Below are 922,746 nucleotides of genomic sequence, written 5' to 3' on the forward strand. Positions count from 1 at the left end.
CCCGACGAACCCGCACCGCCGGCCGACCCGTGGCGCGATCCGGAGAGCCCGGCGACGCTGGCCCGGCCTGCGGTCGCCGAATCCGCACCCGCGAATCCCAGCGCCCCCGGCCCCAAGCTGGGCATCCGCGAGGTCCTGCTCGGCCGTCGGATCGCGTGGCACGCGCTGGCGGCGCTGGCCGTGATCGCGCTGCTGATCGGCGTCGTCGGTGGACTGATGGGCAGGTTCACCGCGGAGGTCGCGGCCCCGCTCAACAGCAATACCGTCGAACTGTCGACCCAGGGTGACGACAACGGCGACGCACCGCGGTCGTCGGTGGCCCGGGTGGCGCAGGCCGTGGAGAAGTCGGTCGTCGCCGTCGACGTGCGACTGTCCAATGGATCGGCCACCGGGTCGGGCTTCGTCATCGATCGCAACGGCTACATCCTCACCAACAACCACGTCATCTCACTCGCCGCGTCCGACCGGACCGCCAAACTCGAGGTCGTCTTCTCCGACCGCAACCGGGTGCCCGCCCGCATCGTCGGACGTGACCCGAAGACCGATGTGGCCGTGCTCAAGGTCGACAACGTCGACAACCTCACCGTCGCCCAACTCGGCGATTCCAACGACCTCCAGATCGGCGAGGAGGTCGTGGCCTTCGGCTCCCCGCTGGGCCTGGATCGCACCGTGACCAGCGGCATCGTCAGCGCCCTGCATCGCGCGGTGCCGCTGCGCCCGGATTCGGAGTCCGACACCGACGCCGTCATCGACGCCATCCAGACCGACGCGGCGATCAACCCCGGCAACTCCGGTGGTCCGCTGGTCGACGCGCAGGCCAAGGTGGTGGGTATCAACACCGCCGGGCTCGTCCCGGGCGGTGGCTCGATCGGACTCGGGTTCGCCATCCCGATCGGTGAGGCGGTGCCCATCGCGCAGGCCCTGATCCGCGACGGCAAGGTCAACCACCCGCAGATCGGTGTGAACGCCAGCGACGTCCGCAACGACAGGGTGCTCGGCGCCCAGATCCGCAACGTGGTGGCCGGGGGTCCGGCGGCCCAGGCCGGGCTGCGGGAGAACGACGTGATCGTCTCCTTCAACGGCCGCACCATCGAAAGTGCCGACGAATTGACCGTCGCCGTGCGTACCGCGAAGATCGGGGAGCCGGTCAAGTTCACCTACTGGCGTGACGGGCGTACCTTCGAGGGCACGATGACGCCCGCGAGTGACTGAGAACGTCCACCACCAGCGGACGCGCGAGAGCGGGGAAGTGCCATGTTCGACAGTGTGGGTTGGGGAGAGATCTTCATCCTGATCGTCGCCGGACTCGTCATCCTGGGACCGGAACGGTTGCCCGGTGCGATCTCGTGGACGATGCAGTCGCTGCGCAAGGTTCGCGAGTATGCGACCGGCGCGACCGATCAGCTCAAGAACGACTTCGGTACGGACTTCGACGACCTCCGCAAACCGCTCGCCGAGCTCAACGAGCTACGCGGTATGACACCGAAGTCGATGATCACCAAGCATCTGCTCGACGGCGATGACTCCGTCTTCAAGACCTTCACCGATGCCGGTTCGGTACTCAAGTCGGCCACCGACACCCCGCCGATCAAGCCGGTGTCCAAGCCCATGCCCGACGGCCCCGTCGGTGAGCCCGGGCCGTCGCTGAGGAAGCCGAGTGCCGCGGACCCGTCCGAACACCGGCCCGCACGCGGTCATCACGACGTCTCCGATTGGGACGCAACGTGATTCGCTGATCGACGAAGTATCGGCGAGCGAACGTCAGTGCCGAGTGGTGTCGATGCCCAGGCTCATGCCGGCCAGGCCGCGACGACGGACCGCGAGTTTGTCGGCGATCGCGCGCAGCGCCGATCCGGACGCGGAGTCGGGCGCGGCGAGCACGACCGGTGTGCCCGCATCACCGCCCTCCCGCAACGCCGGTTCGAGTGGCACCTGGCCGAGGAGATCGACCTGCGCGCCGACCATCCGGGTCAGCCGGTCGGCGACCGTCTGGCCGCCACCGGAACCGAAGGGCTCCATCCGTGTGCCGTCGGGCAGTTCCATCCACGACATGTTCTCCACGACGCCGAGGATCTTCTGCCGGGTCTGCAGGGCGATCGCGCCGGCACGTTCGGCGACCTCGGCGGCCGCCTGCTGTGGGGTGGTGACCACCAGGATCTCCGCACCGGGGATCAGCTGGGCGATCGAGATCGCGACGTCGCCGGTGCCGGGCGGCAGATCGAGCAGCAGCACATCGAGGTCACCCCAGTACACGTCGGCCAGGAACTGCTGCAGTGCCCGGTGCAGCATCGGTCCGCGCCAGGTGACCGGGGTGTTGCCGCTGGTGAACTGGCCGATCGAGATGAACCGCACGTCGTGGGAGATCGGCGGCATGATCATCTTCTCGACCTGGGTGGGCTTGGCGTCGCTGCCGAGCATCCGAGGCACCGAGTGGCCGTAGATATCGGCGTCGAGCACCCCGACAGACAATCCGCGCTCGGCGAGCGCGCAGGCGAGATTGACGGTGACCGACGACTTGCCGACGCCGCCCTTGCCCGAGGCGACGGCATAGACACGGGTCAGCGATCCCGGTTGGGCGAACGGGATCACCGGTTCGGCGGAGTCACCCCGCAGCTTCTTGCGGAGCTCGGAGCGTTGCTCGTCGTCCATCACGTCGAGGGTCACGCGTACCTCGCCAACCCCTGGCACGTCGGAGACCGCGGTCTGCACCCGGCCGCTGATCTCGCCGCGCATCGGGCAGCCCGAGGTCGTCAGGTACACCGCGACGTCGACACTGGCGTCGTCGTTGACGGCCACCGATTTCACCATGCCGAGATCGGTGATGGGTTTGCCGATCTCCGGGTCCCGCACCTTGGACAAGGCGGCGCGGACCGCGGATTCGTTGGGCGTCACTGCTGTAGTCATCACCTGCCAGCTTAACCGCCGGTGATGACGTGGCCGTCGGAGTGACCCCTCGGCGCACCCGTGGTCGGTCTCTCGCCGCCAGTCCGATCAGCGAGCCGGGGTGGTCTGCGGGGTGACCCGAGGTGTGGGTGCCGGTGCCGGCGGCGGCTGACCGGGCAACGTGATCCCCGGTGGCAGACAGATCATGCCGAGACACTGCTGGCTCGGGGTGGTCGTCGTCGGGGCCGAGGGGCCCGACGAGGGGGCGCCGCTCGACGGGGAGGACGGCCGGGACGGTGAACTCGACGACGAACTCGACGGCGGGCGCATCTCCGGGATCGGGGTCGTCGGCATCACTCCGGTGGCATACGCCGCCGCCCAGGCCAGCACGTTCTGCGCGTACGCCAGGGAGTGGTTGTACCGCATGACCGCGGCGACCTTGTTGCTGTCGGCCATGATGTCGGACACGCCCGCGCACAGATAGCGCGCCGCCGAATAGGTGGCGTCGAAGATGTTGTTGGGATCGGCCTTGCCATCTCCGTTGCCGTCGCTACCCCAGGCGGCCCAGGTGCTCGGGATGAACTGCATCGGTCCCATCGCCCGCGCATGCGATCCGTCCGCGTTGCGGATGACCTCGTTGCCCGCCAGTGAACCGTCGAGCACCGGCCCCTCGATGGGGACGAGGGTGGTTCCGTACTGGTCGACATCGCCGTTGTCGGCGTGATTGGACTCGATCCGTCCGATGCCGGCGAGCAGGAACCACGGGATCTTGCAGGCCGCGTTCTCCGAGGCCTCTCGGTCGGCGGCGAGTTTGTACGCCTGCAGCACGATTCCCGGAATGCCGAGCGGCCCGGACGGCAGATCCGCCGACAACCGGAATTGCGGCGCCACGTCGGGATCGGCCGGACGGGCCGCCGGAGGGGCGAAGCCCAGCAATGAAACAGGTTGTGCGGCAGCGACTCCCGCCACATCGATCGGGGCGTTCGCGGCGAGTGGGACGCCACCGCCGTCGTGGGCGCTCGAGGTGGCCGCACCCAAGACCATCGCGCCGACGAGGAGACTGCCCGCGCCGACCGACAGCGTGCGTCGGGTCAGCATCGAACCGCGATGCGGGCCGCGGGACCGACGAAAGGGATGGGGCACCCTCATTGTGGGTCCCCGTGGTCGTGGGTCGGCCCCGTGCGCACTGTGCGCGCCATCGATCCGCGCCGCGCCGCGCCCCTGGTCCCCGTACGCGCTGTCTGCCCTGTCACGTCGTTCACTCCGTTGTCAACGTCCACCCGTCGTCGCCCCCCGAGAGAGCGGATGCGGTCGGGCCGGGTCTCGTGGGTGACACGAGCGGCAGCCGACCGGCACTGTGGTCCACCATACATATGGGTCGGATGTCCCAGTCGGTGAACTCAGGGATTGGAATCCGGGGATGGGAACCCTGGGAACGCCTGACACGGGGAGACGACCGATCCGAAGGTGTAGTCGGTGATCTCGGGTGCGGTGTTACGCCCGGTCGGGGCTACCTCGACGGGAGACGTGATCCGACGGTTGGTCGAGGTCGCGGTTGGCCAGCCGGTCGGCGAGGTCGTCGAGCAGGTCGTCGAGTTCCTTGCGCAGGTAGTCGCGGGTGACGGTGTCACCGACGGCCAGGCGCACCGCCGCCAGCTCGCGGGCGAGGAACTCGGTATCGGACTTGGTCTGCGCGGCGCGGGTGCGATCCTCCTCGAGCGCGACCTTGTCGCGGTTCTCCTGACGGTTCTGCGCGAGCAGGATCAGCGGCGCCGCGTACGCGGCCTGGGTGGAGAAGGCGAGATTGAGCAGGATGAACGGGTAGGGATCCCATCGCAGCGACACCGCGAACAGGTTGATGGCGATCCACACCACCACGATCACGGTCTGGATCGCGAGGTAGCGGCCGGTTCCGAGGAAACGGGCGATGCGTTCGCTGTAGACGCCGACGACGTCGGAGTCGAGGTTGAAGGCCGGACGCCGACGCTCGCGAGGGGTATCCAGCCTGCGGCCCCGGGGTTCGCTCACGACCGCACCTCTTCGGCCGAGTCGATCGGCTCGGTCTCGCGCCAGTCACGCGGCAGCAGTTGGTCGAGGAGGTCGTCGACGCTCACCGCGCCGAGCAGGTGGTGCTGGTCGTCGACGACCGGCCCGCACACCAGGTTGTAGGTCGCGAAGTAGCGGGTCACGGTCTCCAGGGAGTCCTCCGGTCGAAGATGGGCCAGATCGGTGTCGAGGATGCCACCCACGATGTTGGCGGGCGGCTCTCGCAGCAGCGCCTGTACATGCACGCAGCCGAGGTATTTCCCGGTGGGCGTGGAGGTCGGGGGGCGGACGACGAAGACCAGACTTGCAGCGGCCGGGTTGATGTCGGGGTTGCGGATCCGCGCGAGTGCCTCGGCGACCGTGGTCGCCGGGGTGACGATGATCGGCTCGGAGGTCATCAGTCCGCCCGCGGTGTCGGGGGAGTGGGTGAGCAGTCGGCGCACCGGTTCGGAATCCTCCGGGTCCATGCGCGCCAGGAACGACTCGGCCTCGGTGTCGGAGAGCTCGCCGAGCAGGTCGGCGGCGTCATCGGGATCCATCGCCTCGAGCACATCGACGGCGCGGTCGAGCTCCAGATGCGACAACAAGTTCTTCTGATCATCGGGCGGCAACTCCTGCAAGACGTCTGCCAGACGTTCGTCGTCGAGAGCCGAGGCGATCTCGTCGCGACGCTTGACCGGCAACTCGCGTAACGCGTTGGCGACGTCGGCGGCACGCATGCCCTCGAACTGCAGGAGGGCCTGAGCCACCCCCTGCCCGGGCAGGTCGAGGCTGCTCTGTGTCATACCGCGCACATTGGACCACTCCACGACGTGGGTTTCGCCGCGGCGCAGTCCCCGTCGGCCGGTGCGCACCGCGACGCGGGCCACCACCCAGTCGCGGGTGCGGGTGCGTTCGATGCCGAGATCGACCACGGGCACGTCGATTCCGGCGAGATCGGGCAGATCCGGGTCGACGACGCGGACCCGGGTGTCGAGGATCTGCCCGATCGCCAGCGCCTCGCCCGGACGCAAATGCAGCCGGCGCAGGCTGACCGTTCCGGTGTTGAGTGTCACCGCGTTGGGTTCGATCGAGGTCACCCGGAGCATGGGGACGAAGATGCGGCGCCGCGTGGTCAATTCCACCGCGAGTCCGAGTGCGCGCGGCTGCTGGCCGGGCAACCGCACCGAGATCACCGCGTCGCGCACACGCCCGATCGATTCGCCGTCCGGGCCAAGGACGGCCAATCCGACTAACCTGGCCACGAACACCTTGCTCACCGCCGACATGGGAGTAAGGGTAGTGGCATCGCACCCGGGGACGTAGACATGCCGGCGGCGGGTCGAGGACCCGAGGCCGGTCGCGGACCCGACTGACCCGCAAGGAGTGAGAAATGACCAATCCCATGCAGCCGTCGCGGCAGACGCCGGGTCTGCCGACGCCGCCCAAGGGTTGGCCGATCGGCTCGTATTCGACCTACGCCGAGGCCCAGCGGGCGGTGGACTATCTGTCCGACGAGCACTTCACCGTCGAGGACGTCACGATCGTCGGCGTCGACCTGATGCAGGTCGAGCGCGTCATCGGACGGCTGACGTGGGGCAAGGTCATCGGTGGCGGCATCGTGTCGGGAGCGTGGCTGGGTCTGTTCTTCGGCTTGCTGGTCTCGATCGTCGTCTCCGGAAATCCGCTGGTGCCGATCCTCTTCGGTCTCGTCGGCGGTGTCATCTTCGGTCTGATCTCGGCGACCATTCCCTATGCGGCGACCCGCGGTCAACGCGATTTCGCCTCGACCATGCAACTGGTGGCAGGACGTTACGACGTGCTGTGTGATCCCAAGAGCGCGGAGAAGGCGCGGAACATGCTGGCCCGACTGAACCCCTGAGACAGCTCACACGATCCCGGGCCTGATCGGCTCGCCGTGATCCACCCCGCTCTGATCAACACGGTCTCGAATTGGCACGGCCGCACACATTGTGTTGCCCGTCACATACATGTCGGGATAGCGTAACCTCCGAGACGGCCATGATCGCGTCGCGCACAACGCGTCGGCGTCGTCATGTGCACGACATGGAGGAGGCCGCGTGCGGCGCAGGATGGGCGGTGCGAGTCGAGACCCCGGTGACGGGTCGCGAAACCGGAAGTCGTCTTTGGGGATCCGCGGCAAGGTGGTCATCGCCGCCGCCGCGCTGGCCACGCTGGCGCCGATCGTGACGGCCTGTGGGTCCGGGTACGAGGCGGGCGTGCTGAATCTGTATCCGCCTGCTGACGGCGCGGATTCGGTGAAGGTCCAGGCGGACAAGTGCTCCAAGGAGTCCGGCGGCGAATACCGGATCGTCACCACCGCGCTGCCCAAGGCCGCCGACGATCAGCGGCTGCAACTGGCCCGACGTCTGTCGGGCAATGATCACAGCCTCGACCTGATGGGCATGGACGTGGTGTGGACGGCCGAGTTCGCCGACGCCGGTTGGCTTGTCCCGGTGCCCGACGATCTCGTCGCGCAGGTCACCGCGCGCACGCTCGGGGGTCCGCTGGAGACAGCGCAGTGGAAGACGCCCGGTGATGCCGCCGAGCGCCTCTACGCCATCCCGATCTGGACCAACACCCAGCTGCTCTGGTATCGCAAGGACGTTCTCGCCGATACGGTCCGCCAGCCCGCTGCGACCAACTGGGAGCGGATGCTCGAACAGGCCCAGGTCAGTCTCGGCAAGGGCGGTCCCGGCCAGATCATGGTGCAGGGCAAGCAGTATGAAGGTCTGATGGTGTGGTTCAACTCCGTGTTGGCCAGTGCCGGCGGTCAGATCGTCGACCCCGACAACCCCAGCAAGGTGACGCTGAACGACACCCCGGCCCACCGTGCCGCGACGGTCAAGGCCCTGCAGATCCTCAAGGCGGTGGCGACCGCGCCGGGCCACGATCCGTCGCTGACCAACGGTGACGAGACCAGCTCGCGCCTCGGCATGGAGAACGGATCGGCGCTCTACGAGGTGAATTGGCCGTTCGTGCTCGCCTCGATGAGAGAGAATGCATCGGCGGGCAGTGTCCCGTATCTGACGGATCTGCAGAAGTACAAGAATCTGTTCGCCGACCCGAACAACTCGCCCACCGACGCGCAGTTGGCGCCGGTGACCAAGGCTGTACGTCAGAAGTTCGACTTCGGACCGTATCCGGGGGTCGGTGATCTGCCCGCCAAGAGCACGCTCGGCGGACTCAACATCGCCGTCGCCAGCACCTCGCAGCAGAAGGATCTCGCGTTCAAGGCGGCGATGTGCCTGACGAGCGCCGACGCGCAGAAGTACTACAGCCTCAACGCGGGTACGCCGCCGGTGATCTCGTCGCTCTACTCCGACCCGGAGTTCCGGGCGGCTTATCCCATGGCCGACGACATCAAGCTGCAGCTCGAACCCGACCACGCGGCGCTGCGTCCGAAATCGCCCCAATACCAGTCCATCTCGACGCTGGTCCAGGCCAAACTGTCACCGGTCGGGGCGTGGGACCCACAGAATCTGGTCGATCAGCTCGCCGATGCGGTACAGAAGGCGATCAACGGGGAGGGCATCATCCCATGACCAACGACGACAACGAGGCCTCACGACGCGGCCGGCACGCGATGCCGGAGGGTGAACAGCCCACGGCCCCAGCCGAACCCGGTCTCGACGTGACCGCTCCGCACACCTTCGGGCCCACCGTGCATTCCCCGGTGTGGGAAGCGCCTGCGGAATCATCGGCGGCAGGCCGGGTTCCGGATGCCGATGCAGCCGGCCCGACGCGGGCCGCACCGGCCACCGCGGTGATCGATCGCCCTGCGCCGCCGGTAGCCGCTCCGAAGCGGAGTGAGGGTAAGAAGGCCGAGCGTCGGTTGGCGTTTTGGTTGGTGTTGCCTGCGGTGGTGATGATGGCGGTGGTGACGGGGTATCCGATCATCTATGCGGTGTGGCTGTCGTTGAACAAGGCGAGTTTGTCGGCGCCGGGTAAGCGTGAGTTCGTGTGGTTCGCCAATTACGGGACGGTGCTCTCGGATGGGTATTGGTGGACGGCGTTCGGGGTGACGTTGGGCATCACGGTGGTGTCGGTGGTCATCGAGTTCGTGTTGGGGTTGGCGATCGCGTTGGTGATGCATCGGACGTTGTTCGGGCGGGGCACGATTCGCACCGTGGTGTTGATTCCGTACGGGATTGTGACGGTCGCGGCGGCGTTCTCTTGGTATTACGCGTGGACGCCGGGGACGGGGTATCTGGCGAATCTGTTGCCGGATGGGAGTGCCCCGTTGACCCAGCAGTGGCCGTCGTTGGCGATCATCGTGTTGGCCGAGGTCTGGAAGACGACCCCGTTCATGGCGTTGTTGTTGCTGGCCGGGTTGGCGTTGGTGCCCGATGATTTGTTGAAGGCCGCCCAGGTCGACGGGGCGGGGGCGTGGACGCGGTTGTGGCGCATCATTTTGCCGTTGATGAAACCGGCGATCCTGGTGGCGTTGCTGTTCCGTACTCTGGACGCGTTCCGGGTGTTCGACAACATTTATGTGTTGACCGCCGGGTCGAACAACACGTATTCGGTGTCGATGCTCGGTTACGACAATCTGTTCAAGGGTTTCAATCTTGGTGTGGGGTCGGCGATCTCGATCCTGATCTTCGTGTGTGTGGCGATCATCGCGTTCATCTTCATCAAGGGGTTCGGTACTGCGGCACCGGGCTCGGACAACGAGGGGAGGTAAGGGGCGGTGAAGACCGGAGCCAAACCGAAATTCTGGTGGGCGATCGCCAATATCCTGGTGATCCTGTATGCGATCATCCCCTTGTTGTGGATCGTGAGTTTGTCATTCAAACCCGCCTCGAGTGTCACCGACGGCTCGTTCATCCCGAAGGAGTGGACGTGGGAGAACTATTCGTCGATCTTTTCCACGAGCGCGTTCACCTCGGCGTTGATCAACTCGATCGGGATCGGGTTGATCACCACGGTGATCGCGGTGGTGTTGGGCACGATGGCCGCCTATGCGGTGGCCCGTTTGGACTTTCCGGGTAAACGCCTGTTGATCGGGGCGGCCCTGTTGATCGCGATGTTCCCGCAGATCTCGCTGGTCACCCCGCTGTTCAATATCGAACGCACCCTGGGGTTGTTCGACACGTGGCCGGGGTTGATCCTGCCTTACATCACCTTCGCGTTGCCGTTGGCGATCTACACGCTCTCGGCGTTCTTCCGGGAGATCCCGTGGGAGTTGGAGAAGGCCGCGAAAATGGATGGCGCGACCCCGTTCCAGGCGTTCCGGAAGGTGATCGCCCCGTTGGCCGCGCCGGGGGTGGTGACCGCGGCGATCCTGGTGTTCATCTTCGCGTGGAACGACCTGCTGCTGGCGTTGTCATTGACCTCGACCGAACGGGCGATCACCGCGCCGGTCGCGATCGCGAATTTCACCGGGAGTTCCCAGTTCGAGGAACCCACCGGGTCGATCGCCGCGGCCGCGGTCGTGATCACCATTCCGATCATCATCTTCGTGTTGTTCTTCCAACGTCGAATCGTGGCCGGGTTGACCTCCGGCGCGGTGAAGGGATAAACCCATGGCAGACATCGTTTTGGACCACGTCAGCAAAACCTATCCCGACGGCTCGACCGCGGTGCATGAGGTGAGTATCGATATCGCCGACGGCGAGTTCATCATCCTCGTCGGCCCGTCCGGGTGCGGGAAATCGACCACCCTGAACATGATCGCCGGCCTCGAGGACATCACCAGCGGGGAGCTACGGATCGCCGGGCAACGCGTCAACGAACGCGCCCCCAAAGACCGCGACATCGCCATGGTGTTCCAGTCCTATGCCCTGTATCCGCACATGTCGGTGCGGGAGAACATCGCGTTCCCACTGACCCTGGCGAAACTGTCGAAAGCCGAGGTCGCCGCGAAGGTCGACGAAGCCGCCCGCATCCTCGACCTGGGGCCCTACCTGGATCGGAAACCGGCGAATCTATCCGGTGGGCAACGCCAGCGCGTCGCGATGGGCCGGGCGATCGTGCGTTCCCCGAAGGCGTTCCTGATGGATGAACCGCTGTCGAATCTGGATGCGAAACTGCGGGTGCAGATGCGCGCGGAGATCTCCCGGCTGCAACAACGCCTGGGTACCACCACCGTGTATGTCACCCACGACCAAACCGAAGCCATGACCCTCGGTGACCGGGTCGTGGTCATGCGCTCGGGGTATGTCCAGCAAATCGGTTCCCCCCAAGAGCTCTACACCAACCCCGCCAACATCTTCGTCGCCGGCTTCATCGGCTCACCCGCCATGAATTTCCTGCCCGGACGACTCGGCGCCGACGGGGTGTCGACCCCGATCGGCACGATTGCGCTGCACGATCAGCAACAGGTCACCGATGCGGCAGCCCGGGTCAACAGCAACGGGGAGGTCCTCGTCGGTATCCGCCCCGAACACCTTGAGGACGCCCACCTCATCGATGCCGACACCTTGTCGCGGGGAAGGACGTTCACGGTCGGGATCGACGTCCTCGAATCCATGGGATCGGACAACTACGCCTATTTCCGTATCGACTCCCAGGGTCCGGCGAATGACGCACTCGCCGAACTGTCCGCCGACTCCGGTGCCACCCTCGGCGGCGGCGAAATGATCGCCCGACTCTCCCCCGAATCACAGATCCGCCGCGGCAGTACCGCCGAACTCTACTTCGACCCCACCAAGATCACCGTCTTCGACCAGCAATCCGGCGCGAGTCTGCGTGGTGCACCAGCGAATTCGGTTGCAGGCGGGCCGGCACTGTCGAAGGGATGAGCGCCGCGGTCGTCGACAGGTGATCATCGGCGCCGACGCCGAGGCTGTTCGCGGAGTTCGTCGATGATCTCGTCGTCCCAGATGTGCTTGCGCACCAGGCGATAGCGCTCGCACGCGAGCCACAGGTAGAGTTCGGCGTCGCTGTCGAGGTCGGACCGGACATCGGCGCGTCGGGCCATACGGATGACCGGCAGGAATTCCTCACCGAACCACCGCCGTGCCACCTCGGTACGGCCGAGAAATTCGCCCACCTCTTGGCTGAGACGGAAGCCCCAGGCCTCCACCGCCTCTGCGAGTTCGGCGTAGTCGAAGGGGTCGGCGAACCGGATGGTGTCGGCCTGTGCACCCGACAGCGGCACCCGTGAGAGGAACAGGCGGCGGTGGTCCTTGAGGAGGAGGTCGCCGGGCACATTGATGCCCTCGGGGGAGATGCGGGTGTGGATCTCGGTGACGTAGGCCTCGATGGTGTCGAGGTGTCGTGCGATGGCGATCGAGATGCGGTGGTGTCCGTCGATGACGAAATGCATCCCACCGATCCGGTACAGCCGCACCGGGGGCATCGATTCACCGCGCCGCTGCGCGGCCGCGAGTCGCTGCCACCGGCTGCGAATCCGGGCTGACGTCGGGCGGAAGTAGCGGTCGAAATCCTTGGTGCGGTCCACACTTCCGACGATCGAGGCCACCTCGACCGTCTGCAGTCCCAGGTAGGTCTCGCCGGTGCGGCCCAATGCGGCGACGACCTCGTCGAAGGGGAGGATCGCATTGACGTCGGCGGGTTGTCGGGTGAACCACTGTGTCAGCCGGGCGAGTTCGGCGTGCCGGCGCATCCGCTGGAAGTCATTCTCGGCGTCGGCGTCCGGGAATCCGGTGTCACGAGCCATATCTGCGCCTCACGATCCTGAAATCTCCGGTGTCGGTGTCGAAATCGAACTGGCAGTAGCCGACGACGTTCATCGACACGGTATCGGTCCCGATGATCAGGTCACGCGGATGCGCACCGTAGGGATGGATGTGCCCGTGCACCATGATCTTCGGTCGGAGTCGGTCGACCAGTGGGTGGAAACACGAGAACCCGCGGTGCGGCCGGTCCTCGGCGTCGCCCACGCCGCGTGCCGGCGAATGGGTGAGCAGGATGTGCGGGCGGGTGGCACGCACACCGCCTCGGGCGCGCAACAACCACGACCGCAACCGTTGCTGCGCCTCGGTGTACTGATTGGGACCGGAGTTGTAGCGGATACTGCCCCCGAGGCCGCTGATCCGGACGCCGGCCGCCGTCACCGTCCGACCGTCGGCGTTGACCGCGCACTCGGGCCCGGGATAGCTGGTCGGCAATCCCGCGCGGGTCCAGCCGGCACGCGAGGACCGGTAACCGCGCAGATCACCGTCATGGTTGCCCGGAACGAATACACATGGCGCATCGCACAGGCTCGACAGCACGTCGAGATACTTGTAGGGAAGATCGCCCGCGCCCAGGATGAGGTCGGGTTTGGTCTCGATGCCCACCCCGAAGGTGAGTGACTCCACCACCTCGTCGGCGACCGCCAGGATGTTCACCACATGCACACCGTAATCGACCGTCGCCCCGGTGTGGAACGTCCGGATCGGGCGAGGAGTCGATGCGTCAGGCGGTCAGTTCGGTGATCACGTCGAACGCGAGGTGGTCGGCTTGCGCGAGGTACACCGGCTGACGGGTGTGCCGGCCACAGAGCTCGACCTCGCCCCGCGGTCCGCGGTAGGTCACGCCGCGCGTCGTCCGGCCGATCGTGGCGGTGTCGAGCGAGCCCGCGGCCCGGGCGAGCGCCGCAAGCAGCATCAGCCCCTCGTAACAGGATTCGCCGATGTTGTTCAATGCCGGTGCCGAGCGGCCGAATCGGCGCTCGTACCGGGACCCGAACTCGAGACCTTCGGGGGTGACCACACTTTCGAAGTATCCGCACGCCGTGTAGAGGTCGTGGGTGGCCTCGGCGCCGCAGCCGCACAGCACGTCCTCACCGATCATCATCGACAGCCGGATGTGCTGTTCGTCGAGACCCGCCGCGGCGAACGCACGGTGGAATGCGGCGGCGTCGGCGCCGACCATGAGGACGAGCACCCCGTCGGGGCGGGTGTCGGCAATCATCTGCAATGCAGACCCGAAATCCCGGCCGCGCAGCGGGACGAAGTGATCGCCGAGGAAGTCCATGTGCGCGCCATGGAGGAAGTCGCGGGTACGTGCAGAGGTCGCGCGAGGCCACACGTAGTCGTTGCCGATCACGCACCAGCGTCGGATTCCTCGGTTCTCGCGCAGCCATCGGATGGCCGGGAACAACTGCTGATCGGGGGTCTCACCCACCATGTACACGCCGTCGGCGTCCTCGCCACCCTCGTAGAACGTCGTGTACACGTATGGCACCCGCCCGGCCGTGTGCGGGGTGATCACGTTGCGCGCGTTGGACAGGTGCCACCCGATCACACTCTCCACGCGTCCGGTGGTGACGAGGCGGTCGACGGTGCCCGACAACCGGTTCAGGGGTGCGCCCGCATCGACGAGATGCACCCGAACCGGGCGGTCGAGGATGCCGCCGGCCGCGTTGACATCGGCGACGGCCAGTTCGGCACTCGCCTCGCACGAGGGACCGAACATGCCGGCCGGACCGCTCAGCGGTACTGCGAGAGCGACGTCGAGGGTGGCGTCGTCGCCTCTGAGAACCACTGGTGAGGCCACAACCGACTCCCGGGGTGGATACGTGCTGACCTGCACAGTGTCCCACGAATCGACGGTTGCGCAACGCCGGCTGCGCTGTCGCACCGGAGGGGTTCACGATACGATGGCTCATCATGTCCAGTGCCCCGAATGCGCGTGCCGCTGCCGTCGAGGAGCTGTCACGTCTGCTGAATATCGCTGCGGCGCATCTTGACTCAGCGGTCGCAGCCGAGCTGGACGGTCTCACGACGGCGCAGTGGCACGTTCTGGCGGCGCTGGAGGGCGGAACGGGCAGGTCGATGTCGGAACTGGCTGCGGTCACCTTGTTGCCCGGGCCGAGCCTGACCCGCCTGATCGACGGGATGATCGACGAGAACCTCGTGCACCGGCGGCCCGACGAGACCGACCGACGTCGGGTGGTGGTCTTCGCCACCCGACGGGGCGCCATGCTCCATTCGCGGTCGAAGGCGCGCATCGCGCGCTCGTCCGCGGTTGCCGGGGTGATCGACGACGCCGACGGGCCGGGGGCCCGACTGGCGAGTGCGCTTGGCGCCCTTGGGGCGATGGATCTGACCGGCTGAGCGGAGTCGGGTCCGGTCGGAGTTCCTATGTCCGCCGGTCGAGGTGTGACGAAGGCAGCGAGGAGCTCGAGACCGCTTGTGCTGGTTCGGGTTCCGGTCTGCCGTCGATCGGCACCGTCGATATTCACGTCCGATCCACCGACTGGACTGAGCGGACGCGCCTAGAACGCCGAATGCGGCGCGCCCATCCCCGGGTCGATCTGCACCGGCCCCGATGTCGACGGGGCCACCGGGAAGTCGAAGATCGCGGTCGGGATGTACACCGTCGCACACGAATTCGGTATGTCCACCACTCCCGAGAGGCGTCCCTCGATCGGTGCCGAGCCCAGCAGCAGGTAAGCCTGCTCGGGGCTGTACCCGAACTTGGTCAGATAGTTGATGGCGTGCAGACATGCACGCTGGTAGGACAGGTCCGAGTCGAGATACCGCTGTTCACCGTCGAGGGTGACCGACGTGCCCGAGAAGGCAATCCACTGCGAATACTGCGGATCGGTGTTGCCGGGCATGAAGATCGCGTTCTCGCTGACGCCGTAGGTCTCCATCCCGCCCTTGATGAGGTCGACGTGGAGATCCATGAAGCCACCCATCTCGATGGCACCGCAGAAGGTGATCTCGCCGTCGCCCTGGGAGAAGTGCAGATCGCCGAAGGACAGGTTGGCGCCGGGCACGAAGACCGGGTAGAAGACGCGGGTGCCCTTGGTGAGGTTCTTGATGTCCTGGTTACCGCCGTTCTCGCGAGGGGGAGCGGTGCGCGCTCCTTCGCCCGCGACCCGTGTGAACTCGTCGCCGGTCAGCGATCCGAGGATTGCGCCGTCGGGCTCCGGCGGAAGTGCCAGCGGGGGCACGCGGTTCGGATCGGTGGCGATGAGCGCGGCCTCGCGCGCATTCCACCGGCCGAGCAACTCCGCCGACGGAGCCGTGCCCATCAGCCCCGGATGAACGATGCCCGTGTACTTCACATGCGGCACATGGCGACTCGTCGCCGACTGGCCGGCGAAGTCCCAGATCGCCTTGTAGGCGTCGGGGAACTGTTCGGTGAGGAAGCCGCCGCCGTTGAGCTTTGCGAAGATGCCGGTGTACCCCCAGCCCTGGCCTGCCAGCGGTCCCGAATCCTCTTGCGGGATGGGCCCGACGTCGAGGATGTCGACGATCAGCAGGTCACCCGGCTCGGCGCCCTCGATCGCGAACGGCCCCGACAAGGTGTGGACGTTGTTGAGTGGGGCGTTGAGGATGTCGTCGGCGGAGTCGTCGTTGTGGATCGCGCCGTCGAACCATTCCCGGCAATGTGCGCGAAAGGTGTCCCCGGGCTTGACGGTCACCGCGGGCGGGATGTCGGGATGCCAACGGTTGTGCCCGATGTGACGCTGCTCGGTGAAGGGCTTCGCGGAATCGAGGGGAAAGAGGAGCTCGGGCATCGACAGAACCTCCGTGAGACGTGGTTGTTTCCGGGTGGAACTATTCAACTACGTTCGTATCGGTTTCGCAGCCAATGCGCGTTACGAGCGTATGACGTTGTCTGAGTTCGCAGCTCAATCCGAGGCGGGATGACACCGATCGGGCTAGGGTGGCCGACATGCCGACCTATGTGTTCCGGTGTGACCGGCGGTGCGCGATAGTCGAACGACACTATTCGATGGCTGCGGTCCCCGACGCGATCACTTGTCCCGACTGCGGACATGCGGCGCCGCGGCGGGTGCGGGCACCTGCGCTCGGTGCCGGCTCGAGTACCGCCATGCGGCTGCAGGACGCGACGCGCTCGAGCGCCGAAGCGCCCGCGGTGGTCTCAACCGTCCCGTCCACGGCACGCGCGCGGACACCTGTGAGCACTAATCCGCTGCACCGACGCCTCCCACGTCCATGACGGCGCGTTGCCATTACCGTGGGGGTCGTGAGCGACTCCACCACCGATGCCATCAACCGATACCTCGTCGACTCTCTCGGCGGGGCGCCGCAGCGCGCCTCGGTGACCTTCCTCGGGGTTGAGCCGATCGACGTGGTGCGCGTTGTTCTCGGCACCGAGGTCGTCTACGTCACGGTCGGTTGTGCGCGGCATCCGATGACCGATCCGTCCGACCTGAATCCGGACCCGGTGCGCGGCCCGCGGGCCGAACTGGTCGTTCGTATGCACGCCGGTACTGCGCTGCCGGGCCTGCATCGACGGCTGGCGACACTGGCCGCGGCCCCGGCCGTCGAGGGCTTGGTGCTGGTGGCCGACGCGCTCCTCGATCTCGGCGAACCACTCTGGGACGGTGCGCCTTTCACCGCAGTCATGGTCTCCGACGATGATCTCGGTACGCTGGGGTTACCGGCCCCGATGGACCCGGTGCGCTTCCTGCGGGCGATCCCGATCACCGCGAACGAAGCGGCATGGCTGCGCCTCAAGGGTGTCGAGGCGCTGCGTGAGGCGTGGGCCGAGGCCGATATCGACCTTGCCGATCCGGCGCGGTCACCGGCCACCATGTGAGGGGGAGTGGTTCAGCGACTCGATGCCCGGAACTCGCCGGGGGTCAGGCCGGTCGATCGTTTGAAGACCTTCGTGAAGTTCGAATGGTCGTCGAAACCGAGTGAGCGTGCCACGGTCGAGATCGAACCGGACTCGTGTACCAACATTCGTTTGGCTTCCAACACCATTCGATCCTCGATCACCCGGCGCGGAGTCACCCCGAGATGAGCGAGCACCACTCGGTGCAGTGTTCGCTCCGAGTAGCCGAGACGACGTGCGTACCACCGGGTGGATCGTCGCTGCGCATGGTGACGATCGACTTCGGCGCGGAACCGCCACAGCAGTTCGTGCCCGCCGCATTCGGACGTCGCGTCGCCGAGGTCATGTGACGCCAACATCATCAGTACACCCGAGGTCAGCAGGACCATCGCGGCGTCGTAGGCCTCGGCGTCGTGGCCGACGAGATCTCGGGAACGCCGATAGTGGGACAGGAGCATCGCGAAGTCCTGTGCAGCGCCCGGACCGTCGGCGGGCCAGTGCGACCGTGCCCATCCGCCGATCCGGTCCAGCCGATCGGTGAGCGCGGTGTCGAGCGCGGTGGCGGGCATCATGCACACGATCCCGTCGACGGCCGCGATGTCACCCCATCGCTGAACCTGGCCGGTATGTACCCACAAGACGTCACCGGGACCCAATTCGTACCGGGCGAAATCGACTTCATGAGTGATGGTCCCACGCTCGATCCACACGATGAGCTCGAAGTTGATCCGTTGTGGCCCAGTGAATTCCGACTCGCGTGCACCCTGCCGGAGTGCCTCGATCGTCGTGATCTCGAGCGAGTCGACGGGGCGGGGAAGTCGCCGATACCGGATCTCACGGATCTCGGGTGTCTGTTTTCTACCAATACCCGACACTCTACTACCGGGACATCGGCAGCTGCTGTTCCTACGCTCGTCGATGGGTTGATCACAACCCGCAGTGACACGATCCCGGGCCACACGGTCGCGGTACACGTCTTGGAGGCGATGAAGATGACGGGGATCAGGATGACGGGGACGGCCACGGCATGGACGGTTCGTCGACGCGTTGCGAGTGCGATGGTGGCCGCATTGTCCGGCCTGCTGGTGCTGGCGGCCTGCGCCGGTTCAGGTGACGCGGACACCCGGGACGACGGGGGACGCAACCTCGGTGCCGAAGAGGCGAATCGTGCACTGGTCGTCGATTTCTACGACAACTTCTTCAACCGCCACGACGTCTCGGCAGCCTCGGTGGTGGCCGATACGTACAAACAACACAACCCGCTGGTGCCCGACGGCAAGAAGCCGTTCGTCGACTTCTTCGCCGGGTCGTTCGCGCAGAACCCGCAGTCGCGCAGCACGATCGTGCGGAGCGCGACCGACGGGGACCTCGTCTATCTGCACGTCCACTCGGTGAACGGTCCCGGCGATCGCGGTCAGGCGGTCGTCGACATCTTCCGTGTGGCCGACGGCACGATCGTCGAGCATTGGGACGTCATCCAGGACGTTCCCTCGACCTCGGCGAACCCGAATTCCATGTTCTGAAACTGGTTGCCGTACAACGCTTCACAGCCAGTGTCTTCACAGCCAGTGATTGCGCCGCAACGCCCCCCACAGTGCGCCGCAGACCACCACCAGGAACAGGCAGACCAGACCGAAGCCCTGCGCATCATGCATGCCTGGCAGGATGTCGAAGTTCATGCCGTAGAGGCCCGCGACCATCGTCGGGATGGCGCCGATCGCCACCCACGCGGAGATCTTGCGCATATCGCTGTTCTGCTGGATGCCGACCTTGGCCGCGGCGGCGTCGAGAAGCGACGACAAGACCTCGTCGTACTCCACTACGCGGTCGACGACGGTCGTGAGGTGATCGGCGACGTCGCGCAGATAGCGTCGGATCTCCTTGGGCACCAAGGGATTATTCGAGGTCAGCCGCGACAGTGGATTGGTCAGCGGGGTCACCGCGCGGCGAAGTTCGAGCACCTCGCGTTTGAGCAGATACACCGGTTCGATGTCGAGCCAACGCTTCTTGTTGCCGAACACCGAACTCTCGATGGCGAGAAGGTCGGTCTCCATCTTCTCGCTGACCGCGAGGTAGCTGTCGACGACGAGGTCGGCGATGGCGTGCATGACCGCGGTCGGGCCCAGGGCGAGGCGTTCGGGACGAGCCTCCATGCGTCGGCGCAATCCCGACAGGTGGGTGTGATCGCCGTGGCGCACCGTGATCACGAAGTCGGGGCCGGTGAAGATCATGATCTCGCCGGTCTCGACGACCTCACTGGCCTGCTCGATCGATTCGTGTTCGACGTACTTGACCGTGCGCAGTACCAAGAACTGGGTGTTGTCGTAGATCTCGAGTTTGGGGCGTTGGTGGGCGTGCACCGCGTCCTCGACGACGAGCTCGTGCAGCCCGAAGACCTCCGCGACACCGGTCATCTGCTCGTCGTCGGGTGAATGCAGACCGAGCCAGACGAAACCCTCACCCGTACTGCGCACCTGCTCGAGGGCCTCGGAGTAGCCGATCCGTCCCGGCTGCCGATGCCCGTCGATATAGACCGCGCAGTCCACGATCGCCCGGGCGATGGGTACCGGGATCTTCGGCAGCGGCCGTCGCTCGCGACGGCCGGTGGTGAATCCGAGGCCGGGGCGTAGATGGGGCATCGATGGCACGCCTGGGATGGTACGCGCCGCCCGTAAGATCAGCGCGTGTCCTTCGACGTCACGGTCTACACGACGACCCTGATCACCCTGTTGGTCATCATGGACCCACCCGGGCAGATCCCCCTGTTCCTGTCACTGGTCGGTCACCGGACGCCGGAGTACCGGCGCCGTGCCGCCTGGCAGGCCCCGCTGGTGAGTCTGCTGGTGATCAGCATCTTCGCCATCGGCGGCAAGGCGATCCTGAACTACCTGCACATCGGTATCCCCGCACTGCAGGGCGCCGGCGGTCTGCTTCTGCTGCTGGTGGCGCTGCAGCTGCTGACGGGGCTGGGCAGCGCCGGGTCGCCCCAGGCCTCCGAGGACGTCAACGTCGCGCTGGTGCCGCTGGGCACACCGCTGCTCGCGGGACCGGGTGCGATCGCCGCGGTCATCGTCGGGGTCAGCGGGGTCTCCGGTGACGCGGGCGGCTACCTCGCCATCGCGGCCGCCATCGTCAGCGTGCACATCGTCGTCGCGATCGTGCTGCGGTACTCGACGGTGCTCATCCGCATCCTCGGCGTCGGCGGCATCACGCTGCTGGCCAAGATCGCGGGTCTGCTTCTCGCGGCCATCGCCGTGCAACTCATCGCCGACTCGGTGGCCGGGTTCATCGCCGCCGGCGGGTGACCGGCACGCTACGGTGAGTGCCGTGCGACAACGAGTGCGCCGCGGCGCGGCCCCGGCGATCCTGTCAGCCGTTCTGGTGCTGGTCGCGGCGCTTGCCGGATGCGGCAGCGGCGGCGGAGACGATGCGGGCCCGGACGAGAACAGGCCGTTGGTGATGGGCTCCTCCGGAACCCCGGAGTCGCTCGTGATGGCACAGATCTATGCGGGCGCGTTGCGCACCGCGGGTGCGCACGTCGCGGTCGACCCGAGAATCGGCGGCGACACCGCGCAACTCGACGCGATGCAGCGGGGCGACGTCGATCTCTTCCCGGCATTCACCGGTCGGTTGCTGACCGAACTCGCGCCCTCGCTGGCGCAGGCGGCGACCTCGCCCGTATCGCCGGCACCGTCCACGCAGCCCGCCGCGGATGGTGCCGCCGCTGGTGATCCCAACTCCGACGCCCTGTATGTCGATCTGAATCATTCTCTGCCGCAAGGTGTCTCGGTCGGCGACGCGACGCCGGTGAGTGCCACCCCGCAGTTGTTCGTCGCGACCTCGCTGGCCACGACGGCCGGGGTGAGCGACCTCTCGGGTTGCGGGAGACTGCCCGCCGACCTGCCGGTGGTCACGACCGGCGAGCCCGATCCGGCGACCCTGCAGGCGTTCGCCGACGCCGGATGCCGGATGGGGCCGGTACAACGGGTTGCCGATGTACACACCGTGCTCGAGCGGACGGCATCGGGCACCGCGCTCGGGTTGCTCACGCCGCTGCAGATCGGTGGCGACTCGGCCTCCGGGCCGGCCGGCCTCGTCGAGGCGCTACCCGCCCTGGCCGGCTCGGCCGGCCGGGGCGTCGGACCGCAGCCCGAGACACTCGTGCCGGTGTATCGGACTGCGGCGCTGACCCGCGATCAGGTGAAGGCCGTGAATCGGGTGGCCGGCGAGATCACCACCGCCGACCTCGCGACACTCGCCGGCAAGGTCCGGGCCGGCGCGCATCCGGCGGATCTGGCCGCAGATTGGCTCAATGAGCACCAGATCTGACGTGCACCAGATCTGAGCGTGCCTACTTGGCCCGCGTCAACGCCAGTGCGGTGCCCTTGGCCATGACCCACTGGTACTTCGAGGCGACCAGGCGCACCCACAGATCGAGGAACTTGGCATCGGTGCCGACCAGGATGCGCGTCTTGTTCTTGCGGACGCCGTTGATGATGACGTCGGCAGCATCCTCGGAGGTCATGCGGGCGAGGTAGCGATCGAAGAAGTTCGCTGTCGCGGTGGCGTCGTGATCGCCGGAAACGGTGGCGTTGCGGGCGATCGCGGTCTTGATGCCACCCGGGTGCACACACGACACCTTGACCGGGTGCTTGGCGACGATCATCTCCTGATTGAGCGCTTCGGTGAATCCCCGGACGGCGAACTTCGCAGCGTTGTAGGCGGCCTGGCCGGGCTCGGAGAGGAGGCCGAACAGCGACGAGGTGTTGACGATGTGACCGTCGCCGGAGGCGATGATGTGCGGCAGGAAAGCCTTGGTGCCGTTGACCACTCCCCAGAAGTCGACGTCGACGACGCGCTCGATGTCCTTGAACTCGGTGCGTTCGATCTCGCCGTGGTGAGCGATCCCGGCATTGTTGAAGATGACGTTGACCCGGCCGTAATGGGCGACGACGGTCTCGGCATAGTCGAGGACGGCCTCGCGCTCGGCGACGTTGAGGATCTGCGTGTGCACCTCGCCGCCGGCCTCGGTGATCAGCCTCTCGGTAACCGCGAGTCCGTCCGGATTCACATCGGAGATGGCCAGTTTCGCGCCGAGACGGGAGAGCTTGACCGCGAGGTCGCGGCCCATACCCGAGCCCGCGCCGGTGACGACGACGACCTTGTCGCGAAAGTCCTTCATGAGTGCCTTCTTTCGTGTGGTGGGAGTGTTCAGGCGCCGACGCCGGCGGTGGGAGCGGAGGTGAGTTGCGCGGGCACGGTGCTCGCGGCATGGCTGATGTCGTAGGCGGCCACGTCGAATTTTCTTGTCTCGCGCCGGAAGTCGAAGGTGAACCCCGGCCACAGCGTGGTGATGTTGCCGTGGACGTCCTTGTACCAGGAGGCGCATCCGCCGTTGACCCAGACGCTGTTGCGGAGTTTGTGGGCGATGCCGGCGTTGTAGCGGCGCTGTGCGGCCTCGGTCACCTCCACGCGCGTCGCCCCGCGGGCGCGCACGGTGGCGATGTAGTCGACCAGATAGTTCAGCTGGGACTCGATCATGTACACCATCGAGGTGTGGCCCAGACCGGTCGACGGACCGATCATCAGCATCATGTTCGGGAAACCGTGGACGAATGAGCCCTTGTACCCCTGCATCCCGATCTCGTCCCATACATTCGCCAGGCTGCGTCCACCGACGCCGACGATGTGGGAGAAGACCGGGGAGTCGGTGACGTGGAAGCCGGTCGCCACCACCAGGATGTCGATGTCGTGGGCCGTGCCGTCGGCGGTGACGATGCCGGTCTCGGTGACCCGCGTGATCGGATCGGTGACCAGATCGACGTTCGCGCGATCGAGGGCGGGGTACCAGGTGTTGGATCGCAGAATGCGCTTGCAGCCGATCTGGAAGTCGGGGGTGACGGCCTTGCGCAGTTGCGGGTCGCGGATTCCGCGGAAGATGTTGGCGCGGGCCAGCATTTCGACCGGCTTGAGTGCCTTCGGCGAATACGTCATGCCGAAGGCGATGAACTCGTTGAAGGTGTAGATGCCGGCCCGTGAGGCGGTTTGAACGGCCGGAATGTGCGTGAAGGCCCAGTGCTCGACCGGGGTGTAGGGACGCTCGGTGCGCGGAACGATCCACGGCGCGGTGCGCTGATAGACGTCGAGATGTCCGGCGACCTTGGCCAATTCGGGAACGATCTGGATCGCCGAGGCGCCGGTGCCGATCACCGCGACGCGCTTGCCGGCGAAGTCCACCGAGTCGTCCCAGCGGGCCGAGTGCATGATGGTGCCGCCGAACGAGTCGATGCCGTCGATGTCGGGAAGGTTCGGCTCGCACAGCGGGCCGACCGCACCGACGAGATGACGTGCGCGATAGGTGTTCTCGGCGCCGTCGGTGACCGTCGAGACGATCCAGTGGGCGGTGTCCTCATCCCAGCGGGCTTCGGTGACCTCGGTGCCGAATCGTGCCTTCGCGCGTACGCCGTGCTCGTCGGCGACGGCGTTGATGTAGCGGTGGATCTCCGGCTGATGGGAGTAGGAGCGCGACCACTCGGGATTCGGTGCGAACGAGTACGAGTACAGGTTCGACGCCACGTCGCAGGCGGCGCCGGGGTAGGTGTTGTCGCGCCAGGTGCCGCCGAAGTCGCTGCCGCGGTCGAGGATGACGTAATCGTCGATGCCGCGCTGCGCGAGTTTGATGGCCGCGCCGAGGCCGGAGAACCCGGCTCCGACGATGGCGATCTCTACATCATGCGTTGTCATGGTGACTGAGCTTAGTGAGCTATTGAACGAACGTCAATAGCTATTGAACAAGAATCAATAAGCTACGATGTACCCCGTGAGCACGTCGAAGACCAGCATCTCGAGTCCGGGTACCTCGGGTTCCGGTACTTCCGGCCGTCGTACCCGCATGAGTCCGTCGGCGCGACGTGACCAGTTGATCGCACTCGGTCTCGAGATGGTCGGCAACCGACCCCTGGAGCAGGTGTCCATCGACGCCATCGCCGAGGTGGCCGGGGTGTCGCGCGCCCTGCTGTTCCATTATTTCGAGTCCAAACAGGACTTTCATGTGGCGATCGCGCGCGCCCAGGCGCAGGAGATGCTCGATTGCACAGCACCCGATGACTCCCTGGGGGATCCGCTGCTGATCTTGGGAGCGTCGATGTCGGCGTTCGTCGACTACGTCACCGAGAACCGAACCGCGTACATGGCGTTGATCCGCGGATCGGCCAGCGCCGACCCGGCGATGCGAGCCGTCACCGACCAGACTCGGACGGTCATGGTCGAGCGGATTCTCGAGCGCGCGGGCGGGCTCGGCATCGAGAGCACCGCGTCGGTGCGGTTGGCGGTCGCCGGGTGGATTGCCTTCGTCGAGGAGGTGACGATCAATTGGCTCGCCGACGCACCGATTTCCCGGGCTGAGCTCCTCACCCTGATCACCACCTCCCTTCCCGCGCTCGCTGTGCGTGCCGACGGATGAGATCGTTGCGCGGCACAGGTCAGGAGGGGGCCGACTCGCGCGAGAGAGTGATCGCCGTACCCAGCAGCCGGCGTGCGTTGGTCAACCGCCGCCGGTAGGTGGGTCTGGCGAGAAGTGCCAGCCCGCCGGCGAGGACGGGGACGCACAGGCCCCAGTGCGGGTTGATCGCGATCAGCGTCACCGCGACCACGAGCAGTGCTGCCGCCGCGAGCATGATCGACAACCTGATTCTGCGTAACTCGTTGGCGCCGTTGATAACCGCCTGTACTCCGTCGGCGTGCCAACCCGTGGCGCAGTCGGGACAGGACCATCGTGGCGATGCGGAGCTCATCAACTGTGCGGTACTGGTTCCGCAGGAGCATCGTACGGTCAGCCCGACGGTCGCGGTCATGCCGTTTCCCCTGTGGTCCTCGACACCGTCGCGCCTGCAACTGCGGCCTGTGTGACGACCGGGATGTCCATCGTCTGGTCCCGCACGGTGAACCGGGCGCGGTCCTGCACCACACGGCGGTAGATGTAGAGGGCGCAGCCGAGCACCAACAGTGCCAGGCCCACGATGAACTCCCGGATTCCGCCGTATCCGGTCATCGAGAACGAGGTTGCGCCGACCGCGAGCAGCAGGCAGTTGAAGAGGGCCAGTGCGGCGGCCACCCACAGCCAGGGGGTTGACAGCCGCATGGGGCGGGGCAGGTCGGGGCGGTCCCTGCGTAGCAGCAGGACCGCCGACAGCGCGAAGACGTGGCAGAGTACGTAGCCCATGTTGCTCGCCGCGAGCACCGCAACCGTTGTCGGGAGCAGCAGCACGGCGCAGATGTTGAGGACGACGTCGACATACATTCCGCGATTGGGCACATTGTGTTTGTTGACGTGGTCGAACCACGTGATCGTCATGCCACTGCGAGCCATGCCGTAAAGGGTGCGGGCGCCGCCGGCACTCGCCGCGTTCATCCCGAGCAGGAAGCTGCCGATCATGAAGATGATGACGACATTCGATGCGGCACCACCGATTTCGCGATGGAGGAGATCGGCGTAGAAGCCCATGGGTGCATCGGCCATCGCTTGCTGGCTCACCACGCCGCCGAGTGCCACGGGCAGGAGCGCATAGACGCCGAGGCAGAACATGGCCGAGCGGATCAGCGCCTTGTGGGTGTCGCGTTCGGTGTCGTGGTATTCCGGGGCGAATGTCGCACACACCTCGATCCCGTAGGCCGACCACGCGTTGAGGTAGAGCCAGACGAGTCCGAGTTGTACTGCACCCCAAGGACTGCCCGCAGCGCCGAGCAGCCCCCAGGAGAGGTGTGAGAACGAGAAGTCGGACAGGAAGAACGGGACGATCATGAACAGGATCAGCGGAACGAACAGGAGTGTGCCGGTGAGGTAGCCCATCAGCTTCATCGGTTTGACGCCCAGCGAATTGATGATCCACAACGCGATGATCAGGCCCACCGCGATCAGTCGGGGCAGATCGAGGTGGACGATGTGGGTGACACTCCAGGTCTGGCTTGGAAACCATTGGGCCTGAACGAGACTACCGGTGGTGAGCCCGAAGATCGCCAGGACCGACGACCACCCGGCCCAGTAACCGATGGCCGACATGGGACCGGCGAGGCTGAACCGTGACCGCCATCCCTCGAAGGCGTACATCGCGATACCGCCGGAGTGCTCGGGGAACATCGTTGCCGGTTCGGTGTAGATCTTGTTCTGCAACACGGCGATGACCATCGACCCGAGCCAGAAGGCGAGCGCACCGAGGGCGCCGATCTGGCCGGTCGTGTAGCCGATCCCGGCAATGATGAAACCGGGGTTGGACAGCGTCATCACGAAGCCGTCGTACCAATGCATGGTCTTGAGCAGTCGGCGCTCGTCGACGACTGCGACGGCGGTTTCGGTGGAGTGGTGGTCGGCGGTCAGAGCGGCTGTCACGGACGGCGCCGCGTCCGGGTGATCGGAAGAGAGAGACATGGGGTGGAGTCCTTCGGAGAGGAGAGCTGCGATCCTGGCAGAGCCATGCCGTCGAGGAATCCACTGGCGGGGTGCTCTGTCAACCAATAGGAAACGCGCGCAGTGTTGCGCCAGTGTCACCCGCCTGTTTCTTCTTACGATACAAGTCTACCAAGGGTAGACGATTCGTCCCGTTTGTTCGATTTCAACGGCCCTCTCCGGTCTGGTCGCGGCCCGCAACCCGACGGCAGTGACAAAGACGGCAGCGATGACAAAGAGGCCGTACCCGGGAAATTCCCGGATACGGCCTCTCGCGGTTCGAAGAACGTCAGGCGAAAGCCCCGTCGATGATCTCGGCCTGCTCGACGGCATGAACCTTGCTCGACCCCGACGACGGCGCCGACATCGGACGCCGCGACAGCCGGCGCAGACCCTTGAGCAGGTCCGGCAGCAACTCGGGCAACCACAGACCCAGGAACGGCCACGGGCCCTGGTTGGCCGGCTCCTCCTGCACCCATGCGAAGTCCTCGGCGTTCGGGTAGCGCTCGAGGGTGTCGCGCAGCCGGCGATGTGGCACCGGGTAGAGCTGCTCGACGCGCACGATGGCGATGTCGTCCCGCTCGTCCTTCTCACGGCGCGCGGCGAGCTCGTAATACAGCTTGCCGCTGACCAGCAGCACGCGCTTGACCTTGTCGCGGTCGGCGTCGGAACCCTTGGCGGCGAAGTGCGGGTCGTCGATCACCGAGCGGAACTTGTCCTCGGTGAAGTCCTCGACCGGCGACACCGCAGCCTTGTTGCGCAGCATCGACTTCGGGGTGAAGACGATCAGCGGGCGGCTGATGCCGTCGAGGACGTGACGACGCAGCAGGTGGAAGTAGCTCGCCGGCGTCGACGGCAGCGCCACGGTCATCGATCCCTCGGCGCACAGCTGCAGGAAACGCTCGATACGACCGGAGGTGTGGTCGGGGCCCTGGCCCTCATGGCCGTGGGGGAGTAGCAGCACCACGTCGGAGCGCTGGCCCCACTTGGCCTCGCCGGAGCTGATGAATTCGTCGATGATCGACTGCGCGCCGTTGACGAAGTCGCCGAACTGCGCCTCCCACAGGACCAGTGCGTCCGGGTTGCCCACCGAGTAGCCGTACTCGAAACCGACGACCGCGAACTCCGACAACGGCGAATCGTAGACCATGAAGCGGCCGAGGGACTCACCGTCGCGCGGTGTCAGATGGTTCAGCGGGGTGTACTCCGACCCGTTCTCCCGGTCGATCAGCACCGAGTGGCGCTGGGTGAAGGTGCCGCGACGCGAGTCCTGGCCGGACAGGCGCACCGTACGGCCCTCGATGACCAGCGATCCGAAGGCGAGCAACTCCGCGAACGCCCAGTCGATGCCACCCTCGGTGGACATCTCATGACGACGCTTGAGCACCGGCTTGACACGCGGATGCGGATCGAAGCCCTCGGGCACGTTGAAGAACGCGTCACCGATCTCGGCGAGCACCGACTTGTCGACGGCGGTCACCAACTTCTGCGGCAGCGGCTGATCGGCCTCGACCGACTCCGACGGTTCGGGACGGAACTTCTCGAGCTCCTTGACCTCGTTGAACACCCGCTCCAGCTGACCCTGGTAGTCGCGCAGGGCGTCCTCGGCCTCCTTGGTGGAGATGTCACCACGACCGATGAGGGCCTCGGTGTAGGACTTGCGGACCCCGCGCTTGGTGTCGATCACGTCGTACATCGCCGGCTGGGTCATCGACGGGTCGTCGCCCTCATTGTGGCCGCGACGGCGGAAGCAGACGAGGTCGATCACCACGTCCTTGTGGTAGGTCTCGCGGTAGTCCACGGCCAGCTTGGCGGCCCACACGCAGGCCTCCGGGTCGTCGCCGTTGACGTGGAAGATCGGCGCACCGATCATCTTCGCGACGTCGGTGCAGTACTCCGAGGACCGTGAGTGCTCGGGCGCGGTGGTGAAGCCCACCTGATTGTTGACCACGATGTGCACGGTGCCACCGGTGCGGTAGCCGGGCAGCATCGCCAGGTTCAGCGTCTCGGGCACGACGCCCTGGCCGGCGAATGCGGCGTCGCCGTGCAGCATCAGCGGCAGGATCGAGAACTGCTGGTCCTCGTCGAGCTGATCCTGCTTGGCGCGCACGAGACCCTCGAGTACCGGGTCGACCGCCTCGAGATGACTGGGGTTGGCCGTCAGCGAGACGTTGATCTCGTTGTCGCCGAACATCTGGTAGTACTTGCCCTCGGCACCGAGGTGATACTTCACATCGCCCGAACCGTGGGCCTGCGACGGATTCAGATTGCCCTCGAACTCGGTGAAGATCTTCGAGTACGGCTTGCCGACGATGTTGGCCAGCACATTGAGGCGACCACGGTGCGGCATGCCGATGACGACCTCACCGAGACCGTGCTCGGCGCTCTGGTCGATCACCGCGTCCATCATCGGGATCACCGACTCCGCGCCCTCGAGCGAGAAGCGTTTCTGCCCGACGTACTTGGTCTGCAGGAACGTCTCGAAGGCCTCGGCCGCGTTGAGCTTGGACAGGATGTACTTCTGCTCGGCCACCGGGGGCTTGACGTGCTTGATCTCGACCCGCTCCTGCAGCCAGCGCTGCTGATCGGGTTCGAGGATGTGGGTGTACTCGACACCGACGTGGCGACAGTAGGCGTCACGCAGGATCGACAGCACATCGCGCAACTTCATCTTCTGCTGCCCGTGGAAGCCGCCGACGTTGAACGTGCGGTCGAGGTCCCACAGCGTCAGGCCGTAGGTGAGGATGTCGAGGTCGGGATGGCTGGTCCGCGCATCGCTGTCCATCATCAACGGGTCGATGTCGGCCATCAGATGGCCGCGATTGCGGTATGCCGCGATCAGCTCGAGCACACGGGTGTTCTTGTCGACCGCACCCGCAGGGATGTCCCGACGCCACCGGATCGGCTCGTAGGGGATGTGGAAGGCGGTGAAGATCTCGTCGTAGAACGCGTCGTCGAGGAGCAACTCGTGGATGCGGCGCAGGAAATCGCCGGACTCCGCGCCCTGGATGATGCGGTGATCGTAGGTGGACGTCAGCGTCATCAGCTTGCCGACGCCGAGCTCGGCGATCTGTTCGTCACTGGCGCCCTGGAACTCCGCCGGATACTCCATCGCGCCGGCGCCGATGATCGCGCCCTGCCCCTTCATCAGCCGCGGCACCGAGTGCACGGTGCCGATGGTGCCGGGGTTGGTGAGCGAAACCGTCACGCCCGCAAAGTCTTCCGCGCCGAGCTTGCCGTCGCGGGCGCGCCGCACGATGTCCTGGTAGCCGGTGTAGAACTCGGCGAACCCCATCGTCTCGCACTTCTTGATGGCGGCGACCACCAACGTGCGGTTGCCGTCCTTGCCGACGAGGTCGATGGCCAGGCCGAGGTTGGTGTGGGCCGGGGTGACGACGTTCGGCTTGCCGTCGACCTCGGCGAAATGTCGATTCATGTTCGGGAACGACTTGATCGCCTGCACGATCGCGTAGCCGAGGATGTGGGTGAAGCTGATCTTGCCGCCACGGGTGCGGGCGAGATGGTTGTTGATGACGATGCGGTTGTCGATCATCAGCTTCGCCGGAACGGCGCGAACACTGGTGGCCGTGGGGATCTGCAGCGACGCCGCCATGTTCTTGGCGATGGCGGCGGCCGGTCCGCGCAACACCTTGGTCTCGTCCTCGGTGGCCGCGGGCGCCGACGCCGCGGGCTTGGCCACCGGCTCCTTGGCGGGGCGATCCTTCTGCGACTGCGACGACCCGTCGCGGCTGGCGACGCTGCGGCCGGAGGCGGCCTTGGTCGCCGACGCCTCGCGGGCGGGGGTCTTGCGGGTGCTCGTCGCACGCGGCTCGGGACCCTGATCGAGGGTCACGCCCTGCTTGCGCTGCGGGGCGGGCTGGGAGTCGGTCGACGTGGCTGGGCTGGGCTTGGCAGTGCTGGGCTTGGTCGGGCTGGGCTTGGTGGGGCTGGGCTGGGCCGGGGCGGACGCCGAGCCGTTGCCGGCGGCGCCGTTCGCGGATGCGGCGCGGGCACCGGTCCCGTTCGACGACCCGCTCGCGCCGGTGTCGCCACCGTTCGGTGTGTAGTTCTTCAGAAGGTCGTGCCAACTCGGGTCCACCGAGTTCGGATCCTTCTGGTACTGCTGGTACATTTCCTCGACCAGCCATTCGTTCTGTCCGAAGTCGGTTTCGGATGTCGAACTGCTCACAGCGGTTTCTCGCCTCAATTCCCTGAAGGTGTCGGGTCGCCACGTCACGACGAAAGTCTCTTGTGAAGATCGTCGTGAACCACCTGCCGATGGTACGCGCCCACCACGCTGTGGACGTCGTGAGTCCCACCTCACCGAGGGCGCACGTCGTCGGGTCGCCGCCGGGCGCCGGTGAACTCAGCGGATGAGTTCGTCGGCAGGTTCGATACCGTCGGCGTCCGGGTCGACACCGGCATCCCAGAACGCGCGGTACCTACCGGCCAACGTGAGCAGATCGTCGTGTGTTCCCATCTCCACGATCCGGCCGCCGTCGACCACCGCGATCACATCGGCGCGCGCCGCGGTCGCGAGGCGATGCGCGACGATCACCGACGTCCGGCTGCGGGTCACCGCGTCGCCGGCGGCGAGCACCATCGCCTCGGTCGCCTGGTCGAGGGTGGCCGTCGCCTCGTCGAGCAGGAGTAGGTCGGGTTCGACGAGCTCGGCTCGCGCGAGCGCGATGAGCTGTCGCTGCCCGGACGACAGTCCGGCCCCGCGCTCGCCGATCGGGTGCCGCATGCCGCCCGGCAGACCGGCGATCATCGTCGTGGCACCGACCGCGGCGGCGGCGGCGGCGATCTGTTCGCGGTCGGCGTCGGGCCGCCCGTAGGCGATGTTGTCGGCGACGGTGCCGGTGAACAGGTGCGGTTCCTGCGGCACGATGCCGATGTGGCGGCGATAGCCGCGCAGCGTGAACCGGCGGATGTCGGTGCCGTCCATCCGCACGACACCGTCGGTGGGGTCGTAGAACCGGGCGAGCAGTTTCACGATCGTGGACTTGCCGGCGCCGGTACGGCCCACCAATGCCAGGGAGGTGCCGGCGGGGATGTGCAGGTCGATGCCGCCGAGCGCGTCGACGCTCGCCCCCGAATACCGGAACGCGACGTCGTCGAGGCGCGCGTCACCGGTGAACCGTGCACCCCCGGGATCGATGGCATCGCTGCGTTCGGCGACGGTCGTCTCGGTACGCAAGAGGTCGGCGATGCGCCGCAGACCGACGACCGCCTGCTGATAACCGTCGAAAACCTGTGAAAGTTGTTGTACAGGACCGAACAACAGCGACAAGTAGAGGATGAAGGCGACCAGGGTGCCCGCCGACAACGCGCCCGTCGTGATCTGGTGCGCGCCGACCGCGATCGTCGCCGCGGTCGCCAGATCGCTGCACAACGTGATGAACGGGAAGTAGACCGAGATCGCCCGCTGCGAGGTCATTCGCGCGCGTACCCAGTCCAACGTCAGCCCAGTGAAGCGGCGGGTGGCCGGGGCGGTGTTGCGGTAGGCCTGGGTGGTCTTGATGCCGGCGATGTTCTCCTGGAAGTCGGCGTTGACCGCACTGACCAGTTCTCGGGAGCGCGTGTAGGCGCGTGAGGCGATCCGACGGAAGACCACGGTCGCCACGATCAGGACCGGCAGCACCGGCAGGATCAGCGCGCCGAGTTCGAGGTCGGTGAACAGCATCGCCACGGTGACCCCGACCAGCGTCAGCACCGCCACGATCGCGGTCGACAGGCCGGTCTGCAAAAACGTCGAGAGGGCGTCGACGTCGGTGGTCATCCGCGTCATGATGCGCCCGGACAACTCGCGCTCGTAGTAGTCGAGGCCGAGTCGCTGCAGGTGCGCGTAGCTGCGCACACGCAAGCCGAACAGCACTCGTTCACCCGCGCGGGTCGAGTACAGCGTCATGCCCGCGGCGGCGAACCAGCCGAGCACGACGGTGCCCACGCCGATCCCGGTCGCGATGAGCAGGGTGCGTTCGTCGGTGTGGGTGGCCGCGTCGATGACGGTGCGTGCCAACGACGGGAAGACCAGCCCGGTGAGGGTGTCCACGCCGATCGCCACGATGGCCAGGGCCAGCAGCCAGCGCACCGGCGCCAGGATCTGCCACAGCGAGAAATGCGGATTCTCCACCCGCATCGCGTCGACGTCGACCCGCGGATCCTCGTCGGCGGGCCGCAATCGTGCGACGGAGGCGAGCAGGGCCGGGGTGGCGGGCATGGCACCCAATGCGCCGGCGATCCCCGCGCCCCGACCGCCGCGGCCCCCGGTTCCACCGGCCGGCGCGGCGCTCCCGGCGCGGGTGGTCGAATCCTCTTCCGGCGCAGGCGCATCGGCGGGCCACAGGTCCTCGGTGTGTTGCGGCGGCGCCGGGGTGAACGTGGCGGCGGCGTCGTCGGCGATCGACTGGATCGGCGACATCAGCGCACGGAAACGCGGGCTGCGCTCTTCGAGCTCGGCGACGGTGCCCACGTCGACGATACGGCCCTCGTCGAGGACGGCGACACGATCGGCGAGCATGAGGGTCGACCGCCGGTGCGCGAGCACCAGCATGGTGGGCCGGTCGGTGGAGCGGTCACGCAGACGGTGCAGGATGCGTGACTCGGTGGAGGCGTCGACCGCCGAGGTCGCATCGTCGAGGACGAGCAAGCGGGGGTCGGCGTAGAGCGCACGTGCCAGGGCCACCCGCTGGCGTTGCCCGCCGGACAGGGTGAGGCCGCGCTCGCCGACGACGGTGTCGAATCCGTCGGGCAGTGCGGTGATGAAGTCGAGGGCGTCGGCGTCCCGGGCGGCGGCGAGCAGGCGCGGCGCCACCGGCCCGGAGCCGGGGGTGGGGGACTGCTCGGGACGATCGCCGAGGGTGATGTTGGTGGCAATGGTGTCCGAGTACAGGAACGGCTCGTCGAAGACGACGCCCACCGCCGAGTGCAGGGCATCCGCAGAGAGTTCGGAGAGCGGATGACGCGTCGAGGAATCCGGTCCGGACAGCAGCGCGATGGTCCCGCGGTCGGGGCGTCGGTGGCGGCTGACGAGATCGGCGAGGGTCGACTTGCCCGATCCGGGCGGACCGACGACGGCGACGCATTCGCCCGGCGCGATCTGCAGATCGATGCCGTCGAGGACGGTGCGGTCGTCGTGGCCGAACACCACACCGGACAACTCCAGTCCCAGCGGGCCGTCGGGCAGACCGGCGGTGTTCGCGTCGTCGGGGTCGGTGGGTGCGTCGACGACGTCGTAGACCCGCTCCACCGCGGCGCGGGCGAGTTGACCGCTGACCACCACGTTGGTCAGCAGTCGCGCGAGGGTGGTCATGGTCGTGACGTAGGTCGCGAACGCGAGGAAGGTGCCCGCGGTGATCGACCCGTTGAGGGTGAGGTAGCCACCGACACCGATGACCGCGACCAGGCCGAGTTGCGGGATCGCCGACATGGTCGGGGTGAAGTATGAGTTGATCTTGCCCGCACGCAGCCGCTTGGCGAAGAGATCGCGTCCGAGTCCGACGAGTTCATCGACGGCGCGCGTCTCCTGCCCGAACCCCTTGACGACGCGGACGCCGGTGACCGTCTCCTCGACGTGTTGTGCCACATCGGCGGCGGCCTGCTGCGCCGACCAGGTGGCCGCGAACAATCGGCGGCGGGTGGTGAGCACGACCACGGCCACCATCGGCAGGATCGCCAGCGAGATCACGGTGAGCAGTGGCGAGAGATAGAGCATGATGCCCAGCGCGATCACCACCTGGACCGCGGCGCCGGCGGAGAGCGGCACCATCGCCAGCAGTCCCTGCACGATCTGCAGATCCGAGATCGACCGCGAAACGACCTGGCCGGTACGGATGTCGGTCTGGGTGGCGCCGTCGAGATGAAGTAAGGTACGTAAGAGCTTGAGCCGCAACGCATTCTGCACCGAAATCGACAGCTGACCCGCGGTCAGCCGGCGACCGAACTGGCAGAAATACCGCACGATCGCGAGGCCGATCATCGCGACCACGATCGTCGGGATGGTCCACGAACCGGGGATGCCGGTGGCGCGGTCGAGGGCCGCGCGCGCGAGCAATGGCGCGACCAGGTCGACGCCGACCGCCACCAGGGTGACCGTCAACGTCACCATCACGAGCCGGCGGTACTGCAGGCATTCGGCGGTCAGACGGCGCACCCAGCCGCGTCCACCGTCGTCGAGTGAGCCGGCTTCCGGAACGACCGGCCCGGTGGCGGGTGGATCGACCTGGGGCCGGCGGGTCGAGGCGGTCACGGGTTGCCGCGGGGCAACCAGGGGTCGGAGACAACGGTGCCGTCGAGCGTCCAGTGCTGTGGTGGGGGACCGAAGGCCTCGCGCGCATTGGCGATCACCCGCCTGCCCAGCACCCGGTTACCCGCTCCGCCGATGACCGCCCCGATACCCGCGGGGAGGAGGCGGCCGATCACCAACGGAGCGCGTTTGAGCGCGTACTTCTTGGCGATCCGGTTCATCAGGTTCTTGTTGAGTTTCGCGAAGGCGCCACTCGGGGCCGAGGCGCGCCCGAGTCGGCGTAGGGCGCCACCCTGCGTTCCGACGACACGGCCGAGGATGCTCAGGCCCTCCTCGCCGAGGGCGACGGTCAGGACCAGCGTCTTACGACGTTCGCTCTCATGCACCCCGATGCCGTGCACCTCGGCGATCGCGAGTGCCAGCAGCGCCGACGCCTCGAGGAACAGCGCTGTCTCGCCGGTCATCGCGCCCAGTGCGGTGAACGTGCCGACGCCGGGGACCGCGGCGGTCGCGCCGACCGCCGACCCGGACCCGGTGACCGCGGTGAGATAGCGCTTCTCCAGGCGGGTGATGATCTGGGCGGGGGAGTCGTCGGGATGCTTCTCCCGAAGCGCCCGAACATATTTGGCGACAGCGGGTGCCTGCAGCCGCTGCGCCTTGTCGAGCATGTTGCCGGTGAACTCCACCGACCGCCCGGACGCGGGAGTCGTCTTCTCGCTCATGACGTCGGCACCCAGTGCTCGGCGGGGACGACCTCGGCGGGACGCGGGGGTGGTGGCGGGGTGCCGTCGCCGAACGGGGCGCCGCCGAGCTCCTCGCGGTGGTGCGGGGTCAGCCAATTGCGCAGGTCGGGGCCCTGCGGGACGATCCCGGTGGGATTGATGTCGCGGTGGACGATGTAGTAGTGCTGCTTGATCTGGGTGAAATCGGTGGTGTCGCCGAAGCCCGGGGTCTGGAAGAGGTCGCGGGCGTAGGCCCACAGCACGGGCATCTCGGCGAGTTTGGTGCGATTGCACTTGAAGTGGCCGTGATAGACGGCGTCGAACCGCGCCAAGGTGGTGAACAGTCGCACGTCGGCTTCGGTGATGGTGTCGCCCACCAGGTATCGCTGTGTCGCGAGTCGTTCGGAGAGCTCGTCGAGCTTGGTGAACAGCCGTGCGTAGGCCTTGTCGTAGGAGTCCTGACTACCGGCGAAACCGCATCGGTAGACGCCGTTGTTGACCTCGGTGTACACCCCTTTGTTCACGGCGTCGATCTCGTCGCGCAGATGCTCGGGGTAGAGCTGCGGTGCGCCGTCGCGGTGGTGATCGGTCCACTCGAGTTCGAAGTCGATGGTGATCTGCGGGAAGTCGTTGGTGACGACCTCGCCGGTCGGGATGTCCACGATCGCGGGCACGGTGATGCCCTTGGGGTAGCCGGGGAAACGCTTGTCGTAGGCGTCCTTGAGGCGGGGGATGCCGAGCACCGGATCGACACCGCCGGGGTCGAGATCGAAGGTCCACGAGTCGGCGTCGTGGGTGGGTCCGCACAGGCCGAGGGAGATGGCGTCCTCGAGTCCGAGGAGCCGGCGCACGATCAGCGTGCGGTTCGCCCACGGGCACGCGCGGGCGGCGACGAGCCGGTAGCGGCCGGCCTCGACGGGATAGCCGTCCCGGCCGTCCCGGGTGATGCGGGTCTCGATGTATTTGGTGTCGCGGACGAACTCCTGGCCGCCGGTGACGTACGAACCCTGCGTACCGGACGTTGACGAGCCGGATGAGCCCGCTGCTGCGGGGGTGGTGTCGGTGTCCATGACGACCACACTAATCAGCGCTCACGACATTGGCACCGAACACTCCAGGGTGTATATTCCACGTGGAATATTTGGTGTGGGTCGAAAGGTGGGCGTCGTGGGTGCCGGTCGCGGTGGGGGTGAGCATGTGTTGGCTCCGTTGGCGGTGCTGGTGCTCGGGCTGCTCGCCGAACAACCGTTGCACCCGTACGAGATGGTGCAGATCACGCTCGAGCGACGTGAGGATCGCCTGGTGAAGTTTCGGCCGGGCACGCTCTACCACACGGTCGACCGGCTTCTCGGGAACGGACTGATCGAGGTCCACGACGTCCGACGCGAGGGCAACCGGCCCGAACGCACCGTCTATGCGATCACCGAGGCCGGACAGGAGGCGCTCGTGGTCAATCTCGAGCGCATCCTCGCCCAGCACTCACCCGAGTATCCCGAGCTCTACCTCGCGCTGTCGGAAGCCCATGCCCTTCCCCGGCCGCGGGTGATCGAGTTGCTCTCGGCCCGCATCGAGGCGATGCGCGCCGATCTCGCGCAGTTCGTCGACGCCGCCGAGTGGGCGTCGGGCAAGGGCATCCCGGAGATGTTCTTCCTCGACGCCGGCTGTCGGATCGTCACCCTGCGGACCCAGATCGAGTGGCTCGCCGGTCTTCTCGGCCGTCTGGAGTCCGGAGAGATCGAATGGCTCGACGACCCGGATTCGCCCTATGCCGCCATGCAGCACATGTTCTCCTCCCCAGAGTCTCCACAGAAAGTGACCCCGCAATGAGTACGTCCACCTCCCCGGCGGCGGTGACCAACCGCCCCTGGCTGTCCCTGATGGCGCTGTGCGTCGGGTTCTTCATGATCCTCGTCGACATGACGATCGTCGCCGTCGCCCAACCCGAGATCCAGGTCGCCCTGCGCACCGACGTCAACGGCATCGTGTGGGTCACCAGCGCCTACCTGCTCACCTACGCCGTACCGCTGCTGATCACCGGACGGCTCGGTGACAAATACGGCCCCAAACTCGTCTACCAGGTCGGGCTGGTCGTCTTCACCGCCGCGAGTGTGTGGTGCGGTTTCGCCGGTTCGATCGGTGAACTGATCGCCGCACGCGCCCTCCAGGGCATAGGTGCCGCGCTGATCACCCCGCAGACCATGGCGCTCATCACCCGGATCTTCCCGCCCGAGAAGCGCGGCGCGGCCATGGGCGTGTGGGGCACCGTCGCCGGTGTCGCCACCCTGGTCGGCCCGCTGCTCGGTGGGATCCTCACCGACCAATTCGGTTGGGAGTGGATCTTCTTCGTGAACCTGCCGGTCGGCATCGTCGGGCTGATCCTCGCCGCCACCCTGGTGCCCTCGGTCGACACCCACGACCATTCCTTCGACTGGATCGGCGTGGTGCTGTCGGCGGTCGGTCTGTCGGCGCTCGTCTTCGGCATCCAGGATGGCGAGAAGTACGACTGGGCGGCCTGGATCTGGGTGCTGATCATCGGCGGCATCGCGGTGATGGCCGTCTTCATCTACTGGCAGTCGCGCATCCGCACCGAACCACTCGTGCCGCTCTCGCTGTTCAAGGACCGCAACTTCACCCTCTCCAACATCGGTATCGCGTCGATGGGTTTCGCGATCTCCGGCCTGATGATCCCCGTGATGTTCTTCCTGCAGCTCGTCGGCGGGATGTCGCCGACCCGCTCGGCGGTGATGATGGTGCCGATGGCGGTGCTCACCGGCATCCTCGCGCCGATCGTCGGTCGGGTCCTCGACAAGGTCCATCCCAGCGCGATCATCGCCACCGCGTTGCTGCTGCAGGCGATCGCCGTCGGCTGGGTCGGCGTGATCGCCCGCCCGTCGACACCGGTGTGGCAGTTGATCATTCCGATGTGTCTGATGGGCATCGCCTCGGCGGGCATCTGGGCGCCGCTGGCGGCGACGGCGACACGCAACCTGCCATGGCAACAGGCCGGCGCGGGAGCGGGGGTCTACAACACCACCCGGATGATCGGTTCGGTGATCGGCTCGGCGGCCGTCGGCGCCATCATGCAGACCCGACTGGCCGCCGAACTGCCCGGGGTGAACACCACCGAGCAGAGCAGTGCGGTCAGTCAGCTGCCCGCGTTCGTGCGTGAGCCGTTCGCCACCGCCATGGGCCAGTCGCTGTACCTGCCGGCCGGGGTGCTGCTGATCGGTGTTCTCGCCACGTTGTTCCTGACGCGGCCCAAGCACCAGGCGTCGCCGTTCACCGCGGCGGCCGCGGTCTCCAAGGGCGAGGTCGAGGGAGCCGGCGCGGCGTAGCCCGGTTCGCCGAGTCCGTCCCAGGTCGGGGGAGGTGCTGCGGGATGTCCCCGCGGCGCCTCCCCCGATCTGTCGGTGGCCGATCGTACGGTGTTGGACATGCGGATTCTGCACACCTCGGACTGGCACCTCGGCCGGACGTTCCACGGTGTCGAGCTCCTCTCCGATCAACGTCGGATGCTCGCCGACATTGCTGCGATCGTCGCCGCCGAGTCGGTCGACGTCGTCGTGGTGGCGGGCGATGTGTACGACCGTTCGGTTCCCTCGGCGGATGCGGTGTCCGTCTACGACGCCGGCCTGGGTGACATCGCCGCCGCCGGGGCGCAGATCGTCGTCACCTCCGGCAACCACGATTCACCGACCCGACTCGGTGCCGCATCGGCATTCGCGGCCGCGGGCGGACTGCACCTGCGCACGAGTGTGGCTGCCATCGACACACCGGTCCTGCTCGACGACGAGTTCGGCCCGGTGGCGTTCTACGGGATTCCCTACCTCGAACCCGACGCCGTCCGAAAGGCTTTCGACATCGATGCCCCGTGCGGTCATCAGGGCGTCCTGGGCGCGGCAATGGACCGGGTGCGCGCCGACGCCACCGCACGCGGCGCGCGTACCGTCGTCGCCGCCCACGCGTTCGTCAGCGGGGCCGTCAGTACCGGATCGGAGCGGTCCATCAGCGTCGGTGGGGTGGAAACGGTTGCCGCCGATACGTTCTCAGGGATCGATTACGTTGCGCTCGGTCACCTGCACTCACCGCAGGAGATCACCCCGGCGGTGCGCTACAGCGGCTCGCCGATGCCGTACTCCTTTGGTGAGAACAGTCATCGCAAGGGCGTGTGGCTCGTCGATCTCGATGCCGACGGCGTGACCGACGTTCGCCTGCACGAGCTGCCCGCCCTGCGTGGGTTGTCCTCCCTGCGAGGCACTCTCGATGAGCTCCTCGGTGACGAGAAGTACGCCGACGCGCATGAGCACTACATCGAGGCGACGCTCACCGACACCATCCGGCCGCTCGACGCGATGCGCCGACTGCGCGAGCGATTCCCCTACGCGGTGCACGTGCACTGGGAGCGACCGGAGGCCCTCGGTCGTCTCGATTACCGGTCGCGCATACGCGGACGCACCGACGCAGAGATCATCGCTGCCTTCGTCGGTGACGTCCGTGACGAGCCGTCCGCGGCCGAGCGGGACCTGATCGAGCGTGCGCTGCGTGAGGTCGTCGGCGAACCGGAAGTGGTCGAGGCCGGTGCTGCCGAGGTCGGTGCTGCTGACATCGAGGCCATCGAGGCCGATCAAGGGCAGTGGGCGCTGTTCGCCCTCGACACCGAACCGAAGTCGGCGTGAGGCGCCGCCGATGAGACTGCATCGTTTACGGATGACGGCGTTCGGGCCGTTCGCCGCGGACACCGAGATCGATTTCGACGCCCTCGGTGCCGACGGCCTGTTCCTGCTGCACGGGCAGACCGGAGCCGGAAAGACCTCGGTGCTCGACGCCGTGGCCTTCGCGCTGTTCGGCAGGGTGCCCGGCTCGCGGCAGGAGGGACGCCGACTGCACTCCGATCATGCTGATGCACAGCAGGTTCCGGAAGTGGAGCTCGAGGCCACCATCGGTGGCCGACGGATGCGCATCGTGCGCGCACCGGAATACCATCGACCCAAGAAGCGCGGAACCGGCACCACCAAGGTCCAGGCAAAGGCCACGATGACCTGGCTCGACGACTCGGGCCCGGCACTGACCCGGCTACCGGAGATCGGTGAGTCGATCACGCGACTGCTCGGGATGAGTGCCGATCAGTTCTTCCAGGTCGTGCTCCTCCCGCAGGGCGACTTCGCGCGATTCCTGCGCGCGAGCTCCGAGGATCGAGAAGCGTTGCTGGAGCGGCTGTTCGACACCGAGCGGTTCGGTGGGGTCGAGGAGTGGCTCAAGGACCGTGCCCGGCAGGCCGAAGCAGCTCTCGGTGAGAAGGCGGCGGCGGTCGAACGCATCGCCGGTCAGATGGCAGCAGTGCTCGACTGCGAACCACCGGCGGAGGCGGAGATCGACTGGGCGCAAGGGTGTCTGGCCAACGCCCGGGAGGCCGTCGAGTCCGCCCACCGGCGACTCGCCGCGGCGCAGGCCGAGCTCGACGGTGCGCAGACAACACTCGCGAACGGAAATCGGCTGGCGGAGTTACGGCGTCGAGGCCTCGAGGCGCAGGCGCGATTGACTCAGCTCGATGCCGGAGCTGCCGATCTCGAGCAGGCACGCGTCGCGGCGCGGGCAGCTCGCGCCGCGGCACCGATCATTCCGCTCGCCGACGACCACGACGCCGCAGCGTCGGCTGCGGCCGCCGCGAGCCGCGCATACGACTCTGCCGCAGCGGGATTCGCCGACCTACCCGAGGGAGCCGCGCTCGCGGGCTCCGACGCTGATCTCGATGCGGCGATCGAACGGTGGACCGGGGAGTCGGCGCGGTGGGAGCCGCTCGCGCGACGCGTCGAACAGCGTCCCACGCTGCTGACCGACCTTCGTCGGCTCGACGCCGAAGTGGCTGCCGCACAAGCCCGTACCGCCGAGCTGACCGGCATGCTGGAGGCCGCGCCGGACCGCCGTCAGGTTGCGGTGACCGCGTTGGGGGCCGCATCCGAGGCGAGATCCGACGTGCAACGGCTCGCCGCCGACCGCGAACGATGCGAGGAGCTGGTCGCAGCGTTCGTCGCGCGGCAAGCGCTGGACGCCGAGCTCACGCAGGCTCGGACGGAGGTGCTCGCCGCACGTGAATCACACACCGCCGCGCGCGAACACCACCTCGATCTGCGGGAGCGTCGGATCGCCGGCATGGCCGCCGAGCTCGCCTCGACGCTCACCCCGGGAGAGCCGTGCATGGTGTGCGGATCAACCGAGCACCCGGCGCCCGCCGACGCCGGCGAGCAGACCGACGTCGCGAAGACCGCGGAGGCCGCGGCGGCGGCCGCCGAAGATCGTGCGGCCGAGCGCCGGAGGCGAGCCGAGACGGCGCTGGCCACGCTCGAGGCGCGCCGTGTGCACCTCGAGGAGGAGATCGGTGAGGAGTCCGCGGATGTGGTGCGATCGCGTCGACAGGCACTCGACCGTGAGCTCGCCGACGCCCGGACCCGGGTGGCGTCGATCCCGACCCTCGAACGCGCCGTCAACGCCATCGATGCCGAGATCGAGACCTGGCGCACCGAACTCGGCCGTCTCGCGGCGTCGACGTCCGCGCGCGCGGAACGCCGCTCGACGCTGCGTCGCGAGATCGACGATCTCGATGACGAGGTCGCACAGGCCACCGGCGGGCGGATCGGTGTCGATGAGCGACGTGCCGAGCTGGCCGAGCTGTGTCGTCGGGCTCGGGCCCTGCGCGATGCGCGAGCCGACCTGCACCGCGCGGTCCGACACCGTGACGACCTCGCCGGTCGACTCGAATTGCGGTTGTCCGAAGCCGGATTCAGTGATGTGGGGGCGCTGCGCGACGCGGCGGCGACGCCCGCGCAGCTCGATGCCTGGGAGACGATGATCTCTCGGGCGGCGGAGCTGCGCGCCGGCGCCCAGGAAACGATGGCAGACGCCGATGTCGCTGCGGCGCTGTCGACCGAGCCGGTCGACACCGGCGTTTTGTCGGAGGCGCTGGCGCAGGCCCAACGGCGGCAGGAGGCGGCGGCGCGTGAGCACGCCCTGGCCGCCCGAACGGTGACGCGACTCGAGGAGCTCGTCGCCGAGTTCTGGTCGGCGCTCGACGTGCTGGCACCGGCCCGGGAGCGGCACGCTCGCGTGCAGGGTCTGGCCGATCTGGTCGCCGGGCGCGGCCAGAACGCGCGCAAGATGTCGCTGCACTCCTATGTGCTGGCCTCGCGTCTCGAGGAGGTCTTGGTGGCGGCGTCGGTTCGGCTGCATCAGATGTCCTCGGGCCGTTACGAATTCGTCCACTCCGATGCGGCCGGTCCGCGCGGTCGCCGCGGTGGTCTGGGCATCGAGGTGCACGACGAGTACACCGGCGCCGTTCGTGCGGCCACCACGCTGTCCGGTGGAGAGACCTTCTTCGCCTCGCTGGCCCTGGCCCTCGGACTGGCCGATGTCGTGTCCGCGGAATCCGGTGGCCGCGTCCTCGACACCATCTTCATCGACGAGGGCTTCGGTTCCCTGGACCCCGAGGCGCTCGACCTCGTCATGGGCGTCCTCGACGAGTTGCGTTCGGGCGGACGGGTGGTCGGCGTCGTCAGCCACGTCGACGAGATGCGCGCGAGGATTCCGGCGCAACTGCACGTGGTGCGGGGGACCAACGGGTCCTCGGTGCGCATGGACGGCGTGGTGGGCGTGTCGTGACCTGCCGGATTGGGTTGCCGGACCGGAGTGCGCTACTCTGAGTGCCGCCCGTTGAGCCCCCGTAGCTCAGGGGATAGAGCGTCTGCCTCCGGAGCAGAAGGCCGCAGGTTCGAATCCTGCCGGGGGCACCGTGACATCCCTTCCGGCCTCCGGCCGGTGTGCGCCTGCTGTGTTTGAAAGAGATCCACGGAGGCGCACCGTGACTTCCCCAGCCGCTACACCCCCTCTGTTCGTGCGAGACGGCGCGACATCCTGCACGCGCAACGTCTACCGTGCCACCGCACCCACCTGTAACGTCGGCAGCGCACCCTGGACAACAGCGTGCAGTCGTGACGTCCGACCCCCGGGAGATCGGTATCAGTATGAGCGAGCACAGAATCCGCCTCGACGTCGACGCTGACGGCGTCGCCACGGTGACGCTGGATCGCGCCGAGAAGCACAACGCTCTCGATGCTGCGATGTTCGAGGCGCTCGTGGACGTCACCGAGAAGCTGGCCGCCGATCGCACCGTGCGCGCCGTCGTACTCCACGGCGACGGCAAGAGTTTCTGTTCGGGCCTCGACATCACGAGCCTGGGCGACAGCGAGGGCAGCGGTCCGATGGATCTCATGGCACGCGAGGACGGCCGCGCCGCCAATCTGGCCCAGCGCGTGTCCTACGACTGGTCGCGCATCGCCGCGCCGGTGATCGCCGCTGTGCACGGCAACTGCTTCGGCGGCGGCATGCAGATCGCGCTCGGTGCCGACATTCGGTATGCGGCACCGGATGCCCGACTGTCGATCATGGAGGTCAAGTGGGGTCTGGTGCCCGACATGGGTATCACCCAGACCCTGCCGCGGCTCGTCGGCATCGACGTCGCCAAGGAGTTGACGTTCACCGGACGCATCCTGAGCGGAACCGAAGCCGATGCGCTCGGCCTCGTCACCCGTGTCGCCGACGACCCGCTCGCCGAGGCATTGGCGCTGGCTCACGAGATCGCCGGCAAATCCCCGCATGCGGTTCAGGCCGCCAAGCGTCTCTACGACGACACTTGGACGAGCTCCGACCCGGCGTCGGCGCTGCTGCTGGAGAGCGAACTGCAGGTCGGTCTGATGGGTTCGCCGAATCAGTTGGAGGCGGTCGCGGCGGGGATGAGCCGCCGCACTCCCGTGTTCGCCGATCCGGAGGATCAACAATGAACGGGCGCAACACAATTCCCCTAGAAGGCGGTCACGAATGACGATCCGGATGAACAACGTCGGCATCGTCGTCGAGGATCTCTCGGCGGTGATCGACTTCTTCGTCGAACTCGGGCTCGAGCTCGAGGGTCGCGCGATGGCCGAGGGGGAGTGGGCCGGTCGGGTGACCGGGCTGGCCGATCAGCGCGTCGAGGTCGCGATGATGCGCACGCCCGACGGACACGGTCGGCTCGAACTCTCACGGTTCCTCGCACCCGAGGTGATCGACGACCATCGCAACGCGCCGGTGAACGCGCTCGGATATCTGCGAGTCATGTTCGAGGTCGACGACCTCGACGACACCCTCGCCCGAGCCGTCGCCAAAGGCGCGCGTCTCGTCGGCCCCGAAGTGGTGCAGTACGAGAACGTCTATCGCCTCTGTTACATCCGCGGGCCCGAGAACATCCTGGTGGGACTCGCCCAGAACATCGGCTGAGAACTCGCTCGACGAGAGCGCGCTCGCCAGAACCTCAGGCGTCGGGGACAAACCCGCTGTCGGCGCCCTCGGCGAGCCCCACGTAGAGGCGGCGCCACGGGTCGTGGCCCACGAGATGCCACCGATGTCCGGTGCCGACGGTGTCCTCGGCCACCAGCACCATCCCCGGCTCGAGCCGGAACTGCTCCCCGTCGCGGGTCACGAAGTCCAGAACACCCGCGAGGGTGATCACGTACTGCCGTCGCGGCGCGGTGTGCCAATCGAGTGACCCGCCGCTCTCGGTTTCCTGGAACGCCGAGGTCGTCGTGGCCGCCGCGGCCGAGCGCACCGCGTTCTCCACCAGATCGATGTGTCCGTGCCGGACGTGCGAACGTCCGTTCTCGTCGTTGTGCAGGCGGATGGCTCGGATCATGGGGTCACCCTATCGATTCGCCGAGGTCTGCCGGTGCCGAGCCGCTGCGGTTGGGCATTGCGCGGTGCGGGTGATTGCTACGGTCGGTCCATGTGTCGCTGGCTGGCCTACACCGGTTCCCCGATTCATCTCGAGGACCTGCTGACCAGGCCGTCGCACTCGCTGGTCGACCAGAGCTTCGAGGCGCGTCAGCTCTATCTCCCGGGCTCGCCGATGACGACGATGATTCGGCATCACGACTGGCCGACCAACGGCGACGGCTTCGGATTCGGGTGGTACGGCGATCGCGATTTTCCCGGCCAATACCGCGACACCCGGCCCGCCTGGAGCGACCACAACCTGCAGCGACTCGCCGAGCAGATCCGGTCACCGATGTTCCTCGCGCATGTGCGCGCGGCGCTCGGCGGCACCACCGAACGTGTGAACTGCCATCCGTTCGTGCACGGGCGCTGGCTGTTTCAGCACAACGGGGAGATTCCGCGGTTCTCGGATCTCAAGCGGGACCTGACCTTCGACATCGATCCCGAGCTGTACCCGTTCGTGGAGGGCAACGCCGACACCGAGGTGTGCTTCTTCCTCGCCCTGACCTACGGACTGGCGAGCGACCCGAAGGGCGCGTTCGCGCGGATGGTGGCCCGTATCGAGCGGGCGCGCGCCGACCACGGCGTCGTCGAACCCTTTGTCGGTACCTTCTGCGCCGCCGACGGCGACGCGCTCTACGCGCTGAGGTACTCGAGCGACCGGTCCTCGCGCACGCTGTATCACTCGACGGGACACATGCGGTTGTCGGCGGCCGATCCGGGAGCGCATATCGAGCTGCCCGCCGACGGCCGGATTCTGGTGTCCGAGCCGCTCGAACTGGAGTACCGGGACACGCATTGGACGGCGGTGCCGGAATGGTCGTTCGTCACCCTGCGGGCCGGGACCGAACCCGTCGTCGAGGAGTTCGACCCGACGCCGGCCGCCTGACGTGTCCCGCGGAGCGGCCGGGCAGCGCGGGCCCGGTCGAGCCGATTGTTCCCGGCCTGCGGCGGGACCATAGGATGGTGTGTTGTGACTCCCGCCGATCTCGCCGCGCTGCTGAGCTCTGTCACCCGCACCGTCGTGGCAGACCATGACCTCGATACGTCATTGGTCCCCGACGCCGTGGTCATCGAGCGACCGCGCCATGCCGACCACGGTGATTACGCCACCAACGTCGCACTACAACTGGGCAAGAAGCTCGGGGTGAATCCGCGTGAGCTCGCCGGATGGCTGGCCGACGCCTTCGCTGCCGCCGCTGGGATCGCCAAGGCCGAGGTCGCGGGCCCCGGATTCGTCAACATCTGGTTGGCGGCGGCCGCGCAGAACACCGTCGTCGCGACGGTCCTCGACCGGGGCACGCAGTACGGTCGCGGCGACGAATTCGCCGACAAGGTGATCAACCTCGAATTCGTCTCGGCCAACCCGACCGGGCCGATCCATCTCGGTGGCACCCGGTGGGCCGCGGTCGGCGATGCACTCGGACGTGTGCTCGCCGCACGAGGAGCGGCGGTGACGCGCGAGTACTACTTCAACGACCACGGCGCCCAGATCGACCGATTCGCGCGGTCGCTGGAGGCCGCGGCACTCGGCGAGCCGACGCCCGAGGACGGGTACGCGGGCGAGTACATCGTCGACATCGCGCGTCAGGTCACCGAGCATGTTCCCGATGTCCTCGACCAGCCGGAGGCGCAGCGGGTCGAGACCTTCCGTGCCGTGGGCGTCGATTTGATGTTCGACCACATCAAGAAGAGCCTGCACGAGTTCGGCACCGACTTCGACGTCTTCACCCACGAGAACAAGATGTTCGAGACCGGGCTCGTCGACGAGTGCATCGCCGAGCTCAAGGCCAACGGCAACCTGTACGAGTCCGACGGCGCCTGGTGGCTGCGCACCGAACAGTACGGCGACGACAAGGATCGCGTCGTCATCAAGAGTGACGGCGAGGCCGCCTACATCGCCGGCGACATCGCCTACTACCGCGACAAACGCAACCGGGGCTTCAACCTGTGCATCTACATGCTCGGCGCCGACCACCACGGATACATCAAGCGGCTCAAGGCGGCCGCGGCCTCCCTCGGTGACGACCCGGAGACCGTCGAGGTGCTGATCGGGCAGATGGTGAACCTCGTGCGCGACGGCAAGCCGGTGCGGATGAGCAAGCGTGCCGGCACGGTCATCACCCTCGACGACCTCGTCGACGCGGTCGGTGTGGACGCCGCTCGGTACGCGCTGATCCGCTCGTCGATCGACGTCAACATCGACATCGACCTCGATCTGCTCGCCAAGCAGTCCAACGACAACCCGGTGTACTACGTGCAGTACGCGCATGCCCGCCTCGCCGCACTCGGACGCAACGCCGACGACCTCGGGCTCTCGGCGAGCACCGAGCACCTCGACCTGCTCGACACCGCCGAAGAGGGCGACCTCATCAAGACCCTCGGTGATTTCGACGAGGTGGTCGCGACCGCCGCGACTCTGCGTGAGCCGCACCGTATCTGCCGCTACCTCGAGAGCCTCGCCGGGACCTATCACCGCTTCTACGCGCACTGCCGCGTGTTGCCGCAGGGCGACGAAGAGGCCGGCGACATCCACCGCGCCCGGCTGGCCCTGTGTGCGGCGAGCCGTCAGGTCCTGGCCAACGGATTGGCCCTGGTCGGCGTCGGCGCACCGGAGCGGATGTGAACGCCCACCCCGCCGGGCCTCGGCACGCCGACCTCGTGGCTGCCCCGCATCTGGCGCAGAAACCCAACGATCCCGCGGTGCTCGCCGAGATCCCGGCCCAGGTGTGGCCGCGCAACGCCGTTCGCGACTCCTCGGGTGAACTGCAGATCGCCGGGGTCGGGGTGAGCGAACTCGCCGAGACCTTCGACACGCCGTTGTTCGTCATCGACGAGTCCGATTTCCGGTCGCGCTGCGCGGACATGATCGACGCCTTCGGGCCCTACGGTCGCGTGCACTACGCGTCAAAAGCCTTCCTGTGCACCGAGATCGCGAAGTGGGTCGATCAGGAGGGCTTGTCGATCGACGTGTGCTCCGGTGGTGAGCTGGCGATCGCGTTGCACGCCGGGTTCCCGCCCGAGCGAATCGCCTTCCACGGCAACAACAAAAGTGTTGCCGAGCTCGCCGCGGCACTCGATGCGGGAGTCGGGCACATCGTCTGCGACTCGATGACCGAGATCGAGCGACTCGACGCACTCGCCGGCGAACGGGGACTCGTCGCCGACGTGCTGATCCGGGTCACCGTCGGCGTCGAGGCCCACACCCACGAATTCATCGCGACCGCGCACGAGGACCAGAAGTTCGGTTTCGCGTTGACCGGCGGGGTCGCCATGGAAGCGGTCCGCCGTGTCTTCGCGACCGACAACCTGCGGCTGGTCGGCCTCCACAGTCACATCGGGTCGCAGATCTTCGACATGGACGGCTTCGAGCTCGCCGCACACCGTGTCCTCGGCCTGCTGCACGACGTGGTCGCCGAGTTCGGCGTGGACAAGACCTCGCAGATGTCGATCGTGGATCTCGGTGGGGGACTGGGTATCTCCTATGTTCCGGAGGATCGGCCGTTGCCGGTCGTCGCGGTGGCACAAACTCTGGCCGAGATCGTCAAGCGCGAATCGGCGGCGGTCGGGCTGCCGATGCCGACGCTCGCGGTCGAGCCCGGCCGCGCGATCGCCGGCCCCGGCACCATCACCCTCTACCGCGTCGGCACCATCAAGGACGTCGAACTCGGTGGGGGAGCGATTCGACGGTACGTGTCGGTCGACGGCGGCATGAGCGACAACATCCGCACGGTGCTCTATCAGGCCGAGTACGACGTGCGGTTGGTCTCGCGGGTGTCCGACGCCCCCGCGGTGGTCAGTCGCGTCGTCGGAAAGCATTGTGAGAGCGGCGATATCGTCATCAAGGACTGCTGGCTGCCGGAGGATCTGGCGCCCGGTGACCTGATCGCGGTGGCTGCGACCGGGGCTTACTGTTATTCGATGTCCTCGCGGTACAACATGGTCACCCGCCCGGCCGTCGTCGGTGTTGCCGACGGGACGGCCCGGGTGATCCTGCGGCGAGAGACGATCGACGATTTCCTGAGGCTGGAGGTGACCTAGGTGAGCCAGACACAAGACCCCACCGGAGCGGGTACACAGACACGATCCATCGGAGTCGCGGTGCTCGGTATGGGCAACGTCGGCACCGAGGTCGTGCGCATTCTCGAGGAGAGTGCCGACGATCTGCGCGCCCGGGTGGGCGCGCGACTCGAGGTGCGTGGCGTGGCGGTGCGCGATCTCGCCAAACCCCGCAAGATCGACTCCGAGCTGCTCACCGACGACCCGGGGTCGTTGGTCGCCCGTGACGACGTCGACGTCGTGGTCGAGCTGATGGGCGGAATCGACCCGGCCCGCAGCCTGATCCGTCATGCGCTCGAGAGCGGCAAGTCGGTCGTCACGGCCAACAAGGCACTGCTGGCCGAATACACCGGCGAACTCGCGACCGCGGCCGCGACCGCCCGCGCCGACCTGTACTTCGAGGCGGCGGTGGCCGGTGCCATCCCGGTGATCCGTCCGCTGACGCAGTCGCTGGCCGGCGACACCGTCGAGCGGGTGGCCGGAATCGTCAACGGCACCACCAATTTCATCCTGTCGGCGATGGATGCCGACGGTGACGATTACGACGTGGTGCTCGCCGAGGCCGGTCGGCTCGGTTACGCCGAGGCCGATCCCACGGCCGACGTCGAGGGATACGACGCGGCGGCGAAGGCGGCGATCCTCGCGTCCATCGCCTTCCACACCCGGGTCACCGCCGCGGATGTGTACCGCGAGGGCATCACCGCGGTGACCTCCGCCGATCTGCTCGCCGCCCGCAAGTTCGACTGCACCATCAAGCTGCTCTCGATCTGCGAACGTGTGCGCGATACCGATGGCACGCAACGTGTTTCCGCTCGTGTCTATCCGGCGCTGATCCCGTTGAGCCATCCGCTCGCGACGGTCGGCGGTGCATTCAACGCCGTCGTCGTCGAGGCACAGAACGCTGGGAGATTGATGTTCTACGGACAAGGCGCCGGCGGGGCACCGACCGCCTCGGCGGTCCTCGGCGACCTGGTGATGGCCGCCCGCAACAAGGTGCACGGAGGTCGTGGACCGTTGGAGTCCACCTACGCCAAACTGCCCATCGCGTCGATCGGCGACGTGCCCACCCGCTACTACGTGTCGATGCGGGTCGCCGACCGCCCCGGAGTGCTCGCGCAGATCGCCAGTGAGTTCTCCAAGCGTTCGGTCAGTCTGGCCGCCGTACGGCAGGAAGGCGCGGGAGAGGATGCCCGGCTGATCGTCGTGACCCACCGCGCTCCCGACCGTGCTCAGTCCGAATGCGTTGCGGCACTGGAAGACATGGACGAAGTACTCAAGGTGTCGAGTGTTCTGCGATTGGAAGGTACCGATGACTGACGCCCCGTCGACCCCGCTCGCCCCCGTGCATTCGGGGTGGCCCGGACTCATCGAGGCCTACCGGTCGCGGTTGCCGGTCGCCGACGACTGGAAGGTGATCACCCTGCTCGAGGGCGCGACCCCGCTCGTTGCGGCGCCGTATCTCTCGGAGCTCACCGGCTGCGAGGTGTACCTCAAGGTGGAGGGTCTGAATCCGACCGGGTCGTTCAAGGACCGCGGTATGACCATGGCCGTCTCCAACGCGGTCAACAACGGCAAGACCGCGGTGCTGTGCGCGTCCACCGGCAACACCTCGGCGTCGGCGGCCGCCTACGCCACCCGCGCCGGGATCACCTGTGCGGTGCTGATCCCGCAGGGCAAGATCGCGATGGGCAAGCTCGCGCAGGCGGTCATGCACGGCGCCAAGATCATTCAGGTGCAGGGCAACTTCGACGACTGTCTGGAGCTCGCCCGCAAGGCGACCGCCGAATTCACCGAGATCGAGCTCGTCAACTCGGTCAACCCGGCCCGCATCGAGGGGCAGAAGACCGCGGCCTTCGAGATCGTCGACGTCCTCGGCCGCGCTCCTGATGTCCATGCGTTGCCGGTCGGCAACGCCGGCAACATCACCGCCTACTGGAAGGGCTACTCGGAGTACCACACCGACGGGATCGCCTCGTCGCGTCCGCGCATGCTCGGTGTCCAGGCGGCCGGCGCGGCGCCGCTGGTCAGCGGGGAGCCCGTGGCCGACCCGGAGACCATCGCCACCGCGATCCGGATCGGTAACCCGGCCAGCTGGCATCAGGCCGTGGCCGCCAAGGACGAATCCGGCGGGCAGTTCCGCGCCGCCACCGACGAGAAGTTGCTCGAGGCCTACCGTCTCGTCGCGGGCCGCGAGGGTGTCTTCGTCGAACCCGCGTCGGCGGCCAGTGTCGCGGGCCTGCTCGCCGCGCGTGAGGAGGGCTGGGTGCGTGCCGGGGAAACCGTCGTGTGCACCGTGACCGGCAACGGACTCAAGGATCCCGACACCGCGTTGTCGGGGATGCCCGAGGTGGAAGCGATCGACGTCGACCCGGTGGCGGTGGCCCATGCCCTCGGCGTCGCCTGAATCGCTCATGGTCACCCCGGACACGGTGTATCGGCAACTGCCCGAAGGTATTTCAACTCGGGTTCGGGTTCCGGCGTCGAGTGCGAACCTGGGGCCGGGATTCGACTGCCTCGGTATCGCGCTCGGCATCCACGACGAGGTGACGGTCACGACCACCGACACCGGGCTCACGGTCGAGGTGATCGGTGAGGCGGCCGAGCAGGTTCCTCTCGACGCGAACCATCTCGTCGTGCGCGCCATCCTGAGCGGTCTGGCGCACGCCGGCTTCTCGGTGTCCGGCATGCACCTGCGCTGCGTCAACGTCATCCCGCACTCGCGCGGTCTGGGATCGTCGGCGGCCGCCTCGGTCTCCGGCCTGGCCGCCGCGTCGGGACTACTGGCGGCGTCGGGGGTCGCCGCACCGCTGACCACCGACGAACTCGTGCAACTCTCCAGCGAGTTCGAAGGTCACCCGGACAACGCCGCCGCATCGGTACTCGGCTCGGCCGTGGTGACCTGGACCGAACGCACCGACGACCGCGACCGCTACCAGGCTCGTGGTCTTCGGGTGCACCCCGACATCAGCGCCACCGTGTTCGTGCCGTCCACCGAGTCGTCGACCGCCTTCACGCGCGGACTGCTGCCCGACGAGGTGCCACGCGCCGACGCCGTGCACAACCTGAGCCGTGCGGCCCTGGCGGTGGTTGCGCTGACCAGCGACCCTAGTTGCCTGCTCGCGGCCACCGAGGATCGTCTGCACCAGCCATACCGGGCAGCCGCGATGGGACCGACCGCAGAGCTCGTCGCCGCGCTGCGCAAGCGGGGACATGCGGCCACGGTCTCCGGCGCGGGACCGAGCGTACTGGTCCTCGGCGGTGCACCGCTCCCATCCGACGCCCGTGACCTCGGAATCGAGTACGGATTCGTTCCGCAGACCGTCGAAATCGCGGGCGGAGTCGAGATAGGCTGACGCCCGAGGCCGGCACGGGCAACGACCCATTCGCCGAGGTCGAGCCGGTGGGGGTCGGGATGTGATGACGTCGGGGAGGACGAGCGGGGAATGCACACGCCGAATGCGGCACGGAGTACCTCAGGGACACGGAGTACCGCAGGGACACGGAATACGGCGGGGACACGGCGTGTTGCCCCATCTGGGACGACGCGTTATCATATCCTCGTCTAGCCGCGAAGGCTCGTTCAGCCATGTTCTCGGGTAATCAGCTTGGTGGTCCACTCCGTGGAGGAGCCGCCTCCACAGCGGAACGAACGGTTCACCGATACCGACCCGACAATCACCTCCTCGAGCCGGCACCCAACTGGCGCACCCGAGTACAGGAGTGACACTCGCAGCCGGAGACCACGATCTCTCACCCGTCCACCGAGGGCGGGCATGCCCGACGAACCTCGGCATCTGACAACCGAGGGCGACGGCGGAATGAAGCCCCTTGCGGCACACGGTTTGCAAGGGAATGAAAGGACATCCGTGACCGATACGGACCTGATCACCGCACCCGCTTCCGCAGACACGACCACCGAAGCGGCGGCGCCGAAGACCCGCGCCCGCAGCGCCCGAACCGGACTGTCCGGCATGGTGCTGAGCGAACTCCGTGCGCTCGCCGGGGAACTGGGCATCAAGGGCACCTCAGGCATGCGCAAGGGTGACCTCATCGCTGCGATCAAGGAGCGCCAGTCCGGCGGATCGCCGAAAACCGGCGAGCAGGCCAAGGCCGGTTCCCCCGAACAGATGACGATCACCGCCGACGAGCCCACCGGCCGTCCGGCGCGTGGACGCGCGAGCAAGAACGGCGCCGCCGAGACCGGCGCAGGCGAGACCAGCGCACGCGAGAACGGCACCTCCCGGACGTCTGCCGCGGACTCCGACGCCGCAGCCGGCGCCGAGAAGACCGACGCGGCACCGAAGAAGCGCTCCGAGCGCGAGTCCACCGACACTTCCGGCGAGTCGACGAGCGGTGGCGGCGAGGCCCGCACCGAGCGGCGCGACAATCGCGCCGACGCCGAGGGCGACGACGCGTCGGGCAACCAGCGCAACCGCAATCGCAACCGCAACAACCAGAACCGTGAGGGTGGCCAGAACCGCGAGTCGGGCCAGAATCGCGAGGGCAACCGGAACGGCGGTAACAACCAGGGCGGTAACAACCAGGGCGGTAACAACCAGGGCGGGCAGGGCCAGAACGGCAACCGCGACAACAACCGCGACGACGACGACGACCAGGGCGGCCGACGCCGCGGACGTCGGTTCCGCGAGCGGCGTCGTGGGCGCGACCGCGAGAACACCTCGGGCGAGCCGCAGATCTCCGAGGACGACGTCATCGCTCCCGTCGCGGGCATTCTCGATGTGCTCGACAACTACGCGTTCGTCCGCACCTCGGGGTACCTCGCCGGCCCCAACGACGTATACGTCTCGATGAATCTCGTGCGCAAGAACGGCTTACGCCGCGGTGACGCCATCACCGGTGCGGTGAAGGTGCCCCGCGAGGGTGAGCAGCCCAATCAGCGGCAGAAGTTCAATCCGCTGGTGCGACTCGACACCGTCAACGGTGCCGAGGTCGAGGCCGCCAGAAAGCGCCCGGAGTTCGGCAAGCTGACACCGCTCTATCCGAATCAGCGCCTGCGCCTGGAGACGACCCCTGATCGCCTGTCGACCCGCGTGATCGATCTGATCATGCCGATCGGCAAGGGGCAGCGAGCATTGATCGTGTCGCCGCCGAAGGCCGGTAAGACCACGATCATCCAGGACATCGCGAACGCAATCACCACCAACAACCCGGAATGCCATCTCATGGTGGTGCTCGTCGACGAGCGCCCCGAAGAGGTGACCGATATGCAGCGCTCGGTCAAGGGTGAGGTCATCGCCTCGACGTTCGACCGTCCGCCGTCAGATCACACCTCCGTCGCCGAGCTGGCCATCGAGCGCGCCAAGCGTCTGGTCGAGGGTGGCAAGGATGTCGTGGTGTTGCTCGACTCCATCACCCGTCTCGGTCGCGCCTACAACAACGCCTCGCCGGCGTCGGGTCGCATCCTCTCCGGTGGTGTCGACTCGACCGCGCTGTATCCGCCGAAGCGTTTCCTCGGCGCCGCGCGCAATATCGAGAACGGCGGGTCGCTGACGATCATCGCCTCCGCGCTGGTCGAGACGGGCTCCACCGGCGACACGGTGATCTTCGAGGAATTCAAGGGCACCGGTAACGCCGAACTCAAACTCGACCGCAAGATCGCCGACCGCCGGGTGTTCCCGGCCGTCGACGTCAATCAGTCGAGCACACGTAAGGACGAGCTGTTGATGTCGCCCGAGGAATTCGGGATCGTCTACAAACTCCGTCGTGTGCTGAGCGGCCTCGATTCGCAGCAGGCGATCGACCTGTTGATCAGCCAGCTCAAGAAGACCAAGACCAACGTCGAGTTCCTGATGCAGGTGCAGACCAATGCGCCAGGCGCGATGAAGGACGACTGAGACAGGTCTCGCCACAGGGCATTTGGCCCGCTGGGCCTTGACCACCTCAAGCCGCCCTCGACCATCCAGCGATGGTCGAGGGCGGCTCGATTCGTCCGGTGGCCTGCCTGTTGCGGGCGCGGGCGGCTCAGGCGACCAGGTCGGTCAGTAGATGATCCCAGGCAGCGAAGACCGGTGCGGGAACCGGGCCGGTCTGGGTGAGCACGAGGCTGCAGGCGCCGTGCCGGTCGTACAGCTCGATCGAGCCGGTGCGTCCCCACACTCCGTCCGACCAGGTGATCCAGGACTCGGCGACCAGACCGAAATTGATCATCGCCCGCGCGCGCCCGGAGGCCACGACCATCTGGCCGCGGTGCTCGCGGGCGCCGTCGAGCTGGTCGTGGCGCATCTGGATACACCCGGGTGCACAGGTGGCCGTCGTCATCGCCATGCCCAGGAGTGCAGCGTGTTCGAGCGCGGCGATCACCTGCCGGTCGTCGACCCTGCGGAAACCGGCATCGGAAAGACCCGGGAGTTCGGTGCGTCGCGCGACACCGCCGTCGGCAAGGATGGAATCGAATTGGGTGATCTGGTCGTCGTCGGCGCGGACAGGTGTCGGCGTCGACCAGCTCGCAGGGGCGTCGGGACCGTATGAGTCGAGGCCGGCGGCGTCGGCGAAGCTCGGATCGGCGCGCCCGAGTCCGATCGACTCGAAGGCCAGCCGGTCACTGAGCTCGGTGAGATACGTGGCATGAGCGGTGTTCCCGTCGACGTCGAAGAACCGCAGGGTCGGCGGGACATGCGCGGCGGGTTCGGTGATCAGCGCCGACCCCAGACGAGCGGGGTTGAGCCGCAACGTGATACGCGAGGCATCGCACCGGATCGGTCCACCCGGATGCACCGGCGGCTCGTGGGCGCCGACGTCATTGCACACCACCGGCCCCGCCACGGTGACGCCGACCACCTGGTCGAGATGTGGAAGATGCGCTCCGACGACGGCGGGCTCGACGCCGAGTACAGTGCCGGTGAAACCCGGGGAGGCCATCAGCGTCGCGAGATCGCTGGTACCCGAACTCCCTGGCGCACAACCACATCCCTGGTCGCGCCGACAGCCCCGCGACAGGGACGTGCCGGAGCCGTCGGGGGCGTCTTCATGGCCGGGAGTGGACTCGGGGTTGGTGGGCATGACGCCCTTCCTTTCCTAGTAGACGTCGCGCAGGTAGCGCTTGTCCTTCTTCAGTTGATCGAGGTAGTCACCGGCCTGATCGGCAGAGCGGGAACCGTGCTCGGCGATGATCTCGGTGAGTGTGGTCTCCACGTCGCGCGCCATCCGGGTGGCGTCGCCGCACACATACAGGTGCGCACCGGATTCCAGCCACGCGAAGAGTTCCGCCCCCTGCTCACGCATCCGGTCCTGTACATAGACCTTGCGATCCTGATCACGGGAGAACGCGAGATCCACACGGGTGAGCACACCGTCGGCGCGGAATTGGTCGATCTCATCGGCGTAGAGATAGTCGGTGGCGTGATGCCGGTCGCCGAAGAACAGCCAGTTCCGTCCCGAACAGCCGCGGGCCTGCCGCTCGTGCAGGAACGCACGGAACGGTGCGATTCCGGTACCCGGCCCGATCATGATCGTCGCGGCGTCGTCGGCCGGCAGCCGGAACGACTTGTTGGGGGTGATGAAGACGTCGACGGTGTCGCCGTCGTGGCGGCGATCGGCGAGGAACGTCGAACACACCCCACCACGTTCGCGTTCGCCGGAGCGGTAGCGGACGGTGGCCATGGTGATGTGCACGGTGCCCTGGTGTGCACGGGGACTCGACGAGATGGAGTACACCCGGTGCGCCAACGGACGCAGTTCGGCGAGCAACTCCTCGGGGGTGATCGTCAGGGACGGGTCGACTTCGAGGAGGTCGAGCACGTCCTTGCCCCACAGCCACGCGTCGAGTGCCTCCTTGTCGCCGGTGGACACCAGGTGCAGCAACTCCGGATCCTGACTGCGCGAGGCGATGTAGTCGACGAGATACTTCGACGGCGTCGCGATCTCGTACTGACGTGTCAGGGCATCACGCAACGTGCGGGTGGACTTGCGATCGGTGATCGGCTCGTCGCCGGTCGCTCCGAGACGGCTGATCACGCGTTCCACCAGAGCAGCGTCGTTGACCGGGGCGATGCTGATACCGTCGCCCGGCTCGTAGGTGATTCCGCTGTCGCCCAACGAGATCACCAGATGACGAACTTCCTTGTCCGATCCCGGGCCGGACAACACCGTGTTGGCGACGATGGTCGCCGGATACGGATTCTTGCGCCCCCACTTCGCCGGCGTACGGGGCCTGGTTGCCGGGACGGGGGCAACGGTTTCGGCCGCAGCGGGGACCGAAGGCTGGGTGGCCGGTGCCGAGGAGTCATATGCCGAGGAGTCGGGGGCGGTGGAATCGGAGGTGTCGGTGTCGACGGTGGCCAGCGCGGTGATCGCGCCCGAGATCCACTCGCGGGCGGGTTCCTCGTAGTCGACGTCGCAGTCGACCCGGTCGATCACCCGGGTGGCGCCGAGTTCGGCCAGTCGGGCGTCGATGTTCTTCCCGGCCTGACAGAACCCGTCGTAGATCGAATCACCCAGCGCCAGAACGCCGTAGAACAACCCGTCCAGGCGGGGTGCGTCGGGTGCGGCGAGTGCTTGCCAGAACAGTTCACCGTTGTCGGGCATGTCGCCCTCGCCGTAGGTGGAGGTGATCACCACCAGTCGTCGCACCGCAGTCAGGTCGCCGAGTTCGAGGGCGTCGAGACCGCAGAACTGGGGGACGAATCCCTGCGCGCCGGCCTGTTCGACGAGTTGCTCGGCGAGGTATTCGGCGGTCCCGGTCTGGGAGCCGAACACGACCTGCAGGGCGATCCCGGTCGGCGCGGCCGCCTGGACCGCGCCGATGGGCTGCGCGGTGGCCGATCCGGCCATCGCGATCTTGGTGTTCAATCCCGCGAGAAATCCCGCCAGCCAAGCCTTCTGATCGCCGGTGAACGGGACGTCGGAGGGAATGTAGGGCAATTGCATCTCAGGAGACCTCCGGTAGGACTGCGGCGGCCGAACGCGCGAGGGACTCGGCGACGTCGGGGATCGCCCGCATGGCGAACAGTTCGTCGAAACTCGGTAGCCGACCGAGTCGTTCTCGATTGCGGCGGTCCTGGTGGAGAATCCAGCCGTAGGTGCCGGGGGCATCCATCGAGCGCACGTTGCGGCGTTCGAGTGCCGCCTTGTAGTCGTCGACGCGTTTGGCGGAGATGAGCGCGGCGATCTGCTCGGAGTCGTACTGCGCCAGAATGTCTCGCACGTAACGGGATACCCGGGCGATGAGATCGTGATCCTCGGTCAGGATCAGATTGCGTGCCGAACGCGCGAGGAACTCCTCACTCGGCGAACCCGTTGCCGCCCTGGCGCCCCGGTGGTTCAGTCGCGCGCCGGCGACCTCGCGGGCGAGTCCGAAAACCGTGAAAGCACCCAGCAAGCGGTACATGTCGGCATCGTCGGTGTGGCCGTACTCGGGCACCACACCCTCGACGACGGGTGTCCCGGAGCGCAGATCGGTCTTGAGGGTTCGGATCTGGCCGAGTGCCATCGCCCCGACGAGTTCATCGCGTAGCGCTCGCGGGCTCAGCGTCGCCATGAGGGTGTCGGCGTCCTGGTGGGCAAGCAACGCCCGGGGTAACGCATAGCTGACGTAATGCCTTTCGGTCTCCCAATTCTCGAGCAGCCGTGTGGCCAACGCCGAGCCGGTGGCCTCGGCGTGCATCTGCAGCAGGGTGAACGCGGCATGGTGATGGATCGGGGCGAGTGGATCGCCGACGCCGGTGATCGCACCGACGAGCACCGAGTCGTTGCTGATCCGTTCGGCAAGTTCGCATCCGGGATCGTATTGATAGAGAAAGCCGCCGCTCATCCCGTTTCCCAGGCCGTTGCCGTAGCCGCCGAGGTTGAACACGGCACCGCCTGTCATGTACTCACAACCGAATTCGCCGAGCCCCTCCACGACGGCGGTGGCACCGGAGTTGCGGACCGCGAAGCGATCTCCGGCCTCACCCTCGACGAACAGGCGCCCGCCGGTGGCCCCGAACAGGGCGAAGTTCCCGATGAGGACGTTGCCACCGAGCGCGGGGGAGCCGCCTCCGGGGGACCGCACCACGACGGTGCCGCCGCACATGGACTTGCCCACTCCGTCGTTACAGGTTCCGTGGTGTTCCAGCCGCATCCCGTCGTTGCAGAATGCGGCATAGGACAATCCGGCCGAACCGGAGGTGGCGACGACCACGGTATCGGCGTCGAGGTGGCATCGGCCGCGATCGTCGCGGATCGCGGCGGCCACCTCGGGGACGGTCCCGTGATTGAGCCGCCGCTCGATGTCGACGGCGAGTTGTGCACCGACACTTCGGTTGCGGTTGGTCAGCACCACCGGTGTGGTGTGGACCCTGTCGCGGGACTCATCGACAAGCGCGCGCCAGACCTGTTCGCCGAGCGCGTCATCGACGCGGTAATCCCGTTCGAGATACACCGGATCGGTGATCTCGGGTGCCTCGATCCGCGCGAGCAGGGCTTGCGGGCGCAGACCGGAGACCAGTGCGGGATGATCGATCAGCCGGAGCAGATCGGTGCGTCCCCGGGCGGCGCGCAGATCCGGCAACCCGAGATCGGCGAGGAGTTCGCGGACCTCGTGGGCGACATTGAGCAGATACTGCGCCATCGCCCGTGGATCGCCGTCGAACACCTCCGGATTGGTGGTGAGTCCGGCCGGGCACTTGATGTTGCAGTTCTTGGCCATCACGCAACCGATCATCATCAGTGCGGCGGTGCCGAATTCGAAGCTGTCGGCACCGAGGAGAGCAGAGACGAGCACGTCGCGTCCGGTCTGGTGGGCGCCGGAGGTCCGCAGCACCACCTTCTGGCGCAGCCCGTGCACCGACAACGCCTGATGGACCTCGGCGAGCCCGATCTCGGCGGCTCGGCCCGCATACCGCAGGCTCGTCACCGACGCCGCGCCTGTTCCGCCGGTGTTGCCCGCCACGTTGATGACGTCGGCGCCGGCCTTGGCGACACCGACCGCGATGGTGCCGATGCCCTCGGAACTGACGAGTTTGACGATCACCCGAACACGCGCGGCCTTGCAGTCGTGGATGAGCTGGGCGAGATCCTCGATGGAGTAGGTGTCGTGGTGCGGCGGTGGGCTGACGAGTTCGACCCCGGGCGTACCGCCACGGGCGGCGGCGATCTCGACGGTCACCTTGGGTGCCGGGAGTTGGCCGCCCTCACCGGGTTTGGCTCCCTGGCCGATCTTGATCTCGAGCTCGGTGAGCATCGGGTCGGCGAGGTATCCGGCCCAGATCCCGAATCGTCCGGAGGCGAATTGCTTGATCCGCGAGGCGCGCAACGTCCCATAGCGCGAGAGATGTTCGCCCCCCTCGCCGCAATTGGACAGGCCACCGACCATGTTGGTGCCGTGGGCGACCGCCTCATGGGCGGGTGCGACGAGTGCGCCGTGACTCATTGCGCCGGAGGCGAAGGTCGCCGTGATCTCATGTGCGGGTTGCACGTCGGTGAGCGCGATCGGTGGGGTGTCGGCCACCGGCTCCAGGATGTCGCGCAACGCGCTCGGGCGGCGGGCCCGCGTGGCCGCCAGATCAGCGACGAAACCGCGATAGGCGTCGGTGACGGTGAACCGATCGATCTCGGCGGGACTCAATGCCGCAAAGCTGCTGTCCTCGTAGACCTCGTCACCCAGACCGAACGCGTCGGCGAGGGTGGCCAGGGTGAGCAGGCGGACCGTGTCACCGAGCCCCTCGGCCTCTGCTTTCGTCGATTCGCCTCGCGCCGAGGAGAAATGGATCTTCTCGTCGACGAGGGCGCCGTATCCGCGGACGGCCGCGGCGCCGAACGAGTGTCCCGCGCCCTCGGCACGTTCCTTGAACAGGCCGAGCAGGGGTAGGTCGGCGTCGGCAGCCGGTACCGGGGCGTTCATCGCCGCGCTGTGTGCGGCTCCGAGGGCCTCGACGATCGGTTGCAGGCCCACGCCGCCGACCGGTGCCCGTAGATTCGGGAACCAGCGGTGCAGATCCTGCTCGGCGGTGTCGAGGAAGGCCGGTTCGAAGAACTCACCGCCGATGTAGCTTTCGACCGTGCAGAGCCCGACCCGGCCCATGGTCTTGCACAGCGATTTCTCGGCGCCCTTGCGCCACCGGGCGAACCCCTCCTCGTCGGGTGCCCGCCGGGCCACCGTGTGTGGATGCACCGCGGCGGCACCGAACCCGAGGATCGCCGCGAGATGATGCGACGATTCGACCTGGCCGGTGTCGACGACGACCGAGATCCGCAGGCACACCCCGGCGGAGATGAGTTGCTGATTGACCGCCGACACCGTGAAGATCATCGGCAGCGCCGCCCGTTCGGGACCGATCCCGCGGTCGCTGAGGACGGCGATACCGCCGGTGGCCGAAGCGAACTCGACGATTCGAGCGCCGAGACGGTCGATCGATTCGACGAGGTGGATGCGATCGGCGTCGGCGTCGACTCCCCGCTCGAATGTCGCGTCGAAGAGCTGCACCGGTGATTCCGACTGTGCCATCAGCAGTCCGAGTTCGCCGGCGGTGAGAATCGGTGTGCCGAGTACGATCTGGCGTCCTTCGGACGGGTCCGGCTCGGCGTTGATGTCCGGGCGCCGGCCGAGTGCGACCCGCAGGCTCATCCCGTCGGCCTCCCGGATGGAGTCCAGTGGCGGATTGGTCACCTGCGCAAAACGCTGCGAAAAGAACCGTGACACATTGGGTTCGACGTTGGTCAGCGGATTGATGGCGTTGCCGAAGCCCATCGCGGAGACCCGCTCGACGCCGTCGGCGAGCATCGGGTCGATGAAGTACCGGAAGCTCTCCTGATCCAGATTGTAGGCGCGGTAGCGCTGATGATCGGTGAGATCGTGCTCGGCGGCCGTGGCCGGGATGCCGTTCGACGAGGACTCGGCCGAGGTGTGCGCTGCGGCGATATCGGCGAGATCGACCTTCGCCGCGCGCAGCAAGGCGGGGTAATCCCGTGCGGTGGAGAGCTTTTCGTAGGCGTCGGCGGTGGTGTAGACGCGATGCTCGCGATGGTCGTAGTAGATCATCCCGCCCGCGGAGACGCGGCCGCGGGCGATCACGGTGTCGGGATCGAAGTCGACCTGCCCGGCTTCGGAAAAGGCGCACAGGTATTCGGTGGTCTCGACGGTGCGCAGCGGCCGCAAGCCGAGACGGTCCAGTCGCGCGCCGATGATCGTACCGTCACCGAAGACGACCGCGGCGGGTCCGTCGTTCTTCTCCTCGTAGAGCGAGAAGTACTCGAACATCGCCCGGACGCGGTCCGACAGCGTCGGATCGTTCTCCCATGCCGGCGGCATCATCGACACGATCGTCGTGACCAGGTCGGTCTGGTCGTTGATCACCCGAGCGGCCACGGTCTGGTCGAGGCGGCTGGAGTCGGACTGGCCGGGTGGACGCACGATGGGCCGTCGGGCTGCCGCGGCAGCGGAGACCTGGGCGATGCGGTTCTTTTTGTCGGTGTTGAGTTCGCCGTTGTGCGCGAGGAACCGGAACGGCTGCGCCATCGTGGGATGCGGGTCGGTGTTGGTGGAGAAGCGCGTGTGGAAGAACAGGGTGTGCACGCGATGATCGGGATCGGCGAGGTCGAGGAAGTAGTCGATGACCTCCGGGGAGGACAGTCGTCCTTTGAGGACCTGTGTGCGTGCCGACAGTGAGAGCGGATAGAGCCCGGCAAGCGCGGGCGCCGTGTAGCCGATCGCCTCGATGTGCAGAAGCGCCTGCTCGACGAGACGGTCGAGGGCCACCGGCTCGGGGCACGGTTGCGGTGCTGCGAAGATCCACTGGCGGATCGGGAGCTGGAAGTCGACGGCGGCCTCGCGGAGAACGTCGTCGTCGACCGGCACGTCGCGCACACACAACACGGTGAATCCGCGGTCGGCCATCGTGCGCTCGATCAACCGGGTGGCCTTGGCGGCCGACTCCTCGGTGGTCGGCAAGAAGAAGTTGCCGACGCAGAACTGGCCAAGGCGCAGGTCGGGGCGGCCGGTGAGTTTGCGGAAGAACCGTTGGGACAGGTCGATGCAGATGCCGCCGCCGTCGCCGACGCCCAACGCGGACATGCCGCCGCGGTGGGGTACCGAACACAGTGCGGCACGCGCCTTGTCGATCACGCTGTGCTTCTGGACGCCGTCTTTACGGGTGATGAAGCCCACCCCACAACTGCTCTTCTCGTCGCTGGGGTCGACCAGCAGCTGCTGGTGACCGTGCCGATCGGCCTGCATTCGTCTCCTCGTGTGCCCGCGTATCCACTCGATGTGCCGGCCTCGGCGGTGACGTCCGAGTGAGCCGGTCGGCGATGTCCGCTGCGACGATGAAGCGAACATCAGAGGCACTATAACTTAGCCAAGCCTTACCAACATGAGCGTGCCCTAAATATGTCGCCGATGGCGGGAATGAACCCGTGGGTGGGTCTGTTGAGGCCGGTGAACCCTTCGGTGGGGCACGTCGTCACCGGTCACCGACGATTTCGGTCCGGTGCGGTACGCGTGGCATACTGATCGGTCGAGTCCGGTTCCGGTTCACACCGACGATCCGCGTCGGTGACCCGGCGACCACGAGAAAGGGACACCAGAGATGAAGCAGGGAATCCATCCCGATTACCACGCGACCACCGTCGTGTGCGGCTGCGGCAACACGTTCGAGACCCGCAGCACCGCTGCCAACGGTCGCATCAACGTGGAAGTCTGCTCGCAGTGCCACCCGTTCTACACGGGCAAGCAGAAGATCCTCGATACCGGCGGTCGCGTCGCGAAGTTCGAGGCTCGCTACGGCAAGCGCAAGAAGGCCGACGCCGCCAAGTAGACCCGTCGACGACGCCCGCCCGGTTCAGCAAGAACCGGCCGGGCGTCGTTTGTCTTTGCACGGCCCGCGGCGGTGATCGCTGAGCCAGCGGCACTGCGCCGCGCCGCGATGCAGGACGAAGAACGAGGAGCGCAGCGACGACGTGATGAGGACGAAGAGCGGTGACTGAAGGCGCGAGTGCACGCACAGGCGGAGCCGGTGCCAATGGTGCTAGCGGAGCGACAAGGCGATGACGACGAAGAGCGGCGCATCAGGGCGCGAACACCGCACCGGCGGAGCCGGTGCCAAAGGCACTGCGCCGCGCCGCGATGCAGGACGAAGAACGAGGAGCGCAGCGACGACGTGATGAGGACGAAGAGCGGTGAGTAAAGGCGCAGGTGCACGCGCGGACGGAGTCCGCGCCAAAGGAACCGCCATCGACGACATCCTCGCCGAGCATGCGGGTTTGGAGACCCAGCTCGCCGATCCGTCGTTGCATGACGATCCGGCGATGGCGCGTCGCGTGGGTAAGAGGTTCGCCGAGTTGGCTCCGATCATGGCAACGCATGCCCGTTTGCAGTCTGCGCGTGACGATCTCGCGGCGGCACGGGAGCTCGCCGCCGACGATGCCGGTTTTGCCGAGGAGATCCCGGCGCTCGAGGAGACGGTGGCAGAACTCGATGCGACGCTGACCGATCTGCTCGCCCCGCGTGACCCGCACGACGCCGACGACGTGGTGCTCGAGATCAAATCCGGTGCGGGCGGCGAGGAGTCGGCGTTGTTCGCCGCGGATCTGGCACGTATGTACCTGAAGTACTGCGAGCGACACGGGTGGAAGGCCGAAATGCTGGGTATCACCGAGTCCGATCTCGGCGGCTACAAGGAAGCCACGATGTCGATTCGCTCGCGTGAGGTGTCGCGGGACGGGGTGTGGTCGCGATTGAAGTTCGAGGGCGGTGTGCACCGCGTGCAGCGGGTGCCGGTCACCGAGTCGCAGGGGCGCATTCACACGTCGGCGGCCGGGGTGCTCATCTACCCGGAACCCGATGAGGTGGAGCAGGTCGCGATCGACGAGTCGGATCTGCGGATCGACGTGTATCGCTCGTCGGGTAAGGGTGGGCAGGGCGTCAACACCACCGACTCGGCGGTGCGCATCACCCACCTTCCGACCGGGATCGTGGTGACCTGCCAGAACGAGCGTTCGCAGCTGCAGAACAAGGCGCGTGCGATGCAGGTGCTCGCCGCCCGATTGCAGTCCGCGGCAGAGGAAGAGGCGCAGGCCGCGGCTGCGGAGGGACGGGCGGCACAGATCCGCACCGTCGATCGGTCCGAACGGATCCGCACCTACAACTTCCCGGAGAACCGGATCACCGATCACCGCATCGGTTACAAGGCGAACAATCTCGATGCCGTGCTGAGTGGTGACATGGACGCGTTGCTCGATGCGCTCGTCGCGGCCGACCGGCAGGCGCGCCTCGAGGCGCAGTGACCCGATCGGTCCGGGACGTGATCGCTTCGGCGACCACGGTTCTCGCATCTGTGGGGGTCGACTCCCCGGCCGCTGACGCGCGATGGCTGCTCGCCCACGTGCTCGGCGTCTCGCAGGGTCGGCTGTTGCTGGTCGACGATATCAGCGACGCCGTGGCGAAGGATTACGACGATCTCGTCGCCGCGCGTGCCCGTCGGGTTCCGCTGCAGCATCTCACCGGATCGGCATCGTTCGGGCCGGTCGAGCTCGCCGTCGGGCCGGGGGTGTTCGTCCCGCGTCCGGAGACCGAGCTGCTCTACGCGTGGGCGCTCGAGGTGGCAGAAGGGGACAGTCCCACGATCGTCGACCTCTGCAGTGGCAGTGGGGCGCTGGCGATCGCGCTGGCCGTGTCGCTGCCGAGGGCGCGGGTGCACGCCGTGGAGCGCTCCCCGATCGCGGCACAGTGGTTGCGCCGCAACGTCGATGACGCCGGGGTCACCGACCGCGTCCACGTTCATCTCGGCGATGCGACCGATTCCGCCGCGGTGTCGGCGTTCGTCGGCGGCCCGGTGGACCTCGTGGTGAGCAATCCTCCTTATGTGCCCACGGGTGTGCCGGTGTCGCAGGAGGTGCAGGCCGACCCGGCCGAAGCGGTGTTCGGTGGTGGCGACGGCATGTCGGTGATCACCCCGATGGTCGGGGTGATCGCCGAGATCTTGCGGTCCGGTGGCCGGGTCGGGATCGAACACGACGACACGACGTCGGCGTCGGTGGTTGCGGTGATGACGGGGTCGGGCGCCTTCGACGAGGTGCAGGAACATCGGGATCTCGCCGGCCGTCCGAGGTTCGTCACGGCCCGTGCGAGGATGGACCGGTGAGCTCACTTTTCGACTGTGCAGATCCCGACCAGCGAGCCACCGGAATCCGGGCGGCGGTCGGTGCCGCCAAGTCCGGCCGGCTGATCGTCATGCCCACCGACACGCTGTACGGAATCGGTTGCGACGCATTTGATTCCGAAGCTGTTGCGGAGCTGTTGGCGGCCAAGGGTCGGGGCCGCGACATGCCGGTTCCGGTGCTCGTCGGCTCCTGGCATACCGTCGACGGACTCGTTCTCGGCGTCAGCTCCGCGACGCGCGCGCTCGTGGAGGCGTTCTGGCCGGGTGGGTTGTCGCTGGTGGTGCAGCAGGCGCCGTCACTCGCCTGGGATCTCGGCGACACCGACGGCACTGTGATGCTGCGGATGCCGCTGCATCCGGTGGCCATCGAGATCCTGCGTGAGGTCGGGCCGATGGCGGTGTCGAGCGCCAATGTCTCGGGCCAGTCGCCGTCGACGACCGCGCAGGAGGCCCGCACGCAACTCGGTGATTCGGTGTCGGTCTATCTCGACGGCGGACCGTCGCCGAAGGCACAGGCCTCGACGATCGTCGATCTGACCGGCCGGGCGCCGCGCATCCTGCGTCAGGGGGCGGTGAGCGCCGACGACATCGCAGCGGTCCTCGACATCGACCCGGCGAGCCTGGTGCAGCAGTGACGGGTCCGATCCGGTGATGGGTGCCGGCGACGATGCGATCGACGCCGAGCTCGCCACGCTGATCGACCGCGAAACCCGGCGTCGCGCGCAGACATTGCAGTTGGTCGCGGGGGAGACGGTCGCGAGCCCGGCGGTTCGGCGCATTCTCGCGACACCGCTGGCCGACACCTATGCCGAGGGATATCCGGGCGCGCGCTACCACGGCGGGTGCGAGGTTGTCGACGAGATCGAGGAGCTGGCGATCGCCCGTGCCGCCTCGTTGTTCGGCGCCGAGTATGTCAACGTGCAGCCGGTGTCGGGAACGGCGGCGGCGTCGGCGGTCTATGCGGCATTCGCCCAGCCGGGCGACCCGGTGTTGTCGCTGCGACTCGATCACGGGGGCCATCAGACGCACGGTTCGCGCGCGAATTTCTCCGGTCGCTGGTTCACCACCATCCGGTACGCCGTCGGTGAGGTCGACGAACTCGTCGACTACGACCAGATTCGTGATCTCGCGCTGCTGCACCGTCCGCGGTTGCTGGTCGCCGGGTCGGCAACCTATTCACGGCTGTTCCATTTTCCGACTCTTCGCCAGATCGCCGATGAGGCCGAATGCATCCTGTGGGTCGACGCCGCACACCTGGGCGGGTTGGTCGCCGGTGGGGTGGCGCCGAGTCCGGTGCCCCATGCCGACGTCGTGACGATGGTCACGCACAAGGTGCTGCGTGGTCCACGCGGTGGGCTGCTGCTGGGCGCCGACCGTCATCGTGCAGCGCTGCAGAAAGCGGTGTTCCCGTTCACCCAGGGCGCTCCGTCGATGCATGTGATCGCGGCCAAGGCCGCAACGTTCGCCGAGGCGGCGACGGCTACCCACGCGCATTACGTCTCGAGGACCGTCGAGAACGCGAGGGCCCTCGCCGCTGCGCTGACCGAGCGCGGGCTACGCATCGTCAGCGGTGGCACCGACACCCATCTCGCGGTCGTTGACGTCTCGGCGACCGGGCTCAGCGGAGTCCAGGCGCAGCAGCGCCTCCACGATGCCGGGATCGTCGTCGACAAGGCGGTGCTTCCGTTCGAGCACCGGCCGGTCGCCGAGGGGTCGGCCATTCGCATCGGCACCCCGATCGCGACCCTCGCCGGCGCGGACGCCGCCGCGATGACGCAGATCGCCGACTGGATGGTCGCCGCATTGTCCGATCCGTCCCAACACGCACGAATCCGCGGCTCGGTTGCCGAGTTGCTCGGCGGGTAGCCTGTTCGCGTGCCGGAACCCCTCTCGACCTTGCGCGCCACCGAGCGAGGTCCTCGATGAGCGTGGTCGAGCCCGGCGTGGCGCACACAGTCGCGGCACTGGCCGCGCCCGGGGTGGGTGAGGGGCTCGGTGTGCCGTTCCGCGAGCTGCTGCTCGTCGGATTGAGTGCGGCCGCGGTCACCTACCTGCTCACCTCTGCGGTACGGGTCCTCGCGATCAAGATCGGGGCGGTGGCCGTGCCACGGGCACGTGACGTGCACGTCATCCCGACCCCACGTCTCGGTGGCCTCGGGATGTTCGCCGGGATGGTCGCGGCGGTCGCCCTGGCCGCGAATCTGCCCGCGCTGAACCGGGGTTTCGCCTACACCAATGACATCGGGGCGGTGATCTCGGCGGGCGCGGTGATCGTCATCGTCGGTGCGATCGACGACCGATGGGGTCTGGACGCGCTGACCAAGTTCGTCGGTCAGCTCACCGCCGCCGGTGTGATGGTGGTGATGGGGGTCAGCTGGATCCAGTTCCCGGTGCCCTTCGGCGATATCGGCACGGTGGTCCTCGACCCGTTCCAGTCCGGGTTGCTGACCGTCGTGATCACCGTCGCCACCATCAATGCGGTCAACTTCGTCGACGGGCTCGACGGTCTCGCCGCAGGTCTGGGGTTCATCGCGGCGTCGGCGATCTGCCTGTTCTCGTTGGGACTGCTGCGTGACCAGGGCGGCGACGTCAGCTACTACCCGCCCGCGCTGATCTCGGTGGTTCTGGCCGGTGCGTGCCTGGGCTTCCTGCCGCACAACTTCTCGCCCGCGCGTATCTTCATGGGCGACTCCGGGGCCATGCTGATCGGGCTGATGCTCGCGGCCGCGTCGACCAGCGCCTCCGGTCGTATCGCGGTCTATGCCTACGGGCCGGCGGACGTGTTCACGCTGCTGTTGCCGCTGATCCTGGTCGCTGCGATCGTGTTCGTCCCGATGCTCGACATGCTGATGGCGATCGTTCGCCGCACCCGCGCCGGAGTCGGGTTCTATACGCCGGACAAGATGCACCTGCATCACCGGTTGCTCGAACTCGGGCATTCACAGCGACGGGTCGCGGTGATCATCTATCTGTGGGTCGCGATCCTGGCGTTCTCGGCGGCGGCGAGCACCCTGTTCCCGATGGCGGTGGTCGCGCCCGCCTTCGCCGGTGGTCTGGTGCTGGCGATGTTGGTGACCATGGCCCCGCGCCTGTCCCGTCGGATCGCGCAGATGCGCACCGCGCACGCGGGACCGATGGTCGGCGGTCGCGGCGGCCGCTGAGACGCACCTGTCCATGGGGCCAGGTAACCCGATGGTAAAGACCATGTACTATGAGCCGTAGTAGTTCGGCGGTGGGCACGGTGCCGTCGGCAACGGATCGGCTGTTCGACGCCGGTTCACCTACCTGCTCCGCGGTCCCGCACCCCCTGGTGGTGGCGGTCACGGCGCTTGGTAGGGTCTCAGCAATGCGGAGCGTACGCTCGGTGGCTCTCGGCTGCCAGTGAGTACGCCCGATCCCGTGTGCCGTCCTGTGTTTACCGCACGGAGGGTTCCGACGAGAGGTGAGGAGAGGCGATGACGACATCTGCCCCTGACTCCGCTCCCGTGTATTACCCGGCCGCTCCCACCGGCCTGGTGCGACCGGGGATCATCGCCGGCGCGTTCACGCTGATCGTGGCGGGCGTATCGATCTATGTGGGGCACTTCCTGTTTGCGATCTTCTTCGCGGTGGGTGTGGTGGCGGTTCTGGTCAACGCGAAGATGGTGACGATGGCCGTCTCGCGTGTGGCTGCCGAAGCCGACCCCCGTAAGAAACTGTTGGCCGTCAATTCCGCGCTGCGGCTCGGTGTGATCACCGTGCTGGCATTGGCCGCAGCCATTCTGGTCCGGCCCGAGGGGCTGGGCGTGATGTTCGGACTCGCCCTTGGCCAGGTTGTCCTGGTCCTCAACACGGTGATTCCGGTGATGAAAGGACTTCGTAAGCAGCTATGACCGCACCGTCTGACGCGCTGTACCTGGCTGAGGCCAAGATCGAGGTCGGCCACCACCAAGAGGTGGAATGGCTGGGCATGACCTGGAATCTCGACACGATCATCGCCGCGGCCATTGCCGCGCTGATCGTGATCGCGCTCGCGTTCTTCGTCAAGGCCAAGATGACCTCGCGCCGGCCGAACACCGTGCAGCTGTATTTCGAGGTCATCACCGTGCAGATGCGCAGTCAGATCGAGAGTGCGATCGGTATGAAGATCGCCCCGTTCGTGCTGCCGCTCGCGGTCACCTTGTTCACCTACATCCTGATCGTCAACTGGTTCTCGGTACTGCCGGTGCAGTACGGCGTCGACAGCGGCGCAACCCATGAGCTCATCAAACCGGCCTCGGGTGACGCCAACTTCACCTACGCGCTCGCGATCTTCGTCTTCGTCTGGTATCACGCCGCCGGCATGCGTCGGCGCGGTCCGCTGCGCCACCTGGGCAAGCTGGTCAAGGGACACGCGGCGGGCCTGGCACCGATCAACATCATCGAAGAGATCGCCAAGCCGCTCTCGCTGTCTCTCCGACTTTTCGGCAACCTCTTCGCCGGTGGCGTCATGGTCGCCCTGATCGCACTGTTCCCCGCGTACATCCTGTGGGCACCGAACGCGATCTGGAAAGCCTTCGACATGTTCATCGGCCTCATCCAGGCCTTCATCTTCGCCCTGTTGACGATCCTCTACTTCAGCCAGGCGATGGAAGACGAGCACCACTAGAACCACCGTCCGACGCCCACCGACGGTGAGCGTCGGACGCTGCAGGACAACCGTACGAACCACACCCCAATAGAAAAGGTCGGCCCGGCCGACCGGACCCACAGACCTGGCAACCAAGAGTGCCAGTTCCACCCGAAAGGAAAGATCTCAATGGATCCGAATCTGGTTAGCATGGGCGCGTTGATCGGCGGCGGCCTCATCATGGGCGGCGGCGCGATCGGTGCGGGCATCGGCGACGGTATCGCCGGTTCGCAGCTCATCGCCGGTATCGCCCGGCAGCCGGAGGCCCAGGGACGCCTGTTCACCCCGTTCTTCATCACCGTGGGTCTGGTCGAGGCGGCCTACTTCATCAACCTGGCGTTCATGGCCCTGTTCGTGTTCGCCAACCCGGCTCAGACCTACGGCGCATCCTGAGTCGAAGCGCCGTCCGTTCAGCTGCTCGTAGTTCGCAATCCCGATAGGGGACATCCAACATGATGAGTCTCGCCGCAGAAGAAGCCGGGGAGAAGACGTCCAACTTCCTCATCCCGAACGCCACTCTGATCGCGTGCCTGCTGATCTTCATTGTCGTCCTGGTCGTCATCCGTACCTTCGTCGTCCCTCCGATCCTCGAGGTGCTCGACGAACGTGACGCACGGGTGGCCAAGACGGTCGAGGACAACAAGGCTGCGGCGGCGAGCTATGCGGACGCCGACCGGGAGTACGCGGCACGTCTGAAGGAAGCTCGTGGCGACGCCACCGGCATCCGTGACGAGGCCCGCGCCCGTGGTAACGAGCATGTGTCGGCGGCCAAGCACAAGGCCACCGAGGAGGCCGATGCCGCACTCGCCAAGATCTCCGCGGATCTGAAGGTCGAGGCGGACAAGGCGGTCACCACCGCCAAGCAGGACGTGAGCCGGCTGTCGGAGGCACTGGCCGGCCGCGTTCTGGGAACCGACGTCGCCTCGGCCGGTGCCGGGGCCCAGCAGAGTGGGACGGTGAAGTAACCCGTGGACATTTTCATCGGGCAGCTCGTCGGCTTCCTCGTGATCGTGGCGATCTTCGTCAAGTGGGTGTTGCCGCCGCTGCGCAAGGCAGTGCTCGCCCAGAAGGACGCGATCAGTCAGCAGATCGTCGAGAGCGAAGAGGCCAAGAGCCGCGCCGAGGACGCGCGGGTCGCCCACGACCGCGCGGTCGAGAAGGCCGAGGCGGAGGCCAAAGAGCTCCACGCGGGTGCACTCGAGGATGCGAAGTCGATCGAAGAGGACCTCAAGGCACTCGCCGACGCGGAGGTCCGGCGCATCAGCGAGCACGGCAAGTCGCAGGCCGAACTGGCCCGTACGAGCCTTGTCCGCCAACTGCGGCTCGAGCTCGGACTCAACGCCGTCGACGGCGCGGGCGAGATCGTCCGACGACATCTCTCGTCGGCCGACAACCAGTCGGCGGCCATCGATCGGGCGATCAACGAACTCGACGGCATGGCCGCCGGGCAGGCCGATTCGTCGGTCCCGGCCAGCTCGGAACTGATCGGCCTGCACTCGCTGCACGCCACCAGCCGGGATGCGGCGCGTGCGGTTGGCGCCGAATTCGAGTCGGCGGCCAAGGATCTCGACGCGCAGGCACTGACCTCGGCGTCCGAGGAGATGGCCTCGGTCATCAAGTTCCTGCTCGACAACCCGGTCCTGCGCAAAAAGCTGACCGAGGACGAGGACAACGACGCGGGCAAGAAGCAGATGGTGCACACCCTGCTCGACGGCAAGGTCGCACCGATCGTCGTGGACACGGTGGCCTCGGCCGCCGCCCAGCGGTGGTCGCAGAGCCTCGACTTCGTGACCGCGCTGCGTCGCCAGAACGCGCTGATCGTGCTGACCGCCGCCGAACGCGACGGGACCATCGAGCAGACCGAGGATGAGCTGTTCCGCGTCGGCCGGTTACTCGACGCCAACCCCGAATTCGCTTCGCTGCTGGCCGATTTCCAGCGTCCGGCGGACGGTCGCGTGGAGTTGCTGCGTTCACTCATCGGCGATCAGGTCGGTCCGCACACCTGGTATCTGCTCTCGCACACCGTTGCGCTGTTGCACGGACAGCCGTCCGAGACCGCAGTGGCGCATCTGGCCGAGCTGGCCGCCGCCCGTCGCGGGGAGATCGTCGCGCACGTGGTGTCCGCGGTCGAGTTGACCGACGAGCAGCGCACCCGCCTGGCACAGGTGCTGGGCAACATCTACCACCGCACGATCTCGGTCCAGACCGAGGTCGACGAGTCGATCATCGGCGGCCTACGCATCGGCGTCGGCGACGAGGTGATCGAGGCCGACATCGCCACCAGACTGGCGAAGGCGACCGAGACGCTGCCGCGTTGATCGCGAGCCGGTCGGTGGGAACCACCCCGGCCGACCGGCGCCGACGCACCACCCACCACGAACCACTGCACGGACTGAGCAAGGAAGACGAGAACCCATGGCGGAGTTGACGATCTCAGCAGACGAGATTAAGGGAGCGATCGAGCAGTACGTCTCGTCGTTCGACGCCGAAGCCTCGCGCGACGAGGTCGGCATCATCACCGATACCGCGGACGGCATCGCCCACGTCAGCGGCCTGCCGAGCGCAATGGCCAACGAGCTGCTGCAGTTCCCCGGCGGCGTGCTCGGCGTGGCCCTGAACCTCGACGAGGACGAGATCGGTGCGGTCATCCTCGGTGACTACGAGACCCTGGAAGAGGGCGCACAGGTCAGCCGGACCGGCGAGGTGCTCTCGGTTCCCGTCGGCGACAAGTTCCTCGGTCGTGTCGTCGACCCGCTCGGCGCGCCGATCGACGGACTCGGCGACATCGAGGCCGAAGAGCAGCGCGTGCTCGAGCTGCAGGCTGCCTCGGTGCTCGAGCGTCAGCCGGTCGAGGAGTCGCTGGCCACCGGCATCAAGGCCATCGACGCGATGACCGCCATCGGCCGCGGACAGCGTCAGCTCATCATCGGTGACCGCAAGACCGGCAAAACCGCCGTCTGCGTCGACGCCATCCTGAACCAGAAGGCCAACTGGGAGTCGGGCGACGAGAACAAGCAGGTTCGCTGCATCTACGTCGCGATCGGCCAGAAGGGCTCGACCATCGCCGGCGTCAAGACGGCTCTCGAAGAGGCTGGCGCGATGGAGTACACCACCATCGTCGCCGCCCCCGCCTCGGATTCGGCGGGCTTCAAGTGGCTGGCCCCCTACACCGGTTCGGCCATCGGTCAGCACTGGATGTACCAGGGCAAGCACGTTCTGATCGTGTTCGACGACCTGACCAAGCAGGCCGAGGCCTACCGTGCGATCTCGCTGTTGCTGCGCCGTCCGCCGGGCCGCGAGGCCTACCCGGGCGACGTCTTCTACCTGCACTCGCGTCTGCTGGAGCGTTGCGCGAAGCTCTCCGACGAGCTCGGCGGGGGCTCGATGACCGGTCTGCCGATCATCGAGACCAAGGCCAACGACGTGTCGGCGTTCATCCCGACCAACGTCATCTCGATCACCGACGGCCAGGTCTTCCTCGAATCCGACCTGTTCAACAAGGGCGTCCGCCCGGCCATCAACGTCGGTACCTCGGTGTCGCGTGTCGGTGGTGCCGCCCAGACCAAGGGTCTGAAGAAGGTGTCGGGGTCGCTGCGTCTGGAGCTCGCCCAGTTCCGTGAGCTCGAGGCCTTCTCGGCGTTCGCCTCCGACCTCGACGACGCGTCGAAGGCGCAGCTCGAGCGTGGTGCCCGCTGGGTCGAGATGCTCAAGCAGGATCAGTACAGCCCGTACTCGGTCGAGGACGAGATCGTCTCGATCTACCTGTGCGGCGAGGGACATTACGACTCGGTGCCCGTCGACGACGTGCGCAACTTCGAGACTCAGTTGCTCTCGCACCTGCATCACAATGCCAAGGGTGTCTACGACTCGATCGCCGGTGGCAAGGTGCTCTCCGACGACGAGGCCGAGGCGTTGGTCGCCGAGACCAACAAGTTCAAGAACAGCTACCTCACCCACGACGGCAAGCGCGTGGTCAACGAGGCCGAGGCGACCCCGATGGACTCCGAGGATGTCGCTCAAGAAGAGATCAAGATCCGCAAGTGATCGACTCGGGGCAGCACCGCCGTGGCCTTCGTCGCATTGATGGCCGCCGGAGCCTGCGAGGCACACTGATGGCCCGGCGAGGCACACTGATGGCAAGGAAGGGGTGAGGGCTCGTGGCAAGCATCCGTGAGCTGCGCTCACGCATCCGGTCGGTTCAGTCGACCAAGAAGATCACCAAGGCCCAGGAACTGATCGCGACCTCGCGCATCACCAAGGCGCAGGCGCGCGTGGCGGCTGCCAAGCCCTACGCGACGGAGATGACCAAGGTGCTCTCCGAACTCGCGAGCAGCGCCGGGACGTTGGATCACCCATTGCTCCAGGAGCGGGAGAATCCCAAGCGGGCGGGCGTGCTGGTGATCACCAGTGACCGCGGCATGTGCGGTGGCTACAACGCCAACGTCCTGCGGGCCACCCGGGAACTCCTCGCGTTGCTGCGTGAGGAGGGCAAGGAGCCGGTCATCTTCGTGATGGGGCAGAAGGGCGTCGGGTACTTCACGTTCCGCGGTGCCGATTACGCCCAGTCGTGGACCGGTTTCTCGCAGGCACCGGAGTACTCCGATGCCTCGGCTGCCAGCAAGTTCCTGGTGGATCTGTTCGTCGCCGGTAGCGGTGTGGAGGTCGAGAATCCCGACGGTGAGGGCACTCTGGAGGGTGTCGACGAACTGCACCTGGTCTACACCCGGTTCGTCTCGATGCTGACGCAGGTCCCCGAGGTTCGACGGATGGCACCGCTGGTCGTCACCGAGGAGGACGAGGCAGACCAGAGCGACGGAGAGGTCGACAAGGCCGACACCGAATCGCGCAACTACACCTTCGAGCCGAGCGCGGAGTCCTTGCTCGAGGCGCTCCTCCCGCGTTACGTGGCCACCCGCGTCTACGCGGCGCTGCTGGACTCGTCGGCGTCGGAGTCGGCAGCCCGGCGGACCGCGATGAAGGCGGCCACCGACAACGCCGAGGAACTGTCGACCTCGCTGTCACGCGAGGCCAACCAGCTCCGCCAGGCCCAGATCACCCAGGAGATCAGCGAGATCGTCGGCGGCTCGAGCGCCCTGGCGAACTAGCCCGAACCCCGCCGGACACAATCTTTCGACAAGAGGAAGTATCCAACCACCATGACCGCAGCAGTAGAAACCCCAGCCTCGCAGTCGTCGGGGTCGGCCGACGGCCGGATCGTCCGCATCATCGGCCCCGTGGTCGACGTCGAATTCCCGCGGGGATCGATCCCAGATCTGTTCAACGCCCTGCACGCCGAGATCAAGCTCGAGTCGGTCGCCAAGACGCTGACCCTCGAGGTCGCGCAGCACCTCGGCGACAACCTCGTTCGCACCATCTCGATGCAGCCGACCGACGGGTTGATCCGCGGTGCCCAGGTCACCGACACCGGCCACTCGATCCAGGTGCCCGTCGGCGACGTGGTCAAGGGTCACGTGTTCAACGCCCTCGGTGACTGCCTCGACAGCCCGGGCCTCGGCCGCGACGGCGAGCAGTGGAGCATCCACCGCAAGCCGCCGGCCTTCGACGAGCTCGAGGGCAAGACCGAGATCCTCGAGACCGGTATCAAGGTCATCGACCTGCTGACCCCGTACGTCAAGGGCGGCAAGATCGGCCTGTTCGGCGGCGCCGGCGTGGGCAAGACCGTCCTCATCCAGGAGATGATCACCCGTATCGCCCGTGAGTTCTCCGGTACCTCGGTGTTCGCCGGCGTCGGCGAGCGCACCCGTGAGGGCACCGACCTCCACCTCGAGATGGAGGAGATGGGCGTCCTGCAGGACACCGCGTTGGTGTTCGGTCAGATGGACGAGCCGCCGGGCACGCGTATGCGCGTGGCACTGTCGGCGCTGACGATGGCGGAGTACTTCCGCGACGTCAAGCACCAGGACGTGCTGCTGTTCATCGACAACATCTTCCGGTTCACCCAGGCCGGTTCCGAGGTGTCCACGCTGCTCGGCCGTATGCCGTCCGCGGTGGGTTACCAGCCCACGCTGGCCGACGAGATGGGTGAGCTGCAGGAGCGAATCACCTCGACGAAGGGTCGCTCGATCACCTCGCTGCAGGCGATCTACGTGCCCGCCGACGACTACACCGACCCGGCGCCGGCCACCACCTTCGCGCACCTCGATGCGACCACCGAGCTCTCACGTCCGATCTCGCAGCTGGGTATCTACCCGGCCGTGGACCCGCTGACCTCGACCTCGCGCATCCTGGAGGCCTCGATCGTCGGCGACGAGCACTTCCGCGTCGCCAACGAGGTCAAGCGCATCCTGCAGAAGTACAAGGAACTGCAGGACATCATCGCCATCCTCGGTATGGACGAGCTCTCCGAAGAGGACAAGGTGACCGTGCAGCGCGCGCGTCGCATCCAGAAGTTCCTCGGCCAGAACTTCCTGGTCGCCGAGAAGTTCACCGGACAGAAGGGTTCGGTCGTCCCGCTCGCCGACACCATCGAGGCCTTCGACCGGGTCTGCAAGGGCGAGTTCGATCATTACCCCGAGCAGGCGTTCAACAGCTGCGGTGGACTCGACGACGTGGAGGCTGCTGCCGAGAAGATCGCCGGAAAGTAGCGGGTCGACATGGCAGACAAAGCGTTCCACGTCGAGGTCGTCTCGGCCGACGCCGAACTCTACTCCGGTGAGGCGACCTTCGTGATCGCCCGCACCACCGTGGGTGAACTCGGTGTGATGGCCAACCACGAGCCACTGCTGGGCCAGCTGGTGCCCGGCGGATACGTGGTGATCGTCGAGGAGAGCGGTGAGCGAAAGGCGGCCGCGATCGAGGGCGGATTCCTGTCGATCACCGGGCAGTCGGTGACGATCCTCGCCGAGTCGGCCGAGTGGGCCGACGACGTCGACGTCGCCGCCGAACGCTCGGCTCTCGAGTCGGCCGAGCCCGGTTCCGACGAGTACAACCACGCGCAGGCTCGTCTGTCCGCGGCCGAGCAACTGGCCTCGTAGACCGCCGAACACGTCAACAGTGATGACACGACCGGCCACCCCAGTGCGGGTGGCCGGTCGTGTGCTGTTCCGGGGTGGCATCCTGGAGGAGACCCACGCACGACCACGGCCACGTCATGACCGGACGGCATCGATGCGCTCCGGGCGGCAACGAGGAGGTGCACCAGGGTGTCCGAACTCGTGATCACGCTGAGCGTCCTGCTCCTCATCGCCCTGTGCGTGTGCGGTCTGCTCGCCTACCGGGTGGGCCAGCTGCGGCGCGGTGGTACACCGGTGCTGCTGCGGACCCTGCCGGCCGATGTCGACGAGGGCTGGCGGCACGGGACTGTCCACTACAGTGACGAAGCACTGCGATATTTCCGGCTGAGTTCTCTGCGCGCGGGTCCGTCACACACCCTGCCCCGGCGTTCGATCGAGATCTCCGGACGCCGACGCGCCGTCGGCAGCGAACGCGACATCCTCGAGGGCTTGATCATCCTGCACGTGCACCAGTCCGTCGGCTCGGGTGCCGGCAAGGACTACGAGATCGCCTTCGACGCCGGTGGGGTCACCGCATTCCAGTCCTGGTTGGAGTCCCGGCGGTCGGCTCGCGCCGAACGCCGCAGCGCCTGAGCGTTCGAGAATCAGATCACGCGGTGATCACTCGGACGCCGTCTTATCCGGCCGGTGACGTTGACCGCCCGGTACCCAGGTGATGTCGCCGTCGCCGTGGGGTGGTCGGTTGGCCACGCGCGAGAGGATGAACAGCAGATCCGAGAGCCGATTCAGGTAGCGCGCCGGGAGCACCGAGGTGGCGTCGGGGTCGGCGTCGACGGCCGCCCACGCCGATCGCTCGGCGCGCCGGGTGACGGTTCTGGCCTGGTGGAGCAGAGCCGAGAGGGGACTGCCGCCGGGCAGGATGAAGGAATCGAGTGACGGCAGGGGCTCGCCGAACGCATCACACCAGTGTTCGAGTGCATCGATGTAGTCCTGCTCGATGCGCAGCGGCGGGTACTTCGGGTCCTCGACCACCGGTGTGGACAGGTCGGCGCCGGCATCGAACAGGTCGTTCTGGACCGTCCGCAATACCGCCGCGATGTCGTCGGGAACCGGTCCGCCGAGCGATAGCGCCGCCCCGATCGCCGCATTGGCCTCATCGCAGTCGGCGTAGGCGACCACTCGCGGATCGGTCTTGGATACGCGCGAGAAGTCACTGAGCCCGGTGCTCCCGTCGTCGCCGGTGCGCGTGTAGATGCGGGTGAGATGTACGGCCATAGGTCCCGAATCTAGCGCCTCGCCAGGGTGGCGGTGGCGGGCGGATAAGCTGTCTGGCGTGACTGATCGCTATCTGGTGACCGGGGGAGCCCGTCTGCAGGGTGAGGTCTCGGTGGGCGGCGCCAAGAACAGCGTCCTGAAGTTGATGGCCGCCGCATTGCTCGCCGAGGGCACGACCACATTGACCAATTCGCCGGAGATCGCCGACGTACCGCTGATGGCCGACGTGCTGCGGGGGTTGGGTGCGACGGTCTCCATCGACGGCGACACCGTCGTGATCGATGCGCCCGCCGAGCCGAAGTACCACGCCGACTTCGACGCGGTGAAACAGTTCCGCGCGTCGGTGTGTGTGCTGGGGCCGTTGATGGCTCGCTGCCGCCGGGCGGTCGTCGCACTCCCCGGTGGGGACGCGATCGGGTCCCGGCCGCTCGACATGCATCAGGCCGGTCTGCGCGCGCTCGGTGCGCACAGCGCGATCGAGCACGGCTGTGTGGTCGCCGAGGCGGACGCCCTGGTCGGTGCACCGGTCGCGCTGGAATTCCCGTCGGTCGGCGCGACCGAGAACATCCTGATGGCCGCGGTGCTCGCGGACGGGCAGACCACGATCGACAACGCCGCCCGCGAGCCGGAGATCGTCGACCTGTGCGTGATGCTCTCGCAGATGGGTGCACGGATCGACGGTGCCGGCACCTCGACGCTGACGGTGACCGGTGTCGATCGACTCCATCCCACCGAGCATCGGGTGATCGGCGACCGGATCGTCGGTGCCACCTGGGGGATCGCCGCGGCGATGACCCGTGGCGACGTGACGGTGCGCGGCGTCGCGCCCGCGCACCTGCAGCTCGTCCTCAACAAACTGGTCGACACCGGCGCCCGGGTGGATACCCTGCCCGACGGTTTCCGGGTACGCCACGACGGCAGGCCCACCGCGGTCAACGTGTCGACCCTGCCGTTTCCCGGGTTCCCGACGGACCTGCAGCCGATGGCGATCGGACTCGCGGCGGTCGCCGACGGCATGTCGGTGATCACCGAGAACGTGTTCGAGGCGCGCTTCCGCTTCGTCGAGGAGATGGTGCGTCTGGGAGCCGACGCCCGCACCGACGGCCATCACGCCGTCGTCCGCGGTATCGAGCGACTCTCGAGTGCCCCGGTGTGGTGTTCGGACATCCGTGCGGGCGCCGGGTTGGTCCTGGCCGGCCTCGTCGCCGACGGGGTCACCGAGGTGCACGACATCGAGCACATCGACCGCGGCTACCCGAACTTCGAGGAGAACCTCACCCGGCTCGGTGGCGGCATCGAGCGGGTCCGGGGATGAGCGCCCACCCGACCGGCGAGGTCGACATCGCCGCGTGGGCGAGTCGCTTCGACCTGTTGTCCGATCCCCACCGCCTCGAGATCCTGCTGGTACTGCACCGGACGCCGGGCATCATCGTCGGCGACCTCGCCACCGAGGTTGGGCGAACCGAGACCGCGGTCTCGCAGGCCCTGCGCGTGCTGCGACATCAGGGATGGGTCACCTCCACCCGCCAGGGCCGCTCGGTCAGCTACCGACTCGAGGACGAGACCGTTCATCAACTCCTGCACTGGATCGGGGCCGGCCACCACCACTAGGTGGATGAGGTCATGACGACCTTTACGCCCAGGTGCACTATGTGCAGGCGCGGTGTGGAGGTACGGCATTGCTCGATCAGCCGTCGTCTACCTTCGACGGTGAGCGGTGCACTGCGGTGTCATCGGGTGCCGCCCGCTCCGGGCTCGCGTTCGATCCGTTCCCGGGAACGTCGATGCTCGAGGCGGTGACGTGCGGCCTCGTGCGCCTGACGAAGGAGGCGGACAGCCAGCATGCTGGTGCGAGCACCCGGGTTGACGATCGATACCCACCCCTGGTGGCGATACAGGGGGTGCGGAAAGACAACGTCGGGCGCTGCGAAGTCCCACTGATCATCAGTAGGCACAGCCGTTTTGTCGGTCAGTTCACGAGCCGTGGTGGTGCCGACGTGAATGTTCAGTCGCCACCGGCCGGGCTTGTCAAGGTCGGACAGGGAGTCGTCGGGGTAGTTCTTTGTGACGATGGTGGCGTAGGGCTGCTGACGTTTCGGCACCTGGCCGTCGGGGGCGTAGTAGAAGAAGTGATCGCCCCAAGCGGTTGGCGGGAACTCGTCACCCTCGGTAGGTGCGAACTCGAGCAGCCCATCAAACGATCGGATTGTTTGCAACAGTTGGTCCATGTTCATACTTCAAGCATGTACTTGAAGCGTTTATGGAGGGTTGCATGCGCACGGAGGGACTATCGCCGACGATGACGACTGCCGATGTAGCAGCGGCAGCGGGGTACTCGGTTCAGCAAGTGCGTGACCTGGAAGCACTCGGCGTGATTCCGCCGGCGCCGAGAACCCGCAGCGGCTACCGACAGTTCTCGCCAGAGCACGTGCACAGCTTGTGTGCCTACCGCGACCTGGCGTACGCCGTCCGACCGGTCGTGGCGTGCCGCACGATGCGGCAAATCCGCAGTGCTCCAAGCGATTACGCTGCAGCCATGATCAGCGAGCTCCACACCAGGCTCAACAGGGAACGCGAACACACACTGGCCGCGCGATCGGCACTGACGTCCATCAGTTCCGAGGAAACCGCCGACGTCGCGCCCACCGAAGACGACTGCATGACCATAACCGAGCTCGCGCAAGCCCTCGAAGTGAAGGCGTCCACGCTTCGCTTCTGGGAAAGTGTCGGCCTGATCACGCCTCAAAGAGTCTCCACGCCGGCCGGAAGTGTACGACGCTACCCGGGTGTCGCGATCCGCGACGCCCGCATCGTCGCTGCCCTTCGCGCGGGCGGCTACCGCATCCCCGAAGTACAGAAGGCGATCAGCGCAGTCCGTGAACTCACGGATCACACCACCCCACTCACCGCGCTCGACTCCCGACTCCCGTCCATCGCCCAGCGCACATTCGCACTACTCCGCTCCGGAGCGATCCTGGCAGATCCCATCGAACAGCCTCGCTCAGCGGGACTGTTCGCCGCAGCGCCAACAACGTCCTGACCCGCTCCAACAGGGCGTGCCGATCCGACCCGACAATGCGTCGTCGAATTGTGGTCAGGGCCACACCTGACCGGTCGGACAGTCTGAGCACCTCAACATCTGAATAAGTGGACAGATGTGATGTCCGGTTTTAGTGTTTCCCGTATCGCGCCGTCCGGGCGTGTACCTCCAGGGATCTCGAAGGGCACTGCTCATGTCCACCACCCCAGTCGCCATGCATATGAGCGACGGCATCATCAACGCACCGACCTCGCTCCTGTTCGGCGCCATCGCCGTGGTCGGACTGGCCTTCTGTGCCTGGCGTGCGCGCCGCGACCTCGACGAGAAGACCGTGCCGATGGCCGGCCTCGTGGCCGCTTTCATCTTCGCCGTCCAGATGATCAATTTCCCCGTCCTCCCCGGTGTGAGCGGGCATCTGCTCGGAGGTGCACTCGCCGCAATCCTGGTGGGGCCCTACACCGGCGCGTTGTGCATCGCGATCGTGTTGATCGTGCAGTGCCTGCTGTTCGCCGACGGCGGCATCACCGCCCTCGGGGCCAACCTCACCAACATGGCTCTCCTCTCGACGTTCGTCGGCTACGGCGTCGCGGTGGTCGCGTCGCGACTGCTGCGTGTTGGTCGCCGGGGCCGGTCGGATCACCCGCTCGCCGGTCTGGGGGTGGTGGCCTTCGTCTCGGCGCTCTGCGGGACCATGTGCGCGGCAACCGGATTCGTCGTCGAATACGCCATCGGTGGAGCGGCGGCGACGTCGATGACCGCGGTCGCGAGCTACATGTGGGGCACGCACCTGTTGATCGGGGTCGGCGAAGGGCTGATCACCGCGGCGACCGTGGTGGCGGTCGCCCGGGCCCGCCCCGATCTCGTCTACCTGTTGCGTCGCACCGACTCTCCCGCCACGCTGATCGGAGCGACGGCATGACCGCCACCGGAACCTCCGGCGATCGCCGCGACCGCTCGCCCCGGGTCCATCGCAGGACCTTCCTCATCGCGTTCGGTGTGGTGGCCTTGCTCATCGCAGGTCTGGTGTCCTATCTGGCCAGTTCGTCACCGGACGGTCTGGACTCGACCACGCTGCGGGGGTGCGAGACGACCGAGGTCGACGGTGCCGAGCAACTCACCGGAGACTGCATCGCGCAGCATGCCACCGACCACGCCATGGCCTCATCGCCGCTGGCCGACTACAGCTTTCGCGGAATCGGCTACACCAACGGGATCGCCGGGGTGATCGGCGTGGTGATCACCCTCGTGATCGCCGCGGGCCTGTTCTGGATCATCGGCGGGGCTCGACGTGCCCGTACCGGTGTCGCCCGGTCGGGGACCGGATCGGGAGACTGAGTCGATGGGAGCCGGACACCCGCACCCGGTCTACCGCGCCGGCGACTCCGCGGTTCACCGCGCGCCCGCCGAGGTGAAGATCGTCTGCCTGGTCTTCTTCGTCTTCGCGGTGGTCGCCACCCCGCGTGAGATGTTCTGGCCCTACGCGGGTTTCGCGATCGTCCTGGCCGCGGTGTGGGTCGTCGCCCGGATCTCACCGGCATGGATTGCTCCACGCATGCTGATCGAGGTCCCGTTCGTGATTCTTGCGGTGTTGCTGCCCTTCGCCGAAGGTGGCGAGCGGGTCGCCGTCGCCGGGCTCTCGTTGTCGGTGCCCGGGCTGTACGCCGGGTGGGGGATCGTCATCAAGGGCACGCTCGGAGTCGCGGCATCGCTGACCTTCGCTGCCACCACGCCGGCGCGTGAGCTGCCGGTGGCGCTCACCCGACTCGGCGTGCCCGCGTCGATCACCCCGATCTTCGTCATGATGCTGCGTTACGTCGATCTGTTGACCGCCGAGATCCGACGCATGCAGATCGCCCGCGTCGCCCGCGGGGACTCACCGCGAGCGATCCACCAGATCGGTGCGATCGCCAAAGGTGTTGGCGCACTGTTCCTCCGTTCGTACGAGCGCGGCGAGCGGGTCCATCTGGCGATGATGTCGCGGGGTTTCACCGGCACGATCCCGGAGATGCCCGGGGTGGTGACCTCCGCCCGTGCGAGCGCCGGCCAGTGGTTGGTGATCGTGACACCCGCGCTGGCCGCGACCGCGATCGCCGCGGCCGCCTGGGTGTTGCGATGACTCCCGCCATCGAGATCGCCGGACTGCGCTACGCCTACCCCGACGGACACCTCGCCATCGACCACCTCGATCTCGTCGTCGAACCGGGCGAGCGGATCGCGTTGCTCGGCCCCAACGGCGCGGGCAAGACGACACTGATGCTGCAGCTCAACGGAGTCCTTCTGCCGAGTGCCGGGTCGGTGACCGTCCACGGCTCCCGCGTGGGCAAGGACACCCTGCGCGAGGTCCGACGCCGCGTGGGCCTGGTCTTCCAGGACCCCGACGACCAGTTGTTCATGCCCACGCTCGCCGAGGACGTGGCATTCGGGCCCGCCAATTTCGGGGTGCGCGGTGACGAACTCGCCGACCGTGTGCAGGAGGCGCTGGCGGCGGTCTCGATGACCGAGCATGCGAGGCGAAGTCCGCACCACCTGTCCGGAGGGCAGCGCCGCCGTGGTGCACTCGCGAGCGTATTGGCTTGCCGCCCAGACATTCTGGTTCTCGACGAGCCGTCGGCGAACCTCGACCCGCAGGCGCGGCGCGAACTTGCCGACACTCTGCTGACGCTGCGGACGACGATGCTCGTGGTCACCCACGACCTGCTGTATGCGGCGCAGTTGTGTGACCGCGCGGTGGTCCTCGACGCCGGACGAGTGGTCGCCGACGGCGACGTCGACGACATCCTGTCGGATTCGGAATTGCTTGCCGCGCATCGTCTCGAGATGCCCTGGGGTTTCGACATCGATGCAGTGCGCCGGGCGCGTTCCGCTCAGGTGTCGGCCCGGTGACTGACCCTCCGGATGGCATCACCCTGACCACTCGGGCAGGGGGCGCACTGCCCTTCGGTTGGCACTCGGTGCAATAGGGACGGTTTGGCCTCACAACACTTCTGACACATGGTGTGACGCGCGTAACGTCGCCGGTGCTCAAGTCGGCGTCACGCGGTGTGCGTCGGATGAAGGAGGACAGGTCAGATGCAGGTAGACGAACTACTCAAACCGTTTCCCATCAAGGAGTTTCACCCGTTCCCGCGCGCGATGATGGGCCCGGGCGCGCACGAGATGATCGGCCCCGAGGCTCTCAAACTCGGGTTCAAGAAGACCCTCGTGATGACCACCGGTCTGCGGGGTAGCGATACCGTCCACAAGATCGTCGAGTCGTGCAAGTACCACGGCCTCGAGGTCGTCGTGTACGACCAGGTCGAGTCCAACCCCAAGGACTACAACGTCATGGATGCCGTGTCGTTGTACAACTCGGAGAAGTGCGACTCGTTCATCTCCATCGGCGGCGGTTCGGCGCACGACGCCTGCAAGGGTGCGCGCATCTCGGTCGCGCACGACGGCCGCAACGTCAACGAGTTCGAGGGCTTCAACAAGAGCGAGAACCCCAAGAACCCGCCGCACATCGCGGTGTCGACGACCGCGGGTACCGGGTCGGAGACCTCGTGGGCCTACGTGATCACCGACACCACAACCGATCCCGACAAGCCGCACAAGTATGTCGCCTTCGACGACGCGGCGGTGACCACCCTGGCGATCGACGACCCGGTGCTCTACTACGACTGCCCGGTCGCCTTCACCGCCCAGTGTGGTTTCGACGTGCTCGCCCACGCCTCGGAACCGTATGTGTCGCGCCTGAACTTCCCGCCGTCGATGGGCAACGCCCTGCACGCGGTGCGGATGACGGCTCGTCATCTGCGTGAGGCCACCTGGAACCCGACCGAACTCGCCGGCCGCGAGGGCATGATGTACGCGCAGTACATCGCCGCGCAGGCGTTCAATTCCGGTGGTCTCGGCATCATCCACTCGATCAGCCATGCGGTTTCGGCGTTCTTCGACACCCACCACGGACTCAACAACGCGATTGCGTTGCCGCGCGTGTGGGCCTTCAACATGCCGGTCATGTACGAGCGCTTCGCCGACATGGCCGACGCGATGGGCGTCGACACCCACGGTATGACCAAGGTCCAGGCCGCCGATGCCGCGCTCGAAGCGGCGATCCGGTTGCTGCGCGACGTGGGCATCGTCGAGAAGTTCGCCGACGTCAAGCAGAACACCTACCCGAAGAACCGTCTCGGTGAGGGGCCGACGAAGTACTACGAGAACCGCAAGGAGATCACCACCGACGCGGCCACCATCGACGCGCTGACCAACCACGTGCTCGGTGACGCGTGCACCCCGGGTAACCCCAAGGAGTGCACCTTCGAGACCGTTCGCCCGGTCGTCGAGCACTGCGTCAACGGCGATCTGGACGAATTGCTCCCGTAAGAGGTGCGTCGCCGATGAAGACCGATGTGGGGATGTGTCTGCCCCGAATAGCGTGTCCCCACATCACCACACGCCGGTGGTCACCCGAACGCCCCCAATTCGGGTGACCACCGGCGTGGCCACCGGCCGCCGGCCCACATCCACCAGACCTCAGGAGAGATCGATGCCCACCTCCACCGTCACCACCGACGACACCGTCGCCCCGCACGTCGAAGATGCTGCGAGCCAACCCGATCCGGGCGGATTCCGTGATGTCGACGACGTGGTCGCCCGGTTCGCCGAGGCGGGTTACCTGGCCGATCAACGTCTGGCGACCACCGTCTTCCTGCAGAGCCGGCTCGGCAAACCGGTCCTGCTCGAGGGTCCGGCAGGCGTTGGCAAGACGCAACTCGCCAAGACCCTGGCAGAGGTGACGGGCCGAGATCTGTTGCGGCTGCAGTGTTATGAGGGTCAGGACGAGACCACCGCGCTCTACGAGTGGGATTACGGCAAGCAGTTGCTCTACACCCAGGTGTTGCGGGAGAAGATCTCTGCGGTCGTCGCCGACGCCGACTCACTGTCGGAGGCGGTCGACCGCATCGGTGCCGAGGAGAGCGTGTTCTTCTCCGAGCGCTTTCTCGCCCCCCGGCCGCTGCTCGAGGCGGTGCGCAGCGAACGCCCGGTCGTCCTGCTGATCGATGAGGTCGATCGTGCCGACGAGGCGCTCGAGGCGGTGCTGCTCGAACTCCTCGCCGAATACCAGGTGTCGGTGCCCGAGATCGGTACCTTCGTCGCCAAGCACCAGCCGATGATCGTGTTGACCTCCAACAACACTCGCGATCTGTCGGCGGCACTCAAACGCCGGTGCCTGCATCTGTCGCTCGATTACCCGGATGCCACACGGGAATTGGAGATCATCAAGTCCAAGAACACGGGCCTGGCCGAGACGCTCGCGGCCAAACTCGTGGAGATCGTGCGCGGTCTGCGCGAACTCGACCTGCGCAAGGCGCCGAGTATCTCCGAGGCGATCGATTGGGCGCGCACCCTCGCGGTGCTCGGCGCCGACGAACTCTCCGCCGACATCCTCGGTCAGACCGCCAACGTGGTCGTCAAGTACGACCGCGACCTCACCCGCGCACTCGACGCCCTGTGAGGTTCCCCCCGAACCGTAGAGGCATCGATAATGAGGAGCACGATGCCAGAGAAGCGGAAGAAGTACGACCGGGAGTTTCGTGATGGGGCGGTCCGGATCGTCGAGGAGACAGGTAAGCCGATCGCCCAGGTCGCTCGAGACCTGGGGGTCAACGAGGGCACCTTGGGTAACTGGGTCAACCGGGCGCGCGCCGAGCGGGAGGGCCGCGGCGAGCTGACCGTTGATGACGCTGCTGAGCTCAAACGGTTGCGTGACGAGGTCGCCGAGCTGCGCATGGAGCGTGATGTCCTCAAGCGATCAGTGGTCCTGTGGGTGAAGGAGGCGACGAAGTGAGCGTGGCACGCTTTATCGCCGACCAGAGGACCAACTATCGGGTGCCACACGCGGTGTCCTGCCGGCTGCTCGGGGTCAGCGAGGCGTGGTTCTACAAATGGCATAAGCGGACCCAATCGCCGGGTGCGGCAACGGGTTTGCACACCACCCGCGACTATCGCCGGGACACCATCGACCGGGCCGTGGCGGTGGCGTTCGACAAGGCCCGCGGCCTGCACGGGTCACCGCGCCTGCATGCGGATCTGCGTGCTGACGGGTGGACGGTGACCGAGAAGACTGTCGCTGATTCGATGTGTCGTCAGGGCCTGGTCGCGCGGCGGATCCGCCGGCGCAACGGGCTGACCCGTCAGGACAAGACCGCCCCGAAGTTCCCCGATTTGTTGGGTCGCGATTTCACCGCACAGTGCCCCGATCAGCGGTGGGTCGGCGACATCACCGAGATCCCGACCGCGGCGGGCAAGCTGTATCTGGCCACGGTCATCGACCTCTACAGTCGCCGCCTGCTGGGGGCGGCCACCAGTCGTCACCCGGATGCAGCGTTGGCGTGTGCGGCGATCGAGATGGGGGTCGCCACGCGGGGCGGTATGCAGGCGATATGGCGTGATGACGATGCGCAGAAGCTGATTTTCCACACCGATCGTGGGTCGACGTACACCGCGAGACGGTTCACCAGGCTGTGCCAGAAGATGGGTATCCGGCAGTCGATGGGCCGGGTCGGATCGTGTTTCGACAACGCCGCAGCGGAGGCATTCTTCTCTTCTTTGGAGTGGGAAGTGTTGTCACGCAACGAGTTCCATACTATCATGGAGGCGCAGGCGGTCGTGTTGGAGTGGTGCTACGGCTTCTACAATCACCAGCGTCGCCACAGCGCGATCGGGATGATGAGTCCGGTCGACTACGAGAACACCGCAGTCACCGAGCCCGAAGCCGCATAGAGGAGTCCTCCACGATTCCGGGGGAACCACACTGCCCCGGCTGGTGGATCCGAACGCGCAGGTGCCCGATCACCTGCACACCCACGGACATTCCCACGATCAGGGCCATTCCCATTCGCACGACGGGCATTCCCACACCCACGACGACGCCCACGACGGCGAACACACGCATGACGACCCGCACGGTGGTCGCGCCAAACGTGCCGAGAAGGACAAGCCCGGGCGCCACGGCGACGACTACTACGGCTCGCCCGGGGCCAAGAGCGATGCCGGTACCCGGGCGGTGAGTGCCACGCAGGGCAGTCGCTCATTCGGCGACACCGGCCGTTCCCGCTCGGGTTCGGGTACCCGCCGCAAGCGTCCGTTCTAGGGAGCGGCGTCATGGAAGGAGCGGTCCACCGGTTCGTCCGGCTACTGCGTTTGCACGGCGTGCGCATCGGCGTCTCGGAGGCGATGGACGCGATTGCGGCCGTGGGTACCGCCGAGATCCTCGCCGACCGTGAACTCATGCGCTCGGCGCTGCAGGCGTGTCTGGTCAAGGACCGACGCGACGAGCAGACCTTCGACGAGGTCTTCGACAAGTACTTCTCGTTGCGTCCGGTGCTCGACACCGATGACGGACACGGACATTCGCACAGTCACGACGATCTTTCCGACACCGGTGAGCTCGCCGAGTACACCCTGTCCGACGAGGTGAGTAACACCCCGCAGCAAGGTCACAGTCACGGCCCGCCGTCGAACATCCGCGACTACTTCGACCCCGAGGACCTCGCCGAGCAGTACAACCTGCATCAGGAGGCCAACAAACTCGACATGGCGTCGCTGACCGACGAGATCGTGCTGTCGGCGGATTCGGTGCCGAACTCCGAGCAGGCCGCCCGTGTGCAACTGACGGTGTCCCGCCTGCACAACCCGGGTCGGCCGGGTGAGCTCGTCACCGGCAATCCGACCCAGCTCGACGCCGAGTTGTCGGTGGCGCAGGAGATGGCGCTGCTCGACTGGCTCGACGACGCCGGGGGACTGTCCGGTCCGCAGCCCGACCGCGAGGAGATCGCCCGGTTGCGCAGCGCACTGGCGGGATTGCTCGACGGTTTGCCCGAGAAGCTGCGTGATCACCTCGAGGCGCTCATGGCGACCGACCACGAGATCGAGGATCGTGAGGTGAAGGCATCGGTGCGCGATGCCATTCACGAGCACGAGCGGGCCAGCCTGGAGGAGTCGATCCGCAGGCTCATCCGATCGCTGCACGGCGCGCCGCGTGCCCGACGCAAACTGGCCGCCCGCGGCACTGTCGACGCGGCCCGCACGATGCGCGCGAACCTGCGATTCGACGGGGTGCCGTTCCGGCCCATCACCGTTGCCAAGGTCGAGGACCGCCCGTCGCTGCTGATCCTCGCCGATGTGTCGTTGTCGGTGCGCAGCGCAGCCCGTTTCACCCTGCAACTCGTGCACGGACTGCAGAGCATGGTGGCCCACGTCCGGTCGTTCGCCTTCGTGTCCGACCTCGTCGAGATCACCGATCTCTTCGCCGAACACCCGGCCGAGGAGGCGCTGTCCCTGGTCGTTTCGGGCCTGCCGGCCGGCGGTGTCCTCGACACCGACGCCGACTCCGATTACGGGAACGCTCTGCAGTGTTTCCTCGACGAGTTCGGCGGCGCGATCACCCGGCGCACCACCGTGATCGTGCTCGGCGACGGTCGCAACAACGGCCGCGACCCGAACCTCGACGCGTTGGAGGAGATCAGCCGCCGGGCCCGGGAGACCATCTGGATCACCCCCGAACCCAGCTACTCGTGGGGTCTCGGGTCGTGCGACCTGCCGGCCTACGCCACGCTGTGCGACCGTGTGCACGTCGTCCACGACCTCGCGGCGCTCGAGCAGGTCTCGGTCAGCGCATACGGCGCGTGAACCGCAGGCGGCCGCGTAGGATTTCGGCAACGACTGGTGGGGCGACGAGGTGGGTGAACGGGATGCACGCCGATATCGGTGAGGCCCGACCCGAGGTGGATTCGGAACGGCCGCAACCCCGAGCGCGGGCGACGCGGATCCCGGTCGTCAAGTTCCATACCCCCGAGGTGATCGTCGGTCCCGGGGCTCTGGATGAGATCCCCACGGCCGCAGCAGGTCTGGGGATGCGTCGGCTGATGATCGTCTCGGACCGCAATCTGGTGGCCACCCCGTGGTATCCGCGCCTCGCGCAACGGTTGCGGGCGGCAGACCTCAAGGTGGCCTCCTTCACCGATGTCTCACCGAATCCCCGGGCGCCGGAAATCGCCCTGGGCTTCGAACACTACGAGCAGACACGCTCGGACGGGATCGTGGCGCTCGGCGGGGGATCGGTGATCGACGCCGCCAAGGGGGTGGCCATCCTCGCGGCCAACGGGGGCCACATCCTGTCCTACGAGGGCATCGATCGCGCCCGCATCCCGTTACCGCCGTTGGTCGCTGCGCCGACCACTGCGGGCAGTGGGTCGGACGTGTCGCAGTTCTGCATCGTCAACGACGTGGATCGCATGACGAAGGTGACGATCATCGGACGCGGATTGGTGCCGAATGTATCGGTGATCGATCCCCACGCACTGGCCACGCTGCCACCCGAGGTGGCCGCGCAGTCGGGGATGGACGCGATCACGCACTGCATCGAGGCCTATGCATCGCTGGCGCACACCAGGCTCACCGATCGTTCGGCCCTGTCGGCCATCGGGACCGCATGGCGGTCGATCGAGCGATTCGTTGACGCTCCCGGTGACCCCGACGCCGGACTCGACATGGCCTACGCCGCGCTCGAGGCCGGGATGGCGTTCACCAATGCCATTCTCGGCGCCACCCACGCGATGAGCCATCCGGTCGGCGGACTGTGCGACGCCGCGCACGGAGCGATCAATTCGGTTCTGCTCCCGCACGTCATCCGGTTCAACGCCGAGACCGACCCGACCCCCTTCGTCGATCTGGCCCCGGCCGTCGGTGTGCCGACGTCGTCGTCGGCGTTCGTGACCGCCGAGCGATTCGCCGATGCGGTGTGCGAGCTCTCACGACGGATCGGGATGCCGGCTCGCCTGTCGCAGCTCGGAGTCTCCGCCGCACACATCAACGCGCTGACCGCCAACGCGTTGGTCGATGCCTGCATGCGGACGAACCCGCGCCAGCCGACCCCGGCCGATGTCGCCCGTCTCTATCGCGAGGCACTATGAGCGTCTCCTCGAGGTTCGGCGACCGCGACCTGACGCCCGGCGGGGACGAGGTCGGCGGAACGGACTTCGATTCGCTGATCGGGTTGCACTCGGTGAAGGGCTCGCATTACGCGCAGTTCCGTGGGGTCGAGGAGCGCCTCGGTCGTGTGGTCGGCGCACTGGACCGCATCTCGCGAGCCCTCGTGCAGACCGCGGAGGGGCCGGAGACACTCGTGCTCTCGGTGGTGCGTGCGGTGGCCGAACACCTCGAGGCCGATTGGGTGGTGTTCGCCCTGTGCGACGGCGAACTCGATCGCACGGGTCCGCGCCACCTGATGATGGACGGCGACGGCACCATCTACGCCTTCGAGGGCGTGCAGGTCGCGCGCACGCCGAGCCACCTGCCCGACGAGGTGCTCAACCGCCTCAACGACATCCTGCGCAACCAGCTTGGCGAGCTCGTCCGACCGGTCGTCGCCGATCACCATCTGCATGTGCCGGTGCACCTCGACGGCCGGGTGGTCGGCGGGCTGTCGGCGTGGACGCCACCGCGCCACGTCGTCGACTCCGCCGACCTGGTGGTGATGCGCATCCTCGCCCGACAAGCGGTGGTGGCCCTGCTCAATGCGGCGCTGCTCGAGGAGAGTCGCCATCAACTCGCCCGCGCCGAGGATGCCTACGCCAAGGCCCGCGAGCAGGCCACCGATCTGGCGGTGCAGAACGTGGAATTGCAACGCACACAACGTGAGTTGTCGGCGGTGATGCGACAACGGCTGGTCACCGAGGAGCGTGAACGCATCGCCCGGGAGTTGCACGACTCGGTGACGCAGTCGGTGCTGTCGGCGGGTGTGCAGATCGAGGTATGCCGGATGGAGTGCGACCCGGAGACCGCCGAGCGACTCGAGGTCGCAGGAACGCTGACCCGCAACGCGGTCGAACAACTGCGCTCGGTGATCTACGCCCTGAACCAGTCCCCGTCCGTGGAGGGGCTGAGCCTGGGTGAGGTTCTCGACGAACTGTGCTCGATGCACATGCCGGCCGATCTGGAGACCGAGGTCCGGGTGGTGGGCCGGCCCCGTGACCTGCCCGATGACGTGCAACACGCCATTCTGCGCATCGCCGGTGAGGCGCTGTTCAACACCGCGGTGCACGCCGAGGCGACACTGGCGCGGGTGGTGCTCACCTACGGCGATCACGACGTGAGTCTGACCGTCGACGACAACGGCGTCGGCGACCCGGGACACATGCGTCGCGTGCTGCGTGCGGCGACGCTGGGCGACCTGGCCGGGCGACATCGGGGCCTGGCGAACATGTCGGCTCGAGCGCGCGAACTCGGTGGTGAGTTCCGGATCCGCCGATCCCGGATCGGCGGCGTGCGGGTCGGGGTGGAGATCCCGGCCGGCACCGTCACCGAATCCACGTCGTTGCCGCGCGCCACCACCGAATCGGTCCGGCGTTCCGCCGGAACACGATCGTCACTGCATCAGGAGGTCAGCAGATGAACAACCCCGATATCGCGACGACGGCGGTGCGCACCATGCTGGTCGACGACCATGCACTCCTGCGTGCAGGCATTCGCTCCCTCCTCGAACGGGAGGAGACGATCTCGGTTGTGGGCGAGGCGGATTCGTTCGACCATGCATTGGCCGAGGTCGAGCGGTCACGGCCGGATGTGGTCGTCGTCGACCTGAAACTGACGGCGGGCACCGAGTACGAGGGGTTACGACTGATCACCGAGATCGCGGCCCGGCATCCCGAGGTGGCCAGTCTGGTGTTGACGACATTCCTCGACGACGACCTCGTGGTGCGGGCGGTGAAGGCGGGGGCACGTGGCTACGTCGTCAAGGACGTCGACACCACCGAGTTGGTGCGTGCCATCCAGTCGGTCTCCGGGGGCGGCAGCGCATTCGACCCGCGTAGCGCTGCGATCGTGTTGCGCACGGTGTCCGGCGACGGCGGTGGATCGGAGACCCTGACCGAACGTGAACGCGAGGTGCTGCGGCTACTCGCCGACGGGATGAGCAACAAGCGCATCGGTACGACCTTGTTCATCTCCGAGTCGACCGTGAAGTTCCACATCCGCAACATCATTCGCAAGCTCGGCGTGACCAAACGGACCGACGCGGTCTACATCGCGAGCAAGCGCGGGCTGATCTGATGAGGCTCAGCTGCGCGGGGTGAGCACCAACCAGCCGCCGTGATCGGTGAGGAATTCGGCCCCGGCGTGATCGGCTGCGTCCGCCCAGGCGTGCAGGTTCTCGGGCCCCAACCGAACGAGATGGCCGAAGTGTTCGCTCGGACGGTCCTCATAAGGGATCGCGATCACCACCCGCCGACGCGCGACCCGCAATGCCTCGATGATGGCGGCACGCGCCTGGTCCGCGGGGAGATGCTCGAGCAGGTGGATCAACGTGACGGTGTCGACCGAGGAGTCGGCGTGGTCGAGGTCGGTGGCGTCTCCGACAGTCGCCAGCACGGGGGTGTCACGGCGACGTGCGGCCTGAGTCAGCAGGTCGACCGCACCGACGGAGATGTCACACGCAGCGACATCGAGACCGTCCTCGGCGCATCGGAGCGCGAAGAAGCCGAAGCAACAACCCACTTCGAGCACACTCGAACCGCTGATCAGGGAGCGCGCCCGTCGGTGTACCGGGGCGAACGACGCCGTCCCGTCGCGCAGCGCGCGCAGCGAGTTGTCGTAGAACCCGGCCCACGCGTCGTCGGCGCGCTCGCTGCACGACCGGATCAGACCGACCGCGGCTTCCTCGAACTCCCACTGGCCACACAACGCGCCGGCATCGATCACGCCTTCGAGCGCGAGGACCATTGCGTCATCCGAGATCTCGGCGACGGTGAAGGTGTGGACGAGTTCGACCCGACCTCCATCCCGGTCGATGGACCAGGCAACCCGTCCGGCATGGGGAAGATCGGCAGGCAGCGCATCAACGTGCCGCACCGTGATGCGGCGAGTGGTCGGTAGTCCGGCACTCATCGTCGTGACGCTCATGACCACAACGCTATGACCTGGACTTTTGCCGCGAAACTGCCCGAACGGGTGCATCTGCTGACCGAACGGAGAGGCGATCGCCGCGCCCGCATGGCCCAGATCACAATTATCGCGAGCGGCCGGAACGGCCGGATGCACGACCTCCGACGGCTGGGGCTGGCCCGCTGACCAGGGCTGATGTGCGACCAGTCAGAACCCACCTGGCGATTTGATTCGCGGGGGCTCTGTGCGTAACTTATTCGAAGTCAGCGCGCCGCGGCGCCGCCCCGGAGGGCTCCGAGAGGAGTTCGGTAGGGGAGAGGAAACCGGGTAGACGTTGACCGCCCCCGAGAAATCGATCCGGGCACAGTCATGTGCCAGGACGAGGACCCGGGGTTGCCGGATGCGGATCTGGCCGCCAACCGAGAGGGTTGCGGACGGGTGAAGTGCCTGGTACTCTGGAAGAGTTGCTCCGGAAGGGGTTAACACTTCAGAAACAGAACAAGCTCATCGAAGTTCGCCCTGTGGGGTGGTGTTGGTGGGTGTGTGTTCTTTGAGAACTCGATAGTGTATTGGTGGATTGTTTGATGCCATTTGTTTTGTGGCATTAGAGTTTTGTGCATCGCGCCCTGTTGTGGGGTGTGGTGTGGATTTTTTTGCCAGTTTTTTGGATTGTTTTTGTCAGGTTTTGCTTTCCTGGTTTGTGTTGAAACTGTTTGGTTTCGATGTTTTTTCATGGAGAGTTTGATCCTGGCTCAGGACGAACGCTGGCGGCGTGCTTAACACATGCAAGTCGAACGGAAAGGCCCTGCTTGCAGGGTGCTCGAGTGGCGAACGGGTGAGTAACACGTGGGTGATCTGCCCCTGACTTTGGGATAAGCCTGGGAAACTGGGTCTAATACCGGATATGACCAAGGATTGCATGGTTCTTGGTGGAAAGCTTTTGCGGTTGGGGATGGGCCCGCGGCCTATCAGCTTGTTGGTGGGGTAATGGCCTACCAAGGCGACGACGGGTAGCCGACCTGAGAGGGTGATCGGCCACACTGGGACTGAGACACGGCCCAGACTCCTACGGGAGGCAGCAGTGGGGAATATTGCACAATGGGCGCAAGCCTGATGCAGCGACGCCGCGTGAGGGATGACGGCCTTCGGGTTGTAAACCTCTTTCAGCAGGGACGAAGCGCGAGTGACGGTACCTGCAGAAGAAGCACCGGCCAACTACGTGCCAGCAGCCGCGGTAATACGTAGGGTGCGAGCGTTGTCCGGAATTACTGGGCGTAAAGAGCTCGTAGGCGGTTTGTCGCGTCGTCTGTGAAATTCTGCAGCTTAACTGCAGGCGTGCAGGCGATACGGGCAGACTTGAGTACTACAGGGGAGACTGGAATTCCTGGTGTAGCGGTGAAATGCGCAGATATCAGGAGGAACACCGGTGGCGAAGGCGGGTCTCTGGGTAGTAACTGACGCTGAGGAGCGAAAGCGTGGGTAGCGAACAGGATTAGATACCCTGGTAGTCCACGCCGTAAACGGTGGGTACTAGGTGTGGGTTCCATTTCACGGGATCCGTGCCGTAGCTAACGCATTAAGTACCCCGCCTGGGGAGTACGGCCGCAAGGCTAAAACTCAAAGGAATTGACGGGGGCCCGCACAAGCGGCGGAGCATGTGGATTAATTCGATGCAACGCGAAGAACCTTACCTGGGTTTGACATACACCAGACGCCAGCAGAGATGTTGGTTCCCTTGTGGTTGGTGTACAGGTGGTGCATGGCTGTCGTCAGCTCGTGTCGTGAGATGTTGGGTTAAGTCCCGCAACGAGCGCAACCCTTGTCCTGTATTGCCAGCGGGTTATGCCGGGGACTTGCAGGAGACTGCCGGGGTCAACTCGGAGGAAGGTGGGGATGACGTCAAGTCATCATGCCCCTTATGTCCAGGGCTTCACACATGCTACAATGGCCGGTACAGAGGGCTGCGATACCGTGAGGTGGAGCGAATCCCTTAAAGCCGGTCTCAGTTCGGATCGGGGTCTGCAACTCGACCCCGTGAAGTCGGAGTCGCTAGTAATCGCAGATCAGCAACGCTGCGGTGAATACGTTCCCGGGCCTTGTACACACCGCCCGTCACGTCATGAAAGTCGGTAACACCCGAAGCCGGTGGCCTAACCCCTTGTGGGAGGGAGCTGTCGAAGGTGGGATCGGCGATTGGGACGAAGTCGTAACAAGGTAGCCGTACCGGAAGGTGCGGCTGGATCACCTCCTTTCTAAGGAGCATGCAACATTCCCAGGCCGGCGGCGTCTGTCCGTTGGGTGGGTGTGTGTTCATAGGGTGAAACATCAAACACGCCGTTGTGCTGTCGCTGGCCTGATGCTGGTGGTGGCTGGGTGATCTTTCCGGGTGACTGGTTGGATGCTGCTAATACACTGTCGGGGTTCTGAGGGAACACACTCGTGTGTGTTGTCTTGGTGCTTGCAATGCGGGTTGGTCTGGTGATGCCTGTTGTGATGGCGGGTGGAGGGTTGGCCGGTTGTGGGTGTGTGTTGTTTGAGAAGTGCATAGTGGATGCGAGCATCTTTATTTTTGCAATGCATATCGAATCAATGTTTTTGGTTTGTGTGTTTTGTTCGAGTTGAAAGAAATGTTTGTAAGGCGAATGGCTAAACTGGTGGGCGGCTCCGTTGTTTTGGGGGCGTCTGTGGGTTTAGGTGTTGTTGTAAGTGTTTGAGGGCGTTCGGTGGATGCCTTGGCACCAGGGGCCGATGAAGGACGTGGTAGGCCGCGATAGTCCTCGGGGAGTTGTCAAACGAGCTGTGATCCGAGGGTGTCCGAATGGGGAAACCCAGCACGAGTGATGTCGTGTTACCACCAGCTGAATGTATAGGCTGTGTGGGGGGAACGTGGGGAAGTGAAACATCTCAGTACCCATAGGAAGAGAAAACAATTGTGATTCCGTGAGTAGTGGCGAGCGAAAGCGGAGGATGGCTAAACCATGCGCATGTGATACCGGGTAGGGGTTGTGTGTGTGGTGTTGTGGGGTCTGTCTTCCTCGATCTACCTGTCGGGGCGTGAGTGAGAAAACCATGCGTTAGGTGAAGTGGCCTGGAATGGTCTGCCGTAGGCGGTGAGAGTCCGGTAGCTGAAAGCGTGTGGTCTTGCGTGATGGTGTCCCCAAGTAGCAGCGGGCTCGTGGAATCTGCTGTGAATCTGCCGGGACCACCCGGTAAGCCTGAATACTTCCTGGTGACCGATAGCGGACTAGTACCGTGAGGGAAAGGTGAAAAGTACCCCGGGAGGGGAGTGAAAGAGTACCTGAAACCGGACGCTTACAATCCGTCAAAGCCTTTGAGTCGTTTGGTCGGCTGGGGGTGATGGCGTGCCTTTTGAAGAATGAGCCTGCGAGTTAGTGCTCGGTGGCGAGGTTAACCCGTGTGGGGTAGCCGTAGCGAAAGCGAGTCTGAATAGGGCGTTGATAGTCGCCGGGTCTAGACCCGAAGCGGAGTGATCTACCCATGGCCAGGGTGAAGCGCGGGTAAGACCGCGTGGAGGCCCGAACCCACTTCAGTTGAAAATGGAGGGGATGAGTTGTGGGTAGGGGTGAAAGGCCAATCAAACTCCGTGATAGCTGGTTCTCCCCGAAATGCATTTAGGTGCAGCGTGGTGTGTTTCTTGCCGGAGGTAGAGCTACTGGATGGCCGATGGGCCCTACCTGGTTACTGACGTCAGCCAAACTCCGAATGCCGGTAAGTGAGAGCACTGCAGTGAGACTGCGGGCGATAAGGTTCGTAGTCGAGAGGGAAACAGCCCAGATCGCCGGCTAAGGCCCCTAAGCGTGTACTAAGTGGAAAAGGATGTGGGGTCGCGAAGACAACCAGGAGGTTGGCTTAGAAGCAGCCACCCTTGAAAGAGTGCGTAATAGCTCACTGGTCAAGTGATCCTGCGCCGACAATGTAGCGGGGCTCAAGTACACCGCCGAAGCCGCGGCACTCACACAATGATCTGGCTTCCTTCTGCGGAGGGTGGTCTAGGTGTGTGGGTGGGTAGGGGAGCGTCCTGCATCCGTGGAAGCGCCGGAGTGATCTAGGTGTGGAGGGTGTGGGAGTGAGAATGCAGGCATGAGTAGCGAAAGCAGAGTGAGAAACTCTGCCGCCGGATGACCAAGGGTTCCTGGGCCAGGCTAATCCGCCCAGGGTGAGTCGGGACCTAAGGCGAGGCCGACAGGCGTAGTCGATGGACAACGGGTTGATATTCCCGTACCCGTGTATCCGCGCCCATGCTGAATCATCTGTACTAACCATCCAAATCCCAATGGACTGCCTTCGGGTAGCCGGCGGGGGCTGCATGGGACCTCGGGTGGTAGTAGGCAAGCGATGGGGTGACGCAGGAAGGTAGTGGGGCCAGGCGATGGTTGTCCTGGTGTAAGCCTGTAGGACGAGGCATTGGTAAATCCGTGCTTCAGGTGTCTGAGAGGTGATGCGTAACCGTTGTGGTGAATTCCATGATCCTATGCTGCCGAGAAAAGCCTCTAGTGAGTTGGTACACGGCCCGTACCCCAAACCAACACAGGTGGTCAGGTAGAGAATACTAAGGCGATCGAGAGAACTGTGGTTAAGGAACTCGGCAAAATGCCCCCGTAACTTCGGGAGAAGGGGGACCCATTCTGGTGACGACATTGACTGTTTGAGCTGGTGTGGGTCGCAGAGACCAGAGAGAAGCGACTGTTTACTAAAAACACAGGTCCGTGCGAAGTCGTAAGACGATGTATACGGACTGACGCCTGCCCGGTGCTGGAAGGTTAAGAGGACCGGTTAATGCCCTTCGGGGTGTGAAGCTGAGAATTTAAGCCCCAGTAAACGGCGGTGGTAACTATAACCATCCTAAGGTAGCGAAATTCCTTGTCGGGTAAGTTCCGACCTGCACGAATGGCGTAACGACTTCTCTGCTGTCTCAACCACAGACTCGGCGAAATTGCAGTACGAGTAAAGATGCTCGTTACGCGCGGCAGGACGAAAAGACCCCGGGACCTTCACTATAGCTTGGTATTGGTGTTCGGTTCGGTTTGTGTAGGATAGGTGGGAGACTGTGAAGTGGCCACGCCAGTGGTTGTGGAGTCGTTGTTGAAATACCACTCTGATCGTATTGGACTTCTAACCTCGGACCCTGATCGGGTTCAGGGACAGTGCCTGGTGGGTAGTTTAACTGGGGCGGTTGCCTCCTAAAAGGTAACGGAGGCGCCCAAAGGTTCCCTCAGCCTGGTTGGCAATCAGGTGGTGAGTGTAAGTGCACAAGGGAGCTTGACTGTGAGACGTACATGTCGAGCAGGGACGAAAGTCGGGACTAGTGATCCGGCACCAACGTGTGGAAGTGGTGTCGCTCAACGGATAAAAGGTACCCCGGGGATAACAGGCTGATCTTCCCCAAGAGTCCATATCGACGGGATGGTTTGGCACCTCGATGTCGGCTCGTCGCATCCTGGGGCTGGAGTAGGTCCCAAGGGTTGGGCTGTTCGCCCATTAAAGCGGCACGCGAGCTGGGTTTAGAACGTCGTGAGACAGTTCGGTCTCTATCCGCCGCGCGCGTTAGAAACTTGAGGAAACCTGTCCCTAGTACGAGAGGACCGGGACGGACGAACCTCTGGTGTGCCAGTTGTTCCGCCAGGAGCATTGCTGGTTGGCTACGTTCGGAAGGGATAACCGCTGAAAGCATCTAAGCGGGAAGCCTGTTCCAAGATGAGGTTTCTCACCACCATTGAGTGGTTAAGGCCCCCCACAGACCATGGGGTTGATAGGCCAGAACTGGAAGCCCAGTAATGGGTGTAGGTGACTGGTACTAATCGGCCGAGGACTTACAACAACATCCTTATTCTTTTATATTCTCAAAGAATAAAAGATGTGTCGCATCCACTATGTACTTCTGAAACAACACCAGGAGATAAACAAACTCGTCTGGTGCGAGTTTCAGAGAGTTTCGGCGGCTATAGCGGTGGGGAAACGCCCGGTCCCATTCCGAACCCGGAAGCTAAGCCCACCAGCGCCAATGGTACTGCACCCTAATCAGTGTGGGAGAGTAGGACACCGCCGAACACTAATTTCCGGGGATGCCCCGCAACACACACCGTGTTGCGGGGCATCCCCCATTCAACCCTTATTACTCGAGGCCCGGTCGCACACAGCTCGACCACACATGTATGTGTGCCGGCTCCGACGTTGTGTGCCCTGCAGGACACACAACGCCGAAGTCGACACACAAACTCCCACCGACTTACTGCGCTGGTACCGATTCCTCGGGCGTCGTGCGTGGCAGTGTCTCACCGCGGAAGAACGCAGGATGGCGTGCGCGAAGATAGATCATCACCACAGCACCGACGGCGAGCAGTCCGAATCCGATGTAGAAGACCAGGCCGATACCGAAAATGGACGCGCCACTGCCATTGTCGGGATTCATGCTCTCGCCGACCGAGATGACGAACACGACGATGAGAGCGAGTCCACCGAGAAACGGGAACAGCAAGCGGTAGACGAAGTTCCGTGCGGACGAGAACAGCGTGCGCCGGAAGTACCACACGCAGGCGAATGCGGTGATGCTGTAGTACCAGCAGATCATGATGCCCAGGGCGGCGATCGTGTCGATCAATGTGCGTTCGGACAGCACCGTCACCACCGTGTAGAACACTGCCGTCACGATCCCGGCCACCAGTGCGGCGAACGCCGGCGACAGGAATCGCGGATGGATCTCGGCGACCTTCTTCGGGAATGCGCCGTACGTGCCCATCGCGAGCATGGTGCGGGCGACGGGGAGAAACGTCGTTTGCAAGCTCGCGATCGATGACACCAGGATCGCGGCGAAGAGCAACAATCCGCCCCATCGACCGAGGATCGGTGTGGCCAGGGCACCGAAGACGTTCTCGGCGTTGGCCTCCGAACCCAGACCGACCCCGTCGGTGCCGACGCCGGCGTACATCATCACCGCGACCGCGACCAGCAGATAGGTGAGCAGGATCGACAGGACACAGAGGATTCCGGCGCGCCCCGGGGTGCGTTGCGGGTCCTTGCACTCCTCACCGAGGGTGAGACAGGTGTCCCACCCCCAGAACGCAAAGATCGAGCCGGTGAGTCCGACGGCGAATGCCGAGATCGTCAAACCGGTGAACGGGTTGAACCAATCGATGTCGAAGGACATGCCGGCGGGGGCGTCGCCGGCGCCGACCTTGACGAAAGCGATGATCGCGAAGGCAAACAGCACGATGATCTGAAAGCCCACGAGCACGTACTGGATACGTTCGCTGGTGGTGATCCCGTGCATCGACACCCAGGTGGCGATTGCCAGGAGAACAAGCGTGGTGAGGATGTTGACGAGCTTGTTCGTTCCGAGATCGGCGATCGAGGGGCGGTCGGCGATCTGGGCGATGATCAGGTAGAAGAATTGCACGCCGATCGCCGCCAGATTCGAGAGCACGATGATCGTCGCCACCACCATGCCCCATCCACACATCCAGCCGACGTAGGGCCCGAAGGCCTTGGTCGACCAGGTGAACGAGGCGCCACAGTCCGGGGTGTCGGAGTTGAGCTCACGGTAGGCGTAGGCGGTCAGGAACATCGGGATGAACCCGGCGATGAAGATCGCCGGCATCTTCAGACCGACCGCTGCGACGATCAAACCGATGCTGGCGGTGAGGGTGTAGCCGGGAGCCACCGTCGAGATCCCGAGGATCGCCCCGGAGAGCACACCCACCTTGCCGGTGGCGAGTCCCTTCTCGTTGGCGAGGTGGGAGTCGGGAATCGTCGGGGTGGCAGCGGGGCGAGACACGGCGGGATCGTTGGGTTTCATCAGGCGTCCTTCGGAACGACGATCATCGGAACCGACAACGCGCGCAACATCTTTGCTGCAGTCGAGCCGAGGAACAGGTGGCGGGGCTGGGCGAGTCGGCTCGAACCGACGAAGATCAGGTCGCCGTCCTCCCAGTGCAGCGAGGTGATGGCGTCCTCGGTGGTGCGGGCGGGTACGACGGCCGAGGTGATCGGATGGTCGTCACCGAGCTCGGCGCGTGCCTGGGCGAGGACGTCGGCGAGGTGGGCAGCTGCGGCAGCGCGCGCGGCATCGTCGTCGGCGTCGCGGCGCCAGGGGGTCACGTGGTCGTCATCGGTGACCAGGGAGACCAGTCGCAACGGCAATCCGGTACGGGCGCACGCGTCGACGGCGGCACGCACCAATGGTGCGGTACCCGGCCGTCGGCCGATGGCACAGGTGATCCGACGCGGTGCGCACGCCATGTCCCGGCTACCGCGTGGCGTCAGCACCACCGGTGTCGTCGACGCGTGCAAGACGTCGTTGACGACCGACCCGAGTGAGTGGCGTCCGACCAGTCCGCCTCCGGAGCCGCCCACCACGATCGCCGCGCAGTCGGTCGCCTGTGCTTCGGCCACCAGTCCTTCGGCGGCATTGTCGTGGAAGGCGACCCGGGTGGTGGCGGTGACGTCGTCGGGAACCCGGTCGGTGGCTTCAGTGAGCCATCGTGTTGCCTGTTCGTCGAGGATCTCCGCGAAGTCGGCGTTGCCGGTGGCTGCGATCTGTGCCGTCGCAGACGGCGGCGGCAAGACCATGCAGACGTCGAGGTCGGCGTGCAGGGATCGTGCGAGGACGACGCCGAGTGCCAGTGCGTCCTGTCCGCCCGGCGTGGACAGGTAGGCGACCAGCAGTGTGCGGCCGGTGGTCATGATGTGGGCTCCCATCGGTCAGGGTTCGTTACGTCGGATCCGCCCGTTTCGGATCACGAACCCCACTGTGCGCCGCATCACGTCCGGAACGCACCAGCCACCGTGTCGAATCGACGCCCCTGCCGCTGGACATCATGGTGAAGCCACTCGGGAGGGTGTCCGCTCAGTCGGGATCCTTGGGTACCACGACCATGGGAATGGCCAACGCACGCAGCATCTTCGACGCCGTCGCCCCGAAGAACAGTTGCTGTGGGCGAGCGAGGCGGCTGGAGCCGACGAAAATGATGTCCTCGGCGGTCCACTCCAGCGATGCGACGGCATCCTCGATGGTGTCGCCCGTGATCACCTCGGAGGTGATCTCCTGACCGTCGGGCAGTTGTGCGCCGATGGTCGCCACATGCTCGGCGAGCTGTTCGGTGGCGTGGGCCACTGCTTGTTTCTCGTCATCTCCTGTCTTGTCACCGTCGCGATGGGCCGTGGCATCGTCGCTGGTGACCAACGAGACCAGACGCAAAGGGAGACCGGACCGCGAACACGCGTCGACCGCGGCGCGCAGCAGTGGTGTCGCCCCGGGCCGGCGGCCGATGGCACAGGTGATCCGACGCGGCGGGCGGGCGGTTTCCTGTGCCCCGAGCGGCGTGATCACCACCGGCTTCGTCGAGATGTGCAGCAGGTCGTTGACCACCGATCCGAGTGCGTGACGTCCTCGGATGCCCCCTCCCGAACCGCCGACGATGATGGCCGCGCTTCCGGTCGACTCGGCCTCGGCCACCAGGCCCTCGGCGGCGTTCTCGTGAAAGGCGATGTGCCCCTCGGCGACCACCTCGTCGGGAATGCGGCCGACCGCCTCCGACAACCAGTCGGCGGCTTGGGCGTCCAACATCTCCGTGGTCTTCCGGACCGGGTCGGCGTCGGCGCCGCCGTCGCCGCCCTGCGGTGGTGGGGGCAGGACCATGCAGACGTCGAGTGCTGCATGGAACGGACCGGCGAGAGCGATCCCGAGGGCCAGCGCGTCCTCGCCGCCCGGCGTCGGGAGATAGGCGGCGAGCAGTTTGCGGGAGGGCATGGCGGCTCCGATCGGCGGTGTTCGGGGTGTGCGCTTCGATGCTCTCACTCTCGCGCGCCCGGCACACGCGTCTGGCACACGCGTGTGGGTTCGGAAACCGGACACGACGCGAGCCGGGCCGCCGCGGGGATTCCCGAAGCGACCCGGCTCGGCGTCGGCGGCAACTCAGCTCAGATGATGGACCTCTTGCAAGCCGTACACCGGGGTGGGAATTCCCTCATACCGCGCCTTGAGCTGCAGCGCCAGATACAGCGAATAGTGCCGCGACTGATGCAGATTGCCGCCGTGGAACCACAGACCGGGCTGCTGCGTCGGCTTCCACATGTTGCGCTGTTCGCCTTCCCACGGCCCGGGATCCTTGGTGGTCTCGGACCCCAGTCCCCACACCTTGCCGACCTTGTCGGCGATCTCCTGGCCCATCAGGTCCGCGGCCCACCCGTTCATCGAGCCGTAGCCGGTCGCGTAGACCACGACGTCGGCCGGCAACTCGGTGCCGTCGGCGAGAACGACACTGTTCTCGGTGAGATGGTCGACGTCGCCGTGCTCGAGTTTGATGGTGCCGTCGGCAACGAGTTCGCAGGCGCCGACGTCGATGTAGTAGCCCGAGCCGCGCCGCAGGTACTTCATGAACAGGCCCGAGTCGTCGTCACCGAAGTCCAGGTCGAAGCCAGCCGCCTCGAGGCGAGCGTAGAAATCCTTGTCGCGTTCGCGGATCTGGTCGTACAGCGGGATCTGGAACTCGTGCATGATCCGGTAGGGCAACGAGGCGAAGGTCAGGTCGGCCTTCTTGGTGGTCATCCCGCCCGCCACCGCCTGCTCGCTGTACAGGGCGCCGAGACCGATCTCCATCAGCGAGTCGGATTTCACGATGTGCGTCGAGGATCGCTGCACCATGGTCGTATCGATGCCGTTGTCCACCAAAGCTTTACAGATGTCGTGCGCGGAGTTGTTGGAGCCGATCACCACCACCTTCTTGCCGACGTAGCCGTCGGGCCCGGGGTGTTGACTGGAATGGTGCTGCTCACCGGTGAACACGTCCTGGCCGGGGAAGGTGGGCACGTTGGCCTTGCCCGACATACCGGTCGCCAGGACCAGCTGATCGGGGTGCAGGGTCAGATGCTCGCCGTCGCGATCGATCTCGACGGTCCAGCGGCCCTCGTCCTCGTCGTAGGTCGCCGATTCGCACGTCGTCTTCGACCAGTAGGGCACTTCCATGACCCGCGTGTAGAACTCGAGCCAGTCGCCGATCTTGTCCTTGGGTGCGAAGACCGGCCAGTTCTCCGGGAAGGGGAGATACGGCAGGTGGTCGTACCAGACCGGATCGTGCAGGCACAGCGACTTGTAGCGGTTGCGCCACTGATCGCCGGGGCGATCATGACGGTCGATGACGATCGACGGAACGCCGAGCTGGCGTAGTCGGGCGCCGAGTGCGATGCCGCCCTGACCGCCACCGACGACGAGGACATACGGCTGACGCGTGCGCCCCAACTCGGCCTCCTCGTCGGCCTTGCGCTCCGCCCAGGATCGGGTGTCGGGGTTGGATCCGTGAACCGCTCCCATGACCCGGGTCGGGCCGCTGTGTTCCTCGTGGCCCTTGAGTTCCTGCAGGGTCGTCAGCAGGGTCCACGCCTGGTCCTCGCCGGAGTCGGCGTCGGGTCGTAGACGCAGATGCCCGACGCCCCGGCCGGTCGCCGTCTCGAACTCGATGAACGCCGAGACCACCCCCTCGTCGTCGGTGGCCGGTTCGCTGGTGGCAAAGCCCGACGGGGCGGTGTCGGAAAGGCGCTCGCCGAGCATGTCGGCAATCTGCTCGCGGCCTTCGACCGTCTTCAGATTCCAGGTGAACGACACCAGGTCGCGCCAGAACGAGTCCGTGGCGAACATCGAGGTCACTGCCGGGATGTCGCGTGCGGCGAGTGCGGTCTCGAATCGATCGAGCCACCGGGTGGCGCGCTGTTGTGGTGTGGGCGGTTGGTCTGCGGCGGTCGCCACATCGGGTTCGAGTGTCTGGGTCATGCCAGCTCCCTTCGGTCATCTCTGATGTGACTCACAGCACACGCGCCGTCGATGCGTGACGGCAAGGGTTGCATCCCGTTGCGACGTGCGGGGCAGTTGCGACGTGCGGGGCACGGGACTGCAACCCGATGCAACCCCGGTGGTGTCTTTGCGAATCGGCTGTGACCGAGCGCACAATCGTGAGGTGTCGACACTGCCAGCCGGACTCGAGCCCGCCGTCGCCGCCGGCGACGATCCGCGCCAGTTCGCGGCTGTCCTCTCGGCGGTGTACGACGCAGCGATGGCCGGCGACAAGCCGCCGGCCCGTCCCCGCCAGGTCATCAGCGAATCGTGGGGACGTGTCCTCGGCGCCGGGGTCGACCCAGACCACGGTCCAGATGCGGCAACTCTCGACGTGGCCGAGATCGAGGTGCGTCGAAACGAGTCGGGACTGCACGAGGTCCTCGACGACCTGACCTTCGGCCTCGATGCGGTGATCTCCGACGGCCACAACATTCTCGTCGTCGCCGACGCGGCCGGGCATGTGCTCTGGCGCAGCGGTGCCAACCAGGTGCTGCATCGGGCCGACCGGCTCGGTTTCGTCGAGGGTGCGTGCTGGGCGGAATCGTCGGTGGGTACCAACGCAATCGGCACCGCCCTCGAGTCGGGGCGGGCGGTTCAGGTGTTCTCCGCGGAGCACTTCGTGCGCACCCATCACACATGGACCTGTGCGGGTGCGCCCATCCGCAATCCACGCAGCGGCGACGTGCTCGGGGTGGTCGACGTCAGTGGTCCGGCGGCCACGATCCACCCGACCACGCTGGCCCTGGTCGACACCGTTGCCCGGCTCGCCGAATCCCGGCTGCGCGAACACCATCGACGCGTTCTCGACCAGCTCCGGGCGGTCGCCGCGCCCATACTCGCGCGGACCGAGGGTCCGGCCATGGCCGTCGACCGCGACGGCTGGGTGGCCGCAGTGGGATCGGTGGCACCGCGGGCGCGACTGAGCATCCCGACGGGACTCGCACCCGGCCGCACGGCCGTACCCGACCTCGGCCTGTGCGAGATCGAACCACTGCCGGGAGGATGGCTACTCCGGACGGTTGAGGCCACCGATCCGAGTCGGCCCACCGAGGTGGTGATCGGCGCCGACGGCACCGGCGTGGTGGTGCGCGTCGAGGGATTCGCCGGCAGCTGGACCCAACGCCTCTCGCCTCGGCATGCGCAGATTCTCGGTATGCTCGCCGCCGCGCAACCCGGTGGGCTTCGTGCGGCCGAACTGTCGCAGAACCTCTTCGGCGTCGCCGACCGCACGATTACCGTGAGAGCCGAGATCTCCCGTCTCCGTAAGCATTTCGGTGGTCTGCTGTGTGCCAACCCGTACCGCTTCGCTGACGGTGTGGTGGTGCGTGACACGCGTTTCGCCCCGAACTGATGGGCGGCGCCCGCCGTCGATGTCAGCGGTCCGCCTCGCCGCGGGATCGGCGCGGGATGACTGCCGCACCGGATAGATTGGTGCCGTGCCGATCTCCCATGTCCACGGATACCTGCGCCACATCATGGATGAATGCGCGCCCGATCGTTCCGGAGCGGTTGCCGACTACATCCCCGAACTCGCCGCCGTCGACGCCGATGGCTACGCCCTGTCGATGTGCATGCACGACGGCAACACCTATTCGCTCGGTGACGTCGGCGTCGAGTTCACCATCCAATCGGTGTCCAAGCCGCTCACCTATGCGCTCGCGCTGACCCGCCTCGATGTGGCGGAGGTGGATGCGAAGATCGGCGTCGAGCCGTCGGGTGAGGCGTTCAACGAGATCAGCGTGGACGAGCGGCGCCGTCCGCGTAATCCGATGATCAATGCCGGCGCGATCCTGGCGTCGTCGATGCTGTTGCCGCCGGTCCGGTCGCTGCCGGCCGGTGCCGTGGACAAGGCGTTCGACGAACTCGTCGAGTTCTACTCCGGTTGCGCCGGGCGACATCTGACGATCGATGAGCAGGTCTACGCCTCCGAGGCCGCCACCGGTTCCCGTAATCGCGCCATCGTCTACATGCTCGACAGTTTCGGCGCGGTCGACACCGACCCCGAGGCGGCCCTCGACCTCTACTTCCGTCAATGTTCGCTGCGGGTGACCAGCGACGACCTCGCCGCGATCGCCGCGACGATCGCCGCGGGCGGGGTCAATCCGCGCACCGGTCGGCGGGTGCTGAGCAACGAGGTGGCCCAGCGGCTGTTGAGTGTGATGACCACCTGCGGCATGTACGACGGCGCAGGGGACTGGGTCACCTCGGTGGGTCTGCCGGCCAAGAGCGGGGTCGGTGGCGGCATTCTGGCGGTGCTCCCCGGCCAACTCGGGATCGGTGTGTACTCACCGCGCCTCGATCAGCACGGCAACAGCGTCCGTGGTGTCGATACCTGTCGCCGGTTGTCCCGCGACCTGGGCCTGCACATGTTCAATGTGACGCGCGAGAGCCGGGTGTCCATCCGGTCGGTGTACTCGATCGGTGAGTTCGAGGTCGGCGCGGACTGGGACGAACTGCAGCGCAGTTACCTGCGAACCTGTCGCGACCGGGTACGGGTATATGAACTGCAGGGGGATCTGACCTTCGCCGGCGCCGAGCGTGCCCTGCGTCGCATCGAGTCCGATCTCGACGACCTCGATGTCGCAATCGTCGAGATCTCGCGCGTCGGGGTGATCGATCCGGTCGCCCGGACGATGCTGCTCGGTATCAAACACACCACCGATGTGCGCGGGCAGCGCGCCATGCTCGTCGATCCCGATGGCGTGGTACGGGAGAGCGTGGACAGTCATCGCTCCGACTTCGTGGTGCCGAATCTGAATGCGCCCGAACAACTCCGGGGTCTCGATCCCACCCTGCCGCACGTGCACTCGACGATGGAGGCCGCGGTCCGCGACGCCGAGGAATTCCAGCTGGAGTCCTTTCGGCGCCCGTGACGTGTGCGTGTTTCGGCCGCGGATCACCGGACGGGATTTCCGCCGCCGCACTCGGAGTGGGGTTCTTCGAGACGTGGGGCGAGCAGTTAAGCTGCCGACTGTGCGTCTGGTGATCGCGGAATGCCAAGTGGACTATGTCGGACGGCTCACGGCCCATCTGCCGATGGCGCGTCGGTTGCTGCTCATCAAGTCCGACGGGTCGGTGAGCGTGCACGCCGACGACCGCGCATACAAGCCGCTGAACTGGATGAGCCCGCCCTGCTGGCTGGCCGAGGAGCCGGTGCCCGAAGAGGTCGCCTGCGCGCACGACGAGGTGGTCGCCTACTGGGTGGTGACCAACAAGGCCGGTGAGGAGTTGCGGATCACCATCACCTCGATCGAACACGATTCGACCCACGAACTCGGCGTCGATCCGGGACTGGTGAAGGACGGCGTCGAGGCCCATCTGCAGGAGTTGCTCGCCGAACACGTCGAGACCCTGGGCCCCGGCCACACCCTCATCCGCCGGGAGTACATGACGGCGATCGGCCCGGTCGACATCCTTGCGCGCGACGCCGACGGCGCGACCGTCGCAGTGGAGATCAAGCGGCGCGGCGAGATCGATGGTGTCGAGCAGCTCACGCGGTATCTCGAATTGCTGAACCGCGATCCGCTCCTCGCCCCGGTGAGCGGGGTCTTCGCCGCGCAGCAGATCAAGCCGCAGGCGCGCACCCTGGCCCAGGACCGCGGAATCCGTTGTCTCGTACTCGATTACGACGCACTCCGCGGGGCCGAGAGCACGGAGTTCCGACTGTTCTGATCGGTTGTGCTCAGCCGATCAGTTCTGCTCGACCTCGAGTGGGGCGGTATGGATCGGTGCGGTATCGGCGCGCTTGCCTGCGTGGCGGCCGTTGTGGCCGGTGGCCTTCTGGAACGGCTCGGTGTCGATTTGCGCGTCGCGTGACAACAGGGTGTTGAGCAGTTCGGCGTCGCTGTGTTCGGACGCGGTGGTCAGCTCGGCATCGACCTCGGTGTTCAACAACGCCGGGAGTTCGGCGAGACGCTCGGAGATCCGCGAGAACTCGGAGACGATCTCGTCGCGTGCCTTCGTGACGCGGTCGCCGAGTTCGCGCGAGCGCGCCACCCGTTCGGTGGCGATGGCCCGCGCGGTGCTCTCGATGTCGGCGGCGAGGGCGTTCGCCTCGGATCGCTGGGCGGACAGTTCCGCGTCGTGTTGAGTCCGCGCGTCCTGCAACTCCTGTGCCGTGCGGCGCCGGAGTTCCTCGGTCTCGGTGCGCGCCTTGGTGAGGATCCGTTGCGCCTCGGCCTTGGCTGCGGCCATCGTCTTCTCGTGTTCGGACTCCATTGCGGCGGCGCGGTCGGCGCGTTCGGCGGCGGCGCGTTCGGCGTCCGCGGCGGCCTCGGCCTTGATGGCGTCGGCCTCGTTGCGCGTCTTCGCCGAGTACTCGTCGGCGTCACCGACGATCTTGCTCGCCCGGGCGCGCGCGTCGGCGACGATCCGCTGGGCCTCCTCGGCGGCGTTGCGCTGGGTGTCCTCGGCCTCCTGGCGAGCCACGGACACCGTCTCGGCCGCTTCGGCACTCGCCTCGGCACGCATCTCCGAGGCCTCGTCGGAGGCCAGCTGCAACATCCGTGAGAGCCGTTCACTCATGCCGGTGACCGACGTCGGCGGCACCGACAGCTTGTCGACCTCGCGGCGCAACTCCTCGATCTCGTCGCGGGCATCGGCCAGGTGCGCCGCGAGTTCGCGGGCATGCGCGGTGGCCGCGTCGCGATCCGCGGCCAGCACCCGCATGTCGGCGTCGATGCGCCGGAGGCGGTCGGCGACCTGTTCTCGGTCGTACCCGCGCATCACGATCGCGAACGGTAACTGCTGCTTGGGTGCAGGGGCTGACATGCGGGCCAGTCTAATCGCAGCACCCGCACGTGCCGAGGAGGACGAAGGTCCCTCCCCGGCCACGCAGACGACCCGGTGGTCTCAGTGGGCGGACGCCGCGGGCTCGACCAGTTCGAGGAGCACCCCGCCGGCGTCCTTGGGGTGTACGAAGTTGATCCGGGAGCCGGCGGTGCCGCGACGCGGCTGTGGGTACAGCACGCGGACGCCGTTCGCGGTCAAGCGGTCCATCACCGCCGCGACGTCGGTGACCCGTACCGCGAGCTGCTGCAGGCCGGGGCCGTTGCGATCGAGGAATTTCGCGATGGTCGACTCCGGGGTCAGCGGCGCGAGGAGTTGGATGACGGCACCGTCACCTCCTTGCGGGCCGATCATCGCCTCACGCACGCCCTGCTCGTCGTTGGTCTCCTCGTGGAGCTCGACGAATCCCAGATTGTCGGCGTACCACTGCTTGGCGGCGTCGAGATCGGGCACGGCGATGCCGACGTGATCGATCGCGAGGACGAGATCGGAGATCAGTGCGGCCGGGGATTGGGCGGTGGTGGCGGGGTCAGCTGCGGAAGTACTCATGGCCTAACGGTAGCGTTAGAGGCGACAAAATACAGAGCGACCGCTCGGTTGGTGCCGCGGTCAGAGTCGTGGAGGTCCTCATGTCCCCAGATCAGACGACGTCGGTGATCGTCGCCGGCGCACGCACGCCGTTCGGCCGGATGCTCGGCTCTCTCAAGGGTTTCAGTGCCGTCGACCTCGGTGCCATCGCCATCAAGGGTGCGCTCGAGCGCTCGGGGGTGGCCGCCTCGGAGGTTCAGTACGTGATCATGGGTCAGGTCCTGACCGCCGGTGCCGGACAGATGCCGGCACGCCAGACCTCGGTCAAGGCCGGCATCGGGTGGGACGTACCCGCGCTGACGATCAACAAGATGTGCCTGTCGGGAATCGACTCGATTGCACTCGCCGACCAGCTGATCCGCGCCGGGGAGTTCGACGTGGTGGTCGCCGGCGGTCAGGAATCGATGACCCAGGCGCCGCACCTACTGCCGGGCAGCCGTAGCGGCTTCAAGTACGGCAACACCGAACTCGTCGACCACATGGCCTACGACGGCCTGTTCGACGCGTTCACCGACCAGCCGATGGGTGCGCTGACCGAGCAGGGCAACGACCTCGGGGCGAGCGGAGCGACGGGGAATGAATATCGTGGGTTCTCCCGCGCCGAGCAGGACGAGTTCGCTGCGCGCAGCCATCAGCTCGCCGCCACGGCCTGGAAGAACGGTGTCTTCGCCGACGAGGTGGTTCCGGTGTCGATCCCGCAGCGCAAGGGCGATCCGATCGAGTTCGCCGAGGACGAGGGCATCCGTGCCGACACCACCGCCGATTCGCTGGCCGGTCTGCGGCCTGCCTTCCGCAAGGACGGCACCATCACCGCGGGCAACTCCTCGCAGATCTCCGACGGGGCGGCCGCGGTCGTCGTGATGAGCAAGGCCAAGGCCACCGAACTCGGCGTCGACTGGCTCGCCGAGATCGGTCCGCACGGCGTCGTCGCCGGTCCGGATTCGTCGCTGCAGCAGCAGCCCGCGAATGCCATCCGCAAGGCCTGTGACCGCGCCGGGATCGCGCCGACCGACCTCGACCTCATCGAGATCAACGAGGCGTTCGCGGCCGTCGGGCTGGCCTCGACGAAGTCCCTGGGCGTCGATGAGTCGATCGTCAACGTCAACGGCGGGGCGATCGCCGTCGGCCACCCGATCGGCACCTCCGGAGCACGCATCACCCTGCACCTGGCGCTGGAACTGCAACGGCGCGGTGGCGGCGTCGGCGCCGCGGCGCTCTGTGGCGCCGGTGGACAGGGCGATGCGCTGATCGTCCGGGTTCCCAAGGCCTGATCTCCAGAGCCTGATCGCCAGAGCCTGAGCGCCGGAGGTCTGAGCGCCGGAGTCTGATCTCCCCAGGTCTGACCTCCAGGGCCTGATCGACACCGCAACCATCCCGTGGTGCCCGTGATGTGGGTCACGTCGGATCGCGTACGGCTACTACGGGATGTCGTAGGTTGTCCGCGGCTCCGGCACAATGGAGCGCATGAGGCAATTCTTCGACCTGTCCACGCCCGCCAAACGATTCCGCTTCGTCGCCGTGCTCGAAGCCATCACGTGGGCGGCGCTGCTCGTGGCGATGTTCTTCAAATGGGTGCTCGGCCACGACGAGGCCGTGCAGATCCCCGGCATGACGCATGGGATCGTGTTCATGGTGTTCGTCGTGGTCTCGCTGCTGACCGCGTTCTCCCTGCGCTGGAGCGTGAAGGTCACCGGGCTGGCCCTGTTCTCGAGTATCCCGCCGTTCGGGACCCTGGTCTTCGAGTGGTGGGCCCGGCGCAACGGACACCTCGCCGAGCTGTCGGTGTCGGAGTCGACGAGCAACGCAGCGGCCGCTGCCTGAGATACTCGGCTGCCTGAGATACTCCGCTGATGGGGACGCAACGATGATCGTCGCATTCAGCATCACGCCGTCGGGCGGCGACGCGGTCGAGGACGACGGCGGCATGAGCGCCGCGGTGGCGCAGGCGGTGCGCGTGGTTCGCCACTCCGGACTGCCGCACCAGACGACCGCGATGTTCACCTACATCGAGGGTGAGTGGGACGAGGTGATGGCCGTGGTCAAGCAGGCCACCGAAGCTGTCGCGGCGCTCGCCCCGCGCGTCGGGCTCGTACTCAAGGCCGACATCCGGCCGGGGCACACCGGCGAATTGGCGGGCAAGGTCGCCCGGGTCGACGCCCATCTGGAGAATTGACCGATTCCGGGCGGTCGACGGCGCCCGAGCATCTGGGTCGATCTCGTGCCGGTGTGACCGCGATCTTCTGCCTCAACGGCTTTCTGGCCGCGCTCTGGGTGGCCCACATCCCGGTCATCACCGAACGCACCGGCACCTCGCACGAGTTGTTGGGCGGGTTGCTGTTGCTCGTGGGCGCGGCGGCCTTCGTCGGGATGCAGGTGTGCGGGCATCTGATCGACCGCGTCGGCTCGCGACCCACCACGATCGCCGCAGCGGTCGTCCTGTGCCCGGCCATGCTGGGTCCGGTCCTGGCCACCGACCCGGTCGGCCTCGCCTGCGCGCTCGCCCTCTTCGGGTTCGCCAACGGTTCTCTCGACGTGTCGATGAACGCGCAGGCCGTCGTCGTCGAACGGATCTATCGACGCCCGATCATGTCGGCGTTTCACGGTTTCTTCTCCGTCGGTGGACTTCTCGGTTCCGGTGCGGTGGCCCTGGGGCTGTGGATGCAATGGCCGGTGGTGGCGACGGTGGCGGTGCTCGCCGGCATCGGGCTGGTCGTGGTTGCCGTCGCGGCACGGGGAATCGTCGCCCGGGGTGGTGCCCCGGTCTCGGTTTCGGCGCAGGGCGCCCCCGGCGGTGACGCCGACACGGAGTCGCCCCAACCAGGGGTCCCGGCCTCGCCGGATGCCCCACGCGCCCGGTGGTGGCGCGAGGTGGACCTGCGACGCCTGTCGGTGATGGCGGCATTGGCGTTCGTGCTGATGCTCGCCGAGGGCACGTCGTACGACTGGAGTGCGTTGCACATCGTCGAGACCTTCGGCACCCGGGAGGCGGTCGGCGCCATCGCCTTCGCGAGTTTCAGCGCGGCGATGATGGTCGCCCGGTTCGTCGTCGATCCCATCGCGGCACGTGTGGGACCGGTGTCGGTGGTGCGCGGGGGTGCGGTCATCGGAGCCGTCGGGATGGTCATCGTGCTCGTCCCGTCGACGCCGACCACCTCCTCGGCGATCGCCGCGATCATCGGATGGACGATCTTCGGGATCGGACTGGCCGGGCTCATCCCGCAGATCTTCACCGCCGCGGGCAATCTCACCGAGCACTCGAGCGGGCGGGCGATCTCGATGGTGGTGGGCTGTGGCTATCTCGGCATGCTCGCCGGGCCGGCGATCGTCGGCGTGATCAGCGGCCACTCGAGTCTGCGTCTCGGCCTCACACCGGTGTTGATCGCCCTCGCGTTCGCGGTCGTGGCCGCCGGGGTGGTCGCCGCGCCCGACAGAGGTGAGCGCACCTCACGCGCGTGAGCGCGACGCGCGGTCATGACACACTGTAGGGGTGAGCAGACCTTCCAACAGGGCACAGGCAGCCGCAGCCCAGCAGGCGGCCGCAGCTGTCGCGATGTCCGGTGCAGTCGACCTGTCCGCACTGAAGGAACGCGCGGAAGCCCAACGCGCGCAACCACAGCGTTCCGCAGCTCCCGGCGGACCGCCGGCATCCGGCCCGAGCTCGCCGGGTTCCGCCTCCCCCGGATCGGTGTTGGACGTGACCGAGGAGACCTTCGAGACCGACGTGCTCGCCCGGTCGACACGGCAACTCGTCGTCGTCGACCTGTGGGCCACCTGGTGTGAGCCCTGCAAGCAGCTCTCGCCGGTGCTCGAGCGCATGGCGGCCTCGGCCGGCGGGCAGTGGGTGCTCGCCAAGGTCGACGTCGACGCCAATCCCCGTATCGCCCAGGCCTTCCGCGTGCAGTCGATCCCGATGGTCGTGGCGATCGCCGCGGGCCAACCGGTCGCCGCGTTCAACGGGGTACGCAGCGAGCAGGAGATCACCGCGTGGATCGATGAGATCCTCTCCCAGGTCGGCGGTCACCTCACCGGGGTGCCCGACGCCGACGAGCCGGAGCCCGAGGCCTCAGATCCACGGATGGACGCCGCCGAGGAGTTGCTCGACTCCGGGGACTTCGACGGCGCACTCGGCGCGTACCGGGCCATCGTGGAGGCCGAGCCCGACAACGTCGAGGCCGCCTCGGCTGCACGCAACCTCGAGTTCGTGCTACGGGCCCAGGCCCACGATCCGGCCATCGTGGAGACCGCCGCGGCCGCAGATGTCGACGCGCAACTGGCGGCGGCCGACGTGCTTCTGCTCGCCCAGCAGCCCGAGGCGGCATTCGATCGGATCATCGAGGTGGTGCGCGCGACCGCCGGTGACGACCGCACCCGCGCCCGCACCCGGCTGCTCGAGCTCTTCGAGTTGTTCGATCCGGCCGAGCCGTTCGTCGTCGCCGCCCGGCGCAAGCTCGCGAGTGCCCTGTTCTGAGTCCGACCCGCGCTGAACCGATAGCGGTTCGACCAGAGCCGTGCCGGAGCGCGGGTCATGGAGTTCACGACACCTTGCGTCGGTAGACGACCATCGCGGCGGCGTAGGCGATCACCAGGATGCCGACGCACCATCCCAGGGCGATCCAGAGGTCGCCGCCGACCGGCTGCCCGGCGAACAGTGCGCGAATGCTGTTCACGATCGAGGTCACCGGCTGATGCTCGGCGAATGCCCGCACCGGTCCGGGCATCGACTCGGTCGGCACGAATGCGGAGCTGATGAACGGCAGGAAGATCAGCGGGTAGGAGAATGCACTCGCGCCGTCGACGCTCTTCGCGGTGAGCCCGGGGATGACCGCGACCCAGGTCAGCGCGAGGGTGAAGACGACGAGGATGCCGGCCACCGCGAGCCACCCGAGGACGCCGGCACTCGACCGGAACCCCATTGCCACCGCGACCAGCACCACGATGGCCACGGCCACCATGTTGGCCAGCAACGAGGTCAGCACATGCGCCCACAGGGTCACCGAGCGTGCAATCGGCATGGATTGGAAGCGCTCGACCATCCCACCGGCCATGTCCGAGTACAGCCGAAACGCGGTGTAGGAGATCCCCGACGCCACCGTGATCAGCAGGATGCCCGGCAACAGGTAGTCGATGTAGGGGCCCGAACCGGTCTGGATCGCACCGCCGAGGACGTAGACGAACAGCAGCAGGAAGGCGATCGGCATGACCGCGGTGGTGATGATCGTGTCCGGGCTGCGCGTCACATGCCGCAGGGTGCGGCCGAGTAGGGCAGTGGTGTCGGTGGCGAAATGTGTGGCCATCACGGCTCCTTGGTCGTACGGGTGGTGTCCTCGCCGATCACCGCGAGGAAGACGTCTTCGAGCGAGGGCTGCTTGACGACGTACTCGACCTCGGCGGGCGGGAGGAGCGCGGTGAGCTGGGCGAGGGTGCCGTTCTGGATGATGCGCCCCTGATGGAGGATCGCGATTCGGTCGGCGAGGTGTTCGGCCTCCTCGAGGTACTGGGTGGTCAGCAGCACCGTGGTACCGCGTCGGGCGAGGTCGGTGATCGACTCCCAGACCTCCAGGCGCGCTTGCGGATCCAGTCCGGTGGTGGGTTCGTCGAGAAAGATGACCGGTGGTTCGCCGATCAGGCTCATGGCGATGTCGAGTCGTCGTCGCATCCCGCCGGAGAACGTGGCGACCCGACGGTCGGCGGCGTCGATCAACGAGAACCGGTCCAGCAGGTGCTCGGCCACGGCGTCGGCGTCGGGTAGATGGCGCAACCGGGCGACGAGGACGAGGTTCTCGCGGGCGGTGAGGATGTCGTCGACCGCCGCGAATTGTCCGGTCAGGCTGATGGATTCGCGTACCAGTTGTGGCTGCCGGGTGACATCGTGACCCAGGACCCGGATGGTGCCGGCGTCGGGCCGGGCAAGCGTGGTGAGGATCTTGACCGTGGTGGTCTTGCCCGACCCGTTGGAGCCGAGCAGGGCAAAGATGCTGCCGGGCGCCACCTCGAAGTCGACCCCGCGCAGGACCTCGAGTTCCTTGAACGACTTACGCAGTCCGGCAACGGAGATGGCGGGCTCGGCGGTCATTTCTCACGCTCCGGGGTGTCTGTGTCGGGGTTGCTCGCCTCGGCGGCGATCGCCTGATCGAGCGCCGTGGTCAATCGCTTGCGTTCCTTGCTGATCCACGACGCCTCCGGGTAATTGCGCAGGAATCCCTCGGCGAACTCGATCGGGTCGTCGCCGACGAGGTCGGCGACCGGGGTCCGGTCGGCGGCGGCCTGCTCGAAGAGGTCGGCGAGGTCGGTGAGCAACGACATCAGGGCATCGGTCTCCGAGGAGGCGAAGTAATAGATGTAGTGCTCGACGGCCTCGAGGACGGTGCGCAGATGGTCCGGTAATGCGTCCCTCCGCGCTTTGTATGCGCGCCAACGTTTCTTGTCGCCGATGATCTTGGTGAGCATCACGGTTGTTCCTTTCGGTGGTGAAGTGTGTCGAGCCGGTCGGTGAGGAAATCCCAGGTGCGCCAGAACTCGTCGAGGTACTCGTGACCGGAGGCGTTGAGGGAGTACACCTTTCGGGGCGGACCCTTCTCCGACGGCACCTTCTCCACGTCGACCAGTCCGCGCTTCTCGATGCGCAACAGCAACGCGTAGACGGTTCCCTCGGCGATGTCGGTGAAACCCTGCTCGCGCAGTGCCGCGGTGATCTCGTACCCGTAGGCCGCGCGCAGGCTCAGGATCGCCAGGACGATGCCCTCCAGCGTGCCCTTGAGCATCTCGGTCATTTGTTTGCCCAACGCGTCCTCCGATACTCGGGGTGTGAAGTACTACTCAGTGTTGCTGACTACTAGTACATAGTAACGCTGAATAGTGAAAGCGCAAGGCGTCTCGCAGGCCACACAGACGACGGCGCCGGGTCGAGGATCTCGACCCGGCGCCGTCGGGGGTATCAACCGACGTGGGCGATCACGGCGATGTCGGAGCGGAATCGGTCGGGGAGTCGACCGGGACCGGGGCCAGCCAGATCGCCGAGTTCGCCGGGAGCATCACCGTCGCCGAGACGGGACGGGCGTGCCACGGTTGGTCGTCGGTGACGACGCTGCCCAGATTTCCCTGACCGGAACCCGAATACGCCGACGAGTCGGTGTTGAGGACCTCGGCCCAGGTGCCCGCCACCGGAAGCCCGACGCGGTAGTTGCTGCGATCGGAGCCGGAGAAGTTGAACAGACATGCGAGAACCGAACCGTCGGCTCCGTATCGAAGGAAGCTGATGACGTTGTTGGCGGTGTCGTTGGCGTCGATCCACTCGTAACCCGCCGGGTCGGTGTCCGCGCTGAACAAGGCCGGCGTCTGTCGGTAGACCCGGTTGAGATCGGTCACGAGAGCCGAGATGCCCGAATGCAATTCGCCTTCCCAGCCCGACATCTGTGACCAATCCAGGCTGCGGTCCTCGGCCCACTCGCCGGTCTGACCGAATTCCTGTCCCATGAACAGCAATTGCTTGCCCGGATGCGCCCACTGATATGCCAGGAACACGCGGACCCCGGCGGCCTTGGTGAACGAGTCGCCGGGCATCCGGGTCCACAGTGTGCCCTTGCCGTGGACGACCTCGTCGTGGGAGAGCGGCAGGACGAAGTTCTCGCTCCACGCGTACATCATCGAGAAGGTGATCTCGTGGTGGTGGAAGCTGCGGTGAACCTGATCACGCCCGAGGTAGCCGAGCGTGTCGTGCATCCAGCCCATGTTCCACTTGAAGCTGAAGCCCAGCCCGCCCAGATCGGTCATGCGGGTCACGCCCGGCCATGCCGTCGATTCCTCGGCGATCGTGACCACGCCCGGGAAATGCTTGTGCACAGTGGCATTGGTCTCCTGTAGGAACTGCACCGCCTCGAGGTTCTCGCGCCCACCGTAGATGTTGGGACGCCAGCCGCCGGCCGGGCGCGAGTAGTCGAGGTAGAGCATCGAGGCGACCGCGTCGACGCGCAGGCCATCGATGTGGAATTCGTCGAACCAGAACAGCGCGTTGGCGACCAGGAAGTTGCGTACCTCGTGGCGGCCGAAGTCGAAGACGTATGTGCCCCAGTCGAGTTGCTCGCCGCGCATCGGGTCGGCGTGTTCGTACAGGGCGGTGCCGTCGAAACGCGCCAATGCCCATTCGTCCTTGGGGAAGTGGGCGGGCACCCAGTCGACGAGTACGCCGATCCCGAGCGAATGCAGGTGGTCGACGAGATACCGGAAGTCGTCGGGGTGGCCGAACCGGGCCGAGGGCGCGTAATAGCTGGTGACCTGATATCCCCACGAGCCGCCGAAGGGGTGCTCGGCGACCGGCAGGAATTCGACGTGGGTGAAGCCCTTTTCGACGAGGTAGTCGCCGAGTTGCTCGGCGATCTCCCGGTAGGACAACCCCATTCGCCACGACCCGAGGTGCACCTCGTAGATGCTCATCGGTTCGGTGGCCGGTGCGGAGGCGGCACGGGTGGCGATCCACGCGTCGTCGGACCACTCGTGCGCCGAGGTGGTCACCACCGACGCGGTCGCCGGGGGCAGGTTGGTGCCCAACGCCATCGGGTCGGCCTTCTCCCGGATCACCCCGTCGGCGCCGTGCACCTTGAACTTGTACTGGGTGCCCGCGCCGATGTCGGGCAGGAAGACCTCCCAGATGCCGCTGGAGCCCAGCGATCTCATCGGCGCGGTGCGCCCGGTCCAGTCGAAATCGCCGATCACCGCCACGCCGTGGGCGTTCGGAGCCCACACCGAGAACGCGGTCCCCGACACCTCGCCGTCGGGAGTGGTGTAGCTGACCGGCCGCGCCCCGAGGATTTCCCACAAACGCTCGTGGCGGCCCTCGCCGAACAGGTAGCGGTCGGTCTCGCCGACGCTCGGCAGGAAGCGATAACCGTCGGCGACGACGTAGGACTCGTGGCCGCCCGCGCCGTCGGGATACTCCACGCGGTAGCGGTAGTCGATGAGACCCTCGATCGGGACCGCGACGACGAACAGATCGTCGGTCTGGGCGGTCATCGGATAGTCGACGCCGCCGATGACCGCGGTGACCGACGTCGCGGTGGGACGCAGCGTCCGCAGCACGGTGAAACCGGTCCCGGTGTCGTGAGCGCCGAGGAAGGCATGCGGGTCGGGATGGGTCAGGGCATCGATCCGTCGCAGATCGTGGCCGGAGGCGTTCGGGTCGGGCTCGCCGCACGCCGGCGAGGCCGTGGGCCGGGGATCGTCGGGGGTGGGGAATTGCGGGGGATTGGTCACGTCGTCGTCCTCTCCTCGTTCCTCACCGGATGCGGTAGGAAAGCTGTTGCGCGAGCGCCGGATCGAGGGGCGGCAGGGCCAGGATATGGGCCACCGCGCGCCACGGTTCGAGTTGGATGTAGTTCGCCTGACCCCAGGTGTACTCCTCTCCGGTGACCTCGTCGCGGACCCCGAAGTGGTCCTGCCAGTCGAAACCGAGGGCGGGCATGTCGAGCCACAGGGTCGCGGTCTCGGTGCCGAATGGATTGAGGTTGATGACGACCAGTACCCGGTCCCCGGAGGCGGGGTCGATCTTGGAGTAGGCGATCAGCGCCGGGTTCTCGATGTGGTGAAAGGTGATGTTGCGCAACTGCTGCAGAGCCGGATGACGACGCCGGATCGCGTTGAGCGAGGTGATCCACGGTTCCAGGGATTCCCCTCGGGACGCGGCCGCCTTGTAATCGCGTGGGCGCAGTTGGTACTTCTCCGAATCGAGGTACTCCTCGCTGCCCTCCCGGACCGGCAGGTGTTCGTAGAGTTCGTATCCCGAATACACACCCCAGGTCGGGGAGAGGGTCGCCGCCAGCGCCGCCCGCAATGCGAACATGCCCGGGCCACCATGCTGCAGGCTCTCGTGGAGGATGTCCGGGGTGTTGACGAAGAGATTCGGCCGGGCCTCGTCGGCGTGTGCGGCGAGTTCGTTGCCGAACTCCTCGAGCTCCCAGCGCGCGGTCTTCCACGTGAAATAGGTGTAGGACTGCGTGAACCCGAGGCGCGCCAGTCCGTAGAGTCGTGCGGGGCGGGTGAATGCCTCGGCCAGGAACAACACGTCGGGATGGCGTTTCTTGATCTCGGTGATCAGCCATTCCCAGAAGTTCGGCGGCTTGGTGTGCGGATTGTCGACGCGAAAGATGTTGACGCCCAAATTGATCCAGTGCAGCACCACGCGTAGCACACCTGCATAGATGCCGGCGCGGTCGTTGTCGAAATTGAGCGGATAGATGTCCTGGTACTTCTTGGGTGGGTTCTCCGCGTAGGCGATGGTGCCGTCCGGCAGGATCGTGAACCAGTCGGGATGCTCGGTGGCCCACGGGTGGTCCGGGGCGCATTGCAATGCGAGGTCGAGTGCGATCTCCATGCCGAGTTCGCGCGCCCGTCCGACGAAGTAGGTGAAATCCTCCTCGCTGCCCAGGCGCGGGTGGATGGCGTCGTGGCCACCGTCGCGGGACCCGATCGCCCAGGGCGAGCCGACGTCCTCGGCTCCGGCGATCAGGGTGTTGTTGGGGCCCTTGCGGTTGACCTCGCCGATCGGATGGATCGGCGGCAGGTAGACGACGTCGAATCCCATGTCGGCGATGCGGGGCAGATCCTGCGCCGCGGTGAGGAAGGTGCCGTGCACCGGGCGCCCCTCGTTGTCCCATCCGCCGGTCGAGCGCGGAAACATCTCGTACCACGAGCCGAACAGCGCGCGTCGGCGATCCACCCAGACGCGGTGGTTGCGGCTCTTGGTGACCATCTCGCGGACCGGGTGTTGGTGCAGCAGTGAGGTGACGGCGTCGGCGATGGCGGGGGCGACCCGCGTCGACAGGGACATGTCCTCGGCGCGCAGCAGGCGGATCGCGTCGGAGAGGACCCCGCGTTCGGTGGGGGCGATCTGGTCGCGGGCCCGGGAGAGCACGCGCGCGCCGATCTCGAGGTCGTTGGCCAGGTCCGCAGCGGACTGACCGGCCTCGATCTTCTTGACGATCGCCGACCGCCAGGTCGTGTACGGGTCGCTCCAGGCCTCGACGCGGAACGTCCAGTAGCCCTCGGTGTCGGGGACGAAGACGGCGTTGAACTGGTCGGGCTCGATCGACGGCGTCATGGTGATCTCGTAGACGCGTCGGCGCGGGGCCTCGATCCGCACAGTGACCCCGAGTGCGTCGTGGCCCTCGCGCCACGCGGTCGCACTGATCGGGATCGTTTCTCCGACAACGGCTTTGGCTGGATACTGGCCCGCCGAAACCAAGGGTTGGATGTCGTCGATGCCCATCCGGCCGATCACAGACGGTCTCCCTTCTCACCCCGACCGCGTGTCGGTGCGAGGATGCGTCGTTGCTCACCGCGGCCTCTGCGCCGGGGCGTGGTACCCATTCTTGTCGCTCGGAGCGCTCCGCGCGCCAGGATCAGCGTACGGGCACCCCTGTCAGCCTGCTCAGTGCCGACCGGACCACGGTGGGGTCGGTGGTCCGCCAGAAGGGTGGTAGCGACGCCGCGAGGTAGCCGCCGTATCCGGCGGTCGCCAGACGCGAATCGAGCACCGCGACCACACCACGGTCGTCGACCGAACGCAGCAGCCGACCGGCGCCCTGCGCGAGCAGCAGGGCGGCATGGTTGGCGGCGACCGACAGAAAACCGTTGCCGCCGCGGGCGTCGACGGCGCGCTGACGGGCGGTGAGCAGCGGATCGTCCGGCCGGGGGAACGGAATCCGGTCGATGAGCACCAGACTCAACGACGGCCCGGGCACATCGACGCCCTGCCACAGCGACAACGTGCCGAACAGGCAGGTCTCCGGGTCCTCGGCGAATTGCTTGACCAACGTCGAGGTGGTGTCGTCACCCTGGCACAGGATCGGCACCGACACGCGGTCGGCCAATGCATCGGCGGCCGCGCGCGCCGCCCGCATCGACGAGAACAAACCGAGGGTGCGTCCGTTGGCGGCACCGATCAGCGACTCGATCTCGTCGAGGGTCGCCGGGGCCAGTCCGTCGCGCCCGGGCCGTGGGAGGTGGCGGGCGACATAAAGGATCGCCGAGCGCGGATAGTCGAACGGTGAGCCGGCGTCGAGACCGGTCCAGCGGACCGTACCCTCGTCCGACGGGGCGGCCTTGCCCGTCGCGGTCGCCGTCCGCGCGGCCACCGCGGATCGCCCAGACCTGTCTCGCCCAGACCTGTCTCGCCCAGACCCGTCCCGTGATGACCCGTCCGGTCCCGGGTCATCGACCTCGTCGGCGGCCGGGGTGTCTGCACCGCGCCCCGAAGCCGGCAACCCCCAGGTGGCGGCCAGCGCGTCGAACGAACCGCCGATGGTCAGCGTCGCCGAGGTCAGGATCACCGTGGAGGTGGAGAACAGGGTGCTGCGCAGCAACCCGCCGACCGACAGCGGTGCGATGTGTAGCACCGGGCGGGTGCTCGCCGATGGCCCGCGGCCCACCCGCTCGTGGCCCACCCAGACCACGTCACGACGCTTGGCCACCTCCGGCTCGGAGAACGCCCCGAGCAGCCGCACGATCGTGTCGTGGAGATCCTCGAGTCCGGTGAGCGCGGCCGAGCGGGCCGCGGCGGCACCCTCGTCGCCGCTCGCCCCGAGGCCGCGGACCGGCCCGATGGCACCACGCGTGGCCCACAGGCGGTCGCGCAGCACCGTCAGCGTGGCGCCGGCCGCAGGCGGCATGGCCGTCCACTCGCCGGGCGGACAGTCATCGAGGAGCTCACCGAGGTGCTCACCGGCACCGATGAGCGCATCGACGGTTTCTTCGTCGACGAGTTTGCCGACCCGCTTGGACAGGTTGGCCACCGCTGCCGCCGAGACCTCCGCGGTGCTGACCGAGGTGATGCGGTCGACGAGCTCGTGCGCCTCGTCGATGATCACCACGTCGTGATCGGGCAGGACGTTGGCCGGGCTGAGCGCGTCGATGGCCAGCATCGCGTGATTGGTGACGACGACGTCGACCTGGGCGCTGGCTCGGCGCGCGCGTTCGGCGAAACAGTCCTCGGAGTAGGAGCAGTTGGTTGCTCCCAGACACTCCCGCGCCGACACGCTGACCTGTCGCCAGGAGCGGTCGGCGACCCCGGGGGACAGGTCATCGCGGTCACCGGTCTCGGTGTCGGAGGTCCACTCCCGCAGCCGGGTGACCTCGCGGCCGGTCCGGGACAGCTCGAAGGCATCGAAGAGCTCGGTATCGGGTTCCTCGACGGCGCCCGCGTGGATCTTGTGCAGGCACAGGTAATTCGAGCGGCCCTTGAGGATCGCGAAGGTCGGCTTGCGCCCGAGCGGGCCGGCCAGGGCATCGGCGAGCCGTGGCAGATCCCGCTCGACGAGCTGGCGCTGCAGCGCGATCGTCGCCGTCGACACCACCACCGTGTCGCCGGAGGCCACGGCATGCCGGATCGCGGGCACCAGGTAGGCCAGTGACTTACCGGTGCCGGTGCCCGCCTGGACGGCGAGATGCTCGCCGACGTCGATGGCGTGATCGACGGCGTTGGCCATGCGCAGCTGGCCGTCGCGACGACGGCCGGACAATGCGGTGACCGCCGCGTCGAGCAGCTCGGTCACCGAGGGAAGATCGGTCATGGGTGCGGCTCAGGACTCCTCGGATGCGCCACTGTACAGCAGATCGCCGTCGAGAGTTATTCCCGCCGAACGCATCTCGTCGAGCGCGGCCTTGGCCGTCGATGTGTCGACGGCGGCGGTGAAGTTGAGCAGCACGCGGGTACGCAGACCGGCGCGCGCGGCGTCGAGGGCAGTGGCACGCACGCAGTGGTCGGTGGCGATCCCGACGACGTCCACCGAGTTCACCCCGGCCACGCGCAGCCACCGTTCGAGGGATACCCCGTCGTCGTCGGCGCCCTCGAAACCCGAATAGGCGGCGCTGTACTCGCCTTTGGAGAAGACATCGGCGACCGTCGAGGTGTCCAGCGCGGGCGAGAACGCCACACCATCGGTGCCGACCCGACAGTGCGGCGGCCACGAGTCGACGTAGTCGGGGTCGTCGGAGAAGTGCGCACCCGGATCGATGTGATAGTCGCGTGTGGCCACCACGGTCCGGTAGTCGCCCAGGATGCTGTTGATCGCACCCGCCACGGCGTTACCCCCGCGGACGCCCAGCGCACCGCCCTCGCAGAAGTCGTTCTGGACGTCGACGATGACCAGGGCGTCGGCCGGGCCGGACCATTCGCCGGACTGCGGGCTGCTCATGATTCTCCTCGGGGGCGGTGGACAGGGCGGCTGGTGACGGGCGACGGGAAGGCGGTGGCCCGGAATGCTCAACCCAGAACGTAGCGCGTCGGCACCGCCGGATCACCGTGCGACAGGCCGAGTCCCTCCCACGGCAGGCTCACGAGGCCGCGGCCGAGGTGGTCGCGCGCGTCGGACAGGTTCGGCAGATCGTCGACGGGCTCGCCGGAACGGACGAGCGGGATCTGCAGGTCGCGGGTGACGAGCCCGTGGGTGTCCGGCAGCGGATCGCCCGTGCGGTGGATGATCTCCTCGACGATGGTGCCGCTGGGTCGGGCCGCGCGGACGGCGGTCTTGGCACCACCCCGCGATTCCTTGTGGCTGGCCCGTTTGGCGACGGGGGTGCCGTCGACCTCGACGAGCTTGTAGACCATGCCGGCGGTGGGCGCACCGCTACCGGTGACCAAGGAGGTGCCCACCCCGTAGGTGTCGACGGGTTCGGCGCGCAGCGAGGCGATGGCGTACTCGTCGAGATCGCCGGACACGACGATCTTGGTGCCGGTGGCGCCGAGGGAGTCGAGCTGATCGCGGACCTGTCGGGCGAGCACGCCGAGGTCGCCGGAGTCGATGCGCACCGCCCCGAGTTCGGGTCCGGCGACCTCGATGGCGTTGCGGACCCCGGCGGTGATGTCGTAGGTGTCGACGAGCAGCGTGGTGCCGACACCGAGCGCCTCGATCTGCGCGGCGAAGGCCGCCTTCTCGTCGGGGCCGTCGGGTCCGGCGAAGCCGAGGGTGAACGCGTGCGCGGCGGTGCCGGCACTCGGCACCCCGTAGGTGCGGGCCGCCTCCAGGTTGGAGGTGGCCGCGACGCCCGCGATGTAGGCCGCCCGCGACGAGGAGACCGCGGCCCGCTCGTGGGTGCGGCGCGACCCCATCTCGATGATCGGCCGGTTGCCGGCAGCGCTGACCATCCGCGCCGCCGCCGACGCGATCGCACTGTCGTGGTTGAGGATCGACAGGATCAGGGTCTCGAGCAGTACCCCCTCGGCGAAACTCGCGCGCACGGTCAGGATCGGGGATCCGGGAAAGTACAGCTCACCCTCGCGGTAGCCGTCGATGTCACCGGAGAACCGGTAGTCACGCAGCCAGGCGATCGTCTCGGCGTCGCAGAAGCGTTCGAGGACCGCGATCTCCTCGTCGCCGAATCGGAAGCGTGCCAGCTCGTCGATGACCCGTCCGGTACCGGCGACCACACCGTAGCGGCGGCCGTCGGGTAGGCGCCGCGCGAACACTTCGAAGACGCACCGGCGGTGCGCGATCGGGTGGCGCAGCGCTGCGCGGACCATGGTGACCTCGTAGTGATCGGTCAGCAGGGCGGTGTTGTCCACGTTGTTGATCCCTTACCCTTGGACGTATGGCGCCTGACGGAATGCGTGCGCATGAGGCTACTCCCGGTGGTGCGGCCGTCGCCGAACCCACCGTCGCCGAGGGCGCATCGGACCTCGACCGCCCGTGGATGACGGTCGTGTGGGACGACCCGGTCAACCTGATGCGGTATGTCACCTTCGTCTTCCAGAAGATCTTCGGCTACTCCGAGGCCCGGGCGAACGAGCTGATGATGCAGGTGCACACCGAGGGGCGCGCGGTGGTGTCCAGCGGTGGCCGCGACAAGGTGGAGTCCGACGTCCGAAAGCTGCATGCCGCGGGATTGTGGGCGACGATGCAGCGGGATTGCTGAGCGCGCGTGCGCACCTGGAAAAGGCAGGGTCGGGGTTCGCGGATGCGGATCTGCTCCAACCTCGAACGCCATGAGGTCGAGCTGCTCGCGTCGATGGTGACCTCGATGACCGACCTCCTCACCGAACGGGAATCGAGCGCGCCCACCGACGAACTCGCTGCGATGACCGGCATCCGCACGGGCCACTCGTCGCCGCCGACCGATCTCACCCTTGGCCGGTTGCTGCCCGATTTCCATCGTCCCGACCAGGAGCGCGACCTGGAAGCGGAGATGATCAATGGCGACCTCAACGCCGCGATGCGCAGCCTGAACGAGCCGAAGATCATCGACGCCAAACTCGGGGCCGCCCGGACCTTGCTGGATTCGTTGCCCGCCGGCGGTGGCGACATCGCCCTGACCGAGGCACAGGCTCTCGACTGGCTGACCGCGCTCAACGACGTCCGGCTGGCTCTCGGCGCGATGCTCGGTATCTCCGAGGACACCCCCGACCAGCTGCCCGAGGGTCATCCGCATGCCGCCCATCTCGACGTCTACCACTGGCTGACGGTGATGCAGGAACTCCTCGTCGAGGCCTTGATGTGAGCGGAGAATGATGTGAGCGAGGCCTCTTGGTGAGCAAGGGCGTTGATGTGACGGGGGAGTCGGACGCCCGAATGGCGCAGGCGGGCAACCGCATCACCGATATCGACGGGATCACCGTCGGCCATCACCACCGCATCGATGCCGAGGTGACCGTCGGCGGTGGCGGCCCCGACGACCCGCCGGGGACCGGCTGGTGCAGCGGCACCACGGTGACCCGGATCGACGGGCCGCGCCCGTGCGCGGCCGTCGACGTACGCGGTGGTGGTCCGGGTACCCGCGAAACCGATCTGCTCGATCCCTCGAACACCGTCACCACCGCCCATGCCGTGGTCCTGACCGGTGGCAGCGCCTACGGGCTGGCCGCCGCGGACGGCGTGATGAGCGAACTCGAGCGCCACGGCGTGGGCCTGCCGATGGACGCGCACGGGCACGTTGTCCCGATCGTTCCCGCCGCGGTGATCTTCGACCTCCCGGTCGGGGCCTGGGAGAACCGTCCGGACGCGGGGTTCGGTACCGCGGCGGTGCGCTCGGCGGGTCGCGAGTTTGCGGTGGGCAGCGTCGGTGCCGGTGCGGGCGCGCGGGCCGGTGCCCTCAAGGGCGGTGTCGGCACGACGAGTAGACGGATCGAGGAGGGCCCGGCCGCCGGGATCCTCGTGGGCGCGCTCATCGTCGCCAACCCGGTCGGTGCGGTGATCGACCCGGATACCGGATTGCCTTGGGGCGTCGGCCAATCCGAGCTGGCTCGACTGGGTCTGCAGCAGCCGGCGCCGGCCGAGGTGGCCGCGCTGGCAGACGTCGGCGCCAAGCCGACCGTCCTCAACACCACGATCGGCGTCGTCGCGACCGACGCGGCGTTCGCCCCGGCGTCGTTGCGGCGGGTGGCGATGTCGGCGCACGACGGGCTCGCCCTGGCGATCCGTCCGGTGCACTCGCCGCTCGACGGCGACACCATCTTCGCCGTGGCCACCGGGGCGCACCCGGTGGCGCCGACCCCGGCGATCCCGCCCGGCATGAACCCCGACACCGCGGTGCTGGCACAGGTGTGTGCGGTCGCCACCGAGGTCACCCGGGACGCGGTGATCGCGGCGATCGTCGCCGCCGAACCGGTCGCAGGCATCCCCGCCTACCGACGCGTGATGGCGTCAGCGATTCGCTGACGCCATCACGGTCTCCGGTGGCCCGCCGGTGAGAGCGGGCGGTGACTATTCGTGGCCCGAGGTGCAGACCCAGGTGTAGATGTCGCCGCCGCCTGCGGCGTAGAGCGCGTTCGACTGGGCGCTGTAGAGGCTCGGGCCGCGACCGTAACCCCAGTACGACGGTGACGAGGCGACCGCGCCGCAACCGTTGACGAACTGGACCACGACCTTGCAGCCGTAGCCGCAGGAGTCGAGTGCCGCGTCGGCGGCCCCGGCGGAGGAGTCGTAGTCCCACGCTCGTCCGGCGTCCCCGGTCGAGGTGTTCAGCGCGATCGCGCCGTAGTAGTTGCCGTAGGCGTGGGCAGCGGGGGCGGTGTCGAGGGCGGCGGGAGCGACGAGCGCTGCACCCACCGCGCCCACGGCGACGGCCGAGGCAACCAGACGCTTGCGAATACTCATGAGCTGTCTCCTTGCGTGAGCGGGTGATCAGGCCGGCGCGCGCGAGGCGTCGGACGGGTTGGGGGTTCCGGAGGGGGACGGGGTGGCGATCGTCGCCGGTTTGGTGACCTCGACGGTGTTGTTCCAGTTCGACAGGTTCATCGTCATCGTGGAGTTGGTCGCCGGTATGAGGACCACTCGGGCGAGCTGGTTGTCGGGAGTGATCCAGACGTTCACCGGAACCTGGGCGTCCTGGTTCTTGGTGATGTTGGTCCCGGTCAGCGCGGCGAGTTGCTTGGCGGCGACGGTCCCGGTGACGCGGGTGGCCTTGACGCCGCCGATGTCCTCGGTGCCGGAGGTCTTGGGGTCCTGCATGTTCCGCAGCAGATTCGCCAGGCCCTTCTCGGGGTTGAGAACGACCGAGACGTCGTAGACGGAGCGGCCGTCGCCGTAGTCGACGTAGCCCTTGTTGCCGATGTCGGCGTAGAGGTGCTGATCGACGTAGACGAACGGTGCGGCGCTGTCGGTGGTGCCCAGCATCACCGTCGCGGTGCCCTTGGCCGCGGTCTTGGGCTTGGTCACCAGATCGGCGTCGACCTTCTTGACGGTCACGTTGGGAACCTTGCCGTCGACGGTGAGGTCCAGATGGGCGCCGGTGAGGGCGGCGGTCTTGTCGGCGGCGGCGTTGATGAGGGCGGCCGGATCGTTCATCGACGACGAGGCGGTGGTGTTGTTGCCACCCGAGCCGCTGTCGGAATCCGACGAGCAGCCGGTGAGTGTGATGGCAGCGGCGATACCCGTGGCGATGGCGGCCGTGGCAACACGGTGGGCACGGTGCATGTGGTGAGCTCCTGATTCTCTGAGGTTCCCCCGGGGCCGATGTCGGTTGTCGAAGTCGGCACCGCAGATCGTGAACTGTGGCGAAACGCTACAGCGCCGGACGACGGTGTGAAAACAGCTGTAGTTCGCACGGATGACGGGTGTGTGGCGCGGGCGCGAGCCGCCCGGGCGCAGCTCTGACCTGCGAGAGCATGCGATCGGACAGGCGACCGGAATAGCGTCGCCGAGCCGGACGTTGGGTAGCCACGATGTGCGGAGTGCACCCGTGACGGTGAGAGCGAGGAGTGGCAGTGCTGCGGATCAGCCGCGAGCTGGTGGACCAGATGATCGCGCATGCACGTGCCGATCATCCTGACGAGGCGTGCGGGGTGATCGCCGGTCCCGAGGGCTCCGACGAGCCACAGCGGTTCATCCCGATGGTCAACGCCGAACGGTCACCGACCTTCTACCGATTCGACTCGCTCGAACAACTCAAGGTGTGGCGGGAGATGGACCGCCGGGACGAGGAGCCGGTGGTGATCTACCACTCGCACACCGCAACCGAGCCCTACCCCAGCCGTACCGACGTGTCGTACGCGAGTGAGCCGGGCGCCCATTACGTCCTGGTGTCCACCCGCGAGCCCGACACCGACGAGGTCCGCAGTTACCGGATCCTCGACGGGGTGGTCACCGAAGAAGAGATCGAGATCAGGAGCTGAGCAACCATGGCGGTAACCGTGTCCATCCCGACGATCCTGCGTACCCACACCGGTGGTGAAAAGCGGGTCGACGCAACGGGATCGACGTTGAGTGAACTCATCGACAACCTGGAGTCGGCGAACCCGGGGCTACGCGAACGGCTGGTCGCCGACGGCAAGTTGCATCGTTTCGTCAACATCTACGTCAACGACGAGGATGTGCGCTTCTCCGGTGGTCTGGACACCACCATCGACGACGGGGACGAGGTCACCATCCTGCCCGCGGTGGCCGGCGGTAGCGCCACGTCGTGACCCGCTACGACTCGCTGATCGCCTCGGTCGGCAACACTCCGCTGATCGGTCTGCAGCGGCTCTCGCCGCGCTGGGACGACGATCCGACGCAGGGTCCGCACGTGCGGCTGTGGGCCAAACTCGAGGACCGTAACCCGACCGGCTCCATCAAGGACCGCCCCGCATTGGCGATGATCGAGGCGGCCGAACGCGACGGCACCCTGAGGCCCGGGGCGACGATCCTGGAACCCACGAGCGGCAACACCGGGATCTCGTTGGCGATGGCCGCCAAGCTCAAGGGATATCACCTGATTTGCGTGATGCCGGAGAACACCTCCGAGGAACGCCGATCGCTGCTGAAAATGTATGGCGCCGAAGTCATCTCGTCGCCCGCCGCCGGAGGTTCGAACACCGCGGTGCGGGTGGCCAAGGAACTCGCCGCCGAGCACGACGACTGGGTGATGCTCTACCAGTACGGCAACGAGGCCAACTGGCGAGCGCACTACGCGGGCACCGGTCCCGAGCTCTACGCCGACCTGCCCGAGATCACGCACTTCGTCGCCGGGCTCGGCACCACCGGCACCCTGATGGGGGTGGGACGCTATCTGCGTGAGCGCGACCCCGACATCGAGATCGTGGCCGCCGAGCCGCGGTACGGCGACGAGGTGTACGGCCTGCGCAACATCGACGAGGGCTTCGTGCCCGAGCTCTACGACGACTCGGTGCTGACCCGCCGATTCTCGGTGACCGGGATCGACGCCGTCGCCCGGGTGCGTGAACTCATCGACACCGAGGGCATCTTCGCCGGGATCTCCACCGGCGCGATCCTGCAGGCCGCGCGAGGGATCGGACGCAAGGCGCTCAAGGCGGGCCGGCGCGCCGACATCGGTTTCGTCGTGCCCGACGCGGGATGGAAGTATCTGTCGACCGGGGCCTACGACGGTAGCCTGGAAGAAGCAGAGCAGGCCCTGGAGGGACAGCTCTGGGCCTGAGGGCCCGATCCGCCCCGACTGCACCTGACCGACACCGCATCTGACCGACCGAACCCGACCGACAAGGCACCGGCACCGGCGCCGAGGAGAACACCATCAACGCGACCCAGACACCGGGAGCGCCGCCGACGCGGCGCCCGTTGTGGCAGCGCTCGGCGCTGGTCATGGTGTTCATCGTCATCGGCCTGATCATCGTCGAGGCCATCGATGCCGCGACCCATTACGACCTCGATTCGGCCGGCATCGAGCCGCGTCGTATCGACGGACTCGACGGCATCGTGTGGTCGCCCTTCCTGCACGCCAACTGGGACCATTTGTGGACCAACCTCGCGGTCGGGGTGGTCCTCGGATTCCTGTTGCTGCTCGCCCGGCGATTCCTGTTCGTCACCGCGGTCGTCTGGATCACCTCCGGACTGGGCGTGTGGCTGTTCGCGCCGAGCGGATCGGTGACCGTCGGGGCCTCCGGGGTGATCTTCGGCTGGCTCGCCTATCTGCTGGTTCGTGGATTGTTCAATCGCAACCTCTGGCAGATCCTCGGTGGCCTGGTCTTGCTGCTCGTCTACGGGTCGGTGCTGTGGGGCGTGCTGCCGACCGACCCGACCGTCTCGTGGCAGGGACATCTGTTCGGGGCCATCGGCGGCCTTCTTGCCGCCTGGTTCCTCACCGACCGCGACCGGCGTCGTCGATCTCCGGGTAACGCGGCCGCAGGCGGTCCGCCGATGCCGGGGGTGTCGCAATAGTCGCCCCCGGACCCGACGCCCCGATCGGCATCTTCGATTCCGGCGTCGGCGGGCTCACCGTGGCCCGCGCGATCATCGACCTGCTCCCCGACGAGGACATCGTCTACATCGGCGACACCGCCAACGGCCCCTACGGGCCGCTGACCATCCCGCAGATCCGCAAGCACGCGTTGGCCATCGGCGACGAGCTCGCCGAGCGCGGGGTGAAGGCCATCGTCATCGCGTGCAACACCGCGTCGGCGGCATGTCTGCGCGACGCCCGCGAGCGGTACGCGCCGATCCCGGTGATCGAGGTGGTCCTGCCGGCTGTGCGGCGTGCGGTGGTGGCCACCAAGACCGGTCGTATCGGGGTCATCGGGACCGAGGCCACCATCGCCTCGCAGGCCTATCAGGACTCCTTCGCCGCCGCCCGGGACGCGGAGATCACCGCGGTCGCCTGCCCTCGGTTCGTCGACTTCGTCGAGCGCGGCATCACCAGCGGACGCCAGATCCTCGGCTTGGCGCAGGGCTACCTCGAGCCGCTGCAGGACGCGGGCGTCGACACCGTGGTGCTCGGCTGCACCCACTACCCGCTGCTCTCGGGCGTCATCGCCCTCGCCATGGGCGACGAGGTCACACTCGTCTCCAGCGCCGAGGAAACCGCCAAGGACCTCTTTGCCGTATTGACCCGCTCCGACATGTTGCACCCGCACACCGATCGCGCCGCCGAACGAGTGTTTCAGGCCACGGGAAATCCGGAATCGTTCGCGCGCTTGTCAACTCGGTTCCTCGGCCCGACGGTCGGCTCGGTGGCCCGCATCTGAGGTGACCGGCGGGAGTCGTTCACACACCGACTTGTGATCGGATACCCGGCCACCATGACGCCCACGCATGGCAAGGTAGGGCTATGCGTGTCACGGTGCTCGGTTGCTCGGGAAGTGTGGGTGGACCGGGTGCAGCCTGTTCGGGCTACCTGTTCTCGGTGCCCGGCGAGCAACCCGTGCTGATGGACTGCGGACCCGGCGTCTTCGGCGAGCTGATGCGGGTGTCCGATCCCGACAACATCGCGGTCGTGCTCTCCCACATGCACGCCGACCACTGCCTCGATCTGCCGGCGATGATGGTCTGGCGCCGCTATGCCCCGCCCGGACCGGCACCGGAGAAGGCCCCGCTCTACGGCCCGTCGGGGGTGGCGATGCGAATCGGCGCGGCGTCCTCGGAATTCCCCGGCGAGATCGACGACATCAGCGACACCTTCGACGTGCACGAGTGGGCCGACGGGATGGAGATCACGCTGGGCGGGATGAACATCCACGCGATCAAGCTCGATCACCCGCCGGAGACCTACGGGCTGCGCGTCACCGGTCCGGAGGGTCACGTGATCGCTTTCAGCGGAGATACCGGGCCGTGTGACGAACTCATCGATCTCGCCGCCGACGCCGACCTGTTCCTGTGTGAGGCGTCGTGGACCCATGATCCCGGCAACCGCCCCGAGCATCTTCACCTGTCGGGTATCGAGGCCGGTGAGGCCGCTGCGAAGGCCAACGCGAAGGCCTTGGCCATCACCCATGTCGCGCCGTGGTGTGACGCGTCGGTGATCATGGCCGAGGCACGCAGCACATTCTCCGGTCCGGTCGAACTCGTCCGGCAAGGACAGATCTTCCACTTCTGACGCCCCGACGGCGTCACCGCGCTCGGTGTCTACAGTTGATCGGGTGACGACACGCGCTGACGGCAGGGCCGACGACGAACTCCGACCGATCACCTTCACCCGCGGATTCACCTCCCATCCGGCCGGATCCGTACTGGTGGAATTCGGACAGACCCGGGTGCTGTGCACCGCCAGCGTGACCGAGGGTGTACCGCCGTGGCGTCGGGGATCGGGCCTGGGGTGGCTGACCGCCGAATATGCGATGCTGCCCGCCGCCACCCATGAGCGGTCTCGCCGCGAATCGGTCGCCGGCAAGGTCGGAGGCCGCACCCACGAGATCAGCCGACTCATCGGACGCTCGCTGCGTGCCTGCATCGACCTCGCCGCGCTGGGGGAGAACACCATCGCGCTGGACTGCGACGTGTTGCAGGCCGACGGCGGCACCCGGACCGCCGCGATCACCGGTGCGTACGTCGCGCTCGCCGACGCGGTGACCTGGCTGGGTGCCGCGGGCAAACTCTCCGACCCGCAGCCGTTGTCGTGCATGATCGCCGCGGTCAGCGTGGGCGTGGTCGACGGCCGGGTCCGGCTGGATCTGCCCTACGAGGAGGATTCGCGGGCCGAGGTCGACATGAACGTCGTGACCACCGACGCCGGCACCCTGGTGGAGGTGCAGGGCACCGGTGAGGGCGCGACCTTCCCGCGCGCCACCCTGGAGAAGCTGCTCGATCTCGCCGAGATCGGCACCGCCAAGCTCTTCGAGGCGCAACGCGCGGTGCTCGACGAGCCGTACCCGGGCGAGTTGCCGACCGCATGAACGCTCCTGATTCGACACCCCGCCGCGTACTGTTGGCCAGCCGTAACGCCAAGAAGCTGGCGGAGCTGCGACGCGTCGTCGACGCCGCGGGCATCGTGGGACTCGACGTCGTGGGACTCGACGCGGTCCCGGAGTACCCCGAGGAACCGGAGACCGGTGCAACCTTCGAGGAGAACGCGCTCATCAAGGCGCGCTCGGGAGCGCGTGCGACCGGACTGCCTTGTCTGGCCGACGATTCCGGGTTGTCGGTGGACGCTCTCAACGGTATGCCGGGAGTGCTCTCGGCTCGCTGGAGCGGACGCCACGGCGACGACGCGGCGAACAACGAGCTGTTGTTGAGTCAGATCGCCGACGTTCCCGACGAACGTCGCGGGGCTGCATTCGTCTCGGCCTGTGCACTCGTGGTGCCCGACGGTACCGAGACGGTCGTGCGCGGCGAGTGGCGCGGGACAATCCTGCGAGAAGGTCTCGGCGCCAACGGTTTCGGCTACGATCCGTTGTTCGTCCCGGACGACGCCGCGGCGGCCGGGCGCACCTCGGCGGAACTGTCGGCGCAGGAGAAGGATTCGCTGAGTCACCGCGGGAAGGCGTTGGCGCAGTTGGTGCCTGCGCTGGCGGCACTCGCCGTATCCGACTGAGTCCGCCGTGGTTTATGTCGAGGCGTCGGAACGGAGCCGTCGGTCGGTCGCCGCGGCCCGGGCGGTGATGGCGCGAGAGGGCGTGGCCGCCACGACACTTCGCGCCGTCGCGGCCGAGGCCGGTGTACCTCTCGGAACCCTGCAATATGTCTTCCCCACCAAGGAAAAGCTGGTCAAGGCCGTCATCGAGGATGTGGTGGAGGAGATCGCCGCGTTGCTCGCCGAGTCCCTGCCGGTGAAGGGCGGGCTCGCGAGGGCGATCCGCGACGGCGTCGCACTGTTCTGGTCGACTCTCGTGACACCCGATGTGCGACTGCAGATCGTGCAGGGTGAGCTACTCAACCACAGCCTCCGCAAGCCGGGGTGGGAGCACCTCGCCGCGTGGCAGTACGAACGCTATTGCAGCGTGCTCGTGCAGTGGTGTGAGCGGGCGGCGCAGGGGGCCGGCGAGACCACCGCGGTGCCGATCGAGCGGCTGGCGCGCCTTCTGCTCGCCGGAATCGACGGCATGACCCTGCAATACGTCTGCGACCCCGACGACGAACGCGCCGAGAGCGATCTGGCGTTCTTCGTCGAGACGATGATCACCGCAGCCGGCATCCAACCCGCACGCTGAGAAACGCCATTGCCTTTCGCGCCCGTCCGGCCCTAAAGTCAGTCATACGACTGACTGAGGAGTTCGATGAGCAACGATGTCGATGTAGTGGTGGTGGGCGCGGGGCTGTCGGGGCTGATCGCGGCCCGCGCACTTCGGCGATCACGGGCCGCCGTCCTGGTAGTCGAGGCCAGCGACAGATGCGGTGGCCGGGCGTATTCGGTGACGTCGAGTCTCGGCTCGCGACTGGACCTCGGAGGTCAGTGGGTGGGGCACGATCACCACCGGCTGATGGCTCTGGCCGACGAACTCGGTGCAACCCGATTCACGATGCACACCCCGACGATGCCGAGCATCGCCGACGGCTCTCGACGTATTCGGGTGACCTCGCCGTCGGTGCTCGCCGCCGTCTTCGGTCTCGCCGCAGTGAGTGCGGTGCGACGCGTGCGACGTCGGCAGACGTGGGCGACGACGAGCGTGCAGAGCTGGCTCGACCGGGTTCCCGGGGGCGCCCGACGACTGCTCGAGGTCGTCGCCGCGATCTCGTGGACCGCCGACCCGCAACGGTTCTCGGTGCGGACCATGATGAGCCTCATCGACGTACAGGGTGGTCTGGTGACCATGCTCTCGACGAAGGGTGGTGCCCAGGACGGGCTGGTCGTCGAAGGGATCGGATATCTCGTCGACCGACTCGTCGACGATCTCGGCTCGGCGGTACGCACGAACTGCGTCGTCACCGGGATCGAGCGGTCCGACGACCGCGTCGTCGTTCGCACCGCCTCGGGCGACATCGGCGCGCGCGAGGTCATCGTGGCCGTACCGCCGCCGGTCGCGGCGCGGATCACCCACCACCCGCCACTGCCGGCCGGGCGGATCTCGATGGAGCACGGCACATTCATGGGCTCGGTGTACAAGGCGATCGCGGTGTACCCGACCCCGTTCTGGCGGGAGTCGGGCGACGCCGAGATGATCCTCATCGACCGCCCCGGTGTCGCCGTCTTCGACACCTCACCCCCGGGCGGCCCAGGCCATCTGTGCCTACTCGTCGGCGGTGCCGAGGCGCATGACCTCGATGATCTCGATCCGGAGGGACGACGGCGACTTCTGTTGGGCAGGATCGCCGGTCATCTCGGAGACGCCATCCGCGAGCCGGTCGACTGGCACGAGAAGGCGTGGCACCTCGATGATCACGTCGGCGGCGGCTACATTGCCGTGCCGCAACTCGGCGCCGGTCACGATGAGCTGCCGATGTCGGCGCAGGCAATCGGGCGCGTCCACTGGGCCGGAGCGGAGACCGCGAGTGAGCACCCCGGGTACCTCGACGGCGCAATCGGTGCCGGTGAACGAGCGGCCGAGGAAGTGACACGCGCGCTGCGAACACGGGCCTGACCGGCTCGCGGGATGGTTGCCGACGGGGCGCGACCGCCGGCGTCGTCAGGGCCTACAGCGACTTGCCGCCGAGGCCGTACTCCTGCTTCACCTCACGGGTGCGGATGTGCTCGAAGTAGAACGACAGGAACGGGATCGTGCCCGCGATCGCCGTCAGCACGATCTTGCCCAGCGGCCAGCGCACCTTGATGGCCAGATCCACGGTCATGATCAGGTACACGAAGTACACCCAGCCGTGCACGATCGGGACGAAGTCCAACGAGTCGACGCCGAAGCCGTACTTGACGATCAGCTCGATCACCAGCAGCAGCAGCCACAAGCCGGTGACCCACGCGAGGATGCGATATCGCAGGAGTGCTCCCTTGACCTTCTCGACGGGAGTGGCGGTGGGCTGGGCGGTCTGGGTCACTTGCGGCGGTCCTCACTGACAGATGAATCGGGTGTGGCGGTGGCCAGGTGTCCGTCGCCGTGTGCACGATCAGCGGCACTGAGTTCGGCCAGGTACCTGTTGTACTCGCGGAGTCCGGCGTCGTCATCCGCGACGGTCGATTCGCGCAGCGACGAGGCGCTCGGGGTGCTCGCGCGCTCGGGGAGCAGATCCTCGGGGATTTCCGTCATCCCCTTGGCCGCGGTCGCCCTCTGCAGTTCCTCGGGGTCGCTCTCCAAGACGACGAACCGTCGGTAGGCCCAAAGGAACGCGAAACCGAAAGCAGGCCACTGCAACGCGTAACCCAGGTTCTGGCCGGTCCCGCCGGCCTCATAGGTGTCCCACTGCCACCACGCCAGGCCGAGACAGACAATCGCGGCAACCACCACCAGCACCAGGAGTGCGGGGCGGTGCCGTCGACGGCCGGGCTGCGCGGACATACCTACGACGGTACCTGGCCTGCGCCGATGAGCTGCCGGGCGGTCCGGGTGATCTCTGTCTACATCGCCTTCTGTGCGGGTCACTGCCCGGTCAACAGGAGGACCTTCCCGACGGAGTCCGCCGATTCGAGCAGCGCCTGCCCACGCTCGGCATCGGCGAGCGGAATCCGTGCGGAGATCACCGGCGCGACGAGGCCTTGTTCGACGAGCGGCCATTCGTCGGCCGCCACCGCCGCCACGATCTCGGCCTTCGATCCCGGACCGGTCAGGGGACGGTTGCGGACGTTGAGTCCGATGATCCGGGCCCGCTTGCCGATCAGTGCGGCGACGTTGACCTCGCCGGTGAAGCCGCCCTGCATCCCGATGATCACCAGTCGTCCGCCCACGGCGAGGGCGTCGATGTTGCGCGACAGGTAGCTGCCGCCCATGATGTCGAGGATCACATCGGCGCGGCCGGCCAGCTCGGCGGCGAAATCCTGTTCGCGGTAATTGATCACGAGGTCGGCACCGAGCGCTCGGCAGCGCTGGGCCTTGTACTCGGAGCCGACGGTCACCGCGACGCGAGCTCCGAGCGCCTTGGCCACCTGGATCGCGTGGGTGCCGATGCCGCTGCCACCGCCGTGCACGAGCAACAGCTCGCCCGCGCGGAGCCCGGCGTCGGCGACAACCGTGGACCAGACCGTGCTCGCCACCTCGGGCAGCGCCGCGGCGTCGATGAGCGACACCGCCGACGGCACGGAAAGCACCTGGGTCACCGGGACGACGGCGTAGTCGGCGTACCCGCCACCGGCGATGAGGGCGCACACCTGCTGCCCGAGCGCGGGGGAGTCGGGGCCGACGTCTCGACCGAGCGCGACGACGGTGCCGGAGATCTCCATGCCCATGACGTCGGTGATGCCGGGCGGTGGTGGATACAGCCCCTGGCGCTGCATCAGGTCGGCGCGGTTGATCCCGGCGGCGGCGACGCGGACGAGTACCTCGTCGGGTCCTGGTGTGGGAGTGGGGATGTCGGCGACGGTGAGGTTCTTTTCAGCGTTGACGACGATGGCTCGCATGGTGGACGGAACCGAGCTCGTCGGAGTGGGGCTCGTCGGAGTGCGGCTCATCGGGCCGACCCGACCGAGAAGGGGACCGGCATGTGCAGCGCGGCCTGCGCCGACGTCGTGGCGTCGAAGCGGATGGTCCGCAGTGGCTTGAGGGAACGCAGAGCGTCGGCCATCCGGCCCTCGCCGACGGTCAACTCGAAACCCCGTGGAAACAATGATGTCCCGGTCGTCAGGAGGTTGGTCTGATTGAGCGTGGAGTGCCACGCTCCGTCGCGCCGGGTGTAGGAGGTGAGGGTCGAGACCCGCGCACCACTGGTGAAGTTCTTTTGTGCCGGAGTCGGTGCCGTGAACGCGACGTCGGTGCCACCGGCGTCATTGGCGATGTGCGCCGAGGTCCGGGTCGAGTCGATGCTGACCTGAAGGTCGGTGACCCACTTGGGAAATCCGTATCCGTCGTGGCCACGCACCTGCGCGATCTCGGTGTTGACCGGTAGCGAGAGCACATACGAGTGCAGGTGATCGTTGGCGAGGGCCGACGCGAGGTCGGCAATGCCACGCCCACCGTGGCGGGCCGGACGCACCGCGACCCCGACAGCCGCCTCGGTGTAGAAATCGATGTCGCACACGTCATATCGGAAGAACATCACCGACACCAGTCCGAGGCCGGGTGCGATCTCCAGGGGTGCGAGCTCGCTGGGGATGCGAGCGCGGATCGCGCGACTCGGGGCGAGCATCGTGAGCCGAGCCGAGGCCATCGCGTAGTAGAAGTTCGGCGTGCGAGTGGTGCCGATCGGTGACTGCACCTGCGTTTTCGGGAGAGTCCGGAAGAAGTCGACGCCGGGCACGCCGGGCATGGCCGCCACCTCGTCGAGTGGCGCGTCCATCCGGTAGCGGTCGAACATGCCGCCTCGCGGCACCGAGACCAGGCGTCCGCCCAGGTCGACGTCGACGGTGTCCTCGGTGGTGCTGGGGCTGGTCATCGAGTTACTCCTCGTGCGTATGTATGCATTGCTCACATGAGGGTAGAGCGATGAAGTGAACGCTGTCAACATTGACGAACTGGCTGCGGATTGAGCGAGGTCAGTGACGCAAAGACGCCAGCACGACGGAGCGGATGGTCGAGTCGATCGTGTCCGGCGTCGACGAATCGAGCTTGCCGTCGAGGAAGAGGAATGCGAGGCCATGCACCAGCGCCCACGCGCCGGTGGCCGTGGCATCCGGTGTGTCCGAGGGGATTGCGCGCTTCACGACGTCGCGGAGATAGGCGTGGATGGCCTCGACCGCCTCGACCCGCTCGGTGTTGTCGGTGTCGCAGACGCCGCCGAACATGATCCGGAACAGGCCAGGTCGGTCGATGGCGAAATGCACGTAGGCCACCGCGATATCGGCGAGATCTTGAGTCGAACTCGGATTCCGTTGCGCTGCTTGCAGAGTGGTGGCCAGTTCGCGATAGCCCACCGCAGCCACCGCGGACAACAGCGCGTTGCGGTCGGCGAAGTGGCGATAAGGGGCGCCGGTGGAGACCCCGGCCCGGCGCGCCACGGCTCGCAGCGACAGATCGGCGTCTGCGCCCTCGGCGTCGACGAGTTCGATCGCGGCACGGACCAGCGTGGCGGGCAGATCGCCGTGATGGTAAGCCGAACGAGGGGGCATGAAGCGAAGTGTATCCAGATCGATTCGCGAAGCGCCTCGCCGCCCGCGGGTGCGAGCGTCGGTTGACGTAGGGGAGCGCGAACGCCTAATGTATGCACCGTCTACATTGCGCCCGCAGAACGCGGACGCACGAAACCGAACCCACAGGAGCGTGTCTCATGGCGACTCGCATTCTCAACGTCGTCACCAACGTCGGGCATTACGACGACCCGTCCCACCCGACCGGCCTGTGGCTGTCGGAACTCACGCACGCGTGGCAGGTTTTCGACGACCGCGGCTTCGAGCAGACGATCGTCAGCCCGCGCGGCGGCCATGTCCCATTGGAGCCGCGATCACTGAAGTTCCCCAACTACGACAAGACCGCGAAGACCTGGCATGCCGATCCCGCGCGCATGCAACTGCTCGAGACCACCGCGTCACCCGACGAGATCGACTCCGCCAACTACGATGCCATCTACTTCACCGGCGGCCACGCGGTGATGTACGACTTTCCCGAAAGCGAAGGGCTACAGCGGATCACGCGTGAAATCTTCGAGCGGGGAGGGGTGGTCTCCTCGGTCTGCCACGGCTACTGCGGTCTGCTCAACACCACCCTGTCCGACGGCACCCTCCTCGTCGCCGGCCGCAAGGTCACCGGCTTTGCCTGGCAGGAAGAGGTGCTCGCGCGAGTGAACAAGCTGGTGCCCTACAACGCCGAGGCGGAGATGAAGAAGCGCGGCGCCCTGTACGAGAAAGGCCGACTGCCGTTCGTCTCGTACGCGGTGGTCGACGGAAACCTCGTCACCGGCCAGAACCCCGGATCGGCCAAGGAGACGGCTCTCAAGGTTGCGGCGCTGCTCTGATCGCAGTCGATTCCGTCGATCGCCGACGTGGGCGGTAGTCTGGTTCGGCACGCGCGAGTGGCGGAATTGGCAGACGCGCTGGATTTAGGTTCCAGTGTCCTAGGACGTGGGGGTTCAAGTCCCCCCTCGCGCACCATATGTCATGAGTCGCGACATCGTTGACGCACGATGTCGCGACTCATTGCGTTTCAGCGTTTGCGTGGGTCAGAGGGCGCCGTACTTGTCGATGATCGGTTCAAGCAGTTCGGCCGCGCGCACCCCGGTGATCACCTCGTCGTTTTGGACCTTGGTGACCACCTTGGATTCGGCGTCCTCGTAGACGTGTTCGCCGATGAGCAGACCCTCCTCGGTGTAGGGCCACACGAATGCCAGCGTGCGACGCACGAGGTAGTAGGCATCGGCGTCGTACTGGGATTCCGGCGCAGTATCGCTACCGACCGCCGCGAAGACGTTGTCGCCGAGGAGCGCTCCGGGAACGAACTGATTGAACTGGGCTTCGCCGCTGAAGCCCCAATCGTTCACCGCCATTTTCTGCTTCCCCGTCCACATGACCAGCATGTCCATCTCCGCGAGCTGCTGATAGAACGTGCGTACCGCGTCCATGCCGTCGAGGATCACGCCCTGCCCGCCCTCGAACAGCCGATAGTGCGGGTGACGGACGGTCATCGAGGGCGCCAGTAGATCCTCGTAGCGGCCGGACACCTCGAGGAGTCCGTGGCGTCGGTAATTGATCAGGATCTTGCGGTGCAGCGGGTTGTCGAGGCTCTCGATGAGTTCATCGACGTCGTCCATCATGTGGACGAACTCTTCTTCGTACGGGGTCTGAGCCGTGATGTTGCTGCTTGCCTGAATTGCGGTCATTCGATTCTCCTCATTCTGATTCCGTGCGTCACGCGGCCGACAACGCGCGCATTTCGAAACGCTTCGACGACGTGGCGTCGGCGTGTTGGGCGACGTGGCCCGCGAGCGGTTGTGCGGGCTGAACGGGCTGAGCACCCCGCCACAATCGCTGATCTGAGTGAAGCGCCCAGCGCAGCGCGAAGCCATGTCCAGTTCGACGAGTTTGTTCATCGATCGCTTAACGGTCCAGGTCACACCGCTGCCCCGGAAGTGAGGCGAGTCACAATTCGTTTAGACTGACTGATCGTGGACCTCAATTTGCGTCTGGTTCGGCGCCTCATCGCCGTCGTCGACGAAGGACATTTCGGACGGGCGGCCGATCGGAGCTTCATCAGCACACCCGCGCTGAGCCAGCAGATCCGAAAACTCGAACAGTCCCTCGGAGTCGATCTGGTCGATCGCACCTCCCACCCCGTGGTCCCGACAGAAGCGGGTCGCGCCTTTCTGACCGACGCCCGACTGGCCTTGAACGCCGCGGACCGAGCCGTCGCCTCGGCGGAGGCCTTTCGGCGGCGGGCCGCAAGCTCGGCACGTCTGGGATTCATGACCGCGAGCACCGGTATCCACCTGCGCGAGGTCCTCGACGAACTACAGCGGACGATGCCCTCGGCGACAGTGCAATTGCTCGAGCTCCCTTGGCCCCGACAGATTTCGGCGGTTCGTGAGCGTCAGGTCGACGCTGCACTGGTACGTCCGCCGGTCACCGACACGAGTGGCTTGCGCTTTGACGTGGTGGTGCAGGAAGGGCGGGTTGCTGCGCTGCCCACCGGCCACCCGCTCGCGGCTCGAACGTCGATCGGCATAGGCGAACTCGACGATGAGCTGCATGTCGCCGACGATGAGGCGGATCCCGCATGGGTCCGCTGGTGGGCATGCGATCCCCGTCCCGGTGGGAAGCCCGTGCGGTACGGGCCATCGGTCCAGACGATGGACGAGCTGCTGGAGGTGGTTGCCGCCAGGCAAGCGATGGCGATCACCGGACAGTTTGTCGCCGATGCGTACCGCAATCCCGGGGTGGTCTTCGTGCCGATCGAAGACATCGATCCATGTCCACTGTCGCTGTGCACGCGCGCCGATGATTTCTCGCCGCTCGTGAACGCACTTCGGCGCGCGGTTGCGTCGGTCCGCACCGGACGCCGCGAAGCTCGCTGACCTGGAAGGGGCCGGTTCCTCGGTGGACCGGTCGGTGGTACCTGGGTCGTTTCTCATCTGCTTAACGCCGAATGGGCAATGCGACATGGACATTCCGCGCTTCCGATCAGAAGGTGGTGATCGTCACACGACGCTGTGTGATTCATCCAAAGGAGTTCATTCGATGACGAACCATCTGTGTAGGGAGCGACGCGCATGACAACTCGCGTAGCCATTGTCACCGGCGCCGCCCGCGGCCTCGGAGCCGAGATCGCACTGCGCCTGGCCGCCGATTACGACGTGCTCGTTCTCGCCGACCTCTCGGCGGAACACCCTGAGCGGGAATCAGATCCACGCTGGCAGGAGGTCGACGCCGATGTGGTGCCGATCGCCTGTGACGTTCGCGATGCGGCCGCGGTGTCGGCGATGTTCGATACGGCCGCAGAGGCCGGGACCCTGTGCGGCCTGGTGAACACAGCGGGCACCGGACTGTTCACACCGCTGGTCGAGATCGATCAACAATTGTGGGACAACACGTTTGCCGTCAATGCTCGCGGTACCTTCCTCACCTGCCAGGAGTTGGTGAAACGGGCCGACGGGCCCGCCGCGATCGTCAATATCGCCTCCATCGGCGCCCGGCTCGGCAATGAGATGCTCACGCACTACGGGGCGTCGAAGGCCGCTGTCATCGAACTCGGCCACAGTGTCGCGCGGTCGGGAGCGCTGCGCGAAATACGTTGCAACACGGTGCTCCCCGGCCTGATTCTCACCGATATGTGGCGACAGACCATTGCGTGGCTGCGCGGTCGCGACAGTTCTCTGGAGGGAGTATCTGACGACGACGTGTTCGCCGGTTTCGTTCAGCAGATGGTGCCCATGGGTCGGCCCCAATCTGCTGGTGACATCGCCGAGATGGTGGCCTTCCTGCTCAGCGACAAGGCACGCAACGTCACCGGGCAGTCGATCGCCGTCGACGGTGGGGCGGTCATGAGCTGATGGCTCATGATGTCCTGGGCTGACGGAGCTCACCTACCAGGAACGAGGTGAGTCGGCAGTCTCACTGCCGTCGATGCCGCGACCGGCGAGACCGCTTCTGACCCAGTGGCATTCCCGGGTCGCCGTGTCGGTCAACGAGCGGCGGGGCGTGGACCGATACGGCGACCTCGGGGCAAGTTGGCGAGGAGTGAGTTGGAGCGTGAAAGTTGACGAGGCGTCAACCGTTGTGGCCGGGAACATCTGGTGAGCTGGCCCGCGGTTGGCCGCGGACACTTTGTCGAGTGCGGTGACGGTGAGGGCCTCTGAACAGCTTTCGTCCTCGGCTGCGGGGCAGTTCCAGCTGCTCGATTGACCGACGTTCATGTAGAGGATCGTCGGGGGCGTCCAGAGTGCTCGCCGCGACAGTCGGGGTCGACGTCGAGTGAGTGTCGGCTTCGGAGCTGCAGTCTGCCGCGCTGCCGACGATCAGGATGCTGACGGCTGTATAAACGGCATTCTTTCAGTCGACATGTTGTATTCTGCTCGTCGGTTCTTACGCGATGGGCATTCGTGGATTTCCCTCCATCCGACGGCAAAGCTCCAACGGCGCTCGCGGCCATCGACTGGAGTTCGCACTGAGGGTGAATCGCTGTCGTGGTGTGAATCGGGTACCTGCTTCTGGAGCAGTCGGCCGCGTGCGGGTGCTCATCGTAGGCAGGTCCAGTGACGGGCGATTCACCGCTGGCACTCAGCGCGGTGTGCTCTACCCATTGGCCACCTCCGCGACGCATTCGTCTGGCCGGACTACAGTCGTAACGAAACGGCCGTCCGGTCCGACTCGTATGTCAAGATGCGACAGTGCAGTGGGATCGATTGAAGGTGTGTGATGGCGGAGCTTAGTCCGAAGATCAAGGCGAAGAATGCGGAAAAGTGGCTGCAGGCTCTCGCTCCTGTCCTGCTACCCGGAGAGACGGTCTGGGCGGTGTTCGGCCGAGGCCGCATGAAGCCGCTCACGAACGCAACCGCTGTTACGAATGCCCGCGTCATTGGCTTCTATGCCGCCGATCGGGACCCTGAGAAGCGCGTGCCTTTGTCGCTCTACGCGAATGAAATTCGAGGCCTGAATTTTCCGGTCAAGATGGGTAATACGAGTCTCGTCGTAAACACTGCGATGACTGAAGTCAACTTTGGGAATCTGGATCAGAGTGAAGTGGATTTCGCCCGCCACTACATCGACTACCTTGCCAGGAATGGTATCGATCCGGCAATGGCCGAGGCGGTGAATCGACGCAATCAGGAGTACGCGGCCTCGCAGGCTGCAGAGGCAGACCGCATTCAACGGCGTGATCATGTTGAGGTCTTCGGATCGCCGATGAAGGACAAGTGGTGGGAGGCAGTCGATCGCCATGCGCACGATGATGAGCTTCCTTGGTTCATCATCAATGGGGGCACAGACGGTCGGCTGTTCGCCTTCGAGGATCGCCTGGTGATTTCCAAGACGGGAGGAATGACCGGTTTCATGGCCGGTGCGACAGGCGGTGGACGGGAGACCGTGTTTCATTACACCGATATCACCAACATCGAGTACAACAGCGGCTTTGTGAACGGCGTGCTGGAAGTGCTTACTCCGAGTTACCAGGGAACTGCAAATCATGACTTCTGGAACTCGAGCAAGAACGGCTCGCGGAACCCTCACGAACTCTCGAACTGCCTTCCACTTCCAAAGGCTCTCTACCAACAGGTTCAGCCGAAACTGAAAGAACTGCAGCGCAAGGTAGCAGAGGCAAAGCGGCCACAAGTGATCGTTCAGCAGGCCGCGCCGGTATCCGGATATCCCGGAGGCGGATTGGCAGATGAACTGGCCAAGCTTGCTGATATGCACGAACGAGGATTGCTTGATGACGACGAGTTCAGATCGGCGAAGCAGGCAGCCATCGCGAAGCTGTCGTAGGACCTTGTTACGTAAGGACTGTCCCAAGTGCGCCGCGTCCCGCCGAACCCTGGAGGGCCGGCTGAAACGACCCTTGGATCTTGAACCGTCTTCGGGTTCGCCTCAGGCTCGTTGAGTTTGTTCGGACACCTGCCGACCGCCAGCCGATCGAGCACAATCGAGCCATGCGCGCCGATGACCCCTGGACCCTGCTCGGGTCTACGATCACCTACGAGAATCCGTGGATGCGTGTCCGTGAGGATCGGGTGATCACACCTCTGGGCACCGAGGGCATCTATGGCGTGGTGGAGTCCAACGATTCGGTCATGATCGCGGCACTCGACGATGCCGACAGGCTCTACCTCGTGCGGACATTCTCCTATCCGTCACAGCAGTGGCACTGGGAACTGCCCGGGGGTGGCGGTGACGGTCAGGAGGCACTGACAGCCGCGGCGCGAGAGCTCCACGAAGAGACCGGGATTCGTGCCTCGGCGTGGGAAGTACTCGGCCGGACACGCGTCTGCAACGGGCTCATGACCGAACGGATGGCCACCTGCCTGGCCCGTGACCTCACCTTCGACGGAGAGCGGGAGGTCTCCGACGAGCAGTTCGACACCGCTGAGTTCTTCACAATGGCCGAAGTCGACGAGATGGTGGCCACAGGTGGGATCGACGACGGACAGAGCATCACGGCAATTCACCTGGTGCAGAAGTGGATCGACCACGCTCGCCGATGAGCGCGGTCGACCGGTTCTAATTGATGCCCGGGATCCGGATCGGTAGACCCGGGATGACCGGCGCCGGCGTCGACGTCGGTGAGGACGCGCCGCGCCGTGGCGCGCTCGACGGTGCGGAACTCGACGGTCGGCCCGGCCGGGCGACGGTCGGCGTGGTCGTACTCGCCGACGGCAAGACCGCATTGTCGCGATTGACCTGTGCGCCGCGGCCGGTCCCGGTGGTGTCGTCCTCACTCAGGCACATCGATCGGATCACGTTGTGGTAGTTGACGAGCCCGTAGGTCAGAGGTAGCGCCGCCACGGCGCCGATGGCCCGCGTGGGGGAGAGGAAGCCGACGGTCGGGCTTCCCAGGATCTGACCTTCGGCCAAGCCGCCGACCGTGGTGAACAGGTAGAGCGACAGATAGTACGAGTAGTAGGCGGCGGTGAGCGACTTGGTGACGGTCAGGTCGGCGACGCTCACGGTCTCGAACGGATTGTCTCCCTGATCGAGGTTGTGCTTGAGGCCGATCGTGATGTCGAGCGGGGCGCCGCCGACGTAGGGGATCAGACTGCCGACGAGCGAGGCGAAGGACTCGAGTTGTGTGAAGTCGGCTGGATCGGCGGGAATCAGGTTGTGCGGCACCTGGGTTGCCCGCATCTTCGCCAGAATCGCGTTGGTCTCGCTCGCGATCTTCTGCTTCTGTGCGTCGGTGGTGACCAGTTGTTGCGCATACTCACCGGTGCGGGTGACGATGCGGCTGAGCGGCAGCGTGCCGATCTGCCGGCAGTTGTCATTGTCGGCGAGCGCGAGCTGTCCTGCGGCGGCGCGCACCGCGGCGGGGATGTCGATGTGGTAGGTGACGTCGTCGCTGGGGCGCCCGGCCTGCTCTCGCTGATCTTCGGTGACCCGGGCGACGCACTGGTTCATCACCATGTTGGAGATCCCCTGATACAGGTACTGCGACCCCAGGACGCCGCCCTGTACGGCGAGTTGCAGGATGGTGTTGTACGTGAAATACCCCTGGTAGCTGTCGAGAGCCGTGCCGGTCAACGGACTACCCAAGAACGGGGTGAGCTGAACGGCGAGTTTCACCGGCGCGACGACGGTGACGAACAGATACAGCCACACCGTCTCCACCGCCTGGGTCAGGGTGATGTTGCCGAGCGGAATCGCCTCGTTCTCCTGGCCATCGCGAATCTTCAACAGCTGCGTGACAATCCACTGGGACACCGGGCCGCGATAGGTCATCGACGGATCGGCGGAGTCGGCGCCGAGTGCCATCGGGTTGTCGGATATCGCCAGCGTCGAGACGTTCAGGCGCTTCATGTCCCGATGCGCGGCATCGCGTGCGGCGTAGGCGTTCTGGCGCAGTTGCGGGGGCAGCGAAGGCAACAGAGATTCAAACAGCGAGTCATACACCACCGACAAACTGGTGAACTCACCACTGACGCAGACCGTCGCCTTGCCCTGGTTCTCCTGCAGAGGCGCGAGCAACGAGCGCGGGCTCTGCGCGATACGGTCGATCCGCTCCTGATAGGTCTCGGGCTCAGGAGCCTTTGGGGACTTCGGGGCCGCCTTCTCCGCGACCGGTGCGGGAGCAGGGACCAACGCCGGATTGATCACCGCCGCAGTGCCGTTGGAAGTGAACGCGCTTGCCGAGAACGCCGTGAGCGTCGCCACCGCCGACACCCGTACGGCCCACGTGCGAGCACGTCGCGAGCGTCGATTCCCCACCGCACCAACAGTCTTCACGCGCACTCCTCCGACCCCAGAACAGACATCCGGCCTCGGTTCTCCGACATCGGCCAGGGGCCTCGAGGAGAAGTCCTCGTGCGGGAAACCGAAAGTAAAGTTAGCATAACCTTTGCATTACGAGCGGATCGTGACCGCAATCACGACCGGGGCGGGGCTGCGTCGAGGACGGGCCTGGTCAACGAGTAGGTCGTCAACCAAGGTTGACCCGCGGCGAGCTCCGGTGAATGATGATGCCATGCGCACAAGCCTCGGACCAGATGAATCGGGTGACCCCGACAACCCGGTGACCGCCTTGACCGCCGTCGCCCGGCGTCGTGCCGAGATCGCCCGTGACGAGGAGGTCGCCGTCCGACGAGCCCGCGCGGCCGGCCTTTCCTGGGCCGAAATCGGTGTGTTGCTTGGCGTTTCCAAACAGGCCATGCACAAGAAGTATCGGAGCGTCGGTTGATGACGACGCTGCCTCTGCAGTCGCGCCCGGTGGTGCTCGCCCTCGGAGCCGACCTACGCGCCGCCGGCTACACCGCGGACGGGGTGGCGGCGGCGCTCGGCGACGACGCCAACGATGCCTTGGTGCGCGGGGTCTGGTGGCCCGCATTGCGCGCAGCGCGTCCCGGCGGTGCCCGGGAGTCGCTGTCGACATTGATCAGGCTGTTCCTGCTCGGCTCCGACGAGGACGAGCCGACGCTGGCGGCGGCCTTCCCGAGCACCGGCGTGCAGGCGCTGATCGCCGAAGGCGTCGTCGAACAGCGCCCCGACGGCCGATACCGCGCGATCCTCGATATCCGACCCCACGCCGACGATGCCAACGACTTTCTCGTGATCTCCGATCAGGACGCGGCGATGCGCAGCGGACCCGTGGCCCACGACCACGTGCTCGGCATCGGTGGAGCGTCGATCTCGTTGGCGCGCGCGGTGATCCGCGACCGCGTCGACACGGCCCTGGATCTCGGCACGGGGTGTGGCATCCAAGCATTGCATCTCGACGCCCACTGCGGGTCCATCGTGGCCACCGACACCAATCCACGAGCTCTGGCCCTGGCCGCGGCCACCGCGACGCTCAACGACATGACCTGGGATCTGCGGGCGGGCAGTCTGTTCGAGCCGGTCGCCGGGGAACGGTTCGACCTGATCGTGTCCAACCCGCCGTTCGTGGTCGGGGCCGGCGCACAGGACTACATCTACCGTGACTCCGGGCGGGCCGGCGACGCCCTGTGCGCCGAGCTGATCGCCGGGTTGCCGGACCACCTGACCGACGGTGGTACCGCCCAGTTGCTCGCCAACTGGATGGTGCGCGACGGCGCCGACTGGCGACAACGCGTCGGCGGCTGGTTGGCCGGCACCGGACTCGACGCCTGGGTGGTGCAACGAGAGCTTGCCGATCCGATCAGCTACATCTCGCTGTGGCTCTCCGATGCCGGCGAGGATCCCGACCAGGTCGCCCGACGCGGCTCCGACTGGTTCGATTGGTTCGCCGAGGAGAAGATCACCGGAATCGGCATGGGCGTCATGACCGTTCGCAAGCGCGCCGGCTCGCGATCAACCGATGGCGAGCACATCCTCGAAGAGATCACCGCTGCGGGGGAGGAGGTGACCGGTCCCGAGGCCAAAGCCTTCCTGGACCGGCGCGCCTACCTGCGTGCCCACGACGACGACCACCTGCTGACGGCTCGGTTGGCCTGTGCGCCGGTGTTCTGCGAGACACAATCCTTACCCGGCGACGACGGTTGGCAGGAGATCGGGTCGGCGGTGCGGCGCCCCGGCGGACCGGGCGCTGTCCTCGGCGTCGACGAGGTATCGCGAGCGCTGCTTGCCGGATGTCGCGGAGCGGTCGAACTGGGCACCCTGATCGATTTGCTTGCCGCGCACCACGGTGTCGACGCCGACGCATTGGCACAGGCAGCACTTCCCGTGGTCCGCGAGGCGATCGGCCGCGGAATCCTCTTCGAGGTTCGGTGAATGTCCGATCCCGCACGACTCTTCACCGACTGTTCACCTGGTGTGAAACCGGTCGATGCCGTGTGATCCGGTGACCTCCGTGAGGTGAGACACCGAGATGTGTGGTGCCGGCGTTGCCGGCCGGACCCGGAGGAGACCATGAGGCGTCGGACAGTGAACTCGATGGTGGCAGCGATCCTGGCTGCCGCAGCATTGGTGCTCCCCACCGCGGTGGCGCAATCGCCGGCCACTGCCGCCCCGGCATGCGCGTTCGCGCCGACGCAGGTGCCCGCATCCGCAGGTTTCGCTGCAGGGCAAACCGATCAGGCATTCGCGACCCCCGCGCCGCGCGATCACATCGCCATCCTGGACGGCTTCTCGTCGATCTCCCCGCTGGTGCGTCAACAGAACCTCGCCGAGGCGGTCGCCATCAACAACACCGCAAGCCCGGCGACCGCCCGCGCCGCGGTGAACGACAACTATGCGATCGAGGGCCCGGCGATCTTCGACGCACTGGGTTCCCGTCTGGCTCCGGCGTTCTACGCGGCGCTGCGTGCCGGACAGTTGCCGAAGACCGCCGCGCTGCTACTCGGCGACGAGTCGCCGGCCGGCGAGCGGACCGGAACCAGCAAGGAGAAGAAGTACTTCCAGTACCCGCGGCCGTTCGAGGTTGCGCCGCAACTGATCCGCCACTACGGCGACGGCCGCCCCGATCTGTACGCGGCGGTGCGCGGTAGCGGCTCCTACCCGTCGGGTCACACCACCTGGGGCTACACCCAGGCCTTCCTGATCGCGGCGATGTTGCCCGAGGAGGGCCCGCAGATTCTCGCGCGCGGCGCCGACTACGGGTACCACCGCGTTGTGCTCGGGGTGCACTATCCGCTCGACGTCATCGGTGGTCGGATGCTCGCGCAGGCCGTGACCTCCGAGATGCTCGGTGACCCGCGGTTCGCCGGGTTGTTCGCGCAGGCGCGTACCGAGCTGCGGGCGGTGCTGCAAGCACGCGTGGGCGCCCCGATTGGGGCGATCGTCGCCTGCCAGCAGGCCGCCCAGCCCACCGCGACGGCGCTGACGACCTACCGGCAGCGTGCGACCTTCTCCTTCCTGCCGTCCGGGGCGGCCCAGGCGGAGAACGTCCCCGCAGGAGCCGAAAACCTCATCCGCGCCGCACATCCCGGACTCAGCACGGCCCAGCTGCGCGACATCCTGGCCCGGACCGCGTTGCCCGCCGGCTACCCCCTGGACAAGAGCGGGCTGTCCGGCGGATGGCAGCGGCTCGACATCGCACGCGCATGGGTGACCCGCTGAGAGTGCCCTCGAGCGCGTGCCGTCGCGGCCGATGGTCAGCCGAAGGTGGTGTCGAGGGCGCGGGTGAGATCGTCGACGAGATCGTCCGCGTCCTCCAGCCCGACCGAGAACCGCAAGTGCCCAAAGGTGCGAAAGGGCTTGGGATAGGCGGCGACCCGTGGTCCGTCGGTGCCGACGTGCACGATGAGCGACTCGTCGTGACCCAGCGAGACCGCCGAGGTGATCACTCGCAGGTGCGACACGAACCGATTCTGGGTCGCCGGATCACCGTCGACGGCGAAGGCCATCATTGCGCCGAACCCGCGCCCGCCGAATTGCCGTGCGGCGAGGTCGTGTTGTGGATGGGTGGCCAGCCCCGGATAGGCCACGTACGCGATTCGCGGATCGCCGGCGAGGAGTTCGGCGAGTCGCTGCGCGGTCGTCTGATGCTGACGCAGCCGCAGCGGCAGGGTGATGGACCCGCGGTCGATCAGCCACGCGTTGAACGGTGAGATGACCCCGCCGACGTCGACCATCGCCTCGGACTTGATCCGTGCGATGAGATGCTGCGCGCCGATCACCGCGCCACCCATGGCATCTCCGTGTCCGTTGATGTACTTGGTGAGCGAGTGCACGACGAGATCGGCGCCGTCGGTCAACGGCCGATACAGCGGCGGGGGAGTGAAGGTCGAGTCGACCATCAACAGCGCATCGGCGCGGTGCGCGATCTCGGCGAGTGCGCCGATGTCGGCGACCTTGGTGGTCGGGTTCGCGATGGCCTCGGTGACGAGCATCCGGGTGGTGGGCCGGACAGCTGCGACGACGGCGTCGAGATCGGTGACGTCGACGAAGCTTGCCTCGATGCCATACTTGCGCGGCATCAGTTCGGTCCACAGTTTGAACGTCGCCTCATAGGTCGTGTCGGAGACCACCACGTGGTCGCCGGTGGCGAGGAACGTGAAGAACACCGCGTGCAGGGCAGCGACGCCGGAGGCGAGTGCGACGGAGTCGTCGCCGTGGTCGAGTAGTGCCAGTTTTCGCTGCAGCGCAGCCTGATTGGCGCCGGTGTTGCGGGTGTAGAAGAGTTGATCGGTGCCCGACCAGTCGGCGGTCTCCGGATTCGGTGGCAGGTGATACGAGTTGGCCATGGTGATCGGGGTACGGATCGAGGGCCCGCTCGTGTCATTGCCCGCGTGCACACACGCCGTCATGTCGCCGCTCGCGCGCAGTAAGTCGTCGGTGTGCTCATCCATGTCGCTTCCACTCCGCTCGGACGTCGGTCATATCGTGTCTCATGCTGCCCGGTCGTCGGCGGATACCTCTCGCCGGCCCGTCCACCCGCGCGGAGAGGGCGCAACGTCGGCGACGGGTGCCGACGCAAGGGCGGGCGATGAGCTCGCGGTGGTCGGGCATGCCGGCCCCGCAGCGTCCGCTCGTGTCATGGTGAGCCGGGCGAGGACGGGAGCGCCGAGAATGACGGGCAACCGGTGCAGCTTGTCGATCCCGAGCGCGAGCCGGACCTCGGCCCACGCCCAGCACGTCCCGAACACGCCGATCGCGAAGGCGGTCATGAGCAGGGGTGACCACGGTCGATCGACGACGAGGATCGGTACCGCGACGAGTGCCAGCGCCTGGATCACATACGAGTCGAGGCTGCGGGTCCCCGACATCAGCAGTGGCCGCAACCATTCTCGTGACCACAACGACAAGAAGATCCGGCACAGCCCGTAGACCGCCGGCACGAGCACCCAGGCGCCGACGGCTCGTGCCGGTCCGAACTCGAGTTTGTCGCCCAGGAAGGACTCGGCCGTGTGCCACGGACCGGCGGTCACCAGATAATGCGTGCACACTGCGATACCCGCTGCCACCAACACCACAGCCGGGAGGTGTCGCTCGATCCGCCCGGCGAGATCCCAACGACGCCACTGCCATCCGACGATGAGAGCAGGAACGAACATGATCTGCCAGCCCGCCCAGTTCTGGATGCGGGCGCCCGACGGTTGTGCAACCAGATAGAACCAGTCGGGTGCGGCGAATTGCGAAACCGCGTACAGCGCCACGGACGCGGCGAGGACCGGCCGCCACCACCCGCGCACCAGAAGCGGAAAGACGGCGAACGCCGAGCCCATCAACACCATGTAGAGCAACAAGATGTTGCCGCCGCTGGGCAGATAGCTCATCGTCACCGCCATCACCAGGCCCTGACCCCACCCGTCGACCGGACGGAGCCAGGTCAGGTGCCCGAACCCGGCCATCCCGGCCGCGACCGCAGCCAGCGACAGCGTGAGCTGGCAGACGTAAAGTGCGGCAAGCCGTTTGGCCAGGCGCGTATAGGTGAATCGCAGACCGCGGGTCTCGATCCACCGATGGTGCACCAACCCCAGGACGAACCCCGAGAGCAGGACGAACACGCTCATCCCATCGACGTACGGGAACACGTGGGTGGGCATGGCGATTTTCGCGCCGTCGGCGAAATGGGCGGTGATCATGCTCCAGATCGCCAGGCCGCGTGTCACGTCGATCGCGAGGTCCCGGTTCATCGGTCCCGACAGTAGGACCGGGTCGCCTCCTCCCCGAGTGCGACGCGCGATCGAGTCCCAATCGTCACATTTGCCACATTGGAAACTTTGGTCACAGGTCGGTCATCGGTGCGACGCAACGACGAGGGGCCTCCCGGACATCGCCCGGGAGACCCCTCGTCGGAGCTCGGTGCTCAGGTGTACAGGTCGGCGATCGCCTGCTTGTAGGTGTCGCTGATGACGTTGCGCTTGAGTTTCATCGTCGGAGTGAGTTCTCCCGATTCGATGGTGAAGTCGGTGTCGAGAATCTCGAACTTCTTGATCGCCTCGGCCTTGGACACCTTCGAGTTGGCCTCGTCGACGGCCTCGGCGATCTCGGCGCGCAATTCGGCGTTTCTGGCCAGGTCGGCCAGCGAGGTGTCGGCCGGCAGATTGTGACGCTCGAGCCAGCCCGGAGTCGCCTCGGGGTCGATCGTGATGAGCGCGCCGATGAATGGCTTGTTGTCGCCGACCACGAGGCACTGGCTCACCATCGGGTGCGCACGGATGGCGTCCTCGAGCTGCGCCGGCGACACGTTCTTACCGCCTGCGGTGACGATCAGTTCCTTCTTCCGGCCGGTGATGTAGAGATAGCCGTCCTCGAGGCGGCCGATGTCGCCGGTGTGGAACCAGTCATCGTGGATCGCCTCGGCGGTGGCCTCCGGGTTGTGCCAATAGCCGGTGAACACCACCGGTCCCTTCAGCAGCACCTCGCCATCCTCGGCGATGGCCACCGACACCCCCGGGACTGGGCGACCGACCGATCCCACACGCTGGTGGTCCTCGTTGTTCGCGGTGACCGCCGCGGTCGTCTCGGACAGGCCGTATCCCTCGTAGACGGGGATGCCGACACCCCGGAAGAAGTGGCCGAGGCGGGCTCCGAGCGGGGCGCCGCCGGAGATGGCCCCCTCGCAATTGCCGCCGAGTGCGGCGCGCAGCTTGTTGTAGACCAGCGCATCAAAGATCTTGTGCTTGATCGTCAACACCAGTCCGACCGAGCCTTTTTCGGTGGCCTTGCTGTACTCGATGGCGGTGTCGGCGGCCTTGTCGAAGATCGAGCCCTTGCCGCCGTCATAGGCCTTCTGCTTGGCGGAGTTGTAGACCTTCTCGAACACGCGCGGTACCGAGAGCACGTAGTTCGGCTTGAAGACCGCGAGATCGTCGATGAGGTTCGGGATGTCGTTGGTGTGGCCGAGGATCACGCCGTTCTCGACGCAGCCGACCGCGACGACACGGGCGAAGACGTGGGCCAGCGGGAGGAAGAGCAGGGTCGACTTGCCCTCGGCGAGGCCGGCGCCGACCGCATCCCGCGTCGCCGCGCACTCGGCGAGGAAGTTGGCGTGGGTCAGCACGACGCCCTTCGGCCGGCCGGTGGTGCCCGAGGTGTAGATGAGGGTCGCCGCGTCGGAGGACAGTTGATTGGCGTGCCGCTCGTCGAGTTGCTCGTCGCCGATCTGCTCGCCGCGCTTGGTCAGTTCGTTCACCGCGCCGCGCTCGATCACCAGGGTCTCGCGCAGCGGATCGCCGGCCTCGACGACCTCGGCATGCTTGGTGAACTGCGCCTCGGACTCCACGATCAGAAGGGACGTTCCCGAGTTCTCGACGATGTACTTGACCTGATCGGTCGCCGAGGTCTCGTAGATGGCGACGGTCACCGCCCCAGCGCGCCAGATCGCGTAATCGAGAACCGTCCACTCGTAGCGGGTGGAGGACAGGATCGCGACCCGGTCGCCGGGCGCGACCCCCGAAGCGATCAGGCCCTTGGCGACGGCGTCGACCTCGTCGGCGAAGTGCTTGGCGGTCACGGTGATCCACGTGCCGCTACTGCGCCGCTTGAACAACGGCATCGTCGGGCGCTCGGCGCGATACCGCAGGATCGCGTCGACGGTGGTCGCCTTGTCGTCGACGGAGAGATCGGACGGTGTCGTGTACTCCTGCATGCTGCTCCTGATGAAGAACCCGACATAGCGGACAACCCGCTGGTCGGCGCGGCGATTTTATGTGCGACCGAGGGTACCAGGATTCATGAGAGGCCCGTCACACCAGGCGGTGGTGGTGGGTGACGTCGGCGGTCGCGTGCTCGAAGCCTCTTCCACGTTGGTCTGTGGACAGATGCGCCTCGAGATGCGGTCTCTTCGGTCCTCGCGCATTACAGTTGACTCGATGAACGGGATACGCAGACCATGACCGAGACCCCAGCCGCCGACCGCCCCGACGCCGACGCGATCACCTTCGACGACCTCGACATCGACGACCGTGTGCGCAGTGCGATCGCCGAGGTCGGATACGAGACACCCTCGCCGATCCAGGCTGCGACGATTCCGCCGTTGATGGCGGGCCGCGATGTCGTCGGCCTGGCCCAGACCGGTACCGGTAAGACCGCGGCCTTCGCGATCCCGATCCTGTCCCGCATCGACCCGGCGGTTCGTCGTCCGCAGGCGCTGATCCTCGCGCCCACGAGAGAACTCGCCCTGCAGGTGTCCGAGGCCTTCAGCCGGTACTCGGCGCACATGCCCGAGGTGCGGGTGCTGCCCATCTACGGTGGGCAGAGTTATGGCGTGCAGCTGGCCGGGTTGCGGCGCGGTGCGCAGGTCATCGTCGGAACCCCGGGCCGTGTCATCGATCACCTCGACAAGGGCACCCTCGACATCTCCGAACTCGAATACCTCGTCCTCGACGAGGCCGACGAGATGTTGACGATGGGTTTCGCCGAGGACGTCGAGCGCATCCTGGCCGAGACGCCCGACTCCAAGCAGGTGGCGCTGTTCTCCGCGACCATGCCCAGTGCGATTCGCCGACTCGCGCAGAAGTACCTGCACGATCCGCAGGAGATCACGGTCAAGTCCAAGACCGCGACCGCTCAGAACATCACGCAGCGCTATCTGCAGGTGTCGCATCAGCGCAAGCTCGACGCGTTGACCCGGTTCCTGGAGGTCGAAACCTTCGACGCGATGATCGTGTTCGTGCGCACCAAGCAGGCGACCGAAGAACTCGCCGAGCGGCTTCGGGCGCGCGGATTCTCGGCGGTCGCCATCAACGGCGACATGGTGCAGGCCCAGCGAGAGCGGACCATCAACCAGCTCAAGGACGGTGGGATCGACATCCTCGTCGCCACCGACGTCGCCGCTCGCGGACTCGACGTCGACCGCATCTCGCATGTGGTCAACTACGACATCCCGCATGACACCGAGTCCTATGTGCACCGCATCGGGCGGACCGGCCGGGCCGGCCGGTCGGGTAACGCGCTGCTGTTCGTCTCGCCGCGGGAACGCCACCTGCTCCGGGCCATCGAACGCGCCACCCGCCAGCCGCTGACCGAGATCGGGCTGCCGTCGGTGGAGGACGTCAACGCCCAGCGTGTGGCCCGCTTCGCTGACTCGATCACCGAGAACCTGACCTCCGATCACCTCGACATGTTCCGCAAGCTCGTCGAGGACTACGCACGCGACAAGGACGTCGCCATGGCCGACATCGCCGCGGCGCTGGCCCTCGAGACGCGCGACGGTGGCTTCCTGATGGCTCCCGACCCGCCCGAGAGCGAGCGGCCGGCCCGCCGTGAACGGGAACCGCGCAAGGGGGGCGGCTCGTATGCCACCTATCGCATCGCGGTGGGCCGCAAACACAAGGTGTCACCCGGCGCGATCGTCGGTGCGATCGCCAACGAGGGCGGCCTCACCCGGGGTGATTTCGGCAACATCAGCATCCGCGACGACTTCTCCCTCGTCGAATTGCCGGACAACCTCGACCGCGACACCCTCGACCGGCTCCGCGACACCAGAATCGGCAAGCACCCGATCGATCTGCGTCGCGACCAGGGCCCACCCCGCGCCCGGGGCGGCAACAAACGCGCTGGTCAAGGTCAGCGCGGTCGAGACGGTCACCACTCGCGCGGTGACAGCTGGGGCAAACGCGGCTCGCGTCATGTCGCCGGTCGCGGACGTAGCTGAGGCGACTCCCCAGGGCGGTCGGGACACCCGATGCGTAGGTGACACTGTTGGGCGTTTCGAGATTGTTCCGTAACCTTGGTGGCGGATCGAACGATGATCCATGTGGACACCGTCCGACCCGACCGTCAGATTTACGCGAGCATTTTCAGGAGTAGTCACCAGTGTCAGTGGTGGATTCGATCTCAGCAGCCGAAGCCTTGTCCCACACCCGCGAGGGCGACGCCGTCGTCGTCGACGCCCGCCCCCAAGTGGTCCGCCACCAGGGTTCCTTGCCCGGTGCGGTCGTCGTGGACCCGACCGACGTCCGGTCGCGATTGGCCCCGACGCCGTCGGGAACGTTCCCGGTCATCGGGCATCGCGACACGGAGATCAACGTCGTATCCGTGTCGTCGCAGGCACCGCGCATCGCCGAGCAGATCGCCGACCTCGGCTACACGAATGTGCACTACGTCGACGGTGGTTTCCCGGCACTTCGGCGTACCACCCCGTGATCGTGTGGCCTGCCACCGGCGCGTCGACTTGATAGCGTGATGGGTCAGCCCGACCGTGGGCCGGTGCCGTCCGGCCAGGTCGGGGGATCTGCGCAGGAGGAAGCCGGGCTGATGGCCGAGCAGGAGACTCTCGACGACCGTCGTGACCAGGTCGTGCGTCTGCTCGAATTCCTCTCCGACCTCCTGGCCACCCGCGCCGGTCGTCGGCGCCATGTCGACGCCCATCGCGCCCGGCTCGACGTCGGTCCGGGTACCGCGGTCACGGTGCGTTCGGGTGCCGCGGCCGGCCAGGTCGTCGTGGAGCTCGACCCCGGCTACGTCGGCTACGACGAGCTCGACGCGATGATCACCGAGCTGTACGACCATCCGGAATCCCGCGAACTCGTGGTGGCCGGTGGCCTGGTGGTGGTGACCTCGGTGATCGGGGCCGGCTCTCCGGACGACGGCGCATCCGAACTGGTACGGGAGTACCTGCTGACCCAAGAGGTTGTCGCGCAGCGCGATCCGGACACGGGCGCGTTGCGGATCTCGCTCGGCGCAGGGTCTGCGCCGAGTGTCCAGGACGCCCGACTGCTCGCGGGGATCGAGGGAATCGACCTCTCCCGGACGGTCAAGCTCCACTCCCGTTTCGAGGCTCTGCCCAGTGTGGTGAGTCCCAAGGCCACCGATCTGCTCGACGAGTGGATTCCGCGTGTCGACACCGACCCCGACCAGGTCACCGTGGTGGTCGATCCGTCGGCTACGGCGTTGGTCCTTCGCGAGCGGTCGACCACTGCTCTGGCGGCGTTCTACGACACCGTCGCCGACCGGCTGCGTGAGTCCACCGAGGACGTGCCGATCGGGTTGGCGCAGCTGGTGGCGCCGATCGAGGTCGACGAGCGCGTCGAGGCGCTCGCGGCCTCGGGAGCCCTGCCCGCCGGCGAACTCATCACCGACGCGCTCTATCCGTTGCCGTCCAATGTCGAACAGCGTGATGTGCTGTCGCGTCTGGGCGCCGACAGCGGTGTCGTGGTCGAAGGGCCGCCGGGCACCGGGAAGACCCAGACCATCGCCAATGTGGTTGCCGCCCTTCTATCCAAGGGCCAGCGGGTGCTGGTGACCAGCGAGAAGGCCGGCGCGCTCGCGGTGCTGCGGGACATCCTGCCGCCGGAGTTGCGCGCGCTGACCGTCTCCACCGCCGACCTGTCCCGCGATCGCTTCGAGTCGGTGGTCTCCGGTGTCGAGGAGATCGCCGAACGCAAGGCGACCTACGTCGACAGCGTCGGCAGCGCCGAGATCGACGATCTCTCTGCGCGTCGGCAGCAAGCGGTCGAGCGGCGCGAACGCGCGCTGCGGGGGCTGTGGGAACTGCGCCGCTCCGAAACCGAGGTGCACGAATGGGTGGCCGGTGACTTCTCCGGGACGGCCGCGGCGATCGTCCGGCAGACCAACGCCGACGCTGACCGGTTGGACTGGCTCCCGGGCCCGATCGACGGGGCATTCGCGCCACTCGATGCGAGCGAGTTCCGGCGTCTCCTCGAATTACTGAGGGCCACGAGAGGACAGACGCCGCGACTGTCCCAGCGTTTCGTCGATCTCGATGATCACCTTCCGGATCCCGCGACCATGGACCAGATCTGTGCGCGGATCGCGCGGCGGCCGGCCGAGCCTATGGTCGGCAGCGGATCGCTGATGTCGATCCTCGGCGATGTCGCCAGCCCGCGATTGCTCCATATCAAGGAGATCTGCGATCACCTCGGCGTCGCCGCCCACGAGGTCGGTACCTTTCCGCCGACCATGATCGACATGGCCGATCGGCTTCTCGCCGGACAGGCCGCGCACCTGTGGTCTCGGGTCACCGCCCTCTCGCCGGTGATCGCCGACGCCGCGCGCCGCGATCGCGAGCTCGGCGCGCACAGTGTCGTCGTGGACGGTGCGCGGCCGGGGGACGGTGAGCTGTTCGCCGCGGCAGCGGCCCACCTGCGCGACGGCGGACGCTGGCGCGGCCGTTTGCGCCGATCCGAGGAGCAGCGTGCGGTCGAGGAATCCGGTGTGGTCGTCACCGTCGACGGCCGGCCGGCCACCGACGAGCGGTCGTTGCAGGCGGTGGCCGATCATCTGGCCGTCTTCGACGCCGTGCATCAGGCGCAGCGCGTCCTCGGCGACCTGCACGTCCCCATCGACACCTCGGGCTCGCGGTCGTCGCAGCTGAACCGGCTGGTCCTCCTCGACGGGCAACTCGGCTGGATCTCGGCCCTGGTCACCGCGCGCGACGACCTCGTTCGTGAACTCGAGGTGATCAGTCCGGGCGGCCCGCGACCGCGCAGTGTCACCGAAGCCGCGCGCGTGGCCCGCGAGGCCGGCGCGATCGCCGCGGCCAACGATGCCCTGCTCGCCGAGGAAGAGCTCGCCGAGCACGCCTACAGTCTGGCTGCGCAACTGGAGAAGGGGCCCTCACCGGAGGGCGATGCCCTGGTCTCCGCACTGGCCAACGCCGATGCCGAGGCCATCCGCGCCGCCCGGCGCGCGGCAACGGTCGCCCGGACGGAATGGGAGGACCAGACCGCCCTGGACCTCCTCATGCTGCGGTTACGCAGCAAGGCACCGGATTTCGCGGATCTGTTGGCGTCCACGGCCGACGACCCGCGATGGGACGCGAGACTGCGCGATGTCTCCGACGCATGGGCGTGGCGACGTGCACGGACGTGGGCCGCCGAACGCAGCGATCCCAAGGGGGAGCAGCGGTGGTCGGCTGCCCTCGACGAGGCCGAGGCCGACATCGCGCAGTTGACCACACAACTCGCCGCGGCCCGCGCGTGGCGGGCGTGCCTGTCGCGCGTGACCGTGGCCCAGGTCCAGGCGTTGCAGTCCTATCGCGACCACATGATCAACCTCGGCAAGGGGTCGGGTAAGCATGCTTCGAGGTTCCGCGCTGCAGCCCGGGAGGCGATGGAGCAGGCATCAGCCGCGGTGCCGGCATGGGTGATGCCGATGTCGCAGGTGGTGGACATGATTGCGCCCGAACAGAATTCGTTCGACGTGGTGATCGTCGACGAAGCCAGTCAGTCCGACATCACCAGCGTGTTCCTGCTCTGGCTCGCTCCGCGGGTGATTGTGGTCGGCGACGACCGGCAGTGCGCCCCGACGGGGCTGGCGGGCACCACCCTCGACGACGCCTTCGCCGCACTCGACGCCCGGTTGCCCGACCTGCCGCACTATCTTCGTGACGGTCTCACGCCGAGATCGAGTCTGTTCTCGTTGCTGCGCAGCCGATTCGGCCACGTCATCCGACTACGGGAGCATTTCCGCTCGATGCCCGAGATCATCGGCTACTCGTCGGCGCAGTTCTACGCCGACGCCCCGCTGATCCCGGTCCGTCAGCACGGCGCGGACCGACTCGATCCGCTACGGACCGTGCGGGTATCGGGAATTGCTCAGGGGCAAGGTAATTCGATCGTCAACACCAGCGAGGTCGACGAGTTGGTGTCGACACTGGTCGAGTGCCTGGCCGACACTGCCTACGACGGACTCGATTTCGGTGTCATCGCCTTGCAGGGCACCAAGCAGATCGACCTCCTGACCCGTGCGTTGCGCGAGGCGGTCGACGACGAGACGTGGCGTGCCCGGCGGATTCGGGTGGGGTCACCGCCTGACTTCCAGGGTGATGAGCGGCGGGTGATCTTCTTGTCGATGGTGGTTTCCGACCCCTCGTCGATCGCCGCCCTGACGCGCGCCGAGTCGCAGCGCCGCATCAATGTCGCTGCGTCTCGCGCGATGGATCAGATGTGGCTGTTCCACTCCATCGATCTCGCCGACCTGGGGGAGGGTGACCTGCGGCGGTCGCTGCTGGGCTATATGCAGGCCAATGCCGGACCGGTCATCGACGCCATGCCGGTCGACGTCCCCGATGACCGCAGGGTCGAACCGTTCGAGAGTCTCTTCGAGCAGAAGATTTTCAATTGCCTTGCCGCGCACGGTTATCACGTCACGCCCAAGGTTTCGGTCAACAACATGTGCATCGATCTGGTGGTCACCGGCGCCGACGGCCGTTTGGCGGTCGAATGCGACGGTGATGAATTCACCACGACCGGTGCGCAAGCCCGTTCCGACATGGAGCGTGAGCGCGAACTGCGGCGATGTGGTTGGGAGTTCTGGCGGGTGCGGGAGTCGGAGTTCGAACTCGACGCCGACGCCGCGCTGGCGCCGCTATGGGAGGCTCTCGATCGCCGTGGTGTGAAGCCCGGATCGGTGGCCGGCCCGCATGTCGGTATCGCGGGAACCGCTGTCTCGGAAGGCTCGTCGGCGGAACTCGCCGCGGTGTGGGAGCCGGTGGATCTCAGCGCAGGCGAGTAGGCGGCACCTCCAGCGCCTGCACCAGTGCGGGTAGCGCCACCGCCGCGCCGACCGGAATACGTTGCTGCACAGACGGTGTCAGCGCCGAGGGCTCGGGATTGATCTCGATGACCGGAATCCCGGCGGCCGCGGCGCGTTCGGGTAGCGACGCTGCCGGGTACACGATCCCGCTCGTGCCGATCACGAGGACGACGTCGGTCGCGCGGAAGGCTGCATCGGCGCGTTGCCACTCCTGCGCGGGCAGTGGTTCACCGAACCACACCACGCCCGGACGCACCAGCTCGCCACAGACCGGGCACCGCGGAGGCTCTACCCTCGGCAGCTCGCCGGTGACCTCCGGGTCGGCGACGTCGATGGGGTCGGTCTCGGTGAACCGATGCCCACAACGGGAGCAACGCGGCGCGAACAGGCTGCCGTGCAGATGACTGGTCACCGGCGTGCCCCCACGTTCGTGCAGGTCGTCGACGTTCTGGGTCACCACCATCACCGCGCGCGGATCGTCTCCCGCCGCGCGCCCGGCATGCCGGAGCTCGGCGAGTGCGCGGTGCCCGGCGTTCGGCTCGCGGCGTCGGACCTGTCCGGCACGCCACTGATACCAACCCCACACCAGCGCCGGATCGTCACGCCAAGCCTGCGGCGTGGCCAGAGTTGTCGGATCGAAGTTCTCCCACAGACCGGTGCGGACGTCTCGGAAGGTGGGGATGCCGCTCTCGGCGCTCATTCCCGCGCCGCTGAAGACCGTGACCCACTCGGCCGCGCGAACGATCTCGGTGACCTCGGGCGGGATCAGTGGCTCGCCCCGGTGCTCGTCGGTCATCGCACCTCACGATTCCCTGGTGCCTCGAGGGCCGCACGCAGCAGCATCGCTGTGGAGTCCGGATCGGGATCGCGACGAACGATCATTCCGCGGACGAAGCGCAGGCGATCACCGTCGTGTCGTGGCACGACGTGCAGATGGGTGTGGAAGACGGTCTGAAAGGCCGCCCGACCGTCGTTGATCGCGAGGTTGACGCCGTCGGCGGCCAGCGGCGAGCGCTTCATGGCCGCGGCCACGGACTGGCCCGCGCGCAGCATGCGCGCGCCGAGTTCGGGTGCGAGGTCGGCCAGCCCGGTCGAATGTGTCCGGGGCACCAACAGCGTGTGGCCGCGGGTGATCGGCCGGATGTCGAGAAAGCCCAGGACATCGGGGTCGGAGTAGACGACGCGGGCTGGGGCCGCGCCCGACACGATGTCGCAGAAGACACAGTCGGTCATGGTCGATCACCCTACGTCGTCGGCGTGCCCACCCGACATCGGCGGGTGTGGTGCGGGACACGCCGCCAAAGGTGTTCCAGTTCACATAACGATTGAATAACGAACGCGGGCTGACCTGCGGAGCGCTCGTTCGGTCCGCGAAAAGCTGGCGTGAACTGGCGCAACCCTGGCGGTCCTCAAAACGGGTTGAGTGCACGTGTGTGTTACCCGCGGGATTACCGACGGGTATACCGCGGGGTCAGTTCCGAACATGAGGAATCCCTCACTTTCGTGTGTCATGATGAGTGCCACGAACACGTCGGCGATATCTCACTGCTGAGAACGCCACACCAAAGACGGTGTCACACAGGCGTGTTCAGAAACATCGCGACCACTCTACCGGCCCGGCCCACGTCGGGCACCGGTGGCGATGACGCGTGCCCGTCAGCGGGTGCGGTCACGGGTCGTACGACAACCGGACACAACCACAGGAGTTCATGTGACCGTCGATCACCATCGCACCGGAGCAGACCGGACCACCACCGGCCGCCCCACCCAGGCGCTCATCGATCGCCTCCTCGCCGGCGAGCCCTACGCGGTCAGCTTCGGCGGTCAGGGAGCAGCCTGGCTGCCGACCCTGGCAGAGCTGGTGATCGACGCCGACCTCGAGCATCGGGTGGCCGGCGTCGTCGACGCGGCCGAACGCCTCGTCGAGCCGGTCGCCGAGCAGATCACGATCGCCCGGCCGGACGGATTTCACCCGATGGCGTGGGCCCACGCCCTCGACGCCGGCGAGCCCGCACCGTCGGACGCCGACCTCGCCGACTTCACGCTGTCCGGCCCCGGCGTGCTGCTCACCCAACTCGCCGCGATCGAGTCGCTGCGCAAGCAGGGCCTCGACACCGCTCAGGCCGCGCCGCGGGCCGTCATCGGACATTCCCAGGGCTCGCTGGCCACCGGCGCCATCGGGGCCGAAGGTCACGTGGCCGAGTCGGGTCAGGGTCTGCTGCTGGCGATTGCTCATCTCATCGGTGCCGCGGGCACGATCGTCGCGCGTCGTCGCGGGCTGGCCACGACCAGTGAGGGCTCGCCGATGCTCGCGGTGACCGGCGTCCGGCCCGAGCGCATCGAAACGCTTCTCGCGCAGTACCGTTCCGAGCTCGCCGCCGCCGAGCAGGACAACGCCCCGGTCATCGCGATCCGCAACAGCCGCACCGCGGTCGTGCTGTCCGGCGCGCCGCGCCACCTGCGTGCCTTCACCGCACTGTGCGAGAAGGTCGCCGCGGCAGAGGCCGATGAGCGCAAGCGCAAGGTCACCGGCGGCGCGCCGTTCGCCCCCTCCTTCGATCATCTGTCGGTCAGTGTCGCCTTCCACCATCCGGCCATGGCCGGTGCGGTCGAACTCGTCGGGCAGTGGGCCGAGCAGTGTGGGATCGACGTCGATCTCGCCGTGCGGCACGCCCACGACATCCTTGTCGCCACCGTGGACTGGGTGGGCACCGTCGAGGAGACCCTCGGCACCGGTGTCGGGTGGATTCTCGACTTCGGTCCCGGTGACCTCGCCACCCGGCTCTCGGCCCCGCTCGTTCGCGGCCAGGGTGTCGGTCTGGTCGCCGCCGCATCGCGCGGTGGACAACGAAACCTGTTCAGCCCCGGCGGTATCCCCGAGGTTGCCCGCCCGTGGAGCGAGTTCGCGCCGACCCTCGCCGAACTCCCCGACGGTCGCAAGGTCGTCGAGACCGCGTTCACCAAGCTCACCGGGCGTTCGCCGATGCTGCTCGCCGGCATGACCCCGACCACCGTGGATCCGGCCATCGTCGCCGCCGCTGCCAACGCCGGACACTGGGCCGAGCTCGCCGGTGGTGGGCAGGTGACCGAGCAGATCCTCGCCGACAACGTCGCGACCCTGACCGACCTGCTCGAGCCGGGACGGCAGGCGCAGTTCAATGCGCTGTTCCTCGACCCGTACCTGTGGAAGCTACAGCTCGGTGGTAAGCGCCTCGTGCAGAAGGCTCGCGCCCAGGGTGCCCCGATCGACGGCGTCATCGTCTCGGCCGGGATCCCCGAACTGGACGAGGCCGTGGCGCTCGTCGACGAATTCGTCGAGGCCGGACTGCGTTTCGTTGCCTTCAAGCCCGGAACCGTCGAGCAGATCCGCTCGGTGATCCGCATCGCCGCCGAGGTGCCCCACCACCCGGTGATCGTCCAGATCGAGGGTGGCCGCGCCGGTGGTCACCACTCGTGGGAAGACCTCGACGATCTGCTGCTGGCCACCTACGGCGAGCTGCGTGCCCGACCCAATGTCGTGGTCTGCGTCGGCGGCGGCATCGGCACCCCCGAACGTGCCAGCGCGTATCTGACCGGGCACTGGGCCGCCGAGCACGGTTACCCGCTGATGCCGCTCGACGGCATCCTCGTCGGCACCGCTGCGATGGCGGCCAAGGAGGCCACCACGGCTCCCGAGGTCAAGCAACTGCTGGTCGACACAGTCGGCTGCGACGAGTGGATCGGCGCCGGCGGTGCCACCGCCGGAATGGCTTCGGGCCGTAGCCAACTCGGTGCCGACATCCACGAGATCGACAATGCCGCCTCCGCGTGCGGACGCCTGCTCGACGAGGTCGCCGGCGACGCCGACGCGGTCGCGGCGCGGCGCGACGAGATCATCGCCGCGATGGCCCCCACCGCCAAGCCCTACTTCGGCGACGTCGCCGAGATGACCTATCGGGCCTGGCTCGAGCGCTATGCCACCCTGGCCGTGGGTGCGCCCGACGACGAGCAACTGCCGTGGGCCGACATCACCTGGAAGCAGCGTTTCATCGAGATGCTGCGCCGCACCGAGGCCCGGATGAACCCGGTGGATTCGGGTGAGATCCCGACCATGTTCACCGATGTCACCACCGTCGAGGACGCGCACGCCGCGATCGACGCCCTCATCGGCGTGTACCCCGAGGTCGAGGTCGACGTCCTGCACCCCGCCGACGTCGCGTTCTTCCTCGATCAGTGCCGCACCCCGGGCAAGCCGGTCAACTTCGTGCCCGTCATCGACAAGGATGTCCGCCGGTGGTGGCGCAGCGACTCGCTGTGGCAGGCCCACGATGCCCGCTACCCGGCCGAGGCCGTGTGCATCATCCCGGGGCCGGTGGCCGTCGCCGGCATCACCCGTGTCGACGAGCCCATCGGTGACCTGCTGGACCGTTTCGAGGCGCAGGTCGTCACCGACCTCGGCGCAACCGGCGTGCAGCCGAGCGTCATCGACTCCCGCAAGCAGGCCGGACTGGCCGCCGACGCCGGTCGTCTGACCAGCGTCCTGGAAGCCGACGACGTCTGCTGGGCGAGCCGCATGGTTCCGAGTCCGATTGCGCGGCTGGGTGATCGGGACAAGTGGTCGGTGCTCTCGGATGTCCGCGCCGAGCACGAGCCGACCGGTTCGGTGCTGGAGCGGATCGACGACGAGCGCTTCGACCTCGTCATCCCGATCTCGAGCGCGTCGGTGCGCATCCCGTTGCACGTCGACGCCTCGCTCGCCGACGGTGGCGCCCCGCTGGTCCTCGCCGACGATGCCTCGACCGCGATGCGGGAGATCCTCACCGTCGCCGCCGGCGGATCGCTGGCCGAGGTCGCCGACGGCGTCTCGCGCACCACGGTCACCTGGGCGCCGGAGTCGGTCGCCGACCACGCCGCGGTCACCGGTTACACCCTGCCCCCGCATCTGCATCCGACCACCCCGGCCGAGCCCTTCGGCTTCGCCGTTCCCGACACCCTCGTCGGTGCCTGCTGGCCGAGCGTGTTCAGTGTCATCGGCGCAGCCACCACCGAGGATGGCCGAGCGGTCGTCGAGGGTCTACTCGACCTGGTTCACCTCGATCACGCGGTGCACCTGGTGGGTGAGATCCCCACGGAGGCAACTCAACTCACCGTGATCGCGACCGGTGGCCCGGTCTCCGACACCGAGGTCGGTCGCGTCGTGCAGGTGCAGGTCGAGGTGATCGACGGACAGAAGCAGGTCGCCGTGATGACCGAGCGCTTCGCGATCCGCGGACGACTCGGCTCGGCCGAACTCGCCGACCCGGCACGCGCCGGGGGAGCGCTCGACGACGAGGGCTCGGCGACCCGCAAGACCCTGCGCACCGCGACCATCACCGCACCGGAGCGGATGACCGGCTTCGCCGCGGTCTCCGGCGACCGCAACCCGATCCACACCGACTCCGCCGCCGCGCGGCTGGCCGGCCTCGGTGACCCGATCGTGCACGGCATGTGGCTGTCGGCGGCGGCGCAGCAGGTGCTCACCGCCACCGATGCCAAGAACCCGATTCCATCACCGCGACCGCTGATCGGTTGGACCGCACGGTATCTGGGCATGGTGCGAACCGGCGACGAGATCACCGTCCGCGCCGACCGGGTCGGAATGGACGCCGGCCGCGAGATCGTCGAGGTCACCGCCAAGGTCGGCGACAACCTCGTGATGAGCGCCACCGGTCTGCTGGCCGCGCCGCGTACCGTCTACGCCTTCCCCGGGCAGGGCATCCAGAGTAAGGGCATGGGTCTCGACGCCCGCTCACGCTCGAAGGCCGCACGCAAGATCTGGGACCGCGCCGACAAGCACACCCGTGCCGCACTGGGCTTCTCGATCCTCGCGGTGGTCCGTGACAACCCGACCACCCTGATCGCCAACGGGACGACCTACAACCATCCCGACGGTGTGCTGTTCCTGACCCAGTTCACCCAGGTCGCCATGGCGACCCTCGGTGTGGCACAGATCGCCGAGCTCAAGGAATCCGGCGGCTTCGTCGAGGGTGCGATCACCTGCGGTCACTCCGTCGGCGAGTACAACGCGCTCGCGGCCTGCGCGGGAGTGTTGCCGCTCGAGGCGGTGCTCGAGGTCGTCTTCCAGCGTGGCGAGGCCATGCATCACCTGGTGCCCCGAGATGATCAGGGCCGCAGTGACTATCGGATGGCCGCCATCCGGCCCAGCCAGTTCGGGCTCGACGACGCCGAGGTCACCGACTTCGTCGCGCAGATCGGCGCCGAGTCCGGTGAGTTCCTCGAGGTCGTGAACCTCAATCTGCTCGGTTCGCAGTACGCGATCGCCGGCACCGTGCGCGGCCTCGAGCGACTCGAGGAGGAGATCGAGCGTCGCCGCATCGAATTCGGCGGCAAGCGCTCGTTCATCATCGTGCCCGGCATCGACGTGCCGTTCCACTCGACGGTGCTGCGTGCCGGCGTGCCGGAATTCCGCGGCAAGCTCGACGCGCTGCTTCCCGAGGAATTCGATCCGTCGATCCTCATCGGGCACTACATCCCGAACCTGGTGCCGCGGATGTTCAATCTCGGCCGCGACTTCGTCGCCGAGATCGCCGATCTGGTTCCGTCCGACCCGCTGAACGAGGTTCTCGCGGACTGGGATTCGTGGGCCGCGCAGCCGGCGAAACTGGCACGCGTGGTGCTCATCGAGTTGCTGGCGTGGCAGTTCGCCAGCCCGGTGCGCTGGATCGAAACCCAGGAGCTGCTGTTCTCCGGCGCCGACCGCGACGGGCTCGGTGTGCAACGCTTCGTCGAGATCGGCCTGAAGGGCGCCCCGACCCTCGCGGGTCTGGCGACCAATACCCTCAAACTCGATCGATACGACTCGGCGACCACCGAGGTGTGCAACCTCGAGCGCGACTCGGATGTGATCCTGGCCAAGGACTCCGGACCCGAGCCCGAGGACGACGAACCCGCCGAGTCGGCACCGAGCGAGGCCCCGGCGGCCGAGGCCGCCGCCGCTCCTGCACCTGCAGCGCCGGCTGCCGCCCCCGCTGCGGCGAGCGGCCCGCGGCCCGACGACATCTCGTTCGGCCCGGCCGACGCGGTCAAGTCCGTCATCGCGCTGTGGACCAAGATGCGGACCGATCAGATCGGTGCCGCCGACACCATCGAGGCGCTGTGCGACGGCGTGTCGTCGCGTCGTAACCAGTTGCTCCTCGACATCGGCGGAGAGCTCGGTCTCGGCGCCATCGACGGTGCCGCCGAAGCCGACATGGCTGCACTGGCCTCGACGGTGGAGAGCCTGGCCCGCGGGTACCGCCCGCTGGGCACCGTGCTGACCGACGCGGTCGGCGATCAGATCCGCAAGGTGATCGGCCCGACCGGCAAGCGTCAGTCCTACATCACCGACCGGGTGACCGGCGTGTGGCAACTGGGCCCGGGCTGGGGTCTGCACACCCAGGTCGCGCTCGCATTGGGCACCCGTGAGGGCGCCAGCGTCCGCGGTGGCGATCTGGGCGACCTCCTCGACGGTGCCGTCGCGAACGCTGACGGTCTCGACGCGCTGATCGACCGTGCAGTCGCGGCGGTCGGCGCCTCCCGCGGTATCGCCGTGGCCAAGCCGGCAGCCGAGTCCGGTGGCGGCGCAACGGTCGATGCGGCTGCGCTCGGTGAGTTCACCGAGCAGATCACCGGTCGCACAGGTGCGCTGGCGTCGGCCGCTTACACCATGCTCTCCAAACTCGGTCTCACCGAGGAGGTCTCGACCCCCGAGACCGCCGACGACCCCAATGCGGTTCTGGCGCAGCGGGTCAGCGACGAGCTGGGTTCGGACTGGGCGCGCACCGTCGCACCGGCCTTCGACGAGGCCAAGGTCGTCCTCATCGACGACCGCTGGGCGACCACGCGTGAGGATCTGGTGCGGATCTGGCTCACCGACGCCGATGAGCTGGACGCCGACTTCGACGCGCTCACCGCACGCTTCGCCGGTTCCGGGCACACCGTCGCCCAGCACGCCACCTGGTGGCAGGGCAAGGCGCTGGCCGCGGGAAACCTGGTGCACGAGCGCGCTTTCGGGACCATCGCGCATGTCGCCGAAGAGCCCGGACAGGGCCGGTGGGCCGATCAGGTCGCTGTGGTGACCGGTGCCAGCAAGGGGTCGATCGCCGCGTCGGTCGTCGCCGGGCTGTTGGCCGGCGGCGCCACGGTGGTGGCGACCACCTCGCGACTGGACTCGCAGCGACTGGCCTTCTACAAGAAGCTCTATCGCGAGAACGCCCGGTACGACGCCGCGCTGTGGGTCGCCCCGGCGAACATGGCCGCCTACACCGACGTCGACGAGCTGGTGTCGTGGCTGGGTAGCGAACAGACCGAGAACCTCGGCGGGACCACCGCCGTGGTGAAGCCGGCGATCAAGCCGACGTTGCTGTTCCCGTTCGCCGCGCCCCGCGTCGCCGGTGACCTCACCGACGCCGGCGGTCGCGCCGAGCTGGAGATGAAGGTGCTGCTGTGGTCGGTGGAGCGGTTGATCGCCGGTCTGTCCGAGATCGGTGCCGACCACGACATCGCCGCTCGTCTGCACGTGGTGCTGCCCGGCTCGCCCAACCGTGGCATGTTCGGCGGCGACGGCGCCTACGGCGAGAGCAAGGCAGCGCTCGACGCCCTCGTGACCCGTTGGGCTGCAGAGGAATCGTGGGGCTCGAAGACCACCCTGGCGCATGCGCTGATCGGGTGGGTCAAGGGCACCGGACTCATGGGCCACAACGACGGAATGGTCACCGCGGTGGAAGCCGCGGGCGTGCGAACCTGGACCACCGACGAGATGGCCGACAATCTGCTGGGCCTCTGCGATCCGGCCACCCGGGCCGCGGCGCGGGAGGCTGCGGTGACCGCCGACTTCACCGGTGGACTCGATCCGTCGATCGACCTCAAGGCACTGGCCGCACAGGCCGCCGACGAGGACGAGACCGGTGAGTCGGCCGAGGACGAGGCACCGGTGACCGTCGCGGCCCTGCCCGCCCCGGCACGCGCGGCGAGCGGCGTGAGCCCGGTGTGGCCGAAGATCGACTCGCGTCCGGAGGACATGGTCGTCATCGTCGGTGCCGGCGAGCTCGGCCCGTACGGGTCGGCACGCACGCGCTTCGAGATGGAGGTCGACGAGAAGCTGAGTGCCGCGGGCGTTCTCGAACTCGCCTGGAACACCGGGCTGATCACCTGGGATACCGCGCCCAAGCCGGGCTGGTATGACACCGAATCCGGTGATCCGGTGGCCGAGGCCGACATCGCCGAGCGCTACCACGACGCGGTCGTCGAGCGATGCGGCATCCGCCGCTACGCCGACGAGGGCGCCATGGTCGAGGGCACCTCGCCGCTGCTCACGTCGGTGTTCCTCGACGAGGATCTGACCTTCACGGTGTCCTCGGAAGCAGAGGCGCGCGCGTTCGCCTCCGCCGATCCCGAGCGCACCCGGGTCGTCGCCGACGAGGAATCCGGCGAATGGCAGGTGACCCGTCTGGCGGGCACCGAGATCCGCGTCCCGCGTCGATTCGCCCTGACCCGCACCGTCGGAGGACAGATCCCGACCGGGTTCGACCCGACCCGCTGGGGCGTCTCGGCCGACATGGCCGAGTCGATCGACCGGGTGGCGTTGTGGAACCTCGTGGCCACCGTCGACGCGTTCCTCTCCTCGGGCTTCACCCCGAGCGAGCTGATGCGGTGGGTGCATCCGGGTCTGGTGGCCAATACCCAGGGCACCGGCATGGGCGGTATGACCTCGATGCGCGAGCTCTACATCAACACCCTGCTCGGCGAGGCCAAGGCCAACGACATCCTGCAGGAGGCGCTGCCGAACATCGTTGCCGCGCACGTCGTCCAGTCCTACGTCGGTAGCTACGGTGCGATGATCCACCCGGTCGCCGCCTGTGCGACCGCTGCGGTCTCGGTCGAGGAGGGCGTCGACAAGATCCGCCTCGGCAAGGCGCTGTTCGCGGTGGCCGGCGGCTTCGACGATCTCGGTATCGAGGGCATCGTCGGATTCGGTGACATGTCGGCGACCGCGGAATCGGCGAAGATGGCCGCGCGGGGGATCGACGAGCGCCGCTACTCGCGGGCCAACGATCGCCGACGCGTTGGATTCGTCGAATCCCAAGGTGGCGGAACGATTCTGCTGGCCCGCGGCGACGTCGCGGCGCAGATGGGCCTGCCGGTCCTCGGTGTGGTGGCGTGGGCGCAGAGCTTCGGCGACGGCGTGCACACCTCGATCCCGGCCCCGGGCCTCGGTGCGCTGGGTGCCGCACGGGGTGCGCTGAGCTCGCCACTGGCCAACGCGCTGGCGGCGCTGGGTGTCAGTGCCGACGACGTCGCCGTCGTCTCCAAGCACGACACCTCCACCCGCGCCAACGATCCCAACGAGTCCGAGCTGCACGAGCGGCTGGCCGCGGCGATCGGCCGTGGTGACGGTGCACCACTGTTCGTGGTGTCGCAGAAGTCGCTGACCGGTCACGCCAAGGGCGGTGCCGCCGCCTTCCAGCTGATCGGACTGTGCCAGGTGTTGCGTGAGGGCGTCATCCCACCGAACCGCAGTCTCGATTGCGTCGACGAGCAGATGAAGGACTACCCGCATCTGGTCTGGGCGCGGGAGACACTGCGACTCGGGGATCGCTTCCCGCTCAAGGCCGGTCTGCTGACCAGCCTCGGATTCGGCCACGTGTCGGGCCTGATCGCGGTCGTACATCCGGAGGCGTTCATCGCCTCGCTGGACCCGGCCGAGCGCGAGGACTATCGCCGTCGTGCCGCCGAGCGTGAGCGCAAGGGCAGCCAGCGGTTGCTCGAGGCGATGTGCGGTGGCGAGGCCGCCTACCGTCGTCCGGCCAACCGTCGCTTCGACGAGACCCGCGACGAGCACGACGCCGAGGCTCAGGTGCTCCTCGATCCGGCGATTCGTCTGGGCGAGTCGGGTGCGTATGCCGATGCGGCGCAAGACGTGTCGTCCTCCAGCAGCGCGGCCACGATCTGATGGCGGTGTTGGGAGTCGGGATCGACGTCGTGTCGATCCCGGAATTCGCCGAGCAATTGGCCCAGCCGGGAACGACCTTCGGCGACCGCTTCACCGTCGGCGAGCGCCGCGACGCGGCGTCGGGTACCGGTGAGGACGCACGTCACCTCGCGGCACGGTGGGCTGCCAAGGAGGCCGTCGTCAAGGCGTGGTCGGTCAGCCGGTTCGCCCGGTCGCCGTTGCTGCCGTTGATCCGGCACAGCGACATCGAGGTGGTCACCGACAACTGGGGGCGTCCGGCCATCCGGCTGGCCGGGGAGATCGCCGAACACCTGCGTGACACCCAGGTGCACATCTCGCTGACCCATGACGGCCCGTCGGCCGCCGCGGTCGCGATCCTGGAGGGCACGGGCTGAGCCCGGCGTTCCACGCGAGGCACGGGACGAGCAGACGACGGCGGTCGGGCCGATGCCGACCGCCGTCGTTTCTCGTCGAGCACCGGTGGATCAGTGCACCGGTGGATCAGAGCACCGGTGGATCAGACCGAACTGGTGCTCTCCTCGAGCAGCAGGTAGCCGGCCAGCATGCGTTTGAGCTCGGTCACCGTCTCGGGATGGTCGTGGCCGTCCTGCACCGAGAAACTCAGCAGCGAGTACGCCGTGTGCACCAGTACCTGCGACATCATCTCGCGCCGAGCCCGCTGTGACGGGGTCAGCGGGGCGATCAGCCGCGAGACCTGGTCGGCCAGAACGCGTTCGTTCTGCGAGGCGGTGGCCCGGGTGGCCGGGGTCGACTGCACCGCCAACCACACCGCCCGCCGGGACGGGTCGTCGCGCCACAACGCGGCGAGGTGGTCGAGGAACTTCTCGAGGAGCACCGGCCATTCGAGCGAGGGCACCTCGGAGGCGAACGCGGTGAGCTCCTCGCGGACCGCGACCGTGTCGAGTCGGTCGAGTTCGCACACGATCACGTACTTGTTGGCGAAGTACTGATAGAGCGTCCCGATGGGAACCTCGGCGCGCGAGGCGATCTCCTCACACGTCAGCGACTCGAACCCGACCTCGGTGAGCAACTCGCGAGCAGCCGCGAGCATCGCGGAGAACTTGCGTTTGCTGCGCTCCTGCGTGGGCCGTTTGCGGGGGACGAGAGGCTGGGTGGTCATCGGTCCGGGTGCGGTGTCGGGGTGGGCTCAGTCGAGCGCGAGGTCGCGGCGCAGCTTGGCGACATGCCCGGTCGCGCGGACGTTGTACTGGGCCAGGGCGATCGTGCCCTGCTCGTCGACCAGGAAGGTCGAGCGGATCACACCGGTGACGACCTTGCCGTAGAGCTTCTTCTCACCGAACGCACCCCACTGCGTCAGCACCGTCTTGTCCGGGTCGCTGAGCAGGGGGAAGTCCAGTCCTTCGGCGTCGGCGAACTTCGCGAGTTTGGCCGGCTTGTCGGGTGAGATTCCGATCACATCGATGCCGGATTCTCCGAGGTCGGCGAGGTTGTCCCGGAAGTCGCAGGCCTGCTTGGTGCATCCGGGCGTCGACGCCGCCGGATAGAAGTAGACGATCACCTTTCGGCCTGCGTAGTCGGCCAGCGACACCGGGTTGCCCTGCGCGTCGGGGAGGGTGAAGGCCGGTGCCGGGTCTCCGACGGCAAGGCGTTGTGTGTCTGACATGACGCTCAGGCTAGTCGATGATGTCCGATGTCCGACCGACGATGTGCAGTGGCGCCGACGGGCATGGCGTAACCTTGTGTGGCCGCTCGCACCGCATCCGCTCCGCGCCGGGAACTCCTCCTCGCGCGGTCGTGTTGCGTCGGGGGAGAAGTGTGGTCCGCCGGGCCACATGAGCTGATCTTTCTTGACCATTCCTGGGAGGACCACGTGGCCGGGGATACCGACCGTATCGAGCAGGACATCGCGAAAGCCCGCGAGGACCTGGCCCACACACTCGACGCGCTGGCCGAGCGGGCCAACCCGCAGCGCCTGGCCGGAGACGCCAAGAGCGCCGCACTCGCGTTCTTGAACACGCCCGCCGTCAAGTACACGCTTGCCGGCGTGGGGACTGTCGTCGTCGTTCTCGTCATTCGCAAGGTCGTACGGTGACCCGTGCGCGGGGCTCATACGCCCGAAACGCGCTCCTCGTACTCACCGCCGGCGCCGTCGCGACCGTTTTGCCCGGTTGCACGGCGTCGTCGTCGTATCCCGATGCCACCGGGAACGCGCCTGCGTTGAGTTCGTTGGGGCAGCCGAGTATCTCCGTCACCGGGTGGGCCGACCGGCCCCTGAAGGACAACGCGGTGGGCGTGATGCCGGGCGCACCGCTGACCGTGACCGCCCATGACGGCAATCTGCGATCGGTCGTCGTCACCGGATCGGACGGGCCGGTGCCCGGCACCGTCTCCGCCGACGGGTCCACCTGGACCGCCAAGGGCCCATTGGACTTCGACGACCAGTACACGCTGACCGCAGCGGCGCAGGGCGTCGACGGCGCGGGTGCGAAGAAGCTGACCTTCAGCACCGCCTCCGCCGAATCGACCGCCACCGCCTCGACGGTGACCGCCGAGAACGAGACCGTGGGTATCGGTCAGCCGGTGATGATCAATTTCGATCAGCCGGTCACCAACAAGCTCAACGCACAGCGCGCCATCCAGGTCACCACCAACCCTCCGGTCGAGGGTGCGTTCTACTGGGTCAACGACTCGATGGTGCGTTGGCGTCCCGAACACTTCTGGACGCCGGGTACCAAGGTCAACGTCAAGGTCAACACCAAGGGCATCGACCTCGGTGGCGGCGTCTACGGCGACAACAACCTCACCACCGACTTCACCGTCGGTCGTGCGCTCGTCGCCTCCGCCGATGACAAGACCCACATGATCACCGTGTCCATCAATGGCAAGGTCGTGCGGACGATGCCGACCTCGATGGGCAAGGATTCGAGCCCCACCAACAACGGCATCTACATCGTGGCCGAGCGCGATCCGAGCGTCATCATGGACTCCTCGACCTACGGCGTGCCGGTCAGCTCGCCGGGCGGCTACCGCGAGACCGTCTACGATGCGACGCGAATCTCCTTCAGCGGCATCTACATTCACTCGGCTCCGTGGTCGCTCGGCGATCAGGGCGTCGATGACGTGAGCAACGGCTGCCTCAATGTCAGTCCCGCCAATGCCGAGTGGTTCCTCAACACCGCCTTGCGTGGCGACATCGTGACGGTGAAGAACGCTGTGGGACCGATCCTTCCGGGTGACGACGGCCTCGGTGACTGGAACATTCCGTGGTCGGTGTGGAAGAAGGGCAACGCCACCGACGGATGATGCGACCACCGAGCGGAAACCGCTTCTGACCAGCCGATTTCATGGATCGGGTACCGGTCATGTAATGTTTCCTCTCGGTTCGCCAAGCGCCATTAGCTCAATTGGCAGAGCAGCTGACTCTTAATCAGCGGGTTCGGGGTTCGAGTCCCTGATGGCGCACAGCACAGCCCCCGTGACCGGTATTGACCAGTCGCGGGGGCTTTTTCGTGGCTCGGGTCAGGTGTTCGAGCCGGGGCGACGCGTATCGAAGCGGTCACGGTCTCGCGGGTTGAACTTGGCAATCGCGACACCGGGCGCAACGATGTCTCCATGAGTGACAACCCTTCGACCGTGGTGCCCGACGACAAGCGCCAGGGTGGACTCCCGTCGTGGGCGGTCAAAACCATCGCCATCGCCGTGGTCGTCGTGCTGGCGGTCATCGCATATTTCATCCTGGCGGCGTTCCTGCCGCGCTGGTGGTCGCAGAAGATCGGTTCCGCGGTCGGCCAGAGCATCACCACCGGCAGCTTCTACGGCATCGCGTTCGGGGTGGTGTGCACGCTCGTCTCACTCCTGTTGCTGGCGCTCGCCTGGCGCGCCCGGCGCTGGGGTCAGACCCGGTACTGGGCGCTGGCGTTCGTCGTGCTTGCCGTCGTCGCGTCGACACCGAATCTGCTCACCCTGACCGTCGTTGCCGGCGGGGGGAGTGGGGCGCATGCCGGTGAGCGCATCCTCGACGTCGAGGCTCCGGGATTCCGTGGGGGCACCCTGGTCGGCGTGATCATCGCCGCGGTGATCTTCGCCGTCGGCGCATTTCTGTGGATTCGACTCCGCCGTCGCCGCCGCGCGGCCACCACGACCGCTGCGACGACGACGCAACCGCCCGCCTGACACCACCATCGGCAAGGCGCGTGCCGTCCAGGCGCGGTCGATAGGTGTCATTCGGTCGGGCGGGCTCGCGGGCGCGACAACTCGGGCATATCCGAGATCTCGTACACTTGGTGCAGAATTCGCCGACTCCCTGATGTGTGTGGGTCGGCATCGGCGTCAGGTGGGAGTGAGATGGGGAACGGTCGGACTCGGCTGCGGTCATCGTTGATGATCGGTGGGCTTCTGGTGGCGGTCATCGCGCTGGTGACCTCGTGCTCGCAGAAGCCGCAATACTCCAACGCCGTCGGCAGTTCGGTGCTCTACGACGACCTCCTCAAGCCAGGGGTGGAGATCACCGAATGGAACGAGCAGACGCTCGCCGACAACGCGGTCGGTATCCAGCCGGGCGCGCCGATCAGGGTTCGGGCGAGCGAGGGCGCGCTGACCGGTGTCCGCATCGGGAAGGCGGACGGCTCCACCGTTCGCGGGACCCTGTCGGAAGACGGCACGGAGTGGGTCAGCGGAGAACCGCTGGGCTACAACCGGACCTACACATTGACCGCCGACGCGGCCGGGGTCGGCGGCTCCACCTCCAAAGAGGTCTCGTTCACCACGCGGGCGCCGAGCAACCTCACACAGGCCTATCTGACCCCCAACAACGGGGAGACCGTGGGCGTCGGCCAACCCGTCGCGGTGAAGTTCGACGAGGCGATCACCAACCGCCACGCTGCGCAGAACGCGATCCGGATCACCACGAATCCGCCGGTGCAAGGCGCCTTCTACTGGATCAGCGACACCGAGGTGCGCTGGCGTCCGGCCGAGTACTGGAAGCCCGGCACCTCCGTGGACGTCGCGGTGAACACCTACGGCATCGACCTCGGTGGCGGGCTCTTCGGCCAGGAGAATCTCAAGTCCTCGTTCAAGATCGGCCGGTCGATGATCATCACCGCTGACGACAACACCAAACAGGTCACCTTTGTCCAGGACGGCAAGGTTGTCCGCAGCATGCCCACGTCGATGGGCAAGGAGTCCACCCCCACCGACAACGGGGTGTATCTCGTCTCGGACAAGCACGACAACATCATCATGGACTCGTCGACCTACGGTGTCCCGGTCGGCTCGGCCGACGGCTATCGCACGCCCGTGGACTACGCGACCCGAATGTCCTACAGCGGCATCTTCTTTCACTCCGCTCCCTGGTCGGTGTGGGCCCAGGGCAACACCAACACCAGTCACGGCTGCCTGAACCTGAGCCCGGACAACGCCCTGTGGGTCATGAACAACACGCTGCGCGGTGATCCGGTCATCGTGAAGAACACCGTGGGCGGAACGCTCTCGGGCACCGACGGACTCGGGGACTGGAACATCCCCTGGGCGGTGTGGTCGAAGGGCAATGCCTGAACTCAGCGCCCCGAAACGACAATGCCATTGGTGATTGTTACGCTCATCTGTGACACGATTCTCGACGACGATGGGATTCCACCACCATGGGCGAACGCTCTTCCTGGGAAAACGACGACCTGACCGCCTTGCGTGACCTTGCTCGCAGCTTCTGCGAAAAGGAGGTCAAGCCGAATATCGACAAGTTCATCGACCAGCACCACGTCGACCGCGACCTCTGGAACAAGGCCGGCGAACTCGGTCTGTTGTGCATGTCGATTCCCGAGGAATACGGGGGCGGTGGCGGCACCTTCGCCCACGAAGCGGTACTCATCGAAGAGCAGGCGCGCATCGCCGACTCCTCGTGGGGCGTCAGTCTGCACAACGGCATCGTCGCCCACTACCTGCTTCAGTACGGGTCGGAGGAGCAGAAGACGACGTGGCTGCCCAAGATGGCCAGCGGTGAAGTCGTCGGTGCCATCGCCATGACCGAGCCCGGCACGGGATCCGACCTGCAGAACGTCAAGACCAAGGCGATCGCGCAGGGTGACGAGTACGTCATCGACGGGTCGAAGACCTTCATCACCAACGGTGCCCAAGCTGATCTGATCATCGTCGTGGCCAAGACCGACGCGAGCGAGGGCGCCAAGGGGATCTCCCTGATCCTCGTCGAGGCCGACCGTGAGGGCTTCCGCCGAGGACGCGTGCTCGACAAGGTCGGGCAGCGCGGCCAGGACACCTCGGAACTGTTCTTCGACGGTGTGCGCGTGCCCACGAGCAACCTCCTCGGCAGCGAGGAGGGGCAGGGGTTCATCCAGCTCATGCAGCAGCTGCCGCAGGAGCGCCTCATCATCGCCGTCGCGTCGGTCGCCGGCATGGAGACCGCACTGCAGCACACGCTGGCCTACACGAAGGACCGAACGGCGTTCGGGCGCCCCATCTTCGGCTTCCAGAACACAAAGTTCAAACTCGCCGAGGTGGCGACCGAGTCCCGGATCGCACGCGTCTTCGTCGATGACTGCATCACCAAACACATCGACGGCAAGCTCGACATCCCGACCGTGGCGATGGCCAAATGGTGGACCAGCGACCGTGCGATGGTCGTCGCCGACGAATGTCTGCAGTTGTTCGGGGGCTACGGCTACATGAACGAGTACCCCATAGCCCGGATGTGGGCCGATCAGCGCGTCCAGAAGATCTACGCCGGAACCAACGAGATCATGAAGGAGATCATCGCGCGGACGCTCTGACGAGCGCCTGGCAGCGGGCGCGATGTGCGGAGGTGGGGTTCACAGCACGCCGCTGATGTCCCCGGCGCTCAGCAGGGCGACCAGGATCGGGACGACGTGTGTGGCAGCGATGCCGTACTCGTTTCGTCCCGCTTTCACCACCAGTGACGCCGCGGTGAGGATCTTCAGGTGATGATAGAGCTGCCCTGAGGTCCCGAAGTCTCCGGCTGCCTGGAGTTCGGTCACTGATGCGTTACGGCGCAACAGGATTCGGAGGATCTCCAAGCGGCTGGGGTGCCCCATCGCCGCGAACACCTCCGCCGTGGTGGCGGCGGGGAGATCGAGGATCGCGGGTGCGTCGTAGCCGATCTGCCACCGGATGGATCCTGCGAGGTCGACGCTGCCCTGATAAGAAACCGTGTTCTCGTGCAGCGCTTCGTCGGAGGTGGGCGGGCTCCCGACCGACGCGGTGGTGCCGGCCCCCGTCGTCGGGTCGGTGCCGCCGACGTCCGGGCCCCGACGTTCGTCGACGAGGGCTTCGAGGCGGTCGACACGTTCGGCCAACGCCTGCACCACGGATTCGAGGTCGTCGCTCACACCACGCACCGTAGCGCGGTGGAGATGTCGGGATCGGTCAGGGCGTCGAGGAGCAGGCGTTGGTGGGTGAAGCGATCGTGGTCCCGCGCGGCGCGAGACATGTTGCGTACCATCATCGTTCCGACCGCGATCCGGCCATCGGGGGCGTGATACTCGAAGACCTCGGTGAGCACTCCCGGCAGGCTGCCGCCCTTGAAGCCCAGGATCGACCCGTCGGGTCGGCGTCCCTGGAACTCGAGAACGCCGCGGGTGAGCGCCGACCCGGGTCCGAAGCTGCCGTCGGCGATGGCCGACGCCAACGAGGTCAATGACGACGCCGTCGCGGTGATCGACGACGCAGCCCGAGTGGTGCCGGATCGGTCGACGGAGGCCAGCCGTGCCCAATACGACGCGGCGATCGCCGGGTCGTCGTGAAACCGACGCGCGGCCCGGTCCTGGTCGGCCGGGGTCCGCAGCTCCGGGTCGACGATGCCGAGGTACAGGCCGAGCAGGCTGGGCACGGGCCCGTCGATGCCATACCGATCCATCACCGACCGCAGTGCGTCGTCACCGAGGTGTGCGCGCAGCAGATCCGGTGCCGCGGAGTCGGAGAAGCGGATCATCACGTCGGCCAGTTGCGCATAGGTCACCCGCCGGCTCCGATCGAGGGCGAATCCGTTGTCGGTGTGCGGGATTCCCAGGTAGCGCAACGCCTCTCGGTGTGCGCCACCGTCGAGGGGAAAGTACCACCGTTGCCACTGACCGACGTCGATGGTGTCCTGCGGGTTCACGCGATGCGCATCGACCGCCGCGGCGTAGGCGGCGAGGTGCACGATCTTGATCGCCGAGGCGGTCGGGAACCGGATGTCGGGGTTGAGCGCGATGCGCTCGCCGGTGAGGGTCTGCAGATCGAGGGCCACATCGTTGCGGTGCCGCGCGATGTAGCCGAGCCAGCCGGCAACGGTGGAGGTGTCCGACGTGGTGGTGCTCGGGCAGCCGGTGAGCGGGATGTCGGCGTGCGCGAGCGGCCGATCGGTGGTGGCCGTCAGTTCGGTCAGTAGAACCGTGACGATCGTGACGACGGTGATGATGATCGCGCTCTTCATGACACCCCTTCGACGACGAATCTCGCAATTACGATATTACGTGATTACGAACTATCGAGGAAGTGTCGAGGGCAAAGCCCTACTTGCGGTCCTTGATCAGTGCCTTGACCTCATCGGGGCTGATGTTCTTCGCCACGAGCTTGCCGTTCTTGACCTTTCGCACCGAGTAGAGGTCCTTCTTCTTACCGGGGGCGACACTGAGGCCGACCTTCTTGGCCGCCTTGTTCAAGTCCTCGAGCATGCGCCGCAGATTAGGGCATGAAAGTGAACAACAACGAATCGGCGTTGATCGGTCCGGATGCGGACGGTGTGGTCGGAGCCGGGCGGCGGTTCGTGAGGCGCCGTCGTCACCTCCCCTCCAGGTGACGACGGCGTGGTTGTTCGTCACGAACAACGGTCGTCAGTGCAGAGCCTCGCTGCTGAACTGACTGTCAGGCACAGTACCGCACCATGGTGTTATCGCAAACCGGTTCATCAAAGCCGTGTAGCGCGAAGAATGGAACTCCCGTTCAGGAGTGACGTGTACTGACGGAGAGGCTAGTTGTTTCGCGCTTAGCAATGAACTGAGTGTCACCAATTGGTGATTGTGCGTTGGTCCACACTCGTCCACATCAACGTCGGAGAATGATAGATGTATTCACATGAAGTGCGGTGCGAGACATCTGACACAGGTGCCGGGCGGCGGAGCGGCCCGGTGAGCGACTCTGCAGGGCGCCTGCGGCGGGCCAACAGTCTCGGGCGAATGATGGTCGGCCACACGGTGCGAACCACGACGACGCGTGCCACGGCACCGTTGCGGAGTGCCGATGCGAATGTCCGCAAGCGTGATGAGGCCATACTGTCGCTGGCCGATGATCTGGTGCGAGTGCTCGGCCCGATGAAGGGAGCCGCGCTCAAGATCGGACAGATCATCGCCCTGTTCGATTTCGGTCTGTCCAACCGGGCGACACGCGACGAGTTCGCGGCCCGTCTGGCGCCGCTGTTCGACGGGGTGGTGCCGATGGAGTGGTCGGCCATCGAGAAGGTGCTTGCCCGCGAGCTCGGCCGCAGCCTGCGCCGACTGGACATCGACCCCGAACCGCTTGCGGCCGCCTCGCTCGGCCAGGTCCATTTCGCGATGCTCGACGGCACGATGCCGGTCGTGGTGAAGGTGCAATACCCCGGGATCGATTCGGCGGTCCGTGCCGACCTCAAGAACCTCAAGCTGTTCGCGAAGGTGGGCGGCCCGGTCATGCCGGGTTTGAATCTCGACGCGATCATCGACGAGATCGCCGCCGAGGTCGCGCGTGAGTGCGACTACATCGCCGAGGCCGGCAACCAGGCGAGGGCGTGGTCGCTGTGCGTCGATCATCCGTGCTGGAAGGTGCCGCGTGTGTTCCCCGAGATGAGTACGGCGCGGGTGATGGTGAGTGAGTTCTTCGACGGTGTGCAGTTCGCCGACATCGTCGCCGGTGACCGGGACCGTGCAGAGTACGCGGCCGAAGCGATCTATCGCTTCTACGGTGGCGGGGTCTACGAGGCGGGCGAGTTCTGTGCCGATCCCCACCCGGGAAACGTGCTCGGTCTGCCCGACGGCCGGCTGGGTTTCATCGACTTCGGGCTCTACGTTCGGATGTCGGCCGAATCGCTCGCCGACCAGACACGAGTACTTCGCGCGCTGATCGAGGGGCGATACCATGATGCGTACCGCGATTGCCGGGATCTGGGTATGGCCACTGCCGGATCGGTCGGTGAGGCGGACATCGTCTCGATGATGAGCGACATCGGATTTTGGTTTCTGACGGAGGATCAGGTGACGATCACGAAAGACGTTGCGCGCCGTGCCGTCACGTCGTTGTTCGTCCCGGGTGCCGCGCATCTGAGCACTACCCGCCACACCGCGTTGCCCACCGACCACATTTTCTCGCGTCGTACCGACCTGGCCGTGTGTGGTCTTCTCGGACAGCTCGACGCGACCAATCGCTGGGGCGCAATCATCCGGGAGTGGATCGATGGCCGTCAGCCCGCAACCGAGATGGGTGCCGAGATCCAGCGGTGGCGTCAGGGTCGATGACCGCACACACGAAGGCGGACAAGACTCATCGGGATTCACGGCCCGCGCGTGAGCGCATCTCTGCGGCCGCCTTCGACATTCTGTGCGAGGACGGGTACGACGCGGCGAGTGTCTCGGCGATAGCCCGGCGTGCCGGCATCAGTACCGGTGCTGTCTACCAGCACTTCGCCGACAAGCAGGAGATCTTCGATACCGCCTTCGACGAAGCGGTGGTCACTCTCGTGTCGGCGATCGATCCGGACTCGCTCGCGCAGCTCCCCGAGGATCGCGCGCAGACGGTGGATCTGGTCCAGATCATCGTGCAGCGTGGGTTCGACCTGGTCGACACGCAGCCGCGTGTCCTGAAGTTCATTGTCGCCCAATGTAGTTCGAATGATGTGGAGATCCGTCACCGTATTCTCGGACTCGAGGCGATGGCGGTCGGCCGGATCGGTGAGGGCATCCGGCGAGCGGTCGAACATGGCTGGATCGTCGCGGACCCGGACTCGGTCGACCTCGTCGCCCGAACCCTGCTGGTCGTGTTGGTGGCGATGGTCACCGCGTCGCCGCGCTCGGCGCCGACCCCGAACCGCACCACCCGGGACGCGTTTGCCGCGACCTGCGACGCTGTGCTGCGTCGAGGGCTGATTCCCGATTTCGGCGAACCCGAAATCGAGTCGCTGGAAACGGCTTTGGCGGAGCTCACGAACGAACAACGCCGTGTGGACCTGGCCGTGTACCACCCGCACGACCGTCGGTCACGCCTGCTCGACGCGGCGCTCGAACTGTACGCCGTGCAGGGGTACCGACGGGTCCGCCCCGCCGATGTGGCTGCCACCGCGGGGCTGGGATACGGCACCTTCTACAACTACTTCGACAATCGCCGCGAATGCCTGCAGCAGGTGCTCGACCGCGAACTGCTGATCGTCGGGGGACTGGTCGCCATGGTGACGCCGATCCCTTCCTCGCATGCGGGTATGGTCGCCGATCTCACCCATCTGGTCGCGCGGGTGGCGATGTATGCCGAGGAACGGGGCGCACGACTCGCAAGCGTCATCCTCGACACCTCCGGGATCGATTCGGCTGCACTGCAGTTCATCACCGGAGCGTTCTCCCGTCTCGCGCAGATTCTCGCCGACTACCTCTTTCGCTGCCGTAATGCGGGGTTACTGGACGATCGTGTCGATCCGGAGGCCGCCGGAGCGTTGCTGATGGCCGCACTGGTCGCGATCTGCCTCCACTACGTGCAGGAGAGCCCGCAGGTGCCCTCGGTCAAGATGGTCACCGACACCATCGTGCGGACCATCGGCTGGGGGGCCGAGCACACCTTCTGAACGTGCCGTTCAGCTGCGGGTCGGGTCGAGGCCGAGGCCGCACGCCAACGTGGAGATGGCGAACGAGACGGCGGCGTCCCAGTCGACCGTGACGAATTCTGCTCTGGCGGTGGCGTAGTGATTGGCCAGTCCGCTGACCGACGCCCACAGCAGGGTCATCGCGCGATCGGGGTCACCGGTATAGCCGAACCGGGTGAGCGTGTCGTGCAGGGCTCGCAGGATACGGGCGATGGCCGCACGGAGATCGTCGACGAGTTCTGCGGGAACCCGGGCGTCGTCGTTGATCACGTTCTGCGCGTCGAAGTCGCGGCCGAAGGCGAGGAAGCCGGTGCGGTAGGCGGCGGCGAAATAGGTGAAGGCCTCGACGAATCCCGTTGATTGCCGCAGCTGTTCGTCGAGGTCGTCCATCATCGCCGCAAGGTGGCGAGTATGCAGCGCGACGAAGAGGCTCTCCTTGTTGGGGTAGTACCGGTAGACGGCACCGAGGGATATCCCGGCGCCCTTGGCCACCTCACGCATACGCAACGCGGAGTATCCGCCGCCGTCCAACAGGCGACGACCGGCGGTGAGGATGTCGGCGCGCCGTTGGTCACGATCGCCCCAGCGCGTCGGAGACGAAGGACGCGGGGCAGCCGGAGAGGAGGGTCCGGACGGGGTGGTGGCGCGCAGCGTGGGTACAGACGCCGTCTCGGTCACGGCATCCATTGTGCCCTGCTCTTCTCGGTGCGGACACGGCGAGAGCCGGAGTTGGCAGGCAACTCCGGCTCTCGTTTCGGGGTGGATGACGGGACTCGAACCCGCGACAGCCAGGATCACAACCTGGTGCTCTACCAACTGAACTACATCCACCATCGGCGTCGGGAACCAAGGATCGCTCGCCGGGTTCCAGAGCCAGGGTCATACTCTAGCGAATCGACGGCGCCGAGACCAATCGCTTTCTCACCTGGGCATTCGGGTGGGTGGCAGTCAGGCCGGGCCGAGATCGGCGACGATCTGGTGGAGTCGATCGGTGTCGGGGCCGGGGGCCGCGACGAAGGCTGCGGCTCGGTAATACGCGAGTTCGCGGATCGATTCACGGATGTCTGCCAGGGCGCGGTGGGCGAGGCCCTTCTCCGGTTGGCCGAAGTAGATCTTCGGGTACCAGCGACGGCACAGTTCCTTGATCGAGCTGACGTCGACCATCCGGTAGTGCAGAAAGCTGTCCAGGTCGGGCATGTCACGGGCGATGAACCCGCGGTCGGTGGCGATCGAGTTGCCGGCGAGGGGGACCGCACCGGATGCGGAGATCTGGGTCCGCAGGTAATCGAGCACCAGCTTCTCGGCTTCGGCCAGCGTGACGGTGGAGCGCCGGACCTCCTCGGTGAGGCCGGAGGCGGCGTGCATCTTCTGCACCACCTCGGGCATCGCGGCGAGAGCGTCGTCGTCGGCGTGAATCACGACGTCGACGCCGTCGCCGAGGATGTTGAGGTCACCGTCGGTGACCAGCGCCGCGATCTCGATCAACTTGTCCGATCCGAGTTCGAGTCCGGTCATTTCGCAATCGATCCACACCAATTTGTCCTGCACCCGTCAACCTTAGCCAACCGCAGATGCCGACCACCCGGAACCGAGGCGACTATCGTGATCGGTGCATTTGTGATGGTCTGCGGCCCCGGCTCTCACCGGAGCGTCGGAGAACCCCCGTTGTGTACCCGAGAGGACCCGACAGTGACCGATCCCGCCCAGTCCGCCGTATCCATCGCCGCAGGTTATGCGTTTTCCGGCGCAGCGCTCGAACTCGGAACGGTCAGCGTCGACGGCACCGTCGTCAGTGACGCGCACGTGCGTATCCCGCTGTCGATGATGAACCGCCACGGATTGGTCGCCGGCGCCACCGGGACCGGTAAGACCAAGACGTTGCAGCTGATCGCCGAGCAACTGTCGGCCAACGGGGTGCCGGTGGTGATGGCCGACATCAAGGGCGACCTCTCCGGACTGAGCAATCCGGGTAGCGCCAACGAGAAGATCACCGCCCGCGCCGCGCAAACCGGCGACGACTGGCAGCCGTCGGGTTGTCCGGTCGAATTCACCTCGCTCGGCTCGACCGGGATCGGGGTCCCGGTGCGTGCCACCATCACCTCCTTCGGCCCGATCCTGCTGAGCAAGGTGCTCGGACTCAACGACACCCAGGAGTCGGTGCTGGGCTTGATCTTCCACTGGGCCGACGGCAAGGGTCTGCCGCTGCTCGATCTGAAGGACCTGCGCGCGGTGATCGCCTATCTGACCAGCGACGAGGGCAAGCCGGAGCTGAAAGCGATCGGCGGGGTGTCCACGCAGACCGCGGGCGTCATCCTGCGCGCCCTGAGCAACCTCGAAGCCGACGGCGGGGACACCTTTTTCGGGGAACCCGAAATCGAGCCGGCCGATCTGCTGCGCACCGCACCGGACGGTCGCGGGATCGTGACCCTGTTCGAACTCGGCGCCCAGGCCGCCCGCCCGGCCTTGTTCTCGACCTTCCTGATGTGGATCCTCGCCGATCTCTTCGAATTCCTGCCCGAGGTCGGCGATCTGGACAAACCGAAGCTCGTCTTCATCTTCGACGAGTCCCATCTGCTGTTCGACGATGCCTCCAAGGCGTTCAAGGATCAGGTGGTGCAGACGGTGAAACTCATCCGTTCCAAGGGCGTCGGCGTCTTCTTCTGCTCGCAGCTGCCCACCGACATCCCCAACGAGGTGCTCTCACAGCTCGGTGCGCGCATACAGCATGCGTTGCGCGCGTTCACCCCCGACGATCAGAAGGCACTGACCAAGACGGTCAAGACCTATCCGGTCTCGGAGGTGTACAAGCTCGACCAGGCCCTGACGTCGCTCGGTACCGGTGAGGCGATCGTCACCGTCCTGTCCGAGAAGGGTGCACCCACACCGGTCGCCTGGACCGTCATCCGCGCGCCGCGCTCGTCGATGGATGCCGTTGGTGCCGAAGGCATCACGGCCGCGGCCAAGGCGAGTCCGCTGTACGCCAAGTACGGTCAATCGATCGATCGTGAATCCGCCTACGAGAAACTGACCGCCAAGACGCTCGCGCCGGGTGAATCGCCGGATGCCCCGGCGCCGGTGCCTGCCCCGGCACCCTCGCCCGCTCCGGCGCCGGTGCCGGCTCCGCAGCCCGAGGAGCCGGGCATCCTCACCGAGGTGCTGACCAGCAAGCCGATGCAGAGCTTCCTGCGATCCGCGGCCACCGCGGCCGGTCGCGAGTTCAGTCGTGCGATCTTCGGTACCGGGCGGCGTCGGCGATAGCGGACCTCTACGGTCTCCCCGGCGGCGCGATCAGCCCTCGCCGAGCTTGCGGTAGAACGTGCCCACGATCGGTGCGACGACAGCGCGCGGGGTATAGCCCCCGGCCACCGACATGGCCTTCGACAACGTGCCCGGGACGACACGCATCTTGTTGTTTTCCAGCGCATTCAGGCTCATCTCGGCGACCTTGTCGCTGGAGTGCCAGAGAAAACCGGGAACCAATCGGTCGACCACGGATGCGTCCTCGGGTGAGGGGATCTCGGTCCGCACCGGGCCGGGAGCGAGGAGCGTGACATGCACGCCGTGGATGGAGACCTCACCGCGCAGTGATTCGCTGAAGGTATTCACGAATGCCTTGGTCGCCGCGTAGGTCGCGTTGTTCGGGATCGGCATGTTGCCGGCGGCGGAACCGACCATCAGGATGCCGCCGGCGCGGCGTGCCACCATGCCGGGCAGGACGGCCAGGGTCAGGTCGTGGACGGCATTGACGTTCAAGCGAACCTGGGCGCGTTCGTAGGCGGCATCGAGTTCGGCGACCGGCCCGAAGGTCGCGATGCCCGCGTTGTTGGCCAGGATCGAGATCTCCCGGTCGGCGAGCTCGGCGGCGAGGATCGCCACCGCGGTCGGATCGGAGAGATCGGTGGGGCGCACCTCGGCGGTCACCCCGTGATCGGCGCGGAGCTCCTCGGCGAGTTCCTCGAGGACCTCGCCGCGCCGTGCCACCAGGATCGGCGCGTGACCGCGTCGTGCCAGGGCACGGGCAAGAGCCATCCCGATACCGGACGAGGCGCCCGTCACGACGGCGCGGGCGGATTCGGACGGCACAGGTACTCCCATGCCGTCGATCGTATCCAGATGCCCCGTACCGACGGCGTCGGGCGCCGTCGGTACGGGTACGGGCCTTGGGCAGCCGGAGTCGCTCGGCCGGCGCGGTCAGCCGATGCCGGCGGCCACCTCGGTGCCCTGCCTGATGGCTCGTTTCGCGTCGAGTTCCGCGGCGACGTCGGCGCCACCGATGACGTGGGTCCGCACGCCGGCCACCGTCAACGGATCGACGAGGTCGCGGACCGATTCCTGTCCGGCGCAGATGACGACGTTGTCGACTTCGAGCAGGCGTGTCTCGCGGACGGTGCCGTCTTCTTCCCGGAAGCTCAGGTGCAGGCCCGCATCATCGATACGGTCATAGGTGGCACCCGAGATCTGTTCGACGCCTTTCATTTTCACCGTCGCGCGGTGTACCCAACCGGTGGTCTTCCCCAGTGTCTTGCCCTGTCGGCCGGGTTTGCGCTGCACCAGGTAGACCTCGCGCACCGCGGGCAGCGGACGCGGCTTGGTGACGAAGCCCGGCTTGCTCAGATCCTCGCTGACACCCCACTCCTGCTCCCATTCCTTGAGATTCAAGGTGGGTGACTCATCGACCGTGAGGAACTCGGTGACGTCGAATCCGATTCCGCCGGCACCGATCACGGCCACGCGCTTGCCGATCTCACGGTGTCCGAGCACGGCATCGGCGTAGGAGACGACCATCGGGTGGTCGACGCCGGGGATGGCGGGCATGCGTGGGGTGACACCGGTGGCGATGATCACCTCGTCGAAGCCCTTGGCGATGATGTCCTGCGCGGACACCCGAGTGTTGAGATGCACTGTCACATTGTTGATCTCGAGTTCACGGGTGAAGTAGCGCAACGTCTCGTTGAACTCCTCCTTGCCGGGAATGCGCGCCGCGATCGAGAACTGGCCTCCGACCGATTCACCGGCCTCGAACAGTTCGACCCGATGGCCACGCTTGGCCGCCGACACCGCAGCCGACAGGCCGGCCGGACCCGCGCCGATCACCGCGATGCGCTGGGCGAGTCGGGTGGCCCCGAGAGTCAGCGTCGTCTCGCGGCCGGCGCGGGGATTGAGTAGGCATGACACCTTCTTGCCGACGAAGGCGTGATCCAGACATGCCTGATTGCAGCCGATGCAGGTGTTGATCTCGTCGGCCCGGCCGGTGCGCGCCTTGTCGGCGAAGTCCGGGTCGGACAGCATCGGTCGTGCCATCGAGATCGCGTCCACCCGGCCGCGTTCGAGGATCTCCTCGGCCAGTTCGGGCGTGTTGATGCGGTTACTGGCGATGAGCGGGATGCTCACCTCGTCGCGCAGGCGCTCGGTGAACTTGACGAAGGCACCGCGCGGTACCGAGGTCACGATCGTCGGGACTCCGGCCTCATGCCAGCCGATGTCGGTGTTGATCGCGTCGACTCCGAGTTGTTCGGCCTTGCGGGCCATCAGCGCGATCTCGTCCCACGTCTGTCCACCCTTGACGAAGTCGGCGATGGACTGGCGCAGGATGATCGGGAAGTCACGGGGGACCTGGCGACGCATCTCGGTGATGATCTCGACGAGGAAACGCTGTCGGTTCTCGGTGGTGCCACCCCACCGGTCGGTGCGATCGTTGGTGTGCGGGCACAGGAACTGATTGATCAGATACCCCTCACCGCCCATGATCTCGACGGCGTCATATCCCGCGCGGCGGGCCAGCTTGGCCGACGCACCGAACGTGCGGATGACGTGTTTGATGATCGGTTCGGTCATCTTGAGGTGTTTGAAGGGGTGGATCGGTGAGGGCTCGGAGCCCGCGGCCACCTTCAATGGCGTGTATCCGTAGCGCCCGGCATGAATGAGCTGCATCGCGATCTTGCCGCCCTCGCGATGAACCGCACCGGTGATGCGTCGGTGCCGGGCGACGTCGGCGTAGTTGGTCATCTTGCCGGCGAAGGGAAGCAGCAGACCGGTGCGCGACGTACCGAACCCGCCGGTGATGATCAGTCCCACACCGCCTTTGGCGCGCTCGGCGTAGTAGGCGGCCAATTTGTCGGTGTCCCACAGGCGGTCCTCGAGCCCGGTGTGCATCGAGCCCATGATCAGACGGTTGGTCAGGGTGACGCCGCCGAGTTGCAGTGGTTCGAACAGGCGCGGGTAATGGGGATTGGGCTGTGCGGATGGGGCTGACATCGCGTCACCTTTCGGTCGGTGCCGGCGGGCCGGCAGTGGGGCACGGTTCTTGTGGTCTTCGTGATCTGGGGGATGCCCGGTCAGGACGAGGCGTCGAGTTCTCGTTTCAGTGCGGTGAGGACCTCGTCGCACCAGTCGATGAATCCTTCTTCGATCCGCACGCCACCCCGGAGCACGAGGTATTGGTGCAACTTTCGGCCGGTCAGGCGATCGGGGGCGGGGTAGTCGTCCTTCTCGAAGGACTGGAACAGGTGCAGTCGCGCCACATGGAGTTCGCGGTGGCGTTCGAGTTCGGTGATGAGATCGGGCAGGCCGGGCACGTCGGCGGCGCGGATCTTCAGGCCGAGATCGTCTCGCAGTTTCTGGATCGGGGTCGGGGTGGCGACCCACTCGCGCAACGCCGATCGACCGGCGTCGGACAACGAATAGACCTTCTTGTCAGGCCTGCCGTCCTGCACGATCGGCTCGTAACTCACCAGCCCGTCCGCGTGCAGTTTGCGCAGCGTGCGATAGATCTGCTGGTGGGTGGCCGACCAGAAATGACCGATCGACCGGTCGAACTGGCGGCTGATCTCGTAGCCGGTGCCGGGCCGTTCGGACAACGACACCATGATCGCGTGTTCCAGAGCCACATGTGCACGGTAGCAGTGCAACAACGCGCTATGCAACAAGGTGAGTATGTGCGTGAGTGCATATCATCGAACGGCGCCAAGTATCGCGGTGGCACCCTGGTGGCATGGGCCAGAACACCGACCGCGCCCCGCGGGCAGCCGCCGACGTCGAGCACACCGCGGACGGCCGCTACATCGTGGTGAACGGCCGCCGATGGCGCGCAACGGATCCGTTGATCCCCGCAGGTCGGCGGGAAGAACTTCAGCACATCCTCATGGCGTGGCGACGCGAGGTACGACGAACCCGCGGAGCCGATGATGCGCGAGCCGGGGTCCAGGCGGCGAAAGTTGCTCTGGGCGAGCGCGGTACGCCGTGGTGGGAGCAGACCGATGCCCAGCGCCGGCAGCGTTGGGAGACCGCCGTCGGCGAGCCGTGACGCGGGCAGGTCAGTGTCGACGCCCGCCGAGCGCCGGCACATAGAGACGGGTGCCCTCGGCGAGTGAACCGGCGAACGGCGCGATCGCCAGGTTCTCGGTCCGTTCCGCACTCACGGCCGAGTCGTCGATCCTGTCCTCGGGGGCGATCCAGGGGGAACGATCGCGCAGGTGGCCGTCGCGGAGTTCGACGACTCGGTCGGCGATTGCGGTGACCCGGCGGTCGTGGGTGATCAACAACGTGGTGCGGCCCTGCGCAATACGCCGTAGCGGCGTCAGTATTCGCGACACGCTGGCGTCGTCGAGCCCCGACGTCGGTTCGTCGAGGATGAGTACCGGGGTGTCCCGGACCATCGCTCGTGCCATCGCGATGCGCTGGCGTTGACCACCGGACAGCGTGAGGCCGCCGTCGTCGATCCGGGTGTCGTAGCCATCGGGGAGATCGCGGATGAAGGCGTCGGCGTCGGCGGCGACGGCCGCGCGCACAATCTGTGCGCGATCGGCGTTCGGGGCGCCGTAGGCGATGTTGTCGGCGACGCTGGCGCCCTTGATGATCGGGGTCTGGGGGAGCAGGGTCACCAGGCTGCGGATGTGGGTACCGGTCAGCGTGTCGTAGTCGTCGTCGCCGAGACAGATCGTTCCGGAGTCAGGGTGCTCGAAGCGGCACAGCAGTGAGGCGAGACTGGTTTTGCCCACCCCGCTCGGGCCGATGAGGGCCATAATCCGGCCCGGCCGCAGATCGAGCGATACCTCGTCGAGGACGGTGGTCTCACCGCGCTGCAGCGAGACCGAGCGCAATGACACGGGCAGTGCGGCGCCCGGTGTGGGGGAACTGTCCCGCGCGTCGGATGCGTCGTGCTCGGCGGGTTCGAGGTCGAGGATCTCCGCGACGCGTTCGGCACTGACCACGGCCGAGGCGATCGCGAGCCGGGCATCGGCGATCTCTTGCATCTTCGGATAGAGCAGACCGAGGTAACCGGTCAGCGCCAGCAGCTGGCCGACGCTCAGATGTCCGTGGCGAACCTGCCACACGCCGGCGACGGCGATGGCCAGGGTGACCACCACCTGGCCGAAGCCCATCACCGCGCCGAACCCCGCCTCGACCCGGGTCTGCGCGAGACGTGCTGCGCGCCAAGCCAGTCCGTGCGCATGCAGGACTTGGTGTTCGCGCTTCTGCTGGTTGTAGGCGACGGCGGTCTCGTGGCCGGCCAGCGCGGTTTCGACGGCGTCGGAGATGTCGCTGTTGGCGCCCCGCTCGTCGCGGGTGACCGCCATCTGGCGGCGGGCGAAGACCGAGGACACACCCCACAACATCGGGACGGCGGCCAGCGCGACCACCGCGACCTGCCAGCTCATGAGGAACGCGGCGATCACCAGGCCGACGGTGTTGAAGATCGCGATGATGATCTGCATCACCCCGGACCCGACGAGATATTCGACGGCCTCGAGGTCGCTGGAGTGACGACTGACGAGGTTGCCGAGACCGAGTCGACGATGCAGCACCGGGTGGAGCCGCTGGACGTGGGCGAAGAGCCGGTCACGCAGCCGAAGGACCACCTGCTCGGAGACGCTCACCGCGACGACCTGGCCGAAGTAGTCGCCGGCCGTGGACACCGCGGTCAGTCCGAGCCACAGACCGGCAAGACGAGCGAAGTCCCACACACTGTGCGAATCGAGGGCTCCATCGATGACGTCGGCGAGGACGAAGACCGAGACGATCTCGCAGAGTGCGGCGACCCCGAGGAGACTGCCGGCGAACGCGAATCGCGTGCCCTGGCCGCGCATGGCGGGCAGGAATCGTCGAATGGCAGTGAGGGTGTTCATCGGACTCCGCAACCTGGTCGTCGAGTGTGTCGTGGAAGAAGTGCGTTCGGGCGCGCGTCGACGATTCATGCGCGTCGACGCGTCGGAACCCGGCGCGAGGTAAGCGGTTCGCGCCGGGTTTCCGATCGGGAGTGATCAGGCGGTGCGGGTCACTGCCACACCCAGATCCACCGGAAGGTCCGCCAGTCCCAGATGCGGACGCGGCGGCGGCGTGGCTGGGGCTCGAAGCGGCGCTGCGGACCGAACTGACGGGGCTGTCCTGGCATGAGTTGTCTCCTTCGATCATGGTCGGCGTCGATGCCGACAGAGATGAAACTAGGAGCCGTTGCTGCGTCCGCGCTGCCTCGTCGCTGAGAGCCCGCTGTCAGTGAAACCTGTACAGCAGCTGTGTGTTTCGCCAACGGAGAGGGAGCGTCGCAGGCCGGCCCGAGTCACCACATGCGCAGCGGTACATCGGGGATCAGGGGAGTGGGGAGCGAGGGAGGTGTGCCCGGTGGCCCCGCGTGCCCGCCATTGCCGGGCAGCGGCGGCACCGGACCGATTGTCGGTTGTGACGCGTCACGGATCCTGTCGAGGATCTCCGCGAGCGTCTCAGTGCTGGTGTGGTGTGTCCCGGTGATCACCCCGACCATCGCCGCGAAGGCGTCCGACTCGGGGTCGTTGAAGTACGACCCGTGCGCCGACAGTCCGAACAGCCACTCCCCGTTGCCATCTCGTCCGGTGAACAAAGGTTGGTAGCCCGCCAGGTCGGGGCTGTCGCCGAGCGGGTTGTCGGGTATGAGGCGCGACATCATGATGGGGTCGAAGGGTGCGGTGATGGTGTACCGGTGCACACCGGGACTGGTCGCCGCCGGCCCAAGTACGCCGGTTCCGGCCGACGACGCGTGAATGACGTTGTCGGCGCGCAATCCGAGCTGATCGGCGGTTCCCACGATGGTCCCGCCATAGGAGTGCCCGAGGTAGGTCGTCGTAGCCGACGGCGCGATCGTGGCGATCTCGGCGTCGAGGGCATGGCCGAAATCGACCAGCCGCGGCGCCATCTCGAGTGCGAACTGCGGATCGACGGCGGAGTCGTCGATGACCGATGCCAAGGCCTTGACCTGGTCGAGGGGATTGGTCGAGATCGGCAACCGCGGTGGGTTGACCACGTTTTGCGGAAAGTCGCCGTCGAGATAGATGAACACCGGACCACGCGTCTGCTCCGCCAGGTTGTAGGCCGCTGTCCAGTTGCCACCGCCGTAGCCGCGCGCATTGGTGCCGGTACCGGGTACGTAGACGGTGGCGTTGCGGGTGGTGGGTGTGAGCGCGCCGACCATCTCGACCAGCCGCGGGTTGTCACCGTCGGTGAAGGAGACGAACACGCGCTCGGTGTGCGCCGTCAGTGGGGCGTTGGGTGCGTCGCCCTGGATCGACGAATACGGCGCCTTGCGCTGCTCGAGAAAGGACTGCAGCATTCGTGCGCGGTCGGTGTCGACGCCGTGCGTGCGGATCTCGCCGGCCAGCGCGTTGCGGATGCTGATCTCGTTGGCGGCACCGCGCATCTCGAAGGGAACGCCGTTCAGGTTTCCCATGGTTTCGGGGTCGGCCTGGATCAGCCGCCGCAGATCGTCGGCATCGGTCTGGGCGAGCAGAGTGCGCCGCCGGTCGAAGTCGAGCGAGTTCAGGGTCCGAACCATCGCATCCGGGTCCATGGTGCCCAGACCTGGCACCGTCACGTCCGGCTGGCCCAGGATCATCGAGGCGAGATCGGCGCGCAGATCGTCGAGTCTGGTGCCGTAGAGTTCGTCGACCTCGTCGAGAACCCGAAGACCCTGCTGTATCCGGGCCTCGAACGCCGCGGCGTCCGCCGATCTCGTCGCCAGCGAATGGGAGACCGCGCCCTCGTCGGTGACGGTGAAACCGAGCCGCCTCGCCTCGTCGACGGCGGCGAGTAGGTCACGGCGTGCCTGCTCCAGGTCTGTCCGGGCATCGGCGGCTTCATCGGCGATCTGCTGCAACACATTTCGCACCTCGTAGGCGTGATCGTGTTCCTGGCGCAGGCGGGCGAGGGCCGCGTCATGTGTCTTGCCGTGCCACTCGCTTGGCCGAAGTGCGCTGCCGAGCGCGACGTCGAGTCCCTGCTCGAGAACACCCGCGGCAGTGGTGGCTGCGTCTGCGGCCGCAGAGATGTCGGCCACCGGCCAAGCGCGGGCAGCGGAGATGGACAGGCGCATCAGCGTTGCGGCAACAGGTCGAAGGCGCGTCCGGCCGCGGCGTCACTCGCCTGCGCATCGGCGCTGAACTGCTGCAGCGCAACGCTCATCGCCAGCAAGCGATCGGCGATCGAGTCGGCGGCCGCGCGGCTGGGTTCGGCCAGCGAGCGCAGGGCTGTGGTGACCCGGGTCGGTGGTCCGTCGACTTGCAACCCGGCGAACGGAATGCCGGCTACGAATCGGGCGCGTTCTCGCCAACCCGCGCAGATTCCGGCGAGTTCGTCCGGGTCTATGCCGAACAGTGTGTCGTCGTCGTCACCGAAAACGCGCTCGATGGTGTCGGGCAGCATCGTCAGCAGGTGTGAGAGCGGTGTCATGGGTACCCTCCGGCGTCGTGGTTCGGTCGAGTCGGTCGACCTGATGCATTGGACGCGGCGAGGGGGCCGATCGGTTCCATGCTTCACGGTGGTTGTGCACACGTGATGGGGCGGTGCGCCGATGGCCGTCGAAGGAACTTGCTGCTGGATCAACCCGGTGTGCTGGTGCGTCAGTCGTACTGGATGTACTCGACAACAGCTCCATCGGGATGTCTGGCGATCAGTCGTGGACCGTTGGGTGCGGATGCGGGCCCCTCGAGGACAGTGCCTCCGAGGTCGGCGACGGTGCGTTCCACCACCGCGATGTCGCGGACGATGACGGTCGCGGTCCGTGAGCGCACCTGCTCATCGCCGCCCTCGATCAGCAGGAACGCGCCGACCGTGGCGAGGCGGATGTCCCGAAACCCGAAAGTGTGTGGCTCGTCGCCGGTGAGTTCGCGATACAACGGCAGCGCTGCGTCAAGATCGTCGACGTGGACGCGGGCAAGGGCGGCAACGATGTTGGAGGGGGCGTCGGTCATGTCGGGGTAACGCGGACGGGGCCGACGCTGTTCCGCTCCCGCGGGCGCACACCCGGCCGGAGGCCGGCGAGGATGTCACAGTGCGCCTCCGTGGATCTCTTTCAAACACAGCAGGCGCACACCGGCCGGAGGCCGGAAGGGATGTCACAGTGCCCCCGGCAGGATTCGAACCTGCGACCAGCTGATTAGAAGGCAGCTGCTCTATCCCCTGAGCTACGGAGGCGTGCCTCGGCCGCGAGCGGCTGAAAGGCCTGGGAAGTATATCCCGGTCGGATGTGAGGACGGCGACCGTCCCCTCGGCGGTCGCCGTCCTTGCCCGATCAGCATGCCCGACCATCGGGCTCTGTGGCGCACGCCGGAGCGTCCCTGTGGACAACTCCTTCCCGCCGGTCGGCGATCGGGTCAGGCGACGCAGCGGAAGCCGAGGTGTGAGGTGGCGGAGTCGTCGGATTGCGGTGAGCGTGCGGCAGGTCGGTATCGACGACAGTACTGGGGTGAACACAGGTGTGAGCCACCCTTGGTGACGCGAAGAACAGTGGGAGAAGTGCTGGGCGCCAACAGGTTCTGCCGTCCGCCGGCGGTGACCGTCGACATGTCGGGCGGGACGTGGCGGGGTGTGAACACCTCGGCGGTGCGTTCCCACACGTTGCCGATCATGTCGAACAGACCGAACGGATTCGGTGGGTAATACCCGACCGGGCTGGTCCCGCCCCAGCCCTCGTTGCGGTAGGGGAATCGCCCGATCCACGTGTTGGCCATGACCGCGCCATCCGGGTGGAGCTCGTCGCCCCACGCGTAGTCGTGGCCGTCGAGCCCGCCCCGGGCCGCGCATTCCCACTCGGCCTCGGTGGGCAGGCGGCGCCCGGCCCACCGGGCGTACGCGTCGGCATCGGCGTAAGCGATCTGGGTGACCGGGTGGTCGAGCCGGTCGTCGACCCCGGAGTCGGGGCCGAGGGGATGGCGCCACGATGCACCGGGCACGTAGCGCCACCATGCGCGCCAGTCGGTGAGGTCCACGGGGCCGTCGGTCGGGGTGAACACCACTGCGCCGGGAACGAGCTCGGCGGGGTCGGCACCCGGGAAGTCTGCCGGGTCGAGTGGCCGCTCGGCGACGGTGCGGTAGCCGGTGTCGGCGACGAACGTCGCGAACTGTGCATTGGTCACCGGGTGAACCTCGACGGAAAAGGACTCCACGTGGCGAATGTGGGCAGGTCGCTCCTCGGCGTAGAAGCGGTCCGAGCCCATCTCGAAGTCGGCCGTAGGGATGGCGACGAGCTCGGTCAGTCCGCATGCCGACCCGGCGCGATGGGCGCACCGGCCGGGAAGGGAAGTGTCGCCGTGCACTCATCGATGGTGCCACCGGTGGCGCGGTCGTGCCTGCGCCGCACGCGCCGACGCGGGAGAACCGCCGGTGCGATTAGACTGGTTCACCGTTGTGTCAGGGCCCGGCTCCCTCCGCGCCCGGGGATCGCCCGCCGCAGATGAGACCGCGAGTAGTTCGTCGGCCCCACGACCCGAAAACCACTGGTAGAGAGGCTCACGCGTGGCAGAGTTCATTTACACCATGAAGAAGGTGCGCAAGGCGCACGGCGACAAGGTCATCCTCGATGACGTCACGATGTCGTTCTTCCCGGGCGCCAAGATCGGCGTCGTCGGTCCGAACGGCGCGGGTAAGTCGTCGATCCTGAAGATCATGGCCGGCATCGACCAGCCGTCGAACGGCGAGGCCTTCCTCGACCCCGATGCGACCGTCGGCATCCTGCAGCAGGAGCCTCCCCTCAACGAGGAGAAGACGGTCAAGCAGAACGTCGAGGAGGGGATGGGCGAGATCAAGGTCAAGCTCGACCGCTACAACGAGATCGCCGAGCTCCTCGCGACCGACTACTCCGACGAGCTCATGGAGGAGATGGGCAAGCTTCAGGAGGACCTCGACAACGGTGACGCCTGGGATCTCGACTCCCAGCTGGAGCAGGCGATGGACGCCCTTCGCTGCCCGCCCGGGGACTCGCCGGTCACCCATCTCTCCGGCGGTGAGCGGCGTCGCGTCGCGCTGTGCAAACTGCTGCTGAGCAAGCCCGATCTGCTGCTGCTCGACGAGCCGACCAACCACCTCGACGCCGAGAGCGTGCTGTGGCTCGAGCAGTTCCTGGCGAGCTACCCGGGTGCGGTGCTGGCCGTCACCCACGACCGCTACTTCCTCGATCACGTGGCAGAGTGGATCTGCGAGGTCGATCGCGGCAAGTTGATCCCGTATCAGGGCAACTACTCGACCTATCTGGAGAAGAAGGCCGAGCGTCTGGAGGTCCAGGGCAAGAAAGACCAGAAACTGCAGAAGCGCCTCAAGGAGGAGCTGGCCTGGGTCCGCTCGGGTGCCAAGGCCCGCCAGACCAAGAACAAGGCACGTCTGGCGCGCTACGAGGAAATGGCGGCCGAGGCGGAGAAGACGCGCAAGCTCGACTTCGAGGAGATCCAGATCCCCACCCCGCCCCGGCTGGGTGACGTCGTCGTGGAGGTCTCGCATCTGGACAAGGGCTTCGACGGTCGGGTGCTGATCAAGGATCTGTCGTTCACGTTGCCCCGCAACGGTATCGTCGGTGTGATCGGCCCAAACGGTGTTGGTAAGACGACGCTGTTCAAGACGATCGTCGGGTTGGAGAAGCCGGATTCGGGCACCGTCAAGGTCGGCGAGACGGTCAAGCTCAGCTACGTCGATCAGAATCGCGCGAACATCGACCCCAAGAAGTCGGTGTGGGAGGTCGTCTCCGACGGTCTGGACTACATCGAGGTCGGCCAGAACGAGATGCCGTCGAGGGCGTACGTGTCGGCATTCGGATTCAAGGGCCCCGATCAGCAGAAGCGGTCGGAGGTCCTCTCCGGTGGTGAGCGTAACCGCCTCAACCTGGCGTTGACCCTCAAGGAGGGCGGCAACCTGATCCTGCTGGACGAGCCGACCAACGACCTCGACGTCGAGACCCTCTCGTCGCTGGAGAACGCGCTCGAGCAATTCCCGGGTTGCGCGGTCGTCATCAGCCACGACCGCTGGTTCCTCGACCGCACCTGCACCCACATCCTCGCGTGGGAGGGCAACGTCGAAGAGGGCACCTGGTTCTGGTTCGAGGGCAACTTCGAGGCCTACGAGGCCAACAAGGTCGATCGCCTCGGCGCCGACGCCGCGCGCCCCCACCGGGTCACGCATCGCAAGCTCACGCGCGACTGATCGCCGGGCGGAGCCGCAGGCGCTAGGCTCGCCATGGAGCCAACGGCGGCGCCTCCGTCACCCCTGCGCCGCGCACGAGAGGGTGATTGTCGTTGTCGGATGTGACTTCGCTTCTGCCGCAAGTCATTCCCAGCTATCTGGCGACCTCGGTGGGTGTCACCGGAGGTGCGGCGGGAACCGATCGGTCGAGCATCGATCCGGGCACTCTCGACCCGGCCGTCCTCGACCGCATCCGGGCGCACATGGAGATCGCCGCGATCCGTCGACCCGGTGAATCGGTGGTCGAGGTCACCACCGACGGAGCGGGCGGCACAGATGTGGTGGTGGTGACCGACGACATGCCCCTGCTGGTGGAGTCGGTGCTCGCCGCGCTCGAGGGGCGAGGGATGACGGTCACCCGCATCGATCACCCGATCATGGCGGTCACCCGTGACCGGACCGGCACCCTCACCGACATCTGCGGCCCCCACGCAGGCCTGGCCGAGTCGTGGATCTCGGTGACGGCGTTGTCGAGTCGGGAGACGGTCGACGATGCGCAGCTGCGGGCCGACATCCGGCGGGGGATCGATGTGGTCGCCGTCATCGACGGTGACGCCACCGCGATGCGGGAGCGTTTGACCGGATGTTCGGCGGAGTGCGCCGGCGCGCATCTCGGCGACGAATCGGGTGTGTCCGCCGACGTGCAGCGCGAGTACGCCCGGCTGCTCGAGTGGTTCGCCGGCAACCACTTCGTGCCACTCGGATATGCACGGCTCGACGCCTCCGGTGCGGTGACCGACCGGCTCGGTCTCAACCGCGCCGAGTCCGTCGACTTGGACTTCCCGAGAATCGATTCCTCGCCCCTGACGCCCCGCGTGTCGCGGGTGTTCCTCGATACCGGAATCCAGCGCTCGAAGTTCCCGATCCTCATCGCGGTGCCGGCTTTCGACGCTGCGGGAGAGCACGTCGGCGAGCACCGTTTCCTCGGTGTCTTCACCTCCTCGGGCCTGCATCAGACGGTGCTCGACGTCCCTGTTCTACGCGGCAAGGTGCACGACGTGGTCGCCCTCGCGGGCGTCGACGAGGACTCGTTTGCCGGACGCACGATGGTCGAACTCCTCCAGAACTACCCGCTGGTCGAGATGTTCCAGGACACGACCGCGGAACTGCATCGGCGAATCGACGAGATGCTCGACGCCGTCGCGACGCGATCGCTGCGGGTGTTTCTGCGCGTGCACCCCGCAGGCGGAGCCGCCACCGCGCTCATCTACCTACCGCGCGACCGGTACAACACCCCGTCACGAACTGCGCTGGGGAGGGCCGTCACCGAAATGCTCGAGGGCAGCGACCTCGAGTACTCGGCGCGGGTCAGTGAGCGCCCGCTCGCGTTGCTGCAGGTGATGGTTCGGGTGGACCCCGACGTCGCGCGCTCGTGGGGGTCGGTCGACATCGGCACCGATGTACAGCGCCGGATGCAGATCACCCTGTCCGAGGCAATCCGGAGTTGGGACGAGCGGGTGCGTGAACTGATCACCACCACCGCCTCGGAGCGGGCCCTGCCGCCCGGTGGCGCCGACGCCATGCTGCGGCTGATCAACACGTTGCCGGCCGACTACAAGGACCAGCGTGCGCCCGCCGACGCGGTCGGCGACCTCGCGCACGTGGCCGCACTCGAGCCCGGGCATCTGGCCGTCACGTTCGCCAAGCATTCGGGTGCGCAGAGCCGAACCGACCGGGATCATTGGGACTTCACCCTGTACCTGTGTGACGAGTCGGCCACCCTGACCGACGTGCTGCCCGTCCTGCACAGTCTGGGCCTCGACGTCATCGACGAACACCCGTATGCCTTGCGCGGCATCGGCGACAAGGACTGTCACGTCTACGAATTCGCCGTGGTCCTGACCGCCGGGATGGATGTCGACGTCGATCACGCCGACGACCTCCCCGAGCGGTTCACCGAGGCATTCGCCCAGATCTGGCGGCAACACGCGCAGATCGATGCGTACAACGAGCTGATCATCCGATGTGGGCTGGACTGGCGGGCCGCGGCGATGCTCCGTGCCTACGGCCGCTATCTCAAGCAGTGCGGATTCTCTTACAGCACAAGTCATGTCGCATCCACATTGGGCCGCTACCGTGAGGTCACGCGCGGGTTGGTCGCCTTGTTCGAGGCGTCGTTCGACCCGGCGGTCGCCGACGCGGACCGTCGTGCCGATGTACTCGAGCAACTGCGTTCGGACGTGGGGGCAGTGCTGAGCCTCGACGCCGACCGCATCGTGTCGGCGTTCCTCGCGGTCATCGCCGCCACCGATCGGACCAATTTCTATGTGCTCGGCGCGCCGGGCAACTCCGGCGACACGACGGACAGCGACACGACGGACAGCGACACGACGAACAGCGACGACGAGCACCGACCGGTGATGTCGTTCAAGCTGCGTCCGCGCGACATCCCGCAAACCCCGGAACCCCGTCCGTTGCACGAGATCTTCGTGTACTCGCCACGTGTGGAGGGGGTGCATCTGCGATTCGGTGCCGTCGCCCGAGGTGGGCTGCGGTGGTCGGATCGGCGCGAGGACTTCCGCACCGAGATCCTCGGTCTGGTCAAGGCGCAAGCGGTCAAGAATGCGGTGATTGTGCCGGTCGGGGCCAAGGGCGGATTCGTCCTGACCCGGCCGCCGGCCCCGACCGGAGATGCCGCCGCCGACCGAGAGGCATTGCGGGCGGAGGGAATCGACTGTTATCGCATGTTCATCTCCGGTCTGCTCGACGTCACCGACAACATCGACCGTGCGACCGGCGAGGTGATCCCGGCCCGATCAGTGGTCCGGCGCGACGGTGACGATCCGTATCTGGTTGTCGCCGCCGACAAGGGCACTGCGGCGTTCTCCGACATCGCCAACGACGTGGCGGGGCGGTACGGCTTCTGGCTCGGTGATGCCTTCGCGTCCGGGGGCTCGGCCGGCTACGACCACAAGGCCATGGGCATCACGGCGCGCGGTGCGTGGGAATCGGTGAAGCGCCACTTCCGGGAAATGGGAATCGACACCCAGACACAGGATTTCACGGTCGTGGGTATCGGCGACATGAGCGGTGACGTGTTCGGCAACGGCATGCTGCTCAGCGAGCACATCCGACTCGTCGCCGCCTTCGATCATCGCCACATCTTCATCGACCCCACCCCCGACGCCGCATCCTCGTATGCCGAGCGGGCGCGGATGTTCGCGCTGCCGCGCTCGTCGTGGGCCGACTACGACGAGCGACTGATCAGTCCCGGCGGAGGTGTCTGGTCGCGCGAACGCAAGTCGATCCCGATCAGTCCCGAGATGCGCGCGGCCCTCGGGCTTCCCGACGATGTGACCACCCTGTCGCCGCCCGAGCTGATCCGGGCCGTGCTGCTCGCGCCGGTCGACCTGCTGTGGAACGGAGGCATCGGCACCTACATCCGAGCCTCGACCGAATCCGACGCCGACGTCGGTGACAAGGCCAATGACGCGATCCGAGTCACCGGAGACGAGTTGCGCTGCAAGGTGATCGGCGAGGGAGGCAATCTCGGGGTGACCGAGCGTGGCCGCATCGAGTTCGACCTCGCGGGCGGACGGGTCAACACCGACGCCATGGACAACTCGGCAGGTGTGGACTGCTCCGACCACGAGGTCAACATCAAGATCCTGCTCGATGCCGCGGTGTCCTCGGGGGGCTTGGCGCAGGCCGATCGCAACCCGCTGCTCGAGTCGATGACCGACGAGGTCGCGCGACTGGTGTTGGCCGACAACATCTCCCAGAACTCCGAACTGGGATTCTGTCGCGCCTACTCCCGTGACCGGGTGGACGTGCACGTACGACTGCTGACCGCCCTCGCCGCCCGTGGGGTGAATTTGACACTCGAGGCGCTGCCCAGCCCGGTCGCGTTGCGCAAGCGATTCGACTCCGATACCCACCGCGGCCTCACCTCGCCAGAACTCGCCACGCTGATGGCGCATGTGAAGCTGGTCGCCAAGGACGACCTGCTCGCCGGTGACCTCCCGGACAACGACGTGTTCGACCATCGGCTCACCCACTATTTCCCGGTGCCGTTGCAGGAACGATTCGCCGCCGAGATCCACGACCATCGCCTGCGTCGGGAGATCGTGACCACGGTGCTTGTCAACGACGTCGTCGACCGCGCGGGCATCACCCATCTGTTCCGACTCGGTGAGGCGACCGGTGCGACCACCGAGGAGCTCGTCCGCGCATTCGTGGTGGCCGAGCAGGTCTTCGGGATGGCCGGTCTGCTCGACCGCATCCAGAGCGCGTCGGCCTCCATCGACGCGGTCGACGAGATGATGCTCTACGCGCGGCGATTGCTGTTCCGTGCGTCGCGCTGGTTCCTGGCATTCCGGCCGCAACCGTTGCCGATGGCTTCGGACATCACCCGCTACCGCGAGCGGGTCGCCGACCTGACCGCGCGCCTCGACGGCTGGTTCGGTGCGGCGTCGGCCGCCGACGTCGACGCGCGGGTGCGCCGATATCACTCCCTCGGCGTGGCACCGGATCTCGCTCACGATGTGGCGGTCAGTCTGCATCGATTCTGCCTGCTCGACATCATCGACGCGGCCGAGATCGCCGACCGTGAGCCGGTCGAGGTGGGTGAGCTGTACTTCGCTGTGATGGAGCACTTCGGTCTCGAGGAATTGCTCACCGCGGTGTCGAATCTCGAATACGGCGACCGATGGCATGCGTTGGCGCGCTTGGCGTTGCGTGACGACATGCACGGTGCGCTGCGGGCGTTGACGCTGACGATCCTCGAGGGCAGCGAGCCCGACGAACCGTGCGCGGAGAAGATCAGCGAGTGGGAGAGCGCGCACTCGTCTCGTCTGGCGCGGGTGCGGTCGATGCTGGCCGAGATCGAGGCGGCCGGCAACATCGACCTCGCCACACTGTCGGTGGCCGCGCGGCAACTCCGCAGTGTCATCCGGTGAGTGGGATCCGATGAGCCGCAACGCCGTCGGACCGCACGCGGTACGCGAAGAGGGGAGTCGTAGTGCTCTACGAGGATGAGGGAACCGCCACCGACAAGGGATATGTCGTGCGGGTCCCGGTGCGTTGGTCCGACATGGACGTCTTCCAGCACATCAACCACGCACGGATGGTGACCCTCCTGGAGGAGGCCCGAATCCCGTGGCTGTTCTACGACGGACGGCCCACCGCCGATCTGCGGCGCGGCTGTCTGGTCGCCGACCTGCACGTGAAGTACGCAGCGCAGATCCGCCACGACGAGGGTCCGATCGTGGTCACCATGTTCGTCGAGAAGGTACGGGCGGTGGACTTCGTCGTCGGTTACGAGGTGCGCCCCGACGGTGCTCAGCCCGACGACGCACCGGCCGTCATCGCCTCCACCCAACTCGTCGCGTTCGACGTGGATGCACAGCGTCTGCGGCGCCTCACCGCCGACGAACGCGCGTACCTGGAGAGCTTCCGGTTGCCGGACACCACCGAGCAGACCGCGCCGCATCATGGAGGGTGAGCGGCATCTGACGTTGCAGCGCGCCGACGACCTCTCCGACGCGCTGGCCTTCCTCGGCCGTGCCCACCGGCTCGACGACGCTGCCGTTGTCCGCCTGGCGGTACGCGGCGACGGCCTGATCGGGATGTGGTCACACACCGGATTCGACGTCCTGGTCACCCGGGCCGTATTCGGCCGGATGGCGCCCAAGGATCTGGTGGCCGACGTGACCTCCTTGCGCGCAGCGCTTTCCGGCGCGACGCCCGGAACCCCCGTCGACCCCGGTATGCCCTTCGATTCGGCGTGGCGTGGCGCACTGCCGCTGCTCACCGGTTTTCGCCACGTCGACGACGTGCCCGCGCGCACGGTGGTGGGGCTCGTTCGGGACGGTGCTCGCGTCGCACGCGAGGAGGGCAGCGCGCACGGCCCGGCGACCGGCGTACTCGATCAGGACGTGCTGGAGGTCACCTCGACCGACGGCGGTCTACGGACCGCAGTCTCCCTGCGCGCGCTGTTCGCGCTCACCGGAATGGGTTTCGTCCGTGACGCGCAGGGCCGCGCGATCACCGAGGACTCCGATGTCGAGGCGATCGATGCCGATGAGCCGATCCGAATCCGGATGTCGGCGGCCTGGATTCGGATCGACGCAAGGTTCGGTGCGGTCTACCTGCGCCGCCATCGCGACCTCGGCGTCACCGTGCTGTGACCACCTCTCGGTGGTCCTTCGGTGCGCAGCCTCACACCAGCCAGGCGGCGGAATTCGGTGCGAGATGACCGTCGACGAGAGGGGCGCTGAGCAGCAGGACCTCTCCAGGGGGGAGCGGTACCGGCTCGTCGCCGGCGTTGAGGGCGCAGATCAGGCCGCCACCGGCTCTGCGGAATGCCAGGCAGTCGTCGGGTGCGCCGTACCATTCGACCGTGTCTCCACTGAATTCACTTCGGCTGACCCGCAATTCGATGGCCTGCCGATACAACGAGAGGGTCGAGGAGATGTCCTCGAGCTGCTTCTCGACGGTGTAGGGCGCCCAATCGTCGGGCATCGGCAACCACGTCTGCGCCGAGGTGCTGAAACCATAGGGCGGCTGTGAACCCTCCCACGGTATGGGCACCCGGCAACCGTCGCGCCCGCGTTCGGTGTGATCCGAGCGCTCCCATACCGGATCCTGCAATGCCTCGTCCGGGAGATCCACATTGGGGAGTCCGAGCTCGGCGCCGTTGTAGATGAAGACCGTTCCGGGGAGGGCGAATTCGACCAGCGCCATCGCGCGCGCCCGGGCCCGGCCGACGTCGAGGTCGACCTCGGAGTCCGGGTCGTGCTGATCGAGGCGACCGTAGCGCGAGACCTCCCTGTCGACATCATGATTGGACAGTGTCCACGTCGGCGTCCCCGAGACCCGAAGTACCGCATCGAGAGAGTTCTCGATCGCGGCGCGGATCTCGTCGGGATCGAACGCGGCCTTGGCAAGTCGGAAATTGAACCCGAGATGCAGCTCGTCCGGCCGCAGGTACTCGGCGAAGCGTTCGTTGTCCTCCACCCAGATCTCGCCGACGTTGGCCGCGCCCGGATACTCGTCGAGCACCTTGCGGATCTTTCGGTGGATGTCGTGCACCGCATAGTTGTTGAAGCGCGGATCGTCGTCACTGTTGGTCAACAGCCCGACCGAGTCGAGGTCCATGTCCGGCAGGTCCTCGGGCTTGGCCATGCCGTGCGCGACGTCGATGCGGAAGCCGTCGACGCCACGGTCGAGCCAGAACCGAAGGGAGCGTTCGAGATCCTCGAACACCTCGGGGTTCTCCCAGTTCAGATCCGGTTGCTCGGCGGCGAAGATGTGCAGATACCACTGACCGGGTGAGCCGTCGGACTCGGTGACCCGTGTCCATGCGGGTCCGCCGAACACGCTGTGCCAGTTGTTGGGTGGCTCGTCGCCGCCCTCACCGAGGCCGTCGCGGAAGATGTAGCGGGCGCGTTCGGGGCTGCCGGGTTCGGCGGCGAGCGCGGCCCGGAACCACTCGTGTTGGTCGCTGGTGTGATTGGGGACGAGGTCCATCGTCACGCGCATTCCGCGGTCGTGTGCCTCGGCGACGAGTTCGTCGAAGTCCTCGAGATCGCCGAAGAGGGGGTCGATGTCGCGTGGGTCGGACACGTCGTAACCGTGATCGGCCATGGGGGAGCACATGATCGGGCTCAGCCAGAGGGCGTCGATCCCGAGGAGTTCGAGATATCCGAGTTTGTCGATGACCCCGGCGAGATCGCCGACACCGTCTCCGTCGAGGTCGGAGAAGGATCGCGGGTAGATCTGGTAGAAGATCGCCGATCGCCACCACGTGGTGTCGGACGGGTCGAGTTGCGGCACAACCGAACCTGGCGCCGCCGCGTCGGTCAGTTCACCGGCGGGGTCCGTCTCGGAGGTCGCCTCGTCCTCGCCGGTCCCGTGGCTTTCCTCGCCCGCGTCGGCGGGATCCGGTCCGATGTCGCTCGGGCCGGAAACCTGCTCGTCGGTGAGCGCTTCCTCGGAGCCGGTGTCCTCCGAACCCATGGGCACAGCGCTCGATGTCTCATCGCTCACGTCGCAATTGTGCCTCACCTGATAATTCGGTGACCCATGCAGGTCCGCGCGGCGAGTCGCCGATGCGCGCGCCGAGGTGGAGGCCGTTGGTCAGAACGGCGAATTCATCATCGACTGTGCAGCCATTTCCATGTAATCGGTGAGCGCACGGCGATGTTCGTCGTCGAGGGTCTGTGAGTCGATCTCCGCGATCGCGGTGTGCATGCAGCGCAGCCAGGCATCGCGTTCGATCGGCCCGATCTTGTAGGGGTGGTGCCGCATCCGCAAGCGCGGATGACCGCGTTCCTCGGAATAGGTTCGCGGCCCACCCCAGTACTGCTCGAGGAACATGCGGAGTCGGCGTTCGGCCGGACCGAGGTCTTCTTCGGGATAGAGCGGCCGGAGTATCTCGTCCTTGGCGACCTCGGAGTAGAAGGTGTGGGTCAGGCGGGCGAAGGTGTCGGCGCCGCCGACCTCGTCATAGAACGATCGGCTCTCGGGTGCGGGAACGGGCTGGGAGGCACTCACCCGACCAGTGTCCTCCACCGGCGCCGAAGGTCTCAAACCTCACGCGTGCCCACCGTCGGTGGACGCCGCGGGTATCGGCGGTCGGCGGGTGCACCGACATCCGTTGTTCACACAAGTGACCTGCGTCGACACCCGAGATTTGTCGTGCACGACCGCGCTCGGCGTGTTCCACTTGACGCGTCCGGTGCGCGCACACGGGAGGCGGGATGACACGCAGAAGCCAACGGCAGGTTCGCGATGTGACGGTGTTGCGTGGCGAGCGGTCGCTGCGCCGCGCGCACGAGAGCCCCGTGTCCACCAACCCGGAACTGACCGAGAAGCCTGATGCTGCCGACGAGTCCCGTCCGTCTGCGGGGCTTCCGGCTGCGGGACTGTGGGGACGACGCCGCGTCCTGCTGCTCAACGCGACCTACGAGCCGCTCACCGCGATCTCCCTGCGCCGGGCGATCGTCCTCGTCCTGCGTGAACGCGCCGACGTCGTCCACGCAGTGGCCCCGGGGATGGCCGTGCATTCCGCCGCGCGAACGGTCCCGATCCCGTCGGTGATCAGGCTGCGGACCTACGTCCGCGTGCCCTATCGTGCGGTCACCCCGATGACCAGGGCGGCATTGATGCATCGAGACCGCTCCCGCTGCGGTTACTGCGGGGCCAAGGCGACCACGATCGACCATGTGCTGCCCCGAAGTCGTGGCGGTGGGCACTCCTGGGAGAACTGCGTGGCCTGCTGCGCGAGCTGCAATCACCGCAAGGCCGACCGCCTGCTCAGCGAACTCGGCTGGACCCTGCACACGCCGCTCACCGCTCCCAAGGGGCGGCACTGGCGACTGTTGGCCACGATCAAGGAGATCGATCCGGCGTGGGTCCAGTACATCGACGCCGGGGCGGCCTGACAAGCCGGTCGTTTCCGGTGGTCGGTGTCCGCTCGAGGCCCCGCGGAGTCCTCCGATTCGTCCCGGACGGAGTGCGCTGATCGTTCCGGACGGAGTGCACCGAATCATCCCGGACGGAGTCCGCCAAATCGTCTACGACACGTTGTAGGCCCCACTGGGACGCACCCGCGCCGGTGGGCTAGATTGATCACACAACCTGGTGGTGCGGGCGGTTTCGTGCCGTTCGAGGAACACCGATCGAAAGGATGTCATGGATAGCGCCATGGTCGGTATCGGAGTCGTGGTCACGGTCATCTGCGTCGTGATGGTCGTGCTCTGCGTCGTCTCGATGATGTTCTCGTCCGGCCTGAAATACCCGAAGGTGCAGGAGTACACGCTCGATCAGGAGTGGACGCGCCAGCCGTTGCTGTTCAGCGCCACCGAGATCGAGCCGATGGCGCTGCCGCATCACGCGGGACCGACCGATGTGGATGGAGGCTCGGCCAGTGGCAAGTGGTGAAGTGACTCAGGCCGGCACACCCGGCGCCGCGCAGGGCGGCAACGTCAAGCTGTCGCCGACCACCGCGCTCCCGATGGGAACGGTGATCACCAACAGCGGTCGCGTCTCGGCGACCCGGTTTCCCGGCCAGGCACCGAGCACCCCGCCGTTCTCGCAGCGGGATCTGATCGATCTCGACGACGCACTCAAGGCTGCCAGCGAGAAGGCCCTCGTGCGTTTCTCGGTCTACATCGGTGAACTCGGTGAGGACGCCGTCGCCGACGCGCGCGCGGTCCTCGCACAGGCTCCCGAGCCTGCCAACGGCGCGCTGATCGCCGTGTCGCCCAACACCCACGACGTCGTTGTCGTCTCCGGTGCGCGGGTGGCCGACCGGGTCAACGATCGGGTCGCCCAACTCGGTGTGACCGCCGCGATCGGCAGCTTCCGGTCCGGTCAGCTCATCGACGGGCTGATCGCCGCACTGCACGTCGTCGCGACCGCTGCCGCACCTTCCTGATCACCGGATCTCGTTTCTTCGCGCCGATGCGGGGCTCTCCACCGAGAGCCCCGCATCGGCGTTTCGGTGGGTGCCCGGCCGAGCGTGCACGCCCGCAGGGCCCCCTACAACCGACCACTGCGTGCAGATGCCGGCGCCGGTCACTCCTGGTGGGAGTGACCGCGCCGGCGTCTCGTGGCACCCGATGATGTGCCAATCGGCGTTCAGCGTGCGGCGAGTTCCTTTTCCGTGACGATCGTGTCGTCGTGGGTGCGTGGCCGGTCGAGCGGTTCCTCGTCGACCATGTCCTGTTCGTTGAACGGGTCCCGGCCGGCGAGCACCTCCTCGACACGCGCTTTGTCGACGGTTCCGGTCCACGAGCCGACGAGCAGAGTGGCCACGGCGTTACCGGAGAAGTTGGTGACCGCACGCGCCTCCGACATGAAGCGGTCGATCCCGACGATGAGGCCGACGCCGTCGAGCATCTCCGGTCGGTGGGCCTGCAGCCCGCCGGCGAGCGTGGCCAGGCCGGCGCCGCTGACGCCGGCGGCGCCCTTGGAGGCGATGATCATGAATGCCAGGAGACCGATCTGCTCCGGGATCGACAGCGGATCACCCATGGCGTCGGCGATGAACAGCGAGGCCATGGTCAGGTAGATCGCGGTGCCGTCGAGATTGAACGAGTAGCCGGTCGGCACGACGACACCGACGGTCGTCTTCTCGACACCGAGGTGTTCCATCTTGGCGATCAGCCGGGGCAGCGCGGACTCCGACGACGAGGTCGCGAAGATCAGGATGTACTCGCGGGCCAGGTACCGGACCAGCTTGAAGATCGACACCCCGGCGGAGGTCTTGAGCAGCACTCCCAGCACACCGAACACGAACACCAGGCAGGTCAGATAGAACGCGACCATGAGCACCAGTAGCTGGCCCACCGCAGCCCAGCCGGTCTGGCCGACGACGTTGGCGATCGCACCGAAGGCGCCGATCGGGGCGACCCACAGGATCATGGTGAGGACCTTGAAGACCAGCTTCTGGAAGTAGGCCACGGCGTTGAGGATGGGTTCGCCGGTGCGCCCCATGGCCTGGATGGCGAAGCCGACGAGCAACGCCACGAACAGGGCCTGCAGCACGCTGCCCTCGGTGAGCGACGACAGCAGCGAGGTGGGGATGATGCCCTCGATGAACTCCATCGTTCCGCCCGATTCGTGCGCCTTCTCCGCCAGCGCGGCGCCCTGACCGGCCACCGCAGAGATGTTGAGACCGGTGCCGGGCTTGATGAGGTTGCCCACGACCAGGCCGATGGCCAGGGCGACGGTCGACATCACGAGGAAGTAGACGAAGGCCAGGCCGCCGACCTTGCCGACGGTGGCGGCCTTGCGGACCGATCCGATGCCCAGGACGATGGTGCAGAAGATCACCGGCGCGATCATCATCTTGATGAGGGCGACGAACATCGTGCCCAGCACGCCGATGTCCTTGCCCACCTCCGGCCAGATCAACCCGACGGCCACGCCGGCGACCACCGCGATGATCACCGAGATGTAGAGCCAATGGGTGCGGTCCCGCTTCTTGCGCGGGGTGGCCGGGAAATCGGCGGTGCCCGCCGTGTTCGACCTGATGTTCATCAGTGAGTCCTTTCTCGTCCCGCCCTCGCGTACGGCGATGGGAGGTGCTGACTGAGAATTCTTCGGCGTTACGGTGACCCCGGTCACCATTGAGTTCATTTCGTTCAGTGGCGTGGACCACCTCGATCGGGCAGTGTGAGTGCGCCGGACCGGCACGATGTGTGAGGTTGGGCCGGTGGCGGAGAACGAGGGAGGCGCACGGGTGAGGGCACGGTTGCTGCCGCGGTCGCTGGCCGGGCAGGCGGTCGCATTGCAGGTCGCGGTGGTCATCGCGATCGTCGTGGTGGGCAGCCTGCTCGCGGTCGTCGATGCCCGTGCCGACGCGAATCGTGCCGCGCGGGAGCAGGTGACCGCGGTGGCGGTGAGTATCGCCGACGCCCCGTCGACCGCCGCGGCGATCACCTCACCGGACCCGACGACGCAACTGCAGCCGGTCACCGAACACATCCGGCAGGCCACCGGCATCGCGTTCATCACCATCATGAACACCCACGGCATCCGCTACACCCACACCGATCCCCGGTTCATCGGCGGCCACTACCTGGGCACCATCGAACCGGCGCTGCGGGGGCAGACGTTCACCGAGATCTACACCGGCACACTCGGTCCGTCGGTCCGCACCATCGCTCCGGTCCGCGCCGGCGACGGCACCATCGTCGGCGCGGTGGCCGCGGGCATCACCCAGTCGACGTTGACCGAGGACTGGGTGTCACAACTGCCGCTCATCGGCGCCATCGGCGGCGTCGCCCTGGTGATCGCGTTGGTCGGCTTGTGGGCGATCCGTCGGCGTCTGCTCCGTCATACCGGTGGGCTCACGCCGACGGAGTTGCGGGTGATGTACGACCATCACGATGCGGTCCTGCACGCGGTTCGTGAGGGACTCGTCGTCGTCGATTCGTCGCGCCCGGTACTCGTCAACGACGAGGCGCGCCGCCTGCTGGGAACCGATGAGCCGCTTCATATCCCGGAGTTCATGACGTCGGGCACCGAACCGTTGCGCGACGTTCTCGTCGCCGAGGGAGGGCGAGTACTGATGGTGAATCGGTCACCGGTGCCCGGTCGGGATGCCGCGGTGATCACCATCCGCGACCGCACCGAGGTGGCCGAGGCGATGGGTGAACTCGACTCGATGACACGCTTCGCCGAGGCGCTGCGGTCGCAGGCGCATGAGTCGGCGAACCGCCTGCACACGATCGTGGCGTTGATCGAGATGGGACGGTCGGGCGACGCCGTGCGCATGGCCACCGAGAATCTCGAACTCTCCCAGAAACTCGTCGACCGGGTCGGCGACGCGGTGGTCGAGCCGACGCTGGCGGCATTGTTGCTCGGTAAGACGGCACAGGCCGCCGAACGCGGTGTCGAACTGACACTCACCGAGGACTCGATGGTCGATGACCATGCGACGCAGATCCTTTCGGCCGGCGAGATGATCACCGTGGTGGGCAATCTGATCGACAACGCGCTCGACGCCGTCGACCCGGACGATCCCTGGGTCGAGGTGACCGTCATCGGCGACGCTGCCCACGTACACGTGGTGGTCGCCGATTCCGGACCCGGCATGACTCCCGACGAGTTCGCTCGAGCGCGACGCCGCGGTTACTCGACGAAAGCCGGTGGTGACACGGCCGGACGCGGACTCGGTCTCGCGTTGGTCGCGCAGGTCGTGCACCTGCACGGCGGTACGATCCGAGCGGAGAACACCTACGGTTCGGTGGTCGGCGTCGAGATCACGGCCGGCGCGCAGGCGTCGACACCGACCGAACCGGACGCCGGGAGGCTCAGATGATGCGAGCAGAGCCGCGATGATCCGGGTGCTCGTCGTCGAGGACGACCAGGTGATCGCCGCCGCACACGTCGACTTCCTTTCCCGGATCGGTGGATTCGACGTCGTCGCCCATGCGGCCACCGCGCAGGAGGCGCTGCGCAGGGCCACCGCGGCCGCCGACGGCGCCCACCCCGTCGACCTCGTCCTGCTCGACCTCGGCCTGCCCGACGCGAGCGGCATCTCGCTGGCCTCGGCATTGTCGGGCATCGTCCCGTCCCCCGACATCATCGCGATCACCGCGCAACGAGACCTGGACTCGGTTCGTAGCGCGATGGCCCACGGTGTGCTGCTCTATCTCATCAAGCCGTTCACCTTCGCGGCATTCGGTGAGAAGATCCGGCAGTATCTGAGCTACCGCGAGGCGCTGACCGGTGGGGGAGACGCGGTGAGTCAACGCGACATCGATCGTGCGTTGGCGAATCTGCGCACCGCCGACACCCGGCGTACCGCCGCGAAGGGGCGCTCCCCGGACACCGAGGACGCCGTCGGACGTGCCATCCGCGACAGCACCGACGGTCTGACCGCCTCGGAGGTCGCCGGCGCGATCGGTAGCTCCCGGGTGACGGCCTGGCGCTACCTCGAGCGCCTCGCCGACGACGGTACGGTCGACCGGGTCACCGAGTACGGCAACACCGGTCGACCGCAGATCCGCTACGTGTGGCGGGCACGCTGAGCGGTCGGCCGCCGGCCACGGCGGTCAGCGAGTGGCGTCGAACGCCCGGGCGCGCAGTGAACGTTCCACTCCCGCACGGCCTTCGGCGATGAGGCGCTTGAGCGCGGCGGGATGGTCGGCGGCCAGGAACTCATCGGCGGCGGCGAGACCGGCCTCACTGATCTCCCACGACGGGTAGAGCCCGACCACCACCGTCTGGGCGACCTCGCTCGAACGCCGCGACCACACACCGGGCACGGCGTCGAAGAACTTCGCGACGTACTCGCCCAGCAGCGCACCCTGACCGGGTCGGGCGAAGCCGGCGACGACCGATCGGGTGAAGATGTTCGAGGCCGAATCGTCGTCGACGGCCTGGGCCCAGGCGTCGGCTTTCGCCTGCGCGAGCGGGCGGGCGGCACGGGCCGTTGCGGCCTGCCGGGCACCGGCGGCGGTGTTGTCGCGCTCGGCCTCGGCATCGATGACCGGGGTCGAGTCGGGGTCGGTGTCGATGGCGCCCGCGGTGGCCAGCGCGATCACCAGCCGCCACCGCAGATCGGTGTCGACGGTGAGCCCGGACAGTCCGTGCGACGCTGGGTCGTCACCATCGAGCAGACCTTTGGCCACGCCGACCTGACCCTCATCGAGGGCACCTGCCAACAGGGTGTTGACGAAGGCCAACTGGTGATCCGAGCCGGGCTCGGCGGCGCGGGCGAGTTCGAGCAGCCGCGCCGAGAAACTCCGACGCCCGGTCTGCTCGGCCCACGTGGGGTCGGCGTAGGACTCGATGGCGGTGGTGGCCTGCAACAGGACTCGCTGGACCACCCCGATCTCGGTTTCGGCGACGATCCCGCGCTCGACCAACTCGACGAAGTCGCGGGCGGCCATCTCGGCCTGACGGGTCATCTCCCACGCCGCCGACCACACCAAGGTGCGCGGCATCGAATCGCTGATGTCGCCGATCCGGGTGGTCGCGGTCGACAACGAATCCGGGTCGAGCCGCACCGAGGCGTAGGTGAGGTCGTCGTCGTTGATCAGGATCAGCTTGCCGCGGTGGACGCCGAGCAGATCGGCGACGTCGGTGCGTTCGCCCTCGACGTCGAGTTCGATGCTGTGCGTACGGGTCAACGCGCCCGAGTCGCCGTCGTCATAGATGCCGACCCGCAGCCGGTGCACCCTCGTCGCGCCCACCGCCGACGAATTGTCCGCGCCACCCGCGCCCGGGACCGCACCGTCCTGCACGATCGTGAACCGGGTGAAAGCGCCCGAGTCGTCGAGCTCGAAGTCCGGGCGCAACACGTTGATGCCGGTGGTCTTGAGCCACTGCCCACCCCAGTCGGACAAATCGCGGCCCGACGATTTCTCCAGTGCGGCAAGGAGATCGGAGAAGGTTGCGTTGCCGAAGCGGTGCGCGGAGAAGTAGTCGCGCAGACCGGCGAGGAAGTCCTCGAGTCCGACGTAGGCGACGAGCTGTTTGAGTACCGACGCGCCCTTGGCGTAGGTGATGCCGTCGAAGTTCACCTCGACCGCGGCGATGTCGGGGATGTCGGCGGCCACCGGATGCGTTGAGGGCAACTGGTCCTGACGGTAGGCCCACGACTTCTCGACGTTGGCGAAGGTGGTCCAGGCGCTGGTGTACTCGGTTGCCTCCGCCTGGCACAGCACCGAGGCGAAGGTGGCGAAGGATTCGTTGAGCCACAGGTCATCCCACCATTTCATGGTGACGAGGTCGCCGAACCACATGTGGGCCATCTCGTGCAGGACGGTCTCGGCCCGGCGCTCATAGAGATAGTTGGTGACGCGGGAGCGGAAGACGTAGTCCTCCAGGAAGGTCACCGCCCCGGCATTCTCCATGGCGCCCGCGTTGAACTCCGGAACGAAGAGCTGGTCGTACTTGCCGAAGGCGTAGGGGATACCGAAGTTCTTGTGGTAGAAGGCGAATCCCTGCTTGGTCTCGGTGAACAACCGGTCGGCGTCCATGAACTCCGCCAGTGAGGCCCGGCAATAGATCCCCAGGGGGATGGTGCCGTGCTCGTCGGTGTAGGAATCGGTCCATTCGGCGTAGGGTCCGGCGATCAGGGCCACGAGGTAGGTGCTCATCGTCGGCGTCTCCCGGAAGCGGTGCACTCCGGGTTCGGCGGCGGCGGTGGCGACCTCGGGCGCGTTGGAGATCACCTTCCAGTCGGTGGGTGCGGTGACCGTCAGCGTGTAGGTGGCCTTCAGGTCGGGCTGATCGAAACATGCGAACATCCGCTTGGCATCGGCGGTTTCGAACTGCGAGTACAGGTACACCGAGTCGTCGGTGGGGTCGACGAAGCGGTGGAGCCCCTCGCCGGTGTTCGAGTATGCGCAGTCGGCCACCACGGTCAGGGTGTTCTCGGCGGCCAGCCCGGGCAACTCGATGCCGACGGACTCGTCGAAGCCGGTGACGTCGAGTTCGGTGCCGTTGAGCGTCGCCGAGCGCAGGGTCGGCGCAACGAGATCGATGACGGTCGATGCGCCCTGAGTGGCGGTGAAGGTCACCGTCGTGGTGGAGGCGAAGGTGGTGGCGCCCGGCGCGCCGTTGCCGTCGGTGAGATCGAGGTCGATGGCGTAGTGGGACACGTCGACGGTGGCGGCGCGCTCGCGGGCCTGATCACGGGTGAGATTCGGGGCAGTCACAGCGGCCAGCTTAGTGCTCGGCGGCGATCGGGGGTGCCGACGCGACGCCGGAGGAGCAGGATCGGATGGAATGGGCTCGGCCGCGCGCGGGTTGAGTGGGCCGAGTTCGCCGCGCACCCGGTGTGAGCAGAAGGGTGTCCGGGAATCGTCGAGAAGAAGGGAAGACGTATGTCGAAGGATCGTGTGGATTTCTGGTTCGACCCGCTGTGCCCATGGTGCTGGATCACCTCGCGGTGGATCCTCGAGGTCGAGAAGGTGCGCGACATCGAAGTCAATTTCCACATCATGAGCCTGGCCGTGCTCAACGAGGGGCGCGACATCCCCGACAGCTACCGCGAGGGCCTCAAACAGGCATGGAAGCCGGTCCGCGTGATCGCCGCAGCGGCCGCGGCGAAGGGTGAGTCGATCCTCGCCCCCCTCTACACCGCGATGGGTACCCGTATCCACAACGGACAGAACAAGGATTTCGACGTGGTGATCGCCGAGTCGCTCGCCGAACTCGATCTCGATCCGACGCTGGCCGAAGCCGCCGACTCCACCGAGTTCGACGAGGCGATTCGGGAGAGCCATCACCGTGGGATGGACAAGGTCGGCGACGACGTCGGCACGCCGACCATCCACATCAATGATGTGGCCTTCTTCGGTCCCGTGCTCTCGCGCATCCCGCGCGGGGAGACCGCGGGCACGGTGTGGGACGGTGCGGTGGCACTGGCGTCCTACCCACACTTCTTCGAGCTCAAGCGCTCTCGCAACGAGGACCCCGAATTCGACTGACCGCCCCGGCGTGTACTCCGCCCCGACGACTCTCCTCCGGTCGCCGGGGCGGAGTCGTCCGGGGGTAACCCCATGGTCTCGGGGGTGACGACCACTGTCGGGTCGTCACCCGGCACCGGAATCGCGGGTGGGCGGGATCTATAGTGAGGCGCATGCGCGTATACGTGGGTGGAGATCATGCCGGCTTCGAACTCAAGGGGGCCATCGCCGAGCATCTGCGGTCCAACGGTCATGAGGTGATCGACTGCGGGGCACACGTCTACGACGCCGCCGATGATTACCCGGCATTCTGCATCGCCGCAGCGGAGAAGGTGGTGGCCGATCCGGGCAGCCTCGGAATCGTACTCGGCGGCAGTGGAAACGGCGAACAGATCGCCGCGAACAAGGTGCCCGGTGCGCGGTGCGCCCTGGCGTGGAGCGTCGAGACGGCCCAGCTCGCTCGCCAGCACAACAATGCGCAGTTGATGGGGATCGGTGGACGGATGCACACCACCGAGGAGGCGCTGGCGATCGTCGACGCCTTCTTGGCGGCGAAGTGGTCGGAGGAACCGCGTCACCAGCGTCGCATCGACATCCTCTCGGAGTTCGAGAAGACCGGTGTGGCGCCGGCCGTCCCCGAGTCCTGAGGGCAGCGCACTCGGTGACGGTGGCGACATCGGCGAGTTCGGCGACGGTGGTCGTCGATGCCTGAGGGGCATACCCTGCATCGCCTCGCCCGGCGTCAACAGAAGCTCTTCGGTGGGCAGCGGGTGCGGGTGTCGAGCCCGCAGGGGCGTTTTGCCGAGGGCGCCGCGGTGGTCGACGGCATGGAGTTCCATCGCGCGCAGGCGTGGGGTAAGCACCTCATTCAGCGCTACCGCGACGGCAAGCGGACCCAACTGCTGCACGTCCACCTCGGGCTCTACGGCTCGTTCTCCGAACTCGCGGTGCCGATGGGGGAGCCCGTCGGACAGGTCCGGATGCGGATCGTCGGAGACGAGGTGGGCACCGACCTGCGCGGGCCGACCGCCTGCGAGTTGTACACGCCTGCCGACCTCGAGGACCTCGTCGCGCGGCTCGGCCCGGATCCACTACGGTCCGACGCCGACCCGGAGCGTGCGTGGCAGGCGATCCACCGGTCGTCACGACCGATCGGCGCCCTGCTGATGGATCAGAAGGTGATGGCCGGCGTGGGTAACGTCTATCGTGCCGAGGTCCTTTTTCGTGCACGTCTCGACCCGATGCGGGCCGGGCGCACCGTCGATCGGGAGGCCTTCGACGACATGTGGGCCGACCTCGTCGCCCTCATGCGAATCGGTGTGCGGCGCGGGCGAATTCACGTGATTCGGCCGGAGGACGATCACGGGCCGGGGTCGTACGCACCGGATCGGCCACGCACCTATGTGTACCGGCGCACCGGAGAACCCTGTCGGATCTGCCGAACCCCGATCGCGACCACCGAACTCGTGGGCCGAAACCTGTACTGGTGTCCCCACTGTCAGCGGTGACGGCCATACCAGTGGCTGCGTCAGCATGGGAAGTGCTTCAGGGTCAGCGACTTTCGTGACGCTGTGCCATGACGAGCAGCTCGTCGCGCTGGGCTCCGGACGACATCAGGGCGATGCGCTCGTAGAGCCGACGGTGGTTGTGGCCGGAGGGGAGGAAACGTTCACGCAGACGTGCGAACGACATGGGTACCGCTTCTTTCGTACTTCTCGGGGGATGGTGATCGTCGACGGTTCGCGACCGTGTTCGACCCCGTCCATTGTTCGCGTTACGAATGTGTTACGCAACCGGAATCCAGGTGATCCTGGGCACCCTCGGCACGTCGGTGACCAGGCATCACAGCGCGATGGTCCAACTCTCATCCGGCCCTCAGCCGACTGTCCGGTCCCTCTCATCGACCATCGCGACGATGGAGTCATGACAGCCCACACCGACCCGGTGCACGCGGTGACGGTTCTGGTGGTCGGCGGAACCGGAGAGTCCTACGACGGTGACATGCGCACCGAGGTCACCGGACTGCTCTCGGGCGTCACCGATGCCCTCGACGACCGGTTCGACACCCGATGGGTGGGCTACCCGGCGAGTTACGGTCCGGCACCTCATCTTTCGGGTATCAGCTACGCCGACAGCGTCGCCGCCGGGCAACGCGCACTGGCCGCGGCGCTGCACGCGGTCGTCGGACCGGTGATGATCATCGGCTATTCACAGGGCGCGGTGGTGATCCGACGCCTGCTGGCCGATCTCGACGCACGTGCCGACATGCGCGCGCTGAGCCGTGTCGTGGCGGTCGGATTCGTCGCCGACCCCCATCAGCCGCCCGGCGTCGTTGCGGGATGCGACGGGTGGGGAGTGGCCGGGCCGGGTCCGGCGATCCCCGAGCCCATCCCGGTCTGGTGGGTCGGCGCCCCCGAGGACATGATCTGCAACGCCTCGCGGGATTCGTTCGTCCGCGATATCGCCGATCTCACCGACACCCTCACCTTCGCCGCCCCCCGACGCTGGCTGTCACAGACGTGGAAAGTGTTGCGCAGCAACTCCTTCCAGAATGCGCGGGCAACCTCGGTGCGACCGGCGCAGTGGTTGCGCGACGTCGAACGGCTGGGTTCGGCATGGCGGGAGGTTCGCGGCTACCTGCCCGGTGTGATCGCCTGGCGCGGCATGGTCATCCGCAATCGGGCGGGCGGCAGACACACCGCCTACCACGACGAGCCGTACCGCCGGGACTCGGTGACCGATCCGCTGACCACCGGCTGTGAGGCGCTGGCCCAATGGATGCAGGTGCAGGCCACCTTCACCATGGGCCCGGCCGACCTGGCGGCCTGAGGACTCCCGCTCGAGTCGTGGGATCTGTCGACCTGGGTGACACTTGTCCGGGCGGTACCGATCACCTGCGGTGATCGATACACCGCCGAGCCACGGACACATCGAGCGAAGGATCCACGGTGGATCATTACGACATCGTCGTCATCGGGTCAGGACCGGCAGGTCAGAAAGCGGCGATTGCGGCGGCCAAACTCGGCAAACGCGCCGCGATCGTCGAACGCAAACACATGATGGGCGGCGTGTGCATCAACACCGGCACCATCCCATCGAAAACCCTCCGAGAGGCCGTGCTCTATCTGACCGGCCTGAACCAGCGAGAGCTCTACGGACAGTCGTACCGACTCAAGACCGACATCACCGTGGCCGACCTCACCGCGCGGACGATGCACGTCGTCGGCAAGGAGATCGACGTCATCCAGAGTCAGCTGGCCCGCAACGGCGTTGTGACGCTCATCGGCAGCGCGACCTTCACCGGCCCGCACGAGATCGCGATCGAGGACGCCACCGGAGACCTCAAACACGTATCCGCCGACCACTTCGTCGTCGCGGTCGGCACCCGCCCGGCGCGCCCGTCGTCGGTCGACTTCGACGGGGAGACCGTCGTCGACTCCGATCAGATCCTCGAACTCGACCGCGTTCCGGGATCGATGGTGGTGGTCGGCGCCGGGGTGATCGGCATCGAGTACGCGTCGATGTTCGCGGCGCTGGGCACCAAGGTCACCGTCATCGAGCAGCGGCCGGCGATGCTCGATTTCTGTGACCGGGAGATCGTCGAGGCCCTGCAGTATCAGCTCCGGGAACGTGGCGTCACCTTCCGTTTCGGCGAGCACGTCCGCACCGTCGAGACCCACCCCTCGGGAACCCTGACCATCCTGGAATCGGGAAAGCAGATCCCCGCCGACACCGTTCTGTATTCCGCAGGGCGTCAAGGTGTTTCCGATGAGCTCGCGGTCGAGGCCGCGGGGCTCACCGCCGACAACCGTGGGCGCCTCAAGGTCGACGAGCATTTCCGCACCGAGGTCGAGCACATCTATGCGGTCGGCGACATCATCGGATTCCCGGCGCTGGCGGCCACCTCGATGGAGCAGGGACGCCGCGCGGCATATCACGCCTTCGGCGAGCCGGTCGGACACACCCCGACCGACCTGCAACCCATTGGGATCTACGCGATCCCCGAGATCAGCTTCGTCGGCCGGACCGAGGATCAACTGACCACCGACAACATCCCGTTCGAGGTGGGTGTGGCCCGGTATCGCGAGCTCGCACGCGGAGCGATCATGGGGGACTCCTACGGATTGCTCAAGCTTCTCGTGCACGCCGAGGACCGCACGCTGCTCGGCGTCCATGCCTTCGGGTCGAACGCTGCCGAACTGGTCCACATCGGCCAGACCGTGATGGGTCTCGGCGGCACCGTCGACTACCTGGTCGACGCGGTGTTCAACTACCCGACGCTGGCCGAGGGGTACAAGGTGGCCGCACTCGATGCGTCGAACAAGATGCGGGCGATCGCGCGGGTGCGCGCGGAGGGGCGATCGCTCGATCTCGATGTGTCGGCGCCGGTGGCCTGACCGGTGCCCTGAGCCGATCAAGCCCCTGACGACGACGAAGGGCCGGCCCAGGTTGGGCCGGCCCTTCGTCGGTACGAGGAGGGTGGGGATCAGTCGCCGGTGTACTGGCCGCCGACGGTGCCGCGAACGACGATCGGGGTGCCGCGACCGATGGTGTCGTAGACCCACTTGCCGTTCTCGGTGCTCACGTTGATGCAACCGTGGCTCACATTGCTGTGACCCTGCTGCTCGACCGACCACGGAGCGGCGTGAATGAAGATGCCGTCCCAGGACATGCGGGTCGCGTACTCGACGTAGGTGCGGTACCCACCGGGCGAATCGACGGGAACACCGTAGGTGGAGGAGTCCATGTACATGTCACGGTACTTCTCCTTGGTGTGGTACACGCCGTTCGGAGTCGGGTGGGCATCGGAGCCCATCGAGATCGGCATCGACTTGACGAAGGTGCCGTCCTTCCACCAGTAGATGGTGTGCGTCGAATCCTGGGCGAGGGCAACCCAACCGGTCGGGGTCGAGACGTTCGGCTCCGCGGGCACTCCGGGGGTTTCCGGGGTGGTGGACGTCGGAGGCGGCGTGGTCGTCGACGGCGGTGCGGCCGGCGGGGTCGGCAGACCCGGGATCGACGGGATCTCGACCGGCGGTAGTCCGGGGATGACCGTGACGGGGGCGGCCTGCGCCATGCCCGGCAGCGCAAGGGCCACAGCGATCACGCCGAGGACGATGGCCACGAGGCGGCTCATGCCGCGACGACGGCGAGGTGAGTTTGTGGTGTTCAGCACGGAAGTGGAAACCTTTGCTTGTGGGACATCCGGGCGCACCCCCGGGGCGCAGGCACCATCGTTACACAACTGTTGCCATGGGGCCAAAGGACATTGGGCGATCAGGCTACGTCACCGTCGTGTAGTCGCGATGCGGCATCTGGAAACCGGAGGTGAGGGCGCCGGAAACGGAGGGTGTGATTGCAGTCACATCAACCGGCGCGTGTCCCCACCTCGTGCGACCTCAGCAGGTGCTGGGAGCCGGCAATCCGGCGAACCGGTCACCGAGATAGTCGAACGCGGGGAGCAGTCCGATCACCGCCGCCGACATGTGATCGGGCGACGGCGTGGAGAACTGCTGCACACGAGTCCCGGCCCGGCAGTATCGCCGCATCGTCTGATCGATCGAGGCCACCGGGATCAATACGTCGGTCGGACTGTGCCACTCGAAGATCGGGGTCTTGGCCACACCCGGATAGAAGGCGAGGCTGTTGTCCTGGACGACGCGTCGTGCAGTCGGGTCCTCGAAGATCTGCTCACCGCCCACCGAGACCTGCTTGGCCGAGTGACCCGCGCCGAGGCGCAGGATGTCGTTGGTGCACGCGTTGCGCATCTCGGAGTACATCTGCTTCCCGAGCGGTGAAAGGAATTTCATCATCGGGATCTGCTGCGGATACTCGCGGGAGAGGCCGATCGCCGCGGCGAAGGCCAGGCCGAAGGCGGGATGCGGATTGTTGTACCCCAGGCCCTCGGCCATCTTGATCAGATCCATCGGGACACCGCCGTACGCTGCGCCGACGATGTTCAGCTCCGGCGCGTAGGTCGGCGCGAGCGCAGCGGCCCACGCGGTTGCCATGCCGCCGCCGGAGTAGCCCGCCATCGCGACCTTGCTCCTGGCGACCTGGGCGGGGGCGAAGCGTTGGACGGCGCGGGTGGCGTCGAGGGCGATCTGGCCGCCCAGCCGCGCAGCCCCGTAGGCGCTGCGCGGGCCCAGATGATCGGGGATCGAGACCGTCCACCCGCGTTGAAGGGCGCCGTTGAGGCCCGGTGCCTCTCGGATGGTCAGGTTCGGGTCGGTGGTCCACAGGGCCTGCGACGGCGCGCATTCGAGTCCCACCGCGTTGATGATGTGCTGAAACGACAACAGTGGTCCGTTGACCTGCTTGTGGATCGGGACCAGCAGGGTGGTGACCGCGGCGATCGGCTTGCCCTGGCTGTCGGACGACCGGAACTTCAGCTGATAGGTCCGTACGTCGAAGAAGCCGGGCGGAGTGGTCCGCGGGCGCACCGCGAGAATGTCGCCGTCGCGATGTGTGGCGATGTCGGCGGGCTGGGAATAGAAGGAGTCGGGCAACGCGGTGGGGAGCGCGACGTCGTCGGCGTGGGCGGGGCCGACGCCGAGCCAACCACTCGACACCGTCGCGGTGGTCACGGTGGCCGCCACGGCTGCGAGGGCCAGACGGCGTACCCGTGCGGGCGGGGTCTCACCGGTGTGCGGCACGCTCGATCGGCGAGATCCGAACAGTGGGTTGGGGAGAGTGGCCGCACGCGCGCGACCACCACCGAGAGAGAAGAGCACGAATCCCCCATCGAGGTCCTGGTACGAAGACCTGTGGCGCCGACGGCCACACCGGTCATGTCCCCCGACAGGATTCACAATGTGAATGGGGTGGCATGCGGTGTCAACTGGAACGAATGACCAGGTGTGACGGGGGTTACCCGCGAGCTCGCGGGCGGTTGCTCAGGCGGGCTGGAGATGTTCTGTGTGCAGGTGACGGGCCGGCTCGGAGCAGGCTTCGTCACGGCACACGAGCATGGTGTCGACCCGCCGATTTCCGCCGGTGGTCTCGGTGACGTCCTTGCGGACATGGAGATTCGCCCCGCATGACGGGCACTTGCGCTGACTCTTGACGTGACTGGAAGACATGTCCCCAGGCTACGCGCGATGTGGCGAAGATCACATGTCTGTGAGGTGCGGGTTGCGGTGGCGAGATCAGTCGACCGAGAGTGCCCGGACGGTTCCGCCACGGGCGGGGATCATCGTGACGTTGCGGTAGCGGGGGCGTTCCGCGGGGCGGTCGTGGGTCTCCAGTTCGACCCGCCGCAGGATGTCGCCCACGACGATCTGGAGCTCGGTCATCGCCAGGTGGGCGCCGAGGCAACGACGGTTTCCGCCGCCGAAGGGCAGCAGCGTCATCGGGTCGGTCCGGGTGCCGATGAACCGGTCCGGCCGGAAATCGAAGGGATGGGGATAGAGGTCGTCGCGATGGTGCAGGAGCAGGGTGCTCACCACGGCGATGTCTCCGGACTCGCAGCGGTGGGTGCCGAATCGCCACGGGCGCTGCAGTTCCCGCGCGACCGACGGCACCACCGGGCGGCACCGCATCGTCTCGGTGATCACCGCGCCCACGAACTCGTCGTCGCCCTCGGCGGCGGCCGAGCGAGCCTGCGCATACACCTCGGGGTGACGGGTGAGGCGTTCGAAGGCCCAGGCGATCGTGGTGGCCGTGGTTTCGTGACCGGCGAGCAGCAGTGACACGAGCTCGTCGCGGATCTCGCTGTCGGACAACGGGAGTCCGTCGGTGGCACGCGCCGCCAGCAATGCCGACATCACATCGTCGTCACTGGCGTGGCCGTCGGCGCGACGTTCGGCGATCACCCCTGCGATCGCCGCATCCAGGTGCCGAACACCCCACGCGAGCAGGCCGACGGGCTCCGGATGCGAGGCGTTGAGCAATTGCGCGACGGTACCGACCGCCGACGACGACCAGCGCAGGAAGCGCCGGGTGGCGTCGCGGAGGTGCCGCTCGGCAGTGGTCGCCACGTCGGGAACATCGTCGGTGAGGACGCCGTCGGCGGCGTGGATGCCGAAGATCACGGCCATGATGACGTCGAGGGTGATCGCCTGGGCGATGCGGTCGACCCGGACCCGGCGGTTTGTCGGCCAGCGATCGAGATGCGCCGCCGAAGCCTGTTCGATCACATCTGTGCACCGCGCGACCGAGGTGCGATGGAATGACGGCAGCAGTGCCGTCCGTTGCCTGCGGTGCTGCTCGGCGAGGGTGGTGAGCACCGAGTCGGGACCGACGATCGGTCGCAACGGTGACAGCCGCGTCGCCGAGGGGGCGATCGCCGGATCGGCCGTCAGTACCGAGCGGACGTGAGCGGGATCGGAGATCACCACCAACCGTCCGGGCGCGCCGGGCAGATCGTAGGTGAGCACGTCGCCACATCGCGCCGCGTCGGCGAACACCACATCCCCCTCGCGACGGGCGAATCGCAGCGCGTTGCGGACCGTTGCGCGACGGGGCGTCGGCGGTGCCGGTAGGGCGTCGGCGTCCGACGCGCTCAGCGGTCCCGCCTCGGCGCACGTCGATACCAACCCCGACGCTGCGTCCGGGCCGGCGTCGAACCACCGCCCGGTCAGTGCGGGGTGGTGCTCGGTCGATGCCGTCATGCACAGACCCTCGCCGGTCGGGTCGCACCCGGCAGCCGCGGCATCGACGACCGGGGTGCCGTGCGCACCCGCGACGGTCGGGGTCGGCGTGCCGAACGTGCGCGGTTCTCCAGTGCCGCATAGGCGATGTCGGTTTCACGGCCACGGAAGTTCATGTCATCAGGGCTGTGCAAGAGCCAGAAGAGGGTCATGAGGGTGGCGGCGGCGATCAGCAGGATCAACATGGGTGCTCCTCGTCCGATGAACCCGGTCAATCCGGGTACCACTCACGCTATGGAGATCGAACTCCCTGGTCAGCGCCCCGCAGACGGATCTTTGTCGACCTACTCGGGGTGGAGGCGACCTCCGACCGTGGGTGGATGTGCAAACGCGGTGGCGGCGATACGCTGGGCGAATGCGCTGGTTGGAGGCCCACTACCGGCACGCCCTGGTGATCTTCGGGTTCGATTACCCGACGAGTTACATGCTGATCTCCGACCTCGGTGTATTCACGCTCACCGTCGCGGCGGTCGTGCAGCGCGTGGTCGTCGGCCCGTCCGGCACGCAGTGGATTCCGATCGCGGCGGCCGTGGTGCTGGCCCTCGGACCGCACCTCGCGTGCCTCTACCGCGGGTGGCAGCCCAGCATTCTCCGCTGGAAGCCGTGGATTCTCGGGCTGCCCGCATTCACGCTCGCGGCGGTGGTGTGCTTCTGGCAGGTTCCCGTCGAGGTCGATGTGGCCACACTGTTGCTTCCACTGTGTGCGACGATCACCGCCGCGGTGGCCACCCGACGGGAGGCGATCATTTCGACGATCGCCCTGTCGGCGACCGCGATCGGTGGCGGCCTGGCCGGTGTCATCGCCCAGGCGTGGTTGTTCGTCCTCATGGTCGGCTTCGGCGGCGTGGTCGGCTATCTGCTGCAGAAACAGCTACTCCTGCTGACTGCGGAACGGCGCGCCCAGGAACAGCAGATGGCACTCGATCGCGCCGAGATCGCCGGCGAGGTGCACGACGTTCTCGCGCACTCGTTGAGCATCATGATGCTCAACGTCACCGCCGCCCGACGGGCGTTGCAGGAACACGACGACGTCGCCGAAGCTGTCGATGCACTCGTCGACGCCGAACAGGTGGGCCGCGCGACGATGCAGGACGTGCGACGCACGGTGGAGTTGCTACGCACCTCCGACGCCGAGTCGTCCACCCCGCAGCCGGGCTTCGCCGACCTGGCCGACCTCGTCGACGGATTCCGCAGGGCCGGAGTCGATCTCGACGCCGAGATCGTCGGAGATCCCGAAACGATCACCGGCGGAACCGGATTGGCCGTCTATCGCGTCGTCCAAGAATCATTGTCGAACGCGGCACGGCACGCGCCCCATGGCACCGTCACCGTTCGGGTCGGGCCGGAGCCCGGTGGCGCTCTCGTCGTGCGCGTGCGCAACCCGGTGACCGCCGACGCGCGCCGGGCGCGCGGTGGCTCCGGGCTCTCGGGGATGGCCTCTCGGGTCGAGAACTGCGGAGGCATCTTCGTGGCGAGAGTGGTCGACGGACACTGGTGTGTGGATGCCCGATTTCCGATGGCGGCGGTCGCAAGCTCCGATACCGGCCTTGTCGCTGCCGCTGATGGTCGGCAGGGGCCCGGCGAGATACCGCCTCCACCAATGACTTTCGCGTCAGTGCCGGTGACCCGAACGGACGGCTCACCGGTGACCGGGCCGCTGTGATGACCCGGGTTGCCCTGGTCGACGACCAGGACCTGGTGCGGGCGGGACTACGACGCATCCTGCGGCCGCGGGACGGCTTCGAGGTGGTTGCCGAATGCTCCGATGGCGACGAGGTGCCCGACATGGTCGTCCGGCACCGACCCGACGTCGTCGTGATGGATCTCCGGATGCGCAGGATCGGGGGAGTGGAGGCAACGCGACGACTCCGCGACGATCTCGGAAGCGGTCACGTGTCGCCGCCGGTGCTGGTTCTCACCACCTTCCGCGACGAGCAACTGCTGTCCGGGGCATTGCGGGCCGGTGCGACGGGATTCGTGCTCAAGGATTCGCCGGCCGAGGAGCTCATCCGGGCGGTGCGTCTCGTGGCGCAGGGTGAGGCCGTCCTCGACCCCGCGGTGACCGCGCATGTCCTCGACACCTATCGCAGTGCGCCCGGACCTACCGCACCGCAGGCGGCCCCCGACGGTCTGACCTCGCGGGAGCTGACCGTTCTCGGCCTAATCGGTCGGGGGCTCACCAACGATGAGATCGCCGCGGAACTCGTGATCTCGGTGGTGACCGTGAAGAGCCACATCGGCAAGATCTTCACCAAACTCGGCGTCCGTGACCGAGCCGCTGCTGTGGTCTACGCCTTCGACCACGGGATCGTCGAGCCCCGTCGGTGACGTGGGAGACCAGGCAGGCAAGAGGCCGGTGAGGCGAACGCCGAGAGCCCGACACGTGCGGCGTGCCGGGCTCTCGTGATCGCGAGCGGGTGACGGGAATCGAACCCGCGTAGCTAGTTTGGAAGACTAGGGCTCTACCATTGAGCTACACCCGCGTGCCCCGTCAGCGGTGCTTGCCGGTGTTGCCGGAACCCGCTGTGGTGCGCAAGAGACTGTACCTGCTCGGTGTACCCGAACCGAAATCGCCCCTCTGCGGCGTATCCGAGAGATCAATGCGCAGGGCGATCCGGGTGGCCGGGTTTCGTCTCATGGAGGGTGACCCGTAAGATCATCGGTCGGTCCTGTCCGCGCATCCCCACCCCGGTGGCGTTGCCGCGATGCGGGCGCCGGGATGTGGCGCAGCTTGGTAGCGCATCCGCTTTGGGAGCGGAGGGTCGCAGGTTCAAATCCTGTCATCCCGACTCTGTACCGACCGAACGACAGCAACGGCCTGGCCCGTCAGAACGGGCCACGACGCACATGACGTCCGCAACGCGAGAAATAGGAGCATTCCAAGCGTGAAGAGCACCGTCGAGCAGCTGAGCCCCACCCGGGTGAAGCTCAACGTGGAAGTACCGTTCGAGGAGCTCTCGGGCGATTTCGATCGGGCGTTCAAGTCCCTGGCCCAGCAGATCCGCATCCCCGGATTCCGTCCGGGCAAGGCGCCCGCCAAGTTGATCGAGGCCCGCGTCGGCCGCGACTCGATCCTCGCGCAGGTCGTCAACGATGCGCTGCCGGGCAAGTACAGCCAGGCGGTCGCCGAGACCGACACCAAGGCGATCGGCCAGCCCGAGATCGATCTCGAGGAACTCAAGTACGGCGAGACGATCACCTTCTCGGCTGAGGTCGACGTCCGTCCCGAGCTCGAGCTCCCGGACTTCTCGACCCTCTCGGTCGAGGTGCCCGCCGTCGTCGACGACGAGAACGCCGTGGACGAGCAGATCGAGCAACTGCGGAGCCGCTTCGGCACCCTCGCCGGTGTCGACCGCGCCGCGCAGAACGGCGACATGGTGTCCATCGACCTGGCGGCCAGTGTGAACGGCGAGGCCGTCGAGGAAGCCTCCACCGAGGGCCTCTCGCACGAGGTGGGTTCCGGTGACCTCGTCGACGGACTCGACGAAGCCCTCGTCGGGCTCAAGGCCGGAGAGTCGAAGGTCTTCACCACCAAGCTCGTCGCCGGCGACCATGCCGGGGAAGAAGCCCAGGTGACGGTGACGGTCAACTCCGTCAAAGAGCGTGAGCTGCCGGAACTCGACGACGAGTTCGCGCAGATGGCCAGCGAGTTCGACACCGTCGACGAACTGCGCGCCTCGCTCGCCGAGCGCGTCGATCAGTCCAAGAAGCTCGAGCAGGCCAACCAGATCCGCGACGCCGTGGTCGACGAGCTGCTCGCCAAGGTCGACGTCCCCTTGCCGGAGAAGGTCGTCGAGTCACAGGTCGAGTCGCAGCTCGAGCAGGTGTTGCACAGCATCGGCCACGACGAGGCGGTGTTCGCCCAGCTACTCGAGGCCCAGGGCACCACACGCGAGGCCTTCGAAGCCGAGGCCCGCGAGAGCGCGGAGAAGTCGGTGCGCACCGAGCTGCTGCTCGACGCGATCGCCGATCAGCTCGAGACCGTCGTCGGCCAGGACGAGCTGACCCAGCAGATCCTGTTCTCCGCACAGCGCTACGGGATCGCGCCGCAGGACTTCATCCAGCAACTGACGCAGGCCAACCAGCTCGGTGCGGTCTACGCCGATGTTCGCCGCAACAAGGCGCTCGGTGACGTCATCCGGAAGTTCAGCGTCACCGACTCCGATGGCAACTCGATCGACCTCGCAGAGTTCTATGGTGAGGACGAGGTGGACGATTCGGCCGCAGCCGACGATGCTGCCGGCGACACCGAGAGCTCGGACGCCGACAACACCGACGCCAAGAGCGCAGACGCCAAGGGCGACGACTCCTGATCTCGTCCCCACGAACAGCCGGATTCCAGCGATGGACTCCGGCTGTTCGCGTCTGACACGCCGACGTGTGCCGTGTTCTGCTGTGAGCGAAGTACGGCGCCACCGGGAGTGCCGGACGCAATGCATTGGTTAGTGTCGGTGACAACGCCGGAACGAAAACGCCGGAACGAATACGCCGAACGACAGATTCCGGGATGGGACCAACAACAGCCGACGCGGCAGACGGCACCGGACAAACGAGTAGCAAGTAACGAGCATCAACGTAACGCGTGCGGGTCGAGTAGACCCGCACGACGCCGGTCGGGTTGCCCCCGACCCGGCACCACACCGACAGGTAAAGGTAGGAATCGTGAGCAAGCCGACTGATGACATCCCTTCGATGAGCCGCACTCCTTCGATGAGCTCGGGAGTCGCCGGGCTCAATCTCACCGATTCGGTGTTCGAGCGACTGCTGCGTGAGCGCATCATCTTCCTCGGTACGCAGGTCGACGACGACATCGCCAACCGGCTGTGCGCGCAGATCCTGCTGCTCGCCGCCGAGGATCCGACCAAGGACATCCACCTCTACATCAACTCACCCGGTGGGTCGGTGACCGCGGGTATGGCGATCTTCGACACCATGCAGCTCGCCGAATGCGACGTCGCCACCTACGCGATGGGGATGGCCGCGTCGATGGGCCAGTTCCTGCTGGCCGCGGGCGCGCCCGGTAAGCGCCACGCGCTCCCGCACTCGCGGATCATGATGCACCAGCCGTCGGCGGGTATCGGTGGTACCGCGGCCGACATCGCCATCCAGGCCGAGCAGTTCGCGGCGACGAAGAAAGAGATGAACCGGCTCAACGCCGAGTTCAGTGGGCAGCCGCTGGAGAAGATCGAGGCCGACGCCGACCGCGACAAGTGGTTCACCGCCGAGGAGGCCAAGGCGTACGGACTGGTCGACCACGTGATCACGCGCGCGGTGCCGGTCAACTGACGCGCCGGACCCTCCACAGACCATTCGTCGTATCCCAACCTCACGGAGCAGAAATGACCCACAATCTGACCACCGACGCCCTGCCTGCCGACGTGGCCGCCGGAATCCCGGCCTCGGCGCTGGCGCTGAAGGCGATCGAGGCGCGCTACATCCTTCCGCAGTTCATCGAGCACACTCCCAACGGCCAGCGTCAGTACGACCCGTACGCCAAGCTCTTCGAGGAGCGGATCGTCTTCGTCGGCACGCCGATCGACCAGACCGTTGCCAATGACGTGATGGCGCAGCTGCTGGTCCTCGAGTCGCAGGACCCCGACCGCGACATCACGATGTACATCAATTCACCCGGTGGCAGTGTGCCCGACATGCTCGCCATCTACGACACGATGCAGTACGTGCACTGCGACATCGTGACCGTGTGCCTCGGCGAGGCGGCATCGGCGGCGGCGATCCTGCTCGCCGGCGGCACGCCCGGTAAGCGCGCGGCCCTGCCGAACGCGACGATCCTGATCCATCAGCCACGCACCGGTGGTGCCTACCAGGGGCAGGTCTCCGACCTCGAGATCCAGGCGGCCGAGATCGAGCGCATCCGCAACCGGCTCGACGAGATCCTGGCCTCGCACACCGGCCAGCCGGCCGAGAAGATCCGCAAGGACACCGATCGGGACAACATCCTCACCGCCGACGCCGCGAAGGAGTACGGCATCGTGGACGAGGTGTTCGAGTACCGCAAGAAGTCCATGAAGAAGTAGCCGGCGTCCATCACCGGCACCCATGTGGTGCGGTCGAGCCGTCGGGGGTGTCCCGGGCGGCCGACCGGACGACATTCTCGCGACATTTGGCCCAAGCGGTCGAAGTAACGGGCGTGCGCGGGTACCGTCGGGAGGGCGAACACTCGTGGCGAGTCCGTTCGAGCACGGTATTGGTCGCACGCCATGATCGTCCGCGCCGCGACTGCCCCATCGTCGCCGATCCGGTGGCGGCGACGACCCCCGGCAGCCAGGCAACATCGAGGAAGTAGGTACAGCACACGATGGCACGAATCGGAGACGGTGGCGATCTGCTGAAGTGCTCCTTCTGCGGAAAGAGTCAGAAGCAGGTCAAAAAGCTCATCGCCGGTCCCGGCGTGTACATCTGCGACGAGTGCATCGACCTGTGCAACGAGATCATCGAGGAAGAACTCGCCGAGAACGGCGACGTGAAACTCGACGAGCTGCCCAAGCCCGCCGAGATCAAGGAATTCCTCGAGAACTATGTGATCGGTCAGGACACGGCCAAGCGCACGCTCGCAGTGGCCGTCTACAACCATTACAAGCGCATCCAGGCCGGGGAGAAGAAAGAGGCTCGTGGCGGTGAGACCGTCGAGCTGATGAAGTCCAACATCCTCATGCTCGGCCCGACCGGTTGCGGCAAGACCTACCTCGCGCAGACGCTCGCCAAGATGCTCAACGTCCCGTTCGCGATCGCCGACGCCACGGCGCTCACCGAGGCCGGGTACGTCGGGGAGGACGTCGAGAACATCCTCCTCAAGCTCATCCAGGCCGCCGACTACGACGTCAAGCGCGCCGAGACCGGCATCATCTACATCGACGAGGTCGACAAGATCGCCCGCAAGAGCGAGAACCCGTCGATCACGCGCGACGTCTCCGGTGAGGGCGTGCAGCAGGCGTTGCTGAAGATCCTCGAGGGGACACAGGCATCGGTGCCGCCGCAGGGTGGACGCAAGCATCCGCATCAGGAGTTCATCCAGATCGACACCACCAACGTGTTGTTCATCGTGGCGGGCGCCTTCGCCGGCCTGGAAAAGGTGATCTCCGAGCGAATCGGCAAGCGCGGCATCGGTTTCGGCAACGAGGTGGCCTCCAAGAACGATGTGGACGTCACCGATCACTTCGCCGAGGTGATGCCCGAGGACCTCATCAAGTTCGGGCTGATCCCGGAGTTCATCGGTCGTCTGCCGATCATCGCGTCGGTGACCAATCTGGACAAGGAATCGCTCGTGTCGATTCTGTCCGAACCGAAAAACGCGCTGGTCAAGCAGTACACCAAGCTTTTCGAGATGGACAACGTCGAACTCGAGTTCAGCGCCGATGCACTCGAGGCGATCGCCGATCAGGCCATCCATCGGGGCACCGGGGCGCGCGGTCTTCGCGCGATCATGGAAGAGGTGCTGCTCCCGGTGATGTACGACATCCCGAGCCGCACCGACGTCGAGAAGGTCGTCGTCACCGCCGAGACGGTGAACGACAACGTGCTCCCGACGATCGTTCCGCGTGCCGAGAGCGACGACGAACGGCGCGACAAGAGCGCCTGACACGCACACCACTCCCTCTGACGCCGACGCTCCCGTCCGGAATCTTCCGGACGGGAGCGTCGGCGTGTGGGGATGCGGCCAAATCCCACTGGGCTGAACTCCACCGGGTTCAATTCCGTTGGGCTCAATTCCCGTTGGGCGACACCGGTATCGCGATCTCGACACCAGGCGCGGTGGTCATCGCCCAGACTGGACCCATGACAGCGCAGACGAACGATCGACATCTGGCCGGACTGGTCCTGGCCGGCGGACGCTCCAGGCGAATGGGCCACAACAAGGCGGCGATGGATTGGGAAGGACAGCCGATGCTGGCAAGCATCGTCGAGGTCCTCAACGGCTGCTGCGACTGCGGGGTGTTCGTCGCCGCGTCCACCGGCTCCCCGGCGTATCAGGAACTGCATGGCACGGGTGGTCCGCCGGCCCAGTGGGTCACCGGTGAGCAGCAGGGGGCAGGACCGCTCGGCGGTCTTGCGGCCGGGTTGGCGACCGCCGGTGAGCACGGTGCCGAGATGGCCTTCGTGTGCGCCACCGACATGCCGATGATCGCACCGGGGCTGGTGGCCGAACTGTCGGCGGCCATGACCGAATCGACCGAGGCGGTCGTCGCCCACGACGCCGACCGTGATCACCCCATGGCGGCCATCTATCGGGTGGGCGCCGCAAGCACGGTGGCCGCTCTGGTCGAGTCCGGCGAGCGTCGGATGACCGCAGCGCTCGATGCCCTGGTGACCCGCCGGATCACGGTGAGCGACCCGTCATGGCTGATCAACGTCAACGCTCCCGAGGACCTGCACCGCCTGCGCGCGCTCGCGCCGTAGCGACCACGCGGTGGCGCCACGGCGGTGCGCACCCGCCGCGGCGGGCAGGGGGCGCGGGAGCGTCGGCAGCATTCCCTAAGATTGGGGGGTGACCACACCCGATTCCTCCCGCGAGCTGCCGAAGTCCTGGGACCCCGCCGAACATGAGGCAGCGCTGTACCAGCGATGGGTGGACGCAGGCTATTTCACCGCGGACGCGGCCGGTGAGAAGCCACCGTTCTCGATCGTCATCCCGCCGCCCAACGTCAACGGCTCCCTGCACATGGGGCACGCCTACGAGCACGTCCTGATGGATGCGCTCTCGCGGCGCCGTCGGATGCAGGGCTACGAGGTGCTCTGGCTGCCCGGAATGGACCACGCGGCGATCGCCATGCAGACCATGGTCGAGCGCAAACTCGCCGGTGAGGGTCTGACCCGCGACGACCTCGGCCGCGAGGCGTTCATCGATCGCGTGTGGACCGAGAAGGCCGCGATCGGCGGCAACATCGGCGAGCAGATGCGCCGGCTCGGTGACAGCGTCGACTGGAGCCGGGAACGCTTCACCATGGACGACGGACTGTCCCGCGCGGTGCAGACGATGTTCAAGAAGATGTACGACGACGGGCTCATCTACCAGGCCGAACGCCTGGTGAACTGGTCGCCGGTCCTCAAGACCGCCGTCAGCGACATCGAGGTCAGCTACGCCGACGTCGAGGGCGAACTGGTCAGCTTCCGCTACGGCTCGCTCGACGACGCCGAGCCCCACATCGTGGTGGCCACCACGCGCCTGGAGACGATGCTCGGCGACACCGCGATCGCGGTGCACCCCGACGACGAACGCTATGCGCACCTGATCGGGACCGAACTGGCCCACCCCTTCGTCGAGCGCACCATCCCGGTCATCGCCGACGACTACGTGGACCCGGAGTTCGGCAGTGGCGCGGTCAAGATCACCCCCGCCCACGACCCCAACGACTTCGCGATCGGCCAGCGCCACGACCTCCCGATGCCGACCATCCTCGATGAGGAAGCCCGGATATACGGCACCGGAACGCAATTCGACGGCATGGACCGCTTCGAAGCGCGGGTCAAGGTGCGCGAGGCCCTCGCCGAGCAGGGACGCATCGTCAAGGAGGTCCGGCCCTACCTGCACAGCGTCGGACATTCCGAGCGCACCGGTGAGCCGATCGAGCCGCGGTTGTCGATGCAGTGGTGGGTCAAGGTCGAACCCCTGGCCAAGGCCGCCGGCGATGCCGTCCGCGACGGGTCGACGGTGATCCACCCGTCGTCGATGGAGCCGCGCTGGTTCGGCTGGGTCGACAACATGCACGACTGGTGCATCTCTCGGCAGCTGTGGTGGGGCCACCGGATCCCGATCTGGTACGGCCCCGACGGCGAGGTGGTGTGCGTCGGACCCGACGAGGCACCGCCCGCCGGATACACCCAGGAGACCGACGTCCTCGACACCTGGTTCTCCTCGGGGCTGTGGCCGTTCTCCACCCTGGGCTGGCCCGAGCAGACCGCCGACCTCGAGAAGTTCTATCCCACTTCGGTTCTCGTCACCGGATACGACATCCTGTTCTTCTGGGTGGCGCGGATGATGATGTTCGGCACCTACGTCGGTGCCGACCTCGGGCCGCAGCGCCGCGTGCCGTTCCACAATCTGTTCCTGCACGGCCTCGTGCGCGATGAGCACGGCCGCAAGATGAGCAAGTCCAAGGGCAACGGCATCGATCCGCTGGACTGGGTCGAGAGGTTCGGCGCCGATGCGTTGCGTTTCACGCTGGCGCGCGGGGCGAATCCGGGCAGCGACATCTCCGTCGGCGAGGACCACGCGCAGTCCTCGCGCAACTTCGCGACCAAGCTGTTCAACGCCACCAAGTTCGCGCTGATGAACGGGGCCGAGCTCGGCGAACTGCCGGCCCCGGCGGATCTGACGATCGCCGACCGGTGGATCCTGTCGCGCCTCGACGAGGTGCTCGCCGAGGTCGACGCGGGCTTCGAGTCGTACGAGTTCTCCAAGGCCTGTGAGGCGCTCTATCACTTCGCCTGGGACGAGTTCTGCGACTGGTATCTGGAACTGGCCAAGGTGCAGTTCGCAGATAACGACGAGAAGCGTTCGCAGACAACACGTCTGGTCCTCGGCGCGGTACTCGACCCGTTGTTGCGCGCACTCTCGCCGGTGATGCCGTTCGTCACCGAGGTCCTGTGGACGTCGTTGACCGGCGGCGAGTCGTTGGTGATCGCGCCGTGGCCGACGGCTTCGGGCCGACCGACCGACACCGAGGCGGCGACCGCAGTGGAGGATCTGCAGAAGCTGATCACCGAGGTCCGACGCTTCCGCAGCGATCAGGGGCTCAAACCGGGGCAGAAGGTTCCGGTGCGGTTCGCCCACCTCGACGACGCCGGATTGGCCGGACTCACCGGATACATGGCCGCGCTGGCCCGGCTGGAGGAGCCGGGAGCGGAGTTCGCCGCGACCGCCGACCTCGAGGTGCGCCTGAGTGCGGCAACGGTCAAGGTCGAGATCGACACGTCGGGCACCGTCGACGTGGAGGCCGAGCGGAAGCGTGCGGAGAAGGATCTCGCCGCCGCGGAGAAAGAACTGGCTCAGACCACCGCGAAGTTGGGCAACGAGCAGTTCCTCGCGAAGGCGCCGGAGGCAGTGGTGGAAAAGATCCGCGCGCGCCAACAGATCGCCGGCGAAGAGGTGCAGCGGCTCACCGCCAAACTGGCATCACTGGGCGGATCGTGACCCGCCACAACGGGTCCGACCCCGACCACGACGATGCGGCCGACGGCTCCGACGACGAACCGATCTTCACCGCCGCCGACTTCGCCGGGTGGGAGGATGCGGGTGACATCGAGCCCGACGACCCCGGACCCGACGACCCCGGACCCGACGACTTCGGACCCGACGACGTCGCTCCCGACCGGATGGATCTCGCCTCCCTGCTGACCGACGACGAGGAAACCGCCGCCGACGCCCGCGATCGTGCGCCGCTGACCGCGGGGGACAGTGCGGCCGACCTCGCCGAACTCGCCGAGGTGGAGGCCGACCTCGATACGCGCTGGCCCGAGACGAAGATCGAGCCGTCGCTGACGCGCATCGCGGCGTTGATGGACCTACTGGGTTCGCCGCAGTACGCCTACCCGGCGATCCACGTCGCCGGGACCAACGGCAAGACGTCGGTGACCCGGATGATCGACGCGCTGCTCGTCGCGTTGCACCGGCGCACCGGACGCATCACCAGCCCGCATCTGCAGCGGGTGACCGAGCGGATCGCCGTTGACGGACAACCCATCTCGGCGCGCGCCTACATCGACACCTACCGCGATCTCGAGCCGTACATCACCATGGTCGACGACTCGTCGACCGCCGCCGAGGGTCCACGGATGAGTAAGTTCGAGGTGCTCACCGCGATCGCCTACGCCTACTTCGCCGAGGCTCCCATCGATGTGGCCGTCGTCGAGACCGGAATGGGTGGCCGCTGGGATGCGACCAACGTCGTCGACGGTGCGGTCGCGGTGATCACCCCGATCGCGATGGATCACGCCGATTACCTCGGTGACTCGCTGGCAGCGATCGCAGGGGAGAAGGCCGGGATCATCAAGCGCGCCAAGGACGATCTCGTCGTGACCGATCCGGTGACCGTCATCGCCCCACAGCAGCCGGAGGTGATGGACGTGCTGCTGCGCGAGAGTGTGGACAAGGGCACGATCGTCGCCCGGCAGAACTCCGAATTCGCGGTCCTCGACGCGGTCACCGCCGTCGGTGGGCAGATGCTGCGCATCCAGGGGCTCGGCGGTGTCTACGAAGAAATCTTCTTGCCGCTGCACGGCGAGCATCAGGCCGCCAACGCCGCGCTCGCACTCGCCGCGGTCGAGGCGTTCTTCGGTGCCGGGCCCGACCGCCAGCTCGACATCGACGCCGTCCGTGCGGGTTTCGCCTCCGTCAGCAGCCCGGGACGGCTCGAGCGGGTGCGCAGCGCGCCGAGCGTGTTCGTCGACGCCGCGCACAATCCGCATGGCGCGGCGGCGCTCGCGCACGCGTTGACCGACGAATTCGATTTCCGGCGGCTCGTCGGGGTCGTCGGTGTGCTCGGGGACAAGGACGCCGAAGGGGTACTGGCCGCGCTCGAGCCCGTCCTCGATCACGTCGTCGTCACCAACAACGGCTCACCGCGGGCGCTCGACGCCGAGGATCTGGCCGAGATCGCCCGCGAGGTCTTCGGCGAGGACCGTGTCACCGTCGAGCCGTTCCTGCCCGACGCGGTGGCCGCGGCCATCGCGCTCGCCGAGGAATCCGACGGCGAGCCGGTGTCCGGGGCGGGTGTGATCATCACCGGTTCGGTGGTCACCGCAGGCGCCGGGCGAACCCTTTTCGGCAAGGAGCCCGCATGAGTGAGCATCCCGGCTTCACCGCGCCGGCCACCGATCCCTGGCGCGGCCTGCGCGGCGTCATGGCCGGCACGCTGGTCCTCGAGGTCATCGTCATGGTCCTCACCTTTCCGATCGTCGCGAAGATCGGTCCGGGACTGACCTGGGTGTCCGGGATCTACCTCGGCGTGGTCACGCTCCTGATGATCCTCGCCTGCGGGATGCAGGGGCGACGGCGGGCTCTCGAGATCGACACCGGCCTGCAGATCCTGGTGATCATCGGTGGGGTATTCCACTGGTCGATCGCCATCGTCGGGCTGTTGTTCCTGTTCGTATGGCTCTACATCCGCTATGTCCGCGCCGATGTCGCCCGACGTATGCGGGAGGGGCGGTTGGCCGGTCAGGAGCCGATCGACTCGTGACGGTCGCCGCGTCACCCCGGCCGATCTGCCAGAAATGTCCGTAATTCTCTGTGGCGCAACGTGTTTCGTCGGTCGCCGTTGGGTACTGTTGGCGCGTCGAGATGACGAGAGGATGAGCCAACGGTGAGCGATCTGACCTATCCCCAGGCCATTGTGATGGGTCTGTTGCAAGGTGTGACCGAGTTGTTCCCGGTGTCGAGCCTGGGGCATTCGATCCTGGTTCCCGCCTGGCTCGGGGGTGATTGGGAGAAGTTGGTCACCGAATCCGACAGCGCCGGACACACTCCGTTCCTGGCGTTCGTCGTGGCGCTGCACGTCGCGACCGCCGTGGCGCTCGTTCTGTTCTATTGGCGCGACTGGGTCCGAATCGTGGGTGGGTTCATCTCGTCGCTGCGGCACCGTTCCATCGAGGGTGACGACGCGCGCCTGGCGTGGCTGATCATCGTCGGCACGATCCCGGTGGGGATCGTCGGTCTGATCGCCGAGAAACCGCTGCGGGTGGTGTTCGCCACCCCGCTCGCCGCGTCGATCTTCTTGTTCCTCAACGGTCTCGTGCTGCTGACGGCCGAACTGCTGCGGCGTCGCACAGCCGCCGGACGCCACGCCGCGCAGCCCTCCGGCAATGATCGGGCGATGACGTCGCTGACGATGTGGGAGGCCGTCGGCATCGGCGCATGCCAGATCCTGGCGCTGCTCCCGGGCATCTCCCGATCCGGTGTGACGATCTCCGGTGGTCTCCTGCGCCGCCTGGTGCACGAGGACGCGGCGAAGTTCGCGTTCCTGCTGGCCACCCCCGTCATCTTGGCGGCCGGCCTGCTGAAGATCCCGGAGTTGTTCGGGCCCGAGGGACACGGCATCGGTGGGCAGGTCCTCGTGGGTTCGCTCTGCGCGTTCGTCGCGGCGCTCGCGGCCGTGGCCTTTCTCGCCCGCTGGTTCCACACCCGCACGCTGTACCCGTTCGTGGTCTATTGCGTTCTGGCCGGCGCGATCAGCATCGTTCACTTCGCCTGACCGCGCCCTCGGGCGCGTGTCGTCCGTTCGGCCGACGATCGGTGCCCAATCGTGACCTCGATGGGGTGTTCTTGCGCTCAGTCCTCTTGCAGAATTACGCGAAGTCGCGCCGGGGCCCGCGATTCCCTTATCGATCACTCACCAGACCCTGTCGGGTCGAGACCGTCGAGTGGTCGGCGATATCCTCGACGACTCCGGCCGACCTGCATCCGGCGGCGGCGGCGCCTCGTCTCCGCCGCACCACAACACAACCCAGAAGGAGCCGCGTGATCATCGACCGCGCCTGTCACCGCACCACCAACGAGACCCGGGCACGGTCGGTCGCCAGACACGGCGCCCTCGCACTCCTGGCGGTGGCGGCAGCCGGTACCGCGGTCATGACCACAGCGGCTCCGTCGTCGGCGGCGCCCACACCGGCCCAGCCGGCTCCCAACACGCAGGTACTCCTCGTCGACGTCCCCGAGGCCGGACCGCCGATGCCTGTGCCCACCGGTTCCTTCGGTTACCTCGCCACCCACGACCTCACCAAGCGCATGGCGTCGATGAAGACCGCCGAGGCGATCGCCGCTCTGCCGGTTCCGGAGCAGTACCGTCCGGCGAACATGGCGCTGGCCAAGAACCTCGATCTGGCCGTCAAGGGTGCGCTGGCCGACCCGAAGGGATGCGTGCAGGTGATCGTCGATCCGCGATCGACCTCGGGTGGGTTGTTCGATTACGGCTTCTACGCCGTGTCGGGGCAGTACTGCCCGTAGGAGTGCGACCGTCGCGCCGATAAGGTGTGCTCGTGACTGAACGGACACTGGTACTGATCAAGCCCGACGGTGTTGCCCGCGCCCTGGTGGGCGACATCCTCGCCCGTATCGAACGCAAGGGCCTGACCCTCGTGGCGCTCGAACTCAAGACGGTCGACGACGAGCTGGCCCGCCGGCACTACGCCGAACACGAGGGCAAGCCCTTCTTCCCGGCACTGCTGGAGTTCATCACCTCGGCGCCGCTCGTTGCCGCCGTCGTCGAGGGACCGCGCGCGGTTGCGGCCTGGCGGCAGATCGCCGGCGGCACCGACCCCGTCGAGAAGGCGGTACCGGGGACCATCCGCGGGGATTTCGCGCTGAGCACCCAGAACAATCTCGTCCACGGCTCGGATTCTCCCGAATCGGCCGAGCGGGAGATCGCGATCTGGTTCCCCGACCTCGACGCCTGACCCTCGCAACCTCCCGGGCCGACGCGCGTGCACCCACATGAGTGCCGGCGTCGGCCCGCGGTGTGGGATACTTGTGGGGTTATCACGGACACACTTTGTCCATGACAACGCCGATGACGTTCGGAAACGGGTCGGACCAGCACGAAAGTCCCGGTCGAGATGACCGGGGCGGTGAGTGCCCGCCCACCCGCCCTCCCCATTGCGGTGGGTCGCCGACGGCGATCCGCCGGCAGGCCACAGCCTTCGTGATGGCGTGGAGGGTGGACCGCCGTAACCCATCGACCCAGCAAGAGCGCCCCGCAGCTCCGATCGAGCCGAGGGGGCGCGCAGACCACACAACACCGGCCGAAGGCCGGGACACACAGCAGAGGCCCTCGCGTGGCCGCGTCGTATGGACGCGCCCGGGGGTTCGAGGAGACACGAGTGACCGACAACGGGTCACCGGCTGACGCGAACGCAGCGTCGGATCCGGTGGAAGATTTTCCCAGCAAGCTTCGTGTGCACGCACTCGCCCGAGTGCTCGGCCTGACCAGTCGCCAGGTGCTCGCGCACCTCGCCGAGTTGGGCTGGCACACCCGTAGCCCGCAATCGAGCGTCGAGCGGGAGATGGCCCAGGCGGTCGCGCAACGCGTGCGCGAGACCGAGCCGCCCGCCGACGCGGCCACACCGCCGGCCGAGGCAACCCAGGTCGAGACCCCGCACGTGGAGCCGACCGTGGCCGCGGTGGAGGAGCCGGTGGCCTCTGTCACCGAGTCCGATGTCACCGAGTCCGATGTGGCCGAGACCGCTGTGGCCGAGACCGCTGTCGCCGACACCGAGGTGGCGGAAGCCCCCGCCGAAGAGACACCGGCCGAAGACACGCCTGCCGAAGAGACTCCGGCGGGTGAGGCAGCGACATCCGAGTCGCCGGCCGATGACACTGCAGCGCCCGACACTGCAGCGCCCGACACTGCAGCGCCCGACACAGCAGCGCCGCCGCAGTCGGACGTGCCGATGTTGTTCTCCGCGGCCGACGTCGACAGTCATGCGCCCGTCCAGGCGACCGGTGAGGTCGCGGCGGGCCCCTTGTTCCTGCAGCCGGACACCTCGACTCCCGCGCCGTCCCGATCGGCACGCACTTCGAGCCCAGACTCCACGAAGACCGACTCCACGAAGACCGAATCGGCGAAGACCGAATCGACGAACCGGGCGGATACCGCCACCGATACCGATGATCAGTCCGACGACGACGGTTCCGAGGACGATTCGTCGGGTGAAGGCGGGCGTAACCGCAGGCGCCGGCGTGGACGTCGCGGTCGCGGTCGCGGTCGCGGCGATCAGGTCGATCGTACGGACTCGCCGGAGGACTCCGGATCGCAGGACGACGACTCCGATTCCACCGATCTGTCGTCGCGTGAGGGCGACTCCGCCGATTCGTCCGACGACTCCGGTGCGACCGGTACATCGTCGGCCGACAAGCAGCAGTCGGGATCCGGCAAGAAATCGGGGAAGAAGTCCGGCAAGAAGGACGGCACCAAGGCCGACGGATCGAAAGCCGACGGCTCCGGAAGCGACGGATCGGGGCCTGACCGGGGCGGAGCCGACAAGGCCAGGGGCAAGGGTGACGACAAGAACCCTACCGACGATGACACGGCGGAGTCCGCCGAGGACGCCGATACCGACGACGAGTCGGATGATGGCGACGACTCCACGGTGCCGACCTCCAAGCGGCGCCGTCGCCGGCGTCGACGCAAGGGTGGCGGCGAGGCCGAGGATGTGGCAGCCGACGATCCGCCGAACACCGTGGTGCACGAGCGTGAGCCGCGCAGCAAGCGGGTCCGCGACGAGGTGCAGGGCATCTCCGGGTCGACGCGGCTCGAGGCCAAGCGTCAGCGTCGTCGGGACGGCCGCGACGCCGGTCGCCGTCGGCCACCGATCCTGAGTGAGTCGGAGTTCCTCGCGCGCCGCGAGGCCGTCGAGCGGGTCATGGTGGTGCGTGAACGCAGCGCCAACAGTTCGCTGCACACCACCGATTACGCCGATCCCGCGGCGATCGAGGACTACACGCAGGTCGCGGTGCTCGAGGACGGCGTCCTCGTCGAACATTTCGTCACCACCGAGACGTCGTCGTCGATGGTCGGCAACATCTATCTCGGACGCGTACAGAATGTGCTCCCCGGCATGGAGGCCGCGTTCGTCGACATCGGACGCGGACGCAACGGTGTCCTCTACGCCGGTGAGGTCAACTGGGATGCCGCGGGCCTCGACGGCGGGTCCCGCAAGATCGAGCAGGCACTGTCACCCGGTGACAATGTGGTCGTGCAGGTCAGCAAGGACCCGGTGGGTCACAAGGGTGCTCGTCTGACGACGCAGATCTCGCTGGCCGGGCGTTATCTGGTGTACGTGCCGGGCGGTTCGTCGACCGGCATCAGCCGCAAGCTGCCCGACGTCGAGCGCAAGCGTCTCAAGCAGATCCTCGCCAAACTCGTCCCCGACGACGCCGGCGTGATCATCCGCACCGCATCGGAGGGGGTCAGCGCCGACGATCTCGCCGCCGACATCGAACGTCTCGAGTCCAAGTGGAAGGCGATCGAGTCCGCGGTCTCCGACGCGAAGTCCGACGGCAAGAAGAACAACGGCTCGCAGAATCCGCGGGCACTGTACGAGGAACCCGACCTACTGGTGCGGGTCGTCCGTGACCTGTTCAACGAGGACTTCCGCAAGCTCGTCATCGAGGGTGACAAGGCGTGGAACCTCGTGGAGGGCTACGTCAGTTCGGTCGCTCCCGACCTGCTCGAGCGGGTCGAGAAGTTCGAGCGCTCCCACGCCGACGCGCCGGACTCCTTCGTGGTGCACCGGATCGACGAGCAACTCGCCAAGGCGCTCGACCGCAAGATCTGGCTGCCCTCGGGTGGCACGCTGATCATCGAGCACACCGAGGCCATGACGGTCATCGACGTCAACACCGGCAAGTTCACCGGCGCAGGCGGCAACCTCGAGGAGACGGTGACCCGTAACAACCTCGAGGCGGCCGAGGAGATCGTGCGGCAGATGCGGCTTCGCGACATCGGCGGCATGATCATCGTCGACTTCATCGACATGGTCCTCGAATCCAACCGCGATCTGGTGTTGCGCCGTCTCACCGAGGCCCTGGCGCGTGATCGCACCCGTCACCAGGTGTCCGAGGTGACCTCGCTCGGCCTGGTGCAGATGACTCGCAAACGACTGGGAACCGGTCTGCTGGAAGCGTTTTCGACCACCTGCACCGCCTGTGGTGGCCGCGGTGTGATCGTGCATTCCGCGCCGGTGGAGGTCCGGACCGACGACGCGGGGCGTGCCGACGCCGGGTCGAAGAAGTCGCGTCGCGGCAAGCGCAAGCCCGAGCAGCCCGCCGAGCAACACAAACCCGCCCACAATCCGGCCGAACACCCGATGTTCCGAGCGATGGCGGCGCACGCCCACGACGGCGACGAGGATCATGACGGTCTGGTCCACGAGGATCATGACGGTCACGAGGCCGCGACGACCTCTCGACACCGACCGCAGAATGCTCCGGAGAGAACCGACACACCGGAACCGGAGGAGGCCGACGTCGCGGCTTCGGAGGGAACCGACACCGCGGCCGAGAGTGCCACCGACACAGACGATGCCACCGACACCGTGTCGTCGACCGACGCCACCGGGCGCGCATCGACCAACGGCGAGGTCACGGTGAGTGCTGAACCCGAGAATGTGGCGCAACCCGCGTCGGCCCGTCGGGGCAGGCGACGCGCCGCACGTCGCGCCGCATCGCCGACGACGACGTCGGAGGCGCCGGCGATGGTCGTCGCGGACGCCTCGGTCAAGCCCCCGGCCAAGCCCCTGACCACGTTCGGCCCGATCACCGAGACGGCCGAGACCGCTGTCGCGGTCCGGCAGCGGCCGCGGCGTCGGGCTGCGGGTCGTCCGGCCGGTCCGCCCGCCGACGAGTAGGCCCGGCGGCGGGTACCGGACCCGGTGAGGCGAGTTTGACCTGACCGGACCGGCTCCCGTAACCTTGATTGGTCGCCTCTGGCGGAGGGTTCGAGCTGTGCCGAGTCCCGAAGGGATCACCATCCCGGACGGGGTGGCACCGGCCGGGAACTCCCTCCACGGCAGGCCCTTCGGAGTGATCTGATGCAATCCCGGTGTAGCCGCTGGGTTTCGCACGGCCCACGCCGGATGCACACACCCACACACCCGTGGACGCACATGCGTAACACGGCCCGAGATGATGAACAAGAGGACAGCTTCGATGGCAACGTACGCGATCGTCAAGACCGGCGGTAAGCAGTACAAGGTCGCTCAGGGCGACATTGTGAAGGTCGAGAAGATCGACAGCGAGCCGGGCACCACCGTGAACCTGCCGGTGGCGCTGGTCGTCGACGGCTCCGAGCTCACCACCGATGCCGACAAGCTCGCGAAGATCTCGGTCACCGGTGAGATCGTCGAGCACGTCAAGGGCCCGAAGATCCGCATCCACAAGTTCAAGAACAAGACCGGCTACCACAAGCGCCAGGGTCACCGTCAGAAGCTGACGGTCCTCAAGGTCACCGGCATCAAGTAATTCTCGTCTCAGCGTTACCCAGGAGGACTGACACATGGCACACAAGAAGGGCGCGTCCAGCTCGCGCAACGGTCGCGATTCCAACGCCCAGCGGCTCGGCGTCAAGCGCTTCGGCGGCCAGCAGGTCAGCGCCGGCGAGATCCTGATCCGTCAGCGTGGCACCAAGTTCCACCCCGGCGTCAATGTCGGCCGTGGCGGCGACGACACCCTGTTCGCGCTCGCGTCGGGTGCGGTCGAGTTCGGCACCAAGCGGGGCCGCAAGACCGTGAACATCGTTCCGGAGACCGCTCAGGCCTGACCCGAGCGGTTCACGAGAACCACCAGAGCTCTTCGACAGGGCGGGCAGGGGCATCACGCACCCGGCCCGCCCTTGTTGTTTGTCACCGTTGTTTGTCACCGGGCGTCGACCCCTCGTCGCGCCCGAGAAGGAAGGAACGTCATGTCGCGGTTCGTCGACCGGGTGACCATCCACGTCGCCGCCGGTAACGGCGGCCACGGCTGCTCCTCGGTGCATCGGGAGAAGTTCAAGCCGCTCGGCGGTCCCGACGGTGGTGACGGCGGTAACGGCGGCTCGGTGCGCCTGGTCGTCGATCCCCAGGTCCACACCCTGCTGGATTTCCATTTCCGTCCGCATGCCAAGGCCGGCAACGGGAAACCGGGGATGGGTGACAACCGCGACGGCGCGAACGGTGAGGACCTCGTGCTCGCCGTTCCCGACGGCACCGTCGTCCTCGATGCGGCGGGCACGATCCTGGCCGATCTCGTCGGTGCGGGCACCACCTTCGACGCCGCCCAGGGCGGTCGGGGCGGACTCGGTAACGCCGCGTTGGCATCCCGGGCGCGCAAGGCGCCGGGGTTCGCGCTGCTCGGCGAGGAGGGGCAACACCGCGACCTGGTATTGGAGCTCAAGTCGGTCGCCGACGTCGGGCTGGTCGGGTTCCCGTCCGCGGGCAAATCGTCACTGGTGTCGGTACTCTCGGCCGCCAAACCGAAGATCGCCGACTACCCGTTCACCACGCTGCAGCCCAATCTGGGTGTGGTGCAGGCCGCCGGTGACGTGTTCACCATCGCCGACGTCCCCGGTCTGATCCCCGGCGCCTCCACCGGACGCGGCCTGGGTCTGGACTTCTTGCGTCATCTCGAGCGGTGTGCGGTCCTCGCGCATGTGGTCGACTGCGCCACCCTCGAACCCGGGCGTGACCCGGTGTCCGACATCGACGCCCTCGAAGCCGAACTCGCCGCCTACCAGCCGGCCCTCGACACCGACCACGGGCTCGGAGACCTCGCCGAGCGGCCGCGGGTGGTCATCCTGAACAAAATCGACGTCCCCGATGCCGCAGAGCTCGCCGATCTCGTCGAACCCGAACTGGCACAGCGCGGTTGGCCGGTATACCGAATTTCCGCGGTCACCCACCAGGGGCTACGTGAGTTGACCAACGCGCTCGCGCGCATGGTGGCGCAGTATCGCGAAGCCCATCCGAAGCCCGCCGCCCGCCGAACGGTGATCCGCCCCAAGGCGATCGACGAGGCACAGTTCGCGGTGACGCCGGACCCGGCGATCGACGGTGGATTCGTCGTCACCGGTGCCCGCCCGGAACGTTGGATCGCGCAGACACAGTTCGACAACGACGAGGCCGTCGGCTACCTCGCCGATCGCCTCAATCGCCTCGGGGTGGAGGACGAGCTGATGCGCCTCGGTGCGCGGCCCGGCGCGCCGGTCACCATCGGCGACATGACCTTCGACTGGGAGCCGACCACCCCGATGGGCGACGATGTCCCGATCACCGGGCGCGGCACCGACATTCGGCTCGACCGATCCGAACGGATGGGTGCGGCCGAACGCAAGCAGGCACGACGCGTGCGGCGCGGTCTGGCCGACGACACGGAGGCCGACGAGTAATGAGCGACGTGCGTGAACGGATCGCCCACGCGCGCAGCATCGTCGTCAAAATCGGATCGTCGGCGCTGACCGACCTCGGTACCGGTCTCGACATGGATCGACTCGACCGGCTCACCGACGCACTCGAGGCGCGTATGCGGGCCGGGTCGGATGTGATCGTGGTGTCGTCGGGAGCGATCGGTGCGGGCATCGCCCCGTTGGGGCTCAAGAAGCGTCCCACCGATCTGGCGACCAAACAGGCTGCGGCGAGCGTCGGACAGCTTGCGCTGGCACACGCGTGGGGTACGAGCTTCGCCCGATACGGGCGGACCGTAGGACAAGTGCTCCTGACCGCCGACGACATCTCCAACCGCGCCCACCATGCCAACGCGCAACGCACGCTGGACCGGCTGCGCTCACTGGGGGCGGTCGGTGTCGTCAACGAGAACGACACGGTGGCCACCAACGAGATCCGGTTCGGCGACAACGATCGGCTCGCGGCGCTGGTGGCACACCTCGCCGGTGCCGACGCGCTCGTGCTGCTCTCGGATGTGGACGGCCTCTACGACGGCGATCCCCGCAAGCCGGGACCGGACGGCCGCGTCGCACAATTCCTTTCGGAGGTCAACGGGCCCGAGGATCTCGACGGGGTGATCGCCGGATCCGGTGGGGCGCTGGGGACCGGTGGGATGGCATCCAAGCTGGCCGCGGCCCGTCTGGCCGCCGATGGCGGGGTGCCGGTGCTGCTCGCCGCGGCCGCCGACGCCGCGCAGGCGTTGGGCTCGGCGTCGGTCGGCACGGTCTTCGCCGCACGCCCCGACCGGCTGTCGTCGCGGCGATTCTGGGTGCGCCACGCCGCCGACGCCCGCGGACAGATCGCCATCGACGACGGCGCGGTCGCGGCGGTGGTGAAGCGCAGGCGCTCACTGCTGGCGGCCGGGGTGATCGGGGTGCGCGGCGGGTTCTCCGAGGGCGACGTCGTCGAACTGGTCGACGCCGCCGGTTCCGTGTACGCACGGGGGGTCTCGTCCTATGCGGCCGACGACGTCGCCCGGATGGTGGGTCGCTCGACCTCAGAACTACCGGAACAGTTGCGGCGCCCGGTGATCCACGCCGACGACCTGGTGCCCGTCTGACGGTTCGGTGAGCCGGTCTGCTCGTCCCCGGTCTGCTCGTCCCCACTGTGCGAGGGCAGGCAGGACGACGCCGCAGAAGTGGTCGATCTTCAGATCGGCGATGTGGTCTGCACGGGTGGCACCGCGATTGACCACCACCAGCGTCTTGGAGGTGCGGTGGGCGTACCGCGCGAACCGCAATCCGCTCATCACGGTCAGCGACGACCCGGCGACCAGCAGCGCATCGCTCTCGTCGATCATCGCGAACGATTGTGCGACAAGTTCTTTCGAAGCGTTCTCGCCGAAGTACACGATGTCGGGTTTGAGGATGCCACCGCATCGCGGGCAGGGTGCGACAACGAAATCGGCGGTGTCGTCGAGTGCTACGTCGGCGTCGGGGGCCACCTCGATCGCACCGCGGCCGGACACCCGGGCCGCGAAGTCCGGGTTGAGGTCCTCGAGCATCTCCGCGAGCCGGTGACGCGACAGGGTCGCATCGCAGTCCAGGCAGCGCACTCGCCCGTAACAACCGTGCAACTCGACCACCCGGCGGGTTCGCGCCTTGGTGTGCAGCATGTCGACATTCTGGGTGATGACACCGGTGAGGCGTCCCTGGCGTCCGAGTTCGGCGAGCGCATGATGACCGGCGTTGGGAGTCGCGGCGTCCATGTGGCGCCAACCGAGGTGATTGCGTGCCCAATAGTGGCGGCGGAATTCCGGGGAGGACAAGAACATCTGCACGGTCATCGGTGTGCGGGCCGGCGCGCCGGGACTGCGGTAGTCGGGGATGCCGGAGTCGGTGGAGAGGCCTGCGCCGGTCAGGGCGGTGATCCGGGCCCCGTCGAGCAGTGCCGAGAGCCGATCGAGGGCGACATCGAGGCGCTCCTCGAGCGGGGTCGGTTCGGCGGGGGTCCAGCCGATCTGCAGACGGGTACGCACCTCATCCAGGATAGGTCCACCACGCGAGTTGCCCGCGCACTCCGCATGCTCACTCGGTGAGCGGCAGGGGAGTGCACGGGCAACTCGTGGACGACCGGTGACGGCCGGTGTGTCAGACGTCGGCGGTCTCGGCGTGCTTGCCGGACGGCTGTTCGGGCACGGTGACCAGCGGGTAAACGCCGTCCTCGTCGTGCACCTCGGTACCGACCACCGGCGGATTGAACACGCACAGCATGCGCATCTGCGTCTGCGCGGTGACGGTGTGCCGCTCGTGACCGTTGAGCAGATACATCGTGCCCGGAGCCAGGGGATAGGTCTCGCCGGTCTCCCGGTCGAGCAGGGTGCCGGTGCCCTCGACGAGCCATACGGCCTCGATGTGGTTGGCGTAGTGGAATTCGTTGACACTGCCGGCGTTGATGGTGGTCTCGTGGAACGAGAACCCGACCCGGTCTCCGCCGAGCACGATGCGCTTGGACACCCAATTGCCCTTGGGGTCGGCGACGTCTCGGTCGGTTCCGGTGATCTCGTCTGTGGTGCGGACGATCATGCGAGCACCTCCTCGGTGGCATCGGCGAGGATCCCCAACCCGTGGTCGAGATCCTCGGTGGAAATGGTCAGCGGCGGAAGGAGTTTGACGACCTCGTCGGACGGACCGGAGGTCTCGGCGAGCAGGCCGGCGCCGAAGGCGGCGGCGCACACCTTGCCGGCGTCGGCGGGCTCGGCGAACACCAGTCCGCGTGCCATGCCGCGGCCGCGGGTCGAGACGCCCTCGTGCCGGGCGGCGAGCGTGGAGAGCACCTCGTTGATCTGGCGGCCCTTCATGTGGACGTCACGGGAGAGCGAATCGTCGGACCAGTAGTGCTCGATCGCCTTGGCCGCGGTGACGAACGCGGGATTGTTGCCGCGGAAGGTGCCGTTGTGCTCGCCCGGCGACCACACGTCGAGGTCGCGGCGGATGAGCACGAGTGCCAGCGGCAACCCGTATCCGCTGATCGACTTGGACAGCGTGACGATGTCGGGCTTGATCCCGGCCTCTTCGAAGGAGAAGAACTCACCGGTGCGGCCGCAGCCCATCTGCACGTCGTCGACGATCAGCAGGATGTCGCGACGCCGGCAGAGCTCGGAGAGCGCACGCAACCACTCCGCGCGCGCGACGTTGACCCCACCCTCGCCCTGCACGGTCTCGACGATGACCGCCGCGGGCAGGTTGAGTCCGCTGCCGGAGTCGTCGAGCACCCGCTCGAACCAGCTGAAGTCCTCGACGGCCCCGCCGAGGTAGTTGTCGAACGGCATCGGGGTCGCGTGCACGAGCGGGATACCCGCGCCGGCGCGCTTCATCGAGTTGCCGGTCACCGACAGCGAGCCGAGGGTCATGCCGTGGAAAGCGTTGGTGAAACTCACGATCGATTCACGGCCGGTGACCTTGCGGGCCAGCTTCAGTGCCGACTCGACGGCGTTGGTGCCGGTCGGTCCCGGGAACTGGATCTTGTAGTCCAGATCGCGCGGCGCGAGGATCTTGGAGGTGAACTCCTCGATCAGCCGACCCTTGGCCACGGTGGCCATGTCGAGACCGTGGGTGATGCCGTCGGATTCGATGTATTCGAGCAACGCGGACTTGAGGACCGGGTTGTTGTGGCCGTAGTTGAGCGCACCGGCCCCGGCGAAGAAGTCCAGGTAGCGGTCGCCGTTGGTGTCGGTCAGCCACGACCCACGAGCCTGGCCGAACACCGTCGGCCAGCTACGGCAGTAACTGCGGACCTCGGATTCGTGTTGGGTGAAGACCGAATCATCGATCGAGGTCTTCTTGGCGGTGGGTTGGTCGTTCATGGTTATTCCTCCAATGTGGGAAATCTGTGAGGCCGTCGCCCGGGGCGCGCGTCGCGCCGCCACCGCAGGTGAGATCCGCACAGAGCGGATCGGCGTGGCCCGCGCGGGGATACCGGTGCGCACCAACATGTACGGAGCAACCTGATCGACACATGTTGTGCGGACCCATCTTTGACCGTGTGGCTGGTGGATCAGGACCGGCTCGGGAGCCGACTCCTGTTGCCCGGGATCAGGGTTCGGGAACCTCGGGCTCGAGCAGATAGAGGTCCTCGGGCTCGTGTGCGTCCGGGAAGTCGCCGGCGGCGAAAAGGTCGCGCCGGGCGAATCGGAGTCCGCGAGCGGCAGCCACCGATGCGAACAATCGTTGCGAGGCAACGTTGTCGGGGCTGATGGTGGTGTGCATGGCCACCACCCCGCGTCGTGCGGCACGATCGATGAGTCGATGCAGCATCGTTGCTGCGATCCCGTGACCGCGATACGCGTCGTCGACCGCGACCTGCCAGACCATGAGGGTCGACGGGTCGGACGGACGTCGATATCCGGTGACGAATCCTGCAGTGCGGCCGTCGACCTCGGCGACGATGGACGTCTCGGCGAAGTCTCGGCACCACAGTACGTAGGCGTAGCTGGAATTCACGTCGAGCACCTGGGAGTCCTTGGCAATCTCCCAGAGTCGGGTACCGTCGGCCACCGAGGGAACCCGGTAGTCGAGAGTGAGAAGGGGTGATGGGGCCGTTCTTGTGTGGGACGGGCTCATAACGTATTCGACGTTAACAACGTGTGTCGACGAATTCACCTGCCTGCGTAAATCGGTGGGGAAATGCCCCCTCAATGCCCAGTTCATCCGGTATTTGTGATGCGGGACACAAACGCTTGCGACGACTCGCTGCGGGTGGGCGAATTGTCCGGCGGCGACCGCGGTGACGACCCCGGTGGCGCCGCCCGTCGAGGGGGACGGCTCAACCGAATCGGCAATGGGAGAATGGTTCGGTGACCCGGATCATCGCCGGCCGCCACGGCGGACGACCACTGAAGGTTCCCGACGCCGGGACCCGGCCCACCTCCGATCGGGTGCGCGAGGCGGTGTTCAACATTCTCGACGCCCGGATCGATCTGGAGGGTGCCGCCATCCTCGACCTCTATGCCGGGTCTGGTGCGCTGGGCCTCGAAGCACTCTCCCGTGGCGCGTCCTCGGCCGTGTTCGTCGACAACCGTCGTCGCGCCACCGCTGTCGTCACCGCCAACCTGAGGGCGCTCGGCGTCGCCGAGGTGGGCCGGGTGATCACCGCACCGGTGTCGGCGTTCCTGGCCGGCCCGGCCCGAGCGGACGTCCCGGCCCGAGTAGGTGTGACGGGCCGCTTCGATGTGATCTTCTCCGACCCGCCCTATGCATTCACCGACGACGAGGTGCACGGCGACCTCGCGGCGCTCGGCGCGGGCGGTTGGCTCGCCGACGGTGGCCTACTGGTCCTTGAGCGGGGCCGCCGGGCCACGACGAGATGGCCAGTCGGCTGGGAGGTCGTCACCGACAAGTCCTACGGCGACACCACGGTGCAGGTCGCGCGAGTCACCGGCGGGGAGGCCGGGTAGGTTCTGGAGAGTATGACCAGTGCGGTGATCCCCGGCTCCTTCGATCCCTTCACGCGCGGCCACCGTTACGTCGTCGAGCGGGCTGCCGCGTGTTTCGACGAGCTGGTGGTCACCGTTGTCGTCAATCCCAACAAGCGCGGCCTGTTCTCGGTCCCGGAGCGGCTCGAACTGATCCGGGAGGACTGCGCCGATCTGCCCAATGTGCGGGTGGATCAGTGGACCGGCCTGCTCGTCGACTATCTCAGAGAGAACGCGATCCACTCCATCGTCAAGGGTCTGCGCTCGTCGGTGGACTTCGACTACGAGCTTCCGATGGCGCAGATGAATCGTGAGCTGGCCGACGTCGAGACCGTGTTCCTGCTGACCGATCCGCGCTTCGCGCACGTCTCGAGTTCGCTGGTGAAAGAGGTCGCCAAGCTCGGCGGCGACGTGACACCCTTTCTCTCCCCGCACATCCACCGGCGCCTCGAGGCGATCCTGGCCGGTGAACGCAGCGTCTGACGAACGCAGGTCTGAGGAACGCAGCGTCAGACGAATAACGCAGCGTCAGACGACTATGGTGTCCGACGCCGACGCCACGAGACTTTCACTCATCGACGAATGTAAATACTGACCGCTGCGGCGTGCGGTATTAGCGTGAACGAGACGGTCATGAGCGTCAACGACAAGCCCTGGCTGGTTGACCGGCAACCCTCGCATCGCGGTGGGGTGCCCCAGGTGACGACCGGATCGGGAATGTCCCGATAAGCGTGATGGAAACGGCCACAACGATTTCGTGAGGAGTCGTCGTGCCGTCGTGGTCGTCGGTACCCGCGGGATACGCCCGGGGTGTCGTCGGGCACGCCTCTCCTCGCGTGCCCCGTTCCCCGGTTGGAGGAGAGTGCCGCCATGTCCGCCCCATCGCCGTCCACGAGTGCCGATCCACACCCGGCGCCGTCGGGGGACTCGCACCCGTCGTCGGCGGGCACGACTACGCCGCCGGTCGCCGAACGCGTTGCGCCCCTGCGTCATCCCGGCCGGTGGGTTCTCGCCGCGATCGTGCTCATCGTCGGTGCGCAGTTGGTCCACGGCCTGGCCACCAACGCGTTCTTCCAATGGGATCGGTTCGGGTACTGGTTCTTTCGCCCTGTCATTCTCGAAGGCCTCGGGGTCACCTTGGAGGTCGCAGCGTACAGTGCGGTGCTCGCCCTGGCCGTGGGCATCGTCCTGGCGCTGATGCGGCTGTCGAACAATCCCGTGCTCGCGGCGGTCAGCTGGGGTTACGTCTGGTTCTTTCGATCGATCCCGCTGATCGTACTGCTCCTCATCCTGTTCAACTTCGGGGCGCTCTACCAGAGTCTGAGTATCGGTGTTCCGTTCGGCCCGGGACTGTTTCATTTCTCCGAGGCCGATCTCGCCACCCCGTTCCTGATCGCCGTCATCGGTATCACCGTCCACGAGGCGGCGTTCGCCGCCGAGATCGTGCGCGGCGGCATCCTGTCGGTTGACGCGGGCCAACACGAAGCCGCTGCCGCACTGGGCATTCCACGTCGTTATCACTTTCTGCGCATCACATTGCCGCAGGCTCTGCGGTCCATCGTGCCGTCGTATGTGAATCTGCTGATCGGGCTGATCAAGTCGACATCGCTGGTCTACTACGTGTCGCTACTCGATCTGTTCGGCGTGGTCTCGACCCAGTCGAGCACCTATTCCGGTGACATCATCCCACTGCTGATGGTGGCGACGGTCTGGTACGTGATCCTCACCAGCGCCGTCTCGATCGTCCAGTTCTACATCGAGCGCTACTTCGCGCGAGGGGCGGTCCGCACCCTGCCCCCCACGCCGATACAGCGATTGCGGTTCGCTGTTGCCGGCGTTCGCCGGAGCATCGCCCTGCGTCCCTGGGAGCGTGCCGCATGACGCGCGCCGCCATCACACCGGACACGACGCCGGCCGGTGCCGAGGTGCAGATCGTGGGCGCCCACCGCTTCTACGCCGACCATCACGTCCTCAAGGGCATCGACCTCACGATCCGCCCGGGAGAGGTGACGGTGATCCTCGGACCCTCGGGCTCGGGCAAGTCGACCCTGCTCCGTGCCGTGAACCATCTCGAACGGCTCGACGCAGGCCACGTCAGCGTGGGCGGCGAACTGATCGGCGTCCGCCGTACCGGCGGCCGTCTCCGGGAATTGCCCGAACGCGAGATCCTGCGACAGCGGCGCCGCATCGGCTACGTCTTCCAGTCATTCAACCTGTTCTCCAACCTCACCGCCGGCCAGAATGTCGCGGCACCATTGGTCTCGACCGGCCGGATCACCCGCGCGGACGCCGAGCGCGCTGCCCGCGCACTCCTTGCGCGCGTGGGACTCTCGGACAAGTACGACGCATATCCGCGCCAGCTCTCCGGCGGTCAGCAACAGCGGGTCGCCATCGCCCGGGCGTTGGCCGTCGAGCCGGGGGTGCTGCTCTTCGACGAGCCGACCTCGGCGCTCGATCCCGAGCTCGTGGGCGACGTCCTCGCGGTGATCCGTGATCTCGCCGCCACCGGCACCACCTTGATCGTGGTGACCCACGAGATCGGCTTCGCCCGCGAGGTCGCCGACACCATCGTCTTCCTCGACGACGGCCGCATCGTCGAGCAGGGCACCCCGGAGCAGGTCCTCGATCATCCGACACACCAGCGCACCAAGGACTTCCTGCTCCGAGTGCTCTGACCGCGACACATCGACCACCACACACCGACCACCACACACCGACCACCACTCACCGACCGCCACCACCGTCGGCGACCCCGCCGGGGCACGTCGTCATCCTCCCTGCCGTCACACCCCAGAAACGGAGTAACTCCATGTCACCAACGCGTTCCGCCGATCGCGTCACCCCCCGAACGCGCGCTCGTCGCCGGGCCGCGACGCGGCTCGGTGCCGTCACCGTGGCACTCGGCCTCGTCGGCAGTCTGCTCACCGCGTGCTCGGGCGGTTCCACCGACGCCGCGCAACCATCCGGAAAGCCGGGCGGTGTCGTCATCGGCGCGGTCTCCAACGGCGCCGCCAACCAAATCGATGTGACTGTGCCGCAGGTCGATTCGATTCGCAACGCGCTGCCGGCGGCGGTGCGTGACTCCGGGGAGCTGTCGATCGGGATCGGGGCACTGCCCTCGGGGTATCCGCCTCTGGCGTTCATCGGGTCCGATCAGCACACGCTGACCGGCGCCGAACCCGACCTCGGCCGCCTCGTCGCGGCCGTCCTCGGGCTCACACCGGTGATCACCAACGCCACGTGGGAGAACCTCTTCGTCGGAATCGACAGCGGGCGAACAGATGTCGGATTCTCCAACATCACCGTCACCGAAGAGCGCAAGGAAAAATACGACTTCGCGACCTACCGCAAGGACGAAATCGCCTTCGAAGTGCTCAAGGCGAGCTCCTGGAACTTCGACGGCAACTACGAGAGCCTTGCGGGCAAGAAGGTGGCCGTCGGGTCGGGCACCAACCAGGAACGCCTACTGCTGGAGTGGCGGGACAAGCTCACCGCCGAGGGCAAGACCCTCGACGTCGTCTACTTCCCGGACGCCAACTCGATCAACCTGGCCCTTGCCTCGGGCAAGATCGACGCCTACCTCGCGCCGAATCCGAGCATCTCCTATCACGTCCGGCAGACCGCGGGCACCCCGAAAGCCACCCGTGTCGCCGGCACGTATTCCGGGGCCGGGTCGACGCTGCAGGGATTGATCGCGGCCACGACGAAGAAGGGTGACGAACTCGTCGGGCCGCTCGCCGACGCGATCAACCACCTGATCACCACGGGTGTGTACGCGAAGTGGCTGGCCGCGTGGAACCTCTCCGCCGAGGCCGTACCGACGTCACAGGTGAATCCGCCCGGACTGCCGCGCAACGACAGCTGAGGTGGCCGGGATGAAGACGGGTGGGACAGAGAGGGACGGGATGGAAAAGGAGTCGTGCCGATGGGACATCATCGAGTCATGAGTGAGCGCACGGCTGATGCTTCGCCGACGGCCCGATCGGGTGTCGACGTCCTCGACGATCCGGTCCGATCGTCGCTGAGCGGTCACCACCGGCATCTCGCGCAACGACGCGGACGGGTGTTGCGCTACCGACGCGACGTGTCGGTGTTCGCGGCGTTCCCACTCGATCCCGGCCCCGCGGATTGGTCGGACGCCGTCGAGCTCTTCGGTCCCGGTGGCACACTGCCGATCTCGGGGTCGATGCCGACGCCGCCGCCCGGCTGGGCGACGACGATGGCCCTGCCCGGTGTGCAGATGATCGCCCGTGCCGTCGAGTCCGCACCGGATCCGGCGGCGGTGATCCTCACCGACGACGACGTCCCCGAGATGCTCGACCTCGTCGCCCGCACCCGACCCGGGCCGTTCCTGCCGCGCACCATCGAGATGGGCACCTATCTCGGACTCAGGCACGGTGGCGCGTTGATCGCGATGGCAGGGGAGCGACTACATCCGGCCGGCGCCACCGAGATCAGTGCCGTGTGCACCGATCCGGCACACCGGAGTCGGGGGCTGGCGTCGCGTCTGGTCCTGGCTGTCGCCGACGGGATCGTTCGGCGCGGTGAGATCCCGTTCCTGCACACCGCGGCCGAGAACGTCACGGCGATCCGCCTCTACGAATCACTGGGCTTCGAACTGCGCAAGGAGCTGGTCTTCGGGTCGTTCCGGATACCCGACTGACCGCACACCCTGTTGCGTTCGCGTACCACGCGACACGCCGATCACTGTGACCTCCGTAGTCACACACATCCCATTCGGCACAATAGTCACAGACGTTTCACCAGATGACCATTGGCGTGAGCCGGATTGGGGTGGCTGTGTACCGGGTATTTGAAGCGCTCGACGAACTCGTTGCGATCGTCGAGGAGGCGCGGAGTGTCCCCATGACCGCCGGATGTGTGGTCCCGCGGGGAGATGTGCTCGAACTGCTCGACGACATCAAGGACTCGATCCCGGGTGAGCTCGACGACGCCCAGGACGTTCTCGACAGCCGTGACTCGATGCTCGAGGACGCGCGTTCGCACGCCGACACCGTGATCGGCAACGCCGATTCCGAGTCGGAAGCGGTGCTCGCCCACGCCCGTGCCGAGGCCGACCGCATCCTCGCCGACGCCAAGTCGCAGGCCGACCGCATGGTCGACGAGGCAAGCAATCACGGCAAGTCCCTCGTCGAGGACGCGACCGAAGAGGCTCGGCGGCTCTCGTCCAGCGCGGCCCGCGAATTCGAGGCCGTCACCGGGCGGGCACGCGCCGAGGCGCAGCGCACCATCGACGCCGCGAACAACACCTACGACAAGTCGGTCGCCGACGGCATTGCCGAACAGCAGCGTCTGGTGTCCGAGGCCGAGGTCGTCGCCGCCGCGAAATCCGAGGCCGAGCGCATCATCGACGCGGCACACGCCGAGGCCGACCGGTTGCGCGGTGACTGCGACGTCTACGTCGACGAGAAGCTGGCGCAATTCGAGGAAACCCTCACCAACACCCTGCGGTCGGTGAACCGCGGTCGCCATCAGCTGCGTACCGGCGCGGGCATGCACGATTACGTCGAATATCCCCGCAGCGTCGACCACGATCCGGCCCGCGGTCGGGCCCGGTCCGAGGCCGCCGACGACGTTTCGCCGCTCGCGGTCTGAGTCCGCGAAGCGGTGCCGACACGGGCCGGGCGAGCTCATTCGAGGATTCGCTGACCCGGGCGTATGGTGCATCTGTGGCCGAAAACGCAGTGACCCCAGGTGTGAGCACGGGTGAGGCATCCGCGCACGCCCGTGATCCCTTCGTGCTCGACATCCGCTCTCTCGGACGTCGTCCGGGGACGATGACCGAGGTGCACCGGACCGCCGTGACACCCGAACGGCTCGGGCTGGAGATGATCGGTATCCCCGCCGCGTCCGAGGTGGATCTCGACCTGCGACTCGAGTCGGTGAGCGAGGGAGTTCTCGTCAGCGGCACGGTCTGCGGCGAAACCGAGGGCCAGTGTTCGCGGTGTCTCGAACCCGTCGACGGGACCGTCACCGTCTTCCTGACCGAGCTCTTCGCCTATCCCGACAGTGAGACCGAGCAGACCACCGACGCCGACGAGATCCACCGCATCAACGACGACCGGATCGACCTCGAGCAGTCCATCATCGACGCCGTCGCGCTCGAACTGCCGATGTCGCCGTTGTGTACCGAGGACTGTGAGGGCCTGTGCAGTGTGTGCGGTGTGCGCATGGCCACCGCAGAACCCGGCCACGGACACGAGATCATCGACCCGCGCTGGGCCGGTCTCGCCCAGAAGTTCGCCGATGTCGATGAGGAGTCGTCCGACACCGATCCCGAGCAGTCCCAGGGTCCGCAGTGAGCGAAGGCAGACGTCGGGGGAAACAACCCCCGTCGTGCGTTCCTCTGCTGTCCGCACTCGGCGCCGAGATCTCCGACGAGCTGCTGACCCTGGCTCTGACACATCGTTCCTACGCCTACGAACACGGGGGCCTGCCGACCAACGAGCGCCTGGAGTTCCTGGGCGACTCGGTACTCGGCGTGGTCATCACCGAACGGCTGTATCTGCGTTTCCCCGACCGGCCCGAGGGCGAGCTGGCCAAGATCCGGGCGAGTGTGGTGAACATGCACGCGCTCGCCGGTGTGGCCCGCGGCCTCTCCGACGACGGGCTCGGGGCCTACCTGTACCTGGGCCGAGGTGAGGAGCTCACCGGCGGTCGCGACAAGGACTCGATCCTCGCCGACGGTCTCGAATCATTGTTCGGTGCGGTCTATCTCGAACACGGCCTCGAGGTGTCGCAACGCGTCATCGGTGATCTCTTCGACGAGATCATCGACCGTGCAGGCGATCTCGGTGCCGGACTGGACTGGAAGACCTCACTTCAGGAGCTCACCGCCGAGCACGGTTTCGGGCCGCCGCAGTATCAGGTCTCCTCGACCGGGCCGGACCACAACAAGGAGTTCACCGCGGTTGCGGTGGTGGCCGGCGAGAGCGTCGGAGAAGGTGTCGGCCGGACCAAGAAAGAAGCCGAGCAAAAGGCGGCGGCACTGGCCTGGCAGACCCTGACCGACCGCGCCGGGGCGTCGTGACCACCCCGCGCCGGAGCGTCGATGCCTGAATTACCCGAGGTCGAGACCGTGCGCCTGGGCTTGGCCGATCACGTCGTCGGGCAACGGATCACCACGGTCGAGGTACTCCACCCCCGCGCGGTACGCCGCCACGCGGGCGAATCCGCCGATCTCGCGTCGCGGCTCGCGGGGAAGACCGTCACCGCTGCGCGCCGTCGTGGCAAATACCTCTGGCTCGACGTCGCCGACGACACCGACGACGCCGCGCTGGTCGTCCACCTCGGGATGAGCGGCCAGATGCTCATCGCACGGGCGGGAGCACCCGACCACACCCACCTGCGTATCCGCGCACACCTTGCCGACGGCAACGAGCTGCGCTTCGTCGATCAGCGTACCTTCGGTGGCTGGCACGTCGACGAGCATGTGCCCGACCCGTTCACGCCCGAGAATGCGTCTGCTGCAATGGATTCGGACGACGGTGTGTTGCCCCGCGTGCCCGCGTCGATCGCACACATCGCGCCGGACCCGTTCGATCCGGGCTTCGACACCTCGGCCGTCGTCGCGAGGATCCGTGCGCGACACACAGAGATCAAAAGAGCACTGCTCGATCAGACGATCATCTCCGGGGTCGGCAACATCTACGCCGACGAGGCCCTCTGGCTCGCCCGGCTGCACGGCACCAGGGTCACCGACACGTTGGCGCCCAAGAAGATTCGCGAACTGATCGACGCCGCCACCGACGTCATGGCACAAGCGCTGAAGGTCGGCGGTACATCTTTCGACGCGCTCTACGTCAACGTCAACGGACAGTCCGGCTACTTCGAGCGGTCGCTCAACGCCTATGGTCGCGAGGGTCAGCCGTGCCGGCGGTGCGGACGGATCATGCGTCGTGAGCACTTCATGAACCGCAGTTCGTTCTCCTGTCCGCAGTGTCAGCGCCGACCACGGATGTGACCCGCGCCGCCGGTTGCCGGTACCCCGGAAGCATCAGCCCGCCCGCGACGTTGGGTGCCACGAGGATCATGGACGAAGGAGCGATCTCAGGATGACCGTCGAGAATCACGCCGACCGGCACGGCACGGCCGACAAGGGCAACGCGGCCGCCGCGCCGCATCAGCACACCGAGCTGTGGGTGGAGCGCACCGGAACGCGTCGCTACACCGGTCGTTCCTCGCGGGGAGCCGAGGTACTCGTCGGTTCCGAGGACGTCGAAGGCGTCTTCACGCCCGGTGAGCTCCTGAAAATCGCGCTGGCCGCATGCACCGGCATGTCGTCGGACAGGCCGCTGTCGCGACGACTCGGCGACGACTACGACGCGACGATCCGGGTGAGCGGCACCGCCGACCGGGACGACGAGGTGTACCCGCGTCTCGACGAGGTGCTCGAAGTGGATCTGTCCGAACTCGACCCTGAGGCCGCGCAACGCCTACTCGTCGTCGTCGAGCGCGCGATCGACGCGGTGTGCACCGTCGGGCGGACCATCAAAGCCGGAGCCGAGGTCGGCCTGCGCATCGACACCGAGTGAGACAGGACGAGACCACGATGACCGACGACGCCGATAGCGCCGATGCGATCCGGCTGACCGCCTACGTCCACGGACACGTGCAAGGAGTCGGGTTCCGATGGTGGACACGTTCCCGCGCACTGGAACTCGGCCTCGTCGGATACGCCGCCAACCAACCCGACGGTCGGGTGCGCGTCGTCGCCCAGGGACCGGCCGAGGCGGTGCGCGCGCTCGTCGCGCTCCTGCGTTCCGACACGACGCCGGGGCACGTGGATCTCGTCGTCGACTCCTACGACGCACCGCGCGCCGGTGTGACCGGATTCGTCGAGAAGTAGGCCCGGGGGCGGGCCCCGCCTCGTCCGAGATGAGTAGGCTGTACCGTCGTGCACCTCAAGTCGCTCACCCTCAAGGGCTTCAAGTCCTTCGCGTCGGCGACCACCCTGCGCTTCGAGCCCGGGATCACCTGCGTGGTCGGGCCCAACGGGTCCGGCAAGTCCAACGTCGTCGACGCGCTGACCTGGGTGATGGGGGAGCAGGGCGCCAAGGCACTGCGCGGCGGAAAGATGGAGGACGTCATCTTCGCCGGAACCTCGGGCCGCCCACCGCTGGGCCGCGCCGAGGTCACCCTCACCATCGACAACTCCGACGGCGCGCTCCCCATCGAATACTCCGAGGTGTCGATCACCCGCCGCATGTTCCGCGACGGGGCGGGCGAATACGAGATCAACGGCAACTCGTGCCGACTGATGGACGTCCAGGAGCTGCTGTCGGACTCCGGAATCGGCCGGGAAATGCACGTCATCGTCGGGCAGGGGCGCCTCGCGGCCATCCTCGAATCCCGGCCGGAAGATCGCCGCGCCTTCATCGAGGAGGCCGCAGGCGTCCTCAAACACCGCAAACGCAAGGAGAAAGCGGTCCGCAAACTGCAGTCGATGCAGGCCAACCTGGACCGCCTGTCCGACCTGACCGCCGAACTGCGCCGCCAGCTCAAACCACTCGGACGCCAGGCCGAGGTGGCACGCCGCGCGCAGACCATCCAGGCCGACCTCCGCGACGCCCGGCTACGGCTGGCCGCCGACGACCTGGTGACCCGCCGCGCCGAGATGGCCGAGCACACCGCCGTCGAGGACAACATCCGTCGCGAGCAGGACGAGGTCTCCGCCGAACTCGATGCCGTGTCGGGTGAACTCGCCGATCACGAAGAGCATCTCGCACAGGTGGTGCCCGCCGCAGAGGCCGCCGGTCAGGCATGGTTCACGCTCTCGGCATTGGCCGAGCGGGTCGACGCCACCGCCCGCGTCGCCACCGAACGCAGCCGCTATCTCGACGAACCGGTCACCGCGTCCAGCGGTCCCGACCCCGAGGACCTCGAACGCCAGGCCGACGAGGCCGCCGAGACCGAGGCGGAGATGACGGCCGCGGTGGAAAGCGCCGCCGAGTTCCTTGAAGGCGCCAAAGACGAACTGGCGCAACGCGAACGGGCTGCCGCAGCGGCAGAGCAGGCGCATCTGGCCGCGGTGCGGGCGATCGCCGACCGTCGGGAGGGCCTCGCCCGCCTCGAAGGGCAGGTCGACAATCTGCGGACCAAGGCCGATTCGGTCGACGCCGAGACCACACGTCTGACCGAGGCCATCGCCGCCGCGGTCGAGCGTTCGCAGATCGCGCAAACCCAGCAGGACGAGGTGGCCGAGTCGTTGGGTGAACTCGAAGCCTCGGAGAAGGGCCTCGACGAACACCACGAGCGCTGTGTCAGCGCGCTCAACCTGTCGAACGAGCGTGTCGCGACACTGCAGGCCGAGGAACGCGAGGCCGAACAGCGGATCGCGTCGTTGACCGCGCGCATCGAAGCCCTGTCGGTGGGCCTCGAGCGAGGCGACGGCGGTGCCTGGCTGATGGAGAATGTGGCCGACGGACTCCTCGGTACCATGTCGGAGCTGTTGACCGTCGACGCCGGTTACGAGACCGCGATCGCCGGTGCGCTCGGCGGTGCGGTCGATGCGATCGCCGCCGCCGATCCGTCGTCGGCGCTGCGCGCCCTCGAGTTGCTCAAAGCCGGTGACGGTGGCCGGGCGTCGATGATCGTCGGCGGCCTGACCCACACTCCCTCACCACGCACCGACCCGCTTCCCGACGGAGCGGTGTGGGCGTCGTCGGTGGTGACCTGCGCGCCGTCCATCCGGCCCGCGATCGAGCTGATCCTCGCCGACACCGTCCTGGTGGACAGCACCGAGGCCGCCGTCGAGGTGGCCGGAGCGCTCGGCGTGCGCGCGGTCACCGGCGACGGCGACCGGGTGTCCCGCGCGACCATCGAAGGCGGATCATCACACCGGCCGTCGACGTTGGAGGTCCAGTCGGCGATCGACACCGCGACCACCGACCTCGCCGCCACCCGCCGGCGGGTCGAAGAACTTGCCGCTGCCCTGCAGGGTGCGTTGGCCGAACAGCAACAGCGCCGGGAAGCCGCCGAACAGGCACTCGCTGCGCTGCACGAGTCCGACAGCGCCGTGGGCGGGGCATACGAACATCTCGCCCGGCTCGGGCAGGAGATCCGCGCGGCGCAGGCCGAGGCCGACCGGCTCACCCGGCAGCGCAACTTCGTCGAGACCGGCCGCGCCGAGACGGTCGCGAAACTCGACGAACTCGAACAACGTCTTGCACTCGCCCAGGGTGAGGGCACCGAAGAACCGACCGGCGAGGTCGATTCGGGGGAACGCACACTGGCAGCCGAGGCGGTGGCCGCGGCCCGCAGCGCCGAGATGGAGGCACGGCTGGCGATGCGCACCGCCGAAGAGCGCCTCGCGTCGGTGCGCGGTCGCGCGGAATCGTTGCGGCGCGCGGCGCAGCGTGAACGCGACTCGCGGGAGCGCGTGCGCCGTCAGAACGAGGCCCGACGGCAGGCCGCCACGGTCGCCGCCGCCGTCGCCGCGTCGGCTGCGGAGGTGTCCGAGCGGGTCGCCGCCGCCGTCGCCACCGCGCAGGCCGGGCGCGACGAACTCGAGCAGGTGCGCGCCACCCGCACCGCGGCCGTCGACGAACTCAAGAGCCGCGTCAACACCCTCTCGCAGCGGTTGAGCACGCTCAAGGACGCCGTGCACCGCGATGAGGTGGCCCGCGCGCAGGCCACCTTGCGGATCGAACAACTCGAGGAGCAGGTACTCGAGCAGTTCGCGATGGCGCCCGACGACCTCGTCGCGGAATATGGGCCGGACGTGCCGATGCCGCCGTCGGCGCTCGAAATGGCCGAGTACGAGGCCGCCAAGGCACGTGGTGATCAGGTGGTGGCCCCGGCGCCGATGCCCTTCGACCGCGCCACCCAGGAGTCACGGGCCAAGAAGGCACAGAAAGACCTCAACACGTTGGGACGGGTGAACCCCCTCGCGCTCGAGGAATTCGCCGCACTCGAGGAGCGCTACACGTTCCTCTCTGCGCAACTCGAGGACGTCAAGGCCGCCCGCAAGGACCTGATGTCGGTGGTCGAGGAGGTCGACGCCCGCATCCTGCAGGTGTTCACCGAGGCCTACGCCGACGTGGAACGCGAATTCGCACAGGTGTTTTCGACACTGTTCCCCGGCGGTGAGGGCCGACTGATCCTCACCGAACCCGGCGACATGCTCACCACCGGAGTCGAGGTCGAGGCCCGGCCGCCGGGGAAGAAGGTCAAACGCCTGTCTCTGCTGTCCGGCGGCGAGAAGTCGTTGACCGCGGTCGCCATGCTGGTCGCCATCTTCCGTGCGCGGCCGTCGCCGTTCTACGTGATGGACGAGGTCGAGGCAGCACTCGACGACACCAACCTGCGACGCCTGATCAGTCTGTTCGAGCAACTGCGGGAACGGTCACAGCTGATCGTGATCACCCACCAGAAGCCGACGATGCAGGTCGCCGACGCGCTCTACGGCGTCAGCATGCGCGGCGACGGGATCACCACGGTGATCTCCCAACGGTTGCGGGGGGTCGACGTCCCGGTCGCCGCGACCCCAGAACTCGCGACCCCGGAACCCGCGACCGACTGACACATCCCGACGGACACCCCCGACCGCAAGACCGACGGAGAACAGGACCTGTGCACCAGTGAACACCGACATCATCATCGGCATCGTCATCGCGGTGGTCGTGATCCTCGCGCTCATCGTGGTGGGCATCGTGCTCGCCCGGCGGCGGCGGATCTCGCTCACCGACCAGCCCGACAGCCAGGTCACCGACGGCAGCAAGCCCCAGGTCGACAGATCGGGTGGATACCAGGCCGGGTCGGGTTTCAGTTTCAGCCAGGGCGGGGCGGGTACCGCCACCGCGCCGCCACCGGCACCTGGCCCGACGCCGACCGTCGAGCCGGTGCTGCCGTCGCAGGAGCGCACCGAGACCGACGGCCAGCCCGCCGTCGGCGACGATGCCTCCATCCCACGTGACTCGGTCAAGCGTGGAATCTCCGAGGTCAGCCTCCCCGACGCCACCGACGACGGCGCCCCGGCTGTCGCCGACAGCGCTCCCGATGTCGTCGACAGCGCTCCCGACGTCACCGACAGCGCTCCCGCCGACACCGACAGCGCTCCCGCCGACACCGACAGCGCTCCCGCCGACGCCGACAGCGCTCCCGCCGACAGCGCTCTCGATACCGAGGCGGCCGCCCCGGCGGATGCCTCCGGCGCCACCCAGGCGCCTGCTCGCGAGGAGATCGCGCCGACCGCCGGGCGTCTCGGTCGGCTCCGCGGCCGCCTGTCGCGCTCGCAGGGCGCGATCGGCAAGAGCATGCTCGGGCTGCTCGGCGCCGGCGACCTCGACGAGGACAGCTGGGAAGAGATCGAGGACACCCTCGTGATGGCCGATCTCGGTACCGCGTCGACGACTGCCGTCGTGGAGCGGTTGCGTACCGACCTGGCCACCAACCCGGTACGCACCGCCGACGACGCCCGGGCGCTGCTCAAGCGCGTCCTCGTCGACCAGCTCCACCCGGAGATGGACCGATCCGTGCGCGCCCTACCGCACGCCGACAAGCCGGCCGTGATCCTGGTCGTCGGCGTCAACGGCACCGGAAAGACCACCACCACCGGCAAACTCGCGAGAGTGCTCGTCGCCGACGGGCGGCGGGTGCTACTCGGCGCCGCCGACACCTTCCGCGCGGCCGCCGCCGATCAGCTCCAGACCTGGGGCGAGCGGGTGGGCGCCGACATCGTGCGCGGCAAGGAACAGGCAGATCCGGCGTCGGTGGCCTTCGACGCCGTCGCGAAGGGCATCGACTCCGGTGTCGACGTGGTCATGATCGACACCGCGGGCCGGCTGCACACCAAGACCGGACTCATGGACGAGCTGGGCAAGGTCAAGCGCGTCGTGGAGAAGAAGGCACCCGTCGACGAGGTATTGCTCGTTCTCGACGCCACGGTGGGGCAGAACGGTCTCACCCAGGCCCGGGTGTTCGCCGAGGTTGTCGACATCACCGGAGTTGTCCTGACCAAGCTGGACGGTACCGCCAAGGGCGGCATCGTGTTCCACGTCCAGGAGGAACTCGGTGTCCCGGTCAAGCTCGTGGGTCTCGGCGAAGGCGCCGACGATCTCGCGCCCTTCGAGCCCGAGGCATTCGTCGACGCGCTTCTGTGAGCGGGGCCGGTGACGGACACCCTTGCGCACCGGCACCTCGCCACCGGAACCTCTGCGGAGCCCCTCGGCACCGACGGATTCGAGGCTTTGACAACTCCTGGTACCGACAACTCTCGGCTCCCACAACGCAGCCGTGACAGCCGAGTGCACCAGAGCCGGTGCGTCCTCATCGGCTCTCGCCGATGTGTGAACGTGTGGTTTTGCACTGCACAATCATGCGCACCGCTGCATACCGACCAGGGATTTAACCCCGGTGAAATATAAAGTGCCCTCTGGTTCACATGGCGGAAACGACGAATAGCTCTCGCCGAAACAAACACCAAGCAATCTTCTCTCCAGGTCAAAACCGCGGCCTGTAAGCGGTGGGATGAGGAGGATACTAGTGGCTTTCCCCACTATGGGTGTGCCGGATTCGGGCGACACAGCCTGGATGCTGGCCAGTTCGGCGCTCGTCTTGTGTATGACGCTGCCCGGTCTGGCGTTCTTCTACGGCGGCATGGTCCGCGCGAAGAACGTCCTGAACATCATGATGATGAGTGCGATGTCGGCCGGCATCGTCACGGTGCTCTGGTCGATCTACGGGTTCTCGATGGCGTTCGGCAACGACATCCTCGGAACGAGTAATGGCGGCCTGCTCGGTGATCCGGGCGAATACTTCGGACTGAAGAACCTGCTCGCGGGTGTCAACGGTGCCGCAGCGGTGGCCGCCGACCCCGCAACGCAGACCGCGGCGGCGCCTGCGGTCGACATTCCGATCTTCGGCACGATCCCGGCGATGGTCTTCGTGGCGTTCCAGTTGATGTTCGCCATCATCACCGTCGCCCTGGTCTCCGGTGCGGTGGCCGATCGCATGAAGTTCGGTGCGTGGACCGCCTTCACCGTGCTCTGGTCGACGATCGTCTACTTCCCGGTGGCCCACTGGGTCTTCGCCTTCAACGGCGTCACCGCCGAGAAGGGCGGCTGGATCGCCAACAACCTCAAGGCGATCGACTTCGCAGGTGGTACGGCCGTCCACATCAACTCCGGTGTCGCCGGTCTGGTTCTGGTGTTGTTCCTCGGCAAGCGCAAGGGCTGGCCGAAGTCCCCGATGCGGCCGCACAACCTGCCGTTCACGATGCTCGGCGCCGGATTGCTGTGGTTCGGTTGGTACGGCTTCAACGCCGGTTCGGCGACCTCGGCCAACGGCGTCGCCGGTTCGACCTTCATCACCACCACTGTCGCGACCGCGGCGGCGATGCTCGGCTGGCTGCTCACCGAGCGAATTCGCGACGGTCACGCGACCAGCCTGGGTGCCGCGTCGGGCATTGTCGCAGGACTCGTGGCGATCACGCCGTCCTGTTCGTCGGTCGACATCTGGGGTGCACTGATCATCGGCGTGCTCGCCGGCATCATCTGTGCGCTGGCCGTGGGTCTGAAGTACAAGCTCGGATATGACGACGCGCTCGATGTCGTCGGCGTTCACATGGTCGGCGGTATCCTCGGTACCGTGCTGATCGGCTTCCTGGCCACCAAGAAGGCCCCGGCCGCCGTCGACGGCCTCTTCTACGGTGGTGGTTGGGATCAGCTGTGGCGTCAGGTGCTCGGCGCAGGCTCCGTATTGGTCTATTCGGCCATCGTCACTGCAATAATTGCAGCCGTGATCAAGTTCACCATCGGTCTTCGTGCGGACGAGGCCGATGAGGCTCAGGGTCTCGACGAATCGCAGCACGCAGAATCCGCATATGATTTCACGCCGATCGGCGGGGGCTCGGCCCTCGCTCAGGCAGGCGTCATTGGTGCCGGCAAGGAGGCATGATCCACAGTGAAACTGATCACCGCAATCGTGAAGCCGTTCACGCTCGAGGACGTCAAGGCAGGTCTCGAGCAGGCCGGAATCCTGGGCATGACCGTCAGTGAGGTCCAGGGCTACGGCCGTCAGAAGGGCCACACGGAGGTCTACCGCGGCGCCGAGTACTCGGTTGATTTCGTCCCGAAGGTGCGGGTCGAGGTCGTCGTGGACGATGCCGCCGTGGACAAGGTCGTCGATGTCATCGTCGAGGCCGCCCGCACCGGCAAGATCGGCGATGGGAAGGTCTGGGTCTCGCCGGTGGAGTCGGTCGTGCGCGTCCGAACCGGCGAGCGCGGCGCCGACGCACTGTAGCGAGAGGGCCCGATGCCCTTCGTGAGCACTGGTCACGGCCCCGCGTCCGATGATGATTCGGGCGCGGGGCCGCGTCCTTCCCAGACACCGGTTGCCGCAACGGATCTCGCGGCAACCCGACGCCAGCTGACCGAGGCGTCCGGACCCAATCGACTCGACGCCCCCGGCCTGCGCCAGGTACTCGTCGACCTGCACGAGTTCTGGTTGACCAGCAAGGGTGCCGAACTCGGGATCAAACCCGGTAGTGGACTGGCGATTGTCGCCGTCGGCGGGCTCGGACGCGGTGAACTGCTGCCGCACTCGGATCTCGACCTGATCCTGCTCTACGAGGACCAGTCACCCGAGCGGGTCTCCGAGGTCGCCGACGGCCTCTGGTATCCGTTGTGGGACGCCAACATCGCGCTCGATCACAGCGTGCGCACGGTTCCGCAGGCGCTGCAGGTGGCCTCCGAGGACGTCACCGCCGCACTCGGTCTGCTCGAGGCCCGGCACATCGCCGGCGACGAGGACCTGTCGTCGCTGCTGATCGGTGGGGTGCGCCAGCAATGGCGTTCGGAGATCCGCACCCGGTTCCCGGCGGTGGTCGAACATGCCCGGGATCGGTGGCGACGCAGCGGCGACATCGCACACCGCGCCGAACCGGACCTCAAGAACGGTCGCGGCGGACTCCGAGACGTGCAGTTGCTCGGTGCGTTGTCGATCGCCCAACTGACCGACGGCATGGCCAATTTGCGGCCCGATTCTCCCGGTGCCGGACCGCAGGTCGCCTATCACCGACTCCTGGACATCCGTACCGAATTGCATCGGATCGCCGGGCGCCCACGCGAACAGGTGCGCGCCCAGGATGCCGACGAGATCGGCGCGGCACTGCGCCTCGGGGATCGTTTCGACCTCGCACGGGTCATCAGCGACGCCGCGCGCACCATCGGGTACTCCACCGATGTCGGTTTGCGGACCGCGGGTAATGCGCTGCCACGACGCGGGTTGGCCAAACTGCGCCGCTCACCGATCCGGCGACCGCTCGACGAGGGCGTCGTCGAGCACAACGGTGAAATCGTGTTGGCGCGCAACGCCATTCCCAGCAAGGACCCGGGACTGATTCTGCGGGTGGCGGCGTCGTCGGCGCGGACCGGCCTGCCGATCAGCGCGTCGACCCTGTCGCGGTTGGCCGACTACGCCCCGGAGCTGCGCGAGCCGTGGCCGAGCGAGGCGCTCGGTGATCTGCTGGTGCTGCTCGGTTCGGGGCCCCACATGGTCGCCCCGATCGAGGCTCTCGATCGGACCGGCCTGTGGGGTCGGCTCCTGCCCGAGTGGGGTGCGGTGCGCGACCTGCCTCCTCGCGATGCGGTGCACACGTGGACCGTCGACCGGCATCTGGTCGAGACCGCCGTCAACGCCGGCGCGATGACGACCCGGGTCACCCGACCGGATCTGTTGTTGCTCGGCGCTCTGATCCACGATCTCGGAAAGGGTCGCGGCGCAGACCATTCCATCGTCGGTGCAGAACTCGCCATCCAGGTCGGCAACCGAATCGGGTTGTGGCCGCAGGACGTGACGATCCTGTCGCAGATGGTCCGACACCACCTGTTGTTGCCCACGGTGGCCACCCGCCGTGACCTCGACGACCCGGCCACCGCCGAGGAGGTCGTCGACAAGCTCGGACACAACCGATTACTGCTCGAACTGCTCGCGGCACTCGCGGAGGCGGATTCGCTGGCGACGGGCCCGGGCGTGTGGGGTGACTGGAAGGCCTCACTCATCAACGATCTGGTGCGGCGCGCGACCCGCCTGCTCGACGGTGAGGAACTGCCGACCCCCGAACCGCTGACCGACGAGATGATCGCGCTCGCGCGCAGCGACGACTTCGCGGTCCGCATCACACCGACGGACGGCTTGCACACCTACTCCGTACTGATGGTCGCCCCGGACCATCCGGGCATGCTGTCGAAGATGGCCGGTGTGTTGGCGCTCAACGGATTGCGCTCGCTGTCGGCGACGGTCCAGAGCCACGAGAATCGCGCGATCAACAGCTTCGTGGTGGTGCCCGTGTTCGGGACACCGCCCGAGGCCGGGTTGCTGCGACAGCAGCTCATGGCGACCGTCGACGGCAAGTTCAGCGTGCTCGAGCGGCTCGACAAACGCGAACGCGAGTCGCCGACCCCGACGATCGGCACGATCGTCGCGACCCCCGGGGCGGTGGCCGTCGCGCAGGGCGCACCCGACGATCCCGCCACGGTGGCCGCCAACGCGGTGCCCGCATTGTTCGCGGTAGCCCCGTCGCGTGTGTTGTGGACGTCCTCCGATCTCGACGGAGGGGTGCTCATGGAGTTGCGCACCGACGACCGGCTCGGTCTGTTGAGCCGGGTCAGCGACGTGATCGAGCACGCCGGCGTCGTGGTGCGTTGGGCCAAGGTCGCCACCCTGGGCAACACGGTCGTCGACACATTCTGTCTCGTGCTGGGGGAGGACACCCCCGAGCGTCGGACGGAGCTGGCCGACGCGGTGCTCGCGGTCTGTCCGCCACCGCGGCCACGCACCGAAACCGACGACGATCCGGGGCCGGCGAGTTTCGGCGGCAGCGGCCGATCGGGAGTACCCATCAGCTGACGCCTCGCGGGATCGAGCGGTCGGCGGCGCCTGCCGTGTCGCCGTGCTGCGCCCGACGCGCACCCGCGTCGGGCGCAGCACGAGCCGGTCATGGAAAGATGGTGGAATGTTCGACTCCCTCTCCGATCGGTTGACCGGTGCGCTGAAGGATTTGCGCGGCAAGGGCCGCCTCTCCGACGCCGACATCGACCGCACCTGCCGTGAGATCCGCCTCGCGCTGCTCGAAGCCGACGTGTCGCTGCCGGTGGTGCGTGCGTTCATCGCGCGCATCAAGGAACGCGCCAAGGGTGCCGAGGTCTCCGCGGCGCTGAACCCGGCTCAGCAGGTCGTCAAGATCGTCAACGAGGAACTCGTCGGCATCCTCGGCGGCGAGACGCGGCGCGTCCGGTTCGCCAAGACCCCGCCGACGGTGATCATGCTCGCCGGCCTGCAGGGTGCCGGTAAGACGACGCTCGCGGGCAAGCTCGGCGCCTGGCTCAAGAAGCAGGGCCACACCCCGCTGCTGGTCGCCTGCGATCTCCAGCGTCCCGGCGCGGTCTCACAGCTCAAGATCGTCGGTGAACGCGCAGGCGTCCCGGTGTTCGCGCCGCACCCGGGTACCAGCATCAGCGGTGAGGCAGCCCCCGTCGGGATCAACCCGCTCGGCGTGACCGCCGGAGACCCGGTGTCGGTGGCGACCGGTGGTGTCGCCGAGGCCCGCGCCAAGCACCACGACGTCGTCATCATCGACACCGCGGGTCGTCTCGGAATCGACGCCGAGCTGATGAAGCAGGCCTCCGACATCCGCGACGCGACCCGTCCCGACGAGGTGCTGTTCGTCGTGGACGCGATGATCGGTCAGGACGCGGTCACCACCGCCGAGGCGTTCGCCGAGGGCGTCGGCTTCACCGGTGTGGTGCTGACCAAACTCGACGGTGATGCCCGCGGTGGTGCAGCCCTGTCGGTGCGTGAGGTGACCGGGCAGCCGATCATGTTCGCCTCCTCGGGTGAGAAGCTCGAGGACTTCGACGTCTTCCATCCCGACCGGATGGCCAGCCGCATCCTCGGCATGGGCGATGTGCTCTCGCTCATCGAACAGGCCGAGGAACACTGGGACGCCCAGCAGGCCGAAGAGGCCGCCGCCAAGATCACCCAGGGTGAACTGACCCTCGAGGACTTCCTCGAGCAGATGCAGATGATCCGCAAGATGGGCCCGATCGGCAACATCCTCGGCATGCTGCCCGGAGCCGGGCAGATGAAGGACGCGTTGTCGCAGGTCGACGACAAGCAGCTCGACCGCGTGCAGGCGATCATCCGCGGCATGACGCCGGCCGAGCGGGACAACCCCAAGATCATCAACGCCTCTCGGCGTCTGCGTATCGCCAACGGCTCGGGTGTCACCGTCAGCGAGGTCAATCAGCTCGTCGACCGCTTCTTCGAGGCCCGCAAGATGATGGCGCAGATGTCCGGACGGATGATGGGCCCGGGCCGCAAGACCAATCGCAAGAAGGGCAAGGGGAAGAAGGGCAAGAGCAAGGGCCGCGGACCCACGCCACCGAAGGTGCGCGGCGGATTCCCCGGGATGCCGGGTGGTTTCCCGGATCTGTCGAACATGCCCGCCGGACTCGACCAGCTCCCACCCGGACTCGAGGGCATCGACATCTCCCAGTTCCAGCAGCCGAAGAAGAAGTAACGGGTCGATGCCCGGAGACGTTGCAGCAGAACGGGACTCGATCCGGTATTCACCGATCGACCACGGCGAGCCGCGGCATTACCGGGGTCGTGACCCGCTCACCGACGAGCCGATCGAGTTCTGGGTGCGCGGCGGGCGCATCCGGACCGAACCCATTCCCGATGCGCAGACCGCAGCCGACGACGTGTGGATCCTGCCGGGACTCGTCGATGCCCACAATCATGTCGGCATCGCCCCCGGGCTCGGGGTGACGATCGATCAGGCACGTGCGTTCGCGCGTCAGGACGTGGCCGCGGGCACCCTGTTGATCCGTGAGGTCGGCTCGCCCCTGGACACCCATCCGCTCGACGACGACCCATTGGCGCCGCGATTCATTCGCTCGGGCAAGCACATTGCGCGGCCCAAACGGTACCTGCGTGACTACGGCGTCGATCTCGACGATCCGGACGATCTCGCCGGCGAGGTGACGCGGCAGGCGGCCGCGGGGGACGGCTGGGTCAAGATCGTCGGCGACTGGATCGACCGTGAGGTCGGTGATCTCGCGCCGCTGTGGGACCGTGCACAACTCGACGCCGCGGTTCGTGCTGCCCACGATGCCGGGGCACGCATCACCGCGCATGTCTTCGGTACCGATGCGCTCGGTGACCTCATCGCTGCGGGAGTCGACTGCATCGAACACGGAACCGGGGCGACCGCCGACCACATCGATGCCATGGTCGAGCGCTCTATTGCCCTGGTGCCCACCATGATTCAGGTTGACAATTTCCCGGGTATCGCCGACGGAGCCGACCGGTTCCCGACATATGCGGCCAACATGCGCGCCCTGCACGCGCGCGCCGCGGACACCTTCGCCGCCGCGCGCGAGGCGGGTGTGAGAATCTTCGCCGGCACGGATGCCGGTGGTTTCGTCGAGCACGGGCGGATCGTCGACGAGGTCGAACGTCTCGCCGGCATCGGTCTCGGTGCGCGCGGCGCGATCGCGGCGGCGAGTGCCGAACCGCGTCGGTGGCTGGGGGCCGATCTCCTCGACAACGGTGATCGCGCCGACTTCTTGGTCTTCGACGAGAATCCGGTCTCCGATCTCGGTGTGCTCCGGCATCCGCGAGCGGTCGTCTGCTCCGGTATCCACGTCTGATCACATCTGACACACGGGTCTCTGCGCAGGGGACATTTGTGATCCAAATCACCCGTCGACCATTGGTGCGTTTTATTACTGTTCGGTAGGGTCACAGATGCATTGCAGGCGTGATCAGTCCGCAACTGCATCCGGGCCGTCTGGGCGGCCCGGCCACGGGGCGAGTCCGATCGACGTGAACGCGCGAGACGGACCGACATGAGGCCGGACATGCGGTTATCTTTCGCGGGGTGGATAACCGCATGTCCGCACTCCCGGCAGGGGTCGCCCGGCCGGGTATGGCTCTCTCGATTTCTCCCTCGCTCACCCGGTCTGGCACAATGATCTGCTGGTTCGTCGGACCCGGTCACGCACCGCCCGACGGTCACACCGAGACAGATCGCAAAACCGGGCCCCACAACCGGTGGGGTCGCTGAATTGCGCAGTGACCACACGAAAGATGAAGACATGGCTGTCAAGATCAAACTCACGCGGCTCGGCAAGATCCGCAACCCCCAGTACCGCATCGTCGTCGCCGACGCGCGCACCCGCCGTAACGGCCGCGCGATCGAGACGATCGGCAAGTACCACCCGAAGGAAGAGCCGAGCCTCATCGAGGTCGACTCCGAGCGCGCCCAGTACTGGCTCGGCGTCGGCGCGCAACCGACCGAGCCCGTGACCGCCATCCTCAAGGTCACCGGTGACTGGCACAAGTTCAAGGGCCTCCCGGGCGCCGAGGGCACTCTGAAGGTCGCCGAGTCCAAGACCTCCAAGCTCGACCTGTTCAACGCTGCGCTCGCCGCCGCCGACAGCGAGCCCGTCGCCGAGGCGACCACCCCGAAGAAGAAGGCCGCCAAGAAGGACGACGCACCGGCCGAAACCGCTGACGACGCATCCGGCGCCGAGGACAAGGCTCAGGCGTGAGCGCTGTCGTCGCCGATGCGGTGGAGCATCTGGTCCGCGGCATCGTCACCAACCCCGATGACGTCCGCGTCGAGCTGATCACCGGCCGACGTGGCCGTCTGGTCGAGGTTCACGTGAACCCCGAGGATCTCGGCAAGGTCATCGGCCGCAACGGCCGCACCGCGACCGCGCTGCGCACTCTCGTCTCGGGTATCGGTGGTCGTGGGATGCGTGTCGACATCGTCGACACCGATCGCTGATCTCCCGGAGTCCGATGGAGCTCGTGGTGGGCCGTGTGGCCAAGTCGCACGGTATTCGCGGCGAACTCGTCGTCGACGTCCGTACCGATGAACCGCAGGAGCGGTTCGCGCGTGGGACGACCCTGCTCGGCCGACTGCCGCGAGGCGCGGGCGAGCGCACTTTCACGGTGACAGCCGCCCGGGAACATTCCGGGCGGCTGTTGCTGTCGCTGGGCGAGGTGACCGATCGGTCGGCCGCCGACGCCCTGCGCGGCACGCTGTTCCTCATCGACAGCTCGGAGGTCGATTCGGGTGACGACCCCGACGCCTTCTACGACCACGAACTCGAGGGCGTTGCGGTCTCGACGATCGACGGTGTGGCCGTGGGCGTCGTCGGTTCCGTCCTGCACCTGCCTGCCAACGACATCCTGGTCGTGCGCACCGACGCCGATCGGGAGGTTCTCGTACCGTTCGTCCGGGAGATCGTGCCGACGGTGACCCTCGACGGCATCGAGATCGATCCGCCGCCCGGCCTCATCGACGACGCGGCCGCCGACGCCGGTGGTGACGACGACGCCAACGGTTCGGCGCAGTGACCGGGGAATCGCCCCACGTGCGCATCGACGTCGTCAGCATCTTTCCCGAGTACCTCGAGCCGCTTCGGGTTGCGTTGTTGGGCAAGGCAATCGAGCGTGGAGTCGTCGAGCTCGGGGTGCACGACCTGCGTGCGTGGACCCACGACGTCCACCGCAGTGTCGACGACTCGCCCTATGGCGGGGGCCCCGGCATGGTGATGAAACCCGAGGTGTGGGGTCCGTGTCTGGACGAGGTGTGCCCCGACGACGCGCTGCTCGTCGTCCCCACCCCAGCCGGTGTGCCGTTCGATCAGGCCACGGCGCATCGCTGGAGCGAGCACCCACATCTGGTGTTCGCATGCGGACGTTACGAGGGCATCGACCAGCGGGTCTTCGACGATGCCGCACGACGGGTGCGCGTCGAGGAGGTCTCACTCGGCGATTTCGTGCTGATCGGTGGCGAGGTCGCCGCGATGGCGATGATCGAGGCCACCGTCCGGCTGATACCCGGTGTCCTCGGCAATCCCCGCTCCCACCAGGAGGATTCGTTCTCCGACGGCCTGCTCGAGGGCCCCAGCTACACGCGGCCCGAGATCTGGCGGGATCTCCCGGTGCCGCCGATCCTGCTCTCCGGCGATCACGCCAAGATCGCCGCGTGGCGTCACGAGCAGTCGATGCAACGCACCCGTGAGCGTCGCCCCGACCTGTTACCGGGCGTCGATCACCCCGATCACTGACCGGTCCAATCCCTGTGGATTCCCACCCAACCGATGTCGGATTCGGGGGATATGATCGACCGATCCGTGTGAGTGGGGAGGCGACGGTGGGGGACTCCGGCAACAGTCGAGTGATCGGTGCGCGCTGGGCGGACATGCTCGACGAGGTCGAGCGGCAGCGTGGCGAGGTGCGGCGGGTGGCCGACGCCGTCGCCGGTCTCACCGCCACGGCGACCAGCCCGGATCGCGCGGTGTCGGTGACCGTCGATGCGCGTGGCGTGCTGGTCGGCCTCGACATCACCGCGTCGGCCATGCGGCGCTATCGGGGAGAGCAACTCGCGCAACTGATCGTCGGACTCGTCGCCGATGCCGACGGCATGTTGCGCACCCAACGTGCGCAACTGCTCACCGCCGCGAGCACGGTCACGCCGGCGCTCACCGACATCGAGCCGTCCGCCCGATGACCGCCGATCCGCAAAGGGTCGACGTCGACACCGACGCCACCGGCACACTGCATGCCGCGCTCACCACCGCGGCCCGCCACCTCGACGACCTCGGAGCCGATCTCGAAGTGGTTCTGGCACAGCTCGATTCGGCACTCGGAGACGATCCCGGAGCGCTGCGGTTCCGCACCGGATTCGCCGGCGTCGTGAGCTCTCTCGCCGGTGCGATGGCGAGCGCCGTCCGCGACGTCACCACCCACGCGGCGTCGATCGACGCCGGGACCCGCGATCTCGTCGACACCGATGGTCGTGCGGCAGGCGGTTTCGACCATCGTGGGCGGCTGCGATGACGGCACGATGAGCGGGCAGCCGTGGAGCGGCGACACCCGTGCGCTGGCCGAGAGCCTCGTCCCGGGATGCTGGCCCACCACCGACGACGCGACCCTCCGTCAGGTCGCGACCGCACTGGCCGCCCTGCGCGAGCGACTCGAACACATCGCGGCCGACCTCGCCTCCGCATATCGCGACGTCGAGGGTGGGGACGGCCGTTTCACCCGGGCGATCCTCGCCGGACGCGAGCACCTCGTCGGCGGCGAGGACGCCGCGTTGCCCGCGACTGCACGAGCGGTGGCCGCCGCCGCGGACACCGTCGAGGCGTTCGCCGATCTGACCGCCGCGGCGCGTCTGCGAGTCGAGTTGGTCACGGCGATCACCGACCGTGACCAGATGCTCGGTGCGCTTGCCGCGGCACTCGGCGACGACACGTCTGCCGTGCGGGCCGCGAGTGCGGGCCGGATGGCACTGACGGCCGCCGGCGACGAGTACACCGAACAGTCCAGCGCGCTTGTGCAGGCCGACCCGTTAGCTGCGGGTGGCGGTGAGCACACCGATGATCGGACCGGAAGCTCCGCGGGCGCCACGAGTGGGATGATGCCGATGGGTGGCTTCGCCGGTCTCGGCGCGGCCGCGGCCGGCGCAGGTGTGGGTGCGGCGGCGCGGCGTGTTCCGGCCGGCCCCCGAACCGGTCCCGACGCGGAGTCCGACGAGCCGCCTGAACTGACCCGCGCCGAGTACGACGCGCTTGCCCGTCGGGCAGCCGCCCTGCACATGTCACTGCCCGGTGCCGTCGGATCGTGGGTGCAGGTCGCCGTCGGAGTGGGGGAGCACCCGCAGACCGGTCGGACGGTGGTGATCGCGACCAGCGACCCGGTGCCCTACCTGCGCCGGGGCATGTCGATACGGTCCGGTGAGGAACTCGTCGGTGACGGCCGTGCCCCGGAGATCGCGCTGCTGCACCATATGCAGAGCTCCGGCGTCACACCGTTGGCGGTCGCCTCCGCGTCACCGCCGTCGGCGCAGGCGCGAGCGGCGATCGCGGCGTCCGGCGCAGCGCTGGTCGCCGCCGCGTCACGGTCGTCGCGCGGTGTCGCCGGACCGTGACCGGCGATTTCGTCGGGCCGGGGGTCGTCTGGCACAATAGTCGGGTTGCCTGATGCCGGCGTCCCCTGCGGACGTCCATCCCGGTACACACCATGACTCGGAGCACGAACCGGTCGAACCACACTCCTGACCTCGGGTGATCCCCGGGGATCAGGGCGGGCCGCCAGGTTCCTCTGTTCACGCCACGCCAGAATAAGGACCACGACACATGAACATCCTGGACACCATCGACAAGCAGTCGTTGCGCGACGACATCCCCGAATTCGGTCCCGGTGACACCCTTGACGTCCACGTCAAGGTCATCGAGGGCAGCAAGGAACGCGTCCAGGTCTTCAAGGGTGTCGTCATCCGCCGCCAGGGCGGCGGCATCCGCGAGACCTTCACCGTCCGCAAGGTCTCCTTCGGCGTCGGCGTGGAGCGTACCTTCCCGGTGCACAGCCCGAACATCGCCAAGATCGACGTCCTCACCCGCGGCGACGTGCGTCGCGCGAAGCTGTACTACCTGCGCGATCTGCGCGGCAAGGCGGCCAAGATCAAGGAAAAGCGCTGACGCGTCTACCCTGACGACGTGGCTGACACCTATCGCGACGGCGACGGCGCCGGGGACGACCGCGCCTACGCCGCCGGCGGCACCGATCCCTCCGGCAGCACCGATCCCGCCGACGACGGTCCGCGAGCATCGCGGCCGTGGCGGACCAAGAGCGACAAGCCCGAGAAGAAGAAGGGTTCGCTGCTGCGGGAGACGATCATCATCGTCGCCTGTGTCCTGCTGATCAGCTGGATTCTGCAGACCTTCATCGGTCGTCAGTACGTCATTCCCTCCGAGTCGATGGAGCCCACCCTCATCGGGTGCACCGGGTGCTCCAACGACCGGATCTTCGTGGACAAACTCTCCTACACGTTCGGGGACCCCAAACCCGGCGACGTCGTCGTGTTCAAGGTTCCCGATTCGTGGGGTGAGGACGGCTGGGTGTCACCGCGATCCTCGAACCCGGTGGTACACCATCTGCAGGATGCGTTGTCCTGGTTCGGATTCGCTCCTCCCGACGAGAACGACTACGTCAAACGCATCATTGCTGTCGGGGGGCAGACAGTCGAATGCCGCAACAGCGAGGGCGTCGGTGTGAAGGTCAACGGCAAGGCGCTCAAGGAGCCCTACGTCAACATGGCGCTGCAGCAGCAGAACCTCGCCAACGGCACCGCCACGCCAAGTGCGATCGGTGACGACGGCAAGCTCAACAGCTGCCTGGGCAAGGATTTCGGTCCGATCACCGTGCCCAAGAACAGCGTGTTCGTCATGGGCGACAACCGCACCCGATCCTCGGACTCGCGCTACCACATCACCGCGAGCAGCGACGGCACCGTTCCGGTCGACGACATCCGCGGCAAAACGCAGTTCATCATCTACCCGTTCTCCCGGATGGGCGGTGTGGGCTCGGTCGACCCGCAGCAGTGAGCGGCACGCCATGACCATCGATGTACTCGCCTGCGCGGTGTCACCCGCTCCGGCGTCGGCCGGCGAGGTGGCGTGATGAGCCGGTGGCCACCACGATTCCCGGTTCGCCGTGCCGCGGCTCTGCGGACCTACGAGTTCACCCTGCACCGCAGCGGGCTCGGGCCGGTCGCCGGTGTCGACGAGGCCGGGCGCGGCGCATGTGCCGGTCCGCTGGTCGTCGCCGCATGCGTGTTGCGGCCCACCCAACTCGCCTCACTGGCCGAGCTCGACGACTCCAAGAAGCTGAGCGAGGCGGCGCGCGAGAAGCTCTATCGTGCGGTCACCCGCTACGCCGAATCGTGGTCGGTGGTGGTCATCGAGGCCGAGGAGATCGACCGCATCGGCATTCACGTCGCGAACATCGAGGGCATGCGCCGCGCGGTCGCCGGGCTCGACGTCGTGCCGGGATATGTACTCTCCGACGGCTTCCCGGTGCCCGGTTTGACGGTACCGTCGCTGCCGGTCATCGGCGGCGACGGTGCGGCCGCATGTATCGCTGCGGCCAGCATCCTGGCGAAGGTGACGCGTGACCGCATCATGGTCGCGATGGACGGCGAGGTGCCCGGCTACTCGTTCGCCGTCCACAAGGGCTACAGCACCGCGTTGCACATGTCCTGTCTGGACCGACTCGGACCTTCTGCGCAACACCGGATGTCCTACCGCAACGTCGCGTCGCGGCGGCTGCTCGCCACCGCGGAGCCCGGTGTCGGCGCGGCCGCGCCCGACGCCGGCGACCACGGTTCCCGCGATAGGCTTACAGGATGAGCGCTGAGGATCTCGAGAAGTATGAAACCGAGATGGAGTTGTCCCTGTATCGCGAGTACAAGGACATCGTCGGCCAGTTCACCTACGTGGTCGAGACCGAGCGCCGTTTCTATCTCGCGAACGCCGTCGAGTTGGTGCCCCGCAACGCCGAGGGCGAGGTCTACTTCGAACTCCGCATGAGCGATGCCTGGGTATGGGACATGTACCGCCCGGCCCGGTTCGTCAAACAGGTGCGTGTGCTCACCTTCAAGGACGTCAACATCGAGGAGCTCGAGAAGCCCGAGTTGCGGCTGCCCGACGAGCCCTGAGCCCGGCTGTGACCACAGTCTGGGAGTCGACGCTTCTCCTGACGTCGCTTCGTGGTGGGTTTTTTCGTACCTGATTTCTCCACAGTTTTCACCGTGTGCACGATGGTGGGGGTGTTGTGGGTCGTGGGGGTCGGTGGTGTGGGTGTGAGGGGCGATCGTTGTCGTCATGACAGCGGAACCTGTGAGAGCCCGGGGTGGTCGTCTGGGGCGGGCGGAGGTGGCCCGGCTCGGTGAGGATCGGGCGGCCGAGTTCGTGACCGAGCTGGGTTGGTCGATCCTGGAACGCAATTGGCGTAATCGTTACGGCGAGTTGGATTTGATCGCCTTTGACGGACGTCGGTTGGTGGTGGTGGAGGTCAAGACGCGGGCGTCGCGGGTCTTCGCCGACCCGGTGGCGGCGGTGACGGCCGACAAGTTGGCGCGGATGCGCAAGTTGACGCGGATGTGGTTGGCGCAGCAGAAGATCTGGTGGCCGGGCATTCGGTTTGATGTCATCTCGGTGCAGTTGGATCGGTCGAATCCGTCGGCGATGGAGCGGGCGGAGGTGCGCCATCATGTCGGTATCACCGAGTGAGGATCTGGTGCCGGCGCGTATGTCGTTGGGGCGCACGCATTCGGTGGGTTTGAATGCGTTCGAGGCCAAGCCGGTCGAGGTGCAGGCCAATGTGGGCCAGGGGCTTCCGTCGTTTGCGATCGGCGGTAACGTCGATGCGTCGTTGCGGGAGGGCCGGGATCGGATTCGGGCGGCGATCAGCAACTCGGGGTTCACGTTTCCTGATCTGAAGGTGACGGTCAATCTGTCGCCGGCGACGATGCCCAAGCGTGGTTCGGCGCATGATCTGGCGATCGCGGTGGCGATTCTGGCTGCGCGTGACCAGGTTTCGCCGGTGAAGTTGTCCTCGACGGTGATGTTGGGGGAGTTGGCGCTCGACGGTGGTATTAGGCCGGTGGCCGGGGTGTTGCCTGCGGTGATCGAGGCGCGGAATGCGGGGTTTGCGCGGGCGGTGGTGCCGTTGGCGACGGTGGCCGAGGCGTCGTTGGTGTCGGGGATCGAGGTCGGTGGGGCGCGCACGTTGGGGGAGGTGGTGCGGTGGCTGGCGGGGTCGTTCGTGCTCGACACGGTCGATGAGAATGCGGTGCCGCCGCCGGCGGCCGCGGTTGCCGACATGGTCGACGTGGTGGGCCAGGCGCAGGCGCGGCATGCGCTCGAGATCGCTGCTGCCGGAAGCCATCACGTGTTGATGACGGGGCCGCCCGGGATCGGGAAGACGATGCTGGCGCGGCGGTTGCCGGGAATTCTGCCGCCACTGGACGACGAGGAGTCGCTGGAGGTGACGGCGATCCATTCGATCGCGGGGGTGCTCTCACCGGGGTCGCCGTTGGTCAGTGCGCCTCCGTTCATCGATCCGCATCACACGACGACGACCACCGCGCTGCTCGGTGGCGGTACCGGGATGGCACGGCCGGGGGCGGTGTCGTTGGCCCACCGCGGAGTGCTGTTCCTCGACGAGTGCGCCGAGATGGGCCCGAAAGTCCTCGACTCCCTGCGCCAACCGGTCGAGGAGGGGGTGGTCAAGGTGCCGCGGCGCGACGGGGTGGCCGTCTATCCCGCGCGTTTCCAATTGATCCTGGCCGCCAATCCGTGTCCGTGCGCACCGACCCGGGATGTGCAGTGCATTTGTAGTGCGGTGGTCCGGCGGCGCTATCTCGGCAAACTGTCGGGACCGCTGATGGATCGCGTCGACATCCGGGTGCGGATGGATCCGCCCGGCAACGTCGCGCTGGCCACCGAGACCGGCGAGTCGAGCGCCGACATCCGCGCGCGGGTCACCGCGGCGCGCAGCGCTGCTGCCGAGCGATGGCGCGAATTCGGTTGGCGCACCAATGCCGAGGTACCCGGCCCGGCGTTGCGCAGGCGTTTCCGGCTGCCGCCCAAGGTCGTTCGGCCGGTGGACCTGAGCCTGCGCGAGGGGCGCCTCACCGCGCGCGGCGCAGATCGCGCGCTGCGGCTGGCCTGGACGCTGACCGACCTGGCCGGGGGCACGGTGCCCACCGAAACCGAAGTGGCCCAAGCACTTCTCTACCGCGATCGGGGGAGCTATCGATGACGACGACCGAATCCGAACGACGCGCGTGGGCCTATCTGGCCCGCGTCGCCGAACCGCCGTGTGTGCCGTTGACAGCACTGGTCTCCGAGATCGGCGTCCTCGAGGCCGCGGCGGCCATCGCGCGCGGGCAGGTGCCGCGCGGGCACGAGGCCGTGCTCAAGGCGACGCAGGCGCGTGCCGGCGACGACCGCTCGGAGTCGGACCTGGCGGTCGCCGAGAAATGTGGTGCGCGGCTGGTGACCCCCGACGACGACGAATGGCCGGGGTTTTCGCTGCTGGCACTGGCGAACGCCGACACCGGTGAGCGCGGTGGGATGCCGCTGGCGCTGTGGGCGCGCGGCCCGGCCCGGCTGGACGATCTGGCGGCGGCCTCGATCGCCCTCGTGGGATCGCGTGCCGCCTCGTCGTACGGCGAGCACGTCACCGGCCTGCTCGCGGAGGAACTCGTCGACCACGGGTGGGGCATCGTCTCCGGTGCCGCGTTCGGGATCGACGGGGTCGCCCATCGCGCGGCGCTCGCCAGTGGCGGAGCGACGATGGCGGTCCTGGCATGCGGTATCGACCGCGACTATCCCGCTGCGCACTCCCGTCTGCTCGCCGAGATCGCCGAGCGCGGTGTCATCGTCTCCGAGTACCCGCCGCACACCACCGCGGCGCGCCACCGATTCCTCACCCGCAACCGTCTCGTCGCCACCCTGTCGAACGCCGTGGTGGTGGTCGAGGCGGGCGCCCGCTCCGGTGCGGTGAGCACCGCCGCGTGGGCGGTGAAACTCGGGCGACCGCTCGGTGCGGTGCCGGGGCCGGTCACCTCGGCGACGTCGGTCGGCTGTCACGAGCTGATTGCCGACGGACGCGCCGCACTCGTGGCCGATGGCGCCGCCGTGCGGACGATGGCGGCCCCCGACGGCGGGGGAGTCGCCGACCGGGGAACGCCCCGCAGCACCGATGGACTCACGCCGATTCAACAGCGCGTCCACGATGCGCTGCCGGGTCGCGGCGCAGTCACGGTCGAGGAGGTGGTGTTCTCGGCCGGCGTCGAGATCGGCGAGGTCCGGGCGGCACTTGCCGTGTTGGAACTCGGTGGTCTGGTGGCCATGGAGGGCAGCGGATGGCGCCTGGCCTGACGCCTTCACCCGGACCCGCAGGTTAGGTTGACCTAACCCGGCGTACTGTGGTTCGGGTGAAGGAGGTCCCATGGCCAAGCGAGTGAACACGATGACGGTCCTGCGGCGTGAACAGATCACCCCGCACATGGTGCGACTGTTTCTCGGGGGCGACGGATTCGACGACTTCGTGCCCGCCGTCGGCAGGGACGGACGTGCCGAAACGGACATGTACGTCAAGCTGATCTTCATGCCCGAGGGGGTGGAGTTCCCCGACGACTTCGACCCACGGGCATCGAGATCGCTTCCGCCCGAACAACAACCGACGCTGCGCACCTATACGGTGCGTAAGGTCGACGCCGAGCGTCGAGAACTGCTCATCGACTTCGTCGTGCATGGCGACGAGGGGCTCGCCGGGCCCTGGGCGGCGAGTGTCGAACCTGGTACCACCGTGCACTTCCTCGGCCCGGGTAGCGGATATCACCCCGATCCGGCCGCACCGTGGCACCTGCTCGCCTGCGACGAGGCAGGTCTGCCCGCCGTCGCCGCGGCCCTCGAGGCACTGCCCCCCGATGCCGTGGCCAAGGTCTTCATCGAGGTTGCCGGCCCCGACGACGAACTCGAGTTGAGCGCACCCGCCGGCGCCGAGATCACCTGGCTGCATCGCGGTGGCGGGGCAGGCGAGGTCGGCGAGGACAAGGCCGGCGACAACGCACCGCTCGTCGCTGCGGTCCGGGAGGCAGCCTGGCTCGAGGGAGAGCCGCAGGTGTTCATCCACGGTGAGGCGCAGGCCGTCATGCACAACCTGCGCGCCTACGTCCGCAAGGAGCGCGGGGTGGGTGCGGCCAACGCATCGATCTCCGGGTACTGGCGCCGAGGCCGTACCGAGGAGGGATTCCGGCAGTGGAAGGCCGAACTCCGCGAGACCGAGGAAGGCGCCGAGAAGCCAGGGCTCGGACAACGGGTGCGCAACCTCGTTCGTTGAGGCCACCTCGACCCGTCACGATCGGGTCCGGGCTGTACCGATCCGGCAACGACACGGCGTGTGTGGTTGCCGGATCGGCGGTCGAGCGATGTGCTCACCGCATGACCGATGCAGACCGGGCCGACCGGCCGGGCTCCGTCGACGGCGTGGGCGCCGACGTCGGACGCGGATCCACGGTGCTGGCCGACTTCGCCGAGTATCTGCGATTCGAGAAGGGGCACAGCGAGCACACGATCCGCGCCTACTCCGGTGACGTTCGCGGACTGATCAGTTTCGCCGGAGCACGTGGCGCGGCGATCTCGGCGATCGATCTCGGCCTGCTGCGCGCGTGGCTGGCCGAACACACGCGCCGTGGCGCCGCCCGCACCACCGTTGCCCGCCAGGTGTCCTCGGCGAAGACCTTCTGCGCGTGGGCCGTTCGGGAAGGTCTGCTCGCGAGTGATCCGTCGACCCGGCTGCAGGCGCCCCGGGCGCATCGCACCCTGCCTGCGGTGCTGACCGCCGAGCAGGCCGCTGCCGCGGTGTCCGCCGCGTCGTCGGCACACACCGGCGATTCCACCGCCGAGGACGACGTCGGCCCGATCGCCCTCCGCGACCGGGTCATCCTGGAGTTGTTGTACGGCAGTGGGATTCGCGTCGGCGAGCTGTGCGGACTCGATCTCGACGACGTCGACACCGGTCGCCGGGTCCTGCGGGTGATCGGCAAGGGCGACAAGCAGCGGACCGTTCCGTTCGGGGCACCCGCCGACCACGCCCTACAGGCCTGGCTGTCCCACGGTCGCCCCCGCCTGGCCACCGACGGCTCCGGCGCTGCGCTGTTGCTCGGGGCGAGGGGTGGACGCCTGAACCAGCGCACGGCCCGGACGGTGGTGGCCACGGCTGTGGCCGCGATCGACGGACCGCGCATGGGACCGCACGGACTGCGCCACAGCGCCGCAACGCATCTGCTCGAGGGTGGCGCCGACCTGCGGGTGGTGCAGGAGCTGCTGGGCCACTCCTCGCTCGCCACCACCCAGCTCTACACCCATGTCAGCGTCGAACGCCTGCGCGCAGCTCATCAGCAGGCCCACCCCCGTGCGTGAATCACTCACGGTGACACCGGACCGTCGAGCGGTTTCAGTCGCACCCGCACCGCGCCGAGGAGGGCCAGCGGGTTGAGATAGTCCGCCGCGCGGCCGCTCCCACGCCGTGCTCCCCAATGCAGGCACGCCGCCGCCGTGCATCCGGGGTGGCCCGCCTCGATCGTCCCGATCGCCTGTCCACGACGCACCCGGACACCCCGACGCACGCCGGCGCGCACCGGCTCGTAGGTGGTGATCACCCCGTCGTCGTGCTCGATCGACACCGTCGGTTTGCCCGCCACGATCCCGGCGAAGCGGACGATCCCGTCACCGGCGGCCAGGACCGCGGTGCCGGAGGTGGTGGCGAGGTCGATTCCACGGTGCCCCGGCTGCCAGCGCCGGGTCGGTTCGTCGAACCCGCGGACCACCGTCGGCCGGGGCGACAGCGGCACCGAGTATCGCGAACCCGGTGGCGCGCTGACATTCGCCGCGGAGGACGGCTGCGCGCCGACGAATGCGGGTACCGCCAGCAGCAACGACACCACGACGACGAGTTCTGCCACGCCGATGACAAGGGCGCGCCGAAGGCGCAGGGGAATGGTCATGACAGATCAGACGCAGCGCACCGACGATCGGCTCCCTTTGTGTCGAACGAATTCCGCGGCCGCAGGGTCGTCGGCCGCGATCCACCGAGCTGTGCAGGGCAGATTTTGGAGCTGTGCAGGGCATACGCGTAGACTGATCGGGCACCTCGCCGACGGCGGGGTGACTTCGCGCGCTCGTCACCAGATCGCCTCCCGTCGTGGAGGAGGTCGACAACCCTCCGCGTGGGCGGTCCCGGTACATCCGGGTTCCGCGCGGACACGGGCGCCAGGGTTCGGACCACCCGGTACCGAACATCAACCGACACAAAGGAATGAGACCTCATGGCTGTCGTGACCATGAAGCAGCTGCTGGACAGCGGCGCACACTTCGGGCATCAGACCCGCCGTTGGAACCCGAAGATGAAGCGATTCATCTTCACCGACCGCAACGGCATCTACATCATCGACCTGCAGCAGACGCTGACCTACATCGACAAGGCCTACGAATTCGTCAAGGAGACCGTCGCCCACGGTGGCACCATCCTGTTCGTCGGCACCAAGAAGCAGGCGCAGGAGTCGATCGCCGGAGAGGCGACCCGCGTCGGCATGCCGTACGTGAACCAGCGCTGGCTCGGTGGCATGCTCACCAACTTCCAGACCGTCCACAAGCGTCTGCAGCGTCTCAAGGAACTCGAGACCATGGAGCAGACCGGTGGCTTCGAGGGTCGCACCAAGAAAGAAATCCTGATGCTGACCCGCGAGAAGAACAAGCTCGAGCGGACCCTCGGTGGTATCCGCGATATGGCCAAGGTGCCATCCGCCATTTGGGTGGTGGACACCAACAAGGAGCACATTGCTGTCGGTGAGGCACGCAAGCTCAACATCCCGGTCATCGCGATCCTCGACACCAACTGCGACCCCGACGTCGTCGACTACCCGATCCCGGGCAACGACGACGCCATCCGCAGCGCCGCGCTGCTCACCCGCGTCATCGCCTCGGCGGTTGCCGAGGGCGTGCAGGCCCGCGCCGGTGCGGCGTCGGACGACTCCAAGCCGGAGGCCGGCAGCGGCGAACCCCTCGCCGAGTGGGAGCAGGAACTGCTCACCCAGGCCACCGCGCCCGCCGAGGGCGACGCCACCCCGGCGTCCTGACCCCCGGCGTACCCACGGGACGCGCCGAGTAACCGATCACTCTCTCTAAGGAGGCTCGCCAACGATGGCGAACTACACCGCAGCCGATGTGAAGCGTCTCCGCGAGCTCACCGGCTCTGGAATGCTGGACTGCAAGAAGGCGCTCGAGAACAACGACGGCGACTTCGACAAGGCCGTCGAGGAACTGCGCATCAAGGGCGCCAAGGACGTCGGCAAGCGCGCCGAGCGGTCCACCGCCGAGGGTCTCGTCGCCGCCAAGGACGGCGCGATGATCGAGCTCAACTCCGAGACCGACTTCGTCGCCAAGAACGCCGAGTTCCAGCAACTCGCCGACCAGGTGCTCGATGCCGCGCTGGCCGCCAAGACCAGTGACGTCGAGGAGCTCAAGGCAGCCAAGCTCGGTGACGGAACCGTCGCCGACGCCGTGCAGGCACTCTCGGCCAAGATCGGCGAGAAGCTCGAACTGCGTCGCGTCGTGTTCTACGACGGTCCCGTCGCGATCTACCTGCACAAGCGTGCGTCGGATCTGCCGCCGGCCGTCGGCGTGCTGGTGTCCTACACCGGTGAGGGCGACGCCGCAGCCGAGGCCGCGCGCAACGCCGCGCAGCAGGTTGCCGCGCTCAAGGCCCGTTACGCCAGCGAGGACGAGGTCCCCGAGGACGTCAAGGCCGACGAGCGTCGTATCGCCGAGGAGACCGCCAAGGCCGAGGGCAAGCCCGAACAGGCTCTGCCGAAGATCGTCGAGGGTCGGCTCAAGGGCTTCCTCAAGGACGCGGTCCTGGTGAACCAGCCGTTCGTCAAGGACTCGAAGAAGACCGTCAAGGACGTTCTCGACGAGGCCGGCGCGACCGTCAAGGGCTTCACCCGCTTCGAGGTCGGCCAGGCCTGACCGACCCGTCACGAGGCCATCCGAGAGGGCCCCGATCCACCACGGTGGGTCGGGGCCCTCTCGCGTGTCGCGCCGCTCAGTAGTGCCGGTGGTTCATAACGGCCTGTGGTTTTCGGTCACCGCGGGACCGTGGTCATCGTGTGGTCCGGCTCCGGTGCAGTCCGAGGCACAACCCGGCCACGACGACGGCAGCGGCGGCCAACACCCACAGCGTGGAGCGGAACGCGCCGACGAAGGTCCGTGCGGCCACCTCGCGGCTCGCGGCATGGATCTGCGGGCCGGTCTGGGCGGCGAGCCGCCCGGCGAGCCCGGGCCGGTCGCCGTGCGTCGCGCACCCGGGAGCGGGGCGATCGGGATGCGGCGAGGTCAGCTGGGCGGAGGCGCACCGCGTGAAGCGGTCGACGACGAGGCCGCGGAACACCGGGTCGATCGAGGTCGTCTCGAGTGAGGCGGCGAGATTCGAGCCGGCGGCCGGGACGGCCGTTGCCGACTGGCTCGCGACCTGGGCGAAGAAGAAGATCGTGACCACCGCCAGGCCGATGGACGCGCCGATCTGCTGGACGGTCGGTACGCATCCCGATGCCGAGCCGACCGTCTCGGGTGCGGTGTCGGCCAGGATGGTGGTCTGCAGCGGAGCGACGAACAAGCCGGTGCCCGCGCCCCCGATCAGCAGCGGGGCGATCACCGCCGGTACGGACAGGGTTGCGCTGTCCGGCGCGAGCCAGCCGAAGCCGATGGCCACCACCATCGCACCACAGCTCAACACCGTTGGTGCGCCCAGACGTTCGGCGAGCGCACCCGAGGACACCGAGCCCACGATTGCGCCGATCGCGAACGGCAGAGCCAGCATCCCGGTGCGCAGCGGCGAGTACCCCAAACCGAATTGGGTCGACACCGACACGGTGAAGAAGAATCCCGCGAACACGCTGAAGAACAGCAACGACAGCAGGAGGCCGACGGTGAATCGGCGCGCCGCGAACAGATCGGTGCGCAGCAGCGGGCGGCCACCCGTACGGGTCAGTCGCCGCTCGTGAAAGGCGAAGGCGATCAACAGGACTGCCGAGCCGGCCAGCATTGCCCACAGCTGCGGTGGCCACCCCTGCTCGCGTCCGACGGCGAGCGGGTAGAGCAGACCAAACAGTCCAGTACTCGACAGGACAACCCCGACGACGTCGGGTCGGCCGCGCACACCGTCGTGCATCTGGGGGAGGCGTCTGGCAGCCAGCAGACATCCGACGATGCCGATCGGTACGTTGACGAAGAAGATCGTGCGCCAGCCCCACCCGGCGATGTCGGCACTGATCAGCACGCCGCCGATGACCGGGCCCAGCATCGCGGCCACCCCCGCGACCGCGCCATAGATGCCGAAGATCCGCGGATGCAGCGGCTTGGCGAACAATGCGGTGATCAACGCCAGGGTCTGTGCCGACATCAGCGCCGCGCTGACCCCCTGTACGCCGCGGAACACGATGAGCTCGGTCGGGGTACGGGCGACGCCGCACAGTACCGATGTCACGGTGAAGGCGATCAGTGCCGACACGAACAACCGTCGCCGCCCGTACCGACCGCCCAGCGTCGCCGCGGTCAACAACGTGCACGCGAACGCGAGCGTGTACACGCTCAGGACGAACAACTGCTGGGCCGTCGAGGCGCCGAGCTCGACGGTCAGATCCGGCAGGGCGATGTTGACGATCGTGGTGTCGAGCATCTGCATGAACACCCCGAGCAGGGCACCGGCGAGGGCCAACCACGAGCTGCGCGGCGGCACCGGGGCGGGCGCGTCACACGCGGAACTGTTCTGTGAAGCTGGGTGATTCGCGTGCTCGGTACCGGTCATCGGTCGGATCAGGTGAGCGCGAGCACCGTCGGACGGTAGTCACCGGAGCGGGCGATGGTGGCCATGATCGTGCGCAGCGCGTCGGTGTATCGCGGGAGCGCCGCATGCGCCTCGTCGGTGTCGGGGAACAGCAAGGTCATCGACGTCTGGTCGCGGAATCGGTTGATCCACATGAACACCTCCTCGCTGCTGCCCCGATTGCCGTACAGGCAACCGTTGATGGCGTCGAAGACGTCCACGCCGGGGAGTTTGCGCACGTCGACGTAGGACACCATCGGTACCGACCATCCGGGTGCCACGTCGATGCCGTCGTCGGGCTCGACCAACTCGAGTACCCGATGCAACGACACATCGGTGAGTTCCTTACCCGCGGCATAACTCTCGGCTGCCGGGCCGACGATCGAGGTGAACGTCGCGTCGGCACCGACGGTGATCGGCACCGGGATCAGGCTGGTGAACCAGCCGACCGAATTCAGTGCCGGACCCGGCGCACGGGTGCTCTTCGGTGTCATACCGAGATACTCTGTGCACCCGCTGAATTCGTAGCTCGCCAGGGCGGCCACCGCCATCAGCCCCGCGGTCATGTTGGAATCATGTGCGCGACAGACGTCCTCGAAACGCTGCGCGTCGTCCTCGGAGAAGACCGACATCGTCAGGAGTGCGCTGCGCGTGTGATCCTCGCTCTCGCCACCGAGCGGTAACGGGAATCCGGGCAGCACACCGCCATTGGCCTGGAGGAGTTCCACCCAACGACATACCTGTGGTGCCTGCCGCGTCAGGGCGGCCGAGACGGTGCGCTCATGGTCGCAGTACTCGATGTAGCTGCCCACCTCGGGTAGTCCGGTGTCGAGTCCGAACGCCTCGTTCATGTACAGGGTGATCAGTTCGGTGCACGTGAGTGCCTGCGAGATGCCATCGGTATCAAGGTGATCGATGGCACCGTACAGGGTGAAGCCACCTTCCCATTCGATGGCTCCGAAGGTGAAGCAGTCCCACGAGAACGGCCCCGGTGTCTCGTTCTGGATGTGTTCACGAATCGCTGAGGCCGAGTCCATGTCCCCGTGTGTCGTGGGGGTCATCGAGATGATCGCCGGGTCGACGACGTGGCGTGCGATGGAGCCGTCGGGCTCCTCGGAGAACCAACAACGAAAGGTGTCATGACGACGCAAGAAGGCGTCGATGGTACGGGTCAGTGCATCGGCATCGAGTGGTGAGTGGAAGTCGAAGGCCTGTAGGCACAATCGGGAGAAGCGGAAGCCTGCGGACTGATTACGTTGTGCGGCACGAAGGTAGGCCTCCTGCTGATGCGACGGCGGGACCGGATGGATGGGGGCGCCGGCGGCGGCGGTCACCGCGGTCTGCGACATCGTCCAGCTCGTCAGCCGACCGATGCGGGGCTCCCATTCGTCGATGAGGCCGAAACTGACCACGACAACCTCGATTCTCGAGAAGTAGATTTCGTGCGGCGCACGCAATAGCCCGTATCGGGCGGCTTGTCGAAAAGTGCTGCAGGACACACACGTTGTGGGGTGACAGTACAGCCGTCCCACGACGTTGGCAACCAGTGACAGTTGAGTAATCCGACCAAACCGACTGTAGAACAGTGCATTTGATCGCAGTTGGTCAGATGACTCAGTTGGTTTTCGGGCAAGCTGTGGACAAGTGTTCACACCATCGGGCAGACTTCCGAGCGTCGACTCACCAGGTCGGCACCAGTCTTCGACGCCCGCGTTCTCTGGTTCCGTGTTGTCCGGTTCAGCGGGACCCCGTCACCGGAGGAATCACCATGCCGTCGCCCTTGCCCCGCACCCGCGCACTCGATCGGCCTCGGGTGAAATCGACTGTGGTCGTGCTGTTCTTGGTTCTCGCAGCTGTCATCGTGTCGACCGTCGGAACCGCACGTGCGGATCCGGGCGGCGCGAGCATCGTCTACCGCCACGACATCGCGCCCCGAGAGATTGCGGTGGGTGTGTACTCGCCGGCCATGCGACGCACCATCGACGTCCGGATGATCCCCGCGCGCAGTGCACACGCGCCGACGCTGTACCTGCTCAATGGTGCCGCCGGAGGCGACGGCGGCAGCAGTTGGTTCGATCAAACCGACATCCGCAGCTTCTTCGCCGACGACGACGTCAACGTGGTGGTGCCGATGGGAGGTGCGGCGAGCTACTTCACCGATTGGCGTCGCGACGATCCGGTCCTCGGCCGCCAGAAATGGGCCACCTTCCTGACATCCGAACTGCCCACCGTCATCGACCGCGACCTCGGCGGCGACGGACGCAACGCCATCGCAGGGATCTCGATGGCCGGGACGTCGGTGTTCCAGCTGGCTCTGCGCGCCCCGAACCTGTATCGGGCGCTGGGCTCGTTCAGTGGGTGCGCGCAGACGAGCGATCCTGCGGGGCAGGCCGCGGTGCGCATGGTCGTCGAGGGCAGGGGCCACGGCGACACCGTCAACATGTGGGGCCCTCCCACCGACCCCGAATGGCGGGCCAACGACCCCTACGTCCACGCCGACCGATTCCGCGGCAAGTCGATCTACATCTCCAACGGATCGGGTACACCCGGCCGCTACGACACGCTCAACGGGCCGGGTATCGACGGCGATGCGACCAAGCTGTCCGAGCAATTGGCCGTCGGCGCGGTCATCGAGACGGCCACCGATGCCTGCACCCACAACCTGCAGCGGCGGATGACGCAGCTGGGTGTCGCGGCGACGTTCCACTTCTATCAGGGCGGCACGCACGCCTGGCCCTACTGGCAGGACGAATTGCACCGCGCATGGCCGCAATTCGCGCAGGCGCTCGCGAGGTGACGATCGCGACCGGTCAGAACGCCGCGACCTGGTGGGAATCGAACACCTGGCATCTCGCTCGGCCCGACGGGACCCAACCTCTCGGGGATCGCCGCCTTGACGAACTCGTCGCAGCCAAGGCCGGCCGATCCATCTCCGTGGTGGTGCCCGTGGTCGCCGATGGGGCGGCGGCGGTGGACGTGGTGCTCGGCGCATTCGCGTCGGCCTGCCGGTCCCTGGTCGATGAGGTGGTGGTGACCACCGACGGCGCCGGCGACGCACAGGCGTGCGAGGCACGCGGCGTCCGCGTGGTCCCCACGACGTCGGCGCTGCCGGGGCTCGCGACTCTGCCGGGCCGGGGCGAGGTGCTGTGGCGCTCGGTGGCCGCGTCCACCGGTGACTTCGTCGTGGTCCTTGACGGCGCGCGACCGGAGCCCGCCGACGTGGCGCGACTCATCGAACCCCTGCTGACCGTCGACGAGTTGCGACTGGTCAAGGGCTACCGCCACAGTCATGTCGCCGATGACGCCGACCTGGTCGGCGGCGGTCGGGTCACCGAGTTGATGGTCCGTCAGCTGATCGCAGCGCTGCGACCCGAGTTGTCCGGGGTGATCGAGCCCCTCGCCGGTGAGTTCGCCGCCGGCCGGGACTTGCTGACGTCGATTCCGTTCGCACCCGGCGACGGCGTCGACATCGGGATTCTGCTCGACACACTCCATCGCGACGGGATCGACGCCATCGGTCAGGTGGAGCTCGCGTCACGACCTCCCCATGAGCCACGATCTCCCCATGAGCATGGACTGCATGAGGTCGGCGTCATGTCACGACAGATCGTCGCGACATTTCTCCGGCGTGTCGGGATCGACGATTCGGCGGCTCCGTTGACGCAGTTCGTTCCCGACGGGCAGGGTGGTTTCGATCCGGTCCGCAACTATCCGGTGATGCAGGATCGGCCGCCGCTGTGCGGGATCGACGTCACCGAGCGCTGCTGAGGTATCCGCCCGGACCGTCATCGTGCCTGTTCGGCGGCGGTGTGACGGGGGTTCTGCTCGGCCGATCGAGGCGCTCGGGCGCACCTTCTCGCTGCCCGTCGGTGGCGCCGCGCTCCGATTCGGACGGACGGGACCATAAGATGGTGAGTCGAACCGACGAGTGAGGATGTTGATGAGCGAAACCCCCGACACCCGACAGTCCGAACGCACCGGCTTCGGCCGCGTGCTCCTCAAGCTCGGTGGCGAAATGTTCGGCGGGGGAGAGGTCGGTCTCGATCCCGACGTCGTAGCCACGGTCGCCGACCAAATCGCCGAGGTCGTCGAGTCCGGTGCACAGGTGGCCGTGGTCATCGGTGGCGGCAACTTCTTCCGCGGCGCCGAACTTCAACAACGCGGCCTCGACCGGGCGCGCTCGGACTACATGGGCATGCTCGGAACTGTCATGAATTGTCTTGCGTTGCAGGACTTCCTGGAAAAGCGGGGAATCACGACGCGGGTGCAGACCGCCATCACGATGGGGCAGGTGGCCGAGCCGTACCTCCCGTTGCGTGCGCAGCGGCATCTCGAGAAGGGCCGGGTGGTCATCTTCGGCGCCGGCATGGGTATGCCCTACTTCTCCACCGACACCACCGCCGCGCAGCGTGCGCTGGAGATCAAGGCCGAGGTCGTGTTGATGGCCAAAGCCGTCGACGGCGTCTACAGTGCCGATCCCCGCATCGATCCCGATGCCACGCTGTTCCGCGAGATCACCCACCGCGAGGTCCTCGACCGGGAACTGAAGGTGGCCGACGCGACCGCCTTCAGCCTCTGCATGGACAACAAGATGCCGATGTTGGTGTTCAATCTGCTGGAACGCGGGAACATCGCGCGTGCCATCGCCGGAGAACGCATCGGCACGCTGGTGAGGACCTGACCGGCGGCGAGGCGACTCACCACCGATCCCGACGAACCGGCGAGCCGAATCCAGCCCGACCCGCCACGACGAAACAGGAACACACAATGATCGACGACACGCTGCTCGACGCCGAGGAAAAGATGGAGAAGGCGGTGAACGTCGCGCGTGAGGACATGGGTTCGATCCGTACCGGTCGGGCCAACCCGGCGATGTTCAACAAGGTGGTCATCGAGTACTACGGCGCCATGACACCGATCACCCAGGTCGCCAGTATCAACACCCCGGAACCCCGGCTGGTGGTGATCAAGCCCTACGAGGCGTCGACCCTGCGCGACATCGAGACCGCCATCCGCAACTCCGATCTCGGAGTGAACCCGACCAACGACGGGACCCTGATCCGCGTGGCCGTGCCGCAGCTGACCGAGGAGCGTCGCAAGGACCTCGTCAAGCAGGCCAAGGGCAAGGGAGAGGACGCGAAGGTCTCCATCCGCAACGTCCGCCGTAAGGCGGTCGAAGAACTCAAACGCATCCAGAAGGACGGCGAGGCCGGTGAGGACGACGTGGTCCGCGCCGAGAAGGATCTCGACAAGACCACCGCCGGTTACGTGGCACAGGTCGACGAACTCGTCAAGCACAAGGAATCCGAGCTTCTCGAGGTGTGAGTGACGCCCGCGGTGTGCGTATCACCGAGGACGACGACCGAGATGAGGCAAGACGGACGAGTCGAGACGACAGGCGGAAACGACAACGATGTCACACGAATCGTCGGGGACCGGCGGCACACCCGGCGACCCCGAGTCGCCCGACTCCGCCACGTCCGGCCCCGCCACACCTGATACCGCACCCCCCGGCGAGCCCGACGCCGCCGCGCCGCGGAAGTCGCGCGCCGGCCGTGACCTCCCGGCCGCGATCGGGGTCGGGTTGACCCTCGGCGTCAGCATCATCCTGATTCTGCTGTTCGCGCCGTGGGTCTGGTACATCGTCGTGTCGGTGGCGTTCGCGATCGCCACCTGGGAGGTCACCAAACGACTGCGCGGCGGCGGCCACGATGTGGCGTTCTGGCCGCTGCTCGTCGGCGGTCAGGCGATCATCTGGTGTAGCTGGCCGTGGGGGACAACCGGGGTCCTGGTGGCGTTCGTGGCCACGGTACTCGTCATCATGGTGTGGAAGCTGTTGGCGCAGGGCATCACTCGTGCGCCCGAGAACTATCTGCGCAACCTGTCCGCGTCGGTGTTCGTGCTCGCCTGGCTTCCGCTGTTGGCTTCGTTCGGTGTGCTGATGGTGCATCAGGATCACGGGGCCGCGCGCGTGGCGACCCTGATGATCGTCGTCGTGTGTTCCGACGTCGGCGGCTACGCGGCCGGTGTGCTGTTCGGCAAACACCCGATGGCGCCGGCCATCAGCCCGAAGAAATCATGGGAAGGTCTGGCGGGCTCGCTGGTGGTGGGTACCGCGGGTGCGGTGTGCACCACGATGTTCCTGCTCGACACCCAGTGGTGGGTCGGCGTGATCCTCGGACCGGTCCTCGTGGTGTGCGCGACGCTGGGTGATCTCGTCGAATCACAGGTCAAGCGGGACCTCGATATCAAGGACATGGGGACCCTGCTGCCCGGTCACGGCGGCATCATGGACCGACTCGACTCGCTGTTGCCGTCGGCGTTCATCGTCTGGGCGGTGCTGACCGCGCTGCTGTGAGTGGGCTACCGCCGCCTCGACGGCGCGCCCGCCACAGCCCCGTCAGTTGGCCTTTCGGGCCTTCTTCAGGGCGCGGTTCAGCTGGAAGGTGCGGGCACCGCCGATCATCGCGGTGATCAGGGCGCCGGCGATCGCGGCGATCAGCAGACTGACGCCGACCGGCAGGTTGACCTTCGCGAACAAGAAGTTGATCTGCTGGGAACCCAGATTCGCGAGGATGAAGATCAACAGCAGGATGGTGATGATCGCGCCGACGACCCAGCCGATGAAGGTGGCGCGGGTGCGTGTGTGTTTGACGTCGTCGATCGCGGTTTGGGCGGCGACGTGGGAGTCATCGAGCGGCGCCGGATTGCGGGCGCGGGTCGACGAGTCGGTGGCCGGGCGCTCGGAGGACGAATCCGGTGTGCTCATGCACCCATCATGACATGCGACAATGGGAACATGACGTCTTTGCCGCTCGTGTTCGACGCGCCCAAACGCGGACGTCCGCCGACACACTTCGCCGACCTCGATCAGGCGGCCAGGGTCGCCGCGGTCGGCGATCTCGGGCTTCCGAGGTTCCGCGCCGACCAGCTCGCACGCCAGTACTACGGGCGGCTCACCGCCGACGTCGAGGAGATGACCGACCTTCCGGCCGGGGCACGCGACAAGGTCGGTGCCGCGTTGTTCCCGCAGTTGCTCACCCCGGTGCGCCACATCTCCTGCGACGACGGCAGCACCCGCAAGACGCTGTGGCGTCTGCACGACGGGACGCTGCTGGAGAGCGTGCTGATGCGCTACACCGACCGTAATACGCTGTGCATCTCCAGCCAGGCCGGGTGCGGGATGGCGTGCCCGTTCTGCGCGACCGGGCAGGGCGGACTCGACCGAAATCTGTCGACCGGGGAGATCGTCGACCAGGTGCGCGCGGCCGCGCGGGCATTGCGCGACGGGGAGTTCGGGGATGCGGGGCGCCTGTCGAACGTCGTGTTCATGGGAATGGGTGAGCCGCTCGCCAACTACAAGCGGGTGGTCTCGGCGGTCCGGCAGATCACCTCGCCGGCGCCCGAGGGTCTGGGGATCTCGGCGCGTTCGGTGACGGTCTCCACCGTCGGTCTGGCGCCGTCGATCCGGAGACTGGCCGACGAAAATCTCTCGGTCACGCTCGCGGTCTCCTTGCACACCCCCGACGACGAATTGCGCGACACGCTGGTCCCGGTGAACAACCGCTGGTCGGTTGCCGAGGTGCTCGACGCGGCGCGGTACTACGCCGATTCCACCGGCCGGCGTGTCTCCATCGAGTACGCACTGATCCGCGACGTCAACGACCAGCCGTGGCGCGCGGACATGCTCGGCCAGAAGCTGCATCGGGCACTCGGGTCCCTGGTGCATGTGAATCTCATCCCGCTCAATCCCACGCCGGGTTCCGAGTGGGATGCGAGCCCGAAAGACGTTGAGCGGGAGTTCGTCCGGCGTGTCCGGGCCCAGGGTGTGTCGTGCACGGTCCGCGACACCCGTGGCCAGGAGATCGCCGCGGCGTGCGGGCAACTCGCCGCCGAGGAGACCGACGGCTGAGCCGCCGACCACCGGACCCCACACGGCAGCGCCCACACAACAGCGCACCCCGGCGAAAAGTAATCGCCGGGGTGCGTGTGGGTTTCACAGGTCGTGCGGTCAACTCCACTTTTTCTTCGTGAGCATGCCGCGCAGCAGGAAGGCGGCGACGATGACGCCGAACGCGGCCAGCCAGATGTCCTCGACGTGCCCGACGTGGTTTCCGTAGAACATCGCGAACAGCAACACGACCACCACCCAGCCCGCGATGTAGAACGTGCGGGTCGCCACGCCGTGCCAGCCGAAACGCGCCGATGGCGCGTCGGCGGGCTCGCGCACCCACTCGGTGTCGATCTCGTCGCTGTGCTCCACGTCGGTGCTTGCCGCGTGCTCCACGTCGGTGCCTGCCACGTTGACTCCTCGCTGCGCACGTCAGAAGTGGTCTCTGACGATCGGTAGTAGTACTTCCAGAAGAGCATAGCGGGCACGGTGGCGCCGTGTCTCACTCCCCATGCCGCGTCTCGCGTGGCGTCGAAAGGCGGGGGTATCGCCCGACGGGACGACGTCGGAGATCGGTGCAAGAATGCGCCCATGCATCCGCCGACCCGATCGCTTGCCGACTATCGCTCCGAGGACTACCCCCGCGACATGGTGGGTTACGGTGCCACACCGCCGGATCCGCAGTGGCCGTCGAACGCGAAGATCGCGGTGCAGTTCGTGCTGAACTACGAGGAGGGCAGTGAGAACAACGTCCTCGAAAACGACCGCGGGAGCGAAACATTCCTGTCGGAGATGATCGGCGCGCAGTCATTCCCGAACCGCCACATGAGCATGGAATCGCTCTACGAGTACGGCTCCCGTGCCGGGGTGTGGCGAGTGCTGCGGGCCTTCGAGCGTCGCGGTTGGCCGTTGACGATCTTCGCGGTGGCGCAGGCGATGGCGCGTAACCCGGAGGTGGTGGCGGCCTTCCTCGAACGCGGTGACGAGATCGCCTGCCACGGGTACCGGTGGCTGAGCTATCAGATGGTCGACGAGCACGTCGAACGCGAACACATGCGCGCTGCCGTGGAGCTGCTGACCGAGATCACCGGGTCCCGTCCGCTGGGTTGGTACACCGGCCGCGATTCGCCGAACACGCGGTCGCTCGTCGTGGAGCAGGGCGGTTTCGTCTACGACTCGGACAGTTACGCCGATGATCTGCCCTATTGGGTCAAGGTCGGCCGGACCACCGACGGAATTCGCACCGAGGTCGATCACCTCGTGGTGCCCTACACGCTCGACACCAATGACATGCGCTTCGCGTCGCCGGGTGGATTCCCTTCCGGTGAACAGTTTTTCGCGCATCTGCGAGATGCGTTCGACGTGCTCTACCGCGAGGGTGAACAGGGTTCGCCGAAGATGCTCTCGGTGGGATTGCACTGTCGTCTGGTGGGCCGGCCGGCGCGGGTGGCGGCGCTCGAGCGCTTTCTCGATCACGTCGCGGCCCACGACGACGTGTGGGTCGCACGGCGGATCGACATTGCCGAGCACTGGCGCGCTGTGAACCCGGCGCCGGGAGCGTAGCGAGCGGGCCGAAGTGAACCCGGCGCCGGGAGCGTAGCGAGCGGGCCGAGTGGGACGGGCGCCGGGAGCGTAGCGAGCGGTGGCGGTTTGCCGTGGTGCGCGGTGGGCGACAATGGTCGTCGTGACGACACGTGTGCTGATTCTCGGTTCGACCGGTTCGATCGGGGTGCAGGCCCTCGAGGTGATCTCCGAGCATCCGGAGTTGTTCTCGGTGGTCGGCGTCGGTGCCGGGGGCGGCAACCCGGACTTGTTGGGCCGGCAGGCCCGCGAGTTCGGTGTGCCTGCGCACCGGGTGGCCGTCGCGGATGCGGCGGTGGCCGAGAAACTCGTGGCCGAGTTGGGCGATGGGGTCCTGGGCGGTCCGGACGCGATGTGTCGGCTGATCGAGTCGGTCGAGGCCGACGTGGTGCTGAATGCCGTCGTCGGTTCGATCGGTTTGCGGCCGAGTCTGGCGGCGTTGCGGTCGGGTGCGCGACTGGCCTTGGCGAACAAGGAGTCGTTGGTGGCCGGGGGAGCGCTGGTGCTGGCGGCTGCGGCACCGGGGCAGATCGTGCCGGTCGATTCGGAGCATTCGGCGATCGCGCAGTGTTTGCGTGGCGGTAGCGCCGACGAGGTCGACCGGCTCGTGCTGACGGCGTCGGGCGGTCCGTTCCGGGGGTTCACCGCCGGCCAGCTCGAGAATGTGACGCCCGAACAGGCGGGACGTCATCCGACGTGGTCGATGGGCCCGATGATCACGCTGAATTCGGCGACCCTGGTGAACAAGGCGCTCGAGGTGATCGAGGCGCATCTGCTGTTCGACGTGCCCTACGACCGCATCGATGTGACGGTGCACCCGCAGTCGATCGTGCACTCAATGGTCACCTTCGTCGACGGTGCGACGATCGCCAAGGCGTCACCGCCGTCGATGAAGCTGCCGATCGCACTGGCGTTGGGCTGGCCGCACCGGGTGCCCGGATCGTCGACGGCATGTGATTTCTCGACGGCGTCGTCGTGGACGTTCGAGCCGGTCGACAACGTGGTGTTCCCGGCGATCGACCTGGCGCGCCGGGCGGGGACCGCAGGCGGCAGCCTGACCGCGGTGTACAACGCCGCGAACGAGGCTGCCGCGGAGGGATTCTTCGACGGCCGCATCGCCTTTCCGCGGATCGTGGAGATCATCGGTCGTGTGCTCGACGATGCAGATCAGTGGCGTAAAACCCCGGGTACTGTGGAGGAGATCTTCGACGCTGATGCGTGGGCACGGGCCCGCGCCGCAGAGTTGGTGGCCACGATGCAGCGGTGAGGACGCGCCGTGGGGTTAAGAGCCGTGGGGTGAAGTAGCGGTGGCGTGAGGAAACGGAGAGTCGAGAGAAGTGGTATTCGCGATCGGCGTCGTGCTGTTCGCCTTGTCGTTGTTGGCCTCGATCGCCTGGCACGAGTGCGGGCACATGTGGGCGGCACAGGCGACGGGGATGAAGGTTCGGCGCTACTTCGTCGGCTTCGGTCCGACGCTGTGGTCGACGCGACGGGGTGAGACCGAGTACGGCGTGAAGGCGTTGCCGTTCGGTGGCTTCTGCGACATCGCCGGTATGACCCCGCATGAGGAGCTGACCGCCGATGAGCTGGGTCGGGCGATGTACCGGCAGAAGGCATGGAAGCGTCTGGTGGTGCTGTTCGCAGGCCCGGCCCAGAACTTCATCCTCGGCTTCGTGCTGATCATCGTGGCCGGTCTGATCTGGGGACTGCCCGACCTGTCGCCGCCCGCGGTCGGCACCACGGTGGACAAGGTGAGTTGTCTCACCTCGACGGTCACCGTCGACGCCGACGGCAACGTGGCGGAGCCGCGCTGCACCGGTTCGGGGCCGGCCGGTGCGGCCGGAATCCGCCCCGGCGACAAGATCATCGCGGTCGACGGGGTCGCCGGAACCACCGCGAGTGCGATCACCCCGCTCATCCAGAAGAGCAACGGTCCGGTGCAGTTGCTCGTCGAGCGCGACGGCAGCCGGGTGACCCTGACGATGACCCCGCAGCCGGTGACCACCACCGTCACCGACAAGTCGGGCAAGGTGACCTCGCAGACGGTCAACAAGGTCGGAATCCAGTTCCAGCAGCCGCCGCTGTGGAAGCACTACAACCCGGTGACGATCCTGCCCGGTGCGGCGGTCTTCACCGCCGAACTCGCGCATCAGACCTGGGATGCGCTGCTGTCGATGCCGACCAAGGTCCACAATCTGTGGATCGCGGTGACCGGTGGTGTGCGCTCGGCGGACACCCCGGTGAGCGTGTACGGCGCCACCGTCCTGGGCGGGCAGGCGGCCGAACGCGGACTGTGGGACACCTTCCTTCTGCTGCTGATCAGCATCAACTTCTTCCTGGGCCTGTTCAATCTCGTACCGCTACTACCCTTGGATGGTGGACACATGGCCATCGTCGGGTACGAGAAGGGACGTGACACGGTGCGTCGATGGTTCGGCCGGGCTCCCGGCGGACCGATCGACTACTACAAGTTGCTTCCCCTGACCTACGCCGTGGTGGTGGTCATGGCCGCGTTCATGGTGCTGACCCTCACCGCCGACATCGTGAACCCGATCACGATCCCGAATTGATGGCCGCCACCAGCCCCGGCTCGACCGGCCCGCGCCCAGCCCTCGCGAGTTCCCGCTCGCGCACACCGAACTCCTCAGGAGAACGAGATGTCCGCATCTGACCCGACTCCGGCCGGCTCGACGGTCACCGACCCGATCTCGATCGGGCTCGGCATGCCCGCCGCACCGCCACCGGTGCTCGCACCGCGACGCAAGACCCGCCAGATCCAGGTCGGATCGGTCGGCGTCGGCAGCGATCACCCCATCTCGGTGCAGTCGATGACCACCACCAAGACCCACGACATCAATGCGACCCTGCAGCAGATCGCGCAGTTGACCGCGTCGGGCTGCGACATCGTGCGCGTGGCGTGCCCGCGCAACGAGGACGCCGAGGCGCTGCCGATCATCGCGAAGAAGTCGAAGATCCCGGTGATCGCCGACATCCACTTCCAACCGAAGTACATCTTCGCCGCGATCGACGCCGGCTGTGCGGCGGTCCGGGTCAATCCGGGCAACATCAAGGAGTTCGACGGCCGGGTCAAGGAGGTCGCGAAGGCCGCCGGTGACGCCGGCATCCCGATCCGGATCGGCGTCAACGCGGGATCGCTCGACAAGCGGATCATGAGCAAGTACGGCAAGGCCACCCCGGAGGCGCTGGTCGAGTCGGCGTTGTGGGAGGCGGGCCTGTTCGAGGAACACGGCTTCGGCGACATCAAGATCTCGGTGAAGCACAACGATCCGGTGGTCATGGTCGAGGCCTACCGGCAGCTCGCCGCCCAGTGCGACTACCCGTTGCATCTCGGGGTGACCGAGGCCGGGCCGGCGTTCCAGGGCACCATCAAGTCGTCGGTCGCGTTCGGTGCGCTGCTCTCCCAGGGCATCGGTGACACGATCCGCGTGTCGCTTTCGGCGCCGCCGGCCGAGGAGGTCAAGGTCGGCGACCAGATCCTGCAGTCACTGAACCTGCGGCCCCGCAAGCTCGAGATCGTCTCGTGTCCGTCGTGCGGACGCGCCCAGGTCGACGTGTACAAGCTCGCCGACGCGGTGACCGCCGGGCTCGAGGGCATGGAGGTACCGCTGCGGGTGGCGGTGATGGGATGTGTCGTCAACGGTCCCGGCGAGGCGCGTGAGGCCGATCTCGGTGTCGCCTCGGGCAACGGCAAGGGACAGATCTTCGTCAAGGGTGAGGTCATCAAGACCGTGCCGGAGGCCGAGATCGTCGAGACCTTGATCGAGGAAGCGCTGCGAATTGCGGGCGAATCGGGAGAAACTGGAGAAGGCGCGCCCGCGGGGCCGCCAGTCGTGACCGTGTCCTGAGTTCCTCACGCGTGGTGAACTGATATCGGGCTACGCTCACACCGCAGGATCACATGGGACGAAGGAGCAGCGCGGTGCTGAAGCTGCTGGGCGACAAGCCGCTCGGGGCGCGGGATGCACCCGCGGTGGGTCGTGTCCTCAACTCGGACCCGGTCCCGATGTGCATGGTCGCCGCACGGTTCGAGTCCCACGGAATCGAGCCGCGGATGCTGGGCGGGGAGATGTGGACCGCGGGCCGGCCCGAGACCTCCCTGTGTTTCTCGGGCGCCAACCTGATCCCGTTGCGTGGCACGGCCGCCGACATGGAGTACTTCGCCGACCGCGCGGCAGCGGGCGCCAGGGTGTGCTCCTCCATCGTCGGTGACGCCGACCTGGCCCTGACCCTGTGGGACCGTATCGGGGCCACCTGGGGCCCGGCGCGCGAGGTCCGACCGGTACAACCGCTGATGGCGCTGCACGGCGCGCCCCACGTCGAACCCGACCCGCACGTGCGATTGGTCACCCACGACGATCTCGAGGCGTACCTGCCCGCGGCCGTCGACATGTTCATCGGTGAGGTCGGTGTCGACCCATGTGCCGGGGACGGCGGCCGGTCGTATCGCCGCAGGCTGGCGTCGCTGATCGCCGCACGTCGGGTGTTCGCCCGATTCGAGCACGGCGAGGTCGTGTTCAAGGCCGAGATCGGGTCGATGTCGCGGGCGGTCGGGCAGATCCAGGGGGTGTGGGTCGACCCACGCATGCGGGGGCGCGGCTACGGCGGCGCCGGAACGGCGGCCGTGGCCACCGCGATCACCGCACTCGGACGCATTCCCAGCCTGTACGTCAACAGCTTCAATCTGCCGGCCCAGGCCGCCTACCGCCGAATCGGTTTCACCCAGGTCGGGACCTTCGCGACGATTCTCATCGACTGACGTCGTACCCCCGGGTCTCGCCATCCGACACCGGCCGGCGTCGGAGGGTAGCGCCACTTGCCAACACCGCGGAGGAACACCGCGGCGATCATGCCGCGTGGCAACCGTATTCGATGTCGTGCGGGTCCTAGTATCGGCACTCGATGGACTTTCCGACGCGTCGCGCCGCCGGTGTGGTGGCTGTGCTGATCAGTGCCGTGCTCGCGCTGTGCGCGGTGAGCGCATGCTCGTCCGACGACGATGGTCCTCGACAGGCCGTCCAGGCGTTTCTCGATGCCTACGCGCACGGTGACGCCGCGAAAGCGGCGGCGCTGACCGACAATCCGCAGGCGGCGCAGACCGCACTGCAGTCGGCGTGGACCGGGTTGTCGGCCGAATCGATGTCGGGCACCACCGGCAAGGCCTCGATCGACCAGGACACCGCCGACATCGACGTGAACTATTCCTGGCGGCTCGGTCACGGCCGGCAGTGGAGCTATCCGGGCACCGTCAAGGCGATCCGCTCCGATGCCAGCGGATGGCAGGTGCGCTGGACGACCACCGACATCCACCCCAATCTCGGTGGCGATCAACGTCTCTCGTTGCGCATCACCGAGGCGCCGCGGGCCACGGTCAACGAGGCCGACGGGTCGGAGGTGATGGACAACGGCACCGTGATCGGCATCAACTTCGATGCCAAGGCGGCCACCGCCGCCGGGACCTCGGTCGGTGATGCCGTCACCCAATTGGTGAGTGTCCTCGCGCCGTTCGCGCCGAATCTCGATCCACAACGGATCGCCGAGGAGTCGACGTCGTCGGGACAGCAGTATCCGATCACCCGGCTCTCCGAGGCCGACTTCAACCGGCTGCGCGATCAACTCGCGATCCCGGGTGTGGTGTACAACGAGCAGTCCGAACTCGTCCCCACCGATCCGACCTTCGCGCCGGTACTGCTCAATGGTGTGCGCGGCGTGGTCGACGACGAGGTCGTCGGCCGGGCCGGCTGGCGCGTGGTCACCGTGAACCCCAATGGTCTCGACGCCGACGTCCTCGCCGACCATGCGCCCGAGCCGGCGGCGGCGGTGCCGCTGAGCCTGTCGCGGCAGGTGCAGAACGCCGCGCAGCGAGCGGTGAACGCCACCAACACCTTTCAGATTGCGATGGTGGTCATCCAACCCTCCACCGGGCGGATCCTCGCGGTCGCGCAGAACCCGGCCGCCGACACCCAGGGCCCGATCGCGACCACCGGCCTCTACCCGCCGGGGTCGACGTTCAAGATGGTGACGTCGTCGGCGGCGTTCAATGCGTCGATGGTGCATCCGGATTCGATCGTCGGGTGCCCGGGCGAGATCACCATCGGTCCACGCACCATCCCCAACTACGATCAGTTCGCGCTCGGTTCGGTCACCCTGCAGCGCGCGTTCGCGCAGTCCTGCAACACCACCTTCGCGAAACTGGCCAGTGAGATGGGGCCCTCGGATCTGGCGCACGCCGCGGCGGCCATGGGGATCGGCCGCACCTTCGACATCCCCGGTCTGGCGACCTCGACCGGATCGGTGCCGATCGAGAACGATCTGGTCGCCCGCACAGAGGATGGCTTCGGGCAGGGCAAGGACCTGGTCAGTCCGTTCAGCATGGCGCTCGTCGCCGCGACCGTGGCCAACAACGGGAAGATGCCCGTGCCGCAACTCATCCTGGATCGCCCGACGACGGTCGGCGGCCCGTCGGCGACGCTGAACCCCGACGTCGTCGGACAGCTGCGGCCGATGATGCGCGAGGTGGTGCTCACCGGTACCGGCACCGCCATCGCCGGGCAGGGCGAGGTCTACGGCAAGACCGGTGAGGCCGAGTTCGACGGCGGCTCGCACGCCTGGTTCGCCGGTTATCGCGGAGATCTGGCCTTTGCGACGCTCGTTGTGCGAGGCGGGGATTCGAACAACGCGGTCGGTGTCACCCGCGACTTCTTCTCTTTCCTGCCGCCCGGCTTCGGGGTGTGATCCTCGGTCGTTCGATGCCAGGCGATCCGGCGTGCCCGACGATCGGGCCTGTCGGCTGCTACCGCCGCAACGGCATCACGATGAGCCTGCCGTCCCGCTCGAAGATGTCGACCGGGTGATCGTAGGTCTCCGAGAGCAATTCGCTCGTCATCACCTCTCGGGTCGGGCCGAATGCGAGGAGTCGGCCGTCCTTCATCAACGCGACACGGTCGGCGTAGGCCGCGGCCAGGGTGAGATCGTGTACCACCAGCAGGATCGCGGCCCCGGAATCGCGGTGCTCGCACAGGATCTGCAGGACCTGCTCCTGGTGGCGGATGTCGAGGGCGGCGGTCGGCTCGTCGAGCATCATCACCGGCGTGTTCTGCGCCAACGCCCGCGCCAGTGACACCCGGGCCTGTTGGCCGCCGGAGAGCTGCGGAAAGGGTTGGTGGACAAGTGAATCGAGGTCACAGCGGGTGATCGCGTCGGCGATGAGCTCCGGTGAGCGGGCAGCGTGCGGGGTTCGTAACCACGGGTACCGTCCCATCTCCACGACCTCGCCGACGGTGAACGGGGTGTCGACACGATTGTGTTGGGTGACCATCGACCGGCGTCGCGCCAGATCACGGTGGGAAGTGTGTGCGACATCGTGTCCGTCGATGATCGCCGTGCCGTGCTGTGGGGTCCGCACCCCGGACAACGCCGACAGCAGAGTCGATTTGCCGCAACCGTTGGGACCGACGAGAGCCACCAACTCGCCGGCAGTCACCTCCAGGGACACGTGGTCGACGACGTCGCGACCGCCGAGCGTCACCACGATGTTCTCGGCCCGGATGCCCGAATGGCGTTGCGATCCCTCACGTGGCTGCGGCACCGTCACCACCCCGCTCCGGCGTGGCGACTGCGACGCAGCAGGATGAAGAACGCCGGTCCGCCGACCAGCGAGGTGAACACCCCGAGGGGGAGATCGGCACCGCCGAGAACGGTTCGTGAGGCGAGGTCGGCCGCGGCCAGGACGAGAGCACCACCGATGACGCTGGCCGGCAACAGGATCGCGTGCCGCGGGCCGACGATGAGACGCATCACGTGCGGCACGACGAGCCCGACGAACATCACGATGCCGGTGAAGGCGACGGCCGCCGCGGTGAGGATCGCGACCAGCACGACCACCTGCCGGCGGACGGTCTCGACGTTGACGCCCAGTGACGCCGCCTGGATCTCACCGAGGGCCAGCAGGTCGAGCTTGTGCACCAGCAGCATGGCCGCGGCGACACCGGCGACCACCAGCGGCAGCGTCACCCACACGGCGTTCCAGTTCGCGCCCGCGAGCGAGCCCAACTGCCAGAACACGATCTGTTCGCGGGCCGCCGTGGTCGCGATGAACGTCAGATACGAGATGATCCCGAGGGCGAAGGCGTTGATCGCGATGCCGGTGAGCACCAGCATGATCGCCGACGAGGAGCCATCCCGCAGCGAGAGCACGTAGACCGCGGCGGTGGTGATCAGCGCCGCGACGAACGCCGCACCGGCCAGCGCCCACCCGTTGATGCCGACCCCGCCGATGACGATCATCAGGCACGCACCGACGGCGGCACCCGAGGAGACGCCGATGACACCGGGCTCGGCGAGCGGGTTCGCGAGCACCCCCTGCAGCAGGCAGCCGCCGGCGCCGAGGGCGGCGCCGACGATCAGCCCCAACACGATTCGCGGGAACCGCACCACCCACAGCGCGTGCTCACCCTGCGGATGGGTGGGCATCGTGCCGATGTCGAGGCCGAAATGGTGTGCGAGACTGCCGAGTACCTGGGCGGGCGGCACCGGGATCTGGCCGATGGCCGCCGAGGTGATCGCTACGGCGATCGTCGCGACCACCAGGACGACGAGCACGAGCGGGGCCGAGACCCGCCCGGACGTACCGGGGGGCGAGCGTCGGGTGGTCGGGGCCCTCATGTGTAGATCGCGTGACCGAGCGCGCCGATGACCTTGCCGACGTCCGGTCCGAACGACAGCACCTCGGTTTCGTCCATCTGCACCACTCGTCGGGCACGTCCGGCGTTCGTGTCGGAGACACCGGGCAGCGCGAGCACCCCGTCGAGACCGCCGACGGAATCGGCGCCCTGCGTCATCACCAGGATCACGTCGGGATTCGCGCGCAGCAGCGCCTCGGCGGTCACGGCGGTGAACTCGGCGGTGAGGCCTGCGGCGGTACCCGCATCGGTGCCGCCGAGAGCGGAGACGAGATCGTCGGCACCGGAGTTCGGTCCGGCCAACAGCACCAGGTGCGGTCCGCGGATGTAGAGGAAGGCGATCTTCGGGTCGCCGGTGGGGTGCGGGAGCGTGGCCTTGGCCGCGGTGATCTCCGATTCCGTGCGCTTGACGAGCTGTTCGCCGGCCGGCTTCACGCCGAGGGCGGCCGCCACCGACCGGATGAGATCGGCGGTGGTGGCGATGGTGCGGGTCGAGCTGAACGTCACCACCGGGATCTGCGACGCACGGATCGCGTCGACCGCCTGCGGTGGTGTGGTGGCGGCGTCGACGAGGACGACGGTCGGGTTCAGCGCCAGCACCGATTCGGAGTTGAGCTGGTGACCATTGCCGGTGACCACCGGGAGCTTGGCCGCCGACGGGAAGGTCGTCGACTGATCACGCCCCACCACGCGGCTGCCCAGGCCGAGGGCGAACACGATGTTGCCGAGTGTGCCATTGCGGTCGACGGCGATGATGCGACTGGTGTCGGTGACCGTCACCTTGCCGCCGCCGTCGGAATCGACGGTCACCGGCAGGGTGGTCGTGGGAGAGGTGGTCACCGGCGTCACATCCGAGCCCGGCAGCGTCGCGGTCTGCGGGCCACTGCGCAGATGCGAGTCGGCGGTCTGGGAGGACGAGGACTGGTCCATCGGCGCGGTACTGCACGCCCCGACAAGCAGTCCGACGACCGCGAACACCGCGAGCACCAGGATCGCTGTCGTGTTCGTCCGGTCCTGGTGCCGGTGGGGAATGAGATGCTGCTGCCGCACCGATGTCTCCGTTCTCCGGTGGTCGCGCCGCTCGTCACTCGAGCCCGCGCCATTGCCCAGGCTCACCTTAGTCGCGGGCGCGCGGGTGCCGGCGGACCCCGTGGTCAGGGGGTGCTCGGGGTCGGCGTCCTATGGTGGAAGCCATGACTGTGCGTGCCCCACTGCGTCCCGGCAAGCTCTCGCCGATCCGGACCGTTCCCGACTCCATCGAACGTCCGGAGTACGTGTGGAAGCCGAAGGTCAACGAGGGGCACGAACCCTGGGTGCAGACCCCAGAGGTCATCGAGAAGGTGCGCGTGGCGAGCAAGATCGCGGCCAACGCGCTCGCCGAGGCCGGTAAGGCCGTCGCGCCGGGCGTCACCACCGACGAACTCGACCGCATCGCCCACGAGTACATGATCGATCACGGCGCCTATCCATCGACCTTGGGCTACAAGGACTTTCCCAAGTCGTGCTGCACCTCGTTGAACGAGGTGATCTGCCACGGCATCCCCGACTCCACCGTCATCGCCGACGGCGACATCGTCAACATCGACGTCACCGCCTACATCGGCGGCGCGCACGGCGACACCAACGCCACCTTCCTCGCCGGAGACGTCTCACAGGAGGCACGCGACCTCGTCGAACGCACCCGCATCGCCACCGAACGCGCCATCAAGGCGGTCAAACCCGGACGCGAACTCAACGTCATCGGTCGCGTCATCGAGGCGTACGCGAATCGCTTCGGCTACACCGTCGTTCGCGATTTCACCGGTCACGGCATCGGCGAGACCTTCCACAACGGGCTCGTCGTGCTGCACTACGACCAGCCGAACGTCGACACCATCCTCGAACCCGGCATGGTGTTCACGATCGAGCCGATGATCAACCTCGGCGGGCTGCCGTGGGAGATGTGGGACGACGGCTGGACGGTGGTCACCGTCGACAAGAAGTGGACCGCCCAGTTCGAGCACACCCTCGTCGTCACCGAGGACGGCGCGGAGATCCTCACCATCCCCGACAACTGATCCACCCGCTCTCCGCCCGAGGCACGGGGACGCGTCACACGCTGCGGGCACCGCCCTCGACGTGGATGGTCTCGCCCGAGACGAAACCCGCGGTGAGCAGCCATTGTGCGGCGTCGACGATGTCGTCCACGGTTCCCACCCGCCGCGCCGGGATGCCTTCGGCGACACCGGAGAAGAACGCGTCACGATCGGCCTCGGGCATGCCGTCCCAGGTGCCGGAGTCGACGATGCCCGGCGAGATCGCGTTGACCCGCACCGGTGCGAGTTCGGCAGCGAGATGACTGACGGCGAATGCGACAGCGCCGTTGGTGATCCCCATCACCGTGTATTCCGGTGCCGGCTTCCACGCCGCGACACCGGAGAACAGCGTGATCGAGCCGGTCGCGGGCATTCTCGGCCCGAAGTGTTTGGCCACCAGCAGCGGGCCGATCACCTTGGCCTCGAAGGCGGTCACCGTCGCGTCGTGGTCGAGATCGCGGACCGCCACGTTGTGATGGGCGGCGGCTGTCGACACGATGTGATCGACGGCGCCCAGTTCTGCCGCGGCAGCAGCGATGGACGCCTCGTCGGTGACATCGATCGCCACTGCCCGGCCGTTGTCGAGGTCGGCGGCCGCCGACTGCGCCGCGGTGAGATCGCGGGCCCCGATGACCACCGAGGCCCCTGCGGCGTCGGCTCGCCGGGCGATCGCGAGTCCGAGGTGCTTGGCACCGCCGATGACGAGAACAGTGGTACCGGACAGGGATTGGTTCATCACATACTCCTTGGACGTGGGTAGGCTGGACGGGATTCACGGTATGGATTTGATACCGGTATCTTCAACGAAACCGCCGACGACCAGCGCGATCCCCGGCGGTGTCCCGAGGAGAAGGGGGCGTGGGTGTCCAAGGCCTACAACGTGATGGCCCCGACCTGCCCGAGCCGGGTGGTCTTGCACCGGATCGGCGCGCGCTGGACGGTCTTCGTGGTCACCGCACTCGCCGACGGTCCGATGCGATTCAGCGCGCTCAAGGCGCATATCGCGGGGATCACTCCCAAGGTGCTCACCGAAACCCTGCGTGCGCTGGAGTTCGACGGACTCGTCGCACGCACCGATCACGGCGGTCAGCCGCCGCGCGTGGAGTACTCGCTGACCGAGCTCGGCCGCTCGCTGCTGGTCCCGTTGGCCGCGGTGCGTGCGTGGGCCGAAGAACACGTCCCCGAGGTCGAGGCGGCCAACGCCCGGGCGGCGGCGCCGGAAGCACCGCGATGACCGGGGTGCCGGGGATGAGTGGGCTGGCAGGGGCCGTGCTGATCGGCGGCACCAGCTCGGATGCGGGTAAGAGCTTGCTCGTGGCGGGTCTGTGTCGGGCGCTGGCACGCCAGGGTGTGCGGGTCGCGCCGTTCAAGGCCCAGAACATGTCGAACAACTCGGTGGTCACCCTCGACGGGGGCGAGATCGGTCGGGCGCAAGCACTGCAGGCCTACGCCTGCGGGTTGGAGCCGTCGACGCGGTTCAACCCGGTCCTGCTCAAACCCGGGGGGGATCGCCGGTCGCACGTCATCGTGCGTGGCCGGCCCGCCGGTGACGTCGGCGCCGCCGACTACTTCACCCGGCGTACCCGGCTACTCGAAGTGGTGACCGACGAATTGCGGTCCCTCCGCGAAGAATTCGACGTCGTCATCTGCGAGGGGGCGGGGTCGGTCGCCGAGATCAACCTGCGCGACACCGACATCGCGAACATGGGCTTGGCGCAGGCCGCCGACCTCCCGGTGTTGCTGGTCACCGACATCGACCGCGGCGGATCGCTGGCGCACCTGTTCGGCACGACCGCGATCCTCGGCGCCGACGACCAGTCGCGGATCGCCGGGTATGTGATCAACAAGTTCCGTGGGGATCCGGCGATCCTCGCGCCCGGCGTCGAGCAGGTGAAACAGATCACCGGACGCCCGACGCTGGGTGTGCTGCCCTTCGATCCGGACCTGTGGATCGACGCCGAGGACTCGCTGGCGAGCCCGGTCGGCCGACGGGTCGGTCCGCCCGAGACAGCCCCGGTGAGCGCCGTCGAGGGCGCTCTCGGGTCGCGCCTGCGGGTCGCGGCGATCCGCTTGCCGCGCATCTCCAATTCCACCGACGTCGAGGCGCTGGCCTGTGAACCGGGCGTCGAGGTGACCTGGGTCGACGACGCGGCATCGGTCGCCGGCGCCGATCTGGCCGTCCTCCCGGGAACCCGGGCGACGCTCGCCGACCTGGCCTGGCTGCGCTCGCGGGGCATCGATGCCGCGCTGATCGCCCGGGCCGCCGCCGACCGCCCGACGCTCGCCATCTGCGGTGGATTCCAGATGCTCGCGCATCGCATCGTCGACGGGATCGAATCCACCTCGGATCCTTCGGCGGTCGACGGTCTGCAGATCTTCGACATCGACGTCACCTTCGGTACCGAGAAGGTGGTGCGGCGGGTGTCCGGATCGGCGGCCGGGCACCGAATCGAGGGCTATGAGATTCATCACGGGCGGGTGGTGCGCTCGGCAGAGACAGGGTGGCTCGTCGACGACGTCGACGGTCCGGAGGGAGCGCGACGCGGCGCGACGTACGGCACACACTGGCACGGACTTCTGGCCTCCGACGGGTTCCGCCGGGATTTCCTCCGCGAGGTGGCGGCGAGGTCGGGGGTACCCGATTTCACACCCGCCGCCGATATCAGCGTCGATGCGATACGCAGCGCCCAGGTCGACCGGATCGCCGATCTGGTGTCGGCTCATCTGGACCTCGACGAGCTCGTCGAGATCGTGCGGTGCGGCGCCGACCCGGGACTGCCGACGATCAGACACTCCCTCCAACAGAGGACGCGTTGAGCCACGCGCGACGTGGGCGATCACCTAGGCTGAGCCGGTGGAGACTGAACAGCGCACGGTGGACGTCGGCGAGTTGACCTTCGACGTCACCGTGGGAGGACCCGACCGGGGGCCGTGGGTGCTGCTGCTGCACGGATTCCCGGTGAACGGACAGTGTTACGACGCTGTCGTGCCCCGCCTGCACGAGGCGGGTTTGCGGACGATCGTGCCGAATCAGCGCGGCTACAGCCCCGGTGCGCGTCCGAGCGAGGTCGCCGCCTACCGCATCGATCACCTCGTCGCCGACGCCATCGGAATCCTCGACGCGATGAACGTGCACTACGCACTGCTCGTCGGCCACGACTGGGGCGGGCTGGTCGCCTGGCATCTGGCATCGCGCTATCCCGACCGCTTCACCGGTTTCGTCGCGGTCTCCACCGGTCATCCCTCGGCCACCCGGGACTCCCTGGCAAGCAGTGACCAGCGTGAGAGATCCTCCTACATCAAGGATTTCATCGCCGACGGTGCCGAGGAGAAACTCCTGGCCCGTGGCGGCGTGCTGCTGCGTCGCGCCGGGGTGACCGCCGAGGAACTCGAACCGCTCAAGGAACCGGGAGCGCTGACCGCCGGACTCAATTGGTACCGCGCGAACTTCACCGGCGACATCGCCAAGACCATGTCGTGCGGGCCGGTCGAGATCCCGACGACCATGGTCTGGAGCGACGGCGATCCGGTTCTGGGTCGTGAGCAGGCCGAGCGCAGCGGACGATATGCCTACTCCGACTTCAGATTCTGCGTCCTGCCGGGCATCGACCACTGGATTCCGCAGAAGGCGCCGGCCGAACTCGCCAGCGAGATCAGCCTGCGCTCGGCGGTGTTCTGAGGTCCGGGCACCGGTCGGTGCCCGGCCGTCGGTTGGTCACGAGCGTCGGTTGGTCACGAGCGCCGCTTCACCAGTCGAGGTCGAGGCCGAGCAGTGCGTTCTCCAGGACCTCGGGCATCGCCGGATGAATCCAGTACTGGCCGCGCGCCATCTCGGCTGCACCCAGCCCGAAGGACATCGCCTGGATCACCGGCTGGATCACCGTGGGGGCCTGCGGGCCGATGATGTGGGCGCCCAACAGTTTTCCGGTACCCCGTTCAGCGATCAGTTTGCAGAACCCGGTGGTGTCCTCCATCGCCCAGCCGTAGGCCACGTCGCCGTAGGCCTGGACCTTGACGGTCACGTCCCAGCCGGCCTCGCGGGCCTGTGCCTCGGTGAGTCCGACCGCGGCGATCTGCGGGTGGGTGAATACCGCGGCGGGCACGTAGCGGTGATCGAAGGACACCAGATCGCTTGCCTGCCAACCCTTCAGGAGATTGGCCTGCACGACGCGTTCTTCGTGGTTGGCGACGTGCTTGAGTTGATAGGGCGAGCTCACGTCGCCCAACGCCCAGACCTTCGCCGCGTCGGTGCGGCCGTGCTCGTCGACGACGACGCGGCCGTCGTCGGACAACTCGAGTCCGATCGTCGCAAGTCCCAACCGATCTCCGTTGGGCTCGCGGCCCACGGCCACCAGCAACACGTCGGCGTCCAGGGACGGGCCGTCGGCGGTGTGCACCCGCACGCCGCCGTCGGGTAGGTTCTCCGCGCCGGTGATGGCGGTGTCGAGGTGCACATCCCAACGGTCCCCGGCGATTTCGGTGAATCGCTCGGAGACCGAAGCGTCGAGTTTGCGCAGCAGCCGTGGTCCACGCGCAACGATCGTCACGTCGGTGCCCAATGCCCCGAAGACATGGGCGAACTCGGCGGCGATATAGCCGCTGCCCAGGATGATCATGCGCCGAGGCAACTCTTCGAGGCGCATGACGTCGTTGTTGGTGAAGTAGCGCACCCCGGAGGCGGCGATGACGTCGGGAATCGTCGCTCGCGACCCGGCGGCGATGACCACCTCGTCGGCGAGTACCACCGCGTCGTCGGTCACCAGACGGTAGCGGCCGGCGTCGTCGCGGCCGTCGAACTCGACGTGCGCGTCGTAGACCGTGATGTTGTCGCAGTCCTCCACGCGATAACGCTTGCCGCCCTGGGAGATCGGATCGATCCGCCCGAACACCCGCGAGACGATCGCGGGCCAGTCGACCCCGGCGACGCGCGAGTCGACGCCGTACTTGCCGCCATGCGCGGCGATCTCGGCGACCTCGGAGGAGTAGACGAACATCTTGGTCGGGATGCATCCGACGTTCAGGCAAGTGCCCCCGTAGACGCCCTCCTCGAAAATGGCGATGCTCCGGGCGGCGAATCGCTCGTCGGGCAACGAGTTCCCGCTGCCCGACCCGATGATCGCGAGATCGACATGCGCGGTGGTGATGGAGTCGGTGGTGGTGTCGGGCACGCGCCGGTCACCGTCCTTTCGTGGTCGTGGCAACGTTGAGTGTCCTCGCGAGCCAGGTGTCGACCTCCCGGTAGGCCTGCTCGCGCGAGTGGGCGACCGACAGGAAGACGTCGTGTCGGGCGTCGGTGATGGGGATGGTCGTCACCCGGTTGCCCAGTGATCCGCTCCATGCGGCGATCTGGGTGACGTCGAGGACGGCGTCGGCGGCATCGATCGCCGTCGAGTAGCTACGACTGAAATGCGTTTTGTCCGAACGTAGGACGAGCGTCGGTACGCCGACGTCGATGCCGTGGTGCAGCCGGCGCTGCGCGGTGCGTACCGCGTTGAGGAAACCGAAGGTGACCGGGAAGCCGCCCATGGGCTTGCGCTCGAGGTCGTAACTCCACTCACCGTTGGCACTGTCGTGCAGGCTCTCGCCGTACGCGGCCGAGAGTTCTTGCGGAATCACGGTTTTCGGCCGGACGGCGGCGACGGCCTTGATCAGCATGCTCACCGGATATGTGCGCAGTAGTGCCTCGCCCTGCAGATCCAGCCACGGGCTGTTCAACATCAGTCCGGCGATGCGACGGTGGCGCGCTGAGTCGTTGCGCCGCAATCGATCCAGCCACATCGCGGCGATCAGTCCGCCGGTGGAATGCGCGCCGATGATGATCGGTGTGTCGGCGCCGAGCTCGGCGACGATGAGGTCGATCGCCGCATTGAGTTCCTCGTCGTAGACCCGCAGATCGGTGGCGTAGTGCGGTGTGTGGTGCGACTCGAGCGACCGGCCGCACTTGCGCAGATCGATCGCATGGAACGCATAACCGAGGTTGGCGAAGTGGTCGGCGAGCGGCTCGTGGAAGAAGTAGTCGGTGAACCCGTGGATGTAGAGCACCGCGCCGTGCTCGGCGTGGCGCTCGGCAGCAGGGCGTCGCACGAGCGTCGCGGTGATCGGATCCTCGTCGTCGGGATCGGGCCCCAGCGCGATGGTCGCCACCTCGTACCGGTCGAGGAACCGGTCGGGCTGCCACTCGGGGGCTTCGGTGGTGGTGGACTTCGGCGGGGTGGACCTGGGTGGGGCCGACTTCTGGGGAGTGGACTGCGGTGCGGTGAGCTGATCGGCGCTGTCGGTGCGGGCGCGGGAAGACGTCACGAATCCACTCTAGGCCGCTGGTGGGAGGTGCTCGTCGATGTCGCCCAGCCCACAGTTGCGCGGAGTGCTTGTGGCGGGGCGTCACCGATGGGGGACAATGGCTGTCACGAGAGAGGGCGAGGGTCGTCCCGGCTGCGTGAATTGGGGTCCAGGTGTCTCAAACGGTGATCAAGACGGATGTGGCGTTGGTGGGCGCGGGCATCATGAGTGCGACGCTCGGCGCGCTGTTGCGCCAGCTCGAACCCAGTTGGTCGATCAGTCTGTTCGAGCGGCTCGACGCCGCTGCCGCGGAGAGCAGCGACCCGTGGAACAACGCGGGCACCGGCCACTCGGCGCTGTGCGAGTTGAACTACACCCCCAAGACCGCCGACGGCGATGTCAACATCGACAAGGCGCTCAACATCAACGAGCAGTTCCAGGTCTCCCGCCAGTTCTGGTCGCACGCCGTCGACAACGGCATCCTCACCTCGCCCGACGAGTTCATCAATCCCATCCCGCATGTGAGCTTCGCCCATGGCCAGGCCGGTGTGGACTACCTGCGCAAGCGTCACGAGCGGCTCTCGAGCCAGGTGCTGTTCGAGGGAATGGAGTTCATCGACGACCCCAGCGAATTCACCAAACGGCTGCCGCTGATGTCCATCGGGCGCGATTTCTCCGATCCGGTCGCACTCAACTGGTTCACCGACGGCACCGACGTCGACTTCGGCGCGCTGACCCAGCAGTTGCTGAACTTCGTGAGTCAGGGCGGGGACATCCACTTCGGGCACGCGGTGACCAACCTCGACAAGCAGTCCGACGGCAGCTGGATCGTCAAGCTCAAGAACCGCCGCACCGGCGAGAAGTGGTCGGTGCATGCGAAGTTCGTGTTCGTCGGGGCCGGCGGCGGGGCGCTGCACCTGCTGCAGAAGTCGGGGATCGCCGAGGCCAAGGGATTCGGCGGCTTCCCGGTCTCGGGTGAGTTCTTCCGGTGCACCAACCCGGATCTCATCGACCAGCACCAGGCCAAGGTGTACGGCCAGGCGGCGGTCGGTGCACCCCCGATGTCGGTGCCGCACCTCGACACCCGCGTCATCAACCACAAGAAGGGGCTGTTGTTCGGCCCGTACGCGGGATGGTCGCCCAAGTTCCTCAAGAGCGGCAAGATCACCGATCTGCCCGCGTCGGTCAAGCCGGGCAACCTGATCCCGATGATGTCCATCGCGCCCAAGGAGTTCGGGCTGCTCAAGTACCTGATCAGCGAACTGGCTGCGAGCCCGGCCGATCGGGTCAAGACGCTGCAGGAGTTCGTCCCGCGCGCGCTCGGATCGGACTGGGAGCTGATCACCGCCGGTCAGCGCGTCCAGGTGATCCGCAAGACGGGTGCGGGAGGCTCGCTGGAGTTCGGCACGGCCGTCGTCGCCGCCGGTGACGGCACGATCGCGGGTCTGCTCGGTGCGTCGCCCGGTGCGTCGACCGCGGTGCCCGCGATGCTCAACGTCCTCGAGCAGTGCTTCCCGACCGAGTACCGGTCGTGGACACCGAAGCTCACCGAGATGATCCCGTCGTTCGGCCAGAAGCTCTCCGACAACCGTGACCTGTTCCGGCAGGTGTGGGACTGGACCAGCGCGAGCCTGCAACTGTCCGGCAACGCACCGCTGATCACCGGCGACGACCCGGTGGCCACCACTGCGGGGTGACCGACCCCACGGCGGTCTGAGATAGTTGGCGACATCATGACGTCATCGAGCCCGCGTACCTACCGCCTGCAGTCCCGATCGGCCGCCGACCTCGACGCCGCCACGCTCTACCGCATCCTGAGATTGCGGGTCGACGTGTTCGTGGTCGAGCAGGCATGCCCGTATCCGGAACTCGACGGTCGTGACCTCGAGCCGTCGACACGCCACTTCTGGTGTGTCCCCGATGACGAGGCGAGCGCCGACACGGTGGCCGCGACGCTGCGGCTGATGCAGGACGGGTCCGACGCCGACGGTCGGCCGGAGTTCCGGATCGGCCGGGTCTGCACCGAGCGATCCCATCGGGGGGAGGGACTGGCCGCACGCCTGTTGTCGGTGGCCCTCGAGGAGGTCGGCGATCACGTGTGCCGCATCGAGGCCCAGACCTATCTGGCCCAGATGTACGCGGCGTTCGGCTTCCGCGCCGACAGCGACGAGTACCTCGAGGACGGCATCCCGCACGTGTCGATGATCCGGGTCACCGGGAGCAATCGGTGAGTGCGGAGACGGTGAGCCCGGAGTCCCTCGTCGCCGCCGATCCGTCGTCCGGTCCGGTGATCCGCTACCCCTTCACCGCGGTGGTGGGGCAGGAGCGGCTCAAACTGGCACTCATCCTCAGTGCCGTCTCGCCGGGCATCGGGGGTGTGCTGATCCGCGGGGAGAAGGGCACCGCGAAATCCACCATCGTGCGCGGACTCGGACCCCTGATCGGCGAGGGACGGGCCGATTCGGCGGGTCGGGTCGTCGAGTTGCCGATCGGGGCCACCGAGGACAGGGTGATCGGGTCGCTGGATCTGACGCGGGTGCTGCGCGACGGCCAGGCCGAGTTCACGCCAGGGCTGCTCGCACGTGCCGACGGCGGTGTGCTCTACATCGACGAGGTCAACCTGCTTGCCGATCATCTCGTCGACGTGTTGCTCGACGCGGCTGCGAGTGGTCGGGTCACGATCGAGCGCGACGGCGTCTCGCACACCCAGTCCGCCGACTTCGTCCTCGTGGGCACGATGAACCCCGAGGAGGGCGAACTCCGCCCGCAGTTGCTGGACCGGTTCGGACTTGCGGTCGACGTGAGCGCGGGTCGTGATGTGGACGAACGGGTCGAGATCGTTCGTCGGCGGATGGCGTTCGACGCCGACCCCACTGCATTCGCGGCCGCCTATTCAGATGCCGAAGGCGAACTGGCACAACAGATCTCCCACGCCCGACGCCTGGTCGACGACGTGGAGCTGCCGACCGCACAGCTGCGGCGGATCGCCGGCATCTGTGCGCACCTGCAGGTCGACGGACTACGCGGCGACATCGTGGTTGCGCGCACGGCAACGGCCCACGCCGCGTTGCGCGGCGCATCCGAGGTCGACGCCGAGGATGTCCGTGTGGCGGTCGAACTCGCACTCCCGCACCGGCGTCGGCGTAACCCGTTCGACGAGTCGGGCCTGGGCGATCAGGAGCTCGCCGACGCACTCGCGGCCGGTGACGAAGCGGCAGGCCCCGACGAGCCCCCGGAACCCCCGGATGGGGGTGGGTTGGACGGGGCCGGGCCGAATGCCGATGGACCGGACGGGTCGACACCCGACCCCGGCGAATCATCTGCGTCGAGTGACGATTCGGCACCCGGTGATTCGGGGCCCGACGCTTCGGCGGCCGGTGATTCGGGGCCCGACGGTTCCGCCCCCGGCGAGCCTGAATCCGACGCCTCGGGTCCGCCCGCCCCGGGGCCGCGGCCGGGCGGTGTCTTCGGAGCGCCGACCGACTCGACGACCACGCCGCGCATGCGCAGACTCACCGTCGACGGGATCGGCGACGGCGAGCCGGGCCGGCGCTCGGCGGCCCGTAGCCGCCGCGGATACACCGTCGCCGCAACGGAATTCGGTGCCGAGACGCCGGTCCACCTGTTCGGCACGGTCCTGAGTGCCGCCGGGCGGGGGGCCGAGGAGGACGGACGTGTGCGAGTGCGTCGAGAGGACCTGCGCGGTGCCCATCGGATCGGGCAGGAGAGCAACCTCGTCGTCTTCGTCGTCGACCTCAGTGGGTCGATGACCGCTCGCCGCAGGCTCGGCTTGGTCAGCGAGTTGTGTGTGGATCTGCTGCGCGACTCCTACACCCGACGGGATCGGGTGGCGGTGATCGTCGCCCGCGGTGCCCGCGCCGAACTGGTCGTCCCGCCGACCAAGTCGGTCGACATCGCCGTGCGCCGTTTGTCGTCGGTCCGGACCGGAGGACGGACCCCGCTGGCCGAGGGTTTGCTGGCCGCCGAGGAGCTGATCGCCCGAGGCCGTCGCATCGAACCCCAGCGCCGTCCGCTGCTCGTGGTCCTGACCGACGGGCGCGCCACCGCCGGGCCGGACGCCGCGGCACGCGCGCGTGCCGCGGCCGCGTCGATCGGACGGCGGGGGATCGACGGTGTCGTCGTCGACTGCGAGCAGGGAATGGTGCGACTGGGCCTGGCCGCCGATCTCGCCGCCCACCTGCGCGCCGATCTGATCCCGATGGACGAGCTGGGTGTGGCGGCCCTCGGCCGATCGGTGCGCCCGAACACGGCATCGGCGGCGCGGATCGGTCCGCCCGCCGCCTGACCGCCCGCCGCCTGACCGCACGGCCACATCGCCGCGCCGGACGTGACACCCTGGACGGACAACCGGATTCGATCGGCGAACAAGGAGGAAGCACGTGCCGCAAGGCGTCCCCACCGCGATACCCGACGACGGGCTCACCACCCGGCAGCGACGGAACATGCCGGTCCTGGCCGTGCACACCGGCGATGGCAAGGGCAAGTCGACGGCGGCATTCGGGATGGCGATGCGCGCATGGAATGCCGGCATGCGGGTGGCGGTGTTCCAGTTCGTCAAGAGTGCCAAATGGCGGGTCGGCGAGGAGTCGGCGCTGACCGCGCTCGGCGACATCCATGAGTCCACCGGGCAGGGCGGGCCCGTCGAGTGGCACAAGATGGGCCAGGGGTGGTCGTGGCTGCGCGCCAACACCGACGCCGCCGAGGATCACGCCGAGGCCGCCCGCGCGGGGTGGGCGGAGATCGCACGCCGACTCGCCGCTGCCGAACACGACTTCTACGTCCTCGACGAGTTCACCTACCCGTTGCACTGGGGGTGGATCGACACCGACGACGTCGTGACGGCGCTGAGGGAGCGGCCCGGCCGCCAGCACGTCGTGATCACCGGCCGCCGCGCGCCACAAGCGCTCATCGACTCCGCCGACCTGGTCACCGAGATGCACAAGATCGCCCACCCCATGGATGCCGGACGCAAGGGGCAGAAGGGCATCGAATGGTGACCGGTCCATCCTCGATCCCCACCGTGGTGATCGCCGCGCCCGCCTCGGGTAGCGGCAAGACCACGGTGACCACCGGCCTGATCGGGGCGCTGCGGGCCGCCGGGCACCGCGTCGCGCCGTTCAAGGTCGGCCCCGACTACATCGACCCCGGCTACCATGCCGTGGCCGCCGGCCGAACCGGACGCAACCTCGACCCAAACCTCGTCGGCGCCGACCTCATCGCACCGCTGTTCTCCTGGGGTACCCGGGGTGCCGACATCGCCGTCGTCGAGGGGGTGATGGGCCTGTTCGACGGCCGCATCACCGGCATCGGTGCCGACGGAACCCACGACCCCGACGGTGGTGACCGTGTCGGGGGTGATCCCGATGGCGCCGACCCGAACGGCATCGGCTCCACCGCGCATGTCGCCGCACTGATCGGCGCCCCGATCATCCTGGTGGTCGACGCCGCCGGACACAGCCAGTCGCTGGCCGCACTGTTACACGGCTTCCTCGGCTTCTCGCCGACAGCCCGGATTGCCGGGGTCATCCTCAATCGGGTCGGCTCTCCCCGGCACGAGGCGGTGCTCCGCCAGGCGTGTCGTCGCGTGGGACTTCCGGTCTTCGGTGTGCTGCACCGTGATCCGAGCCTCACGGTGCCCTCACGGCATCTCGGCCTCATCCCGGCCGCCGAACGCAGCGCCGACGCGGTCGCCGCGGTGGCGGCGATGACCGCGACCGTGTCGGCGGGTCTGGACGTTCCCGCGATCGTCGCCGCCGCACGTACCCGCACCGCACAGTCGGCGCCGGCGTGGTCACCCGACGACACGCTCGCCGAGGTCCGCGGCCCCACCGATCCGCCCGCGGCCAAGCCGATCATCGCGGTCGCCGCCGGTGCGGCATTCACCTTCGGCTACGCCGAACACGCGGAGATGCTGCGGGCCGCAGGCGCCGAGACCATCGACATCGACCCACTGATCGACCGGCTCCCCGACGGAACCGCCGGCGTCGTCCTCGGCGGTGGATTCCCCGAGGAACACGCCGCAGAGTTGTCGTCGAACGCACCTCTGCGCGAGGACATCAATGAGCTCGCCCGGTCCGGTGCGCCGATCCACGCCGAATGCGCCGGACTGCTCTATCTGTGTCGCGAACTCGATGGACATCCGATGGCCGGGGTGATCGACGGTGTCGGGCGGTTCGGTCCGCGCCTTACCCTCGGCTACCGTGACGCTGTCGCCGTCGCCGACTCGGTGTTGTACCCGGCGGGCAGTCGGGTGACCGGCCACGAGTTCCATCGATCGACTGTCGAACTCGTTGCGGCACAACCTGCCTGGGCGTGGCGTGACGGCACGGCGCGGCCGGCCACCGACGGCATCGGGGCGGGTTCGGTCCACGCGTCGTATCTACACGTGCATCCGGTGGCGGTGCCGCGCGCGATCCTCCGGTTCGTTCGGGCCGCCGAACGTCGCGCAACACAGCGGGTCTCGCCGAACACACCTGCGGCAATCCGGCCCCGTGAGCCGCACATCGCGACCCGACGACGAGAGGAGAGCAGCCATGCCGGCCCATGAGGTGACCAAGGCCCTCGACGCACTCGCGTCGCACGGCGTCGACAACCCCGACATCCTGCGGGATCTGCTCGAGGCGGTGCTCCTCGTCGGGCAGGGGCTCGAACTCGACCATGCGCTGCAACGGATCGTCGAGGTCGCCGTGGGCGTGGTCGACGCCCAATACGGTGCCCTCGGTGTCCGGGGCCCCGACGGCGGCCTCAGCGAGTTCGTCTGGACCGGGATCACGCCGCAACAACGGGCGCTGATGGGGGCGTTGCCGGTCGGCCGCGGCGTGCTCGGGGTGCTGATGGACGATCCGCACGTGCTGCGAGTCCCCGACCTCGCCAAACACCCTGCGTCGGTGGGATTCCCGCCGCACCATCCGCCGATGACCACCTTCCTCGGCGCCCCGGTGATCATCCGCGGGTCCATCTACGGTCGGATCTATCTGACCGAGAAACGAGGCGGCGCAGGGTTCTCCGAACTCGACGAGACACTCGTCGCGGTCCTCGCGGTGGCAGCCGGGATCGCCGTCGACAACGCGCAACTGTTCGAGCGCGCCCGCACCCGACACCGGTGGATGCAGATCCTGGTGCGACGCGGATCCGAGCCGCTCGCCGGAATCGCGTTGTCGGACACCCTGTCCCGGATGTGCTCGGATGTGCGTGAACTCGTCGGTGCCGTCGACGTGTACCTGATCACCGACGAGGAAGGCGAACTGGCGGTGGAGGGCGCCACCCGCACCGGACTCGATCCGAGCGTGCTGAAGGTGCCGTCCTCGTCGGAGATGACGGTGCTACCCGCCGACGAGGTGGGCCCGGACCTGGCCGCCCGGGGTGCTCGATGGGTGACGCTGCAGCCGTTGCACCGGGCCTCGGGGACCTTCGGGTGGGTGGTCATCACCTCCGAACGCAAGCCGTTCTGGGAGGAAGAGGAGATCTCGGGTCTCGCCGGTGTCGCCGAGATCGTCTCCCTGGCCGTCGTGTACGCCGAACAGCAGCAGATGGCACGCGACCTCGAGGTTCTCGAAGACCGCCACCGGATCGCACGCGACCTCCACGATCACGTCATCCAGCGGCTCTTCGCCATCGGCATGTCCGTGCAGACCCTGCAGGCAGCCCGGGAGAACGGGGCCTGCTCCGTCGACGACTCGGTCAGCAACCGCCTCGAGCAGGTGATGACCGACCTCGACCGGACCATCGCGCAGATCCGCACGTCGATCTTCGACCTGCAGACCGTCTCCGGTCACCACGACACCTCGACGCTGCGCCGGCGCGTACTCGACATCGTCTCCGAGTTGTCGGCCCATGCGCCGATCGCCCCGAGTGTGCAATTCGTCGGACCGGTCGACACCGTCGTGCCCGACACGCTTGGTCCGCACATCGACGCGGTGCTGCGTGAGGGATTGTCGAATGCGTTGCGGCACTCCGGCGCCGAACACATCTCGGTGTCGGTCAGCGCCGACGACGTCCTGCGCGTGGAGATCAGCGACGACGGTGTGGGCATCGACAAGTCGGTCACCTATCGCGGACTGGCCAATCTCACCCGTCGCGCCGAGGAATGTGACGGGACCTTCGACATCGACACCCGGGGCGGAACCTCCCACGGCCACGGTGGCACGACACTGACCTGGTCGGTGCCGCTGACCCCGGCCTGAGGCGGCTGCGGGCGCCTCAGGCCTTGCCGTCGCGGATCTTGGTGGCCATCACCGCGACCTGGGTGCGGCGCTGCATGTCGAGCTTGGCCAGGATGCGCGAGACGTAGTTCTTGATCGTCTTCTCCGCGAGGAACATCTTCTGCGCGATCTGCCGGTTGGTCAGGCCGTCGCCGATCAGATTGAAGACCTCGCGTTCCTGATGGGTCAACTCCGCGAGCGGGTCGGCCTGCGACTTGCCGTCCCGGAGCTTGGCCAGCAGGGCGGCGGTGCTGCGGTCGTCGAGCAGCGACCCGCCGCGACCGACGGTGCGAACCGCGGCCACCAGGTTGCGGCCGAGGATCTGTTTGAGAACGAAACCCGATGCGCCGGCGAGCACCGCCGCGAGCAACGCGTCGTCGTCGGCGTAGCTCGTCAGCATCAGACAACGCACCGACGGATCGACTGCGCGCACATCACGACAGAGCTCCACCCCGTTGCCGTCGGGCAGCCGGACGTCGAGGACGGCGACGTCGGGTCGGGCGGCGAGGATGCCGACCCGCGCCTCGGCGACCGTCGCCGCCTCACCGACCACCTCGATGTCCTCGGCGGTGCCGAGGAGATCGCGCAGTCCGCGCCGGACGAGCTCGTGGTCGTCGACGAGGAACACCCGCACGGGGTGTTCGGGACCGGCCTCGGATGGCTCCGCGGCGGTCGGGGTCTGGGGTGTCGGCGTCGGTGTCGGTGGCGCGGCCGGCGGTGCGGCGGGGGTGGCCTGGGATGGGCGCGGGTCTGTGGCCATGACTCGAAATTACCGCAACCGACGCCGCAGAACGCGACGTCGGTCCCCACTCATCCGGGACCTTCGGCTCAGGTGGGACTGGTGAGGTTTCGCAAGAGTGGAACCCACGGGTACGCAAATCGCCAACTTAGGAGCTGCGAAGTGACAACCCTGATCGGATCCGCGAGCGACACCGGGATGACCGGGTCGGACCTGCTGCGCGAACTGCTGCCGGTCTGTGAGGCAGAGGTCGAGCGTCATATGAAGATGACCAAGGACTGGCATCCGCACGACTACGTGCCGTGGGACGACGGTCGCAACTTCGCCGCCCTCGGTGGCCTCGACTGGGACCCCGAACAGTCCAAGCTGTCCGAGGTGGCCAAGGCCGCGATGATCACCAACCTGCTCACCGAGGACAACCTGCCGTCCTATCACCGGGTGATCGCCGAGAACTTCACCCTCGACGATGCGTGGGGTTTCTGGGTGGGGCGTTGGACCGCCGAGGAGATGCGGCATTCAACGGTGATGCGTGACTATCTCGTCGTCACGCGCGGCGTGGATCCCGTGGAACTCGAAGAGACCCGCATGCAGCACATGACGCACGGATTCAATCCGCTGCCCGAGGACGACGGTCAGCGCGACCACAGCTTCGACATGCTCTTCGCGGTCAGCTACGTCAGCTTCCAGGAACTCGCGACCCGGGTGAGCCATCGCAACACCGGCAAGGCCTGCGGTGACCCGATCGCCGATCGCATGCTGGCGCGCGTGGCCGCCGACGAGAACCTGCACATGCTCTTCTACCGCAACATCGTCGCCGGCGCGCTCGACCTCGTCCCCGATCAGGCGATGTGTGCGATCTACGGCATCGTGTCGAACTTCCAGATGCCCGGCGCCACCATGCCGAACTTCCGACGCAACGCCGTCCTGATCGCCAAGGGCGGTATCTACGATCTCCCGCAACACCTTTCGGAGGTGGTGATGCCGGTGCTGCGCAAGTGGCGCATCTTCGAGCGCGACGACTTCGGCCCACTCGGCCAGATGTATCGCGACAAGCTCGCCGACTATCTCCAGGAGATGAACGTCAAGGTCGAGAAGTTCGAGCGCGCCCGCGAACGAGCGCTCGAACGCGAGGAGCGCAAGGCCAGGGCCGGCGCATGACGGTGATCGACAACCCGCGGAACCTGTTGGCCGACACCGGCGATGGCTGCGGACAGTGTTGCGGCTCGTGCGACTCGGCGCCGTCGGCGCCCGACGTACCCGACGGCTTCGAGGCGGCCATCGCGATGGCCGAGGCCGCCGCGAGCCACAATCCGACGTGGTGGAACGAGATCCGGGCCCATGCCGCCGATCCGGCGGCGGGGGAGTACTGCAGTTCGGTGTTGCTCGGAGCGCTGCTCGAGGCGTCGGCGCACCGACTCGGTGTGCCGGCCGCCGATGTGTGGGCACACATTCGTCGAACCGGCGAACTTCCCCTGTGACCGATCCCACCGGGTGATCGGCGAGTCCGACGGCGCCGGGCGAGTACTTCTCGCGCACGGAGCGGTCTGAGCGCTGCCGATCGCCGCGCAGTCGGTACGGTTCTTCTCATGTCAGCCGCCGCGCACCCCGGATCGGGCCATCCGCACTATCTGTCGGGCCTGGACCTGATGGGCCGCAAGGTCGTCGTGGTCGGCGGGGGATCGGTCGCCCAGCGACGCCTACCGAACCTGGTGGCGGCGGGGGCGCAGGTGCACGTGGTGGCTCTCGAGCCGACACCCGCCGTCGAATCCTTCGGTGGCATCACCCTGCACCATCGCGCCTATGCCGACGGTGACCTCGACGGCGCCTGGTATGCGATGGCCTGCACCGATGACCCCGAGGTGAACGCCGCGGTGGTCGCCGAGGCGGAGCGTCGGCACACGTTCTGCGTGCGCGCCGACGACGCCCGGTTCGGCACCGCGGTGACCCCGGCTTCCGGGCGGCACCGGGACATCCAGTTCGGGGTTCTCGCCGGCGGCGACCACAAGTTGTCGGCGGCACTGCGAGCGGCGATCAGTACGGCGCTGGCCGACGGTGATCTCCGGGTCGAGGAGCCACCGCACCCGCCCGGTGTGGCACTGGTTGGTGGCGGGCCCGGCGACCCCGACCTCATCACGGTCCGCGGACTGCGGTTGTTGATGGCCGCCGACGTCGTGGTCGCAGATCGACTCGCACCGCCGGAACTGCTTGCGGCACTGGGGCCGCAGGTCGAGATCATCGACGCCGCGAAGGTTCCGTACGGACGGGCGATGAAGCAGGAAGCCATCAACGACGTCCTCATCGCCAAGGCCAAGGAGGGCAAGTTCGTCGTCCGGTTCAAAGGCGGCGATCCCTACGTCTACGGTCGCGGCTTCGAGGAATTGCAGGCGTGTGTGGCCGCAGGTGTCCCGGTGACGGTGGTCCCGGGCATCGCGAGTCCCATCTCGGTGCCGTCGGCCGCGGGTATCCCGGTGACCCATCGCGGTGTGACGCACGAGGTGGTCATCGTGTCGGGGCATGTGGCACCCGATCACCCCGACTCGCTGACCGATTGGTCGGCGCTGGCACGACTGCGCGGCACGCTCGTGCTGATGATGGCGGTGGAGCGGGTGGAGAAATTCGCGCAGGCGCTGCTGTCCGGTGGACGTCCCGCCGACACCCCGGTTGCGATGATCGAGAACGGTTCGCTGCCCACCCAACGCGTGCTCCGCACCGATCTCGCGCACGCCGCGCAGACCGCGCAGAGTGAGGGTCTACGCCCGCCGGCGATCGTCGTCATCGGCGACGTCGCGGGCTTCACCGACGCCGATGATGTGCTCGGGTTCGCCTGACATACCGCCACCGGGTACGTCCCTGTGCCACCCGGCAGACACCGATACGTCAACGGGGATTGGCATAGTCGAGCCCGTCAGCGGTAGCGTCGACCGGTATGTCGACATTCTCGGCGTCGAGCGATGCCACCATGGCGCCGTCGGATCAGTACCGGCCGGTGTTCGGTCTGGCGATCCTGGTGCTGTCGGGGATGCAGTTGTTGATGGTGCTCGACGGCACCGTCGCCGCGCTTGCCCTGCCGCGCATCCGCGACAGCCTCTCCCTGAGCGAGTCGTCGGCGAACTGGGTCATCACCAGCTACGTGCTGGCCTTCGGCGGGCTGATGCTGCTCGGTGGCCGTCTCGGCGACGCCTTCGGCCGCAAACGGATGTTCATCCTGGGCGTGGCCGCGTTCACCGCGACCTCCCTGCTGTGCGGGTTGGCCTGGAACGAGGAGAGCCTGGTCATCGGCCGCGCGCTGCAGGGGGCCTCGGCGGCCATCGCCGCACCGACCGCCATGGCGTTGGTCGCCACGACCTTCGCACCCGGGAAGCCGCGGAGCCAGGCCTTTGCCATCTACGCCGCGATGACCGGCGTGGGGTCGGTCGCCGGACTCATCCTGGGCGGTGTACTGACCCAGATCTCCTGGCGCCTGGTGTTCCTGATCAATGTGCCGATCGGACTCGCGGTGGTGGTGGGCGCGCTGTTCGCCCTGCGTGAGTCGCAGGGGGAGCGGATGCCCCTCGACGTTCCCGGTGCGGTGTTGGCCACGCTGGGCTGCACCTTGCTGGTGCTCGCGGTCAGCGACGGCCCGAACGGGTGGGACAGGCCCATCGTGGTCGGGTCGTTCATCCTGGGTGGGCTGGCGTTGGTCGCCTTCATCGTCTGGGAGCGCCGCGCGGCGAATCCGATTCTGCCGCTGCGACTGTTCGACAACCGCAGTCGGGTCGCGGCGCTCGGTGCGATCCTGCTGGCCAGCATGATCATGATGTGCATGGCGGTGTTCATCTCGCTGTACCTGCAGGGAATCCTCAAGTACACGCCCATCCAGAGCGGTCTGGCGGTGGTGCCGTTCGCGGTGGGCCTCGGGGTGGCCGCGGCGATCGCCTCCAAACTCGCCCTGATGGTCCAGCCGCGCTGGCTGGTGCTCGTCGGTGGCGCCATCATCCTCGCCGGTTGCCTGTACGCGTCGTCGATCGCCACCGAGATGCCCGGCTACTTCCCGAGCATCGCGATTCCGGTCGTGGTGATCGGCTTCGGTGTCGGCCTCGCCGTCATCCCGCTGACCCTGTCGGTGATCGCCGGGGTCGAGCCGACCGAGATCGGCCCGCTCACCGCACTCGCGCAGGTCGCCCAGAATCTCGGCGGTGCCGTCGGGCTCGTGGTGGTCGGTGCGATGGTCACCTCGCGCGCGCTCTCGCAGGGCGGCACCACCGCACCGGTGGAAACGATGAACGCCACCCAACTCGCCGCTCAGGCCGACGGCTACGGGCTGGGATTCGCGTGCTGCGCGGGGATAGCGGTCATTGCGGCCGTCGTCGTGCTGTTCATGCGGTTCACCCCCGAGGAGGTCGCCGAGGGGCAGGCGGCGCAGGAAGCCGCCAACGCCACCCTCGACGTCAACGACGTGAGTTCGAGGCAGTCGTAGCGGTGTTCGTCAGTGCGCCGGGCGCACCGAGATCTTTTGCGGTCCGGTGACGATCAGTTCGACCCCGTGACCGACCAGGCGCAATCGCGACAGTTCGGGGTGCATCACCCACCCGTCGGCGGCGTAGGTCAGGCCGGCCCGCAACTCGGTCGGGGACGCACCCCAGCGTGCGGTCCTCGTGCGCACACCATCGACGTCGTGCAGCGCGCCTCCGGTGAAGATCTGTGGCGTCGTCTCGAACCATCGGCCCGCGACGTGAACGTGCTCCCCGTCGATCCTGAGGAAGACATTGCCGCCCAGCGCGGTCGCGACGTGCTCGTCGGACCATCGACGCACCATCCGCAGGCTCGAGCGCGGGCCGTCGTAGATGCCCGGATGCACCGCGTCCATCGTCAACGCGTCGCGGATCTCGTCGGCATCGCGGACCAGGACGAGGGTGGTCATGGGCGGATGATCGGCACCCAGCCACGCGCGATCGCAACTGATCGCCGTGGGCAGATGTGCGCCGAGAGCGGTCCCACCCACGGTGGTCAACACGTCGAGGACGGTCTCTGCGCATTCCGGACCCGGGGTCGGGTCGAAGGTGACGGTATCGGGGGACACGGCGACGTCGATACCCGGCCACCGCTGCACGAAGGCGTCGAGGTTCTCGTGCGCGAACGGTTCGTCGCGCATGTCGCGGGTGCGCGGATCGATATTGCACACGAACATCGGCTCGGACATGACCGCCACTATAGTTAACATGGCAAACGTTAACGCAAATGTGGGCCCTGGTCCGTGATCACCACGATCTCGTCGGCTCGCGCGATCTCCACACGCTGCCCCGCGTCGGCGAGAACCGCGGCGAGCGCATTGACGTCACGCACCGTGCGACGCGTGCGCACCAATTCGCGGGCGATCAGGCCTTTGTAGTGTTTGTTGAAGTGGCTCACCACTTTTCGGCTGCCATCAGCGGCCTCGGTCATCACCGTCGCGGTGATCGCCCCGGACACCGGGCCGAGTTGCTGATAAATCCCCGATCGTAGGTCGACGACGAGGTCGTCGACGGTGTCGAGGGCGCGGGAGAGCTCCGGCTTCCACACTGACGCCAACGTCGGGAGTCCGGGGAGCTTCGAGCCCCCGGAGAGTCGGTAGGCCGGGATCGGATCGGTCGAGCGCACGACGCCGAACAGTGCCGAACCGATCGCGAGCCGGTCGGCGGCCTTGGCCTTGCCCGCGCGCGTCAGCCCACGGTGATCGAGTGCGTCGTAGAGGACGCCGGTGTAGCGCTCGATGGCCGGGCGCGTCGGCGAGTGCCACAGATCGGCGTTGCGGTCGACCTCGGAGAGCTGGGTCTTACCCAGGCCTAGGGCGTCGCGGCTCGCGTCGAGGTCGGCGGACAGCTCGACGAGAATGTCCGCGAGGCGCTTGCGGATGGGGGTGAGCTCGGTGAACCACAGGGCGTCGAGGTTCAGCGGTGGACCGTCGCCACCATCGGATTTCGTCTCGGAGGGCGGCAGGAGGACAAGCACCGCAACACTGTATCGACCGTGCCGGACGGGCCGGGGAAACCGGGTCGCGGGCCCGACTAGACTTTTCCCCCGTGATCACTCGCATGTCGAATCTGTTCCTGCGGACGCTGCGCGACGACCCGGCCGACGCCGAGGTCCCCAGCCACAAGCTGCTGGTCCGCGCCGGCTACGTGCGGCGCGCAGCACCCGGCGTCTACAGCTGGCTGCCGCTGGGACTCCGGGTGCTCAAAGCCGTCGAGCAGGTGGTGCGCGACGAGATGAACAACATCGGTGCGCAGGAGATCCTGCTGCCCGCGCTGCTGCCGCGTGACCCCTACGAGGAGACCGGCCGCTGGACCGAGTACGGCGACGCGCTGTTCCGCCTCAAGGACCGCAAGGGCGCCGACATGCTGCTCGGGCCGACCCACGAGGAACTCTTCACCCAGCTGGTCAAGGGGGAGTACTCCTCCTACAAGGATCTGCCGGTCATCCTCTATCAGATCCAGACCAAATACCGCGACGAGGAGCGGCCGCGTGCGGGGATTCTCCGCGGCCGCGAGTTCGTGATGAAGGACTCCTACTCGTTCGACCTCGACGACGACGGGCTCAAGACCAGCTATCACGCCCACCGTGAGGCCTATCAGAAGATCTTCGCGCGTCTCGGGGTGCGCTATGTGATCGTCGCCGCCACCTCCGGCGCGATGGGCGGCAGCGCGTCCGAGGAGTTCCTCGCCGAGAGCGAGGTCGGTGAGGACACCTTCGTCCGATGCCTGGAATCGGGCTACGCCGCCAATGTCGAGGCAGTCATCACGCCTGCGGCGCAACCTATCCCGTTCGACGGGCTGCCACCGGCAAAGGTGTACCGCACGCCCGACACCCCGACCATCGACACCCTGGTGGCGTGGGCCAACGCCAACCTCGAGGGCGCCTTCACCGCCGCGGACACCCTCAAGAACGTGATGGTCAAGGTCCGCGAACCCGGGGGCGACTGGGAGCTTCTCGGTGTGGGGGTTCCCGGGGATCGGGAGGTCGACTTCAAGCGCCTCGAGGCCTCGCTGGAGCCCGCCGAGGTCGAGTTGCTCACCGATGCCGACTTCGCCGCCAACCCGTTCCTCACCAAGGGATACATCGGGCCGAAGGGATTGGCGGCCAACGGGGTTCGCTTCCTCGTCGATCCGCGCATCGGCGACGGATCGTCGTGGATCACCGGAGCCGACGAACCGAACCATCATGTGGTGGGCTTGGTGGCCGGTCGAGATTTCACGCCGGACGGAACCATCGAGGCCGCCGAGGTGCGTGACGGTGATCCGTCGCCGGACGGCAAGGGCGAGCTGGTGAGTGCCAAGGGTATCGAGATCGGCCACATCTTCCAGCTCGGCCAGAAGTACACCAATGCCTTCGAGGTCGACGTCCTCGGCGAGAACGGCAAGCCCGTACGCCTGACGATGGGGTCCTACGGTGTCGGTGTGTCACGGCTCGTCGCGGTGCTCGCCGAGCAATGGCATGACGACAAGGGGTTGCGGTGGCCGCGGGCGGTCACACCGTTCGACGTGCACCTGGTCATCGCGAACAAGGATCAGGCGGCGATCGACGGTGCACAGGCACTGGCCGCCGAGCTCGACGCCGCGGGCCTCGAAGTGTTGCTCGACGATCGCAAGGCCTCACCGGGGGTCAAGTTCAAGGACGCCGAATTGTTGGGGATGCCGACGGTCGTCGTCGTCGGACGCGGGTACACCAACGGGGTCGTCGAGGTACGTGACCGCTTCTCCGGGGAGTCCGTCGAGGTGGCGGTGGCCGACGCGGCCGACGCCATCACCGCCACCGTCCGCGGCTGAGAGCGCCGGCCCGCCCGCGCGCGTGCGGTGGGTGAGTCCGCGTCGGACGCGGGTCAGCGCTGCCCGGGGAAGGCCACGGTGGTGGGCTTGTCGCCCAAGGCGATTCGCCAATCGGCGGCGCGTAACGCCGACCCGGTGAGCTGGTCGACACCGAGGGTGCGGGCAGAACCGGATTCGGCCTTCTCGAGCACCGAGCGATAGGCGACGGTGCAGTCGACCTCGGCGGCCAGCGCCGCCTTGGCGGCACTCACCGGATCGTTCACGGTCAGCGGCAGGGTGTAGCCCGCAGCCGGTTCCGGTGGCGTACCACCGGCTTTGGTGATGGCGTCGTTGACGGCGTCGCGGGCGGCGCGGTGTGCGGTGAGATTGTCCTCGACCGTCGAGCGGCGGGTCGCCGAGACGAACGCGGTGAGGACGCCGTAGGTGAAGATCGCCGCGTTCTCGGCGTCTGCGGCGTCGGTCAGGGAGTCGGTGGTGGGACTCATGCCAGTTGGACCTCCACGAGAGTTGTCGTCGAGGCGCCGACGGCCCCGGCGAGGCCGGCCGAATACCCCGACAGCGCGATGGCCGCCGCTCGTGCCGCCTTCGCCGAGGAGTTCAGTGACGAGCGCAGCCCTTCCAGCGAGTTCGCCGCCTGGGTGGGCGTCCCGGGCGGTGCGGCACTCGACGTGGCGGTACCCGACGGTTCGATCTGGTCCGTGAGTGTCTGATCGAGTCGGGTGATCTCCTCGCGTAACGCCTGGGCGTGTTGGGCCCGCTGCTCGGCGATTACGCCGAGGGCCGCCGAATAGTCGGTCACCTGCGGGGCGAGGGCCCGCGCCGCGGCCGCGTCGGCCAGCGCCGAGCGTGCGAGAGGCAGCAGTGCCTGTGCGGTGGTCTCGGCGGGATCCGGTCCGCGATCGCACCCCGCGGCCACGGTGACCGTGACCATCCCGATGCCGGCGACGGCGCTGCCCCGCAGCAGAGTTCGACGGGATACGCCGGCGGACCGGCCGGCCGGTTCACCGGGGTGCGGGAGACTCACCCGACACATGATGCCAGTCGGGTGCGGTGGGACGGCGATCACGGCACGCCCGTCCGCGCGCACTTCGTCGGGCCCGGAGGCGTCCTCTACGATGGACGGGCGCCGACGCAGCCACACGGGCTGCGTGCCACGGGTGAACCGGACAACTGAAGACGAGGGAGACCACGGTGACCATCGACCGGACGAGGGTCCGCGAACTCGTCGGTGAGTTCGTCACCGATCGCGGACTCGACCTCGAGGACGTGATCGTCTCGACCTCCGCGGGCACCGACGAGATCCGGGTGATCGTGGACTCCGACGACGGCACCGACCTCGACCTGCTCGGTGAGTTGACCCGTGACATCTCCGACGCGCTCGACACCCATGACGATCTCTCCGACGCCCCGTACACGCTCGAGGTCACCTCGCCCGGCGTCGGCCGGCCGCTCACCCTGCCGCGGCACTGGCGGCGCGCGCGTGGCCGCAAGGTCGCGATCAGAGGCGTCGACGGCGCGTCGATCGTCGGCCGCATCGGCGCCGTCGACGGCGAGACCGTCGAGATCGTCGTCAATCACCGCGGACGGATCGCCGTGGAGTCCGTCCGGCTCGACGCCGTCGACCGTGCCGTCGTCGAGGTCGACTTCTCCCGTCCGAGCGTCGCCGAACTGACCCGGTGCGGACTCGACGACGCGGAGATCGCGCGCCGTCGCGACCCCGGTACCGCAGAATTGTGAGAGATGCGCACGACGGTGAGATGCGCCGACCCGTGCAGGGCCGGGCATCGAGAACGACCATGCGACAAGTGAATACGCCGACAAGTGAATAGGAGTCCACGAGCAATGAACATCGACATCAACGCCCTGCGGATGATCGAGTCCGACAAGGGCATCCCGATCGACACGGTGATCACCGCGATCGAGACGGCACTGTTGACCGCCTACCGCCACACCGACGGGTTCGCCCCGCACGCGCGGATCGACGTGAACCGCAAGACCGGCGCGGTCCGGGTGATGGCGCAAGAACTCGACGAGCACGGTGAGGTCGTCCACGAATACGACGACACCCCGGAGGGGTTCGGGCGAATCGCGGCGACCACCGCCCGGCAGGTGATCCTGCAACGGCTGCGTGACGCGGAGAACGAGAAGAGCTTCGGCGATCTCGTCGCCCACGAGGGTGAGATCGTCGGTGGCGTCGTGCAGCAGGATGCCCGCGCGAACGCCCGCGGCATGGTCGTGGTGCAGATCGGCAACGAGGCCAATGCCACCGAGGGCATCATCCCGTCGGCCGAGCAGGTCCCCGGCGAGACCTACACCCACGGCGACCGCATCAAGTGCTACGTGGTCGGCGTCAGCCGTGGACAGCGCGGACCGCAGATCACCCTGTCGCGCACCCATCCCAATCTCGTGCGCAAGCTGTTCTCCCTGGAGGTCCCGGAGATCGAGGACGGATCGGTGGAGATCGTGGCGGTGGCCCGGGAGGCCGGACACCGATCGAAGATCGCCGTGCACACCGGTGTCAGCGGCCTCAATGCCAAGGGGGCGTGCATCGGGCCGATGGGTCAGCGGGTCCGCAACGTGATGAGTGAGCTCGCGGGGGAGAAGATCGACATCATCGACTTCGACACCGACCCGGCGGTGTTCGTCGGGAATGCGTTGTCACCGGCGAAGGTTGTGTCCGTCGAGGTCGTCGACCTCGCCGCCAAGGCGGCCCGGGTCGTGGTGCCGGATTACCAGTTGTCGCTGGCCATCGGCAAAGAAGGACAGAATGCCCGACTCGCCGCACGGCTGACCGGATGGCGGATCGACATCCGGTCCGATGCAGACGACGCCCGTGCTGCAGGCCCGGGCACGCCCGGCAGCAGCCGATTGTCCTAGTCGCGGCCACTAGCGCTAGACTGAGCGATGGTTCAGCGAAAGCCGTCGACCTCGTCACCCGACGATGGCCGTCGGGGTCGTCCGATTCGGATGTGCATCGGATGTCGGTCTCGTACCGACATCACCGCACTGGTCCGCGTCGTCGCCCGAGAGGGTGCCGACGGACCCACGATCGTCGTCGATCTCGCGAAGACCATGCCGGGACGGGGTGCGTGGTTGCATCCGCGGGAGGACTGTGTGTCCGCCGCGGTGCGGCGGCGAGCGTTCGCCCCGGCGCTGAGGGCGTCGCGTCTCGTCGTGAACCCCGACGACCTCGTAGAAGTGTTCGATGCAGAAGTGATCGGTGCAGCTGCACCATCACCGACCACGGACGACAGCAGGCCCGATACCGGGCCGGAACAGGTAGCAGAAGACATGAGCACACCGTGAAGTCACCACGATGAGCACGTATCGGACGTAATCCGAGGCCGTAGCGGGCAGCCCGCTCGGCCTCCAAGTGAGGAGAGCAGTGGCAGGCAAGGCCCGCGTGCACGAACTGGCCAAGGAACTGGGCGTGACGAGCAAACAGGTGCTCGAGCGACTCAAGGAACAGGGCGAGTTCGTCAAATCCGCGTCGTCGACCGTCGAGGCCCCGGTGGCCCGTCGACTCCGCGAATCATTCCCGAACAAAGACGGCGGTTCGTCGGCGCCCAAGCCCGGCACCAACGGTTCCGCCCCCAAGCCCGGCGCAGGTCCGCGTCCGGGCCCCAAGCCCGGCGGTCCCAAGCCGGCACCGGCAGCGGAGCAGAAGCCCCCGAGCCGTACCGAGCAGACTCGCCCGGCCCCGCAGCCGGCCGCATCATCCCCGGCACCGGCGGCCCCGGCTCCGGCAGCTCCGACGCCCGCCGCCGCTCAGGCACCGGCGACGCCCGCTGCCCCGAAGCCGGCAGCCCCGGCGCCTGCGGCCGCCGAGCGCTCCGCGCCCGCACAGCAGCCCGCACCGGCCCAGAAGCCGGGCGGACCGACACCGGGACCGCGTCCCGGTGGCCCGAAGCCGGGCCCGCGTGCACCGCGCGTCGGCAACAACCCGTACTCGTCGGCGCCCGCGCCGGCACCCCGACCCCCGGCCGGTCGTCCCGGCCCGGGCCAGGGCGGACCCCGCCCCGGTGGCGGTCGCCCCGGTGCCCAGGGTGGCCGACCCGGTCAGGGTGGTCCGCGTCCGGCTCCCGGCCAGGGCGGACCCCGTCCGAGCCCGGGTAACATGCCCCCGCGCCCGAATCCGGGTGCGATGCCCAGTCGCGCCGCCCGTCCCGACGCCCGTCCGGGTGGTCGTAGTGGCGGTCCCGGTGGAAACCGGGGTGGCGGCGGCGGTGGATACCGCGGCGGCGGCGGCGCTCCCGGTGGTGCTCCCGCCGGTGGTGGCGGTTTCCGCGGTCGTCCCGGTGGCGGCGGTCGTGGCCGCGGCGGTGCCGCGGGTGCGTTCGGTCGTCCCGGTGGTGCCCCACGCAAGGGCCGCAAGTCGAAGCGGCAGAAGCGTCAGGAATACGACTCGATGCAGGCGCCGGCCGTCGGAGGCGTCCGGCTGCCGCGCGGCAACGGTGAGACCATCCGGCTCGCCCGCGGCGCATCGTTGTCGGACTTCGCCGACAAGATCGACGCCAACCCGGCCTCGCTGGTCCAGGCGCTGTTCAATCTCGGTGAGATGGTCACCGCGACCGAGTCGGTCAACGACGAGACGCTCGAGCTGCTCGGCTCGGAGATGAACTACACCGTCCAGGTGGTCAGCCCCGAGGACGAGGATCGCGAACTCCTCGAGAGCTTCGACCTCAGCTACGGCGAGGACGAGGGCGACGAGGAAGATCTCGAGCAGCGTCCGCCGGTGGTGACCGTCATGGGTCACGTCGATCACGGTAAGACCCGACTGCTCGACACGATCCGTAATGCCAGCGTCCGCGAGGGCGAGGCCGGTGGCATCACCCAGCACATCGGTGCCTACCAGGTCAACACGCACCTCAACGGTGACGACCGGTTGATCACCTTCATCGACACCCCCGGTCACGAGGCGTTCACCGCCATGCGTGCCCGCGGTGCGAAGGCCACCGACATCGCGATCCTGGTGGTCGCGGCCGACGACGGCGTCATGCCGCAGACGGTGGAGGCCATCAACCACGCGCAGGCGGCCGATGTGCCGATCGTGGTGGCGGTCAACAAGATCGACAAGGAAGGCGCCGACCCGCAGAAGATCCGGGGTCAGCTCACCGAGTACGGTCTGATCCCCGAGGAGTACGGCGGCGAGGCGATGTTCGTCGACATCTCTGCCAAGCAGGGCACCAACATCGACGAACTGCTCGAAGCGGTGCTGTTGACCGCGGACGCGTCGCTCGACCTGCGGGCCAACCCCGACATGGACGCACAGGGTGTGGCCATCGAGGCCCACCTCGACCGCGGACGTGGACCGGTGGCGACCGTGCTCATTCAGCGCGGCACGCTGCACGTCGGCGATTCGATCGTTGCCGGTGACGCCTACGGTCGTGTGCGTCGCATGGTCGACGAGCACGGTGACGACATCGAGGCGGCGCTGCCGTCGCGGCCGGTGCAGGTCATCGGCTTCACCTCGGTGCCCGGTGCCGGTGACAACCTGCTCGTCGTCGAGGAAGACCGCATCGCGCGTCAGATCGCCGACCGCCGCAATGCGCGCAAGCGCAACGCGCTGGCCGCACGCAGCCGCAAGCGGATCAGCCTCGAGGATCTCGATTCGGCGCTGAAGGAAACCAGCCAGCTGAACCTGATCCTCAAGGGTGACAACTCCGGTACCGTCGAGGCCCTCGAAGAGGCGCTGCTCGGGATCGACATGGGCGACGAGGTCTCGTTGCGGGTCATCGACCGCGGTGTCGGTGGCGTCACCGAGACCAACGTGAACCTGGCGGCCGCCTCGGACGCGATCATCATCGGATTCAACGTCCGAGCGGAGGGCAAGGCGACCGAGCTGGCCAACCGCGAGGGTGTCGACATCCGGTACTACTCGGTGATCTACCAGGCGATCGACGAGATCGAGAGCGCGCTCAAGGGCATGCTCAAGCCGATCTACGAAGAGGTGGAGCTCGGCCGCGCCGAGATCCGCGCGATCTTCAAGTCGTCGAAGGTCGGCAACATCGCCGGCTGTCTGGTGCAGTCGGGCATCGTGCGTCGCAACGCCAAGGCACGTCTGCTGCGTGACAACGTGGTCGTCGCGGAGAACCTCACCATCGCCTCGCTCAAGCGGGAGAAGGACGATGCCACCGAGGTTCGCGAAGGCTACGAATGCGGTCTCACACTGACGTACAGCGACATCAAGGTCGATGACGTCATCGAGTCCTACGAGTTGCAGGAGAAGCCGCGCGACTGACGCGTATCACTCTCGAGTGCTCCCCTTCCGCGAGTGTGCCGCGCAGGCACCGCGCGGGAGGGGAGCGCCTTTCGATCCCTTCGGGAAGGACAATCATGGCCGATCCGGCACGAGCACAACGGCTGGCCAAGCGGATCTCGTCGATCGTCGCCTCGGCGATCGCCCACGACATCAAGGACCCACGGCTGGCCCATGTGACGATCACCGACGCGCGCGTCACCGGCGACCTTCACGACGCGACGCTCTTCTACACGGTGATGGGCGAGACCCTGGACACCGAGCCGGACTACGAGGCGGCCGCGGCCGGTCTGGCGAAGGCGACCGGAGTCCTGCGGTCCAAGGTCGGTGCGGGCACCGGGGTGCGTTTCACCCCGACGCTCACCTTCGTCCTCGACACCGTCCCCGACGCCGCCCGGCACATGGAGGAGTTGGTGGCGCGAGCGCGGGCGAGTGATGAACTCGTTGCGCGGCGTGCCGCCGAGGCCAGACCGGCCGGTGAGGCCGACCCGTACCGTGCGCCCGGTCACGACGACCCCGACGATGGTGACCCCGACGATGGTGATCCCGACCGTGATGATGAGGACGGCGATCAGGCGTGACCGCAGCGTCGAGTGCGGCGATCGCGCAGACCATCCGACGGGTCGCCGACGACGAGGGCCCGGTGACCATCCTGTGTCACGTCCGACCCGACGCCGACACCATCGGCAGCGGGTTGGCGCTCGGGTTGGCGCTCGACCGGCTCGGGGTGGACGTGGAGGTCGCTCATCCCGGTCCGGAGTCACTCCCGGTGGCTTTCGCCGATCTGCCCGGGCACAAGTTGCTCGTCGACTCGGCAGCCCTGCGAGGCAGTCGGCTGGTGGTGTCGGTTGACGCCGCGAGCCGCACGCGGCTTGGTGAGCTCGAGTCGCTCTTCGCCGACGCCGAGACCACGGTTGTCATCGATCACCACGCGTCGAACCCCGGTTTCGGCGACCTCGACTTCGTCGACCCGCACGCCGACTGCACCGCGGTGCTCGTCCTGCGTGTGCTCGACGACCTCGGCGTCGACCTCGACGAGGACATCGCGACCTGTCTCTATGCGGGTTTGATCACCGACACCGGCTCGTTCCGCTGGGCACGGCCGGAGTCGTTCCGGGTGGCTGCCCGGCTCGCCGACGCCGGCGTGGACTCCCGGACCTGGAGTCGCCGGCTGCTCGACACGCATCCGTTCGGCTGGCTGGGCATGGTCTCGGAGATCCTCGCCACCGCGACGCTCGACCGAACTGCCTGTGGCGGTGAGGGATTGGTGTACGCCGTGGTGAACCATCGGGCGTTGGCCGGGATGAGCTGGGAAGAATCGGAGAGCGTCATCGACATCGTCCGGACCACTGCCGAAGCCGAGGTCGCCGCGGTGTTCAAGGAGATCGACGCCGGTGAGTGGACGGTGTCGTTGCGTTCCAAGAGCACCGTCGACCTGGTTCCCATCGCCCGTACCCATGGCGGCGGCGGACATCGCCACGCCTCGGGCTACAGCGACTCGGGTACGGCCGACGAGGTGATCGGTCGCCTCAGGCAATCCCTGTGACCGAACGCAACGCCCCCGAGCCCGCAAACCCCGAGGGGTCGGAACCGGATGCCGGCGGGCTCGATGCCGGTGTGCGTCGGGTCGGCATCCTGACCGTCTCGGCTCTCGCGGTACTGATCGCGCCCCCGCTGTATCTGCTGTTGGATCTCGCAGTGGTCGGTCGGCTGGGCGGCGACGAGCTGGCCGCGCTCGCGGTGGCGACCCTGGTGCTGTCGATCATCAGCACCCAACTGACGTTCTTGTCCTATGGCACCACCGCCCGCTCGGCGCGCAGGTACGGTGCCGGTGATCGGCCGGGCGCGATTGCCGAGGGCGTACAGGCGAGTTGGATAGCGCTGGCCGTGGGACTGGTGATCATCGCCGTCGCCTGGCCGGTCGCGCCGTACGTGATGTCGGCGCTGGTGGGCGACGCCTCGGCGTCGTCGGCGGTCGTGGCCACCGATGCGACGCAGTGGGTGCGGGTCGCGGTGTTCGGTGTGCCCCTCATCCTGTTGTCGATGGCCGGCAACGGCTGGATGCGCGGGGTTCAGGAGACACGTCGACCCATCATCTATGTGGTTGTCGGGCTGGCGATCTCGGCAGTGCTCGTCGTCGGTCTCGTCCACGGACTGTGGTTCTTCCCGCGACTGGGCATCGTCGGCAGCGCGGTCGCCAACGTGATCGGACAATCGATCACCGGGCTGCTGTTCGCCGCGCGCGTGGTGCGTGAGCAACTGGTGAGCGTGCGGTCTTCGGCTGCCGAGGAGTCGGGCAGTGTGTTCGCGGCCTTCGCACCGAATCGCCCGATGATCGCAGCGCAGCTGGTGATGGCCCGCGACCTCATCGTGCGCAGTCTGTCGTTCCAGATCTGTTTCATCTCCGCGGCGGCGGTGGCCGCCCGATTCGGTGTCGCGCAGGTGGCCGCACACCAATTGGTGCTTCAGCTCTGGGAATTCATGTCGCTGTTCCTCGATTCGGTGGCCATTGCCGCCCAGGCCCTCGTCGGGGCAGCACTGGGCGCGGGATCGGTGACCATTGCGCGCTCGGTCGCCCGGCGGGTGACCTTGGTCTCGGTGATCGCCGCCGCGGTGATGGCCGCGGTGTTCGCGGCGGGCGCGACGACGCTACCCAAGGTGTTCACCTCCGACTCGGCGGTGCTCGACGCGATCGGGGTGCCCTGGTGGTTCTTCGTGGCGATGCTGCCGATCGCCGGCGTGGTGTTCGCCCTCGACGGTGTACTGCTCGGCAGCGGCGACGCCGCCTTCTTGCGCACGGCAACCCTGGTCGCCGCACTCGTCGGCTTCCTCCCGTTGATCTGGATGTCGCTGATCTTCGACTGGGGTCTGGCCGGCGTGTGGAGTGGGCTGGTGGTGTTCATGATCGCCCGGCTGATCGCGGTGTGCCTGCGGATCGCCTCGGGACGCTGGCATCGGGTGGGCGCGACGACACCGGTGGGCAGCCGGGCCGATCAGGTGCCCGCCGGAGGCTGACTGGGCGGCTGACCTGGCCACGCCTGCGGTGGCGGGGTGGGCCAGGCCGGCGGTGGCTGAGAGGGCCATACAGGCTGCTGCCCGGCAGGCCACGATGGCTGCCCGGATGTGGCCGGTGACGAGGGTGGCCACGGTGCCGGGCCGCCCTGGGTTCCCCACGCGGCGGTCGAGCCGCCGGAGGTCGGGGTAGGCCGATCACGTCGAAGGGCGAGACCGATGGCGTCGCACGCCCACACAACGAGGACCCCCGCGATGACGAACGCTGCCTGGATCGACACGTTGGCAAACCACCACCACGTCAGGGAATCGATGTGGACGTTGAGCCACCTGATATTCGCCATGTGATTGGCGAGCACCCATGTCCCGATGCACACGACCCCGGCCACCGGGATCACACCGATCCACGCATACGGCGTGGATCGGCGGGCGATGCTCCACCCGCCGATGGTGCCGATCAAGAACGTTGCGGCGACGATGTTCCATATCACGCTGTACCAATCGTGCGTGTTGATCCAGATGCCGTAGGGCGGTGCGGTCAGTGCGTGACTGATGGCCAGCAGGACGAAGGCGAACACGGCGCCGAGTATGCCGCGTACGAGGGTCCGTCCCCAGGGCACGAGTATGACGACGAAGAGCAGGTAGATCACCGTCCACGCGATGAAGTTCGCCCAAGAACCGGTGAAATTGCGGTGGGTGACGATGAGGATCACCAGCGACAGCCCCCACAGGAGGACGGTGATCGCCGCACTGACCATCACTCGCACCCACCACGGGCCGCGTCCGCCGGGTATGCGCGAACCGCCGGCCGGAACCGGCGCGGGCGGGTAGGGGTAATTCATAGTCGGCATCATGGCATGTCGTCGCCGCATCCGCGCGTGCCGGGCGCCGCCGGACATGACAGCGCATGGCACGATGGATCCTCGTGGCTACTCTCTGGGCGATCAGCGATCTGCACGTCGCACATCGGGGCAACGAGCACATCCTCGACCAGATCCGGCCGAAGACGTCGGACGACTGGTTGATCGTGGCCGGTGATGTCTCCGAACGCACCGATGACATCGTCGAGACCCTGCGCCGGCTGCGCGCTCGTTTCCACACCGTCGTGTGGGTTCCGGGCAACCACGAGCTCTACACGACGGCCAAGGATCCGCTGCAGGTGTTCGGGGTGGCTCGCTACGACTATCTCGTGCAAGCGTGCCGGGACATGGGGATCGTGACGCCCGAGGACATCTATCCGTTGTTCGATCCCGGTGACGGCTCTGCGCCGGTACGGGTGGTCCCGATGTTCCTGCTCTACGACTACACCTTTCGGCCCGAGGGCACCTCGACCGCCTTGGCGGCATTGGCACTGGCACGGGAACGCAATGTGGTCGCCACGGACGAATTCTTGCTGTCCCCGGAGCCTTTCCCGACCCGCGACGCGTGGGGGCGTGCCCGCGTGGCGGCCACCCGGGCACGGCTGGAGGCGCTCGACCCGACCGAGCGGACGATCCTGATCAATCACTGGCCGTTGCGGCGGGAACCGACCGACACCCTGATGTATCCGGAGTTCGCGCTGTGGTGTGGCACCACCGAGACCGCTGACTGGCACACCCGGTTCAACGCTGCCTGTTGCGTGTACGGGCATCTGCACATCCCGCGGACCACCTTCTACGACCTCGTGCGGTTCGAGGAGGTGTCGGTCGGCTACCCGCGCGAATGGAAACGCCGCGGGCTGCCCGAACCGTTGCTGCGCCAGATCGCACCGGATCCCGGTCTGCGCGAGGAGGATCTGCCGCCGCACGGCGCGCGATTCGAGCTGCCGCCCGACTACGAGCGTCGCGCCGAGGAGTTCGCCCGGCGGCTCGAACAGCGTCGCGCCGAACAGGCCGCCCGTCGTGCCGAACGGTCGACGAACGACACCCGGAGGGACCAACCGTGATCGAGAAGTTGTTGCCCAGTGGGGTGGCCTCGGCGGAATCCTTCGGTGACCCACCGGATCTCACCCCGCTGCCGGGGGAGGAGTCACTGATCTCGCGGGCCGTGGAGAAGCGCCGACGCGAATTCACCACCGCACGCCACTGCGCTCGTCAGGCGTTGGGACAGCTCGGTATCGAGCCGGTCGCGATCATGCGGGGCGAACGCGGAATGCCGCTGTGGCCCGAGCAGGTGGTCGGTAGCCTCACCCACTGCGACGGGTACCGGGCGGCGACGGTCGCCTACGCGATGGCGGTGCGCTCACTCGGCATCGACGCCGAACCGCACGACGCCTTGCCCGACGGCGTCCTCGACCACACCAGCCTCCCCGCCGAACGTCAGGTGCTCGCCGACCGTCCCGACACACTGCACTGGGACCGACTGTTGTTCTGCGCCAAGGAGGCAACCTACAAGGCGTGGTTCCCGCTGACCCAGCGGTGGCTGGGTTTCGAGGACGCGCACATCACCGTCGAGCAGGACCGAGGTGCCGAGGTCCCCATGGGCACCTTCATCTCTCGCATCCTGATCGACGGCCGGACCGTCGACGGTGGCAGTCCGCTCTCGGAGTTCCACGGCCGGTGGATGGTCGATCGCGGCCTCATCGTCACCGTGATCGCGGTGCTCTGATGGCCGACGCCTCCATCGAGAACGCCGGCCTCGTCATCGTCGACAAGGCGGCCGGCATCACCAGCCACGACGTGGTCTCGCGGTGCCGCAAGATCTTCAACACGCGCCGCGTCGGACACGCAGGCACTCTGGACCCGATGGCGACCGGCGTTCTCGTCATCGGCGTGGAACGGGCCACCAAACTCCTGGGACTGTTGTCGCTGACCACCAAGTCGTACACGGCGACGATCCGTCTCGGGGCGGCCACCGACACCGATGACCGCGAGGGTCGGATCATCAGTCGCGGGGCGGTGTCGGCGATCTGCGATGACGAGATCACCCGTGCGGTCGCCGATCTCACCGGCGACATCTCGCAGGTCCCGGCCAAGGTCAGTGCGATCAAGGTCGACGGGCGACGCGCGCATGCGTTGGCCCGCACAGGTGCCGAGTTCGATCTCGCCGCGCGTCCGGTGAGGGTCTCACGATTCGAGATCAGGGCGATCCGGCGTCCCGGGGACGACGGCGGCGAGTCCGGCTTCCTCGATCTCGACGTCGAGGTCGACTGTTCGGCCGGCACCTACATCCGTTCCCTGGCACGTGATCTCGGCGATGCCCTCGGATCCGGCGGTCATCTGACCGCTCTACGGCGCACCGCGGTGGGGCCGTTCACCCTCGACCATGCCCGAACCCTCGACGTCCTCGCCGAGACCCCCGAGTTGTCACTGACGATCGACCAGGCGGCACTGTTGTCGTTCCCACGTCGCGACATCGACGACGACGAAGCCGAGTCGATCAGTCAGGGACGGTGGCTCGTTCCGTTGGGTCTCAAAGGAATTCACGTCGGCGTCGATCCACGCGGGCAGGCCATCGCACTGATCGAGGAGAAGGGCAGGCGCGCCAGCTCGGTGATGGTGGTACGACCGGCGACGCTGCGCTGATACCGGCACCGTGGGCGAGTTCAGCTGCGCCGCAACTCAGCTCGCGGTCACCAGGAAAATCGCGCGTGCGGCGATGTCGCCGAGATCGATCGGCGTGCCGTCGTTGACGCTGATCGCAATGGTGCCGGCGAACGGCCGCTTCTCGACGACGGTCACCGTGCAATCGAGTGCCACACCCATCTGATCGAAGTAGCGCAACATCTCCGGATCGGTGTCGGAGATCCGCGCGACGGTTCCGGAGTCGCCGACGTCGAGGTCGGCGAGTGAATCGGCGTCCGGGGTGGGTACCGCACCGTCGACCGAGGGGATGGGGTCGCCGTGCGGATCCCGGCTCGGGTAACCGAGTTTGGCGTCCAGGCGTGCCATCAGACGGTCGGACACGGCGTGTTCGAGGACTTCGGCCTCGTCGTGCACCTCGTCCCAGCCGTAACCGAGTTCACGCACCAGGAACGTCTCGAGCAGCCGGTGTCGGCGCACCATCAGGATCGCCGCGGTGCGGCCCTCATCGGTGAGAGTGACCGCGCCGTAACGCTCGTGGGAGACAAGACCCTGATCGGCGAGCTTGCGGATCGATTCCGAGGCGGTGGAGGCCGACACCCCCATCTTGTCGGCGAGCAGTTTGGTGGTGACCTTCACATCTGCCCACTCCTGCGAGGTCCAGATGACCTTCAGATAGTCCTGGGTCACGGTCGACAGCGTGGTCACCGCAGGCGGCGATTCGCTGTCCCCGGCGGCGGGGGACAGTCCTCTGTTGGGCATGGTGCTCAGCTTATGTGTCGATCCCCCCCGACGCGAAGAAGCGCGGTCGCCGGCACGGGTGGCGGGTGCGAAGTCCGGTGGCGACACCCGAGGTTCACGGTGTTCGTGGACGGCGGTCACCGGAGGTTCACACAGCCCGGGCGGTGCTGGTACGGCGCGGCCGGTGGCCGTAGTGTTGTCGGCGTGTTGCGTTGGAGAGGTCTGGAGGACGTCCCCGCGGATTGGGGTCGGTGTGTGGTCACGATCGGTGTCTTCGACGGCGTTCACCGCGGCCACGCGGAGTTGATCGGCGCCGCGACGAAGGCCGCCCGCGAACGTGGCGTACCCGCGGTGCTGATGACGTTCGACCCGCATCCCGCCGAGGTCGTGCGTGCGGGCACCCATCCGCCGCAACTGACCACCCTGACGCGGCGGGCCGAACTCGCCGAGCAACTGGGTATCGACGTGTTCTGTGTGATGCCGTTCACCCCCGAACTCGCCGCGCGGACCCCGAAGGACTTCGCCCACGACGTGCTCGTGGAACGCCTGCACGCCGCCGACGTCGTCGTCGGAGCCAACTTCACGTTCGGCAAGAAGGCCGCCGGCGACGTCGCCAAACTCACCGAGCTCGGCGCCAAGTTCGGGTTCGAGGTGCAGGCGGTGTCACTGTTCGGCGAACATGCCGTCACCTACTCCTCGACCTACATCCGGTCGTGTGTGGCCGCCGGGGACGTCGAGCGGGCGACGGAGGCGCTCGGCCGCCCGCACCGGGTGGAGGGAGTGGTCGTCCGCGGCGACGGGCGGGGGCGTGAATTGGGTTATCCCACAGCCAATGTCGCACCGCCGATGCATGCGGCGATCCCGGCCGACGGGGTGTATGCCGCGTGGTTCACCGTGCTCGGGGCCGGTCCGGTGGTCGGCCAGGTGATCCCCGGCGAGCGGTACGAGGCCGCGGTGTCGGTGGGCACCAACCCCACCTTCTCCGGGCGGACCCGCACGGTCGAGGCCTTCGTCCTCGACACCAGCGCCGACCTGTACGGTCAGCACGTCGCCGTCGACTTCGTCAGCCACATCCGCCCGATGGAGCAGTTCGACAGCATCGACGGACTGCTCGAGGCGATGGCCGACGACGTGGAGAAGACGCGCGCCATTCTCGCCGCGTCCGATCAGTGAGCGACGTGCGCGGCGATTTGGGTGCCGGGGTTGCCCGCTGGTAAATTGGCGGATCGGCGTTGCTGCAGTCCGCGGTGGCGCGCCGCCCCGCACCGGCCCCGGTGGGCTCGGTCGGGAAATGACATTGTCGCGGTACTGAGAAACAGGAGTATCTCCATGGCACTGACTGCTGCCGAGAAGAAAGAAATCCTCGGCCAGTACGGTCTGCACGAGACCGATACCGGTTCGCCCGAGGCGCAGGTCGCGCTGCTGACCAAGCGCATCACCGACCTCACCGAGCACCTCAAGGAGCACAAGCACGATCACCACAGCCGCCGTGGGCTGCTGTTGCTGGTCGGCCGCCGCCGTCGTCTCCTGAAGTACGTCGCCAAGGTCGACATCGAGCGCTACCGCTCGCTCATCGAGCGCCTCGGCCTGCGTCGCTGACCTCCCCGTCGCGTCGAGGTCATCAGACATCACGAGAACCGGTCACCCTCGTTGGGGGTGGCCGGTTCTTGTCGTGTCAATGGTCGTCGTGTCAATGGACTTTGTCGTGTCAATGATAAGGTGGCCTCGGAACGCCGCCGTGACGTGCGAGTCCACGGAAGTGATGAAGAGTCAGATCGGTCCTCGGTAGTGGCCGCCGGAACACGAGGTTCCGGCCGCTTCGATCGAAGGCCGTCTGAGCAACAACGGGTGCGCATACGAGCGCGCCGGTCACCTCCCGCCGACGATCTCACCCACGCGTGTTCCGGGCTTGCCGCCCACGCGGACACCGACACGTGCAGCCGAGCATGATCGCCGTGTCGTCGCGCCGCGGGCAGCCCCTATCCGCATAGAGAAGGCCGCCGGAAATCGCGGCCACCCACGGCCGCCGGATGCGGCCGCAACGAAGGGATCAACACCCCACATGTCCGATGTGACCACCACCGAGGATTTCGCCGACTACGACGAAACCATCACCGAGGCCACCGCCGTCATCGACAACGGCAGCTTCGGTACCCGCACCATCCGCTTCGAGACCGGACGCCTCGCCCTGCAGGCCGCCGGCTCGGTGACCGCCTACCTCGACGACGAGACCATGCTCCTGTCGACCACCGCGGCGTCCAAACACCCCAAGGAACACTTCGACTTCTTCCCGCTCACCGTCGACGTCGAGGAGCGGATGTACGCCGCCGGGCGTATCCCCGGCTCGTTCTTCCGCCGCGAGGGCCGTCCGTCCACCGATGCGATCCTGACCTGCCGGCTGATCGACCGTCCGCTGCGCCCGTCTTTCGTCGACGGTCTGCGTAACGAGATCCAGGTCGTGGTGACCGTGCTCTCGCTCGATCCCAAGGACCTCTACGACGTCGTCGCGATCAACGCCGCGTCGGCCTCCACCCAGCTCGCCGGGCTGCCCTTCTCCGGTCCCGTCGGCGGCGTGCGCGTCGCCCTCGTCCCGACCGAGGAGAACAAGGCAGGCCAGTGGGTCGCGTTCCCGACCGCCGAGCAGCTCGAGGGCGCGGTGTTCGACATGGTCGTCGCCGGTCGCATCGTTTCCGGCGAGGGTGATTCCGCCGACGTCGCGATCATGATGGTCGAGGCCGAGGCCACCGAGAACGTCATCGAGATCATCGCCGGTGGCGCTCAGGCGCCGACCGAGGCGATCGTCGCCGAGGGCCTCGAGGCCGCCAAGCCGTTCATCGCTCGCCTCTGTGAGGCGCAGAAGTCCCTCGCGGCGGCCGCCGCCAAGGAGACCGGCCAATTCCCGCTGTTCCCGCCGTACGAGTCCGACGTCTTCGACGCCGTGTCGGCCGCCGCGAGCGAGAAGCTCGCTGCGGTCCTCTCGATCGCCGGCAAGCAGGAGCGTGACGACAAGACCGACGAGCTCAAGGAACAGATCCTCACCCAGCTCGCCGAGCAGTTCGAGGGCCGGGAGAAGGAGATCGGCGCGGCGTTCCGTTCGGTGACCAAAAAGCTTGTGCGCCAGCGTATCCTGACCGATCACTTCCGTATCGACGGACGCGGCATCACCGACATCCGCTCGCTCTCGGCCGAGGTCGCGGTGATCCCGCGGGCCCACGGCAGCGCCCTGTTCGAGCGCGGCGAGACCCAGATCCTGGGCGTCACCACCCTCGACATGGTCAAGATGGCCCAGCAGATCGACTCGCTGACCCCCGAGACCTCCAAGCGCTACATGCACCACTACAATTTCCCGCCGTACTCGACCGGTGAGACCGGTCGCGTCGGGTCGCCGAAGCGTCGCGAGATCGGCCACGGTGCGCTCGCCGAACGTGCGCTGGTGCCGGTGATCCCGAGCGTCGAGGAATTCCCGTACGCGATCCGCCAGGTCTCCGAGGCATTGAGCTCCAACGGCTCGACCTCGATGGGCTCGGTGTGTGCCTCCACCATGTCGTTGCTCAATGCCGGTGTGCCGCTGCGCGCCCCGGTCGCCGGCATCGCCATGGGTCTGGTGTCCGACACCATCGACGGCGAAACCCGTTACGTTGCACTGACCGACATCCTCGGCGCCGAGGATGCCTTCGGCGACATGGACTTCAAGGTCGCGGGCACCAAGGACTTCGTGACCGCGCTGCAGCTCGACACCAAGCTCGACGGCATCCCCAGCCAGGTTCTCGCCGGTGCGTTGACCCAGGCCAAGGACGCCCGGTTGACCATCCTCGACGTGATGGCCGAGGCGATCGACGAGCCCGATGAGATGAGCCCGTACGCGCCGCGGATCACCACCATCAAGATCCCGATGGACAAGATCGGTGAACTGATCGGCCCCAAGGGCAAGACGATCAACACCATCACCGAGGAGACCGGCGCCAACATCTCCATCGAGGACGACGGCACCGTGTTCATCGGTGCGTCCGACGGCGAGTCGGCACAGGCTGCGATCGACCGCGTCAACGCGATCGCCAATCCGCAGCTGCCCAAGGTGGGCGAGCGGTTCCTCGGCACCGTGGTCAAGACCACCGCGTTCGGTGCCTTCGTGTCGCTGCTGCCCGGCCGCGACGGCCTCGTGCACATCTCCAAGCTCGGTAAGGGCAAGCGCATCAACAAGGTCGAGGACGTGGTGAACGTCGGCTCCAAGTTGCAGGTGGAGATCGCCGACATCGACGAGCGCGGCAAGATCAGCCTCATCCCCGTCGACGACGACGCCAAGGCCGCACCGGCCGAGGAGAAGGCCTCCGCCGACGCCTGATCGTCGACTCGGTTCCCCGGCCCGTTCCCGCTTCGGCGGGGGCGGGCCGGTGTCGTCGGTGCTGGTATGTCGTGGATGCCACTCACAGGCTCTACGAGTGTGTCAGTAGCCTGGCGGGCGTGTGCTTGATCCTGTTCGCCCTCGAGGTCGACCCGAATTATCGCCTCGTCCTCGCCGCCAACCGTGACGAGTTCCATCGTCGGCGCAGCGCCGCGGTACACCGGTGGGACGATCTGCCGGTGATCGGTGGACGTGACCTCGAGGCGGGTGGTACCTGGCTCGGCCTCGCTCCCGACAAGTACCGGTTGGCCGCGGTGACCAACGTGCGTGAGGGGATCGCACAACCGCAGCCGGACAAGCGATCTCGCGGTGGACTACCCGTCGACTTCGTGACCGGCACGGGCAGTGCCGCCGACGCTGCGGCAGCCCTCGTGGAGACCGCCGACCGGTATGCCCCGGTGAACCTACTCGTCGACGACGGAGCCGAGATGTGGTGGGCCACCAACCATCTCGAACCCCGTGCCGTGCGGGTGGAGCCGGGAATCCACGGATTGTCCAACGGCGCACTCGACGAGCCGTGGCCGAAGGTGACGGCCGGGATCGCAAAGCTGACCGGCGCGCTGACGTCATCGGTCCCGTCGTCGTCCGACCCCGAAGCACTGCTCGACGCCCTGCACGACACCACCGTCGCCGAGGACGCTGCGCTCCCGCACACGGGTGTTCCGCTCGACAACGAGCGCGCCCTGTCGGCCATGTTCGTCGACATGGGGGAGTACGGCACCCGGGCCGGCACAGTGGTTCGGATCGACTCCGCCGGCCACGGCGACATCACCGAACGTCGCTACGCCCCCGACCAAGGTCCCTCCACCGTGGCCATCAGCGTCTGATCGTCCACCGCATTGTGCCGTGCTCGCCATCACCAGGGGCAGGGAGGCCATTGGAGGCGTTGTGACGCAGCCGGTTTCCCTGGATTCGGCTATCGTCGTGGAGGTGGGTGACGAGAGACACCGTGCAGCGGCCGCGGAGGAGCAACCGCTGCCCCTGTTCGTCCTCATCCGGGGGTAGCGGGCAGGGGCGTTGATCCCCTGGAGGCTCAGCCTTGTCCCGTACCGATGCTCACGCGCCGCTCGCCGTCCGCCTGCATCGCGGCGAACTCGCCGCCTTTGCCGAGCATGACCATTCGAGCGCGGAGTGTGACCTGCCTGCTCGTCCGCCCGTCGATCCCGTGTCGGCCCGCACCGCGTGCCAGTGGGTGTGGCGCTACTGCGGTGTCCACGTCTGCTCGTGTTCTCTGTGCCACGCCGGCGACCACGCACGTCGTCGCAATCGTGTGGTGCGCAGGCAGAGTCGGCGTCGTCTCGATGAAGCGCTCAAGGAATGGCGCGCTGGGGGGAGTGTCAGCGTCGACGATGTCACCGCACCGAGATGGCGGCGCGAGTAGCGTTCGGTCGCACCTGGTCTCACGCCGACGCCTGCGCCCCATCGAGGGAGCGCAGGCGTCGGTGTGCCGAGACCGGGTGGTGATCTCCTCAGTGCGCGGCGAACGGATTCGCGGTGACCGGGATGTCCAGGGCGGCACCGACTTCCGGGGTGAAGAGGTGTCCGTCGTGGGTCGACAGTCCGGCGGCCAGCGAGGCGTCGTCGCGGCAGGCCGCCTCCCATCCCTTGTCGGCCAGGCGCAGCACGTAGGGCAGGGTGGCGCCGGTGAGGGCCTGGGTCGAGGTGCGCGCAACCGTGCCGGGCATGTTGGCCACGCAGTAGAAGACGCTGTCGTGCACGGTGAAGGTCGGATCGTCGTGGGTGGTGGGGCGTGAATCCTCGAAGCAGCCGCCCTGATCGATCGCGATGTCGACCAGCACCGAGCCCGGCTTCATCTGTGCGACAAGGCTGTTGGGTACCAGGACCGGCGCCTTGGCGCCCGGGACGAGAACCGCGCCGATGACCAGATCGGCCTGCTTGATCGCCTCGGCCAGGGCCAGAGACGTCGAGTAACGAGTGTGCACCCGACCACCGAAGCGTGCGTCGATCGCGCGCAGCTTGGTGATGTCGAGATCGAAGACGGTGACCTGAGCGCCCATGCCCATGGCGATGGTCGCCGCGTTGACGCCGCTGACCCCACCGCCGATGACGACGACGTCGGCCGGTTCGGTTCCGGGAACGCCGCCCATGAGAACTCCGCGGCCACCTTCGGACCGCATCAGATGGTAGGCGCCGACCTGCGGGGCGAGCCGGCCCGCGACCTCACTCATCGGGGCCAGCAACGGGAGCGAGCCGTCGGCGGCGCGAACGGTCTCGTAGGCGATCGAGGTGGTCTTCGACGCGAGCAGCGCATCGGTGCACGGACGGCTGGCGGCGAGGTGCAGGTAGGTGAACAGGGTCTGCCCGGCACGCATTCGCGGGTATTCGGCGGCGATGGGCTCCTTGACCTTGAGGATCATCTCGGCCTGATCCCAGACCTGGTCGGCGGTCGAGAGGATCTGCGCCCCGGCCTCCTTGAAGTCGTTGTCGGCGATCGCCGAACCGAGTCCGGCACCGGCCTCGACGACCACCTCGTGGCCGCGATGGGTCAGCTCGGCGACCCCGGCCGGGGTGGCCGCGACGCGGTACTCGTTGTTCTTGATCTCGGTGGGGATGCCGATACGCATGACGGGGTCTCCTTGACGGTGGTGGTCTGTGGCGCCGACGGTGATGAACGTCGACCAGGAATGCTCATGGCTGAATGTTCCTCGATGAACTAGCCTCAAGAGTGAAGTAACTTCGGAATCGACACAAGAGACATGAATATGATTCTCGAACTCGTCGGTATGGCGAAGATCCATCGACCAGGAGGTATCTGATGCCCGGCTCGCCGAAGGATGTTCGGCCACAGCTCGACGAGGTCGATCGTCAATTGCTGCGGCACCTGCAGACCGATGCCCGGGTGACCAACAGCGACCTCGCCGCGCGCGTCGGGATCGCCGCATCGACCTGTCACGGTCGGGTCCGTCGACTGCGGGATCTCGGCGTCATCCGCGGGTTCTTCGCCGATGTCGATCCCGCGGCGGTGGGTCGTCCGCTGCGTGCGATGGTCGCGGTCAGCCTGCAATCGGATGCCCGCGGTCAGATCCGGAAGTTCGTCGGTGAGATCACCGGCCACGACGAGGTGATCGACGTGTTCTTCCTCGCCGGCTCCGACGACTACCTGCTGCACGTCGCGACCGCCGACACCGAGGAACTGCGTCGCTTCGTGGAGATGCTCAACGCCCGCCGAGAGGTCGCGGGCACGACGACGTCGCTGGTGTTCGACCACCGACGCGGCGACGCGCCGATCTACTGACCTGGTCTGCGCACCGGCGATTCGACGTCCACGTCCACCGGCCGTGGCGCCTGCGGGCGGGCACGTCGACGCGTCCCCATAGACTTGGTGCGGGACCAATCGGGTCGTACGCGGCAACCCGTCGAGGAAAGGCTGACATGGCGCAGGGCATCAGGGTTGGGGTCTTCGGCTCCAACGGCAAGGTCGGCAGGGCGATCGTGTCGGGCATCGAGGCGGCCGACGACCTCACCTATACCGCCGGCGTCGACAAGGGCGACGCCCCGGAGTTCTTCACCGACACCGACACCCAGGTCGTTGTCGACTTCACCCACCCCGATGTGGTGATGGACAACCTGAAGTTCCTCATCGGCAACGGGATTCACGCCGTGGTCGGAACGACCGGCTTCACCGACGAGCGCCTCGCACAGGTACGCGAATGGCTCGCCGAGGCACCCGGTGTGGGGGTGCTCATCGCGCCGAACTTCGCTATCGGTGCGGTCCTGTGCATGCGCTTCGCCCAACAGGCGGCCCGCTTCTACGACTCCGTCGAGGTGATCGAACTGCATCACGCGGCCAAGGCCGACGCGCCCTCGGGCACCGCCTATCGCACCGCGTCGTTGATCGCCGAGGCCCGTGCGGCCGCCGGCGTCGGCCCCAGTCCCGACGCCACGACCGCCGAACTCGACGGCGCGCGCGGTGCCGAGGTCGACGGTGTGCGCGTGCACTCGGTGCGCCTCGCCGGCCTCGTCGCCCATCAGGAGGTCCTGCTCGGCACCGAGGGCGAGACCCTGACCATTCGCCACGACTCGCTGGATCGCACGTCGTTCGTCCCGGGTGTGCTGCTCGGCGTCCGCAGCATCGGCGAGCGGCCGGGTCTGACCGTCGGTCTCGACGACCTCATGGACCTGTAGGGGCGCCGCTCATGGCTCCCGACCCCGATCCGTCCCGTCCCGATCCGACCGGATCGGATGCGGACCAGTCGTCCGCCCGGTCGAAGAAGGTCCGCGAGCGCGACGCCCGTCCAATCGTGTGGATGATCGCCTTCCTGGTCATCGCGATGTGCGTGTACTTCGTGCTGCTCGGGCAGCGTGGCGTCGACCTGATCACCAGCGGGACCGCGGCCGGCATCGGCATCGGGATCGGCGTGCTGATCCTGCCGTTCCTGGGGATCTGGATGATCGTGGCCACCTTACGGGCCGGTATCGAGCATCAGCGATTGGCGCGCGCGATCGCCGAGGAGGGGCGGGAGCTCGACGTCTCCGACATGCCGCGCCGACCGTCCGGCCGCATCGAACGCGATGCGGCCGACGCGCTGTTCGCGCAGGTTCGTCAGGAGTGGGAGGCCGACCCGAATGACTGGCGCAACACCTACCGCATCGCCCGCGCCTATGACTACGCCGGGGACCGGAGTCGCGCCCGGGAAATGATGAAACGTGCTGTCGCGCAGTACCGTGGGCGGGCGTGATGGCGACACTGCTGATCGTGCACCACACCCCGTCGCCGCACTGTCAGGCGATGTTCGAGGCGGTCGTGTCCGGCGCCACCGACCCCGAGATCACCGGTGTCGAGGTGGTGCGCCGCGCCGCGCTGTCGGTGTCGGCCAGCGACTTTCTCGACGCGGACGGTTACGTATTGGGGAGCCCGGCGAACCTCGGCTCGATCTCGGGTGCCCTCAAGCACGCCTTCGACGGTTCGTACTACCAGATCCTCGATTCGACGCGAGGCCGACCATTCGGGCTGTACCTGCACGGCAACGAGGGCACCGAGGGAGCGCAAGCCGCTGTCGACCGGATCACCGCCGGACTGGGCTGGACCAAGGCCGCCGAGTACGTCATCGCGTCGAACAAGCCGGACAAGGCGGTGCTTCAGGCGTGCTGGGAACTCGGGGCCACAGTGGCCGCCCGGATCATGGAGGACTGAGCGGCCCTCGCTGCGCCGTCTTATGTAGGTATGCCTAAGCTAATGTCCGTGTCGAGAACTTTGCGTGGTTCGTGGCTGGGTCGAGTGGCCACGTCGATGGTGTGTCTTGGGGCGGTCGTCATGGGTTCCGGCGCGGTCGCCGGCGACGCACGGGCGGTGCCCGCGCCGGATCTGGCTGTCGAGACGGTCACCGGTGGTCTGCGGATTCCGTGGGAGGTCGTGGCGGCTCCGGACGGAACCATCCTCACCAACGAACGGTCGGGAAGGTTCGTGGCCGTCGCGCCCGACGACCGCGCACACACGGTGCGGGCAGACCTGTCGACCCTGTTCGTCACCGGCGAGGCCGGACTGATGGGAATGGCGCTGGATCCGGGCTTCGCCACCAACCGACGCCTCTACACCTGCCAGTCGGAGGTGACCGCACCGACCGGGCGGATCACCGCTCCGCCGTCACTCATCCGGTCGCCACTGCCCTGGCCCAACACCGGTCAGGTGAACAGCGTCGTCGCCTGGCGCGTGGCGCCCGACTGGTCGGCGCTGACGCGGGAACGCACCGTGCTGTCCGGCATCCCGCTCACGATGGCCGGGCGCGAAGCCGGGTGCGGTGTCACCGCAGCCCCCGACGGCACACTCTGGATCGGCACCGGCGACACCGGACTGCCGACCATCTCCCAGGATCGATCCTCGTTGGGCGGCAAGGTCTTGCACATCAACGCCGACGGCAGCCCGGCAGCCGGCAATCCCGACGCCGCCAGCCCGATCTTCACCCTCGGCCATCGCAACGTTCAGAACATCGCCCTGGGTCCGGCGGGGCGCGTGTACTCCATCGAGCAGGGCACGCATGTCGACGACGAGCTCAATCTCCTCACCGCCGGCGGCAACTACGGTTTCCGCCCCGACAAGCGAATTCCCCTCAACGACGAGGACGCGGTGATGACCGATCCCCGCGTACCGGGTGCCATCGGTCCGGTGTGGAAGTCGGGTGCGCCGACGGTCGCGCCGCCCGCCATCACCTTTCTCCCCGATTCCGGTTGGGGACAGTGGAACGGTGCCCTGGTGATCTCCGCGCTCAAGGGCAAGCGACTGATCCTCGTGCAGCTCTCCGACGATGGACGGCGGGTCGTGCGCACCGCCGACGCACTCGACGGTGAGTACGGCAGGCTACGCGGGACGACGATCGCCGCCGACGGGTCGTTGCTGCTGCTCACCAACAACGGCACGGACGACAAGATCCTGCGGGTTCGGCCGAGCTGATCGGCGCGCCGGGACAGGTTCACCCATGCCGGGTTCACCTACACTGGCTCCCGTGAGCACGGCGATCCACGGCAGCGCGCCGACCGGCACGATCCCCACCCCGTACGAGGACCTGTTGCGGTTGGTGCTCGACACCGGCACCCCCAAGGCCGACCGCACCGGAACCGGTACGCGCAGCCTGTTCGGCCATCAGTTGCGCTACGACCTCGCCGCGGGATTCCCGCTGATCACCACCAAGAAGGTGCATCTCAAGTCGATCGTCTACGAGTTGCTCTGGTTCTTGCGCGGAGACTCCAACGTGCGATGGCTGCAGGACCGCGGGGTCAGCATCTGGGATGAATGGGCCGACGCCAACGGTGATCTCGGCCCTGTCTACGGAGTCCAGTGGCGCAGCTGGCCGACACCGTCGGGGGAGCACATCGACCAGATCTCGGCCGCGCTGGACATGCTGCGGACCAACCCGGACTCGCGCCGTAACATCGTCTCGGCCTGGAACGTCGGGGAGATCCCGCAGATGGCGCTACCGCCCTGCCACGCGTTCTTCCAGTTCTACGTCGCCGACGGCAAGCTCTCGTGCCAGCTGTATCAGCGCAGCGCCGACCTGTTCCTCGGCGTGCCGTTCAACATCGCGTCCTACGCCCTGCTGACCCACATGATGGCCCAGCAGGCCGACCTCGACGTCGGCGAATTCGTCTGGACCGGCGGCGACTGCCACATCTATGACAACCACGTCGAGCAGGTGACCCGCCAGCTGTCGCGGGAGCCCTACCCATACCCGACACTCGCGTTGCGCAAAGCGGATTCGATCTTCGACTACGACTTCGACGATGTCGCCGTCGTCGGCTACCGGTCGCACCCCGGCATCAAGGCGCCGGTGGCGGTCTGACCTGTCGTGGCCTGAGGTGCCGCGAACGGCAATGTCGGAGGTGGCCATTATCCTGGGTTCATGGGCGGCATCACACTCATCTGGGCGCAGGATCGGGTCGGCGCGATCGGCCGCGACAACACCATTCCGTGGCGTGTGCCCGAGGACATGGCACGGTTTCGCGAGGTCACCGGCTCGCACGCGGTCGTGATGGGACGCAAGACCTGGGAGTCACTGCCCGAGCGTTTCCGGCCACTGCCCGGTCGGCGCAACATCGTGATCACCCGCTCGCAGACCTATCGCCCCGAAGGCGCCGAGGTGGTCCACACGGTGACCGAAGCGCTGCAGCTCGCCGGCTCCGACGCGGTGGTGATGGGCGGCGGAGAGATCTACACGGCCGCAATGGACTACGCGACGCACCTGCGCGTGACCGAGATCGACGTGCTGGTCACCGGTGCCGATGCGTTCGCCCCGGTGATCGACGAGAGGTGGCACGCGACGACCGAGACCGACTGGGCGCAGTCGAGCACCGGGACGTTCTATCGGTTCGTCGACTACGTGCGGCACACGTCCTGACGTGGCCGCCGCCCTCACCACGGCTCAGGCCCGCCGCATCGCGCTGACGGCACAGGGATTTTCCGACCGGCCGCCGACTGGTGCCGTCACCATGCGGCTTGTCGAACGAGTCGTGGCGCGCACCAAGCTGTTTCAGATGGATTCGGTCAACATCGCAGTGCGGGCGCATTATCTGCCGCTTTTCAGTCGGCTCGGCCCCTACGATCAGGCACTGCTCGATCGGGCCGCCTGGCGGCCCGGGCGTGGGCGCCGTTTGTTGACCGAATACTGGGCGCACGAGGCCGCGCTCATCCCCGTCGACGATTGGCCGCTGTTCGGGTTCCGGATGGCCGAGTACCGCGACGGACGCTACCGTCACACGCGAGACACCATGCGTCGCAACCGTGAACTCGCCGACGACGTGCGCGCCGTGATCGCCGAGGCCGGGCCGGTGACCCCGCGGCGGATCGAAGAAGTCCTCGGAATCGAGCGCGCACCACAGGCCGCGGGCGGCTGGTGGAACCGCGGTGAGGTCAAACACCTCTGCGAGGCGATGTTCGCCTCCGGTGAGTTCGCCGCGACCCGCGACGACGTCTTCGGACGTCACTACGACCTTGCCGAGCGGGTCGTCGGCGCCGATCGAGTGGACCGTCGTGTCGAGCGGGACGACGCGCACCGCGAACTCGTGAGGCGTGCAGCATCGGCCTTGGGGGTGGCCACCGTCGCCGACCTCGCCGACTACTACCGGCTCAAGACCGCAGACGTGCGGCCCGCTATCGCCGACCTGATCGACTCCGGTGTCCTGCAACCGGTTTCGGTGGACGGGTGGCGCGATGGTGCGTACCTCCACACCGCTGCAACGGTTCCCGCCCGGGTTCGCACAGCCAATCGTGAACGGGGAGCCATTCTGTCCCCGTTCGATCCGCTGGTGTTCTTCCGGCCTCGCACCGAACGAATCTTTGGTTTTCACTATCGAATCGAGATCTACGTTCCCGAACACAAACGCGTGCACGGGTATTACGTCCACCCGTACCTGCTCGGCGACGAGATCGTGGCGCGCGTCGATCTCAAGGCCGATCGGCAGCGCGGGGTGCTGATGGTTCCGGGAGTATTTTCCGAGGCTGGGCAACGTCTTTCGGAGATCGCGTCGGCATTGCGACGCGACCTGCAGGTGTTGGCCGACTGGCTCGGGATGGAGTCGGTCGAGATCGGTTCCCGCGGGGACCTTGCCGACACGCTACGTCATCTCTTCGACTGACAAGCCAGAACTGCGCAAAGTAACGCCTCGACAGGGTTCCCGATAACCACCACAAGTCGCGCTCATCGGCGAGGACGGCGAAAAAACGTCGCTCGTGGCACTCATTCGCGAGCGTTGATGAGTTGGTGCGGATCGTCGCAGGGTTGCGATGCCGTCCGTTCAGGCACAGGGTGACGACAGGCCCAACCCGACAGAGGAGCTGGTGTGGAGCCATTGGATCGGACGGCAGCGGATCAGACAGCAGGGGATCGGCCGCCAACGCATCGACCGGCATTGCATCGACCGGGCGATACGCAGATGGTCGCCGGAGACCCCGGCGGGAAAGCGCGTGGGCTGGCATTGCTGGCCGAGGTCGGCGTGGCTGTACCGGAATGGGTGGTGCTCGGCGCTGATCTATTCGAAAAGTATGTGCAGGAAACAGGTCTCACCGATCTGAGGCATCTGGTGAACTCGGCCGAGGATGAACGCACCGCCCAGCGGTACGCGGCAGAATTGCGCGAGCGCGTCCTGTCGTCGTCGACGCCCGACGACATCGACGACACGATCGACGCGGCATGGTCGCGACTCGGCCGCGGACCGGTGGCGGTGCGGTCGTCGGTGGCGGCCGAGGACGGCGCGGACCTCTCCTACGCCGGCCAGTTCGAAACATATCTCAATATCACTGGAACACAGGATATCTCGCTCCGGGTGCGTCAATGTTGGGCGTCGGCGTACGCGCCGCGGGTGCTCACTTACAGGTGGGCACACGGGGTCCGCGAAGCGGATGCGATCGCCGTGGTGCTGCAGCGACAGCTCGATCCATTGACCAGTGGAGTCGTGTTCACCGCCAACCCCACGACCGGTGCCCGCGACGAGATGGTCGTCAGCGCGGTGTACGGACTCGGGGAGGGACTCGTCTCCGGCGCCGTCGACGCCGACACCGTCATCGTCGACGCCGACGGCTCGGTGCGCGCCACGACCATCGGGGACAAGGACTCCCGGGTCGTCACCGTGCCCGGCGGTGGCATCGCGACCATCGGCGTCGACGACGCCGACCGACGACGCGCGGCCCTGACCACCGGCCAGATACAGGAACTCGTCGCGAACGCCGAGCGGATCGAGGAGGCCATCGGCGCGCCCCAGGACATCGAATGGGCCCTCGACGGTGGGGGCCTGTGGTTCCTGCAGGCCCGCCCGATCACCACCGTGGCCACCGCCGCGCCTTCGTCGAGACCGGCGTCGGACTGGCTGATCCGCGGTGCGGGCGAGTGCGTGGCCGACGACGATCTGCGAATCTGGGACAACTCCAACATCATCGAGAGCTTCAACGGGATCACCTCGCCCCTGACCTACACCACCGCCGCCGACATCTACGGTCGCGTCTACCGCGGCTACGCCGAATCGATGCGCCTGCCGCGGGCGGCCCTCGCCCAGATCGACACCTGGACGCCGGTGATGCTGGGCAGTTTTCACGGACGTGTGTATTACAACCTGCTCCACTGGTACCGCATGGTCGGCATCGCGCCGGGGCACGCCCTCAACCGCAAGGTCCTCGAGGCCGCGCTCGGAGTCGCCCAACCACTCGACAAGGACCTGGCGCGAACGCTCAAGCCGTACTCCCTGGCCAACCCGATCCGGCGGCTCGTCGTGCGAGCGGTCACCACGGCGGTGTACCTCCGTCGGATGCGCGACATCGACGACCTCGTCGAGGACTTCCTCACGGAGTTCTATCGCGTCTACGACCGCTTCGAGAACCTCGATGTGGACACCATGACCGGTGAACAGGCCTATCGCACCTACCGCGAGGTGGAGGGCGATCTGGTTCGCCGATGGGGCCCGCTGATGGTTCTCGACGCGATCCTGCTCACCCTGACCGGTGCGATGTATCTGTTGACCAAGATCTTCCTGCCCAGGGCACCCGAATGGTTCCTCTACGCCGTCGTCGGACCAGGTGCCGATGTCGAGTCCGCCGAACCGGCCCGGGCGATGACCGCACTCGCCGAAGTGGTGTCCGCGGACCCCGACGTCCGCGAACTCGTCACCACCACCCACCCCGCATCGATTCGCCGCGCCCTGCACGAGGGCGGCCACGATGTGATCGCCGCAGCGGTGGAGAACTACCTGCAGCGCTACGGGTACCGGAGCCTCGACGAACTGAAGCTCGAGGTCCCCGATCTGCGTGAGGATCCGTCGTCGTTGTTCGTCATGCTGCGCAGCGCACTCGCGCGCGGCACGGAATCGGCCGCACCTCCCGACCCGGCCATGCATTCGGATCCGGCCACGCGTTCCGCTACCGCGCCGCCGGAGTCGGCCCAGCAGTACCTCGATGCCCATCTACACGGACTACGTCGGCGCACATATGACGCGCTGCGCGGCAAGCTGTCCCGGTGCGCCGCGCATCGTGAGCGTCTGCGATTCGCTCGCACAAGGGCTTTCGGCATGGTCAAACGGTTGATTCGCGTGATGGGGCGCGATCTCGCCGAGCGCGGCGTGCTCAGCGACTTCACCGAGGTCTTCGAGCTGACCGTCACCGAACTCCGCGAATGTTACGAATCGGGCCCACCCGACGATGTATCGGCCATGGTGTGCGCACGCAGAGCGGCCCGCCACGCCGACTCGACCCTGATCGCGCCGGAACGCTTCGAGACCCTCGGACAGCATCTCGACGACGCGGCACTTGCCGCGCAGGGCTGGACGCCCGTGGCCGAGATCGCTGCTGCGCCTGCGGGATCGGTGCTCGTGGGCACACCGTCGTGTGCGGGTACCGCCGAGGCGACCGCCCATGTGGTGACCGAGCCGATCGGCGTCGACGGAGGCATTCTCGTCGCCTATCGCACCGACCCCGGGTGGGTGGCCGCATTGCCGTCCGCCTCGGCGCTGGTCATCGAACGCGGCAGTCCGCTGACCCACGTGGCCATCGTCGCCCGCGAACTCGGCATTCCGACCGTGGTGCAACTTCGTGACGCGACGGCGTTGCTGCGCAGCGGGATGCACGTACGCGTCGACGGCACCGCGGGAACCGTGACGGTCGTGACGGATGCGCCGCAATCGACCGATACCGCACCCGACGACCCGCCATCGTCGGCCACCGCCACCCCGGACGGGGCGCGACTCGAGAGGACCCCCGACCATGCGTGATCGAACCGGCCGCGACGCACCCGAGATCATCCGAGGATGGCTGCGCGACCCCGCACCGGACAAGGGCATCCACCTCGCCGATGAGGACGGCGGGTGGATCTTCCACTCCTACACCGACATCGCCGGGCGAGCGTTACGCATCGCCGGTGCCATGCGCGAGCACGCGGTACGCCCCGGTGACGGAGTGTGCGTGATCCTGCCCACCGATGTCACCTGCGCGGCAGCGTTCTACGCGGTCTGGGCGTGCGGCGCGGTCTTCACACCGATCACCCCGCCGACCTTTGCCGACCTCGACGAGTACACCGCGCACGCCGCGGCCATCCTCGCCCAGGCCGCTCCCGCTCTCGTCGTGACCGCACCCGGTCTCACACCACTGGTGACCGACGCCGTGTCCGCGGCGGGACTCGACGTCCCGGTCATGGAGGTGGGCGCCGCCGGCTCGGACGCCACGCCGCTCGACGACCTCGCGCCGACGACCGAATTCGCTCTGCTGCAGTTCACCTCCGGATCCACCGGCATACCGCGCGGGGTCGAGATCTCCTGGCCCAATCTCGCGACCAACACCGCGATGATCACCGACCTGCTGTGCTGGCGTGCCGACGAACCGATGGCGTCGTGGCTTCCCCTCTACCACGACATGGGACTGGTCGGTGGCTTCCTCACCACGGTCACCAATCAGGAAGATCTGTACCTGATGCGACCCGACCAGTTCGTGCGTGATCCGGCGCGCTGGCTGCGCGCGATGGAGATCGCCCGCCACACACCGTCCCCGTCGTTCTCCTTGGGTTACCTGGCCCACCGTATTCGCCCCGACGACATCGACCGTCTCGACCTATCGGGATGGCGCACCCTCGCGGTCGGTTCGGAGCCGGTGGAACTGTCGGATCTGCAATCCTTTTGCCGCCTTGTCGCCCCACAGGGCTTCGACCCGGCCGCGATCACCCTGGCCTACGGACTCGCCGAATCGACGTTGATGGTCAGTTCCTCGAGGCGCGACCGGCCGATCACCCTGCTCCGGCCGGCCTCGCCACTTCGGTTCGGGGAGCCGGTCGACATGGGCAGATGTGCGGTGTTCGACGTCGATGCCGAGTATCCGGGATCGGGATGGATTGCCGGCCTGGGGTGTTCGACCCCTGACTCCGAGGTCGCCGTCGTCGACGACGACGGTCGGCCGGTGCCCGACGGGGTGCTCGGTGAGGTGACGGTCCGCGGTGGCTCCGTCGCCCGCGGCTATCTCGCCGGGTCACCGGCCGGTTCGACCCACATCACCGACGGTGTGCTCCACACCGGCGATGCCGGATTCCTGCACAACGCAGAGCTCTATGTCCTCGGTCGGATGGGATCGAGCCTGAAGGTGCGGGGCCGCTCGGTGTTCATGGAGGATGTCGAATCGACGGTGTCGGTCGAATGCGGGATCACCAAGGGCAAACTGGCGGCGGTGGCGATCACCGATGCCGGGTCGCAAGGCGTCGCACTGTTCGCCGAGACCGCGCCGGGAGAATGGATCTCCCACGCCCGCAACGTCATTCGCGGGCAACTCGGGCCCGCTCAGACGGTCACCGTCATCACCGGCGGGCGCGGCCTGATCCGGCGCACCTCGAGCGGAAAGCCGCGCCGGCGCCGCATGTGGCAGATGTTCACCGCCGGGGAGATGACCGACGCCGTGGTGCATGAGGTCGACGGCACCGCGAGTGCCGCCTCTGCGAGCACCGTCGCGTCGGCCCGGGAGACCGCCGACGACCGGGCCGTTCCGACGCTGCCCGCGCAGCGCGTGGCCCAACTCCTCGATACCGCACTCGACTCGGTCGTCGTCCCCGACAACTGTGCGATCGTGTTCGAGGGGTCACTCGCCGAGGGATTCGGCAACGAAGGCTCCGACGTCGATTTCCTCGTCGTGGCGGGCGGCGACGAAGAATTGCCGACGCTGCCGACGGTCCTGTTCGGTGACGGCCGCCGCCTCGAGGTGCGCACCCGTTCGCTCGCCCAGCTGCGCCACCACTTGGAGACGATCGCCGATCATCTGGCCACCGGCACCGTCTCCGAGCTCGACGAGGATCTACTCAACCGGTGTCAACGATTCCTGCGCTCGACCACGATTCGTACGAGCGCCCTCGTCGACCTCGACGAGCTGCGGGCGATCATCGACCACCGCCGTTTCGGTGAGGTGATGGCGCGATGGTGGCGCCATCGCGCGGTGGCGGTGCTGCGGCACGTCACCACTCTGCGGACCCTCGGTGCCGACGACGAAGCGATCGGGTGGATGCGTGATGCACTCGTTCAGGCGGCCAAGGCATGGTGCGCCGAGCGCGGCGAAACCTACGTGGAGACCAAATGGCTTCCCCGACAGCTCGATCGGATCGACGACGAGAGGATGACCGAACGGTGGACCGCTGCGACGACACCGCCCACGCCTGACGCCGACTCGACCGGCTCCTGGTGGGTGGCGGCCACCGACCTGCTCGCGGAGATCGGAATCGACGCGAACGAGTGGACGGATGCGCGGCAGCTTCGGCTCGCACGAGTTCCCGGTGTGACGACGTGGACCATCGGTTCGCGTGTGCACGTGGTGCGTGGTGTGCGGGACGTCTTCGTGCTCTCCGACCCCGCGGCACAAGCGTGGCGGCAGATGGTATTCCGTCGTCCGGTGCTCGAGATCTGCGACCGCGGTGACCGTGCCGGGCGGGCGGAGCACCGCCCGGTCGCGGAGTACCTTGCCGAGTTCCTTCGACTCGGTGTCGTCGGAGTGGACTGGGCAGGCGCCGGGCCCATCCGGCCGGCGATCGCGATGTGCGAGGTCTCCGAACCGTACACACCACCGCCGGCCACGAGCGGTCCGATCGTCGGACTGGGTGGGGCGGTCGCCCCGCCGAGGGAGGGCGTTGCCGTGCTCTCGCCGTTGCCCGCAGAGCGATTCGCCTCGGCCGGCCTACAACTCACCTGGGCCAACATCGTCGCCGAGAACGCGCGGGAGGACCTCGTCGGCGCCCTCAAGAGCGGGCAGGGCGGTGTGGCCGATGTTGCAGCGCCACGCCTGATCGCAATGATCGCCCGAATGGTGCTCTCGGCGTGGGGAGTTCATCCTCTTCCTCCCGATGTCACTCCGGCAGCCACGCTCCGCAGGATCCTGCCGAGCCCGATGATCGAACCCTCGACACTCACCGTCATCGAGCGGGCCGCCCATTTCCGATTCGACGACATCTTGTCCTCGGGCGGCGACGGACTCGCCGAACTCGAGGTACTCGACGGACTCCTCGGCGCGGTCCGGGCGCTCGTCGGCAGTGACTTCCCGGCCTCCTTCGACTCCCGCGACCAATGGCGCCGCACCCTCGAGATCGCCTACGACTGGGTTCGCCTGGGCACTCACCTGGAGGTTCGGTTGCCGCTGGCCGAGGCCGCCGACCTGATGAACAGCGGAGGCGGACAACCACATCCGGTCGCCGACGCCCCGCCGGCACCGTCCACACCGATCGGGGGTGATGCCCGATGAGCGTCGATGAGCAGCACAACGCGGGCCCGGACCACCAGGTCCGACGGATCGTGGTCGCGATGGCGCCGAACCCGCCCGCGGATGCGCCGGCGGCAACCGATCGCCTCCGCGAGGACCTCGGATACGAATCCGTCCGGCTCATCGAGCTCACCATCGCCCTGGAGAGAGCGTTCGGCCTGCCGCCCCTACCGCCCGCCGAACTCGCCGGCGTGCGCCGGGTAGGCGATGTCGAGGCCCTCATCCGCCGCCAGATCGGCCCCGACGATAGTCGCCGGATCAGCCCCGACGATAGTCGCCGGATCAGCACCGACGATAGTCGCCGGATCAGCACCGACGACAGTCGCCGGATCAGCACTGACGGTAGAGGAGAAGGCCGATGACCCCGTCACATGATCGGCGCCGGCGTGATCACATCCTGGTGACCGGCGCTGCGGGCCTGGTCGGTACCGAGGTGTGCCGCAGACTCGAGGCGTCGGGCCGGCCGGTGATCGGCGTGACCCATCGCAACGACTCACTGATCGCCAACGACGGTGCACCCGTGACCATTTCCGACACGATCACCGGTGACGTGCGACTCGGTGGATTCGGTCCCGCGGTGACCGCCCGGGCCGATTCGCTGGCCGGTCGGGTATCGACGATCGTGCACTGCGCGGCGACCACCGCCTTCGATGCCGCCGACGAGGACTACGCGCAACTCAATGTGGGTGGCACCGCGCACGCCGTCGACCTTGCCCGCGCCTGGGACGTCCCGTTGGTGCACGTGTCGACCGCCTATGTCTGCGGCATGCGGGGCGGCACGATCGCCGAGGACGAGCTCGACGTCGGTCAGGTGTTCGGAACCCGCTACGAGAAGAGCAAATTCGATGCCGAGAAGCTCGTCGAACGGGCCCGCGCCGATGGGTTGCGCGCGGTGACGGTCCGGCCCGGGATCGTGACCGGCGTGAGTACCGACGGTGCCATCCGGGACCACAAGAACCTCTACACCGTCGTCAAACTCATGGTCGAGGGCAAACTGCGCACGCTGCCGGGACGCTACGACGCCACACTGTCGCTCGCGCCGGTCGATCACGTCGCCGACATCGTCACCGCCGCCACGTGCCACGCCGCCGATCTCGACGGAAAGGTACTGCACGCGTTGAGCTCTCGGCCGGTGACCCTGCGGGAGCTCTCCGACGTCCTGGCCGAGTATCCCTCCTTCCATGTGGCCACCTTTGTCCCGGATGCCACCTTCGATCCCGATGCGCTCGAGGTGATCGAACGCGAGTACTTCCGCCGGGTCGGCTCGCTCTACACCAGCTACTTCCAACGGCGGCAGACCTTTTCGACCGGCATCGCCGAGACTGTCCTGGGGCGGCCGGCACCGGAATGTGGACCCGACTACTTGCGATTGCTTCTCGACCATTGCCTCGACATCGGCTACCTCGGTGCGCCACTGCCAGACGTGGAGACCGTCCTCGCCGGCCTCGGTGGTGCTCGATGACCGTGAAGACCGAACGCGCGCACCACGCGACGACCCCCATGACCGCCGATCTGCTCACCCGGATCGGCGTCGACGGCGCCGACCTGTCGACCCACCTCGGCGACACCTACGTGCTCGAGGCGATCGAGCATCTCGATCGGATGGGTGTGGAGGCAGACTGGTTTGCCACCCGATGCTCACTGCTGCTCCTCAAACCCGACGCCGTGGTGGCCCGTGGCGTCGCGCCGACGCTCGATTGGCTGGCCGCGCATCGGTGGCGAATCCTGCACGCCGCACGGGTCGAGTCGGGACGCCACCTCGCGAGGGCGTTGTGGCAGACCTCGTGGGCGCGGGCGTCGGTCGAGCGTCGCCGACTGGCCGACCTCCTGGTCGAGATGTGCGACTCCATGGTCCTTCTCGTCACCGACGACCACAGCGCTGTCGGTGCCGCGGACGGCGCTGTCGGCGTTTCTGCGGGCGCTGTCGGCGGAGAATCGGCGACGGTGCGGCTGACGCGGGAGAAGGGTCCCACCGATCCGACGGCGGGTGCTCCGGGTGAGCTGCGGCATGCGCTCGGGCACCGCAGCTACCTGCTGAACCTCGTGCACACCCCCGATACCCCGGTCGAGGTGTTGCGGGAATGGGCGATCATGCTCGACGAATCCGGTCGCGAGGCCTGCCTGCAGGATGTGATCGACGGTGGTGTCGGCGTCGCCGAGCGGGTGGCGGCGTTGGCTGGGGAACTGTATTCGCAGACACCGGTGCGTGAGTTCGGGCGGGCAGTGGCCGCCGAGCGGGTCGCCGCCCAGATGAATGCTGCTGCTGCTGCACGCCCCGCGTCCCCGTGGCCCGACCTCACCGATGACCGGGTCTGTGCCGACATGCTGCGCAGCGCCAGGGCGAACGGGATCGACCTGGACCCGTGGTCGGTGATCGTGCTCGGCTCCCACGTTCTGCCCATGACATCCGACCCGACCCGACGGGAGTGCAGATGACCACCCATATGACACCGACCCCGGACCATCTCACCGTGGCGCCTACCTTCCACAGTCAGACGATTCCGCGCGAACTCGTTCATCGGTGTTCCGTCTCGGAGGTGTTCGTCACGTCGTTGTCGCGCGCGCAGCCGGATCTCGGCGACGACGAATTCCGCGTCGGTGCGCAGCTTCCGCGGATGCACGCCTACTTCGGGGATCACCGTGGGCCGCAGGCGGGTCGGCACGACCCGTTGTTGGTGATGGAAACCGCGCGGCAGGCCGCGATCGCGGTGACCCACCAGTTCTTCGACGTGCCGCTCGACAGCGCCTTCCTGGTCCGTACCTTCAACGGCGTCGCCGACGCACCCCTCGCCGACGGGGCGTGGCGGCCGGGATCCCGGCCCGCAGACGTCGACATCGCCGTCGGCATCGGTGCCCGCCATGTCGTCGCCGACCGGCTGATCGGACTTGACATGGTGCTGGCGATCTCGGCCGACGGTGCGCCACTGATGACCGTGGACGGGTCGTTCTCCTGGACGACCCGTGCGCAGTGGTCGGCCCTGCGCGCGCAGGCGCGCGGCGGTGCGGAACGCGGGCGCGTCCACGTGGCCGAGCCGGCACATCCACACGTCGTCGGCCGCTTCGACCCGCGCAACGTCGTGGTCGGGGTGTGCGCGCGGGATGGCCACGAGACGCGGGGCGAACTCGTCGTCGACACCGCCCACCCGGGCTTGTTCGATCACGAACTCGACCACGTGCCGGGCACCCTGCTGCTGGAAGCGGCGCGACAGATCGCGCTTGCTCATGTCGGTACGGACGTGCGGATCGCGGCGGTCCGGAGTTCGTTCGGCCGGTTCGTCGAACTCGATCGGCCGGCGAGGTGCATCGCACGTACAGACCATGCATGTACAGATCATGGGCACGACCCGGCCGACCCCGGAGCGGCAATCTCGGTGCTGGTGACGATCGAGCAGGGCGGCACCGCGTGCGCCGAGGTCCGGCTGGGTGTGGTGATCGGGACGTGATGGTGACCGAAACCCTTCGGGCGTCGTCGGTCTCGGTTGCGCGCATCGCCCGATTCACCGCGGTGATGTTCAAGCCGCAATATCTGCTCTTCGGGGTCCTGTGGGTGCTCGCGGCCGAAGGGACTGCGGCCCGGCTCAGCGGTGTGCGTTGGGAGCCCGGAGCGGCAACGGTCGTGCGCGTGGTGGTCGTGGTGCTCGTTCTGCTGTTCCTGCGGATGGTCGACGAACAGAAGGACCTCGACTACGACCGTGTGTACCACCCGGACCGGCCGCTGGTGACCGGTGCGGTCACCGCCACCGACCTGCGCGTTGCGATGCTCGTGCTCGGGGTGGTCGTGGTGGTGCTGTCCGGGACGGCGGGTGTGGGCTCGGCGATCGCGATCGCAGCGGTGCTCGCCTACGGCCTCGGTCTGTGGGCCGCCGAGACGGTGTGGCCTGCGCTGCGGCGGTCGGTGCTCGGCAATCTCGCCGTCACCTACCCGGTGCAACTGGTGTTGGCGGCGTATGTGATCGCCTCGGCGGTCGACACCGGACAGGTGGACGCAGCATGGTCGACGGCGTGGGTCGCGGTGCTGATGGCCGGGTCGTTCCTGCAGTTCGAGTTCGCGCGGAAAATATCTCGCCGGCCGCGACCAGGTGAGATGTACTACTCGAATCCGCTCGGTGCCGCCGGCGCGGTCGGTGTCTCGATGGGCTTCGTCGCCCTGACGACCGTCGCGGTCCTGGCCATCTGGACGCCGTGGCGATTCGATGGCGTCGGCGCCCTTTTCGGTTGGGCGGCAGTGGTTCTCGCCGTCGTCCCGGTCGGGGCCGCGGTGGTGTGGCTGCGTTCGCGCCACGACGGATATCCGCCCGTACCCGCCGCGGTGTACGTCCTGACCGTCTACCTCGCGGTCATCGGCGCGGCGCTGGCCACCCCGACGGGATGAGGTGACTCACCGATGACCAGCGCTCGCTCATCGCCTCGGCTCGAGGCGCACCCGGACCTGCGAGGGGGCGGCGACGAAATCGGTGGTCGATGGCCTGACCCGGCGGCGTCCGGCCGGCCGGACGATCCAGCGCGAGTACAGGGCTGCCGAGCACAACAGGATCGTCGAGATCGCGAACGTGTTTCCCGGGCAATGGCGTTCTCCCACACCGAAGGCAAGATCGGCTTTCCGGTCGAGATACTCGGCTCGGTCCGGCTGCCATCGGTCCGGGTCGAAGGTCTCCGGATCGGTGTAGAACCGTGGGTCGTGCAGGACGAGGTACGGGCTGTAGATCACCGTCGAACCGTCCGGCAGGGTGAGTCGACCGGTCTCGTCGTCGCCGAGGGTCACCGGCCCGTCGGCGGTCTGACTGCTGATCCACGGCCCCCACATCCGCAGTGTCTCGGCCACGACCCGACGCAGGTAGGTGAGCTGTTCGAGGTGGTCGGGGTGTACCGGTCCCTCGCCGACGACGCGTTCGACCTCTTGTGCAACAAGGGAACTCACGTGCGGGTTGCGGGCGACCTCGTACCACACCCAGGCCAGGATCGATGCCGTCGAACCGACGCCGGCGGCCACCATCAGCAGCAGTTCGTCGATGATCTCGTCGTCGGACAGGCCGATTCCGGTGTCCTCGTCGGTGTGTCCGACGAGGACCGACAGGACGTCGCCGTGATCGACGCCTTGGCTTCGGTAGCGGCGAACGACGGCGCCGATGGCCTCGCGCAGCATCGCCGAATCCCGCGCGAAACGCCGGTTCGCGTGCATCCGCATCCGGCGGACGGGGGCGGGCAGTGCGCCGCGGATGATCACCTCGCCGAGCAACCAGGGCACGGTTTCGCGAACCCGATCGAGCGCGTCGGCGCCGAAGTCGGCACGAAACAGCGTCGAGGTGACGGTCTGCAGGATCAGACCGTGCGCCTCGGTCCGCAGGTCCACCGGACGCTCATAGGGCAGACCGCGCGACCAGTCGTCGGCGATGGCGGCCGTGGTGACCGCATACCGCGCCAGCCGACGCGCCCGCAACGCCGGTGCCATCTGACGCCTGCGCATCTCGTGGCGTCGGCCACTGAGGACATTGGAGGCCTCCCGGATCGCCTCGTGCATCGCCTCCTGCAGATCTGCGCGGTGGAACTCGCCTGCGGTCCGAAAACCGATCTGCCGGATCAGTTCCGGAGTCGTGACCAGATAGGCGGGCCGGGTCCCGAGGTCCACGCGCACCACCGGGCCGATACGGCCCAGGCCGACGATGAAATACAGTCCCTGTCGCAGGGCGACGACGCTGTGGCCGAGCCCGGGTACGCGCCCGGGCGCGCTCGGGGCGTCCTCGGGCCGCACAGGCATACTTCCTCGGCGCAGTCGCTCGGTACCGACGAGTTCCCGGTAGATCCCGATGGTCTGCCGGGTCATGCGGGACTGGGGGACTGCCTTGTCGGACAACGCATCTCGTGGAGCAGCGAGTCGTTCCGGGTCGGCGATCACCGCTGCGATGACCGCGGCGACGGAATCGGCCGACGGATCGGCGGCGCGCAGCCCGCCGCCGGTGGGCACCGTCTCGTCGAGGTCGGGATCGCAGTAGATCACCGGGAGACCGGCAGCGGCGGCCTCGAGCAGGACCAGTCCCTGGGTGTCGAAACCGGCCGAGGTGAACAACAGCGCGTCGGCGTCGGCCATCGCGGCCAGTACTCCGGCCCGGTCGGTCGAACCGAGCAACCGAATACGTTGTCGCAGCCCGAATTCGTCGACGAGGGTACGGATGTGGTGCTCCTGATCGCCGCTGCCCAGGATGTCGAGGGTGCATCCCGGGGTCGACGCGACCGCCTCGACGGCCACCATCGGACGCTTCTCCGCGGAGATCCGGCCGCACCACAGCAATCTGAGCGGATCGTCGTGGCTGTGAGTCGACCGTTGCGGCAGTGTGGCCAGGAGATCGTCGTCGACACCGCCGGAGACGACCCGGATGTCACCCGAGAGACCATGGCGGCGCAATCGGTCGGCGAAGTGCTGGGTCGGTGCGATCACCACGTCGGCGGTACGCGCCTGCGCAAGCATCATGTGCCACACCTGCCGTGCGGTGCGGGACTCGGCAACCCGCGCGACCCCTCCGCCGTGGGTCAACAGGCGGGGGGAGACGAAGCAACGGTGCAGGATTCGCATTCCCACCGCGGACGCCCAGGGCGCGGGAGAGGTGCGTTCGACGAACACGTCGTCGCGACTGTGCATCGTCTGGACGAGCGGAATGTGGTGCCGCCGGGCGATTTTGGCGCCGAGGATCGCAACGCCATAGGTGGTGTGCACGTGCACGACGTCGATCGGGGCGCGTCGGATCAGTTCATTCTCGACCGCCGCGAGGACTCCGCGGGTGGGTACGACGAACGGAAATCCGTTGACCGACAGCGCCCGCGGTGCGGGGACGGGCACGAGCCAGGTGGGCACGGCGGCCTCCGGATCGGTCGGCGCAGGAGCGAACACGGTCACCCGATGGCCGAGGCGTTCGAGTGCCCGACGCTGGTCGTCCACCGCGGTCGAGATGCCACCGAGCGATCCCGGCGGGAAGTCGGTGAACATGGCGATGTGCAGCCGGTCGTGGGGCATACCGCCGGGCTCAGGCGCCGTTGGCTCGCCGGGCTCGGGCGCCGTTGGCTCGCCGGGCTCGGGCGCCGTCGGCTCGCCGGGCTCGGGCGCCGTCGGCTCGCCGGGCTCGGGCGTCGCACTGTCGGGTCGCATTGTCTGCAGGGTAATCCACACCGCAATCGAAAGGAGTCACATGAGGATCGCGATCCCGTTGACGGGAACACGCGGAGACGTCCAGCCGGCCGTGGCGCTGGGCGTGGAACTGCGCCGGCGCGGGCATGACGTCCTCGTCGGTGCGCCACCGAATCTCCTCGACTTCACCCGTCGTGCCGGTCTCGACGCGGTGAGTTGCGGACCCGATGTGGCACAACTGTATTCCTCCGATGAGGGTCAACGGGCGTTGGCCGCGGGCAGCAGCCTGGCATTGATGCGACTGGTCGGTGCGCAGATGGCCGACTATGCGTCTCGGATGAACACGGAGGTGATCGAGGTCTGTCGCGGTGCCGACGTGGTGGTCGCGACGCTGCTGACCGAGGATCGTGCGGCGTCGGTGACCGAGGCCTTCGGCATCCCGATGGTGACGATGCACGGATTCCCGGGGCGGCCGAGCCGCAGCTATCCGTTCCCGGGCGCGCTGCCACCGACGATGACACCGCCCGCGGCGGTGAATCGCGCGACATGGCTGCTCGCCGACAACGTCCGTCGGCTCGTCTTCCTGCGATACCTGACTGCGTTGCGCGCGGAATTGGGGCTACGTCGGAGTCTGGCGATTCCCGCCCAGATGTGTGCTCGCCGAGGGATTCCGGAGATCCAGATCTACGATCGCGCACTGGTGCCCGGCCTGGCCGAGGAATGGGGGCACCGACGACCGCTCGTCGGGTTCCTGCCGCTGGAACCCGACACACGTGCCGCGGTCGGCGACCTCGACGGTGACCATGCCGAGGTGACCAAGTGGATCGGGGCCGGGAGCCGGCCGGTGTACTGCGGCTTCGGCAGCATGCCGATCCGTGACGCATCGGCCACCGTCGCCATGATGCGGACGGTCGCCGCACGGCTCGGCGTGCGCATCCTCGTCAGCGCGGGGTGGAGTGATCTCGATCCGGGCTCTCGCGGCGTCGCCGACAGCGACGTGATGGTCACCGGTGCGCTTGCACACGATCTGATCTTTCCCCGATGTGCGGCAGCGGTGCATCACGGGGGGATCGGCACGACCTTCGAGAGTCTGCGCGCGGGCATTCCGACACTGATCTGTTCGGTGTCGTTCGACCAGCCGATGTGGGGTGGGCAGGTGACCCGGCTCGGGGTGGGCGGGCACCTCCCGTTCGCCGACCTCGACGCCGATTCGCTGACCGATGCTCTCCGCGCCATCCTGCGCCCCGAGACCGTCGATCGCGCGGCCCGGTTCGCGGCACGACTGACCGAGCACTCCGACGCCACCGCACGCACGGCCGACATCGTCGAGACCGCCGCGTGAGGCGGAATGGCGGCAGCCGGTCAGCGATGACATGCTTGTGCACCGACCACGCGAATACATCCACACAACAGAGGTGAGACACGACGATGACGGTGACCTTCGGCGATCACGACTATGCGCTGGTGATGTTCGACCTCGACGACACGCTCGCGCCGTCGAAGAGTCCGCTCGACGATGCGATGGTCGAGGTGTTGCGGCGGCTGCTGCAGCGGTCACTGGTGTGCATCATCTCCGGGGGGCGCTACGAGCAGTTCCGCGCCCAGGTCCTCGACCGGATCGGTGGCGTCGAGGAAGTCGCCAACCTGCACCTGATGCCCACCTGCGGCACCCAGTACGTCCGGTACTCCGCCGGACAGTGGGAGACCGTGTACGCCGAGGACCTCACCGACGACGAGAAACAGCGCACCCTCGACGCCCTGGAGACCGGCGCGAAGGAACTCGGGCTCTGGGAGACCGAGACCTGGGGCCCGATCCTGGAGGACCGCGGCAGCCAGATCACCTACTCGGCGCTGGGACAGTCGGCGCCGGTGGACGCCAAGAAAGCCTGGGACCCCGACGGCGCGAAGAAGGAATCGCTGCGGGCCTATGCCGCCGAACGACTTCCGGATCTGGAGGTCCGCAGCGGCGGGTCGACATCGGTGGACGTGACCCGCAAGGGCATCGACAAGGCCTACGGCGCACGCAAACTCATGGAGATGCTCGACCTGGGCCTCGACGACATCCTGTTCTTCGGGGATCGGCTCGACGAGGGTGGCAACGACCGCCCCGTCCAGGACATCGGCATCACCTCCGTCGCGGTCGAGGGCTGGGAGGACACCCACGCCAAACTGGTTGCGCTGCTCGACAACTGAGCCACCGACCCCGATCGGGACACGAATCGAGGGGACTCAGTCCAGGGGCGACGCGGCCGGTTGCACGCGTGGTGATCCGGCGGTCACCCGGTACGAGCGGCCGTGATACCGACCGGTCCGCGCATCGGTCTTGTCGGTGACGAACCACCAGTCCATCTGTGCCGCAGACGGCGTCACGGTCAGCACGGCATATCCGTGGGCGTCGAAGTCGTTCCACCGGACGTGCCGGTTGGCCGCCATCAGTGCCGGCGAGACCGCGGCACCCGCGGTGTGCTCGGGTACGCCGAGGATGTCGTCGATGTTGCTGGAGGTGACCGAGGTGACGACGAGTTCGGTTGCCACCGAACCGCTTCCCGGATAGTCGGCGGCATCGACCGGGATGTCACACGCCCATGACGAGTGGATGTCGCCGGTGATGAAGACCACGTTGGTCACCTTGTTCGACCGGATCGAGTCGAGCAGGCGCCGACGATCGGCGGTGTAGCCGTCCCACTGATCGGGATTGTAGGGCAATCCCTCGGCGGGCAGCCCGAGGGATTCGGTGAGGGCGGCGGTGGTGCGTGTGTCGAGCGGAGGCAGCAACACCGGTGCGATCATCACGGGATTGCCCACGATCTTCCATCGCGCCGCCGAGGACGCGAGACCGTCGGTGAGCCAACGCATCTGGGCGGCTCCGGTGATGGACCGGGCCGGGTCGTCGATGCGATTCGACGACATCGACACCTGCCGGTCGCGGTAGGTGCGCAGGTCGAGCATCGACAGTTCGAGCAACCGGCCGAAGCGCAACCGGCGATAGAGGTGGGTGCCCGAGTCGTCAGCGGCTGCGCGTACCGGCATCCACTCGTGGTACGCGCGTTCGGCGGCGGCCTTACGCGTCGCCCACGCGCCCTCGTCGGGCGAGTGGTTCTCGGCGCCCTCGGCCCACGCGTCGTTGGCGGATTCGTGATCGTCCCAGGTGCAGATCCAGGGCAGAACACGATGGAGCTCCGCGAGGTCCGGGTCGGTCTTGTACTGCGCGTGGCGGATTCGGTAATCGGCGAGGGTGACGATCTCGTGCCGCGGTGAATGTGTGCGCACCGCACCGGTTTTGCCGGTGTACTCACCGGTGCCGTACTCGTAGAGATAGTCACCGAGCGCGACGATGGCGTGCAGGTCTTGGTGGGAGCGCAGATGCCGGTACGCGCCGAAGTACCCGGCCTCCCAATTCGCGCACGAGACCACCCCGAAGCGCACCCGCGACACATCGGCGTCGGATGGCGGTGCGGTGCGGGTGCGGCCCACCGGCGACACCGCCCCGGTGGCCGGACCGGAGGTCACCCGAAACCGGTAGTGGTACTCGGTGGCAGGCGTGAGGCCTGCTGCATCGACCTTGACGGTGAAGTCGCGCTCGGCGAGGGCGTTCACCGATCCCGACGCGGCGACGGTCGCGAACCGCTCGTCGTGGGCGATCTCCCACCGCACGGTCGAACCTGCGCCGCGTCCCGAGCCCGGCAGCGCGTCGGAGGTCGCGGTGATCCGGGTCCACAGGATGACCCGGTCCGGCAGCGGATCACCCGAGGCGACGCCGTGGGCGAAGACGGCCGACGCCGCCGGCGTGGTCACCGGGGCGGCGACCGCGTGCGTTGCCCACGGGCCCGCGAGGGGGCTCGCCACGCACAGCGCGGCACCGGTCTGCAGGAGTCGTCGTCGCCCGAGCGGCCCAGAGGGGTTCGCGACAGAAGGGTTCGCGAGAGTCGGGTTGGCGGCAGTCGGGTTCGCGGGGGTCTGCGTCACGGGGGTCTGCGTCACGGGGCATCATTGTGCGGCATATCCGACATATCGCCACGGTCGATGCCGCGTGGCGCTCGCGTCGGCGCTGGTCGATGCGGCGATGACACCGACGCGACGTCGAGAATTCACCTGCTGCTCACCGGCTTGGCCGTCTCGCGTGCGGGGTGTGAGTCCGGTACGGGGTGCGCGGAATCGCCGAGGGCGCCGGTGGGAGAATCGATGACTGCGTTCCCCTCCTGCCGGGGGAGAGGCGATGACGGCGCGAGTCGTGTGGAGAGGAGGCGACGTGTCCGAGATGGTTCCGTTGCGGGTGCAGATGGTGGCCGCCACCGAGTTCACCGCGCCGTCGGACGTGCCCTGGACCACCGACGCCGACGGCGGCGAGGCCCTGGTCGAGTTTGCCGGTCGAGCCTGCTACCAGAGCTGGGACAAACCGAATCCGCGGACCGCGACCAATGCCGGCTACCTGCGCCACATCCTCGAGGTCGGGCACCTCTCGCTGCTCGAGCACGCCACGGTGACCTTCTACATCACCGGCATCTCCCGGTCGTGCACCCACGAACTCATCCGCCATCGGCACTTCTCGTACTCCCAACTGTCCCAGCGGTTCGTCCCCGAGCACGACTCGAACGTGTTGGCACCCCCGGCCATCAGCGGCGATGCGGAACTGGAGCGCTTGTTCATCGAGGCCACCGACGCCAGCCGCGCCGCCTACACCGAACTCCTCGCCGCACTCGAGGCCAAGTTCGCCGACGTGCCCAATGCGATCCTGCGTCGGAAACAGGCCCGGCAGGCCGCGCGGTCGGTATTGCCCAACGCCACCGAAACCAAGATCGTCGTCACCGGCAACTATCGTGCGTGGCGCCACTTCGTCGGGATGCGCGCCACCGAGCACGCCGACGTCGAGATCCGCCAGCTCGCCGTCGAATGCCTGCGCCAGTTGATGCAGGTCGCGCCGACGGTCTTCGGTGACTTCGAGATCGGCACGCTCGCCGACGGCACCGAGGTCGCGACCTCACCGTTCGTGCTCGAGGGCTGAGGTCCTCCCGTACAGCACCGGCGGCCCACAAAGTGCTGGTGGCGTGCCTTTCTGCGACACGTAGTGCCCATTGGCCGCGGGCCACGGCGCCCCGGTAATCTTGACCACCATGAGCGCAACCGAGTCGCAGCCACAGGCGCACCCGTTCGGGACCAACGTCGTGGCGATGGTCACCCCTTTCCGTCCCGACGGTTCGCTCGATCTGGACAAGGCCGCCGAGCTGGCCGACCACCTGGTCGGCAAGGGTTGTGACGGACTCGTGGTCAGTGGCACCACCGGTGAGTCGCCGACCACCACACCCGACGAGAAGATCGAGCTGCTGCGCACCGTTCTGGACGCGGTGGGCGACCGCGCCCGCATCACCCAGGGCGCGGGTAGCTACGACACCGCAGAGAGCATCCGCTTCGCGCAGGCCTCGGAGAAAGCCGGCGCGCATGGTCTGCTCGTCGTCACGCCGTACTACTCGAAGCCGCCCCAAGCGGGTCTGCTCGCGCATTTTCGCGCCGTCGCGGACGCGACCAGCCTGCCCGTCCTGATCTACGACATCCCGCCCCGCTCGGTGGTGCCGGTCGCCAACGAAACGATGCTCGCACTCGCCGAACACCCCCGGATCAAGGGCGTCAAGGACGCCAAGGGTGATCTGCATTCGGCCGCGGGACTGATCGCCTCCACCGACCTCGAGTACCTCTCGGGTGAGGACGCGCTCAATTTGCCGTGGCTGTCGATCGGCGCGACCGGCTTCGTCAGCGTGATCGGCCATCTCGTCGCAGATCGCTTGCGCGACATGCAGATCGCCGTGGAGAAGGGTGATCTGCAGACCGCCAGATCGATCAACATCACCATGCTCCCGCTCGTCAACGCGATGGGACGGCTGGGAGGGGTGACCATGGTCAAGGCGTCGTTGCGCATCCTCGGACTCGACGTCGGGGACCCACGCCTCCCGCAGGTACCCGCCGACGGTCCGCAGATCGAATCGCTCATCGCCGATCTGCGCACGGCCGGATTGCTGGACCGATGACCGGCCCCCAGCGCCGCCGCAGCGCCCGACGCCAGGCCGGACCGCCCGAGCCCGCACCCGCCACCGATACCGCCGCCTCACCGGCCCCCGCCTCGTCTGCCCCCGGCTTGCCCGCCGTGGATGCCCCGATGGCCTCAGCGTCTGGCGGAGGGCCCGAAAGTGCGGCTGCGCAGCAGGATTCGGCCCGCCACGCCGCGTCGGCGCCGGCGGAGAACCGAGGTGGGGGTGAACCCCGCCGGTCTGGCCGGCACGAGCGCCGCGACAACGCGCGAGGTGCACGAGGCGGTGGTGGTGGCCGGGATCGCGGCACCCCCACGCCGCCGGCACCAGTCGATCGACTCGGTACGCCGCGTCGTCTACCGAAGGGCGCGTTGCGTGTGGTCGCCCTCGGTGGCATCGGTGAGATCGGCCGCAACATGACGGTGTTCGAGTACAACGGCAAACTGCTGATCGTCGACTGCGGGGTGCTGTTCCCCGAGGACGCGCAGCCCGGCGTCGACCTCATCCTCCCGGACTTCCGCTACATCGAGGACCGGATGGACGACGTCGAGGCGGTCGTCCTGACCCACGGGCACGAGGATCACATCGGTGCGGTCCCGTTCCTGCTGCGTCTGCGTGGCGACATCCCCGTCGTCGGATCCAAGTTCACGCTGGCACTCGTCGCGGCCAAGTGCCGCGAACATCGGTTGCGTCCCAAGCTCATCGAGGTCCGCGAAGGCGAGCGGACCACGCACGGCCCCTTCGAGTGCGAGTACTTCGCGGTGAACCACTCCATCCCGGATGCGATCGCCGTCGCGATCCGGACCCCGGCCGGACTGGCCCTGCACACCGGCGACATCAAGCTCGACCAGCTGCCGCTCGACGGCCGACTCACCGACCTCGCCGGATTCAGCAGACTCGGCGATGAAGGCGTCGATCTGTTCCTCGTCGACTCCACCAACGCCGAGGTGCCGGGATTCGTCACCCCCGAGCGGCAGATCGGGGGAGTGCTCGACCAGGTGATCGGCAAGGCGCGTGGCCGGGTCATCGTCGCCTCCTTTGCCAGCCACGTGCACCGCATCCAACAGATCATCGACGTCGCGCACACCCACAACCGCCGGGTCACCTTCGTCGGCCGCTCGATGGTCCGCAACATGCAGATCGCCCAGGACCTCGGTTATCTGCACGTGCCCGACGGTGTCGAGGTCGACATGGACACCGCGGCAACCCTGCCCGACCACCGGGTGGTGCTGATCTCCACCGGATCGCAGGGTGAGCCGCTCTCGGCGCTGTCGCGGATGGCCCGCGGAGAGCACCGGCAGATCAACATCCGCTCCGCCGACCTGGTTGTCCTCGCGTCGTCGCTCATCCCCGGCAACGAGAACTCGGTCTTCGCGGTCGTCAACGGCCTCGCGAAGCTGGGCGCCACGGTCATCACCCAGCAGAGCGCCAAAGTGCACGTCTCCGGCCATGCGTCGGCCGGCGAACTGCTCTATCTCTACAACGCGGTCCGGCCGAGCAATGCCATGCCGGTGCACGGCGAGTGGCGTCACCTCCGCGCGAACGCCGCGCTCGCCGAGGCCACCGGGGTGAACCCGGATCGGGTCATGCTCGCCGAGGACGGCGTCGTCGTCGACCTCGTGGACGGGCAGGCGCAGATCGTCGGCCGCGTCCCGGTCGGCCATGTCTACGTCGACGGTCTGTCCGTCGGTGACGTCGGTGAATCGACGCTGTCGGAACGACTCGTTCTCGGCGAGGGCGGGTTCATCGCGATCACCGTCGCCGTCGACTCCACCACCGGGCGTGCGGTGAGCACCCCCGAGGTTTCCGGTCGCGGTTTCTCCGACGATCCGGACGCCCTCAAGTCCGCCGCCGACCTCGTCGATCAGGTGCTCGACACGCTGGCCGCCGAGGGCGTCTCCGACACCCACCGCATCGCGCAGGGCATCCGCCGGACGGTGGGCCGGTGGGTGGCCGACACCTATCGGCGCCGACCGATGATCGTGCCGACGGTGCTCGCCGTGGGCGACTGACCGCGACTGACCCGAACGCGTCGATCTGTCGAGACTCCTTGCGTGTCAACGACTCCGGAATGTCCGACATGTCCGACGCGCGACCATCCGGACGTCCCCCCCGGTTCATCCGGCGCTCTCCTCACCGTTCACGCGCCGGTGGTAGCCTCCCGCGTGATCGCCGCCGGACGGGCGGCGGCCGGACGGGCAGGAGTGGCGTGGTGACGGTGATCGGCGAGCGGTATCGGTGGCACGTGCGTGCCGTGGCGGTGGCTTGTACGGTGTTCGGGATCTTCGCCCCGGCGGCGACCATCGCGGCCCCCGTCGGCGCCGCCCCGCCCGCGGTGTCGACGCCAGCGACCCCGCAACCGCAGGCAGTCGACCTCGGCGGGGTCACCAACGCCCGAACGTTGCACGACTACCGCACCGCCGACGGCGCGGGCATCACCGACAAGGTCATCCGCAGCGCGAACCTCTCCACGATCGACGACCGCGGGATCACCGAGCTCCGGCGGCGCGGAGTCCGCACGATCATCGATCTGCGTACCGCGTTCGAGACCCGGCTGCAGCCCGACAAGTCCGTGCCCGGCACCGCGGTCGAGTCGTTCGACGTCCTGCGGACAGCACCGACCACCGACCTCATCGACATCGGTTCCGCGTATCGCCAGTTCGTGGTGAACCCCGTGGCGCGGCAGGCGTTTCGCGATTCACTGCTGTCCATCCAGCGCACGGTCGCCGACGGTGGCGCCGTGCTCTTCCACTGCACCGCCGGCAAGGACCGGACCGGTTGGCTCGCCGCAGTGCTGTTGACCATCCTCGGGGTGGACCGCTCGGTCGTCGACGCCGACTACCTCGCCAGCAACCGGTTCCGGCACGCGTCCGCCACGGACCCGCTCAACGGCGTGAACCTCGGACTGCTCGACACCGCCTTCGGTGCGGTGCGCACGACCTACGGAAGCTTCGACAACTACGTGCATCACGGGCTGGACCTGAGCGACGCCGATGTCGACGCGCTGCGCCACACACTGCTGATCCCGGCTCGCTGACACCGGCCCCGCCGCGATATCGGGGCGCGGTGACCGACGGTCGCCGGCCGCAGCCAGTAGCGTTGGGGAGTGAGCTTCGCACAGGATGAACGCCGTGCCCTTGTCGACTCGATGCGTGAGGTGGGGCCGGACGCGCCGACCCTCTGCGCCGGATGGACCACGCGCGATCTCGCCGCGCATCTCGTGGTCCGGGAACGCAGGCTCGACGCCGCACCGGGAATTCTGATCAAACCCCTCGCCGGATACACCGAGAAGGTGCAGGCGTCGGTGGCCGCCGACACCGACTGGGACAAACTGCTTGCCGACCTCGCCTCCGGTCCACCGATCTTCTCACCCATGCGCCCACTGGACCGGTGGGCGAATCTGGCCGAGATGTTCATCCACCACGAGGACGTGCTGCGCGGTGCCGCCGACCCCGACAGTGAGTGGGTTCCGCGCGTCCTCGACCCCGGACTCCAGGACGCTCTGCGCATGCCGTTGCGGTCGATGAGCAAGATGACGCTGCGCTCGATGCCCGCTCGGGTCACGCTGCGCAGCACCGACGGCGCTGACCTCGCCTCGGGCGGTAGCGGAGAGCCGGTGACGGTCACGGGTACGCCCGGGGAGTTGCTGCTGTTCGCCACGGGGCGGACACCGGTGGCGGTGACCTTCGACGGCGATCCCGGACGGATCGATGCGGTGAAGGCGGCGGCCCACGGCTTCTGATCGCCGCACTGTGCTGTTCTCCCTCTGAGTGGCTGTTCTCCCTCTGAGTGCGGCGGCTTCCGGAACGGGACGGTACCGAAACCGCCACGTCGCGGGTCACGAATTCGACACGCGCCGGTGTTGCCGGTGTTGCCCGTGTGACTGAGGTGATCATTGCCGACTAGTCTGTCGGCATGGCTTCGAGAGCGAGCACTGGCACGCGCACGTCCGCATCCCGTGCGTCGGGGGGGTCCTCGTCCGCACGGTCAGGGACATCGGCGCGGTCACGTACGTCGGCGTCGGCTTCCCGGTCGAAGAACGGCGCGAGCGCCAAGGCGACCTCCAAGTCCGGGAAGGCGAGTTCGGCCGGCACGCGTTCGACCCGGTCGGGTGCGCGCAGCGCCACCGCGGGCAAGACACGCACGTCGGGCACCTCTCGTGGGACGTCGCGGTCGAGTGCGGCCGCGTCGGCCGACATCTCGCGGCGAAGCTCGGGTGCGGGCGCGGTGGGTGCTGTGGGCAAGGGTGTCGGCAAGGGCATCGGAGCCGGTTGGGGACTCCTGGCACGCGGAGTCGGTGGTGTCGCCCGTGCGGGCTCGGGGCGCCGGGGACCGTCGAACCGGGATACCGATCTCGATGACTTCCACGACGACGACCTCCACAACGACGACCTCCACAACGATGACTTCTACGACGACGACGTTGAGGCAGCCGCAGAGTACGACGATCCCGATCTCGGCGCCGGCCCCCGTGGCGGACGACGCGCAGGCGACCGGCGTGCACAGCGCGACCGCGCGTCGGCCACCGGCGACGTCGGCGGCCACACACACCGGCGCGATGGTGTGGCCCTCGGGTTGCTGGCGCTCGCCGTGCTCATCGCGGCGGGAGTGTGGTTCGGCGCCGCCGGTCCTGCCGGTGCCTTCATCAATGCGCTGATACGTGCGATCGTCGGGTCGTTGGCGGTCCTGATCCCGGTTGCACTGGTCGCTGCGGCGATCATCCTGATGCGACGACCGCCGAACCCGGTGCGTCGGGGCCGCTACATCGGTGCCGCGCTGCTCATCGTGTTGCCGTTGCTGGGACTCATCCATCTGGTGGCGGGGTCGCCGACCGATCTCGACGGTCGATCGAGTGCCGGCGGGTTCCTCGGGTTTGCCGTCGGCACGCCGCTCACCGCCGGCGCCACCGCGTGGGTGTCGGTGCCGATTCTGTTGTTGTGCATGGCCTTTGGTGTTCTCGTCATCAGTGGTCGGACGGTGCGTGACGTGCTCGACGCAGTGCGCACCTACCTCGGCCTGACCGCAGGTGTCGACGACTGGGACACCGACGACGAACTGCCATGGGACGCCGACGTCGATCTGGCCGACGACCCCAGCTCCTATGACCCAGACGCCTATGACCCCGACGCCTACGATCGTGACGACTTCGGGTCCGACGATCGGTTCGGAGGGGCGTCCGCACGACGCGGTCGTCCCGTGGGCGACCCGGGTTACTCGCCCGATCCCTACGACAACTACCCACCGGATCCGAACGCCGAGAGCCCGCGGCGCGCACGTCGATCTCGTCGTCCGGCACCGGTCAGTGCCGGCGACGTACTGGCGTCGGCGACGACGGAGAGTTTTGGCGACGACGCCACCACCGATCCGTTCGTCGACGAGGTCACCGAACCGCTCGGTGAGCCATCGGCGCCGCGGCGCGCGCGCAACCGGTCCACCGCCCGGGCAACCTCGGATACCGCCAAGCCCACACGTGCCACGCCGCCCGCGGCGACTCCGCCTGCCCCGGCGCCGACCCCCGTCGACGACGACGCGGACGAGCCGTTCACCGTCGAGCCCGCCGACGGCGACTATCGGCTGCCGCCGACCACGCTGCTGATCGAGGGCGACCCGCCGAAGCAGGGGAGCAGCTCGAACGAGGACATGATCGACCGTGTCACCGGTGTTCTCGAGCAGTTCAAGATCGACGCCGCGGTCACCGGTTACACGCGTGGGCCGACGGTCACCCGCTACGAGGTCGAACTCGGTCCGGGGGTCAAGGTCGAGAAGATCACCGCCCTGCAACGCAACATCGCCTATGCGGTGGCCACCGACAACGTGCGACTCCTCGCGCCGATCCCGGGCAAATCGGCGGTCGGTATCGAGGTACCCAACTCCGACCGCGAGATGGTGCGTCTTGCCGACGTCCTCACCGCGCCGTCCACCCGCAAAGACGGCCATCCGCTGGTGATCGGCCTCGGCAAGGACATCGAGGGTGACTTCGTCAGTGCGAATCTCGCGAAGATGCCGCACCTGTTGGTCGCCGGCTCGACCGGGTCGGGTAAGTCGAGCTTCGTCAACTCCATGCTGGTGTCGCTGCTCACCCGGGCCACCCCCGAACAGGTGCGGATGATCCTCATCGACCCGAAGATGGTCGAGTTGACGCCGTACGAGGGTATTCCGCACCTGATCACCCCGATCATCACCCAACCGAAGAAGGCTGCGGCCGCATTGGCGTGGCTGGTGGAGGAGATGGAGCAGCGCTACCAGGACATGAAGGCGTCCCGGGTGCGTCACATCGACGACTTCAACGCGAAGGTGCGTTCCGGTGAGATCACCACGCCACTCGGTTCCGAGCGCGTGTACAAGCCGTATCCCTACATCGTGGCGATCGTCGACGAGCTCGCCGACCTGATGATGACCGCCCCACGTGATGTCGAGGACGCGATCGTGCGTATCACCCAGAAGGCCCGCGCCGCGGGTATTCATCTGGTGCTGGCCACCCAGCGTCCGTCGGTGGACGTGGTGACGGGCCTGATCAAGACCAACGTGCCCTCCCGGCTGGCCTTCGCGACGTCGTCACTGACCGATTCGCGCGTCATCCTCGACCAACCGGGCGCGGAGAAGCTCATCGGCATGGGCGACGGACTGTTCCTGCCGATGGGGGCGAACAAACCGATCCGCATGCAGGGCGCGTTCATCACCGACGAGGAGATCAGTGCCGTCGTCGACTACGCCAAGGAGCAGGCCGAGCCCGAATACACCGAGGGCGTCACCGCAGCCAAGGCCGGCGACAAGAAGGACATCGATTCCGACATCGGCAACGATCTCGACGACCTGCTCCAGGCGATCGAGTTGGTCGTCAGCAGCCAGTTCGGTTCGACCTCGATGCTGCAGCGAAAACTGCGTGTCGGCTTCGCCAAGGCCGGACGACTCATGGATCTGATGGAGACCCGAGGGGTCGTCGGTCCGAGTGAGGGATCCAAGGCCCGTGAGGTGCTGGTGAAACCGGAGGATCTGGCCGGTGTCATCGCGTCGATCAACGGCGGTGGGGATCAGGACGGCGACACCGCGCCCGAGTAGAACCGGGCCTGCGTCTCAGGAGTCGCCGTGCGCGGCGAGCCAGTCGCGTGCGCGTCGCGCCGAGGCCCGTGACAGCCAGGCATCGGTGACGATCTCGGTCAGCTCGTCGACCGAGATCTCACCGATCCGTGACGTCCGCAGCAGCACCGACGGGTGACCGTCGAAGTGCGCCGTCGTGAAGAACGGCGACCTCGGGTCCTGCACCAGCGCCTGCTTGTCGGCCTCCGAGGGCACCCATAGCACGACGACGTCGTCGTATCGGTGGCCCGACTCGTCCACCGCGTCCGGGCGCGGCGTACGGAAGAACACGAAACTCTTGCCGCCGACCTGATAGATCGGACGATCGGGATCGTCGTTCGCCTCGGTGACGTGCGGCATCGACCGGGCCGCGGTGTGAAGGTCATCCACGGTGGCCGCGCGGGACCGGTGTCGCGCCATGACCGCCATCGTAGGGTGCCGTCGGATCGGTCGCCGCTGTGATTCACACTTTCGGTTCCGCGCCAGCCGAACCGGTCGAAACGGACATCGTGTAGGGTGGTCGCAGATCGAAGAGGGGAGTATCCCCATCTCGCGGCGGGTCCGTCAATACGGTCGCGGATTCCGAAGGTGCCGATCACCTTCGGACCGTGGCCCGGATCCCCGGTCGTCCATCGGCGGGAGAGACCTCTGGCATCGCAACCATCTTTGTGCTGCGCGCTGGAGGTAGATCGCTCATGCAAGTCTCGACCACGATGTGGATCATCACGTGTCTGGTGATCCTGGGTCTGTTCGTCTTCGATTTCTTCGCCCACGTCCGGGTTCCGCATGCTCCCTCCCTCAAGGAGTCGGGCATGTGGTCGGCCATCTACATCACGATCGCCGTCATCTTCGGCGGATTCGTGTGGTGGAAATGGGGATCGACCTACGGCGGTGAGTATTTCGCCGGGTACGTCACCGAGAAGGCACTGTCGGTCGACAACCTGTTCGTCTTCGTCATCATCATGTCGAAGTTCGCCGTGCCGAAGGAATACCAGCAGAAGGTGCTACTGCTCGGCATCGTCATGGCGCTGGTGCTGCGCGGTCTGTTCATCGCCGTCGGTGCCGCCGCGATCAACGCCTACAGCTGGGTGTTCTACCTGTTCGGTGCGTTCCTGATCTTCACCGCCATCAAGTTGCTGCGGGAGAGCGACGATCCGGTTGAGCACGAGGAGCAACGCGAATCGCGTCTGGAACGGTTCGTCAAGCGTGTCCTGCGCACCTCGGACACCTACGATGGCGACCGCCTGTTCACCCGGATCTCGGGCAAGCGGATGGCCACCCCGATGCTGTTGGTGCTCATCGTCATCGGCTTCACCGACATCCTCTTCGCCCTCGACTCCATCCCGGCGATCTACGGACTGACCCAGCAGCCCTACCTGGTGTTCACCGCCAACGCGTTCGCCCTGATGGGTCTGCGTCAGCTGTACTTCCTGCTCGGCGGCTTGCTCGACCGCCTGGTGTACCTGTCCTTCGGCCTGTCGTTCATCCTTGCCTTCATCGGCGTCAAGTTGGTGCTGCACGCATTGCACGAGAACACCCTGCCGTTCATCAACGGTGGCGAACACCTGTCGGTCCCGGAGATCTCCACCCCGCTCTCGCTGGGCATCATCGTCGGCACCCTGGTGATCACGACGATCGCGAGTCTGGTGAGTTCGCGACGACAAAAGGCGGTTCCGCCGGCGTGATGGGGACGGTGCGGTGCGGACCGCCATCGGTCCGCACCGCTTTCCACCTCATTGCGAGAGATGGTGTGCCACGGCGGCATCCAAGATCTCGGTCGTGAGGCTGCAGGTCGGACTGTAGGTCTCGTACGCCTCGACCATGTACTCAATGGTCTCGACCCGCTCGGGTGGCTTGCCGGGGTCGAGGATGTCGGTGCGATAGGAGACCTCGCGTCGCGCGACCGGATGCTCCAGGTCGACGAAGGTCCACCCCTTGCATCCGGTGGCGCCGTCGTCGCGAAGCTGTGCGCGGAAGCCACGCACCATGATGTCGCGGATCTCGCTGCGGCCGAATCGGATCACCGGATCGGGTGGACCCGGACGATGTGTCGAGACGGCGTCGACGAAGATCCCGTGATCGAAGTCTGCCGACGGTTCGAGGTCGATCCGGCACGTCGACCACCACCGCCCCTCCGGGATCTGCGCACGCGGATGGCGTGGACGCAGAAACCGTGCGGCACCGCACATGTCGATGCCCGAGAGACGTGAGGTGACCGGAAACGGCGATGCCGTGCGCAGCCGGAGGTCACGAGCCCGGGGTACCGCCGCGCGCACGATGTCGGTCAGCGCGTCGCAGACATCTCGCGGATCGGTCCCGGCGGACCGGTACGCGGAGAAGAAGACACCGAGTTTCGGGCTGTGGGTCACCGCGATCGAGCAATGCAGGCCGTCGCCACCGAGGCCGAAGCCGCCGTGAATCCGGGCGTCGACCCCCTCGATCGGCAACCGTGTGAAGGAATCCCCGCCGTACATGCGGGTGGGCGTCGGGGAGACCGACAGATGCGTGATCCTCGAGGTGGACTCGTCGAACCGCAGTTCGCAATCCTCCAAACTGCTGTCGAGGCCGACATCGTAGGGGCGATCGCCAACGATACGGGTGGTTGCCTCGACATCGAGGAATCCGCACGGGTCCAGCGCGGCGAAGTCCTTGAGGCGCGCGGTCTCGGCAGGGTCCCGCAGATCCAGTGCCCATGGTGGGTCGACGACGGCGACCGGCGACCCGGTGAGCGTCAGGGTGCAACCCGTGAGCGACACACCGATCGCGGTCACGGCGACGGCGATCCTCGCCGCGGCAGGCCATTCCCGGCGTCTGGGCGCACATCTCCACATGGGCGTCGATTCTCCACAGTGCGAGCCGGTGTGCGACCCGCCCGATCAGATCTGTGGACAACTCTCGGTGAGCAACTCGCCGGCGGTGCTGCGAACCGCTCGTGGTGCGGTCGGTCGCGCGAGTCAGTCGTCGAACGGTCCGTACACCTGGGTGAACTCGACGATGCGTACCGAGTCGACGGCCTGGTGTGCGTTGAAAGGGTCGTTGGCCATGAATGCCTCGGCAGCATCGATGTCGCCGGCGACCCGGATCATGATCAATGCTCCGGTGCCGTCGGGGTATGGACCGCTGAGGAGCACGTTGCCGGCCTGGTGCTCCTCCGACAGCCATTGACGATGGACGGCACGGTGGGCGTCGCGGATGGCCGCCTTGGCCGGCTCGTAGCCGTAATGCACCGCATAGATGGTCACGAAAGAATCTCCTCGCTCTGGTGAATGTGGTTCGACACGTTGGGGTTTCGGCTCATCATGTCGATTGCTCGGCGGCCGGCGCGTCGAGGTGTACCAGCATCCTGGTGTTGCCCAGCGTATTCGGCTTGACGTAGCTCAGGTCGAGGAACTCCGCGACACCCGTGTCATAGGAGCGGCACATCTCCTCGAACACCTCTCGGGTGACCGGTGTGCCCTCGATCTCACGGAATCCGTGCCGACCGAAGAACTCGGTCTCGAAGGTCAGCACGAAGACGCGTGCGAGCTGCAACTCTCGCGCCACATCGAGCAATCGCGCGACGAGCCGGTGGCCGATACCGCGCCCGGAGCACTGCTGATCGACGGCGACCGTACGAACCTCACCGAGATCGGCCCAGAGCACGTGCAGTGCACCACAACCCACGACGAGCCCGTCGAGTTCGGCCACCCAGAACTCCTGCACGGCCTCGTAGAGTGTGACGAGGTTCTTCTCCAACAGGATTCGCCCGGCGTACTGGTCGATGAGTTCCTTGATGCGGGGGACGTCGGAGGTCCGGGCACGACGGACGACGACCTCGCCAGGGGAGTTCATGGGTTCATCTTGCCCCCAGGACCGCCGGGCGCGTCACCGGGAGGCACGCTCTCCGACCGGTGGCGCGACGGGGCACCGGTGAGCGTGGCCCGCCCGCGCACGGATCCGCCGGTCGCCGAGCTCGCATCGGTCGATACCCTGGTGATCGTGCGAATGAACGACACGCGTCCGACGCCGAGTGCAGGAGTCGGCGCCCGGGACGCGGTCTCATGACCGATCGGATGCGCCGGGCGGTCAACGAACGCGGTCTCGCCGACGTCGGGCGGGGACCCGATCACATCACCGATCCCGTCGACCCGGTGCCCGTCGTCAACATCGCCAATGCGCTGACCGTCTTCCGGATCGTCCTGGTGCCGGTCTTCCTGGTCGTGCTGTTCATCGACGGTGGACATGACACCTGGTGGCGGGTCGGTGCCGCGGTGATCTTCGGCGTCGCCGCGATCACCGACCACATCGACGGCCGCCTGGCCCGTGGACGAAATCTGGTCACCGACTTCGGCAAACTCGCCGACCCCATCGCCGACAAGGCATTGATCGGTTCGGCGCTGATCGGATTGTCACTCCTCGGTGATCTGTCGTGGTGGATCACCGCGATCATCCTGGTCCGCGAACTCGGGGTCACCGCATTGCGGTTCTGGGTGCTGCGGCACGGGGTCATCCCGGCCAGCCGGGGCGGCAAGCTCAAGACGTTGTTGCAGGCCATCGGTATCGGGTTGTTGCTCTTCCCGTTGAGCGGGCCGTTACATCTGGTGGCGGTCATCATCATGTGGGTGGCCGTCGTGATCACGGTGGTCACCGGATTCGACTACGTATGGCAGGCGCTGCGCATGCGTCGTTCCGCCCGTCATCGGGCCCGCCGGACCGCATCGCAACGTGGCGCCCCGATCACCGAATCGGGTACGGAGCGTCACTGACCCGCCGCAGGTCCGTCATCGGCGCCAGCGGCCGGGCGGACATGCCCCGGCTCGCCTCCGGACAGACGCGGCGACGGCCACGGAATTCGACTACTGTCGTCCACACGCGCACCCAATGGTTTGCCCGCGCGTGAGCTTCGGGAACGACACACCCCCGTCGGGCGTTGAACAGCACGATGTTGGTTGACCAACACGATGTGGAGCCCTATCACGGGCGGTTCATCGGGCCGGTGGCGATGTTCGGATGTGCGAGACAGACAGGGAGGAAGCCCGATGGCAATGCTTTTGCGAGAGGCGCTCGGCGACAGCCTGCGTCGCGTTCGCACCCAGCAGGGCCGGACGCTGCGTGAGGTGTCCACCGATGCGCGGGTGAGTCTGGGTTACCTGTCCGAGGTCGAGCGGGGCCAAAAAGAGGCATCCAGCGAACTACTGGCCGCCATCTGCGATGCGCTCGAGGTGGAGATCGCCGATCTGCTCCTCGACGTCGGCACGGCCATGCGTCCCGACCATGCCGCGGCGCCGGCGGCCGAGGGTGCCGACCGGGAGGCGGCCATCGCGTCCAAGGTGGTCATCGCCGCACCCGAGGTGCGCGCCCACGCGACCGCGCTGGCCGCGGCCTGACGTCGCATCGTCGACAAACGCCTACTCGTCCACCCCGGGAGCGTGCGCGATCTGGCTCTTCGGCGCAGGTTGTGAGATGGCGTCGGCGCCAGATGTCCGGGTGGCCGAGCGACGTGAGGTGCGCGTGGCCCGCGACATCCGGGTATCCCCTGGGTAATCCCCCAACTGAATGCCGGACTGCCTCGCCCCACCGACCGAGACGCTAGATTGGTGTGCAGACCGACGCGAAACCGTTCTGAATGGAGCTGACGACAAGCATGGCGAACCCGTTCGTGAAGATGTGGCGCTATCTGATGGCCCTCGGCAACGCGAAGATCGACGAGAATGCCGACCCGAAGATCCAGATCCAACAGGCGATCGAGGATGCGCAACGGCAACACCAGGCTCTCTCACAGCAGGCGGCGTCGGTGATCGGCAACCAGCGTCAGCTCGAGATGAAGCTCAACCGCCAACTCGAAGAGGTCGAGCGGCTGCAAGCCAACACCCGGCAGGCGCTGACCCTGGCAGATCAGGCCAACGCCGCAGGCGATGCCCAGAAGGCGCAGGAGTACACCAACGCCGCCGAGGCCTTCGCCGCTCAGCTCGTCACCGCCGAACAGGGCGTCGAAGACCTCAAATCGCTGCACGATCAGTCCCTGCAAGCCGCGCAACAGGCCAAGCAGGCCGTCGAGCGCAACGCAATGATCCTGCAGCAGAAGCTCGCCGAACGCTCCAAGCTGCTCAGCCAGCTCGAGCAGGCCAAGATGCAGGAGCAGGTCAGCGCCTCCCTCAATCAGATGAGTGAGCTCTCGGTGCCGGGCAACACCCCGAGCCTCGACCAGGTGCGCGAGAAGATCGAGCGCCGCTATGCCAACGCGCTCGGTTCCGCCGAACTGGCGAAGAATTCGGTGCAGGGCCGGATGGCCGAGGTCGAGCAGGCCGGCGTGCAGATGGCCGGGCATGCGCGTCTCGAGCAGATCCGTGCCAGCATGTCCGGCGGTTCGCTGCCGACCGGGGGAGCGGCGTCCCCGGCGGCTCAGCCGGCACCGGGCCTGACGAAGCCGACCACCGAACCGCCGCAGACGGGCAACTGACGTCACCGTTGCCGCCGACGTCGTCCCCGGCGGCTCCACGGAAGGTCGCCATTGTCGCCGGTCCGGACGCCGGACATGCTTTTCCTGCCTTTGCTCTGGCAGAAAAGCTTGCCGCGCAAGGTATCTCATCCACGGTGTGGACAGGTGTCGTCTGGCACGAGGTGGCGCGTTCGCGAGGACTCGACGTCGCGGAGTTGCCGGGTCTGCGTGCACTTGCCACCGACGACGACTCCGACGCCGGTGCCAAGCTCGCCGCGCGTGCCGCGCGGATGGCCGTCGCGCTCGCTCCGGTGTTGGCCGCGCGGGGTACCGATCTGGTGATTTCCGACGTCATCACCGTCGGCGGCCTGTGGGCCGCGGAGTTGTGCGGGCTCCCCGCGATCGAAATGTCGCCACATCCGCTCTACCTGCCGTCGCGGGGACTGCCACCGATCGGCGCCGGGCTGAGCCCCGGTGACGGGGTGGGTGGACGGCTCCGCGACATCGCGCTGCGCACGGCGAGCAACGTCTCCGTCCGGGCCGGTGAGCGTCAGCGCGCGGCCGCACGGCGGGGGATCGGTTTGGCCGGGACACGGTCCGGCACAGCACGATTGATCGCGACCCTCCCCGCCCTCGAGGTGCCCCGACCGGATTGGCCGCCGCAGGCCCACATCGTCGGACCACTGCTGTGGGAACCCACCGACGTGATCGTCGAACCACCGTCGGGCACGGGCCCGTTGGTGGTGGTGGCGCCGTCGACCGCGGTGATCGGTGCGGCCGACATGCTCGCCGAAACGCTTGCAGGATTGTCTGAGCTGGCGTCGAGAAGTCCAGTGCGCGTGGTGATCTCGGCGCTCGACCCGCCAGGTGCCGCTGCGTTCGGGGCGCCCGGGCTGTCGGTGACCGCCGGCCTGGGACGGCAGGATCAGCTCGTCGCCCGAGCCGACGTGGTGGTGTGCGGTGGGGGGCACGGGATGCTGGCGAAGTCGTTGTCGGCAGGGGTCCCGGTGGTCACGGTGCCGGGCGGCGGTGATCAGTGGGAGTTGGCCAACCGTGTGGCCCGGCAGGGCGGTGGGCTGGTGGTGCGGCCGGTCGAGGGGCACGCGATCGCCGATGCGGTCGCCACGGTGCTCGGCGATCCGAGGTATGCGCGTGCCGCGGCGGCCGCCGCCGCGTCGATGTCGGATGTGGTGGACCCGGTTCGCGTGGCGTGTGATGTGTATCGTCGGTCGGTCGCCGGGAGCGCGCTCGGACGCGGCGATGGGTACCGGACGGACGGAGGGGAAGTGCCGCGATGCGATTGACCGAGTTCACCGAGTTGATCACCGAGGAATTCGGCACGATGTCGGCGGATTCGATCCTGTCCGATCATGTGCTCACCGAGCTCGGTGGGCGGACGGGCGCGCAGGCGATCGAGGCCGGCGTGGATCCGCGCGATGTGTGGGTGGCGATCTGCCGGGACTTCGACGTGCCACGCCACCGCTGGTAGAAGTCGCGCTGGTAGAAGTCGCCCGGCACCCGCGTGTCGGACTTGCCATCGAACACATGTTCACGCAATTCTGTAGGGGTGTGGAACCAACTCGGCACCGCGTGCGTCCAAAGCTCTCGTGAGGACGTGAACGGTTTTGTCGGACCCCGTCGCTAACGTCCTTCACGAATCACACCGATACCGACGACCCACCCGATGACCGCCGGAGTCCCCGGCGCACAGACACGAGGAGACAGCCATGGCAGCAGCGCCCCAGGACCGTGAGAAGGCCCTTGATCTCGCACTCGCGCAGATCGACAAGAACTTCGGCAAGGGCTCGGTCATGCGACTCGGCGAGGAGACCCGGCAGCCGATCGAGGTGATCCCGACCGGCTCGATCGCCCTCGACGTCGCGCTGGGTATCGGCGGACTGCCGCGCGGCCGTGTCGTCGAGATCTACGGCCCGGAATCGTCGGGTAAGACCACGGTCGCCCTGCATGCGGTCGCCAACGCGCAGGCCCAGGGTGGCATCGCGGCGTTCATCGACGCCGAGCACGCACTGGATCCGGATTACGCGGCCAAGCTCGGCGTGGACGTCGACGCCTTGCTGGTGTCGCAGCCGGATACCGGTGAGCAGGCGTTGGAGATCGCCGACATGCTGATCCGCTCCGGTGCCCTCGACATCCTGGTCATCGACTCGGTTGCCGCACTGGTCCCCAAGGCCGAGATCGAGGGCGAGATGGGCGATTCGCACGTCGGTCTGCAGGCCCGCCTGATGAGCCAGGCATTGCGCAAGATGACCTCGGCGTTGAGCAATTCCAACACCACCGCGATCTTCATCAACCAGCTGCGCGAGAAGATCGGCGTGATGTTCGGTTCACCGGAGACCACGACGGGCGGTAAGGCACTGAAGTTCTACTCGTCGGTGCGTCTGGACGTCCGTCGCATCGAGACCCTGAAGGACGGCACCGACGCCGTCGGTAACCGCACCCGCGTCAAGGTCGTCAAGAACAAGGTGGCACCGCCGTTCAAGCAGGCCGAGTTCGACATCCTCTACGGACAGGGCATCTCCAAGGAGGGATCGCTGATCGACATGGGTGTGGCCGAGGGCTTCATCCGCAAGTCCGGCTCGTGGTTCACCTACGAGGGCGATCAGCTCGGTCAGGGCAAGGAGAACGCCCGGAAGTTCCTGCTCGAGAACGACGACATCCGCGACGAGATCGAGAAGAAGATCAAGGAGAAGCTGGGCATCGGCGCGGTGGTCGACGCCGATGACGTCGCTCCGGCACCGGTGGAATTCTGACCGGCGCCGACGAACCCAGCGGCGCAACCGGCTCCAGCGGCGCAACCGGCTCCAGCGGCGCAACCGGCCCCACGGCGTGGGATGTGGCGCTGCGTCTGCTGGGTGTCCGGGCGCGGTCACGCGGCGAGATGCAGGAGCGACTGGTTCGGCGTGGCTTCGACGCCGACACGGTCGCCGATGTGATGCGGCGCCTGGATTCGGCGGGTCTGCTCGACGATGAGGACTTCGCCTCCGAGTGGGTGCGGTCACGCCACACCCACTCGGGACGCGGACGCGTGGCCCTACGTCACGAGCTCAAGGCCAAGGGCGTGGATGCGGCGACGATCGAGAATGCGTTGTCCGACATCGATCCCGAGGACGAGCGCGCCGTGGCCGGCCGCCTGGTCGCCAAGAAGCTGACTCCGCGGGTGCTCGAGCAGGTGGCCGATCGCGCCGAGCGGGACAAGCACTTTCGTCGGCTCGTGGGCATGCTGGTCCGCCGCGGATATCCGCAGTCCCTGGCGATCGACGTCGTCGGCGAGCACCTCGACGCCGCGGCGGAATGAACTCGGCGGAATGAACGCGATGTGCCGAGTCGGTAGAACAGCTCGATCAGTATGACGTTTCACCCGGAATCCGGGCGAAACGTCATACTGATCGGCAATGGCACCTGATCGGCAACGTCAACTGATCTGCGCTGAACCGGGTTGGGTTATCGCGGACCGAAGTTCGGCATGTTCTCCATCGCGCCGAGGTCCACGTCCTCGCCGTGGGGGACGTCGGTTCTGCGGCGTCCCCGGCGCAATGTCTTCTCGATGAAGGTCGCCAGCGACGACAGACCGAAGTTGATGACGATCATCACCACGGCCACCACGACGAGTACGGGCAGGTAGTTGCCGTAGTACGACGCCGACTGGATGCCCGACCGGACCACCTCGACGTAACCGATGGCGTAGCCCAGTGCCGAGTCCTTCAGTGCGATGACCATCTGCGAGATCAGTGCGGGCAGCATCGCGGTGATCGCCTGCGGAAGCAGCACGATGCGCATCATCTGGGACTTGCGCAGTCCCAACGCCATCGACGCCTCGGTCTGGCCCTTCGGTAAGGAGTTGATGCCCGAACGCAGGATCTCGGCGATCACCGACCCGTTGTAGAGCGTCAGACCCGTGACGACCGCCGCGAACGCCAACTGCGACGACGGGAACACCGCGTAATCGGCGAACAGGTAGTAGGCGAAGATCATCAGGATCAGCACCGGGATGGCGCGGAAGATCTCGACGAACAAGCCCGCCAGCGTCCGCACCCACAGGTGATCGGACAGTCGACCGATACCGAGCACCGAGCCCAGGACCATGGCGAAGATGATCGACAGGAACGCCGCTTTCAGCGTGCCCCACAGACCCGGCAGGATGTAGGTCGTCCAGGTGGTCCCGGTGACGAAGGGATTCCATTTCTCGCCGGTGAGCTGATCGTTGTCGCTGAGGACGACGAGCACGTACACGACGACGGCGACGATCACCGCGAGGAAGATCGCGGCGATGATCGCATTGCGAATCCGCGCCTTGGGTCCGGGTGCGTCGTAGAGAACCGTTGCGCCGCTCATCGTTTCACCGCCAGTCGTTTGGCGAGGTAGCCGAAGACGGCGCCCTCGATCAGGGTGATGATCATGAAGCCGATGGCGATGATCACGAAGATCGCGATGATCTCATTGGCGTGGTCCTCGATCTGCTCCTTCATCAGCAGCGAGGCCTCGGCGACCCCGATCACCGAGGCGATCGTGGTGTTCTTGGTCAGAGCGATCAACACGCTGCCCAGCGGCCCGATCACCGCACGCAATGCCTGTGGCAGCACGATGATCCCGAAGACCTGCGTGAAACCCAGGCCGAGGGAGCGGGCTGCCTCGGCCTGTCCGATGGGAACGGTGTTGAAACCCGATCGCAGTGTCTCGCAGACGAAGGTGGCCGTGTAGAGGATGAAGGCCAGCACCGCCAGGCGGAAGTTGTTGTTCTCGATGAAGGTGTTGTTGTCGGGAGCCAACGCCAGACCGAGGTTCTGATAGAGGCCCACCGAGCAGAAGATGATGATCAGCGTCAGCGGGGTGTTGCGCACGACGTTGACGTAGGTGGCGCCGAACCAGCGCATCACCGGGACGGGGGAGACCCGCATCCCGGCCAGGATGATGCCCCAGATGAGCGCGCCGAGCGCCGACCAGAAGGTCAGTTCCAGGGTCACCTTGAACGCGGGCCACAGCTGCGGCCCCATATCCGACCAGAGTTCATTCATGGTTGTTCACCTGCCTTCCTCAGCTCAGTCCCGGCGGGCACGGGGTGGACGTGGAGTTGACGATCTTGTCGACGGCCTGCGGTCCGGGGTCGGGCAGGAACTTGTAGCTCGATCCGGGAGCTGCGGCGCGGGCCATCATCTCGTCGACATACTGGTTGCCGATCGCCTTGCGCAGCGCTGCTTCCCATGCGGATTCGCCCCCGCCCGGTCCCGGCTGCAGCATGGCGTCGAGTGCCTCGTCCACGGCCGTGATCGCCTCGGGGTAGTTCTTGGCCATGCCGATGCCGTAGTTCTCGGTGGAGAACGGCGCACCCTGTTTCTTGAGGACCTTCTTGCCGCTGCTGGTGACGCATGCGTCCTTGGGGTAGGTCATCCCGACGAGCTTGAACTCGTCGGGGAAGAAGTCGGCGTAACCGGCGAGGATGACCTCGTCGGTGGTCAGCGCGTCGACCTTGCCGCGACGCACGGCCTCCACACACGACGAGTACGAGTCGTACTCCTGCAGTTGCACTCCGGGCAGCTGCGCCTTGACGTTCTGCGCCGACGTCGATCCGGTGACCGAGCAGAGTCTCTTGCCCTTGTTCAGATCGGTGAGTGAGGTGATCGAGTTGTCGTCCTTGCGGACGAGCAGAGCTTGATAGTTGATCAGGTAGGGGCCGGCGAAGCTGACCTGCTTGGCACGGGAGGCGTTGATCGAGTAGGTGGCCGCGATCATGTCGACCTCACCGTTGTTGATGAGCGTTTCGCGCTGGGCCGACGGCGTCTCACGCCAGGTGATCTCGGGATGGGCCACCCTGAGCTGGTCGGCGATGTGATTGACCACGTAGGTCGACACCGACGGGTCGAACCCGGTGACGCTCTTGTCGGGGTTGCGGATACCCAGGCCGGGCTGGTCGTATTTGGTGCCCAGCACCACTTTTCCGTTGCGGATGGAGTCGAGTAGGTTGCGGGGTTCGGAACTGCCGCAGGCGCTCAGGCAGGCGGCGAGCACCGCGGCAACGAGTACTGCGACGCCCAGAGCGGCGGCGCGGCCACGTCGCCGATGACCGGAGGTCTGTGGAAAACGTTGTCGCATATGTCTTGTCGAGGATCCCGGAGTGTTGGTGGGGTTGGTCATCTCAGTGACCCAGGATCTTCGACAGGAAGTCCTTGGCGCGGTCGGACTGCGGGTTGTCGAAGAAGGACTCGGGGTCGGAGTCCTCGACGACGGCGCCGTCGGCCATGAAGATGACGCGGTCTGCGGCCTTGCGGGCGAAGCCCATCTCGTGGGTGACCACGAGCATCGTCATGCCCTCCTTGGCCAGCGAGACCATCACGTCGAGGACCTCGTTGACCATCTCCGGGTCGAGTGCCGAGGTGGGCTCGTCGAACAGCATGATCTTGGGGTTCATGGCCAGGGACCGGGCGATCGCCACGCGTTGTTGCTGCCCGCCGGACAACTGCGCCGGATACTTGTCCTTCTGGCTGGCGATACCCACGCGCTCGAGGAGTTGCAGCGCGTGTTTCTCGGCCTCGGCCTTGTTCTGTTTGCGGACCTTCGTCGGCGCGAGGGTGACGTTCTGCAGGATCGTCTTGTGTGCGAACAGGTTGAACGACTGGAAGACCATGCCGACATCGGCGCGCAGCCTGGCGAGGTCTTTGCCCTCGGCGGGTAGCAATTCGCCCTCGATGCGGATCTCGCCGCTGTCGATCGGTTCGAGGCGATTGATCGTGCGGCACAGCGTGGACTTGCCCGATCCCGAGGGGCCCAGCACGACCACGACCTGCCCGCGCGGGACGTCGAGGTTGATGTCCTTGAGGACATGGAGCTCACCGAAGTGCTTCTGCACATTCGTCATCGCGATCATCGGCGGTGAATCGGCGGCGGTCGCCGCACCCGGCGCCGCGTTCGGAGATTCGGTCATACGTAGCAACCCTAATGGGGACAAGTCCGAACGGCGCGGCAAATGCGACACCTGCGTGTCCGGTTCGGGAGGAAACAGGAAGTCACGTGCACTTTTCCGTCCAGGCGCCCTGCATGCCCCCGGGCGATGACCCGACAGCCGATTTGCCCCCGCCCCGTACTCTGGACCGAGTGAGTATCGACCTCTCCGAATCCGCAGCGACCTCGCCGAATGCCGGTGTGGGCGGCGACGCCGTGCGTCGCTATCAGGTTCGCACGTACGGCTGCCAGATGAACGTCCACGACTCCGAGCGGATCTCGGGTCTGCTCGAGGAGGCGGGCTATATACCTGCCGACTCCGACGACGACGCCGACCTCGTGGTTTTCAACACGTGCGCGATCCGTGAGAACGCCGACAACAAGCTCTACGGCAATCTGTCGCATCTGGCACCGGTGAAGGCCGCTCGGCCGGGTATGCAGATCGCCGTGGGCGGTTGTCTGGCGCAGAAGGACAAGGACGCGGTCTTGGGTCGGGCGCCCTGGGTCGACGTCGTCTTCGGCACCCACAACATCGGGTCGTTGCCGGTGCTGCTCGAACGCGCACGACACAACGAGACCGCCCAGGTCGAGATCCGTGACTCCCTCGAAGCATTTCCCTCCACGCTGCCGGCCAAACGCGAATCCGCTTATGCCGGTTGGGTTTCGGTGTCGGTGGGCTGTAACAATACCTGCACGTTCTGCATTGTTCCGTCGTTGCGCGGCAAGGAGGTCGATCGCCGGCCCGGCGATGTGCTCGCCGAGGTGACCGCTCTCGTCGATGCAGGTGTGCTCGAGGTGACCCTGCTCGGGCAGAACGTCAACGCCTACGGCATGTCCTTCGCCGACCCGGGCACCCCGCGTAACCGCGGTGCGTTCGCCGAACTGCTGCGTGCCTGTGGTGACATCGACGGGCTCGAACGTGTGCGGTTCACCTCGCCCCATCCGGCGGAGTTCACCGACGACGTCATCGAGGCGATGGCTCAGACGCCGAATGTGTGCCCGCAGCTGCACATGCCGCTGCAGTCCGGGTCGGACCGGATCCTGAAGTCGATGCGACGCAGCTATCGGCGGACCCGCTTCTTGGGCATCCTCGACAAGGTGCGCGCGGCGATGCCGCACGCCGCCATCACCACCGACATCATCGTCGGCTTCCCCGGCGAGACCGAGGAGGACTTCGCCCAGACCCTCGAGGTGGTCGAACAGGCCCGCTTCGCCAGCGCGTTCACCTTCCAGTACTCGCCGCGACCGGGAACACCCGCGGCCACGATGGACGACCAGGTGCCGCCTGCGGTGGTCTCCGAGCGGTACCGGCGACTGATCGAACTCCAGGAGCGGATCTGTCTGTCGGAGAACCGGGCGATCATCGGCCGGCAGGTCGAGTTGCTCGTGGTCGCCGACGAGGGTCGCAAGAGCGCACACTCGCACCGCATGACCGGTCGCGCGCGAGACGGCCGGCTGGTCCATTTCCGTCCCGGGGATCTCGCCGCGGCGATCCGCCCCGGTGACATCGTGACCACCGAGGTCACCGAGGCGGCGCCGCACCACCTCATCGCCGACGCAGGGGTGGCGGGGCATCGGCGCACCCGAGCCGGTGACGCGCACGAACAGAGCCGGACCCCGACGACCCCGCCGGTCGGTGTCGGCCTCGGCATCCCCGGCATCGGTCCCGCGCCGGTGGTCGCGGACGACAGCGGCTGTGGTGCCGGAGCCTGCGGGGCCGGCACCACAGCACCCGGTTCCGCGGGTCCCGGGCGCGTGATGGCGACGGCAGGACAGTGAGGGACGACGACGTGAGTATCGAGGGCCAGAACCCGAAGGATCCCGACCACCGCGACGGCGACGACGCCGCGAGTGCGGCCGACACCGACGCGGCGGCCGCGCGCGAGCGACGAGAGAACCTGCGGGGTGACAAGGCGCTGTCGGAACTTCTCGGTCGCGACGTCCGGCGGCCGGCGGGATCGTCGGAGAGTCTCGCCGATCTGGCAGCCTACGAGAACGACCTGCGCAAGGCCGAACGCAAGGTGGCCGGTGAGATCGATCCGGGTGCGCGCGCCATCGTGGTGGCGGTCGCGGTGCTACTGGCAATGGTGTCGCTGGTGTTGCCGCACACCGGGTCGGCCAGCGGGATCGACGTCCTGACGATGTCGGCGAATGCGGTGACCGAACGGGTGGCGGTGACCTCCCGGGTCTTCGTCTACCTGCTGTTGATCTTCGGGATCGGCGCATCGATGCTCGCACTGCTCACCCGGCGCTGGATCATCGCGTGGGTCGCATTGTGCGGATCGGCGGTCGCATGCGTGGCCGGGTTGCTGGCCTGGTGGACCCGCAACACCCCGGGCGTGGGCGGGATCGAGCCGCCGTCCGGCGTCGGAATCGGGCTGATCCTCGGCTGGATCGCGGTCTTCGTGCTCACTTTCCACTGGGCGCGGGTCGTGTGGGCACGCAGCACCTATCACCTCGCCATCGCCGAGCAGCGCCGGGTGGAGGCCGCCAAACGCGAGGAGGCGACCCGTCGCATCCGCGGGCGGACCGACTTCCGGCCACCGACCGGCGGGGACTCCGGGGCCTGACCGGCAGGAACTCCGGGGCCTGACCGGCCGGGACCGCGAGCGGGCTCAGCGCTCGTCGATCGCCGTCTGGGCGGCCTGTGCCCACTCGTGCCACTGCGCCGCCTGCTCGCGCAGCTTGGCTGCGTCCCGTGCCTTGCCGCGCTCCTCGGCCTTGCGGGCCTGCTCTTCCAATTGCGCTGCGCGGTCGGCGAATTGGGCGGCACGTGCCTGCGCCTCCGGATCGGTGCGCTGCCATTGTGCGTCCTCGGCGTCGCGAATCCGCTTCTCCAGAGCTCGTGCCCGGCTCTCGAGGCTGTGCATCTGCTCCCGAGGAACCTTGCCGATCTCGTCCCACTTGTCCCGGAAGGCCCGGAACTCGCGGCGGGCCGCCTCGAGGTCGGCCGCGGGATCGATGGCGGCCTCGGCGGTGGCGAGCAACTCGAGTTTTGCCTGACCGTTGGCGGCGAACTCGGCGTCGCGTTCGGAGGCGATCGCATTGCGTGCGGCGAAGAACACGTCCTGCGCCGCCTTGAACCGCTGCCACAGGGCTTCGTCGGCGTCGCGCGGGGCGCGGCCCGCGGCTTTCCATTCGCCCAGCAACTCCCGGAAGCGGGCCGAGGTGGGACCCCAGTCGGTCGACGACGACAATTCCTCGGCCTGCGCGATCAGCTCCTCCTTGCGTGCCTTGGCGCCGGCACGCACCCGGTCGAGCTCGGCGAAATGAGCGCCCCGGCGTCGGTTGAACGCGTCGCGAGCCTTCGCATAACGCTTCCACAGCACATCGTCGGTTTTGCGGTCGATCCCCTTGATCGACTTCCATTCGTCGAGGATCGCGCGCAGCCGGTCTCCCGACGTCTTCCACTGGGTGGACTCCGCGCCGATGGTCTCGGCCTCGGCGGCCAGTTCTTCCTTGCGGGCGATCGCGGCGGCGCGGGTGGCCTCCCGCTCGGCCTTGAGTGAGTCGGCGACCTCGTCGGCGGTGCCGACGATCGCCGACAACCGCGCGGCGAGCGCATCGACGTCACCGATCACCGCGGCGTCGGGGAGGGTCTCCAGCAGATGCTTGGCCGCGGCCTGTGCCTTGCGCGGATCGCCGGAACGCGCGGCGAGGCGTTCCTCGAGGATCTCGACCTCGGTGGCCAGGTCGTCGAACCGGCGCCCGAAGTGTTCGAGCCCGTCCTCGACGGACCCGGCCTGCCACGATCCGATCTGCCGCTCGCCTGACGAGGTCTTCAGCCACACGACGCCGTCGGCGTCGATCCGTCCGAACCGGTGGGGATCGGTATGTGGCAACGGGTTCGGGGTGACGACCGGGATCGGGGCGGACGCTGCCGGCCCCGGTTGGGGGCGGGGCCGCGGGCCGGGGCGGGGGCCCGGGCGCGGACCGGGTTTGGGGATCGGGGGCCGGGCTGCCGGTCCCGTGGTGGGTTCGGTGGTGTCGGTGTCGCCGCCGGTGGCCTCGTGCCCGCCGGTTTCCGGTGTCCCGTCTGGTCCGCTCATGTGCAGGTGCCCCTTCCCGCCTTGTGGTGCCGCGCGTCACGGCTGCCGTTTCACTTCGATCCCCGGCCGCGTTGGCCGCCGGGCTGGAGTCCATTCAAGCAGCTCAGAGTTCATCGCGTGTGGGCTGCGGAACAATGGGTACCGCTCGTCGCCCGATCGGCGGGTCGGGCCGCGAACGCCCGCCCGGGGTGCCCACGGTGGCGCTGCGCCGTCGACTAGCGTCGAGCACGTGTTCAGCTGCGCGGTATTCGTCCCGAGTGCGCCCCTGCTGGTACCCGAACTCGCCGGTCCCGACGCCGTCGACACGCGGCCGGTACGTGAGGCGACGCGTTCGGCGGTGCGGGCGCTGGCGGCCTCGGCCACCCGATGGGTTGCCCTCGGCGCCGACGACGCGCCGGCCGTTCCGGCGAGCGGGCCCGCCGCAGCCGTGCTCACCGACCGGCCGCGATGCGGCACCGATGTGGCCGTCACCGGGACCTTTGCGCGCTTCGGTGTCGACCTACCGGTGACCCTGGATCCCGCCGTGGAGGAGGCTTGCGCGCAGGCCGACGCCGAGCCGGTGCGACCGCGATTGCCGCTGTCGATGCTGATCGCCGCCTGGCTGCGGGAACAGGCGGGCGCCGACCGCGTGACGCCGGTGGTGCTCGACCCGTCGGCGAGCCCCGCACGGTGCGCGGCGGTGGGGGACGAGATTGCGGCGGCGCTGTCGGCGGTGTCCGAATCGGTGGGTCTGCTCGTGGTGGGCGACGGCGCGACCGCGTTGTCCCCGAAAGCTCCGGGCGGTGGCGAACGCGCATCGGCGGTGCGGTTGCAGAAGCGGATCGACACCGCCCTCGAATGTGGGGATCTGGACACTCTGGCCGACCTCGACGCGCAGGAGTGCGATGCCGAGGGTGTCGGTGGACGAGTCGCCTGGCAGGTCGCAGCGGCGGTGGCCCGGGCGTCGGGCGCGCACACCGATGTGGACCCCGCCCGGTTGGACCCCGCCCGGTTGGACTCCGCCCGGTTGGACCCCGCCCGGTTGGACCCTGCCCGATTGGACACCGAATGCCTGTATGCCGCAGCACCGTTCGGCGTGGGGTACGTCGTCGCTCGCTGGACCCCGCTCCCAGCCGGACCCCGAACAGGAGCCGATCATGACCGGCGGTGACCTCGGGGCGCCCGTTCCGGTTGCGGTGGTGGGTCCCACGGCGGTCGGCAAATCCGATCTCGCGCTCGATCTCGCCGAGGCCCTCGACGGGGAGATCGTGAACATCGACGCGATGCAGCAGTACCGCGGAATGGACATCGGCACCGCGAAACTCACCGTCGCACAGCGTCGTGGTATCACCCATCACCAGATCGACGTCCTCGACGTGACCGAGATCGCCACGGTCGCGCGATACCAGGCCGCGGCCACGCGCGACATCGAGGAGCTGCTCGCGGCCGGCCGGACCCCGGTGATCGTCGGCGGATCGATGCTCTACATCCAGGGACTGCTCGACGACTGGAAGTTTCCGGCGACCGACCCGCAGGTGCGTGCGCGCTATGAGGATATGCTGGCGCAGATCGGCGTCGCCGCCCTACATCGCAGGCTCGCCGAGGTCGACCCCGCCGCGGCCGAATCGATCCTCGACACCGACGGCCGCCGGATCGTCCGGGCACTCGAGGTCGTCGAAATCACCGGAGAGCCGTTCGCCGCGTCGGCTCCCAAGATCGGTGAAGCGCGCTGGGGTACAAGGATTCTCGCTCTCGACAGAGAAACCGCTGACCTTGACGAGCGGATTGCCGCGCGCACCGCGGAGATGTTCGCCAACGGCCTGGTCGACGAGGTGGCCAGGCTGGCCGAGAACGGGCTGCGTGAGGGACGCACCGCGCGCCGGGCGATCGGATACGCCCAGACCCTGGCCGCCCTCGACGGCGAGTACGACCTCGACCGGGCCGTCGAGCTGACCGTCATCGGCACCCGGCGCTATGTTCGCCGGCAACGGTCCTGGTTCCGACGTGATCATCGGATCGTGTGGCTCGACGCCGCGGCCACCGACCTCACCGATCGGGCACTGGCTACCCTGGACCGGTGACGACCAGCGCCTCGACCACCGCCGCCGAATCGAAGAGTGGCCTGCCGTTCGTGAAGGGCCACGGCACCCAGAACGACTTCGTCATCCTCAACGATCCCGCGGTCGAGATCGCGCTGGGTGCCGACCTCGTCGCCGCCCTGTGCGATCGGCAACGTGGTATCGGCTCCGACGGACTGTTGCGGGTCGCACGATCGGGTGCGCTGGTCGCGGCGGGGGTGCTCGAGGCCCTGCCGGACCAGGTGAACCCCGACGACTGGTTCATGGACTATCGCAACGCCGATGGCTCGATCGCCGAGATGTGCGGCAACGGGGTCCGTGTCTTCGCCCATCACCTGCGCGCGTCGGGACTCGTGGGCGCCGACGAATTCACCGTGGGCTCGCGCGCCGGCGCGCGTCCGGTCGTCGTGCATTCCTTCGACCGGCTGCACGCCGACGTCAGTGTGCAGATGGGGCCGGCGAGCGTGGGGGAGCCCTCGACGGTCCGCATCGGCGACGACCTGTACCCCGGGGTGGCGGTCGACGTCGGCAATCCGCATCTGGCCTGTGTCGTTCCCGAACTCGATGCCGCCGGCCTGGCCGCCGTCGACTTCTCCCGGGGTGTCGTGATCGACCCCGAGGTCTTCGCCCACGGAGCCAACGTCGAACTGCTGACCGTCCCGGAGACCGTCGATGGACGCCTGCACGCCCGGATGCGGGTGTTCGAACGTGGGGTCGGCGAAACCCGAAGCTGTGGAACGGGTTTGGTCGCCGCCGCGGCGGCCGCGCTACGTCATCGCGGTGAGCGGGTCGGAGAACTGGTGATCGACGTGCCGGGCGGGCGGGTCGAGGTGCGCATCCTCGCCGACGACGCGTGGCTGCGCGGCCCGTCGGAACTGGTCGCCGACGGTGCGTTGCGCGCGGGATGGGACGGATTCTGACACGACCGGCGAACGCGTCCGCCGACAGCCGGGGGGGGCGACAGCCGGGCGGTACGGTCCGAGCCGAGGAGTCGTCGCCGGGTCCGCGAAATATTGGTGTGCGCTGCAACGTTGCCGCATGCGACCATGGAAGGCGTATGAGCAACACGACACACACCGCATATCCCATCCCGACCCCTGATCTCCCCGAGGACATCGGTGTCCAAGACGGCACCGACTTCACCGACGACCAGGGCATCACCGGGAGTCACCGGACCGACGAGCCGACCACCGGCGAACTCCAACTGTCCGAGCGTGCCTCCCTGCAGCGCGTGGCCGGTCTGTCGACCGAGCTCACCGACATCACCGAGGTCGAGTACCGGCAGCTCCGACTCGAACGCGTCGTGCTGGTCGGCGTCTGGACCGAGGGCACCTCGGCGCAGGCGCGGGCGGCGATGACCGAGCTCGCCGCGCTGGCCGAGACCGCCGGGTCGGCGGTTCTCGACGCCGTCATCCAGCGACGCAACGCCCCCGACCCCGGCACCTACATCGGGTCGGGCAAGGCCGAGGAACTACGCGAGATCGTGCTGGCCACCGGCGCCGACACCGTCATCTGCGACGGTGAGCTCACCCCCGGTCAGCTCACCGCGCTGGAGAAGGTCGTCAAGGTCAAGGTCATCGACCGGACCGCATTGATCCTCGACATCTTCGCCCAGCACGCCACCTCACGTGAGGGCAAGGCACAGGTGTCGCTGGCCCAGATGGAGTACATGATGCCCCGCCTGCGCGGCTGGGGTGAGTCGATGTCCCGGCAGGCCGGTGGCCGCGCCGGCAGCAACGGTGGCGTCGGCCTGCGCGGTCCCGGTGAGACCAAGATCGAGACCGATCGTCGCCGGATTCGTGAGCGCATGGCCAAGTTGCGACGCGAGATCCGGGACATGAAGAAGGCGCGCGTGACCAAGCGATCGGCTCGCAGCCGCAGCGCGGTACCGTCGCTGACGGTCGCCGGCTACACCAATGCCGGAAAGTCGTCGCTGGTCAACGCGATGACGGGCTCGGGCATGCTGGTGCAGGACGCCCTGTTCGCGACCCTGGACCCGACGACCCGCCGAGCCACCCTCGACGACGGTCGCGAGGTGGTCTTCACCGACACCGTCGGCTTCGTCCGACACCTGCCGACCCAGCTCGTCGAAGCCTTTCGCTCCACCCTCGAGGAGGTCGTCGACGCCGACCTGCTGTTGCACGTCGTCGACGGCAGTGACGAATTCCCCGCCGAGCAGATCGCCGCGGTCCGCCGGGTGATCAACGAGGTCGTCGCCGAGGAGGGGGTGTCGGCGCCGCCAGAGCTGTTGGTGATCAACAAGATCGACGCGATCGACCACACCCGGATGACCGAGTTGCGGGCGATGGCCCCCGACGCGGTGTTCGTCTCGGCGCGCACCGGTGAGGGGTTGCCGGCGCTGTTCGATCGGGTTCGGGACTTCGTCGGCCGCACCGACGTCGAACTGACACTCGCCGTGCCCTACACCCGGGGTGACCTGATCTCCCGCATCCATGAGGAGGGGGAGGTGCTCGCGAGCGACCACACCGCCGACGGCACCCGCATGACGGTACGGGTGCCGCAGGCCTTCGCCGGTCAGCTCGCCGACCTCGTGGTCGCCCGGTCCTGACTGTCACCGGTGCCGATCGGGTCACGCTGATGATGGGTCGGTCCGGACGGCCTCGGGTGCGGGTGTCGGTTCGCGCAACCCGCTCGACAGGGCGAGTGCGAGGACCGGGATGCAGCCGAGCACGACGAACACGGCCTGCGTGCCCCACCGGTCGGCGACCATGCCCAACAACGGCATGAACAGACCGCCGGCGCTGACCGCGAGCCCCAGGGTGACACCGGCCGCGGTGCCGGGGCGGTTGGGCAGATAGTCCTGGCCCAGCTTCACCAGCACGGCGAACGGGATGTTGGTCACCAGGCCGACCACGAAGACCAGGGGCAGGGCCGCGATCTGATGGCCGCAGGCCAGCATGGCGAACAAGGCCGGGATCAGCGCGATGTTGCCGATCTGCACGGTGCGCACCATCCCGACGCGGTCGCCGAGCCGGCCGCCGGCCAACGTGCCGAACACGCCGCCCACCAACTGCAGCGTGAGGGCAAGTCCCGCAATCGAACTCGATGCACCGAGGTGTCGGATCCAATACAGCGCGATGAAGGTGTTGATGCCGAAGGAGATCGTCGAGCGGACCACTTCGACGGCGGTCAGGGTGCCGAACATGCCCCAGCGGTCGACGCCGCCGTGGGCGACCCGCGCGGCGGGATGCACCACCGTCCGGCGTTGATGGCGCCAGAGGATGTATCCCATCAGCACGGCCGGTCCGATGAACACCGCGGTCGCCCCGACGCCCCACGCATCGAGCGCCGGGGTGGCCAGGGCGGGTGCCAGGAAGAACCCGACGCTGCCGCCGGCGGCGAACAGGCTCATCGCGCTCGCGCTGTCGCCCGCTGCGCGTCGGGCGTCACGCCCGGCGGGTGGATGGAACATCGCCACACCGAAACCGGAGATCAGCAGCAGCGTCCAGACCAGGGCATACGAGCCGGCGAGACCGGCGAGTCCGGCACCCAGCCCGGCCACGACCAGTCCGACCGGCGACATCCACCGCAGCCGATGGCGGTCGGCCAGCAGCCCGACGAGAACCTGTGGCAGTGCACTGCCGAGCGTCGCGGCAAGCGCGAGACCTGAGGCGCCGACGTAGGAGTAGTGCCGCTCCAGCACGAAGAACGGTACGGCGGCCGGTACCAGGCCCTGGTAGAAGTCGTCGACGGCATGGGCGGTGGCCCAGATCCGCATGCGCTGCCATGACGACCCGGCGGGTCGGCGAGATCCCGGCGGAGTCGACTCGACGGCGGTGTCCTCGATGCTCATGATTCCATCGTGGTTTGTCGCCATCGTGCAGTCTTCCGATATTCTGTCGGTTCATGTCGGAAAACAGCCTGCATGAGCATGTGGTGACCCAGTCGTCGTCACGTGCGGCCGGGGAGATCGTCGAACGCCATCGGCACACCGACGACCAGCTCATCTACGTCAGCCGCGGGGTGATCGCCGTCGCCACCGATGCCGGGGGATGGGTGGCGTCGTCGAATCGTGCGGTGTGGATTCCCGCCGAGACCTGGCACCAGCACCGATTCCACGGGTCCAGCCGATTTCACACCGTGGGTTTCGCCGCCGTCGAACGAGTCCTCGACGCGGACGGTCCCGCGGTGATCTCGGTGACGCCGTTGGTGCGGGAACTGGTGATCGCCGTCGCCACCGATGCCCTCGGCCTCGCCGAACTGTCCCGGATCCGCGCCGTGCTGCGCGATCAGTTGCGCCGCGTGCCGCAGGAGCCGGTCTCGTTGCCCGCACCCCGCGACGATCGCCTCGCACGTGCCTGCGACCTGGTGCTCGCCGACCTCTCCGTCCCTCGCCCGCTGAGTGAGCTCGCGGCGGTTGCCGGTGCAGGCGAACGCACCCTGGCACGCCTGTTCCGCGACGAGATGGGGATGACCTATCCACAGTGGCGCACCAACATCCGGGTGTATCAGGCCATGATCGCGCTCGCCGAGGGACGCTCGATCACCGCGACCGCGCACGATTGCGGGTGGGCCACCCCGAGTGCCTTCATCTCGGCCTTCCGGCAGGTGACCGGCCGGACCCCGCGCGCCTACCAGATCGAGACGGTCCCGGTGCGTTCCTGACCGGCCGGGGTTCTCCCACCGCCGCAATCCCTCGGTCACAATCCCTGTGGGACAAGTGTTGCGGCGACAACGCCATCGGCCACCGACCCGCTGGGGTCGGTGGCCGATGGCGTTGTCGGAGTCCGGTTACCCGGTCACTCGGCGTCGAGGTCGGTGGCGACCAACTTGGCGATCGCGTCGACGGTGGCCGGGTCCTCGGCGGTCACGACCACGTTGGTGCCCTTCTCGGCGCCGAGCGTCATGATCATCAGCGCCGATCCGGCGTCGACCGGCTCGCCGCCCTCGACGGCCAGGGTGATCAGGCCGCCGGCGTCGGCTGCGGCCTCGGCGATGATCGTCGCGGGGCGGGCGTGCAGTCCGACGGCGGAGCCGACGGCGACGGTGGTGCTGGGCATGATGGATTCTCCTTGACCTGTTCGGATGGGATGTACGCGGATGGGATCGAATCGGATGGGATCGGTGGTGAGGGACGGACCGTTCGCGGGCGGGATCTTCGATTGTGCCCGCGGCGGTCGGTCGAGGTGGGCGAACCGCGCCATCAGGCGGGGACGGCCTCCCGCGGGGTCGTCGCGACGGCGGTGCGGTCACGGTTGCGGCCCCACTGCTTGGCGGCGATGACGCACAGCGCGGAGAGAACGGTGCCCGCGGCGAGAGCGACGAGGAACCACCACCAGGCGTTCATGGCGAAGAAGACGAACACACCGCCGTGCGGGGCGCGCAGTTCGACACCGAGCGCCATGATCAGCGCGCCGGACAGAGCCCCACCGGCCATCATCGACGGGATCACCCGCAGCGGATCGGTCGCGGCGAACGGGATGGCACCCTCGGAGATGAACGAGGCGCCGAGAAGCCAAGCGGCCTTGCCGTTCTCACGCTCGGGTTCGGTGAACAGCTGCGGACGCAGGACCGTGGACGCCAGGGCCATCGCCAGCGGCGGGACCATGCCGGCACACATGACCGCGGCCATGATCTCCAGCTGCGCCGAGCCGCCGACAGCGAGGCCGGTGGTGGCGAACAGGTAGGCCGCCTTGTTCACCGGGCCGCCGAGGTCGAAGCACATCATCAGGCCCAGCACGATGCCCAGGATGATCGCCGAGCCACCGGTCATGCTGCTGAGGCCGTTGTTCATCTCGGTGGTGAGCCACGCCAGCGGCCTGCCGAGGAACATGAACATCACCGCACCGATGACAAGGCTGCCGAAGAGCGGGATGATCACCACCGGCATCAGGCCACGCGCCCACTGCGGCAACGGAAGTCGCGAGATCGCCAGGCAGACGACGCCGGCCGCGAGGCCGCCGATCAGGCCGCCGATGAAGCTGGCGCCGACGGCCACCGACACCAGGCCGGCGACGAAGCCGGGCGCGATACCGGGCCGGTCGGCGATCGCGAACGAGATGTAGCCGGCCAACGCCGGGACCAGCATGCTCATCGCCAGGGAACCGATCGCGAAGCTCACCGCGCCCAGGTAGGTGCCGAGTCCTCCTGCCGGGAGATTCCAGAGAGTGTTGTGCAGCGCGATGTAGGCACCGTCGCTCATCGTCTTGTCGATGTTCTTGTTGGCGATCTGGTAGCCGGCCAGCAGGAATCCGAGAGCGATCAGCAGACCGCCCGCAGCGACGAACGGGATCATGTAGCTGACGCCGGTCATCAGGGCCTGCTGAACCTGCTTGCCCAGGCTGAGCCCACCCTTCTCCGTGGCAGCGGCGCCGGCACTGTCGCCGTCGCCGGCGCGCACCACCGCCGCGTGCGGATTCTTCGCTGCCGCAAGCGCTTCGGCGATCATCGCGTCGGGCTCGTTGATGGCGCGCTTGACACCGGACTCGATGACCGGCTTGCCGTGGAACCGGCTCTTGCCCTTGACACCGACGTCGGTGGCGAAGATGACGGCGTCGGCGCCGGCAATGACGTCCGGGGTGAACGGGGTGGTTCCCGAGGACCCCTGGGGCTCGACGTGGAAGTCGACACCGGCGCGCTCGGCGGCGTACTTCAGTGCGTCGGCGGCCATGTAGGTGTGGGCGATCCCGGTGGGGCACGCGGTGATCGCGACGATCGACATCGGCTTGTCGCTCGTCGGTGCGGCCGGGGTCGATGAGTCGACCGGCGCGGTCTTCTGGGTGGTCACCGTGTCGGTGGCCACCTTCTGCGGTGCCGCCTTCTCGGTGCTCGCGGCCGCGGTGGTGCTCGAGCCGGCCGCGGGCGGATTGATCGCACCGTCGACGAGGTCGACGATCTCGTCGTCGGTGCGCGCTGCCCGCAGCGAGGCGACGAAGTCGGGACGGACCAGCGCACGAGCGAGCGAGCTGAGCAGCTTCATGTGCTCGGAGGCACCGCCCTCGGGGGCGGCGATGAGGAAGACGATGTCGGCCGGACCGTCGGGGGCGCCGAAGTCGACCTTCTTCGACAGCCGCGCCATCGCCAGGCTCGCCTGCGACACCGATGCGGCGCGGGCGTGCGGGATGGCGATCCCGCCGGGTAGACCGGTGGCGGACTTGGCCTCTCGGGCGAGCGCGGCGCGCGCGAGGTCGGCGGGATCGCTGGTGCGACCGGCTTCGCCGAGGTTCTCGGCGAGGTGATTGATCACCGCCGACGGGTCGTCGCCTGCGTCGACGTCGAGATTCACCGTGGCTGCGGTGATGATCTGCTCGGACATGGGTTTCCTTACTGGTGTGTCGCTGGTTGGGTGCTGATGGTGGATCTGGTTCTGAAGTTGTTCGGGGTCACGGGTTGTTTGTCATGGGGTTGGGGCGGCTCCGGCGAGATCGGTGATCACGACACGGTCGGGATCGAGGTGGTCGGGGCGGGGAGGCTGGGTGCCGGCGAGTGCGGCCGCCGCGGCACCATAGGCGACCGCGCTGCGCAACCGTCCGGGCTCGTCGGCGCCCCGGGTTTCGGCGATCAGGTAACCGGCCAGCGAGGAGTCGCCTGCGCCGACGGTGCTGCGCGGGACGATCGGCGGCGGCGTGGCGAACCAGCTGCCGGACTCGGTGGTCAGCAGTGCGCCGGCCGCACCGAGGGTGGCCAGCACGGCGCCGCCGATGCGGTGCGCCATGTCGGCCGACGCCGAGACGATGGGCGACAGATCGCCCTCGGCGGCGGCGTGACGCAGGATCTCCGGATCGGCACCGCTGACCTCGGCGAGTTCATACTCGTTCGGCTTGATCAGGTCGACGCGTCCGGTCACCGCTGCCGTCAGGGGAGCACCCGAGGTGTCGATGGCGACGCGGTGTCCGCGCGCGATGAGCTGGTCGGCGAGTACGCGATACCAGTCGTCGGCGACACCCGGTGGCAGCGATCCGCACAGGGCCACCCAGTCGGCACCGGCCGCGCGGGCCAAGACGAGGTCGGTCAACGCACGCACCTGACGGGCGTCTAGGAACTGGCCGGAGGCGTTGATCTTGGTCGTGGTGCCGTCGGGTTCGGCGATGGTGATGTTCGACCGCACCTCGCCGGGCACGGCGAGGGCCTCGTGGCGAAGTCCGACCTGGTCCAACGCGGTCAGCAGCGGATCGCCGTTGCGCGCCGGTAGGACCGCGAGGGTGGTCAGACCCGCCTCGGCGATGACGCGGGAAACATTGACGCCCTTGCCGCCCGGCTCGGCGCGGACACCGACGGTGCGTTGCACCTCCCCGCGCTGGAGGGGGCCGGCGATCTCCAGGGTGCGATCGAGACTCGGGTTGGCGGTGACGGTGAGGATCATGCGATCACGACCTCGATGCCGCGGGCGGAGAGCACCGCGGAGAAGGTGGGATCGATACCGGCGTCGGTGATGAGGACATCGACGTCGTCGAGGTCGGCGAAACCGGCGAAGTCCTCGCGATTCATCTTCGAGGAGTCGGCGAGCACGATCACGCGTTGCGCCGAGCGCACCAGCGCCGACTTCACCGCCGCCTCCTCGGGGTCCGGCGTGGACAGTCCAAGCCCCTCGCTGACCCCGTTGGTGCCGATGAAGGCGACCGTGGAGCGAAACTGCCGCAGTCGGGACACGGTGTCGGCGCCGACTGCGGCCTGCGTCAGACTGCGAACTCGCCCTCCCACCAGATGCAGTGTGGCGCTGGGATGTTCGGCAAGAAGCGTGGCCAGGGGCAGGCTGCTGGTGACCACGCTCAGGCGTCGGTCGGTGGGGATGTTGAGTGCGGCCTGGTAGGTGGTGGTGCCGGCGTCGAGCGCGAGCGAGCCGCCGTCGGGCGGCAGGAAACGCATCGCCGCACGGCCGATCGCCACCTTCTGATCGGCATGGCTGGCCTCGCGCTCGCCGATGCCCTGCTCGTCGACGATCTGGACCAGGCCGGGCCGAACCGCGCCACCGTGTACGCGCTGCAGATGGCCGGCGCGTTCCAGGCTCGCCAGATCGCGTCGCACCGTCTCGCTGGTGACCTCGAAGCGCTCGGCGAGCGCGCTCACCGAGGCGCGGCCCTTCGAGCGGACCAGCTCGGCGATCGCCTGCTGTCGTTCTTCCGCGTACACGTCTCTCCGATCTCTTTCCGACCACCGACCCCATGTGGGTTTCTGTGGGACCCGGTGTTGATATATCTGTGTTTACGCCTGTTTGTGTTGACAAGTCAAGGATTTCTTGTAACTTCGATCACAAGAGGTGGTGACGTACCGGTGTTTCACATCCATCGGAAGCCTGGTCGGATCACACAGAACGACCGCTTGACCAGTACGACCCGCATCACCGAAACGCCCGCACCACCGAACGACCGCATCATTGAAGGACGAGGAAAGGCCGGAACCGTGGATCAACAGGTTCGCCCCCAGCACACGCAGACCGAAAGCAGTGCGTCGGATGCCGACACCACGCTGCACGGGACGCCCGTCGTCGGCGGCAAGGCCTACGGGCCGGTCGTCCGTCCGGGCGAGCGGGTGAGGGCCGAGCCCGCCGATCCGGGCTCACATGTGGTGGACGAGGCCGACCGTGAGGCCGAAAAGGCCCGCTTCGTCGATGCCGCGGCCGTGGTCGCCGCGCGACTGCGTGAGCGCGCCTCGCACGCCTCGGGTGCCGCCGCAGAGGTGTTGATCGCCACCGCGGGCCTCGCCGAGGACCGCGGGTGGATCGGCACGGTCACCAAGCTGATCGCCGACGGGACCCCGGCCCCGGCCGCGGCCGCCGCGGCCACCGAACAGTTCGCCGCGATGTTCGCCAAGCTCGGCGGGATCATGGCCGAGCGCATCACCGACCTCAACGACGTCCGTGATCGGGTGGTGGCCGAGGTACTCGGCGAGCCCGAGCCCGGGGTCCCCGTGCCCGACGAGCCGTCGGTGCTCCTCGCCGACGACCTCGCGCCGGCCGACACCGCCGGACTCGATCCGAAACTGATCACCGCGTTGGCCACCCGGCTCGGTGGGCCGACCAGCCACACCGCGATCATCGCCCGCCAACTGGGGATTCCGTGCGTGGTGGCGGTCGCCGGCCTCGACGACGTACCCGCGGGCACGCCCGTTCTCGTCGACGGAACCGCGGGAACCGTTGTCGTTCACCCCGATCCGGCGCGGGCCGGGGACGAGGTGGAGCAGAGTCGTCGGGAGGCGGAGGCGATCGCGGGATGGACCGGGCCCGGGCGCACCGCCGATGGTGTGGAGGTGGCCATCCTGGCGAACGTCGCCGACGGCTTCTCGGCGCGGGCGGCGACGGCGTACCCCGTCGAGGGGGTTGGTCTGTTCCGCACCGAACTCGCCTTCCTCGATCGGGCCGACGAACCGTCGGTGGACGAGCAGGCTGCGCTCTACCGCGAGGTCATCGAGGCCTTCGACGGCAAGAAGGTCGTGGTCCGGACGCTCGATGCCGGCTCGGACAAGCCGCTGAAGTTCGTCGATCACGGCACCGAGGCGAATCCCGCACTGGGCGTACGAGGCAACCGGATCGCCGCGACACATCCCGAGATCCGTGCCGGTCAACTCGACGCGATCGCCCGCGCCGCGCAGGCGACCGGCACCACGCCCTGGGTGATGGCGCCGATGATCGCCTCGGCCGCTGAAGCCGCCGAATTCGCTGCCGAGGTCCGCGGTCGCGGGCTGGTGGCGGGGGTGATGATCGAGATCCCCTCGGCGGCGATCCTCGCTCCGGCGATCCTCGCCGAGGTCGACTTCGTCTCGATCGGCACCAACGATCTGACGCAGTACACAATGGCCGCCGACCGGATGTCGGCCGAGCTCGCCGGGCTCACCGACCCGTGGCAGCCTGCGGTGCTCTCGCTGATCGCCACCGTCGCCGAGGCGGGCACCCGCAGTGCGACACCGGTCGGGGTGTGCGGCGAGGCCGCCGCCGATCCGCTGCTCGCGTGTGTCCTGGTCGGGCTCGGCGTCACCTCGCTGTCGAGCGCCCCGGCCGCGGCGCCCGCGGTGGGAGCGAAGCTCGCCGAGGTCGACCGCGAGGCGTGCCGCTCCGCCGCGCAGGCTGCACTGGCGACCGCCTCACCGGCCGATGCGCGTGCCGCGGCCGCGGAAGCGTTGCGCAGCTGAGCCGTTCGGCTGAGCGGGCCGGCGGGTGTGACTCCGCTCAGATGCGGCGCATCACCGTCACGACCTTGCCCAGCACCGCGGCGTCGTCGCCGGGGATGGGCTCGAACAGGTCGTTGTGCGGCATCAGCCACACATGGCCGTCCTTGCGCTTGAAGGTCTTGACCGTCGCCTCGCCGTCGATCATCGCCGCGACGATGTCGCCGTTGTCGGCGACGTTCTGTTGACGAACGACCACCCAGTCGCCGTCGCAGATGGCCGCGTCGATCATCGATTCACCGACGACGCGCAGCAGGAACAGTGACCCGTCGCCAACGAGTTCACGCGGCAGCGGGAAGACATCCTCGACGGCCTCCTCGGCCAGGATCGGCCCGCCGGCCGCGATACGTCCCAGAACCGGCACGAACGTCGGCGTGGGGAGGTTCGACGCATTCGGGTTGTCGTCGGTGGGCGTGGGATCGCCGTCCTGGACGTTCACCGCGCGGGGTCGGTTGTGATCGCGTTTGAGCAGACCCTTGCGCTCGAGGGTTCGCAGCTGATGCGCGACCGATGAGGTCGACGCCAGGCCGACGGCGTCGCCGATCTCGCGGATGCTCGGCGGATACCCGCGTTCGCGCACGGACTTGCGGATCACATCGAGCACGCCCTTCTGGCGCGGGGTGAGCGCGGCCTCGACGGCCGCGGGATCGATCGGGCCGGTCGCGACGGCGTCGTCCGGATCGGTGACGGTCGCCGCGTCGGGGTCACCCGAGCGGCCCTTCTTCTCACTCATGGGGTTCGCATCCTTTCGGTCGGTGCGCACATCCTCGCGGGGTACGCCCTGGTTGACGGGCCCTGTGGAGAGCTGAACACCGGCCAGGGTAGCCGAGGCGACAGGCAACCTCAAACATGTGTTCGACGTGTCGCGAGAAATTGTCGGTGCCCCGTGGTAGAACTCGAACATCCGTTCTTCGAATGCATGATCGAGATAGGGAGACGCCATGCCGACCGTACTTCTGCCCACCGCGCCGGGCACCAACGACCTGCCCGTTCGGTCCCGCCGGACGGCTCACCGCGCCGCCGCCGTTCGCCGCGGGGCGTCGATGCCGGCCCGCGCAACCGTCGAGCACCGGGCGCTCGAACACCGGGTGCTCGAACACCGCGCGCCCGAACACCGGTCGTCCGACCGTCGCCTCCCAGAGCGGCGCACGCTCGAGCGCGACCCGGCCCGCCGACGACCGGCATATGCGGGCCCGGCCCGGACCGGTGCGCGCCGCCTTCCGGCGGTTGCGGGCACCCGTTGCGCAACTCCGGTCGGCCCGCGGGTCACCGCGCACCGCACCGCTCGCCGTACCGGTGCGATGGTGGCCGTGCTGACCGGTGTCGCCCTGGCGCTGCTGGTGTGGCTGGTGGCCGTGGCCGGTAGCGACTACCAGCAGTCGACCACGCCGACGCCCGCGGCCACCGAGGTCGTGCACGTACGTGCCGGGGAATCGCTGAACTCGGTTGCCGCACGGGTCGCGCCCGACCTGCCCCGGCAGGCCGTCATCGACGAGATCGCGCGGATGAACGAGATGTCCGGCAGCGGGCTCCAGGTCGGTCAGGCACTGCTGGTACCCGCCTACCGGTGACGACCGGGGTAGGCGATCACACGGCTGTTCCACCGCGGTGGGGCGGTATTGTCGGTGTATGCGCTGCCCGTTCTGCAGGAATGATGACACCAAGGTCATCGACTCCCGAGTTGCCGACGAGGGGCAGGCGATCCGTCGGCGCCGCTCCTGCAGCGCATGCGGTCGCCGGTTCTCGACGGTGGAGACCGCTGTCCTGGCCGTCGTCAAACGCAATGGCGTCACCGAGCCCTTCAGCCGCGAGAAAGTGATGCGTGGGGTCCGACGCGCGTGTCAGGGACGCCAGGTCGACGAGGACGATCTCGCGCAGCTCGCCCAACAGGTCGAGGAGACCGTTCGGGCCTCCGGAGTCGCCGAGATCCCCAGCAACGAGGTCGGATTGGCGATCCTCAAACCCTTGCGCGACCTCGATGAGGTCGCCTACCTGCGATTCGCGTCGGTGTACCGCTCGTTCGATTCCCTCGAGGACTTCCAACGCGAGATCGACGACCTGCAGGGCAATCTGACCCACGGCCGGACGACGCCCGCAGCCGGCGTCGTGTCAGCCGAGTCGGTCCAGGGTCCGTAGCGCCCGTTTCTCCGAGATCGGATAACGCGTGCCCAGTCGCTGCGCGAACAGACCGACCCGCAATTCCTCGACGAGCCAATGCGCCTGTTCGTTGACCGCGTCTCGCCTGCCGTCGGGCACCTGCGCGAGCCGCTGGTTCCAGCGCTCCACCACCCGATCCAATGCCTCCATGCCGGCGCGATCCCGCGCGGCGGATGCCGGCAGATGCTCCAGGCGCTCACGGGCAGCGCGCAGATAGCGGGGCACCTCCGCCAGGTGCTCCCGTGGGGTGGCGGCGACGAAGCCGTCGAACACCAGATGGCCGAGCTGTTCGGCGACGTCGTCGGCGGCGAGTTGCCCCGAATGGGTGTCGATCACACCGCGCAGTGCCACCAACTCCCGCAGGACGTCGACCGCGAGGCGTAGATACTCCGGAGCGGCGTCGGTCACCGCTGGCCGCAGCCGTTGGGCGAGCGCGGCGAACGCCTGGGGCGAACGTACGACGCGCAGTTCGTCGGGCTCCACGAGATCACGGATCGCTCGGCGTGTGCAATCGCCGAACAACCGCGCCGGCTCCCGATAGGGGCTCTGGCTCAACGCGATCCGTCCGGCAGGGTCCAGTCCGGAGGCGGCTTTCGGACTCAATGCGGGGATCGTGTTCTCCAACAACACGATCACGCCGCCGGCCAGGGCGGTGCTCGCCTCGGTGGTGGTCGCCGCCCGGACAATCGAGACCCCGTCGGGATGGCCGGCGCGGTGGGTCACGTGCAGAGTCGGGTAACGGGTGATGGTCTGCCCGGCGACGTCGGCGGTCTCGCTCGGCGCGAGTGTTCCGATGCCCTCGTCGGTCCACGTGGTGTACACCGGTGTGGCCGTCTGTGTGGTGGCGGCGGGTATCGGTTCCGACAGTTCGGCGAACGATGAAGTACGGGTGAGGATCTCGCCCTTGTCGTCGACGACCGCGAAGTGGATGCGCAGATGAGTCGGGAGTCGGTCGGGGTCGAAGTCGGCGGGCGAGACCGAGTGACGGGTGACGGTCGACAACTCCCGGGCCAGACCGCGGATCAGCGGTTCCGAGCGTGGGGTCAGCCGAGAGAGCGCCAGATCGGCGAAACGTTGGGCCGGTGCCATCGTCTTGCGCAGCGACTTCGGCAGGGTCTTGACGAGTTCGGTCGCCAACTCCGAGCGCATCCCCGGGACCAGCCAATCGAAGCCGGCGTTGCGTACATGGGGCAGAAGATCTTTCGGGATGACGACGGTGACGCCGTCGTCGGGCGCGCCGGGCTCGAAACGATACCGCAGCTCCAGACGGGTCTGGCCCTGCTGCCAGAACCCCGGATAGTCGGTGTCGGCGACGGCGACGTCAGCCGCCACATCGGCCGCGGTCAGGTCGAGCAGATGCGGTTGCGCCGACCGCGTCTTCTTCCACCAGGAGTCGAAATGTCGCGCCGAGGTCACCTCGGCAGGGATGCGCTGATCGTAGAACTCGAACAGTTGCTCCTCGGAGATCACCACATCGCGCCGTCGGGCGCGGTGCTCGACATCGGCGGCGTCGCTGAGCAGTTGCCGATTCCGGTGGAAGAACTCGTGGTCGGTCTTCCAGTCGCCCTCGACCAGGGCGTGCCGGAGGAACAACTCCCGGGAGACCTCGGGGTCGATGGGGCCATAGGTCACCCGGCGTCGTGCGACGAGGGTGACCCCGTAGAGGGTGACGCGTTCGTAGGCCATCGCCGCGCCCCGCCGCGACGACCAGTGCGGCTCGCTGTAGGTGCGTTTGACCAGGTCGCCGGCCAACCGTTCCACCCACAACGGGTCCACCCCGGCCACGGTGTGCGCGAACAACCGTGACGTCTCGATGATCTCGGCCGCCATCAGGAACGCGGGCGGCTTCTTGGCGACCGACGACCCGGGGAAGATCATCAGCGTGGTGTTGCGGGCTCCGGTGTATTCGCGGCCCTCGGCATTGCGTGCGGCGATGTTGCCGAGCAGCCCGGCGAGGATCGCGCGATGGATCGCATCGGCATCGATCTCGGTGCGTGGAGTCTCCCAGTCGAGGTCGGAGACGATGCCGCGCAACTGCCGATGCAGGTCCTGCCATTCCCGGATGCGCAGATAGTGCAGGAACTCGCGCTCGCACATCCGCCGGAATTGATTGCCCGACAGCTCTTTGCGCTTCTCCTGCAGATACGCCCACAGCGCCGGGTAGGCGAGGAAATCCGAGCCCGGGACCGCAAAGCGACGATGCGCGGCGTCGGCGGCCTCCCGATGTTCGGCCGGTCGCTCACGGACATCGGGCAGCGACAATGCCGCAGCAATGACGAGCACGTGCTCCAGACATCCCTCGTCGCGGGCGCCGACGAGCATGCGAGCGATCCGCGGATCGACCGGAATGCGCGCCATCGTCGCGCCGACCGGCGTCAGCCGGGGCGCCGTGCCGGAGTCCGACCGGGCAGTGCCGGAGTCCGACCGCGCTGTGCCGCGCGTCTTCTGGCCGCCGGTGGTGATCGCGCCCAGTTCACCCAGGACTGCCATGCCGTCGCGGATCGCCCGGGCGTCGGGTGGCTGCACGAACGGGAAGTGGGCGATGTCGCCGAGGCGCAGCGCGGTCATCTGCAGGATCACCGACGCCAGGTTGGTGCGCAGGATCTCCGGATCGGTGAAGGCGGGCCGGGCGTCGAAGTCCGCCTCGGAGTACAGCCGGATACACACGCCGGGCGCGACGCGCCCGCAGCGCCCGGCACGCTGGCGGGCGCTGGCCTGCGAGATGGGTTCGATCGGCAGCCGGAGCACCTTCGTGCGCGTCGAATAGCGGGAGATGCGTGCGGTCCCCGAATCGATGACGTAGCGAATGCCCGGAACCGTCAGCGATGTCTCGGCCACGTTGGTGGCCAACACGATTCGACGGCCGTCCGACGGCGAGAACACCTTCTGTTGGTCGGCGATGGACAACCGCGCGAACAGCGGAACCACCTCCGCGCCCGCGGCGACACGACGCGACAGCACTGCCGCGGCCTCTCTGATGTCGCGTTCGGTGGGCAGGAACACCAGGATGTCCCCGCGACCATTCGCGCCCCACAACTCGCCGATTGCGGCGTCGATCCCCTCGAACAGATCGAGATCGGCGTGCTCGCCGCCACCGGCGTCGTCGCCGGAATCAGGGTCTTCCCGCAGTGACAGCGGGCGATACCGCACCTCGACCGGATACGTGCGCCCCGACACCTCGAGGATCGGCACCTCGGTATCGGCGGTGGCGAAATGCCGTGCGAATCGGTCGGGTTCGATGGTCGCCGAGGTGATGATGACCTTGAGGTCGGGCCGGCGGGGCAGCAGGCGGCGCAGATAACCGAGGATGAAATCGATGTTGAGACTGCGTTCGTGGGCCTCGTCGACGATGATCGTGTCGTAGTGCCGCAGCATTTGGTCCGAGGAGATCTCCCGCAGCAGGATGCCGTCGGTCATCACCTTCACCAGCGTGTCGGCACCCGAACGATCGGAGAACCGCACGGAGTAACCGATGGCGTCGCCGATGTGGGTGCCCGTCTCGTCGGCGATCCGGCGCGCCACCGAACTGGCCGCGATCCGACGGGGTTGGGTGTGACCGATCGCCCCCCGCACACCGCGGCCGAGCTCGAGGCAGATCTTCGGCAACTGGGTGGTCTTGCCCGACCCGGTCTCCCCGGCGACGACGACCACCTGATGCTCGGCGATCGCCGCGGCGATCTCCGCACGCGCCGCCGACACCGGGAGCTCCGCCGGATACTCGATGACCGGGATCGCAGCACGTCGAGCAGCGATCCGTTTCTCGGCGCCCTCGATCGCACGGAGCAGGCCGTCCAGACGTTCGGGCGAGGGAGCTGCTCCGCGTTCGTCCGGTCCGCGCTTGTCGAGTCCGAGTTTGTCGAGTCTGCGGCCCAACGAGTGCTCGTCGACGATGCTCAGCCGAGCGATGCGCTCGCGCAGTTCGTGAGGATCGACGTCCTCCGGATGAGCGGTGGAGCGGGCGGGGGAGGAGGACATGATGCGTTCCAGGATATGGGGTCGGGCGGGGGTGGGCTGGATCGCACCGGCTCCTGCCCGCCCCCGCGACGCACGTGCACGGCGGCGACCGGCATCATGGTGACCATGGCTGGTTCGCTGTGGCATGGCTTCGCCGACATGGGTTCGGTGAGTACCAACGGTCCGTTCGTCGTCACCCGCGGTGAGGGGGCGCGCATCTGGGATGCGCAGGGCAACTCCTACCTCGACGCCACGGCGGGACTGTGGTTCACCAACGTCGGTCACGGTCGCACCGAGATCGCCGACGCCGTGCGCACACAATTGGCGACGTTGGCCCATTACTCCGGATTCGGTGACCTCACCGCCGATGTCACCGACACCCTCGCCGACCGGCTCGCCGCGCTGGCACCGGTACCCGGCAGCAAGATCTTCTTCACCTCCGGCGGTAGCGATTCCGTCGACACCGCGGCCAAGCTGGCGCGACGGTACTGGACCGAGGTCGGCAAGCCGGAGAAGACCTTGCTCGTCGGCCGCACCAAGGCCTACCACGGCATGCATGTCGCGGGTACCTCGCTGGCCGGTATCCCGGCAAACCACGACGGCTACGGACAACTCATGCCCGACGCGGAGTCGGTCGGCTGGGACGACGCCAAGAGTCTGCTCGGGCTCATCGAACGGGTCGGCGCCGATCGGGTGGCCGCCTTCTTCTGCGAACCGATCATCGGCGCCGGCGGGGTGTACCTGCCGCCCGAGGGGTATCTCGCCGAGGTGCGCCAGATCTGCCGTGACCACGACGTGCTGTTCGTCGCCGACGAGGTGGTCACCGGTTTCGGTCGCATCGGTGGCGACAGCTGGTTCGCGTCGTCCCGGTTCGATCTGCAACCGGATCTGATGACCACCGCCAAGGGACTGACGTCGGGGTACGTGCCGATGGGCGCGGTGTTCATCGCACCACGGATCGCCGAGCCGTTCTACGCCGGCGGCGTCTGGTGGCGACACGGCTACACCTATGGCGGTCACGCCGGTGCCGCCGCGGCGGCGATGGCCAATCTCGACATCATCGAACGCGAGGGCCTGCTCGCCGAGGCGACGCGTCTGGAGACCGATCTGGCGACGGCGCTACGCCCGCTCGCCGATCTCGACGCCGTGAGCGAGGTCCGCACCGGGTTGGGCGCGGTCAGCGCCGTCCAGCTCGCCGATCCCGCACGTGCCCAGGACGCGGTGGCGGCCATGCGCAGGCACGGGGTGAGCGGACGTGCCGCCGGGCAGGGCGCCCTGCAGATCTCCCCGGCCTTCGTGATGAGCACCGCAGAGGTCGGCGACCTCGCGAGCCGCATCGGCGACGCACTGAGCTGAGGCGGAGCCCGCACGTCGGAGCGCGCACGCCGTTGACGACTCGGGCCGGTGCCTGCGCTCACGCAGACACCGGGCCCGACATCTTCTGTCACAGAGGGGCTGTCACACGCCGATCAGACGCCGCTCAGCACCTCGGTGGTGGCGATCGCCTGGCCGACGCCGGCCACGATCGAGGCGACCTTGAGTGCCTCGAAGATCGCCTCGCGGTCGACGCCCGCCTCACGCAGGGTGGCCTCGTGCGCGCCCACGCAGTGCTCGCAGCCGTTGATCGAGCTGACCGCGAACGACCACAACTCGAAGTTGGCCTTGTCGACGCCGGGGTTGCCGATGATGTTCATCCGCAGACCGGGACGCAGGTCGTCGTACTTGCCGCCGAGGAATCCGCGGCCGCGATAGAAGACGTTGTTCATCCCCATGATCGACGCGGCGCCCAGGGCGGCGTTGTAGGCCTCCGCGGACAGCGTGTCGGCGGCTTCCTCGCCGATCTCGGCCAGCACCTTGGCATTTCGCGTCGCCGCAGCGGTCGCGAGCAGGGTGCCCCACAGCTGCTCCTCGTTCAGCGCGGTGGTGCGGCTGATCGAACCGAGGTTGAGCTTGAGGTCCTTGGCGTACTCGGGGAGGGCTTCCTTGAGATTGTCGATGCTCATGAGTGCTCCTCTCAGACGCTGGCGGTCAGCAGTTCGCCCGCGTTGATGGTGGGATCGCCCTTGCGCCAGTTGCAGGCGCACAGTTCGTCGGACTGCAGCGCGTCGAGGACGCGGAGCACCTCGTCGACGTTGCGTCCCACCGAACCCGCGGTGACCGAGACGAACTGGATCTCGTTGTTCGGGTCGACGATGAAGGTGGCGCGGTCGGCGACGCCGTCGGCGTTGAGAACACCTGCCGCGGTGGCCAGTTCGCGCTTGAGGTCGCTCAGCATCGGGAAGGGGAGGGTCTTGAGGTCCTCGTGCTGGGCGCGCCACTGGAAGTGGACGAACTCGTTGTCCACCGAGGCGCCGAGCACCTGGGCGTCGCGGTCGGCGAACTCGTCGTTGAGCTTGCCGAAGGCGGCGATCTCGGTCGGGCACACGAAGGTGAAGTCCTTGGGCCAGAAGAAGATGATCCGCCACTTGCCGGGATGATCATCGCTGGAGATCTGGGTGAAGTAGTCGTCGGGCTGCTGGGCGTCGACCTTCGACAGGTCGCCGCCGATCACAGCGGTGAGGTTGTAGGCGGGGAACTGATCGCCGATCGTGAGCAGAGCCATGGTGTGCAATCTCTCCTTCTAGTCGCGCGGGCGCCGGCGATCCGGACGGATCGGCACGGCAGTACCGATAATGCTTCGCACCGACCATTGTGCTCGGGAATCGGTGAAAGTGAAACGTGATGATTAGCACTACACTGATAGGTATGCCCGATAAAACTTATCAGCCGTCGGTGGCCGGCCTGCGTGCCTTCGTCACGCTGGCACGCAAACATCATTTCGGTTCTGCGGCAACCGAATTGGGGATCAGTCAGCCGTCGCTGTCACAGGCGCTGGCCGCCCTGGAGGCGGGTCTCGGACGCAAACTCATCGAGCGCACCACACGGCGTGTCTTCTTGACTCCGGAGGGCCAGGCCCTGCTCCCCAAGGCGATCGCGGTGACCGACGCCGCCGACGACTTCTTGTCCGCGGCGGCCGGTGCCGACGATCCGCTCTCCGGCGCGGTGCGCCTCGGGGTGATCCCCACGGTTGCGCCGTACATCCTGCCGCGGATGCTGCGCGGGTTGCCGGCCCGGTTACCCGGCCTCGAACTGCGGGTGGTCGAGGATCAGACCGCCCGTCTGCTCACCGCGCTGCGCGAGGGCTCGCTGGACGTGGCTGTCCTGGCCCTGCCGGCAGAGGCCGGCGGTATTGCCGAAATCCCGATGTACGACGAGGATTTCGTGCTCGCCCTGCCCGTCGGCCATCCGCTCGCCGGCCGCAAACGCGTCGATCCGAGCACCCTCGCCGATCTTCCGCTGCTCCTGCTCGACGAGGGGCATTGTCTGCGCGATCAGGCACTCGAGGTCTGTCGACTGGCCGGGGTCTCACCCGACCTCGGGCACACCCGCGCGGCATCGCTGGCCACCGCGGTGCAATGTGTCGAAGGTGGGCTGGGGGTCACGCTGATCCCCGAGACCGCGGTCGACTCCGAAACGGCGGCAGGCGAATTGGCGATCGCGCGATTCACCGCGCCGCGTCCGGGACGGCGGATCGGGTTGGTCTATCGGGCCTCGTCGGGCCGCGACGAACCGTATCGGCGGCTGGCCGCCGTGATTGCCGGACTGGTCGAGGAGATCGCGCCGGTGCGGGTCGCCACGCCGGCGATCCCGGTCTGACCGCGTCGGCGATCAGGCCCGGTTCGTCGCCACGGCGTGGGCGAGTTCTTCCCATTCGTCGAGCAGGCTGGAGTCCACGTCGCGGATCATCGCGCCGACGCGGTCGGTGATGTCCTCGATCTCCTCGGTCGCCACGGCGAGCGGAAGTCCTTGTCGCAGAGCTCGATAACAGTCCGAGAGGTAGCGCAGCACGATGCCCTCGCTGCGGGCGAGGCCATAAGCGGAGATCAGCTCGGTGAAGGTCATCGCCCGCTCGAGCATCTCGCGCAGGACCGACTTCGGTTTCGGGGGGAACGACGACACCCACGGATGGCCCCGGCGGTAGACGTCGAAGGCATAGGAGATCTCCTCGGCGAGGGGCCGGGGCCAGCTGATCTCCTCCAGCCGCGACATCCGCTCCTCGTATTCGATGCCGTCGGCCTTCATCTCCGCGATCGCGGCGTCGCGGGCGACCTTGCGCTGCGCGAGCAACAACGGCCGCGGATCCTCGAGCGTCGACTCGAGGATCGACACCACGTCGAGGGCGTACGTCGACGAGTCCGGGTCGAGGAGTTCGAACGCGGCGAGCGCGAACGCCGACAACGGATTGGTCAGCGCGAAGTTCTCCGGCATGTCCACCGACAGCGCCACGTGTCTGCCCTCGGCGTCCGGCCGGTCGAGCTGGACGACGATGCCGGCGTTGCGCAGATCGCGGTAGAGGGCGATGGTGTGCCGGATATGACGCAGTTGTCGATCGCGGGGCTCGTGGTTGTCCTCGAGGAGGTGCCGGGTGGCCGCGAAACAGTCGCCGGGCCGGCCGAGGACCTCCATGAGCATCGCGGTGGTCATCTGCAAGTGCGAACGCAGCGGCTCGTCGGGGGCCTCGGCGAGTTGCAGGAAGGTTTTCTCGCCCCAGGAGACGAATCCCTCCGGGGGCTTCTTGCGGACGATCTTGCGGAGCTTCTTCGGGTCGTCACCGGCCTTGCTGACCGCTCGCGCGTTCTCCACGTCGTGTTCGGGTGCCTGGGCGACGACGTAACCGATCGTATCGAATCCGGCGCGACCGGCACGTCCGGCGATCTGGTGGAATTCCCTGGCCCGCAATCGCCGCACCCGGGTGCCGTCGTATTTGCTGAGTCCGGCGAACAACACGGTCCGGATCGGGACATTGATCCCGACCCCGAGCGTGTCGGTGCCCGCGACGACCTTGAGCAGACCACGCTGGGCCAGACGTTCGACGAGGCGCCGGTATCTGGGCAGCATGCCCGCGTGATGTACCCCGATCCCGGCCCGCAGCAGCTTCGACAAGGTGGAGCCGAATCCGGTGGAGAACCGGAAATCGCCGATGGCGTCCGCGATCTCGGCGCGCTCGGCTTTGTCACAGATCCGCGCCGACAACAGTGCCTGCGCGCGCTCGACCGCCGCGGCCTGGGTGAAGTGCACGACGTAGATCGGGGACCGTCCGCGATCGATGAGGTCCTCGATGGTCTCGTGGATCGGCGTCATCGCATACGCGTACTCCAGCGGTACCGGGCGTTGTGTCCCGGTGATGGCGACGGTGTCCCGGCCCGTGCGGCGGCGCAGATCGTCGACGAAGAAGGTGACATCGCCCAGCGTCGCCGACATCAGCAGGAACTGCGTGTGGGGGAGCTCGATGAGCGGTACCTGCCAAGCCCACCCCCGGTCGCGTTCGCCGTAGAAGTGGAACTCGTCGGCGACGAGCACCCCGATGTCGCTGTCGGGGCCGTCGCGCAGCGCGAGATTGGCGACGATCTCGGCGGTCGCGCAGATGATGGGGGCGTTGGCGTTGACCGCGGCGTCGCCGGTCAGCAACCCGACGTGCTCGGCGCCGAACTGCTCACACAGGTCGAAGAACTTCTCGCTCACCAGCGCCTTGATCGGGGCGGTGTAGAAGGCACGCCGGCCACGACAGCGAGCGAAATGGATCGCGCCGGAGGCCACCAGCGACTTCCCCGACCCGGTCGGTGTGGCGAGGATGACGTTGTTGCCCGACACCAACTCGAGCAGGGCGTCCTCCTGATGCGGGTAGAACGCGATGCCGCGTCCCGCCCACCAGTTGGTGAACTCCTCGAAGGCGGTGTCCTCATCGGCGGTGGGGGACAGGGGTGCTGGGGGCAGCGGTGCAGAGGACGGTGCGGACACATCCGGGTCGCCGATCCGGGCGGCGTCGCCCGGATCGGGTCGGCTCAGATCGGAAATGGTCGGCCACCGCTGCCGTCGTCGGGATGGTCGCCGCTGCCGTTCTGATCGCCGCTGCCGTACTGATTACCGCCGTCCGGCTGATCGCCGCCACCCTGATGCAGGTCTGCGAGGAAGCGTTCGAGCTCGGCGCCGAGTTCGTCCCCACTGGGCAGGGATTCCTCGGTGGCGAGAAGCGACGACCGTTCGGTCTGCGCCTGCTGGAATGCGTCGTATTGCTGCTCGAGCGCCGTCACCACCGTCTCGATCTCGGCGTTGCCCGAGACCTCTGTGTCGACTTGTTCGCGGACCCGCTCGGCCGCGGTGTCGAGGGCGGCGACGGGCAGGTCGAGGCCGGTGATCGCCGTCACTGCCGTCAGCAGTCGGGATGCGGCAGCGGGGTAGTCGGTCTGCGACAGATAATGCGGCACGTGCACCGATAGCCCCGAGGCGCGACGTCCACCCTGTCCCAGCCGCAGTTCGAGCAGCATCGAGGCGCTGGCCGGCAGTTTCATCGCGGTACCCCATCGTGGCAGGTCGCCGAGGATGTCGGGATCGCTGCCGTGGGCGGTGATCGATGCCGGTCGGGTGTGTGGAACGGCCATCGGGATGGCATTGAGCCCGACGACGTCGGTGACTCCGAAACGGTCGGCCAAGCGCCGCACGGCCTCGGTGAACTTCTCCCACCGCAGGTCCGGCTCCGAGCCGGACAGCAGCAAGAACGGTCGATCGTTCGCGTCGCGGACAGCATGCAGGGTCAGCGTCGGCATCGCCACACCGGTGAAGGTCTCTCCGCTGAAGTCGACCATCGGACGGCGGGAGCGGTAGTCCATCAGCTCATCGGTGTCGAAGGTCGCGACCAGATCGGACTCCAGACTGTTGCGCAGATGAGCTGCGGCCAGCGCCACCGCATGGCCCGCGTCGGCGAAGCCGTCGAGAGCGTGGATCAGCACCGGACCCGTGTCGTGGCGTCCCATGGCGGGCGCGGGAAAGGCCAGCTCGTACAGCGAGCCGTCACCGCGCGAGGCATCGTCGCGCGAGCCGTCGTCGGCGGTCCGCTCGTCCATGTCAATCCTCCTCGATGTGGCCCGTCGCCCCAGGTGAGCGTGGGCGTGAACCACCATTGTCTCGCATCTGCGCCGCTGCAGACCAATTCCGCAGCTCGGCGCCGTATCGCAGACGGTTCTCGCACCGTCTCCGCCACTGCAACCATTGTCGCCGGGCGGCGATTCCCGCCGTGTGTGCGCTGTGCTCCGGTCGACGAGTGGCACAGTGATTCCCATGATGACGATTCCCATGACGACCCATCGCGGGAACCCATGACACCTCATCGCCGAGCGTGCCGTTCGTCACGGCGCCGGCATGTCGCTGTGGTCGGTGTTCTGCCCCGACTTACGGGTATGTCAGTCTGTGCGGCCCTGCTCTTCGCCGGTTGTACGACGGATGGTCAGGCGGTGGGCAACTCGGCCGCGGACCTCTCCGATCGTGCGGTGCTCCCTGCCGACTTCCCGGTTCCGGGTGCGACTCGGGTCCCCGAGACGGCGGTGCCGTTCGCCCTGGCCGGAGTGAGCGGTAACGATCCGGCGGTGGCCTATCCGGTCGATTGCGCACCCCCGGCTCCATCGGCCGCCGGTGCCGTCGTCACCTCGGTGATCGTGGCCTCGGGATCGACGTCGTACACCTCCGCGATCGCCCGCGTGCACGACGGGCTCGCCGCACTACTCGCCCAAGCCGGTCGGTGCCCGGAGACCCGTACCGGTGGGCAGCGGGCCGGCAGCATCGTGGCGACCCGAATACCACCGGCTCCGCCGGCACCGGCCGGGGTTGCCACCGCCGCGTTGCAGCGCACCGTGTTCACCGGTGACATCTCCCACTCCACCGCCACGAGCAGTCTGACGTTGCTCGGACAACGCGGTGACGTCCGCGTGTACGCGCAGTACCGATGGGCCGGTGACGGCGCCATCGACCCCGCGGCCGCCGGGAATCTCGACGCGCTGTTCACCAAAGCGGTGGCTGCTGCCTTCTGACCTCGGTGCGTGCCGATGGTTGTGGACGAGCGGAGATCGGGGGATCACCGGTCCGTAGCGGTCTCGACCGACGGGGACCGGACGGCGCCGACGACCACGATCAGCGCATGACGCCACAGACACCGCCCTCACCCATCGATGCGACCACATTGCTCAGTGCGGTCCCCGCGCTCCTCGGATTCATCCCGAGCCGCTCGCTGATCGTCGTCGTTCTCCAGTCCCCGAACAGTGTGCGGGTTGCCATGCGCTACGACCTGTCGCTGACGCCGGACGGGCGCGCCACCGACGAACTGCTCGTCGTCGCCGAGAGTTTCGGGCACATCGTCCGCCGACACGGCGGGGGACCGGTGCTCGCGGTGATCGCCGACGACCGATATTCGCCCCACGATGACCGCTACCGTCAGGTGTTCTCCCTGGCCGACGACTGCCTCGCCGATTCCGGTGGTCTCGCACAGGGTTTCGTCGTCACCGCCTTCGAGCGGCATGCGCCCTGGCAACTGATCTGGAGACGCTGCGCCGGTCCGACAGCAGCCGGGGTGGGCGGCCGACCGGCCAGTGGAACCATGGCCGATCCCTACACCTCGCCGACCGCCGTCGCCGAGGCGGTGTCGACAGGTCGACGGATATTGGCTGATCGCGGCGAGATGGCCGCGATGCTCACCCCGCTGCCGCACTGTGACTCCCCGAACTGTGACTCCCTGAACTGCGAATTCCCGAGCAGCGATTCCCCGATCCGCACCGAATCCATTGCGGTGCAGCCGGTCTCGGCGCGAACCGAGCTGCGGTTGGCACCACCGCGAGGGGAGCGGGCGACCCGTCCGGCTCTGGCCGGTATCGAATCCGACGGTGGTATCGAATCCCACGTTGGTATCGAACCCCACGGTGGTATCGAACCCCGAGAAGGGCGAAACGCCGAGTTGTTGCGCGCCGTTCTCCGCGCGATGCAGGCGCCGGGCGTCCCCGACTGCGCGACCATGACGGTGCTGCACCGCGCGATCACCACACTCCCGGTGCGCGACGCCGCACTCGCCTGCGCGGTCACCGACCTGAGATCAGATGCGGAAAACCTGTGGCGCACCCTCACGCGCCGATTGCGAGGTACCGGACGTGCCAGTGCCGCAACACTTCTCGCACACCTGCATTACATCGGCGGGGAAGGGGCGTTCGCGGGTATCGCGCTCGACTGCGCGTTGGCCGCCGACCCCGGGTGGAAACTGGCGACCCTGCTCGACCAGGCGTTGCGCGGCGGCGCGACACCCTCACTGCTCTGGGAGATGATCGACGAGTCCTATGGCATCGCCACCGATCTCGGGGTGGTGATCCCCCGAGCAACACTGCGTGCCGTCGGCTGACCGGCCGTGTCGCCGAACCGTGGCCCAGCCAGTGTCGCCCGCGCAGCGTGGTGGTGCGCGTCGCCGGCCGGTCAGAACCGGTCGGCTAGACCTTCTCGACGAAGATCGAGTGCGCCATCTCCGCGGAGAGGACCAGACCCTCGTGACCCGGGGTGTCGACCTCGACGCGCTGCGGGGTACAGGTCACCGTCACCCGGGCGTTGGGGACGACCCCGGCCTCACGGAGATCGGAGATCAACTCGCGATCGGACTGGGCGTGCTCGGCGACGCGGCGAACGATCACCGCGACCGGGTCGCCCTGCGGGAGATCGGAGAGCCGGGTCGCGGTGTCGATGGGGGTCGCGGCCTCGGCGCCGAGCGCCTCGAGGCCGGGAATCGGGTTCCCGTAGGGCGAGGTGGTGGGGTTGTCGAGCACCGCCAGCAGACGTCGTTCGACGTTCTCGCTCATCACGTGCTCCCAGCGGCAGGCCTCGTCGTGCACCTGGTCCCAGGGCATCCCGATGACATCGACGAGCAGTCGTTCGGCCAGCCGGTGCTTACGCATGACGGCGATCGCGAGACCGCGGCCCTTGTCGGTGAGTTCGAGGTGGCGGTCCCCCGCGACCCGCAACAGCCCGTCGCGTTCCATGCGCGCCACCGTCTGTGACACCGTCGGTCCGCTCTGATCGAGACGCTCGGCGATACGAGCACGCAGTGGGACGATCCCCTCTTCTTCGAGGTCGTAGATCGTCCGCAGGTACATCTCGGTGGTGTCAACCAGATCGTTCACTGTCCGCAGTCCCTTCGTCGTCACCAAGGGTACCTTGACCAGCACCGGCATCGGCGAAGTCGTCGAGCGCCCCGGAACACCCGCGTGGCGTCGTCGGCTCCTCGGTGAGTGTCGTCGGTGTGAGCGTCGTCGCCCCCGTGCCGATCCGCACCGGGCGGGCGTCGGACCCACTAGCCTGAAATCCGTGCCGAGTCAGTGGAGTCCTCGATGAGTGCAGCGGTGATCTGGAGTGAGGACTTCCTGTCCTACCGGTGGGCGCACTCCCACCCGATGAACCCCGTGCGTCTGGCGTTGACGATGTCGTTGGCGCGCAGTCTCGGGGTACTCGACGACGTCGACCTCGCCGACCCGTTGCAGATCGACGACGACGCGCTGATCCCGGTGCACTCCCGCGACTACATCGATGCCGTGCGGGCCGTCGGATCGGGCACCGCGTCGTTGTCCGGGCCGTTGCTGGCGCGGCTGTTCGGACTCGGTGACGCCGACAATCCCGTCTTCGACGGGATGCACGAAGCCGCTCGGCTGCTCGTCGGTGGGACGCTCGCCGCCGCGCAGGCCGTCGCATCGGGATCGGTGCGCCGGGCGGTCAACATCGGCGGCGGCATGCACCATGCCATGCGATCGCGGGCCGCGGGGTTCTGTATCTACAACGACTGTTCGGTCGCCATCCGGTGGTTGCTCGACCACGGCTACGACCGCATCGCCTACATCGACATCGACGCCCACCACGGTGACGGGGTGCAGGCCGAGTTCGTCGCCGACCCGCGTGTCATGACCATCTCGCTGCACCAGCATCCGGCCACCCTGTGGCCCGGCACCGGTTGGCCGACCGAGATCGGTGAGGAGGATGCACACGGCACCGCGGTGAATCTGCCGTTCATGCCGAACACCCCGGACCGGTTGTGGCTGAGAGGGTTTCATGCGGTGGTGCCATCGATGATCGCCGAGTTCGCACCACAGATCCTGATCAGCCAGTGCGGTGCGGACAGTCACCGCGCCGACCCGCTGACCGATCTGGCACTGACCGTCGACGGGCAACGCGCGGCGATGATCGCCATGCGTGACCTCGCCGAAAAGTACTGTGAGGGACGGTGGATCGCGGTCGGTGGCGGGGGCTACGGCGTGGTCAACGTGGTACCGCGCAGTTGGACGCACCTGCTCGGCGTGGTCCTCGACCGCGACATCCCCGTCGAGACCACCATCGGTGAGCAATGGTGTGAGACCGCCACCGAGGTCGCGGGCACGATCTACTCGGAGTATTCGGCGGCACCGGTGGGCACGATGAGCGACGACGGCGACGTCGGTTATGTCGCCTGGGACGGCGACACCGGTCAGCAAGCACCGCCCGGTATCGACGACTCGGCGCTGCGACAGACCGATCGCGCCATCATGGCCACCCGCAAGGCGGTGTTCCCGCTGCACGGACTCGACCCGGAGGATCCGCGTGACTGAGCAACCCACCTCGGACGGCGCAGGACAGTCGGACGTCGATACCGACACCACCGCGGGAGCGCGCGCGGTGGAGGGGCCGGTCCCGCGTGGGCCCTGGGATTACCCGCGGCACTGGATCGCCGACGTCCTGGCCTCCGACGGTGGCGTGGTTCATCTTCGGCCGATCGTCCCCGACGACGCCGATCGCGTCGTCCGGTTCCATGCCGGGCTGAGCGAACGCACCCGCTACATGCGGTACTTCGGCCCCACCCCGACGCTGCCGCCGCGCGAGGTGGTGCGGATGACCACGGTCGATCACCAGCAGCGGGTGGCGCTGGTCGCCGTGCTCGGTGGTGAGTTCATCGCGATCGGCATCTACGAGGGCCTCGCCGCCGACGGCAAACCCGAATCGGCCGAGGTTGCCTTCGTCGTCGCCGACGCGCATCAGGGTCGCGGATTGGGGCCGATCCTTCTCGAACACCTCGCCGGCGCCGCCGCGGAGAACGGCTTCACCCGATTCGAGGCGGAGGTGCTCAGCGAGAACCCGAACATGGTCGCGGTGTTCCGCGATGCGGGATATCAGATCTCGCGCGCCTTCGACGGTGCGACGGTGCACGTCGAGTTCACCATCGACCCGACCGAGGCGTTGCTGTCGGTGCGCAACGCCCGCGAACGTGCGTCCGAGGCGCGCAGCGTCGCCAATCTGCTGCGACCCATGTCGGTGGCGGTGATCGGTGCATCGACCGATCCGAAGAAGGTCGGCAACGCCCTGTTGGCCAACATCATCGCCGGCGGATTCGCCGGACCGGTGTTCCCGGTCAACGGGCCCGGACATCGTGGCGAGGACCCCGACGAACAGGTGCACGCCGGTGGCGCGGCCGGTCACCACGCGGTGGGACATCCGGTGGCGCATGGCAATCCGCGTCTGCGTGACCGGCAGCGCCCGCCGTCGGTGCGGGGTATCCGTGCCTACGAGACGGTGCGTGACATCCCCGATCCCGTGGATCTGGCGGTCGTGGCCGTGCCCGCCGCGGTCGTCGACGACGTCCTCGACGACTGCCTCGTCAAGGGCGTACGCACCCTGGTCATCGTGTCGTCGGGGTTCGGCGAGGCCGGTGAGGAAGGTTTGGCGAGTGAGCGCCGCCTGCTCGAGCAGGTGCGCGAACACGGCATGCGTCTGGTCGGACCCAACGCCCTCGGCGTCGCCAACAACGACCCACAGGTCGCGCTCAACGCGACATTGGCACCACGAATCCCCGCGGCCGGGCGGGTCGGCTTCTTCTGTCAGTCCGGTGCGCTGGGCATCGCCATCCTCGACACCGCCGCGCGGCGTCAGATCGGTTTGTCGACCTTCGTCTCGGCGGGTAACCGCGCCGACGTCTCCGGCAACGATCTGTTGCAATACTGGGACACCGACACCGCGACCGATGTGGTGCTGCTCTATCTGGAGAGTTTCGGTAACCCGCGGAAATTCTCGCGCATTGCGCGTCGCGTCTCGCGGACCAAACCCATCGTGGCGGTCAAGTCCGGCAAAGGGGCGCTGACCGCGGTGCGTGCCGCCCGATCGGCCGCGGCCACCCTCGACGACCGCATCGCGCAGATGGTGCTAGAGCAGGCCGGCGTGATCCAGGTCGACACCATCCCGGAGTTGTTCGACTGCGCAACGATATTCGCCTATCAGCCGCTGCCGCGCGGGCCGCGCACCCGGATCATCGGCAACTCCTCGGTACTCGGCAGCCTCGCCGCCGACACCGCCCGCAACGGTGGTCTGGACGTGATCGGCACCGTCGACATCGGGGCCGGCGCGTCGGAGGAGGAGTTCGAGTCGGCAGTGGCCGCGGCGATGGCCGACGACCAGGTCGACGCGATCATCGTGGTGTTCGTGCCGCCGGTGGCGGTTGACGCCGACTGGCACGCGCGCGCACTGATGGCCGCGGCCAACACCCCGGACGCCGATGCGGCCAAGCCCATCGTGACGACGTTCCTGGCGGTCGAGGGCATCCCGCCCGGACTCATGCGTCCCGGCCCGAACGGCCTGCCGGAGCGGGGATCGATACCGTCCTACGGCAGCCCCGAACGCGCGGCGTCCGCGCTGGCCAACGCGTGGCAGTATGCGCGCTGGCGCGCCCGGCCCGAGCCGACCGTCATCCGGCCCGCCGACGTCGATCCCGAAGCCGCCCGCATGTTCGTCCGGGAGGAGATGGCTGGCCTCGAGACCACCGACGGGGAGCGCACCTCACCGGACGAGAACACCCCCGATATCGAGCCGACCGGTCGGCTGCTGAACGAGGTCGCCGCGGCCCGGCTGCTGACCTGGTACGGCATAGATGTCGTGGCATTCCGCGAGGTACGGACCATGCACGAGGCCAGTGCCGCCGCCCGCGAGCTGGGTTTTCCGGTGGCGGTCAAGGCCACCTCACCGGGCTGGCGGGGCCGTCTCGACCGCGAGGGAGCGCGGCTGGATCTCCCCGATCCCACCGCCGTGGTGACGGCGTTCGCCGAACTGACCGAACTGACCGGCGATGGCGTCCTGCACGTGCAGAAGATGGCGCCCAAGGGGGTGGGGACCGTCATCACCATGCGCGATGACCCGTCATTCGGGCCGCTGATCTCCTTCGGCTTGTCCGGCAGCACCTTTGAACTTCTGGGCGATCGTGCGTACCGGGCGGTGCCACTGTCGGATCGAGACGCCGCCGATCTCATCGATGCGCCTCGCTCGGCGCCGCTGCTCGACGGATTCCGCGGTGAGCGCCCCGCCGACAAATCCGCTCTCGTCGACATCCTGCAACGCATCTCGACCCTCGTCGAGGACATCCCGGAGATCCGGGAGGTCACCTGTGATCCGATCCTGGTCTCGCCCGACGGCGCTGCGATTCTCAATGCCCGGATACGCATCGGTCCGGTGCCCTCGAGGAGGGACACCGGACCGAGGAGGCTCAGCTAGGCCGAAATGAGCTGACCGGGACTGCCGCGAGTCAGCTGGCGTAGGCGCGCAGGCGTTCGGCGCGATCGCCCTGACGCAGCTTGCCCATCACCTCGCGCTCGATCTGCCGGACACGCTCACGGGAGAGTCCGAACATCCGGCCGATCTGGTCGAGCGTGCGCGGTTGACCGTCGTCGAGGCCGTAGCGCATGCGGATGACCTGCTGTTCACGCTCATCGAGCGTGGCGAGAACGGCGCGCACGTCCGAGTGCAGCAGACCCGCGATGACTGCGTTCTCGGCCGAGGTCGCCTCGGCATCCTCGATGAAGTCGCCCAGCGGGGCCTCTTCGTCGCTGCCGACCGGCATGTCCAGACTCACCGGATCGCGGCTGTGGTCGAGGAGATCGGCGATCTTCTCGGCGGGAATGCCCGACTCGTTGGCCAGCTCGTCGTCGGTCGCCTCGCGGCCGAGCTGCTGATGCAACTCGCGCTTGATGCGGGCGATCTTGTTGACCTGCTCCACGAGATGGACGGGCAGCCGGATGGTGCGGCTCTGATCGGCCATACCGCGGGTGATGGCCTGACGAATCCACCAGGTGGCATACGTCGAGAACTTGAATCCCTTGGCGTAGTCGAACTTCTCCATGGCGCGGATCAGGCCGAGGTTGCCCTCCTGGATGAGGTCGAGCAACGGCATGCCGCGACCGGTGTAGCGCTTGGCCAGCGAGACCACCAGACGCAGGTTGGCCTCGAGGAGATGGGCACGCGCTGCCTCGCCCTCACGGACGACGGTGTTGAGGTCGCGCTTCTTGGCGGCACTCAAACGCTTACGGGTGGCCAGGACATGCTTTGCGTACAGGCCCGCCTCGATCTGCTTGGCGAGCTCGACCTCCTGTTCGGCATTGAGCAGCGCGGTGCGGCCGATGCCGTTGAGATAGACCCGGACGAGGTCGGCGGCGGGCGATTGGGCGTCGAGATCCTGCTCTGTCATGGCAGGACGTGTGGAGGTGGTGGGCTCGGCGGAGTATTCGGTGGTGGGGGTGGTGGAGCGAGCAACGGTGGAGCGTGACATTCCGGCCTCCTGACTTGAGTGCATTCAGAAGGTCCAACGCCGCACCGACGCCGATAGTTCCCGACGCCGGAGTTCCTTACCTTTCGGTCACCATGCTGACCTGCTGATATCCCCACCTCGCCGGCCGTGGTTCTGAGAAGTTGCTGAGATCGGTGAATCCGTGGAACACGATTCAGGTCCCGGGCGGTGTCTCCGAAGAGGTCGAATCGATCGTCCGGGCAGTGGTTCCGAGGGGAGCCGGGCCGACGACGGAGTGATCGGATCCGTACAGGTAATGCGGAGCCTCCCCGCGCTTGCGCGGAGGCCGGTCGTTGGCGATCAGCACCGCCACCCACGGCAGCGGGATCGATGCGGCGATGATGGCCAGCGCCCACCAGCCCGAACCGGTCGACGAGTACACGATGCCCGCGATGATCAGAGCCGGGACACGGAACGCCATCAGTGTCAGGTATTTGCGGACACGGGCGCGATGCTGCTCGTCGTACGGCGTCGGGGCGCCGGTGATGAGGAACGCATCTGCTTTCGATCGATCCGTCCCGGACCGCTCGCCGTTGTCGTCCCGCTCACCCATGACTCCACTGTCCCACTTTCCCCGAACGGTCGCACTGTCGGTTATGTCGGATTACTCGATTCTGGTGCGTTCTCGCCTGCCTTGGGTTCGGCAGGGGTGACCGGGTCCAGCCCGGGTGGCGCACAATGGTGGGCATGCCCACCGAAACCATTGAGCGTCCCGACATCGACGAACGCATCGACACCGATGTGCGGACCGACACCACCACCGACGAACGTCCCGACGCCGACGCCACCGATCGCGGTGACGACGACCGGCCCAAGTTCTTCCACTACGTCAAGAAGGACAAGATCGCCGAGAGCGCGGTCATGGGTACTCATGTCGTGGCCCTCTGCGGGGAGACCTTCCCGGTGACCCGATCGGCCAAGCCGGGCTCGCCCGTCTGCCCGAAGTGCAAGAAGATCTACAAGCGGATGCGCAAGGAATGATCGCCTGATCGCCTGATCGGCGACAATGTACTGATCTCAGAGATGGGTCCTGATCTCACAGATCGTCGGCAGAATGCCCACTCGGCCGGTTTCGTCGGCTGATCGGACCGGTCGACAGGCGCTCGGGCAGCGTCTTGAGCTGTCCGGTGACCTCTGCGGTCTGGTGGTGGACCCAATCCCGGACCTGCGCGGTCACCGCGGGCCGCGCAGGCCACAGGGACTGCACCGCGGCGTTGAACTCGGCGCCGACCACGATCGCGAACCCGAGGAAGAACGTGAAGAGCAGGAACGCGATCGGGGTGGCCAGCGCGCCATAGGTGTAGCCCGCCCGCGTGATCGCGGCCAGATAGAGCCGCAGGAAGTAGCTGGCCACCCAGAAGACGATTCCCGCGACGATCGCGCCTCCCACCAGGCGATGCCAGGGCAGTGGATTGGGCAGCGCCAGATGATAGAGCGTGGTCAGCACCAGCATGAGCAGCAACGCCACGAACGGGAAGTACCCGAAATCGATCGCGTTGGTGACGATCGGGTCCCAGGATTCCGGCACGATCTCTCGGAGATAGTTGGGGCCGAGCGCGACCAGGGGGAGCAGCGGGACCGCGACGGTGAGAAACCCGAGGTAGAGCAGCAGCGCGAAGATCCTCTGCCACACCGGATTTCGGACCTCGTGTTGGTCGTGGGCACGCACGATCGAGGCGACGAAGCACGACACCGCCGATGACCCCGCCCACAACGACAGGATGAAGCCGACCGAGATGACACCGACACGTCCGCGGCCCAGGACGTTGTCGACGGTCGGCTTGATCAGGTCGTTGACCACATTGGGTGAGAAGGTGCGGTTCGCGAACGCCAGGATGCGATCGGAGATCACGTCGACGGTGTCGGGACCGAACCAGCCCGAGAGATAGCCGACGCTGCCGAGCAGTCCGAGGAGCAGGGGAGGCAGCGACAGCGCCTGCCAGAACGCGGCCTGCGCGGCCCAGCCCACGATCCCGTCATCCCAGGACTTCACGATCGTCCGCCAGATCAGGATCGGGACGTTGCGTACCACCGGACGCCGCGGGGTCTCGGGCGGTTCGACCGTCGGGTCGTCGCGCCCGAGTTCCTTGTCCGTCCGCGGGTCGGCGCCCGGTGGGGGTGAGCCGGGGTGGGCCGTCTCGGGCGGCCCCGGGTCGGCGAGCGCCCGGTGGTTGGGGTCGGGTGCGTCGAGTTCGACCGACGACGGTGCCGGGCGGCGCGCCGAGTGCAGCGGTGCGGTCGGGATCTCACCGCGGTCGGGGTGCGGTGCGCGAGGGGGTCGGGGGAGCAGAGCACCCGGCGGCGGATCGGCACCCGGGCGTCCGGCCGCCTCGGGGACCGGGCCACGACGTGCGCCCGACGACGTGACGTCGTCGGGAGTCATCGGAGCGGGGTTGCGTCGTCGGGTGCTGATGGTTACAGCATCCACGATCGGCGAAGGTGATGTGCGCCACCATGGCCGCGACGTGCCCAATGCGCGTGTCGCACGCGGAGTCCTCGGCGTTTCCCGCACACCTCGACTGCACGGCCCCCGCGCCTCGGCACAGTGGTGCCCGACGCCTCGACGGCACGTTGTGTCCCACACCGTGTCGCCCACGCGGGTGTCGGAACCGCTCGGTAGCATTGGCCCGTCCGTGAGGTGTGCCGGCCGATCGCCCGGCATGCTGTGTCGCCCGGGTTCGACCGGGAACACCGACGGATTCCCCGTCCACCGACCCCCGGAGTCAGCTGCCAGTGACCGCTGCCGAAGACCTTGCCGCCGCCGCCATTTCGGGCCCCCCGCTCCGCGCCTGGCAGCGGCGTGCGCTGACCCGATACCTCGCGCGGGGGCCGAAGGACTTCCTGGCGGTCGCGACCCCCGGTGCGGGTAAGACCACCTTCGGTCTGCGCGTGGCGCGGGAACTCCTCGACGACCGGACGGTGGAGCAGATCACCGTGGTGACGCCGACCGAGCACCTCAAGCATCAGTGGGCCCAGGCCGCCGCTCGCGTGGGCATCTCGCTGGACTCCCGGTTCCGCAACGCGACCGGTCAGACCAGCTCCGACTATCACGGCGTCGCGCTGACCTATGCGCAGGTCGCCGCGCACCCGTCCCGGCACCGGGTGCGCACCGAGAACCGGCGCACACTGGTGATCCTCGACGAGATCCACCACGGCGGCGACGCGAAGTCGTGGGGTGAGGCGATCCGTGAGGCCTTCGACGACGCCGAGCGCCGACTCGCCCTGACCGGTACGCCGTTCCGATCCGACGACTCGCCGATCCCGTTCGTCACCTACGAACCCGAAGAGGGTGGGGTGCTGCGCTCCCGCGCCGACCACACCTACGGATACTCCGACGCCCTCGCCGACGGCGTCGTGCGACCGGTGGTGTTCCTGGCCTATTCGGGTCAGGCGAGTTGGCGCACGAGCGCGGGCGAGGAGTTCACCGCACGGTTGGGTGAGCCCCTGTCGGCCGAGCACACCGCGCGCGCGTGGCGGACCGCCCTGGACCCGCACGGGGACTGGATTCCGTCGGTGCTGCAGGCCGCCCACACCCGGCTGGGACAGATCCGGGCCGGCGGTATGCCCGATGCGGGCGGCCTTGTCATCGCCACCGATCAGACCGTCGCCCGTGACTACGCCGAACTGTTGCAGGCGATCACCGGAAGGATGCCGTCGGTCGTGCTCTCCGACGATCCGAAGGCATCGTCGCGGATCGCGGAATTCGCCGAGTCCGACGACGAGTGGATGGTGGCGGTCCGCATGGTCTCCGAAGGTGTCGACGTTCCGCGGCTGGCCGTCGGCGTCTATGCGACGAGTTCGTCGACGCCGTTGTTCTTCGCGCAGGCCATCGGCCGATTCGTCCGGTCGCGCCGACCGGGTGAGACGGCGAGCGTGTTCCTGCCGTCGGTGCCGGTGTTGCTGAACCTCGCCAGCCAGATGGAAGCCGAGCGCGATCACGTGCTCGGCAAGCCGCATCGGGACAGCGACGGCCTCGACGACGCCCTGCTGACCGACGCCAACAAGCAGAAGGACGAGCCGGGCGAGGAGGAGAAGGGTTTCCAATCCCTACACGCCGACGCCGAACTCGATCAGGTGATCTTCGACGGCTCCTCATTCGGCACGGCGACGTTCTCCGGCAGCGACGAGGAGTCGGACTACCTGGGTCTACCCGGCCTGCTCGACGCCGATCAGGTGCGCGCACTCCTGCGTCAGCGGCAGGCCGACCAGGTCCAGACGCGTTCGGCCGCCCCGGTCACCACCCCGACCGCCGACGCGGTCAAGCCCGCCGGCGAGAATCTGCACGCCTTGCGCAAGGAACTGAACACGCTCGTCGCTATGCACCACCATCGCACCGGGAAACCGCACGGGGTCGTGCACAGCGAACTGCGGAGCAAACTCGGTGGCCCACCGACCGCGATGGCCTCGGCGGATCAACTGCGCGAGCGGATCGCCGCCCTGCGTGAATGGCGCTGAGCGCCCACAGACGACGAGAGGGCCCGGCGGGAAACGTTTCCCGCCGGCCCTCTCGTGGTGTTGGGTCGGTCAGACGAGCTCGCCGGCCGACTGGTCCACGGTGGCCTGCATTTCCACGAGGCGAGCCTCGTGCTCGTTGAAGTGGTGCCGGCAGAAGAGGAGTTCGCCGCCGTTGGGGAGTACGGCGCGCACCTTGGCCGCGGCGCCACAGCGATCGCAGCGATCCGATGCGGTCAGTGGCAGGGAGATCGGGGGTGTGGTCGCGATGTCTGGCATGGTTTCCTCCGTCCCGGTCCGGCACCTCTCGTGCCATTCCTTCGTGAGCCGGCACATCCGGGCGATGCGCCAACCTCACTGTGTCAGACGTTTTCGGCTTTCGTATTGTTCCGCAGCCCCGGCGAGTTGTGTCGTCACTCACCCGTTACACGGGTGGCGGCACCCGCAACACGGGATCCACAGACTGTTACCGGCAGTGCGACGCGGCTCACATCGCGGCGCAGGTGCGGACCCGGGTGAACCCCGGTATCAGCGTGTCGGCGTCGCCACCGCGCCCGTCGTCGTGTCGCGTTCCTGTTCCTCGCGCAGGGAGCTGATGGCGTCGGAGGACTCCACCTCGCGGTCGCGCAGGTACTCGCGCAGCGAGTAGGCGAATGCCGCGGCCCACGCGAGCACCACCACGGTGTAGATCGCCGTCTGGACCGGACGAGCGATGTCGACCAGGTCTGCCCGCAGCAGGCTGCGCACGTTGGTGAGCACGATCAGCCCGCCGACGGACGCGCCGAGCAGACGCGGCGGGACGTGGCGGACCAGCCAGGCCGCCAGCGGTGCGGCGAGCACACCGCCGACGAGGATCGCACCGACCCACGCGAAGTTGATGCCCTGCGATCCCAGACTGAACAGGAATCCGAGGCTCGCGGCAACGGCGATGATGAACTCGCTGGTGTCGATCGAGCCGATCACCTTCCGTGGCTCGAGACGCCCGCTGGCCAGGATGGCCGGTGTGCCAACCGGTCCCCATCCGCCGCCGCCGGTGGCGTCGACGAATCCGGCGATCAGGCCGAGTGGGGACAGGAACCGTTTGCGCAGCGGCTTCCCGAGGTGCTGCCGGGGAATGCCACTGAAGGTGAATCGCACGAGGATGTAGAGACCCAGGGCCAACAGAATCGCGGCCATCACGGGCGCTGCGGCCTCGGTCGACAGATTCGACAGGATCGTCGCACCCAGGAATGCGCCGATTGCACCTGGAATTGCGATGCGGCGCACCACCTTCCAGTCGACATTGCCGAATCGCCAATGCGAGACGCCCGAGACCAGGGTGGTGCCGATCTCGGCGAGATGGACGGTCGCCGACGCGGCGGCGGGATTGGTGCCGATGGCCAGTAGCAGCGTCGTCGTGGTGACGCCGTAGGCCATGCCGAGACTGCCGTCGACCAGTTGGGCGGCAAAGCCGACGAGGCCGATGAGAACGATGGTGCGCATCAGGAGAGTCTTTCGATGAAGGTGTCGGGGCTGAATCAGAGTCGGAGGTGAATCAGAGTCGGGGCTGAACCGGATCTGTGTGGATCAACCAGACGTCGGATCAGCGAGACGCCGGATCAGAGAGACCGCGGATCAGAGCGGCATCGGATCAGGCGGCGGCGAGCCCGACCGGACACAGCATCGACGCGACCCGCACCAGGTCGACGACACGGCGACGCACCAGGGGAGTTCCGGGTACATCGCGCGAACGCGGCATGTCCGACATCGTAGGGGTGCTGCCGTCACCCCCTCGCATCCGCGAGTGCGTCCCGATCAGCGGGCCCGAAACCCTTGACAGAGCTGAGGAATCGGCGCGCAGACGCCGACTGCCCCGGCCGTCGGGCCGGGGCAGCAGGTGGATCGTGAGGGTGTCGGTCAGTCCAGGTAGTCGCGCAGGACCTGGGAGCGGCTGGGGTGGCGCAGTTTCGACATCGTCTTCGACTCGATCTGGCGGATGCGTTCGCGCGTGACGCCGTACACCTGGCCGATCTCGTCGAGAGTGCGCGGCTGGCCGTCGGTGAGGCCGAAACGCAGACGGACCACGCCGGCCTCGCGCTCCGAGAGCGTCTCCAGGACCGATTGCAGCTGGTCCTGCAGCAGGGTGAAGCTCACCGCATCGACCGCGACGACGGCCTCGGAGTCCTCGATGAAGTCGCCGAGTTGCGAGTCACCTTCATCGCCGATGGTCTGGTCCAGCGAGATCGGCTCACGCGCGTACTGCTGGATCTCCAGAACCTTCTCCGGCGTGATGTCCATTTCCTTGGCCAGTTCCTCCGGCGTGGGCTCACGGCCCAGGTCCTGGAGCAACTCGCGCTGGATGCGACCGAGTTTGTTGATGACCTCGACCATGTGCACCGGGATGCGGATGGTGCGGGCCTGATCAGCCATGGCGCGGGTGATCGCCTGCCGGATCCACCAGGTGGCGTAGGTCGAGAACTTGTAACCCTTGGTGTAGTCGAACTTCTCGACGGCACGGATGAGGCCCAGGTTGCCTTCCTGGATCAGGTCGAGGAAGGCCATACCGCGACCGGTGTAGCGCTTGGCCAGCGACACAACCAGACGCAGGTTCGCCTCGAGAAGATGATTCTTCGCGCGGTTGCCGTCGCGTGAGATCCAGTTGAGATCGCGCTTCTGTGCGGTGCTGATCTTCTCGCCGGACTCCATGATCCGGCGGAGTCGCTCGGTCGCGAACAGTCCGGCCTCGATGCGCTTGGCGAGTTCGACCTCCTCCTCGGCGTTGAGCAGGGCGACCTTGCCGATCTGCTTGAGGTAGGCGCGCACCGAGTCGGCCGACGCGGTGAGTTCGGCGTCCTTGCGGGCCTGGCGCAGGGCTTCGGATTCCTCTTCGTCCCAGACGAAGTCGCCGGCGGTCTTGGCGTCGTCGGAGGACTTGGCGGCCGCGGCGGTGGCTGGTTTGGCCGCCGCAGGAGCTGCGGGGGTGCCTTCGGACTCCTCGTCGTCCTCGTCGTCGGCGGAGTCCTCGGCGTCTTCCTCGTCGTCGTCGGCGGTCAGATCGTCGGCGTCGATCTCGACGTCGTCGAGTACGGCGTCGGGGCCATCGAGTTCTTCGATCGAGGTGGGCTCGGTATCGGTGTCGTCGGGGGAGTCCGCGTCACCGGCGGCCTTCGGGGCGACCTTCTTCGCGGCGGTCTTGCGGGCAGGAGCCTTCTTTGCGGTCTTGCGAGCGGTGGCCTTCTTGGCCGCCTTCTTGGCGGTCTTCTTCGCGGGTGCCTTGTCAGCCGTGGGAGCGGTCGACGTCGTCGGGTCGGAGACCGTGGTCGGGTCGGAGACCTCTGCGTCGTTCTGGCGGGTCTGGGTGGCTGCCACGTACAACCTTTCGGATGCGAATCTTGACTGTCCTCGCGGCAGCGTCGGCCGTCGCGGATGAGGGCTTGGTGCGGCGCACATGGCACCGGTGCGGACCATTGTAACGACACCACCCCCACCGATGTGACAAAGGCCAGGTCAACGGCAGTGTTGGAAGGTCACGATCTACACGCGGAGGCCCTGATCGACGGCCATGGCCGCCCCGACGATGCCCGCGGTGTTGAGCAGGGCCGCGGCCTCGACGGGGGTGGAGTTGGTCAGCAGCGGAATCCATTTCGCCGACTTGCGACTGATCCCGCCACCGACGATGAACAGTCGCGGCCAGAACAGCGCCTCATAGGTTTTGAGGACCTCGGAGACCTTCTCGGTCCACTTCTCATACGACCAGCCCTTGTCTTCCTTGACCTTCGACGACGCCTGGTGCTCGGCTTCCTTCTTGCCCACCTGGAGGTGGCCGAGTTCGGTGTTGGGCACCAGTTTTCCGTCGTTGAGGATCGCCGAGCCGATACCGGTTCCGAAGGTCAGCAGCATCACGACGCCATTGACGCCCTTGCCCGCCCCGTAGGCGTCCTCGGCCATACCGGCGGCGTCGGCGTCATTGAGGACCGAGACCTTCCGGCCGTCGAGATTCTTGCTGAACAGTTCGTAGACGTCGGTGCCGATCCAGCCCTTGTCGATGTTGGCCGCGGTGCGCATGATCCCGCCGGTGATGACCCCCGGCAGGGTGATGCCGACCGGTCCCTGCCAGTCGAAGTGCGCGACGACCTCGGCGACCCCGCCGGCGACCGCGTCGGGGGTGGCCGGCTGCGGGGTGAGCACCTTGAACCGTTCACCTATCAGGGCACCCGTGTCGAGATCGACGATGCCGCCCTTGATACCGGAGCCGCCGACGTCCACGCCGAAGGCGAGATTGGTTGCCGTCGAAGTCTTTTCGTCCGGGGCCCGATCTCCTTCGCGTGCGGAGGCGGTGGGGGAGCCGGGCGTGCCGGACTCGGTCATGGCGGGTCCTCTCGATACGGATCGATGGTGATCGGGTATGACGCGTCTCCAGGCTATCCAGGCGGGCATCGTGGTGCAGCGAGGATGGCCAATCCGTCCCGGGAGGTGTCGGTCAGTGCGGTGAGCCCCGTCTCACCGGATGCCCGAACGCCCGCTCGCGGCGCCGGATGTGCTCACATGGACAGGTGGAGCAACGAGGCAGTGATCCCGTCGGCCGGAACGTCGCACCCGAGGATGTGCCGTCGGCGAATGTGACAGTCGAGAGTCCTGCCGTGCTGGCCGAGCTCGCCGTCGACATCGCGGAGGCCGCGGCCGACCATGTTCGCCGCCGACGTCCGGAACTCTTCGGCGGTCCGGGTCCGCAGGCCGCCGAAGACGGCGTCGAGGCGGTGACCACCAAGTCGACGCCGACCGACCCGGTCACCTTGGCGGACACCGAAACCGAGCAACTGATTCGGGATCGCCTCCGCACGGCCCGACCGGCCGACGAGATCCTGGGCGAGGAGTCCGGCGGCGCCGTCGATGTGCCGACCGGGGTGCGCTGGGTCGTCGATCCCATCGACGGGACCGTCAACTTCATGTACGGCATCCCGGCCTATGCGGTGTCGGTGGCCGCGCAGGTCGACGGTCGTTCGGTGGCGGGCGCGGTGGTCGACGTCGCGCGAGCGGTCACCTATCACGCGGCCGAGGGCGGCGGCGCCTTCCTGCGCGCCGGCGGTGAGACGGTGCCGTTGCGCTGCAACGACATCGAGCGGGTCGAGCTCGCCCTCGTCGCCACCGGATTCGGATACGACGCGGAGCGCCGGCGGGAGCAGGGGGCGATCGTGGCGCAATTGCTGCCCCGGGTACGCGACCTCCGTCGCATCGGCGCGGCGGCACTCGATCTGTGCATGGTCGCCAGCGGGGCGGTCGATGCCCACATCGAGCACGGGCTCAGCCCCTGGGATTGGGCGGCGGGCGGATTGATCGCCGCCGAGGCCGGAGCGGTCGTCCATCTGCCACCGGCCGATTCGCGGTCCTGCGACGGCCACGCGACGATCGCGGTGGCTCCCGGGATCGCCGGCGCCTTCGTCGCGCTGCTCGAGGATCTCGGTGCGCGTCGGGCACTTCCGGCTCGCGACTGACGCTCCCCACCGACCGCGGGCGTCGCTCAGCAGGGTTGGGCGTGCACCGCTTTCACCAGCCCCGGATCAACTCCGGCCTGCGGGTTCTTGGGGTCGGCCGAACGCAGCGCCTCGAGTGCGGCCTGCGCGTCCTGTGACTGCTCGCGCGGCTTGTAGTACTCACCGAGTGCGACGTCGACGTCGGTACCCCGGCGGCCGTCGTTGATCAGCTGGGCGCACGGGATCGCCAGCCACACCGACGCGGCGGCGGCCTGTCCGGCGGGGCCGAACCGGATCTGGGCGACGCAGTCCAGGTCGTGATTCGGGTAGATCGGGTCGTCACCGAATGCGGTGTCGCTGGCCGGGGTGAACCCCTGGGCGGTGAGGTCGTTGGACACCGACTGGGCCTCGCCGCGTTGGGTGGACGCGTTGAGGACACGCACCTGGAAGGTCGACAGCGCAGCCGGTGCGACCGACAGCATCTGATCCCGGTTCACGACGGTCCGGGAGGGGGTTGCGCTCGCGCCCGCGGGTGCGGGGGGCTGTGCGGCGGTGGTGGTCGGCGACGCCGAAGCGCTCGCCGGCGTCGGCTCGTTGCAGGCGGTGGGGGTGGTGTCGGAATCCGAACCGGCCAGGGCGACCGACCACGCGATGATGCCGAGAACCACCAGGACGGCCAGGAGGATGAGGATCGCGCGCGCGTTCCGACGCTTGTAGGGCCGACCGTTGTGGTCGGTGGGATAGCCGGTCGTAATCTGCGAGACCACCGTGAACTGCGCTCCTTCACCAGGAAGGGTCGGGCGCGCCGGCGATGAATGCCGGGCCCGACCGCCGATTCTGGCCCAACTGTAGAGGGTGGCCACCGCGACGGAGCGCAGGCGGCGCCGAGTAGGGCGATGGCGGTGGTCGGCGCCTCACGCGCCGGTTTCATCCGGCGTGCACGCACTGTTGACTCTGTGATGGCCGTGCACTAGGCTTCGGGCGCCCGCACTCCCGAGTCCGCTGGAGTTCTGGCAACCAACTGTGATCAACATCACAACTGTCTGGTCGATGATCGGTAACGAATCACACCGGTCATGACGTTGTAGTGACGCCGGCAAGACAATCCCGGCGACTTAGCGCCCCAGCGGTCCAGGTCACGAGCCGACGACCCCAGGTCGCGCTCCTTCAACCAGGTAAGGCACACAATGGCTACTGATTACGACGCCCCACGGCGCACGGAGTCCGAGGACCTGAACGAGGACTCGCTCGAGGAGCTGAAGGCACGGCGCAGTGAGGCGCAGTCGGCTGCTGTCGACGTCGACGAAAGCGATACCGCCGAGTCGTTCGAACTGCCCGGCGCCGACCTCTCCGGAGAAGAACTCTCGGTTCGGGTCATCCCGAAGCAGGCCGACGAATTCACTTGCACCAGTTGTTTCCTCGTCTACCACCGCAGTCGTCTGGCCCGTGAGAACGGCGCCAGCATGATCTGCGTGGACTGCGCCTGATCGACCCCACCTGACGGATCCGCCCGCCGGGCGGATCGTGGTGGGGCCCAGGGTGACACCCCATCACCGGTTGCTGGTGGGGATGTTCACCCGTTGCCGGCGGCTGCGTCGGCAACACCCAACGCGCTCAACAGTTCTGCGGGCCTGCGCGTCGACACCAACCAGTACGGTGTCGGATCGTCCGGGTCGTCCAGGACGAGCAACACCATCGTCTTCACCCATGCGTGATGGATGAGGAACGCCGCGGGGTCGAGCTGCCGGCCCAGGGCGGCACTCTTCGCCGATGCCGGCACCGATGCCCCACGTGCGATGACCGACCGTGGCAGCCGCGCCTTCCCGGCGTGCAGCTCACCGTCGGCGGTCACCCGAATTCGGGTGTGTCCCATCGACACCAGAACCAACGCACACACGATCGCCGCGCCGAGGTAACCGAGCAGACCCCACGGCGAATCATGCGCCGACAGCTGGATCTCATGACCCACCACGCCGGTCACCACCACGGCGGCCAGCCACCACCACCACGGCACCGACAGTCGCTCGGCGTACCGATCACCGTCGCCTGCGTCACCGTTGCCACCGTCACCGGCACGATCCGTCCCCGACTCAGGGTTCGAGGAGACCACGGAGTCGGACTCGTCGGTAGGCCTCGTCTGGGATTCGTCCGTGCGGGGTTCGTGGGTGCCGGGTTCGGCGGCACTGCGGGGTTCCGGGTCACTCACACCCCTCAGCGTAGTCTTCCCCCGTGGCCTCAGAATTCCCCCCTGTGACCGGGTCCGACCCGTCCGATTCGTCCTCGTCCGATTCGATCCCACCGGTCCGGATTCAACGACTCGACCCCGACATCGCACTGCCCGTGCGCGCCCATCCCGGTGATGCCGGGGTCGATCTGTGCTCCACCATCGATCTCGAACTCGGGGCCGGGCGTCGACAACTCGTGGGCACCGGGATCGCGATCGCACTGCCGTACGGCACCGTCGGCCTGGTCCACCCCAGATCCGGACTCGCCGCGCGCGCCGGTCTGTCGATCGTCAACGCTCCCGGCACGATCGACGCCGGGTACCGCGGTGAGATCAAGGTGTGTCTGATCAACCTCGATCCGACCGAGACCATCCACATCTCGCGCGGTGACCGCATCGCGCAGCTGGTGATCCAACGAGTCGAACTGCCCGAGTTCGTCGAGGTCACCGAACTGGACGAGACGAGCCGTGGCTCGGGCGGATACGGGTCCAGCGGCGGTCACGCGATCCTGTGAGGCGTGCGCCCGGTCCTGGACTACCCTGCAGTGGCGAGGGTGACGCGGTACCAACCGTGAAAACGGCGATGGGAGACACGAACTGATGGCTGACGAGGAGCGGGGGGTCGGGGACTCGGGCGACGGGGAGTTGCGGGTCGGCCAGGCCCGCGGGCCCTACGACATGGAACTGCTCGACACCCCGGCCGAGGAACTCGCCAATTCGCACCTGGATCTCGGGTCGGTGCTGGTCCCGGTCGTCGAGGGCGGACAGGTCACCGTCGAGATGTCGCCCGACCATCAACCCGAAGCCGTGTATCTGGTGACCCCGCACGGCCGGATCAGCGTGACCGCCTTCGCCGCGCCGCGCTCTCCGGGACTGTGGCGTGAGGTCGTGCGTGAACTCGCGGCCTCCCTGCGGGACGAAGGCGCGACCACCAGCGTCGAGGACGGGCATTGGGGGCGAGAGGTACTCGCCGAGGTGCCCGGTGGCGCACACCGGTTCATCGGGGTCGACGGTCCACGGTGGATGGTGCGGTGTGTTGCCAGTGGCCCGGCCGAATCCGCGGGCCCACTCGCACAACTCGCGCGTGCTGTCCTCGCCGAGTCGGTGGTGCGACGCGGCAAGGATCCGGTGCCGCCCCGCGAAATGCTGCCGATCGTCCTGCCTCCCGTCCTCGCCGAGCAGGTCGCCGCCGCCCAGCAGCAGATGTTCGCCGACGACCCGGCCGCCGGTGCACCGACCGGTTCCGTCGACAACACCCCCGACAACCTTGCCGCCGACAATCTCGCCGTGTCGAACGCTCCGGGCGAAACCCCCGCCCCCGCACAGGTCCCCGAGCAGCCGACACCCGAGACCGAGCGCATCGCCGGCGGTGCGCTCGATCAGATCGAGCAGGCCACCGTCATCCGCGAGGTGCCTCCCGCCGACGACAGTGGGACACCGGAGGGCGCACCCGACGCCGATGACGCGCCCCCGCCGTCGGCGGGTTCGGCGATGCAACGCTTCCGCCGTCGCCGCGGCAAGCGCTGACCACCCACTTACCCCGTACCGAGCGGGCTCACCGCTCGGTTGTTGCGGCACTCTCGTCGACCAGGGACTGCCATCCGGTGGCGCACGCGCGCCCCAACACCGCCGGATCGGTACCCCACTGCGTCAGGTGAACCCGTTGCAGTTGCGCGCGAGGTGCTGCGCGACACCACGACTGCGCGACGGCCCACGGATGGAGCGGGTCGTCGTCGGCGGCCACCACCGCCAGCGGCACGGACAGAGTGGCGATCCGGTCGAGGTCCGGGGCGCGATATGCCGCCGCCCGTTCGAGCTGGGTGACGAGTCCGGGATACAGGGCCCGCCACGACCGGGCGAGCTCATTCGCCAACCATGCCGGGCTCGTCGACGACATCGCATCGATCGTCGCGTCCAGGCCGTCGGTACGCAGGGCTGCCGCGGTCATCGCCGCGCCGGTCGCGGCAAGTGCGGTACTCGGCTCGCCACTCCACGCCGGCATCGCCGCCCACACCCCGACGCAACGATGCCGGCCCGGCCCGAGCGCCCACTCCAGCGCCAGGGCGGCACCGATGGAGAACCCGCCCACCAACACCCGGGCGTGGTCTGCAGTGAACTGCCGCAGCGCGTCACGGTGTCCGCCGATGAGATCGTCGGTCGGGTCGAGGGCGATCAGGTCGACGCCGATCTCGCGGGCCGCGGGACCGAACGCGCGGCGGACGAAGTCGGCGTCCGAACCCGTCCCCGGCATCACGATGAGGACGTCCGCCGGGTGACATTCGGCCCGCTCGCCACCGCTCCCGGCGCCGGCACATTCGGCCCGCTCGCCACCGCTCCCGGCGCCGGTCAACCTGCGGGTGTGGATTCGGTTGTCATTCGCGGGCATGCACAGATCATGCCGCGCGTTGTACGCGATGAGGACATGGGTCTACGCTGAGCCGAAAGTACCCGCGTCGGAAGACGAGAAGGCCGAGAACCACAGCCCAGCAGGCTCGTGCCCTCCGAGCGGAAACGAAGTCTCTTCTGGAGGTTGTGATGCCGACGGCCGGTTATCTCAAGCGGCTGACGAAACGGTTGACCGAAGATCTCGGCAATGCGGATGCGGAGCAGATCGCCGCCGAGTCCGAGGCAACCGGAGCGCAGCGCGCCGTCGAATGTTGTCGAGGCGACGAGGTCACCATGCACGGCGAGTTGCGTGCGGTGGAGACGTGTTCGCGTGCCGCCAAGAGCGGGGTCAAAGCCGAGTTCTTCGACGGGACTGACACGGTCATCCTGAAATGGTTGGGGCGTAACCGCATTCCCGGCATCGAGCCAGGGCGCAAACTCACCGTGCGTGGCCGCCTCGCCGAGCACGACGGATTCAAGGTGGTCTACAACCCCTACTATGAGCTGTACGGCTCGGAGGAAGGGTAAATCCACCGATCCGATCCGCCCGGCACGGCAGCGGTCACTGCGGGACCCGCATCGCCTCGTGCAACGCCGGTTCGGTTTCGGCAGGCGCGATGAACACCAGTTCGTCGCCACCTTCGATCGAATCGTCACGCTCGGGCACGATCACCCGACCACCCCGCAGGATCGCCACCAGAGCGGCATCGCGCGGCAGGCTCAGCCTGTGGACCGGCCGGCCGGCCAGCGGAGTGTTGGCGGGCAGTGTCAGCTCCACGAGATTCGCTTGACCCTGCCGAAATGTCATGAGCCGTACCAGATCTCCGACCGACACGGCCTCCTCGACGAGGGAGGCGAGCAGTCGTGGCGTCGAGACGGCGACGTCGACACCCCATTCCTCGCCGAACAGCCATTCGTTGCGGGGATCATTCACCCGCGCGACCACCCGATTGACCGCGAACTCGGTCTTCGCGAGCAAACTGACGACGAGATTGGCCTTGTCGTCACCGGTGGCCGCGATCATGACGTCGAAGGACTGAAGCTCCGCCGACTCCAGATTCGACAACTCGCACGCGTCGGCGAGCAGCCACTGCGCACCGGGCACCGCGTCGGTGTCGATGTGCTCGGCATTGCGCTCGAAGAGGGTGACCTCGTGGGAGTTGACGAGGAGTTCGCGGGCGATGGAACGGCCGACCGCACCGGCCCCGGCGATGGCGACTTTCATTCTGGTACCCCTCAGTCGGCGTCGATCGGCGACGCGGCGATCGTACGAGTCTCGGCGAGGCGCTCGAGCAGCACCGCGGCGAATACCACGTCGTCCTGCTGCAAGACCGTCTTCGCTTCCGGCAGAACGGGATTGCCGACCCGATTGATGAATGAGATGCGTGCTCCGGTCAGTTCCTGGAACTTCACCACGGTCGTCCCGATCCACGACTCGTCGATCTCGAGCTGGGCGATCGCGAGCGTGCCCGACGGGTCGCGCCACTCGGTCGTGGTGGAGACCTCGCCGAGTGCGGAGACGAACCGCTCGGTCGTCCACGGCACGGTGGCCACGGTCGGAATGCCCAACCGCTCGTAGACCGCGGCACGTTTGGCGTCATAGATACGCGCGACCACCCGCTCCACGTCGAAGGTCTCGCGGGCCACGCGCGCGGAGATGATGTTGGAGTTGTCGCCGGAGGACACCGCGGCGAAGGCATCGGCCTGCTCGATCCCGGCCTTGATCAACACATCACGATCGAATCCGACCCCGACGATGCGCTGACCGGTGAACCCGTCGCCGAGCCGGGTGAACGCCGAGGGGTTGCGGTCGATGACCGCTACCTCGTGACCGCGCTTGACCATCGCCCGAGCCAACGACGAGCCCACCCGGCCGCAGCCCATGATGACTACCCGCAAGAAAATCGATCCTTCCTTCCCGGCGCATGCCACCGGGAGGCGACGCGTCGCCGGGGAGCCGGCCGTGCACCGGTGTCGGTCCACGCAGAGATGAACCTACCCGTAGGGGCCGTGCCGTGATGCGGGTCCTGGTGGCCTTCATCTGACCGAGGTCTTAGTGTTGCGTGGTGCCCACCGTGTCAAAGGTGCCCGTTGCGACAAAACGCCTGCTTCTGGGTCGACCGTTTCGCAGCGACAGTCTCGGCCACACGCTGTTACCCAAACGCATCGCGCTACCCGTGTTCGCCTCCGACGCCATGTCATCGGTCGCCTACGCGCCCCAGGAGATCTTCCTGGTGCTCTCCGTTGCCGGGCTCTCGGCGCTGGCCTACACACCCTGGGTGGCGATCGCGGTCGCGATCGTGATGGCGGTGGTCGTCGCCAGCTACCGGCAGAACGTGCACGCCTATCCCTCCGGCGGCGGCGACTACGAGGTCGCCACGGTCAACCTCGGCCCCACGGCCGGACTGACCGTCGGCAGTGCGCTGCTGGTCGACTACGTCCTGACCGTCGCGGTGTCGATCTCGTCAGCGGCGGAGAACATCGGGTCGGCCATCCCGTTCGTGTCCGAACATCGCGTGTGGTTCTGCGTGGCCGCGATCATCATCCTGGCCGCGGTGAACCTGCGCGGGCTCAAGGAATCGGGCACCGTACTGGCCATTCCGACCTACGCGTTCATCGTCGGCGTGCTCGGCATGCTCATCTGGGGGTTCACCGAGATCTTCATCCTCGGACGCGAGGTCCGTTCGGAGACCGCGGGATTCGAGATCCGAGCCGAGCACAGCCACCTGATGGGCATCGCCTTCGTCTTCCTGATCGCGCGGGCCTTCTCCTCGGGATGCGCGGCGCTGACCGGGGTCGAAGCCATCAGCAACGGCGTGCCGGCGTTCCGGAAACCCAAGTCCCGCAACGCGGCGACCACCCTGCTGTTGCTCGGGTCGATCGCGATCGTCTTGCTGCTGGGCATCGTCTTCCTCGCCGAGCGGATCGGCGCCAAATACGTGATGAACCCGGCGGAGGACCTCATCGGCGCACCCCCCGGCTACCAGCAGAAGGCGATGATCGCCCAACTCGCGCACGCGGTGTTCGACACCTTCCCGGCCGGTTTCTACTTCGTCGCGACCGTCACCGCGCTGATCCTGATGCTGGCGGCCAACACCGCCTTCAACGGATTCCCGGTGCTCGGTTCGGTCCTCGCCCAGGATCGCTACCTGCCCCGGCAGTTGCACACCCGCGGCGACCGGCTGGCGTTCAGCAACGGCATCCTGTTCCTCGCGGTCGCCGCGATCGCATTCGTGGTCGCCTTCGGCGGTGAGGTGACCTCCCTGATCCAGCTCTACATCGTGGGCGTGTTCGTGTCGTTCACGCTGAGCCAGACCGGCATGGTGCGCCACTGGACCCGGTTGTTGCGCACCGAGACCGACCCGAAGGCGCGCCGCCGGATGATGCAGTCGCGGGTGATCAACACCGTCGGCCTGGTGATGACGGCGACCGTGCTGGTGGTCGTGCTCATCACCAAGTTCACCGCCGGTGCCTGGATCGCGATCCTGGCCATGGTCATCCTGTTCGTGCTGATGAAGGCGATCCACCATCACTATGCGACCGTGCAGCGCGAACTCGAGCGCACCCCCTCCGACGACGAGGCGGTACTACCGAGCCGCACCCACTCGATCGTGCTGGTCTCGACGCTGCACCTGGCGACCAAACGTGCGTTGCTGTTCGCCCGGGCCACCCGCCCCGACGTGCTCGAGGCGGTCACCGTCAACGTCGACGACCGCGACACCCGCCGACTGGTCTCCGAATGGGAGGACAGCGATCTGCGGGTGCCGCTCAAGGTGATCGCGTCGCCCTACCGCGAGATCACCCGCCCGATCATCGACTACGTGCGTCGCGTGCGTCGGGAATCGCCGCGCGACGTGATCACCGTGTTCATCCCCGAATACGTGGTGGGCCATTGGTGGGAACAGATCCTGCACAACCAGTCGGCGTTGCGGTTGAAGACACGTCTGCTCTTCGAACCCGGGGTGATGGTGACCTCGGTGCCCTGGCAGCTCACGTCGTCCGATCGCCGCAAGGCCGACCTCGACTACCACGCACCCGGTGACACCCGCCGGGCACTCGGTGGCGGCCCCGAGTGACGGGCGACCCCTCCGACGCGCTGACGCTGCGGGTATGCCGACCCGCCAACGGTGGGTCCGCCATCGCCCACGCCGACGACGGCCGGGTCGTGTTCGTGCGCGGCGCGATCCCGGGCGAACTGGTCACCGTGACCATCGTCGAGGACAGGTCGGGATTCCTCGTCGCCGAGGTGACCGAGGTACTCGAGCCGTCGACACATCGACGCGACCCGCTCTGCTCCGCCGCCGCACACGGCGCCGGCTGCTGCGATCTCGCGCATGTCGCCGTCGAGCACGCCCGCACCCTGAAGACCGAGATCCTCACCGACGTCCTGCGGCGGATCGGCGGGTTCACCGACGACGCCCTGTCCGCGCTCGATGGCGGGGCGCCGACGGTCGCCGCGCTCGATGACGCCGAAACCGGCTGGCGAATCCGGACACGCATGGGCGTCGATGCCCACGGGCGTGCCGGTCTGCACCGGCGCGGCGCGGCCGGACTCGTCGTCGGCCACCCCTGCGCCCAACCCGATTCGCGGCTGACCGACCTCACGGCGCTCGACGGCCGGTTCACCCCGCACGCCGACCTCGCGCTCGTACTCGACGACGACGGCGCGCGGCACCTCACCGAGATAGCGCCCGCCGACGACACGGCCACCCGTGGTCGCGGTGATCGTCGATCCGGTGGTGGTCGTCGCGCCGCACAGCAGCGTCGTCGGCGCCACGAGCGGGCGCGGACGACACGAGTGATCGAGGGGCACCCCGCCGCGCGCCACCGGGTGGGCGAGCGGACCTGGGACATCCCGGTGACCGGATTCTGGCAGGGTCACCGGGCCGCCGCGGAAGTGTATGCGCAGACCGTCGCCGACCTCGTCGCGCGCCACGCCGACTCGGTCGGGACGTGCTGGGACCTGTACGGCGGCGCCGGGATCTTCGCCGCCACCCTGACCGACACCCTTCATGCGCAGGCGGTGCACATCGTCGATTCCGACACCGGGGCACTGGCCGCCGCCGAAGCGACCTTCGCCGACGACGACGGCATCGAGGTGCACCGAGGAGAGGTTGCCGCCGCCATCGGCGGACTCCCCGCCGCCGGGGTCGTCGTGCTCGATCCACCCCGGACGGGGGCCGGTGCTCGGGTGATCGGACAACTCGCCGCGGCCGGCCCGGACGTGGTGGTGCACGTCGGTTGTGATGTCGCGAGGTTCGCCCGCGACCTCGGTTTCTTCGCCGAGAATGGGTATCAGACCCGCGAGATCCGCGGATTCGACGCATTTCCGCTGACCCATCACATCGAGGCGATCGCCGTGCTCGTGCGGTCGAACTCACGCCCGCTGTCGCGCTCGGCGGACCGGGGTGCGCCGGCGGCGACCGTAGACTGACTCACATGCTCCCGCGCGCACCTGTCGGTGTGCCGGGTAGCCCGCCGGGTACGCACCACGTCGCCGGGGAGCGAGACGATCAGTGATGGAGGATCAGATGGGCCTGCTGGAGCGCATCAACTCACCAGCCGACCTGCGGACGCTGTCGGACGCAGAGGTCACCGCGCTGACGGGCGAGATCCGCGAGTTCCTGATCCAGAAGGTGTCGGCGGTCGGCGGTCACCTCGGGCCCAATCTCGGTGTCGTCGAGCTGACCCTGGCCATTCATCGTGTGTTCGATTCGCCCATCGACCCGGTGATCTTCGACACAGGCCACCAGTGCTACGTCCACAAGATCGTCACCGGGCGACGCGAGGGCTTCGATTCGCTCCGGCAGCGCGGCGGGTTGACCGGCTATCAGGAGCGGTCCGAGAGCCCGCACGACTGGGTGGAGTCCTCGCATGCCTCGGCGGCACTGTCCTATGCCGACGGGCTCGCGAAATCGTTCGCGCTGACCGGTCAGGGCGACCGGACGGTCGTCGCGGTGGTCGGCGACGGGGCGTTGACCGGCGGGATGTGCTGGGAGGCGATCAACAACATCGCCGCCGCAGATCGTCGCGTGGTGATCGTCGTCAACGACAACGGCCGGTCCTATGCGCCGACGATCGGCGGGCTGGCCCGGCATCTGTCCGGGCTGCGGCTGCAACCCGGTTACGAGCGGGTCCTCGACGAAGGCCGGCGCGTGGTCAAACGGTTGCCGGTGGTCGGCGACCCGGCCTACGCCGTTCTGCACGGGGTCAAGAGCGGTCTGAAAGACCTTCTCGCGCCGCAGGAGATGTTCACCGACCTCGGCCTCAAGTACGTCGGCCCGGTCGACGGCCACGACGTCGAGGCGCTCGAATCGGCGTTCACGCAGGCCCGTTCATTCGGTGGACCGGTCATCGTGCACACCGTCACGCGCAAGGGCATGGGCTACGCGCACGCCGAGAACCACGAGGCCGACCAGATGCACTCCACCGGCGTCATCGATCCGGTGACCGGCCGGGCGAAGTCCGTGGCACCGCAGGACTGGACGTCGGTGTTCTCCGCGGCACTCGTCGAGGCGGGAGCCGCCCGCGAGGACGTCGTGGCGATCACGGCCGCGATGCCCGGTCCAACGGGACTGACACCGTTCGGTGAGAAGTATCCCGACCGGATGTTCGACGTCGGGATCGCCGAGCAGCATGCCATGACCTCGGCGGCCGGCCTGGCGCTCGGTGGTCTGCATCCGGTGCTCGCGATCTACTCCACGTTCCTCAACCGTGCATTCGATCAACTGCTCATGGACGTCGCGCTGCTCGAGCTGCCGGTCACGCTGGTCCTCGACCGATCGGGGATCACCGGTCCCGATGGGCCGAGTCATCACGGGATGTGGGATCTCTCGCTGCTCGCGATGGTCCCCGGGATGCGGGTTGCGGCCCCCCGCGACGCCGTGCGGCTCCGCGAAGAACTCGACGAGGCGCTCTCCGTCGACGACGGGCCCACTGCACTGCGATTCTCCAAAGGTGCTGTGCCCGAAGATATCCGCGCTGTTATGCGTCTCGACGACGGAGTCGATGTGTTGCGTCGGGGCACCCCGTCGGCCGAACCGATCGGTGGTGACGTACTCATCGTCGCGGTCGGGGCGTTCTGCTCGCTGGCCCTCGACACCGCCGAACGGCTGCGCAGTCAGGGCATCGAGGCCACCGTCGTCGATCCCCGGTGGGTGCTCCCGATTCCGGCGTCGATCACCGAGATCGCCGGCCGGCACCGGTTGGTGGTCACCCTCGAGGACAGTGGTGTCCACGGAGGGGTGGGGTCGGCGGTGGCGACCGCGCTCGGTATCGCCGAGGTCACCGTTCCGGTGCAGAACCGCGGTATCCCACAGCAATTCATCGCCCACGCCTCACGCGGGGAGATCCTCGCCGAGCTGGGATTGACCGCGCAGGATCTGGCGCGATCGATCACCGCGACCGTCTCCGGGATGCACGTGACCCCGGGGCTCGACCGTCACGAGTTCGCCGACACCGGACTCGACGCGTCGCGTGCGGATCGTTCGCTGCGTGAGGTCGACGGCCCCGACCCGGAGTAGACCGCGCCGGAGTAGTTTGGCCGGCAGTGGTTCGGCCGGCGGTGGTTCGGGATCGCCTCCGCCACGGCGACAAGCGCTGTGGCACGCGTTCTTTGGTGCGAGATCGGTTTCGCGGGTCAGCTGTGGTCCGGCGACGGCGAGGTGGTCGACGTGGCCTCGTTCAGCGCTGCGGTGATCGGGCCAACTGTCAGCGCACGCTGCCAGTCGCGGGCGTCGCCGGCCGCCAGTCGGGCGTCGACCGCCGCCTCGGTGATCGGCGGATCGATTCCCTCCCAACATAATTGGCGCACAAGGTCGGGTGTCAGCAGGTTTTCCGGCGGTAGAGTGTGTTCCTCGGCGATCTGTTTGACCAGCGGCCGGACCGCGCTCGCGCGTGCCGCGGCCTCCGGGTTGCGTTGATCCCATCGGCTGATCGGCGGGGCACCGGTGGTCGGTGTCTTGCGTGGCGGGAGTTCGGCGTCGGGCAGGTCGCGTGCCCGTAGCAGGGCCGAGAGCCAGATCCCGGCCTGTCGTCGTTGCCGCGGCCCGCCGAAGACCGGCAGGCGGGTCAGCTCCTCGGTGGTCGACGGTGCGGCAGCGGCGGCGGTGATGATCGCCGAGTCCGGCAGCACCCGACCGGGCGCGACGTCGCGTCGCTGCGCGATGTCCTCACGTGCCGACCACAATTCGCGGACCGCGGCCAGCCCCCGGGCGGTCTTGACGGTGTGGATGTTGGCGGTCCGCCGCCAGCGATCGGTGCGCGGCGGCGACGGTGGACGGCGCAGCACATACGCGAATTCCTCGGCCGCCCAGTCGCTTTTGCCCGCGTCGCGCAGTGCCGCGTCCATCGCGTCGCGTAACTCGATGAGTACCTCGACGTCGAGTGCGGCGTAGTTGAGCCAGTCCGCGGGCAGTGGTCGCTTCGACCAGTCGGCGGCCCCGTGGCCCTTCTGCAATCCGAGTCCGAGGAACTGCTCGACCATCGCGGCCAGATTGACCTTGGTCAGCCCTAGCAGCCGGCCGGCGAGTTCGGTGTCGAAGAGTGTGGTGGCGTCGAATCCGAGTTCGCGTAGGCAGGGCAGATCCTGGTCGGCGGCATGCAGAATCCATTCGGGTTCGGCGAGTGCGTCGATCACCGGCCGCAGTGCCTCGGGTTCTTCGATCGGGTCGAGCAAGAAGCTGCCCGCACCGGTGCGGCGGATCTGGATCAGATAGGCGCGTTGCGAGTAGCGGTAGCCCGATGCCCGCTCGGTGTCGAGCGCGACCGGACCAGTGCCCGCCGCCAATCGTTGTGCCGCATCGGCGAAGTGGGCGGCCGACGACAGGACCGGCGGCACCCCCTCACGCGGTGCCAACAGGGGGGTGACGGGCGGGGAGTCCGTCTCGGGCTCCTCCGCGGCTCCGGTCGGGTCCGCGTCGCTCACGCCGACCCGAGTTCGGTGACCCCGACCGGCGGCAGACCCGCCGCCGACGACAACACCTCGCAGAATCCCTCGAGGTGACCGCCGAGGCCGTCGGCGGTCGGCGCGGTCCAGGAGGCGCGCAACTCGAGTTGATGAGCCCGTGGGGGGCCGGCGATGTCGCCGTAGCGGACCGACGTCGTCGAGGTGACGGTGCCGCCGAGTGCGGTCACCTCCACCCGGCCGCCGGAACTGGCGTGCACATTGCCGTCCGAGGCGGTCTGGCCGGCCGGGACGCCGAGCGCGTCGGACAACCAACTCCACGCGACCTCGGGTAGCAACGGGTCCATCGCGAGCGCCGCCTCGACCTCGGCCTGGATGTAGGCGACGAGCCGCATCGTCCCGTTCCAGGCGTCCTGGCCGTCGGGATCGTAGAGCAGGATCAGCCGTCCGAACGCGCTGCCCTGGCCGTCGGCGTCGATGTCGAGGTCGTCGGGTGAGTCCGGTGGGCGCACCTCGGCGCCGACGGCGTAGCTGTAGGGGGCGAGGCGCTGCGGGGGACGGATCGGCCCGACCTCGATCTCGCGCCGGATGCGCGCGGAATGCAGCGACTCGACCGCGGTGCGGAAGTCAGCAGGCTCCATCGGAGCTCCGGAGGAGGTCACGCCCCCGACGGTATGACGGAGACCACGTCGGGCGTCGGAGGCGCGCCGTGGTGATGGTCACCACCGGGCGGCCCGCGAGCACGCCCGACCGCGCGATTGCCGACGGGCCACCGCATGGCAGAGTGATCGGTGATGTCGCACGCACCTGGTACCCGCCGCAGTCACTCCCGTATGCCGCTCGTTGCCGCCGCACGGGGGGAGTCGCCCGCCCGCCGGCCGGTCTGGTTCATGCGGCAGGCCGGGCGATCGCTGCCCGAATACCGGGCGATCCGCTCCGAGATCGGGATGCTCGAGTCGTGCTTCGACCCCGATCTCGTCTGCGAGATCACCCTGCAGCCGGTGCGCCGTCACGATGTCGACGCGGCGATCCTGTTCTCCGACATCGTGGTGCCGCTGAAGGCGGCGGGGGTCGATCTCGACATCGTCGCCGGTACCGGACCGGTCATCGCCGCGCCGATCCGCAGCACCGCCGACGTCGAGTCGTTGCCGCGGCTGGATCCGGCCGCGGTGGGTGCGGTCGCGCGCGCGGTGACCAAGATCCTCGATCAGCTCGACGAGGCCACCGCGCTGATCGGTTTCGCCGGTGCTCCGTTCACCCTGGCTTCCTATCTCATCGAGGGTGGCCCGAGTCGCAACTACGTCCACACCAAGGCACTGATGCGCGGCGATCCCGACACCTGGCATGCGCTGATGGCCCGGCTCGCCGACATCACGATCACCTTCCTGCAGGTGCAACTCGACGCCGGGGTCGATGCCGTCCAGGTCTTCGATTCGTGGGCCGGTGCGCTCTCGGAGGCCGACTACCGCACCTTCGTCGCCCCGCACGTCGATCGCGTCTTCGCCGAGCTCGCCGAATATGGCGTTCCCCGAATCCATTTCGGTGTCGGCACCGGTGAGTTGCTCGCGGCGATGGCCGAGCCCGCCGATGTCATCGGCGTCGACTGGCGGGTCCCGCTGGAGGAGGCGGTACACCGCGTCGGGCCGGGTAAGGCCGTGCAGGGCAACCTCGATCCCACCGTGCTGTTCGCCGGCCCCGCCGTCGTCGAACAGGAAATCCGACGCGTCCTCGACGACGGCCGCCGGGCCGTGGCCGCGGGTGCGATCGGCCACATCGTGAACCTCGGTCACGGCGTGCTCCCCGACACCGATCCCGACGTGCTCACCCGCGCCGTCGAGCTGATCCACACCCTCTGATGCCGGCGCGGGTCGCGATCGTCGGCGGGGGAGTCTCCGGCCTGGTCGCGGCCTACCGGTTGCGTCGCGCACTCGGCGACGACGCCACGATCGACCTCTACGAACAGCGCGAGCGGCTCGGCGGCGTGCTGCACACCGTAGACGTCGCCGGGCAGGCCACCGACGTCGGAGCCGAAGCGTTCATCGTGCGCCGGCCGGAGGCTGTTGCGCTGGTCGACGAGCTCGGTCTGGCCGATCGGGTCGTCTCGCCGACGCCCCGCCGCCCGGCGATCTGGGCCGGCGGCCGGCTGCATCCGATGCCCGCCCCCGCCCTGATGGGTATCCCGGCCACGGCAGAGGTGATGGCGGGCCTGGCCGATCCCGCCGACCTCGCCCGCATCGCCGCCGAACCCGACCGCGCCCTGGCGTGGCGGCCCGGCGACGACGTGGCGGTCGGTGATCTGGTGGCCGACCGGTTCGGCGCATCGGTCGTCGCGCGCAGCGTCGATCCCATGCTCGGTGGCGTGTACTCGTCGCTGGCCGCCGACATCGGTGTGCGCGAAGCGATCCCGGCGCTGACCGCGCGACTCGACGCGGGCGCGCCGAACCTGTCGGCGGCCGTCGGTGGGCTACTCAATCCGGTCGGTACCGGTGGCCCGGTGTTCGGGACACTCGTCGGTGGCTATCGGGTGCTCGTCGACGCGCTCACCGCTGCCGCGCGGCCGGCCTTGTGCACCGATCGACAGGTCGTCGCCGTCCACGCCGACGGCGATCGGTGGCGGGTGGGCACCGAGTCCGGAACCGACGCCGACTACGACGGCCTCGTTCTCGCTGTGCCCGCATGGACGGCGGCCCGCCTGCTCGCCGGGATCGGCGATGAGTTCGTCGCGACCCTCGCGGCGGTCGAGCCGGCGTCGTCGGTGGTGGTCTCGATCGCGTTGGCGCCGGGCACGGCACTGCCCGACCACTCCGGCGTGCTGGTGGCGACCGGAGAAGACCTGCGGCCCAAGGCATTCACGCTGTCCTCCCAGAAGTGGGCGCACGTCGGCGGTGACGGTGCGGCGGTGTCGGTGCGCGCCTCGTTCGGCCGTTATGGCGACCCGGTGGCCGACCCCGCCGACGATCCCCGTATCGACGAGTCCCTGCGGTCGTGGGCGCTGACCGATCTGGATCGGATCTGTGTCGCCGCCGGGGTGAGCGCCCCCTCGGAGCACGTGCTCGAGGTCCGCGTCCAGCGATGGGACGGCGGGCTGCCCCGTTACGCACCCGGACACCTGGACCGGATGGCCGGGGTGCTCGACGCACTGCCGCCGCGACTGGCGCTGGCCGGCTCCTCGTATGCCGGGGTCGGCGTGCCGGCGTGTATCGCAACGGCCGGTCGGGCCGCCGAGGTGATCCTCGCCGCTCTCGGCTGAGGGCCCGGATGGGCCTTGCGACCTGGGTGTCGGCGGTCCCGCCTGCGGTGGCACCATGGGGTGCATGAGCCGCTTGGACTATGCCGCACTGAATTCGACGATCCGCTATCTGATGTTCTCGGTGTTCGCCGTGCGCCCGGGTGAGCTCGGCGACGACCGCGACTCGGTCAAGTCCGAGGTGACGGACTTCTTCAAGTCCCTCGACGACTCCGCCGTCGTCGTGCGCGGTGTGTACGAGGTGTCGGGGATGCGCGCCGACGCCGACTACATGATCTGGTGGCATGCGGAGAAGCTCGAGGATCTGCAGGCCGCCTACAACCGATTCCGACGCGAGACGCCGTTGGGCCGGGCGAGTGATCCGGTGTGGAGCAACGTCGCTTTGCACCGTCCGGCCGAGTTCAACAAGAGTCACGTCCCGGCCTTCCTGGCCGGTGAGGAACCGGGCAACTACATCTGCGTCTACCCGTTCGTCCGGTCCTACGAGTGGTATCTGCTGCCCGACGAGGAACGCCGCAAGATGCTCGCCGACCACGGCATGGCCGCCCGCGGCTACAAGGACGTCCGCGCCAACACCGTCGCGTCGTTCGCGCTCGGTGACTACGAATGGCTGCTCGCCTTCGAGGCACCGGAGTTGCACCGCATCGTCGACTTGATGCGCGACCTGCGCGCCACCGAGGCCCGCATGCACGTGCGTGAGGAGACGCCGTTCTTCACCGGGCCCCGCGTCGAGCCGGGTGCCCTCGTCGACGCGCTGCCCTGAGCGCGTACGCACCCGACGAGGTAGTCCGAGCTCATGTACGTTCCACCCGGTTTCGCGCTCTCCGACGAGCAGATCGCCGAGATTCTCGACGGCCCCGGACTGGCCCAGCTCGTGTCGGTGGGGGCCTCAGGTCTCGTCGTGACGCCGCTGCCGCTGATCTACGACCGGCCCAACGCCCGGCTGCTCGGGCACATGGCCAAGGCCAACCCGCACTGGCGCGAGGCCACCACACAGACGGAGTCCGTGGCGATCTTCCCGATCTCCGACGGTTACATCTCACCGTCGCTGTACGCCACCAAGGCCGAGACCGGCCGGGTGGTGCCGACCTGGAACTACGAGACCGTGCATGTGCACGGGCGACTTCGTTTCCACACCGAGCACGACTGGCTGCACCGACAGGTGTCGGCTTTGACCGAGCTGCATGAGCGTTCGCGGGACCAACCGTGGGCGGTCACCGATGCCCCCGCCGAGTTCATCGACAGGCAGCTGTCGGCCATCGTCGGCGTCGAACTGTCGATCACTCGGTGGGCGGGCAAGGCGAAGATGTCGCAGAATCAGCCCGAACGCAATCGGCGCAGCGTCGTCGAGCACCTGTCACGCTCGCCGATCGCGGCCGATCAGGCCATGGCACGCCGGATTGCGCGCCGGTCCGCCGACCGGCGGGACGGTTAGGCCCCGTCGTCCTCCGGTTCGAGGGTCAGGCTGATGGAGTTGATGCAATATCGCAGGTCGGTGGGGGTGTCATAGCCCTCTCCGGCGAACACATGCCCGAGGTGGCTGCCGCAATTGGCGCAGAGCACCTCGGTGCGGCGCATGCCCAGCGAGTCGTCGGAACGCTCGATGATCGCGTCGCCGGCCAGCGGTGAGAAGAACGACGGCCAGCCGCAGTGCGACTCGAATTTCTGCTCGCTGCGGAACAATTCGTGTCCGCAGGCCCGGCAGCGGTAGACCCCGATGCTCGTGGTGTCGGTGTATTCGCCGGTGAACGGCGCCTCGGTACCTGCTTGGCGCAGCACCCGGTACTCGGCGGGGGTGAGGCGTTCGCGCCACTGGTCATCGGTGAGATCGGCCAGTTCGGCCGGGTCCTGCACGTCCTTGCGGGCGGGGGTGTCGGTCATGATTCCACCGTACGAGGTGCGGCCATCGCCCGCCAGGACGGTCTATCGGGCAGCGGACGGGGCCGGCGCACCGACCGGTTCGCCCTGATCGTCGGCAGGCGGCTCCGGCGCGGAGAAGTCCCGCCAGCTACCGGCCACGCCGTCGCGGCGCATGTCCAGATATCGGAACAGCAGCGAGCAGAACACCGCGATCATCAGCAACGACCACCCCCAGGTGACCTTGTTGTATTCGAGCTGTCTGCCGAGGGCATCCCAACGCACCGAATAGAACGCGTCGAAGGTGAAGCAGCCGTAGACACCGAGCCAGGCCGGCCAGTTGCGCATCGGTGAGCCCGGGATGAACACGGTCATCAGCAGCGGGAACAACAGCATCGAGTAGTAGCCCTGCCCGAGTGAGCTCACCAGGAACGTGGTGCACAGCAACACCCCGGAAGAGGTTGCGAGCCAGAGCAATTCGTTGGTGCGACGGTAGTAGCGGTAGAGGAACCACAGTGCGAACACGGCCATCGCCGTGAATGCGATGCGCAGGAGCAGCACGAGCCAGTCGGCGACACCGAAATACGCGCCGTTTCCGCCGATCGAGCTGTTGTAGTAGTCGCGGGTCTCGCCGAGGTACGGCACCGTGCGCGTGAGGAACGACGTCGGATCCGCCGACACCGGCCATGCGACCAGATTCAGCACCAACGGAATCCCGATGGCGGTCACCAGGATTCGCCATCGACCCACCAGCAGCGGCAGCAACAGCAGGGGAGCGAGCACCGGTTTGACCGCCAGCGTCAGCCCGATGGGTACGCCGGCCCACCAGTCCTGTCGGCGCAACATCAGCATCAGGAAACCGAGGAGGCCCAGCAGGACGAAGGCGTTGAAGTTGGTGAAGATCAGTGTGTGCGCGACGGTTTCGGTGCTGAAGAAGAAGAACAGCACGGTGGGCATCACCCAGGTTCGGGCGCCGAAGCCGAACAGCCGGGTGATGAGGTAGGCGCACACGATCAGCACGACGACGCTGACCGCGATGAACAGCCACCGTGAGCGTTCCGGGTCGATGACCGCCAGCGGGGACATCAGCAGGGTGCCCGACGGCGGATACAGGTAGTGCGGATCGACCGTGTTGAGGTTCTCGCCGTAGACCGCCCGGCGGTTCAGGAATGCCAGGGCGGCGTTGTAGACGGGTTTGAAGTCGTCGGTGCGGTCACCGTTGACCCCGAGGATCACCGACCGCTGGAAGATCATCATCAAGGTGATCGGCCACAGCACCATCGGGATGATGCGCTGAGCCGGCATCTGTGGGTAGAGATACCTGTCGAGAATGGCCACCCGCGAACCGTACTACGTGCATGGTGCCGGTCTCGACCGGCCGGTGGTGGTGCCGGTTCCGGCACGTGCGTGCCGACGACTGCGTCAGCTCGGGCAGCCCCGTTCCGACGGGCCGCCCAGCGGTGCGGAGGCGACGTAGTCGGCAACGGTATCGGCGACGCAGCTGCTACGGGCGAGTGCGGAATAGCCCAGACCGTTCCAACTGACCGTGACCGGTGAGGTGGATGCGCGGGTGAACAGTGCGCCGAGGGCGTCGGCGCCGGTTCCGCCGTTGATCGGGTCACCCGGATTGTCGAGAATCAGCGGTGCGACCGGGAAACTGCTCGGCGGGGTCACCGCCTCGCCCGCGGACCAGCCGTTGCAGCGCATGAGCGACAGCGCGGCATCGGTGCCGGTGAGCGGATTGTCCTTGGACCAGGTGCTGATCAGGCCGCCGATCTCGTTCTGGCTGACCGGTCCGGTCACGTCGTTGCAGTCGCCGACGATCTGGCCGTCGGTCAGGCGTAGCGACTGTGCCTGATCGGCGAGGTCGGACAGTGCGTCGGTGTCGCCACGATCGGCGGCGGCGATCGCCGAGGCGACGCCACCGATGCCGTCGGGTGAATCCGCGGCCAGTGCGAGACCGGTGGTGATCCCGGCGAGCGCCTGGGTGTCCGACAGAGCCCCGAGGTCGCCGGTGCGCCCTTTGCTCAGGACGTCGGCGATCGTGGCGGCGCCGCCCGAGCCCAGGGCGCACGCGCTGCCCAGGGCGGCGCAGCGCTGGGTGAAGGTGGTGAGCGCGGCCTGGACGCCGGTCGCCGCGGCGGCGGCGGTGTCGCGGGCGTTGGCGCCGAACGGGGTGGGAGTGTCGAGGATGATGCGCCCCGACCGGCCGCCGTAGAGCGCGGTGTAGCCGATGACGACGTCGGAGCCCTCGCCGACCCCGATCAGACCGAGCTGGGGAACGCCCCATCGCTTGCGGAGGGTCTCCAGGTCGGAGGCGGCCGCGCCGACACCGAACGCCAGCTGGTCGGGGGCGAGGGTCTCGGTGCACGCGTCGGCGGCGTCGGAGGCCGCCGACGCCAGGTCGCCGATACGGCGATCCTCAGATGCTCCGCGGGTCAGGCCGTTGTCGGCGTACGCGGCGCGATCGGCGCGGGTCAGACAGTCCAACGGTGTGCTCTGCGGGATTCCGCGCCGGTCCACGGCCACCACCGGGTGTTTGTCGAGCAGGCTGCGGCCCGCGCCGGAGGCCAGCAGCAACAGCGCGCGGGACGACGGCATGTCGGTCCCGGAGGTGAGGACCAGGGGTGCGGCGTCCGCGGGCGTCGTGGGCGAGGTGATGCGGGTCAGGGCGAGCGAGAGCGTCGTTTGCGACCGGTCCGGGTCGACCGGGGAGGCCAGCGTGGCGCATTGCACCCTCAGCCCGTTCGGTGCGGGGGCCCCGTAATCGCCGGAGACCTTGGCCGCACAGTCCTGCCACGGCAGGTCGTTGGCCGGGGCGCGCAGCTCCGGTGCCTTCGCCGGGGCACTCGACGACGCGGGCGCGGTCTGACCACCGTTGCCGCCACCGCCTGGCACGAGGGCCGGACCGGGATCGGGGCCGATGGCGCACGCGGAGATGCCGATCGTCACCGCGGCCACGAGAGCCGCGACGGAGACGCCGGACCGTCGCCACGACCGGCCGGCGCGTCCCGATCTCGCTCGTGCCGGTGCGGTGTGCGACCGTCCCCGGAACACCGGGCCACGTCTTGCCAAGGCCATGACGGCGAGCGTAGCCAATCGGTCAGCTCGCCCGGGTCCACCGGGTGTAGACGTACCCGTCGTCGTCGGAGAGGAGATGGCCCGGACGCATCTGCGCGAGCTCGGGCAGGGCGGGGCCGGTGACGATTCGCGCGGTGTCGCCGGCGACGATCGTCGGGCTCGTCGTCAGGCACAGTTCGTCGAGCAGGTCCTCGGCGACGACCGCCCCGAGGAGGGTGGGTCCGCCCTCGCAGAGCACGCGGGGCCGTCCGAGGATCGCAAGGTGATCGAGCACCCGACCGATGCGGACGGCCTCGCTGCCACAGTCGACCACCGTCGCCCCGCGATCGGTCAGTGTGCGACGACGCTGCGCCGGCGCGTCGGAGCAGGTCAGCACCACGGTCGCGGGATCGGCCAACGGCGGATAGTCAGGGTCGATCGACAGTGAATTGCTGATCAGAGCCAGCATCGGGGCGGGCGATTGGCCCTGGTCGGCGCGTATCGCGCCGAACGCCTCGTCGGGTGTGGGTTGCCGATAACCCTCGGCCAGGGCGGTGCGGGCGCCGACCACCACGACGTCGGCGAGCCCGCGCAGGAGGCGGAAGATCGCGCGGTCACCGGGGCCGCCCAGCCCGCCCGAACGGCCCTGCACCGAGGAGGCGCCGTCGACGGAGGCAACCATGTTGGCGCGCACGAACGGACGATCGAGCGAGTCGGGGTAGGGGTAGAAGCGCGCGAGTTCGCGCAGATTCTGGGTCTCGTCGGGCGCTCCGGATGTGACCTGGGTCGCTTTATGCTGGTAGAGCATCATTCCTCATGGTCGGCAGTGACTAGGCTGCCCACCATGGTGGCACGTCTATCCGACCGGAATCCGGTGGTCTCTCCCGAGCAGCTGATCGAGGAGATGGTTCCGCCGTCCACCTTCGACTCGGTGAGCTTCGACTCCTACATCCCCGACCCCAACGAACCGTCGCAGGCCGAGGCGGTCGCCAAGGCCCGTGACTTCGTCGAGCGGGCGAAGAAGTCGCGCAGCGGCAAGAAGGGGTTGTTCTCCCGCAAGCAGACCTCGCAGGGGGTGGGCCTCTACCTCGACGGCGGGTTCGGCGTCGGCAAGACCCACCTGCTGGCGTCGATCTATCACGCCATGCCCGCGCCGAAATCGTTCGCCACGTTCGTCGAACTCACCCACCTCGTCGGAGCCCTGGGCTTCATGAACGCCGTCGAGCGCCTCTCGGAGCAGAACGTGTTGTGCATCGACGAATTCGAGCTCGACGATCCCGGCGACACGATGATCGTCTCGCGTCTGCTCACCGAGCTCACCGCCAAGGGTGTCTCGATCGCCGCGACGTCGAACACGTTGCCCGGCCAGCTCGGCGAGGGCCGATTCGCCGCGCAGGACTTCCTGCGGGAGATCAAGAAGCTGTCCGCGATCTTCGAGACCATCCGTGTCGACGGCCCCGACTACCGACACCGTGACCTGCCGCCCGCACCGGAGCCGCGCTCAACCGAGGATCTCACCGCGCTGGCCGAGTCCACCGAGGGGGCGACCCTCGACGATTTCGACGAGCTGTGCGCGCACCTGGCCAAGCTGCATCCGTCGAAGTACAAGGAACTCGTCGACGGCGTCTCACTGGTGTGCATCAGTGGGGTGCATCCGGCCAAGGATCAGTCGGTGGCGCTGCGGATCGTGGTGCTCGCCGACCGCCTCTACGACGCGAACATCCCGGTGACGGTGTCCGGCGCCAAGCTCGACGAGATCTTCACCGATGAAATGCTGGCCGGTGGCTACCGCAAGAAGTACCTGCGTGCGACGTCGCGTCTGTTGGCGCTGTCGCGATTCGCCGAGTCGGCGGTGTGACAGAAGGGTCTGACACAGGCCGTGGGGGCAACGGCATCGGAACATTTCTCCGGATTTGTTCCAGTGTGTCGTTGACCACACCCCGTCGACGTGGCTAGCATGGCAAGGGCCTGAGTCCACCGACGGGGAAGAGGTCGAAGGCGTTGCAGAACAAGGATTTCGAGCACGCCGAGGCCGCAGTGGCCACGTCCGGTGACTCGTCGTCGGGTGCGGCGTCCGGCGACGACTTCTACGACCTGCCCACCATGACCGAGCTCCTCGAGTCGGTGCGGGAGTTCCTGCACGGACAGGTGATGGCCGAGACCTCGGGCAGTACCCGATTCCACGCTCGTGTCGCCGGCAACGTGGTGGCCATCGTCGAACGTCAACTCGCGGCCGGTGCCGAGCCGGCGCAACGCTTCCACGCCGACCTCGCCACGCTCGGGTGCGCCGACGCCACCGAACTCGTCGCAGGGCTACGCGAAGGACGATTCGTCCCGGAGGACCCGCGGATTCCCGCCGTACTGCGCGCTGCAGTGGAAGCCAAACTGCGCGTGGACAATCCCTCTCTGATCGGAGATGCATGACCTTCGAAGTGCCGGAACACGTACGGCCGCTGCGCGATGCGGTGTACGAGTTCATGGTCGAACTCGTCGAGCCGCGTGAGCCCGAACTCGACGCAGGCGGTCCCGACGCGGACGCGATCATGGCCGAGCTCCGCGCCGAGGCCAAGCGCCGAAACCTCTGGGCGCTGGGACATCCCACCGAGATCGGCGGTGGTGGTCTGCCATTCCTCGACTACGTCTACGTCAACGAGGTCCAGGGCCGCAGTGAGTACGGACAACTGGCGCTGGGGACCTGGACATTGCAGGACTCGATCATGCTCAACCGCCATGCATCCGCCCGATGGCGTGATGCCTACCTCGAACCGCTTGTGCGGGGCGAGATCTCGCCGAGCTTCGGGATGACCGAACCCGACGTCGCAGGATCGGACCCGACCGGACTGCGCACCACCGCGGTCCTCGACGGCGACGAGTGGGTCATCAACGGCCGCAAGTGGTTCACCACCGGCGCCGCCCAGGCCGCCTACACCACCGTGATGTGCCGTACCGAGCCCGACGCCCCCGGCCATCGGGCGTTCTCCATGATCATCGTCCCGACCGATCACCCGCGTTACCGGATCGTGCGTGACACACCGGTTCTCGGGTTCTCCGGGCATCACTTCGAAGTCGACTACGACGACGTGCGGGTGCCTGCGGAGAATCTGCTCGGCGAGCGTGGCAATGGTTTCGTCATCGCGCAGGAAAGGCTCGGGCCCGGCCGCATTTTCCATGCGATGCGCTGGCTCGGACAGGCACAACGGGCCTTCGACCTCATGTGCCGCAGGCTGATCGGACGCAGCGCCTTCGGCGAACCGCTCGCCGACAAACAACTGATGCAGAAGCACGTGTTCGACTCCTACACCGAGATCCAGGCAAGCCGTTTGCTGACCCTCAAGGCGGCCGAGCAGATCGATCGCGGGGAGCAGGCCCGCGTGGACATCGGGGCGGTCAAGGTCTTCGGTGCGCACATGTTGCACAACGTGATCGACCGTGCCGTGCAGGTGTACGGGGCCGCGGGCGTCACCGACGACACCCCGCTGGGCAAGATGTATCGCAACGCCCGCTTCGCGCGGATCTACGACGGCGCCGACGAGGTGCACATCTCGACGGTGGGGCGGCGCATCCTCACCGAGTACCGCAACGGCGGGAACTGGGAGTTCGGGCTGCGCTGAGGAGGCCTGCCCTTTCGCCTCATCCGATGAGCGACAACAATTCCCACTCGTTCTCCGACACCCGGCGGCCGATGGCGGCCAGTTCCACCGAGCGGCTGGTGCGCGTGCGGTGCCGCTGGGTCTGGTGCAGGCAGATGATGCCCCAGCGCAGCGTGCCGTAGACCTGCCACCAGAACAATGCTTCCCGGTCGACGGGCGCTCCGCCGGCGGCCTCGTAGGCGCCGATGAACTCGTCGAGTCCGCCGAGCCCGCCGACCATCCCCGCGCCGCCGAATCGCCAGGCCTTCACGCACATCCAGCCGAGATCCTCGAGCGGGTCACCGATGTGGGCGAGCTCCCAATCCAGAACCGCGGCAAGCCCGTTGCCGTCGACGATCACGTTGCCGATGCGGAAGTCGCCGTGGGTGACGGTGCGTCCGGCGGTCGGGGGTCGGTGGCGTTCGAGCCAGGACAGCGCGAACTCGAAGGTCGGGAAGACCCGGTCGGCGGCGTCGAGTTCGGGACGCCAAGCGGCCAGCGGATCGTCCTCGGGTAGCCCGGGAACCACGTCGACGTCGATCGAGTGCACCGCCGCCAACGCCGCACCGAGCTGGCCGGTGAGTGCAGCGCGTGCGTCGGCGAATTCGGGGTCGCGCAGGATCTTTCGCGGAATGGTCGCGCCGTCGATGTGATTCATCACGACGAAATCGCCGCCGATGTCGGGGTGGTCGAGGCCCTCGGCGATCACCGTGGGCGACGGCACCCCGACGGCACCCGCGGCGCGCATGAGTGCTGCCTCGCGCAGCAGTGACGATGCGTCGCGTCCGCCGGGTGGATCGAGCCGCAGGACCAGCCGTCGTGCTTCGCCGTCGATCGTCGCGACGAACGACCACGTCTGCCGGGAGGCCCCGGCCGGAATGCGCACGAGATCACCGATCTCGATCGCTCCCGCGCCGGTGCACTCCCGGAGAACGTCGGCCAGGCCTGCGGCGACCCGAGCATCGGCGTGTCCCGGGTCGGGGTCGGGAGTCGTTGCGGCAGAGGAAGACATTGGTTGAGTGTAGAGTCCGGTGCGACACGACGGCGGTTATCGGGGGATCAGTGCGTCTGACCGGTCCGGCTCACACGTCCAGTGGACGGCTCAGCACGGGTCGGCTCAGCACGTAATCGTGTTCGACGCTGCCATTGAGGTCGAAGGTCTTCACCCCGGCACGGGTGAACCCCATCTTGGCGTAGAACCGTTGTGCCCGAGCGTTTTCCTGATTCACGCCCAGCCAGATCGACGCCGCGCCGCGGGCCCGGGCACGTTCGATCGCCGTCTCCATCAACAACCTCGACGGCGACTGCGTGCGTCCACGCGCATGATGATCGGGCAGCACGTAGATCTTGGAGACCTCCGAGGACGGTCGATCGGTGATGACGGCGGCGACGTCGGCATCAGTGGGTTCGCGATGATGCACAAGGGCGTAGCCGACCGGAATATCGTCGTCGGTTCGCGCGAGCAGTACGTCGGACTCGGGAGCATCGATGTACTCGGCGAAGTCGGCGGGGGCGAGGTTGTCGCGGATGAATGCGTCGATGTTCGCCGGGGCCGAGTGCGGGGGACAGGCCAGCGGAAAGGTCGCGGCAGCGACGGCTGCCACCTCGTCGGCGAATCGTGGATCGGTGACCACCTGCACGGTCACCGTCATGGGCTCAGGTTGGGCAGACACCGGCCGACTTCTCCTCTCGGGCGCCAGGATGTACCGAACGCTACCGGGTCCGGGCAGCGCGCAACCCCTTGCGCGGCTTCTGCGTGCAAGGGGTCGACTGCAAGCGCTACTTCTTTCCGCAGGTGCAGTTCTCACCGCACTTGCAGTCCGGGCCACAGGTGCAATCGGGGTTGTCACAGGTGGGGGCACTCATATTGCTCATCATGCATACAACCCTAGACCGCGGTACGAGCTGCGACTAGGGACTTCGGTCGGGCGGGACGGCCACCACGAGGTGCACCTCAGGGAACCGGTGTCCGGGTCCAGGGCGGGAGACGGTGCGCCACAACTCGACGAATCCGGCGTCGACGAGTGTGCCGGCCAGTGTGTCGGGGTGCCAGCGCCACGCTCGTGCCACCGCGTGGTCGAACTCGTGTGCACCGCGTTCATCGGAGCTCTGCGTGGCGACGAGGATCAGCGCGCCCGGGGCGAGCCGACGCCGCCAGGAGGTGAGGACCTCACCGACGTCGTCGGGTGAGAGATGGATCAGGCTGAAACGCGCAACCAACGCGTCGACCTCCGACAGGTCGACGTCGGCGAGGAGCGCATCACCGTGCCGGAAGTCGATGTGGGGGTGGGTGTCCCGCGCGATCCGCAGCATCGCCGAACTGGGGTCGACGGCGCTGACCAGACAACCTGAGGCCGCGAGATGCGCTGCCACGTGGCCGATTCCGCATCCGACGTCGACGACCCGCGGATACTCGGCGCTTGTGCGCGCGGTGTCGATGAAGGCGTCGACGACCTGCTTTTCCAGTGCAGTGGTGAAGGCCGTCGGGAACGTCGTTGCATACAGCGATGCCAACGCGTCATAGCCGGGTTGTTCGGTCACCGCGTGGTTCAGTTCTTGACGAGCCCGCCGTCGACGACCAGGTTCTGCCCGGTCACCGCACGCGACCATGGTGAGAGGAAGAAGAGCACCGCGTCGGCGAACTCGCGAGGTGTGGTCACCGACCGCAGCGGAGTGGAAGCGGCAATCGCGTCGAAGACCTCCGCGGGTGTGGCGGCGCTGGCGTCGGTGGTGCGCAGCAGGCCGCCGGAGACCATGTTGACCGAGATACCGTCGGGGCCGAGATCGTGCGAGAGCGTGCGCGTCAGGGCCAGCAGCGCAGCCTTGGCGGCGGTGTAGTCGTGGTAGGGGACCACCGGGTTCTGCACCAGATTGGTTCCGATGGTCACGATGCGACCCGCCCCGCAGGCACGCAAACCGGGTAGAGCGGCTTGCACTGTGGTGAGCGCGCCGCCCACGATGCCGCGGAACTGTGCATCGAGCTCGGCCCAGGTGAGGTCGTCGGCGTGGGATCGCGCGTCGCCGTCGAACGAGTAGTCGGGCAGCGCGTTGGTGACCACCGCCGTGATGGGATGATCGAAATGGTGTGTGGCGGAATCGATCATGGAGTCGACGGCAGCTCTGTCGGTGACGTCGGCGGCGATCGCCACCGCCCGGTCACCGATCTCGTCGGCCAGCGCCCGCGCGGCGTCGGCGCTGTTGCGGTAGTTGATGACGACCCGTGCGCCCTGCCCAGCGACCGCGCGGACGATCTCGGCACCGAGGCCGCGACCGCCGCCAGTCACCACGACCACGTGATCGGAGATCGGAAGTGCGCCAGACATGATCATCCCTTCGCCAGTGCGAACTGGGGCAGGTTCGACGGGTCTGATCTCAGCCGACCGACTGCCGGCACCCCGTGTCCGAATGACATCAGATCGTATGCGCGCTCATGAGGCAAGGGCCGGGGCCGTCGACGGCTCGCGTCGGGAGGAAAGAAACGACCCGCTGTGTGCAGCGGGTCGTCACATCGGGCTTGTGGTGGTGCGCGATACAAGGATTGAACTTGTGACCTCTTCCGTGTCAGGGAAGCGCTCTCCCACTGAGCTAATCGCGCGGGATATGAAATTGGTGGTGGAGGTGGCGACGGGAATCGAACCCGTGTGCACGGCTTTGCAGGCCGTTGCCTCACCACTCGGCCACGCCACCCTATGCGAGTTGCCCCGCGCCGAGCGGATGACGGGATTCGAACCCGCGACCCTCACCTTGGCAAGGTGATGCGCTACCAGCTGCGCTACATCCGCATGCTCGTCGAGTGGACCAGGCCACTCGCGACGTGCTGCGCAACCATATTCGATCGTTCGCCGATACGCCAAATGCGCAGGCGAAAAGAGTCGTGACGAAGAAAACCCGCCGGGGTTCCGGCGGGCTTCTCGTGGTGCGCGATACAAGGATTGAACTTGTGACCTCTTCCGTGTCAGGGAAGCGCTCTCCCACTGAGCTAATCGCGCGGGATATGAAATTGGTGGTGGAGGTGGCGACGGGAATCGAACCCGTGTGCACGGCTTTGCAGGCCGTTGCCTCACCACTCGGCCACACCACCAGAGCGAGTCGACTCGCACCGAGCGGATGACGGGATTCGAACCCGCGACCCTCACCTTGGCAAGGTGATGCGCTACCAGCTGCGCTACATCCGCACGCTTCGCGAGCGATCTTGTGGACCTTGTGCTCGCGATGCGGGACAGAACATTATCCGAACGTTACGGAGATACCAAATCGCCTGGTCGGGGACGTGGGCGTGTATGGCCGGTGGGGTTCTCGGTCGGGCGCGGGTGCGCGGACGGGTTCCGCGGATTGGGCATGGGACGCGCGGTGGGTGCGATTTTGGCAACCGGGTCACCGGCGTGTAATCTTCTGCCTCGTGCACCGGCGCCCCGAGCGCCGGAAACACGGTCCCGTGGCTCAGTGGAAGAGCGTCCCGTTCACACCGGGGAGGTCGCTGGTTCGATCCCAGCCGGGACCACCAGGTCAGAACGTTATCCGGTGTCTTGCACAACATCGACCCGGAATCGCGGTCGTGGTGAAGGGATTCATCGCCAGTGAGCCGCGAGCACAACATCCTCTTCACCGGTCTGATTCACCCGCAAGCGGGTAGCTGGTGTCTGGACCATCCCGTCACCGTGGATAGCGGTGATTGTCGGGTGGAAGTGTTCTTCTACCGTTCCGCGCTGAACGTGCGCGTCACCTTCGAGGACGACTACGAGATCGGCAAGGGCGATGCGGACAGTGACGCCATCTGGCTCAATCCGATCTGGTACCAGGTCGAAGCGTCGGTCAGGTCAGTGCTTGACTCGCTCGGTTTTGTTCTGGCGGCGTCGCTGGAGGTCGAGATGACCACGGGTAGAGCTGACGAGATTGCCGTCGTCGGTAGCCACACTTCCCTTACTGCATTCGCGCGGGTCAAAGGTGAGCGGGTCGAAGGTGAACTACTAGGGAAGTACCTCGCCGCCGTGGGCCAGAACGCGAACGTGAGGCACGCGCTCGCCGACATGCGGATGGCTCTGAGGCTCTCGATCGATACCGCCTTCTACTGTTACCGCGCCATCGAATGCCTGCGCCATGAGTTTCTGCAACCTGAGGATGGCGATAAGACGGGACCGTCGTGGAGCCGGATGCACGCCGCCCTTGGCACGTCGAAGGCTAGGATGGACCCGCTCACGAAGCTGGCGACGGCGCGTCGCCACGGAGAGAGTCTTGTCCTCTCGCACGACGACCGAATCATGTGGCTCCGCTGGACTCGGGACGTGATCGCCAAGTACATCGAGGACTACTTACCCAACCTCCGCGCCGTTGAGGCCGGCCAGAGCTAAGACGACAACACCGCCGCCGCTGTTTCGATCGGCCTCGAAGTGGGCGGCCGTGCTGGTGCCAGTTGCGTGGTTCAGCCTCGAACACCCCGGCCGCGCCCACCGTGCCGATGACACACCATGCTCGCTGCAGCCAACCCTGTTCTTTCGCAGTCAGTTTCGCGATTGCACTCTGCGCAACCGCTGCAGCTGGCGGTGGCAGGGGTGGAATCTTTACCAACCTGCCATGTGTGTTGGTCCCTTTTGTCTCGTGTGCCATTGGATTTGTTCGGTCCAAACGTTCGTGAAAGTAGGCGACGTTGGCCTCGGTCGATCTGTGGTCGTCGGGGCATCAGTTCGGCACACGGGGGCGGTCACGCGGTACTCGGTTCATGCGGATAGTGGTGTACGCAGCTCGTCGATCGCGGCTTCGTTCAGGCCGCCCCATCCGAGTCGAATAACAAAGCTCAGATAGCCCTCGAAACGACGGCCAGACACTTCTCGACTGCAGCCACCTCGAGCTTTATGAGGGTCGGGCGGTGGGCCCGGGGGACCTTGACGATGTCGGAATGCCGGTCCTCACACTCGGCGTAGACCGTCCGACGACCCTATGCCTGATCTGTGTGTTTTGCGGTCCGCTCTCCGAATGACGACAGTCCGGCATCTCCGGCGCGCCCTCTGACATCGCGGAGACCACGACATAAGCTGACCGACCTGAACGGGGGTGTTCGGACCGGGGTGGCTCGATGCGTGGAAGTCCGATCATCAGATGTCTGAACATCTTTCGTCGTTCACGACGCGAAGTTTCCGGAAAGATTGAGGTCAGCGCATGCTCGTCAATGAAACCCTATGGCAGGATCTGCCCAACGAGGTGGCTGCGGCGGTGTTCGCGCCGTGGCCGAATGTTGTTCGCTGGGGGCGTCGTAGGGCTCAAGAAGCCGATGCGCCCGCAACCATCGACGAAGGCTGGGACAAGTTCGCCTACATCGTCAGCTGCCTCGCCCCGGGCAGCCGTTCCATGAGCGCGAACATCCGTGTCGACGGTGAATGGAAGAGTCCCGATGTCGAACTACCGCAGGTGGTCGACGATGTTGTCGACGAGGCGCATGCAGGCATCGACGCGGAGAATTTCCCGGCAGCAATCATCGTGTGCGCGGACAGGGCCACCGGCACAGCTCGCTGCGCCGTCGTCACCGGACCCGCCGTCTGGCGATGGTGTGTGTGGTTGAGTGACGGACGTGACGCCTACCTGGCCGATCTGTTCGGAGAAGTTGTGGCGCAACCGGATTCCCGGTGGGAGCCGCTGACCGTCGAGCATGTGGTGCGGCCCGGTGCGCTCGCACGATTGCGCACGTCCGCGGTGACCGCGGAGGGAATCGAGGTCACCGTTGCCCCGAGTGTCACGCCGTGGGGTAACAACCGTTATCTGATCCTCGACAACGGACCGGGTGTCGCCGGCGACATCCGGATTTGGCCCGAAGGGGCCGGCAACGACGTCCAACCGGTACGTGTCAGGGTCGAATGCTTGGAAGCGCAGGAGGTGTATCCACCTTCGCACAGCACTGGCGAGTCGACCCAGGATCTCGTCGGACGATGGCGCCTGCAGACCGTCGAAGCACTCGAACTCGACTGGAACGATGACCTTGCCGAGGACGCGAACGATCAATGGCTCGACGGACGGCCCGATCCCGACAGCGCGGTGCGCAGTTCGACAGCTCCCATCGAGGCGCCGTTCGCCGTCGAGCTGACGATTCGGCCCGACGGTTCGTTCTACGAACTCGCCGACGGCACCGACCCCAAGATCCCCTTCTGGTCCGTAGAGGGGGCGCTCGAAGGACTGGGCTACACGTTTCATGGCTTTATCGGGACGGAGGACGGCCGCGACTACATGCTGGACTACGAGGAATCCGGGTACCCGCCGACGGCCCGCCGATGCGATGGGGACACCGAGATCGTCGAAGAACTCGTTCGCGAAGGCGCCACTCTGACCCGCATTCAGAACGTGATCGTCGATGGCATGTATCGGTATCGGGTGATCTTGCGGTACACGCTTGCTTCGTGACGGTTCCGCGGCCGGTGTGCAACTCAGCGCCGCGGATGCCGACTGTAACCGTATAGCGCTGCGCGATAACCGCGTTCGTAGCTTTGCGTGATCTGGGGGATCTCACCGGCGGCCAAAGCCGCCGTCGCGTGGTTGGCGGCCCAGGCACGCGGCAAGGACGCGAGGTAGTCCGATGCCTCGTCGTATCCGCGCTGGAATTCCGCCTCGTCGAGGGTCGGGTCGCTGATCGCCGACTCCGGCGGAATGGCGGTCGGGAAGGCGAGTACGCGGGAGTTGCTGGTGGTCATCGAGTGGTCCTCTTCTCGGCGAGAGTTCGGTACAGGGTGGCGCGGCTGACCCCGAGGGTCGTGGCAATGGTCGGAACGGGATCCCCGTTGTCCCGCATGCGTTGTGCGAGTTCGACCTGTTCGTCGGTCAGCACACGGGGGCGTCCGAGCGGGGAGCTGCCGCTGTGTCGGGTCGGCCTGGGTTGGGTTCGTTGGCGTGTTCGGGCGGCCTCGTCGTTCACCACCGCCAGTGAGGCGAGGACGCCGACGAGTGTCGCTCCGACGTCGTCGTCGGTACGCAATCGCTCGCGAATCGAGCGAACCCCGATGTTGCGATCGTCGAGGGTGCGCACGGTCGACAGCAACTCGGGTGTGCTGCGTCCGAGCCGATCCATCCCGACGACCACGACGGTGTCACCGGGGCGGGCGTAGCCGAGCAGCGCGTCGAGCCCCGGGCGGTGTGCGGTGGGGGAGTCGTGGCGCGAATGGTCGGAGTACACGCGCTCCGGGTCGACGCCGTTGTCGATGAGCAGATCGATCTGCTCATCGAGTGCAGGGGAATCCGAACTCTCCCGCGCGTAACCGAGGAGCATCCCGGGTTGCGCTCCCGGATCGGTGGTGGGCATGCCGACGAGGCTATCTCAAAAGACGAGTTACCGAGACGAGACACGCAGTGAGATATGAGACCGCAGAGGCGTCAGCTGGTTCTACGCCGGATCGGTCTTCTAAGACAATGTTTTACGGACACGGCCCAGCATGACGCGCACCGGTAGATTATGAGACTTACGAGATTCGATACCCGGAGTTATGAGACGGGCGTGACGGAGATGGTCTGCCACATGGAGTGGGTGGCCCCGGCGGGAACCTCGACGACGTCGGGGCCGGCATTGGCCGTCTCGACGCACACGAACTCGCGCCAGTGCGGACCGACATCGGCCATGCCCGCGGCGACGTTCGCACCGGGATTCCAGACGACGGCCGTGCGCGCCCGGCGTCCACGGATCTCGATCACCCGACCGAAGCCGGGGTCGACGATCCGGTAGGTGCCGCCCGCCCCCGGGTACAGGCGGTCGCTGCGCGCAGGGGAACTCGGCAACGTCCATTCGCCGTGCTGCGGATGGATCGCGCCGCCGTCGAACTTGTCGGCATAGGTCAGCCCGGCCAACCCCTCGACGCGGACATCAGCGACATCGGAGACGCGAAAGTAGTTGTGCAGAGCCTCGGTGAGCCGCGCAGGCGCCGTGCCCGGGTTGTGGGTGTGAATACCCTGCTCCAACGTAGCGCCGACCCGCACGGTCATCGACAGGCGCAACTCGAGCTGGTCGAGTCCCTCTGGTGCCAACGAGATCTCGACTTCGCCGGTCTCGGTGACCACCGCTCCGGTGATGGCCCATCGTGCGGTGCGCGCGTAACCGTGCGAGGGAACGTCGCCGGTCTGGCCCTCGCGAGCGAAGTAGGGCCAGCAGACCGGGATTCCGCCGCGGATGGGCGTCGGCAGATCGGCCAACACCGGGGACACCCACACCGCGTCGTGAGCCGACCCGTAAGGCCGGAACGACACGACCTGCCCGCCGAACACCGAGATCGCCGCCTGCGCGTGCGGCGTCTCGATGAGGTGGGCGTCGAGCCCGTGAACGGTGCCCCTGCGGACCCCGTGGGAGTGCTGCATTGCGTCGTCACCCGATGTCGTCACCGGATCAGCGTCGCACGCCTGTCACCATGGCGCCCGTTGCTCGGTGCACGATCACAGACCCGAGACCGCGCCGCACCTCGTCACGGCCCCGGTTCATCCGCCCGCGCCGCATGCGCCCGTGATGCGCGCACATCCGCGGCGACGGCATGTCCCATCAACTGGCCACCACTGGTGAGAAGCGCACGCCGCCAAGGCAACACGCCCTCGATCTCGATCTGGATCGACATCGACAGGATCGTCCGGATCAGCACCACGATGCCGAGGATCAGGGCGTCGATGATCGACGGCTTGGACGTGATGGTGCGGATCAGATCGGCGGCCACGAGGATCTCGAGGCCGAGCAGGATCGCCGAACCGAGGGTATTGCGCAGGGTGGCGAACGCGGCGGCACCACCCTCGTCGCGCCGCAACGATCGGACACTGAGGACCACCGCCACCACGAACCCGGCGATCATCGCCACCGCGCCGATCACCTCGAGGGTGACCGCGACTCCCGAGAAGACCCTCTCGATGTCCATTTCTGGAGAGTAGTGCCAGCGTCCGGGCACTCACCAGCGCATCGGTATCGCGAATGCGGTTCTGCCGAGCCGACCCCGGACATGGGCGTAGCGTCGGCGGGTATGACCCGCGCTGATGTTCACGCCCCCGTCGTCTCGATCGCCGGCGGCGCAGTCTCCGGCAGCACCACCGATGGGATCTCCGCATTCCTCGGAATCCCTTACGCCGCACCGCCGGTCGGGCCCGATGCGTTTGCCGCACCCAAGCCTGCACCGTCGTGGGACGGCGTTCGGGACGCCACCGCCTACGGCCCGACCGCACCGCAGGCACCGTACCCCGCACCGATCGCCGCGCTCCTCGACAACGTCATCGTCGACGGCGACGACTACCTGAACCTCAACGTCTGGACCCCGGACCCGGGCGGGGCCGGGCTGCCGGTGATGGTGTGGATTCATGGGGGTGCTTTCACCCGTGGTTCCAACCGGATCACGATGTACGCCGGGGACACCTTCGCCCGCGATGGCGTCGTCTGCGTCGGCATCAATTACCGGCTCGGCACACCGGGATTCGCCTCGGTCGCGGGCGCTCCGGAGAACCGCGGGCTGCTCGATCAGATCGCCGCGCTGCGGTGGGTGCGCGAGAACATCTCCGCATTCGGCGGCGACCCCGACAACATCACCGTCTTCGGCGAGTCCGCCGGCGCCATGAGCGTCGCCTCGCTGCTGTCCTCGCCACGGGCGGACGGATTGTTCGGACGGGCGATCATGGAGAGCGGCAACGGCAATGCGGCCGCCGACCCCGCCGATGCGCGCAAGGTCACCGACCGGCTCGCGGCGCTGCTGCGCGTGGACGCCACCGCCGACGCGCTCGGTCAGGTCTCCGGCGACGAACTGCTGAAAGCGCAGACCCAGGTCGCACTCGAACTCATGCTGGCCCCCGATCCGCAGGTGTGGGGTGAGTCGATCGTGAAGGTCGGCCTCGGCATCATGTCGCAGTTCCCGGTGATCGACGGCGACGTGCTCACCGCGCGGCCGGTCGACGCCATCGGGGCCGGCGCAGGCGCCTCGGTGCCGTTGCTGGCCGGCTGGAACGCCGACGAGTTCCGGTTCTTCATGGTGGCCACCGGTGGGGCGTCTGCGGTCACGGAGGAGGGGGCGGCGGCGATGCTCAGCTCGACCGACGGTGGTGCCGAGTTCCTGCGGAACCGACTCGACGCGGGTGTCAGCCCCGGCGACGCGCTGAGCGAGGCCCTGAGCCGCGCCGCGTTCTCCGGGCCGACCACCACGATCGCCGAGGTGCGCGGTAGTGCTCAGGGAGAGCGGGCCGCCACCCATCTCTACGAGTTCGGATACGAGAGCCCGCAGGGGGACATCCGCGCCGGGCATGCGGTCGAGATCCCATTCGTCTTCGATCACCTCGACGAGGCGCACGCGCTCGTGGGCCCCGAACCCGACCAGCGGATCGCCGACGACATGCACGCCACGTGGGTACGGTTCGCCACCTCGGGCGATCCCGGATGGTCCCCGTACGCCGCCGGCGGCGAGATCCGCCGTTTCGACTGACCACGTAACCCGCCCACATCCTCGGCGTGTCGGCCACGCAGTCCTCTGATCGGCCCAGGATCGTCGTACGGTGTTACCCATGCCGAGCAGCGCGACCCTCGTCGGGCGGCAACCCCGCTCCGTCGGGTGGGGACTGGTCGGTCTTGCCGCGATTGCGGCCATCGCGGTGTTCGTCTGGCAGATCACCGTCATCCCGATGCACAATCCGTTCTACGGCTTGTTGCACAACGGCGTGGACCTGCGGGTCTATCGCGCGGGCGGCCACACCGTGCTCACCGCGGCGCCGCTGTATCACCACTCGCTGATCGCCGACCTGGACTTCACCTATCCGCCGTTCGCCGCGGTGCTCTTCGCGCCGCTGTCCCTCGTCGGATTCGTCACCGCAAAACTGTTGTGGTGGGCGGCAATCGGCGTCGTGCTGGTGATCACCGTGCTCCTCGGGTTCCGCAGTCTCGGCTACCGTGCCGACGCACGACTGTGGACGTTGTCGGTGCTGCTGGCCATCGCCGTCACCGCGCTCGAGCCGGTCCGCACGACGATCTGGCTCGGCCAGATCAACGTGTTCCTGATGTTCCTGATCCTCGCCGACCTCGTCTTCTGTGACCTGAACCGCCCGAACTCTCGCGTCCGGGGGTTCTGGGTCGGCATCGCCGCGGGGATCAAGCTCACCCCTGGGTTCTTCGTTCTCTATCTGCTCGCTCTGCGTCGCTGGCGCGCCGCGATCGGGGTGGTCGTGGGCTTCCTGGTGACCATCGTCGTTGCCTTCGTCGTCATTCCGGGCGACTCCCGCGACTACTGGACCACCTACCTCGGGGCGGCCGACCGGGTGGGTCGGGTCGATTCACCGGCCAACCAGTCGATCAACGGCTTCATCTCGCAGTTGCTCGCCTATTTCGGTGCGACCTCCTTCCGTCACCCGTATGCCGACGGCGGGACCGTGTTCGAGGCACCCACGTGGATGTGGGTGCCGGTCGCCGCGGTGGTCGTGGTGGCGGGCCTGTGCGCAGCGGTCATCGCCTATCGCCGGGGCTGGCGGTTGTTGTCGGTGACAATCACCGGCATGACCGCGGCGGCGGCATCGCCGTTCTCGTGGGGCCACCACTGGGTGTGGTTCGTGCCGTTGCTGATCGTCGCGATCGATGTGGCCTACCGCGGCACGCTCGCCGACCGCCGGCGGCTGTGGTGGTGGGTCCTGCCGGTCGCATTGGTTCTCGCCACGTTCGCCTGGTCGTACAACTGGTGGACCAGCGGGCGCTATCAGAGTTCCGATCACGCCATCGCGATCGGCGTGTTCATGATGCCGCGCTGGCCGAACGTGCACTGGTATGACGGTGCGGCCGTCGTCTTCTATTCGGGTGCCTACGTCGCGGTGCTGCTCGTCACCATTGCGATGACGCTTGTCGTCGGCCTCTCCCGACGCTCGGTATCCGACGAACCCGACATCGATCGGTATCCTGGCGGCACGCCGGACGACGACGAGTCCGGCGATCACACGGATCGAACCGACAACCGGGATCGACCAGAGCAGGACGGGAGCCGACAGTGCGGGCGTGGGAACGACTTCGCATCTGGGGACGGCAACGCCGCTACATCGTCCGGAGCGACCCCCGACTGAATCTGACCTACCGGATCGGCGTCGGCGTCCTCGGCGCGATCGTTCTCGCCGGCGGCATCGTCGCCATCCCGTACCCCGGACCCGGTTGGCTCATCGTTTTCCTCGGTCTGGGCATCCTCGCATCGGAGTTCGAGTGGGCGCACCGGCTGCTGCGCTTCGCCCGCGGGCGCTACGACGCGTGGATGGAATGGATGAAGCGCCGGCACTGGTCGGTGCAGGGGATGTTCGGGTTGGCCACGTGCGTGGTGGTACTCGCCTCACTGTGGGTGCTCGGCGTGTTCGGAACGGTCGCGGGATGGTTCGACGTCCACGCCGACTGGGCCCAGAGCCCGATCCTGTGACGCGCGACCCGACCTGTGGCACTCCTGTGGCACTCCTGTGGCACTCCCGCGTACCCGGCGCGGATACGATCGACCACGAAATCGAAAATTCGGCGGCACCGGCGACCGGTGCCGCCACATGTGTGAGGAGCGTTCGCCGTGCCCGACGATCTCAAGGTGAGTCACCCAGCCACGATCCGTGTGCCTGCTGGGACCACCGCGGGCACCGCGCTGCGTGAGCACGATCTGCCCAACAAGGGGCCGCAGGCGATCGTCGTCGTCCGCGATGCGGCCGGCGACCTGCGCGATCTGTCCTGGACCCCGGAACTCGACACCGACGTCGAGCCCGTGGCCGCCGACACCGAGGCCGGTCGCAGCGTGATCCGGCACTCGACCGCCCACGTCCTCGCGCAGGCCGTGCAGGAACTGTTCCCCGACGCCAAGCTCGGCATCGGCCCGCCCATCAAGGACGGCTTCTACTACGACTTCGACGTCACCGAGCCGTTCACCCCCGAGGATCTCGCCGCCCTCGAGAAGAAGATGAAGCAGATCATCAAGTCGGGCCAACGGTTTTCGCGTCGGGTCTATGCCTCCAAGGACGAGGCCCGGATGGAGCTGGCGAATGAGCCGTTCAAGCTCGAACTCATCGATGACAAGGGCGCGGCCGCCGACAGCGAGGTGATGGAGGTCGGCGGCGCCGAACTCACCGCCTACGACAACCTCAATCCCCGCACCGGAGAACGCATCTGGTGCGACCTGTGCCGTGGTCCGCACGTGCCGACCACCAAGTACATCGCGGCGTTCAAGCTCACCCGCAGCTCGGCGGCCTACTGGCGCGGCGATCAGGACAACGCCGATCTGCAGCGCATCTACGGCACCGCCTGGGAATCGGCGGAGGCGCAGGACGCGTACCTGGAGTTGCTCGCCGAGGCCGAGAAGCGCGATCACCGCAAGCTCGGCGCCGAACTCGACCTGTTCAGTTTCCCCGACGAACTCGGTTCCGGCCTGCCCGTCTTCCACCCCAAGGGCGGGATCATCCGCAAGGAACTCGAGGACTATTCACGCAAGCGCCACACCGAAGAGGGCTACGAGTTCGTCAACACCCCGCACATCACCAAATCGCATCTCTACGAGGTGTCCGGGCACCTCGAGTGGTACGCCGACGGCATGTTCCCGCCGATGCAACTCGACGCCGAGTTCAACGACGACGGCACGGTGCGCAAACCGGCGCAGGACTACTACCTCAAGCCGATGAACTGCCCGATGCACAACCTGATCTTCCGGTCCCGCGGCCGCTCGTATCGCGAATTGCCGTTGCGGCTCTTCGAATTCGGCTCGGTCTACCGATACGAGAAGTCCGGCGTGGTGCACGGGCTCACCCGTGTGCGCGGGATGACGCAGGACGATGCGCACATCTACTGCACGCGCGAGCAGATGCGCGACGAGCTGCGGTCGCTGCTGACCTTCGTCCTGGACCTGTTGGCCGACTACGGGCTCGACGACTACTACCTCGAGCTCTCGACCAAGGACCCCAAGAAGTACGTGGGCGACGACGAATCGTGGGAGATCGCGACCAACACCCTCGCCGAGGTGGCGCGCGAGTCCGGGCTGGACCTCGTACCCGACCCGGGCGGCGCCGCGTTCTACGGCCCGAAGATCTCCGTGCAGGTCAAGGACGCGCTGGGCCGCAACTGGCAGATGTCGACCATCCAGCTCGACTTCAACCAGCCAGCCCGGTTCGACCTCGAATTCACCGGCGGCGACGGCGCCAAACACCAGCCCGTGATGATCCACCGGGCGTTGTTCGGCTCGATCGAACGCTTCTTCGGCGTACTGACCGAGCACTACGCCGGTGCGTTCCCGGCGTGGTTGTCGCCGGTACAGGTGGTCGGCATCCCGGTCGCCGACACCTTCGCCGACCATCTACAGGGCGTCGTCGACGACCTCAAGAAACGCGGAATCCGCGCGGAGGTCGACTATTCTGACGACCGCATGCAGAAGAAGATCCGCACCCACACCACCGGAAAGGTGCCGTTCATGCTGCTCGCGGGCGAACGCGACGTCGCCGCAGGCGCGGTGAGCTTCCGCTTCCGCGACGGAACCCAGGTCAACGGGGTACCCACGGCACAGGCGGTCGAGACGATCGCCGAGTGGATCGCCGCCCGCCGCAACGATTCGCCGACCAGTGAGCTCATCGCCGCCGGGGCGGGTGGGGACCACGATGGCTGACGAGCAGGGCGCCGGCGAGCAGGGCGCCGACGAGCAGATCCGGGACTGCGGCACCGGTGATCCGGATCGGTTGCAGCGGTTGTGGAGTCCGCACCGGATGACCTACATCACCGCCGACCCGCCCGCGACCAAATCCACCGGGCATCCCTTCCTCGACATCCCGACCATGACCGACGAGGACGGGTTGATCGTCGCCCGCGGTGAGCACGTGTACGCGGTGCTCAACCTGTACCCGTATAACCCCGGTCACACAATGGTCGTGCCGTATCGGCAGGTCGCCGATCTGGAGGCGTTGACGCCGGGGGAGTCGGCCGAGCTGATGGCCTTCACGCAGCGGATGATTCGCACCATCAAGTCGGTCTCGAATCCCAACGCGTTCAATGTCGGTTTGAATCTCGGTTACGCCGCGGGGGGATCGTTGGCCGAACACCTGCACCAGCACATCGTTCCGCGCTGGGTCGGTGACGCGAACTTCATCACGGTGGTCGGCGGCGCGAAGGTGATGCCGCAGTTGTTGCGAGACACCCGTAACCTCCTCGCGGAGGCGTGGGAACGGTTCGGTGCAGATCAAGGGCTCGGCGAGGGGCGGGGCGAGCGGTGAATCCCGATCGGGGAGAAGGAGCGCATCGGTGCTGAGCATCCGGGGCCGCGCGTCGGTGTCGAAGGTGACGCTGCCCATCGGGCGCGCGTTGCTGCGCACCGGACTCAGCCCCGACATGATGACGCTCATCGGCACCGTGGCCTCGGTGGCCGCGGCGCTGACGCTGTTCCCGATGGGGCAGTTGTTCTGGGGCACGATGGTCATCTGGCTGTTCGTGATGTTCGACATGCTCGACGGTGCGATGGCGCGCGCCCGTGGCGGTGGCACCCGGTTCGGGTCGGTGCTCGACGCGACCTGCGACCGGATCGCCGACGGCGCGATCTTCGCCGGACTGGCCTGGTGGTGTGCCTGGACCCACCCGCATCAACTGCTCTTCGTCGCCACCCTGATCTGTTTGGTGACCTCGCAGGTCATCTCGTATGCGAAGGCTCGTGCCGAAGCCGCAGGCCTCAACGGCGACGGCGGTCTCATCGAACGACCCGACCGGCTGATCATCGTGCTCGTCGGAGCCGGGTTGACCGGCTTGGGCCTGTGGTGGGCCATCCACGTCGCGATGTGGTTGCTCGCGGTCGGCTCGGTCATCACCGTCGGCCAGCGCATGTGGTCGATCGCGGCGTCACCCGGTGCGCGTGAACTCATCCCGATGGCCGCGGCGGCCGCCGATGCCGACGGGCCGGACGGGGCAGGAACCGAACCCGGCGCGGACGCGCGGTGAGCGGGTCGACGAGGGTGGGGTCAGCGCTCGAGCGGCTGAGCGCGGGTGCCGCCGACCTCGGCTATCGGGCCGGGTGGGCCGGTGTCCGCCATGCTCCGGACGGACCGGCGCGCGCCGCCTTCGACCGGGCCGGTGCCTTCGCCGGACGCCGCAACGGCGGACCGGAGCAGTTGCGCCGCAATCTCGCCCGGGTCCTCGGCACCACCGGCGCCCAGGTCCCCGACGACCTCGTCGCCGATGCCATGCGCTCCTATGCGCGGTACTGGTACGAGGCCTTTCGTCTGCCCGCACAGGATCTGGCGGCCACCGCCGAGACCGTCGTCGTCCCACCCCCGGATCAGGCACGACTCGATGCGGCCCTCGACCGCGGCAAGGGTGTGGTGCTGGCGCTGCCGCACTCGGGCAACTGGGACATGGCAGGCGTCTGGCTGGTGCAGAACCGCGGGAGTTTTGCCACCGTCGCCGAACGACTCAAACCGGAATCGCTGTTCCGTCGGTTCGTCGACTACCGGGAGTCGTTGGGATTCGAGATCTTTCCGCTCTCCGGCGGCGAGCAACCACCGTTCGGTCTGTTGGCCGAGCGCCTTCGCGCCGGCGGAATCGTGTGCCTGCTCGGCGAACGCGACATCGCGCGCCACGGCGTCCCGGTCACCTTCTTCGGCGAACGCACCCGCATGCCTGCGGGCTCGGCGCGGCTGGCCATCGAGACCGGGGCCGGCTTGTTGCCGGTGCACCACTGGTTCACCGACGCGCCCGGCTCGCAGATCACCGTCAGCAACGAGATCGACGTATCCGTCGGCGTCGAGGCCGCGACACAGGCGCTCGCCGACACCTTTGCCGAGAACATCGCCGCACACCCCGCCGACTGGCACATGCTGCAGCCCTTGTGGGAGGCCGACTGGTCGGCGCGCCAACGTGATCGGGTGCACGGGACCGGGGAGAGCACATGAGGATCGGCATGGTGTGCCCGTATTCGTTCTCGGTCCCCGGCGGAGTGCAGGCACACGTCGCCGAACTCGCCGCGGTGTTCATCGACCGCGGACACCATGTCAGTGTGATCGCCCCGGCCGACGGTGACACGGACCTACCCGACTACGTCGTCTCCGGCGGCCCGGCGCTCGCGATCCCCTACAACGGCTCGGTGTCGCGGGTGAACTTCAGTCCCAACGGGTATCGCCGACTGCGACGCTGGATCGCCGACAACCACTTCGACGTGTTGCACGTCCACGAACCGAATTCGCCGAGCCTATCGATGATGGCGCTGATGGTGGCGTCCGGCCCGATCGTCACGACGTTCCACACGTCGACGTCGAAATCGTTGTGGCTCAGCACTTTCCAAGGAATGCTGCGGCCCTATCACGAGCGCATCTCGGGCAAGATCGCGGTCAGTGAACTGGCACGACGATGGCAGATGGAGTCGCTGGGTTCCGACGCGGTGGAGATCCCCAACGGCATCAACGTCGGATCGTTCGCCGACGCCGAGCCCCTCGACGGTTATCCGTGGCCGGGGCGGACGGTGCTGTTCCTCGGTCGCTACGACGAGCCGCGCAAGGGCATCGACATCCTCATGCGCGCACTGCCCACGGTGGTCGAGCGATTCGGTGACCTGCGGGTCCTCGTGGTCGGCGGCGGCAATCAGAAAGCGCTGCGGCGTCGCGCCGGGGATCTCGCCGACCACCTGGTGTTCCTCGGTCAGGTCGACGACGCCACCAAGGCCCGCGCGCTGGCGTCGGCCGACGTCTACTGCGCGCCGAACCTCGGCGGCGAGAGCTTCGGCATCGTGCTCGTCGAGGCCATGGCCGCCGGTGCGGCGGTGATCGCCAGCAAACTCGACGCGTTCCGGCGGGTGCTCGACGACGGTCGGGCGGGGCGGCTGTTCGCGGTCGGTGCGGCCGACGAGCTCGCGTCGGGTTTGATCGAGCTACTCGCCGATGACGAGGCCCGCGCCGACCTGGTGCGGGCCGCACGTGCTCGCGCGGCCCGCTATGACTGGTCACGGGTCGCCGATCAGATCATGCGCGTGTACGAGACCGTCACCGTCGGTGCCGGTCCGGTCGTGGTGTCGGACTGAGGTCATGCGGCGCGAATCGAGGGGATGGGGCAAATGTCGGCGTTGATGACGGTAGTGGTCGTGATCATCGTGGCGATCCTGGTGATCATCGGTGCCTGGGCCTACAGTCGCGCGAATCGGCTCGACCGGCTCAACGTCCGCGTCGACCTCGCGTGGCAGGCGCTGGAAGCGGCCCTGGAGCGCCGAACCGTGGTGGTGCGGGTGCTCACCGCATGGATGGAGGACTCCGGTGATCCGGAGATCGCCACCGCCGCACGGCACCTCGCCGCTTGCGCCGACGCCGCCGAACACGCTCCGCGCGCCTCGCGTGAGGATGCCGAGAACGCGTTGTCCACGGCGCTGAGCCGGATCGATCCGTCGGTCCGCCCGCCCGGACTGATCGCCGAACTGGCCGACGCCGAGACCCGGGTGATGATGGCCCGCCGGTTCTACAACGACGCCGTCCGCGACACCCGCAGTCTCGCCGACCGGTTCCTGGTGCGGCTGCTGCGACTCGGTGGACGTGCACAGCGACCCGAGTACTTCGAGATCGTCGAGCGGGTGACCCCCGGCACCGCCGACTGACCGGAGTCGGCCAAACCGAGGTGTGTGGCGAGTGCGCCGGACACCTCACCTATCCTGGTGGGACGCGTTGCGCAGCCCGATGGGCTGCGCCATCGCCGAGCCTCGAAGAACCGCGAATCAGGAGACCTCCAGTGAGCCAACCCCAGTCCGGGACCACCCCCGGGTCTGATGCGACGTCCGCGATCAACGGACACCACGGCACCCCCGAGTCCGGTCAGGGGACCGCACGGGTGAAGCGGGGCATGGCCGAGATGCTCAAGGGCGGGGTGATCATGGACGTGGTCACCCCCGATCAGGCCAAGATCGCCGAGGATGCCGGCGCGGTCGCGGTGATGGCGCTCGAGCGTGTGCCCGCCGACATCCGCGCCCAGGGTGGCGTCTCGCGGATGAGTGATCCGGACATGATCGACGGCATCATCGCCGCGGTCTCGATCCCGGTGATGGCCAAGGCCCGTATCGGTCATTTCGTCGAGGCCCAGATCCTGCAGAGCCTCGGCGTCGACTACGTCGACGAGTCGGAGGTGCTGACCCCGGCCGACTACGCCAACCACATCGACAAGTGGGCGTTCACGGTGCCGTTCGTCTGCGGTGCCACCAATCTCGGCGAGGCGCTGCGTCGTATCACCGAGGGAGCGGCGATGATCCGGTCCAAGGGTGAAGCCGGGACCGGTGACGTCTCGAACGCGACGACGCACATGCGCAGGATCCGCGACGAGATCCGCAGGCTCACCTCGCTGCCGAAAGATGAGCTGTACGTGGCCGCCAAGGAGCTGCAGGCGCCCTACGAGCTGGTCGTCGAGGTGGCGCAGGCGGGCAAGCTGCCCGTCACGTTGTTCACCGCCGGTGGCATCGCGACCCCGGCGGATGCGGCGATGATGATGCAACTCGGCGCCGAGGGCGTGTTCGTCGGATCGGGCATCTTCAAGTCCGGTAACCCGGCGCAGCGAGCGGCCGCGATCGTGCAGGCGACGACTTTCCACGACGACCCAGACGTGCTGGCGAAGGTCTCGCGCGGACTCGGTGAGGCGATGGTCGGGATCAACGTCGACGACATCCCGGCGCCGCACCGCCTCGCCGAACGAGGTTGGTGACCGTCCTGACCGCGAGTATCCGTCGACCAAACGGCTGTTTTCCGGTGTGGTCAGACGCTGTCTGGCGAGGTCTCGCCGGTAGGATCTGCTGACCATGGATTCGGTGAGCATCGTCCGCGACGAGGCGACCTCGGGCACCCACTTCGTGGAGGATCTGCGTCTGGAGTGGGCGGTGCGATGCAGCGTCGGCCGGGTGCGCGAGACCAACGAGGACGCCGCACTGGCCATGCCGGGCAAGTACCTGCTCGCCGACGGCATGGGCGGACACGACAGCGGAGAACTCGCCAGTGAGGCAGCGCTGCTGACCCTCTCGGCGGCGACGAGTGCCGGCGAGCTGATCGAGACGCAGAAGGCCCTCATCGACCTCCTCGACGAGGCACAGGCCCGGATCTCCGACATCGAGACCTCCTCGGAACGCCGCGCGGGAACCACGACCACCGGTGCGGTGCTGGTCACCGTCGAGGGCGAGCCGCACTGGCTGATCCTCAACATCGGCGACTCGCGCACCTACCGGTTCCAGCACGGCACCCTGCAGCAGCTGACCCGCGATCACTCGCAGGTCCAGGACTTCATCGACGCCGGGTTCCTCACCCCCGAGGACGCCCGCACCGATCCGCGCCGCAACGTGATCACCCGAGCGCTCGGCGCGGGCATGATCGAGCCCGTAGCCGACTACTTCAGCACCGTCGCGTTGCCGGGCGACATCCTGCTCATGTGCTCGGACGGTTTGACCGGAGAACTACCCGACGACGAGATCGCCCGTATCCTCGGTGACGCCGACGGTGTCGTCGACGCCGCGGACGAACTCGTCGACGCCGCACTGGAACTCGGCGCTCACGACAACGTGACCGTCATCGTCGTCGAGGTCCACGAATCGGTCCCGACCATCCGGATGCCCGCCGTGAACGGCGACGCGGACGGTGCTGAGGTCGAGGGTGCTGATGTCGAGGGTGCTGAAGCGGACGACGCGGGGGTCGATGGCACCGCCATCGACGGGCCGGCTGTCGAGGAGACAGGAACCCAAGACGCAGAAGCCCAGGACGCAGAAGCCCAGGGCACAGGGACCGAACAAGCCGAAGAAACGGTGGCCTCGGAAACAAGGGCCGACGGGACCGCAACCGACGGGGGCGACGCGGAGCCCACGCCGGAGAAGTGATCGGGGTCGGATGAATGATTCCTGAACCGGACCATCCGGGGTCGGAGCATTCGGGGAGTACTCCGGTGCCCCCGGGGATGACCTACGTCGAATACTGCGGTGAGCGCTATCCGTTGATGGGCGACCGACGGTTCACCGTCGGGCGCGAAGCCGACCTCTCGGTCGACGACAACCCCTACCTTCATCGCCGATTCCTGGTGCTGCACAACGAAAACGGACTGTGGTGGCTCACCAACCTGGGTACCCACCTGTCGGCGAGCGTGTCGGCCGGCGACGTCGGGTTCTCGGCGACCCTCGGCCCGGGTGCGCGTATGCCGCTGGTCTTCGGCGAGACCACGATCGTGTTCACCGCGGGCCCGACCACCTACGAACTCAGTGTCTACGCGACGGCCCCACAGGTGCGCCCGGTGACCGAGCAGTCCTTCGCCGGGGGCCGGACCACTCAGGGCGTCCCGATGCTCACCGAGAGCCAGAAACTGCTCATCGTCGTGCTCGCGGAGGAGATCCTGCGCCGCGAGGGCACCGGGGCCAGCGCGATCCCGTCGTCGGCGAAGGCGGCCGCCCGGTTGGGGTGGCCGCTGACGAAGTTCAACCGCAAACTCGACAACGTCTGCGACAAGCTCGATCAACTCGGGGTCAGCGGGATGCGCGCCGGGGGCGGCAAGCTCGCCAGCAACCGCCGCGCCCGTCTGGTCGAGTACGCGGTCGCCTCCCGCATCGTCACCCGCGACGATCTCCCGCTGATCGACGCCGAAGCCGCGCGCAACGCCGCGAGCTGATGTCGGGGCCCGTTCCCCCTTCCTGGGGAACGACGCATGGGTAGTCGTGGCAACAACTCCTCACCGGCTCGAAATTACCCCTTCTGACCTGCGCTTATCCCATGGGTAGTTCTACCCATGGGCAGGGGAGTTCTCCCCATCGACCTCCCGTCGGATCGCTCATAACGTCTTCTGCATCGGGGCAACGGAGCCCAACGCATGACGCGAATCCAGGAGGACACCATGACCGCAGTCGTTTCCCACATCCCCGCCAATCAGCTCGCCCAGGCCGCTCGTCGCCGGGCCGAGGCCGACCGCCGGCGCACCGAGGCACTCGCGCGGCTCGCCGCCCGCCGGATGCCGCTGCCCGGTCAGCAGCCGATGCCGGCCAACCCGCTCATGCGACTGGTGCCCGAGGCGCCGCGGCCCGTCGAGGAAGCCGCCGCTCCCGAACTGCCGCGGCCGAGCCTGACCAACCGCGAGATCGAGGTGCTGCGCACCTGGCTGATGGTGGACTCGAAACCCGCTGTGGCCCAAGAACTCTTCATCTCCCTCGGCACCGTCAACACCCACCTGACGCGCATCCGCGCCAAGTACGCCGAGATCGGCCGCACCGCGCCGACCAAGGCGGCCCTCGTCGCGCGCGCCGTGCAGGACGGTCTGGTTCGTCTCGACGAGCTGTGACGCATCCGGGCATGCAGCGCCCGGGGCGCCACGCCGAGCCGTCTGCACAGGCCCTTTCGAGTGGCAACCGAACCCATACGGGATACTGGTCCGGTGGCAGAGATCGAGGACGTCCTCAGGGTCGAGCGCATCGAGACCGACATCTATCGGGGCGGGGCCTTCGAGAGTCAGCTCCAACGCACCTTCGGCGGACAGGTTGCCGGCCAGGCGCTGGTGTCGGCGACACGGACCGTCTCCGACGAGTTCTCGGTGCATTCGTTGCACGGGTACTTCCTGCGGCCCGGCAACCCCGACATTCCCGCGGTCTTCCTCGTCGACCGCATCCGTGACGGCCGTTCCTTCGTCACCCGTCGGGTGACCGGAATACAGAACGGCGAGGCCATCTTCACGATGTCGGCGTCGTTCCACGTCACCACCGACGAGGGCATCGAACACCAGGACCCGATTCCGCCCGCACCGGCGCCCGAGGATCTGCCCGACCGGCACGCCGAAGCCGGCGACGACGAGAAGGCGGTGTTCAAGGAGTGGGACAACTTCGACATCCGCATCGTCCCGGCGGACAAGCTGGTCACCTCACCGTTCTTCGTCGCCCAGCAACGGGTGTGGTTTCGCTACCGCAAACCGCTGCCGGATGATCAGACGATCCACGTGTGCACGTTGGCCTACATGAGCGACATGACCCTGCTCGGGTCGTCGAAGGTGCCCCATCCCGGCGTCGAACCCCAATCGGCGTCCCTCGACCACGCGATGTGGTTCATGCGGAGCTTCCGCGCCGACGAATGGCTGCTCTACGACCAGACCTCGCCGTCGGCCGGTGCCGGGCGCGCCCTGACGCAGGGCCGCATCTTCGACCGGGCCGGACGGATGGTCGCCGCAGTGACCCAGGAGGGTCTGAGCCGGACCGGACGCGTGATGCCCGCCGATCAGCACGCCCGGCAACAGCGGTGAGCGGCACCCGACCTCGGATCGGGGTGCTGGCACTCCAAGGTGATGTCCGCGAGCACCTCGCCGCCCTGACCGGTGCCGGTGCGCACGCGTCCGCGGTCCGCCGCCCGACCGAACTCGACCGGGTCGACGGGTTGGTGATCCCCGGTGGCGAGTCGACCACGATGAGCAAACTCCTCGGGATCTTCGAGTTGTTCGAACCGCTGCGCGAGCGGCTCGCCGAGGGCATGCCCGCCTACGGTTCATGCGCCGGGATGATCCTGCTCGCCTCCCGCATCCTCGACACGCGACCCGACGCCCGGCATCTCGATGCGCTGGATATCACGGTGCGCCGCAATGCTTTCGGGCGTCAGGTGGAGTCCTTCGAGACCGATCTCGACGTCGAGCACATCACCGACGACGGGCCGTCGATGCGTGCGGTGTTCATCCGCGCGCCCTGGGTGGAGAAGGTCGGGGCCGACGTGGAAGTGCTCGCCCGGGTGCCTGGTGGTCCGGCCGCCGAGCGGATCGTCGCGGTGCGGCAGGGCAACGTGCTGGCCACCTCGTTCCACCCCGAGGTGACCGGTGATCGGCGGGTGCACGCGCACTTCGTCGACATGGTGCGCCATTGACGCCGGTGGCGCGTCGGTAGAATCGATCTCCGACGTGTTCGACAGGTAGTGACGTGTTCCACAGAAGTCTTGCCCGGATCACCCCGTCAGGGGCTCCTCCGGTGCACGGGAAGGATCGGAAGAGCGTATGAGCGGCCATTCAAAATGGGCGACCACCAAGCACAAGAAGGCCGTCATCGATGCCAAGCGCGGCAAGATGTTCGCCAAGCTGATCAAGAACATCGAGGTCGCCGCGCGCACCGGTGGCGGTGACCCCGCCGGTAACCCGACTCTCTACGACGCGATCCAGAAGGCCAAGAAGTCGTCGGTGCCCAACGACAACATCGAGCGGGCCCGCAAACGGGGCGGCGGCGAAGAGGCCGGTGGCGCCGACTGGCAGACCATCACCTACGAGGGCTACGGCCCCAACGGTGTTGCGATCCTGATCGAGTGCCTCACCGACAACCGCAATCGCGCCGCCGGCGAGGTGCGGACCGCGATGACCCGTAACGGCGGCAACATGGCCGATCCCGGGTCGGTGGCCTACCTGTTCACCCGCAAGGGTGTGGTGACGCTGGAGAAGAACGGTCAGAGTGAGGACGACATCCTGATGGCCGTACTCGACGCCGGCGCCGAGGAGGTCAACGACCTCGGCGAGACGTTCGAGGTGGTCAGCGAGCCGACCGATCTCGTCGCGGTGCGTACCGCCCTGCAGGAGGCCGGCATCGACTACGAATCGGCCGAGGCCGACTTCCGTGCGTCGGTGGAGGTGCCCGTCGACGCCGAGGGGGCGCGCAAGGTGTTCAAGCTGATCGACGCGCTCGAGGACTCCGACGACGTCCAGAACGTGTACAGCAATGTCGACGTCAGCGACGAGGTGCTCGCCGAACTCGACAGCTGAGCCCCCGACACCGCAGCCGGCATCGGTTCAGCTGTGTCAACCGCTCAGCCCTCAACCCCGCAGCGCCGGCCGGTCCGGATGGTCGTAGCGGACCTCGACGTCGGGGTCGGGTGCGTCGCGTTGATGGTCGAGCAAAGGGTCGATCGTCCACTGCCGGTCGGACGGCGTCCTGCGTAACAGTGCCGCGCGACTCATCCGCAGCGCGATCGTCAGGTCCAGGTCGAGGTCGTCGCGCACTACCATCTCACCGGCGATCAGAGTGATCTGGCCGGAGGCGGCATCGAGCCGTTGATCGCGAAATGACCTGTCGGAGAGTTCATCCCAGAGCCGCGGCAACCATCGTCGGTGGTCGCGGATACCGTCGAGTACCTCCCGGCGCAGCGCCGCGAAGTCGTACCACGAGGTGGTGAACGCCTCGGGGTCGTGCGGTCCCCATTCGAGCCGCAGCGAGGCCGGGCGGACGTAGTCGCCGACCCGGACGACCTCCGCCGCACGTCCGCGGGAGCGCAGCACCTCGATGACCCGCAGCGCCAACAGGTCCGGCCGGGCCGCCACCGCACCGTCGATCCCGACCACCGGTTGACCGGGCAGGGCCGCGCACCTCTCGGCGCACGTGACGACCAGGCCCTCGGGGTCGATCGGGCGGTAGGCGGGCACGGCCGTATTCTCCACGGTTCGGCCGTGTTCGTTCGCCACGGGTTGCCGTGTCGATCCCACTCTCTGTCGGTCGGCGTCGCTAGAATCTCGAACAACTGTTCGTTGTCGGTGGAGGAGTGTCGAGTGCGGGTGATGGGCGTCGACCCGGGGCTGACCCGGTGCGGGATCGCGCTGGTCGAGTCGGGGAGTGGTCGCAGTGTGACCGCCCTCGACGTCGATGTGGTCCGCACACCCACCGACATGGAACTCGCCCAACGCCTACTCGCGGTGTACACCGCGGCCAGCCACTGGCTCGACATCCACCAGCCCGATGTGGTGGCGATCGAGCGTGTCTTCGCCCAGAACCAGGTGTCGACGGCGATGGGCACCGCGCAGGCCGGCGGGGTCATCGCGCTGGCCGCAGGTCAACGCGACGTGCCGGTGCGTTTTCACACCCCATCGGAGGTGAAAGCCGCGGTCACCGGCAGCGGCCGCGCCGACAAGGCGCAGGTCACCGCCATGGTGACCCGTATCCTCGGAATGCAGACCAAACCCCGCCCGGCCGATGCCGCCGACGCCCTCGCGCTCGCGATCTGCCATTGCTGGCGGGGACCGATGATCGAACGGATGGCACAGGCACAGCAGCGCGCCGAACAGATGGCCCGGGTACACCGGCAACGGGTCGCCGCGGCGCGCGCGGCGACGGTGCCGGCCGGGCGGAAGGGGACGAGCTCATGATCGCGTCGGTACGCGGACCGGTGGTCGAGGTCGCCCTCGACCACGTCGTCATCGACTGCGCCGGGGTGGGCTACCGGGTGTTGGCGACCCCCGACACACTCTCGCGGATGCGACGCGGCGACGAGATGACGCTGCTGACCTCGATGATCGTGCGCGAGGACTCGATGACCCTGTACGGGTTCACCGAACCCGACGCCCGTGCGTTGTTCGCCCTGCTGCAGACGGTCACCGGTGTCGGGCCACGTCTGGCGATGGCGACGCTGGCGGTACTCGAGCCCGATGCGTTGCGGCGGGCGCTGGCGGATTCCGACGTGAAGGCGTTGACGAGCGTGCCGGGTATCGGGAAGCGGGTCGCCGAGCGGCTCGTCGTCGAACTGCGTGACAAGGTCGACCGACCGGTCGCCGACGCCGCCGGCGGTGCGGGAGCGCGGCCGGTCGGGGTGGCCGGTCAGGTCGCCGAGGCGCTCGTCGGACTCGGCTTCACCGCGGCGCCGGCGGAGAAGGCGGTCGCCGCGGTGCTCGCCGAGCAACCGGATGCGGACGCGTCGATGGCGCTGCGCCGGTCGCTGGCCCTGCTCGGGAAGTCCGCATGAACCCCGACGACCGCCTCGCCGACGACCGCCTCGCCGACGACCGCATCACCGACGATGGACTCGAGGAGGAGCGGGAGGTCAGTGCGACCCCGGTGCGCTCCGACGGTGACTTCGACGCCGGGCTGCGTCCGCGATCGCTCGCCGAGTTCATCGGCCAACCGCGGGTGTGTGAACAGCTCGAGCTGGTGCTGCACGGCGCGAAGAAACGTGGCAGCACTCCCGACCACATCCTGCTGTCGGGGCCACCCGGTCTGGGCAAGACGTCGCTGGCGATGATCATCGCCGGGGAGATGGGTGCGGCCATCCGGGTCACCTCCGGGCCCGCTCTCGAACGCGCCGGGGACCTCGCGGCGATGCTGTCCAACCTGGTCGAGGGTGACGTGCTGTTCATCGACGAGATCCATCGGATCGCCCGGCCCGCCGAGGAGATGCTGTATCTGGCGATGGAGGATTTCCGGGTCGACGTGGTCGTCGGCAAGGGACCCGGCGCGACCTCGATTCCGCTCGACGTGGCACCGTTCACCCTGGTCGGGGCCACCACCCGATCCGGATCGCTGACCGGCCCGCTGCGTGACCGCTTCGGGTTCACCGCACACATGGAGTTCTACGAGACGGGCGAGCTGGTCCGGGTGCTGCGCCGATCGGCGGGGATCCTGGGCATCGACCTGCAGGCCGACGCCGCCTCGGAGATCGCGAGCCGCTCCCGGGGCACGCCCCGCATCGCCAACCGGTTGTTGCGGCGCGTTCGTGACTACGCCGAGGTCCGCGGGGACGGGGTGATCACCGTCGACATCTCACGTGCGGCGCTGGCCGTCTACGACGTCGACGAACTGGGGTTCGACCGCCTCGACCGCGCCGTCCTGGATGCATTGATCCGGGCATTCGGTGGCGGGCCGGTCGGGGTGTCGACACTGGCGGTGGCCGTCGGCGAGGAACCGGCGACCGTCGAGGAGGTGTGCGAACCGTTCCTGGTGCGCGCCGGGATGGTCGCACGCACACCGAGAGGACGCGTGGCGACCGCAGCGGCGTGGCACCACCTCGGACTCACACCGCCCGCCGGTGCACTCAACGCGACCTTCGGGGTCCGCCCGCGCGAGATGGGCAGCCCGTCGCTGTTCGACGACATCTGAGCGCCCGAGGAAGGTCCGACCCTCTCATCGCGCCATTGCGGCATATATGCGACAAAGCCGACATTCTCGGCGTTGGGAGCGACTTGCCCCGCATGGCACACTGGAGGGAGTGCGTGCGCTCGGCGCCGACGTCACCGGTGGTCATCATCATCACCCCGTGGCGACGGGTCGCGGGCGCGTGACTTCGCCGGAGCCCCTCACCGGCGACCCGCCGAGCGTGGCATCAGCGCCGCGCCGCGGGTGACGATCTCGATACGACAAGGACGACGACACCTCGATGGAATCTCTGTTTCTCCCACTTCTGCTGGTCCTGATGGTCGGCTTCATGTTCTTCTCGGTGCGCAAGCAGAAGAAGCGTGCCGCCGAGACGCAGGAAATGCAGAACTCCGTCCAGACCGGTACCCGCATCCAGCTGTCGAGCGGACTTTTCGGCACCGTGATCGACGCGACCTCGTCGGAGTACATCGACGTCGAGATCGCGACCGGCCTGGTCACCCGATGGAACCGGCTGGCCGTCATGCGCGTGATACCCACCGACGAGGCCGCCGCGACCTACCCCGGCTACACCCCGCCGTTCGCCGCGGCCGACGCCGAGGCGATCGACGAGGCGCCCGAGACGATCACCCCCACCGACGTCACCACCGATCGGCCGAACCTCGACAAGTCCGGCGGCGACACGTCCGCCGACTCGGACAAGTAGGAACACCCGACACCGACCGCAGGCCGCTTGACCGACCCGTCGGGCCCACCGGGGGGAGGGCTGTCGCCCGTGACGCCGGGCCGTCGGGGGCGGTGGCGTGCCGTTCTGCGCGGGCGGGGCAGTAGAGTGGCCACTCGATCGCGCGATCGAGGCCCTCGGGCTGTTCGCGCCGCGTAGTCCGCGTCGACGAGTGTGCCCAGGTGCGCCGGTCGACGCTCATCAAAGGAGATCGAGTACGTGAGTTTTTCGCGTGGGGCCGAATCGAAGGGAGCCGCCGCCGATTCGACCGGGACGGCGGGTCCCGGCGGTCGGAAGGCGCCGGGCCAATCGACCCGATCGCGGTCGGCGGGGGGATCGAAGAAGGGCACCCGGCGCCGTCCGCCGGGCCGCTCGTCGTCGATCGAGATCCCGCCGTGGCAGCCGCTGACGGCGTTCGTCGCGCTCCTCGCCCTCGTCTATCTCCTCGTCTTCCTCACCGGTGGCGGCTCGCCCGAACCGAAGCTGGGCATCGACCTGCAGGGCGGGACCCGCGTGACGCTGACCGCCCGCACCGACAACGGCCAGGCGCCGACCCGCGACCAGTTGAACCAGGCGAAGCAGATCATCGAGCAGCGCGTCAACGGGCTCGGCGTGAGCGGCTCGGAGGTCGTGGTCAGCGGGAACAACCTGGTCATCACCGTGCCCGGCCAGGACGGCTCCCAGGCGAAATCGCTGGGTCAGACCGCCCGGCTGTACGTGCGTCCGGTCGAGACCTCGGCACCGGCGACGCCGCAGCCGCCCAACACCACGCGCACCCAGGACTCCAACGAACTCCCCGCCGACCAGGTGGCCGCGCAGATCGCCCAGGAGAAGAAGAACCGGCAGGCTCCCGCCGGCGCCAACACCCAGGCGCTGCAGGGCTACATGTCGAAGATGAACTGCGCCAACGGCGCCAACGACCCACTGCTGGGCAACGACGACCCGAAGGAATACCTGGTCGCCTGCTCCACCGACGGCAAGACCGTGTACCTGCTCGGGCCGGAGATCATCGATGGGCGGGATGTGAAATCGGCCAGTGCGGGCACCGACCCACAGACCGGTGAGTGGATCGTCAGCCTCGAATACAAGGGCGCCGCCGCGACGACCTGGCCGGAGTACACCGCCAACAACATCGGCAAGCAGACCGCGTTCACCCTCGACACCCGCGTGGTGTCGGCGCCGGTGATCAACCAGGCGATCAGCGGGGCCACCCAGATCACCGGCTCGCCGTTCACCGAAGCCGAGGCCACCGATCTCGCCAACGTGCTCAAGTACGGTTCACTGCCGTTGTCGTTCTCCACCTCCGACGCCGAAACCGTCTCGGCCACACTGGGTCTGTCCTCGTTGCGGGCCGGCCTCCTGGCCGGTGCGATCGGGTTGATCGCGGTGCTGATCTACGCGCTGGCCTATTACCGCATGCTCGGCTTCCTCACCGTGGCGTCGTTGCTGCTGTCGCTGGTGATGGTCTACGGCATCATCGTGCTGCTCGGTCGCTGGATCGGGTTCACCCTGGATCTGGCCGGTATCGCCGGTCTGATCATCGGTATCGGTATGACCGCAGACTCCTTCGTCGTGTACTTCGAACGCATCAAGGACGAGATGCGTGAGGGACGAAGTTTCCGGTCCGCGGTCCCGCGCGGCTGGGCGAGCGCGCGACGCACGATCTGGTCGGGTAACGCCGTCAGCTTCCTGGCCGCGGCGGTCATCTACATTCTCGCCGTCGGCGAGGTGCGCGGATTCGCCTTCACCCTCGGCCTGACCACCATCCTCGACATCGTGGTTGTGTTCCTGGTCACGCACCCGCTCGTCGTGCTCGCCAGCCGCTCGGAGTTCCTGTCGCGACCGCGGGTCAACGGACTCGGTGCGGTCAGCGAGGTCGCGCGAGCGCGCAGAACTTCACGGGCCGAACGGGTGTCGAACCTCAGTCCGTCCAAGACGCCGGCATCAAGCGCGGCAGCGACAGGCGCGGCCTCGACATCGACCGACTCGACCCCCTCTGGTCCGACGAAGGGATCGGCGAAATGACCGGCAGCAATCGGAGCACCGGTGCACCGACCGGCAGCACGACGACGGGCGAGGAGTCGGGTACCGCGACCGCGACGGCGGTGACGATCGCCGGCAGTGATGCCGACTTCCGCGCCGACACCTCCCGGTCGTTCCTCTCGCGCCTCTATACCGGCACCGGCGCCTTCGAGGTCATCGGTAAACGCCGTATGTGGTACCTCGTGACCGCGCTGATCCTCGCGGTCGGCATCATCTCGATCGGCGTGCGCCAGTTCACCTTCGGTATCGATTTCGAGGGCGGCACGCAGATCTCGATCCCGGTGTCGCAGGGCATCACCAGCCAGTCCGTCGAGGACATCGTCGGCAAGGCGCTCGGCAGTGCCCCGGATTCGGTACAGACCGCCGGGTCGGGGTCGAGCGAAACGGTGCAGGTGCGCACCGATGCGCTCAGTGCCGAGCAGGCACGCGCAGTGACGGTCGCCCTCACCGACGCGTATGCGCCGACACTCAAGGCCGCCGACGTCAGCATCTCCGAGGTGAGTTCCACGTGGGGACGTGAGATCACCGAGAAGATGTTGCTCGCCCTCGCCGTGTTCCTGGTGATCGTCTTCGTCTACATCGCGGTGCGCTTCGACCGGGAGATGTCGATCGCCGCGCTGGCGACCCTGTTCTTCGACATCATCTGCACGGCCGGGGTGTATTCGCTGGTCGGTTTCGAGGTCACCCCGGCCACCGTCATCGGTTTGCTGACCATCCTCGGTTTCTCGCTCTACGACACCGTCGTCGTGTTCGACAAGGTCTCGGAGAACACCCGTTCGGTACTACAGACGACGCGTCGCACCTACGCCGAGCAGGCCAACCTCGCGGTGAACCAGACCCTGATGCGCTCGATCAACACCACGATCATCTCGGTGCTGCCGATCATCGCGCTGATGGTCATCGCCGTGTGGCTGCTCGGGGTCGGCACGTTGAAGGATCTGGCGCTGATCCAGCTCGTCGGCGTCGTGGTCGGCACCTACTCGTCGATCTTCCTCGCGACCCCGCTGCTGGTGACGCTCAAGGAACGGCGTCGTGAGATCGCCCGCCACACCGCCCGCGTACTGGATCGACGCGCGGCCATCGCCGCCGGGCAGGACCCGGACGTCGGCAACACACCGCCGCGTCGCCGTCCGTCCCGGGCGGCGACCGGTCGGGGAGCCGCCGAGGACGACACCCCGACGGCACCGAGCGGGAAACGGCGTCGCGCGCGATAGTCTCGGCAGTCGTGGCATCCAGAGGTCGGCAATCCAGGTGTTGGCATGGCACGACCACACCGGTGATGAGGTCCGCAGTCCTGGTGGTGATCCTGGTGGTGGGTGCCGGGCTGATCGCCGGTTGCTCCCGGGACGATGCGCCTCCGACGATCAACTACGTCGTCGACGCCGACATCCGCAGCTACAACGCGAACACCGAGAACGGCAACGCCGACGGCGTGCTGATGGCGTTCACGCGCGTGCTCCCCGGGTTCAGCTATCTCGGCGACGCCGGACAGGTCACCCCCGACCGTGATGTCGGCACGGTCACCCGCGAGCCCGGTACCCGGCTGACCCTGAAGTACCAATTCAACCCGCGCGCAACGTATTCCGACGGCACGGCGATGGATTGCGACGACCTCGTGCTGGCCTGGGCGGCGATGAGCGGGCGATTCGGCCAGTTCACCCCGGCGACCACCGCGGGCTATCGCGACATCGACTCCGTCGACTGCGCGCCCGGAGACAAGACGGCAACCGTCACCTTCGCCGCCGGACGTGACCCCTCCGACTGGGCCTCGCTGTTCGGCGCCGGCACGTTGCTGCCGGCGCAGGTGGTGGCCCGCGCCGCCGGGGTCCCCGACGTGGCCGACCCGATCCGCACCGGCAACCGCGCCGCGATCGCGCGCATCGCCACGGCCTGGAACACAGGCTTCGACCTCGCCCCGGGAGACCTCGACCCCGAGCGCTTCCCGTCCGCCGGACCGTACAAGATCGCGAGCTACTCGACATCCGGCGGAGTGGTGCTGGTGGCCAACGACAAGTGGTGGGGTGATCCGCCGGCCACCTCACGGATCGCGATCTTCGGCCGCAGCAGCGACGCCGCCGGACGCATCGCCGACGGCGACTACGACGTCGCCGACGTCACCGGGGGTCTCGTCGCCGGCGCCGACGAGATGCGGTCGGGCGCCACGTCGGCCGCGGCCACCGCCGGTGCCGGACTACGGGTCGGGGCGCCCGGTCAGGCGCTCGGCGTCGAGGGGCTCGTGCTGTCCGGGCGCGGGGTGTTCGCCGACGCCCGGGTGCGACGGGCCTTCGCCTCATGTGTGCCACGCGATGCGCTCGCCCGGCAATTCGGATACGGGGCCCAGATGTGGAATATGCGGGTACTCGCGCCGGGCGACGAGTTGGCCGCATCGCTGAACGGCGAGTTCGGCACGCAATACGCACGTCCCGATCTCCCGCGCGCCCGTGACCTGCTGGCCCAGGCGGCCGATGATGCCGGGGGTCGACCGGCCAAGACGGTGCGTATCGGCTATGCCGCACCGACCGAGCGCTGGAAACAGATGGTCGCGGCCATCGCCACCGCGTGTGCCCCCGCAGGAATCACCGTCACCGATGCCGGTGCCGACACCCACGGGGTCGGAACACTCGGTTCCTCGGCCGACGCGCTGTTGGTGGCCAACGGCGCAGCCTTCGCCGCCGCGGGGGCCGCGGACGAGGCCCGCGATGCCTACCAACTGCGTGGAGACGACCCACTCGACCTGGCGAACTTCTCGAACCCGCAGGTCAATGACGCGATCGACGCGCTGGCGGTCACCGATCTCGAATCCGAGCGACTCGCGCTCGTCCGGACCATCGAGAACGCGGCGTGGGCTCAAGTGCCCTCGATCCCGCTGTTCGCCGCCCCCCGCGCGCATGGCTGGAATGATCGGATCACCAACGTCGTCGCAGGTGCGGGGCGAAACGGAACGGGATGGAACATGGACCGATGGGTACGCAGCCAGTGAGCAAGGACAGTGATAGCCCGACCCCCGACACCCCGACTGTCGACGCCCCGACTGTCGACGCCCTGGCCCGGGCGCGAACCGCGATCGCCGAACACGGCCGCATGGTGGCCGATTTCCCGGCGCCGGGAATCGATTTCAAGGATCTGACGCCGGTGCTCGCCGACCCCGACGGGTTGTCGGCGATCGTGACGGCGCTGACCCATGGCTGCGGGTCGGTCGATCTGGTGGCGGGCATCGACGCCCGCGGCTTCCTGCTCGGTGGAGCCGTCGCGCGGGAACTGGGGGTCGGAATCCTCGCCGTCCGCAAGGGCGGGAAACTCCCGCCACCGGTGTACTCGATCGACTACGACCTCGAATACGGCAGTGCGCGACTGGAGATCCCGGCGAGCGGAATCGACATCACCGGATCGCGGGTACTGCTCGTCGACGACGTCCTTGCCACCGGCGGCACCGTGGTGGCGGCGGCCGAACTGCTCCGTCGCGCCGGCGCCGAGGTGATCGGGGTCGCGGTGATCATGGAGATCGCGGCGCTCGGCGGTCGGGCCCACATCGCCGACGGATTCGCCGGCATTCCGGTGCACGCGGTCACCTCCGACTGATCGACCGATGAGAATCGTTGGCGGGCATGGGTGTTGAGGAGTATCGACGCGAACTCGCCGCCTTGGGCGACGCGCCGGCGCGGTGGTTGGCCTATCTGGATGCGCACTCGGGTCTGCCCGGGCCACGGGCGAACCTGACCTTGCTGGCCGCCTTCGTGGAGGAGGCGTCCGCCACGACGATCTGGCAGGCCGTCGATGACGCCGACGAATACCGGGCCACCTGCGGGGCCGCTGGGATCGGACGTCTGCTCCGTGCGGCCGAGGACCGCTCGAAAGGTCTTGTCCGGCTGCGTGAACTCGCCGCCGACGAGCGGTGGCGGATACGGGAGGGCGTGGCCATGGCGCTGCAACGGTGGGGTGACGACGATCCCGACTCGATGGCCGCGGTGGCACGGGAGTGGGCGGACGGACCCGGCCCCCTGCTCGCCCGCGCCGCGGTCGCCGCGATCTGCGAACCGAGGCTGCTGCGGACCCCCGAGATGGCCGCCCACGCGATCGACGTGTGCGAACGGGCCACCGACGTATTGCGTGCCGTCCCCGACGCACGCCGGCGCGCACCGGACACCCGTACCTTGCGTAAGGGATTGGGATACGGGTGGAGCGTCGCGGTCGCCGCCGACCCGGACGCCGGATTGCCGGTGTTCGACGCGCTGTCACAGGATCCGGACCCCGACGTCGCCTGGGTGGTGCGCTCCAATCTCGGCAAGGCGCGGCTCAAGCGGATACGTGGCGATCGCTGAGCCGTGATGCCGCCACGGGCTGCCCGGCTCGTCACATTCCGGCCGGACCGCCGGTGCTCCCGAATGCGCGGATTAGACTTGCGACATGTGTGGTGGGACCGACCTGTGGTGTGAGGCAACGATCCGATGCGCCCGCCGCGTCCACCGCCGAAGCCGAGGGAGGGTCTGATGGCCGACGAGCCGAACACCGCGGGCCCGATCACCGACGCCGGACCCGCCGAGGTGGAGTCGGCATCGGTCGAGTCCGCAGTGACCAAGTCCGCAGTGGCAGAGTCCGCAGTGGCCGAGTCCGCAGCAGCGGGCGACCCCAACGATGCGTTGCCACAACATTCGTCCGCGTCGCGGCGGGTGCGTGCCCGCCTCGCGCGCCGGATGACCGCGACCCGCAGCCCGGTTCGTCCGGTGCTCGAACCGCTGGTCACCCTGCACCGGGAGATCTACCCGAAAGCCGACGTCGCGTTGCTGCAACGCGCCTACGACGTCGCCGACGAACGTCATCAGGGGCAGAACCGCAAGTCCGGTGACCCCTACATCACCCATCCGCTCGCTGTGGCCACGATCCTCGCCGACCTCGGTATGGACACCATCACCCTGGTCGCCGCGCTGTTGCACGACACCGTCGAGGACACCGGATACAGCCTCGAGCAACTGGAATCGGAGTTCGGGGCGGAGGTCGCCCACCTCGTCGACGGGGTGACCAAGCTCGACAAGGTGGCCCTCGGCAGCGCCGCGGAGGCCGAGACGATCCGCAAGATGATCATCGCGATGGCCCGTGACCCACGCGTGTTGGTGATCAAGGTCGCCGACCGGTTGCACAACATGCGCACGATGCGCTTCCTGCCCCCGGAGAAGCAGGCCCGCAAGGCGCGAGAGACGCTGGAAGTCATTGCGCCCCTTGCCCATCGGCTCGGTATGGCGACGGTCAAGTGGGAGCTCGAGGACCTCTCCTTCGCGATCCTGCACCCCAAACGGTACGAGGAGATCGTGCGGCTGGTCGCCGACCGCGCACCCTCACGCGACACCTATCTTGCGCGGGTGCGCGCCGACATCAACAACGCGCTGTCCTCGGCCCGGATCACCGCGACGGTCGAGGGCCGGCCCAAGCACTACTGGTCGATCTATCAGAAGATGATCGTCAAGGGCCGCGAATTCGACGACATCCATGATCTCGTCGGCATGCGCATCCTGTGTGACGAGGTGCGCGACTGTTACGCCGCGGTCGGCGTGGTGCACTCGCTGTGGCAGCCGATGGCGGGCCGGTTCAAGGACTACATCGCCCAGCCACGGTTCGGGGTCTACCAGTCCTTGCACACCACGGTGATCGGCCCCGAGGGCAAACCCCTCGAGGTGCAGATCCGCACCTACGACATGCACCGCACCGCCGAGTTCGGCATCGCCGCGCACTGGCGATACAAGGAGAGTGGCTACAAGGATCGCAAGGGTCGCAAATCCGACGTCGCCGAGGTCGACGACATGGCGTGGATGCGCCAACTCCTCGACTGGCAGCGAGAAGCCGCCGACCCGGGGGAGTTCCTGGAGTCGCTGCGCTACGACCTCGCGGTCAAGGAGATCTTCGTGTTCACCCCGAAGGGTGATGTGATCACGCTGCCCGCCGGGTCGACACCGGTCGATTTCGCTTACGCGGTGCACACCGAGGTCGGTCACCGCTGTATCGGCGCACGTGTCAACGGCCGGCTCGTCGCCCTCGAACGGACCCTCGAGAACGGTGAGGTCGTCGAGGTGTTCACCTCGAAGGCGCCCACGGCCGGGCCCAGCAAGGACTGGCAGAACTTCGTCGTCTCACCACGTGCGAAGGCCAAGATCCGGCAGTGGTTTGCCAAGGAGCGGCGCGAGGAGGCGCTCGAGCACGGCAAGGACGCCATCGCCAAGGAGGTCCGCCGCGGGGGACTGCCGCTGCAGCGATTGATGAGTGCGGACTCGATGGCCGCGGTCGCAAAGGAATTGCGGTACACCGATGTCAGCGCGCTCTACACCGCGGTCGGGGAGAACCACGTCTCGGCTCGGCATGTGGTGAACCGTCTCGTCGCCGCTCTCGGTGGCATCGACGAGGCCGCCGAGCAGATCGCCGAGCGCTCCACCCCGTCGACCATGCCCAGCCGTTCCCGTCAGGGCGGTGATGCCGGCGTGGTCGTCGAGGGCGTCGACAATGTGCTGATCAAGCTCGCCAAGTGCTGCACCCCGGTACCCGGTGACGAGATCATGGGCTTCGTGACCCGCGGTGGCGGGATCAGCGTGCACCGCACCGACTGCACCAACGCCACCGCCTTGCGCGATCAGTCCGAACGGATCATCGACGTCTCCTGGGCGCCGTCACCCGAATCGATCTTCCTCGTCGCCATCCAGGTCGAGGCGCTCGACCGTCACCGGCTGCTCTCCGACGTGACCAAGGTGCTCGCCGACGAACGGGTGAACATCCTCTCGGCATCGGTCACCACCAGCCGCGATCGCGTCGCGATCAGCAAATTCACCTTCGAGATGGGCGACCCGAAGCACCTCGGACACGTCTTGAACGTCGTCCGCAATGTCGAAGGCGTCTACGACGTGTACCGCGTCACCTCGGCTGCCTGAGAAGTCGGCGGCCTGATGGGTCTCGCCACGGCCGGGCCGTGGCGAGATCGGCGTCAGGAGACCTTGGCGGTCTCGATGGTGATCGGCAGCTTCGGTGAGCCGTCGTCGGCGGTGCGCTCGTACGCGCCGGTCGTCTGGTTGGGTCCGATGCCGGGGTTCACGCCACCGGCGAACACCTTGTCGATGACCTTCATACCGTCAGGTGCGACGGTGCCGACCACCGCGTAACTCGCTGGCAGGGTGCCGTCCTGGATGAGGATGAAGAATTGCGCCGACCCACCGGAATTCGCCTCACCCTGCTGGGCGCTACCGCTGTTGGCGATCGCGACGGTCCCGCGCGGGTAGGTGACGGCCTGCTGGCCGGTCATCGGGTTGGCCTGACCGGACGGCTTGAGATCGGTCGGCGGCTCGTCGGGGCTCGTCCAGCCGGGCTGGCCGAGACCGGTGCCGGTCGGGTCACCGCACTGCAGGACCTTCAGCGCCGCGGTCGTCATCCGATGGCACGGGCTGTTGTCGTAGTAGCCGTGATCGGCGAGCGAGATGACCGCGCCGGTGTTACACGGAGCACCGGTGCGATTGAGATCGACCGGCACGACACCCTGCGTGGTGGTCAGGGTGAGCGTGGACGTGCCGTCCTTGGCCTGCGTCTTGTCGGGCATCGGCGCGGTCTTCTGCTTGGACTCGCCGGCCTTCACCTTGTCGATCTGCTCCTGATAGAGCGCGCGCTGGGCGGGATCGGTGATCTCGGCGGGAACCGTCGTCGGGATCTGCTTGAAGTTGCTGTCCTTGGCGACGTAATCGCACGTCGTGTGCGAGGCGTTGAATCGATCGGTCTGGATCTTGTCGACGATGAAGTAGGTGGCGGTCGCCAGTACCGCGATGACCACCACACCCGAAACCGAACCGATGAGGACCTTGCGTTTGCGGGCAGCCGCGCGTTCGCGCTCCAGCCGTTCCTCGAGCTTGCGCTTGGCGGCCTCGCGTCGTTGCTCGTTGGTCAGCGCCCGGTCGGCCGTCGCCGGATCCGCGGGTCCGTCGCCCGCGGGATCGGAGGGATTCTTGCTCAGGTTCGGCCCCGTCGGACTCGAGGTGGCCGGGTCATCGTTGTCGGCATCGTTGTGGGCACCCAGCTTCTCGGGTTCCTTGTTGCTCGCCACGCTGTGACCCCTCCTCGGTGTGCGCTTGGTGTCGTATGCGCTCTGCTCGTCGTCCGACTCCCGCCGGACACCCCATGCAGTGTGCCAGTATCTCCTGTGAACTCGCCGCACCGGGTCGAGGACACAGCCGGGCGTGGCGACGCTCGCGCCGACAAAAGAGCTGGTACGCCGACCGCGGCCGAGGCCGCCGGATTCCCATGAGACACAATGGAGCCATGCTGATCACCGGCTTCCCCGCAGGCATGTTCCAGACCAACTGCTACATCCTCGCCCCGGCACCCGGTGGCGAGGCCGTCGTCATCGATCCCGGACAGGACGCGGCACCGATGGCGAAGAAGGTGCTGGCAGAGCATGATCTCACCCCGGTCGCGGTACTGCTGACCCACGGCCATCTCGATCACACGTGGACCGCCGCGGATCTCTGCGACGAGTTCTCGATCCCGGCCTACATCCACCCCGAGGACCGGCCGATGCTCGCCGATCCGGGCATCGGTCTCGGCCATGCGCTCTCCTCGGTGATCGGGTCGCTGGAGTTCCGGGAACCGGACAAGGTGCTCGACTTCGTCGACGGCGAGACGGTGGAGATCGCCGGGCTGCGGCTGGCGGTCGACCACGCACCGGGTCACACGCAGGGCTCGGTGCTGCTGACCCTCGATGTGCCGGTCGACGAGAGCGGCGCCGGTGACACCGTCCCGGTGTGTTTCTCCGGTGACGTATTGTTCTCCGGGTCGATCGGCCGTACCGATCTGCCCGGCGGCAACCATCAGCAGCTGCTCGACTCCATTGCTGCTCGGCTGCTGACCCGCACCGACGACACCCAGGTCCTGCCCGGGCACGGACCGCAGACCTCTATCGGTGCCGAACGTGCGAGCAATCCGTTCCTCGCCGGTCTCGCCGGCGGCGCCGAGGGCACCAGTACCGCGAAGAAGGGACGAATGGGCCTGTGACCAACGATTTCGCCGCACCTCGGGGTATCCCGGACTACTACCCGCCGGCCTCGGCCGACTTCCGCAAGGTGCGCGACACACTCACCGAGGCGGCACGGCGTGCGGGGTACGGCCACATCGAGTTGCCCGTTTTCGAGGACACCGCGCTGTTCGCGCGTGGGGTGGGTGAGTCCACCGACGTCGTCAGCAAGGAGATGTACACCTTCGCCGACCGCGGTGGCCGCTCGGTCACGCTGCGCCCGGAGGGCACCGCAGGCGTGATGCGCGCGGTCATCCAACACGGTCTCGACCGTGGTCAGTTGCCGGTCAAACTCTGCTATGCGGGTCCGTTCTTCCGGTACGAGAAGCCGCAGACCGGTCGCTACCGCCAGCTCCAGCAGGTCGGTGTGGAGGCCATCGGCGTCGACGATCCGGCCCTCGACGCCGAGGTCATCGCGATCGCCGACGAGGGTTACCGACGCCTCGGGCTCTCCGGCTTCCGGCTGGAAATCACCTCCCTCGGCGACGACGAGAGCCGACCCCGGTATCGGGAAGCGTTGCAGCAGTTCCTCTTCGGGCTCAACCTCGACGAGCCGACCCGTCAACGCGCCGAGATCAATCCGCTGCGTGTGCTCGACGACAAACGTCCCGAGATCAAGGCCGCCACCGCCGAAGCGCCGCTGCTGCTGGACTATCTGAGCGACGACGCGCGGGCACACTTCGACACCGTGCTCGCCCACCTGAACCGGCTCGGCGTGCCCTACGAGATCAATCCGCGGCTGGTACGCGGACTCGACTACTACACCAAGACCACCTTCGAATTCGTCCACGACGGACTGGGTGCGCAGTCGGGGATCGGTGGCGGCGGACGCTACGACGGCCTCATGCAGCAGATCGGCGGTAAGCAGGATCTGTCGGGGATCGGATTCGGCCTCGGCGTCGACCGCACGATGCTCGCCCTCGAAGCGGAAGGCGTCGCGGGTGCCGACGCCGCGCGCGTCGAGGTCTTCGGGGTTCCGCTCGGCGCCGATGCGAAAGCCGAATTGGTATCTGTCGCAGGGACTCTGCGGGCCGCGGGAATCAGCGTCGATCTCGCCTACGGCGATCGCGGTCTGAAGGGTGCGATGAAGGCGGCCGACCGGTCCGGGGCACGGCTCGCGCTCGTGCTCGGTGATCGCGAGCTCGCCGAGCGCACCATCGAGATCAAGAATCTCGCGACCGGCGACCAGCATCGGGCCTCGCTCGACGGCCTCGTCGACGAGGTACGGGGTCTGCTGGGCTGAAACGCACGTCGATCCGTATGACGTTCCCTCCGGTTTCCGGAGGGAATGTCATACGGATCGGCCTCAACCCGCTCGGCGCATCTGCTCGGCGAGGACATCGAGGCTCACCCCGCCGAGCGCCAGCGCGCGGGTGTGGAACTCCTTGAGCGTCCACCCCGGATGCGCGGCGAGGGCGGCGTTGCGGGTCTGTTCCCAGACCCGTTGTCCCAGTGCGTAGGACGGCGCCTGACCGGGCCAGCCCAGGTAGCGGTCGAGCTCGAAACGCAACACCGCCCGGTCCATGGCCACCGACGAGGTGAGAAACGTCCAGGCCTTCTCGGCGTCCCAGATGCCGCCGCCGACCGACTCGGGGGCACGCAATCGGCAGTGCACGCCGATGTCGACGACCACCCGCGCCGCGCGCAGCCGCTGCGAATCCAGCATGCCCATCCGGTCGCCCGGGTCGTCGAGCCAGCCCAGTTCGGCCATCAGGCGTTCGGCGTAGAGCGCCCAGCCCTCGCCGTGCCCGGAGGTGAACGACGCCAGTTTGCGCCACGAGTTGAGATCATCGTCGACGATCGCCGAACCCAGCTGGAGGTGATGACCGGGCACTCCCTCGTGGTAGACGGTGGTCTTCTCCTGCCACGTGTGAAACACGGTCTGCCCCGGGGGAACCGCCCACCACATGCGGCCCGGCCGGCTCAGGTCGGCGGCGGGCTGGGTGTAGTAGATGATGCCGGTCGACGACGGCGCGAGCCGGCATTCCAGCCTGGTCAGCCGGGACGGGATCTCGAAGTGGGTGCCGGCCAGTCCGTCGACGGCGGCGTCGGAGGTCGCCTGCATCCAGTCGACGAACGCCTGCTTGTCGTGGATCTGATACCGCGCATCGGCATCGAGTGCGGCCAGGGCGTCGGCGACCGTCCCCCCGGGTACGAGTTGCGCGGCGATGGCCTGCTGTTCGGCGACGATTTCCCGCAGATGATCCAGACCCCAGTCGTAGGCCTCTTCGGGGTCGGCGTCGGCACCGAGATAGTGCGGCAGATGCAGCAGGTACCGGTCACGGCCGACCGCATCGTCGTCGACGGCGTCGGGCGCCACCCCGGTGCGCAGGTGCCCGGCGAAGTCGGCGAAGGCCGAACCCGCTGCGGCGGTGGCGGATTCGAGGTCGGCGGCCAGTTCGGGGTCGGCGACGATGGAGCCGGTGTTCGCCGAGATCGCTGCAAGCGCCTGATCTGCCTGCGCGGCAACGAGTTCCACCTGCCGGCGGGCGAACGGCGGCCCGGCTGCGCGTCGTTGTTCGAGGCCGGCGATCGCGGTGGTCAGCGCGTCCGGGATCGCCGCGATCCGGCGCACCATCGTCTCACGCGCCGCCGGTGAACCGGTGTCCATCAGATCGAAGATGTCGCGGATCGCCTGTAGTGGAGAGGCGATGACGTTGCAGACACCGGTCAGTTCTCCCGCATCGGCGAGTGCGAGCTCACGTCGCAGCGACGCCGTCATCGTCGCGACGGTCACCCGGTCGACGTCGTCGGACACCTCGGCGGCGCCCAGCGCGGCCAGCGTCGCGCGGGTGTGCTCGGCGCGAGTGGCGACGGCGTCGGGGGAGAAGTCGGTGAGCCGGTCTGCCGCGGCATCATCGATCCCGAGTTCGGTGGCCAGGATCGGGTCGTCGGCGGCCATCGTGCGCAGATGGGCGTCGGCGATCGCGTCGACGGCGGTGCTGGTGCGTGCGGACGGCATCACAGGTCGTTGGTGGCGAAGGTGTCGCAGCGCTTGGGGTCGCCGCCCTGATAGCCGATGGTGAACCATCGCGCGCGCTGCTGCGCCGACCCGTGCGTCCAGCCCTCCGGGTTGGAGTTGGCGCCCTGGATGGTGTCGTCACCGATGGCCTTGGCGGTCTGGATGACCCCGGCGATATCCTGTTGGGTCAGTTGTTGCAGCCGGTTGTCGTATCCCTCGTCACTGGCGTGATGCGCCCACACCCCGGCCAGGCAGTCGGCCTGCAGTTCCACGCGCACCGATCCCGACAACGGTCCCTGCGAGCCGAGTTGCTGTCCCTTGCGCAGTGCCCCGGTCAGGTTCTGCACGTGATGGCCGTACTCGTGGGCCACGACGTACTCCTGCGCGAGGGCGCCATTGCTGCCGCCCATCTGGACGAGGGTGTCGAAGAAATCCGGGTCGAAGTAGGCGGTCTTGTCCGCGGGGCAGTAGAACGGGCCGGTCGCCGAGGTCGCCGCACCACACGCGGTGTTCACCGACCCGCTGAAGATCGTGGTCTTGGGTGGGGTGTAGTTCGACATCAGCGTCGGCCAGACGTGGTCGAGGCTGTTGGTGGTGGCCACGATCCGGCAGATCGCGTCACCCTGATTGGCCATCTCCACGGTGCAGGACCGGATGTGCTCGTCGATCACCGACGACGAGGCCGAGTTGGAGCTCCCGGTCCCGGTGGTGCCGCCGCCCATGATGTCTCCCGGGTTGACCCCGAACAACAACGCCACGATGGTGATGATCAGTCCGGCACCACCGCCGAGTGCGATCCGGCCGGCGCCGCCACCGCCACCCCCGCCGGAGACGTTCCCGGTGTCGAGTGGCCCGCTGCCCTGAAAAGTCATGGCCACAGCGTAACGAGACGAACCACCCGGATCGGGTCGAACAGTTCGAGACTCGCCGACGCCGCAGCCGTGCGCGACAACCGCCCGGGCGGTGGCCGCCTGCGTGCGGTGGCCGCCTACGATTGTCAGGGGCCGACGCGCCCACCGATCTCGACGTCTCCACCCTTGAGGAAGGACCTTCGTGCTCCGCACACATCTCGCCGGTTCCCTGCGCCGCGCCGATGCCACGCAGACCGTCACCGTCGCCGGCTGGGTGGCCCGCCGCCGCGATCACGGGGGCGTGGTGTTCATCGATCTGCGTGACAGCTCCGGACTCGTGCAGGTGGTGTTCCGGGACGAGGCGGTCGCCGCGGCCGCGCATCGGCTGCGTGCCGAGTACTGCATCGCCGTGACCGGCGTCGTCGAGGTGCGCCCCGAGGGCAGCGAGAACCCCAATCTGCCGTCGGGTGAGATCGAGATCAACGCCGCGCGACTCGAGGTGCTCAACGAGGCGGCGCCGTTGCCGTTCCAGCTCGACGAGAACCCCGGCGAGGAGACGCGCCTGCGCCACCGGTACCTCGACCTGCGCCGCGAGGGTCCCGGATCGGCGCTGCGGCTGCGCTCGAAGGTCAACGCCGCCGCCCGCGGGGTGTTGCTCGCCCGCGACTTCGTCGAGATCGAGACCCCGACGCTGACGCGCTCGACCCCCGAGGGCGCCCGCGACTTCCTCGTGCCCGCACGCCTGCAGCCGGGTTCGTTCTACGCCCTCCCGCAGAGCCCACAGCTGTTCAAGCAGTTGCTGATGGTCGCGGGTATGGAGCGGTACTTCCAGATCGCGCGCTGCTACCGCGACGAGGACTTCCGCGCCGACCGTCAGCCGGAGTTCACCCAGCTCGACGTCGAGATGAGCTTCGTCGATCAGGACGACGTGATCGCCCTCGCCGAGGAGATCCTCGTCGCGCTGTGGCGGCTGATCGGGGTGGAGCTGACCACACCGATCCCGCGCATCACCTACGCCGACGCGATGCGTCGCTTCGGCAGCGACAAACCCGACCTGCGTTTCGACATCGAACTGGTCGAATGCACGGAGTACTTCTCCGAGACCCCGTTCCGCGTGTTCCAGGCGCCGTACGTCGGCGCCGTCGTCATGCCCGGGGGAGCCTCGCAGCCGCGACGCACCCTCGACGCCTGGCAGGAGTGGGCCAAGCAACGCGGGGCCAAGGGCCTGGCCTATGTGCTCGTCAACGACGACGGCACTCTCGGCGGACCGGTCGCCAAGAACCTCTCCGACGCCGAACGTGACGGTCTGGCAGCACATGTCGGGGCCGCGCCGGGCGACTGCGTGTTCTTCGCCGCCGGGCCCGCGAAGGCGCAGCGAGCGTTGCTCGGCGCCGCACGCTCGGAGATCGCGATGCGACTGGGACTCATCCCGGCAGCGGGTGAACCGATCGACCCCGCGACCGCGGACTGGGCATTCACCTGGGTCGTCGACGCGCCGCTGTTCGAGCCGGCCGACGAGGCGAGTGCCGCGGGCGACGTCGCCGTCGGCTCCGGAGCCTGGACCGCCGTGCACCACGCCTTCACCTCGCCGACCCCGGAATCGTTGGAGCACCTCGAATCCGATCCCGGTGCGGCGCTGGCCTACGCCTACGACATCGTGTGCAACGGCAACGAGATCGGTGGCGGATCGATCCGTATCCATCGCCGCGACGTGCAGGAACGGGTCTTCGAGATCATGGGCATCGGGCCCGAGGAGGCGCAGGAGAAGTTCGGCTTCCTGCTCGACGCCTTCGCCTACGGCGCCCCGCCGCACGGCGGGATCGCCTTCGGCTGGGATCGCATCACCGCGCTGCTCGCGGGTGAATCGTCCATCCGTGAGGTCATCGCCTTCCCCAAATCCGGTGGCGGCGTCGACCCGCTGACCGACGCGCCTGCGCCCATCACCGCACAGCAGCGCAAGGAGTCGGGTATCGACGCCAAGCCGGCACCGAAGAAGGGCCCCGACGCCCCCGCTGCCGGGTCGGCCGAGCCCACCGCCTGACCGCCCACCCGATGGCCGCCCACCCCGGGTGGCCATCGGGGTGAGCCCGATCGCACGACGGGCGCACGGGTCACATCTGTGATGTGATTTTCCGCAGGCGGGACCCGCGGTTCACCGACACCTGTGGCGCCCGCACCCGCGCCGAGGTGACGTGAAAGGTAGGTGGGCTGCTGTGACCATCAAGGTCGCGCTGGAACATCGCACGAGCTACGCCTTCGACCGGCCGGTGAAGATCTTCCCGCACGTGGTCCGGCTCCGGCCCGCACCGCATTCGCGCACCCCGATCGAGGCCTATTCGCTGAAGGTCGAACCGGGTGAGCACTTCCTCAACTGGCAGCAGGATGCGTTCAGCAATTACCTTGCGCGACTGGTGTTCCCGGAGCCGTCGACGTCGCTGACGATCACCGTCAGCCTGCTCGCCGACCTGACGGCGATCAACCCGTTCGACTTCTTCATCGAGGACTGGGCCGAGCATTACGGGTTCGATTACCCCGACGATCTGAAGGAGGACCTCGAGGCCTACCTACGTCCGGTCGGGGTCATCGAGGGCGAATTCGCCGGTGCGCCCGTGCATCCGGCGATCGCCGAGTTCGCCGCCGCGCACCGGCCGACGTCGAGGATTCGGGTGATCGATTTCCTCGTCGGGCTGAATCAGGCGGTGCAGCAGGCCGTCGGGTACACGGTGCGTCTCGAGCAGGGTGTGCAGAGCCCCGAGTACACGCTGTCCAGTGCGATCGGATCCTGTCGTGATTCGGCGTGGTTGCTCGTGGCCCTGTTGCGCGAGCTGGGCCTCGCGGCGCGTTTCGTCTCCGGCTACCTCGTCCAGTTGACCTCCGACATCCGGTCCCTGGACGGACCATCGGGCCCCGACGCCGATTTCACCGATCTGCACGCGTGGACCGAGGTGTACCTACCCGGCGCCGGATGGGTCGGCATGGACCCGACGTCGGGACTGTTCGCGGGGGAGGGACACATCCCGCTCGCGGCGACCCCGAGTCCCGGTGCCGCCGCACCCATCACCGGATCGACCGGTCCCTGCCACGCCACCCTGGACTTCTCCAACACGGTCACCCGATTCCACGAGGACCCACGGGTCACGTTGCCCTACACGGCTTCCCAGTGGGATCGCGTCTGCGAACTCGGCGCCCGCGTGGACGCGACGATGGCGGAGAACGACGTCCGGCTCACCATGGGCGGCGAACCGACCTTCGTCTCCATCGACAACCAGACCGACCCGGAGTGGACGACCGCCGCCGACGGCCCGCACAAACGACTGCTCGCCTCCGACCTCGCCGAGCGCCTGCACCGCGACTACGCCCCGACCGGACTGGTCCAGCGCAGCCAGGGCAAGTGGTATCCCGGGGAGCCCTTGCCGCGCTGGCAGATCGCGATCATGTGGCGCGCCGACGGCCGGCCGATCTGGACCCGGCCGGAATTGCTCGCCGACCCGTGGTCGAATCCGGCGCGCGCCGCCGAGTCCATCGCCATCGAGACCGCGGGACCGGTGCCCACCGCCGAGGGTGCCGAGCGCGCCCAGAAGTTGTTGCAGACCTTCGCTTCTCGCCTGGGTGTGCCCTCCTCGCAGGTGATGCCGGCCTTCGAGGACCCGTTGGTCCGGATGCGCGAACTCGCCGCGCTGCCACCGGGTGACCCGGGAGCCGACCCCACCACGCCGGCCGCACGCGCATTCGCGCGGGCCGAGGCCGCCGTCGAGATCGACGATCCCGACGTCGACCTCGAACCGCCCGCCGACTCGACCGCCGCGCGTCGGGAACTGCTCGACCGCCTCGATGCCAACGTCGTGCACCCGACGGCATATGTGTTGCCGTTGAGCCGATCCGAGGACGAGACCGCCTGGCACAGCGCACGATGGACCACCCGCCGCGGCCGTCTGGTCCTGACCGCGGGCACCTCCCCGGCGGGACTGCGGTTGCCGCTGAACTCGCTGTCGTGGGGGCCGGCTCCCGCGGTGTTCGTGTCCGATCCGTCGGCGCCTCATGACGCGTTGCCCGACAAGGCCTCCGACGATCTGGGCTTCACCGTGCTGGAGATGGACCCGACGCAGTTCGTGCCGCGGACCGCGGTGGTGGCCGAACAGCGCGGGGAGACCCTGTTCGTGTTCATCCCGCCGACGGCGGCACTCGAGGAGTACCTCGCGATCATCGAGATGATCGCCGACGCCGCCGAGGCGACCGGTACCGCCGTGGTCATCGAGGGATACGGCCCGCCCGCCGACCCGCGTCTGACCACGCTGACCGTCACCCCCGATCCGGGCGTCATCGAGGTCAACATCCAGCCGACGTCGAGTTTCGCCGAACAGTCGGAGCTGTTGGAGTCGCTCTACGATCACGCCCGCCGCGCCCGGCTCGGTACCGAGACCTTCGACCTCGACGGCTCGCACGGCGGTACCGGCGGCGGCAACCACATCACGCTCGGCGGTCCCACGCCTGCCGACTCGCCGTTGTTGCGGCGCCCGGACCTGCTGGTGTCGATGCTGACCTACTGGCAGCGCCATCCGGCGCTGTCGTATCTGTTCAGCGGCAAGTTCATCGGCACCACCTCCCAGGCGCCGCGGGCCGACGAGGGCCGCGAATCGGCGCTCTACGAACTCGAGATCGCCTTCGCCGAGATCGACCGGCTCGCCGAGAAGACACCGGTCGCGGTCAAGCACGCCAAGGGGGAGCCGCACGCGCCGACGGTCGGGGTCGCGCCGAATCCGTGGGTGACCGACCGCGCCCTGCGTCATCTGCTCACCGACATCACCGGCAACACCCACCGCGCCGAGTTCTGCATCGACAAGCTCTACAGTCCCGACTCGGCGCGCGGCCGGCTCGGGCTGTTGGAACTGCGCGGGTTCGAGATGCCCCCGCATCACCGGATGGCGATGGTGCAGTCGTTGCTGGTGCGCTCGCTGGTGTCGTGGTTCTGGGAGCAGCCCTATCGGGCGCGGCTGATCCGGCACGGCGCCGATCTGCACGGCAAATACCTGTTGCCGCACTACATCATCGCCGACATCGCGTCGGTGGCCGAGGAACTGCGCGAGGCCGGGTATCCGTTCGACACGGCGTGGCTCGACCCGTTCACCGAGTTTCGTTTCCCGCGGCTCGGGACGGTACAGATCCGCGATCAGGAGATCGAACTGCGGGGTGCGATCGAGCCGTGGAACACCCTCGGTGAGGAGGCCACCGGCACCGGCACCGCACGCTATGTGGACTCCTCGATCGAACGGGTTCAGGTACGCGTCGCCGGTGGCGACGACGATCGATACGTGTTGACCTGCAACGGTTTCCCGGTTCCGTTGCGTGGGACCGGCCGGGCCGGCGAACGGGTGGCCGGTATCCGGTTCCGGGCCTGGCAACCGCCGAGTGCGCTGCATCCGACGATCAGCATCGACACCCCGCTGACCTTCGATTTCGTCGACACCGTCAACGGACGGTCGGTCGGCGGTGCCACCTATCACGTGGTGCATCCGGGCGGGCGCGCCTACGAGCGGCCGCCGGTGAACGCGGTCGAGGCCGAATCGCGTCGTAACGGCCGGTTCGAGGCCACCGGACACACGACCGGCACCCTCGACACCGGCCTGTTGCGGGAACGGTTGGCGCGCGCCGCGATCGACGCCGGGGTCCCGGCGATCCTTGACCTACGTCGGGCACGTACAGTTCTCCGGTGACCGATTCTGCGGGTGGCCCACTGCCCGCGGTGTTCGACAGGTATCGCTCCGACGGCTACGCGCTGTTCGATCTCGCGCAGATCGACGAGGGGGTCCTGCGCGCCGCTGCCGGCCCCGTCCACCATGACGAGATGCTCGACGTCGGAGGCGCGGTGCGCCCGGCCTGGGACGAGCTGGTGGCCGGCTACGGCATGCGCGGTGACGAGCGGCTGCGGACCGCCGCCGCCCGCCTGGCGTCGGCGACCCGGGACGAGGGCGTGGTCTACAACGCCGTGCAGGGCAGCACGACCGTCGCCCGACCGTGGTCGGTCGATGCCGTCCCGCTGATCATCGACGGCGTCGAGTGGGCGGCGCTGGAGAAGGCGATCACCCAGCGGTCGATGCTGCTGGACCTGATCCTGCGTGACCTCTACCGCGACCAGCGACTGATCACCTCCGGGCTGATTCCCCCCGAGATGGTCTTCGCCCATCCCGGATACGTCCGCAAGGCCGCACGTCTGGAGGTTGCCGGTCCGCATGCGCTGTTCCTGCATGCCATCGATCTCGTCCGGCGCAGCGACGGACGTTTCGTCGCCCACGCCGATCGCACGCAGGCGCCGTCGGGCATCGGTTATGCCACCGTCGACCGTCGACTGGTCTCCCGGACCTTCCCGCAGCTGTTCCAGTCGTGTGCCCCGCGCCCCATGGCGACCTTCGCCGGAACGCTGCGCTTGGCGCTGTTCGACTACGCACCGCCCGGGGTCGACGACCCGACGGTGGCCGTGCTCAGCCCCGGCAGCATGTCCGAAACCGCCTTCGACCAGGCGTATCTCGCGTCGATGCTCGGCTTCCCGCTGGTGGAGGGCGCCGATCTGACCGTGCGTGACGGTGCGGTCTACATGCGTTCGCTGGGCCGCTTCAAACGCGTCGACGTGTTGCTGCGCCGCATCGACGCCGCATACTGCGATCCACTCGACCTGCGCACCGATTCACGTCTCGGCGTCGCCGGTCTCGTCGAGGCGATCTCGCGCGGCACGGTGACCGTGGTCAACACCCTCGGCAGCGGTGTCTGCGAGAACCCCGCCCTGCACACGGTGCTCGAGGCGGCCGCGCCGGTGCTGCTCGACGAGGAGTTGGCGCTCGGGTCGATACCCACGTTCTGGGCGGGTGAGGAGCTCCAGCGATCCAAGGTGCTCGCCGAACTCGCCGACCTGTCGGTCACCAACGTGCGCACCGGCGAGGAGTTCGTCGGCCCCCTCACCGATGTGCGTACCCGCGACGACCTCGCGCGCCGCATCACCGCGCACGGCGCGGAGTGGGTCGCGCGCTCGCTGGAGGCATACTCGGTGGCGCCGACCATCACCCCCGGCGGGACCGGGCGTCCGGGTGCGGTGCGCGCCGCGCCGGTCTCGGTGCGTGCCTTCAGCGTCGCGCAGGGCCCGACGTATGCGGTGATGCCCGGCGGACTCGGGTCGGTGCTGGCCGACGGCGTGGGCGGGGCGGCACTGCAGACCGTGGCCGCCAAGGATGTGTGGGTGACCAACCCGGAGGTCGGCGGTCATGTCTCGCGTCGTTCGGAAACGCGCGGGGAGCCGGCCGAGGAGGTCATCGAGATCCGCTCGCCGCGCCCGTCGGCGGCCGAGTACGTCGACACCGCCGTCGCGGCGAGCCCGCGCGTGCTCTCCGACATGTTCTGGTTCGGCCGCTACGGCGAGCGGACCGAACTGGTGACACGCCTGACGAAGGTCGCTCGCGAACGATGCCAGGACTTCCAGTACCGGCCGTGGATGCAGGGCACCTCGGCGGTTCCGCTGTTCCTGCACGCGGTGGCGACGATCACCGGAACCGCCGAGCACCTGCACACCGCCGACCTTCTGGTCGACGACGGCCAGCGCTCGCCCGAGCAGGTCAACGCAGCGATCATGCGCATCGTCGAACTGACCGTCGACGCGACGGTGCCGGGCACCGTGGCCTTCGCCGTGGACCGGCTCGTCGCGGCGGCCCGCGCGGTGCGCGATCAGATGTCGACGAGTACCTGGATGGTGCTGACGTCGATGGAACGGGCGGTGGAATCGCTGGCCCGGCAGGTGGCCAGGTCCGCCGAGGTCGACCAGACCACCGGCGCGCGCACCGCGGGCATCTTCGGCGATGCGTCGCTGGATCTCGGCCCCGACCTGGCCCGCACGCATGAGGACATCATGCACGGGGTGCTGGGGCTGGTCGGGTTACAGGCCGAGTCGATGGTCCACGACGCGGCCTGGCTGTTCATGGACGTCGGACGTCGGATCGAACGGGTCATCACCCTCGCCGATCTGACCGGGGCGCTCTTCGAGACACCCCACGAGACCGCCGTCGAGCAGGCGTTGTTGGAGTCCTATCTGATCGCCGGTGAGTCGGCGGTGATCTACCGCAGGCGCAGCCGTGGCCTCTACCGAATACTCCCGGTGGCGCAGTTGTTGCTGTTCGACGAGACCAATCCGCGCGCGATGATCTACCAGCTCGACCGCATGCGCGCCGACCTGGCCGGCCTGCCCGACGCCTTGCGGTCGGCGGCGGCCGAACGTCTCGTCGAGGAGATGACCGCCGAGCTGCGACGTATCGATCCCGCCGATCTCGGCGCCGTCGGTGACGACGGCAGGCGCAGTGACCTGGTCGAATTGATGACCACGCTGCGCGAGGGTTCACGCGAATTGTCGGAGGTGCTGGCCCGCAGCAGGTTCGCGCTGCCACGCCCGGCACAGCCCATCTGGGGCTTCGGGAGGGGTGACACGTGACCAGCCCGCAACCCGGCGCGCCGACGACTCGTCGCTACCGCGTGACCCACCGCACCGTCTACACCTACGACGCGGAGGTCTCCTCGTCGTACGGGCGGTGCTACCTCATCCCGCGCGATCTGCCGCACCAGCGGGTTCTGCGCAACGACGTGAGCGTCGACCCCGAACCGGACGACCGCTCGACCGGGCTGGACGTGTACGGCAACACCGACACCTACTTCCACGTCCACACCCCGCACACCGAACTGGTGGTGACCGGGACCTCGGACGTCGAGGTCGACCCGATCGACCCGGGTCTGATCGTCAGCCCGGCGGCGCGGGTGCCCTGGGAGCAGGCCCGTCCGGCGGCCCTCGGCCCGCAACTGGCGACAGAGTTCACCCTCGATCTCGATCCGCCGGAGATCACCGAGGCGGTCACCGAGTACGCGGCCACCGTGTTCACCCCCGACCGGCCGCTGATCGAGGCGGTGACCGACCTGACGACCCGTATCTACCGTGACTTCACCTACAAATCGGGGTCGACGGCGATCAGCACCCGCGTCGACACCGTCATGTCCCGACGCGAAGGCGTGTGCCAGGACTTCGCCCGGGTGGCCATCGCCGCCTTGCGCTCGGTCGGGCTCGGCGGCCGCTACGAATCGGGGTATCTTGCGACCGATCCGCCCCCGGGGCGCGAACGCATCTTCGGTGCCGACGCCAGCCACGCGTGGGCGGCGGTCTGGCTCCCCGACGGTCGCTGGCTGCCTTTTGATCCGACCAACGACAAACTCGTCGACGAACGGCATGTCACCGTCGCCTGGGGTCGCGACTACGACGACGTGCCGCCTCTGCGTGGGGTCATCTACACCGATGCCACGCGCAGCGAGATCAAGGTATCGGTCGACGTCAGTCCGCTCGACGCGGACTCCGACGCGCCGCCGGCCCCGGTCCGGCCGGACGTCGCCGCCGACACCGGATCCGCGTGAGGTTCGCCGAGGCCGGGTACCCCGCGTGCGCGCTCGGATGTCCTCCGATCGGTCACGAAACCCCAACGGCCGGTGACGACTGTCGGTGGCATTCGGTACCGTGGAGGATGCCATGACGGTCATCACAGAAAGCCGCATCACCAGCGTGGTGCGTGCCGCAGAGGCCCTGTTGTCGCATCGAGCCGGTTCGCCGGTCGTGCTCGCCGAACCGGAGGATCTCGGAGGAAGCGGGCGCACCATCGTGGTGCGCGTACGCGTCGCCCAGAACCCCCTGTCGATGGACCGCACCCTCGTCATCAAAGCGCTCCCCGAGCACGAGGATCCGCACGCGTTCCACCGCGAGATCGCGTCGTACAAGTACGCGACGGCACTGCCCATCGAGTCCCGACCGGGGCCCCAGCTGATCGCCTCCGACCCGGACGCGCGGCTCATGGTGCTCTCCGATCTCGGCCGCGGCAACGCGATGACCACCCTGCTCGGTGGTGTCGACGTCGTCGAGATCTCCCGTGCGGTGAGCGCGTGGGGTCAGGCGCTCGGTCGCATGCACGCGGCCACGGTCGGCGGCGAGGTCGACTTCGACGCATTGGTCCGCCGCGGGCCCTCGGGGACCGAGGGGCGCGACCTGCTCGGCGAGGAGGCCCGACGCGCGGTCCGGATCGCACGCTCGCGAGCCGCCGACCTCGGGGTGGAGATGGGTTGCGCGGTCGTCTCCGCGCTCGAGGGGGCGTGCACCCTGTTCGACGAGGGCGATCATCGTGCGTTCAGCCCGTCGGATGTCGGTCCGGAGAACATCCTGCTCAACGAGGCCGGCGTGCAGTTCATGGACTACGAGTGGGGCGGGTTCCGTGACGCGACCCTCGATATCGCCTACGCGCTGGTGACCTTTCCGGCGCAACTCGGCCCGCATGCGCTCGAACGTCGCGACCAACTCGAGACCGCGATGGTCGACGCGTGGCGTTCGGAGGTGCACACCATCTGGCCGGCGCTGCGCCGCGACGGCGATCTACAGCGCAAGCTGGTCATCGCCCGGCTGCTGTGGGCGTGGCTGTCGACGGTGTGGTTGCTGCCGGAGGAGGATGCCGACCTCACATCGGCGGACTCGGCAGCACTGCAGGAGTTCGCGACCGCCGACCACGCGCACGACTGGGCGCTGCATTCCAACGATCCGCGCGTGATCGTCGCGAGGTGGTCGGATCTGGCCGCGTCGGCGCGGTCGGTCGACGCCGACGTCGCCGATTTCGCCGCCGCGATCGGCGTTGCGTTGCACCGGGTCTGGCTGTCCTGACGCGGGAATGAACGGACTTTTCGACACTCCCGATCCCGCGTCACCCAGCAGCGGCCCCGCCGTCGGCGTCTCGGCACCGCTCGCCGTCCGGATGCGGCCCCGCTCACTCGACGAGATCATCGGGCAGACCCATCTGTTGGGTTCGGGGTCGCCGTTGCGTCGGCTCATCAACGGTTCCGGTGCGGCGTCGGTCCTGCTCTACGGCCCACCGGGCACCGGCAAGACCACCATGGCGTCGCTGATCTCCACCGCGGCCGGCGGGCGGTTCGAGGCGCTGTCGGCGCTGTCGGCCGGGGTCAAGGAGGTACGGGCGGTCATCGAGGTGGCCCGCCGACGACTCGTCGACGGCGAGCAGACGGTTTTGTTCATCGACGAGGTCCATCGCTTCTCCAAAACCCAGCAGGACGCGTTGCTCGACGCCGTCGAGAACCGGATCGTGTTGCTGGTGGCTGCCACGACGGAGAATCCGTCGTTCTCGGTGGTCTCGCCGCTGCTGTCGCGTTCGCTGGTGCTGCGGTTGCGGTCGTTGACCGACGACGACATCCGCGAGGTGCTCCGTCGGGCGGTCACCGACGAGCGCGGACTCGGCGGGGCGGTTCGCGTGACCGACGCCGCCTACGATCACCTCGTCGCCGTTGCCGGTGGCGACGCCCGACGTGCCCTGACCGCCCTGGAGGCCGCCGCCGACGTCGTGTCCCAGGATCGGTCCGATCCCGATGCGCAGGGCGACGCGAGCGAGATCCCGGCGGTGGATCTCGCCGACGTGGAAGCGGCCATCGACAAGGCCGCGGTGCGCTACGACCGCGACGGCGACCAGCACTACGACGTGACCTCGGCGTTCATCAAGTCCATTCGCGGGTCCGACGTCGACGCCGCGCTGCACTATCTGGCGCGGATGATCGCCGCGGGGGAGGACCCGCGATTCATCGCGCGGCGGTTGATGATCCACGCCAGCGAGGACATCGGGATGGCCGACCCGATGGCCCTGCAGACCGCCGTCGCCGCCGCGCAGGTGGTCGCCCTGGTCGGTATGCCCGAGGCGAAATTGGCTCTGACGCAAGCCACCATCCATCTCGCGACCGCTCCGAAGTCGGCGGGCGTCGTCGGCGCGATCGGAGCCGCGCTGGCCGACGTCGAGGCCGGTAAGGCCGGCGCAGTGCCGCCTCATCTGCGGGACAGCCACTACGCCGGCGCGAAGAAGATCGGCAGCGGCGTCGGTTACCGCTATCCGCACGATGACCCCGATGGAGTTGTGCCGCAACAGTATCCGCCGGACGAGCTGGTCGGCGTCGACTACTACCAGCCGACCGACCACGGTTTCGAGCGCGAAATCGGGCCGCGGGTGGGCAAATTGCGATCGATCATTCGGCGGGCAACCTCGAAGCGACGCTGATTCGCGGACCGGTTCTGACCGCAATGGTTCCTACCGTCGTCGTCACAGGGGATCTCCCCACCGAGACGAGCCGAAGGAACACCCGCGATGTCGATCACCGAAACCCTTGGGGGAGTGCAGGACCCACCTGCCTTGAGCGCCCGTGCCCGCACCGTGGCGTTGCTGTGCCTGTTGACCGCGTCGTTCATGGAACTGATGGACGCCACCGTGGTCAACGTCGCGCTGCGGACAATGCAGTCCGATCTCGGGCTGTCCGCGGCGGCGTTGCAGTGGATTGCCGCCGGGTACCCGCTGGCGTACGCGTCGGGCCTGGTGCTCGGTGCGCGACTCGGCGATCGGTACGGGCGTCGCCGGATGTTCGTGGTCGGGTTGGCCGCCTTCGGTGCCGCGTCGTTGGCGTGCGGCCTCGCCGCCGATCCGGCGTCTCTGGTCGCCTTCCGATTCCTTCAGGGACTCGCCGCGGCCCTGATGGTTCCGCAGGTGCTCACCTGCATCCAGGTGTTGTATCCGCCCGCACAGCGGGGTACCGCCATGGGGATGTTCACCTCCGTGATCGGGTTGGCCGCCGTGGCGGGCCCGCTGCTCGGTGGCGTCATCACCGCGGGTGACTGGTGGGGGATGTCGTGGCGGCCGATCTTCCTCATCAATGTCCCGATCGCCGTCCTGGCGATCCTGGCCGCTCGCGCGTTTCTCCCGGAGTCCAAGGCGCAGGTGCCCGCCCCGATCGTCGTCACATCGGCGGTGCTGCTCGGCGCGGGGTTGGCGAGCCTGATGGTTCCGATCACCGTGGGTCCCGAACATGGCTGGCCTGCATGGGGATTCGGATGTATGGCGCTTGGGGCGGGTTTGTTGGCCGGATTCGGCCGTCGGCAGTGGTCTTCGGCGCGGCGCGGTGTGGAGCCGATGGTGCCTCCGGCGGTGTTCGCCACGCGGTCGTTCACCGCCGGACTCGCGGCATTCGCCGCCTTCATGGTGCCGACCGGCGGTTTCTTCCTGGTCCAGTCGCTCTACGTGCAATCTGCGTTCGGTTTTTCGGTGCTGCGCACCGGCCTGATGTGGCTGCCCTTCTCGGTGACGGTGTTCGTCGCCGCAGGCCTGTCGGCGACAGTCCTGGCACCCCGTTTCGGGGCATCGGTGCTGCGATGCGGCGCAGTGGTCTTCGCCGTCGGCGTGGTCACGATGATGCTCGTGGCACGCACCGACGATCCCTTTTGGTGGTTGGCGCCGGCCCTGGTCCTGGCCGGGGCCGGTTTCGGGCTCGTTGTCGGGTCGGCAGGACTGTTGGTGCTCGACGAGGTTCCGGTACACCGCGCGGGTGCCGCGTCCGGGGTGTTCAACACCGTGCAGGCATTGTCGGTCGCGGTGGGTGCCGCGGCGATAGGGACGATCTTCACCTCTGCGACGTCCATGGACGCCGGATACCGGGCGTCGATGACCGCGATGGTGGCGTTGCTGGTCGTCGGCGCGGTGGTGTCGTTCGCGATGCCCCGGCGACGTGGGATGGTTCTCACGGATTTCGAACGGTGAAGGTGAGCACGGTTGCCACGGAAGCCATTCCGACGCCAACCCACACCGGCGACACCCAACCCAGGCCCGCGCCGATGGTGAGTCCGCCGAGGAAGGTGCCGATCGCGTTGCCGACGTTGAAGGCCGCGATGTTGGCCGCCGACGCCATCGTCGGTGCGTCGGGTGCGCTGCGCATCACCCGCAATTGCAGTGTTGGACTGGTCGCGAAACCGACGAGCCCCATCACGAACAGCAGGATCGCGACCGGTATCGGCCAGGGCACGATGAGCGCGTAGACGGTGAGGGTGATCGTGAGCGACACGGACAGCACACGCAACGTCACGGTCAGGGAGCGGTCGGCGCCCCACCCGCCCACGGCGTTGCCGACGCACAGTCCGGCACCGAACAGCACCAACAGCCACGGCACCGCCGAATCCGAATAGCCGGTGACGTGGGTGACCAGCGGTTCGATATAGATGAACGCACCGAAGAGGCCGCCGAAGAGGGTCATCGTCAGCAGGATCGACGCGATCACCTGGGGACGCGCCAGCACACGGTATGACGAACCCGAAGTCACCGGTGGTGCGGGCCGCGCGGGCACCAGCGTGAGAATGGCGAGCAGGGCAAGCACACCAACGATGCCGACCACCCAGAACGCAGCCCGCCATCCGAAGTGTTGCCCGACCACCGTGCCGAACGGCACGCCGACCACATTCGCCAGGGTCAGTCCGCCGAACATCACCGCGATGGCGCGGGCCTTGCGGTCCGGGCGGACGAGTTCGGCGGCCAGGACGGCACCGATGCCGAAGTAGCCTCCGTGGCACATGGCGGTGAGGACACGGCCGAGTACCGCGATCGGGAACGTCGGTGCCAGTGCGGTGAGCACACTGCCTGCGATGAAGAAGCCCAGCAACAATAGAAGTGCGGCCTTGGGTGGGCGTCGGCTCAGAAGGGCGGTGACGGTGAAGGCGCCCACTGCCACCGCAAGGGCATACGACCAGATGAGTGCGCCCGCGGTGGGCACGCTGACGCGCAGGTCGTCGGCGACGTCGGTGAGCAGACCCGAGATGATGAACTCGGTCAAACCGACGCCGAAGCCGCCGAGTGCCAGCGCCGCCAGCGCCGCGCCCGGATGTCGAGGTTCGGGGGAGTGGGAATGGTTGTGTGACTCGGGCATTAGATGCTCGTTGGCCACCTGATTGATGTGGTGGTCGGTGAGGTCGGACATAAGTGTGTCTCCTGAACCATCGGGAACGCGTGGTGCCATGAGCGGCGCACGACGCGACAAGTGAGTACGCGGTCGGTGATGGCCGCGCGGGTATGAGCGAGTTGGGCCGGTGCTATCCCGGGTGAGTGGCGCTGGCGAGCATGCGAAGTGCGTCATCGTCGGCGGAACCCGGGACGGCGTGCATCAGGATCAGCCGGTAACCGTGGTCCTCGGGCAGGTGCAGCATCTCGTAGCGCAATTCCAGCGCACCCACCACGGGGTGGTTGAAGTACTTGATTCCACTCGAACACGCCTGCACTGGGTGCTGTGCCCAGATTCGGGCGAAATCGTTACTGGTAGAGGACAATTCATCGATGAGTTCGATGGTCTCGGGCTGCGTCGCCAGCGGAGCGACGACAAACCGCAAGGAGGCCACCGCCAGACGCGCCTCATGTTCCCAGTCGCGATGGAGCACACGCGTTGCCGGATCGTTGAACAACATCGCGACCTTGTTCGGGGGCGTCGGACCGTATGGTGCCGACGGATCGAGATGGCCGGCGAAGACGGCGTGCCCCAGGCGATTCCAGCCGACGATGTGTTGGGTCGGGGACAGGGCCATCGCCGCGACGTCGGGCATTGCGTCGAGCAGGGTGGCCAGACCCGGGCGAAGTGTCCGCGAACGATGAGTCGGTGGCGTGGCCGCTCCCGCCAGGCGATAGAGATGACTCGTCTCGGTGTCGTCGAGCCGCAGAGCGCGCGCGAGTGCGTCGAGTACCTGGGTCGACGGATTGGTCGCCGCGCCCTGCTCGAGGCGGGTGTAGTACGTGAGTGAGACGCCGGCGAGTTCGGCGAGTTCCTCTCGTCGCAGGCCCGGCACGCGGCGGAAGCCGTGCGTCACCATCCCGACATCATCCGGCGCGACCGCGGCACGCCGAGAGCGCAAGAAGTCCGCGAGCTGGTCGGCGGGCAGTGATGCGTTGGTCATGACTCCATGGTGACCGCGTGACGCGGATTGTTCCTGCCCCTGGCGGTGACAGGAAGCGATCAGCCGACGGTGACGGTGGCGTGGTGTCGAGCCGATGGTGCCCCCGTGGTGTTCGCCACCCGGTCGTTCACCGCCGGGCTCGCGGCGAGCCGAGATGGCGGGCAAAGAATCGGGCGGCCTCTTCACCTGCGAATTGCGGGACGCCTGTGTGACCACCCAGGTTGGCGCAGAGCGTCTTCTCGGTGGATCCGAAGGCGTCGAAGAGATCGAGAGCCATCCGCCGGTCGTTGCTCTCGTCATCCCACTGGAGAAGAACGTGCAGCGGGGCGGTGACGAGGCGCGCCTCGTCCATTGTCACCGACGGCACGTAGCTACCTGCGAAAAGCCCGGCTGCCGCAATACGGGGGTCGACGGCGGCCAGGCGGGTACCCACGGCGATCACGCCGCCCGAGAGCCCGACCTTGTCACCGATCTCCGGTCGCCCGAGGATCTCGTCGAGAGTGATCCGGCACTCCGGCACCGCCTGCTCAAGGAGGGGGAGCACCAGCCGATCGATGAGATCTGCCCCGGGCCGTTCGCCGGCGGCGATCGCGCCCCGCAGGTCTGCTCGAGCGTGGTCGGCACCGGGCAACGGGGTGCGATTGCCGGCGCCGGGCGGCTCGATCGTGACAGCGGCGAAGCCGTCCGCGGCGGCGCGACGGGCCCGTGCCGCCAGTCGGGGATACATGTGTCGGGTCCCGATACTGCCGGGTTGTCCGAGGACGATCAGTGGGACCGGAGTGGACCTGGAAGCCGCCGGCGGTGTCCACAGGATTCCGGTGAAATCGCCGAGGGTGAACTCCTTCTCGGCGATGCCGTCGTCGAGAATTCGTTCAGAAGTGAAATGCATGGCCGTGCCTCTCGGAGCGGTGCAGAGGTGCGGCGCCCCGGACGACCTAGCTGTAACACCCAGGCAGGTTGTGAACGGCGTGGCGACTGTGATCAGGTGAGGGCCTCCGGTATCGGTGTGGTTACCACACACACGCCGACCACCGAGAGGCCCTCATGACCCACCGTAATGCCTTCCTGACCGAACGTGGCCGTCTGATCCTGGCCCGGTGCGTCGTTGATGACGGTTGGCCACTGCGCCGGGCCGCTGAGCGGTTCAATTGCTCACCGGCCACGGCCAAGAAGTGGGCCGACCGCTACCGCACGGGTGGGCAGGCCGCGATGGTCGATGTGTCCAGCCGGCCACACCGCTCACCGAACCAGTTGCCTCAACGGCGAGAACGACGAATCATCAAGCTGCGGTTCGTGCGTCGATGGGGAGCGGCCCGTATCGCGGCACACTTGAAAATCGCCCGATCCACGGTCGAGGCAGTGCTGCGTCGTTACCGGATGCCGCTGCTGCGTCATCTCGACCAGAGCACCGGCCTGCCCGTCCGGCGGCCGGCGCCGCGACGCTACGAACACGACGCACCTGGTGACCTGATCCATGTCGACATCAAGAAACTCGGCCGGATCCCCGATGGGGGCGGGCACCGCAAACTCGGGCGCACAATCGGCAACCGCCACAACAAGAAACAGCGTCCCGGCTATGCATTCCTGCATCACGCGATCGATGATCACTCGCGGCTGGCCTACTCGGAGATCCTCACCGATGAACGCAAAGAGACCGCAGCCGCGTTCTGGGACCGCGCTCACACATTCTTCGAAACATACGGGATCACGGTGAAGCGGGTCTTGACCGACAACGGGGCCTGTTACCGCTCGAGGGCTTTCGCCGAAGCTCTGGGGCCTGACATCAAACACAAGAAAACTCGCCCCTACCGGCCGCAAACCAACGGCAAGGCCGAACGCTTCAACCGAACTCTGGGATCTGAGTGGGCCTACGCCGAGGTCTACACCTCCGACAGCGCCCGCGCAGCCATCTACGACGACTGGCTACACCACTACAATCACCACCGACCCCACTCCGGCATCGGCGGACTCGCACCGATCGAACGGCTACGCGTTCACAACCTCCCCGGGCCTTACACCTAGCGCCCTACCGTGACTCCTCCGAGGAGCACCGACGACAATTGATTCACGGGTGGCACCTCCTCGGGACGTTGCACGGAAATCTGACCATATCGGGTCTATCGAGCTGCCGTCCAACCTATTTGATGGCTTCGCCGAGGGCGGCGCTGTCGGTGACCAGCGATCAGCGATCAGCCGACGGTGACGGTGGCGTGGTGGCCGATCGGGAAGTTCACCGAGTTCGCGATGAAACACCACTCGTGGGCGTCGTGGTGGGCATCGTGGGCGTCGGCGACCATCGACTCGTCGGCAACCGTGACCGTCGGGCGCAGCGTCGCCGAGGTGAAATGTCCGCCGTTGCCCTCCTGCGCCATGACGGCACTCGCCTCGTCGATGTAGCCGGTGACGACGACACCGCGGGTCACGCATGCGTGCAGATACGACAGCAGGTGACACTGCGAGATCGCGATGAGCAGCAGATCCTCGGGATTGTGGTGCGTCGCATCGCCGCGAAACGCCGGATCCGCCGAACCGATCACATCGGGTTTACCGTCGACGCCGATGCGGACGGTGCGGTCGTAGTCGCGGTACCCGGACGTCCCGGTCCCGCGGTCGCCGATCCACGTGGTGGTGACGCGATAGTGGTGTTCGCCGGACATGGGCCGAGTATGCCCGCGCCGGTGACGGCCGCGATACCCGACGCGGTCGGAGAGCGTGGGGTCCGCCGACGGTAGGCTGGTAAGCCGCAGATACGCTCATCGCCGATCTTTCGAGGACTCACCCAGTGCAGACGCATGACATCAGGAAGCGATTCCTGGATCACTTCATCAAGGCCGGGCACACCGAGGTGCCCAGCGCCTCGCTGATCCTCGACGACCCGAACCTGCTGTTCGTCAACGCCGGCATGGTGCCGTTCAAGCCGTACTTCCTCGGCGAGCAGACCCCGCCGTTCGACCGCGCCACCAGCGTCCAGAAGTGTGTGCGCACCCTCGACATCGACGAGGTCGGCATCACCACCCGTCACAACACCTTCTTCCAGATGGCGGGCAACTTCTCCTTCGGCGACTACTTCAAGCGCGAGGCGATCACCTTCGCGTGGACGCTGCTGACCAACAGCGTCGAGGACGGCGGATACGGCATTCCGGCCGAAAAGCTCTGGCCGACGGTCTATCTCGACGACGACGAGGCGGAGTCGATCTGGCGCGACGAGATCGGCGTGCCCGCCGAGCGCATCCAGCGACGCGGCATGAAGGACAACTACTGGTCGATGGGCGTCCCGGGTCCGTGCGGCCCGTGTTCGGAGATCTTCTACGACCGTGGTCCGGCATACGGCATCGAAGGTGGACCCGAGGCCGACGAGGACCGCTACATCGAGATCTGGAATCTCGTGTTCATGCAGAACGTGCGCGGCCCGGGTGGCGGTAAGGAGGGCTACGAGATCCTCGGCCCGCTGCCCAAGAAGAACATCGACACCGGTATGGGCATCGAGCGCGTCGCCTGCCTGCTGCAAGGTGTCGACAACGTCTACGAGACCGATCTGCTCAAACCGATCATCGACCTCGCCGCGAGCGTGACCGGACGCGCCTACGGCGCCGGTGACCACGAGGCCGACGTCCGATTCCGCGTGATCGCCGACCACACCCGCACCGCCGCGATGCTCATCGGTGACGGCGTGCTGCCCGGCAATGACGGCCGCGGCTACGTGCTGCGCCGGTTGCTGCGCCGCGTGGTGCGCTCGGCGCGACTGCTCGGCGCCGGGAGCGCAGCGAGCGGGCCGAATGTCAGCGGCGCCGGGAGCGCAGCGAGCGGGCCGAATGTCAGCGGCGCCGGGAGCGCAGCGAGCGGGCCGAATGTCAGCGGCGCCGGGAGCGCAGCGAGCGGGCCGAATGTCAACGGCGCGGACGCCCCGACGATGGGGGCGTTCATCGGTGCCGCGATCGACCTGATGGCGCCGTCGTATCCGGAACTCGCCGACAAGCGTGAGCACATCGTGAGTGTTGCGGTCGGCGAGGAAGCCTCGTTCGCCAAGACCCTCGCCGCCGGGTCGAAGTTGTTCGCAGATGCGGCCGCGGCCACCAAGGCGGCCAACAAGGACACGCTCTCGGGCAGCGATGCATTCACCCTGCACGACACCTACGGCTTCCCGATCGATCTGACCCTCGAGATGGCCGCCGAGGCCGGGTTAGAGGTCGACGAGGGCGGCTTCACCGAACTCATGGCCGAGCAGAAGCAGCGAGCCAAGGCCGACGCGAACGCCCGTAAGACCGGGCACGCCGACGCCGGGGTGTATCGGGAGTTCCTCGATCGCGGACCCACCGAGTTCACCGGATACGGAGAGCTCGTGTCCGAGGCGCGCGTAGTGGGTCTGATCGCCGACGGCGTGCGGGTCCGCAGCGCCGGCGCCGGTCAGGAACTGACGGTGATCCTCGACCGCACCCCGTTGTACGCCGAGTCCGGTGGCCAGATGGCCGACACCGGCTCCATCACCACCGGTGCCGGCGCCCGGCTGACCGTCAAAGATGTTCAGCGGGTGGGCAAGTCGGTGTGGTTACACAGCGTCATCGTCGATGCCGGGGAGATCGCCGAAGGCGATGAGGTCCTCGCGAGCGTCGACACGAGCTGGCGCCACGGTGCCACGCAAGGACACTCGGGTACCCACATGGTGCACGCCGCGCTCCGTCAGGTGCTCGGACCCGGTGCGACACAGGCCGGTTCGCTGAACCGCCCCGGATACCTGCGCTTCGACTTCCATGCATCGGGACCGCTGTCGGCCGAGCAACGCACCCAGATCGAGGAGATCTCCAACGAGGCAGTCGAGGCCGATTACCGGGTCAACACCTTCGAGACCGGTCTCGCCGAGGCGAAGGCGATGGGCGCGCTCGCACTGTTCGGGGAGAACTACGGCGACGAGGTGCGTGTCGTCGAGATCGGCGGCCCGTTCTCGATGGAACTGTGCGGTGGCACCCACGTCTCGTCGTCGGCGCAGATCGGACCGGTCACGCTGATCGGCGAGTCCTCGGTCGGTTCGGGGGTGCGCCGCGTCGAGGCCTACGTCGGCATGGACTCATTCCGCCATCTGTCGAAGGAACGCGCCCTGATGGCGGGTCTCGCGTCGTCGCTGAAGGTGCCCTCCGACGAGGTTCCCGCGCGCGTCGAGCAACTCGTCACGCGATTGCGTGACGCCGAGAAGCAACTGGAGAAGATGCGCGCCGAGGCGGCACGGGCGTCGGCGGCCACGTTGCTCGATCGGGCGATCACGGTCGGGTCGACGTTGCTCGTCTCGGGCACGCTGCCCGGGCTCGACGCCAACGGATTGCGTTCGGTGGCAGGCGATCTGCGCGGCCGGGTCTCCGATCGTGCCGCGGTGATCGCATTGTTCTCCCCGGGTGAGGACGCCGAGCAGACCAAGGTGCCGTTCGTCGTCGCCACCACCGAGCCCGCCCGCTCGGCCGGGCTCAAGGCCGGTGATGTGGTCAAGGAGATCGCACCCATCCTCGGCGGCCGCGGCGGCGGCAAACCCGATCTGGCACAGGGGTCGGGAACCGATCCGGCCGGCGTGGACCCGGCGATCCGACGGATCTCCGAGCTCCTGCACTGATGGCGGCTCCGGGGCACGACGACCAGCAGACGCGGCGGGGCCGGCGTCTGGGCATCGATGTCGGCAGCGTGCGGATCGGCGTCGCGGTGTGCGATCCCGACGGCATACTCGCCACCCCGGTCGAGACCGTGCGACGGGACACGTCCGGAGGGTCGGATGTGACGAGAATCGCCGAACTCGCCGCCGAATACGAGGTCGTCGGTGTCGTGATCGGTTTGCCCAAGACGTTGCGCAACACCGACGGTGTTGCGGTGGCCGCCGCGCGGGAGTTCGGCGACGCCCTGACCTCCGCGATTGCCCCGGTGCTCGTCGAGTACGTCGATGAACGGCTCACCACGGTGACCGCGGCGCAGGCGTTGCGGGCGAGTGGCCGGTCGGCGAAGGCATCGCGTTCGGTGATTGATCAGGCGGCTGCGGTCGCTATTCTGCAGGGATGGCTGGACGCGCGACGATGAGCTCGTTGGCGCCGTCGCTTCGTCCGCCGATCGGAGGGTCCGATCGGTTCAGGTCCAGTGTGAGGCGCGACGTGCGCACGTGTCGGGGGACGGGCGGGGTTCACGCCGCGCCGTCGAACCGGAACCAGGGAGGGTATCCGCGGTGAGCGACGAACGGCATCGGAATCGCCATCGGGAGCGAGCGGACCACCCCGCCGACGGCATGGACCCCGATCGGTTGCGGTATTTCACGCAGCCGGTGGATGGGCGACCCAACACCCGGCATCGCCGCCGCCGCACGGGACCGGCGGGCACCCCGTCGGGATCATGGCCGGCAGTGCCGGCGTCTTCGGATGATCGGGTGGCCCGACCCGGGAATGGTCCCCAGACAACGGCACCCCAGACAACGGCACCCCAGACAGCGGCACCCCAGACAGCGGCACAGGCGCCCGCGCCGCAGTCCGCCGACGAGGCGACCCCATCTGCGCCGCAGCCGACGCTGCGTTCACGCGCCCAGCGGTCCGCCCCCCGCACCGCTCCGATCCCCGCGCCGCGGCAGGCCGAACCACAGCAGGCCGAATCACAGCGGACCGAACCACAGCGCGCGCAGCCGGAGCGCATCGATCCCGACGCATCGTCAGCCCCCGCGACCACGAGCCGGTCGGCGGCCCGTGACCGGTCGGCAGATCGCCGGCGGGAGGCAGGTGTGGCACCGGGCGCGCTGGCCGCCCTGGCCGAACCGACGCTCGCCGTTCCCGAGGCCGACGCCGACCTCGCCGATCGAGACGACACCGGATCCCTTCGCACCGATGATCGCGTCGATCACGACCTGACCGCACCGCACGAACTGGTCGAACCGGCCGACGACACCGTCCTCGCACCCGTATCCGACGACTCCCACCCAGACCTCGATGACCATCCCGAACGTCGTCCGGCGGCGGTCGCCCGTCGGCGCCGACGCCGGATCGGCATGGCCGTGGTGGCCGTCGTGATGCTGGCGCTGGTCGCCGGGGTGGGGTACTGGGGAGCGGACAAGGCCGGGCTCTTCGACTCCCGAAAGGACTACACGAACGCCGCGGGTACCGCTGACGTGCTCGTGCACGTCCCGGCGAACGCGTCGATCAAACAGATCGGCGGCATTCTCGTCGACGACAACGTCGTCGGCAGCGTCCGCGCGTTCGTCGACGCCGCCGATGGAGCCTCGCTGTCCAGCGGCTACTACAAGTTGCGCACCCAGATCCCGGCGGCGGAGGCGGTGAAGTTGATCACCGACTCCGACTCGACCAACCGCGTCGGGCGCATCGTCGTACCTCCCGGCACCCCGCTGGACACCAAGCGCGACACCTCGGGACGCGTCACCCCGGGCATCTTCGCGATGATCGCCGACCAGACCGGCGTCGAGATCAACGGACAACGCCTCGGGGTGACCGAGCAGCAACTGTCCGACGCGGCCGCCAACGCGAGTATCACCGAGCTCGGTGTCCCGAGCTGGGCGCAGGAGTCGGTGACGGCACTCAACGGCGACCATCGCCGGATCGAGGGCCTGATCGCGCCCGGCACGTGGGAGGACATCGATCCGCACGACAACGCCACGCAGATACTCAACACCCTGATCACCAAGAGCGCCGCCATGTACGAGGGCTGGGGTCTGGTGAGCAACAACAAGTCCGGGCTCAGTCCCTATCAGACGTTGGTCGCCGCATCGTTGCTGCAGGGCGAGGTGCAACCCGACGACTACCCGAAGGTGGCGCGGGTCATCCTGAACCGGCTCGCCAAAGGCCAACGGCTGGAATTCGATTCGACCGCCAATTACACCGCCAGCGTCGTCGACCTGAACCTGCACGACGACGCGCTCAAGGCCGACACGCCGTGGAACACCTACGTGCGCAAGGGCCTTCCGCCGACACCGATCGGTGCGGTGGAAGAGCCGTCGGTCGAGGCGATGGAGCAGCCCGCCGACGGCGACTGGCTGTACTTCGTGACCGTCGACTCCAAGGGGACGACACTGTTCACCGACGACTTCGATCAGCATCGGCGCAACATCGCCACCGCATGCCAGAACAAATTCATCACGTGCCGGTGACCGGTCCGCTCGACGAGGCCGGCTCGGTGCTGGCGCGTCCGCCGCTGTGCGCCCCGGTGGGCGGGCGCACCGCCCGCCGAGCCACGGTGCTCGGCTCCCCGGTGTCGCATTCGAGATCGCCGGATCTGCACCTGGCCGCCTACCGTGCGCTGGGGTTGGAGGACTGGACCTACACGCGGCGTGAGTGCACCGCAGCGGATCTTCCGGGGGTCGTCGCCGCGGCGCCGGCCGAGCAGATCGGTTTCTCGGTCACGATGCCGAACAAACTCGCCGCGCTCGCCGTCGCCGACGAGCGCACCGAACGTGCGGTCCTGGTGGGTTCGGCAAACACACTGGTGCGGACCGTGACCGGTTGGCGAGCGGACTGCACCGACATCGACGGCATGACCGGTGCACTCGAACACCTCGGTGTCGCGGCAAACGTCGTCGGCGGCGACCTTCCCGATTCCGCGGTGCTCGTCGGGGCCGGCGGTACCGCGTTACCGTCCGTCGCGGCGCTCGCCGCGGTCGGGATCGGCGAACTCACCGTCGTCGCCCGCAGCGCGCAGCGCGCCGCCGACGTGCTCACTCTGGCGCGCGATCTCGGGATGTCGGTGCAGGTGGCCGATTTCGCGAGCACCGACGACCTGAGCCGGCGCTGCCGTGACGCCGCGGTCGCCGTCTCCACGGTCCCGGCGTCGGCGACCACACCGGTGATCGACGCCGTCTCGGGCTCCGCGCGTCTGGTCGACGTCATCTACGACCCGTGGCCCACCCCGCTGGCCACCGCGGTTCGGGCTGCGGGTGGTCGGGTGGCCGGTGGACTGGTGATGCTGCTGAACCAGGCGTTCAGCCAGGTCGAGCAATTCACTGGCCTGCCGGCACCGCGCACGGTGATGGCCGAGGTGTTCGCCGGAGCCGACGCGGCCTCCTGACGCACTCACAGAGACGGGACGGTCCACAGCCCGACGCCGGCGGGCCGTCCGGCGCCCGAGCCCACCGACGCCACCGACCACACTGGCGGCATGGTTGCGACGGCGCTGGTGGTGATGATCTGGCTCGCGGTGGTCGCCGAGAGCGACCGGCGCACCGCGCGCATCCCGAATCGATTGCTGTGGCCGGGCGTGCTCGCGGTGGTCGTCGGCGGGCTGACGGCCCCGCACGTGCTGATCGCGGCCCTGGCCGGGGCCGTTCCGTACCTGCTCGCCTTCACCCGCCGATGGTGCGGGGGAGCCGACGTCAAACTCGGATTCGTCCTCGGTGGCCTCCTCGCGCACCCGGTCGCGGCACTGCTGATGGTTGCGCTCGCCCAGGTGGGAGTCCTGATCGGACATCGGCGTGGCGGCCCGGTGCGACGCCCGCACGGCCCCACGCTGATCCTTGCCGCGGTCCTCGTCCTGGCGATCGGTTGAGGCTCGTGCGCCGGTCGTCGGCGCCGGCGGCCGGGCCTGGTCAGGGCTGTTCGCGGGCCGCGTGGCCCGCATGGAACAATGGATTCTTGTGTTGCGCTGGATAACAGCCGGAGAGTCGCATGGCCCGGCACTCGTGGCGATCGTCGAGGGTATGGTCGCCGGAGTTGAGATCACCTCGTCGGATATCGCCGAACAGTTGGCCCGTCGCCGTCTCGGATACGGACGAGGGGCCCGGATGAAGTTCGAGGCAGACAAGGTGACGGTGATCGGCGGTCTGCGCCACGGACTCTCGATGGGCGGTCCGATCGCGGTCGAGATCGGCAACACCGAGTGGCCCAAATGGGAGACGGTGATGTCGGCCGATCCGGTCGATGCCGCCGAACTCGACGGCAGCGCGCGCAATGCGCCCCTCACCCGTCCGCGTCCCGGGCATGCCGACTACTCGGGGATGCTCAAGTACGGCTTCGACGATGCGCGCCCGGTGCTCGAGCGGGCCAGCGCCCGCGAAACCGCCGCGCGGGTCGCCGCGGGCACCGTCGCCCGCAACTTCCTGCGGCAGGTGCTCGGCGTTGACGTCGTCTCGCACGTGATCTCCATCGGGGCGAGCGAGCCCTACGACGGCCCGCCGCCCCGGATCGCCGACCTCGAGGCGATCGACGCAAGCCCGGTCCGTGCCTTCGACTCCGACGCCGAGGCGGCGATGATCGCCGAGATCGAGGCGGCCAAGAAGGACGGCGACACCCTCGGTGGCGTGGTGGAGGTCGTCGCGACGAATGTGCCGGTCGGGCTCGGCTCGCACGTGAGTGGTGAGACCCGCCTCGACGCCCGACTCGCCGGTGCACTCATGGGGATCCAGGCGATCAAGGGTGTCGAGGTCGGTGACGGTTTCGCGACCGCGCGTCGCCGTGGCAGCGCCGCCCACGACGAGATGGTCCCCGGGCCCGACGGCGTGCTGCGGTCGACCAACCGGGCCGGTGGCCTCGAGGGCGGCATGACCAACGGCGAGGACGTGCGGGTGCGGGTGGCGATGAAGCCGATCTCGACGGTGCCGCGCGCCCTGTCGACCATCGACATGAGCACCGGCGATCAGGCCAGCGCCATCCATCAACGATCGGACGTGTGCGCGGTGCCCGCGGCGGGTGTGGTCGCCGAGGCCATGGTCGCGCTGGTACTCGCCCAGGCGGCGCTGGAGAAGTTCGGCGGCGATTCGGCCACCGAAACCGGTGAGAACCTGCGCGGCTACCTCAAGCACGTCGAGTCCCGGCCCCCGCGTTCATGACCGGCGCATCACTGCCGGTGACCGGCGGTCCCGATCGTCCGGTCGCCGTGCTCGTCGGGTTCATGGGTGCCGGAAAGTCCACAGTCGGACGGATACTCGCCGACAAGCTCGGCATCGACTTCGTCGACACCGACGCCGAGATCGTGACCCGCACCGGCCAGACCATCCCGGAGATCTTCACCGGTGCCGGGCCCACCCGGTTCCGCCAGATCGAATGCGACGTCGTCACCGACGTCCTGGAGAACCACCGCGGGGTGGTGGCCCTCGGCGGGGGTGCGGTGACCACCGAAGCGGTCCGTGACGCGCTCGACGGACACCGTGTCGTCCACCTGAAAATCGGTGCCGAGGACGGCTTCTCGCGCGTCTCGGGGTCCGATCGACCGCTGCTGGCCGACGGCGATCCGGCCGCCCGCTACCGTGAACTGCTGACCGACCGCGCCGAGATCTACAGCGGCGTCGCGACCATCGAGGTCGACGCGGCCGACGGCGACGCGCAGGATGTCGCCGACGTCATCATCGCCGCGATCGCCCGCGAACTCGTACCCGAGAGGACCACATGAGCGACCCGACGACCACCGAGCCGGTACGGATCCGCGTCAATGCCGGATCGCCGTATGACGTGATCATCGGTCGCGGTCTGCTCGGTGAGCTCGCCGATGCTGCCGCCGGCGCCGATCGGATCGCGATTCTTTATCAGCCGACGCTCGCCCAGACCGCGGAGCAGATCCGGGAATACCTGTCCGGCAAGGGATTCGACGCACATCGTGTCGAGATCCCGGACGCCGAGGCCGGCAAGGATCTCGCGGTGGCCGCATTCTGCTGGGACGTGTGCGGCCGGATCGGGCTCAAACGCAACGACAAGATCATCTCGTTGGGCGGCGGCGCCGCGACCGACCTGGCCGGATTCGTGGCCGCCACCTGGATGCGGGGGATCGGGGTCATCCACGTTCCCACCACCCTGCTGGCGATGGTCGACGCCGCGGTCGGCGGCAAGACCGGCATCAACACCGATGCCGGCAAGAACCTGGTGGGCGCATTCCACGAGCCCGACGCGGTACTCATCGACATCGCGACCCTCGAGACGGTACCGCGCAATGAGGTGATCGCCGGGCTGGCGGAGGTCATCAAGACCGGATTCATCGCCGACCCGACGATCCTCGACATCATCGAGGCCGACCCGGCCGCGGCCACCGACCCGACCGCCGACGTCCTCCCCGAGCTCATCCGACGATCGGTGCAGGTCAAGGCCGATGTGGTGTCCGCCGACCTCAAGGAGTCGTCGCTGCGGGAGATCCTGAACTACGGTCACACGCTCGGTCACGCCATCGAGCGTCGCGAACGCTACCGCTGGCGCCACGGCGCTGCGGTGTCGGTGGGGCTGGTCTTCGCCGCCGAACTCGCGCGGCTGGCCGGTCGGCTCGACGACGCGACCGCCGATCGGCACGCGGCGATCCTCTCCCTCGTCGGATTGCCGACGACCTACGACGCCGATGCCCTCGGCGATCTGCTCACCACGATGGCGGGCGACAAGAAGAACCGCTCCGGGGTCATGCGTTTCGTGGTCCTCGACGGACTCGCCAAACCCGGACGCCTCGAGGGCCCCGACCCTTCGCTGGTCGCCGCCGCATACTCGGCGGTTGCCGCGGAAGCGGCGCCGGGCGGGGCGACCCTGCTCTGAGTGGTTCGGTGGTCAGACCCGCTCGATCTGCTCGGTTGGTTGCGCGTCGGGGTGCACCGACCAGTCGTCGTCGTGGGAGTTCTTGCGCTGGTCGCGGCGCATCAGCCAGCGACCCACCGCCGCGCCGACGAACGCGGGGACAAAGATCAGCAGCGCGGTGAACGAGCCACCGGCGATCAGTTCGACCCACAAGCTGGCCTGGCCGATCCCGGCGAAGACGAAGCTGCCCAGGATCCAGGAGATGAGGCCCGCGACGACACCTGCGAAGACGCCGGCCTTGAGCCAGCGGACGGTCAGGTCCTCGTAATCGTCGGGATCGGGGTTGGCCCGCGCGTCGGCGATGCCGTCGATGCCGCCCCAGAGCAGGGACACCAGCACGACCACGGCGACCGCGATCGTCTTCCACACCGTGGAATGCAGGGGAGCGTGGATGATGGCCAGTCCGAGTACCACTCGGGCCGCGACGTGTACCGCGGTCATGACGACTCCGCGCAGCAACCAGGAGGAGAACATGCCGAACACGTTACTAGAGGGTCAGCACATCCAGTGCTCTTGGCCACACTTTGCATCATGTCGTAGGTCCTGTCCCGGAATGCGTCGGGCTAGCGTGAACCGATGACCCCCACACATGACCACGCCGGTCGTCGTGATCGGCTGCGCGACCTGATCGTCAGTGGTGACCACGCCGTCGATGCCTTCCTGGTCGGTGATCTCACCAACGTGCGCTACCTGACCGGGTTCACCGGCTCCAACGGTGCGGTGTTGATCTCGGCCTCGGGTCCGGCGGGTGACCGGATCTGCACCGACGGCCGTTATCAGACCCAGGTCGGTGAGCAAGCCGGCGACCTCGAGGCCGTCCTCGCCCGCGACTGCCCACCGGCACTGCTGCGCGTCGCCGCCGACGCCGGGGCGCGCCGGGTCGGTTTCGAGGCCGACGCCCTCACGGTCGCCGCGCACCGGGCCCTCGGTGCGGACGCACCCGACGGTGTCGAACTCGTCGGCCGGACGGGCCTGGTCCAGGGCCTACGGGAAATCAAGGATGCCGGGGAGATCGCACTGCTGCGGCAGGCCTGCCGGATCGGCGACGAGGCACTCGCGGCACTCATCGACGGCGGGGGATTACGGGCGGGTGCCACCGAACGAGAGGTCGCTCGCGCCCTGGAATGGGAGATGTACCGGCACGGCGCCGACGCGGTGGCCTTCGAGACGATCGTCGCCGCCGGCGCCCATTCGGCGATCCCACACCATCGCCCCACCCACGAGGTGCTCGCCGACGGCGACTTCGTCAAGATCGACTTCGGTGCGGTGTTCGGCGGTTACCACTCGGACATGACCCGGACCTTCGTGCTCGGTCGCGCCGCACCGTGGCAGCGTGAGATCTACGAGCTCGTCGCCACCGCACAGTCCGCCGGGCGGGCGGCGCTGCACCCGGGTGCCGACCTGCGCGGGGTGGACGCCGCGGCCCGGACGGTGATCGCCGACGCCGGTCACGCGGAGAACTACGTGCACGGTCTCGGACACGGAGTCGGCCTCGAGATCCACGAAGCGCCCGGAATCGGCAAGCTCGCAACGGGTACACTGCCTTGCGGCGCAGCGGTGACCGTGGAACCCGGGGTCTACCTCCCGGGCCGAGGTGGAGTCAGGATCGAGGACACCCTCGTCGTCACCGACGGCGATCCGGAGCTGCTGACCGCCAGCGACAAGACATTCACCGTCATCTGACGGTTCTCGACGTCAAGAAGGAAGAGACGACACATATGGCGACCACCGCCGATTTCAAGAACGGCCTCGTGCTGCGCATGGATGACCAGCTCTGGCAGATCCTGGAGTTCCAGCACGTCAAGCCCGGCAAGGGTCCGGCCTTCGTGCGCACCAAGATCAAGAACATCCTGTCCGGCAAGACCGTTGACAAGACCTTCAACGCCGGGGTCAAGGTGGAGACCGCGACCGTCGACCGTCGCGACATGACCTACCTCTACAACGACGGCACCGACTACGTCTTCATGGACGCCCAGGACTACGAGCAGTACTCGCTGGCACCGGCCACCGTCGGCGACGGCGCCCGGTTCCTGTTGGAGAACATGACCGTGCAGGTTTCGCTCAACGACGGCACCCCGCTCTTCGTCGAACTGCCGGTCACCGTCGAGCTCGAGGTCACCCACACCGATCCGGGCCTGCAGGGCGACCGCTCCACCGGCGGCACCAAGCCCGCCACCCTGGAGACGGGTGCCGAGATCGCGGTTCCGCTGTTCATCAACACCGGCGACAAACTGAAGGTCGACTCGCGCGACGGCAGTTACCTCGGCCGCGTCAACAACTAGCGAGATCCCCACACGTGAAGCAGCCCGGAACCCGACACAAGGCGCGCCGCCGCGCCATCGACCTGCTGTTCGAGGCGGAGGCCAAGGACGTCAGCCCGGCCGAACTCGTCGCCGAACGGCGGGAGCTGGTGCAAACCGACGAGAGTGTCGGACAGATCCATCCCTACACCGCGCGGGTGGTCGACGGTCTGGTCGCCGACGAGGCGCAGATCGACGCGGTCATCTCCTCGCACCTGAAGGGCTGGACCCTGCAGCGACTACCCGCTGTGGATCGGGCGATCCTGCGCCTGGCCACCTGGGAGTTGTTCAACGCCACCGACGTCGATCCGATCGTCGTGGTCGACGAGGCGGTCGAACTCGCCAAGGAACTGTCCACCGACGACTCGCCCGCCTTCGTCAACGGGGTGCTGCAGACGATCGCCGACCTCGCCCCGCAGGTGCGGGCCGCGCAGGCGGCGGGTTCGGACCGCGACAACCACTGAGCTCGAGTCCACCGGGGCCGGCGCGGCTCGAGTCCGGTTCGGCGTACACGATGCCGGCGTGTAGTCTTGGCCGCGACAGACATCCTTTAACGATCCGTCCCGTGAGGCGGAGAAGGAGGTCGGCGTGGTCACGCCCACCGACGGTGCACCCTCAGGTAGACGAGTTCTCCTCGACGCCGGCGACGTCTCGCGGACCATTGCCCGCGTCGCACACCAGGTGATCGAGAAGAACGCTCTCGACGCCCCCGACGCACCCCGCGTCATCATCATCGGGATTCCCACTCGCGGAACCACTCTCGCCGACCGCTTGGCCGCCAAGATCGGCGAATTCGCCGGACGCGACATCCCCGTCGGCTATCTCGACATCACCCTGTATCGCGACGATCTGCGCGACAAACCCCACCGCCCTCTCGAGCGCACGATGGTGCCGCCCGGCGGCGTCGACCACGCGATCGTGATCCTCGTCGACGACGTCCTCTACTCCGGTCGTACGGTGCGGGCCGCCCTCGACGCCCTGCGCGACCTCGGCCGCCCCGACGCGGTGCAACTCGCCGTCCTCATCGATCGCGGCCATCGCGAATTGCCTTTGCGCGCAGACTATGTCGGCAAGAACATCCCGACCTCGCGTGACGAGAGCGTGGCCGTGCACCTCGTCGAGCACGACGGGCTCGACGAGGTCGTGCTGAGCGCGGCCGGGTCGGGGGATCGCTGATGCGACACCTGCTGTCCACCGAGGACCTGTCGGCGGCCGAGGCCACCGAGTTGCTCGACGAGGCCGAACGCTTCGAGCAGGCACTGACCGGACGTGAGGTCCGCAAGCTGCCGACGCTGCGCGGGCGCACCGTCATGACGGTGTTCTACGAGAACTCCACCCGCACCCGGGTGTCCTTCGAGACCGCAGGGAAATGGATGAGCGCCGACGTGATCAACGTCTCGGCCTCGAGTTCCTCGGTCGGCAAGGGTGAGTCGCTACGAGACACCGCGATGACCCTGCGCGCCATCGGCGCCGACGCGCTGATCGTTCGGCATCCGGCTTCGGGTGCGGCACAACAGATCGCGCAATGGACCGAGGGGCAGGACGGCATCGGTCCGTCGGTGATCAACGCCGGCGACGGCATGCACGAACACCCCACGCAGGCGCTGCTCGACGCCCTCACGCTGCGTCAACGACTCGGCTCGCTGCAGGGTCGCCGCGTCGCGATCGTCGGCGACGTCCTGCACTCCCGGGTGGCCCGCTCCAACGCTCATCTGCTCTCGACCCTCGGCGCGGAGGTGGTGCTGGTGGCGCCACCGACACTGCTGCCGGTGGGCGTCGACACCTGGCCGGTGACCGTGTCGAGCGACCTCGACGCCGAACTCCCGGCCGTGGACGCGGTGATGATGCTGCGCGTACAGGCCGAACGCATGAACGGCGGTTTCTTCCCCAGTGCACGCGAATACTCGGTGCGCTACGGGCTCTCCGAGCGGCGGCTGGGATTACTCGGTGACGACGCGGTGATCCTGCACCCGGGACCGATGTTGCGTGGCATGGAGATCGGTTTCTCGGTCGCCGACGCACCCGCGGCGACCGTCCTGGAACAGGTACGCAACGGAGTCCATGTGCGGATGGCGGTGTTGTTCCGCCTGCTCGTCGGGACCGAACAGTCAGGAGTATCGCAGTGAGCGCCCCGAGGAACATCGGAACTGTTGTCCTGCAACAGGTTCGGCCGTACGGCGAGGACCCGGTCGACGTGGTCGTCGTCGACGGGGTGATCACCGGGATCGGGACGTCGGTGACGGTGCCCGAGGGAGCCGAGCGCATCGACGGGGCCGGTGCCGTGCTCCTGCCGGGCCTCGTCGACCTGCACACCCATCTGCGCGAGCCGGGCCGGGAGGACACCGAGACCATCCGCACCGGCTCGCGGGCCGCGGCGCTCGGTGGGTACACGGCGGTGTTCGCGATGGCCAACACCGATCCGGTCGCCGACAACTCGACGATCACCGACAACGTATGGCGGATCGGCCGCGACGTGGGTCTGGTCGACGTCCACCCGGTCGGTGCGGTCACCGTCGGCCTCGGCGGTCAGCAACTCGCCGAGATGGGCATGATGGCGGCCGGCGTCGCGGGTGTCCGCATGTTCAGCGACGACGGGAAGTGCGTCCACGATCCGCTGATCATGCGGCGCGCCCTCGAATATGCCACCGGCCTCGGCGTACTGATCGCCCAGCATGCCGAGGAGCCGCGACTGACCAAGGGTGCCGTCGCCCACGAGGGTGCGAACGCGGCACGGCTGGGTTTGACCGGGTGGCCGCGCGCCGCCGAGGAATCGATCGTGGTGCGCGATGCGCTGCTGGCCCGCGATGCCGGGGCGCGAGTGCACATCTGCCACGCCTCCACCGAGGGCACCGTCGAGTTGGTGCGCTGGGCCAAGGAACAGGGCATCGCCATCACCGCCGAGGTCACCCCGCATCACCTGCTGCTCACCGACGAACGCCTGGCCACCTACGACGCGGTCAACAAGGTGAACCCGCCGCTGCGGGAGGCCCGCGACACCGCAGCGCTGGTGCAGGCACTGGCCGACGGCATCGTCGACTGCGTGGCCACCGATCACGCGCCACACGCCGCGCAGGACAAGTGCTGCGAATTCGCCCTGGCCAAGCCCGGCATGCTCGGGCTCGAGACGGCGTTGCCGATCATCGTGGCGACCATGGTCGAACCCGGATTGCTGGACTGGCGCGGGGTCGCCCGGGTGATGAGCGAACGGCCCGCGCAGATCGTCGGACTCACCGATCAGGGTCGTCCCATCGCCGTCGGCGAACCGGCCAACCTGACCCTGGTCGACCCGGACTCGCCCTGGGTCGTGCGGGGAGAAGAGCTGGCCAGTCTGTCGTCGAACACGCCGTACGAGGAGATGACGATGCCCGCGCGGGTGATCGCCACGCTGCTGCGGGGGGTCGTCACCGCCCGGGACGGGCAGGCGAGCGCATGAGTGAGATCTTCCTCGACCTGATCATCGTGATCGTCGTGCTGGCCGCGTGGCTGGCGCTGGTGGCCCTGTTGCTGCGGGGCTGGCGCAATCGAGGTCGACGCCAGGCCGAGGCGATCGGCGAGATCCCGGCATTCCCCGACGATCCGGGTATCGCGCTCCTCGGCCCGGATTCCGGACTGTACCTCGGTGCCACCCTCGCACCGAGCTGGCAGAACCGGGTCGCCGTCGGCGATTTCGGTGATCGCGCCGCCGCCGACCTCTCGGCGTTCACCGACGGCATCGGCATCGAGCGCGCCGGGGCGTCGACGATCTGGATACCGCGGTCGTCGATCACCGCGGTCCGTACCGAGAACGGCCATGCCGGGAAGGTGATGGGCCGCGGCGGCGTGCTGGTGATCCGCTGGACACTGCCGTCGGGAACCGAGATCGACTCGGGCTTCCGCGCCGACGACAAGGCCGTCTACCCGCCCTGGATCGCCGAATTCACCGCGACACCGGCCGATTCCGAGACCCCGGCCCACGTTGAGACCCCGGCCCACGTTGAGACCCCGGCCCACGTTGAGACACTGACCGATAGCGAACAGGGGAAAGATCAATGACCGCAGCGGTTCTGGTGCTCGAGAACGGCCAGGTGTTCTCCGGGCAGCCCTACGGAGCCACCGGCGAGACACTCGGTGAGGCCGTGTTCTGCACCGCGATGACCGGATATCAGGAGACCCTGACCGACCCCAGCTATCACCGCCAGATCGTGGTGGCCACCGCACCGCAGATCGGCAACACCGGATGGAACACCGAGGACGGCGAATCGACCGGCAGCGCCGGCAGCGACGGCATTGACGGTGACTCCGGCAAGATCTGGGTGGCCGGTTACGCGATCCGCAATCCCACACGGCGCGTGTCGAATTGGCGAGCCACGACGAGCCTCGACGAGGAACTGACCCGTCAGGGCGTGGTCGGTATCGCCGGCATCGACACCCGCACGGTGGTGCGCATCCTGCGTGACCACGGATCGATGCGTGCCGGGGTGTTCTCCGGTCCGGCGCTCGCCTCGACCGAGGAGATGCTCGAGCGGGTACGCAGCCAGCCGTCGATGAAGGGCGCCGACCTCGCCGGCGAGGTGTCCACCGACCGGGGCTATCTCGTCGAGCCCGCGCAGCAGGCGCGACTGACCGTCGCCGCCATCGATCTGGGTATCAAGACCAACACCCCTCGGATGTTCGCCCAGCGCGGCGTGGCGGTGCATGTGCTGCCCTCCGACACGTCCTTCGCGGCCATCCGCGAACTGCGACCCGACGGGGTGTTCCTGTCCAACGGACCCGGCGACCCGGCGACCGCCGATGCCGCCGTCGCGCTGACCCGCGAGGTCCTCGGAGCGGATCTGCCACTGTTCGGGATCTGCTTCGGCAACCAGATCCTCGGGCGGGCGCTGGGCCGCTCCACCTACAAGATGACCTTCGGACACCGCGGGATCAACATCCCGGTCATCGACCACGCCACCGGCACGGTGTCGATCACGTCGCAGAATCACGGGTTCGCTCTCGAGGGCGAGGCCGGCGAGGAGTTCGACACCGACTTCGGACGGGCCCGCGTCAGCCACACCTGCGCCAACGACGGAACCGTCGAGGGTGTCGAATTGCTCTCGGGCCGTGCGTTTTCGGTGCAGTACCACCCGGAGGCCGCGGCCGGACCCCATGACGCCGCCTACCTTTTCGACAAATTCGTCACCCTGCTCGAGGGTGACCGCGCCAACGGAACGAGGGCCTGATGCCGCGCCGCACCGACCTGTCACACGTCCTGGTGATCGGTTCCGGACCGATCGTCATCGGTCAGGCCTGCGAGTTCGACTACTCCGGCACCCAGGCGTGCCGCGTCCTCAAGGCCGAGGGCCTACGCGTGAGCCTGGTGAACTCCAACCCGGCCACGATCATGACCGACCCGGAGTTCGCCGACGCCACCTACATCGAGCCGATCACCGCCGAATACGTCGAGAAGGTCATCGAGGCCGAACGCGACGCCGGGCACCCCATCGACGCCGTGCTGGCCACCCTCGGCGGTCAGACAGCGCTGAACACGGCTGTGGCACTGCATGATCGGGGTTCGCTGGAGAAGTACGGCATCGAGTTGATCGGCGCCGACTTCGATGCCATCCAGCGTGGTGAGGACCGGCAGATGTTCAAGGATATCGTCGCCAAGGTCGGCGGCGAGAGCGCCCGCTCCGCCGTCTGCCACACCATGGCGGAGGTTCGCGAGACCGTCGCCGAACTCGGCTATCCGGTGGTGGTGCGACCCTCGTTCACCATGGGCGGCCTCGGGTCGGGTATGGCCTACGACGAGAACGACCTCGAGCGCATCGCCGGCGGTGGACTCGCCGCGTCGCCGACGGCGAATGTGCTCATCGAGGAGTCGATCCTCGGGTGGAAGGAATACGAGCTCGAGCTGATGCGCGACAACCGCGACAACGTGGTCGTCATCTGCTCCATCGAGAACGTCGACCCGGTCGGGGTGCACACCGGCGACTCGGTGACCGTGGCCCCGGCGATGACACTCACCGACCGCGAATACCAGAAGATGCGCGACCTCTCGATCGCCATCCTGCGCGAGGTCGGCGTCGACACCGGCGGCTGCAACATCCAGTTCGCGCAGGACCCCGCCGACGGCCGTCTCGTCGTCATCGAAATGAATCCGCGTGTCTCGCGCTCCTCGGCATTGGCCTCCAAGGCAACGGGATTCCCGATCGCCAAGATCGCCGCGAAGCTCGCGATCGGGTACAGCCTCGACGAGATCACCAACGACATCACCAAGGAGACGCCGGCCTGCTTCGAGCCGACGCTCGACTACGTCGTGGTCAAGGCGCCGCGGTTCGCGTTCGAGAAGTTCCCCGGCGCCGACGACACACTGACCACCACCATGAAGTCGGTGGGCGAGGCGATGAGTCTGGGCCGGTCGTTCGCCGAGGCGCTGGGCAAGGTGATGCGGTCGCTGGAGAACAAGGCGGCCGGGTTCTGGACCGAACCCAACCGGCCCGACCCGTCGACGGTGGATCTCGAGGCACTGCTCGACGAGTTGCGCACCCCCAAGGACGGCCGGCTCTACGGCATCATGCTGGCCTTCGATGCCGGCGCCACCGTCGAGCAGTTGTACGAGGCCACCGCGATCGACCCGTGGTTCCTCGCCGAGATCGGCGGGATCGCGGCGCTCGGCGCCGAGATCCGCGACGCCGGGCAACTCACGGCGGAGTTGCTGCGCGAGGCGAAGTCGACCGGCTTCTCCGATCGCCAGATCGCGGCGCTGCGTTCCGATTTCGCCGATGAGGACGCGGTCCGCGCCTTCCGGCACGCCTCGGGTGTCCGCCCGGTCTACAAGACCGTCGACACGTGCGCGGCCGAGTTCGAGGCCAAGACGCCGTACCACTATTCGACCTATGAACTCGATCCGGCGGCGACCAGCGAGATCGCGCCGCAGCCCGATCGGCCCAAGGTCCTGATCCTCGGTTCGGGACCCAACCGCATCGGGCAGGGCATCGAGTTCGACTACTCGTGCGTGCATGCCGCGCTCACGCTCAGCGAGGCCGGCTACGAGACGGTCATGGTCAACTGCAACCCGGAGACCGTCTCGACCGACTACGACACCGCCGATCGCCTGTACTTCGAGCCGCTGACCTTCGAGGACGTCCTCGAGGTGTTCCACGCCGAGTCGGAGTCGGGGACCGTCGCCGGCGTCATCGTCCAGCTGGGCGGGCAGACCCCGCTGGGGTTGGCCGACCGGCTCGAATCCGCGGGTGTCCCCATCGTCGGCACGAGCCCCGCGGCGATCGACCTCGCCGAGGACCGTGGTGAATTCGGCAAGGTGCTGACCGCCGCGGGACTGCCCGCCCCGGCGTTCGGGACGGCCACCAGCTTCGACGAGGCGCGCGAGACCGCCGCCCGGATCGGCTACCCGGTCCTGGTGCGTCCCTCCTACGTGCTCGGCGGGCGCGGTATGGAGATCGTCTACGACGAGTCATCCCTGGCCGACTACATCTCGCGCGCAACCGAATTGACCCCCGATCACCCGGTGCTGGTGGACCGGTTCCTCGAGGACGCGGTGGAGATCGACGTCGACGCGCTGTGCGACGGCACCGAGGTCTACATCGGCGGGATCATGGAGCACATCGAGGAGGCCGGTATCCACTCCGGCGACTCGGCGTGCGCGCTGCCGCCGATCACCCTCGGTCGCGCGGACCTGCAGATGGTGCGAGAGTCGACGGAGGCACTGGCCAAGGGGATCGGGGTGCGCGGACTGCTCAACGTCCAGTATGCGCTCAAGGACGACATCCTCTACGTGCTCGAGGCCAACCCCCGCGCGAGCCGCACGGTGCCGTTCGTCTCCAAGGCCACCGCGGTACCGCTGGCCAAGGCATGCGCCCGCGTCATGTTGGGCACCTCCATCGCCGAGCTGCGCGCTCAGGGCATCCTCGCCGCCGACGGCGACGGTGGCCACGCCCCGGTGCACGCACCGATCGCCGTGAAGGAAGCGGTGTTGCCGTTCAACAGGTTCCGCCGCCACGACGGCACCGGGGTCGACTCGCTGCTCAGTCCGGAGATGAAGTCCACCGGTGAGGTGATGGGCATCGACGCCGATTTCGGGCGGGCCTTCGCCAAGTCGCAGACCGCCGCCTACGGCTCGCTGCCCACCGACGGCGCCGTCTTCGTGTCGGTGGCCAACAAGGACAAGCGGGCGCTGCTGTTCCCGGTCAAACACCTCGCCGACCTCGGATTCACCATCCTGGCCACCGAAGGAACCGCAGAGGTGTTGCGGCGCAACGGTATCGAATCGCAGACGGTGCGCAAGCACTTCGAGGCACAGCCGGGGGAGCCGACCATCCTCGACGCCATCCGCGCCGGTGAGGTCGCGATGGTCATCAACACGCCCTACGGCCAGTCCGGCCCGCGGGTCGACGGCTACGAGATCCGCAGTGCCGCCGTGGCCGCCGGAATCCCGTGTATCACCACGGTGCAGGGTGCCAGCGCGGCGGTGCAGGGCATCGAGGCCGCGCGGGGCAACCAGATGGGTGTCGAGGCGCTGCAGCGGCGCCACGCGGCCCTGGTGAACGAGCCGGGCGGGACCGCGAAGTGACCGGATTCGGTCCCCGCTTCCGCGCCGCCGTCACCGCACGCGGGCGGTTGTGCGCGGGGATCGACCCGCACGTGGATCTTCTCCAATCCTGGGGTCTCGGAGCCGATCCGGCCGGATTGGATCGTTTCGCCGACATCTGTATCGAGGCGTTCGGTTCGGTGGCGGCAGTCGTCAAACCGCAGGTGGCGTTCTTCGAGCCGTTCGGCGCGGCCGGATTGGCGACCCTCGAACGGGTCATCGCCGGATGCCGCGACGCCGGCGCGCTCGTGCTCGCCGACGCCAAGCGTGGTGACATCGGATCGACGATGGCCGCCTATGCCCGCGCGTGGCTCGACGATTCCTCGCCACTGGTCTCCGACGCCGTCACCCTCTCGCCCTACCTCGGATTCGGTTCCCTCGCACCGGCTCTCGACGCGGCACGCCCGGCCGGGCGGGGAGTCTTCGTCCTCGCTCGTACCTCCAACCCGGAGGGCGCATCGGTGCAGTTGGCCGACGCCGACGGGCGATCGGTCGGCCAGCGGATCGTCGATGCGGCAGCCGCGGTGAACACCGACAGCGCGGGCACGGTGGGTGTGGTCGTCGGTGCGACCCGCGCACACGGTCTCGATCTCACCGCACTCGCCGGCCCCATCCTGGCCCCGGGCCTCGGTGCCCAGGGAGCACGCGCCGAGGATCTCGGTCCGGTCTTCGCCGAGGCCGACCTCGACTGGCTGCTGCCGGCGAGTTCACGCGGGGTGCTGCGCGCCGGCCCCGACATCGGCGCGTTGCGCGCGTCGTTCGAGGCCGCGCGTGATGAGGTGGAATCAGCGCTGTCGTAAAGGCCGGCGCCCGAGGAGGCCGCATGAACCGGACCATCAGCGTCGTGGTCGTCGACGATCACCCGTTCTTCCGGGACGGCCTGTCGCGAGGACTGTCGGCCAGCGGTCGCATCCGGGTGGTCGGGGAGGCCGGGGATGCGCGGTCGGGGATCACCACGATCGGCGAACTGCAGCCCGACGTCGCCGTCGTCGACTACCAGATGCCCGGCATGACGGGTATCGATCTCGTCCACGCGGTGACCCGGGACGGAGTCTCCACCAAGGTGCTGCTCCTCTCGGCGGTCAGCGATTCGGGGGTCGTGTTCGACGCGCTGCGCGAGGGTGCGGCGGGCTACATGTCGAAGGACGCCGACCGCGACGCCATCGTCGGCGCGGTCGAGCGGGTCGCGCGCGGCGAGACGGTCGTGCCACCCGAGCTCGCCGCCGGTCTCGTCACCCAGATCCGGGCGCACGCCGCTCCCGGTGCACCGACACTCAGTGAGCGAGAAAGCCAGGTGCTCAACGGTTTCGCGCGAGGCCTGTCCATTCCGCAGATCGCCGCCGAGCTCTACATCGGTGCGTCGACCGTCAAGACCCACGCGGGCAACCTCTATCAGAAGCTCGGTGTCTCCGATCGTGCCGCCGCGGTCGCCGAGGGCATGCGGCAACACCTCATCGAATGAGTCGGGAACCTCTCGGGCGATGGCGGCCACGCGGGTTTTCCGCACCGGGTCTCGGTGAGCCGGCACTCGACCGCATCCTCTACGAACACGCCCTGCTCGGCCTGCGTGTGCAGGTGGTGGTGCGGCTGACGCTGGCGGTGTTCATGACGCTTGTCGTCGCCCTCGATCCGCCCGCGCACCTGTTGGTGCCGACCTGGGCGGTCGTCGGCGCCTACGTGGTGTGGGCGGTGGCCAGCATCGTGCCCGCACGACGTGCCGGCCGGCGGACGCTGTACTGGGCGTGGCTGGCGCTGTTGGTCGATCTGGTCGCCCTCACCACCGTCGCGTCCTTCGCCGCCGCCTCCGACGCCACCAGTTGGACCTCGGACGTTCTGCTCACCGGCTTCGCGCTGCTCCCGATGGCGGCGGCGACGCAGTTGCGGCCGGCAGTGTGTGCCGCGATCGCGGTACCGACCGCGCTGGTGTTCTTCGTCACCAGTGCTGCTGCGCGAACGGCCAACGGCGAACCCTGGTCGTCGGTGTCGTTGCACACGATGGTGATCGCCGGCCTCGGGCTCGCCGCGGTGCTGCTCTCGCGGGTTGCGCGCTCGCGGGTGATCACCATCGCCTCGCTGGCTCGTGAGCGGGCGCAACTGCTCGAGGACGCGCTGCGCGTCGAGGCGCGCGAGCGGCAGGCGCTGGCCGAGGCGCTGCACGACGGCGCCCTGCAGTACGTGCTCGGTGCACGCGCCGAGATGGACGCGGTCCGCCGGGGCGATCCGGTGGCGATCGACCGGGTCGAGGTCGCCCTCGCCGAATCCGGCCGGTTGCTGCGGTCGACGTTGACGGCACTGACCCCGGCCGTCCTCGAGCATCACGGGTTGGCCGTCGCGGTCACCGAACTCGCCCGCACCGCCCAGACATCCTCGGGAGTGACGGTGCTCGTCGACGCCGCGGCGTGGCCGGATCGGCCGACGCCGGTCGACCGGCTGCTGTTCGCGGCGGCCCGCGAACTGCTCACGAACGTGATCAAACATGCCCGTGCACATCGGGTGGAACTCACGCTCGAGTACGCCGACGGGCGGGCGCGGCTGATCGTCGTGGACGACGGCATCGGCGTCGCCGAGGACGACGTGTCGGGCGAGCGCCTCGACGCCCAGATGGCCACCGGCCACCTCGGGCTCGCCTCGCGCCGGGTTCGGCTGGCGGCCGCGGGCGGATCACTGTCGGTTCGGGCCCGCCCCGGGGGCGGGACCGTGGCGATCGCGACGGTGCCGGCAGACCGCTGAGCCGACCCGCCGAGTCGGTCCTCCGATTGCCGTTCGGCTCTCACGACACGCGCAACGTGCGGGGAATGTTCGGAGCAATTCGGCGTGACCACACCCGTCACATCAGTCCCAGGATCGTCGTCGGGGGCCGCGGCGGTCGTCGCCCGGCGCGATTGCCGCATTGTCGTGTCGGCCTCGACACACCGCGCTCACCAGCGGTTATGGTCGCAACCATGCGGGTTGATGGGGTACGGTGATGCCCGATCGACCCGCCCTCCGGCGGGCGGTCCGCGGGCAACCTACAGCACCGCCTTCGCGGCGCTTGGCAGGGGTGGCCCTCGCAAATGCCTGCTCACGTGGGTACGGTCGCTTTCGCCGCACCAAATCGGTGAGTGCCGGTCGTGGCGATCCGTCGCAGCGACCCACCGCACCCGCTCACAAGCGGCCACACGCCACCGGGCACCACACGGTGCCGGTGCAGTCCAGATCGATAACGAAAGACGGAGGAACCCGTGGCGCTTCCCCAGTTGACAGACGAGCAGCGCGCCGCTGCGTTGGAGAAGGCTGCTGCCGCCCGCCGAGCGCGCGCCGAGCTCAAAGAGCGTCTCAAGCGTGGTGGCACCGACCTCAAGCAGGTGCTCAAGGATGCCGAAGATGACGAGATCTTGGGCAAGATGAAGGTCTCGGCCCTGCTCGAAGCCCTGCCGAAGGTCGGCAAGGTCAAGGCGCAGGAGATCATGAACGAGCTGGAGATCGCCCCGACGCGCCGCCTGCGCGGTCTCGGCGATCGTCAGCGCAAGGCGTTGCTCGAGAAGTTCAGCTCCTGACCGAGCTCAACGAACACAGCAGCGTGATGGGCCAGCCCACACGTACGAGGGGCCGACTGGTGGTACTGGTCGGCCCCTCTGCTGTGGGCAAGTCGACGGTCGTCGCCAGGGTTCGGGAGCTGGTTCCCGACCTGTGGTTCAGCGTCTCGGCGACCACCCGCGATCCCCGCCCCGGAGAGGTCGACGGCCGCGATTATCACTTCGTGTCGCGCGCCGACTTCGACCGCATGATCGCCGACGGCGAGTTGCTCGAGTGGGCCGACATCCACGGCGGGTTGCAGCGTTCGGGGACGCCGCTGCGTCCCGTGGAGCAGGCGCTGGAGTCCGGCGTGCCCGTGTTGCTGGAAGTCGACCTGGTCGGTGCCCGCAATGTGCGACGCCGACTCCCCGAGGCGCACCTGGTCTTCCTGGCGCCGCCGAGCTGGGACGAACTGGAATCACGATTGCGTGGTCGGGGTACCGAAACGCCCGAGGCGATCGACGCCCGACTGGCCACCGCGCGCACCGAGATGGCTGCTCAGGACGAGTTCGATCACGTCATCGTCAACTCCCGAGTCGACCGCGCCGCCGACGAATTGGTATCCTTGCTGGTCGGACCCGAATCAGCGGCGAGCTGACCGCCGCAGGCGCCGACGACGCCGGTTCCCGCCCGGACATCAACCCCAACAGACTTCCAACCTCACAGACTTTCCACCCCGACAACTCCCAGGAGTTCGCGTGAGCACGCAGACCAACTTCGACATGACCGAGATCGCCGACGCACCGGCCTACGACACCCCGTTGGGGATCACCAACCCTCCGATCGACGACCTCCTCGAGCGCGCTTCATCGAAGTACGCGCTGGTCATCTACGCGGCCAAGCGCGCCCGGCAGATCAACGACTACTACAACCAGCTCGGCGACGGCATTCTCGAGTACGTCGGCCCGCTCGTCGAGCCGGGCCTGCAGGAGAAGCCCCTGTCGATCGCGATGCGCGAGATCCACTCCGACCTGCTCGAGCACACCGAGGGCGAGTAGGAACCCCGCGGGCCCGCAGATGACCGCAGCGACGACCGGCCCGGCAGCACGCGGCCGCAAGCGCATCCTGATCGGGGTGGGCGGTGGGATCGCCGCCTACAAGGTGTGCTCGCTGATCCGGCACTTCACCGAGGACGGCCACGACGTCCGGGTCGCGCCGACGCGCAACGCGCTGGAGTTCGTCGGCGCCGCGACCTTCGAGGCGCTCTCCGGTAACCCGGTCAGCACCGAGGTCTTCGACGGCGTCGACGAGGTCGTCCACGTGCGGCTCGGCCAGGGCGCCGACCTGGTGATCATCGCCCCGGCGACCGCCGATCTGCTCTCCCGCGCCGCGACCGGCCGCGCCGACGACCTGCTCACCGCCTCGCTGCTGGTGGCGACGTGTCCGGTGCTGTTCGTGCCCGCGATGCACACCGAGATGTGGCGCCATCCCGCCACCCAGGCCAACGTCGCGACGCTGCGGGAGCGCGGCAACATCGTCATGACGCCCGCCTCGGGCCGGCTCACCGGGACCGACAGCGGACCCGGGCGACTGCCCGAGCCGCAGGAGATCGCCCTCATCGGTGAGCTCCTGCTCGACCGCGCCGACGCACTGCCGCACGATCTCGCCGGGGTACGCGTGCTGATCAGCGCGGGCGGCACCCGCGAGCCGCTCGACCCGGTCCGTTTCCTCGGCAATCACAGCTCCGGCAAACAGGGTTTCGCGCTCGCGCGCGCGGCCGCACAGCGCGGTGCCGAGGTCACCGTGGTGGCCGGGTCGACCGCCGGGGCCGGTGAACCCGCCGCCGTCGAGGTCGTCCCGATCGACAGCGCGCGTGAACTCGCCGCCGAGATGACCCACCGTGCCGCCGATGCCGACGTCGTCATCATGGCGGCCGCGGTCGCCGACTTCCGTCCGGTGTCCACCGCGGAATCCAAGATCAAGAAGGGCGACGCGGGGCCGGCTCCGGTCGAGTTGACCACCAATCCCGACATCCTGCGCGGACTCGTCGAGGCCCGCGACGCGGGGGCCATCCCGGTCGAGACGGTGATCGTGGGTTTCGCCGCCGAGACCGGCGACGAGACCGGCGGTGTCCTCGACCACGGGCGGGCCAAGCTCAAGCGCAAGGGGTGCGATCTCCTGGTGGTCAACGCCGTGGGAAATGGCAAGGCATTCGGCACCGAGGACAACACCGGGTGGCTGCTGTCGGCGCACGGCGAGGAGACCGCACTGCCGATGGGCACCAAAACACTCATGGCGAGCAGGATCCTTGACGCGGTCCGCTCCCTGGTGCCTGATGGATCGGGCACCGCAACGCCCGTCACGCACACGTCGTGACCCCTGTGTAGTTTTGTCTACGATCACCGGCGACGTCCGCACGTCGCCGTCACGACCTCGAGAGGATCCGATGTCCAGCTCTGCGTCCCGCCTTTTCACCAGCGAGTCCGTCACCGAGGGACACCCGGACAAGATCTGTGACGCGATCAGCGACTCGATCCTCGACGCCATCCTCGATCAGGACCCCAAGGCCCGCGTCGCGGTGGAGACCCTGGTCACCACCGGACAGGTGCACGTCGCCGGCGAGGTGACGACCAGCGCCTACGTCGACATCCCGGGCATCGTCCGCGGCAAGATCCTCGACATCGGCTACGACTCGTCGACCAAGGGCTTCGACGGCGCGTCGTGCGGTGTGAACGTGGCCATCGGCGCGCAGTCGCCGGACATCGCGGGCGGCGTGTTCAACTCCCACGAGAACCGCAGCGGCATCTCCGAGGACGAGATCGACGCCCAGGGCGCGGGCGACCAGGGCTTGATGTTCGGTTACGCCACCAACGAGACCCCGGAGTACATGCCGGTGCCCATCGCGTTGGCCCATCGCCTGTCGCGCCGCCTGACCGAGGTCCGCAAGTCCGGTGCACTGCCGTATCTGCGCCCCGACGGCAAGACCCAGGTCACCATCGAATACGACGGCGACAAGCCGGTCCGCCTCGACACGGTCGTGCTCTCCACACAGCACGCCGCCGACATCGACCTGGACAACATGCTCACCCCCGACATCCAGAGCCAGGTCGTCGACCCGGTTCTGGCCGAGCTCGATCTGCCGGGTCTGACCACCGACGGTTACCGGCTGCTGGTGAACCCGACCGGCAAGTTCGTGCTCGGTGGTCCGATGGGCGACGCCGGGCTGACCGGCCGCAAGATCATCGTCGACACCTATGGCGGCATGGCCCGTCACGGTGGTGGCGCATTCTCCGGCAAGGACCCGTCGAAGGTCGACCGCAGCGCCGCCTACGCGATGCGCTGGGTCGCCAAGAACGCGATCGCCGCGGGACTCGCCGACCGTATCGAGGTGCAGGTCGCCTACGCCATCGGCCGCGCCGCCCCGGTGGGCTTGTTCGTCGAGACCTTCGGCACCGAGAAGACCGACCCGGTGGTCATCCGCCGCGCGATCTCCGAGACATTCGACCTGCGTCCGCTGGCGATCATCCGCGACCTGGATCTGCTGCGCCCGATCTACGGACCGACCGCCGCCTACGGCCACTTCGGCCGTACCGACGTCGACCTCCCGTGGGAGCGCACCGACCGCGCCGAGAAGCTCCGCGCGGCCGCCGGACTGTAGTCCCCGCGTTGGCGGCCGGTGGTGACCGCGCCGGGGCCCGTGAGCGTGCACACTCCGCACCCATCGCCCGCGTCCTGCCGATGCTGGGGCTCGCCCACCTCGACCGGCCGTTCGACTACCTGATCGACACCGACCAGGACGACGACGCCGTCCCGGGCGTGCGGGTACGGGTCCGCTTCGCCGGCCGGCTCGTCGACGGTTTCCTCCTCGAACGGATCGACGACTCCGACCACGAGGGGCGCCTGGGCTGGATCGAACGGATCGTGTCGGCGGAGCCGGTGCTCTCGGCCGAGATCGCACACGTGTGTCGCGCTGTCGCCGACCGGTATGCGGGCACGATGTCCGACGTCCTGCGATTGGCCGTCCCACCCCGCCACGCGCGCACCGAGGCGCAACCGACCCCCATGCCGAGCACGGAGGTGGTGGCGCCCGACCGCAGTGCCTGGCAGGCCTATCGCACCGGCGCGGCGTTCCTGGAGTCGTTGGCATCGTCGAATCCGCGGGCGGTATGGCAGGCCACCCCGGGAGAGAGCTGGCCGCATCGGCTCGCCGATCTCGCCGCGCTGACCGCCGCCGCCGGTCGTGGCGTGGTCATCGTCGTTCCCGACCAACGCGACCTCGATCGCCTTTCGGCGGCCTGCGAGCCGCTGCTGGGCGATCGCTGCGTCACCCTGGCCGCCGGTCTGGGGCCGACCGCCCGCTACCGCCGGTGGCTGGCGGTACGGCGCGGAGGAGCCGACGTCGTCCTCGGCACGCGCAGCGCGATCTTCGCGCCCGTGCACGATCTCGGGTTGATCGTGGTGTGGGACGACGGTGACGACAGCCTCAACGAACCGCGCGCACCGTATCCGCACCCCCGGGAGGTCGCGGTGCTGCGCGCCCATCACGAGCAGGCCGGGCTGGTGATCGGCGGCTACGCGCGCACCGCCGAGGCGCAGGCACTCGTCGTCTCGGGCTGGGCGCACGATCTCGTCGCCGACCGCGCCGTCGTCCGCGAACGTGGTGCCGCGATCGAGGCCATCACCGACGAGGACGTCCGCGTTGCGCGGGACCCGTTGGCGCACACCGCACGTATCCCGGCGGTCGCCTTCGATGCCGCGCGGCGCGCGCTGGCCGCCGACGCGCCGGTGCTGTTCAGTGTCCCGCGGCGCGGGTACATCCCGTCGCTGGCCTGTGCCCGCTGCCGCGAACACGCCCGCTGCCGGGCATGCCACGGCCCGTTGCAGATGGACGTCCACGGATCGTTGTCCTGCCGGTGGTGCGGGCGTCCCGAGACCAACTTCCGATGCCCGGAGTGCGGCGGCACCCGCGTCCGCGCCCTCACCGTCGGCGCCCGCCGGACGGCCGAGGAACTCGGCCGGGCCTTCGCCGGCGCGCCGGTCGTCACCAGCGGCGGGACCGGCGTCGTCGACGAAGTGGAGCCGGGACCGCGCGTGGTGGTCGCCACGCCCGGGGCCGAACCGGTCGCGCCGGGCGGTTACGGGGCCGCGGTCATCCTCGACACCTGGGCTCAGCTCGACCGCGCCGATCTGCGCGCCGAAGAAGATGCCGTGCGCCGGTGGATGGCCGTCGGCGCGCTGGTCCGGGCCCGGCGGCAGGGCGGGACGATGGTCATCGTCGCCGACTCGACGCTGCATCCGGTACAAGCCCTGATCCGTTGGGACCCGGTCGGTTTCGCCGAGACCGAACTCGGGCGTCGCGTCGAGCTCGGCTTCCCGCCCGCGGTCACGATGGCCTCGATCGACGGTCCGGCCGAGCTGGTCACCGGTTTCGTCGACCAGATCGAGTTGCCCGACGGCGCCGACACCTTGGGCCCGGTCCCGCTGCCCGACGGTGTCCGTCCGCCCGCGGGCAGCGCCGACTGGGACCGGCCGGGCGGGCACGGCGCTCCCGACGAGATCGAACGGGTGCTGATCCGCACCGACCGCCGCGAAGGTCGCCGGCTGGCCGAGGCCCTGCGCGCCGCGCACATCCGGCGCAACGCGCAACGCGAGACCGGACCGATCCGGGTCCAGATCGATCCGCCTACGATCGGATGAACGCCGCGCACGTCGTGCGTGGGTCGAGATGGTCGAGCGAGTGGAGGAAACCGGCGTGAGAATCGTGTTCGCAGGAACACCGGAGGTCGCGGTGCCGTCGCTGCGACGGCTCATCGAGGGTTCCGAGCACGACGTCGTCGGAGTCATCTCCCGTCCGGATGCGGTCTCGGGACGCGGCCGCAAGGTGCACCGGGCGCCGGTCGCCGAACTCGCCGACACCCACGGCATCCCGGTCATCACCCCACGACGTCTCGGTGAACCCGAGGTCGCCGAGACGCTGCAGGGCTGGGCGCCCGACGCCGGGGCGGTCGTGGCCTACGGCGGGCTCGTGCCGCCGCCCCTGCTCGAGCTGCCCACCCACGGCTGGATCAACCTGCATTTCTCGGTGCTGCCCGCATGGCGGGGAGCGGCGCCGGTCCAGGCGGCGATCGCCGCCGGTGACGCCACCACCGGAGCCAGCACCTTCCGCCTCGAGAAGGGCCTCGACACCGGGCCGGTGTACGGGGTGCTGACCGAGACCATCCGCGACACCGACACCAGCGGTGAACTCCTCGACCGTCTCGCCGACGCCGGGGCGGGTCTGCTCGTCGACACCTTGTCGGGGATCGAGGCGGGGGCGCTGACCCCGGTTCCGCAGCCGGCCGACGGCGTCAGCCACGCCCCGAAGGTCGAGGTCGACGACGCCCGGGTGCGGTGGGACCTGCCCGCGCACATCATCGATCGCCGTATTCGCGCGCACACCCCGGCACCGGGCGCGTGGACCACCCACGGTGACCTCCGACTCAAACTCGGGCCGGTCTCGATTGCGGATTCGACGGCACCCGAAAAGTTGGCGCCGGGTGAGGTCCACGTGACGAAGAAGGCCGTGTTCGTCGGGACGGGCACCACCCCGGTCCGCCTGGGCCCGGTGCAGGCACCAGGGAAGAAGCCGATGCCGGCGACCGACTGGGCGCGTGGCGCCCGCCTCGACGAGGGGAGTGTGCTCGGATGAGCAGACCACGCGGTGACCGCAACGGGTCCAACCGCAGCGGGACCGATCGGGGCAATCATCGTTCCGGTCCGGGTCGCGGCTCCCGTAACGATCCGAAGGTGCGGGACAAGGCGGTCGATCCGGTCCGCGAGACCGCCCGCGATGTGTTGCGTGCCGTCCGTGAGCGCGACGCCTACGCCAACCTCGTGCTGCCGAAGATGTTGCGGGAGCGCCACATCAGCGGTCGAGACGCCGCACTGGCCACCGAACTGACCTATGGTTCGGCACGCGCACAGGGCATCCTCGACGCGGTCATCGCCGCCGCCGCGAACCGCCCGGTCGACGAAATCGACGGCAAGCTGCTCGACGTGCTCCGGCTGGGCACCTATCAGCTGTTGCGCACCCGGGTCGGTGCCCACGCGGCCGTCGACACCTCGGTGGACCTGGTCCGGTCCGAAGCCGGCATCGGGCCCGCCGGATTCGTGAACGCGGTGCTGCGCAAGGTCTCTCAGCGCGACGAGGAGCTGTGGGTCGATCTACTCGCCCCGTCCATGGCCGACGACCTGATCGGTCACCTGGCCTTCCGCTATGCGCATCCGCGGTGGATCGCGGAGGTGTTCTACGACGCCCTCGGCGGTTCGTTCGGGCAATTGCAGGCCGCGCTCGCCGCCGACGACGAGCGGCCACCGGTGCACCTCGTCGCGCGGCCCGGTTTCATCACGGCCGAGGAACTCGCGCTGACCAGCGGGGGAGAGATCGGCAGATACTCGCCGTACTGTGTCTACCTGCCCGGCGGCGATCCCGGTGACGTGGAGGCAATCCGGCAGGGCTACGCCGGCGTGCAGGATGAGGGCAGCCAGTTGGTGGCGCGGGCGGTGACGGTGGCCGACATCGGGGCCGACGGCGGTCGGTGGCTCGACATGTGTGCCGGGCCTGGCGGCAAGGCCGCCCTGATCGGTGCGCTCGCCGACATCGACAACGCGCACCTCGACGCCATCGAGGTCAGCGAGCATCGCGCCGACCTCATTCGCGGTGTGGTGCGCGATCTCCCGGTCGACGTCCATGTGGCCGATGCGCGCGATGTCACCGCCCACACCGGACTCGAGCCCGGCTTCGACCGGATTCTGCTCGACGCCCCGTGTACCGGCCTGGGATCGTTGCGCCGGCGGCCCGAGGCGCGGTGGCGCCGGCAGCCGACCGATGTTCCCGAACTCGTTGCGCTGCAACGAGAGTTGCTGACCGAGGCGCTGCGGCTGGTTCGTCCCGGCGGGGTGGTGCTGTACTCCACGTGCTCCCCGCACCCGGCGGAGACCACCGACCTGGTGTCGAGCGTGCTCGAATCGGTCACGACCGCACGCCAACTCGATGCGCGGCCACTCGTCGGCGCCATCGAACTCGGCGAGGGTCCGCATGTGCAGCTGTGGCCACACATCCATGGCACCGACGCGATGTTCCTCGCCGCGCTGACGCGCGGCTGAGACGCGTGGACCGAGGAGCTGACGGGACCGGGTCAGACGGCGACGTCCTCGGCCGTCGCCGACCGCCATACCTCCACGGCGTCGGTGACCGGGAGCCCGAGTGCGTCACAAATGGCCACCACGGTGCCGAAACTGGGGGTGGCGATCCGGCCCACCTCGATCTTGCGCAGCGTCTCCGGCGAGATTCCCGCATCTCGCGCAATCGTTTCCGGGTCACGGCCGGCGCGGGCGCCGCGGAGCAGTGCGCCGAGCCGGCGGCCGGCCTCGACTTGTTCGGGGGTCAGTGGAACGCGCACCATGCCGGCCATCATAGCCGGTATTACTGTACCGATCCATGGTAGCGTCGACGGGTATAGAAATACCGATGTGGTTCCGACCGATGCGATCCGAGTGGAGTGCGATGATCGAACTGAAGTCCCCGGCCGAGATCGACAAGATCGCAGTCACCGGCCGCTTCGTCGCCGAAGTCCTGCACGAGATCGGCGGCCGGGCCCGGCCCGGGGTGAACCTGCTCGACCTCGAAGCGCACGCCCGCACGATGCTCGACACTCGGGGTGCCCGGTCGTGCTATTGGGATTACTCGCCCTCGTTCGGTCGTGGCCCCTTCCGCAACGTGATCTGCCTGTCGGTGAACGACGCTGTGCTCCATGGTCTTCCGCACGACCATGTGCTGGCCGACGGGGATGTGCTGACCATGGATCTCGCGGTGTCGATCGACGGATGGGTCGCCGATGCGGCGGTGACCACCCAGGTCGGCACCGTCGACGACGAGGTGAGCGCCCTGATCGATTCGACGCGTCGTGCACTGGCCGCGGGAATCGAGAAGGCGGTGCCACAGGGCCGTCTCGGCGACATCTCCGCCGCGATCGGTGCGGTCGCCCACGCCGACGGCTACCGCGTCAACACCGACTTCGGCGGACACGGACTCGGGCGGACCATGCACGAGGACCCACACATCCCGAACACGGGGCGCGCCGGACGCGGCATCCGCCTCAAGTCGGGGATGGTGCTCGCCCTCGAGCCGTGGTGGGGCCTGGGTACCGACGAACTCGTGGTCGACCCCGACGGGTGGACCCTGCGTCTGGCCGACGGACGCGTCGGCGCCCACACCGAGCACACCGTGGCGATCACCGACGACGGACCGCGCATCCTCACGGGGGTATGACCGATCCGGGGTATGGCCGATCCGGGGGTATGGCCGATCCGGGGGGCATGACCCGTCCGGCAATTACCGATCCGGCACCAGGGTGCCCTGGTGATACAGCGCCACCCAGTGCCCACCGTCTTCCTGCCCACCGTCCTCCTGCCCACCGTCGTACCGCCAGATCGTTGCCCGGCGCGACACCCTCTCACCCTGGTGCAGCGTATAGGTGACCAGCTGGGTGGCAGGGGTGATGCTGCGCACCACGAAATCCTCGACGCGCCAGTTCTCTTCGAGGTCGGTCGCGGCTGTGGTGCTGGCATGACGCCGGGCGAGCACCGACCACACGTATTCGCGGTCGTAGCGGCTGCCCGAGGCGCCGACCTCCGAGAAGTCCACATCGGTCATCCGGTCGAATTCGGCGCGGGAGAGGCCGCGCTCCCATCGGTGAAAGATCGGTTCACACCGCCACAGGGCCTCGGCGACCCCACCGGTGTCCTCGCCCGGGACCCCGCCGGTGTCGTTGTTCGAGACCTCGTCGTCCATGGTGTCGAGTGTCGCACCGGCGGCGATCGGTGGGCGCCAAACCCGACTTCGTCGGTGCCGCCCGGCCGCGTATGTTGTCTGCCATGAGTTCCCCGATTGCCCCGATGATCGCCCCGTCGATCCTCTCGGCCGACTTCGCCAACCTCGCCGCCGAGGCCGACGCGGTCTCCGGACCGGGACCCTCGCGCGCCGACTGGTTGCACGTGGACGTGATGGACGCCCACTTCGTCCCCAACCTCACCCTCGGGCTGCCGGTCGTGGAGAGCCTGCTCAAGGCCACCGACATCCCACTCGACTGCCACCTGATGATCGACGACCCCGGTCGCTGGGCCCCGCCGTACGCCGAGGCGGGCGCCTACAACGTCACCTTCCACGCCGAGGCGACCGACGACCCGGTCGCCGTGGCCAAGGACATCCGGGCCGCGGGCGGAAAAGCCGGTCTCGCCCTCAAACCGGGCACCGCGCTCGAGCCGTACCTGGCGATCCTGCGGGACTTCGACACCCTGCTCGTGATGAGCGTCGAACCGGGTTTCGGCGGCCAGAAGTTCATGCCGGAGGTGCTCGACAAGGTGCGCGAGATCCGCACGATCGTCGACGCCGGCGAGTTGCGGCTGCTCGTGGAGATCGACGGGGGCATCCACGACGGGACGATCGCCGAGGCCGCCGAGGCCGGCGTCGACTGCTTCGTCGCCGGGTCCGCGGTCTACGGTCCCGCCGACGCCGGTGCCGCCGTCGCGGCGTTGCGTGAGAAGGCAACGGCCGCACGGGTACACGCTCACTGACAACCATGATCCCCGACGAGGCGGTGCTGGCCGCCGCGATGCGTGAGGCCGTCGCCGAATCGCGAGCGGCACTCGGTGGGGTGTCGCCGAATCCGGCGGTCGGCGCCGTGTTGCTGGCGCCGGACGGTACCGAGATCGCACGCGGTCACACCCAGCCGCCGGGCGGTGCGCACGCCGAGATCGAGGCGCTGCGCCGCGCCGGGGATGCGGCGCGCGGCGCGACCGCGGTGGTCACCCTCGAGCCGTGCAATCACACCGGGCGCACAGGTCCGTGCGCCCAGGCATTGATCGAGGCGGGTGTGGCCCGGGTGGTCTACGCCGTCGGCGACCCGAATCCGACCGCGGCGGGTGGTGCGGACCGGTTGCGTGCGGCGGGGATCGAGGTGATCGCGGGCGTCGGTGCCCTCGACGCACGGTCGGGGCCGTTGCGCGGCTGGCTGTTTCGCCAACGGTTCGGACGCCCGCTGGTCACCGCGAAGATCGCGTCCACCCTCGACGGCCGGATCGCCGCGCCGGACGGCACGAGTCAGTGGATCACCGGGCCGCAGGCACGCGCCCGGGCCCATCGGCAGCGCGCCGAACTCGACGCGATCATCGTCGGCACCGGGACCGTCGTCGCCGACGACCCCGCACTGACCGCCCGGTTGCCCGACGGCACGCCGCATGCCCACCAACCCATCCGGGTTGCCATGGGGGAGCGCGACATTCCCGACGGCGCCCGGATTCGTGACGCCACGGTGGGTGGGTTCCGGCATGTCCGCACCCACGATCCGGTCGAGGTGCTCGCGGCGCTGGACGACACGACGTGGGTGCTGGTGGAGGGTGGCCCGGGGATCATCGGCGCGTTCCTCGACGCCGACCTGGTCGACGAGGTCGACAGCTATGTGGCGCCGACGATCCTGGGTGCCGGGCCGTCGGCGGTCGAACGGGCCGCGACGATCACGCTCGCCGACGCAACCGAACTACATCTGGCCGACGTCGAACGACTCGGTGACGACGTCCTGATCCGGAGTGTGTGCGACCGGTTACTGCCGTGAGCGTTACTGCCGTGAGCGCTTGCGGGCGCCGTTGCGCCCCAGGATCCAGCCCGCGAGCAGGCCGCCGAGCGCGACGATGGTGAGGATCAGCCACTGCCATGAGCTGATGGAGAACATCAGGAACCGCACCTGCACGTGCTGGGTGTTCTGGGCGATGAAGATGATCGCGACGATCACCAGGATCAGCGGGAGCCAAAAGCGTTTCAGGAGTCCGAGGACCATCTCGCCGGGTGTTCGAGCAGCGGGTCCGGTGGATGTCCGCGTCGAGTTGTCGGCCATGCTGGCGTCGCCTTTCGCCGTATACCGGGTCCGAGAATCCAGACCTGGTGTGGTGAATCGTAGCGCAGTGGCGCTCGTCGCTGTGCGACAGTTGAACCCGCCTCACCGCGTAAGTGGACCGCCGTACTGGTTGGGTCCGCGACCTCGTGCTAGCGTCGATACGTACGTTCTCGGGGCGGGGTGAAACTCCCCACCGGCGGTGATGGTGGCGCACAGGCGACACCGAGCCCGCGAGCGCCCGTCCACCCGGACGGGGACAGCAGATTCCGGTGTGAATCCGGAGCCGACGGTCATAGTCCGGATGCGAGAGAACAAGACGGCCCTACGCCGTCCTGTCTGCTCCGAGCGAGCTCGACAGGAGGTAGAAGGTGTTCACAGGCATCGTCGAGGAACTGGGCACCATCGTCGGCCGAGATGATCTCACCGACGCGGCCCGACTCACCATTCGTGGCCCGCGGGTCACCTCCGACGCCGGATTCGGCGATTCGATCGCGGTCAACGGCGTGTGTCTGACGGTCGTCGAATTCGACGACCAGCAGTTCACCGTCGATGTGATGGCCGAAACCCTCCGCCGCAGTTCGCTCGATCGTCTCGGACCGGGCAGCTCGGTCAACCTCGAACGCGCCTTGCGCGCCGACGGCCGGTTCGGCGGTCACATCGTGCAGGGGCACGTGGACGGCACCGGGACCGTCGTGGCGATCACCCCCTCCCAGAATTGGACGGTCGTACGCATCGGCGTCGATCCGCACCTGAGCCGCTATCTCGTGGAGAAGGGCTCGATCACCGTTGACGGTGTCTCGCTGACCGTCTCGGCGATCGGCGCCGGGAGCGAAGCGAGCGGGCCGGGGGAGATCGGCGCCGGGAGCGAAGCGAGCGGGCCGGGTGACTGGTTCGAGATCTCGTTGATCCCCACCACTTTGCAGGAGACCACTCTGGGGTCGGCGTCGGTCGGCGCGGTGGTCAATCTCGAGGTCGACGTCCTCGCCAAATACGTCGAACGACTCCAGGCGACCCGCGCCGAGTCGATCCGAACCCAGAACACAGCCGGCACGGCAGAGGTGAAGTGATGAGCGAGACCGTCAGCGACGAGACCGTGAGTGAATCAACAAGTGCAGCAGTGCATCTGGATACCGTCGAGCGTGCGATCGCCGACATCGCGGCCGGCAGGGCCGTCGTGGTGGTCGACGATGAGGATCGCGAGAACGAGGGTGATCTGATCTTCGCCGCGGAAAAGGCCACCCCCGAGCTCGTGGCGTTCATGGTGCGCTACACCTCGGGGTATCTGTGTGTGCCGCTGGCCGGTGACGACTGTGATCGGCTGGGACTCCCGCCGATGTACTCGATGAACCAGGACAAGCACGGCACCGCCTACACCGTCACCGTCGACGCGCGGGAGGGCATCGGCACCGGGATCAGCGCCTCGGATCGGGCGACGACGATGCGGTTGCTGGCCGATCCGGCGAGTACCGCGGGCGATTTCACCCGTCCGGGCCATGTGGTCCCGTTGCGCGCCAAGGAGGGTGGCGTGTTGCGCCGGCCCGGACACACCGAGGCGGCCGTGGATCTCGCCCGGCTGGCCGGTCTCGCACCGGCGGGGGTGATCTGTGAGGTGGTGTCGCAAAAGGACGTCGGGTCGATGGCCCAGACCGACGAGCTGCGCATCTTCGCCGACGAGCATGATCTCGCGTTGATCTCGATCGCCGACCTGATCGCGTGGCGACGCCGTCACGAGAAGCATGTGGTCCGCGTCGCCGATGCCCGCATCCCCACCCGGCACGGGGATTTCCGAGCCGTCGGATACACCAGCATCCACGACGACGTCGAGCATGTGGCACTGGTGATGGGTGATCTCGCCGGAGCCGACGGCAGCGGCAGTGATGTGCTGGTGCGGGTGCATTCCGAATGCCTCACCGGCGATGTCTTCGGTTCGCTGCGCTGCGATTGCGGTCCGCAGCTCGATGCCGCGATGGAGATGGTTGCCGCCGAGGGGCGCGGGGTGGTGCTGTACATGCGCGGTCATGAGGGGCGCGGCATCGGCCTGCTGCACAAGTTGCAGGCCTACCAGTTGCAGGACGCGGGCTCGGACACCGTCGATGCGAATCTGCAGCTCGGTCTGCCCGCCGACTCCCGCGACTACGGTCTGGGCGCACAGATCCTCGTCGACCTCGGGGTCACCTCGATGCGCCTGCTCACCAACAATCCGGCCAAGCGGGTGGGACTCGACGGGTACGGGTTGCATATCGTGGAGCGCGTGCCGATGCCGGTGCGGGCGAACAAGGAGAATCTGCGGTATCTGCGGACCAAGCGTGACCGGATGGGTCACGATCTCGACGGTCTGGAGAACTGGGACGGTCCGGACAACTGGGATCCGCACGGCACACTGGATTCGGCGGCCGGAGACGGCGGACCGGCATGAGCCGCGGACTCGTATGAGCTGCGGACCTGTACGAGCGGAGGACCTGTATGAGCGGACACGGTGAACCCACCCTCGAGTTGGGGGATGCGGGCAAGCTGCGCCTGGCGATCGTCTCGTCGCAATGGCACGCGACGATCTGTCGGGCGCTGCTCGACGGTGCGGTGCGCGCCGCAGCCGAGCACGGCGTCGACGATCCGACGATCGTGCAGGTGGCCGGTGCCATCGAACTGCCGGTGATCGTGCAGGCCCTGGCGCGTACCCATGACGCCGTCGTCGCGCTGGGTGTGGTCATCAAGGGGGAGACCCCGCACTTCGACTACGTCTGTGACGCGGTGACCGCGGGCCTGACCCGGGTGTCGCTGGACGAGTCGACCCCGGTGGGCAACGGGGTGCTGACCACGTTCACCGAGGAGCAGGCCCTGGATCGGGCCGGTTTACCGGAATCCAAGGAGGACAAGGGCGCTCAGGCCACGACGGCGGCGCTGGCCTCGGCCCTGACCCTGCGCGCGCTGAGTCGCGGCGAGGCCTATCCCGGGTCGGTGACGACGGCCGCGGCATCGTGAACGAGGCACGACCGGAGCCCGCGGTGACCGATGCGTCGACGTCCGAGTGGGACATGGAGTACCGGTCGCGGCGCCTGCGGCTGATCGGCATCGTCGCCGCGGCGGTGGTGGTGGTCATCCACGTGACCTTCGGTCTACTGCTGACCATCTCCAACACCGGTCCGGACAACATCGGCTGGTCCGATCAGGCCGCGCTCATCTGCATCGGTCTGGTCGAGGCGTGCGCCATCATGTTGCTCGCCCGACCCCGCCTGCGGGTCGGCTCTCGTGGGGTGTCGGTGCGCAATCTGGCCACCGAGCGGCTCTTCGAGTGGGACCAGGTACGCGGACTCACCTACCCGGACAAGGGTTTCGGCGGCCAGCTCGAGCTCCCCGCCGACGAGCACGTGCCGGTGCTGGCGATCCAGGCCGGTGACGGCGCCCGCGCGATCGAGGCGATGGAACGCTACCGGGAGATCGAGCAGCTCTACCGTCGCGGCTGAGTCGGGGACACGCGATGATCGATCTCGACGCCGTGGGGCAGACCGCACTCGGGGTGGCCTATGTGCGCGCCTACGAATCGCTGCGACGTGATGCGCTGTTCGCCGACCCGTTGGCCGTTGCGTTGTTCGATTCCGCTCTCACCGATCCCGACGGCACCCTGCGGCCGATGCCGCCGGTCACCGATGCCGCGGGTCGCGAACGTCGCGGCATGTACCACTGGATCGTCGCCCGCACCCTGTTCCTCGACGAGCTGTTCCGATCGGCCGCACGCGACGGGATCGAGCAGTTCGTCATCCTCGGCTCCGGACTCGACGCCCGGGCCTTTCGGCTGGAGCTGGGACCGGCGGCGGTGGTCTACGAGCTGGACCGCCCGCCCGTGGTCGAGGTCAAGGAAGCTCTCGTCGCCGAGCACGAGCTGGTCGCCACCACCGGCCGCCGGGTCGTGCAGGCCGATCTGATCTCCGACTGGTTGCCGCCCCTGCTCGAGGCCGGCCTGCACACCGATGAGCCGACGTGCTGGCTCGCCGAAGGACTCCTGGTCTATCTGGAACCCGACGTCGCGCGGCGGGTGATCGACACCATCGGGCAGGCCAGCGCATCCGGATCACGGGTCGGGGTCACCGTCCGCTCCACGCGCCGCACACGCACCGATGGCCCCTTCGCGCAGGTGGCCGCGCTGTGGCACGAGGACCCGGGCATCGTCGGGCGTTTCACCGACACCGGGTGGACCTGTGAGCTCACCGACACCGTCTCGGTACTCGCCGCGGCGGGCCGAGCCGTCGATGCCGAGCTCGTGGGCCCGGGCACCGCCGACGACGGTTCGGCGGGGCCGTCGGCGAGTCTGCTCGCCGGCCGGTTCGAATCCCGATCCGTCGGCCGCGCCGACTAGCCTGGAACACGTGGCCGACCCGAGTACCTACCGTCCCGCGCCCGGGACGATCCCCACCGATCCGGGGGTCTACAAATTCCGTGATTCCCACGGCCGCGTCATCTATGTGGGCAAGGCCAAGAACCTTCGCTCACGGCTGACGTCGTACTTCGCCGACATCTCCTCGCTGCATCCGCGCACCCGCCAGATGGTGACCACCGCGGCGTCGGTGGAGTGGACGGTCGTCGGCACCGAGGTCGAGGCGCTGCAGCTGGAATACAACTGGATCAAGGAGTTCGATCCCCGGTTCAACGTCCGTTATCGCGACGACAAGAGTTACCCGATGCTGGCGGTCACGCTCAACGAAGAGTATCCGCGGCTGTTCGTCTATCGTGGGCCGCGGCGTCGTGGCGTGCGCTACTTCGGTCCGTATTCGCACGCGTGGGCCATCCGCGAGACCGTCGACCTGCTGACCCGGGTGTTCCCGGCCCGCACCTGCTCGGCCGGGGTGTTCAAGCGGCACGGGCAAATCGACCGGCCGTGTCTGCTCGGCTACATCGACAAGTGTTCGGCGCCGTGTATCGGTCGGGTCAGCGCCATCGAACACCGCGAGATCGTCAATGATTTCTGCGACTTCCTGGCCGGCCGCACCGACCAGATGATCAAGCGCCTCGAGCGTGAGATGGCCTCGGCCGCAGAAGCACTCGACTTCGAACGGGCGGCGCGTCTGCGCGACGACGTGGGGGCGATGCGGCGCGCGTTGGAGAAGCAGGCGGTGGTACTCGGCGACGGCACCGACGCCGACGTCATCGCCATGGTCGGCGATGAACTCGAGGTGTCGGTGCAGATCTTTCACGTCCGGGACGGTCGGGTGCGCGGTGAGCGCGGGTGGGTCGTGGAGAAATCCGATGACGACGACATCGGCGAGCAGGTCGGGCAGTTCCTCACGCAGTTCTATGGCGCCCAGGCCGATCTCGACGCGACCGTCGAGGTCGGCGAGGACCGCGAGCGCGGTGAGTCGGTGCCGCGTGAGGTCCTCGTCCCCGCGCTTCCCGCCGAGCACGAGGAGCTGACCGAGTTCCTCTCCGATCTGCGTGGCAGCCGTGTCAGTCTGCGGGTGCCGCAACGCGGCGACAAGAAGGCGTTGTTCGAGACGGTCGCGCGCAACGCGGGAGAAGCGTTGACGCAGCACAAGTTACGCCGTGCCGGTGACCTGACGACGCGGTCGGCGGCACTGACCGAGTTGCAGGAGGGCCTCGGACTCGACCAGGCCCCGCTGCGGATCGAGTGCGTCGACATCTCGCATGTGCAGGGCACCGATGTGGTGGCCTCGCTCGTCGTCTTCGAGGACGGCTTGCCCCGCAAGTCCGATTATCGGCACTATTCGATCCGCGAGGCCGCCGGCGACGGCCGCTCCGACGACGTCGGCTCGATCGCCGAGGTGACCCGCCGACGATTCCTGCGCCATCGCGCCGATCAGGCCGACGGTGTCGCCGCGCAGGTGGCGGCGCAGGTGGCCGCCGATCCCGATTCCAAGAAGGCGCGTCGATTCGCCTACCCGCCGAACCTGTTCGTCGTCGACGGTGGCGCGCCGCAGGTGCACGCCGCGGCGACCGTACTCGACGAGCTCGGCGTCACCGACGTCGCCGTGATCGGGTTGGCCAAGCGACTCGAGGAGATCTGGGTGCCCGGTGACGACGAACCGGTGATCCTGCCCCGCTCCAGCGAGGCGCTGTTCCTGCTGCAGCGGGTGCGCGACGAGGCGCACCGTTTCGCGATCACCTTCCACCGCAGCAAACGCAGCAAACGCATGACCGAGTCGGTACTCGACGGCGTCCCCGGGCTCGGACGCTCCCGGCGCACCGCGCTGGTCACCCACTTCGGCTCCGTCGCAAAACTGCGGGAGGCCACCGTCGACGACATCGCCGCGGTGCCCGGCATCGGCCCGGGGACCGCCCGGGTGGTGCACGAGGCGCTTGCCGGGGACGCGCCAGTGGCCGCCGATGCGCCGCAGGCCACCGACGATTCGGCGGCCGGACCGGGCGAGACCACACACGATGTGACGGTGGGATGGTCATGAACACGAGCAGCGGTATGAGCACGGACGGCACGAGCGGAGGCACGGATATGACCGACAGCGATCCCGCGCACGGGGCACCGGGAGGAGACGCCTCCGGTGCGCCCACCGACGGACTCGTCGTCCTGTTCGTCGCCGGCATGTCCGGCGCCGGTCGCTCCACGGTCGCCAACGTGCTCGAGGACGACGGCTGGTATGTCGCCGACAACGTGCCGCCCGCCCTGATCTCGACGATGGTCGACCTCGTCGCCGACAGCGATCCGCCGATTCTGCGGCTGGCCATGGTGTTACGCGCTTCCGACGAGAACCTCGGCGAGCAGTTGCGCACGCTGCGTGCACAACTCGCGGCCACCGGCACCCAGACGCGACTGCTGTTCCTCGACGCCAGCGATCAGGTGCTGGTCCGCCGCTTCGAGCAGGTCCGCCGTCGCCATCCGCTGCAGGGTAGTGAAACCCTGGTCGAGGGGATCGCGCGGGAGCGGGTGATTCTCGCGCCCCTCAAGGATTCCGCCGACCTCGTGGTGGAGACCTCGACGCTGACCGTCGCCAAACTGCGTGAGGTGGTGGAGGATTCGTATCCGCACGACGCGAGTTCCCGGCTCAGCGTCGCCGTGCAGTCCTTTGGGTTCAAGTACGGATTGCCGATCGACTCCGACCTCGTCGCCGATGTCCGCTTCCTGCCCAATCCGTATTGGGTGGCCGATCTGAGGGAACTCAACGGTCGCGACGCGCCGGTGCGGGAGTACGTCCTCGGACAGGACGACGCCGGTCGCTTCGTCGATCTCTACACCGAACTGATCGGTGTCGTAGGCAAGGGATATCTCCGAGAAGGCAAGCGCTACATGACCGTCAGCATCGGATGCACCGGCGGCAAGCACCGTAGTGTCGCGATCTCCGAGGAGTTGGCGCGTCGCCTGCGGGTCGCCGCGGACGACGCGGGTGCCGCGCGCTACGACGTGCGGGTCATGCACCGTGATCTGGGGCGCGAATGAGTGCATTGCGGATCGCCGCGCTCGGCGGCGGACACGGCCTGTATGCGACGCTGACGGCGATGCGCTATCTGAGCCCCCACGTGACCGCCATCGTGACCGTCGCCGACGACGGTGGGTCGTCGGGCCGGTTGCGTTCCGAACTCGGGGTGATCCCACCCGGCGATCTGCGAATGGCGATGGCGGCGTTGATGTGTGCGCCGGCAGCCCTCGACGGTCTGGCCGGGCGTCGGGACCCGGACGCCGACCGGCGGCACCACGAGTTGTGGGCGGAGACCCTGCAGCATCGTTTCGGTGGTTACGGTGCGCTCGCCGGTCATCCGGTGGGCAACCTGCTGCTGGCCGGGCTGACCGAGGTCCTCGGCGATCCGGTGGCGGCCCTCGACGAGATGATGCGTGTGTTCGACGTCGATGGTCGGGTGCTGCCGATGTCGTCGGTGCCGCTGGAGATCGAGGCCGACGTCTCCGGACTGGAATCCGATCCGCGTATCTCCCGGGTCATCCGCGGTCAGGTGGCTGTGGCGACCACCCCCGGCAAGGTGCGTCGGGTGCGACTCCTGCCCGCGGAGCCGCCGGTGTGCGAGCCGGTGATCACCGCCGTCGACGAGGCCGATCTCGTGGTCCTCGGTCCGGGCTCGTGGTTCTCCAGTGTGATCCCGCACGTCCTGGTGCCGGACTTACTGGAGGCGTTGCAGCGCAGCACTTCTCGCAAGGTGTTGATCGTGAACCTGGCGCCGGAGCCGGGGGAGACCCCGGGGTTCTCGGTGGAACGACATCTGCATGTGCTGCACGCCCACGCCGACACGTTCACGATCGATCATGTGGTCGTCGACGAGTCGTCGGTGCCCGCCGGGCGGGAGCGCGAGCACCTCGAGAGGGCCGCCGGGATGTTCGGCGCGAGCCTGGAGATCGGTGATCTCGCCATTCCCGGCCGCCACGTCCACGACCCGGCGAAAGTGGCCGGCCTGATCAAGCAACTGTGTTCGCGTGAACCGACCCGTTAGGCTGGCCCAACGTGGTTGAGCGCGGGCAGGGGAGGCCAGGGCGCGCCCTGGGGAGTACAGGCATGGGGTCCGCGGATGACAGGAGGACCCGGCGATGACAGGAGGACAGGGACCGGTGGCGATGACCGCGGCGGTGAAGGACGAATTGAGTCGGCTCGCCGTGACGCAGGTGAGTCCGCGCAAGGCCGAGGTGTCGGCGCTTCTGCGGTTCGCGGGAGGCCTGCACATCGTGGCCGGGCGCGTGATCGTCGAGGCCGAGGTCGACATGGGCAATGTGGCGCGACGGCTGCGCCGGGAGATCCACGACCTGTACGGATACACCTCCGAGGTCCACGTCCTGCGAGGCGGCGGACTACGCAAGTCGGCGCGCTACATCGTGCGGGTCACCGCCGACGGTGAGGGCCTTGCCCGACAGACCGGGCTGCTCGATCTGCGCGGCCGACCGGTCCGGGGTCTGCCCGCGCAGGTTGTCGGCGGCAGTATCGCCGACGCCGAGGCCGCCTGGCGCGGCGCGTTCCTGGCGCACGGGTCGCTGACCGAGCCCGGCCGGTCTTCGGCGCTGGAGGTCAGCTGTCCCGGTCCGGAGTCGGCCCTGGCACTGGTCGGGGCGGCCCGGCGGCTCGGGGTGTCGGCGAAGGCCCGCGAGGTGCGCGGCGCCGACCGTGTCGTCATCCGCGACGGTGAGGCGATCGGCGCGCTGTTGACACGGATGGGCGCACACGACACGCGCTTGGTCTGGGAGGAACGCCGGATGCGCCGGGAGGTGCGGGCGACGGCCAACCGCCTCGCCAATTTCGACGACGCGAATCTGCGCCGCTCGGCGCGCGCCGCGGTCGCGGCCGCCGCCCGGGTGGAGCGCGCGTTGGAGATCCTCGGCGACGAGGTCCCCGACCACCTCGCCGCGGCCGGGCATCTGCGCATCACCCACCGGCAGGCCTCGCTGGAGGAACTCGGCCAGCTCGCCGATCCGCCGATGACCAAGGACGCCGTCGCCGGCCGGATCCGCCGGCTACTGTCGACCGCGGACAAGAAGGCGCACGCCGAGGGCATCCCCGACACCGAGTCGGCGGTCACCTCGGATCTGCTCGACGAGGCGTGACCCACCGTTGTCGACCCGATCGTTCGGTCGGCGGTACGGGTGTGCCAGTGCACCCGTCGCGCTGCCCACGATCAGGCGTCCTACTAGGCTGGACCCGACGCCGGTTGGCCATGAGCCGATCGGCCACCAGGAGCGGTGCGGGCAGATGACCCCGTGCCGAGACAACCGCTAAGGAGCACACCAGTGACTGTTCGGGTAGGCGTCAACGGATTCGGCCGGATCGGCCGCAACTTCTTCCGCGCCGTCGAAGCACAAAAAGCATTGGGCACCACCGACATCGAGATCGTCGCCGTCAACGATCTGACCGACAACGCCACCCTGGCACACCTGCTGAAGTTCGATTCGATCCTGGGCCGCCTGCCGCAGGAGGTTTCCCTCGACGGCGATTTCATCGTCGTCGGCGACCAGCGCATCAAGGCCCTCGAGGTCAAGGAAGGCCCGGCGGCGCTGCCGTGGGGCGACCTCGGTGTCGACGTCGTCGTCGAATCCACCGGTATCTTCACCGCCGCGGAGAAGGCCAAGGGCCACCTCGACGCCGGCGCCAAGAAGGTCATCATCTCCGCACCGGCCTCCGGTGAGGACATCACCATCGTCATGGGTGTCAACGACGACAAGTACGACGGCAGCCAGAACATCATCTCCAACGCGTCGTGCACCACCAACTGCCTCGGCCCGTTCGCGAAGGTGCTCAACGACGAATTCGGCATCGTCTCGGGTCTGATGACCACCGTGCACGCCTACACCCAGGATCAGAACCTGCAGGACGGCCCGCACAAGGATCTGCGTCGCGCCCGCGCGGCGGCCATCAACGTGGTGCCCACCTCGACCGGCGCGGCCAAGGCCATTGGTCTGGTCCTCCCCGAACTCAAGGGCAAGCTCGACGGATACGCGCTGCGCGTGCCGATCCCGACCGGCTCGGTCACCGACCTCACCGCGATCCTGGAGAAGTCCGCGACCGCCGACGAGATCAACGCCGCGATGAAGGCCGCCGCCGAGGGTCCGCTCAAGGGCATCCTCAAGTACTACGACGCGCCGATCGTCTCCAGCGACATCGTCACCGACCCGCACAGCTCGCTGTTCGACGCCGGGCTGACCAAGGTCATCGGCAACCAGGTCAAGGCCGTCTCCTGGTACGACAACGAGTGGGGTTACTCCAACCGCCTCGTCGACCTGTCCGGCCTGGTCGGCAAGTCTCTCTGACCGACCGGTCGCTGACGAACCCAACCGTTACGGAGCAATGCTGCAATGGGTGTACCCACTCTGAAAGACCTTCTCGACGAAGGCGTTTCGGGTCGCGGTGTGTTGGTTCGATCGGATTTCAACGTCCCGCTCGACGGGTCGACGATCACCGATCCGGGCCGAATCCTCGCCTCCCTGCCGACGCTGAACGCGCTCATCGACGCCGGCGCCAAGGTGATCATCACCGCGCATCTGGGCCGCCCCAAGGGTGAGCCGGATCCGAAATACTCATTGGCGCCGGTCGCCGAGCGTCTCGGCCAGGAACTGGGCCGCAACGTCCAACTCGCCGGTGATGTCGTCGGCTCCGACGCGCTCGCGCGCGCCGAGGGACTCACCGACGGTGACGTCCTGCTGCTGGAGAACGTGCGGTTCGATCCGCGCGAGACGTCCAAGGACGAATCCGAGCGAGAGTCGCTGGCCAAGGCCTTCGTCGAACTCGTCGGTCCCGACGGCGCCTTCGTCTCCGACGGGTTCGGGGTGGTGCACCGCAAGCAGGCCTCGGTGTACGACGTCGCCAAGCTGCTCCCGCACTACGCGGGTGAGCTCGTGGCGGCCGAGGTCAAGGTGCTCTCGGCACTCACCGAGGACCCGGAACGGCCGTACGCCGTGGTGCTGGGTGGTTCCAAGGTGTCCGACAAGCTCGGCGTGATAGAGGCGCTGGCACCGAAGGTCGACACGCTGGTCATCGGCGGCGGTATGGCGTTCACGTTCCTGGCCGCCCAAGGCCATGGCGTGGGCACCTCGCTGCTGCAGGAAGACCAGATCGAGGTCTGCAAGGATCTGCTGGAGCGATTCGGTGATGTCATCCGGCTGCCCGCCGATGTGGTGGTGGCCGACAAGTTCGCCGCCGACGCGCAGTCGCAGACGGTCTCGGCCGACGCCATCCCCGACGGATGGATGGGTCTGGACATCGGGCCGGAGTCGGTGCAGCGTTTCGCCGCGCTGCTCTCGGGTGCCAAGACGATCTTCTGGAACGGGCCGTCGGGCGTGTTCGAATTCGAGAAGTTCTCCGCGGGCACCAAGGGTGTCGCCGAGGCGATCGCCGGCGCCACCAAGGCCGGTGCGTTCACCGTGGTCGGCGGCGGCGACTCCGCGGCCGCGGTGCGCACGCTGGGATTGCCGGACGACGACTTCTCGCACATCTCGACCGGTGGCGGTGCGTCGCTGGAATACCTGGAGGGCAAGGAATTGCCGGGACTGAAGGTGCTGGAATCATGAGCGGATCCCGTAAGCCGCTCATCGCGGGCAACTGGAAGATGAACCTCAATCACCTCGAGGCCATCGCGCTGGTGCAGAAGATCGCGTTTGCGCTGCCCGCCAAGTACTTCGAGAAGGTCGACGTGACGGTGATCCCGCCGTTCACCGACATCCGCTCGGTGCAGACGGTCGTCGACGGCGACAAGTTGCTGCTGACCTACGGTGCCCAGGACCTGTCGGCGCACGATTCGGGTGCCTACACCGGCGAGATCAGCGGGGCGTTCCTCGCCAAGCTCGGGTGCACCTTCGTCGTCGTCGGACATTCGGAGCGGCGCACCATGCACGCCGAGACCGACGAGGTGGTGCTCGCCAAGACCAAGGCAGCGCTCAAGCACGGTCTGACGCCGATCGTCTGCATCGGTGAGGGACTCGACATCCGGGAGTCCGGCGAGCACGTCGCCTACAACGTCGCGCAGCTGAAGGGCTCGTTGGCGGGGCTGTCGGCCGAGGACATCGCGAAGGTCGTCATCGCCTACGAGCCCGTGTGGGCGATCGGTACCGGTCGGGTGGCCAGTGCCGCCGACGCGCAGGAGGTCTGCGCGGCGGTGCGTACCACACTCGCCGAGATCGCCGATGCGTCGACAGCCGCCTCGGTGCGGGTGCTCTACGGCGGATCGGTGAACGCCAAGAACGTCGGCGACATCGTCGGCCAGACCGATGTCGATGGGGCACTGGTCGGCGGCGCGTCCCTGAAGGCCGACGAGTTCTCCACGTTGTCGGCGATCGCCGCGGGCGGCCCCCTGCCCTGAGCGCTCGCTCAAACGCGTACACTGGTCGAGCCGGTCGCATTCCTCGTGAGGTGACCGGCTCGACCATGTCGTCGGCCCCTGGCCGGACGCGACTCGATTCCAACCGACAAGGATCTGCCTGACGTGCTCGAAACAGTTCTGGACATCGGCCTGATCATCACCAGTGTGCTGCTGGTGATCCTGGTTCTGCTGCACCGGGGTAAGGGCGGTGGCCTGTCGTCGCTCTTCGGTGGCGGTGTGCAATCGAGTCTGTCCGGCTCGAGCGTCGTCGAGCGCAACCTCGACCGGTTGACGATCTTTGTCGGATTGGTGTGGTTCATCTTCATCATCGGTATCGGCGTCGACATCAAGCTGTCCGCCTGACCCGACACATTTCTCTCGACCCGATGCGGCTACGGCCGCATCGGGTCGAGTGCTTTCTGTGTACCCGACTTTCTGTGCACCCGAGATGCCCACCCGAGATGCCACCGTCACGCGCAGCCGCAATACTGGGGCAATGACCTCTCCTTCGCGCGGTGCCCCGGACTGGCGTCCTTCCATCTCGATCGTCGACCACATCGTCGTCGACGACGAGGGCCGCACCCTCACCGAACCGCTGCGTGAGGACATCCGATTGCTCGGCGGCATTCTCGGTGACATGGTGCGCGAACACTCGGGGGCGGAGGTCTTCGACCTCGTCGAGTCGGCGCGGGTGGCGGCGTTCAAGATCCGGCGGGCCGAGATCGATCGCGACGAGTTGGCTGATCTGTTCGTCGATCTCGACATCTCGGTGGCGATGCCGATCATCCGCGCGTTCAGCAACTTTGCGCTGTTGGCCAACCTGGCCGAGGACATCCACCGTGAACGCCGGCGGATGATTCACGTACGGGCCGGCGACCCGCCTCAGGACAGTAGCCTCGACGCCACATACGCCAAACTGGCCGAGGCCGGTCTCGGCGATGACGAGGTGGGTGATGCGCTCGCCGACGCGACGGTGGTGCCGGTGATCACCGCCCATCCGACAGAAACGCGCCGGCGGTCGGTGTTCGAGGCGCAGAACCGGATCACCGAGCTGATGCGATACCGGTCGCGGACCGAACTGACGCCCGCCGAGGAGGCGGCGGTCACCGAGGGAATCCGGAGGCAGATCCTCACGCTGTGGCAGACCGCGTTGATCCGCCTCGAGCGGCTCACCATCCAGGACGAGATCCGTTCGGGCCTGCGCTATTACGACGCGTCGTTCTTCGAGGTCGTGCCCAAGATCAACACCTCGGTGCGGGCCGCGTTGCGGTCGGCGTATCCGAACGCCGGTCTGGCCGACGAGCCGATGCTGCGGATGGGCTCGTGGATCGGCGGTGACCGCGACGGCAATCCGTTCGTCACCGGCGAGATCGTGGAGATGGCAACGACTCTCGCGGCGCGCACGGCGATCGGCAACCACCTGTCGGAGCTCGAGGCGCTCGCGCAGGAACTGAGCATGTCGACCCGGCTCATGACGACCTCCGACGCGGTCTACGAACTCGCCGGTGTGCCCCGCGAGGACGCGGCCGCCGACGAGCCGTTCCGTCTTGCATTGCGCCACATCCGTTCTCGGTTGGTCGCCACCGCGACCGGGCTGTTCGGTGAGGAGGTGATGAAGACCTCGGATCTGTTCCTGCTCGACGGTGCCGACGCCTACTCGACCGCCGACGAACTGCTCGCCGACCTCGACGTCATCGATGCCGGACTCCGCGCCGCCAACGACGACATCATCGCCGACGACAGGCTACTGCGGCTGCGGGAGTCGGTGCGCACCTTCGGTTTCCATCTGTCCGGGCTGGACATGCGGCAGAATTCCGACATGCACGAGGACGTCATCGCCGAACTGCTGGCGTGGGCCGGCGTGCACCCGGACTACCGGTCGCTGGACGAGGCCGAGCGGGTCGAGATCCTTACCAATGAACTCGCCGCCCGGCGGCCGCTCACCCGGCCCGATGCCGAGTTGTCCGAGTTGGCGACCAAGGAACTCAACATCGTCCGTGCGGCCGCGACCGCGGTGGCGCGGTTCGGACCGCAGTCGGTGCCCAACTACATCATCAGCATGTGCACCTCGGTCAGCGACATGCTCGAGCCGATGATCCTGCTGAAAGAAGCCGGGCTGATCGACATCGACGGCGACACCGGGAAACTCATCTCGACGGTTCGAATCGTCCCACTGTTCGAGACCATCGAGGATCTGCAGCAGGGCGCAGAAACCCTGTTGGCCGCCTTGGACATCCCGCTGTACCGCGACCTCGTCGACGGGCAGTCGGGCATGCAAGAGGTCATGCTCGGCTATTCCGATTCCAACAAGGACGGCGGCTACATGGCCGCGAACTGGGCGCTCTATCGCGGCGAGCTCGATCTCGTCGAGGCCGCGGCCAAGGCCGGAATCCGGTTGCGGCTCTTCCACGGTCGCGGTGGCACCGTCGGCCGCGGTGGGGGACCGAGCTACGACGCCATCCTGGCCCAGCCGCCGGGCGCGGTCCAGGGGTCGCTGCGCATCACCGAGCAAGGTGAGATCATCGCCGCGAAATACGCCGAACCCGTCAGCGCCGAACGCAATCTGGAGACGTTGCTCGCCGCGACCATCGAGTCGTCGCTGCTCGACGTCGAGGGACTCGGGGACGAATCCGAGGACGCCTACACCACTCTCGACGAGATCGCGGCGCTGGCCCGCTCGGCCTACAGCGCGCTGGTGCACGAGACACCGGGATTCGTGGAGTACTTCACGACGTCGACACCGCTGTCGGAGATCGGTGCACTCAACATCGGCAGCCGTCCGGCGTCGCGTAAACAGACCGAGAAGATCTCCGATCTGCGGGCCATCCCATGGGTGCTGTCGTGGACGCAATCCCGCGTGATGCTGCCGGGCTGGTACGGCACCGGCGCTGCCTTCGAGCAGTGGGTCGGCGACGACGCGGACCGTCTGGCCACCCTGCAGCGGTACTACGAGAAGTGGCCGTTCTTCCGCACCGTGATGTCGAACATGGCGCAGGTACTCGCCAAGTCGGACATGGGACTCGCACATCGGTACGCCCAGCTCGTGCCTGACGAGCAGTTGCGCGACACCGTCTTCGGGATGATCGTCGACGAGCACGAACGCACCATCGCGATGTACTCGAAGATCACCGGTACCAACGATCTTCTTGCCGACAACGCGGCACTCAAACGGTCGGTGTACAACCGCTTCCCGTACCTCGAGCCGCTGAATCTGCTACAGGTTGAGCTTCTGCGTCGGTTCCGCGCCGGTGACGATTCACCGCGAATCCGCCGAGGGATCCAGCTGACGATGAACGGTTTGGCGACCGCACTGCGCAACAGCGGCTAGTGGCGCGAGTTTGAAGTTGTTGGACGGTTGGCTTTTTCCAGGATCTGTTCGGCGGTTTTGGTCCAGACGAATGGGTGGGCTCTGGGGTTCCATCCGTCGATGAACGCGCGGATTTTGGTGTTGAGGTCTTTGACGGAGGTGAACACTCCGCGGCGAATCGCTTGGCGTTCGATGATGCCGAACCAGACCTCGACGAGGTTCATCCAGGAGGCGTGTGTTGGGGTGAAATGCACGATGACCCGAGGATGCTCGGCAAGCCACTTCTTCACGTTGGCATGTTTGTGAGCTGCATAGTTGTCCATCACCAGGTGTAAGTCGACCGGATTACCGGTGTCATCGACGGTGTCGCGGTAGGCCCGTTCGACCTGCTTGAGGAAAGCCAGGAACTCTTGGTGGCGATGCTTGGGCTTGAGTGCGGCGGTGACTTTCCCGGTCGCGATATCGAGGGCAGCGAACAAGGTGGTGGTGCCGTGCCGGTAGTAGTCATAGGAGCGGCGTTCGACCTTGCCCGGTTGCATCGGCAGGATCGGCACCGTTCGATCCAACGCTTGAATCTGGGACTTCTCGTCAACGCAGAGCACGATCGCGTTCTCCGGCGGATTCAAGTACAAGCCGCAAATGTCGGTGACCTTGCCCACCAACTCCGGGTCGGTGGAGAACCGAAACGACTCGGCCTTGAACGGTTTGATCCCATACGCTCGCCATGCTCGGGCGACCGAGGCGTCGGAGATTTTCAGCTTCTTCGCCAGCAGCCGAGTCGACCAGTGCGTCACCCCAAGGCTTTTCGGCGGTGGCGTGAGCGTGGCGACGATAATCGCATCCCTATCGAGCCGTCGCGGCCGCCCAGAGCGAGGACGATCAGTCAGGCCAGCCAGACCGCGCTCAAGGTAGCGCTCGCGCCACGCGATCACCGTCGTCGGCGACGCGTCTACCAACTCCGCGATCCGCCGATTCGCCACACCATCAGCAGCAAGCAGCACCATCCGCGCCCGCTTCGCCGCCGACGCCTGCACCGTGCCCGAGCGAGTCCACGACTCCAGCACCTCACGATCACCATCACTCAACATCAACGCCGCAGCAGGACGATTCGCCATACCCCATTATCACAACAAACAAACCGTTCAAGCAATTACGACGCGAGCCACTAGGTCCTCGGTCGAGGTGCTTTTTCCTGGTGGTCGAAGTGCCTTCCCCCGATGGTCGAGGTGCCTTTCCTGGTGGTCGAGGTGCGACGAGCGCAAGCGAGGAGCCTCGAGACCTCTTGCACCGCAGCTGGTTCCGCCCACAGACATAGAGACCGTCACCGCGGATACGTGACAATCACCTGCCCCGTCCGTCGGCTCCGCCACTCCACCCTCCGATCCAGAAGGAGCGTCGGCACCCACTCGGCCAGATGTTTGCGCTGATGATCAGCCCGACACAACAGGATCAGGTCACCGAGCACCGTCCAGCCTCCGGCCTCGGGGTCGGTGTGGTTGAAGGGTCGCCAATGATCGAGGTCGCACAGGTGTGACGGCATCCCGCAGTACGGGTATCGGCACCACGCATCATTGGCCAACACCTCAGCGCGCAATGTCGCGCTGGGTGCATAGGTCAATGCCCCAGGAGGTGGCACGGTGTGACCACCGTGTCCGGTCGGATCCGCGGGCGGGGCCTGTGCGCGGTCGGCGATCTGCGGGATCAACGGCCCAGCCGTGCGCACGGATTCGGGGTAATGGATGGTCTTGGCCACCTCGGCGAGGGTGGCGGCGTAGTCGCGGTCGATCGATCCGTATCCCTGCAACCGCGGTACGAGAATCCCGTCCGGGTCCTTCAACACGGTCAGTACGGGTGCGCCGGGTACGACCAGGGCCCGTCCGAACGCCACCGCCACCTCATCCGGCGTCGGCTCATCCATGGGGTCGGGGATCTCGGGTTCGACGACCGGCTCGACCAACTCAACCAACTCGACTGCGGGAGCGTCGGCGTCGGCAGATTCGGGTAGCAGGTCGTCCCACGCTGCCGCATCCTCGGCGTCAGAGGGTGTTTCGGCCGAGTCCCTGTTGACGGCATCGCTGCCTTTCGTGCAGTCGTCCTGCCCGCATTCGCAGTCGAGTCGGGCTCCGGGCACGCCGGTGATCTCCCCGAGGGCGATCACCCGCACTGGCCCGACGCGTCGCGGGTCCTTACGGCAGGTCCGTTCATCGATCAGGGCGTTGATCTGGGTTGTGAGGAACACCCCGTAGTGGGCGGGGACGACCGCATCGAGGGCGGAGTGCCCAGCAACATCGGGGGTGATGGTCACATTTCCGACCAGATCGGTGATGGTGTCGCGTTCCTCGATCACACTGTCGGGGTTCATCGAAATCAGTGCGGCGTCGAGTTGTTGCGAAAGCACCGGGTCGGTGGTGGCGCGGGACCCGTAATCCAGGACGATCTCTTCGAACGACATCTCCTCGTTCTCCCCGGCCTCGACGGTGTCGGTGTCGGTGGTGTCGATATTCTCGCCACGCTGCGCGGCCCGCGCCATGATCGAAGCCCGATTCGTCGACAGTTCCCCGTTCAGATAGGCGGCACGGATCAGCGGGAACTTCTCCAACAGCTCCGCCAACGCCACCCAACTCCCGGCTTTGCTACGGGAGACCTTGAACTGCAACGACACCTCGGCCCGGCCGAGTCTCTCGGCATGCTCGACCACCGACCCCCACACACCGGTCTCGGGCCGCCCGGCCAGATGCTCACGAAACACCCGCTCCGCCAACGCAGCGGCAGCCAGCACCGTCCGGGCCTCGTATTTGCGGGCCTCGCGGAGCAGGTCCGGGCCGGTCTCGGTGAGCTCATCGCGCGACATGGCTGTGATCGCGGCAGCGTCGGCATCCGGATCGGTGAACGTCAATGTGGTCGACATCCGAACAACCTCCCCTCCCGCGATCGGACTTGATGAGAACGAGTGTACGAAGGGGTACCGACAAAACCGGCCCGGCGGAGATGGGGCCGTCAAAATCTGTGGACAACTATTTTCAACTCATCGACTGGGCGCTCGATTACGTCGAGCGGGTAGTGGATGTGGTTGCGATGCTTGTCATCTCGCCGGGTCTCGAGGCTCGCCGCATGCGGCTCACACCTCGACCACCGGGGAAGGGGGAAGCGTCGGTCAGGAAACGCGCCGTCGTTCTACCCCGGACCTTTCCATCCGATGGTCGAGGTGCCGAGGAGCGCCAGCGACGAGCCTCGAGACCCTCTCGCCGATAGGTATTCTCATCACCCGCGAATCGAAACCTGCACCGTGGCAGGCAGTCTCGAGGCCCGGCGCCTGGTCGCCGAGCACCTCGACCGCCGGGGAAGGGGCGGACATCGGATGGCGGAAACGTCGCTCCAACCCCGACGGGGTTTCAGGCGTCGGGGAGAGCGGAGGCCGCGGCGTGGTCGAGGAACCAGACGGTCTCCTCGGTGCCGTGGGCTCCGGCGCAGGGCCAGTCGGCAGGGTCGGCGCCGGCGTGAGCTGCGGCGACCGCTTGTGCTTTGTCCTCACCGGCGACGAGAAACCACACCGCCTTGCTGCGGTTGACCACCGGCAGCGTGAGGGTGATCCGCCGCGGCGGTGGTTTGGGGGAGTCCTCCACGGCGACAACGGTCTTCTGCGTCTCTGCGGTGGCGGCAGTGTGCGGGAACAGGGAGTTGATGTGTCCCTCGCCGCCCATGCCGAGCAGGTGGAGATCGAATTGCGGGGACACATCGGCTCCCGCGTTCGCCAACAGGGTGGCGGCGTAATCGGCTGCCGCGGCGTCGATGTCGTCACCGAACTCGCCGTCCGACGGTGCCATCGGATGTACCCGGGCCGGATCGACCGGCACATGGTCGAGCAGCGCGTCCCGGGCCTGTCCGTAGTTGCGTTCCGGATCGCCGGTCGGGACGAATCGGTCATCGCCCCAATAGATGTCAACCTTGGACCAGTCGATGTCACCGCTGTCGTCGGCGAGGGACGCCAGAATCGCGATGCCGTTGCTACCACCGGTCAGCACCACCGACGCAACCCCACGAGCGCGCTGAGCGGCACCGATCAGATCGACGAACCGACGTGCCGCGGTGTCGACCAGAGTCTGCTTGTCATCGAAAACCAGTGTCTCGGTGGTCATGCCGGTTGTCCTTGCTGGCTCAGTTCGACGGCGCCACGAAGTGCCTGCTCGAAGACCTCGTCGGTATCGAGGCGGCGCAGTTCCTCGGCGAGATACACGGGCAGATCACGGTTGGTCATGGCGACCCGACCATCGGGCTTGCCGGGCACCGAGATCACCGCGTTGCCGTTCTGATCGATCGACAGGACCGTCGCGCCGTGGTCACGCAACAGCCGGACCTCGAAACTTCCGATCGACCGGGTGGTGGGTACGCCGAGCGCCGAATACAGCCATCCCGCAAGTAATTCGATGCCCGGGGACTGGGCCGGTCCGGTGACCACCACCGACTGGATCGGTGTGTGCGGCGGGCGATCGATCGCCGACGCGAGCAGCGCACGCCAATGCGTGATCTGGGTCCACGCGAGATCGGAGTCACCGGGGGAGTAGGTCGCCAGCCTGCGTTCGAGAACACTCTCGGGATGCGTGGACTTGCTGGCGTCGAGGATGCGTCGTCGACCGATCCGGCCCATCGGGTCGGCGGACGGATCCTCGGGTGCCGCGCCCGGCCACCAGACGACGATCGGGCAGTCCGGCAGCAGGAACGGCGTCACGACGCTGTGCGGTTGATCGGCGAGTGGCCCGGACATCGACAGGATCACCACCTCCGATGCGCCCGCGTCACCGCCCACCCTGATCTGCGCGTTGAGCAGCGACTCGCCCTTTCTGGAGCCGCACGCCAGCACGATGACCCGGCTGGGATGTTCGCTGCTGGCGCCGATCGCCGCTTCCACGGCGGCCTCGGTGGGTTCGCCGTGTTCGGCCACCACGACGAGGGTCAGCACGCGGCCGAGGCTGATCGCGCCACCGGACTCGCGGATCTCGACCATCTTCTTGGCGACGTCGTTGGTCGAGGTCTCGGGCATCTCGATGATCATCGGGGTCCTCTCACATCGGTCGTCACGGTCGGCGCCATGCGCGGCCGGTCCGGGCCATCATGTCGTCAGCCGACTTCGGGCCCCACGTCCCGGCTTCGTAGGTGTCGGGCTTACCCGACTCCGCCCAGTTCTCGAGGACGGGATCGAGGATCTCCCAAGCCAATTCGACTTCGTCGTTCACCGGGAACAACGACGGCTCACCGAGCAGCACGTCGAGGATGAGGCGTTCGTAGGCTTCCGGTGATGCCTCGGTGAAGGCCGTTCCGTAGCTGAAGTCCATGTTGACGTCGCGGACCTCCATGCTCGACGCCGGCACCTTGGACCCGAAACGCAGTGTGATGCCCTCGTCGGGCTGCACCCGGATCACCAGTGCATTCTGCGACAGCTCCTCGGTCATGGTCTTGTCGAACGGCAGGTGCGGCGCCCGTTTGAAGACCAAGGCGATCTCGGTCACCCTGCGGCCCAACCGCTTTCCGGTCCGCAGATAGAACGGCACACCGGCCCAGCGCCGCGAGTCGACCTCGAGGGCGATCGCCGCATAGGTCTCCGTGGTCGAGTCGGCCGCAAACCCCTCCTCGTCCTTGAGTCCCGGGACCTTCTCGCTACCCTGCCAGCCCGGGCCGTATTGACCGCGGGCGGTGTTCTCCTCGATCGGCAGGATGTTGCGGGTCGCCGACAGTACCTTGATCTTCTCGGCCTGTAATTGCTTGGGCTCGAAGGAGATCGGCTCCTCCATCGCCACCAGTGCCATCAGCTGCAGCAGGTGGTTCTGGATGACGTCGCGGGCGGCGCCGATCCCGTCGTAGTAGCCGGCGCGGCCACCGAGTCCGATGTCCTCTGCCATGGTGATCTGGACGTGGTCGACGTAGTGAGAACTCCACAGCGGATCGAACAGCTGATTGGCGAACCGCAGCGCGAGGATGTTCTGAACCGTCTCCTTACCCAGATAGTGGTCGATGCGGAACACCGACGACTCCGGGAAGACGGCGTTCACAATGCCGTTGAGGTCTTTCGCCGACTGCAGATCGTGGCCGAACGGTTTCTCGATGACCACCCGACGCCAGTGGTCATCACGTTCTTCGGCCAGACCGCTGCGCTGCAACTGCTCGCACACCGTCGGGAAGGCCTTCGGCGGAATCGACAGGTAGAACGCATGATTGCCGTCGGTTCCGCGCTTGTTGTCGAGATCGGCCAGCGTCGACTTGAGTCGCGCGAACGCCTCGTCGTCGTCGAACGACCCCTGTACGAAGCGGAATCCCTCGGCCAGTCGCTCCCAGACCTCCTCGCGGAACCCGGTGCGCGCATGCTGACGGACCGCGTCGTGCACCACCGTGGCGAAATCCTCGTCGTCCCAATCACGCCGGGCGAAGCCGACGAGAGCGAACGACGGTGGCAGCAAACCGCGATTGGCCAGGTCGTAGACCGCGGGCATCAACTTCTTGCGCGCGAGATCACCGGTCACGCCGAAGATGATCAGACTGCACGGGCCGGCGATGCGCGGTAGCCGCTTGTCACGCGGATCCCGAAGTGGGTTACGCCATTTCGTGGGACCGCCGGTAGGCACGTGTTCAGGCCTTCTTCGCGGCGTCGAGTTGCTCGGCGGTGGCTGCGAGCAATTCGTTCCAGGCTTCCTCGAACTTGCTGACTCCCTCGTCCTCGAGGACGACGAAGACGTCGTCGAGGTCGACGCCGAGGCCGGCGATCTTGTCGAAGACCTCCTGTGAGGCTGCCGAGGTACCGATGATCGAGTCGGTGTTGACCCAGCCGTGGTCGGCGAAGGCTTCCATCGTCTTGCCCGGCATGGTGTTGACGGTGTTTGGTGCGACGAGCTCGCTGACGTACAGCGTGTCGGGGTAGTCGGCGTTCTTGGTGCCGGTCGAGGCCCACAGCGGCCGTTGGGGATTGGCGCCCTTGTCGACCAAACCGTGGAAGCGTGACTCGACCTCGAAGATCTCCTGGTAGGCGGCGTAGGCCAGGCGGGCGTTGGCCAGCGCCGCCTTGCCCTTCAACGCGGTCGCCTCGGGTGTACCGATGGCGTCGAGACGCTTGTCGATCTCGGTGTCCACGCGGGAGACGAAGAACGAGGCGACCGAGTGGATCGTCGAGATATCGTGGCCGGCTTGCGCGGCGGCCTCGATGCCCGACAGGTAGGCGTCCATCACGCCCTGGTAGCGCTCGACGGAGAAGATCAGGGTCACGTTGACGCTGATGCCCTCGGCGAGTACCCGGGTGATCGCCGGCAGCCCGGCCTTGGTGGCGGGAATCTTGATCAGCAGGTTCGGGCGGTCGACGATCTTCCACAGTTCGATGGCTTGCGCGACTGTCTTGTCGGTGTCGTGGGCGAGTCGGGGGTCGACCTCGATCGACACCCGACCGTCGACACCGCGGGACTCGGTGAACACCGGTGCGAGGACGTCACACGCATTGCGGACGTCGTCGGTGGTGACGGTGCGGATGGTGGCATCGACGTCGGCGCCACGGGCGGCGAGCTCGTTGACCTGCTCGTCGTAGGCGTTGCCCTTCGACAGTGCGGCCTGGAAGATCGACGGGTTGGTGGTCACGCCGACCACCGAGCGGGTGTCGATGAACTCCTGCAGACCTCCCGAGGAGATCAGGTCACGGGACAGGTCATCCAGCCACACCGATACACCGGCGGCGGACAATTCGGCGAGCTTGGCGTTCTGGGTCACGGTTCTCTCCTTGCGTGCATCGCGTGGTGTCCTTGTGGGGCACGCGATCTCGGTGTGTTCGGTTGTGGTGGAAGGCGTTCGGGCGTGGGGTCAGGAGCCGACGACGCGCTGCGCGGCGGTGGCCACGGCGTCGGCGGTGATGCCGAATTTCTCGTAGAGCACCTTGTAGTCGGCCGAGGCACCGAAGTGCTCGAGGGAGATGATCTCCCCGGTATCGCCGACGACCTGATACCACGGCATGGCGATGCCGGCCTCGACGGAGACGCGAGGCACCGACGGCGGAAGCACCGAATTGCGGTATTCCGCGTCCTGCTCGAAGAACCACTCGAAGCACGGCATGGACACCACGCGTGCGCGGATTCCCTTGTCGGCCAAGGTCTTCTGTGCCTCCACGGCGAGTTGGACCTCGGAGCCGGTGCCGATCAGCACGACCTGCGGCTCGCCGTCGGCCTCCGACAACACGTACGCACCGGCCGCGACACCCTCGTACGAGGTGCCCTCGAGGACCGGCACACCCTGACGGGTCAGGCACAGGCCGACCGGATGGTCACGCCGGGTGAGCAGGTGGCGCCAGGCGTGGGCGGTCTCGTTGGCATCGGCCGGACGGACCACATCGAGGTTCGGGATGGTGCGCAGCGCCGCGAGGTGCTCGACCGGCTGGTGGGTCGGGCCGTCCTCGCCGAGGCCGATCGAGTCGTGGGTCCAGACGTAGATCGGGTCGATCGCCATCAGTGACGCCAGCCGGACCGCGGGCCGCATGTAGTCGGCGAACTGCAGGAAGGTACCGCCGTAGGCGCGGGTGGGACCGTGCAAGACGATCCCGGACAGGATCGAGCCCATGGCGTGTTCGCGGATACCGAAGTGCAGGGTGCGGCCGTAGGGGTTGGCCGTCCAGGTCTTGGTGCTGATCGACGACGGTCCGAACGAGTCGACGTCGTCCATGGTGGTGTTGTTCGAGCCCGCGAGATCGGCGGAGCCACCCCACAATTCGGGCAGGATCGGTCCGAGTGCGGAGAGTACCTTGCCCGAGGCGGCGCGGGTGGCCAGCGCTTTGCTGCCCGGCTCCCAGCTCGGCAGCACGTCGGTCCAGCCGTCGGGGAGTTCATGGGACCACAGGCGGTCGAAGAGCGCCTTGCGCTCGGGGTTGGCCGCGGCCCAGGCGTCGAAGCCCTTCTGCCACTGGGCGTGGGCGGCGGCGCCACGCTCGGTGAGCGCGCGGGTATGGGCGATGACCTCCTCGGACACCTCGAAGTTCTTGTCGGGATCGAAGCCGAGGACCTTCTTGGTGGCGGCGACCTCGTCGGCGCCCAGCGCCGATCCGTGGATCGCGCCGGTGTTCATCTTGTCCGGGGCGGGGTACCCGATGATGGTGCGCAGCACGATCAGCGACGGTTTGTCGGTGACCTGCTTCGCGGCTTCGATCGCGGCTTCGATCGCGGTGACGTTCTCGCCGCCGGAGACATGCTGCACATGCCACCCGTAGGCCTCGTAGCGGGCGGCGGTGTCCTCGGTCAGCGCGATCTGGGTGTCGTCCTCGATCGAGATGTGATTCTTGTCGTAGAAGACGATCAGGTTGCCGAGTTCCTGCGCGCCGGCCAGCGACGACGCCTCGGAGGTGACGCCCTCCTCGATGTCACCGTCGGAGGCGATCACGTAGATGTGGTGGTCGAACGGGCTGGCGCCGGCCGCGGCGTCCGGATCGAACAGGCCACGCTCGTAGCGTGCGGCATAGGCCATACCGACCGCCGAGGCCAGTCCCTGCCCGAGCGGACCGGTGGTGATCTCCACACCACGCGTGTGATGCAACTCCGGATGACCGGGGGTCTTCGACCCCCACGTGCGCAGGTCCTCGATGTCGGACAACTCCAACCCGAAGCCACCCAGATAGAGCTGGATGTACTGGGTGAGGCTGGAATGCCCGCACGACAATACGAACCGATCGCGGCCGACCCAATGGGTGTCGGTCGGATCGTGGCGCATCACCCGCTGATACAGCAGGTAGGCCAACGGGGCGAGGCTCATCGCAGTGCCCGGATGGCCACTGCCACACTTCTGGACCGCATCCGCGGCGAGGACCCGAACGGTGTCTACGGCGCGCGAATCGACCTCGGTCCACCACTCGGGGTGGGCCGCAGTGGTGAGTTCGCGGATCTCGTCTGTGTCTGCCACTGTTCTGCAGTCTCCTGTACCTATCGGGGTGCGTGCGCTCGCCGCAGCGGGGATTCGAGCAGCGGGGATTCGAGGGTCGACGCCACGCCGGACGGAACGCGAGCCGTCACATGTGGTGGACGTCGGAGGTGCCTCACTGCTCCCAGAGTAATCGGCCACCGCCCGCCCATGCCCGGCAACCTTTGTCTGCGGCGCGTATCGCGGCGCGTCGTCGGGCTCGCGGCCTGCTCGGCGCACGCAATTCTTCGAACGGGTGGGGCAGCGTCTACCATGCTGTGTAGTAGCCGTGGCGCGCTGTTCGATAGCCGGTCAACTGCCCTGAGCGCGTCCTTCGGGCAGGTAGGAGTGGACGTGAGGATTGGGGAACGTGTGAGCGGAGAAGGCACCGCTCCCGGCGGATCCACCTCCGCTCGGCACACCCAGTCCCGTGAGTCCGGCGTCGCAGAGCCGACGGATGGCGTTGTCGAGGAAACCGGCGCGACGTGGCCGCAGCGCATCCGGGCCACCGTCCTGGCCTACATCGCGCTCACCAAGCCGCGCGTCATCGAACTGCTCCTCGTCGCCACGATCCCGGTCATGCTGCAGGCCAACCGCGGCCACGTCGACATCGCGGTCATCCTGTTCACCCTGCTCGGCGGCTGGCTCGGAGCCGGCAGTGCGAACACGCTGAACATGGTCGCCGACGCCGACATCGACAAGAAGATGCGACGCACCGCGCGTCGGCCACTGGCCCGGAAGGCCGTCGCCACCCGCAGTGCGCTGATCTTCGGGATCGTGTTGTGGGTGGCGTCGTTCCTGGTGCTGTTCTTCGCCGCGAACCTGCTCAGCGCCCTGTTGGTGACCGCGACCATCGGCTTCTACGTCGGCGTCTACACGATGATCCTCAAGCGACGTACCTGGCAGAACGTCGTGTGGGGCGGGGCCGCGGGCTGCATGCCGACCCTGGTCGGCTGGGCAGCGGTGACCGGAGCCCTGAGTTGGCAGCCGGTGGTGCTCTTCCTCGTCATCTTCTTCTGGACGCCGCCGCACACCTGGGCGCTGGCCATGCGGTATCGCGAGGACTACAAGGCCGCCGGGGTGCCGATGCTCCCGGTGATCGCCTCCGACGAGCACGTGACCCGACAGATGCTCTTCTACACCTGGGCCACGGTGCTGGCGTCACTGGCATTGATCCCGGCGGCCAGCTGGATCTACGCGGCGGTCGCGGTGCTGGCCGGCGCCTGGTTCCTCAGCCGGGTCCACAAGCTCTATCGCGACACCCGGCAGGGCGCCGAGGTGACGCCGCTCAAGATCTTCCTGCAGTCCAACGAGTACCTGGCGATCCTGTTCTGCGGACTGGCGATCGACGCCGTCGTGAACCTGCCGGTCCTCACGCACGTCTTCTAGGGCGCCGAGGTACCTCTTCGTCAGTTCGGCACGAGAACCGACGTCCCGGTGGTACGCCGGCCCTCGAGATCGGCATGTGCCTGTTCGGCGTCGGCGAGACGGTACCGCTGTCCGACCCGCACCTCGACGCCGTCGGCGAGTGCTCCGAGATACTCCGATGCGCGCCATGCCAATTCGTCGGGATCGGCGATGAAATGCGCCAGGGTCGGTCGGGTCACCGACAACGAGCCCGCGCTGTTGAGACGCTGCAGATCAAATGGTGGCACCGGGCCGCTGGCCGCGCCGAAGAGCACCACGAATCCGCGAATGCCGGTCGATGCCACCGACTGGTCGAAGGTGTCTGCACCCACCCCGTCATAGGTGACCCGCACTCCGGCACCGTCGGTGAGACCTCGCACCTGCTCGACGAGGTCGTCGCCGTAGCGGAGCACGTGGTCGGCGCCGGCCGCGGCCGACAGTTCGGCCTTCTCGTCCGAGGACACGGTCGTGATCACCCGCAGACCCTTGCGCTTGGCCAGCTGGGTGAGGATCAGCCCGACGCCACCGGCACCGGCGTGCAGCAGGATCGCGTCGCCCTCGGCGGGGTGCGCGCTGCCGTCGAGCAGATAGTGGGCAGTCAACCCACGCAACAACGAACTCCCGGCGACCTCGTCGGTGACGCCGTCGGGGATCGGCACCGCACGAGCGGCACGGACCGCCACGAGCTCGCCGTAGCTGGCTGGAGCATCGCACCAGCAGACGCGGGTGCCGACACCGAGATCGGAGACCTCCGAGCCGACCGCCACGATCTCACCGGCGCCCTCGGTACCGGGCACATACGGCGGTTGTGAGGGATACAGACCACGGCGAAGGTAGGTGTCGATGAAGTTGACGCCGACGGCGGTGACGCGAACGAGAACCTCGTCGGCAGCGGGGATCGGATCGTCGACCGTCCCGTAGCTCAAGACATCCGGACCGCCGTGTCGAGTGACCTGAATTGCGCGCATGAGTCGTTTCTACACCCCGGCCAAGACGTCGGAATCATCACGGTTTCTCGGCGGCTCCGGTGACCGGGGGTTCCACCGACCACGGGAAATCGATCCACTTGGCGGTGGTGCGCCAGCAGTAGTCGGGAGTGGTGATCGTGTGCGGCTTCTGGTAGATCACCGCGTTGCGGACCTCGGCGACCCGGCCCTGGTGCTCGCAGAAGTCGTCGACGAGGGCGAGGGTCTTGCCGGAGTCGGCGACGTCGTCGACGACGAGCACCTTCTGATCGTGTAGTCCACTGCTCTCCAGCAGTGACGGCAGCATCACCGGTTCGGCCAGGGTCTCGCCGATGCCGGTGTAGAAGGCCACGTTCAGCGAGATCATCAGCTTGCAGTCGAGCGCATAGGCGATCGCGCCGGCCGGGATGAGACCTCCGCGGGCGATGCCCAGGATGATGTCGGGGACGAAGCCGTCGTCGGCGATCTGCTGGGCGAGGTCGCGGCATGCCCGGCCGTTCATCTCCCAGGTCAGCTTTTCGCGCTCGTCTGGGGCCGGCGGGGTCGTGGCGGAGGCGTTCATGGCAGTGACTCTGCCAAGTTTCGGGCGGCGGCACATGTCGAGTGGATCGAGACCGACTCAGCCCACCCGATCGTGCGCCGGAGCGCGCCCGTACCGCGATTCGAAACCGGCGAGCGCGACGGTGAGTAGCTCGTTGAGCTGGTCGGTCTGAGCCGAGCTCAAGGAGCCGAACAGTTCCCGTTCGAGCCTGACGCGATCCTCGGTCGCTCGGCGCCATCGGCGCCAGCCGGTCGGTGTCAGCCGTACCGGACGGGAACGTCGGTCGACGGGTCCATCTGGCGTTCGTGTCACCAGCCCGCCGTCGATGAGCCTCCTGATGCGGGTGCTGACGGTCCCGGAGGTCAATGCCAGGGCGTCGCCGATCATGGTCGGTGTGCATGCACCGCCGGAGCGCGCCATCACCGACAGTGCCTCCCAGTCGCCGGGCGTCAGGTGATGAGCGGCAGCGACTTCGTCGAGCACCGCAGCGAGCATGTGCGAAAGTCTCCCGATTCGCTGGCGAGCCGCTTCGGTCGCTGCGTCGGTGTTCGAGTCGATGCCGGGGGTCGCCGCGAGCCATTCGTCGAGGTCATTTGACGTCGAGTCCGACGTTGTCGTGTTCGGCAGGTCGCTGGTCGATCTGCCGTCCGGGGCTGGACGTGTGGTCATCAGAGACGCCTTTCGCAGTTACCTTGATACTCAAGGTTATCGTGATACCGTTGTATCTTGAGTATCAAGGTAACTGCGGCAGGGGGGTGTCATGGGCAAGGTGTGGTTGATCTCCGGGGCCGGTTCGGGTTTCGGGCGTGAGTTGGCCCAAGCGGCCACCGGGGCCGGTGATGTGGTCGTGGCGACCGGGAGATCGCCGGAGTCGGTGCAGGACTTCCCGTGTCACACCGAACTCGATGTGACACAGCCTGATTCGGTCCTTCGTGCGGTTGAGTTCACGTTGGCGCGATTCGGCCGTATCGATGTGCTGGTCAACAACGCCGGACACGGTCTACTCGGGGCCGTCGAAGAACTCTCCGACGATGACCTGCTGGGCCTGTTGCAGACCAACGTGTTCGGCGCACTGCGATTGACTCGCGCAGTTCTGCCATCGATGCGCGCACACGGCGGCGGTCACGTCGTGCAGATGTCATCGGTCGGCGGCATCGTCGGGAATCCCGGTCACGCCGCGTACGCGACATCCAAGTTCGCGCTCGAAGGCATGTCGGAGGCACTTGCCGGCGAGGTGGCCGGTTTCGGGATCAAGGTCCTGATAGTTGAACCGGGGCCGTTCCGAACCGACTTCGCCGGGCGGTCGATCCATTACGCGCAGCCGCTGGCCGCCTACGACGAGACACCGGCCGGGTGGCTGCGTGCCCGATTCGTCGATCAGGATCAACGTCAGCCCAATGATCCGCGTCGGGCAGCCCAGATCATCCTTCGGGCGCTCGACGACCCCGAACCGCCTCTCCGACTTCCACTGGGGCCCGAAGCCATCGAGCGAATCCGGGAGAAGCTGAGGATTCAATGCGCAGACATTGACCGATGGGAACCGCTCGCCCGCGATACGCGGTACCTCGATGAGTGATGCTCCGGCATCGGTCGTGGCGCGTGTCTACCCGGCGGCCCCACCTCGGTATGCTCGATGACCATGAGCGAGCAGCCCGCAGCCGAGAACTCCGAGACCTCCACCGCCGCCCCGACCGTGTCGGTACCGCGAGATGTGGTGTCCTCGATCGAGAAGTTCGTCAGCCGGGAAGGCGGGTCGGCCAAGGCCGTCTTGCAGCCGATCGGCGCGGCCGGCGTGCGGATCACTCTCGTCGGCGAACAGGGTGGCATCCTCGGCGATCGCGTGGTCGCCGACCTCGCGACCGCCACCGCAGTCGTGGAAGCGGTGGCCGGCGTCGAGACCGCCGAGTGGGACCGCGACCTGACGTCATCGACGACCGTCGAGCCGTCGCACTATCGCAAGATGGCCGGCTGGGTCGCCGGACAGAAGCACTTCCCGAAGCCCCGTAATCAAGCCATTCTCTGAGTCGGTATCCCGGGAGTGGAAGCCGAGGTGACCGGGGACTCAGCCGGCTTCCTCGGGCTCGACTGCGTCCGACCCGGCGAAGACGCTGCACTCCGGGCACCGGGTCAACAGGTCGTGCCGACATTCCACGACATGGACGAGAAACGACTCCGCGTCCGCCAATCGACGGCGCCGCACCCGGATCTCGTCGATCCGTCGATCGATGATCTGGCGGCGCTCGGCTGCGTTGCGATCGAGTACGACGCGTATTTCTCGCAAGCTCATTCCGACGTGCTGGCACGCGCGCAGTACGTGTAGACGGCTCACGTGCTCGGCGCTGTACTCGCGATGCCCGGCCAGGGTGCGGTCGGGCACGACGACGCCCATGTCATCCCAGTGACGCAGGACATGTACTTCGACGCCGACCAGTGCGGCCGCTTCGGCGATGCGCATCACCACATCATGCCTTGACCTCAGGTCGACCTGAGGTCCTACGGTTCGGGGATGCCTTTCAAAGCCGATGCATTGCCCACGCCCGCCATCGTCGAGATCGACGGCGCCGCCATCGCGACCTATGTCCTCGAGCCCCCTCGGGGCCGGCGGAAAGGCCCCGATGTGGTGTGCACGCACGGTACTCCGTGGTCGGCGGGGGTGTGGTTACCGGTGGCCCGGCGATTGGCCGAGCGCCATCGTGTCTTCCTGTGGGACATGCCCGGCTACGGTCGGTCGACCAAGGGTCCGGAGGTGCCGGTTGATCTTGATCGCGCAACGGCAACGTTTCGCCGAACTCGTGCGTATCTGGAACCCAGTCCGCCCCCATGTACTCGCGCACGACATCGGTGGGGCGGTCACGCTCGGCGCGCACCTGTTCGACGGAGTCGCGATGAGCGGTGTCTACCTGCTCGACGCGGTGACGCTGCGCCCATGGGGCTCTGCGTTCTTCGCGCTGGTGGGCAGGCACGCCGAGGTTTTCCAACAACTTCCCGCGGATCTGCACGAGGCGCTCGTGCATCGCTACATCGCCGGTGCCGCCGTCGTCGATCTGCCACACGACACAGTGCGCGGGCTGGTCGAACCGTGGCTCGGTGAGGTGGGCCAAGCTGCGTTCTATCGACAGGTCGCGCAGCTGTCGGAGGACCACACCGAACCGATCTGTGCGCGACTGGCGGACGTCACATGTCGGGTCGAGATCGGCTGGGGGGTGAACGATCCGTGGTTGCCGGTCGAACAGGCCGGCCGCCTTCGAGACGCGTTGCCCGGCGATGTCGTCGTCACGCTGCTCGACGGCGTCGGGCACCTTGCACCTCTGGAACGCACAGAGGAACTCGTCGGGCACATTCGGCGCTGGCTGGCGCGGTGAGGTCGCGTGGGCTCCAGTGCCCTCAGGTGAGGGGTACCGGGTCTCCAGATGGGCTGTCCGACAACCGGAACCACAGCACCAGCCAGGTGGCTCCGATCAGCAGCAGCCCGCTGCCCAGCATGTGCAGCAGCACCAGCAGGATGGGCAGGTCGGTGAAGTACTGCACCATGCCGATGATCCCCTGCAGGACCAGCAGCCCCGCGTAGGTGAGGGCCGCCCGGGATTGCGGCATCCGCATGACCCGCGTGATGACCACAACCGCGATTGCCAAACCGATGAGGACGAAGACCGAGTCGGCGTGTAGCTGCGTCGTCTGCGATGGCGTCAGGCCGTTGCGGTGGGCATGGACGTCGCCGGCGTGCGGACCGGAGCCGGTGACGACGGTGCCGAGATAGATCGCGATCCACGTGACCGCGTACACGAGCCACGCCATGATCAGGCCGACGCGTGCGGCGATGCCCGTCACCGCGGATTCCCGTGGATACGGACTCGTGCGGAACACGAGCACCGTGGCTCCCGACACCAACAGCATCGACAGCAAGAAGTGCAGTGAGACCACCCATGGGTTCAGGTCGGTCAGTACGGTGATGCCGCCGACGACACCCTGAAAGGGAATGCCCAGCGCGAGCAGGACCACCAGGACACGGTTGCGGCGCTGCGAAGACGCCTGACGCCACACCGCGACGACCGCGGCAATCGCGATGATGGTGAGCACCCACGTGAGCATGCGGTTACCGAATTCGATGGCCGCGTGATAGCCCATCGCCTCGTGCGGGACGAACGAACCGTCGGTGCACTGCGGCCAGGTGGGACACCCCAATCCGGAGCCGGTCAGCCGGACGGCGCCGCCGGTGACGACGATGCCCACGTTGGCGACCAGCAGAGCGATCGCCCAGCGATGGACGAAACGGATCGTCGGGCGACCGAAGCCGGGGACACGGGCCAGGCCCGAGCGCGTGGTCGCGACGGGCGCGGGCCGGTCGGCGGCCGCGGGGGTCTTCTCTGAAGTCGTCATCGGGGTCCCGCAATCGTGAGAGCTGTCGGGGGAGTGGGCAGGTGGGGCGATCTCACTCGAATCGGAACCACCTGACCGCGAGGGCGCCGGTGACCGCCGCCCACGCCAGCAGCACCACAACGCCGACGACGTCGACACTGCCGTGCGTGGCCTGCTCGAGGGCTTCGGTGAGCGCACCGGAGGGCACACATCGGGCCACCCACCACACGGCGTCGGGGATCCGTGACTGCATGACGACGACGCTGCCGACGCCGACCATCGCGAACCACAGCAGATTTGCGAGAGCGAGCACGACCTCGGCCTTCAGTGTTCCGCCCAGCAGGAGGCCCATCGCCGAGAAGGCGGCGGTGCCCAGGGCGATCACGAGTGCACCGATCGCCAGGCCGCCGAGACCGGGACGCCAGCCGAAGCCGGCGCCGATGGCGCCGATGATCACCGACTGCAACACCACTACGGCCACCACCGCCAGCGACTTGCCGACGATGATGCCCCACCGTGGAATCGGCGTTGCCCCAAGGCGTTTGAGTGCTCCGTAGCGTCGGTCGAAGCCGACGGCGATGGCCTGCCCGGTGAACGCCGTCGACATCACTGCGACGGTCATGATCGCCGGGACGAAGGTCGCCGCGCGTTCGGCGGTACTCGATCCGAGGTCGGTGTCGAGGGGTAGCAGGCACAATCCGATCAGCAGCGTGATCGGGATGAACATGGTGAGCAGGAGTTGTTCGCCGTTGCGCAGCAGCAGCCGCAGTTCGAGACGGGTCTGCGCCGCGAGCATCGCCACGAGTGGCGCCGCCCCGCCACGTGGGGTGAAGGTGCCCGGCGGGAAACGCACCGGGCCCGCGGCGGATCCCACGGTTGTCGAGTCGGTCATCGCAGGGCCCTGCCGGTCAGATCCAGGAACACGTCTTCGAGACTGCGTGTCTCCACCCTCAAATCGGTCGCCAGTACGTTGATCTTCGCGCACCACGCGGTCACCGTCGCCAACACCTGCGGGGTCATCGACCCGACCACCAGATAGCTGCCGGGCGCGGTCTCCGAACACACGTAACCCTCGGGTAACGCCAGCGTCAGCAACGTCAGGTCGAGTCCGCGCGGAGCGCTGAACCGCAGCTCGTTCTCGGCGCCGCGACTGGTGAGATCGGCGGGTGTACCGGCTGCGACCACACGACCGCTGTCGATGATGACGACGTGATCGGCGAGGTGCTCGGCCTCGTCCATCAGGTGGGTGGTCAGCAGCACCGACACCCCGTCGCCGCGCAGGCGGTCGATGATCTCCCACACGACCAGTCGGGCGTGCGCGTCGAGCCCTGCGGTGGGCTCGTCGAGGAACACCAGTTCGGGGCGCCCGACGATGGCGCACGCCAACGACAAGCGCTGCTGCTGGCCACCGGACAGACGGCGAAACGGTGTGCGGGCGGCATCACGCAAACCCAGAGCGTCGAGCAGCCAGTCCGGATCAATCGGGTCGGCGCAGTACGACGCGCACAGTCGCAGCATCTCTTCGGCACGCGCGCCGGGGTAGGCGCCGCCGCCCTGCAGCATCACGCCGACGCGTCGACGTAGCGCGTCGTTGTCGTGCCGGGGATCGAGGCCGAGGACGGTGACCGTTCCTGCATCGGGGGTCAGGAAGCCCTCACAGATCTCGACCGTGGTGGTCTTGCCCGCGCCGTTGGGGCCGAGGAGGGCGAGGATCGACCCTGCGGGGAGTTCGAGATCGAGGCCGTCGACGGCGATCCGGTCGCCGAAGCGCTTGACCAGTCCGCACACCCGAAGGGCGGGGGCGTCGACGCCGACAACGGTCCGCGCTTCGGGGGACGGGCCGTCGAGGTGACGATCCGTCATCGGATCGTCGCTCGACGGCGAGGAGGTCGCGCTGCGCACACTGGTCAGACTATGCCTTCGTGCGCACAGGTAAAAAACCGTCGACCGCGTGCGCTCGCGTCCGCGTGAACACCGTCGATCACGCCGCGGTGTCGGTGTGTTCGGGGGTCGGGCGCTTCGACCAGCGCCGTCGCGGACGCCACCGAGGCCAGTCCTCGAAGAACAGTGCCGTCATCACCGCGACCATGATCACACCGGCCAGCAGCCCCTGGGCGAGGACCACGCCGCTGGTGTTGGAGCTGGTGGGCATGACGACGATCGCGATGATGGCCGAGACGGTGATGGTCGCGATACGGAACCACGGCCGGGTCGCCCAGGCCGCGAGCGGGATGACCGCCCAGAGCAAATACCAGGCCTGGACGAAGGGGAAGAAGACGACGACCGTCGCCATCGACACACCCAACGCTCCCAGCGGGTGCAGGCGCCCGGCCAACGTCGCGAGCATCCAGCGGACCACGAAGACCGCGGCGATGACCTGGCCCAGCGGCCGGACGACGTCGAGGATCGCCTGGGTTTGGTCGCCGAGACCGAGGAAGACCCCGACCCGCCCGGCAGACACCGACAGCAACGTCGGCATCGACATCCACGAGCGGACGACAGCGCCGGTGGACAGTGTCGAGGTCCAACCGAAGCCGAGGCCGGTGCCCACGCAGATGACCACCATCACGACCGCGAGCACGGCGCCGAGCAGGCCCGCGGAGGCAGCCAACGCCCACACCGTGGTGCGTGACCTCGCCCACCACTGTCGAATCGGTGCCCCACGCAGCGCGGGCAGGCATGCACCCCACCGTTGGGCCAACGCGATCCCCACGAACCCGAGCGCGAGGACCGAGGTGAACTTCACCAGTGAGCTGGTCGCGATCACTGCGGCTCCGGCGAGCAACAGCCACCCGGCACCGGTCGGCCGCCACGATCCCGGCGTGCGGAGCCGCTGCGCACCGTAGATCGCGCGGAAGCACAACTCGATGCCGACCAGCATGAGCCCGAGCATGAGTGCCTCGTTGTGGATGCCACCCACCAGATGCAGGATGACCAGCGGGTTCATCGCCCCCAACCACAATGCGGCCACCGGCGAGACCCCGCACCGCCGCGCCAGCCGGGGCAGCGCCCACACGATCAACGCCAGCCCGACCAACGCCACCAGGCGGTGCAGGAAGATGGCCGCGGTGATGTTGTCGCCGGTCACCGCGGTGATGCCCTTGCCGATCCAGATGAAGAACGGACCGTACGGCGCAGGCGTGTCACGCCAGAGGTTGGGTACCGACCTGGTGAGGACGTTGCCCACACCGAGTCCGTGCAGCGGACTGACCGTGTAGGGGTCCATTCCGCGATAGGCGATCGCCGACTGCGCGAGATAGGAGTAGATGTCCTTGCTGAGCAGGGGCGGCGCGACGATGATCGGCGCGATCCACAGCAGAAGGGTGCGATCGGCCTGCTGACGGGTCATCCGGCGCGCCGGACTGCGGCCGTGGAGGACCTCGACGCTGAAGCGTCCGACCGCGAACCGCCCGATCAGCAGCCATGCGACGACGAGCATGATGGTCCCGCCGATCGACAGCGTCAGCGCGGTGCTCCACATCCGCGACGGCAGCGACAGCACACGCATACCGGCCACCGGGTTCTGGAGCACCGGGATCTGCCCGGTGCCCAACGACCCGACGAGCATCAGGATGGTGCCGGTCGCGCCGAACAATTTGATGCGCAGCAGCCGGCGGTTCTCGGCGGCGTCGAGGGGACCGACCTCGTGCTCGGGGTCGTGCAGTTTGGCCACGGTGACGCCGTAGTAGCCGCGACGGTCGGGATCGCGCCGGGCCCGCCGCGCAGGTGCGCCCAACCCGACGTAGTCCAGGGTTCGGCGCAGTACCGAGGCCTCTGACGCGGGTGATTCCGACACACGACGACTGTAGTGGGTGACCGCACCGCCGCCGACGAGGTGGCGGCCGTGATCTCGTCGGGTACGGCGGATGGGGGCAGGGCTACAGGGGGGCAGGGCTAAGGGCACCCTTGCTGGCACGAGGGAATCAATTACGTCACACTCGTGTTGTGAAAACCATGCGCGGTGATGTTGTGCGGGGCGAAACCGTGCCCGACGCCGCCCATCATGGTGTCCACGCCGATGGGCAGACGCGGGCTGCGGTCATCTCCCTGCTCGTGGAGGACGGGCCGTTGACGGCAGGGGAGATCGCCGACCGGCTCGGGATCAGCGCTGCCGGAATCCGTCGTCATCTCGACGCGCTCACCGCGGCGGGCGATGTCGAGGAAGCATCCCCGGCGTTCGGCCAGCGAGGCGGTCGAGGACGTCCGGCGAAGTGGTTCCAGCTGACCGCGGTCGGCCGGGGCAAGCTCCGCCACGCCTACGACGATCTCGCCGGCGCGGCGATGCGCAAGCTGCGTGACCTCGGCGGTTCCGATGCAGTCGCGGACTTCGCCCGAGAACGGGTGGAACGCATCGTCGACGGCATCGATCCCGCGACCGATCCGTCCACGGTTGCCGGGACCGTCACCGAGATCGCCGAGGCGCTGACCAGTGCCGGATACTCGGCGAACACCCGGCAGGTCGGCGCAGGCATGCAGATCTGTCAGCACCACTGCCCGGTGGCGCATGTGGCCACCGAGTTCCCCGAGTTGTGCGAAGCGGAGACCGCGGTATTCACTGAGCTGCTCGGCACGCACGTGCAGCGACTGGCGACCATCGCCAACGGTGACTGCGCGTGCACCACCCACGTTCCGCTTCCGCATCCCGATCCACCCCCGGATGCCACCGCACGGTCGGATCCCGAAGAGCGTCAGCCGGATCCCGAAGAACATCAGCACAGCACGACCCCGACGAGTGATGCACAGCCCGCATCCGCTCGACACCCCCAGAGTCGAAAGGCTTCGCGATGACAGTCACCGATCCCACGGTCACCACCGCCGGCGAGTCCACCCCGGTCGGCAAGGCGGCGCCGCTCACGCAGGAAGAGACCATCGCGTCGTTGGGCACGTACGGCTACGGCTGGGCCGACTCCGACGTCGCGGGCGCCAGCGCCCAGCGCGGCCTGTCCCCGGCGGTCGTCGCCGACATCTCGGGCAAGAAGTCCGAGCCGCAGTGGATGCTCGATCAGCGTCTCAAGGCGCTCAAGATCTTCGATCGCAAGCCGATGCCGCACTGGGGTGCCGAACTCGACGGCATCGACTTCGACAACATCAAGTACTTCGTGCGTTCGACCGAGAAGCAGGCCACCTCGTGGGAGGAACTGCCCGAGGACATCAAGAACACCTACGACAAGCTCGGTATCCCCGAGGCGGAGAAGCAGCGGCTCGTCGCCGGTGTGGCCGCGCAGTACGAGTCCGAGGTGGTCTATCACCAGATCCGCGAGGATCTCGAGGCGCAGGGCGTCATCTTCCTCGACACCGACACCGGTCTCAAGGAGCATCCGGAGATCTTCCAGGAGTACTTCGGATCGGTCATCCCGGCGGGTGACAACAAGTTCTCCGCGCTGAACACCGCGGTGTGGTCGGGCGGCTCGTTCATCTATGTCCCGCCGGGCGTGCACGTCGACATCCCGCTGCAGGCCTACTTCCGGATCAACACCGAGAACATGGGCCAGTTCGAGCGGACGTTGATCATCGTCGACGAGGGTGCGTACGTGCACTACGTCGAGGGGTGCACCGCACCGATCTACAAGACCGACTCGCTACACTCCGCGGTCGTCGAGATCATCGTCAAGAAGGGTGGTCGCTGCCGCTACACGACCATCCAGAACTGGTCGAACAACGTCTACAACCTGGTCACCAAGCGCGCCAAGGCCGAGGCCGGCGCCACCATGGAGTGGATCGACGGCAACATCGGGTCCAAGGTGACGATGAAGTACCCGGCCGTGTGGCTCACCGGTGAGCACGCCAAGGGTGAGGTGCTCTCGGTCGCGTTCGCCGGCGAGGGACAGCATCAGGACACCGGCTCCAAGATGGTGCATCTTGCGCCCAACACCTCGAGCAACATCGTCTCCAAGTCGGTCGCGCGGGGCGGTGGCCGCGCCTCCTACCGTGGTCTGATCAAGATCAACAACGGCGCGCACGGCAGCCGGTCGACGGTGAAATGCGATGCGTTGCTTGTCGATACCATTTCGCGCAGCGACACCTATCCGTATGTCGACATCCGCGAGGACGACGTCACCATGGGCCACGAGGCCACCGTGTCGAAGGTCAGCGACGATCAGCTGTTCTACCTGATGAGTCGCGGACTGACCGAGGACGAGGCGATGGCGATGGTGGTCCGGGGCTTCGTCGAGCCGATCGCCAAGGAACTCCCGATGGAGTACGCGCTCGAACTGAACCGTCTCATCGAACTCCAGATGGAAGGAGCCGTCGGCTGATGGCCGATCCGACATTGCCGGTGGTTTCCGCCGGACCGGTCAACAAAGGCGAGCAGTTCACGTCGTTCGACGTCAACGCCTTCGAGGTACCCAGCCCGCGCGAGGAGGCGTGGCGGTTCACCCCGTTCCGTCGCCTCCGCGGTCTGCATGACGGCACCGCCGAGCGCACCGCGGAGGCGACCGTGACGGTCGGCGGCGCGGGCGACGGGGTCACCGTCGACACCGTCGGGCGCGACGACGAACGGCTCGGCCAGGGCGGCGTACCGTTCGATCGCATTGCCGCGCAAGCGTATTCGTCATTCACCCAGGCGACCGTGGTGACGGTCGGGCGAGAGGTCGAGCTCGGCGAGCCGGTCACCATCGAGGTCACCGGACCCGGCGAGGGCCAGACGGCGTTCGGGCACCTGCAGATTCGGCTCGAACCGTTCGCGCGTGCCGTCGTCGTCCTCGATCAGAAGGGTGGCGGAACGTATGCGGAGAACGTCGAGTTCGTCGTCGGCGACTCCGCCGCACTGACCGTCGTCAACGTCCACGACTGGGCCGACGACGCCGTGCACGTGGCCGCCCACCACCTGCGGGTGGGACGGGACGCCACGGTTCGTCATTTCGCGATCAGCCTGGGCGGCAACCTCGTTCGTCTGTCCCCGGTGGTGCACTACGACGCACCCGGCGGTGACGTCGAATTGTGGGGTCTGTACTTCGCCGACGCCGGCCAGCACCTCGAACAGCGCCTGCTCGTCGATCACAGCCAGCCCAATTGCCGCTCCAATGTCGTGTACAAGGGTGCGCTGCAAGGCGATGCGACCGATCGTGCGCGCGAGGCGCACACCGTGTGGATCGGCGACGTGCTGATTCGCCCCGAGGCCGAGGGCACCGACACCTTCGAGCTCAACCGCAACCTGGTGCTCACCGACGGCGCACGCGCCGACTCGGTACCGAACCTGGAGATCGAGACCGGCGAGATCGTCGGCGCCGGACACGCCAGTGCCACCGGTCGATTCGACGACGAGCAACTGTTCTATCTGCAGGCCAGAGGTATCCCCGAGGATCAGGCCCGACGGCTGGTCATCCGCGGATTCTTCGGCGAGATCATCGCCAAGATCGCGGTTCCCGAGCTCCGCGAACGACTCGAGGCGGCGGTCGAGGCCGAACTCGAGATCGCCGGCGCCTGACCCGCCGACGTAAAAACCTCGCACCGGACATCAGCCCACACGCACCCACAGACACCCATCAAGGAATCAATCGTGAGCACACTGGAAATCCGTGACCTGCACGTCGACGTCGCGCAGAGCGACGCCGACGCCGAACCCATCCACATCCTCAAGGGTGTCGATCTGACCGTGAGCTCCGGCGAGACGCACGCGATCATGGGGCCCAACGGATCCGGCAAGTCGACGCTGTCCTATGCCATCGCCGGGCACCCGAAGTACCAGGTGACCCAGGGCTCGATCACCCTCGATGGCGAGGACGTCCTGGAGATGAGTGTCGACGAACGCGCGCGTGCCGGACTGTTTCTGGCGATGCAATACCCCGTCGAGGTGCCCGGCGTGTCGATGTCGAACTTCCTGCGGACCGCGGCGACCGCGGTGCGCGGTGAGGCCCCCAAGCTGCGCCACTGGGTCAAGGAGACCAAGGAGGCGATGACCGCCCTGGAGATCGACCCGTCCTTCGCCGAACGCAGTGTCAACGAGGGCTTCTCCGGTGGCGAGAAGAAGCGCCACGAGATCCTGCAGCTCGACCTGCTCAAGCCGAAGATCGCGATCCTCGACGAGACCGACTCCGGCCTCGACGTCGACGCGTTGCGCGTGGTCAGCGAAGGCGTGAACCGCTACAAGGAGTCCGAGAACGGCGGCATCCTGCTGATCACGCACTACACCCGAATCCTGCGCTACATCAAGCCCGATCACGTCCACGTGTTCGTCGGGGGACGCATCGTCGAATCCGCGGGCCCGGAGCTCGCCGACGAACTCGAGGACAACGGCTACGTACGTTTCACCTCGGCGGCCGCGAGCCGCTGACCCGGTGCACGACGCCGGGTCTGTGAAAGGAGCACTCGTGACTCTCTCCGCAGACGCCGTCGGGTCCGGGACCACCGGCCTCGACATCGCCGCAGTGCGTGCGGATTTCCCGATCCTGGCGCGCGCCGTCCGGGACGACAAACCGCTGGTGTACCTCGACTCCGGGGCGACCTCGCAACGGCCTCTGCAGGTTCTCGACGCCGAGCGTGAGTTCCTGACGACCCGCAACGCCGCGGTCCACCGCGGTGCGCACCAGCTCGCCGAAGAGGCGACCGACGCCTACGAGGCCGCCCGGGAGACCATTGCCGGTTTCGTCGGTGCCGCCCCCGACGAGATCGTGTTCACCAAGAACGCCACCGAGGCCCTGAATCTGGTGACCTACACCCTCGGCGATGACCGCAGCGCCGATGTCCTGGGTGGCCGCGCACTCGGTGAGGGTGACACCGTCGTCGTCACCGAACTCGAACACCACGCGAATCTCGTTCCCTGGCAAGAACTCTGCCGCCGCACCGGTGCCACCTTGAAGTGGTACGGGGTCACCGGCGGCGAATCGGCCGACGCGGGACGGATCGATCTGGACTCACTGGACCTCGACGAGACCGTCAAGGTGGTGGCGTTCACCCATCAGTCCAACGTGACCGGTGCGGTCGCCGACGTCGCCGAACTCGTACGCCGTGCGCGTGCGGTGGGTGCGCTGGTGGTCCTCGACGCCTGCCAGTCGGTGCCGCACATGCCGGTCGACTTCGCCGCACTCGACGTCGATTTCGCGGCCTTCTCCGGACACAAGATGTTCGGACCGTCCGGTGTCGGCGTGCTCTACGGCAAGCAGGCGTTGCTGAATGCGCTGCCGCCCTTCCTGACCGGTGGATCGATGATCGAGACCGTGTCGATGGAGATGTCGACGTACGCGCCCGCACCGCAACGGTTCGAGGCCGGTGTACCGATGACCTCACAGGTCGTCGGCCTCGGCGCGGCCGTCGACTACCTGCGGTTGCTGGGCATGAACGCCGTTGCCGCACACGAGCACTCACTGGTCGAGCGGGCGCTGTCGCAACTCGGCGAGATCGGTGGCCTGCGCATCATCGGCCCGACCACCACCACCGACCGCGGGGGAGCGGTGTCGTTCGTCGTCGACGGAATCCATGCCCACGATCTCGGCCAGATCCTCGACGACGAGGGAGTCGCGATCCGGGTCGGCCACCACTGCGCGTGGCCGCTGCACAAGCGGTTCGGTGTCGCCGCAACCGCGCGTGCGTCGTTCGCCGCATACAACACCCTCGACGAGGTCGATGCGCTCGCCGCAGCGATCCGCAAGGCGCAGAACTTCTTCGGGGTGAATGCCTGATGCGGATGGAGCAGATGTATCAGGACGTGATCCTCGATCACTACAAACATCCGCACGGCCGTGGTCTGCGCGAGCCGTTCGGCGCCGAGGTCGCCCACGTCAATCCGACCTGCGGGGACGAGGTGACCCTGCGGGTCGCCCTGAGCGACGACGGCACCACCGTCGCCGACGTCTCCTACGACGGACAGGGCTGTTCGATCTCCCAGGCCTCGACGTCGGTGCTCTACGACCAGATCGTCGGGTTGCCGGTCGAACAGGCGCTGGCGACCGTCGACTCGTTCAACACGATGATGACCTCGCGCGGCAAGGATGACGGCGACGAAGACGTCATCGGCGACGGCATCGCCTTCGCCGGCGTGAGCAAGTATCCGGCCCGGGTCAAGTGCGCCCTCCTGGGATGGCTGGCGTTCAAGGACGCGTTGGCACGATCGGTCGAGGCACTCGAATCGCAACCAGCATCGCAAGGAGCGGAGACAGCATGAGCATCAATCCCGACGCGGGCGACGTCGACACCACAGCCGGTGACCCGGCGCCGACCGGCCCGAGTACGTCGCTGCCGCAATTCGACGACGTCGAAGAGGCCATGCGCGATGTCGTCGACCCCGAACTGGGGATCAACGTCGTTGATCTCGGACTCGTCTACGGCATCGAGATCACCGACGACGCCGTCGCGAAACTCGACATGACGCTGACGTCGGCGGCGTGCCCGCTCACCGATGTGATCGAGGATCAGACCCGCGGTGCGCTGGTCAACAGCGGACTGTGCACCGAGGTCGAGATCAACTGGGTCTGGCTGCCGCCGTGGGGCCCGGACAAGATCACCGACGACGGCCGCGAGCAACTGCGCGCCCTCGGGTTCACCGTCTAGCGGCCGGTGACCGGACCGGACGGCGGTGAGCCCGCATCCACCGGACCCGAGGGACACTTCCGACGGGTACGGCGGTGGCGTCCGCAGCGTCACGAGTCACGGGTCGAGAAGATGATCCGCGAGGCGACCGAGCGCGGCGAGTTCGACAATCTGCCCGGAATGGGTAAGCCGCTCAACCTGTCCGGACTCGATGACCCCGATTGGTGGGCCAAGCAGAAGATCCGCGACGAAGACCTCGACTCGACCGCACTGTTGCCACCCACCCTGCAGCTGCGCAAGGAGCGCGACACCTTCCCGGAGTCGTTGCGCGGCATCGCCGACGAAGGCGTGGTCCGGACGATCCTGACAGACTTCAACACCCGGGTGAAGCAGGACCGGTTGCGTCCGAGCGTGGGCCCGGCCTCACATCTGGTGTGCCGCACCGTCGACGTCGAGGAGATGATTGACCGCTGGCGGTTGTTGCGACACAGTTGACCGGCCAAAACCGTTTGCCCCCACCGATAGTGTGGTCGGCGTGTTGATGACCCTGGAAGTACGTGGCGGACCGGACGGCCCGGCGACCGACGTCGGGTACCTGCTGCACAAGCATCCCGATCGGGTACAGCGGTTCCCGACCAGCCAGGGCGTGGCCACCGTCTTCTACCCGATCGCCGACGACGACCGGTGCCGGGTCGCGATGCACGTCGACGGCATCGGCATCCGTCCGACGCGCGATTCCGGGACATCGCGATACGTCACCGCCGTCCCGTACGAAGCGTCCACCCGCATGGTGGTCGCTCTGGGCAAGGTGTTCGGTGACGCACTGGCCGGACGCTGCCACCAGCGGCCCGAGCTGGTCGACCGAACGTGGGACCTCACCGTGCGCGCCGCTGCGGTTCCGTGCCCCGGTGGCCCCGACAACGTGAGTGCCGAGGATCTCTTCGAGCCGCTCGGTTGGACCGTCGAGATGACACGCGAGGCGCTGGTGCCGGTGGAATGGGGGAATTCCGACCACGGGGTGCTCACCGTGCGCGGATCGTTTCGCGTCGTCGACGCCCTGCGGCATCTCGCCGTGCTCCTGCCGGTCCTCGCCCGCGACAAGCACTACTTCGTCGACGACGCCGAGATAGAGAAGTTGGTGCGGCTCGGTGACATGTGGCTGCCCGCTCACCCGCACGCCGCGGCCATCACCCGCGCCTACCTGAAGGATCTGCCAGGTTTGGCCGACCAGGCGATCACCATGGTGTCCGGATCGGGTGAGCCGACCCCCGACGTCAGCGAGCCGCGAAACCGGTTGTCGCACACAAGGGCCCAGGAGGTCATCGGACTGCTGTCGGCCTCCTGTGCGCGGTCTGTCCTCGATGTCGGGTGCGGTGAGGGGCGACTGTTGGCCGAACTGGCGGCGCAGACCCCGATTCCGAGGCTCGCCGGTGTCGACGTCGCAGCGGATGCACTGCACCGTGCGGCGCGACGGTTGGAACTCGTGCGGCAGGTCGAGCTCTGGCAGTCGTCGCTGATGTACGCCGATCCGCGCTGCTCCGGATATGACGCGGTGGTGCTGATGGAGGTCATCGAGCACATCGACCGAGGGCGGCTGCCGGTGGCGATGGCCTCGGTGTTCGACGACATGGCCCCGGCCACCGTCGTCGTGACCACGCCCAACCGCGAGTTCAATGCCCGTTACGGGTTGGCCGCCGGCGAATTGCGTCACCCCGATCACCGTTTCGAGTTCGACCGTACGGAGTTCGCCGACTGGTGCGCGGAGGTCTCGGCGGAGTTCGACTACACCCATGTCCGTGGCGGAATCGGTGACCGGGACGCCGAGGCGGGGTCGCCGACCCAGTACGCCGTGTTCACCCGCACCGATCCCGCGCGATCTGCGGAGGGAGTGACACCATGACCGTCCTCGAGATCCCCGACCTGTGCCTGGTGGTCATGGTGGGAGTGTCCGGCTCCGGCAAGTCCACCTTCGTTCGCCGTCACTTCGACACCACCGAGGTGCTGTCGTCGGATGCCTTGCGCGCCATGGTCGCCGACGACCCCACCGATCAGTCGGCCACCGCCGATGCCTTCGCGGTGCTCTCCGACGTCGCCGGACGGCGTCTGCGTCGCGGACTGTTGACCGTGGTCGACGCGACCTCGCTGCGTCCGGAGGACCGTCGGGTGCTGCTCGACCTCGCACGCGAGGCAGACGTCTTCGCGGTCGCCATCATCCTCGACGTCCCGCGCGGCGAGCTCACCAGGAGAGCATCGGTCACCGGTACCGACGAGGGGGTCCTCGCACGGCAGTACAACCTGCTGCGCAACAGTCGAAAAGTGCTGCGCAAGGAAGGGTTCCGGTACGTCCATCATCTCGACGGAGTCGCCGAGATCGACGCCGCCCAGGTCGTCCGAACACGCCTGTACCACGACAAGCGCGATCTGCACGGGCCGTTCGACATCATCGGCGACGTCCACGGATGTGCCACCGAACTCGTCGACCTGCTGCGCGCCCTCGACTGGGTGGTAGAGGTGGGTGACGATGGCCGGGTCCGCAGCGTCCCCGAACACCCGCAGGGCCGCACGGCGGTCTTCGTCGGCGATCTCGTCGACCGTGGTCCGGACAGCCCGCAGGTCATCGCGGTGGTGCGGGCGATGGTCGATGCCGGCCGCGCACTCTGCGTGCGCGGCAACCACGAGGAGAAGCTGGTGCGGTTGCTCCGCGCCGGACCGGGCAATGGGCGCGGTTCAGGTGGTGCCGAGATCCGCGCGCGACACGGCGCCGACCTGACGTTGGCGCAGCTCGCACAGACGACCGACGAGTTCCGCACCGAGGCAACGGAGTTCCTCGACGGTCTGATCACCCAGCTCGTGCTCGACGACGGACGACTCGTCGTCGCGCACGCGGGGCTCGCCGAGCGCTACCACGGACGCACATCGGGGCGGGTCCGCAGCGCGGCGCTCTACGGTGAGACCACCGGTGAGACCGACCGCTGGGGATTCCCGGTGCGGATCGACTGGGCCCGGAACTATCGCGGGCAGGCGCAGGTCGTGTACGGACACACTCCGGTACCGCAGGCGGCGTGGGTCAACAACACGATCTGCATCGATACCGGATGCGTGTTCGGCGGCGCGTTGACGGCGGTGCGTTACCCGGAGCGGGAGGTCGTGTCGGTGCCGGCACGGACGACGTACTTCGATGCCGGACGCCCGCTCGGTTACGGGCACAGCGCTGCCGACGACCGCGTGCGTGCACGGCTGAGCCTTGCCGACGTCGTCGGAAAGCGCTCCATCCGAACCGGATACGGGCCACCGGTGTCGATTCGCGCCGAGAATGCGGCGGCAGCACTCGAGGTGATGTCGCGATACTCCGTCGACCCACGATGGTTGCGTTACCTGCCGCCGACGATGAGTCCGATCGGCTCCGATCGCGACGATCTCCTGGAGAGTCCCGGCGCCGCATTCACGTTCTTCCGCGAGCAGGGCATCTCGAGAGTGATGTGCGAGGAGAAGCACATGGGGTCGCGCGCGATCATGGTGCTCACCGCCGACAAGGACACCGCGTTGCGCTGTTTCGGGGTGCGCGGTGGCAGTGGCGCTCTGTACACGCGTACCGGTCGGCCCTTCTTCGACGGCTCCGACGAGCACGCGCTCCTCGCGCGGGCGCGCACCGCGGCCACTGGGTTGTTCGACCGGCTGGACGCGACGTGGCTGATCCTCGACGCCGAGCTGCTGCCGTGGAACATCAAGGGCGAGAGCCTGGTTCGTGACGAGTTCGCCGAGGTCTCCGCGGCCGGCCGGGCCGAAAGCGAGGTGCTGCAGAGCGAACTGGCCCATGCACAGGCCCGCGGCCTGGCGCTGGACGCCGACCTCGACGCACTCGTGCGTCGTCGAGCCGACCTCGGCGCGTTCACCGACGCCTACGTGGGCCATGTGCACCCGGGCGCCGGAATCGACGACGTTCGCATCGCGCCATTCGAGGTGCTGGCCTGCGGGGGTGGCTCGGCAGGGGGGATGACCCTCGAGTCACGCTCGCACGCATGGCATCTGGACGCCGCCGCGACCCTCGCCGATGCCGACGACGGAGTGTTCACCCGAACCCGCCACCGCGTGGTCGACGTCGATGATCGGCGCTCGTGTGCGGCTGCGGAGCAGTGGTGGGCCGATCTGACATCGACGGGTGGCGAGGGGATGGTCGTCAAACCGTTCGCCAATGCGGTGCGCGACGCTGCCGGACGTTTGCCGCCGGCCGGGGTCAAGGTCCGTGGGCGTGAGTATCTGCGCATCGTCTACGGGCCGTCGTACCTCGATGACCTGGCGCGCTTGCGATCTCGCGATCTGCGGCACAAGCGGTCGATGGCAGGGCGTGAGTATCGGCTGGGCCGTGAGGCCCTGGCCCGCCACGCGGCGGGAGCCCCGCTCTGGCAGGTGCACGAGTGCGTCTTCGGGGTGCTGGCGTTGGAATCCGAGTCCGTCGACACCCGCCTGTGAATACTCACATCATGTGTTCGGGATGGACGTGGGTGGGCATCAGCTGCAGCATCGACATCCGGAAGGCCATCTCGCGGCGGTTGTCGACGAGTTCGGAATACAGGTCGGTGAGGGCGGCGTCGCCGAGATTGTGCGGCCCCACCACGCGATAACAGGAAGGGTTGAAGCTGCCGAACCACAGCTGGATGAACAGCTTCGGGTTGGTGAGCATCATCCGCATCGGGATCAGACACCCGATCTCACGCGCGAGCGCGTCGAGGTAGAGCACCTGGGACGGGATCGCTTCGGTGTGCCGAGGGCTCAATGCCGTCCAGTACTCCTCCCACTCCTTCTCACGCCCGATGCGTTCGTCGATGTCGGCGGGCGGGGTGAGTGTGCCGCTGAGCACCCGGGCGAAGTACCGCGCCTGCATCTCCGCGCACACCGGGATTCCGCCGGAGAACGGACGCACGAAGCCGATGAAGGCCACCGTGCCCTGGTGTTCCGGATGCAGGAAGTGCTTGTACAGGTTGCGCACGTTGCCGTCCTTGACCTGTAGGTCGCCGATCGACAACGACTCCTTGGTGAAACCGGTACACAGCACCACCGTGTCGAACTCGGCGGAGGTGCCGTCGCCGAAGGTGATCGCGGTGCCCTGCGAGTGCGTGAGCCCGCGGTCGTTGAGTGTCACCCGCCCGCTCACCAGGTGCGGGATGAAACTGACGTTCTTGCAGAAGATGGTGCGTTGTGCCCAGCTGCCGTCGGGATGCGACCGTCGATTCCAGGTCCGGATCAGTTCGAAGTTCGCGTCGTCGTGCACGGTGCCCACGTCGAGTTTGGGCGGGAACATCGGCTCGCCCATCGGATTCAGTGCGGACTTCGGTCGGCGGCGGGCGGGAACGAGTCGTTCGGTTGCCACCCGGACCGCGCCGAGCGCGGTCGTCACCACCCCGAGGACGACCGAGACCGCGAGGAACACGGCCTTGGCGATCGTGCTCGTTCCCCAGAACGTGTCGAGGACGAACGGCTCGTCGCTCGAGCGGCGCAGCATCTCGTGGTGGTGCGACCGGACGGTCCCGTGGTCGGTGGTGCGGTCGCCGTTCATGATCCGGGGCAGCAGGTAGTTGTAGGAGCGGATCGACAGCGTCGCCGCGGCGGCGACGTCACCCACCTCGCGCACGATGTCGGCACCGGACTCGGCGAGCCCGACGATCAGGACGCGTTTTCCACGAAAACGTTCGTTGTTGCGGTACTCGCTGGAGTGCACGATCTCCCCGGTGAATCCCTCGAGCTCGGCGATGTCGCGATTCGGCGTGGCGAACGGCCCCGAGCACACCGCGACCGCGTCGAACCTCTCGGCACGGACGGCTCCGGCGGCGTCTCCGGCGTCGCGTACATCGACCCGCCACGTCGTGCCGTCACGGGTGACATCGACGACCTCATTACCGGCTCGGATGTGCTCGAGCAGACCGAAACGTTCGGCGTATCCCTTCAGGTAGTCGAAATATTGTGCCCGCGAATAGAACTCGCGCTCACCCCGACTGCCGTCGCTGACGTGGGGATGATCGGAGTAGGCCATCAGCTTCATCGAGATGGTCAGCATCAGGGTGTCGTAGGCCTTCATCTGCGCGGCGTCCGCGCCGTCGGCGTCGCGCAGCCAGATCCCGCCGACATCCGGATTCTTCTCGAAACAGACCACCTCATGGCCTTCGTCGAGGAGTTGTTTGATGGTCGTGAGACCGCACGGACCGGCGCCGACCACGCAGACCTTCATGGATGTCCTTCGAGATGCGAGTCGGGGCCCTGCCGCCGACACCCGGCACCGGATTGGTGTTAGGCGAGGCTAACATTAGTTGCAGGGCGCCCTCAAACCGCGCGACGAACCGGGGACCAAGGTCCCGCGAGAACCATGATGGTCACGCCGATCAGGTGCGGCCGCGCATCGTTCGTCGTACGAGGGTGGTACGGGTGGGCTGATCGAGAGCCGCGAACACCCGGCGCATCGCGGCAAGGGTGCCCGTGAGATCTGCGCGTTCGCTCAGGTAGCTGCGCTGTGACTCGAGCGGCAACGCGAGAAAGGCGTCGAAGAACCGAACGGTTTGCACGGGGTCGAGACCCAGCAGGACCGCGGCCCCGCGCAGGCGCAGACGCCACACCTGCCGTGCACGCCACGGCCACAACACCTCCGAGGCGTCCTCGTCGTCGGCGACCGCCCGTGCTGCGGTGTCGGCCCACCGCAGCGCGGTCGCCACGCCGTATCCGGTGGTCGGATTCACGAATCCGCCTGCGGCGCCGAATCGCAGCGGCTCGAGACGCCACGGGGTGGGCGAGGCGACGAGCACCGGGAACGACACCCGCTCACGGTGCCGTGCGCCGTCGCCGGAAATGCCGTGGCCGGCCAGGCGGACGGTGAGGCGGTCGGCGAGTTCGGCGACCGGCAGGGCCGGGCGGCCGATCAGGCAGGTCTCCTCGAGGAGGATCGCGTCGTCGCCGACGGGTACGGCGTAGAGGAACGACGGTGCCGCGCCGCGGGGGCTCCACGGCGGACCGTGTCGCGGCGCTCGCCAGTCCATGAGGACCGCCTCGGCGCCGTCGAGGACCGGCGCCGCCTCGTCGCGTCCGACCACGATGCCGAATGCCGTCTGGCGCGGGGCTGCCCGGGCCGACGGGCCGTCGGCCGCCGCACCCCGACAATCGAACACCGTCCCGGCGCGATGGACGGTGCCGCCGTCGGTGATGACCCGGTCGGGGGCGACGTGCCGCGCCCGGGCCTCGACGACGTCGACGCCGTCGAGGTGCAGGCGTCGTTGCAGCCCGACCGTGTCGAAGACGCTGTAACCGCGTGGGATGTGACGCCGGTGGACCGCATGGGCGGCCACCGACGCCGTCCGTGCGGCGATCACCGAGTCGTCGAGCCATGCCGGTAGCTCGTCGGTCCACGCCGCATACGTTGCGGTCCATCGTCGTTCGACGCGCGAATCGATGAGCGTCACCGGCACGCCGTGATGGGCGAGCCGATGGGCCAGTGCCCGGCCGGAAGGTCCGGCACCGATCACGATCGCGGCCGGGCCCCTCACCCCAGCACCCTTACCCCAGCACCCTCACACCCGGCCCGCGCGACGTCACTCACACGGTGCCGGTGGCCATGAGGCCTCCGTCGATCCGCAGTGTCTCGCCGGTGATCCACGACGAGCCGTCGCCGGCCAGGAATGCTGCCGCGGCGGCGATGTCCTCGGTTTCGCCGAGACGTCCGAGTGGGTACCGCGCGACCGCCTTGGCCTCGTTGTCGCCGCTGATGAGCACGTCGGCGAACTTGGTCCGGACGATGGCGGGTGCGATGGCGTTGACCCGGATGCCCGCGGGTCCGAGTTCCCAGGCGAGTTCTTCGGTCAGCCTGATCAGCGCTGCCTTGGACGCGCCGTAGGCTGCGATCACGCCGGTCGACCGCAGCCCGGCCACCGACGCCACGTTGATCACCGCGCCTCCGTGCTCGGCCATACCCGCTCGGTATGCCTCCTGGACGAAGCCCAGCGCCGCAACCACGTTGGTGTCGAACGTCTTTCGGACGGCGTCGAGATCGGCGTCCATCAGCGGCCCCGCGGTCGGCGCGATGCCGGTGTTGTTGACCAGGATGTGGATCCCGCCGTTCGACACCGCCGCGGCCACGGCCTCTGCCCGGTGTGCGGCGTCCCCGGTGTTGCCGGGCGCCGCGGTGACCCGCGCGTCGGGGACCACGGTGCGAATCTGCGCAGCGGCGGCCTCGAGTGCATCGGGCTTGCGGCCGGTGATGACGACGGCGGCTCCGCGACGGGCGAGTTCGGTGGCGATGCCCAATCCGATACCCCGGCTGGAGCCGGTGACGAGAGCGGAACGACCGGTGAGGTCGGGTACGGGAAATGAAGTGGTGTCGGTCACAGGTGTCACCTTATCGACTTCTCGTCCGTCATCCGTGCGGCACCGTCGACACCTGCGAATTTGCTTAGGCTATCCTCATCACGAAGGGTATGGAACTGGGAAGCGAGGTGCGGTGAGGGTGAGGCCGACCGTCGGCGTCGTGATCCCCGTGTACCGGTGCGCGCCCTATGTTCGAGGCTGCCTCGAATCGGTTCTGGCGCAGACCTTTCCCGTCGACGAGATCGTGCTCGTCGATGACCGTGGGGGCGACGAATCGGTTCCGCTGGCCCAGCGGGTGCTGGCCGAGCACGGGCGCCCGCATACGCTCATTCGCCAACCCCGCAACGGCGGTCTGGGACGGGCGCGCAACACCGGGCTGGCGCAACTGGCGACCGATCTGGTCTGGTTCCTCGACAGCGACGATCAGGCCGACCCCGACTTCGTGGAACGCCTCGTCGACGCGATCGAGCGCCACGACGCGGCATTCGCCGTCACCCGTACGCGGCGCGTCGACGTCGACGGCAACGTCCTGCAGATCGACGAGGCGCCACCATCGGCCGAGGTGCTCACCGGAGAGCGCTATGCCCGCGAAATCCTCTGCGGCCGCGCGAAGGCCTACGCCTGTACCAAGATCTTTCGCCGCGAGATCCTCGGAACCCACCCGTGGGCACAGGATCAGGCCTACGAAGATGTTGCGACCAGCGTGCGGCTGGCATTGTCGGTGGACCGGGTGGCCACCGTGGCCGAGCCGCTGTATCGCTATCTATATCGGGAGGGCTCGTTGTCGACGGCCCTGAGTCCCTCGACGCTCGACCTCTTCCGCGTCGAAGCCGATGTGCGAGAACTGATCTGCGGCGCCGACCGCGGGGTGGACTGGTCCCGCGACTTCGTGGGCTTCCGTTACCGCGAGGTGCTGACGTCGGTGGCCCACGTCGCGATGCGGTCGGCGCATCACGGCCGGGCCGAACCGCCGCTGTATCGCACCGCGATCCGCCGGGTGCGCGCCGAGATCACCATGCGCGATCTGCCGACCCTGTGGGCCGGACGCCATCTGCGGGAGGCGAGATTCGCGGTGCTGATGAAGTTCGCACCGGGCCTCTACTCGGCGGTGTTGCGATGGCGCTGACCGGGCGGTCGGACCCACCGCTGGTGACGGTCCTGATGCCGGCGTACAACGCCGCCGACCACATCGAGGCGGCCGCGCGGTCGATTCTCGAGCAGGGTGTCGACGATCTGGAGCTCCTGGTGATCGACGACGGCTCCACCGACGGCGGTGCCGAGGTACTGCACACTCTCGACGAACCGCGCATACGTGTGGTGAGACAACCGAATTCGGGACTCGTGGCCGCCTTGAACCGGGGCCTCGACGAGGCCCGCGGGAGGTATCTGGCGCGCATGGACGCCGACGACATCTCGACCCCCGGCCGGTTGCAGTCGCAACTACGGTGGTTTCACCGGCATCCCGACGGGATCGCCTGCGGCACCGACTATGAATTGTTCGGATCGATGACCGGGCGCGTGCGGATGCCGCGTTCGGACAGGGCGTGCCGTCAGCGGCTGCTGCTGGCCGGAAGTCTGTGTGGCGCTTCGGTGATGATGCGCCGCGACGTCGTGACGGAGGCCGCGCTGCGATTCGATCCGCAGTTCGCCCACGCCGAGGATTACGAGTTCTACGCGCGACTCTCGGCGTTCGGACGGATCGGCAACGTCGCGTCGGTGGGTTATCGGTACCGGATTCATCCGTCGCAGGTGAGCAACCGGCACAGTGCCGAGCAACGGGAGGCGCATCTGGCGATTGCGGCCGCGCATGCGAACCGCACCGGTGTGCGAGCCCTGCCGGATCACGTTGTCCGCGACCTGCTGTGGCCCGAGGAGGCGGGGGTGGTGCGTACCGCGGTGATCAGCTCGGCGGCCGCAGCGCGGGCATTCCGGCGGAAGCCGGGCGTCCAGACCGCCCGGTTCTGTTCGCGTCGCGTCATCGAGGCGACGTTGGCTGCCCGACGTCGGTGACACCGGCGCCCGACCCGCCGGGTCCCGCGACCGGCGGGTCGTCGGTGCATTCGGTATGAGGCGTGTTCGCCGGCGTGTCGTGAAGCATCGCGCGCACCCCGAGGATCAGCGGTCTGGCGACCACCGCGAGGGTGATCACCACCGCGAGCAGTGAGGCGACCGCGACGCCGAGCAGCCCGAGCGGATCGAGCAGCACCCACGCACCACCGACGGTGGTGATCACCATGATCATCTGGGCGGCGACCATCAACCGCATCCGTCGTTGGAGCTGGGCGATCAAGAAGTAGGTCACCACAACGGTTTCCACGATCGATTCGACGGCCATGACGACCATCAGCGGACCCGCCGCGTGGAAGTAGTCGCGGCCGGCGAGCAGCAGCACGACCGGGCCGCCGATCGCCAATCCGGCCGCCACGACCCCGGTGACCAGTCCGAGCATGGTGCCCAGACGTCGTAATAGTGCCGGGCGGTCGGCGTCGGGCGCGGAGGCCTCGACGATGAACGCCGAACCGATCGACGCGCGCAGCATCCCGGCCGCCGAACACATCGTCCACGCCAGATTGAAGTAGGCGTTCTGGGTGGTGCCGGTCTTGGCGACGACGACCAGCGGCAACGCCAGCGGGGTCACCGACGACACCAGCATCAGGAAGAAGAAGGCTCCCTGGAACGACAACAGCTCGCGTCCTGCCGGTAGGTCGCGACGTTGGCCGCGACGAGCGATCGCGGTGCGGCAGACACCGAACACGAAGACGGCGGTGACCACGGCCGCCAGCAACGCCCAGGAACCGGAGATGGCCAGTGCCGACGGCACACCGGCCAGAACGACGATGGGGACGATCTTGATCGCCGAGAGCGTGATGTTCTTGACCGCGACGGCCGGAGCGCGCCGCAGGCCGGTGAGGATGGGGTCGGTGAGCGCGTAGAGCGCGAACACGACGACCATGGCGACGAAGGCGATTCGTTCACCGGTGCTGTGCAGGATTCGGTCTCCGAGTCCGACGACGACGAATCCGGTGGCGAGGACGACGCCGGTGGCCGCGGTCAGGAGATAACCGCCGACGATGTAGCGCAGGGCGGCGCCGCCCGCCACCGGCAGGAACCGCTGGAACGCACCGCCGAGGGACAGGCAGGCCAGAGAGGACAGCACGGTCGCCGAGCTGATCACCGCCGAGGCCCGGCCGACCTCGGCGGTGGGGAAGTGGTGCTCGGCGACGATCCAGTACACCAGTCCCAGCAGCCCGGTGCCCACTGAGCTGGCCATGAGGGCAGAAGCGTTGACCGTCAACCGATCCCGGGTGGCGAGCCGGCCGATCACGCGCGCACCCGAGTGGGCCGGTCGCTGCCTGTTGTGTCCCTGCCTGTCGTGTCCCCGTCTCTCGTGTCACCGTCGGGCAGGGGCCCGGTACGCCACGTCCAGCCCGAGGGCACCTTGCGGGCGAACAGGGCCGGGCCGTCGAGTGCGCGTCGCAGCGCCTCGACATCGAGATCCGGTGGTGAGACGCCGTCGGGGTCGGTCCAGTCGATGTAGTGCTGCCCGTGGATCGTCACGTCGCTGTGTACGCAGTCGGACTCGGGATGCCGATAGTTGTCGTGGACACACTCGGCGTAGTTCTGCCCGATGGCCGGCGCCCGAGCCGATCCCATGAGGATCGAGTGGAACACGATCTCGTCGGGGCACGAGGCGAACCGCAGATCCCGCAACCACCCCGGGTCGTCGGCAAGGGTGCGGGCGATGATCCCGATCGCCGCGTCGGTGAGCGACCACCAGTTGGACCCGCGGTAGAGGCGCCGTTCGATCGGCGGGCGCGGAATGCGACCGGACAATCGGCGCAGGCTCGGATGGTCGGGAAAGTGATACCGGTCGACGGTCGCGCGGTGCGGCCCGGAATCCAGTGCGCAATCGACGCGCAGGAACTCGACGTCGCCGGACCACGCGTCGATCAGCTGGGGCAGCGACCGAAGCAGCAGATCGGTCCCCGACAACAACGAATGACGATGGTAGACACGGCCGGAGCCCGTGGAGAGGGCAAGTAGCCGCAGGCTGGCCGACACCAGGCTGATGCCACCCCAGTTCACCCGAATGCGGTCACGCTCGGCGACGAACCGCACCGGATGCACCGCCTCGGGCAGTACGGCACGTACCGCCTCGTGAAACGGACGACTGTCGACGGCGCGATCGACGTGGGCATAGACATCGATCTGCGGATGATGTAGCGAGGCAACCAGATCGGCGAACAATGCGGGCTTGTCGTGCGCGGCGATGTACACCGCGAACCGGGGTGTCATACGTTCGCCCCGGTAAGGGCGTCGGTGACGATCTCCGCCGTCGCATCGACGTGCGGTGCGCGCAGGATCCCGTTGTGGTCGCCGCTGATGCGGTGCACGCCTTGGTGATCGGGCGCGATCACATCCCACCATTCGCCGGGATCGGGGTTGTCCTCGGCGAGAACGACGGTGACCGGGCCCGGCCAGGGGTGCAATCGATGCAGTAACGCCGAGCGTCGCCCGAGTTCGTGGAAGAGCGACCACTGGGCATCGGCCGGCCGCGGCCACCATCCGGCGGTGAGCAATGCCACCCGGGTACGCCACAGCTCCCACGTCGAACAGTGTTCTGCAGCAGCCTGTTCGGGATCGACGACATCGGATCCGGTTGCGGTGTCGGCGGTGTCGGCGGTGTCTGCAGTGTCGTCGGTGGATGCGGGCAGGTGGACCGGCAGACGACGCTGCAGCGGCCCGGTGAGTACGGTGTCGAGACACACGATGTGCTCGATCACCTCGCCGTCGTCGATGAGGATGCGCGCGACCTCCATGGCGATCACGCCACCGAGTGAGTGGCCGACGAATCGATAGGGGCCGTGGGGGCAGAACCGACGCACGTGACCGGCGAAACGTCGGGCGGCCCGCCGGATCGTCGGATCGGGGATGCCACGGTTCTCCAGACCATGGGCGTGGAGGCCGATGACGCGATACCCGGATAGGCGCCGCGCCAGGGGAGCGAAGGCCAGTGCCGACTCGCCGGCGCCGGCGAAGGCGAACACGATCGGGGTGTGAGCGGGGGAGCCGCCGGGATCGTTGCTTGCGGCGACATCGTCTGTTCCACGCAGATGGACCACGACACCGTCGGCGCTCATGGGTGCGCCTGCGTCGATGCGTGCGGCGAGGTCTCGCACCGTCGGGTCGGTGATCGGTGCGGACGGGGGCAGGCTCACCCCGAAGGTTTCCTCGACGCGTCGCAGGAGGGTCACCGCGGTGAGTGAATCGCCACCGAGCGCGACGAAGTCGTCGTCCGCCCCGATCCCGTCCGCCCCGATCCCGTCCGCCCCGATCCCGTCTGTCCCGATCCCGAGGAGGTCGGCATAGATCGGTGCCAGCAGCTTTTCGGTACCGGTGGCCGGTGGCATGTACGCGGGGCGCCGTCGGGGTGCGGGCAGTGCGCTGCGATCGACCTTGCCGCGCTCGGTGCGGGGGAGTTCGGGCAGAAGGACGATGTGGGTGGGGACCATCCAGGACGGCACAGCCCGGCCGATGGCGGTGCGCACCGTCGCGATCGCCGGGGCGCGGGCGGTCCGTGGCGGTGCGACGTATGCGACGAGTTCGGTGCGGCCCGCGGACTCTCGGGCGATGACCACGGCGTCGCCCACGCCGTCGGCGGCGCGGGCCGCGGCGGTCACCTCGCCGATGTCGACGCGGTAGCCGCGGATCTTCACCGTGTCGTCGCTGCGACCGAGCAGTGTGAGCCGGTCACCGACGACCCGCCCCATGTCGCCGGTGCGGTGACTGCGTACCGGCAATGCGGTGGGCACCCCTTGGTCACCGGTGCCGTGCGTCGCGAAGTCGACGAGCTCACCGTCGCAGAGGTATCCGCGTGCGAGATGGGGCGAGCGCACCTCGATCGCGCCGACCGCGCCGTCCGGGAGTGGTGTGCCGTGCTCGTCGAGCACGCGTATGTGTTTGCCCGCCGCGATGCGTCCGGCGGGCAGCGTGCCGGTCGGCAGCTCCCGGTCGGGTGTGAACGAGTTGAAGGCGAGGTTTCCGGTCTCCGACGAGCCGGACCGGTTCACGAAGGTGACCTCGGGCGTCAGTGCGCGCAGTCGGTCGACCTCGACCGCATCGAGCGCTTCACCACAGGTGGCCACCAGGTCGATGCCGCTCAATGCCTCGCCGGCGCCGGCGGTGTCGAGGACCGCCCGCAGCAACGCGGGGGACAGGTGTAGCGACTGTGGGCGGCGACCTCGAAGTTCGGCGACCAGATCCCCCACGCCGTCGATTCGCGGATCGAGTGTCCACAGCAACGCCCCGGCGAGCAGCGCGGTGACGGTGACGTCGAGCCCACCACCGAAGGTGGCTGGAAGTGCTTGTGCGACGACCGATCCCGGAACGATGCCCAGTTCGTGGGCGAGTTCGGTCGCCTGATGCAGCCACAGCTCGTCGCCCTGCCGGACGGCCTTGGGGGTGCCGGTGGAACCAGAGGTGTAGGCGAGCACCGCGCAGTCCACCCGGGGATGGCCGGGCACGAGGTCGGCTGTGGACATGGTGTCGGAGTCGGCGCTCCAGAGCAGTGCTCCGGTGTCGGCGAGGATGGTCGACACCCGTGACCGCGGGGAGGCGGCATCGACGGGAATCAACGGATGCGGGGAGAAGAGCACGGCGAGCATCGGCAGGAAGGTCGCCGCCGTACCGTCGACGACGACCGCGACCGGCCGGTCGGGATCGGCACAGACCTCGGCGAGAGTTGCCCGGAGGAGGCTCAGCTCGTCGTCGAGCTCGCGATAATCCCAGCACCGGTCGCCGATGCGCAGCGCGGATCGGTCGGCGTGGGCGGCGACGGCCGCGGCGAACCGATCGGCAAGGCGCTCAGCGTTCTTCACAGAACTCGGTGATGGGCAGCCCGACGTGGCGCGCTTCGGTGGGGACGTAACCCAGCAGCACGTCTCCGGGGGTGAGTTCGGTGACGTTGTTGACGCTGCCGCCGGGGCCGAGCAGGCGAACATGCCAATCGTCCTGCGCGATGACATTGATCGTCTTGCCGTCCGGACTCGTCGCAGTGATCGAGATCAGTGGGCGGCGTTCGATCTTCACCCGTCCGATCCGTACCTCGCGGGCCGAACCGTCCGAACGGACCGCGAGGATCGGCTGACCTGCGCGCAGTTCGCTGACGTAGCGGGTCCGGTTGTCGGGGGTGAGGACATAGGAGTGCACGGCACCGGCATTCCATCGGAACGGACGCGTCGGCATGTAGGGGAGTGGATGGGTCTCGCTGCAGGACAGGAACATTCCGCTCGCGAACGAACCGATGAGGCAACCCTCGTCCAACTCGAGCAGGGAGCACGTGTCGATGCAGGCCCGTTCGCCCATACCGATGTGCTCGACGCCGGTGATCGTCAGGTGGGACAGCTCGACCCGGTCGGCGGTCGGGGACAGGATCGTCGCGAGCGCGAGGACGTCGTCGGCGTGCCGAGGTGCGAGGAGCAGCCCGTCGGAGCCGTGTTCGAGAACGAGTTTCACGATCTCGGCGTCGGTGATGTCATTGACCACGGTCACCGTCTTGCCGCCGGAGTTCTCGGCGGCGGCGATCACGATCTCGAGTGGGATCTTGGTGGGATCGGTGAAGGTCAGAACGGTCCACGGGGTGACGCGCACCGCGTCACACGCCTGTGCCAGGGTGGGCGCATCGGAGACGGTGATGTGCAGGCCGGTCAGGGCGTCGGTGGCGGTGGTGGGATCGACCGCGTCGGCGTCGATGAGGACGAGGTCGGCCTCCGAGGCGGATACGCCATTGGCGGCGAACAGGATTCGACGCACGGTCGGTGGCAGATCGCTCAGCACCTGCGGGTCGTCGGCGACGATTCCGTCCAGACCCTGGTTGAGCGCGGCGGCGATGACCGCGTCGCGCACCGGTGAGTTCAGGCCCCGCACGTCGATCCACCCGAAATGCGTGGTGGCACGCGCAGCTCCGGTGGCGGCGGCGGGCACGATCTGGTCGGTGACGATGAGCTCGCCGGTGGCGGTGGACATGTCGGTGGTGGACACGGATGGATTCCTGTTCTGCTGACGGTGGTGACGCGCGACCGGAGGGCGTCGGCGCGGTGAAGTGGGTGGAAGTGTCGGACCGGGCCTGACCCGAACCAGGCCGGACTCGAACCCGAGCGATTCGGCTCAGGCCGATTCGAGCGCGGCGACGTCGGCGGGCGCTCCGGCGCGGGCCATCGCGGTGGTGCCCGCGCGCCGGTGCACCAGATCGGCCAGGCTGCTGGCCACCCGGAACGGGTCGGCGGCGTCGAAGATGTTGCGGCCGAAGCTCAACCCGGCGACTCCGCTGGTGAGCACCTCGGCGCCGAATTCGATGGCCTCGTCGTCGGTGCGACCCGGGCCGCCGGCGACGTAGATCGGTGCGGGGGTGGAGTCGACGACGGCCCGCATGACCTCTGCGGAGCCGGCGTAGTCGAGTTTGACCATGTCGGCACCGAGATCGGTGGCGATGGCCGCGAGATGGGCCAGCGTCGTTCCCGCCGGCTTGGCGGGGAGGGCCGGACCGCGCGCGTACATCATGGCCAGTAGTGGGACCCCGAGCGCGTCGCATTCCCGGGAGACGGCGGCGAAGTCCTGCAGTTGTCGTGTCTCGGTCGCGGAGCCGACGTTGACGTGCACACTCACCGCATCCGCGCCGATCCGCAGGGCGGCGTCGACATCCCCGACGAGTACCTTCGCGTCCTGGTCGGGACCGAGGGAAGTGCTCGCCGACAGGTGCACGATCAACCCCATGGTGGCGAATGCCGTCGAGGAGACCTGCTGTGCGCGACCTCGGTGGAGCACCACGGCATCACAGCCGGAATCGGCCAGCAACCGGACCATGCGTTCGGTGTGGTGCGTGGGGCCCAGCGGACCGACGGTGACCGAATGGTCCATCGGCACGATCTGGGATCGCATGGTCACCGGATCGGCGATGCGGGAGAGCCGAATAGCCTTGCCGCCCGTGGGATGTGGACGGCGATATCCATCCGGAAAGGTGTTCATCGGGTCTCCTGGCAGGCCTGGGTGGAACAACTACTTAGGCTAGGCTAGCCTGTGCGGTGATCGCAATTCGCCGCAGAAGGTGTGAAGTGCGGCACTCCGGCGAACCGGGCTTTGGTTAGGCTAACCTTTAGTCTACGCTAAGCCTAACTTCAGGTAGTTCGAACCGCAACGAGTGGGGACCCATGCAGGACAGCGCACGACCGGAAATCATTGGGCACGGTGACATTTCGCCCATCGGGCACGGTGACGTTTCGCCCATCGGGCATGGTGACGTTTCGCCCATCTCCGACGCGGCGGGCTCTCGTCCGAGCGTCTCGGTGATCATCCCGGCGATGAACGAGGCCAAGAATCTGCCCTATGTGGCTTTCCGGATGCCCGAGGGCATCGATCAGATCGTCTTCGTCGACGGCAACTCGGCCGACGACACCGTGGCGGTGGCCCGAAAGCTGTGGCCCGAGGCCACTTTCGTGACCCAGACCCGCTCGGGCAAGGGCAATGCACTCGCGTGCGGGATCGAGGCCTGCACAGGCGACATCATCGTGACGATCGATGCCGACGGCTCCACCGATCCGGCGGAGATCCCGCTGTTCGTGCAGGCGCTGGTCGAGGGCGCCGACCTGGCCAAGGGCAGTCGGTTCGTCGGCGCCGGCGGCAGCACCGACATCACCGCATTGCGACGGATCGGCAACAAAGCCCTCAACACCATCGTCAACGTCTACTTCCACACGAAGTTCACCGATCTCTGCTACGGCTACAACGCCTTCTGGGCGCGTCACGCCGAGCAGATCGAGTTGCCGCCCACCGGATATCGACGGGCGCAATGGGGGGACGGGTTCGAGATCGAGACCGTCATCAACGTTCGGTTGGCCACCGCCGGTCTGCGGATCACCGAGGTCGGCAGCTTCGAGGGGCCACGACTGCACGGGCGCAGCAACCTCAATGCCTACAGCGATGGCATGCGCGTGTTGCGCACCATCAACCAGGAGTTCAAGCACTGGCGTTCGCACCGGTCGGCGACGCGTCACGGAGTGCGCGCGGGTGCCGCGATCGAACTCGCATCCGACGAACTCGCGGGGTGATCGCCGCTCGCGCCGATCTGTCCGACGGGCCTGCACCGACCGGTCAGACGATCGCGAGAAGCTCGGCGGCACTGGTGGTCTCGGGTCTGGGAACCGCGGTTCTCGGGTTGGTCTACTGGGTCCTGGCCGGGCGCATGTACCCGGCGTCGGAGGTCGGAGCCGCTGCCGCGGTGATCACCACCGCCACCATGCTCTCGGCGTTCGGCAACCTGGGAATCGGCGCTTATCTCGAACGGTTTCTCCCGATTGCCGGTGAACGCAGCCTGACACTTCCGAGCCGAGGACTGCTGATCGGAGCGAGCTGCGGCGCGCTGCTCGGCTGCGGGTTCCTGATCGTCGGCCCGACGTCGGAGATGTTCGACGGCGCCGTGCAGATGTGGATGTTCCCGATCGTGGTGGTGGTCCTGTCGTCGTTCGCGATGCTCGACCACGTGAGCATCGCGATGGGACGCGCCGACTGGTCGGCCCAGAAGAACATCGTGCACGCGGTCGCCAAACTCGCCGCTGCGGCCGCGCTCGCACTGTCGGCCGACCGGCTCGGTCTCATCGGCAGCTGGGTGGTGACGGCGGCGATCGCGGCCGCTCTGCTGTGGTGGGTCGCTCGCCGCGAACTTCGGCTGCGTGCCGCCGATCTCGCGTCGACATCGATGGCGCTGCCCGCGTGGCGGACCCAACGCCGTTTTCTCGCAGGCAATTACGGCGTCTATGTGGCCGGCGCGATCACCCCGCTGATCCTGCCGCCGGTGGTGATCGCGCGGGTCGGTGCCGATCAGAATGCGTACTTCTCGATCGTGTGGTCTCTGGTGAGCGCGGTGCTGGTGCTGTTGACCATGCTGCTGGGCCCGTATGTGGCGGCGATGAGTGCCGACGATGCCGCACGGCCCGCGAATTCCCCGGTGTTGCCGAATTCCCCGGTGTCGCCGAATGTCCAAGTGGCCCTGCGTCGTACGCGGCAGTTCGTGGCCATTCTCGTCGGCGGAGCGATGGTGGCCGCGCTGGTCCTGATCGTGATCGGCCCGGTGTTCCTGCGGCTGGCCGGACCGGACTACGCCGCACACGGCACCGTCCTGCTGCGGCTCGGTGCCACCGCACTCCCGCTCGCGGCGGTGGGCCTGGCCTACGTCGGCATCTGCCGTGTGCGGTGCCGGCTCGGTCCGGCGTTGGCGGTTCAGGTGATCAGTGCCGTGACGATGCTGTCGTTGACCGCCGCGTGGATCGGCGATCACGGGCTGATCGCCGCGGGGTGGGCGATGATCATCGCCGAGGGCACCGCGGCCCTACTCGTCGCGGTGCCGCTCACACGCGCGGTGACGGGGCGCGCTCAGCTCGCTCCGAGCTGAGCGGCTCCCGGTGTCGGCGTGAGGTATCCGGCACTGGTGAACGCGGCGACGTCGTCGATGGGCGAATACACCGCCACCCAGTCGATCTCGACCTCACCATGCGTCGGACGTGGTTCGTCGGGTGAGCATGTCGCCATACCCCAGTCGGCTCGACGTTCACACGCTCCGGCCTCGACCTGCATGCCGAGCCACATCGGCACCGACGGCACCATCACCGGATCACGGACCTCCGCCCACACCCGGCCGTCGAGCAGGTACCGGATCAGCCCGGGCAGCCACTCGACGCCGACGGTGTGCCAGTCGCCGAAGTCGCCGCTCACCTCGGCGTGGGCTTTCTTGTTGTCCCCGTCCCGGTTTCGGGCGTCGACCCAGTGCACGAACGCCGACATCTGATCGCGCCGGGAGGCGATGGATTCGGCGAAGTCGATCTCGGGCGGCCATTGTTCGTCCTTGGGCCACAACAGCATGTGATAGGAGAGATCGGCGCTGTCGGTGGCCCGCATCCGCACCTCCCACCGCCCGTAGGTCTGGGTGACCGGATAGTTGGAGACGCCACCGGTCACCCAGCCCGACGTGGTCTTCTCGCCCAGGAGTCGCAGCACTCCGTCGTGCACGCGCACCATCGACGCATCCCACCGGCCGACGGGATTGCCGCCCGGCGACCCGGAATAGGTACTCCAGCGATTGCCGAGGTCACATCGATCGAAGGTGTCGACGAACTCGCGCTTCCACAATCGTCGGTCTTGGGCGGTGGGCGTGGTGCCCGCGCCGTCGACCCCTGAGCCGACGCAGTTGGTCGTCTGCGCGGCGTTGTGCATCGGGTCGCCCGACGCCGGTTCGCATGCGGCGACGCCGGCGATCAGCGTGGCGCCCAACGCAATCGGCAGCAGCCGCGGGCGTTGTGATCCTGGTCGTTTCCGCCGGGGCCGTCTCACAGCGCCATCACCGCGAGGCGCTGCACGGTCAGGCAGGCGGCGACCACGGTGCACGCGGCCACCAGGATGGTCACCCGATGTGCCAGGCGACCCCGGCCCGTCGTACCCGATGCGGGGACCTGGAATTCGCGAAGTGCCGCGCCCACCACGAGCAGCACGGCGCCGGCGACGAACGCGGCGATGGTGAGATTCATGATGTCGGTCCGTTCTTCACGTTGCGGAGGATCTGCACGCTCGGGGTGTTGACCGTGACCCGGAAGCGTCCGGTATCGACGACCTCGTCGATCTGTTGACGTAACCACGACGGGTCCTGGCCGTACTGGAGCACGAGCATCTGGATCCCCTGGTTGGTGATGTAGACGAAGTCGGGATCGCGCTGCTCGGTGCACAGTGCGATGTTGTTCAAACAGGGATAGGAGTCGATGAACGCGAACTTCGGGCCGTGTGGGTCCAGAGTGCGACGAATGCCGACCGAGTGTGGGGCGTGGCTGAAACTCATGACCAGCGAATCCGGGGGAATCGTCGCCATGAACTCGTCGGTGAGCACCACCTCGTCGCGGGTGGACGCCTCGAATGCAGTGTTCAATCCGCGGTTGGTGGTTTCGAGGACACCGACGGCAAACACCGCGACGCATAACACCATCGACGTCAGCACGGTCAGACGTGACGATCCCGGTCGTCGGCGACGGGCCATGTCGATCCGGTGGCCGACCCAGGCCAGGGTCAGGGCGACGAACGGCGCGAGCACGGGTGAGGCGAGCAGGAAGCAGCGGATGATCATCTCACCGCCGTAACTCTGCAGTGCCACCAGCAGAAACGGTGCGGCACAGAGGAGTCCGGCGATCAGCCGCGTTCGCTTGGCCCGCCAGACGAACCAGCCGATGAGGCCGATGAGGGCGAATCCACCGGAGGCCATCATGCGCAGATACTGCATTCGGGTGTAGGTGGGATCGCCGCTGAGTCGATCACCGACGCCGGCCTCCACCGACTGGCCGACCTTGCCGACCTCCTCGACGAGGGACCGCAGGTGACCAAGCCAGAAGTCGGTGGCGCCGTAAGAGAACCACGCGGCGAAGATCAGGCCGGCCGCCAGCCATAGCGTGCGGTAGCGGGTGGTTCCGGTCGCCGCGAACGCCGCCAACGCCACGATCGTGAGGATCGGGGTCATCTGATGGGAGACGGTGCCCGCTGCCACGATGACGACGAGGATCGCCTCGAGAGCCAGGGTGCGTCCCGCGCCGATGCCGGGTACGCGACCCGGGGTGCGTCGAAACGCGGTGAGCACACGCTGAATTCGCCCCTGTCCCAAGTCGGGGAGCGGTGCCCGACGCAACTGCCACAGCAGGGTCGCGAGGATGGCGGTGTAACCGATCAGGGCCATGGCCTGCGGTGCGAAGTAGTCCTGCTGATACCAGTTGAAACCGTGGTAGAGCAGCACCGACATCCACGCCAGGCGGGCGCGGCCGGTCACCGCGATCGCGATGGCGTAGACGCCGAAGGACATCACCACACCCGACACCAGTGGTGCCCACACCAGAACGCCGGTGACGTCCGGTAATCCGGCCGCGGTCTGGACGTGGGCGGCCATGCTGAAGAATCCGGCCCAGCTGAATCGGGCGTCGATCTGATCGGGGAGCGCGTGACCCTGGGCGAGGATGCTGATGAAACCGCGGTGGACGAAGGACGTCGGGATCGATGTCTCGCCGGTGGCAGCACCGACGAGCATTCCGTTGTAGACGACGGCGAGCACCGTCGAGACCGACAGCACCAGCGGGTCGAGGCGTCGGGCGCCCAACGCGGCGACGATCACCACCGCGAGCAGCGCGAGCCCGACGAAGAAGTAGGCGTCCACACCTGCGATGACGCCGAATCGACCGACCCGCAGCACATCCAGTGACACGGCGGACACGACGAACAGCGCCAGTGCCACCGCCAGTGCCACGAGGCTCCGCGCCCGGCTGCGGGTCCACGTTCGACGACCGAGCCGCCAGGTTCCCGACCGGGTCGCCGCGGGCAGGGTGCGCCAGGTCCAGAGACACACCGCAAGTGTGGCAACCATCAGAATCGCTTGCGTGCGTAGCGGACTCCACCATTCCGCGATCATCGTGGTCTGCGCCGCCAGTACGGTGACCGACAAGGAGATCGCCGCGGCGAGAATCGCCGACAACGCGCGGCCGGGGATGCGCAGTGCGATGACCAGTGGCAGGCCGGGCAGGGTGAGGACGCCGGCGAAGACGAGTACCGCGCGCACCCCGGCGCCGGCGACGTCGAGGTCGACCGCGGCGGCGATGTCGAGGAGGAGCAGCACCACCGCGAGGACCGCAGCCACCGACAGCGCTGCCCGCGGTGGGAAGCCGTACCCGACCGAGTGGCGATCGGTTCCGGTCGCGGCCTCGGATCGGTCTGTGGTCAGCGTCATACGGTCGATCCCGTCGGATGTGCACCGGCGTGGCCGGTACCGGTGCCGGGCATCGCCCGGCCGCGGCAGCGACGGTGGCCGCGCAAGAACAGTGCAGGTCCGGCGAAATAGCCGCGCCGTTCGAGTGTGCGCAGTTCGTCGGGCCATTGTTCCCGGGCGAACGCCGAGACATTCTCCGACCCGGGCACCAACAGCGCGCGCAGACCCGCGGGAATACGCCAGGCCAGGGCCAGGCCGTGCCGGGACAACGCCAGCTTGGTCAGCGACGCCGACATCCCGGTGCCGTATCCGTAACTCTGCGTGCGCAACTCGGCCATGTTGTCGCGGTGGTAGTGCGTCACCACGGCGTCCGGGCGGTACGCGATCGCCCATCCGGAAAGGATGACCGAACGCATCAGGTCGAGGTCCTCACCGCCGCGCGACGGGGTTCCCGTTCCGAGGCGTTCGTCGAACACCCCGGTGTGCGGCAGGATCTCGGCTGCGAGCGCCAGATTGTTCCCGCTGCCCAGCTGGCCCGCGGTGTAGGGAAAGAAGAAGTTGTGCTCGCCGGCAACGCCCGCCGCGACGTGTGTCGGATGCGGGCGCAGCGCCCACACCGTGAGGTCCTCGCCTTTGTCGAAGACCCGGGCGTCCTCGAACATCTGCTGCAACTCGGTGAGGGACTCCACGCCGACAACGCGGCCGGTCACGGCGCCGATGGTGCCGGTGGAATCGCGCACGAAGGTCTCAACGATCGTCGAGACCCAGTCCGGACGTGGTTGGGCGTCGTCGTCGGTGAACGCGATGATTCGTCCCGTCGCCGCGGCGATACCGGCGTTGCGGGCCGCGGAGATGCCCGGAAACGGTTCGTCGACCACCCGCAGCCGCGGATCGTCGAAGTCGTCGAGGATCTGCCGGGTCCGCCCGGACGCCGGACGGTTGTCCACGACGATGACCTCGATTGGTGAATGATCTTGGGCGAGAACGGCTCTCACCGTGTCGGTGAGGAGGTCGCGACCGATCGTCGGGATGACCACCGACACCGTGTCGGTGCCGGTGTACGGAGCCCGCGCGGCCGACACCGGGCCACCGCCGCGCCGGGCCGACACCGTACCGGCAGCGGTCACCGCCACGCCGAGCACCATCACGAGTACCCGCGCGAGCGCCCCGAGATCGCCGCGCAGCAGCTGAGCGAGGTAACGCAGGACCCCGGTGGGGATGGTCCGCAGGACGTAGGAGGTCTCCGCCGAGAACGCGTCGGTCGCGCCGGCCATCCGGCGCAACACGGCCTTCGACCGGCCCTCGTGCAGACAGCGTCGCAGGAAGTACCGCAGAGTCGCGCGGGACTCGGTGACCGAGTGGTCGACCGCGAATCCGGCCCTCCGCACGATCCGACCGTCGGTGAACCGGCGGTGCAACTCGATGCCCATCAGCGTCTCCTCGCAACCGACCGGCAGATCCCCGACGCGCCCGAGTTCGCCGGCGAAGCCGCCGATCTCGACCAGTGCGGTACGCCGGACGGCCATCGCGGCGCCGATCGGATTGCGGATGTCGGCACCGTCGGGGGCGATACCCCGATAGTCGCAGCCGACCACCCAGCCGAACTCGTCGGGAAACCAGCCGGGAGCGCCGATGCCCGACCAGGCGGCCTCGACGCGCCCGCCGATGGCGAGGAGCGACGGGTCGCGGAAGGCTCGACGCACATCGGCGAGCCCGCCCGGCCGCAGCACCGCGTCGTCGTCGAGGAAAACCACGAGATCTTCTGTCGCGCACCGCAGGCCGGTGTTGCGGGCACCGGACAACCCACGGGTCTGTCCGTTGGGCACGACATCGATGCGTGCCGGGCGGTCGTGGACCAGGGTTTTCACCCGGTCCCCGAGCGCGTCGTTGTGGTCGGTGACCACCACGAGACGATCGGCGGGATGCAGTTGTGCGGTGACCGCATCGATCGCGCGTGTCAGCAGCGTCATGCGGTCGTCGGTGTAGCAGCAGATGACGACGCAGATGCCGTCGTCGTGCGGATGGGGATCATGCGGATGGGGTGAGGTCACCGGGTGTACTCCCTCGAATCCGGTCGGGTCGGGCTCGCGGATTCCGTGCCGCAGAGGGATTCGGTGCCGCTAAGGTGAGCCTAAGCTAGTGTAGTAGACCCTAACCCGGCGTCCCAATCGGCCGTCCGATGTTGGCACCGCGTGCCCGCATCGTGTCGCTGACGTGGGCGGATGCGCGCGATGCGGTCTTGATGTCGCTCGGCGATTAGACTGGACCGTCGTGATCACCGCGACCGACCTCGAAGTCCGAGCGGGCGCCCGGACCCTGCTGTCGGCGCCCGGCTCGGCGCTGCGCATCCAACCCGGCGACCGCATCGGGCTGGTCGGACGCAACGGCGCAGGCAAGACGACGACTCTGCGCATCCTGGCCGGGGAGACCGAGCCCTATGCCGGAACCGTCGTGCGCAGCGGCGAGATCGGGTACCTGCCACAGGACCCCAAGGAGGGCGACCTCGAGGTGCTCGCCCGCGATCGGGTGCTCTCGGCGCGCGGGCTCGACTCGATCATGCGCCAGATGGAAAAGCAGCAGGCGCTGATGGCCGAGGCGGCAGACGACAAGGTGCGCGACAAGGCGGTCGTGAAGTACGGGCAGCTCGAGGAGCGATTCTCCGCACTCGGCGGCTACGTCGCCGAGTCCGAGGCGGCGCGGATCTGCCATTCACTCGGCCTGCCCGACCGTGTGCTCGGTCAGCCGTTGCGCACTCTGTCCGGTGGCCAGCGACGACGAATCGAGCTGGCGCGCATCCTGTTTGCCGCTTCCGACGGTGCCGGGAAGTCGGACACGACGCTGCTGCTCGACGAGCCGACCAACCACCTCGACGCCGACTCGATCACCTGGTTGCGGGGATTCCTGCAGAACCACGAGGGTGGACTCGTCGTCATCAGCCACGACGTCGAGTTGCTCGCCGACGTGGTGAACCGGGTGTGGTTCCTCGACGCGGTGCGTGGTGAGGCCGACGTCTACAACATGGGGTGGAAGCGCTACCTCGACGCGCGCGCCACCGACGAGCAGCGGCGCAAACGCGAACGCGCGAACGCCGAGAAGAAGGCGTCGGCGCTGCGCACACAGGCCGCCAAACTCGGCGCGAAGGCGACCAAGGCCACCGCGGCGCAGAACATGCTCAAACGCGCCGACCGCATGCTCGACTCCCTCGAGGAGGAGCGGGTGGCCGACCGGACCGCGAAGATCCGCTTCCCGGATCCCGCCACCTGTGGCAAGACGCCGTTGATGGCGTCGGGGTTGACCAAGAACTACGGCTCCCTGGAGATCTTCACCGGGGTGGATCTCGCGATCGACAAGGGCAGCCGCGTGGTCATTCTCGGTCTCAACGGTGCCGGTAAGACCACCTTGCTCAAACTGCTCGCCGGGGTCGAGACACCTGATCGGGGTTCCCTGGAACCCGGATACGGGCTCAAGATCGGTTATTTCGCGCAGGAACACGACACCCTCGACGACGGGGCGTCGGTGTGGGAGAACATCCGGCACGCCGCCCCCGATGCCGGTGAACAGGACCTGCGCGGCCTGCTCGGTGCGTTCATGTTCTCCGGTGCGCAGCTCGACCAGCCCGCAGGCACCCTGTCCGGTGGTGAGAAGACGCGCCTGACACTGGCCGGATTGGTGTCCTCGGCGGCCAACGTGTTGCTCCTCGACGAGCCCACCAACAACCTCGACCCGATCTCGCGGGAACAGGTCCTCGACGCCTTGCGCAGCTATACCGGGGCCGTGGTCCTGGTGACCCACGACCCCGGTGCCGCCGCCGCGCTCGATCCGCAGCGCGTGATCCTGCTGCCCGACGGCACCGAGGACCACTGGTCCGAGGAATATCAGGAACTCATCGAACTCGCCTGAGACCGGCCGGGGTCACCCCGACCGATCCCAGACGAACGATCGTCAGACGTTCGAGGGCCAATACGCCTTGCGGAGAATGCCTTTCACGAGCTTGCCGGTGGGGGTCCGGGGTAGGTCGTCGACGAAGTCGACCGAACGGGGCACCTTGTAGCCCGCGATCTTCTCGCGCGTGAAGTCGAGCAACTCGGCGGCGAGCTCATCGGAGGGTGAGAACCCGGGCGCGAGTTGGACACACGCCTTGGCGACCTCGCCGAGATCGGGATCGGGGACGCCGATCACACCGACATCGAACACGGCCGGATGGGTGACGAGGACGTTCTCGGCCTCCTGCGGGTAGATGTTGACCCCGCCGGAGATGATCATGAAGGCCTTGCGGTCGGTGAGGTAGAGGTAGCCGTCCTCGTCGACGTAGCCGACGTCGCCGGTGGTCGACCAGTTGTCGTGCGCGGGGTGCCGCGCCTGCGCGGTCTTCTCCGGGTCGTTGTGGTACTCGAAGACGGCCTCCTCGCGCTCGAAGTAGACCAGTCCGACCTCGCCGGTGGGCAGATCGTTGCCGTCCTCGTCGCAGATGTGCACCACGCCGAGTAGCGGCTTGCCCACCGAACCAGGATGATCCAGTGCCTCCTGGGGTCCGATGAACGTGGCTCCGGCCGCCTCGGTGGAGGCGTAGTACTCGTGGATCACCGGGCCCCACCACTCGATCATGGCGCGCTTGACCTCGGCCGGGCAGGGCGCGGCGGCGTGAATAGCGACCTTCATGCTCGAGACGTCGTACCGGGAGCGGACCTCCTCGGGCAGTTTCAACATGCGGATGAACATGGTGGGCACCCACTGGCTGTGGGTGACGTGGTAGGTCTCGATGAGCCGCAGGGCTTCCTCGGGTTCGAAGCGGTCCATGAACACCACGGTGCCGCCCACCGAATTGGTGGTGCCGCAATACCGCAGTGGCGCAGCGTGATACAGCGGCGCGGGGGAGAGGTAGACGGAATTCTCGTCGAATCCGTACATCGGGGCGAACACCGCGGTGTAGGCGTCGGGGATCTCGTCGACCTGGCCTTGCGGCAGTGGGGTCTGGATTCCCTTGGGCCGTCCGGTGGTTCCCGACGAGTAGAGCATGTCGGTGCCGCGGGGCTGATCGGTTCGCGGCTGCGACGACGCGCTCGCGAGGACCTTCTCGTACGAGTCGAAGCCGGGCAGTTCGCCGCCCCAGACGAGTCGGTGTCCGGGTGCGGCGAGGGCGGGGAGTTCACCCGCACGCTCTACGGCGTGCGCCACCGACGCCCCCGCGAAGACAACCTGCGCGTTGGAGTCGGAGAGGATGTAATTGGTCTCCTCGGCCGTCAGGTGATGGTTGATCGCGGTGACGTACATGCCGCTGCGCAGCGCCGCCCAGTAGACCTCGAAGATGTGCAGGTCGTTCTCGGAGACCACGGCGATCGCATCCCCGGACTTCAGGCCGAGGGAGTGGAGATGATTGGCCAGGCGTGTGGAGTTCTCGTCGAGTTCTCGGTAGGTCAACTGCTCGCCGGTCGAGGCGCGGATGACGGCGGGCTTGTCGGGGGTACGGGCGGCGAAGACTCCAGGGAACACGATCTCTCCTCATCGGCGATGACAACTGTAAGCAAGGTTATAGCGAGCGCTCACTCGGTAGGTGAGAATCTGTCCGAATCGCCCGAATCCGTTTATCGTCGTCACATGCCATTCGAGGTCCGCGTTCTGGGCGCGCTGGCGGTGCATGTCGACGGGGTCGAGGTGCCGTTGGGGGGCCCGCTGCCACGAGCCCTGCTGTCGCGTCTGTTGATCGCGGGTGGCGAGGTGGTGTCGGCGTCGACGATCATCGACGATCTGTGGCATCAGAGCCCGCCACGGACGGCCACCGGAACTCTGCAGGCTTATGTCTCGACGCTGCGACGCGTTCTCGAGCCGGCGCACGCACAGAAGTCGCCGGAGGTGCTCGTCCGCACCGGAAGCGGCTACCGATTGCTCATCCCTCACGACGCAGTGGATGCGAATGTCTTTGTCGCACAAGCGCAGCGAGGGCGCGCCCTACTCGAGTCCGGCAACGCCGCGGCGGCGCGTGACATCCTCGCGCAGGCGCTGGCCCGGTGGCGCGGACCGGCGTACAGCGACATCGAGGGTTGGGAGTTCGCCGAGATCGAAGCCACGCGCCTCGCCGCGGTGCGAGCCGACGCCGTCGACGACCACCTCGCCGCGACGAGTGCATGTGGCGACCACGAGTCGGTCATCGTCGAGTTGTCCGCCCTCCTGCGTGCCGATCCGCTGCGGGAGAAGCGCTGGGAACTGCTCGCTCTGACGCAGTACCGTGCGGGTCGGCAGGCGCAGGCATTGGAGAGCCTGCGGACTGCGCGCGGCGTGCTCGCCGACGAGATCGGCGCCGATCCCGGACCGTCGCTGGTGGCCCTGCAGGAAGCCATCCTGCGACACGATCCCGGTTTGATCGTCGACGTGGAGCACGACGCCCACGCTCGTCTGGGACGTCACATCCCGGTCGCGCTCACTTCCTTCGTCGGGCGGCGCGACGACCTCGCCGACATCGAGCGCGCACTAGGAACCGATCGACTGGTGACGCTCACCGGACCGGGCGGCATCGGCAAAACACGTCTGGCGATGGCGGTTGCCGCGGCGCGCTCCGACCACGACGGTCCGTGGTTCGTCGAGGCCTCGGGCACCCGGGATCACGACTCCCTCGTCGAGGCCACGACGCGCGTGCTCGGCGTCACCGCGAGTGGTGGAGTCGACGTGCTCACCGCACTGCTGAGCTCGCGCCGAACGCTACTCGTCCTCGACAACTGTGAGCACGTGGCAGGCGAGGTCGCGAAGCTCGTCCTGGCGCTGCTGACCGGATGCCCCGGCGTGCGGGTGCTCGCCACCAGCCGGGTGCGGCTCGGTGTTCCCGGTGAGCATGTCCACGTTGTCGGACCGCTGCGCGAGGCCGCAACACTGTTCACCGAACGCGCGCCTCGCGCCGCGCGCAGCGAGGACCCGGCCGACATCGTCACCCTGTGCCGGGCCCTCGACAATCTGCCCCTGGCAATCGAACTCGCGGCCGCGCGGACCTCGATGTTGTCGGTGCGGCAACTGCACCACCTGTTGATCGATCGCTTCGCACTGCTGCGTACCGCGCGAGCCGCGTTACCGGGTACGGCGGGTGAGCGTCACTCGAGCATGTACGCGGCCATCGAGGGGTCCTACCGTGCCCTCGACGAATCGCAACGGCGGTTGTTCGAGGCGCTGACGGTGTTCGCAGGCGGATTCGATCACGGCGCAGCCGAAGCGGTGACCGGACACGGGTCGCGTCTGCTCGGTGACCTCGAGGCGCTCATCGACTCCTCGATGGTGACCGTCCTCGGTGGCGACCCGCGGCGCTACCGCATCCTGGATACGCTGCGCGAGTTCGCCGTCGACCATCTTGATGAATCCCGCGCCGCCGCCTTGCAAGCAGCGCACCTGCGGTGGGTGCGCGCGATGAGCGCCGAGGTCGATGCGGGACTGCGCGGTCCCGACACCCTTGCCTGGACGCGTCGTCTCGACGCCGAGATGCCCAACATTCATGCGGCGCTGGCGCGGTGCCGCCACGCCGACCCGGCGGCGTACACGCAGATCGTCGGTGGCATCTTCTGGTACTGGTACCGTCGCGGCCACGTCGACGAGGGGCTGCGAATGCTGCGACCGGCCCTGACGGTGGCCGACGACCCTGGCATTCCCGTTGTCGACAGGCTGCGTGCGCTGTGCGGCGCGCTCGTGATCGCCTATCTCGCAGGTGATCTGGATGTGCTGCGCGACTCGATGGGGCGTCTTGACGCGACTCTGTCCAGCGCGCCACTGGACATGACCAGTCGTGACGACCGTCTTGCCCACGCCGATGCCGCGGTGACCCTGGGATTCTTCCAGGGTGGTGCCGGTGCGGTCGAGTCCGGCATCGCCCTGGCTCGCGGCGCCTTGTCGGTGGCGACGTCCGACGGGCTGCCGCAGGTCGCGGCGGAGGCCCGGATGGCGCTCGGCGCCGCGTGTTTTCGCGCCGGTGACCACGATGCGGCCGATGACGAACTCGCCCTGGCGGTCGAGCTCGGGCGCGAGTGCGGATACGACTGGTTGGTCGCCTCGGCGTTGTGGATCCATGCCAAGAACGACATCGCGCGCGGCCGGGTGCACGGCCCGGCACAGGAGAAGCTGACCGAGATGATCGCGGCCTGCGAACGGATCGACGATCTGACGTCCTGGATGGTGGCCGTCTACACGCTCGCCTACGTCGAGTTCGTCCGGGGCGAACACGAGGCCGCCGCCTGTCTGCTCGGGGTGGCCGACCACCACGGTGCAGTGACCGGATATCGGCCGGAGCGGATGGACATCATCGATCTCGCCTCGTACGGACACGAGATGACCGAGGGGATCGACGCGCAGGTGCTGGGGGAGGGGATGGCGACGGGTCGTGCGCTCGAGCGCGCCGCGGTCGCCGAGCTGATCCGCGAACGCGTCGCCGCGGCGGGCCGGAATCCCGCGATCGGGTAGATCGCGGGTATGGGCGGAGATCAGTTCTCGCCGGCCGGGTTCGCCGTGGCCGGGTCGCTCTCCAAGTGATTTACCAGTGCCACCGATCATGCTGTCGGCACCGAGTTCTCCGTCATCGGAGAGCCCCGATCCACCGAGGACATGTCCCATGATCATCGAGAATTCCCCATCCGCGGAGTCGACGGGTACCGATCCCGGCCGTCGGAGAACCGACGATCTCTCCCCCGACCCCACGTTGCCGACCAACCGGGTACAGATGATCGGGTCGGCCCTCGTGGTCGGCGCGATGAGCTGGGGAGTCGCACTCACGTGTCTCGACGGTGTGGACGGGTTCGGTGCCCCCTCACTCCTCACCGGGATCGCTGCGCTGATGTTCCAGGCGGCGCTACTGGGGTTGCTGCACCTGCAGTACCGCGATCGGGCCATGACCGGTAAGGGTGGCGCCGCGCGGGTGGCGCGTATCGGATACACGGCGCAGGCCGTGGTGCTCGCCGGCGCGATGGTCTCGACCACGCTCGACGCGTTCTGGCTCATCCAGGGCTCGCTCGTGTGGACGGTGTTCGACTCGTGCTGGCCGTTGTCGATGCTCGGCATGCTGATCATCGGCATTCGCGTCGCGATCGCCGGTCGTTGGCATGGCGCTCTGCGGTGGCAGACGCTGTTCGCGCAGAGCTGGCTGGTGTGGGGAATCCCGTTGTCGGCGTTGGGGTTCGTCGGTTCAGTACTCGGTGGTGCGCAGATCGTCCTCGGGTATGGGGTCCTCGGCGGGCTGCTCGTCGCGTGGCCCGCCCGGGGACGAACGGCGTCGACCGCGTGGTCACACGACAGGTGACTCCCGCACGGGCGGCGGGGATCAGGCGACGCTGCGGCGCAGTGCTGCCTCGATGGCGTCGCCGACCATGGGGTCGCCCACCGTGAGCCGGAAACCATGTGTGCCACAGACCTTGCCCTGAATTCCCGATCGGGTCAGCAGGTGGTCGAGGGTGAGTCCGTCGGGGCCGGGGACATAGACGAAGTTGGCCTCACCGGCCAGCGTGGGGTAGCCCAGTTGCTCGAGTTGCGCTGCCAGCCGAGTGCGCTCGGCGCGGACGGCTCCGACCCGATCTCGGATCTCACCGTCGGCGCCGAGCACCGCCGTCACCGCGGCGGCGGCGGTGGTGCTCACCGCGAACGGCAACTCGCGTCTGAGGATCCCCGCCATCGCCTCGTGACCGCCGAATGCGTAACCCGCGCGCAGTCCGGCCAGACCGTAGGCCTTCGAGAACGTGCGCAGCACCACGAGGTGCGCACATCGCGAGATCAGGTCGAGCACGTCGGGTGGCGACGAGCAGTACTCCACATATGCCTGATCGAGCACCACTCGGGTCGACACCGGAATCCGGGCGAGCAGGTCGGACAATGCGTCCGCGTCGACGGTGAGTCCGGTCGGATTGTGCGGTGAGCACACGATGACCGCTGCGGTGTCGGGTCCGATCGCGGCGGTGAGCGCCTCCAGGTCCGGGCGACCGCCGGCGTCGAGCGGCGTGGTGCGCAGGTGGCCGCCGATCATGCCGGCCAGGAGTGCGAATCCGTCGAAGGTCGGTGCAGGCGTGAGGATCACCGGCGACGAGATCCCGCGGATGCGGGCGCGCTGCACCGCATCGGCGAGGATGGCGTGGGCCAGGGCGGTCGCGCCCGGCCCGACGCTCACCTGGGCGGGGTCGAGTCCGATGTGTGCGGCGATCGCGCGGCGTGTGGTGTCGGCTCCGAATTCGGGGTAGCGATGGACGGTGTCGGACGCCGCGGCGATCGCCGCCGCCACCGAGGGCGGTGGCGGCAGGTGTGACTCGTTGAGATCGCAGCGGATCACGAGCGGCCCGACCACCGCACGGCGGCTGCCGCGGCGAAATCGCCGGCGTGAGCGAAGGCCGCCATCATGATCACATCCGGGTCGCGCAGGCGGCCGCTGTCGATCAGTGCGTCGAGTGTCATCGGGATGCCCACGGCGAACAGGTTGCCGCACTCCTCGAAGGTGTCGGGATGCCGCTCGGCCGGAAGTTCCAGTGCCTCACGCCAATTGCGTAAGAAGATGCGGTTGGGTTGGTTGGTGATCAACCAGTCGAGATCGCGGGGTCGGATGTCGATGGCCGTGGCGGCCTCGATCGCGACCTCGGGGACGAGCCGATTGCCGCGGGTCAGCACCTTGGCGATCTTGGACTCGGTGAAGCCGACGTGGATCTGTCCGGGGCCCGATTCCCAGTACTTGCGGGCCGGCTCGGACACCGCGGTCATGTCCGCCGAATACTCACCGTGCGAGCGGCATACGGTGGTCAGCACCGGATTGGGGCCGTCGCCGAGCATCAGGGTCGCGACCGCCGCGCCGTCGCCGGGGATGGCGGCCTGCGCCTTGCCGCGTACCTGCTCCTGGGTGAAGATCTGTCCGGCACTGTTCTGGGCCAGCGCGAGGAGCGCCGTGCCGCCGCCGCGGGCACGCAGCAGCGCTCCGCCGACCTCGATCATGTGCAGGAAGGCGGCGCAGCCACCGTTGTGCACATCGAGGACCGTGGTGGGGCGCAGGCCCAGACGGTGGGCCAATTCGCCCGCGCACCCGCGCACCGGGACCTCCGGCAACTGGCTGTGGGTCACCACGATGTCGACGTCGTCGAGGTGACCGGCGCCGTGACGGGCGATGAGTCGTTGCGCCGCGGCCACCATCATGTCGGCGTTGGACTCGTCGGCGCCGGCATGGTGGCGGTGGGCGGGTGCCCGGAACATGACGTTGTCGGCGAGGTCGTCGTCCAGCGCGAACTGCGCGAAATATGCTGCCGGAACCCGGTTCTCGGGGCGGTACGTCGCGATATCGCCCAGGTACAGGTCGGTCGGCTCGGCATGTGCGGTCGTCTGGGCACGTGCGGTCATCTTCTCATCCATTCGGGGGTCAGCGGCAGGCCGGTGCGATGGCGGCGTTCGGCGATGGCGGTGAGATTGTCGAGTTCGACCTGATGGCCCGCGGCGAACATGTCCCACAGATCGCCGACCCACTCCTCACGACCGGGCGGGACGGTGTCGGGGAAGGGATTGCGGTCGTAGAACGGATGGCGGCAATTGGTCCACAGCACGACTGATCCCGGCCGGTTCAGCACGAGGTGGGCGTCGACGACCCGCATCAGATAGATCATCCAGAGGTGATCGGGTTGGTCCCAGGCACAGTGGTAGTCGACGGTCATCGCTCCCGGGTCGGCGACGGTGCGGACATAGATGGCGGTGTCGGTATTGAGCCGGTCGGTACCCACCCACAGCCCGGCGGTCTCGGTCCGGCGCAGATCCCTTGTGCTGTAGGTCCATTCCTCCAGAGATCGGGTGTCGGAAAGCCAATCGAACAGTTCTCGCGGCGGTGCGTCGACGTATCCGTGCACTGTGCAGAACTCGCCGTAGATCTGATCGTGCGGATACACCGACCGCACCCGGTCGACGAGCATCGGGGTGCTCTGCGCACGCGAATGCGTCTCGACCCGGATGACGCCGGGCAGCGGTTCGGCGGGATCGAGATCGGAGAGAGCGCCCGTGGTATCGGTGGTCATCGAACTCCTCTGCGTAGGGGGTGAAACGGCGGGATCTCGTCGGGATCGGTGTCGACGACGAGGCAGGCTGGGCCGGGCCGCGTGAGCACGTCACGGGTGGCCGCGTCGAGGTCGCGAGGATCGGTGACCCGCCGGACCGGCAGGTCGGGAAACATCGCCGCGAGCCCGGCCGCGATATCGGTGGGACCGAAGGTGTTGAGCCCCGGCGTATCCGGGAAGAAGATCCGTTCCCGGGTGACGCACATGCCATGCGCATTGTTGTTCGCGACGATCAAGGTCATCGGTGCCCGGTGTTCGATCGCGGTGTGGATCTCCATGCCGTGCATCAGGAACGATCCGTCGCCGGCGATGACGACTGTGCGTGTAGCGCTCCGGACATCGTCGGCGCCGGCGATCGCCACCCCGACGCCCGCCGCGATCGCATGACCCATGCCGCCCATACCGAGGGCGATCGCGAATCGCCCACGCCCGAACGGAAGATGGTGCACCGCAGCCGCTCCGATGTTTCCGGCATCGGCGAAGACGACTGCGTCATCGGGCAGCTGCCTACCGACGGCGTCGATGACCGCGCTCAGCCGCGGCAACGCAGAGCCGGGGTCGAGGTCGGGGAGGAGCTCCACGGCCCGCCGATCGAATCGAGTGTCGTCCGGACCGCGCCGGGTACCGATTCGACGGCGTAGCTGCTCGACGAGGTCGGACACGGCGTCGGCGAGGTGCCCGCACGGAATGTGCTCGGTGCCGGGAAGTCTCGGGGCGTGGGCGCCGAGGTGGATAACCGTGCGGGCGGCGAGGAACTCGTCGAGGCCGGCACGGTCGGTCAGGGTCATCCGGCAACCGAGCACCAGGCAGGTGCGCGCGTCGGCGATCGCACGCGACGCGGACGGATGACCCATCACCCCGGTCACGCCGGCGCATCCGGGTCCCGCGACGTCGCGCCCGCCCGGGGCGACGACCACCGAGGCGCCCAGCAGGTCGGCGAGCGCGTGGACCGGAGCCGACAGCCCGGCACGCGAGGCCTCGTCACCGACCCAGATGCAGACCCGACCGCGATCGGCCACCAGGCGATCGATCGTCGCGGTGAGGTCGGGAACGGCCGGCGGCTCCACCGGTCGACGCGATGGTGGGTCATGGTCGGAGTGGTGCTCGGCGGCAATGTCTTTCGGAATCACGATCACCGCGGGCGACGATCGCTGCAGCGTCTGCATGGCCTCGTCGAGGACCGTGTCGATCTCGGTGGCCGACCGTACGACGCCGACACTTCCGGCGACCCCGGACAACGTGGCACGCAGATCGATGGTGTCCGGGGGATCGAGCATGTCCTGGAAAGCGCCGCATCCGACGGTTGCGGTGGCCGGCGCGCCGATCACGGTGAGGACGGGCACCCGGCTGTCGTACGACTCGGCCAGCGCCGCAACCACATTGAGTGCGCCGCCACCGGAGGTGGTGAACACTGCGGCGGGACGCGCGAAGATCCGGGCGACGCCATCGGCCATGGCCGCCGCGGCGAACTCGTGTTTGGCGATCACCGGCCGGGTCCGGCCGGCGTGGACGGCCGCGTCGAAGAGCTCCTCGATGTTCGCTCCGTGCACGCCGAAGATCGAGGTGATCCCTTCGGCGTGCAGGCGCTCGACGATGTGGTCGGCGACCCTGCGGTCCCGACATCGACTGGTCATAGGTGTCAGCGGGTGCTCAGGAAACGGTCCATGGTGCGCTCGGCGAGTGCGGTGATGGTCAATGACGGGTTGACCAATCCCACCGCGCCCGGGGCGAACGAGCCGTCGACGACGTAGAGGTTGTCATACCCGCGGACTCGGCCCTCGGCGTCGGCAGCCTGCCCGACGACGACCCCGCCGAGCCCGTGGAACGTTGCGCCGGAACCGAATCCGGAGAGCCGGTCGTAGATCGGGATGCCGTTGGCCGGGTGGCCGAACCGCGTCTCGGTCCGCTGATGGAAGTGCTGGGCGAAGGCGATCGCGCGGCGGTCCAGGACGCTGGAACCTTCGGGGTACGGGTAGTTCAGCTGCGTCGCGCCGGTGGCGTGGTCGTAGTCGATGGTGCCGCGCTCGTCGGTGTGCACCTGGATCAGGTGTGTGGTCGCCAACGAGCCCGCGGGTGCGGGGAAGGGGCTGGCCTGATAGATCATCGTGGCCGGTCCACCGGGCAGCCGGTCCTCACGGATGCGGGCATAGCCCGGACCGCCCTGGATCGGCCCGTGCTGGTCACGGAGCGCGGTGCGCACGATGAGGAAGTCGCCGTTGCCGCCGAAGCCGTTGCCGATCTTCGGCGACAGCCGGGGGAGCGTGCCCTGTGCGCGGGCCCGGACCAACAATGACGTGGTGTTATAGGAGCCCGCGGCCATGAAGAGATGGTCGGCTTCGGCGGTGACGACGCGGACCGTACGCCGCGCGTCGTCGATCAGCCGGGCCCGCACGATATAGCCGGGCCGCCGTGAGCGTTCCCGGATCTCGAAGACCTCGTGCATGGGTTTGATCGTCACGAATCCGGTCCGCTCGGCGGCGGGTAGGTAGTTGTGATCGACGGAGTTCTTGGCGCCGCTGTTGACGCCGTAGGACAGGTCACCGATCGAGACGCCGGGCTTGGCGCGTCCGGCGAGTTCGGCACGCACCCGATCCCAGTCGATGGCGTACTCCACGAATTGCGGTGCGATTCCGTAGCGTTCGAGGATTCTCAACCAGGAACGCGCGCCCACGTAGTTGGGGTGGGCGAGGATGTCGTCGGGCAGGCCCGAGGTGTTCAGCATCTTCCGGGCCCGCGGGTAGTACTCGGCGGCGAGCTCGTCGTAGCCCGTGCCACCGGGGAACACGGTCTCGAAATCTGCCTTGTCGGGCTGGAGGGTGAACGCGCCGAACACCAGGGAACCGCCGCCGACGCCTGCGCCGTGCACCGATTCGATGCCGTTGCCGCGGATGGTGTCGAGAACGCCGGGATAACGCTGGGTGGGTACCCGACCGACGCTCGAGATCCCGGCGGTGTCGTCGAACCACGCGGCACGGCGGTCGGGTCGGTCGAAGGTCGCGAAGGTGTTGCCGTTGGGGCGGATCGGCCAGCGCCGCCCCCGCTCGAACACCGTGGTCGTGATCCCGGCCTCGCCCAGGCGAAGTGCGGCCACCGCACCGCCGAAGCCGCTTCCGATGACGATCGCGGTGGCGCCGGGAGCCGGTGCTCCCGGCGCGGCCGATGCCGGTGTCCCCGACGGGGAACCGAGGCCGGCGGGCCCGAGTACGGCGGCACCGAGCGCGCCGGCCCCGGCACCGCGCAGCACGGAACGTCGGCTGATCGCAACCGAAGAAGAATCTGAACGCATCCTGTGAAGATATCCAGAAAATTAGGCCAGGCAAACCTTTGCTGACCGAGGGTGATCTACTTCACAGCGATTCGCTCACTGGGCCCGTGGGGGCGCCCCGCGACACGCGGACCGACTCCTCGACGAGGTCGAGTACATCGTGGAGATCATCGGTGGGCTGACCGGTCGCCAGCCGGGTGATGAGCCCGTCCAGCACGAGGTCGAGATACTTCACCAAGACCTCCGCGGGCACATCGTCACGAAGGCGGCCGGAGGCGCGCCCGCGTTCGAGTCGGGCGAGCGTGGCCTTCTCCACATCCGCCGAATGCGACATCCAGGCATCACGAAAGCTCTTGTCCGTCCGCAACTTTCGTGCGATCTCCAGACGCGTGCCGAGCCAGTTGAAATCCTGGGGACGGGCCAGCACATCGCGCATCACCTGCACGAGGCCCTGTTCGGCTGCCACGTCGGCCATGCGCTCGGCGTCCTCGGACGCCAGTGCCAGGAACAGGGCTTCCTTGTCACGGAAATGATGGAAGATCGCGCCGCGGGACAGCCCCGTCGATTCCTCGATGCGTTTGACGGTGGCACCGTCGTATCCGTACTCGGCGAAACAATGCCGCGCGCCGTCGAGAATCTCCCGACGACGCGCGGCAAGTCGGTCATCGCTGACCTTGGGCACTTGAGTTGCTCCTCGTTCTCGAGCGGGTGCCTCAGCCCTTGATCATGTTCCGCAGCACGTACTGCAGGATGCCTCCGTTGCGGTAATAGTCGGCCTCACCGGGGGTATCGATGCGCACCTTGGCGTCGAACTCGATCGCCGAGCCGTCCTCCTTGGTGGCCGTGACGTGCACGGTCTCCGGGGTGTCACCGGAGTTCAGTGCCTCGATGCCGGTGATGTCGAACGTCTCGGTGCCGTCGAGCCCGAGTGACTTGTGCGACTCGCCCTCGGGGAACTGCAGCGGGATGACACCCATGCCGATCAGATTCGAGCGGTGGATGCGCTCGAAGCTCTCGGTGATGACGGCCTTGACGCCCAACAGGCGGGTGCCCTTCGCGGCCCAGTCACGCGAGCTGCCGGTGCCGTACTCCTTGCCACCGAGGACCACCAGCGGGGTGCCCTGCGCCGCGTAATTCTGTGCGGCGTCGTAGATGAACGACTGCGGTCCGCCCTCCTGTGTGAAGTCGCGGGTGTAGCCGCCGGTGACGTCCACGAGCTGGTTGGCCAGGCGGATGTTGCCGAAGGTCGAGCGGATCATGACCTCGTGGTTGCCACGACGGGCGCCCAGCGAGTTGTAGTCCTTGCGTGCGACCCCGTGCTCGTCGAGGTACTGCGCGGCCGGCGTGCCCGGCTTGATGGTCGAGGCGGGGGAGATGTGGTCGGTGGTGACCGAATCACCCAGCTTGGCCAGCACACGAGCGCCCTTGATGTCGGCGACGGGCTCCGGCTCGGGGGTCATGCCCTCGAAGTAGGGGGGCTTGCGCACATAGGTCGACTCGTCGTCCCATTCGAAGGTCTTGCCGTCCGGGGTCGGCAGGTTCTGCCAGCGCTCGTCACCCTTGAACACGTCGGCGTAGTCCTCGGCGTACTGCTCGGCCGAGATGGAGCTCGCGATGGTCTCGGCGATCTCCTCGTTGGTCGGCCAGATGTCGGCGAGGAAGACGTCGTTTCCGTCCTGGTCCTGGCCCAGCGGATCGGACTCGAAATCGAAGTCCATCGTCCCGGCCAGCGCATAGGCGATGACCAGCGGCGGCGACGCCAGGTAGTTCATCTTGACGTCGGGGTTGATGCGGCCCTCGAAATTGCGGTTGCCCGAGAGCACCGCGGTCGCCGTGAGGTCGTGGTCGTTGATCGCCTTGGAGATCTCCTCGGGCAGCGGGCCCGAGTTGCCGATGCAGGTGGTGCAGCCGTAGCCGACGAGGAAGAAGCCGAGCTTCTCCAGGTAGGGCCACAGGCCGGCCTTGTCGTAGTACCCGGTCACGACCTGCGAGCCGGGTGCCATCGAGGTCTTGACCCACGGCTTGGAGGTCAGACCCTTGTCCACGGCCTTCTTCGCGAGCAGACCCGCGCCGAGCATCACCGACGGGTTGGAGGTGTTGGTGCAACTGGTGATCGAGGCGATCGTGACGATGCCGTGGTCGAGGATCATGGTTCCGCGCTCGGCCGACTCCACCGTCACCGGCTTCGACGGACGTCCCTCGGCGCCCTTGGAGGCGTTGTGGGCGGGCTCGTCGGAGAACGACAGCTTGGCCGCGTCCGGGGAGGTCGACGGCGAATCCGAGGCGGGGAAGCTCTCCTCGTTGGCCTCGTCGACACCGTTGAGCTGTGGGGTGTTGCCCTCTTCGACGTAGTTGTGGATGTCCTTGCGGAAGGCGTTCTTGGCGTCCCACAGCTCGATACGGTCCTGCGGGCGCTTGGGACCCGCGATCGACGGGACGACGGTCGACAGGTCGAGCTCCATGTACTCCGAGTATTGGGCCTCCGGCGCGTCCTTCTCCAGCCACATGCCCTGTTCCTTGGCGTACGCCTCGACGAGGGCGAGTGTCTCGGCGGACCGGCCGGTGAGCTTGAGGTAGTTGATGGTCTCACCGTCGATGGGGAAGATCGCGCAGGTCGAACCGAATTCCGGGCTCATGTTGCCGATGGTGGCGCGGTTGGCCAGCGGCACCTCGGCGACGCCGTTGCCGTAGAACTCCACGAACTTGCCGACCACGCCGTGCTTGCGCAGCATGTCGGTGATGGTCAGCACCACGTCGGTCGCGGTCACCCCGGGCTTGGCAGCACCGGTGAGTTTGAATCCGACGACCCGGGGGATGAGCATCGAGACCGGCTGGCCGAGCATCGCGGCCTCGGCCTCGATACCGCCGACGCCCCAACCGAGGACGCCGAGGCCGTTCTCCATGGTGGTGTGCGAGTCGGTGCCGATGCAGGTGTCGGGGTAGGCGACCCCGTCGCGCACCATGACCGACCGGGCGAGGTGCTCGATGTTGACCTGGTGCACGATGCCGGTGCCCGGCGGCACGACGCGGAAGTCGTCGAATGCGCCCTGACCCCAGCGGAGGAACTTGTAACGCTCCTCGTTGCGCTGGTATTCGATCTCGACGTTGCGCTCGAAGGCCTGGGCGTTGCCGAACGCCTCGATGATGACCGAGTGGTCGATGACCATCTCGGCGGGTGCGAGCGGGTTGACCTTGTCCGGGTCGCCGCCGAGTTCCTTGACGGCGTCACGCATGGTGGCCAGGTCGACCACGCACGGCACGCCGGTGAAGTCCTGCATGATCACACGGGCCGGGGTGAACTGGATCTCGATGCTCGGCTCGGCCGAGGGATCCCAGTTCGCGATCGCGTTGATGTGCTCGGTGGTGATGTTCGCGCCGTCCTCGGTGCGCAGCAGGTTCTCGGCGAGGACCTTGAGAGCGTAGGGAAGCTTGTCGGTGCCCTCGACCGCGCTGAGCCGGTAGATCTCGTAGGAGTTGTCGCCCACCTCGAGGGTGCCGCGCGCGCCGAACGAATTGATACTCACGTGTAATCCACTCTCCTCTGGCCGGCGGGCTGCGCCGGCGTGTGCGTGACGTCCCGGGCGACGGTCTCCGGGACGGCTGCGTACTTCATCGGCGAACTGACCGGCTCGTCGACTCTGACCATCCACCCGACGGGCTGCGTCGGGGTCGTGCTCGATGCTTCATCCAGCGAAGTTTCATCCAGCGACCGCGGGGTTTCCGCGGTGACGTAATCCAGTCTAACAGTACGGGCGTACTGCTAACAAGGACCGTCCACCGGCGCGTGCGACGCGGACCCCCAGATGCTCACGACTTCCTCATTCTGTCGTACCGTTCTGATCGGGGTTCGGTGAGCATCCACCGACGACCGCACATTTAATGATCGCGAAACGTGGTGGCCACCGAGACCGGTGCGCACCATCCTGCTCGAGGAAGCGGAGACGATGAATCCTGGTCCGGCCACCGACGGCGCCCAGATACTCGCCGCACCCGGCACGACCGTTCTCGCGGCGCCCGCCTCCTCCTACGACACCCAAGGTGTCACCGCCACCACCGCCCCCGGTGGCGTCGACCTGACCGCGATCGCCGCCGACCTCCGTGACGATCACGTCTACAGCGAGGACCCCGCGCAGATCGGCGCCCTCAAACAGGTCGTGGCGCATGCCCAGGCCGACGGGCACGACATCAATCTGGTGGTGCTCAAGCAGCAGATGCCCACGTTCACGATGTATCGCGACATCGCCACCGAACTGCAACAACACGTCGGCGGGACGGTGCTGGTCTTCGGTCCCAATTCGGTGGGCAGTGCGTCGCCGGAGTTCAGCCGGGTCAACCTCGAGGACGCCACCGACAATCTGACGCTGTCGAATCCTCCGCAGGCTGCACAGCAGATGGTGGACGCGATCACCAAACCCGGGGTCGACTGGACGCTGGTCACGATCGTGCTGATCGCCGTCGTCGTCATCGGGGCGATCGTCGGCCGCATCCGGAGTCTGCGGCGTCGGGACCGCGGCGCGCAGACATCCGCAGCAGATCTCATTCATGGTGCCGGGGGCGAGGAGTCCGAGACGGACGGGAAAGCCCCCTCCGGAGCTGTCGCGTCCGGCTCGGGGAACGACTCCTAGGACGGCCTCCGGGGTCCTGCACACGGTGGCCGAGCTGCACGCGGCGGGTCTTCGGCGCCGTCCTCGGGGATGGTCTCGGTGTCACCCGAAGGGTTGACGCTTCGGCAGCGGCGTCCGTTGCCAATTCGATACCAACCCAACCTGTCGGACTTTGAGCAGTTCACAGCATCGGTGCAGGTAATCACGTCTTTGTAATTCGTTGCACCCGTTTTCTCCTGTGGCAAATGTGACGTACGGTTCCAATGTCACGTGTGGTGTACATGTCCATCAATGCGCCATATGTGATGCGTGTTGCATCGTCGGCGTCGTGCGCCGCGCGGGGTTGCAGACGCTGTTCGTGCCACGGATGACCACATCCGCTGACAGACGGCGAGGGAGTGCCAGTGAGGCGAGGGACCACAGGAGTGGGCCGCAGGGCGGCGCGCCGATGGGCGTCGTTGGCGACGTCGCTCGTCGCGGCCACCGTCGGGCTGGTTGCCGTGATGGGTCCGGCGGCGGCCGCACCGACCACCTCGCGCGCCCCGAGCTCGCCGGTATCGGCGCTGATCAATCAGATCGCCCAGGTCAACCAGAATCTCAGCGACCTCGACAGCGCGGTCGCCGCCCGGCAGGAGGCGGCCAACCACGCCGTCGTCGACTACCAGAACGCCGTCGCCGCGCAGCGTCTCGCCGCCGTGGCCGCCGACGACGCCCAACAATCACTGGGTCGTGCAACCCGGGCGACCGAGGCCGCCCAACGTGAGTTCGACCAGTTCGTCCGCTCGGTCTATCGGACCGGCGGGAACGAGGGCACGCTGACCGAGTACCTCTCGTCGTCGGACCCGCAGAAGGTGCTCGACCGCGTCACCGTCATCAATCAGCTCGGCCGCGACCAACAGCAGACCATCCGGCGCTTGCAGGTGGCGCGGAATCAGCAGGCCAACCAGGTGGCGGCGCTGCAGGCGACGAAGCGCCAGACCGCCTACGCGGCGCAAAGCGCCCAGACCCGCCGCGACGATGCCGTCGCCGCGGTGTCGGCGGCCCGCGGCGCGATCGCCGACCAACAGCGCAAACGAGCCACCCTGGTCCAACAACGCAACGCGGTCCAGACCCAACTCGACAAACTGCGCGGGACGGCGCGCCCGACGCAGGTCGACGCCCCGGCGCCCGCGGATCTGTTGACCGGGCTGTTCCGCAATCTGCCGGGACAGGCGCAACCCGGCCCGGTGACCGTCAGCCCCACCCAGGCGGCCGGGGACAACGACGCCATGCAGGTTGCCGCCGAGGCCGCTGCGCGACTGGCCCTCGACGTGACCCAGAAGGTCCTCTCCGGGCTCGTCGGCCAGCAGCAGGTGCCGCATTCGGAACTGCTCGACGAACTCGGACTCGGCGGAGCGGGGCTGGGCAGCGACGGCGGTGACACCCTGAGCTCGCGCCTGGGTTCGGGCAGCCTCGGGCAGCTCTTCGGCAGCTCCGGCGGAGGTGGAGGCGGCGTCGTCCGCCCGGGACTGCGAGGCCCGCAGGCCGTCGAGATCGTCGTGAACCGTGCGTTGTCGCAGCTGAACGTGCCCTATGCGTGGGGCGGTGGTGATGCCAACGGGCCGACCCAGGGCATCCGCGACGGCGGCGTCGCCGACAGCTACGGCGACTACAACAAGATCGGGTTCGACTGCTCGGGCCTGATGGTCTATGCCTTTGCCGGCGTCGGAATCGAGCTGCCGCACTACACCGGCTATCAGTACACCTCGGGGCCGCAGTTCCCGCTGGCGCAGATGCAGCGCGGCGACATGATCTTCTACGGCCCCAACGCCAGTGAGCACGTCGCCCTTTATCTCGGCGACGGAAAGATGGTCGAGGCGCCGCAGTCGGGTGACGTGGTGAAGGTGTCGCCGGTGCGCACCGACGGCGCGATGCCCAACGTCGTCCGTCTCCTCTGACCGGTGGGTCGGCGGGCTCGCGCTCGTTCATCCGACCTACCGGCGTCGGCGACGCCCGCGCCCTTCGTGGCATGTTCTCAGTCGGCGCCGCTAGGCTGGCAACGACGAGAGCGGGGGTACGTCCGTCGCCGGATCAGCAACGACAGGAGCAAGGGTTGACCTCACATCCCACAGTCGAGTCGACGGCGCAGGGGGCCGGCGCGGCGGGCTTCGAATTGAGCGACGCCGACGTCAAGCTCGTGGAACGGGCGATCTACGAGGTCAAGCGGGTCATCGTCGGCCAGGACCAGCTCGTCGAACGCATTCTCGTGGGCCTGCTCGCCCGCGGCCACATCCTGCTCGAGGGTGTTCCCGGGGTGGCCAAGACCCTCGCGGTCGAGACCTTCGCCAAGGTGATCGGCGGCAGTTTCTCCCGCGTCCAGTTCACCCCCGACCTCGTCCCGACCGACCTCATCGGCACACGGATCTATCGTCAGGGACGCGAGGAGTTCGACACCGAACTCGGCCCCGTGGTCGCGAACTTCCTGCTCGCCGACGAGATCAACCGCGCGCCCGCAAAGGTCCAGTCGGCTCTGCTCGAGGTGATGGCCGAGCGTCATGTCTCGATCGGCGGAACGACCTATCCGATGCCCGATCCGTTCCTGGTGATGGCCACCCAGAACCCGATCGAGAACGAGGGCGTCTACCCCCTGCCCGAGGCGCAGCGCGACCGGTTCCTGTTCAAGGTGCTCGTCGACTACCCGTCGGTGGAGGAAGAACGCGAGATCGTCTATCGGATGGGCAATGTCGCCCCCGAGGCATCGCAGATCCTCGATCCCGCGGCGACCATCCGCCTGCAGCGGACCGCCGCCAACGTCTTCGTGCACCACGCCCTGGTCGACTACGTCGTGCGCGTCATCAACGCCACCCGCCGCCCGGTCGAACTCGGACTGACCGATGCCGCGAGCTGGCTGTCCTACGGCGCCTCGCCGCGCGCGACCCTCGGTATCGTCGCGGCGGCCCGGGCACTGGCGCTCGTGCGCGGGCGCGACTACGTCATCCCACAGGACATCGTCGAGATCATCCCGGACGTGCTACGGCACCGTCTGGTCCTCAGTTACGACGCGATGGCCGACGAGATCACCGCGGACACGGTGATCACCCGCATTCTGCAGACCGTCGGTCTGCCGCAGGTCGGCGCACAACCGATGGCCGCCCCGTACCCGTCGAACCAGCAGCAACCGTCCAACCAGCAGCCGGGACTCCAGCAGACAGGACCCCAGCAGCCGGGTCAGGATCACCCCAACCCGCCGGCATCGCCGGTCGGTGCGCCGCCGAGCGTCGGTCAGCAGATCACCGCCCAGCCGGGTCAGCACGCACCCAACCAGGCGACCGCGCACTATGGCGGCCAATAGCGATCTGCCGTCGCTCGGGGCGGGATTGCTCGAGGAGCCGCAGCTCACCGCGGCGCTGAAGATGCTCGAGCTCACCGTGCGGCGCAAACTCGACGGAGTGCTGCAGGGCGAGCACCTCGGCCTCATCCCGGGGCCCGGTTCCGAGCCGGGGGAGGCGCGCCCCTACCAGCCCGGCGACGACATCCGCCGCATGGAATGGTCGGTGACCGCACGCACCACGCAGCCGCATGTTCGTCAGATGATCGCCGACCGCGAGCTCGAGACGTGGCTCGTGGTCGACGCGTCGGCGAGCCTCGATTTCGGCACCGTCAACTGCACCAAAAGGGATCTGGCGGTCGCGGCGGCAGCCGCGATCGTTCACCTGACCTCCGGTGGCGGCAATCGGCACGGGGCGATCGTGGTGACCGGTGACCAGGTCGTCCGCGTCCCGGCGCGGGCCGGACGAGTGCACGCCCAACATGTGCTGAAGACGATCGCCACCACCACGCGCGGCGCTCCCGGTGTCCGTGGCGACCTCGACGCCGGTATCGAGGCGCTCCGTCGTCCGCAACGACGCCGCGGTCTGGCCGTGGTGATCAGTGATTTCCTCGGACCGATCACCTGGGAGCGGTCGCTGCGGGCGATTGCCGCCCACCACGAACTCCTCGCCGTGGAGGTGCTCGATCCGCGTGATGTGGAACTGCCGCCGATCGGTGAGGTCCGCCTGGCCGACGCCGAGTCCGGCGAGGTGCGTGAGGTGACCATCACCGACCGCCTCCGCCATGATTTCTCGGTGGCGGCCCAGGCCCACCAGGACAAGGTGCGGCGCACCATCCGCAGTTGCGGCGGTCCGGTGTTGTCGCTGCGCACCGACCGGGACTGGCTCACCGACGTCGTCAAGTTCGTCGGCCGGCGCCGCCGCGGCCTCGCGGCCGGGGTCGGGTGATCACGGAGTGTTCTCCAACCCCTGGTGGCTGTTGCTCGCCCTGCTCGTGGCCGGCGTCGTCGCCTGCTATGTCTACATCCTCCGGGCTCGTCGCAGGCGAACCCTGCAGTTCGCCAACACCGAGGTCCTCGACCGGGTCACCACGCCCGATGGTCGCTGGACACGATGGGCCCGCCACGCCCCGATCGCCCTGCTGATCGTCGCGTTGCTCCTGCTCGTCGTCGCCGCGGCCGGACCGCAGGCCGATCGCAAGGTGCCGCGCAACAAGGCCACCGTCATCCTGGTCATGGACGTCTCGCGATCCATGGAGTCGACCGACGTCGCGCCGACGCGGCTCAAGGCGGCGCAGGCCGCGGCGAAGAAATTCGCCGACGACCTCACCGACGGCATCAACCTGGGCCTGATCTCGTTCGCCGGGACGGCGTCGAATCTCGTCACGCCCACACCGGATCACGGTGCGACCAAATCCGCCGTCGACAAACTGCAACTGGCCGACAAGACGGCCACCGGTGAGGGCATCTTCGCGGCCATCCAGCAGATCCAGACGCTCAACGCCGTCCTCGGCGGTGACTCCGGCGCGCCACCGGCACGCATCGTGTTGCTCTCCGACGGCAAGGAGACGGTGCCCGACGACCCCGACGACCCGCGCGGCGCCTTCACCGCGGCCCGTAAGGCCAAGGAGGAGAACATCCCGGTGTCCACGATCTCCTTCGGTACCGCGACCGGCACCGTGGATCTCGACGGCGATCAGGTACCGGTGCCCGTCGACGACGACACCCTGCGTCAGATCGCCAACCTCTCCGGCGGCCGGTTCTTCACCGCGTCGAGTCTCGACGAGCTCAACAAGGTCTACGAATCGCTGCAGCAGGACATCGGCTACGAGATCCGCAAGGGCGACAACTCGCGACCCTGGATCATCTCCGGCACGATCCTCGCGATCGCCGCGGTCATCGGCTCGCTGGTCATCAACCAGCGCCTGCCGTAGTCGGTGCACCGGAGGCGTCGGTGTGTGCGGGTGCGCGCCCAGGGCCGACCTGGCAGCAAGTGACACCGATCCAACCGATAGGTTTGGCGCATGGCTGATAGCAACGAATCGACCGACACCGGTCGGGTCTCACGATCGGTACTGGTCACCGGCGGCAACCGTGGAATCGGTCTGGCCGTGGCCCGGCGGCTGCTCGCCGACGGGCACAAGGTCGCGGTGACCCATCGCGGTTCCGGGGTGCCCGACGGGTTGTTCGGGGTCGTGTGCGATGTCACCGACACCGACTCGGTGGATCGGGCGTTCAAGGAGGTCGCCGACCATCAGGGGCCCGTCGAGGTGGTCGTCTCCAATGCCGGCATCAACGAGGACACGCTGCTCATGCGAATGAGTGTCGAGAGCTTCGAGAAGGTCATCAACGCCAACCTGACCGGCGCCTTCCGGGTGACCAAGGCGGCCACCCGCGACATGCTGCGCAAACGGTGGGGACGGTTCATCTATCTCGGCTCGGTCGTCGGTCTGATGGGTACCCCCGGCCAGGCCAACTACGCCTCGTCGAAGGCCGGCGTGATCGGCCTCGCACGGTCGGTCACCCGCGAACTCGGTGGCCGCAACATCACGGCGAACGTGGTCGCTCCCGGGCTCATCGACACCGACATGACCCGAGCGCTGCCCGAGGAGTACACCAAGACCGCGGTGGACCAGGCGATCCCGGCCAAACGGATGGGACAGCCCGAGGAGGTCGCCGCGGTGGTGTCGTTCCTGGCCTCCGACGACTCGTCCTATGTCACCGGCAATGTGATCAACGTCGACGGCGGTCTCGGTATGGGCCACTAGACTCTCCGGATCCGTTCTCCCACCATCGATTTTCTCCAATCCCCCGACCCCGCACAGCAGAGGAGTTCTCGCCGTGAGCGGAATCCTGGACGGCAAGACCGTCCTCGTCACCGGCATCATCACCGATGCCTCCATCGCCTTCCACACCGCCAAGGTCGCCCAGGAGCAGGGCGCGAAGGTCATCATCACCGGGATCCCGGAGCGATTGCGGCTGATCGACCGCATCGCCAAGCGGCTACCGCAGGAGGTCCCGCCGGCGATCCCGCTCGACGTCACCGACGAGGAGTCGCTCGCCGCACTCGCCGACAAGGTCGGTGAACTCGCGCCCGAGGGCGTCGACGGAGTGGTGCACTCGATCGCGTTCGCGCCCAAAACCCTGATGGGCCCCGACGCCGTGCCGTTCCTCGACGGCCCGGGCCCCGACGTGTCCAAGGCCTTCGAGATCTCGGCGTGGAGCTACGCGTCGCTCGCGCGCGCGGTGCTGCCGGTGATGAACGAACGCGGCTCGATCGTCGGCATGGACTTCGATCCGCGGACCGCGATGCCCGACTACAACTGGATGGGGGTGGCCAAGGCCGCCCTGGAGTCGGTGAACCGTTATGTGGCGCGTGAGGTTGGCTACGCCAAGCGGATCCGGTCCAATCTGGTCGCGGCCGGTCCCATTAAAACGCTTGCTGCCAAGGCGATTTCGGGCACCGCGACGGATGATGCGAAGAAGCTGAACATGCTCAACGAGTACTGGAACGGTGCGTCGCCGATCGGCTGGGACGTCAACGATCCGGGCGTGGTGGGCACCAGTGTGTGCACACTGCTCTCCGACTATCTGCCGGGCACCACCGGGTCGATCGTCTACGTCGACGGCGGGGCGAGCCACAACACCTGGTTCCCTGAGGACTTCATCAAGTGAGCGTGTGTCGGTGACCGTCGCGCCCGAACGCGGGGACGTCGATCGCACCGGCGAGCGCCGGCCGTTCGACTCCGTGCTGTTCCTGTCCTTCGGGGGGCCCGACGGGCCCGACGACGTGATCCCCTTCCTGGAGAACGTCACCCGAGGGCGTGGTGTGCCCCGGGAGCGCCTCGAGGCGGTGGCGCAGCATTACCTGCACTTCGGTGGTGTGTCACCGATCAACCGGCTCAATCTCGACATGATCGCGGCCCTGCGTGCCGAGTTGGACCGTCGCGGGCACGAGGGGCTGCCGGTCTTCTTCGGTAACCGCAACTGGCATCCGATGATCGCCGACACCGTCACCGAGATGTACGACGCGGGTCATCGGCGGATTCTGGTGTTCCCGACGTCGGCCTGGGGCGGCTATTCCGGTTGTCGGCAGTACCACGAGGACATCGAGCACGCGGTGACCGAGCTCTCGCGCCGCCGACCCGCGGCCGCATCGTCGGATCCCGTTCTGCTGCGCAAACTCCCACAGTATTGGGATCATCCGGCGATGGTGGCGGCCGGCCGTGACGCGGTCGCGCGTGCGGCGGCCCTCCTTCCGCCCGCGTCACGCCCGCCGCGTCTGGTGTGCACGGCACATTCGGTGCCGAGCGCCGCCGACGCGAACTCCGGGCCCGCCGCCGACGGCGGCCACCTGTATTCGCATCAGGTGGCTCGCGCGGCCGAGATGGTTGCGCGGGCAGCCGGTTTCGACGACCACGACCAGGTATGGCAGTCGCGGTCGGGGCCGCCGCAGGTGCCCTGGTTGAGCCCGGACATCTGCGATCATCTCGAAACACTGGCCGAACAGGGCATCACGCAGGTCATCGTCTACCCGGTGGGTTTCATCTCCGATCATCTCGAGGTGATCTGGGATCTCGACAACGAGGCGGCCGATACCGCGCGGCGTCTGGGAATGGACTACGTCCGCGCCGACACCGTGGGTACCGACGCGCGTTTCGTGTCCCTGATCGCCGATCTCGTCGACGACCACCTTGCCGATGACCGCCATGCCGGTGCTGCAACCACTCCGGCGGGCGAGCCGCCGATGGGGTGCGGGGACAACGGGGCGATCTGCCGGGACCGCTGCTGTGTCCCGGTGGCCCGCCCGACCCGCCGCTGACGGCGGGGGGCGATCACCCTCACCGGGGATGTGGATCGTCGGCGACCGCCGATCACCACGTGGTGCCGAGGAATTCGGCGATGATCCGGTTCACCGCGGCGGCGCGCGCGGCATGGGCGAGACCGACCAGCCGCCGCAGCTCCCCATCGCCGGATGACCACTGTGCGGCGGTTGCCCCGAATCCGGCTCCGGCCTCGCCGGCGAGGATCGCGATCGACTCGACCTGTGCCGCGGTCTCGATCATGCGTGTCGCACGCATGTCGTCGTGTGGTGGCACCTCGACGAGGTGGCGGTGGGTCTGTGCGCGCAGCGTTCCGCGCAGATCGACGGGCATCGTCGCCGTCCGGCCACCGATCTTCGTGATCAGCTCGGCTGTCGTCGAGATTGCCTGTCGCAGTTCGTATTCGATGTCGCCGGCGAGCCCGGATGCCCCGCTTGGCACCTCCGATCGGTAGCGCATCGCCCGCCAGCGGCAGGAGCCGTCGTGTTCGGTCGGGATCAGTGCCAGCGGCGTCGCGGCGCCGTCGTCGATCAACAGGACCTCGCCGGCGGCGAAGGCGGCGGTGGTGGCCTCGTCGGGCGGGAGGCCCTGCGGGTCACCGGCGCTGGGGAGCCGGACCGAGAGGCGTCCGGCGTCGCGGAGCAGGGTGAGCATTCCCAGAACACCGGCCGGGGTCGGGTCGGGCGTGCCCGTCCGGTCGTCGAGGACGTGCAGATCGGCGGATCCGGCGAGGGTGTCGACGACGTCGTCGGGGGAGCAGCGTCCGGCGATCCACGCCGCAGACCACGCGCCCAGGGCGCTGGCCGGCCAGGCGTGTTGCAGGACATGGTCGATACTGGTCATAGGTCGTCCACGATACCTTCCGGTTCGCACATCGGCGCCCGGCGTGGCTTTCGCCGGTCTGGGGCGGGAGTTGGTTAGCGTGACGGGTGTGACCGACGATCGTTACGGACGAGATGTACTGGCGGCGCCGCGCCGCGCCGCGCCCCGCACCCCAGAGGTGGCGGCAGAGCGAGACCTGGTCGTCGAGGACGCGGCCAGCGGATTCTGCGGCGCCGTCGTCGGACTCGAGAAGAGCTATGCCGGCGACCTGGTACGGCTCGAGGACCGCCACGGGCGTACGCGGGTCTTCGTCATGCATCCCGCGGCGTTCCTCATCGACGGTTCGCCGGTGACCCTGGTCCGACCGCGCACCCGGGGTCCGGTCGCGGCGCAGCGCACCGCGTCGGGATCACGGGTGGCGCCCGCGGCGCGCGCCCGCACGGCCCGTGCGAGCCGGATCTTCGTCGAGGGCGTGCACGACGCCACTCTTCTCGAACGCGTCTGGGGATCGGATCTGCGCGCCGAGGGGGTGGTGGTCGTGGGGCTCGACGGCCTCGACAACCTCGACGCCGTACTCGCCGATTTCGGGCCTGCCGCCCATCGCCGAGCGGGTGTGTTGGTCGACCACCTCGTTGCCGGTTCCAAGGAGGAGCGCCTGACCGCGGATGTGGGGGAGCACGTCCTCGTTCGTGGGCATCGGTTCATCGATGTCTGGGAAGCGGTCAAACCGTCCTCCGTGGGCATCCGGGCCTGGCCGACGGTGCCGCGCGGGGAGGAGTGGAAGGCCGGGGTGTGTACCCGATTGGGCTGGGGCACACCACAAGACGGCTGGCGTCGGGTGCTGTCGAAGGTCGCCGACGTCCGTGACCTCGAGGTGGATCTGTTGCGCTCGGTCGAGGAACTCATCGATTTCGTGACCGCCGCGGACGGCGACGGCTGAGTCGGCGATCGCTCCGGGGACTCGGGCGCGGTCCGGATCGCCGCTGCCCCGGTGGCGATTCTGGCAGACTGGACCCATGAGCACCCTGATCTGGCTGGTGGCCGTGATCGTGCTGCTGATCGGCGAGATGGTCAGCGGAGATCTGGTGCTGCTCATGCTCGGTGGTGGCGCGCTCGCCGCCACGGGTGTGGATTTCTTTGTCTCACCACCCATCTGGGTGGACGTGGTGGTGTTCGCGGTGGTTGCGGTCGCGTTGCTGGCATTCGTGCGGCCGGTGGCCAAACGGCATCTGATGTCCCGACCGGCATTGCTGACCAACGTCGAGGCGCTCGAGGGCAAGCACGCCACGGTCCTCGCGTCCGTCGACGAACACCGCGGCCGGGTGAAGATCGACGGCGAGGAGTGGTCCGCCCGCGCGATGACCCCCGGCGATCATTTCGAACCGGGCGAACAGGTGACCGTGATGCAGATCGACGGCGCGACCGCCGTCGTATGGAAGGGGTGAGGGTCGTGGAGTACATCGGCTTGGTGGTGGCCGTCCTGGTGATCGTGTTGGTGGTGGTCACCCTCGCGAAATCGGTGGCCCTCATCCCGCAGGCGGAGGCGGCGGTGATCGAACGCCTGGGGCGCTACACCCGTACCGTGTCGGGGCAGTTGACCCTGCTGGTGCCGTTCATCGACCGGATCCGGGCGCGCGTCGACATCCGCGAACGCGTGGTGTCCTTCCCCCCGCAGCCGGTCATCACCGAGGACAACCTCACCCTGTCGATCGACACCGTCGTCTACTTCCAGGTCACCAATCCGCGGTCGGCGGTCTACGAGATCGACGACTACATCGCCGGCGTCGAGCAGCTGACCATCACCACACTGCGCAACGTGGTCGGTGGCATGACCCTCGAGGAGACGCTGACGTCGAGGGACTCGATCAACGGCCAGTTGCGCGGCGTACTCGACGAGGCGACCGGGCGATGGGGACTGCGCGTGGCGCGCGTCGAGCTCAAGTCGATCATGCCGCCGCCGTCGATCCAGGAATCGATGGAAAAGCAGATGAAGGCCGACCGTGAGAAGCGCGCGACCATCCTGGCCGCGGAGGGACAGCGCGAGTCGGCGATCAAGACCGCCGAGGGTGCCAAGCAGAGCCAGATCCTGTCCGCCGAGGGTGCCAAGCAGGCCGCGATCCTCTCCGCCGAGGCCGAGCGGCAGTCCCGCATCCTGCGTGCCCAGGGCGATCGCGCGGCGACCTACCTCAAGGCGCAGGGTGAGGCCAAGGCGATCCAGAAGACCTTCGCCGCGGTCAAGGCGAGCAAGCCGACACCGGAGATCCTCGCCTATCAGTACCTGCAACAGATCCCCGAGATGGCCAAGGGCGAAGCCAGCAAGGTGTGGGTGTTGCCGACCGACTTCGGTTCGGCCCTCCAGGGATTCGCGAAGTCGTTCGGCGTCAAGGGCGACGACGGGGTGTTCCGCTACGAGCCCGCCGACGACATCCCGGCCGACGTCGACGAATCCGACACCGAGGGCTGGTTCGACATGACCACCGACCCGCGGGTGGCGCGTGCGGTTGCCGAGGCCGAGGCGGTTGCCCGTCAGCCCGTCGAACCCGATGCTCCGCTGCGTGCGGCCACTCGTCGCTCCATCCCCGCCGACACCACCTCGTCGGGAGCGCTCGACGCGGCACCGGGATTCGCGGCGGCACCCGCGGTCGAATCGGCCGCCCCGACCGACACCGTCGAGCCGAGCTCGTAGGTCCGCGTCGTCCGGCTCCACGCCGGGCGGGGTCTCACGCCGGTGGCGAGGACGAGGGTGCGGACATCGCGTTCACCGACGCCGACGGGGCACTCGGTGCGGTGCCCGAGGGCGTGTGTGTCGTGGTCGCCGGGACCGGACCGGCGTCGGGTACCCCGATCTCGGCGGCCATGGTGGGCAGCGCGTCGGTGAAGGCCTGCTCGGCGAATTGCCATGTGTGCCCGCCCGATTGCAGATGGATCGAACAGGTGATGCCCACTTTTTCACCGTCGGTGCACAGCGTTCGTGCCGCGGTCAGCTCCGACCCCGGGGTGATGTGCCCACCGCCGTCGCGGCCACCGAGTCCGGTGCCACCCTGGCCCGGGCCACCCCACTTGCCCTGATTCCCGTGTCCCTGGCCCCCTTGTCCCTGGCCCCCTTGTCTCTGGCCCCCTTGTCCTTGACCCCACTGCCCCTGGCCCCGGCCGCCCTGTCCCGAGTGGTCTCCGCCGTGCTGTCCCGGACCGCCGGGACCCCAGCCGCCGCCGGAGGATTCGTCGAACCACCCCGAGACCCCGGTGTAGCGACCGTGCCGCGCCATGACCGTCGCCGGGTCGAAGTCGGCGTAGGCCGTGGTGCTGCCCCCGAAGAGCCGGCTGACCGTCTGGCTCGTGGTGCCGGAGTTGGGGGCGGCGTCGCCGGCGATGTCCTCGAACGAGGTGAATTCATCGGGGTGCATGGTCACCAGGTCCACCGCGCAGGTGCCGCCCATCGACCAGCCGACCACGCCCCAGTTGGCGGCGGCAGGCGATGCGTGGAACTGCGAGATCACCGCCGGACGGACCTCGTCGGTCAGATGTGTGGCGACGTTGCCGCGGGGCCCGTTGACGCATTCGGTGTCGTTGTTGAAGCTTCCGCCCACATCCGGGAACACCAGGATCGGAGCCTGTCCGTGATGTGTCCGCGCGTAGGCGTCGATGATCTGGACGGCATGTCCGGTGCGCATCCAGTCGGCGGGAGTGTTGAATTCGCCGCTGATCATCATCACGACCGGAAGGGTCGGCGGGGTGGGGCCGGCGAACCACGCGGGTGGCAGATAGACGTATTCGGTGCGATGGGCGAAATCGCTGTGCGCCGAACCGGTGTCGATGGAGACCACCTTGCCGGTGGTCTGCACGGTGTTGCGATCGGCGGCCAGCGTCGAGTTGTCGATCTGGTCGGGCAGCGGTCCGGCAGTCAGTTGCGCCCACGCCTCCTGAACGGTCGGGAAGTAGCCGACCCACTGGTTCACACTGAGCGCCGCCGCCGCGAGCACGGCGATCACCGACAACACCGATGCCACCCGGCGCCACCACTGGGTGCGACGTGCACCGACGACGACCAGCGCCACCGCGGCGCCCAGCGCGCCTATCCACCACCACAAGAGCTGCGGCGCGGGGTCGGAGGACATACCCTCTGAGGACCAGTATTCGTATGCGGCCCACACCGTCAGTGCGCCGACTCCGACGCTCACCGGAATCCAGAGCAGCCACCATCGTCGCGACCGGCGTGCGATGACCAGGACCAAGAGGACGATGGCGACGATCTCGATGGTCAGCGGCAGCCAGCCGTCGAGCAACGAAACGCCGTGTCCGTACGTGTGCGAACCCACTCGCGCCAGTGTGCGTCCCGGAACTGGCACCTCGCCGTCAATCAGCTGAGAGTCCGCTCAACGCTTGATATTTCGGGCTCGAGAAACCGACCAGCCCGACTTATCGGACCGTGCCGGCCGCGGTCACACGGCCAGGAGGTGCCCCACCCCGGCCATCCCGCACGCCCACAGCACCGAGGCGAAGGTGCCCATGATGAACTGCTCGCTGGCATGCGGCGCGCGTAGTTCCGGAAACCGGGCCAGGCTCTTGACCGCGAGGATGATCGCCAGCCCCTCCGGCCAACCGAGCAGCAGGGTCCCGACGACGGCGAGCCGTTCGAGGTATCCGATCACCCGGCCACCACGCAGCGGACCGGACTCGGGTTCGTCCGGCCGGCCCGCGGGCGGTGCGCTGGGGGCCGGGGCCCTGGTGACGCCTCCGGCGATGAGTACCGATCGGACGATGGCGCCGCCGGCGGTGACCGCGGCCGTGGTGGCCGCGAGGGATCCGATGACGGACACGGCGTGGGTGGTCGGTGCGGTACCGGACCACGCGCACAGTGCGGCCACCGATGCGAGCAGCAACGAGACGACGCTCGACGCCGGATCGATCCACTCGCGGTTGCCGAGCCGACGGTGCAGCGCCATCGCCGCCCCGGGGAGCGCGGCGATCACGATGAGCACCGTGATGGCGGTGGCGGTCATCGGGGGTACTCGGCGGGTCGGTCGGCGCGGGCGAGGAGATCGGCGACGAGATCTCGCGTGGGCGACTCCAGTTCCCAGCGCGCCGCCCGCAATCGCTGCGACATGGCCTGCGGGGTGATGCCGAGCTCTTCGGCCGCCGCGGTCTGTCGCAGGCCGCCACGGACCAGCGACACGGCCTCCCGGCCCGCGGCCGAGCGGGTGATCACGATCTCGGTGAGCAGACGCAGAGCGGTGTCGGCGTGTTCGGCCCACCGGGACGCTCCGCGCACCGCCAGCGGTGGCCGCGCGGCCTTGGCCGCTTCCACCGCGGCCCGCGCATGTTCGAACGCCTCACCGCGGCCCGCCCGGGTCTGCGCAGGGAGCGGTGTCTCGACGTCGCCGATGCCGATGCCGATGCTCCAATGTCCCTCGTCGGCCAGCAGCAGGGTGACGGCGACGACGGCGTCCGGGTCGGTGAGTACGGCCTGGACCTCGTCGCCTGCGGTGCGGTCGAAGGGTCGGAGGACCGGGGTGTCGGCAACGGCGGTGAGCAGGTCGGGAACGCGGTCGCGGTCCGTCCGGCTCCGGCGCTGGTCGATCGTCATCACGAACACAGCAGATCACCCGCCACCGACAGGGCGGTTGCGGCGACTGCGGTTGCGGGGACCCCGCGGCCCGTGGTGCCTCATGCCACAAGTATGAGGACTTGTCATCGGTATATCAAGCAAAATGACTTGATATGGATAAATCAAGTTTGAGAAGTTGATGGCCGAAGGGGTGTCCGCACGTCGACGACGAGCCCGATGACCCCGATCGCGAAGAACGTGGCGCTCAGAGCCAGCAACCACGGGTTCTGTCGACCGGTCAGCGCGTCGCCGAGAAGCACGACCGCCACGGTTCCCGGGGCCATGCACGTCACACTCGCCAGCAGGTAGGGGCCGGTGCGCACCGAGGAGAGTCCCGCGCAGTAGTTCAGCAGCCAGAACGGACAGACCGGGATCAGCCGCAGCGACCCGACGGCCAGCCAGCCGCGCGCGGCCAGCCGGTACTCGACCGCTCGCATCACCGGCCGCTGCAGGAATGGCTGAATGCGGGACCGCCCGACACCACGGGCCACCCGGAACGCCAGGTACGCCGCCAGGGTTGCCGAGATCATCGCGCCGATCACGCCGACGACGGGACCGAAGAAGATCCCCGACATGACGGTGAAGATGGTGCGGGGGATCGGCAGTGCCGTGCATACCACGTAGGCGCCGAAGAACACCCAGACGAAGGCGGGCCCGAGATTCTCGCCCCAGGCGCGCACACTGCCGACCGAGGGAAGGGGAACGAGATAGGAGATGGCCAGCACCGCGCACACCGCGACGAGTCCGAGGACCGCGTTGCGGATACTGCGGCGCGATTGGGTGGTCATCGCATCTCTGGACCGGCCCGGCGACCCCGACGGGATCGGCGGCTCGGGCGAGGCGGGTGCCACGGACTCGCCGGAACCACTGCGATCGTTACGCACCGCTCCACTCTAGGGCGGTCCGCTCGACCGGCTCCCGCGTGATCGCGGCCGAGTCCGCCGGGCCAGGCGTGTCGGACGTGGCATACGTCACGACACGGGCCTACTGTGCGGTACCGAGCGAGCGATCGGCTAAGGTCAACTACGCTCTCGACCGAGCGCATGATGGAGGTGTGTGCAGCACGATGCCCGAGCACAGCGAACAGCCCGAGCAGTCCCGACAGGCGCTCGACGAGGCATACGAGACATGGTCGCGGGCCGCGGCCGGGGTGCTCGCCAAGTCGCGGCGCGTCGAGGTCGATGATCTCCCCGACACCCCCGAGGCACTGCTGTCCACGCAGACCCGGGACGGGCTGACCGTCCGCCCGCTCTACACGCGCCGAGACGAGACCGTCGAACCCGGTGTCCCCGGTGGCTTCCCCTACGTCCGTGGGGCCGACCCGCACCGCGACGTCCTCACCGGCTGGCGGGTGACCGAACGATTCGGCGACGATCCGGCATCGGCCCAACAGGTCAACACCGAGATCCTCGAGGCGATGAACAACGGGACCAGCGGCCTGTGGCTGGCCGTCGGAGGTGCACTGACCGCCGACGACCTCGCCACCGTGCTGTCCGGTGTCTACCTGGACCTCGTGCCGATCAGCCTCGACGCCGGCGCCTCGGGTATCGAGGCCGCACGCGCCCTGCTCGCCGTCCTCGACGGTGCGCCCGCGGGCGCGAACACCGCCGCGCCGACCGCGGCGACGACGCTGTCCCTCGGGCTCTCACCGCTGACCGCCGCATACTCGGGACGGCCCACGGTGGCACCCGAGGCGGCCACGGAACTGGCGGTCGAGGTCGCGGGGGCGCACGGCGCCGCGGTTCGCACCCTCCGGGTCGACGGCACCGACTTCGCCACCGCCGGTGCCGACAACGGACTCGAACTGGCCCTGTCGGTGGCTGCCGCGGTGGCGCATCTGCGTGATCTCACCGCCGCCGGACTCGACCCCGCGGCCGCGCTGGAACAGCTCACCTTCGCCGTCTCGGTCGCCGACGATCAGTTCGCCGGAATCGCGAAACTGCGTGCGCTGCGGCGTATCTGGGCTCGGGTGGCCGAGGTGATCGGCGCACCGAACTCCGGTGGCGCGCTGACCCATGCGGTCACCGACCTGTCGATGTACAGCCAGCGTGATCCGTGGGTCAACATGCTGCGCAGCACCATCGCCGCCTTCGGTGCCGGCGTCGGCGGTGCCGACCAGGTCACCGTCCTGCGGTACGACGCCGCGTTGCCCGCCGATGCGCGCACCTCCGGAGCCGCGTTCTCCCGGCGGATCGCCCGCAACACCCAGCTGTTGCTCCTCGAGGAGTCCAACATCGGACGCGTGCTCGATCCAGCAGGCGGATCGTGGTTCGTCGAATCGCTCACCGACGACCTCGCCGCGAACGCGTGGGCGGTCTTCGGTGACATCGAGAAGCAGGGCGGATATCGCGCCGCCCTCGACTCGGGGTGGATCGCCGAGCGTGTCGCCGAGTCGTTGCAGACCCGGGACGTGGCGGTCGCCCATCGTCGCGAATCGGTGACCGGGGTCAACGAGTTCCCGAATCTCGCCGAGAAGCCGATCACCGGCGCCCCGGCCACGACGACCGACCTCGTCGGCGCGACCCCGCGACTGGCCCGCGTCGGACGCGCCTTCGAGCAGTTGCGGGATCGCTCCGACGCCCAGTTCGCCGACACCGGCACCCGTCCGCGAATCCTGTTGCTGCCGTTGGGAAGTGTGGCCGAGCACAACGGCCGCACCACGTTCGTCGCGAATCTGCTCGCGGCGGGCGGGATCGAGGCGGTGAACCCCGGGCCGCTCGACGCGTCGACCATCCCCACCGCGATCGCCGACACCGGCACGCCGATCGCCGTCCTGTGCGGCGCCAAGGCGCGCTACGCCGAGGACGGTCCGGCGGCGCTGGCCGCGGCGCGGGCAGCGGGTCTGGCGCACGTGCTGCTCGCCGGACCGGACAAGGAATGGCCCGCCGGTGACGACCGCCCCGATGGCTCGCTGCGTGTGGGCATCGACGCGGTGGCCACCCTCACCGACCTCTTCGACCGGCTCGTCCCCTCCGTCCCCGCCACCTCGGGAGCCAGCGCATGACCAACACCGAACAGACAACCGCGATACCGAGTTTCGCCGACGTCGACCTCGCCGTCGAGGTGCCGGCGGTACCGGCCGACGCGGCTGCGGAGGTGATCGGGGACCTCTCGGCCGCCCACGGTTACAGCACCGAGCAGGTCACCTGGAGCACCCCCGAGCAGATCGACGTCACGCCGGTGTACACCCGCGCCGACCGGGATGCGGTGACCACCGACGGCGCCCACCCGTATCCGTTGGATTCGGTACCCGGGGCGGCGCCGTTCATCCGCGGCCCGTATCCGACGATGTACGTCAACCAGCCGTGGACCATCCGCCAGTACGCGGGCTTCTCCACCGCGGCGGAATCCAACGCCTTCTACCGCCGCAACCTGGCGGCCGGGCAGAAGGGCCTGTCGGTGGCCTTCGACCTGGCCACCCACCGCGGCTACGATTCCGACCATCCACGCGTCGCCGGTGACGTCGGCATGGCGGGTGTGGCGATCGACTCCATCCTCGACATGCGCCAGCTCTTCGACGGCATCGACCTCGGCAGCGTGTCGGTGTCGATGACGATGAACGGTGCGGTGCTGCCCATCCTGGCGCTGTATGTCGTTGCCGCAGAGGAACAGGGCGTGCCGCCGGAGAAGCTGGCGGGGACCATCCAGAACGACATCCTCAAGGAGTTCATGGTCCGCAACACCTACATCTATCCGCCCAAGCCGTCGATGCGGATCATCTCCAACATCTTCGAGTACACCAGCCAGAAGATGCCGCGGTTCAACTCGATCTCCATCTCCGGCTATCACATCCAGGAGGCCGGGGCCACCGCCGATCTCGAGCTCGCCTACACCCTCGCCGACGGTGTGGAGTACATCCGCGCCGGCCTCGACGCCGGGCTCGACATCGACAAGTTCGCCCCGCGACTGTCGTTCTTCTGGGGCATCGGGATGAACTTCTTCATGGAGGTCGCCAAGCTGCGTGCTGCGCGTCTGCTGTGGAGCGAACTCGTCGCCCAGTTCGATCCGAAGAACCCGAAATCGTTGTCGCTGCGCACACATTCGCAGACCTCGGGGTGGTCGTTGACCGCCCAGGACGTGTTCAACAACGTCGCCCGTACCTGCGTCGAGGCGATGGCGGCCACCCAGGGTCACACCCAGTCGTTGCACACCAACGCCCTCGACGAGGCGATCGCCCTGCCGACGGATTTCTCCGCCCGCATCGCCCGCAACACCCAACTGCTGTTGCAGCAGGAATCGGGTACCACACGCCCGATCGATCCGTGGGCGGGCAGCAACTACGTCGAGTGGCTGACCCATCAGCTCGCCCAGAAGGCCCGCGAGCACATCGCCGAGGTCGAGGCGACCGGCGGTATGACGCAGGCGATCAACGAGGGTCTGCCGAAGTTGCGGATCGAGGAGGCCGCCGCCCGCACGCAGGCGCGCATCGACTCCGGTCAGCAGCCGCTCATCGGGGTCAACAAGTACCGCGTCGAGGACGACGAGGAGATCGAGGTTCTCAAGGTCGAGAACTCCAAGGTGCGCACCGAACAACTCGAGAAGCTCGATCGGCTTCGCGCAGGCCGGGATTCGGCGGCGGTGGAGGCGGCCCTGGCCGATCTGACGCGCGCCGCGGCCAGCGACGACGGCGGCATGGAGAACAACCTGATGGCACTGGCCATCGAGGCCGCCCGGCAGCAGGCGACCGTCGGTGAGATCTCTGCGGCGCTGGAAAAGGTCTATGGTCGCCATCAGGCAGAGATCAAGACCATCAGCGGGGTGTATCGACATGAGGTGGGTGCGGTGACCGGCGTCGAGGCGGCCACGGAGATCGTCGAGCAGTTCGCCGAGGCGGAGGGTCGGCGCCCGCGCGTGCTGGTCGCCAAGATGGGCCAGGACGGACACGACCGCGGGCAGAAGGTGATCGCGACGGCATTCGCCGACCTCGGCTTCGACGTCGACGTGGGCCCGCTGTTCGCCACCCCCGAGGAGGTCGCCACGCAAGCCGCCGACAACGACGTCCACGTCGTCGGTGTGTCCTCGCTGGCCGCCGGGCATCTGACACTGGTGCCCGCGCTGCGCAAGGCGCTCGAGGAGGTCGGCCGCCCCGACATCATGATCGTCGTCGGTGGGGTGATCCCGCCCGGTGATTTCGAGGAGCTCTACGAGGCAGGCGCCGCGGCGATCTTCCCGCCCGGTACCGTCATCGCCGACTCGGCGGTCGAACTCGTCGGCAAGCTCGCCGACAATCTCGGGCTCGAACTCGCCGGAGTCGCTTCCGAGTGACCGACCAGAGCGGCACACGGGCAGCGGTACGCCGACGGGTAGACGTCGATGCGCTCGCCGAGGCCATCCTCGAGGACCGTCGCGCGGACCTCGCCCGCGCGATCACCCTCGTCGAATCGCGCAGGCCCGACCACCGCGCCGCGGCGCAGGAGTTGCTCCTGCGTCTGACTCCGCACTCGGGCAAGTCGTTTCGGGTCGGCATCACCGGCGTCCCGGGGGTCGGCAAGTCCACCACGATCGAAGCACTCGGACTGCATCTCATCGAGCAGGGCCACAAGGTCGCGGTGCTCGCCGTCGACCCGTCCTCGACGCGTACCGGCGGGTCGATCCTCGGGGACAAGACCCGGATGGGCCGGTTGTCGATGGACAAGCGTGCCTACATCCGGCCGTCACCGACGTCCGGCACGCTCGGCGGGGTCGCCAAGGCCACCCGCGAGTCGATCGTCCTCGTCGAGGCCGCAGGTTTCGACGTGGTGCTGGTGGAGACCGTCGGCGTCGGCCAGTCGGAGGTCGCGGTGGCCAACATGGTCGACACGTTCTCGTTCCTGACCCTGGCCCGCACCGGGGATTCGTTGCAGGGCATCAAGAAAGGTGTCCTCGAGCTCGCCGACGTGATCATCGTCAACAAGGCCGACGGCACACATCTCACCGAGGCGAACGCGGCCGCCCGCGAGCTGAAGAACGCGCTGCGGCTGATCTATCCGCACGACGCACTGTGGTTTCCACCCGTGCAGACGATGAGCGCGCTGGAGAACACCGGCGTCGACGAGTACTGGGCGGCGGTGGAACGTCATCGCGAGACACTGCTCGCCGCAGGTGAATTCGAGGCCCGACGCAACCGCCAGCAGATCGAGTGGATGTGGGAGATGGCGCGCGAGACCGTGCTGGCACGCCTTGCCGATTCCCCGGAGGTCAAGGCGGTACGCGCCGAGGTCGAGCAGCAGGTGCGCGAGGCCACGCTGACCCCGGCGCTCGGCGCGCAGCGCATCATCGAGACCTTCGACAACCGCTGACCCGACAACCCGAACGCGCACCGGCGCCGCACCTTCGAGGTGCGGCGCCGGTGTCCTTCAGCGGGTTGGTCGCACGCGGGTCAGAGCTTGGCGGCCACCGGTTTCAGGGTGTCGATGACGAACCCGACCGACGGCGCACTGGGCACGCTGAACGCGGGTTGGGTCTTGTCGTCGAGGTAGACGACCGTACCGTTCTTGACGGCAGTGAGGTTGCTCCAGCCGGGTACCTGGTTCACCACGGCGTTGTTGCCGCCGGGAACATAGACGACCAGCAGATCCGAGTTCAGCAGGTCGATCCGCTCCGGCGAGATCAGCGCACGGGTGGACTGACCGTTGTGCAGTGCGGCGACCTGCGGGTTCAGGGTGAAGCCCAGTTGGGCGATGAGGCCCGCAGCGGCATCCTTGGTGGAGTTGATCGCCCCGACCTGACCGGTCGGGCCCACCTGCGCGAAGGTGAAGGTCTTGCCCTGCGCCTTGGCGTTGTTCGACTTGAACGTCGAGATCTCACCGTTGGTGTCATCGATCAGTTTCTGTGCCTGATCGCCGACGCCGAAGATCTTGCCGGCCGTCGTGGTCAGTTGCTCCCAGGTGTCGGCGGTGGCGCCCTTGGTCAGTACCGGGATCGTCGGGGCGATCTCCTTGAGCTTGTTGTACTGGTCCTCGCTGCCGAGGTAGCCGGCCAGGATGAGGTCGGGGTTGAACTTGGCCAGTTCGGCGACGGTCACCTGGGTCGGGTCGGCGACCTCGACGATCTGTGCGTTGTTTGCGGGGGTCCACGAGAACGTCGGCGTGCCCTTCGGGACGAACGCCGCGGTGATCGGGATATTCAGTGCCGCAAGGGTATCGGTCCAGTCACTGAGCAGTGTCACCACGCGGGTGGGCTTGGCGGTGATCTCCGTCGAGCCGTATTCGTGATCGATGGTCACCGGGGTGAACGACGAACTGCTCTGTGCCGAGTTGTCGTCGGGGGAGGAGCAGGCGCCGAGGAAGGCGATCAGGCCCACCGCGACGGCCACCACCAGGCCGCGCAGCATCGGTCGTGTGTTCTTCACGAGAATCCAATCAGTTGTGTGGGAGGAGTGGGGATTTCGGCGGGCGAGGTGTCGTCCGGTGCGGCGTTGCCCGTGGCGACGGGGTCACATGTCCAACGTCGCACCTCCGTCGACCCGCAGGTCGTGCAGCGTGACGTGGCGCGCCGCATCCGAGGCGAGGAAGACGACGGTCTCGGCGATGTCGGCCGGGTCGGCGATCCGGCCGAGCGGTATGCCCAACCGGAATCGGGCGGCGTCGCCGACGAGCACCGTGTCGCGATCGGCATCGGAGGCCCACATACCCCGCAGCATGGGGGTGTCGGTGGACCCGGGGGAGACGATGTTGACGCGCACGCCGGAGGGTGCGACGGCCAGCCCGAGTGACCGTGCGTAGGAGGTCGCGGCAGCCTTGGATGCCGCGTACGCCGGTAACGCGGTGCGCGGCACGGTGGCGGCGTTGCTGGAGACGACCACCGCCGAGCCTCGTCGACGGGCGGTCATCGAGGGCAGGGCCACGTCGAGGAGGTTGCGGACGCCACCGGCGTTGACGGCCATGCAGGTGTCCCAGTCGTCGCTCATCACGCCGGCGGCGGCGACCACCACACCGATCGGACCGTGTTCGGTGTCGAGCTCGTCCCAGGCGGCGCGCACGGCGTCGCGATCGGTCACGTCGACGGCACGAATATCGGTGTCGGGCTGACGGTCCCATCCGATGACGGTGGCACCGGCGGCCCTCAGGGCGTCGACGACGGCAGACCCGATGCCGCCCGCGGCGCCGGCCACCAGGGCGACCTCACCGGCCGGCCCGGCCGGCCCGGCGGTGGATCCTCCGGTCACGCCGTGACTCCGGACCGATCCGTGCCGACACCGTCGGAGGCGTGTTCTGTGGCCGCTACCTGCACAGCGCGCAACACCTGTGCGGCGCGGACGACCCGTCCGGCGCGTTTGCCGATGTACTCGGCGGCCATCCGGTGCTCGTCGCGGGAGAAGTCACCCATCGCGTCGACGACGAAGAAGGGGGCGACGTCGCTCATGAACGCGTCGGTGGCGCTGATCATGCAGCCCATGTGGGCGTAGACCCCCACGATGATCAACTGGTCGCGGCCGTGGTGGGCGAGCAGTTGGCGTAGGTCGGTGCGCTGGAAACCCGAGTATCGCCACTTGGTGACGCAGATGTCACCGTCACGTGGCGTGAGTTGCTCGATGATCTCCTCGTCGCGTCCGGAGGAGAGTCCCTTGCCCCAGAAGTCGGAGAGGATGCCGCGTCGCGACGGATGTTGATCGCCGGGTTGGGCGGTGTAGACCACCGGAACGCCTGCCGCCGAACATGCTTCGCGGATCGCGATCATGTTGGGTAGTGCCGTGGCCATCGGTTCGTGGTCGAGCCGGTAGGCGTCGATGAAGTAGCGCTGCATGTCGTGGATCAGCAGCGCGGCGCGTTCTGGCTGCAACGTCCATTCCACGCGGGCGGGGAAGGGGCCCACGGGTATCTGGTACGGAGCGATCGGGGGAATGGCCACAGCATTAGGGTAGCCTCACCTTGTGCACGCGACACCCTGGCCCCCCGAACTCGCCGAGAAGTACCGCACGACAGGTGCCTGGACGGGCGAGAACTTCGACGACATCCTCACCACGCGAGCCCGCGACCGGCGTTTCGCCGACAAGATCGCCGTCGTCGACGACGAGCGCTCGCTGACCTACGCCGAGTTGGACGAACGCGTCGAGCGGCTGGCGGCCGGGCTGGTCGGCCTGGGTATCGCAGCCGACGACCGGGTGATCGTGCAGATCCCGAACTCGGTGGCCTACGTCGAGGCGGTGTTCGCGTTGTTCCGCGTACGCGCCCTGCCCGTCTTCGGATTGCCCGCCCACCGCGAGACCGAACTGGTCGGCATCGCCCGCTCGGCCGCAGCGGTGGCGATCATCTCTCCGGCGAGCGGTCGCGGCGTCGACTACCGGGCTCTGGCACAACGCGTGGCCGACGCGGTCGACTCGGTGCGGCTGCTCATCGACTCGGACACTTTCGAGGAGCTCTGGGCGCAACCGCTCGAGCATCCTCGCGCCGATCCCGAGCAGCTCGGCTTCCTGCAGCTCTCCGGCGGCAGTACCGGAGTGCCGAAGCTGATCCCGCGCACGGCTGCCGATTACCTGTACAGCGTGCGGCGCAGCAATGAGGTCTGCGGTGTCGACGAGAACACGGTCTATCTCGTCGTGTTGCCCGCCGCGCACAATTTCCCGATGAGTTCCCCGGGCATCCTCGGTGCGCTGTACGCCGGCGCGACGGTGGTGCTCTCGCCGAGCCCGACGCCGTCGGTCGCCTGGGAACTCGTTGCGCGCGAACGGGTCACCATGGTGGGCCTGGTGCCACCGCTGGCCCGGCTGTGGACCGAGACTGCCGAGGCCGGTACCTCGCTGGACCTGTCGAGCCTGCAGACCGTGCAGGTCGGCGGCGCGCGGTGTCCGGACGAGTTGGCGCGGCGGATCGGCCCCGCTCTGGGGGTGCGGCTGCAGCAGGTGTTCGGGATGGCCGAGGGTCTGGTCTGCTACACGCGGCTCGACGACCCCGACGACCAGATCACCTCCACGCAGGGCAGACCGATGTCGCCGCTGGACGAGATGAGGCTCGTCGACGAGCACGGGGCGCCGGTCACCGACGGTCCGGGTTTCCTGGAAACCCAGGGCCCCTGCACGATTCGCTCCTACTGGCGCGACGCGAGCCCGGAGTCGTTTGCCGCCGACGGGTGGTATCGCACCGGTGACGTCGTCGAACTGACCGCGCAGGGCAACCTCGTGGTGCGGGGGCGGGCCGCCGACCGCATCAATCGCGGCGGTGAGAAGGTCTCGGCCGAACAGGTCGAGGAGCATCTGCTGGCCCACCCGGCTGTCCGCGACGCCATCGTCGTCGCCGCGTCCGACACGTACCTGGGCGAGCGCACCTGTGCCTATGTGGTGCCCGTCGACACCGACGACCCACCCACCCTGGCGGGCCTGCGCGCCTTCGTCCGCAACTCCGGCCTCGCCGAATGGAAGCTCCCCGACGCCATCGAGGTGATCGAGGCGTTCCCCGAGACCGGGGTGGGTAAGGTCAGCCGAAAGAAGTTGCGGGAGTTGCTCACCCGCTGACCGTGCGGGTCAGGACACGGGGATCGCGGTCGGGCGTTCGCCGCGCACGCGCACCAGCGAGCGCAGGACCACCGCGCAGATCAGCGACAGGACCAGCAGCGTCAGCCCGAAGTAGATCACCGCGTCGGAGGCCACCCAGATGGCTCCGTACGCTCCGGCGACCAGCGAGCCGACCGTCACCCCGCCCACCTCCTGCGCCATCCAGATCCCGTTCACGCGACCGAGCAGTGGACCTGGGGTGTGTTGCTGGATCAAGGTGTAGCGCAGCACCTCCTGGACGGATTCGAAGTACCCGACGACGACGAGCAGGCCGAGCATCAGCCACGCGTAGGGCGCGAGTCCGAAAGCGATCATGATGACGAAGGTCAGCGTGAGCGCGGCCAGCAACACCACGCCCGGCCGTCGGAGTCCGCCGAGCCAACCGCTGGTGATCGCGCCCAGCATCGCGCCGGTGGCCACCGCGGCGAACAGCAGGCCGGTGATCGAGGCGTTTCCGTCGAATCGCTGCGCCACGAGCGCCGGCAACAGGGCGACGATGCCCGGCGCGAACATCGCCAGCGTGCCCACCGCCATCACCGCGGTGATCACCCGCCGGGTGCGCAGGAACCGCCACAGGGACGGTGTCGTGGCGGCGGTGGTTTCGACGGTCGTCGTGTCGTCCGGGGTGCGGTCGCCGGGCTCCTCGTCGGCGCGCTCCGATCGGTCGCCGAGAATCGCCGCATCCGGTGGGAGACTCGGCAATCCGAGAAGGATGAGCACCGCCACCGTGGCCACCACCGCGGCGGTGACGTAGGCCCACTGCACGCCGGCCGCGCCGATGATGAATCCGGCGATCCCGGGGGAGACCGCCGAGCCCAGACGAACACTGAACGCCCCGAGCGCACCGACCGAGGGGAGGTGTCTCCTGTCGATCAGCGTCGGTATGGCCGCCATCAGCGCGGCAATGGACAGCGCCCCGATGAGCCCGTCGGTCACGGCCAACACATAGAGCACCGGTAGCGCCGCAGCCTGACCGAACACGCCGAAGGCATTGGCGGCCAACCCCATGAAGGCGAGCGCGGCCGCGCTGCGCCCGACGAGGATCAGTGACCGGCGATCGAACCGGTCGGCGAGGACACCGCCGAGGGGCATGCCGAGGAACGTCGCGAGGCCGGTGACCGCGGTGGCGGTGCCGACCTGCATCGACGATCCGGTCAGGTTGTACACCTGCACCGGCACCGACACCAGCAGCATGCCGATCCCCACGAGGGAGATCAACCGGGCCACGAAGATCCGTCGGAAGGGCACGCTTACCCGTAGCGGGGTGATGTCGATGAGCACTGCTCGGACGGCTGCGGCCATCAGTTCTCTCCAGGTGTCGGGGTCGTGTCGTTCTCGGTGAGTGTCGTGAGCGCGGCGACCCATCGATCGGCCAGTGCGGCCACCGTATCGTCGTCGACCACACCGGGCTGCGACACCCATGTGGCACTCAGTTGCGGACCGTCGGGCCCGTCGAGGGTGACCACGTTGATGATCAGGCCGTAGCCGGCGGGCATGAGCTCGCCGGGGCCGATCTCCGCCGATTCCGGGGCCATGGCCCATCCGTCGAACTCGAAGGACCGGTATCGGCCCAGATAGTTGAATTCGATGGCGGCCGAGGGCAGATCGATACCGGCCACATGGCGCAGGAGGCCGTAGCCGAGTCCGCCGTCGGGGATCTCGGCACGGGTGGCGGCCAGCGCGCGGGCCTGTGCGGCGGCATCCGATCCGCCACCGACGACAACCGGATGCACGGCGGTGAACCATCCGACACTGCCGGTGAGGTCGGCACCGGGTACGGCCTGCTCCTCGCGACCGTGCCCCTCGAGGTCGACGAGTGTCGGCGCGGGTAGTGCGGCACCCAATGCACCGAGCAACACGTCGTCGATACCGACCCGCAGCCGTGCCGGCAACGGACCCAGGACGGCTCGCGCGACCGGCGTGTCGACGGTGACCCGATGCCGGTGGGCGTGGACCTCGCGATCGATGTCCGGGGCCGGTGGCCGCGAGAACACAGGCGCGGTCGCCGAGGCGGTGAGCCGCTGCCACAGGGGGAGTTCGCCGCGGCGATCGGCTGCCACCAATTCAGTTGCCCAACCGGCGAATCCGGCCGGAACCGGGCCGAGGGAGACCGGCTGACCGGCGACGATCTGGGTGTAGGCGGCGATCAGTTCGGGGACGACCACACGCCACGAGACGCCGTCGACGACGAGATGGTGGATCTGCAGGAGCAGACGTCCGGGTTCGTCTCCGAAGTCCAGCCACACCACCGACATCATCACGCCGGCCGCCGGGTCGAGGTGCTCGCGTGCCCGCTGCGCCACCGCCGTGACATCGCGGTCGGTCTCCCGGCGCACCGGGACGGGTGCCGAATCTGCGGGAATGTCGAAACGCCAGGGGTTTTCGTCGGCGACGAGTCGTGCCCGCAGCATCGCGTGCCGCGTCGTGAGTGCCGCCAGAGCGCCGGAGAGGGCCTCCACATCGAGTCCGGCGGGCACGGTGAGCAATGCCGACTGATGGAATCCGGTGACGAGCCGGGCATCGGATCCGGCGAGCGACTGCAGCCAGCGCACGATCGGGGTGGCCGGGACCGGGCCCGACTCGAGACGCGGCAGAGCCGCGGCTTCGGTGGCCTGCCCCGCCACGGGGACGCGCAGGCGTGCGGCGAGTTCGGCCGGGGTGCGATGGGTCATCACATCGCGGGGGCCGACCACGAAGTTCGCTGCACGCAATCGCGCGACGAGCTGCATCGCCACGATGCTGTCACCGCCGAGTTCGGCGAAGTCGTCGTCGATCCCGATCTCGTCCGCGGCGAGATCGAGCACCTCGGCGAAGGCCTCGCAGATGCGTTGCTGCTCGGGTGTTTCCGGCGTGCGGATGACCCGATCGAACGACGGCTCCGGTAGTGATCGACGGTCGATCTTCCCATTGCTCAGGGTGGGGAATGTCGCGCAGATGACCACAACCGCGGGCACCATGTAGTCGGGTAGTGAGGACCGTAGCCGCGCGCGGATGGCGGAGGCCTCCGGTGTCCGATCCTGGGCCGGTACCACGTACCCGATCAGATGACCGCCCCGGGCCACCGCGATCGCGGCCGAGACGTCGGCATCGGCGAGCATCGCCGCCTCGACGTCGCCGAGTTCGACGCGGTGCCCGCGGATCTTCACCTGATCGTCGCCACGACCGCGATACTCGATCGCCGCCGCGCCCGGTCCATTTGCGCCTGCGGTCGTCCAGCGCACCACGTCGCCGGTGCGATACATCCGGGTGCCGTCGCCGGCGATCGGGTCGGCGACGAACCGCTCGGCGGTCAGTTCACCACGCGCGAGGTAGCCGCGGGCCAAACCGGCACCGGCGAGGTACAACTCGCCGTCGACGCCGTCGGCGACCGGCAGCAGATGGTCGTCGAGGACGTAGGCGCGCACCCCGTCGACCGGATGGCCGATCACCGGTCGGGGCGTGTCGGACACCCGCGCGACGAGCGCGTCGACGGTGGCCTCGGTGGGGCCGTAGAGGTTGTAGGCGTCGGAGTCCGGTAACGCGCGCAGCGCCTCCCACTGTTCGCCGGAGATCGCTTCACCACCGAAACCGATTGCGGCCATCGACCTCTCGACGCCGCCGAGCTGCCGAAGATGTGACGGGGTGAGTTCGAGGAAGTCCCACCGCTGCTCGAGGAGGGTGGCCGCGAGAGCCTGCGCGTCGCGCTGGACCTCGTCGTCGACGATGCTCACCTCGTGGCCGTCGAGCAACCACAACTGCGGCTGCCAGGAGGCGTCGAAGGCCAGCGACCACGCATGCCCGACTCGCAGCCGCTCGCGGCCGGTGCGCGCCACCGCAGGCCGGTGCAGCATCCGGCGGTGGCTGGCGAACAGGTTGCTCAACCCCCGGTGGGTGATCACCACGCCCTTGGGTGTCCCGGTCGATCCGGACGTGAAGATGAGATAGGCGGGATGCTCGGGATGGATCGGGGTGCTGCGTATCTCCGGCACCCACGACGCCTCGTCCCCGCGGGGTGCGAGGAGATCGTCGTCGAGGCGGTCGATGATGCGTTGCGGCCGGGCGGCCTCGATCATCGCCGCCACCCGGTCAGCGGGGGTGTCGGGCTCGATCGGCAGGTACGCCGCACCGGCATAGAGGACACCGAAGATCGTCTCCATCGCGGTGATCCCGCGCGGGAGCCGGACGACGACGACGTCCTCGGCGCCGATCCCGGCGCCGATCAATCGGGCGGCGATCAGCCGGACCCGGTCGTGCAACTCGCCGAAGGTGCGTCGCCCGTCCGGCCCGCGCAGCGCCGGCGCCGACGGGTCCCGCTCGACCGCGGCGTCGAGCAGCACGTCGAACGTGGTCGGTTCGGGGCCGGGCCGGTACAGCTCCCGGCGCTCCCGGGTGGTCCGGATGTCCAACTGACGCAACGGCGTATCGGGCCGCGCCGCCATGAACTCAAGAATCGTCACGAGCCGCTTTGCCATGGCCTCGACGGTCGGCCGGTCGAACAGGTCGGTGCTGTATTCGATGACCCCGCCCACACGTGCCCCGCTCGATCCTGCGGTGGTCGCGTCACCCGAGGTCGAGTCCTCGGTGAAGTCGAACGACAGATCGAACTTCGCGGTCGTCGGTGCGGGCAGCGAGGCGGGGGGATTGCGCTCCGGATCACCGCCGGGCAGCACGCCGTCGACGTAGACCACCATCGTCTGGAACAACGGGTTCATCGCCGCCGACCGTTGTGGGGCAACGGCTTCCACGACCCGTTCGAACGGGACGTCACGGTTGGCCAGAGCCGCGAGGTCGGCCTCGCGTACCCGTGCGAGCAGTTCGGTGGCCGACGGGTCGCCCGACAGGTCGGTGCGCAGGACGACGGTGTTGAGGAAGAATCCGACCAGGCTCTCCAGGCGAGTGTCCGACCGCACCGTCACCGGGGTACCGAGTGCGATGTCGTCTCCGCCGCCGAGCCGCGACAGCAACACCGCGACCGCCGTGCGCATCAGCATGAACATCGACGTCCCGGTGGCCGCAGCGAGGCGGCGCAGGTCGCCGACGAGTTCGGCACGTAGTGCGAGGAACACCCCGTCGCCGCGTCCGGACGGGCGTGGCGGTCGGGTGTGGTCGTAGGGCAGCGCGAGCTCGTCGGGTAGCCCGTGCAGCGTCTTTCGCCAGAAGGCGAGTTGTCTCTCGCCACGCCCACCCTCGATCAGATCTCGTTGCCACGCAGCGAAATCCGAGTACTGAAGGGGCAGCCGCGGCCACTGGGGTGCGCGTCCGTCCGCTCGCGCACGATAGGCCGTGGTCAGGTCTGCGCGCAGCGGCGGAGCCGACCATTCATCGGTCGCGATGTGGTGGATCGTCACCAGCGCCACGTCATCGGTGGTCGCCACCCGAATGGGGATCTCGGTCGCCAGGTCGAACGCATGCCCGGCCACCCGGGCGAGATCGGTCGGGTCGGTCACCGTCTCGACGACGATCTCCGGATCGTCGAGGACCTCGGGACGCTGGTCGGGGTAGCGGGTTCGCAGGACCTCGTGGCGCGCCACCACATCGGCGACCGCCGCGCGCAGCACCGTGGGATCGATGGTCTCGGCCAGGCCCGTCGGTCCGCCGGGCCGCCACAGCATCGGCACGTTGTAGGTGCTCGTGGGTCCGGCGACGCCGTGCAGCGTGAGCATCCGCTCCTGCCCGTAGGACAACACCGCGCGTCCACCCGCGCGGCGCCGCAGTTCCGGTGCGCGCGCGGCGGTGTCGGAGTCTGCGTCGGCGGGCAGGGCGAGGAGGTGTGCGGCAAGCCCGGCGACCGTCGGGTGATCGAAGAGTGTCCGCAACTCGAGATCGTGGCCCAGGGTGTCGCGGATCAGGTTGATGGCCCTGATCGCGAGCAGTGAATGTCCGCCGAGGGCAAAGAAATCCGCATGCACGTCGGCGACCGGGTGACCGAGCACAGCACCGAAGATCTCCGTGAGATCGGTTTCGATCGTCGAACGTGGTGCGGTGGCGCTGTGCTCGTCGACACCGCTGTTGTCGGCGGTGTCCGGCACGGGTAGCGCCGACCGATCCAGTTTGCCGGTGTGGTTGTACGGGAACGACTCACACACCACGATCGGGGTCGGGACCATGTAGGACGGCAGACGTCGCCGCACGGAACGCTCGACCGCCGACACCAGTGCGGTGTGATCGGCCAGGGATCCGGAGGAGGATGTGTCGATGACCGACGGGTCGGTGGGCACGATCCATCCGATGATGCGGTCACCGTCGACGCGAACGGCCGCGGCGGCCACCCCGTCGACGGCGCGCAGACATGCTTCGATCTCGCCGAGTTCGACCCGGTTGCCACGGACCTTGACCTGGGTGTCGGCACGCCCGAGGTACTCGAGTTCGCCGGAGCGGCGGACGACGAGGTCGCCGGTGCGATAAAGCCGGGCACCGGGCACGTCGCCGGTGGGATCGGCGACGTAGGCCGCCGCGGTCAGGTCGGGCCGGCCGAGATAGCCGCGGGTCACCGGGATCCCGCGGACATACAGTTCCCCGGTCACGCCGTCGGGAACGCGCCGCAGCGACTCGTCGAGGACGAGCAACTCGGTGCCGGCAACGGGCCGGCCGATCGGCACCGTCGGGCCCGTGACGGTCGGGTCGGCGAGCCGGTCGGTCACGACGACGGTGGTCTCGGTCGGGCCGTAGGCATTGATCAGCGACACCCCGGGTGCCGCAGCGCCCACCCGTCGGGCCAGCGCGGCCGGCAGGGCCTCACCGCCGGCGATGATGTGGCGCAGGCTCGGTAGTCCGGCGAGGTGGTCCACGAACAACTCGAGCAGCGAGGGCACGAAAACCGTGGTGGTGACGGCGTACTCGCCGATGAGTCGGGCCAAGTGCCGTGGATCCCGGTGGTCGCCGTCCGCGGCAGCGACGACCGTGGCACCGGTGACGAAGGGCAACAACAACTCCCACACCGCGCCGTCGAAGCCGACAGGTGTCTTGGCGAGGACCACATCCCCGGCGCCGAGGCCACCGGGAATGGTGTCGCGCCGCCAGCGCAACACATTGACCACGTTGCGGTGGCTGACGACGACACCCTTGGGTGTGCCGGTCGAGCCGGAGGTGTAGATGACGTAGGCCGCATCGTCGGGTCGTGCCGTGCGACGCAGGACACCGGCGGCACCCGGGGTGCCCGGGTCGATCGGCGATCCGCCGGCCCCGAGGAGGATCGTCGGGATCCCGGGCGCCGCCGCCCGGGCGATGGACGCGGTGACGGTGTCGGCGAGTACCGCGACGGGCCGGGCGGCGCCGAGGATGGTGGAGACACGTTCGGTGGGAACGTCCGCGTCGATCGGCAGATAGGCTGCGCCACTACGCAACACGCCCTGGAGGGCGACGAGCTGCGCCGCACCACGGGACATGAGGACGGCGACCACCGGATCGGCGGTGCCGGCGAGGTGTTCATCGAGCCGATCCGCGATCCGCAGTGCGGTGGTGCGGGTGTCGGCATAGGTGAGCGCAATGCCGCTCACGTCACGGACGGCGAGGACATCGCCGTGGGTCCCGGCGTATTCGTCGAGCAGATCGACCACGGTCGTGGAATCGTCGGCCGTGCCGCGCGGACCCCGTTCCTCGGTGCGTAGACGCGCGATCTCGGCGTCGTCGAGCAGGACGATGTCACTCACCGGGACGTCGGGATCGTCACCGACCGTGGCGAGTACGCGCATCAGGCCGCGCAGCAGGGTACGTGCCGTCGAAGGATCGAACTGTGCGGTCGCGTACTCGAGCGCGACGCTCAACTCACCGGAGTGCGTGAGGTCGACGACGGTGAAGCCGAGGTCGAACTTCGCGGACTCGGCGACCAACGGCATGAATGTGGCCCTGACGCCGAGGAAGCTCTGCGGAACCGCGTCGAGCGGCAGATACGAGACACTGACCTGAAACAGCGGATTACGGCCCGACTCGCGGCGCGGTGTCAGCCGTTCGACGATGCGTTGGAACGGCACGTCCTGGTGGTCGAAGGCCGCGAGATCGGCCGTGCGCACCCGCTCGACGAGTTCACCGAAACGAGGTCGGCCACTCACGTCGGTGCGCAGCACCTGCGTGTCGACGAAGAACCCGACGAGATCGTCGAGTGCCGGGTCGTTGCGTCCGGAAATGGGGCTGCCGAGCGGGATGTCGTCGCCGGCACCCACCCGATGCAACAGAACCGCAACCGCGGCCTGCACCACCATGAACATGCTGGCGCCCCGCGCCGAGGCGAGTGCGGCCAGGCGGGCCCGGGTCGCCGCGTCCACGATCGCGGTCTCGGTGGCCGCGGGTCCCGCCACACCCGGTCGCCGCGCGTGATCACGCGGCAGCGGCAATTCGTCGGGCAGATCGGCGAGCGTCGAGGCCCAGAAGTCGAGTTGCTCATCACCACGCTCGATGAGCCGATCCCGTTGCCAGAGCGCGTAATCGGCGTACTGGACCGGCAGCGGAGCGAAGTCGGGTGCGGTACCCGCCGCCCGCGCGAGATATGCGGCGGTCAGATCGGTGAGCATCGGCCGGTCCGACCATTCGTCGGTCGCGATGTGATGTGCGGCGATCGTGAGCACACCGGCGAGAGTGCCGGTGGCAGAAGGTTTCTCCAGCAGATCCAGACGGAACCGGATCGGGGGAGCGGTACGCAGGTCGAACGGGCGGGTCAGCGTCTCGCGGGCCCGTTCACCGAGCACCGCCTCCGGGTCGTCGACGTCGTCGAGCGTGTGCACCTCGACCAGCGTCCGTGCGCCGATCATCTCGGAGATCTGCTCGACCGGCAGGATCGATTGGTTCGCGACGAGATCGGCGGCGCTGCCGGTGGTGTCGGTTCCGTCGCCTCCGTCGACGATGACGGTACGCAGGCTCTCGTGGCGGATCAGCAGGTCGGCCACCGCGGCCCGCAGGGCGTCGGGGTCGATCGCCTGGTGCAGGCGGATCACGTGACCGTAATGGTAGGAGGTGTCGTCGGGATCGAGGCGATAGAGCACCCACAGCCGTTCCTGCGCCGGGGACAATGGGATCCGATCCGGGCGGGGCCCGACGACGATGTCGGTACGCGATCCGGTGAAGTGCACCCGGGCGGCGATCTCGGCGGGAGTCCGAGCCTCGAACAGATCGCGGATGGTGATCTCGGCGCCGAGCTCGCCACGCAACGCCGACACCAGTTTCATCGCGGCCATCGAATGTCCGCCGAGTTCGAAGAAATCGTCGTCCACACCCACCACCGGATCGGCGGTATCGGCGGCGGCTTCGCCGGTATCGATGGCGCCTCCGCCGTGAAGCCCGAGGACCTCGGCGAACACCGCACACAGCCGACGCTCGAGGTCGGTGCGCGGGGCCCGCCGGGTGGTGGCCGGCGCCGGCTGCGGCAGCGCCTTCACGTCGAGTTTGCCGTTGACCGTCATCGGGAATCCGGCCACCGACGCGAACAGCGTCGGCACCATGTAGTCCGGCAACGTCGCGGCGAGGCGCCTGCGCACATCGGCGACGTCGACACCGAGCTCCGGATCCGCCGGAATCAGGTAGGCCACAAGGCGTTTGACGCCCGGTGCGCTGGGGTCCTCGGCGGCGACGACGGCCGATCCGGCGACGTCGTCGAGTGCGGTGAGCGCGGCATCGATCTCGGCCAGCTCCACGCGGTGGCCGCGGACCTTCACCTGATCGTCGGTCCGACCGAGGAAGTCGAGGTTGCCGTCGGCGCGCATCCGCATCAGATCCCCGGTGCGGTACAGGCGCCCGCCGGTGCCGAACGGGTCGGCAACGAACCGCTCGGCCGTCAGATCCGGCCGCCCGAGGTAGCCGCGCGCCAGGCCGGCACCGCTGATGTACAACTCGCCGGCAACCCCGGCCGGAACGGGACGCAGCCACCCGTCGAGCAGGTGCGCACGGGTGTTCCAGATCGGTGTGCCCACCGCGGACGTGTCGGACTCGTCGGTGCCGATGCCGAGTGTGTTGATCGTGTACTCGGTCGGCCCGTACAGGTTGTAGCCGAAGGTCTTCGGGTGTTCGCGCAAAGCCGTCCACACGGGATCGCCGACGGCTTCGCCACCGAGCAGCACCAGCGGTGGCACGTGCGTGTCCTCGTCGAGGAGACCGTCGGCGAACAACTGTGCCGCGTAGGTGGGGGTCACGTTGATGACGTCGATGCGATGCCGTGCACAGTAGGCGACGAGCGCGGCGGAGTCGCGACGCAGATCCTCGTCGCAGACGTGCACCTCGTGGCCCTCGACGAGCCAGAGCAATTCCTCCCACGACATGTCGAAGGCGAAGGACACGGTGTGCGCTATCCGCAGCCGCCCCTGCACACCGGCGGCGCGGGCCACCGCGATCGCCGGCTCGAACACCTTCTCCCGGTGGTTCAACTGCATGTTGGTCAGGCCACGGTAGGGGGTCACCACACCCTTGGGGCGTCCGGTCGACCCCGATGTGTAGATCACGTAGGCCGGCCAGTCCGGGTCGACCCGCGGGACCGGCCAGGTGGGGCCCGCGGTCTCGGGGAGATCATCGATCACCAGCGTCGGTACCGCCACGCCGGCGAAACGCGCAACGACGCGACTGTGCGACAGGATGATCCGCGGTTCGGCGTCGGCGAGGATGCCGTGCAGCCGGTCATCGGGATGATCGAGTTCCAGCGGGAGGTACGCGGCGCCGGCCCGCAGGATCGCGAAGAGCGCCACCACCGTGTCGATACTGCGCGGAACCGCAAGCGCGACAATGCTCTCCGCGCCGATGCCGTGGTCGTACAACACGTGGGCCACCCGATCGATGTGGGTGTCGAGGTCGGCGTAGGTCATCCGGAGCGCGCCGAAGACGAGGGCTTCGGCGTCGGGGATCGACGCGGCCCGCTCGGCCAGCAGGTTGGAGACCGTGAGATCGGGCAGTGGGTGGGCCGGGCCGTCCAGGCCGGCGTCTTCGGGGAGGTCGAGGTCGACCGAGCCCACCGGGTCGGTGAGGTGATCGCCAAGGATCGCCAGTGCCCGCCGGAACCGGGTGAGCAGCGCCGTCGCGGTCTGCTCGGAGACCAGATCGTCGCGGTACTCGAGCCGGAAACGGATGTCGGCCGACGGGGTGACCACCACGGCGACCGGATAGTGGGTGTGATCGAGGCTGCCCTCACCGATCACGTCGTGCAGCGCCGCCTGTTCGCGTTCCTCGTCGTCGGTACGGAAGTTCTGCAGCACGTAGAGGACGTCGAAGAGCACCGGGTGCCCGGTCTCCTGCTGCAGCCGCGCCAGACCGATGTGGTCGTGCGCCATCATCTCGACCCGCTCGGCCTGCATCCGCCGCAACAGTTGACCGACGGTCTCGTCGGGCCGCAGTAGCGTGCGCACCGGCACCGTGTTGAGGAACAGACCGATCACGGTGTCGATCCCGTCGACCTCGGTGGGACGCCCGGCGACCGTCGAACCGAAGGCGACATCGCTGCGTCCGAGCTGCCGCGACAACGTGAGATTGAGTGCGGCGGTGATGATCGTGTTCAGGGTGACACCGGCCGAGCGTGCGTCGTCGCGCAGCCGTGCCGACAGATCGGCACCGAGCTCGACGTCGAGGCGTCGGGGCGCGCGAGGAGTGGAGCCGGCCGCGCGGGGCGCGATCAGCGCGGGTTCGTCATAGCCGGAGAGGTGGTCGGTCCAGGCCGTGATCGACGCATCGTCGGACCCGTTGGCCGCCAGCCACACCAGATAGTCCCGCAGTGATGCCTCTCGCGCCGGCACCGGGGTGTGATGGAGATGAGCGAGCAACCGCGAGACGAACAGTCCACCGGACCAGCCGTCCCACAACAGGAATCGCCGGTTCACCACCAGCCGATCGCGGCCCCCGGGTAGGTGGATCAGACGCATCCGCCACAGGGGAGCGCGGTCGAGTCGAAAGCTCGTTGCGCGGTCCTCGGCGAGGATTCGTTCGACGCGCTCGCTCAGGTCGGGGTTGGTGGCGTCGGACAGATCGATCTCGGCGACGTCGGGTCGTACGTCGGCGGCGATGATCTGTACGGGCCGCCCGTCATGCTCGACGAAGGCGGCGCGCAACTCCGGATTTCCATGCAGGAGTGCATATGTCGCGTCGGTGAGCGCCACCGGGTCGATGCGATGGCCGAAGTCGAGCCAGAACTGGGCGGTGTAGATGTCGGCGTCGGCATCCATCTGCGCCTGGTAGTAGAGACCTTCCTGCAGCGGCGTCAGCGGCCACACGTCGGCGATCTCGCCGTGCACGGCGGTCAACGCAGCCAGCTCGTCGGGGTCGAGGACCACGAGATGCTGCGAAGCCGCCCGGGCGACGGCGTCGATGAGGGCGTCGGCGAGGGCCTCGGCGTCGGCGACCAGTCCCGGATCGACCTCGACGATCAGGGTCCGCACCCCCTCCGATTCGACCCCCTCCGATTCGACCCCCTCCGATTCGACCCCCTCTGCGACGACCCCCTCTGATTCGACCCCCTCTGCGACGACCCTGACCCGGACCGGGTGATCGGTCGGCAGACCGTAATCCCCGACGAGCACCGTGGGTTCGGCGATCTCGCCGGTCGCCCCCGCGGCCGTGAACGCGGCGCCGACCTGCGGAGACAGGTGGCGTAGGAGGTCGAGCGCCGGACCGGGCACGGGTGTCGTGCTGCCGTCGGCGAGGTCGATGCGCATAGGGGTGAGCCCCTGGAACGGGCCGGTGGTGCGTTCGGCGCCGGCCGGCCGGAGGTCGGTGACGACGTCGACGAGCAGATGAGTGCCGACGCGTGTGCCGTAGACCGCGCGCACCGCCTCGGCGACCGCCGACAGCAGTTGCCGGGTGGTGGGTGCCGTGGCAGCCGGAATCGTGCGGCGGCAGACGGGTTCGGGTATCACGGCTTCGGTCGCCGTGGCGCCGTCGTGAGGAGCGGGGAGAGCCGCTCCCGGTGCGAGGATCTCCATCCATCGGGGCAGGGCCGAGGTGTCGGTCGCCGCCGCGGTCAGTTCGGCGACGGCCCGACCGAGGGACATCGGGACCGGGTCGACATCGGGTTCTCGCCCGGCGGCGACGTCGGCGAGGGCATCGAGGAGGTCGGCCCGCAGGATCGACCGTGACGCCGGGTCGACGACCGCCGAATCGAGCACCACCGTGAGGGTGTCGCCGTGCTCACCGAGGATCGCATACGGCGGCTCCGGCTGCTGCGTCATGGCCGCGCCCGGGATGTCGACGAGCCGGATCGCTGCGGTGTCGGTGGGCGCGGTGCTCAGTGTCCAGAGGATCGGCACCGGGCGGGAGAGGGTGGTGCGCAGCGCATCGTGACGTGCCGACAGACGGCCGAGAATCCCCTCGATCGTCTCGGCGGTCGTCTGCGGCGCCAGCGGCACGTGAATCCGGCTCGGCGGCAGCTCTTCCGGATCGTCACCACCTGCCCGGAGCCGCAGCAGGGCGGGCGTCACCGCGGCCGACGGCATCGCCTCGTCCTGGCGGACGGGGTCGGCGCCGTCGAGGTGGACGAGCCGGTCTCCGGGGCGGTCGGCGAGGCGGGTGAGGAATTCGTCGAAGGCGGCGGCGAGCGTGCGTGCGTCCTCGGCTGCCCCGTCGACCGCGCGGATGACCACCTCGGCGGGAAGCCCCCTGCGGCGCAACTGTATCTGGACCTCCACGTCGGAGACCGGTCCCGACGCCAGGGCGTGGACGACCATCGGTTCACCGCCCATGGTCTGGGTGGTGGTGTGCGACATGACATTCACGCCCAGACCGAACATGCGATACGGGCCGGTCGATTCGGCGGGGTTTGTCGATGTGGCGGGGTCGGTCGATGTGGCGGCAGCGGCGGCGAGCGCGCGACCGAGATCCTCACCGCGGAATCGGCTGTGCGGCAGGAGCGAGAACAGGGCACGGTCGACGCGTCGGGCGAGGTCGGTGAGACGATCGCGATCGGATGCCTGCACCCGCAGCGGCAGGACACTGGTCACCATCGACGGGGTCGTCCGGATCCGGCGGTCCACCCGGCCACTGACCGGTAGTGCGAACACCAGGTCGTCCTTGCCGGTGCGGGTGTGGGCGAAGGCGGCGACCGCGGCGATCAGCATGATCGTCGGCCGGACCCCGGCGCGCGTGGCCGATTCCCGGAGCACCGACAGACGTTCGACATCGATCTCGAAACGTGCGTGTGCGCGTCCGACGCCCGGCGCCACCTCACCCTCGAGCAGCCGAACCGGGTCGGGCCGGTCGGCCATCATCGTGGTCCAATGCCGTCGATCCGCCGCGAATTCCGGGCCGGTGCGATAGGCCTGCTCGGACTCGATGACCTCGCGCAATGTCCAGCCCGCGGCCGGGGTGGCGCCCTCGTACGCCGAGCGCACGGCCTCGCAGAAGGCGACCAGCCCCATCCCGTCGCAGACGAGGTGATGGACCTTCAGATAGATGTACACCGGTGTCGGCGCGCCGGCAGCGCGCCCGCCCACCCGGAGCAGACTGCACTCGGTCAACGGGCCCGCATGAATGTCCATGGGCCGCGCCATGTCCGCGGCCATCCACTGATGGGCGTCGTGGCCGCGCAGGTCGACGATGGGCACATCGAAGTCCTCGATCGGCAGGACGCGCTGACCGAGTTCGCCGTCGAGCTCGGTGAACACCGCGCGCATCGCCTCGGCCCGATCGATGGTGGCCAGGACCGCCGCGCGGAGACGTTCGAGATCCAACGACGCCGTGGCCTCGATGTAGAGCCCGGTGTTGTAGAGCGCGGGGTCGGCGGCCACCTGCAGCCCGAAGTAGATGTCGCGCTGTCCGGCGAGCACGGGCACCACCGGTTCGCCCGCACCGGTTCCGGGGGCTGACGCGGATGCGGACGGTTGGGTCGTCGAGGTCACGTGGGAACTCCGGAATCGTCGAATGTGGACTCGTCACGTGCGGACAGGGCGGCCAGGGTGGACAACGCATCCGCCCATGCCACGCCCAATCGCGTCACCGCGTCGTCGCTCAGAAAGTGCTGCAGGTAGCCGAAGGTCGCCGAGAGAACGGGCCCGTGCGCCTCGTCCCGGCACACCACGTCGATCTCGAGCAGATGATCGCAGCCGAGATCGGGGTCGGGCAGCGCCCGCAACGACGACGACTCGGCCGACGGCTGCCACGCGCCACCGCTGCCCACGGTGAATCGGCCCAGATAGTTCAGCAACACCGAGGCCTTCGGCATCGTCGCCAACGCCGCCGAGGTCTGCGGGTTGAGGTGACGCAGCATCCCGTATCCTGCTCCGGCGCAGGGCGTTTCGTGCCATTGCCGGTCGGCGTCACGGACCGCGTCCAGCGGGTCCGCGTCGTCGTCGGCGGGTCCGGACAGACGCACGGGTGCCATGGTGGTGAACCACCCGACGGTGTGTGAGAGATCCATGGCCCCCAGGCCGGCCGCCTCGGTATCGCGGCCGTGACGCTCGGTGTCGACGATCAGATCGGCGGTGCGCAGGACCGCCGAGGCGGCGATTCGCAACGCGCCCAGGAAGATCGATGTCACCCCGACATCGAATGCGGCAGGCGCGTCGGTCACCAGCGCCCGCGAGGTCGCCACGTCGAGGGTGACCACATGACGACGCTGATCGCCGACCACCCCAACGCCCGCGGGTACACCGGGCAGCAGGTCGCCGCCGGGTGCGAGAACCCGAACCCAGTGGTCGAGTTCGCCGAGCAGCTCCGGTGCGCCCGCGCGAGCCGCCACCGCCGCGGCGTGGTCGGCGATGGTCGCATCGGAGCCCGCGGGCAGTCTGCCGTCTGTGTGGAAGGCCACGAGGTCGTCGATGAGGATGCGCCGCGACACCCCGTCGACGGCGAGGTGATGGATCACCAGCACGAGCCGACCGGCATCCGCGTCGGTCGCCGGCCGCAGATGGGCGGCGGCGACCATACGTCCCTGCGTCGGTGCCAGGCGTGCGGCCGCGGCGTCGGAGGCGACGGTGACGGTGTCGGCGACACTTCCGTGGGCATCGATCGGCATCTCGACGAGAATCTCGGCCGCGGGGACCGATCCGGGTGGCGACACCGTCAGGCCCCACACCCCGGCGGTCACAGACAGGGTCATGCGCAACGCATCGTGATGATCGAGAAGCGCTTGGAGTGCGGCGGTGAGGGATTCGGTGTCGGCATCCGGTGGGGTGTCGATCACGAGCGACTGGTTCACGCGGTCCACGGTGCCGCCGAGCTCGCGCAGTCCGTGCATGATCGGCAACAGGGCGACGGGCGTGGGGGCCGAGTTCGGCGCACCGTCGTTCGGCGCACCGTCGTTCGGCGCACCGTCAGCGGGCGCGACGATCGGTTCGGCAACGCCGGCGAGACCGGCGACGGTTCGGTGCGCGAACACCTCGCGCGGCGTGATCCGCAGGCCTCGGCGTCGAGCCCGGTTGACGATCGTGGTGGACAGGATGGAGTCACCACCGAGGGCGAAGAAGTCGTCGTCGACGCCGATCGACGTGGGGTCGAGCCGCAGCGTCTCGGCGAAGATCTCCTGGATCATCCGTTCGGCGTCGGTGATGGGCTCATGGCCCGCACCCGACTCGGCCGGGGGTTCGGGATCGGGGAGTGCCGACGTATCGGTCTTACCGTTGGTGGTCAACGGGATCCGGTCGAGCAGGGTGATCGCGGCGGGCACCAGGTGCTCGGGCAACCGCTGGGCGAGTGCAGCCCGGACGGCGTCGGCGGTCAACTCGGCACCGGCCGGATCATGGCCTGCGGGAACGACGTAGGCGAGCAGCCGGGGATCACCACCGGGGCCGGGACGGGCGATGGTGACCGCATCGGCGACTCCGCGCAGCGAGCCGATCGCTGCGGTCACCTCGCCGAGTTCGATGCGGTAGCCGCGGATCTTGACCTGCAGATCGCTGCGGCCGACGTAGTGCAGCTCACCGGTCGCGGTGCGGCGGAACAGGTCACCGGTGCGATAGACGAGCCCGCCCGGGCTCGTCGGGTCGGCGACGAATCGGGTGGCGCACAATGCCGGCCGGTGCAGGTAACCGGCGGCGACCTGCGGGCCGGCCAGATACAGCTCGCCGACCACGCCGACGGGGACCGGGCGCAGGTGCCGGTCGAGTAATCGCCCGGTGAATCCGGGGAGCAGCGCACCGACGTCGCTGCCGGTGGCGTGAGCGGCTGCGGCGGCGTCGATCTCGCGGTGGGTGGCGTGCACGGTGATCTCGGTGATGCCGTACATGTTCACCGCCCGGACCCTCGGGTGACGGCGCAGGAAGCCGGTGAGCCGTCGGGGGTCGAGGGCTTCGCCGCCGAACACGAGATACCGTAGCGACGCCAACGAGGTGGGGCCGGAAGTATTGTCGTACAACGATTCACCGGTCTCGTGGGCCGACGAGACCGTGGCATCGAGAGCGGCGAACGCCGACGGCGTCTGATTGAGCACGGTGACGCCCTCGCGGGTGATCAGTGCGGCGAGATCGGCGGGGGACCGGGTGGTGTCCCGATCGGCGATCACCAGCCGGGCGCCGGTCGACAACGCGCCCCACATCTCCCACACGGAGAAGTCGAATGCGTAGGAGTGGAACAGCATCCAGACGTCGTCGGCGTCGACGTCGAAGAGGCCCCGGGTGTTCGCGAGCAGCGCGCAGACGTTGCCGTGGGTCACCTGGACACCCTTGGGGCGCCCGGTCGATCCGGAGGTGAAGATCACATATGCCGTGTGCCGGGCGCGGATCGTGATCTCGGACCACTCGGCCGGCGGGCCGTCCGAGCCGGCGCGGCTCAGGTAATCGGCGTCGACGGTGAGCACCGGTCGGGCGTCGTCGAGGATCGTCTCGATCCGCTCGGCCGGATAGGCGGGATCGATGGGGACGTAGGCCGCTCCGGCGCGCAGCACGGCGAGAACCGCGATCACCTGATCGGCACCGCGGGGCAGCACCAGTGCCACCAGGTCGCCCACCGTGACGCCGTCGGCGACCAGCTGCGACGCGAGTTGCGCACTACGCGAGTCGATCTCGCGGTAGGTCAGAGAGGTTGTGACGTCGCTGATCGCGACCCGGTCGGGGTGTCGTGTCACGGTCGAGGTGAACACCTCGACCAGCGTCGACGGACCGCGGGTGGCCTCGGTGGCGCCTCGGTTTTCGTCCGGAACCCCTACTGACGCAAGCGCATGGACCGCATCGGGCATGACGAGCCCGGCCAGCCGCCGGTCGGGGTCGGTGGCCAGCACGTCGAGCACGGCGACGGCGCGATCGGCGAGCCGATGTGCGGTGTCGTCGTCGAACAGATCGGTCGCGTACTCGAGCCGCAGTCGCAGTCCACTGCCGTCGCCGGTGTCGGGTAGACCCACGAATTCGTAGGCGAGATCGAATTTCGCCGTACGGGTGGTCGGGAACAGCGGCGTGGCCACGAGCCCGCCGAACTCCGGGGCCACGATGGGATCGCGGTACTGCACCATGGTCTGGAACAGCGGGTGCCGGGCCAGCGATCGGGTCGGTGCGAGCGCGGCGACGAGCTGCTCGAACGGCAGATCGGCGTGCGCGTACGCGTCGAGATCGGCACTGCGGACACGTGTGAGTACCTGTGCCAGAGTGGGATTCCCGCGCAGGTCGGTGCGCAGGGCGAGCGTGTTGACGAACATCCCGATCAGGTCTTCGGCGGCGGCGTCACCGCGGCCGGCGATCGGGGTGCCGACCACGATGTCGTCACCGGCACCAGAGGCGGCGAGGCTCAGCGCGACCGCGGCGTGGACCACCATGAAGCGCGACGTACCCGTTGCCGCGGCGAGACGGTCGAGGGCACGGCAGACACCGAGCGGGAGCGTGCGATGAACCTCGGCGCCGCGATGGGACGGTTCGACCGGCCGGGCGCGATCGACCGGTAGTGCGATCTCGTCGGGTATCCCGTCGAGTGTCTCCCGCCAGTACGAGAGTTGCTCGGCGGCAAGCGAATGCGGATCGGACTCGTCACCGAGCCGCGCCAGCTGCCAGATCGTGTGATCGACGAATTGGACCGCCGGAGCGGCGGGAACCCGATCATCTCGGTGCTCGACGACGGCGCGATACCCGGCAGCGAGTTCGTCGAACAGTCGTCCCGCCGACCACTCGTCCGCGGCGATGTGATGCACCGTGATCAGCAACACCGACGATGTCGCCGACAGGGCGATCAGGTCGGCGCGCAGGACCCGGTCGCGGGCGAGATCGAACGGTCGTGCGATGAGCGCGGCCATGGTTCTGTCGAGGTCGGTGGTGTCGTGCTCGGTGGTCCCCGGGCCGTGCTCGTCGAGGCGGTGCTCGTCGAGTGTCGTCGCCACCGCATCCGGGGCATCGATGACGGGATGGCCGTCGACGATGCGGGTTCGCAACACCTCGTGGCGGGTGACGATGCCGTGTAGGGAGTCCCGCAGGGCGCCGGCATCGATCGCGGTGCCGGCGTGGGCGTCGAGCCGGACGGCGAAGGCCACCGTGTAGGCGGAATCGTCGACTCCGGCCTGGAACAAGAGCCGTTGTTGAGCCGGCGACAACGGCAGCGGATCGGGGCGCTCTGCGGCGCGGGGCCCGGACCCGCCGGTGGTGTCGTCTGCATCCGTGGCGTCGCGGCCGTCGGCAAGTGGGAGCAACCCCGCCAGATCGGCGAGTACCGGGTTGTCGAAGACGTCGGCGACCTGCAGCGCCCGGCCGGTGGCGACGCGCAGCCGGGTCACCATCCTCGTCGCCGACAGTGAGTGGCCGCCGAGATCGAAGAAGTTCGCATCGACGACCGGTTCATCGATGCCGAGGACGTCCGCGGCCGCGGCGACCACAAGTCGTTCGTTGTCGGTCCGGGGCTCCCGTCCGCCGGTGCTCGCAGCGTGGTCCTCGGGGGCGATGAGTGCCCGGCGATCCACCTTGCCGCCGGGGGTGAGCGGCAACTCGTCGAGCACGGTGATCGTCGACGGCACCATCGCCGCGGGTAGGGCCTGACCCACCGACGCGGTGACCGACTGCGGTGACACGGTCCCGGAGACGAACGCGTGGATTCGGTGGTGGCCGTCGCGAGTTCCGGTGGTGGTCACCGCGGCCTGCGCCACGCCGTGCACGGCGGTCAGAGCGGCTTCGACCTCGCCGAGTTCGACTCGCACACCGCGGATCTTGACCTGTGCGTCGCGGCGTCCGAGTAGGCGCAGTCGCCCGGCGGTGTCGATCAGCCCCCGGTCACCGGTCCGATACATCCGTGCACCACCGGTGACGTCGGCGACGAAATGGGTGGCCGTCCACTCGGGATGCGCGCGATAGCCGCGTCCGAGTTGTCCGGCGCCGGGCCGTATTTCGGACACATACACCTCGCCCGCGGTGCCTGCCGGTACCGGACGCAGCAGGTGATCGAGTACGACGATGCGCGTGCCCGGCACCGGTGTTCCGACGTGGATCGCGCCACCGTGGTCGCCTGTGATCGCGCCCGTCGTGACATCGCCGGCGACCTCGGAGGAACCGTAGGAGTTGATGACCTCACCGGCATGTGGGGTGAGCGCAGCCGCGACGGCCGGGGGCAACGGTTCACCGGAAACGATCCACCGATCGAGATCCGGTGCACGACCGTCCTCGACGATGGTGTGCGCGAGTGACGGCACGGCGGTGATCTGCCGGACACCGTGGGCGGCAGCGAGTTCGGCGAGTCGGCCGGCGTCACGGAGTCCGGCGTCGGAGGCGAGGACGACGGTGGCCCCGGCCGACAACGCGCCGAGGAGCTCGGTGGTTCCGTCGATGAAGGCGATCGAACTCTTCGCCAGGACCACCGGGGCTTCCCAGTCGGTGGCGGCCCAGGAGAGCCGGCGAGCCAGGGCGCCTGCGGTGCCGATGACTGCCTTCGGTGTACCGGTGGACCCGGAGGTGTAGACCAGGTAGGCGGCCGAATCCGGATGCGGCGATACCGGTTCGGTGTCGGACGCGGTGTCGGCGGCGAGCTCAGCGCGGGTCAGTTCGGTCCGGGTCAGCTCGGCGTGGGTCAGCTCGGTGCAGGTCAGTTCGGCGGCGAGGGCGTCGTCGACGACGAGGTCCGGGCGCGCGTCGGTGAGCATGAACTCCACCCGCGCCCTCGGGTAGGCGGGATCGATCGGTAGGTAGGCGGCGCCGACCCGGAGCACGGCGAGCAGCACGGCGACCATGCCCGGCGTGCGGTGCGTGTGGATCGCGACGATCGACTCGGTGCCGATACCCCGCGCCCGCAGCGCGGCGGCGGCGCATGCCGCGGCGCGGTCGAGGTCGCGGCGTGAGACGCTGACCTCGCCGGCGAGGAGAGCAACCGCGTCACCCTGTCCGGCGGCGAGGTGTGCGATGCGCCGGGCAGGTGGCTCCGCGGCGGTGGCGGGTGGTCCGGACATGATGGAGGGGTCGCCGCGGTCCGATCGTGGCAGTCCGCCGCGTGGTGTGTCCGGTGCGGCGCCGATCGTCTCCAGCATGCCGAGCAGGCGATCGAGCAGCGCCGGGTCAGCGCCGCGGTGCTCGAGCAGGATTCGGATGTCGGGTTCATCCTCGACGAGAACCGTTGCGGCGTAGGTGTTCTCGTCCTCGAGCTGGGGTCGGACCGCGCCGCGGGGAAAGCTCTCGAAGACGAGCAGCGTGTTGAACAGTTCCCCGAGCCCGGTCGCCGCGCCGATGTCACCGAGAGCGGTGTGGTGATGGGGGAGCAGGGCGAGTTGTTCGCGCTGGAGTCGGGTGATGAGCTCGACGACGGTCTCGGTGGGGTCGAGCCGGACCCGCACCGGGATCGTGTTGATCAGCATGCCGACCATCTCGTCGACACCGGGCAGTGCGGGATCACGGCCCGAGACCACCGCGCCGAAGACGACATCGTCGGAGTCGTCGAGGTCGGCGAGCACCAACGCCCACGCGACCTGGATGAGGGTGTTGACCGAGGCGCCCGCGGATCGTGCGGTGGTACGTAGCCGCCGCGACGCCTCGACACCGAGGGAGCGTGCGATCACCCGGGAACGGTGTGCGGCAACGGGATCGACCGGTACGAGGGTCGGTGCCCGCAGGCCAGTCAGCGCGCGACGCCACGAGTCCAGTCCGCTCGGCAGCGTCGTCCGCCACCGATGGAAGTCACTGATGGGAACGACCGGGTCGAGTGGTTCGCCGCGCAGCACGTGCACGATCTCGTCGACGACGCGGTGCAGGGACCATCCGTCGAGGGCCACGTGGTGGACCACCAGCAGCAGGTGTGCGGTACCGGCGCGCGCGTCGCGGGCCACGACCGCGCGCAGGGGAGGTGTGGAGGTCAGGGAGATCCCCTGCCGGCGCAGGGATTCGCGGAGGCCGTCGGGCCCCCCCGACTCGGCGGGATCGACGGTGTCGATCCGGATCTCGACCTCGGTGTGCACGCGGGCGACCGGCGCCCCGGTACGCCGTCGCGTGTAAGAGGTCCGCAGCATGGCGTGCCGGGCGATCACCGTCTCCAGCGCCGACCGTAGCGCCGAGTCGTCGACATCGCCGGAGTCGGCACCGGACGCGACGACGGCGAGGTCGAGATCGGCGATGATCAGATACGGGTCGTGGGAGTCGTGCTCGCGCGACCGCGTGGAGTGATAGACGATCGCCTCCTGCACCGCGGTCAGTGGCAACACGTCCTCGAGCGCCGGCTTTGCCTGCGTGTCAACGCTTTCGGTGACGGCGCCATCTGTTGCCTTCGGAGCGCTCACAGCAGGTCCTCCCCGATCAGGTCGTCGAGCTCGTCGGCGTCGATCCCCGCGGTGGTGTGCGCACGGGGTTGCGGGCGGTGATCGTGTGGTGGTGTACCGCGCCCCGGATCGCCGCCCGGATCGGTGCCCGCCGATCGGGAGACGATCGACGCGACTGCCGCGAGCCGGGCGACGGTCGGATGGTCGAACACGTCGAGAGAGGTGAGACGCACACCTCCGACGGCTGCGCGGGCGACGACGCGAACGGCGGTGAGGCTGTCTCCGCCGAGAACGAAGAAGTCGTCGTCGGCGCCGACGCCGGCAACCCCGAGCACCTCGCCGACGATCTCGGCGAGGATGCGTTCGGTGTCGGTGACCGGGGCCCGACCCTGACCGGCCAGAGCCTGAAAGTCCGGTGCGGGCAATGCAGTGCGATCGACCTTGCCGTTGGGGGTCAGCGGGATCGCCTCGAGCACCTGCACGGTGGCCGGGATCATGTAGTCCGGCAGCCGCCGGGCCAGATGTGATCGCAGCGCCGACGCGTCGATCCCGGATTCTCCGGCGGGGGTCGCGTAGGCCACCAACCGGCCGTCACGCTCGACCACGACGGCACGCTCGATCGAGTCATGTTCTGCCAGTGCGGTTTCGATGTCACCGAGCTCGACGCGGAAACCGCGGATCTTGACCTGGTGGTCGGTGCGGCCGAGGCATTCGATCTGCCCCGTGGCCCGGCTGTGTTCCGATGTCCTGCGGCGAGCCAGATCGCCGGTGCGGTACATGCGTGTCCCGGGCGCCCCGAACGGGTCGGCGAGGAAACGTGTGGCGGTGAGCCCGGCTCGTCGGTGGTATCCGCGGGCCAGTCCGGCGCCACTGAGGTACAGCTCGCCGATCGCGTCGTCGGGGACCGGGCGCAGGGTGGCGTCGAGGATGCGGACCCCGGTGTTGGCGATGGGCGAGCCGATCACGATCGCGTGTTCATCGACCACCGGTGCGGTGGTCGACCAGATGGTGGTCTCGGTGGGTCCGTACATGTTGCGTACCGATGCCGCCGCATCGAGCAGGCCGGCGGCAACCCGGGTGGGAAGTGCCTCCCCGCCGACGAGCACGTCGACCCCGCGTAGGGCCTCGGCGTGTTCTGAGTCCAACAGCGCCGACCACAACGACGGGGTGGCCTGCATGTGGTCGATGCGGTGGGTGCGCAGCAGCCCCGCGAGCCGCCCGGGATCGTGGACGTCGTCGGCGTCGGCGAGGACCACCGTCGCGCCCGCGGCAAGGGGGACAAGGGTTTCCAACAGGGCGATGTCGAAGGCGATGGTGGTGACCGACAACACCGATCGCCCCGGCCGATAGCCGATCTCGTCGATCATCGCGTCGGTGAAGTTGCGCAGTGCGCCGTGCCCGACGACGACACCCTTGGGGGTGCCGGTCGAGCCCGAGGTGTAGATCACGTAGGCGGGATCGCCGTCCCGACCGCCGGCACGGCCGGCACGCCGGGTCGACGAGGCGGTGTGCTCCCGAAGCCGACGGACACTCACCCCGGTGGGGCCCTCCTCGACGACGGCAACCGGGTCGGCATCGGCGAGGGTCGCCGAGATCCGTTCGGCCGGAAAACCCGGGTCGAGCGGCAGGAATGCCGCGCCGCTGCGATGGACGGCGAGGAGTGCGACGACGAGATCCACCCCGCGGGGCAGCGCGACGGCGACGATGTCCTCGGCATCGAGTGCGCCGAGCTCGTCGGACACCGAGGCGATACGGGTGCGCAGTTCATGATGGTCGATGCGCGCCGCGCCACAGATGAGCGCGATCGCGTCCGCGGGTTGGGCGGCGATCCGATCGAGCAGAGATGTCGCGCCGATCGGGGTGCGGGTCCTGGCGTCCTCGTCGCGGATTCGGGCCGCGCGGCGCTCGTCGGCAGCGCCGTCCAGCGAGACCGCGCCGATGCCCACGGTGGGCCCAGAATCGGGGCGCACGGAGTCGATGGTGCGGGCCGCCGCCTCGGCGAATTCGGCTATGCTGCCGGCGATCTCGTCGACGCGCCGTGGTGGGTACAGGTCGGCGTCGGCGTCGAGGACCAGTTCGAGATCGCCGTCGAGGTCGGCGGCGGTGATCGCCATGTCGACGAGCGGCCCCCGAGCCAGCGACCGCACGTCGGCGACATGCCCGCCGACGGTGACGGTCGCCGAGAACGGCTTGATGTTGAGCGTGGGACCGGTCGCGCCGTCGACGCCTCGTCGCCGCAGGTCCCGAACGATGTCCTCGCCACGGTATCGGGCGTGGGGGGAGACGGTACGCAGGCGGTCGGTGACCCCGGCAGCGATCTCGGCGATCGAGCGGTGTGCGGGCGTGTGGACGCGCAACGGAATCACGTTGACCGCCGAACACGCGCAGTTGGCCACCGGGGAGCCGAGCCGGTTCATCATCGGGAAGCCGAGCACGACGTCGTCGGTGCCCGCGAGCCGCCCGCAGAAGGCGGCGATGACGGCGGTCAGGGTCGACGGATTCCGGGTGAGTGCTCCGAGCGTGGGAATCACGGTGCGGCGGGTGAGGATTCGCGAGGCGACCCGATGACCGCGCGGGCGGTCCGACAGTGTCAAGGGCGCCGTGATCCCGGCCAGTTGGTCGGCCCAGAAGGTGCGGTCGTCGACTCCTGCTGCGTCGAGTCCATCGGGCAGGTCGGTGACCGATCGGAGTCGGCGCGGATCGGCCGGATCGTCGTAGAGGTGGCCGATGCGGCGGGTCAGGAGGCCGAGTCCGTAGGCGTCGAGGACCAGGTGGTGAGCCACGATGAGCAGGGCGATCCGGTCGCCGGCGCACACGATCTCGATGCGGGCACAGGGGCCGGTCCGCGGATCGATGGACCCTGCGACGACGCTGCGCGCGTATTCAAGTGGCGTGTCGGCGTCGCCGCCGCCTCGGAGCTCGACGCGGGTGACCGGCACCGGGTCCCCGAGGACGAAGCGCAGGCCCGAGTCCGTCCCGGAGTCGGTGGCGGTGGTGGGCTCGACGAATCGGGCACGGAGCAGATCCGCTTCCGTGACCGCCGCCGCGACGGCGGCGGTCAGCCTGTCGAGGTCGGGCGCGGAACGGAATTCGACGAGCTGACCGATCGTGAACACCGCAGACGTCCCGACCACCGACTGCGCGGCCCACAGCCCCAATGCGGCCGCGGACGCGGGGTACGAAGGCTCGCGAGCGGCGAGATCGAGCTCAAGCATGATAGGAGAGCCTACCCTTGCTTAGGCAAGGGTCATCACACGGGACGCCCGACTCGGAGCGCGCGCTGAAATTAGGCCAGGCTAAGCTACTGTAGCGACCGCGGACGGTGCCTCGCTCACCGTACCGACCCACGATCCCACCGCATCCGGTGGCCGTACGAAGTGAGGATCTGCCCATGGCATCTGTGGATGCAGTTGTGACCCGCGACCGGATCATCGGCGACATCGCCGAGATCCTCGATGTTCCCGCCACCGAGATCACCGACGACACCAACGTTCTCGACATCGGCCTGGATTCGGTGCGATTGATGTCGCTGATCGAGCGGTGGCGCGCCGCAGGTGCGGTACGCGCCGATCTGGTGTCCTTGGCCGCCGATCCGGTGGTCGGTTCCTGGGTACGTGAACTGTCGATGGAGCAGGCCCGATGAGCGAGGTCACGACCGAGAGCGTCGACGTCGTCGTCGTCGGTGGCGGTCCGGGTGGGTCGACCACCGCCACGTTGCTGGCCAAGAGCGGCCGCCGCGTGATCCAGATCGAGAAGGAGACCTTCCCGCGGTATCAGATCGGGGAGTCGTTGTTGCCCTCCACGATTCACGGGGTGTGCAAGCTGCTGGGCTGCTATGAGAAGGTCCGCGACGCCGGCTTCATGCACAAGCGCGGCGGCAGCTTCCGGTGGGGCACCAACCCGGTGCCATGGAACTTCCTGTTCGCGATCTCCCCGGAATTCGCCGGCGAGGGCTCCTACGCCTACCAGGTTGAGCGGATGAAATTCGATCACATCCTGCTGGAGAACTCGGCCGAGAACGGCGTCGACGTTCGGCAGAACTGCCGCGTGAACGGCGTCGACACCGATGAGACGGGTCGGGTGACCGGGGTGCGCTACCTCGACGCCGACCGCGTCGAACACCACGTGCGGGCCCGGTTCGTCGTCGATGCCTCCGGCAACACGACCCGACTGTCCTCGCGCGCGGGCGGCGAACGCGTGTACTCCGAGTTCTTCCAGAACGTCGCGGTCTTCGGGTATTTCGAAGGCGGCAAACGATTCTCGGCGCCCGATGCGGGCAACATCCTCTGCGCGGCGTTCGACGAGGGCTGGATCTGGTACATCCCACTGTCGGACACGCTCACCAGCGTCGGGGTGGTCGTCGCGAAGGACAAGGCGCAGCATGTGCTCAACGCGCAGGAACAGACCTTGCAGCACTACATCGACCGGTGCGAGATCGTTCGCGACATGCTCGCCGACGCCACGCGGGTGACCGAGGGCACCTACGGCGAGATCCGGATCCGCAAGGATTACTCGTATGCCAATACCCGCTTCTGGGGCAACGGCATGGTGCTCGTCGGCGACGCCGCATGCTTCATCGATCCGGTGTTCTCGACCGGGGTGCACCTCGCGACGTATTCCGGTGTGCTGGCGGCACGTTCGATCAACAGCGTGCTCGACGGCACGATGTCCGAGGAGCGTGCCTTCGGCGAGTTCGAGGGCCGCTACCGCCGCGAGTACGCCGTGTTCTACGAATTCCTCTCGGCCTTCTACGACATGGAGCAGTCCGAGGACTCGTACTTCTGGAAGGCGCGCAAGGTCACCAACTTCGACCGCAACGACATGACGGCCTTCGTCTCCCTTGTCGCCGGCGGCTACTCGGGTGAGAACGCACTGACCGACCCGTCGTCGATCGTCTCGCGATTCCGCCGGTCCTCCGACGCACTGACCGAGGCCGCCCGAGCCACCGGCGGTATGGACACCGACTCCGGCCAGCGGATGGGGCACATGTTCGGTGCGCCGGTGGTGCGTGAGGTGATGGAGGAGATGAACGCCCTGCAGGCACGGGGCGCGGTCGGCGACCGCGCGACCGAACCGCCGCTGCTCGAGGGCGGTCTGGTGCCCTCGGCCGACGGACTCGCGTGGGCCGAACCGGTACAGATCGCGGTCTGACCGGCCGCTCGCCCGCCGTCCCGACGGCTCAGCGGATACCGAGGGCGGCGAGGATCGTCGCGAACTTGGCGTCGGTCTCGGCGAGTTCGGTGTCCGGGTCGGAGTCGGCGACGATGCCGCCTCCGGCCCACGTGGTGATCTCCCGGCCGCCGGGAGCGATCTCGGCGCAGCGGATCGCGACCATCCACTCACCGTCACCGGCGACGATGGTGCCGTCGCGACCGCGTGTCGGGGCGCCGGCCCACCCGATCGCCCCGGCGTAGAAGCCCCGCCGGCCTTCGGTCGCGACGATGTGATCGCGGGCCAGGTCGGTGGGAGTGCCGCAGATTGCCGGAGTCGGATGGACGGCCATGGCGAGATCGAGGGCCGTGGTCGACGGGTCGGCGATCTCACCGCGGATCGGGGTGCCCAGATGCCACATCGTCGGCGTCGTCATGAGCTCGGGTTCGTCGGGCACGTCGAGCGTGCGGCACAACGGGGCGAGCGCCGCCCGCAAGGCATCGACGACGAATCGGTGTTCGGTGCGATCCTTCGTCGAATTCGCCAGTGCCCGACCCTGTTCGGCGTCGAGCCGGGAATCGGTCAGGCGTGCCGACGAACCTGCGAGCGGATAGGCCGACACGATGTTGCCGCGTTTGCGGATCAACACCTCCGGGCTGGCGCCGACCAGTTGGGAGAGCGAACCCGATGTCGGACCGGGAAGGTCGGTGACGAACACCGATCCCCGCGGATCGATGGTACGGAGTCGCGCGGCCACTTCCCACCCGGTCACCGGCACCGCGGAATGGACCGTCAGGGCGCGTGCGAGCACCACCTTCGCCAGCGCGTCATGGGGGTCGGCGAGCCGGTCGATCGCCGTCGCGATCCGGCGACGATGGTCGGCCGGCGACGGCACGGCGGCCACGATGCGGGACTGAGCCACCGGTCGCCCGGCGCGGTGGTCACCGAGGGCGACCGTCTGCGGAATCCACCGACCGTGGTGCAGTTCGATCCGGTCGGGCGCGATGAGTGACACCTGCTCACGGATATCGAAGGGCACGGCTCCGACCACTGCGGTCACCGCACCGTCGCGCAGCGCGGAGGCGGCCGCCTCCGCGCTGCGGTACACGGTGCTCCTCCCCATGCCGATCACGTGGTAGGTGTTGCGGCACAACAGAAAATGTGCGTCATCGGCGGTACCGGACAGCGCGGTCGCGGTGCCGAGGGCGTCGGGAGTGTGGTCGGCCGACGTCGGCGATGAGATCATCTCGCGTGTTCTCCGATCGGGATGGGTGAACGGTCGATCTGTGGCGATCGGGGTGGTCACCGGGCATGACGCGTCCGATTAACGGGCGCCTGGAGATTAGGTTAGACTTACCTTCTGAACGTCGGCAAAGGTGCCACCGGATGGCGCCGATCGGCGCGCCTGACCGGACCCGATATCCCCGGGCCCGGGTCCGACAGCCCCGAGTCCCACAGCCCCGGCGAGGGAGTAGAGGAGTAGCGCGTGTGCAGTGAGCACCTTTCCACGGTGGACCTCGTCGGCATCGGGTTCGGTCCGTCGAATCTGGCGCTGGCCATCGCTCTCGAGGAGCACAATCGCACTGCCGCAACGCCGATCACCGCGCAGTTCTTCGAGCGACGCGATCGATTCCAATGGCATCCCGGGATGCTGCTGCCGGGCGCCACCATGCAGGTGTCGTTTCTCAAAGATCTGGCCACACAACGGAATACGGCCAGCGACTACACGTTCTTGAAGTATCTTGCCGAGCGGGACCGGCTGACCGACTTCATCAACCTGCAGACCTTCTTCCCGCTGCGCTCGGAGTTCCACGACTATCTGCAGTGGGCAGCGGCGCGAGTGTCGATACCCGTGCAGTATTCGTCCGAGGTCACCTCGGTGCGTTGGCACGACGGCGCCTTCGAGGTGAGGACCCCGACGGCCGCGTGTCGCGCCCGACATCTGGTGCTCGGCGGTGGAATACGCGCCAAGCTGCCCGCTGGCGTGGTCGCCGGTCGACGGGTCTTCCACAATCACGACGTACTCGATCGCTTCGCCGAGCTACCCGAGAGCACTCACGGAGCGTTCGCGGTGATCGGTGCCGGTCAGAGCGCCGCCGAGGTGACCGCGTTCCTGCATCAGGAAACCGACGCGCAGGTGCATGCCGTCTTCGCCAAATACGGTTACACCCCGGCCGATGACAGCCCCTACGCCAATCGGATCTTCGATCCCGGTGCCGTCGACGACTACTTCGCGGCGCAACCCGCCTGGCGTGAGCGCATCCTGACCTACCACCGCGGCACCAACTACTCGGCCGTCGATCCGGAACTCATCAACGAGCTGTATCGACGCGAATACACCGAACGGGTCGACGGGCACCGACGGTTGTTCGTCCACGGTTGCACCGAGGTACTCGACGTCGTCGAGACCGACGACGCGGCCCGTCTGCGGGTGGTGAACCGGATGAACGATGATGAGCTCGAGATCCTTTGTGATGCCGTGGTATTCGCCACCGGCTTCGAACCGACACCGATCGGTGACATGCTCGGCGACCTCGGTCGGTTCTGCCATGCCGATGTCCATGGGCGACCGGTGCTCGACCGCAGCTACCGGCTGCGCACCGATCCCGAGGTGACCGGCGCCATCTACGTGCAGGGCAACTCCGAGCACACCCACGGGCTGACCGCGACCCTGCTGTCCAACGTCGCGGTCCGCGCCGGGGAGATCGTCGAATCGCTGTCGGCACACGTGAGTGCGCTGAACGGAACGGGGCGCCGGGCCGCGGTTCTGTAGTTCGGTGCGCGGATCGGCGGATCCTGCCTAGCGGTTGATCAGCGGCGCGAGGGTCCGACCGAGCAGGTCGACCCGGCCGGGGATATGGCCGTTGGCGGGTGCGTTGACCGTGACCCCGTCGATCCCCGTGTCCAGCAGTGCCGAGAAGCGATGCGCGACCTCCTCCGGCGAGCCGATGATCGCGCCCCCGCGACGTGCCTCGGCACGCGGGTTGCGGGCGACATAGGCGTCGAACTCCTGCTGCGCCTGCTCGTGGGTCGGGGCCACGCACGCCGAGGTCTGCAGCGTCACGACGATCTCGGAGCGATCGCGGCCGAGGCGCTCGCAGTGCTGCGCCAGGGCATCGAGTTTGCGACCGATCTCATCGACCCCGCAGATGAGGTTGGATTCGTCGGCATACTGGGCGACCATGCGCAGCGTCTTGCGCTCACCACCGCCACCGATCATCACCGGGATCCGATTCAGCGGGGCGGGGGAGTTCACGGCGTCGCTGACCTGATACCACTTGCCCGCCAGGCTCGGCCGCTCACCGCGCAGCATGGGCAGGATGATCTGCAGCGCCTCCTCGAGTTTCTCGAACCGATCGGTGAACGTACCGAACTCGTACCCGAGGGAGTCGTGTTCGAGCTCGAACCAACCCGCGCCGATGCCGAGTTGGGCACGGCCCGCCGACACCAGATCGAGGGCGGTGACGATCTTGGCGAGCAGGGTGGGATTGCGGTAGGTGTTGCCGGTGACGAGAGCCGACAGCCGTACCCGGGAGGTGTGCTGGGCCAGCGCGGCGAGCAGTGTGTAGCACTCGATCATCGGTTCGTCGGGTTCACCGAGCATCGCGAGTTGATAGAAGTGGTCCATCACGAGAACGGTGTCGAAGCCGGAGTTCTCCGCCTCGACGGCCTGCTTGGTGATCGTGGGGAAGAGTTGATCGGGTGCGGTGTCGGGATAGGTGAAGTTCGGGATCTGGTATCCGAGGCGGGTCACCGCGCCAACGCTACGCTCCCGTGGCCTGGTTGCCCACGCGCCGGGCGAGCGTCGCGACCGTCTCGATGAGGTCGTCGAAGACGCGATCGACATCGGTGGCCGAGGCCACCCGCACATTCGGTGCGCCACCCCACATCCCGCGTTCGTCGGCGACCGTCGTGCCGCGTGTCAGGGTGCCGGTCAGTTCCACCGCGACCCGGGCGGGACGGGTCTGCACCCATGACGGATCCAGCGCCACCATCGCCGCGAACGGGTCGTGCAGGTGGGCGATGTACCCCTCGTCGTGAGCATGGTGGAACTCCAGATAGAAACGCAGCGCGTCCATCACATGCCGGATGATCACATTGGTCGCCACGGACCGCGTGCCCGGTTCGTCGGTGGGGTCCGGGCACTCCAGCGGGGTACTCCCGGCCGCGGCGGCCAGCCGCACCGTGTGATCGGGGGTCAGGGCGATGGATTCGGTGAGGTCGAGTGGGCACACGATCGGTTCCGGCGCTCCGTCGGTGCCGAACGCCGCGAACACCTCGGCCGCGGCCTCGGGATCGACGGCCACATTCCATTCCGAGGTCGGCGTGGTGTTGCCGTGCACATGGAACGCCCCACCCATGATCACCAGTCGTCGCAACCGCACCGGCAGGTCGGGGTCGCGACGGATCGCGGTGGCCAGCGAGGTCATCGGCCCCGTCACGAGTCCGACGAGCTCGCCATCATGTGCCGCGGCCGCCTGTACCCACGCGTCCGCGGCGTCGAGTCCGGCGACGGTCTGCGTCGGGGTCGGCAGCTCGGCATAGCCCACCCCGAGCGGCCCATGGGTGTCCTCGGTGGTCATCAGGTCGGCAACCAGGGGGCCGGGCGCACCCTGATGGACCGCGATGTCCTCGCGGCCGCAGAGCGCGAGCCACGCGAGGTTGTTGGTGGCGACCACATCGGCCGGCACATTGCCGGCCGTACTGGCGATCCCGACGAGATCGACGTCGTCGCGGGCGAGCAGATACAGCAGGGCGAGCGAGTCGTCGATCCCGGTATCGCAGTCGAAGAACACACGGTGGGTCACCGCACCAGTCTCCCACCTGCCGGTGCTCACCCGCCCATTCCGGTGCATCCACCACCGCTGCGCAGCGGGTTCGACGGATCGTGGGATTTCCGTACCGTCGGGGCATGGACCTTTCGACTCTCGGCGCGGCCCATGGCCCCATCACGCAGCTCGCCTTCGAATGGACCGACACCAACCGAATGTGGCTGGTGGAACGGCCCATTCGCATCGTCTGCTACATCGTCGGGGCGCTGATCGTGCGGTGGGTCGCCCATCGCCTCATCGATCGCGCCACCCGTGGGAACCCCGACGGCGCCGACCGCAGGGCACCGGCCCTGATCCGGCATCTGCGCGAACGTTCGCCAACCGGGGCGAAGACCCCGGCTGCGACGAAAGCAGCTGTGGCACAGCGGCGTTATCAACGTGCACGCACCATCGGGTCGGTGCTGAAGTCGACGGTGTCGATCATCGTGCTGACCTGGGCGGCACTGGCGATCCTGTCGGTGCTCGGCGTCAACATCGCGCCGTTCATCGCCTCTGCCGGCGTGATCGGTCTGGCCGTCGGGTTCGGGGCGCAGAACCTGGTGCGCGACTTCGTGACCGGCGTGTTCATGCTCCTCGAGGACCAATACGGTGTCGGCGACACCGTCGATCTCGGCGAGGCCGTCGGAACGGTGGAAAGCGTCGGATTGCGCATCACCACGGTGCGCGACGTGGACGGCACCCTCTGGTACGTCCGCAACGGTGAGATCGCCCGCGTGGGCAACATGAGCCAGGAGTACGCCGTGGCCCGGGTGGAGGTCCCGGTGTCACTGCGCGCCGACCTCGATCGCGCGCAGAAGGTCGCTCTCGACGCCGCGATGCGGGCCATCGGCGAGGACGAGACACTGGCCGCCGATGTGGTCGACGAGCCGCGGATGCTCGGGGTGCAGGAGGTCGCGTCGGATCGCGTGGTGCTGCGTCTGACCGTGACGACCCGACCGAACGCGCAGTGGGCGGTGCAGCGCCGACTGCGCCGGGAGATCCTGCGGGCCTATGACGAACACGACATCGATCTGCCCTATGTCGGGGGCCGGACGCTCGTCGGCGCCGACGCCGACGGCTGAGCAGAAGCCACAGAACGAGACGAGGTCCCCGGGAGGATTCCCGGGGACCTCGTCTGGTGTGCGTGTCCGAGGGGGGACTTGAACCCCCACGCCCGTTAATAGGGCACTAGCACCTCAAGCTAGCGCGTCTGCCATTCCGCCACTCGGACTCGATTGTCAACCCGGCGTGCGAGGCGAGCTCTCACACCGGCGGCGATAACACTAACCGAGGTTGCCCCGGTATCCCAAATCCCGTAGGAGTGAGGGTGTGACCGAAGAGTCGAACACCCCGCGCGCCGTCGACGAGGTCGTCGACCTCGTCAGCACCTTGATCCGTTTCGACACCAGCAACACCGGAGAGCTGGAGACCACCCGAGGCGAGGAGGAATGCGCCAAATGGGTGGCGTCGATGCTCGAGGAGGTGGGCTACACCACCCAGTACGTGGAGTCGGGTCAACCCGGTCGCGGCAACGTCTTCGCCCGCCTGCCCGGACCCCCGGACTCCGATCGCGGAGCACTCCTGATCCACGGCCACCTCGATGTGGTGCCCGCCGAACCGGCCGACTGGAGCGTGCATCCCTTCGCCGGCACCGTCAAGGACGGCTACATCTGGGGCCGCGGTGCGGTCGACATGAAGGACATGGTCGGCATGGCGCTCGCACTCGCACGGCAGTTCCGGCGCGAGGGCACGACGCCGCCGCGCGAATTGGTCTTCGCCTTCCTCGCCGACGAGGAGGCAGGCGGGACCTGGGGAGCGCACTGGCTCGTCGAACACCGGCCCGATCTGTTCGAGGGCATCACCGAGGCCGTCGGCGAAGTCGGGGGCTATTCGCTGACGGTGGACCGGCCCGACGGCACCGAACGGCGGCTGTACCTGGTGGAAACCGCCGAGAAGGGGCTGGCGTGGATGCGGCTGACCGCCGACGCCACCGCCGGACACGGGTCCTTCTTGCACGCCGACAACGCCGTCACCGAGGTGGCCGAGGCGGTCGCCCGTATCGGCAGGCACACCTTTCCGCTCGTGATGAGTGAATCGGTCGCCGAGTTCTTGGCCGCGGTGTCCGAGGAGACCGGTCTGGACCTTCGTCCCGACGCACCCGATCTGGAGACCTCGCTGTTCAAACTGGGCAGCCTGGCCCGGATCCTCGGGGCGACATTGCGGGACACGGCCAACCCGACGATGCTGCGGGCCGGATACAAGGCCAACGTGATCCCGCAGAAGGCCGAGGCCGTCGTCGACTGCCGCATCCTGCCCGGACGGCAGAAGGAGTTCGAGGCCGAGATCGATAGGCTCATCGGGCCGAATGTCACCCGGGAGTGGATCACCCACCTCGACTCCTACGAGACCACCTTCGACGGCGACCTCGTCGACGCGATGAACGCGGCGATCCTCGCCCACGATCCGGGCGCACGGACCGTGCCCTACATGATGTCCGGCGGCACCGACGCCAAGGCGTTTGCGAAACTCGGCGTCCGGTGCTTCGGTTTCGCTCCACTGCAGTTGCCCCGCGAACTGGATTTCGCCGCCCTGTTCCACGGCGTCGACGAGCGGGTGCCGGTGGATTCGGTCGTGTTCGGCACCAAGGTGCTCGAACACTTCTTGCTACACAGCTGATCTGCGCGCACATACAGTGGGTCGGATAGCGCGCCGACCACGAGAAAGGTGATCCGATGTCGAACGTCGATCCGTACGAGTCGTTACCCGCCCTGCCGGGTTTCGAGGTGAGCTCCACCAGCTTCGACGATGGTGCGCCGCTGGCCAATCCGCAGGTGAGTGGCCTGATGGGAGCCGGCGGTCAGGACTCGTCGCCACAGTTGAGCTGGTCCGGATTCCCCAGCGACACCAAGAGTTTCGCGGTCACCGTGTACGACCCCGACGCGCCGACCGCGTCGGGATTCTGGCACTGGGCGGTCGCCGACATCCCGGTGTCGGTGACGAGCCTGCCCGAGGGAGCCGGTGACGACGAGGGGTCCGGTCTGCCGGCCGGGGCGGTGACACTGGCCAACGACGCGTCGTTGCGTCGATTCGTCGGTGCCGCACCGCCTCCCGGCCACGGCCCGCACCGCTACTTCGTGGTCGTGCACGCCGTCGACGTCGAGTCCCTCGGTTTGCCCGACGGCGCCACACCCGCCTACCTGGGGTTCAACCTGTTCTCGCACGCCATCGCGCGGGCCACTCTCGTCGGCACGTACGAGCAGCCCGCAGAAGATATGTGACACAGAAGATATGTGACCCAGAGGCCATGTGGGTTCGCGGTCGGTGCCGGCGCTCAGTGACGGGTGCCGGCCCCGACCGCCGCGGCGAGGTTCGGGTATCCGCCCGCCCGTACGCGGTCGGCGATCCCGGCGTTGATCCCGGCGACCCACACCGGGCCCCCGTAGATGAACGGGGTGTAGGCCTGCAGGAGGTCGGCGCCGGCCAGGATGCGTTCCCACGCCTGGTCGACGGTTTCGATGCCGCCGACGCTGATCAGCGAGATGCGGCCTCCCACACGGCCGTACAGCCGGCGGAGCACCTCGAGGGATTGTGCGGTCAGTGGTGCCCCGGACAGTCCGCCCGCGCCCATCGCCTCGACCTCGGCGGCCGGTGTGCGCAGGCCCTGCCTCCCGATGGTGGTGTTGGTGGCGACGATCCCGGCGAGCCCGAGTTCGACGGCCAGGTCGGCGACGGCGTCGATATCGGTGTCGGCGAGGTCGGGGGCGATCTTCACCAGTACAGGCACCGTCACCTCCTGGAGTACCGCTGCAAGGATCGGGCGCAGCGAGTCGACGGCCTGCAGATCACGGAGTCCGGGCGTGTTCGGTGAGCTGACGTTGACCACCACGAAGTCGGCGTGGGGTCCGAGAAGCCGTGCGGACAGCCGATAATCGTCGACGGCCTCGTCGACGGGCACCACTTTGGTCTTGCCGATGTTGGCGCCGATCGGGACGCGCACCGGCCCGGGGCGGGCCGCTCGTAGGTGGTCGGCGGCGACCTCTGCGCCGGGATTGTTGAAGCCCATCCGGTTGATCAGCGCGCGATCGCGTGGCAGTCGGAACAACCGTGGAGCGGGATTGCCCGGTTGCGCGCGACCGGTGATGGTGCCGATCTCGGCGAAGCCGAAACCCAGCTGCCCCCAGGCGTTCACGGCCGTGGCCGACTTGTCGAAGCCGGCGGCCAGTCCCAGCGGGGCGGGGAAGTCGACGCCGAACACCCGTTGCCGCAGGATCGGGTCGTGCCGTGCGAGCAGACGCGCCGACAGTGCGCGCAGGGCAGGCACGCGCATCGTGGCGACGATGGTGGCCGAGATGATGCGATGGATGCGTTCGGGCGGGAGCAGGAACATCAGGCGCAGCAGCACCGGATACAGTGCCCGATTGAGGCGGGTCAGCATGCCCGGACGCCGTGCTCGGGGTGCGCGTGGTCTGACTGAGAACCATTGGAGGACAAGCTATTCCGGGTGTTCTCGGTGCCGGTGCCGGTGCCGGCACCGATGTCGGGGCCGTGATCGCGCGGCGCCCGCCGACGCTTCAGCAGCACCTTGCGGGTGCCGTCGGAATACAGCCGCACGCGGGACAGTTCCCACCCGCCGAATTCGGCCTCCAACGACAACCGCATCGACGCGGTGACGCGGGTGACGTCCGGGGGTAGTCGCACCAACAGACACTCGTAGTCCTCGGAGGTGACCTCCCAGCCGCGCGGATAGCGTGCCCCGTTGCGCACGCCCGCGCGTCCCGATCCGACGGACACCTGCCCCGGCCGCCTCGTCATCGGGCGGCTCCGGTGGTTGCGGGAGCGGTGGTCGCCGAGGTGGTCGCGGCACCGGTCGCGGTGGCCGGCACCGGCGCACCGCCGGTCTGTGCAGCTGTCGTGACCACCTGGATTCCTCCGTCTCGGGCCGAGAGCACGAACACCGTCCCGCTCGCGTCGTCGACGACGATCGCATCCGGTTGGGCGACCGCGGCGAATCGATGCTTCTCGGCCGGTTCGCCGGTGGCGAGGTCATAGGCCACCACTTCGTTGTTGCCCGTCGTCGAGACCCACAGGAGATTGCGGGCGTCGTCGTAGTCTACGGCGTAGGGGCCATCGGACACCGGATAGCGGAACCGCATCACCAGCGGTGATCCGAAGAATCCGACGATCTCGTCGTCCCGGGTGTTGGCCACGAGCACGCGACCGTAGTGGTCGACGGCGGAGTTGGTGGCACCGTTTCCGGCTCGAAGCGCCGGCCCGAGATCACCGTTGCCCAGATCGACGGGGGTCACCGAGGATTGCGCGCGGTCGAGTACCACGACCTGCTCGCCGGGTAGATCGGCGCCCGGTGGCGAGACGGTGATGTCGTCGACGCGGACGAATCCGGCGATGTCACGTTGTTGGGCCAGATCGCGATCGAGGACGAGCACGTGGCCGTTCTCCGTGCCGACCAGGGTGCGACCGTCGGAGGTGCGGGCCAGGGCGCTGGGGTTCTCGGTGCGCAGGACGTCGCTGCGCACCTGACCGTCGGGGCTGATTCGCACGACGTGGCCCGGGCCGACACCGATGAAGCCGCCGTCACCGGTGCCCACGAGGTGGGTGAGCGCGGGGGTTGCGACGGATGTCGCTGTGGGAAGTGCCCCGGGAGTCGCCGACGCGGCTGCGGTCATGGCCGACTCGTCGAAGCGCAGGACGGCGGTGCCGCCGGGACCGATCACCGCCAAGCGCCCGTCCGACAGCGCGGGCGACGCGGATCCGGCGGGGGTGGGGACGGTCAGGCCGGCGGGCGTGCGTGGTACACCCGGCGGTGCGGGACTCGCGGATGCCGGGGTGACGGTGGCCACATCTGTGGGGGTCTGCGAACCGCTGGAGGAGTTGCATGCCGCGACGACGAGTGCGGCCGCGGCGAGCGGGACGAGCAGACCGATGGTCCGGCGAGCGCTGGTACGGGCCGTGGCGCGGGATCGACTGGCAGACATGCCACCCATCTTGCACACACCCCTGTGGGGTCCGGTCGCCGCGGGTCGGCAGTGGAGCCGGAGCCCTGACGGTTCTCGGTATCGAGGGGATCGGACAAATCCCGCGTAGCATCGACCGCCGTGACCGACACCATGACGTGGGCCCAGTCGATCGTCCTCGGCGCCATCCAGGGCCTCACCGAATTCTTGCCGATCTCGTCCTCGGGACACCTGCGCATCGCCTCGGAATTGATGTTCGGGGAGGATGCCGGGGCGTCGTTCACCGCGGTGACCCAGCTGGGCACCGAGGCCGCGGTGCTCGTCTTCTTCGCCCGTGACATCGCCCGGATCGTGCTCGCGTGGTTTCGCGGGTTGCTCGCCCGCGACGAGCGTGGGCTCGATTACCGCGTCGGGTGGTACGTGATCCTCGCGACCATCCCGATCGGTCTGATCGGTTTCCTGCTCAAGGACGAGATCCGTTCGGCGGCCCGCAATCTGTGGCTGGTCGCGACGGTGCTGATCCTGTTCTCGGGGGTGTTCTGGCTGGCCGAACGTCTCGCGACCCAACGCCGCTCGATGGAGCAGTTGACGCTGCGTGACGGGATCGTCATGGGTCTGGCGCAGTGTCTGGCGCTGGTTCCGGGCGTCTCCCGGTCGGGGGCGACGGCCAGCGCAGGCCTGTTCCTCGGGCTCGAACGCGAGGCCGCGTTCCGCTTCTCGTTCCTGCTCGCCATCCCGGCGGTGCTGGCGTCGGGACTGTTCAGCATCCCCGACGCCATCCATCCGACCGGTGGCGGGATGGAGGCCGCCGGAGCTCAGTTGGTGGTGGCCACCCTCGTCGCGTTCGTGCTCGGCTATGTCTCGATCGCCTGGCTGCTGCGCTTCGTCAGCCACCACTCGATGAACTGGTTCGGCGGCTATCGGGTCATCCTGGGTCTCGTCGTGATGGGCCTGTTGGCCAGCGGTGTCATCGACGCCACATGACACCGGTGTCATCGACGCCACATGACACGGTGTCATCGACGCCACATGACCTGGAGCCGTCAGCTCGCCCACCGGGACCGATGTGCTGTGTTTCCTGCGGATGCATAAGGTTGGGGCATGACCGTGATCCTCGTGCGCCACGGACGTTCCACGGCCAACACCTCCGGGGTGCTCGCGGGACGCACTCCCGGCGTGGCCCTCGACGACAAGGGCCGGGGGCAAGCCGCCGAGCTCGTCGACCGTCTGCAGCCATGTCTGGCCGCGATCACCGCGGTCGCCCGGTCACCACTGCAGCGGTGCGCCGAGACGATGGGCCCGCTGCTGGCCGCTCTGGCCGACGCGGGACACGATGTGCCGGAGATCGTCGTCGACGATCTCGCGGAGGTCGACTACGGTGCGTGGACGAACCGCACGATCGGCGAGTTGCTGAAGGAGCCACTGTGGAGAACCGTGCAGCAGCATCCGTCCGCAGCGGTCTTTCCCGACGGTGAGGGCCTGGCCACCGTGCAGGCACGGGCGGTCGCGGCGGTTCGTGCTCTCGACCGCGAGTACGGCGGATCGGACGGGGCCGGGGTGTGGGTGGCCTGTTCGCACGGCGATGTGATCAAGGCGATCGTCGCCGATGCCATGGGGATGCATCTCGATTCGTTCCAACGCATCGTCGTCGAGCCCGCCTCGGTGAGCATCATCCGCTACGGCGATACCCGGCCCTACGTGCACACGGTGAACTCGACGAAGACCTTGTCGGTGCCAATCCGGCCACCGGCGTCCAACGATGCGGTGATCGGCGGCGACACCGGTTCCGACGACGCGAGCCCACCACCATCTGCCGGGCCCGCCGACATCGAACCGCAGCCGGAGGCACCGGTGGCCGCGGGGACCGGCCGGGACGGATAATGACCACACAGCGTAAGGAGGTGGGTGATGTCACGAGCGATACACGTGTTCCGCAGTCCTGACCGATTCGTCGCGGGTACCGTCGGGCAGCCCGGTGACCGCACGTTCTACCTCCAGGCCGTGCACGAGGCGCGCATCATCAGCGTCGTCCTGGAGAAGCAGCAGGTCCAGATTCTCGCCGAACGGATCGGCGCCCTGCTCGAGGAGATCCATCGGCGTTTCGGGACCCCGATTCCGCCGGAGGCCGAGCAGGTCAACGACCTCAGTCCGCTCGTCATGCCCGTCGATGCCGAGTTCCGGGTCGGCACCATGGGGCTGGGGTGGGATGCCGAATCCGAGGCGGTCGTGGTGGAGTTGCTCGCCATCACCGAGGGCGAGTTCGACGAGAGCGTGGTCCTCGACGACACCGACGAGGGCCCGGACGCGGTGCGCGTGTTCCTCACGACGCGCGCCGCCCGCGAGTTCGCCGCCCGATCCACCCGGGTGATCTCGGCGGGCCGACCCCCGTGCCCGCTCTGTGGCGAACCGCTCGACGACCAGGGGCACCTCTGTGTACGGACCAATGGCTACAAGCGTGATGCCGAACTGAGCAAGTCGCTGGACTTCATCGATCCCGAGGTGTTCAACGGGCTCACCGACGGTCCGCCGCTGCTCGGTGACGACGAGAACCCGCCGTCCGACGACCCGGGCGGCGACAGCAGCGACGATCCCGACGCAGGTCCGGAGGGTGGCTCCCGATGACCGCGGTGGCGGTGTCGTGACCGAGCGCCGGACCGAGCACCAGCGCGCGGCCGCGCCATGAGCGCCGTGGGCGCTTCCGGTGTGCCGCAACCCGATTCGCACCCGGAGTCGGGGGCCGACGCCGCCGATGACACCGATGTCGCCGAGGATGCAGTGCTGCGCGCTGGCGAACTCACGATCATAGGCCGCATCCCGACGGCCAGCAATGCCACCCTGGTGTGCGACGCCGTCGTCGGCGACCGCGCGGTGCGATGTGTCTACAAGCCGGTGCGCGGCGAGATCCCGCTGTGGGACTTCCCCGACGGCACCCTGGCCGGACGAGAAGTCGCGTCCTATCTGATCTCGCAGTCGCTGCGATGGGACGCGATCCCGACGACCGTGCTGCGCGATGGACCGCTCGGGGTGGGGATGGTGCAACGGTGGATCGACACCCCGGATCCCGATGACCCCGAATTGCCGGCTCCGAGAATCGATCTGGTGGATCTTTGTCCGCCCGACGCGGTGCCCGACGGATATCGGTCCATCCTGCGTGCCCTGGACGGGCGGGGAGAACCGGTCGAATTGGTGCACGCCGACGATCCGCGTCTGCTGCGTATGGCCGTGCTCGACGTGCTCCTCAACAACGCCGACCGCAAGGGCGGTCACGTGCTCGAAGGGCTCGACGGCGGGGTGTACGGCGTCGATCACGGCATCTGCCTGCACAGCGAGGACAAACTGCGCACGGTGCTGTGGGGTTGGGCGGGCGAACCCGTTCCGGCGCACCTGCTCGCCGATGTCGTCGGCCTCGCCGAGGCACTGGAAACCACGTCGTCGACGTTGCGCACCGACCTGGCCCGGCACATCACCGTCGACGAAATCGACGCGTTGACCATCCGCGCACTGGTACTCGCCGAGACCGAGACCATGCCGCTTCCGCCGGGCCATCGGCCCATTCCCTGGCCCCCGTTCTGAATCGTCGCCGCGCCCACCCGCGTCGATGACCCGTGGCCCCCGTCCGCGATCCCTGGCGAGCCCGCCATACAGTGGACGCATGCATTCGTGGCCCGATCCCGCGGTTCCCGCCGTCCCCGGCGCCGGACCCGCGCTCCGACTCTTCGACACCGCGGGCGCCGCGGTCCGCCCCGTCGCCCCGGGCCCCACGGCCACCATGTACGTGTGCGGGATCACCCCGTACGACGCCACCCATCTGGGGCACGCCGCAACGTATCTGACTTTCGACATGGTCAATCGCGTGCTGCGCGATCAGGGCCACGACGTGCACTACGTGCAGAACATCACCGACGTCGACGACCCGCTCTTCGAGCGCGCCGAGCGCGACGGGGTGGACTGGCGCGACCTCGGCAGTGAGCAGATTCAGCTGTTCCGCGACGACATGACCGCGCTACGGGTGCTCCCACCTCGCGACTACATCGGCGCGATGGAATCGGTCGGCGAGGTCGTGGAGATGGTCGGCAAACTCCTGGCCTCGGGGGCGGCCTACGTCGTCGACGATCCCGAATTCCCCGACGTCTACTTCCGCATCGACGCCACCGAGCAATTCGGCTACGAGTCGGGATACGACCGGGAAACGATGCTGCGGTTCTTCGCCGAACGCGGGGGGGACCCGGATCGCGCGGGCAAACGGGATCGGCTCGACGCGGTGCTGTGGCGTGCCGAACGACCTGGCGAACCCGCCTGGGATGCGCCGTTCGGGCGTGGACGGCCCGGCTGGCACATCGAGTGTTCGGCGATCGCACTGAACCGGCTCGGCATCGAGTTCGACATCCAGGGCGGCGGCAACGACCTGATCTTCCCGCATCACGAGTTCTCTGCCGCGCACGGCGAGGCATTGACCGGATCCCGGCGCTTCGCACGGCATTACGTCCACACCGGCATGGTCGGACTCGACGGTGAGAAGATGTCCAAGAGCCGTGGCAACCTCGTTTTCGTCTCACGGTTGCGGGCGCAGGGTGTCGACCCGGCCGCGATCCGGCTCGCACTGCTCGCCGATCATTATCGCGGCGACCGGATGTGGACCGATGCCGTCCTGACGATCGGCGCCGAGCGGCTCGCGCGCTGGCGACGTGCCGTCACAGGCGGCAAGGGCCCCGACGCGACGCCGGTGATCGAGCGGATTCGCGTGCATCTCGCCGACGACCTCGACACCCCCAAGGCACTCGACGCGGTCGACGGTTGGTGTCGTGACGTGGAGCAGGGGATCGGTGGGGACACCGCGGCGCCGGAGGCGCTCGCCACCGCGGTCGACGCGCTGCTCGGTGTGAGCCTGGCCTGACTGCTCGGCCCGACCCGTCGAAGGCGACCTCGGGTGGTTGTCGGGGCCGCCGGGTGAGTAAGGTTTGCGCGTGGCTCGTGTGCAGGAGATCAATCCCGACACCGCAACCGGGGTGTGGACCGTGCAGACCCGGACGTCGACCTACCTCATCGACTTCGATGAGATGACGCTGCTGCGCGCACCCGGTGTGGGCAGCACCGACAGCGAGGAGTGGGCGGTGAGCACGCTGCGCCGCGACTCCGAGGACATCCCGCTGCTCGGGGTGAAGTCCTGCCGGGTCGGGGAGTCCGCACAGTTCTGGGTGCGTGCCGCCGACGACCCCGACGTCCGGACGTGGCGGATCACCACGCCGGTCGTGTCGATCGAACGGATCGGCTGAGCCTCAGCCGCCGAACGACCCGGGCCCGCCGCGTCTCTTGAGGTAGCGCTCGAACTCCGCGGCCAGTGCGTCCCCGTCGATCTTGGCCATCACCTCGTCGGTGTCGATCTCGGCGTCGCCGCGCTCCTCGAGCCCCCGGACGTAGTCGGCGATCTCCTCGTCGTCCTCGGTCATCTCGGTGACCGCCTGCTCCCACTCCTCGGCCTGCTCGGGCAGCGTGCCCAGCGGCACCTCGATGTCGAGCACCTCCTCGACGCGGTTCAGCAGCGCGACCGTCGCCTTCGGATTCGGCGGGGTCGAGACGTAGTGGGGGACCGCGGCCCAGAACGCCACCGCGGGCAGTCCGGCCTGCACGAACAGGTCCTGCAGCACCCCGGTGATGCCGGTGGGTCCCTCGTAGCGGCTCTCCGCGAGGTTGTATCGAGCGGCCGCCTCACTGCTGTAGGCACTGCCGGTGACCGGCACCGGTCGGGTGTGCGGGGTGTCGGCGAGCAGGGCGCCGAGCATCACGGTGGTCTCCACGTCGAGGGCTTCGGCGTAGGAGACGATCTCGGCGCAGAAACCACGCCACCGCATGTTGGGTTCGATACCGCGCACGAGTACGATGTCCCGGTCGGCCCCTTGCGGGCTGCAGTAGGAAATGGATGTGGTCGGCCAGTCGATTCGGCGGGTCACCCCGTCGATCTGTTTGATCGTCGGACGGTTCACCTGGAAGTCGTAGTAGTCGTCGGAGTCGATCTCCGCGAGTGGACGCGCGTCCCACATGAGCGCAAGGTGCTCCACGGCGCTGCTCGCGGCATCGCCGGCATCGTTCCAGCCCTCGAAGGCGGCCAGCAGGATGGGTTTGCGCAAGCGGGGAAGGTTCGACATCTGCTCGGCGTTCACTGATCCAGCCTACGACCGAACCCAAGAGAGAGCGAACTACTCTGAACACCATGTCGTCGCACACGCCGAACCCGGGAAACCACGACACCACCTTCCTGTCGGCCATGGCGCGCCGCGTGTTGGTCGGCGACGGCGCGATGGGGACCATGCTGCAGGCAGCCGACCTCACACTCGACGATTTCGCAGGTCTCGAGGGTTGTAACGAGATCCTCAACGACACCCGGCCCGACGTCCTCGAGCAGATCCATCGGGCCTACTTCGAGGCGGGCGCTGATGCGGTGGAAACCAATACCTTCGGCTGCAACCTGTCCAATCTCGGCGACTATGACATCGCCGACCGCATCCGTGAACTGTCCTACAAGGGGACAGCGATCGCGCGGGGCGTCGCCGACGAGATGGGCCCCTCGGCCGACGGTACCGCCCGGTTCGTCCTCGGATCCATCGGTCCGGGAACCAAACTCCCGAGTCTCGGGCACACCACCTTCGGTGTGATCCGCGACGCCTACTTCGAGTGCGTCGCCGGCATGCTCGACGGTGGGGCCGACGCCGTCCTCATCGAGACCTCGCAGGATCTGCTGCAGGTCAAGGCCGCAGTGGTGGCCGCACGTGCGGCGATGGACGAGCTCGGCCGACGGATCCCGATCATCTCCCACGTCACCGTGGAGACCACCGGGACAATGCTGCTCGGCTCCGAGATCGGAGCGGCGCTGGCCGCCATCGAACCGCTCGGTGTCGACATGATCGGACTCAACTGCGCGACCGGGCCCGCGGAGATGAGCGAGCATCTGCGGTACCTGTCCCGCCACGCCCGGATCCCGGTGTCGGTGATGCCCAACGCGGGGCTGCCGCAACTGGGGCCCAACGGTGCGGAGTATCCGCTGCAGCCCGACGAATTGGCCTCGGCGCTCAGCACTTTCGTCGGTGAGTTCGGATTGGCCTTCGTCGGCGGCTGCTGCGGCACCACCCCCGAACACATCCGTCAGGTGGCCGCCGCGGTCGCCGAGACCACCAAGGCCGATCGCGCCCCGGCACACATCTCGGAGACGTCCTCGCTCTACTCCGCGGTTCCGTTCGATCAGGACGCCAGCTTCCTGGTGATCGGCGAACGCACGAACTCCAACGGCTCCAAGGCATTCCGTGAGGCGATGCTCGCCGAGGACTATCAGCGCTGCCTCGACATCGCCAAGGAGCAGACCCGCGACGGCGCACACATGCTCGACCTCAATGTCGACTACGTGGGCCGTGACGGTGCTGCGGACATGACCGCCCTGGCGAGTCGGTTCGCGACCTCGTCGACGCTGCCCATCATGCTGGATTCGACCGAACCGGAGGTCATCCGCGCCGGACTCGAGGCGCTCGGTGGCCGATGCGCGGTCAACTCGGTGAACTACGAGGACGGCGATGGGCCGGAGTCGCGCTTCTCGCGCATCATGTCACTGGTCGTCGAACACGGTGCCGCGGTGGTCGCGCTGACCATCGACGAGGAGGGGCAGGCGCGCACCGCGGACTGGAAGATCCGCGTCGCCGAACGTCTGATCGCCGACATCACCGGCAACTGGGGCCTCGCCGAGGAGGACATCATCCTCGACACCCTCACCTTCCCGATCTCGACGGGGCAGGAGGAGGTTCGCCGCGACGGCATCGAGACCATCGAGGCGATCCGCCGGCTGCACGAGGCGCATCCCGACGTCCACTTCACCCTGGGGATCTCGAACATCTCCTTCGGCTTGAACCCGGCGGCGCGGCAGGTGCTCAACTCGGTGTTCCTACACGAATGCGTGCAGGCCGGACTCGACACGGCGATCGTGCACGCGTCGAAGATCCTGCCGATGAACAAGATTCCCGACGAACAGCGCGACGTCGCACTCGATCTGGTCTACGACCGTCGCGGGGCGGCGGGCACACACAGTGAGGGCCGCGAGGACTACGACCCGCTGCAGAAGCTGATGGAGTTGTTCGAGGGCGTCTCGGCGGCCTCGGCCCGCGAGTCGCGCGCGCAGGAGCTCGCACGCCTGCCGCTGTTCGAGCGGCTCGAGCGGCGCATCGTCGACGGTGAACGCAACGGCCTCGAGGCCGATCTCGACGAGGCGATGACCCAGAAACCGCCACTGGAGATCATCAACGAGACCCTGCTGTCCGGGATGAAGACCGTCGGTGAGTTGTTCGGCTCCGGTCAGATGCAGTTGCCCTTCGTGTTGCAGTCCGCCGAGGTGATGAAAACGTCTGTGGCACATCTGGAACCACATATGGAGGCCACCGGCGAGGACGGCAAGGGTCGCATCGTGCTGGCCACCGTGAAGGGCGATGTGCACGACATCGGCAAGAACCTCGTCGACATCATCTTGTCCAACAACGGGTACGAGGTCGTCAACATCGGTATCAAACAACCGATCTCGACGATCCTCGAGGTCGCCGAGGACAAGCGGGCCGACGTGATCGGCATGTCGGGCCTGCTGGTCAAGTCGACGGTGGTGATGAAGGAGAACCTCGAGGAGATCAACGCCCGGGGGCTCGCCGACAACTACCCGGTGCTCCTCGGCGGTGCCGCCCTGACCCGCGCCTACGTCGAGAACGACCTTTCCGACACCTACGAGGGCCAGGTCCATTACGCGCGGGATGCCTTCGAGGGCTTGCGGTTGATGGACGAGATCATGGCGTTCAAACGCGGCGGCGGGTCGGTCCCGGAGAGCGCCGATTCCCTCGCTGCGGCGAAGAAAGCAGCCGAACGCAAGGCGCGACACGAACGCTCACAGCGGATCGCCGCCAAACGCAAGGCCGCCGAGACGCCTGTCGAGGTGCCCGCACGCTCGGATGTCATCGCCGACAACGAGATCCCGACCCCGCCGTTCTGGGGCACCCGGATCATCAAGGGAATCCCGGTCGCGGACTACCTCCAGCTACTCGATGAACGCGCACTGTTCTTGGGACAGTGGGGATTACGCGGTGCGCGCGGAGGCAATGGACCCACCTACGAAGAACTCGTCGAGACCGAGGGCCGACCCCGTCTGCGTGAATGGATCGATCGCCTCTCCACCGAGGGCATCCTCGCGCACGCAGCTGTGGTGTACGGCTACTTCCCGGCGGTCAGCGACGGCGATGTGGTGCACATACTCACCGAGCCGACACCCGACGCGCCGACCCGGTTCTCGTTCACGTTCCCGCGGCAGCAGCGGTCACGGTTCCTGTGCATCGCCGACTTCGTCCGCTCCCGCGAGGCGGCGCTGGCCGACGGGCGCGTCGATGTGCTGCCGTTCCAGTTGGTGACCATGGGGCAGCCGATCGCCGACTTCGCCAACGAGTTGTTCGCACGCGACGCCTATCGCGACTATCTCGAGGTGCACGGGATCAGCGTGCAGCTCACCGAGGCGCTGGCCGAGTACTGGCATCAGCGGGTCCGTGGTGAACTGGCGTTCGCCGACCGCGCCGTCGACGCCGAGGATCCCGACAACGCGCAGGGCTTCTTCGACCTCGAATATCGGGGTGCGCGTTTCTCGTTCGGGTACGGGGCATGCCCCGACCTCGAGGACCGCGTCAAGATGATGGAGCTCCTCGAGCCCGAACGCATCGGAGTGCACCTGTCGGAGGAACTGCAGCTGCATCCCGAGCAATCGACCGATGCCTTCGTGCTGCACCACCCGGAGGCAAAATACTTCAACACCTGAGTACGTCAACACCTGAGTGCTTCGCACCCGAGCACGGCGCGAGGTCAGCGTAGGGCCGCGGTCAACGGCGGCACCACCTGCTTCTTGCGGGAGACCACCCCAGGCAGGTGTGCATGGCCGTCGACGACGGTGACCGAGAAGGATTTCTCGACTGCGGCGACGGGTTCGCCGACCACGAGGAGTTCCGAATCCCCGCGGAGCACGTCGGTGACGAACAGCAGCAACAGATCCTCACCCGCCCGGACGCGCTCGGCCTCCATGGCCGCGAGGAACTCGTCGCGCCGGTCGAGGACCTCGGTGGGATCGGTGCTCGAGATCTGTGACAGACGCACCTGCGTGGTGCCCAGCGTGTAGCTCTTCGCGTCCCGGTCGATGAGTTCGGCGGCTCCGAGATCGCCGAGCGCGGCGCCGGCGCGCAGCAGGGCGTCGCCGTAGGTGTCGAGGTCGATCCCGGCGATGCCGGCGAGCTCGGCCGCGACCCGGCGGTCGTCGTCGGTGGTGGTCACCGAGCGCAGCAGCAAGGTGTCGGAGATGATGGCCGACACCATCATCCCGGCGATCGCGCGGGGGATCGGCACCGCGTTCTCCGCGTACATGCGGGCCAGGATCGTGCAGGTGCATCCGACGGGTTCGACCCGGAAATACAGCGGGAGGACCGAGGTGAAGTTGGCCACACGGTGGTGATCGACCACGCGCAGGACGGTCACCTCGTCGATGTCGGCGACACTCTGCTGCCGTTCGTTGTGGTCGACGAGCATCACCTGATCGGTCTCCGGCCGAGCGCGTTCGATGACCCGGGGGGCGTCGACGCCGAAACAGGCCAACGCATGGGCGGTTTCGGGATTCGGCGGGCCGAGCGCGACCGCGTGGGCGTCGGTTCCGAGTGCCACCTCGAGCCAGGCGAGAGCCAGCGCCGACGCGATGGCGTCGGTATCGGGATTGCGATGTCCGAAGACGAGAACCGTCATGCCGCCGTCCTCACGGTTGCCGGGGGTGTGCGAGGCGAACACTACGCGGATCGCCGCGCGCGGGGGCGGGGCCATTCGATTCCCAGCGTGCGTCCACCGGCCTCCCAGCTTCGGTGTCCACCCTTGGTGTCATGACCTCTGCGACCCTTCCGGACACCGAGGTGTCCGACGCCGGAGACGAACCGACGACCGACATCGGACCTTCTCGCACCGCGCCGACGTGGGCACGATGGCTCGTGCTGGGCGCCCTGGTGGCCGTTGCACTCGGCGTGCGGTGGCACTTCCACTCGATGGAGACGATGGATTACCGGGCGTTTCTGTCGCGCTGGTACGAGACCCTCGACACACAGGGCTTCGGGGCGTTCAAAGAGCAGTTCGCCGACTACAACTACCCCTACCTCTACCTGATCTGGTTGCTCACCGTCGTCCACGCTCCGACGCTGATCGGCATCAAGGCACTCTCGGTGACCTTCGATCTCGTCCTGGGCTTCTTCGCCTACCGGATCGTCGCCCTGCGCACCGATCGATTCACCCTGCGTGCCTTGGCTTTCGGCGTGATCCTGTTCCTCCCGTCGGTGATCGCCAACAGCGCGTGGTGGGGTCAGGCCGACGCGATCTATTCGGCATTCGCGGTCGGTGGCATCTACTTCTTGCTGCGCGCGCAGCGCGAGGGCATCACCCACCGGGCGTATGTCCTGAACTCGTTGTGGGCGTGCACCTTCTTCGGACTGTCGTTGTCGTTCAAGCTGCAGGCGGTCTTCGTGCTGCCGATCCTGGCGTGGATGCTGCTACGCGGCAGGTTGCCGTGGTACACCCTCGCCGCGATTCCCGCGGTATTCGTCGCCGCGGTGCTTCCCGCCGTGGCGGTCGGCGCCCCGTGGTCCGATGCGCTGTCGGTGTATCTGCACCAGACCGACTCCTACAAACAACTCACCCTCGGGGCGGCCAACCTGTACCAACTGATCCCGATCTCCGGCGACGCCACCTGGCTGGCGCGCCTGGGCATCGGACTCGCCGCGGCGATCATCGTGATGTTCCTGGCGTGGTCGGTGTGGAAGAAGCCGCCGGTGACGCCCGCGTCGATCCTCGTGGTGGCGACCGCGTCGGCGGTGATCGTGCCGTTCCTGCTGCCGGCGATGCACGACCGGTACTTCTACCTGGCAGAAGTGCTCAGCGTGATCATGGCGTTCTACCTGCCGCTGCGCTTCGTGATCATCCCGATTCTCATCCAGGCCGCGGCGATCGGTGTGTACCACTCCTCACTGAGCGGGGATCAGGGGCAGGGCTTCGGTGCCGGCCGCGGTTTCGGTGGTCAGGGTTCCGGGGGTGGCCAGGGTTTCGGGGGTGGTCAGGGCTTCGGCGGGGGTCGGGGCTTCGGCGGTGGCCAGGGCCCCGGTCGAGAGCACGGCTTCGGCGGCGGATCGGGCGGCGGATGGCACGGCGATACCGGTGGTCAGCCCGGAGCCGGGGCACCGGGTGGTGGTGCCCCGGGCGGCACCGGAGGAGGTGCGCCCGGCGGACACGGTGGCTCCGGTGGTTACACCTCCGGGCGAGGCGACACCGCGCTCGGCATCTACGCGTCGATGATGGGGCTGGCCGCGCTCGGGCTTGTTTGGGCGGTGGCCGACACCCTGCGGCGAGCTCGCGGAGCGGTCCTCGGCCGGTGACCGGGGTCACCGGATTGGGTGTGATCACCGCTCGTCGGCGATGATTCTCTCGTGCCGACAACCGCCGATCGTCGTACTCCCGACGCCGTCCTCTGGGACATGGACGGCACCCTGCTCGACTCGGAACGCCTGTGGGACATCGCCGTCGCCGAACTCTCGCTGCGACACGGCTATCCGATGACCCCGGGACTGCGGGAGTCGACGCTGGGCAACTCCATGGACGACGCACTCGACAAGGTCTACGACGCCGCCGGACTCTCGGCGGCCGAGCGTGATCACGCCCGCGACGAACGCTGGCTGCTCGACCGGGTCGCCGAACTGTTCGCCGACGACCTGCCGTGGCGACCGGGCGCCCGCGAGACGCTGGAACTCGTAGCCGCGGCCGGTATCCCGATGGCACTGGTCACCAACACCGTCCGCGAACTGACCGAGCTCGCCCTCGACACCCTCGACCGGCGGTTCTTCGCCGTCACGGTGTGCGGCGACGAGGTCGCCACAGGCAAGCCGGCACCGGATCCGTATCTGCGGGCGGCGGAGCTCCTCGGGGTCGACGCCCGCCGATGCCGCGCGGTCGAGGATTCGCCGACCGGGACCTCGTCGGCGACCGCAGCCGGATGCACGACGCTCGTGGTGCCCTCGACGGCGCCGATTCCGCCGGGTCCGCTGCGGGAGTTCCGGACCTCGCTCGTCGGGGTCACCCTCGCCGAACTCGAAACAGCCCACGTGCGAGGATAGGAACTCGTGAAAACCTTCGACGAGCTGTTCGCCGAGCTGACCGACAAGGCACAGACCCGGCCGGCCGGCAGCGGAACCGTCGCCGCTCTCGACGCGGGCGTGCACACCCTCGGCAAGAAGATCATCGAGGAGGCCGGCGAGGTGTGGCTCGCCGCCGAGCACGAGTCCGATGAGTCGCTCGGTGAGGAGATCTCCCAGCTCATCTACTGGTTGCAGGTGATGATGATCAAGCGCGGTCTCTCGCCGGCCGACGTCTACCGCCATCTGTAGGTCGCGCCCGATCCGGCGCGGCCCATCGCCCGTCATCCCCTCAGCTCACCGGCTACCCCTGGAGTGATCATGCTGCGAGTCGCAGTACCCAACAAAGGCGCGCTGTCGGAGTCGGCGGCCGCCGTCCTGGCCGAGGCCGGCTACCGCAAGCGGACCGACAGCAAGGACCTGACCGTCCTCGACATCGCCAACGACGTCGAGTTCTTCTTTCTGCGTCCCAAGGACATCGCCATCTATGTCGGCGCCGGGACCCTCGACCTGGGCATCACCGGCCGCGATCTCGCGCGCGACTCGGGCGCCGAGGTCGACGAGGAGCTCGCCATGGGGTTCGGCAGCTCCACCTTTCGCTATGCGGCACCGGGCGATCAGGAGTGGACCGTCGCCGACCTCGCAGGCAAACGGATCGCGACGTCATATCCGAATCTCGTCCGCGCCGACCTGGCCTCGCGCGGACTGGAGGCCGAGATCATCCGCCTCGACGGAGCGGTCGAGATCTCCATCCAGCTCGGCGTGGCCGACGCGATCGCCGATGTCGTCGGATCCGGACGGACGCTGCGTCAGCACGGACTGGCCGCGTTCGGTGAGTCGCTGTGTGACTCCGAAGGCGTGCTGATCAGTCGTGCCGGTACCGACACCGACAAGCGCGCACGGCAATTCGTCAAACGTGTGCAGGGCGTGGTGTTCGGTCAGCAGTACGTGATGATCGACTACGACTGCCCCCGCGGCATCTTCGATCAGGCCATCGCGCTGACCCCGGGCCTCGAATCGCCGACCGTCTCACCGATGGCCGACCCGGACTGGGTCGCCGTGCGCGCGATGGTGCCGCGCAAGAGCCACCAGAACCTGATGGACGAACTCTCCGAACTCGGTGTGCGGGCGATCCTGGCCTCCGACATCCGGTCCTGCCGGTTCTGAGCCTTACGGGCGTAGGCCGCCGGTTGCCACTCAGCGGCCGTCGAGCAGCACCGTCTGCGCGGACCGTCCGATGAACCCGTCCGCGTCGTAGAGATCGGCGAAGGTCGCGCCGAATCCGTCGGAACCCGCGGCCAACTCGGCGTCGATGCCGAGCCACTGCCCGGACGGCACCGTTGAGAAGTGCACGGTTGTGTCGGTGTTCATCCACGTCCACTCGTCCGGACGCAATCGGGTGCCGAGGCCGTTGGCGACGTCGACGACGGTCATGATCGATTGCAGATCGGAGATCTTCTCCCCGGCGACGAGTTCGACCGCCGGCCGTAGCCAGACCGCCGGTGTGGCGCCGAGCCTGCCCGTCGTGACCGCCGACTCCGTCGAGCCGATGAATCCCTCGGTGCCCCAGTCGACCCCGAGTGAGCTATCCGCGGTGACGCCGACCTTCACATCGATGTCCTCGGGTGTCGGACGCAGCGGCGACTGGGGACGCACCGCGATCGTCGAGGTGTCGTGGGCGCGCAATCGCCACGCCACCGCCCGGGCCACCGGACGATACGAGCCGTCGGGTTGGACGACCTCGAGGTCGGCGGCGACCATGCTGATGCGGCGGCCCGGCCGGATCACCTGCGCCCGAACCCGATTCATCTCGAGCCCGACCGCACCCAGGATCTCGGTGGTCACTCGGGTGAAGTGCATCGACGTCTCCGGCGCCGCGTGCTCGAGCGCCCGCATCAACAGTCCGGTGGGAGGACCCCCGTGCTGGATGTCCGACGACCACGGACTGATGGTCGCCGACGTCGGTCGAAAGTATTCGAACCCGTCCGAACCCGAACCCTCCGGAACGTAGTAACTGGTCTCCACGACCACAGCCTATGTGAGTCGGCATAGTCCGCTCCGGGGTGGGTACAGGCCGGGAGTCGAAGTCGGTTAAACGATCGCAACTGTTCGTCCGATCGGGTGAATCTTCGTGGATTTGCACCGGGTTCGACCGGTCAAACGTCCAGGATGAACTTCGTTCACCACCGTCGATCCGAGCATGTTGATCACGAACAGCGGGCAACATGACTCATTGATGGGAGCCCTGGTGGATCCGCGACGTCCACGCGGTGATCGATCGAGGGGAAGACGTCTTGTACGGAGTACGAAAGGCGGTCGCGAGTACGGCCGCCGGATGCGCGCTGTGTCTCGGTGCGGTCGTACCGATGACCCTGTCGGCGACCACTGCCGCAGCCGGTGCCGGAGTCGACGGCACCATCGCGTGGCTGGAGGACCAGGGTGTCGTGCGCGCGGCAACACCGGACGACTGTCCGGTCGCTCCCGCAGGCGACTCGTCCGGCGATCAGTCCGGGGTCACGACCCCGATTCCCGATCCGTGTCCGGATTGGCTGTCGGTCGGCGACCCCCATGCCGACCGCTCCGCGATCATCGTCGTCACACCCGGGACCGACGACGGCACGCTGTACCCGCGGATCAAGGGCATGCGCGCCGGTCGCGAGACCATCGTCATCGACTATCCCGAATCACTTGCCCCGCTCACCTCGGGACGGTCCGGCGCAGTGCTCCCGATCTTCGCGCCCACCTACGACCAGTCGCGCGATATCGCGGTCGACAACAATCTGACGGTGATGCAGGAGTTTCAGAAGCTTGCGCCCACCGCGCCCCACGTCGTCTACACCGGCTACTCCCAGGGCGCCGAAGCGCTGGGCAACGCTGCCGAACAGGCCGTCGGCTCGGGCTCGATCGACACGGCCAACTCGCACATCATTCTCATCTCCGATCCGCGCTCCCCGTGGGGGTTGAAGGCCTGGGCCGCCGAGCAACCGCTGGTGGGGGCGTTTTTCGAGGCGTTCGGTGCGGAATCCAACGGTGCTCGCGATCCGGGCGCGACGGGTGACCAACTGCCGGTGACCTCGGTGATCGTGGTGGGTGATCCGGTCGCCAACTTCCAGTGGGTCTGGTATCGGCCGGTGAGTTCGCTCCTCGTCGACGCGGCAGGCTTCATCACCATCCACTCCGGCATGGGCGCCGACAACTACGGGGACCTGATCGACTACAGCCAGGAACCGACCACGCTGTACAGCCAGGACGGCAACACCACCTACCTCGTCTATCAGCCTGATCACCATCCGTTGACGATGCTGGCGATGCTGGTCAACGACGAACTCGGGATCGGCTACGACACCGCCGACGTCGCGCGCTGGGACAAGGTCAACAACGCCTTCTATCCGCTGCAAGGCCCCGCCGTCGACAACGCGGCCGTACCGGTCGTGATCAGCCCGGACCAACGCACGGCATCGTCGCCACAAGCCCGGACCGCATCCGCACCCGACACCGCGGCGCCGCTGGGTGACACCGCGCCACCGAGCCAGCCCGCGCCACCGAGCCAGACCGCACCGCTGAGTCAGGCCGTCGCGCCGAGCGAGACCACTGCACCCCAACAGGATTCGGCGCTCACTGCACCGACGACCGCCGGGCGACATCGAGCGCCCGAGGCGCCCGGCGGCGACCAGACGTCCACCACCCAGACGGGAACCACCCAGACGGGAACCACCCAGACGGGGAGCGCCGGGACGGGGGAGCAGTCCCCGGCCGATCAGCCCGAACAGGGCGGGGGACGGCACCGCCTGCAGGGCAGTGGTCGGCACGCCGACACCGTGACCTCGGGTACGACAGGGACGGCAACAACAGGCACGGCCGGCGCAACTGACGGGGGCTCAGGCGACGGCGCTTCGGGCGCCACCAACGCCGGGTGACCTGACACACCACCCGGCCGAGCGTCGGCTCAGGCCGTGAAACCCGGTGGCGGACCGGGGTATTCGGGAATCTCGCCGCCGAACTCTGGGCACCGTTCGTGATGTTCGCAGTACCGGCACAGGCGTGATCGACGCGGCCGGAAGTCGCCGGAGGCGACGGCTGCCCGGATGGCCCGCCAGATCGCCGACAACGTGCGGCCGAAACGCTCGAGCTCGTCGCGATCGGGGGTGTAGGTGAGCACCTGCCCGTCGGACAGATACATCAGTTGCAGACGGGCGGGGACCACCCCCCGAATCCGCAGGATCGCCAGCGCGTAGAACTTCATCTGGAACAGCGCCTTGGCCTCATATGCCTCACCGGGCGCGCGACCGGTCTTGTAATCGACCACACGGATTTCCCCGGTGGGTGCGATGTCGATCCGATCGATGAAACCGCGCATGAGCACGTCATCGGCCTCGATCTCGACGTGTTCTTCCACCGCGGCCGCATCGAAGGCCGTCGGATTCTCCATCCGGTAGTAGTTCTCGATGAGTCCGTGCGCCTCGGCGAGGAAGGCCTCGTGATCGCCGGGTCCGATCAACTCGGCCAGCGTCGGATCGGCCTCGCACAGCGCCGCCCAGGCCCCCTCCACCAGAAAGTCCGCGGATTCCTGGGTGCGCAGTGACGCCGGCATGTCGAAGAGGTTCTCGAGTGCGGCGTGGACGACGGTTCCGCGGGTCTGGGCCTTCGTCGGTGTCTCCGGGAACCGGTCGATCGCACGATAGCGATAGAGAAGCGGGCATTGTTTGAAGTCGGCGGCACGAGAGGGTGACAGAGCCAACGGCCGACCGACGAGACCGCGCCCGGAGCCCGGCGCGGACACCTCGTCCGGGGTCGGGCCGCCCGCGGCCGGGGCGGGTGCAGCAGTGGCCTGGGTGGACCCGGGAGAAACTGTGGTCGTCACATTTGGCAGGGTAGGGCGCGGCTGTGACAAACCCGAGTACATCGGCGACAAACGCCGCGAGCGTCGGTGACAAGCGCCGCGCGCGGTGGGGGACCACATCCTCGACAGTGGAAACGTCCTGCCACAGTAGACAACACATGTAACACCAGCCCCGAGAGGAACACCCCCATGCTGCGCGAGAGCACCACCTGATGGCGTCGAGTGGCGTGTTCGTCGTCGGGGACCGGGTCCAGCTCACCGACGCCAAGGGCCGCAAGTTCACGGTGATCCTGGAAACCGGGAAACAGTTCCACACCCACCGCGGTGCGATCGCACACGACGACCTCATCGGCGCGCCCGAGGGGAGCATCGTCGCGGCGACGAGCGGAACCGAATACCTGGCGCTCCGTCCGCTCCTCGTCGACTACGTCCTGTCGATGCCCCGCGGTGCACAGGTCATCTACCCCAAGGATGCCGCGCAGATCGTGACCGAAGGTGACATCTTCCCCGGTGCGCGAGTGCTCGAGGCCGGTGCCGGGTCCGGTGCGTTGACCTGCTCGTTGTTGCGCGCCGTCGGCGAGCGTGGCGAGGTGACCTCGTACGAGATCCGCGAAGATCACGCCGAGCATGCCCAGCGCAATGTCGAGACGTTCTTCGGCGGCCATCCGGCGAATTGGTCGCTGGTGATCGACGATCTGGCGAATATCGCCGTCACCGAGCAATTCGATCGCGTCATCCTCGACATGCTCGCGCCGTGGGAGCCGCTCGATGTGGTGCGTTCGATCATGAAACCAGGCGGAGTCTTGACGGTTTATGTGGCGACGGTCACGCAATTGTCGCGTGTCATCGAGGCGCTGCGCGACCAGGAGTGCTGGACCGAGCCTCGGGCCTGGGAGTCGCTCGTACGTGACTGGAGCGCGGTCGGCCTCGCGGTCCGGCCCGAACACAAAATGCAAGGACACACCGCGTTTCTGATCACGGCACGACGATTGGCCGAGGGCACCACCACGCTCCGGCCGCAACGGCGCCCCACGCGGGGCTGAATCCGCGCACCGCCGCGCCGGAAACATCGCTAATACGTTGCGAAGACGCACATTTAACACACCATCAACATCTCTCCTCGCACAGTGCACGGCGATTCTTCTCTCCTGCCGGTAGCGTGGTGTTACGGCGCAAGCGCTCCATTGGGAGCGATTGCCGGGGAGAGGAGTCAGTAATGACCGAATCTGATCGCCATGAAGCCTCGGTGGAGAACACGGGCAGCAATGACCCGAGCGAGTCCACGCATGCGCGCGACGTCGACCCCGCGCGTACGCGCGACGTCGATGCGGGGGAGACGTTCACCCCTGCCTACACCCCGCCTCTGGCCGCGGCGCGTGCGGAACGGGAGCGCTCGGCGTTCACCCGGGCGTCGGATCCGAAGGATCTCCAGGATCGCGTCGACAACCTCACCGCCCGCAACGCCAAGCTCCTCGAAACCCTGAAAGAGGCGCGTCAGCAACTCGTCGCCCTGCGCGAAGAGGTCGACCGGCTCGGACAGCCCCCGAGTGGTTACGGCGTGCTGCTCGAGATCCATCCGGACCAGACCGTCGACGTGTTCACTTCGGGGCGCAAGATGCGCCTGACGTGCTCGCCGAACATCGACACCGAGGTGCTGCACAAGGGTCAGACCCTGCGCCTCAACGAGGCGCTGACGATCGTCGAGGCCTGCGACTTCGATTCGGTCGGCGAGATCAGCACGCTGCGTGAGGTTCTCGGTGACGGCAACCGCGCACTCGTCGTCGGGCACGCCGACGAGGAGCGCGTGGTGTGGCTGGCCGAGCCGTTACGTGGCGAGGTCGACGGCGAGGACGGCAAGCGTCGCAAGCTGCGCCCCGGTGACTCCCTGCTCATCGACACCAAGGCGGGCTTCGCCTTCGAGCGCGTCCCCAAGGCCGAGGTCGAGGATCTCGTGCTTGAGGAGGTGCCCGACGTCGGCTACGAGGACATCGGTGGCCTCGGTCGGCAGATCGAGCAGATCCGCGACGCCGTCGAGCTGCCGTTCCTGCACAAGGATCTCTTCCGCGACTACGCGCTGCGTCCGCCCAAGGGTGTGCTGCTCTACGGTCCTCCCGGCTGCGGTAAGACGCTGATCGCCAAGGCGGTGGCCAATTCGCTCGCCAAGAAGATCGCCCAGGTGCGCGGCGACGACGCCAAGGAAGCCAAGTCCTACTTCCTCAACATCAAGGGCCCCGAACTACTCAACAAGTTCGTCGGCGAGACCGAGCGACACATCCGCCTGATCTTCCAGCGGGCCAGGGAGAAGGCGTCGGAGGGGACCCCGGTCATCGTGTTCTTCGACGAGATGGATTCGATCTTCCGGACCCGTGGCTCCGGTGTCTCCTCGGACGTGGAGACCACCGTGGTCCCGCAGCTCCTCAGCGAGATCGACGGTGTCGAAGGCCTCGAGAACGTGATCGTCATCGGTGCCTCCAACCGTGAGGACATGATCGATCCCGCCATCCTGCGGCCGGGACGACTCGACGTGAAGATCAAGATCGAACGTCCCGACGCCGAGTCGGCGATCGACATCTTCTCCAAGTACCTCACCGAGTCACTACCGGTGCACGCCGACGACCTCGGTGAGTTCGGAGGCGACCGGACCGCATGCGTCAACGCGATGATCGAGAAGGTCGTCGAGCGCATGTATGCCGAGAGTGATGAGAACCGCTTTCTGGAGGTGACCTACGCCAACGGCGACAAAGAGGTCATGTACTTCAAGGACTTCAACTCCGGTGCGATGATCCAGAACGTCGTCGACCGGGCCAAGAAGTACGCCATCAAGTCGCAATTGGACACCGGCGCACCGGGTCTGCGGGTGCAGCACCTGTTCGACTCGATCCTCGACGAGTTCGCCGAGAACGAGGATCTGCCCAACACCACCAACCCCGACGACTGGGCCCGGATCTCGGGCAAGAAGGGCGAGCGGATCGTCTACATCCGCACGCTGGTCACCGGCAAGAGTTCGGGCGCGAGCCGCGCCATCGACACCGAGACCAACACCGGCCAGTACCTCTAGGTCGACACCGGTCCGGGACCGGCTCGGCGCTGCCCACTCCCGATTCGGGAGTGGGCAGCTCTCGTCCGACCCCCACCTGTGTCGTCGGCACCTTTCGCCGACACCCCCGATTTGTCCGTCATGCACACGACGAGGCGGGGACGGGTGGCCTCGGACGCATTAGAGTCTGTCGGTGATGAACAGCAGCGTCTCGATGATCCCCGGCCGGCTGACGGTCGCCGGGATCACGCACCGACTCGGCGATTCGCCACGGGTTCGTATCGGCCGTACCCCCGACAACGACGTCGTCGTGAACCACCCGCTGGTCTCTCGGCATCACCTGTCGATCGAGTGGCGGGGGACCGGCTGGTGGGCTGTCGACGCAGGCAGCACGAACGGCTTCTTCCATGGTCCGCAACGGGTGTCCGAACTGCCACTGACCGGCGGCGCGGGCTTCCGGCTCGGTGACGCGACCACCGGCCCGCTCGTCGAGGTGGCGCTCGACGCCCCGCCGGCGGCGGGCCCCGCCGGGCAGCCGTACGGCGCCGTCGCGCGGCCGGGTTCGCCGGTCCCGCCTCCGCCGCAACCCCCACGACGCCCACCTCCTGCCCCGCCCGGCCCGGCGGGATCCGGTCCACGACCGGTCGCTGCAGGTTCTGCTCGGATACCGATGCGTGTGCCGGCGCCCGGCTCCTACGAACCCGGGGCGGTCGCGCCGATGCCCGCTGAACTCGCCGATGCGCCGCACCTGCAGGCACTCAAGCAGAACGTCTCGGCGATCTACCAGCTGCCCGGACGCGCCGAACGTCCGGGCCGCGAGACGATCTCGCTGGCCGGCTCACAGTCGATCGGCCGCACCCCCGACAACGACATCGTCGTCAGCGACGTACTCGCCTCGCGCCATCACGCCCGGGTGCTGTCCCGACCCGACGGTCTGTACATCGAAGACCTGGGAAGCGTCAACGGTACCTATGTCAACGGCCAACGCGTGCAACGGGTTCGGCTGACCGACGGCAATGTCGTCACCATCGGCAACAGCGACTTCGTGGTGTCCGGCGGAAGCCTGATGCGCGGCCAGTCCCAGGATGTGGTCGCCGGTGGCCTTCAGGTCAACGGTGTGAGCCTCGTCGTCGACGGGGGTAAGAAACTCCTGCAGGACGTCGAGTTCTCGGCCCGACCCGGATCGCTGACCGCGGTGATCGGCCCCTCGGGTGCAGGCAAGTCGACGGTCTCGCGCATCGTCGCCGGGCTGAACTCGCCGACCAGCGGGCGGGTCACCTTCGAGAACCGCAGCGTCCACGAGGAATACGACTCGCTGCGCACCCGGATCGGCATGGTGCCGCAGAAGGACGTCCTGCACCACAAGCTCACCCTGCGCCAGGCCCTGCGCTATGCCGCCGAGCTGCGTCTGCCGCCGGATTTGTCGAAAGCCGACCGCGACAACGTGATCAACGGTGTGCTCGCCGAGCTGCAGCTCACCGAGCACGTCGACACACGCGTCGAGAAGCTCTCCGGCGGCCAGCAGAAACGCGCGTCGGTGGCGATGGAACTGCTCACCGGGCCCTCGCTGCTGATCCTCGACGAGCCCACCTCCGGCCTCGATCCGGCCCTCGACCGCCAGGTGATGTCGACGCTGCGCCGCCTCGCCGACGCCGGCCGCGTGGTCCTGGTGGTCACCCACTCGCTGACCTATCTGTCGATGTGCGACCAGGTGCTGCTGCTGGCGCCGGGCGGAAAGACCGCCTACTGCGGACCGCCGACACAGGTCGGTGCCGCGATGGGCACCTCGGACTGGGCGGAGATCTTCGCCTTCGTCGCCGATGCCCCCGACACCGCGCACATGCGCTATTTGCAGGGCAGACGAGCGCCGACACCACCACCACCGCCGCGACCGCCGGGGCCCCCGATACCGGTGCCGCAGACCAGCTTCACGCGACAGTCGAGCACGATCGGTCGCCGGCAGATACGCCTGATCTTCGCCGACGTCGGCTACCTGGCGTTCCTGGTCCTGCTGCCGGTGGTGCTGGGCCTGCTGACGCTGGTCATCCCGGGCAGCGATGGATTCAACGCCAAGATGGCCGCCGACCCCAACCTGATCCCGCCGCGTCCGGCGGCCAAGGACCCGGTCGAGGCGGTGCAGATCCTCGTCGTGCTGGTGGTGGGGGCGGCGTTCATGGGTGCGGCGTTGACGATGCGCGACCTGGTCGGCGAGCGCGACATCTTCGAACGCGAACGGGCGGTCGGGCTGCGACCGGGCGCCTACCTGTGGGCCAAGGTGGTGGTGTTCTTCTGCACCGCGATGCTGCAGAGCGCGGTGATGGTCGCGATCACCTTCGCCGGCCGTGGGCTGCCGCATCTCGGTGGTCCGCTGGTGCCGCCGCCGGTGGCCCTGTTCGTTGCGATCGCCGCGCTGGCGTGCGTGTCGACCCTGGTCGGTCTGGCGATCTCGGCGGCGGTTCGCTCGCAGGAGCAGGCGATGCCACCGCTGGTGATCATCATCATGGTGCAGTTGGTGTTCTGCGGTGGCCTGTTCGCGCTGGACAAGCCCGGCCTACAACAGCTCTCGTGGATCTTCCCGTCGTACTGGGGCTACGTGGCGTCGGCGGGCGCAGTCGATCTGCCCACGATCAATCCCGACGCGACCCAGAAGGTCTCACTCTGGCAGACCTCACCCGCTCACGCCGGACTGGCGTTCGGGGTGCTGCTGGTGATCGCGGTGATCCTGTATGTGTTCACCTATTCGCGTCTGCGGCTCAAGAAGCGCTGAGCCGCAGACGCGGGGGTCTCCGAGCCGTCTCTCTCACCCGCCGGCCGGCGCCGGGTACCGCACGAGTCCGAGTTCGGCGTCGTCGGCGAGCAGCCGCTGGCGCGGCAACACACGCGCGGTGTAACCGAGCACACCGGAACGGTGCGGGGTGATCGTCGTGGTGAAGGCCACCCGACCCGAGGCGTCGGGACCACCGGCCGGGCTCATCGGCGACACGGTCGGCTCGACGATGTCGCCGGCGTCGTCGACCCGACCGAGAACCGCTTCGACCGTCACCTCGTCGGCAGCCATCCCGCCGAGACCGACCTGGGCGGTCAGCTGTAGTTGCCGGGCACCCGGGTCGCCGGACTCGTCGAGCCCCGCGATCATCACCGACGGCCACGCCGCCTCGACGCGCCTGCGATAGGCGGCGAGGTCGCGGGCGGCCGCGTAGTCGTCGGCGACCGCGGCCGTGAATGACTGGGCCGCAGGCGCATACAGCTCGGTGGTGTAGTCACGAACCATCCGGGACGCGAGCACCTTCGGACCGAGAACCGAGAGCGTGTGCCGGACCATCTCGACCCATCGCTCGGGCAGGCCGCTGGTCTCACGCGCGTAGAACAACGGGATGACCGAGTTCTCCAGTAGCGAATACAGTGCCTCGGCCTCGAGGTCGTCGCGCCGGTTCTCGTCGGTGACGCCCTCGGCCGACGGGATGGCCCAGCCGTTCTCGCCGTCGGCCATCTCGTCCCACCATCCGTCGAGGATCGACAGATTCAGGCCGCCGTTGAGCGCCGACTTCATCCCCGAGGTACCGCAGGCCTCCATCGGCCGCACCGGGTTGTTGAGCCAGACGTCGCAGCCGGCGTAGATGTGCCGCGCCATCGAGATGTCGTAATCGGGCAGGAACACGATGCGATCGCGGATCGCCGGGTCCTCGGTGAAACGCACCACCTGCTGGATGAGCGCCTTGCCGCCGTCGTCGGCCGGGTGCGCCTTGCCCGCGATGACCAGTTGCACCGGACGCTGCGGGTCGGTGAGGATGCGCTTGAGACGGTCGGGATCGCGCAGCATGAGCGTGAGCCGCTTGTAGGTCGCGGCGCGGCGCGCGAAGCCGATGGTCAGCACCTCGGGGTCGAAAAGATCAGCGGTCCAGGATAATTCGACCTCACTGAATCCGCGGTCCCGGCCGCTGGCGTGTGCGCGTCGGCGGACCTCGTCGACCAGCCCGCCGCGCAGCGTCTGCCGGGTCTTCCACAGATCGGCCGCCGACAATTCGGCGTACCGGGATGCCGCCGAGTCCTCGTCGGCGCCGACGAGTTCGCGCCAGGGGCGCGCGACCCACGTGAAGCCGTGCACGCCATTGGTGATCGCCCCGATCGGCACCTCGTCGGCGTCGAAGCCCGGCCAGAGCCCGGCGAACATCTCTCGGCTGACCTCGCCGTGCAGCTGCGACACCCCGTTCGACCGCTGGCCGAGCCGAAAACCCATGTGCGCCATGTTGAACACGCCGGGATCACCCTCATTGCCGAGTTCGAGGACCGTCGCCGCGGACAGGCCGGGCAGCAACCGGGACCCACCACCGGGGTCGGCGTCGAGGTAGAACGAGACCAGGTCCTTGCCGAAACGGTCGATGCCTGCGGGGACCGGGGTGTGGGTGGTGAAGATGTTGGACGCGCGCACCACCGACTCCGCGGAGCCGACGTCGAGGCCCGACTCGACGAGTTCGCGCACGCGTTCGGAGCCGAGGAAGCCCGCATGTCCCTCGTTCATGTGGAACACCGTGGGCTCGGGGCGGCCGGTGGCCGCGATGAAGGCGCGCAGGGCGCGCACCCCGCCGATGCCGAGCAGGATCTCCTGTTTGATCCGATGATCCTGGTCGCCACCGTAGAGCCGGTCGGTCACCGAACGCAGTTCATCGTCGTTGGCCGGGATGTCGGTGTCGAGCAGCAGCAACGGGATCCGGCCCACGGTCGCGACCCAGACCTGGGCGTGCAGGGTGCGTCCGCCGGGCATCGACACGGTCACGTCGACCGGATGCTCGCCGTCGGTCAGCAGGTCCAGCGGCAGCAGCCCCGGATCGTTGACGGGGTATCGCTCGATCTGCCACCCGTCGTGCGAGAGGCTCTGCCGGAAGTAGCCCGAGCGGTAGAACAGGCCGACCCCGATGAGCGGCAGGCCCAGATCCGAGGCCGCCTTGAGATGGTCGCCGGCCAGGATGCCCAGGCCGCCGGAGTAGATCGGCAGCACCTCGGAGATGCCGAATTCCATCGAGAAGTAGGCGATACCCGGGGGCATCGGCACCCCGTCGCGTTCCTGACGGCCGAACCACTGCGGTTCGGCCCGATAGGTGTCGAGCTCTGCGCGCAGTGCTTCGAGCCGACCGCGGAAGCCGTCGTCGTCGGCGAGCTCGGCCAGTCGCGCCGGATCGACCTCGGCGAGCAGGCGTAGTGGATCGGCGAAGGACTGCCACAGATCGGGGTCGATCGTGGCGAACAGATCCTGGGTGTCGCTGTGCCACACCCAGCGCAGATTGCGGGCCAGGACGTCGAGGTCGGCGAGCGGGGCCGGGAGCGGTACGCGGACGGTGAACCGGCGGAAGGCTTTCACGGCGTAGACGCTACCGACGTCGGCGACCGGACGCACCGCAAGCGGGGCGGGCGTTCATCAGCTCGTCCCGATCCCGACACACGGTGCATGCGTGCCGACCAACGATGCCCAGGTGGGTGGGATCGGTGGCGTCGGCCTCCGACCTCTACGCTCGGATGCATGCAGCGAATCATCGGCACCGAGGTCGAGTACGGTATCTCGGCTCCGGGGGACCCGACCGCGAATCCGATCATGACCTCCACCCAGGCGGTGCTGGCCTACGCCGCGGCCGCGGGGGTGCCCCGCGCCAAGCGCACGCGCTGGGATTACGAGGTGGAGTCGCCGCTGCGTGACGCGCGCGGATTCGACCTCGGCCGCGGCTCGGGTCCGGCACCGATCATCGACGCCGACGAGATCGGGGCGGCGAACATGATCCTCACCAACGGCGCGCGCCTCTACGTCGATCACGCCCATCCCGAGTACTCCGCGCCCGAGGTCACCGACCCGATGGATGCGGTGATCTGGGACAAGGCGGGGGAGCGGGTCATGGAGGCCGCCGCACGCCACGTCGCGAGTGTGCCCGGCGCCCCGCGTCTGCAGCTCTACAAGAACAACATCGACGGCAAGGGTGCCTCGTACGGCACCCACGAGAACTATCTGATGAACCGGGAGACCCCGTTCACCGCGGTCATCGGCGGTCTCACGACGTTCTTCGCCTCGCGTCAGGTGATCACCGGCTCCGGCCGCGTCGGCATCGGACAGTCCGGCGACGAGGCGGGATACCAGCTCTCGCAGCGCTCCGACTACATCGAGGTCGAGGTGGGGCTGGAGACCACCCTCAAACGCGGGATCATCAACACCCGTGACGAGCCGCACGCCGACCCGGAACGCTATCGGCGTCTGCACGTCATCATCGGCGACGCGAATCTCGCCGAGACCGCCACCTACCTCAAGGTCGGCACCACCTCGCTGGTGCTCGATCTCATCGAGGCCGGAGTCGATTTCTCCGACCTCGAACTCGCGCGCCCCGTGCAGGCGGTGCACACGATCAGTCACGATCCGAGCCTGGCCGCGACCGTCGCGTTGACCGACGGGCGCGAACTCACCGGCCTGGCGCTGCAGCGTGAGTATCTCGACCGGTGCGTCGGGTTCCACGAGCGGGAACACTCCGACGACGAGCGGGCCATGCACGTCCTGGCCACGTGGGCCGATGTCCTCGACCGTCTCGAACGGGATCCGCTCGAGTGCGCCGACATCCTCGACTGGCCGGCGAAGCTGCGGATCCTGGAGGGCTTCCGGCAGCGCGAGGGCCTCGGCTGGTCGGCGCCTCGCCTGCAGTTGATCGATCTGCAGTACTCCGACGTGCGCCTGGAGAAGGGTCTTTACAACCGGCTCGTCGCGCGCGGATCGATGAAACGTCTGGTCGACGAGGCTCAGGTGACGCGGGCGATCACCGAACCGCCGACCAACACCCGCGCCTACTTCCGTGGGGAGTGCCTGCGACGCTTCGGCGCCGACGTCGCCGCGGCGAGCTGGGATTCGGTGATCTTCGATCTCGGCGGCGACTCGTTGGTGCGTATCCCGACGCTGGAGCCGTTGCGCGGCAGCCGAGCCCACGTGGGCAAGCTCCTCGACTCCGTCGACTCCGCGGCCGACCTCGTCGAGCAGCTCACGACCTGATCGACGTCGCGGACGTCGTCGTGTTCCGACCGCCCAGAACGGGTCTGCGCCGGTAGTGTGGTCATACACCAGCGAGCGGGTACGACGACAACCCGTATACGGCTCGGGTGATGGTGGCACGGCGTGTTCGCGTCGCACCGCGATGCAGGAGGAGGAGACCAGTGAGCGCAGCGAGCGACGTCTCCGACGACGAAGAGTGGTGCTCTCGGGCGTGAACACACGCGAAGCCGGAGGCTTCGCCAACACTAAGGAGTGCAGATGGCGCAGGAACAGACCAAGCGCGGCGGCGGCGGGGACGACGACGATCTCGGCTCGGACGGCGGTGCGGGTCAGGAACGTCGCGAGAAGCTGACCGAGGACACCGATGATCTGCTCGACGAGATCGACGACGTGCTCGAGGAGAACGCCGAGGACTTCGTGCGTGCCTATGTCCAGAAGGGCGGCCAGTGAGCGACGGGTTCGATTCACTGTTCCCCAATCCCGTACGGCGACCGGCTCTTTCCCTTGGCGCGGACATCTCTTCGTTCAGTGACTACCTCCGGGTGCACGCTCCGGAGCAGTTGCCGGGGGCGCGAGCACAGCACATGAGCGCCGCGACCGACACCTCCGAGATCCCGCACGGCACCACCATCGTGGCGGTCAGCTATCCGGGCGGGGTGGTGCTCGCCGGCGACCGGCGAGCGACCATGGGCAATCTCATCGCCACGCGGGATGTGCAGAAGGTCTACATCACCGACGAGTATTCGGCGGCCGGTATCGCCGGTACCGCGGGTATCGCGATCGAGATGATCCGGTTGTTCACCGTGGAGCTCGAGCACTACGAGAAGATCGAGGGTGTGCCGCTGACGCTGGACGGCAAGGTGAGCCGGCTGGCCTCGATGGTGCGCGGCAATCTCGGTGCGGCGCTTCAGGGTCTGGCCGCGATCCCGCTGCTGGTCGGTTACGACATCGATCACGACGACCCGACCGAGCGCGGTCGGATCTTCTCCTTCGACGTCGCGGGCGACCGTCACGAGGAGTTCGGCGGATATACCGCCATCGGTTCCGGATCGGTGTTCGCCAAATCGTCGCTGAAGAAGCTCTACCGCCGTGATCTCGACGCCGACGGCGCGCTGGCGGTGGCCGTGGAGGCCCTCTACGACGCTGCCGACGACGACACCGCCACCGGTGGTCCCGATCTGGTTCGCAAGATCTTCCCGCTGGCGGTCGTGGTGGGTGCGCAGGGTGCCCACGAGGTCGACTCGGAGGCCATCGAGGCGGCCGCGCGTGCGATCATCGACCGCCGCGCCGCCGAGCACGAAGGAGATCCGCGGTGACCTTTCCGTATTACGCAAGTGCCGAGCAGATCATGCGCGACCGCTCGGAGTTGGCGCGCAAGGGTATTGCCCGCGGCCGCAGTGTGGTCATCCTGACCTACGCCGACGGTGTGCTGTTCGTCGCGGAGAACCCGTCGAACACGCTGCGCAAGACCAGTGAGATCTACGATCGCATCGGATTTGCCGCCGTCGGTAAGTACAACGAGTTCGAGAGTCTGCGCAAGGCCGGGATCCAGCTCGCGGACATGCGTGGTTACAGCTATGACCGCAACGATGTGTCGGCGCTGAGCCTGGCCAACACCTATGCCAACGCACTCGGATCGGTGTTCACCGAACAGGCCAAGCCCTACGAGGTCGAACTCTGCGTCGCCGAGGTGGCCCGACCCGGTAAGCCGAAGCCCTCGCAGCTGTACCGGATCGGCTACGACGGCTCGATCTCCGACGAGACGCGGTTCCTGGTGATGGGCGGTGCCACCGAATCCATCGCGGCCGCCCTCAAGGACAGCTATGCGGCGGACCTCGATCTCGCGCATGCACTGTCGGTGGCTGTCGCCGCGCTGGCGACCCCCACCGACACGGGTAACGGTGCCGCGGCCACGCCCCGGGAACTCACGCCGGGTGATCTCGAGGTCGCGATCCTCGACCGCAATCGGCCCCGGCGGGCGTTCAAGCGGCTCACCGCCGCACGCGTCGCGGAGTTGCTCGCGAGTGTCGACGGAGCCGGCACCGATGGCGTCGGCACCGATGGCGTCGGCACCTCGGATGAGCCGGGTGAGTCCACCGCGGGTTCCACCGATCCCGCGCCGCAGTGAGCACTTTCTTCCCGGCTGCGGATGGGGATTTCGCGTCGCGCGTCCGGCAGGTCGCCGGGGCGGCGCGCGGGTAGGGTTGATCACGTGCAGCGTCGAATCATGGGCATCGAGACGGAATTCGGTGTCACGTGCACCTTCCACGGTCATCGTCGGCTCAGTCCGGACGAGGTGGCCCGCTATCTGTTCCGGCGGGTTGTCTCGTGGGGCCGGTCGTCGAATGTGTTCCTGCAGAACGGCGCGCGGCTCTACCTCGACGTCGGGTCGCATCCGGAGTACGCGACCGCCGAATGCGACGGTCTGGTCCAGCTGATCAACCACGACCGGGCGGGTGAACTCGTCCTCGAGGATCTGCTGATCGACGCCGAGCAGCGCCTGGCCGACGAGGGCATCGGTGGTGACATCTACCTGTTCAAGAACAACACCGATTCGGCCGGCAACTCCTACGGATGCCACGAGAACTATCTGGTGGTGCGGGCGGGCGAGTTCTCCCGCATCTCCGATGTGCTGTTGCCGTTCCTGGTGACCCGGCAGCTGATCTGCGGCGCGGGGAAGGTGCTGGCCACCCCGAAGGCGGCGACCTTCTGTCTGTCGCAGCGCGCCGAGCACATCTGGGAGGGTGTGTCGTCGGCGACCACGCGCTCCCGCCCGATCATCAACACCCGCGACGAGCCGCACGCCGACGCCGAGAAGTACCGGCGGCTGCACGTCATCGTCGGCGATTCCAACATGGCGGAGATGACGACGCTGCTCAAGGTCGGCTCGGCGGCATTGGTGCTGGAGATGATCGAGGCCGGCGTGGTGTTCCGGGATTTCGCGCTGGACAACCCGATTCGTGCCATCCGCGAGGTCAGCCATGACCCCACGGGGCGTCGCCCGGTCCGGCTCGCCGGTGGTCGGCAGGCCAGCGCCCTGGACATCCAGCGCGAGTATCACGCGCGCGCCGTCGAACACCTGGTGAACCGGCGCCCGGATCCGGAGATGGACATGGTCGTCGATCTGTGGGGCCGGATGCTCGACGCGGTGGAGAGCGGCGACTTCTCCGGGGTGGACACCGAGATCGACTGGGTGATCAAGCGCAAGCTGTTCGAGCGCTACCAGGACCGGTACTCGATGGATCTGTCCGACCCGAAGATCGCGCAACTCGACCTGGCCTTCCACGACATCAAACGCGGTCGCGGTGTCTTCGACGTCCTGTCCCGCAAGGGTCTGGTCCGCCGGATCACCACCGACGAGGCGATCAAGACCGCGGTGAACGAACCGCCGCAGACCACCCGGGCCAAACTGCGTGGCGACTTCATCTCCGCGGCGCAGAAGGCGGGTCGCGATTTCACCGTCGACTGGGTCCACCTCAAACTGAACGATCAGGCGCAACGAACGGTGCTGTGCAAGGACCCGTTCCGGTCGGTCGACGAGCGCGTCGATCGCCTGATCGCGTCCATGTGAGTCGTAGGCTCGACGGGTGGCAACCAAGGTCTCGAAGGTCGAGCGGCTCCTCAATCTGGTGATCTGCCTGCTGGCGACCAAGCAGTTCGTCACCGCCGAGTACATCCGACGCAATGTGGTCGGCTACCACGACGACGGACAGTCGGCCGAGGCATTCAACCGGATGTTCGAACGCGACAAGACCGAGTTGCGGGAGTTGGGCATTCCGCTGGTGACCGGGCCCTCGGCGATGGGGCAGGGGCTCGACGGGTATCGCATCAATCGTGACAGTTACGAGTTGCCCGACATCTCCTTCGACCGGGACGAGGCCGCGGCGATCGCGATGGCGGCCACGCTGTGGGACACCCCGGAGATCTCGGCCATCTCGCAGACCGCGGTCCTCAAGTTGCGGGCCGCAGGGTTCGACGTCCGCGCCGACGACGAGATCGGCGTCTCCGCGGGTGATTCGGCGAGGTCGATGGGCAGTGAGGCGACCCTCGGTGCGTTGTTGCCGGCGATCGAGGCGCAACGCGCGGTGACTTTCACCTACCGGGCCGGATCGGGATCGGTGGGGATGCCGCGGACCCTCGAACCGTGGGGTGTGGTCACCCATCGGGGCCGCTGGTATGTCGTCGGCCACGATCGGGACCGCGCCGACACCCGCACCTTCCGGCTGAGCCGACTCACCGACGTGACGGCTGTCGGCGAGCCGGGCTCGGTGACCGTCCCCGACGGCACCGATCTGCAGGCGATCGTGGCCTCGGCGGTCGAATCCGCAGCCGGAGCCGACGGCCGTACGGCGCGGGTATGGGTGGCGCATGGGCGCGCCGCGGGCCTACGGCGACATGCGACCGGCCAGACCGCGCAGGACCACGACGGCGAACCCGGCGACATCCTCGACATCGAGATCGGCTCGCTGACCGGTCTCGCGCGGATGGTGCTCGGCGCGGGCGCCGACGCGGTGGTGCTCTCGCCACCGGAACTGAGGCAGATCGTCATCGATGCTCTGGACACCCTGACGCAGGTGAGTGCCTGATGGCCCAGGCTGCACCGTCCCGGTTGAGCCGCCTGCTTGCGCTCGTCCCGTATTTCCTTGCCCACGACGGCATCTCGATCGATCAGGCGGCGGCCGATCTCGGGGTGACCGAGCGCCAGCTGACCAAGGACCTCGAGCAACTGTTCGTGTGCGGCCTGCCGGGCTACTACCCGGACGATCTCATCGAGGTCGAGTTCAGCGAGGGCCACGTACACGTCGGATTCACCGCGGGGATGGACCGGCCGCTGCGGCTCACCCCGACCGAGGCCAGCATCCTGCTGGTGGCATTGCGTGCGCTCGTCGACACCCCGGGTGTTCTCGACCGCGAAGCGGCCGGGCGGGCCATCGCCAAGATCGAGCAGGCGGTCGGTGCCCCGGCACCCGGTGCCGCCGGGGGTTCCGGACTCGTACCTCTCACCTCGGCCTCCGGCGACGATCTCACCGAGTCACCCCGTTATCGCATCGTGCGGGAGGCGGTGCGGTCGAGCCGTGCCCTGGCGTTGAACTACTACTCGGCGAGCCGCGACGTGGTGACCCGGCGGATCATCGACCCGATCTCGCTGCAGGCCGTCGACGGTCACACCTATCTGCAGGCGTGGTGCCGCGAGAGCGAGGGCGTCCGGCTGTTCCGCTTCGACCGGATCGACGAGGCGGTGATGCTCGACGAACCGGCCGCACCGCCCGATCAGGCACGCCACACCGTGCAGTCGCCGATTCTCACCGAGAACCCGGACCTTCCGTCGGTGGACATCGAGATCGACTCCTCGGAGTTGTGGATTCTCGACTACTACACCGTCGAACCACTCGAACCGATCGAGAATCGGCCCGATCCGTCCGCGCCGGTCCGGGCTCGCCTGGTCTACGGCTCGGCGGACTGGTTGACCCGCTTCCTCCTCGGATTCGGTGGGCGTGTGCGCGTCGTCGACGACGCCGACATGGCGACGGCGATCGGCGTCGAGGCCGCGCGCGCCCGGGCTCGCTATACGACCGGCCCGGCGGGGGCGTGATCACGAGTCGTCGCACTTGCGGTGACGGGCGGCCCGGGGTGCGGGGTACGATGGCGCTCGGGCCGAGAAATGACGGGGAAAGGTAGTTCAATGGGTGCAATGTCATGGTGGCACTGGGTCATCGTGCTGGTGGTTCTGGTGCTGTTGTTCGGATCGAAGAAGCTGCCCGACGCCGCACGCGGACTCGGCCAGTCAATGCGGATCTTCAAGAGCGAAGTGCAGGAGATGCAGAAGGACGGGGAGACCCGACCGACCGCAGCCGAACCCGCCCCGCCGCGTGAACTGCCGACCTCCTCGGAGACGCCGACGCACAACGCGGCCGCTCCGAACGCGCCGGCCGACAACACGAAGAAGTCCGCCTAGGCGCGTACGGCGTGCGGATCCCACTCGACCCGCGTAAGCGACAACGCAAGCTCAACCCCGACGGCACCATGCCGTTGGTCGAGCATCTGCAGGAGCTTCGGTACCGACTCCTCGTGGCGATGGCGGCCATCGTCGTCACCACGATTGTCGGCTTCATCTGGTACTCGCACGGCATTCCCGGCATCTCATCCCTCGGCGATCTGCTGCGCGAACCCTACTGTTCGCTGCCGCCGTCGACCCGGGCGACGCTGACCGCCGACGGTAGCTGTCGGCTCCTCGCGACCGGCCCCTTCGACCAGTTCATGTTGCGTCTGAAGGTCGCGCTGACCGCCGGCATGGTGCTGGCCTGCCCCGTCTGGCTGTATCAGATCTGGCAGTTCGTGACCCCCGGCCTGCACGCCAACGAACGCAAGTACGCGATGAGTTTCGTCTCCGCGGCGGCGGTGTTGTTCGTCGGTGGCGCCGTGATGGCGTACCTGGTGGTGGCCAAGGCTTTTCACTTCCTGTTGACCGTCGGTAACGACGTGCAGGTGACCGCTCTGGCCGGTGACCAGTACTTCGGCTTCATGATCCACCTGCTGATCATCTTCGGCGTGAGCTTCGAACTCCCGCTGCTCATCGTCGCGCTCAACCTCGTCGGGGTCGTCAGCTATCAGAAGCTCAAGGCGTGGCGGCGCGGGCTCATCTTCACCATGTTCGTCTTCGCGGCGATCGTCACCCCCGGCCAGGACCCGTTCACGATGCTGTCGTTGTCCCTGGCGTTGACGGTGCTGCTCGAGGTAGCCATCCAGATCGCCCGCGTCAACGATCGCCGCAAGACCCGCCGCACCCAGGAGTGGGACGCCTTGTCCGACGACCAGGCCAGCACGATCCCCGCGCCGTCCGCGCCGCCGGTGGCCTCGCGGCTGGAGCCGGCCGTCGGCGTGAGCACCGGGAGCCGCCCCACCGAGCAGGGCACGCCGCGTGCCCGGGTGCGCGACGCATCCACCTTCGACGACATCCTCTGACCCACCGACCTCTCACCGGCCACGTCTCACCGGGCCACGACGGAGCTGCACAGAGAGCACCGATGGCCTCGAAGGTGACATGCTGGTGTCGATGACTTCCTCGGACCGGCTCGACGCCCCCTCCGCCACCGCGGGTTCGGCGTTCGACACCTTCGTCGCCCGCCTGGACTTCCGTCTCGACGATTTCCAGATCCGCGCCTGCCACGCTCTGGAGAGCGGCCACGGCGTCCTCGTCTGTGCCCCCACCGGTGCGGGCAAGACCATCGTCGGTGAGTTCGCCGTGCACCTGGCGCTCGCGTCGGGCAGCAAGTGTTTCTACACCACGCCGATCAAGGCATTGAGCAACCAGAAGTACGCCGACCTGGTCGCGGTGCACGGTGCCGCGTCGGTCGGGCTGCTCACCGGCGACACCTCGATCAACTCCGACGCGCCGGTGGTGGTGATGACCACCGAGGTTGTGCGCAACATGATCTACGCGAATTCGCCGGCGCTGAACGGCCTGTCGCATGTGGTGATGGACGAGGTGCACTTCCTCGCCGACCGGTTCCGCGGCGCGGTGTGGGAAGAGGTCATCCTGCATCTCGAGCCCTCGGTACGGGTGGTCAGCCTGTCGGCGACGGTGAGCAACGCCGAGGAGTTCGGCGAGTGGATCCAAACGGTCCGAGGCGACACCACGGTCATCGTCGACGATCACCGGCCGGTGCCGCTGACCCAACACATGCTGGTCGGCAGCCGCCTGTTCGATCTGTTCGACTCCCGCGGTGCGGCAGGTGATCATCGGCCGAAGGTCAATCCCGAGTTGAAGCGTTTCATCCGCCACCGGATGCTCCTCGACGACGACGATGACCAGCGCGGGCGCCGCGGGCGGGGCCGTCCCCGACGCAAGCCGGGTCCGCCCCGGCCGCAGGTCGTCGCACGTTTGGAGAAGGAAGGTCTGCTGCCCGCGATCGGGTTCATCTTCTCCCGCGCGGGTTGTGACGGCGCGCTGGCGCAGTGTCTGCGGTCGGGTCTGAACCTGCTCACCCCCGATCAGGTCGCGGCGGTGGACGACGTGGTGGATCGGCATCTGACCGAACTCTCACCCGCCGATGCCGATGTCCTCGGTGTCGACGAGTGGCGGGCGGGTCTGCGACGTGGGTTCGCCGCCCATCACGCCGGTCTGTTGCCGACCTTCCGGCACACGGTCGAGGAGCTGTTCGTCCGCGGACTGGTGCGTATGGTGTTCGCCACCGAGACCCTGGCGCTGGGCATCAACATGCCCGCCCGGTCGGTGGTACTCGAGCGGCTCGTCAAGTTCAACGGCGAGGCGCACGTGGACCTCAGCCCCGGGGAATTCACCCAGCTGACCGGCCGCGCCGGTCGACGCGGGATCGACGTCGAGGGACACGCGGTGATCGTGTGGTCACCGGAACTGATCCCGGAGCAGGTCGCCGGGCTGGCCGGTGCGCGCACCTTCCCGCTGCGGAGTTCCTTTGCGCCGGAATACAACATGGCGGTGAATCTGATCGGGCGACTCGGCCTCGCCGGGTCGCGCGACCTGCTCAACCGCTCCTTCGCACAGTTCCAGGCAGACCGTTCGGTGGTCGGTCAGGCGCGCAAGGTCGACGAGATGAGCCGCCAGTTGCGGCGCCTCGACGTCGAGCTCGCCGGTGCTGCGCAGCGCCGGGGGATCGATCCGGGACCGATCGGCGTCGACGCGGACACGGCCGGCCCCGCAGACGCTGCAGAGGTCGCGCACGGCTCCGAGGAACCCTACGCAGGCTTCCTCGGATACATCACCCTGCGTGAGGACATCCGTCGCCGCGAACGGGATCTGCGGTTCCGGCGTCGCGTCGAGGGTCGGGACGCGATCGCCGACGAACTCGCCTCGCTCAAACGGGGTGCGGTCATCGGTGTGCCGACGGGGCGCCATCGCGGGATCGCGGTGGTGTTGGAGACCGCCGGGGCGCCGGTCGACCCGAAACCCCTGGTGCTCACCGAGGACGCCTGGTGTGGTCGCGTCGGGGTCGCCGATTTCGTCAATCCGCCGGAGGTCCTCGGCGGAATGCGCTTGCCGCGCAACGCCGATCGTCGTACCGGGCGAGGTCGCCGCGACCTCGCGACGGCGCTGCGCTCCACCGGTATCGAGATGCCCCGGGGGCGCGGGAGCAAGAAGCGTGCCGAGGCCGCCGACGACGCCGAATTGAAGCGGCTCCGGCACGCGCTGAAGGCGCATCCCGCCCACGGCATCGAGGCCTCCGACGATCTGTTCCGGCTGGCCGAACGACGCAATCGGCTGTTGCGCGACATCGTCGACGCGCAGGCGCGGATCGGTGCGCGCACCTCGACGCTGGGTGTCACCTTCGACCACATCGTCGGGGTGCTCAGTGAACTCGGCTATGTGGAGTACGTCGACGAGACCGTGCGTGTCACGCCGACCGGCGAGGTGCTCAGCCGGATCTACAGCGAGAGCGACCTGGTGGTCACCGAGTGCATCCGGGCGGGGATCTGGGACAAGCTCTCACCGCCGGACCTGGCGGCCGTCGTCGCCGCGATGGTCTTCGAGTCGCGCCGCGAGAGTTATTCCGGCGCCGACGCGATGAGCGGCAATCCGGCACTGCGCACGGCGATCGCCGACACCGTCGGGATCTGGCGATCGGTGACCGCCGTCGAGTCACGCCACCACGTCTCGCCGACCCGTGAACCCGACACCGGCTTCTCCGTTGCGGTCTCGCTGTGGGTGTCGGGCCGGTCGCTGACCGAGGCGCTCGCCGCGGCCGGTGAACGCGGACATCTGCTCTCGCCCGGAGATTTCGTCCGATGGAATCGACAGGTCGTCGACCTGCTCGAACAGATCCGACTGTGCGTGGGTGAGGACTCGCCGCTGGCGCGCCCCGCGCGCGTCGCGGTGGGGGCCATCCGCCGCGGCGTGGTCGCTGCCGAACTGGGCTGACCGTCGATATTCGGTCGTCCGATCGACACCATTCGTCGCCGTCGGGCGCATTGAGTGATCGAGGGCGGTCGCTGGGGTAACGTTTCTTGCTGATCGGGCCGGTGGGCGACCTCCCGCGCTGATGCCGGCGGACAGGCCGGGTGCACCTCGGGGGGAGTTCGCCGACCATGGAGTCGGGCGAATCGGCGACACGCGCACGCCAAGCGGCGCAGCGAAGGCGGGAGACCACAGATGACCAATCCGGAAGACCCCAGCAACAAGGTTCCGGGCACACCGGCGGCGGGTGACGCGGGTCCGGGCAACCCTGCCACACCCGACTCCGGCGCGAACCCGACCGGACCCGCATCCGACGGCAAGACCGAGGTCGTGCAGATTCCGGGTCACGTGCAGCAACCGCCGCAGGCGCCGCCGACCACGGCCACTCCCGCCGGATACCCTGCCCAGCCCGCCCAACCCCAGCAGCCCGCTCCTCCCCAACAACCCGGCCAGCCGGCACAGCCGGGATACCCTGCACCTGGTTACGGAACCCCCTCGGCGCCAACGGGATTCGGCGACGGGAGCGGACAGCAGTACAACCCGACCCAGATGGCGCCCACCAGCCAGCCGCAGCAGTATGGGGGGCAGCCCGCACAGTTCGGCCAGGCCCAGCCCCATGGTCAGCCCCAGCAGTTCGGTCAGCCCCAGCCGTACGGCCAGCAGCCCGGCCAGGCGAGTGCGCCGTACGGCGCTGCCGCCCAAGCGCCATACGGCGCTGCCGCCCAAGCGCCGTACGGCGCTGCGGCCCCGCAGGCGGGTGCGCCGTATGGCCAGCAGCCGGGGACCACGCCCTACGGGGCACAGAGTCAGCCGGGTACCGCGGGTTTCGGTCAGTTCGGCCAGCCGCAACCGGGACAGCCCGGACAGCCGGGCCCCTACGGGGCGTATGGAGCACCCGGCGACCAGTTCGCCGGCATGGCCGCACCCGCGCAGAAGAAGGGGCTCTGGAAGGGGCTGATCGCGGTCGGCGCAGTCCTGATCGTCGCGGCGATCGCAATCGTGGTCACCGGCTGGCTGTGGTGGTGGCCGCGGGAACTGGATCAGACCGCCGCGCAGAACGGTGTCAAACAGGTACTCACCGAGCAGTATCAGGCCAGCGACGTCTCCGATGTGAGCTGCCCCTCCGGCCAGAAGGTCAAGAAGGGCAACTCCTTCACATGCACCGTGACCGTCGGCGGCCAGAAACAGAACGTCAAGGTCACCTTCCTCGACGACGACGGCAAGTACCAGGTGGCGCGACCGACCAGCTGAGCCGACCGGGGCCACACCACGACATGCGGCCGGACGCGATCAGCGCGGCACGTCGAGATCCCACCCCAGAGCCTTGGACAAGCGGCCGACGGATGACCCGATCCCCAGTTCGGCCGCGAGTTCGACCAGACACTCCGGATCCGCCGGTGCCGCGGGTAGGCGGTCGCCGTCGGTGCTCTCCACGGTCTCCGCGTCGGTGCGGACGAAGACCACCGTGCGTGCAGCGCTCAGATAGTCGGCGGAAGCGATGAGCGCCTTGCGGTTTCGCGGCGTCAATGCCGACGACGGATCGGCGGCCGCGGTCTCGAGCTCGTCGAGTCCGCCGTACTCGTAGATGAGCTTGGCCGCGGTCTTCTCGCCGATCCCGCTCACCCCGGGCAGACCATCGGACGGATCTCCTCGCAGGATCGACATCTCCGCATACGCCGCACCGGCACGCTCGCTGGGCACGCCGTATTTCTCGCCGACCTCCACCGGACCCATCATCTCCGCCTTCGCCAGTCCGCGTCCCACATAGAGAACACGCACCCGGACCGGATCGTCGGCGACGACCTGCAGCAGATCCCGGTCGCCGCTCACCACGATCACGTCGTCGGTGGACTCGGCGAACGCCAGCGTGCCGATCACGTCGTCGGCCTCGCAGCCTGCTGCACCGGAGGTGGCGATTCCGGCCGCGGCGAGTACGTCGAGGATCATGTCGACCTGCGGGGTGAGGGTGTCCGGAACCTCCTCGATATCAACGGTTGTGGAGCCACTACCGTGGGCGTCGCCGCCCGGCTGGGCGACCCGGTGCGCCTTGTACGAGGGGATGAGGTCGGTCCGAAACGACGGTCGCCAGTCGAGATCGAGGCAGACCACCAGTCGCGTCGGTTCTTCGCGCGTCACCAGGGTGGCGATGGTGTCGAGAAAACCGCGGACGGCGTTGACGGGCCGGCCGTCGGGCGCGGTCATCTTCTCCGGCAGCGCGAAGAAGGAGCGGAACCACAAGCTGGCGCCGTCGAGCAGCATCAGGGTGCCGTGGGTGGATCGTCCGGTGTCGGTCACGCCCACAACTCTGTCATCCGCGCGGCACTCCCACGCCGGTGGCGTCGAATCCGTCGCAGCGCCGCGGTCCGCGTAGGCTGCCCGCATGGGAAGCGCTTCGCGATTCGACTCCGATGTGTACCGCACGAGGGTGACCCGCGCGGCCGAACTGGCCGCCGGCGCCGGACTCGACGCCCTGATCGTCTCGCCCGGCCCGGACCTGCGGTACCTGATCGGTTCGCGCGCTGAGACCTTCGAGCGGTTGACGGCGCTGGTGATCGGCGCAGACGGCACCGCACGCCTGGTCGTCGCACGTCTGGAGCTGGCCTCGGTGCGTGAGTCGGCCGCCGACGATCTCGGTATCGAGATCGTCGACTGGGTCGACGGTCAGGACGCCCACGCGCTGGCCCTGGCCGGGTTGCCCGACCACCCACGGCTCGCCGTGTCCGACGCGATGCCCGCCCTGCACCTCGTGCCGATCGCGCAGCGGGTCGCCGCCACCCCCGCCTTGGCCACCGACGTGTTGCGCGAACTGCGAATGATCAAGGACGACGCGGAGATCGAAGCATTGCGCCGGGCCGGCGCGGCCATCGATCGGGTGCATGCGCGCATGGGTGAATGGCTGCGGCCGGGACGCACCGAGAAAGACGTCGCCGACGACATCGCCGCGGCGATCGTCGACGAGGGCCACACCGGGGCGGAGTTCGTCATCGTCGGCTCCGGACCACATGGCGCCGACCCGCACCACGAATACTCCGACCGGGTGATCGAGCCCGACGATGTCGTCGTCATCGACATCGGCGGCCCGGTCGAGCCCGGGTACAACTCCGATTCCACCCGCACCTACTGCTTCACACCCCCGCCGGTCGAGATCGCCGACGCCTACGCCGCCCTGCAGGAGGCCCAGGCGCGTGCGGTGGATTCGGTGCGTCCGGGCGTCACCGCCGAGTCGATCGACGCCGCCGCCCGCGAGCTGCTGCGTGAGCGTGGGCTGGCCGAGAACTTCATCCACCGCACCGGGCACGGCATCGGCCTGTCGGTCCACGAGGAGCCCTACATCGTGGGCGGAAACGATCTGCTACTGCGCCCGGGTATGGCCTTCAGTGTCGAACCGGGAGTGTATTTCGCCGGCCGATGGGGTGCGCGGATCGAGGACATCGTCGTGGTCACCGACGACGGTCACGAAGCACTCAACGTCCGGCCGCACGACCTCGTGGTGCTCTGAGCTCCCGGGGCGGGCGTTTCACCGCTGCGGCTCGGTGCCGAGCAGGGTGCGCGAGCCCATCACGCGTTCGACGCTGACCTCGATGACCACCCGCCGCGGATTCGGCCGGGGTTCGCGGTAGCGCAGGGCGTATCGCTGTTCGGCATCGGTGACCTGCTCGGGTTCGCGACGGATGCTGGCCGGCCCTTCCAGGGTCAGCCAGCGCGGCCCGTCGACGTGGGTGAGCGCCGCGTATCCGCCGCGTTCGACGTTGCGTACCTTCTGGTTGCCGTCGCTGGTGATCACCCGGGCCAGCCCCGCTGCCTCGTCGTAGGTGAATCCCACGGCCGCGACGTGCGGTGTGCCGTCGGCGCGCAGGGTCGCGATGGTCGCGAGGTGGCGCTCGGCGAGAAAGGACAGGGCGTCGGAGCCGAGATCGGCGCGCGTGCGTGGCATGGGTTTCACGGTAGCGACCGTGCGTGGGTGATCGCGCCGGATGCCCGGCACCTCGCGGGCGCCCGCGCGATGCGATACTGCATCCCGTGGCAGACGAGGGTGTGGAGCCCGATCGCGGGACCGTGGTCGTCTTCGGCGGGCGCAGCGAGATCGGTGTGGCGTTGGCCGAGCGGCTGTGTGCCGGCCGGATCGTCGTGCTCGCCGCCCGCCGCCCCGACGATCTCGAACCCCAACGGCAGACCCTGCTCGCGGCGGGAGCGACCGACGTCGTCGCCGTGGCCTTCGACGCCGACAACACCGCGACCCACCCCGCGTTGATCGACACCCTCACCCGCGAGCACGGCCCGATCGGGATCGCGATCGTGGCGTTCGGCATCCTCGGCGATCAGGCGCGCGCCGAAACCGATGTGGCCCACGCCCTGCAGATCGCGCACACCGACTATCTCGCCCAGATCAGTGTGCTGACCCCGCTCGCGACGGCCATGCGCGCCGAGCGCAGCGGGACCATCATCGTCTTCTCCTCGGTCGCCGGGATTCGGGTGCGCCGCGCCAACTACGTGTACGGCTCCACCAAGGCCGGCCTCGACGGCTTCGCCAGCGGTCTTGCGGATGCCTTGCACGGCAGTGGTGTTCGGCTGTTGTTGGCCCGGCCGGGCTTCGTCATCGGCAACATGACGGCGGAGTTGATGGCGCAGGGCACCCGACCCGCACCGCTGTCGGTGACGGCCGACGAGGTCGCCGACGCGGTGGCACGTGCCTACCGCAAGCGACGATCCGAGGTGTGGATACCGGCCCTCCTGCGTCCGCTGTTCGTCGGAATGCGACTGCTGCCGAGAGCGATCTGGCGGCGACTGCCCCGATGAGTGATTCCGTTCCCGCTCAGGACGACTCGACCTTCGTCGTCGTCGGCATCGGTGCCGACGGCTGGGACGGTCTGTCGCCGATCGCGCGGTCCGAACTCACCTCGGCACAGATGATCCTCGGTTCGGCCCGACAACTGGCCCTGCTGCCCGATCTCGGCGTCACGACCGTTGCCTGGTGTTCGCCGATGTCGGAGCATCTCCATGCCGTCCTCACCGGGTCGTCCGCCGAGCTCACGCGGTACGGCGGTCCCGGCGGTACCCGCATCCATCTCCTGGCCAGCGGGGATCCGATGTTCCACGGACTCGGCGCCACCATCGTGGCTGCGGTCGGGGCACACCGCGTGCAGGTGATCCCGACGGTCTCGAGTGCCTCGCTGGCGTGCGCCCGCCTCGGGTGGGATCTCGCGGACGTCGCGGTCGTCAGTGCGGTCACAGCCGACCCGGAGATCGTGCTCACCGAGATCACCGACGCCCGGCGCGTGCTGATACTCGCACGCGACGCCACCACCCCCGTCCGCATCGCCGACCTTCTCGTGGCCCACGGCTTCGGCGCTTCGCCGTTCACCGTGTTGGAGCAGCTGGCCGGGCCTCGCGAGCGGGTGACCAGCGCACGTGCCGACAGCTGGGATCCAGCCACCGTCGTCGACCCACTGAACATCATCGCCGTCGACTGCATCGGCCCACGGTGTTCGACACTGCCGGGTCGCGACGAGAGTGCATTCGAGCACGACGGACAGATCACCAAGTCCGTCATCCGCGCCCTCACCGTGTGCGCGTTGGCACCGTCCTACCGACAAACGTTGTGGGACATCGGTTCCGGCTCCGGCAGCGTGGCGATCGAATGGTTGCGCGCGCAACCAGGCGGTGTGGTGATCGCCTTCGAACGCGACACGGCACGGGCAGAACGACTCCGTACCAACACCCACCGGCACGGTGTGTCGGGACGGGTGACGATTGGTGGTGCCGTACCGGATGCGTTGGTACACGCCCCCATTCCCGATGCGGTATTCATCGGCGGCGGCCTCTCACCGGTGGTGCTCGACACCGCGTGGGCGGCGCTGCGGCCGGGCGGGCGGCTCGTCGCCAACGCGGTGACGATCGAGACACAGGCGATCCTCGCCGACTGGCATCGGATGCGCAGCGACGCCACCGAATCGACCCTACGTCGGGTCGCGGTGGAGACCGCGGCACCACTCGGCGGGTACCTCACCTGGCGCCCGGCACTGCCGATCGTCAGCTGGGCGGGCACCAAGGCGACCGACGGGACGGTGACGTCGTGACCCTGTTCCTGATCGGCGCAGGGCCGGGCGCCGCCGACCTCATCACCGTGCGCGGCGCCCGAATCCTCGGTCGTTGCCGAACCGCCCTGGTGGCCGGATCGCTGGTGCCCGCGGAAATCCTCGCGATGTGTCCGGACGACGCCACGATCATCGACACCGCACGAATGCCGCTGGAGCAGATCATTTCCCACATCGTCGATGCGCATCGCGCCGGCCACGATGTGGCCCGATTGCACTCGGGGGATCTCTCGCTCTACTCGGCCGTGGCCGAACAGGTCGCGCGGGTCCGCGCCGAGGGTATCGATGTCGAATGGGTGCCCGGCGTTCCGGCCTTCGCCGCCGCGGCGTCGGCGCTGCAGAACGAGTTGACCGTTCCCGGGATCGGCCAGAGCCTGCTGGTCACCCGCGTGTCGACGCTGTCGACCGACATGCCGCCCGGCGAAGATCTCACCGACCTCGCCGCGGCGGGCGTGACACTCGCGCTGCATCTCGCCGCCCATCGCGCGCCGCAGATCGTGGAGACGCTGAGCCCCGTCTACGGCAGCGATTGCCCTACTGCCACAGTTGCTTTCGCTTCTCGATCAGATCAGGTGATCATTCGCAGTCGGCTCTCCGACCTCGCCACCGCACTGGCCGACGCGGGGATCACCCGCACCGCGGTGATCTTCGTCGGACGTGTTCTCGATGCCGCCGATCATCCCGACCGGCTCGAGAGTTACCTGTACTCCCACGCTCGGATCACCAAGTTGCGCAACGACTCCCATGGGTATCGGGGACAACCCGATGACCGGTAGCCGACCGCCGGGCCGCGACTGCGTGCTGATTCTCGGCGGTACGGCCGAGGCCCGGGACCTCGCGGCAGACCTGCACCACGACGGTATCGAGATCGTGAGTTCGCTCGCCGGGCGGGTCGCCCGACCCCGCCTGCCCGTCGGCGCGGTCCGCATCGGTGGTTTCGGCGGCGTCGACGGGTTGTCGAGGTGGTTGCAGGACAACCACGTTCGCGCCGTGGTCGACGCGACCCACCCGTTCGCCGCCACGATCACCGCGCACGCCGTCACGGCGTGTGCCGTGACCGACACACCGTTGCTGCGACTTCGACGTGAACCGTGGGTCGCACGCGCGGGTGACCATTGGACGCAGGTGCCCGACATCGGCGCCGCCGCCGTGGCGGTCAGCGGTCACGACGGTCGCATCCTGCTCACCACCGGTCGCCAGGACGCCGACGCCTTCGCCGGGGTCACCGGCGCATGGTTCCTGATCCGGGTGGTCGACCCGCCGACCGGCCGGCTCCCGGCCCATCACGCGATCCTGCGGTCCCGCGGTCCGTATCACCTCGACGCCGAACGGAAACTGCTGCAGGAGAATCAGATCGACACGCTGGTGACCAAGAACAGCGGGGGAGCGTTGACCCGCCCGAAACTCGACGCCGCCGCCGAACTGGGGGTCCGGGTGATCATGGTCGAAAGACCAGCCGAACCGCTGGGTGTCACCGCCGTCGGCGACGTTGTCTCCGCGGCCGCATGGGTCCGGACGCTCACCGACGGATGACATCGGCCGGTTCGCCACCGGGTGCGCCGAGTGCCCGGCGTGCCACCAGCGCTCAGTGACCCGGGTGACTGCGGGGGGTGTAGACGAGATCACCACCGCCACGTCGCACCACCCGGGTCGCCGACGACCCGATGATGATCAGCGTGCGCATGTCGACGACAGCCGGATCGAAGTCGCCGACGGTCGTCACCGTCAGCGACTGCTCGTCGCCGCCGACGTCGCGTCCGAGGACGAGCACCCGATCTGCCGAAACCGATTCGGTCAGGATGTCTTTCAGTGCCGACACCTGCCAGGTTCGACTGCGCGACCCCGGGTTGTAGATGGCGATCACCAGATCGGCGGTCACCGCGCGGCGGATCCGATCGGCGATCACCTCCCATGGTTTGAGCCGATCCGATAGTGAGATCACCGCGAAGTCGTGGCCGAGTGGCGCGCCGACCGCCGCTGCAACCGCGTTGGCCGCGGTCATGCCGGGGACGACCCGCACGGGCACATCGGCCCACCGGGGTTCGGCGGCCACCTCGGACACTGCGGAGGCCATCGCGAACACTCCCGGGTCGCCGGAGGACACCACCACGACTCGGGCGCCTCGGGCCGCGAGATCCAGTGCGAACTCGGCACGTTCGGCCTCGACGCGGTTGTCGCTGGCGTGGATGCGCTGTCCCGGCCGCGGCGACACACGTGCCAGATAGGTCTTGTAGCCGACCAGATCGGTGGCTGCCGCCAGTTCCCGCTCCACCTGCGGGGTGGTCCAATCGTCGGCGCCCGGCCCGAGGCCGACGACCACCACCTCCGCCCGCGGCGGGTCGGGGGCGCCTGCGCGCGGGTTGTTCAAGCGACCCGGCACCACCACCATCGAGAAGTACGGCACCTGCGCGGGGTCGACCTCGGCGACCGGGGCCACCTTCTGTGCGGTGGTGGATGCGCGTTCGACGTACCACGCCTCGTCGAGCCGGCCGGCCGCGCGCAGCGCCTCGCACACCCCGGTGAAGGTCCGGCCGAGTTTGATGACCGCGAAAGCATCGGCGTGCGCGAACAATTCACGCATTCGGGGCACCGGCAGGGTGCCTGGAACGACGGTCAGCGTCTCCTCGGCCTCCACCAGCGGGACCTCGATTGCCGCCGACGCCGCACTCACCGATGTCACGCCCGGGATGATCTCGGTCGGGAACTCGGCGGCCAGGCGCTTGTGCATGTGCATGTAGGAGCTGAAGAACAGCGGGTCGCCCTCTGCGAGCAGGGCCACGTCGCGGCCCGCACGCAGGTGAGAGGCAAGGAGTTCGGCGCTGTCGGTGTAGAAGTCGTCGAGCGCACCACGATAGCCGCCCGGATGGTCGGCGGCTTCGGTGGTCACCGGGTACATCAACCTCTCCTCGATCTGCCCCGGACGCAGATACGGCTCGGCGACACCGCGGGCGATACTGCGCCCGTGGCGTGCGCAGTGATAGGCCACGACCTCGGCCGAACCGATCACCCGAGCGGCCTTGACCGTCATCAGTTCGCTGTCACCGGGTCCCAGTCCGACTCCCCAGAGTTTGCCGAGGCGCCGCGACGACATCGATTGTGATGACACAGATTGTGATGACACAGATTGTTCTGAACCCATGGTCGACGCCTCATTCCTCCGGGCTGGCCAGTGCGTTGATGGCGGCAGCGGTGATCGCGGACCCGCCCCGGCGGCCGGTGACCGTGATGAACTCGAGGTCGGCGCGGGCGGCCAGCTCGGCGCACGATTCGGCGGCCCCGACGAAGCCGACGGGCGCACCGACGATCGCCGCCGGCCGCGGCGCCCCGGCGTCGATCATCTCCAACAACGCGAACAGTGCGGTCGGGGCGTTTCCGATCGCGACGACGGCGCCGTCGAGGACCGGTTTCCAGAGTTCCAGTGCCGCAGCGGTTCTGGTGGTACCCATGCGTTCGGCCAACTCCGGCACCGCGGGATCGTGGAGATGGCATCGGATCTCGTTGTCCGCGGGAAGACGACGCCGTGTGATCCCGCTCGCGACCATCGTGGCATCACAGAGAATCGGCGCGCCGTCGGTCAGGGCATTCCGTGCGGCGCGCACCACGCCCTCGGTGGCCACCACGTCGCGTGTGAGATCGGTCTGTCCGCAGGCATGGATCATCCGCACGACGACACCGGCCACGTCGGGAGCGAACGCGGACAGGTCGGACTCGGCACGGATGATCGCGAACGATCGACGATAGATGGAGGCGCCATCACGCAGGTACTCGGTCATGATGTCCGTCAGCCTATCGGCAGCGCCGTCGGGACCGATCATCTGCTCGGTGCGCCAACTCGGTCCCGCCGGCGGTGATCGTCGCGGACCCGCGTGCCCTGTGAGGCGCTATCGTATGCGGCGTGACCGCGCCTACGCTGTACATCTTCCCGCACGCCGGCGGCTCCGCGGCCTTCTACGTGCCCTTCGCACGGACCTTCACCACCGATATCGGACGGGTGGCGGTCCAGTACCCGGGAAAGAACGGAAGCCAAGACCTGGCCGCCTTCACCGGTATCGACGCCCTCGCCGACACCGTGCTGAGCAAACTGCCGGCCTTCGGCCCGGACACGCGCGTGGCGTTCTTCGGCCACTCCATGGGGGCCTTGGTCGCCTTCGAGACCGCCCGCCGCCTCGAACAGCGCGGGGTGCAGATCGAGGCGCTGTTCGTCTCCGCATGCGCCGCACCCGGCCGCAGTGGGTACGAATACATCCCGGAGTCCGATCGTGGACTGCTCGACGCGGTCTCGGCGATGACCGGACTCGACCCCGCGATGCTGCAGGACGAGGCCTTCTCGTCACGGATTCTGCCGACCCTGCGCGGATTCAAGGCGATCACGGCCTACGAATGCCCGCCGGAGGTGACGCTGGCGTGTCCCATTCACGCGTATCACGCCGACAACGACGAGGTCGCCACCGCAGAGAAGGTTGCTCCGTGGGAGCAACGGACCTCGGCCGAATTCACCATGCGTGAGTTCCCCGGCCACCACTTCTATCTGTCCGAGCACCTCGCCGACGTGGCAGCCGACATCGAGCGCCGCCTGTCCGCCACCAAGGACTGACGCCGACCCCGGGCACGACCCGGGTGACCCGCGCCCGTCGTTCCGCCACGAATTCACATCGACATTCCTCACCGAATTTCGGGGCTGTTTGAATTCAGAAACAACGCCAATTCATTTCTGGAAAAACGCTGTCGACTTTCCGTGAATTTCGCGGATTCGGTGAATTCTCGACGTAAATTCGGTGCAAAGGCATGAATCGGACCGGTGAAGTCGGATTCGGCGGAGTTTCCCTCAATCCCACTGTGACACCTGGCAGTAAAGTCGTGTGGGACGCCCTCGGACACCGTTCTTCACAGTCAGTGCATGTATCGTCGGCTCACGAGAGAGTTGCTGTGATTGAACGACGATCGCGACAGCGTGAACACCTCACGCGTCGTGATAACCGTCGAATCGACGCACGTGCTCACTCGAAACGCCTCCTTGGGAGGGGAGGCTCGACAGACATCGTTGCGATGCACCCTGCGGTGGTTGGTGGCCGCCACATCGCGCATACAGACACACATTTCGCCGTCGGGGGGAAAGTGACGGACAGCAGTGAACAGTCGAGGGAGAGCACGACCCTCGCTGCAGGACACCATCCCTGGGATTCTGCGCGCTCGCGCAGCTGACCAGCCCGATGCCGCAGCATTCACCTTCATCGACTACGACGTCGATCCGGCCGGCTTCTCCGAAACGCTGACGTGGGCCGAGCTGTACGACCGCGTACGCGTCGTCGCCGCCGAACTCGGTCGGCACGGCGCGCCCGGGGACCGGGCGGCGATCCTGAGTCCGCAGAGCCTCGACTACATCGTCGCGTTCCTCGGAGCGCTCGAGGCTGGTTTCATCGTTGTGCCGCTGTCGGTTCCGATGTTCGGAGCCCACCACGACGAGCGCATCAGTTCGGCTCTGGCCGACTGCACGCCGGCGGTCGTCTTCGCGACCACGACCGTCATCGACGAGATCCTGCCCTACACGCAGAGCGTGCCCGGTGTGACGCCTGCGGTCGTCGAAATCGACGCCCTCGACTACCACACACCTGTCGCCGCCGCCGGCAGCCAGGTCGGCCGGGACCGAACCGCCGTACTGCAGTACACCTCGGGGTCGACGAGTTCGCCTCGGGGCGTGATGGTTTCGCACAAGAACGTGGTCATCAACCTCGACCAGCTCATCTCCGACATGTTCGCTCATCACGGCGGCTGGCCCGATCGTGACTCGACGCTCGTGTCGTGGCTGCCGTTTTACCACGACATGGGATTGCTCCTGGGGATCTGCGGTGGCGTGATGGCGGGTCTGCACACCGTCGACATCAGTCCGATGGCGTTCCTGCAGAAACCGTCCCGCTGGATTCAGGTGATGGCCGGTCATCCCAAGTCGTTCACCTCTGCGCCGAACTTCGCCTACGAGCTCGCCGCCCGCCGGACCTCCGCCGACGACCTGGCCGGTCTGGACCTCTCCCAGGTGACCGGATTCATGTGCGGAGCCGAGCGCGTCCACGATGCCACGGTGCGCCGATTCGTCGACCGATTCACCCCGGATGGTCTGCCGGAGAACATCGTCCGGCCTGCGTACGGATTGGCCGAGGCGACGCTGTATGTCTCCGCGCTCGTTCCGGGTACTCCGGCTGTGGGCGTGCGGTTCGACTTCGAGAAGCTGGCGAAGGGCTACGCGCTGCGGTGCGGCGAAGGGCAGGACGGCGCGGTGTTGATGAGTCACGGACCCCAGCGTTCGGTGACCTACCGCATCGTCGACCCCGATACCCGTGAGGAGAACCCCGCCGACCGCATCGGCGAGATCTGGGTGCACGGCGAGAACGTGCCCGCGGGGTACTGGCGCAATCCCGAACGCACCGAGGCGACGTTCGGCGGCTGGATCGAGAATCCGCGTTCGGACACCCCGGCCGGACCATGGTTGCGCACCGGCGATCTCGGGGTCGTGTCCGAGGGCGAGCTGTTCATCACCGGTCGCATCAAGGATCTGCTCATCATCGACGGCCGCAATCACTATCCCGACGACATCGAGGGCACGGTCACCGAGCTGACCCGGGGCCGCGTGGCGGCAGTGTCGGTACCCGGTGAGCACGCCGAGGAACTCGTCGTGATCGCCGAGGTGAAGGATCGCGGAGAGCCGGTCGACCTCGACGAGTTGCGGGCGGCGGTGGTGGCGACGATCTCCGGTCGACACGGCGTGCGCGCGGCCGACGTGGTCTTCGTCGCGCCCGGCTCGATTCCGATCACCACCAGCGGCAAGACCCGGCGCGCCGCCGCCGGCGAGACCTATCGGACCGGCGGATTCGCCCGCCTGGACGGCCACCGGTGACCCCAGGGGATCGCGCCGATCGGGGCGAGGACGATCGTGCCGAACGGCAACTGCGTGACTGGCTCGTCGACCGGCTCGTCCTGATGGGCTGCGACCCCGACGGGGTCGACGTCGACATCCCGTTCCACGATCTCGGCGTGGGGTCCCGCGACGCGGTGGTCCTCGCCGGCGAACTCGCCGAATACCTCGGCCGGCCGGTGTCGCCGGTCGATCTCTGGGAGCACCCGAGCGTCGCAGCGCTGGCACGCTTCGCGCTCGGCCGAGACACCGGGTCGGCGGCCACCGATTCGGCGCCGGCAGCCCGGAACCCCGACACCGACGCGCGCCCCGTCACCGACACCGATGATCTGATCGCCGTCGTCGGGGTGGGCTGTCGGTTCCCCGGCGGCATCCTTGGCCCGCAACAGTATTGGGATTTCCTGCTCGCCGAGGGCGATGCGATCGGCCACGTCGATCCGCAACGATGGGAGTCGTTCGCCGACGGCACCGCCGAGACCGACGCGGCGCTGGCGCGCACCACCACCTGGGGCGGATTCCTCAACAACATCGATGCCTTCGACGCCGAGTTCTTCGACATCTCGCCCAGCGAGGCCGACAAGATGGACCCCCAGCAGCGGCTGCTGCTGGAGGTCTCGCACGAGGCGCTGGAGAACGCCGGAATCCCTGCGGAATCGTTGCGGCACAGCCAGACCGGGGTGTTCGTCGGCGCATGCGCTGGGGAGTACGGCTTCCTGGCCACCGCCGACCTCGCCGAGGTCGACAACTGGTCGGGGACCGGCGGCGCGCTGTCGGTCATCGCCAACCGCGTGTCCTATCACTACGATCTGCGTGGTCCGTCGATCACCGTCGACACCGCATGTTCGTCGTCGCTGGTCGCGATCCACCTCGCGGTGGCGAGTCTGCGCTCGGGTGAGTCGTCGACGGCGCTCGCCGCAGGTGTCAATGTCATGCTCTCCCCGGCGATCACGCGCAGCTTCGACCGCAACGACGCCATGTCGCCGAGCGGGCGGTGCCACTCGTTCGACGCCGCCGCCGACGGCTACGTCCGCTCCGAGGGATGCGGCGTCGTGGTACTCAAACGTCTTGCCGACGCCCGCCGCGACGGCGACCACGTCCTCGCGGTGGTGCGGGGGAGTGCCATCAACTCCGACGGTCATTCCAACGGGCTGATGGCGCCCAATCCGTCGGCGCAGATGGCCGTGCTGCGGGCCGCCTACATCTCCGCGGGCATCGGGGCGCGCGAGGTGGATTACGTCGAGGCACACGGCACCGGCACCCTGCTCGGAGATCCCATCGAGGCGCGGGCCCTCGGCGCGGTCGCCGGTCGGGGACGCCCCGCCGACGACCCGCTGTTGATCGGCGCGGTGAAATCGAATCTCGGTCACCTCGAGGCCGCGGCCGGCATCGCCGGTTTCCTGAAGGTCGCCTTGGCCCTCGAGAAGGGTTGCCTCCCGGCGACTCCGGGCTTCTCAGAACCGAATCCACACATCGACTTCGACAACCTGCGCCTGAAGGTGGTGGCCGAAACGACACCGTGGCCCACGACGGGCAGGCCTCGTCGCGGCGGGGTGTCGGCCTTCGGTTTCGGCGGTACCAATGCCCATCTCGTCCTCGAGCAGGCGCCGGAGCCCGAAGCCCTCACCGGACCGGCGGCCGAGAGCATGGACAGCACCGGCCGATCACCGAAGTCCCCGATCGCGACCCTGGTGGTGGCAGGTAGATCTCGCGAGCGCATCGCGACCACGGCCGGCGCTCTCGCCGACTGGCTCGACGGAGACGGTGCCGCGGTGCCGCTCGCCGAGGTCGTCGATGGTCTCGATCACCACCGTGATCGCGCACGCGCCTTCGCGACCGTCGTCGCGACCGACCATGCCGCGGCGATCACCGGGTTGCGGGCGCTCGCCGACGGGGTGAGCGCACCCGGTGTCGTCGCCGCCCACGAGCAGCCGTGTCGCCCCGGGACGGTGTTCGTCTACTCCGGCCAGGGATCGCAGTGGGTCGGGATGGCGCGTGGTCTGCTGGCCCATGACCCGGCCTTCGCCGACGCGCTCGAGGAGATCGAACCGGACTTCGTCGAGCAGGTCGGATTCTCGCTCATCGAGGTCGTCCGGTCCGGTGCCCCGGTCACCGGGATCGACCGCATCCAGCCGGTCCTCACCGGCCTCCAGCTCACCCTGACGCGACTGTGGCGCGCCCACGGCATCGTCCCCGACGCCGTCATCGGCCACTCGATGGGTGAGGCGGCAGCGGCCGTCGTCGCCGGCGCGCTCAGCGTGGCCGACGGCCTGAAGGTCATCGCCACACGGTCGCGCCTCATGCGGCGGCTCGCCGGACAAGGCGCCATGGCGCTCATCGAACTCGACGCCCCTTCCGCCCACGAACTCGTCGCGGGCTTTCCCGGCGTGACCGTCGCGGTGCTGGCCTCACCGAGGCAATGCGTCATCGCCGGCCCCCCGGAACAGGTGGATGCCGTCGTCGATCGGGTGGCGGCGCAGGATCGTCTCGCCCGGCGGGTCGAGGTCGACGTCGCCTCCCACCACCCGATCATCGATCCCGTGCTGCCCGATCTGCGTGCGGCACTGGCCGATCTGAGCCCCCGGCGTCCCCACCTGCCGCTGCTCAGCACCACGCTCGACACCGGAGAACCCACCTTCGACGCCGACTACTGGTGTGCGAATCTGCGCAATCCCGTCCGGTTCGCGTCGGCGGTGGCCCGGGCGGGCGTCGACCACGGAGTCTTCGTGGAGGTCAGCCCGCACCCGTTGCTGACCCACGCGATCGACGAGACCCTCGCCGACATCCATCATCACGCCGTCCCCACACTCCTGCGTGATGCAGACGAGGTGATGACCTTCCACACCCATCTGAACATCGCACGCACCGATCGCCGCCACATCCCGGCACCAGCTCCGTTCGGTCCGCATCCGCAACTGCCGACGACGCCGTGGCATCACTCCCGGCACTGGTTCGCCACCCGTGCCCGTTCCTCGCGGTCGCGTGCGGCGAGCGCCGAACTCACCCCACGACCGGGCACCCTGCTCGGCGAGCACATCGCGGTCGGAGACACCACCCACCTCTGGCGTGCCGACCTCACGCCCGCGGCGCTGCCGTACCCGGGACATCACCTGCTGCACGGACTCGAGGTGGTCCCCGTCTCTGTGGTTCCCCCGGAATCGTGGAGGACTCCTCTATGCGGCTTCGGGCTCGGTGACTGCGGTGTTCTCGTAGTCGACCGGACTCATCATCCCGATCGCGCTGTGGCGACGCTGGTGATTGTAGAAGCCGTAGCACCACTCCAACACGACCGCCTGCGCCTCCATGATAGTATGGAACTCGTTGCGTGACAACACTTCCCACTCCAAAGAAGAGAAGAATGCCTCCGCTGCGGCGTTGTCGAAACACGATCCGACCCGGCCCATCGACTGCCGGATACCCATCTTCTGGCACAGCCTGGTGAACCGTCTCGCGGTGTACGTCGACCCACGATCGGTGTGGAAAATCAGCTTCTGCGCATCGTCATCACGCCATATCGCCTGCATACCGCCCCGCGTGGCGACCCCCATCTCGATCGCCGCACACGCCAACGCTGCATCCGGGTGACGACTGGTGGCCGCCCCCAGCAGGCGGCGACTGTAGAGGTCGATGACCGTGGCCAGATACAGCTTGCCCGCCGCGGTCGGGATCTCGGTGATGTCGCCGACCCACCGCTGATCGGGGCACTGTGCGGTGAAATCGCGACCCAACAAATCGGGGAACTTCGGGGCGGTCTTGTCCTGACGGGTCAGCCCGTTGCGCCGGCGGATCCGCCGCGCGACCAGGCCCTGACGACACATCGAATCAGCGACAGTCTTCTCGGTCACCGTCCACCCGTCAGCACGCAGATCCGCATGCAGGCGCGGTGACCCGTGCAGGCCGCGGGCCTTGTCGAACGCCACCGCCACGGCCCGGTCGATGGTGTCCCGGCGATAGTCGCGGGTGGTGTGCAAACCCGTTGCCGCACCCGGCGATTGGGTCCGCTTATGCCATTTGTAGAACCACGCCTCGCTGACCCCGAGCAGCCGGCAGGACACCGCGTGTGGCACCCGATAGTTGGTCCTCTGGTCGGCGATAAAGCGTGCCACGCTCACTTCGTCGCCTCCTTCACCCACAGGACCACTGATCGCTTGAGGACATCACGCTCCATGCGCAGCTCGGCGACCTCGTCACGCAACCGTTTGAGCTCAGCAGCGTCATCAACGGTCAGCTCGCCGCGGCCCTCCCGCTCGGCGCGCGCCCGGTTGACCCAGTTACCCAAGGTGCCCTCGTTGACCCCCAGGTCTCGAGCGACCTGGGCGATCGGCTTACCTGTCTCCTCGACGATCCGGACCGCCCCATCACGAAACTCCCGGTCGTACTTCTTCCGCTTCTCTGGCATCGTGCTCCTCATTATCGATGCCTCTACGGTTCGGGGGGAACCTCACTCGGTTCTGGTGGCCACCCTGGGTGGCGCCGCTGCCCACCTCGGTGCCGACGGGCTGACCGACATCAGCTTGCGCCATCCGATCGCGGTGGATGCGCCCCGGCGCATCCACGTCGTCGCCGACGCCGACTCGGTGTCCATCTCGTCCTCGGCGATCACCGACGACGACACCTCGCGGCGGGTCCGCCACGTCACCGCGCGACCGGTCTCGTCGACCCCGCCGGGCCTCCGGCCAGGCCTCAACTCCGACAACGGTTCCCGGCCGATCGACACCGCCGACCTGGTGGCGATGACGCCGACCTCCTCGACCGCAGATCTCCTCGCCGAATGGGGCGTGCAGGGGCAGCCCTTCGCCTGGGAGGTGTCACGCGTCGCGCGCAGCACCGGCCGAATGCTGGCCGACATCGGGTTACCCGAGCCCTCGCCGGCCGCGATGCTCGACGCGGCGGCCCACGTCGCCCGACTCGTCGACGACTCGACCCGCGACCTGATGGTTCCCGCCCGGATCGACTCGGTGCTCCTGCCGACAACCCTGCGCGGCACCCGCGCCGTCCTCGACATCCGCCGAGTGGTGTCCGACGATGCCGACCTCGTCGTCGACATAGTCGGATCCACCGAGGACGCCGACGACGCCCTCCTCGTCCGCGGCCTGCGGTTCACCATGGTCGACGCCGAACCCGGTGTGGCCGAATCCGCTGTGGCGGAAGCCGATCCGCGGTCGCTGGTCCGCACCGTGGTGTGGCGCGAGGACGTCGGAACCGACACGGCCTCACCGACGACGATCGCACAAGGCGACGCGGTGGCTGTGCTCGGCGACGCGCATGCCCTCGCCGTGGCACTCGCGCGTGCGGGAGTGCCATGCCGCGATCGGGCCGAGGACGCCCGCCACGTCATCTACGTCGCTCCCACCACCGCGGCGGACCCCGATCAGTTGGCTGCCGATCATGCTGCTGCCGCGGCGGGAATGACCTCGGAGGTCACCGCCGTCATCGCACGGATGGCCCGGAACGCGACCTCGCAGACCCTGTGGATCGTGACCCGCGGTGTGCGCGAACCGAACTCGCCCGGCGATCTGCCCCAGAGCGCGCTGTGGGGGTTGGCCACGGTGATGGCCGAGGAGCACCCCGACGCGTGGGGCGGACTGATCGATCTGGCCGCAGGTGCCGATCCGGCCACCGCGGCGCCGCTGATCACCGAGCGGCTCGGTCGGCCGTGGGGCGGTATCGCCGCCTTGCGCGACGGTCGGCTGCTCCGTCCGAGCCTCGAACCCCTCCAGACCCCCGAGACCCGCGACGACACCGGGACACGCGGCGAGGCAACGCATCCCGCACCACGCGCCGGCGTCATGCTGCGCTGCCGCCCGGATGCCGCCTACCTCGTCACCGGGGGACTCGGGGCACTCGGCCGCGTGATCGCCGGACGGCTCGTCGATCACGGTGCCCGCCGGCTCATCCTGGTCGGCCGCACCGGTCTGCCGGCGCGCCGCGACTGGGACCGAGCCGATCTCGACCCGATCCTCCGCGACCGCATCAACACCGTGCGCGACCTGGAGAGTCGCGGCATCACCGTCACAGTCGTCGCACTCGACGTCGCCGACAGCGCGGCCGTGCAGGCCTTCCTCAGCCGTCGTGACGATGAGGGCGCCGCACCCATCCGTGGTGTCGTGCACGCGGCCGGGGTCACCGAGAACAGACTGCTCACCGAGTCCGACGACGCCGCACTGACCACCGTCATGCGACCCAAGATCGCCGGGGCGCAGGTACTGCACGAGGTCTTCGGCGACAGCCTGGACTTCTTCGAGATGACCGGGAGCGCCGGTGTGCATTTCGGTATTGCGGGCCAGGGCGGCTACGCCGCGGCCAACGCCTACCTCGACGCGCTCGCGCGCCTGCGCCGCCATACCGGTACCCCGGCCCTGACGATCGACTGGGTCGCCTGGCAGGGACTGGGGTTCGCGGTCGACGCCGACATCGTCACCGCCGAACTCGCCCGCCGCGGATCCCGGCCCGTCACCCCGGCAGAGGCACTGCACGCCTGGGACCTGATCTCCGAATCCGGTGTGGCACAAGCAGTCGTTCTCCCGCCACCACCGCCCGCACCGAACGCCGACGACGCCACCACCGGCACACCGTCGTGGTCGCAGATGGCCAGGCCCGACCTGCTCGCCGGATTGCGCGACGGCTTGCGAGCGATCCTGGCCCGGGAACTGCGGATGTCGGAGGCCGACCTGCTCACCGACGTCCCCTTCGCCGAGTTCGGCCTCAATTCGCTGATGGCCATGTCGATCCGCCGGGATGCCGAGAAACTGGCCGGTCTCGAACTGTCGGCGACGATGCTGTGGAATCACCCGACCATCGATGCGCTGGCCGACTACCTCGCCACCCGGATCGCCGGTGACGACGAGCCGGCCGCACAACTGCCCGCCGAGGATTCCGGTGGCCTGCTCGACGATCTCTTCGCCGACGCCGAGTCCGCGCCGTCACCGCTGGGTGCGGAGCACGGTCTCCGATGAGCGCCGACGACCTCGAATCCGTTCTGCGCGACTGGCTGACCACGCGGCTCGCCGCCCTCGTCGATCGCCCGGCAAACGACATCGATCCGACGGTGGCGCTGGCCGATCTCGGGCTCGGCTCCCGGGACTCGGTGATGATCTCCGGTGAACTCACCGAGTTCCTCGGCAGGCAGGTCTCGCCCGTCGAGTTCTGGGAGCATCCGACGATCGACGCGCTGGTGGCCCACCTGTGCCTCGGGGACCACGTCGAACCGCAATCGGCATCGGCGGGGCGATCATCGGCCGACGACGGTCCGATCGCGGTGGTCGGCATCGGATGCCGATTCCCCGGCGGGATCAGCGGTCCCGACGAGTACTGGCAATTTCTCTGTGCCGGCGGTGATGCCGTCACCACCGTGCCGCGGGGCCGGTGGGACCGTTTCGACGACGGTCGTCCCGAGGTTGTCGACGCCCTCGCCTCGACCACCCGCCACGGCTCCTTCCTCGACGACGTCGAGGGCTTCGACGCCGACTTCTTCGAGATCACCGCCCGCGAGGCGGCCAAGATGGATCCGCAGCAGCGTCTGATGCTCGAGGTCGTCTGGGAAGCCCTCGAACATGCCGGGATCCGACCCGAATCCCTGCGCCGGACGCCGACCGGTGTCTTCGTCGGCGCCTGCGCCGGCGAATACGGGTATCTCGCGTCCACCGACCTGCCGACGATCGACGCGTGGAGCAATCTCGGTGCGGCCCTGAGCATCATCGCCAATCGGCTGTCCTATGTCCTCGATCTGCGTGGCCCGTCGTTGACGATCGACACGGCGTGTTCGTCGTCGTTGGTGGCGATCCACCTCGCGACCCAGAGCCTGCGGTCCGGTGAAGCAGACGTCGCGGTCGCGGGCGGGGTGAACCTACTGTTGACGCCGGCGGTGTTCGCCGGTTTCGATCAGTCCGGCGCGTTGTCGCCGACCGGTGCGTGTCATGCCTTCGACGCCGCCGCCGACGGTTTCGTGCGCGGTGAGGGAGCGGGGGCGGTCATCCTCAAGCGTCTCGATGACGCGCTCACCGCCGGTGACCGGATCCTCGCCGTCATCCGCGGTACCGCGGTGAACCAGGACGGCCATTCCAACGGACTGTTCGCCCCCAATCCCGCCGCGCAGATGGAGGTGCTGCGCACCGCGTACACCCGCGCGGGCATCGGCGTGCGCGAGATCGACTACGTCGAGACCCACGGGACGGGGACCCTGCTCGGTGACCCGATCGAGGCCCGCGCACTGGGCACGGTGCTCGGCCGTGGGCGCCCTGCCGACGCGCCGCTGCTACTCGGTGCGGTCAAGACCAACCTGGGGCACCTCGAGGCTGCCGCCGGGATCGCAGGTTTCATCAAGACCGTCCTGGCGTGTTCGCGCGGCACCATCCCGGCCACTCTGCAGCAGCGAGAACCCAACCCCCACATACCATTCGACCAACTGCGGCTGCAGGTCGTCGACACCAAGCGGGCATGGCCGAGTACCGGACGACCACGACGAGCGGGCGTGTCGTCCTTCGGTTTCGGTGGCACCAATGCGCACATCGTCGTCGAGCAGGCACCCGTCGTGCATCGCGATCCGCCGCCCGTCGAGCTGCTCGCCCCGGCGGTGAGCACCCTGGTCCTCTCGGGCCGCAGCGCCGAGCGGGTCGTCGATCTCGCCGCGACAGTCGCGGACTGGATGACCACCGACGGTGCCGGGATCCCGGTCCCCGACATCGCCCACACCCTCAATCATCACCGGGCGGTGTTGCCGGTGACCGCCACCGTCACCGCCCGCGATCGGGCGGGCACGATCGCCGGACTGCGCGCCCTCGCCGGTGGCGACACGGTGGATGGAGCTGTTGCCGTCGGGGTGACCCCGCCGCGGGAGAACGCCGCGCGCGCAACGGGTACCGTGTTCGTCTACTCGGGCCAGGGCTCCCAGTGGGCCGGGATGGCCGCCGTTCTGCTCGCCGACGAACCCGCCTTCGCCGACGCCGTCGACGAGATGGAGGCCGACTTTCTCGACCACGTCGGATTCTCACTGCGCAACGCTCTGGCCGAGCGCCGCGACCTGCACGGTGACGCCGAGGTGCAACCGGTACTGATGGGCCTGCAGGTGGCGCTCACCCGGCTCTGGGCACATCACGGTGTGCATCCCGACGCGGTGATCGGGCAATCGATGGGGGAGGTGAGCGCCGCGGTCGTCGCCGGCATGCTCACCGTCGCCGAGGGACTTGCCGTGATCGGTATCCGCTCGCGGTTGATGTCGGCGGCCCCGGCCGGCGGTGTCGCGGTCCTGCGCCTCTCGTGCGATGAGGTCGCGGCACGACTGGCAGCACATCCGGGCGTCGAGATCGCCGGTCACCTCGCACCGCGGCAGACGGTGGTGGCCGGTCCACCCGAGGCCGTCGACGCGGTCCTCGCCGAGGTCCTCGCCGACGGCGTGTTCGCGCGCAAGGTCGCCATGACGGTCGCCTCGCACACCGCGCTGATGGATCCGCTTCTGGCACCACTGCGTTCGGCATTGGCCGACCTGGCTCCGCGGCCCGCTCGGATACCGTTCCTGTCCACCGTGCACCCGGCATCCGCGGACTCCGCCGCTCCGGTGGTCGACGCCGACTACTGGGCCGACAACCTGCGGATGCCGGTACGGCTGGCACAGGCGGTCGCCCGCGGTGCTGAAGACCATGCGACCTTCGTCGAGATCAGCCCGCACCCCATCCTCGGCCAGGCGCTCGTCGAATGCCTGGAGGAGTCGGGGGCCGAGGACGCCGAGGTCGTCGCGACCCTGCACCGCGACCGTGACGACACCATCTCGTTCCACCGCGCGTATCACTCTGCCGCCCAGGGTGTTCCGTCGACCCCGCATCCGGCCGAACCGCATCCGGTACTACCGCGCACGCCGTGGCGACACACCCCGTTCTGGCTGCCCACACCCACCCGATCCCCGGGAGCGTCGGCGGGGCCCGGAGCAGGGTCACCTTCTTATCCCGCCGACGGTCGCGTCCCCCGATCGTGGTGGCATCACCTGGCCTGGCCGACGATGCCGGCACCCCGCACCTCGACGCTCGTGCACCCGCAGCGCTGGGTGATCGTCGGTGACGGTGTCGATACGGAGTCGATCACCGTGCTGCGCGCCACGCTTCCCGGCGGCTCGCAGATCATCCCGAGCGACCCCGATACATTCGCCGACGATACCGACGATTCGGAAACGTTGAGCCAGAGCATCTCCGGCGCCGATCGTGTGATCTTCGCCCCGGCCACAGAGGCGGATCCGTTCTCTGCGCAACCGGCATATCGGCTGTTCTCGGTGGCGCGTCGCCTCGTCGCCGCTGCCGTGTCGAGTGGCACACGACCCCGGCTGCACCTGATCACCCGCAACGGCGCACCGCTGGCCGATGGCGATCACGCCGTCCCCGCGCACGCCGCCCTGTGGGGACTGGGACGCACTCTGGCGCTGGAACATCCCGAGATCTGGGGCGGTGTCCTCGACGTCGACGCCTCGGTCCCCGGCGGCGTCGTCGCACGCTATCTACTCGACGAGATCGGCGCCGACGATCACGAGGATCAGGTGGTCTACCGGGCCGGCGCACGTCGTGTCCCGCGACTGCGTGCGGGCGTGAGATCGTCCGACGATGTCGGGGGAGAACCGATCACCGGACAGACACATCTGGTCGTCGGCGCCACCGGACACATCGGCCCGCACCTGATCGCTCACCTCGCCGACCGCGGGGCGCACACCGTCGTCGCCGTCTCGCGCACTCCGGGCACACGTCTCGATCCGCTCGTCGCCGAACTCGGCGACCGCGGGTGCCGAGTGGTGGTGGTCGCCGCCGACGCGACCGACGAGACCGCCATGGCTGCGTTGTTCGCCCGCTTCGGCACCGATCTTCCTGCGCTGGACGGAGTTCACCTCGCCGCCTTCGGTGGTGGTCCGGTCACCCTCACCGACATGACCGACGAAGACGTGGCAGCCATGTTCGGTCCGAAACTCGACGCCCTGGCCGTCCTGCACCGGATGACGCTGACCTTCCCGGTGTCCCGATTCGTGGTGTTCTCGTCGATCTCCGGCCTGCTCGGGTCGCGGTGGCTCGCCCACTACGCCGCCACCACCACATTCCTCGACGCCTTCGTGCACGCCCGCCGAACCGCGGGCCTGCCGGCAACCACCGTCAACTGGGGGCTGTGGAAATCGCTGGCCGATCACCAGGATTCGGCCGAACGACAGGTCACCGCGGAGTCCGGATTGATACCGATGGACGATCGCATCGCCATCGACGCCCTGACATCGGTCACCGGACCGGGAACCCCGGCGCGGGCAATCGTGGTCGACGCCGACTGGGAGCTGCTGGGCGCCGCCTACCGCACCCGCACCGCACTGCACATCGTCGACGAGGTGATGCCCGCCGCCGGCGACGGCACCGACCGGGGTGCCATCACCGAGGGCGACACCGCATTCCGGCGGGAACTACGCGACGCCGACCCGTCGGTACGTCTGTCCCTGCTCGCCGACCGGGTGGCCGATCTCGTCGCCAAGGTCATGGGATTGACCTCACCCGCCGAACTCGACCGCAGCGCCGGGTTCTTCCAGTTCGGGATGGATTCCCTGATGAGCGTCACCCTGCAGCGAGCGCTCTCGGAATCCCTCGGCGAACTGTTGCCGACATCGGTGGTCTTCGATCACCCCACCGTCGACGCCCTGACCGACCATCTCGCGGCCACCCTCCCGGAGACGGCCGACCTCGACACGAACGAACCCGACGACGGATTCGACGAACTCTCCGAAGACGAACTCCTGCAAGCACTCTCCGAAAGGCTGGGCTGACCTGGTGCCTCCCGAAAACTCGGATCGCCGGGCGATCATCACCGACGCTCTGCGCAAGATCGACGACCTGTCCCGAAAGCTCGCCATCGCCGAGCAGGGCGATCGCGAGCCGATCGCGATCATCGGCATGGGTTGCCGGTTACCCGGCGACGTCGACGATCCGGGCGACTACTGGGATCTGCTGACCGAGGGCCGCAGCGGTGTGGTGCGGGTGCCCGAGAACCGTTGGGACGCCGACGAGTTCTACGCCGAGGACCACACGATCCCGGGCACCATCGTGAACCGGGTGGGCGGCTTCCTCACCCACTGGGACCCCGACGAGTTCGATGCGGAGTTCTTCGGCCTCACCCCCCGTGAGGCGATCGGCATGGATCCCCAGCAGCGGCTGCTGATGGAGGTCGCCTGGGAGTCCATCGAGGACGCCGGCCTGACACGCGAACGACTCCGCGGGACGGCCACCGGCGTGTACGTCGGGATGACCACCAACGACTACACACTGACATTCGCGGGAGCCATCCCGCGGACGGGACTCGACCCGTACATCCCGTTCGGCAACGCCGCCAACTTCGCCGCGGGCCGCCTGTCGTATTACCTCGGCCTCAACGGCCCGGCGATCGTCTCGGACACAGCGTGCTCCTCGTCGCTGGTGTCGATCCATCTCGCCTGTCAGGGGCTGCGGCGCCGTGAGATCGACAGTGCGCTGGCCGGTGGGGTGAATCTGAACCTGAGCCCGGAGAACAGCATCGCCTGTTCCCGGTGGGGCATGCTGGCCCCCGACGGCACCTGCAAGACCTTCGACGCCGACGCCAACGGCTATGTGCGAAGCGAGGGTTGCGGCGTGGTGGTGCTCAAGCGCCTCTCCGACGCGGTGCGCGACGGCGACCGGATCCGCGCGGTCATCCGCGGTACCGGGGTCAATCAGGACGGCGCGAGCAGCGGCCAGACCGTACCGAACGGTCCCGCCCAGCAGGCGTTGATCCGCTCGGTGTTGGCCGCCTCCGACCTGGCACCGGCGGAGATCGACTACGTCGAGGCCCACGGCACCGGAACCCCTCTGGGCGATCCGATCGAGCTCGACGCCCTGCACGGGGTGTTCGCCGAGCGCGGCGAGAGTGCACCCTTGGTTCTGGGGTCGGTCAAGACCAATCTAGGGCACCTCGAATCCGCCTCCGGTATCGCCGGTCTCATCAAGACGGTGCTGGCGATCGAGCATGCGCACATCCCTCGTCAGCTCCACTTCTCGGCGCTGAATCCGCACGCGTGCGACGGCGTCTCGCGTTTCGCCATCGCCGCCGAACCACAGCAGTGGCCGCAATCCGGGCGACCACGCCGTGCCGGGGTGTCGTCCTTCGGTGTCAGCGGTACCAACGCGCACGTCGTACTCGAGCAGGCCCCCGAGGTGCCGGCGGAACCGACCCCCTTCGCGGTGACCCCCGGCGCGGTTACCCCTGTACCGGCGACTGCGGGACCCGGGGTCCACACGCTGATCATCTCGGGCAAGACCCCCGAACGCGTTGCCGCACAGGCTCACACCCTCGCGGACTGGATCGGCGGCGACGGCGCACAGGTGGACTTGTCGGCGATCGCCCACACCCTGGCCCACCACCGCTCACGGTTCGGTGTGGTCGCGACGGTCACCGCACGCGATCACACACGGGCCGAGACCGGTTTGCGCGCCCTCGCCGGTGGTTACCGCGCGCCGGGAGTCGTTCCCGCACATGAGGGAACCTGCCCTGGGGGCACGGTGTTCGTGTTTTCGGGGCAGGGGTCGCAGTGGGCGGGGATGGGTCGTCGGTTGTTGGTGGCGGAGCCGGCGTTTGCGGCTGCGGTGGTGGAGTTGGAGCCGGTGTTTGTTGCGGTGGTGGGTTTTTCGTTGCGGGAGGTGTTGGCGTCGGGGGAGCCGGTGGTGGGTATTGATCGGATTCAGCCGGTGTTGGTGGGTGTGCAGTTGGCGTTGGTGTCGTTGTGGCGGTCCTATGGGGTGTGTCCGGATGCGGTGATCGGTCATTCGATGGGTGAGGTTGCTGCGGCGGTGGTGTCGGGGGCGTTGTCGGTGGCGGATGGGTTGTCGGTGATCGCGACGCGGTCGCGGTTGATGAAGGCACTCTCGGGCCACGGCGCCATGGCGTTGGTCGGACTGGACGCCGACGCCGCGCACCAGATCTGCAGTCGGTACCCGGATCTGACCATCGCGGTGCACGCCGCACCCGATCAGACGGTGCTGGCCGGTCCGCCCCAGCAGATCGATGCGGCGATCGCCGAGGTCACCGCCCGCGATCTGCTCGCTCGGCGTGTCGAGGTCGACGTGGCGTCGCACCATCCGATCATCGACCCGGTGCTGCCGGAGCTGCGGGCAGCGCTGTCCGGCCTGACGCCGACCGAACCGACGATCCCGATGTTGTCGACCGCCGACCCGGGCGGCGCGACGTCGCCGGTCGTCGACGCCGACTACTGGTGCGCCAACCTGCGCAACCCGGTCCGCTTCACCGAGCGGGTCGAGCAGGCCGGTGCCACGCACGCGACGTTCATCGAGATGAGCCCCCATCCGCTGCTGACCCACGCCATCGATGCAACGCTGGCCGATCGGCATCACCACACCATCGGCAGCCTGGCCCGCGACACCGACGAGTTGGAGACCTTCTTCACGAATCTCGCTGCGACACAGACGCTGCGCGCACCCGCGGTGCCCGATACCGGGGCGTTCACGCGGCTCCCGAAATCCCCCTGGATGCACTCCCGGTACTGGGTGGAGGTACCCGCCGCGGAGCCGCACCGCGCCGACTCACACCGCGCCGGCCCACCACCGCCGACCGAGACCGGTTCGCCGCGCAGCGGCGGCGCTCTCGACGAGTGGTACCACGAACTCGCCTGGATCGAGCGGGCCCTGCCCGTCGACGTGGCATCGCCTGCCGTCGGTGCCGATGCGAGAGACGACGGCGACGGCTGGGTTGTCGTCTCGGAAGAGCCGGATGCGCTGGCCGCGGCATTCGGGCCGGCGGCGCGCGCGGTGACCGTCGCCGACGCAACCGACGGCGCCGCGCTGACCGGCGCAACACACGTGGTGTTCGCCCCGACGACCACCCGGACAGACTTCGGTGCGCTCCGCGCTCACGAGGTGTTCGGTGACGTGCGACGGGTCGCTGCTGCGCTCGCTTCGGCGCCCGGCCGTACACATCTGACGATCCTCACCCGCAACGCCCAGCCCGTGGCCGACGGCGAGCCCGCCGATCCGGCGCAGGCGGTGCTCTGGGGATTCGCCCGGACACTCGCCCTGGAGAACCCCGAGATCTTCGGACGGGTCCTCGACGTCGACGCCGCGCTGCCCGCCGCATTGGTGGCGCGTCATGTGCGTGCCGAACTCGACAGCTCCGACGGCGAGGATCAGGTCGTGCTGCGGGCGGGCCGACGACTACTGCCACGACTGCGGGCCGCGGTGCCGCCGACCCCACTGACCGGATTACCCGGCTACACCACTGCGCTCGTCGTCGGAGCGACCGGAAACGTGGGGCCCGACCTCATCGTCGAGTTGTCGCGGATGGGCGCCGACACCATCGTCGCCCTCTCCCGCAGCGGCGCCGACCTGTCGGCCGAGGTGACCGCAGAGCTCGCTGCGAACTCGACCACGCTGGTGAACTTTTCCGCCGACGCCGCCCACCCAGAGGCGATGCGAGAGCTGTTCGCGCGCTTCGGAAACGATCTCCCACCCTTGGACGGAGTTTATGTCGCCGCGCTGGCCGGTGGCGCCGGTTCACTGATCGAGCTCGACGATGCCGAGGTCGACGCGATGTTCCGCCCGAAGGTCGACGCGATCTCGGTACTGCACGAACTGACGGTGACCACCCCGGTCCGCCGCTTCGTGTTGTTTTCCTCGATCACCGGATTGTTCGGCTCGCGCTGGCTCGGGCACTACACCGCCGCCAACTCCTTCGCCGACGCCTTCGCGTTCGCCCGCCGCGCCGTCGGGCTGCCGGCCACCGTCATCGACTGGGGATTGTGGAAATCCTGGGCCGATGCCCAGCCCGAGACCGCTTCCGCCGGACTCACCCCGATGCGCAACGAGACCGCGATCGCGACCCTGCCCACCCTGCTCGGGGCGGACGCGCCGATCCGGCCGATCGTGGTCGGCGCACAGTGGGCGCGGCTGGCCGAGGCCTACCGGATGCGCACCTCGTTCCACATCGTCGACGACCTGCTCGGCGAGGCCGACCACGACCTGTCGGGTCTGCCTCCGGCCCGGCCCGACACCGTTCTGGGTGAGGTCGACTCGATCGAGACAGGCACGGTCGAGACGAGCGCGGGAGATTCGGGCGCCGGTGCCGCCGAGGTCCCGTCACACACCTGGTTCGCCCGTATCGCCGACGACGAACTGCCCTATCCCGGTTCGCATCTGGTGCACGGGGTGGAGGTCGTCCCGGCCTCGGTGCTGCTGCACACCGTGGCGACCGTGGTGGCGCAGGCCGGCGCGGCCGGTGCCAAGCACATCGCATTCACCCAGCCGTTGATCCTCGATCGTCCCCGCGTCGTGCGGGTGCGGCTCGACGAGACCGGTGCAATCACGATCGCCTCGGCCACCTCGGTGGGCGCAGGCCCGCACGAGTGGGTCGAGCATCTCAGCGCAGGTCTGCTCGACTCCGAGGCACCACCCATCGAAGCCGCCCGTACGGCGACCGGCTTCTCGTCCGAGCAGGCGGCGGAGCTCGAGCAGCACTGGGGTCTGTCCGGCCGCCCCTACGCGTGGACGGCCCTCGAGAACCGTTCCGCGCCCGGCACTCTGGAGGCCGGCGTGTCCGCGGCGGGGACCGCGGCGCTTCTCGACGCCACGGTACACCTCGCACGGTTGATCGACGCGTCGCACGACGGCCTGATGTTCCCGGCAGCGGTGGAGACGATGACCGTGTCACCCACCACGGCGGACGGCGAGGCGACCGTCGAGGTGCGGTATCGCGAGGCACGCCGCGGTGGCTTCGCCGCGGACGTGACCGCCGGGGCGGGCGCACCGTTCACCGTCGACCTCCGGGGCCTGTGTTTCGTTCCCGCCGCGCCGGCGGCGGGCCCAGCGATCGGCGGAGCGCCCGACGCGGCCGTCGACGCGCCTGACTGGGAGCTGTTGTCCGAGCAAGAAACCCGCTCCGAACTGGTGAGCCGGATGCGGGTGATCCTGGCACGGGAACTGGGTATGCCGACCGACGCCGTGCGCTCGGATCAGCCGTTCCCGGAGCTCGGTCTCGACTCGATGATGGCGATGACGGTGTTGCGCGATGCCCGTCACCTGGTCGGCCTCGACCTGTCGGCGACCATGCTCTGGAACCATCCCACCATCGACGCCCTGAGCGAGATGCTCACCGGTCTTCTCGCCCCCCGCCGTGAGGCGACGCAGGCCGCAGCGGCGGAGGCGGCCGGCGAGCAGCAGGCCGAGGTCAGCGTGCTCGACAGTCTCTTCGACAGCGTCGAATCCCTCTCGGATCCGTTGGCCGGATCCGAGTCCCTGTCCGACACACAGCCCGTGTCGGCCGTCCCCGAGAGTGGGCAACGATGAAGACCACCTTCGATCGAGTGTCGGCGATGACGCCGGCACAACGCAGCGCCTTGGTCGAGCAGTTCGACAAGGCCGCACGCATCACCGGTGCCGAACCCATCGCCGTCGTCGGCATCGGTTGCCGCTTCCCGGGCGGCGTCCGTGGGCCGGAATCGTTCTGGGAGCTGTTGACCCAGGGCCGTGACGGGGTGGTGGAGGTTCCGCCGCAGCGATGGGATGCCGAGGAGTACTACGACCCGGATCCGATGGTGCCCGGGCGGATGCCGTCGAAGTGGGGCGGATTCCTGGACGACATCGCGGGTTTCGACGCCGACTACTTCGGGATCACCCCGCGCGAGGCGGAGGCGATGGATCCCCAGCAGCGCATCGCGCTCGAGGTGGCGGTCGAGGCGCTCGAGGATGCCGGATACCGTTCCGACGCCCTGACCGGGGTGCGTGCGGCGGTCACCCTCGGTGTCTATTACAACGAGTACCAGAGCACCTCGGCCTCGCATCCGGAGTCGATCGACGCGTACTCGGCAACCGGTAACGCGCACAGCATCACCGTGGGGCGCATCGCCTACCTGCTCGGTCTGCGGGGCCCGGCCGTCGCCGTCGACACGGCGTGCTCATCGTCGCTGGTCGCTCTCCATCTGGCGTGTCAGAGCCTGCGTTCCCGGGAGTCCGATCTGGGGTTGGCCGGCGGTGTGAGTGTGATCCTTCGGCCGGAAACGCAATTGGCACTGGGTAAATGGGGAATGCTCTCGCCTCGCGGACGGTGTAATGCCTTCGACGTGGCGGCCGACGGTTTCGTCCGCGGCGAAGGTGCAGGCGTAGTGGTCCTCAAACGCCTTGCCGACGCGGTCCGCGACGGTGACCGGGTGCACGCGGTCATCCGCGGTTCCGCGGTCAACTCCGACGGACGGTCCAACGGGCTCACCGCACCGAATGCGCCGGCCCAACGCGAGGTGATCACCCGCGCGCTCGCTGCCGGTGACGTGCCCGCGTCCTCGGTCAACTTCGTCGAAACCCACGGCACCGGAACATCTCTGGGCGACCCCATCGAGTTCGACGCCTTGTCCGCGGTGTACGGCCGCGAGTCATCCTGCGCACTGGGTGCGGTCAAGACCAACTTCGGGCACCTCGAGGCGGCCGCCGGTATCGCCGGATTCATCAAGGCGGTGCTGACGGTGGAGCACGGGCAGATCCCGCCGAATCTGCACTTCACCCAATGGAATCCGGCCATCGATGCCCGGTCGACGCGCATCGTCGTGCCGACGGAGACGATGCAATGGCCACAGAGCGACACACCCCGGCGTGCCGGGATCTCCTCCTTCGGTCTCGGCGGTACGAACGCCCACATCGTCATCGAGCAGGGGCCCGCACTCGCCGCCGCGTCGAGCGTGGCGTCGGCGATGCCGACGGTATCGCGACTGTCGGTGACCGGTCGATCGGAGGATCGTGTCCGTGACCGTGCTCGTGCACTCGCGCAGTGGCTCGAGACCGGCCCGTCGGTCGCACTGCCCGACGTCGCAGCAACCCTGGATCGGTTGCGCACCACCACCGATCCCGTCGGCACCGTGTGTGCCCGCGACACCGACGAGGCACTGGCCGGTTTGCGCGCCCTCGCCGAGGGCAGCCCACGTCCCGGCGTGCTCGCCCCGCGCCGGTACCGGCCTTGGCCCGGCACGGTGTTCGTGTTTTCGGGGCAGGGGTCGCAGTGGGCGGGGATGGGTCGTCGGTTGTTGGTGGCGGAGCCGGCGTTTGCGGCTGCGGTGGTGGAGTTGGAGCCGGTGTTTGTTGCGGTGGTGGGTTTTTCGTTGCGGGAGGTGTTGGCGTCGGGGGAGCCGGTGGTGGGTATTGATCGGATTCAGCCGGTGTTGGTGGGTGTGCAGTTGGCGTTGGTGTCGTTGTGGCGGTCCTATGGGGTGTGTCCGGATGCGGTGATCGGTCATTCGATGGGTGAGGTTGCTGCGGCGGTGGTGTCGGGGGCGTTGTCGGTGGCGGATGGGTTGTCGGTGATCGCGACGCGGTCGCGGTTGATGAAGGCACTCTCGGGCCACGGCGCCATGGCGCTCCTCGAAGCCGACGCGGCGACCGCAGACGCACTCGTCCGCGCACACCCGGGGCTCTCGACGGCCGTGTACGCCTCCCCACGGCAGTGCGTGGTGGCAGGTCCGCCCGAGCAGATCGACGCGGTGATCGCCGAGGTCACCGCCCGCAATCTGCTCGCCCGGCGCGTCGAGGTCGACGTCGCCTCGCACCATCGGACCGTCGATCCCATCCTCGACGACCTGCGGGCGGCACTGGCCGACCTCGCCCCCCGGCGGCCGACGATCCCGATGGTCTCGACCGTCGAGGAATCGCAGACCGCTCCGGTGACCGACGCCGACTACTGGGTCCGCAACCTGCGCAACCCCGTGCGCTTCGGCGATGCGATCACCCGTGCCGCCGCCGACCACTCGACCTTCATCGAGATCAGCCCGCACCCGCTGCTCACCCATTCGATCGGCGACACGCTGGCCGCCGCGCGTCCGGACGGTGACGTGGAGGTGCTGGGCACCCTCGTGCGCGGCGAGGACGAGACCCTGACCTTCCACGGCGCGCTCGCCGTCGTCGAATCCGTCACCCCGCGGTCCGGCCCGGAGAAATCGGACCCCGAGAAGCCCGCCGCCACCGAATCCGCCGTCACGCCCCCGCCGCCGGTGACACTCGCCCCGACGAGTTGGCAGCACACGCGGTACTGGCCGACGGTTCGGGCGACATCCACCCGTTCCGGTGAGCACCCACTACTCGGCACCCATGTCGAAGTTCCCGGGGGAGAGCACATTTGGCAGGGCGAGATCGGCACCGACCATCTGGCGTGGCTCGGCGATCACCAGGTGCACGACCGTGCCGTCCTCCCGGCCGCCGGATTCGCCGAGATGGTGCTCGCCGCGGGCTCCGAGGCGCTGGGGATGCCGGCGACCGGGCTCGAGGTGCATCGCCTCGAGGTCGAGGAGATGCTCGCCGTGGACACCACGGTGTCGGTGACCACGCGCCTGTGCCGCGTGGCCGACGGCGAGATGGGCGTCGAGATCCATTCGCGCACCACCGAAGGTGCGTGGCGCAGGCACGCCACCGGGCGGGTGGTCACGTCGACATCGCCGGACATCCCCGCCCCGGTCGCGTTGATCGGTGGGACGACCGTGGCGCCCTCGGACTTCTACCGCGCGTTGCGGAGCACCGGCGCCGCCCACGGTGAGGCGTTCGCCGCGCTCACCCACATCGTGCGGGTGGGGTCGACCGATGATGCCGGCCCACGAACCGGGGCATCGGAATCGCGGATCGAATTGCCCGCCGCGGCCGGCGTCGACCGCGGGTTCCGGCTGCATCCGGTGCTGCTCGACGCCGCCCTGCAGAGCGTGGCGGCCGCCATGCCCGAGGAGTCGACCTCGGGGATCGCAGCCGGTGGCGCCGACGCCGCGACCTTCCTCCCGGTGGCCATCGAGTCGCTACGCGTCACCGGCGTGATCGGGCGTCGCGCAACGTGTTCGGCGCAGGTGACCGAGATCCCCGGCACCGCGGACAAGCTCGCTTCGTTCATCCTGACCGACGAGTCCGGGGCAACCGTCGCCGTCGCATCCGGTGTCTACCTACGCAAGGTCGAACGCCACTCGGTGCCGCTGCCCCTCGAGCAGAAGCTGTTCGACACCGAATGGGTCCCCGCCGATCTCCCGGGCGACGCATCGGGACAACTCGCCGACGGCAGCTGGCTGATCCTCGCCGGGCACTCGACCGCCGATGGTTCCTCGGCCGACGAGCTTGCCGATCTGCTGGGTCGCTCGCCGTCGCGGCGGGTGATCCGCCAGACGCTGCCGGCGGGGACTCCCGGATCAGGAATGACCGGATCCGGGACCGAACTCATTGCTCTCGCCGATCTCGACGCGGATTCGGCGGCACCGGCCGCCGGTGTGGTCGTGCTGCTCGACGCCGAGACCTTCGACCCCCGCGGTGCGGCGTCCGAGCAGGCCCGCGCACTCGTCTGGTCGGTCACCTCCGCGGTACGGGCGGTCGCCGCCCGGCCGGGTCGCGCGCCTCGCGTCTGGCTGGTCACGCGCAACGGAATCGGCGTCGGCGCAGACGAGTCGGGCAATCCGACCGTAGGGGCGCTGGAAGGGCTCGTGCGCGTGATGGCCTACGAACATCCCGCGCTGCACGTCACCCTGGTCGACCTCGACGGTGACGATGATGCCCCGCTGGTCGCCGAATTGGCCGCCGATTCCCGTGACGACATCGTCGCCTGGCGCGCCGGTGCGCGTCACGTCCGCCGTCTGCGCCGTGCTCCGCTCGGCGCCCCGTCGGTCACCCCGGTCACGGCAGGCGCGGCCTACATCGTCACCGGTGGCCTCGGTGGCCTCGGCACCCTGATGGCACGTCACCTCCTCGACGCAGGCGCCGGACGAGTGGTCCTCAACGGTCGCCGAGCGATCACACCCGACCAGCAGACGCTCATCAACGACCTCTCGAACGGAGGCGAGGTGGCCTACATCGCCGGTGACATCGCCGAACCCGGCGTCGCCGCCGCACTGGTCGACGCCGCGCGGGAGACGGGCCGAGAGGTTCGCGGCGTGCTGCATGCGGCCGCCGTCATCGACGACGCACTGCTGAGCGCACTCGAACCGGACAGCCTGAGCCGGGTGTGGGCGCCCAAGGTCGCCGGTGCAATCGCCCTGCACGAAGCGACAACACATCTGCGCCTGGACTGGTGGGTGGTGTTCTCCTCGGCGGCGTCATTGCTCGGCTCGCCCGGGCAGGGCGCATACGCGGCCGCCAACGCGTGGGCCGACGCCTTCGCGCTCTGGCGCCGCCACCAGGGATTGCCGGCCACCGCGATCAACTGGGGCCAGTGGGCCCAGGTGGGTGTGGCAGCCGCCCTGACGATGGACGCACTCGACCCGATCAGCCCGGCGGAAGGCATCGAGGCGTTCGACGCGCTGGTGGCCGCCGACGCCACCCGGGCCGGCGTCATCCGCCTCCGGCTCGACCGCGCGGCCGTCGCATTCCCCGAACTCGATCAACTGGGCTACTTCGCACCACTCGTCGCCGAGCTCCACGACCTCACCGACGACACCTGGGGCGGGGTGGAGGCGTTGCGCACCCTCGATGCGACCGCGGTACACGACGCCGTCACCGACCGTCTGCGCACCCGGATCGCGGCCATCATGGGCTTCGCCGACAGTCGGGCCGTCGACGTCGACAAGCCGTTGACCGACCTGGGCATGGATTCGCTGATGGCCGTACGCATCCGCAACGCGGTGCGCGGCGACTTCGGAGCCGAACCACCGGTGGCACTGCTCCTTCAGGGTGCAAGTCTGCGTGCGCTCGCCGCCGATCTCATCCGTCAGCTCGATCTCGCCGTCGCCGACGACACCGACGCCTCGGGCGGCCTCCGGGAACGAGCACAACTGCGCGCCGCCGCACGCCAACGGGCCGGCCGGCGCAGAACAGGACAGCGGGCATGACAGAAGCGGGCATGACACAAGCGGGAACGTCAGAAGCATACGGGGCCAACGCGATTGCGATAGTCGGCATGGCCGGCCGCTTCCCGGGATCGGCGTCTCTCACCGAGTACTGGCGCAACCTGGAGGCCGGGCGAGAAGGGATCGAGACCCTCACCGCCGAGGACCTCACCGCGCACGGGGTGAGCGACAAGACCCTCGACAATCCGGCCTACGTGCGGCGCGCACCGCTGCTGACGGACATCGAGGAATTCGATGCGGAATTCTTCGGGTTCACCCCTCGCGCCGCCCGGATGATGGACCCACAACACCGACTGTTCCTACAGACCGCGTATCACGCTCTCGAGGACGCCGGACTCGATCCGCACGACATCGAGGCAACCGTCGGCGTCTTCGGAACGAGTTCGGCCAGTGGATATCTGCTGCACAACCTGATGTCCCACCTCGATCCCCACCGCATCATCGGCGAGGGCGCGAGCTTCGAGATGATCAACCTCTCGCTGGAGAACGACAAGGACCACCTGGCCACCCGCGTCGCCCACCAGTTCAACCTGCGCGGTCCCGCGCTGGCCGTCCAGACGGCCTGCTCGTCGTCGCTGCTCGCGGTGCATCTGGCCGCCGCCAGCATCCTCAACGGCGAATGCGAGATGGCGTTGGCCGGCGGATCCTCGATCCGGGTGCCCAACCGGGTGGGCTATTGGTACGAGCCCGGGTCGATGGCCTCGCCGAGTGGTTACTGCCGGCCCTTCGACTCGCGGGCCGACGGCACCCTGTTCGGTTCCGGCGTGGGAATCGTGGTCCTCAAACATCTCGACGACGCACTGGCACAGGGTGATCGCATCCATGCGGTGATCCGCGGGTCGGCGATCAACAACGACGGCGCGACCAAGATGAACTATGCGGCGCCCACCGCGGCCGGACAGGCGGAGGTCATCGCCGAGGCGCACGCCGTCGCCGAGGTCGACGCCGCCACCATCAGCTACGTCGAAACACACGGCACGGCCACACCATTGGGTGATCCGATCGAGGTGGAGGGGCTGCGGCAAGCCTTCGAACTCGCCGAGCAGGAACGCCGCGGTCCGTGCGTCCTGGGATCGGTCAAGGCCAACATCGGTCATCTCGAGACGGCCTCGGGTATCGCGGGTCTCATCAAAACCGTGCTGTGCCTACAGAATCGGTCGCTGCCGGGCACCTTGCACTACACCCAGCCCAACCCCGAACTGCATCTCGAGCGCACACCATTCGAGGTCCGGGCGCAGACCACCGTCTGGGAGAGCGACGGTCCGCGCCGCGCCGGGGTGAGTTCGTTCGGTGTCGGCGGAACCAACGTCCACGTGGTACTCGAGGAAGCACCACCGGCCCCACTGCCTCCGGCGACGCGCGGCCCGGTGATCGTGACACTGTCGGCGCAGCAACCCGATTCGCTCACGCAGGCACGGACCGCACTCGCCGACGACCTGCAAGCGCGCCCCGACCTCGACGTAGGCGTACTCGCGCATACCCTGAACCGGCGGCACCGGTACCGACATCGCCTCGTCGCCGTCGTCGACGACGCCGCCCACGCCGTCGAGGTACTGCGCACCGACGAGCACGACAACGTGATGATCACCGACGAGGTCGTAGGCGCCGACACGGCGACCGATCGCGTCGCGTTCCTCTTTCCCGGCCAAGGCGCGCAACACGTCGGCATGGCGCGAGGTCTGCTGGACTCCGAGCCGGTCTTCGCCGAACACTTCGCGCAGTGCGTCGCGGCGTTCGACGCCGAGCTCGGAATCGACCTGCGCGCGGAGATCTTCGAGGGCAGTGCACGGTCACTCGAACGCACCGACCGAACGCAACCCGCGTTGTTCGCCGTCGAATACGCACTCGCGCGTCTCGCACAATCACGCGGGGTGCATCCCGCGGTGCTGGCCGGGCACAGCATCGGCGAATACGTCGCAGGCACTCTTGCCGGGGTGTTCGATCTGCCGACCGCGGCATCGGCGGTCGCGATGCGCGCCCGGCTGATGAATGCGGCGCCACGTGGCGTGATGGTCGCCGTGCCGGCCGTACCCGCGGTGGTCACACCGTATCTGGCCGGTGAGGTCGACATCGCCACGATCAATGATCCGGGTGGATGCGTTGTCGCCGGCACCGATACCGCGATCGCCGCGTTCACGGCACGGCTGGCGCAGGCGGGGATCACCGCACGGCGGGTCCGCACCTCCCATGCGTTCCACTCGCGGCTGATGGACGGCGTGGTGGCCGAGTACACGGCCTTCTTGTCGCGAATGACATTGCGTGAACCGCAGATCCCGCTGTTGTCGAACGTCACCGGCACCGTGATGTCGGCGGCCGAGGCCACCAACCCGGCCACCTGGGCACGGCAGATCCGGGCAACGGTGCGTTTCGCCGACGAGGTGGGGGCGTTGCTCGAGAACCCCGCCCGCGTCCTGGTCGAGGTCGGGCCCGGCGGGACGCTGTCCGGTGCCGCCGCCCGCCACCCCCGATGGGGCGACGGGCACCGAGCCATACGTCTCATGCGTCACCCTGCCCAGAATCGCGACGACCGCACCACCTTCCTGCTCGGTCTCGGTCAACTGTGGTCGGCGGGAGTTCCGGTCGACCTCGACGACGACCGCGATCGACCGATCGTCACACTTCCCGGATATCCCTTTGCCCGTCAGCGCCATTGGGTCGACCACGATCGCTCGGCACGGATGCTGCGCACGGATGATCCCGACACCGCGGGCGACGCCGCCGGGGGTACCGCACCGCCGCAGATGCAGCCCTCGGTCGCGGACGGCCGCACGCCGATGGAGACCACGCTGGGCCGGATCTGGGCGCAATGTCTCGGAGTGGAGTCGGTCGAGCGCACCGCCAACTTCTTCGAGATCGGTGGGGATTCGCTCATCGCGATCAGCATCGCGATGAGCGCGGCGAACGAGGGGTTGGAGATCACCCCGCAGGATCTCTACGAGAACCAGACCGTCGCCACCCTCGCCGCGACACTGACCCAGCGCTACGCCGCAGGCGGACTTGGTCGCACGGTCACGGCCGATCCGGACCATCTTCCCCTGACGCCCACCATGATCCGGTTCCTGGACTCCGGTGTCACCGACAGCAACCGGTGGCGCGTACCGCTGATCCTGCGTGTCCGCGACGACGTCGGCACCGACCGCATTCGCGACGTCCTCACCGCGGTGGTCAATCGCCACGATGCACTGCGGATACGGATCGTCGAGGAGGACGGCATCCGCGAGGTCCGTGTCGCGGCGCCCGTCGAGGCCGCCGACCTCGCGGTCGCGGCGGTGTCCGGGGCGCAGGAGATCCCCGAGTTCCTCCGCACCCTCACCGGCGACGGAGGGCTCACCCCGTACCTCGCCGCCCATGTACAGGCCGGTGACGGACAGTCGTATCTCGCGATGAGCGTGCACGGGCTGGTGGCCGACGAGGAAGCCCGCGACATCCTGGTGACCGATCTGTTCACCGCCTTCGGTCAGGTGCTCGCCGGCGAGGACATCTCGCTTGCGCCCGTGCCCGTTGCGTGGCGCCAGTGGGCACAGCTGTCCTCCGAGCTGGCCGCCCATCCGGCGGTCCTCGACTCACGCAGGTATTGGCTGACCGGGCCCGGACGGGCCACGCGCAGACCGATCACCGGTGATGCGATGCGGACGACCTCCACTGCGCTGCAGCGCATCTCGACCGCATTGACGACCACCCAGACGATCGAACTCGACGACGCGCGTCGCAGACTCACCTTCCCGGTGGATCGCTTCCTGCTCACCGCACTGGGTCGCGCGCTGGCGCAGACCTTCGGCGACGGCATCATCGACGTCGACCTCGCCGGGCGCGGTCGACGGGTCCTACGGCCCGACCTCGACCCGCGTCGGACCCTGGGATCCTTCACCGCCCTGTACCCCGTGGCGCTCGGCTGCACTGCGCTCAGCGGGGAACCGACTGCCGCGCAGATCGAGGCCGTCCACCGGGTACTCGCCGCGGTACCGCATCACGGTGTCGGCCACGGCGTCCTGCGTCACCTGCACGCCCCGACCGCGCGTGCTCTCGAGGCAACTCCGGCACCGGATATCGCGCTGGTCGTCGGCAGCCCGATTCCCGATCTCCCGACCGCCGACGACCAACCCGTCTCGATCGATCCGACGATGGCGGAGGCACTTCGGGCATCGGCACCCGGGTTCGGGCACGCACTCGAGATCCGTGCCCAGCGCAGCGGGGGAATCCTGCACGTCGACTGGTGGTACGACCCGGCCCGCATCGGTGCCGACGTCGTGTCCCGGCTCGCCGACGCCAGTATTGCGTCCCTCGCCGACCTGGCGCGCGAGGCCATCGTCGAGGACGAGGCGGATTCCGCCGACGGCGAGCTGGAACTGATCGACCTGACCGCCGACGTCGATCTGGGGGAATCCGGTGCCCTTCACTGACACTCACGGCCACACCCACGACACCGACCGCGGTGGTGGTCGGCATCGACGCCCCGACGAATCGCACGCCGCGGTCGTCGTACGGGATCTGCGCAAGAACTTCGGGGACTTCCAGGCGCTGCGCGGTATCAGTTTCACCGTGGGACGCGGCGAGGTCCTCGGCCTCCTCGGCCCCAACGGGGCGGGAAAGACCACCACGGTGGACATCCTGTGCACCTTGAGTTCTCCCGATTCCGGAACCGCGCTGGTCGCCGGCCACGACGTCGCACGGGACCCGGCCGCGGTGCGGCGTTCGATCATGTTGACCGGGCAGCAGGTGGCCCTCGACGACATGCTCACCGGCCGGGAGAACCTCGTGATGTTCGGCCGGCTGCAGGGATGGCGCAAGTCGGCGGCGCGACGCCGGGCCGACGAGCTGCTCGAACAGTTCGACCTGCAGTACGCGTCGAATCGGCCGTTGGGAACCTACTCGGGGGGCATGCGGCGACGTATCGACATCGCGTGCGGTCTCGTCGTCCGACCGGAGGTCGTGTTCCTCGACGAGCCGACCACCGGGCTCGATCCGCGCAGCAGGCAGGCGGTGTGGGATCTCGTCGAACGGTTCAAGTCCGACGGCATCGCCACCGTCCTCACCACGCAGTACCTCGAGGAGGCCGACACCCTCGCCGACCGGATCGTCGTCATCAACCGGGGCACGGTGATCGCCGAGGGCACAGCCGATCAGCTCAAGGAACGCACCGGGGCGACCTACTGCGAGATCGTGCCCCGCCACACCTCCGCGATCCCGGCGATCGTCGCGGCGCTGACCCCGATGATGCCGCGGTCCCGGCGCGCAACGGTGACCGCCCATCCCGACCGCGTCTCCATGCCCGCACCGCACGGCGCCGACACGATGGTCGAGGTGTTCGGTCGGTTGCACCGCACCGGAATCGAACTCGCCGACGTCGCCTTGCGACGCCCGTCGCTCGACGAGGTGTTCTTCGCGCTCACCGCCGAGACCGCCCGGCCAGACCGGGCCGAGGTGGCGTCGTGACCCCGACGTCGTGGTCACCCGAGCGGGTCACCGGCGCCACGCGGGAGACCAATCCCTCCGGAGTGCAGCAGTGGTGGGTGCTGACAACCCGGAGCATCGTGCCGACGCTGCGCAACGGCGAACTCCTCACCCAGGTCGCGGCGTCGATCATGTTCACCGCGGGCTTCTACATCCCACTGAAGAACTTCATGGGGCTCTACGCCGCCGAGATGAGCAGCTACGCACAGTACCTGATGCCGCTGATCGCACTGCAGGCCATCAGTTTCGCGGCGATCTCCGGCGCCTTCCGTTCGGCCTCGGATGCCGTCGAGGGGATCAACCGGCGCTTCCGGGCACTGCCGATCTCCCGTGTCACCCCGCTGGCGTCCCGCATGACCGCCAGCATGTATCGCTGCACGGTCGCGCTGGTGATCTCGCTGATCTGCGGACACGTCATCGGATTCCGGTTCTATGCCGGGCTCCTCTACACCGTCGCGTTCTGCGGACTTGTCCTCGCGATCGGACTCACCCTGTCGTTCCTGGGGGAGGTGGTGGGCACGGCGTCACGCAATCCCGACGCCACCACCCATCTGATGATGCTGCCGCAGTTGATCTTCGGACTACTCTCGGTCGGGGTCCAGCCGGCGTCGGCGTTTCCGCACTGGATCCAGGGCTTCGTGCGCAATCAACCGATCTCACAGTTCGTCTACGCGTTGCGGGCATTGGCCGGTGACCGGGTGCCCGGCGCGGCCGGCGCCATCACCTGGCAGACCATCGGGCCATCGTTGGCCTGGATCGTTGCGCTGTTGGTGGTCCTGATGCCCGTCTACGCGGTGCTGGCGGGGCGGAAGGGATGAGCTGATGACCCCACTCACCGGCGAGATGTCCTCCGCCCCAGCACATCCGATTCCGGCTGCGCCGCGCAGGCCGGCGGAATGGTCGCCGCGCGCTCTGCTCTCGCACACCGTGACACTGACCGCTCGCACCATGCGTCGTTGGCTGCGCGATCCGGCGAGTACCTCGGAGACCATCCTGGTTCCGGTGGCGTTCCTGGTCGCACTGAACATTGTTCTCGGCAACGGCATCACCCGGGTCACCGGTATCGACGCGCTGTACGGCAGCGTGCCCCTGGTGGCGATGGTCGCCGCGACCCAGGGTGCCACGGTCGGCGGATTGTCGCTGATGCACGAGCGTGACAGCGGGCTGCTGGCGCGGCTGTGGGTATTGCCCATCAACCGCGCGGCGGGGGTGATCTCGCGATTGCTTGCCGAGACCATCCGCATCGTCGTGGCCACCCTCGCGCTGCTGATCGCGGGCTACGCCATGGGATTCCGATTCCACGAGGGTGTGGCCGCCGCGATCGGCTGGGTGTTCGTGCCCTGTCTGTTCGGGCTCGCGTTCGCCGTCGGTGTCGCCACACTCGCGTTGTACTCGGCCAAGACTATCGTCGTCGAGGCGACGGCGCTCGTGTCCGGGGTGTTCATGTTCTTCAGCACCGGATTCGTGCCGCTGCATCAGTATCCCGAGTGGATCCAGCCCGCGGTGTCGCATCAACCACTCAGCTACACCGTCGACACCATGAAGGGCCTGTCGGTGGGCGGGCCGGTCGCCACTCCGTTGACGGGTCTGCTCGCGTGGTCGGTGAGCATCATCGTGGTCTGCGCGATCCCTCTGGCCCTCGGCTACCGAAAGGCCAGTATGCACAGCTGATCCGGAGAAGCCCGCACCGACCGTCATCGATCACCAGGAGGACCCGTGAGCGCCTCAGCAGTCATCCGCCATCTCGCCAAGAGCGAGGAGATGTTCGCCGAGACACACAATTTCGTCGGACTCGGAGCCCACCTCGACGGCCCCGTCGACACCGACGCGCTCGCCGAGGCCTTCGACACGCTGCTCGAAGTGCATCCCGTCCTGGGCGGCCATCTCGAACGCGACGCCGATCAGCGCTGGCAGATCGTCGTCGACGATCTGATGCACCCGGGAATCATGGTGGTGGACAACCGTGACGGCAGCGCCGAGGTCGTCCCTCCGCATTTCGACCAGACCGAAACCCTGGTGCACCTGCGCGTGGTGGTGCTCGACGGCGGAGCCCAGCCGACCCTGTACGTCCACCACAGCCTCGCCGACGGACATCACCAGTTCGCCCTGATCGAGGAATTGTTCTCCTACTACACCGATCTGGTCACCACGGGAGACCTGCGGCCGGGCCCCGTGGAGCCGGCGCCGGACTCGCTGGAAACCGTGCTGGCCCACCGCGGCATCACCAAGCTCCACCGGTCCGGTCTGGAGCGCTTCATGCCCGCGTTGTTCGCCTACGAGTTGCCGCCGTCGCGGCGTACCACGTCGACCGCGCGGCCCTCGGCTCCCCAGCAGGTACCGATGGCGTGGTGTGGGCTCGACGAACGCCAGACCCGCGCGATCGTCGACTACGCGCGCAGCAACGGCGTGGGGCTCAATGGCGTACTGGCGGCGGTGATCCTGATCGCCGAATGGCAGGTGCGCGGCCGCAGGCGCATCCCGGTGCCCTACATCTATCCGGTCGATCTGCGCTACGTGCTCAGCCCGCCGGTGACCGCGACGGCCGCAACCAACCCCGTCGGGGTGGGCACCTTCCTTGCCGACATCGATCACGGCACCGATGTTCTCGATCTCGCCACCCGGATCGCCGAGGCGTATCGCGCCGATCTCGCCGAGGGTGTCATCGCCCAGTCCCTGCTGCATTTCACGCCGAGCTACGAAGGCAATCCGCCCGGCCTGCCCGACGTCGTCATGATGACCGACAACGGTGTGGTGCCACCGATGCGCACCCCGCCGGGTGTGCGACTGACCGCGGTTCACGGGGAACTGCACTTCCAGGTCGGCGGCGGCATCGAGATGTACACGAGCAAGATCTTCGACGGCCGGCTGATGATCGAATATCACACGCATGGACCGGATCCCCAGCGGTCGATCGACGCCATCGCGACGTTGCTCGCCGGGATCGCGGCACCGGCCGATCCCGTCATCGGAGCGGGGGCGCTCCGATGACGCAGCCGTCAGAACGCATATCGGTGGTACTGCAGAGCCTTTCGGCCCGCAGGGATCGCCCGGGACAGCACTCCGGCGCCCGCGAACGGACCGCTCACCCGGGCGAAGGTCTCCGCGGAGAAGAGGTTGGCCGAGTCCACGACATGCAGAGCCGGGATCTCACCGACGATGTCGGCGGGGGAGTTGACCGCCCAATGCAGTCGCGACCCGGATCGCCGATTGAGCATGTGTACGCGCTGGGTGGCGATCGCCAGCCAGTTGTAGAAGTCGATCTGGATCTCGCCGGTCGGGAAACGCTCGACAACCCGGGAGATCAGGCCGAGTCCTTCATCGCGCGTCAGGTACATGCTGATGCCCTCGGCGAGGAACAGCACCGGCCGATCGGCGGGGATGGCGTCGAGCCACGATGGATCGGTCGCCGACGTCGCCACCAGCCGATAGTGGGCCCGATCGGGATACACCCTCTGCCGCAGCGCGATCACCTCCGGGAAATCCGCGTCGATCCATTCGACGCCGGGTCCCGGATCGAGGCGGAACACCCGCGAATCCAGGCCGCAGCCGATGTGCACGACGGTCGCCTGATCGTGTGCCGCGAGGAAGTCACGCGCCCAGAGGTCGTACTGTGCGGTGCGCACGGTCACGATCGGCGCCCACCGCGCGGTGACACCCAGCTCGCTCCAGTCGACGTCGAGTCGCTCCACCGCCTGCGGCGCGAAGCGATCTCCGAGAACCGGGTGCGGCAGAGCCGCATCGAGCGACTTCAGATACAGAGTGGTGAGCATGGTCTTGGCCGCGCCTTGCAGGTCAACGGCAACCTTGGTCGTCATGCCCCTCACTGTAGTACCGAATATGCCTGTGCGCCAACACTATTGGGTGCCCATCTCGGCGGGATGACAAGGGAGGCCGGAGATGACGCACGCTGATCCCGACGCGGTCGGCCGGCCGCAGCCCCGGGTTCTGTTGCTGTATTACAGCTACACGGGGCAGACCCGGAGCATGCTGACGGCCGCCGGGGACGTCTTCGCCGCGCACGGCTATGCGGTCGACGAGGCGGCGATCGAGTTCACCGACGACCGGTACGCGCGCCGATTCACGCGGTTTCCGATGGCCCGCGTGTGGCCCGACATGCTCAGTGTCCTGCTGGCCCAGGTTCGTAAGAAGACCGGATCGATCCGTGTGCCGGATTTCGTGACCGAGCGCCGCTACGACCTGGTCTGCATCGGATCGCCGACCTGGTGGAGCGCACCGGCGATGCCGATTCGCTCGTTCCTGACCTCACCGGTGGCCCGGCAAGTGCTGGCGGGCAGCGCTTTTGCCGTCTTCGTCGTCTGCCGCGACAGCTGGCGGGGGAATCTGAAAGAGGTCCGCGCACAGGGCCGCTGGCAGGGCGGGCGTTACCTCGGCAGTCTCGTCACGACCTATCCGGGTGGCCAGCTGCGCTCGATGCTCTCGTTGACCAGCTATCTCGGCTCCGGGGAGTACCGGAAAAGCTATCTGGGGGTACCGATCCCGATGACCAACATCGGACCCGACGACCTGATCCGGGCACGCGACTTCGCCGAGGACATCTGCGATCAACTCACCACCGCGGGAAGTGCCTGATGCCGCGCACATTCGAGGTTGCCGTCACCTCCCCGCACAGCACCCGACAGGTCTTCGACGCGTTCGCCGCGGCCGCGTACTGGCACGACCGTTATGCCGCCTTCGAGTCGTCGACGACTCTCGATGAACTCGACAGGACATCGACGCCCGACGGTGAGTCGGTACGGCTGGTCATGACCGAAGACCTCCGCGCGGATCGCCTCCCGTCCTTGATCGGACGGGTCTATCCCGGTGAGCTCAAGGTGCGCACGACCGAGCACTGGCAGGTCGGCGCCGACGATCGTGTCCACGGCACGATCGAGATCACTGTGCTCGGGGCTCCCGGTTCCGGGCTCGGGCGTGCACGTATCGAACCCGCATCCGGCGGGTCGCACATGGTCGTCGACGGCACCGTGGAGGTACGCCTTCCGCTGGTCGGAGGGCGCGTCGAGAGTGCCATCGGCGCCGAATTCCGACGCCACATACCCGATGTCGGCCGGTTCACCACCGAATGGATCGACAACCATGACTGAGATCGCCTCGCCATCACCGTCGCCATCACCATCGACACCGTCGCCGACACGCGAACCCGCACCGATACCGACCGTCGATGAGGCCTTGCAGCGGCTGACGATGCCGCTGCAGGAGGCCATGATGACCCAGCGCGCGATTCGGCGGGTCCGTCCCGATCCGGTCGACGACGAGCTCGTACTGACCTGCATCGAACTCGCGCAGCACGCGCCGACCGGCAACAACGGCCAGCAGTGGGAGTTCATCGTCGTCAAGGACCCCGCGGTCAAGGAGAAGCTGGCGCGACGGTACCGGCAAGCGTGGAATCTGTACTCACGCTTCGCACTCCGTCATCTGGTCCGATCCGACGACGCCACGCGCCGCACCATCAAGGCCGTCCAGTGGCAGGTCGACCACTTCGCCGAGATCCCGGTCCTGGTGGTCGCCTGCCTGCGCCTCGGTGTACGAGAGGGGCGGCTCACCGGTGTGCGCATGCCGCATCCGGCCGAATCCGGATACTGGGGATCGATCTATCCCAGCGTGCAGAACCTGCTGTTGGCCGCTCGGGCAATGGGTCTCGGTGCGTCGCTGACCACGATGCCGTTGTGGAACCTCACCTCGGTACGTCGAACTCTCGAGCTGCCCGTCAACGTCACCCCGCTGTGCATCGTGCCCCTGGGCTGGCCGCGGGGGCGATACGGCCCATCGGCGCGCCGGCCCGTCGGGGAGGTCACCCATCTCGATGGTTACGGAGGCCGAATCTGGCTCGGGCGACTCGAGGAAGAGGCACCGTATGGCAACCCGTGACGACGTAGGCGCCCGGCTCTTCTCCCGCTGGTCGAGGTGCGAGCCGCGTGCGGCGAGCCTCGAGACCACCCGCGCCGACGCTGGTTCCGCTGACCCCGCTGTGACGACAACACCTGTCATCCCACCGGGTCTCGAGGCCCTCGCCCCAGCGGGCTCGGACACCTCGACCACCGAAGAAAACACGCGGCCCAATCAACGCATCGAATTGTCCAACCGCGATCCACACGCGGCAACGGGAGGGAACACAAAGTGATGACGAAAACATCGATGACGAAAACAGCGGTGACGACGACAGCGGTGACGACGACAGCGAGACAGCGCTCACCGCACCGGGGTTCACGATCGGTGGTCGCCGCCATGGCCGGTGCGGGAGTGGCCGCGGCGATCGGCGCGCAGGTCGCCGCGCCCGGCGCGCAGGCGCACGCCGAGGCCTCCATCGCCAACATCCCGACGAACATCTACCAGACCTTGGCCAACATTCCCGCCGTGCAGTATCAGGCACTGCAGCAGACCACCAAGGCGTTCAACGACTCCGGTAACTGGTGGGTGTACATCCCCACCAATGTGGTCGGCTTCGATCAGCAGGACTACGAGAAGGTCAAGGCGATCAGTCTGCTGCTGATGCCGGTGCCGTTGGTCGCGAATGCGCAGTCAGACCAACTCTGGATGACGCTGGCCTCGTTCGCACCGATGACACCGAACTGCACCGGCGTTCCGGGGCCGTGTAGCGATCCGCTGTACTTCTTGCAGTACGGGCAGGTTCCGGCCTGGGAACTGGTGACGGGCTACACCTTCCCGGAGATCAGCAACACGATCGATCCCAACGACGCGACCTACACCACCGCTGACGGAACGGTGGTGAACATCCAGCCCTTCTGGTCGGGGGAGACGGTCCACCTCGATCTGCTCGGCCCGCTCAAGGCAGTATGGGAAACGCTCACCCAGGACCCGACCGGCGTGCAGCAAGGGCCGACCACCGCACAGTGGGCCAGTGCGTACGGCGACTTCGCCGAAGCGGTGTGGAACGGGCTCAATCCGTTCGTGCCGGGCACGTACTGCCTGCCGTGCCAGCTGTTCGGCGCACAGGGTGCGCCCGGGTCGTTGCCGAAGTTCGGGCTGTTCGGCAAGTACTACACGGCCTTCGACCTCGGGCAGCAACTGACCGACGGCAACTGGGTGGAGAATCCCGCACCCGGTTACGACGATCCGGATCGCCCCGACTACGTCCAGGTCACCAACCTGTGGACCGCGCAGGCGTGGCAGCAGATCTACACCGACGCCGTCACCTCGGTGGATCAGTCACTCGCGATGATTCCGCAGCTGCCCACCCTGATCCCGCAGAATCTCGAGGCCTTCGGCACACAGGTCGATGCGTTTGCAAAACTGTTGGCCGCCAACGTGGTCACCAACATCAACGGACTCGGCCAGGCCGCCGGGATGACCGGAACCTCGGCCGAGCAACTCGCCGAGATGATCCGTGAATCGATCCTGAACGCCGTGCCCACCGCCGGTTCTGCCGCCGGGAGCACCGGAACTACCACGCCTGCTCTCGCGGCGACATCGCCGACGACGGCTGTCAAGAGCTCGGTCACCTTGTCTTCGGAGCAGGCATTGCGCGGGACGTCGGCGTCGGTCACCCCCACGACAACGACATCCACGAGTTCCCCGTCCACCACCGGCACCACCCCCGCGGTCTCGACTCCTACAGCGTCGACTCCTACAGCGTCGACTCCTACAGCGTCGACTTCCGCACCGTCGACCCCGTCGACAACCACGAGCTCCGGTGCGCCGAGCGCCTCGAGTTCCGAGTCCGGTTCGAGCACAGCAAGTTCGAGCACAGCGAGTTCGGGGACGGCAAGTTCGGGCACGACAGACTCCGGGGCAAACGGCTCCGGCGCCGCAAGCACGTCGACCTCCGAGTCAACGTCGTCAACCGGGTCTTCGTCCAACACGACGTCGTCCGGGGGCTCATCGTCGAGCACCGGGTCGGCACCGGCGCTGTATGTCGGCAAACACCGTGCCGCCGACTAGCCGGTCAGCGCTTGCTGCGCTGGCCGTCGCTGATGGCGGCCACCAGCCGGTCGCTGCGGGTGAGACGGGCGAACGCCGCCGAGGCGGACGGTGCCAGTCCGCCGAGCGTCGTGGCCACCCGCAGCGGCAAGGGCGCCACCGTGGTCTCGAGCCGGTTGCGTTCGATGGCTCGGATCGTGGCGGCGCCCACGGCGGCAGCGGTGACCGTGCCCGCGCGCGGCAGGCCCACTCGGGAATCGGCGATCATGCCGGCGTCACGCACCGGTCCGGGGTAGATCGATGACACGCCGATCCCGTGGGGCCGCAGATCCTCCCGCAGCGCCAACGCGAACCCGCGAAGACCGAATTTCGTCGCGTTGTAGAGAGACGTGTTCGACGATGCCGATTTTCCCGAGAGCGACGACATGAATACGAGGTGGCCTCGTCCGCGTGGAATCATCTGCGCTGCAGCAGCTTTGGCCATCAGGATCGGCGCCCGGAGGTTGACCTCGAGCGCACGATCGATTTCCTCGGTCGCGTATTCCAGGAGTGGACCCGACGCGGGCAGACCTGCGTTGGCCACCAGGATGTCGACGCGACCGGCTTGCTCGACCACCTCGGTCGGCGCTTGCGGCTCGGTCAGATCGGCGGTGATCACCCGGCCGCCCACTCGATCTGCGAGTTCGGTCAGCGCGTCGGAGCGCCGTCCGGTGAGGGTCAGCTGGGCCCCGCGTCGGGCCAGTGCGATTGCCAGGAATTCGCCGATCCCGCCGGAGGCGCCGGTGAGGAGTACGTGCGCATTCGAGACGTCCATGTCGACCAGAGTAGGCAGCTCGATACGCGAGCCGTCAACTCCCACAGGAAGGTAGCCATGAATTCCGCGGACCCACAGTCACCAGAGCAGGGGCGGTCATCGGAGCCGGGACACGAACTCCACGACGTGATCATCGTCGGTGCGGGATTCGGCGGCATCGGAGCCGCGATCGCCCTCAAGCGGCTCGGTTACGAGAACTTCGTCATCCTCGAACGCGAGGACGACCTCGGCGGTACGTGGCATGTGAATCGATATCCCGGTCTGGCCGTGGATGTTCCGTCGCCCACGTTCTCGTTCTGGTTCGAGCCGAACCCCAACTGGTCGCGGCTATACGCACCGGGAACAGAACTCAAGCAGTACGCCGTGGACGTCGCCGACAAGTACGATGTCCGGCGGTATATGCGATTCGGTGTCTCGGTCGACGGCGCGCGGTGGGATGCCGAGACCAACACCTGGCGTGTCGCCCTCGCCGGCGGAACCACGATGACGACGCGATTCCTGATGTGCGCCACCGGTTTCCTGTCCCAGCCCGCCACCCCCGACATCCCCGGTATCGACACTTTCGCCGGGCGGGTGGTGTATGCGTCACGGTGGGATCCCGACTACGATTTCGCCGGTAAACGCGCGGCGGTCATCGGGACCGGATCGACTGCAGTGCAACTGATCCCGGAAATCGCCGATCTCACCGAGGAGTTGACGGTGTATCAGCGCACACCGATGTGGGTGATGCCCAAGCTCGACGCCCCCATCCCTGCGCCGGTGCGAGCACTGTTTCGGCAGATGCCGGCCAGTCAGCGAGCGGTGCGTTGGGTCACCGATGTGACCCAGGAGATGGCGATGCTGATCGCAATGTGGCGTTTCCGGCGATTTCGTCGCGTCAACGACGCCGTCAAACGGATTGCCGCACTCTTCCGGTATCTGCAGGTGCGCGACCCGCAGATGCGTCGCGATCTCACACCCGCCTACGACTACGGGTGCAAACGCCCGACGGTCTCCAACGACTACTACCGCACGCTCGCACGCGAGGACGTGAACCTCGACACCACCGGCATCGATCACATCGTGCCCGACGGCATCGTCACCGCCGACGGCCGTACCCGTGAGGTCGACGTCCTGATCCTCGCCACCGGGTTCGACGTGTGGGAGAAGAATCTCCCGGCGATCGAGGTGATCGGACGCGACGGCCGCAATCTCGGAAAGTGGTGGCGGGAAACCGCATTCGCCGCATACGAGGGTCTGACGATGCCGTACTTCCCGAACTTCTTGAACTCCGCCGGCCCCTACTCGTGGGTGGGTTTGTCCTGGTTCACCACGGTCGAATGCCAGATGCGGCACATCGCGCGGCTTTTCGGGGAGGTCCGACGCCGGGATGCGGTGTCCTTCGAGGTCCGTGAAGAGGCGAACGAGAAGTTCCTCGACGACATGACCACCCGGATCGCCGATTCGGTGTTCGCCCTTGGCAACTGCGCCCGGTCACGCTCGTACTGGTTCAACGCCAAGGGAGAGACCCCGTTGTTCCGGCCGACCTCTGTCGCCGAGGCGGTGCGGGCGCAGGACACGTTCCCGCTCGAGGACTACCTGTTCTCCTGAACCCGACGCGTGTGATAGCCGTCGGGGCCGGCCTCGACCCGTAGATGTGACTCGGTGGGGGAGCCGCATCCGCGCTCGCACCCGACCCAGTGCTCACGGTCGGTCACCGGCTCACCGACCGCGACCCGGTTCGCGAGATCGGTACGCACCGGCGCGTGCGAATTGGCGCATCCCGGGGCCCCGGCACACGAAGTGACCCGCACCCATGGTGAGGCGGCGTCGAAGATCAGGCCCATCGGCGCGAGGACGCGGACGACGGTTTCGGCGATCGGCTCGGTCAGATCGCAGAGAAGGATCTCCCGATCGGTGGTGATCGTGATCGGCGCGCCGACTGCAGCCAGGAACTCGGCGAGCCGCGACGGGAGACGACCCAGCTCGACCACCGCACCGAGCAGTACCCGGCCGTCGTCCTGCTCGAACCATCCGACGACCGGCCCAGTCGCCGGTACATCTGCCCATGTCTGGTCTCCGGGTGGTCCGAGGCGCCGCCGCGCCGCATCGATCACCGACACGCGCGTCGCGGCGTCGAGGTCGTGGATGCGCCAGCGGCGGGGTCCCGTCAGCGCCGCCATGGCACGCGCGACGTCGAGCAGCGCCGGCGCGACAGCGGCGGTCGTGTCGACCGAACCGGCCACCTCACCGTCGACCACGATGTCGGCCACCCCGGTCTCCGCCGGATGCCGCAGGACGGCACACACATCGGGCCGGTGACGCGCCACATCACCGCGTCCGTCGTCCACCCCGAACAGGAACCTGCCCGAGAGACCGTCGAGACCATCGGCACGACGCAGTTCGGCATCGAGCGCCGCGGCGATCGGCGACGCATCGGCGTGGCCCCCGATCCGGCCGGTCAGGGGACTCACCACTATGTTGCGGATCTTCTCCCTACCGCCGATGTCCTCACCCCCGACCCCGTCGGGTACCAGACCGGCCGCGGTCAGCGCGTCCGCGACGGCCTCGACATCGCTGATCCCGCGCAGCTGGATGTTGGCGCGCGCAGTCAGCTCGAGGTACCCGTCGCCGTGCTGGGCACTGACCTCGGCCAGGGTCTGCATCTGAGCGGCGGAGAGCACACCGCCCGGCAGTCGGACCCGCGCGAGCGCACCATCGGCGGCCGGGTGCGGAGTGAACACACCCGGACACCGGTCGTCGGCGCTGCGCTCGCGGGGTTCGGTCACGGGATCCAGCGTAGACGCGGGTGTGGGCCGCCCACGGCGCCTGCACTAGGCTCCAACCACACGTCCAGTGCGTCAGAAGCCGGTGTGATTCCGGCGCGGTCGCGCCACTGTGTCGGGGGTGTCCACGGATGCGCCCGGAGTCAGACCTGTCGCTGGGCACCCCGACCACACGACCGGGCGCGCCACCCCGGTGAGGAGTTCTCATGATCCTGTTGCTGTCGACCTCCGACACCGACCTCATCACCGCCCATGCCGCGGCCGCCGACTATGCGATCGCCAATCCGTCGCGGCTGCTGGTCGACGACATCGCCGATCTGGTTGCGCCGGCGGACATCGTCGTCGTCCGGATCCTCGGTGGGCGCCGCGCGTGGGAGGACGGGCTGGAAGCTGTACTGGCCGCCGGTCGCCCGGTCGTCGTCCTGTCCGGTGAGCAGCAGCCCGACCCCGATCTGATGGCGTGCTCCACCGTTCCCGCCGGAGTCGCCCAGCAGGCCCACAACTACCTCGCGGCGGGGGGCGTGAGCAATCTGGAGAACCTGCACAACTTCCTCTCCGACACACTGCTGCTCACCGGCCTCGGCTTCGATCCGCCCGCGCAGACCCCCGCATGGGGAATCCTCGATCGCTCCGGCACTGCGCGCGCCGACGTTGCCAACGCGGGCCACGACGGGTCGACTTCGACGATCGCCGTGCTCTACTACCGGGCGCAGCATCTGGCCGGCAACACCGCCTACATCGACGCGTTGTGCCGCGCCATCGAGGACGCCGGCGCCCGCGCACTGCCGGTGTTCTGTGCGTCGCTGCGCACCGCTCCCGACGACCTCATCGAGCTGCTCGGTACCGCCGACACGCTCGTCGTCACCGTCCTCGCGGCCGGCGGCGCCACCCCGGCCACCGCGTCGGCGGGCGGTGACGACGATGCCTGGAACATCGAACGCCTTGCCGCCCTCGATATCCCGATCATGCAGGGCCTGTGCCTCACGTCCTCGCGGGCCGACTGGGACGCCAACGACGACGGGCTCTCGCCGCTCGATGTCGCCACCCAGGTCGCCGTGCCCGAGTTCGACGGCCGGATCATCACGGTGCCGTTCTCGTTCAAGGAATTCGACGAGAACGGGCTGCCCACCTATCGTCCCGATCCGGAGCGATGCGCACGGGTCGCCGGCATCGCCGCGGCCCATGCCCGGCTGCGCCACACCCCCGCGGCCCGACGTCGTATCGCGTTGATGCTCTCGGCGTATCCGACCAAGCACGCCCGCATCGGCAACGCCGTGGGCCTCGACACCCCGCGCAGTCTGGTGTCGTTGCTGCGGGCAATGCGCGACGCGGGATACGACATCGGCCCGGAATCCGGCCCGGACGCCATTCCCGGTCTGGCCGAGGACGATTCCGATGCGCTGATCCATGCGATCATCGCCGCGGGCGGTCAGGATGCCGATTGGCTGACCGAGGAGTCGTTGGCCGCCAACCCGATTCGGGTGTCGCCGGCGGACTACACGCGTTGGTTCGCGACGCTGCCCGCTGCGTTGCGTGAGGCTGTGACGAGACACTGGGGGCCGCCGCCGGGGGAGTTGTTCGTCGACCGCTCGACCAATCCGGACGGTGACATCGTCATCGCCGCACTGGTTTTCGGCAACACCGCGATCATGGTGCAGCCACCGCGCGGATTCGGGGAGAATCCGGTCGCGATCTATCATGACCCGGATCTGCCACCGTCGCACCACTATCTGGCGTCGTATCGCTGGGTCGCCGGGCGGGCGGGGCGAGCGGGCGACATCCCCGGCTTCGGCGCTGACGCGGTGGTGCACATCGGCAAACACGGCAACCTGGAATGGTTGCCCGGTAAGACACTCGGCATGTCCTCGGACTGCGGAACCGATGCCGCCCTCGGCGATCTGCCGCTGGTGTACCCCTTCCTCGTCAACGATCCCGGCGAGGGCACCCAGGCCAAGCGACGCGCCCATGCGGTGCTCGTCGATCACCTGATCCCGCCGATGGCGCGCGCCGAGTCCTACGGTGACATCGCCCGTCTCGAGCAACTCCTCGACGAGCACGCCAACATCTCCACCCTCGATCCGGCCAAGCTGCCGGCCATCCGTCAGCAGATCTGGACGTTGCTCACCGCGGCGCAGATGCATCAGGATCTCGGGCTGACCGAGCGCCCCGACGAAGAGGTCTTCGACGACATGCTCCTGCATGTCGACGGCTGGCTCTGTGAGATCAAGGACGTGCAGATCCGCGACGGACTGCATGTGCTGGGACAGGCTCCCGCCGACGAGCACGAGGTCGACCTCGTACTCGCCATGCTGCGCGCCCGACAGCTGTGGGGCGGGACGGCGGCCCTCCCGGGACTGCGTGAGGCCCTGGGCCTGACCGAGGGCAGCGGCGAAGCCGCGCGCACCGACGTCGACGCCGTCGAACACCTCGCCCGCGAGCTCGTACAGTCGTGTGCGGCGGGGGACTGGTCGGAACAGACCGTCGCCGAGGTGGCCACCGGGCATCCGCCCGCGGTCGCCGACATCCTGCGCTTCGCGGCCACCGAGGTCGTCCCGCGGCTGCGACAGACCTCCGGGGAGATCCCGCGCGTGCTGCACGCCCTCGACGGTGGGTTCATCCCGGCCGGTCCCAGCGGATCGCCGCTGCGTGGTCTGATCAACGTGCTGCCCACCGGCCGCAACTTCTATTCGGTCGACCCCAAGGCCGTACCGTCGCGCCTCGCGTGGGAGACCGGGCGGGCGATGGCCGATTCCCTGCTCGAGCGCTACCTCGGCGACCACGGCGAATACCCCGCGTCGGTCGGGCTGTCGGTGTGGGGCACCAGTGCGATGCGCACCTCGGGCGACGACATCGCCGAGGTGCTCGCGCTGCTCGGCGTGATGCCCGTCTGGGACGAGGCCTCGCGCCGGGTGTCGGCGCTCGAACTGATCGGCCTCGCCGAACTCGGCCGGCCCCGGATCGACGTGACCGTCCGCATCTCCGGCTTCTTCCGCGACGCATTCCCCCACGTGGTCACCATGCTCGACGACGCCGTCGCCCTCGCCGCCGACGCCGACGAACCCGATGACTCCAATTTCGTTGCGGCCCATGCCCGTGCCGCACTGGCCGAGCACGGCGACCGGCGTCGGGCCACCACCCGTATCTTCGGTTCCAAACCGGGGACCTACGGTGCGGGTCTGCTCCAACTGATCGATTCGCGGGACTGGCGCACCGACGACGATCTGGCACGGGTCTACACCGAATGGGGTGGGTACGCCTATGGGCGCGACCTGTCGGGCATCCCGGCGGTCGACGACATGCGCAGCGCGTATCGGCGGATCTCGGTGGCCGCCAAGAACACCGACACCCGCGAGCACGACATCGCCGACTCCGATGACTATTTCCAGTACCACGGCGGCATGGTCGCGACGGTGCGCGCATTGACGGGACGCTCCCCGGAGGCCTACATCGGCGACTCCACCCGCCCGGACGCGGTGCGTACACGCACACTCTCCGAAGAGACCAGTCGCGTGTTCCGGGCGCGCGTGGTGAACCCGCGGTGGATCTCGGCGATGCAGCGCCACGGATACAAGGGTGCCTTCGAGATGGCGGCCACCGTCGACTATCTCTTCGGCTACGACGCCACCACCGACGTCGTCGCCGACTGGATGTATGAAAAGCTCACCGAGTCCTACGTCCTCGACGAGCACAATCAGAAGTTCATGGCCGAGTCGAACCCGTGGGCGCTGCACGGCATCGCCGAACGCCTCCTCGAAGCCGTCGAGCGCGATATGTGGCACGAGCCCCCGGCGCAGATGCTCGACGACCTCCGGGCGGTGTATCTGCAGACCGAGGGTGACATCGAGGGGCGCGACGGGGAGTAGCGCGGATTTCTCAGTGTTTTCCCAGAGTCGGTGGGCCCGGGTTGCGGAGCAAAACCGGCGCCTCGTTCGTTGAGCGGTACAGACACGCAACGAAAGGCCGACTCATGCGACTCGCGTATGCCCTGCTCTATCTCGCCGTCGAGATCGGCGTGTTCGTGGCGATGACCATGACCCTCGGCTTCGGGTGGGCGGTGCTCATCACCATCGCCGCGGCCGTCGTCGGCTTCCTCATGCTGCGCTGGCAGGGTGCGAAGGTCTTCGGCGAACTCCGGCGCGCCTCCCGCAATGAGGTCGACGCCCGGGCACCACTCGCCGACACCGCCATCATGGCCGGATCCTCGATCCTGCTGATCATTCCCGGCGTGGTCTCCACACTGGCCGGCATCGTGCTGCTCGCACCGCCCACCCGGCGCCTGGTCCGGCCCGCGGTGACCGCGTTCGGCGCCCGCCGTCTCGTGGTGGCGATGGATCGCGCCGGAATCTATGCGACCTCGGGTTTCCGACGTGGCACCGTCATCGACGGCACCGTCGTCGATTCGCCTGCTCCCGGCGACCCGGCGCATGCAGGTGCCACCCCGGCCGGCGACCGGCAGCTGCCGCCCGGACACTGATCACCGCGCCGACCGCCGTCGCCTCGATCCGCACCGCACCAAACCCCCCGACACCTGCCGACCCCACTCAGGGCACACTGGACGATCGTGGCTACCGAACTCCTGCTCGGCGGACTCGTCTATTCATCGAGCGTTCCCGACGCGACCGCGCTCGCCGTCACCGACGGCGTCGTGACGTGGGTCGGCTCCGACGCCGTGGGCCGAGCCCTGCACCCCGATGCCCGGATCATGGATCTGGCCGGGCGTTTCGTCGCACCCGCCTTCGTTGATTCCCATGTGCATCTGACGTCGACCGGACTCGCCCTGGACGGATTGACGCTGAGTGAGTCCACCAGCCGTACCGACTGTCTCGCACGCCTCGCGGCCGCCGCGGACGGAGCCGACGAGAACGAGCTGATCTGGGGGCTCGGGTGGGACGATTCCACCTGGGCGGGCGTCGATCCGGATGACCGCAGGTTTCCCATGACAGCCGAGATCGACGACGTCGTCGGTCACCGCCCGGTCTACCTCGCGCGCATCGACGAGCACTCGGCGGTCGCCTCCACCGCGCTGCGCCGGCTGGTCACCGACCTCGACGCCGCCGAGGGGTACGACCCCGATGCGCCGCTCGTCGCCCAGGCACACCACCTCGTGCGTGCCGCTGCCCGTACACTGGTGACCCCGGCGACCCGCGCCCGGTGGCAGCGCCGGGCACTCGACGCCGCGGCCGCCGCCGGAGTGGTGGCGGTGCACGAGAACGGCGGACCCGAGATCGCCGGCCTCGACGATTTCCTCGCCCTGGCCGACCTCGACCACCCGGTGGAGGTGCGCCGCTATTGGGGGCAGGCGGCGCAGGACGCCGAGCATGCCGCCGAGCTGCTCTCCATCACCCGCGCCGACGGGCTGGCCGGGGATCTGTTCGTCGATGGCGCTCTCGGCTCGCACACCGCGTGGTTGCGGGAGCCATATACCGACGATCCGGACACCAGCGGCATCAACTATCTCGAACCCGAGACCATCCGGACGCACATCCACGCCTGCACGCTGGCGGGCGCGCAGGCAGGCTTCCATGTGATCGGTGACGCCGCGACCAAGGCCGTCGTCGCCGCGTTCGCCTCGGTCGCCGACGAACTCGGCACACCGGCTCTGGCACGCTGCGCCCATCGGCTCGAACACGTCGAGATGACCGACGCCACCGACGCCGCGATCCTGGCCCGCTGCGGAGTGATCGCGAGCATGCAGCCGCTGTTCGACGCCGAATGGGGTGGACGTGAACGGCTGTATGCCCAACGGCTCGGGCCTCGCGCCGACGGCCTCAACGACTTTGCAATGCTCGCCAAAGCCGGTGTGGCACTCTCGTTTTCCTCCGATTCGCCGGTGACGGCGATCGATCCGTGGGCAACCATCCGAGCTGCGGTGCACCCACATCGGGCGTCGTCGGCGATCTCGGCGCGGGCGGCATTCGGCGCCTGCACACGCGGCGCGTGGCGCGCCGGCGGTGTGCACGACGGACTGACCGGCACGCTGGAACCCGGAGCGCGTGCCGACTATGCGGTGTGGGAAGCCGACGACCTCGTGGTCGCCGGCTCGCACGCCGGGGTGCAGCGGTGGTCGACCGATCCGCGATCGCGCGTACCCGCGCTGCCCGACGTCTCACCCGATGCCCGCCTGCCACGATGCGTGCGGACCGTCCGCGCCGGCTCGATCATCCACGACGTCGACGGAGGCGATTGGTGACGCCGGCATCGGGAACCGACGCCGTCCCCGGGACCGATGCCGATCGCTCCGCCGGCACCGAGCAGTCCCCACCGCGGCGCTGGGATCGGCTGCGCGACCGTTGGACCACCGCCTCGCCCGCCGCACACCGCCGAACGCTGTGGGCGGTACGCACCGTCCTCGCCGCCCTGGCCGGGCTCGCCATGTTCTCGGCCTTCCCACCCCGCAACTGGTGGTTCATGGCGGTGGTGTCGCTCGGACTGCTCTACGGGCTGCTGGCCGAGGGGCGTCCCCGCGCGCGGACCGGGGCCTGGATCGGCTTCGTCTACGGTGTCGGGTTCTTCGTCCCCCTGCTGCCCTGGATCGGTGTGTACGTCGGGCCCCTGCCGTGGTTGGCGCTCGCCGCCGCGCTCGCCGCCTACCTGGCCCTGTTCGGGCTGTGCGCGACGCTGACGATGCGACTGCCCGTGCCGCCGCTGTGGTTCGCACTGTCGTGGGTGCTGGTCGAGGGACTGCGGTCGTCGTTTCCCTTCGGCGGATTCCCTTGGGGACGAACCGCATTCAGTCAAGTCGACGGCCCGTTGCTGCCGCTGGCGTCGGTCCTCGGGGCACCCGGGGTGTCCGGGGCGGTTGCGCTGTTCGGCGCATCGGTGGTCTGGGTGATCCAGCTCGCCACCCGCCGAGACGCCGCCGTCGGCATGGGCCCACGATCCTCTGTCGTCCGCGGCGCCGCACTGGGCATCGTCCTGGCCCTGCTCGCGCCGGTCTCGGCGATCGCGTTACTGCCCGACACCGTCGACCGCAACGTATCGGGTGCTTCGGCGCAGATCGCGGCAGTTCAGGGCAATGTGCCGCGACTCGGACTCGAGTTCAACGCCCAGCGGCGCGCCGTCCTCGACAACCACGTCCGAGAAACCATGGCGCTCGCCGACGAGATCAACGCCGGCCACATCGAGCAACCGTCGTTCGTCGCGTGGCCTGAGAACGCCTCCGACATCGATCCACTGGACAACCCCGACGCCGCCGCAGAGATCACCGCGGCCTCCGACGCCGTGGGCGCACCGATCCTGGTGGGCACGCTGATCGTCGAACCCGACGGTCGCCCGACCAACACCGTGCTGGTTTGGGACGGTAGCCGGGGCCCCATCGCGCGGTACGACAAGCACATCATCCAGCCCTTCGGCGAATACCTGCCGTGGCGTCCGTTCTTCCGGATGTTCTCGTCCTACGCCGACATGGCAGGCAACTTCCGCCCCGGCACCGGCCCGTCGGTGCTGACCGTGCCCGGACGTTCCGGTGACGTCACCGTCGGGGTCACCACGTGTTGGGAGGTCGCCTTCGACCGGGCGGCACGCGACGCGGTCGATCAGGGCGCCCAGATCCTGTACGTACCCACCAACAACGCCACGTTCGGTCGCACGAACATGACCTACCAGCAACTCGCGATGTCGCAATTCCGGGCGGTCGAGCACGGTCGGGCCGTGATCGTGGCCGCGACCAGCGGAGTCAGCGCACTCATCGAACCAGACGGATCGATGACGTCGGAATCGGACATCTTCACCCCGGCGATCCTCGCCGACCGGCTTCCGTTGAGTTCCGCCACGACGATCGCCACCCGTCTGGGAGCATGGCCGGAACGCATCGCGATGCTCCTCGCGGTGGTGGCGCTTTTGGTCGCGGTGGCAATGCGTACTAGGTTCACTCAGAGATTCACGGCGGTGCGGCCTCACAAGGGTGCCGGCACCGCCCCGGAGAAGTCGGAGGAGTACACCGGTGACGAACAGTGACCGATCGCCCGCCGGTGGTGTCGAGCGACCCACCGTGGTCGGGCCCGACGGCGAGAAAGCGCTGGTCGTCATCCCGACCTTCAACGAGCGCGAGAACCTGCCACTCATCATCGGTCGCCTGCAGACCGCGCTGAGCGCCATCCACGTGCTCGTCGTCGACGATTCCAGCCCGGACGGTACCGGTGAGGTTGCCGACGAGTTGGCCGCCGCCGACGTCGCAGGCCGCATCCACGTCCTGCACCGGGTCGACAAGGACGGACTCGGTAAGGCCTACCTGGCCGGATTCGCCTGGGGGCTCGCACGCGACTACGAGGTCATCATCGAGATGGATGCCGACGGCAGCCACGCTCCCGAACAACTACCCGCCCTGCTTGCGGCGATCAACGACGGCGCCGACCTGGTCATCGGCTCGCGCTACGTCAAGGGTGGCGAATTGGTCAACTGGCCGCGCCGGCGTGAGATCCTGTCGCGGGGCGCCAACACCTACGCGCGTCTCGCGCTCGGTGCCGGAATCCACGACATTACGGCCGGTTACCGCGCGTACCGCCGCGCGGTGCTGGAGAAGATCAGCCTCGATACCGTCGAATCCGCCGGGTACTGCTTCCAGATCGACCTGGCATGGCGATCGATCCAGACGGGCTTCGACGTCCGTGAGGTTCCGATCACCTTCACCGAACGCGAGATCGGTCAGTCGAAGATGAGCGGTGGCGTCATGTCGGAGGCCTTCGTCAAGGTGTTCCGCTGGGGTGTGCAGAGTCGGCTCGCCCAACTCGGCGTACGGCGCTGACGACGCACCAGACAGACAGAACGACGGGCGGCCCGGGAGACAATCTCCCGGGCCGCCCGTCTGTATGCCTGAGTCGGCGATGATCAGATGATCAGTTCGTCGCCCCCCAGAGCTCAATCAATTCGTCGCCCCGCAGCGCTCGATCAATTCGTCGCTCCGCAGAGCTCGATCAATTCGTCGCTCCGCGGCGCTCGATCAATTCGTCGCTCCGCGACGGCGCTGCTTGAGCAGGTCGAGGCGCTCATTGAGCAGGACCTCGAGCTCTTCCTCGCTGCGCCGCTCGAGCAACATGTCCCAGTGGGTGCGCGGCGGCTTGCCCTTCTTCTCCTCGGGCTCGGCGCCCTCGAGGATGGTGCCCTCCATGCCGTTCTTGCACGGCCACTTCGACGGCACCTCGGCGTCGTCGGCGAACGGGACGTCGAAGATCTCCCCGTTGTCGGTGCGGTATTGGACAATCCGCCGCGGCGCGAGATCGTGATCACGATCGGTTTCGTAGCTCACCGCACCGAGGCGGCTACCCCGAAGTACTCGATCTGCCATTTGCTACTGCTTTCCTCTCGGCTTGCTCGCTGACCAAACCAGCTGCTGAACAGAACCATTCTACTCTTCTTGATCCGTGACGCCCGATGCACGCGACACCGCGCGCGGCTTGTGTCGCGATGAGTACCGCGCACGGTACGGTCTGTGCCGTGGATGCGACCCGTTCCCGGCGAACCTACGCGTGCGCGTGGTGCGGCTCGGCCATGGCCGATTCCGAGATGGGTCGGCGACGCAAGTACTGCAAACGGTCATGTCGACAGCGGGCGTACGAACAGAGAGCGCTCGTGGCGGGTACTTCTATTCCCGACGATGCGGTGATCTTGTCGTCGGCCGAGGTCGCGGAGTTCGGGGACCGGATGTTCGCCCTGCGATGTGCCGCCGAGGACCTCGCCACCGCGGTGGGCGAAGACGCCGACCGCGCCACTCTGTCCGGTCTCGCCGACGAGCTGCTGTCCTTGGCGCGAGACGCGGAGCGACTGCGGTGAACGCCGGCGACGCCCCCGATTCATCCGACCCGAATCCCGAACCGCCATCGGGTCCCGAACCGGCACCGCTGAGTGCCCGCGCCGCAGATGCTCTCGCCCGCGCCGACGCCAATTCCACCGGCATCCGGGCGATCCGCGCGGTCCGCAGGTTGCTGCCGGACGCACCACCATCGATCACCGACTCCCGACCGTCGGACCGATTGGCCCGGTTGATCGCTGACGCCAGACCTGAAAAGCCAAGTGCAACCAGAGAGTTGGGTCTCGCTGCGGTACAGGCCTGGCAATCGGTGACCCGGCGGCGCGGGCACTCCGCGGACACACCGGTCGACGTGACCATCCTGTTCACCGACCTCGTGGCGTTCTCCACCTGGGCTCTCGCAGCCGGCGATGATCAGGTGTTGCGACTTCTGCGAGAAGTGAACACCGCGACCGAGCAGGTGGTCCGGCAGCACGGCGGCCGGATCGTCAAGAACCTCGGGGACGGGGTGATGGCGATGTTCACCGATCCCGACGAGGCGATCGTGGCCGCCTACGAGGCGATCGGTGCGGTCAGCGCACTCACGATCGACGGCTACCGTCCTCAGCTGCGGGCCGGCCTGCACACCGGTACACCTCGCGCGGTCGGCGACGACTTCGTCGGCGTCGACGTCAATATCGCGGCACGCGTTGCCGGTGCCGCCGGGGCGGGTGAACTGCTCATCAGCGACGCGACCCTCGAGAGCGTCGATCCGCAGCGCTATGCCCGCCGCCGACGCCGCCGTTTCAAGGCCAAGGGCGTTCCCCGGGAACTGACCGTATACGCGGTGGTTCCCCGATACGACGCGTAGCACAGCGGATCGGACCGGTCCCGGCGACGTCGTCGCGACCCTTGACCCCGCGATGAGAGATCGGTCCGTCGAGACATTTCCGGCACGTCCGCCACGGCGAGAAAGACCGACGTAGTCGTCCACTGCGACACGGTGTTTCGATACCTGTGGAAAGAGCTCGCGGGGATTAACCTCGTCGGTGCACAAATGACTGCCCTCGGTCACCGTCGCGGTGTACAAAGGACGTCAACCGCACTCCTGCAACATTCTCGGCCGAGCCAAGACCGAGAGTGTTCTGTGCGCACGGAAACACCACGATGGTTGGGCGGCACCATGACAGTGATCAACAACAAGCAGCAGCAGATGATCGACTTCGAGACGAGTTGGTACACATTGGGCGGTGGCTCGTCCCGTGAGATCACCGAGCAGTTCGGGCTGACCGATCGTGACTTCTTCGCGCAGGTCGATCAGCTCGTCGACGAGGCACCGCCGAGCGGACTGAGCAACTCCGAATTGCGGCGGATGCGCCAGGTGATCCGCCGGCGGTTGTGGATGGCGCGCTGAGCCGATAACACGCCGAGCGCTCGGCGCGCTGACGCGACGTCACGCCGAGGAGGATGGCAGGCTGGGTATGTGCCCACCCGATCAGGCAACCACCCGGATGCTTGCGACCGACAGAAGAGGTCGACGCGCCGTCGCAGATCGGTGGTGGTGCAGTGATGACGCCTTTCTCCGACGACGACCTCGAGCAGTTCTATCGAGGTGTGGAGGCGCGGACAGACCTGACCCCGCGGCGTCGACGGCGTCCGGCGCCGGTGTATCGGGACTGTCCGACGCCGTACAAGGACGCCTTCGGTTCGGAGGCGGCAGCCATCGAGGGGATCGGCCGGATACGGCAGGTCGGTCGGCGTGCGCCGACGCTGCGGTGTTATCGCTGTGACTGCGGGTCGTGGCACATCACCAGCAGCCCGCCGCGCGAGGAGCCACCCCGACCCCCGCGCGGCCGTCGCGGCCGACACAGACGATGAGGAGCATTTCTCCGATGGCCCATGACGCCGACACCGACGTCCCGAGCGGGATCGAGACCGGACCCACCGCCACGGCACCGACCGGACCGCACGACCCGGTTGCCGTTGTCGATCTCGGCACGCCCGACGTCGACGCATCGGCCGCGGCATATGCAAGGCTGCTCGGTCTGTCGCAGCCCACCGACGACATCGGCGTGTTCGCTGCTCGAATCCGATTGCGGCCCAGTACATCTGGTGATCAGCACCGAGTACTCTTCGGAGTCCCCGACGCCGACGGTCATGTGCGCCTACTCCGGCGGCGCGGTCTGGAGCTGACGGCACCGACGGGAGATGACGTGCGCGGGGAGTGGCATGTCGACACGTTGCCCTTCGGTGTCACCCCGGCCGACCCGGTGGCCGATCGCGGGCTGACCGTGTCGGCGCCCGAGGTTGCCGCCGACATCGCCGGTATCGATCATCTCGTGTTCTCCAGCCCCGATCGCAATCACGCGGTCGCGCTGTTCGGTGCCACGCTCGGACTGGATTTCCGGCTCGACCGCCGAGTCGTCGACGGTCTGCGACAGTTGTTCTTCCGCCGAGGCGATCTCGTCGTGGAAGTCGTCGTCCCCGACAGCGCGCCCGCCGACGAGCCCATCCGCCTATGGGGTATTGCGTGGGGGAGCACCGACATTGGGGCTACCCATCGTCGCCTGACCGACGCCGGGGTCGGCATCTCCGAGGTCCGAGACGGCCGCAAACCGGGTACCAAGGTGGCCACCATCAACGACGATGCCCTTGCGACGCGTTCGATCATCATCGGCCGTTCGACCGTCATCGGCACTGACCACCCGCGCCGTGCCGCATCCGTCCACGACGAAGGAGCCCGATGAGCCTGTTCACCTCCGCAGCAGCCATGACCAACAAAGCGGTCATCCCGCTGTTCGGATTACCGGTCGTCGGTCCGGCACTGGGCAGGTCGATGACCGTGGTGACCTACACCGGCCGTCGGTCGGGCGCCACGTTCCGGCTGCCGGTCGCGTATCGACACGGCACTGCGACCTCCGAGGGAGGGGCACCTCGTGACACCGTCCTGATCGGAGTGGCGCTGCCGGACAAGAAGAAGTGGTGGCGCAACTTCACCGGGAACGGTGGACCGCTGTCGCTGCTGCTCGACGGCGCCGAGCGGACAGGACATGCCGTCGCGACACGCGACGAGAAGGGTTCGGTGTCGGTGCGGGTGGTTCTCGACCCGGTCGGCTGAGTGCGGCGCCCGGCTATGCGTTGCTCCCGAAGGTCAGGACGCGACCCGGCCGGCGGACGCAGGGTTCCTGACCGGCATCACCAGTGTGGTCAGTTCGCCACGATCGGCCGAGCGGATCGTGGCGGGCTGATCTCTGCCGCGGAGTTCGACGAGCACGTCCGCGCCGATCGCGGTGCTGATCGCCGGATAGAGCGTCGTCATCTCGAACCAGAGGGTCAGCGCTACACCTGTCACCTCGGCCACCAGGCGCATCTCGTCGCCGAGCTCTGCGGTGCCAGAGTCGGAGTCGTCGTCGGACGGGCACGGGTACGGGCGAAGGGCGATCCGCCCCTCATCGATCTGCATCTCGACGAATTCTGCGGGGCCGCGCTCGAGTGCGTCGAGCAGTCCGGTCCTCGACGTCAGCATCGTTGTCGTCGGAGTCGGCAGCGCCCCGAGCAGCGCACGATGATCCGGGAAGGTGTCGTCGATCAATCGGCAGTGACGCCGGCGTCCGCCGGGAAGCGTGATCGTGAGGCCGTCGTCGTCGACAGTCAGCTCAACGACAGGGGAGTGTCGGAGATCGGCCAGGCACCGGCGCAGGTCGTCTGCGTGGACCGTGCCCGCACACGTCGCGCCCGTCTGCCCGGCGACGAGCGACCGAGTCGTGAGCCGAAAGCGATCGGTGGCACTCATTGTGAGAGCCCCGTTTTCGATCTCCACGCGAACGCCGCTGAGGACGGCGAACTCCGCGTCGCATGCCGTGGTGGTGAGAACCTGGTCGGTCGCGGCGGCAAACATCGCTCCACTGATCGTCGTCACACCGGGTTCTGGCTGAATGTCCCACTGTGCCTTGATGAGCGAGGCAGTCGACCGTGCGGCTTCGGCCGCGCCGATGATCTCCGCGAGGTAATCGTCGAGACAACGCTTGGCATCGAGCGGTGCGGAGTCGAGCATCTTCCGCACCCCCACGATGGGCATGCCGATTTCTCGTAGGCGTCGAACCAGGACCGCACGGTCACATTGGCCCGGGGTGTACCAGCGGTAGCCCGAGCCTGGATCGACCCGATCTGGCCGCAGTAGCCCGGCGTCGTCGTAGAAACGTAGGGCGCTCGTCGTCAGGCCGCACGCATCGGCGAACGCCCCGATCGACATCATCTCCGAATTGGTCACCGGGACATCATCGGACCTCGACCTACCTGAAGGTCAAGCCGCTCCGCCGGATTCGAGGATGGCGCAGAGGTGTGCCCCGTCATCAACGCATGGCGAGGTCACCGGCGTCCGTTGTGGTGTGCCGGTGACTTCGCGTGTGTGTGGTTGTTGGATCGTTGGTCTGGTCAGGCTGCGTCGGGGTGGGCGAGGAAGTAGTTGATGTCGCCTCGTGGTGCCTGTGGTCGATGACGGTCGGGTGGACCCAGCCCGGGTGGACTCAGTCCTGGTGGCCCCAGTCCGGGTGGTGGGTGATCGTGTGGGCCGGTCCGTCGGTGGCCGTGTTGGCTGTTGGCTTCGCGGTGCACGACTCGCTGTACCCCGGTATCGAGGCGGGCTTCGCACCTCGATACCGGTGGTGAGGGCGGGTCGGCCGGTATGCCGGCCGCGTCTCGGATGTGTTCGACCGCGGCCCGAAACGTCCGGTCGATCCGAAAGAATCGGTTGACCCGCAACGGATTCTGTGGCTGTCCGGGTTCGGTGTTGAGTCGCCAGCCGAAGCGTCCGGCGTCGGGGCCACTGCGGATCAGTTCGGTGGTGTACTGGCCGGTGTCGGGGCCGACCATGCGGTTGTGCACGCCGCACGCCGGGGCGAGATCGTGGATGTCGGTGTTCCCGCCCCGCGCATAGTCACGGGCGGCGTGGTGGATTTCGACATGCACCATCGGCGCCGAACAGTCCGGATGCGAACAGCCCCCGTAGGAATCGGCCAGGGCCAGCCGCTGCCCCCGTGAGGCGAACCGACGGGCTTGCCCGAAATACAAGATCTCCGACGAATGATCGGCGTACACCGCCAAATACTGTTGCGCCCGTGCCGCCACCTCCACCACGGCACCGATCGGCAGTGTCGTACCGGTGGCGGTACGTCCGAGACCGGCCTGCTCGCGTAATTCCTGGGAGGTGATCGACACGATCAACTGCGGCGGCAGACCCCGATGACTCTTACCCAGCAACCCGCCGTCGAGGGTGGCGTGGAGCAGGGCACGGAACGCATCATGCTGGCGTTGCGCGGTGGCGCGTGTATCGCGTTGGGCCGCGGCCTCCACCACGTCCGGGTCGGCATCGTGGACGGATCCGTGCGGGGAGTGCTCGTCGTCGGGATTGTTGACGCCTTTGGCCGCCCATGACGCCAACACCACGTCGAACATCGCGCGGGTGGCCGGGTCCAGGCGGCCTTTGATCACCGACATCTGTTGGGCGTCTTGACGTCCCAACCATAGTTGCCGTTGCCGGGCCCGGTCGGCGGGTTCGGTCAGCTCGCCGTCGGGATCGACCCGGGCAAGCAGTTGTTGCCCGAGGACCCCCAACTCCGCGGGGGTGTGTTCGCGTGCCAGTTGCCCCAGCGTTTGCTCCGCTGCGGTGTGGACCTCGGCGGGCAATGCGACCGGGATCTTGCCGAGCACGTCGAGGACCGCGTGGACGTGGTCCGGGCCGAGAACGCCGTCGGCGACACCGTCGGCCAGGGTTGGTGCCGACGGCGATAGCGGCGTACCGGTGGGTGTCGTGAACTGCCCCGACGCCTGCAACCGTCGTTTACGACGGAAGGTGTCGGTGATCCGTAATCGGCGACTGAGAAAGCCGGAGATGTTCTGAAAACCCAGCTTCCGGTACACCCCGCGGTTCTCGACCTCGATCAGTGCGGGCTGACTCACCGATTCCATCCGCCGAGCGGCACGTTCGTGTTCCTCGGTGACCGTCACCAGGTCGGTCTGTAGTCGGCGGCGGCTGTCACCGCAAGAGAAATCCGTCAATTCGTTCGATTGATCTGTTCGACTAGCCGGCAGTGAGTGCTCGCAGCGGACGGAGTCCGTCACGGAGCCACAGGTAGATATCGTCGTGGTTGAGCAGTGTGAAATGGTTCGCGCGGCCCAGATGCATGCCGTCCTCGTCGCGGAATCCGATCCGCCGGGAGCGATGGAACCCTCGACCGCTCGGCGTCAGAACCAGGCCGTCACCGATGAAGCGGCCGAGCGGGTGGCGTGGATTGCCGAAGAGGGAGGCCGTGACGAACAGATGGCGGGCGCCGGCGAGTAGTGGGACGTCCGCGCCGGGCGCCTGCCACCAGCCGTCCGGATCCGCCGATGGTCCATCCTCGGCGATGACGTTGCCGTGGAAGAGATCTCGGACGCCGGCACTGCGCCGACGCAACAACTCGCCGAACGGTCGGGTCACCGACAGCATGCGCAACGCCGACGACGCGGCGTGCACGCCCCGTGCCAGGGGCGCACCGAGGTGCGGGGAGCCGAGACTGACCGTCTCGGTCACCAACGGCACCCACGGCGCGCGGTTGCTCGTACCGAGGTGACACGCGCTGCGGATGACGAGGCCGCCCATCGAATGCCCCACGAGCGAGATGCGGGTGACCGGCACCGGCCACAGCAGGACCATCTCGCTCAGCAATCGGGCGAGGGTCGCGCCGTTGTCGCTGATGTGGCGGCCGGTGTTGTAGCGGATCTGCACCTCGGTGGCACCGATGTCGTCGACGAGCCGCGCTCCATAGGTCGGGCGTCCACCGAGTCGCCAGGCGTGTTCGGTCTCCATCAGCCCGTGCAGGAAGACGACGAGGTGTCCGGTGGCGCGCGGATACGCGGCGGCCAAGCCGTCGGTGGTCACGGCGACCGGCGACCCGCCGACACGGGGAGCCATCTGCGGCGCCAGCGGGGAATGTTCGTCGTCGAGGGCGTCGCCGATGAGTCCGTCGAGAATGCCGATCATGGCCGCGCCACGGACGGTCCTGGTGGGCTGAGGCCCGGTCTCGGGCAACGCGTCGGCGACGATCGTGGCCGAGTCCAGCACTCCGGTGATCGAGGTGTAGACCGCTTCACTGACCGCGTCGTGCACGGTGCGCACCGGCGCGACAGGCCTGCCGATCGCGAGGTCGAGCGTGCCGAAGACCGCCGCCGAGGTCGCACGGTGCACCCGCGCGATCCCGACGGTGGCCTTGCCCAGTTCGCTCAGTCCCAGTCGTGCCAGCGCACGGACTTCTCCCTGTTCGCCGACCAACCGCCTGCTGCTCATGGTTCTCAGTGTACGTTCGTTCACTCGAATCGTCTCCGTGACGGCGGGATACCCGCATCGCCGGTTGGATAAACGACAGCAATCGAACATATGATCGGATGCGTGGGTATGGCTCGGATCGGCGGCGACAGCGGGCGACCCCACCGGCCTGCTTTCGTGCGCGTCGGCCACCGGGCGGTGCTGATCGATCTCAACGCGCTGTATCCGCAGACCCCGCACCACAGTGGCACTTATCATCCCGACGGCCTGCAGATCCGGAAAGTCGCCACCGGAGTCCTCACCGAGTGGGGGCTGTCGGAGTGGGGAGAGTGGTACGGCAAGGTCACCTACACCCTGAGCGCACGCGACCGGCAGGAGTCGGTCACCCACTGGGTGCCCGCGTGGGCCCTGCGTCCCGCCGATGGCCCCGGTCGGGTCAGGCCGGACCGGAGATGATGCTGGGCCCCAACAGTTCACAGACCGTCAACGCCAGGGCGAGATCGAGCCGGTCGCGATGTCCGGGTACCTCGGCCAGCGCTTTGCCGACGCGGTACTTTACCGTGTTGCGATGCAGGTTGAGGCGGGTCGCGGTATGCAGATGACTCTCTCGGGTCGCGTAGTAGACCGAGAGCGTCTCGCGCAGCGTCGCCGCCGTGGGTGAATCGTCGGCGAGACCACCGAGCACCTCCCGCACCCAGGCCGTGGTGGCCGGCAGATCCTGCGCGAGCAGCGAGGCGATGGCGACTCCGCGGTCAGCGAATCCCACGATCGATCCGGTGCCGCTGCCGGGCATGATCGCCACCGCATAGGCCCCGCGAGCCTGCTCATGGCTGCGACGGAATCCGTCGACGCCCGCACCGACCAGACCGAACGCACCCCGGAGTCCAGGTGGCAGGTCGATCTCACCGACCGCACGCTCACTCGACGCCGTGCGCAGCGGGAACCAGACCCAGATCGTCGACCGGTCCACGGCCGTGAGGATCGGAGGCCCGTCGGCGCGCAGGCGAACCGCGAGTTCCTCGGCGCCGCGGTGCAGGCGCCGGAGATCCACACCGTCGTCGTCGGACCAGATGATCGCGGCGAGATGCGGGCGGTCCAGCCGGTATCGGGTCTGCTCGGTGAAGGTGCGGCCGTCGGTGTCGGTGCCGTCGAGAACGCGACGAATCGCGGTCGAGGACAGCGTGGCGTCGGCGCCGAGCCATCGGCGGCGTTCATCCTCGTACGCCTGGAACACATAGAGGGTGATCCAGTCGATGTAGCCGAACATGACGCCCGAAATGTGTCGGGTCACCGCCATCGCCCGGTCCGCGTCCAGCTCCAGTTCACCGATCATCTGATAGCACAACAACATCACCGCGTTCTGGCCCAGATGATAGGCGCGCACAAGGGAATTCGACGGCACATCGCGTTGCGCGAGGCGCAGCGCGTACTCGACCGCGGCGGTCGTCGGCTGCAGATGATCGACGGGGATGTCGTTGGCGAGAACGTGGATGATCGTCGAGACGTTGCCGTGCACACTCGCCTCGAGCATCTCGACGAGCTTCGGATCCGCGTCGAGATGGTCGATCTCGCGGGCCATCATGGCGGTCAGATCCGCGACGATGGTCGCCTCCTGCGCGCGGAGCCGGCGCGCGATCGCCGTGACCACCTCCTGCAACTCGGCATCGGCGGTCGCAGGCATGCGGGCCAGCCGCGCACGCGCCTGCGTCCCTCGATCGCCATCGACCTCGGTCATCGGCGCCCCCGCAACGATGCCAGGGCCGCCGACGCAGCGTGATAACCGCACAGGCCGTGCACGCCCGCGCCGGGCGGGGTGGACTGTGAACACAAATAGACCCCGTCGACGCCGAGCGCGTACGGGTTCGCCGATAGTCGCGGGCGCGCCAGCATCTGCAGCCCGTCATTGGCTCCGCCGATGATGTCTCCGAGAGCGAAATTGGGGTTGTAGGACTGCAATTGACGGGTACCGGTACTGCGCACGGTGACGATCCGATCGCGGAATCCGGGGGCGAAACGTTCGATCTGGGCGGTCACCGCGTCGGTGGCGTCGCCGTCGTATCCGCGGGGTACGTGGGCGTAGGCGTAGATCGGATTGAGTCCGCCGCGGCTGCGCGACCGATCGGCGAGATACTGCTGCCCGAGCAGGACGAACGGCCTGTCCACCATGATCCCGGCGGCCCGCTGCCGCTCGGTGTGCCACACCTCGAAGGCATCACCACCGAGATGAACGGTGCCCGCGCGTCCGCAGTCGGGAGTCGTCCAGGGGATGTCGCCGTCGAGGGCGTAGTCGACCTTGAACGCCGACGATCCCACGCGGTAACGCTGCAACGCGCGTCTCACCCTGGCCGGCATCTGGTCACCATAAATCGAGAGTGCCTGCGCGGGTGAGAGATCCAGCAAAACCAGATCGGCGGACGGGATGTCGGAGCGCGCCGAGACCAGTGTGCCGGTCTCGATCTTGCCGCCGTGGTCACCGATCGCGGCCGCCGCGGCGGTGGCGATCGCACCGGAACCCCCTCGGGCGACCGGCCACCCGTGGCGATGTCCGCTCGCCGCGATCATCATGCCCAGCGAAGCGGTGAGCGGCCGGTCGAGTCGGGTGAACGCGTGCGCCGCGATACCGGCGAACAGCGCGCGACCGCGATCGGTACGGAACCAGCGGGCCATCACGGTCGCGGGCAATACCGCACGCGGCCCGAAGGCCGCCAGCCGCAACGGATGCCGCGGCAGATGTACGACCGGACGAAGGAGATCCTCGCCGAGCTCGTCGAAGCCGCGCGCGAGGTCACCGAGGGCCAGCCGCCAACGCAGGCCGTCGGGGCCGAGTCCGTCGGCGGTCCGATCGATGCTGCGGTACAGGAGTCCGGCAGTCCCGTCGTCGAGGGGATGGGCGCAGTCGATCTCCGGGAGGCACCAGGTCAAGCCGTAGGACTCCAGGCCGACGCTGCGCCAGAACGGCGAACCCATTGCCAGTGGGTGAAAGGCCGCACAGTGATCGTGGATGAGGCCCGGTTCGGTCAGCTCGCCCGACCGACTACCCCCGCCGACCTCGTCGGCGGCCTCGAGGACGGTGACCTCGACGCCGTTGCGGGCGAGATGCAGGGCGGCGGCGAGCCCGTTGGGCCCGCCGCCGACGACGACGGCAGTCGTCACGGTTGCACCTGCCGCGAGGGTGTCGAGCGCATCCGGGGTTCGGTCACGATCTCAGGATCGGTGAGCGCGCGGCGGGCGTCAATGTCGAGCGTCCAGTCGACCTGCACCGGGATCGGCCCATTGGGCAACCACGGCTGCTCGGCAACCGCGTCGGCGACCCGGTAGGTGCCCGTCTCGATGACCCCGAGCGCCGCGTCGATCACCTTGTAGCGCTGGGTGCCCTTGTGGATGGGTTGCGACTCGATCCAGGCGATCGTGAACTCACCGGGCGCGAAGTCACAACGGCGCTGCAGGGCCGCGATCATCTTCTCGTCGTGCAGGTGTCCGTCACCGAAGTTGAAGGCCACCAGCGAATTACACGAGAACTCGGCCTCTCGCAGAGTGTAGGTGTCGATGTCGTCGCCCAGGTGACGCATCATGAGTGAGAACAGCGCACGCCCCTGACTGTGCAGGGAACGCCACGCCATCATCTGGTGCATGACGACGTCGGCGACCTCCGGTGGATACGACGCGAGCAGCTGGGTCCTGGTGTCTTCGATGAGCGCACCACGCACTGGTCGAGTTTGTCCTCGGCGCCCGGTGCGAAGGCCCACGTGGCCGACGCCCAGTTCCCGGCGTACTGCCGCATCGACGGCAGGAACGACACGAGGTCCGGGCGGAGATTGCCCAGCACCGGGAAGAAGCACAGCGCTGCGGCGATCAGGGCGAGCACCCACGGCATGGTGGTGTCGGTCAGCGCGAAACCGTCCCACGTGGGGTGTCCCCAGAACAAGAAGATCGACGCGTAGGCGAACAGGATGTTCCACTCCAGCGGTACCGCGAGGGGGAAGGTGGAGAAGATGAACAGGTGGAAGCAGACCATCAGCACCACGCCCGCCAGCGTAAGCCACTTGTTGGTGGAGAACAGCAGCACCAACGGAGTCACGATCTCGACGATGGTGCCCAAGACGTGCCCGACTCCCGAGGCGAGGCGCGACGGTCGCATGTCGTGCGGGAAGTCGCGGTAGTGGGCGCGTTTGATCGACCGGAACGGCAACCAGGGGGTGTTCGACAGCATCGGCGGGATGACCATCGAGAAGTGATGTCCCAGTTTGGAAATGCCGGCGCCGACCCAGACGGTGACGATCAGGAGCTTGAGCGCCAGGATCATGTCCACGTAGGGCAGGAAGGCGAAGAACACCAGTGCCGGCAGGTACTGCTCGGACCGTGCCGCGATGAAGATCACCTTGTCGCGCAACCCGATGACCACGAAGAGCGCGATCAGCGGGTAGAGCACCACCGGATTCACCACGCCGTGATCACCGGCGACGACCGAGTTCATCGACGATGACGCAACGCCCGGGAGTGCCAGTGCGACAACGATGGTGATCAGGATTGCCGCGTAGATCACGACATCGGCGACAGTTCGGGAATCACCTCTGGTGAACGGTACGCGTCCCGGCCACGGTGGCAGGCGGATCGTCTCCGGCCGCAACCAGAACAGGAACCCACCGGTCATCGGTTTGAAATGGCCGGCCAGCGGACCCCACGACCCGCCGAGCCCGAGGGTTTCGAGCAGGACGGTCCACAGGACCACCTTTTGATACACGATCAGTTCGTTCCACCAGGAACCGACGTCGACAACGTTGAGTCCCGAACTGAACGTCGCGATACACAGTCCCGCAACGATATACAGCACGCCGACCTTGATCAGGTAGATCGTGTGCACCATCTTGGGTGTGCCGAAGCCGTATTCGGCCCAGTGCGCGCCGAGAACGCGCAGCCGGTCGAGAAACGGCCTGTCGAGAAAGGTCTCCGGTTCCACGGGCGGGAAATCCGGGGTGGTGAATCCCATGGGTACTCCTTCGGGGTGAAGCGAAATTGGTGGGTGGTTTCGGGGTGCGGACGCGTTCGGCCGACCCGACGCCGTCGTGCGGCCGGTTCGGGGGGAGGGAGAATGCGATTGCGCGGGGACTACAACAGCGCGCGCTACAACGCTGTCGGCGTTGCGAATTGCCGGCGGAGAGCTGGTTTGTCGATCTTGCCCACCGGGTTTCGGGGGAGGGCCTCGACGATGTGGATCGACTCGGGGATCTTGGCCCTCGTCACCAGCGAGCCGAGATGCCGCGTGAGGTCGTCGTCGTCGATGGTGTGGTCGGGGTAGGTGACGACGAAGGCGATCGGGATCTCTCCGTACACCGGATGGGGTGCGCCGACGACCGCGCACTCGAGTACTCCCGGGTGGGTCGCGAGGGCGTTCTCGATTTCCTTGGGGTACAGGTTTTCTCCGCCGCGGATGATCAAGTCCTTGATGCGGTCGACAATCGTCAGATAACCATCGGCATCGAGTCGGCCGACGTCGCCGGTGTGCAGCCGACCCTCGCCGACGGTCTTCGCGGTGTCCTCGGGACGATTGAGGTAACCGCGCATCACATTGGGTCCGGTGATGACCACCTCACCGACGTCACCGGTGGGTAGGTCCGCGCCGTCGGCTCCGACCACATGGATGCGCTGGCCCTCGATGGCCGGCCCCACGGTGCCGAGCTTGCGTATCCCGTGACGCGGGTTGCACGTCGATGCGCAGGTGCCCTCGGTGAGTCCGTAGCCCTCGAGAATCGGTATCCGCAGGCTGTTCTCGACGCGATCGAGAAGTTCTGCGGAAATCGGTGCGGCGCCGCAGATCGCGAAACGCAGGGAGTCGAGCGTCCGAGCCCGACGCTCGAGGTCGGGATGGGAGACCAGCAGTGCATAGATGGTCGGTACGGCCGAGAAGTAGGTGGGTCGTAGACGTTCGACGTCGTCGAAGAACCTCGAGACCGAGAACCGTCCGGTGATGCTGAGTCGTCCGCCGGCCAGGATCGGCGCCAGGAAGCTCACGCAGATCGCGTTCACGTGGAACAGCGGCAGGATCAGTAATGCGTGATCGTCGGCGTCGAGCTCGAGGTGGTGTGCCATTGCCGTGGCCATGTAGCGCAGGTTCGCGTGGGTCAGCCGAACTCCCTTGGGACGTCCCGTCGATCCGGAGGTATAGATCAGCAAGGCATCGTCGGCGTCGGCGGGCTCGGTCGGCGCCCGCCACCCCGGGGTGGGGGCCGGAGACAGGTCGTCGACGTGGAGCACGGGCCTGTCGGCCCGCAGATCCGCGACGTCGGACACGACGACCGCCGCGCCGGAATCCGCGAACTGATACTGCATCTCGTCAGCGGTGAACGTGGGGTTGACCGGGGTCGCCACCGCGCGCAGACGCCACGCGGCCATCAGGACGACGAGCAGTTCGGCACGGTTCGGCAGGACCGTCGCCACGACGTCACCATGCCGGACGCCGAGTCGCTGCAGCTTCTGGGCACATGCATCGACCCGGTCGGCGAAGCCGCGGTAGGTGAGGTCGACGGTGTCATCGGCGACGCACGGAGCGTCGCCACGCTCGCGGAGATCCCAGGCGAAGAACGAGGAACTGATCACTGGTGCATACCCTTTCGCATGTCTGTGACTTATGACACTAGAAAGGGGTGATGTGATGTGGAACGGTCTCACGAGCCAGAGTTCGGACGCGCGTTTGTGCCCGGAGGACAACGTCGGGGCCACGTCCCGGAAACGATTCCGGTCGGGGGAGAGGTCGGTCAGTCGTGAGTGACCTTGGTGCCGAACAAGATCGCGGCGTCGGTGGTGGCGACGGTGATCAGGGGACGACGACCCGCGAGATACCCGAGTGGTCCGTCGGGTGCAAAGGACCACTGCGCCCGCGCGGTGCGGAGTCGGGCGACGATCCGGTTGGTCGACCACGAGCTACGACCGTCGAGGACCTGGGCGGTCGGTAGGGGGATCTGATGCGTTCCGGGAAGCAGGCGCGGTCCCAGCCGCGCATCGAGTGCCGCGACATCGTGGCCGTCCACGGTCATCGCGGTGGTGATCCGGCGGCCGGATCGTTCGCGGGTGAACTCGCCGAGGTGCTTGGGGATTCCCCAGAGCTCGCGTCCGCCCGTGCGCGAGTTCGGGCTGGTCACCCAGATGTCGGGAATGCTGACCCGCACACCGTGACGTGGCGAGACCACCGGATAGGTCGTGAGCAGTTCTTCGTACTGCAGGACCCCGCCCTCGGTGTAGTGCAGGACGGCGGCGACGACGAGTACCTTGCCCGCCACCGTGAGCAGGCGGGCTCCGGAGGGGATGACGCCGAACGCCTCGGCTGGTAGGTCGGCGCGCGGAACGACGAACGCCGACATGAGAGCGTCGCCACCGAGATACCACGGCTCGGGTGGGTAGCTCACCCCGTCTGCGCCGACGTGCCATGCCCGATCGATGCTGACCGGAATCCTGGTGGTCGTCATCAGTTGATACCCCCTGTCCGATGGTCGGGCCACGCCGCAGCGCAACACCCTGATGGAACGAACCTACCGATACGTCTCAGCCACGCACAGGGCGGGAGGCCCACCAGAACAGAGGAGCCCACCACAACAAGAGACTCCGATCGAGAATGCCGGGTCGGGGGTCTGGCACTCTCGGTCGGAGTCATAGGTGAGATCGTCGAGGGTGGCGAGTGCGTTACACATCGTCGGAAAGAATTCGCACGAGACGCCGAGCCCGCCCGACATCATGCCGCCGCACACCCGAGGAGCCGACCCAGCGATGACCGATCCCATCGTGTACGCCGACGATCTCCAGCCTGGTCAACGCCATGAACTGGGCATTCATACGGTCTCCGAGTCCGAACTCGTCGACTTCGCGTCGCAGTGGGATCCGCAGGCGTTTCACGTCGACAGGGCAGCCGCGGAGTCGGGGGCATTCGGTGGTCTGATCGCCAGCGGAATCCACAGTCTCGCGATCGCGCAGCGACTCGCGGTCAGCTCGGTCCTGACCTCGTGGAGCGTGATCGCCGGACGCCGGCTCCGGGAGATGGAGTTCCTGGCGCCGGTACGTCCCGGGGACACATTGTCGGGATCCATGCGGATCGAATCCGTCGACCTCGACCCGCGCGGCCGTGGCCTGGTGACCTATACGACCGAACTGGTGAATCAGGCGGGGGTGGCGGTCCTGCGCTTCGATGCCGATGTCTACCTACGATCCCGGGGCACGCACTGAACGAATACGTGCTGTCAACTGTGCGAGGATCGTCCATGTGACCGCGAAACCAGACCGCGACCGGCGCCGGGCAGACCTGCGCCGCCTGCGACAGGTGCGCGACCGGATCGACCGCGATTACGCACACCCTCTCGATGTGGAGGCGCTTGCGAGCGGCATCGCGATGTCGGCGGGACATCTGAGTCGCGAATTCAAGCGCGCATACGGTGAATCGCCGTACTCCTACCTGATGACGCGGCGTATCGAACGCGCGATGACCTTGCTGCGGCGAGGCGATCTGTCGGTCACCGACATCTGTTTCGGCGTGGGCTGTTCGTCTCTGGGGACCTTCAGCACCCGCTTCACCGAGCTCGTCGGTATGTCGCCCACCGAGTATCGCCGTCGCGCCGCGGACGAGACCCTGGGCATTCCGACGTGTCTGGCCACACAGATCACCAGACCGATCAGGAATCGAGAAGTCTCACCGGCCGGGCGCCGCTAGCGTTGTCGGCATGGACATCACCATTGCCTACACCTTTCTCCCACAGACCGATCCCGACGCGGCACTCGGGTTCTATCGCGACGCCCTCGGATTCGAGGTTCGCAACGACGTCGGCTACTCCGGCATGCGCTGGCTCACCGTGGGGCCCCCGAACCAGCCGCAGACCGCTGTCGTGCTCCACCCGCCCGCCGTCGATCCCGGCATCACCGAACAGGAGCGGGAGACGATCCTCGATCTCATCGCCAAGGGCACCTACGGCGCAGCACTGACGTTGGCCACCGACGACCTCCAAGGCGTGTTCGACAAGCTCCAAGCTGCCGGGGCCGAGGTCATCCAGGAACCGATGGACCAACCGTACGGTGTGCGCGACTGCGCATTTCGCGACCCGACGGGCAACCTGCTGCGCATCAACCAGACTCCCTGACGCCCGGGCCACGTGACGCCCGAGACCTTGCCATCCCACCAGAGAAGCCCGACCGCAACGGAGAGCCGATGAGCCGGACGCCGACGAGATCGACGCCCCACCCCGCCGACACCCACGACATCATCCGGGTGCATGGCGCCTGGGCGAACAACCTGCGCAACGTCGACGTCGAGATCCCCAAACGGCGCCTGACGGTGTTCACCGGGGTGTCGGGGTCGGGGAAGAGCTCGCTGGTGTTCGCGACGATCGCCGCGGAATCGCAGCGGATGATCAATGAAACCTACAGTGCGTTCGTCCAGGGCTTCATGCCGAGCCTGGCCCGGCCCGACGTCGACGTGCTCGAGGGCCTGACCACGGCGATCATCGTCGACCAGGAACGCATGGGCGCCAACCCGCGGTCCACGGTCGGCACCGCCACCGACGCCAATGCCATGTTGCGCATCCTGTTCAGTCGTCTCGGCGAGCCGGCCATCGGTTCGCCGCAGGCGTTCTCGTTCAATGTCGCCTCGGTGTCGGGTGCCGGGGCCGTCGAGATCGAACGCGGTGGCCGAAAAGTCAAGGGACGCAGGGAGTTCAGCATCACGGGCGGGATGTGTCCGCGATGCGAGGGGCGAGGCGAGGTCTCCGACTTCGACCTGACGGCCCTCTACGACGAGACGAAATCCCTCAACGAGGGCGCACTGACGATTCCCGGCTACTCGATGGACGGCTGGTACGGGCGCATCTATCGCGAGTGCGGATTCTTCGACCCCGACAAACCCATCGCCAAGTTCACCAAACGACAACTCGACATCCTGCTCTACTCCGAACCCAAGCGGATCAAGGTCGAGGGCATCAACGTCACGTTCGAGGGCCTGATCCCCAAGATCCAGAAATCCATGCTGGCCAAGGACCGGGAGGCGATGCAGCCGCACATCCGAGCCTTCGTCGACCGCGCGATCACCTTCACCGTGTGCCCCGACTGCGACGGCACGCGGCTGTCCGAACTCGCACGATCATCGAAGATCGACGGTCGCAGCATCGCCGACGTCTGCGCCCTGCAGATCACCGACCTCGCCGACTGGGTGCGCAGCCTGCAGGGATCGTCGACGGCATCGGTGAGTCCGCTGTTGACCTCACTGTCGGAACTGCTGGACTCCTTCGTCGCCATCGGTCTGGGCTACCTCTCCCTGGATCGACCGGCAGGCACGCTCTCGGGCGGAGAGGCTCAGCGCACCAAGCTGATCCGTCATCTGGGCTCCTCTCTGACCGATGTCACCTATGTCTTCGACGAACCCACGATCGGGCTGCATCCGCACGACATCGAGCGGATGAACGATCTCCTGCGACAACTACGCGACAAGGGCAACACGGTGCTCGTCGTCGAACACAAACCGGAGGCCATCGCGATCGCCGACCACGTCGTCGACATCGGCCCGGGCGCGGGCACCGAGGGTGGTCAGATCGTCTTCGAGGGCAGCGTCGAGGGACTGCGCGGCGCCGACACCCTCACCGGCCGCCACCTCGACGACCGCGCCACACTCAAGGCGACCCTGCGTGAGGCGACCGGCATCCTCGAGGTCCGTGGCGCGGACACCCACAACCTCCGCGATGTCGACGTCGACATCCCGCTCGGTGTGCTCGTGGTACTGACCGGCGTCGCCGGATCGGGGAAGAGTTCGCTCATCGGCGGATCCGTGGCCGGACGCGACGGCGTCGTCAGCATCGATCAGGCTGCGATCAAGGGTTCGCGGCGCAGCAACCCCGCCACCTACACCGGCCTGCTCGAGCCCATCCGCAAGGCGTTCGCCAAGGCCAACGGCGTCAAACCGGCTCTGTTCAGCGCCAATTCGGAGGGCGCATGCCCCAACTGCAAAGGTGCGGGCGTCGTCTATTCCGATCTGGCGATGATGGGCGGGGTCTCGACGATCTGCGAGGTCTGCGAGGGCAAGCGATTTCAGGCCGAGGTACTCACCTACACCTTCGGCGGTGCCGACATCGACGAGGTACTGGCGATGTCGGTGGCCCAGGCCGAGCGGTTCTTCTCCGACGGGGACGCGAAAATACCTGCTGCACACAAGATCCTACAGCGACTGTCCGACGTGGGGCTGGGCTATCTACGGATCGGACAACCGCTGACCACACTGTCCGGCGGGGAACGTCAGCGCCTCAAACTGGCCGCACAGATGGGGGAGAAGGGTGATGTCTACATCCTCGACGAACCCACCTCCGGGCTGCATCTGGCAGATGTCGAGCAACTGCTCGGACTACTCGACCGCCTGGTCGACGCCGGGAAATCGGTGATCGTCATCGAACACCACCAGGCCGTGATGGCCCACGCCGACTGGATCATCGACCTCGGACCGGGAGCCGGACACGATGGCGGTCAGGTGGTGTTCACCGGCACCCCGGCCCAATTGGTCTCGGAGTCAACCACACTCACCGGCCGCCACCTCGCCGACTACGTCGGCGCCTGACGGCTCAGCCGTCGGCAGAAACGATGACGATCGCGAAGACCAACGTGTCCCCGGCGTTGATGCCAGCCGACGGATTGCCGTCGGGGTAGCCGTCGGCGGGGGCGATCGCCACCGCGACCGTGGAGCCGACGCGCTGGCCGGCGATCGCCTTGCTGAATCCCGGAACCACCTGTGCCAGTGAGAATTGCGCGGGCTGGCCGCGGGTGTAGCTGCTGTCGAACTGCAGTCCGGTGCGTCCGTCGACGCCGACGTAGTTGACGGTGACGTTGGCGCCCTGCCCGACGGTCTGGCCGTCACCGCCGCTCAACGTGTGCACCTGCGTCTCGGTAACCGCGAACGGCGTGGTCACCGACACCTGCGGGGCGGAGGTGTCATTCTTCGCCCCGGTTACCGTGACCCGTCCGGTCGATCCGTTCAGTGACCAACTCGGCGGCTCGTCGTCGGACGAGCCACATCCGGCCACCATCACCACGGCGAGAAGGGCGATCGATGCGAGGACTCCTCGAAGCATGCGCATGCCGCGCAACGCTACTACCTACGCGGTCTCGGCGACCAACGATGCCAGACGGCGCACCTCCTCGACACTGCCCGGCGAGACCAGCATCGTGGTGACGCCTGCCTTCTCCCAGACCGCGATCTGTTCCCGGACATGATCGACATCGCCGACGATGGCCGAATCGTCGACCACCTGGTCGGGGATGATCGCCGCGGCGTCGTCCTTGCGCCCGGACCGGAACAGCGAGGTGACCTCGTCGACGACCTCGCCGTAGCCCATGCGCCGGTAGACCTCGGCGTGGAAGTTGGTGTCCTCGCTGCCCATTCCGCCCATGTAGAGAGCCAGGAACGGTTTGATCGCGGCGTAGGAGGCGTCGCGGTCGTCGGTGATGACGATCTGGGCGGTCGCGCAGATCTCGAAGTCCTCCCGACTGCGGCGGGCGCCGGGCCGGGCGAATCCCTCGTCGAGCCACGCGTTGTAGGTGTCGGCCATCCGTGGCGTGTAGAACAACGGCAACCAGCCGTCGGCGATCTCCGCGGCAAGAGCGATGTTCTTCGGTCCCTCGGCGCCGAGCATCACCGGGATGTCGGCCCGCAGCGGGTGAACGATCGGCTTGAGCGGCTTGCCCAGTCCGGTCGCACCGGGCCCGGTGTAGGGCAGCGGGTAGTGCGGACCGTCGCTGACCACCGGTGCCTGTCTCGCCCACACCTGCCGCATGATGTCGATGTATTCACGGGTGCGCGCCAACGGCTTCTCGAACTTCTGCCCGTACCAGCCCTCGACCACCTGCGGACCCGACACACCGAGGCCGACGATGTGCCGGCCACCGGAGAGATGGTCGAGGGTGAGGGCGGCCATCGCACAGGCGGTGGGCGTGCGCGCCGAGAGCTGCAAGACCGACGTGCCCAACCGCATCCGCTGCGTCGAGGCGCCCCACCAGGCCAGCGGGGTGTAGGCGTCCGAGCCCCACGCCTCGGCGGTGAAGACCGCGTCGAACCCGGATTCCTCGGCGGCGAGCTCGAGTTCGTGGTGGTTCGGTGCCGGCTGCGCACCCCAATATCCCAGCTGCAGTCCGAGTTTCATCGTTCTCCTTCGCGGCGCGTGAGGCGCCGACCATCGTGGGCGAGCGGCGCGTTCCTCGACGGTATCCCGCGACGGTGCCCGGCTCAATACCCAATAGGGGCAATTTGTTGACTACTCTGGGGGCATGTCGTTGCGTCACGCGATCCTCGCCGAACTCCTCGACGACGGCGCCAGTGGGTATCAACTGGCCAAGACCTTCGACGTGGCGGTTGCGAGCTTCTGGTTCGCGACGCCACAACAGTTGTATGCCGAACTGTCGCGTCTGGAGGCCGACGGCCTGATCCGCGGTCGTGAGGTGACCCAACAGGGCCGACCCAACAAGCGCGTCTTCACCCTGAGTGACACCGGGCGTGCCGCACTCGTCGACTTCGTCTCGGCCGCATCCAAACCCACCTTCGTGCGCGACGATCTGCTGGTCAAGGTGCGGGCGTGCGATGTCGGCGAGGCGGCCACCCTGATCGAGACCCTGCATGCCCGTCGGGCGCACGCGTTGGCCAAGGCCGAGCTGATCGAATCGCTGCTCGCGAAGATGCGTGGGGAGATGTCCGAGGACCGGTACCTGGCCGAGAGTCCGCGCGTGGGACCGTATCTCACGGGGCTGCGCGGCATCGCCTTCGAGCGGGAGAATGCGGCGTGGTGTCGCCGTGCAGCCGACGTCCTGTCCGCGCGCCTCGACCGGACCGAGACGACGCACTGAGCACGGCGCGCCTATCCGCTGTGGGCTCCGCTTTCGGCCTCGGCGCGAATCCGGTCGAACTGCGCCCCCATCGCCTCGGCGAGTGCGGTGGCCCCGGACAACGGTCGGACCATCACCATCAACTCGTCGATCTTGCCGTCGGCGTCGAGATGAAGGAAATCGCAGCCGGTGATCGCCCTGCCGTTCACCGTCGTCTCGAACATCAGGGCATGGTCGGGCGCTCCGGGCGCACCGAACTCCTTGACGTAACGGAAGTCCTCGAACACCCGGAACACGCCACGCAGGATGGCCGCGGTGATCGGTTTGCCCTGATAGGGCGCGAAAGCGACCGGACTGATGAAGGTCACATCCTCGGCGAGAAGCTCGTCGACGGCTGCCATGTCCCGGTTTTCCACCGCTTTGCGGAACGGGTGCATTCGATCACGACTCCTTGGTCAATTAATTGACTATCTGGCGCCGACAGTAGACCGCCTGCTGTCGGTGTGTCCAGCGTCACTGGGCGACAGAACGCCGTCGACCATCCGATACACGGCGTCCATCCGGGCGAGATGCGTCCGATCATGGGTGACCAGAATCGTTGCGGTTTCGGTGGCGGCGGTGAGGTCGATCAGCATCGAGAGCACCTGTGCCCCACGCTCGGTGTCGAGCGCCGAGGTGGGCTCATCGACCAACAAGAGGTCGGGCTCGTTCATCAATGCCCGCGCGATGTTGACCCGTTGACGCTGTCCGCCGGAAAGGTGGGCAGGCAACCGGTGCACCATCCCGTCCAGACCGACGGCGACCAACAGGTCTCGGGCCCGAGCAGTGGTGGCGCGGCGCCGGGCTGCGCCGACGATCCGGGATTGTCCGAGATGTGCGGTCACCTGGAGTTGCTCGAGGACCGTCAGCGACGGCAGCAGATTGGGCTGCTGGAAGACCAGGCCGATGCGCTCGCGGCGCACCCTGGTGGCCGCAGACGCGCGCAATTGCGCCAGATCGACTGTCCCGCAGCCACTTGCCGAACGGTGCGAGCTGCGTTGGGTCAGGAGAACACGTCCGCTGTCGGGACGGCGTAGCGCTCCGGCCACGGCAAGCAGACTGGATTTCCCGGATCCCGACGGCCCGGTGACGGCACTGGTCGTCCCGGCGTCGAAGGTTGCCTCGATGTCGTCGAGGGCGGTGAGGTGGCCGGTGCCATCGGCATAGCTCATCGTCACGTGCTGCAGCGTCAGGGTCGGTACGCGTCGTGGCGTGGTCATCGGTTGCTCCCGAGTGCGGTGAGGGGATCGGTGGTGATGAGGAAACGCAGTGCCGCACCGGCGCCGAGGACGCCGAGTCCGATGGTGGCCAGCGCGGGCAACAGGGTGGTGGAGGCGGTCACGACAAACGGGATCGAGCCCAGCAGGGTGCCGCCGCCGACGGCAACCGCCACACCGAGGCCGCACCCCACGACCAGGATGAGCACGGCCTGGCCGAGGGCGTCGCGCACCAACGAGGCGGTGGACGCCCCCAGCGCCTTGAGTACCGCGATGTCGGGGACGCGTTGCACGGTCCACACGGTGAAGAACGCACCGATGACCAGTGCTGAGATCAGCAACAACATCACCGTCATCAGTGTCAGCGACGAGTTCTCGGCGCTGTAGGACGCCAACGCCGACAGCGCATCGGACCCGGAGCGGATGGTGGTGCCACTCGAGGCGGCCACGGACTGCGTATCGGTGCCGACACGTGGTGTCACCGCGAGTACCGTGGCGGCGCCGAACTGCGGTGCCAGGTCCCGCCACGTGTCGATGGGCAGGTAGATGACCGGGCTGTGGGCGTACCACTGGTCGCCGACGATTCGTCCGACGGTCATCGTCCGCCCGCCGACCTGGATGGCCTGGCCTCCACGGAGCCCGAGAGACGAGGCGATCGGCGCTGCGACATCGACGGTGCCGGTGACCGGGCGGTCGTTTCCGCCGAGGCCGAAGAGCACCACCGGCATCGGATCGGTATGTGTGGTCGAGGTCGCGCGGTCTCGCGAGATGCCGACGGGCACCACGTCTTCGGCACGGTGTTGCCAGGTCGCGATCTGCGAGGTGGTCAGCACCGACTGATCGAAGGAGGGCGCGGACCCGGTGTCGGCGAACACGATCATCGAACCGGGCAGTGATTGCAGGGCGGAGATGTTCTGGTGGCGCAATCCCGCGGTGAGTCCGCCCAGGAAGGTGACGAGCACCGACACCAGCACCACCACCAGGGTGATGAGCGCGAATCGTCCTCTGGCTCTTCGGAGATCACGAATGGCGACGAACATGGAGAGTCCTTTCGGTGGTCGGTTGCCAGTGTGGCGGGCATCGGGGATGCGGCGCGTCGAGAGTTGGAGGGTCACGGGGTGCATCGTTCGGCACCGGCGACTCGCACTTTCGATGGATGCGCGGCAGTGCACCGCCGATAAACTGAATCGACATGCACTCCTCACCGTTGGCCCCGGTCTTCACCGCCCTGCGCGCGGCCCTGCACACCATGGCCGCCGTGCTCGCGGTGGTGGTCGCGGTCCGCGCGGTGGGCAGCGGCGGCGCGACGTCGGAGGCGGCGGTGGCACTGGCCGCACTGTGGCTCGCGATCTATGCCTCGGGCATGGTGCTGGTGCGCTCGAGCCGTGCCGGTTGGTGGTGGCTCGCGGCGCTGAGCCTCGTGTGGCTGGCTTGCCTGTCCGTCAGCGGCGAGGCCGTCTACCTGGTGTTCGTGATGTTCTTCCTCTACCTGCATCTGGCCGGGATGCGTTGGGGCACCGCATGTGTCGCCATGTCCACGGTGGCCGCGGTGGTGGGTTTCGGTCTGCACAACGGCTGGTCGGTCGCCGCGGCGATCGGACCGATCCTCGGGGCCGCGGTGGCGGTGGTGATCACGGCCGGCTATCAACGACTCTTCGACGAGGTACGCAGCCGGCAACTCCTCATCGACGAACTGCTCGCCACCCGAGCCGAACTCGCCGACGAACAGCGGGAAGTGGGGCGGGCACGGGAACGGGAGCGACTCGCCGGCGAGATCCACGACACGGTGTCACAGAGTCTGTCGAGCATCCAGATGCTCATCTACGCGGCCGAACGCCGGGCCGGTGGACATTCGCCGGAGCTGCACACCGCGCGTACCGCGGCCGCCGACGCCCTCGGCGAGACCAGAAGACTCATCGACGAACTCACTCCGGCACCGTTGGACGGACGCTCGTTGAGCGCGGCACTACAACGGGTGACCGATGATGCGGGCGGTCACGGCCTGAGTACCCGCCTCGTCGTCGACGGCGAGCCGTTCGGGCTGCCCATGCCGGTCGAGGCGGCGCTGGTGCGGGTGGCACAGAGCGCCATCGGCAACGTCGTGCAGCATGCGCGGGCGAAGGTCCTGCGGGTCACGCTCACCTACAGCTCCGACGAGGTCCATCTCGACATCGTCGACGACGGAGCGGGTTTCGACGCCGACGCCGCGTCGGGCTTCGGTCTGACGACGATGCGCCGACGCGTGCGCGAGCTCGGCGGCGACCTCGACGTCGTCTCCGAACCCGGCCACACCTCCGTTGCGGTCGGCTTCCGGGTCGAGCCCGCGCTCCGATGACCGCACCGACCGACCCGGACTCGTCCGCGGAGCCTCCGATCTGCGTCCTGATCACCGACGACCATGCGATCGTGCGAGCCGGTCTGCGTGCGCTGCTCACCGAGTCCGACGGCATCCGGGTCGTCGGGGAGGCCGCCACCGGTGAGGAGGCGATCGCCCGGTGCACGCCGCCCGCTCCCGTACCCGACGTGGTGTTGATGGATCTGCGGCTCGGGCCGGGATTGTCCGGGGTGGAGACCACCCGACGACTGCTGACGCTGCGACCGGTGCCCCGGGTGCTGGTGGTCACCAATCACGACACCGACGCCGACATCCTCGCGGCCATCGAAGCCGGCGCGTCGGGCTATTTGCTCAAGGACACCCCACCCACCGAACTCATTGCCGCGGTGCACGCCGCAGCTGCCGGCGAAAGCGCGTTGTCGCCCATGGTGGCCACGCGGCTGATGTCACGGATGCGGGCGCCGGCCGACGCGGTGCTCACCGCGCGCGAGATCGACGTGCTCGTCGAGGTCGCCGCCGGACACAGCAACCGGGAGATCGCCAAACGCCTGCTGCTCAGCGAGATGACCGTCAAATCCCATCTCGTGCACATCTTTTCCAAACTCGGTGTACGTTCACGAACCGCTGCCGTCGACCGGGCGCGACGCGACGGCCTCATCGGCTGACCCGTTCAGGATCGTCGGAGGACCTGTTCAGCGCAGCGCGCGGACCACGTCCACGAGGTCGGCGATCAGCGGTTCGGCCTCGGCGCGTCGGTGGGACCACACCGCGACGGTGCTGATGTGCGCGCGGGTGTCACGCAACGGGATGACCTGCACCGCCTCACCGGCGAACATCCGGCCACCGATGCCCTCGCCGAGGGAGATGAGGGTGAAGGCCTGTCCGCTGGCAACCAGATGTGCAAGGCCGGCGAAATTATCGTCGGGCAACGTGATTCGTTTACGGACGCCGTGCCGGTCGAGCAGCCGGTCGAGGTTGCGGTAGATCTCGGGTGCGGCCTCGTGGTTGATCGAGGCGAACGGCACGTGCGCCAGTTCGCCGAGCGTGATCGAATCGGGTTGTCCCGCCACGATCTTGGAGCCGACGGCCACACCGACCGGGCTGCGTTCGAGGAGCAGGCTGTCGATTCCCTCACCGTCGACGGGCCCGTGGACGAGTGCGACATCCACCGCCCCGGCGCGCAGGTCTCGCAACAGCGGTGCGGTGCTCGCGGGCAGCAGTTGCGCGGCGATGTCGGGGTGGCGGTCGGCGAGCGTGTCGAGAACGTTGTCCCGCACGCTGGGCGTGACCTCCGGCGCGATCCCGATCACCGCGGGCCGCAGGGCGTGCCGCTGCGCATCGGCCACGACCGCCGGCAACGCGTCCACCCGGTCGAGGATGTCGCGGGCCCGCGGTAGCAGCGCTTCGCCGGCATCGGTGAGATCGATCCGGTGGTGCGCGCGGATGAACAACGGTGTGCCCAACTCGCGTTCGAGATCCTTGATGCGCTGGCTCAGCGGCGAACCCGCCATGTGCAGCCGGGCGGCGGCTCGCGTGAAGCTGCGCTCCTCGGCGACGGCGACGAAGTAGCGCAGATGGGGCAGGTCCACGCCCTTCACGATAGGACACCGAACCATCACCCTCCGCCGGGTGCGCGCCATGACCGCAACGATCATCTCGCCGTTCGCGAATCGGTCGTGGTGGCCATCGGACGATGTCGATAGCGTCGGTCTCGACGCGAATACCGGTATCAGCCCCCCGGACGAGGAGATCGGTGCCGGACAGACCACGCGAAGGAGCGTACCGATGACCGTGCGACGACCCATCCGCATCGCCAATTTCTCCGGCTACCTCGGCGATCGCCGGACCGCCATCGACGAGGCCATCGCCGGCGACCCCGTCGACGTGCTCATGGGCGATTATCTCGCCGAGATCACCCTCGCGTCACTGTCGGCGGTGCACCACCGAGACCCCTCCCGCGGATACGTCGAATACTTCGTGCGCCAGCTGCGCCCCCACCTGGCGACAATCGCCGAGCGCGGCATCAAGGTCGTGACCAATGCGGGCGGATTCGCGCCCGACCGGCTCGCGGAGGCATTGCGTAACGAACTCGCCGACGCCGGGGTCACGGTGAGCGTCGCACACCTCGAGGGCGACAACATCCTCGCCGACCTGGCCGATCTGCAGGCCGCCGGACATCGCTTCGACAACCTTGATTCCGGTGCGCCGCTCGATTCCTGGGCGGCCCGGCCGATCGCGGCCAACGCCTACCTCGGCGGCTGGGGAATCGCCGGAGCGCTGCGCGCCGGCGCCGACATCGTGGTCTGCGGCCGCGTCACCGATGCCTCACTGACCGTCGGTCCGGCGGCGTGGTGGCATGACTGGTCCGCCGACGACTGGGATGCGTTGGCCGGGGCCGTGGTCGCCGGCCACATCATCGAATGCGGTGCTCATGCGGTCGGCGGGAACTTCTCCGGTTTCCTCGAGATCCCCAACCGCACCACACCGGGTTTCCCGATCGGCGAGGTCGCCGCCGACGGCACGTGCGTCATCACCAAACACGCCCGGGACGGGGGAGCGGTCACCGCAGACACCGTCACCGCCCAGCTCGTCTACGAGATCCAGGGCCCGATCTATCTCAACCCCGATGTCACCGTCCACCTCGACCACGTGCGGGTCGATCAGGCCGGCCCCGATCGTGTCACGGTGTCCGGCGCGGCCGGCACCCCGCCGCCACCGACCACCAAGGTCGCCCTCTTCGGCACCGTCGGCGCGAGCGTGGTCAACACGGTATTCGTCACCTCACCGCATGTCGAGGAGAAGATCGCCCTCATCCGCGACCAACTGAACCGGGATCTGCCCGACGGGGTGCAGATCGACCTCACCCAGGTCGGTGAGCCCGCCGACGACCCCGAATCCCAGTGGGCGGCAACGGTTGCGCTGCGCGTCATGGCTGTCGCCGACGATGCCGAAACGCTCACGCGCGCAGAGATGGGGTCACGCCTGGGCAGCCTGTACCTGCAGGGCGTCCCCGGCTATTTCCACGACGGTGCCGCCGGACTGCATTCCCGTCCCCAACCCCGGGTCGACTACTGGCCGGGCCTCCTCCCACAGAGTGCACTGCAGCACCGGGCGATCCTCGACGACGGCACCGTCATCGACGCCGCCGTGCCACCTGCCACCGCGACGACCCCCCAACCCGTGCATCCCGAGCCCGGTGAGGCACCGCTTCCCGAGCGCGTCACCCGCGCGCCACTGGGCACCGTCGTGCATGCGCGCAGCGGCGACAAGGGCGGCAACTCCAATGTTGGTGTGTGGACCCCGGATCCGCGGGTGTGGCCGTGGCTGCGGCGATTCCTGTCCACCGACGAGATCCGCCGCCTGATTCCCGAGACCAAGGACATCGACGTGGTGCGCCACGAGTTCCCCGATCTGCGGGCAATCCACTTCGTGTTCAAGGGCCTGCTCGGCACAGGCGGATCCTCGAACCTGCGAATCGACCAGGTGGGCAAGGCGATCGGGGAGTATCTACGCTCGCGACAGGTGCTGATCCCCGACGACCTGCTGACCGCCGACGCGACTGTTCCCGACCTGACCGCCGCGGACCACGAGGAGCTGGTGTGACCACCCTGACCGACCGACTGCGCGCGGCCATCGCCGCGCCGGCCACCGACGACTCCTTTGACCCCGCAACAGAACTCGCCGATGTGCTGGGCGGCATCGGCATGTCGGCAGACGACATCGGCGGCACGGTCACCTTCGACGGCGCCGACCCGGTGGTGCCGAGCACCTTGCGCCTCGGCGGAGCGTCGGCCATCGCACTCGCCGCCAAGTCCGCCGCCGTCGCCAAGCTGTGGCAGGTCCGCGGCGGCGCCGGCCAGGACATCGCCGTGGATCTGCGGAGCGCACCACATCGGTTGTGTCCCTTCTACGATCGCCGGTGGGAGATGCTGAACGGTTATCCGCCGGCCACCCCGTCGAACCCCTCGAACGCGCTGGGATTCCGCTTCTACCGCACCGGCGACGATCGGTGGATGATGCCGCTGAACCCGTATCCGAAGATCAAGGTCGGTGCGCAGCGACTCCTCGGGGTACCCGACGACAAGGATGCCGTCGCGGCGGCCATCGCGAGCTGGAAGGCCGCCGAACTCGAGGCCGCCGCCGTCGAGGCGGGCGTCGTCCTGCCAATGCTGCGCACGACCGCCGAACTCCTCGACGAACCGCACTATCGGGATGTTCTCGCCGACATGCCGCTCATCGAGATCACCCGCATCGCCGACGGCGACCCCGTCCCGCTGCCCGGAGGGGTCGACCAGCCCCTCGACGGCATCCGGGCGTTGGGCATGGGACATGTGATCGCCGGCGCCGGGGTCGGCCGGGCACTGGCCCTGCACGGCGCCGACGTGCTCAACGTATGGCGTCCCGACGAACTCGAGCACGACGCGACCTATGCCACCGCCAACGTCGGCGTACGGTCATCGACGATCAATCCCTACGACGCCGACGGTGCCGCCCGGATTCGTCGGCTGCTCGGCGACGCCGACGTGTTCTACGCGAACCGCCGGCCCGGCTACCTCGACAAGATCGGACTGTCCGCCGATGCCGCCGCCGACGGACATCGCGGGATCGTCTACGCCACCGCCTCTCTCAACGGTGAGCACGGCCCGTGGTCGTCACAGGTCGGATTCGATCAGACCGCGGGCAGCCTGACCGGGATGATGCTGCTCGAGGGCGGGGGCGACAAGCCCAAGCTCCCACCGATTCTCGTCGTCAACGACTACATCGTGTCGTGGTTGCTCACCGCGGGAATCGTCGAAGCCCTCACCCGCCGCGCCCGCGACGGCGGCAGTTACCGGGTGCATGTGTCGCTGACCCGGGCTGCACTCTGGATCATCGGGATGGGTGTGTTCGATCGTGGTTACGCCCACGAGATCGCCGGCACCGATGTCGGCGACGGCACCCATCGTTATCTCGATCCCGAGACCTTCACCGCCGAGACACCGCTCGGGGCGTATCAGGGTGTCACCGACCAGGTCCGGATGAGCCAGACGCCGGGGCGCTACCGCACGGTGCTGGTTCCGCGCGGCTCGTGCCGGCCGGAATGGCTTGCGCGACCGGACTGATCAGACCGGACTGATCAGTAGGCGGATGCCGGGCCGAGAGGAGTGATCCCATGATGTCGTTGCGCCACATCCGGGTGCGCGCGCACCCGGGACTTCCAGGCGTTCTCGCCGTAGGTGCTGAAGATCGGATTGTCCGGGTCCGCCTCGACACCGCGGGACAACGCCGCGAGCTCCGGCGGCAGTTCGATGATCGGGATCGTGGCATCGAGAGCCGGATTCAGGAAGAACGGAATCGAGATACGGTCGGTGCCGGGGCGCGGCGCGCGCACCCGATGCCGGGTCGCGCGCAGGTAACCGCCGGTGGCCACCTCGAGCAGTTCACCGATGTTGACGATGAACGCGCCCGGCTTCGGCGGCACGTCGACCCAGGTGCCATCCAGCGTTTCCACCTGCAGCCCTTCGGAATCCGGTTCCACCAGCAGCAGCGTGAGGACACCGGAATCCTTGTGCGCTCCGACGCCCTGGTCCCGGTCGATGCTGCCCGGGTAGCGCACCACCTTGAGCAGGGTCGCCGGACGGTCGGCAAACGCGTCATCGAAGTAGCCGGCCGGCGCTCCGAGTGAGGCCGACCACTGCCGCAGCAGGCGCACGCCCACCTCCGACACCGCGTCGATCCACGCCTCGAACGCCGCACGGAATCCGGCGGGACGCTCCGGCCACAGGTTGGGGCCCTGTAGGTTCCAGTACCCGTGCGCACCGTCGACGACGGGCCGGTCCGGGCCGATGTCGACCTGTTCGCGCCAGTCGACGAGTCCGTTCGTCAACTCACCGCCGAGACGTGAATAACCCGGAACGCGGGACTGTCCAGCTGGGAGATCCGCCGCTTCTCGGCGTCGGGCAACGCGAAGAACTCACGGGCCAGTCGCAGGACCTCGTCGATCCGCGCCGGCGCGATGCCGTGTCCGACGAGGTAGAAGAATCCGTGCTGGTGGGCGGCCTCGCGCAGCGCGGTCGCGAAGGCCTGCCCGTCGGTGTCGGCTGCGGTGAGGTCGAGGGTGGGCAACATGACTCCATGGTGGCACCCTCACGTGCGCCACGCGGCCCGAGAGACACCTCCGCGATCGTCAGTCGAGCCAACGCCGGCCCGTGCGTAGGTGGGCGGCCCTGGTCGACGGTTCCATGCGCTCGAGATTGGCCACCACGAACGACGACCGGCGGTTGCGGTCGAGAACGTCGCGATGATCGGCGACGAACGTCCAGTACAGGCCGTCCCACTCCGCGCACCACGGTCCCTTGCGGAGGTCGGACATCTTGCGCAGGTAGTTGCTGCCCGAGACGTACGGCTTGGTGGTGATGGCGGTGCCCGCGGCGAACTGGCTCATCCCGTAGACGTTGGGCACCATCACCCAGTCGTAGGCGTCGACGAACATCTCCATGAACCACCGATAGACCTCGTCGGGATGGGTTCGCAAGAGACACATGGCATTACCGAGGATCATCAACCGCTCGATGTGATGCGCCCAGCCGCAGTCCAGGACGTGGCGCACGACACCGTCGACCGGCACGAGCCCGGTCTGCGCCGTCCACCAGCCCGGCGCGAGTGCGCGGCGATGTCCCAGCCGATTGGCGGTCCGCATCGTGCGACCGTGGACCACGTAGGTGGCGCGCATGTACTCGCGCCACCCGATGAGCTGACGGACGAATCCCTCGAGCCCGGCGAGCCCGATCTCGCCCTGCCCGCCGACCTCGAGTGCGCGGCGCAGCACCGTCCGCGGTGACACTAGGCCGATGTTGAGGGCGGGCGTGAGCATGGCGTGGAAGAGGTACGGATGGTGGTGCTGATGGCGTCCTCGTAGGGGCCGAACCCGGCGAATCGCTCGGCGAGAAAGTCCTCGAACATCTCGCGCGCCCCACGGTGGTCGGTGGCCCACCGAAACGCTCGCGCGTCGCCGGGATTGTCGGGGAACTCCTTCTCGACCCATTCGATGGCCGCGTCGACGTGTTCGTCCGGATCGGGAAACCGCGGCACGGCCACGTCGAGCCTGCGGGGGAGCGGCTTGCGGTTGTCGGCGTCGAAGCTCCAGCGTTTGCCTGCGGGCACGCCTGCGCTGTCCACGAGAATGCCGAGGCGGCGCCGCTGCCACGTGTAGAACTCGCTCATCCGGGCGGTCGGGCCGTCGAAGAACTCGGTGATCTGGCGTCGTGAGGTGAGGAAGTTGGGGCTCTCGGCGGTGGCCTCGGCGTCGAGGTCGATCCCGGCGTCGGCCAGGGCGCCGCACACATCGGCGGCGAGCCAGTCGTCGACGACGTCGTAGAGGTGCACCGACGACGGGCGCAGCCGCCGCACCACAGCGCTCAGGGATTCTCGGCTGGTGGTTGCGGAGTCGGTCTCGATGATCTCGACGTCGAATCCGTGGCGGCGCAGCCGCTGTGCGAACCGGCGCATCGACACACGATGCAGGATCAGCTTCTGCCGGTGGAAGCGGTACTGGCGGAACAGCAGATCGTGCTCGACGAGAACGAACCGCGTGCCGGGCTCGGCGTTCAGATGTGATTCGAACAACTGGTGCGGCATCACCAGGCGCAACTCGGACATCGGTGGATCACCCTCTTCTCGCAGCGGCCGTGACGAGAACCGTCGTTACCGGTACGTCCTTTGCCTGGAGTTCGACGCCTCGCGACATGCGGATCTCTTCGGCCGGTCGCCTCGGCGTGTCGGCGTGGTTGTCCACAGCGGCTCGGACGTGGCGCGGGCCACGATCGGTGGACGTGGGAGACTACCTGGCGGCCCGGCCACCAACCCGACCCCCGATCGCAACCGAACCCCGACGAGCAACCGAACCCGAGACGAACCCACGAGGCGGCGATGGACAGTGCAACTCAGCCCACGCTCATGCAGGCGTGGGAGACCAACCGATCGATCCAACGATCCGCGGCCGTCCGGCTGTTCGCCGCGACCAACTCCGCGCTCTACGTGACATTGATGGAGCGTCACCTCGACTTCGGGGCGCGCCGGTCGGAAACCGATCTGGCGATCCGGCTCGAACGCGACATGGCCGAACTCGGCGTCGGCGACCAGCCCCACGGCATGGATCTGCTGAAACTGTGGGCCAAGAACGGGTGGCTGCATCGGATGGCCGACCCGGTCGTCGCGACCCAGAACCTGTGCTACCTCACCCCCGAGGCGCGCTCGGTGCTCGATTACATGCGGCGGCTGCGCCGGGAGGACTCGGTGGCCACCGCGGGTTCGATCAACGGCATCGCGGCAGGTTTGCGGCGCGTGGCCGGTCAGGTCAGCGACGACCCCAGCTACATCCGTGAGGACCTCACCCATCAGATCGAGGAACTCGACGCCGAACTCGCCGACCTCGACGCCGGTCGCCGGCGCCGACCGGATCTGCGGGCCGCCGAGGACGAGGCCCGCGCCATCGCCTACCAGATGGAGCAGATCATCTCCGACATCGGGCAGTACGGCAGCATGCTCGACCGCATCACCACCGCGCTCCTCGACGATCCGAACGACTCCGATCTGGCCTATCGGGACCGGCAGCGGCAGATGTTCGACGATTACGAGGCCTTGCTGGAGTCCTCGCAGAGCGCGTCCTATCACGCGTTCACGCACATGATCGGCGACCCGACCCAACGGGCTCGATTGGTCTCCGACATCGAGACCGTCACCGCGCATCTGCCCGCCATCGATCCAGGGTTGCGATCGGTGATGGACAACTTCTTCGTGCTGGTCACCCAGCAGATCGACGAGGTCGGCCGGATCCGTCGCCGCTGCGCGCGTCGGATCCGCCGATTCGTCGCCTCGGGAACCCTCGAGCAGAGCCGCGGTATCGCCCGCCAACTCAACGACGCCCTGGCCACGGCCAACGAACTGCTCACGATCTCTCTCGCCGATCGGCGGCTGGGTTACGAATTGCCGCTGGCCACCCCCGCGCTGACGTCCAACGGGCGTCTCGCGTTCGAGATCCGCACCCCTGAACCCCCGCAACCGGCGGTACCCGCGACAGGGGAGACCGATCTCGATTCGTTCGTTTCGCTGGCCGGCCAGGTCGACACCGTCGAACTCACCGAGGTGGTCAACAACGCGGTCGTCGACGGTCCGGTGGCGTTGTCGGAGGTCATCGATTCCCTCGACGACCCCTATCTCGCCCACGTGATCGTGTTGTGGTCGTGGGCGTTGCGGCAATCGTCGGCCACCGGCGACCCCGTGGCGACCGAGTTCATCCGATTCCGGTCCCTCGACGGCGAGGACCGTCTCATCGAGATTCCCGCCCTGCATTTCACCGAACCCATCCCCACCGCGGAGGTCGACGTCCTGTGACCGATCAGTCAGAACGGTTTCCCGCGAAGGGGTTCAGCGCCGAGGGGTTCAGCGCCAAGGGGCTCAGTACCGAGGAGTTCAACGGCTACGACGACCTGCCCGCGGTGAGCCGGACCGCCATCGAGGAAACAAAGGTCCCCCGCTTCGACGGGGACGTCTCGGCGATGCCCGACCGCGCCTGCTGGGCGTTGCAGAATCTACTCACCCGGCGCTATGTCAGCGGCGACCGCACTCCCCAGCTGTGGTCCTGGATCGTCGAATACCAGGAGCCCCTACGCATCCGGCTGTCCGAACTCGATCTGCGGCTGCGCCTGGTCACCGAACTCGAGGTCGCCTTCGTCGAGCAGGTGGGCTACGACTCCCGTTGGGGTAGAAGACTACTCAAGCGCGAGACGATCCAGGCCTACGACGCGATCCTCGCCCTGCACCTGGCCAAACACATGCGGGCCGCGCGCGAGGATCAGGTATTGATCACCCACGAGGAGATCCACGAACTGTTCGCCGGCGTCTCCAACACCATCGATCGCGACCTCGCCCTGTTCGACAAACGCATCGACAAGGCGATCGACAAGCTCGAGGAACTCGAGTTGCTGCGCCGCCATCGCGACGACCCCGACACCTTCACCGTGAGTCCGGCGATCACCGCGATCATGACGGCATCGGTGATCACCGATCTGCAGCACCAGTTCGAGCAATTCATCGGTGCCGGCGAGGAGGCCGACGCGCAGACGCTCGATCGCTCCGCGCCCGAATCCGAAGACGACAATTCGGGATACCTCGCCGAGGGCGATCGGGACACCGACGACGGTGACGACACCGAGGATGACGACACGGACGAAGGAGATGACTGGTGAGCGATCGTGTCGACCAGTTCCACCTGTCGCGGTTGCAGTTGATCAACTGGGGCGTCTTCGACGGGTATCATTCGATTCCGTTCAGCGCCAACGGTTCTCTGGTGACCGGCTCGTCGGGCAGCGGTAAGTCCTCGCTTCTGGACGCCATCTCCCTGGCCTTCCTGCCCGACCATCGGCGCAACTTCAACGCCTCCGGCGACGCCACGGCGGCCGGATCGGCGAGTGGTCGGCGGACCGTCGGCAAGTACGTGCGTGGAGCATGGGGCGAGCGGCGCGACGGCGTGAACTCGACGCGCGAGATCATGTACCTGCGCGGCACCGGGCCGGCCTGGGCGGCCATCGCCGTCACCTACACCTCCACCTCGGGCGTGTCGATCACCGGCCTCGTCCTCAAGTGGCTCGCTGCGGGCAAGATGACCGACGCCCACAGCGCCTACTATCTCGCCGACGGCGACGCCGACATCGTCGACGCCTGTAACGAGTGGGCGGCCAACGGGCACAATGCGGCCCGGCTCCGTGAGCGCGGTTGGCGGGGCGGTCCCGGCGAGGGGAAGTACCTCGCGTCGCTGTACTCGCTGATCGGCATCCGCGGCTCCGAGGCCGCCCAGCAGCTGTTGGGAAAGGCCAAGTCGCTCAAGAGCGTCGGCGGGCTGGCCCAGTTCGTCCGTGAGTTCATGCTCGACGAACCGACCAGCATCGCGGGTATCAAGGATGCACTCGAGCAGATCGATCCGCTCGTCGAGGCCCGCGAATTCCTGGACGTCGCACGTCGCAAACGCACCATCCTCGGCAACATCGAGGCCGTCCAGGAACGGTATGCGACCGAGTCGGCGAAGTTCTCGGTGCTCGACACCATCGACAGCGCGACCATCCGTGCCTACGTGACCAACCTGCGGATCCGCAACGCCGAACCCGAGATCGCCGACCTCGACGATCAGATCGCCCGTCTCGACGGCGATCTGGCCGCGCTGACCTCCCAGCACGATCAACTTCGCCAGGATCACAGCCATCTGCTGTCGCGAATCTCCTCCAGCACAGCCGATCTCGCACCACTACAGGAACAGCTCGCCGCGGCCGGCAAAGCGGCGAGCGAGGTGTCGATGCGGCGGGCCTCGTTCGACTCGAAGATGTCGGCGCTCGACGTGGAGATCCCCGAGTCGGCCGAGGACTTCTGGGAGACACGCGAATCCCTCATCGAGGAGGCGACACGGCTCGACGGGCAACTCGAGGCCGGCAAGGGACACTACGCCGAACTGCTGGCCGCGGAGGTCGCCGCTCGGAGCCGCCGCGACGCCGCTGCCGACGAGCTGGCCCGGGTGCGCGAGGCCGGATCGGCGCTGCCGCGCGCCGAGCACGAGATGCGCCGGGTGATCGCCGACGCGTTGCAGCTCGACGACTCCGAATTGCGCTATGTCGCCGAACTCGTCGAACTCGACCCGGAGCAGGAGCGGTGGCGTCCGGCGGTGGAGAAGGTGCTGCGTAACGCCGGTCTGCGATTGCTGGTGCCGGATCGCCATTTCAATGCCGCCCTGCGGTTCGTGAACACCCACGATATGCGTGGGCGGATCCAGTTGCATCATGTCGAGCGCCGCACGGCGGTGCTGCCCGACCCCGGCACGCTGGCCGCGACCCTGCGTCCGGTCGATCCGGAGCACCCGAGCTCGGCGGAAGCCCTGACGCTGCTCACCCGACTGGGCAATTACGTCTGCGTCGACGATCCGGCCGAATTCGCCGACCATGCCAAGGCGGTCACCGATCGCGGCCTGCGCAAGGACTCCGCGAAGCTGGCCATCAAGGACGACCGGCAGGCACTGCGGCCCTCGCAGTACATCTTCGTCGGCAACGTCGACGCCAAGGTCGCCGCCCTCGGTGAGGAACTCGACCACGAGGACAGCATTCATGCCGCGGCGCGCGAGGCCACCGCCGTCCTCGAACGCGAGCGAGCCGACAAACAACGCCGCCGCGACCTCTACCGCACTGTGTGCGAGCAGTTCACGCAGTGGAGTGAGATCGACGTCGAGTCCGCCGACGATCGCGCCGAGCGGCTCTCGGAGCAGTACGAACTGTTGATGGAAGAGCATCCCGACGTCGAGGCACTGCAACGCAAGGCCGAGGAGATCTGGGAGCAGGTCCGCGCGGCGATCTCCCATGCCGCGCTCGTGCGTGACCGAATCGCGACCCAGGACGAGCGCCGGACGCAGTTGCTCGATCTCGTCGACCGCCTCAAGGCCGAGGACATCTCCGGTCCTGCACAGGCGGCCCTCGATACGTTCCGTGAGGATTCTGCGGCCACCCTCGATGTGCTCGCACCGGATCCCTACCGCCAGGAACTGATCAAGGCCGTTGGGCGCGACCGGGATCGGATGCGCGCCGATGCGCGTCGCTCCCGGGACGAACTGGCTCGTATCCTCGCGACCTACGACGAGGAGTTCCCCGACGAGATCCCGAACGACAGCAGCGATTTCGACGAGCGCATCTATGACTACGTCGCGTTGTGCCGCCGCATCGACGAGCGGGAGCTACCCGCGGCCTACGAGCGGATGCGCCGGCTCATCACCGAGCAGGCGCCGGGTGCGATCCTCAACCTGCACATGGCCGCCGACGCCGAGGAGCGCCGGATCGTCGAGCAGATCGAGCGGGTCAACACGGGCCTGGGTGCGGTCGCGTTCAATCGTGGCACCCGACTGCGCCTGCAACCGGGACGCAAGAATCTCGGGGCCGCAGCCGAACTCACCGAAAAGGCGCGTCAGATCGCGGGGCGGTCGACCGCCGTCGCGTTCGGCGATGAGCAGGCCATCCTCGAGCAGTACGCCGACATCCTCCTGCTGCGCGAACGCCTGGCGGGGGCGACCCCGGAGGACCGGCAGTGGACGCGCGACGCGCTCGACGTCCGCAACCGTTTCGACTTCTACTGTGAGGAGCACGACGCCGAGACCGGGGAGACGATCCGCACCTACAGCAATGCCGGCGACAATTCCGGTGGCGAGCAGGAGAAGCTCATGGCCTTCTGTCTGGCCGGCGCGTTGAGCTTCAACCTCGCCAGCCCGCATGGCGACGACAACCGACCGATCTTCGCGCAGTTGATGCTCGACGAGGCATTCTCCAAGTCCGACCCGCAATTCGCCCAGCAGGCGCTCTCGGCGTTCCGCAAGTTCGGCTTCCAGCTGATCATCGTCGCGACCGTGCAGAACACCAGCACCATCCAGCCCTACATCGACAACGTGGTGATGGTGTCGAAGTCCGAGGCGGCCGGTGGTCGCCCGGTGGCGACGGCGACGTCGACCTCGATCGGTGCGTTCTCCGACCTGCGTCGGGCGTCGGGGAAGAACCGGCTGATCTGACCCGAACCCCCGACGCTGGAGGCTAGCGGCCGGCCCCCCGGTATTTGCGGTGGTACTCGGCGTATACGTCGGCGTTCTTCTCCTTCTCCCGACGGGAGACCAGATCGGGATCGAAGCCGTGCTGCGACAACCGGTAACGCCGGTAGACGCGGTTCAGCGCGACCGAGAAGAAGATGTAGGGGATGAGGATGGGCACGGTCATGTTCGCCCGGATCAGCCAGTCGGCCGGCACGAACAACATCGGGACGAGGATGATCACGCAGGGCACGGCCCACCACGCGACCATGCGCAGGGCGGCATACGGACCGGTCAGATCGTTGAAGACCCAGTCGCGCATCGAGTCCGGAAGCTTCGCCCCGTAGTGGTACTTGATGTACTGCAGCCCGTGCGGTCGATCACCGTCGCGGCCGGAACCGGATGTCGTCGAGGTGTCCTGCGACGCACGCGATGTCGCAGCACGGCGGTTCGTGTCAACCATGGGGGTTCCTCTTGTCGGTGACCGGTCTTTGTACCCGAGTTTCCCAGACCGACGATCCGGACGATACTCCGGTATACGGCTTCATGAAATCGAGTAATCGATGAACCACTAATCAGTAGTGCACGACTGAATTGTACGCCGTGTACGCGCGGGGACGCCACGACGGTCCGGCCGAGGACGTCACCGCGCGCGACAACTCAGCGCGCAAGCGGGCTGTAGAACACCAGCCCGTTGCCCTTGTTGTCGTAGACCACCGCGCGCCGTTCGTGCGCGTCGTCGTAGGGGCCCTTGACGATGCCGCCACCGCTGGCCTCGATCGCCTTGGCGGCCGCGTCGACGTCGGCGGTCTTGATCCCGACCACGACCTGTCCGGGAATCGGATGATCGACCTCGGTGGCCAGGGCCAGGGTGACCGGCCCGCCGTCGAGGGCTGCGAAATGCGCGCCGTCGCGGAATTTCAGTGTCATACCAAGCGATTCGCCGTAGAACTTGATCGACTCGTCGAGATCGTCGGTGGACAGGATGATCATCTTCACTTCGTGGTCACTCATCGAGAACTCCTCATCGTCGGGGTTCTCTCAGCGTAGGTCGGGCGACGGCGGCCGGGATGAGTCGGTGGTCCCTGATCGGGTCATCTTCAGGCCGGCGACCGCCGCGACGATACCCGCGATGAAGAACAACTTGGCGACCGAAACCCCCTCGCTACCGGTGACCATGGAATACGTCACGGTCAGCGTCGCCCCGACACCGACCCATACCGCGTAGGCGGTGCCGATCGGCAGCGACGAGGCGGCCCAGCCGAGTCCGGCCATACTCAGCGCGAGCCCCACCAGGAACACCGCGACAGGCACCGGTTCGGTGAATCCGTTGGACCGGTCCAGGGCCACCGCCCACACCGCCTCGCACACGGCCGAAGCCAGCAGGATCAACCAGGCCATGTCAGCTCACCGCCTTGAGACCGACGACGCAGCCGACGAGGAGCACGAGAAGCCCGACTCGCACGACAGTCGGCCGTTCCTGTCCCGTGACGACACCCCAGACGACGGTCAGAACCACACCGATGCCCACCCACACCGTGTACGCGGTGCCCAGCGGCAACGACGTCAGCGCGAGAGCGAGTCCGAGCATGCTGAGCGTCAGGGCAACCACGAAGACCACCACCGGCAGTGGCTGTCGAAACCCTCGTGACGCCGACAGTGCAGCCGCCCACACGGCTTCGAGTACGCCGGAAATGATGAGAATGAGCCAGGCCATGGCGACCAACCTCCACTTTCGTGGCAGTCTTGTCGCTCGGCGGGTACTGCTCCCTCGTCCGCGGTCCTGGAATGGACTCCGATGTCCACGGTAGCAACGACGTCAACTCCCGGCGTTCACCCGAGAATCTCAGGCGCCGGGTTTTCCGGCGTCGGCGGTGTGGCGAGTCCCTCGTTCACCCATCCAGACCGCGACGACCAGCGTGACGAAACAGATCGTGGCGCCGACCACCACGGCGACGAGCGCCGTGACGCCCGCGTCTGCGCCGTGTCCCACCAGCGAACCGGCAACGGCACCGACCACGAATTGCAGCGCACCCAGCAATGCGGCTGCCGCGCCGGCCCGTTCGGGGTGTCGTTGCAGTGCCAGCGCGGTGACGCTGGGGCCGATGATGCCCCACGACGAAGCGATCAGGGCGAATCCGAGAAGGAGCGGGATCAGCGCGCCGCTGCTGCCGGCGCCGATCATCGCCACCGAGGCGACGACCAGTACCCCTGCACCGCAGGCCATCTGACGGACCGGATCGGCGAACCGCACCCACCGTGCACACGCCATCAGGCACAGCCCGTTGATCGCGAATACCGCGGAGAACACCGCAGGCGGGCACTCGTGCACGACCTGCAGCGCGAACGGCGAGCCGGTGATGTAGGCGAACAACGACCCGAATCCTGCTGCGCCCGTACCGATCACGAGTAGGAATCGCAGGTCGCCGAACAGGACACGGTAGGAGACGAAGGCACCTCCCAGGCCACCGGCGGTTCGGCGATCGGCCGGTAGGGACTCGCCGACCCAGGCCGCCGTCGAGATCACGAGCAACGCGCCGATCACCGCCAGCACGGCGAAGACCGTCCGCCACGTGCCGACCAGGAGGATCGCACTGCCCAGCAGCGGGGCGATGACGGGCCCGAGGCCGACGACCACGGTCAGGACGGCGAAGACCGACACCAACCGCGGACCGCTGCAGCGGTCGCGCACCACCGCGCGGGCGATCACCACACCCGCCGAGCCACCCAGCGCCTGCAGCAGGCGACAGACGACGAGTACCGCCACGCTGGGAGCAAAGGCGCAGGCGACCGAGGCGACGGTGAACAGCACCAATCCGGCGAGGAGAGGTCGGCGGCGGCCGAACCGGTCCGAGAGCGGACCCATGACGAGTTGACCGAGGCCGAGCCCGATCATCGACACCACCAGGGTGGCCTGCGCCCCGGCCGGCGTCGTCGACAGATCGGTGGCCGCCTCGGGCAGGGCGGGCAGATAGAGATCGGTGGAGATCGGTCCGAACGCCGACAAGGCACCGAAGACCACGAGCAGTCGGCCGCGAACGCCCGACGTGTCCGGGATTCCGTCGGTTCCCGCCGTGGACCTCCCGATACCTGCCATGAAACTCACTGTAGGAGGGGCGCAGAGCACCCCGTAACCGAGTACCTCCGACCCGGAGTCATCGACGCCATCGTCAATACCCGCTTTACTGGTGTGGTGACTCTTGCTCTCCGGACTCCCGGAAATACGCGCCGAACGATGGTTCTGGTGATGATCGCGGCGGCGATGATCGTCGCGTGGTCGATCGCCGCGCCGCATGCACACGCGGACGAGGGAGCAGGAGGCCTCGATCCGGTCCTCGGCACCGCATATGCGCAGGCGTCGGCGGCAGCCCGCGCCGACGGTATCCCCCTGCACATCACCTCTGGCGCGCGGACGCCGGCCCGGCAGCAACAACTGTGGGACGAGGCGATCGCCACCTACGGCAGTCCGGCGCAGGCTCGCCGGTGGGTGTTGCCACCGTCGGAGTCGACGCATGTCGGGGGTCATGCCATCGACGTCGGACCGCAGGCCGGTGCCCGGTGGCTGCAGGTCAACGGCTTCCGCTGGGGCCTGTGCCGCACCTTCGACAACGAGTGGTGGCACTTCGAGGTCGCGACCATTCCGGGCGCTCCGTGCCCACCCATGTGGCCGGATGCGGCCGCACGGATCGACGCGCATCGGGGTGCATGATCATGACGACCTCCCCACCGCCCGGGATTTGCGACGATGGACAGATGTCAGAGCTGACGTATGAGGAGTTCGGCCGCCGTTTCTTCGAGGTGGCCGTCACCGAGAAACGGGTGGGGAGCGCCTTCTCGGCGATCACCGGCGACTCCTTCGACGTGGGGCCGATCCCGTCGGGACCCGGCGGGATCGCCAAGGTCCAGGCCCGTGTCAGTATCGACGAGCCGCAGATCATCCGCGACATCTCCGAGCTGATCACCTTCACCGTGCGCATTCCGCTGTCGATCCGGCTGCTGGTCGACCTCAAGGTCGATCGCATCCGCTACGACGTCGACGGGTCGGTGCGGCTCGCACTCACCGCCCGCGCGGTCGAACCCCTGCAACTCCACATCGACGTCACCCCGCCGCGTCCCGCGGATGTGACGGTGGGCGTCGCCTCCCGCAATCTGCGAGGCGAGATCATCCGGCTCGTCGCGCAGGTCGACGACGAGATCAAGCGCTTCATCGCCCGCGATGTGGCCGCCCGGATCGAGGATCCGGAGGTCACCAGCGCCCGGATCATCGACGTCGAGGCCGAGCTCGGCCGGGCCTTCGAGTCCATGTGAGACCGAGTCCATGTGAGGCGCAAGCCCTTCCACGGGGCCGGCATATGCCGGTGGTGAACGACCAGAGCCCCGATCCCCGGTGCGATACCGGGAAACGGGGCTCGTCAGGAACGTGACCGGCCGGTGACGCGTCAGCCGCGCACGGACTCCAGCGCCGAGTTCAATGTCGCGCTCGGGCGCATCACCTTGTCGGTGAGATCGTTGTCGGGGGCGTAGTAGCCACCGATGTCGACCGCGGTGCCCTGGACGTCGTTGAGTTCGGCGACGATGGTCTGTTCGTTCTCCTCGAGCGTCTTGGCAAGCGGCGCAAAGTACTTCGCCAGATCCGCATCCTCGGTTTGTTCCGCGAGCGCCTTCGCCCAATACAGCGCGAGGTAGAACTGGCTGCCCCGGTTGTCGAGTTCACCGGTGCTGCGTGAGGGGCCCTTGTTGTTCTCCAGCAGCTTGCCCGTCGCGGCGTCGAGCGCCTTGGCCAGCACCTTCGCCTTCGGGTTGTCATTCTTGCGTCCGAGATCCTCGAGACTGACCGCGAGCGCCAGGAACTCGCCGAGCGAATCCCACCGCAGGTGGTTCTCCTCGATGAGCTGCTTGACGTGCTTGGGAGCCGAGCCACCCGCACCGGTCTCGTAGAGCCCGCCACCGGCCATCAGCGGCACGATCGAGAGCATCTTGGCGCTCGTTCCGAGCTCCAGGATCGGGAACAGGTCGGTGAGGTAGTCGCGCAGGATGTTTCCGGTCGCGGAGATGGTGTCGAGGCCGCGGATGAGGCGTTCCATCGTGTATCGGATGGCCCGCACCTGCGACATGATCTGGATGTCGAGGCCCTCGGTGTCGTGATCCTTCAGGTAGGTGTGCACCTTGGTGATCAGTTCGTTCTCATGCGGACGGTACGGATCGAGCCAGAACACCACCGGCATACCGGATTCCCGGCTGCGGGTGACGGCGAGCTTGACCCAGTCGCGGATCGGCGCGTCCTTGACGATGCACATGCGGAAGATGTCGCCCTCTTCGACGTCCTGGGACAGCAGCACCTCGCCGGTCGCGAGATCGGTGATGTTGGCGACGCCGTCGGTGGGGATCTCGAAGGTCTTGTCGTGCGACCCGTACTCCTCGGCCTTCTGCGCCATCAGACCGACGTTGGGCACGGTGCCCATGGTGGTGGGATCGAACTGCCCGTTGGTCTTACAGAAGTTGATCATCTCCTGATAGATGCGGGAGAAGGTCGACTCGGGATTGACGGCCTTGGTGTCCTTGGGCCGGCCGTCGGCGCCATACATCTTGCCGCCGGCGCGGATCATGGCCGGCATGGACGCGTCGACGATGACGTCGCTGGGGGAGTGGAAGTTGGAGATGCCGCGCGCCGAGTCGACCATCGCGAGCTCCGGGCGATGCTCGTGGCAGGCGTGCAGATCGTCGATGATCTCTTCCTTCTTCGACGCCGGCAACGACTCGATCTTCGAATACAGATCCGAGAGGCCGTTGTTGACGTTGACGCCCAATTCGTCGAAGAGCTCGCCGTGCTTGGCGAACGCCTCCTTGTAGAAGGTGCGCACCGCGTGACCGAACACGATGGGGTGACTGACGCGCATCATGGTGGCCTTGACGTGCAGGGAGAACATGACGCCGGTCTTGTAGGCGTCCTCCATCTGCTCTTCGTAGAACTCGATGAGCGCCTTCTTGCTCATGAACATGCTGTCGATGACGTCGCCGGCGTCGAGATGCACCTTCGGCTTGAGTACGATCGTCTCGCCTGCGGCGGTGATCAGTTCCATCTTCACGTCGCGGTCGGCGTCGAGGGTCATCGACTTCTCGCCGTGGTAGAAGTCGCCGTGCCGCATGTGCGCGACGTGCGTGCGCGAGGCCATCGACCACTCGCCCATGCTGTGCGGATGCTTGCGCGCGTACTCCTTGACCGCCTTGGGCGCTCGACGGTCCGAGTTACCTTCGCGCAGAACGGGATTGACTGCGCTGCCGAGGCATTTGGTGTAGCGATCCCGGATCGCGCGCTCCTCGTCGGTCTTCGGGTTGCCCGGGAAATCGGGGATCTTGTAGCCCTTGTCCTGCAGCTCCTTGATGGCGGCGGTCAGCTGCGGCACCGACGCGCTGATGTTGGGGAGCTTGATGATGTTGGTGTCGGGATCCTGGGTCAGCCTGCCGAGTTCGGCGAGGTTGTCGGGAACCTTCTGTTCGTCGCTCAGGTAATCGGAGAACTCGGCCAGCACGCGGGCGGCGACGGAGATGTCGGAGGTCTCGACGTTGATGTCGGCGGCGTCGGCGAATGTCCTGATGATCGGGAGAAAAGCGTGCGTCGCCAGCATGGGCGCTTCATCGGTCAGCGTGTAGATGATGGTCGGTTTCTCCGCGCTCATATCTGCCTTACTCTCCAGTCGTGGTCACGCAGCGCCCGGATTCGTGTTGTCCGGGCGGTACCAGTATCGCGGGCCGGCGACATCGGCGCGTGTTGACGCGTTCGGTGGAGCCACAGTGCCCACGGCCCTCGGGTCCGGGCCAGTTCCGAGCTTACGACCCCGGCCCGGGTTACCGTCACGTCACAGGCGAACGCGACATGCGACGAGAATCACACGACCTGCTGACTTCACGGAGGAGTGAAATTCGATGACCGACGCCGTCCCGCCCCGCGACGTCTACACACACGGGCACCCGTCGGTGGTCGTGTCCAGCCACGCGGCCCGCACGGCGACGAGTTCGGCCGCCTACCTGATACCGCTCCTGCGGCCCGGACTCGACCTGCTCGACGTCGGGTGCGGACCGGGCAGCATCACCGTCGATCTGGCCGAACTCGTGGCCCCGGGTCGTGTTCGCGGCGTCGAGATCACCGATGCGCCACTGGGTCGGGCGCGGGAGCTCGCGACCGAACGCGGCGTGGCGGTCGAGTTCGCGGTGGACGACGCATACCGACTCTCCGACGCCGACGACAGCGTCGACGTCGCACACGCCCACCAGGTTCTCCAGCATCTGTCCGACCCGGTGGCGGCGTTACGCGAGATGCGTCGGGTCACCCGAACCGGCGGGGTGGTCGCCGTCCGCGACGCCGACTACGCAGGGTTCCACTGGTGGCCGGCCGGCGAGCGCCTCGATGCCTGGCTCGATCTCTACCGCGCCGTGGCCCATGGCAACGGCGCCGAGCCCGACGCCGGTCGGCACCTACTCGCCTGGGTCCACGAGGCGGGTTTCACCGAGGTCACGCCGTCGGCGTCGGTGTGGTGCTACGCCACCCCGGCCGAACGGAAGACCTGGGGCGAGATGTGGGCGCAGCGAATCCACTCCGACGTCGGCCGGATGGCTGTCGAACGCGGGCTGACGAGTCCGTCGGATCTCGACGCGATCGCCGCGGCCTGGTTGCAGTGGGCGGCGCACCCCGACGGCTGGCTCGTCATCCCTCACGGGGAGATCCTCGCCCGCGCGTGAGCTCCCGTGCGCCGGGGTTGTGGTGCGCGGGAGCCTCAGAGCATCGTGGCGACCTCGTCGGCGATCGCCAAACACGAGGTCAGGCCCGGTGATTCGATTCCGAACAGGTTGATCAGGCCGGGCACTCCGTGGTCGGCGGCGGTCTGAAACACGAAATCACCGGCCGCGTGCCCGGGGCCGGTGACCTTGGGTCTGATGCCGCAGTAGTCCGGTTGCAGTGCACCGTCGGGGAGTCCGGGCCAGTAACGGCGAATCGCGCTCTCGAACTCACCGACCCGCGTCCCATCGACGCGATAGTCGACCTCATCGACCCATTCGACGTCGGGCCCGAACCGGGCACGGCCACCGAGATCGAGCGTGAGATGTACGCCGAGACCGCCGTCCACCGGAACCGGGTAGATGAGTCTGCCGAACGGCACCGACCCGTGCGCCAGCGAGTAGTAGTTGCCCTTGGCGAGGTATTTGGCCGGCAGGAACTCCTGTGCGAACCCGGTCAGTGATGCGGCGACGTCCCACGCGCGCAGCCCCGCGCAGTTCACGACCGCATGGCAACGCACGTCGCCGGATCCGTCGATGTCCAGCGACAGCGAGCCGTCGGCGCCGACCGATCCGGCGAGCACCGGGCTACGGACCACCACCACTGTCCCGGCCTGCTCGGCGTCGATACGCAACGCCCGCATGAGGCCGTGCACGTCGATGATCCCGGTGGACGGCGAGAGCAGACCGGCGCTCGCGTGAAGGGCCGGCTCGAGATCGGCGAGTTCGGAGCCGTCGACGCGACGCAGGTCGGTGACACCGTTGGCGTGCGCCTGCGCGGCGATCCGCTGTAGCGCCGGCTCCTGGTCCGCAGTGGTCGCCACGATCAGCTTGCCGAGCCGCTCATGGGCCACGCCCCGATCCCGGCAGTAACGGTAGAGCGCATCGCGACCGGCGACACACAACCGGGCCTTGCGGGTTCCGGTGGGGTAGTAGATGCCGGCGTGGATGACCTCGGAGTTTCGCGAACTGGTCTGTGTCCCAATCGAATCCTCGGCCTCGAAGACCACCATGTTGCGACCTGCGAGGGCGAGGCGGCGGGCCACCGCCAGTCCCACGACCCCCGCGCCGATGACCGCGCAGTCGATCTGTTCGGTCACCGATGCGTTGCCGAACTCAGTCGGCGTCGTCGATGCGGAAACCGACCTTCAGCGTCACCTGCGTGTGCGCGATCGCGCCGTCGACGACGTGCCCGCGGGTGCCGACGACCTCGAACCATTCGACGTTGCGGGTCGTCTGCGACACCCGGGCGATGGCGTTGGCGATCGCCGCGTCCGAACCCTCCGACGAGGAACCGACAACTTCGACGACGCGGTATGTGTGCTCACTCATGGCCCGATTCTGGCACGGCTGGGTGTCGCGGTGACCGGACTCGGCCGATCCGGGGCGATTCCGTGTTGCGGGTAGGGTTCTGCTGACCGCGCCGACGCCCGCAAAGGATGTACTGATGACCGACCTCGGCAGTCCGCTGACCTTCACCCATGGCCCGTCATGGAACAACCGGGTCGGGTTGGCGCCACTGACCAATCTGCAGAGCAACGACGACGGAACCCTGTCCGACGACGAGTTCCGCTGGCTGGTGCGGCGAGCCGACGGCGGATTCGCGATGGTCATGACGTGCGCCGCATACGTCAGCCGTGACGGGCAATCGTTTCCCGGCCAGCTCGGGGTCTCCGACGACGTCCACCTGCCCGGGCTGACCCGGCTGGCCGCGGCGATCTCCGACGCCGGCGCGGTGGCAACGATTCAGTTACAACACGGAGGGCGGCGCGCGGACCCGTCGCTGTCGGGACTGCCGGCCGTCGCGCCCTGGGACGATTCCGAGAAGGGCGCCTCCGCGCTGTCGACCGACGGTGTCGAGCGGATCGTCCGCGACTTCGTCTCCGCAGCGATCCGCGCCGAGCGCGCCGGCTTCGATGGCGCCGAAATCCATGGCGCACATGGCTATCTCCTCGCACAGTTCCTCGACTCCCGCCACAATGAGCGGACCGATCGGTACGGCGGCAGCGCGTCGAACCGATTCCGGATCATCCACGAGATCCTCGACGGAATCCGCGCGGCCACCGGCCCGGATTTCCAACTCGGACTGCGGCTCTCGCCCGAGCGCTACGGGATCGTCCTCGACGAGTCGCGAGCGCTTGCCGGTGAGGTGCTCGCCGAGGGCACCCTCGACTACCTCGACATGTCGCTGTGGAACGCATTCAAACACCCCTACGAGCCCCACCATCAGGATCGTCGACTGATCGACCACTTCACCGACCTCGACCGGGGTTCCCCCCGACTCGGCGTGGCCGGCAAGATCCTCGACGCCGCCGGCGCACGCGAATGCCTCTCCCGTGGAGCCGATTTCGTCCTGATCGGTACCGGCGGCATCCTGCATCACGATTTTGCGCGCCGGGCCATCGCCGACGCCGACTACCGCGCGGTGTCGACGCCGGTGCACGTCGATCACCTGACGGCGGAATCGGTGGGTCCGCGATTCGTCGATTACCTCGCCGATCGCTGGGACGACTTCGTCATCCGGTAGTCGTCATCCGGTAGCTGCGGTCTACCGATTCCTGAGCAGATGGTGGTCGTCGTGAAGCCATCGGGCGAATTCGTCGCCGTCCATCTCGGTGGCGTGCAGACGGGGGAGGGCATGCCGGTCGTCGCCCACGGTCGCGGGCAATGACACGCTCGTACAGCCGACGTCGATCCCACTGTCGCGCACGATATCCCGCGCGCTCGCGTCGAGTCGGCCGAACGGGTAGGCGAAGTGGTCCGCCGGGCCGCCACGCAGTTCCTCCACCATCCGGTGGCCGCCGGTGATCTGTGCGTGCTGACGGGACGGGTCGGCGTCGGTGAGCGAGACGTGGTCGAGGGTGTGGCTGCCGAGGTTGATCAGGGGATGGTCGGAGAGCTCGGCTAGTTGGTCGGCGGTGACGGGCAGGCGGGCGGCGACCGGTGGCTGCACCGGCGCCTCGGACCACTGCAGGAGAGCGTCCACCGCATCGTCCTGTGCTGCGGGCTCGAGAAGCACGATCGCGTCCCACAATGTGCGGAACAGGGTCTGTCGTGCGGTCACCGGTGGTGCGGCGTCGGCCCGCCACCCCTCGAGTCGTGCTGCGTCGTCCGGTGTGTCGTCGACGATGAAGCGCCGGGGGGCGTCACCGAAGGTCCACCTCAGTTCCGCGGGTAGCGCGGGCGGGTCGAGGATGGCGCGTTGCACAGCATCCCACCAGAACTCGCGCGTCCGGCCCACGGCGTTGCCGACCACGAAGATCGTCGCCGGGATCTCGAACCGCTCGAGGATCGGCAGGGCCGCGGTGAGGTTGTCGGCGTATCCGTCGTCGAAGGTCACCGCGAGGTGTGCACCGTCGGTTGTGTAGGCGCGGTCGTCGGCGAAGGCATCGAGCCCGACCGCCGCGCGGGCGGCCGCGAGGACCTCCATGTGATCGGCAAAGGCCTTGGGGGACACGCAGATCGCCCATGGGTCGCACCGCTGCACGCAGACGCAGTGATACATCAGGATGCCGCCCCGCGGACGGAGCCGCCGAACCCGCGAGCGCAGCGCCCCGAGAACGGCCCTACTTCTCGACATGAAACCAGGTCTCGCTGCCACCGGAGTCGGTCTCGACGGTCTCGGTGCGGACCGTCATGCCGTCGAAGTGGGCGAGGAATTCCTCCCGCGGGAGTTGCAGGGTGGGTACGGGTTGTTCGTTGTCCAGCCGTAACTCGCTGTCGCCCAGTGGAACCGACAGCATCACGGTCAACCGGCCGCCGGTGCGGGCAACAGCGTTGCGCAGGATGCGGCGCCAGGCCCAGGTGTGCTCGAGTACATGGGGGAGCACGATCGAGTAGGCCGGGATGGCGCGATCCTCGAGCTCACGGACGGTGAGTGCACCCCAGTCGGCGACCGGTGAGGCCCCGTCGGTGGTACCGAGGAACTCGGCGATCGAGCCGTACCGCGGGTCGGTCAGGTCCAGCACCGACCCGGCCGGTGCGTCGATTGCCGGGCGATGCCGCTGATCGAGATCCCCCTTGCGGGCGGCGGCGGTGAGGATCACCGGATACTCGGGGTCGACCACATCGAGCTCGGAGCGACGCAGCTCGTCCTGCGCCATGCCGTGCAGGAATGCGGTGGCCGACAAGACATTTCCATACGCCCGCGCATCGACGTTGCCTGGAGGGAACGTCGTGTCGAACAGTCGTTGCATCGACAGTCGGGTGAAAGACCAGTACCACGTCGAGTTCCACACCGGGTCGGCGACCTGACTGATGCCCGGTGCCGTGCACAGCAGCACGCCACCCGGTGCGAGAAGTCGGTACAGGGTGCGCACCGTCGCACGCAGATCGAAGATCATCTGCAGTGTCTGGGTGAGGATGATGCAGTCGTAGGTGTTGCTCGGCACCTGGGGCGCGTCGGTGAGGTCGGCGACGTACGTCGCGTCGGCACCGTCGGAGACATGGAGCATGTCCGACCGGGTGACGCCCTGGCCGAAGCGCTCGGTATAGGTGCGTTCGCCGATCTCCAGAACCGATCCGGTGATCAGCCGTCCGTGCTCGGCCAGGAAATTCTCGATGTAGTACCGGTCGACGGGACGTCCACGCGCCGAACCGTATTCGCGACAGATCGGTTGGGTTCGGCGCAGATCACCGAAGCGCACACGGCCGACCCGCGGGCGTTGCCGGCGCTCGTTGAGCACCCGGATGGCACGTCGATAATTGTCCTCGCCGAGTACCGCACGCGCCATCGACGTCCTGGTGGTCTGCTGCACCATCTCCGTGTCCGTTCCATGGGTGTCGGGGCGGAGCCGCGTCGTGGCGGACATGCCACACCGAACCACCCGCCCTGTGAGTTAGGTTAGGGTATCCTATGAACCACGCGGCGGTGGCGTCGGGCCCGGGATCGGACGAAACACCCGTCGTCGGCACCAAGCCGAGCGAACGCTCCCGCGGCATCCGTGCCGCGCTCTACTGTGTGATGGGGGGTAAGTCCCCTGGAGTGGTGGGGTTTGGGGGCCGGGGTTTGGGCTGACGACGGTGTGGCGGCCCGCCAAGGGGGTGGGCCATCGCGTAGTGGTCAATGAGTTACGACCAAGTAGCTCACGGAAGGACACACCACGCGATGACCCACTCCCATTCTGGCGTACACGCCCAGTTGGATGCACTCCTGTCCGCCGATCCGCAGGCGATGTTCGCCGAACTGGTGCGGGCCGGCCTGCAGGCGCTGATCGAGGCTGAAGCCTCAGCCAAGATCGGCGCCGGCAGGTACGAGCGCAACGAGGACCGCACCACGCACCGCAACGGGTACCGAAACAAGACTGTCTCGACCCCGGCCGGCGATATCGAGGCGCGGATCCCGAAGCTGCGATCGGGGTCGTTCTTCCCCGCTCTGCTCGAGCGGCGCCGGCGCATCGACCGGGCCCTGTACGCGGTGATCATGCAGGCCTACGTACACGGGGTCTCTACACGTGCAGTGGACGATCTCGTACGGGCTCTCGGTGTAGACACTGGCATCTCGAAGTCTGAGGTGTCCCGCATCTGCGCCGAGCTCGACGCCGAAGTGGAGGCGTTCCGTACCCGCACGCTGGCCCACACCGAGTTCCCGTACGTGTTCGCTGACGCGACGTTCTGCAAGGTCCGTATCGGTGCGCACGTGGTATCTCATGCCATGGTCGTGGCCACTGGCGTTTCCGCTGATGGCACCCGCGAAGTGCTCGGCACGGCGGTCGGGGACAGTGAGTCGTACGAGTTCTGGAATGACTTCCTGCGCTCCCTGAAGGCCCGTGGGCTATCCGGGGTGCACCTGGTCATCTCCGACGCCCATGCGGGCCTCAAGGCGGCCGTAGCCAAGCAGTTTGTGGGCGCCTCCTGGCAGCGCTGCCGGGTGCACTTCATGCGCAACCTGCACGGCACGGTGGCGTCAAAGCACGCACCCGCGGTGACCGCGGCGGTCAAGACGATCTTCGCCCACACCGACCCCAAGGATGTGGCCGCGCAGTGGGACCAGGTCGCCGACACCTTCGCCGGCTCGTTCCCCAAGGCGCACCAGATGATGCGCGAGGCCAAAACGGACGTGCTGGCGTTCACCGCGTTCCCCCGCGGACACTGGCAGAAGATCTGGTCCAACAACCCCATCGAGCGGCTCAACAAAGAGATCAAACGCCGCGCCGACGTCGTAGAAATCTTCCCCAACCCGGAGGCCTTCCTGCGGCTGGCGACCTCGGTGGTGATCGACCAACACGACGAATGGCAAGTCGGTCGCCGCTACCTCTCAGAGAGCTCCATGGGCGAACTCCGAGCCGTCATCGCCGCCAAGCAGCACGCCCTCAACGCCAGCAACGGATATGATCAAAACACGGAACTCGTTGATCACTGCGACTGACCAGACGCGGAACCGATTCCCACCACATCACGGGGCACTATCGTGATGGGGAACACCAAGCGCGACCGGGGCGCACGCGGAGTTGGCGTGGACGTGCGCACCATGATCACAGGGAGAGTGCGTATGACCGCGACCACCGAACCGACCAATGACCTGACCACCGAGCCCCTGCGTTCGCGCCGCAACCATTGGAACAACCAGGTCCGCAGGCACGCCTTCATGACCCCCGACCGCCCGGCGCTGCGGTTCCTGGGCCAGACCACCACCTGGCGGCAACTCGATGAGCGTTCCCGGGCCTTCGGTGCGGCGCTGGCCCGGCGTGGCGTCGGCTTCGGCGACCGCGTACTGATGGCACTGCTCAATCGCACCGAGTACGTCGAGGCGGTGTTGGGCGCCAACCTGATCGGCGCGATTCCGGTGCCGGTCAACATCCGGATGAGCCCCGCCGAGGTGGGGTACCTCATCACCGACAGTGGCGCACGGGTGATCGTCACCGAAACCCTGCTCGCGCCGCTGACCCAGGCGGCCGCCGCCTCCACCGGCGGCATCGATCACACGATCGTCGTCGGCGGCAGCGAGGTTCCCGACCACCTCGACTATGCCGACCTGATCGCCGAGGACTCCGCCGATCTCCCCGAGATCGATGTGCCCGAGGACACCGTGGCACTGATCATGTACACCTCGGGAACCACCGGAAAACCCAAGGGCGCCATGCTGACCCATCAGAACCTGCAGGCGCAGGCAGTGACAACGATCGCCGCGGCCCAGGACCATTCCGACGCCGACGTCGCCTCGGTGGTCCCACCCATCTTCCACATCGCCGGCATCGCCGCGTTCGCGCCGGTGTTCTACCGGGGAGTTCCCGCCGTGATCCACCCGCTCGGCGCGTTCGACCCCGACGACATGCTCGACACCCTCGAACGGGAGGGCACGACGTCGGTCTTCATGGTCCCGGCCCAGTGGCAGGCGGTGTGTGCCGCCCAACGTGTACGGCCGCGAAACCTCAAGTTGCGCACCATCAGTTGGGGTGCTGCACCAGCTTCGGACACGGTGCTCAATGCGATGAACGAGTCGTTCCCGCAGGCGCTGAACATGACGGCTTTCGGGCAGACCGAGATGTCGCCGGTCACGTGCGTCCTCGAGGGCAAGGACGCGCTGCGCAAGATCGGGTCGATCGGCAAAGTGGTGCCCGCGGTGACCGCCCGGATCGTCGATCCGATGATGAACGACGTCGCCCGCGGCGAGGTCGGCGAGATCGTCTACCGCGGACCCAATCTGATGAAGGGGTACTGGCAGAACCCGCAGGCAACCGCGGATGCCTTCCGCGGCGGCTGGTTTCACTCCGGAGACCTCGTCCGTCAGGACGAGGACGGCTTCCTCTTCGTCGTCGACCGGGCCAAGGACATGATCATCTCCGGCGGTGAGAACGTGTACTGCGCGGAGGTGGAGAACGTGCTCTACGGCCATGAGAAGATCGCCGAGGCCGCCGTCATCGGCCGCGCCCACGAGAAGTGGGGCGAGGTCCCGGTGGCCGTCGTCGTGCTCGCCGAGGGCGCCGACGACCTCACCCTCGACGAGCTCGAGCCCTATCTGAACGAGAACCTGGCCCGCTTCAAGCAGCCCAAGGACCTCGTCATCGTTGACGAACTACCGCGCAACGCCGGCGGCAAGGTCGTCAAACCGCGCCTGCGTGAGGCCTACGGCAGCAAGGACACCGGCCTGCACTGACCACCGGCTCCTCCGGCGAGCGGGTGGTCAGCCGGCGTAGTCGTAGAAGCCCTTGCCGCTCTTCTTGCCGAGATAGCCGGCCTCGACCATGCGCGAGAGCAGCGGCGGCGGCGCGAGGTGCGGCTCGCGGAACTCCTGATAGAGCGATTCGGCCACGTCGAGAACGACGTCGAGACCGACGGTGTCGCTCAGCGTCAGCGGGCCCATCGGGTGAGCGCAGCCGTTGACCATGCCGGCGTCGATGTCCTCCTTGGAGGCGTAGCCGCTCTCGTACATGCGGATGGCGCTCACCAGGTACGGGATCAGCAGGGCGTTGACGACGAAGCCGCCGCGATCACCGGCCGCGATCGTGCGCTTGCCCAGGTGATCGCGGGCGTAGACGGTGACGGTCTCGATGGCCTGCGGTGAGCTCGCGAGACTCGAGATGATCTCGACCAGGGGCATCACCGGAACCGGATTGAAGAAGTGGACGCCCACCACGCGCGAGGGGTCGGCGACGTCCTTGGCGATCCGGATGATGGGGATCGACGAGGTGTTGGTGGCCAGGATCGCCTCGGGCGCGGTGACCTTGTCGAGTTCGGCGAAGAAGCCGACCTTGAGCGACTCGACCTCGGGAAGCGCTTCAATCACCAGCTCACGATCCGCGAAATCGCCGACGGTGGTCGTCAGGGTCAGTCGGGACAGTGCCGCGGTGGCATCGTCCTCGGAGATCTTGCCCTTGCTGACGCCACGGCCCAGAGACTTCTCGATGCGGGCGCGTGCCGCATCGGCGGCAGTCTCGTCGCGCTCGAGTACGAGTACGTCATCGCCGGCGCGAATCGCGACCTCCGCGATCCCCGCACCCATGGTGCCGCCGCCGACCACTCCGAGCTGTGTCATGAAAACCTCCACGTAGGCAGTAGTGAACCGACGCCAAGCGTAGTGCGATGCGCGCCGGCGCAACGGGCACCCTGCTTCATGCGTCGTGTGGCGGGCGCTGGCAAGCTGGGGGAGGCACCGCCGGAGGAATCGAGCAGAGGGAGAATGCACCGTGGCCACCGTGTCGTACGTCATCGCAGGTTCCGAGGCAACCGGGGGCGCGGGATTGCAGGCAGATCTGCGCACATTCACCCAGCTCGGCACCTACGGCGTCGGGACCATCACGTGCATCGTCTCCTTCGATCCGAAAGCCGGATGGGGACACCGCTTCGTGCCGATCGCCGCACCGGTCATCGCCGACCAGATCGAGGCGGCGACCATTGCTCATGAGCCCGAGGTCGTCAAGATCGGGATGTTGGGCACCCCGGAGACGATCACCACCGTCGCCGAGGGCTTGCGGGCCCGACCCTGGCGACACGTCGTTGTCGACCCGGTCCTGATCTGCAAGGGTCAAGAACCCGGAGCCGCCCTCGACACCGACAACGCGCTACGGGAACACATCCTGCCGCTGGCCACCGTCGTGACCCCCAACCTGTTCGAGGCAGCGACACTGGCCGGGATGGACGAACTCGCCGACGTCGAGGATCTCGCCGAGGCGGCCCGGCGGATCGCCGATCAGGGTCCGGCGGTGGTCATCGTCAAGGGTGGCGTGGGTCTACCCGGCGACGACGCCGTCGATGTGGTCTACGACGGTTCGGAGATCACCGTGCTGCGCGCGCCCAAGGTCGGCGAGGAGCGGGTGTCAGGTGCCGGCTGCGTCTTCGCCGCGGCGACCACGGCCGAATTGGCCAAGGGCGCAGACGTTCTCGACGCGATTCACACCGCCAAGGAGTTCACTCACGCCGGGATCGAAACCCGGATCTCCTCGACCGCCCCGTTCGACGCGGTCTGTCCACGGCTCTAGTCGGCCGGCCGGTGACCCCGAATCTCCGATTCCTCCCATGGAACGGATCGGCCGATTAGTCTCATCGCATGCATTGTGTGGTGATCGGTGGCGGATTGGCGGGACTGGCGTCGTCGGTGTGGCTGAGTGAGGCCGGACACCGGGTGACCCTGCTCGAACGCCGGGGATCGCTGGGCGGACGAACGATCTCGATGCCGGTCGCCGCGGTCGACGACGTCCCGGACAACGGTCAGCACGTCTTCGCCAGTGGCTATGAGCATCTGATGCGCTACCTCGACAGCGTCGGCACCCGTCAGCACGTGGCCTTTCCCGGCCACATGACGATCCGGATGCCCGGTGGCGCGACGCGCCGCTCGGCCTTCGGCGGGATCGCTGGGCTGCGTGCGGCACTGGGTGATCTGCCGGGCGTGCGCGGACTCGACCGGCTCCGGACCGCGCGTGCGCAAGCGCTGCTGATCCGGCAGGCGCTGCGCCAACCCGAGTGGCTCGATCAGATCACCGCCGACGAATGGTTCCGCCGACTGCGGATGCCCACGTCTGCGCGAGAGGCGTTGTGGGACGGCATCGTCATCGGTCTGACCGGCGACAAGCCGGACATCTCCTCGGCCAAGGTGCCCGCCGACCTCCTGGTGACCGGTATCCGCAGGGCGCGGAAAACCCGGACGCCGATCTCCATCGGTTATCCGACGGTGGATCTCGACACCCTGTTCGTCACCGGTGCACAGAAGGTCTTCGCCGATGCCGGCGTCGAGGTCCGCCATCGCGCGGTGGTCCGGACGGTCGAGATCGTCGACGAGGCCGTCACCGGGGTCACGCTCACCGATGGCGAGTTCCTCTCGGCGGACGCGGTCATCTGCGCGGTCCCGGTGTGGAGTATCGGCGGCCTGCTCGATCAAATGCCCGGTCACGACGAGATCCATTCGGCGAGCCGGCATTTGACGCCAGTGCCCATCGTCAGCGTCAACCTCTACCTGGATCGCCCCATCGACATGGACGATTGGGGTGAGATCCTGCTCGGTGGCGAGGGCGTCCTCGAACAGGTGTGGGATCGCCAACGGATGCACGGTCGGGATGCGGCGCGCGGCTATCTGTATTCGACCACCGTCTCGGCAGCCTACGATCTCATCGGCAAGTCCAATGCCGACATCACCGCCCTCCAGATGCAGATGCTGCGGCGTTACTACCCGGGCGCCCGGCGCGCCGAACTGATCCTCGGGCACGTGGTGCGGATGCCGAAATCGACGTTCGCCCAACGGCCCGGGACCGCCGACATCCGGCCCGATCAACGCACGTCGGTGCGCGGTCTGGCGTTGGCGGGGGACTGGACGCGCACCGATTGGACGACGACCATGGAGGGCGCATGCCAAAGCGCCGCCCGCGCAGTGGATGTGATTCTCGAACTCGCCGGATCGCACTGACCCGCCCCGCGCGCGGATCGGTCGGTGCACTGTCAGCTGTCGGGGTCGCTTCCCGATCCGTCGCCGCCCGATCCGTCGCTGCCCGATCGATCGCTGCCGGCTTGGTCGTCGGGGGATTCCTCGTCACCGGATCGGCTGTCGGCGGAGCGTTTGTCGAATCGCACCTGGATCTCCTGAAAACCTTTGTGCCGCTGCGCCTTGGCTTGTGCCACGTAGGCCGCCTTGTCGCCGGAGGTGAGCACCACGTTGTCGGTGAAGGGGGTGAGCATCGAGCGGGGATAGAGCTTGTCGACCCGCACGGCGTTGGCCTCGAGGCAGAACACGACGAGAATCGCCGCGATGTAGAGAAAGGCGAGCAGACCCAGCACCACGGCGAACACACCTGTCGTCGCACTCGCGTTGGCGATGACATGTTGGACGTAGATGCTGCCGAAGCTCTGCAGAGCCTGCCATCCGATCGCGGCGGCGATCGCGCCGGGCAGCACGTCTCGGACGCCGAGCTCACGCACCGTACCGATGCGGAAAGCCACCACGAACAGGACCGCGGTCAACACCAGTGATCCCGCGATCGACAGCCATTTCCCCGTGGTGCCGAGATCGACGGCCGCGATCGCGCCGTTGACCACGGTCAACCCGATGATCGCGGTTCCCACCGTCGACAGCAGCAGCATTCCGCGCAAACGCACGCGGATCGGATCGGGACGGTCGTTGCGTGGCACCGCCCACACGACGTTCATCGCGTTCTGAATGGCCACGGCGACGCCCAGCCCACCGTAGAGGGCGCCGACCACACCGATCGTCACCGCGACCGTCCCTCCGCTGAGCTGCCCCGGCTGACCGAGCTCGGAACCGATCACCGGGATCTGCGACATCGCCGAGTCCACGATTCGCTCCCGCAGTTCGGGATTGTCGCGCAGAACGAACTCCAGCACGGTCGTCAACAGCAACAGCAGCGGAAACAGCGAGATGAAACCGTAGTAGGCGAGCAGTGCCGCGAGGTAGCCACCCTGATCGTCGAAGAACTTGTACGCCACCGCGAGGGGATAGCCGCTCAGCGGATGGCGACGCTGGAAACGGTCGATACCGGCGCTCAACGACATCGCACTCCACCTCGCTCGACTGTTCCGGCTCTCATCACTTCGCCCACGATCATCACCGACGGCACGGCAACGGCGACGGAGGACGGGCGAACGACGGCGTGTTGGCCCGTCAGGCCCCGAGCACGGTCGCCACGTATTGACAACATACAACCAACTGGTTGTATATTGGAGGAGTGATCGAGGACGACGAGGACCGCGCCGATGCGATGTTCCACGCCTTGGCCGACCGCACCCGCCGCGACATCATGCGACGGGTACTCGCCGGCGAACACTCGGTCTCGGCGCTCGCGGCGAACTACGACATGAGTTTCGCCGCAGTGCAAAAGCACGTTGCCGTGCTCGAACGAGCGGGGCTGCTGACCAAGCGACGCCACGGTCGCGAGCAATTGGCCACCGGTGACGTGCACGCGGTGCGCTCGGTGGCGACGATGCTGACCGACCTCGAACAGATCTGGCGCGGCCGGATCGGGCGGATCGATGACCTCATCGCCGACACCGCGGACAGAGAAGTACACACCAATGACACCGAAGTTGTTCGACACCAGGAGGATTGACCCATGCCCGTCACCGACGTCACCCACGACCTCGATTCCCGAACACTGACCATCACCGCGGAGTTCGCCGCCCCACCGTCGCGGATCTGGCAGATCTACGCCGATCCCCGTCAGCTGGAACGTATCTGGGGTCCGCCGAGCCATCCGGCCACCTTCGTCGACCACGATTTCACGCCCGGCGGACGGGTCACGTATTTCATGACCGGACCGGAGGGGGAGAAGTACGCCGGTTACTGGATCATCGATTCCCTCGACGAACCGCACGGATTCACCTTCCGCGACGGATTCGCCGACGAGGACTTCACCCCGGTGGACTCGTTGCCGGTCTCGGTCAACGAGTACAGCTTCGCCGAGAAGGACGGTCGTACCGTGGCGACCTTCCTGAGCACATACGAGACCGCCGAGGCGTTGCAGAAGGTCCTCGACATGGGCGTCGTCGAAGGGGCTTCGGGGGCGATCAATCAGATCGACGATTTCCTCGTCGCCAAGTAGTGGGACGCGTCGCATCGAGCATCGCGCACACCTGCTCGTCGGTGAGTTGGGCGAAATCGTCGTAAGCGCCGCCCACACCGCGAAAGTGCTGTGGGGTCATCGGACAGATCACGACATCGGCCTCGGGGAAGTCGCGGGCGACACCTTCGGGGCCGACCGGGACGGCGACGATCAGCTCGGCCGCGCCCTGGCGGCGCAGCGTGCTCAGGGCGGCGCGCATCGTTGCGCCGGTGGCGACGCCGTCGTCGACGAGCACGACCGTCCTGCCCGCCACGTCCACCATGGGCGCACCCCCGCGATAGACGCGCTCTCGGCGGCCGAGTTCTTTTGTCTCCTTGGCGATCACCGCATCGAGATCGCGCGAGGTGGTGTGGGTGCGCGCGATGATCTCGTCGTTGGTGACGATCGTCGAATCGGCGGCGATCGCGCCGGCGGCCAGCTCGGGTTGTCCGGGAACCCCCAGTTTGCGGACCAGGCAGATGTCGAACGGACACCCGAGGTCGGCGGCCACCGGAAGCCCGACGGGGACCCCTCCGCGCGGCAGTGCCAACACCACGAGACCGGTGCGCCCGCGCAGGTGTGACAGCGACGCGCACAAGCGGCGGCCGGCGTCGGTGCGGTCACGGTACGGGCGGGCGGATGTCATCGTCCCCAGCATCCACCCGCAGCGCCCCGGCGTCCGTCGAACCGGCCGAAATGACCGCAGGCGCAGCGCAGGATGTAACGATGGACGGTGGTGTCGACACGGGTCGGCGCCGGTGACCAGAGGAGCGTGGCCATGACGACGATCACCCGATTGCCTTCCGATCTGTCGCGGCTCGGGCGCGAATTCGACATGCTCGACACCATCGTGACGATGATGGGCGATGAGCGTTTCGAGGCGTCGGCCGACAATGGACTGCCGCGCCGCGAGGTGATCGCACGACTGGCGCACTCGGGTGTCGAGCTGTCCGCGGCGGTATGGGCCGCCCTCGACTCACCGCGCACCGCTGCGCAGCCCGGCACCCACGCCACGGGCGCTGGTGAGAGTCCGGATGAGGTGCGTCGGCGACTGCGGGAGTCCCAGCGTGTGTTCCTCGACGCCGCAACACATCTCGAGGAGTGCTCGCCCGATGCGGTGATCAACTGTCGCGGCGTCGACCTGCGACCGCGGGACGTGGTACCTCAGCGCATCGCAGACATCGTCCTCGCCAACGACGCCGTCAGCTCGGTGTGGACGCTCGATGAGGCCGATCCCGACTCGGTGCTCGATGCGCTCGACGCCATGGTGCGCCGCCTCGAGATCTGCGCCGATGTCGCGCCCCTGACGATCACCACCATCGAGGGTGACGAGTGGACCGTGCACGGTGGTGGTGCACTCGTACACGGCACCCGCGAATTCGTCGCATCCTGGCTGGCGCGTGGCGCCGACGACGAGGGCTCGCTGCCTCGCGTGCCTCGGTGGGGCTGACGCCTCGTCTTCTTACGTCACTCTCCTTCTCGTGTCACCGAAGGTCGGGTAGGCCGATCGCGGCTCGTACCGTGCGGACCACACCGTTCTCGGCATTCGAGGGTGCGAGGTAGGCGGCGGCCGAGAGGATCTCGGGATGGGCATTGGCCATGGCATAGGAATACTCGGCGGTGCCGAGCATGGCCAGATCGTTGAGATAATCGCCGAAAACCATGGTCTGGGCGGGGGTGATCCCCAGTCGCTGCTGCACGGCGCGCACCGCCACCGCCTTGTCCACCCCCGGGGCCATCACGTCGAGCCAGTTGCGGCCCGAGACGACCACCTGCATCGCGCCCTCGAGCGAGGTCATCCGTGGCGCGGTGTCCTTCTCGACGTCGACGAAATCGTAGACCGCGACCTTGACGAAGGGGCCATCGACACGGCGGAGATCCTTGACGATCTCATGCGAGTGATAGTAGGGACGCACCTGTGCGAGAAAGGGGTCATCGGATCGCTCGACGAACGCGGTATCGGGTCCGCACAACACCACGCCCAGGTCGATCCCCGCTGTCGCGAGTTCCTGCGCCGCATCGAGGACCTCGCGCACCGCGGACGCGTCCAGTGGTGTGACACTGAGCTTTTCGGACCCTCGCGCAACCACCGCACCGTTCTCCGCGATCACCACCAGCTCGGGTAGGGCGTGACCGAGTTGATCGAGCAACGTTGCCGCCTGCCGCCCGCTCGCCGGGCTGAAGACGATACCGCGGCGATCGAGATCGGTGAGCAACGGCCACAGCGACTCCGGGATGCGCTTGTGCTCGTCGAGAAGTGTGCCGTCCATGTCGGTGACCACCAGCCGGAGGTCGGTGGGCACCGGCGGAAGGTTCGTCGTCACTCGCTCCGGCGAGGCCATGTCGTCTCCGGTCACGCGATACGGTAACCCGCGCCCGGCCGGCGGGCCAAGGCGATAGTGGGTGAGCCTTGCACGGTCGGGGCGGACTGGGCTGCGCCCCAATCGGTTCGACCGGTCGGGGCGCAGCATCCACGCTCGGTCTACGACGCCGGAACGACCTTGCCGTCCACCGTGACCTCGACCTTGTCGGTCGCGGAGTCCCAGGTGATCTTGCCGTGTTCGAAGGTGGAGGTCCGAAGCGTGCCGGACTCGGTCTCATCGCTCGTTGCGGTACCGAGCGGCCCCTGCGAGCCACCCTTCCCGTCGGTGGCCGGTTGACCGGCGGCGTCGCGCGGCACATTCCACGCGTCGCGGATCTTGCCCCACGTGATATACGCCGGCGTACCGGCCTCGGCGTTCTTGGCGGTGATGACCCCGCCGTCGAACTGCTGGAACACCACGCCGTTGGCGCCCGTTCCGGACGCGTCCGCCCCTGTCTTCGGCTTACCCAGGTCGGTCTTCTGTTTGGCGGTCGCGGCCTCGTACTTCGTCGCGATGGGTCCGGTCAGGGTGACCGTCGTGCCGTCGGCTGCGGTCAGTGCGACCGAGGCGCCCTGCGCCTGGGCACCACTGGAGGCGGACGCGCTGCCCTCGGCCATCATCGACGATGCGGCCGACGACGAGGATGTCGCCGAATCGCTGTTGTCGTCACTACATCCTGCTGCGGTCAACACAGCCACGGACACCGCGGCGACACCGACTGCCATTCGCATGGTCTTCTTCATGATTTCCCTTCGGTTCTCACTGTTCTCGGCCAAGCGGATGGGCCCATCGAAAACGACCCATTCGGCAGGCTAACGAAGTTGTCATCATGAATCCAGGGTTCGCGAAGAACAGCATCCGGCGTGTCGACGGGCGATCATCCGGACCCCCGTGCTCGAAGCGGTGGCGCTCGGACGCATTACGCTCGTCTGCATCACCGAGGAAAGGACGTCGCACGCGTGGCGAAACGACCACAGATCGAGACCCTGACCCTGACCTCCGCGGAGGTGGGCGATGCCCACCAACTCGAACCGTATGCGACTGTCGAACTCGTCCGGCTCACCGACGTCGACCTCTCCGGACGTGACCTGAGCGGGCTGGAACTGTCCGGGTGCCGGCTGACCTCGGTGTCGCTGGACGACACCGATCTGACCGGCGCCCGACTCGTCGAGACCCGGCTCGAGGGAATCAACGCGCCACGGATGTCGATGCCGCGCAGCTTCATACGGCAAGTCGAGATCTGCGCGAGCCGCGTCGGGGCACTTGATCTCTTCGAATGCCGGATTCGGTCACTGGTGGTCGATTCGGCGAAGATCGAGCTGGCCAACTTCCGCGGCAGCGACGTCCGGGACGTGCTGTTCCGGGGGTGCATCATCGGCGAACTCGACCTCGTCGACGCCACCGTTGCGCGTATGGCATTCGAGGACTGCACGGTGACGACACTCGATGTCCATCAGGCGACGCTGTCCGACGTCGACCTACGCGGACTCGACATCGGCACGATCCATCACCTCGACGGGCTGCGGGGATGCACCATCGACGGCGAGCAGGCTCTCGGGCTCACCGGACACTTCGCGGCGCACCTCGGCATCGTCATCGACTGACGCACTCGGGTGATACCGTGGCTGCCCGTGCACGGCGACCTCGGGGGAGATCAGTGAGCCATCCGACACAGGGCAATCCACCGGACCCGAATCAGCAGCCTGATCATCAACATTCCGGCTTCGTGCCGCCCGGCTACCAGCAACCGGGCCATCAGCAGCCGGGGTACCAACAACCAGGGTTCCAACAAGCGGGGTACCAACAGTCGGAGTATCCGACCCATCCACATTGGTACCCGGGTGCCGTGCCACCGGGTTCGGCGTATCCGGGTCACCCCATGGCGCAGCAACCACAAGCATGGGACGCCGGAACGCCGGGCGGACCCGGCGGGCCGCCGCGCGGTGGGGGCAGCGGCAAGGCACTCGCGGTCATCGCGGCGGGAGTGATCCTGATCGTCGTCGTGGCCATCGCTGCGGTGGTGCTGGTGGTGCGCTCCACGCATGACGATCACGACACCTCCGCAAGCGCAGCGCAGTCGTCGTCGGTACTCCCGAGCACCACCACTCCCACGCCGTCCGGGTCTCCTTCGACAACGGCTCCGGCAGCTGCGCAATGTCCGCCGGCCACCGCCGCCCCCGATACCCCGGCCGGATGGCGCACCGTCGCAGGCAAACGCGGTCTGGCCTATGACGTCCCGTCCAACTGGACGGTGGCGAGCTGCGGCACACTCGTCGGCTGGGAGAAACGGTGCAACGACGGTCCTTTCGGCTATTGCGCGATCCGAACCATGAGCGGTGCGGCCACCCTCGACGTACCCGGTTGCGGCGACAACTCGGTCGCGGTCTCCGGATTGCCGGGTGCATCGAACACCACCGACATCAACGACGCTGTACGTGACGAGGCGGCGCTGGTGGCCGACATCTACACCTCGGACTCCGGACACGTCCCGACGGTGCAGCTCAGCCCACCCCGACAACTCACCGTCGGCGGGGCACCCGCGGTGCAGATCGTCGCATCGGTGAGCAACATCGCGACCTCGAACTGTGTCGGCCCCACCGCCATTCATTCCATGGTGGCCACGACGGTGCCCGGACAGCAGGGGTGCGTACTCTTCGTCATCTCGGCTCCGCAGGGCGTTCCAGACGCGGTCAGTCCCGCCGTCGTCGCCGAGATGGTCTCGACGCTGCGCCGGGCGAGCTGAGCGGTGTGTTCACCGACCACCGGCGGTGTGGAAGTCGTACGCCGACTCGGCATGTTGTGCGTCGTCGATGCCGTCGACCTCGTGCTGGCGATCGGCGCGTAGACCCATCGTGTACTTGAGTGCGAGACCGATGATCCCGGTGACGACGACGGCGTAGGTCAGTACCGCCACCACAGCCACCGCCTGGCGCCACAGCTGATCGAATCCGCCCCCGTAGAACAGCCCGTCCACGCCGGCCGGTGCAGAGCTCGAGGCGACCAGGCCGATCATCAGGGTCCCGACGACACCGCTGACGAAATGCACCCCGACCACGTCGAGCGAATCGTCATAGCGCCAGCGGAATTTCAGTTCAATGGCGTACGAGCTGAGCGCACCGGCGACAGCGCCGATCGCCAGCGCTCCGAGTGGTGTCACCGCCGAACACGAGGGCGTGATCGCCACCAGGCCGGCGATCACCCCGGAGGCCGCACCAAAAGAGGTGGGCCGGCCATGCCGGGCGTATTCGACGACGAGCCACGACACCATCGACGCCGCACCCGCCCCGAGGGTGTTGACCGCGATGATCGCCGCGGACCCGTTGGCCGCCAACGCCGATCCGGCGTTGAACCCGAACCAGCCGAACCACAACAGGCCGGCACCGAGCATGACGAACGGCAGATTGTGCGGCCGCATCGGATCCTTGGGCCATCCGCGCCGTCGTCCCAGGAGGATGGCGAGCACCAGCGCCGACGCACCCGAGTTGATCTCGACCGCGGTGCCACCGGCGAAGTCGATGGCCTTGAGGTGGGCGACGATCCAGCCACCGTGCTCTTCGGTCAATCCGGGTGCACTGAACACCCAGTGCGCGATCGGGATGTACACCAGCAGCGACCAGATGGTCGCGAACACCACCCACGAGACGAAGCGCATCCGGTCGGCGACCGCACCGGCGATCAGTGCCACGGTGACCATCGCGAACCCGGCCTGGAACGCGACGAACAGAATCGCGGGAATGGTGCCGACGAGCGGGATCGTCGTCGGATGTGCCGCATCATGACCGAAGGTGTGTTCGAGGCCCGGGAACGAGCCGAAACTCCCGATCAGTCCTGCGTGATCGTCACCGAAGGCCAACGAGTACCCGAAGACGACCCACAGAATCCAGACGATGGGGATCGCCGACAGACACATCATCATCATGTTCAGGACACTCTTGGACCGGACCATCCCGCCGTAGAACAGTGCGAGAGCGGGTGTCATGAGCAGGACGAGCGCGAATGCCACCAGCATCCACGCCGTGTCGGCACCGTCGGGAATACCGTACTTGGGGAACATGGCCGCCTTCCGTTGCGTCCGGGCGACGAAAGTCTATCGGCTCAATATTCTTCGGCAGCAGGGGATTCGACCATCGACCCAAACCGGCATTCCGGACTTTCGAGGCGCCGTCACACCACGTCGTCGACGACCCGGCCCGCCTCCACCCGCCACCGGCGATCGAGGCGGACGGTCGCGATCATCCGCCGGTCGTGGGTCACCAACAGTAACGCCCCGTCATAGGCGTCGAGCGCCTTCTCCAACTGTTCGATCGCGGGCAGGTCGAGATGGTTGGTCGGTTCGTCGAGTACCAGCACGTTGGTGCCCCGCGCCTGCAGGAGCGCCATCGCGGCCCGGGTTCGTTCACCGGGGGAGAGCTCGGTGGCCGGGCGTTCGACGTGGCCGGCCCGTAACCCGAATTTCGCCACCAGCGTTCGGATCTCGGCCACCGAGAAGTCCGGCAAGAACTCTTCGAAGCGCTCGACGAGCGCACTGCTGCCCCCACCGAGCTGGGCGCGCGCCTGGTCGATCTCACCGATCGCCACACTCGCGCCCAGCGACGCCCGCCCGGAGTCGGGTTCGACGCGGCCGAGCAGCGGGCGCAGCAGGGTGGATTTGCCCGCCCCATTGGGACCGACGATGCCGATTCGTTCGCCGGCGTCGACCTGCAGCGAGACCGGGCCGAGGACGAAATCACCCTGCCGGACCACGACCTCGTCCAAGGTGGCGACCACCGAGCTCGACCGCGGTGCCGGTCCGATGGAGAAGTCGAGGATCCACTCCTTGCGCGGCTCGGCGACCTCCTCGAGGCGTGCGATGCGACTCTCCATCTGCCGTACCTTCTGGGCTTGCTTCTCGCTGGAATCGGCGGCTGCCTTGCGGCGCAGCTTGTCGTTGTCGGGCGCCTTCTTGATCGCATTGCGCACACCGTGACTCGACCACTCCCGCTGAACACGCGCACGGGCGACGAGATCGGCCTTCTTGTCAGCGAATTCGTCGTAGGCTTGACGCTTGTGGCGACGTAATACCTCCCGCTCCTCGAGGTAGGCGTCGTAGCCGCCACCGTAAATCGTGGTGGTGTGTTGCGCGAGGTCGAGTTCGAGAACTCGGGTCACCGTGCGCGCCAGGAATTCTCGGTCATGACTGACGAGGATGACCGCAGCGCGCAGGCCGTCGACGAAGGTTTCCAGACGTTCGATTCCGTCGAGGTCGAGATCGTTGGTCGGTTCGTCGAGGAGCACGATGTCAAAGCGTGACGCCAGCAGGGCGGCGAGTCCGACTCGCGCCGCCTGTCCGCCGGACAGTGAGGTCATCAGCGTCGACCCGGGGTCGAGGTCCCCGGTGTGCCCGGCGCCGTGCAGACCCAGGTCGGCCAGGATCGCCGGTAGGCGCTCGTCGAGGTCTGCGGCTCCGGTGGCCAACCAATGATCCAGTGCTGCAGCGTAAGTGTCGGCGGGATTGGGTGCACCGGGAGGCCGAGTCGACGACAACATCTCGGTGGCCGTATTCATCGCCTCGGTCGCCTGCGCACATCCCGTGCGGCGCGCCACATACTGCGCGACGGTCTCGCCCGGAACGCGTACATGCTCCTGCGGCAGCCATCCGACGAAACCATCGGCCGGCGCCAGGGACACCTCACCCCCGAGTGGATCGAGATCCCCGGCAAGGATCCGCAGCAGCGTCGTCTTGCCGGCACCGTTGGCGCCGACCACACCCACCACGTCGCCGGGCGCCACGGTGAGGTCGAGTCCCTCGAACAGGGTGCGGGGGCCGTGGCCACCGGCGAGGTCCTTGGCGACGAGAGTTGCGGTCATGCCCTCATGATTCCCCACCCTGCCGGTCCGCGGTCTGCCGGTATCCGCGATGTCGGTACGCGCTCATTCACAGATCGCGCCTCGTGACGCCGAGGTGACCAGCTTGGCGTACTTGGCGAGGACGCCGCGGGTGTACCGCGGCGGCAATGGGCTGAATGTTTCTGCGCGCGCCGCCAATTCGTCGGCGTCGACGAGCAGGTCGAGAGTACCCGACCCGACGTCGAGGCGGATCCGGTCCCCGTCGCGCACCAGGGCGATCGGTCCGCCGTCGACGGCCTCGGGAGCCACGTGCCCGACGCAGAGTCCGGTCGTGCCCCCGGAGAAGCGGCCATCGGTCATCAGCAGCACGTCCTTGCCGAGGCCGGCGCCCTTGATCGCGCCGGTGATGGCCAACATCTCGCGCATACCCGGCCCACCCTTGGGGCCCTCGTAGCGGATGACGACGACGTCGCCCGCGGTGATGGTGCCGTCCTCGAGGGCATCCATCGCCGCGCGCTCCCGATCGAAGACGCGTGCCACCCCCTCGAACACGTCGGAATCGAATCCTGCGGATTTCACCACCGCCCCGCCCGGCGCCAGGGATCCGTTGAGGATGGTGATCCCGCCCGTGGGATGGATCGGAGAATCCAGGGCGCGCAACACCTTTCCGTCCGGATCCGGCGGTGCGATGTGGGCGAGGTTCTCGGCCATGGTGGCCCCGGTGACGGTGAGACAGTCGCCGTGCATCAATCCGGCGTCGAGGAGTGCCTTCATCACGACCGGGAGGCCGCCGATGCGGTCCACGTCGGTCATGACGTGGCGGCCAAACGGCTTGACGTCGGCGAGATGCGGTACGCGCGAACCGATCCGGGCGAAATCGTCGAGAGCGAGTTCGACGTCGGCCTCGTGTGCGATCGCGAGCAGATGCAGGACGGCGTTGGTCGATCCGCCCAAAGCCATCACCACGGCGATCGCGTTCTCGAATGCCTCGCGGGTCATGACGTCGCGCGCGGTGATGCCGCGGCGCAGGAGTTCGACGACCGCGACTCCGCTCTTGCGCGCGAACTCGTCTCGCCGACGATCCGGTGCCGGTGGGGCAGCGCTGCCCGGCAGCGACATCCCGAGGGCTTCGGCGACCGCGGCCATCGTGTTGGCGGTGTACATCCCGCCGCAGGCGCCCTCGCCAGGGCAGATGGCACGTTCGATGGTGTCGACGTCGGCGCGACTCATCAGGCCGCGCGCACACGCGCCGACCGCTTCGAAGGCGTCGATGATCGTCACCTGATGTTCGGAGCCGTCGGCCAGTGTCGCGTAGCCGGGCAGGGTCGAACCGGCGTAGAGGAAGACGTTGGCGAGGTCGAGTCGCGCTGCTGCCATCAGCATGCCGGGCAGCGACTTGTCGCAGCCGGCAAGCAGCACCGAGCCGTCGAGGCGCTCGGCGCTCATCACCGTCTCCACGCTGTCGGCGATCACCTCACGCGAGACCAGCGAGAAGTGCATGCCCTCGTGGCCCATCGAGATGCCGTCGGAGACCGAGATGGTGCCGAACTGCAGCGGATAGCCACCGGCGGAGAACACGCCCTCCTTCACCGCGGTGGCCAGGCGGTCCAGCGACAGATTGCAGGGGGTGATCTCGTTCCACGAGGAGCCGACCCCGATCTGTGGTTTGACCCAGTCGTCATCGCCCATCCCGACCGCACGCAACATGCCTCGGGCTGCGGTTCTCTCCAAGCCGTCGGTGACGTCGCGGCTGCGGGGCTTGATGTCCACCTCGGGTGTGGACTCGGTCTCGGGACTCATGGTGCCCACCCTAGAACCGTTGGCGTGGCAACGCGGGCCGTTGGTCGACGAGTCCGGGTGTGGTTACGGGATCGCGATTTCAGACCGCCTGGCCACGAGCGGTTTTACGCTGACCGGATGAGCGTGCACACCCACGACACCGCGGTGAGACATCGTGACGACCTGCGCCTCCCGCGGTGGGTGGTCGCGTGGTTCACCGTCACCGCGCTGATCCAGACCTACGACGCCTGCTACGAACTGCTCGGCTCGATCTCACACCGGGGTGGGCCTCTGGCGTGGTTGTGGCCGGGGCACGTCTACTACTCGACCTTCGACCATCGCTATGCCGGGTTCGACGCATTCGGCAGCGCACAGAGCTGGGCCAATCTCCTCGAGGTGATCGCTCTGGTCTGGGTTCTGACACATCGGCGACGATTCTCGGCCGTCGTGGTCGGGCTCGTGGTCAGCGTCGCCACCTTCTGGAAGACCGTGCTCTATTTCCTGGTGGAGATCTGCAGCGGACTCGACATGACCCGACAGTCACTGGAGCGCGGCGATCTCGGCGGCTTCCTGATGGTGGCCGTGTTGCCGAACCTGATCTGGATCGTCGTTCCGGGTGTGGTCATCGTCGTTCTCGGGAGGCAGGTGCTACGAGTAGGTGCTACACCGCCCCACCCGTAGTCGCCGACCGCGTGTCGGAACTGCGTCTAACCGGTGGTCTCGGCGGCCAGCCGGCCCAGGGTGTCCTCGAGTTGATCGGCCGACACGAGCGGGAACTTCACCTGCTGCAACAGGTCTTTGTCGGTGACCTTGGACCAGTCGTAGGTGTGGCGCACTAGCGTGGCGTCGGGACCCTGGGATTCCAACTCCCACACCCATTCCCATCCGGGAGGCTCGGTGCCTGCGGGTGCGGTCTGCCATGCCAGGAGTTTGTCCTTGGCGTACCCGGTGACGTGGTTGTCGGTCTTGTACTCACCACCCATGTGCGGGCCGTCCATGTTCATGGTGAACACGTCGCCGACCTGCTGGATACGGTCGGCGTGCTCGACGCCGCGAATGAATCCAGAGCCGTCGAGTTTCTGATGGCGCTGCGGATTGCTCAGGACGTCGAAGACCGTATCCACCGGTGCGTCGATGACCCGTTCCACTGTGACACTCGTTTGTTCACTCATCACTCCACCGTGCCCAAGGGGCGTCGACTTGGCAACCAGCCATCGGGGGACAGCCGTCGGATCATCGGCTACTGCCCGTAGGTGTGGCGCAGGTTCGCGTTGATCAGGGTGCCGATGCGCTGGCACAGGTGTCGGAACCGCCGGTCGTCGGGTGCAGGCGGCTCCACCAGCAGGGTCCAGCGCAGATCGGTGCCCCCATCGGCGCGCGCCGTGAGGTCGAAGGCGATCCGGGCGTCGGGGCACTTGAGCCACAGCGACGACCAGACGACGCGGGAGGGCCGCTCGGATTCGAGCACCGCCGGCGCGATCTCGTCGTCCTCGAGGTGTAGCCACGGGCGACATGGCTGACGATCGGGGTCGACGAGATCGTCGAAGATCACCCAGGGCGGCGCCGGCTGAGAACGGCGCTTCGAGGCGATGGCATCCACCCGGCGAGCGTAGGTGACCAGCAGTGACCCATGCACGCGTCTTGCACGACAGTGTGCGACAGCAGGTGACAGGTCACGACAGAGCCACGACAGAACCGCTACCTAGCGTTGTCGGTAATCGAACCCCGGCTGTCCGCTAGGAGGACCTCATGACCAGCGTCACCACCGCGCCGACGACCACGTCGCGCACCTACACCTCGCTTGGAGCGGCATGGATACCGCTCGCCGCACTCTGTCTCGCGTTCTTCGTCGAGATGGTCGACAACACTCTGTTGTCGATCGCCCTGCCCACCATCGGCCGCGACCTCGGCAGCGACACCGTCGCGCTGCAATGGGTCACCGGCGCCTACTCGCTGACCTTCGGCGGCCTGCTGTTGACCGCGGGCTCCATCGCCGACAGATTCGGCCGACGGCGGGTGTTGCTCATCGGCCTCACCGTCTTCGGGCTGCTGAGCCTGCTCGTCGTGTTCGTCTCCACGACAGGCGAACTCATCGCCTTACGCGCCGCGCTCGGTATCGCCGCCGCCGCGATGGCACCGATCACCAATTCGCTCGTGTTCCGCCTCTTCGACGACGAGACCCTGCGGATGCGTGCGATGACCGTCATGATCGTGGTCGGCATGGCCGGGTTCGTCCTCGGTCCGGTCCTCGGCGGCACCGCCCTGGCGTACGTCCGCTGGGAATGGCTGCTCGTCGTCAATGCACCGATCGCGCTGATCGCCGGCATCGGTGTCCGGCTCGGCGTCGCTGCCGACCGCTCCGACGGTCTGACGAAGGATCGACTCGACCTGCCGGGCGCTCTGTTGAGCATCGTCACGATCGGCCTCGCATGCTGGTCGTTGACCAGCGGCGTCGAGCACGGTTGGGTGTCGTGGCCCACCATCGCCTCCATCGTCGGCGCAGTGCTCGCCGCAGCGGCCTTCATCTGGCACGAACTTCGTTCGGCCGCTCCGATGCTCGACGTCCGGCTGTTCAAGGTCGGGACGATCCGCGGTGCCACCATCGCCCAGATCGGCACGTCGATCGCGATGGCCAGCGTGATGTTCGGACTGATCCTGCACTTCCAGTACGCCTACGGCTGGAGTCCGGTCAAGGCCGGTCTGGCCAACCTGCCGATCATCGTCACGATGCTCGTCGCGACGCCGATCTCGGAGTGGTTGGCCGGCCGGTTCGGCCACCGCATCGCCTGCCTCGTCGGCGCAGCCTGCCTGGCCGGATCGCTCGGCGGCCTGGCATGGGGTGTCGAGCACGGCTACCTCGTCATCGCGCTCTCGATGGTCGTGATGACCATCGGCCTGCGCACGGTGATGACCATCTGTGCCATCGCCCTCGTCGAGGCGATGCCGGCCAACCGCACGTCCATCGGCACCGCGCTCAACGACACCGCCCAGGAGGTCGGCACGAGCCTGGGGACCGCCGTCATCGGCACCATCATCGCCGCGGTGGTCACCACTCAGCTCCCGGCCGGCACCTGGGGCGCCGACCTCGTCGAGTCGTTCTTCCACGGAGAGCGGCTGACCTACGGCATCCTCGCGGTCGTCGTCGGGGTCGTCACCGCGGTCGGCGCGATGGCGCTGACCAACTCACGTAGCACGCAGGAGTGATGGCTCGACGCTTCGAGGGCACCGCATGCCCGGCCCTCCAGGCCGGGCATGCGGCGTTTTCAGATCATGTTCTTGCGGGTCATCCAGTGCATCACCGGCCACCCGATGAAGACCGGTAACCAACAGGTCAGGACCCGATAGAGCAGCACCGCGGGTACCGCCACCGCCGAAGGAAGGCCGAAGGCGGCCAGTCCACCGATCAGCGCGGCCTCGACGGCGCCGACACCGCCGGGCGTCGGGGCGGCCGATGCCAGGGTTCCGCCGATCATCGTCACCACGGTGACGGTGACGAACGAGGTCTGCCCACCAAAGGCGTACACGCTGGCCCACAGTGCCAGCGCTCCGCCGAGAGTCGTTGTGGCACAACCCAAGACGATGGTGCCGAGCCGCTTGGGCTCACGTGCCACGTCGAGGATGTCGGTCAGCAACTCGATCACCTTGGGCCGCAACGACGTTCCCAGCCAATGCCGAAGCTTCGGAACGAGGAGGAACACACCGACGACGCCGAGTAGAGCGCCGGCGACCAGGTAGAGCACCGTCGTGGAGGGAACGAAATGTTCGAGGTTGGTCGATGTTCCGGCCAGCGTGGTGAATACGATCAAGAGCGCTACATGGACGATCACCTGCACACTCTGTTGCAGGGCGACCGCCGTGGTCGCGCGGACTCCGCCGAGACCGCCCTTCTGCAGGAACCGGGTACTCAGGGCGAGTCCACCCACTCCCGCCGGGGTGGTGGTGGCGGCAAAGGTGTTGCCGAACTGCATGATCACCAGGTTGCGGAAGCTGACCACACCGTCGGCGCACGCCCACAACGCCGCGGCCGCGCCGACATAGGTGAGCATCGACACGACCAAACCCATCAGCGCCCACCACCAGTCGAGGCTGCGCAGTTCACCGAAGAACGTCGGGACGGTGCTGATGAACGGGTAGGCCACGTACACGAGGGCGACGAGTAGTACGAGTTGGATGACCTGGCTGCGGGTGAACCGGGTGATCGGGGCGGCCTGGATCTCACCGCCGGTTTGCGAGACGATCTCCTCCCGCGCCTGCGACAGCGTGGATTTCGCGTCGACGAGACCATCCCGGATGCGGGAGGGCAGAGCGGTTTTGGTGAGACGGCGGGAGGCGACAAGGACCCGGTCCTCACCGAGCACATCGATGGCCGCGGTGACCGCGGCCTCGGCGCCGTACAACTCGGTGGTGCTCGCGAGCATCTGGGCGATGTCGGACTCCATCCGATTCTCGTTGGCGCCGTACTCGGCGTGGGTGAACCCACCGAACAGGACGGTCCCGTCGAGAACGGTGATCCGACTTGCCCGGAGATCACCGTGCGCGATGCCGTGTGAATGCAGTTCCTGCAGGGCCTCCCACAGCGCCCGCGGTGTGGTCTGGGTGATCGCGGCGTCCAGGTCGCAGCCGCGACGCGTGCGGTGGGCATACATCGTCCATCCCCGGTCGAGGGAAGCGACGGCGAGGGGCGCGGAGTCGGCGAGCCCGACATCGCCGACGGCGATCGCCATCAGCCCGCGATGCTCGACCATCCGGCTGACCGACAGCTGCAGCGGTCCGGTCTCCTGGGTTCGCAGTCGGATCTTGCGGACGAATTGCCGGAGCAGTCCGGCACTGTGCTGATTGGGGCCGTAGAGGTCGATGACCAGGTGACCGCAGTCGTCCGAGTCCGACGTCGACTCGTCCGACGTCGACTCCGCCTCCAGCCCGAGAGGCCCGGTACCGGCCGGGGTGACGATCGACAACGCGGTCACCTCGATTCCCCGTTGCCCCAGCACCCGGACCGCGCTCTCGAGCGGCACCACCAGAGCCGGCGTGCCCACCACCCAGACGACGAGCGACCCGACCAACCAGCCGGTCGACAACCCGAAGACCGCTCCGGCCGGAACCACGGAGCTGACCACGAGATGGATCGGGATGAAGGCCAACAACAGCGTCCACCACCAGCGCCGCCAGCGGGCGGGCAACCACGGCCCCGACACGGTCAACACCGCGGCGAGCATCGCGATCCACCGCGGATCGTCGAGGAATTGCGAGACAAGCGAATTGAATCGTTGGTGTCGGTCGAAGTGCCAGTTGGGTGCGCTGACACCGTTCTCGCTGATGGACAACGACAGGAAAGTGATCGCCGCTGCGGCGCCGTAGGCCCACAACATGCGCCACTGACGGGCGGCGAGTAGTTCCAGCAGGATCACGAACGGTAACGCGAGGATCGCCAGACCGTAGGCGAGGTAGACGAGATCGGCCTGGGTGGGGGACAGGACCCCGATGATGCGGGAGATGGACTGCTCGAGATCGACCCAGTTGTTGCGGGTGATCAGGGAGCCGACCACGACCACCACGAGCATCAGCGTCGCGGCCACCACCCGCAGGATGTCGGTGGTGCGACGCCACAGCGGTTGCAGCAGGCTCCCCGATACGGTGATCTGCCGACCGTCGACGTCCATCTGCCCCGAATCTCCGCTGACTATGTGCCGCCCCGTGCGCCGGTACGCGCCGGAGCCGTCGAGCTTCCCATAAACATAGTCGGCGCCGGAGCGTCCGAGGGTCGCGGCGGTCCGGTGTGGTGGGGCAGGACCGCGACAGCCGGCAACGCGGTCCTCACGACTGGGCGTCGATGTCACCGACCCCCGGCGTCCCGTCGGCTCGCGCGTACTGCAGGTAAACCGTTCCGCCGGGCGAGGCCATCGGCGGCTCGAGAAGAGTCAGAACGGTGGGCAGTGTGCCCTGATCGAACACCTTCTTGCCCACGCCCAGCACGATCGGGTGCACCCACAGATCGAGTCGATCGAACAGCTTCTCCCGCACGAGTGTCTGTACCAGATTCAGGCTGCCGACCACGGTCACGTGCTCGTGCAGGTCCCGGAGTTCACCGACGGCGGACACCAGGTCTGGTCCGAGAAGTTGTGAGCCCGACCATGTCAGCTCCGGATCACCGGTTGACGCAACATACTTGGGAATGCTGTTGAAGAGCTTGGCGAACGGCGACGACTGGGGATCCTGATTCGGCCAGTACCCGGCGAAGATGTCATACGTCCGACGACCGAGGAGTAGAGCATCGGTGTGCTCGTAGGCGGCGACGACCTGCGCTCCGCTGACCTCGTTGAGCAGCGGTACCTGCCACCCGCCGTACGGGAAGCCGTCGGGATCCTCGTCCGGGCCGCCGGGTGATTGGCCGACGAGATCCAGCGTGGAGAACAGTTCGATCTGAATGATGCCCATGGCAGACCTCCGGGAGAGTGTGGCGAGCAGTGTCGGAGATATCGACACGCCGGCCGTGTAGAACTCATCGCCCCGGAACGGTCTCAGCCGAGATAAGCACCCAGCGCATCGAGCAGGCCCCGCGTGCCCTTCTCCCGGTTGGGGCCGGCGGCCCAGAACCGGTCGAAGAACACCCCGTGCTCGGCGTGGGTGAATCGGGTTCCCCCATCCATCGATTCGAACTCCAGCGACGCCACCGACGTGGACATGTGCGTGCCGTCGATCCACATGTCGTAGGTCGTGACGATGCGGTTGTGCTCGACGATGTCGGTATAGGTGGCCACATACCGCGAGACCGGGCCGTCGTGGAATCTGCCTTCGGCGACGTCACGACCACCGACCCGGAAGTCGAAGGCCCACTCGATGGGATCCACCGAGTCGCCCCCGCCCCACCAGGAGAGCTTCTCCTGTTCATCGGCAAAGGCGTCCCAGACGCGGTGCACCGGCGCGGGATAGTCGCGGGTCAGGGTGAATTCGGCGCGCGCGAGTCGACGTTCGATGCTCATCTGTGTCCTATCGGGTGAAGGTGACGTGGATGGTGCCGCTCTCGGCGACCTCGGTGGTCACCTTGTGGGTGCGGTCGAGGGCGGGCAGATCGTCCCACAGCCGCATTCCTCGGCCGAGGACGATCGGGGCGACCATGAGGTGCAGATGGTCGACGAGTCCCGCGCGCAGGAACTCGCGGGCGGTGCGCACCCCACCACCGACGCGCACGTCGAGTCCAGCAGCCGCGGCCGACGCTTCGGCGAGCACGTCGTCGACTGCGCCGCTGCGGAAATGGAAGGTGGTCCCGCCCTGCATCTCGATCGAGGGACGTGGTGCGGTGTGGCTCAGGACGTAGACGGGCGTACCGAACGGCGGTTCGTCACCCCACCAGCCCTTCCAGTCCGGGTCATTGGGATAGGTATGCAGCCCGAACATCGATGCCCCGATGATCTCGGCGCCGATCCCCTCGAAATGCGCTGCGGCATAGGTCTCGTCGACGCCGCTGGTGCCTGCGCCGCTGGTGTCGCCGAAGACTCGTTCGTGAAAGGTGCGGGTGGCCGCGTAGGACGCGGTGAGCCGCCCCCAGTCCTCGCCCATCGGGTTGTCGGCGGATTCGCCGCCCATGGAGGTGTATCCGTCCAGTGAAACGAACATGTCGATGCGAACGCGGGTCATGTCAGGTCTCCTTGTGAGTCGTGCGGGTCAGATGGATGCCGAGCCGATCGGCCTGGTGTTCTGCAGGGGTGCGCTGCTCGCCGAGCCAGACATGCAACACATCGAGTGAACCGGGGCGCAGGCTGACGGTGCGAACCCGTCCAACCTTGTGCGACACAATGATTCCGGCTTCTTCGAGTACCCGCAGATGTTGCATGAACGACGGCAACGCCATCGGGAACGGTGCCGCGAGTTCGGATACGACGGCCGGCGAGATTGCCAACCGTTCGACGACGGCGCGACGAGTCGGGTCCGCGAGAGCGCGGAGCACCGTGTCGACATCGTCGTGATACTTAGGCACACGCCTAAGTGTTGCCGACTTGCAGGTCGGCGTCAAGGGCGCGTGTCAGTTCGATTCACACGTCCAGCGCCAGCACCGTGAGAAGAAGACCCGACTCGACGCCCTGGTCATAGCTGATCTGCAATAGATGACCGCCCTTCCCGGTGGAGGTGTAAACCTGCTCGCTCCGTTCGAGATTCGGTCGGTTGACCTCCTCGTGAAACGTCCCGTCGTCAACGATGACCAATGTGCGATCCAGTTCTTCGCTGACCTCAGACCTACCCAGCAACGCGTCGCGGGTATCGGCGGATGTGGTGCGCACGACGACCTTGCCTCCCGAATCGGGGAAACCGCCATCCCATTCGCATGCGACGACGTGGTCATCGCGAGACAGACGAAGGCCTAACTTCTCCGCAAAGGGAAGGGACAAGTCGCACGGATCGGGATGAAGTATCCGCACTGCTCCGATCGCCGCCACGGCAACAACGGCGATCGAGACGACGCCCCGCACAGCCACCACGCAACGCCCCTCCGAGCCCGCTCGCGCATGCCGGCATCGTATCGATGCCTCGCATCGCACAGGCTGAACGCGCGGATACGGGTCCGAACACCACCCTGTCGCACACATGTGGCGCTCCTCACGTAAGAGTGGGTCATTTCCGCTGCGGCAGAGCGGGACACGCTCCCCCGCGGGTCAGGGTTGCCATGGCGATCAATGCTTGTGGACTGTGAAAGCCGTAGGACCGCTTGGTTAATGCGCGCAGGTGAGTGTTGGTGGCTTCCACACGACCGTTGGACATGTTGCAGGTGACCGCGTTGTAGATCTGTATCTCGCGTGAGCGGACCGACCGAGCGACCGTCTGCATCTCGCTGATACCGCTGTTCTCGGCGGTACTGAGCCAGCGTTGCAGCTGGCGCCAGGTGTGGCCGAACTTCCTGGTAAGAACTTGGCGGAGCAGCTCTTTGAGCTGATAGGCCCGTGCCAACACATCGTTGGCGGCGTTGATGACACCCTGTCGAGCATGTTCTTGTTCGTCGGTCAGATCCTCTGGATTCTTCAGTAACGCCCAGCGCAGACGCCGCCGATCGTTCTGCGAGAGGCCGTCAATCCCGCTCAGCACTCGCGACCGACACCGGTCGAGGGCTTGAGAAACCCACTGCAGCACATGAAACGGATCCATACACACGTACACGTCGGGTGCTCGTTCGGCCAACACGGTCGCGATAAACTCAGCCCCGTCGGCAGTGACATGCGTGAGCATCCGGGTCCGTCGCGGCCCGAGGTCATCGAAGAACCGGTTCAAGGTGTCCTTGGTGGCACCCTCGCCGGCCCACACCAACCGGCCGGTGTCGTGATCAACCACAACGAGCAGATAGCGCCTACCCTTGCGATAGGCAATCTCATCGATACCGATGCGCCGCAACCCATTCAACCGATCAGTCTCGCCGACGTGATCGGCGACGACACGATCGACGATCCGCGAGACCGTCGCCCACGACACGCGCATCATCTCCTGCACCGAGGTCATCGGACAGTGCGCGGCCAGCCACGCCACCTGATCGTCGAAGGCTCTCGTCATCCGCGCCCCAGCTCGCGCCCACGGTACCGATTCGGTCACCACGCCATGCGTCGGGCACGACACCCGCACGCAGGCCATCTCGACGACGCACCGCCACCCTCCCAGGTCGAGGTGTCGCCACCGGCGATTCGCACTGCGCTGGTCATAACGGGCGCAACGCTTCTCGCAATGCGGACACCGCCCAGCGGACCGTTTGTGCAACTGCAGCGTGACCACGAGGAACTCGCCGTCCTCATCGTCATCGAAACGAACACCGATCACGCGGGATTTCTCCAATCCCACGACCTTCTGCAGTACACTCACAGTGCGCAACGCCGACTCCTCTAGGTATTGATCTTCGCAACTCAAAACCTATGCGAGAGAAGGCGTTGCGCCTAATAGGCGCGCTGTGGATAACCCACTTCAGGGTCAGAAGTGCCACACATGTGCGAGTATGGTTCCGTGAGTTCACGCAAAGGGGACGGTCTGACGTCCGACGACCTGACAGCGCTGTCCGCCGGACTCGCCACGGGTAAGAGGGTCACGGTCTATCTGCGCGACCCCATGCCCTCCCTCAACCTCGACGCCGGGACCTCGGCTCGCGTGGTGTCGATCGAGGGATCGGTCGTGACGGTGCGCCCGAAAGGCGTCGACGATCAGTTGCCCTTCGAGGCGAATGAATTGCAGAGGTCGCAGGCCGCAACGGGGTCCGCATCTCCGGCACAGAAGCGAGCCGCGAGGCCTGCACCTGCGAAGGTTGCTGCACAGCCACCCGTCCCGGCCGCGCCGCCGGTCCCGTCGAAGTCGACAACCCGGAAATCCGAATCCAGGCCCGGGGGAGCAGGCACCGCAGCCCCGACACCGCGAGCCGCGAACACGAGTCCGCAGAGTTCGAGCGCTGCTCCGAAGGCGCCACGGCGAGCGAAGACCACGACAGCCGCCGTGAGCGTCACGCTCACCTCAACCCCCGCAGGAAGCTGGGCCGTCTCGGTGTCGCAGGGCAGCAAGAAAACCGTCAAGGCGACCGAGGTGACCGCCGATCGCGTGGCGCGGGCGATGCGCGAACTCGGCAACGACGCGGCCATCGCAGCCGTCGACGAGGTCATCAGCGCAGCGCGCGAGGCGGCGCAACGCAGGATCGACGAACTCAGTCACGAACTCGAAACCGCGCGTGCGGCATTGGCACATCTCGAGGATCAGGCGTCGGATAGCTGAGCGGTACTATGCGCTGTCGGCGCCGCCGCTGTCGAGATCTCGTAAGTACTGCGCGTTACCTCTGATCGCCGCCTCGTAGCGTGGGATGTCTCCGTCCTTCATCTCGTCCGCCACGAGCTCGAGCACCATCGCGAGGGCGGCTGCGGCCCGGCCGTCGGCATGGACACTGAGGGCGTGGAAGACGCGCAACGCGTGCGATCTCGGAAAGCGTTGGCACGCGTCAGCAAGAACGGCAAGGGACTCGTCAAGCTGCCCGAGGTTGCGCAGGGTGCTTCCGTATTGGAGTAGGCAGCGCGTCAGACGGTCACCGGATAGCCCGGCCGCCAAAGCTTCCCGATACAACGCCTCCGCCCGGACCCCATCGCCGGCCGTGTCGTAGGAGCCCGCCAACTCGTACAAGACGGCAGCGTGTCCGGGATGACGCGCGAGCAAGTCCTCGAAGTACGTGATCGTCGGCTGCATGTTCGCGCGGTCCCGCTGGTCGAATCCGTGGGCAATGGCTGCTTCGAGTTCGTGATCGTCGAGTGCGTCATCGTCGGTATTCACGGTTTCGATCTCCTACTGTTCGGCGGTGAGCCAGGTACGGGTGACTCCCAGGACGCGCTCGCCATCGAGATCGGCCAGCGAGATACCGGCGAAAGTCGTTGCGGCGTCCGAACTCTGCCACCGGAACCGGAAACTCTCGGCCATCGCGGCGTCAGTGATGGCGAGCGCCGCGCTCTGAGCAGTCTGCGCGTTGGCGAACGCACCGGCGGTTCGGCTGAGATAGGCGTCGAGCAGCGGGCCGTAGGCGTCGGCACCTTCGGGACGCTCAGCGTTGGAGACGAAGTCGCTCGCCACGGCGGCGGGTTCGATCACCGCGACATGCACGTTGAAGTTCTCGGCGACCACCGCCAGGGACTGCATGAATCCTTCGACGGCGAACTTGGCGCCGCAATAGGCGTCGGCGAATGGTTGTCCGACGACGCCACCCACACTCGTGACCGTCAGGATGCTGCCGCTGCGGCGTTCCCGCATACCCGGCAGGACGAGCTTCGTGAGATTCACCGGGGCAAGGTAATTCACATCCAGCTGCGCCTGGATGTCCGACATCGACAACTGCTCGGCGGTCGCCACACAGCCCTGCCCCGCGCTGTTGACCAAAACATCGATCGCGCCGTGGTCGCTGATTACCTCGGCGACCAGGCGGGCGGCGGCAGTGTGATCGACCACGTCCAGCGCTCGGATGTCGAGCTCGACGCCGGCGTCGGCCGCAGCGTCACGCAATCGACCGGATCGACCGGTGTCGCGCATGGTGGCGACGACCCGCGCGCCGCGGCGAGCGAGCTCGACCGCCGCGTACATGCCCATGCCGGAGGAGGTGCCGGTGATGAGTGCTACTTGTGTCATGCCCACACCGTAATCGTGGCGGTGTCGGGTCCGGATGGCATTGCGTCGGCCGCAGCGTTGCACGGCGATGATGTCTCGTCCGCGTTGGTTGTCGGCGGTGGCGACTAGTGTCTGCGGCGAGCACGCCCAACAATTCCGTCGGCCGACCAGGAGGAAACAGTCAATGGCCAGTGGTTACCGATCCTCAGCCGACTGGACTGCGGTGGCACGAGTCATCGCCGAGGCCACCGACCGGGGGATCGGCGCGGCACGCACTCATGAGCTCGAAGAATTACGCAACGCTGTCGAGGAACTCGCGATCCACGCCGACGCCGCCCGCGACGTACACGGCCATTTGGTGCGCGAGCTGCTGGAAACCTCCTACCAGGACGGGCTCGACGGCGACGATGTCGCCGAAGTCCTCAACCGCACCGTAAGTGCCGCCGGACGCTGGAACGCCCAGGTGGACCCCACCGCCATTGCGGTGGTGCTCACCGGCGCGCTCGGGGTGGCAGAGCGGCCCGAGGACGGAACGACGTCGGTGCCCACACCGAACGACGTCGTCGTCGCGGCACTCCTGGTGGCCGCCGATCTGGCGTCGGCGGCCGCTGTCGATCACGGTCCGTATGTGACTCGTGCCGTTGAGGAGATACGCCGCGCGCAGACAGTCGAGATGCCCTGAGCGGCTCGGTGGCACGAGGTGGCCGACGCGCAACAACCATTGGTGGACACCGCGGCGGTACTCACCGGGCAGGCCAGCCGAGGACCCGCCGACTCTGCCGTGCCGTGGCCAGCAACCGTCCCGACTCATCTCGCAAGGTCGTGTCATCGACCGACCACCCTCCCGACGTCGACACATTCCGCGTGTGGACGAGGACGGGCGCGGGCGACGGGTCGTCGAGCGCGGCGGCCGCGTGCATCGAGAACGCCACAGTCGGGACGGCCAGGGGAGCCGACAGCGTCGGAAAGACCCCGGGCGGAAGGCAATCGGCGAGAAGCGCGAGATAAGCGAAATCCATCGACATCGGTGTTCTCGTCGAGATCCACGCCCGCATCCAGGCATCCTCCGAACCGGTCAGCGGGAGCGCGCCGTCGGTGGGACGTAGGTCGAGATGTCCACCCATCGGAACGATCTCGGGCGGGATCATGAATGGTTCGCAGTCCTCGGGACGTGCGACGACATCCGCCGACACATCCACGATGTCCTGTGGGGACGCCGACCCCACCCGGCCCAGGGTCACCGTGGCGGCCGCGACATCGTGGTCGCCCTGGGTGATGCCGACATCGACGATGCGCGTGCTGCCGCCGATCTTCTTCTCATGGGGAGTCAGGACGAGTTCACCGTCGGCAGGTCGTCCAACGAATCGGAGGTCGAGCGCTCGCACCGATCGATCCGGTACGGCCGCCGCTGCCACGTGGACAGCCAGAGCCGCGATCACCCCGCCATGCGGACCGGACCAGCCCCACCATGAGCGATCGATGTCGGCCGACCATGTGCCCTCACCAATCGGCTTGGCCGAGAACTCATCGACCAGCGCCTGCCTACCGAGTTGTTTCACGCAACCGAGGAAATCATAGTGCGTTGCTTCACGCAACTCAGTCGGCATTCGGCCTCAGACCTCCCCGATCGGGGGAGTGCGCACTCCACCTGCCGATCATCCGAGCAGCGCCGATCCCGGCATCATCATCGATACCGCGCAGCGGAGCCACATCACGCACATCAGGCACATGACGCTCGTCGAACCCCGTCGAATTCGCTTACGACGAACCTCTTTCCGACGCCGACCTGTCGTCGTTGATCATGCCCACCCACGTCGGTGCCGGCGCAGCACCGGCGCTACGCATGACACTGTTGAGGCGACTCGGCTCTCCGGTTATCGCAAACACCAACGGCGCCAGTGAGTTCGGGATCGCCAGTATTCTCGCCGGCCCCGACTTCGCCCTGGGTTCGCCACGATTGGCCACCGCCGGATGACCCCGGCTCGACATCGGCCCGCGACTCGTCGACGACACCGGCACTTTCGTCGGTGACGACCAGTCCGGGTTCATCGAGGTACACACCGGAGCAGGCATACGCTTACAGCGTCAGCCCACCTCGGTGCCACGGCCCCGGATTTCGCCGGAACCCCGCTCGTCATCGTGGACCACGATGATGGGTCCCCCCCGTCACCGGTGGGCGTGGCGATAGTGCGCCGGGCTCTGCCCGTGTACCGATTTGAATGCGTTACTGAACGAGTACGCCGACCCGTATCCGACTCGGCGAGCGATCGTTTCGAGCCCGTCGTCCGTGGCGATGAGGCCGTCGGCCGCCAGCGTCATTCGCCAGCGCGTGAGGTATCGCGCCGGTGTTTCGCCAACACCATCACGGAATTTGGCGGCCAGCCCGGACCTGGAAACGTGCATTGCGGCGGCCAATGACGCTACAGTCCAAGGCTTCTCGGGTGATTCGTGCATCAGGTCCAGTGCGCCGGCGACGGTCGGGTCGACAGTGCCGGACAGCCATCCCGGCCCGGCGAGTGGCGCGGCAGCGCGGATCACCGAGGCAACGACGACGTCGAGGAGACGATCGATGACAAAGCTGTGCCCGGGTTTCGGATCGGCGAGTTCGCTACGAAGCAGGGCAAGTAGTGTTTCGTCGACGCTCGCGGGTGGTGGGACCGTGATGTCCCGCAACTGCTCGGTCAGGTGGTGGCCGACCTGCGACGCGCGGGCGTAGGTGCCCACCAGCAACTGGTCGGCTCCGTCGTCGTCATTTCCCCATGTGAGCAGACCTCTGTGCGCAGTGGACCGCATCGTCTCGGAGAGCGGAATACACACTCCGCCTTCGATGATGCGCACCGTCGGAGGGCGTTGCGGTGCGTCGGCGACAACGTAGCGCGGGCCGTGTGCGACCAACGCCACCTGGCCTGCCACCAGCCGCACCGGCTGTCCTGAACCAGCGAGCCATACTGTCGACGGTCGCGTAATTCCTCAGGGGTGTCCGTCACGGATTTCCCCATGTTTGGGTGTGCTGGGTTGAGCGTAGCTGCGAGGACTGGTCAGCTGTTTTTCGGTGTCCGTCCGGGGCGCTTGCGTGGTCGGTAGGAGGGACCGTCCATGAGGATCTGGTGGCTGGTGTTGATGAGTCGGTCGAGCAGTGATTCGGCGACGACCGGGTTGGGGAACAGTGGGTACCAGTCTTTGGGCGCGCGGTTGCTGGTGAGGATGACTGGCTTGCCGGCGATGGCGCGGTCGGAGACGAGGTCGTAGAGGTCGTCGGAGCCGGTGGTGGTGTGCTCGCGCATGGCGAAGTCGTCGATGATCAGGACGGTGGGCCGGGTGTATTCGCGCATGCGTTGCCCGATGGTGCGATCGGCGTGGCCGCCGGCGAGGTCGGCGAGCATGCGGGCGCATTTGACGAATCGGATGTCGTGTCCGCGTAACGCGACTTGGTGGCCGAGTGCTTGTGCCACATGGGTTTTGCCTACTCCGACGGGCCCGTAGAGGATGACTGATTCACCGGCGTCGAGCCAGCGCAGCGCGAGGAGGTCACGCAGCATCGCGGCGGGCAGTTTCGGGTTGGCGGTGAAGTCGAAGTCATCGAAGGTGGCTGATTGTTCGAAGCGGGCGCGGCGTACGCGCCGCGCGAGGGCGGCGGTCTCGCGGCGGGCGATCTCGTCTTCGCATAGCACCTGCAGGAATTCAAGGTGACCCAGTTCGCCGGCGTGGGTTTGGGCCAGACGGGCGTCGAGGGTGTCGAGCATGCCGGTCAACTTCAACGTTTTCAGCGCGGCTCGCAGGCTGGGGTCATGAATGCTCATCAGAATGGGTCCTTTGTGAAAAATGTTGTTAGTGAATGTGTTTGGAGTGGTCTTACTGGTTGGCTGCGGTGTCGAGGTCGCCGGTGAAGGCGTGCGGGCCACGTAGAAACGCCGGTGGCATCGGTGCCGGTGGTGTGGTGGTGTCGTCGTCTTCGGTACCGGCGATCAGGATGCCCTTGATGGTGCGTGGCCCGACATCGCCGACGGCGATTGCCCGGGCGCAGGCGGCGTTGATGCGGTCATCGGGATACTTCGTGCGTAAACCGACGATGGATTGGATTGCGCGCAGCCGATGGATTGAACCTCCCCAGTTTGAGTGGACACCTGAGATAGCGGGACGAAGGGTCCTGCTGGAAGGATGTCTACATGTCCAGGACGCGTCGGTCGTTTACGCCTGAGTTCAAGGCGGAGGCTGCTCGTCGGGTGATTGACGGGGGCCGGCCGGTCACCGAGGTCGCGCGTGAACTCAACGTGCATGAGAACTTGTTGGGCAAATGGGTGCGCGCTGAACGGATGCGCGATGGTGTCGCCGACGAGGTGCGCAACGCCCCACCGGATCGGGACTTGTCAGCTGGTGAGCGCGCGGAGTTGACTCGGTTACGTGCGGAGCTCGCCGAGAAGGATCGCGATCTGGCGTTCCTGAAAAAAGTATCGGCGTACTTTGCGGCGCAGCAACATCGGTGAGCAAGTTCGAGCTCATTGCCGCGGAGTGCGCCGACCACGACATCACGAAACTCACGGAACTGCTGGGTGTTTCACGATCCGGATTCTACTCGTGGGTGGATCGGCAACGACGTAGGGAGCTGACACCTCGCCAGCAGCGCCGCCGGGATCTGGAGGTGAAGATCCTCGCCCATTGGCAGGCATCCACGCGTACCTACGGTTCGCCGCGGATCACCGCCGATCTGCATGCCGAGGGCGTCGCGGTCTCGGAGAACACCGTCGCCAAGATCATGGCCGAGATGGGTATCGAGGGCATCAGCCTGAACCGTCCTGGGTCTGGTGGAGACCGTGATCTCACCAGGAGAATACGGATATGGGAGCACCACGGAAGTTCGACCAGGAGACCCGTGAGCGGGCGGTGAGGATGTATCGGGATCGGCTTGCCGAGCCCGGCGAGTCCAAGTCAGGAGCGCGTCGTCATGTCGGGGAGTTGCTCGACATCAATCCGGCGACGCTACGCAACTGGATCGAGAAGGACACTCCGATCGTCTCCGGATCGGGGACGACGGTGGCCGCCCATGACGCGGAATTGCGTGAACTTCGGCGGGAGAACGCCGAATTACGCAGAGCCGTCGTTATCTCAGGTCTGTTCGGTCGTTTGAATGGTTGAACAGGGAGTTCGTGTCATGAACAGTGTCTATGACACTGCCTGCTTCGAGGCGATGAGTGCGGAGTTGGCCGTGGAGCCGGGCGACTTGGTCGCGCAATTCACGATTTTCGGTATCGAGTTCGCGGATGCGAACGTGCGCGAGAGCGAGACGCTGCCGCAGTGAGGCATCCGACCCCCGCTCGATACCGACGGTGGCGGCCGGGACCGCCGGCGAGGTGGTGAGGCGACGGATGTCATCGCGGAACTCGGCCTGGTTGTAGAGCCAGGCCCGGGAGACTCCGGCGCGGGCGGCAATGTCGGTGACAGTGAACCTTTTCCCGGTCTCCTTGAGCTCATGCAGGGTTCGTCGGGCACGGGCAAGAGTGTCCATTCGGCGTCGCTGGGCGGCTGCGACGAGGTGGTGACTGTTGTCAGTCGGCATCGGATGATCCCTCTCGGCAGCAGGATGTATCGGTCGCGGGGTCCTCACCGCAGCGGCAGTGACTGTCACCTTCGAGGGTGGTGATGATGGTGAGCAGGTTGGTTTCGACGGTGCGGTTCATCTCGGCGAGACGGGTGTGGCCGTCCGCGTCGGCGCGGGCGATCAGCGTTCGGGTGTCGTCGAGTTGTTTGTGATGGTGCGGTAGGAACTCGGCGGTGGTGACGAACAGTGGGCAGGTCAGGCACGCGTTGGCATGCGGGCACGATTTCTGTAGTGGCAGACCGCAATAGCCGTTCGGAAGGACCATGGTGGCTCGGGACAGGTTCTGTTTCATCCACTCGGCATCGGCGAGTGGGCCGTCGATGGTGGTGTCGACGGGTTCGCCGCGGATGTTGATCTTCTGGGCGCGTTCCCACTGCTCACGGATGGTGGTGTCCGCCAGGCGTGCGTAGACCGCGGTCATCGTATGGCTGGTGTGATCGAGCAGACGCCGGACCACTTCCTGAGGCACCTCGTTGTTGATCAGTCGAGTCGCGTAGGTATGCCGGAACTGGTGTGCGGTGACATACACCGGACTTCCGAGTTCGTCTGTGATATTTCTACTTTCAAGCCAGAGTCCGAGCTGGCGGACGAAGGTGGCGGTGGGCATCGGCAACCGGCCGTCGGGGTTGGATGTCGTGCGCGGCAGCAACACCGCGGTGGTCGGGAACCGCTGCCGGGTGCGTGCCTGTTGCGCCTCGATCATGGCGGTGAGCTCGTCGTCGATGGGCACGATCGCGTCGCGTCGCATCTTGTGGTTGCGGTAGCGCAGATAGACCGCGCTCTGTCGGTCTCGAATCAGACAGTCCAGAGGCAACCGGGTCGCATCGCCTACACGCAGGCCGGTGCGGATGAGGATCTCCACCAGGAGCCGGATCCGAGGGTCGGCGATCCGGTCGAGGTTGTCGGTGCTTTCGATCTGGTTCATGACGAACTCGGGAATGAACCGTGGCCGGGATGTCTCGTCGCGGCGAGGATGGTCACTGGGATACAACTCGGCGTCGGCCGACAACGACGCCCAACGGTGCTGACGGACAGCACGCAGAAACCCGGCGACGGAACTGATGTCGCTACTGCGGGTCTTCGGGTGGGGAACCTCGACAGCGAGTCGGGCCAGGTATCCCTCCAACGCTGCCCGATCGAGATGCGCCGGGCCGGGCGCCGTGGTCAACCCGGGTGTCAGCTGTGACAGTCGCACCAGCGCGATCCGGTCCTTGCGCAGCTGACCCACCCCGAGCCCACACGATATCCGCCAGCGGCACCAGCGTTTGGCCAGCTCACGGAGCCATGGTGGGTGCACAGGGGTGAAATCGCATCGAGCATCGTCCCCGGCGGCGATGCCGAGCCGCCGTAGCAGCCACACATCTCGCCGGTATTCACCGTCCCATCCGGTGTCGTCGCGCAGGTCGTGCAGTCGCTCGATCGCGAAGCCGAGAAATGCTCGAGGCGAGTTGGTCGCGGCGGAGGCCGGTAGCCCGGCGAGCCACTCGGTCAGTGAACGCTCGAGCAGCGATTCGACACCGGAGGTGGCCAGATGGTCCAACAGTGGTTTGATCGAGCGTGGTGTGGTGCGGGTCCGGTGCGTATCGACCCGGCATTGCAGCGTGTACTGGATCTCGAGCCGCAGGTGCGGTGGCATCGCTCGCAGATCGAATCGGTCCTCGCCGTAGTGGGCGCAGTAGCTGATGAACTCGTCGACAGGTGGGCGGCCCCGTTGGCGCCAGCGGACATGGTGGGAACGACACCAGCCTTGTCCCAACTCGGCCCACAAGCGGCATTCCGGGATCGCGCAGATCGTAGTCTGTTCGCCGTCCACGTGCGGATGCCACTGCGCCACCGGTGGTCGTCCTGCCTTGTCCCAGTCTCGGGAATGCTTGTAGCACAGCTGATACCGATGCTGACCGAACCCGCATTCGGTGATCGAACACGACTGCAGCGGTCGATGGCCTGTCACCTCGGGATCCGCGGTGGCTGCCCAGGTCTGTCGGTCCGGATGGCCGGCACGCGTCCACCGATGACGATGCGCCAGGCACAGCCCGCCGTAACGGCTCGAGTGCACGCATCCCCGGACCATGCACGCGGGCGTGCCGAGAATCGGATCACCGACTGCCGGCACCAACACATCGACGCGGAACTCCGGGCGTACCACGGACGTCAACTGTCGCGCCGCTGCGGGAACGAGGGTCCTCGCCGCCGCCTCGGCACTCATTGTTGTTCCTGCTTTTCCGGAAGCCAGCCCACTGCCACCAACGCTCGCCGCGCATCCTCGACTTTCAGGTGTGCGTAGGCGTCGCTGGTGGTGGCGATCGAGGCATGTCCGAGCAGATGCTGTACCACCTCCACCGGCACCCCGCGACGCAACAACTCCGTCGCATAGGAATGACGAAAGGTGTGCGGACCGAATCGGATTCCGGTCCGAGACCGGATCCGGCAGACCAAGTCGTAGACACTGGGATAGGTCAGCGGATACCCGATCCGACCGGACCACAGGTTGACGAACACGTAGTCGCTGTCCAGGTCGCCGTACTCGCCGTGCAGGTAGTCGGCATAGAGGCGGATCACTCGGGCTGGTACCGGTACCTGCCGGGATCGTCCGCTCTTGGCCCGCGCCCGATTCACGTTCACACGCGGCACCACCGACACCAGCCGAGATGCAGCGTCGATGTCACTGTGCCGCAACCCCAATGCCTCACCCACCCGAAGCCCGGACTCGGCGAGCAGGACGAGCAGGAACCGGTCCCGCAGCCGATCGCACGCGGCCACGATCACCGAGACCTGATCGGTGTCGAGCGTGTCGGGAATGCTCCGATCGTCCCGCAGCCGGATCCGTTTGGTACGTTCCAGTCGAGATCCCAAGTGCGCCAGCAACGGACGCCATGACCCACCGTGCACTTCGCGCCGTTGCCAGGTTGTCAGGAGATCACCCAGATCCACGCCGTGACGTTGATGGAACTCGTAGAACGCCGACACCGCGGACAGTTTCCGGTTCACCGTCGCTTCCGAGCACACGCTCTCCGCGGTCGGCAAAGCGGCCACGCCGGCCGCCCGTGCCACCAGCGGCAGTCGCAGCCACGCAACGAAACGGCCCACATCCTCGAGGTGCACCCGCGACCACACCAGTGCGCGCTGGTTCAGGAACTCGAACCAGTCCCGCAGGTCATACGCGTAGGCCTTGACGGTGTTCGGTGAGTGTTCGATCGCGTGCAGATGCGACAAGAACCCCTCGATCGGTGCCACCACCGATGAATCGCGATCGACAACCGTCCACGATTCCGAATCGCCGAATGGCATCGCCACCGACTGCACTCGCAGACTACGGCTCGTCATGGACACCAAAGATAACCTGTCTACGGCACACTTCCCGGCATCTCGACCGGCGTGTCGTTTACATCCTTGACTACCTTGGTCGGGCCTCAGATAACCAATGAGATTTTGAAGACAGCGTCGGCGTTTTTCGCCGCGGCGGAGATCGACCGCCGACTTCGTTGATCGTCGAGTATATCGACGCTCACCGCGACCGGTTCGGGGTCGATCCGATCTGCCGGGTACTCACCGAGTACGGAATGCAGATCGCCCCGTCCACCTACTACGCCCACAAACAGCGGGGCACGATCTCGGCAGCGACACTGTCCGAGGCGTATGCCGCGCACGCCGTCTACCAGCAGTTTGAGAAGAACCGCAGTGTGTATGGGGTGCGCAAGATGTATCACACGATGTGGCGTGCCGGTCATATGATGGGACGCGACCAGATCGGCCGGCTGATGGGGATCTGCGGAATCTCCGGCGCGGTTCGTGGCTCGCATCGCATCACTACGACCCGTCGCGACGAGACGGCACCGCGCTTCCCTGATCATGTTGAGCGGCAGTGGAATACACCCACACATCCCGATCAGTGGTGGGTCGCCGACTTTACCTACGTGTGGACATTGGCCGGGTTCGTCTACGTGGCGTTCCTCGTCGATGTGTTCTCACGGCGCATCCTCGGATGGCGGGTCATGACCAGCAAGCACACACCGTTGGTGACCAGTGTGGTCGAACAAGCACTGTTCACTCGACGGAGGTCCGGATTCGCTTTTACTTCAACGGGTTTGGTGCATCACAGCGATGCGGGAAGTCAGTACACGTCGTTGGCGTTCACCGCCGCCTTGACCGAGGCCAACATCACCGGTTCCATCGGATCGGTGGGCGATGCTCTCGACAATGCGCTCATGGAATCGGCGATCGGCCTCTACAAGACCGAGTTGATCGACACCGGCCGCACCTGGACCGATCGGGGCCACGTCGAACGAGAGACCGCCGCCTACGTCCACTGGTTCAACACAGAGCGACTGCACTCGTCTCTGGACTACTGCCCACCCATCGAATACGAGACGCGCTACCGTGACACCGTCGCCTCCAAAGCGGAGGTGGCCTAAACCAGGTCTCCATCCGATCCAGGACGGTTCAATCCGCAGTACCGGGGTGCCGCCGACCAGCTGACGACTCAGCCCAGCACGGCGCGATGTGGCCTCGGCAGGGAAGGTGGTGGCGAATGGATCACTGGTGGTGAGGCTGTAGGAGACAGTCACACGGGCATCCTCTGCATCGATGGACAGGATGTCGCCGGGCCGAAAGCAGATCAACAGTGTGAGAGGGAACTGGGACATATCGTTCGGCGCGGCGACACCGCCACCTTGCCCACTCAACCTCAAGGCTGATCGGCGGTCGGGATCAAGATCTGCTCAAGAATGCCCGCGGGGTTGGATGGTCGTGTAAACCACCGCCACCATAGGGACGTGCCTCATGACCGCGTCATCGTCGACGACGACCTTCGTGGGCCGGCGGCCCGACCACCGCACGGGCTACACGCGCTGGTCATCGAAGATGAGCCTGACATCGCCGAGGTTGTCGCCGACTACCTGCAGCGCAGCGGATTTGTGGTCACCATCGCCCACGACGGCCAAGAGGGGATCGCCGCCGCACGCACGGTGAGTCCTGCGGTAGTCATCCTCGATCTGGGTTTGCCCTCGATCGACGGCGTCGAGGTGTGTCGGCAGTTACGCACTTCACCGACGCCTACATCGTGATGGTCACCGCCCGCGCCGACGAGGTCGACACCATCATCGGTCTCGCGGTTGG

Annotated in this window: 771 protein-coding genes, 15 tRNA genes, 3 rRNA genes, 11 pseudogenes, 4 riboswitches and 1 other annotated feature (2 of these 805 running past the window's edge); of the genes and pseudogenes, 505 read left to right on the forward strand and 295 right to left on the reverse strand. The window is 67.6% G+C overall.

Annotation, left to right across the window (positions count from 1 at the left end; all coding sequences use genetic code 11):
* Nucleotides 1–1,212, forward strand: partial view of a S1C family serine protease gene (locus AC5ZH6_RS09380; RefSeq protein ID WP_094602298.1) — the 3' portion only. The gene continues 414 nt to the left of window position 1, outside the view; the window shows 1,212 of its 1,626 coding nt (coding positions 415–1,626); its start codon lies beyond the left edge, outside the window; it ends in the stop codon at nt 1,210–1,212.
* Between the two features lie 42 nt (nt 1,213–1,254).
* Nucleotides 1,255–1,728 carry a Sec-independent protein translocase protein TatB gene (gene tatB, locus AC5ZH6_RS09385; protein ID WP_496168969.1) on the forward strand — a complete coding sequence of 158 codons (474 nt, stop codon included), beginning with the start codon at nt 1,255–1,257 and terminating at the stop codon, nt 1,726–1,728.
* Nucleotides 1,729–1,761: 33 nt separating this feature from the next.
* Here the strand turns inward: tatB and AC5ZH6_RS09390 are convergent, their stop codons facing one another.
* The 4 genes from AC5ZH6_RS09390 to AC5ZH6_RS09405 form a co-directional block, all read right to left on the reverse strand.
* Nucleotides 1,762–2,904: an Mrp/NBP35 family ATP-binding protein gene (locus tag AC5ZH6_RS09390; RefSeq protein WP_026920206.1), complete on the reverse strand. Its 1,143-nt coding sequence runs from the start codon at nt 2,902–2,904 to the stop codon at nt 1,762–1,764.
* An 87-nt stretch (nt 2,905–2,991) separates the two neighbouring features.
* Nucleotides 2,992–4,032, reverse strand: a complete 1,041-nt coding sequence (locus AC5ZH6_RS09395; protein ID WP_205741496.1) for a lytic transglycosylase domain-containing protein — start codon at nt 4,030–4,032, stop codon at nt 2,992–2,994.
* 345 nt (nt 4,033–4,377) lie between these two features.
* Nucleotides 4,378–4,911: a DUF1003 domain-containing protein gene (locus AC5ZH6_RS09400; protein WP_006368493.1), complete on the reverse strand. Its 534-nt coding sequence runs from the start codon at nt 4,909–4,911 to the stop codon at nt 4,378–4,380.
* Nucleotides 4,908–6,197, reverse strand: a complete 1,290-nt coding sequence (locus tag AC5ZH6_RS09405) for a magnesium transporter MgtE N-terminal domain-containing protein (protein WP_006368494.1) — start codon at nt 6,195–6,197, stop codon at nt 4,908–4,910. Before AC5ZH6_RS09405 ends, AC5ZH6_RS09400 begins: the two co-directional genes overlap by 4 nt.
* Nucleotides 6,198–6,301: 104 nt before the next feature.
* Between AC5ZH6_RS09405 and AC5ZH6_RS09410 the strand changes: the two genes are divergently transcribed.
* The 5 genes from AC5ZH6_RS09410 (at nt 6,302) to AC5ZH6_RS09430 (ending at nt 11,675) form a co-directional block, all read left to right on the forward strand.
* Entirely contained in the window at nt 6,302–6,790 is a 489-nt protein-coding gene (locus AC5ZH6_RS09410) for a YflT domain-containing protein (RefSeq protein ID WP_006368495.1), read from the forward strand.
* Between the two features lie 265 nt (nt 6,791–7,055).
* On the forward strand, nt 7,056–8,474 hold the full coding sequence (locus AC5ZH6_RS09415) for an extracellular solute-binding protein (RefSeq protein WP_006368496.1): 1,419 nt from the start codon (nt 7,056–7,058) through the stop codon (nt 8,472–8,474).
* The gene (locus AC5ZH6_RS09420) at nt 8,471–9,616 is read left to right on the forward strand and encodes a carbohydrate ABC transporter permease (RefSeq protein ID WP_006368497.1); all 1,146 of its coding nucleotides are present in this window, start codon (nt 8,471–8,473) and stop codon (nt 9,614–9,616) included. The genes AC5ZH6_RS09415 and AC5ZH6_RS09420 overlap by 4 nt, the downstream gene beginning before the upstream one ends.
* Before the next feature lie 6 nt (nt 9,617–9,622).
* Entirely contained in the window at nt 9,623–10,453 is an 831-nt protein-coding gene (locus tag AC5ZH6_RS09425; protein ID WP_006368498.1) for a carbohydrate ABC transporter permease, read from the forward strand.
* Between the two features lie 4 nt (nt 10,454–10,457).
* Nucleotides 10,458–11,675 carry an ABC transporter ATP-binding protein gene (locus tag AC5ZH6_RS09430; RefSeq protein ID WP_006368499.1) on the forward strand — a complete coding sequence of 406 codons (1,218 nt, stop codon included), beginning with the start codon at nt 10,458–10,460 and terminating at the stop codon, nt 11,673–11,675.
* A gap of 23 nt (nt 11,676–11,698) precedes the next feature.
* On the opposite strand, the gene AC5ZH6_RS09435 is transcribed toward AC5ZH6_RS09430, so the two are convergent.
* The 3 genes from AC5ZH6_RS09435 to AC5ZH6_RS09445 form a co-directional block, all read right to left on the reverse strand.
* A complete protein-coding gene (locus AC5ZH6_RS09435) occupies nt 11,699–12,556 on the reverse strand; it encodes a hypothetical protein (protein WP_006368500.1) in 858 nt (285 codons plus the stop codon).
* The gene (locus AC5ZH6_RS09440) at nt 12,546–13,232 is read right to left on the reverse strand and encodes a metallophosphoesterase family protein (protein ID WP_014359602.1); all 687 of its coding nucleotides are present in this window, start codon (nt 13,230–13,232) and stop codon (nt 12,546–12,548) included. The genes AC5ZH6_RS09435 and AC5ZH6_RS09440 overlap by 11 nt, the downstream gene beginning before the upstream one ends.
* Before the next feature lie 64 nt (nt 13,233–13,296).
* A complete protein-coding gene (locus AC5ZH6_RS09445) occupies nt 13,297–14,379 on the reverse strand; it encodes a substrate-binding domain-containing protein (protein ID WP_231386689.1) in 1,083 nt (360 codons plus the stop codon).
* A gap of 113 nt (nt 14,380–14,492) precedes the next feature.
* Here AC5ZH6_RS09445 and AC5ZH6_RS09450 point away from each other — a divergent pair, with 113 nt between their 5' ends.
* Entirely contained in the window at nt 14,493–14,939 is a 447-nt protein-coding gene (locus AC5ZH6_RS09450) for a MarR family winged helix-turn-helix transcriptional regulator (RefSeq protein WP_006368569.1), read from the forward strand.
* Nucleotides 14,940–15,100: 161 nt separating this feature from the next.
* Here AC5ZH6_RS09450 and fmdA read toward each other — a convergent pair whose 3' ends face one another.
* A complete protein-coding gene (fmdA, locus tag AC5ZH6_RS09455; protein ID WP_079929316.1) occupies nt 15,101–16,354 on the reverse strand; it encodes a formamidase in 1,254 nt (417 codons plus the stop codon).
* 473 nt (nt 16,355–16,827) lie between these two features.
* Here fmdA and AC5ZH6_RS09460 point away from each other — a divergent pair, with 473 nt between their 5' ends.
* A complete protein-coding gene (locus tag AC5ZH6_RS09460; protein ID WP_014359606.1) occupies nt 16,828–17,403 on the forward strand; it encodes a suppressor of fused domain protein in 576 nt (191 codons plus the stop codon).
* A gap of 11 nt (nt 17,404–17,414) precedes the next feature.
* Here the strand turns inward: AC5ZH6_RS09460 and AC5ZH6_RS09465 are convergent, their stop codons facing one another.
* Nucleotides 17,415–18,296 (reverse strand): helix-turn-helix domain-containing protein, encoded by an 882-nt coding sequence (locus AC5ZH6_RS09465; protein ID WP_094602300.1) that lies wholly within the window; start codon nt 18,294–18,296, stop codon nt 17,415–17,417.
* Between the two features lie 117 nt (nt 18,297–18,413).
* On the opposite strand from AC5ZH6_RS09465, the gene AC5ZH6_RS09470 reads away from it, so the two are divergent.
* On the forward strand, nt 18,414–18,944 hold the full coding sequence (locus AC5ZH6_RS09470; RefSeq protein WP_231386688.1) for a nuclear transport factor 2 family protein: 531 nt from the start codon (nt 18,414–18,416) through the stop codon (nt 18,942–18,944).
* A 36-nt stretch (nt 18,945–18,980) separates the two neighbouring features.
* Here the strand turns inward: AC5ZH6_RS09470 and AC5ZH6_RS09475 are convergent, their stop codons facing one another.
* Nucleotides 18,981–20,060: a magnesium and cobalt transport protein CorA gene (locus tag AC5ZH6_RS09475; protein WP_006368562.1), complete on the reverse strand. Its 1,080-nt coding sequence runs from the start codon at nt 20,058–20,060 to the stop codon at nt 18,981–18,983.
* Nucleotides 20,061–20,105: 45 nt separating this feature from the next.
* Here AC5ZH6_RS09475 and AC5ZH6_RS09480 point away from each other — a divergent pair, with 45 nt between their 5' ends.
* Together AC5ZH6_RS09480 and AC5ZH6_RS09485 are read left to right on the forward strand one after the other, a co-directional pair.
* The gene (locus AC5ZH6_RS09480; protein WP_006368561.1) at nt 20,106–20,726 is read left to right on the forward strand and encodes a MarC family protein; all 621 of its coding nucleotides are present in this window, start codon (nt 20,106–20,108) and stop codon (nt 20,724–20,726) included.
* Between the two features lie 34 nt (nt 20,727–20,760).
* Entirely contained in the window at nt 20,761–21,750 is a 990-nt protein-coding gene (locus tag AC5ZH6_RS09485; RefSeq protein WP_014359610.1) for a glycine betaine ABC transporter substrate-binding protein, read from the forward strand.
* 22 nt (nt 21,751–21,772) lie between these two features.
* On the opposite strand, the gene AC5ZH6_RS09490 is transcribed toward AC5ZH6_RS09485, so the two are convergent.
* On the reverse strand, nt 21,773–22,603 hold the full coding sequence (locus AC5ZH6_RS09490; RefSeq protein WP_006368559.1) for an SDR family NAD(P)-dependent oxidoreductase: 831 nt from the start codon (nt 22,601–22,603) through the stop codon (nt 21,773–21,775).
* A 29-nt stretch (nt 22,604–22,632) separates the two neighbouring features.
* Nucleotides 22,633–24,165, reverse strand: coding sequence for a flavin-containing monooxygenase (locus AC5ZH6_RS09495; RefSeq protein ID WP_094602301.1), 1,533 nt, complete (start codon nt 24,163–24,165; stop codon nt 22,633–22,635).
* 148 nt (nt 24,166–24,313) lie between these two features.
* Between AC5ZH6_RS09495 and AC5ZH6_RS09500 the strand changes: the two genes are divergently transcribed.
* On the forward strand, nt 24,314–24,883 hold the full coding sequence (locus AC5ZH6_RS09500; protein WP_006368557.1) for a TetR/AcrR family transcriptional regulator: 570 nt from the start codon (nt 24,314–24,316) through the stop codon (nt 24,881–24,883).
* A 19-nt stretch (nt 24,884–24,902) separates the two neighbouring features.
* On the opposite strand, the gene AC5ZH6_RS09505 is transcribed toward AC5ZH6_RS09500, so the two are convergent.
* From AC5ZH6_RS09505 to AC5ZH6_RS09530, 6 genes are all read right to left on the reverse strand, one after another.
* Entirely contained in the window at nt 24,903–25,097 is a 195-nt protein-coding gene (locus AC5ZH6_RS09505; RefSeq protein WP_496168975.1) for a hypothetical protein, read from the reverse strand.
* Nucleotides 25,098–25,270: 173 nt separating this feature from the next.
* Nucleotides 25,271–26,845: an APC family permease gene (locus AC5ZH6_RS09510; RefSeq protein WP_094602303.1), complete on the reverse strand. Its 1,575-nt coding sequence runs from the start codon at nt 26,843–26,845 to the stop codon at nt 25,271–25,273.
* 307 nt (nt 26,846–27,152) lie between these two features.
* The gene (locus tag AC5ZH6_RS09515; protein ID WP_006368554.1) at nt 27,153–30,995 is read right to left on the reverse strand and encodes a multifunctional oxoglutarate decarboxylase/oxoglutarate dehydrogenase thiamine pyrophosphate-binding subunit/dihydrolipoyllysine-residue succinyltransferase subunit; all 3,843 of its coding nucleotides are present in this window, start codon (nt 30,993–30,995) and stop codon (nt 27,153–27,155) included.
* A gap of 234 nt (nt 30,996–31,229) precedes the next feature.
* Complete coding sequence (locus AC5ZH6_RS09520) at nt 31,230–35,114, reverse strand: ABC transporter ATP-binding protein (protein WP_020171657.1); 3,885 nt, start codon at nt 35,112–35,114, stop codon at nt 31,230–31,232.
* On the reverse strand, nt 35,111–35,833 hold the full coding sequence (locus tag AC5ZH6_RS09525) for a hypothetical protein (RefSeq protein ID WP_006368552.1): 723 nt from the start codon (nt 35,831–35,833) through the stop codon (nt 35,111–35,113). The genes AC5ZH6_RS09520 and AC5ZH6_RS09525 overlap by 4 nt, the downstream gene beginning before the upstream one ends.
* Complete coding sequence (locus AC5ZH6_RS09530) at nt 35,830–36,903, reverse strand: glutathione S-transferase family protein (RefSeq protein WP_006368551.1); 1,074 nt, start codon at nt 36,901–36,903, stop codon at nt 35,830–35,832. The genes AC5ZH6_RS09525 and AC5ZH6_RS09530 overlap by 4 nt, the downstream gene beginning before the upstream one ends.
* 88 nt (nt 36,904–36,991) lie before the next feature.
* Here AC5ZH6_RS09530 and AC5ZH6_RS09535 point away from each other — a divergent pair, with 88 nt between their 5' ends.
* The 7 genes from AC5ZH6_RS09535 to AC5ZH6_RS09565 all read left to right on the forward strand — a co-directional run bounded on the left by AC5ZH6_RS09535 (nt 36,992) and on the right by AC5ZH6_RS09565 (nt 45,139).
* Nucleotides 36,992–37,660: a PadR family transcriptional regulator gene (locus tag AC5ZH6_RS09535; RefSeq protein ID WP_014359615.1), complete on the forward strand. Its 669-nt coding sequence runs from the start codon at nt 36,992–36,994 to the stop codon at nt 37,658–37,660.
* On the forward strand, nt 37,657–39,168 hold the full coding sequence (locus AC5ZH6_RS09540) for an MFS transporter (RefSeq protein WP_006368549.1): 1,512 nt from the start codon (nt 37,657–37,659) through the stop codon (nt 39,166–39,168). Before AC5ZH6_RS09535 ends, AC5ZH6_RS09540 begins: the two co-directional genes overlap by 4 nt.
* Nucleotides 39,169–39,267: 99 nt before the next feature.
* Nucleotides 39,268–40,509: an exonuclease SbcCD subunit D gene (locus tag AC5ZH6_RS09545; protein WP_006368548.1), complete on the forward strand. Its 1,242-nt coding sequence runs from the start codon at nt 39,268–39,270 to the stop codon at nt 40,507–40,509.
* Nucleotides 40,510–40,519: 10 nt separating this feature from the next.
* Nucleotides 40,520–43,486: an AAA family ATPase gene (locus tag AC5ZH6_RS09550; protein WP_006368547.1), complete on the forward strand. Its 2,967-nt coding sequence runs from the start codon at nt 40,520–40,522 to the stop codon at nt 43,484–43,486.
* Between the two features lie 55 nt (nt 43,487–43,541).
* Nucleotides 43,542–43,614, forward strand: a tRNA-Arg gene (locus tag AC5ZH6_RS09555).
* Between the two features lie 234 nt (nt 43,615–43,848).
* Nucleotides 43,849–44,664, forward strand: a complete 816-nt coding sequence (locus tag AC5ZH6_RS09560) for a crotonase/enoyl-CoA hydratase family protein (RefSeq protein WP_006368546.1) — start codon at nt 43,849–43,851, stop codon at nt 44,662–44,664.
* A 37-nt stretch (nt 44,665–44,701) separates the two neighbouring features.
* Nucleotides 44,702–45,139 carry a VOC family protein gene (locus AC5ZH6_RS09565; protein WP_006368545.1) on the forward strand — a complete coding sequence of 146 codons (438 nt, stop codon included), beginning with the start codon at nt 44,702–44,704 and terminating at the stop codon, nt 45,137–45,139.
* Between the two features lie 34 nt (nt 45,140–45,173).
* On the opposite strand, the gene AC5ZH6_RS09570 is transcribed toward AC5ZH6_RS09565, so the two are convergent.
* Nucleotides 45,174–45,551 (reverse strand): cupin domain-containing protein, encoded by a 378-nt coding sequence (locus AC5ZH6_RS09570; RefSeq protein ID WP_006368544.1) that lies wholly within the window; start codon nt 45,549–45,551, stop codon nt 45,174–45,176.
* Between the two features lie 90 nt (nt 45,552–45,641).
* On the opposite strand from AC5ZH6_RS09570, the gene AC5ZH6_RS09575 reads away from it, so the two are divergent.
* The 7 genes from AC5ZH6_RS09575 (at nt 45,642) to rho (ending at nt 55,545) form a co-directional block, all read left to right on the forward strand.
* Nucleotides 45,642–46,520 carry a class II glutamine amidotransferase gene (locus tag AC5ZH6_RS09575; RefSeq protein ID WP_006368543.1) on the forward strand — a complete coding sequence of 293 codons (879 nt, stop codon included), beginning with the start codon at nt 45,642–45,644 and terminating at the stop codon, nt 46,518–46,520.
* A gap of 84 nt (nt 46,521–46,604) precedes the next feature.
* Nucleotides 46,605–48,257, forward strand: coding sequence for an arginine--tRNA ligase (gene argS / locus AC5ZH6_RS09580; RefSeq protein WP_006368542.1), 1,653 nt, complete (start codon nt 46,605–46,607; stop codon nt 48,255–48,257).
* Nucleotides 48,254–49,672: a diaminopimelate decarboxylase gene (gene lysA, locus AC5ZH6_RS09585; RefSeq protein WP_006368541.1), complete on the forward strand. Its 1,419-nt coding sequence runs from the start codon at nt 48,254–48,256 to the stop codon at nt 49,670–49,672. Before argS ends, lysA begins: the two co-directional genes overlap by 4 nt.
* Entirely contained in the window at nt 49,673–51,007 is a 1,335-nt protein-coding gene (locus tag AC5ZH6_RS09590) for a homoserine dehydrogenase (protein WP_006368540.1), read from the forward strand.
* Nucleotides 51,000–52,094, forward strand: a complete 1,095-nt coding sequence (gene thrC, locus AC5ZH6_RS09595; protein WP_006368539.1) for a threonine synthase — start codon at nt 51,000–51,002, stop codon at nt 52,092–52,094. Before AC5ZH6_RS09590 ends, thrC begins: the two co-directional genes overlap by 8 nt.
* The gene (gene thrB / locus AC5ZH6_RS09600; RefSeq protein ID WP_006368538.1) at nt 52,075–53,043 is read left to right on the forward strand and encodes a homoserine kinase; all 969 of its coding nucleotides are present in this window, start codon (nt 52,075–52,077) and stop codon (nt 53,041–53,043) included. The genes thrC and thrB overlap by 20 nt, the downstream gene beginning before the upstream one ends.
* 513 nt (nt 53,044–53,556) lie before the next feature.
* Nucleotides 53,557–55,545 carry a transcription termination factor Rho gene (gene rho / locus AC5ZH6_RS09605; protein ID WP_006368537.1) on the forward strand — a complete coding sequence of 663 codons (1,989 nt, stop codon included), beginning with the start codon at nt 53,557–53,559 and terminating at the stop codon, nt 55,543–55,545.
* Nucleotides 55,546–55,672: 127 nt separating this feature from the next.
* Here the strand turns inward: rho and AC5ZH6_RS09610 are convergent, their stop codons facing one another.
* From AC5ZH6_RS09610 to AC5ZH6_RS09620, 3 genes are read right to left on the reverse strand one after another with little or no spacing between them, the layout of a single operon-like run.
* Nucleotides 55,673–56,710: a ChuX/HutX family heme-like substrate-binding protein gene (locus AC5ZH6_RS09610; protein ID WP_006368536.1), complete on the reverse strand. Its 1,038-nt coding sequence runs from the start codon at nt 56,708–56,710 to the stop codon at nt 55,673–55,675.
* Nucleotides 56,711–56,725: 15 nt separating this feature from the next.
* Nucleotides 56,726–58,576, reverse strand: a complete 1,851-nt coding sequence (locus AC5ZH6_RS09615) for a sulfite reductase subunit alpha (RefSeq protein ID WP_006368535.1) — start codon at nt 58,574–58,576, stop codon at nt 56,726–56,728.
* 1 nt (nt 58,577) lies between these two features.
* Nucleotides 58,578–63,860 (reverse strand): glutamate synthase-related protein, encoded by a 5,283-nt coding sequence (locus tag AC5ZH6_RS09620; protein WP_006368534.1) that lies wholly within the window; start codon nt 63,858–63,860, stop codon nt 58,578–58,580.
* Nucleotides 63,861–64,212: 352 nt separating this feature from the next.
* On the opposite strand from AC5ZH6_RS09620, the gene rpmE reads away from it, so the two are divergent.
* The 16 genes from rpmE (at nt 64,213) to AC5ZH6_RS09700 (ending at nt 79,038) form a co-directional block, all read left to right on the forward strand.
* Complete coding sequence (gene rpmE, locus AC5ZH6_RS09625) at nt 64,213–64,440, forward strand: 50S ribosomal protein L31 (RefSeq protein WP_006368533.1); 228 nt, start codon at nt 64,213–64,215, stop codon at nt 64,438–64,440.
* A 361-nt stretch (nt 64,441–64,801) separates the two neighbouring features.
* On the forward strand, nt 64,802–65,908 hold the full coding sequence (prfA, locus tag AC5ZH6_RS09630) for a peptide chain release factor 1 (RefSeq protein WP_006368532.1): 1,107 nt from the start codon (nt 64,802–64,804) through the stop codon (nt 65,906–65,908).
* A complete protein-coding gene (gene prmC, locus AC5ZH6_RS09635) occupies nt 65,905–66,765 on the forward strand; it encodes a peptide chain release factor N(5)-glutamine methyltransferase (RefSeq protein ID WP_006368531.1) in 861 nt (286 codons plus the stop codon). Before prfA ends, prmC begins: the two co-directional genes overlap by 4 nt.
* Nucleotides 66,762–67,418 (forward strand): L-threonylcarbamoyladenylate synthase, encoded by a 657-nt coding sequence (locus AC5ZH6_RS09640; RefSeq protein WP_006368530.1) that lies wholly within the window; start codon nt 66,762–66,764, stop codon nt 67,416–67,418. The genes prmC and AC5ZH6_RS09640 overlap by 4 nt, the downstream gene beginning before the upstream one ends.
* A gap of 16 nt (nt 67,419–67,434) precedes the next feature.
* A complete protein-coding gene (gene glyA / locus AC5ZH6_RS09645; RefSeq protein ID WP_035727231.1) occupies nt 67,435–68,649 on the forward strand; it encodes a serine hydroxymethyltransferase in 1,215 nt (404 codons plus the stop codon).
* Between the two features lie 56 nt (nt 68,650–68,705).
* Entirely contained in the window at nt 68,706–69,944 is a 1,239-nt protein-coding gene (locus AC5ZH6_RS09650; protein ID WP_006368528.1) for an MraY family glycosyltransferase, read from the forward strand.
* A gap of 294 nt (nt 69,945–70,238) precedes the next feature.
* Nucleotides 70,239–70,655: a hypothetical protein gene (locus AC5ZH6_RS09655; protein WP_006368527.1), complete on the forward strand. Its 417-nt coding sequence runs from the start codon at nt 70,239–70,241 to the stop codon at nt 70,653–70,655.
* A complete protein-coding gene (gene atpB / locus AC5ZH6_RS09660; RefSeq protein ID WP_006368526.1) occupies nt 70,652–71,410 on the forward strand; it encodes a F0F1 ATP synthase subunit A in 759 nt (252 codons plus the stop codon). The genes AC5ZH6_RS09655 and atpB overlap by 4 nt, the downstream gene beginning before the upstream one ends.
* 150 nt (nt 71,411–71,560) lie before the next feature.
* Entirely contained in the window at nt 71,561–71,824 is a 264-nt protein-coding gene (locus AC5ZH6_RS09665) for a F0F1 ATP synthase subunit C (RefSeq protein WP_006368525.1), read from the forward strand.
* A 59-nt stretch (nt 71,825–71,883) separates the two neighbouring features.
* A complete protein-coding gene (locus tag AC5ZH6_RS09670) occupies nt 71,884–72,396 on the forward strand; it encodes a F0F1 ATP synthase subunit B (protein ID WP_006368524.1) in 513 nt (170 codons plus the stop codon).
* Between the two features lie 3 nt (nt 72,397–72,399).
* A complete protein-coding gene (locus AC5ZH6_RS09675; protein ID WP_006368523.1) occupies nt 72,400–73,749 on the forward strand; it encodes a F0F1 ATP synthase subunit B/delta in 1,350 nt (449 codons plus the stop codon).
* Nucleotides 73,750–73,846: 97 nt separating this feature from the next.
* Nucleotides 73,847–75,475, forward strand: coding sequence for a F0F1 ATP synthase subunit alpha (atpA, locus tag AC5ZH6_RS09680; protein ID WP_006368522.1), 1,629 nt, complete (start codon nt 73,847–73,849; stop codon nt 75,473–75,475).
* A gap of 113 nt (nt 75,476–75,588) precedes the next feature.
* Complete coding sequence (locus AC5ZH6_RS09685; RefSeq protein ID WP_006368521.1) at nt 75,589–76,536, forward strand: F0F1 ATP synthase subunit gamma; 948 nt, start codon at nt 75,589–75,591, stop codon at nt 76,534–76,536.
* Nucleotides 76,537–76,587: 51 nt separating this feature from the next.
* A complete protein-coding gene (gene atpD, locus AC5ZH6_RS09690) occupies nt 76,588–78,036 on the forward strand; it encodes a F0F1 ATP synthase subunit beta (protein ID WP_006368520.1) in 1,449 nt (482 codons plus the stop codon).
* A 9-nt stretch (nt 78,037–78,045) separates the two neighbouring features.
* Entirely contained in the window at nt 78,046–78,426 is a 381-nt protein-coding gene (locus AC5ZH6_RS09695; RefSeq protein WP_006368519.1) for a F0F1 ATP synthase subunit epsilon, read from the forward strand.
* A 168-nt stretch (nt 78,427–78,594) separates the two neighbouring features.
* Nucleotides 78,595–79,038, forward strand: coding sequence for a DUF2550 domain-containing protein (locus tag AC5ZH6_RS09700; protein WP_006368518.1), 444 nt, complete (start codon nt 78,595–78,597; stop codon nt 79,036–79,038).
* A gap of 27 nt (nt 79,039–79,065) precedes the next feature.
* Here AC5ZH6_RS09700 and AC5ZH6_RS09705 read toward each other — a convergent pair whose 3' ends face one another.
* On the reverse strand, nt 79,066–79,680 hold the full coding sequence (locus AC5ZH6_RS09705; RefSeq protein WP_006368517.1) for a cob(I)yrinic acid a,c-diamide adenosyltransferase: 615 nt from the start codon (nt 79,678–79,680) through the stop codon (nt 79,066–79,068).
* A 58-nt stretch (nt 79,681–79,738) separates the two neighbouring features.
* On the opposite strand from AC5ZH6_RS09705, the gene murA reads away from it, so the two are divergent.
* A complete protein-coding gene (gene murA / locus AC5ZH6_RS09710; RefSeq protein ID WP_006368516.1) occupies nt 79,739–80,995 on the forward strand; it encodes a UDP-N-acetylglucosamine 1-carboxyvinyltransferase in 1,257 nt (418 codons plus the stop codon).
* On the forward strand, nt 80,992–81,291 hold the full coding sequence (locus tag AC5ZH6_RS09715; protein WP_006368515.1) for an ArsR/SmtB family transcription factor: 300 nt from the start codon (nt 80,992–80,994) through the stop codon (nt 81,289–81,291). The genes murA and AC5ZH6_RS09715 overlap by 4 nt, the downstream gene beginning before the upstream one ends.
* 119 nt (nt 81,292–81,410) lie before the next feature.
* Here AC5ZH6_RS09715 and AC5ZH6_RS09720 read toward each other — a convergent pair whose 3' ends face one another.
* Nucleotides 81,411–81,914, reverse strand: a complete 504-nt coding sequence (locus AC5ZH6_RS09720) for a DUF6194 family protein (protein ID WP_006368514.1) — start codon at nt 81,912–81,914, stop codon at nt 81,411–81,413.
* 38 nt (nt 81,915–81,952) lie between these two features.
* Here AC5ZH6_RS09720 and AC5ZH6_RS09725 point away from each other — a divergent pair, with 38 nt between their 5' ends.
* The 14 genes and pseudogenes from AC5ZH6_RS09725 to AC5ZH6_RS09790 all read left to right on the forward strand — a co-directional run bounded on the left by AC5ZH6_RS09725 (nt 81,953) and on the right by AC5ZH6_RS09790 (nt 94,810).
* Entirely contained in the window at nt 81,953–82,720 is a 768-nt protein-coding gene (locus AC5ZH6_RS09725) for a MerR family transcriptional regulator (protein ID WP_006368513.1), read from the forward strand.
* A gap of 193 nt (nt 82,721–82,913) precedes the next feature.
* Complete coding sequence (locus AC5ZH6_RS09730) at nt 82,914–83,639, forward strand: energy-coupling factor ABC transporter permease (RefSeq protein WP_006368512.1); 726 nt, start codon at nt 82,914–82,916, stop codon at nt 83,637–83,639.
* Complete coding sequence (locus AC5ZH6_RS09735) at nt 83,636–84,055, forward strand: PDGLE domain-containing protein (RefSeq protein ID WP_006368511.1); 420 nt, start codon at nt 83,636–83,638, stop codon at nt 84,053–84,055. The genes AC5ZH6_RS09730 and AC5ZH6_RS09735 overlap by 4 nt, the downstream gene beginning before the upstream one ends.
* Nucleotides 84,056–84,059: 4 nt before the next feature.
* On the forward strand, nt 84,060–84,836 hold the full coding sequence (gene cbiQ, locus AC5ZH6_RS09740) for a cobalt ECF transporter T component CbiQ (protein WP_006368510.1): 777 nt from the start codon (nt 84,060–84,062) through the stop codon (nt 84,834–84,836).
* A complete protein-coding gene (locus AC5ZH6_RS09745; protein WP_006368509.1) occupies nt 84,833–85,603 on the forward strand; it encodes an energy-coupling factor ABC transporter ATP-binding protein in 771 nt (256 codons plus the stop codon). The genes cbiQ and AC5ZH6_RS09745 overlap by 4 nt, the downstream gene beginning before the upstream one ends.
* A gap of 186 nt (nt 85,604–85,789) precedes the next feature.
* Nucleotides 85,790–87,082, forward strand: coding sequence for an NDMA-dependent methanol dehydrogenase (mdo, locus tag AC5ZH6_RS09750; protein ID WP_006368508.1), 1,293 nt, complete (start codon nt 85,790–85,792; stop codon nt 87,080–87,082).
* 163 nt (nt 87,083–87,245) lie between these two features.
* Nucleotides 87,246–88,211, forward strand: a pseudogene (locus tag AC5ZH6_RS09755) (AAA family ATPase); the annotation flags it as partial.
* A gap of 45 nt (nt 88,212–88,256) precedes the next feature.
* Nucleotides 88,257–88,547, forward strand: a complete 291-nt coding sequence (locus AC5ZH6_RS09760) for a transposase (protein WP_005195137.1) — start codon at nt 88,257–88,259, stop codon at nt 88,545–88,547.
* Nucleotides 88,544–89,482: an IS3 family transposase gene (locus AC5ZH6_RS09765; protein ID WP_496167630.1), complete on the forward strand. Its 939-nt coding sequence runs from the start codon at nt 88,544–88,546 to the stop codon at nt 89,480–89,482. The genes AC5ZH6_RS09760 and AC5ZH6_RS09765 overlap by 4 nt, the downstream gene beginning before the upstream one ends.
* Before the next feature lie 31 nt (nt 89,483–89,513).
* Nucleotides 89,514–89,852, forward strand: a pseudogene (locus tag AC5ZH6_RS09770) (AAA family ATPase); the annotation flags it as partial.
* Nucleotides 89,853–89,863: 11 nt separating this feature from the next.
* Nucleotides 89,864–91,390 carry a VWA domain-containing protein gene (locus AC5ZH6_RS09775; protein WP_006368506.1) on the forward strand — a complete coding sequence of 509 codons (1,527 nt, stop codon included), beginning with the start codon at nt 89,864–89,866 and terminating at the stop codon, nt 91,388–91,390.
* Between the two features lie 62 nt (nt 91,391–91,452).
* Complete coding sequence (locus AC5ZH6_RS09780; RefSeq protein ID WP_035727227.1) at nt 91,453–92,673, forward strand: iron-containing alcohol dehydrogenase; 1,221 nt, start codon at nt 91,453–91,455, stop codon at nt 92,671–92,673.
* Nucleotides 92,670–94,154, forward strand: a complete 1,485-nt coding sequence (locus AC5ZH6_RS09785) for a MadS family sensor histidine kinase (RefSeq protein ID WP_006368504.1) — start codon at nt 92,670–92,672, stop codon at nt 94,152–94,154. Before AC5ZH6_RS09780 ends, AC5ZH6_RS09785 begins: the two co-directional genes overlap by 4 nt.
* Nucleotides 94,151–94,810 (forward strand): MadR family response regulator transcription factor, encoded by a 660-nt coding sequence (locus AC5ZH6_RS09790; protein ID WP_006368503.1) that lies wholly within the window; start codon nt 94,151–94,153, stop codon nt 94,808–94,810. Before AC5ZH6_RS09785 ends, AC5ZH6_RS09790 begins: the two co-directional genes overlap by 4 nt.
* A 6-nt stretch (nt 94,811–94,816) precedes the next feature.
* Here the strand turns inward: AC5ZH6_RS09790 and mftM are convergent, their stop codons facing one another.
* Nucleotides 94,817–95,665 carry a mycofactocin oligosaccharide methyltransferase MftM gene (gene mftM / locus AC5ZH6_RS09795; RefSeq protein ID WP_035727224.1) on the reverse strand — a complete coding sequence of 283 codons (849 nt, stop codon included), beginning with the start codon at nt 95,663–95,665 and terminating at the stop codon, nt 94,817–94,819.
* Between the two features lie 705 nt (nt 95,666–96,370).
* On the opposite strand from mftM, the gene AC5ZH6_RS09800 reads away from it, so the two are divergent.
* The 3 genes from AC5ZH6_RS09800 to rrf all read left to right on the forward strand — a co-directional run bounded on the left by AC5ZH6_RS09800 (nt 96,371) and on the right by rrf (nt 101,710).
* Nucleotides 96,371–97,893, forward strand: a 16S ribosomal RNA gene (locus AC5ZH6_RS09800).
* Nucleotides 97,894–98,341: 448 nt separating this feature from the next.
* Nucleotides 98,342–101,480: ribosomal RNA gene (locus tag AC5ZH6_RS09805) — 23S ribosomal RNA — on the forward strand.
* A gap of 113 nt (nt 101,481–101,593) precedes the next feature.
* Nucleotides 101,594–101,710: ribosomal RNA gene (rrf, locus tag AC5ZH6_RS09810) — 5S ribosomal RNA — on the forward strand.
* The 16S, 23S and 5S rRNA genes sit together here, the layout of an rRNA operon.
* 178 nt (nt 101,711–101,888) lie before the next feature.
* Here the strand turns inward: rrf and AC5ZH6_RS09815 are convergent.
* The 4 genes from AC5ZH6_RS09815 to AC5ZH6_RS09830 all read right to left on the reverse strand — a co-directional run bounded on the left by AC5ZH6_RS09815 (nt 101,889) and on the right by AC5ZH6_RS09830 (nt 107,423).
* Nucleotides 101,889–103,454, reverse strand: a complete 1,566-nt coding sequence (locus AC5ZH6_RS09815) for an APC family permease (protein ID WP_006371597.1) — start codon at nt 103,452–103,454, stop codon at nt 101,889–101,891.
* Nucleotides 103,454–104,356, reverse strand: a complete 903-nt coding sequence (locus AC5ZH6_RS09820; protein ID WP_006371596.1) for a universal stress protein — start codon at nt 104,354–104,356, stop codon at nt 103,454–103,456. The genes AC5ZH6_RS09815 and AC5ZH6_RS09820 overlap by 1 nt, the downstream gene beginning before the upstream one ends.
* 148 nt (nt 104,357–104,504) lie before the next feature.
* Nucleotides 104,505–105,407: a universal stress protein gene (locus tag AC5ZH6_RS09825; RefSeq protein WP_006371595.1), complete on the reverse strand. Its 903-nt coding sequence runs from the start codon at nt 105,405–105,407 to the stop codon at nt 104,505–104,507.
* 165 nt (nt 105,408–105,572) lie between these two features.
* Nucleotides 105,573–107,423, reverse strand: coding sequence for an NAD(P)/FAD-dependent oxidoreductase (locus tag AC5ZH6_RS09830; RefSeq protein WP_006371594.1), 1,851 nt, complete (start codon nt 107,421–107,423; stop codon nt 105,573–105,575).
* A 184-nt stretch (nt 107,424–107,607) separates the two neighbouring features.
* Here AC5ZH6_RS09830 and AC5ZH6_RS09835 point away from each other — a divergent pair, with 184 nt between their 5' ends.
* From AC5ZH6_RS09835 to nucS, 3 genes are all read left to right on the forward strand, one after another.
* Nucleotides 107,608–108,837, forward strand: a complete 1,230-nt coding sequence (locus AC5ZH6_RS09835; RefSeq protein ID WP_035728495.1) for a helix-turn-helix domain-containing protein — start codon at nt 107,608–107,610, stop codon at nt 108,835–108,837.
* Nucleotides 108,838–108,922: 85 nt separating this feature from the next.
* Nucleotides 108,923–110,359, forward strand: a complete 1,437-nt coding sequence (glsA, locus tag AC5ZH6_RS09840) for a glutaminase A (protein ID WP_006371592.1) — start codon at nt 108,923–108,925, stop codon at nt 110,357–110,359.
* A gap of 100 nt (nt 110,360–110,459) precedes the next feature.
* On the forward strand, nt 110,460–111,158 hold the full coding sequence (gene nucS, locus AC5ZH6_RS09845; RefSeq protein WP_014359649.1) for an endonuclease NucS: 699 nt from the start codon (nt 110,460–110,462) through the stop codon (nt 111,156–111,158).
* An 18-nt stretch (nt 111,159–111,176) separates the two neighbouring features.
* Here the strand turns inward: nucS and AC5ZH6_RS09850 are convergent, their stop codons facing one another.
* Both AC5ZH6_RS09850 and mce read right to left on the reverse strand, forming a co-directional pair.
* Complete coding sequence (locus tag AC5ZH6_RS09850) at nt 111,177–112,256, reverse strand: coiled-coil domain-containing protein (RefSeq protein WP_014359650.1); 1,080 nt, start codon at nt 112,254–112,256, stop codon at nt 111,177–111,179.
* An 81-nt stretch (nt 112,257–112,337) separates the two neighbouring features.
* Nucleotides 112,338–112,823 (reverse strand): methylmalonyl-CoA epimerase, encoded by a 486-nt coding sequence (gene mce, locus AC5ZH6_RS09855; protein WP_006371589.1) that lies wholly within the window; start codon nt 112,821–112,823, stop codon nt 112,338–112,340.
* An 80-nt stretch (nt 112,824–112,903) separates the two neighbouring features.
* Between mce and AC5ZH6_RS09860 the strand changes: the two genes are divergently transcribed.
* The 5 genes from AC5ZH6_RS09860 (at nt 112,904) to AC5ZH6_RS09880 (ending at nt 117,330) form a co-directional block, all read left to right on the forward strand.
* Nucleotides 112,904–114,133: an acetyl-CoA C-acetyltransferase gene (locus AC5ZH6_RS09860; RefSeq protein ID WP_006371588.1), complete on the forward strand. Its 1,230-nt coding sequence runs from the start codon at nt 112,904–112,906 to the stop codon at nt 114,131–114,133.
* A gap of 184 nt (nt 114,134–114,317) precedes the next feature.
* The gene (locus AC5ZH6_RS09865; RefSeq protein ID WP_014359651.1) at nt 114,318–114,683 is read left to right on the forward strand and encodes a DUF3817 domain-containing protein; all 366 of its coding nucleotides are present in this window, start codon (nt 114,318–114,320) and stop codon (nt 114,681–114,683) included.
* A gap of 43 nt (nt 114,684–114,726) precedes the next feature.
* Nucleotides 114,727–115,035 (forward strand): thiamine-binding protein, encoded by a 309-nt coding sequence (locus tag AC5ZH6_RS09870; protein WP_006371586.1) that lies wholly within the window; start codon nt 114,727–114,729, stop codon nt 115,033–115,035.
* The gene (locus tag AC5ZH6_RS09875; RefSeq protein ID WP_035728493.1) at nt 115,032–116,318 is read left to right on the forward strand and encodes an MFS transporter; all 1,287 of its coding nucleotides are present in this window, start codon (nt 115,032–115,034) and stop codon (nt 116,316–116,318) included. Before AC5ZH6_RS09870 ends, AC5ZH6_RS09875 begins: the two co-directional genes overlap by 4 nt.
* A 94-nt stretch (nt 116,319–116,412) precedes the next feature.
* The gene (locus AC5ZH6_RS09880; RefSeq protein ID WP_006371584.1) at nt 116,413–117,330 is read left to right on the forward strand and encodes a tetratricopeptide repeat protein; all 918 of its coding nucleotides are present in this window, start codon (nt 116,413–116,415) and stop codon (nt 117,328–117,330) included.
* A 64-nt stretch (nt 117,331–117,394) separates the two neighbouring features.
* Here AC5ZH6_RS09880 and AC5ZH6_RS09885 read toward each other — a convergent pair whose 3' ends face one another.
* The 9 genes from AC5ZH6_RS09885 to AC5ZH6_RS09925 all read right to left on the reverse strand — a co-directional run bounded on the left by AC5ZH6_RS09885 (nt 117,395) and on the right by AC5ZH6_RS09925 (nt 128,370).
* A complete protein-coding gene (locus AC5ZH6_RS09885; RefSeq protein WP_006371583.1) occupies nt 117,395–118,156 on the reverse strand; it encodes an ABC transporter permease in 762 nt (253 codons plus the stop codon).
* Nucleotides 118,156–118,935: an ABC transporter ATP-binding protein gene (locus tag AC5ZH6_RS09890; RefSeq protein WP_006371582.1), complete on the reverse strand. Its 780-nt coding sequence runs from the start codon at nt 118,933–118,935 to the stop codon at nt 118,156–118,158. The genes AC5ZH6_RS09885 and AC5ZH6_RS09890 overlap by 1 nt, the downstream gene beginning before the upstream one ends.
* Complete coding sequence (locus AC5ZH6_RS09895; RefSeq protein WP_006371581.1) at nt 118,932–119,309, reverse strand: DUF1048 domain-containing protein; 378 nt, start codon at nt 119,307–119,309, stop codon at nt 118,932–118,934. The genes AC5ZH6_RS09890 and AC5ZH6_RS09895 overlap by 4 nt, the downstream gene beginning before the upstream one ends.
* On the reverse strand, nt 119,309–119,644 hold the full coding sequence (locus AC5ZH6_RS09900; protein WP_006371580.1) for a PadR family transcriptional regulator: 336 nt from the start codon (nt 119,642–119,644) through the stop codon (nt 119,309–119,311). Before AC5ZH6_RS09900 ends, AC5ZH6_RS09895 begins: the two co-directional genes overlap by 1 nt.
* A gap of 169 nt (nt 119,645–119,813) precedes the next feature.
* Nucleotides 119,814–122,108, reverse strand: coding sequence for a 1,4-alpha-glucan branching protein GlgB (glgB, locus tag AC5ZH6_RS09905; RefSeq protein ID WP_006371579.1), 2,295 nt, complete (start codon nt 122,106–122,108; stop codon nt 119,814–119,816).
* Nucleotides 122,109–122,130: 22 nt separating this feature from the next.
* Nucleotides 122,131–124,131, reverse strand: a complete 2,001-nt coding sequence (locus tag AC5ZH6_RS09910; RefSeq protein WP_006371578.1) for a maltotransferase domain-containing protein — start codon at nt 124,129–124,131, stop codon at nt 122,131–122,133.
* Nucleotides 124,132–124,252: 121 nt separating this feature from the next.
* On the reverse strand, nt 124,253–126,421 hold the full coding sequence (locus AC5ZH6_RS09915) for an ATP-dependent DNA helicase (RefSeq protein WP_006371577.1): 2,169 nt from the start codon (nt 126,419–126,421) through the stop codon (nt 124,253–124,255).
* 9 nt (nt 126,422–126,430) lie between these two features.
* Nucleotides 126,431–127,045 carry an isochorismatase family protein gene (locus tag AC5ZH6_RS09920; protein WP_006371576.1) on the reverse strand — a complete coding sequence of 205 codons (615 nt, stop codon included), beginning with the start codon at nt 127,043–127,045 and terminating at the stop codon, nt 126,431–126,433.
* 68 nt (nt 127,046–127,113) lie between these two features.
* Entirely contained in the window at nt 127,114–128,370 is a 1,257-nt protein-coding gene (locus AC5ZH6_RS09925) for a nicotinate phosphoribosyltransferase (protein WP_210739326.1), read from the reverse strand.
* A 68-nt stretch (nt 128,371–128,438) separates the two neighbouring features.
* Between AC5ZH6_RS09925 and clpS the strand changes: the two genes are divergently transcribed.
* The 3 genes from clpS (at nt 128,439) to AC5ZH6_RS09940 (ending at nt 130,501) form a co-directional block, all read left to right on the forward strand.
* The gene (gene clpS / locus AC5ZH6_RS09930) at nt 128,439–128,762 is read left to right on the forward strand and encodes an ATP-dependent Clp protease adapter ClpS (RefSeq protein ID WP_026920197.1); all 324 of its coding nucleotides are present in this window, start codon (nt 128,439–128,441) and stop codon (nt 128,760–128,762) included.
* Nucleotides 128,763–128,768: 6 nt separating this feature from the next.
* The gene (aosR, locus tag AC5ZH6_RS09935; protein WP_014359660.1) at nt 128,769–129,344 is read left to right on the forward strand and encodes an oxidative stress transcriptional regulator AosR; all 576 of its coding nucleotides are present in this window, start codon (nt 128,769–128,771) and stop codon (nt 129,342–129,344) included.
* Nucleotides 129,345–129,415: 71 nt separating this feature from the next.
* A complete protein-coding gene (locus AC5ZH6_RS09940; protein ID WP_035728491.1) occupies nt 129,416–130,501 on the forward strand; it encodes a P1 family peptidase in 1,086 nt (361 codons plus the stop codon).
* A 45-nt stretch (nt 130,502–130,546) separates the two neighbouring features.
* Here AC5ZH6_RS09940 and AC5ZH6_RS09945 read toward each other — a convergent pair whose 3' ends face one another.
* Together AC5ZH6_RS09945 and AC5ZH6_RS09950 are read right to left on the reverse strand one after the other, a co-directional pair.
* Nucleotides 130,547–130,939, reverse strand: a complete 393-nt coding sequence (locus AC5ZH6_RS09945) for a DUF4189 domain-containing protein (protein WP_006371571.1) — start codon at nt 130,937–130,939, stop codon at nt 130,547–130,549.
* 27 nt (nt 130,940–130,966) lie between these two features.
* Nucleotides 130,967–131,758: an SCO4651 family lipoprotein gene (locus AC5ZH6_RS09950; protein ID WP_006371570.1), complete on the reverse strand. Its 792-nt coding sequence runs from the start codon at nt 131,756–131,758 to the stop codon at nt 130,967–130,969.
* A gap of 290 nt (nt 131,759–132,048) precedes the next feature.
* On the opposite strand from AC5ZH6_RS09950, the gene AC5ZH6_RS09955 reads away from it, so the two are divergent.
* The 10 genes from AC5ZH6_RS09955 (at nt 132,049) to AC5ZH6_RS10000 (ending at nt 139,527) form a co-directional block, all read left to right on the forward strand.
* Nucleotides 132,049–132,456: a M67 family metallopeptidase gene (locus AC5ZH6_RS09955; protein WP_006371569.1), complete on the forward strand. Its 408-nt coding sequence runs from the start codon at nt 132,049–132,051 to the stop codon at nt 132,454–132,456.
* 6 nt (nt 132,457–132,462) lie between these two features.
* Nucleotides 132,463–132,747, forward strand: a complete 285-nt coding sequence (locus AC5ZH6_RS09960; RefSeq protein ID WP_006371568.1) for a MoaD/ThiS family protein — start codon at nt 132,463–132,465, stop codon at nt 132,745–132,747.
* A complete protein-coding gene (locus AC5ZH6_RS09965; RefSeq protein WP_006371567.1) occupies nt 132,744–133,718 on the forward strand; it encodes a PLP-dependent cysteine synthase family protein in 975 nt (324 codons plus the stop codon). Before AC5ZH6_RS09960 ends, AC5ZH6_RS09965 begins: the two co-directional genes overlap by 4 nt.
* Nucleotides 133,719–133,858: 140 nt before the next feature.
* Entirely contained in the window at nt 133,859–134,458 is a 600-nt protein-coding gene (locus tag AC5ZH6_RS09970; RefSeq protein ID WP_006371566.1) for a rhomboid family intramembrane serine protease, read from the forward strand.
* Nucleotides 134,455–135,261 (forward strand): glutamate racemase, encoded by an 807-nt coding sequence (gene murI, locus AC5ZH6_RS09975; protein ID WP_193361613.1) that lies wholly within the window; start codon nt 134,455–134,457, stop codon nt 135,259–135,261. Before AC5ZH6_RS09970 ends, murI begins: the two co-directional genes overlap by 4 nt.
* 83 nt (nt 135,262–135,344) lie before the next feature.
* A complete protein-coding gene (locus tag AC5ZH6_RS09980; protein WP_006371564.1) occupies nt 135,345–136,109 on the forward strand; it encodes a cyclic nucleotide-degrading phosphodiesterase in 765 nt (254 codons plus the stop codon).
* 43 nt (nt 136,110–136,152) lie between these two features.
* Nucleotides 136,153–136,905 (forward strand): ribonuclease PH, encoded by a 753-nt coding sequence (gene rph / locus AC5ZH6_RS09985; RefSeq protein ID WP_006371563.1) that lies wholly within the window; start codon nt 136,153–136,155, stop codon nt 136,903–136,905.
* Nucleotides 136,902–137,543 (forward strand): RdgB/HAM1 family non-canonical purine NTP pyrophosphatase, encoded by a 642-nt coding sequence (rdgB, locus tag AC5ZH6_RS09990; RefSeq protein WP_006371562.1) that lies wholly within the window; start codon nt 136,902–136,904, stop codon nt 137,541–137,543. Before rph ends, rdgB begins: the two co-directional genes overlap by 4 nt.
* Before the next feature lie 7 nt (nt 137,544–137,550).
* Complete coding sequence (locus tag AC5ZH6_RS09995; protein ID WP_006371561.1) at nt 137,551–138,159, forward strand: TetR/AcrR family transcriptional regulator; 609 nt, start codon at nt 137,551–137,553, stop codon at nt 138,157–138,159.
* A gap of 66 nt (nt 138,160–138,225) precedes the next feature.
* Nucleotides 138,226–139,527: a flavin monoamine oxidase family protein gene (locus AC5ZH6_RS10000; protein WP_496168987.1), complete on the forward strand. Its 1,302-nt coding sequence runs from the start codon at nt 138,226–138,228 to the stop codon at nt 139,525–139,527.
* A gap of 52 nt (nt 139,528–139,579) precedes the next feature.
* On the opposite strand, the gene AC5ZH6_RS10005 is transcribed toward AC5ZH6_RS10000, so the two are convergent.
* The 5 genes from AC5ZH6_RS10005 to AC5ZH6_RS10025 all read right to left on the reverse strand — a co-directional run bounded on the left by AC5ZH6_RS10005 (nt 139,580) and on the right by AC5ZH6_RS10025 (nt 143,093).
* Nucleotides 139,580–139,936 (reverse strand): DUF3817 domain-containing protein, encoded by a 357-nt coding sequence (locus AC5ZH6_RS10005; protein ID WP_014359668.1) that lies wholly within the window; start codon nt 139,934–139,936, stop codon nt 139,580–139,582.
* A complete protein-coding gene (locus tag AC5ZH6_RS10010; RefSeq protein ID WP_006371555.1) occupies nt 139,933–140,394 on the reverse strand; it encodes a hypothetical protein in 462 nt (153 codons plus the stop codon). The genes AC5ZH6_RS10005 and AC5ZH6_RS10010 overlap by 4 nt, the downstream gene beginning before the upstream one ends.
* A gap of 80 nt (nt 140,395–140,474) precedes the next feature.
* Nucleotides 140,475–141,449 (reverse strand): NAD(P)H-quinone oxidoreductase, encoded by a 975-nt coding sequence (locus AC5ZH6_RS10015; protein WP_014359669.1) that lies wholly within the window; start codon nt 141,447–141,449, stop codon nt 140,475–140,477.
* Nucleotides 141,450–141,496: 47 nt separating this feature from the next.
* Nucleotides 141,497–142,420, reverse strand: coding sequence for an acetoacetate decarboxylase family protein (locus tag AC5ZH6_RS10020; protein WP_014359670.1), 924 nt, complete (start codon nt 142,418–142,420; stop codon nt 141,497–141,499).
* 100 nt (nt 142,421–142,520) lie between these two features.
* The gene (locus AC5ZH6_RS10025) at nt 142,521–143,093 is read right to left on the reverse strand and encodes a TetR/AcrR family transcriptional regulator (RefSeq protein ID WP_006371549.1); all 573 of its coding nucleotides are present in this window, start codon (nt 143,091–143,093) and stop codon (nt 142,521–142,523) included.
* 158 nt (nt 143,094–143,251) lie between these two features.
* Here AC5ZH6_RS10025 and AC5ZH6_RS10030 point away from each other — a divergent pair, with 158 nt between their 5' ends.
* Nucleotides 143,252–143,935: a type 1 glutamine amidotransferase domain-containing protein gene (locus tag AC5ZH6_RS10030; protein ID WP_006371547.1), complete on the forward strand. Its 684-nt coding sequence runs from the start codon at nt 143,252–143,254 to the stop codon at nt 143,933–143,935.
* A gap of 51 nt (nt 143,936–143,986) precedes the next feature.
* Nucleotides 143,987–144,071, forward strand: a tRNA-Leu gene (locus AC5ZH6_RS10035).
* Between the two features lie 68 nt (nt 144,072–144,139).
* Here AC5ZH6_RS10035 and AC5ZH6_RS10040 read toward each other — a convergent pair.
* Complete coding sequence (locus tag AC5ZH6_RS10040; protein WP_014359671.1) at nt 144,140–144,796, reverse strand: hypothetical protein; 657 nt, start codon at nt 144,794–144,796, stop codon at nt 144,140–144,142.
* 285 nt (nt 144,797–145,081) lie between these two features.
* Between AC5ZH6_RS10040 and AC5ZH6_RS10045 the strand changes: the two genes are divergently transcribed.
* The 4 genes from AC5ZH6_RS10045 (at nt 145,082) to AC5ZH6_RS10060 (ending at nt 149,608) form a co-directional block, all read left to right on the forward strand.
* The gene (locus tag AC5ZH6_RS10045) at nt 145,082–145,987 is read left to right on the forward strand and encodes a LysR family transcriptional regulator (protein ID WP_014359672.1); all 906 of its coding nucleotides are present in this window, start codon (nt 145,082–145,084) and stop codon (nt 145,985–145,987) included.
* A 195-nt stretch (nt 145,988–146,182) separates the two neighbouring features.
* Nucleotides 146,183–146,962, forward strand: a complete 780-nt coding sequence (locus AC5ZH6_RS10050; protein ID WP_014359673.1) for an SDR family NAD(P)-dependent oxidoreductase — start codon at nt 146,183–146,185, stop codon at nt 146,960–146,962.
* 865 nt (nt 146,963–147,827) lie between these two features.
* Nucleotides 147,828–148,892 carry an SHOCT domain-containing protein gene (locus AC5ZH6_RS10055; RefSeq protein WP_014359674.1) on the forward strand — a complete coding sequence of 355 codons (1,065 nt, stop codon included), beginning with the start codon at nt 147,828–147,830 and terminating at the stop codon, nt 148,890–148,892.
* A 164-nt stretch (nt 148,893–149,056) separates the two neighbouring features.
* Nucleotides 149,057–149,608, forward strand: a complete 552-nt coding sequence (locus tag AC5ZH6_RS10060; RefSeq protein ID WP_014359675.1) for an NUDIX domain-containing protein — start codon at nt 149,057–149,059, stop codon at nt 149,606–149,608.
* A gap of 16 nt (nt 149,609–149,624) precedes the next feature.
* On the opposite strand, the gene AC5ZH6_RS10065 is transcribed toward AC5ZH6_RS10060, so the two are convergent.
* The gene (locus tag AC5ZH6_RS10065) at nt 149,625–151,343 is read right to left on the reverse strand and encodes a hypothetical protein (RefSeq protein ID WP_288336965.1); all 1,719 of its coding nucleotides are present in this window, start codon (nt 151,341–151,343) and stop codon (nt 149,625–149,627) included.
* Nucleotides 151,344–151,581: 238 nt separating this feature from the next.
* Here AC5ZH6_RS10065 and AC5ZH6_RS10070 point away from each other — a divergent pair, with 238 nt between their 5' ends.
* The 3 genes from AC5ZH6_RS10070 to AC5ZH6_RS10080 all read left to right on the forward strand — a co-directional run bounded on the left by AC5ZH6_RS10070 (nt 151,582) and on the right by AC5ZH6_RS10080 (nt 154,589).
* Complete coding sequence (locus tag AC5ZH6_RS10070) at nt 151,582–151,794, forward strand: hypothetical protein (protein WP_006371538.1); 213 nt, start codon at nt 151,582–151,584, stop codon at nt 151,792–151,794.
* Nucleotides 151,794–153,302, forward strand: a complete 1,509-nt coding sequence (locus AC5ZH6_RS10075; protein WP_020171608.1) for a DUF7782 domain-containing protein — start codon at nt 151,794–151,796, stop codon at nt 153,300–153,302. Before AC5ZH6_RS10070 ends, AC5ZH6_RS10075 begins: the two co-directional genes overlap by 1 nt.
* 138 nt (nt 153,303–153,440) lie before the next feature.
* A complete protein-coding gene (locus AC5ZH6_RS10080; RefSeq protein ID WP_020171607.1) occupies nt 153,441–154,589 on the forward strand; it encodes an acid phosphatase in 1,149 nt (382 codons plus the stop codon).
* A gap of 35 nt (nt 154,590–154,624) precedes the next feature.
* Here the strand turns inward: AC5ZH6_RS10080 and AC5ZH6_RS10085 are convergent, their stop codons facing one another.
* From AC5ZH6_RS10085 to AC5ZH6_RS10095, 3 genes are all read right to left on the reverse strand, one after another.
* Nucleotides 154,625–155,821, reverse strand: coding sequence for a trans-sulfuration enzyme family protein (locus AC5ZH6_RS10085; RefSeq protein WP_020171606.1), 1,197 nt, complete (start codon nt 155,819–155,821; stop codon nt 154,625–154,627).
* A gap of 39 nt (nt 155,822–155,860) precedes the next feature.
* On the reverse strand, nt 155,861–157,108 hold the full coding sequence (gene opgC, locus AC5ZH6_RS10090; RefSeq protein ID WP_288336966.1) for an OpgC domain-containing protein: 1,248 nt from the start codon (nt 157,106–157,108) through the stop codon (nt 155,861–155,863).
* Nucleotides 157,109–157,281: 173 nt separating this feature from the next.
* Complete coding sequence (locus AC5ZH6_RS10095; protein WP_271353434.1) at nt 157,282–159,066, reverse strand: AMP-dependent synthetase/ligase; 1,785 nt, start codon at nt 159,064–159,066, stop codon at nt 157,282–157,284.
* Between the two features lie 243 nt (nt 159,067–159,309).
* Between AC5ZH6_RS10095 and AC5ZH6_RS10100 the strand changes: the two genes are divergently transcribed.
* The 3 genes from AC5ZH6_RS10100 to AC5ZH6_RS10110 all read left to right on the forward strand — a co-directional run bounded on the left by AC5ZH6_RS10100 (nt 159,310) and on the right by AC5ZH6_RS10110 (nt 165,896).
* Entirely contained in the window at nt 159,310–161,073 is a 1,764-nt protein-coding gene (locus AC5ZH6_RS10100; RefSeq protein WP_006371532.1) for a DEAD/DEAH box helicase, read from the forward strand.
* Nucleotides 161,074–161,234: 161 nt separating this feature from the next.
* Nucleotides 161,235–161,564 (forward strand): rhodanese-like domain-containing protein, encoded by a 330-nt coding sequence (locus AC5ZH6_RS10105; protein ID WP_006371531.1) that lies wholly within the window; start codon nt 161,235–161,237, stop codon nt 161,562–161,564.
* A 39-nt stretch (nt 161,565–161,603) separates the two neighbouring features.
* Nucleotides 161,604–165,896 carry a PDDEXK-like endonuclease domain-containing protein gene (locus tag AC5ZH6_RS10110; protein WP_020171603.1) on the forward strand — a complete coding sequence of 1,431 codons (4,293 nt, stop codon included), beginning with the start codon at nt 161,604–161,606 and terminating at the stop codon, nt 165,894–165,896.
* Here the strand turns inward: AC5ZH6_RS10110 and AC5ZH6_RS10115 are convergent.
* Both AC5ZH6_RS10115 and AC5ZH6_RS10120 read right to left on the reverse strand, forming a co-directional pair.
* Entirely contained in the window at nt 165,880–166,713 is an 834-nt protein-coding gene (locus AC5ZH6_RS10115; protein WP_006371529.1) for an SIR2 family NAD-dependent protein deacylase, read from the reverse strand. The two genes, AC5ZH6_RS10110 and AC5ZH6_RS10115, sit on opposite strands and share 17 nt — an antisense overlap.
* Nucleotides 166,710–167,150: an HIT family protein gene (locus tag AC5ZH6_RS10120; RefSeq protein ID WP_020171602.1), complete on the reverse strand. Its 441-nt coding sequence runs from the start codon at nt 167,148–167,150 to the stop codon at nt 166,710–166,712. Before AC5ZH6_RS10120 ends, AC5ZH6_RS10115 begins: the two co-directional genes overlap by 4 nt.
* A 478-nt stretch (nt 167,151–167,628) precedes the next feature.
* On the opposite strand from AC5ZH6_RS10120, the gene AC5ZH6_RS10125 reads away from it, so the two are divergent.
* Together AC5ZH6_RS10125 and acpS are read left to right on the forward strand one after the other, a co-directional pair.
* Nucleotides 167,629–176,886, forward strand: coding sequence for a type I polyketide synthase (locus tag AC5ZH6_RS10125; protein ID WP_288437434.1), 9,258 nt, complete (start codon nt 167,629–167,631; stop codon nt 176,884–176,886).
* Nucleotides 176,886–177,281 carry a holo-ACP synthase AcpS gene (gene acpS / locus AC5ZH6_RS10130; protein WP_006371211.1) on the forward strand — a complete coding sequence of 132 codons (396 nt, stop codon included), beginning with the start codon at nt 176,886–176,888 and terminating at the stop codon, nt 177,279–177,281. Before AC5ZH6_RS10125 ends, acpS begins: the two co-directional genes overlap by 1 nt.
* Nucleotides 177,282–177,403: 122 nt before the next feature.
* On the opposite strand, the gene AC5ZH6_RS10135 is transcribed toward acpS, so the two are convergent.
* Nucleotides 177,404–178,027, reverse strand: a complete 624-nt coding sequence (locus AC5ZH6_RS10135) for a TetR/AcrR family transcriptional regulator (protein ID WP_006371212.1) — start codon at nt 178,025–178,027, stop codon at nt 177,404–177,406.
* 27 nt (nt 178,028–178,054) lie between these two features.
* Nucleotides 178,055–178,531 carry a thioredoxin-dependent thiol peroxidase gene (gene bcp / locus AC5ZH6_RS10140; protein WP_006371213.1) on the reverse strand — a complete coding sequence of 159 codons (477 nt, stop codon included), beginning with the start codon at nt 178,529–178,531 and terminating at the stop codon, nt 178,055–178,057.
* 207 nt (nt 178,532–178,738) lie between these two features.
* Here bcp and AC5ZH6_RS10145 point away from each other — a divergent pair, with 207 nt between their 5' ends.
* From AC5ZH6_RS10145 to AC5ZH6_RS10170, 6 genes are all read left to right on the forward strand, one after another.
* Nucleotides 178,739–178,960, forward strand: coding sequence for a DUF3618 domain-containing protein (locus AC5ZH6_RS10145; RefSeq protein WP_014359686.1), 222 nt, complete (start codon nt 178,739–178,741; stop codon nt 178,958–178,960).
* Nucleotides 178,957–180,171, forward strand: coding sequence for a L,D-transpeptidase (locus tag AC5ZH6_RS10150; RefSeq protein ID WP_006371215.1), 1,215 nt, complete (start codon nt 178,957–178,959; stop codon nt 180,169–180,171). The genes AC5ZH6_RS10145 and AC5ZH6_RS10150 overlap by 4 nt, the downstream gene beginning before the upstream one ends.
* Before the next feature lie 86 nt (nt 180,172–180,257).
* A tRNA-Lys gene (locus tag AC5ZH6_RS10155) sits at nt 180,258–180,330 on the forward strand.
* A 150-nt stretch (nt 180,331–180,480) separates the two neighbouring features.
* Nucleotides 180,481–181,041, forward strand: a complete 561-nt coding sequence (locus AC5ZH6_RS10160; RefSeq protein ID WP_496168992.1) for a permease — start codon at nt 180,481–180,483, stop codon at nt 181,039–181,041.
* Between the two features lie 171 nt (nt 181,042–181,212).
* Nucleotides 181,213–182,421: a L,D-transpeptidase gene (locus AC5ZH6_RS10165; RefSeq protein WP_094600401.1), complete on the forward strand. Its 1,209-nt coding sequence runs from the start codon at nt 181,213–181,215 to the stop codon at nt 182,419–182,421.
* Nucleotides 182,422–182,507: 86 nt separating this feature from the next.
* Nucleotides 182,508–183,650 (forward strand): acyl-CoA dehydrogenase family protein, encoded by a 1,143-nt coding sequence (locus tag AC5ZH6_RS10170; RefSeq protein ID WP_020171597.1) that lies wholly within the window; start codon nt 182,508–182,510, stop codon nt 183,648–183,650.
* Nucleotides 183,651–183,689: 39 nt separating this feature from the next.
* Here AC5ZH6_RS10170 and AC5ZH6_RS10175 read toward each other — a convergent pair whose 3' ends face one another.
* From AC5ZH6_RS10175 to AC5ZH6_RS10185, 3 genes are all read right to left on the reverse strand, one after another.
* Nucleotides 183,690–184,226 carry an ArsR/SmtB family transcription factor gene (locus AC5ZH6_RS10175; RefSeq protein WP_020171596.1) on the reverse strand — a complete coding sequence of 179 codons (537 nt, stop codon included), beginning with the start codon at nt 184,224–184,226 and terminating at the stop codon, nt 183,690–183,692.
* Nucleotides 184,223–185,311 (reverse strand): serine hydrolase, encoded by a 1,089-nt coding sequence (locus AC5ZH6_RS10180; RefSeq protein ID WP_094600402.1) that lies wholly within the window; start codon nt 185,309–185,311, stop codon nt 184,223–184,225. Before AC5ZH6_RS10180 ends, AC5ZH6_RS10175 begins: the two co-directional genes overlap by 4 nt.
* Nucleotides 185,312–185,390: 79 nt before the next feature.
* Nucleotides 185,391–185,552: a hypothetical protein gene (locus AC5ZH6_RS10185; RefSeq protein WP_006371221.1), complete on the reverse strand. Its 162-nt coding sequence runs from the start codon at nt 185,550–185,552 to the stop codon at nt 185,391–185,393.
* 453 nt (nt 185,553–186,005) lie between these two features.
* Between AC5ZH6_RS10185 and AC5ZH6_RS10190 the strand changes: the two genes are divergently transcribed.
* Both AC5ZH6_RS10190 and AC5ZH6_RS10195 read left to right on the forward strand, forming a co-directional pair.
* Complete coding sequence (locus tag AC5ZH6_RS10190) at nt 186,006–187,364, forward strand: ABC1 kinase family protein (protein ID WP_496168993.1); 1,359 nt, start codon at nt 186,006–186,008, stop codon at nt 187,362–187,364.
* Nucleotides 187,361–188,677: a TetR/AcrR family transcriptional regulator gene (locus tag AC5ZH6_RS10195; RefSeq protein WP_020171593.1), complete on the forward strand. Its 1,317-nt coding sequence runs from the start codon at nt 187,361–187,363 to the stop codon at nt 188,675–188,677. The genes AC5ZH6_RS10190 and AC5ZH6_RS10195 overlap by 4 nt, the downstream gene beginning before the upstream one ends.
* 9 nt (nt 188,678–188,686) lie before the next feature.
* On the opposite strand, the gene AC5ZH6_RS10200 is transcribed toward AC5ZH6_RS10195, so the two are convergent.
* The 3 genes from AC5ZH6_RS10200 to orn all read right to left on the reverse strand — a co-directional run bounded on the left by AC5ZH6_RS10200 (nt 188,687) and on the right by orn (nt 190,243).
* Nucleotides 188,687–189,373, reverse strand: coding sequence for a TetR/AcrR family transcriptional regulator (locus AC5ZH6_RS10200; RefSeq protein ID WP_165776287.1), 687 nt, complete (start codon nt 189,371–189,373; stop codon nt 188,687–188,689).
* 80 nt (nt 189,374–189,453) lie between these two features.
* A tRNA-His gene (locus AC5ZH6_RS10205) sits at nt 189,454–189,526 on the reverse strand.
* Nucleotides 189,527–189,643: 117 nt separating this feature from the next.
* Nucleotides 189,644–190,243, reverse strand: a complete 600-nt coding sequence (orn, locus tag AC5ZH6_RS10210; RefSeq protein WP_006371225.1) for an oligoribonuclease — start codon at nt 190,241–190,243, stop codon at nt 189,644–189,646.
* 141 nt (nt 190,244–190,384) lie between these two features.
* Between orn and AC5ZH6_RS10215 the strand changes: the two genes are divergently transcribed.
* Nucleotides 190,385–191,953, forward strand: coding sequence for a helicase HerA-like domain-containing protein (locus tag AC5ZH6_RS10215; protein WP_165776288.1), 1,569 nt, complete (start codon nt 190,385–190,387; stop codon nt 191,951–191,953).
* Between the two features lie 30 nt (nt 191,954–191,983).
* Here the strand turns inward: AC5ZH6_RS10215 and cmrA are convergent, their stop codons facing one another.
* The 3 genes from cmrA to AC5ZH6_RS10230 all read right to left on the reverse strand — a co-directional run bounded on the left by cmrA (nt 191,984) and on the right by AC5ZH6_RS10230 (nt 195,582).
* On the reverse strand, nt 191,984–192,790 hold the full coding sequence (cmrA, locus tag AC5ZH6_RS10220; protein WP_014359696.1) for a mycolate reductase: 807 nt from the start codon (nt 192,788–192,790) through the stop codon (nt 191,984–191,986).
* Between the two features lie 96 nt (nt 192,791–192,886).
* The gene (locus AC5ZH6_RS10225; RefSeq protein WP_211541729.1) at nt 192,887–194,950 is read right to left on the reverse strand and encodes an NADPH-dependent 2,4-dienoyl-CoA reductase; all 2,064 of its coding nucleotides are present in this window, start codon (nt 194,948–194,950) and stop codon (nt 192,887–192,889) included.
* A gap of 80 nt (nt 194,951–195,030) precedes the next feature.
* Nucleotides 195,031–195,582 (reverse strand): PadR family transcriptional regulator, encoded by a 552-nt coding sequence (locus AC5ZH6_RS10230; protein ID WP_014359698.1) that lies wholly within the window; start codon nt 195,580–195,582, stop codon nt 195,031–195,033.
* Between the two features lie 104 nt (nt 195,583–195,686).
* On the opposite strand from AC5ZH6_RS10230, the gene AC5ZH6_RS10235 reads away from it, so the two are divergent.
* The gene (locus AC5ZH6_RS10235; protein ID WP_006371230.1) at nt 195,687–195,998 is read left to right on the forward strand and encodes a hypothetical protein; all 312 of its coding nucleotides are present in this window, start codon (nt 195,687–195,689) and stop codon (nt 195,996–195,998) included.
* 10 nt (nt 195,999–196,008) lie between these two features.
* Here AC5ZH6_RS10235 and AC5ZH6_RS10240 read toward each other — a convergent pair whose 3' ends face one another.
* From AC5ZH6_RS10240 to AC5ZH6_RS10265, 6 genes are all read right to left on the reverse strand, one after another.
* Nucleotides 196,009–197,820 carry an ABC transporter ATP-binding protein gene (locus AC5ZH6_RS10240; protein WP_265077857.1) on the reverse strand — a complete coding sequence of 604 codons (1,812 nt, stop codon included), beginning with the start codon at nt 197,818–197,820 and terminating at the stop codon, nt 196,009–196,011.
* A 431-nt stretch (nt 197,821–198,251) separates the two neighbouring features.
* Nucleotides 198,252–200,033 carry an alpha/beta hydrolase gene (locus tag AC5ZH6_RS10245; RefSeq protein WP_265077858.1) on the reverse strand — a complete coding sequence of 594 codons (1,782 nt, stop codon included), beginning with the start codon at nt 200,031–200,033 and terminating at the stop codon, nt 198,252–198,254.
* Entirely contained in the window at nt 200,033–200,389 is a 357-nt protein-coding gene (locus AC5ZH6_RS10250) for a hypothetical protein (RefSeq protein ID WP_496168998.1), read from the reverse strand. Before AC5ZH6_RS10250 ends, AC5ZH6_RS10245 begins: the two co-directional genes overlap by 1 nt.
* Before the next feature lie 170 nt (nt 200,390–200,559).
* Complete coding sequence (locus tag AC5ZH6_RS10255) at nt 200,560–200,910, reverse strand: VOC family protein (RefSeq protein WP_079929411.1); 351 nt, start codon at nt 200,908–200,910, stop codon at nt 200,560–200,562.
* Nucleotides 200,911–201,060: 150 nt separating this feature from the next.
* A tRNA-Arg gene (locus AC5ZH6_RS10260) sits at nt 201,061–201,133 on the reverse strand.
* A gap of 179 nt (nt 201,134–201,312) precedes the next feature.
* Complete coding sequence (locus AC5ZH6_RS10265; RefSeq protein ID WP_265077859.1) at nt 201,313–202,254, reverse strand: formylglycine-generating enzyme family protein; 942 nt, start codon at nt 202,252–202,254, stop codon at nt 201,313–201,315.
* 199 nt (nt 202,255–202,453) lie between these two features.
* On the opposite strand from AC5ZH6_RS10265, the gene ettA reads away from it, so the two are divergent.
* The 4 genes from ettA to AC5ZH6_RS10285 all read left to right on the forward strand — a co-directional run bounded on the left by ettA (nt 202,454) and on the right by AC5ZH6_RS10285 (nt 210,294).
* Nucleotides 202,454–204,127 carry an energy-dependent translational throttle protein EttA gene (gene ettA / locus AC5ZH6_RS10270; protein ID WP_006371236.1) on the forward strand — a complete coding sequence of 558 codons (1,674 nt, stop codon included), beginning with the start codon at nt 202,454–202,456 and terminating at the stop codon, nt 204,125–204,127.
* 86 nt (nt 204,128–204,213) lie between these two features.
* Nucleotides 204,214–209,064, forward strand: a complete 4,851-nt coding sequence (locus tag AC5ZH6_RS10275) for an NAD-glutamate dehydrogenase (protein WP_265077860.1) — start codon at nt 204,214–204,216, stop codon at nt 209,062–209,064.
* 62 nt (nt 209,065–209,126) lie between these two features.
* A complete protein-coding gene (locus tag AC5ZH6_RS10280) occupies nt 209,127–209,609 on the forward strand; it encodes an acyl-CoA thioesterase (RefSeq protein WP_014359706.1) in 483 nt (160 codons plus the stop codon).
* Nucleotides 209,599–210,294, forward strand: coding sequence for a DUF8010 domain-containing protein (locus AC5ZH6_RS10285; RefSeq protein ID WP_265077861.1), 696 nt, complete (start codon nt 209,599–209,601; stop codon nt 210,292–210,294). Before AC5ZH6_RS10280 ends, AC5ZH6_RS10285 begins: the two co-directional genes overlap by 11 nt.
* 31 nt (nt 210,295–210,325) lie before the next feature.
* On the opposite strand, the gene AC5ZH6_RS10290 is transcribed toward AC5ZH6_RS10285, so the two are convergent.
* Both AC5ZH6_RS10290 and AC5ZH6_RS10295 read right to left on the reverse strand, forming a co-directional pair.
* A complete protein-coding gene (locus AC5ZH6_RS10290; RefSeq protein ID WP_288336768.1) occupies nt 210,326–212,125 on the reverse strand; it encodes a glycoside hydrolase family 13 protein in 1,800 nt (599 codons plus the stop codon).
* A gap of 120 nt (nt 212,126–212,245) precedes the next feature.
* Nucleotides 212,246–212,662 carry a globin gene (locus AC5ZH6_RS10295; protein WP_079929430.1) on the reverse strand — a complete coding sequence of 139 codons (417 nt, stop codon included), beginning with the start codon at nt 212,660–212,662 and terminating at the stop codon, nt 212,246–212,248.
* A gap of 206 nt (nt 212,663–212,868) precedes the next feature.
* On the opposite strand from AC5ZH6_RS10295, the gene AC5ZH6_RS10300 reads away from it, so the two are divergent.
* The 3 genes from AC5ZH6_RS10300 to AC5ZH6_RS10310 all read left to right on the forward strand — a co-directional run bounded on the left by AC5ZH6_RS10300 (nt 212,869) and on the right by AC5ZH6_RS10310 (nt 214,547).
* Nucleotides 212,869–213,552 carry an HNH endonuclease gene (locus tag AC5ZH6_RS10300; RefSeq protein ID WP_370530192.1) on the forward strand — a complete coding sequence of 228 codons (684 nt, stop codon included), beginning with the start codon at nt 212,869–212,871 and terminating at the stop codon, nt 213,550–213,552.
* Nucleotides 213,553–213,802: 250 nt separating this feature from the next.
* Entirely contained in the window at nt 213,803–214,051 is a 249-nt protein-coding gene (gene ctaJ / locus AC5ZH6_RS10305) for an aa3-type cytochrome oxidase subunit CtaJ (protein WP_006371243.1), read from the forward strand.
* Nucleotides 214,038–214,547: a DUF5130 domain-containing protein gene (locus AC5ZH6_RS10310; protein WP_231386685.1), complete on the forward strand. Its 510-nt coding sequence runs from the start codon at nt 214,038–214,040 to the stop codon at nt 214,545–214,547. The genes ctaJ and AC5ZH6_RS10310 overlap by 14 nt, the downstream gene beginning before the upstream one ends.
* 203 nt (nt 214,548–214,750) lie before the next feature.
* On the opposite strand, the gene AC5ZH6_RS10315 is transcribed toward AC5ZH6_RS10310, so the two are convergent.
* Nucleotides 214,751–216,154 (reverse strand): cation:dicarboxylate symporter family transporter, encoded by a 1,404-nt coding sequence (locus AC5ZH6_RS10315; RefSeq protein ID WP_026920190.1) that lies wholly within the window; start codon nt 216,152–216,154, stop codon nt 214,751–214,753.
* A gap of 157 nt (nt 216,155–216,311) precedes the next feature.
* Here AC5ZH6_RS10315 and AC5ZH6_RS10320 point away from each other — a divergent pair, with 157 nt between their 5' ends.
* Together AC5ZH6_RS10320 and AC5ZH6_RS10325 are read left to right on the forward strand one after the other, a co-directional pair.
* Nucleotides 216,312–217,940, forward strand: a complete 1,629-nt coding sequence (locus AC5ZH6_RS10320) for a sensor histidine kinase (RefSeq protein WP_496168999.1) — start codon at nt 216,312–216,314, stop codon at nt 217,938–217,940.
* Nucleotides 217,941–217,956: 16 nt separating this feature from the next.
* On the forward strand, nt 217,957–218,652 hold the full coding sequence (locus AC5ZH6_RS10325; protein ID WP_014359714.1) for a response regulator: 696 nt from the start codon (nt 217,957–217,959) through the stop codon (nt 218,650–218,652).
* Nucleotides 218,653–218,676: 24 nt separating this feature from the next.
* On the opposite strand, the gene pepN is transcribed toward AC5ZH6_RS10325, so the two are convergent.
* Nucleotides 218,677–221,289 (reverse strand): aminopeptidase N, encoded by a 2,613-nt coding sequence (gene pepN, locus AC5ZH6_RS10330; RefSeq protein WP_211541724.1) that lies wholly within the window; start codon nt 221,287–221,289, stop codon nt 218,677–218,679.
* Between the two features lie 168 nt (nt 221,290–221,457).
* On the opposite strand from pepN, the gene AC5ZH6_RS10335 reads away from it, so the two are divergent.
* From AC5ZH6_RS10335 to AC5ZH6_RS10345, 3 genes are all read left to right on the forward strand, one after another.
* The gene (locus AC5ZH6_RS10335; protein ID WP_014359716.1) at nt 221,458–222,063 is read left to right on the forward strand and encodes a mycothiol-dependent nitroreductase Rv2466c family protein; all 606 of its coding nucleotides are present in this window, start codon (nt 221,458–221,460) and stop codon (nt 222,061–222,063) included.
* A 152-nt stretch (nt 222,064–222,215) separates the two neighbouring features.
* Nucleotides 222,216–222,689, forward strand: a complete 474-nt coding sequence (locus AC5ZH6_RS10340; RefSeq protein WP_014359717.1) for a ribose-5-phosphate isomerase — start codon at nt 222,216–222,218, stop codon at nt 222,687–222,689.
* Between the two features lie 57 nt (nt 222,690–222,746).
* On the forward strand, nt 222,747–223,550 hold the full coding sequence (locus tag AC5ZH6_RS10345) for an Fpg/Nei family DNA glycosylase (RefSeq protein WP_006371251.1): 804 nt from the start codon (nt 222,747–222,749) through the stop codon (nt 223,548–223,550).
* Between the two features lie 43 nt (nt 223,551–223,593).
* Here the strand turns inward: AC5ZH6_RS10345 and AC5ZH6_RS10350 are convergent, their stop codons facing one another.
* A complete protein-coding gene (locus tag AC5ZH6_RS10350; RefSeq protein WP_006371252.1) occupies nt 223,594–223,734 on the reverse strand; it encodes a hypothetical protein in 141 nt (46 codons plus the stop codon).
* A gap of 231 nt (nt 223,735–223,965) precedes the next feature.
* Between AC5ZH6_RS10350 and AC5ZH6_RS10355 the strand changes: the two genes are divergently transcribed.
* Both AC5ZH6_RS10355 and sthA read left to right on the forward strand, forming a co-directional pair.
* The gene (locus AC5ZH6_RS10355) at nt 223,966–224,871 is read left to right on the forward strand and encodes a PE-PPE domain-containing protein (protein ID WP_288337050.1); all 906 of its coding nucleotides are present in this window, start codon (nt 223,966–223,968) and stop codon (nt 224,869–224,871) included.
* 119 nt (nt 224,872–224,990) lie between these two features.
* On the forward strand, nt 224,991–226,439 hold the full coding sequence (gene sthA, locus AC5ZH6_RS10360) for a Si-specific NAD(P)(+) transhydrogenase (protein WP_006371254.1): 1,449 nt from the start codon (nt 224,991–224,993) through the stop codon (nt 226,437–226,439).
* A gap of 89 nt (nt 226,440–226,528) precedes the next feature.
* Here sthA and AC5ZH6_RS10365 read toward each other — a convergent pair whose 3' ends face one another.
* The 5 genes from AC5ZH6_RS10365 to AC5ZH6_RS10385 form a co-directional block, all read right to left on the reverse strand.
* Nucleotides 226,529–227,218, reverse strand: a complete 690-nt coding sequence (locus AC5ZH6_RS10365) for a L,D-transpeptidase (RefSeq protein WP_006371255.1) — start codon at nt 227,216–227,218, stop codon at nt 226,529–226,531.
* A gap of 223 nt (nt 227,219–227,441) precedes the next feature.
* A complete protein-coding gene (locus tag AC5ZH6_RS10370) occupies nt 227,442–228,698 on the reverse strand; it encodes a lipase family protein (RefSeq protein WP_420841429.1) in 1,257 nt (418 codons plus the stop codon).
* A gap of 240 nt (nt 228,699–228,938) precedes the next feature.
* The gene (locus AC5ZH6_RS10375) at nt 228,939–229,124 is read right to left on the reverse strand and encodes a hypothetical protein (protein ID WP_035734553.1); all 186 of its coding nucleotides are present in this window, start codon (nt 229,122–229,124) and stop codon (nt 228,939–228,941) included.
* A gap of 66 nt (nt 229,125–229,190) precedes the next feature.
* Nucleotides 229,191–230,654, reverse strand: coding sequence for a cytochrome P450 (locus AC5ZH6_RS10380; RefSeq protein ID WP_496169003.1), 1,464 nt, complete (start codon nt 230,652–230,654; stop codon nt 229,191–229,193).
* Nucleotides 230,651–230,878: a hypothetical protein gene (locus AC5ZH6_RS10385; protein ID WP_496169004.1), complete on the reverse strand. Its 228-nt coding sequence runs from the start codon at nt 230,876–230,878 to the stop codon at nt 230,651–230,653. Before AC5ZH6_RS10385 ends, AC5ZH6_RS10380 begins: the two co-directional genes overlap by 4 nt.
* A gap of 170 nt (nt 230,879–231,048) precedes the next feature.
* Here AC5ZH6_RS10385 and AC5ZH6_RS10390 point away from each other — a divergent pair, with 170 nt between their 5' ends.
* Nucleotides 231,049–232,356 carry a sensor histidine kinase gene (locus AC5ZH6_RS10390; RefSeq protein ID WP_496169005.1) on the forward strand — a complete coding sequence of 436 codons (1,308 nt, stop codon included), beginning with the start codon at nt 231,049–231,051 and terminating at the stop codon, nt 232,354–232,356.
* Nucleotides 232,356–233,021: a response regulator transcription factor gene (locus AC5ZH6_RS10395; protein WP_496169006.1), complete on the forward strand. Its 666-nt coding sequence runs from the start codon at nt 232,356–232,358 to the stop codon at nt 233,019–233,021. Before AC5ZH6_RS10390 ends, AC5ZH6_RS10395 begins: the two co-directional genes overlap by 1 nt.
* Nucleotides 233,022–233,105: 84 nt before the next feature.
* On the opposite strand, the gene AC5ZH6_RS10400 is transcribed toward AC5ZH6_RS10395, so the two are convergent.
* Nucleotides 233,106–233,176, reverse strand: a tRNA-Gly gene (locus tag AC5ZH6_RS10400).
* 232 nt (nt 233,177–233,408) lie between these two features.
* Here AC5ZH6_RS10400 and AC5ZH6_RS10405 point away from each other — a divergent pair.
* The 17 genes from AC5ZH6_RS10405 to proB all read left to right on the forward strand — a co-directional run bounded on the left by AC5ZH6_RS10405 (nt 233,409) and on the right by proB (nt 253,680).
* Nucleotides 233,409–233,482: transfer RNA gene (locus tag AC5ZH6_RS10405), tRNA-Pro, on the forward strand.
* Between the two features lie 96 nt (nt 233,483–233,578).
* On the forward strand, nt 233,579–235,006 hold the full coding sequence (gene tig, locus AC5ZH6_RS10410) for a trigger factor (protein WP_496169007.1): 1,428 nt from the start codon (nt 233,579–233,581) through the stop codon (nt 235,004–235,006).
* 397 nt (nt 235,007–235,403) lie between these two features.
* On the forward strand, nt 235,404–235,979 hold the full coding sequence (locus AC5ZH6_RS10415; protein ID WP_006371263.1) for an ATP-dependent Clp protease proteolytic subunit: 576 nt from the start codon (nt 235,404–235,406) through the stop codon (nt 235,977–235,979).
* A gap of 53 nt (nt 235,980–236,032) precedes the next feature.
* The gene (locus AC5ZH6_RS10420; RefSeq protein ID WP_006371264.1) at nt 236,033–236,728 is read left to right on the forward strand and encodes an ATP-dependent Clp protease proteolytic subunit; all 696 of its coding nucleotides are present in this window, start codon (nt 236,033–236,035) and stop codon (nt 236,726–236,728) included.
* Between the two features lie 281 nt (nt 236,729–237,009).
* Entirely contained in the window at nt 237,010–238,290 is a 1,281-nt protein-coding gene (gene clpX / locus AC5ZH6_RS10425; RefSeq protein ID WP_006371265.1) for an ATP-dependent Clp protease ATP-binding subunit ClpX, read from the forward strand.
* A 197-nt stretch (nt 238,291–238,487) separates the two neighbouring features.
* Nucleotides 238,488–239,108 carry a molybdenum cofactor guanylyltransferase gene (locus AC5ZH6_RS10430; RefSeq protein WP_035728418.1) on the forward strand — a complete coding sequence of 207 codons (621 nt, stop codon included), beginning with the start codon at nt 238,488–238,490 and terminating at the stop codon, nt 239,106–239,108.
* Between the two features lie 88 nt (nt 239,109–239,196).
* Nucleotides 239,197–241,842, forward strand: coding sequence for a valine--tRNA ligase (locus AC5ZH6_RS10435; protein WP_271353427.1), 2,646 nt, complete (start codon nt 239,197–239,199; stop codon nt 241,840–241,842).
* 182 nt (nt 241,843–242,024) lie between these two features.
* Nucleotides 242,025–243,491: a bifunctional tetrahydrofolate synthase/dihydrofolate synthase gene (gene folC / locus AC5ZH6_RS10440; RefSeq protein ID WP_240524127.1), complete on the forward strand. Its 1,467-nt coding sequence runs from the start codon at nt 242,025–242,027 to the stop codon at nt 243,489–243,491.
* Nucleotides 243,488–243,889 carry a DUF4233 domain-containing protein gene (locus tag AC5ZH6_RS10445; RefSeq protein WP_288338028.1) on the forward strand — a complete coding sequence of 134 codons (402 nt, stop codon included), beginning with the start codon at nt 243,488–243,490 and terminating at the stop codon, nt 243,887–243,889. Before folC ends, AC5ZH6_RS10445 begins: the two co-directional genes overlap by 4 nt.
* 123 nt (nt 243,890–244,012) lie before the next feature.
* On the forward strand, nt 244,013–244,900 hold the full coding sequence (locus AC5ZH6_RS10450; protein ID WP_006371270.1) for an undecaprenyl-diphosphate phosphatase: 888 nt from the start codon (nt 244,013–244,015) through the stop codon (nt 244,898–244,900).
* Nucleotides 244,901–245,166: 266 nt separating this feature from the next.
* A complete protein-coding gene (locus AC5ZH6_RS10455; protein ID WP_006371271.1) occupies nt 245,167–245,652 on the forward strand; it encodes a hypothetical protein in 486 nt (161 codons plus the stop codon).
* A gap of 32 nt (nt 245,653–245,684) precedes the next feature.
* Nucleotides 245,685–246,101, forward strand: coding sequence for a nucleoside-diphosphate kinase (gene ndk / locus AC5ZH6_RS10460; protein WP_006371272.1), 417 nt, complete (start codon nt 245,685–245,687; stop codon nt 246,099–246,101).
* A 423-nt stretch (nt 246,102–246,524) separates the two neighbouring features.
* Nucleotides 246,525–250,052: a translation initiation factor IF-2 N-terminal domain-containing protein gene (locus tag AC5ZH6_RS10465; RefSeq protein WP_006371273.1), complete on the forward strand. Its 3,528-nt coding sequence runs from the start codon at nt 246,525–246,527 to the stop codon at nt 250,050–250,052.
* Nucleotides 250,053–250,353: 301 nt separating this feature from the next.
* Entirely contained in the window at nt 250,354–250,665 is a 312-nt protein-coding gene (gene rplU, locus AC5ZH6_RS10470; RefSeq protein ID WP_006371274.1) for a 50S ribosomal protein L21, read from the forward strand.
* Nucleotides 250,666–250,699: 34 nt separating this feature from the next.
* Nucleotides 250,700–250,963, forward strand: a complete 264-nt coding sequence (gene rpmA / locus AC5ZH6_RS10475; protein WP_006371275.1) for a 50S ribosomal protein L27 — start codon at nt 250,700–250,702, stop codon at nt 250,961–250,963.
* A 141-nt stretch (nt 250,964–251,104) separates the two neighbouring features.
* The gene (obgE, locus tag AC5ZH6_RS10480; protein ID WP_006371276.1) at nt 251,105–252,565 is read left to right on the forward strand and encodes a GTPase ObgE; all 1,461 of its coding nucleotides are present in this window, start codon (nt 251,105–251,107) and stop codon (nt 252,563–252,565) included.
* Entirely contained in the window at nt 252,565–253,680 is a 1,116-nt protein-coding gene (gene proB, locus AC5ZH6_RS10485; protein WP_006371277.1) for a glutamate 5-kinase, read from the forward strand. The genes obgE and proB overlap by 1 nt, the downstream gene beginning before the upstream one ends.
* Here the strand turns inward: proB and AC5ZH6_RS10490 are convergent.
* The 3 genes from AC5ZH6_RS10490 to ectB all read right to left on the reverse strand — a co-directional run bounded on the left by AC5ZH6_RS10490 (nt 253,624) and on the right by ectB (nt 256,425).
* A complete protein-coding gene (locus AC5ZH6_RS10490) occupies nt 253,624–254,598 on the reverse strand; it encodes a Sir2 family NAD-dependent protein deacetylase (RefSeq protein WP_006371278.1) in 975 nt (324 codons plus the stop codon). The genes proB and AC5ZH6_RS10490 overlap by 57 nt on opposite strands.
* A gap of 112 nt (nt 254,599–254,710) precedes the next feature.
* Nucleotides 254,711–255,145 (reverse strand): ectoine synthase, encoded by a 435-nt coding sequence (locus tag AC5ZH6_RS10495; RefSeq protein ID WP_006371279.1) that lies wholly within the window; start codon nt 255,143–255,145, stop codon nt 254,711–254,713.
* Entirely contained in the window at nt 255,142–256,425 is a 1,284-nt protein-coding gene (gene ectB / locus AC5ZH6_RS10500) for a diaminobutyrate--2-oxoglutarate transaminase (protein ID WP_006371280.1), read from the reverse strand. Before ectB ends, AC5ZH6_RS10495 begins: the two co-directional genes overlap by 4 nt.
* On the opposite strand from ectB, the gene AC5ZH6_RS10505 reads away from it, so the two are divergent.
* Nucleotides 256,424–256,570, forward strand: a complete 147-nt coding sequence (locus tag AC5ZH6_RS10505; protein ID WP_168436275.1) for a hypothetical protein — start codon at nt 256,424–256,426, stop codon at nt 256,568–256,570. The genes ectB and AC5ZH6_RS10505 overlap by 2 nt on opposite strands.
* Before the next feature lie 84 nt (nt 256,571–256,654).
* On the opposite strand, the gene ectA is transcribed toward AC5ZH6_RS10505, so the two are convergent.
* Entirely contained in the window at nt 256,655–257,182 is a 528-nt protein-coding gene (gene ectA / locus AC5ZH6_RS10510; RefSeq protein ID WP_035728396.1) for a diaminobutyrate acetyltransferase, read from the reverse strand.
* Nucleotides 257,183–257,415: 233 nt separating this feature from the next.
* On the opposite strand from ectA, the gene rsmD reads away from it, so the two are divergent.
* From rsmD to AC5ZH6_RS10685, 35 genes are all read left to right on the forward strand, one after another.
* Nucleotides 257,416–258,015 carry a 16S rRNA (guanine(966)-N(2))-methyltransferase RsmD gene (gene rsmD, locus AC5ZH6_RS10515; RefSeq protein ID WP_006371283.1) on the forward strand — a complete coding sequence of 200 codons (600 nt, stop codon included), beginning with the start codon at nt 257,416–257,418 and terminating at the stop codon, nt 258,013–258,015.
* A 12-nt stretch (nt 258,016–258,027) separates the two neighbouring features.
* Complete coding sequence (gene coaD / locus AC5ZH6_RS10520) at nt 258,028–258,516, forward strand: pantetheine-phosphate adenylyltransferase (protein WP_006371284.1); 489 nt, start codon at nt 258,028–258,030, stop codon at nt 258,514–258,516.
* A 146-nt stretch (nt 258,517–258,662) separates the two neighbouring features.
* Nucleotides 258,663–258,771, forward strand: a riboswitch (SAM riboswitch).
* A gap of 132 nt (nt 258,772–258,903) precedes the next feature.
* Nucleotides 258,904–259,914, forward strand: a complete 1,011-nt coding sequence (locus AC5ZH6_RS10525) for an amino acid ABC transporter permease (RefSeq protein WP_006371285.1) — start codon at nt 258,904–258,906, stop codon at nt 259,912–259,914.
* On the forward strand, nt 259,911–260,708 hold the full coding sequence (locus tag AC5ZH6_RS10530; protein ID WP_006371286.1) for an amino acid ABC transporter ATP-binding protein: 798 nt from the start codon (nt 259,911–259,913) through the stop codon (nt 260,706–260,708). Before AC5ZH6_RS10525 ends, AC5ZH6_RS10530 begins: the two co-directional genes overlap by 4 nt.
* 134 nt (nt 260,709–260,842) lie before the next feature.
* A complete protein-coding gene (locus AC5ZH6_RS10535; RefSeq protein WP_006371287.1) occupies nt 260,843–261,898 on the forward strand; it encodes an ABC transporter substrate-binding protein in 1,056 nt (351 codons plus the stop codon).
* Nucleotides 261,899–261,976: 78 nt separating this feature from the next.
* Nucleotides 261,977–262,696 carry a GNAT family N-acetyltransferase gene (locus AC5ZH6_RS10540; protein ID WP_496169008.1) on the forward strand — a complete coding sequence of 240 codons (720 nt, stop codon included), beginning with the start codon at nt 261,977–261,979 and terminating at the stop codon, nt 262,694–262,696.
* 137 nt (nt 262,697–262,833) lie between these two features.
* Entirely contained in the window at nt 262,834–263,649 is an 816-nt protein-coding gene (locus AC5ZH6_RS10545; protein WP_014359736.1) for a DivIVA domain-containing protein, read from the forward strand.
* Nucleotides 263,650–263,723: 74 nt separating this feature from the next.
* Entirely contained in the window at nt 263,724–264,356 is a 633-nt protein-coding gene (locus AC5ZH6_RS10550) for a YceD family protein (protein ID WP_496169010.1), read from the forward strand.
* Entirely contained in the window at nt 264,353–265,084 is a 732-nt protein-coding gene (gene rnc, locus AC5ZH6_RS10555; RefSeq protein WP_006371291.1) for a ribonuclease III, read from the forward strand. Before AC5ZH6_RS10550 ends, rnc begins: the two co-directional genes overlap by 4 nt.
* A 21-nt stretch (nt 265,085–265,105) precedes the next feature.
* Complete coding sequence (mutM, locus tag AC5ZH6_RS10560; RefSeq protein ID WP_496169011.1) at nt 265,106–266,017, forward strand: bifunctional DNA-formamidopyrimidine glycosylase/DNA-(apurinic or apyrimidinic site) lyase; 912 nt, start codon at nt 265,106–265,108, stop codon at nt 266,015–266,017.
* 91 nt (nt 266,018–266,108) lie between these two features.
* Nucleotides 266,109–266,588 (forward strand): OsmC family protein, encoded by a 480-nt coding sequence (locus tag AC5ZH6_RS10565; protein WP_496169013.1) that lies wholly within the window; start codon nt 266,109–266,111, stop codon nt 266,586–266,588.
* Between the two features lie 17 nt (nt 266,589–266,605).
* A complete protein-coding gene (locus tag AC5ZH6_RS10570) occupies nt 266,606–266,902 on the forward strand; it encodes an acylphosphatase (RefSeq protein ID WP_014359739.1) in 297 nt (98 codons plus the stop codon).
* Between the two features lie 48 nt (nt 266,903–266,950).
* On the forward strand, nt 266,951–270,577 hold the full coding sequence (smc, locus tag AC5ZH6_RS10575; RefSeq protein ID WP_496169014.1) for a chromosome segregation protein SMC: 3,627 nt from the start codon (nt 266,951–266,953) through the stop codon (nt 270,575–270,577).
* A 58-nt stretch (nt 270,578–270,635) separates the two neighbouring features.
* A complete protein-coding gene (gene ftsY / locus AC5ZH6_RS10580) occupies nt 270,636–272,156 on the forward strand; it encodes a signal recognition particle-docking protein FtsY (RefSeq protein ID WP_014359741.1) in 1,521 nt (506 codons plus the stop codon).
* Between the two features lie 397 nt (nt 272,157–272,553).
* Nucleotides 272,554–273,951 carry an ammonium transporter gene (locus AC5ZH6_RS10585; protein ID WP_026920185.1) on the forward strand — a complete coding sequence of 466 codons (1,398 nt, stop codon included), beginning with the start codon at nt 272,554–272,556 and terminating at the stop codon, nt 273,949–273,951.
* A 6-nt stretch (nt 273,952–273,957) separates the two neighbouring features.
* Nucleotides 273,958–274,296 carry a P-II family nitrogen regulator gene (locus AC5ZH6_RS10590; RefSeq protein WP_005176661.1) on the forward strand — a complete coding sequence of 113 codons (339 nt, stop codon included), beginning with the start codon at nt 273,958–273,960 and terminating at the stop codon, nt 274,294–274,296.
* Nucleotides 274,297–274,308: 12 nt separating this feature from the next.
* Entirely contained in the window at nt 274,309–276,903 is a 2,595-nt protein-coding gene (locus AC5ZH6_RS10595; protein ID WP_006371298.1) for a [protein-PII] uridylyltransferase, read from the forward strand.
* Between the two features lie 106 nt (nt 276,904–277,009).
* Nucleotides 277,010–278,575 (forward strand): signal recognition particle protein, encoded by a 1,566-nt coding sequence (gene ffh, locus AC5ZH6_RS10600; protein WP_006371299.1) that lies wholly within the window; start codon nt 277,010–277,012, stop codon nt 278,573–278,575.
* A gap of 7 nt (nt 278,576–278,582) precedes the next feature.
* On the forward strand, nt 278,583–279,710 hold the full coding sequence (locus AC5ZH6_RS10605) for an amidohydrolase family protein (RefSeq protein ID WP_496169016.1): 1,128 nt from the start codon (nt 278,583–278,585) through the stop codon (nt 279,708–279,710).
* Nucleotides 279,711–280,157: 447 nt separating this feature from the next.
* Nucleotides 280,158–280,613: a 30S ribosomal protein S16 gene (gene rpsP, locus AC5ZH6_RS10610; RefSeq protein ID WP_014359742.1), complete on the forward strand. Its 456-nt coding sequence runs from the start codon at nt 280,158–280,160 to the stop codon at nt 280,611–280,613.
* Nucleotides 280,610–280,852, forward strand: coding sequence for an RNA-binding protein (locus AC5ZH6_RS10615; RefSeq protein ID WP_006371302.1), 243 nt, complete (start codon nt 280,610–280,612; stop codon nt 280,850–280,852). Before rpsP ends, AC5ZH6_RS10615 begins: the two co-directional genes overlap by 4 nt.
* A gap of 14 nt (nt 280,853–280,866) precedes the next feature.
* Entirely contained in the window at nt 280,867–281,427 is a 561-nt protein-coding gene (gene rimM, locus AC5ZH6_RS10620; protein WP_014359743.1) for a ribosome maturation factor RimM, read from the forward strand.
* Between the two features lie 17 nt (nt 281,428–281,444).
* Entirely contained in the window at nt 281,445–282,143 is a 699-nt protein-coding gene (gene trmD / locus AC5ZH6_RS10625) for a tRNA (guanosine(37)-N1)-methyltransferase TrmD (RefSeq protein ID WP_014359744.1), read from the forward strand.
* A 68-nt stretch (nt 282,144–282,211) separates the two neighbouring features.
* Complete coding sequence (locus tag AC5ZH6_RS10630) at nt 282,212–282,586, forward strand: YbaB/EbfC family nucleoid-associated protein (protein ID WP_238534892.1); 375 nt, start codon at nt 282,212–282,214, stop codon at nt 282,584–282,586.
* Nucleotides 282,583–282,915, forward strand: a complete 333-nt coding sequence (locus AC5ZH6_RS10635; protein ID WP_006371306.1) for a hypothetical protein — start codon at nt 282,583–282,585, stop codon at nt 282,913–282,915. Before AC5ZH6_RS10630 ends, AC5ZH6_RS10635 begins: the two co-directional genes overlap by 4 nt.
* A 7-nt stretch (nt 282,916–282,922) precedes the next feature.
* Nucleotides 282,923–284,005, forward strand: a complete 1,083-nt coding sequence (locus tag AC5ZH6_RS10640; RefSeq protein ID WP_014359746.1) for a hypothetical protein — start codon at nt 282,923–282,925, stop codon at nt 284,003–284,005.
* Between the two features lie 208 nt (nt 284,006–284,213).
* A complete protein-coding gene (gene rplS, locus AC5ZH6_RS10645) occupies nt 284,214–284,555 on the forward strand; it encodes a 50S ribosomal protein L19 (protein WP_006371308.1) in 342 nt (113 codons plus the stop codon).
* 18 nt (nt 284,556–284,573) lie between these two features.
* Complete coding sequence (gene lepB / locus AC5ZH6_RS10650) at nt 284,574–285,461, forward strand: signal peptidase I (RefSeq protein WP_006371309.1); 888 nt, start codon at nt 284,574–284,576, stop codon at nt 285,459–285,461.
* A 75-nt stretch (nt 285,462–285,536) separates the two neighbouring features.
* Entirely contained in the window at nt 285,537–286,265 is a 729-nt protein-coding gene (locus tag AC5ZH6_RS10655) for a ribonuclease HII (RefSeq protein ID WP_014359747.1), read from the forward strand.
* Nucleotides 286,262–286,573, forward strand: coding sequence for a DUF2469 domain-containing protein (locus AC5ZH6_RS10660; RefSeq protein ID WP_006371311.1), 312 nt, complete (start codon nt 286,262–286,264; stop codon nt 286,571–286,573). Before AC5ZH6_RS10655 ends, AC5ZH6_RS10660 begins: the two co-directional genes overlap by 4 nt.
* A 166-nt stretch (nt 286,574–286,739) precedes the next feature.
* Nucleotides 286,740–287,147: a YraN family protein gene (locus tag AC5ZH6_RS10665; RefSeq protein ID WP_026920180.1), complete on the forward strand. Its 408-nt coding sequence runs from the start codon at nt 286,740–286,742 to the stop codon at nt 287,145–287,147.
* A 19-nt stretch (nt 287,148–287,166) separates the two neighbouring features.
* On the forward strand, nt 287,167–288,681 hold the full coding sequence (locus AC5ZH6_RS10670) for a YifB family Mg chelatase-like AAA ATPase (RefSeq protein WP_014359749.1): 1,515 nt from the start codon (nt 287,167–287,169) through the stop codon (nt 288,679–288,681).
* A complete protein-coding gene (dprA, locus tag AC5ZH6_RS10675) occupies nt 288,678–289,805 on the forward strand; it encodes a DNA-processing protein DprA (RefSeq protein WP_014359750.1) in 1,128 nt (375 codons plus the stop codon). The genes AC5ZH6_RS10670 and dprA overlap by 4 nt, the downstream gene beginning before the upstream one ends.
* Before the next feature lie 70 nt (nt 289,806–289,875).
* Nucleotides 289,876–290,769, forward strand: a complete 894-nt coding sequence (locus AC5ZH6_RS10680; RefSeq protein ID WP_006371315.1) for a siderophore-interacting protein — start codon at nt 289,876–289,878, stop codon at nt 290,767–290,769.
* 101 nt (nt 290,770–290,870) lie between these two features.
* A complete protein-coding gene (locus tag AC5ZH6_RS10685; RefSeq protein ID WP_014359751.1) occupies nt 290,871–291,851 on the forward strand; it encodes a tyrosine recombinase XerC in 981 nt (326 codons plus the stop codon).
* A 5-nt stretch (nt 291,852–291,856) separates the two neighbouring features.
* On the opposite strand, the gene AC5ZH6_RS10690 is transcribed toward AC5ZH6_RS10685, so the two are convergent.
* Complete coding sequence (locus AC5ZH6_RS10690; protein WP_014359752.1) at nt 291,857–292,435, reverse strand: M23 family metallopeptidase; 579 nt, start codon at nt 292,433–292,435, stop codon at nt 291,857–291,859.
* 321 nt (nt 292,436–292,756) lie between these two features.
* On the opposite strand from AC5ZH6_RS10690, the gene rpsB reads away from it, so the two are divergent.
* Together rpsB and tsf are read left to right on the forward strand one after the other, a co-directional pair.
* Nucleotides 292,757–293,566: a 30S ribosomal protein S2 gene (gene rpsB, locus AC5ZH6_RS10695; protein WP_006371318.1), complete on the forward strand. Its 810-nt coding sequence runs from the start codon at nt 292,757–292,759 to the stop codon at nt 293,564–293,566.
* 64 nt (nt 293,567–293,630) lie between these two features.
* Complete coding sequence (gene tsf / locus AC5ZH6_RS10700; RefSeq protein ID WP_006371319.1) at nt 293,631–294,455, forward strand: translation elongation factor Ts; 825 nt, start codon at nt 293,631–293,633, stop codon at nt 294,453–294,455.
* Between the two features lie 133 nt (nt 294,456–294,588).
* Here tsf and AC5ZH6_RS10705 read toward each other — a convergent pair whose 3' ends face one another.
* Nucleotides 294,589–296,292, reverse strand: coding sequence for an MFS transporter (locus tag AC5ZH6_RS10705; protein ID WP_496169022.1), 1,704 nt, complete (start codon nt 296,290–296,292; stop codon nt 294,589–294,591).
* Nucleotides 296,293–296,300: 8 nt separating this feature from the next.
* Entirely contained in the window at nt 296,301–297,722 is a 1,422-nt protein-coding gene (locus AC5ZH6_RS10710) for a condensation domain-containing protein (protein ID WP_006371321.1), read from the reverse strand.
* A 356-nt stretch (nt 297,723–298,078) separates the two neighbouring features.
* On the opposite strand from AC5ZH6_RS10710, the gene AC5ZH6_RS10715 reads away from it, so the two are divergent.
* The 5 genes from AC5ZH6_RS10715 (at nt 298,079) to AC5ZH6_RS10735 (ending at nt 302,668) form a co-directional block, all read left to right on the forward strand.
* Nucleotides 298,079–299,107 (forward strand): alpha/beta hydrolase, encoded by a 1,029-nt coding sequence (locus AC5ZH6_RS10715; protein WP_079929468.1) that lies wholly within the window; start codon nt 298,079–298,081, stop codon nt 299,105–299,107.
* Entirely contained in the window at nt 299,074–300,078 is a 1,005-nt protein-coding gene (locus tag AC5ZH6_RS10720) for a glycosyltransferase family protein (RefSeq protein WP_249155075.1), read from the forward strand. The genes AC5ZH6_RS10715 and AC5ZH6_RS10720 overlap by 34 nt, the downstream gene beginning before the upstream one ends.
* 172 nt (nt 300,079–300,250) lie before the next feature.
* Nucleotides 300,251–300,991, forward strand: a complete 741-nt coding sequence (gene pyrH / locus AC5ZH6_RS10725) for a UMP kinase (RefSeq protein ID WP_006371324.1) — start codon at nt 300,251–300,253, stop codon at nt 300,989–300,991.
* 86 nt (nt 300,992–301,077) lie between these two features.
* The gene (gene frr / locus AC5ZH6_RS10730; protein ID WP_006371325.1) at nt 301,078–301,635 is read left to right on the forward strand and encodes a ribosome recycling factor; all 558 of its coding nucleotides are present in this window, start codon (nt 301,078–301,080) and stop codon (nt 301,633–301,635) included.
* Nucleotides 301,636–301,723: 88 nt separating this feature from the next.
* Nucleotides 301,724–302,668 (forward strand): phosphatidate cytidylyltransferase, encoded by a 945-nt coding sequence (locus AC5ZH6_RS10735; RefSeq protein WP_211545168.1) that lies wholly within the window; start codon nt 301,724–301,726, stop codon nt 302,666–302,668.
* A gap of 42 nt (nt 302,669–302,710) precedes the next feature.
* Here the strand turns inward: AC5ZH6_RS10735 and AC5ZH6_RS10740 are convergent, their stop codons facing one another.
* A complete protein-coding gene (locus AC5ZH6_RS10740; RefSeq protein ID WP_006371327.1) occupies nt 302,711–303,079 on the reverse strand; it encodes a LapA family protein in 369 nt (122 codons plus the stop codon).
* Nucleotides 303,080–303,109: 30 nt separating this feature from the next.
* Here AC5ZH6_RS10740 and rlmN point away from each other — a divergent pair, with 30 nt between their 5' ends.
* Nucleotides 303,110–304,222: a dual-specificity RNA methyltransferase RlmN gene (gene rlmN, locus AC5ZH6_RS10745; RefSeq protein WP_014359756.1), complete on the forward strand. Its 1,113-nt coding sequence runs from the start codon at nt 303,110–303,112 to the stop codon at nt 304,220–304,222.
* A gap of 99 nt (nt 304,223–304,321) precedes the next feature.
* Here rlmN and AC5ZH6_RS10750 read toward each other — a convergent pair whose 3' ends face one another.
* Entirely contained in the window at nt 304,322–304,612 is a 291-nt protein-coding gene (locus AC5ZH6_RS10750) for a DUF2631 domain-containing protein (protein WP_496169026.1), read from the reverse strand.
* Nucleotides 304,613–304,792: 180 nt separating this feature from the next.
* Here AC5ZH6_RS10750 and puuE point away from each other — a divergent pair, with 180 nt between their 5' ends.
* From puuE to AC5ZH6_RS10780, 6 genes are all read left to right on the forward strand, one after another.
* Nucleotides 304,793–305,764, forward strand: a complete 972-nt coding sequence (gene puuE / locus AC5ZH6_RS10755; protein WP_006371330.1) for an allantoinase PuuE — start codon at nt 304,793–304,795, stop codon at nt 305,762–305,764.
* Nucleotides 305,765–305,876: 112 nt separating this feature from the next.
* Nucleotides 305,877–307,049: a 1-deoxy-D-xylulose-5-phosphate reductoisomerase gene (dxr, locus tag AC5ZH6_RS10760; RefSeq protein WP_288337055.1), complete on the forward strand. Its 1,173-nt coding sequence runs from the start codon at nt 305,877–305,879 to the stop codon at nt 307,047–307,049.
* 70 nt (nt 307,050–307,119) lie between these two features.
* Nucleotides 307,120–308,352: a M50 family metallopeptidase gene (locus AC5ZH6_RS10765; protein ID WP_014359759.1), complete on the forward strand. Its 1,233-nt coding sequence runs from the start codon at nt 307,120–307,122 to the stop codon at nt 308,350–308,352.
* Between the two features lie 87 nt (nt 308,353–308,439).
* Nucleotides 308,440–309,648, forward strand: coding sequence for a flavodoxin-dependent (E)-4-hydroxy-3-methylbut-2-enyl-diphosphate synthase (gene ispG / locus AC5ZH6_RS10770; RefSeq protein WP_006371333.1), 1,209 nt, complete (start codon nt 308,440–308,442; stop codon nt 309,646–309,648).
* Nucleotides 309,649–309,722: 74 nt separating this feature from the next.
* On the forward strand, nt 309,723–310,559 hold the full coding sequence (locus tag AC5ZH6_RS10775) for a GNAT family N-acetyltransferase (protein ID WP_006371334.1): 837 nt from the start codon (nt 309,723–309,725) through the stop codon (nt 310,557–310,559).
* A gap of 143 nt (nt 310,560–310,702) precedes the next feature.
* Entirely contained in the window at nt 310,703–312,535 is a 1,833-nt protein-coding gene (locus tag AC5ZH6_RS10780; protein WP_265077889.1) for a penicillin-binding transpeptidase domain-containing protein, read from the forward strand.
* A 58-nt stretch (nt 312,536–312,593) separates the two neighbouring features.
* Here AC5ZH6_RS10780 and AC5ZH6_RS10785 read toward each other — a convergent pair whose 3' ends face one another.
* Genes AC5ZH6_RS10785 through AC5ZH6_RS10795 form a run of 3 tightly spaced genes read right to left on the reverse strand, consistent with a single transcriptional unit; the run spans nt 312,594 to nt 315,531 of the window.
* Nucleotides 312,594–313,388 (reverse strand): heme ABC transporter ATP-binding protein, encoded by a 795-nt coding sequence (locus AC5ZH6_RS10785; protein ID WP_006371336.1) that lies wholly within the window; start codon nt 313,386–313,388, stop codon nt 312,594–312,596.
* Nucleotides 313,389–313,390: 2 nt separating this feature from the next.
* Nucleotides 313,391–314,464 carry a FecCD family ABC transporter permease gene (locus AC5ZH6_RS10790; RefSeq protein ID WP_006371337.1) on the reverse strand — a complete coding sequence of 358 codons (1,074 nt, stop codon included), beginning with the start codon at nt 314,462–314,464 and terminating at the stop codon, nt 313,391–313,393.
* On the reverse strand, nt 314,461–315,531 hold the full coding sequence (locus AC5ZH6_RS10795; RefSeq protein WP_020171534.1) for a heme/hemin ABC transporter substrate-binding protein: 1,071 nt from the start codon (nt 315,529–315,531) through the stop codon (nt 314,461–314,463). The genes AC5ZH6_RS10790 and AC5ZH6_RS10795 overlap by 4 nt, the downstream gene beginning before the upstream one ends.
* 143 nt (nt 315,532–315,674) lie before the next feature.
* Here AC5ZH6_RS10795 and map (AC5ZH6_RS10800) point away from each other — a divergent pair, with 143 nt between their 5' ends.
* Nucleotides 315,675–316,538: a type I methionyl aminopeptidase gene (gene map, locus AC5ZH6_RS10800; RefSeq protein WP_026920177.1), complete on the forward strand. Its 864-nt coding sequence runs from the start codon at nt 315,675–315,677 to the stop codon at nt 316,536–316,538.
* A 34-nt stretch (nt 316,539–316,572) separates the two neighbouring features.
* Here map (AC5ZH6_RS10800) and AC5ZH6_RS10805 read toward each other — a convergent pair whose 3' ends face one another.
* Nucleotides 316,573–317,292: an SDR family oxidoreductase gene (locus tag AC5ZH6_RS10805; protein WP_020171532.1), complete on the reverse strand. Its 720-nt coding sequence runs from the start codon at nt 317,290–317,292 to the stop codon at nt 316,573–316,575.
* A gap of 147 nt (nt 317,293–317,439) precedes the next feature.
* Between AC5ZH6_RS10805 and AC5ZH6_RS10810 the strand changes: the two genes are divergently transcribed.
* Genes AC5ZH6_RS10810 through AC5ZH6_RS10820 form a run of 3 tightly spaced genes read left to right on the forward strand, consistent with a single transcriptional unit; the run spans nt 317,440 to nt 320,235 of the window.
* A complete protein-coding gene (locus AC5ZH6_RS10810; RefSeq protein ID WP_231387002.1) occupies nt 317,440–317,790 on the forward strand; it encodes a winged helix-turn-helix transcriptional regulator in 351 nt (116 codons plus the stop codon).
* Nucleotides 317,787–319,373: a cobyric acid synthase gene (locus tag AC5ZH6_RS10815; RefSeq protein ID WP_020171530.1), complete on the forward strand. Its 1,587-nt coding sequence runs from the start codon at nt 317,787–317,789 to the stop codon at nt 319,371–319,373. The genes AC5ZH6_RS10810 and AC5ZH6_RS10815 overlap by 4 nt, the downstream gene beginning before the upstream one ends.
* Before the next feature lie 37 nt (nt 319,374–319,410).
* A complete protein-coding gene (locus tag AC5ZH6_RS10820) occupies nt 319,411–320,235 on the forward strand; it encodes an alpha/beta fold hydrolase (protein ID WP_006371343.1) in 825 nt (274 codons plus the stop codon).
* A gap of 67 nt (nt 320,236–320,302) precedes the next feature.
* On the opposite strand, the gene AC5ZH6_RS10825 is transcribed toward AC5ZH6_RS10820, so the two are convergent.
* Together AC5ZH6_RS10825 and AC5ZH6_RS10830 are read right to left on the reverse strand one after the other, a co-directional pair.
* The gene (locus AC5ZH6_RS10825; RefSeq protein ID WP_020171529.1) at nt 320,303–321,724 is read right to left on the reverse strand and encodes a mycothione reductase; all 1,422 of its coding nucleotides are present in this window, start codon (nt 321,722–321,724) and stop codon (nt 320,303–320,305) included.
* 7 nt (nt 321,725–321,731) lie between these two features.
* Entirely contained in the window at nt 321,732–322,856 is a 1,125-nt protein-coding gene (locus AC5ZH6_RS10830; protein WP_020171528.1) for an alpha/beta hydrolase, read from the reverse strand.
* 152 nt (nt 322,857–323,008) lie between these two features.
* Here AC5ZH6_RS10830 and mqo point away from each other — a divergent pair, with 152 nt between their 5' ends.
* The 6 genes from mqo (at nt 323,009) to AC5ZH6_RS10860 (ending at nt 331,039) form a co-directional block, all read left to right on the forward strand.
* The gene (mqo, locus tag AC5ZH6_RS10835; protein WP_006371346.1) at nt 323,009–324,532 is read left to right on the forward strand and encodes a malate dehydrogenase (quinone); all 1,524 of its coding nucleotides are present in this window, start codon (nt 323,009–323,011) and stop codon (nt 324,530–324,532) included.
* A 36-nt stretch (nt 324,533–324,568) separates the two neighbouring features.
* Complete coding sequence (locus AC5ZH6_RS10840) at nt 324,569–325,066, forward strand: GNAT family N-acetyltransferase (RefSeq protein WP_006371347.1); 498 nt, start codon at nt 324,569–324,571, stop codon at nt 325,064–325,066.
* Between the two features lie 11 nt (nt 325,067–325,077).
* Nucleotides 325,078–327,141: a VWA domain-containing protein gene (locus tag AC5ZH6_RS10845; protein WP_211545380.1), complete on the forward strand. Its 2,064-nt coding sequence runs from the start codon at nt 325,078–325,080 to the stop codon at nt 327,139–327,141.
* A 94-nt stretch (nt 327,142–327,235) separates the two neighbouring features.
* Nucleotides 327,236–327,853 (forward strand): cob(I)yrinic acid a,c-diamide adenosyltransferase, encoded by a 618-nt coding sequence (gene cobO, locus AC5ZH6_RS10850; RefSeq protein WP_020171526.1) that lies wholly within the window; start codon nt 327,236–327,238, stop codon nt 327,851–327,853.
* A complete protein-coding gene (locus AC5ZH6_RS10855; protein WP_211545160.1) occupies nt 327,847–329,403 on the forward strand; it encodes a cobyrinic acid a,c-diamide synthase CobB in 1,557 nt (518 codons plus the stop codon). The genes cobO and AC5ZH6_RS10855 overlap by 7 nt, the downstream gene beginning before the upstream one ends.
* Nucleotides 329,390–331,039, forward strand: a complete 1,650-nt coding sequence (locus tag AC5ZH6_RS10860) for a GAF domain-containing sensor histidine kinase (RefSeq protein ID WP_006371351.1) — start codon at nt 329,390–329,392, stop codon at nt 331,037–331,039. The genes AC5ZH6_RS10855 and AC5ZH6_RS10860 overlap by 14 nt, the downstream gene beginning before the upstream one ends.
* A gap of 16 nt (nt 331,040–331,055) precedes the next feature.
* On the opposite strand, the gene AC5ZH6_RS10865 is transcribed toward AC5ZH6_RS10860, so the two are convergent.
* Nucleotides 331,056–331,817 carry a response regulator gene (locus AC5ZH6_RS10865; RefSeq protein WP_020171524.1) on the reverse strand — a complete coding sequence of 254 codons (762 nt, stop codon included), beginning with the start codon at nt 331,815–331,817 and terminating at the stop codon, nt 331,056–331,058.
* 141 nt (nt 331,818–331,958) lie between these two features.
* Between AC5ZH6_RS10865 and AC5ZH6_RS10870 the strand changes: the two genes are divergently transcribed.
* From AC5ZH6_RS10870 to AC5ZH6_RS10885, 4 genes are all read left to right on the forward strand, one after another.
* A complete protein-coding gene (locus tag AC5ZH6_RS10870; protein WP_006371353.1) occupies nt 331,959–332,954 on the forward strand; it encodes an acyl-ACP desaturase in 996 nt (331 codons plus the stop codon).
* Complete coding sequence (locus AC5ZH6_RS10875; RefSeq protein ID WP_006371354.1) at nt 332,951–333,274, forward strand: hypothetical protein; 324 nt, start codon at nt 332,951–332,953, stop codon at nt 333,272–333,274. Before AC5ZH6_RS10870 ends, AC5ZH6_RS10875 begins: the two co-directional genes overlap by 4 nt.
* A 108-nt stretch (nt 333,275–333,382) precedes the next feature.
* Nucleotides 333,383–334,624 (forward strand): uroporphyrinogen-III C-methyltransferase, encoded by a 1,242-nt coding sequence (cobA, locus tag AC5ZH6_RS10880; RefSeq protein WP_014359775.1) that lies wholly within the window; start codon nt 333,383–333,385, stop codon nt 334,622–334,624.
* 98 nt (nt 334,625–334,722) lie between these two features.
* Nucleotides 334,723–336,252 (forward strand): DHA2 family efflux MFS transporter permease subunit, encoded by a 1,530-nt coding sequence (locus AC5ZH6_RS10885; RefSeq protein ID WP_014359776.1) that lies wholly within the window; start codon nt 334,723–334,725, stop codon nt 336,250–336,252.
* A 9-nt stretch (nt 336,253–336,261) separates the two neighbouring features.
* Here the strand turns inward: AC5ZH6_RS10885 and AC5ZH6_RS10890 are convergent, their stop codons facing one another.
* Complete coding sequence (locus tag AC5ZH6_RS10890; RefSeq protein WP_231386681.1) at nt 336,262–336,975, reverse strand: hypothetical protein; 714 nt, start codon at nt 336,973–336,975, stop codon at nt 336,262–336,264.
* 29 nt (nt 336,976–337,004) lie between these two features.
* Entirely contained in the window at nt 337,005–337,763 is a 759-nt protein-coding gene (yaaA, locus tag AC5ZH6_RS10895) for a peroxide stress protein YaaA (RefSeq protein ID WP_006371358.1), read from the reverse strand.
* An 83-nt stretch (nt 337,764–337,846) separates the two neighbouring features.
* Between yaaA and AC5ZH6_RS10900 the strand changes: the two genes are divergently transcribed.
* Entirely contained in the window at nt 337,847–339,577 is a 1,731-nt protein-coding gene (locus AC5ZH6_RS10900) for a proline--tRNA ligase (protein WP_006371359.1), read from the forward strand.
* Nucleotides 339,578–339,630: 53 nt separating this feature from the next.
* On the opposite strand, the gene AC5ZH6_RS10905 is transcribed toward AC5ZH6_RS10900, so the two are convergent.
* Nucleotides 339,631–340,062, reverse strand: a complete 432-nt coding sequence (locus tag AC5ZH6_RS10905; RefSeq protein ID WP_211545157.1) for a ferritin-like domain-containing protein — start codon at nt 340,060–340,062, stop codon at nt 339,631–339,633.
* Nucleotides 340,059–340,610, reverse strand: a complete 552-nt coding sequence (locus tag AC5ZH6_RS10910) for a hypothetical protein (RefSeq protein WP_249155073.1) — start codon at nt 340,608–340,610, stop codon at nt 340,059–340,061. Before AC5ZH6_RS10910 ends, AC5ZH6_RS10905 begins: the two co-directional genes overlap by 4 nt.
* 158 nt (nt 340,611–340,768) lie before the next feature.
* On the opposite strand from AC5ZH6_RS10910, the gene rimP reads away from it, so the two are divergent.
* The 7 genes from rimP (at nt 340,769) to AC5ZH6_RS10945 (ending at nt 348,851) form a co-directional block, all read left to right on the forward strand.
* Entirely contained in the window at nt 340,769–341,314 is a 546-nt protein-coding gene (gene rimP, locus AC5ZH6_RS10915; RefSeq protein ID WP_288337314.1) for a ribosome maturation factor RimP, read from the forward strand.
* Nucleotides 341,315–341,419: 105 nt separating this feature from the next.
* Nucleotides 341,420–342,454, forward strand: a complete 1,035-nt coding sequence (gene nusA / locus AC5ZH6_RS10920) for a transcription termination factor NusA (RefSeq protein ID WP_006371363.1) — start codon at nt 341,420–341,422, stop codon at nt 342,452–342,454.
* A 27-nt stretch (nt 342,455–342,481) separates the two neighbouring features.
* Nucleotides 342,482–342,883 (forward strand): YlxR family protein, encoded by a 402-nt coding sequence (locus tag AC5ZH6_RS10925; protein ID WP_014359783.1) that lies wholly within the window; start codon nt 342,482–342,484, stop codon nt 342,881–342,883.
* Between the two features lie 79 nt (nt 342,884–342,962).
* A complete protein-coding gene (gene infB, locus AC5ZH6_RS10930) occupies nt 342,963–345,818 on the forward strand; it encodes a translation initiation factor IF-2 (protein ID WP_020171519.1) in 2,856 nt (951 codons plus the stop codon).
* Between the two features lie 95 nt (nt 345,819–345,913).
* Nucleotides 345,914–346,417 (forward strand): 30S ribosome-binding factor RbfA, encoded by a 504-nt coding sequence (gene rbfA, locus AC5ZH6_RS10935; protein ID WP_020171518.1) that lies wholly within the window; start codon nt 345,914–345,916, stop codon nt 346,415–346,417.
* Entirely contained in the window at nt 346,414–347,382 is a 969-nt protein-coding gene (locus tag AC5ZH6_RS10940; protein ID WP_006371367.1) for a DHH family phosphoesterase, read from the forward strand. The genes rbfA and AC5ZH6_RS10940 overlap by 4 nt, the downstream gene beginning before the upstream one ends.
* A complete protein-coding gene (locus tag AC5ZH6_RS10945; RefSeq protein WP_014359787.1) occupies nt 347,379–348,851 on the forward strand; it encodes an MATE family efflux transporter in 1,473 nt (490 codons plus the stop codon). Before AC5ZH6_RS10940 ends, AC5ZH6_RS10945 begins: the two co-directional genes overlap by 4 nt.
* On the opposite strand, the gene AC5ZH6_RS10950 is transcribed toward AC5ZH6_RS10945, so the two are convergent.
* Nucleotides 348,830–349,690 (reverse strand): hypothetical protein, encoded by an 861-nt coding sequence (locus AC5ZH6_RS10950; RefSeq protein WP_020171517.1) that lies wholly within the window; start codon nt 349,688–349,690, stop codon nt 348,830–348,832. The genes AC5ZH6_RS10945 and AC5ZH6_RS10950 overlap by 22 nt on opposite strands.
* 83 nt (nt 349,691–349,773) lie before the next feature.
* Between AC5ZH6_RS10950 and AC5ZH6_RS10955 the strand changes: the two genes are divergently transcribed.
* The 3 genes from AC5ZH6_RS10955 to truB are packed head-to-tail and all read left to right on the forward strand — an operon-like array spanning nt 349,774 to nt 352,351.
* Nucleotides 349,774–350,772 carry a metallophosphoesterase gene (locus AC5ZH6_RS10955; protein ID WP_014359789.1) on the forward strand — a complete coding sequence of 333 codons (999 nt, stop codon included), beginning with the start codon at nt 349,774–349,776 and terminating at the stop codon, nt 350,770–350,772.
* On the forward strand, nt 350,769–351,434 hold the full coding sequence (locus AC5ZH6_RS10960) for a 4'-phosphopantetheinyl transferase family protein (RefSeq protein WP_006371371.1): 666 nt from the start codon (nt 350,769–350,771) through the stop codon (nt 351,432–351,434). Before AC5ZH6_RS10955 ends, AC5ZH6_RS10960 begins: the two co-directional genes overlap by 4 nt.
* Nucleotides 351,434–352,351: a tRNA pseudouridine(55) synthase TruB gene (truB, locus tag AC5ZH6_RS10965; protein WP_014359790.1), complete on the forward strand. Its 918-nt coding sequence runs from the start codon at nt 351,434–351,436 to the stop codon at nt 352,349–352,351. Before AC5ZH6_RS10960 ends, truB begins: the two co-directional genes overlap by 1 nt.
* Before the next feature lie 36 nt (nt 352,352–352,387).
* Here truB and AC5ZH6_RS10970 read toward each other — a convergent pair whose 3' ends face one another.
* Complete coding sequence (locus AC5ZH6_RS10970; protein ID WP_006371373.1) at nt 352,388–353,110, reverse strand: metal-dependent transcriptional regulator; 723 nt, start codon at nt 353,108–353,110, stop codon at nt 352,388–352,390.
* Between the two features lie 183 nt (nt 353,111–353,293).
* On the opposite strand from AC5ZH6_RS10970, the gene AC5ZH6_RS10975 reads away from it, so the two are divergent.
* The 4 genes from AC5ZH6_RS10975 to AC5ZH6_RS10990 all read left to right on the forward strand — a co-directional run bounded on the left by AC5ZH6_RS10975 (nt 353,294) and on the right by AC5ZH6_RS10990 (nt 358,318).
* Complete coding sequence (locus tag AC5ZH6_RS10975) at nt 353,294–354,262, forward strand: bifunctional riboflavin kinase/FAD synthetase (protein ID WP_014359791.1); 969 nt, start codon at nt 353,294–353,296, stop codon at nt 354,260–354,262.
* Between the two features lie 156 nt (nt 354,263–354,418).
* The gene (gene rpsO / locus AC5ZH6_RS10980; protein WP_006371375.1) at nt 354,419–354,688 is read left to right on the forward strand and encodes a 30S ribosomal protein S15; all 270 of its coding nucleotides are present in this window, start codon (nt 354,419–354,421) and stop codon (nt 354,686–354,688) included.
* A gap of 463 nt (nt 354,689–355,151) precedes the next feature.
* Nucleotides 355,152–357,431, forward strand: coding sequence for a polyribonucleotide nucleotidyltransferase (locus AC5ZH6_RS10985; protein WP_006371376.1), 2,280 nt, complete (start codon nt 355,152–355,154; stop codon nt 357,429–357,431).
* 119 nt (nt 357,432–357,550) lie between these two features.
* On the forward strand, nt 357,551–358,318 hold the full coding sequence (locus AC5ZH6_RS10990; RefSeq protein ID WP_014359792.1) for an NRDE family protein: 768 nt from the start codon (nt 357,551–357,553) through the stop codon (nt 358,316–358,318).
* A 642-nt stretch (nt 358,319–358,960) separates the two neighbouring features.
* Here the strand turns inward: AC5ZH6_RS10990 and ald are convergent.
* Nucleotides 358,961–360,076 (reverse strand): alanine dehydrogenase, encoded by a 1,116-nt coding sequence (gene ald, locus AC5ZH6_RS10995; protein ID WP_006371379.1) that lies wholly within the window; start codon nt 360,074–360,076, stop codon nt 358,961–358,963.
* Nucleotides 360,077–360,267: 191 nt separating this feature from the next.
* On the opposite strand from ald, the gene AC5ZH6_RS11000 reads away from it, so the two are divergent.
* The 15 genes from AC5ZH6_RS11000 to AC5ZH6_RS11070 all read left to right on the forward strand — a co-directional run bounded on the left by AC5ZH6_RS11000 (nt 360,268) and on the right by AC5ZH6_RS11070 (nt 377,572).
* Nucleotides 360,268–360,747 (forward strand): Lrp/AsnC family transcriptional regulator, encoded by a 480-nt coding sequence (locus AC5ZH6_RS11000; RefSeq protein WP_006371380.1) that lies wholly within the window; start codon nt 360,268–360,270, stop codon nt 360,745–360,747.
* A 137-nt stretch (nt 360,748–360,884) separates the two neighbouring features.
* Nucleotides 360,885–361,637 (forward strand): 4-hydroxy-tetrahydrodipicolinate reductase, encoded by a 753-nt coding sequence (gene dapB, locus AC5ZH6_RS11005; protein WP_006371381.1) that lies wholly within the window; start codon nt 360,885–360,887, stop codon nt 361,635–361,637.
* 11 nt (nt 361,638–361,648) lie between these two features.
* A complete protein-coding gene (locus tag AC5ZH6_RS11010) occupies nt 361,649–362,191 on the forward strand; it encodes a hypothetical protein (RefSeq protein WP_006371382.1) in 543 nt (180 codons plus the stop codon).
* A complete protein-coding gene (locus AC5ZH6_RS11015) occupies nt 362,191–362,646 on the forward strand; it encodes a flavodoxin family protein (protein ID WP_288335833.1) in 456 nt (151 codons plus the stop codon). The genes AC5ZH6_RS11010 and AC5ZH6_RS11015 overlap by 1 nt, the downstream gene beginning before the upstream one ends.
* Before the next feature lie 42 nt (nt 362,647–362,688).
* Nucleotides 362,689–363,900 (forward strand): PQQ-dependent sugar dehydrogenase, encoded by a 1,212-nt coding sequence (locus AC5ZH6_RS11020; RefSeq protein WP_265077897.1) that lies wholly within the window; start codon nt 362,689–362,691, stop codon nt 363,898–363,900.
* A gap of 25 nt (nt 363,901–363,925) precedes the next feature.
* Nucleotides 363,926–364,786: a thymidylate synthase gene (locus tag AC5ZH6_RS11025; protein ID WP_006371386.1), complete on the forward strand. Its 861-nt coding sequence runs from the start codon at nt 363,926–363,928 to the stop codon at nt 364,784–364,786.
* 60 nt (nt 364,787–364,846) lie between these two features.
* The gene (locus AC5ZH6_RS11030) at nt 364,847–365,341 is read left to right on the forward strand and encodes a dihydrofolate reductase (RefSeq protein ID WP_006371387.1); all 495 of its coding nucleotides are present in this window, start codon (nt 364,847–364,849) and stop codon (nt 365,339–365,341) included.
* 1 nt (nt 365,342) lies between these two features.
* Entirely contained in the window at nt 365,343–366,578 is a 1,236-nt protein-coding gene (locus AC5ZH6_RS11035; protein WP_006371388.1) for a winged helix-turn-helix domain-containing protein, read from the forward strand.
* 204 nt (nt 366,579–366,782) lie between these two features.
* Complete coding sequence (locus tag AC5ZH6_RS11040) at nt 366,783–369,695, forward strand: phosphoenolpyruvate synthase (RefSeq protein WP_288335805.1); 2,913 nt, start codon at nt 366,783–366,785, stop codon at nt 369,693–369,695.
* Complete coding sequence (locus tag AC5ZH6_RS11045) at nt 369,688–373,182, forward strand: AMP-binding protein (RefSeq protein WP_288335807.1); 3,495 nt, start codon at nt 369,688–369,690, stop codon at nt 373,180–373,182. The genes AC5ZH6_RS11040 and AC5ZH6_RS11045 overlap by 8 nt, the downstream gene beginning before the upstream one ends.
* On the forward strand, nt 373,179–373,562 hold the full coding sequence (locus AC5ZH6_RS11050) for an acyl carrier protein (protein ID WP_288335809.1): 384 nt from the start codon (nt 373,179–373,181) through the stop codon (nt 373,560–373,562). The genes AC5ZH6_RS11045 and AC5ZH6_RS11050 overlap by 4 nt, the downstream gene beginning before the upstream one ends.
* The gene (locus AC5ZH6_RS11055) at nt 373,559–374,662 is read left to right on the forward strand and encodes an SDR family oxidoreductase (RefSeq protein ID WP_006371392.1); all 1,104 of its coding nucleotides are present in this window, start codon (nt 373,559–373,561) and stop codon (nt 374,660–374,662) included. The genes AC5ZH6_RS11050 and AC5ZH6_RS11055 overlap by 4 nt, the downstream gene beginning before the upstream one ends.
* Nucleotides 374,659–375,636 (forward strand): nucleoside-diphosphate kinase, encoded by a 978-nt coding sequence (locus tag AC5ZH6_RS11060; RefSeq protein ID WP_288335810.1) that lies wholly within the window; start codon nt 374,659–374,661, stop codon nt 375,634–375,636. Before AC5ZH6_RS11055 ends, AC5ZH6_RS11060 begins: the two co-directional genes overlap by 4 nt.
* A complete protein-coding gene (locus AC5ZH6_RS11065) occupies nt 375,633–376,643 on the forward strand; it encodes a ScbA/BarX family gamma-butyrolactone biosynthesis protein (RefSeq protein ID WP_288335811.1) in 1,011 nt (336 codons plus the stop codon). The genes AC5ZH6_RS11060 and AC5ZH6_RS11065 overlap by 4 nt, the downstream gene beginning before the upstream one ends.
* A complete protein-coding gene (locus AC5ZH6_RS11070) occupies nt 376,643–377,572 on the forward strand; it encodes a hypothetical protein (RefSeq protein WP_006371395.1) in 930 nt (309 codons plus the stop codon). The genes AC5ZH6_RS11065 and AC5ZH6_RS11070 overlap by 1 nt, the downstream gene beginning before the upstream one ends.
* A 27-nt stretch (nt 377,573–377,599) precedes the next feature.
* Here AC5ZH6_RS11070 and AC5ZH6_RS11075 read toward each other — a convergent pair whose 3' ends face one another.
* Entirely contained in the window at nt 377,600–380,338 is a 2,739-nt protein-coding gene (locus tag AC5ZH6_RS11075; RefSeq protein WP_288335812.1) for a cytochrome P450, read from the reverse strand.
* Between the two features lie 40 nt (nt 380,339–380,378).
* Here AC5ZH6_RS11075 and AC5ZH6_RS11080 point away from each other — a divergent pair, with 40 nt between their 5' ends.
* Together AC5ZH6_RS11080 and AC5ZH6_RS11085 are read left to right on the forward strand one after the other, a co-directional pair.
* Entirely contained in the window at nt 380,379–381,659 is a 1,281-nt protein-coding gene (locus AC5ZH6_RS11080) for a glycosyltransferase (protein WP_211545134.1), read from the forward strand.
* Between the two features lie 86 nt (nt 381,660–381,745).
* The gene (locus tag AC5ZH6_RS11085; RefSeq protein ID WP_014359806.1) at nt 381,746–382,510 is read left to right on the forward strand and encodes an HAD-IIB family hydrolase; all 765 of its coding nucleotides are present in this window, start codon (nt 381,746–381,748) and stop codon (nt 382,508–382,510) included.
* A gap of 36 nt (nt 382,511–382,546) precedes the next feature.
* Here the strand turns inward: AC5ZH6_RS11085 and AC5ZH6_RS11090 are convergent, their stop codons facing one another.
* Nucleotides 382,547–384,298, reverse strand: coding sequence for an alkaline phosphatase D family protein (locus tag AC5ZH6_RS11090; protein WP_288335814.1), 1,752 nt, complete (start codon nt 384,296–384,298; stop codon nt 382,547–382,549).
* A gap of 268 nt (nt 384,299–384,566) precedes the next feature.
* Between AC5ZH6_RS11090 and thyX the strand changes: the two genes are divergently transcribed.
* The 5 genes from thyX (at nt 384,567) to AC5ZH6_RS11115 (ending at nt 390,079) form a co-directional block, all read left to right on the forward strand.
* Nucleotides 384,567–385,319 carry an FAD-dependent thymidylate synthase gene (gene thyX / locus AC5ZH6_RS11095; protein ID WP_288335815.1) on the forward strand — a complete coding sequence of 251 codons (753 nt, stop codon included), beginning with the start codon at nt 384,567–384,569 and terminating at the stop codon, nt 385,317–385,319.
* Between the two features lie 109 nt (nt 385,320–385,428).
* Nucleotides 385,429–386,337 carry a 4-hydroxy-tetrahydrodipicolinate synthase gene (gene dapA, locus AC5ZH6_RS11100; RefSeq protein WP_006371401.1) on the forward strand — a complete coding sequence of 303 codons (909 nt, stop codon included), beginning with the start codon at nt 385,429–385,431 and terminating at the stop codon, nt 386,335–386,337.
* 377 nt (nt 386,338–386,714) lie between these two features.
* The gene (locus AC5ZH6_RS11105) at nt 386,715–388,349 is read left to right on the forward strand and encodes a ribonuclease J (protein WP_496169207.1); all 1,635 of its coding nucleotides are present in this window, start codon (nt 386,715–386,717) and stop codon (nt 388,347–388,349) included.
* A gap of 200 nt (nt 388,350–388,549) precedes the next feature.
* On the forward strand, nt 388,550–389,374 hold the full coding sequence (locus AC5ZH6_RS11110; RefSeq protein WP_288335818.1) for a tyrosine-protein phosphatase: 825 nt from the start codon (nt 388,550–388,552) through the stop codon (nt 389,372–389,374).
* Nucleotides 389,375–389,443: 69 nt separating this feature from the next.
* On the forward strand, nt 389,444–390,079 hold the full coding sequence (locus tag AC5ZH6_RS11115; RefSeq protein WP_006371404.1) for a TIGR03085 family metal-binding protein: 636 nt from the start codon (nt 389,444–389,446) through the stop codon (nt 390,077–390,079).
* Between the two features lie 160 nt (nt 390,080–390,239).
* Here the strand turns inward: AC5ZH6_RS11115 and AC5ZH6_RS11120 are convergent, their stop codons facing one another.
* The gene (locus AC5ZH6_RS11120) at nt 390,240–390,581 is read right to left on the reverse strand and encodes a hypothetical protein (RefSeq protein WP_288437032.1); all 342 of its coding nucleotides are present in this window, start codon (nt 390,579–390,581) and stop codon (nt 390,240–390,242) included.
* Here AC5ZH6_RS11120 and AC5ZH6_RS11125 point away from each other — a divergent pair.
* Nucleotides 390,565–393,396, forward strand: a complete 2,832-nt coding sequence (locus AC5ZH6_RS11125; RefSeq protein WP_288335823.1) for an FtsK/SpoIIIE family DNA translocase — start codon at nt 390,565–390,567, stop codon at nt 393,394–393,396. The genes AC5ZH6_RS11120 and AC5ZH6_RS11125 overlap by 17 nt on opposite strands.
* 15 nt (nt 393,397–393,411) lie before the next feature.
* On the opposite strand, the gene AC5ZH6_RS11130 is transcribed toward AC5ZH6_RS11125, so the two are convergent.
* Nucleotides 393,412–393,843 carry an MmcQ/YjbR family DNA-binding protein gene (locus AC5ZH6_RS11130; protein ID WP_006371407.1) on the reverse strand — a complete coding sequence of 144 codons (432 nt, stop codon included), beginning with the start codon at nt 393,841–393,843 and terminating at the stop codon, nt 393,412–393,414.
* 266 nt (nt 393,844–394,109) lie between these two features.
* Between AC5ZH6_RS11130 and AC5ZH6_RS11135 the strand changes: the two genes are divergently transcribed.
* On the forward strand, nt 394,110–395,099 hold the full coding sequence (locus AC5ZH6_RS11135) for a TerC family protein (RefSeq protein ID WP_006371408.1): 990 nt from the start codon (nt 394,110–394,112) through the stop codon (nt 395,097–395,099).
* Between the two features lie 48 nt (nt 395,100–395,147).
* Here AC5ZH6_RS11135 and AC5ZH6_RS11140 read toward each other — a convergent pair whose 3' ends face one another.
* The 3 genes from AC5ZH6_RS11140 to AC5ZH6_RS11150 all read right to left on the reverse strand — a co-directional run bounded on the left by AC5ZH6_RS11140 (nt 395,148) and on the right by AC5ZH6_RS11150 (nt 397,245).
* Nucleotides 395,148–396,185 (reverse strand): DUF3558 domain-containing protein, encoded by a 1,038-nt coding sequence (locus AC5ZH6_RS11140; protein WP_006371409.1) that lies wholly within the window; start codon nt 396,183–396,185, stop codon nt 395,148–395,150.
* A 183-nt stretch (nt 396,186–396,368) separates the two neighbouring features.
* Nucleotides 396,369–396,656 carry a YciI family protein gene (locus AC5ZH6_RS11145; RefSeq protein ID WP_265077903.1) on the reverse strand — a complete coding sequence of 96 codons (288 nt, stop codon included), beginning with the start codon at nt 396,654–396,656 and terminating at the stop codon, nt 396,369–396,371.
* A gap of 55 nt (nt 396,657–396,711) precedes the next feature.
* Nucleotides 396,712–397,245 carry an amino-acid N-acetyltransferase gene (locus AC5ZH6_RS11150; RefSeq protein WP_006371411.1) on the reverse strand — a complete coding sequence of 178 codons (534 nt, stop codon included), beginning with the start codon at nt 397,243–397,245 and terminating at the stop codon, nt 396,712–396,714.
* Nucleotides 397,246–397,454: 209 nt separating this feature from the next.
* Here AC5ZH6_RS11150 and pgsA (AC5ZH6_RS11155) point away from each other — a divergent pair, with 209 nt between their 5' ends.
* The 7 genes from pgsA (AC5ZH6_RS11155) to AC5ZH6_RS11185 all read left to right on the forward strand — a co-directional run bounded on the left by pgsA (AC5ZH6_RS11155) (nt 397,455) and on the right by AC5ZH6_RS11185 (nt 403,148).
* Nucleotides 397,455–398,159, forward strand: coding sequence for a CDP-diacylglycerol--glycerol-3-phosphate 3-phosphatidyltransferase (gene pgsA, locus AC5ZH6_RS11155; RefSeq protein WP_014359812.1), 705 nt, complete (start codon nt 397,455–397,457; stop codon nt 398,157–398,159).
* 273 nt (nt 398,160–398,432) lie between these two features.
* On the forward strand, nt 398,433–398,780 hold the full coding sequence (locus tag AC5ZH6_RS11160) for a helix-turn-helix domain-containing protein (RefSeq protein ID WP_006371414.1): 348 nt from the start codon (nt 398,433–398,435) through the stop codon (nt 398,778–398,780).
* A gap of 257 nt (nt 398,781–399,037) precedes the next feature.
* Nucleotides 399,038–399,853: a PspA/IM30 family protein gene (locus AC5ZH6_RS11165; protein WP_006371415.1), complete on the forward strand. Its 816-nt coding sequence runs from the start codon at nt 399,038–399,040 to the stop codon at nt 399,851–399,853.
* Nucleotides 399,854–399,861: 8 nt separating this feature from the next.
* Nucleotides 399,862–401,136 (forward strand): glycosyltransferase, encoded by a 1,275-nt coding sequence (locus tag AC5ZH6_RS11170; RefSeq protein WP_211545124.1) that lies wholly within the window; start codon nt 399,862–399,864, stop codon nt 401,134–401,136.
* On the forward strand, nt 401,127–401,321 hold the full coding sequence (locus tag AC5ZH6_RS11175; protein ID WP_006371417.1) for a DUF3046 domain-containing protein: 195 nt from the start codon (nt 401,127–401,129) through the stop codon (nt 401,319–401,321). Before AC5ZH6_RS11170 ends, AC5ZH6_RS11175 begins: the two co-directional genes overlap by 10 nt.
* A 238-nt stretch (nt 401,322–401,559) precedes the next feature.
* The gene (gene recA / locus AC5ZH6_RS11180; RefSeq protein WP_006371418.1) at nt 401,560–402,603 is read left to right on the forward strand and encodes a recombinase RecA; all 1,044 of its coding nucleotides are present in this window, start codon (nt 401,560–401,562) and stop codon (nt 402,601–402,603) included.
* Nucleotides 402,604–402,686: 83 nt separating this feature from the next.
* Nucleotides 402,687–403,148 (forward strand): regulatory protein RecX, encoded by a 462-nt coding sequence (locus AC5ZH6_RS11185; protein ID WP_006371419.1) that lies wholly within the window; start codon nt 402,687–402,689, stop codon nt 403,146–403,148.
* A 146-nt stretch (nt 403,149–403,294) separates the two neighbouring features.
* Here AC5ZH6_RS11185 and AC5ZH6_RS11190 read toward each other — a convergent pair whose 3' ends face one another.
* The 4 genes from AC5ZH6_RS11190 to gluA are packed head-to-tail and all read right to left on the reverse strand — an operon-like array spanning nt 403,295 to nt 406,712.
* Nucleotides 403,295–404,185, reverse strand: a complete 891-nt coding sequence (locus AC5ZH6_RS11190) for an amino acid ABC transporter permease (RefSeq protein ID WP_211545122.1) — start codon at nt 404,183–404,185, stop codon at nt 403,295–403,297.
* Nucleotides 404,182–404,865 (reverse strand): amino acid ABC transporter permease, encoded by a 684-nt coding sequence (locus AC5ZH6_RS11195; RefSeq protein ID WP_006371421.1) that lies wholly within the window; start codon nt 404,863–404,865, stop codon nt 404,182–404,184. Before AC5ZH6_RS11195 ends, AC5ZH6_RS11190 begins: the two co-directional genes overlap by 4 nt.
* Before the next feature lie 19 nt (nt 404,866–404,884).
* Nucleotides 404,885–405,940, reverse strand: a complete 1,056-nt coding sequence (locus AC5ZH6_RS11200) for a glutamate ABC transporter substrate-binding protein (RefSeq protein WP_014359816.1) — start codon at nt 405,938–405,940, stop codon at nt 404,885–404,887.
* A gap of 43 nt (nt 405,941–405,983) precedes the next feature.
* Nucleotides 405,984–406,712 (reverse strand): glutamate ABC transporter ATP-binding protein GluA, encoded by a 729-nt coding sequence (gene gluA / locus AC5ZH6_RS11205; RefSeq protein ID WP_014359817.1) that lies wholly within the window; start codon nt 406,710–406,712, stop codon nt 405,984–405,986.
* 227 nt (nt 406,713–406,939) lie between these two features.
* Between gluA and miaB the strand changes: the two genes are divergently transcribed.
* Together miaB and AC5ZH6_RS11215 are read left to right on the forward strand one after the other, a co-directional pair.
* The gene (gene miaB, locus AC5ZH6_RS11210; protein WP_035728415.1) at nt 406,940–408,565 is read left to right on the forward strand and encodes a tRNA (N6-isopentenyl adenosine(37)-C2)-methylthiotransferase MiaB; all 1,626 of its coding nucleotides are present in this window, start codon (nt 406,940–406,942) and stop codon (nt 408,563–408,565) included.
* A gap of 11 nt (nt 408,566–408,576) precedes the next feature.
* Nucleotides 408,577–409,356, forward strand: coding sequence for an Rv2732c family membrane protein (locus AC5ZH6_RS11215; protein ID WP_211545120.1), 780 nt, complete (start codon nt 408,577–408,579; stop codon nt 409,354–409,356).
* A gap of 45 nt (nt 409,357–409,401) precedes the next feature.
* Here the strand turns inward: AC5ZH6_RS11215 and AC5ZH6_RS11220 are convergent, their stop codons facing one another.
* On the reverse strand, nt 409,402–410,835 hold the full coding sequence (locus tag AC5ZH6_RS11220) for a DUF349 domain-containing protein (RefSeq protein WP_265077904.1): 1,434 nt from the start codon (nt 410,833–410,835) through the stop codon (nt 409,402–409,404).
* A gap of 229 nt (nt 410,836–411,064) precedes the next feature.
* Here AC5ZH6_RS11220 and AC5ZH6_RS11225 point away from each other — a divergent pair, with 229 nt between their 5' ends.
* From AC5ZH6_RS11225 to hflX, 4 genes are all read left to right on the forward strand, one after another.
* Nucleotides 411,065–411,985 carry a class III extradiol ring-cleavage dioxygenase family protein gene (locus AC5ZH6_RS11225; protein ID WP_288336422.1) on the forward strand — a complete coding sequence of 307 codons (921 nt, stop codon included), beginning with the start codon at nt 411,065–411,067 and terminating at the stop codon, nt 411,983–411,985.
* Nucleotides 411,972–412,895, forward strand: coding sequence for a tRNA (adenosine(37)-N6)-dimethylallyltransferase MiaA (miaA, locus tag AC5ZH6_RS11230; RefSeq protein ID WP_288336424.1), 924 nt, complete (start codon nt 411,972–411,974; stop codon nt 412,893–412,895). The genes AC5ZH6_RS11225 and miaA overlap by 14 nt, the downstream gene beginning before the upstream one ends.
* Nucleotides 412,892–413,812, forward strand: coding sequence for a diaminopimelate epimerase (gene dapF / locus AC5ZH6_RS11235; RefSeq protein ID WP_288336426.1), 921 nt, complete (start codon nt 412,892–412,894; stop codon nt 413,810–413,812). Before miaA ends, dapF begins: the two co-directional genes overlap by 4 nt.
* Before the next feature lie 137 nt (nt 413,813–413,949).
* The gene (gene hflX, locus AC5ZH6_RS11240) at nt 413,950–415,461 is read left to right on the forward strand and encodes a GTPase HflX (protein WP_288336428.1); all 1,512 of its coding nucleotides are present in this window, start codon (nt 413,950–413,952) and stop codon (nt 415,459–415,461) included.
* 21 nt (nt 415,462–415,482) lie between these two features.
* Here the strand turns inward: hflX and AC5ZH6_RS11245 are convergent, their stop codons facing one another.
* Nucleotides 415,483–416,706, reverse strand: a complete 1,224-nt coding sequence (locus AC5ZH6_RS11245) for an MFS transporter (RefSeq protein ID WP_353886072.1) — start codon at nt 416,704–416,706, stop codon at nt 415,483–415,485.
* A gap of 53 nt (nt 416,707–416,759) precedes the next feature.
* Between AC5ZH6_RS11245 and AC5ZH6_RS11250 the strand changes: the two genes are divergently transcribed.
* Complete coding sequence (locus AC5ZH6_RS11250; RefSeq protein ID WP_288336430.1) at nt 416,760–417,518, forward strand: AraC family transcriptional regulator; 759 nt, start codon at nt 416,760–416,762, stop codon at nt 417,516–417,518.
* Nucleotides 417,519–417,652: 134 nt separating this feature from the next.
* On the opposite strand, the gene AC5ZH6_RS11255 is transcribed toward AC5ZH6_RS11250, so the two are convergent.
* The 4 genes from AC5ZH6_RS11255 to AC5ZH6_RS11270 form a co-directional block, all read right to left on the reverse strand.
* Nucleotides 417,653–417,913 (reverse strand): HPr family phosphocarrier protein, encoded by a 261-nt coding sequence (locus AC5ZH6_RS11255; RefSeq protein WP_006371172.1) that lies wholly within the window; start codon nt 417,911–417,913, stop codon nt 417,653–417,655.
* A 143-nt stretch (nt 417,914–418,056) separates the two neighbouring features.
* The gene (locus AC5ZH6_RS11260; protein ID WP_006371171.1) at nt 418,057–420,168 is read right to left on the reverse strand and encodes a PTS fructose transporter subunit IIABC; all 2,112 of its coding nucleotides are present in this window, start codon (nt 420,166–420,168) and stop codon (nt 418,057–418,059) included.
* Nucleotides 420,169–420,249: 81 nt separating this feature from the next.
* Nucleotides 420,250–421,215, reverse strand: coding sequence for a 1-phosphofructokinase family hexose kinase (locus AC5ZH6_RS11265; RefSeq protein WP_265077906.1), 966 nt, complete (start codon nt 421,213–421,215; stop codon nt 420,250–420,252).
* On the reverse strand, nt 421,212–421,982 hold the full coding sequence (locus AC5ZH6_RS11270) for a DeoR/GlpR family DNA-binding transcription regulator (RefSeq protein WP_288337513.1): 771 nt from the start codon (nt 421,980–421,982) through the stop codon (nt 421,212–421,214). The genes AC5ZH6_RS11265 and AC5ZH6_RS11270 overlap by 4 nt, the downstream gene beginning before the upstream one ends.
* A gap of 270 nt (nt 421,983–422,252) precedes the next feature.
* Here AC5ZH6_RS11270 and AC5ZH6_RS11275 point away from each other — a divergent pair, with 270 nt between their 5' ends.
* Nucleotides 422,253–423,977 (forward strand): putative PEP-binding protein, encoded by a 1,725-nt coding sequence (locus AC5ZH6_RS11275; RefSeq protein WP_288337515.1) that lies wholly within the window; start codon nt 422,253–422,255, stop codon nt 423,975–423,977.
* A gap of 37 nt (nt 423,978–424,014) precedes the next feature.
* Here the strand turns inward: AC5ZH6_RS11275 and lexA are convergent, their stop codons facing one another.
* Nucleotides 424,015–424,746, reverse strand: coding sequence for a transcriptional repressor LexA (gene lexA / locus AC5ZH6_RS11280; RefSeq protein WP_006371167.1), 732 nt, complete (start codon nt 424,744–424,746; stop codon nt 424,015–424,017).
* A gap of 208 nt (nt 424,747–424,954) precedes the next feature.
* Between lexA and AC5ZH6_RS11285 the strand changes: the two genes are divergently transcribed.
* Both AC5ZH6_RS11285 and nrdR read left to right on the forward strand, forming a co-directional pair.
* Nucleotides 424,955–425,584 carry a LysM peptidoglycan-binding domain-containing protein gene (locus tag AC5ZH6_RS11285; RefSeq protein ID WP_288436778.1) on the forward strand — a complete coding sequence of 210 codons (630 nt, stop codon included), beginning with the start codon at nt 424,955–424,957 and terminating at the stop codon, nt 425,582–425,584.
* A gap of 58 nt (nt 425,585–425,642) precedes the next feature.
* Nucleotides 425,643–426,149, forward strand: a complete 507-nt coding sequence (nrdR, locus tag AC5ZH6_RS11290; protein WP_014359831.1) for a transcriptional regulator NrdR — start codon at nt 425,643–425,645, stop codon at nt 426,147–426,149.
* Here the strand turns inward: nrdR and hrpA are convergent.
* Nucleotides 426,123–430,145, reverse strand: a complete 4,023-nt coding sequence (hrpA, locus tag AC5ZH6_RS11295) for an ATP-dependent RNA helicase HrpA (protein ID WP_288336160.1) — start codon at nt 430,143–430,145, stop codon at nt 426,123–426,125. The two genes, nrdR and hrpA, sit on opposite strands and share 27 nt — an antisense overlap.
* Nucleotides 430,146–430,250: 105 nt before the next feature.
* Between hrpA and AC5ZH6_RS11300 the strand changes: the two genes are divergently transcribed.
* Nucleotides 430,251–431,480, forward strand: coding sequence for an aminotransferase family protein (locus tag AC5ZH6_RS11300; RefSeq protein ID WP_026920166.1), 1,230 nt, complete (start codon nt 430,251–430,253; stop codon nt 431,478–431,480).
* Nucleotides 431,481–431,593: 113 nt separating this feature from the next.
* Here the strand turns inward: AC5ZH6_RS11300 and AC5ZH6_RS11305 are convergent, their stop codons facing one another.
* Both AC5ZH6_RS11305 and AC5ZH6_RS11310 read right to left on the reverse strand, forming a co-directional pair.
* Nucleotides 431,594–432,127 (reverse strand): alkyl hydroperoxide reductase, encoded by a 534-nt coding sequence (locus AC5ZH6_RS11305; protein WP_006371162.1) that lies wholly within the window; start codon nt 432,125–432,127, stop codon nt 431,594–431,596.
* Between the two features lie 11 nt (nt 432,128–432,138).
* A complete protein-coding gene (locus AC5ZH6_RS11310) occupies nt 432,139–432,726 on the reverse strand; it encodes a peroxiredoxin (protein ID WP_006371161.1) in 588 nt (195 codons plus the stop codon).
* Between the two features lie 143 nt (nt 432,727–432,869).
* On the opposite strand from AC5ZH6_RS11310, the gene AC5ZH6_RS11315 reads away from it, so the two are divergent.
* Nucleotides 432,870–433,820 (forward strand): hydrogen peroxide-inducible genes activator, encoded by a 951-nt coding sequence (locus AC5ZH6_RS11315; protein WP_288336154.1) that lies wholly within the window; start codon nt 432,870–432,872, stop codon nt 433,818–433,820.
* A gap of 12 nt (nt 433,821–433,832) precedes the next feature.
* On the opposite strand, the gene AC5ZH6_RS11320 is transcribed toward AC5ZH6_RS11315, so the two are convergent.
* Both AC5ZH6_RS11320 and AC5ZH6_RS11325 read right to left on the reverse strand, forming a co-directional pair.
* Nucleotides 433,833–435,962 carry a DEAD/DEAH box helicase gene (locus AC5ZH6_RS11320; RefSeq protein ID WP_496169037.1) on the reverse strand — a complete coding sequence of 710 codons (2,130 nt, stop codon included), beginning with the start codon at nt 435,960–435,962 and terminating at the stop codon, nt 433,833–433,835.
* A gap of 44 nt (nt 435,963–436,006) precedes the next feature.
* The gene (locus tag AC5ZH6_RS11325; protein ID WP_288336151.1) at nt 436,007–437,065 is read right to left on the reverse strand and encodes a proteasome assembly chaperone family protein; all 1,059 of its coding nucleotides are present in this window, start codon (nt 437,063–437,065) and stop codon (nt 436,007–436,009) included.
* A 333-nt stretch (nt 437,066–437,398) separates the two neighbouring features.
* On the opposite strand from AC5ZH6_RS11325, the gene AC5ZH6_RS11330 reads away from it, so the two are divergent.
* Together AC5ZH6_RS11330 and AC5ZH6_RS11335 are read left to right on the forward strand one after the other, a co-directional pair.
* Complete coding sequence (locus AC5ZH6_RS11330) at nt 437,399–438,025, forward strand: hypothetical protein (protein WP_496169038.1); 627 nt, start codon at nt 437,399–437,401, stop codon at nt 438,023–438,025.
* Nucleotides 438,026–438,132: 107 nt separating this feature from the next.
* The gene (locus tag AC5ZH6_RS11335; RefSeq protein WP_288336148.1) at nt 438,133–439,377 is read left to right on the forward strand and encodes a DUF4192 domain-containing protein; all 1,245 of its coding nucleotides are present in this window, start codon (nt 438,133–438,135) and stop codon (nt 439,375–439,377) included.
* 85 nt (nt 439,378–439,462) lie between these two features.
* Here AC5ZH6_RS11335 and AC5ZH6_RS11340 read toward each other — a convergent pair whose 3' ends face one another.
* A complete protein-coding gene (locus tag AC5ZH6_RS11340) occupies nt 439,463–440,146 on the reverse strand; it encodes an iron-dependent transcriptional repressor DtxR (protein ID WP_006371155.1) in 684 nt (227 codons plus the stop codon).
* Between the two features lie 207 nt (nt 440,147–440,353).
* On the opposite strand from AC5ZH6_RS11340, the gene AC5ZH6_RS11345 reads away from it, so the two are divergent.
* Both AC5ZH6_RS11345 and AC5ZH6_RS11350 read left to right on the forward strand, forming a co-directional pair.
* Nucleotides 440,354–441,598 (forward strand): acetoin utilization protein AcuC, encoded by a 1,245-nt coding sequence (locus AC5ZH6_RS11345; RefSeq protein WP_288336143.1) that lies wholly within the window; start codon nt 440,354–440,356, stop codon nt 441,596–441,598.
* The gene (locus AC5ZH6_RS11350; protein WP_288336142.1) at nt 441,591–444,521 is read left to right on the forward strand and encodes a bifunctional acetate--CoA ligase family protein/GNAT family N-acetyltransferase; all 2,931 of its coding nucleotides are present in this window, start codon (nt 441,591–441,593) and stop codon (nt 444,519–444,521) included. Before AC5ZH6_RS11345 ends, AC5ZH6_RS11350 begins: the two co-directional genes overlap by 8 nt.
* A 31-nt stretch (nt 444,522–444,552) precedes the next feature.
* On the opposite strand, the gene AC5ZH6_RS11355 is transcribed toward AC5ZH6_RS11350, so the two are convergent.
* The gene (locus AC5ZH6_RS11355; RefSeq protein ID WP_231386991.1) at nt 444,553–445,491 is read right to left on the reverse strand and encodes a sigma-70 family RNA polymerase sigma factor; all 939 of its coding nucleotides are present in this window, start codon (nt 445,489–445,491) and stop codon (nt 444,553–444,555) included.
* A gap of 253 nt (nt 445,492–445,744) precedes the next feature.
* On the reverse strand, nt 445,745–446,143 hold the full coding sequence (locus AC5ZH6_RS11360) for a DUF3099 domain-containing protein (protein WP_014359841.1): 399 nt from the start codon (nt 446,141–446,143) through the stop codon (nt 445,745–445,747).
* Nucleotides 446,144–446,277: 134 nt separating this feature from the next.
* Here AC5ZH6_RS11360 and AC5ZH6_RS11365 point away from each other — a divergent pair, with 134 nt between their 5' ends.
* Nucleotides 446,278–446,571 (forward strand): DUF3039 domain-containing protein, encoded by a 294-nt coding sequence (locus tag AC5ZH6_RS11365; RefSeq protein ID WP_026920164.1) that lies wholly within the window; start codon nt 446,278–446,280, stop codon nt 446,569–446,571.
* A 55-nt stretch (nt 446,572–446,626) separates the two neighbouring features.
* Here the strand turns inward: AC5ZH6_RS11365 and AC5ZH6_RS11370 are convergent, their stop codons facing one another.
* Complete coding sequence (locus tag AC5ZH6_RS11370) at nt 446,627–447,973, reverse strand: YihY/virulence factor BrkB family protein (RefSeq protein ID WP_496169210.1); 1,347 nt, start codon at nt 447,971–447,973, stop codon at nt 446,627–446,629.
* Nucleotides 447,974–448,323: 350 nt separating this feature from the next.
* Here AC5ZH6_RS11370 and AC5ZH6_RS11375 point away from each other — a divergent pair, with 350 nt between their 5' ends.
* Nucleotides 448,324–450,045 (forward strand): DEAD/DEAH box helicase, encoded by a 1,722-nt coding sequence (locus AC5ZH6_RS11375; protein ID WP_271355651.1) that lies wholly within the window; start codon nt 448,324–448,326, stop codon nt 450,043–450,045.
* A 69-nt stretch (nt 450,046–450,114) separates the two neighbouring features.
* On the opposite strand, the gene AC5ZH6_RS11380 is transcribed toward AC5ZH6_RS11375, so the two are convergent.
* The 4 genes from AC5ZH6_RS11380 to ppgK form a co-directional block, all read right to left on the reverse strand.
* The gene (locus tag AC5ZH6_RS11380; protein ID WP_014359844.1) at nt 450,115–450,321 is read right to left on the reverse strand and encodes a DUF7455 domain-containing protein; all 207 of its coding nucleotides are present in this window, start codon (nt 450,319–450,321) and stop codon (nt 450,115–450,117) included.
* 249 nt (nt 450,322–450,570) lie between these two features.
* Nucleotides 450,571–451,524, reverse strand: coding sequence for a sulfite exporter TauE/SafE family protein (locus AC5ZH6_RS11385; RefSeq protein WP_271355650.1), 954 nt, complete (start codon nt 451,522–451,524; stop codon nt 450,571–450,573).
* 414 nt (nt 451,525–451,938) lie between these two features.
* Nucleotides 451,939–453,489, reverse strand: a complete 1,551-nt coding sequence (locus AC5ZH6_RS11390) for an RNA polymerase sigma factor (RefSeq protein ID WP_231386678.1) — start codon at nt 453,487–453,489, stop codon at nt 451,939–451,941.
* A gap of 66 nt (nt 453,490–453,555) precedes the next feature.
* The gene (ppgK, locus tag AC5ZH6_RS11395) at nt 453,556–454,389 is read right to left on the reverse strand and encodes a polyphosphate--glucose phosphotransferase (protein WP_006371144.1); all 834 of its coding nucleotides are present in this window, start codon (nt 454,387–454,389) and stop codon (nt 453,556–453,558) included.
* A gap of 185 nt (nt 454,390–454,574) precedes the next feature.
* Here ppgK and AC5ZH6_RS11400 point away from each other — a divergent pair, with 185 nt between their 5' ends.
* Nucleotides 454,575–455,513 (forward strand): inositol monophosphatase family protein, encoded by a 939-nt coding sequence (locus tag AC5ZH6_RS11400; protein ID WP_271355649.1) that lies wholly within the window; start codon nt 454,575–454,577, stop codon nt 455,511–455,513.
* Nucleotides 455,514–455,539: 26 nt separating this feature from the next.
* On the opposite strand, the gene cei is transcribed toward AC5ZH6_RS11400, so the two are convergent.
* Nucleotides 455,540–456,259: an envelope integrity protein Cei gene (gene cei / locus AC5ZH6_RS11405; protein WP_271355648.1), complete on the reverse strand. Its 720-nt coding sequence runs from the start codon at nt 456,257–456,259 to the stop codon at nt 455,540–455,542.
* A gap of 420 nt (nt 456,260–456,679) precedes the next feature.
* Between cei and AC5ZH6_RS11410 the strand changes: the two genes are divergently transcribed.
* The gene (locus tag AC5ZH6_RS11410) at nt 456,680–456,979 is read left to right on the forward strand and encodes a DUF4193 domain-containing protein (protein ID WP_014359847.1); all 300 of its coding nucleotides are present in this window, start codon (nt 456,680–456,682) and stop codon (nt 456,977–456,979) included.
* 86 nt (nt 456,980–457,065) lie between these two features.
* Here the strand turns inward: AC5ZH6_RS11410 and AC5ZH6_RS11415 are convergent, their stop codons facing one another.
* Complete coding sequence (locus tag AC5ZH6_RS11415; RefSeq protein ID WP_211545097.1) at nt 457,066–457,698, reverse strand: DUF3093 domain-containing protein; 633 nt, start codon at nt 457,696–457,698, stop codon at nt 457,066–457,068.
* Nucleotides 457,699–457,742: 44 nt separating this feature from the next.
* On the opposite strand from AC5ZH6_RS11415, the gene dut reads away from it, so the two are divergent.
* Nucleotides 457,743–458,231 (forward strand): dUTP diphosphatase, encoded by a 489-nt coding sequence (gene dut, locus AC5ZH6_RS11420; protein ID WP_094600451.1) that lies wholly within the window; start codon nt 457,743–457,745, stop codon nt 458,229–458,231.
* 85 nt (nt 458,232–458,316) lie between these two features.
* Complete coding sequence (locus AC5ZH6_RS11425; protein WP_020171469.1) at nt 458,317–459,243, forward strand: DUF3710 domain-containing protein; 927 nt, start codon at nt 458,317–458,319, stop codon at nt 459,241–459,243.
* 28 nt (nt 459,244–459,271) lie between these two features.
* On the opposite strand, the gene AC5ZH6_RS11430 is transcribed toward AC5ZH6_RS11425, so the two are convergent.
* The gene (locus tag AC5ZH6_RS11430) at nt 459,272–460,102 is read right to left on the reverse strand and encodes an alpha/beta fold hydrolase (RefSeq protein ID WP_288338094.1); all 831 of its coding nucleotides are present in this window, start codon (nt 460,100–460,102) and stop codon (nt 459,272–459,274) included.
* 149 nt (nt 460,103–460,251) lie between these two features.
* Here AC5ZH6_RS11430 and AC5ZH6_RS11435 point away from each other — a divergent pair, with 149 nt between their 5' ends.
* The gene (locus AC5ZH6_RS11435) at nt 460,252–460,629 is read left to right on the forward strand and encodes an OB-fold nucleic acid binding domain-containing protein (RefSeq protein ID WP_288338095.1); all 378 of its coding nucleotides are present in this window, start codon (nt 460,252–460,254) and stop codon (nt 460,627–460,629) included.
* A 34-nt stretch (nt 460,630–460,663) separates the two neighbouring features.
* On the opposite strand, the gene AC5ZH6_RS11440 is transcribed toward AC5ZH6_RS11435, so the two are convergent.
* Nucleotides 460,664–461,326: a potassium channel family protein gene (locus AC5ZH6_RS11440; protein WP_288338096.1), complete on the reverse strand. Its 663-nt coding sequence runs from the start codon at nt 461,324–461,326 to the stop codon at nt 460,664–460,666.
* Between the two features lie 11 nt (nt 461,327–461,337).
* On the reverse strand, nt 461,338–462,000 hold the full coding sequence (locus AC5ZH6_RS11445; RefSeq protein ID WP_014359852.1) for a potassium channel family protein: 663 nt from the start codon (nt 461,998–462,000) through the stop codon (nt 461,338–461,340).
* Between the two features lie 167 nt (nt 462,001–462,167).
* Here AC5ZH6_RS11445 and AC5ZH6_RS11450 point away from each other — a divergent pair, with 167 nt between their 5' ends.
* From AC5ZH6_RS11450 to dxs, 3 genes are all read left to right on the forward strand, one after another.
* Nucleotides 462,168–464,177: an APC family permease gene (locus tag AC5ZH6_RS11450; RefSeq protein ID WP_026920163.1), complete on the forward strand. Its 2,010-nt coding sequence runs from the start codon at nt 462,168–462,170 to the stop codon at nt 464,175–464,177.
* Nucleotides 464,174–465,535: a class I SAM-dependent RNA methyltransferase gene (locus tag AC5ZH6_RS11455; protein ID WP_288338097.1), complete on the forward strand. Its 1,362-nt coding sequence runs from the start codon at nt 464,174–464,176 to the stop codon at nt 465,533–465,535. Before AC5ZH6_RS11450 ends, AC5ZH6_RS11455 begins: the two co-directional genes overlap by 4 nt.
* A 97-nt stretch (nt 465,536–465,632) precedes the next feature.
* The gene (dxs, locus tag AC5ZH6_RS11460) at nt 465,633–467,624 is read left to right on the forward strand and encodes a 1-deoxy-D-xylulose-5-phosphate synthase (protein ID WP_288338098.1); all 1,992 of its coding nucleotides are present in this window, start codon (nt 465,633–465,635) and stop codon (nt 467,622–467,624) included.
* Nucleotides 467,625–467,740: 116 nt separating this feature from the next.
* On the opposite strand, the gene AC5ZH6_RS11465 is transcribed toward dxs, so the two are convergent.
* The gene (locus AC5ZH6_RS11465; RefSeq protein ID WP_288338099.1) at nt 467,741–469,027 is read right to left on the reverse strand and encodes a ribonuclease D; all 1,287 of its coding nucleotides are present in this window, start codon (nt 469,025–469,027) and stop codon (nt 467,741–467,743) included.
* Nucleotides 469,024–469,668: a DUF3000 domain-containing protein gene (locus tag AC5ZH6_RS11470; protein WP_288338100.1), complete on the reverse strand. Its 645-nt coding sequence runs from the start codon at nt 469,666–469,668 to the stop codon at nt 469,024–469,026. The genes AC5ZH6_RS11465 and AC5ZH6_RS11470 overlap by 4 nt, the downstream gene beginning before the upstream one ends.
* A 132-nt stretch (nt 469,669–469,800) precedes the next feature.
* Between AC5ZH6_RS11470 and hemE the strand changes: the two genes are divergently transcribed.
* From hemE to AC5ZH6_RS11490, 4 genes are all read left to right on the forward strand, one after another.
* A complete protein-coding gene (hemE, locus tag AC5ZH6_RS11475; protein WP_211545089.1) occupies nt 469,801–470,862 on the forward strand; it encodes a uroporphyrinogen decarboxylase in 1,062 nt (353 codons plus the stop codon).
* Nucleotides 470,862–472,256, forward strand: coding sequence for a protoporphyrinogen oxidase (locus AC5ZH6_RS11480; protein WP_211545087.1), 1,395 nt, complete (start codon nt 470,862–470,864; stop codon nt 472,254–472,256). The genes hemE and AC5ZH6_RS11480 overlap by 1 nt, the downstream gene beginning before the upstream one ends.
* Nucleotides 472,257–472,320: 64 nt before the next feature.
* Nucleotides 472,321–473,016: a hydrogen peroxide-dependent heme synthase gene (gene hemQ, locus AC5ZH6_RS11485; RefSeq protein WP_211545085.1), complete on the forward strand. Its 696-nt coding sequence runs from the start codon at nt 472,321–472,323 to the stop codon at nt 473,014–473,016.
* A 33-nt stretch (nt 473,017–473,049) separates the two neighbouring features.
* On the forward strand, nt 473,050–473,688 hold the full coding sequence (locus tag AC5ZH6_RS11490; RefSeq protein ID WP_079929562.1) for an FMN-binding negative transcriptional regulator: 639 nt from the start codon (nt 473,050–473,052) through the stop codon (nt 473,686–473,688).
* Here the strand turns inward: AC5ZH6_RS11490 and msrB are convergent.
* The 4 genes from msrB to AC5ZH6_RS11510 all read right to left on the reverse strand — a co-directional run bounded on the left by msrB (nt 473,685) and on the right by AC5ZH6_RS11510 (nt 477,978).
* Entirely contained in the window at nt 473,685–474,134 is a 450-nt protein-coding gene (msrB, locus tag AC5ZH6_RS11495; RefSeq protein WP_006371123.1) for a peptide-methionine (R)-S-oxide reductase MsrB, read from the reverse strand. The genes AC5ZH6_RS11490 and msrB overlap by 4 nt on opposite strands.
* A gap of 42 nt (nt 474,135–474,176) precedes the next feature.
* The gene (locus tag AC5ZH6_RS11500) at nt 474,177–475,448 is read right to left on the reverse strand and encodes a glycosyltransferase family 87 protein (protein WP_006371122.1); all 1,272 of its coding nucleotides are present in this window, start codon (nt 475,446–475,448) and stop codon (nt 474,177–474,179) included.
* An 84-nt stretch (nt 475,449–475,532) separates the two neighbouring features.
* Nucleotides 475,533–477,191 carry an alpha/beta hydrolase gene (locus tag AC5ZH6_RS11505; protein WP_265077909.1) on the reverse strand — a complete coding sequence of 553 codons (1,659 nt, stop codon included), beginning with the start codon at nt 477,189–477,191 and terminating at the stop codon, nt 475,533–475,535.
* A 22-nt stretch (nt 477,192–477,213) separates the two neighbouring features.
* A complete protein-coding gene (locus AC5ZH6_RS11510; protein WP_265077910.1) occupies nt 477,214–477,978 on the reverse strand; it encodes a dihydrofolate reductase family protein in 765 nt (254 codons plus the stop codon).
* A 36-nt stretch (nt 477,979–478,014) separates the two neighbouring features.
* On the opposite strand from AC5ZH6_RS11510, the gene zapE reads away from it, so the two are divergent.
* The 3 genes from zapE to AC5ZH6_RS11525 all read left to right on the forward strand — a co-directional run bounded on the left by zapE (nt 478,015) and on the right by AC5ZH6_RS11525 (nt 480,781).
* Nucleotides 478,015–479,028, forward strand: coding sequence for a cell division protein ZapE (gene zapE, locus AC5ZH6_RS11515; RefSeq protein WP_014359860.1), 1,014 nt, complete (start codon nt 478,015–478,017; stop codon nt 479,026–479,028).
* A gap of 143 nt (nt 479,029–479,171) precedes the next feature.
* On the forward strand, nt 479,172–479,594 hold the full coding sequence (locus tag AC5ZH6_RS11520) for a DUF6285 domain-containing protein (protein WP_211545083.1): 423 nt from the start codon (nt 479,172–479,174) through the stop codon (nt 479,592–479,594).
* The gene (locus tag AC5ZH6_RS11525; RefSeq protein ID WP_020171460.1) at nt 479,591–480,781 is read left to right on the forward strand and encodes an acyl-CoA dehydrogenase family protein; all 1,191 of its coding nucleotides are present in this window, start codon (nt 479,591–479,593) and stop codon (nt 480,779–480,781) included. The genes AC5ZH6_RS11520 and AC5ZH6_RS11525 overlap by 4 nt, the downstream gene beginning before the upstream one ends.
* 19 nt (nt 480,782–480,800) lie before the next feature.
* On the opposite strand, the gene AC5ZH6_RS11530 is transcribed toward AC5ZH6_RS11525, so the two are convergent.
* From AC5ZH6_RS11530 to AC5ZH6_RS11575, 10 genes are all read right to left on the reverse strand, one after another.
* Entirely contained in the window at nt 480,801–481,811 is a 1,011-nt protein-coding gene (locus tag AC5ZH6_RS11530; RefSeq protein WP_288338102.1) for a phosphotransferase family protein, read from the reverse strand.
* A gap of 70 nt (nt 481,812–481,881) precedes the next feature.
* Entirely contained in the window at nt 481,882–482,451 is a 570-nt protein-coding gene (locus AC5ZH6_RS11535) for a GNAT family N-acetyltransferase (RefSeq protein WP_020171458.1), read from the reverse strand.
* A gap of 259 nt (nt 482,452–482,710) precedes the next feature.
* On the reverse strand, nt 482,711–483,340 hold the full coding sequence (locus AC5ZH6_RS11540; RefSeq protein WP_014359865.1) for a class I SAM-dependent methyltransferase: 630 nt from the start codon (nt 483,338–483,340) through the stop codon (nt 482,711–482,713).
* An 8-nt stretch (nt 483,341–483,348) separates the two neighbouring features.
* The gene (locus AC5ZH6_RS11545; RefSeq protein WP_271355639.1) at nt 483,349–484,122 is read right to left on the reverse strand and encodes a 3-oxoacyl-ACP reductase; all 774 of its coding nucleotides are present in this window, start codon (nt 484,120–484,122) and stop codon (nt 483,349–483,351) included.
* Nucleotides 484,111–484,207, reverse strand: a riboswitch (TPP riboswitch). It overlaps the preceding gene by 12 nt.
* A 112-nt stretch (nt 484,208–484,319) precedes the next feature.
* Nucleotides 484,320–484,394: transfer RNA gene (locus tag AC5ZH6_RS11550), tRNA-Val, on the reverse strand.
* A gap of 18 nt (nt 484,395–484,412) precedes the next feature.
* A tRNA-Cys gene (locus AC5ZH6_RS11555) sits at nt 484,413–484,486 on the reverse strand.
* Nucleotides 484,487–484,508: 22 nt separating this feature from the next.
* Nucleotides 484,509–484,581: transfer RNA gene (locus tag AC5ZH6_RS11560), tRNA-Gly, on the reverse strand.
* Between the two features lie 132 nt (nt 484,582–484,713).
* Nucleotides 484,714–484,788: transfer RNA gene (locus AC5ZH6_RS11565), tRNA-Val, on the reverse strand.
* A gap of 18 nt (nt 484,789–484,806) precedes the next feature.
* Nucleotides 484,807–484,880 (reverse strand) — tRNA-Cys (locus AC5ZH6_RS11570).
* A gap of 21 nt (nt 484,881–484,901) precedes the next feature.
* A tRNA-Gly gene (locus tag AC5ZH6_RS11575) sits at nt 484,902–484,974 on the reverse strand.
* 254 nt (nt 484,975–485,228) lie between these two features.
* Here AC5ZH6_RS11575 and AC5ZH6_RS11580 point away from each other — a divergent pair.
* From AC5ZH6_RS11580 to AC5ZH6_RS11590, 3 genes are all read left to right on the forward strand, one after another.
* Nucleotides 485,229–485,303: transfer RNA gene (locus tag AC5ZH6_RS11580), tRNA-Val, on the forward strand.
* A gap of 73 nt (nt 485,304–485,376) precedes the next feature.
* Entirely contained in the window at nt 485,377–486,147 is a 771-nt protein-coding gene (locus tag AC5ZH6_RS11585) for a DUF8168 domain-containing protein (protein ID WP_288337282.1), read from the forward strand.
* Nucleotides 486,148–486,952: 805 nt separating this feature from the next.
* The gene (locus tag AC5ZH6_RS11590; protein ID WP_211545074.1) at nt 486,953–488,185 is read left to right on the forward strand and encodes a hypothetical protein; all 1,233 of its coding nucleotides are present in this window, start codon (nt 486,953–486,955) and stop codon (nt 488,183–488,185) included.
* A gap of 23 nt (nt 488,186–488,208) precedes the next feature.
* Here AC5ZH6_RS11590 and AC5ZH6_RS11595 read toward each other — a convergent pair whose 3' ends face one another.
* The 4 genes from AC5ZH6_RS11595 to AC5ZH6_RS11610 form a co-directional block, all read right to left on the reverse strand.
* Nucleotides 488,209–488,472, reverse strand: a complete 264-nt coding sequence (locus AC5ZH6_RS11595) for a hypothetical protein (RefSeq protein WP_006370194.1) — start codon at nt 488,470–488,472, stop codon at nt 488,209–488,211.
* The gene (locus AC5ZH6_RS11600) at nt 488,469–489,077 is read right to left on the reverse strand and encodes a recombinase family protein (RefSeq protein ID WP_006370195.1); all 609 of its coding nucleotides are present in this window, start codon (nt 489,075–489,077) and stop codon (nt 488,469–488,471) included. The genes AC5ZH6_RS11595 and AC5ZH6_RS11600 overlap by 4 nt, the downstream gene beginning before the upstream one ends.
* Nucleotides 489,078–489,256: 179 nt before the next feature.
* Nucleotides 489,257–490,144: a D-hexose-6-phosphate mutarotase gene (locus AC5ZH6_RS11605; protein ID WP_211545070.1), complete on the reverse strand. Its 888-nt coding sequence runs from the start codon at nt 490,142–490,144 to the stop codon at nt 489,257–489,259.
* 80 nt (nt 490,145–490,224) lie between these two features.
* Nucleotides 490,225–490,662, reverse strand: coding sequence for a DUF1622 domain-containing protein (locus AC5ZH6_RS11610; RefSeq protein ID WP_020171452.1), 438 nt, complete (start codon nt 490,660–490,662; stop codon nt 490,225–490,227).
* Nucleotides 490,663–490,764: 102 nt separating this feature from the next.
* Between AC5ZH6_RS11610 and AC5ZH6_RS11615 the strand changes: the two genes are divergently transcribed.
* From AC5ZH6_RS11615 to AC5ZH6_RS11690, 16 genes and pseudogenes are all read left to right on the forward strand, one after another.
* Nucleotides 490,765–492,204 carry a carboxylesterase/lipase family protein gene (locus tag AC5ZH6_RS11615; RefSeq protein WP_211545068.1) on the forward strand — a complete coding sequence of 480 codons (1,440 nt, stop codon included), beginning with the start codon at nt 490,765–490,767 and terminating at the stop codon, nt 492,202–492,204.
* 79 nt (nt 492,205–492,283) lie between these two features.
* Nucleotides 492,284–493,819 carry a glycosyltransferase 87 family protein gene (locus tag AC5ZH6_RS11620; RefSeq protein ID WP_249155062.1) on the forward strand — a complete coding sequence of 512 codons (1,536 nt, stop codon included), beginning with the start codon at nt 492,284–492,286 and terminating at the stop codon, nt 493,817–493,819.
* Nucleotides 493,747–494,160 (forward strand): TIGR02611 family protein, encoded by a 414-nt coding sequence (locus AC5ZH6_RS11625; RefSeq protein ID WP_211545064.1) that lies wholly within the window; start codon nt 493,747–493,749, stop codon nt 494,158–494,160. The genes AC5ZH6_RS11620 and AC5ZH6_RS11625 overlap by 73 nt, the downstream gene beginning before the upstream one ends.
* 138 nt (nt 494,161–494,298) lie before the next feature.
* Complete coding sequence (gene thrS / locus AC5ZH6_RS11630) at nt 494,299–496,368, forward strand: threonine--tRNA ligase (RefSeq protein WP_006370201.1); 2,070 nt, start codon at nt 494,299–494,301, stop codon at nt 496,366–496,368.
* Nucleotides 496,361–496,969: an ATP adenylyltransferase gene (locus AC5ZH6_RS11635; protein WP_211545062.1), complete on the forward strand. Its 609-nt coding sequence runs from the start codon at nt 496,361–496,363 to the stop codon at nt 496,967–496,969. Before thrS ends, AC5ZH6_RS11635 begins: the two co-directional genes overlap by 8 nt.
* 28 nt (nt 496,970–496,997) lie before the next feature.
* Nucleotides 496,998–497,684 carry a phosphatidylinositol phosphate synthase gene (pgsA, locus tag AC5ZH6_RS11640; protein WP_496169042.1) on the forward strand — a complete coding sequence of 229 codons (687 nt, stop codon included), beginning with the start codon at nt 496,998–497,000 and terminating at the stop codon, nt 497,682–497,684.
* A gap of 14 nt (nt 497,685–497,698) precedes the next feature.
* Nucleotides 497,699–498,634, forward strand: coding sequence for a phosphatidylinositol mannoside acyltransferase (locus AC5ZH6_RS11645; RefSeq protein ID WP_006370204.1), 936 nt, complete (start codon nt 497,699–497,701; stop codon nt 498,632–498,634).
* A complete protein-coding gene (locus AC5ZH6_RS11650; RefSeq protein ID WP_014359879.1) occupies nt 498,631–499,755 on the forward strand; it encodes a glycosyltransferase family 4 protein in 1,125 nt (374 codons plus the stop codon). Before AC5ZH6_RS11645 ends, AC5ZH6_RS11650 begins: the two co-directional genes overlap by 4 nt.
* 24 nt (nt 499,756–499,779) lie before the next feature.
* Nucleotides 499,780–500,319 (forward strand): LemA family protein, encoded by a 540-nt coding sequence (locus AC5ZH6_RS11655; RefSeq protein ID WP_014359880.1) that lies wholly within the window; start codon nt 499,780–499,782, stop codon nt 500,317–500,319.
* Between the two features lie 131 nt (nt 500,320–500,450).
* Nucleotides 500,451–501,410: a pyridoxal 5'-phosphate synthase lyase subunit PdxS gene (pdxS, locus tag AC5ZH6_RS11660; protein ID WP_006370207.1), complete on the forward strand. Its 960-nt coding sequence runs from the start codon at nt 500,451–500,453 to the stop codon at nt 501,408–501,410.
* A gap of 94 nt (nt 501,411–501,504) precedes the next feature.
* Nucleotides 501,505–502,350 (forward strand): annotated as a pseudogene (locus AC5ZH6_RS11665) (PP2C family protein-serine/threonine phosphatase); the annotation flags it as partial.
* A gap of 293 nt (nt 502,351–502,643) precedes the next feature.
* Nucleotides 502,644–503,345 carry an FHA domain-containing protein gene (locus AC5ZH6_RS11670; RefSeq protein WP_210739243.1) on the forward strand — a complete coding sequence of 234 codons (702 nt, stop codon included), beginning with the start codon at nt 502,644–502,646 and terminating at the stop codon, nt 503,343–503,345.
* A gap of 198 nt (nt 503,346–503,543) precedes the next feature.
* On the forward strand, nt 503,544–504,008 hold the full coding sequence (locus AC5ZH6_RS11675) for a helix-turn-helix transcriptional regulator (protein ID WP_370530199.1): 465 nt from the start codon (nt 503,544–503,546) through the stop codon (nt 504,006–504,008).
* 93 nt (nt 504,009–504,101) lie between these two features.
* Entirely contained in the window at nt 504,102–504,956 is an 855-nt protein-coding gene (locus tag AC5ZH6_RS11680; protein WP_006370211.1) for an acyl-CoA thioesterase, read from the forward strand.
* Complete coding sequence (gene pdxT / locus AC5ZH6_RS11685) at nt 504,953–505,564, forward strand: pyridoxal 5'-phosphate synthase glutaminase subunit PdxT (protein WP_035727995.1); 612 nt, start codon at nt 504,953–504,955, stop codon at nt 505,562–505,564. Before AC5ZH6_RS11680 ends, pdxT begins: the two co-directional genes overlap by 4 nt.
* A gap of 127 nt (nt 505,565–505,691) precedes the next feature.
* Entirely contained in the window at nt 505,692–506,444 is a 753-nt protein-coding gene (locus AC5ZH6_RS11690; protein WP_006370213.1) for a YebC/PmpR family DNA-binding transcriptional regulator, read from the forward strand.
* Between the two features lie 51 nt (nt 506,445–506,495).
* On the opposite strand, the gene AC5ZH6_RS11695 is transcribed toward AC5ZH6_RS11690, so the two are convergent.
* Entirely contained in the window at nt 506,496–507,116 is a 621-nt protein-coding gene (locus tag AC5ZH6_RS11695; protein WP_006370214.1) for a nucleoside/nucleotide kinase family protein, read from the reverse strand.
* A gap of 108 nt (nt 507,117–507,224) precedes the next feature.
* Here AC5ZH6_RS11695 and ruvC point away from each other — a divergent pair, with 108 nt between their 5' ends.
* The 10 genes from ruvC to AC5ZH6_RS11745 all read left to right on the forward strand — a co-directional run bounded on the left by ruvC (nt 507,225) and on the right by AC5ZH6_RS11745 (nt 519,210).
* Complete coding sequence (ruvC, locus tag AC5ZH6_RS11700; RefSeq protein ID WP_006370215.1) at nt 507,225–507,818, forward strand: crossover junction endodeoxyribonuclease RuvC; 594 nt, start codon at nt 507,225–507,227, stop codon at nt 507,816–507,818.
* Complete coding sequence (ruvA, locus tag AC5ZH6_RS11705) at nt 507,815–508,411, forward strand: Holliday junction branch migration protein RuvA (RefSeq protein ID WP_006370216.1); 597 nt, start codon at nt 507,815–507,817, stop codon at nt 508,409–508,411. The genes ruvC and ruvA overlap by 4 nt, the downstream gene beginning before the upstream one ends.
* Complete coding sequence (gene ruvB, locus AC5ZH6_RS11710) at nt 508,408–509,541, forward strand: Holliday junction branch migration DNA helicase RuvB (protein ID WP_211545056.1); 1,134 nt, start codon at nt 508,408–508,410, stop codon at nt 509,539–509,541. The genes ruvA and ruvB overlap by 4 nt, the downstream gene beginning before the upstream one ends.
* A gap of 277 nt (nt 509,542–509,818) precedes the next feature.
* Nucleotides 509,819–510,241 (forward strand): preprotein translocase subunit YajC, encoded by a 423-nt coding sequence (yajC, locus tag AC5ZH6_RS11715; RefSeq protein WP_006370218.1) that lies wholly within the window; start codon nt 509,819–509,821, stop codon nt 510,239–510,241.
* Nucleotides 510,242–510,478: 237 nt separating this feature from the next.
* Nucleotides 510,479–512,284 carry a protein translocase subunit SecD gene (gene secD, locus AC5ZH6_RS11720; RefSeq protein WP_014359889.1) on the forward strand — a complete coding sequence of 602 codons (1,806 nt, stop codon included), beginning with the start codon at nt 510,479–510,481 and terminating at the stop codon, nt 512,282–512,284.
* Nucleotides 512,281–513,516 carry a protein translocase subunit SecF gene (secF, locus tag AC5ZH6_RS11725; RefSeq protein ID WP_014359890.1) on the forward strand — a complete coding sequence of 412 codons (1,236 nt, stop codon included), beginning with the start codon at nt 512,281–512,283 and terminating at the stop codon, nt 513,514–513,516. Before secD ends, secF begins: the two co-directional genes overlap by 4 nt.
* 65 nt (nt 513,517–513,581) lie before the next feature.
* The gene (locus AC5ZH6_RS11730; protein WP_288337944.1) at nt 513,582–515,282 is read left to right on the forward strand and encodes an ABC transporter substrate-binding protein; all 1,701 of its coding nucleotides are present in this window, start codon (nt 513,582–513,584) and stop codon (nt 515,280–515,282) included.
* Nucleotides 515,264–515,881, forward strand: a complete 618-nt coding sequence (locus tag AC5ZH6_RS11735) for an adenine phosphoribosyltransferase (RefSeq protein WP_249155058.1) — start codon at nt 515,264–515,266, stop codon at nt 515,879–515,881. Before AC5ZH6_RS11730 ends, AC5ZH6_RS11735 begins: the two co-directional genes overlap by 19 nt.
* Nucleotides 515,882–515,907: 26 nt before the next feature.
* Nucleotides 515,908–516,621 (forward strand): PBS lyase heat domain-containing protein repeat-containing protein, encoded by a 714-nt coding sequence (locus AC5ZH6_RS11740; RefSeq protein WP_079929595.1) that lies wholly within the window; start codon nt 515,908–515,910, stop codon nt 516,619–516,621.
* Between the two features lie 168 nt (nt 516,622–516,789).
* On the forward strand, nt 516,790–519,210 hold the full coding sequence (locus AC5ZH6_RS11745; protein ID WP_211545042.1) for a RelA/SpoT family protein: 2,421 nt from the start codon (nt 516,790–516,792) through the stop codon (nt 519,208–519,210).
* A 53-nt stretch (nt 519,211–519,263) separates the two neighbouring features.
* Here the strand turns inward: AC5ZH6_RS11745 and AC5ZH6_RS11750 are convergent, their stop codons facing one another.
* A complete protein-coding gene (locus AC5ZH6_RS11750) occupies nt 519,264–520,367 on the reverse strand; it encodes a peptidylprolyl isomerase (protein WP_211545040.1) in 1,104 nt (367 codons plus the stop codon).
* Nucleotides 520,368–520,582: 215 nt separating this feature from the next.
* Between AC5ZH6_RS11750 and AC5ZH6_RS11755 the strand changes: the two genes are divergently transcribed.
* The gene (locus tag AC5ZH6_RS11755; RefSeq protein WP_014359896.1) at nt 520,583–521,314 is read left to right on the forward strand and encodes an MBL fold metallo-hydrolase; all 732 of its coding nucleotides are present in this window, start codon (nt 520,583–520,585) and stop codon (nt 521,312–521,314) included.
* On the forward strand, nt 521,311–522,576 hold the full coding sequence (hisS, locus tag AC5ZH6_RS11760; protein WP_020171438.1) for a histidine--tRNA ligase: 1,266 nt from the start codon (nt 521,311–521,313) through the stop codon (nt 522,574–522,576). Before AC5ZH6_RS11755 ends, hisS begins: the two co-directional genes overlap by 4 nt.
* A gap of 63 nt (nt 522,577–522,639) precedes the next feature.
* Here hisS and AC5ZH6_RS11765 read toward each other — a convergent pair whose 3' ends face one another.
* Complete coding sequence (locus AC5ZH6_RS11765; RefSeq protein ID WP_496169046.1) at nt 522,640–524,295, reverse strand: DUF885 domain-containing protein; 1,656 nt, start codon at nt 524,293–524,295, stop codon at nt 522,640–522,642.
* The gene (gene ypfJ / locus AC5ZH6_RS11770) at nt 524,295–525,167 is read right to left on the reverse strand and encodes a KPN_02809 family neutral zinc metallopeptidase (RefSeq protein WP_006370229.1); all 873 of its coding nucleotides are present in this window, start codon (nt 525,165–525,167) and stop codon (nt 524,295–524,297) included. Before ypfJ ends, AC5ZH6_RS11765 begins: the two co-directional genes overlap by 1 nt.
* A gap of 181 nt (nt 525,168–525,348) precedes the next feature.
* Between ypfJ and aspS the strand changes: the two genes are divergently transcribed.
* From aspS to AC5ZH6_RS11805, 7 genes are all read left to right on the forward strand, one after another.
* Nucleotides 525,349–527,187 carry an aspartate--tRNA ligase gene (gene aspS / locus AC5ZH6_RS11775; protein WP_020171435.1) on the forward strand — a complete coding sequence of 613 codons (1,839 nt, stop codon included), beginning with the start codon at nt 525,349–525,351 and terminating at the stop codon, nt 527,185–527,187.
* 172 nt (nt 527,188–527,359) lie between these two features.
* Nucleotides 527,360–530,857, forward strand: coding sequence for a transglutaminase family protein (locus tag AC5ZH6_RS11780; RefSeq protein WP_014359900.1), 3,498 nt, complete (start codon nt 527,360–527,362; stop codon nt 530,855–530,857).
* Nucleotides 530,854–533,610, forward strand: coding sequence for a circularly permuted type 2 ATP-grasp protein (locus tag AC5ZH6_RS11785; protein ID WP_288337950.1), 2,757 nt, complete (start codon nt 530,854–530,856; stop codon nt 533,608–533,610). The genes AC5ZH6_RS11780 and AC5ZH6_RS11785 overlap by 4 nt, the downstream gene beginning before the upstream one ends.
* On the forward strand, nt 533,607–534,575 hold the full coding sequence (locus AC5ZH6_RS11790; protein ID WP_288438483.1) for a transglutaminase family protein: 969 nt from the start codon (nt 533,607–533,609) through the stop codon (nt 534,573–534,575). The genes AC5ZH6_RS11785 and AC5ZH6_RS11790 overlap by 4 nt, the downstream gene beginning before the upstream one ends.
* A 112-nt stretch (nt 534,576–534,687) precedes the next feature.
* Nucleotides 534,688–535,860, forward strand: a complete 1,173-nt coding sequence (locus AC5ZH6_RS11795) for a hypothetical protein (protein ID WP_288337953.1) — start codon at nt 534,688–534,690, stop codon at nt 535,858–535,860.
* 7 nt (nt 535,861–535,867) lie between these two features.
* Complete coding sequence (locus AC5ZH6_RS11800; RefSeq protein WP_288337955.1) at nt 535,868–537,253, forward strand: replication-associated recombination protein A; 1,386 nt, start codon at nt 535,868–535,870, stop codon at nt 537,251–537,253.
* A gap of 87 nt (nt 537,254–537,340) precedes the next feature.
* Nucleotides 537,341–538,780 (forward strand): MFS transporter, encoded by a 1,440-nt coding sequence (locus AC5ZH6_RS11805; RefSeq protein ID WP_288337957.1) that lies wholly within the window; start codon nt 537,341–537,343, stop codon nt 538,778–538,780.
* Here AC5ZH6_RS11805 and AC5ZH6_RS11810 read toward each other — a convergent pair.
* The 3 genes from AC5ZH6_RS11810 to AC5ZH6_RS11820 form a co-directional block, all read right to left on the reverse strand.
* Nucleotides 538,761–539,987, reverse strand: coding sequence for an MFS transporter (locus AC5ZH6_RS11810; RefSeq protein ID WP_496169048.1), 1,227 nt, complete (start codon nt 539,985–539,987; stop codon nt 538,761–538,763). The two genes, AC5ZH6_RS11805 and AC5ZH6_RS11810, sit on opposite strands and share 20 nt — an antisense overlap.
* A gap of 112 nt (nt 539,988–540,099) precedes the next feature.
* Nucleotides 540,100–540,951, reverse strand: coding sequence for a helix-turn-helix transcriptional regulator (locus AC5ZH6_RS11815; protein ID WP_288337960.1), 852 nt, complete (start codon nt 540,949–540,951; stop codon nt 540,100–540,102).
* A gap of 127 nt (nt 540,952–541,078) precedes the next feature.
* Nucleotides 541,079–541,840: a dienelactone hydrolase family protein gene (locus AC5ZH6_RS11820; RefSeq protein ID WP_288337961.1), complete on the reverse strand. Its 762-nt coding sequence runs from the start codon at nt 541,838–541,840 to the stop codon at nt 541,079–541,081.
* Between the two features lie 155 nt (nt 541,841–541,995).
* Here AC5ZH6_RS11820 and AC5ZH6_RS11825 point away from each other — a divergent pair, with 155 nt between their 5' ends.
* Complete coding sequence (locus AC5ZH6_RS11825; RefSeq protein ID WP_288337962.1) at nt 541,996–542,973, forward strand: IS481 family transposase; 978 nt, start codon at nt 541,996–541,998, stop codon at nt 542,971–542,973.
* 167 nt (nt 542,974–543,140) lie between these two features.
* Here the strand turns inward: AC5ZH6_RS11825 and AC5ZH6_RS11830 are convergent, their stop codons facing one another.
* The gene (locus AC5ZH6_RS11830) at nt 543,141–543,608 is read right to left on the reverse strand and encodes an OsmC family protein (protein WP_288337963.1); all 468 of its coding nucleotides are present in this window, start codon (nt 543,606–543,608) and stop codon (nt 543,141–543,143) included.
* 125 nt (nt 543,609–543,733) lie between these two features.
* On the opposite strand from AC5ZH6_RS11830, the gene alaS reads away from it, so the two are divergent.
* The 8 genes from alaS (at nt 543,734) to aroB (ending at nt 553,412) form a co-directional block, all read left to right on the forward strand.
* Entirely contained in the window at nt 543,734–546,547 is a 2,814-nt protein-coding gene (gene alaS / locus AC5ZH6_RS11835) for an alanine--tRNA ligase (protein ID WP_020171432.1), read from the forward strand.
* Nucleotides 546,547–547,002, forward strand: coding sequence for a Holliday junction resolvase RuvX (gene ruvX / locus AC5ZH6_RS11840; RefSeq protein WP_006370240.1), 456 nt, complete (start codon nt 546,547–546,549; stop codon nt 547,000–547,002). Before alaS ends, ruvX begins: the two co-directional genes overlap by 1 nt.
* Nucleotides 547,003–547,687: 685 nt before the next feature.
* Nucleotides 547,688–549,064 carry an endolytic transglycosylase MltG gene (gene mltG, locus AC5ZH6_RS11845; protein WP_006370241.1) on the forward strand — a complete coding sequence of 459 codons (1,377 nt, stop codon included), beginning with the start codon at nt 547,688–547,690 and terminating at the stop codon, nt 549,062–549,064.
* Entirely contained in the window at nt 549,034–549,978 is a 945-nt protein-coding gene (locus tag AC5ZH6_RS11850; RefSeq protein ID WP_370530200.1) for a shikimate dehydrogenase, read from the forward strand. Before mltG ends, AC5ZH6_RS11850 begins: the two co-directional genes overlap by 31 nt.
* A gap of 90 nt (nt 549,979–550,068) precedes the next feature.
* Nucleotides 550,069–550,455 (forward strand): A24 family peptidase, encoded by a 387-nt coding sequence (locus tag AC5ZH6_RS11855; protein WP_006370243.1) that lies wholly within the window; start codon nt 550,069–550,071, stop codon nt 550,453–550,455.
* 70 nt (nt 550,456–550,525) lie between these two features.
* Nucleotides 550,526–551,734 carry a chorismate synthase gene (gene aroC, locus AC5ZH6_RS11860; protein WP_035728005.1) on the forward strand — a complete coding sequence of 403 codons (1,209 nt, stop codon included), beginning with the start codon at nt 550,526–550,528 and terminating at the stop codon, nt 551,732–551,734.
* Complete coding sequence (locus tag AC5ZH6_RS11865) at nt 551,731–552,294, forward strand: shikimate kinase (RefSeq protein WP_288337965.1); 564 nt, start codon at nt 551,731–551,733, stop codon at nt 552,292–552,294. Before aroC ends, AC5ZH6_RS11865 begins: the two co-directional genes overlap by 4 nt.
* Nucleotides 552,291–553,412, forward strand: a complete 1,122-nt coding sequence (gene aroB, locus AC5ZH6_RS11870; RefSeq protein WP_006370246.1) for a 3-dehydroquinate synthase — start codon at nt 552,291–552,293, stop codon at nt 553,410–553,412. Before AC5ZH6_RS11865 ends, aroB begins: the two co-directional genes overlap by 4 nt.
* Nucleotides 553,413–553,424: 12 nt before the next feature.
* Here aroB and AC5ZH6_RS11875 read toward each other — a convergent pair whose 3' ends face one another.
* Nucleotides 553,425–553,925, reverse strand: a complete 501-nt coding sequence (locus AC5ZH6_RS11875) for a B-4DMT family transporter (RefSeq protein WP_006370248.1) — start codon at nt 553,923–553,925, stop codon at nt 553,425–553,427.
* 102 nt (nt 553,926–554,027) lie between these two features.
* Here AC5ZH6_RS11875 and AC5ZH6_RS11880 point away from each other — a divergent pair, with 102 nt between their 5' ends.
* The 20 genes from AC5ZH6_RS11880 (at nt 554,028) to AC5ZH6_RS11975 (ending at nt 575,957) form a co-directional block, all read left to right on the forward strand.
* Nucleotides 554,028–555,134 (forward strand): M24 family metallopeptidase, encoded by a 1,107-nt coding sequence (locus AC5ZH6_RS11880; RefSeq protein ID WP_006370249.1) that lies wholly within the window; start codon nt 554,028–554,030, stop codon nt 555,132–555,134.
* A 35-nt stretch (nt 555,135–555,169) separates the two neighbouring features.
* Complete coding sequence (gene efp / locus AC5ZH6_RS11885; protein ID WP_006370250.1) at nt 555,170–555,733, forward strand: elongation factor P; 564 nt, start codon at nt 555,170–555,172, stop codon at nt 555,731–555,733.
* A 14-nt stretch (nt 555,734–555,747) separates the two neighbouring features.
* Nucleotides 555,748–556,215: a transcription antitermination factor NusB gene (gene nusB / locus AC5ZH6_RS11890; protein ID WP_006370251.1), complete on the forward strand. Its 468-nt coding sequence runs from the start codon at nt 555,748–555,750 to the stop codon at nt 556,213–556,215.
* 124 nt (nt 556,216–556,339) lie between these two features.
* Nucleotides 556,340–556,927, forward strand: a complete 588-nt coding sequence (pyrR, locus tag AC5ZH6_RS11895) for a bifunctional pyr operon transcriptional regulator/uracil phosphoribosyltransferase PyrR (protein WP_006370252.1) — start codon at nt 556,340–556,342, stop codon at nt 556,925–556,927.
* Nucleotides 556,927–557,877, forward strand: coding sequence for an aspartate carbamoyltransferase catalytic subunit (locus tag AC5ZH6_RS11900; protein WP_006370253.1), 951 nt, complete (start codon nt 556,927–556,929; stop codon nt 557,875–557,877). The genes pyrR and AC5ZH6_RS11900 overlap by 1 nt, the downstream gene beginning before the upstream one ends.
* Nucleotides 557,874–559,184 (forward strand): dihydroorotase, encoded by a 1,311-nt coding sequence (locus tag AC5ZH6_RS11905; RefSeq protein WP_014359919.1) that lies wholly within the window; start codon nt 557,874–557,876, stop codon nt 559,182–559,184. The genes AC5ZH6_RS11900 and AC5ZH6_RS11905 overlap by 4 nt, the downstream gene beginning before the upstream one ends.
* Complete coding sequence (locus AC5ZH6_RS11910) at nt 559,181–559,783, forward strand: PH-like domain-containing protein (RefSeq protein ID WP_496169051.1); 603 nt, start codon at nt 559,181–559,183, stop codon at nt 559,781–559,783. Before AC5ZH6_RS11905 ends, AC5ZH6_RS11910 begins: the two co-directional genes overlap by 4 nt.
* A complete protein-coding gene (gene carA, locus AC5ZH6_RS11915; protein WP_014359921.1) occupies nt 559,780–560,949 on the forward strand; it encodes a glutamine-hydrolyzing carbamoyl-phosphate synthase small subunit in 1,170 nt (389 codons plus the stop codon). The genes AC5ZH6_RS11910 and carA overlap by 4 nt, the downstream gene beginning before the upstream one ends.
* Nucleotides 560,949–564,299, forward strand: a complete 3,351-nt coding sequence (gene carB, locus AC5ZH6_RS11920; protein WP_211545024.1) for a carbamoyl-phosphate synthase large subunit — start codon at nt 560,949–560,951, stop codon at nt 564,297–564,299. The genes carA and carB overlap by 1 nt, the downstream gene beginning before the upstream one ends.
* A complete protein-coding gene (pyrF, locus tag AC5ZH6_RS11925) occupies nt 564,296–565,117 on the forward strand; it encodes an orotidine-5'-phosphate decarboxylase (protein ID WP_211545010.1) in 822 nt (273 codons plus the stop codon). The genes carB and pyrF overlap by 4 nt, the downstream gene beginning before the upstream one ends.
* Before the next feature lie 23 nt (nt 565,118–565,140).
* The gene (locus tag AC5ZH6_RS11930) at nt 565,141–565,779 is read left to right on the forward strand and encodes a response regulator (RefSeq protein WP_211545008.1); all 639 of its coding nucleotides are present in this window, start codon (nt 565,141–565,143) and stop codon (nt 565,777–565,779) included.
* Complete coding sequence (locus tag AC5ZH6_RS11935; protein WP_211545007.1) at nt 565,776–567,047, forward strand: sensor histidine kinase; 1,272 nt, start codon at nt 565,776–565,778, stop codon at nt 567,045–567,047. Before AC5ZH6_RS11930 ends, AC5ZH6_RS11935 begins: the two co-directional genes overlap by 4 nt.
* 491 nt (nt 567,048–567,538) lie before the next feature.
* Entirely contained in the window at nt 567,539–567,853 is a 315-nt protein-coding gene (gene mihF / locus AC5ZH6_RS11940; protein ID WP_006370261.1) for an integration host factor, actinobacterial type, read from the forward strand.
* Nucleotides 567,854–567,879: 26 nt separating this feature from the next.
* Nucleotides 567,880–568,470, forward strand: coding sequence for a guanylate kinase (gmk, locus tag AC5ZH6_RS11945; RefSeq protein WP_014359925.1), 591 nt, complete (start codon nt 567,880–567,882; stop codon nt 568,468–568,470).
* A 100-nt stretch (nt 568,471–568,570) separates the two neighbouring features.
* Nucleotides 568,571–568,870, forward strand: coding sequence for a DNA-directed RNA polymerase subunit omega (gene rpoZ / locus AC5ZH6_RS11950; RefSeq protein ID WP_006370263.1), 300 nt, complete (start codon nt 568,571–568,573; stop codon nt 568,868–568,870).
* A gap of 19 nt (nt 568,871–568,889) precedes the next feature.
* Nucleotides 568,890–570,188 carry a bifunctional phosphopantothenoylcysteine decarboxylase/phosphopantothenate--cysteine ligase CoaBC gene (coaBC, locus tag AC5ZH6_RS11955; RefSeq protein ID WP_006370264.1) on the forward strand — a complete coding sequence of 433 codons (1,299 nt, stop codon included), beginning with the start codon at nt 568,890–568,892 and terminating at the stop codon, nt 570,186–570,188.
* A 70-nt stretch (nt 570,189–570,258) separates the two neighbouring features.
* A complete protein-coding gene (metK, locus tag AC5ZH6_RS11960; RefSeq protein ID WP_006370265.1) occupies nt 570,259–571,470 on the forward strand; it encodes a methionine adenosyltransferase in 1,212 nt (403 codons plus the stop codon).
* An 8-nt stretch (nt 571,471–571,478) separates the two neighbouring features.
* The gene (locus tag AC5ZH6_RS11965; protein WP_428841855.1) at nt 571,479–573,509 is read left to right on the forward strand and encodes a primosomal protein N'; all 2,031 of its coding nucleotides are present in this window, start codon (nt 571,479–571,481) and stop codon (nt 573,507–573,509) included.
* Nucleotides 573,510–573,564: 55 nt separating this feature from the next.
* Nucleotides 573,565–574,500: a methionyl-tRNA formyltransferase gene (fmt, locus tag AC5ZH6_RS11970; RefSeq protein ID WP_211545006.1), complete on the forward strand. Its 936-nt coding sequence runs from the start codon at nt 573,565–573,567 to the stop codon at nt 574,498–574,500.
* On the forward strand, nt 574,497–575,957 hold the full coding sequence (locus tag AC5ZH6_RS11975; protein ID WP_094600473.1) for an RsmB/NOP family class I SAM-dependent RNA methyltransferase: 1,461 nt from the start codon (nt 574,497–574,499) through the stop codon (nt 575,955–575,957). Before fmt ends, AC5ZH6_RS11975 begins: the two co-directional genes overlap by 4 nt.
* A gap of 32 nt (nt 575,958–575,989) precedes the next feature.
* On the opposite strand, the gene AC5ZH6_RS11980 is transcribed toward AC5ZH6_RS11975, so the two are convergent.
* A complete protein-coding gene (locus AC5ZH6_RS11980) occupies nt 575,990–576,256 on the reverse strand; it encodes a helix-turn-helix transcriptional regulator (protein WP_014359929.1) in 267 nt (88 codons plus the stop codon).
* A 101-nt stretch (nt 576,257–576,357) separates the two neighbouring features.
* On the opposite strand from AC5ZH6_RS11980, the gene map (AC5ZH6_RS11985) reads away from it, so the two are divergent.
* Nucleotides 576,358–577,122, forward strand: a complete 765-nt coding sequence (map, locus tag AC5ZH6_RS11985) for a type I methionyl aminopeptidase (protein ID WP_165776290.1) — start codon at nt 576,358–576,360, stop codon at nt 577,120–577,122.
* A 63-nt stretch (nt 577,123–577,185) separates the two neighbouring features.
* On the opposite strand, the gene AC5ZH6_RS11990 is transcribed toward map (AC5ZH6_RS11985), so the two are convergent.
* On the reverse strand, nt 577,186–577,644 hold the full coding sequence (locus AC5ZH6_RS11990) for a nuclear transport factor 2 family protein (protein ID WP_496169052.1): 459 nt from the start codon (nt 577,642–577,644) through the stop codon (nt 577,186–577,188).
* 104 nt (nt 577,645–577,748) lie between these two features.
* On the opposite strand from AC5ZH6_RS11990, the gene rpe reads away from it, so the two are divergent.
* Both rpe and ribD read left to right on the forward strand, forming a co-directional pair.
* Nucleotides 577,749–578,426 carry a ribulose-phosphate 3-epimerase gene (gene rpe, locus AC5ZH6_RS11995; RefSeq protein WP_193361617.1) on the forward strand — a complete coding sequence of 226 codons (678 nt, stop codon included), beginning with the start codon at nt 577,749–577,751 and terminating at the stop codon, nt 578,424–578,426.
* A 5-nt stretch (nt 578,427–578,431) separates the two neighbouring features.
* Nucleotides 578,432–579,463 carry a bifunctional diaminohydroxyphosphoribosylaminopyrimidine deaminase/5-amino-6-(5-phosphoribosylamino)uracil reductase RibD gene (gene ribD, locus AC5ZH6_RS12000; protein ID WP_094600476.1) on the forward strand — a complete coding sequence of 344 codons (1,032 nt, stop codon included), beginning with the start codon at nt 578,432–578,434 and terminating at the stop codon, nt 579,461–579,463.
* 3 nt (nt 579,464–579,466) lie between these two features.
* Here the strand turns inward: ribD and AC5ZH6_RS12005 are convergent, their stop codons facing one another.
* Nucleotides 579,467–579,742: a lipopolysaccharide assembly protein LapA domain-containing protein gene (locus AC5ZH6_RS12005; protein WP_006370278.1), complete on the reverse strand. Its 276-nt coding sequence runs from the start codon at nt 579,740–579,742 to the stop codon at nt 579,467–579,469.
* Nucleotides 579,743–579,904: 162 nt separating this feature from the next.
* A riboswitch (FMN riboswitch) is annotated at nt 579,905–580,059 on the forward strand.
* A 51-nt stretch (nt 580,060–580,110) separates the two neighbouring features.
* On the opposite strand from AC5ZH6_RS12005, the gene AC5ZH6_RS12010 reads away from it, so the two are divergent.
* The 14 genes from AC5ZH6_RS12010 to ppc all read left to right on the forward strand — a co-directional run bounded on the left by AC5ZH6_RS12010 (nt 580,111) and on the right by ppc (nt 595,814).
* Nucleotides 580,111–580,809, forward strand: a complete 699-nt coding sequence (locus AC5ZH6_RS12010; RefSeq protein ID WP_094600477.1) for a riboflavin synthase — start codon at nt 580,111–580,113, stop codon at nt 580,807–580,809.
* Nucleotides 580,809–582,158: a bifunctional 3,4-dihydroxy-2-butanone-4-phosphate synthase/GTP cyclohydrolase II gene (locus AC5ZH6_RS12015; RefSeq protein WP_020171408.1), complete on the forward strand. Its 1,350-nt coding sequence runs from the start codon at nt 580,809–580,811 to the stop codon at nt 582,156–582,158. Before AC5ZH6_RS12010 ends, AC5ZH6_RS12015 begins: the two co-directional genes overlap by 1 nt.
* 47 nt (nt 582,159–582,205) lie before the next feature.
* Nucleotides 582,206–582,721, forward strand: a complete 516-nt coding sequence (ribH, locus tag AC5ZH6_RS12020; RefSeq protein WP_006370284.1) for a 6,7-dimethyl-8-ribityllumazine synthase — start codon at nt 582,206–582,208, stop codon at nt 582,719–582,721.
* On the forward strand, nt 582,718–583,203 hold the full coding sequence (locus AC5ZH6_RS12025) for a PH domain-containing protein (protein ID WP_006370286.1): 486 nt from the start codon (nt 582,718–582,720) through the stop codon (nt 583,201–583,203). The genes ribH and AC5ZH6_RS12025 overlap by 4 nt, the downstream gene beginning before the upstream one ends.
* Before the next feature lie 14 nt (nt 583,204–583,217).
* Nucleotides 583,218–584,093 (forward strand): SAM-dependent methyltransferase, encoded by an 876-nt coding sequence (locus tag AC5ZH6_RS12030; protein WP_014359936.1) that lies wholly within the window; start codon nt 583,218–583,220, stop codon nt 584,091–584,093.
* A gap of 10 nt (nt 584,094–584,103) precedes the next feature.
* Complete coding sequence (gene uvrC / locus AC5ZH6_RS12035; protein ID WP_020171407.1) at nt 584,104–586,152, forward strand: excinuclease ABC subunit UvrC; 2,049 nt, start codon at nt 584,104–584,106, stop codon at nt 586,150–586,152.
* A 47-nt stretch (nt 586,153–586,199) separates the two neighbouring features.
* Complete coding sequence (gene rapZ / locus AC5ZH6_RS12040) at nt 586,200–587,141, forward strand: RNase adapter RapZ (protein ID WP_006370290.1); 942 nt, start codon at nt 586,200–586,202, stop codon at nt 587,139–587,141.
* Nucleotides 587,138–588,142: a gluconeogenesis factor YvcK family protein gene (locus tag AC5ZH6_RS12045; protein WP_006370291.1), complete on the forward strand. Its 1,005-nt coding sequence runs from the start codon at nt 587,138–587,140 to the stop codon at nt 588,140–588,142. Before rapZ ends, AC5ZH6_RS12045 begins: the two co-directional genes overlap by 4 nt.
* 121 nt (nt 588,143–588,263) lie before the next feature.
* Entirely contained in the window at nt 588,264–589,241 is a 978-nt protein-coding gene (gene whiA / locus AC5ZH6_RS12050; protein WP_170320206.1) for a DNA-binding protein WhiA, read from the forward strand.
* Between the two features lie 183 nt (nt 589,242–589,424).
* On the forward strand, nt 589,425–590,441 hold the full coding sequence (gap, locus tag AC5ZH6_RS12055) for a type I glyceraldehyde-3-phosphate dehydrogenase (protein ID WP_014359939.1): 1,017 nt from the start codon (nt 589,425–589,427) through the stop codon (nt 590,439–590,441).
* Between the two features lie 45 nt (nt 590,442–590,486).
* On the forward strand, nt 590,487–591,698 hold the full coding sequence (locus AC5ZH6_RS12060; protein WP_014359940.1) for a phosphoglycerate kinase: 1,212 nt from the start codon (nt 590,487–590,489) through the stop codon (nt 591,696–591,698).
* Complete coding sequence (gene tpiA / locus AC5ZH6_RS12065) at nt 591,695–592,486, forward strand: triose-phosphate isomerase (RefSeq protein ID WP_006370295.1); 792 nt, start codon at nt 591,695–591,697, stop codon at nt 592,484–592,486. The genes AC5ZH6_RS12060 and tpiA overlap by 4 nt, the downstream gene beginning before the upstream one ends.
* Nucleotides 592,487–592,609: 123 nt before the next feature.
* On the forward strand, nt 592,610–592,849 hold the full coding sequence (secG, locus tag AC5ZH6_RS12070; RefSeq protein ID WP_006370296.1) for a preprotein translocase subunit SecG: 240 nt from the start codon (nt 592,610–592,612) through the stop codon (nt 592,847–592,849).
* 133 nt (nt 592,850–592,982) lie between these two features.
* Nucleotides 592,983–595,814: a phosphoenolpyruvate carboxylase gene (gene ppc / locus AC5ZH6_RS12075; RefSeq protein WP_006370297.1), complete on the forward strand. Its 2,832-nt coding sequence runs from the start codon at nt 592,983–592,985 to the stop codon at nt 595,812–595,814.
* Here the strand turns inward: ppc and AC5ZH6_RS12080 are convergent.
* The 7 genes from AC5ZH6_RS12080 to tkt all read right to left on the reverse strand — a co-directional run bounded on the left by AC5ZH6_RS12080 (nt 595,811) and on the right by tkt (nt 605,702).
* A complete protein-coding gene (locus AC5ZH6_RS12080; protein WP_496169053.1) occupies nt 595,811–596,908 on the reverse strand; it encodes an IS630 family transposase in 1,098 nt (365 codons plus the stop codon). The two genes, ppc and AC5ZH6_RS12080, sit on opposite strands and share 4 nt — an antisense overlap.
* A gap of 206 nt (nt 596,909–597,114) precedes the next feature.
* Nucleotides 597,115–598,701 (reverse strand): HNH endonuclease signature motif containing protein, encoded by a 1,587-nt coding sequence (locus AC5ZH6_RS12085; protein ID WP_496169054.1) that lies wholly within the window; start codon nt 598,699–598,701, stop codon nt 597,115–597,117.
* 484 nt (nt 598,702–599,185) lie between these two features.
* Nucleotides 599,186–599,929: a 6-phosphogluconolactonase gene (pgl, locus tag AC5ZH6_RS12090; protein ID WP_288337535.1), complete on the reverse strand. Its 744-nt coding sequence runs from the start codon at nt 599,927–599,929 to the stop codon at nt 599,186–599,188.
* Nucleotides 599,926–600,843, reverse strand: coding sequence for a glucose-6-phosphate dehydrogenase assembly protein OpcA (locus AC5ZH6_RS12095; protein ID WP_006370300.1), 918 nt, complete (start codon nt 600,841–600,843; stop codon nt 599,926–599,928). The genes pgl and AC5ZH6_RS12095 overlap by 4 nt, the downstream gene beginning before the upstream one ends.
* A gap of 22 nt (nt 600,844–600,865) precedes the next feature.
* The gene (gene zwf / locus AC5ZH6_RS12100) at nt 600,866–602,407 is read right to left on the reverse strand and encodes a glucose-6-phosphate dehydrogenase (RefSeq protein ID WP_020171405.1); all 1,542 of its coding nucleotides are present in this window, start codon (nt 602,405–602,407) and stop codon (nt 600,866–600,868) included.
* A gap of 4 nt (nt 602,408–602,411) precedes the next feature.
* On the reverse strand, nt 602,412–603,533 hold the full coding sequence (gene tal, locus AC5ZH6_RS12105; RefSeq protein WP_006370302.1) for a transaldolase: 1,122 nt from the start codon (nt 603,531–603,533) through the stop codon (nt 602,412–602,414).
* Between the two features lie 90 nt (nt 603,534–603,623).
* A complete protein-coding gene (gene tkt, locus AC5ZH6_RS12110; protein WP_006370303.1) occupies nt 603,624–605,702 on the reverse strand; it encodes a transketolase in 2,079 nt (692 codons plus the stop codon).
* Nucleotides 605,703–606,071: 369 nt separating this feature from the next.
* Here tkt and AC5ZH6_RS12115 point away from each other — a divergent pair, with 369 nt between their 5' ends.
* Nucleotides 606,072–607,088, forward strand: a complete 1,017-nt coding sequence (locus tag AC5ZH6_RS12115) for a heme o synthase (RefSeq protein WP_496169056.1) — start codon at nt 606,072–606,074, stop codon at nt 607,086–607,088.
* A 20-nt stretch (nt 607,089–607,108) separates the two neighbouring features.
* Here the strand turns inward: AC5ZH6_RS12115 and AC5ZH6_RS12120 are convergent, their stop codons facing one another.
* From AC5ZH6_RS12120 to AC5ZH6_RS12130, 3 genes are read right to left on the reverse strand one after another with little or no spacing between them, the layout of a single operon-like run.
* A complete protein-coding gene (locus tag AC5ZH6_RS12120; RefSeq protein ID WP_094600483.1) occupies nt 607,109–608,074 on the reverse strand; it encodes a quinone oxidoreductase family protein in 966 nt (321 codons plus the stop codon).
* Nucleotides 608,075–608,111: 37 nt separating this feature from the next.
* Nucleotides 608,112–608,633 carry a phosphoribosyltransferase gene (locus AC5ZH6_RS12125; RefSeq protein WP_006370306.1) on the reverse strand — a complete coding sequence of 174 codons (522 nt, stop codon included), beginning with the start codon at nt 608,631–608,633 and terminating at the stop codon, nt 608,112–608,114.
* Nucleotides 608,634–608,690: 57 nt separating this feature from the next.
* Nucleotides 608,691–609,281: a MarR family winged helix-turn-helix transcriptional regulator gene (locus AC5ZH6_RS12130; protein WP_240523914.1), complete on the reverse strand. Its 591-nt coding sequence runs from the start codon at nt 609,279–609,281 to the stop codon at nt 608,691–608,693.
* Between the two features lie 91 nt (nt 609,282–609,372).
* Between AC5ZH6_RS12130 and AC5ZH6_RS12135 the strand changes: the two genes are divergently transcribed.
* Together AC5ZH6_RS12135 and AC5ZH6_RS12140 are read left to right on the forward strand one after the other, a co-directional pair.
* On the forward strand, nt 609,373–610,188 hold the full coding sequence (locus AC5ZH6_RS12135; protein WP_094600484.1) for an SDR family NAD(P)-dependent oxidoreductase: 816 nt from the start codon (nt 609,373–609,375) through the stop codon (nt 610,186–610,188).
* Nucleotides 610,189–610,245: 57 nt separating this feature from the next.
* Nucleotides 610,246–610,635, forward strand: a complete 390-nt coding sequence (locus AC5ZH6_RS12140; RefSeq protein WP_006370307.1) for a hypothetical protein — start codon at nt 610,246–610,248, stop codon at nt 610,633–610,635.
* Between the two features lie 39 nt (nt 610,636–610,674).
* On the opposite strand, the gene AC5ZH6_RS12145 is transcribed toward AC5ZH6_RS12140, so the two are convergent.
* Nucleotides 610,675–611,067: a MerR family transcriptional regulator gene (locus AC5ZH6_RS12145; RefSeq protein WP_094602008.1), complete on the reverse strand. Its 393-nt coding sequence runs from the start codon at nt 611,065–611,067 to the stop codon at nt 610,675–610,677.
* 51 nt (nt 611,068–611,118) lie between these two features.
* Between AC5ZH6_RS12145 and AC5ZH6_RS12150 the strand changes: the two are divergent.
* Together AC5ZH6_RS12150 and AC5ZH6_RS12155 are read left to right on the forward strand one after the other, a co-directional pair.
* Nucleotides 611,119–611,298: pseudogene (locus AC5ZH6_RS12150) on the forward strand (alpha/beta fold hydrolase); the annotation flags it as partial.
* Complete coding sequence (locus AC5ZH6_RS12155; RefSeq protein WP_338066860.1) at nt 611,228–611,974, forward strand: alpha/beta fold hydrolase; 747 nt, start codon at nt 611,228–611,230, stop codon at nt 611,972–611,974. The pseudogene AC5ZH6_RS12150 and the gene AC5ZH6_RS12155, both read left to right, overlap by 71 nt.
* A gap of 22 nt (nt 611,975–611,996) precedes the next feature.
* Here AC5ZH6_RS12155 and AC5ZH6_RS12160 read toward each other — a convergent pair whose 3' ends face one another.
* From AC5ZH6_RS12160 to mptB, 4 genes are all read right to left on the reverse strand, one after another.
* A complete protein-coding gene (locus AC5ZH6_RS12160) occupies nt 611,997–612,989 on the reverse strand; it encodes a COX15/CtaA family protein (protein ID WP_006370310.1) in 993 nt (330 codons plus the stop codon).
* A 52-nt stretch (nt 612,990–613,041) separates the two neighbouring features.
* On the reverse strand, nt 613,042–613,860 hold the full coding sequence (locus AC5ZH6_RS12165; protein ID WP_006370311.1) for an ABC transporter permease: 819 nt from the start codon (nt 613,858–613,860) through the stop codon (nt 613,042–613,044).
* Nucleotides 613,857–614,831 carry an ABC transporter ATP-binding protein gene (locus tag AC5ZH6_RS12170; protein ID WP_165776336.1) on the reverse strand — a complete coding sequence of 325 codons (975 nt, stop codon included), beginning with the start codon at nt 614,829–614,831 and terminating at the stop codon, nt 613,857–613,859. Before AC5ZH6_RS12170 ends, AC5ZH6_RS12165 begins: the two co-directional genes overlap by 4 nt.
* 118 nt (nt 614,832–614,949) lie before the next feature.
* Nucleotides 614,950–616,764 (reverse strand): polyprenol phosphomannose-dependent alpha 1,6 mannosyltransferase MptB, encoded by a 1,815-nt coding sequence (mptB, locus tag AC5ZH6_RS12175; RefSeq protein ID WP_094600486.1) that lies wholly within the window; start codon nt 616,762–616,764, stop codon nt 614,950–614,952.
* A 158-nt stretch (nt 616,765–616,922) separates the two neighbouring features.
* On the opposite strand from mptB, the gene AC5ZH6_RS12180 reads away from it, so the two are divergent.
* The 10 genes from AC5ZH6_RS12180 to AC5ZH6_RS12225 all read left to right on the forward strand — a co-directional run bounded on the left by AC5ZH6_RS12180 (nt 616,923) and on the right by AC5ZH6_RS12225 (nt 627,905).
* Nucleotides 616,923–617,756: a helix-turn-helix transcriptional regulator gene (locus AC5ZH6_RS12180; RefSeq protein WP_240524129.1), complete on the forward strand. Its 834-nt coding sequence runs from the start codon at nt 616,923–616,925 to the stop codon at nt 617,754–617,756.
* Entirely contained in the window at nt 617,753–619,225 is a 1,473-nt protein-coding gene (gene sufB / locus AC5ZH6_RS12185) for a Fe-S cluster assembly protein SufB (RefSeq protein ID WP_006370315.1), read from the forward strand. Before AC5ZH6_RS12180 ends, sufB begins: the two co-directional genes overlap by 4 nt.
* Nucleotides 619,225–620,397 (forward strand): Fe-S cluster assembly protein SufD, encoded by a 1,173-nt coding sequence (gene sufD, locus AC5ZH6_RS12190; protein ID WP_006370316.1) that lies wholly within the window; start codon nt 619,225–619,227, stop codon nt 620,395–620,397. The genes sufB and sufD overlap by 1 nt, the downstream gene beginning before the upstream one ends.
* Nucleotides 620,398–620,469: 72 nt before the next feature.
* Entirely contained in the window at nt 620,470–621,243 is a 774-nt protein-coding gene (gene sufC, locus AC5ZH6_RS12195) for a Fe-S cluster assembly ATPase SufC (protein ID WP_006370317.1), read from the forward strand.
* Nucleotides 621,244–621,280: 37 nt separating this feature from the next.
* Nucleotides 621,281–622,588 (forward strand): cysteine desulfurase, encoded by a 1,308-nt coding sequence (locus tag AC5ZH6_RS12200; RefSeq protein ID WP_288337538.1) that lies wholly within the window; start codon nt 621,281–621,283, stop codon nt 622,586–622,588.
* Nucleotides 622,588–623,070, forward strand: coding sequence for a Fe-S cluster assembly sulfur transfer protein SufU (gene sufU / locus AC5ZH6_RS12205; RefSeq protein ID WP_006370319.1), 483 nt, complete (start codon nt 622,588–622,590; stop codon nt 623,068–623,070). The genes AC5ZH6_RS12200 and sufU overlap by 1 nt, the downstream gene beginning before the upstream one ends.
* Nucleotides 623,067–623,456, forward strand: a complete 390-nt coding sequence (locus tag AC5ZH6_RS12210; RefSeq protein ID WP_006370320.1) for a metal-sulfur cluster assembly factor — start codon at nt 623,067–623,069, stop codon at nt 623,454–623,456. The genes sufU and AC5ZH6_RS12210 overlap by 4 nt, the downstream gene beginning before the upstream one ends.
* A 6-nt stretch (nt 623,457–623,462) precedes the next feature.
* The gene (locus AC5ZH6_RS12215) at nt 623,463–623,930 is read left to right on the forward strand and encodes a DnaJ family domain-containing protein (protein ID WP_006370321.1); all 468 of its coding nucleotides are present in this window, start codon (nt 623,463–623,465) and stop codon (nt 623,928–623,930) included.
* A 40-nt stretch (nt 623,931–623,970) separates the two neighbouring features.
* Complete coding sequence (locus AC5ZH6_RS12220; protein ID WP_288337539.1) at nt 623,971–625,335, forward strand: 3' terminal RNA ribose 2'-O-methyltransferase Hen1; 1,365 nt, start codon at nt 623,971–623,973, stop codon at nt 625,333–625,335.
* On the forward strand, nt 625,332–627,905 hold the full coding sequence (locus tag AC5ZH6_RS12225) for a polynucleotide kinase-phosphatase (RefSeq protein ID WP_288337540.1): 2,574 nt from the start codon (nt 625,332–625,334) through the stop codon (nt 627,903–627,905). Before AC5ZH6_RS12220 ends, AC5ZH6_RS12225 begins: the two co-directional genes overlap by 4 nt.
* Nucleotides 627,906–627,909: 4 nt before the next feature.
* On the opposite strand, the gene AC5ZH6_RS12230 is transcribed toward AC5ZH6_RS12225, so the two are convergent.
* The 3 genes from AC5ZH6_RS12230 to AC5ZH6_RS12240 form a co-directional block, all read right to left on the reverse strand.
* Nucleotides 627,910–629,658: a flavin-containing monooxygenase gene (locus tag AC5ZH6_RS12230; RefSeq protein ID WP_288337541.1), complete on the reverse strand. Its 1,749-nt coding sequence runs from the start codon at nt 629,656–629,658 to the stop codon at nt 627,910–627,912.
* A gap of 151 nt (nt 629,659–629,809) precedes the next feature.
* Complete coding sequence (locus AC5ZH6_RS12235) at nt 629,810–630,961, reverse strand: lycopene cyclase family protein (protein WP_014359961.1); 1,152 nt, start codon at nt 630,959–630,961, stop codon at nt 629,810–629,812.
* Nucleotides 630,962–631,010: 49 nt separating this feature from the next.
* Nucleotides 631,011–631,799, reverse strand: a complete 789-nt coding sequence (locus tag AC5ZH6_RS12240) for an SDR family oxidoreductase (RefSeq protein ID WP_006370326.1) — start codon at nt 631,797–631,799, stop codon at nt 631,011–631,013.
* A gap of 118 nt (nt 631,800–631,917) precedes the next feature.
* Here AC5ZH6_RS12240 and AC5ZH6_RS12245 point away from each other — a divergent pair, with 118 nt between their 5' ends.
* The gene (locus AC5ZH6_RS12245; protein ID WP_020171389.1) at nt 631,918–632,904 is read left to right on the forward strand and encodes a glycosyltransferase family 2 protein; all 987 of its coding nucleotides are present in this window, start codon (nt 631,918–631,920) and stop codon (nt 632,902–632,904) included.
* The gene (locus AC5ZH6_RS12250; protein ID WP_006370072.1) at nt 632,895–633,788 is read left to right on the forward strand and encodes a glycosyltransferase family 2 protein; all 894 of its coding nucleotides are present in this window, start codon (nt 632,895–632,897) and stop codon (nt 633,786–633,788) included. Before AC5ZH6_RS12245 ends, AC5ZH6_RS12250 begins: the two co-directional genes overlap by 10 nt.
* Here AC5ZH6_RS12250 and AC5ZH6_RS12255 read toward each other — a convergent pair.
* The 6 genes and pseudogenes from AC5ZH6_RS12255 to AC5ZH6_RS12280 all read right to left on the reverse strand — a co-directional run bounded on the left by AC5ZH6_RS12255 (nt 633,754) and on the right by AC5ZH6_RS12280 (nt 640,802).
* Nucleotides 633,754–635,049, reverse strand: a complete 1,296-nt coding sequence (locus tag AC5ZH6_RS12255; protein WP_231386675.1) for a lipopolysaccharide biosynthesis protein — start codon at nt 635,047–635,049, stop codon at nt 633,754–633,756. The genes AC5ZH6_RS12250 and AC5ZH6_RS12255 overlap by 35 nt on opposite strands.
* A gap of 50 nt (nt 635,050–635,099) precedes the next feature.
* Nucleotides 635,100–636,074, reverse strand: coding sequence for a beta-1,6-N-acetylglucosaminyltransferase (locus AC5ZH6_RS12260; RefSeq protein WP_020171387.1), 975 nt, complete (start codon nt 636,072–636,074; stop codon nt 635,100–635,102).
* On the reverse strand, nt 636,071–637,549 hold the full coding sequence (locus AC5ZH6_RS12265) for a thioesterase domain-containing protein (RefSeq protein ID WP_370530213.1): 1,479 nt from the start codon (nt 637,547–637,549) through the stop codon (nt 636,071–636,073). Before AC5ZH6_RS12265 ends, AC5ZH6_RS12260 begins: the two co-directional genes overlap by 4 nt.
* A gap of 105 nt (nt 637,550–637,654) precedes the next feature.
* Nucleotides 637,655–638,443, reverse strand: a pseudogene (locus AC5ZH6_RS12270) (AMP-binding protein); the annotation flags it as partial.
* Nucleotides 638,444–638,642: 199 nt separating this feature from the next.
* Nucleotides 638,643–639,803 carry a 3-dehydroquinate synthase II family protein gene (locus tag AC5ZH6_RS12275; RefSeq protein ID WP_026920144.1) on the reverse strand — a complete coding sequence of 387 codons (1,161 nt, stop codon included), beginning with the start codon at nt 639,801–639,803 and terminating at the stop codon, nt 638,643–638,645.
* 141 nt (nt 639,804–639,944) lie between these two features.
* Nucleotides 639,945–640,802 (reverse strand): 2-amino-3,7-dideoxy-D-threo-hept-6-ulosonate synthase, encoded by an 858-nt coding sequence (locus tag AC5ZH6_RS12280; RefSeq protein ID WP_014359968.1) that lies wholly within the window; start codon nt 640,800–640,802, stop codon nt 639,945–639,947.
* A gap of 182 nt (nt 640,803–640,984) precedes the next feature.
* Here AC5ZH6_RS12280 and AC5ZH6_RS12285 point away from each other — a divergent pair, with 182 nt between their 5' ends.
* The gene (locus AC5ZH6_RS12285) at nt 640,985–641,881 is read left to right on the forward strand and encodes a glycosyltransferase family 2 protein (RefSeq protein ID WP_020171385.1); all 897 of its coding nucleotides are present in this window, start codon (nt 640,985–640,987) and stop codon (nt 641,879–641,881) included.
* A complete protein-coding gene (locus AC5ZH6_RS12290) occupies nt 641,878–643,221 on the forward strand; it encodes a lipopolysaccharide biosynthesis protein (RefSeq protein ID WP_288337543.1) in 1,344 nt (447 codons plus the stop codon). Before AC5ZH6_RS12285 ends, AC5ZH6_RS12290 begins: the two co-directional genes overlap by 4 nt.
* On the opposite strand, the gene AC5ZH6_RS12295 is transcribed toward AC5ZH6_RS12290, so the two are convergent.
* From AC5ZH6_RS12295 to AC5ZH6_RS12310, 4 genes are read right to left on the reverse strand one after another with little or no spacing between them, the layout of a single operon-like run.
* Nucleotides 643,203–644,156 (reverse strand): glycoside hydrolase family 16 protein, encoded by a 954-nt coding sequence (locus AC5ZH6_RS12295; protein WP_288337544.1) that lies wholly within the window; start codon nt 644,154–644,156, stop codon nt 643,203–643,205. The two genes, AC5ZH6_RS12290 and AC5ZH6_RS12295, sit on opposite strands and share 19 nt — an antisense overlap.
* A complete protein-coding gene (locus tag AC5ZH6_RS12300) occupies nt 644,153–644,350 on the reverse strand; it encodes a hypothetical protein (RefSeq protein ID WP_079929657.1) in 198 nt (65 codons plus the stop codon). Before AC5ZH6_RS12300 ends, AC5ZH6_RS12295 begins: the two co-directional genes overlap by 4 nt.
* Nucleotides 644,347–646,575 (reverse strand): hypothetical protein, encoded by a 2,229-nt coding sequence (locus tag AC5ZH6_RS12305; RefSeq protein ID WP_288337546.1) that lies wholly within the window; start codon nt 646,573–646,575, stop codon nt 644,347–644,349. The genes AC5ZH6_RS12300 and AC5ZH6_RS12305 overlap by 4 nt, the downstream gene beginning before the upstream one ends.
* Nucleotides 646,572–648,605 (reverse strand): glycosyltransferase family 2 protein, encoded by a 2,034-nt coding sequence (locus tag AC5ZH6_RS12310; protein ID WP_014359974.1) that lies wholly within the window; start codon nt 648,603–648,605, stop codon nt 646,572–646,574. The genes AC5ZH6_RS12305 and AC5ZH6_RS12310 overlap by 4 nt, the downstream gene beginning before the upstream one ends.
* A gap of 220 nt (nt 648,606–648,825) precedes the next feature.
* Here AC5ZH6_RS12310 and AC5ZH6_RS12315 point away from each other — a divergent pair, with 220 nt between their 5' ends.
* The gene (locus AC5ZH6_RS12315) at nt 648,826–650,454 is read left to right on the forward strand and encodes an ABC-F family ATP-binding cassette domain-containing protein (protein ID WP_014359975.1); all 1,629 of its coding nucleotides are present in this window, start codon (nt 648,826–648,828) and stop codon (nt 650,452–650,454) included.
* Between the two features lie 42 nt (nt 650,455–650,496).
* On the opposite strand, the gene AC5ZH6_RS12320 is transcribed toward AC5ZH6_RS12315, so the two are convergent.
* Nucleotides 650,497–652,044: an acyl-CoA synthetase gene (locus AC5ZH6_RS12320; protein ID WP_014359976.1), complete on the reverse strand. Its 1,548-nt coding sequence runs from the start codon at nt 652,042–652,044 to the stop codon at nt 650,497–650,499.
* A 105-nt stretch (nt 652,045–652,149) separates the two neighbouring features.
* Here AC5ZH6_RS12320 and AC5ZH6_RS12325 point away from each other — a divergent pair, with 105 nt between their 5' ends.
* Both AC5ZH6_RS12325 and AC5ZH6_RS12330 read left to right on the forward strand, forming a co-directional pair.
* Nucleotides 652,150–654,984 (forward strand): AfsR/SARP family transcriptional regulator, encoded by a 2,835-nt coding sequence (locus AC5ZH6_RS12325; RefSeq protein ID WP_014359977.1) that lies wholly within the window; start codon nt 652,150–652,152, stop codon nt 654,982–654,984.
* A gap of 148 nt (nt 654,985–655,132) precedes the next feature.
* A complete protein-coding gene (locus tag AC5ZH6_RS12330) occupies nt 655,133–655,816 on the forward strand; it encodes a hypothetical protein (RefSeq protein ID WP_014359978.1) in 684 nt (227 codons plus the stop codon).
* Between the two features lie 21 nt (nt 655,817–655,837).
* Here the strand turns inward: AC5ZH6_RS12330 and AC5ZH6_RS12335 are convergent, their stop codons facing one another.
* The 7 genes from AC5ZH6_RS12335 to AC5ZH6_RS12365 all read right to left on the reverse strand — a co-directional run bounded on the left by AC5ZH6_RS12335 (nt 655,838) and on the right by AC5ZH6_RS12365 (nt 665,372).
* Nucleotides 655,838–656,833, reverse strand: coding sequence for a pyridoxal phosphate-dependent aminotransferase (locus AC5ZH6_RS12335; protein WP_014359979.1), 996 nt, complete (start codon nt 656,831–656,833; stop codon nt 655,838–655,840).
* Nucleotides 656,830–657,882 (reverse strand): 3-oxoacyl-ACP synthase III family protein, encoded by a 1,053-nt coding sequence (locus AC5ZH6_RS12340; protein WP_006370090.1) that lies wholly within the window; start codon nt 657,880–657,882, stop codon nt 656,830–656,832. Before AC5ZH6_RS12340 ends, AC5ZH6_RS12335 begins: the two co-directional genes overlap by 4 nt.
* Nucleotides 657,879–658,544: a hypothetical protein gene (locus AC5ZH6_RS12345; protein WP_006370091.1), complete on the reverse strand. Its 666-nt coding sequence runs from the start codon at nt 658,542–658,544 to the stop codon at nt 657,879–657,881. The genes AC5ZH6_RS12340 and AC5ZH6_RS12345 overlap by 4 nt, the downstream gene beginning before the upstream one ends.
* Entirely contained in the window at nt 658,541–660,217 is a 1,677-nt protein-coding gene (locus tag AC5ZH6_RS12350; protein WP_014359980.1) for a thiamine pyrophosphate-binding protein, read from the reverse strand. Before AC5ZH6_RS12350 ends, AC5ZH6_RS12345 begins: the two co-directional genes overlap by 4 nt.
* Before the next feature lie 5 nt (nt 660,218–660,222).
* Entirely contained in the window at nt 660,223–661,869 is a 1,647-nt protein-coding gene (locus AC5ZH6_RS12355; RefSeq protein WP_196813421.1) for a GMC oxidoreductase, read from the reverse strand.
* A 61-nt stretch (nt 661,870–661,930) separates the two neighbouring features.
* Nucleotides 661,931–662,530: a TetR/AcrR family transcriptional regulator gene (locus AC5ZH6_RS12360; RefSeq protein ID WP_014359982.1), complete on the reverse strand. Its 600-nt coding sequence runs from the start codon at nt 662,528–662,530 to the stop codon at nt 661,931–661,933.
* Nucleotides 662,531–662,561: 31 nt separating this feature from the next.
* Complete coding sequence (locus AC5ZH6_RS12365; protein ID WP_006370095.1) at nt 662,562–665,372, reverse strand: aconitate hydratase; 2,811 nt, start codon at nt 665,370–665,372, stop codon at nt 662,562–662,564.
* 387 nt (nt 665,373–665,759) lie between these two features.
* On the opposite strand from AC5ZH6_RS12365, the gene AC5ZH6_RS12370 reads away from it, so the two are divergent.
* The 8 genes from AC5ZH6_RS12370 (at nt 665,760) to AC5ZH6_RS12405 (ending at nt 674,581) form a co-directional block, all read left to right on the forward strand.
* Entirely contained in the window at nt 665,760–666,473 is a 714-nt protein-coding gene (locus AC5ZH6_RS12370) for an Rv1476 family membrane protein (RefSeq protein WP_288337548.1), read from the forward strand.
* Nucleotides 666,474–666,856: 383 nt separating this feature from the next.
* Nucleotides 666,857–668,389, forward strand: a complete 1,533-nt coding sequence (locus AC5ZH6_RS12375) for an NlpC/P60 family protein (protein WP_014359984.1) — start codon at nt 666,857–666,859, stop codon at nt 668,387–668,389.
* 155 nt (nt 668,390–668,544) lie between these two features.
* Nucleotides 668,545–669,783, forward strand: a complete 1,239-nt coding sequence (locus AC5ZH6_RS12380; RefSeq protein WP_288337549.1) for an AAA family ATPase — start codon at nt 668,545–668,547, stop codon at nt 669,781–669,783.
* Nucleotides 669,770–670,708: a DUF58 domain-containing protein gene (locus AC5ZH6_RS12385; RefSeq protein ID WP_006370099.1), complete on the forward strand. Its 939-nt coding sequence runs from the start codon at nt 669,770–669,772 to the stop codon at nt 670,706–670,708. Before AC5ZH6_RS12380 ends, AC5ZH6_RS12385 begins: the two co-directional genes overlap by 14 nt.
* A 7-nt stretch (nt 670,709–670,715) precedes the next feature.
* Nucleotides 670,716–671,693 carry a VWA domain-containing protein gene (locus AC5ZH6_RS12390; protein WP_006370100.1) on the forward strand — a complete coding sequence of 326 codons (978 nt, stop codon included), beginning with the start codon at nt 670,716–670,718 and terminating at the stop codon, nt 671,691–671,693.
* Nucleotides 671,694–671,783: 90 nt separating this feature from the next.
* Complete coding sequence (gene fabG1 / locus AC5ZH6_RS12395; RefSeq protein WP_288337550.1) at nt 671,784–672,527, forward strand: 3-oxoacyl-ACP reductase FabG1; 744 nt, start codon at nt 671,784–671,786, stop codon at nt 672,525–672,527.
* A 73-nt stretch (nt 672,528–672,600) separates the two neighbouring features.
* The gene (gene inhA, locus AC5ZH6_RS12400; RefSeq protein WP_006370102.1) at nt 672,601–673,434 is read left to right on the forward strand and encodes an NADH-dependent enoyl-ACP reductase InhA; all 834 of its coding nucleotides are present in this window, start codon (nt 672,601–672,603) and stop codon (nt 673,432–673,434) included.
* A gap of 4 nt (nt 673,435–673,438) precedes the next feature.
* Nucleotides 673,439–674,581 (forward strand): ferrochelatase, encoded by a 1,143-nt coding sequence (locus tag AC5ZH6_RS12405; RefSeq protein ID WP_288337551.1) that lies wholly within the window; start codon nt 673,439–673,441, stop codon nt 674,579–674,581.
* A gap of 52 nt (nt 674,582–674,633) precedes the next feature.
* Here the strand turns inward: AC5ZH6_RS12405 and AC5ZH6_RS12410 are convergent, their stop codons facing one another.
* Nucleotides 674,634–675,425 carry an Rv1486c family protein gene (locus AC5ZH6_RS12410; RefSeq protein ID WP_288337552.1) on the reverse strand — a complete coding sequence of 264 codons (792 nt, stop codon included), beginning with the start codon at nt 675,423–675,425 and terminating at the stop codon, nt 674,634–674,636.
* Between the two features lie 79 nt (nt 675,426–675,504).
* On the opposite strand from AC5ZH6_RS12410, the gene AC5ZH6_RS12415 reads away from it, so the two are divergent.
* From AC5ZH6_RS12415 to AC5ZH6_RS12425, 3 genes are all read left to right on the forward strand, one after another.
* Nucleotides 675,505–676,344 (forward strand): DUF3097 family protein, encoded by an 840-nt coding sequence (locus AC5ZH6_RS12415; protein WP_288337553.1) that lies wholly within the window; start codon nt 675,505–675,507, stop codon nt 676,342–676,344.
* 76 nt (nt 676,345–676,420) lie between these two features.
* Nucleotides 676,421–676,849 (forward strand): NfeD family protein, encoded by a 429-nt coding sequence (locus AC5ZH6_RS12420; protein ID WP_006370106.1) that lies wholly within the window; start codon nt 676,421–676,423, stop codon nt 676,847–676,849.
* On the forward strand, nt 676,837–678,090 hold the full coding sequence (locus AC5ZH6_RS12425; RefSeq protein ID WP_496169066.1) for an SPFH domain-containing protein: 1,254 nt from the start codon (nt 676,837–676,839) through the stop codon (nt 678,088–678,090). The genes AC5ZH6_RS12420 and AC5ZH6_RS12425 overlap by 13 nt, the downstream gene beginning before the upstream one ends.
* A gap of 34 nt (nt 678,091–678,124) precedes the next feature.
* Here the strand turns inward: AC5ZH6_RS12425 and AC5ZH6_RS12430 are convergent, their stop codons facing one another.
* The 4 genes from AC5ZH6_RS12430 to AC5ZH6_RS12445 form a co-directional block, all read right to left on the reverse strand.
* A complete protein-coding gene (locus AC5ZH6_RS12430) occupies nt 678,125–679,720 on the reverse strand; it encodes an alpha/beta hydrolase (protein ID WP_288337555.1) in 1,596 nt (531 codons plus the stop codon).
* Nucleotides 679,721–679,843: 123 nt separating this feature from the next.
* Nucleotides 679,844–680,404 carry a hypothetical protein gene (locus tag AC5ZH6_RS12435; RefSeq protein ID WP_020171374.1) on the reverse strand — a complete coding sequence of 187 codons (561 nt, stop codon included), beginning with the start codon at nt 680,402–680,404 and terminating at the stop codon, nt 679,844–679,846.
* Nucleotides 680,401–680,997 (reverse strand): hypothetical protein, encoded by a 597-nt coding sequence (locus AC5ZH6_RS12440; protein WP_288337556.1) that lies wholly within the window; start codon nt 680,995–680,997, stop codon nt 680,401–680,403. The genes AC5ZH6_RS12435 and AC5ZH6_RS12440 overlap by 4 nt, the downstream gene beginning before the upstream one ends.
* A gap of 134 nt (nt 680,998–681,131) precedes the next feature.
* On the reverse strand, nt 681,132–681,797 hold the full coding sequence (locus tag AC5ZH6_RS12445) for a TVP38/TMEM64 family protein (protein WP_006370111.1): 666 nt from the start codon (nt 681,795–681,797) through the stop codon (nt 681,132–681,134).
* A gap of 278 nt (nt 681,798–682,075) precedes the next feature.
* Here AC5ZH6_RS12445 and AC5ZH6_RS12450 point away from each other — a divergent pair, with 278 nt between their 5' ends.
* Genes AC5ZH6_RS12450 through meaB form a run of 3 tightly spaced genes read left to right on the forward strand, consistent with a single transcriptional unit; the run spans nt 682,076 to nt 687,287 of the window.
* Nucleotides 682,076–684,013 carry a methylmalonyl-CoA mutase family protein gene (locus AC5ZH6_RS12450; RefSeq protein WP_288337557.1) on the forward strand — a complete coding sequence of 646 codons (1,938 nt, stop codon included), beginning with the start codon at nt 682,076–682,078 and terminating at the stop codon, nt 684,011–684,013.
* Nucleotides 684,010–686,274, forward strand: coding sequence for a methylmalonyl-CoA mutase (scpA, locus tag AC5ZH6_RS12455; RefSeq protein ID WP_006370113.1), 2,265 nt, complete (start codon nt 684,010–684,012; stop codon nt 686,272–686,274). The genes AC5ZH6_RS12450 and scpA overlap by 4 nt, the downstream gene beginning before the upstream one ends.
* A complete protein-coding gene (gene meaB / locus AC5ZH6_RS12460) occupies nt 686,271–687,287 on the forward strand; it encodes a methylmalonyl Co-A mutase-associated GTPase MeaB (RefSeq protein WP_496169069.1) in 1,017 nt (338 codons plus the stop codon). Before scpA ends, meaB begins: the two co-directional genes overlap by 4 nt.
* Nucleotides 687,288–687,367: 80 nt before the next feature.
* On the opposite strand, the gene AC5ZH6_RS12465 is transcribed toward meaB, so the two are convergent.
* From AC5ZH6_RS12465 to AC5ZH6_RS12475, 3 genes are all read right to left on the reverse strand, one after another.
* Nucleotides 687,368–688,339 (reverse strand): ABC transporter substrate-binding protein, encoded by a 972-nt coding sequence (locus AC5ZH6_RS12465; protein ID WP_496169071.1) that lies wholly within the window; start codon nt 688,337–688,339, stop codon nt 687,368–687,370.
* 84 nt (nt 688,340–688,423) lie between these two features.
* Nucleotides 688,424–689,155, reverse strand: a complete 732-nt coding sequence (locus tag AC5ZH6_RS12470) for an SDR family oxidoreductase (protein WP_496169073.1) — start codon at nt 689,153–689,155, stop codon at nt 688,424–688,426.
* Entirely contained in the window at nt 689,152–689,838 is a 687-nt protein-coding gene (locus tag AC5ZH6_RS12475) for an isochorismatase family protein (RefSeq protein WP_020171367.1), read from the reverse strand. The genes AC5ZH6_RS12470 and AC5ZH6_RS12475 overlap by 4 nt, the downstream gene beginning before the upstream one ends.
* A 22-nt stretch (nt 689,839–689,860) precedes the next feature.
* Between AC5ZH6_RS12475 and AC5ZH6_RS12480 the strand changes: the two genes are divergently transcribed.
* Entirely contained in the window at nt 689,861–691,438 is a 1,578-nt protein-coding gene (locus AC5ZH6_RS12480; RefSeq protein WP_496169075.1) for a (2,3-dihydroxybenzoyl)adenylate synthase, read from the forward strand.
* 9 nt (nt 691,439–691,447) lie between these two features.
* Here the strand turns inward: AC5ZH6_RS12480 and AC5ZH6_RS12485 are convergent, their stop codons facing one another.
* The 4 genes from AC5ZH6_RS12485 to AC5ZH6_RS12500 are packed head-to-tail and all read right to left on the reverse strand — an operon-like array spanning nt 691,448 to nt 717,205.
* Nucleotides 691,448–692,779, reverse strand: coding sequence for an MFS transporter (locus AC5ZH6_RS12485; protein WP_265077949.1), 1,332 nt, complete (start codon nt 692,777–692,779; stop codon nt 691,448–691,450).
* Nucleotides 692,779–706,251 carry an amino acid adenylation domain-containing protein gene (locus tag AC5ZH6_RS12490; protein ID WP_496169077.1) on the reverse strand — a complete coding sequence of 4,491 codons (13,473 nt, stop codon included), beginning with the start codon at nt 706,249–706,251 and terminating at the stop codon, nt 692,779–692,781. Before AC5ZH6_RS12490 ends, AC5ZH6_RS12485 begins: the two co-directional genes overlap by 1 nt.
* A complete protein-coding gene (locus tag AC5ZH6_RS12495) occupies nt 706,248–714,011 on the reverse strand; it encodes an amino acid adenylation domain-containing protein (RefSeq protein WP_496169079.1) in 7,764 nt (2,587 codons plus the stop codon). Before AC5ZH6_RS12495 ends, AC5ZH6_RS12490 begins: the two co-directional genes overlap by 4 nt.
* Nucleotides 714,008–717,205, reverse strand: coding sequence for an amino acid adenylation domain-containing protein (locus AC5ZH6_RS12500; protein ID WP_496169081.1), 3,198 nt, complete (start codon nt 717,203–717,205; stop codon nt 714,008–714,010). The genes AC5ZH6_RS12495 and AC5ZH6_RS12500 overlap by 4 nt, the downstream gene beginning before the upstream one ends.
* Before the next feature lie 176 nt (nt 717,206–717,381).
* Between AC5ZH6_RS12500 and AC5ZH6_RS12505 the strand changes: the two genes are divergently transcribed.
* A complete protein-coding gene (locus AC5ZH6_RS12505; RefSeq protein ID WP_006370125.1) occupies nt 717,382–717,633 on the forward strand; it encodes a phosphopantetheine-binding protein in 252 nt (83 codons plus the stop codon).
* Nucleotides 717,630–719,141, forward strand: a complete 1,512-nt coding sequence (locus AC5ZH6_RS12510; protein WP_006370126.1) for a tryptophan 7-halogenase — start codon at nt 717,630–717,632, stop codon at nt 719,139–719,141. Before AC5ZH6_RS12505 ends, AC5ZH6_RS12510 begins: the two co-directional genes overlap by 4 nt.
* A 28-nt stretch (nt 719,142–719,169) precedes the next feature.
* Here AC5ZH6_RS12510 and AC5ZH6_RS12515 read toward each other — a convergent pair whose 3' ends face one another.
* Entirely contained in the window at nt 719,170–720,387 is a 1,218-nt protein-coding gene (locus AC5ZH6_RS12515; protein WP_006370127.1) for an isochorismate synthase, read from the reverse strand.
* A 240-nt stretch (nt 720,388–720,627) separates the two neighbouring features.
* Here AC5ZH6_RS12515 and AC5ZH6_RS12520 point away from each other — a divergent pair, with 240 nt between their 5' ends.
* The gene (locus tag AC5ZH6_RS12520) at nt 720,628–721,914 is read left to right on the forward strand and encodes a lysine N(6)-hydroxylase/L-ornithine N(5)-oxygenase family protein (RefSeq protein ID WP_496169083.1); all 1,287 of its coding nucleotides are present in this window, start codon (nt 720,628–720,630) and stop codon (nt 721,912–721,914) included.
* Between the two features lie 27 nt (nt 721,915–721,941).
* Here the strand turns inward: AC5ZH6_RS12520 and AC5ZH6_RS12525 are convergent, their stop codons facing one another.
* Both AC5ZH6_RS12525 and AC5ZH6_RS12530 read right to left on the reverse strand, forming a co-directional pair.
* Nucleotides 721,942–722,895, reverse strand: a complete 954-nt coding sequence (locus tag AC5ZH6_RS12525; protein ID WP_496169085.1) for an LLM class F420-dependent oxidoreductase — start codon at nt 722,893–722,895, stop codon at nt 721,942–721,944.
* Nucleotides 722,896–722,905: 10 nt separating this feature from the next.
* Nucleotides 722,906–723,949, reverse strand: a complete 1,044-nt coding sequence (locus AC5ZH6_RS12530; protein ID WP_496169086.1) for a nucleoside hydrolase — start codon at nt 723,947–723,949, stop codon at nt 722,906–722,908.
* 104 nt (nt 723,950–724,053) lie between these two features.
* Here AC5ZH6_RS12530 and AC5ZH6_RS12535 point away from each other — a divergent pair, with 104 nt between their 5' ends.
* Nucleotides 724,054–725,034 (forward strand): mechanosensitive ion channel family protein, encoded by a 981-nt coding sequence (locus AC5ZH6_RS12535; RefSeq protein ID WP_172398803.1) that lies wholly within the window; start codon nt 724,054–724,056, stop codon nt 725,032–725,034.
* 63 nt (nt 725,035–725,097) lie between these two features.
* Here AC5ZH6_RS12535 and AC5ZH6_RS12540 read toward each other — a convergent pair.
* Nucleotides 725,098–725,183: transfer RNA gene (locus AC5ZH6_RS12540), tRNA-Leu, on the reverse strand.
* 98 nt (nt 725,184–725,281) lie between these two features.
* Between AC5ZH6_RS12540 and AC5ZH6_RS12545 the strand changes: the two genes are divergently transcribed.
* Nucleotides 725,282–726,628 (forward strand): M20/M25/M40 family metallo-hydrolase, encoded by a 1,347-nt coding sequence (locus tag AC5ZH6_RS12545; protein WP_006370132.1) that lies wholly within the window; start codon nt 725,282–725,284, stop codon nt 726,626–726,628.
* 56 nt (nt 726,629–726,684) lie between these two features.
* Nucleotides 726,685–727,230, forward strand: a complete 546-nt coding sequence (locus AC5ZH6_RS12550; RefSeq protein WP_006370133.1) for a YbhB/YbcL family Raf kinase inhibitor-like protein — start codon at nt 726,685–726,687, stop codon at nt 727,228–727,230.
* 53 nt (nt 727,231–727,283) lie between these two features.
* Here AC5ZH6_RS12550 and AC5ZH6_RS12555 read toward each other — a convergent pair whose 3' ends face one another.
* From AC5ZH6_RS12555 to AC5ZH6_RS12565, 3 genes are read right to left on the reverse strand one after another with little or no spacing between them, the layout of a single operon-like run.
* A complete protein-coding gene (locus AC5ZH6_RS12555) occupies nt 727,284–728,387 on the reverse strand; it encodes a quinone-dependent dihydroorotate dehydrogenase (protein WP_006370134.1) in 1,104 nt (367 codons plus the stop codon).
* On the reverse strand, nt 728,381–728,764 hold the full coding sequence (locus tag AC5ZH6_RS12560) for a DUF5703 family protein (RefSeq protein WP_006370135.1): 384 nt from the start codon (nt 728,762–728,764) through the stop codon (nt 728,381–728,383). Before AC5ZH6_RS12560 ends, AC5ZH6_RS12555 begins: the two co-directional genes overlap by 7 nt.
* Nucleotides 728,761–729,954, reverse strand: a complete 1,194-nt coding sequence (locus AC5ZH6_RS12565; protein WP_210739236.1) for a YncE family protein — start codon at nt 729,952–729,954, stop codon at nt 728,761–728,763. Before AC5ZH6_RS12565 ends, AC5ZH6_RS12560 begins: the two co-directional genes overlap by 4 nt.
* 111 nt (nt 729,955–730,065) lie before the next feature.
* Here AC5ZH6_RS12565 and AC5ZH6_RS12570 point away from each other — a divergent pair, with 111 nt between their 5' ends.
* The 6 genes from AC5ZH6_RS12570 (at nt 730,066) to AC5ZH6_RS12595 (ending at nt 735,197) form a co-directional block, all read left to right on the forward strand.
* Complete coding sequence (locus tag AC5ZH6_RS12570; protein ID WP_006370137.1) at nt 730,066–730,908, forward strand: undecaprenyl-diphosphate phosphatase; 843 nt, start codon at nt 730,066–730,068, stop codon at nt 730,906–730,908.
* A 117-nt stretch (nt 730,909–731,025) separates the two neighbouring features.
* On the forward strand, nt 731,026–731,805 hold the full coding sequence (locus tag AC5ZH6_RS12575; RefSeq protein ID WP_006370138.1) for an MSMEG_4193 family putative phosphomutase: 780 nt from the start codon (nt 731,026–731,028) through the stop codon (nt 731,803–731,805).
* Between the two features lie 27 nt (nt 731,806–731,832).
* Entirely contained in the window at nt 731,833–732,546 is a 714-nt protein-coding gene (locus AC5ZH6_RS12580; protein ID WP_006370139.1) for a DUF3090 domain-containing protein, read from the forward strand.
* Between the two features lie 57 nt (nt 732,547–732,603).
* Nucleotides 732,604–733,497, forward strand: a complete 894-nt coding sequence (locus AC5ZH6_RS12585; protein WP_006370140.1) for an SCO1664 family protein — start codon at nt 732,604–732,606, stop codon at nt 733,495–733,497.
* 79 nt (nt 733,498–733,576) lie between these two features.
* Entirely contained in the window at nt 733,577–734,818 is a 1,242-nt protein-coding gene (mshC, locus tag AC5ZH6_RS12590; RefSeq protein ID WP_006370141.1) for a cysteine--1-D-myo-inosityl 2-amino-2-deoxy-alpha-D-glucopyranoside ligase, read from the forward strand.
* Nucleotides 734,819–734,888: 70 nt separating this feature from the next.
* Entirely contained in the window at nt 734,889–735,197 is a 309-nt protein-coding gene (locus tag AC5ZH6_RS12595) for a hypothetical protein (RefSeq protein WP_006370142.1), read from the forward strand.
* Nucleotides 735,198–735,200: 3 nt separating this feature from the next.
* On the opposite strand, the gene AC5ZH6_RS12600 is transcribed toward AC5ZH6_RS12595, so the two are convergent.
* A complete protein-coding gene (locus AC5ZH6_RS12600; protein ID WP_006370143.1) occupies nt 735,201–736,082 on the reverse strand; it encodes a PAC2 family protein in 882 nt (293 codons plus the stop codon).
* Between the two features lie 50 nt (nt 736,083–736,132).
* Here AC5ZH6_RS12600 and metH point away from each other — a divergent pair, with 50 nt between their 5' ends.
* Complete coding sequence (gene metH, locus AC5ZH6_RS12605) at nt 736,133–739,744, forward strand: methionine synthase (protein WP_006370144.1); 3,612 nt, start codon at nt 736,133–736,135, stop codon at nt 739,742–739,744.
* A 44-nt stretch (nt 739,745–739,788) separates the two neighbouring features.
* On the opposite strand, the gene AC5ZH6_RS12610 is transcribed toward metH, so the two are convergent.
* The gene (locus AC5ZH6_RS12610; RefSeq protein ID WP_035727967.1) at nt 739,789–740,712 is read right to left on the reverse strand and encodes a manganese-dependent inorganic pyrophosphatase; all 924 of its coding nucleotides are present in this window, start codon (nt 740,710–740,712) and stop codon (nt 739,789–739,791) included.
* Nucleotides 740,713–740,843: 131 nt separating this feature from the next.
* Here AC5ZH6_RS12610 and AC5ZH6_RS12615 point away from each other — a divergent pair, with 131 nt between their 5' ends.
* The 4 genes from AC5ZH6_RS12615 (at nt 740,844) to hisG (ending at nt 744,299) form a co-directional block, all read left to right on the forward strand.
* Nucleotides 740,844–742,379: a putative hexosyltransferase gene (locus tag AC5ZH6_RS12615; protein ID WP_168436271.1), complete on the forward strand. Its 1,536-nt coding sequence runs from the start codon at nt 740,844–740,846 to the stop codon at nt 742,377–742,379.
* A gap of 51 nt (nt 742,380–742,430) precedes the next feature.
* The gene (locus tag AC5ZH6_RS12620) at nt 742,431–743,114 is read left to right on the forward strand and encodes an HAD family hydrolase (RefSeq protein ID WP_006370148.1); all 684 of its coding nucleotides are present in this window, start codon (nt 742,431–742,433) and stop codon (nt 743,112–743,114) included.
* A 6-nt stretch (nt 743,115–743,120) separates the two neighbouring features.
* The gene (locus tag AC5ZH6_RS12625) at nt 743,121–743,384 is read left to right on the forward strand and encodes a phosphoribosyl-ATP diphosphatase (RefSeq protein ID WP_006370149.1); all 264 of its coding nucleotides are present in this window, start codon (nt 743,121–743,123) and stop codon (nt 743,382–743,384) included.
* Between the two features lie 69 nt (nt 743,385–743,453).
* Nucleotides 743,454–744,299, forward strand: coding sequence for an ATP phosphoribosyltransferase (gene hisG, locus AC5ZH6_RS12630; protein WP_006370150.1), 846 nt, complete (start codon nt 743,454–743,456; stop codon nt 744,297–744,299).
* Between the two features lie 30 nt (nt 744,300–744,329).
* On the opposite strand, the gene AC5ZH6_RS12635 is transcribed toward hisG, so the two are convergent.
* The gene (locus AC5ZH6_RS12635) at nt 744,330–745,163 is read right to left on the reverse strand and encodes a thioesterase family protein (protein WP_035727951.1); all 834 of its coding nucleotides are present in this window, start codon (nt 745,161–745,163) and stop codon (nt 744,330–744,332) included.
* A gap of 263 nt (nt 745,164–745,426) precedes the next feature.
* Here AC5ZH6_RS12635 and AC5ZH6_RS12640 point away from each other — a divergent pair, with 263 nt between their 5' ends.
* Nucleotides 745,427–747,049, forward strand: coding sequence for a PE-PPE domain-containing protein (locus AC5ZH6_RS12640; protein ID WP_035727970.1), 1,623 nt, complete (start codon nt 745,427–745,429; stop codon nt 747,047–747,049).
* A 29-nt stretch (nt 747,050–747,078) separates the two neighbouring features.
* Here the strand turns inward: AC5ZH6_RS12640 and AC5ZH6_RS12645 are convergent, their stop codons facing one another.
* Nucleotides 747,079–747,993, reverse strand: coding sequence for a RecB family exonuclease (locus AC5ZH6_RS12645; protein ID WP_035727954.1), 915 nt, complete (start codon nt 747,991–747,993; stop codon nt 747,079–747,081).
* 191 nt (nt 747,994–748,184) lie between these two features.
* On the opposite strand from AC5ZH6_RS12645, the gene AC5ZH6_RS12650 reads away from it, so the two are divergent.
* From AC5ZH6_RS12650 to AC5ZH6_RS12660, 3 genes are all read left to right on the forward strand, one after another.
* Entirely contained in the window at nt 748,185–749,015 is an 831-nt protein-coding gene (locus AC5ZH6_RS12650) for a tRNA (adenine-N1)-methyltransferase (protein ID WP_006370154.1), read from the forward strand.
* A gap of 173 nt (nt 749,016–749,188) precedes the next feature.
* Nucleotides 749,189–751,030, forward strand: a complete 1,842-nt coding sequence (gene arc, locus AC5ZH6_RS12655) for a proteasome ATPase (RefSeq protein WP_006370155.1) — start codon at nt 749,189–749,191, stop codon at nt 751,028–751,030.
* 193 nt (nt 751,031–751,223) lie between these two features.
* Entirely contained in the window at nt 751,224–753,776 is a 2,553-nt protein-coding gene (locus tag AC5ZH6_RS12660; protein ID WP_006370156.1) for an FHA domain-containing protein, read from the forward strand.
* Nucleotides 753,777–753,809: 33 nt separating this feature from the next.
* On the opposite strand, the gene glgP is transcribed toward AC5ZH6_RS12660, so the two are convergent.
* Nucleotides 753,810–756,365: an alpha-glucan family phosphorylase gene (gene glgP, locus AC5ZH6_RS12665; RefSeq protein ID WP_170320201.1), complete on the reverse strand. Its 2,556-nt coding sequence runs from the start codon at nt 756,363–756,365 to the stop codon at nt 753,810–753,812.
* A 159-nt stretch (nt 756,366–756,524) separates the two neighbouring features.
* Here glgP and dop point away from each other — a divergent pair, with 159 nt between their 5' ends.
* From dop to AC5ZH6_RS12720, 11 genes are all read left to right on the forward strand, one after another.
* The gene (gene dop, locus AC5ZH6_RS12670) at nt 756,525–758,024 is read left to right on the forward strand and encodes a depupylase/deamidase Dop (RefSeq protein WP_006370158.1); all 1,500 of its coding nucleotides are present in this window, start codon (nt 756,525–756,527) and stop codon (nt 758,022–758,024) included.
* A gap of 258 nt (nt 758,025–758,282) precedes the next feature.
* A complete protein-coding gene (locus tag AC5ZH6_RS12675; RefSeq protein WP_006370159.1) occupies nt 758,283–758,474 on the forward strand; it encodes a ubiquitin-like protein Pup in 192 nt (63 codons plus the stop codon).
* Entirely contained in the window at nt 758,471–759,340 is an 870-nt protein-coding gene (prcB, locus tag AC5ZH6_RS12680; RefSeq protein ID WP_006370160.1) for a proteasome subunit beta, read from the forward strand. The genes AC5ZH6_RS12675 and prcB overlap by 4 nt, the downstream gene beginning before the upstream one ends.
* Entirely contained in the window at nt 759,337–760,152 is an 816-nt protein-coding gene (gene prcA, locus AC5ZH6_RS12685; RefSeq protein WP_006370161.1) for a proteasome subunit alpha, read from the forward strand. The genes prcB and prcA overlap by 4 nt, the downstream gene beginning before the upstream one ends.
* Before the next feature lie 84 nt (nt 760,153–760,236).
* Complete coding sequence (gene pafA / locus AC5ZH6_RS12690) at nt 760,237–761,595, forward strand: Pup--protein ligase (RefSeq protein WP_014360026.1); 1,359 nt, start codon at nt 760,237–760,239, stop codon at nt 761,593–761,595.
* A gap of 16 nt (nt 761,596–761,611) precedes the next feature.
* Nucleotides 761,612–762,610, forward strand: coding sequence for a helix-turn-helix transcriptional regulator (locus AC5ZH6_RS12695; protein ID WP_006370166.1), 999 nt, complete (start codon nt 761,612–761,614; stop codon nt 762,608–762,610).
* Nucleotides 762,610–763,617, forward strand: coding sequence for a helix-turn-helix transcriptional regulator (locus AC5ZH6_RS12700; RefSeq protein WP_006370167.1), 1,008 nt, complete (start codon nt 762,610–762,612; stop codon nt 763,615–763,617). Before AC5ZH6_RS12695 ends, AC5ZH6_RS12700 begins: the two co-directional genes overlap by 1 nt.
* 90 nt (nt 763,618–763,707) lie before the next feature.
* Nucleotides 763,708–763,980, forward strand: a complete 273-nt coding sequence (gene tatA / locus AC5ZH6_RS12705; RefSeq protein ID WP_006370168.1) for a Sec-independent protein translocase subunit TatA — start codon at nt 763,708–763,710, stop codon at nt 763,978–763,980.
* 11 nt (nt 763,981–763,991) lie between these two features.
* Nucleotides 763,992–764,987, forward strand: a complete 996-nt coding sequence (tatC, locus tag AC5ZH6_RS12710) for a twin-arginine translocase subunit TatC (protein WP_006370169.1) — start codon at nt 763,992–763,994, stop codon at nt 764,985–764,987.
* 91 nt (nt 764,988–765,078) lie between these two features.
* On the forward strand, nt 765,079–767,919 hold the full coding sequence (locus tag AC5ZH6_RS12715) for a DEAD/DEAH box helicase (protein ID WP_050955264.1): 2,841 nt from the start codon (nt 765,079–765,081) through the stop codon (nt 767,917–767,919).
* 231 nt (nt 767,920–768,150) lie between these two features.
* A complete protein-coding gene (locus AC5ZH6_RS12720) occupies nt 768,151–769,206 on the forward strand; it encodes a DUF4333 domain-containing protein (protein ID WP_006370171.1) in 1,056 nt (351 codons plus the stop codon).
* A 39-nt stretch (nt 769,207–769,245) separates the two neighbouring features.
* Here AC5ZH6_RS12720 and AC5ZH6_RS12725 read toward each other — a convergent pair whose 3' ends face one another.
* Nucleotides 769,246–770,214: a 5'-3' exonuclease gene (locus tag AC5ZH6_RS12725; RefSeq protein WP_496169212.1), complete on the reverse strand. Its 969-nt coding sequence runs from the start codon at nt 770,212–770,214 to the stop codon at nt 769,246–769,248.
* Between the two features lie 121 nt (nt 770,215–770,335).
* On the opposite strand from AC5ZH6_RS12725, the gene AC5ZH6_RS12730 reads away from it, so the two are divergent.
* The gene (locus AC5ZH6_RS12730) at nt 770,336–771,454 is read left to right on the forward strand and encodes a M24 family metallopeptidase (protein WP_006370173.1); all 1,119 of its coding nucleotides are present in this window, start codon (nt 770,336–770,338) and stop codon (nt 771,452–771,454) included.
* An 18-nt stretch (nt 771,455–771,472) separates the two neighbouring features.
* Here the strand turns inward: AC5ZH6_RS12730 and AC5ZH6_RS12735 are convergent, their stop codons facing one another.
* Nucleotides 771,473–771,889 (reverse strand): PPOX class F420-dependent oxidoreductase, encoded by a 417-nt coding sequence (locus AC5ZH6_RS12735; protein ID WP_006370174.1) that lies wholly within the window; start codon nt 771,887–771,889, stop codon nt 771,473–771,475.
* Nucleotides 771,890–771,975: 86 nt separating this feature from the next.
* Between AC5ZH6_RS12735 and dprE2 the strand changes: the two genes are divergently transcribed.
* The 4 genes from dprE2 to AC5ZH6_RS12755 are packed head-to-tail and all read left to right on the forward strand — an operon-like array spanning nt 771,976 to nt 775,583.
* Nucleotides 771,976–772,752: a decaprenylphospho-beta-D-erythro-pentofuranosid-2-ulose 2-reductase gene (dprE2, locus tag AC5ZH6_RS12740; RefSeq protein ID WP_496169093.1), complete on the forward strand. Its 777-nt coding sequence runs from the start codon at nt 771,976–771,978 to the stop codon at nt 772,750–772,752.
* Nucleotides 772,749–774,032, forward strand: coding sequence for a precorrin-6y C5,15-methyltransferase (decarboxylating) subunit CbiE (gene cbiE / locus AC5ZH6_RS12745; protein ID WP_496169094.1), 1,284 nt, complete (start codon nt 772,749–772,751; stop codon nt 774,030–774,032). Before dprE2 ends, cbiE begins: the two co-directional genes overlap by 4 nt.
* On the forward strand, nt 774,029–774,826 hold the full coding sequence (locus AC5ZH6_RS12750) for a cobalt-precorrin-4/precorrin-4 C(11)-methyltransferase (RefSeq protein WP_020171338.1): 798 nt from the start codon (nt 774,029–774,031) through the stop codon (nt 774,824–774,826). Before cbiE ends, AC5ZH6_RS12750 begins: the two co-directional genes overlap by 4 nt.
* On the forward strand, nt 774,795–775,583 hold the full coding sequence (locus tag AC5ZH6_RS12755) for a cobalt-precorrin-6A reductase (protein WP_496169095.1): 789 nt from the start codon (nt 774,795–774,797) through the stop codon (nt 775,581–775,583). The genes AC5ZH6_RS12750 and AC5ZH6_RS12755 overlap by 32 nt, the downstream gene beginning before the upstream one ends.
* A gap of 52 nt (nt 775,584–775,635) precedes the next feature.
* Here the strand turns inward: AC5ZH6_RS12755 and cobJ are convergent, their stop codons facing one another.
* Together cobJ and AC5ZH6_RS12765 are read right to left on the reverse strand one after the other, a co-directional pair.
* A complete protein-coding gene (gene cobJ / locus AC5ZH6_RS12760) occupies nt 775,636–777,141 on the reverse strand; it encodes a precorrin-3B C(17)-methyltransferase (protein WP_035727960.1) in 1,506 nt (501 codons plus the stop codon).
* 58 nt (nt 777,142–777,199) lie between these two features.
* A complete protein-coding gene (locus AC5ZH6_RS12765; RefSeq protein WP_170320202.1) occupies nt 777,200–777,823 on the reverse strand; it encodes a precorrin-8X methylmutase in 624 nt (207 codons plus the stop codon).
* Between the two features lie 122 nt (nt 777,824–777,945).
* Between AC5ZH6_RS12765 and AC5ZH6_RS12770 the strand changes: the two genes are divergently transcribed.
* The 3 genes and pseudogenes from AC5ZH6_RS12770 to AC5ZH6_RS12780 all read left to right on the forward strand — a co-directional run.
* Nucleotides 777,946–778,644, forward strand: coding sequence for a thioesterase II family protein (locus tag AC5ZH6_RS12770; protein WP_006370182.1), 699 nt, complete (start codon nt 777,946–777,948; stop codon nt 778,642–778,644).
* Nucleotides 778,645–779,178: 534 nt separating this feature from the next.
* Nucleotides 779,179–780,939: a fatty-acid--AMP ligase gene (locus AC5ZH6_RS12775; RefSeq protein WP_496169096.1), complete on the forward strand. Its 1,761-nt coding sequence runs from the start codon at nt 779,179–779,181 to the stop codon at nt 780,937–780,939.
* 83 nt (nt 780,940–781,022) lie between these two features.
* Nucleotides 781,023–784,103: pseudogene (locus AC5ZH6_RS12780) on the forward strand (type I polyketide synthase); the annotation flags it as partial.
* 24 nt (nt 784,104–784,127) lie between these two features.
* Here the strand turns inward: AC5ZH6_RS12780 and AC5ZH6_RS12785 are convergent.
* Both AC5ZH6_RS12785 and AC5ZH6_RS12790 read right to left on the reverse strand, forming a co-directional pair.
* The gene (locus AC5ZH6_RS12785) at nt 784,128–785,066 is read right to left on the reverse strand and encodes an IS3 family transposase (RefSeq protein ID WP_496167630.1); all 939 of its coding nucleotides are present in this window, start codon (nt 785,064–785,066) and stop codon (nt 784,128–784,130) included.
* On the reverse strand, nt 785,063–785,353 hold the full coding sequence (locus AC5ZH6_RS12790; RefSeq protein ID WP_005195137.1) for a transposase: 291 nt from the start codon (nt 785,351–785,353) through the stop codon (nt 785,063–785,065). Before AC5ZH6_RS12790 ends, AC5ZH6_RS12785 begins: the two co-directional genes overlap by 4 nt.
* A gap of 55 nt (nt 785,354–785,408) precedes the next feature.
* Here AC5ZH6_RS12790 and AC5ZH6_RS12795 point away from each other — a divergent pair, with 55 nt between their 5' ends.
* The 9 genes from AC5ZH6_RS12795 to AC5ZH6_RS12835 are packed head-to-tail and all read left to right on the forward strand — an operon-like array spanning nt 785,409 to nt 812,203.
* The gene (locus AC5ZH6_RS12795; protein ID WP_496169097.1) at nt 785,409–787,910 is read left to right on the forward strand and encodes a KR domain-containing protein; all 2,502 of its coding nucleotides are present in this window, start codon (nt 785,409–785,411) and stop codon (nt 787,908–787,910) included.
* Nucleotides 787,907–792,727 carry an SDR family NAD(P)-dependent oxidoreductase gene (locus AC5ZH6_RS12800; RefSeq protein WP_496169099.1) on the forward strand — a complete coding sequence of 1,607 codons (4,821 nt, stop codon included), beginning with the start codon at nt 787,907–787,909 and terminating at the stop codon, nt 792,725–792,727. The genes AC5ZH6_RS12795 and AC5ZH6_RS12800 overlap by 4 nt, the downstream gene beginning before the upstream one ends.
* A 4-nt stretch (nt 792,728–792,731) precedes the next feature.
* On the forward strand, nt 792,732–798,263 hold the full coding sequence (locus tag AC5ZH6_RS12805; RefSeq protein WP_496169101.1) for an SDR family NAD(P)-dependent oxidoreductase: 5,532 nt from the start codon (nt 792,732–792,734) through the stop codon (nt 798,261–798,263).
* On the forward strand, nt 798,260–803,746 hold the full coding sequence (locus tag AC5ZH6_RS12810) for a type I polyketide synthase (protein WP_496169103.1): 5,487 nt from the start codon (nt 798,260–798,262) through the stop codon (nt 803,744–803,746). The genes AC5ZH6_RS12805 and AC5ZH6_RS12810 overlap by 4 nt, the downstream gene beginning before the upstream one ends.
* Nucleotides 803,743–808,164, forward strand: coding sequence for a type I polyketide synthase (locus AC5ZH6_RS12815; RefSeq protein ID WP_006372820.1), 4,422 nt, complete (start codon nt 803,743–803,745; stop codon nt 808,162–808,164). Before AC5ZH6_RS12810 ends, AC5ZH6_RS12815 begins: the two co-directional genes overlap by 4 nt.
* On the forward strand, nt 808,151–809,197 hold the full coding sequence (locus AC5ZH6_RS12820) for an ATP-binding cassette domain-containing protein (protein ID WP_006372819.1): 1,047 nt from the start codon (nt 808,151–808,153) through the stop codon (nt 809,195–809,197). Before AC5ZH6_RS12815 ends, AC5ZH6_RS12820 begins: the two co-directional genes overlap by 14 nt.
* Nucleotides 809,194–810,033 (forward strand): ABC transporter permease, encoded by an 840-nt coding sequence (locus AC5ZH6_RS12825; RefSeq protein ID WP_006372818.1) that lies wholly within the window; start codon nt 809,194–809,196, stop codon nt 810,031–810,033. The genes AC5ZH6_RS12820 and AC5ZH6_RS12825 overlap by 4 nt, the downstream gene beginning before the upstream one ends.
* Nucleotides 810,034–810,037: 4 nt before the next feature.
* Nucleotides 810,038–810,886, forward strand: coding sequence for an ABC transporter permease (locus AC5ZH6_RS12830; protein ID WP_006372817.1), 849 nt, complete (start codon nt 810,038–810,040; stop codon nt 810,884–810,886).
* 45 nt (nt 810,887–810,931) lie between these two features.
* Nucleotides 810,932–812,203, forward strand: coding sequence for a phthiocerol/phthiodiolone dimycocerosyl transferase family protein (locus tag AC5ZH6_RS12835; protein ID WP_006372816.1), 1,272 nt, complete (start codon nt 810,932–810,934; stop codon nt 812,201–812,203).
* Between the two features lie 8 nt (nt 812,204–812,211).
* Here the strand turns inward: AC5ZH6_RS12835 and AC5ZH6_RS12840 are convergent, their stop codons facing one another.
* The gene (locus AC5ZH6_RS12840) at nt 812,212–813,030 is read right to left on the reverse strand and encodes a class I SAM-dependent methyltransferase (protein ID WP_006372815.1); all 819 of its coding nucleotides are present in this window, start codon (nt 813,028–813,030) and stop codon (nt 812,212–812,214) included.
* A gap of 82 nt (nt 813,031–813,112) precedes the next feature.
* Here AC5ZH6_RS12840 and AC5ZH6_RS12845 point away from each other — a divergent pair, with 82 nt between their 5' ends.
* The 4 genes from AC5ZH6_RS12845 to AC5ZH6_RS12860 all read left to right on the forward strand — a co-directional run bounded on the left by AC5ZH6_RS12845 (nt 813,113) and on the right by AC5ZH6_RS12860 (nt 817,132).
* Nucleotides 813,113–813,805 (forward strand): flavodoxin family protein, encoded by a 693-nt coding sequence (locus tag AC5ZH6_RS12845; protein ID WP_496169106.1) that lies wholly within the window; start codon nt 813,113–813,115, stop codon nt 813,803–813,805.
* The gene (locus AC5ZH6_RS12850; protein ID WP_211544914.1) at nt 813,805–814,317 is read left to right on the forward strand and encodes a DUF2505 domain-containing protein; all 513 of its coding nucleotides are present in this window, start codon (nt 813,805–813,807) and stop codon (nt 814,315–814,317) included. The genes AC5ZH6_RS12845 and AC5ZH6_RS12850 overlap by 1 nt, the downstream gene beginning before the upstream one ends.
* The gene (locus tag AC5ZH6_RS12855) at nt 814,310–815,101 is read left to right on the forward strand and encodes a nitroreductase family protein (RefSeq protein ID WP_496169108.1); all 792 of its coding nucleotides are present in this window, start codon (nt 814,310–814,312) and stop codon (nt 815,099–815,101) included. Before AC5ZH6_RS12850 ends, AC5ZH6_RS12855 begins: the two co-directional genes overlap by 8 nt.
* 267 nt (nt 815,102–815,368) lie before the next feature.
* A complete protein-coding gene (locus tag AC5ZH6_RS12860; RefSeq protein WP_240523923.1) occupies nt 815,369–817,132 on the forward strand; it encodes a hypothetical protein in 1,764 nt (587 codons plus the stop codon).
* A gap of 4 nt (nt 817,133–817,136) precedes the next feature.
* Here AC5ZH6_RS12860 and AC5ZH6_RS12865 read toward each other — a convergent pair whose 3' ends face one another.
* Nucleotides 817,137–817,925, reverse strand: coding sequence for an SDR family NAD(P)-dependent oxidoreductase (locus AC5ZH6_RS12865; RefSeq protein WP_094600534.1), 789 nt, complete (start codon nt 817,923–817,925; stop codon nt 817,137–817,139).
* A gap of 57 nt (nt 817,926–817,982) precedes the next feature.
* Between AC5ZH6_RS12865 and AC5ZH6_RS12870 the strand changes: the two genes are divergently transcribed.
* Complete coding sequence (locus AC5ZH6_RS12870) at nt 817,983–819,515, forward strand: flavin-containing monooxygenase (RefSeq protein WP_496169110.1); 1,533 nt, start codon at nt 817,983–817,985, stop codon at nt 819,513–819,515.
* Here the strand turns inward: AC5ZH6_RS12870 and cobG are convergent.
* On the reverse strand, nt 819,500–820,693 hold the full coding sequence (cobG, locus tag AC5ZH6_RS12875; protein ID WP_006372807.1) for a precorrin-3B synthase: 1,194 nt from the start codon (nt 820,691–820,693) through the stop codon (nt 819,500–819,502). The two genes, AC5ZH6_RS12870 and cobG, sit on opposite strands and share 16 nt — an antisense overlap.
* 203 nt (nt 820,694–820,896) lie before the next feature.
* Here cobG and cobN point away from each other — a divergent pair, with 203 nt between their 5' ends.
* From cobN to AC5ZH6_RS12900, 5 genes are all read left to right on the forward strand, one after another.
* Nucleotides 820,897–824,553: a cobaltochelatase subunit CobN gene (gene cobN, locus AC5ZH6_RS12880; RefSeq protein WP_006372806.1), complete on the forward strand. Its 3,657-nt coding sequence runs from the start codon at nt 820,897–820,899 to the stop codon at nt 824,551–824,553.
* A 104-nt stretch (nt 824,554–824,657) separates the two neighbouring features.
* Entirely contained in the window at nt 824,658–825,164 is a 507-nt protein-coding gene (locus tag AC5ZH6_RS12885; RefSeq protein ID WP_006372805.1) for an FxsA family protein, read from the forward strand.
* An 87-nt stretch (nt 825,165–825,251) separates the two neighbouring features.
* Complete coding sequence (locus AC5ZH6_RS12890) at nt 825,252–826,880, forward strand: amidohydrolase (RefSeq protein ID WP_006372804.1); 1,629 nt, start codon at nt 825,252–825,254, stop codon at nt 826,878–826,880.
* Nucleotides 826,877–828,646: an apolipoprotein N-acyltransferase gene (gene lnt, locus AC5ZH6_RS12895; protein WP_006372803.1), complete on the forward strand. Its 1,770-nt coding sequence runs from the start codon at nt 826,877–826,879 to the stop codon at nt 828,644–828,646. The genes AC5ZH6_RS12890 and lnt overlap by 4 nt, the downstream gene beginning before the upstream one ends.
* Nucleotides 828,633–829,433 carry a polyprenol monophosphomannose synthase gene (locus tag AC5ZH6_RS12900; protein ID WP_006372802.1) on the forward strand — a complete coding sequence of 267 codons (801 nt, stop codon included), beginning with the start codon at nt 828,633–828,635 and terminating at the stop codon, nt 829,431–829,433. The genes lnt and AC5ZH6_RS12900 overlap by 14 nt, the downstream gene beginning before the upstream one ends.
* A gap of 195 nt (nt 829,434–829,628) precedes the next feature.
* Here the strand turns inward: AC5ZH6_RS12900 and AC5ZH6_RS12905 are convergent, their stop codons facing one another.
* The gene (locus AC5ZH6_RS12905; RefSeq protein WP_006372801.1) at nt 829,629–829,973 is read right to left on the reverse strand and encodes an RNA polymerase-binding protein RbpA; all 345 of its coding nucleotides are present in this window, start codon (nt 829,971–829,973) and stop codon (nt 829,629–829,631) included.
* 119 nt (nt 829,974–830,092) lie between these two features.
* On the opposite strand from AC5ZH6_RS12905, the gene AC5ZH6_RS12910 reads away from it, so the two are divergent.
* The 6 genes from AC5ZH6_RS12910 to AC5ZH6_RS12935 all read left to right on the forward strand — a co-directional run bounded on the left by AC5ZH6_RS12910 (nt 830,093) and on the right by AC5ZH6_RS12935 (nt 833,532).
* Complete coding sequence (locus AC5ZH6_RS12910) at nt 830,093–830,458, forward strand: hypothetical protein (RefSeq protein ID WP_020171316.1); 366 nt, start codon at nt 830,093–830,095, stop codon at nt 830,456–830,458.
* On the forward strand, nt 830,455–831,285 hold the full coding sequence (locus AC5ZH6_RS12915) for an adenylate/guanylate cyclase domain-containing protein (protein ID WP_006372799.1): 831 nt from the start codon (nt 830,455–830,457) through the stop codon (nt 831,283–831,285). The genes AC5ZH6_RS12910 and AC5ZH6_RS12915 overlap by 4 nt, the downstream gene beginning before the upstream one ends.
* 321 nt (nt 831,286–831,606) lie before the next feature.
* Complete coding sequence (locus tag AC5ZH6_RS12920; protein WP_026920127.1) at nt 831,607–831,828, forward strand: DUF3263 domain-containing protein; 222 nt, start codon at nt 831,607–831,609, stop codon at nt 831,826–831,828.
* A 155-nt stretch (nt 831,829–831,983) separates the two neighbouring features.
* A complete protein-coding gene (locus tag AC5ZH6_RS12925; RefSeq protein ID WP_006372797.1) occupies nt 831,984–832,292 on the forward strand; it encodes a hypothetical protein in 309 nt (102 codons plus the stop codon).
* Nucleotides 832,293–832,306: 14 nt separating this feature from the next.
* Nucleotides 832,307–833,161 carry a VOC family protein gene (locus tag AC5ZH6_RS12930; protein WP_006372796.1) on the forward strand — a complete coding sequence of 285 codons (855 nt, stop codon included), beginning with the start codon at nt 832,307–832,309 and terminating at the stop codon, nt 833,159–833,161.
* The gene (locus tag AC5ZH6_RS12935) at nt 833,158–833,532 is read left to right on the forward strand and encodes a hypothetical protein (protein ID WP_006372795.1); all 375 of its coding nucleotides are present in this window, start codon (nt 833,158–833,160) and stop codon (nt 833,530–833,532) included. Before AC5ZH6_RS12930 ends, AC5ZH6_RS12935 begins: the two co-directional genes overlap by 4 nt.
* A gap of 33 nt (nt 833,533–833,565) precedes the next feature.
* Here AC5ZH6_RS12935 and AC5ZH6_RS12940 read toward each other — a convergent pair whose 3' ends face one another.
* The 3 genes from AC5ZH6_RS12940 to AC5ZH6_RS12950 all read right to left on the reverse strand — a co-directional run bounded on the left by AC5ZH6_RS12940 (nt 833,566) and on the right by AC5ZH6_RS12950 (nt 837,738).
* The gene (locus AC5ZH6_RS12940) at nt 833,566–834,684 is read right to left on the reverse strand and encodes a DNA polymerase III subunit beta family protein (protein ID WP_035728876.1); all 1,119 of its coding nucleotides are present in this window, start codon (nt 834,682–834,684) and stop codon (nt 833,566–833,568) included.
* 164 nt (nt 834,685–834,848) lie between these two features.
* Nucleotides 834,849–836,420, reverse strand: coding sequence for an HNH endonuclease signature motif containing protein (locus AC5ZH6_RS12945; RefSeq protein ID WP_006372793.1), 1,572 nt, complete (start codon nt 836,418–836,420; stop codon nt 834,849–834,851).
* 73 nt (nt 836,421–836,493) lie between these two features.
* The gene (locus tag AC5ZH6_RS12950) at nt 836,494–837,738 is read right to left on the reverse strand and encodes an esterase/lipase family protein (RefSeq protein ID WP_006372792.1); all 1,245 of its coding nucleotides are present in this window, start codon (nt 837,736–837,738) and stop codon (nt 836,494–836,496) included.
* Nucleotides 837,739–837,846: 108 nt separating this feature from the next.
* Between AC5ZH6_RS12950 and AC5ZH6_RS12955 the strand changes: the two genes are divergently transcribed.
* A complete protein-coding gene (locus tag AC5ZH6_RS12955) occupies nt 837,847–838,173 on the forward strand; it encodes a hypothetical protein (protein ID WP_006372791.1) in 327 nt (108 codons plus the stop codon).
* On the opposite strand, the gene AC5ZH6_RS12960 is transcribed toward AC5ZH6_RS12955, so the two are convergent.
* The 5 genes and pseudogenes from AC5ZH6_RS12960 to AC5ZH6_RS12980 all read right to left on the reverse strand — a co-directional run bounded on the left by AC5ZH6_RS12960 (nt 838,154) and on the right by AC5ZH6_RS12980 (nt 845,177).
* Entirely contained in the window at nt 838,154–839,452 is a 1,299-nt protein-coding gene (locus AC5ZH6_RS12960; protein WP_006372790.1) for a PucR family transcriptional regulator, read from the reverse strand. The two genes, AC5ZH6_RS12955 and AC5ZH6_RS12960, sit on opposite strands and share 20 nt — an antisense overlap.
* Nucleotides 839,449–840,870, reverse strand: a complete 1,422-nt coding sequence (locus AC5ZH6_RS12965; protein WP_006372789.1) for a phytoene desaturase family protein — start codon at nt 840,868–840,870, stop codon at nt 839,449–839,451. The genes AC5ZH6_RS12960 and AC5ZH6_RS12965 overlap by 4 nt, the downstream gene beginning before the upstream one ends.
* Nucleotides 840,867–842,704 (reverse strand): annotated as a pseudogene (locus AC5ZH6_RS12970) (DUF3556 domain-containing protein). The gene AC5ZH6_RS12965 and the pseudogene AC5ZH6_RS12970 overlap by 4 nt, the downstream one beginning before the upstream one ends.
* A gap of 134 nt (nt 842,705–842,838) precedes the next feature.
* Entirely contained in the window at nt 842,839–844,308 is a 1,470-nt protein-coding gene (locus tag AC5ZH6_RS12975) for a class I adenylate-forming enzyme family protein (RefSeq protein ID WP_370530214.1), read from the reverse strand.
* A gap of 161 nt (nt 844,309–844,469) precedes the next feature.
* Complete coding sequence (locus AC5ZH6_RS12980; protein ID WP_006372786.1) at nt 844,470–845,177, reverse strand: acetoacetate decarboxylase family protein; 708 nt, start codon at nt 845,175–845,177, stop codon at nt 844,470–844,472.
* Nucleotides 845,178–845,379: 202 nt separating this feature from the next.
* On the opposite strand from AC5ZH6_RS12980, the gene AC5ZH6_RS12985 reads away from it, so the two are divergent.
* The 4 genes from AC5ZH6_RS12985 to AC5ZH6_RS13000 all read left to right on the forward strand — a co-directional run bounded on the left by AC5ZH6_RS12985 (nt 845,380) and on the right by AC5ZH6_RS13000 (nt 849,289).
* Complete coding sequence (locus AC5ZH6_RS12985; RefSeq protein ID WP_035728872.1) at nt 845,380–845,928, forward strand: MaoC/PaaZ C-terminal domain-containing protein; 549 nt, start codon at nt 845,380–845,382, stop codon at nt 845,926–845,928.
* A 37-nt stretch (nt 845,929–845,965) separates the two neighbouring features.
* Nucleotides 845,966–846,409 carry a helix-turn-helix transcriptional regulator gene (locus AC5ZH6_RS12990; protein ID WP_006372782.1) on the forward strand — a complete coding sequence of 148 codons (444 nt, stop codon included), beginning with the start codon at nt 845,966–845,968 and terminating at the stop codon, nt 846,407–846,409.
* Nucleotides 846,410–846,419: 10 nt separating this feature from the next.
* Nucleotides 846,420–846,833: a VOC family protein gene (locus tag AC5ZH6_RS12995; protein ID WP_006372780.1), complete on the forward strand. Its 414-nt coding sequence runs from the start codon at nt 846,420–846,422 to the stop codon at nt 846,831–846,833.
* Between the two features lie 68 nt (nt 846,834–846,901).
* The gene (locus AC5ZH6_RS13000; protein ID WP_006372777.1) at nt 846,902–849,289 is read left to right on the forward strand and encodes an ATP-binding cassette domain-containing protein; all 2,388 of its coding nucleotides are present in this window, start codon (nt 846,902–846,904) and stop codon (nt 849,287–849,289) included.
* Nucleotides 849,290–849,293: 4 nt separating this feature from the next.
* Here AC5ZH6_RS13000 and AC5ZH6_RS13005 read toward each other — a convergent pair whose 3' ends face one another.
* Together AC5ZH6_RS13005 and AC5ZH6_RS13010 are read right to left on the reverse strand one after the other, a co-directional pair.
* Entirely contained in the window at nt 849,294–849,806 is a 513-nt protein-coding gene (locus tag AC5ZH6_RS13005; RefSeq protein ID WP_020171302.1) for an FKBP-type peptidyl-prolyl cis-trans isomerase, read from the reverse strand.
* An 18-nt stretch (nt 849,807–849,824) separates the two neighbouring features.
* A complete protein-coding gene (locus AC5ZH6_RS13010) occupies nt 849,825–850,868 on the reverse strand; it encodes an LLM class F420-dependent oxidoreductase (RefSeq protein ID WP_496169116.1) in 1,044 nt (347 codons plus the stop codon).
* A gap of 124 nt (nt 850,869–850,992) precedes the next feature.
* On the opposite strand from AC5ZH6_RS13010, the gene AC5ZH6_RS13015 reads away from it, so the two are divergent.
* Nucleotides 850,993–851,565, forward strand: a complete 573-nt coding sequence (locus AC5ZH6_RS13015; RefSeq protein ID WP_006372774.1) for a PadR family transcriptional regulator — start codon at nt 850,993–850,995, stop codon at nt 851,563–851,565.
* An 11-nt stretch (nt 851,566–851,576) separates the two neighbouring features.
* Here AC5ZH6_RS13015 and AC5ZH6_RS13020 read toward each other — a convergent pair whose 3' ends face one another.
* From AC5ZH6_RS13020 to AC5ZH6_RS13030, 3 genes are read right to left on the reverse strand one after another with little or no spacing between them, the layout of a single operon-like run.
* On the reverse strand, nt 851,577–851,981 hold the full coding sequence (locus AC5ZH6_RS13020; RefSeq protein WP_006372773.1) for a nuclear transport factor 2 family protein: 405 nt from the start codon (nt 851,979–851,981) through the stop codon (nt 851,577–851,579).
* Nucleotides 851,982–852,011: 30 nt separating this feature from the next.
* Nucleotides 852,012–852,803: an ABC transporter ATP-binding protein gene (locus tag AC5ZH6_RS13025; protein WP_006372772.1), complete on the reverse strand. Its 792-nt coding sequence runs from the start codon at nt 852,801–852,803 to the stop codon at nt 852,012–852,014.
* Complete coding sequence (locus tag AC5ZH6_RS13030; protein ID WP_006372771.1) at nt 852,800–853,840, reverse strand: ABC transporter permease; 1,041 nt, start codon at nt 853,838–853,840, stop codon at nt 852,800–852,802. Before AC5ZH6_RS13030 ends, AC5ZH6_RS13025 begins: the two co-directional genes overlap by 4 nt.
* Before the next feature lie 152 nt (nt 853,841–853,992).
* Between AC5ZH6_RS13030 and AC5ZH6_RS13035 the strand changes: the two genes are divergently transcribed.
* Both AC5ZH6_RS13035 and AC5ZH6_RS13040 read left to right on the forward strand, forming a co-directional pair.
* Complete coding sequence (locus tag AC5ZH6_RS13035) at nt 853,993–855,135, forward strand: sensor histidine kinase (RefSeq protein WP_006372770.1); 1,143 nt, start codon at nt 853,993–853,995, stop codon at nt 855,133–855,135.
* Nucleotides 855,132–855,800: a response regulator gene (locus AC5ZH6_RS13040; RefSeq protein ID WP_006372769.1), complete on the forward strand. Its 669-nt coding sequence runs from the start codon at nt 855,132–855,134 to the stop codon at nt 855,798–855,800. The genes AC5ZH6_RS13035 and AC5ZH6_RS13040 overlap by 4 nt, the downstream gene beginning before the upstream one ends.
* Before the next feature lie 27 nt (nt 855,801–855,827).
* Here the strand turns inward: AC5ZH6_RS13040 and AC5ZH6_RS13045 are convergent, their stop codons facing one another.
* On the reverse strand, nt 855,828–856,724 hold the full coding sequence (locus tag AC5ZH6_RS13045; RefSeq protein ID WP_238534903.1) for a LysR family transcriptional regulator: 897 nt from the start codon (nt 856,722–856,724) through the stop codon (nt 855,828–855,830).
* Between the two features lie 196 nt (nt 856,725–856,920).
* Here AC5ZH6_RS13045 and AC5ZH6_RS13050 point away from each other — a divergent pair, with 196 nt between their 5' ends.
* Complete coding sequence (locus AC5ZH6_RS13050) at nt 856,921–858,738, forward strand: acyclic terpene utilization AtuA family protein (RefSeq protein WP_006372767.1); 1,818 nt, start codon at nt 856,921–856,923, stop codon at nt 858,736–858,738.
* Nucleotides 858,735–860,237, forward strand: coding sequence for a CoA transferase (locus tag AC5ZH6_RS13055; protein WP_006372766.1), 1,503 nt, complete (start codon nt 858,735–858,737; stop codon nt 860,235–860,237). The genes AC5ZH6_RS13050 and AC5ZH6_RS13055 overlap by 4 nt, the downstream gene beginning before the upstream one ends.
* Nucleotides 860,238–860,251: 14 nt before the next feature.
* On the opposite strand, the pseudogene AC5ZH6_RS13060 reads toward AC5ZH6_RS13055, so the two are convergent.
* From AC5ZH6_RS13060 to AC5ZH6_RS13070, 3 genes and pseudogenes are all read right to left on the reverse strand, one after another.
* Nucleotides 860,252–861,243 (reverse strand): annotated as a pseudogene (locus AC5ZH6_RS13060) (isopenicillin N synthase family dioxygenase).
* Between the two features lie 58 nt (nt 861,244–861,301).
* Nucleotides 861,302–861,958: an FAD-binding domain-containing protein gene (locus AC5ZH6_RS13065; protein ID WP_244421222.1), complete on the reverse strand. Its 657-nt coding sequence runs from the start codon at nt 861,956–861,958 to the stop codon at nt 861,302–861,304.
* Entirely contained in the window at nt 861,958–862,773 is an 816-nt protein-coding gene (locus tag AC5ZH6_RS13070; protein ID WP_006372762.1) for a cryptochrome/photolyase family protein, read from the reverse strand. The genes AC5ZH6_RS13065 and AC5ZH6_RS13070 overlap by 1 nt, the downstream gene beginning before the upstream one ends.
* Nucleotides 862,774–863,043: 270 nt before the next feature.
* Here AC5ZH6_RS13070 and AC5ZH6_RS13075 point away from each other — a divergent pair, with 270 nt between their 5' ends.
* Genes AC5ZH6_RS13075 through AC5ZH6_RS13085 form a run of 3 tightly spaced genes read left to right on the forward strand, consistent with a single transcriptional unit; the run spans nt 863,044 to nt 868,702 of the window.
* Nucleotides 863,044–864,507: a DUF3375 domain-containing protein gene (locus tag AC5ZH6_RS13075; RefSeq protein WP_006372761.1), complete on the forward strand. Its 1,464-nt coding sequence runs from the start codon at nt 863,044–863,046 to the stop codon at nt 864,505–864,507.
* Nucleotides 864,504–865,361 carry a DUF4194 domain-containing protein gene (locus AC5ZH6_RS13080; protein ID WP_006372760.1) on the forward strand — a complete coding sequence of 286 codons (858 nt, stop codon included), beginning with the start codon at nt 864,504–864,506 and terminating at the stop codon, nt 865,359–865,361. Before AC5ZH6_RS13075 ends, AC5ZH6_RS13080 begins: the two co-directional genes overlap by 4 nt.
* Nucleotides 865,358–868,702, forward strand: a complete 3,345-nt coding sequence (locus AC5ZH6_RS13085) for an ATP-binding protein (RefSeq protein ID WP_006372759.1) — start codon at nt 865,358–865,360, stop codon at nt 868,700–868,702. Before AC5ZH6_RS13080 ends, AC5ZH6_RS13085 begins: the two co-directional genes overlap by 4 nt.
* Before the next feature lie 22 nt (nt 868,703–868,724).
* Here AC5ZH6_RS13085 and AC5ZH6_RS13090 read toward each other — a convergent pair whose 3' ends face one another.
* The 5 genes from AC5ZH6_RS13090 to AC5ZH6_RS13110 form a co-directional block, all read right to left on the reverse strand.
* On the reverse strand, nt 868,725–869,180 hold the full coding sequence (locus tag AC5ZH6_RS13090; protein ID WP_006372758.1) for a DUF5313 domain-containing protein: 456 nt from the start codon (nt 869,178–869,180) through the stop codon (nt 868,725–868,727).
* Between the two features lie 197 nt (nt 869,181–869,377).
* Nucleotides 869,378–869,731, reverse strand: a complete 354-nt coding sequence (locus AC5ZH6_RS13095; RefSeq protein WP_006372757.1) for a VOC family protein — start codon at nt 869,729–869,731, stop codon at nt 869,378–869,380.
* Nucleotides 869,732–869,758: 27 nt separating this feature from the next.
* Nucleotides 869,759–870,118 carry a DMT family transporter gene (locus AC5ZH6_RS13100; RefSeq protein ID WP_006372756.1) on the reverse strand — a complete coding sequence of 120 codons (360 nt, stop codon included), beginning with the start codon at nt 870,116–870,118 and terminating at the stop codon, nt 869,759–869,761.
* Nucleotide 870,119: 1 nt separating this feature from the next.
* Entirely contained in the window at nt 870,120–870,434 is a 315-nt protein-coding gene (locus AC5ZH6_RS13105) for a DMT family transporter (protein WP_006372755.1), read from the reverse strand.
* A gap of 17 nt (nt 870,435–870,451) precedes the next feature.
* Nucleotides 870,452–870,516, reverse strand: a riboswitch (guanidine-III (ykkC-III) riboswitch).
* A 47-nt stretch (nt 870,517–870,563) separates the two neighbouring features.
* The gene (locus tag AC5ZH6_RS13110; protein WP_496169120.1) at nt 870,564–871,814 is read right to left on the reverse strand and encodes a multidrug effflux MFS transporter; all 1,251 of its coding nucleotides are present in this window, start codon (nt 871,812–871,814) and stop codon (nt 870,564–870,566) included.
* 138 nt (nt 871,815–871,952) lie between these two features.
* Here AC5ZH6_RS13110 and AC5ZH6_RS13115 point away from each other — a divergent pair, with 138 nt between their 5' ends.
* Nucleotides 871,953–872,426, forward strand: coding sequence for a M15 family metallopeptidase (locus tag AC5ZH6_RS13115; RefSeq protein ID WP_006372753.1), 474 nt, complete (start codon nt 871,953–871,955; stop codon nt 872,424–872,426).
* 44 nt (nt 872,427–872,470) lie between these two features.
* Nucleotides 872,471–873,025 carry a hypothetical protein gene (locus AC5ZH6_RS13120; RefSeq protein ID WP_006372752.1) on the forward strand — a complete coding sequence of 185 codons (555 nt, stop codon included), beginning with the start codon at nt 872,471–872,473 and terminating at the stop codon, nt 873,023–873,025.
* A gap of 131 nt (nt 873,026–873,156) precedes the next feature.
* Here AC5ZH6_RS13120 and AC5ZH6_RS13125 read toward each other — a convergent pair whose 3' ends face one another.
* Entirely contained in the window at nt 873,157–875,394 is a 2,238-nt protein-coding gene (locus AC5ZH6_RS13125) for an NADP-dependent isocitrate dehydrogenase (protein WP_006372751.1), read from the reverse strand.
* Nucleotides 875,395–875,641: 247 nt separating this feature from the next.
* Between AC5ZH6_RS13125 and AC5ZH6_RS13130 the strand changes: the two genes are divergently transcribed.
* The gene (locus AC5ZH6_RS13130) at nt 875,642–876,454 is read left to right on the forward strand and encodes a methyltransferase domain-containing protein (RefSeq protein ID WP_496169122.1); all 813 of its coding nucleotides are present in this window, start codon (nt 875,642–875,644) and stop codon (nt 876,452–876,454) included.
* Between the two features lie 35 nt (nt 876,455–876,489).
* Here AC5ZH6_RS13130 and AC5ZH6_RS13135 read toward each other — a convergent pair whose 3' ends face one another.
* Nucleotides 876,490–877,590 (reverse strand): NAD(P)/FAD-dependent oxidoreductase, encoded by a 1,101-nt coding sequence (locus tag AC5ZH6_RS13135; RefSeq protein WP_014360084.1) that lies wholly within the window; start codon nt 877,588–877,590, stop codon nt 876,490–876,492.
* Between the two features lie 16 nt (nt 877,591–877,606).
* Nucleotides 877,607–877,822 (reverse strand): dodecin, encoded by a 216-nt coding sequence (locus tag AC5ZH6_RS13140; RefSeq protein WP_006372748.1) that lies wholly within the window; start codon nt 877,820–877,822, stop codon nt 877,607–877,609.
* A 115-nt stretch (nt 877,823–877,937) separates the two neighbouring features.
* Here AC5ZH6_RS13140 and AC5ZH6_RS13145 point away from each other — a divergent pair, with 115 nt between their 5' ends.
* Nucleotides 877,938–879,017, forward strand: a complete 1,080-nt coding sequence (locus AC5ZH6_RS13145; protein WP_265077990.1) for an NADH:flavin oxidoreductase — start codon at nt 877,938–877,940, stop codon at nt 879,015–879,017.
* A gap of 21 nt (nt 879,018–879,038) precedes the next feature.
* Here the strand turns inward: AC5ZH6_RS13145 and AC5ZH6_RS13150 are convergent, their stop codons facing one another.
* Nucleotides 879,039–880,070: a polysaccharide deacetylase family protein gene (locus AC5ZH6_RS13150; RefSeq protein ID WP_265077991.1), complete on the reverse strand. Its 1,032-nt coding sequence runs from the start codon at nt 880,068–880,070 to the stop codon at nt 879,039–879,041.
* On the reverse strand, nt 880,057–881,250 hold the full coding sequence (locus AC5ZH6_RS13155) for a methyltransferase domain-containing protein (RefSeq protein ID WP_265077992.1): 1,194 nt from the start codon (nt 881,248–881,250) through the stop codon (nt 880,057–880,059). Before AC5ZH6_RS13155 ends, AC5ZH6_RS13150 begins: the two co-directional genes overlap by 14 nt.
* Before the next feature lie 347 nt (nt 881,251–881,597).
* Here AC5ZH6_RS13155 and AC5ZH6_RS13160 point away from each other — a divergent pair, with 347 nt between their 5' ends.
* Nucleotides 881,598–882,857: an IS256 family transposase gene (locus AC5ZH6_RS13160; protein ID WP_163376561.1), complete on the forward strand. Its 1,260-nt coding sequence runs from the start codon at nt 881,598–881,600 to the stop codon at nt 882,855–882,857.
* Nucleotides 882,858–882,980: 123 nt separating this feature from the next.
* Nucleotides 882,981–884,585 carry a fatty-acid--CoA ligase FadD5 gene (gene fadD5 / locus AC5ZH6_RS13165; protein WP_211544890.1) on the forward strand — a complete coding sequence of 535 codons (1,605 nt, stop codon included), beginning with the start codon at nt 882,981–882,983 and terminating at the stop codon, nt 884,583–884,585.
* Nucleotides 884,586–884,612: 27 nt separating this feature from the next.
* On the opposite strand, the gene AC5ZH6_RS13170 is transcribed toward fadD5, so the two are convergent.
* Complete coding sequence (locus AC5ZH6_RS13170; protein WP_094600572.1) at nt 884,613–885,464, reverse strand: 3-hydroxybutyryl-CoA dehydrogenase; 852 nt, start codon at nt 885,462–885,464, stop codon at nt 884,613–884,615.
* Between the two features lie 151 nt (nt 885,465–885,615).
* On the opposite strand from AC5ZH6_RS13170, the gene AC5ZH6_RS13175 reads away from it, so the two are divergent.
* Both AC5ZH6_RS13175 and AC5ZH6_RS13180 read left to right on the forward strand, forming a co-directional pair.
* Nucleotides 885,616–886,407 (forward strand): hydroxymethylpyrimidine/phosphomethylpyrimidine kinase, encoded by a 792-nt coding sequence (locus AC5ZH6_RS13175; RefSeq protein ID WP_020171283.1) that lies wholly within the window; start codon nt 885,616–885,618, stop codon nt 886,405–886,407.
* 68 nt (nt 886,408–886,475) lie between these two features.
* Nucleotides 886,476–887,825 carry a hydroxysqualene dehydroxylase gene (locus tag AC5ZH6_RS13180; RefSeq protein ID WP_265076459.1) on the forward strand — a complete coding sequence of 450 codons (1,350 nt, stop codon included), beginning with the start codon at nt 886,476–886,478 and terminating at the stop codon, nt 887,823–887,825.
* A 32-nt stretch (nt 887,826–887,857) separates the two neighbouring features.
* Here AC5ZH6_RS13180 and AC5ZH6_RS13185 read toward each other — a convergent pair whose 3' ends face one another.
* Nucleotides 887,858–888,925, reverse strand: coding sequence for a YihY/virulence factor BrkB family protein (locus AC5ZH6_RS13185; protein ID WP_014360092.1), 1,068 nt, complete (start codon nt 888,923–888,925; stop codon nt 887,858–887,860).
* A gap of 173 nt (nt 888,926–889,098) precedes the next feature.
* On the opposite strand from AC5ZH6_RS13185, the gene AC5ZH6_RS13190 reads away from it, so the two are divergent.
* Both AC5ZH6_RS13190 and AC5ZH6_RS13195 read left to right on the forward strand, forming a co-directional pair.
* A complete protein-coding gene (locus AC5ZH6_RS13190; protein ID WP_020171281.1) occupies nt 889,099–889,479 on the forward strand; it encodes an ArsR/SmtB family transcription factor in 381 nt (126 codons plus the stop codon).
* A 3-nt stretch (nt 889,480–889,482) separates the two neighbouring features.
* Entirely contained in the window at nt 889,483–889,971 is a 489-nt protein-coding gene (locus AC5ZH6_RS13195) for an SRPBCC family protein (protein ID WP_006372999.1), read from the forward strand.
* Here the strand turns inward: AC5ZH6_RS13195 and AC5ZH6_RS13200 are convergent.
* Nucleotides 889,937–890,629, reverse strand: coding sequence for a phosphoribosyltransferase (locus AC5ZH6_RS13200; protein ID WP_014360095.1), 693 nt, complete (start codon nt 890,627–890,629; stop codon nt 889,937–889,939). The genes AC5ZH6_RS13195 and AC5ZH6_RS13200 overlap by 35 nt on opposite strands.
* Before the next feature lie 120 nt (nt 890,630–890,749).
* Here AC5ZH6_RS13200 and AC5ZH6_RS13205 point away from each other — a divergent pair, with 120 nt between their 5' ends.
* Nucleotides 890,750–891,421 (forward strand): hypothetical protein, encoded by a 672-nt coding sequence (locus AC5ZH6_RS13205; RefSeq protein WP_265076460.1) that lies wholly within the window; start codon nt 890,750–890,752, stop codon nt 891,419–891,421.
* Between the two features lie 34 nt (nt 891,422–891,455).
* Here the strand turns inward: AC5ZH6_RS13205 and AC5ZH6_RS13210 are convergent, their stop codons facing one another.
* Together AC5ZH6_RS13210 and AC5ZH6_RS13215 are read right to left on the reverse strand one after the other, a co-directional pair.
* Nucleotides 891,456–892,328, reverse strand: coding sequence for a Cof-type HAD-IIB family hydrolase (locus AC5ZH6_RS13210; RefSeq protein WP_265076461.1), 873 nt, complete (start codon nt 892,326–892,328; stop codon nt 891,456–891,458).
* Nucleotides 892,329–892,453: 125 nt separating this feature from the next.
* Nucleotides 892,454–893,077, reverse strand: a complete 624-nt coding sequence (locus AC5ZH6_RS13215) for an LGFP repeat-containing protein (RefSeq protein ID WP_014360098.1) — start codon at nt 893,075–893,077, stop codon at nt 892,454–892,456.
* A 216-nt stretch (nt 893,078–893,293) separates the two neighbouring features.
* Between AC5ZH6_RS13215 and AC5ZH6_RS13220 the strand changes: the two genes are divergently transcribed.
* A complete protein-coding gene (locus tag AC5ZH6_RS13220; RefSeq protein WP_265076462.1) occupies nt 893,294–893,938 on the forward strand; it encodes a pentapeptide repeat-containing protein in 645 nt (214 codons plus the stop codon).
* Between the two features lie 53 nt (nt 893,939–893,991).
* Complete coding sequence (locus tag AC5ZH6_RS13225) at nt 893,992–895,077, forward strand: DUF8017 domain-containing protein (protein WP_496169129.1); 1,086 nt, start codon at nt 893,992–893,994, stop codon at nt 895,075–895,077.
* A gap of 9 nt (nt 895,078–895,086) precedes the next feature.
* On the opposite strand, the gene AC5ZH6_RS13230 is transcribed toward AC5ZH6_RS13225, so the two are convergent.
* The 3 genes from AC5ZH6_RS13230 to ilvD form a co-directional block, all read right to left on the reverse strand.
* Nucleotides 895,087–896,388 (reverse strand): ammonium transporter, encoded by a 1,302-nt coding sequence (locus AC5ZH6_RS13230; RefSeq protein ID WP_496169131.1) that lies wholly within the window; start codon nt 896,386–896,388, stop codon nt 895,087–895,089.
* Between the two features lie 110 nt (nt 896,389–896,498).
* Nucleotides 896,499–898,181 (reverse strand): ABC-F family ATP-binding cassette domain-containing protein, encoded by a 1,683-nt coding sequence (locus AC5ZH6_RS13235; RefSeq protein ID WP_496169133.1) that lies wholly within the window; start codon nt 898,179–898,181, stop codon nt 896,499–896,501.
* 63 nt (nt 898,182–898,244) lie between these two features.
* Nucleotides 898,245–899,960, reverse strand: coding sequence for a dihydroxy-acid dehydratase (gene ilvD, locus AC5ZH6_RS13240; protein ID WP_265076466.1), 1,716 nt, complete (start codon nt 899,958–899,960; stop codon nt 898,245–898,247).
* A 117-nt stretch (nt 899,961–900,077) separates the two neighbouring features.
* Between ilvD and AC5ZH6_RS13245 the strand changes: the two genes are divergently transcribed.
* Nucleotides 900,078–900,620: a hypothetical protein gene (locus AC5ZH6_RS13245; RefSeq protein WP_006372984.1), complete on the forward strand. Its 543-nt coding sequence runs from the start codon at nt 900,078–900,080 to the stop codon at nt 900,618–900,620.
* Between the two features lie 26 nt (nt 900,621–900,646).
* On the opposite strand, the gene AC5ZH6_RS13250 is transcribed toward AC5ZH6_RS13245, so the two are convergent.
* Together AC5ZH6_RS13250 and AC5ZH6_RS13255 are read right to left on the reverse strand one after the other, a co-directional pair.
* Nucleotides 900,647–901,111 carry an SRPBCC family protein gene (locus AC5ZH6_RS13250; protein ID WP_020171273.1) on the reverse strand — a complete coding sequence of 155 codons (465 nt, stop codon included), beginning with the start codon at nt 901,109–901,111 and terminating at the stop codon, nt 900,647–900,649.
* Between the two features lie 68 nt (nt 901,112–901,179).
* A complete protein-coding gene (locus AC5ZH6_RS13255; RefSeq protein ID WP_079929753.1) occupies nt 901,180–901,539 on the reverse strand; it encodes a hypothetical protein in 360 nt (119 codons plus the stop codon).
* Between the two features lie 149 nt (nt 901,540–901,688).
* Here AC5ZH6_RS13255 and AC5ZH6_RS13260 point away from each other — a divergent pair, with 149 nt between their 5' ends.
* Complete coding sequence (locus AC5ZH6_RS13260; protein ID WP_496169136.1) at nt 901,689–903,143, forward strand: MFS transporter; 1,455 nt, start codon at nt 901,689–901,691, stop codon at nt 903,141–903,143.
* A gap of 59 nt (nt 903,144–903,202) precedes the next feature.
* Here AC5ZH6_RS13260 and AC5ZH6_RS13265 read toward each other — a convergent pair whose 3' ends face one another.
* The 7 genes from AC5ZH6_RS13265 to AC5ZH6_RS13295 form a co-directional block, all read right to left on the reverse strand.
* Nucleotides 903,203–905,599 (reverse strand): lysylphosphatidylglycerol synthase domain-containing protein, encoded by a 2,397-nt coding sequence (locus tag AC5ZH6_RS13265; protein ID WP_496169138.1) that lies wholly within the window; start codon nt 905,597–905,599, stop codon nt 903,203–903,205.
* A 154-nt stretch (nt 905,600–905,753) separates the two neighbouring features.
* A complete protein-coding gene (locus AC5ZH6_RS13270) occupies nt 905,754–906,374 on the reverse strand; it encodes a dihydrofolate reductase family protein (protein WP_496169139.1) in 621 nt (206 codons plus the stop codon).
* Nucleotides 906,375–906,457: 83 nt separating this feature from the next.
* Nucleotides 906,458–906,919 (reverse strand): SRPBCC domain-containing protein, encoded by a 462-nt coding sequence (locus tag AC5ZH6_RS13275; RefSeq protein ID WP_496169141.1) that lies wholly within the window; start codon nt 906,917–906,919, stop codon nt 906,458–906,460.
* 7 nt (nt 906,920–906,926) lie between these two features.
* Nucleotides 906,927–907,574 carry a dihydrofolate reductase family protein gene (locus AC5ZH6_RS13280; protein WP_496169143.1) on the reverse strand — a complete coding sequence of 216 codons (648 nt, stop codon included), beginning with the start codon at nt 907,572–907,574 and terminating at the stop codon, nt 906,927–906,929.
* Between the two features lies 1 nt (nt 907,575).
* A complete protein-coding gene (locus tag AC5ZH6_RS13285; protein ID WP_020171268.1) occupies nt 907,576–907,914 on the reverse strand; it encodes an ArsR/SmtB family transcription factor in 339 nt (112 codons plus the stop codon).
* Nucleotides 907,915–907,969: 55 nt separating this feature from the next.
* Entirely contained in the window at nt 907,970–908,413 is a 444-nt protein-coding gene (locus AC5ZH6_RS13290) for a hypothetical protein (protein WP_496169145.1), read from the reverse strand.
* A 133-nt stretch (nt 908,414–908,546) separates the two neighbouring features.
* Nucleotides 908,547–909,785, reverse strand: coding sequence for an ISL3 family transposase (locus AC5ZH6_RS13295; RefSeq protein WP_440939899.1), 1,239 nt, complete (start codon nt 909,783–909,785; stop codon nt 908,547–908,549).
* 111 nt (nt 909,786–909,896) lie between these two features.
* On the opposite strand from AC5ZH6_RS13295, the gene AC5ZH6_RS13300 reads away from it, so the two are divergent.
* Nucleotides 909,897–910,667 carry a DUF6319 family protein gene (locus AC5ZH6_RS13300; protein ID WP_288337167.1) on the forward strand — a complete coding sequence of 257 codons (771 nt, stop codon included), beginning with the start codon at nt 909,897–909,899 and terminating at the stop codon, nt 910,665–910,667.
* A gap of 6 nt (nt 910,668–910,673) precedes the next feature.
* Here the strand turns inward: AC5ZH6_RS13300 and AC5ZH6_RS13305 are convergent, their stop codons facing one another.
* Entirely contained in the window at nt 910,674–911,213 is a 540-nt protein-coding gene (locus tag AC5ZH6_RS13305; protein WP_288337168.1) for a tetratricopeptide repeat protein, read from the reverse strand.
* A gap of 12 nt (nt 911,214–911,225) precedes the next feature.
* Nucleotides 911,226–912,056 carry an SDR family NAD(P)-dependent oxidoreductase gene (locus AC5ZH6_RS13310; RefSeq protein ID WP_496169148.1) on the reverse strand — a complete coding sequence of 277 codons (831 nt, stop codon included), beginning with the start codon at nt 912,054–912,056 and terminating at the stop codon, nt 911,226–911,228.
* A gap of 163 nt (nt 912,057–912,219) precedes the next feature.
* Between AC5ZH6_RS13310 and AC5ZH6_RS13315 the strand changes: the two genes are divergently transcribed.
* The gene (locus AC5ZH6_RS13315; protein ID WP_288438254.1) at nt 912,220–912,717 is read left to right on the forward strand and encodes a hypothetical protein; all 498 of its coding nucleotides are present in this window, start codon (nt 912,220–912,222) and stop codon (nt 912,715–912,717) included.
* Nucleotides 912,718–912,778: 61 nt separating this feature from the next.
* Here the strand turns inward: AC5ZH6_RS13315 and AC5ZH6_RS13320 are convergent, their stop codons facing one another.
* Complete coding sequence (locus AC5ZH6_RS13320; RefSeq protein WP_288337171.1) at nt 912,779–913,642, reverse strand: acyl-CoA thioesterase; 864 nt, start codon at nt 913,640–913,642, stop codon at nt 912,779–912,781.
* Between the two features lie 194 nt (nt 913,643–913,836).
* Here AC5ZH6_RS13320 and AC5ZH6_RS13325 point away from each other — a divergent pair, with 194 nt between their 5' ends.
* Complete coding sequence (locus AC5ZH6_RS13325) at nt 913,837–914,010, forward strand: hypothetical protein (RefSeq protein WP_288337172.1); 174 nt, start codon at nt 913,837–913,839, stop codon at nt 914,008–914,010.
* Between the two features lie 191 nt (nt 914,011–914,201).
* Here the strand turns inward: AC5ZH6_RS13325 and AC5ZH6_RS13330 are convergent, their stop codons facing one another.
* Complete coding sequence (locus AC5ZH6_RS13330) at nt 914,202–915,002, reverse strand: AraC family transcriptional regulator (RefSeq protein WP_288337176.1); 801 nt, start codon at nt 915,000–915,002, stop codon at nt 914,202–914,204.
* A 71-nt stretch (nt 915,003–915,073) separates the two neighbouring features.
* Entirely contained in the window at nt 915,074–915,835 is a 762-nt protein-coding gene (gene istB / locus AC5ZH6_RS13335; RefSeq protein WP_006373156.1) for an IS21-like element helper ATPase IstB, read from the reverse strand.
* A 366-nt stretch (nt 915,836–916,201) separates the two neighbouring features.
* Here istB and AC5ZH6_RS13340 point away from each other — a divergent pair, with 366 nt between their 5' ends.
* The 3 genes and pseudogenes from AC5ZH6_RS13340 to AC5ZH6_RS13350 all read left to right on the forward strand — a co-directional run.
* Nucleotides 916,202–916,519, forward strand: a complete 318-nt coding sequence (locus AC5ZH6_RS13340) for a transposase (RefSeq protein WP_211542297.1) — start codon at nt 916,202–916,204, stop codon at nt 916,517–916,519.
* Nucleotides 916,516–916,920: an IS3 family transposase gene (locus AC5ZH6_RS13345; RefSeq protein ID WP_496169150.1), complete on the forward strand. Its 405-nt coding sequence runs from the start codon at nt 916,516–916,518 to the stop codon at nt 916,918–916,920. Before AC5ZH6_RS13340 ends, AC5ZH6_RS13345 begins: the two co-directional genes overlap by 4 nt.
* Nucleotides 916,872–917,129 (forward strand): annotated as a pseudogene (locus AC5ZH6_RS13350) (transposase); the annotation flags it as partial. The gene AC5ZH6_RS13345 and the pseudogene AC5ZH6_RS13350, both read left to right, overlap by 49 nt.
* A 4-nt stretch (nt 917,130–917,133) precedes the next feature.
* Here the strand turns inward: AC5ZH6_RS13350 and AC5ZH6_RS13355 are convergent.
* The 3 genes from AC5ZH6_RS13355 to AC5ZH6_RS13365 are packed head-to-tail and all read right to left on the reverse strand — an operon-like array spanning nt 917,134 to nt 920,955.
* Nucleotides 917,134–917,589: a DUF6262 family protein gene (locus tag AC5ZH6_RS13355; protein WP_496167482.1), complete on the reverse strand. Its 456-nt coding sequence runs from the start codon at nt 917,587–917,589 to the stop codon at nt 917,134–917,136.
* Entirely contained in the window at nt 917,579–919,837 is a 2,259-nt protein-coding gene (locus tag AC5ZH6_RS13360) for a tyrosine-type recombinase/integrase (RefSeq protein ID WP_496167484.1), read from the reverse strand. The genes AC5ZH6_RS13355 and AC5ZH6_RS13360 overlap by 11 nt, the downstream gene beginning before the upstream one ends.
* Nucleotides 919,834–920,955: a tyrosine-type recombinase/integrase gene (locus AC5ZH6_RS13365; RefSeq protein WP_496167486.1), complete on the reverse strand. Its 1,122-nt coding sequence runs from the start codon at nt 920,953–920,955 to the stop codon at nt 919,834–919,836. The genes AC5ZH6_RS13360 and AC5ZH6_RS13365 overlap by 4 nt, the downstream gene beginning before the upstream one ends.
* 96 nt (nt 920,956–921,051) lie before the next feature.
* On the opposite strand from AC5ZH6_RS13365, the pseudogene AC5ZH6_RS13370 reads away from it, so the two are divergent.
* Both AC5ZH6_RS13370 and AC5ZH6_RS13375 read left to right on the forward strand, forming a co-directional pair.
* Nucleotides 921,052–922,043, forward strand: a pseudogene (locus tag AC5ZH6_RS13370) (IS3 family transposase); the annotation flags it as partial.
* Nucleotides 921,075–921,206 (forward strand) — a sequence feature (AL1L pseudoknot). Its footprint overlaps the pseudogene before it by 132 nt.
* A 435-nt stretch (nt 922,044–922,478) precedes the next feature.
* A pseudogene (locus AC5ZH6_RS13375) lies at nt 922,479–922,746 on the forward strand (response regulator transcription factor); it runs 433 nt beyond the window's last position.

It is taken from the genome of Gordonia sp. YC-XJ4, assembly GCF_059511865.1.

What these genes read in the sequence shown, in the direction of transcription:
- tatB (WP_496168969.1), top strand. Translation starts at nt 1,255, where the DNA reads ATGTTCGACAGTGTGGGTTGGGGAGAGATCTTCATCCTGATCGTCGCC.
- AC5ZH6_RS09390 (WP_026920206.1), bottom strand. Translation starts at nt 2,904, where the DNA reads ATGACTACAGCAGTGACGCCCAACGAATCCGCGGTCCGCGCCGCCTTG.
- AC5ZH6_RS09395 (WP_205741496.1), bottom strand. Translation starts at nt 4,032, where the DNA reads ATGAGGGTGCCCCATCCCTTTCGTCGGTCCCGCGGCCCGCATCGCGGT.
- AC5ZH6_RS09405 (WP_006368494.1), bottom strand. Translation starts at nt 6,197, where the DNA reads ATGTCGGCGGTGAGCAAGGTGTTCGTGGCCAGGTTAGTCGGATTGGCC.
- AC5ZH6_RS09410 (WP_006368495.1), top strand. Translation starts at nt 6,302, where the DNA reads ATGACCAATCCCATGCAGCCGTCGCGGCAGACGCCGGGTCTGCCGACG.
- AC5ZH6_RS09420 (WP_006368497.1), top strand. Translation starts at nt 8,471, where the DNA reads ATGACCAACGACGACAACGAGGCCTCACGACGCGGCCGGCACGCGATG.
- AC5ZH6_RS09430 (WP_006368499.1), top strand. Translation starts at nt 10,458, where the DNA reads ATGGCAGACATCGTTTTGGACCACGTCAGCAAAACCTATCCCGACGGC.
- AC5ZH6_RS09435 (WP_006368500.1), bottom strand. Translation starts at nt 12,556, where the DNA reads ATGGCTCGTGACACCGGATTCCCGGACGCCGACGCCGAGAATGACTTC.
- AC5ZH6_RS09450 (WP_006368569.1), top strand. Translation starts at nt 14,493, where the DNA reads ATGTCCAGTGCCCCGAATGCGCGTGCCGCTGCCGTCGAGGAGCTGTCA.
- fmdA (WP_079929316.1), bottom strand. Translation starts at nt 16,354, where the DNA reads ATGCCCGAGCTCCTCTTTCCCCTCGATTCCGCGAAGCCCTTCACCGAG.
- AC5ZH6_RS09470 (WP_231386688.1), top strand. Translation starts at nt 18,414, where the DNA reads ATGACGGGGATCAGGATGACGGGGACGGCCACGGCATGGACGGTTCGT.
- AC5ZH6_RS09475 (WP_006368562.1), bottom strand. Translation starts at nt 20,060, where the DNA reads ATGCCCCATCTACGCCCCGGCCTCGGATTCACCACCGGCCGTCGCGAG.
- AC5ZH6_RS09490 (WP_006368559.1), bottom strand. Translation starts at nt 22,603, where the DNA reads ATGAAGGACTTTCGCGACAAGGTCGTCGTCGTCACCGGCGCGGGCTCG.
- AC5ZH6_RS09495 (WP_094602301.1), bottom strand. Translation starts at nt 24,165, where the DNA reads ATGACAACGCATGATGTAGAGATCGCCATCGTCGGAGCCGGGTTCTCC.
- AC5ZH6_RS09500 (WP_006368557.1), top strand. Translation starts at nt 24,314, where the DNA reads ATGAGTCCGTCGGCGCGACGTGACCAGTTGATCGCACTCGGTCTCGAG.
- AC5ZH6_RS09505 (WP_496168975.1), bottom strand. Translation starts at nt 25,097, where the DNA reads ATGCTCGCGGCGGCAGCACTGCTCGTGGTCGCGGTGACGCTGATCGCG.
- AC5ZH6_RS09510 (WP_094602303.1), bottom strand. Translation starts at nt 26,845, where the DNA reads ATGTCTCTCTCTTCCGATCACCCGGACGCGGCGCCGTCCGTGACAGCC.
- AC5ZH6_RS09515 (WP_006368554.1), bottom strand. Translation starts at nt 30,995, where the DNA reads ATGTACCAGCAGTACCAGAAGGATCCGAACTCGGTGGACCCGAGTTGG.
- AC5ZH6_RS09525 (WP_006368552.1), bottom strand. Translation starts at nt 35,833, where the DNA reads ATGAGCGAGAAGACGACTCCCGCGTCCGGGCGGTCGGTGGAGTTCACC.
- AC5ZH6_RS09530 (WP_006368551.1), bottom strand. Translation starts at nt 36,903, where the DNA reads ATGGACACCGACACCACCCCCGCAGCAGCGGGCTCATCCGGCTCGTCA.
- AC5ZH6_RS09540 (WP_006368549.1), top strand. Translation starts at nt 37,657, where the DNA reads ATGAGTACGTCCACCTCCCCGGCGGCGGTGACCAACCGCCCCTGGCTG.
- AC5ZH6_RS09545 (WP_006368548.1), top strand. Translation starts at nt 39,268, where the DNA reads ATGCGGATTCTGCACACCTCGGACTGGCACCTCGGCCGGACGTTCCAC.
- AC5ZH6_RS09550 (WP_006368547.1), top strand. Translation starts at nt 40,520, where the DNA reads ATGAGACTGCATCGTTTACGGATGACGGCGTTCGGGCCGTTCGCCGCG.
- AC5ZH6_RS09560 (WP_006368546.1), top strand. Translation starts at nt 43,849, where the DNA reads ATGAGCGAGCACAGAATCCGCCTCGACGTCGACGCTGACGGCGTCGCC.
- AC5ZH6_RS09565 (WP_006368545.1), top strand. Translation starts at nt 44,702, where the DNA reads ATGACGATCCGGATGAACAACGTCGGCATCGTCGTCGAGGATCTCTCG.
- AC5ZH6_RS09570 (WP_006368544.1), bottom strand. Translation starts at nt 45,551, where the DNA reads ATGATCCGAGCCATCCGCCTGCACAACGACGAGAACGGACGTTCGCAC.
- AC5ZH6_RS09575 (WP_006368543.1), top strand. Translation starts at nt 45,642, where the DNA reads ATGTGTCGCTGGCTGGCCTACACCGGTTCCCCGATTCATCTCGAGGAC.
- thrC (WP_006368539.1), top strand. Translation starts at nt 51,000, where the DNA reads ATGACTGACGCCCCGTCGACCCCGCTCGCCCCCGTGCATTCGGGGTGG.
- thrB (WP_006368538.1), top strand. Translation starts at nt 52,075, where the DNA reads ATGCCCTCGGCGTCGCCTGAATCGCTCATGGTCACCCCGGACACGGTG.
- AC5ZH6_RS09610 (WP_006368536.1), bottom strand. Translation starts at nt 56,710, where the DNA reads ATGCCCACCAACCCCGAGTCCACTCCCGGCCATGAAGACGCCCCCGAC.
- AC5ZH6_RS09615 (WP_006368535.1), bottom strand. Translation starts at nt 58,576, where the DNA reads ATGCAATTGCCCTACATTCCCTCCGACGTCCCGTTCACCGGCGATCAG.
- AC5ZH6_RS09620 (WP_006368534.1), bottom strand. Translation starts at nt 63,860, where the DNA reads ATGCAGGCCGATCGGCACGGTCACCAGCAGCTGCTGGTCGACCCCAGC.
- rpmE (WP_006368533.1), top strand. Translation starts at nt 64,213, where the DNA reads ATGAAGCAGGGAATCCATCCCGATTACCACGCGACCACCGTCGTGTGC.
- glyA (WP_035727231.1), top strand. Translation starts at nt 67,435, where the DNA reads ATGGGTGCCGGCGACGATGCGATCGACGCCGAGCTCGCCACGCTGATC.
- AC5ZH6_RS09650 (WP_006368528.1), top strand. Translation starts at nt 68,706, where the DNA reads ATGAGCGTGGTCGAGCCCGGCGTGGCGCACACAGTCGCGGCACTGGCC.
- AC5ZH6_RS09655 (WP_006368527.1), top strand. Translation starts at nt 70,239, where the DNA reads ATGACGACATCTGCCCCTGACTCCGCTCCCGTGTATTACCCGGCCGCT.
- atpB (WP_006368526.1), top strand. Translation starts at nt 70,652, where the DNA reads ATGACCGCACCGTCTGACGCGCTGTACCTGGCTGAGGCCAAGATCGAG.
- AC5ZH6_RS09665 (WP_006368525.1), top strand. Translation starts at nt 71,561, where the DNA reads ATGGATCCGAATCTGGTTAGCATGGGCGCGTTGATCGGCGGCGGCCTC.
- AC5ZH6_RS09670 (WP_006368524.1), top strand. Translation starts at nt 71,884, where the DNA reads ATGATGAGTCTCGCCGCAGAAGAAGCCGGGGAGAAGACGTCCAACTTC.
- atpA (WP_006368522.1), top strand. Translation starts at nt 73,847, where the DNA reads ATGGCGGAGTTGACGATCTCAGCAGACGAGATTAAGGGAGCGATCGAG.
- atpD (WP_006368520.1), top strand. Translation starts at nt 76,588, where the DNA reads ATGACCGCAGCAGTAGAAACCCCAGCCTCGCAGTCGTCGGGGTCGGCC.
- AC5ZH6_RS09695 (WP_006368519.1), top strand. Translation starts at nt 78,046, where the DNA reads ATGGCAGACAAAGCGTTCCACGTCGAGGTCGTCTCGGCCGACGCCGAA.
- AC5ZH6_RS09705 (WP_006368517.1), bottom strand. Translation starts at nt 79,680, where the DNA reads ATGGCCGTACATCTCACCCGCATCTACACGCGCACCGGCGACGACGGG.
- AC5ZH6_RS09715 (WP_006368515.1), top strand. Translation starts at nt 80,992, where the DNA reads ATGAGCGCCCACCCGACCGGCGAGGTCGACATCGCCGCGTGGGCGAGT.
- AC5ZH6_RS09720 (WP_006368514.1), bottom strand. Translation starts at nt 81,914, where the DNA reads ATGAACATGGACCAACTGTTGCAAACAATCCGATCGTTTGATGGGCTG.
- AC5ZH6_RS09725 (WP_006368513.1), top strand. Translation starts at nt 81,953, where the DNA reads ATGCGCACGGAGGGACTATCGCCGACGATGACGACTGCCGATGTAGCA.
- AC5ZH6_RS09730 (WP_006368512.1), top strand. Translation starts at nt 82,914, where the DNA reads ATGTCCACCACCCCAGTCGCCATGCATATGAGCGACGGCATCATCAAC.
- AC5ZH6_RS09735 (WP_006368511.1), top strand. Translation starts at nt 83,636, where the DNA reads ATGACCGCCACCGGAACCTCCGGCGATCGCCGCGACCGCTCGCCCCGG.
- cbiQ (WP_006368510.1), top strand. Translation starts at nt 84,060, where the DNA reads ATGGGAGCCGGACACCCGCACCCGGTCTACCGCGCCGGCGACTCCGCG.
- AC5ZH6_RS09745 (WP_006368509.1), top strand. Translation starts at nt 84,833, where the DNA reads ATGACTCCCGCCATCGAGATCGCCGGACTGCGCTACGCCTACCCCGAC.
- mdo (WP_006368508.1), top strand. Translation starts at nt 85,790, where the DNA reads ATGCAGGTAGACGAACTACTCAAACCGTTTCCCATCAAGGAGTTTCAC.
- AC5ZH6_RS09760 (WP_005195137.1), top strand. Translation starts at nt 88,257, where the DNA reads ATGCCAGAGAAGCGGAAGAAGTACGACCGGGAGTTTCGTGATGGGGCG.
- AC5ZH6_RS09775 (WP_006368506.1), top strand. Translation starts at nt 89,864, where the DNA reads ATGGAAGGAGCGGTCCACCGGTTCGTCCGGCTACTGCGTTTGCACGGC.
- AC5ZH6_RS09780 (WP_035727227.1), top strand. Translation starts at nt 91,453, where the DNA reads ATGCACGCCGATATCGGTGAGGCCCGACCCGAGGTGGATTCGGAACGG.
- AC5ZH6_RS09785 (WP_006368504.1), top strand. Translation starts at nt 92,670, where the DNA reads ATGAGCGTCTCCTCGAGGTTCGGCGACCGCGACCTGACGCCCGGCGGG.
- AC5ZH6_RS09790 (WP_006368503.1), top strand. Translation starts at nt 94,151, where the DNA reads ATGAACAACCCCGATATCGCGACGACGGCGGTGCGCACCATGCTGGTC.
- AC5ZH6_RS09815 (WP_006371597.1), bottom strand. Translation starts at nt 103,454, where the DNA reads ATGAAACCCAACGATCCCGCCGTGTCTCGCCCCGCTGCCACCCCGACG.
- AC5ZH6_RS09820 (WP_006371596.1), bottom strand. Translation starts at nt 104,356, where the DNA reads ATGGGAGCCCACATCATGACCACCGGCCGCACACTGCTGGTCGCCTAC.
- AC5ZH6_RS09825 (WP_006371595.1), bottom strand. Translation starts at nt 105,407, where the DNA reads ATGCCCTCCCGCAAACTGCTCGCCGCCTATCTCCCGACGCCGGGCGGC.
- AC5ZH6_RS09830 (WP_006371594.1), bottom strand. Translation starts at nt 107,423, where the DNA reads ATGACCCAGACACTCGAACCCGATGTGGCGACCGCCGCAGACCAACCG.
- AC5ZH6_RS09850 (WP_014359650.1), bottom strand. Translation starts at nt 112,256, where the DNA reads ATGTCAGCCCCTGCACCCAAGCAGCAGTTACCGTTCGCGATCGTGATG.
- mce (WP_006371589.1), bottom strand. Translation starts at nt 112,823, where the DNA reads ATGAGTACTTCCGCAGCTGACCCCGCCACCACCGCCCAATCCCCGGCC.
- AC5ZH6_RS09860 (WP_006371588.1), top strand. Translation starts at nt 112,904, where the DNA reads ATGTCCCCAGATCAGACGACGTCGGTGATCGTCGCCGGCGCACGCACG.
- AC5ZH6_RS09865 (WP_014359651.1), top strand. Translation starts at nt 114,318, where the DNA reads ATGGAGCGCATGAGGCAATTCTTCGACCTGTCCACGCCCGCCAAACGA.
- AC5ZH6_RS09870 (WP_006371586.1), top strand. Translation starts at nt 114,727, where the DNA reads ATGATCGTCGCATTCAGCATCACGCCGTCGGGCGGCGACGCGGTCGAG.
- AC5ZH6_RS09880 (WP_006371584.1), top strand. Translation starts at nt 116,413, where the DNA reads ATGTCCGGTGCAGTCGACCTGTCCGCACTGAAGGAACGCGCGGAAGCC.
- AC5ZH6_RS09885 (WP_006371583.1), bottom strand. Translation starts at nt 118,156, where the DNA reads ATGGCCACACATTTCGCCACCGACACCACTGCCCTACTCGGCCGCACC.
- AC5ZH6_RS09890 (WP_006371582.1), bottom strand. Translation starts at nt 118,935, where the DNA reads ATGACCGCCGAGCCCGCCATCTCCGTTGCCGGACTGCGTAAGTCGTTC.
- AC5ZH6_RS09895 (WP_006371581.1), bottom strand. Translation starts at nt 119,309, where the DNA reads ATGCTCACCAAGATCATCGGCGACAAGAAACGTTGGCGCGCATACAAA.
- AC5ZH6_RS09915 (WP_006371577.1), bottom strand. Translation starts at nt 126,421, where the DNA reads ATGACCGATCTTCCCTCGGTGACCGAGCTGCTCGACGCGGCGGTCACC.
- AC5ZH6_RS09920 (WP_006371576.1), bottom strand. Translation starts at nt 127,045, where the DNA reads ATGAGCAGCCCGCAGTCCGGCGAATGGTCCGGCCCGGCCGACGCCCTG.
- AC5ZH6_RS09925 (WP_210739326.1), bottom strand. Translation starts at nt 128,370, where the DNA reads ATGGTCCGCGCAGCGCTGCGCCACCCGATCGCGCACCGCCGGTGCGTC.
- clpS (WP_026920197.1), top strand. Translation starts at nt 128,439, where the DNA reads ATGGCGCCTGACGGAATGCGTGCGCATGAGGCTACTCCCGGTGGTGCG.
- AC5ZH6_RS09940 (WP_035728491.1), top strand. Translation starts at nt 129,416, where the DNA reads ATGGCGCAGGCGGGCAACCGCATCACCGATATCGACGGGATCACCGTC.
- AC5ZH6_RS09945 (WP_006371571.1), bottom strand. Translation starts at nt 130,939, where the DNA reads ATGAGTATTCGCAAGCGTCTGGTTGCCTCGGCCGTCGCCGTGGGCGCG.
- AC5ZH6_RS09950 (WP_006371570.1), bottom strand. Translation starts at nt 131,758, where the DNA reads ATGCACCGTGCCCACCGTGTTGCCACGGCCGCCATCGCCACGGGTATC.
- AC5ZH6_RS09960 (WP_006371568.1), top strand. Translation starts at nt 132,463, where the DNA reads ATGGCGGTAACCGTGTCCATCCCGACGATCCTGCGTACCCACACCGGT.
- AC5ZH6_RS09980 (WP_006371564.1), top strand. Translation starts at nt 135,345, where the DNA reads ATGCGTGTCACGGTGCTCGGTTGCTCGGGAAGTGTGGGTGGACCGGGT.
- rdgB (WP_006371562.1), top strand. Translation starts at nt 136,902, where the DNA reads ATGAACGCTCCTGATTCGACACCCCGCCGCGTACTGTTGGCCAGCCGT.
- AC5ZH6_RS10000 (WP_496168987.1), top strand. Translation starts at nt 138,226, where the DNA reads ATGAGCAACGATGTCGATGTAGTGGTGGTGGGCGCGGGGCTGTCGGGG.
- AC5ZH6_RS10010 (WP_006371555.1), bottom strand. Translation starts at nt 140,394, where the DNA reads ATGTCCGCGCAGCCCGGCCGTCGACGGCACCGCCCCGCACTCCTGGTG.
- AC5ZH6_RS10015 (WP_014359669.1), bottom strand. Translation starts at nt 141,449, where the DNA reads ATGCGAGCCATCGTCGTCAACGCTGAAAAGAACCTCACCGTCGCCGAC.
- AC5ZH6_RS10020 (WP_014359670.1), bottom strand. Translation starts at nt 142,420, where the DNA reads ATGACCAGCCCCAGCACCACCGAGGACACCGTCGACGTCGACCTGGGC.
- AC5ZH6_RS10025 (WP_006371549.1), bottom strand. Translation starts at nt 143,093, where the DNA reads ATGCCCCCTCGTTCGGCTTACCATCACGGCGATCTGCCCGCCACGCTG.
- AC5ZH6_RS10030 (WP_006371547.1), top strand. Translation starts at nt 143,252, where the DNA reads ATGGCGACTCGCATTCTCAACGTCGTCACCAACGTCGGGCATTACGAC.
- AC5ZH6_RS10040 (WP_014359671.1), bottom strand. Translation starts at nt 144,796, where the DNA reads ATGACCGCAATTCAGGCAAGCAGCAACATCACGGCTCAGACCCCGTAC.
- AC5ZH6_RS10050 (WP_014359673.1), top strand. Translation starts at nt 146,183, where the DNA reads ATGACAACTCGCGTAGCCATTGTCACCGGCGCCGCCCGCGGCCTCGGA.
- AC5ZH6_RS10055 (WP_014359674.1), top strand. Translation starts at nt 147,828, where the DNA reads ATGGCGGAGCTTAGTCCGAAGATCAAGGCGAAGAATGCGGAAAAGTGG.
- AC5ZH6_RS10060 (WP_014359675.1), top strand. Translation starts at nt 149,057, where the DNA reads ATGCGCGCCGATGACCCCTGGACCCTGCTCGGGTCTACGATCACCTAC.
- AC5ZH6_RS10070 (WP_006371538.1), top strand. Translation starts at nt 151,582, where the DNA reads ATGCGCACAAGCCTCGGACCAGATGAATCGGGTGACCCCGACAACCCG.
- AC5ZH6_RS10075 (WP_020171608.1), top strand. Translation starts at nt 151,794, where the DNA reads ATGACGACGCTGCCTCTGCAGTCGCGCCCGGTGGTGCTCGCCCTCGGA.
- AC5ZH6_RS10080 (WP_020171607.1), top strand. Translation starts at nt 153,441, where the DNA reads ATGAGGCGTCGGACAGTGAACTCGATGGTGGCAGCGATCCTGGCTGCC.
- AC5ZH6_RS10085 (WP_020171606.1), bottom strand. Translation starts at nt 155,821, where the DNA reads ATGGATGAGCACACCGACGACTTACTGCGCGCGAGCGGCGACATGACG.
- opgC (WP_288336966.1), bottom strand. Translation starts at nt 157,108, where the DNA reads ATGAACCGGGACCTCGCGATCGACGTGACACGCGGCCTGGCGATCTGG.
- AC5ZH6_RS10095 (WP_271353434.1), bottom strand. Translation starts at nt 159,066, where the DNA reads ATGCAGGAGTACACGACACCGTCCGATCTCTCCGTCGACGACAAGGCG.
- AC5ZH6_RS10100 (WP_006371532.1), top strand. Translation starts at nt 159,310, where the DNA reads ATGACCGAGACCCCAGCCGCCGACCGCCCCGACGCCGACGCGATCACC.
- AC5ZH6_RS10110 (WP_020171603.1), top strand. Translation starts at nt 161,604, where the DNA reads ATGGGTCAGCCCGACCGTGGGCCGGTGCCGTCCGGCCAGGTCGGGGGA.
- AC5ZH6_RS10115 (WP_006371529.1), bottom strand. Translation starts at nt 166,713, where the DNA reads ATGACCGACGAGCACCGGGGCGAGCCACTGATCCCGCCCGAGGTCACC.
- AC5ZH6_RS10120 (WP_020171602.1), bottom strand. Translation starts at nt 167,150, where the DNA reads ATGACCGACTGTGTCTTCTGCGACATCGTGTCGGGCGCGGCCCCAGCC.
- acpS (WP_006371211.1), top strand. Translation starts at nt 176,886, where the DNA reads ATGGCGGTGTTGGGAGTCGGGATCGACGTCGTGTCGATCCCGGAATTC.
- AC5ZH6_RS10135 (WP_006371212.1), bottom strand. Translation starts at nt 178,027, where the DNA reads ATGACCACCCAGCCTCTCGTCCCCCGCAAACGGCCCACGCAGGAGCGC.
- bcp (WP_006371213.1), bottom strand. Translation starts at nt 178,531, where the DNA reads ATGTCAGACACACAACGCCTTGCCGTCGGAGACCCGGCACCGGCCTTC.
- AC5ZH6_RS10160 (WP_496168992.1), top strand. Translation starts at nt 180,481, where the DNA reads ATGAGTGACAACCCTTCGACCGTGGTGCCCGACGACAAGCGCCAGGGT.
- AC5ZH6_RS10165 (WP_094600401.1), top strand. Translation starts at nt 181,213, where the DNA reads ATGGGGAACGGTCGGACTCGGCTGCGGTCATCGTTGATGATCGGTGGG.
- AC5ZH6_RS10170 (WP_020171597.1), top strand. Translation starts at nt 182,508, where the DNA reads ATGGGCGAACGCTCTTCCTGGGAAAACGACGACCTGACCGCCTTGCGT.
- AC5ZH6_RS10180 (WP_094600402.1), bottom strand. Translation starts at nt 185,311, where the DNA reads ATGAAGAGCGCGATCATCATCACCGTCGTCACGATCGTCACGGTTCTA.
- AC5ZH6_RS10185 (WP_006371221.1), bottom strand. Translation starts at nt 185,552, where the DNA reads ATGCTCGAGGACTTGAACAAGGCGGCCAAGAAGGTCGGCCTCAGTGTC.
- AC5ZH6_RS10195 (WP_020171593.1), top strand. Translation starts at nt 187,361, where the DNA reads ATGACCGCACACACGAAGGCGGACAAGACTCATCGGGATTCACGGCCC.
- cmrA (WP_014359696.1), bottom strand. Translation starts at nt 192,790, where the DNA reads ATGGGAGTACCTGTGCCGTCCGAATCCGCCCGCGCCGTCGTGACGGGC.
- AC5ZH6_RS10225 (WP_211541729.1), bottom strand. Translation starts at nt 194,950, where the DNA reads ATGTCAGCCCCATCCGCACAGCCCAATCCCCATTACCCGCGCCTGTTC.
- AC5ZH6_RS10235 (WP_006371230.1), top strand. Translation starts at nt 195,687, where the DNA reads ATGGGCCAGAACACCGACCGCGCCCCGCGGGCAGCCGCCGACGTCGAG.
- AC5ZH6_RS10240 (WP_265077857.1), bottom strand. Translation starts at nt 197,820, where the DNA reads ATGAACACCCTCACTGCCATTCGACGATTCCTGCCCGCCATGCGCGGC.
- AC5ZH6_RS10245 (WP_265077858.1), bottom strand. Translation starts at nt 200,033, where the DNA reads ATGCGCCTGTCCATCTCCGCTGCCCGCGCTTGGCCGGTGGCCGACATC.
- AC5ZH6_RS10250 (WP_496168998.1), bottom strand. Translation starts at nt 200,389, where the DNA reads ATGACACCGCTCTCACACCTGCTGACGATGCTGCCCGACACCATCGAG.
- AC5ZH6_RS10255 (WP_079929411.1), bottom strand. Translation starts at nt 200,910, where the DNA reads ATGACCGACGCCCCCTCCAACATCGTTGCCGCCCTTGCCCGCGTCCAC.
- AC5ZH6_RS10285 (WP_265077861.1), top strand. Translation starts at nt 209,599, where the DNA reads ATGGAGGGTGAGCGGCATCTGACGTTGCAGCGCGCCGACGACCTCTCC.
- AC5ZH6_RS10290 (WP_288336768.1), bottom strand. Translation starts at nt 212,125, where the DNA reads ATGGGTTCGGAGGACACCGGCTCCGAGGAAGCGCTCACCGACGAGCAG.
- AC5ZH6_RS10300 (WP_370530192.1), top strand. Translation starts at nt 212,869, where the DNA reads ATGACACGCAGAAGCCAACGGCAGGTTCGCGATGTGACGGTGTTGCGT.
- ctaJ (WP_006371243.1), top strand. Translation starts at nt 213,803, where the DNA reads ATGGATAGCGCCATGGTCGGTATCGGAGTCGTGGTCACGGTCATCTGC.
- AC5ZH6_RS10315 (WP_026920190.1), bottom strand. Translation starts at nt 216,154, where the DNA reads ATGAACATCAGGTCGAACACGGCGGGCACCGCCGATTTCCCGGCCACC.
- AC5ZH6_RS10320 (WP_496168999.1), top strand. Translation starts at nt 216,312, where the DNA reads ATGTGTGAGGTTGGGCCGGTGGCGGAGAACGAGGGAGGCGCACGGGTG.
- AC5ZH6_RS10325 (WP_014359714.1), top strand. Translation starts at nt 217,957, where the DNA reads ATGATCCGGGTGCTCGTCGTCGAGGACGACCAGGTGATCGCCGCCGCA.
- AC5ZH6_RS10335 (WP_014359716.1), top strand. Translation starts at nt 221,458, where the DNA reads ATGTCGAAGGATCGTGTGGATTTCTGGTTCGACCCGCTGTGCCCATGG.
- AC5ZH6_RS10340 (WP_014359717.1), top strand. Translation starts at nt 222,216, where the DNA reads ATGCGCGTATACGTGGGTGGAGATCATGCCGGCTTCGAACTCAAGGGG.
- AC5ZH6_RS10345 (WP_006371251.1), top strand. Translation starts at nt 222,747, where the DNA reads ATGCCTGAGGGGCATACCCTGCATCGCCTCGCCCGGCGTCAACAGAAG.
- AC5ZH6_RS10350 (WP_006371252.1), bottom strand. Translation starts at nt 223,734, where the DNA reads ATGTCGTTCGCACGTCTGCGTGAACGTTTCCTCCCCTCCGGCCACAAC.
- AC5ZH6_RS10355 (WP_288337050.1), top strand. Translation starts at nt 223,966, where the DNA reads ATGACAGCCCACACCGACCCGGTGCACGCGGTGACGGTTCTGGTGGTC.
- AC5ZH6_RS10375 (WP_035734553.1), bottom strand. Translation starts at nt 229,124, where the DNA reads ATGTCTTCCAGTCACGTCAAGAGTCAGCGCAAGTGCCCGTCATGCGGG.
- AC5ZH6_RS10380 (WP_496169003.1), bottom strand. Translation starts at nt 230,654, where the DNA reads ATGACGGCATCGACCGAGCACCACCCCGCACTGACCGGGCGGTGGTTC.
- AC5ZH6_RS10385 (WP_496169004.1), bottom strand. Translation starts at nt 230,878, where the DNA reads ATGTTGATCCTGCTGATCGCCGCCGCCACCCTCATGACCCTCTTCTGG.
- AC5ZH6_RS10390 (WP_496169005.1), top strand. Translation starts at nt 231,049, where the DNA reads ATGCGCTGGTTGGAGGCCCACTACCGGCACGCCCTGGTGATCTTCGGG.
- AC5ZH6_RS10395 (WP_496169006.1), top strand. Translation starts at nt 232,356, where the DNA reads ATGACCCGGGTTGCCCTGGTCGACGACCAGGACCTGGTGCGGGCGGGA.
- AC5ZH6_RS10415 (WP_006371263.1), top strand. Translation starts at nt 235,404, where the DNA reads ATGAGCTCGGGAGTCGCCGGGCTCAATCTCACCGATTCGGTGTTCGAG.
- AC5ZH6_RS10420 (WP_006371264.1), top strand. Translation starts at nt 236,033, where the DNA reads ATGACCCACAATCTGACCACCGACGCCCTGCCTGCCGACGTGGCCGCC.
- clpX (WP_006371265.1), top strand. Translation starts at nt 237,010, where the DNA reads ATGGCACGAATCGGAGACGGTGGCGATCTGCTGAAGTGCTCCTTCTGC.
- AC5ZH6_RS10430 (WP_035728418.1), top strand. Translation starts at nt 238,488, where the DNA reads ATGACAGCGCAGACGAACGATCGACATCTGGCCGGACTGGTCCTGGCC.
- folC (WP_240524127.1), top strand. Translation starts at nt 242,025, where the DNA reads ATGGATCTCGCCTCCCTGCTGACCGACGACGAGGAAACCGCCGCCGAC.
- AC5ZH6_RS10445 (WP_288338028.1), top strand. Translation starts at nt 243,488, where the DNA reads ATGAGTGAGCATCCCGGCTTCACCGCGCCGGCCACCGATCCCTGGCGC.
- rplU (WP_006371274.1), top strand. Translation starts at nt 250,354, where the DNA reads ATGGCAACGTACGCGATCGTCAAGACCGGCGGTAAGCAGTACAAGGTC.
- rpmA (WP_006371275.1), top strand. Translation starts at nt 250,700, where the DNA reads ATGGCACACAAGAAGGGCGCGTCCAGCTCGCGCAACGGTCGCGATTCC.
- obgE (WP_006371276.1), top strand. Translation starts at nt 251,105, where the DNA reads ATGTCGCGGTTCGTCGACCGGGTGACCATCCACGTCGCCGCCGGTAAC.
- proB (WP_006371277.1), top strand. Translation starts at nt 252,565, where the DNA reads ATGAGCGACGTGCGTGAACGGATCGCCCACGCGCGCAGCATCGTCGTC.
- AC5ZH6_RS10495 (WP_006371279.1), bottom strand. Translation starts at nt 255,145, where the DNA reads ATGATCGTCCGCACCACAGACGAGATCACCGGAACCGACCGAGACGTC.
- AC5ZH6_RS10505 (WP_168436275.1), top strand. Translation starts at nt 256,424, where the DNA reads ATGGTTATTCCTCCAATGTGGGAAATCTGTGAGGCCGTCGCCCGGGGC.
- ectB (WP_006371280.1), bottom strand. Translation starts at nt 256,425, where the DNA reads ATGAACGACCAACCCACCGCCAAGAAGACCTCGATCGATGATTCGGTC.
- ectA (WP_035728396.1), bottom strand. Translation starts at nt 257,182, where the DNA reads ATGAGCCCGTCCCACACAAGAACGGCCCCATCACCCCTTCTCACTCTC.
- coaD (WP_006371284.1), top strand. Translation starts at nt 258,028, where the DNA reads ATGACCAGTGCGGTGATCCCCGGCTCCTTCGATCCCTTCACGCGCGGC.
- AC5ZH6_RS10525 (WP_006371285.1), top strand. Translation starts at nt 258,904, where the DNA reads ATGTCCGCCCCATCGCCGTCCACGAGTGCCGATCCACACCCGGCGCCG.
- AC5ZH6_RS10530 (WP_006371286.1), top strand. Translation starts at nt 259,911, where the DNA reads ATGACGCGCGCCGCCATCACACCGGACACGACGCCGGCCGGTGCCGAG.
- AC5ZH6_RS10535 (WP_006371287.1), top strand. Translation starts at nt 260,843, where the DNA reads ATGTCACCAACGCGTTCCGCCGATCGCGTCACCCCCCGAACGCGCGCT.
- AC5ZH6_RS10540 (WP_496169008.1), top strand. Translation starts at nt 261,977, where the DNA reads ATGAGTGAGCGCACGGCTGATGCTTCGCCGACGGCCCGATCGGGTGTC.
- mutM (WP_496169011.1), top strand. Translation starts at nt 265,106, where the DNA reads ATGCCTGAATTACCCGAGGTCGAGACCGTGCGCCTGGGCTTGGCCGAT.
- AC5ZH6_RS10565 (WP_496169013.1), top strand. Translation starts at nt 266,109, where the DNA reads ATGACCGTCGAGAATCACGCCGACCGGCACGGCACGGCCGACAAGGGC.
- AC5ZH6_RS10570 (WP_014359739.1), top strand. Translation starts at nt 266,606, where the DNA reads ATGACCGACGACGCCGATAGCGCCGATGCGATCCGGCTGACCGCCTAC.
- AC5ZH6_RS10585 (WP_026920185.1), top strand. Translation starts at nt 272,554, where the DNA reads ATGGGTGTGCCGGATTCGGGCGACACAGCCTGGATGCTGGCCAGTTCG.
- AC5ZH6_RS10595 (WP_006371298.1), top strand. Translation starts at nt 274,309, where the DNA reads ATGCCCTTCGTGAGCACTGGTCACGGCCCCGCGTCCGATGATGATTCG.
- ffh (WP_006371299.1), top strand. Translation starts at nt 277,010, where the DNA reads ATGTTCGACTCCCTCTCCGATCGGTTGACCGGTGCGCTGAAGGATTTG.
- AC5ZH6_RS10605 (WP_496169016.1), top strand. Translation starts at nt 278,583, where the DNA reads ATGCCCGGAGACGTTGCAGCAGAACGGGACTCGATCCGGTATTCACCG.
- rpsP (WP_014359742.1), top strand. Translation starts at nt 280,158, where the DNA reads ATGGCTGTCAAGATCAAACTCACGCGGCTCGGCAAGATCCGCAACCCC.
- rimM (WP_014359743.1), top strand. Translation starts at nt 280,867, where the DNA reads ATGGAGCTCGTGGTGGGCCGTGTGGCCAAGTCGCACGGTATTCGCGGC.
- AC5ZH6_RS10635 (WP_006371306.1), top strand. Translation starts at nt 282,583, where the DNA reads ATGACCGCCGATCCGCAAAGGGTCGACGTCGACACCGACGCCACCGGC.
- AC5ZH6_RS10640 (WP_014359746.1), top strand. Translation starts at nt 282,923, where the DNA reads ATGAGCGGGCAGCCGTGGAGCGGCGACACCCGTGCGCTGGCCGAGAGC.
- rplS (WP_006371308.1), top strand. Translation starts at nt 284,214, where the DNA reads ATGAACATCCTGGACACCATCGACAAGCAGTCGTTGCGCGACGACATC.
- AC5ZH6_RS10655 (WP_014359747.1), top strand. Translation starts at nt 285,537, where the DNA reads ATGAGCCGGTGGCCACCACGATTCCCGGTTCGCCGTGCCGCGGCTCTG.
- AC5ZH6_RS10660 (WP_006371311.1), top strand. Translation starts at nt 286,262, where the DNA reads ATGAGCGCTGAGGATCTCGAGAAGTATGAAACCGAGATGGAGTTGTCC.
- AC5ZH6_RS10665 (WP_026920180.1), top strand. Translation starts at nt 286,740, where the DNA reads ATGACAGCGGAACCTGTGAGAGCCCGGGGTGGTCGTCTGGGGCGGGCG.
- AC5ZH6_RS10670 (WP_014359749.1), top strand. Translation starts at nt 287,167, where the DNA reads ATGTCGTTGGGGCGCACGCATTCGGTGGGTTTGAATGCGTTCGAGGCC.
- dprA (WP_014359750.1), top strand. Translation starts at nt 288,678, where the DNA reads ATGACGACGACCGAATCCGAACGACGCGCGTGGGCCTATCTGGCCCGC.
- AC5ZH6_RS10680 (WP_006371315.1), top strand. Translation starts at nt 289,876, where the DNA reads ATGGCCAAGCGAGTGAACACGATGACGGTCCTGCGGCGTGAACAGATC.
- AC5ZH6_RS10685 (WP_014359751.1), top strand. Translation starts at nt 290,871, where the DNA reads ATGACCGATGCAGACCGGGCCGACCGGCCGGGCTCCGTCGACGGCGTG.
- AC5ZH6_RS10690 (WP_014359752.1), bottom strand. Translation starts at nt 292,435, where the DNA reads ATGACCATTCCCCTGCGCCTTCGGCGCGCCCTTGTCATCGGCGTGGCA.
- rpsB (WP_006371318.1), top strand. Translation starts at nt 292,757, where the DNA reads ATGGCTGTCGTGACCATGAAGCAGCTGCTGGACAGCGGCGCACACTTC.
- tsf (WP_006371319.1), top strand. Translation starts at nt 293,631, where the DNA reads ATGGCGAACTACACCGCAGCCGATGTGAAGCGTCTCCGCGAGCTCACC.
- AC5ZH6_RS10705 (WP_496169022.1), bottom strand. Translation starts at nt 296,292, where the DNA reads ATGACCGGTACCGAGCACGCGAATCACCCAGCTTCACAGAACAGTTCC.
- AC5ZH6_RS10715 (WP_079929468.1), top strand. Translation starts at nt 298,079, where the DNA reads ATGCCGTCGCCCTTGCCCCGCACCCGCGCACTCGATCGGCCTCGGGTG.
- AC5ZH6_RS10720 (WP_249155075.1), top strand. Translation starts at nt 299,074, where the DNA reads ATGGCCGCAATTCGCGCAGGCGCTCGCGAGGTGACGATCGCGACCGGT.
- pyrH (WP_006371324.1), top strand. Translation starts at nt 300,251, where the DNA reads ATGAGCGAAACCCCCGACACCCGACAGTCCGAACGCACCGGCTTCGGC.
- frr (WP_006371325.1), top strand. Translation starts at nt 301,078, where the DNA reads ATGATCGACGACACGCTGCTCGACGCCGAGGAAAAGATGGAGAAGGCG.
- AC5ZH6_RS10735 (WP_211545168.1), top strand. Translation starts at nt 301,724, where the DNA reads ATGTCACACGAATCGTCGGGGACCGGCGGCACACCCGGCGACCCCGAG.
- AC5ZH6_RS10740 (WP_006371327.1), bottom strand. Translation starts at nt 303,079, where the DNA reads ATGAGCACACCGGATTCGTCCTCCGAGCGCCCGGCCACCGACTCGTCG.
- rlmN (WP_014359756.1), top strand. Translation starts at nt 303,110, where the DNA reads ATGACGTCTTTGCCGCTCGTGTTCGACGCGCCCAAACGCGGACGTCCG.
- puuE (WP_006371330.1), top strand. Translation starts at nt 304,793, where the DNA reads ATGCATCCGCCGACCCGATCGCTTGCCGACTATCGCTCCGAGGACTAC.
- dxr (WP_288337055.1), top strand. Translation starts at nt 305,877, where the DNA reads ATGGTCGTCGTGACGACACGTGTGCTGATTCTCGGTTCGACCGGTTCG.
- ispG (WP_006371333.1), top strand. Translation starts at nt 308,440, where the DNA reads ATGTCCGCATCTGACCCGACTCCGGCCGGCTCGACGGTCACCGACCCG.
- AC5ZH6_RS10780 (WP_265077889.1), top strand. Translation starts at nt 310,703, where the DNA reads ATGGACTTTCCGACGCGTCGCGCCGCCGGTGTGGTGGCTGTGCTGATC.
- AC5ZH6_RS10790 (WP_006371337.1), bottom strand. Translation starts at nt 314,464, where the DNA reads ATGAGGGCCCCGACCACCCGACGCTCGCCCCCCGGTACGTCCGGGCGG.
- map (WP_026920177.1), top strand. Translation starts at nt 315,675, where the DNA reads ATGACTGTGCGTGCCCCACTGCGTCCCGGCAAGCTCTCGCCGATCCGG.
- AC5ZH6_RS10805 (WP_020171532.1), bottom strand. Translation starts at nt 317,292, where the DNA reads ATGAACCAATCCCTGTCCGGTACCACTGTTCTCGTCATCGGCGGTGCC.
- AC5ZH6_RS10810 (WP_231387002.1), top strand. Translation starts at nt 317,440, where the DNA reads ATGGCCCCGACCTGCCCGAGCCGGGTGGTCTTGCACCGGATCGGCGCG.
- AC5ZH6_RS10815 (WP_020171530.1), top strand. Translation starts at nt 317,787, where the DNA reads ATGACCGGGGTGCCGGGGATGAGTGGGCTGGCAGGGGCCGTGCTGATC.
- AC5ZH6_RS10840 (WP_006371347.1), top strand. Translation starts at nt 324,569, where the DNA reads ATGACGTCATCGAGCCCGCGTACCTACCGCCTGCAGTCCCGATCGGCC.
- AC5ZH6_RS10855 (WP_211545160.1), top strand. Translation starts at nt 327,847, where the DNA reads ATGGTGACCGGTCCATCCTCGATCCCCACCGTGGTGATCGCCGCGCCC.
- AC5ZH6_RS10860 (WP_006371351.1), top strand. Translation starts at nt 329,390, where the DNA reads ATGCCGGCCCATGAGGTGACCAAGGCCCTCGACGCACTCGCGTCGCAC.
- AC5ZH6_RS10865 (WP_020171524.1), bottom strand. Translation starts at nt 331,817, where the DNA reads ATGGCCACAGACCCGCGCCCATCCCAGGCCACCCCCGCCGCACCGCCG.
- AC5ZH6_RS10875 (WP_006371354.1), top strand. Translation starts at nt 332,951, where the DNA reads ATGACGGTGATCGACAACCCGCGGAACCTGTTGGCCGACACCGGCGAT.
- cobA (WP_014359775.1), top strand. Translation starts at nt 333,383, where the DNA reads ATGTCAGCCGCCGCGCACCCCGGATCGGGCCATCCGCACTATCTGTCG.
- AC5ZH6_RS10885 (WP_014359776.1), top strand. Translation starts at nt 334,723, where the DNA reads ATGTCGACATTCTCGGCGTCGAGCGATGCCACCATGGCGCCGTCGGAT.
- AC5ZH6_RS10890 (WP_231386681.1), bottom strand. Translation starts at nt 336,975, where the DNA reads ATGTCCGAGCCGATGTTCGTGTGCAATATCGATCCGCGCACCCGCGAC.
- AC5ZH6_RS10900 (WP_006371359.1), top strand. Translation starts at nt 337,847, where the DNA reads ATGTCGAATCTGTTCCTGCGGACGCTGCGCGACGACCCGGCCGACGCC.
- AC5ZH6_RS10905 (WP_211545157.1), bottom strand. Translation starts at nt 340,062, where the DNA reads ATGAGTCCCACCACCGACTCCCTGACCGACGCCGCAGACGCCGAGAAC.
- AC5ZH6_RS10910 (WP_249155073.1), bottom strand. Translation starts at nt 340,610, where the DNA reads ATGTGTCGGGTGAGTCTCCCGCACCCCGGTGAACCGGCCGGCCGGTCC.
- nusA (WP_006371363.1), top strand. Translation starts at nt 341,420, where the DNA reads ATGAACATCGACATCAACGCCCTGCGGATGATCGAGTCCGACAAGGGC.
- AC5ZH6_RS10925 (WP_014359783.1), top strand. Translation starts at nt 342,482, where the DNA reads ATGGTTCAGCGAAAGCCGTCGACCTCGTCACCCGACGATGGCCGTCGG.
- rbfA (WP_020171518.1), top strand. Translation starts at nt 345,914, where the DNA reads ATGGCCGATCCGGCACGAGCACAACGGCTGGCCAAGCGGATCTCGTCG.
- AC5ZH6_RS10950 (WP_020171517.1), bottom strand. Translation starts at nt 349,690, where the DNA reads ATGAATTACCCCTACCCGCCCGCGCCGGTTCCGGCCGGCGGTTCGCGC.
- truB (WP_014359790.1), top strand. Translation starts at nt 351,434, where the DNA reads ATGGCCGACGCCTCCATCGAGAACGCCGGCCTCGTCATCGTCGACAAG.
- AC5ZH6_RS10970 (WP_006371373.1), bottom strand. Translation starts at nt 353,110, where the DNA reads ATGCCCAACAGAGGACTGTCCCCCGCCGCCGGGGACAGCGAATCGCCG.
- rpsO (WP_006371375.1), top strand. Translation starts at nt 354,419, where the DNA reads ATGGCACTGACTGCTGCCGAGAAGAAAGAAATCCTCGGCCAGTACGGT.
- AC5ZH6_RS10985 (WP_006371376.1), top strand. Translation starts at nt 355,152, where the DNA reads ATGTCCGATGTGACCACCACCGAGGATTTCGCCGACTACGACGAAACC.
- ald (WP_006371379.1), bottom strand. Translation starts at nt 360,076, where the DNA reads ATGCGTATCGGCATCCCCACCGAGATCAAGAACAACGAGTACCGCGTC.
- AC5ZH6_RS11000 (WP_006371380.1), top strand. Translation starts at nt 360,268, where the DNA reads ATGCCCGGCTCGCCGAAGGATGTTCGGCCACAGCTCGACGAGGTCGAT.
- dapB (WP_006371381.1), top strand. Translation starts at nt 360,885, where the DNA reads ATGGCGCAGGGCATCAGGGTTGGGGTCTTCGGCTCCAACGGCAAGGTC.
- AC5ZH6_RS11010 (WP_006371382.1), top strand. Translation starts at nt 361,649, where the DNA reads ATGGCTCCCGACCCCGATCCGTCCCGTCCCGATCCGACCGGATCGGAT.
- AC5ZH6_RS11015 (WP_288335833.1), top strand. Translation starts at nt 362,191, where the DNA reads ATGGCGACACTGCTGATCGTGCACCACACCCCGTCGCCGCACTGTCAG.
- AC5ZH6_RS11020 (WP_265077897.1), top strand. Translation starts at nt 362,689, where the DNA reads ATGTCCGTGTCGAGAACTTTGCGTGGTTCGTGGCTGGGTCGAGTGGCC.
- AC5ZH6_RS11025 (WP_006371386.1), top strand. Translation starts at nt 363,926, where the DNA reads ATGCCGGGTTCACCTACACTGGCTCCCGTGAGCACGGCGATCCACGGC.
- AC5ZH6_RS11030 (WP_006371387.1), top strand. Translation starts at nt 364,847, where the DNA reads ATGGGCGGCATCACACTCATCTGGGCGCAGGATCGGGTCGGCGCGATC.
- AC5ZH6_RS11045 (WP_288335807.1), top strand. Translation starts at nt 369,688, where the DNA reads ATGCGTGATCGAACCGGCCGCGACGCACCCGAGATCATCCGAGGATGG.
- AC5ZH6_RS11050 (WP_288335809.1), top strand. Translation starts at nt 373,179, where the DNA reads ATGAGCGTCGATGAGCAGCACAACGCGGGCCCGGACCACCAGGTCCGA.
- AC5ZH6_RS11055 (WP_006371392.1), top strand. Translation starts at nt 373,559, where the DNA reads ATGACCCCGTCACATGATCGGCGCCGGCGTGATCACATCCTGGTGACC.
- AC5ZH6_RS11060 (WP_288335810.1), top strand. Translation starts at nt 374,659, where the DNA reads ATGACCGTGAAGACCGAACGCGCGCACCACGCGACGACCCCCATGACC.
- AC5ZH6_RS11065 (WP_288335811.1), top strand. Translation starts at nt 375,633, where the DNA reads ATGACCACCCATATGACACCGACCCCGGACCATCTCACCGTGGCGCCT.
- AC5ZH6_RS11070 (WP_006371395.1), top strand. Translation starts at nt 376,643, where the DNA reads ATGGTGACCGAAACCCTTCGGGCGTCGTCGGTCTCGGTTGCGCGCATC.
- AC5ZH6_RS11075 (WP_288335812.1), bottom strand. Translation starts at nt 380,338, where the DNA reads ATGCGACCCGACAGTGCGACGCCCGAGCCCGGCGAGCCGACGGCGCCC.
- AC5ZH6_RS11080 (WP_211545134.1), top strand. Translation starts at nt 380,379, where the DNA reads ATGAGGATCGCGATCCCGTTGACGGGAACACGCGGAGACGTCCAGCCG.
- AC5ZH6_RS11085 (WP_014359806.1), top strand. Translation starts at nt 381,746, where the DNA reads ATGACGGTGACCTTCGGCGATCACGACTATGCGCTGGTGATGTTCGAC.
- dapA (WP_006371401.1), top strand. Translation starts at nt 385,429, where the DNA reads ATGAGCGCAACCGAGTCGCAGCCACAGGCGCACCCGTTCGGGACCAAC.
- AC5ZH6_RS11130 (WP_006371407.1), bottom strand. Translation starts at nt 393,843, where the DNA reads ATGGCGGTCATGGCGCGACACCGGTCCCGCGCGGCCACCGTGGATGAC.
- AC5ZH6_RS11135 (WP_006371408.1), top strand. Translation starts at nt 394,110, where the DNA reads ATGCAAGTCTCGACCACGATGTGGATCATCACGTGTCTGGTGATCCTG.
- AC5ZH6_RS11150 (WP_006371411.1), bottom strand. Translation starts at nt 397,245, where the DNA reads ATGAACTCCCCTGGCGAGGTCGTCGTCCGTCGTGCCCGGACCTCCGAC.
- pgsA (WP_014359812.1), top strand. Translation starts at nt 397,455, where the DNA reads ATGACCGATCGGATGCGCCGGGCGGTCAACGAACGCGGTCTCGCCGAC.
- AC5ZH6_RS11160 (WP_006371414.1), top strand. Translation starts at nt 398,433, where the DNA reads ATGGCAATGCTTTTGCGAGAGGCGCTCGGCGACAGCCTGCGTCGCGTT.
- AC5ZH6_RS11165 (WP_006371415.1), top strand. Translation starts at nt 399,038, where the DNA reads ATGGCGAACCCGTTCGTGAAGATGTGGCGCTATCTGATGGCCCTCGGC.
- AC5ZH6_RS11175 (WP_006371417.1), top strand. Translation starts at nt 401,127, where the DNA reads ATGCGATTGACCGAGTTCACCGAGTTGATCACCGAGGAATTCGGCACG.
- recA (WP_006371418.1), top strand. Translation starts at nt 401,560, where the DNA reads ATGGCAGCAGCGCCCCAGGACCGTGAGAAGGCCCTTGATCTCGCACTC.
- AC5ZH6_RS11190 (WP_211545122.1), bottom strand. Translation starts at nt 404,185, where the DNA reads ATGAGCGGCGCAACGGTTCTCTACGACGCACCCGGACCCAAGGCGCGG.
- AC5ZH6_RS11195 (WP_006371421.1), bottom strand. Translation starts at nt 404,865, where the DNA reads ATGAATGAACTCTGGTCGGATATGGGGCCGCAGCTGTGGCCCGCGTTC.
- AC5ZH6_RS11200 (WP_014359816.1), bottom strand. Translation starts at nt 405,940, where the DNA reads ATGCGACAACGTTTTCCACAGACCTCCGGTCATCGGCGACGTGGCCGC.
- gluA (WP_014359817.1), bottom strand. Translation starts at nt 406,712, where the DNA reads ATGATCGCGATGACGAATGTGCAGAAGCACTTCGGTGAGCTCCATGTC.
- AC5ZH6_RS11220 (WP_265077904.1), bottom strand. Translation starts at nt 410,835, where the DNA reads ATGAGCGGACCAGACGGGACACCGGAAACCGGCGGGCACGAGGCCACC.
- miaA (WP_288336424.1), top strand. Translation starts at nt 411,972, where the DNA reads ATGACCGGCGGTGACCTCGGGGCGCCCGTTCCGGTTGCGGTGGTGGGT.
- hflX (WP_288336428.1), top strand. Translation starts at nt 413,950, where the DNA reads ATGAGCAACACGACACACACCGCATATCCCATCCCGACCCCTGATCTC.
- AC5ZH6_RS11245 (WP_353886072.1), bottom strand. Translation starts at nt 416,706, where the DNA reads ATGAGCATCGAGGACACCGCCGTCGAGTCGACTCCGCCGGGATCTCGC.
- AC5ZH6_RS11250 (WP_288336430.1), top strand. Translation starts at nt 416,760, where the DNA reads ATGTCGGAAAACAGCCTGCATGAGCATGTGGTGACCCAGTCGTCGTCA.
- AC5ZH6_RS11255 (WP_006371172.1), bottom strand. Translation starts at nt 417,913, where the DNA reads ATGCCCAGCACCACCGTCGCCGTCGGCTCCGCCGTCGGACTGCACGCC.
- AC5ZH6_RS11260 (WP_006371171.1), bottom strand. Translation starts at nt 420,168, where the DNA reads ATGTCCGAGCAGATCATCACCGCAGCCACGGTGAATCTCGACGTCGAC.
- AC5ZH6_RS11265 (WP_265077906.1), bottom strand. Translation starts at nt 421,215, where the DNA reads ATGATCCTCACCGTCACCGCCAACCCGAGTCTCGATCGCACCCTGGAG.
- lexA (WP_006371167.1), bottom strand. Translation starts at nt 424,746, where the DNA reads ATGAGTGAGAAGAAGGGCCGCTCGGGTGACCCCGACGCGGCGACCGTC.
- AC5ZH6_RS11285 (WP_288436778.1), top strand. Translation starts at nt 424,955, where the DNA reads ATGCCGACCGTACTTCTGCCCACCGCGCCGGGCACCAACGACCTGCCC.
- nrdR (WP_014359831.1), top strand. Translation starts at nt 425,643, where the DNA reads ATGCGCTGCCCGTTCTGCAGGAATGATGACACCAAGGTCATCGACTCC.
- hrpA (WP_288336160.1), bottom strand. Translation starts at nt 430,145, where the DNA reads ATGTCCTCCTCCCCCGCCCGCTCCACCGCTCATCCGGAGGACGTCGAT.
- AC5ZH6_RS11300 (WP_026920166.1), top strand. Translation starts at nt 430,251, where the DNA reads ATGGCTGGTTCGCTGTGGCATGGCTTCGCCGACATGGGTTCGGTGAGT.
- AC5ZH6_RS11305 (WP_006371162.1), bottom strand. Translation starts at nt 432,127, where the DNA reads ATGAGCATCGACAATCTCAAGGAAGCCCTCCCCGAGTACGCCAAGGAC.
- AC5ZH6_RS11310 (WP_006371161.1), bottom strand. Translation starts at nt 432,726, where the DNA reads ATGGCTCTGCTCACGATCGGCGATCAGTTCCCCGCCTACAACCTCACC.
- AC5ZH6_RS11315 (WP_288336154.1), top strand. Translation starts at nt 432,870, where the DNA reads ATGCCCGATAAAACTTATCAGCCGTCGGTGGCCGGCCTGCGTGCCTTC.
- AC5ZH6_RS11325 (WP_288336151.1), bottom strand. Translation starts at nt 437,065, where the DNA reads ATGGACGAGCGGACCGCCGACGACGGCTCGCGCGACGATGCCTCGCGC.
- AC5ZH6_RS11330 (WP_496169038.1), top strand. Translation starts at nt 437,399, where the DNA reads ATGTCAGTCTGTGCGGCCCTGCTCTTCGCCGGTTGTACGACGGATGGT.
- AC5ZH6_RS11335 (WP_288336148.1), top strand. Translation starts at nt 438,133, where the DNA reads ATGACGCCACAGACACCGCCCTCACCCATCGATGCGACCACATTGCTC.
- AC5ZH6_RS11345 (WP_288336143.1), top strand. Translation starts at nt 440,354, where the DNA reads ATGAGTGCAGCGGTGATCTGGAGTGAGGACTTCCTGTCCTACCGGTGG.
- AC5ZH6_RS11355 (WP_231386991.1), bottom strand. Translation starts at nt 445,491, where the DNA reads ATGACAGAGCAGGATCTCGACGCCCAATCGCCCGCCGCCGACCTCGTC.
- AC5ZH6_RS11360 (WP_014359841.1), bottom strand. Translation starts at nt 446,143, where the DNA reads ATGGGTGAGCGGGACGACAACGGCGAGCGGTCCGGGACGGATCGATCG.
- AC5ZH6_RS11365 (WP_026920164.1), top strand. Translation starts at nt 446,278, where the DNA reads ATGCCCACCGAAACCATTGAGCGTCCCGACATCGACGAACGCATCGAC.
- AC5ZH6_RS11370 (WP_496169210.1), bottom strand. Translation starts at nt 447,973, where the DNA reads ATGACTCCCGACGACGTCACGTCGTCGGGCGCACGTCGTGGCCCGGTC.
- AC5ZH6_RS11380 (WP_014359844.1), bottom strand. Translation starts at nt 450,321, where the DNA reads ATGCCAGACATCGCGACCACACCCCCGATCTCCCTGCCACTGACCGCA.
- AC5ZH6_RS11385 (WP_271355650.1), bottom strand. Translation starts at nt 451,524, where the DNA reads ATGCGCACCATCGTTCTCATCGGCCTCGTCGGCTTTGCCGCCCAACTG.
- AC5ZH6_RS11390 (WP_231386678.1), bottom strand. Translation starts at nt 453,489, where the DNA reads ATGGTCCGCACCGGTGCCATGTGCGCCGCACCAAGCCCTCATCCGCGA.
- ppgK (WP_006371144.1), bottom strand. Translation starts at nt 454,389, where the DNA reads ATGACCGAGTCCGGCACGCCCGGCTCCCCCACCGCCTCCGCACGCGAA.
- AC5ZH6_RS11410 (WP_014359847.1), top strand. Translation starts at nt 456,680, where the DNA reads ATGGCTACTGATTACGACGCCCCACGGCGCACGGAGTCCGAGGACCTG.
- AC5ZH6_RS11425 (WP_020171469.1), top strand. Translation starts at nt 458,317, where the DNA reads ATGGCTGACGAGGAGCGGGGGGTCGGGGACTCGGGCGACGGGGAGTTG.
- AC5ZH6_RS11430 (WP_288338094.1), bottom strand. Translation starts at nt 460,102, where the DNA reads ATGCCCGCGAATGACAACCGAATCCACACCCGCAGGTTGACCGGCGCC.
- AC5ZH6_RS11435 (WP_288338095.1), top strand. Translation starts at nt 460,252, where the DNA reads ATGCCGACGGCCGGTTATCTCAAGCGGCTGACGAAACGGTTGACCGAA.
- AC5ZH6_RS11440 (WP_288338096.1), bottom strand. Translation starts at nt 461,326, where the DNA reads ATGAAAGTCGCCATCGCCGGGGCCGGTGCGGTCGGCCGTTCCATCGCC.
- dxs (WP_288338098.1), top strand. Translation starts at nt 465,633, where the DNA reads ATGGGCCTGCTGGAGCGCATCAACTCACCAGCCGACCTGCGGACGCTG.
- hemE (WP_211545089.1), top strand. Translation starts at nt 469,801, where the DNA reads ATGTCGCACGCACCTGGTACCCGCCGCAGTCACTCCCGTATGCCGCTC.
- AC5ZH6_RS11480 (WP_211545087.1), top strand. Translation starts at nt 470,862, where the DNA reads ATGCCGGCGCGGGTCGCGATCGTCGGCGGGGGAGTCTCCGGCCTGGTC.
- hemQ (WP_211545085.1), top strand. Translation starts at nt 472,321, where the DNA reads ATGAGCCGCTTGGACTATGCCGCACTGAATTCGACGATCCGCTATCTG.
- AC5ZH6_RS11490 (WP_079929562.1), top strand. Translation starts at nt 473,050, where the DNA reads ATGTACGTTCCACCCGGTTTCGCGCTCTCCGACGAGCAGATCGCCGAG.
- msrB (WP_006371123.1), bottom strand. Translation starts at nt 474,134, where the DNA reads ATGACCGACACCCCCGCCCGCAAGGACGTGCAGGACCCGGCCGAACTG.
- AC5ZH6_RS11505 (WP_265077909.1), bottom strand. Translation starts at nt 477,191, where the DNA reads ATGGCCTTGGCAAGACGTGGCCCGGTGTTCCGGGGACGGTCGCACACC.
- AC5ZH6_RS11510 (WP_265077910.1), bottom strand. Translation starts at nt 477,978, where the DNA reads ATGCTCTACCAGCATAAAGCGACCCAGGTCACATCCGGAGCGCCCGAC.
- zapE (WP_014359860.1), top strand. Translation starts at nt 478,015, where the DNA reads ATGGTGGCACGTCTATCCGACCGGAATCCGGTGGTCTCTCCCGAGCAG.
- AC5ZH6_RS11525 (WP_020171460.1), top strand. Translation starts at nt 479,591, where the DNA reads ATGACCTTCGAAGTGCCGGAACACGTACGGCCGCTGCGCGATGCGGTG.
- AC5ZH6_RS11530 (WP_288338102.1), bottom strand. Translation starts at nt 481,811, where the DNA reads ATGTCTTCCTCTGCCGCAACGACTCCCGACCCCGACCCGGGACACGCC.
- AC5ZH6_RS11535 (WP_020171458.1), bottom strand. Translation starts at nt 482,451, where the DNA reads ATGACGGTGACCGTGCAGGTGGTCACCGATCCACGATTCGCCGACGAG.
- AC5ZH6_RS11545 (WP_271355639.1), bottom strand. Translation starts at nt 484,122, where the DNA reads ATGTCTGGCGCACTTCCGATCTCCGATCACGTGGTCGTGGTGACTGGC.
- AC5ZH6_RS11590 (WP_211545074.1), top strand. Translation starts at nt 486,953, where the DNA reads ATGCTCGTCAATGAAACCCTATGGCAGGATCTGCCCAACGAGGTGGCT.
- AC5ZH6_RS11595 (WP_006370194.1), bottom strand. Translation starts at nt 488,472, where the DNA reads ATGACCACCAGCAACTCCCGCGTACTCGCCTTCCCGACCGCCATTCCG.
- AC5ZH6_RS11600 (WP_006370195.1), bottom strand. Translation starts at nt 489,077, where the DNA reads ATGCCCACCACCGATCCGGGAGCGCAACCCGGGATGCTCCTCGGTTAC.
- AC5ZH6_RS11610 (WP_020171452.1), bottom strand. Translation starts at nt 490,662, where the DNA reads ATGGACATCGAGAGGGTCTTCTCGGGAGTCGCGGTCACCCTCGAGGTG.
- AC5ZH6_RS11615 (WP_211545068.1), top strand. Translation starts at nt 490,765, where the DNA reads ATGACCCGCGCTGATGTTCACGCCCCCGTCGTCTCGATCGCCGGCGGC.
- AC5ZH6_RS11620 (WP_249155062.1), top strand. Translation starts at nt 492,284, where the DNA reads ATGCCGAGCAGCGCGACCCTCGTCGGGCGGCAACCCCGCTCCGTCGGG.
- AC5ZH6_RS11635 (WP_211545062.1), top strand. Translation starts at nt 496,361, where the DNA reads ATGGCTGACGAGCAGGGCGCCGGCGAGCAGGGCGCCGACGAGCAGATC.
- AC5ZH6_RS11650 (WP_014359879.1), top strand. Translation starts at nt 498,631, where the DNA reads ATGAGGATCGGCATGGTGTGCCCGTATTCGTTCTCGGTCCCCGGCGGA.
- AC5ZH6_RS11655 (WP_014359880.1), top strand. Translation starts at nt 499,780, where the DNA reads ATGGGGCAAATGTCGGCGTTGATGACGGTAGTGGTCGTGATCATCGTG.
- AC5ZH6_RS11670 (WP_210739243.1), top strand. Translation starts at nt 502,644, where the DNA reads ATGACCTACGTCGAATACTGCGGTGAGCGCTATCCGTTGATGGGCGAC.
- AC5ZH6_RS11675 (WP_370530199.1), top strand. Translation starts at nt 503,544, where the DNA reads ATGACGCGAATCCAGGAGGACACCATGACCGCAGTCGTTTCCCACATC.
- AC5ZH6_RS11690 (WP_006370213.1), top strand. Translation starts at nt 505,692, where the DNA reads ATGAGCGGCCATTCAAAATGGGCGACCACCAAGCACAAGAAGGCCGTC.
- ruvA (WP_006370216.1), top strand. Translation starts at nt 507,815, where the DNA reads ATGATCGCGTCGGTACGCGGACCGGTGGTCGAGGTCGCCCTCGACCAC.
- ruvB (WP_211545056.1), top strand. Translation starts at nt 508,408, where the DNA reads ATGAACCCCGACGACCGCCTCGCCGACGACCGCCTCGCCGACGACCGC.
- yajC (WP_006370218.1), top strand. Translation starts at nt 509,819, where the DNA reads ATGGAATCTCTGTTTCTCCCACTTCTGCTGGTCCTGATGGTCGGCTTC.
- secF (WP_014359890.1), top strand. Translation starts at nt 512,281, where the DNA reads ATGACCGGCAGCAATCGGAGCACCGGTGCACCGACCGGCAGCACGACG.
- AC5ZH6_RS11730 (WP_288337944.1), top strand. Translation starts at nt 513,582, where the DNA reads ATGAGGTCCGCAGTCCTGGTGGTGATCCTGGTGGTGGGTGCCGGGCTG.
- AC5ZH6_RS11735 (WP_249155058.1), top strand. Translation starts at nt 515,264, where the DNA reads ATGGGTACGCAGCCAGTGAGCAAGGACAGTGATAGCCCGACCCCCGAC.
- AC5ZH6_RS11740 (WP_079929595.1), top strand. Translation starts at nt 515,908, where the DNA reads ATGGGTGTTGAGGAGTATCGACGCGAACTCGCCGCCTTGGGCGACGCG.
- AC5ZH6_RS11745 (WP_211545042.1), top strand. Translation starts at nt 516,790, where the DNA reads ATGGCCGACGAGCCGAACACCGCGGGCCCGATCACCGACGCCGGACCC.
- AC5ZH6_RS11755 (WP_014359896.1), top strand. Translation starts at nt 520,583, where the DNA reads ATGCTGATCACCGGCTTCCCCGCAGGCATGTTCCAGACCAACTGCTAC.
- AC5ZH6_RS11765 (WP_496169046.1), bottom strand. Translation starts at nt 524,295, where the DNA reads ATGCCGTCCGCACGCACCAGCACCGCCGTCGACGCGATCGCCGACGCC.
- ypfJ (WP_006370229.1), bottom strand. Translation starts at nt 525,167, where the DNA reads ATGACTTTTCAGGGCAGCGGGCCACTCGACACCGGGAACGTCTCCGGC.
- AC5ZH6_RS11795 (WP_288337953.1), top strand. Translation starts at nt 534,688, where the DNA reads ATGACGGTCATCACAGAAAGCCGCATCACCAGCGTGGTGCGTGCCGCA.
- AC5ZH6_RS11800 (WP_288337955.1), top strand. Translation starts at nt 535,868, where the DNA reads ATGAACGGACTTTTCGACACTCCCGATCCCGCGTCACCCAGCAGCGGC.
- AC5ZH6_RS11805 (WP_288337957.1), top strand. Translation starts at nt 537,341, where the DNA reads ATGTCGATCACCGAAACCCTTGGGGGAGTGCAGGACCCACCTGCCTTG.
- AC5ZH6_RS11810 (WP_496169048.1), bottom strand. Translation starts at nt 539,987, where the DNA reads ATGTCCGACCTCACCGACCACCACATCAATCAGGTGGCCAACGAGCAT.
- AC5ZH6_RS11815 (WP_288337960.1), bottom strand. Translation starts at nt 540,951, where the DNA reads ATGACCAACGCATCACTGCCCGCCGACCAGCTCGCGGACTTCTTGCGC.
- AC5ZH6_RS11820 (WP_288337961.1), bottom strand. Translation starts at nt 541,840, where the DNA reads ATGCATTTCACTTCTGAACGAATTCTCGACGACGGCATCGCCGAGAAG.
- AC5ZH6_RS11825 (WP_288337962.1), top strand. Translation starts at nt 541,996, where the DNA reads ATGACCCACCGTAATGCCTTCCTGACCGAACGTGGCCGTCTGATCCTG.
- AC5ZH6_RS11830 (WP_288337963.1), bottom strand. Translation starts at nt 543,608, where the DNA reads ATGTCCGGCGAACACCACTATCGCGTCACCACCACGTGGATCGGCGAC.
- ruvX (WP_006370240.1), top strand. Translation starts at nt 546,547, where the DNA reads ATGGCGGCTCCGGGGCACGACGACCAGCAGACGCGGCGGGGCCGGCGT.
- AC5ZH6_RS11850 (WP_370530200.1), top strand. Translation starts at nt 549,034, where the DNA reads ATGCCAGAACAAATTCATCACGTGCCGGTGACCGGTCCGCTCGACGAG.
- AC5ZH6_RS11855 (WP_006370243.1), top strand. Translation starts at nt 550,069, where the DNA reads ATGGTTGCGACGGCGCTGGTGGTGATGATCTGGCTCGCGGTGGTCGCC.
- aroC (WP_035728005.1), top strand. Translation starts at nt 550,526, where the DNA reads ATGGAACAATGGATTCTTGTGTTGCGCTGGATAACAGCCGGAGAGTCG.
- AC5ZH6_RS11865 (WP_288337965.1), top strand. Translation starts at nt 551,731, where the DNA reads ATGACCGGCGCATCACTGCCGGTGACCGGCGGTCCCGATCGTCCGGTC.
- aroB (WP_006370246.1), top strand. Translation starts at nt 552,291, where the DNA reads ATGAGCGACCCGACGACCACCGAGCCGGTACGGATCCGCGTCAATGCC.
- AC5ZH6_RS11875 (WP_006370248.1), bottom strand. Translation starts at nt 553,925, where the DNA reads ATGTTCTCCTCCTGGTTGCTGCGCGGAGTCGTCATGACCGCGGTACAC.
- AC5ZH6_RS11880 (WP_006370249.1), top strand. Translation starts at nt 554,028, where the DNA reads ATGACCCCCACACATGACCACGCCGGTCGTCGTGATCGGCTGCGCGAC.
- efp (WP_006370250.1), top strand. Translation starts at nt 555,170, where the DNA reads ATGGCGACCACCGCCGATTTCAAGAACGGCCTCGTGCTGCGCATGGAT.
- AC5ZH6_RS11900 (WP_006370253.1), top strand. Translation starts at nt 556,927, where the DNA reads ATGCGACACCTGCTGTCCACCGAGGACCTGTCGGCGGCCGAGGCCACC.
- AC5ZH6_RS11910 (WP_496169051.1), top strand. Translation starts at nt 559,181, where the DNA reads ATGAGTGAGATCTTCCTCGACCTGATCATCGTGATCGTCGTGCTGGCC.
- carA (WP_014359921.1), top strand. Translation starts at nt 559,780, where the DNA reads ATGACCGCAGCGGTTCTGGTGCTCGAGAACGGCCAGGTGTTCTCCGGG.
- carB (WP_211545024.1), top strand. Translation starts at nt 560,949, where the DNA reads ATGCCGCGCCGCACCGACCTGTCACACGTCCTGGTGATCGGTTCCGGA.
- AC5ZH6_RS11930 (WP_211545008.1), top strand. Translation starts at nt 565,141, where the DNA reads ATGAACCGGACCATCAGCGTCGTGGTCGTCGACGATCACCCGTTCTTC.
- AC5ZH6_RS11935 (WP_211545007.1), top strand. Translation starts at nt 565,776, where the DNA reads ATGAGTCGGGAACCTCTCGGGCGATGGCGGCCACGCGGGTTTTCCGCA.
- gmk (WP_014359925.1), top strand. Translation starts at nt 567,880, where the DNA reads ATGGGCCAGCCCACACGTACGAGGGGCCGACTGGTGGTACTGGTCGGC.
- coaBC (WP_006370264.1), top strand. Translation starts at nt 568,890, where the DNA reads ATGACCGCAGCGACGACCGGCCCGGCAGCACGCGGCCGCAAGCGCATC.
- metK (WP_006370265.1), top strand. Translation starts at nt 570,259, where the DNA reads ATGTCCAGCTCTGCGTCCCGCCTTTTCACCAGCGAGTCCGTCACCGAG.
- AC5ZH6_RS11975 (WP_094600473.1), top strand. Translation starts at nt 574,497, where the DNA reads ATGAGCAGACCACGCGGTGACCGCAACGGGTCCAACCGCAGCGGGACC.
- AC5ZH6_RS11980 (WP_014359929.1), bottom strand. Translation starts at nt 576,256, where the DNA reads ATGGTGCGCGTTCCACTGACCCCCGAACAAGTCGAGGCCGGCCGCCGG.
- map (WP_165776290.1), top strand. Translation starts at nt 576,358, where the DNA reads ATGATCGAACTGAAGTCCCCGGCCGAGATCGACAAGATCGCAGTCACC.
- AC5ZH6_RS11990 (WP_496169052.1), bottom strand. Translation starts at nt 577,644, where the DNA reads ATGGACGACGAGGTCTCGAACAACGACACCGGCGGGGTCCCGGGCGAG.
- rpe (WP_193361617.1), top strand. Translation starts at nt 577,749, where the DNA reads ATGATCGCCCCGTCGATCCTCTCGGCCGACTTCGCCAACCTCGCCGCC.
- ribD (WP_094600476.1), top strand. Translation starts at nt 578,432, where the DNA reads ATGATCCCCGACGAGGCGGTGCTGGCCGCCGCGATGCGTGAGGCCGTC.
- AC5ZH6_RS12005 (WP_006370278.1), bottom strand. Translation starts at nt 579,742, where the DNA reads ATGGCCGACAACTCGACGCGGACATCCACCGGACCCGCTGCTCGAACA.
- AC5ZH6_RS12015 (WP_020171408.1), top strand. Translation starts at nt 580,809, where the DNA reads ATGAGCGAGACCGTCAGCGACGAGACCGTGAGTGAATCAACAAGTGCA.
- ribH (WP_006370284.1), top strand. Translation starts at nt 582,206, where the DNA reads ATGAGCGGACACGGTGAACCCACCCTCGAGTTGGGGGATGCGGGCAAG.
- AC5ZH6_RS12030 (WP_014359936.1), top strand. Translation starts at nt 583,218, where the DNA reads ATGATCGATCTCGACGCCGTGGGGCAGACCGCACTCGGGGTGGCCTAT.
- rapZ (WP_006370290.1), top strand. Translation starts at nt 586,200, where the DNA reads ATGACCGACAGCGATCCCGCGCACGGGGCACCGGGAGGAGACGCCTCC.
- AC5ZH6_RS12045 (WP_006370291.1), top strand. Translation starts at nt 587,138, where the DNA reads ATGAGTGCATTGCGGATCGCCGCGCTCGGCGGCGGACACGGCCTGTAT.
- whiA (WP_170320206.1), top strand. Translation starts at nt 588,264, where the DNA reads ATGACCGCGGCGGTGAAGGACGAATTGAGTCGGCTCGCCGTGACGCAG.
- AC5ZH6_RS12060 (WP_014359940.1), top strand. Translation starts at nt 590,487, where the DNA reads ATGGGTGTACCCACTCTGAAAGACCTTCTCGACGAAGGCGTTTCGGGT.
- tpiA (WP_006370295.1), top strand. Translation starts at nt 591,695, where the DNA reads ATGAGCGGATCCCGTAAGCCGCTCATCGCGGGCAACTGGAAGATGAAC.
- ppc (WP_006370297.1), top strand. Translation starts at nt 592,983, where the DNA reads ATGACCTCTCCTTCGCGCGGTGCCCCGGACTGGCGTCCTTCCATCTCG.
- AC5ZH6_RS12080 (WP_496169053.1), bottom strand. Translation starts at nt 596,908, where the DNA reads ATGGCGAATCGTCCTGCTGCGGCGTTGATGTTGAGTGATGGTGATCGT.
- AC5ZH6_RS12085 (WP_496169054.1), bottom strand. Translation starts at nt 598,701, where the DNA reads ATGTCGACCACATTGACGTTCACCGATCCGGATGCCGACGCTGCCGCG.
- pgl (WP_288337535.1), bottom strand. Translation starts at nt 599,929, where the DNA reads ATGACCACCGAGACACTGGTTTTCGATGACAAGCAGACTCTGGTCGAC.
- AC5ZH6_RS12095 (WP_006370300.1), bottom strand. Translation starts at nt 600,843, where the DNA reads ATGATCATCGAGATGCCCGAGACCTCGACCAACGACGTCGCCAAGAAG.
- AC5ZH6_RS12120 (WP_094600483.1), bottom strand. Translation starts at nt 608,074, where the DNA reads ATGCGCGCAATTCAGGTCACTCGACACGGCGGTCCGGATGTCTTGAGC.
- AC5ZH6_RS12125 (WP_006370306.1), bottom strand. Translation starts at nt 608,633, where the DNA reads ATGAACGCCTCCGCCACGACCCCGCCGGCCCCAGACGAGCGCGAAAAG.
- AC5ZH6_RS12130 (WP_240523914.1), bottom strand. Translation starts at nt 609,281, where the DNA reads ATGACCACACGTCCAGCCCCGGACGGCAGATCGACCAGCGACCTGCCG.
- AC5ZH6_RS12135 (WP_094600484.1), top strand. Translation starts at nt 609,373, where the DNA reads ATGGGCAAGGTGTGGTTGATCTCCGGGGCCGGTTCGGGTTTCGGGCGT.
- AC5ZH6_RS12140 (WP_006370307.1), top strand. Translation starts at nt 610,246, where the DNA reads ATGACCATGAGCGAGCAGCCCGCAGCCGAGAACTCCGAGACCTCCACC.
- AC5ZH6_RS12145 (WP_094602008.1), bottom strand. Translation starts at nt 611,067, where the DNA reads ATGCGCATCGCCGAAGCGGCCGCACTGGTCGGCGTCGAAGTACATGTC.
- AC5ZH6_RS12155 (WP_338066860.1), top strand. Translation starts at nt 611,228, where the DNA reads ATGTGGTGTGCACGCACGGTACTCCGTGGTCGGCGGGGGTGTGGTTAC.
- AC5ZH6_RS12160 (WP_006370310.1), bottom strand. Translation starts at nt 612,989, where the DNA reads ATGACGACTTCAGAGAAGACCCCCGCGGCCGCCGACCGGCCCGCGCCC.
- AC5ZH6_RS12165 (WP_006370311.1), bottom strand. Translation starts at nt 613,860, where the DNA reads ATGACCGACTCGACAACCGTGGGATCCGCCGCGGGCCCGGTGCGTTTC.
- AC5ZH6_RS12170 (WP_165776336.1), bottom strand. Translation starts at nt 614,831, where the DNA reads ATGACGGATCGTCACCTCGACGGCCCGTCCCCCGAAGCGCGGACCGTT.
- AC5ZH6_RS12180 (WP_240524129.1), top strand. Translation starts at nt 616,923, where the DNA reads ATGCGCGGTGATGTTGTGCGGGGCGAAACCGTGCCCGACGCCGCCCAT.
- sufB (WP_006370315.1), top strand. Translation starts at nt 617,753, where the DNA reads ATGACAGTCACCGATCCCACGGTCACCACCGCCGGCGAGTCCACCCCG.
- sufD (WP_006370316.1), top strand. Translation starts at nt 619,225, where the DNA reads ATGGCCGATCCGACATTGCCGGTGGTTTCCGCCGGACCGGTCAACAAA.
- sufU (WP_006370319.1), top strand. Translation starts at nt 622,588, where the DNA reads ATGCGGATGGAGCAGATGTATCAGGACGTGATCCTCGATCACTACAAA.
- AC5ZH6_RS12210 (WP_006370320.1), top strand. Translation starts at nt 623,067, where the DNA reads ATGAGCATCAATCCCGACGCGGGCGACGTCGACACCACAGCCGGTGAC.
- AC5ZH6_RS12225 (WP_288337540.1), top strand. Translation starts at nt 625,332, where the DNA reads ATGACCGTCCTCGAGATCCCCGACCTGTGCCTGGTGGTCATGGTGGGA.
- AC5ZH6_RS12230 (WP_288337541.1), bottom strand. Translation starts at nt 629,658, where the DNA reads ATGAAGGTCTGCGTGGTCGGCGCCGGTCCGTGCGGTCTCACGACCATC.
- AC5ZH6_RS12250 (WP_006370072.1), top strand. Translation starts at nt 632,895, where the DNA reads ATGGCGCTGACCGGGCGGTCGGACCCACCGCTGGTGACGGTCCTGATG.
- AC5ZH6_RS12255 (WP_231386675.1), bottom strand. Translation starts at nt 635,049, where the DNA reads ATGGCCAGCTCAGTGGGCACCGGGCTGCTGGGACTGGTGTACTGGATC.
- AC5ZH6_RS12260 (WP_020171387.1), bottom strand. Translation starts at nt 636,074, where the DNA reads ATGACACCCCGGTTCGCGGTGTACATCGCCGCGCACGACAAGCCCGCA.
- AC5ZH6_RS12265 (WP_370530213.1), bottom strand. Translation starts at nt 637,549, where the DNA reads ATGGGGCGGGTCGTCGGTGACCGGCTCACACTGCTCGGTCGCAGCGAC.
- AC5ZH6_RS12275 (WP_026920144.1), bottom strand. Translation starts at nt 639,803, where the DNA reads ATGTCCACCGCCACCGGCGAGCTCATCGTCACCGACCAGATCGTGCCC.
- AC5ZH6_RS12280 (WP_014359968.1), bottom strand. Translation starts at nt 640,802, where the DNA reads ATGAACACCTTTCCGGATGGATATCGCCGTCCACATCCCACGGGCGGC.
- AC5ZH6_RS12285 (WP_020171385.1), top strand. Translation starts at nt 640,985, where the DNA reads ATGCAGGACAGCGCACGACCGGAAATCATTGGGCACGGTGACATTTCG.
- AC5ZH6_RS12300 (WP_079929657.1), bottom strand. Translation starts at nt 644,350, where the DNA reads ATGAATCTCACCATCGCCGCGTTCGTCGCCGGCGCCGTGCTGCTCGTG.
- AC5ZH6_RS12305 (WP_288337546.1), bottom strand. Translation starts at nt 646,575, where the DNA reads ATGACGCTGACCACAGACCGATCCGAGGCCGCGACCGGAACCGATCGC.
- AC5ZH6_RS12325 (WP_014359977.1), top strand. Translation starts at nt 652,150, where the DNA reads ATGCCATTCGAGGTCCGCGTTCTGGGCGCGCTGGCGGTGCATGTCGAC.
- AC5ZH6_RS12330 (WP_014359978.1), top strand. Translation starts at nt 655,133, where the DNA reads ATGATCATCGAGAATTCCCCATCCGCGGAGTCGACGGGTACCGATCCC.
- AC5ZH6_RS12340 (WP_006370090.1), bottom strand. Translation starts at nt 657,882, where the DNA reads ATGACCGCACGTGCCCAGACGACCGCACATGCCGAGCCGACCGACCTG.
- AC5ZH6_RS12345 (WP_006370091.1), bottom strand. Translation starts at nt 658,544, where the DNA reads ATGACCACCGATACCACGGGCGCTCTCTCCGATCTCGATCCCGCCGAA.
- AC5ZH6_RS12350 (WP_014359980.1), bottom strand. Translation starts at nt 660,217, where the DNA reads ATGACCAGTCGATGTCGGGACCGCAGGGTCGCCGACCACATCGTCGAG.
- AC5ZH6_RS12355 (WP_196813421.1), bottom strand. Translation starts at nt 661,869, where the DNA reads ATGCGTTCAGATTCTTCTTCGGTTGCGATCAGCCGACGTTCCGTGCTG.
- AC5ZH6_RS12385 (WP_006370099.1), top strand. Translation starts at nt 669,770, where the DNA reads ATGGCGGCCAATAGCGATCTGCCGTCGCTCGGGGCGGGATTGCTCGAG.
- fabG1 (WP_288337550.1), top strand. Translation starts at nt 671,784, where the DNA reads ATGGCTGATAGCAACGAATCGACCGACACCGGTCGGGTCTCACGATCG.
- AC5ZH6_RS12410 (WP_288337552.1), bottom strand. Translation starts at nt 675,425, where the DNA reads ATGACCAGTATCGACCATGTCCTGCAACACGCCTGGCCGGCCAGCGCC.
- AC5ZH6_RS12420 (WP_006370106.1), top strand. Translation starts at nt 676,421, where the DNA reads ATGAGCACCCTGATCTGGCTGGTGGCCGTGATCGTGCTGCTGATCGGC.
- AC5ZH6_RS12425 (WP_496169066.1), top strand. Translation starts at nt 676,837, where the DNA reads ATGGAAGGGGTGAGGGTCGTGGAGTACATCGGCTTGGTGGTGGCCGTC.
- AC5ZH6_RS12435 (WP_020171374.1), bottom strand. Translation starts at nt 680,404, where the DNA reads ATGACCGCCACCGCCATCACGGTGCTCATCGTGATCGCCGCGCTCCCC.
- AC5ZH6_RS12445 (WP_006370111.1), bottom strand. Translation starts at nt 681,797, where the DNA reads ATGACCACCCAATCGCGCCGCAGTATCCGCAACGCGGTCCTCGGACTC.
- AC5ZH6_RS12450 (WP_288337557.1), top strand. Translation starts at nt 682,076, where the DNA reads ATGCCCGAGCACAGCGAACAGCCCGAGCAGTCCCGACAGGCGCTCGAC.
- scpA (WP_006370113.1), top strand. Translation starts at nt 684,010, where the DNA reads ATGACCAACACCGAACAGACAACCGCGATACCGAGTTTCGCCGACGTC.
- AC5ZH6_RS12485 (WP_265077949.1), bottom strand. Translation starts at nt 692,779, where the DNA reads ATGGCCGCAGCCGTCCGAGCAGTGCTCATCGACATCACCCCGCTACGG.
- AC5ZH6_RS12500 (WP_496169081.1), bottom strand. Translation starts at nt 717,205, where the DNA reads ATGCTTGAGCTCGATCTCGCCGCTCGCGAGCCTTCGTACCCCGCGTCC.
- AC5ZH6_RS12505 (WP_006370125.1), top strand. Translation starts at nt 717,382, where the DNA reads ATGGCATCTGTGGATGCAGTTGTGACCCGCGACCGGATCATCGGCGAC.
- AC5ZH6_RS12510 (WP_006370126.1), top strand. Translation starts at nt 717,630, where the DNA reads ATGAGCGAGGTCACGACCGAGAGCGTCGACGTCGTCGTCGTCGGTGGC.
- AC5ZH6_RS12515 (WP_006370127.1), bottom strand. Translation starts at nt 720,387, where the DNA reads ATGATCTCATCGCCGACGTCGGCCGACCACACTCCCGACGCCCTCGGC.
- AC5ZH6_RS12535 (WP_172398803.1), top strand. Translation starts at nt 724,054, where the DNA reads ATGGACCTTTCGACTCTCGGCGCGGCCCATGGCCCCATCACGCAGCTC.
- AC5ZH6_RS12550 (WP_006370133.1), top strand. Translation starts at nt 726,685, where the DNA reads ATGTCGAACGTCGATCCGTACGAGTCGTTACCCGCCCTGCCGGGTTTC.
- AC5ZH6_RS12555 (WP_006370134.1), bottom strand. Translation starts at nt 728,387, where the DNA reads ATGCTGACCCGCCTCAATCGGGCACTGTATCCGGTGCTGCTGCGCCTG.
- AC5ZH6_RS12560 (WP_006370135.1), bottom strand. Translation starts at nt 728,764, where the DNA reads ATGACGAGGCGGCCGGGGCAGGTGTCCGTCGGATCGGGACGCGCGGGC.
- AC5ZH6_RS12565 (WP_210739236.1), bottom strand. Translation starts at nt 729,954, where the DNA reads ATGGGTGGCATGTCTGCCAGTCGATCCCGCGCCACGGCCCGTACCAGC.
- AC5ZH6_RS12575 (WP_006370138.1), top strand. Translation starts at nt 731,026, where the DNA reads ATGACCGTGATCCTCGTGCGCCACGGACGTTCCACGGCCAACACCTCC.
- AC5ZH6_RS12580 (WP_006370139.1), top strand. Translation starts at nt 731,833, where the DNA reads ATGTCACGAGCGATACACGTGTTCCGCAGTCCTGACCGATTCGTCGCG.
- AC5ZH6_RS12585 (WP_006370140.1), top strand. Translation starts at nt 732,604, where the DNA reads ATGAGCGCCGTGGGCGCTTCCGGTGTGCCGCAACCCGATTCGCACCCG.
- mshC (WP_006370141.1), top strand. Translation starts at nt 733,577, where the DNA reads ATGCATTCGTGGCCCGATCCCGCGGTTCCCGCCGTCCCCGGCGCCGGA.
- metH (WP_006370144.1), top strand. Translation starts at nt 736,133, where the DNA reads ATGTCGTCGCACACGCCGAACCCGGGAAACCACGACACCACCTTCCTG.
- AC5ZH6_RS12610 (WP_035727967.1), bottom strand. Translation starts at nt 740,712, where the DNA reads ATGACGGTTCTCGTCTTCGGACATCGCAATCCCGATACCGACGCCATC.
- AC5ZH6_RS12615 (WP_168436271.1), top strand. Translation starts at nt 740,844, where the DNA reads ATGACCTCTGCGACCCTTCCGGACACCGAGGTGTCCGACGCCGGAGAC.
- hisG (WP_006370150.1), top strand. Translation starts at nt 743,454, where the DNA reads ATGCTGCGAGTCGCAGTACCCAACAAAGGCGCGCTGTCGGAGTCGGCG.
- AC5ZH6_RS12650 (WP_006370154.1), top strand. Translation starts at nt 748,185, where the DNA reads ATGGCGTCGAGTGGCGTGTTCGTCGTCGGGGACCGGGTCCAGCTCACC.
- arc (WP_006370155.1), top strand. Translation starts at nt 749,189, where the DNA reads ATGACCGAATCTGATCGCCATGAAGCCTCGGTGGAGAACACGGGCAGC.
- AC5ZH6_RS12660 (WP_006370156.1), top strand. Translation starts at nt 751,224, where the DNA reads ATGATCCCCGGCCGGCTGACGGTCGCCGGGATCACGCACCGACTCGGC.
- dop (WP_006370158.1), top strand. Translation starts at nt 756,525, where the DNA reads ATGCAGCGAATCATCGGCACCGAGGTCGAGTACGGTATCTCGGCTCCG.
- AC5ZH6_RS12675 (WP_006370159.1), top strand. Translation starts at nt 758,283, where the DNA reads ATGGCGCAGGAACAGACCAAGCGCGGCGGCGGCGGGGACGACGACGAT.
- AC5ZH6_RS12700 (WP_006370167.1), top strand. Translation starts at nt 762,610, where the DNA reads ATGGCCCAGGCTGCACCGTCCCGGTTGAGCCGCCTGCTTGCGCTCGTC.
- tatA (WP_006370168.1), top strand. Translation starts at nt 763,708, where the DNA reads ATGGGTGCAATGTCATGGTGGCACTGGGTCATCGTGCTGGTGGTTCTG.
- AC5ZH6_RS12715 (WP_050955264.1), top strand. Translation starts at nt 765,079, where the DNA reads ATGACTTCCTCGGACCGGCTCGACGCCCCCTCCGCCACCGCGGGTTCG.
- AC5ZH6_RS12720 (WP_006370171.1), top strand. Translation starts at nt 768,151, where the DNA reads ATGACCAATCCGGAAGACCCCAGCAACAAGGTTCCGGGCACACCGGCG.
- AC5ZH6_RS12725 (WP_496169212.1), bottom strand. Translation starts at nt 770,214, where the DNA reads ATGCTGCTCGACGGCGCCAGCTTGTGGTTCCGCTCCTTCTTCGCGCTG.
- AC5ZH6_RS12730 (WP_006370173.1), top strand. Translation starts at nt 770,336, where the DNA reads ATGGGAAGCGCTTCGCGATTCGACTCCGATGTGTACCGCACGAGGGTG.
- AC5ZH6_RS12735 (WP_006370174.1), bottom strand. Translation starts at nt 771,889, where the DNA reads ATGCCACGCACGCGCGCCGATCTCGGCTCCGACGCCCTGTCCTTTCTC.
- cbiE (WP_496169094.1), top strand. Translation starts at nt 772,749, where the DNA reads ATGAGTGATTCCGTTCCCGCTCAGGACGACTCGACCTTCGTCGTCGTC.
- AC5ZH6_RS12755 (WP_496169095.1), top strand. Translation starts at nt 774,795, where the DNA reads ATGGGTATCGGGGACAACCCGATGACCGGTAGCCGACCGCCGGGCCGC.
- cobJ (WP_035727960.1), bottom strand. Translation starts at nt 777,141, where the DNA reads ATGTCGTCGCGGCGCCTCGGCAAACTCTGGGGAGTCGGACTGGGACCC.
- AC5ZH6_RS12765 (WP_170320202.1), bottom strand. Translation starts at nt 777,823, where the DNA reads ATGACCGAGTACCTGCGTGATGGCGCCTCCATCTATCGTCGATCGTTC.
- AC5ZH6_RS12790 (WP_005195137.1), bottom strand. Translation starts at nt 785,353, where the DNA reads ATGCCAGAGAAGCGGAAGAAGTACGACCGGGAGTTTCGTGATGGGGCG.
- AC5ZH6_RS12800 (WP_496169099.1), top strand. Translation starts at nt 787,907, where the DNA reads ATGAGCGCCGACGACCTCGAATCCGTTCTGCGCGACTGGCTGACCACG.
- AC5ZH6_RS12810 (WP_496169103.1), top strand. Translation starts at nt 798,260, where the DNA reads ATGAAGACCACCTTCGATCGAGTGTCGGCGATGACGCCGGCACAACGC.
- AC5ZH6_RS12815 (WP_006372820.1), top strand. Translation starts at nt 803,743, where the DNA reads ATGACAGAAGCGGGCATGACACAAGCGGGAACGTCAGAAGCATACGGG.
- AC5ZH6_RS12830 (WP_006372817.1), top strand. Translation starts at nt 810,038, where the DNA reads ATGACCCCACTCACCGGCGAGATGTCCTCCGCCCCAGCACATCCGATT.
- AC5ZH6_RS12840 (WP_006372815.1), bottom strand. Translation starts at nt 813,030, where the DNA reads ATGACGACCAAGGTTGCCGTTGACCTGCAAGGCGCGGCCAAGACCATG.
- AC5ZH6_RS12845 (WP_496169106.1), top strand. Translation starts at nt 813,113, where the DNA reads ATGACGCACGCTGATCCCGACGCGGTCGGCCGGCCGCAGCCCCGGGTT.
- AC5ZH6_RS12850 (WP_211544914.1), top strand. Translation starts at nt 813,805, where the DNA reads ATGCCGCGCACATTCGAGGTTGCCGTCACCTCCCCGCACAGCACCCGA.
- AC5ZH6_RS12855 (WP_496169108.1), top strand. Translation starts at nt 814,310, where the DNA reads ATGACTGAGATCGCCTCGCCATCACCGTCGCCATCACCATCGACACCG.
- AC5ZH6_RS12860 (WP_240523923.1), top strand. Translation starts at nt 815,369, where the DNA reads ATGACGAAAACAGCGGTGACGACGACAGCGGTGACGACGACAGCGAGA.
- AC5ZH6_RS12865 (WP_094600534.1), bottom strand. Translation starts at nt 817,925, where the DNA reads ATGGACGTCTCGAATGCGCACGTACTCCTCACCGGCGCCTCCGGCGGG.
- AC5ZH6_RS12870 (WP_496169110.1), top strand. Translation starts at nt 817,983, where the DNA reads ATGAATTCCGCGGACCCACAGTCACCAGAGCAGGGGCGGTCATCGGAG.
- cobN (WP_006372806.1), top strand. Translation starts at nt 820,897, where the DNA reads ATGATCCTGTTGCTGTCGACCTCCGACACCGACCTCATCACCGCCCAT.
- AC5ZH6_RS12885 (WP_006372805.1), top strand. Translation starts at nt 824,658, where the DNA reads ATGCGACTCGCGTATGCCCTGCTCTATCTCGCCGTCGAGATCGGCGTG.
- AC5ZH6_RS12905 (WP_006372801.1), bottom strand. Translation starts at nt 829,973, where the DNA reads ATGGCAGATCGAGTACTTCGGGGTAGCCGCCTCGGTGCGGTGAGCTAC.
- AC5ZH6_RS12910 (WP_020171316.1), top strand. Translation starts at nt 830,093, where the DNA reads ATGAGTACCGCGCACGGTACGGTCTGTGCCGTGGATGCGACCCGTTCC.
- AC5ZH6_RS12925 (WP_006372797.1), top strand. Translation starts at nt 831,984, where the DNA reads ATGACGCCTTTCTCCGACGACGACCTCGAGCAGTTCTATCGAGGTGTG.
- AC5ZH6_RS12930 (WP_006372796.1), top strand. Translation starts at nt 832,307, where the DNA reads ATGGCCCATGACGCCGACACCGACGTCCCGAGCGGGATCGAGACCGGA.
- AC5ZH6_RS12935 (WP_006372795.1), top strand. Translation starts at nt 833,158, where the DNA reads ATGAGCCTGTTCACCTCCGCAGCAGCCATGACCAACAAAGCGGTCATC.
- AC5ZH6_RS12950 (WP_006372792.1), bottom strand. Translation starts at nt 837,738, where the DNA reads ATGAGCAGCAGGCGGTTGGTCGGCGAACAGGGAGAAGTCCGTGCGCTG.
- AC5ZH6_RS12955 (WP_006372791.1), top strand. Translation starts at nt 837,847, where the DNA reads ATGGCTCGGATCGGCGGCGACAGCGGGCGACCCCACCGGCCTGCTTTC.
- AC5ZH6_RS12960 (WP_006372790.1), bottom strand. Translation starts at nt 839,452, where the DNA reads ATGACCGAGGTCGATGGCGATCGAGGGACGCAGGCGCGTGCGCGGCTG.
- AC5ZH6_RS12980 (WP_006372786.1), bottom strand. Translation starts at nt 845,177, where the DNA reads ATGACGACCACCAGGATTCCGGTCAGCATCGATCGGGCATGGCACGTC.
- AC5ZH6_RS12995 (WP_006372780.1), top strand. Translation starts at nt 846,420, where the DNA reads ATGGACATCACCATTGCCTACACCTTTCTCCCACAGACCGATCCCGAC.
- AC5ZH6_RS13000 (WP_006372777.1), top strand. Translation starts at nt 846,902, where the DNA reads ATGAGCCGGACGCCGACGAGATCGACGCCCCACCCCGCCGACACCCAC.
- AC5ZH6_RS13005 (WP_020171302.1), bottom strand. Translation starts at nt 849,806, where the DNA reads ATGCGCATGCTTCGAGGAGTCCTCGCATCGATCGCCCTTCTCGCCGTG.
- AC5ZH6_RS13010 (WP_496169116.1), bottom strand. Translation starts at nt 850,868, where the DNA reads ATGAAACTCGGACTGCAGCTGGGATATTGGGGTGCGCAGCCGGCACCG.
- AC5ZH6_RS13015 (WP_006372774.1), top strand. Translation starts at nt 850,993, where the DNA reads ATGTCGTTGCGTCACGCGATCCTCGCCGAACTCCTCGACGACGGCGCC.
- AC5ZH6_RS13020 (WP_006372773.1), bottom strand. Translation starts at nt 851,981, where the DNA reads ATGCACCCGTTCCGCAAAGCGGTGGAAAACCGGGACATGGCAGCCGTC.
- AC5ZH6_RS13025 (WP_006372772.1), bottom strand. Translation starts at nt 852,803, where the DNA reads ATGACCACGCCACGACGCGTACCGACCCTGACGCTGCAGCACGTGACG.
- AC5ZH6_RS13030 (WP_006372771.1), bottom strand. Translation starts at nt 853,840, where the DNA reads ATGTTCGTCGCCATTCGTGATCTCCGAAGAGCCAGAGGACGATTCGCG.
- AC5ZH6_RS13035 (WP_006372770.1), top strand. Translation starts at nt 853,993, where the DNA reads ATGCACTCCTCACCGTTGGCCCCGGTCTTCACCGCCCTGCGCGCGGCC.
- AC5ZH6_RS13040 (WP_006372769.1), top strand. Translation starts at nt 855,132, where the DNA reads ATGACCGCACCGACCGACCCGGACTCGTCCGCGGAGCCTCCGATCTGC.
- AC5ZH6_RS13050 (WP_006372767.1), top strand. Translation starts at nt 856,921, where the DNA reads ATGACCGTGCGACGACCCATCCGCATCGCCAATTTCTCCGGCTACCTC.
- AC5ZH6_RS13070 (WP_006372762.1), bottom strand. Translation starts at nt 862,773, where the DNA reads ATGTCCGAGTTGCGCCTGGTGATGCCGCACCAGTTGTTCGAATCACAT.
- AC5ZH6_RS13075 (WP_006372761.1), top strand. Translation starts at nt 863,044, where the DNA reads ATGGACAGTGCAACTCAGCCCACGCTCATGCAGGCGTGGGAGACCAAC.
- AC5ZH6_RS13090 (WP_006372758.1), bottom strand. Translation starts at nt 869,180, where the DNA reads ATGGTTGACACGAACCGCCGTGCTGCGACATCGCGTGCGTCGCAGGAC.
- AC5ZH6_RS13095 (WP_006372757.1), bottom strand. Translation starts at nt 869,731, where the DNA reads ATGAGTGACCACGAAGTGAAGATGATCATCCTGTCCACCGACGATCTC.
- AC5ZH6_RS13100 (WP_006372756.1), bottom strand. Translation starts at nt 870,118, where the DNA reads ATGGCCTGGTTGATCCTGCTGGCTTCGGCCGTGTGCGAGGCGGTGTGG.
- AC5ZH6_RS13105 (WP_006372755.1), bottom strand. Translation starts at nt 870,434, where the DNA reads ATGGCCTGGCTCATTCTCATCATTTCCGGCGTACTCGAAGCCGTGTGG.
- AC5ZH6_RS13110 (WP_496169120.1), bottom strand. Translation starts at nt 871,814, where the DNA reads ATGGCAGGTATCGGGAGGTCCACGGCGGGAACCGACGGAATCCCGGAC.
- AC5ZH6_RS13115 (WP_006372753.1), top strand. Translation starts at nt 871,953, where the DNA reads ATGGTTCTGGTGATGATCGCGGCGGCGATGATCGTCGCGTGGTCGATC.
- AC5ZH6_RS13120 (WP_006372752.1), top strand. Translation starts at nt 872,471, where the DNA reads ATGTCAGAGCTGACGTATGAGGAGTTCGGCCGCCGTTTCTTCGAGGTG.
- AC5ZH6_RS13125 (WP_006372751.1), bottom strand. Translation starts at nt 875,394, where the DNA reads ATGAGCGCGGAGAAACCGACCATCATCTACACGCTGACCGATGAAGCG.
- AC5ZH6_RS13130 (WP_496169122.1), top strand. Translation starts at nt 875,642, where the DNA reads ATGACCGACGCCGTCCCGCCCCGCGACGTCTACACACACGGGCACCCG.
- AC5ZH6_RS13140 (WP_006372748.1), bottom strand. Translation starts at nt 877,822, where the DNA reads ATGAGTGAGCACACATACCGCGTCGTCGAAGTTGTCGGTTCCTCGTCG.
- AC5ZH6_RS13145 (WP_265077990.1), top strand. Translation starts at nt 877,938, where the DNA reads ATGACCGACCTCGGCAGTCCGCTGACCTTCACCCATGGCCCGTCATGG.
- AC5ZH6_RS13150 (WP_265077991.1), bottom strand. Translation starts at nt 880,070, where the DNA reads ATGTCGAGAAGTAGGGCCGTTCTCGGGGCGCTGCGCTCGCGGGTTCGG.
- AC5ZH6_RS13155 (WP_265077992.1), bottom strand. Translation starts at nt 881,250, where the DNA reads ATGGTGCAGCAGACCACCAGGACGTCGATGGCGCGTGCGGTACTCGGC.
- AC5ZH6_RS13160 (WP_163376561.1), top strand. Translation starts at nt 881,598, where the DNA reads ATGACCCACTCCCATTCTGGCGTACACGCCCAGTTGGATGCACTCCTG.
- fadD5 (WP_211544890.1), top strand. Translation starts at nt 882,981, where the DNA reads ATGACCGCGACCACCGAACCGACCAATGACCTGACCACCGAGCCCCTG.
- AC5ZH6_RS13170 (WP_094600572.1), bottom strand. Translation starts at nt 885,464, where the DNA reads ATGACACAGCTCGGAGTGGTCGGCGGCGGCACCATGGGTGCGGGGATC.
- AC5ZH6_RS13180 (WP_265076459.1), top strand. Translation starts at nt 886,476, where the DNA reads ATGCATTGTGTGGTGATCGGTGGCGGATTGGCGGGACTGGCGTCGTCG.
- AC5ZH6_RS13185 (WP_014360092.1), bottom strand. Translation starts at nt 888,925, where the DNA reads ATGTCGTTGAGCGCCGGTATCGACCGTTTCCAGCGTCGCCATCCGCTG.
- AC5ZH6_RS13195 (WP_006372999.1), top strand. Translation starts at nt 889,483, where the DNA reads ATGCCCGTCACCGACGTCACCCACGACCTCGATTCCCGAACACTGACC.
- AC5ZH6_RS13200 (WP_014360095.1), bottom strand. Translation starts at nt 890,629, where the DNA reads ATGCTGGGGACGATGACATCCGCCCGCCCGTACCGTGACCGCACCGAC.
- AC5ZH6_RS13205 (WP_265076460.1), top strand. Translation starts at nt 890,750, where the DNA reads ATGACGACGATCACCCGATTGCCTTCCGATCTGTCGCGGCTCGGGCGC.
- AC5ZH6_RS13215 (WP_014360098.1), bottom strand. Translation starts at nt 893,077, where the DNA reads ATGAAGAAGACCATGCGAATGGCAGTCGGTGTCGCCGCGGTGTCCGTG.
- AC5ZH6_RS13230 (WP_496169131.1), bottom strand. Translation starts at nt 896,388, where the DNA reads ATGTTCCCCAAGTACGGTATTCCCGACGGTGCCGACACGGCGTGGATG.
- AC5ZH6_RS13235 (WP_496169133.1), bottom strand. Translation starts at nt 898,181, where the DNA reads ATGACCGCAACTCTCGTCGCCAAGGACCTCGCCGGTGGCCACGGCCCC.
- ilvD (WP_265076466.1), bottom strand. Translation starts at nt 899,960, where the DNA reads ATGAGTCCCGAGACCGAGTCCACACCCGAGGTGGACATCAAGCCCCGC.
- AC5ZH6_RS13245 (WP_006372984.1), top strand. Translation starts at nt 900,078, where the DNA reads ATGAGCGTGCACACCCACGACACCGCGGTGAGACATCGTGACGACCTG.
- AC5ZH6_RS13250 (WP_020171273.1), bottom strand. Translation starts at nt 901,111, where the DNA reads ATGAGTGAACAAACGAGTGTCACAGTGGAACGGGTCATCGACGCACCG.
- AC5ZH6_RS13260 (WP_496169136.1), top strand. Translation starts at nt 901,689, where the DNA reads ATGACCAGCGTCACCACCGCGCCGACGACCACGTCGCGCACCTACACC.
- AC5ZH6_RS13265 (WP_496169138.1), bottom strand. Translation starts at nt 905,599, where the DNA reads ATGGACGTCGACGGTCGGCAGATCACCGTATCGGGGAGCCTGCTGCAA.
- AC5ZH6_RS13270 (WP_496169139.1), bottom strand. Translation starts at nt 906,374, where the DNA reads ATGGGCATCATTCAGATCGAACTGTTCTCCACGCTGGATCTCGTCGGC.
- AC5ZH6_RS13275 (WP_496169141.1), bottom strand. Translation starts at nt 906,919, where the DNA reads ATGAGCATCGAACGTCGACTCGCGCGCGCCGAATTCACCCTGACCCGC.
- AC5ZH6_RS13280 (WP_496169143.1), bottom strand. Translation starts at nt 907,574, where the DNA reads ATGACCCGCGTTCGCATCGACATGTTCGTTTCACTGGACGGATACACC.
- AC5ZH6_RS13300 (WP_288337167.1), top strand. Translation starts at nt 909,897, where the DNA reads ATGTGCGAGTATGGTTCCGTGAGTTCACGCAAAGGGGACGGTCTGACG.
- AC5ZH6_RS13310 (WP_496169148.1), bottom strand. Translation starts at nt 912,056, where the DNA reads ATGACACAAGTAGCACTCATCACCGGCACCTCCTCCGGCATGGGCATG.
- AC5ZH6_RS13315 (WP_288438254.1), top strand. Translation starts at nt 912,220, where the DNA reads ATGGCCAGTGGTTACCGATCCTCAGCCGACTGGACTGCGGTGGCACGA.
- AC5ZH6_RS13320 (WP_288337171.1), bottom strand. Translation starts at nt 913,642, where the DNA reads ATGCCGACTGAGTTGCGTGAAGCAACGCACTATGATTTCCTCGGTTGC.
- AC5ZH6_RS13325 (WP_288337172.1), top strand. Translation starts at nt 913,837, where the DNA reads ATGCCCACCCACGTCGGTGCCGGCGCAGCACCGGCGCTACGCATGACA.
- istB (WP_006373156.1), bottom strand. Translation starts at nt 915,835, where the DNA reads ATGAGCATTCATGACCCCAGCCTGCGAGCCGCGCTGAAAACGTTGAAG.
- AC5ZH6_RS13340 (WP_211542297.1), top strand. Translation starts at nt 916,202, where the DNA reads ATGTCCAGGACGCGTCGGTCGTTTACGCCTGAGTTCAAGGCGGAGGCT.
- AC5ZH6_RS13355 (WP_496167482.1), bottom strand. Translation starts at nt 917,589, where the DNA reads ATGCCGACTGACAACAGTCACCACCTCGTCGCAGCCGCCCAGCGACGC.
- AC5ZH6_RS13360 (WP_496167484.1), bottom strand. Translation starts at nt 919,837, where the DNA reads ATGAGTGCCGAGGCGGCGGCGAGGACCCTCGTTCCCGCAGCGGCGCGA.
- AC5ZH6_RS13365 (WP_496167486.1), bottom strand. Translation starts at nt 920,955, where the DNA reads ATGACGAGCCGTAGTCTGCGAGTGCAGTCGGTGGCGATGCCATTCGGC.